Raw genomic sequence first — 823,455 nt, 5'->3', positions numbered from 1 at the left:
TCGCGCGATATGCGTAATATCGGCTTCCCGTTTTTTACTTGAGAAACTATATCTAGTTTCTCCTCAAATGTGTGTTTTGCCATAAATAGTGAACCCCAAAAGTTTTGTCCAACTTTTGGGGTTCACTACAGATCAGTCGTACAGGCTTTTTTGTGCTGTATACAAAATTAAAGGGTGATAGTAGGGGTAAAATTCCGCCAAAATCCAGGATGTACGAAAAACTTTTTGGCGGAATTTTACCCTATTTTTTTATTGAATTACAATTTGTTTTTTGCTAAAAACTTAGTCTATTGTCTTTAATCCCATAATTTGTTGCTCAGCTTTCTCAAGCCTAGATTTCGGGTAAAAACAAATTCCCCTCGGGGTATGGAAGATTCACCGAAGGGAAAAGTAAATCATCCTCGGGGGATGCAGGATTCTCCGAAGGGAAAAGCAAATCATCCTCGGGGTATGGAAGATTCCCCGAAGGGAAAAGCAAATCATCCTCGGGGGATGCAGGATTCTCCGAAGGGAAAAGTAAATCATCCTCGGGGTATGGAAGATTCTCCGAAGGGAAAAGTAAATCATCTACGGGGAATACAGGATTCTCCGAAGGGAAAAGTAAATCACCCACGGGGGACGGAAGATTCTCCGAGGGGAAAAGTAAATTCCCCTCGGGGTACGGAGGATTCCCCAAAGGGAAAAGTAAATTCCCCTCGGGGTACGGAAGATTCCCCTAGGGTAAAAACAAATTCCCCTCGGGGTATGGAAGATTCCCCGAAGGGAGAAGTAAATCATCTATAGGGTACGCAAGATTCCCCGAAGGAAAAAACAAATTCCCCTCGGGGTACGGAAGATTCCCTAAAGGGAAAGTATAGTTCTCTCCTGGGGCTTTGTATTTCGGCACACTGATTTGCTCAGAAAACCTGAATGTCGGTATTATTGTTATCGTTGGTGGGGCTTGATTGTTACCGCATTCCAGGCCAGCACCTGTACACCTGGAGAGTAGTGTATCAGCGCAATATTTTCATTATGGAGATGAATATCACCAACTGTATAGTTCAACTGGTATTCTTGCAACTGCACTGAAAACAAGGGCCATTCCGGATGATGGATGTCGAAACAATATATCCCAGCGGGTTTGTCCAGGTAAAGGCAATAGCGTTCGGTAAGCCAGGTATCAAGGCTGGATTTTAATGTAATCTCATCGTTTACCTCAAAGATCGTTTTCAACCTAAACTCCCTTTCTTGATTGAGATTGTGATACCCTTGCGCATCCCTCAGTATGGCGGACTTTTCGTAAGGTAGTCCCGACAATTTTTTTGCGACTAGGGCGGATAAGTATTTACTTGCTTCAATATTGATAAAATAGACTCCCTTTTTACCGTCCTGATCAATATAGGTACGTACATTGATCTCATAAAAGTTCGAGAGGGGTGGGAATGCAGGCAAATTTTTGGGGCGTATATTTTTCATCTTGAATGCTACCAAAGAGATATAACAGCTTCCTTGGTGCTGATCAATATGCAATCCGGCGGGAACCAATGGACGGAGCAAATCATAATCGACCTGAAAATGTAAAAAAAGGAGATCAAGCCATTCCTGATAGTACTGCCATGGGCTGGTTGGTAGCGGCCAGGGACGATGATTATCATCGCTTAAAATTGTTTTAATCTTTTGTGCCAAAATCGTCAATTTATGCCTCTAAGATCATTTTAATCTTGCTTTAACCAAATTTTAATTTAATATATGAAGAATTATGGAATTTTCTTTGGGCTTTTCCTATTTTGTGAAATAAAATTCAAGATTTGTGCTACTTTTTGTTGTTTGATCGGTAGTAACTTTGTGTTGTTTTCAAAGGGAAACTTGTTACTTTGTTAGTTTGCAGCTATGTGGAAGCACTTTATTTTTCTAATTACAGTTCTGTTTGTTTCATTTAAAAGTTTAAATGCAAACAGTATTGTACCGAAAAGTGATAGTTTTCACCGCAAGATATCTTTCCTAAAAACTGAACCAAATAAAGCGGACTTTTCGCTTTCTACCCCTCTAAAATTAGACAATCCAGATTTAGATCCTTTATATCCATCGGTGCAATCTATCGCCGAATTGGACGTCGAAAATAATCAGGATTGGTTAACAGACCGTTGGGTAGTTGTCGTCGATTTGCTCTGGCATGAATTACTGCCTTCGGCTTTGCAGAACGACTACCGTTATCTGCATATTTTGGATATTGAACCGATTCCCATCGCGCGGTTCCTGCTTTTTGAGCAAATAAAAATCCCCTTTTAGCGATTTAGAGCTTTCATTCTTGAAGAGAGCTGAAAGAAAATCGTAATTTCTATTCTAAATTTATTTTATTGATTTCTTAAAATATACCAATGCACGAGCTAAGTATAGTAAAGGATATCTTCGATACCCTGACCTCGCATTACGAGACCAGAGTGGATGATATCCAGAAAATTCAGGTGACAGCCGGACTATTGTCCAATGTGCAGCCTGTGCTGATCCAAAATGCTTTTGACGCATTTATCACCGAAAATACCCATTACCGCGATATGGAAATGGAGGTTGTGGTAAATGATATCATTGCCTATTGTGAGCACTGTCAGAAGAATTTTCCTGTTCATTTTCACCGATTTGTCTGCGATTGTGGGCAGCCTTCGAGTACAATTGTTCAAGGAAATGAACTCTATATTTCCAAAGTAATTTTTAAACACGATTAAAAAATCATTTATCATGTCAGACAATACTCAAAATCCTAAAAGTTTAGGTAACCGCGTCGGTTCCGTCCAATGTGAAAATACAACCCTACATTTATTAAAGGCAAATGATTTTGTCGCCAAAAGTATCCGCGACAGGCTGAAAGATGTATGTGTGATCAATGTATGCTCTTCTCCGGGTTCTGGTAAAACAACCTTGATGCAAGAGACTGGAAAGCGTCTCTCAAAAGATCTAAACATTGCTGTGTTGGTGGGAGATCCTGAAACGGAACGTGATGCGATCCGTATGCGCGATGTTGGAATCAATGCGTTGCAGATTGTTACCGGCGGTATGTGTCATATCGAAGCTCAAATGATTCTGCAGGCCCTGGATCACATTGATATCGAAGGTATTGACCTTTTGTTTATCGAGAATGTCGGAAACTTACTGTGTCCTTCCGCTTTTGATCTTGGTGAAGACTATCGGGTCACTTTATTGGCGACAACTGAGGGTGATGATAAACCCAAAAAATACCCACGTATGTTTTTGACCAGCGAATTGATGCTTGTTTCAAAAGCAGACTTGTTACCTTATGTGCCTTTCTCTGTAGATGCCGTGACAAAAGATGCGCGTGAAGTCAATCCAAACCTGGAAGTGATCACGATCAGTACCTTGAACGGAGATGGCCTAGATAGCTGGTGTGACTGGTTGAAAGAGAAAGTTCAATTAAAAAAAGGACAACAGCAAATAGCTGCGGCGAAATAGTAAATGCGCGAAGGTGATCAACGATCAGATGGAACGATGGTTGATCACAGCGCAAAGTTTGAATGATATACCCTAATATAACAATGAATAGATTGCCTGTAACGATAGATACCATTGTGCCCCGGTACCAAGCCATCACTGATCAGGTAGATCGGGTATACATCGAATGGTTCGAAATTAATAAACGCCGTTTGACCAGAAATACCTTGTCTGGAAATACGATCTTGATGCAGTTGGAGCAGGGGCAGGAGTGGCATCATGGAGATGCGCTGTACCACAATGGGGAACTGCAGGCAATCGTCACTGTTAAGCCGACCTTGGCGATCAGGTTTAATCCTTCGGATTTAGTTCAACTGGCAGATTTTGGTTATTTCGTCGGTAACCGGCATCTACCGATATTCCAGGTCGATCAGCTCCAGTCTCTCCATTTGCCGTATGATGGTCGACTCTATGAGCAAATTGCGGCGAAATATGGTGCATCTGTTCAATTGGAGGAAGCGATATTGCTGTCTGAAAATCGGATTCGCCAGCAGCTAAAGAATAGCAGAAAGCATGAAAATTAGAATATATATAGTGCTGTTGCCAATGATCTTGCTTGTATGCTTACAAGCCTGCCAAAACCAACAGTCCAATGCAAGTAAAGATGGGGTGAAGGCCATGGATAGCCGCGGCAAGGAAATCTCATTGGAGCGACCGGCCCAACGTGTTGTTGTCCTGTATCCCTCTCTTGTGGATGAGGTTTATATGCTACAGGCCAGTGACCGATTGGTCGGCATTCCTGAGCAAGTCTATCAAATGGAAGATACCTATGCTTTTTTATCGAAATTAGACCCACGTATCGTTCAGAAAAGTATCGCTACACCAACTTTTGGTGGTCAGGCCAACAATGTAGAAAGCATCGTAAGCCTGAACCCCGATCTTGTTCTGACATTCAATACCGATCAGGATAATATCACTCAGCTCGAAAATTTGGGTATTCCTGTCTTCACTTTTTCATCGAAAGATGAAACCAGTATCTTTAACGAATTGATCGGAATGGGAACGCTTTTGGACAAGAAAGCACGGGCTGAGGAAATTGTGAAATTTGTTGGAGATGAGGTCAAAAAGATGGCCGCTCCGCTCGATCAACCGCAAAAGAAGGTCTATTATGCCTGGTCCAAAGGACGTGTACTTTCGACCTCGGGAAGAGGTAGTCTCATCGATATGGCCATCCGCTTATCAGGGGCGGCTAATGCCTGTCCTTTGGAAATGGAAGCGCCAAACGTAGGTGCTGAAACGATCTACAAGTGGAATCCCGATCTCATGATTCTATGGAATTCCAAAAGTTCTGATGTTTACAACCTGAAAGAATTGGCCGCACTGCCTGCTGTAAAAAATAAACAGGTATTTGTGATGTCACCGTCCTTTCCTTTTGATCCACATACCGTGAAATTTATGCTCTTCGCCAAACAGGTGCGGCATTGGTGTTTCCCAAGTTATACCAAGGAGCAACTCGATCAGGATATGACAATGGCTTTTGAAAAATTATACGGTAAAGCGGGGCTTCTGCAATGATACTTCAATTAAAAAAGCTTTTATTGCTGGTGATATTGCCATTAGTGCTGCTCCTGCTTTCATTATTGATCGGCTCAAGTCAGCATATTGGTTTTATTGAACTCTGCCAACGTATCGGATTGGAATTAGGGCTTTATAAAGGAAATGATACGACGGTATTGATGGGGAGTATGGATACCATTTTGTGGCAAGTACGTTTACCGCGGATTTTATTGACCTTTATGGTCGGTGCCGCCCTTGCCTCATCTGGAGGGACCTTACAAGCGATTTTTCGGAATCCTATTGTTGATCCGTTTACTTTGGGGATATCTTCTGGTGCTGCTTTCGGTGCCGCCTTAGCCATGCTGTTTCCACTTTTGTCCGTCAATGTTTCGGCATTTCTTTTTGGTGTCTGTGCTGTGGCCTTGACTTACTTTGTATCCAATGCCGGTTTAAAAACATCCATTATTGGGATGGTTTTGGCAGGAATGGTTATTTCAGGGGTATTTACGGCGATGCTTACCCTGTTACAATATATCAGTGATCCTTATAAATTACAGGCTATTGTGCAGTGGACGATGGGAAATCTCCATACTGCCTCCTGGTCAAAAGTGCAAAACGCCTTTTTACCGATAGTGATCGGATTGATCATATTGATCTTATTGCGTTGGAAATTGAATTTGTTGGCATTGGGAGATCAGGAAGCGATTGCTGTGGGGGTGAATCCAAAACTCCTGAAATTGCTGATGATCGGGGTTGCGACCATGATCACCGCATCAGCTGTTGCTGCAGTAGGCGTGATTAGCTTATTTGGACTCATTGTCCCACATATCAGCCGTATGATTTTTGGCCCCAACAATAATATTGTCGTATGGGCGAATATCAGTATCGGTGGGACATTCCTGTTATTGATTGACGATTTTTCCCGTGCAGTCATGCCTTTCGAAATTCCGATAGGGGTATTTACAATGATTATTGGCGCTCCACTCTTTATCTACCTGATGCGCCGGAACGAAATTAACTGGAACTCATGAGCAAATCCATCCATATCAAAAACCTATCCTTTGCCTACGGTAAGGATACTATTTTGCGGGACGTCAATGTGTCCTTTCCGGAAGGAAAGCTTTCGGTTATTCTGGGCCGGAACGGTAGCGGTAAGTCGACCTTGTTCAATGTTATTGCCGGATTGGAGAAACATTATCAAGGATCGGTATTGATCGGTGAAACGGAACGTAGAAACTGGAGGGTCGGTAAATCAAATGCGCTTAAACTGGGTTTCTTAAATCAGTTTCATCAGACAACTTTCCCTTTTAAGGTGGTGGATGTTATTTTAACAGGACGTGCATCATTCTCCCGCTTTTCACCACGCCGTGAAGATTTTGAGGCTGTGGATACAATTCTTGAGAAATTTAATCTCGCACATTTAAAGCATAAATCATATACATCCCTGTCAGGAGGGGAGCGGCAGCTGGTCTTGCTTTGTCGGGTATTGGTGCAACAGCCTGATCTATTGCTTTTGGATGAACCGACAAACCATCTTGACCTGAACTATCAGATTGCCGTTTTGCAGACCGCTAAAGAATTGGTCAAGGAGGGAACAACAGTGCTCTGTGTGATGCACGACCCCAATATGGCCTATCTTTTTGGCGACCACTTTTATTTGATGCAGGACAATACACTGGTGGATCTACAAGGGATGAACAGAGAGCAGGTTCGGGAAGTATTGGAACAGACCTATGAGTTGCCATTGATCAGTTTGGAAAACCAAGGGAAATGGATGTTTGTACCCATGCTTCATGCACATGACTGGGCTCCGATAAAATCCCTTGAACTGGAAGACGTAAATAATAAGCTATAAAGGCTGTAAACAATGTGCGAACAAGGTAAAAGATCCTAGTGGCGGCATGGACGCTAAAAACGAAAATAGTATGAATAAAATAGGTATGCAAAGGACAGATTCAATCAGAAATATTGCGATAAGTACAGTCACTGTTCAGGATCTGGAAACGGTGTTACCTTATGTTATTGAATTTCGGAAACAGCTGTTTCCCATGCTTGATCCGCAAAAGATTCCTGGAGATTTGCTGGACTTTAAACAGCTGTATCTGGATGAACAAGCTGGAACATTTCTACAGGCAAGGGACAAGAGCGGAAAACTGGTCGGTGTGATCGGCATGCTCGCTTATGACTATCGATTTCCGCATCTCGGGTTAGACACCCGAAAGACTGTTGAGGTCGCGCGTCTTTTTGTCGATCCCGATTACCGTCGTTCTGGACTTGGAACAGCACTTTTCCGCCAATTGACAAAGGTGGCCAAAGAGAAAGCGGTCGAAAGACTTTACTTGCACACCCATCCTTTTCTGGAGGGAGCCCATGAATTCTGGTTAAAACAGGGATTCCATCTCAAAGAGTTTTGTGATGAATCGGGCTTTCCGACAATTCACATGGAACTACTGCTGGGGCAGCCCAGTAAACGGAAATGTTTAGTGGAACTGGAATTGTCAAAATAAGGCTATCCAGTTTTGTGAAGAGAATTCGCACAGAATGCAAGAAATAAAATAAATCAGCAATAGCTAACAAAATAATTCCAGATGAACTGTGCCTGTTTAGCATCTTATTTTAATAGGATCACCATAGGTGAGTTTTAAACAGGATATGTGTCATCTGACTAATGAACAATATACGGATGAAAAACACAATGAAAGCACTCGCTTTCGCATTATTGGCAAGTGCTGTCACCCCAGTGGCTGTTTACGCCCAACAGAGCTTTATGATTTTTGGGAAGATACAGGATGATAACGGAAATCCAATTCCAGGAGTGACTTTGACACTTGAAAACCAAGGACAAAAGATCAGTACTGCCACGAATGGCGAATTTGCTTTTACTACCGCGACAACCCTTCCGGTACAATTGCGCGCCGAAGCGATCGGCTATAAATCACAACTTATTCGTATTGATGAGACTACATGGAATCCGAAAAAAGGAATTCGACTCATGATGGAAGAGGGAGGGCGGACCTTGGATGAAGTATTGGTTACCGGCCGTCGTAATAATTCCTATTTGACCAACAACATGGAGTTGGGCGGTAAGTTCGCTGGAAAGCTGAAAGACCTACCACAATCTGTGGCTGTACTGAGTAAGGAATTTATTGAAGATAAGCAAGCATTTACAACAGGGGCACTGGTGCAGGACCTTGCAGGTGTCACTGAGGCTTCATCTTATGATGACGTGGTGATCCGTGGTTTTAAAAGCGGTTATGAAACTGGAGTCCGTTTAGTGAACGGTCTACGTTCGGGCTATGGTTACGGCAATAGTTATTATAATTCCCCACTAACAATCAATCTCGAAAACCTTGAGGTGCTGAAAGGCCCTGGAGCTTCTCTATTTGGCGACATTGTACCCGGTGGTACCATCAATATGACGACGAAAAAGCCTTTGGAAGATTTTAAAGGTCATGTCAGTTTTGCTGCCGGAAGCTTTGAAACGATGCGCACCACAGTGGATTTGGGCGGTCCATTGGATAATGCAAAACGAATTCTCTATCGCTTTAATGCTGGCTATGAAGATACCAAAACCTTTCGCGATGTGAACCGTCAAAAACGGATGATGCTGGCACCTTCATTTACATTTAAGCCCGCTGCAGGGACAACCGTAGACATCGATGTGGTATACAATCAGTTCAACGGTTATCTGGATCGGGGAATGGGGATAAAGGAGAATAACTTTTATGCCTTGCCACGTTCGTTTACTTTAAGTCAGCCTTCTGATTTCTATAATTCCAAGACTTTTTCATTGAGTGGACGATTGGCGCAAAGGCTGGCAGAAAATGTGAGCCTGAACCTGAGCTATATGAAATCCATCTATCAGGAAGATGTCAACGAGCACCGTACGCTAAATACTTTTGCGGATGCCCCACATAACACCATCATGAATATGCGTTTCTTTGACCGTCATGGCCGTGATTATACCGACAATGTCGTCGGATATATCAAATGGGATCTGCTCGGGGATAAAATTGACCACCATATCGTTGCGGGGATTGACTTCGCACAGTATCGTGGTGACAAAGAAAATCAGTTACGGGAAGCCAGACAGCAAACTGTGGATGGCAAAGTGGTGCCGTTGACTTTTGACCTGAACAACCCGACCTATACCACCCATGATCTGACCAACTACGTCTGGCGGACACAGGTCGCTTATCCTTTTTTGAGTCCCTATAAAACGACCGGTAAATACATACAGGATCAGATCAGCATTGCGGATCGTCTGAAATTAATTGTGGGGCTGAGGCATGAACATTATTCTTCGGAAACTATTGATGGACAGAATCGCTTTCATGCTACACAAAATGCCTTGTTGCCCCGTTTCGGTCTGACTTATGGAATCAACAAGCAGATTAATTACTTTGCAAGCTACTCGCAGGGTTTTGTACCGGTAGGCGCTAATTTTATCCAGAATTATAAAGACTATGGTGCAGATAAAGCTTTTGAAGCTGAACGCAGTTTTCAAATTGAAACAGGGCTGAAAACGGGCTTTTTTAAAGATCAGCTGCAAATGGATCTTTCCTTGTTTCAGATCGAGCGTAGAAATATGCTTATTGCAACAGGAACAATCAATGACTCGGGATTACCGGAGTATAGACAATCTGGAAAAGCATTGTCACGGGGAGTGGAGCTGGATGTTCGCGGGCAGCTGACCAAAGAATTCCAGGTGATGGCAAATTATACGTTTAACCATACCGAAGTGAAGGCCTCTTCTGTTGCCTCTGAAGTCGGGCAGGCGCTACCGGGAGCACCTAAAAATATGGCCAGCGCCTGGTTAAAATATGTATTCTCCAATACTTCCTTAAAAGGACTTGGCTTTGGTGCCGGTGTTTATTATGTTGATAGCAAACGTATGGACAATAGCATTGGGAAGGATAGCGAAGGAAATGCTCTTTGGGGACAATGGCCTTCCTATACGACAGTTAATGCGGCGGCTTATTATCATATCGGTGCCATGAAAATGGCGCTTAACCTAAACAATGTATTTGATAAATACTATTTTTTAGGGGGATTTGACTATACACGGGCCTTCGCAGGGGCACCAAGAAACATTATGGTTTCAATTGGTTATTCATTTTAATTAAAAAAAACAATCAAAGCAGGTTTTTCGACAAATTTAGACTATTTAATTCAAGATTTGTACTAGTGATTGGCCTGCTTTGGTTGTAAATTTGGGCAACAAATAATAGGATTGTGAATACAATGATTAGGCATAGTTTAGTTTTTTTAGTTTTTCTTTTGAGCGTCCTGCTCCTGAAAGGAATGACTATTTCTGAACAGCTTAAAATTCATAATTCCTCGGGTACCTCTCTCGGTGTGTCAAGCACCCATAAACAAATTGACAAAAGTGCCGATCAACCCGAACGGGAAAATATAGTTGCCGCTGTACACGATCATGACCTTTATGATGTCAGTGAACAGGTCGACTTAAAAGATGAATGGAGTAAGCTCCTTGGTCTGAGTGTATTGTATATTTGTCTTTTTATATTTTGCTATCCTGTATGTCTCAACATGCGGAATAACAGAACACCTTACATGGATCGATTGGTCCTACCACCAAAATACATTCTTTTCCAAAGTTTAAAGATCCCATTTCAGGGATAATCCTTTCCTTTTCTTACAACGCTGAGAACTGAAACGCTATGCCGTAAGCTTTTGCTATGGGCTTCGTTTATCAGGTTTTTTGAACGATTTTTTAAAGTCGTCGGGGCTTGTACTGACTTGTTTTCGACTGAAATAACAACAATTTAAATAATATTTTATATGCATTTATTACCTAGAGAGACAGAGAAGCTATTGCTTCATCTTGCCGGTGAACTAGCGAAAAAACGTAGAGCTAGAGGACTTAAACTAAATTATCCGGAGTCTATTGCATTGATCAGCAGTGAGCTTCTGGAAGCCGCACGTGATGGCCGTACTGTGGCTGATTTAATGCAGTATGGTGCGACATTATTGACACGTGAAGATGTCATGGAAGGTGTGCCCGAAATGATTCACGACGTGCAGATTGAAGCGACTTTTCCGGATGGTACCAAATTGGTTACCGTTCATAATCCGATTCGATAATTGTTAAAAATAGAATTTATGATTCCAGGAGAATTTTTTATAGCGGATGGCCATGTCATCTGTAATGAAGGTAGAGAAGTTACGACGATTACCGTAACAAACACAGGAGACAGACCAATTCAGGTAGGTTCGCATTTTCACTTCTTTGAAGTGAACAAGATGATGGAATTTGACCGTGCAAAAGCTTTTGGCAAGCGATTGAATATTATCGCAAGTACAGCGGTGCGTTTTGAACCGGGAGAATCCAAAGATGTAGAATTGGTTCCTTATGCAGGTGCCAGAAGAATCTACGGGCACAACGACTTGGTAAACGGTGATACCGAAACCGAAGTTGCGAAAGAAAATGCAATGAAAAAAGTGAAAGAACAAGGCTTTAAAAACAAAGTATCATGAGTTTAAAAGTTAGCAAAGTAAATTATAGCGCCATCTTTGGTCCGACAAGTGGCGATAAAATCCGTTTAGGCGATACCGATATCATTATCGAAGTTGAAAAGGACTACGCTTATTATGGAGATGAAGCAAAATTTGGTGGTGGTAAGACCGTACGTGACGGTATGTGTCAATCTTCCGTTCACACACGTGATGAAGGCACCTTGGATATGGTGATCACCGATGCTATCGTGATTGACCACTGGGGAATTGTGAAAGGTGATATCGGTATCAAGGATGGTAAGATTGTCGGTGTCGGCCGTGCTGGAAATCCGGATACAATGGATAACATTACGCCAAATATGATTATTGGCGCTTCTACCGAAGTGCATGGCGGATCTGGCTATATCTTAACACCGGGTGGTATAGATACCCATATTCACTATATCAGCCCTACACAGGTCGAAACAGCCTTATACAGTGGTATTACCACCATGATTGGGGGTGGTACCGGTCCAGCGGACGGAACAAACGCAACCACCGTAACTCCAGGAAAGTGGAATATCCGTCGCATGATGCAAGCGGTGGAAGATCTACCGATGAACTTTGGCTTCTTTGGAAAAGGAAATGTGGGAACTGAACAACCCATTGTTGAACAGATTGAAGCCGGAGCTTTGGGGGTTAAAATTCACGAAGACTGGGGAGCAACACCCGCAACAATTGATAGGGCATTGACGGTAGCTGATAAATACGATGTACAGGTTGCCATTCATACCGATACCTTAAATGAAGCGGGTTTCTTAGAAGATACGATTCAGGCGATCAACGGTCGTGTAATCCATACCTTCCATACGGAAGGTGCCGGTGGTGGTCATGCTCCGGATATTATCAAATCGGCCATGTATCCAAATGTATTGCCAGCTTCCACAAATCCGACACGTCCATTTACAAAAAATACGATTGATGAGCACTTGGATATGTTGATGGTCTGTCACCACCTGAGTAAAGAAATTCCTGAGGATGTGGCTTTCGCCGATTCACGTATCCGTCCGGAGACAATCGCAGCTGAGGATGTATTGCAAGATCGTGGCGTATTCAGTATCATGAGTTCAGATTCACAGGCAATGGGCCGTGTAGGTGAGGTGATCACACGTACCTGGCAGACAGCGGATAAAATGAGAAAACAAGTAGGTCCGCTACCTGAAGACGAAGGAAAAAACAACGATAACTTCCGTGCACGTCGTTATGTCGCAAAATATACAATCAACCCCGCGATTGCACATGGTATCTCAAAATACGTAGGTTCTATCGAACCGGGTAAAATCGCGGATATGGTTATCTGGCGCCCAGCCTTGTTTGGTGCTAAACCGGAAATGATTATCAAAGGTGGTATGATCATCGCGTCCAAAATGGGAGATGCCAACGCATCCATTCCTACACCACAACCAATTATCTTACGTACAATGTTCGGCGGATTGGGAAAAGCTGTTCATAGCACCTGTTTCAACTTTGTTTCCAAAATTTCATTCGAAAACGGCATTAAAGAGGAATACGGTTTAGCAAAAGGGGTACTTCCTGTAGAAAACTGTCGGAATATCTCCAAAAAAGATATGATCCACAACGACGCTACACCCGAAATTATCGTTAATCCGGAGAACTATGAAGTAAGTCTGGATGGAGAAATTTTGCGTTCTCAGCCGATTGATACCGTTTCTTTAGGACAGTTGTATTTCTTGTTTTAATCTGAATGGAGACTACCATGGCTTGATCTTGCATCAGGCCATTATAAATGAAAAACACATGAATAAAGCGGTCATGAGCCAAACGTAGCGCTGATGATCAATGGGCAAAGGAAGGCCCATGATCGTTTTATTACCCTTAAAACAACGATATAGTAATGAAAAATTTAAAAATATTTTTGGGATGTTGCCTGGCAATAGCATGCTTTTCGATACAATCGGCTTCTGCTCAAAAAGGTGGAATCATGCTGTATGGTTCGCTCAATTACCATGAAACCACCGCTGGCCACCAATTTAGTGCAGCACCACTGGGCGTAGGTTATTTTTTTAATGACAACATGAATGTGGGGATAAATTATGGGTTCAACAACGCCTATACGAAGGCGCTCGACTTTACAGATCATTCCCATGAAGTTGGTCCATTCTACAGCAACACCTGGCCTTTAGGTGAACATTTTATGTTGATCGGGCAGGTAGACGCGCATTACATCTGGGGTGACCAGCATGTTGTTAATGCATCCGGAGGCATGGTGGATGGAAGCTACAATGGTTTCCTGTTCAGAGTGTATCCATTGGTGGGTATTAACCTTGGAAAAGGCTGGGCTTTGAAAGCAAAAGTCGCGGAGCTTTCTTACAAGAAGAAGCATGGCAAGGATGCTGTTATTCCAGATGATCACGAAGTGATTACAGGGATCAATGGATCAACTGTGGGATTGGGATTGTCAAAAAATCTATTTTTTTAAAGCACGAAAATGATTATCACAGAAATCACAAGGAATATCAATCGCGAGCAGAACAATAAGCGTCATGATCTGCTGTCGATTGAATGGTATGAATCCACCAAACGTATTCAACGTCTTCGTACAACGGAGGGGATGGATATTGCTGTAAAATTATTGGGCAATACTTCCTGCTTGCAGGACGGCGATATCCTGTATGAAGATGAAGAAAAAATAGTTGTGGTTACGATCAGAGCCTGTGAAGTTATCAAAGTGATGGCAATTGATTTCCTTCAGATTGCTTTTGTCAGCAGTGAAATCGGAAACAAACATTTGCCTCTATTCGTAGAGGCAAATGAATTGCTGATGCCTTACGAACGCTCCATGTACGAGTGGTTGACCAAAAATGGATTTGACCCTGTGTGCTGTATGCAGCAGCTGCTGAATCCACTCCACGCAAACGTAGACCCAAAGCATCATCAAAAGTTGAAATTTTCGACAAAAAATATTCCGCTGTTCATTCAGGAGCAAGAGGATACTGGTATTGCGTCGACGGTCGCATCAACAATAATGAATAAATAATTTATGTCAATGAAAAATACTTTTCTGGGCAAGTTGCTCCATCTCGCAGATCCGACGCTACCGATCGGTGGATTTACCCATTCAAATGGGCTGGAAACCTATGTGCAGCAGGGTTTAGTCTGTGATAAAGCAACTACTGACAAATATGTGCGCCATAATTTATGGTACAATCTAAAGTATAACGATGCTGCCCTGATGAAATTGGCCTACGAGGCCACCACATCTAAGGATTTAAATGCACTGATCGCTTTGGATCAGGAGTGTACAGCATTGAAGAGTCCAAAAGAGATCCGGGAAGCAAGTAAAAAACTGGGCGTACGCATTTACAAAATATTTAGCCGTTATCAACAACAGGATTTTGTTGTTGCCTGGGGCAAATTAATTCAGAAAAAGGAAGTAGATAGCCACTATTGCTTGATGTATGGTATGCTGGCTTCGTTATTGGAAATTCCTTTGGAGGAAGCATTACATGGCTTTTATTACAATGCATCCATCACCATGGTGACAAATGCCGTGAAACTCGTGCCGCTCGGACAGCTCGATGGTCAGGATGTTCTTTTTGGCCTACACGATGATATACTTGGGCTTTGTCACGAGACTTTAGCAGTTGAACGAAATTTAGTGGGGCTGTGCAATATCGGATTTGATATCCGCTGCATGCAACACGAACGATTATATTCTAGAGTTTATATCTCTTAAAATCAAATAAAATGGAAAATAGAAAATATGTTAAGATCGGTGTCGGCGGTCCTGTGGGTTCCGGCAAAACAGCGTTATTGGAAAGATTGAGCAGACGTCTGGCAAATGAGTTAGATCTGGCGGTTATTACAAATGATATCTACACCAAAGAAGATGCGGAGTATATGGCAAAAAATAGCTTATTACCCCGCGAACGTATTATCGGTGTTGAAACAGGAGGTTGTCCACATACCGCGATACGTGAAGATGCGAGTATGAATCTGGAAGCTGTAGACGAACTGGCTAGCCGTTTTCCTGATCTCGAACTTATTTTGATCGAAAGTGGGGGCGACAACCTAACTTCAACCTATAGCCCAGATTTGGCAGATATCACCATTTTCGTCATTGATGTCGCTGAGGGTGAAAAAATGCCACGTAAAGGTGGTCCTGCGATTACACGTTCGGATCTGTTATTAATCAACAAGAAAGACTTGGCGCCTTATGTGGGTGCGAGCCTGGAGGTCATGGAACATGATGCCCGTATGATGCGCAAAGGTGCGCCATTTTTGTTCTCCAATTTGAAAACTGGCGACGGTCTGGAAGAGATTGTGGGCTGGATCAAGAAATATGCATTGCTTCAAGATATTGAAGAACCTAATTTACTTCGTTAATTATGATTTGTTCTTTAGCCGTCAAAATAGCACATCGTGAAGGGAAATCCTTTATGAAGGATGCTTATGTCACTCAACCTTTTCGCATTGTCCCTGTCGGTCAATATCAAAAAGACAATGCCGCTTATTTGATGATCATGAGTTCCTCACCGGGATTATTGGATGGTGATGATCATCAGATCAAAATTGATATTGCGCCGGGAGCAAAATTACAGTTGCAGACGCAGGCTTATCAGCGTCTGTTTCACATGAAGGGGCATTCTTCGCAGACAATGCAGGTGACTTTGGCCGAAGATTCTGTGTTTTCCTATGTGCCTCACCCCGTAGTACCTCAACATTCCTCTCATTTTTTGAGTCACAACATTGTCCATCTTGCTTCCAATTGCCATCTACTACTAAGTGAAATCGTGACCTGTGGAAGGAAAATGTCCGGGGAGGAATTTCAATACAATCATTTTCAGAACCTGACGGAATGTTATGTGAATGGTCGACTGGTTGTAAAAGATAATGTGCTGTTACAACCGGATCGTATGCCCATTCAGGGATTGGGCATTCTGGAAGGATATACACACCAAGGGACGCTGATCTATCTGAATAGTGCCGGGGTCAGTCCAGATGAATGGATCGAAGCATTCTATGCGAAATATGGGGAAACCAAGGATGTTGCCTTTGGTATCAGTGCTTTGCAACATGATGGTTTTATGGTGCGTGTGCTGGGCTATGGTGCCGAGCAACTTTACCTTCTTTTTAAAGAGATGCAAAGTGCTTTATGGGAAAAATTATTCCTGAATTAAATAACGGGGACTGAATACAATTTTTAAATAACAAATTATTCTAATGAAAAATAACATCCTGGCTTTTGTTAAAGCTGTTTTTAAGGGATTTGGACAGATTATGTTACAGGGTAACATCTGGACTGGAGTCCTGTTTATTGGGGCTATTATTTATGATTCTGCACTCATGGGATTTGCCGGGATACTGGCGAATCTTGTTGGGGTAATCACAGCGAAATTGATGAAGTTTGACGAAGACCATATCAATGATGGGCTCTTTGGATTTAATGCCACATTATATGGGATTGCACTGGTCTTTTATTTTCAGGCTAATATCTGGGTATGGGCCTCCTTGATCATCGGTTCTGCATTGACCACGATTTTAATGGGCTTTGCACTGAAGAAAAATATTCCTGTGTTTACGTTTCCTTTTATCATGATCACCTGGATTGCGCTATATGTATTGAGTATTCCAGAATTGGCTTTACGGACCGTTCCAGAGCACTTTGTGGATATTGAAGAAATGGACGATTTCCTTATTGAAGGACATGCCTTTGGTCAGGTTATTTTTCAGGGTAGCTTAATTGCGGGACTGATCTTTTTTATTGGCGTCTTTATCAGTAAGCCGATCGCGGCATTATATGCTTCCGCCGCTGTCATTATTAGCGTTTATATCTCGCATCATGGGCATGAATCAACCGATATGACCAACAACGGGATCTTTAGTTTCAACGCGGTTTTATGTGGAATTGCGTTAAGTGGCCAACGCGTCAGAGATGGTATCTATGTACTCATTGCGGTTATAATAGCGACCTATTTTGATCATTGCATGATCCACAATGGTTGGACGACGCTAACCTTTCCTTTTGTGGTCGCAATGTGGGCAATGGAGCCTGTCAAACGACTGGACAATTGGTTGGTGGCTAAATTTTCTGCGACAGCGGAGACTTCCTAATCTTTTTTTTATTAAAATTTTATCTGATGTTGAAATTTCGTTTCATAAATCTATTCCCAATAATACTCTTATTGGGAATTCATATAAACACCGTATATGGGCAGGTAAGTCCGCCTGGGCTTGGTAAAGCCAAAACGGCCTCCTGGTCGGTGTTGGGCCTGCGACGCAAGCTGGACAGTGCCGGAACAAAGGAAGCACTGACCTATATCGGCCTTGGAACCAAAAGTACACCCGAGGACGCCAATCCTTTTCATAAGCAGGCCATCTGGGTGTTGAATCATGAGGTCTATCACAAATTTGCGCCGAATCAGCAATATAGCTATGCGCTGAGCTACAGGCGTCAAAATGTATATGATGGAAAAGCGCCCTACCACAATGAAGGAGTGGAACAGGAATTCCGGTTGTATGGACGTTATGCGTATACTTTTAAACTGGCTGAGCGCTGGAAATGGAAAAATACACTACGGCAGGAGTTCCGGAAATTTTTTACAGCGGACTTTCACAAAGCAGAAGAGAATTTCCAGTTTAGAACCCGGCTGAAGTCGCAGTTGAATTTTAAAATATCCGATAAAAATAAACAGGAACTGGCTTTGAGTGCCGAAGGTCTTTTTGCGATCACTAAACTGAACGAACCGGATGCCTGGTCGAGCTTTGGGTACAAGGAAACACGTTTGGGCTTTTACTACATGACAGATATTCCAAAAACGCCTTTACGATTAGATGTTGGCTATATGAATGATCTGATCAAGGGCTATGATCAAGTGGATTTCGGAGTTCATTACCTGGCAGTTGACCTCATCTGGAACCTGCCTTACCATAAACATTAGTCTGCCATAAACTTATGTTTTCGATAATCACTGGGTGAATACCCGGTGATTTTTTTAAATAGCCTGGTGAAATAGGAGGGCGATTGGAACTTCAATTCGAAAGCTATTCCCGCAATATCTCTCGTGGCGTCCTGCAAGAGGATCTGGCTATGCAAGATGCTGATTTCTGTAATCCATTGCTTGGGTGGCTTATTGGTTGCCTCCTTCACACATTTGTTCAGGTAGTTTTCGGAGATATGCAATAGATTGGCGTAAAACAATACATTTTTATGGTCAATATGGAATTTTTGCACATATTCCCGAAAGCGAAATGCAATATCCAGCTGCCTGCTCATTGGTGCCTTGGTTTCAATATCCGATTTGATGACCTTCAATAAGATGCACTGCATCATCGAGATGCATACCTCCATCACGCGACCTTCAGTAAAAAGCTCTTCCTCCAAAAGAATCAACATTTGCTGAATCCAATTAGCGACATGCGGCTTTAATGTCGTGAAGGGATGGGAATTGAAAAATTTGATGTCATTGATCCCAAGTTCGATATCAGTGACAATTTCGTTTTCATAAACGACAAAAAAGCCTTCGACATCTTCCGATATTGCTAATGTTGCGGTGATATTCCCTTGCTTGATATTGATGACCTGATTTTCAGTCAGCGTATAGGAGGCTGATTCCAGGTGTTGTGTCAGGGAACCTTTCGTTACGAAAATTAGAAAATTGAAGGTAGTACGATAAGGAATGACGGGCATTAAGATGCTCCGGAGATAATTTTCAATTCGATAAACCTGAATTTTATTTTCGTTAAATAAATTATGCTCAGAAACATCAGGTAAGAATAACTTTTTATACTCGTAATTGTTGATGATCTTAATCGAATTTTTCATTCATAAATAATTATAAATTATCCGCCTACTCGCAATTGGATCAATGAGCTCTCTACACCTGTTATTTAATTACAACCTAAACAAGCTAATTCCCGCAGGATTGAATCGTAAAGGAATTAGTAACGGTAGATCACACAAATATAATCAATTCTTTCCTAAAGGAAACTTAAAATAATACCTTGCATGTAACGTTTTAAAGGATTTGTAGTATTTGGTGCAATTGAAAAATTAAGACGAAAACGCTGCCCAATTGTGGATTGGACAGCGCTAGTCAATCGCTATATGTTATACTTTTTGCCTTGACTGAATTTTTCCTGGTTAAAATCTGCAGATTTTCCCTTTGGAATAGATAGTGAAGTCCATTGCTCATCCTGGCACATTTTTCCGATGTAGACAATCTGGCCTACGTGATAGGGGTAGTGGGCAAGTTGGCGATGAATGGCTGCCAATACGGTATGTCCTTCTCCGCGGATATAGATTGTTTTGGTAAGGTCTTGCTCATTTAAAGATTCTAGTGCATGAAATAAACAATCCCAGCCTTCGTTCCACAGTGCGATCAGTTGTGCTCTACTCATTTCGGTATGTATGAATTCCATATCGCGGTCTCTTCCCTCTTTTTCGCCGTCCGAGTGCAGAAAGTCTGTCCAACGCGAAAGCATGTTCCCATGGAGGTGTTTCACAATAATGGCAATACTGTTGCTGGAAGGGTTGAATTGCCAGAATAATTGCTCATCCGTCAATTGAGCGAAGGTTTTGTCTCCCAGAGATTTGAACTCCCGAAATTGCTTGAGGCTACTTGCTAAAAAATTATCCATTGGATTCTGTGTTATGTGTGCTTGTGTTTCTTAACACAAGGTACGAAAATATCAGCTTATATCTGGTGAATTGGTTCCTCTCAATAGGCTGTTGGAGGGGCATTCTAGTCCAGTTTTTTATCGATGCGGGTAGGGCAGGCAGGAAAAAAAAGGTGGCACTGGGGAGGGTACCACCTTTAGCTAACTAAACATTAAACATAAATAAACAGTCTTTTTAAAAACCTAAACTAGCATTAGATAACGACCCGGCCGCTCGTCGATTTGTCAACTTGGACATTCCGTGGCTGATTTTTTAAGGAGATTTTCGCTGAGGTAGAAACTTTACCGCGCAGATTATCCTTAACACTTAAGGTAACACCCGCCGATGTGCTGGCATTGACCTCCGCGTTGGTTGTTGTAAAAGCGGCCATGTCAACTGAAGTAGAGGAGTTGGCATTTAAATTCAGGTTCCTCGAACTTCCTGCAATTTCTTGTTTTGAAGAACTTGTCGAATTCACCGTGAGATTCTTTGCACTTACGTCGGCCGTTAATCTGCTTGACGAAGTTGTCGAAAGTACGATATCGTCGGCAATTAATTTTTTTATTGTAATTCTGGCCGATGAAGAAACGTTGACGGAAATTTTGTTTGCCTTGATGGTTTCGTTGGTGAAAATCGAGCCACTGGATGAGGCCGAAAAACTTGTCGGAATTTTACTTGAATATACCGTTACACGGTTGTTCCTCGCATTTCTGATCTGTGAATTCCGTTTATATTGTACATGTAATACGCCATCTTTTACATTGGTTTCGATCAGCGAAAGATGCTCTGCATTGTCCGCTTCAACAACAACTTCATTGCGGTTGGAGTGAACATAGTCAACACGTAGCGAAGTGGCTGCCGAAATGCCGTCGGGAGCTGAAATCTTACGGGTTTCACGTTCTTGGGCCTGAGCTACATATAAAAATGAAATAAAGGCGATAGTTAAAATTCTTTTCATGGTTTTGTCTATTAGTAGTTTTTAATTTTATGCTATGATAATTTTTGTTTTTATTTCTGAAAACAGCCTCATTTCCTTGCTTACTTATATAATAGTGGTGCCAAAATTTAAAAACCATGTAAATCGTTTATAAATAGCTCTTTTTGCTTTTAGACGTTTTTTTCTATTGCCCATTTTTGAACAACTGCTGTTCGTTATCGAACAATTTAACCGTTGTTTTTGTGGTTACCACATGCTCTTGTCGTAAGCTGCCTGCCAGAAATGATATTCCAATCGGGAAGCTGTTATAAATACTTGTCGCATTTTCTCCCGATTTGTTGCAGTAGTTTGTTCAGAAATTTGATCGACATAATTTTTGGCTTTGTTCACACCCTCGGCGAAGTCCTCACCACTATAGGTATCGATCCATTTGGAATAGGGATTTTGGTCGCCACTGGTGATGGAAACGATGTGGTCGCCAACTTCTTTATAAATCCAAAAACAGGGTAAAGTTGCAGCCATAGCGACTTCAATAGGTTCAAAGGCAGCTACACTTTTTAAAAAATGCACGTAATGGTGACAAACGGGTTCTATCTTGTTGTCGTCTTCCGGATCCAGACCAAATTCTTTAAAATAGTTTTCATGGAGCGCTTTTTCGACGATAAGCGCATTGCGCCCGAATTCAAAATAATCCAGGGCTTGCTGATTATCTGCACTCTTTGCACCGATAAAAGCTAAAACACGTCCAAATTCCTCCAGATAGAAAGCATCCTGACGCATATAGAATTGAAATTTGTCCAGCGGTAGACTGCCATTGCTCAGTTCAGAAATAAAAGGCATGGCTAGGATATCAGCATAAATTGGTCTTATAGCATCCCAGGCTTTATCGCTCCATTTCATGAAAAATAAGTTTAATAGGGTTGTGGAAATGATTAAGTGGCCCATTTCCTTTGCCGATAACGAGATCTTTGCTTCCTTTGATTGCCTCATGGACATAATCTAAAGCGGTAGCGACGGCCTCAGCAAGGGGGAATTGCTGCGCTAACTGGCTCGCTATTGCTGAAGAAAGAGAGCAGCCGGATCCATGTGTATTTTTGCTGTCAATTTTTTGTGATTTAAATACCAATGCCGATGCGTTTTGCTGAAAGAGGAGAGAGGTAAGCTCGTTACTTTGAAGGTGTCCGCCTTTAATAAGGACTGACTGACAACCTTTTTCAAGAAGTTCAATGCCTGCTTTTTCCATTTCTTGGACCTCAGCTATGGTTCTTCCGACAAGTACACTGACTTCATCCAGGTTGGGCGTGATAACCGAGGCTTTTGGAAAAAGTAGATCAACACAAGCTTGAATTGTATCATCATGGATTAACTTGTGACCACTTGTCGACACCATCACGGGGTCAAAGACAATTGTTCCACAATATTCCTTCAAATAGCTGCTGATCAGTTCGACAAGTTCAACCGTGTGAACCATCCCGATTTTGATCGCATCGGGATAAATATCATCGAAGATCGCATCCAATTGCTCACGTACTGCTTGGGTCGGTATCTCGTAAATATTTCGTACCCCTTGCGTGTTCTGCACGGGTAATGCCGTTAAGACGTTCATGGCATAACATCCAAGGGCTGATATAGTTTTCGTATCGGCTTGGATACCGGCTCCGCCACTGCCATCAAACCCCGCTATACTCAGGATGGTGGGCACTGTATATTTTTTCGTTGTGTTCATGTTATTAATTCCTTTAATTGAGCGCTACGCTCTCTTGGATTTTTACTTTGGCAAATTGCTGATACGACCGCAATGGAATCTGCGCCAGCCAGCCAGGCACTTGCACTGGTATCCAGGCTCATGCCTCCGATGGCGATCAAGGGCTTTTCAGTTAGATTGCGTAACTCAGCCAGTCCACTGATTCCCCAGGTTGTAACGGTGTCTGTTTTTGTTTTTGTTGGAAAAATTGGGCTTATACCAAGGTGGTCTACAGCGGCCATCTGTTTGCTATTAAGTTGTGTCCGAACTTCCAGCGACCAGCCAATTTGAAGACGATTTCCGTATTTTTCCCTTATTGCTAGAGGCTGACGATCGTTTTGTCCGACATGCACCCCCCATGCCTCGATTTCAACTGCAATATCCACGGCATCATTGATGATTAAAGGGATTCCGTAACGATCGGTAAGCTGTTTTAGCTTCTTGGCTTTTTCCAGAAAGCCTGTCGGCGTTTCGTTCTTTTCGCGTAACTGAATAATATCCACACCGCCGATTATGGCTTCTTCGGCAACATGGAGCCAAGGGTTTGGGTAGCAGTCCCGTTCGGAGATCACCAGGTACAAGGGGTAAGGAAATAGGGGATTAATTGCCATAATGCTTCAAGTTGAGATGCATACGGATACGCTCTTCATTCAGTAGATAGAGCTCATCATAGAGATGCATCTGTAAGGAACCCGGACCAGCGGATCGCGTTGTTGCCAGTTCACCTGCTAAGCTCAAAAGGGAGACACCGGCGGTCGCGGCTTCAAAAGGATGGTCTGAGACGGCTAAAAATGCACCGATGAGTGCCGTCGCGCTACAACCGAGTCCGGTAACCTGGGTCATCAAGGGGTGCCCATTGTGTACCTCAGCGGTATGCTGTTCGGACAGGATATAGTCTACCTTTCCGGAAATGCAGATGATAGATCCCAATTGTTCTTGTAAAGCCTTACCAAAGCCGATAGCGGCCTTGCTGTCAGCAGTGCTGTCTACACCTTTGGTATTGACTTGATTGAAATTGTAGAGGCTCATGATTTCCGATGCATTTCCCCGTATCACAGTTGGCTTTAACTCCAGGAGATTTGCCAATAAGTCATTGCGAAAAGCTGATATTCCCGCACCCACAGGATCCAATACCCAGGGGCGGCCAATGTTATTGGCATGTTCTGCTGCCACAAGCATGGACTCGGCCGTAAGTTCACTCAATGTGCCAATGTTAAGGACCAACGACTGGGCAAGGTCAACAACCTCGCGTACTTCGGATGGACTGTGTACCATGACTGGGGAAGCCCCAAGAGCAAGGAGCGCATTGGCGGTGCTATTCATCACCACCAAATTTGTAATATTATGTACAAGTGGTTTTTGTCGTCTGACCTGTGTTAACAGATCGATAATTAAATCTTCCATTCCTTTTTGTTCGCTATGTTTGTACGTGGCTTTGACAGGAAGAAATGAGACAGATGGGCTGTCCGGTATATCGTAATATACCTAAGCGGTTGCTTTTCCCTACGCCGGTATAAACCGAATCAGGTTCGAAGGGACTATCTCAATTCTATACAGAATACCCCCAAAGCCATATCAAATTTAGACAAAAAAAAGGACTTTTTATACCCCCTGTTTTATTCGGTCCCGGAATAGTAAAATGACTGCGAGCGATTTGACCGACATTTTAAGTATTAGTAGGGAAATAGATTGAGCCGAAAACGAGTAGAGGATGATGTCAAAATGATCTTTCGTAGCTAGCTTAATTGCTAGAAACTTTTATCATCTTCAGTCGGCAATTCCGTGTAGTCGGGTGGGGTATAAGTGACGCGGGCAAAATTTTTCGTCAGGAGCTCCGTATCAACAACCTTTCCACCCTGAAATTTCAGGAATTTTTCCCGCCAGATTTCATTTTTTCGATAGAATTGATCACCTATTTTAAGGAATTGATGCTCTTTTTCAATCACGTGATAGGCAAAATCGAGCTCCTGATCGATCCGGAGCTCACCTTCAAGACATTTTTCGGTAAACCAAAGATTAATCTGAAACGTATAGGGTGTATTGTTGGTAAATTGATAGTCCCGATAATTGTAAAACACTGTTGCACCGCTTCCGAAAGGTAATACACGCCCATCATCGGGAAACGGATCAAAAGAATGGTGATAACGCTCCGTGACTGTCAGTGGGCTATGGATAACAAGCCAATGGATCAGGTTGGAGATCTGGCAGATTCCACCACCTATACCTGCCCGTGCCTCACCGAAAGACAATTCCATCCCTGGAAGATAGCCCTTTTTTCGTGTGGGTTGACCGACTAGTTTACAGAATGAAAAAGTTTCGCCGGGGTGGATCAGTACACCATTGATCTGCTTTGCTGCAATCTTTAGATTGGTCACTTTATTGATCTGCAGCTGCATATTGTTTTCCCCCAGCTTTTTTAATAAAACAGACTGGTGTTTTTTGATGCGATACTGCAGCGCTGTTGTAGATTTGGTTTTTGTGTACTTTTTATTATCCAATAACCAAATGGCTTTTCTTTGTGTCCTTCTCGCCCAAACAGCGAGAAAATACAGTAAAGGGTGACGTTGACTTATTAATTTCCGTTCTTTCACTAATGACGAATAATGTGTATTGCTTCCTCCTATTTCAGTTTGCGCGTTTAAATTATTGAAAATTGGAGGAACTTTCCTTTGTTTGTATTGTTTTAGAGATAATTTTATCCTGTTTGTCAAATACGGTGCTCTCGTATTGGTGGTCGCCCAGGTCTTTTGATACTATTTTCAATTCCAATGTACCATCACGATAAAACAGGTAGGTGCTTTCGTTGCCTTGCACAGCTATTTTGGATTCGGCAGTGAGCTTCCCTGTTGGGTCAAATGCCTGCCACGAAGAGAAATTGTCTGCTTTTGGGGTATCATAATAATACAGTGTACGTTTTTCGGTAGCGCCATTTAGCCCTGAAACTTCCTCAACAAGCTGCCCGTTTTCATTGTAACGGTGGTCGACCCAATGCATCCGTTGGTAAACGAAGTGGATGGACTCCTCCCTGATCACTTGATATTGATCATTTAAATGATGGATGGAGGCGGTTCGCCGTTCAGGATCGGTAATGAGAATAGCGCGCGGTAAGTATTGATAAATTGTACTAGAGCACCATTTGCTGTTTTGAAGCTGTTGTATCGAATCGATTAATCCCCATTTGCTGTAAAAATATTTGGTGTAAAAATTGATCCCATTAGACAAATTGTTTGCCGAGAGTTCTTTGCCTTGCTGATAAACGGTTGTTATAATGCCGCTGGGTTTTTCGAGGTTCTCCCCTGTAAAGGTCTGCGAAATATAAGTTCCGTCATATTTGCCTTTTTTCTGAGTGGAGTAGATCGGAAGATTGGACCGCGAAATGATGGCGGCAGCATATTGCCTGGAGGGTTTAAACGGAATAGCAGCGATGGAATCGAAGAATAGTTTCCCATCGTATTTATGCATTTTTTGGGGTGTATTTGTCTGCCTATTATTTGTCAATATAGGCTTTGCGGCCTGGAGATAGCTTTGACTGTCATAGATCACTTTCGGTCGGCTCTGACCATCAAACAGGATCATGGCATTTCGTTGTTTGAAGGTCGGTACATCAACTGTCCACTTACGCTTGTTGACAACAAAAGTAAATTTTTGGGCATCTGTTTTTGAGACCAGGAGTTTGGTGGTACTATAGGGTACCTGTCTAATAATTTCATTTGCCTTTTGATCATGTAGACGCATCGCGAAATCCGTTGATTTATCGGATTCATTGGTAACGAACAGGATCGCTTGGGTAGGCGCCCCGATTTCCATTGATTTTATCGTTTGAGATCGTGCCACAGTCGTACACAACAGAAATACTAATAACTGAAAAATAATCGGATGAGGCGCTATTGATCTGGAATGACAGTTCATTTGAATAGGGGAAGCTTCGGCTTTATATGTCTTAGTTTAGTACTTCTTTTAGGAATAGTAAAGTATGCTCCCAGGCACGTTTGGCCATAATAGGATTATATTCTGGTGATTCCGGATTGGTAAAGGTATGGCCAGAATTGGCATAGGTAATGATCTGCCAGTCCGCTTTTCCTTCATTAAGTTCCTTAACTAACCCGTCATAATCTTCTTTTGATACACTTTTGTCAGCGGCGGGATGTTCAACCAATACTTTCACATTGATCGCTGCATTAGTTCTGTCGGCTGATTTGGAGAGTCCACCATGAATACTGACCACCCCTGCCACAGGAAAACCAGCGCGTGCTGTTTCCAGTGCCCCGGTTCCGCCAAAGCAGTAACCAATTACTGCAATTTTTTCGGGATCAGCTCCAGCTTCCTTCAATTGTTTTAACGCAGCCGCAATGCGCTGCTGATAGGCCTTGTAGTCTGCTTTATAATGGCCGGCGATTTTCGAAGCCGCCGTATTGTCTGTGGGGATATTTCCTTCACCATAGATATCGGCAATGAAAGCGATATAACCTTCTTTTTCAAGTTGCAATGCAGCTTGTTTCGCCTCGTTATCTATGCCTTTCCATGCGGGTAAAATAAGGACAGCGGGTCCTTTTTTGTTAGCGTTGGACGTGATAAGTCCGTTCAGTTGCTGTGTTCCGTCTTTGTAGGATACTTGTTTTAACTCCTGTGCTTTCATACCCATGGTAACCATAGTTAATAGAAAAAATGTCAAAGCTGTTTTCATCTGTTCTTAATTTTATTAGCCGTCAGATGGGCTGTGTGATTAAAGATACCTTTATGTCCTGTGAAAGTCCTTATTGCGCTTGATAAGCAAAATTGTGTCAGATAAACAAACTTAGACTCCGGATGGTTTTATTGATTCAATAATTCCGATCACATCTAATTGTCCCAAACCTTTGTCATGTGCCTTTTGATAGGTTTCGAGCAAGGTGTCCAGTAGGGGATAGGCTGCTCCCGCTTGCTGTGCCAGGCGGATATCTTTTAACATCAGATCCAGTGCAAATGCTGCGGTATAATTTCCTTCCACGAGCAAAGGTGTTTTTACTTTTGTTGCTCCGCTACCACTGGCACTTTCGTTGATAATCGCTAACATTTCACTGCGTTCAATCCCTAATTGATCGGAGAATAAGATGGTTTCGGCCAGACCCTGATAAAGGATTGATAGGAAGTAATTAATGGCTAGTTTTGCGGCAATACCTTTGCCATTTTCACCAAGGTGTTTAATGGATTTTCCCATCTTTTCAAGGTACGGTCTGGCACGTTCAAGGTCGGTCTGTTCTCCACCGACCATAATGATCAATGTTCCTTCTGCAGCAGGTTTGGTGCTTCCAGCGACCGGAGCATCCAGAAATGCAGCGCCTTTTGCTTTTACCTTATTGGCAAGATTGATACTCACATCTTGAGCGATGGTACTCATATCCACAAATAATTTTCCGCTGATAGGCTGTTCGAGAATTTTACCATAAACTTCTTCGACAGCTTCGTCGTTTGTCAGCATGGTGAAAACAACATCACTGGCCTCTATCAGATCCGTGACTTCACTATAAACAGTTGATTGTGCTGCAAAGTCTGTCGTTCTGGCGATGTTTCTGTTGTAAACGGCAAGCGGAAAACCTGCTTTTTCAAGATTTTTTGCCATGGGATTTCCCATGTTTCCTAATCCTATAAATCCTATGTTTTCTATTTTCATTTTAAATTGTGTCATGTGAATCGAACATTCAGCTCAGAATAAAGGTACAAATGTTTTTGGATCCATGGGGTACAAAGCTAAGACAACAGCACAGGTATTGAAATCTGTCTCTGTAGACTTTATATCCGCTGGATAAGAATTTATTTTTGTTGCTAAATCAATACCCTGATCTCATTCCTCAGCAATACGATTTTGTCTTCATTCTCCAGTTTTTTTAAGATCCGGGAAACGACAACGCGGGAAGTATTCAGATCGGAAGCAATATCCTGATGAGTAAGGGTAAGGATTCGGTCGTTGGTAAGATTGACTTTAGCTTTCAGGTAATTGAGGATACGCTCTTCCATATTGGAGAATGCAAGATTATCTATTGCCTGAAGCATTTCATTCATTCGGCTGGAATAGCTTGATATAATGAAATTCCGCCAGGAGGGGTATTTTGCCATCCAGTTATTAACCAGTTCATTGGGGATCATGGCTACGGTTGTATCCTTTTCAGCCCGGGCACGGATTTCACTTTTTTTATTACCCAGACAGCAGGCAATAGACATGGTGCAGGTCTGTCCCTGTTCAAGATAGTAGAGTAGGAGTTCGCCTCCGTCTTCATCCTCGCGGACGATTTTGATCGCTCCTGCTAGCAATAGGGGCATTGCGCTGATGTATTGATCGGTATCGATGATGAGATCGCCTTCACGGAAAGTTTTGATGCGGGCGTTCTTTATAATTTCTTCAATCAATGCAGGTTCAAGAACACCTGCGTAAGCTTGTTCAATGGACAACATAGTTTTTTATTAATCCTTAAATATAGCCATTTTGATCTTATGGCGGCTGCTGTTCACCCTAAAAAGGCCAAGACCTTATGCGCTGCTGTAGTAATAAAGGATGTCTTAGGTAGATATCGAGATAAAAATGAAAATAAAAGAATGTATTGACTTATTCAGATAAGACAAAATTTTATTCTGACTACTTTTGATATATTTCCATTAAAAGAATGTTTTTATTGTATTTCTATTAACGAGCTTATTTTTGATTTGCTGTTTTGATCTCAAAACTAAGCTTAATCTATGGAAGATTAAAATTCGAAGTGGATATAAACGGACTGTTTGCAGTTGTGCTAGTGTTAAAATTAGTTAAAAAGACAATCAATTCCTAATTTTGCGGCACAAAAAACAAAACAATCACATCTAAGATGAAAAAGTCTTTACTTTTTTTTGCACTTGTTTTTGCTAGCTATGGCGCGGTTCATGCACAAACGGCAAATACTAGTTCGGTTTCAGGAGTTGTAAAAGAGGCTACTGGACAAACAGTTAAAGGAGCAACCATTAAAATCACCCACATCCCAAGTGGACAAGTTGTAAGCGGCTCAGCTGATGCTCAAGGAAAATTTCAAATTTCAAATCTTCAAGAGGGCGGTCCCTACAAAGTGGAAGTGACCTATATTGGTGAAAAGCCAGTTGTCATTGAAAACATCATGTTGAAATCGGGCGAATCGTTGAATATTAATCCGACTTTTTCGGAAGGTTCTTCAACGGATTTAGATGAGGTTGTTGTTGTTGGTCATGGTGTTATTGATATTGCTGTAGGTAGAAAAACCCCTATTGCGGTTTCGACAATTCACAGAACTGAAATTGAAGAAAAAGTAGGTGCGCAAGATATCACGTCAACTTTGGCGAATACACCATCTGTTTACATTACGGGACAGGCGAAAGGTTTTGGTGAGTCTTCAATGACTACACGTGGTTTTGATCAATCCAATACCGCATTTTTATTGAATGGTCAGCCTGTGAATGGAATGGATAATGGCCGTGTATATTGGTCTAACTGGTCTGGTCTTACCGATATTGCGTCTTTGGTACAGATCCAACGTGGTTTGGGGTCTTCCAAACTGGCGATTTCATCGGTAGGGGGAACGATCAACTTTGTGACCAAGTCCACGGATATGAAAGAAGGTGGTTTTGTGCGGACGACAGTCGGTAATGACATGTTGATGAAAGGAACTGTAGGCTATAGTACTGGAATGATGAAAAGCGGTTTTGCTGTTTCAGCAATGTTTACCCATTGGTCTGGTGATGGATATGTGAATGGCACGCAAGGGCAGGGACAAAATTATTTCTTGTCTGTGGGTTATAAAGCGAGCGAGAAGCATAACTTTAACTTAATGGTTACTGGTGCTCCACAATGGCATAACCAAGGTTTCACTTCGACATTGGATAACTACCTGAAAAATGGAAGAAGATACAATAGCAATGTCGAGACCGTTGATGGTACTGAAGTTAACTACCGTAAAAATTACTACCATAAACCGGTAGCCAATTTCAACTGGGACTGGACTATCGATGATAAATCTTCATTATCTACCGTTGTTTATGCTTCAGTAGCGAGTGGTGGTGGTCAAACCAAAAGAACAGACAAGTTCAATAAAGGTCCTTACTTAGCGGCTGATGTAAACAATCACCAATGGTATGGTATCGTTTCCAACTATAACCGTAAATTAAATGAGCATTTAAATTTCAATGTTGGATTTGACTTACGCGATTATAAAGGTGAGCACTATCGTCAGGTAACGGATATGTTGGGTAAGTCATCTATTGCAAACGTAGGTAATGTAAACTTGGGCAATAATGTCTTTATTACAGAGACTTATTCAACCAATCCATGGAAGGCATTTTCAAGCCAACCTAAAACGACAGAAAATAGATTAGCATGGGATTATGAGCAAATGATCCGTTACGGTGGTTTATTTGGTCAATTGGAATATGCTAAAAATGGTTTTACCGCATTTTTCCAAGGATCAGTTTCGCAACAGCAAAATAGCCGTAGAGAATATTACCTAGAGAAACCCGAGAACTCGAAATCGGAAAATGTCAATAATTTTGGATATAACACCAAAGGAGGTGTAAGCTATACGCTAGGCAAACATAGTCTTTTTGCTAATGCTGGTTACTATTCACGTCAGCCTTATCAGAACAACATCTTCATGAACTATAGAAATGACGTGAACCCTTATGCGGAGAACGAGAAGATCTTAGGTCTTGAATTAGGCTATAAATTTATGTCAAGATACATTGATGTGAATGTGAATGCTTATAAGACAACATGGGAAAATAGAGTGACTGGTAACACATTAAACGCCTCAAAAGCAGATGTTGCCAAGTATAATCCAACCAATGATCCAAACATCTTAGTAGAGGGAGATTATCTTTATTTCTCGAATTATGGTGTAAAACAAAACCACAAAGGGGTAGAGTTGGATTTTGCTGCCCGTCCGTTCAGCGGATTTACTGTTAAGGGTTTTGCCTCTATTGGTGACTGGAAATATGATGGAAAATCCGTTACGATTGTCCGTAATGAAAACAGAGTGGTGTTGGCAACACAAGAAACCGATCTAACGAACGGAGAAGTTGGGGATGCTGCACAAACAACCTATGGTTTAGGTGCCAAGTATTTTATCACGAAAGGATTATCTGTGGATGGAGACTGGAGATCTTATGATCGTTTGTATTCTTCAAGACAAGCTGGTCAGGGCAAAGTATTAGAATTGCCTTCGTATCAACTTGTTGATGCCGGTGTTTCTTATAAAATAGATATCAGTGAGAAGAATGCAATAAGTTTTAGATTTAACATCAATAACTTATTCAATAAATTCTATATTTCTGAGGCGACTACAAATATTTTTGAAAACACGAAGGCCGGCGAGAAGAATGAATATTGGAATGGAATCAATACCTCTAACACGGTATTGATCGGTCTAGGAAGAACCTGGAACGCTTCGGTGAAATTCACATTCTAATAAAATCTTATTCGAATTAAAAAGACTCACATTATTGTGGGTCTTTTTTTTGTTTTTTAATAAAAACTTAATACTTTTAGGTGATCTAACTGCTAACCTGATGTTGCATAAATTAATTTGTCTGGAAAATTTACAGATAGGCACCGTTCATTTTTCCGCTTTTGTGGTAAACCTGGATGGTGGAACTACTGGTTTTGCTTTATTTATTAACCAAGAAAATGACCCGATTTTTATTTTTCGAAAAGAGAAGAAAAATGAAGTGTCTTTTCATGTCAATGAAGACCAATTTTTTTGGATCGTAAGAAATAGCCAATTTACAGCTGGTGAGCGCCAAAGCTTTTTCGCAGAATTTGTTGAGTTTTTACGTTTAATGGAAGATAAGGTTTCCAATTATGTATTTAAACATGAAAAGCTTGTCAGATTTACGAATTCAAGGGATATCGTTCGGTACAAATATCTCTATTTGACCGGTGAACTGAATTAAATCCTTTCTATTTAAGCAGGAATGGGAGACGTTTAAATTTCTTTTGTATCGAAATTTAGCTTAGTTTTGGGTATGAAGCAAATGATGTCAAATCTATCTGTTACCCTTCGCGGCGATGCTGTTACTACAGCGGATTTTAAACTTCCCTCAGCTGTATTGCTCGCTAAATTTTCTTTTTTGCCAATTTCGTCTTTTTTTCCAACAGATATCATTTCCTTTTCCCCGGATGAGTTTGACCACATCCAACAAGAAGACATCCAGCTCCTCTTAAAGGGATTTTCAATGGGGATTATTGCTGATAACGACCCTGTAGAAGTACTCGAACAAGTCATTGCGCTGTCAAACAACGCGCTGGCATACAGTTACCTTGGACTCTATTATTTTAAAATAAAAGCCTACGATGAAGCAATTGCTGTCTACAGTAGGGCAATTGAACATTTTAAAGAGGAACCTTATTTTTATGCAAGCCGATGCCTTGTCTATCGCCTTATTGGGGAAGATGAGGGCGCATTTTATGATTACCAGATTGCCAAAAGATTGGATTTTAATTATCACAGTGTATTGGAATGGCAGGAAAATCAGGCCGAAGTAAGTTATTTTGAAGCAGAAAATCTAGTCATTCAGGAGCTGGAATCTACCCCCAAAGAACTCAGTCCGGACGAACTGAATTCATTAGGACTTGAATATGTCCACTGTTATGATTACCTGAAGGCGATCGAATTGTATACCTTGGCCATTAATAAAAATACAGTAGGAGACAGTAACCTTTTTGTTTTTAGAGGAAGTCTCTATCTTAAATTGACCTGCTTTGAATTGGCTTTAAATGATTTTAACCGGGCGATCGAGCTGGATGAAAATCAAACGGCTGCTTATGTATTCCGTGCAAAGGTATTTGAATCTTATGGTTATTCAGAAAAAGCACTTAGCGATTATGCGAAAGCGGAAGAAAATGACAGCAACTCATCTATAGTGTATGAAGAAAGGGCTTCTTTATTCGAACGTTTGGGCTGTCTACCCGAGGCATTGTCTGATTTCGACCGTTTGGTCGAACTGAATCCAGAGGACTTTTATGTGTATTCTTTACGGGCTGATCTCAAGGAAAAATTGGAGGATATGCATGGCGCATTGGTAGATTATTCAACAGCTATTGAATTGAATCCTTATTATTCGGACTTGTATTCTTATCGTGCTGCTATCAAAGAAAAGCTCGGTGATGCGGTGGGAGCGAAGCTTGATTTGGATAAGTTCAATGAATTGGAGGACGAGTAGAGAGAAGAAAGCCATCCAAAAGAAAAGCTTCCTCGGGAGAATTGAATAGTTGGACAGAGAATGTGGGGAGCATGAATAAACTAAAATAGAAACGGGGCTATCCAAAATTTTGGACAGCCCCGTTTTTATTTTAGATCAGTTCCCTCTGAAACTGCAATTGTTCAACATTAAACCAGTTCAGACCCTACTTAATGATACGTTTAATCTTATTGGAACGTTTGATAAGTTTATGCAACTTGTCATAATCTTCGCTGGCGATTGAATCATGTAAGGATTGCAATTGTTTGATATGCTCTTCGAGGACTTCCAGTACATTTTCGCGATTCTGTTTGAAAATAGGTGTCCACATATCGGGTGAACTTTTAGCCAGACGGACTGTGGATTCAAAACCTGATCCTGCCAGCTCAAATATACGTCCCTGGGATTTCTCCTTTTCCAATACTGTTAATGCTAGTGCGAATGAAGTAAGGTGGGAGATATGCGAAACATAAGCTGTATGCACATCGTGTTCGTCCGCATTCATGAAGCAGGTACGCATCTCCAGTTGATCTGTGATCGCATCAGTAACTTCGAACGCATCTTCATCCGTTCGAAAGGCTTCAACATACACCATCATCTTGCCCTTGAATAAACCCGCTACGGCAGCTTCAGGGCCAGAATATTCCGTACCGGCCATCGGGTGAGCTGCAATATAGCGTCCTCTATTGGGGTGATCTTTGATTTTGTTCAGTATGTTAGTCTTGGTAGATCCCATATCGATAACGACCTGGTCTGTCACCTGATCAAGGATCTGAGTAACGACCTGCAAAATCGCATCAACGGGAATAGTCAATATAAGTACCTTACAGTTCTTTATTGCTTCTTCCAAAGTCATTGCTTCGTCGATAAAACCTATCTGCTTGGCTTTATCAAGATTTTTTTCGCTTTTATCTACACCAATGATCTTACTGCAGAATTTTGTTTCTTTTAAGCGGATGGCAACTGAGCCGCCAATTAAGCCTACGCCTACGATGGCAATATTCATATGTGAATAATTATTTATTCGTGTTTGTCTTTCAAAGCTCAGATGAAATACCCAGATTATATTTATCTGTATGCTCTAATCGCTGATATTTCATCGGATTGAAATGTTAATTTTGAAAAATGTGTCTAGAAGTTATCCTTAATGCGTTGGATGGATTCTTCAAGTACTTCGACTGTGGCACAGAGACTGATGCGGATATACTGATTTCCTCCGTCTCCAAAAATGCCTCCCGGTGTGATAAATACCCGTGCTTTGTCCAGGACAGCATCACTAAGCGCATAACCATCCGCATAGGAATCTGGGATCTGAGCCCATACAAATAAACCAACCTGATCTTTTTGGTATGAACAGCCCAGTAAGTTCATGATTTCATATACCTTCTGACGTCTATCGGCATAAATTTTATTAAGCTCCTGATACCAGGAAGCCTCCAATTGTAAGGCCTTTGCTGCCGCCAATTGGACAGGCAAAAACATGCCGGAGTCCATATTGCTTTTAAAGCGTAACACCTGATTGATCCGCTCTTCGCTACCAACCAATGCTCCGACTCTCCACCCAGCCATATTGGATGATTTGCTCAATGAATTTAATTCTATGGCGACCTCTTTTGCACCTTCCACGCTCATGATACTACGTGGTTTATCCGTCAGGATAAAACTATAGGGATTGTCATGACAGATAAGAATATTGAATTCCTTTGCAAATTCAATCAGCTCTTTATAAAATGCATCCGATGCTGAGGCACCCGTGGGCATGTGCGGATAATTGATCCACATTAACTTAACGTTTGACAGATCTTGTTTCCGAAGTTCCTCAAAGTCAATCAGCCAATTTTTTTCCTGCGTAAGCTTATAGGTGATCGACTCCGCTCCACTCAATCTTACGGCAGCAGCATAGGCCGGATAGCCGGGATTGGGGATTAAAGCCTTGTCTCCTTCCTGTAGGTAAGTCATGCAAATATGAACGATACCTTCTTTTGATCCAATCAGCGGTAGGATTTCCGTATTGGGGTTAAAAGTGGCCTGATAATAGCGTTGATACCAATCTGCAACAGCTTGTCTTAAAGCTGGAGCTCCTTTGTAATTTTGATAGCCATGTACATTTGGAAGTTGGGCATTTGTATTCAATGTCGCTATTACCTCCGGATGAGGGGGTAAGTCAGGACTTCCAATTCCTAGGTTGATTACACGTGCACCCTGTTTGTTAAGCTCATCTATCTCTCTTAGTTTTTTTGAGAAGTAGTATTCTTCAGTTTGCTGCAATCTTTTGGCAACGTCTATTTGCATTTTATTTTTAATAATTTTGGTATTTGAATGAAGCTAAATTAGGGAATTATCTATAAAAAGCAGCTATTTTTGTCTTTTTTTCAAATGAATAGTAAGCTGGTCGTTATATACTGCCTCTTGGGAATTTTATTGAATAGAACAGTATGAGTGCTTTTCTTGATTAATTTGTTATTTTTGTTCGATTTCTTCGCTCAAAAGAATTTTAATGGAAGAGGAGAGGTCGACAAATTATTTTTGTGTCAAATTAGTTTGTCTTAGTTCAAAATAAATGAAAACATATTTTAGGCTCTTATCATTTGCTAAACCCATTGAGAAATTTGCGATTCCGTATGTGATCTGCACCTTGGTTACGGTTGTTTTTAGCACGTTAAATTTAGCATTACTCGCTCCATTACTCCATACACTTTTTAATACGGGTGAATCTGCCACTGAAGTTGTAAAGCCCGAGACTTATACGGATATATTAGCTTGGTTTAATTACTATGCGAATGTGGCAAATACCCAGTTCGGTGCTTATGGCGCTTTAAAGTACGTTTGTATTGTTATCGTAATTTCCGTATTTATCAGCAATCTTTTCCGGTATTTTTGTCAGCGGATTATGGAAAATTTTCGTATCCACACCTTGCTGAAACTCCGCAGGGCAGTATTTGACAATGTGATGGATCTGCATGTCGGTTATTTTACGGGACAGCGGAAAGGGGATATCGTTTCCAAAGTTGCTTCCGATGTACAGGTTGTACAGTATTCAGTTACGGGTACTTTACAGGTCGTATTCAAAGAGCCTTTGCAGCTGATTGCCTATATTGTGATGCTGTTTAATATCTCGGCGAAACTGACCTTCTTTTCGTTGTTAGTCATTCCAATTTCAGCATTTTTTATAGCGCGAATTGTAAAAAATTTAAAAAGCCAGGCACGCTCAGCACAGGAATCCTATGGAAATATGATTTCCTATCTCGACGAGGCATTATCTGGTATCAAAATCATTAAAGCCTTTAATGCAGTCTCTTTTATCAAAAATAGATTTCATAATGAGAATGAACGATATGCCAATATTGGTCGGGCAATGGCGAAAAGACAACAATTGAGTTCGCCTGTTTCGGAGCTGCTGGGAGTGATCATGGTTGCAATTATTTTGTTGTATGGTGGGCATTTGGTTCTATCTGGAGACAAAAGTTTGACAGCGCCTGCATTTATCGCTTATATCGCTATTTTCTCACAGGTGATGCGTCCCGCAAAAGCATTGACAGATGCATTTAGTGGTATTCACAATGGTCTTGCAGCAGGAGAGCGGGTATTGGAATTAGTTGATGAACGCAGTGAAGTAACCGACAAGCCGAACGCGAAAAAGGTCGAAAGCTTTGAACAGAATATTGTTTTTAAAGATGTAAATTTTGCCTATACGAAAGATAAGCAGATCCTTCAGGGAATAGACTTGAGTATCGAAAAAGGTAAAGTAATTGCTTTGGTGGGGCCATCAGGTGGAGGAAAATCCACATTAGTGGATCTCATCCCACGATTTATGGACGTCACTGACGGACAGATCCTGTTCGACGGTGTAGATCTTCGGGATCTGGATCAGGATTCTTTGCGTAGCATGATTGGGGTTGTTAATCAGGAGTCGATTTTATTTAACGATACGATTTTCAATAATATCGCATTCGCCAATCTCGCCGCCAGTCAGGAAGAAATCGAAGCAGCGGCAAAAATAGCCAACGCACATGAGTTTATCCTAAAGACAGATCAAGGGTACCAAACCAATATTGGTGACCGCGGCGGTAAATTGTCAGGTGGGCAGCGTCAGCGGATTTGTATTGCACGTGCTGTATTGAAAAATCCACCGATTATGCTGCTCGATGAGGCTACTTCGGCCTTGGATACCGAATCTGAAAAACTAGTACAAGATTCCCTTTATAAGTTGATGGATAATCGGACAACAGTCGTGATTGCCCATCGTTTAAGTACCATTCAGAATGCCGATAAGATTGTCGTCATCGAAGCAGGAAAAATTGTTGAAACAGGTAGCCATAGCGAACTGCTACAGCATAACGGCTTGTATAAGAAGTTGATTGAGATGCAGCAATTTACCGACTAAGCATATCGTCTTGGGGAGTTTTTTTTGTCTTTCCAAGACTAAACATGACGCAATCCTGAATGAGTGTTATCACATTTTATTATAACTTTTGTCGCCTTTTAGGTACATTTGTTTAAGATAGGAGATACATTAATGAACGCAGTAGATAAATTAAATTTCTTGATCAATGATAAACATTTAGACATTGAATTAAGAAATATAGCCGAGAAAGTTTTGCGAGAGGAGCGTATCACTTTTGATGAGGGAGTTCTTTTATACGAAAAAGGTGAATTAGGCTATCTTGGTGTTCTTGCCAATTACATCCGTGAGAAACGTCATGGAGACCATACCTTCTTTAATCGCAATTTTCACATTGAGCCTACGAATGTCTGTGTATATGACTGCAAATTCTGTTCCTATTCCAGACTGATCAAAGAGCGCGCTGAAGGCTGGGAAATGGAGGTCGATGGCATGATGGATATTGTGAAGAAATATGACAATGAAGCCGTTACCGAAGTGCATATTACCGGTGGGGTAGTGCCAAAGCAAAATCTCGAATTTTATGCCGATTTCTTTAGAAGATGTAAAGCACATCGGCCAGAATTACATATCAAGGGACTCACACCAGTAGAATATTATTACATCTTCAAGAAAGCAAAGTTGAGCCACTATGATGGACTGAAATACTTGCAGTCCTGTGGTCTGGACTCCATGCCCGGTGGTGGCGCAGAGATCTTTCATCCGGAAATCCGGGAGCAGATTGCGCATGACAAGTGTACGGCTGAGCAGTGGTTAGATATTCATGAGCAAGCTCACAGTCTGGGTATGCACACAAATGCGACCATGTTATATGGTCATATTGAGCAATTTTGGCATAGGGTAGACCATATGGAACGTTTGCGGCAGCTTCAGGATAAAACCGGTGGCTTCCAGACTTTTATTCCTTTGAAATTTAGGAACAAGGAAAATCAGATGTCACATATCCCTGAGGTCTCTGTTATCGAGGATTTAAGAAATTATGCGATTGCACGGATCTACATGGATAATTTTGATCATATCAAAGCCTACTGGGCCATGATATCAAGGGATACAGCGCAATTGTCTTTGGCTTTTGGTGTGGATGATATTGATGGTACCTTGGACGATACGACCAAAATATACAGTATGGCCGGTGCGGAAGAGCAAAAACCCGGAATGACGACACAAGAGGTTGTGGAATTGATTAAAAAGGTAGGCCGCCATCCCATTGAACGTGATACCTTGTATAATGTGGTGACCGACTACAATGATGTCGTCTTTGAAGAGGATACCAAAAAGAAAAGTTATTACGCATTGCCTGTTGTGAACCCATAAATTAGATCATACTCATTTTGAAAAAGACATTTTATTTTATACGACACGGACAGACTGATCTAAATCTAAAAGGCATCGTGCAGGGGAGAGGGGTTAATTCTCCATTAAATGAAACCGGAATGGCCCAGGCTCAGGCTTTCTTTGAACGGTACAATACAGTGCCTTTTGACAAAATATATACCTCGACCTTATTGCGGACACATCAGACAGTAAAAGGCTTTATCGACCTGAATTTACCCTGGGAACAGCTTGTCGGCTTGGATGAAATCAGCTGGGGAATCTACGAAGGGAAGGAGCAAACACCTGAGTTATTGTCTGGTTTTGAACAATTGGTCGCTGCATGGCGCAACGGAGAATTGGATGTCAGTATTGAAAATGGAGAGTCTCCTAACGCATTAATGGAACGCCAGCAGGTCGCATTGAATCATATGCTGGGCCAAGCAAATGAAAAAAATATTCTAGTATGCATGCATGGTCGTGCCTTACGTATCATGCTTTGCCTCATGACTGGTATTGATGCCCGCTATATGGATGATTTTCCACACACAAATACTGCTTTATATAAATTGCTGTATTATAATGGTCAATTTGAAATTATAGACCATTATAATACAGATCACCTAGAAGCATTGATGAATGAATAAAATTAGAGTTTCAGCCGTATCGTATTCAAACACTTATCCGTTTTTGAACGGAATACGCAAATCAAAGGTAATGGATCAGATCGATCTAAGTGTCGATTATCCAAGTGCCTGTGCACAAAAAGTAATAGATGACGAGGCAGATATGGGAATTATTCCGACTGCCGCATTGCTCAGTCTTCCTGAATATTATATCAATACCGATTTTTGTATCGGCACTGAAGGCGCCGTAGATTCGGTGTTTATTTTTTCCAATAAGCCCATTACAGAGATCGAGACCCTTAGACTCGATAAGCAATCGCGTACTTCTAATGGTCTGGCCCGAGTGCTGCTAAAGAATTATTGGAAAAGAGACGTTCGGTTGGTTACGGACGATAGCGTGGAACCAGATGCCTACGTCCTGATCGGTGACCGTACCTTTGGTAAAAAGAATACTGTGCCCTATGTCTATGACCTGGGTAAGGAATGGTTTGATTTTACAGGATTGCCTTTTGCGTTTGCCCTTTGGGTAAGTAACAAAAAGCTGCCTGAATCGTTTGTGAAGGATTTCAATGATGCACTTGCTTATGGTGTGGCCCATGCAACGGATGTCATTGCAGGACTGCCCGAATTTGAGGGGTTTGACTATACAAAATATTTAACCGCACATCTTGATTTTCATCTAACGGATCAAAAACGGGAAGCTGTACAACGTTATCTTGGCTATTTAAAAGATCTGGATTGATCAAATATAGCTTAGCACGTTAGCATACGAAAAGAGGTTTGTTGTAGATATGCCCCAAAAAGTTAGACGCTATTTGGGGCATTTTTATGTCCTCCCGACTTTTACTTTTCGGCCCTTGACTTTCTGTCCGTTAGCGGCATTGATGATCGCTAAAGCCAGTTTACGTTTGACAGCAACATAAGCAATTTTGTCCTTGACTTCGATAATTCCGATATCGTCTTTTTCGATACCATCCAGATTCAACAGAAAGCCGACGATGTCAATTTTGTTGACTTTGTCCTTCCTTCCGGCGCTGACATAGAGTGTAGCGAAAGGCGAGTTGTCGGGTAGGTCATAAAAGTCAGGGAACTCCTCCTCTTGGGTATCAGCAGAAATGTAGGGATAATTTTCTTCGGGTTTTAAGATGACATACACGTCACCTTTTGCCTGCATACGCGCTGTGCGTCCATTGCGGTGTGTAAAATCCTCTTCTTTATGGGGCAGCTGATAGTGGATGATTGCATCCACTTCAGGAATATCCAATCCCCGGGCAGCAAGGTCCGTCGTAATCAGGACATTGTTGGAATGGTTTCTGAATTTTAGCAGCGCCAATTCTCTGTCCTGTTGCTCCAGTCCACCATGAAAGATGTCATGGATGATATTACGATTGTCCAATAGCGCACTGATATGGTCGACAGCATCCCGGTGGTTGCAAAAAATAATCATTTTTTTTGTGCCGATCTTACAGATAAGTTTTAAAAGCGCTTCCAGTTTCTTTTGACTGCTGGCAACTACTTTTTTTATCGTGATCCGCGGGATATTGTTTGCATCTTTTAGGAAATCGACCCTAATAGGATCCATAATCTGCGTAAAAGCCGGAATGTTCTCCATTGTCGTTGCCGAGGTCAATATACGCGACTTAATTTTTGGCATGTGCCGAATGATAAAATCCATTTGCTGTTGAAAGCCAAGCTCCAGGGATTTGTCAAATTCATCCAGTATGAGGGTATGGATTTGGGTAGGATCGAAATTCCCCTCTTCAAGATGCTGTTTTATTCGGCCAGGGGTGCCGATAAGAATAGATGGCGCATCTTTGAAGGCATTTTTTTCGATACGGGTGCTATGTCCGCCATAGGCACAGGTCACTTTGTATCCCGTGGTCAGTTTGCGGATGACTTGTTCGATCTGTAAGGCGAGTTCACGGGTAGGGACTAAAACCAGCACCTGTACTTCACGCGCGATATCTTTTAGCTGTTGTAGTATTAATAATGAAAAGGCTAAGGTTTTTCCTGATCCAGTAGGGGAGAGCAAAATGAAATCTTTGTCTTTTTGGTAGGTGTCCAATACCTTTTGTTGCATTTCATTCAGGGATGAAATACCGAATTTATTTAAAATAGCTTCTAGCTGCATAGCACAAAAGTACTAATTAAAACGAAAAGGTAACCCACCTCTTTCAGATGGATTACCTTTGTCAGATTTTTTTATTGGACGTTATAGCAAATATGCTTTAACGCTCCAATATATTATACTTTAAGGGTATTGTTTTAAAGTATATCAATACCTTCTTCGCGTAGTGCTTGTTTTTTATCTTCTTCCCAGATGCTGACCTGTACTTCGCCAATGTGTTGCTTTTTAAGCATAAACATACAGACACGTGACTGGCCGATACCACCGCCAATAGATTCGGGTAATTCATCGTTAAGCAACATGCTGTGAAACGTTAGCTTAGACTTTTCGCTGCAATTTCTGATTTCCATCTGATGAGCCAATGCTTTTTTATCGACACGAATCCCCATGGATGAAAGCTCGAATGCTGAATTTAGAATGGGGTTCCAAACAAGGATATCGCCATTTAAACCATTATAGCCGGCCTCGTTAGTTGTGCTCCAATCGTCGTAATCTGCCGCCCGGCCATCATGTGCCACCCCATTGCTCAGGGCACCACCAATACCGTACAGAAATACAGCGCCGTATTCTTTTGTGATGGCATTTTCTCTTTCTTTGGCACTTAAATCGGGGTACTTTTGCAATAGTTCCTCCGAAGAGATAAATGTGATCGTCTCTGGGAGGATCGCTTTGATCTGTGGGTATTTACGCTCCACCTGTAATTCTGTAAATCGAAGTGATTCGTATATTTTGAGTACAGTATCTTTCAGCAGAGCCAAATTACGCTGCTCTTTTCCGATTACTTTTTCCCAGTCCCATTGATCTACATAAATGGAATGTATAGGGGTGTAATCCTCGTCTGGGCGAAGGGCTTTCATATCGGTGACAATACCTTCACCCGGTAACATCTCAAGCTCTTTTAAGCGTACTCTTTTCCATTTTGCCAATGAATGAACTACGACTGCCCGTTTTTCATTTAAAGATTTGATCGGAAAGGCAACAGGTCGCTCGATGCCATTCAGATCATCGTTTAATCCTGTGCCATCCAAGACCACCAGTGGCGAGGAAATTGGAATCAAATTTAACTTGTTTTTTAATTCTTGGACAAATGTATCTTTAACGAAGCTGATAGCAACTTCGGTATTTAAAAGTTTTCTTCCCTCCATATGAGTCAATTGAAAAGCCATGTACGGATCGTTGTACATCGCATCATTTTTCTTATTCAGTTATTTGATACAAAAATATGAAAATATCATTTGCTAATATGTTTTGTTGTTATTTTTGATATTTATCTATTAAAATGTTGAAAAAATATAAATTTTACAAGAAAAAGTGAATAGGTCAATAGGTAATTATAAAACTATTAATTTGTCGGTGCAACTAAACTCAGCCGACCTCATAAAACCTTCATGCTCCTATAAGCACCAGCAACCATGAAAGTCAGCTGAAGCTTCTTTCTGACCAATAGAAAACAGATATTTTCAGAACAAAAAAAGCCCTGAAATAATTTTCAGGGCTTTTTTTGTTCTATTGAATGGGGGGCGCTTATACCGAGAAACTCTCGCCGCAGGCACAGGTACGGCTTGCATTTGGATTATGAAATTCAAATCCTTTTCCGTTCAGCCCATCGGAATAATCAAGTTCGGTTCCTGCTAAATAGAGGAATGATTTGATATCCAAACAGATTTTCACCCCTTTATCTTCGAAAAACTGATCTCCCTTTTTTTCCTCATTATCGAAATTCAGTTTATAGCTTAAGCCTGAGCAACCACCACTTTCTACAGCAACACGCACAAAGTAATTGCTGTCATATTGCTCATCCTTCATGATTTCCTCGATACGAGTTTTTGCTTTATCAGTAACTGTAATCATAGTTGTATCTTTGTCTACAACAAAGATACATACAATCTCGCTATATTTCGTCTGCGCTTAAGTTTTTAGAATGTCATAAATTAACCGATCAAACCAGCCTTAAAAAGTTGCCATATCGGCGATTGATCCCTTATTTTTTGTACAGCCTCTTTGATCAGTTGCGCGCATTGTAGGATTTCTTCACGCGTAGTCAATATGCTTAGGCTAAATCTGATCGCAGCAAGTGCATCTTCTTTGGATATGCCCATAGCCAGCAGTACATGTGAAGGTTCCCTTGATCCGGTGACGCAGGCGGAGCCGGAGGATAAGGCTAAAGTAGGACATGCGGTCATGATCTCGCTTGCGAGTACATGCTTGAAACTGATGTAGCTTGTCGTCGGTAGGCGTAGGGTATTTTGCCCATGTATAATAATTTCAGGAATATCAGCCAGTTCAGCTTCCAGCAGATCCCGATACGCCCGAACGTTGCTATAGGCTTGTGGGGTTAGCATGGAGATTGCCTTTCCAAAGCCGACGATGGCCGGAACATTGTAGGTGCCGCCGCGAAAGCCATTTTCCTGGCCACCACCTAAAATTAGTGGAGTAAGCTGAATGGGCTTTGATTTGCGCCGGATATAAAGTGCACCAATTCCCTTTGGACCGTGAATTTTATGTGCACTCAGACATAAAAGATCGATAGGAAGCTGCTGGAGGTCGATCGCAACTTTTCCGATTGCTTGTGTGGCGTCGCAAAAAAATAGAATGTCTTCTTCTTGACAGATAGCTGCCACCTCTTCAATTTCGGTCAGTACGCCGGTCTCATTATTCGCTGCCATCAGGCAAATTAATATGGTTTTGGTTGTAATAGCATTTTTAAGATCATCCAAGGAGATATGCCCCTGGCTGTCAACAGGAAGATAAGTGATTTGTGCGCCCTGTTTGGTCAGCTGTTCACAGCAGCTTAATACTGCTTTATGTTCCGTAGCAGCGGTAATGATATGATTCCCTTGAGACCGGTATCTGTCAAACACACCCTGCAATATGGTATTAATGCTTTCTGTAGCTCCGGAATTGAAAAAAACTTCCTTAGGCGTACAATTTAAAACCTCGGCAACCTGTTTTCTGCTCAGTTGGACAGCTGCATTGGCGGCTCTACCCATCTGGTGGTAAACACTGGACGCATTAGCATAATTTTGGATGAAATAAGGGGTCATCTCCTGCCATACTTCATCCAAAATCCGTGTGGTTGCATTATTGTCCAAATATATGGTATCCTTCATCAGGATAAAGATAAGGATAATGGCGTTTATGCCGAAGCTTTCACATCAACTTCCTTCTTTTTGACATTGGGATCATAGCGTAGCCCCGGTGTGAGCCAGTACATCAAAATGATGCGGGAATATCGGTAGTTGAAGGGAGACATCAACACAACACTTAATATAGCGACAGTCGCATAAAGAATGAAGGATGAGTCATTGCCGGTAAGGATGTAAGTTGCCATACAGGCTGTGACCATCTCTGCAATGGCAAATGCATAGGTGACATACATGGCACCGTAGAAATACCCTGGTTCACGCTCGTAACGCAAGCCACAGTATTCACAATGACTGTTCATCTTTTGAACCTTTAGACCATAGGCGGGGCCTTGATAAACATGACCGACTCTACATCTCGGGCATTTTGCCTGCCATGCGGCTTTGAATTCGGATAATTCGTATTTAACTTCTTCCATAGTTATAGTTGTTTTCTGAACTCCTCGGGTGTGAGATCAGTGGATTTTTTAAAAAATTTGGTGAAATATGAGTTGTCCTTAAATTGCAATTCATTTGCAATTTCAGTGATATTTAAATTTCGATTGATTAATAGTCGCTTCGCTTCCAGGACAATCCGGTTGCGGATGATCTCACCCGCAGACTGACCGATATAGGATTTACAGATCGCGTTCAGATGATTTGGCGTGATAAATAGTTGATCCGCATATACACTTGGTAATTTGGTGGATTTAAACTGTTGTTCCACCAATTGCTGAAAACTATTGAATATTTTATGATTATAGGGGTTGCTACCGTCTTTTTGTTCTTTTTCAGAACAGATGGAGACATATAATAAAAATTGGAGCAGCAGTGTACGGATGTAATCTTCGGATAGGCCGCTGGACTTTGCCGATAAAATCTCGTCCAGAATATTCGTGGCCTGAGCGCGGCAAGGTTCTTCCAGTTCAAAAATCAAGTGCTCAATTTTGCCCTGAAGAAAACTGAAACGCTCCAGATAATCTGTACGTAATAAAAACGATTGAAAATAGTCCACCGAAAAATTAACCACATAGCCTTCCTCATCGCCAGCAAAATTCCAGGTATGCACCTGGCCCGGGGCCATGAAGTAGATCTGAAAGGGGGCAATTTTATAATGATTAAAATCGATGATGTGCGCACCCGAACCTTTTGTAAATAATACAAAATGAAAAAAATTGTGCTTATGAGGAAACACCATATCGGCATGTTTGATGACGTATTCACTTAAGTCATCAATGTGGATAGTTGTTTTATTGTTGAGGTCTATACTGCAACTATCTATAATAGGAATGGTGTTTTTTCTATTCATATTACAAAGTTAGTGTATATATTCTTTTTACAGTGGTGATAATTTTATGTTTTATGGTATTTTTCAACGATTTTAAAGTTTTGAATCCTGTACAGGGATGTTGGAACAATCCTTGTTTCAAAATGCATTGAAATATATTTAACAAACATGGAAAGTAATTTAAATAGTCTAGGGACTAGATTTGGACGATTGACCGATATCGTCATTGATTCAATACCGGGTATTATAGGTGGTATTATTTTATTGATTATTGGTAAATACGTCATCGATCTGGTCAACCGATTATTGCACAAGCGTTTTGAGAGAAGAAATGTCGATCCTTCAATCCGCGCATTTATCTCTAGTATCGTCAAGATTGTGATGTGGGTGATGTTGCTATTGACGGTTGCCAGTCAGGTTGGCATACAGACGACCTCTTTCATTGCGGCACTGTCTGCATTTGGTTTAGCTGTAGGTATGGCGCTACAGGGAAGTTTAAGTAACTTTGCCGGCGGTGTGCTCATACTGATGTTTAGGCCTTTTGAAGTGGGGGATTACATCTCGAGTGCGAATGGTACGGCTGGGACGGTAGAACGAATAGATATTTTATACTCTACATTAATCGGTGACGATGGTGTCCGGATTTTTAGTCCAAATGGTCCATTGGCCAATTCGGTAATCAAGAACTATACGAAAATCGTTCAGCGGATGTTTGAATATACGGTGAGTATATCTTATGACAAAAATATAAAAGACGCAAAGGATATTATCCTTAGAGTGCTTCGCTCAAATGAGACTATTTTGACTAGCCCCGAACCGACAGTATTTGTGAAGGAATTGGGAACGAGTTCAATAGTGTTGACCGTAAGAGCATGGACAAAGCGCGAACATTATTGGCCGGCACGCAATTCAATGCAGGAAAAAATTATGCTTGAACTCGAAAGAAATGATATGAGCGTGGCACCTAATCCGACACAGATTAGCATTATTTCCAATGCGAACGACCAGGGGAAACAAGTCAAAACAGATAGTTAATCATCTGCAAGGGCTCTGATCAGAATAAAGTACCGGTAGGCAATTATGGCCTGCTGGTACTTTTTTAGTTTAAGCGGATCCTGCTTCCCATATTTGGGAAGAATTGCTTTATTTAGCTTATTCAGGAACTGAAAGAAATGTCGTTTCATGTATAGACTTCTGGATTGATCGTTTGTGGCATCTTTTCACCTTTGATTGCTGCCAATAAATTGCTTGCTGCCATTAGCGCCATATTGTCTCTGGTTTCCACGGTTGCGGATCCAATATGCGGTAGAATGCAGACATTTTCAAGATTTAGCAGTGGGTTGTCCGCTGCCATTGGTTCAGGGTTTGTGACATCGAGCCCGGCTCCCCATAATTCCCCCAGGCGTAAAGCGCTGGCAAGATCGTCCTCTTGTACTAATCCGCCACGAGCTGTGTTGATCAGAATCGCCGAGTTTTTCATGCGCTTAAATGTATCCAGATTAAACCGATTGGCTGTCTCTGACGTGAGTGCCGCGTGAATGGAAAGTACATCACTTTGGGTTAGTAGGTCATCAAAGTTGACATATCTCGCTCCCAAGATCCGTTCGGCTTCCAGGTTCCGCCCACGGTTATAATAGATGATTTCCATGTTATATGCAGCTCTTGCTTTTCGGGCAAATTCGAAACCAATCCTTCCAAGGCCATAAATACCTAATGTTTTATTGTTGAGCTCGATACCCAGATGTGCTGTAGGGTCGAAACCCTTCCATCTACCCTGTAGAATCTGCTTGTGATTGAAGAAAGCTTTCCTGGAAACGGCCAGCATCAATAGGAAAGCAACATCAGCTGTTGCACCGGAAAGTACACCCGGTGTATTGCTCACAGGAATGCCATATTTTGTCGCAGCAGGGATGTCAACATTATCATAACCAACGCTCATCAGAGAGAGCGCTTTAAGATTGGGGCAGCTTTGGAAAAATTCTTCGTCAAACTTTTGCATGCCACCGTTCAGTATATAATCGGCCTGCTGCCCTGCTTGGATAAGATCGGTAGGAGATAGTGGGGTAGCAGAATCATGTATTGCTACCTCATGTCCGGCAGCCGTTAATAGATCAATGCCTTTTTGTGGGATTCGTTTCGTGATAAATATCTTCATGTAAATGTTATGTATCGTGGATCCTGTTGTAAAATAAAATGATGATTGCCCGGTTTATTTGGGCTATTCATCAAAGTTAATGCTTAACAACTTGTGTAACAATAAAAAAATAATCCTTTTTATGATAACAAAAAAAGCTATATCGTTGTTTCGATATAGCCCTGCTAATCATATTTTGCTTTTTTTTCTTAACCGGTAGTGTTTTGATTGATTCGTGTTTTTTTACAATATCAATACGCTTGCTAGCTTCGGTTTACTGGCCGGAAAAAGTCTTCGGTGAATTCTCATCGCTGTTGATTCTTGTGAAAGTATGAGCGGCTTAATTTGTGTGAAGCAGATTGTCTAAAATGCTTTTCCCGATGTCATCGACAGGGCGTGCGGTATTGGACAAGATGACGACAGCACTTTTTTTATCCGGAGACAAGGCGAGGTAGGAGCTGCTTCCTGCTGTTCCGCCATTGTGCCAATAGAAAGTAAGATCATCAAGCAAATTCATATGCCAAGCTAAACCCAAGTCCGTATCCGGAGGGAGAAAGAAGGTAAATGACCTGGTGTTGGCCATTGCATTTTCCAGTGGGCTTTGTGGCATCTTAAACTGTGCGTTTACAAATTTAAGCAGATCTTCCACGGTTGACTTTAGGCCACCAGCGGCGCTAAAAGCATCAAAAGACCAAGGGGTTACTTCTTGACCGTCTTTATTGTATACTTTAAAGGTATCTTTTCTTTTAGGGTCTAATACCTGAAAGGTATTATTCATATCGAGTGGCTTGCAGATAATTTCACGGACAATCTGTTCATACGGTTTTTTGTAGATGCTACAGATGATATCGCCCAAAAGTGCATAACCCAAATTACTGTACTCGTATTCCTCGCCTGCTGTTTTTTTGTTTTTGAAACTAGATAAATAGTTATAAAGTGCTTTTTTGTCGTATCCTTTGTAAGGATCATTTTCATTATATCCCTTTACTTTATCAAAATTGTCGGGAAGACGTGGGAGCCCGGAAGTATGGTTGGCTAACATCTGAAAAGTTATCTTCGCCAGATCCTCATTCTTTTTCAGTGAATCTGGGAGAAATAATGATACAGGTTGATCCAGGGTAATTGTTCCTTCTTCAACAAGATTCGATAATAGGATCGCCGTAAAGACTTTGCTAAGGGAGCCAATTTCGTAGGGTGAAGTCTTCGTCGGTAACGTTTGGTTACCTTTTGCGGTCTCACCGTAAAAATAGGTTTTCGACTGCCCATTTTTAATAACACCTACGGCAAGCGAGGCTGCATTTTGTTGTTTTAGGTAAGAGTTTGCAATAGAATCAATGAAAAAATCCTCTTTGTCGACGGCTTTTGAAGTGATCGTTGCCTCAAGCGGTTTCTCGTCGGTATTTTTATCTGCTGTGGTTTCGTTCAGCTGACTAAAATGCAGGCTGTTAAACTTGAGTGTCGAATCTGTTGCAAACAATACTTCATAAGTCTGATCGTCAAAATCCAGCCGATAGGTTGCTGTACCTTTTTCGAAATTGATGATATCTGAGTTTTTGATCCTGCCCAAAGGATAGATCTGTTGCAGCATCTGTGTAAACTTTGGAAGGCTATATTGTTGTTTATAAGAATCGCTCGCTAGATTATAGGCAGAATCTGTCATCTGGGAATTGATGAAAAACTCCAGTCTATTGTAAACGCCTTTGTTGACTTGTTCCGCCTGATTTGTCTGAGCAAAGGAGTAAGATGTGATGCCCAACAAGATTGCTGTATAAAAATGTTTCATAACCATTGTTAGGCACAAATCTACGGAATGTTTAAATTCCAATCAATTGTTTTAATCGGGCGTAGCCTGATTTACTGATATTGAGCTTCTCACCAGAGATCAAAGCTGCGATATAGGAATCCTTTTCGTAAGGCTCCAATTTAGCCAACTGATCGACCTTGATGATAAACGAACGATGGATACGTACAAACTGATTTGGATCAAGGGATTTTTCAAAAAATGCCATGGTCTTATTCTTGAGGTACATGCCATCTTTGGTATGAATCTTTACGTAGTCATCATAAGACTCCAGGTACTTGACCGTATCTATCGGAATTATTTTGATCTGGGTACCTGTTTTGACAACAATTCGGTCGATCTTGGTTTCGTCCTGCGCTGTGAGTACCTCATAGTTGGGTTGAACCTTCTTCTCGGGTGCAGAATAGCTGGATCTAAATTTCTCCAACGCTTTTTTGAAACGCATCGGGGAAACCGGTTTTAGTAGATAGTCCAGTGCATTTTTTTCAAAAGCTTTTAACGCATATTCGTCAAACGCCGTGGTGAAAATAATGGCGGGTGGATCGTCTACCAGTTCGAGCATTTCAAAACCAGTCAATTTGGGCATTTGGACATCCAAAAACACCAGGTCAGGTTCATGTGTCTGGATTGCTTTAACGCCTTCAAAACCGTCGCCACACTCAGCCATAATGGTCACATCGGCTTCATTTTTTAAATAGCCCGCAATAATGGAGCGTGCTAAGGGTTCATCATCAATGATAACGACTTTAATCATATTGAGGTATTTTTAGGGTGCTAGTAAATATATTATCCTGAATCTGTGTCTCCAGAAGATCATTTCGACCATAAAGGAGATATAATCTACGTTGAATACTGGAAAGCCCGAAGCCGGTACCTTTTTTGGGGCTTGATTGCTCCTCGATATCAAATGGATTGGTAATTTGGATCAGAAGCTGTCCCTCCTGTGAGGTGCATTTAATTTGTATTTCAACCTGATCGGTTATATTGTACAGTCCATGCTTAATGGCATTTTCTACCAATGGCTGGATGATCATTGCTGGCAATTTATTGCTGAATATTTCCTCAGAAGAGGAGATGGAAGTGTTCAGGCGATGACCAAAGCGTACTTTTTCAATATCAAGATAAAGTTGTAGATGGTCTAGTTCTTCTTCCAGTGTGATAATCTGATTGTTTTCCTTTCTCATCGTGCCCCTTAAAAAATCAGACAACTGAAATGTCATGTTGCGCGCTTCATCCGGATTGGCGCCAATAAGGGCGATGATCGAATTTAAGCTGTTGAATAGAAAGTGAGGCTGTAATTGCTGCCTTAAATTATAGAGCTCCGCCTCGCGAAGCAGATTTTCAGACTCCTGTTTCCGTTTGATGTTATTGATATTATCTTCCTGGATATTCCAGACGATATTGATAATAGCAACAGAAGTGAGGATAAGGAAGTTGACAATACCACGAAAAGGTAATGTTAAATCCAGTAGCGTGATAAAGTTGGGCTGAATAAAATAGTTCATTAGAAAACGGCTCAACCCAGTACTGATGGCGGCCATTATTAAGCCTATAATCAGGACCTTCCATATCTCGCGGGGTTGTGGTGTGTAGAAATTTAATGCGGAGGACATACCATAGCAGCAAAACATCATCACAGCACTATTGATCAACGAATCTTTAAATGCTAGTTGGGCATCAAATCCCGAGCGTAGCATCAGTAAATATTGTAATGCAAGATATCCGATAAATACGGATATACAAATAATGCCTATTAATCGACTTTTAACACTGAGAGACAGTTTGTTTTTCATCTATTAAGCATTTTTTATCGTTAAATTGCCCAATATACATGTTCCGGTGATATAGATCTTTTTATCGGTGTCAGGGTTGTAAATCGTCTGGAATCTTCGGTCATCGACAGATCCTAAGATCGAGGCTACATTACTGAATACCGTCCAATGCGGCGGTACAATAATGCGTGCGCTGCCAAACAACTGAAAGGTGTCAATGACAATCGGCTGTTGGATATCCGCTTTTGTGAGATCCAGTTCAATACTTCCGAAGACATTGGTCAAATTACCGCCTCTAAATTGTTTGGAATAGATGACTTTCTTTTGGCCCGCAAAAATCGAATTTAGATTAAGGCTGTCCTCAAAAGACTGATGAAATGAGCTATTCTCTTTGTTGCCAAAAGCCTGCGCGTTAGGCGAGGCTTGTTGGCTTGATCCGTATTGATCGTTAAAAGGTTTAGCTTCAACATCCGGGGCTGTAGTGTCTACGGGATTATCCGTTGCTATATTCACCCGTTTGTCCCAGTCGTAAGGATCCTGAGGCGGATTTGGATAAGTTGGTGGAACCATGGGTGGTTTCCGTTTACTCATGATGAAATAAATCCCAAGAGAAATGATGATAATTGGGACCGTTACCGAACCAAAGTCCGTACGCATCATGCGAGAGATCAGGCTGGCACCGCCAATAATCAAAAGGATTATCGCTGATTTCTTCTGAAATTGGGAGTTTATCCCGATGACCAGTCCGATAATGATTAAAATCATTTGCCATCCAAATAACCAGCCCGGAAACCAGTCTCCTAAATTTAAATTATGTAATAATAGGAATATACCTATAATAATCACAATCGCTCCAACGATATTGCGGCTGTTATTGCTGTTTGGTATGATGGGTTCTTTTTCCATAATGTTTTTACTATTTATGACTCAAAGATAGGCGCATAAATAAACTAGACATATTCGCTTTAGGTAATACAACTTATATTTTCGGTAAATGTACTGATTTCGTCGGTAAAAAATCTTGTTGTTTAATTTTTATCCATTGCCTATGGAATGGATATGCCATTTTTACGGTTTATTGTCTTTTTTTTTAATATTATTTGGTGGATTAAAATGAATTATTATATATTTATCAAAGATTAAGATTACTTTAAACTTAAATAACAACCAATGGGAGATTTTGAAAACAAAGAGCGTGAAGAGGTTTTTTCAAAAAAGGTGAGAGCAGGTAAGCGAACTTATTTTTTTGATGTAAAAGCAACTCGATCGAACGATTACTACATTACTATCACAGAAAGCAAGAAGCGCTTTGAGGATGGCCAGTTTATTAAGCATAAAATTTTCTTATACAAAGAAGATTTTGAAAAGTTTGCGGAAGGTTTGACAGATGTTGTCAATTACATTAAGTCTAATCAGGAAGTAATCGAAAAACGTTATGAGCCTAACTTTGACGATGCCTACGCTGAAGAAGCCGATGGTCGTTCAAAAGATGATTTTTCGTTCTAACGTACCTTAGGATGAAATCTCTATGAAAAAAGAAATAAAGCCACTCATGTGGCTTTTTTTATTTCCGAACTATTTTTAATCTATAGCGCTACCCTGAGTATATAGCGCTATCCTGGGAGTGCATCGTTAGGTACTGGCCAAAAATTCATTCAATACCCTGTTGAACTTTTCGGGTTCCTCAAGATTTGGCAAATGTCCCGACTCTTCAAACTCCATGAATCTAACATCGGGGATGTTTTCAATAAGAATATTTGTCTGCTCCTCGCTCATTAATTTATCGTGCTTCCCTTTCACCACCAGGGCCGGGATAATAATTGTTCTTAGGGAATGTGTCGTGTCGGTACGGGAAGCGAGCGCAAGTTGTGTCGCACAGATGCTGGAAAGCTCATTCCGGCGAATACAACTTTTGATTAGTTCAACAGCCTCCGGATTTTCCTGGATCGTTTTCTCGTAAAATACATTTTCCGTAAAACCGATCGCAAATGGTCTCCGCCCATATTTAAGTAATGCCTGTATGGAATCAAAGCGTTTTTGTTTGGCTTTGTTGTCATCCGCAAGGGAGTTGGTGTCACATAAAACCAAACCTGCTAACTGTTGGCCGATCAGCTCATAGGTGCGCAGGGCAATATAGCCCCCCATAGAGATGCCGCAGAGCACAACATGATTGAGATCCAATTTCCGGATAAATTCAACAAGATCTTTTGCAAACACATCTACGGAAAAGAAGCCATGCCCATTGGTACTCAGGCCATGTCCCCTCACATCGATGGCAATCCCAGTGTATTCTTCGTCAAGATCCAGCAATTGTTGCTTCCAGGTGTTTTTGTTGAAAGGGAACCCATGGATAAATAGGACGGTTTTAGGGGCAGGGTATGATTTGCTGGGGCGGATATAATACGAGATGCTGATGTCTCCAATACGGATTTTGCTGAGTTTTAATTCTCTTTTGCTCATGAATAATAACATTTGTCAGTGTCTGAAAAAAAAAGTTGATATTTTAAATATAATATTATCAACGAGATAAACGAAATGTTGTTTCATAAAGTTAAAAAAAGAGAAAAAATGTTTGTTAAATCCATAAATATGTCGATATTTGCATCACCAAAACGGAAAAGGATACGGATTTGTTTTGGAAGCCCAGCGCTCCTAGCTCAATTGGATAGAGCATCTGACTACGGATCAGAAGGTTAGGGGTTCGACTCCCTTGGCGCGCACCATATACAGTCTCTGTATACTTAAAAAGAGGCATTCCTAGCTCAATTGGATAGAGCGTCTGACTACGGATCAGAAGGTTAGGGGTTCGACTCCCTTGGAGTGCACAAAAAGCCAATCGTAAAGATTGGCTTTTTTTATAAAAAAAGGTGGAGTAAGGGGAGGATATTGAGGGCTGTGGAAACTTCTTTTTGAAAAAAAATTTGTAAAAAAATGAATTCTGACTATATTTGCGTCACCAAAACAAATGGGACAGAGTTCTAAATGTAATGGTTTAATGCGCTCCTAGCTCAATTGGATAGAGCATCTGACTACGGATCAGAAGGTTAGGGGTTCGACTCCCTTGGAGCGCACGACTGAAAAGCCTAGTCATCATCTGTGATTAGGCTTTTATTTTTTAACTCGTTTTAATTTCTTAAATAAAACTATGCTAAACCTTGTAATATTTGGCCCTCCGGGTGCAGGTAAGGGAACTCAATCTGCAAAGCTTATTGAAAAATATCAATTGATCCATATTTCAACTGGTGATATTTTTAGAGCACATATTAAAGGTCAAACGCCACTTGGTCAACAAGTAAGCCAGATTATTGCTGAGGGAAATTTAGTGCCAGATTCGATTACGATAGCAATGCTGGAAGAGGAAGTGAAAAAGAATCCTGATGCAAAAGGATTTATTTTTGACGGATTTCCACGTACTGTTGCTCAAGCTGAGGCATTGGATGCTTTTTTGGAAGGTATCAACACGTCAATCTCAGTTGTAATCGCACTGGATGTAAATGAAGACGAATTGAAAGCGCGCATCGCTAAACGTAGAGAGATCTCTGGCCGTTCAGACGATGATGCTGATAAATTGGTAAAACGCATTGATGAGTATTTTACAAAAACAATTCATGTGTTGCCTTATTATGAAGCACAAGGTAAATTATCCAAGGTGGATGGAATCGGTGATATCGATACAATTTTCAAAAACCTAACGGATATTATCGATAATTATTAATTGAAATACATACTTTTTTTAGACTGTAATATATTGTAATGGCGCAAGGATCGAATTTTGTTGATTATGTGAAAGTGTGTTGTCGTTCGGGACATGGCGGGGCAGGTTCGGCTCATTTGCATCGGGACAAGCACACAGCTAAAGGAGGACCCGATGGCGGGGACGGTGGCCGCGGTGGTCATATCATCCTAAAAGGAACAACGAATATTTGGACTTTACTCCATTTGAAGTACCGTAAACATATCATTGCTTCCAATGGTGAATCAGGTGGCAGTTCGCTACGGACTGGTGCAACTGGCCATGATGAAATATTGGAAGTGCCACTGGGTACTATTGCCAAAGATGCCGAAACTGGAGAGGTCTTGTTTGATATTACCGAGGATGGCGAAACCAAGATCTTGGTTCCCGGAGGGAAAGGCGGTCTTGGTAACTGGCATTTCAAATCGGCGACCCAACAGACTCCTCGATTTGCACAATCAGGAATGCCGGGTAAAGAGCAATGGATTATTCTCGAACTCAAGGTACTGGCGGATGTCGGTTTGGTAGGTTTCCCAAATGCAGGTAAATCAACTTTATTATCCGTAGTCTCAGCAGCAAAACCGGAGATTGCCAACTATCCATTTACCACGTTGGTGCCTAATCTCGGTATGGTAAGTTACCGCGATAATCGTTCCTTTGTAATGGCTGATATTCCGGGTATTATTGAAGGCGCCTCCGAAGGGAAGGGGCTTGGCTATCGCTTCTTACGACACATCGAAAGAAATTCTGTCCTGCTCTTTATGGTACCTGCCGATACAGACCGGACGATAGCGGAAGAGTATGGCATTTTGCTGAATGAATTAACAGCATATAATCCAGAGCTAGCAGATAAACCCAAGTTATTGGCGATTACAAAGTCTGATATGCTCGATGATGAATTAGAGAAGGAAATGGAACAGCAGCTTCCTGAGGGGCTTCCACATATTTTCATCTCATCCGTCACCGGTAAAAATATTCTGCCTTTGAAAGATATGATCTGGAAAGCAATAAACTCGTAAGAGTTGGAAAATATAAACAGGAAAGGCGCTTCATGTCATGAAGCGCCTTTCCTGTTTATATGAATGGTGGTTAATATCCCCTTTTTGATAATTGCTCAAATTGGCTGATAATAAAGAATTAAGGTAAGCATTAAAACTGATACATTCAAATACCAACTTCAACCTAAACACAATTTTCAATCAGTGATTATTCAGTTCTCATTCACTGTTTATTCAGTCTGCACTGAGTGATCACTGAACAATCACTGAGCAAGTAATGTGGAAAGGCTAAAGTTGGTCACTAATTGTTTCTGGCTTGTTGAAAAAAAAATAAAGGAAAAAGCTGCGCTTATGTAACAAAAAGAACGCAGTTATTGCAGTAATAGATCATTCTCCATTCGCAGTATGTAATAAGGCGTTGGATATAATTTGTTTTTTAAGTTTTTTTATTAATTTCAACCTATTATTTAAACCCTGGTGGATATTGGTTTTTAGTTCCATCGCCAAAAAAATCTAAATGAAATCAGAAGACGAAAAATATTGCGTGGAATGTGGTCAGCTAATTAACGTTAAAGCTGAGGTCTGCCCGCTCTGTGGTGTTAAACAACCTATATTCTATGCGAATCAACCTTTCCAACAGAACCGTAGTATTCAGGATGATCGTTGGTTGCCCGCTTTGTTATTTTGTTTGTTTCTGGGGCCTTTCGGAGGACATCGCTTCTATCTAGGGCAGATCGGAACAGCTATTCTGCAATTGATTACTTTGGGTGGATGTGGAATCTGGTCGCTTATCGATCTGATTATGATCATTGTTGGAAGGTATAAGGATAAAGATGGTCAATACATCAAAAGTCCCGTAAATAATAATTAATGGCTTATATGGTGCTGAAATATCTGCGATTACATTGGATTTATACCATTGTTATGGGATATTTTAGCGCTGCAATTGTATTGTATATGCTGTCGGATATTCATATCCTCATTCCTTGTCTTTGGAAGGCAGTGACCGGATATGATTGTCCCGGTTGCGGTCTGACAACTGCATTAATTGCGCTGCTGAAAATGGAATGGGCCTATGCCTGGTCTGCAAATCCAATGATTTTTGGAATCTTTCCTGTATTCATCTTTTTGATTTTAAGAGACTTTTGGCGGTTTAGACAAAGACAAATTGATTCCTTGCAAAATAATTGAAAAATGTTTTTCACTTTTAATTGATATGTCGTAACTTTGTCTCCCGTGAAAATTAAAGTAGAGTCTTTATTGGTAGGTGCCTTAGGAAACGGTTTGTCAATCGTCGTAATGCATTGTTAATTCATATTTTAGCCCATTTGAGGGCTTTTTTTATATCCAATAGGGAAGGCTTTAAGATTCAGAACAGAAGAGATACACATTTTATAATATTACATCGATAATGACCAACTACAGCAAATTGCCTGCAATTTTAGTTTTAGAAGATGGTACAGTTTATCACGGTAAAGCCGCTGGTAAAATTGGTACGACTACTGGTGAGATCTGTTTCAATACAGGAACAACCGGTTATCAAGAGATTTTTACAGATCCATCTTATTTTGGACAAATCATGGTAACAACCAATGCCCATATTGGTAACTATGGTATTGATGAGGACGATACCGAATCAAATCAAATTCAGATTGCGGGACTAGTTTGTAAAAACTACAACATCAACTATAGCCGTAAAATGGCTGATGAGTCTATTCAAAGCTACTTTGAGGAGGGAAATTTGGTGGGTATTTCCGATGTGGATACACGTTCATTGGTAAGACATATCCGTGATAAAGGAGCCATGAATGCAATCATTTCTTCGGAAACACTAGACGTTGAGGAATTAAAGAGCCAATTGGCAAAAGTTCCTTCGATGGATGGTCTTGAGCTGTCTTCTAAGGTAACGACTACTGAGCCTTATTTCTTCGGAAATGAAAATGCATCTTTACGTGTAGCTGTGCTGGATTTGGGGATCAAGAAAAATATCCTGCGCAATTTTGAGGCACGTGATGTTTATACAAAAGTTTTCCCGGCTAAGACAACATTTGAGGAAATGGAAAAATGGAATCCTGATGGTTACTTTATTTCAAATGGCCCCGGTGATCCTGCACCAATGGATTATGCTATCGAAACCGTAAAATCTATCCTGAATGCAAACAAGCCGATGTTTGGGATCTGTTTAGGTCATCAGATTTTAGCGCTGGCTAATGGTATCCGCACAAGCAAATTACATAATGGACACCGTGGTATCAATCACCCGGTCAAAAATATTATCGCTAACCGTTGTGAAATTACTTCACAAAACCATGGTTTTGGTGTTGTAGCTGAAGATATCCAAAATTCGGAAAATGTGGAGATAACGCACGTTAATTTGAACGACCAATCTATCGAAGGGATCCGTATCAAAGGGCAAAAAGCGTTCTCGGTTCAATATCACCCTGAATCATCCCCAGGTCCACACGATTCACGTTACCTGTTTGATGATTTCGTCGCAATGATCAAAAACTAAGCAAACATAGCATCGCATAAAAACCCTCCCTATCGTGGAGGGTTTTTTATGCGATTTGCAGAATCAATTATTCAGATTGGTCATATTTTATTCACAATAAATGACGGAATAAATACATTTTTTGTTATATTTGGTTGTGAAAAATGTCTGTAGATAGGAGTGTGTCTTATTTACACTAAGTAATGAAAATAAATTATAGTCTAATAAAGAGATGAGTTTAATTATCGATGTTCATGCGCGTCAAATTTTGGATTCGCGCGGTAACCCTACAATTGAAGTAGATGTTACTACACAAAATGGTTTTGTTGGTCGTGCAGCTGTTCCTTCAGGTGCTTCAACAGGTGTTCACGAAGCAGTAGAATTGCGCGATGGCGACAAGTCAAAATACTTGGGTAAAGGTGTTTTGAAAGCTGTTGAAAATGTAAATACCAAAATAGCGAAAGCTTTGGAAGGCGTAGATGTTTTCGAGCAAAATGCCATCGATAAAATCATGATTGATTTAGACGGTAGTGAAAACAAAGGTAATTTAGGTGCAAACGCTATCCTAGGTGTTTCTTTGGCGGTAGCAAAAGCAGCTGCACAAGAGTCACGTCAACCTTTATACCGTTATATTGGCGGTGTGAATGCTAATACCTTGCCTATTCCGATGATGAACATCATCAACGGTGGATCGCACTCCGATGCGCCTATCGCATTCCAGGAATTTATGATCATGCCAGTAGGCGCTCCTTCTTTTTCTGAAGCATTACGTTGGGGAACAGAAGTATTCCATACATTAAAGAAAATCTTACACGATAGAGGTCTTTCTACAGCAGTAGGTGATGAAGGTGGATTTGCACCAACATTTGAGGGAACAGAAGATGCGATCGAAACGGTATTGAAAGCAATTGAAATCGCAGGTTACAAACCGGGTCAAGACATCTGTTTAGCATTGGATTGTGCTTCTTCTGAATTCTACAAAGATGGCAAATATGATTATGCTAAATTTGAAGGTGATAAAGGTGCAGTACGCTCTAGCGAAGAACAAGCAAGCTATTTAGCAGAATTGACAGCGAAATATCCTATTATCTCTATTGAAGATGGTATGGCTGAAGATGACTGGGCTGGTTGGAAAACATTGACTGATAAAATTGGCGATCACGTTCAATTGGTAGGTGATGATCTTTTCGTAACAAATACAAAACGTCTTCAACAAGGTATCGATACCCATACTGCAAACTCTATTTTGGTCAAAGTAAACCAAATCGGTTCATTGACTGAAACAATCAATGCAGTGACTTTAGCGCAAAATTCTGGTTACACTTCAGTAATGTCTCACCGTTCAGGTGAAACAGAAGATGCGACGATCGCTGACTTGGCGGTTGCGTTGAACTGTGGTCAAATCAAAACAGGTTCAGCTTCCCGTTCTGACCGTATGGCTAAATACAATCAGTTGTTGCGTATCGAAGAAGAATTGGGCGGTAATGCTCGCTTCATCGGCAAAAACTTTAAATATGCAAAAAAATAGGTTTACCCTATCCTAAAAAGTAAGGCCTAATCCACGGATTAGGCCTTACTTTTTTTAGGAATAGTTTTATTCTGGAAAAGAGAATACCCCGTTAAAATAAGGTATTGCCTGTTGCTTTATTAGGATATTTAAGGTTCAAATCAAATGTTTCATTCATTTTCTTAATAAAGTGTGTTGCCAGCAGGGGGGATTCAATTTCGACATTCTGATGGATAAAGAAATACAGTTTCTGTAATCCATTATCCCGCCAGAGTTTTAGTACTTCTATCCAATTATCCAGACGCGCGTAATCCGATGCATGGTTGGCGCCGACATAACGGATAAAGGCGACAGGTGTAGTCATCCGCATGTGCAACATATCCCTTCTGCCCGCCGTATCCACCAATACATTGGTCACACCGGTCTCCTCCAACAAGGTATAGAGTTCATTCGTTACTTCAGCCTTTGAGAACCATTCTTTATTTCGAACTTCCAATGCTAAGGGAACATCTTGTGGCCAGTCGTGCAAAAATAATTTTAACCGCGCCATGTCTTTTGGGCTATAGTTGTCATGCATTTGCAGAAAGACCATCCCTAATTTTTCGTCAAATCGGACAACAGCATCTGTAAATAACTTGACTTTATCCGTTGCGTTAAGCAATCGACTAAAATGACTGATCGACTGGGGAACTTTGGGGAAGAATTTAAAATCTGCCGGAGTTTTCTTCTTCCAGGTTTCTACCTGCTCCAGGCTGGGTGAATTATAGAAGGTGGCATTGAGTTCGATGCTGTTAAATTGATTGGCATAGTAAACAAGTTCGTCCTTTGTGCCTCTTGGATAAAAACCCTTTAGATCCTGTTTGTTCCACTTTGCACAGCCGACATATACTTCAAATGGTTCTTTATTTTTGAAATGCTGTAAAAGGGCTAAAGTCTCTTTTGGAGTAGCTGGTAGGGTGAAATCTACCTCTTCGGGATGATCTACTTGGCCAAATTTCATATTAGTTTTTTCTTAGTTTATGATCAAATAATAAGTGTGCGAGCAAAGCTAAAAGGCTATATGTCGTGCCAACGGCAATAACCCCCGGCCATTGGAAATGCTGCCATGCTTGCGCAGCAAAAAAGGTGCCTGTTGAACCACCGATAAAATAACTGACCATATAAACGGTGTTCAGGCGATTATTAGCGCCAAGATTGAGCGCGTAGAAATCACTCTGATTTAAGATGTGCATGGACTGTAATCCCAGGTCAATGAGGATCACCCCAATGATCAGACCCCAATAATAGTTGCCGAATAACGCAAAAAGCAGCCAGCTAAAGAGCATCAATACTATCGCGTAGCGGATAATTTTTGCTGTACCCATGTATACGGTCATCCGGTTGACAAAAGCAGCTGCAAGGGCACCACAGGCCCCCACAAGGCCAAATGCACCAGCGGTAGCTGGCCCGTCAAAAAATGGTGGCCCCTGGATATGGAATACCAAGGTTGTAAAGAAGGCTGAAAAAGCCCCAAATCCCATCGCACCACGAAATGCAGCTAACTGCAGCACAGGTTGTTTCCTAGCGAAGTTCCATACCGAAAGCATCAATTCCTTATAGGTACCCTTAAAATTCGGGTTAACTTCGGGTAATTTGATGGCGATGGCCATAGCTGTGATGACCATGATCACTGTGGCGATCCAATACATTTCACGCCAGCCAAAGTAGGAACCGACAAATCCGCTGACCACGCGTGATAATAGGATACCGATCAATAATCCTGACATGACCATACCTATTGCAGCAGCCTGTTTCTCCTTCGGGGCAAGCTCAGCAGCCATGGGTACAAAAACTTGTGGTATCACGGATGTAAAGCCGATCAAAAAACTAAAGCTGAGGATAGCTGCAATAGACTGGGAAAGTGCCATTCCGGCCAATGAGAGAATAATGAATATAAAATCAATTAAAATCATTTTCTTTCTCTTAAACATATCGCCCAGGGGAACAATCAATAGAAGCCCACAGGCATAACCAATTTGTGTTAACATGGCTGAATTGCTTACTGTGGCTTCACTAAGATCTAGGTCTTTGGCAATTAGTCCCAGTAGTGGCTGATTATAATAGTTGTTGGCGACAACCAGGCCTGTAGCAATGGTCATCAACCATAAGGTTGCCTGGGATAATCCTGCTTTGGAATCAGTGGTATTCGTCATCGATTAATGTAGTTCGTCCCACAATTCCTGAAACTTCTGTTTTAATTCAGCGACTTCCTGTTCGAGTTGTCCGATACGTTCCAAAAGTGCCGGATCTGCTGCTCCGCTTGCTGTACTGCTGCTATTTTCAAAAGTTTCCATATTGACTTCACCCAACAGGTGGATATAACGTACCTCTTTGTGTCCGGCTTGTTTGGGAAGAGCTTTCAAATAGCCCTCTTGAGCAAGCTTCTCCAATTGTTCATTAATTTCACCTAAGGATTCAAACTCGTATAATCTTCCGGCATTTGAATTGATTTCACCGGCTGTCATTGGCCCACGGAGAAGTAATAGGCAAATAATAGTCAGTTCGGATGGCACGAGAGGAAACTGTATGGCAAAATTGTGCTTATATTTGGTGACCCGGGATCCACCACCGATAACGGTCGAAATCAACCCTCTCTTTTTCAGGATATCCAGTGTATTGACGATGTCTTCTTCGCTGTATTGAACGACAGGTTTGCGTGAAGTTTTTTGATTACATGCGGCTTGTAAGCTATTGATTGTCATTGGATAATATTCGGGGGTTACCTTTGATTTTTCAATCAGGGAGCCTAGGACACGCTGTTCCATTGCAGACAATTGAGGCAAATTAGTCGTTTCCATATTATTTTTAATGTATCTATTTATGATCGAATATAAGTTTAACGTCAAACGACGGCTGACATCAAACTGAAGATTTGTTCTTACCCAAAGATGCCCTTTTTCCTATACAACTCCAAAATATCCGATTGATATTGTTGGATAAAATGGGATTGCTTTAGTTTTTATTATCTTCGCATGAATAAAATTAGATTTAAAGTGCTTAAGATAGCTTTTCATCCCGAGTTTATCCATCCGGTCAAAGAAGGACATCGCTTTCCGATGTTAAAGTATGAGTTGATCCCGCTACAGTTGAAGCATGAGGGATTGGCCAATGAAGCTAATTTTTACAGGCCTGAGCTGGCGAGTTTTGAAACCTGTTGTCTGGTCCATGACCCGGCTTACGTGACGAAACTGTTTGATTTGACTTTGGATGCAAAAATGGTACGCAGGATCGGATTTCCCTTAAGCAAGAGCTTAGTAGACCGCGAACGCTATATTTTGGATGGAACGATTCAGGCTGCAGGTTATGCCTTAAAATATGGGGTAGCTTTTACGATTGCAGGTGGGACCCACCACGCTGGCCATGATTTCGGTGAAGGCTTTTGCCTGATGAACGATCAAGCGACAGCTGCAGGTTATCTATTACAACAGAAGCTTGCAAATCGAATACTCATCATTGATCTGGATGTACATCAGGGCAATGGGACAGCGCATATATTCGAAGGGCATCAGCAGGTGTTTACCTTTTCGATGCATGGAGAGAAGAACTATCCCTTTATCAAGCAGCGTTCTCACTTAGATATCGGACTCGCTGAAAATATAACAGATAAAGAATATTTGGCGATCCTGAATGAGAATCTGCGGGATTTATTTGAGCGTATCCGGCCTGATTTTGTTTTTTATCAGGCGGGTGTAGATATCTTGGAAACCGATAAACTAGGAAAATTGAATTTAAGTCCAACAACCTGCGCGCGAAGGGATGAACTTGTATTGGGACTATGTCATCAGCAGCATATTCCTGTTCAGGTAAGCATGGGGGGCGGCTATTCTCCGCAGATCAAAGATATTGTCAATGCACATTGCCAAACATTTAAAATAGCAATAGATTTATATAATTTATAAAATAAGAATATGTTTTTTCACCAAGACGCAACTTTTGAAGCATTATCTATACACCGAGTAGGAAACAAAGCACAGGATGAGTTTTATATCCTGTCTGACGTCCCTGTATCCCTTGAAGGCGATGAAGTATTGCCCGGACTTTTGATGCAGTACTTTATGAGCCCCTTTGCGAAAGTGAACGAAGTATATCGTCTATATCATCCCAATGAAGAACTGGATCTGAACGAGGTGTTCTATTTTGTTCGCCAGTACTTCAAGGAGCAGTTACCCTTTCACGATTTTTCGCAGCAGATTTCGAAACACCTGTATGAGGTGTCCAACCATCCCAAGATTAAAGCAGGGGAGGTGTATGTGGTGGCGCTGAAAAATGTGCAGATTGAAGGCGAGGAACACGATGCTATTGGTATATTTAAATCGGAAAACAAAGAGACTTACCTAAAGGTATATCCTGAACAAGGGGCTTTCACCTTGGAATATGAGCAGGAGGCAATCAACATCAACAAGTTGGACAAAGGATGTATTATCATCAATGTTGAGGAAGAGGAGGGCTATAAGGTGCTGGTACTGGATCAGACCAATAGACAGCAGGAAGCGGTGTATTGGAAAGACGAGTTTCTAAAACTGCGCGTGCGTAACGACAATTTCAATCAGACAGGCAACTACTTAAAAGTCTATAAGAATTTTGTTCAGGAGAAACTCGATGAAACATTTGAACTGGAGAAGGCCGATAAGATTGATTTGATGAATAAATCCATGAACTACTTTAAAGAAAAGGAAACTTTTGTTCAGGAGGAATTTGAAGAAGAAGTGTTGGGAAATCCCCAGGCGATAGCCATGTTCCAGGACTATAAAGCTGGCTTTGAAAATGAATTTGATTCACCCTTTCAGTCAAGTTTCGAAATAGCGGATAAAGCTGTCAAAAAGATGGAATCGTCCTACAAGTCTGTACTCAAATTGGACAAGAACTTTCATATCTATGTGCATGGAAAACGGGAATACCTTGAGAAGGGATTTGATGAAGATAAAGGGATGAACTATTATAAGGTCTATTTCGAAAACGAAAGCTAATAATTTATGACAAAGCGCGATAAAATAGCTGTTTTTATTTTTGGATCATTCATCGGGCTGCTATTCGTTTTATCGTTGATCGAAAGCAGTAGTTTATGGATCGAGGAATTTTATGCACGGGGATTTTATCGGTTTTATGGTCATATTCCAAAATTTATTTTTGGCTATATTCCCTTTAGCATAGGGGATATTTTTTACGCCTTCACGGTTATTTTTCTGCTCTATTGGCTGGTTAATCTTATACGCAAGCTATGGGGTAAAAAATGGTCGGATGCCTGCCGAACCTTTTTATTTATCGTAAACCTATTGCTTGGGCTATATATTTTTTTCTATATCTCCTGGGGATTAAATTATTATCGGAAGCCGATCAGTGTGAATGCAAAGCTGCAGGTTGATAGCATGAAGCTTGCTGACTATCTCATGGTACTCGATGAATACCTGGATAGTACAAATGCCTTGCGGGAACAGGTCAATCCTGCACAATGGGCAGATCGGAAAGATCATATACGGGCGGATCTGGCGAATTGGGTGAAAAATGATACTACATTTTCATCTTTTTTATCAGGTAGCCAGGTACAGGCCAAATCGCCTCTAAACAGTGTGGTTGCTTCGTATTTCGGTGTTTCAGGTTATTTCAATCCATTTACACACGAAGCGCAGGTAAATTATGCCATGCCAGCTTTATCTTTTCCGTTTACATATGTACATGAGCTCGCCCACCAACAAGGGGTAGGGTTTGAGGATGAAGCCAATTTTATCGCTTTTGTCCGATTGCAGCATCATCCGCAATCCTTTTATCGCTATTCCGCTTATTTGCAAACAACATTGTATATGCTTGGAGAATTGCGCGGCATGTATCCAGATCTTTCGAAGGAATATCAAACAAGATTAAGCAAGCTGGTACTGGCTGATATCGCTGATGAACGCTTATTTTGGAGCAATTATACCGGTTGGATCAACGATCTGATGGGATTGTTTTACAATCAATACCTAACACATAACAATCAGAAGGAGGGAATGGCAAGATACGACCGGATGACAAGATTGGTATTGGCCTATGAACTAAAAAGGAGAGGCTGTCATTACATTTGTAAAAAAAACAGACACTAAAAAAGCATCAATATGCATATTGATGCTTTTTTAGCTTATGTTGTCCCGTTCTCCCTATTGGGTAGAAATCAGCTCAAAGGAACCTTCCGTCCCTGCGCTACCGGAGTAAATCTGCCCTTGTGGCAAACCTCTAAGGCCTGTAGGAGCGGTTTTGATCCGATCATAGATATTTCTCAAATCTGTGTTTGCATTGACAGCTCTGCCACCCGCTACGACATCGGCATAGATATAATTTGGTGATTTCTTATCTGTTGCCTGTGGCTTTATACTTCCTGTTGCCAGGGTAACTTTCACTTTGCCACCATTTCCATTAGGGAATGTTTTGGTTCCATTAAATGCATCATCGCCTTTCGCAATAATATACAGTGAACCCAATTTTTGAAAATTGGCGTTAATATCAAAATTGGCGCCGTTATTCTTACCATCGGTCCCATAGAAAGTTGCCTTGTTTCCGATCTCCGCGTAACCAATGGTGATTTTGACATTTTTCTTTCCGTAAAAGGAAAGGGTGGAATTATCCTTCATGATCAATGTATCAATATGGATAACTGCGGTGGAGTCTTTGCTGTCAATATTTTTCTTGGCTTTTTTTCCAATTTCAAGCTTGGAGAAATGCTGTGTTTCTTGCGCTTTACCCACAAAGGTAAATGCGACACAAAAAAGAAAGCCTAAAATAAATTTCGATTTCATAAAGCTTTAATTATATGTAACTAATTAGTAGTTTGACAATTGAAAGCCCAAAGAGTTTAATTTTTACTAAGATATTTTACAATTAATTTAGCCGTTTTCTCCGAGGCACCCGGTGTGCCCAGTTTTTCGGCGAGGATATCGTAATTTTCTAACACGCTCGCCCGATGTGCCTTGTTGTTTATCAGTTCACCGACCTCAAACGAAATATCGTATGCTGTGCAATCTTCTTGAATTAACTCTCTTACAGATAGAAAGTTGTTTATCAGGTTTACCAATGAAATAAACTTCACTTTAACCACTAATTTGGCAATCCAAACCGATATTGCATTTGCCTTGTATACGACAACTTGCGGAACTTTTAATATACCTGTTTCCAGTGTCGCGGTACCACTGGTGACTACTGCGGCCTCCGCATTGTTTAGGATATCATATGTTTGATTGAAAATAACCGGAATATCGATCCCCCTCATGAACTGTTTGTAATAAGATTCGGCAAAATTAGGTGCACCGGCGATGACAAACTGATGCACGGGGAAGAAGTAGGGGAGTTCGGCCATAATGGGAAGAAGTTTGGAAATCTCCATTTCTCGGCTGCCCGGCAGTAAGGCGATGATTGGTTTGTCTGTAAAACCGTTTTCATCCCTGAATTTCGGATTAAAAGAATAGGCTGAAATAGCATCGAGCAGGGGATTGCCCACATAATCGACCGGCATCCGCCATTTTTTATAGAAATCAACCTCAAAAGGTAGAATGCAGAACATATGATCGACAATTTTTTTGATTTTTTTCACACGCCCCTGATTCCATGCCCATACTTTTGGTGAAATATAATAACATGTTTTGATACCGTGTTTTTTGGCAAATTCGGCAATTTTTAAATTGAAGCCTGGGAAGTCGATGAGTATAACAGCATCGGGTCTTTCTTTCAACAGATCATTTTTTACTGCTTTCAAATTTTTAGCTATTTTGCCCAGGTTTTTCAAAACTTCCACAAAACCCATAAAAGCCATCGCTGAAGTATGTATCAATGCATTTTCTCCAGCGGCTTCCTGCATTAAATCACCGCCAACTATTTTGAATGTAGCTGTGGGATCCTCTATTTTAAGTGCTTTGATGAGATTGGCTCCATGTAGGTCACCTGATGTTTCGCCAGCAATGATATAGTATTTCATATGTAAATGATTTATTCTTTTAATGGCCATATGAAACATCCATTCTATTTTTCACGCTATTTATGCTTTTCAAATACGGATATTTCATCGGAATATTAATGTTGTTTCGAATTGTTAAAGATAAGATTATTCTAAGGATATGATGAATTTGAGTACATTATTCCATATCTTTATTAAAGATGTTTAACTTTGGAAGAAATTATCAGGAGTATAAAAGCTAAATAGTATTTTTGTCCTATGCAACGATTATGGTCTTTAATAAGAAATAAGTATTTATTAGCCACTTTGGCTTTTTTGGTGTGGATGTTGTTTTTTGATCGAAATGATTTTGCGACACAATACAGTTATCAAAAGCAAAAAGCCAACTTGGAGACAGAGCGGTCCTTTTATCTAAAAGAAAATGCAGCGATTATAAAAACGATAAATGACATTCGATCCAATCCACAGGAGGTGCAACGTATTGCACGGGAGAAATATAAGATGAAAAAGGATAATGAGGATATCTATGTGGTCTCTAAAGTTGCGCCCAAAGAAACACCTTAGTTTTCAGCGAAAAAGGGCTATCCGTTAGAGCGGTATATTGTACAAAATAAAGAAAGACCATCATATGAATACGATGGTCTTTTTTAGTATATAGAAAAGGGGTATTTTAATTTGCAGCCTGCGCTACTAAACCAATGTATAGCGGTTTTTTCTCATCATTTGCCTTGCCGATCAATATCAATGAATAGTAATAATTTTCGACCAATTTGATATCCTTACGGGTTGCAATGGTTTTCCCAGCTTTATCTTTAGCAATAACTGTAAAGGTTCCACTTTTTTGTGCGATAAAACCTTGATGAGCCGTCGCTGAATTTTGTGTTTCTTTTGCACGGTTTGTCCATTCTGTCGGAGAAGCCTGGGTACCGATTTGTAGGGTTACTTGGTCAGTTCCCTCAGCAAAATTAAAGAAACGTACACCGGATTCCGTGTTTTTAATTTCTTTGTTGATTTTGTCGGTTGTAATCACCTGCACTGGCTTCGCTTTGTTACCATAAACAAATGAGGTATAAATTGTACTGTCTTTGATCGTCACTGTCGTATCAACTAGGGCACTGTTATACTCCGATGATATCTTTATATTTCTAGCCCCCGTAAATAGGCCTACTTGGCTATAGCTTTTAAAATCCAAGGGATAATATGGACTTTGTAATGGCCCCCCGTCGGCGTAATATACAACCGCATTGGCGTCAGTATACCCATTGACCATTGTAAATAACGCACCTGGAATTCGTTGGTTGTCGTTATCTTTTAAGCAACTGGATAGGAAGAATGTCGCTACTGCGATAGCAATAAAATTAAATAATCTATAGTTTTTCATAACCTTGTAATATTAAAATCTTTTTGTGTAAAACACATTGCGCTTGTGTTGTCTATTATACGGAGATGAGATACACTTTGCTACAGTTGGCTGTAAAAATAATAAAATTGTGGTTGTATTGTTATTAGCATTTCAAGTTTAAAGATTATTTTATTCATTGAGATAAGGAATTGAAATATATAAAGATTAATAACAAAAAAATGGCCAATAAACATATTTATTATGATTATTGGCCAAAGTTATCTTAATTGTAAATCTTTAATATTTGTATACCGGAACCATTACGATTTCAAAGTTATTATTGTAAACTTTATTAAAGTTAGATAATGAATATACATTTTTAGCCGTTGCTTTGATGTCATTCTGCTCGGCTGAATAAAAAGGTGGCGGGCCTGGATTTCTAGGATTAGTACCAGTTCTCGCTGTAGCAACGTGATTTACATATTTTGTAGCAGATTCTCTTCTAGCCTTGGTCTTAAGATCTACTATAAATGAATTTATCTGAGTATCTTCCAGTTTGTTACCGGAAGTTAGTACTGCGTCGCCAAAACTAACTAGAGCATCACCTATAAAATCGTTTTCTTGCGTTCTTTGAACGGTAGATGTTACTTCTTGTACTTTTTCAGCGGAGGCCCCAAATTTAAGGCCTATTTTTTTTAATATCCCTGTAGCAGGTTCTATTGAAAAATTAGTAGCAAATTTGGTAGAAACTTTTTCGCTGTCAATATAAGTAGTTGCTTTGTCATTTTCTCTTACTGAGATTTTCCAGGTGTAACCCATATGTTGCAGATTCCACTCCTTAATTGGAATGTTACAGTAATAATATTTTGGTAAAACTTCCTTAAAAGTATAAACAGTTGTATAATCACCGTATCTAGGATTTCCATAACCTTGTGTCGTATACTGAACATCAAAGAGTTCTATTGCCGGAATTGAGAGAACTTGTGAAATCGCTGATCCACCACCCTGTACATCACTGGTGACAACATCTATCTGTACGTCGAAGTTACCTTCTGTCCACATTTTGGCAGTGGAATAAACGCCTTCGTTAGCTCTGATGGTAAAATTTGTATTATAAGTCGGATCTCCTTCATCTTGTATTATGCTTAATGCGCTTGGGTTAATTTTTATTGCCATTATACTTTCAGTCATTGTTTGGTTTAAGCCGCCCTTCGCGTCTGGAGTATTTTCTAAATTATAATAGATATAATCTCTTTGCCAACCTCCATTTTGTGGCAAAAATTTGTTATAGGCATCTGTTAAAATTTGCGACGTTTCAAAATAATAAGGAGCATCGAATGAATTGGAAGCTATATTTGCTGAAGCTAACCTAGTTGCAGATGCATTTAACTTTGAAATCGATTCTGCTTTAGCTTCCGAATAGGGTTTAGTTGGATTATTTATGCCATCATAAGCTTCATGAACGAATTCGAGTTGAGTTGTATTTAAGGGGGACTTGCTTGATGCTTTTATCCCAGCGGCACGGATTCTTATTCTTTCGTTATTTTTCACCACTAGGGTGGGAAATCCAGGGACTTGTCCGTTCTTTAAGGTCATACTCTTTTCACCATTTAAATACATGTTCACATCTGTATTATTTACATAACCTATCATCGGTATTTGGTTTTCAGTGGACCAATTGTAGGGAGTAAAACTATCATTTGGTAATGTCGGGACAAGGACTGTAATTGTAGGTAGTTCTGTCTCAATTTTTGTAATAGCTCCTTCGAAAGTTTCATTTTCAATTAAAATATCCCTGAATGTTTTATTGTCAGCTATTTTTTCGTTTTTGCATAATTCATATATAACATCAAAGTCGTTATCTTTTTGTTTTAATGCTTCGGCCTTTATGAAATCTCTTAAAGGCTTATTTTTACTTACTGCCTTGGACAGAATTATTGAAAAGGTTTGTAGATTGGATTTCTCGGTCGAACTCTCAGTGTTGAGCATATTTTCGGATTGATTTTGTATGTCTTTTTTACAAGAAATGTTTAAAAGAAATACCGATAGAGGCAGAATTAAAAAGTTTTTGTTCATATATATTTATTTTTATATTTTTCTTTAATTTATTTATTGTAGCTAGAGTGTAGTTTTTTATTTATCTAAAGTTAAGTTTTGTGTTTCGTTATTAATACTACACAAAAGTGTAGATTTTTTAATAATATTATTTCTTTCAGTGATTTATTTTTTAATGGATTTATGAAAGATGAATGTAGATGCTGTGGATGGGAGGGAACAATCAAGTTCCGCACGGATGACATCCGTTATGGGATAGTATCAAAAGATGTTACACAATAGCGGATCAAGATAATTTATTTTTCTCCAAACTATAATTTTGCATCAAAGAACCCGAGAAATTGACTATTTTTTTTATGAAATACTTTAAAAATAAGGTAGTTAAATCCGAAAAAAAGTGAAGTGCATTATTTATACTTGGGCTGTAAGGCCGAGGTTAAATGAAGAATAGTATGTGTATACATTATCCATAAGATCTAGTACTTAGGTCAACAAGGAATAATAGCACGAAATTATTTATGCGGTATGAATATATCAGATTACCGCTTGTAACACGGTTTTAACAAACGAATCTCTGGGTGATAATCAATATTATGCTGTGTGCTGACGCGTTCAATTTGAAAGATGATCTTAATGGAAAATCTCTTTTTTCTGTATTCAGACGAAATAACATAAATATATAACTGAGTCAAAATTCGATAAACAATTAAAAACTAAAAGCACATTTTTAAAACATGACAATATAAAGTTGTTTCGCAATTTAACTTTAGATTTCTCACATTATTCTGAAATATGATCTCAGTTTGATGTCATCCTTCTTTTGACAATTTTAAAAGTCACTACTCTTGTAAGCTGCTCGTATAGATCAATGATAAAATTTCAGACCAAAGCAATGAATATATTAAAATATTTCGTGGTTGGATTGGGAATTTTGAAGAAGGCTTTAAAGGAATATGGGAGTCTTCCTAAAGTTTCCGATCCTGGGCAGATAAAGAGACAGTCCTATCCGAACAATTAACGGACGAAAATCAAAAAGGAAAGAATATGACAATTCGATTTGGAAAGGAAGATATTATGAAATGGAATGTATTATTATTTCGGTATTAGGCGGTAGGATATGTTCTACCTGGGTGAGCTTTTCTATTGGAGATATTGTACAGACAATATTAATGGCTGCACTAGGACTGTAGGCAGTTTTATGGTCAGTAGGTTATTAGGACGTGTCACGGGGAATAGGAAAAATGATCAGTATATAGATTAAGATAATGAGAGACTATAGGGACGAAGGGAACAGTTTGGCTAATCAAAAATTATTGATAATTTTGAGTTATGAACAGTAGAATCAAAAAGATTGCATCGGGTATGTTTGAGCGCTTTAGACATCGTAAAATTACGGAAGCGGAGCTGTCACAAGCAGAATCTAAGGCCAAAAATCTTGGTAGTTATGTTGACGATTTTAAATTACTGATCGCCATGTGCAAGGATGCAATTACGGGAAAGTTTAAAATGAATAGCTGGAATCTATCCATTATTATCGGGACGATTATTTATGTGGTTTCTCCTGTAGACGCTATTCCGGATTTTATTGCTGTAGGCGGTTGGTTAGATGACGTTGCTATTGTTGCCTATGCTATCCGGAAACTTTCGGAAGAAATCGAACGATACAAATCAGAGCGATTGGGCTGGCCGGTCAACAAATAAAAAAAGCTACTTTGTAAAAAGTAGCTTTTTTTATGAGGTGATTGAATTGTTCTTAATGTTTGAAATGTCTCACGCCAGTAGTTACCATTGCAATGCCCTTTTCATTAGCCATATCAATGGATAATTGATCTTTGATCGAACCACCCGGTTGCAATACGGCTGCAATACCTGCCCCAGAAGCGATTTCTACACAGTCAGGGAAAGGAAAGAAAGCATCTGATGCCATTGAACAACCTTTCAAGTCAAAACCAAATGAAACTGCTTTTTCAATGGCTTGCTTTAAGGCATCGACTCTTGATGTTTGGCCAACACCCGATGCTAACAAGGTACCATTTTTAGCAAAGACAATGGTATTGGATTTTGTATGTTTTACAATTTTATTCGCAAAATATAAATCTTCCAATTGTTCAGCTGTAGGTTTTACTGTTGTTACCGTTACCATTTGCTCAGGCCCCTCAATTGTATTGTCCTTATCTTGAAGAATGACACCATTCAATAAGGTTTTGAACTGTTGGCTAGGTAGTTTTACATCTTTGCGAACCAAGATAATTCTATTTTTCTTGGCCGTAAGAATAGCAATTGCCTCCTCCGAATAGGAAGGTGCGATGAGAACCTCGAAGAATAGATTATTGATTTCTGTTGCTGTTTCGCCATCCACTTCGCCATTGGTGATTAAAACACCGCCAAATGCTGAAACTGGATCGCAGGCCAAGGCATCTAACCAAGCTTGTTTAATTGTTGGTCTTGACGCCACTCCACATGCATTGGTGTGTTTTAGGATCGCAAACGTTGGTTGTTCAAATTCGTCGATTAAAGCCACAGCGGCATCTACATCAACAAGGTTGTTGTACGAAAGCTCTTTGCCATTTAATTTATCGAACATGTTATCCAGGTCGCCAAAGAAAACACCTTTTTGATGCGGGTTTTCACCGTATCTCAATACCTGAGCGTTTTGCTCGGATTGTTTAAAAACTTCAATTGGATTCTCTTGATTGAAATAATTGAAGATTGCTGTATCATAATGGGATGATGTATTGAAGGCACGTTTCGCAAATTCCTTACGTTGCTCCAAAGAAGTATGACCTTCTTGGTTGGCTAGGATCTCTTCAAGCGCTTTATAATCATTTTTGGAAGAAATGATCACAACATCATTAAAGTTTTTCGCTGCTGCACGAATCAATGAGATTCCACCGATATCGATTTTTTCGATGATATCTTGCTCGGAAGCTCCAGAAGCAACGGTTTCTTCAAATGGATACAAATCTACGATAACCAAATCGATCTCTGGTATTTCATACTGAGCAAGTTGCTGTTGGTCCGATTCAAGCGGACGGCGCGCTAAAATTCCACCAAACACCTTTGGGTGTAAGGTCTTTACACGGCCTCCTAAAATCGAAGGGTAGCTGGTCAGGTCTTCAACTGGAACGACATCTATACCTAAATCTTTGATAAATGTTTCTGTCCCACCAGTGGAATAGAATGTAACACCGTATTTGTTTAATAATTCAACTAAAGGAGCTAGGCCGTCTTTATAATAGACTGAAACCAAAGCATTTTTAATCTTTACAGGATGGTTCATTATGATGGATTTGTTTCGTGGCGCAAAGATATGAATTTAAAATCTTGATGTCAATAAATCAAGCACTTTTAAATAAAGACGGGCTTATTCATACCTAAGCCCGTCTTTATCTACGTTATACTAAATTAAGTTTTGTTTTTAGCTCTTCAGAAATCTGATTGGTAATATCCCAAATCGGTTCAGGCTCGTCTGTATTATTGAATATGACCTGATCACAAGAATCCTGAAACGGTAATAAATACTCGTTGTAGGAGGGGAGGACGTGATTCACCCATTTGTACATCACATCATCCTCAAAATAACCACGTTCAACCAAATCGCGATGCAGTCTTCTTCTGAGTGCGATATCCTGATCAGCGCTCAAGAATATCTTATGATTTATAAGCGCATTTATTTCTGTGTAATAGAAAATGAAAAGTCCTTCAATAATCAATATCGGAGCCGGTTTTATCTCTAACATTTTTGGTGTTAAGGAAGGATTATTAAATGTATATTCCTCTTTATAAATTGTCTCTCCATTAAAGAGTGCTTTGATGTCTTTATAGAAAGCTTCTCTGTCTATGGATGTGGGGATATCAAAATTATAGAGTCTATTTTCTTCCTGCGTTTTTGTATTGGCAGGAATGTAATAGTCGTCTTGGGAAATCAATGTCACTTCATCAGTTTTGAAGTGTTTCAAAAAGCTATTCAAAAAAAAAGTTTTTCCAGAACCACTGCTTCCGGCAATCCCTATGACATACGGTTTGTTATTCATTCTTGTTTTGCGCTGCAAGAGCTATTTTATTTTAATTAATTTTCTAAAGGTAATCCGTAGGCGATCTCTACCTGAAAGCGTTTATCTAATGCTCCAATACTTGCTGCTGCGGACTTTGATAACACAACAATGGCATTTTGGTTTTCGGCATTGTCATTAAATTTGCCGACTACTTTCGCGTAAGTAACACTTTTAGTCATTGGGTTGGTGATTTTTAGGATTGTCCCTACAGGCGCGCTTTTATGGAGGGCGAGATTACTTGTTCCCTGGGAGGACAAACCATCCATCCAGACACCGATGCCCCGCTCAGCTTTTTCCCGTATTCCATAGCGGTTTGTTGAAATCTGATTTTCTTCTTTATCGTCATCGTTTGTAGAATCGGAAGCAACGATTTCAACGCCTTTAGGTTCAACCAATTTTGGCCTTTCAGGCGGTAGCGGTTGATTTGGGATCATTAATTTCATACCACCACTAATGGTATTGTTTTTTAGGTTGTTGGCTTTTTTGATATCTTCGACAGTGATACCAAATCTTTTGGATATGGCATATAAGGTTTCTTTTTCGCCAACGATATAGGCTGTAAAACCTTGTTGTGGATCACGCGGATTCTGTTGTGCTGTGTTGTTAGGCGTTTTATTCGCAATAGGACTTGGTTTTCGACCAGTTGGGACTTTAACAATCTGTCCGATACTTAATGTACCGTTTCCATTTATCTGCGTCAGCTGCCCCACCGTGGTTTTGTATTTTTTGCTGAGTTGGTAATAATTATCTCCTTTTTCTATTTTGAAAAGGACAAATTCTTCACCATTGACTACTTCTGTCCCAACGGAGTCGGGGATCGCGGTGGTCGGTGTGAAAGTGAAATTTTTAGCTTCAACCTGTTGAAGAGATAGCATCGAAATTGATAAAATGGCTACCTTTTTATATGTATTTAATTCGAATAATAGTTTCATATATTTTGCAATTATACTAAATACGAAACAAACTCCCGTTTATTGTCTGTCAAAAGGAATATTTGTTTGTTAACAAGAAAATAGATGTTGAAAAACTTTAGCGGCAATTGAGTTACTGCAACAACAGCGTCAATTAACCTATCTTTTGTTGATCGAACTATCCGGATTTGATAGTGATTATCGTTGTTTTTTTCATAGAAAGCCCAAATAAAATAGTCCTCCAAAACATTTAGCCAAATTTCGTCATCTATTGTGAAATCTGTCAAAAAATGGGGTGTTTGACCATTGTAAATTACTGGGTAGACTATTTGGCTGTCAAAAGGTTTAAAAGATGCCTCCTTTTTATCTTTTATGGACATTGTCTTTAGATCTAAAAACAATTGCAATCCTTGCGCGATCATTTTGGGCCTAAGCAGGATAGCATCCCTGACCATCTCGAGAAAAATGTAGTTAAACCAGGTTTCCTGTCGTTGAGGTTGATAACAGTCTATAATTTGGATGCCAGCATCGATGGGTGAAGTATCCGAGATTTTTTTTAGGATCAGTTTCTGGCATTGAATTCCAGCCAATACCCACTCTTTGCTGATGGCTTTGAAGTCCCGAAGAATATTAGCCCCTTCAAAAGAAATCACATTAAAATAGGGGAGTGTGTCTGCTGGATTCCTCGTCTCTATCGCTATCAGTCTGTTCTCGGCATCGATCTCGATCCGCCAGATGGGATAAGTAAATAGAACATTGAACGCTTTTGAGACTTTCTGATTTGTCATGTGATTTTCAACCAAGAGGACAAATTTACTAAAAGCTTTTAAATTATAATTGGTGGGATTGTAATAAATGAAAAACGTCCAGACGGGCTGGACGTTTTATCGAGAAAAATCGCTTAAAATTTTGAACCGATTGTCAAAACGACATTTGTTCGTTGATTTTTTATATCTGCGGCAGGGCTGGCAGTGTTCCAAAAATCTTCATCGATAGTATAAGGGCTTTCTTTGTAATTGACAGCATTATAGGCTCCTGTCAAATCGATATACATCCCACGACCTAGTTTTGCACCTATACCCACAGAAGCGGTATAGTTTGTATAATCTGCATTTTTATAGGGGTTACCACTATAGTTGAAACCAGCTCTACCACTAAAGACGTTGTCAAACAAAACTTCTCCACCGATACGCGCATTAAATGCACCTTGGTACGCGTTTTTAATGTTTTGGTTCATGTCTTTTTCCAAGGTTTTATTAGCAGCCCCAGCATCTTTGAAACGCATCGCTCCATAATCCACCCATTCTACATCCGCGGTAATCAAGCCGCTGGAAAATACCTGACTGGCGCCTACGGAGAGTTTATATGGTGTATTCATATTATACTCTAAATAGCTATAACCTGCTTTATCGCTGGTGCGGTATTCTTTAAAAGACTTATCTTCATTTGGCTTAAAATAACGGAACTCCGAATTGCTGTAAGACTCATCTCTGACGCTCATAAATGTCGGTGATTTCGCTGTAAAACCCATACTGAAGGTAGGTGTAAACTTGTATATTACCCCTAATTTGAAATCTACACCTGTACCGTCGGTCACTTGTGCATAGTCATCGTACAGCTCATAGTCCTTATCCAACATTTCACGCTTGCTAGCATATTCCGCGCCTGGTTTTAAAAAGTCGGACTTTGGATTCGCTTTTGTCATTTGTGCGACATTCATTGTCTGGCCATACTCTGTAAACCAGCTTGAATTGTCATAACTAAAAGCTGTAAATCCCAACGCTGCCCCTAAGTACAATTTATTGCTGTAATTTGCTCCGAAAGACAGGACAGATTCGGATTTGCTGCCTTTTTCCAGAATAGAATTTACCTGCTTCAGCCCGTTTCTTCCATCAAAATTTGCCCCCGCAACGATCGGATTATATGGGTTTTGATAAGCTTTATCAAAATCAAATAGATATGAATTGTTGTAAATCTCTTGTCCCCAGCCATTCATTCCATTTGGGGAATTCAGTTGATCAGCATATGCGTGGGAAATGGAGTTATCTGTGTTTATTCCGCTATATTGCAATAGATTATTGTAAACATAATTACGGTTGTAAGCAATACCAACATTAAAGTTCAACCAACCTGTTTCGAGGTTTCCTCCATTCCGGTAAGTTGGCAAATGAAAAACAATTCCAGCGTTATCCAGGTTGAAATTATTTTTGCTGCTAATGGTATTCTGTCCAAAATAATCGGTTTTATTTTTATTATTAAGGTATCTACCTGTTACAGAGATGTCTGATTGATTAAAATATCCTAAACCAGCCGGGTTGCCTGTAATTGAACTAATATCACCACCCAGAGCGGTCGAAGCATTTCCCATGGCCTTGAAACGAGCGGTACCGCCATTGTCCCCTTGGGAAAATAGAAGCACATCTTTCGTGTATTGCGCCTGAGCGGTCCCTGCTGCACCGATTAAAAATGCAGTTCCAAAAAGTAATTTTTTGATTGTCATAAGCTAAAATATCGTCTATAATAAGCAGTAGCACACAGGGTGCTGCATGCTACTGTAAGCTATTTTTATTACTAGCGTGTACGTCCACCGCTGGATCTGGTGCTACCACCACCGCCACCGCCAGAGAATCCGCCACTGGATCTGGTGCTACCGCCACCGGAAAAACCACCGCTTGAGCGTGTAGATCCACCATCATAACTTCTTGTTGGAGGCGTATATGATGGTCTTGATGTCGAACCTGGATAGCTTGAACGGGTTTCCATGGAACGGCTCATTGGACGGGAAACATTACCAGAACTTGTACGGGTTCTGGAAGTCCCATTTGAGCTGCGCATATTTGGATAAGTTCCATTGGATCTATCAGAGCTGCGTGTTCTGCCACCATCTGTATATCCGCCTCTAGTTGAGATACCGTCCGTAGATCTGGTTCTGCCATTTGATCTGTCATAGGCAGAAGAACTACGTGATATAGAACCGTCAGATGATCTTGTCCGACCACCGGCACTTGATCGTGTACTAGCTACTGAAGTAATACGTCCTCTGGAATCGCGTGCTACCCCCGTGCGGTCATAATTTCCCGAACTTCTGGTGCGGGAAGAAGAGGTCCGTACATTGTAGTTGTCTCTATAACTTGATCGGGATGAAGCATAATAGGGTCTTGAACTGCCCCAGTAGCCACCGCCCCAATAGCCGTTGCCATACCATCCAGATCCCCAGTAACCGCCATACCAGCCGCCCCAAGGGTGGTAACCACCGTACCAAGGAGATCCCCAGCCCCAACCGGAACCCCAGCCCCAGCCAAAACCAAGAGACCATGAAGAACCCCAGCCCGAATTCCAACCCCAACCTAAGCCGAAGGAAGGACCATATCCGTACATTCCACCAAATCCATAGCCATACCATGGATCGAAGAAGGGATCAAAATAGGTCATCCCTGGGGTCGCATAATAAAACCTATTTATACGGTTTGCATATTCTAGATCTTCGTAGGAATCATTGTTATAATCCTGGTCTGAATATTCGTCATCATAGTAACCGCCCTGAGCTTGTCCTCCTTGTTGAACCTGATCTGCATCTGTGTAATAGTAATCCGGACTTTGATAGACTTTCTGTCTAGCCTGTCCATTATTGCCATAGACATCGTCGCTATAGATTTGCCTACTCGTACCGCAGGAACCTAACATAAATGCTCCTGTCATGGCAAGTGCTCCGATAAATAATCTATTTTTTTTCATAATATCCTAAATCGTTATTTTCGATTATACAGCCTTATTTACTATCTTAGACGCAAATTTCTCGAGGGGGTTTAATCGAAGTAATCAAAAATACAAATATTTTTTATTGAACGCTTTTTGTATTGGAAATACAGACGAGATTTAACGTAATAATGTTACAATAATTTATCAATTTCATATGAGTAAAGGAATAACAAGTCGTGCAGAAGATTATTCGCAATGGTACAATGAACTTGTGATCAAAGCTGATCTAGCTGAAAATTCAGCTGTACGGGGCTGTATGGTGATCAAACCATACGGATATGCTATCTGGGAAAGAATGCAAGCGATCTTAGACAAGAGATTTAAAGAAACAGGCCATAGCAATGCTTATTTTCCTTTATTCATCCCCAAGTCGTTTTTTTCTAAAGAAGCAGCCCATGTAGAGGGTTTTGCGACTGAATGTGCGGTAGTCACACATTATAGATTAAAAAACGATGGTACCGGTAAGATTGTGGTGGATGAAGATGCAAAATTGGAGGAAGAGTTAATCGTACGTCCGACATCTGAAACGATTATATGGAATACGTACCGTGGTTGGATCGAATCTTATCGTGACCTGCCAATTTTGGTTAACCAATGGGCAAATGTGGTCCGTTGGGAAATGCGTACGCGTCTTTTCTTGCGTACAGCGGAGTTTTTATGGCAGGAGGGCCACACGGCACATGCTACGAGGGAAGAAGCTATCGAAGAGACCGAACGTATGCTTGATGTCTATGCAGAATTTGCTGAAAATATTTTAGCTGTACCGGTTGTACGTGGCCGGAAAACGGAAAATGAACGCTTCGCCGGCGCCTTGGATACCTACTGTATCGAAGCGCTTATGCAGGATGGAAAGGCGTTGCAAGCTGGTACATCACATTTTCTTGGACAAAACTTTGCGAAGGCTTTTGATGTGAAATTTACTTCTAAAGAAGGAAAGCTGGAGCATGTTTGGGCAACATCATGGGGTGTTTCTACCCGTTTGATGGGCGCATTGATTATGGCGCACTCCGACGATCAAGGCTTGGTATTGCCGCCAAAATTGGCTCCAATTCAGGTTGTTATTGTTCCGATCTTTAAAACGGAGGAAGAAAAAGCGCAGATTGACACATTCGTGGACCAGTTAATGCGCGAGTTGAAGATCAAGGATATTTCGGTGAAATACGATGACCGTGATACACAACGTCCCGGCTTCAAATTCGCGGAATGGGAATTGAAGGGTGTTCCTGTACGTGTTGCTGTTGGTGCGCGAGATATGCAAAATGGAACTGTAGAACTGGCACGTCGTGATACCCAAACAAAAGAAACGGTAGCACAAGAAGGATTGGCTGGCAATATCGAACAGCTGTTGCAGGCAATACAGGAAAATATTTACCAAAAAGCATTGGATTTCAGAGCGTCCCATTTTACCGAGGTAAATTCTTATGATGAATTTAAAGAAGTGCTGGAGGGTAAAGGTGGATTTATCTCCTGCCATTGGGATGGGACCACAGAAACAGAAAAACGTGTGAAAGAGGAAACAAAGGCTACAATCCGTTGTATTCCTTTGGATGCCAAAGAGGAAGAGGGTATATGTATCTTCACTGGTAAACCTTCTCGTCGCCGCGTTTTATTTGCAAAAGCTTATTAATCTTTTGATCTTATGCGGATACTCATTTTAGGATGTGGATGGCTGGCAGAATCATTTGCCATGGATATGAAGCATCAGGGACATGAGGTCTGGGCAAGTACGACACAATATGAAAAATACCATCGGCTTAAAACTGATGGTATTTTTTCATTTATTGCCGACTTTGATCAAGGTCATACCTTGTCTAATGTACTTCTTCCAGACCGGTTCGACTTTGTGTTAAATAGTATTCCTGCCAGCCAAAAAAACAGTCTTTCTGGTTTAGAGGTACGTTTTTCCAATATTTCGAGATTTCTTGAAAATATCCAATGGACCAAACAGTTGTTTCTAAGTTCCGTTGGAATATACCCGGATAAAGATGTTGTCTATCATGAATTGGAGTCAGCCGGAATAGAATTTTCCGAAAAACTTTATTTGGCTGAGCAACAGATGCTAGCGTTGCCTAACACCTATGTCTATCGACTTGGGGGCTTATTTGGTAAAAACCGCATTTTTGCAAAGTATTTTGCCAATCGTATCTGCACAACGGGTGAACAGCTCGCTAATTTTGTCCATCTGGATGATGTTGTGCGGTTGATTAGTTTGGCTTCTGTCAAGGACCTAAGACATGCCGTCTATAATATTGTGGCCCCAATGCACCCAAAGAAAAAGGATGTGATCCTGGCCTCTGCGCGAAAGTATGGTTTAGATCTGCCATTGCGATTTGAACCAGGGGATCATTTTCAAAAAGTAGTGAGTGGAAGCCTGCTTCAAAAGGAGTTTGATTACCAGTATATTCGGCCCAATCCCTTGGAGTTTTGAATTTGTTGAAACCCAAAAACGTTATCTTTTTAGAATAAAGTATAATTCTCTTTGTACAGAGTATAAATAATTAAATAAATTCGTTATTTTAACGTCAGTTCTACTAGGGAAATTGGTATAGAATATCTGAAGCTACGATCCAGTAATGGTTTTCGTTGATATTTTATATTTTCTTAATGTATCTGTATAGATAAACAACTGGTAGATTTAATATTTTAGCGCATATAAAAGAACCATGACAAACGTAGAGCGACATCAATATATTTTAAAACAATTAAAAGAGGTAGGTATAGTCCAAGTGATTGACCTATGCGAGGAACTGGGTGTATCTTCTGTTACCATCCGCAAGGATCTCACGCTTTTAGAAGAGAGTGGTCTGCTATTTCGGACGCATGGCGGAGCGACACAGTACAATCCGTATACGACGGACCGGACGGTATTTGAAAAGGAGAAACTTCGCTCGGACGATAAAAGTAGAATCGGGAAGAAGGCTGCTGAGATGATTGAAGAAAATGATTCAATTATTATTGCTTCCGGGACCACCATGCAATCGTTGGCCAGGCAGATTGTACCTAAGGGAAATATTACTGTGGTCACTTCGGCGCTGAACGTTGCCATGGAGTTAATTAAATACCCATCAGTTGAAATTATGCAGATGGGAGGGACATTACGAAAAACTTCCACCTCAGTCACTGGAAAATATGCTGAAAATTTACTGCATGACTTTTATTGTAGTAAATTGTTTTTAGGGGTAGACGGAATAGATCTGGAGTATGGTGTGTCAACATCCAGTGCACAGGAAGCCCAATTGAATCGTATCATGATCGATACGGCCCAAAAGGTAGTTGTCTTAGCTGATTCGTCCAAATTTGGAAGACGTAGCTTTGGACGGATTTGTGGCTTTGAAAAAATTGATATATTGATTACAGATGATAAAGTGAATGCCGGATTTGTTGAATCGTTGGAGAAGTCCGGTGTGCATGTGGTCGTTGTCTAGGGGGCTGTCGGTACGCTTCAGATTATTGCGATAAGCTGACATCGGTATTGTCGAGCGTAAGCAGTAAAAGTGTGTTACAGAAAAGATCTAATTTAATAGTGTTTGTAATCAGTAGCTTATATAAACAGAAAGGTTTCTTAATCGATTAAGAAACCTTTCTGTTTATGGAGCAATTTATGCTTAGCTGAGTGCAGGCTCTTGCTGGCTCAGGCAATGAAAACTACCCAATCCCCAGATAATATCTACCGAATTGATTCCGATAACTTTCCGTGTCGGAAAGCATCCCTGAATAATATCCAATGCTCTCTGGTCATTGGCATCGTTGAAAATCGGAACAACGACGACATCATTTGCGATATAGAAGTTGGCATATGATGCCGGAAGTCTGGTGTCTTCATAGATTACCGGTGCGGGCATCGGGAGTTCGACGATATTAAGTGCTTCTCCGTTGAGTAATCTGAAGGAACGAAGTGTTTCTAGATTCTCCTGGAGGATGGCATAATTTTCATCTTCCGGATTTTCTTCAACAACAGTTAACACCGTGTTTTCATTCACAAAACGCGTGATGTCATCAATATGACCATCAGTGTCATCGCCAATAATTCCGTCGCCTAACCATAATACCTGATCTTGTCCATAGAATTCTTTGAGGTAAGTCTCAATCTGTTCTTTTGTATAATCAGGATTTCTGTTTTCATTGAGCAGACATGCTGTTGTTGTCATCACTGTTCCGGCTCCGTTGAATTCGACAGAACCGCCTTCCATAACGATATTGGGGGTAAATAAAGGCAGGTTGAACGCTTTCGCTATACGTGTGGGAACAACATCATCCAGGTCGAAAGGCGGATATTTCCCGCCCCATGCATTATATCCCCAATCAACAACTGCTTTTGCGTTTGTAGTTTGATTGATCAGGAAAGCGGGACCATGATCTCTGCACCAGGCGTCATTGGTTGGATTGAAATAAAATTCAATATTGCTAAAATCAGCAGTTACTTTTTTCAATGCTGTGATGGCGAATGCTTTCATGTCTTCGTCAGCTACATTGATTCGGACTTTCTGTCCAACAGCAACAGCTTTAATAAACTCACAATAGGGCTGGTATATGGTATCAATTTTTCCAGGCCAAGATTCCTCTTTATGCGGCCAGCTCAACCACAGCGCTTCTTGTTTTGCCCATTCAGCGGGAAACGAAAAACCTTGTTTTTTGGGTGAGTTGTCAAAATATGCCTGTGTGAAAGTGCTTTCTTGTTCCATGCTTTAAAATGTAAAAAGCCATTTTAATCTGTTTTTCTTTTTAAGAATTACAAATTAAAATGGCCAATATGATTTGATATTAGTCTTCGTCGATAAAACGTTTGGTGATTGGAGAATATGTCTCAATTCTACGATCTCTCAAGAAGGGCCAGTGTTTTCTGAAATAGTCGGACTCAGCTAGATCTAGTTCAACTACTTCAATTTCTTCTTTATCGTGGGAAGCGAGGTATAATAGCTTGCCTTGTCCATTGGTAACAAAGCTGCCACCCCAAAATTTCATGGCGCCATCCTGTTCAAATCCAACACGGTTAACTGCTACCACAGGCACACCATTTGCTACCGCGTGTGAGCGCTGAATGGTTTGCCATGCATTGTATTGATCTTTGTTGGTTTCTTCATCCTGATCCGTGGCCCAGCCGATCGCTGTAGGGTAGAATAGAATTTCTGCACCCATTAGGGCTGTGATTCTTGACGCTTCGGGGTACCATTGGTCCCAACAGATCAATATGCCGATTTTACCGAATTTTGTTTTAAATACTTTATAGCCTAGATCACCAGGCGTAAAATAGAATTTTTCGTAAAAAGCCGGATCATCGGGGATGTGCATTTTGCGGTATTTACCCAAATAAGAGCCATCAGCATCTAATACAGCGGTGGTATTATGATAAAGACCTTCAGCTCTTTTTTCAAATAATGAAGCGATAATAACGACTCCGGCTTCTTTCGCAACAGCAGACAGGGCGTCGGTAGATGGTCCCGGGATAGATTCAGCCAGCGCGAAATTGTCATAATCTTCTACATCGCAGAAATATAAAGAGGTAAAGAGTTCTTGCAGACACACAATTTGCGCACCTTTTGCAGCGGCTTCTTTTACTTTAGCGATTGCTTTTTCGAGATTCTCTTGTTTGTTTGCGGTACAGCTCATCTGTACAACTCCAACTTTTACTTTGCTCATTCCTTAATGCTTGTTTAATTCGAGCACAAAGATACTATTCTTAATTTAGATTTGATTGTCACCCGAAAAACAAAAAAGAGCTCTTAGAGCTCTTTTCTTAATCTTGCGACTGGTATGTTTAATGCTTCACGGTATTTGGCTACCGTTCGGCGGGCGATATTGTAGCCTTTTTCTTTCAGTATTTCCGTTAGCTTCTCGTCGGCAAGCGGCTTGCGCTTATTTTCTTTGGCGATGCATTCCTCCAGTATTTTCTTGACTTCCTTATTTGAGACCTCTTCCCCAGAGTCTGTTTGGATAGCTTCGGAGAAAAATGATTTTAACAAAAATGTTCCGAATTCGGTTTGCACATATTTTGAATTTGCCACGCGGGAGACGGTCGAGATATCCATATCGATCTTATCTGCGATGTCCTTTAAGATCATGGGTTTTAATTTACGGTCATCTCCGGTAAGAAAATAATCGTATTGATATTCCATGATGGCATTCATGGTTTTAAGTAAGGTTTGTTGGCGTTGCTTGATGGCATCAATGAACCATTTTGCCGAATCGAGCTTTTGCTTGACGAACTGTACTGCTTCTTTCATCTTCTTGTCCTTCTGATCGGACTTCTCGTAGTGCTCGAACATATGCTGATAATCCCTGCTGATGCGGAGTTCAGGTGCATTACGCCCGTTTAGCGTAAGATGGAGGGTGCCGTCGTTATTGCTAATGTGGAAATCGGGAATGATATGAAGTTGTTTACCCGCTACTGCTCCCGAATCGCCTGGTTTGGGATTAAGTTTTAGGATTTCATTTACGACGTTTTTCAAGTCTTCAGAGGATACTCCTAATGATTTCTCTAGTTTGTCATAGTGCTTTTTAGTGAACTCATCCAGATAATTGGCCACGACCTTGATTGCGAGCTTAATCGTTGGATTGTTCGCGTCTTTCTTTTGCAATTGTATCAAAAGACATTCCTGTAAATCTCTGGCGCCAATTCCCGCAGGCTCAAAATCTTGGATCACTTTTAGCATTTCTAATACTTCGTGCTCTTCGGTCATTACATTTTGACCGAAGGCTAGGTCATCTACCAGATTGATGATCGGACGACGTAAGTAGCCGTCGTCATCCAGGCTGCCGATAATCTGCTGACCAATTAAAAAGTGCTTATCATCTAAGGCGAGGAGGTCTAACTGTTGTTGTAACTGTTCATAGAATGAATGTTGGATGGCCACGGGCATTTCTTTCCGTTCATCATCATCATCACCATAGTCATATCCATTACCATAATCTTTGTAGTCGTCCTCTTGTATATAATCTTCCAAACTGAAGTCATCTGAGTCGAATCCTTCTTCGTTGTCGAAGTTGTCATCCGGATCTTTATCCGGATATTCTTCTATTGGATCCGTCATATTAGTCAAGCTACCATCTTCTAACGCAGGGTTTTCTTCTAATTCTTCTTTTATTCGGGCATCTAATGAAACTGTTGGTACCTGCAACAATTTAATAAATTGAATTTGTTGTGGAGACAGTTTTTGTAATAGCTTTTGTTGTAATGTCTGTTTTAACATGCTAATCGTTGACTAGTTTACATCTAAATTTAAACAAATATCATTATTATTTTAAAATAAAATAGATAATAAATCAAAAGTAGGTATAATATTTGCGGAACACCTCAACTAACCTGCTGATCTAAACAGCGTCTTCTTACATTTTCTTGTGTTGCTTTAATTTCATGGATCTGAAATAATGTGGCTATTATGAGACTTTTTTTGCCGATGGACATTATTGCAATGAGCGCTCGTCCTTTATTGTTAAAAAATGTAAATAGTTGATTACGGACATTTATTTAGTTGTATATTTAGCCCCTGAAACAGATATAGACGCATATTGAGCGGGAAATAAAACCTTTGTTGATTCAATATGTTGAATATAAGATAAATTTCCATTTATGTTTAGACGTATTAAGAATCGGATTCTTCGTTATCTCGTTATTGCAATATATTTCGTTATAGTTTTGGTCTGTGCTATACAACTTAATTTTTTGTGGCTTTTTGGCTACTCACCCACAAAAAAAGACATCATTATGCCCAGTGTCAACATTTCGACAGAATTGTATACTGCTGATAGTGTATTGATCGGTCGATATTTTGACGAGGATAGAAATCCAATCCCTTTTGACAGTATTCCTAAAACTGTTGTTAATGCGCTGATAGCAACTGAAGATGTGCGTTTTTATCAGCACAACGGGGTTGACTTTTTGGGCCTGGGCTCGGGTATTATTTCAACATTAAAAGGTGATAAACGTGGTGCGAGTACAATTACGCAACAGCTGGCCAAGAACCTTTATCGCACGCGCTATAATAAGGCCGGAGGTTTATTGACCCGTTTACCCGTAGCAGGTTTGGTGATTACCAAATTCAAAGAGTGGATGACCGCTTACAAGCTGGAGCAGCGGTATACAAAAAATCAGATTTTAGAAATGTATCTTAATACAGTTTCTTTCAGCAATAATGCCTATGGTATAGAAACGGCTGCAAAACGTTATTTTTCAAAGGGAGCAAATCAATTGAATCAAAACGAAGCCGCGGTATTGATCGGCATGTTAAAGGGAACAACCTTATATAATCCGATTAGAAATCCTGAAAATGCATTTGACCGTAAAAATACGGTGTTGGGCCAGATGCATAAGAGTGGTTTTCTAAAAAAGGATGAGTTTGATGCATTGGTCAAAGAGAAGATCGTTTTAAATACCAATAATCAAGATATAAATGCCGGAGGAGATTCATATCTGCGTACAGCTGTTGCTAAATGGCTGGAGAAGTGGTCAGAAGAGAATAATTACGATATCTATACGGATGGTTTAAAGATCTATACAACGATCAATTCCAAGTTGCAAAAGCATGCTGAAGAAGCAGTGGCTAAACAGATGGCCGAGTTACAACAGCGTTTGAATAATACTTGGGAGGGGCAGGAGCCCTGGCGGGATCTTTCAGGAAAAGTGATTCCAAACTTTTTGGAGAATTTAGCGAAGAAGACACCTTATTACGAGTTTCTGAGTAAAAAATATGCCACTAGTCCCGATAGTATCAATTTCTTCTTAAATAAGAAGAAAAAGATGGAAGTGTACAATTGGAAGGATGGGGGGAAGGTCGAAAAGGAAATGTCTACGATGGACTCCCTGAAATATTATGCCATGATGTTGAATGCGGGCATGATGTCTATGGATCCCTATTCCGGTGAAATTAAAGCTTGGGTAGGTGGGATAGACCATCAGTATTTCAAATATGATCACGTGATGCAGGCGAAACGGCAGGCGGGGTCTACATTTAAACCTTTTGTTTATCTGGCAGCTTTGGAGTCCGGAATGTCGCCTTGTGATAAGATCACAGATAAACCTGTTACCATAAAGATTGACAAAGGAGATTCCGTCGAAGTATGGGAACCAAAAAATGCAGATTGGAATTTTTCTTATCGGGAGATGTCTTTGCGCCATGCGATGGCTCGATCTATTAATTCAGTGACGGTTCAGTTGACAGATATGGTTACCCCAGCGAAAGTTGTAGATGCTGCGCAACGTTGTGGTATCACGAGTAAACTTAATCCGGTGGCATCCGTCGGTTTAGGGCCTAATGATGTGTCGGTATTTGAGATGGTCAACGGTTATTCGACGATGATGAACCATGGTGAGCGGGTAACACCGGTACTTGTTTCTAAAATTGAAGATCACGATGGAAATGTGATTGCCACTTTTCAGGCGGAGCGCAAACAGGTGGTCGATAAACAAGATGCTTGGTTGATGACTTATATGTTGCGTGGTGGGATGGAAGAGCCAAGAGGTACATCGCAGGGCTTGTGGGAATGGGATCTATTTGATAAAGAAAATGAAATTGGGGGTAAGACCGGTACTTCTTCGGAATATGTTGATGGTTGGTATATGGGAGTGACGAAGGATTTGGTTACTGGAATCTGGGTTGGATGTGATGAAAGAAGTATACACTTTAAGAATTCGCATACCGGTGAAGGTTCCCGGACGGCATTGCCTATATTTGGTGTGTTTTTAGAATCTGTTTATAAAGATAAGCAATTGGGCTATACGCAGGGTAAATTCCCTGAATCTACGGTTGAAATCACGAAATCCTATAAATGTGAGACGCCGCGTTATAGTGAGCCGGAGCCAGTACAAAGTGATTCGACACAAGTTGATGAGCAAACGGACGAGGGTTTTATTGGACCTGAAGAAGAGTCTACAGAGGGTGGAGTTACTGAGCGTAATAACAATGAAGGTGGTTCCGGTGAAAATACGGGTGTGCTGGAGAATACCACGTCAGCCTAAATTTAGTAAAAACGTTTATCCTCTTTCGAATCTAGCATAGTATAACAAATAGCGAGCTGCCTAATGAAAATTGGGCGGCTTTTTTATTTCTATTATGTATTACTAGGCCGCGAAATTGGTGTTTCTTTTTGCATAAGCTTGCTGTTGTTGTGGGTAAAGGTTATTCCAGTTTGGATTATTTTTGCGGATAACACGTTCTATTTGCATGTGTGTGAAGTTTTGTAATTCACTCATTCTCTTTTTTGCGTATGCTAATTGGGAAAACTCTTCGGAATAGATTATTCTATTCAAATGAGTGCCCTGTTGAAGAATAAAATTATTGGCTTGTTGAAGCTCCATTACTGTGCTAAATATATTGGATGTGAAATCGATCTCAAAGTACCTTCTGTTGTTGTCTGTTAAGATATATACGATAAAATTGCCCATAATACTAAATTATTTGGATGTTTAATTTTTATTTACTAATTTTATTGGCACAATAATACTAATAAAATTAGTTTTTGTAAAATATTTTTGAAAAAATAATATGGCAAATATTTCATCCAACTTGAAATTCCTTCGAAAAGGAAAGAAACTTACACAGCAGCAATTTGCTGATATCATGGAGATTAAAAGAGCTTCGGTCGGTGCATATGAAGAAGATCGGGCGGAGCCTAAATACGAATTGCTGAAAAAAATTGCCGAGTTTTATGGGTTAACCATGGATGAATTGGCGAATGATGTGATTGATGAGAAGTGGAAGCCGGTGCCTAAAAGTAATGCGTCAAATCTTAGGGTATTAAGTGTGACTGTCGATGGTAACGATCGTGAAAATATTGAGCTTGTGCCCGTTAAAGCGAGTGCTGGTTACTTAAACGGCTATGGTGATCCGGAATATGTCGCTGAGCTTCCGAAATTTTCGTTGCCCATGTTTGGACAGGGGACTTTTCGGGCTTTTGAGATTAAAGGAGATTCGATGTTGCCTCTGCCTTCGGGTTCGATTATTGTGGCGGAGTATGTAGAAAATTGGCATGATATAAAGCCTGGACTTACCTATGTTGTCGTATCTCGGGAGGAGGGTGTCGTCTATAAGCGTATCGCATTTAAATTTAAGGAGGATAAAGGCTTAAAGCTTGTATCTGATAACAAAACATATGAACCTTATTGGGTTGAGACTCCGGATATTCTTGAAGTCTGGAAGGCAAAGGCTTTTATTAGCACGCAGCTACCGGAGCCAACACCTGAGCCGACGATGGAAACATTGACCAGTATGATGGCACAAATGCAGAAAACAATTAATGCAGTTGTTGACAATTCGAAATAATAGAAAAAATACTTTCGCAGTTGTTTGGGGATTTGTTTTTTATTTTATAAAATACTATATTTGCATATCTGAAAGGAAGGGGGCTCGTATTGCCCCCTTTTTTTAATACAATTAATTTAGCATTCTAGGCAGTAGAACAATGCAAGATGTAGAAAAAAGAGTCATTGAACTCATAACGGAAAAAATAGCAGATCGCGAGGATTTGTTTATTGTTAGTGTAAAGATGCGTCCAAATAAGATTTTGGAAATTCTCTTGGATGGAGATAATGGCGTTAATATTGATGACTGTGCACAGGTGAGCCGCCATGTCGGTTTTCATTTGGAGGAGGAAAATGTCATTGATAACGCTTACCGTTTGGAGGTTTCCTCTCCGGGTATTGATTCAAATTTTGTCAATAATCGGCAATATCAAAAAAATATCGGCCGCACCGTACAGGTCAAGTTGGGTGATAACGCTAAAATTGAAGGGACCTTATTATCGGTTGACGAGACAAAGATTAAAATTCTTCAAAAAGTAAAGGAAAAAGGTAAAAAAGCGCAAGAGGTGGAAAAAGAACTTCCTTTTGATCAAATAAAAGCAACAAAAGTGGTAATTTCATTTTAAAAAATAATGAGTAACAGCAACATCAATCTGATAGACTCTTTTCAGGAGTTTAAGGAGTTTAAGAATATCGATAGACCTACGGTCATTACAGTATTGGAAGAGGTTTTTCGTAGTATGATCCGTCGTCGTTTTGGTACGGATGAAAATGTGGATGTTATCGTGAATCCAGATAACGGGGATTTGGAGATTTGGAGAACGCGCGTCGTTGTTGAAGATGAATTTTCTGAGGATGATGATCTTGAAATTGAGTTGGCAGAAGCAAGAAAACACGATGAGGATCTTGAAGTGGGCGATGATTTTATCGAACAGATCACATTGGAAAGCTTTGGACGCCGTGCTATTTTGGCGGCTCGTCAAACGCTTGTTTCTAAAGTGTTGGAACTTGAGAAAGATGAGGTTTTCAAGAAATATAAAGATAGAGAAGGAGAATTGGTCATCGGTGAGGTTTATCAGATCTGGAAGAAAGAGATCTTGGTGTTGGATGAAGATGGCAATGAATTGATTTTACCTAAGTCGGAACAAATCCCTGCTGATTATTTCAAAAAAGGTGACGGTATCCGTGCGGTAGTACATAAAGTGGATATGATGAACAATAATCCGAAAATCATTATCTCACGTACGGCGCCTGCGTTTTTGCAACGTTTGTTTGAACTTGAGGTACCGGAGATTTTTGATGGTCTGATTACAATCAAGAAAATTGTCCGTGAACCTGGAGAGCGTGCTAAAGTGGCGGTTGAATCTTATGACGACCGTATCGATCCGGTTGGTGCCTGTGTGGGTATGAAAGGATCTCGTATTCACGGTATTGTTCGCGAATTGCGTAATGAGAATATTGATGTGATCAATTTCACAACAAACCATTCCTTGTATATCGCCCGTGCTTTGAGTCCTGCTCGGATAAGCTCTATCAAAATCGATGAGGAAAATAAAACAGCTGCTGTATACTTAAAATCGGATCAGGTATCCTTGGCAATCGGACGTGGTGGACACAATATTAAATTGGCTGGTAAGCTGACTGGTTATGAGATTGATGTTTACCGTGAGAATGATGAATTTGATGAGGATGTGGATATCGAAGAATTCAGCGACGAAATTGAAAGCTGGGTTATCGATGAGTTGAAGCGTGTTGGTTTAGACTCTGCAAAATCCGTGTTATCACTTAGCGAAGAAGAACTGGTGAGACGTACCGATTTGGAGGAAGATACCATCCGTGAGATCGTACGTATATTGCAGGCTGAATTTGAATAAAATTCAGCTTGTTAAATTTTTTCCATCTAACATTCGGAATAAATTGGTTATGGATGGAAAAAAACATATTTTTGTAATTATATTAAAATAGTTTATATTATAGATGACTGAAGGAAAAGGAACAAACTTGCTTAAAGCAGCAAAAGAACTCAACATCGGGATACATACTGCCGTGGAATGTTTAGTGAAAAAAGGATATGATGTAGAAGCAAAGCCTAACACTAAATTGAGCGGAGAGATGTATGGTGTGCTGTTAAAAGAGTTTCAGGGAGACAAATCACTGAAAGATGAAGCTAAACAAATTGTTATTGGCAAAATTCGTCGTGAGGAGTCACCATCCACTTCTCCTAAAGAATCGTCTAGAAATGAGGATTTCGAAGAACATGAGGAACCAAAAGAGATCTTGGTTAAAAATACTGTAGAAATCCCGTCAGCCAAAGAATCTGCTCCTGCCAAACCTGAGGAAGCTGTTCATCAAGGAGGTATGAAAGTGGTTGGCAAAATAGATCTTGATGCCCTGAATAGAGGTGGTAACAAGGCTAAAAAAGAGGAGTCTTCAAAGGAAGAACCTAAATTGGCGCAAGACCTACCGGAGGAGACTAAACCCGTAGAGAAAGTAATCGAGCAGAAAGAAGCGGAAGTCAAAACACCGGTCATTGAAGCGAAAAAAGAAGAACCAAAGGTTATAGAGCAAAAGGCTGAAGTGGTGGCACCTCAGGTAGAAGCTCCAAAACCTGAAGTAGATAAAACTGAAGTAAAAGCAACTCCGGTTGTAGAGACAAAAACCGAACCTGTGAAGGTAGAAGAAAAGAAAAAAGACGAAACAGCAGCAAGAGCTGCTGTACCAGTAACTCCAACAGTGGAGCCTGTGAAAAAAGATGGCGATGATATTATTTCTGCCCGTGCAGAAAGATTGACTGGTCCTAAAGTAATTGGTAAGATTGAATTACCTTCAGCTAGACCTTCGCACAAACCTGTAGCATCATCTTCAAATGCTGGAAACAATAATGAGAAACGTAAGCGTAAACGCACGAATCCAAATGGTCCAGTAAATCCGAATGCGGGACAAGGTCAGGGACATAACAACCAAAACCGAGGTCCTCGTGATGGAAATAATAACCAAAACCGCGACCAACAAGGAAACAGAGGTGCTGGTCAAGGTAACAACAATAATCCGAACAACCGTCCGGGACAAAACAACCAGCATTCTGGCAGACCTGGGCAAGGTGGAAATAACCAGCATCAAGGTAGACCGGGACAAGGTGGAGCGAGACCACAACATGGTCGTTTTGACAATAGAGGAAAAGGAAGACCTGTTGAAAATAAAGAGGAGCCTTCTGAAAAGGAAATCCAAGACCAAATCAAGGCAACGCTTGCTCGTTTAAGTGGGGCAGGTAAATCTGGTAAATTTGCTCAACGTGCGAAATTAAGACGCCAAAAACGTGATGATGTCGCTCAACATGCGGAAGAAGCTGCAATGGAGCAAGAATTAATGGCAAAGGTATTGCGTGTTACAGAATTTGTTACGGCAAACGAGCTGGCAAATTTGATGGACGTTCAGGTCACACAGATTATCGCAACTTGTATGAGTTTAGGTATGTTTGTGTCTATCAACCAACGTCTGGATGCGGAAACTTTGGCTATTGTAGCAGATGAATTTGGTTATCAAGTTGAATTTATTAAACCTGAAGATGAGGAAACTGCGGAACTGGAAGAGCCAGATACTGAAGCAAATTTGGTGTCCAGAGCTCCAATCGTGACCGTCATGGGACACGTTGACCACGGTAAGACATCTTTGTTGGATTATATCCGTAAGGCAAACGTTACTTCTGGTGAAGCCGGTGGTATCACACAACATATTGGTGCATATGCCGTGAAATTAGATGATGATCGTAAAATTACATTTTTGGATACACCAGGTCACGAAGCCTTTACGGCGATGCGTGCACGTGGGGCCAAAGTAACAGATATCGTTATTATCGTTATTGCAGCGGATGATGCCGTCATGCCGCAAACAAAAGAGGCGATCAATCACGCGCAAGCAGCTGGAGTACCGATTGTATTTGCATTTACAAAAGTAGACAAACCAGGAGCGAATCCAGATCGTATCCGCGAGCAGCTTTCTGCAATGAATATCTTGGTTGAGGACTGGGGTGGTAAATTCCAGGCACAGGAAATTTCTGCAAAAACCGGTGAGAATGTTGATCTTCTTTTAGAAAAAGTTCTTTTGGAAGCTGAAATGTTGGATCTGAAAGCTGATCCGAAAAAGCGTGCTGTTGGTTCAGTGATCGAAGCAGCTTTGGACAAAGGCCGTGGTATCGTGACTACAGTATTGATCCAAGGTGGTACTCTTCGTGTCGGAGATCCAATTTTGGCAGGTTCACATTCCGGTAAGGTGAAAGCTTTAACCAATGAAAGAGGTGAACGTGTCAAAGAAGCTGGACCTTCTGTACCTGTACAGATATTAGGTATGGCTGGTGCACCGACAGCGGGAGATAAGCTTTATGTTCTTGAAAGTGAGTCTGAAGCGAGAACCGTTGCAAACAAACGTCTTCAGTTACAACGTGAGCAGGGCATGCGTGCAACGAAACATATTACCTTGGATGAGATCGGCCGTCGTTTGGCTATCGGTAACTTTAAGGAACTTAATATTATCGTGAAAGGTGATGTGGATGGTTCTATCGAAGCATTATCAGATTCATTATTGAAATTGTCAACAGATGAGATCCAGGTGAATATTATCCATAAATCAGTAGGTGCGATCTCTGAATCAGATGTATTATTGGCCTCTGCCTCTGACGCGATTATCATTGGTTTCCAAGTACGTCCAACACAAAACGCACGTAAATTGGCTGAGAACGAGCAAATCGACGTTCGTCTATACTCGATCATCTACGATGCTATCGAAGAGATTAAATCTGCGATGGAAGGTATGTTGGCTCCGAAATTTGAAGAGAAAATTGTTGCTGAAGTTGAAATCAGAGAAACATTTAAAATCTCCAAAGTGGGTACTATTGCGGGATGTATGGTTAGAGAAGGTAAGATCAATAGAAATAATGATATCCGCATCATCAGAGATGGTGTCGTTATCCATACAGGTCGACTGGCTTCCCTGAAACGTTTTAAAGACGACGTGAAAGAGGTTGCGCAAGGTTACGAGTGTGGTTTGAATATCGACCGATTCAACGACATTCAGGTTGGTGATATCGTAGAAGCTTACGAACAAGTAGAAGTTAAACGTAAATTGTAATATGACGATTTACGACATGATAAAAAAGCGTTGATGAAAATCAACGCTTTTTTTTGTTATAGTCTGTTTTCTGCTGGTCCGAAAGAACCTTCACTTGATTTTAATAGCCCTTGGTGCTTATAAGAGTATGAAAGTTTTGTTTCTAACGTTCATATAGTTCTATCGGAAGCTGATCAGGATCGGTAAAGAAAGTGAATCTTTTTTGTGTTAGCTCGTCGATCCTTATCCCTTCATGTGCGATACCTGCCTGTTCTAATTTATGTATTTCCGTATCTAGATTATCGACTTCAAAAGCTAAATGCCTCAGTCCGGCAGCTTCAGGAAAACTCGGTCTACTAGGTGGGGAGGGAAAGGAAAACAATTCAATGATGTAAGTTTCGTTGATTTTTAAATCCAATTTATATGAATCCCGTTCTGCCCGATAATGTTCCTGCCAGATTTCAAGCCCGAGGACTTCGGTGTAGAATTTTTTCGATCGTTGATAATCACTGCATATAATCGCAATATGGTGTATTTTGTTTAGGCTTAATTTCATTTTGCTCTTTCGTATTGTTTTGGCCAAGGGATGTCTACCGATAATTCTTTTGCAAAGTGTAATGGAAGATGGGGATCATCCAAAAAGCCCCGGGCAATCATAATTAAATCTGCCTGATTTCGATAATATCTGCGGCCTGAGTAGCTGTTTTAATAAGTCCAACAGTAGCGGTCTTGGTTCCGGTTTTTTCTTTGATCGCTACAGCAAAAGGAAGTTGATAGGCGGGGCCAACATCAATTTTTTGATGTGCAACCGCTCCACCACTTGATACGTCGATGATATCGATACCCTGTTCTACCAGAAGCTTTGTCAGAGCAATGGACTGATCCAGGTCCCAACCGTTCGGGGCCCAGTCTGTCGCTGAAATACGTACCCATAAGCTTTGTGTTGTTATTTCCTGTTTTACCCTTTCGATGATCTCCAGCAAGAAACGTATCCTGTTTTCAAATGTACCACCAAATTTGTCTGTTCTCAGGTTGCACAAAGGGGAGAGAAATTGGTGGATGAGGTAGCCGTGTGCTGCGTGGAGTTCGATGATTTCATAACCAGCTTGAATCGCTCTTTGGGTAGCTTGTCCAAACTGTTCGATGATTTCTTCGATCTCATTTGTTTTAAGCTCTCTGGGGACGTGATCTGCCGAATGGAATGCCAATGCAGATGGAGCAACGGTCTGCCATCCTAGGGCTTCTGAAGGGGCAAATTGGCCACGGCCAAGCCAGGGCTTGTTGCTACTGGCTTTGCGGCCCGCATGCGCGAGCTGAATGCCGGGGATAGCATCATTTGCTTTGATAAAAGTTGTTATTTCTTTGAGTTTGTCAATATGCTGGTCATCCCATATCCCAAGATCTCCATAGCTGATTCGGCCTTCGGGCGCTACGGCTGTTGCTTCCTGTATGACTGCTGCTGCGCCACCAATTGCAAATTGACCAAGGTGGACAAGATGCCAGTTGTTTGCAAATCCCTCTTCAGCAGAATATTGGCACATGGGGGAGACGACTAAGCGATTTTTCAGATGCAGGGAACCGATGTTTAGGGGTGAAAATAGTTGACTCATATTTTTTTGTTTATTGTAAACATGAATTGGTGAACTTCCTTCTGGGGACGGTAGTAATGATCAGAAATAATTTTATTGTGGGGTTTGGTATGTTTAAAGCCCCACAATAATAACCTTATGGATTTGTCGACCATAAAGAGGCTGATTTTAACATCGCTCTTTTAGGTAATTTTAAATTGGCAATAACCAATTCAGCGAAATCCTCCGGTTGTAATACTTTTTCTGGATCACCGTCAGTTAGACCAAGGTCTATGGACATATCGGATGCAATGGTACTTGGTGTCAGGGTACAAACCCGAATGTTATTTTTACGTACTTCACGCATCAATGAATCGGCAAATCCAATGACACCAAATTTTGACGCGCTATAGGCTGATGTGGTAGCGGCCCCATTTAATCCGGCAGTAGAAGATACCATGATAATATCGCCCTGATTTTTTTCAATTAGTTGAGGCAGCACTGCTTTTGTAACAAAATAGGTTCCCATTAGATTAACATTGATTATCGCAGTCCAGTCTTGCACGTCCATCTCCATGACAGAGGCGAAGGAAGATATGCCCGCATTGTTGACAAGAATATCAAAGTTGCCAAAGGTTTCATTGAGGTTTTTAATTCCCTGCTGTACCGCCTCGTTATCTGACACATCAAATACGGCATATGTAACTTCTGTACCTAAAGCGGTCAATTCGGCAGCAGTCTGTTTTAATGCTATTTCGTTTCTTCCTGTAATTGCAACATGCACGCCTTCTTTAGCCAATGCAACAGCGATGGCTTTCCCAAGCCCTTTTGCTCCACCGGTCACTAAGGCCCTTTTTCCTGTTATATTTTCCATCGTATAAAAATAAGAATGATCTCCTGGATTACTGTCAAATGAACCTCAAAAGAAGGCTTATTTGAGCTTTTTAATGATGTTTTCTATAATCGGATAGGTGTTGGCCCTTACTTCGTCAAATTGCTCTATAGAACGCCATTCTGCCTTTGTAATGTCTTCAGCGGTTTGTGGTATGAGTTTGGGAACTTTATTAACGCCCATTTCATACCAGTTGGTTGCCTTTAATACAAATTCTCCATTACGTAAATAATAGGTGTGGTAAGATGTTACGATCTTTTTTCCCAGATAGTTGATTTTAATGCCACATTCTTCTTCTACTTCACGTACGGCAGCCTCTTTCATTTTTTCATTGTCTTCTACTTTGCCTTTTGGGAGATCCCATTTACCCAAGCGGTAGATAAAAAGGTAATCTCCGTCACCGTTTTTAACCAATCCGCCAGCTGCCTTGATGATTTTCAACTTACTTTTTAAATTTTGAAATACGGTTTCGAAATCCTTATTGACGTAGAGATAGGTCTTTGGAACTTTATCAATTTCAGATTGTTTGAAAAGTTTTTGAAGTTCAATGTCTTGAATACTAATTGTTTGCGTGTTTTTTGTTTTCGAAGGAACGAAATCGGCTAAAATTAGCACGGTTTCGTTCATATAAATTTTATAAATTTGCGCCATGAATAATTTAAATGAGGTTGAACAAAAAGTTGCTGAATCCTTATTGCAAATTAAAGCAATAAAATTGCAACCTAAAAGTCCTTTTACATGGGCATCGGGTTGGAAGTCTCCAATTTACTGTGATAACCGTATCACTTTATCTCATCCAGCGATACGTACGTATATTCGTCAGAAGCTTTCTAAGCTTATTCAAGAAGAGTTTGGATCCGTGGATATGATTTCTGGAGTTGCTACGGCGGGTATTCCACAGGGCGTGTTGGTTGCGCAGGATTTGGGCTTACCATTTTCTTATGTTAGAAGCTCAGCTAAAGATCATGGTCGTCAGAATATGATTGAAGGTGAGGTCGTTAGTGGTCAACGTGTAGTTGTGGTTGAAGATTTAATTTCGACGGGCAAAAGCAGCCTGATCGCAGTCAAAGCATTGCGCGAAGCAGGTTGTAATGTTGTCGGATTGGTTTCCATATTTACCTACGGATTACAACAGGCAACTGATAATTTTGCTGATGCGAAATGTCCTTACTTCAGCTTGTGTAACTACGATGCATTGATTCAAGTTGCCGCTGAAAATAGTTACGTATTGGAAGAGGATGTTGAAATTTTGAAAAAATGGCGATTGAATCCTGCGGGATGGGGTGAGAATTTTCAATAAAGAAATAATAACCGTTATGACTACTATTCAGAACACGACAGAAATCAGCAGAAATGTCAGCGAGGTATTTGCTTTTCTAACTGATCTCAATAATCATGAGCAGTTAATGCCCGAGAATATCTATAATTGGTCTTCCACAGCAGACGAAGCACGGTTTACCATTCAAAATATGGCAAAATTGGCGCTGAAAGTTGATGAGCGTGTAGAAAATCAAGTGATTAAATTGATTCCATCTGAAAAAGCTCCTTTTGAGGTAACATTGCGATGGGAACTGCAGGCATTATCTGATACGGTAACAAAGGCTACATTTATTATCGATGCGGATCTGAATATGATGATGAAAATGATCGCTGCAGGACCGCTTCAGAAACTGATTGACTTTCAGGTGAACAAGCTGAAAACTGTACTGGGATAGCAAGTTGTATTGCGGAGCATAACATAAAAAAGCCCGATCGTTAGATCGGGCTTTTTTATGTTATGCGATTCGTTCATTTACTTTTTTCCAATTGACGACATTCCACCAGTTTTTGATGTAGTCTGCCCTCTTGTTTTGATAATGCAGGTAATAAGCGTGTTCCCAGACGTCAAGCCCCAAAACAGGGATGCCTTTTACTTCTGCAACATCCATTAATGGATTATCCTGATTTGGCGTAGAAGTTATTTTCAGGTTACCCGAATCGTCAAGAATCAGCCAGGCCCAGCCTGAACCGAAACGGCTCGTTGCAGCAGCAGCAAATTGCTCCTTAAATTTGTCCAATGAGCCAAAGGCCTTATTGATCATCGTTAACACTTTTTCTGAGGGTTGACTTGCTTTGTCGGACAGGCTTTCCCAAAAGAAATTGTGGTTCCATGCGCCACCGGCATTATTTCTGGCTTTTGGCGAATATTTGGATATATTAGCTAAAAGCTGCTCTTCTGAAGTTTCCTTGATAGCTTCGGCAACAATGGCTTCGTTGACAGCATTGATATAGGCCACATGGTGCTTTGTATAATGGATTTCCATCGTCAGGGCATCAATATTGGGCTCCAATGCTGCATAACTGAAAGGTAACTTTACTTGAGAAAATTTTAAGGTAGCGGCATTTAATTCAGTTGCTTTCGCGGAAGCAATATCTTGTAATATTGATCCAGATACAGCAATACCCAATGTGGCTTTTGCTGCATTTTGAAGGAAGTTTCTGCGTGTTTGCATATAATCTTATTATAATAAGTTTCGATATAAATATAACGTGAAATTCCACAAATATTGTACGAGAATTGTCTGTCAATTGTAATACAACAAAATTGTTATAAATTGTCCGTGTGAACGCTATTTCTATTCCGGTTTTTACATTTGTGTAAGCCAAAATTCGACAGTATATTTGAGCTATGTATGCATTACGAATAGCAAAGATAATTCCTCAACCCAATAATAATATCACTTTTCAGTTGGAACCTCTTGATGGTAAGTACCCTAGATATAAAGCTGGACAGTTTATTACACTTTCATTTATGTTCGGTGATCGGGAGGTTCGTCGTTCCTATTCTTTTAATAGCTCTCCGGATTATGATGAACCATTAAGTATCACTGTAAAACGTGTGGAAAATGGGGAAATCTCGCGATTGCTTCATCATACGATTGCCGAAGGGGATATCGTTCAGGCTATGGAACCGCAGGGATTATTTACCTATGAGCCTGAGAAATATAAGGTCAGAACTTTATTTCTATTTGCTGCGGGGATTGGTATAACGCCTTTGTATTCCATTCTTAAAACGGCGCTTCTTACGGAGAAGGAGTCCAAGGTTGTGTTGGTTTATAGTAATCGATCTGCGGATCAGACACCATTCCGTGAGGAGTTGGAGGGATGGGCCATGCAATTCCCGGACCGTTTAACGATTATCTGGATTTATTCCAACAGTAAGTATCTAATGAAAGCCAGGCTGAATCGGGATTATATTCTTTCCATTGTCAAGGATCATCTTGTCGGGAAAAAAGAGGATGCTTTATTTTACACATGTGGCCCAGTGATTTACATGGATTTATGTCGTTTTACACTTTTGGGGATGGGCTTTGATACCGACCAGATAAAAAGAGAAACATTTTTATTGCCCGAAAATGAAGAGGATGATGACGATGAATCCGAGAAAGCGATCGATACAACATCGTATCAAATCAGGTTACATTTTCAGGGCAAAAGCTATGATCTGGAGGTCCCGTATAATAAATCTATTCTGGATGTGGGGCTGGAACATAAAATCAAATTACCCTATTCCTGTAAATCCGGAATGTGTAGTACATGCATTGCGCAATGTTCTAAAGGAAAAGTAAGAATGGACTACAATGAAGTATTAACCGATCGTGAAATGGAGAATGGACGGATATTATTGTGTACCGGTCATCCGGTGGTCGAGGGAACCGAAATCGAAGTGCTTTAAAAAAAGCCTGGGTTTATCTTGTTTATTTGATGAATTGTAGGTATTTCAGAATAATATTTCAATAATATAATTGATTTTATTTGTTTGTTCTGTTTTGGCGCCAATAAAAATTGCATATCAAAGCAAATTTAACTAAGTTTGGGTATAACCGTTTTTATATCCAACTATTATGGGAAAATTACTCTGGAGCCCGACAGAAGAACAAAAATCTCGATCTGAGATCAATAAATTCAAACAGTATATCGAACAGCGATATCAATTATCCTTTGCGTCTTATCATGATCTATGGGCATGGTCAACTGCACATGTTGCTGATTTTTGGCAGGATATTGCAACTTACTTTAATTTAAAATTTCATTCAGATTTTACCAGTGTATTAGCTCTTCCGGCGAACAGGGATGACTTTTTTGGAGCAAAGTGGTTTAGTGGAGCAACGGTAAACTATGCGGAGCATGTATTTCGTTGCGAAACAGATGCCCGACCGGCTCTTATTTTTCAGTCGGAACAGCAGCCTTTGCGCGAGATCTCCTGGAAAGAGCTAAAGGTCATGGTGCTCAGATTACAAATTTACCTACAAAATCAAGGGGTTAGGAAAGGGGACCGGGTTGCTGGGGTGCTGATCAATGGAGTGGAAGCTATCGCGTTGTTTTTAGCTACGAATTCAATTGGGGCGGTTTGGTCATGCTGTTCTCCAGATTTTGGCGAAGCAAGTATTCAGGACCGTTTTGAGCAGATCGAGCCTAAGGTGCTTTTTGCAAATGCAGATTACTATTACAATGGGCGTCTTTTTGACAAGGAAGATAGCATACGTAAGCTTGCTGGACAATTGCCGTCTTTGACAGCCTATGTTTTTATCGATGATAAAACCTGGCAAATGATCATGGATTCGGACGTTTCACAACATGAGCTTAAGTTTACTGCAGTAGCTTTTGAAGATCCCATATGGATCTTATATTCTTCGGGGACGACGGGAAAACCTAAAGCAATAACACATGGGGCTGGGGGGATGTTGTTGGAACATATGAAAGCACTGGGGCTGCATCAGAATGTGCAGCAGGGGGAAAGGTTTATGTGGTATTCCACAACAGGCTGGATGATGTGGAATTACGCTCTTTCGGCATTATTAATGGGAAATACACTGTGCATTTATGACGGAGCAACGAACTATCCGGATAAATTGAGCCTATGGCGGTTTGCAAAAGAAACTGCTGTGGATCATTTTGGTGCAGGTGCTGCCTACTTAATCTCCTGTCAGGATCAAGATCTGAAAACATTGAATTATACCCCAAAAACAATTGGATCTACGGGGTCTCCGCTGCCGCCTGCTGTCTTTGAATGGATACAACAGCAATTTCCGCAAGCTCAGATTATTTCACTAAGTGGTGGTACAGATGTTTGTAGCGCATTTCTTTCGGGCTGTACATTGCTTGATGTGTATGCCGGCGAAATACAATGCCGTACATTGGGGGCTAAGATAGCTGCTTTTAATGCGGAGGGAATAGCTGTGTACGATGAGGTGGGCGAGCTGGTTATCTTGGAGCCGATGCCCTGTATGCCAATCTACTTTTGGAATGATTATTCCAATGAGAAATATTATGATAGTTACTTTGATAAGTATCCTGGTATTTGGAGCCATGGCGACTGGATTAAGATCACACCAAATGATGGTATCATCATGTATGGACGTTCTGATGCGACACTGAACCGTGGTGGAGTGCGTATCGGAACAGCTGAAATTTATAATGTGTTGAATGCAACGGATGAGGTTCAGGATAGCTTGGTCATCTGTGTTGATCATGAAAACGGTTCTTCTGATATGTTGCTTTTTGTACAGATCAAAAATGGTGTGCTGGATGATGAACTCAAGGATAAAATAAAGAGGTCTCTTCGAAGGGAATATAGTCCCCGGCATGTGCCGGATGAAATTTTTGAGGTTTCTGCTATTCCTTATACCTGGAGCGGGAAAAAGCTGGAACTACCTATTAAAAAGATCTTCTCAGGTATAGCTGTTGATAAAGCTGTTTCAAAAGATGTCATGCGAAATCCGGAGGCTGTAGATGGGTTTGAAGTTATCAGCAAAACCTGGCGTACGTTGTAAACAGCATCAGATTTGTTGAGCCCTTTAAAAAAGCCCGCCTGCATCATAGGTACAGGCGGGCTTTTTATTACTTGAGCTATTGTTGTCTGCTCATTTTTCCTATTATATGGCTACTTATACCTGAATTACCCCCACATTGTATCGCTCAACAATAGGTTTTTCGTTAGCGGCTTCTATTCCCATGCTGATAACTTTTCTGGTTTCCGCAGGGGCAATAATTCCATCGACCCAGAGTCGGGCAGCGGCATAATAAGGGCTTAATTGTTCATTATATCGGTCTTCAATAGATTTCAATAGTATATTCTTTTCTTCTTCATTGATTTCCTTCCCTTTGGCCTTCAATGCGGATTCCTGGATTTGGAATAGCGTTTTGCCGGCAGCGGCGCCGCTCATGACGGCCATTTGGGCGCTTGGCCAAGCATAGATCAACCGCGGATCATAAGCCTTGCCACACATCGCGTAATTTCCCGCTCCATAGCTGTTGCCTACAATGAATGTAAATTTGGGTACGACGGAATTTGCCATTGCATTGACCATTTTGGCACCATCTTTAATGATTCCACCTTGTTCCGATCGGCTGCCGACCATAAACCCAGTGACATCCTGAAAGAAGACGAGCGGAATGTTTTGTTGGTTGCAGTTCATAATAAAGCGAGCAGCTTTGTCCGCGGAGTCGCTGTAGATAACCCCACCCATTTGCATTTCCATTGCATTTCCGGGCTTCTTTGCTTTAATGATTTCCCGTTGGTTGGCGACGATGCCCACAGCCCAGCCATCTACACGTGCAAGTGCGCATACAATGGTTTTGCCATAATCGGGTTTATACTCCTCCAGTGTTTCTGCATCAACAATCGCTTCGAGGATATCTTGCATGCGGTAAGGTTTGGTTCGGTCCTCCGGAAGGATTTCTATAATTTTTTCGGGGTCTGTTTTTGGAGGCAGGCTTTCCTTTCGATTGAAATTAGCTTTTGCATGTCCGCCGATTTTATCAATTACGTTTTTAATGGCGGTAAGGCAACTTTGGTCGTCGGGGAATTTATTGTCCGTAACACCTGATATTTCGGAATGTGTGGCGGCGCCCCCGAGTGTTTCGGCATCTACAATTTCTCCAATAGCTGATTTAACCAAATATGGTCCTGCCAGGAATACAGATCCAGTGCCTTCGACAATGAAAGCATAGTCCGACATAATGGGTAAGTAGGCGCCGCCCGCAACACAGCTGCCCATGATTGCGGAAATCTGTGGAATGCCCATGGAGGACATGCGCGCATTATTACGGAATATTCGTCCAAAGTGTTCTTTGTCGGGGAAAATTTCGTCTTGCATTGGTAGGAAAACACCTGCAGAATCCACTAGATATATGATCGGAAGGTTGTTTTCCATGGCGATCTCCTGTGCACGCAGATTTTTCTTGGCCGAGATCGGGAACCAAGCTCCAGCTTTTACGGTGGCATCGTTCGAAACAATAACGCAAAGTTTAGATTTGACATAACCTAAAACAGCTGCGCAGCCTGCATTGGTACAGCCTCCATGTTCTGTATACATGCCCTCTCCTGCAAACATGCCTATTTCGAGGTACTCCCGATCTGGATCCAGTAAGTACGTTATTCTTTCCCATGCCGACAGTTTACCTTTCTCCTTTAGTTTTTTGATTTTATCGATGCCACCACCGAGTTTTAAATTTTCTCTTTTTTGGCGAAGTAATGCGAGCAGCTCCTTCATAGTTTATAATTCTGGTTTAAAAAGCGATGTAATTAAGAATTTCTTATTTTTAGATAAATTTAAAATAAAATTTTAAAATATTTGCAATTTTATTCCTAAATATTTTGATATATTTGAATTGTATTACCGATTGTAAATTTAATATTCATGCTTATGTTTATTGAAAATAAACAACAAATGGATATGATTAGACAGAGTGCACGAGATTTTGCACAGTATCATATCAAACCTTATGTGATGGAATGGGATGAAGCCCAAATATTTCCAATAGAAGTTTTTAAAAAATTAGGTGAACATGGTTTCATGGGCGTTATCGTTCCCGAGGAATACGGAGGTTCGGGCCTGGGTTATCAGGAGTATATCACCGTTCTGGATGAAATCTCCAAAGTTTGTGGATCGATCGGACTTTCGGTGGCGGCACATAACTCATTATGTACCAATCATATTTTGAGTTTTGCTAATGAAGAACAGAAGAAACGCTATCTTCCGAAACTGGCTACTGCGGAATGGATTGGTGCTTGGGGCCTCACGGAGACTGGCTCAGGCTCGGATGCCGGTGGTATGACCACCTTTGCTGAAAGGGATGGGGATTATTATGTACTGAATGGTTCGAAGAATTTTATTACACATGCCATTAGTTCGAGTGTCGCTGTTGTGATCGCTCGGACGGGGCAAAAGGGTGATAAAAAAGGAATGTCTGCTTTTATCGTTGAAAAAGGTACACCGGGATTTACTGCAGGAAAAAAAGAAAATAAACTGGGTATGCGTGCTTCGGAGACGGCATGTTTATTTTTTGATAACTGTAGGATTCATCGTGACCAGCTCATTGGGGAGGAAGGTCAAGGATTTGTACAGGCCCTAAAGCTTTTGGATGGCGGAAGAATCTCCATTGCGGCCCTTTCTTTGGGAATTGCGCGCGGCGCTTATGAATGTGCACTAAAATACGCGCATGAAAGAGAACAGTTTGGGAAGAAGATTTATGATTTTCAGGCGGTTTCATTTGCCTTGGCAGATATGGCTACCCAAGTGGAGGCGAGTGAGCTATTGACTCGTCAGGCGGGTTATCTCAAAGATCATGGTGAGCGCGTGTCCAAAATTGGCGCAATGGCCAAACTGTATGCTTCTGAAGCGGCTGTAAGTGTTTCAAATGAATCTGTGCAGATTTTTGGTGGATATGGCTTTACAAAAGACTATCCTGCGGAAAAGTTCTTTCGTGATGCCAAATTATGTACAATAGGTGAGGGAACCTCCAGTATACAGAAGATGGTGATTGCCCGCGAAATTGAAAAAGATATTTTATAGTATAATATGAGAGATCAGGTTGTATTGGTCGATTGTCCACGAGATGCCATTCAAGGGCTGCATAATTTTATTTCAACAGATAAGAAGGTTAAGCATATCAATACGTTGATAGCAAGTGGTTTATTTGATGTGATTGACTTTGGTTCTTTTGTTTCTCCAAAGGCGGTTCCGCAATTGGCAGACACAAAAGAAGTCCTGAATGGTATTTTGAAGAATGATCGGGTAAAGTTATTGGCAATTGTCGCCAATCTGAGGGGTGTTCAAGAAGCTGTTCAGTTGGAGAAAATAGATTTTATAGGTTATCCATTTTCTATATCAGAAACCTTTCAGTTGCGCAATACGAATAGGGGGCTGGAGGATTCTTATCAGCAATTGAAGGAAATGAAAGTCCTGGCTGATAGCTATGGTAAGACATTAGTGGTGTATCTTAGCATGGCTTTTGGTAATCCTTATGGTGATTTCTGGTCGGTAGATCTGGTCAAAGAATGGATCGATCGGCTTATGCAACTGGGGATAGTGGAGTTTTCTCTGGCCGATACGACTTCAGAGGCGAATGTCGGACAGATTGCTGAGCTCTTCGGCCTTGTCCGGACGCGTTATCCGCAGCTCGCTATCGGGGCGCATTTTCATGCCAGGCGAGAGGATAGCCTAGCAAAGGTTCAGGCCGCCTACGATGCCGGCTGCCGTAAGTTTGAGGGGGCATTATTGGGCTATGGTGGATGTCCATTTGCCAAAGATGATTTGGTTGGAAATATTCCATCGGAAATTTTGCTGGATTTTTTCGGTAGGGGGAGTTTGGCAGAAAAGATGGCTTTGGAGAATAGCTTTAGACAGATGATCTTGTAGATAGAATAAATGGAAAAATTGAATTTCATAAAGGTACAACGCGAACAGCATGTATTTATATTGACGCTGGCGCGATCGGAGAAAAGGAATGCTTTTAGTCCGACCATGGTGAGTGAGATTGCCTATGCTTTGGCAGTAGCTAATGCGGATCCGGAGATTCGTTTGATACAGGTTGAAGCTGAAGGACCCGTATTTTGTGCCGGAATGGATCTGAAAGCTTTTGAAGATCCTTCGGTTGACGAAATTAATCCTCGGATTCCCAAAGTCGAAAAATCGCTTGCCGAATTGTTTGCTGATTTAAATAAGCCGTCAATATGTGTTGTTCGAGGCGATGTGATTGCAGGTGGATTTCTAATTGCCTTATCCTGTACTTATTTGTTAGCTACGCCACAGGTGCGATTTTCATTGCCGGAAGTCAAGATCGGCCTTTTTCCTTTTCAAGTATTGGCCTTGCTTCTGGAGTATATGCCTGAACGGAAAGCAATGGATCTTTGTATTCAAGGTAGGTCTTTCTCTGCGGAAGAGGCGCTGGAAAAGGAGTTGCTTTATGCAATTTTGGAGCCAGAGGAGGTTGAATTGGATGCATTGAAAAGAACAATTGTAGCCAATGCGCCTCTGGCTATCTCAAGGGGCTTTGGCGCGCTTCGTAGATTAAAAGATGGTGCATTAACGAATAAATATCCATTTCTTTTGGATGAGCTTGCTAAACTTCGTCAGACAGCTGACTTCAAAGAAGGGATGGCGGCAATGCGTGATAAACGAAAGGGAGAGTGGAAGAATAGCTGATCAAAAAGAACGGAAACTTGGTCTACTGGTCAAAGGAGAAAATTCCCAGGGAATGGAACTTAAGACAATCAGTAAAGCGAGACCAAACCAAATGAGTAAAATTTTGAAACGTCGATCATATGTATCGGCGTTTTTGCTTTTTAGGCCACCGATAAGCAGAAAGATTGCGGCAAGAATCATCATGCTGCTATGCTCCATTCCGAAAAAACGGATCTGTCGTAAGTGTACAGCTATTTCGAAATGTGTCAGAAAATATTGTGTGATCGGACTTAATAAATAGAGTATGATACCCATTAATGCTTGCATATAAAAAGCAATAATGACTGCCTTTTTTAAGAAATTATCGATAGGGGTGAAGGGGAGTCTCTTCTTTTTTTGATAAGCAAAACGGAATAAACTAACTATAGGAATGATCAAAACAACCCATCGCCAGGTGGAATGTAATGCTAAAATAAAGGCGTAAATAGAAGTCATAGCGATACAAAGATGGACATAAAATACATTAAAAAATACTTCAGTCGGTTGATTATTGTGACGACAGCGAAGCAGATTCGGGTTAAAAATGATTGCTAAGTGCTATCATCGGATGAGAAGATGATAAAAATGATCTTTGAATTTGATGTGATTTTTTGGTTTATATAATATTATCATAAATCTGATTATTAATTTATTATGATTTTATTTTATTTGATATTAACTTAGAGTTAATTGGCTTCTTGGTGCTACAGATGCGGTTTTCGACCAGATTGTAGGTGGTGTCCAGCTCAAAAAGGAGTTGGTGAATACCGATTTTAATTGACTTTACTCTGCAGTCTTTTAATACGCGGTTTTTGATGCCTTTTAAACGATTTGAGGAGCTTTTGGCGTGCTGCAGTGTCTTTCTGTCATTCCGATAAAAAAGTGTCTGTAATGGGCTGATTTTAGATTTTGTAATGGAGCTGGTTTTAAATATGCACAAAAATAATGCATGATAACTTGTTTAATCCATTATGAATTTCATAATTTGTTTGTTTAATTGTCTTTTTATCAGTATAAATATGTTTGTTATATAAACTTATTGTTTGTTATTCTTTCTGGTTTTTAGCTTTACGATCAGCTACCGAGCTGGTGGTCAGATAGCCTTTAAAAGTGATAAAACAGTTTTATTTTTTTTACATATTTTTTGGAATCATCGAGGATTAGTATCTATATTAGTGTATTAATTAAATAATACAGTAGTATGATTACTATCCAAAATCTAAATTTCAGTTATAGTAAGTCCAGACCACTCTTTCTTCAAATGGATCTCAGCTTGAAGCAAGGGCATATCTATGGATTGCTTGGAAAGAATGGCGCGGGTAAGTCTACCTTGCTAAAAAATATTGCCGGCTTGGTATATCCAGTTTCTGGGCTGGTTGAAGTCTTGGGACACAATCCAGCACGACGGGAGCCTTCTTTGTTGCGGGAGATCAGTTTTATTCCGGAGGAATTTTATTTGCCTGCGGTAAAATCTGAACAATTTTTAAAAGCCAACGCGGGGTTTTATCCCAATTTTGACCGGGAATACTTCTCCCGCTTGATTAAAGAATTTGAAATCCCGGTAGAACAAAAATTGGCGGAGATGAGCTATGGGCAGAAAAAGAAATACATTATTTCGTTTGGTTTGGCTTCTAATACGAAAATCATCATTATGGATGAGCCCACGAATGGTTTAGACATCCCTTCGAAAGTGCAGTTTCGTAAAATTATGGCTTCGGCCATCACAGATGACCGTTGCGTAATCATCTCAACCCATCAGGTGCGTGATTTAGATAATCTGATTGATGCAGTTATTTTACTTGATGAACACAAGGTGGCGTTGAATGCTTCTGTTAACCTGATCACGGATAAGCTATGTTTCAAAAAGACGAAGGAGCTGTCTTTTGATGTGCTGTATGCAGAGGAGGCGCTTGGAGGCTTCAATGTGATTCTTCCAAATACACTAGCGGAAGATTCCAAACTGGATCTGGAGTTGTTGTTCAATGCTGTTTTGCAACAAAAAGAAAAAATTACAAATCTCATTAAAGTCGATGAATATGTCAAACCTGTTTAATACTACACGTTTTTTTGCGCTGATCCGTAGGCAATGGGTCGGTTTTGGACGAATATATCTGATGTCAATAGGTGTGATCGCCGGTGTAATCTTTTGTTTTTATGCTTTCAACGTGGGGACCAATTATGATCGTCTTCAAAATGATTCTGCACATGCTTATTCGATATTGAATTTTAGAGCGCCTTTATTCTGTGTATTGGGATTGTTCTTTGTGACGGTGATCTCGAGTAGTTATTTTGCTGATCTGGGACGCAAGACAAGGGCAATTTTTGAACTGATGATACCGGCGTCGCAGTTGGAAAAATTTATGGTCGGTATTTTTTATACGGCGATCGTTGGGATCAGCTCATTTCTGCTGATTTATTACCTGATCGATTTAGCCTTTGTGTCGTATTTAAGGAGTTTTGGTCCATCCATTAGAACGGAGGTCAATGAGCTTGGTGAGCAGATAACAGTAGAGTTCTGGCAATATTTTTATAGTGTGGATTATCCAAGCGGTGCATATTATGCCTGTTTTTTACCTTTCGTATTGAACGCCATATTTTTAATGGGAGGGATTATTTTTAAAGGTTATCAATATATCAAGACCGCAATCTCATTGTTGCTTTATTGTGTTGTCTGGATGTCTTTTTTTGTGTATCTCATGAAAACACAAACGGAAAATACAGTGGGCCGTATGGATGAGAACTATTGGTCAGATTCAAATCACATCTTTGCGCTAATTACAGTGACGGGGATAATGCTCACATTGATATTCTGGGGGATTGCCTTTTTAAGGTTAAAAGAGAAGGAGATTTAATATGGAATTTAATGCCAACAAAGCGATTTATCTACAGATTGCGGAATATGTATGTGATCATATTTTAATGGAAACCTGGAAAACGAACGACAAATTACCATCGGTACGGGAGCTGGCAGTTCAATTGGAGGTTAATCCGAATACAGTGATGCGGACCTATGATATGCTGCAACAGAAGGAGATTATCACAAATAAACGCGGAATTGGTTTTTTCTTGACCGCGGATTCTGTCCGGAACGTTAAATCTCACCGGAAGACGGTTTTTTTGGAAGAGGATCTTCCCTTGTTCTTTCGGAATATTTATTTATTGGAAATTGGTCTAACTGAATTGGAGCAACGTTACAGACAGTTTGTTGAACAGAATTTTAATCAAAATGAATCATGAAATTAAGTACTAAATTATTGATAGGGCTCGCTATATTCCTTTTTGTTGTTCCGACATTGGTAGCCTCTTATTTTGTTCGCATCAATAGGGTCGATGCAAACGTTTATCATGCAAATGTAGAAAAAGAGGTGTCAAATCCTAACGCGGCGGATGTTTATTTTCGGTCGTTTCCTGTTGGGAAATTTGATAAGCTGCAAATCCTTGGTTCAGATGCAAGGGGGATAAATTTACATGTGGTGAAAAGTGATAAGTTTATGGTGAAGGTAAATAAGAGTCAGGCGGATCTTGTAAAGACGAAGATAGAAGCAGATGGTGTGCTCGTGCTGGATTTTTTGGAGGGCGGTGATAAGTATTATAAGTCGGTCTATATTTTTACACCTGATCTGAAAATCCTAAAATTGAAGAAAGCGGATATAAACGAGTTTTCGGCAAAACTTGATGAGTTCACTATTGTTGGTGACAGTGTTGAGAATTTTACTTTAAGTGGAGAAACAGCCATCAATACGCTCAATTTGGTTTTGACGAATTCGCATATAGATGATTTTGGATACCGTGACGATAAAAACACGGCACCTGTCAGTCATTTACGTGTTGATATTACAAATACCAATCTAGGGCTACCGCGTGTGGATTACAAAACTGCTGATATTCTAGCTAAGAATTCGGAGGTCTATTTTAATAGAAAAGGGGATAAATCTAGAGTCGATGTTTTGGATATCAAAACGGAAGGAGTGTCTTCAGTCCGACTTGATAGTTTGCAATGGAATACATTGAATGGGCGTTTGTCAAATGATACAAAAATTGATTTACCAGTCCATGCGTTGCGTAATCTGATCAAATAGTCTTCTGTATTGATTTCGGTAGCCAAGATCTGGCGGACAAGTATTTGCTATGTAAAGAGCTCAAAATCCCAATAAATGGAATTTTGAGCTCTTTTGTTTATCATGATCTAAGGGGTAATCAACGCTGCGATCTGTTGATCACTTGTGACACCGGGTTCCAGCGCAATCAGTTTAAAATTACGGAAATGAATCTCAGATCCTTCGGATTCGAGACAGAGATAACCTTTTTTTACAGTTGAATTGCGTATCCCGTTGACAAATTTTCCGTTAACGGCCAATTTGATCGTGCCATCAATACATACGATTGTATATTTGTTCCATTCGCCTTTTCCCTTAGCCCTGTTTTCTATGGATTTGCTCCGTGTGCCGCGAGGGGTGTCTGGTATTGTCGTGACCCCACCTACTCCAAATAATTCGCCGTGTACGTAGGCAATTGGCGCTTGCTTACCATCAATATGATTCTGATTTACCCAGTCCAATTCAAGCATTTGCACTTCTACTCCTCCAGGTAGTCTTCCGGCTGGATCAGGTTTGGCGTCTGACCAAACGAAAATTCCTGAATTGCCGCCAGCGTATTGATGGTTCCATTCAACATGGATAATAAAGTTTTCGTACTGTTTTGCAGAGCGCACTACACCTATTGGTTTTCCCTTGCAAATAAGATTACCCTTCTCCATGCGCCATGTGTCAGGGTCTGTGTTGACATTGATCCAATGAATTTTTTCTGGTTTTTTCTTGTTTAATATCCAGTCATTCCATTGGACTTCGTGTCCAAAATTAAATAACGTATTTTCTTGGGCAAGAAGGTTACTATTGTTAAGCAGTAAAATGCCGAAAATGCAATAAATAAGTCTTTTCATAAGGTTTTAGAGCTTAGCTAAATTTTGTCTTTCCCGGTGTAGCAATAGGAGGTCCATCTATGTTGAGCTCCCAGTTGTAAGACGATAACTCAGGGCCAAGACTTTCTTTCGAATTTATTACTTGATCAAAGGTTAGGTTTTGACCTGTATAGCCCGCCATACGCGCCCAAATAGCGAGTAGTGTACTGTTGGTCATCCACTCGCCATCATTGATCGGTTTGTTGCTTCTGATTGCAGCAAACAGTTCATCATGTTGCGTTTGGTACATGTTGTTTTTTGCTCCGGTGTAATTCCAGTCCGTTTTCCCGGTTATTGTATGTTTACCTCCAATGATAACTTCAGCCACACCTTCTGTTCCTAGCATGCTCACAGAATTTCTAGGGGTGGCTCCTGCTTGTTGTCGACAGAAGTGTGTTCCTATTGCTCCATTTGCATACTTAAATTCTATGGCAAAATGGTCGTAGATATTTCCATATTTTGGATCTACACGGACTTGTCGGCCGCCGGTACCCATCGCTGAAATAGGCATGATGTCACCCATTGCCCAAGACATCATATCCAAACTGTGTACGGCCTGTTCTACTATAAAGTCACCTGAAAGCCAATTGTAATAAAACCAGTTTCTCATTTGTTGGGTCATTTTATTCCATTCTGGACGAGGTTCGATATAGGTCGCTTCGCCGCCATAGCGGAATGTACTGACTGATCTTACTTGGCCTATTGCACCCTTTAAAACTTTAGTAAATGTAGCTCGGTTTGGAAGATCATAACGGAAGCAGAAGCCGGAAACAAGCGATAAGTTTAATTCTTTTGCTTTTTTTACCGATTCCAATACACTGTGCAGTCCCGGTACATCAACAGCCATAGGTTTTTCACAAAAGATATGTTTTTTTGCGTTAACAGCAGCTTTTAAATGTAGAGGTCTAAACGCTGGTGGAGAGGTGAGCAGTACCACGTCTACATCACTATTAATGACTTTTTCAAAGGCATCAAAACCTAAGAACTTGTTTTTTTTGTCAACTTTTACCTGTTTAGGGCGAACTTCCATCAAAGCGGCATAAGATTCGTCCATACGGTCCTGGAAAACATCTGCCATAGCAGTAATCTGACAGTTTGGATCAGCCTGCAAGGCCTGGATGGCAGCACCTGTACCTCTGCCGCCGCAGCCTATAAGTCCGACCTTAATGATTTGATCCTTTGATTGGCCTGTAAAAGATAACAACGAGGAAGTTGGAAGGGAACTTCCCAGGGCAATAATGCCAGATTTTTTTAGGAATGATCTCCTTGAGTTTTGTGCTGAATGGTTATCGGAATCGAATGACATATTGAAATTTATGTTTATAAATGAATATAATGGTATTAAGTTGTTGACGGTCGTAATATCTTTTTTGTTTTGATCCAAAAAAGATTACCGATTATCCGGGAAATACAGAAGTTGATTTTCGATGCTCAATCTTACAGTCTAGAAAATAAGTTTCAAATTCGAAATAATTCTTTTTATTTCTCTTTTTTAACATTTCGAGCAGTAGCTCTACAGATTTATCTGCCATAAGACGTGTTGGTTGGGTGATCGTTGTCAACGATGGGTTTAAGCTATTTGCAAAGGGTGTGTTGCTGAAGCCGATTAAATTCATATTTTCTGGAATTTTTACCGCTAGCTTATTTAATATATGTAATACTTTTAGCGACAAGGTGTCCGTTGTCGATAGAAGTGCATCAGGAGGTTGCGAACTGCTTAATAACCCACTTATTTTTCTTTCGAGTTCTTCATCAATATCATCTTTTGGGCTTGAGTATGATATTTCTACAATATTTTGCTCGTTATAGGGAATAGAGCAGTTGAAAAGTGCGTCCCTGTACCCCTTAATTCTGCTGGCATTCCCCCCGATATCCTTACATAGCAGTAGAATAATGTTTTTGCGACCATTTTTTATCATTTCTTCTGTTGCCTGATAGATTACTTTATTGTTTTGGATACCAATTTTAAAGGTGTCAAGTTGATGATTTATCCTGTCAAAAATAATAATCGGACAGATCTGATCCATTATATACATCAAAAGGGACAAACTGGAATCATTTTTTACAGGTGAAATGATGATACCATCAATATTACTTTGCACACAGAGCTCTAATGCTTCTTTTTCTTTTTTTTCGTCGTTGAACGTCTGGAGTAGAATGAGCTGATAATTTGTTTTGGATAATGTAAGCGAGATTTCTTCGTAGAAATCAAAGAAAAATGAACTTGAAATAAAAGGGACGATAATAGCCAATGTATTTGAACGTCCCGTTTTCAGGCTTTTGGCCGAAAAGTTTGGTATGTAGTTGATCTTCTGCGTGTAGGCTAAAATCATTTTTTTTGTTTCCGCACTGATTTCATGACTATCATTAAGCGCTTTGGAAATAGTTCCCGGTGAAAGGTTTAATTGCTTTCCAATCTCTTTTAAGGTAACTCTTTTCATGTTCTCTTTCCTCTCCTTTATTTTATCATTATTCATGTGCTATCCGCTATCGAAATAGGGATGAAAATGTTTTATGAATGCTGCTTAGCAGGTTTAATTGTATTCAGATGATGAATTATTAAATTATAAAGATAAGATAAAAAAAAGTTTTTCAAATGGAGTTTACAAAAACGACAGTAATTCCATGTAAAGACCTGTTTACTGTTGTTTGGGATGAAGGTCTAGGCGAAAGGAGAAAGCAGTAAAAACGAATAATGGATCTAGAATCTTTCAGTTTTCATGAAAGATTCCGTCCCGTATATTATTTTGACCCGCCGAAAAGCTTACTGATTAGCCAGATGACAAGCGCAACGACAACAACAACAATGAGTATACCTGTCCAAACACCGGCTTTAAAAATACTCTCTATCACGGAGCAACTGGTCATTAATAAAAGAGTACTTGACATCAAGGAGAAAAGCGCTATTTTTTTCATAATATATCTATTAATTATTTGTTTCTATATAATAACGACAATTTAAAATGTAAATAGTTTTCAATATATTGATATCGCGCGAATAGTTCGCTCTTTCGGTTTATGTAGACTTTACATCATCAGTAGAGAGAGGTGGCTGCCCCGCAAAAATAAAGCGATGAGGGCTTGAGGCCGATCTTAAGAGCGGAACTTTTGATTTGGGACAGCTCCGAATTGTTTAGATTGCGTTCCAATTAAAATAAGAGAATCAGAGCATGTGGTAAAGTCAGATCGGAGCAGCTAATAGTTAGCTATAATAATTGAACTGATCGCTAGGTATAATCCGTTTTTTTGTCCATGAAATAGAGTGATTCGAAAAAAAGAGCAGGTGTATTTTGCCGATTAAATAAGGCCACATGCGATTATACGGAAAGACCACTGCTTTTCTAAGGGCATGGACTATTTTATGTTTTGCTGATATATTTATTTCGATATTCCTTCGGTGATATGCCCATTACCTTGGTGAATAAGCGGGAGAAATAATAAGGGTCTTCAATACCTAACTGATAGGCAATTTCTTTTATTCGCATGGAAGTGAACTGTAGGTATTGACAGGCTTTCTGAATCTTGAGATGATTGAAATACTCTATCGGTGAAAAGCCTGTTTTCTTTTTGAACAAAAAAGCATAGTGTGACATGGAAATATGCACATGAGCGGAGATATTCTGAAGAGTAAGTATGGATGACATGTTTTGCTGCATGTATAAGATGGACTGATGGATAACGTCAGTCTCATTATCTATTGAAGAAGCTTCATTAAAAATAGGGTCGAATAGAAAGGAAGACAGGAAATGCAATAACAGCATATTGACATAACTAAGATTGTCATGGCTGTAGCCTCGCTCTAGGTGTTTATATAGTTCGTTAAAAAGATCAACCCGGTGCTCATTATAGGGCAGGCGGCCAAAGTAAGTTCCAGTTCGCTGAAAATAAGTCTGTATAAAAGCATCGGCAGTTTGGCCTTTAAAGTGAATCCAGTAAATTGACCATGGATTATTTTCGTCCGCAGCATAACAGTTGGCCTCTCCAGCTGGAATGATAAAGAAATCACCAGGATTAATTAGAAATTTTTTATTTCCCACCTCGGCCCAGCCAAATCCTTCTATATTATAGATCAGAATATGTTGGTCTATTCCTTGCACACGCATCCTATAATGGAATTTGGCTTTCGGGTAATAGCCGATATCTGTCAGGTATGCTCCAGCGATGAGCGGGTTACGGCTACAGTACTTAGAAAGAATAGCTCGAGGAAGTACTATAGCCCGTTGGCCATCAAATCCATCTTTTTTCTTTTCCGTCATCGGGATTAGGTTATCGTAAAATAATCCATCTTTATAAAATATCCGTCCATGTTTTACGCAAACGTTTGTTTTTAGCTTTACATCGAACCTAAGTTCAACTTTAACCAAACTTTGTAAACGTATGAATTTTTTTCTATCAAAACGAACAGTTGGGATAAAGCCATTAAAAGTGCTATCAGGCTTGGTCTTATTATTCCCGCTGTCACCCATCGCCCTACATGCGGAAGTCAACCGGCCTGTCCGTTTCGCGGATAAATGGCGCGCAGACAGCCTCACTGTTCAAGGAAAGATCACAGACCATCTAGGTACGCCGTTATCGGGAGCCACCGTATTATTAAAAGGTACAAAGATAGGTTCAGTATCCAATGCACAAGGTCGGTATACTATTAAACTGCCAAGAACAGAAGGTATTCTGGTCTTCAAATTTATAGGCTATACCGAAAAAGAGGAAGCTGTGGGAGGGCGGTCCACGATCGATGTTACATTAGCGGCGGATGATTCAAAGCTCAAGGAGGTCATTGTTGTAGGCTATACGACCAAGGATAAGGCTTCCGTTACAGGTTCTATTTCCCAGATCGACAGCAAAGCGTTTGAGTCCCGGCCCTTGGTGAATGCCTCTAGTGCTCTACAAGGAGCCATTTCGGGTTTAACTGTGGTGCGGAGCAGCGGACAGCCAGGGCGTCAAGGTTACGATCTGCAGATTAGAGGTTTTTCTTCTGTGAACGGAAATAAGCCATTGGTACTGATCGATGGGGTAAATGGGGATATTTATAGTCTGAACCCAAATGATATCGCAAGTGTTACCGTCTTAAAAGATGCTGCGGCTTCTATCTACGGTGCGCGGGCAGCCGATGGAGTGGTGCTAATTACCACGAAAAAAGGCGCAAAAGGTATTCCGCAGGTGAGTTATTCCGGAAATTTTGGAATTAAAACACCGGACTTTCTCAAGAAAGTAACATCAACCCTACAGTTTGCCGAAATGACGGATGAATCCCTGAAGAATGTGGGACTAGACGGTCTGCCTGCCGGAGTAATGGATAAGATTAAACAAGGTGCCGCCCCTGATCCCAAAACAGGTTGGGTAACTTACCTACAGGACTATCCAGGATTTTATACAGATAACGACTGGAACAAAATAGTCTATGGAAATGCGATCCAGCAAAACCATAATCTGAGCGTGAACGGAGGCGGTGAAAACAGTTCTTATTTGTTTTCTGCTGGTTATACGAATGACAACGGAGTGTTCAATTACGGAAAAAACTATACCAACCGTTATAACCTTCGTATGAACTACGACTTTAAGCTGTTGGACAAAATCAATGTACAGACCAGAAACAGTTACAGTAATGATATTATCCATGAGCCTTCTTCGATTGCGGATGTAATGCATAATATACCACGGATTTTCAATTTTGTGCCCTTAAGAAATCCTCTTGGACAGTATTATACTTATCAGGGGTATGTAAATCCTGCACAGGAATTAGAAGAAGGCGGTAAGCGACAGACAAATTCTTCTGGGTTTGCTTTTAATGTGAAGGCTGATGTAGAGCTGTTAAAAGGATTGAGGCTGACGGGTCAGGTGGGAGTGACCAATAATAATTACTATGATAATGGCAATTATAGAACTTTTACTGAGTACAATTATGAAGGAGGTTTGCAGGGGTATAGGAACCCGCTAAATTCAGCCTATTACACCAGTAACAGAAATATTTATAGATCTTATACTGGTTTTCTGGAATATGCCAGGACTTTCGGCGAGCATAATTTCAATTTGATGGCTGGTACTTCTTTTGAAAAGTATACCGATCTAGGCCAGTCAGTGAGCGCATCCAACTTTCCAGGAAATGAAATCTTTACCCTCGGACTGGCCGATCAAACCAAAGCTGATTATACAAGCCTAAGTGGTTATGATACCGATTGGGCATTAGACTCTTATTTCAGTAGGTTGAGTTATACGTTCAAAAATAAATTGTTTCTGGATGCTACTCTCCGCATAGACGGAAGTTCTAAGTTCGCACCAGACCAGCGATGGAGCGCAGTATTTCCGGCCGTTTCGGCCGCTTATAGTCTAGGTCAGGAAAAATTCATTAAGTCATTAAGTTTTATAGATAACCTGAAATTCAGGGCATCTTGGGGTAAAGCAGGTAATCAGGAGATCGGTGCTTTTGGGAACTATGGTTATATTCCCCTTGTTACCATTAGCGGGGGCTATCCTCTTGGGCTTCCAAATGCCAAATTACCAGGGGCAGTTTCTGGAATTGCGTCAACGACCAGGACATGGGAAACGATTGAAACCACCAACTTCGGACTTGATTTTGGTTTTATGGATAACCGTTTGACTGGAAGTTTCGATGTTTACGATAAACAGAACAGGAATATGTTGGTGAATGTACAGGTGCCGGTTACCCTCGGTGGAACACCCCCTAGCCAAAATCTTGGGCACTTGGTTACGCGAGGTTTTGACCTTTCACTTGGCTGGAAGGACCAAGTCGGTAAATTTAGATATAGCGTGACCGGTATCCTCAATGATAGTAAGAATAAACTTGTGGAGCTAAAAGGGAATGACGTGTTAAAACAGGGGTTGAACTTTGCGCACCAGGGTTATTCTTTGAATAGTTATTTTGGATATGAAGCTGTGGGCATTATTCAGAATGCGGAACAATTGGCTGAATATAAGAAACTAGGAGGTATTCCCTCTAATATTGGACTGGGCGATATGATGTATAAAGACGTGGATGGAGATGGAAAGATCACTGCTTATGGTGATCCGGTCAAGGGTTCGAAAGGGGATATGGTAAATCTAGGTAGTATTTTGCCAAGATATACTTTCTCTCTAAATTTTAATCTGGCCTATTCCAATTTTGATCTATCGTTGATGCTGCAAGGTGTTGGGAAACAGGTGAATATAAGGGATGGTTCTTTTGCGGTTCCTATGAGTGCAATTTACTTTCAACCTTTGGAATATTTCTATAATAAATCATGGACCCCAGAGCATACAGATGCCAAGTATCCCCGTTTGATTCCGGGTTCAGTAGGTTTTGACAATTTGCTGAATTACAACTGGCAATACTCTTCCATGCGGGTAAATGCCCTCTCTTATCTTAGAGTCAAGGTGATTACACTAGGGTATAACGTTCCTGAAGTTTTCTGTAGACGTCTACGCCTGAATGGTATCCGTTTTTATGTTAGCGGCCAAGATCTGTTTACCTTCTCTAAAGGTACTTGGGGGCGTTCTTTTGATCCGGAAGAGGGCTATCAGAACTCAAACGAGGTAACTTATCCTTTTACAAGGGTGAGTTCTGTGGGCCTGAATATTAAATTTTAAGAATCTATTCAAAAAGATATTGTCATGAAACATTTTTCTATACTATTACTATGTGGCCTGCTCATGACCAGTTGTAAAAAGACACTGGACTTAAAGCCAAAGGACACGCTTTCCGATGTCACTTTCTATAAAACTGCCGCAGATTTTAAACTAGGAGCCAATGGCCTGTACAATTCGCTTGTTGGTTTTAATTTCAGCGATACAGAATCTGATATTGCTTTCAATGTGGCGAATGCCATCAGTGATGGTGATTATTTGCCTCCAGATGTATCTTCGACTTGGACGAATGCTTATTATTATATCCGCAACGCCAATAATATTATTGCCAAAGGTGAAGGATTGACTGATCCTGGCATTAAAAACTATGTTGCAGAAGCCAAGTTTTTTCGGGCTTACAATTATTGGCTCTTATTTCGTCTATATGGCGGTGTACCATTGATTACCAAAGTGCTTGATGTGAATGATCCCGATCTGTATACTGCAAGATCCGAACGAAAGGAAACGGTAGATTTTATATTGAAGGATCTTAGCGATGCAGTAGCAGACCTGCCTGTCAAGAGTGCACTTTCGGTATCGGATGTGGGACGAATTACTAAAGGTACCGCAGAATCCTTAAAAGCAAGGATTGCTTTATTTGAAGGTACATGGCAGAAATTCAGGAATGGTAATGGTCTTGATTATCTAAATATGGCTATTACTGCGGCGGAGCATGTCATCAATAGTGGTGAATATGCATTGTTTACTGGTAAAGGAGCCCAGAGTTACCGGTATCTTTTTATTGAGGAAGGGGACGATTCAAAGGAAAGCATATTGGATCGCCGATATGAAGTCAATATTTCTGGACAGCAATATCCTTATTCTGTGGTAGGTACAGTTTGCTACCTGGCGACTAAGAAGCTGGCGGATATGTATTTGTGTAAAGACGGACTGCCGATAACAAAATCCGGTCAGTTTAACGGCTACCAGACGGTCAGTTCCGAGTTTGATAACCGGGATCCAAGAATGACCATGACTTTACTGATTCCCGGTACTCCTATTATCGAAGTTTTCAACCCGGTCGTTCCTGTTGTAAACTGGCCTAATTCACCACAGCGTAATGCCAATACTGGTTACATCACCTACAAATACCTTTCAGAAAATGTATATGGGAATACTAACAATGGGGATAATTTCGGTTATGACTGTCATATTATCCGATATGCGGAAGTATTGCTGAGCTATGCAGAGGCGCTATATGAAAAGAATGGTAAGCTGTCTGATGCTGAACTTGACAAAACAGTAAACCTGTTGCGTGCCAGAGCGGGCATGCCAGCATTGAAAAATGAATTTTTAACTGCCAATGGGTTGGATATGAGAACAGAGATAAGAAGGGAGCGGAATGTGGAGTTCGCGCTAGAGGGCTTTCGCTATGATGATATCAGGCGTTGGAAAACAGCTGAAAGTGAAATGATTCAGGATATTAAAGGGATAAAGATCAAAGGCTCGGCATGGCAGAATATTGCGCCATATAATGGCGCAGGCTTTCAAGCCAGAACTGATGCGAATGGTTTTCTGATCGTTCAACCTGCTTCGGCAAGAAAATTTGATCCTGATAAACATTATTTACGGCCTTTGCCAACCAGGGAGGTTGCTTTATATAATGGGAAGCTTTTACAAAATCCGGGCTGGTAAAATTAGGTTTTGAGGTTGTAAACAAGAAAAGCTAATCGTTTGATTAGCTTTTCTTTTGTGATCCCGCTGGGATTCGAACCCAGGACCCATACATTAAAAGTGTATTGCTCTACCAGCTGAGCTACGGAATCCTTTCTGTTTTTGAAAGTGATGCAAAGGTAGAATTTCTTTCGATACACTCCAAATAATTGGCTTTTAAATTTGCTTAATTGATCTTAACTGTCTAATAAATAAAAAGATTAATTTTTTTAGGCTTTTTTCTTCGCATGGATTATCCGGTCAGCACCATGGATATCTTTAATCAGTTGTACTTGTTGGAAGCCTTTTTTCTCGATAAGATCCTTCGTTTCGAAACCTAAATATTGATTAATTTCGAAATAGAGATCGCCATCAGGGACTAAATGTTTTAATGCAAAAGATGAAATCACGTCATAAAAGATCAATGGTGCACTTTCTTCAATGAACAAAGCGAGTGCAGGTTCGTAATCTAATACATTTTGCTGCATCTGCTGTTTTTCTTTTGGGGTGATATAAGGGGGATTAGAAACAATAATATCGTATTGTTGGTCTGAAAATATGTAATCCCACTCTAAAATATCTGCATTTATGAAATGTACAGGTTGCCCTAGCCGCTGGGCGTTTTTTTGAGCCGTATGAATGGCTTCTTTGGAAATATCCACTGTGGTCACCTTTGCCTCATTCAAGTATTTTGATAGGATAATAGGAATGCAACCTGAACCTGTTCCGATATCAATAACCTTCAACCCAGATGAATCGGTATGTGTTTTTATAATTAAATCAACTAATTCCTCTGTTTCTTGTCTTGGTATCAAAACCGATTCATTGACTTCAAATAACTCACCATAAAAATCTGCTCTATTTAAGATATATTGTATGGGCCTGCTTTTTTTGAGATCCTGTAGAATATCCAGAAAGCGAACAGAATCCGTTTCTGAGACTGAATCGCCTTTATTCAGCTGGTAAGCTATTCTTTTTATACCCAATAGTTCTTCCACGACAAGTAGAAATATAGATTTTATTTCGTCATTGTCATATATGGACTTTAATTCACGCTGAAACGATAATTCGAAATCTTGAAGTATTCTCATGCGTCAAAGGTACGATTTTCATAGATTTGCATTATGAATATGCACAGGCAATATATGCAACGCTGTTTGGATCTCGCTCAGCTAGGAGCAGGATCTGTCAGTCCAAACCCCATGGTGGGTGCAGTTATCGTTCATGATGACCAAATTTTAGGCGAGGGATATACTTCTCCTTACGGCGGTCCGCATGCTGAAGTTAACGCCGTAAGTCAGGTGTTGGACAGGTATGGTGATAGGGCAAAGGAATTATTGGCTGCAAGTACATTTTATGTGAGCCTTGAGCCCTGTGCACATTATGGTAAAACTCCACCTTGTGCGAATATGATTGCTGATCTAAAACCAAAGAAAGTTTTTGTAGCTTGTTTGGATCCTTATGCGAAGGTCAATGGGAAAGGTATTGAAATATTAAAAGAGGCTGGTATTGAAGTTGAAATTGGGCTTTTGGAGAAAGAGGCGATCTGGCTCAACCGCCGTTTTTTTACACGAATTAGCCAACACCGCCCCTATGTTATTTTAAAATGGGCCCAATCTAAAGATGGCTTAATAGGCCAAGAGGATAAGCAGGTTTGGATTAGTAACGCCGCTAGTCAGCAACTGACTCATCGTTGGCGCGCAGAAGAGGATGCAATTTTAGTGGGGACAAATACTGCCCGGATTGACAATCCCAGTTTGACCGTTAGGCATTGGAAAGGTAAACATCCAATCCGTGTGTTGATAGATCGAGATCTGGTCATTTCACCGGAGGCTAAAATTTTTGATGAACAAGCCGATACCATTGTGTTTAATGGTACAAAAACAGATTGGCAAGGCCGTATTAAGCATATTGGGCTTGAAAACTATGGCCTATATTTACCACAGAGCATCCTTTATCAATTGTATCTGATGGATGTGCAGTCTATTATCATTGAGGGAGGAGCTAAAACTTTACAAACATTTATTGATGCCGGTCTCTGGGATGAAGCGCGGGTATTTCAATCTGAGTCAGAATTGCATACTGGTGTACCAGCTCCAAAATTGAATGCAAGAGTTCTTGAAAAAAAGATGATTTCCAATGATTTGCTTGTGGTTTATGTGAAATGATTCCGATAAATTGTATATTTAGGAAATTATAAACCTTTGATCTACAGGATCTAATTTTTTAGTATACAATCTATGGTGGTTACAGAAAACTTAATGCAGTTTATCTGGAAACTACGGCTATTCAATCCAATAGGATTGCGATCTAGTGATGGAGAGCCGTTGACCGTGATAAACCTTGGTCAGCATAACCTGAATGCAGGACCTGATTTTTTAATGTCTCATATCATACTGGGAGATAGGGTATGGTATGGAAATATTGAAATTCATATTCGTTCGTCGGACTGGGATCGGCATCATCATCAAGATGATACTGCTTATAATAATGTCATACTTCATGTTGTTTGGGTAAATGATAAAGTCATACAGCGCAGTGATGGAACTGTTATTCCAACCATGCTGCTTTCGGAATATGTAGATCCCCATTTACTTGATAAGTATTCGATGATGATGAATACCAACAGCTGGATTCCTTGTCAGCCGCAGCTTAGTTCCGTTGATTCGGTAAAGAAAACGATGTGGTTGGATGCCTTATCTTATGAGCGTTTGGAAATGAAAGTTCAGGCGATCTTTGGCTTGTTGGCTGACTATGGAAATGATTGGGAGAAGGTTTTCTGGATCTGGATGTGTAGGTGCATGGGCCTAAAGGTGAATACAGAGACATTTCATGAGCTAGGGGAGAAGCTTCCATTGCCCTTATTACATAAATATCGTTCGGATATATTGAAGATCGAGGCGATTTTTTTTGGAACGGCGGGGTTTTTACCCGGTGAAGGAGATGACGAATATGTGAATTTACGCTATAGAGAGTTTATTTATCAGCAGCGTGTTCATGAAATTGCCGTGGTAAATGGAGGATGGAAAAAGTTGAGAATGAGACCTTATAATTTTCCTGAGATTCGCATCGCGCAGTTGGTCGCATTGTTTAGTCAGAAATCATTGAGTCTTTCAACGATTTTATGTTTGGAGAATTTGGAGGATGCACGATTGTTGTTTGGTATAGGACCGTTAAATGAATACTGGAAGTATCGTTTTTCATTAGGAGGAAAGGCGTCCATTGAACATTCAGGGAAAATAGGAAAAGGTACCATTGATGTCCTCCTTATTAACGTAGTTGTGCTCTTTCTTTTTGCTTATGGGAAGTATTATGGGATAGAGAAATATATCGACAGAGCTATCTACTTTATGGAGAGTCTACCAGCCGAAAAAAATACAATCATAAAACGTTTTGAAGCATTTGAATGGGTTGCAGAAAATGCTTCTCAAAGCCAGGCTATATTGCAGTTGAAGAAATTATATTGCGACAAGAAGCAATGCCTTCATTGTAGGATTGGTGCCGAAATTTTGAGAAGTGGTTAGTTCGCCAGTATTTCTGCGATTTCTTTATACCCTTTTTCAGAAGCGAGATCCGCCGGAGCCAGTCCTGTCAGGTTGACAATTTTGGTATCCGCGCCAAATTCCAATAAGGCTACAATGAAATCAATATTTCCGTGCTGGGCGGCAAAATGTAAAGCCGTTTCACCTGTTGCCTGGATAGCATTGACATCAGCATCGGCTTCAATAAGCATTTTGCCGATTTCCTCGTTATTATTGGATGCGGCAATATGCAAGGGATAGGTGAGCTGTTCGTTTCTACTGGCTATATTCGGGTTTACTTTTTTGGACAGTAATAGACGGACGATATCAGCTTTGTTGAAATAAGTTGCCAGTAACAAAGGCGTAAAACCATGGGACGACCATTCGTTGACAACGGATGGAGCTTGATGGATAATAGCTTCTACATATGACGTTAACCCTGCAGCACAAGCCTCATGGATAGTCATTGTTTTGGTATGCTGTAGCAGGATTCGGACAATTTGTGGTTTGTTATAATAACATGCTAATAATAGGGGGGAAATATCATGACTGGTCGTCTCTTGTAATAATTCGGGGTTTCCAATCAATAATAGATCGATGTCATGACTTTTACCCTCTTCGATATATTGCTCTAAAACAGAAAGGCTCATTTTTCAAATATAATTGCGTAACTCTTCCACTAAAATAAGTTTTATTAATGAAAAATAATCGTTTGGATAAGGAATTTATTTACTGAATTTGGAGGTCAAAGAATGGCGGAAAAGTATCGAGGATATAAAATTGAATAATAATCAACATGCGAATCCTGCTGAAATAGGCATTTTTTTTAAAATTTATATACACAAATGTGTAGTAATTCATATATTATTTTTGAAAATTAAAAAGTAGATGTACTTTTGTTAAGCCCCTCCCAAGGGCATGTTTTTCATAGGTAGATGTAGGGTCGGGTGTTTCTCACTTCGACCCTTTTTTTATAGCTTTGTTTTATATTTAAAAGAAATGTCCAAAAGAAAGATTGTTGTTGCTATTACTGGAGCGAGTGGCTCTATATATGCGAAGTTGTTGCTGGAAAAACTGAATTCGCTAAGATCGCAGATCGCAGAGGTTGGTATTGTGATGTCAAATAATGCGAAGGATGTATGGCGAGCCGAATTGGGTGATGAGAGCTATCAGGATGTACCTTTTAAATTCTATGATAAAAATGATTTTTTTGCTCCCTTTGCATCAGGTTCAGCGCGTTTCGATACAATGATAGTTTGTCCCTGTTCTATGGGAACCTTATCAAGAATTGCCTATGGAACTTCGTCAGATCTGACTACCCGAGCAGCGGATGTCATGTTGAAGGAGAGGCGAAAGCTTATTTTGGTTACACGTGAGACGCCTTTAAGTATTATCCATATTCAGAATATGAAACTTGTCACTGAGGCGGGAGGGGTCATTTGTCCAGCTTCTCCGTCATTCTATAGCTTACCCAAAACATTGGAGGAGTTGGCTGAGACAGTGGTCGATCGAATTTTGAGTTTGGCCGGATTTGATTTTAAACATTATCAATGGGGAGAAAACTCCTAGTGAATGTTTGCTGAAATCTATTTTTAGTGTTCTATAATAAAATTGTATTTTGTAACTTTGTTTCTCGAAATGAAGCAATCAAAGGCATCACGCGAAAACTCTGTTTATAGCTATACAATCTATAGTGATAAATCTTTTTTTTGTTTGCCATTACAAAACACCCTATATGCTTCAACAGACAATTTGTATCCTATTAATTTCAATCACATTCATATATGAAAAGCTTATTGATTACTTCTGTTAAAGTAATTTTGCCTGGTAACGAACATCATCAGCAGACTGTTGACATATTCATCGAAAAAGGAAAGATTGCACAGATTGGAAATATCATCAAAGTAGCTGATAAAAACGTAGAGACCATCGATGGAACGGGTAAGCTGTTATCGCCCGGATTTTTCGATTTACATGCCAATTTTGGGGAGCCGGGTTTAGAGACAAAAGAAGATATCCAAACTGGGACAGCTGCCGCTGCTGCTGGTGGTTTTACTGCCGTTGCGGTGATGCCTAATACCGAACCGACAATTCAGAGCCGGTCTGAAGTTGCGCTTGTCGTCAATGCGGCAAAAGGAAATATTGTCGATGTACATCCTATTGGTGCAATTAGCAAGAAGCGGGAAGGTAAAGAAATGGCCGAGCTCTATGATATGAAACAGAATGGTGCCGTAGCTTTCAGTGATGGAAATAAAAGTGTGCAACAAGCGGGCTTAATGAGCCGAGCGTTGTTGTATGCCAAAGGATTTGAAGGACTGATCTTTTCACATGCCGAAGACGAGTCTATGGCAGGCGGAAATAAAATGAATGAGGGAACGATGAGCACCTATTTAGGAATGAAAGGAATTCCCAATCTCGCAGAATCATTAATGGTGTCCCGTGATCTATATCTTGCTGAATACACGGAAGCTCCAATACATTTTGCTTCAATCAGTACACCTGAAGCTGTTGATCTAATCAAGAAGGCAAAAGCAAAAGGGCTTCGGGTAACTTGTGATGTGGCGGCTCATCAGTTGGTTTTTACGGATGAAGATATCCTAGGTTTTGATAGTAACTATAAAGTTAGCCCGCCGTTAAGAACTAAATCTGATGCCAAAGCGCTTATAAAAGGCGTAAAGGATGGTGTAATAGATGCGGTAGTATCGCAACATACGCCACAGGAGATAGAATTTAAAAATGTTGAATTTCATATCGCAAAAAATGGTATTATAGGATTACAAACCGTATTACCTTTGTTGGTTCGTGCTGGATTAAACGAAGAGCAAATTGTAAACAGTCTTTCGGTTAGACCAAGACAAATTCTTGGTTTGCCGGTTCCGGAAATTAAAATAGGAGCAATGGCAAATCTTGTATTGTTCGATCTTGCGAAATCCTGGAATTTCGATGAAAAGACAAATAAATCAAAATCAAAAAACTCTCCACTATTCGGACAGACACTAAAGGGGGCTGTCGAATTGGTCATCAATAATAATCAAATCATTAAAAACGATTAAACCATGGAAGCAAACATAAAAGCTGCTGTTGAAGCAGGTATTTTAAATTATGGAAAAGTTGACGAGATTGATACAGCCCCAGAATTTCTGGTAAAAATCATTCAAGTATTCAATACTGAAGCCACTTATTTGGAGAAGTTGGATCTTTTGGATCAGTCTTTTGACGATTATCCTTTGTTTGACGAACTTCGCGAAGTTTATGTTGACTTACTGTTAATGAATTTCTTTTCTAATGACGTGCTCAAGCTTGAAGATGATTACCTGGATTCGGAAGAATGGGAAGCAATTGAAGATGAGACGATAGATCGTGGGACTGAATTGTTGAACATTTTCCTTTACTTAGGTGAATGTAAAGATGATGAGATAGAGCCGGAATTAGATGATTTCCTAAAGGAGTTTTTATTGGTTGATGAAGATGAATTTCAGGATGAGCATGAAATCTATGAAGATATTATCGCCAATCAGATTCTAGTGGATAGTCCATATGCTGAAATAGCCAAAGTAGCGAAAAGTGTTAATCCTAGAAGCGAAGTATATGAATTGTTTTATCCTGTAATGAGTTTCTTTAGTGAATTGAGACCTAGTGATAAACAATTTGAGGAGTATGCTGCGGCGTCAAACAATAAAGCGTTTGATTTGGCTCTCTATAAAGTTCTTAGTACTTATTACAATAAATAAATATGACAGATTCAATTAACCCCAGCAATGCCGGATTCGATGCGGTAATTGACAAGAAAAAGAGTATTATCTATGGCATCATTCTGGGCATAATTTCTTTTATTCTTGGATTAGTCGTTTTGTTCGTCGTTAAAGACCTGAATTCCTTCTGGGGAGTTATGTCTATGTCATTTATTGTCAATACGGGTATATTTGTTATTATATCTGCATTGTTTTCCTTTTCTCTTAGAAAAGCGAATGGAGGCTACTGGAGTTTTTCCATAGCGCTTAAATCCATTTTTATGATGTTGGCTATTTCGACGATTATTTCGACCATTGGAACACAGGTGTATGTTAATTTTGTGAATCCTGCTCTGCAAGAGAAAGTTGTGACCCATACTATTAATGTGACCATTGAATATATGGAAAAGAATAATGTACCTGACGAAGTCATTGATTCAAAAATTGCTGAATTAGAAAAACAGGTTGAGGCGATTGGAAAGATAACTTTGGGCCAGATTTTTAAAGGTCTTGCGATTACATTGTTGTTCCAATTTGTGTTTGCATTGTTATTATCTGCGCTTTCAAAAAGAGAAAAGCCTGTATTAGTGCAGCCTACTAAGTAGATTTTTATAAAATAAAGTATAGCGCATAAGGTATTGCTAAGAAAAGTAATACCTTTGTTTGTATTAAAATAGTACATTTTTAGCATGATTAACATTCACATGGATATTTCTGTTGTTGTTCCGTTATTTAACGAAGAAGAATCTTTACCCGAATTGACTGCCTGGATTGACCGGGTAATGACGGCCAATCATTTCTCTTATGAAATTATTCTGGTTGATGATGGGAGTAAAGACAACTCCTGGAAGATCATTGAAGAATTAAAATTGCAAAATGGCAATATTTCGGCCATCAAATTCAGACGTAACTATGGGAAATCCGCTGCATTAAATGTTGGATTTGCGGCAGCTCAGGGCGATGTGGTCATCACAATGGATGCAGATTTGCAGGATAGTCCAGACGAGATCCCGGAACTATATGACCGAATTATGAACAAAGGTGCCGACCTAGTCTCGGGTTGGAAACAAAAACGCTATGATCCATTAACAAAAACAATTCCGACCAAATTATTCAATGGTGTGACGCGGTCCATGTCAGGGATTCATAATTTACATGATTTTAACTGCGGTCTAAAAGCCTATAAAAAAGAAGTAGTAAAGAATATAGAGGTCTATGGCGAGATGCACCGCTATATTCCCGTGATTGCAAAATGGGCCGGATTTACAAATATTCAGGAACAAATTGTTCAACATTATCCGCGTAAATACGGAACAACGAAATTTGGACCGGGACGTTTTGTTAAAGGTTTTTTAGACTTGCTGTCTATATTTTTTGTTGGGAAATTCGCTAAGCGACCAATGCATTTCTTTGGTGTCATGGGCGTGATTAGCTTTTTGGCCGGTTTATTTATCTCCATCTATTTAATCTGTCACAAACTAATGAGTATTGCCAGTGGTACTCCATTTAGGGATATCACTGATCAACCATTATTTTTCTTTGCATTGACAGCGATCATTCTAGGGACCCAATTATTTTTGACAGGATTTTTAGCTGAACTGGTTTCAAGAAGTAGTTCGGAGCGAAATGATTATCAAATTGAAAAAGTCATTTAATTCACTATGCGCATTGTGATTCTGGGCTCTGCTTACCCTCTAAGGGGTGGGGGAATTGCTTCTTTCAACGAACGATTGGCAGCTCACTTCCAAGAATTGGGGCATGAGGTGGATATTTACTCGTTTACTTTGCAGTATCCCAACTTTCTCTTTCCGGGTAAATCCCAATACTCAGATGAGCCGGCTCCTACTGGGCTGAATATTAAGACTAAGGTCAATTCGATCAATCCGCTGAATTGGCTTAGGGTTGGAAGGGAACTTCGGAATGCGCGATACGATCTACTTATCGTTCGTTTTTGGATGCCCTTTTTTGGTCCTTGTTTAGGCACTATTCAACGACAGGTACGAAAAAATAAACATACTAAAATTGTCTGCATTGCGGATAATATCATTCCTCATGAACAAAGATTCGGAGACAAGTTGCTAATCCGGTATTTCTTAAAATCGGTTGATGCCTGCGTTACGATGAGTAAAAGTGTGCTAGCAGAATTAAAAATGCTGAGTCCGCAGATGCCTGCAGTCTATACTCCCCATCCCCTTTATGATAATTATGGGGCTCATTTGAGCAAACCTGAAGCACGTAAATTGCTCCATATTGATCAGAAAGACAAGGTAATTTTATTTTTTGGATTTATCAGACAATATAAAGGTTTGGATATGCTGTTGGAGGCCTTAGCAGATGCGAGGCTCCGGGATTTAAATATCAAACTATTGTTGGCGGGAGAGTTCTACGGCGACCCAGCACCCTATTTTGCGCTTATTAAAAAATATCATTTGGAGGAGTCGATCTATATGCATACCGATTTTATTCCGAATCAAGAGGTTGGTCGTTATTTTTCGGCAGCTGACTGCGTCGTATTGCCCTATCGCAGCGCGACACAAAGTGGTATTACTCAGGTGGCCTATCACTTTGATTTGCCCATGATTGTTAGTAATGTGGGAGGACTACCTGAACTGGTACAAGATGGTTATGTGGGCTATGTTGTAGGCCCCGATGTTGATAGTATCGCGACGGGAATTGCGTCTTTCTATCACCATGATAAAGAGAAACAATTCAGAACAAATATTATTGATGAGAAGAAAAAATATAGTTGGGATACCTTTTGTAATGAACTTCTTAAGCTTATTGATTGATTGATTGATTGATTGATTGATTGATTGATTTTGGTTAAGAGGGATCATGTATGAAAGTGATTTTATTTGTATATAAAAGCAAATTTATCTAAGTTTGGAATACCGAGGAAGAAATTAATAAGGAGGAGAGATTTTGTTGCCGTTTACACAGAGTAGTTTAGTAAAGATAGAGGAATTTTTTAAAGAACAAGGCTATAAAGTTAGGTATGAAAAGGGCTCATTTCGTACCGGGGCCTGTATGTTACAGGCAACAAAGGTTGTAGTTGTGAATAAGTTTTCGAATCTGGAGATAAAAATCCAGTCTTTATGGAATATTCTATTGGATGTCGAGATTGATGCAACAACTATTTCAGAAAAACTACTTCCGATTTATGAAGAGGTATTGAAATCAAAAACAGCAGTTTGAGAGTAACATTTTTAGGAACAGGAACATCACAGGGGGTGCCCGTTATTGCGTGCCAATGTCAAGTCTGTCTATCTCAGGACAAACGTGATAAACGGTTGCGTTCTTCCATTCTTGTTGAATATAATAATCACACGCTCGTCATTGATACAGGTCCTGATTTTCGCTATCAGATGCTGCGGGAGAAAGTAATGCACCTTGATGCTGTATTAATGACGCATTCTCATAAAGATCATATAGCCGGTTTGGATGATGTTAGAGCATTTAATTACCAACAGCATTCATCGATCTCGATTTATGGAACAAATGCGCTTCACGAAGCTTTAAAGCGCGAATTCTATTATGCATTTACAGAAATTAAATATCCAGGAGCTCCTCGATTAGATCTTGAGGAAATAAAAGCTGGCGAACCATTGCTCTTGTTTGGGAAGGAGATTATCCCCATTGAAGTGTTGCATTATAAAATGCCCGTGCTTGGATTTCGGATAGACGATTTTGCTTATATTACAGATGCTAAGTTTATTTCAGCAGAATCGAGGAAATTACTGGAAGGTGTTAAAGTTCTTGTGGTCAATGCCTTGCAAAAAGAATCCCATATTTCTCATTTGACATTGCAGGAAGCCATTGAATTTGCGCAAGATATTCAAGCGGAAAAGACCTATTTTACTCATATTGGACATCGGATGGGCTTACATGCTGAAGTCTCAGAAGAATTACCTCCAAACATATATTTAGCGTACGATAGACTGCAGATCAATCTTGACAATTCTATTTAATATAAAACTATAGTCCATTTCTCGTTGTTATACTTATACACAAATAGAACAACTTATTAAATTATAAAGAAATGGGAAATTTATTGTACATCATCGCCGTTATTTTAGTGATCATTTGGGCGATCAGCTTTTTTGGAGGTTATGCAGGAGGGAATATCATTCACATCCTATTGGTGATTGCAATTATCGTAGTGTTATTGCGCGTAATCCGTGGTAACGCCTAATCCATCCACTATTACATTAAATTCAGATAAAAATGGGCAATTTGTAGATCCTGCGGATAGGTGATTTTTATATTTTTGGAATCTCCTTCTACAATAGAAATGCGATTGCCTATTTTTTCGACGACCGATGCATCATCTGTAAATAGGGGATCTTCTTTTTGATTGTAAGCCCTTATTAATAATTCCGCCTGAAAGACCTGTGGAGTCTGGATTAACCAGATCTGGTTCCGGTCGGTTGCATGATTTGAAATCGTGTTGCCAATTCGTATGGATTCGACACTTTTTTGTGCCAATACTATTGCTTGATGTTGATAGGCTCCTCGGAATGCCCTGTTGATTAATGAAGCGGACACGATGGGACGGGCGCCATCATGGACAGCAATATAATCGTTGGTTTCTATTTTAAAATTTTCCTGGATATATTTAATGCCATTCTTTACACTCTGAAAACGAGTACTGCCTCCATACGTTAAATGTACCGCTGTATTATAGTTCAGTTTTGCGCATAATTCCATCCAGAATTTTTCCATTTCTTTGCTGATAACCAAGATGATTTCTGAAATATCTGATGACTTTTGAAAATGGTTGATAGTGTGCATAATTACCGGTAAGCCGTTTAAATCTAGAAATTGCTTTGGTAGATCGCTATTCATACGACTTCCCGTTCCGGCGGCAACGATAATGACAAAATTCATGTGCAGAGATTGAAGGTTATTATTTAAAAAAACGTGGATAGTTTGTTGCTACCCACGTTTCGAGATATCGTTTATCTAAAACTGACTAAATAATCAACATGGCATCGCCATAGCTATAGAATCTATATTTTTCTTTTACAGCAACTTCATAAGCATTCATCACATTTTCATATCCTGCAAATGCTGCAATCATGACCAATAAAGTAGATTCCGGTGTATGGAAATTGGTGACCATTGAATTTGCAATGCTGAAATCGTAAGGTGGATAGATAAATTTACTTGTCCAATCTGAAGCAGCTTTCAAATGATGATCTGCTGAGACAGAGGATTCGATGGCACGCATTGAAGTGGTTCCGACAGCACAAACGCGACGTTTATTATCAATGGCTTTGTTTACTATTTTTGCAGCTTCCTCGGTAATAATAAATTGCTCAGAATCCATCTTATGTTTTGTCAAATCTTCAACTTCCACCGTACGGAAAGTACCAAGACCGACGTGTAATGTCACTTCAGCAAAATCAACGCCTTTAAGCTCCAAACGTTTCATTAATTCGCGTGAGAAGTGAAGACCGGCTGTCGGTGCAGCTACAGCGCCTTCATTTTTTGCATAAATAGTTTGGTAACGGAATTTATCTTCTGGAGTTGCTTTACGTTTGATATATTTAGGAAGCGGTGTTTCTCCCAAAATCTCGATATTACGACGGAATTCTTCATCGGTACCATCGAACAGGAATCGGATTGTACGTCCTCGTGAAGTTGTATTGTCAACTACTTCCGCCACTAACAGGTCATCATCACCGAAGTATAATTTGTTACCGACACGGATTTTACGCGCTGGATCAACCAATACATCCCAAAGACGAAGTTCATTGTTCAATTCGCGTAACAAGAAAACTTCAATCGTAGCTCCAGTTTTTTCTTTATTACCATATAGGCGCGCTGGAAAAACTTTTGTATTGTTTAATATCATGACGTCTTTGTCGTCAAAATAATCCAATACATCTTTGAAAATTTTGTGTTCAATTTTACCAGTATCTTTATGTAGGACCATCAAACGCGATTCGTCACGATTTTCAGAAGGTTCAGAAGCAAGTAGTGATTCTGGTAAGTTGAATTTAAATTGAGATAACTTCATCTTTAATGATATATATTTTAATGTCTGCCTTTCAGTGCATTACAGTGCACCAAATACTAGGTTGCAAAAAGCATACAAAGTTATAACTTTTTTGGGTATCAAAAGGTCTTATTTCCAATTTATAGATATATTTTATTGATTTTGACATTAAATCAAAACTATATTGTATTTTAGAATACAATTATGTTATTCCTTAGATTGATATTGGAAAGTTGTCAGTTTGCGTTTTCTGCATTAAAGGACAATCGTACACGTACCCTGCTTTCCCTGCTGGGCGTGACTATCGGTATTTTTACCATCATAGGCGTATTTTCGGCGGTTGATACCTTACGAAATAATATTGAGGAGTCTGTAAAGAAGATCGGTAGCAAGACCCTTTATATTGAGAAATGGCCTTGGGACGGCGGTCCGAATTATCCCTGGTGGAAATATTTGAATAGACCTGAGCCCACTTATAATAATTATCAGGATTTAAGAAGTCGTATGACAACCGCAGAATATATGGCTTATATGATTAATATCGGTAACACAACGATCAAATATAAGAACAATTCCGCCCAAGGTTCGTCGGTAAATGCGGCTACCTATGAAAACCTTTATATTCAAAATTTAAATATTGTTAACGGTCGGTATTTTGCCGAGAGTGAATCCAGAGGGGGGGCTTTGGTCACCGTTTTGGGTGCTAATATTGCAGAGGGGCTTTTTCCAAATGAGGAACCTGTAGGAAAGTATATTAGTATGTTGGGTAGAAAAATTCAGGTCATCGGTGTTTTAAAAAAAGAAGGTAACGGTGTGCTAATTAATACCTCACCTGATGATACTGCTTTTATTCCATTTGAATTGGCTCGTAATCTTGTCAATTACGACAATTTTTCACCAAGTATTGCGATGGTCATCAAGTCCGGTTATACATTGGCGGAAGCTGAAAGTGAAGCAAAAACCTTGATGCGGTCAATCCGTCGTATTTCTCCGCAACGGGAGGAAAATTTTTCCATTAACCAAACAACAATGATTACAGGGGCATTGGATCAGCTTTTCGGTATTATCAATCTAGCGGGGCTCTCCATTGGTATTTTTTCTATTTTAGTTGGTGGTTTTGGTATTGCGAATATCATGTTTGTGAGTGTCAAAGAGCGTACACATATTATTGGAATCCAAAAAGCATTGGGAGCTAAAAACTTTTTTATTTTGTCGCAGTTTCTCATTGAGTCTATTGTCCTTTGCCTGCTCGGAGGCGGGATCGGTCTTTTTGTTGTCTATTTTCTGGCATTTATTGTTCAATTGGCTACGGGCGTAGCCATTGTTGTCAGTCTAAAGATGGTTATTCTTACAGTATCTCTTTCTACTTTCATTGGACTGATATCCGGAATCGTTCCTGCTTTAATGGCCTCTCGTTTAGATCCTGTCGAAGCAATTCGAAGTAAATAATCTCGTTATGGTAAAAAAGGCTCAAATATCGTTATTGAATGGATTTTGGCTTTTACTTTTTGCCTACAGCTGCATGTTGATGGCAGAAATCACCTGGCGTTACCATAGTTTTGCATTGGATGCAAATTTTCTAATGATTAAACAAACTGAAATAGCGGAGCTTTGGTGGTATAGATATGCTTTCTATGTACATGTCTGTACGGCAATACTCGCCTTACCCGCTGGTTTTACCCAATTTAATTCAGGTCTGCTAAAAAAATACCCGTTATGGCATCGGGCGATCGGTTACGTCTATGTTATTAGTATTTTGGGGTTTGCTGCACCTTCCGGAGTATTGATCGGGGCAGTCGCGAATGGAGGGGTATTTTCAGTCATTTCCTTTGAATTTCTTGCGCTAAGTTGGTTTTATTTTACCATACAGGCTGTTCGCCTGGCAGTTCAAAGGAAGTTTAAAGGGCATCAAGAATTTATGTTGCGCAGTTTTGCCCTGACCTGTTCAGCCCTTACATTGCGTTTCTGGAAAGTGATTTTGGTATATCTATTCCAGCCTAATCCGATGGATCTTTATCAGATTATTGCTTGGCTTGGCTGGGTACCGAATTTATTGCTCGTGGAATATATTATTTATCGAAAAAATCGCAATTTAAGAAATCATCATGAACTGTCTGGCTCAAAAATGGAATATATTCGTTAGCTTAACACGATAAATTATAGAGATATGAAAAGGAATATCTATTTACTATTGGTGCTTTCTGCCCTAATCGGCTGTAAAGAGCAAGCAAAGAAGACGGCTATTAAGCCCTCGGCACAAGATTCTACTGTTCTTGAACGCGAAGCACATCAGGAACTTTACGGTAATTGGGTAGGGGACTTTCTGATTGATGAAAATTCGCTTGAAGGGGGAGCGGAGTTGCCAACAACAGATTATAGTCCAAAAATAAATCTAACCATCAAAAAAATAACAGATAAAGGAAACGTCTTTGGGCAAAATGTAGTTAAAGGGAACTTGCGTTCTTTGACGGGAAAACTTGAAGGTAATGGAAATGCGATACAGCTTTTATTGGACGAGCCTGGGGATAAAAAATCGGATGGCCGTTTTGAAATAAAATTGAAGGATGATACACTAATCGGAAGTTGGGTAGCCTATGACCAGGGAGTAAAGATTAAGAAAAGGAGTTTCAAATTATTGAAAAAGCAATTTGCCTATAATCCAAATCTGATGTTAAATAATCAAGATGAAGAATATGGAACTCTGGTGGATTGGATCAACGCGAAAAAGCAGGAAGCGACCGACCAAGATGGTGATTCCACCTATACCTATGTAATGGAATATTACCGTTCCGCCTCTCCAGCTGTGTTCAGTATAAATGCTTCGAAACAAAAATTGGAGGAGAAAGACTTGAAAAATCTAAAAAAGTTAGATCTAGAGATTATTCGAAATACGATTTTTGCACGCCATGGCTATGCGTTTACGAAACCCTCTATTCGTCAGTTCTTCGATCCTGTAGATTGGTATGTTCCGGTATCCAAAGACGTTAGTGCGGACCTAAGTCCGTTGGAAAAAGATAATATTGCTCTTCTGACCAGATTTGAGAAATATGCGACAGATAATTACGATACATTTGGAAGGTAACCCACATTTGTTTTTTGATGCATGTTATCTCAAACCGTCACTGCAGATTGGCTATTGGACAGCCGGTGGTCGTGTATATAGCAGGTAAAATTAAACAAGAGCGGGGTGTCCAAAGAAAAATGGACCCCCCGCTCTTGTTATCTCTTATTTGATTCTGTCAGAGCTATATTTGTTGGTTTCGAATAGAAATCGCATTTTTATGAGCCTGTAGGCCCTCCAATTCAGCGAGTATTTCAACTGTAGATCCAATCTGTTGGAGTCCCGTTTCGTTGATATGCTGAAATGTTATTTTCTTTACAAATGAGTCGACGGAAACACCAGAATAGGAGCGAGCATATCCCGATGTCGGTAAGGTGTGGTTGGTTCCAGACGCATAGTCACCGGCGCTTTCCGGAGTAAGGTGGCCTAAGAAGACCGATCCTGCATTGCTGATAAAGCGTATCAGCGATTGCCACTGATCCGTCTCCAGGATCAGATGTTCGGGAGCATATTCGTTTGAAAACTGTAAGGCCTCCTGAAGGTTGCCTACGGTTACTGCATAGGAGTTTTCAATCGCTTTTGAAGCAAGTTCTTTGCGTGGTAAAACCGATAATTGTGCTTCTAGTTGCCTGTTAACAGCATCTACAATAGCTGTGGAAGTGGCAACCAATACCGCTTGACTGTCTACACCATGTTCTGCCTGCGCGAGAAGATCTGCGGCAATAAATGCTGGATTAGCTGTTTCGTCAGCAATAACAAGCACTTCAGAAGGACCTGCAGGCATGTCTATGCTCACGTTGGTTAATCCCTGTATAATTGATTTTGCCTTGGTGACAAATTGGTTGCCCGGGCCAAAGATTTTATCAACTTTAGGAATAGATTGTGTACCAAATGCCATCGCTGCCACCGCCTGAGCCCCACCTACAAGGTAGATCCGCTTAATATTGAGTAATTTCAAACAATAGGCGACAAATCCGTTGATCTTTCCATTGGATTGCGGCGGTGAACAAACCACGATTTCCTTACATCCTGCGATGCGAGCTGGGATACCCAGCATCAATAATGTGCTTGGTAGTACCGCAGAGCCGCCAGGGATATATAAGCCCACTTTTTCAACCGGACGTATTTCCCGCCAGCATTTTACTCCTGGCATTGTCTCGACCGTGCGTTCTCTTTTAAGCTGCGTGCTATGGAATCTGTGAATATTTTGGAAGGCGATTTCTAAAGCGCGCTGCTGGTCACGTTGGATTGTTGCGGCTAATTCATCAATGTCCGCTTCATCCAAAAAAAGTCTGTTCAGCTGTACTTTATCAAATTTTTCGGCATATTCACGCAGGACAATATCGCCTTGCGTCTGTACCTGCTGAATAATATCTTGGACCACTTCTTGAATTGAATTGTTCGGATCTGTATTCCGCGCAACCAATTGTTGCAGTTCCGCTTTTCCTAAAGATTGGTATTCATATTTTTTTAGCATGGTCGTATGAATAGGTCAAGTTTAAAGAATGATTTTTTCAATTGGCATTACAACAATGCCTTGTGCGCCTGCTGCTTTCAATTTGTTGATTTTATCCCAAAAGTCGTCTTCAGTAATAACGGTGTGTACCGCCACCCAGCCTTCTTCGGCCAACGGAACTACAGTGGGACTTTTTACGCCATGTAATAAAGAAGTGATGGCAGGAAGATTCTTTTTCTCCACATTCAATACCACATATTTGGTCTCCTTTGCCAAAAGAACCGATTCTATACGTTGAACCAACTCGGTGAGAATTTCATTTCCTTCAAGCCCTTTTCTACCGACGAGAATAGCCTCAGAATTTTTGACATCGGCAAAGGGTTTTAAACCATTGCTTTTCAAGGTCCCTCCGGTGGATACAATATCACATATGGCGTCGCTAAGACCCAGGCCAGGTGAAATTTCGACAGATCCAGATATCAATCGTATATCAGCATTGATTTTGTAATCGTCGAGGAAATTTTTAAGGATATTGGGGTAGGAGGTGGCAATCGCTTTGCCGTTAAGGTCTTTAATATCTTGAATGGAGCTATCTTTCGGTATCGCGAGTTTCAATGTGCATTTCCCGAAGCCTAGCCGTTTGATATATGCTACTTTCGATTCTGTTTCATCGATGATATTTTCGCCTACGATACCAAGATCAGCTATTCCCTGTTCGACATAGCCCGGGATATCATCATCTCTGAGAAACAATATTTCCAAAGGGAAGTTGCCTACCGTAGTAATTAAGGAACTTTTGTAGTTTTCGAAATCCAAACCACAGTTTTTTAGTAATTGAACAGATTTTTCGTTTAACCTACCCGATTTTTGGATAGCAATTTTAAGATTTTTCAACGCTTTATAAATGTTAGCAGTAAATTATTAATAATAAGAAATCAAACAAGAGGGAAGGTATTCTACGTAAGAACACATTAAATTAACATATCGCCACAATGGCGATGATGCAAATGAAAATGATGTACGTAGGTATAGACCATGTTTGTATTAATAACTGAGAGCAAATGTATAGTAAATTAATGGGAAATACAAAAATATCATTTTAAAAAGTTTAAAGAACCGATCTGTGATGATATAAATCATTAAAATTTCGTTCTGTTTTCTATAAAGTTTGAAACATTGACTGGCAACTCTTAGAAATTTACTTATTTTTAAGGAGCGAAGTTTTTAATTTGATTCGCTTATGAAATGAATCCGTTGGAGGAAGTGGTGGTATTACTTGCATTAGCTTTTGCGGATTAAAATAGAATTGGCTAAAAAAGCTGAATATCACATGATAAATAATCTATAGCAGATGAAAAGAGTAGTATTTATATTAATAAGTTGGGTGACATGCATTACTGGTACTGTAATCGCTCAGGAAAAGCCAGCATCCACTTTAGATATTCGTATTTTGGAATCAATAGCTGAAACAAGAACTGAACCTCAGACACAGACTTTTAAAGTGCTGTCTGACATCAACAATTATGTGCAAGTTGCCGTTCCTGTTGGTCTATTAGTTGTCGGTGCTATCAATAACGATAAGGCAATGCGTCAAAATGCACTTTACGTAGCAAGTAGTACGGCTGTGACGGCATTGGTTAATGTCGGAATAAAACATCTGGTCAAGCGGAGTAGGCCCTTTAAAAAATACCCTAATTTTATATCTGTTCGTACGGCTAGCGGTTATTCTTTTCCTTCAGGCCATACTTCATCGGCTTTTGCAACAGCGTCAAGCTTGTCCCGTGCTTACCCCAAATGGTATGTTGTTGCGCCGTCTTTACTTTGGGCGGGAAGTGTTGGTTATTCCAGGATGTATCTTGGGGTGCATTATCCAACGGATGTACTCGCTGGGGCGGTATTGGGGGCTGGGTCGGCCTTTGCATTGGATGGGTTAAAAAAATAATAGAAATTAAATGAATAATTGATGCAAGTAATAAAAATATTGGTTGTTGGTTGTGGTAATATGGGAGCTTCCCATGCAAAAGCTTATCATGACTTAGATGGATTTGAAATTGTTGGTTTGGTCGCTAGGGGAGATAGTAAGCGTAAGCTTAATACGGAGCTAGGCGCTGATTATACACTTTTTGAATCTTACGAAGAGGCATTGGAGCAAACAAAACCCGATGCGGTCTGTATTGCTACTTATCCTGATACACATAAAGATTACGCAATTAAAGCATTCGAATCGGGAGCTCATGTTTTTATCGAGAAACCTCTGGCCGAAGATGTCACATCAGCGAAAGAGGTAGTGAGCGCTGCCATAAAGTATAATAAAAAACTGGTTGTAGGATATATCCTCCGTTATCATCCTTCATGGATGAAATTTATTGAGCTTTCGAAGACTATGGGGAAACCCTTAGTTATGCGGATGAATCTCAATCAACAAAGCCATGGTTACATGTGGAATGTCCATCGCAATCTGATGTCTAGTCTAAGTCCAATAGTTGATTGTGGTGTACATTATATTGATGTGATGTGTCAGATGGTAGGTGTCAAGCCGGTGCGTGTTTCGGCGATAGGCGCCCGGCTTACAGACGATATTCCAGATTGGAACTATAATTATGGCCAGCTTCAATTGCATTTTGAGGATGGTTCTGTAGGTTGGTACGAAGCCGGTTGGGGGCCTATGGTGAGTCAAAATGCCTTTTTTGTAAAAGATGTTTTCGGTCCCAAGGGCTCGGTGTCCATTGTTGCTGACAAAGCAAGCAACGAGGGTAACTCGGATTCGGTGGCGGCGCATACACAAACAGAAAGTCTGCGGGTACACTATGCTGATTTAGATGCGAATAATGAATTTGTTAAAAAAGACGAATGGGTGAATTTGGCCGATGAACCCGATCATCAGGAGTTGTGTAACAGGGAACAACGTTTTTTTCAGCAGGCTATCCTAGAGGATATTGACCTGACATCTTCCATGGAAGATGCAGTCAACAGTTTACGCATAGCGCTTGCTTGTGATGAAGCCGTAAAAACAAAACAAACGATATTATTATAATTTTATTCTAAAAAAGATTTGTATTTTTCCACTTCGTTTTTCAAAAAAAATGAGTGCAAAAACGTAATTAAATAAAAAATATAGCAGAAGGATAGGCTTTTTGGTCTATCTTTTGTTATTTAGATACATATTTATCATTCTTATGAAGAATTTATTCAAAGTAGCGTTATTGTCTGGATTGTCCATTTCTGTGGCACATGGGCAGGATAAACAATGGCAGATGGAATTGGTGTTTAAAGGTGAAATTTCACCCGAAAAATTTGAAAATGAGATTCCTGAATTTGCAAAAGAGTTTTACGAGCCTTTTCTGAAAGGAAAAACGGCCTATAAGAATGTTGAAGTTTTAGCGGACGCCAATTACTCTTCGGCTGTTGTTAATCAGAAAGAACATGCTATTTTGAATAGAAAATTGGCTAAAACATACTCCTTTTCAACAGGAGATGATATTGTAACGGCGGAATCTTATCATCCTTCCTACAAAATTGTCAGCAATAAGCTAAAAGAATCCCAAGTACCTTATGTGTGGATGCAGGATATGGGAGAGATTGAAGATGTGGCTGGAGTGACCTGTAAAAAAGCAAAATTATTTATCAAAAATCAGACGGATTCTGCTGAAGCGACAGTTTGGTATTCAGAGGCAGTTCCCTCATACTACATGACTGCATTTTCATTTGTAAATGATCTCCCCGGGGCGGTGCTTAAATTGTCATTAGGTAAAAATGCAGACCTGGGGTTTGAGACAACAAAAGTGTCCAGCATTTCGGATGGGGAAGGTTTTCAATTACCTCAGGATGTTAAAATTGTGGATATATCAGGTACTGGCGAAGCAGATAAAGGTGAGGATGTCAGTTTATTCGAGGATACTTTTCCGTTGGATAAATCCCTCAAATGGGTAATGGTGAAAGATAGTGAGACGAATGATGAATATTATGGGATCAAAAGTTCGGCCGGCAAAGAGGTCTTGCCGTGTTCACTTTTCTCGTTGGCCTACTTTAATGATCGGATTGCGATCGTTTCAGACAAGGACAATTATTTTTGGTTATTGGATAAGAAAGGGAGTAAAGTGAATAAGGCAGGGTTTGACTGGCTTACTCCGGCAACTGAGCGATTGGCTATTTTCCAAAAAGATGGAAGTTTTGGATTGGTCACGGAGGAGGGTAAGGTGTTGCTTGATAAGAAGGAAAATATAAGTAAATTTTTAAACAATTATCTAATGTTTTCTGAAGATGGGAAAATAGGTTTGTTGGATGAGAACGGGAAAATTGTTATTAATCCTAACCTAATGTTTTTGGATGTGGATAGCGCCGGTAAAGTTTTGGTCCGAGACAAAGAGGGGGAGGAAACCAAAACGCTGGAACTTGATGCATTTATAAAAGAATATATAAAGTAATTTTGATTTATTGGCTAGACCAACGGAAGTCAGCGAAAAAAAAGCATTCATACCATCTCGTGTTGAATGCTTTTTTTATATGGGTTATTTTTATAATCCGGTTAAGGGATATTAAGAAATTTGTGTGTCTGCAGGGAAATGTCCCATTTTGGATTTTCCTTGACATAATCAATGATAGAAGGGGTCATTTCTTTGGATTTGGACCATTCTGGCTGCAGATATAACCTGCAATTTGGTCCAACTAACTGCGCATATTCTTCACCCCAGGCAAAATCGCTCTTGTTGAAAACAATCACTTTAAGTTCACCGGCGGCATCAAGAACATCTTTTCGTGGAGCTTTGAATTTTTTCGGAGACAGACAAATCCAGTCCCATTCTCCGCTTAAGGGGTAGGCACCTGATGTTTCAATAAAAGTTTTTATGCCAGCAGCATGGAGACCTTTTGTGAGGTAATCCAAATTATAGATAAGCGGTTCACCACCCGTGATAACAACTGTTTTAGCAGGATATCTTTTTGCATTTTCAATAATTGCATCCGCAGCGGTAAGTGGATGGATTGATGCATCCCAGCTTTCTTTTACATCGCACCAATGGCACCCCACATCGCAGCCACCTAATCTGATGAAATAAGCAGCAGTCCCGGTGTGGTAACCTTCTCCTTGGATGGTGTAGAATTCTTCCATCAAAGGTAATCGTGTTCCGTCTTCTGGTACTTGATTCGACATAGTTAAAATTTGAGTCTGCAAAGGTAGCAAATATTAATGATATGCTCAATTTATCCTGTCGATTTCGGTGGAATTGGTGTCATTTTTATAAGAATTAGAGAAATAAATGTCGATCTTTTTTGGGAATCTTGTCTAGGTTCTATTCGTAGAAAATCAAACTTGCCTATAAATGAAAATCAATCTTGTCTATAAAATAAAGAAGATTGTTTAAAAGGGATAAGAGATCGTAAAAAGTCTGTTTATTACCAGAAATTTTGCTAAATTTGTTTCACAATTTATTTATTGAAAACATAAGTGTAATAACATAATTGTACATGTTGTTTTGTGTTTTCTATTTTTTAACAATATAAAAATCATAGTTGTAAATGATTAAGATTACACTACCTGATGGTTCCGTAAGAGAATATCAAAAAGGAATCACTGCAGCCGAAATTGCCTTATCTATTTCTGAGGGGCTAGCGAGAAATGTTCTTGCGGCCGAGGTGAATGGTGAAGTATGGGATTCAGCCCGTGCTATTGAAGAAGACTCTAGTGTTAAATTGTTGACCTGGAACGATACAAAAGGAAAATCTACTTTTTGGCATTCTTCGGCCCACTTACTTGCGGAGGCTTTAGAAGCCCTATATCCGGGAATTAAATTTGGCATTGGACCTGCAATTGAAACAGGTTTTTACTACGATGTGGATTTTGGCGACCGTGAATTTTCTTCGGATGACTTTAAGGCAATTGAAGACAAGATGTTGGAACTTGCCAAACGTAAGGAAACTTTTGAACGTAAAGCTGTTTCAAAGTCTGACGCTTTAGCGTATTTCACTGAAAAAGGCGATGAGTATAAACTTGATCTGATCAAGGATCTAGAGGATGGAAAAATTACATTCTATACACAGGGGGATTTTACAGATTTGTGCCGTGGCCCTCATATTCCAAATACAGGCTTTATCAAAGCTATCAAACTGACTAACGTCGCTGGTGCATATTGGCGAGGTGATGAATCCCGTAAACAGTTGACCCGTATCTATGGGGTAACTTTTCCGAAAGCGTCTGAACTTGCTGAATATTTGAAGTTTATTGAAGAAGCGAAAAAACGTGACCACCGCAAATTAGGTAAAGAGCTGGAGCTTTTTGCATTTTCAGAAAAAGTTGGTGCTGGATTACCTTTATGGTTACCAAAAGGAGCTGCGTTACGTCAAAAGCTGATCGATTTCTTGCAAAAAGCGCAATTGAAATCTGGGTATGAGCCCGTAGTTACTCCGCATATTGGCCACAAACAATTGTATGTGACTTCTGGTCACTATGAAAAATATGGTGCGGATTCCTTTCAACCGATCAAAACGCCTATCGAAGGTGAAGAATTCTTGTTGAAACCGATGAACTGTCCACATCATTGTGAGATCTATAAGGTAAAGCCGCGTTCATATAAAGATCTACCTGTTCGTTTTGCTGAATTCGGTACTGTATATCGTTATGAGCAATCAGGTGAGTTGCATGGATTAACACGGGTACGTGGGTTTACGCAAGACGATGCACACTTGTTCTGTCGTCCGGATCAGGTGAAAGATGAGTTTAAGAAAGTAATAGATCTAGTCCTTTATGTATTTGGAGCATTAGGATTCAATGATTATACTGCGCAGGTATCTTTACGTGATCCTGAAAACCGCACTAAGTACATTGGTACCGATGAAAACTGGGCTTTAGCTGAGTCGGCAATTATTGAAGCTGCGGAAGAAAAAGGATTACCAACGGTGGTGGAATATGGTGAAGCGGCTTTCTATGGCCCTAAATTAGACTTCATGGTGAAGGATGCGCTGGGACGTAAATGGCAGCTAGGTACCATTCAGGTAGACTACAACCTACCTGAACGCTTTGAATTAGAATATACTGGCAGTGATAACATGAAGCATCGTCCAGTTATGATTCACCGTGCACCATTTGGATCTTTGGAACGTTTTGTTGCGGTATTGATCGAGCACTGTGCTGGACAATTTCCGTTATGGCTTGCGCCTGAGCAATTTATCGTCTTGCCAGTGTCAGAAAAATACGAAGAATACGCACAAAATGTTTTGAATTCGCTAAATAATTCCGATATTCGCGGACTGATAGACTTACGTGACGAGAAGGTGGGCAGAAAAATCAGAGACGCCGAAGTGAAAAAGCTTCCTTACATGTTGATTGTAGGGGAAAAAGAGGTGGAAAATGGCACAGTTTCTGTACGTAAACATGGCTCAGTAGAATTAGGATCTATGACTGCTGACGAATTTAGAGATATATTAATTAAGGAAATAACCGTTTAATTTTTAAACATTTGGCATTAAAAAGACCCGGTGGTCCAAGACCACCAATGAGAAAGAAAGAACCAGATCACCGCATTAATGAGTTAATCAAGGTACCTGAAGTACGTTTGGTAGGAGATAATGTGGAACAAGGAGTTTACCCTACACGCAAAGCGTTAGAGTTGGCTGATGAGTTGGAACTTGATTTAGTGGAGATTTCGCCAAATGCTGTACCGCCGGTTTGTAAGATTATCGACTACAGTAAGTTTGTTTACGAACAGAAGAAGAAACAAAAGGAAATCAAAGCTAATGCAAAACAGACTGTTATCAAAGAAATTCGTTTCGGACCTAACTCTGGTGAACATGATTTTGATTTCAAATTGAAACATGCGATTAAGTTTCTTGAAAGTGGTGAAAAAGTGCGTGCGTACGTACACTTCAAAGGTCGTGCTATCGTACACAAAGATCAAGGTGAGATCTTGTTGTTGCGCTTCGCTCAGGCACTGGAAGATTATGGTAAGGTAGAACTTTTACCAAAATTGGAAGGTAAACGTATGTTTTTGACAGTAGCTCCAAAGGCTCCTAAAAAATAATAAAAGAATTCTAACAGATTGATATAAAATTTATAAGTATTATGCCAAAAGTTAAAACCAATTCCAGCGCAAAGAAACGTTTCAAATTGACTGGAACAGGTAAAATTGCAAGAAAAAATGCTTTCAAAAGCCACATCTTGACAAAAAAGAGCACAAAACGTAAACGTAACTTAACACAAACAAGTTATGTATCTGATGGCGATATGGGCAACGTAAAACGTATGCTTGCTATCGGTAAATAAGTTTTATTCGATTTTATTTAATAATAATTTTTTAACCGGGTACAGGGTCGTAAGTTCATTGAAATACATGGCACCTTTTACCAAACTAATTTTAAAAATATGCCACGTTCGGTTAACGCAGTAGCTTCAAGAAGAAGACGCAAAAAAATCCTAGGCCTTGCAAAAGGTTACTTTGGATCACGTAGCAAAGTTTATACTATTGCTAAAAATACAGTAGAAAAAGGTTTACAATACGCTTACCGCGATCGTAAAACCAAAAAACGCGAGTTTAGAGCTTTATGGATTCAACGTATCAACGCTGGAGCTCGTCAACACGGAATTTCTTATTCCCAATTGATCGGTAAATTAAACGCTAAAAACATTGGTTTGAATCGTAAGGTTCTAGCTGATTTAGCTTTAAATAACCCAGAAGCTTTCAAAGCAGTTGTAGACGCAGTAAAATAGAGTTTTTTAATCCGCTGTCAATTTGTTAGAGATATTAAAGGAGCCCTTTGGGCTCCTTTTTTGTTAGCCTCTATTGACCTAGTAGACTAGTGTCGTTTTTTGGGGACCATACCTGCACGGGCATTTGGTTTTGCACTCCTTCTATTAGCTGGTATGGTTGTGGCTAAGGGGCCAGAGTACAACGCTCCCATAAAGGTTGTAGCTGATCAACAAGGGAAAGTTATATCAATTGAGGGGGTAGGAAACACCCGAACTATAGAAGCCAAAGGTGGGGAAACAATCCAAATTGAAGGTGTTAAAAACCACGTTCACTACAAGTCGACTAAAAACAAATCTGGCCAAGCAAAGGCCTCTACCGAGGGTGCTGACAATATGGTTATGAAGGTGAAATGATAAAAAATGACCAATAAAAAAGGGGTTGCATTGCAATACCACTAAAAAGTTAGACACTTTATGGAGGTATTGCAAGACAACCCTTTTATCTTTTAATCCTGAGCTATTAAAGTTTACTCTCTCTCTTTTTCTTTTTCTTCACTACTTTTGGCATTTGCGCCTGTTTCATTTCATATTGTCTTTCAATATATTGAATGATTTCGGATGCAATATCTTTTTTTGTAGCTTTTTCTATTCCCTCCAACCCAGGGGAAGAGTTGACTTCGAGCACCAATGGACCCCTATCCGAGGGGATCATATCCACACCACATACTGTAAGCCCCAATTGGGCTGCAGCAGCAATGGCAGTCTCTCTTTCCGCCTTACTCAAGCGGATGACCTGTGCTGTACCACCCCGGTGTATGTTCGAACGAAATTCACCTTCTTTAGCTGTACGTTTCATTGCCCCCACAACTTTTCCGTCAACGACAAAAGCTCTGATATCGGAGCCTTTTGACTCTTTGATGAATTCCTGTATCAATATATTGTTTCCGAGCCCGTAGAAAGCTTCTATAACAGATGATGCTGCTTTTTTAGTTTCAGCTAAAACAACACCGATCCCTTGGGTGCCTTCCAATAGTTTAATCACCAAGGGGGCGCCACCAACCATACTGATCAGGTCGTCAACATCAGATGCCGTGCGGGCAAACCCCGTAATGGGAAGGCCGATGCCAGCACCGGACAAAATCTGCAAGCATCTCAACTTATCTCTCGATCTGGTAATCGCTTGACTCGGGTTTGCAGAAATCACATCCATTACCTCAAATTGTCTGACAATAGCCGAACCATAAAAAGTGACCGAAGCGCCTATTCGGGGAATAATAGCGTCAATACCACTGAGATCCTGTCCTTTGTAATGAATACTGGGTTTACCTTGTTGAATGCCAACGTAACACTTGCTGTGGTCTATGACAACACATTCATGTCCTCTTTGTTGTGCGGCTTCTACGAGACGACGAGTTGAGTATAAACTCTTTACTGTCGATAATACGGCAATTTTCACGGTTTGTATATTGAATATATTTTTGTGCTAAGATAACAAAATAGCTTTGCTATTTGTTTTTATTTTGACAGGGACTTCAAGGAGAGATTGTCTTTGGAAACGTCGACCAAAAATCTGCGGTATAGAAAATTCTTTCCCAAAAGCATGGGGTAAGTCATTTTGGAGCGGTTTCTAAATGAAATCTTGATACTGAAAACCTGATCATAGAGCTTCGCCGTGGTCCGGATATAATAACGCTTTTCCTCCTGGCCAAAGGAACTTTTAACCAATTTGGTTTTATAAAGCCTTAATTTGAGAATTTTGGTTTCCGCTGTTTCGAAATTGGTAATCAATTCGCAAAAAATCCAATCCTGACCATCTTCATGAACGATTTTATAGGAATTACAATGCAAAACCGAAGAAGCCGCGCCAGTATCGACCTTTGCTTCTATGCCAAATATTCCTAATTCCGGAAGATCCAGGGTTTCTTTCCACCCCACGAAAAGTTTTTCTTTCATTTAAACCAAATGGAATAGATACACCAAGCTCTTCTTTAGTAGAGCTTGGTACATTCCTATTTTATTCGTATATAAATTCTCCAAAAGGAGACGTAATCGTTACTTTTTTAGAGGTAGCTTCTTCCACACGGCCGATAATTTGTGCCGGAACGCCGAAAGATTCTGAGATAGCAATGATGTCCGAAGCAATCGCTTCAGGTACATACAGTTCCATACGGTGCCCCATATTAAACACCTTGTACATCTCTTTCCAGTCTGTATTAGATTCTTTTTGTATCAATTCGAAGAGTGGCGGAATTGGGAAAAGATTGTCTTTAATGATATGCACATCGTCAACGAAATGCAGTACTTTAGTTTGCGCTCCACCTGAACAATGTACCATTCCATCGATTTGAGAACGGTATTTATCCAATATATTTTTAATGATTGGAGCATAGGTACGTGTAGCTGAAAGTACAAGTTTACCTGCAGTTACTTTTTCGCCCGTTTCCACGACGATGTCATTGGTTAAATCCTGACTTCCTGCGAAAACAAGTTCGTATGGAACCGCAGGGTCATATGCCTCCGGATATTTCTCGGCTACCTTTTTGTTAAATACATCATGACGCGCAGAGGTTAGGCCATTGGACCCCATACCACCGTTATAGGATTTCTCATAGGTCGCCTTTCCATTGGATGCCAAACCGACAATTACGTTTCCGCCTTTGATTCTGTGATTTGAAATGACATCCTCGCGCTTCATACGACAAGTCACTGTGCTGTCGACGATTATTGTACGTACGAGATCCCCAACATCAGCAGTTTCCCCGCCAGTTGAATAAATACCGATACCTAAATCACGAAGTTCAGCCAATATTTCTTCTGTACCATTGATGATTTCTGCAATAACTTCTCCTGGAATAAGATTTTTATTTCTTCCAATTGTCGAAGAAAGTAGAATATTATCGGTCGCTCCAACGCAGAGCAAATCGTCGATATTCATAATGATTGCATCTTGTGCAATACCTTTCCATACAGAAATATCTCCTGTTTCTTTCCAATAGACATAAGCTAAGGAAGACTTGGTGCCTGCGCCATCAGCATGCATGATATTGCACCAGTCTTGATCTCCACCCAAAATATCGGGAATGATTTTACAGAATGCTTTGGGAAAAAGACCCTTGTCGATATTTTTTATCGCATTGTGCACATCCTCTTTTCCAGCGGATACACCTCGTTGATTGTATTTTAAATCTGACATCTTAGCGCAAAAATAAACAATAGCGCTGAATTAACGAACCTTAATTATGTAATTTAATCACTTATAAGTATACGCCAATGCGCGATCAGTTTCTCAAGATTTGTTTTAGCGTTAGCTGGACTTGTGCTGGGGAGACATACATAGGTAACGTGATCTATTTTTTCGAAATGCTTTAAATACAAATTGTAGGCCTTTTGTCCGTTAAAAACGACCCTATTGATCGTTGGATTTGCATCAAGGAGGGCTATGATTGGATTCGGACTTTCGTCTTTGATCGCAAGGTCCATACTGCCGGGGCGGGATGCTTCGGCACATACATCCCATAAACCAATGCCATTTTCAAGTAACAGGTTTACTTTTTCGCTATAATCTGTTGCGTGAGGGCGGTTGTATAGCTGTCTCATCACTTTCCAAAAGCGATTTTGTGGATGTGCATAATATTCATTTTGCTCCAACGATCTGTCGCCTGGCAGGGATCCGAGGATAAGCGTTGTGGTATGGGCATTCACGAGTGGTAAAAAGGATTTTTTGAGCATACTCAAAAATAATAATAAAAATTTGAGCTTTGAAATATGAACTTTTTTTTACTATTTTTATGATATTAAAATGATATCAAATATATATTAATAAATTATGGAAAAATTGATTAAACCTATGTCAGGCTATTTAGCCTTATTAATTGCGGTAGCTTCTTTTATAGCTGCCATATTTTCATTTGCCAACGTCGACGAGAGTTCGCTTTATGTAGTACTTGGTGTGGTCTTGATGATCGGAACATTCTTTATCCTGAAAGGATTAATGATTATTAATCCAAATCATTCACGTGTTTTAAATTTCTTTGGCCGATACGTGGGCACTGTTAAAGAGAATGGTTTGTTTTTTGTCAACCCCTTGTACTCTACGATCAAGATCAGTTTACGTTCGGACAACCTGCAAGGGCAGACATTAAAGGTAAACGATAAGATGGGAAATCCAATTGAAATAGGCGCCGTTATCGTATGGCAAGTTGGGGATACGTATAAAGCAGCATATGATGTCAGTAACTATACTTCTTATGTGCGTACACAGAGCGAAGCAGCTGTACGGCATCTAGCTGGAAGTTTTCCTTACGATAACCTTGAAGATGAAGGTGCGGAGATCACTTTACGTGAAGGCGGCGATACGGTGAATCATATTCTTGAACAGGAGCTTTCCGATCGTCTTGCACCTGCAGGAGTGATTATTAAAGAGGCTAGAATCAGCCATTTAGCTTACGCTTCCGAAATTGCTGGTGCCATGCTACAAAGACAACAGGCTGCCGCAATTGTCGCTGCACGTTCAAAGATTGTAGATGGGGCTGTAGGTATGGTTGAGATGGCACTTAAAAAATTGTCTGAAAAAGATATTGTAGAATTAGACAATGAGAAAAAAGCGGCTATGGTGAGTAATCTGATGGTGGTACTTTGTGGCGAAAAGGCTGCAACTCCAATTGTAAATACTGGTACGCTGTACCAATAAATTGACTAAAATGGCAGATAAAAAGAACTTTATGTTGCGGCTTGACGATCAGATGTACAAGGCATTGGAAAAATGGGCCGCGGATGAGTTTAGGAGTGTCAATGGGCAGATCGAATATCTTTTACATAGAGCGCTGCAAGAAAATAAAAGATTGAGTGCAGAGAAAAAGTCTGCTGATAAAAAATAAAGAATCAGAAACTAAAGATGTACCTTTGGCATCGTCACAAACGAAGTAAAAGGTGCATTTTTTTATCATTTTAGTAAAAAAGATATGGAGATCAATCCAGTTTATAATTTATTGGTCGTAAGCACAAGTACCATTCATGGTAGTGGGTTTCTCGAATATATTAAAGAAGATTTTGTCAAATTTATCGCGTCAGATGAATTGCTGTTTATTCCATATGCACGGCCATCTGGAATATCTTTTGAAGAGTATACGGCCAAAGTACAGGAAGCTTTAAATGACCAAAATATCAAAGTTGCCGGATTGCATGAGTTTCAGAACAAGAAAAAGGCCATTCAGGAAGCAAAAGCAATTTTTGTGGGTGGCGGTAATACGTTCTTATTGTTAAAGACATTGTACGATTTGGATCTTGTACATCAATTACGTGTACAGATAGGCAAAGGAACACCCTATGTAGGCACCTCCGCCGGATCTAATCTTACAGGATTGACCATTGGCACGACAAATGACATGCCTATCGTTTATCCAGCAAGCTTTGATGCGTTGGCATTCCTCCCTTTTAATATTAACCCCCATTTTTTGGATCCCGACTTAAATTCGACCCATAAAGGAGAAACAAGGGAAACCCGTATACAGGAATTTCATCAATTTAATCCGCAGCCCGTACTTGGATTACGCGAAGGAAGTTGGTTGAGCGTAAATCAAGGAGAAATAAGATTAGAGGGATCGTTGACTGCCCGGTTATTCAGGGCGAATAGTGAAGCCGTTGAGCTTGCGCCCGGATTAATTAATTTTTAAGGTTTTGTGAATTCTACACTCTTTTTGTAACTTAATCATAAAGGAAACAGGGTTAGCAGTCTATCTAAATCACAATAACGGTCTTTCTCTTAAAAAATACTTTTGTAGATGATTGAATATCATACAAAATAAGCTACTTTTGCGCTAAATCCATTAAAATTTTCTTCCAATGGAACAAAATTCAGCATTACACCCAGCCGATATTGCGGAAGAAATATCGCGTCTAAATAAAGGGGAACAACATCAACATTTTATGGACTATCCGCTGGAGGATAGATTGGAGATCTTTTCATTTTTGGAAGTAGATGTCCAATACACATTGATCAAATCAATGACTGAGCAGGAATTGTCTGAGTTGCTGAATAATCTAAAGCCGGATACGCGTAACGAATTGCTGTCTGAACTGCCCGACGATCTGATCAAATATTTGATTAATCTCTTGAACGAGCGTGAAAAACAGATGGCGCTGGAGCTGATTGGATATAAAGAAGACAGCATCGCGCGGCTGATGACCCCCATGTATGTGCAGGTACGTCCCTATTATACAGTTGATGATGTTTTTCGACATATTAAAGTCTTTGGAAGAAAAGCGGAGACACTCAATTTTATCTATGTCGTTGATGAGAAAAATGTATTGATTGACGATTTAAAAATCGGTCAATTGCTTTTGTCCGATGGATCTACCAAGATTTCAGACTTGATCGATTATAATTTTGCGGCGATTAAGGCTTCAACACCCATGGAGGAAGCCTTCGAAATTTTTCAGAAATATGATCGAAGTGCATTGCCTATTGTTACTGAAGCCGGTGTATTGGTTGGGATTGTGACATTTGATGATGTGTTGGACCGTATCGAAGATCGCGATACGGAGGATATACAACGATTTGGGGGGATGGAAGAACTGGATTTGGCCTATACGAAGACTCCTTTACTTCAATTGATCCAAAAACGGGCGGGGTGGCTTATTATTTTGTTTTTCAGTGAGATGCTTACGGCTTCAGCTATGGGCTTTTTTGAAGGGGAACTGGAGAAAGCAGTAGTACTGGCATTATTTGTCCCCCTAATTATTTCCAGTGGTGGGAACTCAGGTTCCCAAGCTGCCTCACTCATCATTCGTGCTATGGCCCTGGGTGAATTGAAACTTAAGGACTGGTGGTATGTGATGAAAAGGGAAGTGTCTTCTGGACTGATTTTGGGCGGAATATTGGGCAGCATTGGCTTTTTAAGAATATTAGCCTGGCATTTCCTCGGTCTGTATGATTACGGCCCTTATTGGATAGCAATAGGCCTTACAGTAGCCGTTTCTTTATTGTTTATAGTTCTTTGGGGAACTTTGTCTGGCTCTTTTATTCCATTTATATTACGTCGGTTTGGTTTGGACCCGGCCACAGCATCGGCGCCTTTTGTGGCTACATTGGTAGACGTCTCAGGCTTGGTCATTTACTTTACCGTTGCAGCGTTCTTTTTGCAAGGTAAATTATTGTAAATCTTCCAGAAAAAATATAAGAAAGGGCATACAACCGTTTACTTTGGTTGTATGCTTTTTTATTTGAGCGGATTGTAGTTATATTGATCGAATTACAGGTTCAATTTTCGATATAATTTTTCCTTAATTCCTCCTTTTTGAGCAATATAGATCCCTTTCTTTCCAGAAAATAGGTAAGCTGCTATACAGGCAATTGCTATGAAAACAATAGGTTGAAAACCGAAAAGTTCACATCCCATAATAATACAGGCCAAAGGGGTATTTGTCGCTCCGGAAAATACGGCAACAAAGCCCATGGCTGCCAACAGTCCTAAGGGGAGTGGGATAATCGTGCTGAGAGCACTTCCAAACGTCGCCCCTATAAAAAATAATGGGGTCACCTCGCCACCTTTGAAACCAGCGGAAAGGGTAAATGTGGTTAGTACCAATTTGAGAAGAAAATCATAGTTATCCGAAGGAGTGTTAAAAGCCTCCTGAATCATTGGGATACCTAAACCGATATATTTCGTGCTTTTTAGTAATACTACAGTAATAACGATTATGATGCCACCGATCACGGGCCGGAGCAAAGGGGATTTGATCTTTTTAAATTGAACACTGAAGAAGTCCCCCGTGAAGGTAAATAACCACGCTACTGCACCGAATAAAATTCCGGCAATCAAGCTGAGACCGATATTGGTTAAAGATAATATAGGTATACTTTCATGTATAGGATAATGAGTGTGTGGAATATCCCATAACTGACAACTAAGGTTTGCTATATAGGCTGTGATAAGGCAGGGGAGGATGCCAAAATATCTTTTTTTACCAATGAGCAATACTTCTAGGCCAAAAATTGTTCCGGCAAGCGGAGTACCAAAGACAGCTGCAAAACCCGCTGTAATACCAATGGAAATTAGAATGCGGCGTTCGGTTTTATCGAAATTAAACCAACGGTTGAGCTGATCGGAGATCGCTCCGCCGATCTGGACTGCCGTGCCTTCGCGTCCGGCCGATCCGCCAAATAGATGGGTGATTAAGGTTCCAAATAGCACCAATGGCGCCATAACAAGGGGTATCCTCCGTTGTGGATGAAGGTATTCTTCGATCAGGAGATTGTTTCCCTTACTTGAAGGGTTGCCCCAGCGCTGGTAGCATAAGGCAATAATAAGACCAGCAAGCGGTAATCCGTAGATGATCCAGGAATGGGTTTCCCGATAGGAAGTTACCCAGTTTAGCGAAAAAAGAAAGAATGCACAGATTGAGCCAACAATGAAACCTATTGCGCAACAAGCGATAAACCACTTAAAAAAGAAATGGAAATTAATTTGAATTGGTTGATCTGATATTTTGAAAGCCATAAATCTACTTTATATAAAATTTGTTGTTTTTATACTTAAAGTAGACGTCATCAGCTTATTAGGGCAGTTCAAGGCAGACATCATTGCCATATATTCAGCTAAGTTATAAAAAGCGTATGATAATTGCAAGCCAGCCAAGAATCATCAGTAAACCTCCCAAAGGAGTAATAGGGCCAAGAAATTTTAGATTTTTTTTCCAATGTTCCGCAAAAGAAAGAAAATAAATGCTTCCAGAAAACAATAAGGTGCCCAAAGCAATTAGATAATAGGCTGCTCTTTCAGATTGATGGTCAAAGGGTAGATTTAGCCCAAGAACCAATAAGGTGATCGCCGCATACATTTGATAGCGAACACCAACTTCAAAAGAGTCCAGCTTCTCAGCCGATAATATTTTTTTAAATGCGTGCGCCCCAAATGCACCAAGTATAATGGCTAATGAACCAAAAACGGCTGCAGTAATGATTACAATATTATTCATAAATAGAACTTACTTAATAACTGATTTCGTCATATCAATGTGTAGAATTCCATAATCTGGATAGGGTTCAGAGTTTTGTTTAAATCCAAATTTCTCGTAGAAAGACTTTAAGTGAAATTGCGCGCCGATCTGAATATCCTGCGGACCAAAAGCTTCCAACGTTGCTGCGATAGATTTGTGCATCAGTAATTGACTAAGACCTGTTCCACGGGCTTCTCTCGCAACAATGACACGGCCGATGGAGGGTTGTGGGTAAGAAATTCCTGCTGGAACTAAACGGGTATAAGCGACAATATCCCCATCCTGTTCTGCCCAAAGATGTAAGCAGTTGTAATCTTTGTCATCCAGCTCAGGATAAAGACATTCTTGTTCCAATACAAAAACCTCCAGACGTAATTTTAAAATACGGTACAGTTCACGATTCGTAAGTTCTTCAAAATTCTTGAGTTTCCAATTATATTCCATGACGGCTGATAAAGAGAAAAAATGATTTATCAACCCTATATAAGAGCAATTAGGGTTGATAAATCAATGTTATGAAAAGGGAGAATTAAGCCAAAAGGCTTTTTACCACTTCAGAGATCGTTTTCCCGTCTGCCTGTCCGGCTAATTTTTGATTGGCAGCACCCATTACTTTTCCCATATCTTTAATGGAAGAAGCGCCGGTTTCAGCAATGATCGCTTTGATAATGGCTTCCACTTCCTCTTTACTCAATTGCTTTGGAAGGTAAGCTTCGATTACCTTTTCCTCTTCTACCTCAATTTGATAAAGATCTTCACGGTTTTGATTTTTATAGATTTCAGCAGATTCGCGACGTTGTTTTACCAGTTTTTGTAAAACTTTGATTTCAGCTTCTTGATTCAATTCTTCTGCATGGCCTTTCTCCGTTTTAGCAAGGAGAATAGCCGCTTTAATGGCACGTAATCCACGCAATGTTGCCGTATCTTTTGCAATCATTGCCGCTTTAATGTCTTGATTTATTTGCGTTTCTAATGACATGATATTTAAATTATTTTCGATTGACAATCGTGCCTGAAGCCTGTGCTGTTGGCATTATTAATAGATCGTTGATATTAACATGGGCTGGTCTGGTGATGACGAAAAGTATGGTTTCGGCAATGTCAGTTCCGGTCAGGGGCTGTACACCAGCATATACACTTTTAGCTCTTTCTTTATCTCCGTGGAAGCGAACTTCAGAGAATTCCGTTTCAACCATCCCCGGATCGATTGAAGTTACTTTTATACCTTTGGAAAGCAGGTCGATACGCATTGCTTTTGTAAGCGCATCTACCGCATGTTTGCTCGCGCAGTATACATTGCCATTTGGATAAACTTCTTTGCCTGCAATGGAGCCTAAATTGACAATATGTGCACCATTGGCAGTATCTAGTAACGGAATAACGGCTTTGCTGACATAAAGTAGCCCTTTTACATTGGTGTCGATCATTCTATCCCAGTCTCCAATATCACCATCCTGAATCGGATCCAAACCTTGACTAAGACCAGCGTTATTGATCAATACATGGATTGTTTTCCACTCTTCGGGTAAACCATTGATTTGGTTTTGAACCTGTTCTGAATCTCTTACATCCAATTCAAAGGTATGAATTTTGATGTGTGGATAGATTGAATTTAATTTGTCCTTCAATATATCCAGCCGATTTAGTCTACGCGCACAAAGCAAAAGATTGTAACCTTCCTTCGCCAACACTTCAGCACAGGCTTGACCAATACCTGAACTTGCTCCTGTGATGAAAACTGTCTTTGTCATATTTTTTAACGTGTTGAAATAGTAAATTTCATTGCTGACTGCGATTTCATCTGTTGATGGAACGCAGCCCAAAAGTCCTTGATAGACCTATTTGGTCGCAATATAAATCGTGCAGATACCAAATGTTTGTGGTCTCACAATCGTTTGGTCGAAGCCAGCTCTTTTATTTATTGCGACAAATTTCTGTCCATCGGGAAACTGAGCAACAGATTCCGGTAAATATTCGTAAGCACTGGCATCTTTTGAGAAGAATTTTCCAATGGTCGGAGTTACATATTTGAAATAAAAATTGTAGAGCTGCTTTATCGGAAATTTCTTGGGATTCGAAAATTCCAAAATAACAGCCTTACCGCCAGGTTTCAATACACGGTAAATGTCGGATAATCCTTTTTCCAGATTTTCAAAGTTACGAACACCAAATGCGACCGTAACAGCGTCAAAGGTATTGTCTTCAAATTGAAGCCTTTCCGAATCGCCTAATTGTACTTCAAATTGGTTTTCCAGTCCTTTGTTTGCGATTTTCTTTTTAGCCACATCAAGCATGCCTTGAGAGATATCGACTCCAATTATTTTTTTTGGGTTCAATATCTTGATAGATTCCAGTGCAAAATCACCTGTCCCGGTAGCCACATCTAACATGAGCTGAGGCTTAATGGACTTTAGGGCATTAATGGCTTTCTTTCGCCATATAATATCAATCCCCAGGGACATGAAGTGGTTTAAGAAATCATAGGAATGGGAAATATTGTTGAACATATCCGCTACCTGTTTTTTCTTGCCATCATTGGCATCTTTATAGGGCTTTAATGTTGAAGAATCGTGCGTCATTTTACAAATATACGATATAAGTATATTTTTAACGCTTAAAATAGGATTTGTTTTTTGATTTAAAGCTGAAGTCTATTTCTCTTCAACAAAGCCATGTTGGAGCTGTGTGATGTTAGAATTAAATGCAATCATTTTGAATTTCGATGATTTTGGTTATTCACAATGGCCTAAGTTATCCACACTTTTTAATGCATTGATTTTAAGTGCTTGTTTTTTATTTTCAACATGTTTTCCACAAAGTGTGTTGAAAAGTGTTACTGTAAAACTGTGTCCTTCAAAGCGTTTTGACAGTTGTTGCCTGAGGGACTAATTATGCTGTTTGTAATTCAACGTCTCTGTGAATTTTATTTTTTATACATTTGTTATCCCGTCTTAAATTTAAGAGCTGGGAAGCTATATTTCTGATATAATATCATGATGAACGAGAGCAATTTTGAAGCGAATAATACGGATAATAACAAAAGAGGTAGTTATGGTGAGCGCCGGACCAAATTAAACAACATGGTAAGCGGCTTGGGTAAGCTACCGCCCCAGGCAGTAGATCTTGAGGAGGCTGTTTTGGGGGCATTGATGCTTGAAAAAAATGCGCTAAGTGAGATTATTGATATTTTAAAGCCGGAGTCTTTTTATAAAGAATCACATCAGAAAATTTTCGAAGCTATATTCGGCTTATTTCAAAAAACCTCGCCGATCGATATTTTGACAGTTACCTCCGAGTTGCGTAAAATGGGTGCGCTCGAAATGGTAGGGGGGGCTTATTATATTACACAGCTTACAGATCGGGTTGTTTCTGCTGCCAATATCGAGTATCACGCGCGTATTATTTCGCAAAAATATATTCAAAGGGAGCTGATCAAAGTTTCTACTGAAATTATCAATAGCTCTTATGATGAGACATCGGATATTTTCGATCTATTGGACCATGCCGAAAAGAGTTTGTTTGATATCGCACAAAATAACTTGCGAAGAGATTCCCGTAAAATGGATGATATTATGCGTGAGGCCATCTCGAACCTGGAGATGTTGCGCGACCGTACAGATGGTCTTACCGGTGTGCCCTCAGGGTTAACCGCGCTAGACCGTATGACTTCTGGTTGGCAGCCCTCTGACTTAGTGATAATCGCCGCTCGTCCAGCGATGGGTAAAACGGCGTTTGTATTGTCTGTCGCGCGAAATGCAGCCGTAGAACACGGTAAAGCTGTTGCTGTGTTCTCGCTGGAAATGTCCTCTGTTCAGCTGGTTAATCGTCTGATTGCGGGTGAAACCGAAATTGAACAAGAAAAATTGAAAAAAGGAAATCTTGCCGATCACGAATGGCAGCAATTGCATTCACGTATCGGCCGATTGACAGATGCTCCGATTATTATCGATGATACACCGGCACTGAACGTCTTTGAATTTAGAGCAAAATGCCGTCGTCTGAAAGCCCAGTACGATATCCAAATGGTGATCGTCGATTATCTGCAGCTGATGCATGGTAAAGCGGAAGGTAAAGGCGGTGGTAATCGTGAGCAAGAGATCGGTAGTATTTCCCGCGCTTTGAAATCTGTTGCAAAAGAGTTAAATATTCCAGTTTTAGCCCTATCTCAATTGAGTCGTGCGGTGGAATCCAGACCTGGAAATAGTAAGCGACCGATGCTATCGGATTTGCGTGAATCTGGATCTATTGAGCAGGACGCCGATATGGTACTTTTCCTATATAGACCAGAGTACTATGGTTTGACCGAAGATGAAGAGGGACGCCCGACAGCCGGTGTTGGTGAAGTTATTATTGCCAAGCACCGTAATGGTGAAACAGGGATTGTGCCGCTTCGATTTGTTGGTAAATTCGTTAAATTCGTCGATCTTGAAGATGAGTTTTCCGGAATGGGAGGTGCAGATGGCTTTGGAGATGCTCCAACTACATTTTCTGCATCGGCATTGAATCCGTCGCCAAACTTTGGGGATGACTTCGGTGGAGCAGGCTTTAGTGGGGGCATTACGATGCCTTCCCGTATGAATGATATGCCTGACGACGCGCCTTTTTAATCTGTAATTTTACATCAATATTCATAATAAAAACGCCGAAATATACTATTTCGGCGTTTTTATTGATCAAAGGTTACTCTTTCTTTGTTGTAGTCTTTGATGGATAGTTGTATGCTTTCGCTTTAGGCAGCTAGAATTTGTAAGTCACCCCAGCTCCGACGATCTGTCTGATCTGTAAAGCGGAGTTTCTTTTCCCAATTTCTTTTCCTTCTTTAATAATCGGAATGGCTGTATTGTCATCATAGATCATCTGTACACCTGCATTTACAGTGATGAATTTATTGACCTTCATAAAGAGGTTTGCGGTGTAATCAATATCAACATTCTGTGGCTTATCCAAGTAATTTGAATAGAGTTTCAAGATATTTTCAAAGGAAACATTTTCCATAAGGTTTACTTTGTAATAAGCATCAAAAGAGGCGCCAAATTCTGTCCTTACCTTCTTGCCAGGATCAAGTCCATATCGCGTAGAAAGGAGTGTGTCATTAACGAAAACAAATCTTACCGCCGCCGGAGACAAATTAAATCGCAGATTGTCAGATTTCTTATAGGCAAAACCCGGCCCAAAGCTCAAATATGCTGGCGCTAGAAATCGTGAAATACGCTCTTTGGGAGTTTTGGTATAATCAAATCCATCGGCAAATTGCGTGTTAAAGTTCAAGAAAAAGGTATACATCCAATATGCTGAGGCTTTATGTCCAAGTAAGCTGTTCAATACCAATCTGTCATCGTTCTTGCGCCAGTCAGATTCCTTTTGGAAAGTTAAACCATAGGCTGCTAATACTTTGTTGTCCCAGGACCATTTGTCTTTCTTATAATTGAAATCATAATTTAAGGTTAGATTTCCTGAAAATGAATTGACACCCCCTGCAGCCCAATTGGAGAAAGAACTTTGGTTGATCAAAAAAGTGTTTTCACCTTTGATTGTCCATGTTTTGGCGGTATCTGTGGGGACTTCTTGGCTGAAACTTCGAAAGCTAATTAAACTTAAGGCAATAAGAAAGATCGATTTAATTTTTTTCATATTAAATTTGGTTTTTGTGCATATTTTGCGAAAATAAATGTTCTATTACTAAACGAATAATATTGTTTATTGTTTTGTGGCTTTTTGTTTACGTATATTTTAAATAAAATCGGAACTTTGAGAACTTGATAAATACTATGAAAATAACGTTACTTTGTATTGGAAAAACTGATGATAAATATTTGATCGAAGGGATCGATAAATACATCAAAAGACTCAAGTTCTATGTTAATTTTAATATTGTTGTGATACCTGATATTAAAAATAGCAAAAGTCTTTCTGAGGAGCAACAGAAAGATAAAGAGGCCGGGTTGATTTTAAAACAATTGCAGCCACAGGATATGGTAATTCTCTTGGATGAGTTCGGTAAAGAGTTTCGCTCCTTGGATTTTTCTGCTTATTTGGAGAAAATGATGATCAATAGTGTGCAACATATGGTGTTTATTATTGGAGGGCCTTACGGATTTGACCAAAAGATCTATGACCGTGCCAGTTCCAAAATGTCCTTGTCAAAGATGACATTTTCACATCAGATGATCCGTTTATTCTTTACTGAACAACTTTACCGGGCGTTTTCAATTATGAAGGGTGAACCTTATCATCATGAATAATATGGAAAAAAGTCCGTAACTTCATCATGAATAAAAACAGACTTATGAATTTGCCGAACAAACGTGATTATCACTATAAAAGTGACGAAGGAGAGAAAAATAGCCAATTGAACAAATACATCATGATAGCCTGTATCGTTATTGTGATTTTATTGGCAATTTATTTTGCATAATTTGATATCCTCTAATTACGGATTAAGTAAAAGAATAAATCTCTTACTTGGTATCCGTATGGAGGATATCAGCAGATGATTTTAGTAAATTTAATTGAAATTGTTGGAAGAGAACGCTTAATTTTTTGGAGAAGGTTGGGAGGTTTTGCGCGTTCTTTTGGGTTCGGTGTTGTTGATAAATCCCCAGTTGGTCATATAGAATGATAGGGGGGTAATTTCTAATAATTTTTTCATTTTTTCTTTTTTTACCATATAATAATTTATTGTTTCGACAACATATCTTCAATAATCAAGCCAAACTTTAGATCATGTCAAATTGCCTTTGATAAATTACTCTTTTGAGATTTAGCGCTGGAGAAATAAAATAGGAGCAGTGGGCCAGAACATCTTCATCGCCTCGTATTCAGCGAGCGGAATTAATTGCAGTATAAGGTTCCTAATCTGAATGCGAGCATGTGAAATTCAAATGTTTGAAATAAATAGCTTGGGTATATCAATACAGCTAAAGAAAAACGGGGCGTATCCTTTGGAACGCCTCAGTGCAGTATCATACTTATTTTTTATCTATTTTATAGAGTCTACCAAGATCGGTAATGGCATATAATGCGCCATCAGACCCCTGTGTAATATCCCTGAATCGCTGACCTTCATTGCCCAATAGTCTTTCTTCACCAACAACCTTGTTATCTTTCAAAATAATTCTGGCAATATGGGTGCTACTTAATCCGCATATAAAGAGGTTGTTTTTCCATTCAGGTATGTTTTGTCCAGTATAAAATGTGATCCCACTAGGAGAAAGTACCGGGTCCCAGTAATAGACTGGTTGCTCAAGTCCCTCTTTTTGCTGTATACCAGCACCGACTTTATCACCTTTGTATTCGATTCCGTAGGTTATGGTTGGCCAACCATAATTGTTACCAGCTTGAATCCGATTGAGTTCGTCTCCACCACGAGGGCCAAATTCAGTCTCCCATAAATCCCCGGTTTCAGGATGGAAAGCAAGCCCTTGCGGATTGCGATGTCCATAACTGTAAATCTCTGGTCGTGCATTGGCTTTTCCGACAAACGGATTACCAGATGCAGGCTGCCCCTCTTTTGTAATGCGCAAAATCTTCCCTAGCGCAGCATTTAAATCCTGAGCCAAAGGCCTTGTCTCTAAATCGGAACGCTCTCCCGTACTGAAGACAATATTTCCTTCTTTATCAAAAACAATACGTCCGCCATAATGCAGATTGCCTTTATGAGCCGGTGTAGCTTGATAAATGACCTTGGCGTCTTCGATTGATTTATCATCGGCTGAAAGTTTACCTTTTGCAACAGCCGTTAATGTCCCTGCGGGTGTATTGTCCGCAAACACCCAATATACCATACGATTTGAACCAAAATTCGGGTCGAGCCGTAGACCGAGCAATCCACCTTGGCCGCTGGCATTGACAGCGGGTATACCTTTTATCGGTTCGCTTAATTTACCATCGGCAGCCACCATACGCATGTCACCTTCTTTCTCCGTAATCAGTAATCTGCCATCCGGTAGCGCTACAATCCCCCAAGGAGATTTTAATCCTTCAGCGATAACCTTGCCCTCAAAGGCTGTCTTTGTTTTAGCGCCTGCAATTCGAGTCTGTCCGGCAAAAGCAGGTTTGTAATCCGAGTTCGCTTTTTGTGTCTCTACTGGAGGGTAGCTTGTGGTATCCGTAGAGTTAGCTGTGCTATCTGATCCGGCACTTGAGTTCGCATGATTGGAGTTGCAGGCAGTCAAGCCTATCGCTATTGTTAAGAGGCTTATTGTCAGTTTATTCTTCATTATTAATGACTTGTTTTTTTTGGTCTGATTATTAGCTTGAAGATATTAAAAATTAATTGAAATGAGGTTTGATATAATGTAATAAATTTATCGACATCCTGCCACAAACCCACAGTGGGGACGATGGGATACAATTCCATCTTTTTTTGGGGGGTATTTTTAAGGAGAACTAGAGCGTGTTCAGACAGTGATTTAATATCTGTTGTAATTCATTGTCCTTATTGACAAAATAATCGCTTACCTCTAATATTGCATCTGTGCTTAAATTATAGACACATACAGGAATATAATTTGGCTGAGCGGATGTTTCAAAGGTCTTAAAATAGTCCGCACTTTCCTGGAAAGTTGAAAACTCTTTTGACTCACAATGCCGTGTTTCTTGATTGTATGCTATCGTTACAAAATTCTTTTTCATTCTACACTCCTTTACCTGATAACGAAAGGTAAAGCATAAAAGTTTTAAGAATTCGCAGCTTTTTATTTTTAAACACTGATATGACTGGCATCTACATGTTTCCCAAAGAATATTTTTGCTTTGGTTTCAAAATCCCTGGGATCATCTGTGGTATAGAAGGCCAATTGGCCATTTTTTGAACAGCATGCTTCTATTTCTGCATGACGGCTAAGATAGTTTTGCAGACTCTGCGCAACAATAGGCCCTTGCGAGATAATATTGACATTTTTCGGGACATATTTTTCGATGACCGGTAATAGTAAAGGGTAATGTGTGCAGGCTAATACGATAGTATCAATCTGGTCAGATTTCTGTAGCAGCTCATGAAGGTCTTTTTGGACAAAATAATGTGCCCCCTCCGTATTGATCTCATTATTTTCGACGAGCGGAACCCAAAAAGGACAGTCGTGTTGAAAAACTTCAATTTCAGGATTAAATTTATGTATCTCAATCTTATACGATTCAGATTTTACGGTTCCGGTTGTTGCCAGAATACCTATTTTATTTGTTTTCGTGTAATTATGGATAATCTCAGTCGTAGGCCTGATGACTCCAAGTACTTTTTTCCCCGGCGGAAGATCGTTTTGCTGAATTGTTCTTAACGCCTTTGCAGAGGCGGTGTTACAGGCTAGGATAACGAGATTACAGCCTAGGTCAAATAGTTTAAATACGCACTGCTTGGTGTAATTATATACGGTTTCAAATGAGCGTGTACCATAGGGAACGCGTGCATTGTCCCCCAAATAAATATAATCATATTGGGGTAGGAGTTGCTGAATTTCTTTAAATACAGAAAGGCCACCATAGCCTGAATCAAAAATTCCAATGGGACCAGAAGTTAGAGTATTATCCATAACGCAATGCTATAAGTAACATCCACCTATAACATTGCGTTATCAGCTTCAGTTTTATTGAAGCAAAGATGGTTTCTCTTTGTATAATTTCCAAATTAATTCGCCAAATAATGTATTGGTCCAGGCAAACCAATGTCTTGTGAATTTTTTTGGATCGTTTTTATGGAACGATTCATGCATAAATCCCGTTCCACCGTGTGTACTCACCAACGTTTTGATGCAGTTGCGGATTTCTTCATCGTTTGTTGAGGTCTGTGCACGCATAATAATGGACATTGGCCAAATCATATCACGACCGATATGTGGGCCGCCGATCCCTTCAGCTGCGGTACCTTTAAAAAAGAATGGATTCTTATCCGACAATACAAAATTACGGGTACGTTGATATACCTCGTCATTGATGTCCACCGCTCCTAAGTAAGGCAGTGCTAATAAACTGGGTATATTAGCGTCATCCATCATCAGGTGACTTGAATAACCATCTACTTCAAAAGCATATATCCTGCCTAAAGTCGGATGATCGATGATGCCGTATTTATTTACAGCAGCTTCAACTTCATTTGCGAGGGATTCCATTTTCGCTGAAAGCGTTTGTTCGTTTTTGACCTTTTTAAGAATTTCAGCAGCTTGTCTCAAGCTGACAATCGCAAATAGGTTGGAGGGAATTAGGAACGAAAAGATCGTTGAGTCGTCCGAAGGTCTAAAGCTTGAGCAGATCAAGCCTACCGGATTTACAGGATAGCCATAACCGTCTACTTGTAGTGTGTCGGAGCCTCTAGATGTTGTCCGCTCAAATTTATAAGGACCTAAATTATCTTTACGTTGCTGTTCAACAAAAGTTTGGTAGATCTTGTGTTGTGCTTCTAACCACTCTTCATTGAAGGGGCTGCTATCATTTGTTTCCTTCCAGTAGTGATAAGCTAATCGGATTGGGTAACATAGTGAGTCGATTTCCCATTTTCGTTCATGAATTCCAGGTTTCATGCTGGTATGATCGCTGAACCATTCCCCTTTTTTTGTTGGATCATTATAAAATGCATTGGCATAAGGGTCAATGTTGATGCATTTACTTTGCTTCTGTATCAATCCTACAATGAGGTTCTGTAGTTTTTTATCTCTTTTCATGAAAGGAAGATAGGGCCATACCTGTGCACTACTATCACGTAACCACATGGCATCGATATCTCCCGTAATAACGTAGGTATAGTTTCTGCCATTTTCAACATAAGGAAACACGGTTGTATCCAACGTATTTGGAAAGCAATTGTTAAATAACCAGGCCAGTTCTCTGTTTTTGACATTTTTTTGAAACTCTATAATGGCATCTTCAATTACTTTACTTGAAAAAAGTCGTTTTTCTTTCGCTGTACGTACAGTAGGAAAAGAATGTTCCTGAGCAAATGAAAATTTGCTTGCAAATGCACCTGCTGTCAATAAGGTTGCGTTTTGGATAAATGTTCTGCGTTTCATGCTTATTAGGGATGATTTTTTGTTATACAAGGTTATTTACAAAGATGCAAGATATAAATATTTTTGAATATAACGAACAGCAAATACGTTTTAGCATCATAAAATTGACTACAGATGTTAATAAAGTCATTTTTATTCGGTTAATTTGCAGTTAGGAATGCATTTTGCTAGAAGAAATAATCTTTGAAATAATTTTATGGGGCTTAATATATCAAAAAAAAATAATTTACTTCGAATTGTGCTGGCAGGCATCGGGGTAGGTGTCTCGTTTGCAGGTTTTGGACAAATTAAAAGTCAGCCTTATTCGTATCACTTTTATCAGAAAATGAACGATGTCGTTTATTCTACTGAAACGAGAATGCATACATCAGCCAAACCCTTTGTCATTAAGGATTCTCTGTTATTGGCCAAATTTGACTCGATTCAATCCAATAAACCAGTTTCCTCATCAAATTGGTTTATGCGTAAGATCTTTAATGAGCATTTGGTTCAAGTGGAGAAAGATGATTATACATTCTATGCGGATTTTTTGCCGGATATGTATATAGGTAAAGACATGCAAGGAGATAAACGTCGTACATGGATGAATGGCAGAGGATTTCAGGTGGGATTGAATGTAGGCAATAAATTTACGTTTAATTCTTCGGCTTTTGAGAGCCAAGCTGTTTTTCCCAAGTATCTTGACGATTATATTGTCGCTAATAAAGTAATTCCTGGTCAGGGAAATACCAAATTTCAGTCTAAAAATAAAATGGACTGGATGTATGCGACTGCAAGTATGACTTATGATGCGCACAAGTATATTCAAGCCACCTTAGCTTACGATAAAAACTTTATTGGGGACGGGTACCGCTCGATGCTGCTTTCTGACTTTTCATCCAATTATGCCCATCTGAAGCTGACCGGTACAATCGGCAATGTGCAGTATACCTCCATCTGGGCCTATATGAATGATCCGACACATCCGAGACAAGATATGACCGGTATCTATCCGATGGAAGGACAAGTAAATAAACGTTTGGGTGACGGTAAGAAATGGGGGGCATTCCAATATTTGGATTGGAATGTGACCAATAAATTATCTGTGGGATTTTTCCAGTCTGTTGTTTGGGCAGCACAGGATGACGCTGGAAAGAGAGGTTTTGACTTTAGTTACATAAGCCCGATTATTTTCATACGTCCTGTTGAAAGTAACAGTCGATCTTCACCGGATAAAATGTTCCTAGGAGCCACTTCAAAATATAAATTACCTTATAACCTGACTGTATATGGTCAGTTTTTATTAGGCGAATTTACGGCCAAGGAATTTTTTGCGGGTAATGGTTACGCCCATAACAAATGGGGGGCACAGTTAGGGGTAAGAGGTTATGATATGTTTGGCGTTAAAAACCTCAACTTCCTTGCGGAGTATAATACGGCTAGACCCTATACCTATGCGCACTTTAAATCTTATTCCAATTACAGTAACAATGCCGAGCCATTGGCACACCCGAAAGGAGCTAACTTTAGAGAGTTGGTCGGTCTCGTAAACTATGCCTGGGACAGATGGGACTTTTCATTACAGGGAATGTATACACAGAATGGATTGGATCTACCTGACGGAACTAATATGGGCGGAAATATCTTTCAATCGTATAACACCATTCCAAATATGTATGGAAACCATATCGCGCAAGGGATAAAAAATAATATCTATTATGCGGATGCGAAAGCAGCGTATGTCCTTAATCCTAAATACAATCTTCGTTTAGAATTGGGTTATATGCAGCGCTATGCGAAAGCACAGTATGATACTCCGGTCGTGAATAAATCAGGTGTGGTTACATTTGGACTTCGTTCAAGCTTTAGAGCAATCTATAATGATTTATAGGAAGTTTTTATATATTTGAAGCACATTACTGAGCTTATCTGAACATCATGATTAATCAGGCCGTACAAAGGAATGTATAATCATGATGTTTCTTGTTTAATGAACCAATTTATATCATTTACAAACTAACGGCAGCAATAGCGTATTGTCTAATAGAAAAATATAGAAAAAATCACTAAATACCGATGAAAAAAATCCTTGTATTAAATGGCCCGAACTTAAATCTTTTAGGGGTTAGAGAAAAGTCAATCTATGGAAGTCAGGATTTTCTGAGTTATTTCGAGGAGCTGAAAAAAAGCTTTTCAGCAGTTCAGTTGGAATATTTTCAGAGTAACTCCGAAGGAATATTAATTGATAAAATTCATGCGGTCGGCTTTGAATACGATGGAATTGTAATGAATGCTGGTGCATATACGCACACTTCCGCTGCAATTGGAGATGCGATTGCAGCTGTTCAGACGCCAGTCATTGAAGTCCATATCAGCAATGTTCATCAACGCGAGGAATTTAGACATCATTCTTTTCTGGCTAAAAATTGTAAGGGTGTGATATGTGGTTTTGGATTAGATAGTTATAGACTTGGTATCGAAGCGCTTTTAGTTTAAAAATACAACAGGTATTTGGATATGCTGGGAATTCGTCAAGTGGAGCAGGGGCGATGAAAGTGGGGAATAAATAAGACAATGAAATAAGCGGATTATGCGAAAGCAATAAGGAAGCTAATAATAGGTTATATAAAGCAAAAGAGCGGGAATTCCCGCTCTTTTGCTTTATATATATTGTCCTCAGATTTTATGCAATAAGATCTCTTATTGCGATTTCATCTGCTTTGATCTGCGCTTTCATTTCTTCAAGTGACCCAAAACGTTCATCATGTCGGATAAAATGAAGGAATTTGACACGGAGTGTCTTCCCATAGATGTCCTGGTCAAAATCAAATAGACTGATTTCAATGGCACGGTTCATTCCGTCGACGGTAGGTCTCGTGCCGATATATCCCATCCCTTTGGCAATAGAAATAGGCTTTTCTTCCTTATATTCGCCTGTAGTGATATTCTGGATATGATCGTAGATATAAACTTCAACCGCATATATCCCATAAGCAGGAATTAACTTATGCGGTTCATGCACTTGTAGATTGGCGGTAGGAAAACCGATTGTCCGGCCAATTTGATCTCCCCTGATGACTGTGCCCGTTAACTCAAACGGATAACCCAAGTATAGATTAGCTGTTTTGATATCGCCTTTAATAAGCGCTTCACGCACACGGGTAGAGGAGACAGCGATATCATTGATATCCTGTTCAGGAATTTCTTCTACACTATAGTCAAATATGGAAGCAAACTGTTCCAGATCGCCCAATGTGCCTTTACGATCTTTTCCGAAATGGTGGTCATATCCGATAACGATTTTCTTTGTACCCAATTTACCTACGAGCACATTGCTGATATATTCTTCAGGAGTTTGATTGGAAAAATCTCGGGAAAAGGGGATAATGATAAGATGGTCAATACCGACCTTACCCAGTTGACTTACTTTTTCCTCAATATCATTTATTAAACGTAAGCTATCATCATCTGGATTAATAATTAATCGCGGATGCGGGAAAAAAGTAAGTAATATGGTTTCACCGTTAATTTTTTGAGCAGCCTCCTTTAAGTGGACTAATATTTTCTGATGACCGATATGGACACCATCAAAAGTACCAATGGTAACTACTGCATTTTCAACGGGGGAGAAATCTTCTAAACTTCTGTAGATTTTCATTTATAGGATTTTTTGCAAAAATAAGATAAAGAATCAATAAACTGTACCGATGGGCTTATTTAATGATTTCCTTATGACGTTTTATTTCGGCGATAAGCTGTTCAAGATTCCAGGCGTTTTCAACATGATAATCACCACTTTTGGTACGTCTCAACGAACTCAAGTGGGATCCGCTATGCAATACTTTTCCAAAGTCGTACGCCAATGATCGGATATAAGTGCCCTTTGAACAAGAAATGCGAAAATACACATTCGGAAGTTCTATCTTCTCGATTTCGAAGCTGTTGATCCGCACCTGACGGGATTTTATTTCGACTTCTTCCCCGCGGCGGGCCTTCTCGTAGACGCGCTCACCATTTATTTTTATGGCCGAGTGCGCTGGCGGAAATTGCTGAATATCGCCTTCGAAAGTCTTTGCAGCATCAAAGATCATTTGTTCGGTAATATGATCGATCGGAAATGTCTCGTCTATTTCGGTTTCCAGGTCATAGGAGGGGGTGGTTCCGCCCAATGTAATTGTTCCTGTATATTCCTTGTCTTCGGCCTGATAAGCGTCGATCTTCTTTGTCAACTTACCTGTGCAGACGATCAGTAATCCCGTTGCTAAGGGGTCCAACGTACCTGCATGGCCAACTTTTAATTTCAATGGTTTCAGTGAGTTTCTGACTTTACCAACAACGTCGAAACTTGTCCATGTCAAAGGTTTATCAATCAACAACATTTCACCATCAGCAAAATTAAACCTTGCTGAGCTTTCACCAACCTCGTTATTTTCCATGAAAAAATTTTAGATAATTTGTAAACTGTGACCAGAAAGAAGTAGTGCCAAAATAATAATTCCAACAACTATTCTATACCATCCGAAAGCCTTAAAGCCATATTTTGTTAAAAACCCAATAAAAGATTTAATGGCAATAATTGCAACAACAAAACCAATTAAGTTACCAACGATAAGAAGATTTAGTTCCTCGCCTGTAAAGGAATTTCCTTCTTTGAAGAATTTTAGAAGTTTAACAGCCGATGCGCCAAACATCATCGGTAAAGCGAGAAAAAATGAAAATTCTGCAGCTGCTTTACGGGTTAATTTTTCAGCCATACCACCGATAATGGTACTTGCAGATCTGGAAGTACCCGGGATTAATGCAAGGCACTGATATACACCGATCATAAAGGCTTGCTTGTAGGAAACGTTGTCCGAATCTTCAACAATAGGCTTATTAAACCATTTGTCCACAAAGAGTAAAACAACGCCACCAATGACCAGCATGATGGCAACCATTAGCGGGCTTTCCAGAAGTGAATCGATGTAATCGTTAAAAAGTAAACCCAGCACCGATGCCGGAATAGCCGCAATCACCAGCTTATAATAAAATGAAAGCGATTTAAAGAAACGCTTATAATATAAAACAAGAACAGATAATATTGTTCCCAGTTGAATGACAATCGTAAATAACTTAACAAAGGCTGAGGGTTGGATACCCATCAACGCCGTTGCTATAATCATATGACCTGTGGAGGAGACAGGCAAAAACTCCGTTAATCCTTCGATAATAGCAAGGATTATAGCTTCAATAATAGACATTTGTTTTTAATAAAGTTATTCTTCAGTTTTCGTTGTTTTGGGACGATATAAAATCGCTACAAAGCCTAAGGCAAAGCCTAGAACAACGACAATAGGTGCTAAGGTAATTTTGGTAAAGCTATAAATATCACTCTCTCCGGACATCAATGCGAAGCCGATAACCACAATAACCAAACTAGCTATGAAAAGCTGATAATTTATTTTGGAAAATACGAAGGAACCTTTATTTACAGATTCAGTTGTTTTCTTTATTTGAGCCATTTTTATCTATATAAATCGTTAGATTGAGCTTTTAAATATTTCGTTACAGCAAAGTAAGTGCTAAGGCCAGAGATTAAAATCCCGATGCAGATAACACCTAGGAAGATGACAGCAAACTCAAACCAGTTGCGTAAAAAGACCAATTCTGGTATCTGTTGTTGCGCTAATTTAAGGGTCAATATCAATAGTAGAATTGCAATCAGTGAACCTAATAAACCATGTATAATGCCGTAGGTGATAAAAGGTTTGCGAATAAAATTCTTGGTCGCGCCAATTAACTGCATGCTTTTAATTAAGAAACGCTGCGAATAAATGGCCAAACGTATTGTATTATTGATTAAGGCAACAGCAATGATCAATAAGATCACGGCAAATGCCAAAACGATCATCCCAATGATCCGCACGTTTTTATTGACCATATCAATCAGTGATTCCTGATAGACAACCTCTTTTATTTTGTTGTTTTTAGAGATTTTTTCGATGAATGTTTTGATGCTATCAGTATTGGCATAATTTTCCTTCATATAGACATCCAATGATGGTAATAAAGGATTGTGTCCAAGATACTGTACAAAATCTTCGCCTAGATCTTCTTTCAGGTTTTTCGCAGCAATTTCCTTGCTGATATACACCGAGCGAAGGACATAAGGGTCTTTTTCAAGATCTTTTTGCAAAGAAAGCACATCACCTTCACTGGTGCCATCATTTACAATGACATTCAGGACAATGTTTTCTTTAACGTACTTTGAAAGATTTTTAGCGTGCACCAATAGTAAGCCTAACATACCTGTTACCAATAGCACCAGCGCAATACTGATAACCGTGGATACATATACAGACTTTGTTTTTCTTTTTTGTGTGCTTAATTCGTATTCTGACATAATAAGCAAAAATTTATTTGCGAAAGTAACTAATTGAGCGGAAGATTTCGAATTTATCTTGTAATTACTTTGATAAAAATCAATTCGAATTTTGTTTTCTACCTATGTTTAAATAACTTTTCAATACTAGAATTTATTGTTCAAACTACAAAACTTTTATCACATTTCAGTATTAAAATCGTAATTTCGCAAGTCATAAAAATTCCTTACGAACAAAAATGGAGTATAATCACAAATCATTAGAGAAAAAGTGGCAAAAGTTTTGGGCGGATCATCAAACCTATAAAACATCAGATACGCACCAGAAGCCAAAATACTATGTGTTGGATATGTTTCCTTATCCATCTGGGGCGGGACTGCATGTTGGTCATCCACTGGGATACATTGCTTCGGATATCTTTTCACGATATAAACGACTAAAAGGCTTCAACGTTTTGCATCCAATGGGTTATGATTCCTTTGGACTTCCTGCGGAACAATACGCTATCCAAACGGGGCAACATCCTGCGGTTACAACCGAAGCAAATATCAGTCGCTACCGCGAACAGATGGACAACATTGGTTTCTCTTATGACTGGAGTAGAGAAGTCCGTACTTCTGAATCCGACTATTATAAATGGACGCAATGGATTTTTATGAAATTATTCGATTCCTGGTATAATAAAGAGACGGATAAAGCGGAGTCTATCGACACATTGATTGCGAAATTTTCTACAAGTGGTTCTACAGCAATTCAGGCTGTTTCTGACGAAGACGTGCTGGATTTTACTTCGGAAGAATGGAAAGCTTTTGATGAAGAAAAACAACAACGTGAGTTGTTAAAATATCGTATTGCGTATTTGCGCGAGAGCACGGTCAATTGGTGTGCCGCTTTGGGAACAGTATTGGCCAATGACGAAGTAATTAACGGCGTCTCGGAGCGTGGCGGCTATCCTGTGGAGCAAAAGAAGATGATGCAATGGTCCATGCGCATTACAGCTTATGCCGACCGGCTGTTGAAAGGTTTGGATACCATTGATTGGCCAGAGCCATTGGTTGAAATGCAACGTAACTGGATCGGTAAATCGGTTGGAGCTTCGGTTAAATTCCCTGTTCCGCAACTAGAAACCTCCATTGAGGTTTTTACAACACGTGTGGATACCATTTTTGGCGTTTCATTTATCGTTCTTGCACCTGAACATGAATTGGTGGCATCGTTGACTACCCCTGAGCAAAAAGCGGAAGTAGAGGCTTACATTGACAAGACGGCAAAAAAATCTGAACTAGATCGTATGGCCGATACCAAAACAGTATCGGGAGCCTTCACAGGGGCTTATGCTAAGCACCCTATTTCAGGCCGGGACGTACAGATATGGATTGCAGATTATGTTTTGGCGGGATATGGCACAGGAGCGGTTATGGCTGTACCTAGTGGCGATCAACGTGATTATGTTTTTGCTAAACATTTTAATTTAGAAATTATCCCGATTTCGGATACACAGCAGATTGAAGAAGAAGCTGATCCGAATAAAGATGGAAAATACATCAATTCTGATTTCATCAACGGTATGACCTATCAGGAGGCTGTGCCTGCGCTGATTGCCAAGCTGGAAGAATTGAAATTAGGTAAAGCAAAGATCAACTTCCGCATGCGCGATGCGATTTTTGGCCGTCAACGTTATTGGGGCGAACCTGTTCCAGTCTACTTTAAAAATGGTCTACCATACCTTATTAAGGAAGAAGAACTACCTCTATTATTACCTGAGGTTGATAAATACTTGCCGACAGAGTCTGGCGAGCCTCCTTTGGGACGTGCCAAAGACTGGAAATATGAGGATCAGTATGAATATGAGTTGAGTACAATGCCCGGTTGGGCAGGTTCTTCATGGTACTGGTTCAGATATATGGATCCAAAAAATGAGGGTAACTTTGCTTCAAAAGAAGCTGTTGACTACTGGAAAGCCGTTGATTTATACATTGGCGGTTCAGAACATGCTACAGGTCACTTGTTATATTCACGTTTTTGGAATAAGTTTTTAAAAGATCTCGGTTATCATAATGAGGAAGAGCCTTTCCGAAAATTGATCAACCAAGGTATGATTCAAGGGCGTTCGAATTTTGTCTACCGTGTACTTGATGAAGAAGGCAGAGGGACGAATCAATTTGTATCTTATGGATTGCGAAATGACTACAATACGATTCCGCTGCATGTGGACGTCAATATTGTATCGAATGACGTATTGGATCTGGAAAAATTCAAAAATTTCAGACCTGATTTTGCAAACGCGGAGTTTGTATTGGAAAATGGTAAATACATCTGTGGCAGTGAGGTGGAGAAAATGTCCAAATCAAAATTCAATGTCGTTAATCCGGATGATATTATTGAGACGTATGGCGCTGATACCTTACGTCTTTACGAAATGTTTTTGGGGCCGTTGGAGCAAGCCAAGCCTTGGAATACCAATGGTATAGAAGGGGTTTATAAGTTTCTAAAGAAAGTATGGCGCCTGTTTCACGATGCCGAAGGTAATTTTAATGTATCGGATGAAGAACCCTCAAAAGCGGAGTTCAAGGCTTTGCATAAGATTATCAAGAAAGTGGAGGATGATATTGAACGCTTTTCGTTTAATACTTCGGTTTCCGCTTTTATGATCTGTGTGAATGAATTGACCGATTTGAAATGCAATAAGCGCCAGATATTGGAGCAGCTTGTTATCGTTCTTCAATCGTATGCACCACATATTACAGAGGAGCTATGGAACTTATTAGGGCACGAGGCGGGTACGCTTTCCCAAGCAACTTATCCTACGTTCAAACCGGAATATCTGGTTGAGGCTGAATTTGCATATCCGGTTTCTTTCAATGGCAAAATGAAGTTTAATCTGTCACTAGCACTTGATTTGGATCAACAAACTGTTGAAGAGACGATCAGGGCACACGCAGATGTACAAAGACATCTTGACGGTAAGCCCATTAAGAAGATTATTTTTGTAAAAGGAAAAATAATCAATATTGTCGCTTAGTACATACAACTATTAAAGATAAAAGCCATTTTATCACCAGGATAAAATGGCTTTTTTATGCCAATACGTCCTGAAAAGCAATTGTTTTATCAAAAATTGATTTTGCGTAAGGACAGTTTGGGATAATCTTCGCTTCGTTTTTACGGGCATAATCCACCGCTTCAAGGACGAGTTTTTTGCCGACACTCATCCCTTTATATTCGTCGTAAACCTCCGTGTGGTCTATGGAGAATTCGTTTTCGTTCTGCCATGTATATTCGAGTATTCCGGCTTCGTTATTTTCCACTTCAGCAATGAAATTACCTCTGTCATCTCTTTCGATATTTTTTACTTCCATAGTGTTTTTTTCAAAATAACGTCCAAAAGATATTTTTGTTTTATGAAAACCTTCAATTTTTGTGGTGCTGCGGTATTATAGACGATAGGTCTGTCGCCCAGGGACCACGATTTCTTATAGTTTAGGCAGAGAGAGTTGCTGGGGCTAATGGGGATGTCATGGATTTCTTCTATTTTTTTCGTACCTTTGCAATTATCTCCTTAGAACACCTCGCATTTTTATCTTTTCAACAAAGCTCTAAAGGTCCGAAACCTCCTCGGGAACATTTTATTTTAATCCATATTGAATGAGCAAAAGCCAAATTACATTTAACAAAAAAGAACGAGAAAAAAAGAAATTACTCAAAAAACAACAAAAGATTGAGAAAAAAGAATTCAACAAAACCAACAACGACAAAGGAAAATCTTTGGAAGAATTGTTTGCTTATGTTGATGAGCATGGGAATATCTCAGATAGACCTGCAATCAAATTAAAAGAAGGGGAGAGCCCAAGTATGGCTTCCAATCATCAAGATGACTATTCCTTCGGAAAAGTTGTCCATTACAATACCGATTCCAATTATGGGTTCATCAGAGATAATGAGACGCAACAATCTATTTATTTCAATGATCGACTTGTTGGGCAAAAATTAAACCTGAATCAAAAAGTTAAGTTCAAGTTCAAGAGTGCAAAACAGGGTGCTCAGGTAACTGAAGTTTTGATTGAATATTAATAAACGAAAATTCCGCTTGTGTTAAAAGCGTTGAACGATAAAGCCCTCAAGCACTTCTAAGTAGCGAGAAACTAGATGGAAGCTAATCGAGGGCTTATTTTTTTGTTGTTAACTCACAGAGTGGCCTTTGGGGCAGTCTACTCCTTAAATTTTAATCCCTTTTCCATTAATGCCTGACTTAACAGGGGCAAGGAAGCTTTTCCAAGACCATGGAGCTTCAATAGGTCCTTTATCGAGTGCTGAGCCAGCTTTTCAAGTTGATCTATACCATGGTTTAACAGTGCATTTCTAGCGGGGCTACTCAAAAGAGCTAGAAAACCATCTTCAGGTTTCATTTCCTTTTCGCATATTGGACAGGTTGGGCAATCTGTACTCTTATAGAAGCTGTGCCCATTACTACATGTTCTTTTGGTTTTGATTCTTGTCATATGACCTATATCTGCTAATTAATTACAATATCAACACTATTTTTCAATTATAGTTTTTTTGCTATTGAAGGTCTGTTTACCGATAAGATATTCTGTAGTGGCTTTGAGCAGGATTTTTCTGAACATATATTCTATATTGTTCCAGAACGTATTTTTATCAGTTGTGCTTTAATTTTGGCTGCAAACAATATGATTGGTTCTATCTGAACTTTTTCTGATATAACGGGGCTGATGGAATAAGAAGTAAAATAATCCTCCCATAAAATAAGCGATGACATCATACGGATCTCCCGTATTATAGTCTGTGTAGTTAGGCATCACGTACTCAAACAATAGTGATACGATCGCCGATATAATCCAAATTTGGTATAAAGGATATCCATGCGGTTTTCCTTTATTGAATAGAAAGCTTCCTATGATAGATGCGACATGAGCAATAATAGGAACAAATGCAAAATCCGTAAGCCAATTGTTTAAAAATGGAATAGGGAAATGCTGTAACCGTGTAAATCGAATAAAGAACCAGCATAACCAATAGAAAATAAATAGACCGTCAAAAAGATTCTTTACTAGTGCGCAAACGAAATGGCGATCAACATGGCAATTGCGCCGCATACCATCAAAGTTAAAAACATAAAAAAAGCTGTCTGTTTACCGAATTTCTTCCAAGGGCCATCATTTGGATGGGCTGGAATAAGCGTTTGCTTTAGATCAAGGTATTGATTTTTTAGCCAGTTTCCTTTCTTTTCGCCATTCATATGATCTTCATTTCGTATTCATGACACAAAATTAGAACAATTGTTCTAATTTTGTGTCATGAATACGAAAGAAAAAATTATTGATACAGCATTAAGTTTATATAATCAAGAAGGGATACGTACGGTTACCACACGGCAGATTGCGCAGGAAATGGGTATTAGTGCGGGAAATCTACATTATCACTTCAAACATACAGAAGATATTATCTTTACTGTCTTTGAGCAGCTCAGGAACGACTATGACCAAATGATGGTTTTGTTTCAAAAGAAAGATGTGACATTTCAGGATTTATTGCTGGAATTTACCAAGGGATCTTATCAGTTAATCAATAAATATAAGTTTATTTTTGTCAATTTTGTCGAGATCTGTACTTGGATACCTGCTATTGGGGATGCCTACCGGACTCTTGTTGCGCAACGCGAGGAACAGTTTATTTCCCTCTTTGGATATTACTCCAAGCTGGGGATGTTTAGGCAGGATGTGCCAATAACGATTCTGAAGGGCTTTGTACGTCAGATTTTTATTATATCTGATTTCTGGTCATCAAGTTTTGCTGTATTGGGTGGCCGGTTTGAATCAGATGCATTCGAAGACTATAAACAAACGGTAGAAGTGGCTTTTTATCCATACCTGATTTAATTCCATATTGTGTCTATGAAAGCGTTAAACTAGGCCGTATCCCTGATCTTAGCCCTTTGTTAAGGTGAAAATGGCTATTTCGGGGCGTGCATTAAAGCGGATGGGGATACTATGACCAAGGCCCCTGTTGATATAGAGCGTTCGGTTTCCGGAAACTTTCTTAATGCCCTGATCATAGTTTTTATTCGAGACGGGGATAATAGGGGAGCCCCAGAATGGGAGCCGAACTTGTCCAGCATGTGTATGTCCGGATAAAATCCACCCCTCATAGCCGTTCCATACATCCAGATCCGCAACATCGGGGTTGTGACAGAGGACAAGACTTGCTTGCTTGGGGCTATAATTCTGCATCGTTTTGATGGGGTCAAAGTTTGTCCCCCAATAGTCGTCCATGCCATAGATATGGAGACCATTTATCTGCAGACTTTCGTTTCTTAAAACGGTAATACAATACTTTGTTAATAATGCAGTGATCGAGTCAGCTGCGGCACCATCCTTAAAAGCCCGTCCGTAGTCATGATTCCCCAGTATGGCCAATGTCTGTAACTTTCCTCTTGGAGCTAATCGCAAGACTGCATCAAGATCGTCCAGTGGCAAGGCATTATCTACTAACCGGACAAAATCGCCTGTGTAAACAATAATGTCCGCATGCATAACTCCTACTTTTGCGAAGTTGTTTATGATAAAGTCTTTATCAACATAGTCGCCGATATGGATATCCGAAATCTGAACCAGCGTTTTCCCTTCAAGTTTTTCGGGGAGGTTTTTTATCGGGAGTTTTAACTGGTCGAATCTGACCCAATGTGGTTCGATCTGCCAGGCATAATAACCAAGCAGTGCAGCGATCAAGGTCAGGGTAATAAAGGCTTTCTTAAAAAAACGTTTCTTTTTCATTGTGTTTTGGCTAGCCAGTCCGATTTTGTAATCTGCATATTTAGACCTTTCCAGATTCCATTTCCAATGGGAGTTTCGGTGGTGATACTTTCGTTGATTTCAAATCCCACGCCTTCATAGCATTTTATTGCACTGCTGTTCCATTCGAACACATTTAGGTCTGCTTTATCGTATATATCATCGATAAAAAGGAGTTTCAGCATCGCATTAATGGTTTTCTTACCATAGCCCTTATTTCTTTCCGTATTGTCAGCAATCAATATGCGGGATAATCGTGGTATACTTCTTTCAAAGTTCAATTCACAATGTCCGATAACGTTGTGCGTTTCTGTACTGACAATTTTATAGGGACGGCGTCTGGGATCGTCAATATACTTTTTTAATTGTTCATCAGTCACTGGAAATGAAAAATATGGACCTGCAAACTGCAGGAGTTCTTCTGGAGATCTGATCCAGGATTTGAAGCGGTCAAAGTCAGCTTCTTCAAATGGAAGCAATGTGATCATAGCCTTCTTGTTCTTGATATTAGATTGGAGGGTTAAATTAGATAATTGTTGGCCGCTTTCCTAAGAAATTCGTGTTTTTTACGAAATTTGTTCCGAATTCACCGATAGTAAGATTTTATGCCAACACTTATCTTAGATACCATTGTAAACGCGCCTATAGCGATTGTTTTTGACCTTGCCCGCAGTATAGATCTGCACATGTATTCGACTGGTAAGACAAACGAGAAAGCGATAGCAGGTGTGACCAGTGGGCTGATCGAAGCCGGACAGACCGTTCAGTGGCGGGCAAGACATCTGGGTGTATATCAAACCTTGACGGTGCGGATCACAAAAATGGAAAAACCCTATTTTTTTGAAGACAAAATGATACAGGGGGCATTTCGGTCGATGGATCATCAGCATCTTTTCGAAGAGCAGGCCGATGGTACGGTGCTGATGCGGGATGTATTTAATTTTAGGGCACCCCTAGGGCTTTTGGGGCGGTTTGCCGAATGGTCTTTCCTGGCAGGTTATATGAGACGGTTTCTCGAAGAACGCAATCATATCATCAAGCTGGTTGCCGAGTCAGGAGATTATAACCGCTATCTCGAAGGGTAGGGTGGAGGATTGCTTTTTACAGGCAGACTGTGTATAAGGGGCTTAATGGTTTTTCGAAATGATGCTGAGGTCCGGGTTTTGTTCTAAAAGCTGTTCCTGCAGGAAATCGAATGCACCTCTCTGGTTCATTGTCACCTGATGAATCTTGGAGAATTCATTGTAAAAGTAGATACGGAAACTATCTGGGCCCCGATGATTCCGTATAATCCTGGTCTCTATGCGGTGAATCTGACTGATCGGAATCTTTTTACTTCCCCAAAAAGGAAAGAATATAAGTTCATGCTCACGGAAAAGATAAGGGGCGATGCTTGCATAGATACGGACAAGTCTTCTGGTGTATCGCTGATAAATATCAAGATCGCGAGTATTGAGACCCCGTAGGATAATAATAAATTTCTGATTTTTGGCGTAAACGACCCAGTTGAGCGCGCCGAATAATACGCCGAAATAGACGAACAATGTACTCAATAGCGGGAGTGACCTGTAAAAAAATGTCAGTTTATCTGAGGTAACTGCCCACTTATCCAAGAAAACATAGAAGAAAAAGCCATAGCAAAGAAGAAACATTGCTATAAATAGTCCGATACCTGCATTGCGGATTTTCTTGATTTTTCGTATCTCGGTTTGTAAAAAAGAACTGTGATCAGATGAATAGCTTTCCATATAATAAATGAATAGTGTCTGGATGTAGCAAAGTAGATGAGAGATAATTGATCTCGATCTGCAGAAATAAGCTGTCTTCAGGCGAATAATTATGCATATAATGAATTACATTGTAAGGCAAAGATAAAAAGAAGCGAGACTTTTTGCTTGAATCTGTTTTTTAAAATTCTGTGTTGTCTGGTCTTTATGATTTGAATTGTGTTTTATGGATGTGATTTTTCTGTTTATTTAGATGCTGTTATTATGCTGAAGAATAATTTGTTTTGTCTTTTTTAATTATTTCCTGATTGTTTTTCTATGTGGTAAATCTGCTGGTATTACACATGAAGCGCTTGTAGCGCTTATAAAATATCGTTTGCGCTGGACAAGCTGTTTTGGCGTGGATCTATTTTTTATGGCTTTTAAGGACCTTTTGGTTTGAGCTATATTCTTGCGCCTTTGCTGTCTGCAAAGGGCTTGTGCCGTTTAATAATGTGCTTAGCGTAAGGGTGGAGGTAACGCAAGCTGGCGGGTAACGGTTGATGATCGTTTGCGCTGTGCAAGCTGATCGGTTTCTATCCGCTTTCTATGGCTTTTAAGACATTATTTTGTTTAAGCTATGTCTTGCTGCTCTTTTGTCCGTAAATGTTTTGTATCGCTTAAAAATGCGGTTAAATAAAGGGTAGCTGTGATGCAGGCTGGGGCGAGCTGCGGATGATCGTTTAGTCCCTTCGTTTGGAAGTTTTGGAAGTTGTTTCGTCTGAAGCAAGCAAGCAAGCAAGCAAGCAAGCAAGCAAGCAAGCAAGCAAGCAAGCAAGCAAGCAAGCAAGCAAGCAAGCAAGCAAGCAAGCAAGCAGGCAAAGCGCAGTAGAAATATACAGCAGTTGAAAGATGATATTTTTAGATTGACTCGATGTAGGGAAGGTTGTTGTATTGGAGAAAAAGGTGTGGATAAAATTTTATCCAAGCTCTTTTTTAGTTGAAAACCGTAGCTTTTGTCCTGTTTTTTACATTATTTTTTAATTTATGTAATACTTGTAAAGTATTCTATTTTAAATAATAATATAGCTCATATTGTTGATTTTAGTGCTAAAGGATGAAAACTTGTGTCAAAGGCGGTTTTGACCAATAATGCGCATGGTCTATGTGGTTTTAACCCATAAGAAATGCGCTTTTGAACCCTGTTATTTTAGCATTTTTTCGCAAATAGACCTACTCATCTACGGACTTATTCTTGATTAACGTATCGTTTACAGCTATTTAATGCAGACGGTATCGGAAGGTAGGTAATCGTGTAAGGGAATTCTTTATAGCTGTTCTTTTTAGGAAGAGACGGCATCATACCTGCTGTAATGGCTATAAGATCAAAAAGAGATAGATTGCTGGTTTATTGGTGTTTTTAATCTGTTTAAATTGCTTTATATCAATATAATTATGGGGTTTATTTGTTTGTTTTGTTTACAATAAGAAATCTCAATAAAGATAGGGCGTGAAAGACTACAGCAGCAACTGGAATCCAGGGAAGGCATCCATAATGGGGTGAAAAATATGCTATTTTGGACTTATGTCGTCCACTTTTGAACAGGGTTTTAGTTGTGCTGATCTGGCGTGATTTTGGATTTTGTCAGCAGGATTTTTCCTTTTATGAGGTCATCATTGAATTGTCCGACAGTCGTTTTTTGAAGCATCTCTGATAGGCTATTGCGAATACTTTTAAACTCATGATGTAGCGGACAGGGATACTGTTCTGAGCAGAACTCCAAGCCCATCCCACAGCCCACAAAAAGGTTCTCCCCATCTATTGCTTTAACCACATCTGATAAGGGTGTATGCATATCGGATGCATCCAGATAGAATCCACCACCGGGTCCTTTCATGGAACGAATAATACCTGCACGGCTTAAATTTTGCAAGATTTTGCCGAGGAAGGCTTCAGGCGAGTGGATATTTTCGGCAATTTCTTTTATGCCGACACGTTTGTTTTCTTGCGAACTCTGTGCGATGAAAAAAACTGCCCGGAGACCATATTCACATGTTTTGGAAAAAATACCCATAATCTTTTCTTGCTTTTCCACAAAGGTACAAAAACAAGAATAGTCATCCGCAAACCATGGAAAATTTACGGATGCCTATCCCAGTTGGCTAATTGAGCTGTAGGGAAGCTGGTCCAAACTCTTCAAAATGAATATGCTCGGTCTGGATGCCTCGGCCACTCAGATACTGAAAGTGTTTTTCTATAAAACCTGAAGGGCCGCATATGTAGTAATTGGCTTTTTGAGGCAGATAATCCGGATCGATTTTGGTCAGATCTACCCAGCCTGGGAGATCGTCGCTGTTGCCTTCCTGGACTTCATCGTAAAACGAGAAGCATCTGATATGATCATGTTGTGCCTCAAGTGCCCTGAGTCTATCTTTAAATGCGTGTAAATCGCTATTTCTACAGCCGTGAATCCATGTTACTGTATTTTGTCCTTTTGTCTTGATAAGTTGTTCCAGCATGGCCATCAACGGAGTCTGACCGACTCCGCCACTGATAAAGACATGCGGATGCTCATTCTCGATCAGGTTAAAGGAGCCAGTAGGCGCTGTCAATTCCAGCTGTTTTCCCTCCTGAAAGTATTGATGCAAGTAGTTGCTGACCATTCCTTCCGGTTTTCCCGTGATAGTTTCTTTTTTTACAGAAATACGAAGGTACTCACCATTACTGGCGTCGGATAGGCTGTATTGCCGCGGCTGGTAAAGGTGAAGCTCAGGTAGAAACACACGTACACTTACATATTGGCCGGCAGTATGTTTTGGAAGTTGACCACCATCAGTTGGTGCTAAGTAAATTGACTGGATTTCTTCGGTCTCCGAAACGATTTTAACGATGTTAAAAGGTTTCCAGCCTGTCCAGCCACCTTCGTTTTGGACCATTTGGTTGTACATTTCTTTTTCGATACCGATCATCAGGTCGGCCAATTGAAAGTAGGCAACTTTCCAAGCTTCGATGAGCTCGTCTGTAGCAGCGTCGCCCAATACTTCCTGGATAGAAGCTAATAGGTGCTTGCCAACAATCTGATAATGTTCAGGACGAATATGGAGACTAGTGTGTTTTTGTCCGATGTGTTTGACGGCGGATAGTAGTACACTGGGATTGTCAATATGCTCTGCATAAGCCAATACAGCGGTAGCCAATGCCGTTTGCTGTTTCGCGTTTTGCTGATTCCCCATATTAAATATATGCTTGAGCTCAGGGTTGTGCGTAAACATGCGTTTGTAGAAATGACTGGTTAGCGCAACACCGTGCTCCTTCAAAACGGGTATAGTGCCTTTGATTAGATCTTTCTGTGTTTCGGTAATCATAATAAAATATTTAAATACCTTTTTGTCTTTTATTTTATTAAAAAAAAGGAATGAATGTGATTTTACCTCTTTTAGAGGTTGTTACTACTCCTTGATAGGGTACATTTGCAAATGACTATCGTAAGCAAAAATAGTAAAATTAAATAAAAGACAAAAATATCTTTTATTTAATTTGCTGCAAGCTCATGTTGACCGTTACTTGGATTTTATTGTTTAAGAATTGCGGAAAGAATATTCAGGATGATGTCACTATTTCCAGGTTTTTAGGTTACGGGCATAAAAAGTCCATTCCGGGGTATTGATTACATCTTTGTCAATATCGTACCAAGGGCTTAACGCTGCATTGTTCCAATTGTTTAATAGCTGTATTTCCTGCGCAGGCATATAACTTTGGGCGAGTAGTACAATTGTTTTGCCTTCCTTATTTTTTGCAAGATCAACGACGATAACAGCGTGGCCAATAGGGGAGCCTTTCTGTACGAAAGTGTCTCCGATTTTGACAGTTGTGGACGATTTTACATTAGGAAGCTCATCGTGCAAAGAAGCGGTGTTGGCATAGGCAAAAATATACTCCATATACTTCCAATATTTTGGATACGAATAGTCTCCTTTGGCATAATCCGTATAGGTGCGTGGTTTGCCATCGGAGAGAAAATTGAATCTAATATCCTGAAATCTCTTTTGCTGGTAGAGGTAATCTGCCCGTAATCGCATGACCGCGTCGGCGCATTGGTGCAGGTCGCGGTTGCCGATATCGAGTTTTATAACGCTATTATAAATGTTGTTTCGGGGCTTAATTTTTCCGTTATAATAACGTACCTCATGATCAATGGGGTGTAAGGGAAGGTTTTCGAGAAAACTACCGAAATCTTTTGACGTGTAGCTGAGCCTTTCAAAACCTGCAGGCAATAAGATTCTCGATTTGACAGTCATTCCCTTTGGATCAATAAACTGTCTCCCGTCAGGATTGCCGGTCTCCACAGTTAGGTCTTTGGATTTCGGTTGGAATACAGCTGAATTAGACTGCCCGCAGCCGCTAAGAGCTTGTAAGGATAGGATGGATAATAGCAGGTATGTTGTTGTCATATCAGAATTTTTATGTCAGTGTTACCGGTCTTACTAAGATAATCAAAATTAGGAAGAGTGTCCAGGTCAAAAAACTGCGGAAACCTACATTAACCGTAAGCCAATAGCGGCGATATCTTGGTGGTGCACCTTTTTCTAAGTAATTTAGATCAGAGAATCTGTTTTCATCGTCAGACTGGACATGATTCGCTTAAAAAAGGAAAATAAGGATGAAAATACTTTCGGCATCCCAGATGAACTGGGTAGATAAACAAACGATGCATGATGAAGGGATCAGTAGCCTTGACTTGATGGAGCGGGCAGCGACCGCTGTTTTTGAAGCAATCAAGCGGCAGTATCCAAGATTGGAACAGCATTCCTTTTGTATTTTTTGTGGTAAAGGCAATAATGGTGGTGATGGATTGGTACTGGCCAGGCTCCTGGATCAACAGCAAGCTGAGGTCCGCGTCTATTTAATTGATGCGCCGGATTATTCAGCAGATAACTTAGCAAACCAAAACCGCTTGCCTGCTCATCTTATCCAAAAAATCAGTACCAAAACTCAGGTTCATATTCCTGGAGGGGCGATTGTGTTAGATTGTCTATTTGGCTATGGTTTGAAATACCCGCTGAATGAAGACTGGCGGAATCTCATTGCAGCCATCAATTATTGTGATGGACCATGCTATGCGATAGATATGCCTTCAGGTCTTCTAAGTGACGAAACTACACCCAATGACTCACCAGTGGTGGAGGCAGATCTGGTGTATACGTTTCAGTCCCCTAAATTGGCCCTGTTAATGCCTGAGAATAGATTTCGGGTCAAAGCATTTCATGTATTGGATATTGGGCTGAGCCCAACGGCTTTTGATCAGGTTGATACTGCTTTTAACTATGTCGATTCAGCTTTGCTCAGGTCGTTCTATCGGAAACGAAATAAATTTGATCACAAGGGGACCTTCGGACATAGTTTGATCGTCGGTGGGAGTAGGGGCAAGATGGGTGCTGTGCAATTGGCCTTAAAGGCTGCTTTGCGCTCGGGCTGTGGTTTAGCTTCTGCCTATATACCATCCTGTGGCTATACAAGTATACAGACTGCCATCCCAGAAGCGATGGTACTTACAGATCCCGACGACGATTTGATTACACAGTTTCCCGATGTGCATAGTTTTCAATCCATCGGTATCGGCATTGGTATGGGGACAGCCCAATCTACGATTGATGCTTTAAAGGTGTTTATCGCGCAGGGTCTTGATACCCCCTTGGTATTAGATGCTGACGCATTGAATATCTTGGCGCAACAACCCGAACTATGGCAGTTCGTTCCGAAACAAAGTATATTGACTCCACATCCTAAGGAATTAAGTCGATTACTGGGGACTTGGCAGGATGACTTCGAAAAGATGGATAAGGTGAAGGCTTTTGCAGCACAATACCAGTTGTACGTTTTGATCAAAGGGGCCAACAGTGCGCTGGTAACACCTGAGGGAGTAATTTATTTCAATAGCACCGGCAACGTCGGAATGGCTACGGGTGGCAGCGGAGATATCTTGACCGGGATATTGACGGCTTTGATTGGTCAGGGCTATTCTTCCCGGGAAGCATTGATTATGGGCGTATACCTTCACGGAAGGGCTGCTGATATTGCGGTACCTTCGATTGGCGTTTATTCCCTATTGCCTTCAGACATTATTAGTTACCTTCCAGCGGCATTTTTAGAACTTGAAATACAGTGATGACAGATTGGTATATCGAACAGGTATTTGCGGCTCGCACCTGGAAGCTCCGAAAGGAAGTATTCAGTGCCAAAGGGCAACTGTCGGAGGTTATGCTTGATGGGGATTTTGAAGCGGCTCATTTTGCGGCTTACAATGGCGATGAGGTTGTGGGGGTACTTACGTTGCAGCGCTCGGAAAAGAACTATGAAATTCTTTATTTTGCCGTTCATCCCGATTTTAGAAAACAGGGAGCAGGTAGTGCGCTACTTCGTTATGCGTTCCAATTTGTTAAAACAGTTGAAGGTCGTAGTCTCTTTGTTCGGGCGACTTCGGAGCATCATCATTTTTGGATACAAAATGGATTTGTCATGATGAAAGAATCGGGTAAACCTGATCGATTTATATGCAAATTATAGGAGGGCGATATATCCCGGTGATAAATGCACGAATAGGGAATTCCTATCACGATCGGGCTAGTTCTTGAAATTTCCCTCGTGTGGAATAATAGACTGAGTGGGCATTAAACTAGATTTTTTGAATAGCCTTTAGGTTTTTATTGTTTGCGGTGGCATGAGACAATAATGCGAGTCATGTCTGTTGCGCGTGGCGAAGTATCTAAAAACAACGATCTCAGGTACATGATGCCCTTGTTTTGATAGTAGACGACATCTTTTATGCTGCCTAAAGACTTGTATAATCAATATTGTCCGCTGCTGTAATTGGCCGGATGACGCGACAGGGATTGCCAGCGGCAATAACATCTGCTGGGATATCCTTTGTGACCACCGAACCTGATCCGATCACCGCATTTCTGCCAATACGGACGCCGGGGTTAACAACTACCTGACCGCCGATCCATACATTATCTTCAATGACAATGGGGGCCGAAAATTCCCAGCCCTGATTTCTTGTTTCAAAATAAATCGGATGACCAGCGGTGAAAAGGCTGACATTCGGACCAAACAATACGTTTTCACCGATTGTCACTGGAGCCCCATCCAAAATGGTGCAGTTGTAATTACTGTAAAAGTTTTCACCTATAGAAATATTGTAACCGTAATCGCAACGAAAGGGTGGCTCCAAAAAGAAACGGGTACCTGTCGTTTTAAACAGCTTTTGGATGATCTGCTTTCTGAATTTGATCTGTTTCGGTTCGGAGTCATTGAAACGTTTGAGTTCTTCCTTTGCATATTGTCTTTCCTTAAATAGCTGTCCATCCGTATCAATATAAGGGATTCCGGCAATCATTTTCTCCTTCGATGATTTCATTTTGTACCTGTTTTTTGTCTGTGGCAAATATACAGGAAGTTTCCAGATTAAATAAAATACAGGCATTGCAAACAATTTGCGCTTGAGATGCATTTAGATAATGGACACACACATGCTATTTCCGTCGGAAATGGCTTTATTCTAAATAATCATTTTAATGAAAATTGCGTATATAAGTACTTATTTGCCCAAAGAATGTGGTATTGCCACCTTCACTTCGGATCTGCTACATGCAGTAGCTTTGCACAATCAGGATCTGATCCAACATGTTATTGCTGTTGCGGATGAAGATTATGCTTATCCGGGGGAGGTGGTTTTTACGATCGATCGACAGCATCAGCTCTCTTATATTGAAGCCGCAGAGTATATCAACAATAATGGTTACGATTGTGTTATCCTCGAGCATGAATATGGTATTTTTGGAGGGAATAGCGGAATATATATTCTTTCGCTGATTAATACGCTTCACATTCCCTTGCTGGTCAATTTACATACCATCCTGGAAAAGCCAAGTGTAGATGAAAAGGCAATCCTAATTGAAATAGTCAAGCGGGCTTCCGTCGTGATCGTCATGAGTAACTATGCGATTACATTGTTGAAATCTGTTTATCGGGTCAATACCACAAAAGTTCGGCTAATCCATCATGGGGTACCCGAATTTCATCTTAGTCAGGAGGAAGCAAAAGAAAAAAAGGGATTGTCAGGAAAAAAGATTTTGCTGACCTTTGGATTTATAGGACGCAATAAAGGTATTGAAACAGTTATTGAGTCCCTTGCAACGGTCGTTAAAAATGAACCTGATCTTATCTATTTGATTGTAGGTAAGACACACCCCAATGTCCTTGCCCATTCTGGAGAGGAATACCGTGAATATCTCAAGAGTTTGATTGATGCATATCATTTAGAAGATCATGTCCAATTTGTTAATTCCTTTGTAAGCCAGTCTGATCTAGTGACTTATTTATCCGCCTGCGATGTATATGTTACCCCTTATGTGAATGAAGCCCAGATCACAAGCGGTACATTGTCTTACGCGATTGGTGCAGGGGCAGCAGTGGTTTCCACTCCATACTGGCATGCGAAAGAGTTGCTGGCCGATGGTCGTGGAGTGCTGGTCGATTTTAAAAATCCCGCAACAATGGCGACCAGCTTAACAGCATTATTTAGTAATCAGGAATATCGCACGACCTTACGGGACAATGCTCGGGCTTTTGGAAAAGAAATGACTTGGAAAAACATCGGCATTCGTTATACCCGGCTTTTGGATAAAATAGTTCCAGCACCTGACGGGCTTAAAGAAAATGGTACCTTTTCAAGGGATGAAATGCCCAAATTCAGCTGGAAACATATTGACCGCCTGACTAACCAGGTCGGCATACTGCAACATGCAACCTATTCATTGCCCAATTACAAGGAAGGCTATTGCCTGGATGACAATGCACGGGCCCTATTGCTGACTTTATTGGCTCAGACTGACTTTGCAGACAAACGACTTGACCGACGTATCTCCACTTATCTGAGCTATATCTATTATCATCAGCGCGAAGATGGGCTATTTCATAATTTCATGAGTTTTCAGCATAATTTCCTGGATGAAGTCGGATCGGAAGATTCCTTTGGCCGAACGATCTGGGCGTTGGGTGTGCTTCTTCGGAAAACGAAAATGACGAGTTACTACCAGTTGGGATATGAACTGTTTTTCAGGTCTGTACCAAATTTTAAGCAACTGCGGTCTAACCGGGCCATCGCCTATACCATACTTGGTATTGCAGAGTATCTGCATCATCAGTCGAACGACGAAGTCATGATCGAACTAATGCGGGAGTTAACTGGAAAGCTGATCAAAGAATATCAGGCGAGCTCAGACGATGGCTGGCAATGGTTTGAGCCGGTATTGGCTTATGACAATGCCATTTTACCCTATGCTTTATTGACTGCCTATCCGTTTCTTAACGATGAAGCCGTGAAACAGTTGGGGCTATTGACCCTGACATTTTTGGAAAGTATTACCATTCAAAATGGCGCCCTTTCCTTAGTTGGAAATCAGGAATGGGCAAAACAGGGAAAACATATCAGTAAATTCGGTCAGCAGCCACTGGATGTTACCGCAATGGTCTTTATGTACCGTGAAGCATTTCGGCTGACTAATAAAAAGGTATATTTTACCCGTATGGTAGCATCCTTTCGCTGGTTTTTAGGCGAGAATGACCTAAAACTAGGGCTTTACGATGAAGAAACCAAAGGATGCTGCGATGGGCTGGAGTCTTATGGAATCAACCGAAATCAGGGTGCGGAAAGCACGCTCTGCTTCTATCTCGCCTATATTGTCGTTTACCGTGCATTTATTGATAACGTTCTGGATTCAAAATAGCTAGTAACAGTTCCTCTAGATTGATCGTAGCATAGGTTGAAGCATAGTCAGACATCGCATATGGCAAAATAAGCTGTCCATTATGGACCAATGCGCCGCAGGAGTAAATAACATTGGGTACATAGCCTTCCCGTTCCTCATCGTTTGGCGTCATCAAAGGACTGTGTAGACGGCCTATTTCCACATGTGGGTTATTCAGGTCCAAAAGGGCTGCACCAAGGACATACTCCCGCATAGGTCCTACCGCATGGGTCAAAATTAGCCAGCCATATGCAGTTTCTATTGGCGAACCACAATTTCCTATCTGTACAAATTCATACGCATATTCAGGTTGTTGGATACGTATTGCGGTTTCTTGCCAGACATTGATGTTGTGTGAATAAGCGATATAGTTGTTTTCACCGTCTATCCGGCAGAGCATCGCATATCGTCCATTGATTTTTCGGGGAAAAAGTGCGGCGCCTTTATTCGCAATCTCTCCGTAGATTGGTTTCACTTTAAAGTGATAGAAATCTTTTGTGGTCAGAAGTTTTGGAAGTATGCTAAAACCATCGTAGGCCGTATAGGTCGCATAGTAGATGCTTTCTCCCTTTTCATCTTTGAACTGCACAAAGCGGGCATCTTCAATCCCCCTTTTTTCGGTATCAGCAATGGGAAAGATCACCCGTTCGGAAATAGAGGTGTCCAGTGAAAAAGTCATTTCATAATGCGATGAGGCCAACCATAATGCCTGTTGCAAAAAGGTGATATTTTCCAGATTTTCTTCGCTGTCCTGTCTGACCTCGTCAATATAGCGTTTGAGTTCTTCATAGGTAAAGGTAGGGGTTAATTTTTGCTCAAGTTTCGTTTTGACCTCTGTGGGCTCAGCATGGAGCTCATTCATCTTTTTTAAGAATGATTCCTTATGGTAACGGTGGTTTTTGACCTGAATAGGTTTGTCCAACAGGTTGCCGATATAATCTATATGAATATTATTGTCGAGGTCAAGGGTGCCGGCCCGAAATACGATGGAGGATACATGCCCTTCACCGGTGGCCCTGAAGCTGAGTATCACCCGTTTTTCCCCCTGAAAGAGTTCGGTCTGATCCGGATGCTCTACGATGGAGGGATTAAAAAGAGCTGCCGATTCAATGGAGTACTCCATCGTAAAATATGAACCAATCAGTAGCTTGTCCAGTTGGCTAAGTTTGTCTTTTGGAAAAGGAACTTTTTCCAATAAATGACTTACGCGTTCAAAATTGCGTTCGAAAATATTGACAATACTACGATGTCTTTTTGTGTAGCTCCGGAGGACCTGACCAAAAACCTCTTTACGCTCGGATTCGCTCAGCTCCAAGGTGCGTTTGATGATTTTGATCGTACGTTCATCACCCAGAAAAAAGAACCTTGCCAGTACTCTTTTCTTGTCCGGTTTGAAATAAATGTTTTTTCGCTCTACTTTTACGGGTTTGTACATGTCGGTGTTTTTGATGTTTACACTGCTGTAAGAACTATCAACAAATGGTTTTTGTTTTTATAAGCATCGGTTAAAGCGAGCATATATTATAAAAATGGAGTAACTTTGACGGATACAAATTTTTAGATATGGCTGAAAATAGTTTAGATAAATTAGAACCAAAAGCAATTTGGAAAAATTTTGCTGCATTGAATGCTGTTCCACGGGCTTCAAAAAAAGAAGAGCGTGTCATTGCATTTATGGTAGATTTCGGGAAATCCCTGGGCTTAGCAACCAGTGTAGATGAAATTGGTAATGTGTTGATCAAGAAACCGGCAAGTGCGGGAATGGAAGATCGTAAAACTGTTGTCCTGCAATCACATCTGGATATGGTGCACCAAAAGAATAACGACACCGTTTTTGATTTCGACAATGAGGGCATTAAAATGTATGTCGATGGTGACTGGGTAAAAGCCGAAGGAACTACTTTGGGTGCAGATAATGGGCTTGGTGTGGCTACGATCATGTCTATTTTAGAATCGACAACAATTGTTCATCCAGCTATTGAAGCTTTGTTTACCATCGATGAAGAGACTGGAATGACCGGGGCTTTGGGATTAAAAGGTGGTGTGTTGTCCGGCGAGATCCTATTGAACCTTGATACTGAAAATGACAATGAGATAGACATCGGTTGTGCGGGCGGTATTGATGTTACGGCAACAAAATCCTATGTTGCAGAAGCCTGTCCCTCAGATACCGTATCTTTTGAACTTACAGTAAAAGGTTTGCATGGCGGACATTCAGGTATGGATATCCATAAGGGTTTTGCAAATGCGAATAAGGTGATGAACCGTCTACTGTTTAAGGCAAATGAGCGCTATGGCCTGCGCATCGCTTCGCTACTGGGTGGAAGCCTTCGTAATGCGATTCCAAGGGAGAGTGTCGCCAAGGTTGTTGTCGGTAAAGATAAATCGCCAGCCTTCGTTGAGGCTTTGACGCAATTAGCGCAGGCGATCAAAACCGAGTTCGCTACGACGGAGCCGCTTATGGAAATCCTGGTGGAGCAAACGGATGCTGTATGGAATTCAGTTGTTCCTGTGTCAGTACAGGAAAATTTAATTAACAGCGTTTATGCGGCATTAAATGGTGTATACCGGGTGAGTGCTGATTTCGAGGACCTGGTTGAAACGTCCAATAATATTGCTAAAGTTGAAGTGGGAGCGGAGCAGATTGCAATCAAATGTTTAACACGGTCTTCGGTCGAGACCTCCAAATTTGACCTAGCCTATTCGCTACAGGCAGCCTTTGAATTGGGTGGTTTTGATGTCGTATTCTCCGGCAATTATCCAGGATGGGCACCTAATCCAAATTCTGAAATTTTGGAAGTACTTAAGTCAATTTATACAAAACAACACGGGGAGGCTCCAGAAGTTGTGGCCTGTCACGCTGGATTGGAATGTGGCATATTAGGTACTAATTACCCTGGCATGGATATGATTTCCTTTGGTCCAACGATATTGGGAGCACATTCACCGGCAGAACGCGCATCGATATCTTCTGTTCAGAAATATTGGCGTTTTGTGGTCGAAATTCTAAAAGAGATTCCACGTAAGTAAGCCGCTGCTCTACTTCGCAGCAAGAGCAGTGTATACTAACAATATACCAGCCCCCAAAGTTTAGCCAATTTTGGGGGTATTTTTATGCTGTTTATTTCCCATTCGCTTTTAGGTTGCTTATTTCATTATCCGAAAAAGGTTAATAACAACAGGATGTACGCATCTAAAAGAATCAAACAAACTTACCACATATATTATCGTCATATGTCGTTGGATTTTCAATTATTTTTCACTTTCCTTGCAGAAAACGAAAAATAATTGTATTTTCAGATGAAAAAATGATTTACTAGACCAAAATTTTATTAAACCTCTCTATTGAGGGGTGGACCTAATATTGATATAATGACCATAATCCTCATTGTAATCAGCATTTGTTTGCTCATCCTATGCATTACTTATTTTAAGATTAATGCATTTCTTTCTTTTTTATTGGTTTCTATTCTCAGCGGGTTATGTTTGGGTATTGCACCGGATCAGTTGGTCGGTACCGTTGAAAAAGGTATTGCTGGAGTTATGGGGAGTCTGACCCTGATTATTGTGCTGGGAGCCATGCTGGGGAAGATAGTCGCTGAAAGTGGTGCTGCTGAAATTATCGCTGCGCAGATGGTTCGCCTAATGGGAGAGAAATATTTGCAATGGGGCCTGATGCTGACAGGTTTTGTGGTGGGGATTCCGTTGTTCTACGGGATCGGTTTTGTCCTGTTGGTACCCCTGATTTTTTCGATCTCTTATAGATACAAACTGCCGGCGGTTTACATTGGGTTACCGATGCTGGCCGCATTATCCGTTACCCATGGGTTTATTCCGCCGCACCCTTCACCTGTTGCATTGGTCGCACTTTTTCATGCGGATATGGGGCTGACACTGATCTATGGCCTCTTGATTGCCATCCCTGCTATTATATTGGGTGGGCCCATCTTTGGCCGTCGCCTGCGGAATATGCTCCCAAGTCAGGAGTCTATTTTTCGGCAGGAAAAAACAGCTGACCAACAGGAATATAAACAGCCTACGGTTGGAACCAGTTTGGCCGTTGCACTGTTACCTGTCTTATTGATTATCTTATTTACCCTGATACCTTATCTGTACCATACTGATGATGCCACAGTACAGCGCTGGCTGAAATTTATCGGAAGCCCAACTGTTGTGATGGTCGTTGCGGTGGTCGTCGCTACCTACTTATTGGGATTGAAACTCGGGCGTTCCATGGTCAAAGTCATGTCGATCTATGAGTCGGCGGTCAGGGATATCGCGATGATTCTTCTGATTATAGCCGGATCTGGAGTTTTTAAACAGGTGATGGAAGATAGCGGCGTGAGTTTATTATTGGCCAATACCTTACAGCAACTTCCTATTTCACCCTTGCTGCTGGCATGGTTAATTACAGCGGTCATTAGGGGCTGTGTAGGCTCGGCAACGGTTGCCGCGCTTACAGCAGCGGGCGTATTGTTGCCGATCGTCACAGCGGGTAAGGTGGACCCGAATCTGATGGTATTAGCGATCGGGGCGGGCAGCCTTATGTTTTCTCACGTCAACGATGCTGGCTTTTGGCTTTTTAAGGAGTATTTCGGCCTGAGTGTCAAGGATACATTATTTTCCTGGTCGATCATGGAAGCCATCGTTTCCATTGTCGGACTGCTGGCTGTTTTGCTATTGAAATTAATTTTATATTAGCTATTATATTTTTAAACATTAAAATCATTCACGATGTACAACGCAGATGAACAATTTGAAAAATTAGGTTTGACTTTACCACCTGCCCCAGCTCCAAAAGGTGTTTATAAACCATATGTTATTGATGGTAAGTATCTTTATCTTTCTGGACATGGGCCGGTACAGGACGATGCTTCCCTGATTATCGGACGGATTGGTAGTGATATCAGCCCCGAACAAGGGAAACTTGCGGCTAGACAGGTCGGACTGACGATGCTATCGACGATTAAAACCAATCTGGGATCATTAAATAAAATTAAACGTGTCATTAAGGTATTGGGTATGGTCAATTGTACGTCTGACTTCTTATATCATCCGGGGGTGATCAATGGCTGCAGTGAGTTGTTTGCTGCGGTATGGGGCGAAGAAAATGGAATCGGTACGCGCAGTGCAGTTGGTTTCGGCTCTTTACCCGATAATATCCCTGTCGAAATCGAAGCGCTGTTTGAGCTATATTAATTTAATGCGCTGATCATGGAAACTTGGTATCGTGTACATAACGTTGATCAGGTAGATACACCGGCCTTGCTCGTGTACCCTGATCGTATTGTTCGGAATATAGACCGTGCGCTGAAGTTCGTGGACGGTCGGGTGGATCGTTTGCGCCCCCATATCAAAACGAATAAATGCAAAGAGGTCTGTCAGTTATTGCTGCAGCGCGGGATCGGCAAATTCAAATGTGCTACGATTGCCGAAGCAGAATTGTTGGGTATAGCAGGAGCAAAGGATGTGCTATTGGCTTATCAGCCTGTTGGGCCTAAGATTGATCGCTTGATGCGCCTGATCGAAGCATTTCCCGATACCCATTATGCCTGTCTGGTCGATAATACAGATGCTGCATTACAGCTATCAGCACGTGGGATGCAAAAAGGGCGACCTATCGCAGTTTATATCGATGTGAACGTTGGAATGGGGCGTACCGGAGCGTCGATTGAACAGATAGAGCGCCTGGTCTTAGACATTCAGCTATTGGATGGAATTCAACTGGTCGGTGTGCACGGCTACGATGGTCATATCCACGATAAAGATTACAACCTACGTGAGCAACAGAGTCAAAAGGCTTACAGTGTGCTCGAAACGGCTTATGCCATGGCGCAGGTTTCTACGACCACCCCATTAACCAAGGTGATCGGCGGATCGCCAAGTTTTCCGTTTCATGCCGAGCGTAGCGATGTAGAATGCAGTCCGGGGACGTTCGTGTTTTGGGATTTTGGTTACGCCGAAAATTATGCCGAACAGGACTTTTTAGTTGCCGCTGTGTTGCTGACACGTGTTGTTTCCATTGTAGATCACAAACATCTCTGCTTGGATCTTGGCTACAAGTCCGTTGCCAGCGAATCGCCGCAGCCCCGAGTCAAATTTTTTGATCAGCGGATCGGTGAGATCAAAATGCAGAGTGAAGAACATTTGGTCGTTGAAGTCAGGGACAGTACCGACTTTAAGATAGGCGATGCGTTGTACTGTGTGCCGCGGCATATCTGCCCTACAGTCGCCTGTTACGACGAATTGCAGGTCGTCAACAATGGCATCGCGGATCAGGTTTGGAAAGTACTTGCACGAGGTAAAAAGATAAATTATTGATATGTACGAATTTGAAATGCCTTTTGTGGTTGATGCTCACTTAGACTTGAGTATGAATGCCATGGAGTGGAATAGGGATCTCCGACTGCCCATTCAGGAATTGAACCGAAGGGAGCAGGGGATGGAAGATAAGCCCGACCGGGCAAAAGCTACGGTGACTTTTGAAGAGCTACGTAAAGGGAATATCGGTATCGTTGTCGCCACACAGATCGCACGGTTTGTCCGTCCGGACAGCGCTTTGCCGGGCTGGTACTCGGCAGAGCAGGCCTGGGCGCAGACACAGGGGCAATTGGCCTGGTATAAAGCCATGGAAGCTGACGGACACATGAAAATGATTAAAACAAAGAGCGATTTGGATCAACATCGTGCTTTGTGGTCTCCGGGGACGGATCATTCAACCAAGCCCATTGGTTATCTGTTGAGCTTGGAAGGCGCCGATTCTTTGGTGGATATCAGTCATGTGGAAGTTGCCTACAATTACGGTTTGCGGGCGATCGGCCCGGCACATTATGGACCGGGGAGATATGCCAATGGAACCGATTCCTCCGGTAAATTGAATGAACAGGGGATACAGTTATTGCAGGAAATGGAACGGCTGGGGATGATCCTGGATGCAACACATCTTAATGACGATGCTTTTTGGGATGCGATGGGACGATACAATGGCGCAATCTGGGCCAGCCACAACAATTGTCGGAAGTTTGTGGATCACAACCGACAGTTTAGTGATGATATGATCAAGACGCTGGTGGAGAAGGGGGCCGTTATCGGTGTTGCTTTAGATGCCTGGATGATGATACCCAACTGGGTACGTGGTCTGTCTGATCCTAAATCCAGCAATTGTTCGATGGAAATCATGGCCGATAATATCGACCATATCTGTCAACTGGCGGGCAATGTAAATCATGTTGGGGTAGGGAGTGACTTGGATGGAGCCTTTGGCCGGGAGCAGTGTCCTTACGATCTGGAGACCATCGCTGATATCCAAAAGGTTTTTGGAATATTGCAACGACGCGGGTATAGCAAGGCTGATCTTGAAAAGATCGCCAGTCAAAACTGGCTGAATTTTATGCGGGAGGCCTTGCCCGAATAGCTGGACGCCTTGTCTGGATAGTGGAATATCTTAATCAGAATAGTAAAAAAACTTACTAGGCTAATTGCAGTTCCGGATGCCGATCGGTCTATCGGGATGCCTGGTATCGTAGCGCGATCTTTGTCTTTGCTGATCAAGGTCATGATCGTTAACAAACATGATCATTGAAAACACAGATTTAAACCTTTCAGGGGTAGATCGTCCTTTGGGAATTCGCTTTAAGCTTAATCATTGCGGATAGATCAAATCAGATTAAAAGTAAGCAGATCGTTACAAGTAAGTCCGCTTTCCCGATAGCGATGTCGGTTAAATAAATGATATATTCGTAAACAGAAACAATTCTAAACCGCTATGACGTTTACTTTACGCTTCCAATTATCCTTGATGATGTTTTTGGAGTATTTTATCAAAGGAGCTTGGTTTGTCACTTTGGGTACCTATCTGATCAAATCCCTGAATGCATCGGGAATGGAGGTAGCCAATATATTTTCTACGCAGTCCCTGGGCGCGGTATTTGCGCCTTTTTTTGTCGGCTTTGTCGCGGATCGCTATTTTAATGCAGAACGTGTGCTTTCAGTTTTACATCTGCTCGGCGCCGCTTTACTTTATGGGATGTCTCAGGCTCCTGATGCCAGTCATTTTTACTCTTATGTCTTTGTGTATTTTATGGCCTATATGTCATCACTTTCCCTTTCCAATGGTATTGCTTTCCGCCATATCGGGGATGCCAAAAAGTATTTTCCGGGGGTAAGGGTATGGGGAACAATCGGTTGGATCTGTTCGGGGCTTGTGATCAGCTACCTATTCCGTTGGGATAGTCCTGAGGCCATCGGCCAAGGAGCCCTGCATAATACCTTTATTATGGGAGCGGTCTGTTCCGTTCTTTTGGCATTGTTCAGCTTATTTCTTCCCAAAACTCCACCGCAGATAGGTACTAAGGACGAGAAGTTTGATTTCGGGAAAGCCATCGGTTTAGATGCCTTGGGGCTATTAAGGCAAAAGAGTTTCTTAATCTTTTTTGTTACGGCCATCGTGATCTGTATTCCGATTTCATTCTATTATCAGAATGCCAATCCATTTTTGGTCAATGTCGGTATACCCAATCCGACCGCAAAAATGGCGTTGGGACAGTTTTCGGAAGCCATCTGTTTGCTGTTGATCCCATTTTTCTTTCGGCGTTTGGGTTATAAGAAAATGATTTTATTGGGTATTGCTGCATGGGCATTACGCTATCTGTTCTTTGCTTTTGGGGATGGACAGGAAAAAGCCTTTCTGCTGATCTTAGGTATTGTTCTGCATGGAATCTGTTATGATTTTATGTTTGTCGTGGGACAGATCTATACCGACCGGATTGCCGGAGAGAAATATAAAGCTTCGGCACAGGGACTGATCACGATCGCGATGTATGGTGTGGGTATGCTGATTGGATTTTGGGTGGCCGGTGCGGTTTCGGATTACCTCAAAGGAGCCTATGCGGATCAATTTTGGCAATACTTATGGTTTATACCTGCCGGGATTTCATTGTGCTGTCTACTGCTGTTTGCTGTTTTTTTCAAAGAAGAAAAAACGGTACCGGCAGCAGGCGATATAAAGTGACCTGGTCAAGGAACAAAATAGGCTGCTCAAACGCTAAAATGGCCTTTAAAAGTACTTCTCGTGCTTTTGGGGTTCATGCTAGTTTTTTGAACAGCCTTTTTCTAAAATAGGGCTAAATATAAGGCTTGATTAAATCATATTAAACCATTGCTGATATTTTTCGCCAATAAAAGGAAGTGCCTTTTTCTCACCCGAGAATGCCGCCACTAAACCTAATATAAGGGCGATAAGTAAGATTACACCGACAATATTCATAATTAATCCCCCGATACCCGGGATAAAGCTGAATAAGCCCAGTACTAATCCTGTCACGGTAATGCCAATACTCTGTCTGATATGGAACTGACCAAGCGTAGTCTTTTCTTTATTGTTCATAATGATGGCGGCGATCAGGCCGATGAGGGTTAAATAGGAAATAATAGCAACTGTTTTGCCTTCGTTTGATGATGTGCGCTGCACTGAGTTTCTCTCCATGATACTTATACGATAAAGTGTGATGTAAATGTATAAGGCAAATGTAAAAGAGAAAATCCCTGTTTTCTTTAGCTGAATTCAGGGATATTTTATTTTTTGCGGTATATATTATGTCGCTGGGTTCCTGAGATTAGCCCTCCACGCTTTCTAGCAGCTGCTTTTCGTGGAGTTCAAAGTATTCACCTCTTTTTTCCATTAATTCAAGGTGTGTACCCTGTTCGACAATCTGACCTTGATCCATGACAAGAATATGGTCTGCATTTTTGATGGTCGAAATCCGGTGGGCAATAAAAATACAGGTTTTGCCCTTCATGATGCGGCTCAATGAGCGTAAGATTGTTTCTTCGGTTTTGGTATCCACTGCGGACAAACAGTCGTCAAAGATCAGTATGTTTGGCTCTTTGACCAAGGCTCTTGCAATGGAAACACGTTGTTTTTGACCGCCCGAAAGAGTAATGCCACGCTCTCCGACAGCAGTTTCAAAACCATCTTCAAAAGCGATAATATTATCATATACAGCAGCGTCTTTAGCAGCTTGTTCGATCTGTTCCTGTGTAAAATGATCCAGTCCGAAGCCAATGTTATTGGCAATTGTGTCCGAAAATAAGAATACATCCTGTGGGACAAAACCAATTTGTTGACGCAGATTTTTGAAGTTGAGATCCTTTAATCCAATGCCATCGTAGCGGATATTACCCTGATCGATATCGTACATCCGTAGTAATAGGTTGGCCAAAGTAGATTTACCCGAACCAGTTTTTCCGATAATCGCCAGAGTTTTTCCGACCGGTACTTGGAATGAGACGTTTTTAATGGCCTGAATGCCTGTTTCGGGATAGGTAAACGAGATGTTTTCGACATTGATATCACCGGCGATTTCTTTCTCAATTTTACCATTGGCAATCGGGGATCGGGTTTCCAGAAATTCATTGATCCGTTTTTGTGATGCTGCCGCACGTTGTACGAGTGAAGTTACCCAGGCCAAAGACATTGCGGGAAAGGTCAATTGATTGACATAGATAATAAATTCGGCAATATTTCCGGCTGTGACTGTTCCTTTTGCGACTTCAATACCGCCGATATAAATGGTGATGACGGTGCTGAGACCGATCAGCAACAAGATCAGTGGAAAGAAAACGGCCTGTACCTTGACCAAGTCCAATGCCGTGTTGCGGTAGATTGTACTTTCCTGTTCAAAAGCCTTCATCTTATTTTCCTCCCGGGTATAGGTTTTGATGACACGGATACCGGCAAAGGTTTCCTGAACAAAGGAAGAGAGTTTCGCTAACTGTTTTTGTATTTTTAAGCTGCGTTTATTGATGATTTTATTGACAAAAAGGATGATGACAGATAATACCGGAATAGGAGCCAATGCATAGGTCGCCAATCTCCCATTGACACTGTACATGGCATAAATAACCATAATGGACAGGACCACCGTATTAATGGCATACATAATGGCCGGTCCCAGGTAGTTCCGCACCTGATTGACATCCTCTGTCGCGCGGCTCATCAGATCACCGGTATTATTTTTACGGAAAAATCCGAAATTCAGCTCCTGATAATGATTGTATATTTCATTTTTAAGATCATATTCGATATAACGGGAGGTCAGAATGATGGTCTGCCGCATAAAGAATAGGAAAATGCCCCTTAGCAGAGAAAGCAGCAGGACAACAAATCCAAAGAACAGCAGGCTTGTACCAAATACCTTATAGATAAGCTCCTGTCTATCAAACCCATCAAAAAGGCGGTAGAGATAGATGTTTTCCTGTACAAGGTCAAACGCTTCGCGGATTACCTTAGCGGGGAGTACCCCAAAGTAATTGGAAATGATGACAAAAATCACCCCTGGAACCAGTTTCCAGCGGTATTTATAAAAGTACTTATTTAAGTAGGCGAGATCCTTCATATTATGGATACAAAAATAGGACTAATTCATCAACTCTGCTTTATATTTCGATGAAATTACTGTCATTGGGAAATCAAATGTTAAGTCTTGGATAAAAAAAGATATTATGCACAACGAATAATTTTCCTACTTTTGCATCAAGTACCTTAAAAAATTAAAACAAATTAGAGTAGTACATTTTATGTCAACATCTCAAAATTCTATTTTTGAATTGATGAGCCAGTCTGGCCATCAAAACTTATTTTTCTGTAATGATGAATTAGTGGGCTTAAAAGCTATTGTTGCGATCCATGATACCACATTGGGGCCAGCAATAGGCGGGGTTCGTATGTTGCCATACGAAACTACAGAAGAAGCTATTGAGGATGCTTTACGTTTATCCAAGGCCATTACCTATAAATCTGCGATCACCGGATTGAATTTGGGTGGCGGAAGTGCTGTTATTATCGGTAATAGCCGTTTGGACAAATCTGAGGTTTTATTACGCCGTTTGGGCCAGTTTATCGAGGGATTGAATGGTAATTTCATCGCTTCCTTGGATGTAGGTACGACACAACGCGATTTAGAATATATTTATACGGAGACTGACCATGTTGCTGGTTTACCAAAAGCGATCCACGGCAGTGGGGTTGGCGATACATCTGTTTTTGCAGCCCAAGGTGTTTATTTCGGTATTAAAGCCTGTCTGAAAGAATTATACGGATCAGAGAGTGTAGCCGGAAAAAAAGTGATTGTACACGGTGTAGGTAGTGTTGGTGAGCGATTGATCGCTATGTTGCGTGAAGAAAATGCGCGTGTTTATGTAAGTGACATTACAGAAGAAAAAATGCTTAAGGTTGCTGCAAAATACAAAGCAGAACCTATTCCTTACAATGAAGTATTCGATCATGAATTTGACGTCTATTCACCTTGTGCATTGGGCGGTACGGTAAATCCCGAATCGGCGCAAAAAATGCAATGTAAAATTATTGCAGGTTCGGCAAATAACCAATTGAAAGATGAGGTAACGACAAGTGCTATTCTACATGAAAGAGGTATATTGTATGCACCGGACTATTTGATTAATGCAGGTGCGTTGATCAGCTGTTATTCAGAAATTCAGAATTATGGGGTGGATCACACGGAATTCGTGATCAAAAACATATATAATGCGACTAGAGACGTATTGAAAAAATCAAAAGAAGAGAATATCTCTACTTTTGAAGCGGCCAATCGCATTGCGGAGAAGCGTATCCAAGATATTAAAAAGATCAAAAGATAGTCTTCTTTCCAAAATCGTTCTTATTTATTAGTTTATAAAAAATCGTTCTTTAAAATTACTATGTTAAACAGGAGACACCTGAGGGTAAAAGTAGTGCAAACGCTTTATGCGTACAGTCTTTCAGAAGACAAAGACATCAAAACATTTGAAAAAGCACTATTAAAAAATGTGGATGAAGTCTACGAGATGTATATCTGGACACTGAATCTATTGGATGAAGTATCCGATTATGTATTGATAGACGCAGAAGGCAGAGCCAACAAATTTTTGCCAACTGAAAAAGACTTGTCTTTAACGACCAAGTTAAGTACAAATACTTTTATTGAGTCATTAAGACAAAATCCGCAATATGCTGAGGGCGTCAAAAAATATAAGATTTCATGGAGCTTTGATCCAGAGATCGTGCGCACGGTATTTTTGCAATTAAAGGATTCTGAAGCCTATTTGGAATATCTACAGCAAGAAGACCGCTCGATAGGTACTGAAAAAGATATCATCAAACATATCTTTAAAAAGATTATCCTCAAATCACCGGTTATCGAACAGGTTTTTGAGGAGAAATTTATCAACTGGCCTGTCGATAAAGAAGTGTTGCAAGCGTTGATCGCGAAAACTTTTAAGAACTTCAGTTCGGAAGATCCGCGTAAAAATAAACTTGCCGAAATCACGCAAAACTGGAATGATGACAGCGATTATGTCATTGCCTTGTTGGGTAAGACCATCCGTAATACGAATGAGTATCAGAAACTGATTTCTGAGAAAACAAAAAACTGGGAATCAGACCGTATTGCTTTGATGGATACTCTTTTGATGCGCATGGCAATATGCGAATTGGTGAATTTTCCATCTATTCCTGTGAAAGTGACAATAAATGAGTATATTGAAATTTCTAAGGTATTCAGTACATTGAAAAGTAATACATTTATTAATGGTATCTTAGATAAAATATTAAGCGACCTGAATCAACAGGGAAGAATCCAGAAGGCGGGTCGTGGTTTAAGGGATTAAAGATCAATCAACACATGAAGAACTTTAGTAAATATTCAGTTTTAGCTTTGGCATCGGTACTTTTCTTTTCTTGCGGAAATGCACAAAAAGAGAAAGTGGAGGCCGCTACGATAGGACCAGCGGCTGTAGCGACAGACAGTCTTTCTAGCGCTGCGGCGAAATTGGGTAAAGTAGAATTTGCGGAATCGGCTTTTGATTTTGGGCAAGTCAAAGAAGGCGCTGAAGTAAAACACACATTCGTATTGAAGAATACGGGGGATGCGCCGATTATTTTGTCCAAAGTGACCGCTTCCTGTGGTTGTACACAGCCTGAGTTTTCAAAAAGCCCTATCTTACCAGGAAAAACATCAGATATCCATGTAACTTTCAAGAGTGAGGGACAGGTTGGTAAGCAGCAAAAGATCATTACGGTCCAGTCAAATGCTTCCAACAGTATGACCACTGTTCAACTAAAGGGTGAAGTATTACCAAAATAACACATTATTAAACGATATAATAACAGATGAATACAGTATTATTACAAGCAGCAGGTGGCAGTAGCATGATGAGTTTTTTACCAATGGTTTTGATCATTGTGGTATTTTATTTCTTCATGATCAGACCACAGATGAAGAAGCAAAAAGATCATAAGAAATATATTGAAGAATTGGGCGTAAACGCTAAAGTTGTTACCACTGCAGGTATCCACGGACGCATCGTAGAGGTATCTGACACTACGTTCCTGGTAGATGTCGGTTCAGGTGTAAGAATCCGTTTTGACAAGTCTGCAATTGCTTTAGATGCTTCAAAAGCTGCGAACGCAACTGAAAAAAGCGCTTCATAAGCGTCTTTATTGAAAAAATAGCAAAGCCAGTCTCCAAAAGAGATTGGCTTTTTTGCTTATCTTCTCTCTTTCAACCAGTGTACGATTATGTCAGCTGTCCCAGCTGTTTTCATACGGTCAATTGTTGCTTCGCGTGTGCTATATTACTCCGCAGTAGGTGGAGTTTGAAAAATCGCCATATAGGGTATTCCATATACCGACATAAACGTGGTAATCGCAGTTTTTTCGACTTATTCCTTTAAACTGTAATGTACAGGCTCCTTGTTGCACTTCGGTGATTGATGTCATTAAATGAGATTCACCCTCTAAACCCACTAATGCCAGGTTGATTTTGTAGCTGTTATCCTCATATTGACCATTAGAAGTCCATTTGAGATCAATCGTATCACCGTGAAGACTAACTTCGCAATTGGTTAGTGGTGTCAACTGTCCAGCAAAGACGACCAGTTTCTCGGGGTTGACAAAAGGATTGTTCTCCGAATCTAATTCTATGGCTTCTTTAAAAATATGGCGCTGAGCCAATTGGAAAGCCCCTATTCGACTTCCTTTTTTGGCTAAAAACTGGTAACCAAAATCAAGTATCCTACTATTGTCACCGGCAAATTTTCCGGCAACTTTTTGCTTTTTTCTATTCAGGAGTTCTGACTCGCTTGGTGGAGAAGTGCGTTTTCTTTTTGGTCCGCGAACAATATTTTGACCATTTAATATATACGCACTAACAGAGCCAAATTTTCCGGTAATTGGACCATTAGGCCCGTTTTGTAAAATCGCCATAGTCTTTGTTTTTATTGTTTATAATTGCTGGTATCTAACTTATTACCAAGTTAATACCAGATTCGCAATTAAAAGCGAAGTAACACTATTTTTACAGTATATTAATAAGGTGTTAATAGGGATTTGCCCCTTTAATACCCCTGTTAACCCCCTGTTAACCCCTTGTATTTTCCCTGTTAATTGAGAAGTTGGTAATAAGCTATTATTAATTTGTACCTAACATGGTGAAGAGCATTCCCATTGATACTTTGCCTTAAAAACTGATTTTAGCTTCAGGAATCATCAACTGAGGTAAAATTAAAAGCGTTACTAGTGAAAATAATTTTTTGTAACTTAATGACTCCTATAATCAATTATGAAAATAAATATTGACATGCGGGACAAGGGACTGACTGTATTAAGTGTCCTTGCTATATTGATGGTATTGGCTATGTTTTTTGGAGAAATACTCGGTCGGTCGCTATATTATTGTACGCATTAAACAAGAAAAGGTGAGTAATGATAAAGCTGATCTTCCAATTCTTTAGTTTTGTTATCTTGTTCAATTTGTTTGTTTCAGCCTGTCTGGTATTTCAAATGCCTGGCTTTGTTGAGCGGCATGGGACAGTCTCACTTGTGCTCTTTTTTTGGTTTAAAGTAATTGGCCTGGTGCTGTCTATTCTCGCGGAATATGTTTTTAACCTTCGAAAAAAAAAGCTTTTTTTATGCAATATAGGATATTCTCCTACAAAAATACTTGGTAGCATTTACCTGATTGATCTCATATTTTATCTTTTCCTATGTGTGCTGATCGTAGTTTATATATAGATAGCCTTTCTTTCAGTCGAGGGGGGAGAGCAATACTTTCGGGGGTATATCTACAGGTGCCAAGCAATACTATCGTCGGTATATTGGGGCGAAATGGTAGCGGAAAATCAACTTTAATGAACTGTGTCTTTGGAAACAGCAGGCCCGATTTTGCTTTTATGAAATGTGACGGAAAGGTCTTTAAACATGGGTATCTTACGAAGGAAATTACCTACCTGCCACAACATGGATTTGTGCCCAAAAACTTGTCTGTTCGTAGATGCATTGAACTTTTTGGCCTTCAAGATTCACCTTTGACCGAAATTCCAATCATTCAGGAATATATTCATTTCAAGTTTGAGAATCTTTCCCTTGGATTCGCCAGACTATTTGAAAATCTTTTGATCTTATATTCAAAAGCGAGCTATTCACTTTTTGATGAGCCTTTTGTAGGGCTAAGTCCACTATATATCGAATTGTTTAAGGAGCATCTTCAACACATGAGAGAATTTAAGGGGATTTTGATTTCTGATCACTATTATCATGATGTCATGGAGCTTAGCGATGAAATGTATCTAATGAAAGAAGGTTCATTATTGAAGATTAATGGCAAAGATGAACTTGTATTGCATCAATATTTAAATATGTCTGATTAATTGCCATAGCTTCATCAGCTTTTTTGTCTGCCTAGTTATTTTTAACACAATCCTATTGTTTTATTGAGTAGTGGGCCTGTTGACATAAAGATGTCAGTCCACACGTATAATTTTAGGCAAAAGAAAATATCATGAACAATCTAAAACCGTTTGACGGACAACATTGTGAAACCACAGCCACAGGGACATTACTGCGGCAGCTTGGAATTGAACTTTCCGAACCCATGCTTTTTGGACTCGGAGAGGGGCTTAGTTTTATCTATTGGAAGATGAAAACAATGGATTTCCCCTTTCTGGGTGGACGCATTAAGACTGATCTACTAACAAAGAATCTCTGTAACCATCTCAACCTCGAGCTTACTGTAAGGGAAACCAGCTCGAAAGCAAAGGCCTGGAAACAGGTCAAACAGTTGTTGGATGCAGGGCAAATCGTTGGACTCAAACTCGACGCCTACTACCTTGAATATTTCACAAATCCATTCCATTTCGCTGGACACTATGTTGCGATCTATGGTTACGACGACCGAAATGCATTTTTGGTCGATACCCGGCAACAGGGTGGGAAAGTCAAAACCTCGCTCGAAAGTCTGGCTTTAGCAAGAGCGGAGAAGGGGCCAATGGCATCCAATAATTTATATTACACGATACAGCGAAGGAGTGTAGATTTTGACTTAAAAAAGTCTGTCATTACCGCTATTGTTAACAATGCAAACGAATACCTGAACCCGCCTATCACAAATATTTCTTACAAGGGAATTGTGAAGGCCAGTGAGGAGCTTATAAAATGGTTCAATAGGAGCAAGGATATAGCCGCCGAATTTAAAATGGCCGCTAATCTGATGGAAAAAGCCGGCACCGGAGGCGCACTGTTTCGAAATTTATATCGCGATTTTCTAAAGGAAAGTTATGACCTGCTCCAGATTGAGCAACTTCGTGAGGCCTATCAAGAATTTGTGGAAATAGCTTTGTTATGGAAATCAGTTTCAGACTTATTTTATCAAATCGGTGAGACAGCTCGGATTGAGTACATGCAACAGGCTTCGGAGATACTCAAAATCCTAGCTGATAAAGAGAAAAAGGCTATGGAGATATTAAGCACATTAAATGAATGACCAAATAATCATGTATCTTTGTAAAGAAATACTTTTTAACTAAGTTTATACTATGTATAGTAACAAAGAAAATGCCTCAAGGTCATTTAGCGAATCTGAGATTGCTTTGTTGAAGGAAGGCCTTAGCCGTACATATAAAGAACGATTTGAAATGGCTACACGTCTTTACAAAATTCAGCAAACGCTTAAAAAGGCTAAAATTCTACATAAACCCTTTCCTCAAAAATAGTTGTTTTCCTTGGATATGATTATTTTTTAATGCCTTGGATGGTTTCAACCTTATTTTGCAGAGAATAGTCGTAATAGTAATATCGTGCATTGACGAGATTATTTAGGATTAGATAGATAAGTCATTAGAATCGCTCTCTTGCGCTTTTATTTCGATACAATCACGCACACTTAATATCCCCGGTAAAAAGAGATTTTACGGAACATATGTTTTAACGAGAGCCTATATTTTGATCCTAGCCCAGAAAGACATCTTATTATTTTGAATTGCCAATGTATCTCAGGTTATCAAAAAAGCGTTCTATTAATCTTCTGTCTTTAGTTATTATTTCCGCAGTGCCTTTTGTATCGAATTTAAAATCCAAGGAGGTACCGTAGTTGGTCGTTAACCCTGATGGAAAATTTATCGTAATCAAATAAATATCTGTAGCTTTTTCTCCTGATTGAAATGAACTAGAGACAAGTCCGATATTATTGACAACTGCTTTTATGTATCCATATTCCATGTATGGATAGTCCGCTAACTTAACGATGGCTTCCTGACCTATTTTTACTTTGCCTGCACCGGAAATGGGTAACATAACTTGTCCTAAAAGACCATTCTTTTCAGGAACTATCGAAAAAAGGGGCTCTCCAGCTTGTACAAATTGATTTTCGTTCCAAAATTTCAAAAACTGAATTTTACCGCCCATTGGAGCTGTGATTAAATATTGCTTCTCCCAAAGTGCAATCTTATCATTTAAATTGTTGTACGCGGTATTAACTTCGAGTTCTAGCTGTATTTCCTTTTCTGTTTTAGCAATTCTGTTCTGTTGGATAGAATTTTCAGTATTGCTGATCTGCTCGCGGACAACCCCAGTATTCCTGATAGAGGATTTTTGTTGATCGGTTGAATTTAAATTAGATGCCAAAGATTTTTCATATTCGGCCTGACTTATTACTTTTTTTGATAGGAGAATGGAATCTCTTTCTAAAAATTTGCGATTCAACTTGAAATTTTCATTACTGATAAGCTCTTTTTCTTTAAGCGTATTTAGTGCCTGTTGTTGTTCATGAAGTATCTTGGATAAAGAGATCTCTTGCTTATCAAATAGACGATGATTCTGATAGTCTGCTAATTGTTTTAAACTTGATAAAAAAGAAGAATAGGGTAAAGTCAGGTCACCTAAATTTAAGTTTTTTGGTAGGGATTCATACAAATTTTTCGCACCTATATTTGAAAATGAGATCCCCTTTGTTTTGTCTTTAATTTCTTGAATCAATGTTGGATTGGCCGGATTATCTATCCACGCTACAAGCTGTCCGATTTCAACTTTCTGTTGTGACTTTAACTGATTGAATTTTAACTTACCATTTTGAGCTGCAACTAGTCGTAATGGTGCTTGTTGGGCAGAAATCGTAACCTCACCGGTTATGATGTCAGGATATTTGACAATATAGCCAAAAAATAGCAATAGGCTTACAATCCCACAAACAATATAGGTTACATACTTCGCAAAAGTAACAGGCATGCGTTCGATTATATCCCGAACCTCTTCTGTACGGTTCGGGATGTTTAAAATCTTTTCTTCCTTTTCTGATGGCAATTTTTTGTACATTATTAAAATTTGAAGTAGCCCAAAATACTAGCTCCCGGTAAAATTTCGCATTGTTTTCGGTAGTAAGATTTGAACACTTTTATCTTTATTCACTTTAACAAAAACTTTCAATTTGGTTTCAATCGGTCTGCTTGTATTAAATCTTATGGCAGCACACCATTTTACTTTTTTTGAATTATCAAAATATCTATTCTCTTTTAATAAAGCTGCTTTTATAATATTGCTTACGTCAGATTCGGTTCCACCAATTAGTTTTATGGATTTTAATTCCCCGTCTACTGAAATTATCAATTCAAAGACACAAACTGAATCAATTAGAGCATTCGCTCCAAGGGAACTCACTTGTGTAGCAATCTTTTGTTGGAGATTGTTTATATCGCCCAAATACTTTGCTGGAAAACACCATGGCGGAATCTTCCCATAAAAATCGATGTTATCTGAAAAATAATAGACCGCACTGTCTCTATATAAAGACACTTTATTAAGATATTTAATATTAGCGTTCAAATTTGCATTCAAATATTTTGCTTGAATCTTTTGAATGTCGGATAAATTCAGCCAAGGGTAATCCTGATGTAAGACAAACCGATCTCCTTCAAAATTTAGATCATAATACTTATGGTCTTCGTTGAACCCATTAAACTGTGTTATTTTTTTAAAAAATATTTTGATATAGGATGCTTTTTGATTTGCATATACTACATCAATATAATTTACATTATCATCTTTAATCGGCTCCTTTTCTAAAGATAATACCTTTATCTGCCCATTTTCTTGAGAGAATCCATATAATGAAAACAGAAACGTCAGAAGTAAAAGAAAAAATTTCATACCAAATGAATTTTGTTATTTATAATATACAACTGTACCTTGAGCATAGCTTGTTCCATCTGGTCCATCAGGTTGTAAAAACTGCGCTTCCGATGTCATTCCGCTTATTACTTCTCCGGCTCCTCCTTTAGCAGAATATGTTCCAGCATTTTTATTTATTATTTCTATTTATATTACTTCAACGTCACTAGTTCATTAAGTAAACCCTTTAATCTCCTGTCCAATTTCCTAATAGACGTGGTAGTTGAAGCTCTACTGTGCCATTTTTCTTTAATTGTGCAAAGATTTTAATGCGTGTTGTCATTCTTTGGCCATTATTCGCCGATACAGCCGCTCTCCACTTGCCGTTCTTGGAAGAAGCTAATTCTTCCTTAACAAAATCTGAAAATTTAGAGGGCTTTCCAAATAGTAATTTTTCTATAATTAAACTATCCTTAAGTGGGTTTTCTTTTCGAGTGATAAGAGCATGAAACACAATTATCGAATCTATCCCTCTATATTTTTTACTTAACTTAACTTTTTTAGCAATTTCCTTTTCTACACTTCTCAAATCCCCTATAAATTCTGCTGATCTACCCCAAATAGTGGGAATAACAGTGTTGAATTTGTTGAGTGGAATAGGGCGCAATGAATCTAGCATAAAAGTGAAAGTTGTACTGTCTAAATATTGGTTGATCGATCCTATGCGATAATATGAAATGGAATCCATGTGTACTTTAGACCTCGCATACTCAATTTCTTTTTTAGAAGGTACCCGGATATTTGGGTAATATTTGTTAAATACAATTCGATCAGCTTTGAAATTGAAATCGAAAAATTTAGATTTTTGTCTGAATGCGCCTTGATAAAATTCGGAGCGTAAGTATTCAAGTTCACTTTCTTTTGGTATGATAGACATTGTAAAAACGGTATCTTTTCTTATTCCAAACGATAACTCCTTTGCATATTTGTCCCCTAGGTCATTTTTTTGAACTATTTTTACTTTAACTATCCGTTTAAGACTATCTTTAAAAATCATTTCCTGTCCTTTAGTACCTAAACAAAAGAATACCAAAAGACATAATAAAAAAATGGTTGTATTTTTCATTTTTATAATTATCTCAATCTATAATAAACGATTCTTTCCATATCATCTGGACGATAAGTTAATTGACTACTTTCGTTGGTTACAGGATCTATGACTGGAGGATAGGGGGTAAAAAATTCATTTTCCGTCATACCTGTGCGGATATAATATTGTGATCCACCACCTTTGGCGTCATAAGTCCCATCAGGATTGACAATTCCTGCATGGGTTACATACTTCGCAAAAGTAACAGGCATGCGTTCGATTATATCCCGAACCTCCTCTGTACGGTTCGGGATGTTTAAAATCTTTTCTTCCTTTTCTGATGGCAATTTTTGTACATTAGTAAAATTTGAAGTAGCCCAAAATACTAGCTCCCGGTAAAATTTCGCATTGTTTTCGGTAGTAAGATTTGAACACTTTTATCTTTATTCACTTTGACAAAAACTTTCAATTTGGTTTCAATCGGTCTGCCTGAACTATATATTATCGCGGGGCTCCATTTTACCTTTTTTGAATTATCAAAATATCTATTCTCTTTTAAAAGAAAAATTGCTTTTACAATATTGCTTAAATCAGATTCCGTCCCGCCAATTAGATTTATTGATTTTAATTCCCCTGATCTTGAAATTATCAATTCAAAGACACAAACTGAATCAATTAGAGCATTCGCTCCAAGGGAACTCACTTGTGTAGCAATCTGTTGTTGGAGATTGTTTATATCGCCCAAATACTTTGCTGGAAAACCCCATGGCGGAATCTTCCCATAAAAATCGATGTTATCTGAAAAATAATAGACCGAACTGTCTCTATATAGAGACGCTTTATTAAGATATTTAATATTAGCGTTCAAATTTGCATTCAAATATTTTGCTTGAACCTCTTGAATATTGGGTAAATTCAGCCAAGGGTAATCCTGATGTAAGATGAACCGATCTCCCTCGAAATTTAAATCAAAATAGTTATGGTCTTCCTTCCATCCATTAAACTGTGTTGTTTTTATTGAAAATATTTTAATATAAGATGCTTTTTGGTTCGCATATATTACATTAATATAATTTACGTTATCATCTTTAATCGTCTCCTTTTCTAAAGATAATACCTTTATCTGCCCATTTTCTTGAGAGGATCCATTTAATGAAAACAGAACTGTCAGAAATAAAAGAAAAAATTTCATACCAAATTAATTTTGTTATTTATAATATATAACTGTACCTTGAGCATAGCTTGTTCCATCTGGTCCATCAGGTTGTAAAAACTGCGCTTCCGATGTCATTCCGCTTATTACTTCTCCGGCTCCTCCTTTAGCAGAATATGTTCCAGTAAGCTTATCCACTATTCCTGCATGGATCACTTCACCGTTATTAAAAACTGCGACAAATGAAGCTTCTGATTTGTTCGTTGTTCGTTCATACCCTAGGGTAGATTCCAGAAATGTGGTTGTTATTCTACCTTCATCACTTTGATTTTGCGGAGTTTGGGGATTATCAACAATCCAATAATCAGATGTACCTGTTAATGCAAAACCTATACAATTTGCACTTTCTGCTTCTGTTGGTGGCCTGAGCTGGCCTGTTATGGGGTCAACCACACTTGCCACTTTGTATACTTTTATGTTTTCATTATTTGTGGTTTTAAGTGTATATTCTTCCATATTCATTGCAATATTATAACCATTATAGACGAAAGGAGGTGCTTGAGTACGGGTGGCTACAATTTCTCCATTTACACGTTGCCAAGGGTCGTGGTCGGGCTGATACGGAGCACTTGCACAATAATAACTGCCATCTTCATTCTGGATCATTTCATATCCGAGACTTTCAAAATACTGGATATAAGATCTTTTGATGTCCTCTTCATGTGGTATTGCTGGAGGAATAGTAGTCGTTGAATACGGATTGTGACCTGTATTCTGATTATTAGCCCAAGAATATACATCCACAGGGGAAAGAAGGATATTGCCATTAGAATCAGTGTATTGACTTTGACCGTTAACAGTGAATGGAATACCCATATCCGACGCCCATTGGACTACCTGGTCAATTGTATCGACACTTCCACCACCCAATATACTGAGCATCTGATAATGTGGAATGATAGATAATTCTCGCTCTAATTCTGCGAAGACTAATTTTGTTTTTCTTTTCATTTGTTTTTTTTAAGTTTAATAATTTGTTGCTTATTATTGTATAATTGGTTTCTGAGTTGAAAAGCCATGCCGTAGCTTTTGTTACCCTATGTTAAAGATAAAAAAATGTTTTATATTTTAAATAACCTTAAATATAATGAAGTTAAAAAAGTTTCCACTCTATAGGCAATTGGATAAAATGGATTGCGGGCCAGCGAGTTTAAAAATGATTGCAAGATATTATGGGAAATATTATTCTTTACCTTATTTAAGAGATCTCTGCGGTAATACTAGGGAAGGAGTTTCGCTGGCAGGTATTGCCCATGGTGCCGAGGCTATTGGCTTACGAAGCTTAGCAACGGAATGCACAACTCAGGACTTAATTGATAAAGTGCCTCTTCCCATAATCATTTTCTGGGACAGATCACACTTTGTCGTGCTTCATGCGATCAATGAACGACGAAATAGGGAAACAACTTTCCAAATTGCCGACCCTGCAAAAGGACAGATGAACTATAGTTTACGTGAATTTGAAGATAAATGGATTAGGAGTGAAGAAAATAAATCTTCTGGGGTGGCATTAATCATGGAGCCCCAAGCAGACTTTAAACAACGTCAAGCTGGAGAAAAAGCGGAGCGGGGAAAACATCTTGAAAAGATATTAGGCTATTTTCTACCCTATAAGAGTAGCTTTCTTTATCTGGGCTTGGTGATGTTGCTCATTATAGCCATGCAGTCACTATTACCCTTTATTTCGAAAGCGGTGATTGATGTAGGTATTCAGACACAGGATATTAGTTTTATTAATATCGTGTTAATTGCCAATTTGGCTTTGATTGTCAGTATTACGTTGAGTTCAGCTGTTCGCGACTGGATATTACAGCACATGTCTTCCCGAATCAATATTGCCTTGATTTCTGATTACTTAATTAAACTCATGAAACTTCCGGTTTCTTTTTTTGAGAATAAAATGCTTGGCGATATTTTGCAAAGGGCAAATGACCATGAACGGATTCGAAATTTCATTATGAACAACTCGTTGAACCTTATTTTCTCGACGCTTACCTTTGTTGTCTTCGGTATTGTGTTATTGATTTATAATACTACGATTTTTTATATTTTTTTGCTTGGCAGTACATTGTATGTGTTATGGGTTATGAGTTTTTTGAGACTCCGAAAGAAACTAGATTGGGATTATTTTGAGTTGACAGCTAAAAATCAGAGCTATTGGGTCGAAACAATTGGCGGTATCCAAGATGTCAAGATTAACAACTATGAGCAAGCTAAACGCTGGAAATGGGAAGCTATTCAAGCCCGGTTGTTTAAGGTAAATTTACGCATGCTGGGAATAAATAATATTCAAAATCTAGGTGCGAGTTTTATAGACTCTGTTAAAAACCTTCTTATCACCTTTTTCTGTGCAAGAGCTGTAATCGCTGGCGATATTACATTTGGGGTAATGATTTCTACCCAGTTTATTATTGGCCTGCTAAATGGCCCTGTACAGCAATTGATTTCTTTTATGGTGTCTTTTCAATTTGCACAGATTTCATTTATGCGTCTTAGCGAAATTCAATCGCTAAAGGATGAGGATGAAGATACTGGCGGTAATGATATGAACTTAACCGGGAACAAAGATATTACGCTTAAAGATGTTTCATTTCAGTATAGCCAAGTGTCCCCAATGACCTTGAAAAATATACATTTAGTAATACCTCAGGGAAAAATTACCGCAATTGTCGGGGATAGTGGGAGCGGAAAATCAACGCTGTTGAAACTGCTACTGAGACTTTATAAGCCTAGCTATGGTGAAATATTGATCGGAGGACTCAATATAAATAATATAAGTCTGCGGCAATGGCGGGACAAATGTGGAGCAGTCATGCAGGATGGGAAAATATTCAACGATACGATATTAAATAATATAATCCTAGACGACGAAAAACCAGATAATGAACGTCTTCTGAATGCCGTCCGGGCTGCAAATATCGGACATGAAATCGAACAATTGCCGTTAGGATACCAAACTAAAATGGGTGAAAATGGGCGTGGTTTGAGCGGTGGACAAAAACAACGCGTGTTAATTGCTAGAGCCTTATATAGAAATCCCGATATTTTATTCTTTGATGAAGCAACGAATGCATTAGATTCATTAAATGAACAAAAAATTGTTGAAGCCTTAGACGATGTGTTTTACGGCAAAACAGTGATCGTGGTCGCTCATAGACTGAGTACAATCCGAAAAGCCGATCAGATTATTGTTATGAAAAACGGTGCTGTTATTGAGATCGGAACACATGACGGCTTATTGGAGCGACGAGGACGTTATTTTCAATTAGTGGAGAGTCAATCTGGAATAAAAATATCCTCCAATTAAAGAAAAGACTAAAAATAAGCCATGATGCCAAAAAAGGATAAGTTAGAGATGCAAGATCTGAATGGATTTTTGGAAAAATATGTAAGGTATTTGCAAAAAGATTCCGAAACGGAGATCAATCTATCCTTGACAGGGAATAGTGGAGCCTTTTTATTCTACTGCCATGCTATAGAAGTCGGAGTTGAGGGAGCCGATAGTCAGTATTGGAATAAACTTGTAGTCGATATTTTTCATTACATAACAAAAGGCAATATGAATGAAAAGACATCCTATTGGAATGGCATTTATGGCATGATTTTGATGTTTGAGGTACTCGATAAAAGTGAGTTAATAGATAGCAAAATTTGTTCTGCGTTTTTTGATTTTGATAAAATATTAATAGACAAATTGATTCAGGGACAAATTGTCGATGACGAAATTTTATATTTAGCAAACACGTTGTTGATTCGCTTGAGACATTATCAGAGGATACATGATTTATATGTTGGAGCGGAAATTGCGCTTGTTCACGTTGTTGAAATAATTCTTAGAGCGAATGTAAACCTTTTATTTCCAACATTGCTCCAGACAAATCAAATAGCTTTTCTTACGAGAATGGTTCAAAGAGGACTTTATGTCCAACCAATAATCAAATTTATGAGGCAACTCAGGCCTAAGCTTAGCTTATTTTTTGAATCTGAAACTCCAAGTGTTGAATCTATTAATGTCATGCTAGTTTATTCAGATTATTTGGATAGAATAGGAGACCGGAAAGCATTAAAAGCTATGAAGAGATCAATTTTGTCAATTGATTACCTAAATATTTCCTATAGTAGTAAACTAACTTTTGAAGAAAATTTGTCTTATTTTATATTTCTCAACAGACTGATTCGTTTTTACCATGTTAATCCTCTACTTACTTTAAGTACTTTTATCTCCAATCGGCTAATGGATGATAGACATCAAATGTTATCGGGTCAATCTCTGCCGCAGTTTCGTAATGGTATTCTCAATTCTAGTCTCGCGCTTACAACAATATCTTTTTATTATCCTAATTTGTCGGCTTGGGACATAGTCTTATTAATCTCATAAATTATGCTTTATCTTTCTGTTCAACCTGCGGAGCCTTATTTTTTATGGCAATTGGAAATTCAATTACAGAACTTTCGAGAAATTGGGCTCAATCCTATCGATATTCATATTGTTCTTGGGTATAGCTTGGGAAATGACAGACCGAATATCTTTGATCATTTGGAGCAAGAAAATTATGGGAATTTTTTCTATTATCCATATGATTTTTCTGAGAACTACTACCTATCTTCAATAAGACCTGTATTGTTACAAAGACATTTTGAGCAGTTCCCTGAATTATACGATAAAACAATTTTTTATCATGATAGTGATATTATCTTTAGAGAAAGAATTGATGAAATGAAGTTTCAAAAAGACAAAATTTGGTATTTGTCTGACACGAGATCTTACCTTTCGGCAGATTACTTATTGAAATTCGGGGATAAGTTTTTTGCCGACTTGTGCGCCCTGGTTGGTATTTCACCTATGCTTGTGCTTAATAATAATCAATATACAGGAGGTGCACAATATATCTTGAAGAATGTTGATGTATCTTTTTGGAATGATGTATATGTTGACGGTGAGAAGATTTTCAAGTTTATCAATAATTATAATAAATCAGGTCAGAAAAACACTAAGGTTCAAGCTTGGTGTGCAGATATGTGGGCTATCCTATGGAATGCATGGAAAAGAGGTATTCATACACGTTTAGATCAGGAGTTAGATTTCTGTTGGCCAAAGGAACATATTTCTAGATGGCATTCAACAAAAATATTGCATAATTCGGGTGTATCCTATAGAGATAGAAGGGGATACTTTTGCAAATCATTGTACATGGATAATTCGCCATATTATATTGATTTTTCAAAAATAGATCCAAAGAGCTGCTCGAGTATTATTGTGTCGAAAATAAAACAAGTACAGAGGTTTCAAAATACTATAGAATTAAAAGACTTAACAGTCATCTTCCATGAAAAAGATTTGGAATGGAGATACCTCGTCAATTATTTGCGTTATATATTTAAAAATTTTAAGGTTAAAGTCATTATTCTAAAATCGGCGCCTTCACTTTGCGACTATACCGATATGTTATTGGAATTTGTTGATTTACAAGTTGTCGAGGTAGGACATGTTTCTAAGGTGATTACCGAATATGTCTCAACGAAAATCCTTTTGTATATTGATGCAAGAATCTTTGTAATGACAAGTGGCATATTAAAAGCTTATAATTATGTGGTCGCCAACCAAAGATCATTTGTTAGGCCATATGATTGTGTTGATGATTTTGACAAAATTAAAAGAGAGGATTTTATTAATCTGTTAGAGATCAATATCGCTAGTTCTGATGGGGAGGGAGTAAAAAGGAAATATTCGGCGGAGTGTTTTATGATGACTAAAGCGTTATATCTTAACTGTGGGGGTGAAAATTTAGACTGGAATTATTATCTCAATAATGGGTTTAATTTGGAAAGGGAATCAAGAATTAGGTTACTTGGTCATGATATACATTTTGTCGATGAGACTTCTTATATTAAATCTTTAGAAAAAGATGATCCAAGGTATAGTGGAGAAATTGGTTCTAATCGGATAAAATATTACGAACGAATAAAAAATGGTTCAAAATCCAAATTGCTTAAAGATCTCCGGATTTTGAACTATTCAGAGAAGATAAAGAAAGCAAATACTTCTTATTCTTTTGGAAAAGATCAGATTTCGATCAATATTTTCAATATTGAAAGGAGAAGTTGTACTAATGGCGATGTCTTAAAGGAATTTGCAGATAAAGATGATTATAAATTAAACCTTTATACTGAATATCGGATAGATGGAAATAGACAGTTGTGGGAAATACTTGTTGTCGCAATAAAAAAACATGATTTTCTTAAGCAACCATTTTTTATTATGAGTGATGAGAACATGTGTTTTACTAAAAGTTATCGGAAAGCTCTCTTGTTTGAGGTTCTCAAAGAAATGTTGATTTTCGATCTGGATTATGTAAATACTGGATCAAGGGGAGGTTTTCGCGATGTTCGACGGCTCAGTGAGCATTTAATTTGGGTAGATAAATGTTTGTTGGTACAGATGGTCATATTATCTAAAGATTTCTGTAATAAGATATTGGATCATCCGTTCGTAGAGGATAAGTCTATTGATGAATAATTGAGTGAAATGACAGAACTTAAATGTGTTACATGGCCTTTTTTGTCAATGAGTCAAAATAATGAACATTCTAAAGAAGACCAAGATAACTACTATCCAGATGAGAAAACAATGGATTTTATAAATGCAGAAAACTATATCAGTTATGAAATTGGCAATCATTAACTAAAAAGACTTTTATTTAGATTTATTGATTTTAGTCCCAACCAAGTTTTTATCCCACTAAGAACTGATTTTTACGCAAATTGATTAAGTTTGTAACATGGCAAACGCAGTTCGATTAAATAAGACCCAGCGGCGCAAGATCAATATCTTTGTGCGTTGTGTTGCAATTTCGTTGCTGGCTTGGTTGTTGTTCTCAATTTCCAACCAATATACCGTGTCTGTCAAGGCTGCGATAGAATACGTCAATCTACCCGAAAAACGGGCTTTTCATCCACAACAATCGGATACGGTCAAAGTAAAGCTTGAGATGACGGGCTGGCAGTTCCTGTTTTCGAAAGCGGCATTGGAAACGCCCAAGGTACAGGTGGATCTCAGCTCGCTGAAAACAAAAGATTGGATCGTTTTTTCCAATCAGCTGGGTTTTATCAACCGCCAGTTTCCGCATGAGCAGCGTGTGGTGTCGGTGAGTCCCGATACCCTGTTCTTTGATTTTTCAAAACAAACACAACGCAAAGTCCCGGTAAAACCTTTGTCCAACATCTTGTTTAAGAGGGGCTATGGCGTTATCGCTGATACAAAAGTCACCCCTGCATACGTGACTATAACAGGACCATACGAAGATGTTTCTACGATAGAATATTGGGAAACAGATACCGTGCGCGGAAAAGAGGTGGAGACTGATGTGCGCACTGTGGCTAATCTCAGCCGCAATCAAAAGGGGAATATCAATGTCTACCCCACATCCGTGGAGGTGCTGATGCCGGTAGGAGAGTTGACCGAGAAAGTCATCGAATTGCCTGTAAAAGTTGAAAATGGGCAGCGTTATAGTTCTGTGAGACCCAATCCAAGTAAAGTGGTGATCACGGTGCTGATGTCGGTCAAGGATTATAATAATTATACATCCCGTGATTTTGAAGCGGTGGTGGACCTGGCCGACTGGGAAAAAAATGAGGTGCAATATTTACCGATCTTGTTGACCAAGGTGCCGGATTATTGTAAGATTATCAGCGTTGTGCCTCAGAATGTGGACTTCTTTGTGCGAAAATAGAAAACAAAAATGGGGCTGAAAATTGGAATAACAGGCGGAATAGGTTCCGGAAAAACATTTATCTGTAGGCTTTTTGAAGCCCTTGGTATACCAGTCTATAATGCAGACGAGGAAGCTAAAAAATTAATGAATACCGATGTACGGATCAAGGAAAAGCTTATTGCACAGTTTGGTGCAGCAACATACAAAGATGGTCTGCTGGACCGGGCATTCCTGGCCAATATGGTCTTTTCGGATAAGGATAAACTTGAACTCCTGAACAGTATTGTACATCCGATTGTGATCCAGGAAGCTAAAGATTGGGCTGAGCGCCAGACTACACGTTATTCGCTCAAAGAAGCTGCGCTGCTTTTTGAGAGTGGTTCTTACAAAGAGCTGGATTATACCATATTGGTTACTGCACCGATGGATATTCGCATCCAGCGTGTCATCGAGCGCGATGACGCAACGGAACAACAGGTACGGGAACGTATCAATAAACAATTGTCTGACGAAGAAAAACTGCAACTTGCGGACTTTGTCATCGTTAACGATGGGATCACTCCACTACTACCACAGGTGTGGAAATTGCATCAAAAATTTCTAAAATAAATATATGTCTATCATACTGTCTGACTTTCTGGTCAGAAAACCGGAAGGATATTATTGCCGTTATGGCAATTTTTTTATTGATGCGGGTAGCCCCGTAGCACATAATGTGGTATCTCATGCCCATGGTGACCATGCTAGTTCAGGACATGATTATGTCTATTGTACAAACGGAACAGCATTGTTTATGAGCTATCGCTATAAGCAAAACCGTAAGGATTCATACCAGATCAAATTGTTTAATAGCAGTTTTAAAATAGGTTCGGTCGAAATTACTTTTTTAGCAGCTGGGCATATATTAGGTTCGGCCCAGATTTTAATGGAATACCAGGGGGTACGCTATTTATATACAGGTGATTATAAATTTCAGGTTGACGAAACCTGTGAAGCCATCGAAGTTCGACAGGCTGATGTACTAATTACTGAAAGTACTTTTGCAAATCCTGAGATTATCCATCCAGATCCCATTCAGGAGATCAAGAAACTAGATGGACATGCGAGTAATATTCTACTGGGGACTTACGTGCTAGGTAAGGCGCAACGGATCACAGACCTGATCAACAGGTACTGTCCGGAAAGAAGGGTGCTGGTGCATAGTGGCATATTGCCCTACCATCGCTTATACGATCAACATGGACTTAAAAAAATGACTTACGAACCTTACAACCGTAGGGAAATGAAGCAGGGGGAACAGAATAAGGTTTATCTGGTACCACCCATGACTTTCAATAGTTATTTTAGGGCGACAAAAGTATTAAGGGCCTTCGCTTCTGGATGGAAACGGTTACAGGCTCAGAATGACATTGAATTGTATATCTCCGATCATGTGGACTGGAACGATATTCTACATTATATTAAGATAGTTGATCCGAAAGAGGTATGGACATTGCATGGTGATGGTACCATACTCAAAAGTTATTTTGGCGATAGGTTAATGGTACGAGATGTGCTTTCGGCATAAAGGAGGGCTGATCCCCTCCTTATTATTTCATATTGATTATCTTGTCGACAACATACACTGTATTGCCACGCCAAGGTAATACACCGTGGTACTCCTTATATTGAAGATCAAAATATTTACCGCTATTGAGCTCAAGCTGACGAAATATAGAATCGTCCTCAATGGAGAATTCGAATTGGTTGCTGGCAATTCCACCGGTTTTAACACTACCAAACCCTTCCTGAATCAGTTTTCCTTCATAGGTCTTAAATATATTGCCCTTTTTGACAGCATAGTTTAAGTAGCCGGATTTCACCCCTTCACCAAATACATAATAGTATTTCCAGTAAGCATAAGATCCAAAGCCTACTAACAAAAATAGGATCAGAAGAAATAAAAATTTCTTAAATCCAGATTTAGTCTTTTTTTGTTGCGGTAAATCTTCCATAATTTTTTGCTCGTTTTTGTTGTATTATTTACTTTTCATTTTATTCTAATATATTTTGGCGCAAAGCTGTCCAAGTTCATCATACACAAGAACTCGGCCAATTATAAAGGTTTGAAAAAGTATCAGCGTAAATGCGAGAATGGTCCACAAGGAGCGCATGATCTGTATCTAAGAGGCGAAAAAGCACCAGCAGGCATACCAGTTGGTGCTAATTAAAAAATTAATTGCCTGAGAACTGGTCTTATGGACTAATTATATTAGTATTTGTTGCTTTATATAGTGATTCTTGCTAATTTTTGTAAATTTGGGTAATGGATTCGCCCCAAACATATCGCAAAATTATCCATCTGGATATGGACGCTTTCTATGCGTCTGTGGAGCAGCGGGATTTTCCGGAGTATAGGGGTAAAGCTATCGCCGTGGGCGGTTCACCGGATGGACGGGGAGTAGTGGCCACGGCCAGCTATGAGGCCCGAAAATTTGGTGTAAAGTCAGCCATGAGTTCCCGAAAAGCGCTACAGCTCTGCCCGGACATCATATTTACCCGACCTCGGTTTGATGTATATAAGCAGGTTTCCTATCAGATCCGGGAAATCTTTCAGCGCTATACAGATTTAATTGAACCTTTGTCGCTGGATGAGGCTTTCTTGGACGTGACAATGGATAAACAGGGGATCGGTTCAGCCATTGACATCGCCCGAGCCATTAAGGCGGCAATCAAAGAAGAACTTAATCTGACGGTATCGGCAGGAATCTCCGTTAATAAATTTATTGCCAAGATCGCCTCGGATATGGATAAACCCAATGGCCTTACATTTATTGGTCCTTCAAAGATCCTGAAATTTATGGAGTCCTTGCCGGTGGAGAAATTCTTTGGTGTGGGAAAGGTGACGGCGAAAAAAATGCATGAGCTGGGTTTATTTACGGGGATGGATCTCAAAAAGCAACGGGAAGACGATCTGGTACGCTGGTTTGGCAAGACCGGACATTTTTTTTACCGCATTGTCCGCGGAATAGACGACCGGCCGGTTACACCCAATCGAAACAGCAAATCGGTTGGGATAGAGGATACTTTTGAGGCTGATATCGAAACTTTTGAAGAACTCAATGCTATACTGCAAAGATTGAGCATGCAGCTTTGGGGACGAATCGGCAAAAAGGAAATATCAGGTAGGACGCTGACCCTGAAACTAAAGTATGCTGATTTTGTTCAGCTGACGCGAAGTTTAACCCTGGATACCAGTTTCGACTCCGAGGAAAAAATCTATTCAACAGCCCATAGTTTACTGAGTAAGATCGCCTTGGCAAATAAGGTGCGGCTGCTAGGGGTTTCGATCTCTAATTTTATCGAGGAGACAGATTTTCCAAAAGAGGGTATCCAACTTGCGCTTTTTGAAAACTATCGGTAAGAGGGGATAGCCCCTGTATAGAGAACTGAATAAGCTTGTTACAGGTAAAATCATGGTTATTTACCACAATTCTTTATCTTAGCTGAAATAATTAATAAACATATCCGAGAATTAATGAATACAGTATCAAGAGTGCTCTTAGGTGCATCTATTGTGTTTTTTGTGCATGATCTGACTTTTGCACAGAAGAAATTGGATTTTGCGCAATCCTGGGGACAGAAGCCGTCTTTGACCGTGCGCACAAATCAATATCCGGGCTGGGCGGATGGAACGGCTTATCTGGAAAATGACGTCAATGACAGCAAGCTCTATCAGGTTAACGTCAAATCGGGGAAAAGAAGCATTTATACCATTCCTGCTAAGGAGGGGACGGTAGTCTATGTAGAGAAGAATGATATTTTTATCAAAAATGGCTCAGGTACGGCAAAAAAATTGACCAATTCACCTGATGTTGCTGAACAGAATCCGACTTTATCTCCGGATGGTCAATATGTTGCCTTCACACGTAAAAGCAATCTATATAGCGTAGAAGTGGCGACAGGGAAAGAGGCGCAGTATACTAATGATGGTACCGATGTGATCTACAACGGTTGGTCTTCATGGGTTTATTATGAGGAAATCTTGGGGCGTCCTACAAATTATAAAGCTTTTTGGTGGTCTCCGGATAGCAAAATGATTGCTTTTATGCGTTTTGATGATACCAAAGTGCCTATGTTCCCGATATACGCCTCCAAAGGACAACACGGTTATCTGGAGGAAACACGTTATCCGAAAGCGGGCGATCCGAATCCTGAAGTGAAAGTAGGGATTGTTCAACTAAATGGTGGACAGGTGACCTGGGCAGATTTCAATGAAAAAGACGATCAGTATTTCGGACAACCTTACTGGGCTTTCAATAGTAAAAATTTCATGGTACAATGGATGAACAGGGATCAGAACAACCTGAAATTCTACCAGGTGGATCCAAATACCGGTTCGAAAAAAGAGATCTATGATGAACGTCAGTCTTCCTGGATCAATCTGGATCATGATGAGCGCATTACTTACCTTGCTGACAATAAATATTATATTCTAAAGTCGGATAAAACGGGGTGGGCACATTATTACCTTTACAAGTTGGATGGAACATTAGTAAATCCGATTACATCCGGCGATTGGCAGGTGACCGAAATCAAACGGATAGACGAGAAAAATAAGGTGCTTTATTTTACCGCACGTAAGGAAAATTCGGCCCGTTTTGATCTTTACCGTGTAGATTACTCGGGTAAAAATCTGAAACGTCTAACCTTTGGCGATTATTCACATGACGTAAATGTATCGCCTGACGGTAAGTACTTTATCACTCGATATTCTAATGTGAGTACACCGGATCGTTTTGCATTGGTCGACAATCAAGGTAAGGTGGTACGCCAATTGGCGGATAGTAAAGCTGCGGACTTTAGTTCGTACACCTACGGTAAAACGGAGTATCTACATGTTAAATCGGATGATGGTCTATTTGATCTGCCACTGACGATCACTTATCCTACGGATTTTGACAAATCGAAAACTTATCCTGTGGTTTTCAGTATCTATGGTGGCCCAGATGCGGGTACTGTGAAGGATACCTGGAAAGGTACCGGCAATCAGTATTGGGCGAATGCAGGTGTTATCCAGATCTCGGCGGATCACAGGGCTTCTGGTCACTTTGGTAAGCAGGGCGTAGCTTATATGCACCGTAATCTGGGACATTGGGAGATTATCGATTATTCTACGATCGTAAAATGGTTGAAATCTCAGTCTTGGGTGGCTAAAAACAAGGTATTGATCACAGGTCATAGCTACGGTGGTTATATGACTTGTTTGGCGATGACTAAAGCTGCCGATGTATTTGACTTTGGTATTGCCGGTGCGCCGGTAACATCCTGGGAACTATACGATACCCATTATACCGAACGTTGGATGGATACGCCGCAAGATAATCCGGATGGTTATAAAGCTGGATCGGTATTAACTTATGTAAATAATTATAAAGGTGTACTACGTATTATGCACGGTGATATGGATGATAATGTTCATCTGCAGAATACCACGCAACTGGTTGATAAATTAACAGATAGAAGTGTACCTTTTGAACTGATGATCTATCCGGGCAGCCGTCATGGATTTGACCGTTCAAAAAGTAAATACGACTTTAATGAGCGTGCACGTTTTTACTATCAATATCTATTGGAGAAACCACTTCCAAAAGAGTTTAAGTAACCTATACAGTAATTCTGCTCAAATCCCTTATCTTTTGTTAAGATAGGGGATTTTTTTATGTTAAAAAACTCAAAAAATATCAATTTTATAGCAATGTAAATTGTTGGAAATTAAAAATAATGGCATCTTTGTAAAAGTTTATTCAAAGAAAAAATGATTCAATTCCTAAAGGAAAGTACTTTTGCCGTAAATGAAGTTTTTAATAGGTCGTTGGAGCTATTGAAAAAGCATTATTTTTCTGTTGCTGGCCTATGTTTTTTGCTATTTATCACCTCTGGTTTATCCAATTTTTTGGCAACAACAATCAGTGATTTCAATGTGGTACTGAGCGGTTTTATGGCCTTCTTTTTTATGGTCATGTATTTTGGACTGAACCTTACTTTGTTTAAATACATCCTCAATCTGATCGATGGCAACCAGGATAAGAAATTGATTCATTGTGTACCGAGCAGTAAGGAACTGGCTTATTTTTTCGGCGCAATGTTAAGTATTATGGTATTATCCATTGCGTTATTGATGATTTTGGGTGCTGTATCGCTTCCGTTTTTATATTTGTTTGAAAATGGCGAAAATCGGGCAGAAATCATGAGTAAGTTTACTGTCTTTGTCGTTTTTGTAGCTGCAATATTGACTTTTATTTTGATTATTCGTGTTGCATTTTACCCCTTCTTTATCATTGATAAACATGCAGGAACCTTTAAGTCACTACGCTTTAGCTTTGCATTGACCAAGGGCAACGTATTCAAATTATTATTAATCTTGGCGGTATTTGCTTTTTTTCAATTACTGCAGATGTATTTTAATTATTTAGAATATTACATAATTTTTATTATTTTGAACCTTGTGAGCTCGTTTCTGGTGGTACCTTTGGCCTGTATCGTTGTTTCGGTAGCTTACCGGGAAATGATGTCGGATTACCACGGTGGAGAGGATCCGAAGATTTTGAATAATATATTTTAATAAAGAGAGAAGGTTTTGAGTAAAAAAGGAATTGCCATTTTAGGGGCAACGGGCAGTGTTGGTACACAGGCCTTGGATGTTATTAGAGCCTTTCCGGATAAGTTTGAAGCTGTTGTTCTGACATGCGGTAGCAATGGTGACTTACTGATCAAACAAGCGTTAGAGTTTAAACCAAAATCGGTCGTTGTGACCGATCCGATCCAATATAAAATAGTTAAAGAAGCCTTGGCGCTTCAGCGCACGACGGTATTATATGGGGAAGAGGGCTTGATTGAAGCGGTGCAGTACGCTGAAATCGATATTGTCTTAAACGCAATTGTGGGCTCCGCAGGCTTAAAACCTACGGTCATGGCTATTCAATCCGGAAAAGATATTGCCCTGGCAAATAAGGAAACCCTGGTGGTTGCCGGTGAACTCATTATGGCCTTGGTCAGGGAATACGGTGTCAACATGTTGCCCGTAGACTCTGAACATTCGGCAATCTTTCAATGTCTGGTCGGAGAGGATCAGAATCCAATCGAGAAAATTTATGTGACGGCTTCTGGAGGGCCTTTTCGTGGAAGAAAAAGGGAGGAACTGCTGCAGGTAACGAAAGCGCAGGCGCTAAAACATCCCAATTGGTCTATGGGTGCCAAAATTACGATAGATTCCGCTTCTTTAATGAACAAAGGACTAGAGGTGATCGAAGCGAAATGGCTCTTTGATCTAGCGATCGATCAGGTGGATGTCATTGTACACCCGCAGTCGATCGTACATTCCCTGGTTCAATTTGAAGATGGATCTATGAAAGCACAAATGGGGCTGCCGGATATGAAGCTGCCTATTCAATATGCGTTGACCTATCCCGCCCGATTTGAAAATAATTTTGAACGGTTCAATTTTATGGATTATCCAACGCTCCATTTTGAAAAGGCAGATATGGAGACTTTTCGCAACCTAGCCTTGGCTTACGAAACGCTTCGGGCCGGTGGAAATAAATCCTGTATATTGAATGCTGCAAATGAAGTGGTGGTGGCTGCTTTTCTTGCGGATAAAGTTGGCTTCCTGGAGATGAGTGATCTCATTGAGCATACACTGGAAAAGGTGGAATTTATCGCCAGTCCGACACTGGAGGACTATCTGGAGACGGATCGGCTGGCAAGGTTAATAACAAAAGAAATAATCAAAGATTAAATATAGAAAGCATACATGGGTGTTTTAATTATGGTCGGACAAGTGATTTTAGGCTTGTCAATTTTAATTGTTCTACATGAGCTAGGACATTTTTTAGCAGCACGTGCATTTGGAATTAAAGTGGAGAAATTCTATTTGTTCTTTGATGCATGGGGAGTGAAATTATTTAAATTCAACTATAAAGGTTGTGAGTATGGTATCGGCTGGTTACCGCTGGGTGGCTATGTGAAAATTGCCGGTATGATCGATGAGTCAATGGACACCGAACAGCTGAAAGGAGAGCCACAACCTTGGGAGTTCCGCTCAAAACCAGCCTGGCAACGTCTGATCGTGATGCTAGGTGGTATTATCGTCAATATCATCGTGGGTATCCTTGTCTTTTGGATGCTGACCTTTAAAATGGGGAATACCGATGTCAAAATGGATCAACTGGTAAACGGTATCGTACCGGGCTCTATTGGTGAATCTATCGGTCTTAAAGCGGGTGATAAAGTGATCGCAATAGATGGGCACCGGGTTGAAAACTACTCGGAGTTGCTTGGTTCTAAAGTCCTGATGGGCGGTGTGGCCCTTACGGTAGAACGGGATGGCGCAACAAAAGAAATCAAAGTACCAGCGGATTTATTGAATACCTTGTCTGATAAAAAAGGAGAAAAATTCATTGAACCCCGCGTGAAAACAACAAGCGTGGCGCAAGTAGCTGCTGGATCCGTAGCCAGCAAAATGGGCTTCGCGAAAGGGGATAGTATCGTGGCAGTAAATGATATTCAGGTACCTTTCTTTGATCAATTCAGAACATTGATTAAAGCAAATGCCAATAAAGCTGTTGTCATCAAAGTAATCCGTGCAGGAACAGAGGTTGCCCTAAAGGGTAATGTACCTGCGGATGCTATGTTAGGGATTGGTATCAATCACGATTATTCCATTAAATCGTTTACAACGAATTATACACTTATGGAGGCTTTCCCAATAGGTGCCAAAAAAGCATTTACGGTAATCACGGATAATGCAAAAGGATTCGGTAAAATATTCAAAGGGGAGGTACGTGCTGATAAAGCCCTATCTGGTCCTATCGGTATTGCCACCTTATTCGGTACTGAAGTGGATTGGATTCGGTTCTGGTCTTTGGTTGGTATGCTTTCAATGGCTCTTGCATTTATGAATTTACTACCTATTCCGGCACTGGATGGCGGTCACGTTGTATTCTTACTGATCGAAATGATCCAAGGGAAGCCGCTGAGTGAAAAATTTCTCGAAAAAGCACAAATGGTCGGATTCTTTATCCTTTTGGGACTGATGGTGTTTATATTTGGTAACGATATTTTTAAGTTGTTCAAATAGCTTATCCAACAAAAAATAGGGGAGTTTTCTTTTGGAAAACTCCTTTTTTATTTCTTAAATTTGACCATGGACGGAAGAAATAGAGCGGATGTAAAGCCCGGAATGTTGGTAAATATCATTCTAAAAAAAGACCAGCGAACAGGGAATCTTACTGAAGGTATTGTAAAGGATTTACTGACATCCTCACCTTATCATTCAAGAGGAATAAAAGTAAGGCTGACTGATGGTCAAGTAGGACGAGTGGCTGAAATTATAGAAGATGACTTTTAATGACGCTTTAGCGTTAAATTAAATCTTTCCTTACTCCTAATTGTTCAGCTATTTTAGCTAATGAACTATAGCTCCCCAATGAAGTTATTGTTATTCAATTTGAATTGAATAAGATCGTTGTGTCGTGATGTGTATTTTGAAATAAGATTTGCATAGGAACATAATTATTGTTAACTTATTTCCATATTTTTTATTTTATTACATATTTATAGAATTTTATTGTAATAATTAGCTGAATGATCTCTTTTTCGAATGGATACCAAAAGTAAATGTAAGATTGTCTACGCAGATGATGCGATGATTCATCATGTGATGATGAAGGCTATGGCCCAATCCCATTCATTGGATTTGGTTTATTGTGCCTCTAATGGGCGAGATCTGATCAATTATTTAATTGAACATCCTAAAACGTTGCCTGAAGTGTGCATATTGGACTTGCACATGCCGATCCTGAACGGTATTGAGACTGCAAAGATTGTCAGGGACAAATTTCCTTCTATTCGTATATTTGGTCTGACCTCAAGTAGTGACGAAAGCGAACGGATCGAAATGTTGGCTGGAGGCGTAGAGCAGATTTTCTCCAAGGAAGATATGTCTGCTTTGTTACAGCAAATTTGCTAAGCTTAAAAACTTGATCCGCCCATAAATGCACGGAGATTAAAGTTGACTTGGAGATTCTCTATGATCGATAGATTGGACATAAGGAGCTCATATACCTTAATGAATATAAAAGCCACCAAAAACATTCACAAAAAAAGCCTAACAATTTGTTAGACTTTTTCATTATTTTCCAGTGCTTCCTTAAATTTTAAAAGCCTGACCCAAGCAGGGCATTTACTCAGATCTTTTTTCCATAAGCCAACATGGATAAAACTGGTGCTGATAAATCTTTCCACATCAAACACTTGCATATCTTGTTGTATTTCCAATGATTTGGGTAAGTCCCTGGACTGAAAATAGTGTTTTAATTCTTCTGGCGTCATACAACAAAAATAGTGTTTTTAATTCATTATCTCCAACCGCCCCCTAAAGAACGGTAGAGATCAACAAATCCATCCAGATGCTGTTGGCGCAGCTCGACCAGATCCAGATCACTATCCAGGGCGTTGCTTTGTGCCGTAATAACTTCCAGATAGGTCGCATAGCCACTTTTAAAGAGTAAGTTTGCATTCTTTACCGCCAGATGGGCGTTATCCACCCGTTTTCTGGCCAGCTCAAGCTGTTCCCGCTGTTTGTCTACCGTTACTACGGCATTGGAGACCTCGGCTACAGCTTCAACCACTTTCTGTTGAAGCTGGATTTCGGCTTTGTCCCGTTCAAGTTTGGCAACTTCATATTGTGTTTTCAATGTTTTGTTCTTGAAAATTGGTGTTGTCAGGTTGCCCGTGATGCCGCCTAATAATGCACCGGGGATGTTAAACCAATTACGGGGAAGCATGGAATTTACACCCAGTACACCACCGATATTGAGGGCGGGGTAGCGCATCGCCTGCTGTATATTGGCGCTGGCGTTGGCGGCCATCAACTGAAACTCGGCGGAGCGGATGTCCGGTCGATTGCGTATGATTTCAATAGGCGAACCGAGCGATATATCCTTACTCTCCGCAAAAAGATGTTCGTACGAAGTGCCTCGTTTAATACTGTCCGGAAGTCTTCCTGTTAGGGTTTGAAGTGCATTCTCTTGAATGACAATCTGTTTTTCCAATTCGGGTACGAGCGAGGCGGCTAATAGGCGCTGGGACTCTGTCTGCTGAATGGCTAGCGCTGTAATTTCACCTGCATTGTATTGCAGCTTAATCATTCTTAATGTGCTATCGTTCAATTGGACATTGCGTTTGGCGACTTCAATTTTCGCATCTAACATCAGCAGATTGAAATAGCCTTTGGCAACAGATGTGATAATATTGGTCTGGATCGCATTTTTGGCTTCCTGAGTATCTAAGTACTCCGCCAGAAGCTGTTCCTGTTTACTGCTAATTTTTTTCCAGATATCGATCTCCCAGCTGAAACTGATGTCAGAGCCAAATTGAGATTGATACACAAACATGTTTTCCGGTGCTTTTGATTCCTTGTGCTCATAGTACTTTGACAATGGACCGCTTCCAAACTCTTTCGATCGCCAGGTACGGTTTCCATTGGCTATGGTCGCACTGACGCTAGGCAGATAATTGGATTTATTTTGTGCCAGGACTCGGTTTGAGATCTGTAGGTTCAGCAGCGCCGTCTTCATTTCAAAATTATTGGCCAGTGCGGAATCAATCAGTACCTTTAGCGTGGGATCATGAAAGAACGATTTCCAGTGAATCAATCCCATACTGGAGGTGTCTCCAAAATAATCTAAGGAGTCACCCCGGAAAGTCGTGGGAAGTTTTAGTTTGGGCTGAACATAATCTTTGCCGATTTTACAGGCATTCATCAAAACCAGTAGCCCCATAGCCACACTTAGTGCTGAAATGTATTTTTTTATGTTCTTCATTCTTCTTCTTTAGCGATTTTATCCTGTAATTTTTCGTCCAGCCCTTTGAAGACAACAAAGAGTACCGGAATAATAAAGATACCAAAGGCAACGCCCAGCAGCATGCCGCCTGCAGCGCTGAAGCTGATGGAATGGTTGCCAATGGCTGAGGGACCAACTGTCCACATCAGTGGAACAAGGCCCGCAACAAAAGCGAGACTTGTCATCAGGATTGGTCTTAACCTGAGCTTTGAACCGCTGATGGCTGCTTCAACAATGGATTTTCCATTCTTGCGTTCCTGTACAGCGAACTCAACGATAAGGATCGCGTTTTTAGCAAGGAGACCGATCAGCATAATCAATCCCACCTGGACATAAATATTGTTCTGTAAACCAACAAGATTGATCACCGAAAAAACACCGATCAGACCCACAGGAATAGATAATAGAACAGCCCAGGGTAGGATGTAACTTTCGTATTGTGCAGCGAGTAAAAAGTATACAAACAGGATACTCAATACAAAGATCAGAATGGTCTGTGATCCGGACTGGCTCTCTTCATAACTCATGCCCGTCCATTCAAAGCCATAGTTTCCGGGGAGCTTTTCATCCGCTAGTTTTTGGATGGCCTGCATAGCATCATCGGTACTATAACCTTCTGCTGGTGTAATATTGACTGAAATGGCATTGTATAAGTTGTAACGGGTAATGGTTTCCGGTCCGACAGTTTTTTCCAGTGTCAAAATAGTATTGATGGGCACCATCTCACCTTTGTTGTTCCGCACAAAAATCGAATTGAAAGATTCAGGATCTTTACGAAAATCGAAATCGGATTGTACGTACACGCGGTATTGGCGGCCAAAACGATTAAAGTCGCTGGCTTGGACCCGCGCAAAATAGGAGCGTATTGTTGACATCAAGTCTTTGATCTCAACACCGAGTGATTTTGCCTTGACGGCATCAATGTTCACTTCGTATTGGGGAAAATTGGATTTAAAACTTGTATAGGCGCTGCGGATTTCCGGACGGGTATTCAGCTGGCTGATGAAAGTATCAGCAATGGTATTAAAGTCCCGCACGTCGCCACCCATGCGATCTTGGAGGACCATCTCAATACCGGCAAAATCACCAAATCCCTGTACCGTAGGTCTTGGAAATACCGTAAATGTGGCCTCATTTATCTGAGCGAGATCATTCCGGATCGTATCCATAAAAGCATTGATATTTTTGATGTGCTTACGCTTGGCATGGGGTTTAAGTGTGATATAGCCTGCTGCAAAGGCAGGGCTTGAACTCCCATCCAATGCATTGAAACCGGAAACCGTGGTCATGCCCTCGATATCTTTTCTTTTTTTTAATAGACTGTCGGTGCTACGGAGTACCTCTGTCGTGCGGCTTAATGAGGCCCCTGGAGGAAGTGCAATGTTATAGGTGATAAAACCGTCATCCTCTGTAGGGATAAAGCTCTTCGGTGTTTTGATCATTAAAATGACGCCGATAGCAGTAATCAGTACCAAGCTTATCCAGGCAATCTTTTTATGATTGATCAATAGTTGGACTACCCTGACATATCGCGCAGTGAGGCGGTCAAAGGAAGTATTGAAGGCTTTAAAGAAACGATCCTTAAATTGCAATATTCTCGATTTGTTTTCTTCTTCTTTTTGATGCTTGGGAGCTTTTAGCAATAACGCACATAACGCAGGACTCAATGTCAACGCGTTCAGTGCTGAAATTAATATTGCTGTTGCCAGGGTGTACGCAAATTGCCGGTAAAAGATCCCGGCTGGACCTTCCATAAAACCTACGGGTAAAAATACCGCGGCCATGACCATGGTAATGGAAAGTATGGCACCGGTAATTTCCGACATAGTGGACAATGTTGCTGCTTTCGGTTTTAACCCCGTACTGTGCATCTTCTCATGAATGGCCTCCACAACAACAATAGCGTCATCGACAACGATACCAATGGCCAATACCAGGGCAAACATAGTCAATACATTGAGCGAGAATCCAAAGAGCTGCAGAAAAAAGAAAGTTCCTATCAAAGAAACGGGGATAGCAATCGCTGGAATCAGCGTCGACCTAAAGTCCTGTAGGAAGATAAAAACAATGATAAAGACTAAAATAAACGCTTCGAAAAGAGTGTGTTCAACCTGATTAATAGATTCATCAATTTGATCACGAACAGAATAGGTAACTTCATAATGCAATCCTTTTGGGAATGTCTTGGCCTGTTCTTCGAGTACTTTTCGGACAGCGATATCAATATCGTGGGCATTGGAACCGCTGGTTTGAGTCAGATTAAGCGTCAGTCCGGGATGACCATTGACCTTATTGTCGCTACTGAGATTTGTAGCACCAAATTCTACACGGGCAACATCTTTGAGGTAGAGCACCGAACCATCATTGTTTGTCTTGATGACGATACTCTGAAATTCTTCGGGTGTAGTAAAACGTCCTTTGTGCCGAATAACTGTTTCAAATGCTTCGTCAGACGTTTCTCCAAATTTACCCGGTGCGATCTCAAAGTTTTGATCTTTGATGGCAGTCATGATATCCTGGGGAACCAGATTATAAAGGGCCAGCTTTTCAGGATTCAGCCAGAGCCGCATGGCATAATCCCTCGCTCCGAGCCGGGATACCTGAGCGACACCGTCTACGCGTAAGAGGGGACGCATCAGATTGATCTGGGCGTATGCCTGTAAAAAGGTTTCATCATAAGCCTTATCTTGATGATCTGAATATAGATTGATGGTCATAATCACCCCTGTTTGGCGAGGCATAACGGTAATCCCAGCTTCGTTTACCTCAGCAGGAATCGAACTGATCGCTTTGGAAATACGGGTCTGCACATTGACCGAAGCAATGTCCGGATTTGTTCCCGTTTTGAAATAGACAGATACTCTGCCCGAGCCGGAGTTGGAAGCAGATGATTTGATATAGGTCATATCTTCGACACCATTGATGGCTTCCTCAATAGGTAATAAAACGCTTTTTGCTACCGTCTCTGCATTTGCTCCAGGGTAACTCAGGGATACGAGAACACTTGGCGGTGCTATTTCCGGAAATCGGGATACAGGGAGCAGCTTTAATCCCACCAAGCCCAATATGACTAAAATAATAGAAATGACCGTGGCTAGAACGGGCCTATTTATAAAGGTTTTTAACATATAATAGAATTTTAGACATGGCTCCGACGGAGCTAAAAAAGCCCCAAAGCAATGTCAAAATGTGCGATAATTATTTCTGTGGAATAGGGGTTACAGCTGAACCGTCAGTTAGCTTGTCAAATCCGCTGGTAATGATACGATCATTTTCTTTGAGACCTGAGTTTACAATATAATTGCCTTTGCTTTTGCCTGAAAGCTGGATATTGCGGCGTTGTGCTTTATTGTTTTGATCCAATATATAGACAAAGGTTTTGTCCTGCAATTCATTGATGGCAATCTGTGGAATCTGTAGTACATCTTTTTTTACTTCAGCAATTTTCAGTGTACCGCTACTCCCAGAACGTAAGATATTGTCTTGGTTTTGGAACGTTGCTCGTAGTGAAATTGCCCCCGTGGTCCGGTTGATCTGCCCATTGACAGCGTCCACAATACCTTTCTTTGCATATTCTTCGCCATCAGCGAGAACCAGTGTGACCTGAGGAAATACCAGTTTTTGATTTTGGTTGTACTTTTTACCTTCAATACTGTCTTTTTTTGCTTGTGCTTTTGAGAAGTAGAGAAAATCAGATTCATTCATTGAGAAATAAACATAGACTTCCTGTATATCGGAAAGATAGGTGAGAGGCTCTTTGTCACCTTTGGAAACTAAATTTCCGATGCGTTTGGGAATACGCCCGATATAACCGCTTACCGGTGCTGTGATGATCGTAAAATCTTTACTGATCTGCGCAGAACGTACGGCGGCAATGGCCTGATCCAGAGTTGCCTTTGCTACCTGATAGTCGGATTTGGCTGAAGCCAGTTTTACATCGGAAATGACGTCATTTTGAACCAAAGGTTTCAAACGGTCTACTTCCAATTGTGCATTTTTAAGTTTTGCCCGCGCAACCTGTTCGGTGGCGACCATGTTGTTTAAATTTTCCTGATAGGTAGAAGGATCGACTTTGAATAACTTCTGTCCTTTTTGTACAAAGGAACCTTCATCAACATAGATTTCGTGCAGTAGACCCTCAACCTGGGGGCGTACTTCCACATTGACTTTCCCTTCGATGGTACCCAGGTAGTCCTTGATTGTAGTGGCATCGGATTTTACAACCGTGTAAACGGGCAGGGCTACTGGTTTTTCATTGGTATTATTTTCTTTGGAAGAACTTGAAGAACAACTTACCTGGGTGGCTAAGACTGAACAAATCAATAAGGATACGCTGAAAATAGATAATGTTTTTTTCTTCACAATGCTTGATTAAATTTTTGATGTATGTGCTTGTAATAATACTATTACAAGTTAAAACGCCAAATCGTTTAATTATTGTACAAATTAACATTTGTTAACGTTTCAATTTATAGTTAATAATGGTTCAGCTAATAATCAAGTATGCCGTGTATTGGTTTTAAGTGACTGGTTTTCAGTTTGTATAAAATCAATCGATACAATCAATGTCTGAGACGAAACATAAAGCTGAAAAGGGTGTTTTCGATGATTTGACTGGAGCAAAATAAGGGGGAAAGATTTAAAAATCATTGCTAATTGGGGTGAAAGAGGATAAGGGCATTTTATTAAATTCAATAAACAGGAGTAGGTAAAATTCAATGAGGGTGGAAGAAATAGGCTTGATAAATATAAATAGACATGCCCCAAAAGTGTTTAAGTCTTGGGGCATGTCTAATATCGCAGCCGTTACTGTAGCTTATTTTTAGCTTTGTAGGGCAATTCTTAAAATTTAAGATGCTTTACGGTCAGGCCATTATTAATAAGTTGTTTCAGTGCATCAATGCCAATACTGATATGCGCTTCTACATATTTCGCCGTAACGGTGACATCACTTACAGATGTTTTTACGCCTTCAGGGACCATAGGTTGGTCGGAAACCAACAGTAGGGCTCCCGTTGGAATCTTGTTGGCAAAACCGACACTGAATATGGTCGCTGTCTCCATATCAACACACATGGCCCGGATTGACTTCAGATACTTTTTGAATGCTTTATCATGTTCCCAAACCCTTCTATTGGTCGTGTAGACTGTCCCTGTCCAATAATCCCGTTGATGGTCGCGTATTGTTGTGGATATAGCCTTCTGCATCGCAAATGCCGGTAGCGAAGGTACTTCCGGTGGAAAGTAATCATTTGATGTTCCTTCGCCACGGATAGCTGCAATCGGGAGGATCAGTTCCCCAATAGGAATCTTTTTCTTAATCCCGCCAGTTTTGCCCAAAAAAAGGACTGCTTTTGGGCTGATTGCAGATAGGAGATCCATCACTGTCGCAGCCATTGGACTGCCCATACCAAAGTTGATAATGGTGATACCGCCGGCAGTCACAGATTGCATTGGTTTATCTTCGCCGTAGATAGGAGCATTGTCATGCATTTCTGAAAATAGGTGAATATATTTTGAGAAATTTGTCAATAAGATATATTCCCCAAACTCTTCCAATGGTCTTCCGGTATAACGTGGAAGCCAGTTGTTCACGATTTCTTCTTTGGTTTTTAAACCTGGTGTTATCGGGCTATTTACTGTATTTTTTGTACTTTTCTTTGTCATAGTCATTTAATTTTAATTTCACGAATCTCTTATCTGTCTGTCAACATTCCATTATGGCTATGTTATTATTGTAATATAAGATTTTTAATTCTTTTTTTATTATGCTTTAAGCGCTTTTATCCGTTAAATTCTTTCCAAAATGTGCTGTTGGATAGTAACCGTCAGGCGACCTAGCGGCAAGGCGGAACAGTCCGAACATAAGGGGTAAAAAAAAATCCCGTTCAGCGAACGGGATTTTTTTAAGCGACTTTGAGCTTTTTCAGATCGGATTTTTCGAATTTTTTCTTCGCATAGTCCAAGGTGATTTCCAAGCTTTTTTGTCCCGTTTGCTCTTTCGTAGACGGCATTTCAAACATGGCGTCCAGCATGATCGCCTCGCATATACTACGTAAGCCCCTTGCTCCAAGTTTAAATTCGTCAGCTTTATCTACAATAAATGTGTATACTTCGGGATCAAATTTCAATTCGACGCCCTCATACTCAAATAATTTTTTGTATTGTTTGACCAACGCATTTTTTGGTTCTGTCAAAATACTTAACAATGTTTCCTTATCCAGTGGATTTAAATAGGTCAGGACTGGAAGACGGCCAATTAACTCTGGAATCAATCCAAAGTTTTTAAGATCCTGAGGTGTGATATACTTGTATAGATTGTTCAAGTCGATTTCCTCTTCGTCTTCATTCATCTTATAACCTACGGTTTGTGTGCGCAGACGGTTTGCAATTTTCTTTTGGATTCCGTCGAATGCACCACCACAGATAAATAGAATGTTGCTGGTATTAACAGCGATCATTTTCTGATCCGGATGCTTACGGCCACCTTGAGGTGGCACGTTGACCACCGTACCTTCTAAAATCTTTAATAACGCCTGTTGAACACCTTCACCTGAGACATCTCGAGTGATAGAAGGATTGTCGCTTTTGCGCGCGATCTTATCAATTTCATCAATATAGATGATACCGCGTTCTGCTGAAGCAACATCATAATCTGCTGCTTGAAGCAGACGTGTTAAAATACTCTCCACGTCTTCTCCCACATATCCGGCCTCGGTCAGTACCGTAGCATCAACGATACAGAAAGGAACGTTCAATATTTTGGCAACAGTTTTTGCTAACAATGTTTTACCGGTACCCGTCTCACCAACGATAATCAAATTGGATTTTTCGATTTCAATTTCATCTTTATCCACTTTTTGATTCAAACGTTTATAGTGATTATAAACGGCTACTGAGATTACTTTCTTCGCATCATCCTGTCCAATTACATACTGATCCAAGTGTGTTTTGATCTCTTGGGGACGTATTAATTTTAATGCGGTCTGTAATGTCTTGCTTTTCCGTTGTTTTAATTCTTCTGCCAAGATTTCTCCTGCCTGTTGGATACATCTATCACAGATGTGCGCTCCATTTCCAGCAATGAGCATCTGAGCTTCATTTTTGCTTATTCCACAAAACGAACAATGAATGTCTCTATCGTTATTCTTCGCCATCGTTATTTAATAATCTCCTTCTTAGGAAGTAAAATCTCGTCAATCATACCAAATTCTTTGGCCTCATTGGCACGCATCCAGTAGTCACGGTCAGAAGATTTTTCTACCCACTCATAGGTTTGTCCGGAGTGTTCTGAAATAATGGTATATAATTCTTCTTTTAATTTCATCATTTCACGTAAGTTGATCTCCATATCTGCCGCAACCCCTTGAGCACCGCCAGATGGTTGGTGAATCATGACCCGTGAGTGACGCAAAGCTGCACGTTTGCCTTTCGCTCCAGCAACAAGTAGGACAGCGCCCATCGAAGCCGCAATTCCGGTACAGATTGTTGCTACGTCAGGGGTGATATACTGCATGGTATCGTAAATACCTAAGCCGGCATATACACTTCCGCCCGGTGAGTTGATGTAAATCTGGATGTCACGCTGAGCGTCAGTGGACTGTAAAAACAACAATTGTGCCTGAATAATATTCGCGACCTGATCATCGATACCACTTCCCAGAAATATAATACGATCCATCATCAAACGTGAAAATACATCCATCTGTGCAACGTTCAATTGACGCTCTTCGACGATGTATGGCGTAAGATTGGTCGGAATACTGGTCTCTGTACGGGCAATGAAACTGTCAACATGCTGACTTCCGATGCGGTGATGCTTTACGGCATATTTTCTGAATTCGTTTTTATCTATATTCATCTTTTTGTTTTTTTCTATTCTGTAGGACTAATATAAAACTATATTTTAAAAATCAGATAAAGAGAAAAGATGTTTTACATCTACTTTACATTTTTTCCATATCGTCGCTTTCAGAAAAAAGCGTTTTCTAATAGGGCTTATACGTTATCCATTTCACTTAGAAGTCCTTAGCCGATTTCGTTATAATTGGGAAGGTCTTCTATAAATTGATACGATTTGTTCTCAAAGTCGATTTTGCAATAATAATGATTTATGCCATTGCTCACGAGCAAGTATGGAATCCGATGCACCGTGTTATAATTGGCAATCTGTTCGAATACTTTTTGTGTGATCTTGATAGTAGGGGCTTTGAATTCGGCCAAAACAACTTTATTCCCCACACTATTATAAATCAGTAAATCACTCCGTCGCTGGAGACTGTTTAGTTTCATTCCACCCTCAATATTCATCAGCGACTTTGGATAATTCTTGACCAATGCCAAATAATTTATCCAATGTTGTCTGACCCATTCCTCCGGAGTCAATACCAGTTCTTTCTTTCGCAACTCATCAAAAATATAAACCGCATTATTCTTTTTGGATATCTTCGCTTTGAAGGGTGGCAAATTGAGTGGTGTCGGTGAAAACATACACAAATATACTAAAAATTTAGCAAAAAAAGGGAGATTCAGACGATTCTCCCCGTTGTTTTTTACTTTTTGAATGGCTTCTTTTAATCAGTCGGTTAGATCTTTTTATTGAAATAGGCCGGATAATAAGTCGGATTCTCCGCACTGGACTGCTAGGGATTTAACAGTAAAATCGTAATTTCGCCTATATGAATATAAACCCGATCTTATCCGATATTAAGAACAGATCTTTTAAGCCTGTGTATTTACTGCAGGGGGAGGAAAGCTATTTTATTGATACCATTGCGGAGGCTCTGGAATCCACAGTGCTTAATGATGCACAGAAAGGCTTTGATCAATCTATTTTTTATGGAAAGGATATCGATATCGCTAACATTGTCAATGCAGCCAAACGCTATCCAATGATGAGTGATTATCAGGTGATTATTGTCAAGGAAGCGCAGGAACTAAAGTGGAAATCGGACACGGAGGAGCTATTGACCAAATACCTTGAACATCTGACACCGACAAGCATTTTGGTTTTTTGCTATAAACACGGGAAATTCGATAAGCGGAAGAAGATTTATAAGGTATTTGAAAAAGCCGGACTGGTAATCGATGCGGCTAAATTATATGATGATAAAGTTGCCCCTTGGATAGGAGGGTATTTAAAAGATGCAGGCTGGCGTATCCATCCGCAGGCGGCAGCGCTGATCGCGGATTATCTTGGGAATGATCTGGCGAAAGTATCCAATGAGCTGGATAAATTGATGCTCAATGTGCCCAAAAGCCAGGAGATCAGTATGGATGATGTCGAACGTAACATCGGTATTTCAAAAGATTTCAATGTATTTGAGCTCAACACAGCTTTGGCCAAACGTAATGCTTTGAAAGCCTATCAGATCGTGGATTATTTTGTGGCGAATCCAAAGAATAATCCGCTGGTGATGGTCGTCGGACAGGTAGCAACCTATTTCACCAAAATACTAAAATACCATTACCTTATTGATAAATCCGTTGCTGCAAAAGAATTGGGAGTGCATCCGTTTTTCCTAAAAGAGTATGAACTGGCGGCCCGAAATTACAACCGTCGGAAAACCTTTGATGTTTTGAATGTCCTTAAGGAGACGGATCTAAAGTCAAAGGGAGTCAATGTACCAAGTAATTTCAATAGTGAAGAGATCCTTAAGGAGATGGTCTATAGGATTTTAAATTAAATGTTAGAAAGTCACTAAAGACTATGGTGTGTACAAAAAGTTCACTATTCTTTGTGGAATTTTTGCCTGCAAACCACGTTTATTCATTAGTGCGACATAGGTGCGGTAATCTTTTTCGGCTTTTTTGTAAGAAGATTGCCCTTTTTTGAAAAATACATCACCACGGTTTAAATAGGCAACCTCACGCTCGGGAAAACGCTCAATTATTTTATCTAAAAAAACTTGTGCTGCATCAAGCTGATTTGCCTGCTCCAGAAAATAACCGATCTCATTGGCCGCAAGGACATTTTTACCATAAATAGGGTTTGCATTGTCAGGCTGTCCTTCGTCCAGACCCGCTTCCATGAAATACTTAGCGTCGTCTTTGCTAAAAACTTTAGATAGCAAGAATAGGCTGTTGTCAGGTATTTCTTTTAATGAGCGAAGCAGTCTGCCGTAGTCCCCAGGCTTGTAGCTCAGACTGATCTCCTGACTGCTGATCACCGTGGAATCGTAGGGTAGTGACTCTGCATCGTAGTCGTCCAGGTACACCTCGGTGTTTTTAGAATAAGTTCTGTACTCGCTGTGATTTTCACCTTCATCACCTGAGCCAGACCGATGTATTTCTACCAATTGCCAGCGTTTTAAAGCCGGTCGATAGACAAAATAATAACCCTCACTTTGACCAAAATCGTTCGGTCCCCAGGAAATTGATATGTTCACCGTATCGCTACTGGCACTTACACTATAATCACGCATATTATTGCATGACGCACAATAGAAAGCGTTATCATTATGAAAAGACAGCTGATAGTCATTCCCTTTTCGCGCATAAAAGGCCAATCCGACTTTAGTGTAACCTGGGCCGTCAAAGCTCTTATAAAATTCATGCTTGAAATTAAGTGTATCCGCTTTTTCGTAAACAACAAACACTCCAGCAGGCGTTTTACTCGTGTTTATTTGGCGTAACTGTACTGTATCTGTATTAAAATGTTTTGTGAAATTGTCTGCTGAAAGAATATCTAGTATTTGTATGTGTCTGGGTTGAGCTGCCGAAAGCAACGAAAGGCCCATAAATAGGATAAAGAAATAAGTTTTCAATGGCAATACTTTTAAAGTTTAATATTGACTCAACTGTATACAATTGTTGTTCCAATCTTTTGATAAGCTGAATCGGCACATCGAATAAAAGCTATTATAATCTACATCAGTCAAAAAAGATTAAAAAATATTTTGTAGTTAAATAACTACATGTATATTTGTAGTCAAGTAGCTACATGAAAATCCAAAAGAATAGGCAAAAATAGAATAGCAATGAATCAAGGAGTCAAAACAGTGCTTTATCCCGTGAAGGACATGGCACAATCGAAAGCATTATTCACAAAATTATTGGCTATGGAGCCGTATGTGGATAGTCCGTATTATATCGGCTTTAAGGTCGATAATCAGGATATCGGTCTGGTGCCGAATAATCCGGAAGAGGGTTTAACTGCTTTTTTTCATGTGGATAATATTAATAGCAGTCTGGAGGTTCTTGTCGATGCGGGAGCCAAAATAATACGGGATATAATTGATGTCGGTGGCGGAAAATTGGTAGCGAGTGTGAAAGACAGCAACAACAATATTATTGGTCTTATTCAAATCTGAATAAGGCAATACACCACCAATCGTAAACGAAAAAAACATAATAATGAAAAAGAGGGATAAAATAATTTATTGGATTGCAACGGTATGGTTGTCCTTGGGGCTGGTATCTACGGCCATTATACAAATCTTTAGGGTAAAAACTGAGGGAGCAGGAGGAGTGCAAAATGTGGGCCATCTGGGCTATCCGGATTATATACTTACGCTGCTCGGTGTATGGAAAATTTTGGCAGTGGTAGCGCTGTTGTCACCAAAGAGACCGCTTTTGAAAGAATGGGCGTATGCTGGTATTTTCTTTACGGTAACGGGCGCGCTCTATTCACATGCTATGGTGGGAGATTCCGCTGGCTTGCTCGCCCCGGGGCTGCTTTATTTGGTTCTTATTGCAGTGTCTTGGTATTTTAGGCCTGCTGAGAAAAAGTTTTTATAGAATCATTGGTCTCCCTTATCAGTCGCCTATACTGTTCGCCCAAACATTATAGGTGGCTGTGGATCGAATATGTGCTTTTTATACTCATATTTTCTGTCGCTTCACCCAGGAGCGATATACAAACAAATCTTAAACTCGGCAAGATTCTCCAGCAACTTATGGCCAGAGCATGGCTTTCGACAATTCGGATACCCCACTTTCATTTTAGTAGATGTGAAACTATACGATTTGTACTCCATTTGAAATTACAATAAACGGATTTTATTTTTTGAAATATTAATTCACTGTAAAATAGTTTGTTAAATGTTGTTATTGATGGTTTTACCCAGATTTCGGTGTATTTTTTACATTAATTCAATAATTAAACACTTGTTTAAATTAAACGTTTGTTTAACTTTGCTCCGCATTTAACAAATGATGATCTCATTTTTGAGAAAGTAGGATGCAATTATCTATAAAAAGATTGGGTTATAAATGGAATTTAACGAGAAGCAAATAGATATCCTCCTTGCCGCTGAGCGACTTTTTGCAACAAAAGGGTTTGACGGGACTTCGGTGCGTGATATAGCGCAGGAGGCAAATGTCAATGTGGCCATGATCAACTATTATTTTGGATCGAAAGATAAGTTGCTGGACACCTTTTTTGAATGGCGTGTTCCAGATTTTATGATCAATGTGGATGAGCTTTCTTTGGTAGGAAGTGCACTTGATAAAGTCGATGTAATGGTTGATAGGTATGTCAAATCGATGAACTCACATCGCAAGCTCTATCGGGTTATTGCGATAGAAAGTACTTTAAAACAACGGATGTTAATATCTGAAGCCTTCAAAAAATTAAAAATACATAACCTGGAGGTCATCGCTTCTATCATCAACAGTGGTATTGCAGAAGGGGTCTTTAAGACAGGTAATGATCCTATATTAATTCATTCGATGATGATGGGAACTTTCATGAATTTTCAGATGAATCAGGTCTTTTTACAGGAGCAACTAGGTATAGCCGATGACGATGGCTATGGCCAATATATAGAAACAACGTTAACAGAATTTATACAGAAAACAATTAAAGCTTTATTGACATATGAAAAATAAGTTGGCCAATTTAAGTGCTTTATTGCTTTTGAGTCCTTTGGGTTTGTTGGCACAAGAAAACAAACACCTGAGCTTGGAAGAAATAATTCACATGGCTGCAAACCAAAGTGTGGAAGCGAAAACTGCCGATACCAAAGTATTGGGAAGACAGCTAGAGGTCGAAAGTGCGAAATCGAAACAGCTTCCGGATGCAAAATTGAGCGGGCAATATATGGCGATGACTACACCGAATGTGGATCTGAAGTTAGCACTTGGTGGAGGAGGTTCGGCTCCGGATATTGCAGCAAATCAACTGTGGTTGGGGCAGGCATCTGTCAGCATGCCTATTTATACTGGAGGTAAGATCAAAGGAGGAATAGCAATAGCAAAAGATGCGCTACAAGCCGAACAATGGAACGCTGTAGCAAGCAAAGAACAATTGGCCTCACGTGCGATAGCACTTTATCTGAATTTGTATAAAGCGCAGCAAACCAATTTGTTGATTACGGAAAACATCAAACAGTCTGAGCAACGTGTTTCGGACTTTAAAGCGATGTTAGAAAATGGGTTGATCGCAAGAAATGATCTGCTTAAAGCGGAATTACAACTGTCTAATTATCAAGTGTCGCTCCAGGAGGCACAGAAGAATATTAAGGTGCTGAATTATCAATTGGCCAATTTGCTAAAGATTGCGGAGGATACGCAATTGGATCAGATTAATCTGGCTGAGGTTACTGGAATTGACCTTGGATTGAAGGCTTCTTATGACACAGCAAAGACGGAGCGATCGGATCTAAAATCGCTGGCTTCCCAACGTAAAGTTGCCGAAGATCAATTGAAAGTCACCAGATCTTCGACATTGCCAACGATTGCGGCAACGGCAGGTTACAATGCTTTTGGATTGCAGAAGGTGGTGACGGTAACGAATGCAGCAATGGTGGGTATTGGGGTATCCTATGATATTGGTTCTTTGTATAAAAACAAGAGGGAGGTCAATGTCGTCAAAAACCGGATCAAGGAAATTGATGAGAATTTGGAACTGCTCAATGACCGGGTAAAAGTGCAGGTGCAACAGGCAAATGAAAACTATATGCTGGCCCAAAAACAGGATGTGGTGTACCATCAGGCGGTAGATCAAGCCGTTGAAAATTATCGTATTACAAAAGATAAATATGATAATGGTATTGCCGACACGGACGATTTATTGACAGCTGATGTACAACAGCTTCAGAGCAAAATCAATCTGGCAATAAGCAAAGCAAATACAATTGAAAAATACTATGACCTATTGTTAGCAAATGGGTCGTTAAAAATTAAATAGCAATTAATCTAGACATGGAAAATACAGTTGAAAACGCACCTGAAAAAAAAGGTACAAATAAAAAATTTACTATTATTCTAGCTGCTTTGGTCATCTTTGGCGGGGCTTACGGTGGTTATAAATACCTGCATGGTCAAGCGCATGAGACTACTGATGATGCGCAGGTGGAGAAGAATATGAGTCCGATTATTCCACGTGTAGGGGGATTTATTTCTAAAGTGTATGTTAAGGATAACGATTTGGTGAAAAAGGGTGATACCTTGTTCACGATCGAGAGCCAGGATTATCAGGTGCGTGTGGATGAGGCCGAAGCTGCATTGGCTGCTGCGGAAAGCAGCTTTGATGTCTCTAAAGCGGATGTATATGCTTCATCAGCAAACGTGGCAATCTCTGACGCGACGATACAGTCGAATTTAGGAAGTATTGATGCGGCGCGTATCCGTGCAAAACAGGCAAATAACGATTATATCCGATACCAAAACTTATATAACAATCAATCCATCACGAAGCAGCAATATGAGCAGGCTTTAACAGCGAAGTTAGAGGCGGATAAACAAGTGGAGATCTTGCAACAACAACGTAATGCCAGTGCTTCACAACGTAATGCTATTGTGAGTAAGACTACAGTGGCTTCTAAACAAACATCTGTTGCTGAGGCGAATATAAAAAGAGCGAAAGCGCAATTAGAGGCGGCAAAATTGAATCTATCTTATACCGCAGTATTAGCTTCGGTAGATGGTCAGGTATCGAATATCAAAGTACAGCCAGGGCAGATGATCAACCCAGGACAGTCTTTATTTTACATTGTTGATAATATAGAAACATGGGTAGTAGCGAACTTTAAGGAGACCCAATTGCAAAAAATGAAACCGGGACAAAAGGTGGGTATTAAAGTGGATGCATATCCAAATATCGAATTTGAAGGTGAAGTCAATTCATTTTCGCCGGCTACCGGTTCTCGTTTCTCTCTGTTGCCTCCGGATAATGCCACGGGCAACTTTGTGAAGACGGTACAACGTCTGCCGGTAAAAATCAAATTAACAAAAGATAATAAAGCTGAAAATGTGGCTCTGCTCAGACCGGGCATGAATGCTGACGTAGATGTGCATGTTCAATAACTATGGAAAATTTAAATCAACAGGATAGTCTGGTTGAATATGGTTTTCGACGCGTGGTCATCACGATTACAGCAGTGCTCTGTGCCCTGCTGGAAATCGTGGACACCACGATCGTGAATGTGGCCTTAAATGATATGAAAGGGTCGTTGGGGGCAACATTGACAGACGTGGCCTGGGTTATTACCGCTTATGCAATCGCTAACGTGATAGTGATTCCGATGACGAGTTGGTTGTCCCAACAGTTTGGTCGACGTAATTACTTTGCGGCATCAATTATCATATTTACCGTATCTTCATTTTTGTGTGGTAACGCGACCAATATCTGGGAGCTTGTCGCATTTCGCTTTCTCCAAGGAATGGGCGGTGGCGCCTTGTTGGTGACTGCTCAGACCATCATCACAGAAAGCTATCCCAAAGAAAAACGTAGTATGGCACAGGCGATCTACGGTATGGGGGTGATCATTGGCCCGACATTGGGGCCGCCCTTAGGGGGGTATATCATAGATAACTTCTCCTGGCCTTATATTTTTTATATCAATGTGCCCTTGGGAATTATTGCTACGTTGCTGACTTTGTCGTTTGTACGTAGTCCGAAATATAGCCAGAAACAATCAGCAAAAGAGGTGGATTGGTTCGGGATGATCTTTTTGATTATGTTTATCGGCTCACTTCAGTTTGTGCTGGAACATGGCCAACAGGATGACTGGTTTGATGATCCATTAATTTTAGGATTATCGATTTTGTCTGTATTTGGCTTATTGTTCTTCATCTGGCGAGAGATGGTTTATGAAAAACCTATCGTGAACCTGAGGGTATTGCGTGATAAAAATCTACAGGTTGGGGTTGTGATGAGTTTTATCCTTGGATTTGGTCTGTTTGGATCGACTTTTATTATTCCGATCTATACACAATCCATATTGGGATGGACAGCAACAGATGCTGGTCTCTTGTTGCTACCAAGCTCAATCATGACCGGGATCATGATGCCTTTTATTGGTAAAATGATCCAGAATGGTGTTCCGCAGAAATATATGGTTGCGGTGGGTTTGAGCATTTTCTTCGGCTTTTGTTTCTGGATGTACAGCCTGATGACAAATGATACGGGTTCGGAACACATGTTTTGGCCACTTATCCTCCGTGGGGTAGGCTTGGGGCTGCTATTTGTGCCAGTAATGACCTTATCGCTATCTACTCTTCACGGTAAGTCGATCGGCGAGGGGGCGGCATTTACAGGTATGATGCGCCAGTTGGGTGGTTCATTCGGTATCGCGTTGATCACAACATTTATTGCACGTGACTCTCAAAAGCATCGGGTTGACCTAGTTGCTAATCTGGATCCCAGCAAGTTCGAGGTACAACAACGTTTGCAACAGCTGCAAATGAGTTTTCAGTCAAAAGGATTTGCTCCAAATGAAGCATTGGCCAAAGCGCACCAGATACTGGATATGACGGTCATGAAACAGGCAACCGTATTGTCTTATATGGATGTATTTCTCTATTTGGGAATTGCATTTTTGATATGTGTGCCTTTTGTGCTAATGATCAAACAGGGTAAGACCAAGGTGGATATGTCAAGCGTGCACTAGCGGTCGCATGGACTGGAGCCTTTTAGCCCAGAAAATGATATAATAATTAATTAGCCCTCAAAAAAAGGATTTTACTTTTTGAGGGCTTTTATTTTTTAACGCATCAGCTTGCAAACTTGGCTTAATCCCTCTATAAACAGCCCTTAGCCAATTTCAATAGCCCTTATTCTTCGTGATAAATAGTCCTTACGCTCGGTGATAACATGAAGATTTTTATTTCCAGAAAGGCATAAAACTAAAACCTGATCCGGAATTGATTGTTAAATAATAAAAGATTTTTTTTTGAGTTTTACGTCTATAAGCTAGTCGTTACAAGGAAGTTATTTGTTTAAAATAAGCGCCGTATGTACACAGGAAGACTTAATTTTTTAGCTTTTATTATCCCTTTGTTTTTAGTACTGATGCTGTTGGAATATTGGTATAGTCTGAAGAAACAAAAGCGGTATTATACCTTCGATGAATCAATCTCTAATCTAAATGTCGGTATTGTCGAGCGTATGTGCGATATGTTTTCGGTTAGCCTGTTCTACTTTTTTTTCATTTGGGTCTACCAGAATTTTGCGATTTTTCATATCGAGGCGAACGTCTGGACATGGATCCTGCTTTTTCTTTTTACGGATTTTTTGTGGTACTGGTATCATCGATATAGTCATGAGATCAATTTGCTTTGGGCGGCACATGTAGTTCATCATCAAAGTGAAGATTATAACTTCACGGTTGCCACCAGGATTACTATATTCCAGGCGGTATTTCGTTCTTTGTTCTGGGCTTTTATTCCTCTTTTGGGCTTTCCGCCTTTCATGATGACCGTAATTTTATTGGTTCATGGCGTCTATCCCTTTTTCTCCCATACGCAAACGGTAGATAAGCTCGGGATTTTTGAAAAAATACTTGTCACTCCATCGCATCACCGCGTGCATCATAGTAGCAATGAGATTTATTTGGATAAGAACTATGGTGATATTTTAATTATCTGGGATAAAATGTTTGGGACTTTTATCGCCGAGAAGAAAGAAGACCCCTGTGTTTACGGACTGACCAAACCTATCCATCGGTACACCTTCCTTTGGCAGCATTTCCACTATCTATTTGAAATAGGGCTTTCTTTTAAGCGTGCAGTGGGATTTAAAAACAAAATGCGTGCGGTATTTGGAAGCCCTGACGATATACAACCTGAAATTAGGGCGGAATTGGAGCAAAAAATGTTTGCAGGGACTAGATCTCAGGTGCATGGTAAAAATCTGAGCCGATATATTTTTACCCAATCGATGTTAACGATGGGCCTTCTGTTTTTCTTTTTGCTGTATGGTAATTACCAAGATATAGAACAATTGCTTGTTGGTGGCCTCTTTATTTTGTGCAGTGTCATCTGTATCGGCGGATTATTGGAGCATGAAAAATGGGTCTTTTCACTCGAAATGCTGCGGTTATTTCTGTTGCTGTTATTTATAACGATTACATTTTTTTCGTTCCCGGCACTGCTTATACTCTTGGGCGTGGCCATACTTCAGGTTATCTTCTATAAATTGATGAGTGATCGCTACCTACGAATTCTTAATCTGTTGTATAATTGATCTTTTCACTGTTTGCTGTGGCTTTTTGGCACAATTTAACGAAGGTATGGCAGTAGCTTCTTGCCATGATATCCCAGCTGAAATCCGAATTCGTATTTTTCTGGAATTTCTGTCCAAGTTTTTCATAATGATCTGGATTGTCCAAAATGTTCTGGAGCTGTCCGATCCACGCATTGGCATCCTGACTGGGGAGCAAAAGACCGTTGTGATCATGCGTAATAGCACTTGTGATACCTTCCAATTCTGCGGCAACCACAACAGTGCCCCGGGATGAGGCTTCAAGACAAACCAGACCAAAACCTTCCATATCTCCCTGAACTTGAATATTAGGCATCAGGAAAGCATGTGCATTTGTAAGAAGGTGTCTTAACTGATCGAAGGGAACTTTTCCCAGATGCTGAATTTTTTCGGGATGCATTCTCAATAATTTACGCATTTCTTGTTGATCGGTTGGATAGCCCAAAAATAGTGTAGCGAGATGATGGAGTTTAGCAGGTAAAAGGTTGAGGATGCGTTCTTTCCAGGTTGGGCTTTGGTCGAATGGACCTACCATAAGGAGCCGGAAATTACCTTGAATGGCGGGAATGACCTGCTGCATCAACCAGGAGAATCCTTTGCGTTTAACAGGTCTCCCCAGCGTGATAAAATAGGGTGGTAATTTGTCATCTTTCAGCTTGGATATCGGGGTTACTGGGTCGACTCCATTTGGAATGACTGCTATCCTTGAAGGGTCGATACCACGTGACCGGGCGGCTTCTGCGGTGGCCTGACTGACCGCTATAACTTGATCAAATACGTTGAAACGTGGAATTATTTTATGCTGGAAATAGGGCAGCGGAAAAACAATATCAAGACCATGAAGGGTAACAACTTTCTTTAGATGGTCGTATCCCCTGTGAAAAGATGCTAACGCAGCGATTAACCCATCGTTAAAATGGATAAGCTTAATACGGGGATTCGCTTTGATTTTGGAGAGGATACGTTGATTTAGTCGAAAGAAGAACGTAAGAATGGATTCTTCGTTGTCATACAAGAGCGTGTGTACTTTTAGATAGAGTGCCGAATGGTTAATAAGCTCAAAGCTCTGCTTTTCCATTCCGCCAACTGCAGGTGGATATTTATGACTAACAAATAAGATTTCTATTTCAGACGGTAGCATGTACGGTTTTTTTTTTGATACATAGATAAAATATAGCGCCAATAGCTGTCCAGAATACCTGACGGCCGCGACGCAGGATAGAGACACTCAGCCAGATGCTTCCGCCCGAAAGTCCAATCATATTAAGCAGGAGTTTGTTGGAGAGTTCCTCAACGCCCAGTTGACCGGGAATAAATGCACCTGCACTTTTAAATAGGATGACGCTCATATCTAAAATTAATCCCTGAATAACCTTGACATCGACATCCAGAAATTTTAAGATCAGATAGAATTCCAAGCTACCTATAACCCAATGTATCGCAAACAACAGATAGGAGTACCAAAATACTTTATTTTGTTGTTGATAAAAGTCTTTCGTGTCCCAAACTAATTTCTGGAGCTTATTTTTTGCTTTCGATACAAAGGAAGTATCAGCAGGGGTATTTTTAGGTGGTGTTTTGGTGGAAACTAACCAGTAGAATATTAAAACAACGAATAGTAACAAGACTACACATACGACATAGATAGCGTATCCCGTATACTGCATCACTTCGTTTTTTAAGGGTGAAAGCATTAGCCAGATCATGGCCAGTAAGAAAATGCTTAACTGGGAAAGTATGGCCGTAATGCGTGAGATGGCGACAGAGCTGAGTCCCTGTTGTAAAGGGATGTCATAGCGGGTTATCAGCTCGGCTTTCAGTAAATCGCCGGCAATAATACTCGTGGGATTAAAGAGTCCAACTGTTTCGCCGATTTGACGCAGGGCAAAAAGTTCGAAAATACTGATCTTTTTTTTTGAAGGGCCTAGACAAATCCACCAGGCTAGCGTTCCAAAAAGATAGGCAACTAAAGTGGTTAATACGATAAAAATAAAGCGGTAACCAATCGTTGACAGCTCTTTTTTCAAAGCCGAAAGGTCATTGTGAGTTACAAAAATTACCAAGGATGTCAAGATCACAAGTAAAAAGACAGCTTTGATCAATCGACGGGATGTTGTTAATTTGCCCATGCCAAGTCTGCATCTTGCGTTTTATCGACAAGTAATTCAATGTCGTCAAAGTACCGCTGTGATAGTCGTGTCCAGTCCAATTGACTTACATAAGAAAGTCCGGCGGTAATCAGGTTCTTCTTTAGCGCCTTGTCGGATATTATTTTCTTGAGGTAATAAACATATCCAGCAGCATTTTCGGGTTGGCATTTAAATCCGGTTACACCATGTTGAATAAGCGATGCCGAGCCACCGCCATCAGCAATTACGCAAGGAAGACCTGATGCGAGTGCTTCGACGACAACGTTACCATAGGTTTCTGAAACAGAAGGGAAGACAAACACATCGGCTGAAGCGTACAGTACCGCAAGTTCCTGATGTGTCTTTTTTCCCAGAAAAATAGCATTGGGCATTTCTTGCATTGCTGTTACTTTGGCGGTTCCGTCTCCGACGACTATAAAATTATAGTCTAGCTGTTGTGCACGGATCTGCTGATAGATATCAATTAAGGTTTTAATATTTTTCTCCCAAACGATCCGACTGACGAATAATACTGTAGGATTATTATTTTTTGTCAATTGTTGGATATAGCTTGAGTTCTTTTTTTTAGGGGTAAATAGTTGGGTGTCAATCCCTCTTTGCCAGAGTTTTAAACCTCGCTGTTGGATCCCGATCTGTTGCAGCTCGGCTAAGATGGATTTGGTGGGGACATAAACAATGTCACATTTGTTATAAAAATTATTCATAGCCCGTTTGATCCATTGCTCAGTGGGTTTGACCAAAGGGAGGATATTTTTGAAATAATAGGCTATATAAGATATAAAATGGGTATGGTAGATTGTTAGTACAGGGATATTTCTACGTTTGGCATAGTTCAATGCAAAAAAGCCGAGCAGAGAGGGGGTTGCGATATGAACGATGTCGGGTGCAAATTCATCCAAAGCCAGTTCGAGCTTTTTTTTGATAAGCTGTGGAATGGCAAGACAATAGTCATCATTGACCGGTATTTTAAACGTAGGTACTTTATAGGAATGAAAGTCGCGAAATTGTGTGGGGCCACCACCATAAATAAAGAAGTATCTAAAATTCTGTTGATCAATACGGTTTATCAGCTGAAACATAGTGCGGGATGCACCGTCGAAATCCTCAACGAGTATTTCCGTAAAAAAAGCTACCTTTCTCATTGTATTCTTAATTAGGGGTTTCGTAAAAATATTCGAAAAGCATAACCCCAAAGCTATTTTGATATTAATCTTTTATCATTAAAGTGTTTATAAATTGTTTATTATTAATAATTTGTAAATATTTTTTATAAGTAAAATTAATTTAAGAATATAGTTAACCTAATCTTGAGGCTTTACTTTTGGAATGAACAAATTATTCAGTCCATGTTGTTAGATTTATTGTTCGAAAGGAGAACCAAGCTTAAAGGCCTTCGTAAAGCTCTTATTTTATCTATTTGTGCTTTTGCAGGGATCATGTTAGGATTCAAACTGAAGCCCAAACAAGTTCGACCGATGAACACGGTCTATGTCGATATGCCTGATGTCAGCGAAGGGCAACTTCGTTTATTGACTTATAATATTGCCGGTCTTCCGGAATTAATTTCAAGTGCTGTAACTGAAAGGGCTTCAAGTATTACATCCATTGGCGAATTGATGAATCCCTTTGATATTGTCAATGTACAGGAGGATTTCAATTACAATAAATTTTTGTACAGCAAGAATAGACATAATTATCGAACTGAAAATATAGGTGGTGTACCTTTTGGGGATGGATTGAGTACTTTGTCAAAATATCCGATCCAAGACTTTGAACGCGTTAGTTGGGAGGCATGTAATGGCGCTGACTGTCTGACTCCAAAAGGATTTTCTTATGCACGGATACAGCTGGCAAAAGCCGTTTTTATTGATGTTTATAATGTACATGCAACAGCCCAGGATGACCCTAATGCGGCAACAGCCCGACGCAAGAATTTGGACCAATTGAAGGACTATATTCAAAAGAACTCTTCGGGGCAACCTTTGTTAATCATGGGAGATTTTAATGCTCATTATGCGTATGCACTGGATAATATTGTTTCTTTTCAAGGGGAATTAAACTTGGTGGACGCATGGGTAAATTTGAAAAACAGTGGTAAAATACCGCAGAGCGAGCAAAATTTTGTTGCGCGGGCCGCATTGGAGTTAACGGATGATTGTGAAGGAATTGATAAAATATATTACCGGAACAATGATCATATCGTATTTGAAGCAAGGAACTATCAGGTTCAAAAGCAACTTTTTCAAAATAGGGAGGGGCAGGATTTGTCCGACCATTGTGCGGTATCGCTACAATTGGGATGGCGTCTGATAAAACCTTCAGTACAGTAGACTTTCTCAATTCTTTCATATCAATCGCGATTAGCACTGAGCCCCTTCAGTGCTTTTTTTTATGTTTTCGATCGCCCGCCTGTAGATGCCTATAAACAAAAAAGCCCCGTAAAATAAATTACGGAGCCTTTATAAAATTGGGATAAATTATCTTATTTATACATCTCTTCGCGTTGCGCTTTTACGACATCGCTATTGATGTATTCATCATATGTCATTAACTTGTCGATAATTCCTTTCGGCGTCAATTCAATGATTCTGTTTGCAACAGTTTCGGTCAACTCATGGTCACGTGAGGTGAATAACATCGATCCTTTAAAGTCCACCATGCCGTTGTTCAATGCTGTGATTGACTCTAAGTCCAAGTGGTTGGTCGGTTCGTCAAAAATCAAGAAGTTGGCTCCCTGTAACATCATTCTTGAAAACATGCAGCGCATTTTTTCTCCTCCGGAAAGGACCGAAACTTTCTTCATGACTTCTTCACCTGAGAACAACATTTTTCCCAAGAAACCACGTAGGAACTGTTCGTCTGCTTCAGGGTTAGTGGTGTAATCTCTTAACCAATCGACCAAATTTTCGTTTTTGCCTTCAAAAAAGGCGGCATTTTCAATCGGCATATCAGCGGGAGTGATTGTTACGCCCCATTTGAATTCGCCATCGAAATCAGTATCTCTACCGGTGATAATATCGTAAAAAGCTGTAGTAACTAAGGAGTTGGGGCCCAATACCGCAATTTTATCCCCTTTATTGATCATGAATGTGATATCCTTGAAGAATACTTCACCATTAACGGTTTTGCTCAAACCTTCTACCTGTAATGTTTGATCTCCTGGTTCGCGGTTCATGGTATTGAACATGATGGCCGGATATTTACGGTTGGACGGTTTGATCTCATCAATATTGATCTTATCCAAGGCTTTTTTACGGGATGTAGCTTGTTTTGATTTGGATGCATTGGCTGAGAAACGACGGATAAATTCCTGTAGTTCTTTAACCTTGTCTTCCATCTTTTTATTTTGGTCTGCACGCTGTTTTAATGCCAGTTGAGAAGACTCGTACCAGAATGAGTAGTTACCAGTATAAATCGTCATTTTACCAAAGTCTATATCTACGGTATGTGTACATACAGCATCGAGGAAGTGACGGTCGTGGGACACTACAAGTACAATTGCTTCATAAGAAGCTAAAAAGTCTTCTAACCAAGCAATGGTATTAATGTCCAAATCGTTGGTTGGCTCATCGAGAATCAAGATATCTGGATTACCGAATAATGCCTGTGCCAATAAAACACGTACTTTTTGATTACCATCAATTTCAGATACTAACTTGTAGTGAAGCTCTTCTTTAATGCCCAAGCTGCTCAATAGGGTAGCTGCATTGGATTCTGCATTCCAGCCGTCCATTTCTGCAAAAAGACTTTCGAGTTCACCGGCACGTTCACCATCTGCATCAGAGAAATCCTCTTTCATGTAAATGGCGTCTTTTTCTTTCATGATTTTGTAAAGCTCTTGGTTACCCATCATGACTGTTTCCAGTACCGTATATTCATCGAAAGCATAGTGATCCTGACTCAATACAGACATACGTTCGCCGGGTGTGAATGCCACCGAACCTGTAGAGGGATCAACTTCGCCAGAAATAATTTTTAGGAAAGTAGATTTACCAGCCCCATTGGCACCGATAATACCGTAACAGTTGCCAGGTGTAAATTTTAAATTGACATCTTCGAATAGTACACGTTTACCATAACGAAGGGAGAGATTTGACACGTTAATCATGCTGCAAAGATACGTTTTAATCTTGTATTTTTTAACTATTTCCAAACATCAGTTCCTTACTGAAAATGGTCAGGACGGTTGTCTACTTGAAGCTGTCTTCCAAGTGGAATCTGGACACTGCATCCTGATGGTTACGAGGTCCATTATCTTCCAAGCGATTATTCAATTACCAAAGCATAGGTGTATGTAGCGGAAGAATTGATGACGGAATTGAAAGGTGAAAAATTGGTTTATGATGCGACAGATGATATTGCTTGTCCAGCGAATGCAGGATCGCAACGTTTGGCACAAACCAATGAGCCGATTAAACAGGAAGAATGATGTGGTTAAAAAAGGGATAAATTTATTTCGATAAAAATTCAAAGAGAAACAATAAGGGAGATCAATTGATCTCCCTTATTCATTAAATTTCCTCTTTTGCCTCCTGTATAATATAAAAACGATGACAATAATTGCTACGATCCCTAAAATGATATAATGGGAGCCTGATTGTTGTTGATGTTGGGTTGTATCCTCTGTCGTCTGCGCATATGTAAAATTTGCTACGAAAAGAAGCACCATGAAAATCCACTTCTTGCACATAATAAACGGTTTATTAACTATAGTAGCAAGCTAACTATTTTTTGCAATAAAGACAAATTAATTTTATAAAAATGACAATATTTAAATGGGGTTTTATATGCTTTGTAGATAAGGTGCTGGTTTTAGGAGGGATATTTGTTTTGGGTAGCGTATTTTAAAGTTAAATCAGGGTATAATTGGCCAAATTGTTGTTTAAAAAATAGATTTGGGATTAATTGTGAATGAAGGATTTTTTAGTCTGACTGATAGAATAGATTGATGTAATCCCCGTTCTGCAGGCGGATTAATGGCCATAAAGTCGTATATTGTGAACCTTTTAAGCGTTTAAAACTATTATTGTCATGTCACAACTTATAAATTTAACTGTCTTCAGAGAATTTTTGAAATCTAGTTTTGCCGGTGGGATTATTCTGTTTTCCTGCGTCATCTTGGCACTTATCGTAGCGAATACATCGTTATATGGGGCCGTCATGGACTTTCTGCTTCGGGAGGTAGGGTTTGAAACAGATAATATTGAGCTGAAATATTCGTGGTTACTATGGATTAATGACGGATTGATGGCTATTTTCTTTCTATTGGTAGGATTGGAAATCAAAAGAGAAATCGTCGAGGGAGAACTATCTTCAGCAAGTAAAGCTATCCTTCCTATTTTGGCTGCGGTAGGCGGAGCTCTTCTGCCTGCAGTAATTTATTTTTTCATCAATAAGGATGTGGCGGATACAGCGCACGGATGGGGCATACCCATGGCAACGGATATTGCATTCGCGCTAGCCGTTATCACGCTGTTGGGAAATAAAGTTCCAGCAAGTCTCAAGATTTTCTTGGCAGCTTTGGCCATTGTGGACGATTTGCTTGCGATCCTAGTGATCGCTTTGTTCTATAGCAGTGGAATCCATACCAGCTACTTATTGATGGCGCTTGGGGTATTTGCTTTTCTGATCATTCTAAATAAACTGGGTGTAAAAGCCCTATGGGCATACCTTATTCCCGGAGTATTCATTTGGTATTTTATCCACCATTCAGGCATACATGCAACTATTGCAGGGGTTTTGGTTGCGATGACTCTTCCCACTACACCGGATGAAAAAGAGTCGCCATTGGAAAAGTTGGAGCATTTACTAACTAAACCGGTGAATTTTATTATTATCCCTTTGTTTGCGTTCGCAAACACGTTAATTCCAATTCATACGGAAATGGTCGGGGGTCTAACTTCGAAATTGGGACTAGGTATTATTATCGGATTGCTTGCAGGGAAATCGATCGGTATATTTTTGATCTGTTTTATTGCAAAGAAACTGAAAATAGCACAACTTCCTGAGGGCGCAAGCTGGATACAGATCTTCGGCGTTGGTTTGCTCGGCGGAATCGGTTTTACAATGTCTATCTTCATCGCTATTTTATCCTTTGATGACGCTTTTTTGGTTGAGGAAGCTAAATTTGCAGTGCTCATCGCTTCTCTTTGTGCAGGTATATTAGGGTACACATTGTTGAGATTGGCTGATAATTCCAAAAGCAGCTCAGACAATTTAGGTTAAAGATAGTGAAGATTTAATGCGGATGCACTAGGGTCACATTTTTTATGCAACCCTAAGGTCATAAATCTGGCATCATATATAGATTAGTTTTAGTAACTTAGCGCATATTTATAAAATAATAAAATTTGAGATTTACTGAATTTGGTTTTGTTCCGGAATTGGAAGAGGGCTTAGAAAGCATGATGTTTGAAGAGGCTACGCCTATTCAGGAGCAGACAATTCCCATCATTAAAGAGGGAAACGATATGATTGCCTGTGCACAGACAGGTACCGGTAAAACAGCTGCTTATATGCTGCCGATTTTGGATGCCGTCGCCCGAGATGCAAGGGAATCTATTCGTGCGATTATCTTGGTTCCGACCAGAGAATTAGCCTTGCAAATCGATCAACAGATCATGGGCATGTCTTATTATACCGGAGCGACTTCCATCTCCATATATGGAGGTGGAGATGGTATGGGTTACGAACAACAGAAACGGGCTATCCGTGAGGGGGTCAATATTATTGTTGCCACCCCAGGTAGACTGATCAGTCACCTTACATCGATGAAAGTCGATCTAACTCATCTCACGCATTTCGTACTTGATGAAGCGGATAGTATGTTGGATATGGGTTTTCAGGATGATATATTGCGTATTGTCAGCTACCTGCCCAAAAAGAAACAAATGTTACTTTTTTCGGCGACGATGCCCCTCAAGATCAGGAATTTTGCCAAAAAGATTCTTCATAAGCCGGTGGAGGTCAATATCGCTATTTCAAAACCTTCAGAAGGTATAGACCAACGAACATATCTGGTATTTGATAAGCAGAAAATGGATCTTTTGAAGATTATCTTACAGGATGTTAATTATGTTTCTGTGATCATTTTTGCCTCTCAAAAAACGACTGTAAAATTACTGGCACAGGAACTTCAAAAGCAGGGTATAGACGCAGAGGGATTTCATTCAGATCTTGAGCAGGCTAAACGTGAGGATATCATGAGTAGATTTAGATCACGTCAGGTAAGGGTACTGGTAGGAACAGATGTGATCTCGCGAGGTATTGATATCGTAGGTATCAGTTTGGTGGTAAATTATGATGTACCACCGGATCCCGAAGATTATGTGCACCGTATCGGACGTACAGCACGGGCAGCGACAACGGGCACAGCGATTACTTTTGTCAATGATAAAGATCAGCAACGTTTTGCTCAGATCGAAAGCCTGATCGGTTATCCCGTAGAACAGATTGCATTACCGGAAGGCTTTGAAGCTGGTCCTGAATATAACCCCACGAGGAAAAGCCAAAATCCACAAAAAAGAAAACGTTTCAATCGTAATAAAAATAAAAACTACCAAAAACAGAAAAGAGCTTAATAACAAATTAAGCTCTTTTCTGTTTTTATTTTGTTGGGAATATTTAAGCTGTTGTCCACACCGCAAGCTCATAGCCATCGGGGTCTTTGAATTGAAATCTTTTACCTCCAGGAAAACTAAAAATATCTTTAACGATGGTGCCACCTGCCCCGATGACTTTATCACGTGTGGATAGCAAATCATTCGAATAGAGAACAACCAAAATACTGCCATTTATTGGTGTACCGATCGTAAATCCTCCATCCACATGGTTGCCCTCAAAGGCTGTATATTCATGACCATAATCTGTAAATTTCCAGCCGAAACTGGATGAATAGAACTTTTTAGCTCGCTCAAGATCGCTGGTTATAAATTCAAGATATTGAATTTGTTCGTGGACGAGTTTATTGTCTAAAGAGGAATTGCTCATAATATTTTTTAATTGATGTTATCTTTCGTTGGAGGAATCGACTAGAATTCCTAATATTAATTGGATGTCTGATGTAGTGTAAATATAGGATTTTCTATCAACAAATTTGGGCATCTCTGTAGTCTGATATTGAATGATCGGATATCAATCCAATCATTCTTTTCTTATTTTTATTGTATTAATCGATTTTTCTTTTTTTCTACTGATGAGAGCCTGTATAAGTACAGAAAGCAGTACTAGGAAAAGCCCAATGTAAAATGAAAGATTAAGCTCTTTGGATTCATTGAAGAATAAAAATGCAATCAGGATGGCATATACAGGTTCGAGATTGAGACTTAAATTGAGCGTAAAGGCAGAAATTTTCTTTAAGATTTCTGTAAAGGCAAGGTACACAGCAACAGTGCAACACAGCGACAAAATGAGGAGGTAAATGAGATCCATTGTATTTGGGATAAAAGATGATATCGGATAAGAGTAAAGATAACAGGGGAGAATCAATCCAAGACCAACAGTTCCACCAATCATTTGGTAATAGTTAATGACTATACTACTATATTGCTTGACCATGCGTTCGTTATAAATTGCGTAAAGTGAAGCAAAAGCCGGCGAAATGATCCCGAAAATAATGCCCAATTGATGTGCTGTATCAAAATGAAATATCAAGGCGATGCCACAAAGCGTTAGCCCACTCAGAAAAAACTCTGAAGGTTTAAATTTCGTTTTGTTAATGATGGGAGCAAAGATTGCGGTAAAGAAACTTGCCATACAGTAACAAACTACTCCGATTGAAATATTGGAATATTTAATACTGGCATAAAAAAGTAACCAGGAGGCGGTAATCAATAGGCCATTTTTTGCGATCACTAATTTTTCAGGCAAGCTGACTTCACCAGCTGATTTTGACCATTTTGAAATTAAAAAAAGGAAAATGGCCGAAAAAAATACACGATACCAGGTTAGCATACCTTCATTTAGGCTGATGACTTTGCCCAATACACCGGATATACCCAAACATACTACAGCGAGATGTAGCATGAAATATGAATGTTTCATAAAATGTTGTCTTCCAGATCTATCTTTGAAAAGACAGATACTATTGTTATAAAATTTGATTGAGAATATAAAACATGGGGAATCAGCCGATTATTCGGTGTCATGCTTTATTAATATTTATTAATATTAAGCGATTGGAGGAGGAAGACAGCTTGTTCTGTTCATTACATTCTATTTCTATACCCGAAGATAATAAAATCCAGTGGTTTAATTCAAATAATTGTAGCATCAGTAAGTTATTAAAGGGAAATTGTATTTTATATGATGATTAAAGACCATTAAAAAAGGGACTAAACTTTCGTTAGCCCCTTAGTTGAACAATTGTGATTCTGAATATACGTAAAAACTGAGCGAACCAAGATCAGTATACGCGATGATTTATTATTCGCTGTCGTTTCCTCCGCCTAACGCACGGTATAAATCCACTACAGCATTTAGTTTTTCCCGTTTTATACTGATCTGTTCGAGGTCATTTTGTAGCGCGTTGTTTTGCGCAGTAATAACTTCCAGATAATTTGCCATGCCGCTTTTGTACAATAGGGCAGCATCGGAAGTTGCTTTGGCCAATGAATGGGATTTCGCTTCAATCAGTTGAAGTCTTTGGTCGCTATGCTTTATTTTCGCTAAAGCATCTGATACTTCCGAAACTGCGAGCATAACAGACTGTTTAAACTGTACCGCTAATTTATCCCGTTCGATTATCGAAATTTCATAATTTGTTTTCAATGCACCCTTCTGAAAGATCGGTTGGGCGATGTTTCCTGCTATTGTTTTCACAATGGACCCGGGGAGATCAAACCAGCGATTGAACTGAAAAGAGTTTGTTCCAATTGAAGGGGTCAAACTGATCGAAGGATACATCGCTGCTTTGGCCAATCCGATTCTGCTGTTTGCTGCAACGACGGCATACTCGGCTGCTTTGACATCGGGTCTCCGGCTAAGCAATTCTGCCGGAACGCCGGTCGCGAATGTTTCACCGACTAGCGTTGCATCAAGACCTTCGGAACGCTGAATTTTATCGGGAAAACCACCACAGAGTATACTGATTGCATTTTCTTCAATAGCGATATTTTGGTTTGCGAGTGGTATCAGCAATTCCGCCGTTTTCTTTTGTGCTTCGGCCTGTTCTACAGCTAAAGAACTCACCAGTGAGGAATTGTATTGCAAACGGATCATATTCAATGTGCTATCACTAAGTAGTACATTTTTTTGCGCAATTTTTAACTGTTCGTCCAGTGAAATCAGATTGTAGTACGATTGGATCACCTGAACAATAATGCGCGTCTTTAATGCTGATAAATTTTCCTTCTGTCCAAAGAAATTTGCTAAAGCTTCCTCTTTCTGCATCTTAGCCTTTCCCCAGATGTCTACCTCCCAGGAAAGTCTGAGCGTAGCGTTGTAGTCATCCATATAGGGTGTCCCAATAAATTGGTCACTCAGCGATCCATTAAGGGAATTGGTAGATAACCAAGTTCTATTCGCGCCCAAGTTTAAATCAAGTGTCGGTAAAAGCCCTTTTTTTGATTGTTTATAAGCGAGCTCGAGCTGCTGCATACTCAAGAGTGCTACGCTAACATCTGTATTTTTGACTAGTGCTTTTTCGATAAGTGCCGTCAAATTAGGATCTTTCACAAACTTTCGCCAGGATAATGGCAATGTATCCGAAGTCAGGACAATTTCGTTATTTCTGAAATTCTCAGGCAGGTCCATATCCTGACGCGTATATTTTTTGCCCACACTACATGAAGCAAGAAGTAAAGGGATACCTACTAAAATAATTTTATAGTGATGAAATTTTTTCATTTTAATCGTTTGTCTTTTCCACGAGTTTTTTACCAGAGACCTTCTCCTGTAAATATTGAAACACCAGATATAATAACGGTATAACGATCACACCGAGGATCACACCGCTTAACATACCCATTGCAGCTCCCGTACTGATGGAGTGGTTGCCCGTCGCCGTCCCCCCGCTAGCAAACATCAAAGGAACCATACCTGCGATAAAGGCTAATGAGGTCATTAGAATTGGACGAAGGCGTGCTTTGGCACCTTCCAAGGCAGAATCAATGAGTGAGGAACCCGCTCGTCTACGCTGCAATGCAAACTCAACGATCAGGATCGCATTCTTCGCCAACAGACCAATCAACATGATCAATCCGACTTGGACGTATATATTATTGTCCAGACCGATAGCACGCGTTCCCAAGAATGATCCTATGATCCCTGTTGGGATAGATAACAGCACCGCCAGTGGCAACAGGTAGCTTTCATACTGTGCAGAAAGTAAGAAGTAGACGAACAATAAGCTCAATGTCAAAATGATCATCGTCTGATTGCCAGAAGATTTTTCTTCCAGACTAAGTCCTGTCCATTCGTAACTATAGTCTCCTGGTAATTTGTTCAGCACATTTTTCTCCAGTGTTTCCATAATAGCACCATTACTGATACCTGGATTACTGACGACGTTAATGGTAAGCGAATTGTACAAGTTGTAACGAGTTACGGATTCTGGCCCATAGACTTTGCGAAGTGTTACCAAGGTATTTACCGGTAGCATTTCCCCTTTGTTGTTCTTGACAAATATTTCATTGAATGCGTCCTTATCCGTTCTAAAAATTCCGTCTGCTTTTACAGCAATACGGTAGAACTTACCAAAGCGATTGAAATTCAATGATTGGTCACCGGCAAAATAAGTCTGGACGGAAGAAAGCATTTCACTGACATCTACGCCGAGTTGAGCAGCTTTATCTTCGTCAACTTCCAATTCCATTTGTGGATAATCCGCTCTGAACATGGTGTAGGCAAATTGTACGCCTGGTTGTTGCATAATCTTCGCGATAACAGAATCGGACATTGCTTTAAGTTCTACTGGAGACTTTCCGGCTCTATCTTGTAGCACAAGTTCGGCCCCGTTCATCATACCATAGCCATCAACAGGAGGGGAGCGGAAAGCCATTGCATTACCTTCTTTAACAGTAGTTAGTTTTTGAGAAATCACCTGATGAATCTGATCAATATCATTCATTTCGCCACGTTTCTTCTTATCCTTTAGACGGATGAACCCTGTCGCGTAAGCCGCACTGGAGTTGTTGCCAATCATATTGAAACCCGTGATACTCGTGTGGCTTTCAATAGAAGGTAAGTCGGCCAATAGTTTCTCTATTTTTTCTACCGCTTTCGTTGTTCGATCGAGACCGGTACCCGGGGGCATCTCCAAACTGTATACGACGAAGTTATCGTCTTCCATTGGGACAAAGCTTTTTGAGGTGCTGCTCATGAGATATCCCGCAGCGCCTATTGTAGCAATAATTAATAAAGCGGCTAACCATTTTTTCTTAACGAGAAATTTCAGTGAGCCGACGTATCGATGTGTCATGTTTTCAAAACCTGCATTAAAGGCTTTGAAAAACCGTTGTGAGAATCCTGTTTTTTGGTTTTGCCCATCATGATTTTCGGCATGTGTGTTTTTCAGTAACAAGGCACAAAGAGCTGGTGTCAACGTCAATGCATTGATCGCTGAGATCACAATGGCGATAACTAAGGTATAGGCAAACTGTTTGTAGAACATTCCCGATGAACCGGTCATAAAACCTATAGGAATAAATACAGCACACATGACCAAGGTAATTGAGATAACGGCACCGGTTATTTCGCTCATGGCACCGTGCGTTGCCTCATTTCCGCTCATGGTCGATTTTTCCATTTTGCCATGGACAGCTTCTACGACGACTATGGCGTCATCAACGACAATACCGATAGCCAATACCAAAGCGAAAAGGGTTAATATATTGATTGTAAAACCAAACACCAATAGGAAAAAGAATGTCCCTACGATGGCCACAGGTACTGCGATTGCCGGAATAATGGTCGACCGGATGTCTTGTAAGAATAAGAAAACCACTAAAAACACCAGGATAAACGCTTCAATTAATGTCGAACGCACCTGCGCAGTACTTTCATCCAGACGTTCCTTGGTACTGATCAGTTTAAAAATCTTGATTCCAGGAGGAAATGAGCGTTGCGCTATTTCGATCTGTTTATCGATGCCTATTTCAATTTCGTTGGCATTGGAACCAGAAGTCTGGAAGATACCAATTGTAACCGTGTTCAATCCATTATTTTGCGAATTACCACTATAGCTGATCGAACCGAATTCGATTCGGGCAACATCTTTTAGCCGGACGATCTGAACATCATTGTTTTTGACAATAATATTTTCGTACTGTTCAGGAAGATTCTTTTTTCCTTTATATCGAATAACATATTCCAGGGGCGCTTTTGATTCTTCCCCTAATTTTCCGGGTGCAGACTCCAGACTTTGCTTGGAAATAGCAGCAATGACTTCTTGTGGTACCAGACCATAACTAGCCATTTTCTGAGGATTCAACCAAACGCGCATAGAGTAATCTTTCGAACCAAATACCATAGCTTGACCTACCCCCGGAACACGCTTGATCTGTGGAATCAGGTTGATATTCACATAGTTCTGTAGGAATAGTTCGTCATATTTTTTGTTGTCTACCGTATAGATATTGAAAATCATGATCATACTATTCTGTTGTTTGGAGGTCGTCAATCCCATCCGCACAACTTCCTGTGGCAGGATCGGTGTTGCCTGTTGCACCCTATTCTGTACGTTTACGGCTGCTTGGTCTGGATTTACGCCAGCCTTGAAGACAATACGTACGGAGAATGTACCATCGTTACTTGCTGTTGAGGTAATGTATTCCATATCCTCAACACCATTGATCTGTTCTTCAAGTGGTGTTACAACAGACCGCAGTACGGTCTCACTATTACCACCGGGGTAGCTCCCTGTAACCTGAACTGTGGGGGGAGCGATATCGGGAAACCGTGTCTGCGGTAGCCTTAACAGGCCAATTACCCCGAGTATGACAAATATGATAGATATAACAGTTGCCAAAACTGGCCTGTCAATAAATTTCTTCAGCATTTTATTTTAATTTTAGATAAATCTACTACAGGTTCATTATTTCTTAGTCGGTTGAACCTGCATTCCGTCATTAAGCATATCAATTCTATTCATTACGATTTTTTCACCAGCTGTCAGACCCGATTTCAGCAGGTATTCATTGGCCGTATTTCCGGCAATCTCGATCTGTTTCATGGCAATTTTGTTTTTGTCGCCAATAACATAGACAAAATAACGATCCTGGATGTCTTTGACAGCTGCCATCGGAACTAACAATACGTTATCATGAGTCTTTTTTAGGACAACTTTTGCTGAGCCTCCAGAACGAAGTATCTTATCTGGATTGGCAAAGATTGCCTTTAGTGTTATACTACCGGTCGTTTTGTCGATATTACCGCTAGCCATTTCTACTTTTCCAGAATGATTATAAACCGTACCATCAGCCAGGATTAAGGTTGCCTGTTGATTGCTTGACTTTGTATTATGATCTTTCATAAATGATATAAAATCAGCCTCGCTTAAGGAGAAATAAACATTTACGGAATTGATTTCAGACAATGTTGTTAAGGGCATAGCGTCGGCAGGGGTTATCAAATTTCCGATACGATTGGGAATCCGTCCAATGTAACCGCTAACAGGTGCATTGATCAATGTAAATCGAGCATTGATCTGTGAGGAACCCAAGGCTGCTTGCGCTTGAGCGACCTGCGCTTTTGCAGCAGCGTAGTTGGCTTCTGCGGTTTTAAGCTGAAGTTCGGTATACACTTTACCTTCTACGAGCGGTTTGATTTTTTCAATTTCCAGTTTTGCATTTTGTTCCGCGGATAGTGCCGCTTGATAGGCCGCTCTGCTGTTATTTACTTGTTCATTGTATACATCCGCTTTTATTTTGAAAAGGGCTTGGCCTTTTGTGACATAATCTCCCTCTTTCACATAGATCTGCTCCAGATATCCTGTCACCTGAGCCTTTACATCAACATTGACGGTTCCCTCCAAGGTGCCTGGGTATTTTTTTTCTGTCTCCGCATGTGCGGGGGATAATTCGATAAAGTCAACAGTAACTGCCTGCTCTTGCGGTTGTTCTTGGCTGCCTCCACAGGACGATAAAAGTGTAGCTGCTGTAATAAATGTAAGGATAGGTTTTAAATTCATCGTTCTTAGTGCCATTTTATCATTTTATTTAAAGCAAAAGAAAGAATTCTTTTAAGAGATATAATAGGGAAATCTACCGAGACGTAACAATTGCTTACTGAAACGTAGCTATAATGCACTGAATTTTTATATTATTTAATCAAAACAGAACTTTTTTGTCGTTTTTATTAGAGTGAGACTACTTCACACCTTGTTACGATTAGTTAATTTATCCAAAAATTTGGAATTATAGATCGTTGTTACTAATAATCCAGCCAGTTTTTTAAGAGCTGTGCTTTTTCCCGGCTGACGAGGATTTCGACATCTTCACTTTGTTTGATTTCCACTTTAAGTTTGCCATTAAAATGGTTGTGAAGTCTCTTTATTGCGTCTATATGGATAATAAATTGTCGGTTAGCACGGAAAAAAACTTTCGGATTTAGTTGCTGTTCCAGCTCTTCTAAGGTTTGAGGAACAATTTCGACGGTACCACATTTCAATTTGGCATGTGTTAACTTAAACTCGGAGTAAAAATATTGAATATCTTCCACTTGTATTGTTTTATAGCCGTCTTTGAAGGGGAGGAGAAAGCGGGTTCTGAAATCTTTGGGATAGATAAAATCCAATAGGCCCTGAATCGGATCCGAACTAATCTGTTGAAGCTTGAGATTGTCTAATTTGATCAGCGCACTTTCTAATTCTTTTTTTTCTACCGGTTTCAGTAGGTAGTCTATGCTATTGAACTTGAAAGCTCTGACGGCATATTCGTCAAAGGCTGTGGTAAAGATAATAGGGCAGTCAATTTGTATGCTTTCCAGAATCTCGAAGCTTAAACCATCAGAAAGACGGATATCCATCATGACCAAGTCTGGTGATTCGTTACTTTGAAACCAGCTGATACTGTCCGTAATATTATCCAAGACATCCAGTATCTGTATAGATGGTTTTATTTCCTTCAACAGACGTTTTAGACGATCCGCATTCAATTTTTCATCTTCAATAATCAATACGTTGGCTATACTCATGAGTTTTGTTCTATAAGTGGTAGATTAACTTTGAATGTCTTCCCATTGTTCATGATTTCAGGTTGCAAGTTGGACAACAGATCATATCTCTTAATGATGTTCGAAATACCTATCCCAGATGATTCAGAGACATTCTCGATGGGGATCAAAATATTTTCGACAACTAACTGGTTATGGGCATTGGTATACACCTTAATTTTTAATGAACGTTTTTTATTGGTTTGGTTGTGTTTTAGTGCGTTTTCGACTAAAAGCTGTAAGGTGAGTGGCGGTAGTTGATAATTGGATTTCGCAGGATCTACATTTATTTCAAAATGAACACCTTCTCCAAATCTGTTTTTAATTAAGAAAATATAGGAATCTAAAAAATTGAGTTCCTCCTCGAGAGAAATAACATCTTTTTTAGAATTCACTAAAAGGTAACGATATATTTTGGAGAAATTTTCAGCATATTCATATCCTAGTTGTTGATCTTCTAAAATGATTTCAGATAATACGCTCAAATTGTTGAAGACAAAATGTGGATCAATCTGTAATTTCAGTGATTGAAGTTCTGTCTCGAGAATGACTTGCCCTAGTTTGGCTGCACGTATGGATTCATTTTTCCAATTGTTGATCAGGTGGATACCAATGTTGATTCCCATAATCAATAATGCGACCATAACACTGATGGAAATATTCTGTATAGTACCTCTTTTTTCTTCCAGAGATGTTGCAAGTGTGAGATTTTGCAGCTCAAAATAATGGGAAATGATGTAAACAAGTAATAAGTTGATAAGGAGAACCACAATCAGATTAATGACGGTTTCAATAAGAAGCCTTTCCGCTGGGTTATCTTTCCATGTTAAGACACGATCCAATTTCTTGTGGACAATGATACTGAACTCTGAAATAAAGAAGCTATAAATAATGGTAAATGTCCATTCTCCCAATATTTCGAACATGTTCCGTTGAAAATAGCCATTCCAGCAACTTGAGAATGGATCTATAATATAGGCAACAAGATAAATGAGAAAAAAAGAAAGTAAGGTAAATAATAACCTTTTCTTGTTTGTACTGATTAGATTTTTCTCATTTTTATAGATGGTCTTATCCTGCATTCGTTTTACTTGTATATAGCTATTAAATCACTACAAATTTCACAATTCATTTAAGGATTGAATTACAAATTTATTCTGAAACGTACAAAGAGCAAGCTGAAATATCAATTTGTACAACCCAATCGTATATTTTATAAATCACCCGATTCCCGATCATGCCATATTAATATACCAAATTCGAATTGCTTTTACAATCAAATAACAATATTTAACCTGATAATTTATTAAATTGTTCGGTGTAAAAAATAATGCATGTTATGATTGAGTTATTTCATTTAAATTGTGTTCGGATTGTTTCGCCGGTGAACGACAATGTGTGTGGGCATTGTTTGTTAATTAAGGAAGGAGACAGATTGGTTCTAGTTGATACAGGTATCGGCTTGTTGGATACCCGTTATCCGATGGAACGGATAGGTAAAGAACTTGTTGAAATGGTTGGTTATCGTTTTAACGAGGATTTGACGGCCATCCGTCAGATTGAAAAATTAGGATTCGATCCATCTTGTGTCACCGATTGTGTTATATCCCATTTAGATAACGATCATATTGGAGGCTTGGCTGATTTTCCAAATGCCACTGTTCACGTTGGAAAAGAGGAGTATGAAAGCTATCTGGCCGGCAACCCACGTTATTTGGAAATGCCGTTGTCGCATCAGCCGATAATCAAAACTTATACAAAAAATGACTTTCAGTGGCATGGTCTTGAGGCTAGAAAACTAGCTATTGATGTTCAGGTACCGCTGTATCTCGTACCCCTCTTTGGTCATACTTTAGGACACTGTGGAGTTGCTATAGGATCTGAAGTCAAATTGCTCTATGTCGCAGATGCGTATTACATGAAAGTAGAACTTACTGACCAAACGCATCCTGTGAATATTTTGGCCGAAAGTAGAGCCGAAGATAATCATAAGCGATTAGAATCGCTGGACAAAATCCGTCGCTTTATAGCCCTAAATCCTGACGTTAAGGTATTCGGTTATCATGATATTACTGAATTCGACGATTTCACCGACTGATATAGTAATAAGTAGGAAGGTGGAGAGCTGTCCGGTTGTAAAAAAGGATTGACAATGTTTCTTTTGTCAATCCTTATGGTTTAAGTGGAGTTACGTCTCCATGTAATCAAAAAAGCTGATTATTTTGGTTCTTTGTGTGTTGTCGGTGTATGGACAATATCGAAATAAACGGCTTTATTGTCGTTGTTCGGATAGATCCGGTATGTAAATTCCTGTTTTGTCAATACTGTAATATCAACTACACGTGTGAAAAGTGTTTCTCCCGCAGCATTTTTAGCAACGATAGTCCGGGTTTTCCCATCTGCTGAAACAGACCAGTCTCCCTGCATTTTAGGAGAGTCATCCAGATTGAACATAGTAAAGGTACCATTGGATTTGAAGTAGGCAAAACCTACAAAATTTGAGACATTGGCATCTGTCAATACCACATTTTCACCTTTGTTATTTTTGGCGTTTGTTGTCTCCCAAGCGGTACTAGCTAATACCTCGCTTGGTGTAAGCTGAGGCTCCGGTGTAACTTCATCATCCTTACTGCAGCTGGCTATCAGCAAAGTACAAATGGCAATATAACATACCAATGCAATCTTTTTTAAATCTTTCATAATCATTAAATTTATTGTTTCACAAAAGTAATTGCATTATAACTGTTGCGTTTGTTCCTTTTATTCCAAGGTTTGAAGGATTTATAACAATGACTATAATGACATGCTAGATTTTCTAAAAAGGGAGGCTATTTTATTGTTTTGATACTTAAGAAGGATGCTTAATTAAGAATAGGAGTAGGAGTAAGAGTAAGAATAACCAAATGGGAGGGGAGCGTTATTCCTTCAAAGCTGTTGTTATAAAATAAGACAGGAGACCCTCGCGGTCCCCTGTCTCCCAGATATGTGATATAAAATTAGAAAAATTGCAAATCTTTAAATTAGTTATTGCTCCATCCACCACCCAAGGAGCGATATAGATCTACCACAGCCGAAAGTTCGGCTTTCTTCACCTGAGCTAGTTCAAGTTCACTCTGTAATATATTGCTCTGCGCGGTGATTACCTCCAGATAAGTGGCCATACCCGTTTCAAAAAGAAGATTAGCGTGTTTAGTGGCCTCTTTTAAACGAGTCGTTCTATCCAAAGTAATCTGTTGTTTTTCTTTCAATTTTTGGATTGAAATCAGGGCATCGGAAACTTCTCCGGCCGCTGAAATGACCTTTTGCTTGAAAATCATAACATTCTTCTCTTGTTCTATACGGGCAAGCTCATATTGCGTCTTCAGCTCTCTACGCTGAAAAATAGGTTGTGTAATACTTCCTGTGATTGCACCAAATAAAGATGCAGGCAGATTAAACCAATTACTTGCTTTAAATGCATTGACACCTGCCTCGGCACTAATGACCAGCGAAGGGTACATTCTTGCTTTAGCCGATTTTTGATAGGCCTGAGAAGCAGTGACAGCAAGCTCTGCCTGTTTCACATCCGGACGATGGCTTAATAAATCTGCCGGTACTCCTGTGGCCAGATCTTCAGGAAAACGAACGTTGACCAATTGTTCCTGTGTTTTGATTTCCGCGGGGAGTTTACCACTGAGGATTTGAATCGCATTCTCCTGAAGATGGATCTGTTGTTCAAAATCAGGGATAAGAGCTGCAGCGGATAGACGTTGGGCATCGACTTGTTCCAAAGCAAGCAAGGTAATATCACCAACTTCATATTGTTGCTTAACAATACGGAGCGTGGTATCGCTCAACTGTAAATTTTGCTGTGCGATATCCCGTAACTGATAGAGCATCAAAAGTTGATAATAACCTTGCGCCACTTGGGCAATCAATTGGGTTTGTATCACTTTTTTTGCTTCTTCCGTTTGCAGATAAGAAGCTAACGCTGCCGCATTTTGATTCTTGATTTTCCCCCATAGATCGGCCTCCCAGGATAAACCAATGGATGCTGTGTAGTCTTCTACATGATGCTGTTTTAAAAATTGATTCAAGCTCAATCCGTTCATGCTATTATTGGAAGGGTTGGTACTATTTCCTCTGACCTGCAACTGCGCCGAAGGAAGATAGTTCGCTTTTGCCTGTTTCAGGCTCAGCTGAGACGACTCTATATTTTTCAGTGCCAATTGCATATCCAGATTATGCTGGATTGCACTGTCGATCAAGCTTTGTAAAACAGGATCTTTAAAGAAATCACGCCATGGAATAGAACCGATATTGTTTTCTTGTGTTGCTTTTCCCTGATCACGGTATTGCTCAGGCAGATTGGGGGCAAGATGTTTATTGCTAACCAATTTATCTGTTTTACAAGACCAAGCGACAAAAGATAAGATGAAAACCGTTAGTAGCTTTACTTTTCTATTCATATATTTCGATGTTGTCATTGTTTACTAGTTATTTGTATGCACAGGAATTTCCAAAGAAATATGCTCATTCTCCAGCTGTTTTTCTTTTGGCGTACCGCTCACTTTCTCTTGTATAAATTGGAATACGATAAAGAGGATAGGAATAATAAAAAGCCCTAATACAACCCCACTAAGCATTCCCCCGGCCGCTGCAATACTGATCGAGTGATTACCTTGTGCCGAAGGACCTACGGCAGTCATCATGGGAATCATACCGACAATGAACGCCAAGGATGTCATGATAATAGGTCTCAGACGTAAGCGCGCAGCTTTAAGCGCAGCGCTTGGTATCGAAATTCCCTGTGTTCGACCTTGAATGGCAAATTCGACAATTAAAATAGCGTTCTTCGCTAGTAATCCGATCAACATGACCAACGCTACCTGAACGTAAATATTATTGGCAGTATCGGTGAGGCTAATTGCTGCAAAGACACCAAATATACCTGTTGGAATAGAAAGTATAACGGCTAATGGGATAATGTAACTCTCATATTGTGCCGCAAGAAGGAAGTACACGAAGATCAAACAGAGTATAAAAATAAGCGTAGACTGACCTCCGGAAACAATTTCTTCTTTCGTCATACCCGAAAATTCGTAGGTGAATCCAGTTGGCAAATGCTGTTTGGCCACTTCTTCTACGGCACGGATAGCATCACCTGAACTATAGCCAGGTTTTGGAATTGCATTTATCCCGATCGAATTGAATAGATTGTAACGTGAAGCCGTTTCGGGACCGTATACACGTTCCAATTTGACCAGCGTATTGATAGGAACCATGTCGCCCAATCTGTTTTTAACAAAGATTCCATCCATAGAAGTTGGTTCGCTACGATCTTTTGCATCCGCTTGGACCATCACACGATAATACTTTCCGAATCGGTTAAAATCTGACGCTTGCGCGCTACCAAAGTAGGCTTGCATAGTCTGTAAGATACTCTTGGTACTAACACCAAGTTGTTCGGCTTTAATATCATCAACCTGTAGTTCGTACTGCGGATAATCGGCTTTAAAGGTTGTAAAGGCCATCATGATTTCGGGACGTTTCATGAGCTCTCCGATAAAACCTTGACCTACTGTACTGAATTTGCCAAGTTGTCCACCTGTTCTATCCTGAAGAACCATATCCAGACCATCGACATTACTAAATCCGGGAACCGTAGGGAAGGTAAATACAAAGAAATTCGCACCTTTGATATTTGCCAAACGTTGGTTGACATCAGCCATAATGGCGTTAATGTCCTTGATATTACCACGTTCTTCATGTGGTTTCAGCAGAATAAAAGCAACGCCCGCAGAAGGACTGGTGGATTGCGTTAAAATATTAAAACCGGCCAAAACGTTTAATGTCTTGGTGAAATCAGCATGTTGAAGCTGTTTTTCAGCTTCTGCCAAAGCACCTGAGGTGCGATCCAACGAGGCTCCAGCAGGCATCGATAGTGAGATAGCGATAAAACCTTGGTCTTCGGAAGGGATAAATCCGGTAGGTGTACGACGGATCATAAAAACTGTCAGCAATAAGGTGATACCCAGTCCCGCAAAAGCTACCCATTTGTAACGGATCAGAAAACGTAAGCTGCCTAAATAGTTTTTGGTCAGGCGGTCAAAACCAACGTTGAATCCTGTGAAGAAACGTTCTTTGAAATTAAGTTTCTTCGTCTCGTCGTGGTTATGATGCGTAGGCTTTAAAAATAATGCACAGAGGGCTGGACTTAAAGTCAATGCATTGATCGCTGAAATTACAATGGCTATAGCTAGTGTAAAGGCAAATTGTCGATAGAAAACTCCCGTCGAACCTTCCATAAAACCAATTGGGAGGAATACCGCGGACATAACCAGGGTAATGGAGATAATGGCTCCGGTGATCTCACTCATGGCAGAGGTCGTCGCCAATTTGGGTGGGAGATTATTATGTTCCATTTTGGCATGTATGGCCTCGACCACGACAATCGCATCATCTACGACGATACCGATTGCCAGTACAAGTGCAAATAATGTCAATAGATTGATGGAGAATCCAAATAGTTGCATAAAGAAAAATGTCCCGACAATCGCCACAGGTACCGCAATGGCCGGTATCAGTGTGGATCTAAAATCCTGAAGAAATAGAAAAACAACTAAAAAGACCAGAATAAAAGCTTCGATCAAGGTATGTTTAACCTGATCAATAGACTGGTCAAGCGCGTCTTTGGTATTGTATAAAACAAGATATTTTACACCTTTTGGAAAGCTCAAGGAAGCTTTTTCCATAAATTCCTGAATAGCAATCTGGATTTCGTTGGCGTTGGACCCCGCTAGTTGCATGACCCCTATGTTGAGTCCGGCTTTACCATTAATGCGGGTGTGGCTCGCGTAGGTATAGGATCCCAGTTCAACACGAGCTACATCTTTAAGCTTCAAGACGGAACCATCTGTATTTGAGCGTATAATGATATTTTCGTAATCGCTTGCTTGGTTAAGCTTACCTTTATATTTGATGACAAATTCAAAAGCTTCACGGCTGCTTTCCCCAAATTTTCCTGGAGCAGCTTCGACGTTTTTATCTTGAATTGCCCCCATAACCTCTTCCGGAGTTAATTTGTAGGCGGCCATTTGATTTGGATTAAGCCATACACGCATGGAATAATCTTTACTACCACCGAAAGCCAATGCTTGTCCTACTCCAGGGATACGTTTAAGCTCGGGAATGATATTAATCTGCGCGTAGTTGGTGATAAAAGTTTGATCATATTTACCTTCGTCCTCGGTATATAGATCCAATACCATGATCAAGCTATTTTGTTGTTTGGCCGTTGTAATTCCCGCCTGAACTACTTCGGCAGGGAGTTGGCTAGTAGCCTGTGCCACGCGGTTCTGCACATTGACAGCAGCCTGGTCAGGATCGGTGCCAAGTTTAAAATAGACCGTGATCATTAATGAACCATCATTACTGGCGGTAGAGCTCATATAGCTCATGTTTTCGACACCATTGATGGATTCTTCTAAGGAAGGAGCCACGGCCCGAAGTACTGTTTCGGCATTTGCACCGGGATATAATGCTGTTACCTGTACTGCTGGAGGGGCAATATCCGGAAACTGCTGTAAGGGCAGCTTCAGTATACCAATCACTCCCAGTATTACAAGTAATATGGAAATGACGGTGGCAAGTACAGGCCTCTCTATAAATTTCTTAAGCATAAGTTTGTTGTTTATAATATTAATTGATGCTGTCTTTTGATAAAGGTTGTGGCGTGATTTTTTGTCCATCTTGAAGTAAATCTATACCCTTGTAAACAATGCGGTCTCCGGCATTGATTCCCTTACTTACAAGATAGTTTGCGCCGCTTTTTCCAATGACGGTGATGGGTTGCTGTACAACTTTATTTTCTTTTCCGACAGTATACACGAAGATTTTGTCTTGCATTTCAAGTGTAGCAAGTTGTGGTACCAATAAAGCCTGGTCATATTTCTTTGGGAGTCTGACACGGCCGGTATTTCCATTGCGCAAAACGCCTTCAGGATTACTGAATGTTGCGCGTAAGGTAATCGCACCCGTGTTTTTATCAAACTGACCATCGACCATATCTATTTTTCCTTTTTGATCATAGATCGTCTGATCGGAAAGAACTAAACTGATCGGAGGGAGGTTGTTCAATTTTTGTTGAAGATTATTACCTTCCGTATTATTTTTAAAAGCAATAAAATCATTTTCTCCCAATGAGAAATAAACATGGAGATCTCTGACATTTGACAATGCTGTCAATGGTTGTGGATCTGTTGGTCCTACTAAACTACCTTGTTTTCTTTGTAGTCTTCCGATATATCCATCAGCTGAGGCGCGGATTAGCGTGTATCCTACGTTGATTTTAGCGGTCTCCACCGCGGATACTGCCAATTGAACATTCGCTTTTGCAGCATTACGTGCACTGATTGCTGTCTTTAACTGAAAGTCAGTCAATACTTTGGTATTTACTAACTTCGTTTTCTTTTCCACCTCCAGTTCAGCATTTTCCAATGCTGCTTTCGCTGCCAATAGATTGGCTTTGGCCTGATTCAACTGCTCTTGGTAAGGCCGGTCATTAATTTTAAAAAGCGCCTGTCCTTTACTGACTTTGGCACCCTCATCGACAAATATCTGCTCCAAAATCCCCTCAACCTGGGGTCTGATCTCAATATTAGCCGAGGCTTCTATTGTTGCTGGATATTCCTGATAGACTGTCTCGTTACCATTTTCGATGGCAACAACAGGAAGGTTAACAGGAGGAGGGTCAATAGGTTTGCTGGTTCCTGTTGAACAGCTGTATAAAAAGATTGCACTAAGCACATATGCGGTCTTTACGATATTAATTCGTTTAACACTGTTAAGTGCCGGAATGTAAATCTTCTTAAGACTTTGTGATACATTTGTTTTCATGTGATATTAAAAATTGAAGTTTTGGTGTATTTAACGGTGTTAGATTTTTTAACGTTGTATTTTTTGCTGTAAAAAAATTTAGTCAGTAAGCGAGCGGGTGATGCCGTAGATTGCGTCTTTTAGCACCTCTTGGTTGGTATTTTCACCATTACCCTGGTTAACCAAGTTGATTGATATCAGCCCATGTATAATTGACCAGTATGTAAAATACTTTCTACAGATCAAATCTTCCGGTGGATTTTTATCCTTCATGATCTCACGAATCACATCACTAATCAATTTGCCATGGGATTCTGCACACTTATACGTTTTTTCAAATCCACAGCAGGCAGTTCCAACGCCAAACATGAGCTGGTATAATTCGCGCTCCTCGAATGCAAAATCCCAATAACTTAGCCACATTGCTTCCAATTGTTTCTCCAGGTCGGACTGAGTTGATTTGGCTTGTCTGACTTTTTTGGCAAGTAAGAGATAACCCTGGTTGGCGAGTTCGTTTAAAATTGCATCTTTATTTGCGAAGTACTCATAAATCATCGGCGCGGTATATTCGATAATATCCGCAATCTTACGCATACTCAATGCTTGCCATCCTTCTTCTTTCACGATTTGGAGAGCTGCATCGAGAATATTTGTTCTATTCTCGTCCTTGAGGCGTTGTATACGTTCTTTACTACCCATGCTTTAATGCATAAATGATTTAACAGTGTTAAGCAAAATTGAAACTTTTTATTTTATTTAATGACATAGAAAAGTCATTAAATAAAAATACACTTCAATATTGCTTAAATGACTCCTTTATCGAGATTATTTGGAAGTATTAGGAGCTGTTTTATTCGGATCCGCTCTTTGTCAGACAATGGAATTGCCTGTTCGAGTATGGGCAGAATCTCTGCACTTTTCTCTGTTTGGAGTAGGAGATCCAAGAAACCTAAATAGGTACGGATCAGGTCGGTTTTGACTCCAAAGAAGATGCGCGGATCTATGATATAGATTTCCTGAACCAATGCAAGCAGTATTTCTTTTCTTTTCCTGTCTTTTTCTGTTTGGTCATAATGGGGTAGAAATCCTTTCTTTTCCAATTCGCTGAGTTTGACAGCAACAGCGTTTTCACGAACGTATTTTTTCTGTTTACGATCGAGAAAATCGCGCAATTCGGCAAGCAGATTACGGTAGACAACTTGTTTTTCTTTGCCAGTGAAGAGATTTACGTCAGTAGATACGCTGATATCTTCCTGTTCAAACGTGTCAAAGAAGTTGGATGTTACATAGACAGAGTGATGGAAATCTATTGCATTATTGTTAAAGCTACTGAGAACTTTTGCCACTTCTCTTTTTTCGCTATTGCGCAAATAATAGTAATAGCGGTCTCCGATCTGCTGGTTCCAACGAATGTAATTGACCTGAAAAGTATAGGAGGAATCACCTTCAGGACTATATAAAGTCCAAGATAGCAGATCCGTTTCTTGAATCAGATGATCATATTTTAACTGTGTTCCATTAATTCGTATTGTATAGCCTAGGTCGCGGTTAAGGTAAAGAAACCAGCCAAATTCCTGCGCCATGAAATCTATAAATTCTTGGGATTCCAAATGGGATGAATTTAGCCCGAATACGCCCTCCAATCTCACTTGGGTGCCTGTGTGCAGATTTTCTACCAGAATACTTTCGCTAACGTCATATTGTTCTTTGCTGTCCCTATCGATCAGGATACGGTATGTTTTTAAAACTCCTTCTTCTCTTACAATCGTATTCCAGATCGCTCTTGTCGCAAACAATGAAAAAGAAAATCTGCCTTTTCCTTTCTTCCCTCTTGTATAGGAACTTCGTTTGATGCTAGTTTTCTTTACCGAATCGAGGAAATTACCAAATGAATAGGGGAGTGTATCGAAAACGATCCCCTCTCCATTATCGCTGATGATGATACTGTTTATATAACCGAGCTCGTTACTATCAATTGCAATGTCGACTTCGGTAGCTTTTGCGTCAAAGCCGTTCCATATATATTCAGCAATGACCAGTTTTGGATCTTTAGGTAAACCGGCGGATTCTATACTCAAGTTGGTTATCTGCGTGTTTTTTTTCATGGTGATAGCAATTCTTGTAATTAAAATTTAAAGCGTTAAAAATAACAGGATTCACATAATAGATTGTTTACTTCGTGTTAACTCTTTTACTCTTAATCTTATTTATAGAACAAGTTAAGGCGTAAGAGATTCCAAAATAGATAATAAGGTTCAGAAGAAGATATATGCCGTTGAAATATGTTCTGTCCGTTGGTTCTGGGGAATGCCTTCCGCCCAGGTACCGATAAAAGGGAAAACCAATCGTATCATTACCATCCGAGGGACTGTCAAATTTCGAAAATAGGATGGTTATGATTACTGTTAAAATAAAAAAAATGAGCCAAGTCGCTTTTGGAATCTTTGGAAGCATACGTAAACCCTCGTTAATATCAATAAAATTACAATATCTTATGGATATTTCTTGGATATATTTGTCAATAGGTTTAAGCCTACTTTTTCAGAATTTTGATGGGATTTTTTTCCTTGCATATGGAAACTATTATTATTCTGAAAGCGTTAGTTTTGATTGAGAAAAATGATAAAGATGTTATAGTGAAAAATATTGAAATTAAGTTATGCTTGTAAAAACATTGAAGAGTCTATTTTATCGAGATCTAAATAGATTGAAAACAGAAATTGCGTCCTATAGTAAAGAAGAGAATATCTGGATTGTTGATCGGAGTATCGCAAATTCAGCTGGAAATTTATGCTTGCATTTGATAGGGAATTTACAGACGTATATTGGAGCGGAGATCGGAAAAACAGGTTATATCAGAAATAGGGAGGCAGAGTTTGCATTACGGGATATTCCAAGAACGGTGCTTTTAGATGGTATAGATGATACGATCAGGGTCGTTGATCAGGCTTTGGATAAGCTGGAAGAAGATGATCTCGCGGCAGAATATCCTATTTTGGTATTTGACGAGATGACAACAACGGAGTATTTATTGGTGCATTTAACGACACATTTAACCTATCATCTAGGGCAGATCAATTATCATCGTCGTCTGCTGGATATACATTAGTTTTGTGCTTGATTATCTTATTATAAGGGCTTTCTGTTATGCAGTAAATTCGAAACGCAAATTATAGCACAATGGGAATAAGAAGCGCTAAAGTAACTGACTATAAAGAGGCGACCTATTTGATCGTACGGTTGAAGCATATCAATGATGCCGAAAAGTTGAAAGAAATGCTGACGATTCTAGAAGCGACCAAGGATATCGTTGTTGGTAGGTAAGTTGGAGAATAGGGCGGTAGCGTAAAAAAAATGAAAGGTTGTATTCGTTTGCGCGTAAGTGCCACGAACAGAAAGCAACAAATTTTATGGAAATATGGGATTTCAGCTAAAAAAAGGAACAGAAAGTTTTTGATTCCATGCTTTAAAATATGAACTTTAGCCTGAATAGACAGTTAGTACTTTGATTATTTAGGACAGGCAACTATTGATCTATTGCTTAATGCGGAAAGATACCTGCATATGTTATTTTGAGTGTTGATTCCACCGAAGACCGACTTAGATAAAATGAGAAGAATATTTACTTTAATTGCCTGCTGTTGTGCGTTAAATTCGCAGGGCCAACAAATTGACAGTATTACATCTGTAATTGCACCTGAATATGACCGAGTGGGCTTGATTCATCGTTTCTGGTTGGGCGATAGTTACCGTAAATTATATAATACGCCTGTAAAAATGCGTGTTATGGATCTTCAAACTGAAAAAGGGGGACTTCATATTATTAAACTGGGCGGGGGGATGCAGACCCAATCACTTCGGATGGCCGATCCTTCTGGTAGAGAATGGGTGCTCAGGTCTATACAGAAATATCCGGAACGCAGTCTTCCGGAAAGTCTTCGAAAAACATTTGCAAAAGATATCGTTCAGGATCAAATATCGATACAACATCCATTTGGTGCTCTGACTGTTCCGCCATTTAATAAGGCCTTAGGTATTCCACATGCATCTCCAGAACTCGTTTTTGTTGGTGATGATCCTGGATTTGGCGAGTATCGCGAGGTCTTTAAAAATAGACCTTATATGTTTGAGGCACGTACACCTTTTGAAGACCAAAAGACAGATAATAGTGCAAAAGTCATCCGAAAGGTACTGGAAGATAATGATACCCAGATTGAGCAAAAACTAACTTTAAGGTCACGATTACTCGATTTTACATTAGGGGATTGGGACCGTCATGAAGATAATTGGCGATGGGATCCCGAAAAAGAGAAGGGCAAAAAGATTTATACCCCTGTACCACGTGATCGGGATAAGGTTTATTATAAAACTTCGGGCCTGTTTCCGACTTTACTTTCCTATCAATGGTTAAAGGCCCACTTACAACCATTTAACCCACATATACGTAATGTGGCTCATTGGAATTTTAACGCACGTCATTTTGATCATTTTTTTCTTACCCATCTTACAGAAGACGAATGGATCGATGAAATAAAATTTGTTCAGAAAACACTTACTGATTCGCTGATTCATCAGGCTATGCTCACTATGCCTGATAGTATCGTAAAATTAAGTGCGAATGAACTGGAAACAAATATTCGATCCAGAAGGGACGATCTCATGGAGAGTGGGTTAACCTATTACCGTTTTCTTGCCCGTGTTGTTGATTTGCCCTTATCTGCCAAATCTGAATTCGTTGATATCGATTACAATAAAGACGGTTCTGTATCGGTCAATATACACAATAAGAAAAAGGATGGTACTGAGGGTCGAAAGCTTATAAAACGTACTTTTTTACCCAGTCAAACCGAGGAAATCAGAATCTATGGGATTTCAGGCTCGGATGAATATAAAATCCATGGATCGGGCCGATCTCCTATCAAACTTCGTTTAATAGGTGGAAAAGGTGAAGATCTATATCGTACTTCTGATAAATTTGTCAATGGCCGTAAGGTTTATATTTATGATTCTAAAAATCAACAGCCTTCCAACATTCAGGTTGATAAAAATGTGCGACTAAAATTGAGCGCAGATACCGCTATTCACCAATTTGACTACGATAATTTTGTATACGATCGTAAAGGAGTTGTGGTCAATCTGGATTATGGTGTTGACCGCGGTCTGATTTTTGGGTTAGGATACCTGATAGAAAATCAAGGATTTAGGAAGAAACCTTATGCTTATCGGCACCAGTTTATGGCCAATTATTTAACAGGACGCGAATCATTTATGTTTGATTACAAAGGTCACTTTAAGAAACTGATTGCAGATCAGGATCTTTCTATTCACCTTTCATCACTTGGCCCTAGGAATCTGAGCAATTTTTTTGGTTATGGAAACAACAGCTTGTTTGAAAAATCGGATTCAAAGAGTATTTCTTACTATCGAAATAGATTTGATATCGTAAGTGGCGATATTTTTCTGGAAAAGTATCTAGATCCTAAACTGAAATTATTTTATGGTTCATCTTCTGAGTATTACAACAGTAAAGAGGCCAATAATATTGGAAAATACTTTGAGGAGTTTAATACTAAGTTTCCTTCTGAACCTATTTATGGGAGCAATTTTTTTACAGGAATTACTGGGGGAATAGATTATGATACACGTGATAACGCTGCAAATCCAAAATCAGGTATACATATCTATACCAGAGTAGGGTGGAATGCTGAGATTGGCGGCGAGAAACGGAAATATACAAAGCTGCATCACGCGATGAGTTTTTATAAAACAGTTGCCAATGACTACATCACATTTGCGAATAGGACGGGGATAGATGCTGTTTGGGGAGATCCCTATTTTTATCAGCATGCACAGATCGGGGGTGAGATGAGTCTGCGTGGATATAATTCAAGACGCTTTACAGGGAAGACAGCTGTATATAATAATTTTGACATGCGATTGAAACTGTTCAGTTATTCATCTTATCTTGTTCCGGGAACGGTAGGAGCGATTGGTTTTTACGATGTTGGTCGGGTTTGGATGACAGCGGAAAGTTCAGATACATGGCATATGGGCTATGGCGGAGGAATTTATTTTATGCCGGGAGAGCTTCTAACGATTCAAGGAGTGCTGGGTTTTAGCAAAGAGGCGACTTTGCCTTATATTCGGATCGGTCTTTCTTTTTAAGCGTAAATGTTTGCCTAACGGGAGAGCTGCGAAAAGTCCGGTCAGGTTGTATATAAATTAAAAATGGTCCGGGGATGTCCATGAACTTGCGAATATTTAACTATGGGATCGGATTTAAAAAAGACACTAAATAAAAATCTTGCTGGTAAAGGACTGCGAAATACAAGTGTAGACCTATCTGTCTTGAAATACTATAAGCAATATGCCAAAACATATGCCGACATCCATAACGGCGTTGTGGTATTGAGTGATCTGACAGCCAATTGGAGTTTTACCTTTATGGGCGAGATTGCTGAACGTTTACATTTGAGTTCAGCTAAAAGAAAATTGGAGATCAATAGTATATGGGAGGATTTTCTCCTAGAGCGCGTACACCCTGAAGATCTAGCTGTAAAACATGCACTTGAACTGCAGTTTCTTGAACTGGTCAAGAAAACCGAACCGAAAGAGCGTTTTCGATATCAGGCAAATAGTGTACTCCGCGTAGAAGGAAAAGATGGGCAAATTATGTTGATGTCACATCAAATTATCTATTTGGCTACTCCCGGTCAAGAATTTCCGCAACTGGCATTATGCTGCTATACGTTAATGCCTGATCGAGAAGATCGTCAAAGTAAGAAAAACTATATTTTTAATCAGTTCAGCGGCGAAGTTTTTCCGCTTGATAAACAGGAGATGAAGGATGTCATGAGTGTGCGGGAGAAGGAGGTTTTGCGCTGTATTAGAGCAGGTATGAGCAGTAAAGAAATTGCCGAGAAGCTAGCTTTGAGCGTTAATACCGTCAATCGGCACCGACAGAATATTCTGCAAAAACTACGAGTGCGCAACTCGCATGAAGCGATCAGTATATACAATAAAATGTATGACCAAGATGATACTTCGCTATAGTAAAGAATCTGTCAAAAGACTAGCTTTTGACAGACCTGAAATTAAGTTGCTTAATTGGAATTATTTTCTTTTAGCCATTTGGTTCGACGCTGGTCTGGAAGATGTTTGATCCCAAAGTGTTCAAACTTAGCCTGGAAGCCATCACCATCCGGGGATGCACCCATCAAACCGACCATGATAGGATGATTATCTTGTAACCAGGCATTTCTCATCATCACATATTCCTTGTCATCAAAAGAATAAAAGAATTCTACAGCATCTAATCTTCGAATTGCTTTTATCCATATAAAAGGGATTTCTTTATCTATTGGTACGATGCTCCAGTCGCTGGTTCGATGCGTGACGACAGTACTCAGGTTGTACTTGCCATCGACAAATTCTATTCCCGCTTTTATATAATTTTCATGATCTATACGCAGCATGATGCCTGCTTGATCAAATCGATTTTTATACTTGGCCGAAATTTTGACCTTCACTTCAAATTCACCCCCTCTCTCCGTGTAGAAAAAAGGTGCGTCATCTACGGTAAATCCATAATGTGATATTCGCCAGTAATCGCTCTTGGGTGTGACAAACATGGAAAGGGAGTTGTTACTGACTGTCCATTCCGTAGGTTCGTTAAACCAGGTCATTTTGTCCAATTGTTGTGCAGAGACCTGTGTAGCGAAGAGAGGAAGCAATGAAGCCGCAAAAAGTGTCTTTATTTTTTTCATCTGTATAAATTTGTTTATTCATATTGTCATTCATTTTTCTTTAAGGCATTCATGCTGCCTTCGGCGGTTTCAATTGTGATGAAGCTATCAGATTTATTCATCGAGTGTATGTTTTAAGCAGCATTCATGAGCTCGCTTTGCTCGGTTATTCATTCCAGCAAGTGAATTAAATAAATCATGATGGTTTCATTATAATCTTTTTAGCAAGAGGTGTATTCTTTTTTCTAAAGGCAAAGATATCGTTGGCATGCTGTCTTTTTCAATACTGATAAATAACCATTATGTGAACAGCGATCTTTAAATGTAATTTATTTGCAATTTAATTGCATTTAATAATGTTGCTACATAGTTGCAATAATAAAATATCTTACCTTCGTTCTATCATTATTGAAATTAAAGAGTTTATCGGAGGCAGAATTCAATAAAAAAATAGACCGTATACTTAAAGTAAAAGCCTACAGATATGGAGTTTTGGGAACGTAATTTTATAGAAAAAGGGGAGATGTGGGGCGGTAGTCCTGCTCATTCAGCACATCTGGCGAAAGATTTCTTTATAGCAGAAAATATAAAGGAAATCCTTATTCCGGGCTTTGGCTATGGGCGAAATGGTCATGTATTTCTTGATCATGGAATAGCTGTTACCGGAATTGAGTTGTCCAATACAGCAATTGAAATCGCCCGAAAATATGTTGGAAGTCAGACGATCATACATCATGGTTCGGTCGTAGATATGCCATTTGATACCAAAAAATATGGTGGTATATTCTGTTACGGACTTATACATCTTCTGGGAACTGAGGAGCGGGCGAAATTTATACATGACTGTTACGAGCAGTTATCCGACGATGGTTACATGATCTTTACGACCGTGTCAAAACAGGCGAATATTTATGGGCAGGGGGCTGCCATAGGCACCGATCGTTTTGAAATGTTTGGAGGTGTTAGCATGTTCTTTTATGACTTGGAGTCTATTCGGTCAGAGTTCGAAAAATATGGGTTGATTGAAATTAAGGAAGTTGAAGAGAATTATCCTTTTTATTTGATCATTTGTAAAAAATAGAATAAACAAGAAAATCATAGATGAAACTATTGTGATTTATTTAATTCACCTGTTGGAATGAATACGTTCGGGAGACGAAAACCTCTTACTTACAGGTCCATAAATCTGCCAGTATCATCAGCATTTAAAATCAAATTTATAAAGATGAAAGACGATAAAAATTTTGATGTCATCATTATTGGAGGAAGTTATGCGGGACTTTCGGCAGCAATGGCACTGGGGCGATCACTACGTCAGGTGCTTATTATTGATAGTGGTCTACCATGTAATAGACAGACACCGCATTCGCATAATTTCATAACTCATGATGGCGAAAAACCATCGGTTATTGCTAAAAAAGCGAAAGAGCAGGTATTAAATTATCCAACAGTAAGATTCCAGAAAGGACTTGCTGTAAGTGGAAAGAAAACAAGCAATGGCTTTGAAATCAATACTGAAAATGGTGAACTATTTAGTGCAAAAAAGTTGATTTTTGCGACTGGGGTAGAAGATATCATGCCAGGTATCCAAGGTTTTTCGGCCTGTTGGGGGATTTCGGTTATCCATTGTCCATACTGCCATGGATATGAATTCAGGGGCAAGAAAACAGCAATTATGGCTAACGGTGAACGGGCTTTACATTTGGCATCTTTAGTCAACAATCTCTCCACCGATCTGACAATACTGACTTCTGGAGAAGCAAATTTCAGTGCGGAGCAGACTGCAAAATTGAAGAAGCACGGTGTAACTGTCATAGATGAACCGGTTAGTAAAATCCAGCACAAGAATGGCTGGGTGGAAAAAGTGATTTTCAAGGACAACAAAGCAATAGCATTTAATGCCGTATATGCAGCAATCCCTTTTAGGCAGCATTCAAGTATTCCTGTTGAGTTGGGCTGTGACCTGACTGAACAAGGGCACATTGTCGTTGACAATTTTCAGAAGACAACTATTAAAGGGATTTTTGCATGCGGCGATAATGCGAGCATGATGCGGTCTGTTGCTAATGCTGTAGCAGCGGGAAATTTAGCTGGAGCAATGGTTAATAAAGAATTGGTTGAAGAAAACTTCTGATGTAGATTTGAAATATTGCCGCACAACAAATTTAATCTCAACTTCATTCGGAAGCGATCGGGATAGACGCTTCCGAATGAAGACTCTTATGAACAGAGGGCCTACTTTTTTTTAGATAAGTACAGCTATTACCTGGATTCTATTTAACCTGTTGAACGGTTCCGGTTCTACTTGCCGTTTCCCTGCCCCATAATGCAATAGATTCCAATAGAGGAATAAGTGTCCTGCCAAAATCCGTAAGTTCATAATCGACCTTTAATGGCGCTTTGTCTGTGTGTACTGTCCTCGTAACTAAACCGTCAGCTTCCAGCTCCTTCAGCTGTAGGCTCAATGTACGTTCGGTAATCATTGGACATTCTTTTCTAAGCTCATTATAACGTTTTTTTTCAATTAAATGAATGAGTATGACTGCTTTCCATTTTCCGCCTATGTATTTCATTGTCAGGCTGGTACTGCATGGGTATTGTTTGTTGTCTATCAAATACATCTGTTACTATCAACTTTGACCGTTATTGCAAATATATAACACTATATTTAAGTTTGCAACTATAAAAAATATAGTTAATTTAAAATTGCATGTTATGGCATTTATAGAAACAGCAAAACAACGTTATACAACAAAAAAGTATAATTCAACAGAAAGAATTTCAGCGGACAAGATTGCTGAGCTAAAGGAAATACTTCGCTTGAGTCCATCATCTATCAATAGCCAGCCCTGGAAGTTTTTCTTCATTTCAGATGGAGAGACAAAAACAAAATTAGCTGAAGCATCCTATTGGAATGCAGAGAAAATTAATGAGGCAAGTCATCTGGTCGTCTTTAGTGCTCTTAACGATGTGCAGCGATTCGAGGAGCAGATCAACAGCACGCTTCCCGAGGGATCGATAAATTATTACCATCGTTTTTTAAAATCACAGGGAGAACAACATGTGCAATCCTGGATGAAACAGCAGGTGTATCTTTCTTTGGGATTTTTTCTTGCGGCCTGTGCGTCAAATAATATCGATGCAACACCAATGGAGGGAATTGAGAATGATCGTTATGATCAAATTTTGGGACTTGAGCAATACCATACCTTATTTGCCGTCGCCATTGGCTATCGCAATGCGGAGGATTCAAATCAACCAAGTATAACAGCTAAGTCACGTTTGAATATGGCGGATATTATTCAGTCCATATAGTTCTTTCAATAATAGGGGCGGCCAAAAAAATCGATCGTCCCTATTGTTTTTTAATTTTGTTCGTAACCTCGACTGCCTTCTTTTAGCAATTCAATTTTAGGGGAATAGCACTTTGATACATCCTGTTATCAGATATGGTTAAGGTAGACTAATCTTTTTTCCTTGCTCAGGAAAAATATAATTTACTTTTAAAGGATTGTTCTCTAGGAGCTCCTTTTTTATGATTTCTGGATTATCTCTTGTTGGTTTTCGGTGAGTGACCACAATGTTTAATGCTTTTAAATCATTTTGTCCGATCTTATCTTTTAGTTTGTTTAACTCCTCTAATAACAGATTAGGGGTAAGATGACCGAACAGCAGGTTCTCGGCTTGACTATTGGGAAAAGACACCTCAATTAATATCGTGTTTAATTGACCTTTTCTGACCAATGGAGCAATATTGTTCCAAAGATTGTCAATTCGGTCAGCCTTTTCAACCCGGTCAGCACCTGTATCTCCGAGATAAAGCAGATAATGATCATGGTGGCGCAGCAGCACCGCACTGCTTTTATATGGATTTACATGGCTTAATTCGTATGCCGTCAGGAAGAAAGGGGTATTTTGTGCGGCAACTTCTATACCTTCTTGCAATTCACTGTAATGATATTTTCCAAGAATGGGTTTTTGACCCTGATCAGCAAAATTAATCCAGGTATCGTTTATAAAATAATGGTTTTGCAAAATTTGAAGTACAGGAGCAAGAGCAAAAATATTCTTTTTGCTATCCGCCGGAGAATTGATAATCAGACCGGATAGATGGTCTAAATGACCATGAGAAATAAAATACCCTTTTATTTGATTGTGTAATATTGTTTCTTCTGTTCCATGAAGACTTTTCTGCTGAATGGCTTTTCGTATCCCGGTATTTATTGTACCGGCATCAAGACAGAGAAATGCAGTGTCATTTGGAGTTCCGACCAGATAGGCCGATAGATTATCCTCTTGTTCACCACCATATATACCTAAAGGGATTAAGTCAAAATGTTGCGCTTGGGAGGAAATACATGCGATGAGCGCGACAAAAGAAAAGAATATTTTTTTCATACCATATTAAACTAAAAACCCATCCTTAAATGAGGATGGGTCAAATTTACATTATTTTTTACTTATTGATTGAAGCGATAACGGATCCCAACTTGAATTCTTCAACGCGATGTTTCGATGTATAGATTTTTGTACTGCTTTTTTCCAAACGGATTAATTTTAATTGATAGGATTGCCGTTTAAACAAAGATACAGTACACCAGACTTTTTTATCATATCTTTCACCGTTTTTTTGAGAGTTTTGTATCTTCAGATCCATTAGTCTATAGTAAGTCATGAATCCATTAATCCAGCAACTCAGAAGATACGGGCATCTCAATGAAGCAGCCGAAAAAGAGATCGAACAAAGGATCAACTATTTTTCGAAGCGTAAGGGAGAACATTTTTTAAAAGAGGGCCAGCATGTATCCAGTTATTTTGTACTAAGTAAAGGTCTCATTCGTGCTTATTTCTTTAAAAACGGGCGGGAACTCAACAGCTGGTTTGGTGAAGAAAATCAAATTTTTGGATCGATATTACCTGTATATACAGAAAAACCTTCCTTTGAGAACATTCAGTTTCTTGAAGATTCGGAGGTCTATGCAATTGCTGTGGATGATCTGAATGAACTCTATCGTAAATATCCCGAGTTAAACCTTATCGGAAGAAAAATTGCAGAGGAGGTATGTATCGTCCTCGAGGAACGTATTATCTCATTGCATACCGAATCTGCTATAGAACGTTACCAGTCACTTATCAAGTTGCAACCAAATTTGCTAAATCGGGTCAACCTCGGTCACATTGCATCCTATCTGGGCATTACACAGGAGACTTTGAGCCGGATCAGACGATAAGGAACGATTTTGATATAGATCAAAAAATGCAGCCGATCAAGTCACTACTTTTGTGAAGGATCATTTAAATAATTGAAAATGAATTGGATTGCATTAATTATTGCCGGTATTTTTGAAATTGGTTGGCCCTTAGGATTAAAGATGGCCCAACAGCCAGATAGCAATAAATTTGGTTGGATTATATTGGCTGTCGTCTCGATGACTATCAGTGGAGGACTATTGTTTTACGCGCAAAAAGCTATCCCAATCGGTACAGCCTATGCGGTTTGGACTGGTTTAGGTGCTGTCGGTACATTGCTGGTCGGGATATTGTTCTTCGGCGATTCAGCAAACGTCTTTAGACTTTTGTCGGCAACGTTAATCGTGGCGGGTATTGTAGGCTTAAAAATATTTTAATAACAATCAGGGATTTTGATATCGCTTTGCATATAAATGGGAGTGATATCAGAATCCTTTCGCTTTATTGGAAAAATTAACTTGTGATATTTGCTATATGCTGCTTGATTTGGAAAAAAATATATTTTCTCAACTAAAAAATCAATAATTTAGTTTAAAACTTGCTATAAAAGAGGATGTTGGGACGATTTTTGTTACGTACATAAATTATGAGGCAAGAATTGGCAGATAAGATAGCATTGTATAGTAAACGGTACGGTTTGTTTATGCATCCCGAATATGTGAGCTTTGCCCGTGATACAACAAGATTGTTGATTCGTAACGAATGCCTGCGAATAGGGAACATAAAAATATATCAGGATTATGTAGCCTCCCATTATCCCGAAGATCTCCCTTGGGAAATGAAACAATATCAAGAAGCGGCCAAGGCTTTGATAAAAATGGATAGAGTAGCCGCTATGGCTTGGGTCACAGCAAATCAAATCAATCTTTTCGAATCTGATATTTTTATTGATGATGAAGACGCGATTTTACGTCCGATCCAGTTTAAGAACGATGAGGTGTTGCGTTACAATTTTAATACATTGGAAGAACTGATTTATAACCATCAATTACCCGATGATTTATTCCGAAAAAACAGGGCGTACTTTTGGATCGATGCCCGTATCGATTTGCGATAATAGTTCCAAAGGGCAATTGAGCGGTCTATAATTGTACTTTCCAAAAGCATTTATAAGACAAATACCTCATTATTATTTCCAAGATATACGGTTGGAAATTTCTTGTTAAAGTCAATCCTCACATCTCCTTTGCCCAATGTACCGTCACCATTAGAGTCCCATTCCAGAGCGACGTAATATTTTATGGGATCAGTTTCGTTAACTGCCGGTTTGATTAATTTGTAATGATTTTTTGGAAGATCCAATTTAATCTCAAATGGTAATTCACTTTGTTTAAAGCTTTTTTCAGCTATTATCGTTGCTGGTACATCAGCGATGTTTGCAGTCACAGCATAGAGGGTAATTTTACCAGAAGGATTTTTGATGGTAACGGGATTTGAATTCTGAAGTTTTACCGATACATTCTCTTGAGTTGAATCTATTTTTTCTGCATGTTGGATAGTTGAACAACTGCTGCTGATAAGCGCAACAGATAGTAATGATATGATAGATTTGATCATAATAATTTTCATCTAAATGTTTGAAAAACTATACTAATTTATAGTATGAAATATTATAATTTGAAAGATACACCAACATTGGCGATACCCAGATATCCGAAACCAAATTCACCATATACGCCAATTTTATTACCATAACGAATACCGAATGGTGAAGCTTGTTAGGAGATTGCGCCAAAGTTGTCGGAATTCTCTTTTAACAGTTAGTTCGAACCATCAAGTACTTTTCTGACATGCTCAACCCATTCGTGGGCAGGTACACTTTGGTCTATATAATAATCAGGTTGTATCCCTTTATTATCAATGGCCATTTCAGGGATCCGGTAACTTTTGCTAAGTGAATAGCCCAACCTATATTCTTTGCAAGGGGATTCAACAAAATACATATTTGAGATGTCAAGAACACCAGCAGTTGTTGTGCCGAAAAGCTTAACTTTTTTACTTTGCTTAGCCTCAAGTAAAAATTGCTCTGCCGTGCTTCCATTTCCACCATTGATGATAATCGCAACTTGTTTAGGATAGGGAAGTGCCGTATGGCTAGAATCAATGCTGATTATTTTTCTGTTTGGTCTTACATTGACAAATTCTCCCAAATGATTGCTCAAGCTATCATAAGCAGCTTTATAGAAAGGAACGTCTTTTGGATCAATCCCATATTCCTCATACTTTTCGCAGAAGTCCAACATTCGCTTATTATTTAATTTTGTGGAATAAAATGTGACACCAACGGTACGAATAGGGTTTGTATATAAGAAGGGAATAATTTCAGCATAACTGCCATCACTACCGCCACCGTTATTTCGGATATCAATAATTAAGTTTTCTGTTTTTTTCAACTGTGGTTTATTCGCGGCGATAAGGCTATCAATTGTTTGTTTTTGCCTACCGTTAAAACTGGGGATACGTAACAGAATTGTTTTTGCATTGATCTTTTGCAGATAGGGTTTAGCTGTTGAATATGATTTTGCAAAATCCGCTTCTAAAGGCGAGTTTTCTACTATCGGATATTTTCTAGTATATAGGTAATTACCCAATTGAAAGATATTTTCCCCAATGGCTAATGTGGAGGATATTTTTTCCTGGGATTTATCTCTAAGATAATAAGTACCTTCTGATAGTTCATTATTTAGGGTGAATTTGACGTCACCAACTACCCAATTATCCGCTGTCGATCCGACGATAATGCCTTTATATCCCTCAGGATACTTTTTGATCGCTACTTGGTAGGGTGGAGAGTCCCATATTCCCTCTAAATCTTGTCTTTTTTTCTCAGAGAGATAAAGCTTAAATTCTTCTTCGGAGAAAGGGATGGAAGGGTGAGCTATATTGACGCTATGATCGTCTTTGGAGACAAGTACATCAACATCTTTTCCATCGATTCGATTGATAGACAAATGCCCTTTGCGGATAAACTGTAACCATTCTGATAGGAGTTTTGTACAGTCTAAATTTGATTTAACAGCTGCTAATTTCTGCTCTATCTTCACGTTGTGCGCTTGGTAAGCGTCCAATCCTTTCTGATCTAAAGCATATTGAAAACCAGCATCATTTTCTTCAATAATTTTTTTGACCCATTTAAGGTTTTCAGCACAATTACAGTTTTGCGCCTGTAGATTACCACTGAAAATGAAAATAGAAGCAAATGACAGAATAAGCTTAAACATAATATTTAGGATTTTTAATTAACCGAAGGATGACAATTATTTGGCCAAGTTCATAGTTGCTTTGTTATAAGTTAGATATGATTTTTATAAACTTTTGAAGTGTCCGATGATGGGCATAATTGTTCGTTTACGAACAGTACATGTTGCGAAATTTGTCGGGTATTCGGCACAAAGGGACTCAAATTTAAAATTGAGAGTGATTGCAAATCGTGTTAAAATTGGTTGAACTTTATTTGTGATTTAACCTATCCAGATCAGAAGCATAATCAGGTAGTTGGGGGGAATAGATAAAATCAGGCGTAAAAAAGTCCTTCGTTTTTGTGTGAACGAAGGACTTCTGAGGCTATATATAGGTGTGATTATAATTGCTTTATCTTTAGATTTCTAAAAGATACACCTCTTGACCAATCTTGAAGGGCGAGCTTACCGCTAACATGTTGACCGAATTCCGGAAAATCTTTGAAAGTACTATGTTTTACCAGATCCTTCCATTTTTGCGAATTGAAATCCATTTCGGCGGTGACCGTACCATTCAGATAGAAGGTTATTTTACCGTCTTTTTGCACAATGCTTGATTGGTTCCAATCATCTTTAGCTTTGGTGCTGACAAAATTTTGTTGGGGTAAAAACATGTAGAGACAACCAGCACGTTTTAATGGTTTGTCAAAGTCAGGGTGCGAATCTGCGAGCAATTGATATTCAGGGCCTGAGTGATAAGTCGCGTTGATATCCGGCTGTTCCTGTACATTGACGAAAACGCCACTGTTGCCTTCCTTTTCCAGTTTCCATTCAAATTTGAACTCATAATTTTTATAGTCGCTGTTGGACACTAGATCATATTTTTGACTTTCGTTATTTGGATCGCAATAGATTGTACCATTCCGCACCAACCAGGCCGTCGGTGCTTTTTTCTCATTGTTGTAGGTATGCCAATTGTTCAGGGTAGTGCCGTCAAATAGGAGCTGCCAGCCTTCTTTTTGTTCTTCCTCAGTCAATGTATTTGGAGCACTAGCCTCCTTATTACACGAATAAAATAGACAGCTGATACAGGCAGCCACTGCAATTTTTTTGAATAGGTTTAAGTTTATCATTGTTTAAAGTTTGTTGTACTTGAATGTTTTTAGGAACCTGATACACTAAAATAAATTTTAATGTTTGCTTTCCATTATAAATACAGGCTCTTATGCAAATTTGTTACAGAGGAAGCCGATGTAGCGAACTACTTTTCAGCGGAAATAATCAACATCATCGGTCTTCTCAATTCATCACCCATTGCTGGAAAATTTTCGAGCATTTCTGTACTGGGTTCAGGCTCAACACAAGCGTTTATTTTAAATCCACTTTGTAGAATGCTACTGAGGTAAGAAGTAATTGTTCTATGGTACTTTAGAACCGTATTTCCCAAAAATGTTGTCTCTCTAGCCCCCATGAGAAAATAGTTGTCTACAGGCCAATAGAGTTTGTCTCCATCTTTGTTGTAGATCCAATCTTGGTTGCCTTGCGCGGTAAAAACAGGATGCTCTATCGAGAATAAAAATTTCCCTACAGGTTGGAGCCAATTGTAAATATTCCGACAGAGTGCATCAAAGTCTTGTATGTAATGAAATGCCAAAGAACTGATCACTAGATTAAATTGTCCGGATCTGAAAGTAAGCTCTTCAATTGCATTTCGTTGATATTCGATTCCTTCCAGTTTATTGATCTCGTTGGCCTTCTCCAACATTTTTTCGGATAGATCTACGCCAATAACAGATTTTGCGCCATTTTCAATCACATATCGACAATGCCAACCATACCCACAGCCTAAATCGAGCACAGCATTGTCCCTCAGGTTTGGTAAGAGCTTTTGAAATTCATGCCATTCGCCAGCTCCCAATAAGCCTTTCTGTGACCGATACATTTTGCTATATTCTTCGAAAAATTTTGGATCGTCGTATTTATTTTCTTGCATCTAATTGTTACGGGTTAAATTCACTCCCTATTCTTGAATACCTAATTTACAGATTATTCATGTTTTTTGTTTTTATTTTTCGATAGTTTATCTGAGGGTTCAATTCTCATTTTGATAAAATTACCCTTTCATTCTGATAGGATCTAGCTATTTTGATTTTAATCTTTTCTTTTTAAATCTATTGTCTTTTAGTGTTTTACGTTGTTCGTAAAAACTGTGGACTAGTGTTTGGCATATAGGGACAACGTATATAAAAATGAAGATGATTAGAAAAATAAAAGAATCGGCACAGAGCCCGCCCACATTGAAGCTGATAAACCGCCCGCGGATGATATGACATCTCCAAGAATGAAAATAATAGTTCACGAATCTCTAATAATCCACAGCAAAGTGAAAATACGAGTACTGATAATAACTCGAATACTTTGCTTTTAGTTATGCTTTAAAATGTGATGGATTCCTTTGAGAAAAATTAAGAAAATACAAAGTAGAACAACACTTAAGTTAACGTTAGCCATGAAAGATTTAAAAGAAAATCAGGAGCAGCAGTCGCCCCGAAAATTGTCTATGGATCGCATAGCGAAGGTTGTGATGACCATCTTGATCCTTACCATGATCTATCAGCTGTATCTCGGTTAAATTTTGAAAATGCAATCGCGATATCAGCTTTTGGTGAAAGGATATAGTCGGAGTAGCCACTATGTCGAGTATACAACGGGCTGCAGTCCTTAGCCGAAATAAAACGAATCTAGGTGATAGCAAAATGACAATGATGGGAAAATAAATGCCAAAGCGTAGCTATACGAATAGAATAAATGACAGTCAAAAATTAAATAAATGAAGAAATTAACCCTGTTGGCCTCCCTCGTACTTGGGGCAACAACATCACTATTTGCACAGGAAGACACAACGAAAAATAATCCGCTTTCATTCAACGGATATGTGGAAGCTTATTATATGCGGGATTTCAATAACCCTCTTGGAAATACGCGTCCGGGTTTTGTTTACAGCCATAACCGTAACAATGAAGTGAATATTAATCTGGCCATGCTAAAAGCTACCTATAATACGGAGAAGACGCGGGCCAATGTAACCTTGGCAACAGGTACCTACATGAATGCCAACTATGCGGCGGAGCCTGGAGTATTGAAGAATATCTATGAAGCCAATGCTGGTATACGCATCTCAAAGAAGCATAATTTATGGATTGATGCCGGTATTTTCTCTTCCCATTTGGGTTTTGAAAGTGCCATTGGAAAGGACAATTGGACAGTGACAAGGAGCCTTTTTGCCGATAATTCGCCCTATTTTGAAACCGGCGCAAAAATATCTTACACCTCTGCATCTGGAAAATTATTTCTTAGCGGACTTGTATTAAACGGTTGGCAACGTATACAGCGTGTCGATGGCAATAGTTTGCCTGCCTTCGGACATCAGCTTGTATATAAGCCGACCGGTAATTTAACGATCAATAGTGGATCTTTTATCGGCAGTGATAAAGCGGATAGTGTCAGACAGATGCGTTATTTTCATAACTTATATGCTATTTATCAGCTAAATAAACAGGTCGGATTCACGGTAGGTTTTGACATCGGTGCAGAGCAAAAGGAAAAAGGGAGCAGCAAATACAATGTCTGGTATACCCCGGTATTAATTGCACGTTATACAGGATCCGATAAATTCAGCCTTACTGCTCGGGGAGAATACTATCAGGATAAAAAGGGAGTCATTATCTCTACCGACGCAAAAAATGGGTTCCAAACATTTGGGTACTCGCTCAATGCTGATTATGCAATTCTCCCCAATGTACTCTGGCGGACAGAAATACGTAATCTGACCAACAAAGAAGCAATCTTCCTAAATCGGAGTAATAGTTTGGTGAAAAATAGCACAACGGCTGTTATGGCACTAACTGTTAGTTTCTAAATAAAGATGAACCTTGCTGTTGGATCAATAGACAACAGCAAGGTTCCTGAAATAATACCTAGAAAAATACATCACCCCATTTTAGGGTATGGTTATGTCTCAGTGGTAGAAGCGGATAGAGGTTTAAGTCTCAATAAAACAAATACGGAGTCGGAGAGATCATTTAGTGTAAAATGCATGCTATACCCCGTATCGGTTAAAGTTGATCCATTAATTGTTGACCAATGCCATTGCACCATCGCTATAACGAGCGCCCACATTTGGGTATTTCCGAAGTATTTCTTCAATGGCGTTTAGATCCGAATCCGACAATTGGACTTCGATAGCACCTGCGTTTTCTTCTAGATACTTTCTTTTTTTCGTACCTGGAATTGGAATGATGTCATTCCCCTGAGCAAGCACCCAAGCCAGCGCCAATTGTATTGGCGAACAATGTTTATCTTGAGCTAAGAGCGCAAATTCAGCAATCAAACGAGCGTTATTTTCCGCATGTTCTCCTTGATTGCGGGGAAGTGTTCTTCTAAAATCGTCTGCTGCCAGACTATCTAAATTTAAGGTATTGGAAAATAAACCTCTGGCAAGTGGTGAATAGGGGATTAAACTGATACCCAAATCACGTACAGTCTGTAGTATTTCTTTTTCTACATCACGTGTTAGCAGAGAATACTCACTTTGCAGTGCCGCAATGGGATGAACCGCATTGGCTTTGATGATCGAAGCCGGCGATGCCTCACTCAGTCCGAGATATCTTACTTTTCCTTCTTTGACCAGTTCCGCCATAGCGCCTACAGTATCTTCGATCGGGATATTCGGATCCACCCGATGTGCATAATACAGATCTATGGTATCGATGCGAAGTCTTCTGAGACTATTTTCTACAGCAATTTTTATCCAGGCAGGTGATCCGTCAAAATAAGTGTTTGCGGTGCCGCTTGGTCCCGCCTGTCCATCCTTGAAACGAAAGCCAAATTTGGTTGCAATAAATACCTTATCCCGATTGGGAACCAGAACTTTTGAGATCAATTCTTCGTTGGCGCCATTGCCGTACATGTCCGCTGTATCCCAGAAGTTTACGCCAAGGTCCAATGCCCTTTCAAGTGTAGCAATACTCTCTTTTTCGTCTGTAGGTCCATAGGCAAAACTCATTCCCATGCAACCTAATCCAATAGCAGATAACTGTTCGTTTGTTGTTCCGAGATTTCTATATTTCATAACTGTTATATTTTGTTCAATACAAAAGTAGCGAAGGTATACGGTGTCTTACTTAAGACAATCAAACAGATAATTATATTTTTCAAACAGTCGTCATCCGTAATTGGTTTGGTGACATTCCAGTATGTTTTTTGAAAAAGTTTGTGAAATAAGAAGGGTATTCAAAGCCTAATTTATAAGCGATATCGGCGATATTCCAATTGGTATGTAGTAGCAATGCCCGCGCTTCCTGCGCAATGCGGCTGGCGATATGTGCACTTGTGGTTTTACCTGTTGTTTCTTTTACAGAGCGGTTCAGGTGATTGATATGCACCGAAAGGGCATGGGCATAATCCCCTGGGCTTTTCAGTTGCAGACCAGTATCCAATGTGTTTACTGGGAATTGACGTTCCAGGAGTTCCAAAAATAGACTCGATACACGGGTAGATGCGTTGGTATATGCACCAAACTCCTGAGCAGGGCTTGACTTCATTGTCTCATGGATCAATAGATGCAGGTAGCTGCGCAAGACATCGTCTTTATGTGCATAATCTGAATTCATCTCAGACAACATTTTTTTGAAAATTGTTGAGATTTCATCCAGCTGTTCTGTATTTGGAAAATAAATTGGGTTGCTTCCAATTTTAAAAAGGGGAGAATCCTTTAAACTTTCTATGCGTTCACTATGTTGAATAAATTCTTCCGTAAAGACACAATACCAACCAGATTGTGCCGTAGACTCCGGTTCCCAGGCGTAGGGCACGACCGGATTGGCAAATAACATCGCAGGTCGATCGATCTGTATCCATTTATCTGCATAATATAATTTGCCCCGACCTATAATCAATGAAGTTTTATAAAAATCACGACGGTTATAAGGGGAGACCACCGTACAGGATTCTCGACTAAACACATTGAAATGCCCAATACCCGTATTATTAAGCGGTAAGTCTAGGTTCGCAAAGCCTGGTTGTCTTTTGTAGAAATCTGTTACACTTTCAGCTGAGTTCATACTACTAAATTATAAAATTCGTTTTACAAACCACGGTCATTTACAGTTCAATTTTCCCCAGAAGAATTGCTGATAACTTCCATGTTGCTCAGATAAATAGGAGACTAGTCCGCCCATATAAACAATTCGCAGCATATAGAAGGGGTAAAATTCTGCCAAAATCTAAAAAGCACAAAAAACTTTTTGGCAGAATTTTACCCCTATGATTTATTGAATTACAAGTTGTTTTTTTGTAAAAAGTGGATTTATTGCTTTTAATCGCATGATTTGTAGCATTGGTTTCTCGAAGGTGAATTTAGGGGAAAATCAAAATCCCCTAAGGGAAAAGTAAATTCCCCCAGGAGAATGCTGCGTCCCCTTGGGAGAAAACCAAAATCCCCTAAGGGAAAAGTAAATTCCCCTGAGAGGATCCTGCATTCCCTTGGGAGAAAACCAAAATCCTTTAAGAGAAAAGTAAATTCCCCTCGGAGAATGCTGCGTCCCATTCGGGGGAAACCAAAATCCCTTAAGGGAAAAGTAAATTCCCCTGAGAGGATGTAGCGTCCCCTTGGGAGAAAACCAAAATCCCTTGAGGGAAAAGTAAATTTCCCTGGGAAAATGCTGTGTCTCCTTGGGAGAAAACCAAAATCCCTTAAGGGAAAAGTAAATTCCCCTGAGAGGATGTAGCGTCCCCTTGGGAGAAAACCAAAATCCCCTAAGGAAAAAGTAAACTCCCCAGGGAGAATGCCACATCCTCTTAGGAGAAAACCAAGATCCCCTAAGAGAAAAGTAAATTCCCTTGGGAGGATCCTGCGCCCCCTCGGAGAAAACGAAATCTGCCTGTATTTCCTTTGGAATTTTTATTAGATTCGAAAAATAATCTCAAATAATAAGGCCCAACAAAAAGCTACTATGATTAAAATATACCATAATAAACAATGCAGCAAGAGTTGCGCAGCGTTGGATTTTTTGCAAGAGCATACTGTAGATCTGCAGGTGCAAGAGTATCTTGAAGAAGTCCCCAGTAAAGCTGAGCTCATTGAAATATTGTCGCAACTCGGACTTAAACCACTAGCGCTTATTCGAAAGAATGAAGCTCTATTCCTTGAAAAATTTCAACATCTTCAATTGACGGATGAGGAGTGGGTTGAGGTGATGCTGCAAAACCCCATATTGATAGAACGGCCTATCATTATTAAAGATGGTAAAGCGGTTATCGGCCGCCCCTTGGAAAGAGTAATCGAGCTCTTTACACCACGATCATCCTAATGGCGCGATAATTGCGCTATTTTTTCCATGAAACAGCTACTAAATATACTCGCATCGGTGCTGGATATTTTCAAATTATTTACATAGTTAAAGTATCCTTAGCCATCTTGTCTAAAAGCGCTGAAATATGCTCTTTGAGGTCTTTAGAGGCATTCATTTCTATTTCTTAATAAAATATGTTGGTGCTATTATTGGTGATTGGCAGCTGGTAAAACCGGACTGGTCTGATCAATAAGGGAGCCGCTTGAAAGGATATTTTTTATTTGTACGATATGCCTGATATTGTGGTTAACCAGAAAACGGAAGGTATCTCCGAGACGGATTTTTATCCATTTATTGATGGAAATATTTGTTCGGATTTTGTTGAGATCTTTTGATTTTGCCTGCTCAAGTAATTGAAGGAACTTCTCCTGTTGTTCCAAAAAGACAGCAAGCACATTTTTGTCCAATTTCTTATGTATAGGATCCATCTCCTGGAATGTCTTCATTTTGTTGGGCCGATCTTTTGGAAGTATACTTTTTGCGAAATAGTTTCCTAAAAGGCCACTGTTGAAATAGCCTACTGCATTCGATTGACTAGCCGCCATTCTTCTCGAAATTTCAGGCAGATAGAAGTTTCCATAAAGATTGAGATGTGCGATACACTCTAAGGTATTCCATGAGCCTTTATGGGGCCGTTTATTGAGATCATCTAACGACAGTGTTTTCAACGATTCAACAAAAGTCATATGTTCCTTTGTCTGTGTACTGAGCTGATCAAGTAATGCTAAAGATTTATATTTCATTTTCGTTTTTTTTTGATAAAATACACGAAAAAAAAGGGCAAAAAAATTGATTGAACTCAAGATTTACTGATCCGTGAAAAAGTTTCAGGTGTCATCCTCAAATAGTTGGCAATATGTTTATTGGGAATAATTTGGAATAAGAGAGGGTTTCTCTTAAAAACACGCTCATATCGGATTTTAGGGGAGTCCTGCAATAGATCCTGTTCTCTGTCAAGCTGTTGCTTCACCAATCCCTCTAATATGTTGATGTAAAGCGAAGTGTTCTCAGGACTTTCGTAGACGAAATGCATAAAATCTTCTTTTTCCGCGACCAATACTTCAGTTTTCTTGATGGCTTGAATAACAAAATCTGAATGGCAACCATCAAAGAAGGAGTCCATGGCTACGATAAGATCTCCAGTATAACCTAGCCGGATAATCTGTTCGGCATCTTGTTGGAAGATGGAAATTTTAAGGCTGCCTTTTTTTATGAAGTATATTTTTGAGTCTATAGTTCCGCTGCTTTTAATCAGTTCATTCCGCTTGAATGTAAGCGTTTTCTTAAAAACGGCAGGTGTAATTAGATCTTTGAATACAGTCATGTCTGATATTGCTTTAATGAATGAAGCTTTCATAATGATGAAAATTACTCCTGTTATCTGCCTTCAAATATGGAGTCTTCGGCGACAAATATGGTCGGGCTCCAGACTAATATGCATTTCTGAATAAAAAGTAAATATTTATTTTCAGATTTACAGCAGTAAATTGAAATCTCAAGTCCATAAAGGTGGTCATGAGTCGTTAAACTCACTGCATGAAGCCTTTTTGTGGTTGCGATAAAATGTAAATAAGAATCATTAGCTAAAAATAATATTTTAAAATTATGTTTAAATTTTTCAAAGAATTATTGAGTGCAGCAAAGGAGGGCGTAAGGGAAGCGAAAGAGGAACTCGCTGAGGAAGCGGAATTGGATAAAGCAAAAGAACAGCAAATTAACAGTAAGGATACGCTGAACAATATTCCTTATGAAGAGCAATTCGGTACAGCGTTGGGCGCGGCATTCCGTGTTATCGTCTTTGGCGATTGGTTTACCGTATTCGGCAGTGCTGGTGACGATGGAACTTATCCGGCTCATCTATATCAGTTCGGAACTTATCCCAAACAGGCGGAGTACCGCGATGAACTGGTGAAGCTATTGAAAAGAGACTTCGCTATTGCAGATACCGAAAGCTGCCTGCAAATATTAGCAGCATATTTTAACTTGCTCGGAATTAGGACAGGGGAAACCGCTCTGGAAGGTCGGGAAGATCAAATCGACAGTGGAAGCTGGGATATCAGCAAACCCGGTGTGGATGCGCTTGCTATTACTGTCAGTAGTCATATCACGACTGCAGCAGCGGATGTCGGGTATCTACCGAAATCAGCCGCTTTGGATATCTTGAAAAAGCTTTCTTCCTACGCAAGATTGCACTTTAAAGATTGGCATACTTTCTCCGAAAAATTTTTGGAGGGAGAACATCATGTTGGGCTAAACAATAAAATCGGGAAATCTTATTTAAAAAGATATGTTGGCTATTTAAGGGAAAAGATAGGCAGTCCTTGGAATAATATTGATTGGAATACCCAACCAGTCCAAGACCGTGTGCTGTCAGCTATTGCCTGGACATTTCAGGCCAAGTCGTATCATAGCTCCCAGGAGTTTGATGCCGATGTTGCGGAGTATCAGCGTGATATTTTAGGCGATCGGGCGAAATGGGATGCCAATGAAATTGTGGTCGATGCGCCCGAAATAGAGCTTTGTTATATGTGTTGGATCAAGGGGATGGAAGATTTGAATCCCAATGAGGTACTAATGGATGATAAAGAAGAGGCTTTTGATGAGGATAATGGAGAGGATGGGTATTTTCAAGTAGATATATGCGCCCGAATCCAAGCTTCCAATGGGAAGAATTTTACCGCACTGGACCTATTGTATCAGATGGAGAAACAATTGATAGGCAAGGAACTGGGGGATCATATATTCTTTGAGGGGCTTGATCGTGTCGAGAATCATTCCGGCGATACACCCTTGTATTTTATCAGTTTTGGAAGTTAGTCTTTTTTATCGCAAGAAACGGAAATACGTATCATACTGTTGTTTATTATAAAAATAGCGGCATATTATGCCGCTTATCAATCACTCAATGACAAGCATTGAGTGATTTTTTATGTTCCCATCTCGATATCATCCCAATCTGAATCTTTGTTGATAAGCCATTCCAATGCTTTTCGGCGCTCATAGACGAGTCCTTCATTGATCAATGCTTGTTTTCCCTTTAGCCTCTCATCAACACAGTACCAATGTAAGCGGTAATAAAAATCAAGCATGGCGTAAATTTCATTTCCACTTTTTAACGACGACAGACGATCAATTTTTTCATTATTTTCATTGCGTTCGAGGTTTGGTAACAAGGAGGCCATATGGTCGCCACACCATGCGGTTTCATCAAGATTATCGACTAGTTCAGTTGCCCACATCAATGCCCAGAGACCCTCAAGGTACCATCTTAATGAATTAAGTTCACGGTCTGAAAGTGCGTCGTTATCTTTTTGTAGAATTTCCTGTTCCCATTTCGATAAATGTTTGCTCAGGCCATGATAGTCGATCCAGTTCCTGATAATTTCTACCGGAGCTTCAAAGGATATATTGATCAACGCATTCATGACAGACATTCTCCCTCTTACTGTATCAACGCTTCTGGTATTCGGATCCTCTAAAACTGGTAACCAAGCTGTAAAGCGGTAGTTTTTGGCCTCAATTTGTTTGATATTTGCCTCTTTTATGGCATTCTTTTCTTCTATAGTCATACTTTTTAACAATGATTTTCATTTAAATAGCCGGATTTCTCCGCTGAAAATTTATACATAGCTGCTTTAATCTTCATCTTCGTCTTCATCTTCGTCTTCAAATGAAATGTAAGACCAATCAACATCAAGTACTTCGAGTATATTGTCAAAGAGTTGCGGATCCATTGTTCCGACAAATGCCCCTTGACATACGCCGTTGCCATCAAAAGAAAGGCTAATAACATCCGTATAATCGCGGGTAAATATTTTTTGGTTATCAACACTCAATTCCGGAATTAATTCCCAACCAGATTCCACAGCAGTCACCATAGTGGATGGAATCGTGTGAAGACAATTGGCATAATACCGTAAACCTCCAAAAGTACCATTATAGATTGCCATCATCAGCAAAAAGTCTGAAACATGTGCTTTTTCTAGCTCCCAGTCTGAATCGTATGCGGTATCGTAATTTGCATACACTGGCGGATTATCCAAAGATAGATCTGTCGTTTTGATTCCCCAGGTGACTACAGCCTGATTCTCTTCATAGATGGGTAGATAACCATCCAATAGCGCTACATCATCTTCGAGGCTAAGTAATCGATTATAGCAATAATTGATGTTACTATTTGCGCCCAAAGTCTGATAATATGTCCGTAAAGTTTTAGGAAAAACGATATTTATTTTTTCTTCAAGTTTCTGGATCTCTAGTTCGCTATATCCGTCAATATTATCCTGTTCTAAAGCAAATAACTTCCTTATCTTATTTAAATAATCCATCGATCTTGATTTTACAGTACCTAAAATAGTTAATTCGGTAGTAAAATAAAACCTTCGGCCCATCTTATTTCGCTGTCGTCCATAAAAATCTGCATATTGGATTATATTTGATAATTTTGTGCTGCTAATTAATTACTGCATTACATATTTAGGCGTTTTTTTGATGTCTGGAGTGAAAGACAAGTTTCGTTTAATAAAGAGAAGAATGTATTTATACCTTATATTTTTAATAGGCTTTGCGCTATTCATTGTACTATTTAGCCTAATTTTCAGGCAGTATACTGCTGGATTTAAACGTAAAAATAGTCAAATCGGTTATGAAGCTTCAGCTGATTTGGTTGGAGAAGAGATCAGAAAGATTTCATCCCGTCCTTTCCTGTTTGGCTTGGAAGATAATCTTGTCAGTGATGAAGATTTCTATTTTGATGATATAAACTTTTATGCTATTGATAATAAACAGCAGAGAAAGGCGGTTTTCCCGCTAACGGATATCATCGAGCTGAGCAAGACTTCGATAACAATCACAAATCATAGGGTCTGGCAAGTCATTATCAATGGAGCTGTCAATCAAAAAATAGTATTTAAGTTTACGCACAACTATACCCTATGTAATAAAGATTTTGTTAAATTTTATAAGAAAATAGCGCAAATAAACCCAGCCGCAATAAAATCGAAATGGAGTCTTTGGACAATGTAGAGAAGGAGAATGCTGATATATAGATCAATTGGCTAGCTTGGTCTATATATCAGCGTAACTGCAATAATATGATGTTTTGTGCGGAGCAGATCTATGTGATTAAAATAATCCGCTCATCCATTGATTTCCAATAGCCCTGTTGTAATAGTTTATCAATTGAAGTATTGATCATGCTATCAATTTGAGCTCCAGTCTTCGAAAAGGAAAAGACCCTAGCTGTGGCGCGTACAAGATCCTCTCTTAATAGACTGAGACTGTTGTCCATGACCTCGATAAGTGCAACCTCTATTTCCTCAGGTGCAATATCTTCGATCGCTCGTTTTTCTAGGCTATTATCACGGTAATAGGTCAACGCTGTGGCTGATTGTTCCTGATCCCAATAAAAAATTTGATGGGAAAGATCCTCCTTTACTCCGGGCAATTTTCTCGTCACTTCAGTTAGATACTGTACAAGTTTTGATGTGGCTCTTGTGGTGTTCCATAAACGTAGCACCTTGCGAAAGAGATGGTTTTGACTGATTGGAGATTCCGTGCGGATGATCTTTAGGATCTGATCGCTCAATACCGTTCGATAGGCCACATCATAAATTAATTCTGGACTTGCTGTTGTCATTGGATTGACTTTGGCGCTTACATAAGGTTTCATTTTAGATGAAACAATGGCATCATCGGATAGCACTGAAAGGCTGGTTTTCGATTGTGCTTGAGAAGCATCGATGATGATAGGCTCTTTTGCCGTTGTATCGTTTACGATGCGTTGAATTTCCGCTTGGATCTCATTCAGTATTTTATCTCTGTTTTTTATCCAGTCTAAGGTCCAGATGCGGTAAATATTCCAGCCCAGTGATTGCAGCACATTCGGAATCAGCAGTTCCCTGTCATTGGTTGTCTGTGTATTGAAATAGTTTTTCCCGTCAACCAATATCCCCAAAATATACTGATGAGCATGCAGCGGATCCACAATACCAATATCAACACGATAGCCCGAGGTACCGATATTTGTTTTCACTTTTATACCCTGTTGGTCTAAATATTTCGCAATCGATTGGATGAGCGTATATTTTTCCTGATCATGGGCTACTGCTTCAGCTGTCTGCAATACGCCTCTTTCAGCGAAGTTTAAAAAGGCTTTTAGTCCCTCCACACCAGCTGAACTGGTACGGTTTAAATCAATCTGATCTCCCTTTAGCGAAGAGAAAACACGCATTTCGTATCGGGCCCGGGTCACAGCGACATTGAGTCTGCGCCAGCCGCCATCACGATTCAAAGGACCGAAATTCATCGATACCTTGCCATCTTCGTCTGGGCCATAGCCGATGGAAAATAGAATAAAATCACGTTCGTCGCCTTGGACATTTTCTAAATTTTTAATAAAAATAGGCTCATCACCCTGTAGCGCCGTTTCTTCTAAGTCGGGATGCGCTGAGAATAATGACTGCAACAAATCTTCAATTAAATTCTGCTGCGTTTGACTAAAAGTGACCACACCCAATGAACGATGAGGACGATGTTCCAAATGCTGTTTTATATATTGGATCACTGCCTCAGCTTCCTTCAGATTTGTTCGGGTTTTCCCCTTGTCGTAATGACCATCGATAAATTGAAAACTTACTTTCTTATCCTGATCGTCATGGGAAGGAAATGTCAATAATTTGTTCTCATAAAAATTGGAGTTACTGAAAGAAATAAGACTTTCATGTTTACTGCGATAATGACGCAATAGGTATTTCGATGGAATGGACAAGGCGAGGGAATCATCCAGGATGCTTTCCAGGTCTTCTAATTCCATATGATCTTCATCAATTTTGTTGCTGGCAAAGAAGCTCGTTGGTGGCATTTGCTTTGGATCCCCCACAATAATGGCCTGTTTAGCCCGGGCAAGGGCGCTGATTGCTTCTGATGTCGGTAGCTGCGATGCTTCATCGAAAATAACCAGATCGAAGTGATCGGTATTTACATCAAAATATTGGGCGACCGAGATCGGACTCATCAGCATGCAGGGCTTGAGTCGCGGAAGTAAGGTCGAAATCTGATCAAATAAACGACGGATACTGACTCCACGTCCTCGATTTCGGATCGCACGTTGTAAGATTCCAATTTCCGAACTATGAACTGCTTCCTGGGAAAGGTTGGGGATTTTGTTGCTGAGCTCCAAAACCAATTGCTCCCGTACCAATCGGGTAAACTCTTGATGAAGTGTCTTGTATTGTAAAATCTGTGCCTCATATACAGCTGCATCAAAACCATTTAAAATGCTGGACTGATCCAAAGAATTTACAAAGTAATTGAGATGCAATACACTTTCCATATCCATGCTCAGTGCATCTTTATTGATTTTGTTCGATTCAAGTAGATCAATCAACCAGGATAGTCCCAGTTTTATACCCTGATCCTTATAATAATTGTATCGGATCCAGTCTTCAAGTTGATCTAAATCTTGTTTTATTTGATTTAAAACATCGACTTCTGGAATATGAACTAAAAATGCCGAAATGGCCTGATGCTTATCTAAGTAATGTTGGAGCGTTAAAATAAGGGTTGGTATTCTCAACTTTAGATCTATATGTGCGAGTATATAGTTTAACCAAGATTGAAAGTTTTCAAATTTGAGCTGTTGCGCCAGTTCATTGAATGCCCGCAGTTCTTGCTGATGCTGTTGCAGTGTAACTAAATTATAGGTATTGCCTATGAGATAATAACTCGTCGCTTCGTTTATCGGATAGAATTGCGGTTCCGCCAAATTCTTTGCCACCAGATCGAAGGAATTTTTCTGATAAAAGAACTGATCAACCTGCTGTTCGGAAGTAATTTTGTTTGTGGCAAAACCATTTAAGAATTTTTTTACTTTACGTTGTTTCAACCATTTGGGTAGAAACCAGGAATGTTTTGACTGATTCCATGTGGATTCAATCAGATTCCAGTCTGTCGTAAATATTCCGTTGCCAAAATCTGTAACAAGCGCATTTTCTAATGTCTGTTTTTGGCTCTGCAGTTCAACCCAATGATCAAGTAAATTTTTTTGGCGAACATCAAAGTAAACATTTACGATGGTCTGATGCGCCGAAAACTGAGTGATCTTTTCGAGAAGTGAACATAGCGAGGTCTTGTTTTCGATCCAATTCTTCGGGAGATTCAATTGCAGATCTGAGAGAGCTTTTGTTGCCTCAGCGTCTGCCTGTATATAATCTTCGATAGATTTCTCGATATTATTTTTGTGAGCAAAGTTCTGATCTTTCAAGTGGATCAAGTGCAATGGGTGCTTGTCAATCGCTGGTAATTTATGCGTTAACTCTCCGAAGGGGATTGCCCAGTCCTGCCAATTATTCCAGGTCTTTTTGTCAATATGTTCCAGTTGAAGGGATAGCAACCAGTCCGTGTTGATTTCGACATGATGACTGTCTAAATAGGAAACGGAATCATACAGGCTCCAACCCACTGCAAAGGGCTGATGTAAGGAGTCAACATATTGACTTAATGCTGCTTTGCGCTGATCAATACGTTGTGCTTCTTCCTGAAAATCGATATGACTTTGATACTTGGGTGTTTCCAGGCTCTTTTCCAATTGCCGTAGGACATCTGATTTTTTAGATTTATTTGAATGTAACTCTAAACAGAAGGAACCTAAACCAATTTTTACCAAACGGCGATGTACCACATCCAAAGCAGCCTTTTTAGCAGCGACAAAAAGCACTTTTTTGTCATTCGCTAGTGCATTTGCGATAATATTGGTGATGGTCTGGGATTTACCGGTCCCGGGAGGGCCATGTAATACAAAGCTCTTATTCGCATTGGAGTGACGTACAGCTTCAAGCTGGGAATTGTCTGTTGGAATGGGCAATGTTAACAAGGAAGAGGGGAGCTGCTCCAGATTTTCCGAATCAGCGGTGATATCCAATAGATCCGAAAGCCGCCCGTCAATCAAGCTCTTTACAATGGTGCTTTTTTTAATTTCTTCTGCATATTTGGTTAGGTCCTGCCATAGAATAAGCTTGTTAAAAGAGAAGTTACCAAGGACAACCTGTTCCTGAATATCCCATCCTTCCAGATTTAAAATAGATTTTCTTAAAATGGCGAATACTTTTTGTACGTCAACCCCTGACTCATCCATTGGTAGCACTTCCAAGGCATTGAGGTTAAGCTTAAATTCCTGTTTGAGATACTCCAACAATGTAATATTAATCATGGCCTCCTCTTCACGGCTTCGGAGCGTAAACTTGGTGTTGACAGATCTGCGTGATAATTCAACAGGAATCAATAGGATGGGGGCAAGTCTAGGCTGTTGATTGGTTTTGGGTTCAAACCACTTCAATAAACCGACCCCCAGATACAAGGTGCTCTTTCCATTTTCCTCTTCGGCCAGTTTCGCATTGCGGTACAGGTGTGTTAAGATATTATCCAGATCATCCTGATGATAAAGTGTCAGCAGGCGATTATATCTGAATTCATCGTCAGCAAGCTTGAATAATGGCTCGGAAGAATGCAAGGGTTCTAAATAAAGATTGTAACGTCGTAAAACCTCTTGACTGTAGTTGGGATGTATGGTAAGTGATTTTCCGTTTGATAGATGATCTTCCAAGAGATCAGTTTTCAGATCCACTATTTGCAACATACTTTTAGTGAACCGGAGGTTCAATAGGTTATTTCTGAGTGAAAGGTCGAGCAGCTTTCGTTCCCAGATTTTTTGTTTTGTTAGATCTTTGACTTCACTGAGAACGAGATCCAGTTTGTTGTCATCGATATTAAAATAATCGATAGCCTGTTTTTTGGTTGATCCAGTGGTATTCTTTAAAGCTGCGTTGTTCAGTTCGTCCTTTCCAGTAAAAGGTAAGGGAAGGATCCCATGCGAACGGGCATGTTTGATATCAAGGGATAAAATAAAGTTGTTGGCATGTAATAGCTGCGTTTCGGCGATGTTCATTGCTTCCCGCATGGTATAGGCATTTCCTCGGCATAAATGCGTAGACTCGATCAAAGCGATATCATCAATTCCATGCGCGATCCGTTTTGAAATAGCCGCCTGATCATAATTGACAACAGCTTCTAGTCGCTGGTCGCTGAGCCAAACGCCTATAAATGCATGCCCTCGGGTGACAATAAGAATTGGATTCAGATCGATAGCTTCCAGACAGGCCGCAAATAGTAGCGAGATATCGATACAGTTTCCAAACTTCGTTTCCCAGATCTGATCGACCAGACGAATACGCTGACCTTCAGTTTCAAAACTTGCAGGCATGGCGCTGTATGTAATATTGATATTTAGAATAGCCTGATATAGGGCCATTACTTCCTGCAGTACACGATCCTTGCTAACGGATTGATAGCCCAAAAACGCCGGCGTTAACCTGTTTTTCTCAAGAATTTTGACGGCCTCTGCTTTAATCGTATAGATGATATCGTGATTGGGCAAAACGTAAGAAGCCAATAACTCGGGGTACTTACTTAAGCCGCCAAAATAATCCATCGGTAACACGTTTACTGTGAATTTTTGCTGATATAAGATTTCATTTTTAGCATAAATCGTACAGGTAAGCGTATCCAAATCTTTCTCTACCAGATTCCGGATAAATGGAATGTTGTAATCGAAAGCTAAATTTTCCACTGTCACTGGTGTTCCTTCCAAAAACCTGTCTATATGGAATGTGTAAGGGCTAAACAATCCGATTTCAGAAGTAATCTCAATTTTGACCTGTTCAATATCCTGGGTGATCGCGGTGATTTTTATTTTTTCCACCAGCGGCAGATTATGGAAACAGAAGCTGTAATTAAAGTGAGAAGCTTTCTCTATTGCAACCTGAAAACAAGCATTAGTTTCGATCATTTTAAAAAAAAAATATATTAGTTTAAAGATATAGAAAATTTATATACTCCCAATTGCTTTATACGCGATTTCTAGATGTCGTTTTGCGTGTAATTTTTGGCAAAATATATAAAGGAAGCATTATTAAATCTGTGCCAGATTTAATAAGTGATTTAAAATGAAAAAATTATATGCTTCCCTTATCGGAGTAATGTTAGTTGTGTTGACCAATGTTATTATGGCGCAGGCAATCTTCGAAATAGAATAGTTAGATAGCAGTTCCTTATAGATATCGGTGAAAACCTATGACGGTATCTTTTTGACCAATAAACCGAGTTGAGCGAACTTATGGATATGTTAGCAAAAAAAAGGATCAATAAAAAATAAACAAATAAAAAAATGCCGATGTGATTAACATTGGCATTACCTTATACGTCCTATAAAGTTTCAGGGATGTTATTTTTTAACTTCACCTTTGTATTTTACGTCACCATTTACATATAGATCTGATTTATCAGCATCATATTTAAAGGTATCCTTTTGGTATGTATTGTTTTCAGTTTTATCCAAAATAATCGTTGTTTTATTGTCGTCTGGTAAAAATAACTCCATTTTAGATTTATCGTCATTAGCAACAACAAATGCACTGATGATAGCATCCCCTTCTTTAACATCAACAGGATTCAGACGTGTTCCTACATTAAAGACCTGAATACATCCCTGTTTAACTTCACTCCAGGTTTGGCCTGCACCGACAAGACATCCATGTTCATCCTTATCGCCGCCGATAGATGGTGTTTCTTCTTTGGCCAGACTGTCTGTATGCTCAGCAGACTTTGGTTGCTGGGCATTATTACATCCTGCAAATAGGGTAACACATAGTGCTAAAAATGCTAATTTTTTCATTTTAATCGGTTTTTATATGTTTGGTTCTGCAGTGCAATAAATATACCATACTTGCCAAATTGATCCTTTATTCGAAAAAAATAATTGCTCCGTAAATATTGCCATAGGGCAAGCTAATTTAATAGCATGTTTATTAATATTGTGTTGCAGCTAATACTACAAGTTCATTCACCGCTTTTTATGCTTCCAAAGGCAGTTGTTGAAATATTTATCCAATAAACGATGGAAATTAATTAACGGATCGCAATTAATCTAGAAAATAACATATGGAAGATGTAAATTCAGGGGAAAAAAAACTGGTTTCAGTTGTTTTGGTGGAGAAACCGCTCGAAGATGTCTGGGAGCACTGGATCAGATCAGCGTCTATAAAACAATGGAATATTCCATTCGATGATTGGCATTGTCCGGAGGTGGAGAACGATTTTAGGGAAGGTGGGCAATTTAATTTTCGAATGGAGCGGCGAATTGATCATGAAGGTTTTGATTATGTTGGGATATATGAATGTATTATCCCTTTCGAATATATTGAAAGTATCAGTGGCGGGAGAAGCTGTATTGTTGAATTTCAGGCTATCGATCATAATACGATTATAAGGGAGACGTTTGAACCAGACACGGTGACACCGCTGGATCTTCAGCAGAATTTCACCGACGCCGTTCTGCTCAGCTTTAAAAAATTTGTAGAAAGCAGATAAAGCTAGATCTTAGATAGAATAAACTAATTAAATTGAATAATGAGCATGTTGAACAATCACTCAGGCTATGCCGCAGCTAACGGGATAAAACTATATTATGAAATATATGGGGCTGGAAAGCCTCTTGTGCTTATCCACGGTGGTGGCTCCTCAGGTTTTTTTGATTTTGAAGAGAGCGTGATACGATTGAAAGATCGCTATCAATTGATCTTGCTGGATATGCAAAATCATGGTCGATCGGAGCATAGGGAAGTTCCGGAGACATTTGAACAGGATGCAAGGGACATTATTGCGGTTTTGGATTACCTAAAGATCATTAAAACCTCATTTTTAGGTTTCAGTAATGGTGCAACGACCATTTTGACACTTGCTTCTCTTTTCCCGGATAGGGTAGACAAATTAATTGCTGCTTCGGGTAACACGAAAAGAGAGGGCTTGTTAGATGGCTTTTTTGATAGCATGTCAGCTTCTACGATTGAGGTGATGCCGCCTTATTTGAAGGAAAATTTTTTGAAATTGAATCCGGATCCCCAAAAGTTTAAAAATATGTATGAAAAGGATAGCCAACGGATGATAAATTTTCAGGATTTTGAACCGGGCACCTTGGAAAATATATCCTGTCCAGTATTTCTGATCGGCGGAGATCAAGATGTAGTCAAAGGACAGCATTTAGCGGAAATGCAAAAGCAGATTCCGAATGCCCGCCTCATGATCCTTCCGGCCAATCACGGTAACTATATCATGAAAGATTTTAATGGGGAGGTTGATAACAGCCTAATTGATTTTACCATTGCTCAGATTCAAAAATTTCTTGAGAGCGAATAGCATCTCCCTATTCAGTCCATGTGTGTTGAGCTGAAGCGATTTTAGTGCAGCAGATGAGGTATTTAACGGCGCATACTACGTTCCAAACTACGTATGCGTTGTTGATTTTTACCATCAACACGTGAAGCAACGGCCCATATTGCCGCGGGCAACCAACCTAAAATAGTAAGTTGGAGGATTAAACAAATAATTCCACTGAATATTTTACCTCGTAAAAAGAAAGATAACCAAGGTAGTAATACTGCAATCAATATCATATCAAACGATTTATAAAAGAACTGTGTAAAAAACCGAAACAGGCTCCGTTCATTTCGCTGTAACAGATAGCTTAAATGTACACAACAAAAATCGACAATAATATGTAAGAAAGCAAATCGCTGAAGATGTTAAGAAATCTTAAAATTTTATGTTTCCATTCCTCTTTTAAAAATTCAGGGCAGGAGTGGCACCAATGTTGATGTTCCCCTGTCGAATATTTTTAGATGCAGTTTACAATAAGATAATGACGGAACACATGAAAGAGAGCATAAACATTATTGAGATTTTGGACAATAAATATAAGGCGTATTTGGAAGAAGACGGAAAATGGCTCAATGAAGGATTTAGAAACATTTTTATAGAAGGAGAGGCCAGTAGAGAGAATTTAAAAACACCGGTTTACCTGATGTTGCCCGAAGAAATTAGGGAAGATGTAGATCAGCTATTATCGGACAATTTCAGTTAAAAAGGGGACTAATTTACAGCAGGTTTTTTCATGTCATCAATTTTCCCTTTTTCCTCTTGGTGTTTGACCACATTCGCTATACCAAATCTTTTGATAGTCTGATAGATCTGCTGTTTCTCTTTTCTACTCAACACGTCTAACATCGTGAGTATCTCTTTTCCCTGTGTAGTTTCCAGTTCGAGTCTTGTCCCTGTCCATATAGTTGCAGTTATCCGGATATTGACAATTTGTACGAATGGAACAAATACCAATAAATCTAGGTCAGCAATGGCTTTTTTGAATGTATTTCTAGCGGGCATTCTTGTGAAATAAAATCCCCTTGAATCTGTTTTCGCCCGAACGGCTTTTTTGTTGTTCTTCAGCATCCAACACCCGATCAGGATGCATATCAGCTTTAATGGTAGCCATGGTATGGATCCCAAAAAAGAAGTAATGTCTATCCATAATGTTCCTGTTCCAATGAGCACTAAAATAACAGCGATCATGATTCTTTTCCAGTTTGGATGATAATAAATCTTTTCAGACTGCACCTCATTAACCATAAGCTCCCTATAAGTGAAGATCTATTTTTTACTTCAGGTAATCAACCTATTCATTGATCAATAGTAATGTAAAACGATAGATTATTTCGTAAATATAATCGTGTGCAACAGTAGATACGTTTTAAATTTACAATCCGCCAGAAAAGATTTTATATTCGATCATATGCCGAATTGTCTCATTGATGATCCGTATGTTTATAGACTAAAATACCGATTTCCTCGGCCTTCATTTTACCGAAAAATCGTGGACGAAATCTGGATTTGAATAGTGACCATAGGATTCAATCTGCTCCATCCATAGGGAAAAGAACAGGATTGACACCGATAGACTATAGAAACAGATACAAAGGCCAATTTGATGAAGTCCAAGGCCTGGACTATCCGACATCTCAGATCTGGATGATAATGTGAATTGTTTTTAGGGATATTTTTGCCTGCATAAATCAAAATATTTACTAAAATGAATTATCAAATTAAAAGAGCCAATCTTGAAGACTTGAACGAGACCGCAGAATTGTTTAACCTTTATCGAATTTTTTACCGTCAGGAATCTGATCTGGAAAAAGGGAAGATGTTTTTAAAGGAGCGCTTTTTGAAGGACGAATCGATTGTTTTTCTAGTTCTCACTGACGGTAAAGCCGTGGGCTTTGTACAATTGTATAAATTATTTCATTACACTAAATTAGAAATGCAATGGTTGTTGAGCGATCTGTTTGTTCATCAGGACTATCGCGGTAGGGGACTCTCCGTAGCACTGATCGATCAGAGCAAAGAATGGTGTATCGAAACCGGTGCCTGCGGGTTAATGCTCGAAACAGAAAAAACAAATGACATTGGCAATACGCTATACCCACGTTGTGGTTTTGAATACGATGGACTTCACAACTATTATCATTGGTGGAGTAAAAGGTAAACTGTATTTTGTCTAGTCCATATCATTAGATTATTTTATGGACTAGACATTTTCAAAATTTTATGATTAAGAAAGTATCTGTTGACGATGATGATTGAGGTGGGCTACATAATCTTCCATCAAAAAAGCAAGTGTTAGATCATTACATTTTCGCATTGTGAGGCTTTTAGTAATCAAAGTCTTGAATAGAAATAAAAGTTGCTTGTTGAGTGCTAACCATAGATCAAGCAGCTGTTTGGTTTCTGACTGCTGATAATTTGCATTTTCACAAAAGTCATCCTGTGTGTAAAAGATCTGCGGATTTTCCTCAGATTGTGCTCTAATAAACCGGAGATAGTTTGTCATTGCGCTATCGATCAGGTGCCCTAAAATTTCTTTCTTGCTCCATCTTTCTGGAACTGGCTTCGCACTAAATGCTATGGTATCAATGGCCGAAAGTTCACTCGGGAAAGCAGCTATGAGCACTTCAAAATCTTGTATAAAATTGTCCATTTTTATTGAATGTTAACATGGTAATAGCTGATTGTTAAGCTTCATTGACTGTTTTGTCAAATTTCAAATAAAAAATATTTTGTTTGAAATTTGACAAAACAATTTTACCGCAAGTCATATTTAAAGATATAACTGTTATTACAAATTAATAAAATAAAAATTTATGAACAGAAATCAATTGGTTTTTAAATCCATCTTTTGTTTTGGATTAGTTGCATCCCTATGGATGACGGGGTGTCAAAAGCAGGTATTATCGACGAATGAAGATGATGCGGTGAATCGTTTGAATCAGTTAAATGCGCAGGCTGCCGCAGTAACGACAAATGCCGTTGTGGAATGGAACCAGGAACGGCAAAAAATTGACGGTTTTGGTGCCTTCGGAGGGCGTATCGTTCCTTTCTTTGAATCTCCGAAGAGAGATAGTATTCTGGACTATCTTTGGGGTAATTCGGGTTTGAAGTTGAATATATTGCGCGGCAAGGTATTACATACCTATCCTTTCAATCAACAGAATAGGGTGGTGACCATCAAGCCTGCAGGGGTTGATATCGATGTCGCAGTGAGTAGTCCGGCTTATCAGGCACTTTCGGCGGATGCGCGCGAGCATCTTGGACAGCTGTGGATTCTAAAAAAGGCGAAGGAAAGATTTCAGGTCCCGGTTATTATCGCCAGTACCTGGACACCACCGCTTTATATGAAGACGAATCCCAATAGTATCAGTGGTAAATGGTTCAATGGACTTAATCTGAATACTTCATCGACGCTATTTGCCCATTATTTGGCCGGTTTCGCTAAAGCCTATCAAAATGAAGGGGTCACAATTAACGCCATATCGCCGACGAATGAACCTGAAAATGTGTTTTCGGATTGGGATGCCTCGTATTGGGCTTCAAATAAACTAGGTGAGTTTGTGACAAACAACCTGAGGCCAGCTTTAAATGATGAAGGTTTGCAAAGCACTAAAATTATCGCTTCTGAAAATGCTGCCTGGGGTACAGCCAATACCTTCCTGTCTGGAATGGACAGAAGTAATGTCGATATTTTGGCAGGACATGGTTACGTTGAAATTACAGAGTTGATCGGTGGAAAAAGAGGGTTTAACCAAAATCCATCAAAGTGGACTTTCGCTACAGGTGGCAAACCAATGTGGGTAACCGAAGCATCGGATGATGGCGGAAACTACGATGCCGGAATAGAAGGTGGTTTGAAGCTAGCTGTTAATATGCACAAATTGCTTGCAGATTGTGATGCCAGTGCCTATATTTTTTGGCTTGGCATGCTCGCATTCCAAAACAATGAGGCTTTAATCTGTACACGAAGTGATGGTTCATTAGAGTTTACCAAGGCTTATGATGTGCTGGGACACTATTCCAGATTTGTCAAAGCCAATTACAAACGTATTAATGTGGCAGTACAAAATGCCAATGGATTACTGATATCTGCGTATAAAGATCCGCAAACAGGTAAATTTGCCATGGTCGTCACAAATACGGGTAGCAGTAGTGTCCCGTTGGACATCAATCTGTCAGGTTTTGTCGGGGGACAATTATCCAATTATCAGACTACAGCGACCAGTACAGGTCATTGGGCACTTGCCGGCACGGTTGCGCCAACTGCAGGTGGTGTATATAGCTTAACTATCCCGGCAAAGAGTGTGTCGACACTCGAAGGAACCAAGCAATAAGGACATAAACGGAAAAGTAAGAACCCGAAGAGAAGCAAGCCCCTGAGCAGCGCATGTGTGAAAGAGGGGATACGAATAAAATAAAAGAAAATGGGCTGTCCGAAATCTTTTTGGACAGCCCATTTCAGTTTTCGAATCAATGCACTGCGGTTAATCCCATTTATTAGTTGTCGAAATGGCATACTTACCTGCCCCCATAAATAGAAAACTTAGTCCAATCAGCATGTAGATAACCAGGAGCTCCACTGCCCAGCCCCCAAATTCATTCAATTTAAAGATATTACCACTTTGGGCGAGACAAATTGCCGTAAGGCAGTTAATGGCGAATACTACACCCGCCAAACGTGTGCGTAGACCAAGGATAATCAAAATGGGGGCAATGATTTCGCCGACAAATACGCCATTGGCAAAAAAGGAGGGAAGTCCGATGCTGACGATGATGTCCTTAATGAACCCGATGCCATGAATCAACTTATTGATCCCGTACACCAACATGGGACCGCCAATAGCTACTCTACTGATTAAAATGCCTAAATCAAGATTTTTTTTCATTATATTATTTTTAAAAGTTGTGTTTTACAAAAGCGCCAATATTTTCCAGTGTTTTTTTACTGTTATTAAATTGGTCAAAATTGGATGCCAGTCCATACATAAGCTTGTCCTGTTTTAAGCCCAGCCGTATAAATTGAAGCCCACGCTGGTACATTTTAGTATTTACATTGCCGATAGCAAGTACACTGAAATAGGCCTGTTTCTGCGCGGTTAAATAGGGAGTATACTCAAATGATAAGGACTGTTCGAGCGTAAATCCTTTTTGATAGGTAGTGCCTATAGCGTAAGAAAAAGACTGGGTAGGTTTGCTCACGCGATATTGTACAAACGCGCTAAAGAAAGCTCCGGGATTTTTCATTCCAAAAGCTGCATTCAATGTGAATCGTTTACTAACTGTATAGGAAGCCGTATTTCTGATAAAAAAGATGTTTTCTTTATCGGTTGTATATTCTGTATCAAAAAGCGAAAGGTTGTTGATTTTTATTTTGTCACTGATCTTGTAGCTGACCTGATGCATATAGAAGTATGAACGATGTCCCAGGACGACCTCAGGTGTATAGGATAGTTGCTGAGCATGTGTCGCCACAGCAACCAAGGTAGAAAGTGCAAGTGTAATAGCTATTGTCTTCATGTTCTCTCGTTTGAATTACGAGCAAAACTAGACATGGCGGAGGGGATAAAAATTAAGAAATCTTAAGAAAGACGTGATAGGTGTTTTTTTCTCAAATAACTTAGGTATTCGACCGTAATCCCAAGATAAGAGGCAATCATATATTGCGGAAACCGTTGTTCAATTGGAGGATAGTCCGAGATAAATTTGCGGTATTTGGTATACGCATCAGAGCGTACATTTTCGAAAGTACGTTCCTGTAAATTTACATAGGCATGCTGAATTTTCAATCGCCAAAACTCGGAGAGGGCAGGGACTTCCTTATACAATATTTCCAGATTGCGTTTGCTGATCTGTATGAGTGTGGTATCCTCATTTGCACGGATATATAGGCGAGATGGTAATTCACTCAGGTAGCTATATAGATCATTGATCCACCACTGTTCTATCCCGAGTTGCGTTATATGTTCTTTGCCATTCTCCTCCATATAATAGGCATATAGACTTCCTTTTACAATGAATCGCATATGTTTGGAAATCTGCCCCTCCTGAAGAACAAACTCTTTCCGTTTTACAACTTTTATTTCCAATTTTGGGAGAATGGACAGTATATCCGCTTCAGTGAGTGGCACAATCTCTTTGAAATGGTCGATCAATAGCGAACTGATAGCGTCTAAATTCATATCTCTTGATTAAAAACACCGACAGACTTTATTGCAAAAATATCGCATTTGTGGGTGTCTAAATAAGACGCAAATTTAAGCAAATTTAGTGTTGATCACGACTGTTTTAGGACTTTGAGCGCCATAATTTATCCAGCGCATATCTGCCACCACCTTGTAGGATGAGTGCGAGACAGATCCCCAGGACCAACAAATGGTATTCAAAACCCTCAGCACCAGCCGGCATTTTTCCAAACCAGTTCATAAAAAAACCATGTGCGGCGTGATCGACTACAATCATACCAATAAATAGAAAAAAAATAGCAATACTGGTGAGTCTGGTCAAAAAGCCCAATAGGATAAAAAATGTTCCCAGGCATTCAACTGCAATTGCGCTAATGGCTAAGAACATCGGTAGATTGACATGACTGGTCATGTAGTCAATCTCGCCCTGCAACCCGGGACCGTCAAACCAGCCAAATAGTTTTTGGGCTGCATGTGGAAATAGTACGAGCCCCAATGTTAACCGTAAAATAAAGGCTGTCCAGCTATTATCTGTTGACAGCATCCATTGTTTAATCTTTTTGTTCATCTTACTTTGGTTTATGATGAACAAATTTAATTCGAAATTAATGTTTTAACCTGTGCTATTTGATAAATAAAATCGGTGCGATTTATCACAGATTTAAATATTTTTATACTGTTGTCCCTTGAGTCTACTCAGCGATTCCCTTGTAATACCAAGAAAAGAGGCGATATGTTGTTGGGAGATGCGTTGTTCAAACCAGTGATAACATTTCATAAACTCAAGATACCTTTCCTCAGCTGTTTTCTGCTGAAATAGTATTCTTTTCTGAAGGGAAACAAATGCTTTTAGAAATATTTTTCGAAAATAGCTTTCTAAAGCTGGGATTTCAATAAACAGCTCTTCCAACTGGCTTTTTTCTATTAAGAATACTTCCGTATCTTCCAGTGCATCGATATTGTAAACCGAAGGCTGAGCTTGCAAGGTGCTATACCAATCTGAAATCCACCAGTTTTCAAAAGCAAATTGCACGGTATTCTCCCGACCGTTGGGACTAACCTCATATTGCCTCAGGGCGCCTTTGATCACAAAACATTCGCGTGTACAGATGTTGCCTTCTTGTAGTAAATATTGTCTGCGGCGTATTTTTTTGTAGGTCAATGCTGCGCAAAAGCGTTCTTTCTCTTCCTCCGATAAGATGCTGTGTTGACTGATATGATTGAGTATACTGTCGTAAACGATTGACATAAAAGGGGTATGGTTCGTATTTTCTCAAATATAATGAATAGCTACTGCATCCTAAATAGACTAAGATCTATTTTTTACATTCTACAAAGTGCAGCCCTTCCCTGGAATAATAAATGACGTTTTTAAAATGAGTGTGTGCGGATTGTAAATATTCGTGTTAATATCGCTTCATACGCTGTATATTTGGATATCTTTTACCGTTGGTTTAAGATAGAAATGAAAAGATAATTTTGAGCAATTTTCCATGAAGCTATTTAGGTCAACAAATACAAGTATTCTTTCTTTACTGTTTTTATCCACACTGTTATATTCCTGTCAATCTCAGGATCCAGCGGTTGTATTCTTGGACAAATTAGATCCCAGCTTTGATGTTTCAACCTTCTATGCGCCGAAAATAAAAAAAACGGAATCCATGTTAGCTGCTGATGTAAAAAAGATGGATAAGGAAGCGTTAAAAGAGGCTTTCGAGACAGCCATGTTTAAGAAAGATACAATGGCGATTTTTAATAGTGAAGGAAGTTTGCCTACACCCTTTTATCTGGAGTCTACTTCGGGTTGGGGAACCAAAAAGCTAAAACCGGAGAAATATTATGGCTACCGGTATACCACCGTGTCCTACAACGAAGAGAAAGATACTTTGGCCATGTTGAATGGCGTCGCTTTTCCCGCGTTAGCGATGGCGGAAAATAAGGATGGTAAATTTGCTTATTTATATGCGACTAAAACATCAAAAAACAAAACTGATTACCAGAGTCTTCAGGATTTTCTACAAAAAACATATACAGCCCTCAACATATCAGAGGAATCTGGTTCAGGGATAAAAGGCTGGGAAAGTCCGGATTTTTATTATTTCTTAACGAAGAAAGATCGGACGGAGGAGGAAATTTTCTCCTTTGGTGAATCCGAAGATGACAAGCCCACCACGACAGCTATTTCAGAAATACTTTTGGAAATCTTTAGTAAGGAATATATCCAGGACATGCGGAAGGAGCAGGTCTATCTGAGAGACTACATTCCCCTTGTCAAATAAGAAAAGATTAGTTTGAATGGCGGACATAGAACAGTTTTTGAAATTTGTTTATATTTACGTCTTTGTTTTTAGGAAATCAATCAAACTAATCTTACTCTTTTTATGCCCGATACAACAGTTTCTACCTCCGCTTATGCTGATACCAAGCCGCATTATAACGTGCTTGATGGTTTACGCGGTGTTGCAGCTATCACGGTAGTCTGTTTTCACATTTTCGAAGCCTTTGCAACCAGCCATCTGGATCAACGTATTAACCACGGTTACCTAGCCGTCGATTTTTTCTTTATGCTTTCTGGATTTGTCGTCGGTTATGCGTATGATGATCGTTGGGGAACGATGACGACAATGGATTTTATCAAACGCCGGATTATACGGCTACATCCCATGGTTGTTATGGGGGCGATTATTGGTGCTGCTATGTTTTATTTTCAGGGCTGTTCGATCTGGGATGTATCCAAGGTGACTGTTTCGGCTTTATTACTAGCGACGGTATTAAATGCACTGTTGATCCCCGCTCTCCCCGGACATGAAGTAAGGGGATTGGGTGAGATGTTTCCGCTGAATGGTCCGAGTTGGTCCTTGTTTTTTGAATACATCGGTAATATCCTTTATGTTTTGATCATCCGTAAATTTTCAACAAAAGCACTTGGTGGACTTGTTGTCGCTGCAGGCTGTGGATTAGCCATATTTGCGATATGGGGCCCTTTAGGCGATATCTGTGCAGGGTTTTCACTGACCGGAACAGAATTTACAGCGGGATCCCTACGTCTTTTATTCTCCTTTACAGCCGGACTATTTTTATCGCGCGTATTTAAGCCTTTTCGGATTAAAGGTGCATTTTGGATCTGTAGTATTATCCTTGTTTCACTTTTGGCGATTCCGCGTATCGGGGGAGCTGAGCATCTCTGGATGAATGGACTCTATGATACGCTGTGCTGCGTGCTGGTCTTTCCACTGTTAGTTGTTTTGGGGGCTTCCGGAAAAGGGGGCAGTTTTACAAACAAGCTGTCTAAATTCTTGGGAGATATCTCTTACCCTTTGTATATGGTGCACTATCCTTTTATCTATTTGTATTACGCTTGGGTAAAAAATGAAAACCTCAGCTTTGAGCAATCATTGCCTGGTGCCGCAGCGGTCGTCATTGGTAGTATTGTGCTCGCTTATGCTTGTTTAAAATTATACGATATCCCTGTGCGAAAATATCTGACCAAGCGATTTTTAAAATCAAAGGGAAATCATTCGAATTAAGCGCAGATTAGGCCAGTAGACAAGTCGTGTCAACTGGTCTATTTTCTTTTTAAACGATTATTTTTGAAATGCTCCAATCGCAATGCGATTCGCTTCTGATCTTGTCTTTCCGCTTAGATCCAATACGCCATTGATTGCTTGACTAATAAAATTTCCTTTGTCAAGGGCAGGAGATGAATCCCTTAATCCAAAATCTGCTTGTGTCGTTGATATAAAGCCTGGATCCTGTCCAAAGATCGCATGTGTATCGCCAATAAGGGTTGATTTCCAGGTTTGTTGATCCCGGATGACTTTCCCATTCCATATCCACTGATCTTCTCCAGTACTAAAGTATAAATTGTAGTCAATCGCATTGGATGCGCCCGTATTGGTATATTTATGAATAAACACGCTATTGGGCCTGGCAGCAATAATATTATTTTGGATGATGTTGTCTATACAGTTCTCAACAAGTCGTATTTCACCTTCAATTTCATCAAAATATCCTTTGTCGATATTGTTGTGAAATAGGGTATTATTAACAACATAGCAGTTCAGCGTACCACCACCGGTATAGTTTAGATAGCCACCCAGGCTTATCCCCGCGAGGGAGTTGTTATAGACCTCGTTATTTCTGACAATACAGTCACGTGTAGGAAAATTGTCGGTTTCACTGACCAGGCCGATTCCGCGTCCACAGCGATAGACACTGTTTCTTTCAACTATGATATCCCGGGCACCATCGATGTAAATTCCAATGGCCCCGTTATGCTGGGCAAATGCAGGGATAGGACCAGTTCTACCATCAATATCATAAACTTCGTTTTGGCTGATCAGTCCGTTACGTACATAATTCAGGTTTGCTGTAGCATTGGCGGCATATCCTCCGGCTGCAACAATGCCAATATTTTCGCCATTGTATACCTTGTTCCGTCTGATAATAAAGCCATCAACATATCCATTGATGGTGAGGTTTTCGGAGTAACCGGTATTGCAGTCATGGATCGTATTATCCTCCACAATAATATCCTGTAAGGCCTCGGTGGTATTGCCGATGAGTAGAATACCATGCCCACTTCGGCCATCCTGTGGGCTGGCATTGTTCTCGATATGATGAACCCTATTATTTCTTACGGTTATGTTTTTAGAACCTTGATCAATAATAATCCCATTTACATCATTGCCTTTGTCCTGTGTTTTAAAATTTCGGATTTCAAAACCGTCAAACTGAATAAATCGGGTATTTCTGATCGTTACCAATGCTTCTGTGCCCGAAATGGATAATCCTTCGCCATCGATGGCCACAGCTTCATTGGGATAGGGCTTTATCGTAATGAGCTTCGCTGAACTTCCCGATTTTGAAATCAATAGTTTCTCATGGTAGGCACCTTCACGCACAAAAATGGTGTCACCCGCTGATATTGCATCTAAAGCGCGTGAGATAGTACGAAAAGGTTTGCTCTCGGTACCCTTGTTCTGGTCATTACCTGTGAGCGAAACGTACCTGCTTTTTTGAATGGCTGAGTCGGTCTGAATAGGTTCGGGATGATCAGCATGACTGCATGCCGCGCACAATAGCACCCCCTGCAATAGTGCGTAGCTCAACGAAAATAGATGCTTAAAAATCATATTAAATCATTTGAAATTTGAAGAAGCTGTCGAAGGCGTAAAAGCGAAGCTTCTGAGGATGCATGAATTGAAAAGATGTTGTTGGGGACACAAACAAAAATCAAGAAAAGAGGGTGTCCGATCGTACTATTTCGGACACCCGCTAGGTTATTCTGATATAATCTTCCGGACACTATTATTTTTCTTGTCGATCACATAGACTGTACCATTTTTATCTACAGCCACGCCTTCAGGCACATTAAATGAAGCGGCTTCGCCGACAGCATTTGTAAAACCTGCGATGTTAGATCCTGCAAATGTGCTTACCTGGAATGTTTTGCCATCCACGAAACGAACGCTCTGATCGGGGGAACCGCTATCGCCGCCGGCAGTACCATTTCCGGCAACATACACATTGTTTTGGCCGTCAGCCGCAATACCCCAAGGGAGTGCAAATTCAGCCGCCGTACTAACACCATTTTTATAACCATATTTACCGGAACCGACAATAATGGTCGGCTTCCAGGTTTTGGGGTCATATTTTCTGATTTGGTTGTCGCCATGTAGACAGATGTATAAGCTGCCATCCGGACCGCAGGCCATACCTGCTGGAAAATTCAATCCATCAATGACGGTCGTTACTGCTGTACCATCTGTATTTAACTGATAAATAGGAGCAGGGGAGGTCACAGAATTATAATATAGCTTTTTTGACACTCGGTCATAAGCAATAAACCAAGGCTCTCTTGCTGCCCAAGCCACAAGTTTTGCCGTCCCATCGGGTGTGATCTTGCGGATATCCCAGTTTCCCGGATCAACAGCGTATAAGTTGCCCTGTTCATCGATGGTCAATCCATAAGGGAGGCTGAAACGTGCTTCACCGCCTTTTCCGTCCGCGAACCCAGCATTATTTGGGGATCCGGCTAAAGTACTGACGTTTCCGGCAGGATCGATTTTACGGATACAGTGGTTACCGGGGTCAGTGACATAGACATTTAACGCGTCATCTACAGCAATACCGCCATTGCGGTACCAGGATTCGCCTCCAAAATTAAACTTCGCATCTGCACCTTTTCCGTTGGCAAACCCCGCGGCCCCGTTGCCCGCCAAGGTACTGACCGTTCTTTTGTAGATATAGCTGTAGCTATCTTTGGATGTCCCTGTTTTGCCAGCGATAGACACTTCAATAGGGCCGCTACCAGCCCGTTTGGGTATGATAGCCATGATCTGTGTCCCGTTTGCGCCAATGACTTTTAACGGTATACCATTGAGTTTAACGGAAATCGCAGCGGTATCTGTTGTAAAGTTCTCCCCATTGATTAGGACTTCTGTTCCATAGACTCCCTGCTTTGGAAGGAAATCCGTGACAACAATGGCCGCATTGGGATCATGAGCTATGCCCATATGATCTTTCTTACATGAAAACATTCCCGCCAATAGCAGAAAGGAGAGCAGGGGGAAGAATAAAATCCTTTTATATATTAATTTCATCTGTCAATAATTTTTTTCCATCCGCCAGATGGACTTACCCTGTTTGAAATTTTCATTTTCAGCTGTAACATAAATGAAATTTCAACTAAGGGTGGTTTATAAATAGTAAAAATCAAACCCTAATTACCAGCCTGGGTTTTGAACAAGGGCTGTATTCTTGTCCAGATCATCTTGGAAAATCGGAAATAGATACATTTTGTCATCCCAGAATCTGTTTTGCAATAAATTTCTTTTATAGAAATCCTGATAGAAAAATCCTTGATTGTTATCGTTTGAAGTTATATTCATCCGGTATATCGCTCGGGAGGCTGGGTTTCCCATCATCAGTCGACGAATGAGGGTGAAATAGCGGTCACCTTCAAAAGCGAGTTCAATTTGTCGCTCGCGAAGAATCCATTTACGCTGTTCATCTTTATTACCCACCACCTGCGGATATACCGTTTCCAGTTTAGGTAAACCAGCCCGTTGACGAATGAGGTTCAGATAGATCAGAATATCAGGATGGCCCGGATTAACTTCATTGAGCGATTCGGCATAATTTAAATAGATTTCAGCCAGACGGATATGAATATACGGACGGTATACAGCGCGATCTTGGCGAATATTACTGGCCGGGCTGACATTTTTTTGTGCAAGATATCCTGTTTTATCGGCGCTATTTGAATTTTGGACCAGCCCAGCTTTTCCTGAATAATAAAACTCGGCTCTTCCGCGTCCATCCTTGTTGCCATCTGATGAAAAGAAGTTGCGGTCATCGGCTGTCGGTGCAGGTAAGATAGGTTTACCATTATAGAGGATATTGACGTAAAACCGCGCTTCCCGGTTTACATACATATTTGAATTGCCAGCGATGTAACCTCTATTGACACCATCGCGGCTCTTGCCCCAGTCGGCTGGATCATCCGTTGCGACGAAACCATCCTCCCGATAACCAGAGCTGGGATCGTCAATAGTCTTACCATTACGCATCAGGTGGGCATCTACCACATTTTGTGTGGCATTCATCATCGCAATCCCACCGGGTTCAGGTGCACTTCGTTTCTCATGTCCCCAATGCCAGGTGTCCGCTTTGTGCGTGGAAAAAATAATCTCACTATTCCAGTTTGTTAAAAAGAGGTTACGGAATGACAGGTAAGGATCGAATTTTGAATCTCCTTCATCCAGATTGGTAAAGAGCTTATAGGCATTTAAGTCAATAACAGCTTTTGCAGCATCAGCAGCCAATTGCCATTTATTGGCATCGTTCTGCAACGGGGCCAGTGCCTTTCCATCCTTATTTTTGAAATTTGCAAAACGCGGATTTCCATTCCATAAGGGACTTGCTGCCCAGAGCGCCACCTGTGATTTTATGGCCAAACAGGTTCCTTTGCTTGGTCGACCATAATTGGAGGAAGCAGACCATACCACAGGAAGATCTGCTGCGGCAAGATCCATCATGCTATTGATGTAATCGACGCATTCCTGAAAAGAATTACGGGGATACTTATTGAAATCTTCGTTCAAACCCAGTGTCCCTTTCAACAGTACCGCTGGGCCATACTGTCGTAGTAATTTCCAATAGAACCAGCCCCGCAGAAATCGTGCTTCGGCTTTGTATTGTACTTTTAGTTCTGTGCTCAATGCGCCTTCAGGAACTTTGTCGATGTTTTCCTCAAAAACAAATGACTGCCGAATAGCGGCGTAGGCGTTATTCCAATAATGCTGCCAATAGCTGCTTTGTGGATTCCAGTTCCCGACAGCCATTTGCCGGACGTTCACAACGGGTATATTACAGGAGGTTTCATCGCTGGCTCCCAGGGTCGTGAAATCGTCTACCGGTGTTTCGATATAACTATAGATCTGGTTTAAGTAAGATTCTGCATTGGCCCGGGTCTCCCAGACCATGTCTGAGGTGAGGAGGTTATCCGGTTTCTTGTCCAAATAATTGCAGCTTTGCATATTTTGGCATAAGGCCAGTGCCAGTAGGCCCGATACGATATATTTTGGTTTTATCTGTTTCATGGTTGTGGTATAGATTTAGATTAAAACTGAGCCCGAACGCCAAAGGTGATCATGCGATTTAACGGATATTTAGCACCGTTGCTCCCCAGTTCGGGATCCCAGATTTTGAATTTGCTAAACGTCAAGAGGTTTTGGCCCGATGAATACACATAAAGCGAAGTGAAACCAAGTTTGTCCAATCCTTTCGCTTTGATATTATAACCAACAGAGGCCTGTTTCATACGTATATAAGCTCCATCTTTTAACCAGTGTGTACTGTTGATATAATTGTTGTCGCTGCCGCTGGCCATAGTTAGGCGTGGATAGTAAGCATCCTGGCGTGGATTGTCTACGGTCCAACGGTCTTCAACAATGGACATTGTATTGTTTGGATAGATTCCTAATCCCGAAAAAGGGAGTACGCCGACCCCATTGACGCCCATACCTTTCCCCGGAATTTCACTGCCATTGGCCATGATACCCACATCAGCGACCCCTTGAAAAAATAGGGAAAGGTCAAAGTTTTTATACGAAGCTGAAAAACCGGCACCGTATAGCCAGGAAGGAAACCAGGATTTCCCAAGGTAGGTTCGGTCATATGCATCAATGATATTATCGTCTTCAGCATTTAAGTTTTTGTAACGGATATCTCCCGGAGATACGGGGTTAAATTTTTGCTGAGGAGCAGACTCGACCTCTTCTTTGCTCGTAAAGTAGCCCAGGGCAATATGCCCCTGATATTCGCCATAGCGTGTTCCGGTCATTGATTGATAGCCATAACGTCTGACAGGCTCATCGGCAAAGACAATTTTATTACGGCTATAGGTGACGTTACCAAAAAGGCGGAGCCCGACATCCCCAAAGTTATCGTTGTATTCGATACTGGCATCCATACCTTTATTGTCCATCTCACCTTTATTTGCATAAACAAGAAGATTACTGTAACCGGCAATAGAAGAAAGGGATTTTCGTTCAATCAAAATATTCTTACGGCGTTCGGCAAAACCGTCAAAGATCAGGTTGAGCTTGTCCCATAATCCAATTTCAAGACCGATCCCGGTTTTGTAGGATTTTTCCCAGGTCAGATTCTCGACACCCAATATTCTCTCCGTTTTTCCACTGGCCCAAGTCCCATTAAGACCAAAACCCGTAGAGCCGCCATCACCGATCTGCGTTAAGTATGGAAAGCGATTTTGAGCATTACCGATGTTATCGTTACCGACAATACCATAGGATCCCCTGATTTTTAATAAGCTGAGTGTCTTTTTCAACGGCTCAAAAAAATCTTCATTGGAAATCACCCAACCAACAGAAGCCGAAGGAAATAGACCAAATTTCTGCCCCTTCTCGAAATTTTCAGATCCTGTATAACCCGCGTTAACTTCGACAAGATATTTATCGCGGAATCCGTAGTTGATCCTTCCGGCCAGACTTTGGTTTCGGTAGGGGATAGAGCCAATAACACTGCCTGAAAGACTGACCAGACGGTTACGCATATTATAGAGAAACATCCCGCCGATTTTGTGGTCATTGAAAGTACGCTCGTAGTTTAAATTACCTTCCAAGTACATGACGCGTTGACCAAAAGATTCTTGACTATAGTCCAAAAATTGTTGACCAACTCTGCTTTGATTAAAAATGAGTTCCCCCTCGGGTGTTCTTCCTGTCGCCTGCCATAAATCATTTCTCCCTGAGCGTCGGTTGTTGAATTCACCATAACTGTCAAAAGAGAACCGGGCATAGGCGGATAATCCTTCCGTAATCGCATCTAATTTTTGATTAATGGTCAATACCGATTGCACAATGGGTTTGAATTCGCTGGAGTAACCATTGTTTTGAACTTCATTTAATGGATTGGCGCCGCCACCGCTAAGTGGTCCGGCCCATTTACCGTCCGGATATTGAATTGGGTAGGCGACGGGTGTAGTCGCATACGCCAGATACCACAGATCTCCGGCAGCAATACCGGGGTAGCGGGAGTTGACCAGCATACCCGTTAAGTTGAGCTGAACGGAGGTGGTTTTTGATAAATTGACATCCACATTACTCCGGAAATCATAACGCTTGAAATCGAGATTCGGATTGTAATTGTTTAAATTACAGACTTTATAAGGACCGGTTTGATTATAATACGATCCTGAAATATAGTATTTCACCGATTCGCCACCACCGGTAATGTTGATGTTGGCATTGGTGAGCATGGAATTCTTCTTATATACTTCATCAATCCAGTTCACATTGGGATACATATAGCGATCCAGTCCACTGGCTGTTTTTTGGATCAATTCGTCTGTATAGACGGGATTAAGTCCCATATTTCTTCGCGCTTCATTCTGCAGTTCCATATATTTTATTCCATCCAGCATTTGTGGGGTTTTCGTAAAACTGGAAAAGCCCGTTTCTGCCTTAAAGGAAATCTTTGGTTTGCCAGCGACACCTCTTTTGGTCGTAATAATCAAAACACCATTGGCACCTTTGGCACCATACATTGCCGTGGATGAAGCATCTTTCAATAGGGAAATACTGGAAATATCTTCGGGATCAATATTATTGAAAGAACCACCAAAACCACCATTGACATCATCACGCTGTACACCATCGATGATAATTAGCGGAGAGGAATTACCCGTATACGTTCCGATTCCCCGGATTGTAAAAGTTGAATTGTCATAACCGGGTTCGCCACTTGATTGCACGGAGATAATACCAGCAACTTTACCGGCCAAAGCATTCGATAAATTGGGAACCGGTGTGCGCATATCGGCCATATTTACTGAACTCACCGCACCTGTAACGTTAATTTTCTTTTGTGTACCATAACCGACGACAACAACATCATCGAGGTTGTTATTCGCAAGTGCAAGGGTCACATTTAAATACCCCTTGTTGTCTGCTTGTCGTTCAATGCTCTCATAACCTACGTAGGTAAATGTCAAGATCACTTGTCCAGAGCCTGAGGGAGGAGCAATGGTAAAATTACCCTGGCCATCGGATGTGGTCGTGATCTGGGTATTTTTTATTCGTATCGTTACACCGGCAAGTGGTTTTCCCTGTTGATCTTTAATCGAACCATTAATGGCCTTTTGATTTACGGTCATTTCACTGGTTCGGGCTGCAGCTTTGGTCTCTTTTGGCCGTATGATTAAGGTCTTTTTGATGACCTCGAATTCAAGCGCCTGATTTCGGAAGAGGGTCGTTAAAGCTTCATTCAACGTGGCATTCTCGAGGTTAAGCGTGACAGGGCTAGCTTTCTTGATCAGCTTTGAATCGTAAAGCAGGTCAAGCTGAGCCTGTTTGCTGATTTCCGCGAGAATAAGGTCGACCTTACTATTTTTAAAATGTAGGTTCATTTTTTGGCTATAAACCGGAGTTTTAGCCTGAACAGCGCCAAAAAATGCGAGCAGTAGATAGAACTTCATAATCAATAGGGTCTTAATTAAGAACATATGCTGTTCTTTTCCCGGTATTATTTTCATAATTTTGTTTAGAATTAAAAGGTTAATTAATTTTTGACAGAAAATTTTTAAACTCTATTCGTAGCCAGGATGTGACAGCATCCTGGCTTAAGTTTTCGATTTATCTTTTGCTGACGTAGATCCTCCTTTCCACAATTTTAAATTTGATTGATTTTGTTAGTTCGAGAAGCGATAAGATTTCTTCAATACGTTCTCTCCGGGAAACTTTCATTTTGAGGTTTACATCATCCCAATCTTTTCCCTCGAAGATCACTTCGGCGTCATACCATTGCGCCACATCCGCCATAATGGTTTTGATATTTTCATCTTTGTAGATAAAATAATTGTTCTTCCAGGCGATTTCGGATTCTGGATCAAATTGATCGATCTGAACATCTGTAGCAGATATCTTTGCCCGCTCACCAGGTTTGAGCATCGTCTGGCCTGCTTTTGATGTTAAACTTACTGATCCCTGAAGCAGGGCGACTTTTGCAATATTATGCTTGTCCCGATCGGATACATTAAACTTCGTGCCCAGCACCCGTATTCCAAATCCATTGCCCTCCACAATAAATGGTTTGTGTTTCGATTCGGCAACTTCGAAATAAGCTTCTCCATTGACTTGAACGAGACGACGGTCCGCAGCAAAATGCTCCGGGAAAATCAGGCTACTCTCGGCATTGAGCCATACTTTGGTACCATCTTCTAAATTGATCTGATATTTACCGCCTTTCGGGGTTGCTAAGGTGACGAGTTGAGGTTGCATGTTTTTTTCCGTGGTCTTCGCCTGATAACTGATACTACCTTCCTGGTCAATTTTAAACAATAGCTTTCCAAAAGGAACAGTGTCTCCAACCTGCTGTTGCTGCAGATCCAAGCTGCTGCCGTCTGAATTTTTCAAAGAGGCTTTTTCTGCACCCGGATTTAGGTAGGCCCGCTGATTTGTAACTCGTAAGTCGGCATTCCGACCTTTAAAGAAATAATATCCGGCGATGCTGGAAACAGCCAATAAAAATGAGGCGGCATAGGGGAGGTAGCGACGGAAAGTGCTTATTTTTTTTGAATTGCCTGCTTCTGCCTGAATAAGTTGTTCTACGTTGTACTTAATCTGTGTTTCTATATTTTCTGCAGGGCCGAATTTATCTTCGTCCCAAGTCGCATCATGATATGCATCTAAGAGCCTGTCGTCGACTTCACGCAATTCATCTTCGGAGGATTGCTTACGCAAAATTTTCTTGATTAAGTCTATAATTTCAGGTTTTTTCATGAAATCTATAATTGATTCGTTCTTATAGAGTTCATTTTTTCAATTAACCCCCAAAAGGAATTACACTTTTTTTAAAAAAGAAAATATAAAAGAATCTTTTATTAGACTGTTTTTGTTGTAAGGTGTTGTATTTCAGTTTCTTGTTAGAAAAAGAAAATCTGAAAAAAGATGTGCATATTCTGCATACCTTGTTTTAATCGTTTCAACGCAATAGAAATTTGGTTTTCTACTGTTTTTACGGAAATATTCAGCTTCTCCGCAATCTCCTTATGGCTGAGCTGCTCCATTCTGCTGAGGTAAAAGATCTCCTTACATTTGTCGGGAAGCTGGTTGATCATCTGATCCAGGTAATCCAGCAGTTCGCTGTACTCCAATTTTAGTAATGGATTGAAGGAATCAACATAGTTCTCATCTAAATCTTTCAATTCGACATAATCCATTTTCTTTTTGACATTTCGGAATACTTCGTAACGAATGCAGCCAAATAGATAGGTTTTGATGGAATATTTAAGATTGATTTTCTCCCTGTTGCGCCATATATTGATAAATACGTTTTGGACAAGTTCCTGACATACTTCAGGATCCTGCATCGTGACAGATGCTGTTTTGAAAAGGGGTTGCCAGAAGCGATGCATTAGGTGGCGCAGCGCCCGCTCTTCACCTTGACAAACTGATTCAAAAATTTGCTGATCCGAACAGGCGGAGAAATTCATAGTTTAATTCTGTTTATAATAGGTATCCCACAAAAACCTACTCAAAGTAAGTATAAAATAACAATAAAACAAAATCTAATCCCCTAGTGCGATAGTCTGCAAGTGGCAACGAAGTTGTCAGCTGACATAAACTGAGGACGCAGGAAAAAACGGAGAACAGGTTTCTTGATCATGTTTGACGGTTGAGGCTCGGCCGATCGAGGGGACTGCTGCTGACCAAGTTATTACCAACTTCGCCCTGTAAGCAGTGTGAATGCACAGTGAGTCCACGTTGAATCCACCTTTTAAACCGCTTTCACTGTGCCTACATGTTTTTTAGAAATCGGGAGGGGGGCGAACTTGGGACGAACTTGTCCATAAGCTATTTACAACAAAGTCCCTTGAAAATTGCAAACTACTGTATAACTCCCTATTAGCGAGTTGGTAAATAGTCTTTTAAAAAATATCTTTAATCTGTTTTGATCTAGAATTAGGTTTCAAATTTTTTTTGCTTTAATATAATAACGGAGCTCCTTTATCGAAATTTTAACAGCCTAATTCCCGTTTGCAAAACGCTGTTAGATTTAGCTCAACAAATGCGTCTATTTTTTCATTTAAAACTTAATATAGTCATAATGCTAAGTTGATATTAGATGGCTAAGTTGTTGTGCCTTAGTGGTCAAAAGAGTGCTTAGCCTGAATATCATGAAACGAGCCTATTACATACTGAATTTGATTATTTTCATTTTTGTCGCTCAATTTTTGGGTTGCAAGAAAGATCCGCCAAGCTATCCTGTGGGTTCCAATGCTTATGTCAACAGCTGGATATTGGACAGCCTGCGCCGCTATTATCTGTGGAATGAATCTCTCCCCCTAAAAGTCAATCTGGACCAGGAACCACAACTGTTTTTCAGGACTTTGTTGCATGCGGATGACCGCTTTTCTTATATCGTGAATCCTGTTGATCCCAGCAGCTTTCCAAAATCTAACCGGAGCCAATTTGGATTTGATTATAGCACGGTGAGCAGTGCGGATGGTAAGCTCGTCTTTGCCGTCATCAAATACGTCTACAACGATTCACCGGCTTCCCGAAATGGATTGAAGCGGGGGGATTACATCAGTAAGATCAATGGGCAGCAATTGACTACTGCAAATGCTGTTGACCTTCAAAAACAATTTTTGACAGCTGAAAAGGGGCGACTAACTTTAGCCGCTTTGGAGAATAATTATCTGAAGGATATTCGAACTGTGGATTTAAACAGGGGGATGTTGCTGGAACAACCCATAGTACGGGAGATTTTTCGTTTGGAGGCCAAGACGATCGGTTACCTCTATATCAACGATTTTAACCGCGGTATAGCACAGTCTGCTATGTCGGATTTTACCGTTTTTAAAAATGAAAACATCGATGCTCTTGTGCTGGATCTCCGCTATAATCCCGGTGGTCAGGTTGCTGAGGCGGCAGGTATTGCCGGTTTGATTAGCGGAATACCCTATGATACTCCTTTTATCACCTATACAGGTAATAAAAATGGTGGAAGGAAGACAGAAAGTGTCGGTCATAGTGCTTCCAGTGATGGTACATTACAATACAACCAGATCTTAGAAGCCGGTCTGAAATTAAAAGAGCTTTACATTTTAACGAGTGCAACGACGGCATCAGCTGCTGAGATATTGATCAATAACCTCAAGCCTTATGTGCATGTCATCACGATAGGAGAGAAGACCAGAGGAAAAGATGAGGCTTCATTTGTAATTAAGGATATGCAGCCCACAAAAACGATCTCTTGGGAAATGCATCCGATTATTTACAAGCTGTCCAATGCGCTGGGAGCTGGAGATTATGCCGATGGAATAGTGCCACAATATCCTATCAGCGAACTTGAAACCCTGCCGTTAAAAGCGCTACCTTCCCTTGATGATCCCTTGATCCAGCACGCTATCGCCCGTATTGGAGGAAGCAAGAGCCTGGACAAACGAGGAGTAAACAAACAGCCTTCGGTAATTTCACTGCGGATACTGACAGATAGTAAGCGAGAGCAAACCGATCAAGAGATCTTACAAATAAGCAATTAACAGCTTATGTATTAACAACTATATAATACATACTTAAACTATTGTTAACTGTGGGTTAATAGGTGCTGTTTAGCTTTGGATCATTACCATCAATATACTTGTTATGAAAAGGAAAGCAATTGAAACAAACGAACAGTTATTGAACAAATTACGTCAGGGAGATACGGCCGCATTTCAGGAACTGTATTTTCGTATGCGTAGTAAGGTAATTGGCTTTTCTTATAAGTTTTTACGTTCTCAAGAGGAGGCGAAAGAACTGACACAGGAGGTATTTGTCAAGCTTTGGGAAAATCGTGAAAAAATAGATGCCTGTAAAAATATTGAGAGCCTTTTATTTGTCATGGTACGGCACCGTATGCTCGATACCTGGAAAAGAAAGTTGCGCTACGATAATTTTCTTGAAACGCAAAGCAGAGTCGAGCAGCATCAGGATTCCACCGCACAATATATCGACTATCAGGAATGCTATGCGGTATTAACACGTTCGATTGAGTCCCTCCCCCAACAGGCACAGAAGGTGTATCGACTGAGCCGGGAAGAAGGATTGAGTCATCAGGAAATCGCGGATCAATTACAGATTTCGACCAATACGGTGAGCAATCACATCAAAAAATCCATGCGCCAGATTCGTGCCTACTATCATCATAGCTATCCCGAAGCGTTTGGCTGTATCATGTGCTTGGTTTTGGCCTTGACCTAAGTGCCAATTTTTCTTAGAATCAATTATTTATTTTTTTTTTCTTTCGAGTAGCCGTTCTTTCCTTGCCAGTCTTTCTATAGATAAATAAGCAAAAAGAAGTGCAAGACAAAGAATATATCAAAAGCATCATGGAACGTTTCCGACAAGGCCTGGCAAGCCCAACGGAGAAAAAGATCCTGTTGCACTATTTGGAGACAGATCAGGAAGAAGAGCATATGGAGCTCTTTGCAGAGATGATGGCTGATCTGTGGAAAGACGAACCTGTCTATCGGGAGGAGACGGCCGAGACGAGGGCCGAGTTTGCTGAGATCTTGCAAGAATTCCCAAAAGATAAGAAAGGAAAGTCAGCTAAGATAGTACCGTATTGGTATTACGCGGCGGCGGTAGTATTAGTTTTTTCAGTTGTATCGAGCTGGTTTTATTTTCAGAAACCTGAAAAAGCTATGCAAACCACAAGCATAACATGGTCGAGTAAAACGACTTCTGATGGACAAAAAGTCAAGATTAGATTAAGTGACAGTAGTATTATTTATCTGGCTGGGGGAAGTACTTTACGCTGGCCCAACCAATTTTTGAAAGGACAGAAAAGAGAAGTTATATTGACCGGAGAAGCTTTTTTTGAGGTTAAAAGAGATACTAGCAGTCCATTTATTGTACATACCGGACAAGTGAGCACACAGGTGTTGGGTACCTCCTTTAATATTTATGCTTATCCAAAAGATAAAAATCAGATGATCTCAGTGCGCAGTGGAAAGGTGCGTGTGAGCAGTAATGGGGGAAACCAATTAAAAAAACTGGCAGATCTGACCGCAGGAATGCATCTGATCTATGAGCAGCAGACGAGGGATTTCGTTGTCGAAAAAGGTCAGGATCCCGTATCATTTAATAGTTGGATAGAAAACCGTCTGAGCTTTCGAAATGCCAACCTTGGAGAAATAACAAAGAAATTAAGCCGGTATTACAACATTCATTTTGATATCAAGGGCTCGTGCAAATTTGATAATTATCGTATTAACGCCAGTTTTGACAACCAGCCCATCGGGAAGATTATGGAGCAGTTAGCAATGATGAGCGGAGGTAAGCTTAGCTATCGGATCAATGACCAAAATTCAATCACCTTATGGAGGAAGGAATGCCCATGATATAATCGCAACATAAAGAGCGAATAACGCTATTACAACGAACGAGAAACAAAAAAGAAAATAGAACCGCTCTGGACCAACAGAACGGTTCGAGAAACAAATTTCTAATTAATTGAATTAAAAAAATTGTTGAATTCCATGAATATAAGCATATATTCTCAAAACAAAAGAAAATTTTCAAAATCTTGGAGGCAGGTCTTCTTATGGACAGTCTTCGGTATATTACAGTTTTTTATTCCTGTGGTTTGCAATAGTGCTTATGCACAGGGACTTCAGAAAAAAGTGAGTTTAACGCTTAACTCAGTACCTATTACCAATGCCTTACGAGATTTGCAGACGGCATCTGGCCTGCAGATCAATTACGATGGCAGTATATTTTCCGGGCAGACCAAAGTGAGTTTACATGCAAAAAATTACACGGTGGAAACTGCATTAAAACAGCTTTTGGCAAGTAGTAACGTTGGTTTTAAAACAGCAGGCAACAATACAGTTGTCCTCTTTAAACTACCCCCGCCGGTAAGTCCCGGACGAATGATAGGAACTATTGTTGACGGGAGCGGCGACCCATTGGTCGGAGCCACGGTTATCGTACAGGGACTGGGTAAGTCTGCCATGACCGATAGCAAGGGGAATTTTAATATTGAATTAAAAGCGGGGACATATACCATTGATATCACTTATATTTCTTACGAAAGTCAACGGGTTACAGATATAAAAATCGTTGACGGGAAGAGCACCAACTTAAATATTGCGATGAAAGCTAGCGCGAATACACTAAGCCAGGTGATTGTGACATCTTCCTATAAAAAAGCCAGCATCTCAGGGCTATTGGCACGACAAAAGAATGCTTCAGAAATCAGCAATGGTATTTCTGCAGAACAGATTGCATTGACGCCAGATCGGAATGTTGGTGAGAGTTTGAAACGCATTTCTGGTGTGTCTACAATAAACGACAAATTTGTTATTGTTAGAGGAATAGGGGAACGGTATAATTCCGCGACATTGGACGGTACCACACTGCCAAGTACTGAGGCGCAGAGTCGAAGCTTTTCTTTTGATATCATTCCCACGGCTATTATAGACAATGTTGTGGTCGCGAAATCTATCACACCGGATATGAATGTGAGTTTTGGTGGTGGACTTATTCAGATTAATACCAAGGATATCCCAAATGAAAACTTTATGACTATTGGGGCAGGAACTTCAATAAATGGGCAATCTATAGGAAAAGACTTCCTGAGTCCGAAACGAGGAAAATATGATTACCTCGGTTTTGATGATGGAAGAAGATCCTTTCCAAAAGATTTGTATATAGCGACATCGAGATCTCCGATTGACGATGTTGTTGCGCAAAGTAAGCGTTTCACAACGGATAATTTTACACTATATAAATATAAAACTATACCATCCCAAAATTATCAATTTACAATTGGCCGTCTCTATAATTTGAAAGGAGGAAGTGTCCGTAAATTTGGTTTTGTAGGAACGCTTAATTATCGCAATCGACAAGACATCACGCATATTGAGGATACGAAAAGAGGGTCGTGGTATGACGAGTTTCCTGATAAAAATACCGGTAAGATTTATGAGTTTAATACAACATGGGGCGGTTTGTTAAATATGGGTTTGCAGATTGACCAGCATCGTTTTTCATTTCGAAATACCGTAACTCGTGTATTCAATAATAGCATAACGCGAGTAATGGGGATTGATGTTGATGGTGATCCAGATGGAAAACCGGATCGTATCAGAGAGACTACTATTCCGACTTTTACCACACTCTTGCAAAATAAGCTAACTGGTCAGCACCAGATTCAAGATCTAAAACTAGAATGGGAAGTCGCGCGATCTGGTATCAATCGCGATGATAAGGATATGGGTATTTTAACTCAGAATCTGTCTGCCGAAAAAATTAACGGCGAACGTATTTTTCTCTATGATTATTCACAATTGGTGGAAGGCAGAAGCCAACCAGCATCTCGACATAATTACTCCAATAGAGAGACACATTACTCTTGGGGAGCGTCAGTGATGCACCCATTCGATTTTGGAAATGTGAAGACTACGGCAAAGATCGGTTATTTTGGTTTACAACGTCGTGCAGCATTCCATTATCAAATTGCAGCGATGGTTGTAGATAACAAAACGTTCGATCAGAAATTAAGATACATTTCTATCGGAGACCGTTTTAAACCTGAAAATATAGGTGAACATGGATTTATGTATGAAATGGATGGATGGGATCTGGATTATTACAAGGGTAAGAGCCGAAATCACGCTGGATACCTAATGTTTGATCATAAGTATTCTGATCAACTCCGTCTGGTTTGGGGTGTGCGGGCGGATGCGTATAAATATACGGAGATCAATAACCCCAAAAGTGATGGATCCATTATTGATTTTAAACTACCTGAAGAACCAGCGGTTCGTTGGCTACCTTCTGCCAATTTAACCTACTCACCAATCAATACGTTAAATATCAGGGCGGCATATGGTAAAACCGTTATCCGTCCTGAAATGCTCGAAAACAGTCAGTTCTTACGCTATAACCCGACTTTTGAAGGCGTATTTGGTAGTACTGGGATTAGTAGCACAGGTATTACAAGTTGGGACTTGAAAGGGGAGTGGTTTCCAGACTTAGGTGAAATCCTTTCACTGGGAGCATATTATAAACATTTTGACAAACCAGCTGAAATTTACGCACAAGCTACAGGAACTTATGATTGGCAGTATACCTTGGCCAACTCAGCCCAGGCAAAAGTATATGGATTGGAACTTGAAGCACGGAAGAATTTGGGTTTTATCTATGATCACTTATTGTTGAAAAACATCGTTGTGTATGGAAACCTGACGATGCAAAAGGGTGATGTAGTCGCTTTTGTGGATGTGCAAGATCCCGAAACAAAGGAATATAAACGTGTTGAATCCAAGCAGTCAAGGTCTATGTATGGTCAAAGCCCTTATTTGATTAATATGGGTATGCAATATATCGGTGAACGGCTCGGACTAAATATCGTTTTTAATCGTTCAGGCAGAAAGACGTCTTTCATCGCGGTAACGGCAGATGAGACCGAATATGAAAAGCCACGAAACCTTTTGGATGCTCAGGTCAGCTATAAATTTATAAATAAACGTTTGGAAGTGAAGGTGAATGCAGGAAATATTCTAGATGCCGTATCTGTGTTCTATAATAATTACAATAGTTATGAAACAAATCCGGATGCAGCGCCAGGAGATATTTCTGATAATAGAAGGTTAAAACCGGGATTTAGCAATGATTTTGATGAAGGAGATCGGGTGATGTTAAGACAACGCTTCGGAAGAACCTTTGGAACAACAATAACGTATAAATTCTAACAATGATAAATAAAAAAAGAAAGGAGGATAAAGTGGAAGACTTTAATAAAAAAGCGAAAGGCTTTGCTGAAACGGACCTCTCGCTTGAATGCATATACAAGTCATGTGCTTCCTAAAAAGAAAACCAACAAATCTTGCAGAATGCCTAGGGCACTAAACAAGTCGACTTGCCATTTATCTGGCCGCAAATTAATAATTTTTTAACACAAATCAATAGAAAAATGAAAACTCTAAATAAAACTTTAGCTATTCTAGCAATCGCTTCTACTTCATTAACAGCATGTAATAAAGATAACGCTTTACAAAATGATTCTTTCGATAATCGCAGTACTTCAGCAGCAGATTACAGCCAATCTTCACTACCAGTTGTAACTATTTCAGCGGATATCACGAGCAATGTTACTTGGTCTGCAAGTAATGTATATGAAATTAAAGGAGTGGTTACCGTGACCAATGGTGCTACACTAACCATCCCTGCTGGAACATATATTAAAGCTGCTGTTAATACACCAGGTGCACAAAATGGTGTATTGGTCATTGCTAAAGGAGCGAAGATAAATGCGCAGGGTACAGATACCAACCCAATCGTATTTACAAGCCGTAACTTATTGGATGGCGATAATGCGACTGTTGGTAAACCTGGCGATTTTGGAGGTCTAATTGTATTAGGTAATGCACAGATCAATGAGGCAGCTGGAACAAAGTTGATTGAGGGATTAGCTGATAACGCAAAATTCTATTATGGTAGCAGTAGTACAGCTAACAATGCGGAAAGCAGTGGAACCATCAAAAATGTACGTATAGAGTACGCTGGATATAAATTGGCTGACAATATTGAAGTGAATGGATTAACCCTTGGTGGTGTAGGATCTGGTACTGTCTTGAACAAAATTGAGGTAGCATGGGGACTAGACGATGGATTTGAATTCTTCGGTGGTCGTGTAAATGGATCGGATTTAGTTGCTTTCTCAAATGATGATGATCAGTTTGACTTTGATTTGGGTTATCAAGGAACTATTTCAAATTCAATCGCATTCGCGAACAAAGTTTCTACACATAGTGCAAGTGGTGGAAATAGCGATTCAAATGGCGCTGAAATTGATAATCACCCTACCGCGTTCACTGCATTACCTAAAACCAAACCTACGTTTAACAACGTTCGTATTGTAGGAACCAAAAATGAAACAGGTATAACAGCCCCTGGATTTAAATCTGGTGTGTTGGTACGTCGTGGTGCCGAGTTAGCTTTGGTAAACTCCAAAATTACAGGATATAAAACAGGTTTGCATATTAATAGTGATGCCACTCCTTCATTGACTTCTGTTCAAGGATCATCCTTATTTGGATTTACATTGGCTGCTACTGCTGGTTACACAGACCTTGGTACAAATACTGTTGCTCCTGTTGGTGCTACTGCTCCGACATTTAGCATTTCATCACAACCTTTCTACAATGAGCCAAGCTTTGCTTCAGGTCTTCCATTGCCTGCATACTTTTGGGTAAAGTTTAATTATTAAACATTGTTAAAAAAAATTGTTTTATAAAAAGACCTAGATTGGCTAATTAGCCAATCTAGGTTCTCATATGAAAAATATGAAAAAACCCATATTTAAATTATTGCATTTATTCGTATTCATGATGGTTCTTTTACAAGCTTGTAAAAAGGGCGAACTCTTTGAATCAAATACTCCCAAAATTGCGGAAATTTCTTTTGCTGGTTCAACTTCTGTACCTCTGGAGTTTTTTTATGATAATGCTGTCATTGCCAGTACAGGAGAGCAGAACAATAGCTTGCCAGTTTCAATAAAATTGAATATTTCGAAAGGAGATCGAAAGGTTTATATTAGGGAAAAAGGAAAATCTGAAATATTGAAAACCTATAGTATTGATGGAACAAATTTTAGTAATGTATTGAGAATTTATTATGATAAAGGCGAGATATATGATGTTGGTATACAGTATAATCTGAGAATCTATACGAAAGATAAATTGGATCTGTACTTAGATGATGTATTAAAGTATCAGAGTCCATTTGAAGAACCAATACAGGATCAAATAACAATACCGATCAACAAAGATCAAAAAAGGGTACTCACTGTAAAGAAAAAAGGAGGAAAGGAAGTTCTGCTAACAAAAACCATAACAGAAGCCGACAGTAATAGGTTCTTGAAATTCTATCTTGAAGGAAACGAATTATTAGAAAATCTGACTATTCCAGCTTTGAAAAACCCAAAAGGGATGTCCGTGACCTTTAAGCTGCTGACAAATGTAAATACTATCGAAACTAAGTTTATTGGTGGCGATGTGGATTTGCTCGCTTATATTCGAAATTTGAACACGACTGATGTCAAAAAAACAAGCCCTGAATTGCGATTTACAATTCCTGCTAAACCATCGTTTGTAACTATGGAGCTGCCCCCGATTTCAGATTCAGAATATTACACATTTGATTTTGTAAAAAAAGGAACGAACGAACCTAGTTTTACAAGTAACAACTTAGGTAAAAAAGTGAAATTAGGGATTGGAAATTATGGGATGTTCTTTTTCCAAAATCCAGATCCTGCTTTTTTTCTTCCAGGTGAAAGAATAATATGTACCATAATGCCTGCTGAGGAGACTGGAGGAGCTAATTATGATGAGATTTTCGTTACTCCTACAATCAACGAGTATCTTACAAATTGGATTAACTTTCAATGATTGTAGAACTAAAGTACTTTGATAGATAAAGTCGAGAAGTCCTCTGTGCAGGATTCTTGGCTTTTTTCGTTTATTGAGTATCAAGTTAAGTAGTACCAAGGTCTGAGATAATGATGGTCGTTGATCAAAGATCTTTTGTTGAATAAGAAAATACTATTTTTAAATAAGGATACGGTATCCTGAAACGGATCAAACTTTGATTAAGTTTCAGAATTAAAAAAGATAGTTAATTATTGGTATTTAAATAAAAACGATGAAGAAGAATTTTGCAAAAGCAGAAATGTTTATCCGGAAAGATATCGCTGAAGTGTTTCAGGCGATGGTAGACCCTGCGATTACTACTAAAATCTGGTTCACCAAGAGTTCGGGAAAACTAGAAAAGGGAAAGACTATTGAATGGGAATGGGAGATGTATAACCATAAGGTCAATGTTGAGGTGCTGGAGATTGTCGAAAACCAAACACTAATTTTCAATTGGCGTAATCATGACAGCCCATCCCTTGTGGAATGGAAATTCAAAAAAATTACAGGAGGAACTTTTGTCTCGGTTACAAATACATTCGAACATGCGACAACAGAGGCCCTCATTGCTGAGGTACGCGATAGTACCGAAGGATTTACACTCGTTTTGGCCAATCTGAAAGCATATCTGGAATTTAATATCTTGCTTAATCTGGTAGGAGATAGGTTCCCGGAAATGTAGGTTGCGTGAAAATTGAGTTTATAACGGAAAGTTGAGTTTATAACGAGGATTGTTTTCGAAGATATGACTTTCGGATACGGTATCCGATAAAGATCAGTAGTCCGATGATCAAGATTACAATTAACATCCCTACCAGCTTAAATTCGTTGTATGTACTGTAGTTGTCATTTTGGTATTTGTTTGCTTTCAGATATATCTTGCCATTGCGGTTATCCAGAATAAAATTAAATTGATTCAATATTTTATTGCCCAATAAGCTTTGCTTGGCATTCGGATAATCGGGATTATTGGCATTGGTTATAATATTTTTAAAGACCTGGTTCCCGATTTTGAGTTCCGGAATGACAATGATCTTTTTTTTGCCAAAAGAAAATAGCGAATGATACTTGTTCCAAAGATCATAACGATTCGTAAAATCGTCTCCAATAAGCATACTGTCATCCCGACCGGTATCGAATAGAAAATGGAAGGGATAATCCTGTTCCCCGACATTGACAGTGACTTCAAATCGGGGGCGATGTTGGAAATAGTCAACATCGTGAACCTGATAACCCTGGAGATCTTTATTTATCTGATCGCTCAGGATCATAATCTTTTTCTCGTAATCAACTTCGATAATCTTGTCCTGGAACAGTGAATTTCCGATGATCATATCCTCGCCATCCGCTAGGTTTCGAATTTGTACCAAGGGAACTTTATCCCAGCGTAATCCGCCAATTTCCAAACTATTGATACTGGCACTGGGTTCATTGTTTGTACCGTCCGAATTTTGGACACTGATGTGACCATCAAATTTGACAGCCGCTTTTGCAGGAGATTGCTCGCTGAGACAGGTGATACCCGCACCTAGATCAAACATGATCGTTAAGTTTTTATGGCCATTGAGGCTTCCCTTAAAATAAAGACGACTATTTTTCATAAAAAAGGGAATGGTATCCGACGAGTGTATCGCTGGCTTAGGTTGTACAGTCGGATTTAATAGTTGCTCATAATTGGCCGATATGCGTGTCAGCATACGATCCCGTCCATTCAGTAGTATGATAAAATCATAGGTTTTACCATAAGTAGTCGTAAAAGATATGGAATCCTTATCCGTTATAAATGTGATCTTACGCTCTGCTCTTGGCACCTGCGTATAGTAAATATCAGGTGCCGTTGTTGGGGTTAATTTCCATACATCCTTAGCTAGCAGCTTTCCATCACGGATACTAACCATGGGCTTGCTGGCCTGAATCACAGGTATATTTTGTTGACCTTGAGTTCGGAAGGTCATAGATAGGGCAAAACTCAAGCTAAGGGTGAGAAGTCCTGCTGTTATTTTCACTTGTTTTATGCTTTAGTTACGCGGTTCGCTCCCCTTTGTAATAAAATCTGTAAGCGATTTATAGTCGTCTTTCATGCGGGCATATGCTGTCCGGTCAAACTGATTGCGATTTGCGATGACTTTTAGGTTGGTCTCATCCATATAGAGTTTGTAACGGGGGCCGTTGAACGAGGATAGTATCGCTGTGTCACCCGACAAAACCAAAGTTTTACCAGCTTTTTGACTCCAATTTTTAACGTATTGGCCAATTGAGGCCGTTTTTGCCTTTGGAAAGTTTGCCGTTAAGGTACAGAGTGGGCCGATTTCATTGTATACAACGGTGGTTCTGGACAGATTGGGAACGTACTGGTCGAACAACTGTTTGCCGGATGCAAATAGGCCAATACATAGCATAGCTATTGCGATAAGGGTGTAATTTGTTTTCATGATTGATTTTTATTTTTACGAATGAAATAATAGGTGAGTAAACCGAATGCTAAGCTCATACTCAAGATAATGGCTGAGTGAAAGCCAAGAGGTTGTGTAAAATAACATAAGGCGAGTCCGACGGAGCCTGCAAATAATACACAGCACCAGCTTAAGGCTTGTTCTACAAGATTGTTTTCTTTTGGAAGGATCTCAGTAACGATCTCCAAAGGTGCATTCCTTTCAATCAATGTTTTGCGCAAACGATCGTTTAAGAATAGCTTGATAAGCTTGAGCAAAAAAGAGGAAGCGATCCAAATGGACAGCAAAACAGCAATCGCGTTGAGCGAGAAAAAAATTACTTCTTTATCTGCCATCACTGAAGTAGCTTGTTGCGCAGCCATCGTAGGCATCGTGTTGACCGTAAGCAGTATCAATGTTAAGTTCAAAATGCGTTTCATATCATTAATTTTATAGTACATCAGACCTACCAATCCAATTTAGGTTGCAAAGAATCTGTTTTTTTTATGATGGTGTTCATTTTTTGTCGATACCGGATGAGGGAGAGTATGGTCTGTATGCTGATTAAAGAAAGCGGTAGGAGGGCAAAGAAATAACGTAAAATATCGGGAAGCTGAATAAATAACGCAATAAATTGTTTCCCAAAGATAACAGCAGCAACTACAACCAATAGACCACCTAAACTTGCCGAAAGGAGGGCTGCCCAATGAATTGGAGCCTTTTTGGGCATTAGCATATCGACAATATAATCGGTTAGATCGGGATCAAAGCTTGCTATGGGTAATTCATGGATAGTCGAGTTGATCAACTGATAGTTTTCAAATTTGATTCTGCAGGCCATACAGGTAGAAATATGATCCATTTCCAATCTTGTTGTAGCGTCGGTGGAATCAGCAAGAGCTTGCAATTGTACTTCTGTTAAATGTATACTGTTCATAGTTCCTCTCTTTTTTGTGATTTGAGTAGAATGTCTTTTAATTGCTTACGTGCGCGAAACAAATAAGATTTTATGGTACCCTCCGGTAATTGTGTGATTTCTGAAATCTCCTGTAGACTTAGTTCCTGTTGATAATGTAAACCGATCAGTGTTTGATATAATGCGGAGAGCTGTGCTACAGCTAGTGCTATTGTCTGGCTGAGTTCACGGGCAAAAAGTCTATTTTCCGTTTCATTGGTAGCAGTATGTACCATTTTATAATCGGTATAGGACGAATCTGCATTTTCAAAAAAATCTTCCATGAGGATAGGACGTTTTTTCTGCAGATAATGCAAACAGGTATTATATGTAATCTGTCCGATCCAGGTCGACAATTTGCTCTGAAAACGAAATTGTCTCAGATTATTGTGAACTTTAATATAGACATCCTGTATAATGTCCCGATGGTCTGCGGCAACCGGGATCATTTTGTAAACCAAATGGGCGACGAGCTTCTCATGATCAACGATAAGCTTGCGGAATGCATGCGGATCCCGTTTGAGGATCTGAGAGACGAGTGTCCGGTCTGCTTGACGTTGTATAGCTGTTTCTGTGTTCACGGATAAATAAGACCCATAAGTGAAATTTAGGTTGCAATAATTTAAAAATAAGTAATTAAATTAGTTATTTGGTTGATTTTTAGTTTGTTCGTTATGGCTTTATTGGATTTGGCATTCCCCGTGTCATGGCAGTTTATATCGCAGCCATGACACAGGGAATTGCAACTAAGGAATAATCTGTTTGCTCCGCATCTCATCGAATAACCGAAAAAACATCTGCTCGGTATCAATGTACTCATGGAATCCGAATCTCCGTGCTTTGCTGCCATCTGCAAAAAAGTCATAATCCCAGGAGAAGACAAAGTCGCCGAATGCCCAGGCCGAGACTTCCTGATAATTGTAATTTAATCCATGTTGTTTTTGGATGTCTTCCCATATATTTTCCTTATCGGACATCATCGTTTGTAGGTTTAGCGGGAGCGGCATATCGACTGCCATATCAAAATATTGAGCTATCTTTGGCCAGAGGTCTTTCCAGCGGAACAAATCACCGTTATTAATATTAAAAGCCTGGTTGGCCGCTTGAGGTTCTGTTGCTGCCCATACAGTTGCCTTAGCTAATAAAGTAGCGTCCGTCATCTCGAGTAAGCTGTCGTATGCACCAATTTTGCCCGGAAAACGAAGTGGAATATTTAATTTTTTGGAAATAGTGGCATATACAGCTATCAGCAGAGCAAGATTCATTGGGTTACCCGGTGCCGTTCCACCTACAACCGATGGTCGGATAGCGGACCAGGTCCATCGTTTGCCAATTTGTTGCTGTTGCAGGTATTGTAGTTGGCTGCTATTAAATTCAGGTGGCATGATACCGGCGTCAGATTCTTTGGCCGGTGTTTTAAATGGACCAAGGTGCGCACCATAGACTTTATAGCCTTGCATAAGGCTAACATGTTGCAGGGATTTGGCGACGGGTTCAATAGCCGTTATTACATTGACCAACATCCTCAAATTAGGCTCGACCAATGCTGCCCAGCTATCTTTGTCCTGATAAGCTGCATAAAAGATATGCGTTACCGTAGTTAATGGACTTAGTTTGTTGACCGTGTCTGTTAAATCCAGTAAATCTACAGCGAGATAACGAACTGGACCATGATCGGTTACACCACGGCGGGAGAGACCGATGATATCCCAGTTGCCAAGGTTGCTAAGATGTTCAATAAGATTTGTGCTAATCACACCATTCGCACCCACAATCAATGCCGTATTTTTTATAGTTTCCATATGAATTGCTTTTTAAACAAAATTAGTGTTGCTTTGAATCGAAGAGCGGTAAAAATCGGCTATAATTTTGTAAATTTCTGGAATGGAACGCTATCGACAATTTGAACCTATCCTGATCTCGGAATTTAAATCCAGCGCTTGGACACATCCGGAGCACAATCACAATCACTACGAACTTATCTTTATTGTGAGCGGGGAAGGAACTCATGTGATCAATGGCTATGCCATACCTTATCAAAATGATGCTGTTTTTTTTATCGGACCAGAAGAATATCATTATTTTAATATCAAACAAGAGACGCATTTTATTTATTTAAAATTTACCGATGCTTACATCTATCGAACTACAGCCGAATCGGGTAATTTAACCCGTCAATTGGAGTATTTAATTAAAAGCAGGGAAACTCATCAGCATGGATTCCCACTTCTTGCAGCTGATCTAAAAACTGTTCGCCTGTTGTTTAATGTGATTGCGTCTCTAAAACACGATATCTTTGCTAATCAGGATTTAATATGGCATCAGCTGCTCAGCGTTTCAATGCTGCTGGCAAGAAATATGCCTGAATTACAAACGGATGGTGCTGGAACTCGCGATCTACAGGCCATGTTTTGTTATATTCACAAAAATATCTATACACCCAATCTGTTGCGGTCTCAGATAATGGCCCCGCATTTCAATATCGCTGCTGATTACTTAGGTACCTATTTCAAACGTCATGCTGGTATAACCATAAGGGCATATATACACCAATATCGGAATACACTTATTCGGCAACGTATTGCTGCCGGACGAATGATTTTAAAGGAAATTGCTGATGAATTTGGATTGACAGATGTCAGTCATCTGACCAAGATCTTGGGGAAAGAGGTTTAAAGAAAAACAAAAAAGCCAGCAAAAACATTTAAGTTTTTTGCTGGCTTTGTTATGATACAGTCTTAGATAGGATTACGTATAGACTGTGCGATGGTTGTTATCGCAGACAAGTCATAAATTTGCTGTCGAGCTGCATTTATCATGTATACCCAGTTAATTAATTACAAGGTATTTTCTTCTTGCCAGCACCAACACCTTTAATCACGGTTCTACCATCAACAAGTTGGGTCACTTTCACAGAATTGCTTTGTGTACCATTCCATGGGAAAGTATTGAATGCATTACCATTCGTTAATACAAGTGGATACAACTCACCGCCAGAAGTCTTGCTACCAAACATGGTCACCTGGCCAGTTCTGCTGATTACAAGTTTAATCAAGGGCTTTGTTGCTGTGCCTCTTAAGTCATAGATGTTACCGACTCTTTTATTTGTTTCAACGTCGGTTCCCTCATATTTGCTTCCATCAGCAAACTGAATATTTTGTCTTGAAGAGGCACCCGCATTTTGGAACTGAATTTCCTGCGTTGCCAATTTGATACCGTTTACTTCCATATTGAAAGCATTGTCCAATTCAGTAATATCAAATACAAAACCATAGTCTGCCACAGGAGCAGTGAAGGTGTTGGAGATCATACTTCCATTTGCATAGAATGTACCATCTTTCATAATTCCTTTTCTGCGACCAGAACTGGTTTCAGGATAGCTCCAGTTTAAGCCATCACTTGTTACGTTCTGTGTGCAGGTTTTGAAATTAAGTTTGAGGTCATATTTTAGTCCCGGATTGATCTTCACATTAGGAATAGTAACATTTGATTTTGTTTCACCGTCAATGGTCATCGTTCCTAAGTTAAGTGTTCCGCTGCTAGTTCCAGGATGGATCAATAGGGAAGGAGCACTAACCACTGTGCGTAAACCGATACCTAAATTTGGAAATTGAGCCGCTACACCAGTTTCGTTTAGACCATTGTAAGTAAGAGCCTCATTTGCTAATTGGAAGTTCGCAGTTGAATGGCTTGGTTTGAACACTGCATTTTCAAGTCTGGTAATTGCACCCGTCATGTTCGGATCCATTGTCAAAGTCGTGACGATCTGACTGAAGCGGTGTTTTAATACAACATTCAGGTTGTTTACACCTGTATTCAACGTTAGGTTACCCGTGAAGAACATTAAATCTCCGCTAATGTTGTCTAAACTTGCCGAAGAAAGTTTGTTTTGGTTATTAATAGCGGGTACTGTGCTTGTACTGTTGATGGAATAAGCAATGAAGGTATAAGTTTTTCCTGCGTCAAGAGCGATACCTGCTGCAGTTGATTCACCGCCGTAGCTGTAGATCTTTTCAGTAACGTAGTTACCTTGGCTGTCATAAACAACAACTTTATACTTGACATCTTTATCCAGTGGTTTTTCAGCTACTTGTGCAGCTGCAACTTTGGGGCTCGATGAGGCAACTAACCCTCTTTTAACGGCAGCCGCTGAGTTGTTTGTCAGCACAACATCAATGGAGCATCCGTTGCCAAAAGGGATGGTCATTTCCTGAACATCTGATGTATTGTTCGAAGCTAAAGACGCTTTTGTAGACCCCTGTTTTTGACCAATAGCATTACCCTCATCCTCCATATAAGCTTCAACACCCTGTAGGTTGATCTTTACGACTGTTTCTCCTGTTAAATCTGTGGTTTCACCACTCTTCTTACACGAGTAAAGGCTAGAACCTGTTAGTATAATGGACGTTAGTATTAGTATATTTTTTAGATTACGATAAGATTTTAAATTCATGTAATTCGCTTTTTATGTAATGGATTTCTTTATTTTAATGTAATTTTATGCTATTATGGGCTTTTAACAGTATCCCGAAGAATATGTTGATAATAGCTGTGTGTTGTTTTGATGTGTCAGTAATAGATAATGATCGTGGCAAATATTTTTTTTCTTGCGCAAAATTAAATGGAACTTTTTGTTTAAGAAGTATTGTTGGGTGGATGAAGTTTTTCTTGTAGAGAAACATCTACAGTGAGGCAGCCAGTGTGATTATTCGCTATATTGATGGACTAGTTTGCTGTCAAAAAGCTTTGTAGCCTATAAAATCTTATAATTTGCACTTGCTGTACAAAAAAATGGATGCTTATTGAAAATCGAAAAAAACTTTAATTTGGCCTCCAAAGTTTTATTGTTTTACCGGCTTCAACTTATTGGCAACTACGGCGTAAATCCGATCTATCGGAGCACCCGCGTCCATTTTTAAAAACTTGATAGATAAGGTCAGTATAAAACAAATAATGTATTGGATTTTAAACAATTATTTAAATGCTATTACCTTTTGAACCCTATAATCCAAAATGGAAAAAACAATTTGAGTCCATTAAACTAGAGCTTCAATTCCTGTTGAAATCCCTCAACCCTCAAATTGATCATATCGGCAGTACTGCGGTGGAAGGTCTTTCCGCGAAGCCAATAATTGATATACAGATTGGGCTTGGGAACGAAACTGATCTGGACCGGTTACCCGCTCTATTGAAACTACCAAATATTGTTTACTATGAAAAATATAATCAGGACTGGCCAGAACGCCGATTTTTTATATTATTGAAAGAACCTTTGTATAAAATCAACGTTCCAGATATTGTAAAAATAGGGGATGATATACCTGCCATCTTACATGATCATGACCTTCGTATCGCACATTTGCATGCATTTGTAAAAGGTTCGTCAGATTGGACAAGACACCTCGCATTACGCGACTATCTAATCGCACATCCGGCGATACGGGAAAGCTATCAGGAACTTAAGGAAAAATTAACCCAACTCGACTGGAGGGATGGAAATGATTATAATAAGGGAAAAGATCTATTTTTAAAAGCGCAGGAAAAAATCGCTTTGGCATGGCACAAGGGGAGGATGCAATGAGAAGAAGAGCGCATGAAAGTGGCAACCTTATCACATACCTAGCATCTGATCGGAGGAAGATATGACAAACAAATTAAAAGAAATAGCAAGCGGGCTTGCTGGTACGAAAAAATTAAATGACTTTGTTGAATATGCTGGTGTGGCAGCTGCTATAGAAACGGTGGCAGGCAATATTTATACTGGAATCAGCATTGATACGGCTTGCTCTATGGGTTTTTGTGCCGAGCATAGCGCGGTTGCTGAAATGCTGAAACATCATGAATTTCACATCAGGGCATTTGTTGCGGTGGATGCTGCGGGAAATGCAGTGCCTCCCTGTGGACGTTGTAGAGAATTGATATGTCAGCTTGCCAAGACTAATCTGGATGCAATCGTGGAAGTGAAAAATGGGGTATTCAAATCCTTAAAAGAATTATTGCCTTTTGACTGGAAAGAAGATCTCGACAGGAATTGGTGATTTTCAGGAGGATACCAATCAGTATATATTAACTAATGAGTAGAATAAAATGGGAAAAATAGGATCAGATTATAAAACGATAAATTTAGCGGACTGGAAGCGAAAGGAGCACTTTTCGATCTATCGTAGCCAGATGAAATGTGGCTTTAGCCTAACGACAAAAATTAATATCACTAACCTACTTCCTTTTATAAAGGAAAATGGCTATAAATTTTATCCTGTCATGATTTACCTAATTACAAAAGCCGTAAATAATCATGATGCTTTTAAGATGGCAATGAAGGAAGGGAGGCTCATTGTCTGGGACTATGTAAATCCGATATATACTGTGCTGCATCCGGAAACGGAAACTTTTTCAGCGCTATCGACTGTATACGATGAGGATTTTGCAGCGTTTATGGCCAATTACAATCGCGTAGCCGAACGCCATGGCGACGATTTACGTTTTTTCCCGGAGACACCGCCGGAGAATCATTTTAATATTTCGGCAATTCCCTGGATTAATTTTGATAGTTTTAATCTCCATATTGCCGACTTCACAGATTATTTTGCACCTTCTTTTACAATTGGAAAGTATCAGCAACAAGCTGATGAAATCTTAATGCCCATCGCAATTCAGGTGCATCATGCGGTCTGTGATGGAATACATGTTGCTAAATTAATTGCGACACTGGAAGCCTATTGTAAGGAGATCGGGACGCTCATTAAATTTCAGGGATAAATCGGGGAAATCGCCTTGTTCAGAATAGTCCATTCCTCCGGCTTTTGCCTGTACTTCGGACTGTTTTGTTTTTTGGCAATAAACAAATGCTATGTCAATGAAAATACGACAATTAACACAATCGGATATTCCTGAGCTGCTGCAAACTATTAATGGAGCTTTTAAGGATTATATTGTTCCATTTCAGCTCGATATAGAACAATTGCGACAGAAAATCAGAACGGAAGATATTCAGTTAGCTTGGTCTGTTGCCGTGTTTACGGAGAACAAACTTGTCGCATTTATGATGCATGGTCTGCGGGAGATAGATTATCAGCTTGTGGTCTATAATGGTGGAACGGGTGTACTGCCTGAATTCCGGGGACATGGGTTAGTCGGAAAAATGTATCATTATCTAATTCCTTTTTTTAATGAGAACAAGGTCAGACGGATTGTTTTGGAAGCAATAGAAAGCAATGAAGCGGCCATCCGGGCCTATATGAAAAATGGTTTTTCGATCAACAGACAATTGCTATGTTTCAATGGTACGATTCAGCCAGTTACGGTGAGCAATGTAGCGAGAATCCAGCCGCTGTCTAATTTCTCCTGGCAGGAATTTCAATCGTTTTGGGATATTTTACCCAGTTGGCAAAGCGCAGCACAGAGTATGGATCGTTTGCAACCCCGTGCATTAGGAGCCTATATCGACGACAAACTTGTGGGTTACATTCTTTTTACCTCTGAAAACAATCGGCTATATCAAATCGCTGTAGCACCCGAATATCGGCGGAAAGGAATTGGAACGCAGCTTTTTCAGACGCTTAAAGAAGAAATGCCTGCGGAAAAAATAAGTTTCAACAACGTTGATGCGAAAGCGGAAGATGTGAAATTATTTTTGGAAAAACAGGGACTGGTCAATGGCATCAATCAAGTTGAAATGATAAAGCTGCTATAAACCAGGTGCTCGCATGTCAAATGTGGTTTTTCTTGGCATTTGACCAAACAATAACATCTAGTTGTGAGTATATAAGAGACAATCGGTATGATATTATACAAAAAGTTAGCGAACGAACTGGTCCAATTAGCAGATGATGATCTCCTATTACGGAACGAACTGGCCGAGAAGGGGGAACTTCAAAAGGGCTATCATCCCGCAATGGCGGTCGTTCACCGTGATAACGCGAAGCGATTACGGGAGATAATTGCCGAGATAGGTTACCCCGGTATTTCAAAAGTAGGAGCAAAGGCCAGTGAGGCGGCATGGTTAATTGTACAGCATGCCATCTCAGAACCCGATTTTATGCAACACTGCTATCAATTGATGATCAATGAAAAAGAAGACATCAACCCTGCTCATATAGCCTATTTATACGATAGAATACATTATTTTAAGGGCAAAGCACAGCGTTTTGGAACACAACTGACCGCTGATGGTAGAATCTATCCGGTCGAAGACAAAGCGAACCTCAATAAACAACGTTTGCGGATGAATCTACCTGAGCTTTCCCAGATGAAACTTGATACAGTGTATGATTTAGACCAGCTGGCGACTTTGGATCAGCAGGATATGGATTATACAATCTGGCGAAAGGAAGTAGGCTGGCTATAGTTCTTTTTAAGCAAGGCAAATATTTCACCATCCACGAAACGCCCCTTCTCAAAAAAATAGTCATGGAGAATTCCTTCGGAAACAAGATTCATTTTTTCCAGCAACCTACGGGAAGCTAAGTTGTCCGGGTCAATAAAAGCCTCTATTCGATTGAGTTTATAGCTTTCGAAACCAAAAGAAATAATAGTGGAAATCGCTTCTGTCATCATGCCCTGTTGCCAGAAGTCAGGATGAAGTTCATAGCCGATCTCTGCACGAAAATGCTCGGTGGAAAAATTATGAAAACCACAAGAACCAATGAGCTGATCTGGGTTGTCCTTTAAGCAGATTGCCCAACGGATGGCTTTTTTTTCCAGAAAGTTTTTCTGCCAGGTTTTTACAAGCTCATAAGCCTCGTCCAGATGCTGGAATGTTGGTAAATCGAAATATAATGTTACCTCATCTTTTGAAAAATAAGAAAATAGCGCGGGAGCATCTGCATCTTGGATTTGACGTAAATAAAGACGTTCTGTTGTTAAAATTGGGAAAGTATCGGATATCATAACAGTAAAAATAATAAAATAGCTTCAAAAGCAGCGTGATGATTTCAAAAGTGGCATTGAAACTTCAATATATCGTTTGCTGATAATGAGTTTAAACAGATTATTTTTCAAATATTACTGTTCTAAACTAAACTTTTTTGATTATCAGGGGTTATTTTTAACGAAACAATTCATCATAGATCATTATTTTAATATGAGTACATTTTCAATAAAAGCGTTCGGAACTGAGGCACCGACGGCAGACTTAAAACAACTGGAGGTCGAACGTCGTGCGGTAACGGCAAGAGATGTAGAAATTGATATTCTATATTGTGGTGTTTGTCACTCTGACTTACATACGGCTCGCAATGAATGGGGTGGAACAGTTTACCCCAATGTTCCCGGTCATGAGATCGTGGGACGGATTACAAAGGTAGGCTCCGATGTAACGAAATTTAAAGTCGGCGATCTTGCTGGTGTTGGCTGCATGGTTGACAGTTGTCGGGAATGCGAGAGCTGTAAAGAAGGATTGGAGCAATATTGCGAGAATGGAAACATCCAAACGTACAATGGCCATGATAAGCATTTGGACAAACAGACCTTTGGGGGATATTCGGAGCGTGTCGTGGTAGATCAGGATTTTGTGTTACATATTCCCGAAAACCTAGATTTAGCTGCAACTGCACCGCTACTTTGTGCAGGTATCACAACATATTCACCGTTACGGCATTGGAAGGTTGGTCCTGGGCAAAAAGTAGGCATCGTGGGCATTGGTGGTTTGGGACATATGGGGGTAAAAATCGCCAAGGCAATGGGCGCATATGTCGTCGTGATAACAACTTCTGAAAGTAAAGTAGCGGATGCCAAACGCCTGGGGGCAGATGAAGTCATTTTGTCTACCGATCAGGAGCAGATGAAAAAAAATGCTGGTACTTTGCATTTTATTTTAGATTGTGTCTCCGCGCAACACGATATCAATGCCTACTTAAGCTTATTGAAACGCGATGGTTCACTGACACTTGTCGGTGCTCCTGAACACCCATTGCCAGTTGCTCCATTTAGCTTAATCCCTACACGTAAAAGTTTCTCCGGATCGATGATCGGCGGAATTGCCGAAACGCAGGAAATGCTGGATTTCTGCGGAAAGCATAACATCACTTCAGATATAGAATTAATACGTATGCAAGATATCAATCAGGCTTACGACAGATTGTTAAAAAGCGATGTGAAATATCGTTTTGTTATCGATATGGATAGTTTAAAAAACAACTAAACCAGCGTTTTTTCCTGGGGTTTATTTTATTAGTGTTATCAAATTAAACAGTTGGAGCTCGACGGTAATTGATCGAGTTACCTCTATTTTTATGGAGAAAAGCAAAGTTGTGGTGTTCTGGTTCCGTCGGGACCTTCGGTTGGAAGACAATGCCGGATTATCCCGTGCATTAGCAACAGGGATTCCCGTATGGCCAGTATTTATATTCGATGAGGATATTTTAGGGCGATTGGAAGATAAGTTGGACCGACGTGTAGATTATATCCATCAGGCCCTTGATGGAATAAATAAAAAACTAAAGAAATATGGGGCTACTTTAACGACCTTTCATGGTAGTCCTTTGACAATTTTCAAAACATTGCATCAGCAATACGATATTCAGGAAATCTATTGTAATCGAGATTACGAACCTAAGGCGATTCAACGGGATCGTGTGATATTTGATTTTTTTAAAACAGTAGGGATTCCATTTAAAGCAGTAAAAGATCAGGTTATTTTTGATAAGCATGAGCTGTTGAAAAATGATCGTACACCCTATACCGTTTTTACACCTTATGCAAAAAGATGGCGGGAGAAATTAACGTTAGGAGATTATCAATCCACTGATCAAATAGATGGGCATTTTTTTCAGCAGACCTACGTGCCGATAATTCCTTTGGAAAAAATAGGGTTTAAAAAGACGGATTTGACTTTTGAAACACCACAACTGAATGCAGTGATTATTGATAGCTACGATAAATATCGTGATTATCCCGCCTTAGAGGGGACGACCAACTTGGGGATTGCGCTTCGTTTTGGGACAATTAGTATTCGTCGCTGTGTTGCTTTTGCAATACAGCATAATGAGGTCTGGCTGTCTGAATTGATCTGGCGGGAGTTTTTTATGCAGATCTTATTTCATTTTCCGAATGTGGTCATTGAATCCTTCAAAAAGAAGTATGACGATATCCAGTGGCGTAATAATGAAACTGAGTTTGAACGCTGGTGTCAAGGAAAAACAGGCTATCCCTTGGTTGATGCGGGCATGCGGCAATTGAACAGCACCGGTTATATGCATAATCGCGTACGTATGGTTGCAGCTAGTTTTCTATGCAAACATTTATTGATTGATTGGCGTTGGGGAGAGGCTTATTTTGCACAAAAGCTCAACGATTATGAATTATCTTCGAACAACGGGAATTGGCAATGGGCAGCAGGAAGTGGCTGTGATGCCGCTCCTTATTTTAGGGTGTTTAACCCAATCATTCAGGCCGAAAAATTTGATAAAAAACTAGAATATAGTAGACAATGGATTCCTGAACTTGGGACAGCAGATTATCCCGAACCAATAATAGCACATCCGACAGCCAGAGAACGTGCGCTAAAAACTTATGCAGCAGCATTGAAGTAAACGACGACTTAGTATAGGCCAATCCCACCATACCTTATCGGCCTAGGTGGGATTGGTCTATCTAATAGTAGATTTTTTATTGGTCCAAAAAATCAGCAACAAAGGCGTCGAATGCTTGTGGGTTTTCAGCTTGTACCCAGTGTCCCGCATTTGGTATTGTTTCAAAGCTAACATCTGGAAATTGCTCCTTGATTTTGATTTTATCTTCAGGAAGAATGTAGCGCGATTTTTCGCCTGCTAGAAAAAGGGTAGGGCCGGTATAAATTCCAGCTTTTACGCCTATTGTAATGAAATCTGCATATTTCCGCTGCAGCACATCCAGGTTGAAACGCCAGCCCAGTTTGCGGTCTTCTTTTATATAGACGTTTTTTAACAAAAATTGAATTACTCCTGGATCATTAAGGAAGCTTTCGAGTTTTGTCTGTACATCTTTTCGGTTGTCCATACTATTGATATCAACCGCACAAAGTGCATTAAAGATATCTTCATGATGTGGCGGATAAGCCTTGGGAGCGATATCCGCAATAATCAATTTTTCAACCTGTTCTGGATGCTCAATGGCAAATTGCATGGCAACTTTACCGCCGAGGGAATGGCCCAATAATAAGACTTTTTCTGCTCCGATCGAAGCGATATAGAGGCGCAGATCTTCGACCATCTCCTCCACGGACATGTCTTCACTGTGAAAACTTCGGCCATGATTGCGCAGGTCAAGTAAATGCAGCTGTCTTTTTTCTCCAAAGCTACGTCCAAAAGATCCCCAGTTGTCTGCCATACCAAAAAGGCCATGCAGAACAAGAAGCGGTGTCCCACCGTTTTCCGCGCCGTATATTTTGCTGTGTAGTAATTCTTTCACGATAGTTTTCTCCTTTAAACAAATTGAAATGGCCTTATAAGGGCCTTTTCGATGGCTAAGATAGCTAAAACATCCCTTCTTATCAAAATGGTAGTGTCGATGAGCTATTTGGTAGTGCCTTCCCTGGTTGACAAGCTAATTTTGTAGTAACGAAAACATAATAATAGAAAAACAGATGAATACTACAGCGTTAATTGTCATAGACATTCAAAACGAATATTTTGAAAATGGCGGAATGGAACTCGTAAACCCTATTGTCGCAAGTCTAAATGCAGGAAAAATAATCGGCCATTTTAGAGAAATGAAAGCACCAATTATTCACATTCAGCATATTTCTCCGGAGCCTGCAAAAATGCCATTTTTTGTGGCGGGCACCAGTGCAGCTGATATCCATCCAAACGTTAAACCGCTAGTGGGAGAGAAAGTGATTCAAAAACACTTTCCAAATGGTTTTAGGGAAACCGAACTTTTTGATTATCTGAAAGCCAATCAAATTACTGAACTCGTTGTTGTTGGCATGATGACGCACATGTGCATTGATGCCACGACGCGGGCTGCGGTTGATTTTGGCTTCCCATGCACAGTGATAGGGGATGCCTGTGCGACACGTGACCTGGAAATTAACGGTGTTACGGTAAAAGCTGACGATGTACATCATGCCTTTCTTGCAGCATTGGACTTCTTCTATGCGCGGATTCAGACGACAGAAACCTATCTGGCGCAAAACTAAAAAAGCTGACAGTATATAGCAGCGTTGTTATATACTGTCAGCTTTTTCGTACTATGGGTATCTGGTTCGTGACACCCGTAATAGACCTATTACCGTAATTCCTGGATAAATGCACTGATGGTCTTACCTGTCTGCGCCTTAAAGAAGCGCATCAGGTGGTTAGGCTCGGAAAAATTCAGTTCAAAAGCAATTTCACTGATAGATTTGTCTGAATGTATCAATAACTCCTGCACTTCAAATAATAATCGCTGTTTGAGCAATTGTGTTGCTGTGGTATTGAATTGTGCTTTAACGGCATGATTTAAGGTGATACGACTAATGCCCATCAATGCCGTGTATTCGTTGATCCGTTGTTTCTGTTGAATATGTTGTTCGAGTAACATCCTGAACTGATAAGCAAAATTATTCTCAGGTTTTTGCAGAGAAAGTCCATTCAACCGGGCATATTTTCGATTCAAGGTCTGTAGCAAATAATAGAGCAAAGAACGGATAATATGTGCACTGTCTGGCTGTGTGTAAACAAGCTCCGATTTTATTTCTGCAAGCAGTGTGTAAAATTTAGATAGATGTACATCATCAGCAACTATTTTTACCGTATGGTGCAACTGGTAGAAATACAGCAGTCGGTACGTAAAAAGCTTATCTGCAAAAAACTCATTGAGAAAATCTTCCTGAAAAATCAGTGTGGTGAACTCCAGATGCGTAGGATCCAGTTCCCAGGTATGCTTCTGAAAGGCGGAAATAAATATAATGCTGTTGTCCGTTAATTTGATGATTTCTTGCCCCAGTCGTAAACGTCCCTTAGCTTTTTTGAAAAATAAAATTTCAAAAAAGTCTTTATGATAGGTCTCGCGATGGGTATAGTCCGTTTCCTGTTGATTTAGTACGTTTAATAGAAATTCAACGCCACATTCACCTTTATGGAATTTTATCGTTCTCAATAGCAGTATACTTTATAAGTCAAAAGTACTAATCTTAGCGCTAAAACGGTACTATATGTTCAATCTTGCATCAACATAATTGGCCAATAAGCCTCCTTATGTCTATTTAATAGTTTGGATAAAAATATTTTTTTAAAATAATTAAGAGATTTATGAAAAATGTGATTTTCGTCACTTTTTTATTGAAAGAATTGATTTACCTTTATGTCATAATCAAATAGGCAAAACCTAATGGTGATATTTTTCCCATGTGAATACTGACTTAAAAGTGCTTTACATTTCTTATCCTAAAAAAGAACTATTTGATTGTTATAGGAAAGATTAGATAGCCATAAATATATTATTTGGGGGTTTTCTCGTCAAGAGAGGCCCCTTATATTTTTTATAGCGTCTACAAGTGAAAATATGCCAATACTGATGAAGATAAGTCTTTAGATTTTGTGAAGAGGTCAGTTTAAAAGGAGATTTCTATAAAAGTAATTTATCCCGAAGATTATCGCCTTGGATGATAAAGGAAAATAGATCTTCGGGGATAATTTTTCTAACAGAAAATACCATTTTCTGCTGTTAAAATAATTGGGGTACCATCGGTAATCATAATGGTATGCTCATGTTGCGCCATGTATCCACCTTTGTCACCGACCATCGTCCAACCGTCATTTAATTCCGCTGCATAGGTCGAAGTTGTCGAGATAAAGGTTTCTATAGCAACAATTGAATTTTTTCTAAATCGCCTTTGATCGGATTTGTTTCTATAATTGAGCAGCTCATCTGGCTCTTCGTGTAGACTGCGTCCGATACCATGGCCACCGAGATTCTTGATCACTTTATAGCCTCTCTTTTTAGCCTCTGTTTCCATTAGTTGGCCAATGTCAGCAATTTTAACACCACCACGTATATTTTTTATAGCCTTTTGAAGTATTTCCTTCGAAGCGTCAACCAATTTTTGGTGATGGTGAATATCCTGACCGATCACAAAAGAAGCCCCATTATCAGCCCAAAAGCCATCCAGTTCGGCCGATACATCGATATTGATAAGTTCTCCTTCTTGTAAGAAGCGATCTGTGGATGGAACACCATGACAAAACTCGTTGTCTACACTGATACAGGTCCAACCCGGAAAATTATAGGTCAGCGCTGGTGCAGATTTTGCACCAAATTGTTCTAGTATCTTCGCTCCATATTCATCCAATTCTTTGGTTGACATGCCCACTTTCGTATAGTCGCACATCGCTTTAAGCGTCTGGGCAACCGCCGCACTCGCTTTTTGCATTCCAGTCAATTCGTTCTCGTTGGTAATAGACATTCCGCTTCTCGTATTTGCTTGTTTAATCAGTGATATACAAAGGTCTTAAAAAAAATAGACAATGCGACATCGAAAAAGACTAACGTCGCCCCGGTCTTTCAAAACATACAGCTTTCTTATATTTTTTTCTGTGTTTGAACATTTATGTAGTTATAATGTAATATAAAATAAAAATTGGAACATTCGTTCATCTACTGTTTCTAGATTTAGTTTTTTTTATGAAATTTAGAATAGAAAACCTCTTAATTATAGGGGATGAAAAACAAATTAGACAAGTAAATAAACAGAAGAAAATGGCATTATTAGAAACACTGGAATGGCGTTATGCGACCAAAAAATACGATTCAACAAAAAAAGTTGATCAAACAGACGTGGATAAAATTATCGAAGCAGCTCGCATGGCACCGAGTTCTTCAGGTTTACAACCATTTCGTGTTATATTGATTACCGATCAGCAATTGAAAGAGCAGATTGTGCCAGTTGCCTGGGGGCAGCAAATTGTTGCAGAAAGCTCACATCTTTTGATTTTTGCGGCATGGGATAAATACACAGACGAGCGGATTGATTCAACTTTTGATCATATGAACAATCACCGGGGATTACCATTGGATACAACCGATGAATACAAAAACAGGTTGAAAGAGATGTTTGCTGCGCTTACTGAAGAACAGCAAGCAGCACATGCTGCTAAACAAGCCTATATTTCTTTTGGAATGGCCATTGCTCAAGCAGCAGAACTGAAAGTAGATGCTACACCAATGGAGGGATTTTCTAACGATGAGCTGGATAAATTATTGGGATTGGATAAAAGAGGCTTAAAAAGTGTTGTTTTGTTACCATTAGGCTATCGCTTAGGTGAGGAGGACTGGTTGTTGAAGCTGAAGAAATTTAGGGTGCCGAAAGACGAGTTTTTGATTCAACTACCGTAAAATAGGGGGTGATATTAGGATAACTATTGTTCTGTTAATAACAGGATTATAAAATTAATAGTGGCCAAAGAGATCTTTTCGGATATACTTTGGCCATTGTTATTATGGATCGGTCCTAAAATGAGTTATCGATTGCGATTAGTACCGCAGGTGTCTGTTATCGATCTTTGAACTGATGGGATATACATCTTTATGGATATCTATACCCACCTGAGACAAGGGTATTCCGGCCATGGTGGTTTCAGCTCCCTGGATATGGATATTTTTTTTATGATCTATGCTGACAGTCGCCCAGATAGGGTCTTGATAGACCAATGTCCGTCTTAGAATGTTATGCTTTTTGTAGAACTCTCCATCAAATGCTTTGCTTTCAAATGTATCACCTGCCCAGTAATAGGAGGCGCTATTGATTTGTACATAGTGAATGCCATTGATCTCATTATGATAGTTGAGATGGTGGTGGCCAGTCAGGACAAGTAAAATCTTATTGAATCCGGCCTCGATATTCAACTGCTCTAACAGATACCTGACTGCCATACCATTTTCTAATCCGCCATTGTCATTGTCCAAGCCTTGATGGCAAAAAATGATCACTTTGTCTTTGGTGCCGCGGATATCTTTTTTTAACCATTCCAGTTGCTGCTGACTGATACTGCGGGGGTAACCTGCAATTTTCTTGCTTTGGCTTTTTTCATTACCATCCAGGATAACAAAATGAAATCCCTGTTTGTCAAAAGAATAGTATGGAGCCGGGCTATTCCAGAAATCGTTTACCTGTTTTTTCGTGAATCCACCATCGGTATCATGATTGCCGATGACAAAGTGCCTTTCCCCTGTAAAACCGCTCCAGATATCCATTAATTCTTTATTTTCGGCTTTTGGGACGCAAAAATCTCCCAAGGAAATAATAAAGTCGGGATTTTCACGCTTCATCGCGTCAATAAAGAGTTGGGCCCGTCGTGCACCGTCGTGCATCAGATCATAATGGAGATCCGCGATAACGCCAAATTTAACGTTGTTAGTTTTGAGTACAGTGCTTTTTGTCGAGGTTGTAGGTGCACTTTTAAGGCTCTTGTTGACAAAGAGACCGCCTATGCCTAGACCGCCTAACTGGATGAATTTTTTTCGGTTGATCATAACGAATTGATAATACGGATTTTGTTAAACGCTACTTAGCTGAACTGTCTGACCCTTTTTCAGTCTGATATATTGAAGCTGTTTATCTTTTGGAAGCCGCTTTTTAGTTGAAATATCCTGAAGATCTGTATTTTCAAAAATACGGAAGATACCATCTTGACTAGCGGTTACTTTCAACAGCGTGATTTTGTTGTTGTTCTTTTCAGCGCTCACAATAAATCCACCCATTGTTCTCAGGTTTTTAAAGGATACATTTTTCCAATCCGTAGGGGTGGCCGGAAAAACTTCGATATAATCATTTTTGCTCTGAATTAACAATTCATGAATACCCTGTGCAAAGGCAAAATTTCCCTCTAACGTGAAAGGCCGATAAGTAAAATCAGAATATTGACCACCATTTTGGTCCCCATTGAGGTGGAATGAATTGATGGAACAAAAGTTATGCGCAAACTTCTGTAGGTTTACGACAGCCTGTTGACTTTGTTTCGCCCGCGCATGGAGACAGGCCATCCAGGAGAACGAATATCCGACCCAGGCCCGTGTACCCAATTGTTCTAAATGTGATAACGATTTTTCAATCAACGATTTATCTTGAGTGTTATTGATGTCAAGTATGCCTAAGGGATAAATAGCCATGTAGGGTGACATATGCCGGTGTGAATGTTTCATGCTCAAACCTTCTGCAACGCGGAGACCAGTTTCATCGATGGCAAAATTGGGTAATTCTGCGCCATACCCTGTCCATTCTTTTGCTGCTTCGGCTTTGCCGTTAGCTGTACTGACCTCGGCTGCTATAGCGAATAAATAATGTGCCAGGCTGAGATCAAAATTGGTCCAACTATTAAACCACGCGGCCGTGCTGTTATCATTATATTCTGGACTGCTGCTCAGGGGTAGATAGCGTTTCCCATCTTTGAGATAAGTAATATTTTTTAGGTAGGTCGCTGCTGCTATAATATAAGGGTACGCCTGTTCTTTTAAGAAAGTAGGATCCATACTGTACTTCCATTGCCAATAAAAATGTTGGGCTGTCCAGGCACTGACCGTAGGCGAGAGGGAGTATTGAATCCAACCGCCCATAGGATAGCCGTTCAAGGTCAGCACACCCGGGATATTCAATCCGTCGACACCAAAATATTGTTGGGTGTAAGCAAGGTTTTTCGGTCTGATTTTCCATAACCAATCCGTATAACTTTGTGCTTCATTCATTCGGTTGGCTGTATAAGCTGGCCAATAGCTCAGTTGGGTATTCAGATCATTATGAAAGTCGCCTTTCCAAGGTGGTAGTCCACCATTATCTGCTGTCCAGACCGCCTGCAAGGTTATTGCCGGCGCTCCTTGACGTGCTGTGGCCCCTAATTTATAAAGCTCCAGATAGTATTGTTTTTCGAGATCTTTTTCAGGAATGGAAATGTTGGATTTAGACCAATAGCTTGTCCACCATGCGAGATGGCTTCGCTTTGCTTTTTCAAATTGTTCGAGTGATAGCGGTTGTTTCTTGACCTTTTCATCATTACTGATTGTCCAATAGCCGATCAATTTGGTCGATGAGACTTTTTCCCAACATAACATGACTTCAAAAAAGTGATGATCATACGTTTCCTGATGTAATAGCTGCGCATTCCCCATTTTAACAATATTCCCCTGTTTGTAGCCCAATCGGGCTAAACTTTGACCATCGACAACACTTTTTTGCTCATCCGTATTGGTCTTGGTTTCATATTGATGTGGAATAAGCTCAGGGCCAAGGTCGCCAATGTCCTTCGCTGTAATTTCAAAATAACCCATTGGACTGGTTGCATGGATAAAAGAGGTCAGTGTTTTTCCATCATCGAATTTCAGTGTATGTACAGCAGTTTGTATATCCAGTACATTGGATACAACTTTTCCGAACTTAGCTAAGTTAAAGGTCATCGCCGCCGCAGGTAATTTGGTGGGATAGGGGGAACGGTCATAGGGTGAATCGCCCCACTGTTGGGCCGCTTGATAGCTGTTGCTTTTCAATTGCTGCTGTACCCATTTAAAATCATGTTTTTCGATCTCAAAAGCTTTTCGTTCATCCCAAAGATCAGCACGGTCCAAGGATAGCCGGATCGTATTTTCCTTTTTCCAGATCAATGCACCCAATTGACCGTTACCCAAAGGGATGGCCTCATCCCATCGTGTTGCGAGATCCGTAAGATTGAGATTATAAACAGCAGATGGCTGGGCACTAACTAGATGCGCAGCGAAAAATAAGAATATAAGAAAGCCGTATTTCATAATTTATGTGGATGGTTTTACAAATTTAGTAGTCATATCGATTAAATGCTGACACTATTTAGGCTTTTTTATAGCTTATTTTACCCTTGTTGTATCTTATTTTTCGCCTCTTGTATGCTATTTTTCCTTTCATATCTCCAAGAGCAAATCTGATGCTTCCACGCCCTGACCAATTAATAATAGCCCACCTTATCAGCTATCGCTGGAAAGATAGGGTAAATAGGTCGTATGATAGAAACAACAGCAACTTAGCACCAGAATAAAAGTATAAAAAGCAATGCTGACTACGATATCGTAACCAAATTGTTATAGGCAGTAAATGTAGACGTATGGCGCGAATAGGGGTAAAAACGAAGATTGATCCGTGTAAGGGTAATATCGATTATATTTCTGTTAATCTAGTTTTAGTATATCCCATTGTTCTTCTTTAAATTTATAAATCAATATCCAAACTGATGTTGACTAACTTGTAACTATCCAAATTAACTGATACTTGAATAGCTACATAAGAATTATAAATAAACCTAATAACTAATTAATATAGAATAGACCTTATTGCTATGAATAGAAAAATAATGGTGTTAGCATCATTGGCCTTAGTTGTAGCCTGCATTGCAATATTTACATTTCGCAAAGAAGAAACAATAGATTTTAGTGTAGATGTCAAACCGATATTGAATAAACATTGTATTACCTGTCATGGCGGCGTGAAGAAAAATGGCGGGCTTAGTTTTCTGTTCGAAAATGAAGCTTTTGCTAAAGCTGAGTCTGGCAAATCGGCGATTATCCGGGGGGATGCGGAACATAGTGAGTTTATCAAGAGATTGCTATCGGATGATCCCGAATTACGTATGCCTTACAACGCACCCAAACTGAGTGATGATGAGATCGATATTCTAAAAAGGTGGATTGATCAAGGTGCAAAGTGGGGCGAACATTGGGCCTATACTTTACCCAAAGAAGTTGAGGTACCCAAGACCTTTTCTTTTGCAGGATTATTTGGAATAAAACCCAAAGGGGTGAATAATGACATTGATTATTTTGTTCAGGATAAATTAAAGTCCAAAGATCTGACTTTTGCTGATGAAGCCGATCGGGCCACCCTATTAAGAAGACTTTATTTGGATCTCATCGGTATACCGCCCACCTTGGCCGAAACCCGTGCTTTTATCGAAGATGAGCGTGACGACGCGTATTCCCGTAGAGTTGATAGCTTATTAGCCTCCTCCAAATATGGTGAAAAATGGGCTAGTTGGTGGTTGGATATGGCGCGCTATGCAGATACCAAAGGTTATGAAAAAGATGGATCCCGTAGCATTTGGCCTTATCGGGACTGGGTGATTAAAGCACTAAATAAAGATATGCCTTACGACGAGTTTACGGTTGAACAGCTGGCCGGAGACCTCTTGCCTCAGCCAACAAAAGATCAGCTTATTGCGACAGCTTTTCACCGTAACACGATGAATAATGATGAAGGGGGAACTGATAGTGAAGAGTTTCGTATGGCGGCTGTCCTGGACCGTTTAAATACCAGTTATCAGGTATGGTTGAGTACAACATTTGAGTGTGTACAATGCCATAGCCACACCTATGACCCGTTTAAATTTGAAGAATACTATAAATCGCTGGCATTTTTCAATAATACAAGAGATGAAGATACCCAGGGGGATCATCCGAAGTTACGTTTTTATGCTGCGCAGGACGAAAAACGCATCGATAGCATTAAGCATTGGCTGGCAGCAAATGGAAATACAAACTTGGTGAAATCAGCAGACCTGTTTCTGCATACGCTAGAACCCAAGATTCATGCGCATTATAGCGATCAGATTGTGGATGGTGCATTGTATGATACAAAATGGCTTGGTGTACGCAACAGTGGATCGGCACGTCTGAAAGCAATTACGCTGGACGGCAAAAGACAGCTCTTTATGAACTTCTGGACTGATGCCGTCGGCGGGAAAATGGAGGTGCATCTTAATAGCCCCAACGGACCCCTGTTAAGCAATGTAGAGTTGCCGAAAACTTCAGGAAGACAGGTTATTCAGGCAGCGATTGTACCGACAACAGGCGTACATGATCTCTACCTGGTCTTTAAAAATGCAGCAGTTGCAGTTGGTCAGCCAATATGTATGATTGAATGGTTTGCTTTTCGCGAAGATTTTCCTCTTGGGAAACCGATGGAAAATCAGCATCTGCAACGTACCTTTTTGCAGCTCGTCAATCTACAGCCCGAAGGTGTGCCTGTTATGATCGAAAACCCGAAAGATATGCAGCGGAAAACCAATGTATTTATCCGTGGAAATCGTTTGTCTCTCGGCGCGGAAGTACAGCCCATGGTTCCGGAGTCACTAAATGATTTCCCTAAGGGAGCCCCTCGAAATCGTATGGGCTTTGCACAATGGATTGTGAGTAAAGAAAATCCATTGACTGCCCGTACTTTGGTTAACCGCGTCTGGGCGCAGCTCTTTGGTCGGGGACTGGTTGAACCTCTAGGTGATATGGGCACTCAGAGCACACCGCCAATCCATCGTGAATTATTGGATTATCTGGCCCTGGATCTTATGAACGGAAAAAAATGGGGCATGAAGAAGTTGATTCGTGAAATCGTCCTCTCAGGTACATATAGGCAATCTTCGACACTAAATAGTGATAATGTAAAAAAAGATCCACAGAATTATTATCTGGCAAGAGGACCCCGATTCCGACTTTCCGCAGAGCAGATCCGCGATCAGGCTTTGGCTGTCAGTGGCTTGTTAAGCAATAAAATGTATGGCCCTAGTGTCATGCCTTATCAACCGGATGGGGTTTGGATGACTGTATATAGCGGTGAGTCCTGGGTGAAAAGTGAAGGCGAAGATCAGTTCAGACGCGGTGTGTATACTTTCCTAAAACGTACCAGTCCTTACCCTTCCTTTGTCTCCTTTGATGCATCGAGTAGGGAGGTCTGTCTGGTTGATCGTATACGGACAAATACACCATTACAGGCTTTGACGACGCTCAATGATCCTGTATATCTTGAAGCTGCAAAACATTTGGGCGAGATCATGGAGCGGGAAGGCAAAGGAAATACAAAAAATAGTATCGGTGCAGGCTACCGAAGGGCGATGCTCCGGGAGGCTGATCCAAAGAAGATTGCCGATCTCGAACTGCTCTACCAAAAAGCGCTTGCTGAATTTAACAAAACACCAGCCTCAGCAGCGAAATACCTGGGCGGTGATTTGGCAAAAGAGAATAGCAAAAACCTGTCATCCAAAGCCGCTTACATGTTGGTGGCAAATGCCTTATTGAATTTAGATGAATTTTTGACAAAATCATAAGGAATAGACGCAAAGGTAATTGATGTGAGTGAGTGAGTGAGTGAGTGAGTGAGTGAGTGAGTGAGTGAGTGAGTGAGTGAGTGAGTGAGTGAGTGAGTGAGTGAGTGCGATGGACGGAAGCTTAAAATAATAGATAAACAAAGATAATAGCAGGTTCTTGATAGAATGATACTGTTACAAAAGATTTACTTGAATGAAAGATCTGAATAAACTAATTGAAGAGGCACAGCAATCTGAATTGAAGGCTGTGACAAGAAGACATTTCCTGAAAGATTGCGTCGCTGGTATCGGTAGCATTGCACTTGGAGGCCTATTGGCAAGTTGCGGTGGATGGGATTCATCGAATTCTAAAGGGAGTCTGGATCTCAATGCCCTAAATCCATTGATCCCTAAATCGCCACATTTCCCAGGTAAAGCCAAAAGTGTCATCTATCTACATATGGCAGGAGCCCCTTCACAGCTTGAACTCTTTGATTATAAGCCTGCATTGCAGAAACTGCATAATCAACCCTGTCCACAATCACTTTTGGCAGGTAAGAAGTTCGCCTTTATTCGAGGGGTGCCTAAAATGCTGGGGCCACAGGCTACCTTCAAGCAATATGGTCAAAGTGGCGCTTGGGTATCTGATCATTTACCACATTTCAGTAAGGTAGTTGATGATGTTAGTTTTTTGAAAGCTGTTCATACCGATCAGTTTAATCATGGACCGGCACAGCTGTTTATGCATACCGGGAGTGCCCGTCTGGGACGTCCGAGTATCGGTTCATGGGTGACCTATGGTCTAGGCTCTGAAAATAGCAATTTACCGGGTTTTGTGGTGTTAACTTCTGGTGGTAAAACACCGGATGCAGGAAAAAGTGTCTGGGGAAGTGGATTTCTACCATCAGTTTATCAGGGGGTCCAATGTCGTTCGAAAGGAGATCCCGTCCTGTATATTGCTGACCCTGAAGGGATGGATCGGGATATGAAGCGAAATCTTATTGATGCGATCAATAAGGTGAATAAAACAGAGTATGACACATTTAAAGATCCAGAGACACTGTCCCGGATTGCGCAATATGAAATGGCTTATAAAATGCAGGTTGCTGTACCGGAGGTGATGAATATCAATAATGAACCGGCCTATATCCATGAATTATATGGTACCGAGCCCGGAAAGGAATCTTTTGCAAATAATTGCCTATTGGCACGCAAGCTCGTTGAGCAGGGGGTACGCTTTGTACAATTATTTGATTGGGGCTGGGATAGCCATGGTACCAATGCATCTGACTCGATAGATCTTGGGTTTCGAAATAAATGTCGGGAGATTGATCGCCCGATGACAGCACTGATTTTGGATCTAAAACAGCGTGGTCTACTCGAAGATACACTGGTGGTCTGGGGTGGTGAGTTTGGGCGGACGCCAATGCAGGAAAATCGGGATAATAGTGATATGCCGTTCCTGGGACGCGATCATCATACGGATGCCTATACCATTTGGATGGCGGGCGGAGGGATACGCAATGGCATCAGTTATGGACAAACGGACGATATCGGTTTTACGGGTGTAGAAGGAAGGGCTTCCGTACACGATGTCCATGCAACCATGCTCCATCTCCTTGGCTTTGACCACGAAAAATTTACTTATGAATTTCAGGGCCGACCATTCCGTTTGACGGATGTGGAAGGTGAACTTATACAAGCGATTATTTAACTAATGAAACGATTCCTATTACTAATACTTCTGTTAGCCAATTTTTTTGCAGTTTTGGCGCAAAAGAAAGAGAACCTACATATCAAATATTATTGTACCAATTGGGGAAATGCCGATTCCTGGGAGCAGTTTTGTGCGCGTGTTAAGAAAGCAGGTTATCAGGGTGTCGAAGCCTGGCTACCTGGAGATCAGAAAGAACGGAAGGAAATGACGGATGCCCTACAAAAATACGGTCTGAGCCTAGGCTTGCTTTCCGGTGGTTCTGGAGCTTCCTTCGAACAATACCGTGAAAGCTTTAAACGTAATCTGGAAGAAGCTGCAAGTATGAAACCTGATTATATCAACTGCCATACAGGTAAGGAATATTATTCCTTTGAACAAAATAAGCAATTGATCGACATTGGCCAGGTTGTCATGGAAAAACAGCATGTTCCGGTATACCATGAAACGCATCGCGGTAGATTTAGCTTTGCAGCGCATCTGACCAAAGATTACTTAGCAAAGATTCCTTCCTTAAGGCTTGCTCTGGATATTTCACATTGGTGCAACGTACATGAGTCTCTACTCGGTGACCAGCAAGAAGCGGTAGCTTTGGCGCTTGCCCGGACGGAACATATCCATGCCCGGATCGGGCACCCTGAAGGACCACAGGTCAATGATCCTGCGGCACCGGAATGGAAAAATACCGTCGGTCAACATTTGGCCTGGTGGGATGAGATCGTTAAGCAGCATAAACAAAATGGAGCTAAAGTGTTGACCATCACCACAGAGTTTGGTCCGGCGGGCTATCTGCCAACACTACCTTTTACGCAGCAACCCGTAGCTGACCAATGGTCGGTAAATGTATATATGTTGAACTTACTCAAAGACAGGTATAAAGAATGATGGTTTTCCTTGAAGAATTGATGGCCTTTTTGGGACGCTTTCATCCCATCTTAGTGCATTTACCCATCGGAATTTTATTGATCGCATTTGTGATGGCATTTTTGGAGCTATTCAAGAAGGAAAATCCATACCGGCCTGCGATTAGGTTATCCTTGTTATTAGGTAGTATAGCAGCTGTATTTGCGGCGCTCTCAGGATTTCTGCTTTCGCGCAATGGTGGTTACGAAATAGAGGTGCTCAATTACCACCAATGGTTGGGCATTGTGGTGGCAGGATGCAGTATACTGCTCTATATGCTCTATCGTGAAAAAAGTGAAACGTTGCAATGGACAATAAAGATCGTTGGGTTTCGCTTTTGGTTATTTTTGATCCTGGTCGTATTGCTGGGAATCACAGGACACTACGGTGGTACCTTGACACATGGCAAGGGTTACTTTATTGAGGCGATGCCGCAAGCAATGAAAAAGACTTTTGGCGTGAAGGAGAGCAGCGAAGAGGTATTAATCGTTGAGAATGTACAGGAGGCTGCTGTATATGATGGTATTATTCAGCCTATCCTCAAACAGCGTTGTCAAAGCTGTCATGGTGATCGTAAACAGGAGGGAGGATTGGCCTTACATACAAAGGAAAGCCTGCTAAAAGGAGGCGAGAACGGTAAAGTACTGGTCGATAGCAAGTCCAAAGAAAGTGAGCTGTATGCACGATTGATCTTACCGGAAGGGCACAAAAAAAGAATGCCACCAAAAGGACGTACACCAATCAGTCCTGACCAGATCAAATTGATCGCCTGGTGGATTGATCAAGGAGCGAATTTCGATAAAAAAGTGAATCAACTCACACAGACCAAAGAAATAGCAGTAATATTGAAAAAGCTAGAAACAGGGGAGCAGGAAGCTTCCCAGGTATTGTATGCAGATTTTCCCAAAGCACCCGATTTACCAAAGGATAAAGTCGATGCCTGGCAGGCAAAAGGTATTAAAATCATTCCTGTGGCTAAAGAAAATAATCTCGTGCTGGTCAATGCCATCAACTACCCACAGTTTAATGATAAGGATCTGCAAGATCTGTTGGCCATTAAAGAGAATATCGTTCAGCTGAAACTCGGACATACAGCCATTACAGACCAGGCTTTTTCTACCATAAAATCCATGCCTGTCATCTCGCGTTTGCATCTCGAGAACACAAAGGTCTCTGACGGTGGTTTGTCACAATTGAAAGGACTGCAAAAGTTGATTTATCTCAATCTGGTGGGAACAAAAGTAACTGCAAAGGGTTTGTCGAATTTGAAGGATGTTCCTAATCTGAAAAATGTATATATCTACCAAACGGGAAGCCAGGACAGTACGGTCTTAAAGGCATTACATGGTAAGGTTCGTATTGACACGGGTAATTACCGATTGCCATTTATCGCTACGGATACAGTCAGGTTCTAGCGATGATAAAATACAGATCAAGTCGTATGATCCATTGACGATAATACGGCTGTATAGATACTTAGTCTATACTGAAACAATACTTAGTCAATACTTAAAGGGTATTGGAGACCTGACTTGTGGTTATTAGAAAGAAGCGATTGGAGGAGGATAGCGTTTATAGCATATTTGGAAAGAGGGTGTAGGGAATGCGAACAAAATTGAATAAAAATAGGGTATCCGATCTCTTCGGATACCCTATTTTATTTGTCGTGTATAAATACTGCGGGTTATTTCTCAGTATTTTCCAATAGGCTGATCGCATCGTAAAGTACACCAGCCTCGCCTCTGAAAGTTCCCGAACCTTCGGGTTTATTGTCTTTGGTATACCATTCGTAGAAGCCTTTATTTTTAATAACACGCGCCAACATGGGCTTGATCTGCGCGTAGGCTTCCTGTTGGAAACCATGTTTAACCAATTGTTGGATCATTCTTCCTCCAAACCAGGTCCAGTCTCCACCATTTTGGTAACCATAGGGATACATGCCTTTGTTCTTGAAGAAGCCGGCCGGATAGGTCGGGTATATAGTTAGACCAATGGTGGCAGCACCGGCATCCTTTACATTTTTGATCATCTTGTCCAAAGACGTTTTGATCTGCTCTTTGCTGAGCAGGTTCGCCTCAATGGCAATCGCAGTTCCGCCGTGGTAGTAGATTTGGTTTTCATCAAAATCTTTCGGAAACGGCGAACCTTTGATATAGATATGTGGAATGAATTTTTGATTTTTATCATCCCAGAGATGTTTCATCGTATTGCTTGCGATCATCTCCCGAACCTTGCCCCATTTTTCCTTTTTCTCAGGGAAAAGGTCAATGTAATTGTCCAGTGCGATTAAAAACATGGCATTATCGTAAATGTCCAGTGCAATATGGGAACTTTCATCTAAATGCACACCCCAGTCATGCTCGGGTTGTACATCACCCCAATCGACCGTTGTGGCACCCCACAGTAGACCGTAGGTGCTATTATAGCGCTTATCCATGAGAAATTGCAATGCTTGCTCCATGCGATCTTTTACACTTGTTGCCCCTATTTTTTGTTCCAGAAAAACGGTATCCTTGGTTGCGACGACGTATTTATGTACTGCTTGGATCAGGGATGTTTCCTGATCGGTTTCAACCGTATTTTTATGCCCGGCATATTCTGGTGCCAGGGTATTCGTGATTGTATAATAATCGGAAACGCCATTCTTCAGGCTGGATTTTTTGACAAAACCATCAGCGATATTGCCATCGGTACCCTGCAATTTAAAAAATATGCCCAATTGATCTTTGATCTGATCATGGGGATGTACTTTGGAGGCCAAGGTGATAAAGGTATTATAATCCCTGATCCACACTTCACTATAGCCGTCTCCGGCATTGAATCCAGCTTTGATCACATTGGTCGCCATATCTTTAACGACCTGAAAGCTACTATCCTGGGGAGCGCTTTGCTGTGTGTTGCTGCTGGTAGATTTTTTTCCTCCGCTATTGCAGGATAAGATTAACAATGATGTAGATAGCGCGAAATATAAATTTCTCATGATGCTGTTTTTTATCGTTAGTATACTTAAATTAACATTTAGCGTCTTTGACAAAAGACTGTATGACCTTCGCTTGACTAGCGCCCAGATTACGGAGTGAATAAGATTTCGCAGCCGCGGGAACAGCAAATGTCTCTGCATAATGGAAGATTTTTTTCATTCCATTGGCAGTCGTCAGTTCTACGGCTTCCCCCTCAACGAGCATCATAATATGGCATTGACTCTTTGTTTCAATGCGCACTTCTTCTTCAAATTCGTATCTGAAGACATCATAGAAATGATCTTCATGTGTCGGTAAATGTACCTTTATCGACTGCGTATCCAGTACTTCGATCTGGGGTTGTGACAAGAGCGTATTTTTAACAACATCACCTTTCCGGTTAAAGTTGAGATTGGAGAAAGCTCTATCGATATTCAATGGGCGCGGCTTCCCATCTAAATCTGGACGTACCCAGTCGTACATCTTAAAGGTATAGTTGTATGGGGTGGCACTGATTTCCAGCACAAGGTTATTGGTACCGGAAGAGTGCACAGTACCATGCGGAATCAGATACAGTTGGTGTTTTTGAGATTCAAACTTTTGGACGTACCTGTCAATTGCAATGGGCTCACCCGTATGGAAACTATCTTCAAGTACAGTCCGGAACTGGTCGGCATCAATATCCTCCTGGAATCCCAAATAGACCTGAGCGTCTCCTTTTCTGTCAACGATGTAATAGGATTCATCCTGTGTGAAATTTTCTCCAAACTCCGTTTTGGCATAACTTGGGCTAGGGTGGCACTGAATCGAAAGATTGCCGCCATCAAAGGTGTCAAGAAAGTTGAACCGGATTGGGAATTCAACGTCAAAACGTCGCTCTGCAGTGCCCAATATATTTGGACTTTCCTGAAACATCAGTTGGTCAAATGAAATTTCGAGCACCTGTCCATTGCTTTCAAGTAATATACCATTTTCGGGGACGATCATCTCAAAAGACCAAGCATAGTTTTTTGCCTGTTGATCGATGCCCGTTAAATGTTCCTTCATCCATTGTCCACCCCAGACTCCAGGTTCAAATGTTGGTCTTACCCGAAAATAGTTTTCGGACATGGCATGTAAGGTTTCTTTTAAGTCGCTTCCTATAATCCAGGGTAGATTTTCCTGAGATTGCTGATCGGCTAGGATCTCCACCCGGGGTAATATCGTCCGCTTGTGTCGGTTAAGAAGTTCCCAGTCGACAAAATAGTAACGTTTGTAAAGTTCTTTCTGATCCGTGTGCTTCGCACAAGCCAAATTCCAGGCCTGCCCGGCACGCATCCGTTGGATAAGCACATTTTTTGGCAGATCGATGTACATTACTTTACTGGTGCTATCCAAAAGTGCTGCTCCCGGACCGTAAAAGATGACATATTCATTGGCAGCTGTATTGTTTAGCATTTCCTCAAAAGCGGCCAGCTTTACGGCATCAAAATATGCGGCCAGTTGGAGGGGCGCTTTTTTTCCAAATAATGGATCATTGCCACCCAGATAGGGGGCGACCTTCTCCTGAATGCTCGATTCAGGTAAGAATGCGGTTTCCATTGAAACAAACCTTACCGTTAATCCGCGTTTAACAAATTCCTGCTGAATCTGTGCCACAGGTACTTCCCAATTTACGCCAACAAATCCATCTATGTAGTGTATATCATGTTCGACAAGGTGATCGACCAACTCATAATATGAGTTTGACAATTTGCCCTGAACTGGAAATGTAGGTAAGATGTCGTATTGAAAAGATGTCGTTTGAGTATTGGAATACATAAGATGTTATTTATTGCGTATTTAAAAATTGACTTGATTGATATAATGTTTTTAAAATGATATTATGCGTTTTGATTGCTGGGATTTTTCTTAGATTTTTCAATCCAATATTTTTCTATATCTTCCAAAGGTTTACCTTTTGTTTCGGGCAGATAGCCCAATACAACGATAAAAGCTATTGCACAGAAGAAAGCGAATAACCAAAAGGTATAATGGGCACCCCAGGATGCAAGCAAAATCGGCGTCAGCTGTCCAACGATAGCATCGGAAATCCACATAACCATAATGCTTATCCCCATTGCGCGCGCTCGTATGGCATTGGGAAATATTTCGGCTGCTACTACAAATTTCAATGGACCGATAGAAAAAGCAAAGAAAAACAAGAATAAGAGGATGGAAACAATCAATGCAACATTGTTTGTCTGTTCCAGGCTGAAAAGATAGCCTGTCGCAATCAAACTGATGGTCGCACCCAATGTACCTAAAATATATAAAGGTCTTCTTCCCCAATTATCTACCTTCCAGATAGCAAAGCAGGTAAATAAGACATTCGCAGCGCCGAAAAACAATTGCGCGTGATAGGAATTAGCTAAGGAAATACCCGATTCAAGGAGGATACTGGGACCGTAATACACAATCGCATTGATCCCGCTTAGCTGGGAAAACAAGGGTAGAAATAAGCCCAGGAGAAAAGCTCTACGGTAAATAGGAGAAAATAACTCGCGGATATTTCCTTTGGCCGGACTAGGCGAATCATGTAGATCTGTCAGACCAAGTTTGGCGCTAATGACCGCGACCTCTTCGTTGCGTCCATTTTTTGCAAGCCAACGGGGACTTTCGGGAATAAAATAAACGCCGAAACAGAGTAGGATAGCAGGGACCGCGCCAACTAGAAACATCCCGCGCCAAAGTTCTGTCTGCGGCAAGGATTGCAATTGTAGAATAAAATAATTACTAATATAAGCGATCAGGATACCAAAGGTGATCGCCAGTTGATAACAGGTAACCGATCTGCCTCTGAATTTGCTGGGTGATATTTCGGCAAGATAAAGTGGCACAACGATAGAAGCAATGCCCACGCCTAGTCCTCCGATCCCCCTGCTCAGAATTAGCAAAATATAGTTGGGACTCAATCCGCAACCGATCGCAGATAATAAGAAAAGTAAGGACGCGACAATGAAGGCCTGTTTACGACCGTATTTGTCTGTAAAAGATCCTGTAAAAAATACACCTATAATGCAACCGATCAGTGCTGAACTAACAAAAACACCTTCCTGTGCTGGTGACAGTCCGAAAAACTGCTTCACCAGCGGCAAAGCCCCGGCTATAACGGCCATATCAAACCCGAAAAGTAGCCCCCCCAGTGAAACGATGCATAAAATAATGATAAAATTCTTAGACATATCTGGTTTATAAGTTTTATATGTATATACATACAAACATATGTCTATTTTTTTAATTATGCAAAAAATCTTATTTTAGCCTAAGCAATATTATGTAATGAATTTAAAAATAGATCACAAAAGTCCAGTTCCACTGCATATACAGGCAGAAAATCTATTGCGGGAGTTGATAAAACAACCGGAATATATCGAAGGAAAGCTATTGCCTAATGAGATCGAACTGGCTAAGCGATTGGCTATTTCCCGCTCCACTTTGCGCCTGGCGATTAATAAGCTGGTATATGAAGAGCTATTGACCAGAAAGAAAGGTATCGGCACGAAGGTTGCCAGTTCCAAATTCAGTTCCAAATCCAAAAATTGGCTGAGCTTTTCGCAGGAGATGAAAAATCGCGGGATTGAGGTAAAGAATTTCGAGCTACACGTGAGCTGGGTGGTACCCGATAAGGCCATTACACAATTTTTTGCTGTTGATGAGGATCAAAAGCTGTTGAAATTGGAGCGACTACGCGGCAAGAAGGATGATCCATTCGTCTATTTTATCTCTTATTTCCATCCACGTATCGGTTTGACGGGAGACGAAGATTTTAAACGTCCCTTGTATGAAATATTGGAAGCCGACTATCATGTGGTAGCGGATCTATCACAAGAGGAAATCGATGCCGTTGCAGCAAATAAATTTATCGCAGATAAGCTCGAAATTAATATCGGTGATCCTATTTTGTCACGCAAGCGATTTGTTTTCGATCAGTCTGGAAAGCCAATTGAATATAATCTAGGTTTCTATCGTGCAGAAAGTTTTACCTACACGGTTGAGAGCCGAAGAGATTATTAAAACGTGAAATGATCCAGTAGCGGCTAGTTAGTGGATCATTTCATTGATTGCATTATTGCTGATGAGTAGCCGTTTCCGATGCCCATTGGTTGATCATTGCAATAGCTTTGCTCAATACACCCGCCGATCCCTTGAATTTTCCGGATCCACTTGGGACGTCGTTTTTCCCGTACCATTCATAAAAACCTTTATTCTTGACCACACGATCGATCATTGGCTGTAGTTCATCGTAGGCTTCCTGATAGAAACCATGTTGGATCAGCTGCTGAATCATTCTGCCACCAAACCAGGTCCAGTCACCACCATTCTGATAGTGATAAGGCTCGGCCATCCAACCTTTAAAAAATCCTTCGGGGTAGGTCGGGTAAAGGGTGAGACCAATACTTGGCATACCTGAGAGGCGTACATTTTCGAGCATCTGCTTATTGACAGTTGCTATTTCGCTCCGTTTGAGCAAGCCGGCTTCAATTGCAACTGCCGTTCCGCCATGGTAATGAATCTTGTTTTCATCGAAACCTTTAGGAAGGGGAGATGACTTTGGATAGATATGGGGAATAAATTTTTGCCTTTTCTGATCCCAGAGATAGCGTCGGCTGTTTGTTTCAAGCTCTTTTTTAAAGGCCTTCCAGTCAGCGGTCTTCGCCGCATTGGGTTGTATTTCGATCAACAGCTGTAGGGCAATGATGAGCATGGCATTGTCGTATACATCAATGGCCTCATTTGAAAGCTGGTTCCAATCGCAACCAAAATCGTCATGCGGCTGTACATCCCCCCAATCTGCAGTCATTGCCCCCCAGAGCAGCTTATACTTTGTATTGTACCGCTCTCGTTTGAGGTAGTCCAGCATAAGCTGCACCCTTTCTTTGACGGAAAGTCCACCGATGGATTCGTCAAGAATACTGTAATCCTTGGTTTTCTGTATGTATTTGCCCAGTAACTGAATCAAAGAGCTCTCCTGGTCAGTCTCGACCGTATTTTTAAACCCGACATGATCGGGTGCATTTTTTGAATAATAGGGAGTATCGTCATGCCAGGTAAAATCTTTCTTGAGCACATAGCCGTCTACCATCTCGCCGTTAGGCTGTTGCATTTGGAAAAACAGGAGAATCGCACCGCGGACATCGGCAGCAGATCTTTCTTCCAATGCAGTTTCAATAAAAGTATTGAGATCCCGCGCCCAGATCTGCGAATAACCACTCCCGGCATTAAAACCTTCTTTGATGACCTGTCGGGCCAAACTGTCTACATAGGTTAACTTTTGATCAGCTAAAATGGTTTGTGCCAGCTTAAGTGCTGTCCCTTTTGATGCTGCTTTTTGCTGAGCGGACAGGCTGCTTCCGAATAAAATAAATGTAAGACTTAAAAATGTCAGTTTTCTTTTCATGAGAACTAGTGTTAGTGGTTGAATTATTGAAGCATTTCAGTAGCCTTTACGTATGATTTGTTAAATTAAGAGTGATGATCGCTGATTTTAAATTGGCCTTGATGAATGAAAGCTTCTTGGTTATTCTTTTTTATGTATGTACAAACAAAAATATAAAAATAACCATCTTTTTAAGCTTTTTATAGGATTTAATTGAGATGGTATTTAAATTTTTACATTCTGATGCTGTTTTTAGCCCTGTCTGTTACCCACTTTTTTTAATAAATTATATCAGCATGTTTATACATAGTTTATTTTTCGTAAGTTTGTTTTTGAACCTAATTGACAACAATGGCAAAGCGACTCATATTTTATTTTTTTTGCATACTCTCCAGTGTAAACTGTGTGCAGGGACAAAGGAAGATTGATTTAACCACACTGGTAAAACCGAATATTGGATCTGTTCATAGCCGGTATTTTTTTTACACACCGGCAGCGGTTCCCTTTGGAATGGCCAAATTGGCACCAAGTACTAATGGAAGTTATGGCAATAAGTCTGGCTGGGAGGCGGTGGGCTATGATGATAGACACAGCTCGATCGAAGGCTTTGCGAATTTTCACGAATTTCAGGTCGGCGGGATTACATTTGCGCCTTCGGTAGGAACGCTCAAAACGGTTCCGGGTAAATTGGATCAGCCACAAAGTGGTTACCGGTCGTCATTTGATAAGAAAGACGAATTTGCCACTTCAGGTTATTACAGGGTGAAATTGAAGGACTATGCGGTCCTGGCGGAACTGACTGCAACCAAAAGAGTAGGCTTCCATCGTTATACCTTCCCAAAAACAGATGCCGCTAATATTATATTTGATATTGGACAAGTCATGGGAGAAAGTGGTCCAGTGGTGGATGCCGAGGTCAATTATGATAAGCAGTCTGTATGGGGATATGTAGTCACTAACCCAGTTTATGTGCAGAAATATCAACCAGGAGCCACTGTAAAGATGTATTTCTTTGCACAGCTCAGCAAGTTGCCAAAGTCCTACGGTACATTTAAAGATTCGGTGATTTTTAAAGAAAAGAAAACAATACAAGGAAAGGGGGCTGGAATATTTCTTCGGTTCGCTACACAGGCTGATGAATCCATTACAATCAAGACAGGCTTGTCCTATACTTCTGTAGAAAATGCACAACTTAATTTGCAGCAGGAGGCCAAGGATCTGACCTTTGATCAGGCGAAGGCGGAGGCACTCAAGACCTGGAACAACGAGCTGGGGAGGATATTGGTGGAAGGCGGCAAAGAAGCGGACCGCGTAAAATTTTATACAGGACTATACCACGCTCTGCTCGGACGGGGACTTGCCAGCGACATTAATGGAGCCTATCCCAAAAATGATGGTTCAGTTGGCCAGATTGCTTTAAATACACAAGGAAAACCTATGCATCAGCACTATAATACAGATGCGATCTGGGGGGCATTTTGGAACCTGACACAACTCTGGTCGATTGCCTATCCTGATTATTACAACGATTGGGTACAGAGCCAACTCTTGGTATACCGTGATGCAGGTTGGCTTGGAGACGGAATTGCCAATAGTAAATATGTCTCCGGTGTGGGTACTAATTTCACAGGACTGGCGATTGCTGCGGCCTATAATGTCGGTATCCGGAATTACGACACGAATTTTGCCTATGAAGCTGTGCGAAAAAATGAACTTGAATCGCGTGGACGAATTCCGGGGGCAGGCAAGCTCGATGTAGGGGTATTTGTCGATAAGGGGTATTCGCCTTATATCGAGGATAATACCGGTAGTCCCGAATTATTGACCACCGGATCGCCATTTGGTGCCTCCCATACGTTGGAATATGCATTTTCGGCCGCAGCTGCAGCGCAATATGCAAAATCACTCGGCCGTGATGCAGACTACAGAAAACTGTATGAACTTTCAACTGCCTGGAAAGGATTATACGATCCATCGACTAAATTCATGCGACCAAAAGACAGTTTGGGGAAATTTATTCCAAATTTTAATCCTTATCAACCTTGGCGTGGTTTTCAGGAAGGAAATGCCTGGCAGTACACGTTTTATGTGCCACACGTTCCGCAGGAATTGGTCAAGCTCGTTGGAAAGGATCTATTCAATCAACGCTTGGACAGTATATTTACAGTGTCACAAAAGAATGTGTTTGGCGGAGGAACCCATATCGATGCCTTCGCAGGGATTGAAAGCTTATATAACCATGGCAATCAGCCCAACTTACATATCTCCTGGTTATTTTACTTTTCAGGAAGACCCGACCTCAGTCAAAAATGGGTACGGGCTATTTCAAATGAATTTTACGGTAATGATCCTGTACACGGTTATGGCTATGGGCAGGATGAAGACCAGGGCCAACTGGGGGCTTGGTACGTTCTGTCAGGTATCGGTTTATTCGATGTGAGCGCCTTAACAGCTGAAAATCCCGCCTTTCAGATAGGTGCTCCTCTATTTGATAAAATTACGATACAGCTACCCAAAACTTTACGAAAAAACAAATTTACCATTCAGGTTAAAAAGACGAATCCGGATAGTTTTTATGTTGGTCAGGTTCGATTGAATAACAAGCCTTGGACGGGTTGGCAGCTTCCTTTCGAACATTTGGTGAAAGGTGGGGTAATGACAGTGCATTTGAAAAGCAGTGCCAGTACAAATTAAGGTTTGTTCATGGCGGTACTTGCTAATTAATAACAGTAGTTGGCCACAAAGTAAGAGCTAACCTGTCCAAGACCAGATAATTTAAAAAATTGACTTCAAGGAATATATAAAATAAAACCTTCAGGCTTTCACAAATACCAATAGCTCTGAAAAGCGACTGAAGGTTCCTTCTGGTCAATAAATCGAACACAGCGCCTATTGATCCCTTATTGAAAAATACGAATCAATAAAAAATAAGCATTTAAAAAAAATAGGGGTGTCCAAATTTTTTGAAACACCCCTTAATGGTAGGTTGGTTTGTTGATTGCCTACGCGATTTCAGCGATGAAATTGCCCTCTTGGTCCAAATCCGCCTTGTGGGCTGCAATTTGTTGAAGATTGATATAGCCAATAACATATTTGAAATCTGCTGCGTAATATCTTTCGGTGATCTCACTAAAATTTAGTTTTTCGATCAGTTGATCGTCCGTGTATCTTAAATAAACCTTGAGCAGATAATCTTGACTATAATTTAAGGTACTCGACTCTAAATGCTTTTTATATTCATAACGATAGCCATAGCGTAATGCCGCAATATCTGACAATACGGCTGAGCCGGTAGGGTGACCGCCCGCGCCTTTGCCATAGAAGAATTGCTCATCCGCAAAAGCAGCTTTGACCAATACGCCGTTATTTTCATTTTCTACATTGTACAACATGCTTTCTTTACCTACTAAACGAGGAAGCACATAAAGTACAACCTTATTGCCATCGATCTCTTTGGCGGTAGGGATCAACTTGATTTTTAAGTTCTTTTCCTTTGCGAAGCGAATATCCTGTTGACCTAATTTGTCAATACCGATATTAAACACGTCATCTGGTTTAACATAAATACCGTATGCATGTGAAGCGACAATACAGACTTTAAATTTAGGATCATATCCGCCCACGTCAAGCGTAGGATCTGTTTCTGCAAAGCCGAGTTCCTGGGCTTTTTTTAGTGCATCTGCGTATTGTTGGTTTTCATTAAAGACTTTCGAAAGAATGTAATTGGAAGATCCGTTGAATATACCACTGACCGAATGCAAAAGCTCATTGTCATAATATTCCTCCAAGTTACGGATAATAGGAATACTTCCACAGACGGCCCCCTCATAAAGGAGGCTAGTGCCATATTCATGTTGAATATCAACCAGCTCCTCAAGATGACTGGCAATCATTTTTTTATTGGCAGATACCACATTCTTGCCAGATTTCAACGCGCGTACAGTTAGTTTATAAGCTGCTTCGGCATCATCGATCAGTTCGACAACAGTATTGATTTCGGGATCGCCCAAGATCGCTTCGGCATCCGTCGAAAATAGGTCAGCTGGCAGTGTACGTTTTTTGTCCGCATTTTTAATGACAAACTTCTTGATTTCCAGATTCAGATTTTTGGTTTTGATAATGTCGTAGAGACCTTGGCCTACTACTCCAAAGCCAAACATCCCTATCGTTAATTTATTACTCATATCTCTTCTTGTGTGCTCTTATATTATTGTTTACTTCTCTTATACTAATTCGTTGATATACGCCTTCTTATTCGCTAAAAAATTATGGATAATAGCCGTCAGTTTTTTTGTTTCTATCAGAAAGCCGTCATGGCCATAGCTTGACTCGATCTCCTGATAGCTGGCATTTGGAATATGCGCTGCGATAAATTTCTGCTCATCTGGTGGAAATAACACATCTGTATTTACACCTAAAACTAATGTAGGGCACTGAATCCCAGCGAGTGCTGATTCCAGCGATTTTCTTCCCCGGGCCAAATTGTGGCTATCCATCGCCTTTGTCAGGTAGAAGTAGCTATAAGCGTTATAGCGTTTTACAAGCTTTTCACCCTGATAATTTTGATAGGAAGCCGCTTTGTATCCATTCACTTTGCTGTCGTCCTCATCTCGTTGTGTATGGTCGTACGTAATATAATTTCGATAGGATAACAGGGCGATCGAGCGGGCTACTTTAAGACCTTTTTTACCCCCATCGGGATGGTTGGCATAGAAGGTCCGGTCTGCCGTAATTGCTAAGCGCTGACTTTCATTAAAGGCAATGCCCCAAGCAGAATGTACCGCATTGGTGCCGACGACAATGAGTTGATTGATGGCGATCGTATTGGACGCTGCCCATTCCAGCGCCTGCTGACCACCCAGGGAACCCCCGATTAGAATTTCAATTTCGTTGATATCCAGATGAGCCGCGAGCAACTGATGTGCATTGACCAGATCTTTGACCGTAAATTCCGGAAAAGATAGGTAATAGGGCTGACCAGTGGCCGGATTGATGGATAGGGGATTGCTACTGCCATAGGCTGATCCAATGACATTGGCACATACGATGTAGTAATCATTCGGATTAAATAGATCGTTTGTGCCAAACAAACCGGGCCACCAGTCCAGCACATTCGCATTTGCCGTTAGGGCATGACAGACCCAGATTACATTACTGCGATCAGCATTAATCTCACCAAATACTTGGTAGCTGATCTGTAAATCGACAAGTTCCTTCCCGTTTTCAAATATAAAGGGGCTGGGATGTTGATAAATATGCCTGCTCATTACACTTAAATTTATGAATCTACCTGATTATTTGATCTTATCGAATGCTTGTTGTAGATCCGCTTTGATATCATCAATATGTTCAATCCCTACAGAAAGGCGCAATAATCCCGGGAATACACCCGCATTTGCCTGATCTGCATCACTTAACTGTTGGTGAGTCGTTGCAGCAGGGTGGATAATCAATGATTTGGTATCACCAACGTTGGCCAGATGGCTAATAAGTTCCAGACTGTCGATAAAAGCATTTGCCTTTTGAGCGGCATCACCTTTTAATTGGAAGGAAAGGACAGCGCCATAACCGTTTTTGAGATATTTTTGCGCATTGGCAAAGCTTGGTGAACTTTTTAATCCTGGATAATTTACTTTCTCTACCTGCGGATGAGCTTCTAGCCATTTGGCGACCTCTAGGGTATTGTCTACATGGCGTTGTACACGTAACGACAGGGTTTCAAGCCCTTGCAGTAATAAGAATGAATTGAATGGCGAAAGCGCCGGACCAAAATCCCGTAGACCTTCAACACGGGCGCGGATAGCAAACTGAATATTACCAAAAGGCCCCTTTTCCCCAAATACTTCTGAGAAGACCAAGCCGTGGTAGCCTTCGGACGGTTCCGAGAATTGTGGATATTTTCCATTGCCCCAATTGTAATTTCCACCATCCACAATGACACCGCCAATACTTGTGCCATGACCGCCGATCCATTTTGTTGCGGATTCAACGACAACATGTGCACCATATTCCAAGGGTTTGAATAGATAGCCTCCAGCTCCGAAAGTATTGTCGACAATTAAGGGTAAATCATATTTTTTGGCTACAGCCGCAATTTTTTCAAAGTCAGGTATATTGAAACTCGGATTTCCGATAGTTTCTACATAAATCGCTTTGGTCTTATCGTCAATAAGTGCTTCAATTTTATCGGCTTCAGCATCCGTCGCAAAACGGGCTTCAATGCCAAGACGTTTGAATGCAACCTTAAACTGATTGAATGTACCACCGTATAAATTAGAGCCCGCTACGAAATTATCTCCGTTTTCAAGAATATTATTTAATGCGATAAATTGTGCCGCCTGACCCGAAGCAACAGCTAATGCTGCAACCCCGCCTTCCAATGCTGCGATACGTTGCTCAAAAACATCTGTTGTGGGATTCATGATCCGTGTATAGATATTACCAAATTGTTTCAGTGCAAATAGGTTGGCTCCATGTTCGGCATTCTCAAATACAAATGAAGATGTTTGGTATATAGGTACTGCTCTGGATCCCGTGGTAGGATCTGCCACTTGGCCGGCATGAACTTGTAGCGTTTCGAATTTTAGATTTTTGTTGGAAGACATAATATATCAGATTTTAAGGGTTCAAAAAAAATGTTGACAAAGAGATAAAAGAAAGCATACACACCTGTTTAAAAGGTCTGTTAATATCGTAATCCGGGAAAGGGGAAAATGATGCTTAACAAGTTGGAAGGTGCGTATGCTCGCGCATTCGCATAGACATGGCATTGCTATGTATCGCCTCTTTACCTGTTAGCTGGTTTGTCTGAAACAAACCTAAATTGTTGATGGTTTTCTGTAATGTAATAATCATTGTCTTATTTCATTTATATGCTCCAAAACGATATTGCTTTGGACAGGATTTGGCACCTTTTCAACCAAATTGAAGGTTGCCAGTGGGTCATTGAGCCAGTCTCTCGCCACTTCTTTATAAATCAAGACCTGCTGATTAAGGAAGGTGTTGATTAGAAATCTTCATCTGAAGACATTGCAAATATAAACTTCTTTTCTATTAATGCAAAAGAAAAACAATTTTTTAAATCAAACTATTGTGTAAATACATATTCCCAACAGCCTAGGGAAATATAGGCTGGGTTGAAAATCTTGTGGTTATCTGTCTCTCAGATCCGGAGTAGCGGCTTATTTTTTGCTGCGTGCGATATGCTCCGCAATTTGATCCAGATCTGTTAATAAAGGTTTTAACTCGTCTATTCTGACATAGATGTCGTTGTGCAGGACTTGCGGATTCTTTTTACTGATGGAGATGGAAAGTCCGACCAAGTGTGAATTGATCCGATAGGAGAGTGCCTGAAAATGGTGTATGTGTGACCAGTCGATCCATTTATGTTCAGGCTCTTTCTTCATCTGGTTGATGGCATCTGAAAATAAGGCCATTGCTGTTTGGGCCTTTTTACGCGCTAACCGGATGTCAAAGGAGCTCTGTAGATTGTCGGAGAGACGTTGGTTGATTATCTGGAAGTAATGCTGGTTATAGCTTGCAACCTCCTTTGCCAGGTAGACCAGACCTGAACTTTGACGCACCGGGATAAGGAAGTATCCTGCAATCGCTAGAAAAGCACCTACCAAAGTAAAAACCATACGGCTGCCCAAAATAAGATTGATATTACCTTCAAATAAGTTCAGGGCAATGACAACGGCCAACGTAATAAAAACAACACTGACCATATAATTGGAACGGTTGAATAAAAAGAATCCGAAAAGCCCGATTGCCGATAAGCTCAGTAGTAAGGGGATGCTTTCCAAAAATGTCAGACATAAAATACCGATCAAGATACCCGAAAATGTCCCTACAATTCGTTCGATATTTCGGGTTTTGGTCATTGAGAACGCCGGTCTGGCGACAATTGCAATAGTGAGCAAAATCCAATAGGTATATTTGAAATCCAGGAACAGGATACCGATCAACGCACCCACACCAAAAAGTAAAGCCATACGGAGCGCAAAGCGAAACAGTGGATTTTTAAGATGAAGTTTATTTTTGATCTCCCCCAGACTGCCCAATGGTCGGTTGATAAATTGTTGGTATTCTTCGGTACCAATCTTATCCTGAATTTCCTGATTTTGATAAAAAGCAATTTGGATTCGTTGAAGCACCTCAAGAATGGATTCCATGTTGGCAATAATAGAAAGTAGTATGGGGCCTGCTTGACCGGTTTGCTGTAGCTGGATATTTTTCAGCTCAGTCAGGCATTCATTCAGTTTAATTGTATTGTAATACAATTGTTGTGCATAACGAAACCGTTTATGTGGCTGTGAAAAGCTATCAATTTCTAGGGCCAACAACTTTATTGCGCGGCGGATTACAGGGAGGCTGCCCGTGTCGGCAAGATTTTTACGAATGGCGTCATAATCATGGTCAAGGGCGGTAATAAGCTCGTGTAGATCAATTAGGCCATAAACCTGGCTCAGCCAATAATTACTCTTAGGCCATTGATGGCCGATAATTCTTTTTTCCCGGAATAGCAGTGAACGGATCTGTTCTTGCTGTTCGCTGATCTGACCATGGATTTTTCCTACGCGACTGTAGGTAATATCCAGCGGGATGCTCGGGTCATAGGATTGGGCACGGATCAGTAAGAATTGAGATAAACCCTGAAAGCCATTTGCCATGGCATGCTTCAAGGAACGGTAGGGTTTTATATAAGCCTGTAATAGGCTGAACAAATAGTAAATCGTTGCTCCAGTTGTGATTTGCAGTCCGACTGCCAAGGGTTGTTTTGGTGCCAGGCCGATGATAAAACTCATTAAGATCAAGGTCATGTTGCCGATCGCAGCATACCGCGGGCCGAACAGGCCATACAAGGTAAAGCTGAATCCGGCTAAACCAAGGAGAATAACCAAGGGCCAGTGAAAAGGGAATAAATAAGCGGTAAGAAATGAGGCAACAAAGAATGTCGGAATGCAGAGCAATGCAGAGGATAATTTATCCTTACGGTTACCTGGAGGATCAGTCAAGGTCGTCAATAAAGAGCCTACTCCAATTCCTATGGCGGTGCTTGCCGGAACCCCTAATAAATAGATGGCTAAACTTGGTAAAATACTGATGGATACATTGCGCAAGGCATCACCACTGTGTTCACCTTGGATAAATCGCATGACTTGGTTATAAATACAGTAGAATCTTTTCTTTAATGATACGATGCCCATCAATCAGTTTACTAATTTTCGCTGCAAAAATACGAATATTATGCTTAATATTTTATAGATACATTTTATTTATTTTGAATATGATTGTTTTTATGAATTTTTATTTTGAAACAAGTCATGTTTGAAGCATTGTTTTAAGCGCATGCTTAATTAGCGGCGCCATGGGCTGAGCTTGGAGATGGCGCAGTTTTTTTTGAAAAATTGCAGTAAGCTATCTTATTGTATGGATAAAATTTGGTTTACCGAAGTAATTTGCTGTTCTACCGATTGTTTTTGGTTATCTATCTATTAACACTGGTCAAGGTGTAATGAAAACCCGAGGTTTGTTGTCATCGTTTAGAAAATGCGTGTTGACTCCCTAATTGATGATATAAAGATTTACATGATGAAACCACAGAAAAATAAATTGTTGCTATTGTCCCTAATGATCATGCTCGTTGCTCCTTGGGCAGCAGTTTCTGCACAATCGGTAGGTGGGAAGCTCCATACCGTTGTTGTTGGTCAGGATGACCTCCCCCTTGGCGCCGCCAGTATTTCACTATTGCGTAGTCCTGGCGATATTCCGTTGAAAGGGACGTTGTCGAAAGAAAACGGCGGTATTGAATTTGTGGAAGTTCCTCATGGTATATATGTGATGCAAGTTTCAGCAGTAGGTTACACAACCTACCGCTCTACTGAAATCGCATTAAAGGCGGGGGCGATCATGTCGTTGGATACCATTCGCCTGCAAGCGGAAACACGAGTTTTGGGTGAGGCTCAGGTCGTTGGCAAGAAACCCCTAATTGAAAGTCAAATTGACAAGATTGTCCTCAATGTAGAGAATAGTGTACTGGCAACCGGAAACAACGCGTTGGAACTTCTACAAAAGGTGCCCGGTGTGACTTTGGACAATAAAAAAATCAACCTGCGCGGTAAAAGTAATGTGATTATTATGATCGATGGAAAGCCTACTTATCTCTCTGCAGATGAAGTTTCCAGACTGTTGGAAAATACGGCTTCAAATGCGATCGCCTCGATTGAAGTCCTTACCAATCCGCCTTCAAAATATGACGCTGCTGGAAATGCTGGTATTATCAATATCAAAACAAAAAAAAACACGCAATTTGGTAGCAACCTCAGTTTAAACTTCAACCTGGGACAGGGAAAATACACGAAAGGTGATGGCGGTTTTTTACTCAACCATCGCAATAATTGGATAAATCTGTTTGCTTCCTATAATTACCAGAATAGTTTGGGCTTTAATGATTTAACGATCGATCGTTCTGTCAGGGATTCAGTAGGAATAACCTATTTCAATTCGGATTCTTATTCGAAATTTCGTTATCGCGGACATAATTTTAAATTCGCTGCGGATTTTAACCTTGGCAAACAAGATGTGCTTGGCTTTGTCGTCAATGGTAACGTGAGCAATGGTAATTCTACACGGCAGGGAGATAATCTAATTGCTTCGGAAAAAGGTAAATTGGACTCTGTGGTACAGGGAAGCAACTTTTCGGAATTTACCTATCACTATCTGGCTTACAACCTCAATTACAAAAAGACATTCGATACATTGGGAACTGAACTGACAGCGAATGCAGATTATTCCTATTCTAAAAATAACGATAATAGCACCGTGAAAAACCGTTTCTTAGATTCAAATTGGACGGAATTTAAAATGCCGAAGGTTTTTCGAAATGACATGTTGTCCAATTCCAAAATCTTAGTTTTCAAAACAGATTTTGTCCACCCCTTTGACAAAACAACAAAACTCGAAGCAGGGTTGAAATACAGTCGCGTTAAAACAGATAATAACTTGATCTATGAGGATCAAAACTTGGCGGGAGAGTTTGTGCTAAACACAAAACAAAGCAATCAGTTCCTGTACAACGAAAACATTGCAGCAGCATATTTTACCTTGAATAAATCCTTTGGAAAGTTTTCTGTACAAGCCGGACTCCGTGTTGAAAATACCAGTTCATTGGGCAATTCAGTAACCTTAGGACAGCAGACAAAACGCAATTATACGGATTTCTTTCCAACGGTATTTATACAACAACAGATCAATGATAATCATAAACTTGGTCTAAGCTATAGCCGAAGGATAGACCGCCCGGATTATGGTGCGTTGAATCCTTTTATCTACTACCTGGATCAATATACCTATCAATACGGTAATCCTTATTTAAATCCACAATATACCAACTCCTATGAGCTGAATTATACCTTTAAGGAACGTTATTTGTTGAGCCTTGGCTATAAGAGAACCAATGATGCAATCACGCAGGTCATAGAGAGCAATTCGGAAACCAAGGCCATCGCACAGACGGATCGGAACCTGACCTATTTCGATTATTATCATATGAACATCAATGTACCGGTTAAAGTGCTTAAAGGATGGACTACTTCCAACAACTTGACCGCGTTTTATAGCAAATATAATTTTGACGAGCGCTCAGGCGCTCAGCGTCAGCTGGAAAAGTTATCTTTTCAGGTGAGCTCCAATCATGATATCCGTATCGGTGAGACAACCAATGTGGAACTGACAGCCAATTATTTCTCTCCGGCTGTCTATGGTGTCTTTAGTTTTCAATCTTATTATGGGATCGATCTCGGAGCAGGGAAAAATTTTCTTGATAAAAAGCTGAATGTGAAGCTGGCCCTGAATGATATCTTGAATACCAGAGGACAACGGAGATTATCAAGTTCGCAGGAGAATGGCTATTATCGCATTCGCAACGGATATGATAGTAGAGTTATCCGGCTTTCGCTTTCTTACCGTTTTGGAAACGTCAATATTAAATCGGTTGATAAGAGAGCGGGGAATAACGATGAGGATAATCGCTTAAAGAAATAACTGTTTCATAAAAGGGGGAGGCGTTTAAATCAACTGCCCTTGTATAAAAAGAAGAAGAGCATTCCTGCAGGAATGCTCTTCTTCTTTTTATACATAAGCGAAATTAGCTTAAGAATAAGATCTCTCTCAATTTTGGAAGAGGCCATTTTTTATCGTCAACGATTTTTTCCAATTTGTTGACATGGTAACGGATCACATCAAAATATGGTTTTACTAGTTCATCATAAGCGATTGAACGTTCACGTACATCCTCGATTTGGTTTGCTTTTTTACGTTCTTGGCGCATGGCTTCAGCTTGTTCCAAGATTGTGTTTACATGTGTGGAGATACGTTCTACGAAATTCAATTGTGAGCTAAATGCTGCTTGAGCCAGACCTAAGTCTTTCAGGCCTTTCACATTTTCGATCAATTCGTTTTGGTAGGTGAAACATGCAGGAGCAATCTGATTATTAACCATCTCTTCGATCACACGAGCCTCGATTTGAAGTTTTTTGTAGAAGTTCTCCAACAAGATTTCATGACGAGCTTCGGATTCGCGTTTTGTATAGATACCTAAGGATTCAAATAAAGCCAAAGACTCTTCTTTTACATAGACATCTAGAGCCTTAGGAGTTGATTTAATGTTGGAAAGACCGCGTGCTTCCGCTTCTTTTTCCCACTCTTCGCTGTATCCATTTCCTTCAAAACGGATTGCTTTTGAATCTTTGATATATTTACGGACAACATTTAAGATCGCAAGATCTTTTTTCGTACCCTTTTTGATTTGCTTGTCTACCTCTGCTTTGAATTCGATCAATTGTGCGGCAACGATGGCATTTAATATCGTCATTGGTAGGGCAGAGTTTGCTGAGGAACCCACGGCGCGGAACTCAAACTTATTACCCGTGAATGCGAAAGGTGAAGTACGGTTACGGTCCGTGTTATCCAATTTCAATTCTGGAACTTTAGGGATACCGTGCCACAAGTTTGCTTCAGCTTTAACTTTCTTGGCTACACGAGCTGATTCTACTTCTTCCAATAATTCGTCTAATTGAGAACCTAAGAAGATCGAGATAATTGCCGGTGGCGCTTCGTTAGCACCTAAACGGTGGTCGTTACTTGCGCTTGCAATAGATGCACGCATTAAATCAGCATTTTCAAAAACCGCTTTGATGGTATTGACAAAGAATGTCAAGAACATCAGGTTATTTTTAGGCGTTTTGCCTGGAGACAATAGGTTGACACCAGTATTGGTAATCAAAGACCAGTTGTTGTGTTTTCCAGAACCGTTTACACCAGAATATGGTTTTTCATGTAATAATACTTTGAAGTTGTGTCTCAAAGCAACTTGCTCCATGACGTTCATCAACAATTGATTGTGGTCAATTGCCAAGTTGATCTCTTCGTACATTGGTGCACACTCAAACTGCGATGGTGCCACCTCATTGTGACGCGTTTTTAATGGAATACCTAATTTCAACGCTTCATTTTCCAGATCAACCATGTATGCTAATACACGCTCTGGAATCGCACCGAAATAATGGTCTTCCAATTGTTGGCCTTTGGCTGACATGTGACCGAATAAAGTACGTCCAGTCAATTGAAGGTCAGGGCGGGCATTGTATAAAGAAAGGTCAACTAGAAAATACTCTTGCTCGATACCAAGAGAAGCGTTTACTTTCGTGATAGATTTGTCAAAATATTGTGCCACTTCGGTTGCAGCTTTATCAACGGCATTGATTGCTTTTAATAGAGGTGCTTTATAATCTAATGATTCACCCGTATAGGAAACAAATACTGTAGGGATACAGAGTGTTTTGCCGGCACCGGTTTCGTAGATAAATGCTGGTGACGAAGGATCCCAGGCAGTATAGCCACGCGCTTCGAAAGTGTTACGGATACCGCCATTTGGGAAGGATGAAGCATCTGGTTCTTGTTGAACCAAAGCGTCAGCAGTGAATTTTTCGATTGCTTCACCATTTTCATCCGGCTCGAAAAATGCATCGTGTTTTTCAGCTGTCGAACCAGTCAAAGGTTGAAACCAATGTGTATAGTGGGAAACGCCATGATTAAGTGCCCAAGTTTTCATTGCCTGAGAAATGTGCTCAGCTAGATCTCTTGAAATAATCTGTCCCTCTTCAATGGATGCAACTAACTCCTTGTATGAGTTTTTAGGAAGGTAGTCTTTCATTTTGTTTACGGAAAAAACGTTCTTTCCGTAGATGTCAGTTGCTTTTTTAGTTTCAACTTTTTCAAATTGTGCAATCTGGCGTGAGCCCGCTGCCTCTACTGCTTTGAATCTTAGGTTCGACATTTGTATTTTATAATTAAATTACAGTTTTGTTGATTTTGTTTTTCAAAAATATTGTGTTTTTACGGAAAACTGAAATTTTTTTTGATTTTTTTTGAAAAATATGTATTTGACAATGGTTTTTGGTTAAAAAAAATGGGTCGATTTTTATAAATCGACCCATTTTGAGTATTTTTAGTTGTAATCCAATCCCCAGTCTATTCCTTTTAAGGTGGCTGGCACTCCTTTCTTCAGCCAATTTGCTGCAGGAGCTCCTTTTAGATAGTGATCGAAGAACTGCTGTTCGCGTATCTGTATATCTTTTCTGTTTTGTCGTTGAATCAAATTATGTTCATCGCCATTATAGTTCAACATCCAGACCGGTTTGTTTAACCGGCGTAAAGCAGTAAACATTTCGATACCTTGGTACCATGGCACAGCACCATCATTATCATTGGCCATAATAACAACAGGTGTATTTACCTTGTTCATATGAAACAGGGGTGAATTCTCGATATAGAGTTCGGGCGCCTCCCATAGGGTTTTTCCGATACGGCTTTGCGTATGCTCGTACTGGAATTGACGTGACATACCCGACTGCCAACGTATTCCTCCATAAGCGGAAGTCATATTGACTACTGGTGCTCCGGTCCATGCTGCAGCATACATATTGGTGCGTGTGATCAGGTGAGCTACTTGATAGCCGCCCCAGCTTTGTCCCTGGATACCCATTTTGGTGCTGTCTACCCAGGAATTTTGTGCTAAATAACGCATGCCCGAATTGATATATTCCTCTGCAGATTTTCCAGGATGCCCAGTTTCGTAACTTATATTTGGCGCAAAGACCAAATACTCGTTGCTCACGAAATAAGGGATATTGAGCCGCGAAGGAGTAGGAGCAGGCGGCTGATAGGTATATAGGCCATCCGACAGCTTTTCATAGAAATAAGCAATGATCGGGTATTTTTTTGCAGGGTCAAAATTTTCGGGTTTATAAAGAATGCCTTCCGCCTGATGGCCTGCAGGTGTGGTCCAATGCACAAGCTCGGCAGTACCCCAGTTATAGTTTGCTTGTTGTTTGTTAATATCGGACAGTTGCAGTTCATCTTTGAACTTTATACTATTGATATAAACGTTGGGCGAATTGCTATAGTCTTCCTTACTATAAAGGATCGTTTGTTGATCCGCAGAAGCATTTATATTTCTAAATGTTTTTGGTTCAACAAAAAGGCTTTTAGGATCATTGTGCTGCCCTTTGAATTGGTAAAAACCAGACTCTTTGGTTTTATTGTCAAATGAGGTCAAGAAGCCTCCTTTTTTGTAGTCCAGCGTCAATGGCTGATCACGGTCTTCATCACGTCTTAAAGGGAGATAACGGAATGTCGTTTGGGAAGCAGCGCCGTAACCGTTGGTGAGAATGGATTTATTGGATCCATCCAGATTAAAATACCAGATATCATAACGAGAGTTGAGATATACACCTTTGTAATCAGGACTCCAGGCCGCCATTCCGTAGGCTTGAGCGGAAGTAGGCATATCATTTTCCTCATCGGCGAAGGATGCAGGAATACCTTCATTTAAGACCACTTTTCTTTTGGAACTGACCTGGTAGGAATTCCATGTCCCTTTTTCTTCGTCGAAATAAACGACATATTTTGCATCCGGACTAAGCGCTACATTTCCCGAGAAGTTGGAAAGAACTAATTCCCGTTGACCAGTTCTTGTCGAGACCAGGTAGATATCTTCCTTTGTGCCACCTTTCCATTGGCTTTCAATCCTTTTGCCAAAATCTGTACGGGCCAATATATATTCTGCATTTCCATCAGGTGTCAGGGCTGTAGAATTAAAAGTTTCATCTGTCAACGGAATAACGTTACGATTATTTTTGGGATAGGTAACTGCCAGGAAATTTTTGGAAAGGTCTTTGTTCAGGTTGACCAATTGCATAGGCTGCAAGTAGTCGTCCTGCCAGCCCCAGACATCCACTTTGGCATGTTCAAAATCAACTAATGTCGTGTCTTTGACACGGGGGATAGGTGCGATACCAAAGAAAAGCTTTTCACCATTTTTGCTGAACCGGATATTTCCATCTCCGCTGACAGCCCAGTTTTTGGGAATGCCCATGCTATTTTTCGTCGCTAGGTACTGCGCAGTATCGATGCCATTGGTATAATAATAGAGGTTATAGTTTTTAACCAGTGCCTTTTCCTTGGATAGATCACCTAAGTAAGCTAGTTGATTGCCCGTTTCATCAAAACTGAAATTTTTATATTCGCCTTTGCCTGTTGATATTTTTTTTAGGTTTTTGGTGGCTATATCATATAAATAGACTCCAGATTCCTTAGAAAGGCTGTCTTTTGCGTCGGTTTTCTTTGAAAAGACCAGTTTTGTTCCATTTTTGTTCCATTCATATTGATCTACTAAGGAAAATTGGACCGAATCTCCAGAATTGAGGTTATATAACGCGAGTGTAGCAATAGCTTTCTTCTTTTTGTCGCCGCTATTTCTCTTATTTTGTGTAGAGTCTGCTGGATTTTTGGATGGCTCTGTTTTTTCGTCTGATTGTTTATCAAAGAGGAAGGAAACAAAATTGTTGTTTTGTTCTGAAACTTTATAGGATTTCACCTGTCCAAATTTGACAAGCGAAGAGCTGGTTAAATTATAGATTGCAAGAGAATCTTTCGGCAAATCCTCTGTTTTTTTCTTTTTAATTCTTGCCTCACGTGTTACGGCAAATGGCGCTTTGATTAAGCTGATCAAATGATTTTCTGTATCGGTCAGTTTTCCATTATAGCCCCGCGGGATCTGGATCAATTCTTTGTTTTCTTTCGTTTTCAGGAACAGTTGACTATCGCCTTCTTGTGGAGCCACCTGAAAGAGTACAAATTTACCGGATTTACTGATATAGGGAGATGATATGCTTTGCCAGCTATCATATACCGTATGGTCCACTGGTTTCTTTTGTGCGTGTACCGCTAAGCTCGCAAGAAAACAGAATGGAATACAGATATTTTTCTTATTCATGTTTAAATTCTTTTTGCTGCAATTTATCCATAAAAAATAAAAAAACGTTGATTTTTTGGTATATTCATTGTTACGTAAATATAAAAAACTGATTATGAAATCATCATCTATTATCGTTTCTGTTATCGTGGGCGTCGTGGTGTTGCTTACTGCATGGATCTTGGGCAGTGCATATCGATATAAATTTAAATCTACGCAGACAATTACCGTCAATGGCAATGCAAAGAAAGATTTTGAATCTGATTTAGTCAAATGGAACGCAACATTTAGTAGGAAGAACTTTGAATTAAGCGCAGCTTCGGCACAATTGGCAACAGACCGTGATCTGGTACGGGACTTTTTAGTTCAGCAGGGCGTTAAAGTCGCTGAAATTCGTTTCGAGGCCGTGAATATTGCCAAAGACTTTGAATACCATACTGATGGAAAAGGAAACGGTTATAATACATTTTCAGGCTACACCCTGTCCCAAACAGTAAGTGTGGAATCCAAGGATCTCAACAAAGTGGACAATGCTTCCAGAGAAATATCAACGTTGATTTCGAAGGGAATAGAATTGAGCTCAAGTACGCCAAATTATTATTACTCAAAACTGGAAGACCTTAAATTAGAATTGATTTCCCAGGCTTCTAAAAATGCACACCAACGTGCAGATAATATTGCCAAGGAATCGAATGCTGGATTAGGTGATTTGGTAAAAGCTGATTTGGGTATTTTTCAGATAACGGGGCAAAACGATAATGAAGAATACTCGTCGGGGGGAGCATTTAATACAACTTCACGTAAGAAAACAGCGAATATAACAGTCAAAGCGAGCTTTTTGAGTAATTAATGGAAAATTATTCGGCTGTCTTTCAGTGTGCTATTGATTTTGAGTAGAAATTTATTCGAAAAGTTTTCTCTTTTTCAATAAAAAGCCTACTTTTGCATCATCCCAAACGGATATGCCCGGATGGCGGAATTGGTAGACGCGCTGGTCTCAAACACCAGTGGGAAACCGTGCCGGTTCGACTCCGGCTCCGGGTACAAAATCCCTCTTTACGCAAGTAGAGAGGGATTTTTTTTATGAGGGTATTTTTGCCTATTGCATTGGGTTTGGTTCGCTAGATGGTGTGTATGTTTACGGTGGAATAACAATCACAAACTTTAAAGCCAAATAGAGCCTCCTTTCTCTGCTTATTCTTTGCTTGTTTATTGCCGTTTCTTTGCCTTTTGTAGGCCCTTTCTTTGAGACTACCTTGGTATTCCTTTGGTATTTCCTTGCTTATTCTTTGGTGTTTTATTGCTGTTTCTTTGGTATAATAGCAATAAAATACCAATAAAGAGGCATAGAAAATAGCAAGGCAAGTGGTATGTTGCCCAAAGTAAGCAGGGAAGCAGGTCCGAATAGAGGGGAGTTAAATGGAGAGAAAGATGTATACGGTTTTTTTTTGCATAAACCTTTTTTATTATGAAAATTCTTGTTTAAATTGGAAATACCAAATATAAACTTGGATGAAAGCAGTATTTTTATCTTTCGCTTTATTCTGTTGCTTTTTTGCATGGGGACAAGACCGTTTTGTTCTGAAAGAAAAAAAGAAAGCTAAGTTCCCATTTCTGTTTGTGCATAACTTGGTAATCATCCCCGTGAAGGTCAATGGTTTTGCCATGAATTTCCTGTTGGACACAGGAGTCAAAGAGACCATGATATTTGGAGAGACGCTGAAATCTATTGATAGTGCCGTTTTCGTGAATAAATTTCAAGGCCTGGGTAAGGACGAAGGCTTGGACGGTTATTTGTCCGTGAACAACAGTGTTAGCGTAGCCGATGTTTATGAAGATAATGACCAGCCTATCTATATCCTTAAGAATGCTCATATTGATATTTCTACCCGAATAGGCGTTGAAGTAAACGGCATTATGGGTAGTCGTTTTTTTAGTGATCATGTTGTTGAAATGGATTTTTTGAAACATAGAATCACTGTATATCAGAAGGGCGAGGATCCCAAGGGGCTCGCTAAAATGCATCGTATCCCGCTTGATATTTTGAACAGTAGGCCTTATATTCCTGTTGCTTTTAATCAGGATTCTGCAGACATTGAAGGGCGTGTACTGATCGATATGGGCAATAGTGATGCCTTGATGTTAATCCCTTCCAAATTAAATAATTTTACGATCAAACCACCTTTTATCGATGATTATATTGGACAGGGATTCAATGGCGAGATCTATGGAAAAAGAAACCGCATCAAATCCCTGGAATTGGGACCATTTAAAATGAATTATCCGTTAGTGGCCTATCCTGAATTGAGCTCGACGCAACATGCAACATTTGTCAATGAGCGCATCGGTTCTGTTGGAAACGAACTCCTGCGTAGATTTAAAGTAATTTTCGACTATCCCAATAATGCGGTTTATCTTCTTAAAAATAGAAACTTTGATAAATTTTATTACCTAAACATGAGTGGCCTTGAAATTATCCATGACGGTATAAAATATGAGAAAGAGGAGGTTCCTGTTTACTTAAAGAAAGATGGTGGAACCGAGATCCGGATGGATAACAGGGTGCAGTATCGATTTGTCCTTAAAAACATGTATAAAATCGCAACTGTCCGGACAGCTTCACCAGCGGCAATTGCTGGATTACAACCTGATGATAAGCTGTTGAAAATCAATGGGCGATCGGCTTCTTCCTATTCCCTCGAAACGATTCATACCCTTTTCAAATCAGAGGAAGGTAAAGAAATGAAATTTAAGATTGAAAGAGCAGGAAAAGTGCTTGAATATACATTCTTGTTGAAAGATCCATTGCCTTTTAATACAAAATAAAATTTTGAAAAGTAAGTTGATCTTGCTTATCTTTGCCCTCGATATTAATTTGCAAACAATTTAAAGACGAAGAACTATGTTGGTCTCCAGGATTAAAACAAAAAGCGCTTTTGCAGCAAATGGATTTGCTGAAAGCATTCTTCGTGCTTTTCTTCACCTATAACGTATTCTTTACGAAATGAAAAAAGCCCGAAGATCATTCGGGTTTTTTATTGCCTTTTATTTTCTGTTTTGCCAGCTTATGCACGTCATGTTTTGGCGATCCATGATATTGTCACTGCCTTTAGGTAGATCAATTCGGTAGGACTGGAAGTGTTTTGTTCATTCGAGAGACTTGTTAAATTGAGAGACTTGTTCAATCTGCAAACGCCTAACCGTCGCCGTTGGTAAACAGCTATTTTAGAAAAGAGATTCCCGAATGTTTTTAGATCGCCTATTCCTAAAACGGATAAGGCAATATGTTACATTATTTTTAAGAATATGGGAAGTAAATTATCGGGGAAAGACCTTGTTAAAATTGGTTTTCCTCAGCATAATATTATAAATGTAGCCTTAGGGCTAATCACACGCCACCGAAGAGGAGAAAAGAAAGTAAATATCCTTTTGGAAGCGAAGAAGGTGCTGGAAGCACCTGAAAAATTCAGAGAAGATGCAGTTTGGGCCAAGCTTGCTGAAGGCCTTATTCAACCGGCTGAAGTGCGCAAGCAACAGCTAAATAAGCAAATGGCTCCTTTTACCATCTTTGGTGAAAATGAAATTGATGAGCAGGCCAAAAGGCAGCTGTATGAGGCTTTGAAGCTGCCCATCGCCTGCAAGGGGGCATTGATGCCAGACGCACACATGGGCTATGGTTTACCTATTGGCGGCGTACTGGCAACGGATAATGCTGTAATACCTTATGGGGTAGGTATGGATATAGGCTGCCGGATGAGTTTATCGATCTTCGATCTACCGGCAAGTTATTTCAAAGGACGGGAATTCCAGCTGCGGAATATACTGAAGGAAAATACCAAATTTGGCATGTACGATACACATCAGGAGAAACAGGATCATGCTATTTTTAGCCGTCCAGAGTTTAAAGCTATCCCTTTGTTGAAATCACTGTTAGACAAAGCTTATAAACAATTTGGGACTTCGGGCGGTGGAAATCACTTTGTCGAATTCGGTGTGGTTGAGTTGCATCGCGTTCGCGCGGAGTGGGGCATTAGTCCCGGAGCTTATCTAGCGGTTTTGTCACACAGTGGGTCCCGTGGTTTGGGCGCTAATATTGCTAAACAGTACACAGCTTTAGCTGCAAAGCAATGCCCTTTGCCACGCCAGGTACAACATTTGGCATGGCTGGATCTAGACACTGAGGCAGGACAGGAGTATTGGCTGGCAATGAATCTAGCTGGTGATTATGCGCAGGCTTGCCATGCGGATATCCATAGACGTTTGGCAAAGGCATTGGGTGAACGCCCTGTGTTGACCATTGAGAACCATCATAATTTTGCCTGGCGGGAAATGGTCGATGGCAAGGAATGTATCGTGCACCGTAAAGGGGCAACACCTGCAGGACAAGGGGTATTGGGAATTATTCCGGGCTCTATGACGGCACCGGGTTTTATTGTTGAGGGGCGCGGAAATCCATTGAGTGTACAATCGGCTTCACATGGCGCTGGACGTATAATGTCCCGTGCAGCCTGTAAAAGTAGCCTCACTAAAAGTGCCATGCTCAAGGAACTGGAGCAGCATGGTGTGGAGCTAATTGGCGGGGCGCTGGATGAAGCACCACATGCCTACAAAGATATCCATCGTGTGATGGGCTTGCAAAATGAGCTGGTTAATGTATTTGGGACATTCAGTCCGAAGATTGTTCGTATGGATAAATAAGACGGGATGGAAAAGTATATTTTAATTACTTCGGGACGGGGTCCTAAGGAGTGTAATTTAACTGTTCAACTGGTGTTCGAAAGGCTATTGAAAGAGTCGGATCAATATGCTATATCGATCGAGACGATGAGGGAGGAGAAAATAGACGGACTTCCATGCTCATTTGTCCTAAAATTGACGGGCGCAGAAGTCGAGCTATTCAGGGACCGTTGGATAGGTACAATCTGCTGGATTTGTCAAAGCCCTTTTCGACCAAATCATCGACGTAAAAATTGGTTTGTAGAGGTGAAGGATTGGCATCCGGTAAAAGGCGCCGCAAAAATGAGTCTAAAAGATGTGCAATTCAAAGCAATGCGGAGCAGCGGTGCTGGTGGACAGCATGTAAATAAAGTGAGCTCGGCTGTTCGCGCAACCCATCTTCCTACAGGATTGATGGTGCAGGTAATGGATACTCGTTCTCAATTGCAAAATAGAGAAATTGCTGTTTCGCGTTTGGAAGAACAGTTGATAGCGCTCGAACGATTGCAAAAGGCTACAGCGGAAAATCAGCGATGGAAAGACCAGATTGCAATTAAAAGAGGTAATTCGAAGCGTATTTTCCTTGGATCCAAATTTAAGGAACAGTGATCAATTGAGAATAGGCTAGCCATTGTGGCTAGCTGATCTTTTATATCTGGAAACGCTTGTTTAAGCCCTGGTCAGCTGTGATCAGGGCTTAATTTTTTACCTGACGTAGTGATTTCATTCTATTATAAGAGTTATAAGAGTACGATAAAGGGGGGATTTGATGCCTGTTGGATAGCCTATTTTTCAATTAGCCAAGTCTAGTAGCTATAATTTAACATTTGATGTTAAGATGTGGGCAATACTGGTTAATATACTCTTGTGTTGTGCTTTAATATTTATATAAATTGGCTCAGTAAAAACATTTTAAAACTAACTCTTAGAAACTAACTTATGAACAAAAGAAGTATTGCGATACTGGCATCCAATATACTAGTATGTTCTGCGCTCTACGCTCAAACAGCACTCAAAGGAAAGGTAGTGGATCAGGATGGGAAAGCCATTCCGGGCGTTTCCGTATCTATTAAGGGCGGCCCAGGCACACAGACAGGTGCTGATGGCAGTTTTTCGTTGATCCACACCAATGGAACTATCTTAAATGTCAGTGCGATAGGCTATCAGTCAAAGCAAGTACAGATTAATAATCAAACCGTCATCAACGTCACGCTGCAATCCCTTACGGAAAATTTGGATGAGGTCGTGGTAACTGCCCTTGGAATTACACGGGAAAAAAAATCCCTGGGATATGCCACCCAGAACGTAAGCGCAAAGGAATTGACCGACGCCGGACAACATAGTCTTACCGGTGCATTGGCGGGCAAAGTGGCCGGTGTTCAAGTAAATCAATTTGGAGGTGCTATTGGGTCTTCAGCGCGGATTTCTATCCGTGGAAATACCTCATTACAAAAGGATCAACAACCGTTGGTCGTTGTAGATGGTATTCCAATTACAAATGACGCGCAACGCACGGGTGATAATACATACACCGGTGTGGATTACGGATCTGGATTGAATGATATTAATCCGGATGATATAGAGAGTATCAACGTCTTAAAAGGAGGCGCGGCAGCAATCTATGGTATGCGTGCCGGTGCCGGTGTTATTATGATCACTACAAAATCTGGAAAGCGTGGTGAAAATGGTGTGCAAATTTCCTATGACGGAAATTTTTCTATTGATCGGGCTGCCAATTTACCCAAATACCAAAATTTATATGGTCAAGGATCTCGGGGAGATGAATACAGTTTTAAAACTAACGGCGACGGATTATCGTATCAAGATTACGTTTTGAAAAATTCGTTCAGCTATTTGGATGGAACCGGAAATGACGGAGTTAACGACGGAATTGATGAGTCTTGGGGGCCTCGGATGGATATGGGATTATTAATCCCACAATTCAATAGTCCTGTTGTGAATGGGGTACGACAAGCTACGCCTTGGAATTCCAATAAAAATAATGTGAAAGAATTCTTCCAAACGGGTTTTTCTCAAAATCATAATATTTCGTTGCTGTCGAAAACAGATCGTTCTTCGACTCGTGCTTCCATTTCTTTTAGAGATCAGCGAGGAACAGTTCCCAATACAGACCAGAAAAAATATACTGCACAACTAAATAACGATTACAAAATCAGCGATAAAGTTTCATACGACATCATGACTAACTTTACACGTACTGAAAGTAATAATTTGGTAATGCAGGGCTATGACAGTGCAAATCCAATGAATGGCTTGATCTGGTTTGGCCGACAAGTAGACATGCAGGACCTGAAAAAAAATTGGGATCAGCGCGATGCACAGGGAAATTACACCTATTACAATTGGAATTCATCCTATCATATGAATCCGTTTTATACAATGCACGAATCCCAGAATGCGCTTAAAATGAACCGTATTTTTGGAAAGACATCCTTGTTTTATCAGCCCTTTGATTTCCTAAAATTTGAAGGTAGGGTTGGACTGGATTATTACAATACACATATTTTTGAATCGACATACTTCAATTTTGATAATAGGGATGGTAAGTTCAATGAAACAAAAAATAGTAATTCGGATTTCAATGCAGATTTTATCGCAAACTTCAACAAACAATTTGGAGATCTTAGTTTAACGGGAATTTTAGGTGCAAATTACCGGGATTATCAGTTTGAAACAAATACCCTCGGAGCAAAAGCACTTAATGTATTGGGTGTTTATACAATCACCAACAAAATTGGTGATGCTTATACCTTTATGGATCATGCCAAAGGCCGGTCCAATTCTTTGTACGGGCAGGCCAATTTAGGTTGGAAAGATCAATTGTACTTAGATTTGACCGCACGTAACGATTGGTCCTCAACCTTAAAAAAATCATTTTTTTATCCTGCAGCAAGTTTGAGCTGGATACCAACGTCTAGTTTTGAAGGGTTAAAAAGCGATTACCTCAATTTTTGGAAGTTACGATTTAACTTGGTGAAAGTGGGGAATGCGACCCGTCCGTATCAAAATGGGAATTACTATTATGCACAGACAGATGCTTTTAATAATCTGGCTCAGATGTACAAAAGTATGACCTATGCTATTGAGGGCTTGGAGCCCGAGGCGATTACATCCTACGAAATCGGAACTGAGCTTGGTATGTTTAAGGACCGATTGCACCTGGATCTTACTTACTATCAAAAAATCAATAAAAAACAATTACTTTCTGTCCCCACATCAAATGTTGTTGGCTTTAGTAACATCTTCTTAAATGCTGGCGAAATCAGAAGTAAGGGAATTGAAATTCAGTTAAGAGGTGATATCCTCAAACGGGAAGAGGGATTAAATTGGACCACAACCGTCAATTTCTCCAAGGATAAAAATAAAGTCGTCGAACTGTATCCTGAATTGGGTTTGAACGATCTTAGATTAGGCTGGACATGGGGTATATCCAATATGGCATCGGTTGGGCGACCATGGGGCACATTGGTCGGACCGGGTTATGATCGTGTGGAAGATGGTCCAATGAAAGGAGCAATAAAAGTAGGGTCTAATGGATTGGTATCAAAGCCGCTGGACGCTCAGGCTATTGGTAATGTAGTGCCTGATTTCCTAGCATCGATGCGCAATGATTTTACCATTAAGGATTTTAGATTTGGATTTATGCTTGATTTCAGAAAAGGTGGGGACATCTGGTCGCAAACTATGTCTCATGGTTATACAACCGGTATTGCTGAAATCACAGCTAAAGATGGTATACGCGAGCGGGCGATCATTGCGGGTAAAGATGTAATGAAAAATGAACGATTCGCGATGAAAGTTGGCGATAATTGGGTTGAAAATACCATCGAGACAAGCGCGCAGGATTGGTATGAAAATGGTGGTATTGCGGAAATGTATGTTTTTGATGGTTCGTTTCTGAAATTGAGAGAGGCCTATATTACTTATAATTTGCCAAAACATCTTTACAGTAGAATCAAGGGAATTAAACGTGCACATGTTTCTCTTACCGGAACCAATTTGGCGCTGCTTTGGGTACATAAAACCAATACCATGCGTTTGGACCCAGAAGGTGGCGGGGTCTCAAGTGATTCACGTGGTGTAGGTTTTGAACAAGCCTCTGTCCCGAATTCAAGAAGTATAGGTCTTAAGCTTGGTTTTACATTTTAATCCTTTTACAGAATTTAAAACGTACTAAAACAATTTATGGTTATGAACACTTTTATAAAAAAACTAAAATATACGCCCCTTTTAGCAATGCTTTTGGTTTCAGGATGTACCAAAAATTTTGAAAAAATTAATACCGATCCAGATGCTTTGACAGATGTTCCACCTCGGAATATGTTGGTAAATGTGCTGCGAAATGCTGCCGATCAATTTGGAGGTGACATAGACGGTTATGGCACCTTCGCGGGATATATTGTCAAAATTCAATATCCGGACAATCTATCAGGATTGATACCAACCAATAACTCCTATGGCAATCGTTGGGCAGCATGTTATTATAATATCACACAGATGAATGATTTGCTGAAGAAAACGGATGATAAAGCCGCTGGTTTTAAAAATACTCGAATTGTAGCCCGTATATGGAATAATTATATGTGGTCCTACCTTTTGGATGGTTGGGGCGATATCCCATATTCAGAGGCTTTTAAAGGGCGTCCTGAAGACGGTTCTATTTTGAAAGCAAAATATGACAAACAGGAGGATATTTTTCCGGCGGTATTGGCAGATCTTAAAACATTGGCAGATGAACTTGCTGCTGGTATTGGTACCGATGAAATTGGAGAGTATGATATTATATACGGAACAAAAGAAACAGGGCCTGATGCTTTAAAGGCTCAGATGTTGAAATGGCAAAAGTTTTGTAATTCACTTCGTTTGCGGATGGCGACGCGTATCTCTTCCGTAGCCCCCGCTTTAGCGAAATCTACTATTGAGGAAATTGCTGGAAATAGCGCTAAATATCCATTAATTGAAACAAATGCGGAAAATTGTGAAGTAGCTTTCCCTGGAACCTTACCTTATATGGAACCTTGGTACGAATCCGGTATCAATGGCAATCGTCTCAATAACTGGGGGATGTTTGATATTTTTATTGATCATTTAAATAACACAAAAGATCCAAGAATTGCATCAGTTGCACGGAAAAATAATGAAGGTAAGTATGTGGGGTTTGTAAATGGTTCTTTGACGAATCCGTCTCCACTGAGTTCGATTTCTTGGATTGGTGAACACTATATTAACGATCCTGCTGGAGCAGTTCCTTTTTATAGGGCTTGTGAAACCTATTATATGCTGGCAGAAGCTGCTTTATCGGGGTATAATGTTGGAATATCGGCGAAAGAGGCCTATGAAAAAGCAGTTACCCTATCGATGGAAGATAATAATATAGCCGGGGCGGCTATTGCCACATACCTCGCAGGATCAGGTAAATTTGATGGAACCAAAAATCGCATTTATTGGGATATGTGGGTAGCCTTATTTAAAGAAAATTACGAAGCTTGGAGTTTGTATAGAAGAACGGGTATTCCTAGCACAAATTATCCTTCGAAAATTCAGAATTTTGAAACCCCTCATACTGACCAACCATGGCGATTACCGTATCCAAATAATGAGTATTTATATAATACTGAGAATGTTAAAGCCGCCGAAGCAGGCACTGTCGATTACAACTGGGGTAAAAGATTGTGGTGGGCAAAAAATAATGGAAAAAATTAATAGGCCTATAGTTAATATAAAAATCAACCTAATTTAATTTTAATAGAACAGCAAAGCTCTGATCATTCCTGATTAGGGCTTTGCTCGTTTTTACAATTAAACATATCAAGCCATCCATTGAAAAGAATTTTTGGGCGATCACCCTATATTTGAATAGGTATCAGTCAGCTTTGCGTACTAAAATAACAATTAAAAGATTTTATTCAATATCGAGAGGAAAATCCTCTTTCCATATTTTCTTCTGCTAAACGCTTGAAATGTAGAAAATAATTTGTTGAAATACCATGATAATTAGTATCTTTAGGATGAACGATCCAATATGCAATTGTTCAAACTAAAATAAACTTAAATGCTGTTCATACTATCGTTGGAGGGTTTTTGCCGACAGATTATGGACGGTGGAATTTCAAATTTCGATGATATGATAGATTCTCCAGGCTTCCTTTTTCGGGAGGCAATCAAGCATGAAAAACCCCTACAGGTAGTCGGAACCATCAATGCAAATCATGCACTTTTGGCTGAACAAGCTGGTTTTAAAGCCATATATCTCTCCGGAGGCGGTGTTGCCGCCGGCTCACTCGGTATACCTGATTTGGGTATCACAACGCTTCAGGATGTATTAATCGACGTGGAGCGCATAACCAATGTATGCAAGCTCCCTTTAATGGTCGATATTGACACCGGTTTTGGACCTTCCGCCTTTAATGTTGCGCGTACGATCAAGAGCCTGATCAAAGCGGGAGCTGCGGCCGTACATATGGAAGATCAGGTTGGGGCCAAACGTTGTGGTCACCGGCCGGGGAAGGAACTGGTTTCGAAAGATGAGATGGTCGATCGCCTCAAAGCGGCGGTGGATGCCCGGACAGATCCGCATTTCGTTATTGGCGCGCGCACGGATGCGCTGGCTTCAGAGGGATTGGAACGTGCTTTGGAACGTGCTGTAGCCTATAAAGAAGCAGGAGCTGACTTTATTTTTGCAGAAGCCGTACACAATCTGGATCAATATATGCAATTCAGTAGAGCTACTGGACTGCCGATACTTGCTAATATTACAGAGTTTGGGCAAACACCCTTGTTTAATCTTGATGAACTTCGCCACGCGGATGTGTCCATTGTGCTTTACCCTTTATCTGCATTTCGTGCAGCCAATAAGGCCGCAACCGATGTGTACCAACATATCCGGAAGGACGGCGGTCAGGCTGCAGTAATCGATCGCATGCAAACACGTGATGAGCTATATCGGAGCATAGATTATTATGCGTACGAAGATCGCCTGGATAAATTGTTCAATACTAAATCATAAGAATTTCAAACCGCGTGACCGAGTGTATTTTTACTATCGAGGATACGCTCTTCATACATAATATATTCCGATGAAAGAGACAAACGACACTGGTTTTAAACCCAAAAAAAGCGTAGCACTTTCTGGTGTTCCTGCCGGAAATACAGCCTTGAGTACTGTTGGAAAAAGTGGTAATGATCTCCATTATAGGGGCTATGATATTTTAGATCTGGCACATCAGGCCTCCTTTGAGGAAGTTGCCTATCTACTGATCTATGGAAGCCTGCCTACCCAGGCGCAACTCAGCACTTATCAAAGCCAGTTGCTCAGCCAGCGCGGCTTGCCCATCACGGTACAACAGGTGCTGAAACAGCTTCCTTCTACTGCCCATGCAATGGATGTCCTACGTACTTACGTCTCCTTTTTTGGAAGTGTGAATCCAGAAAAGGAAAATCATGGACTGGCAGGAGCCAGGGACATCGCCAATCGTCTGATGGCTTCTATGGCCTCAGCCTTACTCTATTGGTATCATTTTAGCCAAAACGGGCGCGAAATTCAGGTCGAGACCGACGACTCTACCCTGGGCGGGCATTTTCTACACCTGTTACACGGCAAGGTGCCATCCGACTCCTGGGTACGGGCGATGCAGATTTCACTTAACTTATATGCTGAGCACGAGTTTAATGCATCTACTTTTACGGCCCGGGTAATTGCGGGGACGGGATCTGATATGTACTCTTGTATTGCCGGTGCAATCGGAGCGCTGCGTGGTCCCAAACATGGTGGTGCCAATGAGGTTGCTTTTGAAATCCAGAGCCGCTATGCCAATGCCGATGAAGCCGAAGCCGATATTCGTAAAAGGCTGGAAAATAAAGAAGTTATCATAGGCTTCGGACATCCTGTCTATACGATATCGGATCCCAGGAATCAGGTCATCAAACAGGTCGCTAAAGAGCTATCCGAAGAAGCGGGGGATATGACACTTTACCTGATTGCCGAACGCTTGGAAAAGGTAATGTGGGAAGAGAAACGGATGTTTCCAAATTTAGATTGGTATTCCGCGGTTTCTTATCACCTGATGGGAATTCCAACGGAAATGTTTACGCCACTGTTTGTGCTTTCACGTATCACGGGCTGGTCTGCTCATGTATTCGAACAACGCCAGGATGGAAAAATCATTCGGCCGAGTGCAAATTATATCGGACCCGAAGATAGGCCTTTCGTGCCCATCTCCGCGAGATAGTGTGATAAAGTGTATAGCATAAAAAAATAAAACGGAAAGAAGTCGTTTGCATCTCGCATTGAAGAAACAGCGCTGTGTTTTTTTGATCATTGATGCAGGTGCGTCCAGAAAAAATAAATTGAAAAGAACAACAGCCTTATAAGAAATAAAATAATGAGTTCAACGATATCAAATGAAAGACCACAGCCAGATCAGGTTCTGGTGGCTATTGTGGATTACGTGTTAAATTACAAAATCGAAAGTAAAGTTGCATGGAATACAGCTTTTTACTGTTTTCTGGATACCATCGGCTGTGGTTTGGAAGCGCTGACCTATCCGGCCTGTACCAAATTACTGGGGCCTGTTGTGCCCGGTACGATTGTTCCCAATGGTGCAAAAGTACCCGGAACGAATTATCAACTGGATCCGATACAAGCGGCATTCAATATTGGTACAGTCATTCGCTGGTTGGATTTTAACGATACCTGGCTGGCTGCGGAGTGGGGACATCCATCGGACAATCTTGGAGGTATTCTGGCTACTGCAGACTGGCTGAGCAGAACACAGATTGCGAAAGGGGAGAAATCCCTAAAGGCAAAACAGGTGCTTGAAGCGATGATTATGGCACATGAGGTTCAAGGCGTATTAGCACTTGAAAATTCCTTTAATAAAGTGGGATTGGATCACGTAATTTTGGTAAAGGTTGCTTCGACAGCCGTTGTTGGTAAGCTTTTGGGCCTCAGTCGGGACGAATTGCTCAATGCGGTTTCATTGGCTTTTGTCGACGGACAGGCTTTGCGTACGTATCGTCATGCGCCTAATACAGGTAGTCGTAAATCCTGGGCCGCTGGAGATGCAACTTCGCGTGCGGTACGCCTTGCTTTAATTGCAAAAACGGGTGAAATGGGGTATCCATCGGTGTTAACAGCACCGGTATGGGGTTTCTATGACGTTTCATTTAAAGGCAACCCATTTAAATTTCAGCGCGATTATGGCTCTTATGTGATGGAGAATATCCTATTCAAGATTTCTTTCCCTGCTGAATTTCACGCACAGACCGCTGCCGAAGCGGCAATGCAATTGCACCAGCAGTTAAAGGATTTTGGGAAAAGCAGTGATGATATTGAACGTGTTACCATTCGTACACATGAGGCCGCAATCCGAATCATCGACAAGAAGGGGCCGTTGCATAATCCGGCCGATCGGGATCACTGTATCCAATATATGGTTGCTGTACCCTTAATCTTTGGACGTCTGACAGCGGAGGATTATGAAAACCATATTGCACTGGACCCACGTATTGATGCACTGCGGGACAAAATTTTCTGTGTTGAAGATCCTCAGTTTACAATTGATTATCATGATCCACAAAAACGGGCGATCTCAAATGCCCTGACGGTGGTATTAAAGGATGGAACAGTATTGCCGGAGCTGGTGGTGGAATATCCGATTGGACATCCGAGACGCCGGCAGGAGGGGATTCCTAAATTGATCGAAAAGTATAAAACGAATCTTGCCCGTGTATTTTCTGAAAAACAGCAAAAACAATTGCTTGAGGTGACTTTGGATTACGATACCTTCATTGACCTGGATGTATCCGAACTAATGGATCTCCTTGCCCGCTAAATAAAAATGTCATTGATCGATAGCAGGCAAACTATCGATCAATGACTTTCTCAGAGATCTTATTTAATTGAACGATTTTTAGCTAAATACAAATGACTTGTTTGATCTAGATGTTTCATGCTAAAATGCTTCCGCTTCATTTAAGAGTTGTTTCCTGGTTATTCGAGAGCGCTGTCCGATACACAATGTTTCCTCGTGAACTTATAACTGTTTCAATCTAGGATTTCTTTCCTGGCCAATTTGAATCAAAACCTGTATAAAATTTAAAATTCCTGTCAGCACGTTCGATTAACGAACGGGGGACTTCCCATTGTTCACCCAGGTGTAGAAATGACTGGCATTCCTGTACAAAAACAGGAAGGCTTGTAAGGTCGATATGGCCAAATACACCACCGGTATGTGCTGCATAGCCTACACCGAGGATAGAGCCGATATCACCATCAATGGGTTGTTCCAATACACCTTCTTCGAGACAACGGTAGCTATCAAGGGCCATGACATGAAGAAGTCTTTTTTGTATTATTCCAGAGGAAGGGGATTCTCCTGATGTAGGTAGTGCGGGGTTCTGCCAGACTGTTTTCGTTCTGGAAGCTGCATCATAATCATAGAATCCATGGCCGGATTTTCTACCTTTTCTGCCATTTTTAATCATTTTGCTTAAATGGGCATACGCACGTCGCTGACTATTATGCAATGCTGGAAACTGATCATAGACATGCAGCATCAGTTCCAATGAAATTTCATCGAGTACTGCTAATGGACCGACAGCAAATCCGGCCTGTATGGCTTCGTCTTCAATCTGACTTGCCGGAATGCCTTCCAGCAACATGGTGATGGCCTCCAGTAGGTAATTGAAGAAAATACGGGATGTAAAGAATCCGGGGCCATCATGTACAACAATGGGAATCTTACCGAGGCGCAAAGCGATTGCAATCGCTTTTTGTAATGTTATTTGATCGGTCTGAGTACCGCAGATAATTTCGACCAATGGCATACGATCTACAGGGGAGAAGAAATGCATACCGATAAAATGCTCTGGCCGATCCGTTGCCGCAGCCAAAGTTGTAATGGGCAACGACGTTGTATTGGATGCGAAAAAACCATTTTCGGCAAGATAGGGAAGGCTTTGTCGGGTTACTTCGGCTTTTAACTCCAGGTCTTCAAATACCGCTTCAATAATAAGATCAGCATCGACAAGATCAGCAACCTGGTCACTGGGTTGAATATTGGCTAAAAGCGTCTGTTGTTGTAAGCTATTTATCTGGCCCTGTGCAAGTAATTTATCACAAAGTTTGGCAGAATAAGCTTTTCCCTGCTCCGCCTGAGTTCTGTTCACATCTTTTAAAACAACGGAAATGCCTGCTCTGGCGGCTTCATAGGCGATGCCGGATCCCATCATACCTGCACCCAGGATGCCTATTTTTTTGATTGCATAGGTGCCGAGTGATTTGATACGGTCACGATGTTGTGCCTGTAGTATGCCTTCATACAGTGTCCTGACCATGTGCAGCGGTTCAGGGGCATTTAATACCTTATGATATAGCTTTGCCTCGGCCTCCACAGCTTCTGTTAAAGACAGCGATTGGCTTGTTTTTAATAACTGTACAACCGCATTGGTGCCGGGTAACAATCCTCTTGTTTTCTTTAAAACAATAGTGCAAGCTTCTTCAAATTCGGCGGAGACTGCTGTTGGGCTGGAGGTGGAAATGCTGGTTTTTGAATTTTCAAGAATCCAGTTCTTTGCCAGCACTAGGCTCTGCTCGCTATCTGTTGTTACCTCATTCACCAAACCCAGTTCAAGAGCCTCTTTGTTTGAGATCAGTTTTGCTTGGGTCAACAGGTTCAACGCTGCAGTAGAACCTACAAGTTGAGCTAAGGTAATGGTCGTCGCAAAGCCGGTAAATAGGCCGAATTTACTCTCTGGAAAGCCCAGTTTTATCGGTGGACCTGCAATACGGTAGTCTGACCATAGCATCGTTGCTAAACCGATGCCCGTGCAGTTGCTATCCAAGATCGATACAATAGGTTTGCCCAAGGTCTTCCATTGCAATGCCTTCCAAGTGGTTTTCTGTATGATCTCGGGATCGAGTTGACCATTGGAAACCTGATCAAATAATCGGATGTAATCAGTCTGCTTGTTGTTTAGCGGACAGGTATAGATCAATCCGCGGACTTCTTTTTCATTTAGTACATGAGCCACCAAGTCGACAAACTCCTGTATACGGTCAAGGATTGTTGACTCCTCGGTCGCTGCATCTGCCAATGGTTTTATGGTGACAATATGTTGATTGTCCTGTTCGATATGAAAAAATGGGTGTACCTGATAAGTCATTATGCTGAACTGCTTTTTGTGTTGAAAATGTTTAAGTTAAGCTGGGTTTGTTTGATTGATAGTTAACCTTGTCGATCGTCATCTTTGCAATGATTTCCAGCATAATCTCGGATGTTCCGCCAATGATTGTTCCGACCCGTACATCCCGATATAGACGGGCGATTTTGTAATCTTCGGTGAATCCGTAGCCCCCAAATAACTGAAGACATTGGCTCACGACCTGTACGGCAAGCTCGCTGGCTTGCAGTTTGGCTATGGAGCAATCCTGAACGGCATATTCACCTTGATTTTGGAGATCGCAGCACTGGTAGACAAAAGCCCTGGTAGTTGCGATATCGGCAGCCATCTGGGCAATGCGGTGACGAATCGTCTGAAACTCCTGGATTTTTTTGCCGAATGCCTGCCGCTGCCCAATATATTCCAGGGTGTACTGTAATGCGGAATCCGCTGTAGCCAGACTATGTATGGCGGCGGTCAAACGTTCCAATTGCAATCCGGCCATTAAATAAAGAAAACCATCACCTTCCTTTCCAATCAGATTGGAAACAGGTACTTTGACCTGATCGAAACCCAACTCGGCAGTATCCGAGGCATGCCAGCCTAATTTGTTGATTTTATTTGCCGAAACACCTTCAGCATGTCTTTCTATCAGTAAGAGGCTGATGCCTTTTGTTCCTTTTTCTGGATCGGTTTTAACAGCCGTAATAAAAAAATCGCCGTAGTAGCCATTGGTGATAAATGTTTTGGAGCCATTGACAATGTAGTGGTCGCCCGATCGGACGGCAGTTGTTTTGATCTGTTTGACATCAGACCCCGCCCCAGGTTCGGTGATAGCAACAGCACTCACCATATCACCGGCGATCACTGGTCTAAGGTAATGTTGCTTGAGTTCCTCAGATGCATATTTCAATAGATAAGGAGCTGACATGTATTGGGTGACCAGAGCAGATATCGTGAATCCTCCCGAAAAACAATAGGATAGTTCCTCGCACAAAATCATCGAATAGTAAAAATCCAGGTCCAGACCACCATATTCTTCCGGGTAGTTGAGTCCCATAAAACCCATGTCACCCATTTTCTTCCAAATGCTTCGATCTATTTCACCCTGCTGTTCCCATTGATCTACATGCGGGATGATTTCTTTGTGAATAAATGCCCGAATGGTTTCGCGAAAAATCTGATGTTCGGCTGTGAGTTTGCTTGCCTGCATAATTGTTTATTTTACTTTTGGTTATTGGTTTCAGTTACATGACTGCGGACTGAAAACGATTTGTCTTTTGCTTTATCTTGGTATAACATCGCCCTCGTTAAAAAGAGCGGAATGTCTAACCGAATTTAGCGAAAAGCGTTGGCTTTTCTGCAAATATTTATTGTTTATTTTTTGTCAAATAGGTTATGTAGGGAACTTTTTGCCTTGTTTTTTTTCTATTTATTTTGTTTTGGCCTAAAAAATAAAATAAGAGGGTTCGCTTGTTTGTGTTATATTTTTTATCTTTAGGAAAGGAATGATACCAGTTTTGGCTGATGAATCCTCAGGTGAATCGGGTAGCAAGTCTATTGAATTCAAGAAAAAACAATTATAAACAGAATAACATGTCAAAAAGTGTATTTATCGTTGCGGCAAAGCGTACGCCAATAGGAAGTTTTGGAGGTGGATTATCATCGGTTGCGGCGACAGCGCTGGGCGCTCATGCTGTCCGTGCTGTATTGGATGAGACTGGGATTGCTGCAGATCAAGTCGATGAAATTCTGATCGGTAGCGTTCTGCAGGCCGATTTGGGGCAAGCTCCCGCCCGCCAGGTTGCAAGGCTTGCCGGCTTACCTGATCAGGTAACAGCGACTACAGTAAATAAAGTCTGTGCCAGTGGAATGAAAGCCATCGCTTTTGCCGCACAATCTATTTTGTTGGGGGATGCCGATGTGGTCATTGCCGGAGGTATGGAAAACATGAGTAAAGTCCCGTATTATGCGAATACAATGCGCTGGGGTGCCAAGTTCGGTGGCCAGAGTTTCGTCGATGGTTTGCAACGGGACGGTTTAAGTGATGTCTATTCAAATGAACCAATGGGCAGTTTTGCTGAATTATGTGCTGAGAAATATGGTATCGGCCGGGCCGAACAGGATGAGTATGCGATTAATTCCTATAAGCGGAGCCTGGAGGCTTGGCAGAAGAATAAATTCATCAAGGAGGTCAGTCCTGTCGCTATCCAAGGGCGCAAGGGTGAGCAGATAATCTCCAGGGATGAGGAGTTTTCACAGGTCAATTTTGATAAGATCCCCGAATTAAAACCTGCTTTTAAGAAAGATGGAACGGTAACTGCCGCAAATGCATCCACATTAAGCGATGGGGCGGCTGCGGTATTATTAATGAGTGCTGAGAAGGTGAAGGGACTGGGATTGCAACCATTGGCTGAAATCATAGCCTATGCTGATGCAGAACAAGCGCCAGAATGGTTTACGACAAGTCCCGCTATAGTAACGGAAAAGGTTTTGAAAAAGGCTGGACTAACGAAAGATGATATTGACTATTTTGAATTTAATGAAGCTTTCTCTGTTGTTGCACTTGCAAACGCTAAAATTCTGGATATTCCAATGCGTAAGGTGAATATCTATGGGGGGGCAGTTTCCCTGGGTCATCCATTGGGTTGTTCCGGAGCGAGAATAGTCGTCACCTTGACGAGCATTTTACAACAGGAAGGCGGGACAATCGGACTTGCTGCAATTTGCAACGGTGGGGGTGGTGCTTCGGGAATGATTATAAAAAAACTATAATGCTTTGTCCAGATAAGTATTTATTTTAAAGTAAGTACTTATCTGGACAAAGTCTATTCTTTGGTTGGTGACAATGTGCCAGAACATTGATTGAGGTTATTCCTCATAAAGGCGACTTGCCTCAACGCCATGAAGTGCAAGTTCAGATTCGATCTCTGTCGGATTGAGTCGAATGCCTTCAATGGTTAACAGGTTGTAAATAGAATCCAGATCTATTTTCCATTCATGGATACCATTTAATTTTTCAACAGCTTGTTTGATCTTGTCTACAAGACTGGGATGTTGTGCATTAGTTTCGAAAATGAGCTTTTCCATCGTGTTTCATATTAGGCCCGATTAGAACAAATCAGGCAGGTTTAACCAAAATAGCGTAGACAATCATTTGATCGGCTAATTACAATACTCTCAATATAAGAAGAATACTCTGAAATTAATAGTTTAAAGTGACTAAATTGTAATGAAACTGTTAATTTTTGTAATCAATACCTGCAAATTTTATAGTTAATAAATAGCATTTTTTGTCTTGTGTTTTGAGCGGTGTTGTCGGCTGAAAGGCGGGTTTACCCAAGTTTTGTATAAGGGAATCTTCTTAACGGATTTAAGCAGGACTTACGTGAAAGAAGCCTGCAGCTAATAGAAGGAAGATCACTTAGATCCTGTTTCATTTTTCGTTGCTAATAAAATTTTAATTAAGTTTGAGCGGAATCATGACTACTGAACTTTCCAATATAATTATTCTATTTCTGCTTGTAGCAGTCGTTGTCCTGTTGATTTTGTATGTATTATTAATACGGAAATACAAAAAGCTCAGGGTGGAAGAGCGGCGGCATCAGGAACTTTTTAAACGAATGGATAATGAGCAGATGGATCATGTGCATCGCAATCGATTAAACCCACATTTGCTGAAAAATTCGCTCAATGGTATCCTTTCTCACGCCTATCAAACTTACTATACGATGGATAAGCTGGCTATGGTATTGGATTACGTATTATATGAAAGTGAAGAGGAGCTGGTATCTCCAAAAGCGGAGATCGAGTTTGCCCGTAATTTAATTGAAGTCAATAAGGTTAAGTTGAGTCCCTTGTTTGATATGCGGGTTAAATTTGATATTGATGAATTGAACGAATCATTATTGGAACGTCCTTCACTGGTACCATTGATGACTGTAGGCCTCATCGAAAATGCATTTAAACATGCTGATTTTCACCATCCCGACTCCTTTATTTCGATTGTACTTAGCTTTCGCAATGGTCTGCTGGAATTGACTGTCAGCAATAAAATATCGAAGCGCTCACCCTTGTATAAAACCAAAGGTGGAATAGGCAGTAAGACGTTGGAGGAACGGTTGATGCTGTATTATCCAGATCGCCATGAATTAAAACGTTTTGTAGAAAATGATGTCTATAACGCTTACCTTCAGATCCGACTGTATGAAAATTGAGAAAACGCTGCGATGCATTTTATTGGATGATGAACTGCCTGGGTTGCGGTTTCTAAAGATGCTCTGTGAGCAGATTCCCGGTCTGGAGGTAGTCAAAGCATTTAATGATCCTGCGGTGTTACTCGACGAATACAAAAGCTTAGATTTTGACTTTTGTATACTGGATATTGAAATGCCCCAGTTTAATGGTTTTGACATAGCAGAACGGCTAAAAAATTACCCCATTGTTTTCGCTACCGCCTATAAGCAGTATGCCAGCGACGCTTTTGATATCAATGCCGTAGATTATATACGGAAGCCAATATCGCTGTCGCGCCTGCAGCAAGCCGTTCTGAAAGTTGAGCAGGTAATCACTAGCCGGCCGGCGGAGCCTTCCCCTTTCGCACAATTCAATACCAATAAGGGCAAAGCAATACTTTACTTCAGTCAGATTGACTATGTTCAGATTGCTGAAGTAGATAGTCGCGATAAGATGGTGTTCCTCAACGATGGGTCCACTATTTTATTAAAAAATATCAGTTTCGACAAGCTCCTCGCGCTACTGCCGCAACAAAATTTCATTCGTATCAATAAAAAGGAAATCATCGCACTGAGAATTGTGAAGTTCTTTTCGGGCGATGTGATTACCAGCAGTCTGATCGATGGACAGGATACACCTCTTGTTTTTAGCCTGGGAGAATCTTATAAAAAAACATTCCTTGAAAGATTCAATTGATTACAAAATTCAAGGAGTTCATTACATATTTTTCCGTTCTTGTAGCCCGACACGTCTTAAAACAGACCCAGAATTCTATTTTTGTGATGGTTATACTCCAAATCCAACTGGAACGTTGATTTTGGAGTAAGCTCATACATGCAATTATCACCGTTAACTTTTTAAAGCGAAAAAGGATGAAGAAATACAGGAATACGATTTTTTATGTGACTTTAATCGGTACACTGCTGCTGGTGATGTACTGGGTTATTCATTTAGGTACGCAAATGCAAAGCGAGGGGCTGCTTACCAGTGAAAAGATAAGCCGGGGTGCCTGGCAGGATTTTAGATTGACTTTATTACATAGTATTCAGCACCCCTTGGCTATTCTGTTGGCACAGATTGTAACGATTATTATTGCTGCCCGGGTAATGGGTTGGATCTGTATAAAGATTAAACAGCCTGTTGTGATAGGCGAAATGCTAGCTGGTATAATATTGGGACCATCTTTATTGGGGCTTTATTTTCCTGAATTCTCCCATACGCTATTTCCTGTTGAATCTCTGAGCAACCTACAGTTTCTAAGCCAGATCGGCTTAATCCTGTTTATGTTTATTATCGGAATGGAACTGGACCTGAATGTGCTGCGCAACAAAGCCCACGATGCTGTGGTGATTTCGCATGCAAGTATCGTTATACCATTTACACTTGGCATTTCTTTAGCCTACTTTTTATACTTATATCATCCACCGGCGAATGTGGAATTTTTGTCCTATAGCTTGTTTATCGGGATTTCGATGAGCATCACTGCTTTTCCGGTCTTGGCTAGGATCGTACAGGAACGTGGATTGCAGAAAAGTAAACTGGGTGCAATGGTGATTACCTGTGCCGCTGCTGATGATATTACAGCCTGGTGTATTTTGGCCGTGGTGATCGCGATCGTGAAGGCGGGAGATTTTGCAAGCGCCTTGTATACCGTTGCCCTCGCGCTGGCCTATGTGCTGCTGATGATCAAAATCGTACGTCCCTTTCTGATGCGTGTGGGGGAAGTAAAAGGGACACGTGAAGGACTCAACAAACCTGTTGTTGCCATCTTTTTTATTGTGCTTTTATTGTCTGCTTATGCAACAGAGGTAATAGGCATACATGCTTTGTTCGGTGCCTTTATGGCGGGAGCGATCATGCCTGAAAACAGTCGTTTTCGAACAGCTTTTATTGAAAAAATCGAAGATGTCTCCACATTATTGTTATTACCATTATTTTTTGTTTACACTGGATTGCGTACACAGATCGGTCTATTGAATGATCCGCAACTCTGGATGACCACCCTGTTGATTATTTTGGTCGCAGTAATTGGTAAATTCGCCGGTAGTGCCTTAGCTGCCCGTTTTGTAGGACAAAGCTGGAAAGATAGTTTGAGTATAGGTGCCTTGATGAATACAAGAGGACTCATGGAACTGATTGTGTTGAACATCGGTTACGATCTCGGAGTACTGAGTGCCGAATTATTTTCTATGATGGTTGTCATGGCATTGGTCACTACGTTTATGACGGGTCCATTGTTGGACTTGATCAATTATCTATACCGCCCCCGGAAACGTTCCCTACAGGAGGAAATTCAAAATAAATCGAAATTTAAGATACTGCTATCGTTTGCCAAGAGCAATACCGGGATTTCACTGCTTCATCTTGCAGATGCGCTAACGTTAAAATCAAAAAATACTGCAGAAATTACGGCGTTGCATATCGAGCCTTCCAACGAGCTCCATCATTACGAAGTAGAAACGCAGGAGCAGGATAGCTTTCGGGAAATAAAGCAGGTTGCGGAGGAATTAGCGCAACCTATCCGGACGATATTTAAAATTTCCAGTGATATCGACAGTGAAATTGTGCAGACTTCAAATGAACATAGTCAAGATCTATTGTTGTTGGGTGTCAGCGAATCCATCTACGAAGGTAGTCTTTTGGGAAGATTTTTGGATTTTACTTCACGTATTATCAATCCGGAGAAATTGTTCCATACCGTGACAAACGCCGAATCACCTTTTGCGACCTTTGATAGAAATCAACAGATCAACGCTAAAGTTAACGCGATGGTAGGAATTTTGATTGACAAGAATTTTGTTAAGGCCCGCCGTGTTATTGTTCCTATACTACTTAAAAATGATGAATTCCTTAGCGTACTTATACAACGGTTAATTCATCATTCGGATGCACAGGTGATGGTATGGGATTTTGACCAGATTTTGCGGACGCAGGAGGGTTTCCGGGAAAAGCTGAGACAGCTAGAACAACTTGTGCCCAATCATTTGACGATATTGGAGGAGAAGAGTCTCGATGTTGATCTCTGGGCGCAGCAAGATCTGATGCTCATCAGTTTGCCTTCCTGGCATAAGATTGTCAATAAAAAACCCGACTGGCTGCACCGCACACCATCCACGCTGCTGCTTGCAGACCGTAAAAAATAGTCGTTATACAGCGCGCGCCGAAACTATCAGTTTCGGCGCGCGCTGTATTGGAATTAGATCCGCGTTTATTTTCCGATCTTATTCACTTTAATCTTTAATCCGATCAATTTTTCAATATCACTTAAATAAGGTCTTTCTTCCACGTCACAAAAGGAAATGGCGTTACCTTCCAGACCCGCTCTGCCTGTCCTTCCGATGCGATGCACGTAGGTTTCCGGTACATTTGGCAGATCGTAATTAATGACCATCGGCAACTGTTCAATGTCTATTCCCCGTGCAGCAATGTCCGTAGCGATCAGGATTTTTAGATGGTTTTCCTTGAATTCGCCCAATGCCTTTTGTCGGGCATTTTGCGACTTGTTTCCATGGATTGCAGCAGCACGAAGACCATTTTTAGCCAATAATTTGACAATTTTATCCGCCCCATGTTTAGTCCGTGAAAATACAATCGTACGGTCTTGCTTAAATTGCTTAAGAAGGCTTGTAAGTAGTTTTATTTTTTCTTTTTTCTCGATAAAGTAAACCGATTGATTTACTTTTTCAGCAGTTGAACTCACAGGAGTTACGTCTACTTCGACAGGTTTGTGAAGTATCCCATGTGCAAATTTCCGAATATTTGGTGGCATCGTCGCTGAAAAAAACAGGGTCTGCCTTTTCGCAGGTACTTTAGCCAGGATTTTTTTGATATCGTGGATAAAGCCCATGTCGAGCATATTGTCAGCTTCATCAAGGATGAGGACCTCTATTTTATCCAGATAGACCAGTTTCTGATTCATCAGATCCAATAGACGACCCGGTGTGGCCACTAAAATATCGACACCCTTTTTGATTTCTTTGACCTGTCTGTCTTGATTGACCCCGCCAAAAATGGTGCTGTAATTTAATTTTAGATGCTTGCGATATAAATTGATGTTTTCACCGATCTGAATGGCCAATTCGCGGGTCGGTGTGAGGATTAAGGCGCGGATAGGCATTATCTTACCATGCGCATGTACATTTTTCTCGGATAAACGCTGTAATAAGGGTAGGGCAAATGCCGCTGTCTTACCGGTACCGGTCTGTGCACATCCAATCAGATCCTGACCGCTTAATATGACGGGGATCGCTTTTTGTTGTATTGCAGTGGGGGTTGTATATCCTGTTTCCGCGATTGCCTTGAGGAGAGGAGGTATTAAATTAAGTTGTTTGAATTCCATTAAATATGATAGGAAAATAAGCTTAAACGAAGGCCCTGCATATTTTGTATAGTTTTAACCGATTAATTAAAGGTATCTTAATTACACCTGGAACGAATAAGTCTATTGAAATAACAAGGGAAGAATACGAAAAAGAAATGGGATAAATCATGATGAATTACCCCATTAACAAGAAAGTGTATTTTTTGGATTACGCCAATTTTACATTTGTAGCGTTGATTCCTTTTGGAGTTCTTTCTACATCATAAGTTACAACGTCGCCTTCAGATACTTGGTTCTTAAGAGCAGAAACGTGTACGAAAACATCTGCACTACCATCCTCTGGTGTAATAAAACCAAAACCTTTAGTTTCATTGAAAAATTTAATTTTACCTGTATTCATTATTTTTAATTAAGTTCCGCAAGGTAGGGATAATAAATGACTAATCTTTTATTTTTCGTTGAAATAACAAAGTTTTTTTTCTTTCTTAACATTTATATATCAATAATCAACCTTCAGGACCTTTCAGCTGCACTTTTCTATTGTATTGAAAGTCAGTTGCTGAAGTGTCTTTCGTAAATTCTGTAACATGGGGTAGGCTATATCATCCGGGAATCATAAAACACGAATCAATAGCAACAGACTTTCTCCGGTTATCTCAACCCTTAGTAAACTTCTCCCTAGGGCTCCTCACTGGAATGCGCTGAATGTCGATATATATTTTACAATAATTTTGGTAAGGGCTTAAAGTGAATTTTGTATTTTCATCGCGAACTTAAACCGTGAATATATAAACCAGCATCTGATGAATAGAAAAGACTTTATCCGAACTTCCAGTATTTTGGCTGCGGCATCCGTCATCGGTAGAAGCCATGCATCCAGTCTATTTGAACAACCCATTCGAGTGGGAGTGATTGGGGTCAATGGGATGGGCTGGTCTGATCTGAATGCTTTGTTAAAGCAACAAGGTGTTACATGTACGGCCCTGTGCGATGTGGATGAGCATATTTTGGGCAAAAGGGCAAAAGAACTTCAGGACCGGAATATAAAGGTTTCAACCTATCTGGATTATAAAAAAATGTTGAAAAGCCCGGATGTGGATGCAGTCATTATTGCGACACCTGATCATTGGCATTGCTTACAGATGATTGACGCTGTGAAGGCAGGGAAGCATGTTTACGTCGAAAAGCCCATCGGTAATTCTATTCAGGAATGCCAGTTGATGCTAGCGGCGGCAAACAAAAGTAATGCTGTTGTCCAGGTGGGGCAATGGCAGCGCAGTCAACAGCATTTTAAAGATGCCATTGACTTTGTCCATTCAGGTAAGCTCGGGAAAATACGCTTGGTCAAGGCCTGGTCTTATCTGGGCTGGAAAAACAGTATTCCCATTCATCCCGACGAACCGGTTCCTACAGGTGTACACTATTTGGATTGGCTGGGACCCGCCTCAAAAAGACCGTTTAATGTCAATCGCTTTCATTTTAATTTCAGGTGGTTCTGGGATTATGCGGGTGGCTTGATGACAGACTGGGGCGTACATATGCTGGATTATGCCTTACTGGGTATGAATGTCTCCGACCCAAAATCTGTTATGGCTTCCGGCGGAAAATTTGCCTTCCCGGATGATGCCGGGGAAACACCGGATACCATGACTGCAGTCTACGAGTTTGACAACTTTAATATCCAATGGGAGCATGCCAAGGGAATAGATTTAGGCCCCTATAACCGTAACCATGGCGTCGCCTTTATTGGTAATAACGGGACCTTGGTATTAAACCGTGCTGGCTGGGAAGTGATACCCGAGAAGGGCAGGATGGAGGCAATTGCATTACAGCCTTCCATTGACAACGGTCTGGAGAAGCATATGGCTAATTTTGTGGATGCCATTCGCCAGAAAAATCCGAAACTGCTGCATGCTCCACTTGAAGTCGGTGCACACATCGCTATTTTTTCGCAATTGGGAAATATTGCCTATAGAACCGGACAGAAGCTGTACTGGGATAAGGATAAACAGCGTTTTAAAGACGAGGCAGCAAATAAATATCTGGCTTCGGTATATCATAACGGGTATAAGTACCCCAAGGTTTGATAGCTGGTGATAAGACTTGCCATCGGGAAGTAAGCAATCGAAAACCGATAACTTTTAATAAATATGCTGACTTTGAGCTGCTAAAATGAATACAGTTCAAAGCCAGCATATGCATCGCTTTTTCAACAAAGGGCTGATTGAAGGCCTTACTATTGGTTGCGCAGCTTTCGTGGGCGCCTAACGAAAGACAAACTCGTTGGCAATCGTAATCTCTTCCTGATTAATGGAATGACCGAAATTTGGATAAACGGCTAGTTTAACATCCGCATTTTGTGCTTCCAAAATTTTCACTGTCGCATTAACGCGTTCCAACGGAACATGAGGATCAGGATCACTCGTGCCGATAAATATAGGTGTTTGCGCAAAGTCCCCCATATACTTATCCGGATCGATTGTTTCGCCGATTAGTCCACCAATAATGGCGACCGCCCCCCCATACCGCCGGGCATTGCGTGCCAGGAATTCAAGCGTTAGACATGCGCCTTGGGAGAATCCGAAGAAATAGATGTTTTCAGTTTTGATCCCCTTATCCAAAGCAAGTTGTACCGTATTTTCAATGATTTGAATTGCCGAACTTAACCAGGGTTCATTGCTTTGCTCAGGAGCCATAAAGGAATATGGATACCAAGTGTAATTGTCTGCCTGTGGTGCGAGTAGTGCGTAATCCCCCACATTCAGGTAAGCAGACATGCTCAGAATGTCCGTTGCATTTCCGCCACGGCCATGAATCATGATCAATGTTTTTTCTGTATTTTCTAAACTGTGTCCAGCTGTTTTAATATTATTTGAGTGACTCATTATAGTTTTTCCTATACTGTTTTCTTAAACCATACATCGTCATATATGTCGGGATGACGATGGAATTGTGCATTTACATAAGGGCATAGCGGGACAATTTTCATGGTGTTTTCCCGCGCATAGGACACCAGTTTTTCCAAAAGTATTTTGGCAAATCCCCTGCCTTCGTAGGCCTCATCGACTTCGGTATGGTAGACGACCAATCTTCCATCGATAATAGCGATGCTCATTAAACCAGCTTTTTTCTCATCAGAGAATAATTGAAGTTCACCACGCTGATTTTTATCCAGTACAATTTCTGTTCTTTCCATTTTTTGCTTTACTTAATCGTTTTTATGTCGATCCTAATTTATTTTTGGTAATGTAGCTTCGATCTGCGACCGATGACCTTCGTATTGTTTTGGCAATTTAAGAGCTGTTCCAAGATGCTCTAAGGGCTCATCCACTGTAAATCCGGGATTGTCTGTTGCGATCTCAAATAAAACACCACCAGGTTCCCGAAAGTAAAGGGAGAAAAAGTAATCCCGGTTGATTTTTGGTGTAATATCCAAACCTGCAGAAAGCACCTTTTCGCGATATTCCATTAAAATGTTGTCATCTTTTACCCGAAAGGCCACATGATGATTCGTACCGGCAGCATTACGACCGTAAGGTAGGTTGCGATCTGCCAGAATATCAACAATATTGGCCGTATCTATGCTGTCGGTCGTCAACCGGTAGCGTCCACTATCCTGACCTTGCACCGTGTATCCTAATATATCCGTTAAGACCCTTAGTGTCGGATCAGCCTCTTTTAAGGATAGGGTAATATTATGAAATCCCCTTAAAGCATTTTCATTCGTGATATCTGCGGTTGTCCACACCTTTCTGTGATCTTTTGTTAACGGTTCAATAAATTGGATCTGTAGACCGTCAGGATCTGTAAATGAAATTAACTTTTCGCCAAAAATTTCATTTTCCTGGAATGCAACATTATGCGCTTTCAATCTGTCTTTCCAGAAAGCGAGGCTTCCTTCGGGAACAGCATAGCCGATATGGGTTGCCATACCCGCACCCTGTGTACCTTTGCCAATACCTTCCCAAGGGAAAAAGGTCAGGATGGTGCCCGGATCCCCCTGTTCATTCCCGAAATAAAAATGATAGGTGCCAGGGTCGTCAAAATTGACAGTTTTCTTTACCAAACGGAGTCCAAGTACGCCAGTGTAAAAATCAAGGTTTCGTTTTGCGTTATCAGCTATCGCTGTAATATGGTGCAGTCCTAATATTTTATTGTCCATGGTTGTTGTTTTTTATTTTCTTAACTGATGTAAAATTACGGCAGCCAAGAAAAAAAATCATTGAACTAGATTAATAAAAACAAGAAATGAACTTTTTGTTTTAGCTTGTCGATAACTTTTTAAAAGGAGTAGGGCTTTAAACAAGACTTTCGTGCTTTTACGAGGCAGCAATGGCCCCAAAAATCAACTGTGGATTATTTCTGATCCATAGAAAACAGATACTTTCAGAAAAAAAAAACACCAGAAGTTGGGGACTTCTGGTGTTTTAATCTAACCAATTATTAACCTAAATTTATGAAATGTATATTTCTGAATATTATACTATGGGGTAATTTTCAATTATCATGCCATCTTTTTCAGCCTATTCTTCACTAAAGGAAACAACTGGTGGAAAACAAAACGATAAACCAAATGTTTGTTTATTGGGTATTATCAATACCAAACTGAGACATATAATCGGTTTTTTATCCATCATAATACGTTCAGATAATGAAAATACGAACAAATTTTATGCTGTTGACAGCAATCGTAGCGCTCTTATTTACCGGGTGTGGGCAAAAAAGCACGCCTAATAAACCCGCAGAAAAGGATCAGACACAGCTAGATATCAATAAAGAAAATAAGCGGATCGTATTAGACTTCTATCAGCAGATGTTCGGCGACAAGGATCTATCGGCCGTAGACAAATATATTGCGCCGGAATATATTCAGCATAACCCTCATGTAGCTGATGGTGCAGCCGCATTTAAAGCCGCCGCTGCAAAGTGGTTTGAAGGGCAGCCTAAAACCAAGGTAGACGTGCAACGTATTGCCTCAGATGGTGATCTCGTATTTATTCATATTAAGAATAAAAATGCGGATGGTAGTCTCAAGTCTACAATAGATATCTTTCGCTTAGAAAATGGAAAGATTGTGGAACACTGGGACGCACAGCAAGATGTGCCCAGGGAGTCCGCTAACAGCCATCCGATGTTTTAATCAGTTATTCGATATTAATGCTGGTTCCTTTTTAAAAAGGTCTTATATTTAATACGCTATCCATAAATTGGGTAGTTTTGTATTGACTATAGAAAATAATTAATTTAAATGAAGCGAATTTTAGGTGCAGGCCTGTTTTATATCCTCATATCCGCGTGCAGTGTACATCATAATCCAAAAGAACACCCCCAGGTGTATTTGCAAAATCCCGGACGGGAAACAAAAAAATGGAAACTTGTGTGGGAAGACAACTTTAATTCACCAAATTTGGATACGAGCAAATGGAGCCGGATTCCGGCAGGTGGGTCGGACTGGAACCGTCATATGAGCCAAGATGATGCCTGTTTTGGATGGGAAAAAGGGGAATTGATTCTCAAAGGGATCCGAAACACGGATCAGCAGAAAGATACAAGACTATTTCTAACAGGTGGGATATGGAGTAAGGGAAAGTTTGCCTTTCAGTATGGACGTATCGAAATAAGAGCCAAACTGGGTAGTGCACAAGGTGCATGGCCAGCGATGTGGATGCTGGCCGAGTTGGATAGATATGGTCAATACCCTCGAAATGGGGAAATTGATATCATGGAACACCTCAATTTTGATGATATAATTTATCAGACGACGCATTCGCATTATACGTTGAATCTCGGACAAAAAGATAATCCCAAACATTCGGGAACAGCAAAAGTCAATGCTGGAGCATATAATGTCTATGGTATAAGCTGGTATCCAGATCGAATTGTATTTCAATTGAATGGTGTGGATACATTTACTTATCCGCGTATAAACGGTGTTGATGCTTCGCAATGGCCTTATGATCAGCCTTTTTACCTATTGATAGACCAGCAGCTTGGTGGTAGTTGGGTGGGAAAAGTAGATCCCGAACAGTTGCCAGTCGAAATGCGGGTAGACTGGGTCAAGATTTATCAATAAAAACTTAACATACCGACCGCGAAAATAATGTTTATTTTTGACCCAATTATGGAAGATAATACACTATTCAAAATAAGTTATAAGATTAAAGAGATCCGCAAGGAGAAAGGAATCACGATACAGGAGGTTGCGGATAAAGCTGGTGTAAGCAAGGGCCTCATATCGCAGATCGAAAATAATCGAACGATTCCATCCCTGTTGGTGTTGATCAATATTATCAATGCGCTGGATGTCGACCTGAATGAATTCTTTAAAGATTTTAATTCCGACCTCGACGCAGGGCCAATAGTTGTTCGAAAAAAAGACAGCTATACAGCCTTCGAAAAGGAACATGCGATAGGATTTCATTATAAACGAATCTTCACCTCCGCCATGGATAGCTCTACCATGGATATCGTTCTTTTGGAACTGCAGCCCGATGCACAGCGTCCGATGGTAGAAACCGAGGCCTATGAATATAAATACATCATCAGCGGAGAGGTGGAGTATGTATTCCAGGACCAAACAATTAGGTTGGAAGAAGGTGACTCCATTTTCTTTAATGGACGATTATCGCATACACCGCGCAATGTAGGAAAGGAAAAAGCATTCATGCTTATTGTGTATTTCTTCGAAAATAAACGCTAGCCCTACGTATTAGTAGCATAAAAAAGCATCACTGAACTCAGCAGTGATGCTTTTTTTATTTACCTACCTACAATATCACTTCGGTTATTTATATTTGTTTATAAATACTTAACAAAAGTTTAGTGTTGTGTTAATTTCCAGAATTTACTTTTGATTGCGGACAATGAAGTCCGCGAACAATTCTAAATCATGGATTTTAACCAGCGAGTAAAAAGACGTATAGCGGGATTAGACGAGCGTTCGGTGGCCATATTATTGGCTATTACAGCATTTTTATGTTATACAAGTATGTATTCATTTCGGAAATCATTCACAGCTTCGGCTTTCGCCAGTGAATCTATTTTTGGTTTAGATTATAAAGTGTGCATGGTCATTATCCAGATGTTGGGATATTTGTTCTCGAAGTTCTACGGAATTAAATTTATCTCCGAAAGCAAGCAACGGCATAGAGGACGTTATTTAATTGCCCTGATCTGTATTTCATGGGCAGGATTATTGGCTTTTGCGCTTTTACCAAAACCGTGGAATGTCATTTTTCTTTTTATCAATGGTTTTCCATTGGGAATGGTTTGGGGCTTGGTGTTCAGTTACCTCGAAGGTCGTCGGTATACGGAAATTATGGGAGCCGTCATGTCGGTGAGTCTGATTTTTGCGTCTGGTTTTATCAAGACTGTGGGGCGTTGGTTAATGGATACCTTTCAGGTTAATGAATTTTGGATGCCTTTTTTAACAGGGATGCTCTTTTTCTTACCCTTTGTGCTGTGTGTATGGATTTTGGAAAATGCGCCTGGGCCGACCGCAGAAGATAAGCGTTTACGGACCGAACGCGTCGCAATGGATGCAACGATGCGCAAACAATTTTTTAGCGTATTCATGCCGGGTATTATCCTAACCATTATTATCTATACCATGTTGACCATTTTACGCGATGTGCGGGACAATTTCGAGATTGAAATCTGGCAGATGCTGCACCTCCAAGGGGCCGGTATTTTTGCGAAAGTCGATGGAACGATTGCATTAATTGTCTTAATTTTAATAGGCTGCCTGATTATGGTAAAAAACAACCTGAAGGCATTTAAGCTGATTCATTACATGATTATTCTGGGATTTCTTATTGCGGGGATTTCTACCTATTTATTTACCAGGCACTGGATCGGGGGACTCAGTTGGATGTTATTGGTGGGTTTGGGACTGTACATGGCCTATATTCCTTACAATGCCATATTTTTTGAACGGATGATTGCGACTTATCGTATGAAAAGTAATATCGGTTTTGTGATGTATATGGCTGATTCGGTGGGGTATTTAGGAAGCTTTCTCATATTAATGAATAAAGAATTTTTGCCAAATTCAGTCACCTGGGGAGCTTATTTTATTCAACTGGTTTATCTTGCTTCAATTATAGGCGCTATTTTGGCGATCTTCTCGCTCGTTTATTTTGTTCGCAAGAAAGAGCAGATGAAAACAAAAAAAGATGATAAATTGGTACAGCCCTGGCAAGCATCCAATGGTGAAGTACAAATAAGTTAATGCTAATATTTTTAAAGAATGAAAACAAATACATACGATTTAATTGTTGTTGGAGGTGGTATCTTGGGGACTTTTCATGCTTATCACGCGCTGAAAAAAGGCTTACGTGTGCTACAGCTGGAAAAAGATAATTTTCCTGTAGGTTCTACTGTACGCAACTTTGGCCAGGTGGTGCCCTCAGGAATGGCAGGGGAGTGGTTTGATTATGGTGTAAGGGGATTGGAAATATACCAATCCATCCAACAGGAAATGGATATTTCCATTCGGAATAATGGCAGTATTTATATCGCGTCCGATGCCGATGAAGTGCAGGTCATCCACGAACTATCCGCACATTATCAAACCAAAGGATATGAGCATGCCCTTTGGTCTAAAGAGCAAATCCTGGCAAAATATCCCAGTATGAATGCGGATTACGTGAAAGAAGCCATTGTTTTTGAACAGGAACTAAGTGCTGAGCCCGAAACGATGATTCGCCAGCTGCATATTTTTATGCAGGCAAAATTTGATAGGTATACGCTGAAATATGACACAACTGTTATCGCGTGCGAAGATGCCAATGAAATGGCATGCTTGACAACAAGTAGCCTAGAAACCTTTACAGGGGCTAAAGTAATTATCTGCAACGGTTATGAATTTAAGATCCTGTATCGTTCTCTATTTGATGATAGCGGTTTAGAAATCAGTAAATTGCAAATGATGCGTACCAAACCTTTGCCTCAGATCCAACTACCCGGAAATATCCTGACTGGATTAACGATTCGCCGTTATGAAAGCTTCGAAGAATATTGTCCGTCATTTGGCGCTATTCCTGTACCTGAACATTATCACGAACTGCGCAAATATGGCATCCATATTTTATTTAAACAGGCTACCGATGGTAGTATTATTGTTGGCGACTCACATGAATATGCAGCCGGTAATCGATTGGACGAACTGGGTTTTGAAGTGGATACCTATATCAACGAACTGATGATTGCTGAGGCGAACCGTATTATTCCGATGCAGAAAGACTGGATTGCTTCGTCTTGGTCGGGCTTTTACTCACAGCATAAAGACCATATTCTTGAAGTTGACATTAGTCCACGTATCCATGTACGTACCGGTATCGGCGGTAAAGGAATGACAGCCAGTGCCGGGTATGCCGAACAAAGTATTGAAAAACTTTTTTAATTACGTTCCCCTCCATTAAAAAAGGTTCTACTTAGCGAAAGTAGGACCTTTTTCTTTCTAAGCCTGGTGTCTGCTAAACTATTTCGCAGGAAAAAAGCAATCTATAGGCGAATAGAATAAGTTTGTAGTTTTAAAAAATTAATTATTAAGAATTTTTGCTAGCGGTTTGCAATTGTTTATTAAAAACTTTCTGCTCACTGGTACCAACTATTTGCTGGTAATATTGTTCTTTATAAAAGAGCAATCCAATGATATTTCCTTATTGCTTAGGTATTAAACAATGTTTTTTATTAACTTCACAGGCATATTAAAACCAGAAATTACAAACAGCAACTTATGGCAAATCAGAATTTCCCTGAAAATGAATGGCGAAGGATAGAGAAATTAAAGTCTTATGAGTTAATGGGACTAGGGAAAGATCCCGAGTTGGATGTATTTGCGCAGGCAGCCTGTTTGATTACCGACTGTCCCGCATCATTGATAGCGATGATGGAAGAGCAAACACAGCGTATACAAAGTTGTGTGGGTATGGAGCTGGATACTGTCGAAAGAGAAAATACCGTTTGCCAATATACGATTTTGAGTAAGGAATTGCTCGTTATCGAGGATACCTTTGAAGATCCGCGCTCTTCCGCCAATCCCTTGATCCGGGAAGGTAATATCCGTTTTTATGCTGGGGTACCGTTGATGGATGAGGATGGAGATGTGTTGGGAACCATTTGTGTGATCGATTTTCAACCAAAATCACTTTCGGATCGGCAGCGACATTTATTGGAAGAGCTTGGAAAAGGAGTGACCAAGATCCTACTTGGAAAGAAAAGAAAGCGGCAGGCTGGATATTTCTCCGAAATCTTTCAGTTGACAAACAATGTTATTTGTGTGTTGGATGAAAATTGCCGGGTTAAAGATGTCAATCCTGCCTTTACCGGTGTACTGGGGATATCAAGGCCAGATAGCATTGGAAAATCCCTTTTTACATTATTGCAAGATGATACGAAGACACTAGCTGCTGATTTAAAGCAGATCGAAGCTGCTGATTTCGGCATTCAATCGACATCATCAACTTCCATCGCAGATGGCAGTGAAGTCATTATTGAATGGCATTTTAAACATGACCCCATCAACCATGAAATTCTGGCCTTTGGCCGTAATGTCACCAAAGAGCGTCAGGAAAAACTGAAACTGGAAAATTCAGAGCGACGCTTCCGTAGTTTCTTTGAAAATGCCATTGGCCTGATGAGTATGCATGATATGGAAGGCAATATTCTTGCTGTCAATGAAAAGGGAAGGGTCATGCTGAAATATGAACAGCAAGAGGTAAAGTCGCTCAATCTGAAAAAATTGGTTCCGCCACATCATGTGGCATTGGTTGAAGAATACTTAAAACGTATTGCTAAAAATAAAGAAGACTCCGCAATGATGGTCCTGCGGACAAAAGAGGGGGAAGATATTTATTGGCTTTATCACAATATGGTCGAACTGGACGAAGACGGTAAGCCCTATGTCGTCAGTACTGCATTGAATATGACCGATCGCATGCGTTTGGAAAATGACCTGCTGCATACCAAACAAATTTTGGAGCAGACCAATGCTGTTGCTCAGGTCGGTGGCTGGGAGGTAAACCTGGCTGAAAATAGGGTATATTGGTCAGAGTCCACAAAGTTGATCCACGGCGTTGATCCTGATTTTACTCCGGATTTTGAACATGCCATCGGTTTTTATGAACCCGAAAGCCAAATCGCCCTACGGCAGATATTTGAAGAATCGGTCCGCAACCGAAAACCTTATGATACGGAATTGCGTCTGTTGAAACAGAGCGGAGAAGCGATTTGGGTCAGGGTAAAAGGAATTCCTGAATATGAGAATGATGTCTGTAAACGGGTATTTGGTATTATCCAGGATATTGATAAGAGTAAGTCGCTATACCTGGAACTGGAACGCAAAGAGTCCATGCTGCGCGCGTTTGTGAATTATGTGCCTGCATCCGTGGCGATGTTCGATCGTGATTTTAATTATGTATCATTGAGCAACCAATGGATTGAAGACTTTCATCAAGATGAAACTCAATTGCTTAATAAAAACCTGTTTGAACTTTTTCCAAATATTCCGGAACAGCGAAAGAAAATCTATCAGGATGCATTGCGGGGGATTCCTTATAAGAATATAGACGAAGTTATTCAGGCGGGTGGAATAGCCGAACCACAGCATTTCAACTGGGAAGTAAGACCTTGGCATTTGACCGATGGAAGCATTGGTGGGATTATTATTTTCACACAGAATATTACGGAGTCTGTCCAAAAAAATGAGGAACTAAAACACGCGAAAAAAATGGCGGATCTGGCAAGTAAAGCCAAATCAGAGTTCTTGGCCAATATGAGTCACGAAATCCGGACTCCATTAAATGGCGTAATCGGATTCTCGGATCTCTTATTGAAAACACCGCTCAATGATATCCAAATGCAATACTTGGGCTACATTAATGAATCTGGCAACAGTCTGTTAAATATTATCAACGATATTCTGGACTTTTCGAAGATCGAGTCCGGAAAACTGGAACTGTTTGTCGATAAACATAATGTATACGATATCGCCAATCAGGTGATCAATGTTGTCTTATACCAAGCTCAAAGAAAGGAAGTCGAATTGCTTTTGAATATCGAGCAAGGATTGCCCGCCTTTATATGGGTTGACGATGCACGTATTAAACAAGTGCTTATAAATTTATTGGGCAATGCGGTTAAGTTTACTGAAAAAGGGGAAATTGAATTCAAAATAAGTCAGCTGCATCATACTGATGATAAGCTACGCCTGCGTTTTGAAGTACGTGATACAGGGATCGGAATTCCTGAGGAAAAACAGCAGCGTATTTTTGATGCCTTTACACAGGAAGACAGTTCTGTCAGCAAACGTTATGGCGGGACTGGGTTAGGACTTACGATCTCCAATAATTTATTGAAATATATGGGCAGTAAGTTAAACCTGACCAGTCAGCTGGGCACTGGGTCTACCTTTTATTTTGATATTGATGTTGCCTGCGAGGCGGTGGAGCAGGAAGATGCTCAATTACCGTTAAATCGGGTGCTCGTCGTAGACGATAATGCAAACAACCGCACCATCCTGCAGCATATGCTGAGTTATAAACAAGTCGAATCTGTTTTGGCGGAAAATGGTATGGAAGCTTTGCAATTGCTGATGAAGGGTGAGCGTTTCGATGTCATCTTAATGGATTATCATATGCCTATTTTATCGGGACTCGAAACCATTGAAAAGATCAAGGAACTCTTTCGACAACAGGAAGAAGGTATTCCCTTGATTGTATTGCATACATCTTCCGAAGAGCACGAAGTAATTTCAACATTTAGACAGGAAGAAGGCTCATTTTGTCTATTGAAACCTATTAAATCGGAGGAGTTGTACCAGACCCTGCGTAGGGCTATCCAACAAAATAAAGAAGATACGGAACAGGCAAAGGTAAATCTATCTTTATCTGCTGATGTCTATCGAAAGGAAATGCAGGTTTTGCTAGCGGATGACAATGCGGTCAATATGGCATTGAATGTAAGGATGATGGCCAGTATTATGCCCGATGCAATTTTGACAGAAGTGTCCAATGGTGCGGAAGCAATTCAGGCATCTAAAGCAAACCATTTTGACCTCATTCTCCTGGATGTACAAATGCCCGAAGTAGACGGTATCGAAGCAACGAAGCAGATCCGTCAAATGAAAGAATATCAAAATACACCCATTATCGGTATCACAGCCGGCAATATTTCTGGAGAGAAAGAACGCTGTCTGAATGCGGGAATGTCTGATTTTCTAGCTAAACCTATTCGCCAACAGGATTTATTTAATGCGTTGGAAAAAGCTATGTTATCTGTTTCGACCTCTTCTGGTATATCAGAAGAGGTAACAGCTCAGCTTGAAACACATTTGGATGTACAGCGCCTGCATGAGCAGGCAGGCGATGACCCTGCATTTTTATCTTTTTTCCTTGATCTGGTCATCAAAGAAATTACAGCATCGGGTGTTCAGATCGCAGAAGCAATACAGGAAAATGACCTGAAGCGTATGAAGGAGCTATTACACAAATTGAGAGGAACTTCTTCAACCGCCGGATTGATTAAACTTGCCCAATTAACGGAAGAACTGGAAACTAGCATTTCATCCGACACCGATCTCTCGAAAGCCTTTGCTGTAATTGAAGTAGAAATGGAGCTGGGGTTGGACTTGATAACGAAAATTTTAAATAAATAGGAATATGTTGATTTTAATTGCCGAAGACGACGAGTTAATTTTACGTACCGTAGAACACAAATTAGTAAAGGAAGGACATGAAGTTGTTTTAACTAGAAATGGTCAGGAAGCAATCGAGAAGATTGAGGCATCAGATTTCGATCTGGTGGTAACCGATATTATGATGCCATTTGCGTCGGGGATCGAAATTCTTTCCGCGATAAAACGCATCGGAAAAAAGATTCCCGTCATTGTGTTGTCAAGTATGGGGCAGGAAGAAGTGGTCGTAGATGCCTTTGATCTTGGCGCATCGGATTTTATGGTTAAACCTTTCAGTCCAAACGAACTGATCCTGAGAATAAAACGCTTAACAACTAAATAAACGTATTGTATGCCCAGCCATATCTTCCTACATGAGCTTATTCTAGCGATTATTGTCGTCCTGATTCTGGTACTGTTGCTGATTATTGCCGTGCTGGGATTTAGCTTTTATAGTTATAGGATCTTGCATAACCGACAATCCTGGAGACAGATTATTGAATATAAAATTATGGAGACGATTGTGGGCAGTGATACAAATCGTGAACGGGATCAGGAATTTAGCAAGCATTTAAAAGAACCATCCTTTCGGGCGCTTTTTTTAGAGGTACTGGTAGACTCCGACCGGAAGTTTTCGGGCGCAGCCAAAGAAGCCATCAATGGCCTGTTTTATGACTTTAAACTGGAAGATCAAGCCTGGCGAAAGCTACGGCAAAGCAAAGCCTATCTTGTGGCCGGCGGTATACAGGAATTGGCTGCTATGAATGTTGAAGCGGCAATTCCGGAAATAAAAGCGAAGCTGAATGATGAGCGGATGGCAGTTTATCAGGAAGCACAGTACGCTATGGTAAGTTTTCAGGGCTATGAAGGTCTTGGATTCCTTGAACATGTTGATAAACCCCTATCAGATTGGCAGCAACTACGTCTTCTATACTCTATTCAGTATTTACCTGACTTTTCCGATGCACAGGTTTACAGCTGGTTAAAGCGTACAAATGATTCCGTCGTTATATTTACTTTACGCCTGATCCGCAAATTTAGATTACTGTCATTTTATGCGGAAGTATATGAGTTGCTTGCTCATCCGGCCATTCCTGTTCGTGTGCAGGCAATACGCAGCATGCAGGCAATAGAAAATAGCGCGACGATCGGACAGTTTATTGCCTGCTTCGACCAACAGCCGATTGATGTGCAGCTCGAAATTCTAAAATCCATGAAGATCGCCAGGAGCAGGGAAAGTGAGAACTTTCTAAAGGAACAATTGTGGAATAATGCCGCAGTATCGATTAAAATTGCTGCGGCCGAAGTGCTGGTGATTTTAGGAAAAACCGACTATTTGCGCGAAATTTCGCAGGAGACAGCGACCGGAGACGAGCTTATACAGATTATTAAACACGCTTTGCAAGAGAAAAAATGTTAGAGTTTTCCCATATTGTCTATGAAATTGTAGTTTGGCTATTTTTGTTATACTCTGCTGCCGTATGTATTATTTATACTTGGATAGGGCTGTATGCTTATGGGGCGGTATTTCGCTATAAACATAAAAACGCGTTTACCGATTATAGCATCGTTGCTACAAATCCCAATGCACCGACCTTCAGTCTGATTGCACCTGCCTATAATGAGGGCATGACCATCATTGAAAATGTACGCTCCTTATTATCCCTCTATTACCATAATTTGGAAATTATCATTGTGAATGATGGAAGTAAGGATGATTCCATGCAAAAGCTGATCGCAGCTTACGAACTTGAACCCACGTCTTTTTTTGTCCAGGGAAATATTGAAACCAAAGAAATCCGGGGTATCTATAAGAGTAAAAATCCTGCCTTTAAAAAACTTATTGTTGTCGACAAAGAGAATGGGGGTAAGGCAGATGCACTGAATGTCGGAGTCAATATTTCTGCCGGTGATTATATTGTCTGTATTGATGTCGATTGCATTCTTGAACAGGATGCAATTTTAAAATTAGCGAAACCTTTTCTGGAACAAACAGACAAACGTGTTATTGCCTGTGGCGGGGTAATACGTCTGGCCAATAATTGCAATGTGGTTAATGGATCTGTAACGGATGTCAATCTTCCAAAGTCCTGGTTGGGTCGCACACAAGCTTTGGAATATATCCGTGCCTTTATTCTGGGACGGATGGCCTGGTCCCGCGCTTCTGGACTGATTCTGATTTCTGGTGCCTTCGGGGCTTTCGATCGTCAGATCGTTTTGGCCTGTGGTGGCTATGACAGAAATACTGTAGGTGAAGATATGGAGCTCGTAGTCCGTATGCGACGCTATATGGAAGAGCAGAAACAAGCCTATGAAGTCGTTAATATTCCCGATCCCTTGTGCTGGACAGAAGTGCCAGAATCGAAAGAGATCTTGCGCAAACAACGCAACCGCTGGATGAGAGGGACTATGGAGACGCTATGGAAGCACCGCAAGCTGATGTTTAATCCCAAATATGGCCGTTTTGGGATGATCAGTATGCCATATTGGTTTTTATTCGAGTTTTTAGGCCCTATCGTCGAATTTACAGGCTACATTATTTTTGTGATCTTTTTTATTTTAGGCATTATTAACTGGCCCTTCTTCTTTGCTTTATTTTCACTGGTCATCGCTTCCGGAATTCTCTATTCCATCTATGCCATCTTGGTTGACCTTGTCAGTCATCAGGTCTATACAAAAAAAAGGGATCTTTCGACCTTAATTACAACAGCGGTTCTTGAGCCTTTATATTTTCATCCCATTGTTGTCAAAGCCGGTGTGCAGGGAGTCGTGGATTATTTTCGCAAGCAGCATGGCTGGGGCGAAATGACAAGACAGGGGTTTCAGCAAAAAGAGGCGAATGAGTCTGTTTGGAAATACCTGGCTAAGCGATTAAATGCAGCTTTGCAGGGAATTGGTCCTGTTATATTGGTTTTCTTTGTGCTGTATATTTTATCTATTGGGGCGGAATGGTGGTGGTATGGTCGACGCTTTGCCCAGCTTACGGAGGCGGATGCAGGTAAATATTTGCTTGTGGACAACCTGATTTTTGCCTTTCAGGTGTTAGGCTGCTTGGGATTAGGTTATTTATTGCTTCAGTTTATCAGCAGTTTTTGGTCCAAGTTTCTGCTGGTCTTATCGTTTTCAGCAATCATAGTCATTCAATTTATCCTGTTTTTGTATTTTGCTGAATCGAGAAACCTGCTGGGTGCAGACTTATTTTATTACAATTCCGAAGAGCTGAAGCAGATTTTGGAAGCCAGTGGCATGTTGAATTTTACAAATATCGCTTTACTTTTAGTATTGATTGCGATTGCCTGGGTTCCCCTCTGGATTGCCAATAAGCAGACTTTTAAAAAGGCTTATGTGGGTATTTCATGTTTGTCTTTGGGTTTTATATCCTATTTTATTTCTTCAGGTTCGATTTTGGGAAGCGCTTTGACAAAAGATGAATTCGTAGCCAATGCAAGCCGAAGTAAATGGCGGTATTTTTTTGAATCTAATTTGTCAGATTATGTGGCGGAACATCCCGGCATGCTGGCGGCATTTTATCAGGATGAAGTGGATACCAAAGAACTGAATAGTAAATTCCCTTTTCTGAAAACTGAGGACACTAAGGATTTCCTGGGAGCCTATTTAAAGAAGACAACGAGGCCGCCCAATTTAGTCATTCTTGTGATTGAGGGCTTAGGCCATGCCTATAGTTCGGAAAATGGGTATATCGGCAACTTTACACCATTTATAGGTTCATTAAAAAAGCAATCGCTGTATTGGGATAATAACATGAGCTCTTCGGGACGGACATTCTCCGTATTACCTACATTAACGGGATCATTGCCTTTCGCCATGCATGGTTTCCTTGAGCAGGATACTTTGCCGGATCACTTTAATCTGTTCAACATTCTAAAGCATAATGGGTTCAATACAGGGTTCTTCTATGGCGGCAACTCCAATTTCGATTTCATGAAAAAATTCATGGACTATAACAAGATTGATAGGTTTATTGACCAGGACGCTTTTGCTCCACCCTATAAGAAGTTACCGGAAAAAGGAGGCGAAAGCTGGGGCTATGAAGATCAGGCTGTATTTAGCAAATTGCTTGAAGTACAGAAAGTGCAAGCGGATCCCTATTTCCATGTGCTGCTGACACTATCTACACATAATCCCTTCCTGATTAATAATGTGGCCCATTATGAGCAGTTATTTGATCAGCGGATTGCATCTATGGAGTTGTCCTCAACGCAAAAAAAGTGGGCCCTGGAAAATCGGACCCAGCTTGTTTCGGTCTTAAATTTGGACGATGCTATGGAACAGTTTTTTAAGGAGTATAGCAAGAGACCCGATTTTGCAAATACCATTTTTGTCATCACGGGAGACCATGCCATGCCGGAGATCCCGCTACAGAGCAAGATCGACCGTTATCATGTACCACTTTTGATTTATTCACCACTATTAAAAGAAGCAAAAACCTTCCGCAACTTTGTAAGCCACTTTGATGTAGCCCCTTCGTTGCTGGCCTATTATAGAGAAAATTTTGCGCTGAAAACTCCAGCTCAGGTGACCTGGATCGGCCAGGGGCTTGATAAAGGTGTGTCGGCAAAAGGCGAGGGGATTGCCATGATGCAGAGCAAAAATCAGCTGGCTGATTTTGTACGGGGCAATTATCACCTGTCTGAGGGACAATTATACCAACTGGATGGAAGCCTCAATGAGGATATTGCTTCGGATGCTGCAAAAGAAGAAATGTCCAAGCGCTTTGAATTGTTTAAGCGCAAGAACAAACTGTTTTATACTCAAAAGCAATTGCTGCCGGACAGCGTTTACAGCAATTATTTCGGTCGCCTGAAGAAAGACTAAAATTTGCGGATATAACCAAGGATGATGTCCAATTGATTGCCTTTTTCTTTTGGTCGGAATTCTTGGTTATAATAGGTGCCGGAGATCGAAAATAGGTTGCTTTGTTTGACCGAAAAATTATATTCTGCTCCCACTTTAAATGTCTTTAATTTGTACGGGGCGTTATCCAATAAATTATTCCGGTTTTCTTCGGGACTCAAACCTGTACCGGCGCTAAATCCAAAGTAATCGTTTGCACCTTTGGTATAGTAACGTACTGTTCCGGTATAGGACTGGGAAATATTCTTCTCGCCGGGTGTAAGGTATGTTCGCAGGTTGAACCAGAAGTTTTCGTAATATTTTCCGACGGAAGCTGTATACATCCAGATATTGTCACTGAAATGGAGCTGACGGTAACCGATTTCCCCTTCAAAACTGTTTGGTAAGTTGGCGTATAAGGAGACACCCGTACGGTATTTGGCAAATATGCCCACATTATTGGAGTAGGCTGCTCCGACATAAAGATAAAATAGCTTGGATAGGCGTGGGTAAGCTTCCATTTCAAATTGTACACCATTCTCCGCAAACTTATTGGCATAATTTGTCCGAAAGATCACCGAGCCGATTGGCGTAGCCCGTTTATAGCTCAAGCCAACGATATGCCAGTTGTTGTCAAACTGTTTGTCAAAATAGACGAAATTATAGGTTAGGCCAATGGCGTTTTTAGCGGTATATTCTTCAATGTTTTTGGCCAGAGACCGCGCTTCCGCATTTTTGGGGTCGATTTTAAGGAGTTGGTGGACGGCATTTTCGGCAACCTCGTAGTGATTGGCGCTATAGTTAATCTTGGCTTTTAACAAGAGCAGGTCCTGAGATTGCGGGTGAAAACCCAATCCTTTGTCGGTCAGTTGGGTCGCTTTTTCAGTCTGATCATTCCAGTACTCCAGCGCAGCATAAGCGAGAAAAAAGTCTTCATCCTTTGTATTTTTTTTATCCAGCTCCTGAAAAAGTGTTCGGGCCGAATCAACCTTGTCCGACCAGGTATAAAGACGTCCAAGAAAGATGCTGATGTCCGTGTATTCTGGTGCCTGTTGAAGGGCCTGTTTTGATAATTGAATGGCCTGTGGATAATCTTTTGAATCAAAAGCTACCTTTCGTGCTTTGGCAAAGAGCTCATCAGCAGTGATCTTCGTCTCTTGGGCAATTGAAAATAAAGGTAATAAAGCGAGAGATAGTAATGGATAGGTTACTTTTTTCATTCCAGATTGTATCGTTAAGATTTTAGCTTGCTAATATATAAACTAAAATTAGAAAATATTGTTTGCCAATAAGCGTTTTTCCATGAATTTTCCCGTTAAATAAGTAGCTCCCCCAGAGAAGAGAGCTACTTGGGCTCTGTTTTAAAAAGATAGTTTCGTAAAGCGCCAGTGCAGTGTATCCACGAGGGTCAATTGATTACAGTCTACAGGCAGTCCGGCAGCCAGCTTAAGTACCTGCATGGCCATCATACTACCTATTATCCCTGGTAATGGACCCAATACACCATTTTTATCACAGTTGGGAACCAGCTCAGGAGGAGGAGCTGTCGGAAATAAGTCCAGCAAGTTCTTGCTGCCACAATAATTAAACACCGCCAATTGGCCTTCGAATCCATATATACTGCCATAGACCAGGGGCTTATTGAGTTTGAGACAGGTCTCATTGAGCAGGTAACGCGTCTTAAAGTTGTCACAGCAATCTACAATGATATCATAAGGCTGAAGAATTTCTTCGGCATTATGCGCCTCGATTTTAACAGGTATAGGCCGGAAATCAATTGTACTGTTGTGCTGCTGTATAAAGTCGGCGGCGCTGCTGACCTTGCCGTTATACAGCTGTCTTTCGCTGTGGATGACCTGCCTATTGAGATTATGCAGCTCAACCCGGTCGAAGTCGACCACAGCAAGTTTGCCAATGCCCGCAGCAGCGAGATATTGTAATACAGGACTTCCCAGTCCGCCCGCCCCAACGACGAGTACTTTGGAATCCATGATTTTGCGTTGTCCCGAAACACCGATCTCCTCAATAAAGATTTGTCGGCTATAGCGTTCGAATATAAGGTCTTCTTTCATCCATTTAACGGATTAGTCCTGAATAGCTGCTTTCCCAATCTTTCATTACGGGGGAATAGCCCATTTTCCGGATTTGTTTTTTTATGGTCTCCATATCCCGTTCGTCGCTGACTTCAAACTGCTCCAGTGCCTGGGGATCGACGACATAGCCGCCAGGATTCGTTTTTGAGGCCGCGCTCATTGTCGTTACACCGATAGGGATAATATGGTCCCTAAAACGTTCGTTTTCCCGGGTAGAAATGGAGATTTCCAGGTTTTCATTCCACAAGCGGTAAGCACAGATCAATTGCAGCAGATGCTTGTCCGATAGATCGAAATTGGGAGCTACCGAACCTTCGGCTGGCCGTAGCCGCGGAAAGGAGATTGAATACCGCGTTTGCCAATACTGCTTTTGCAAATAGGCAATATGGGCTGCGGTAAAGAAGCTGTCCACACGCCAATCTTCTAGTCCGAGTAGCACGCCTAATCCGATTTTATGGATACCCGCCTGCCCGATGCGGTCGGGTGTGTCCAGCCGGTAATCAAAATTGGATTTCTTGCCTTTGGGATGATATTTTTTGTAGACCTCCCGATGATAAGTCTCCTGGTACACTAAAATAGCATATACCCCCGCAGCCTGTAGCAACTGATACTCCGCCAGTTCAAGCGGTTGTACCTCGATGGATATCTGGGCGAAATGAGGTTTGAGCAGTGTAATGGCCTGCAGAAAATAGTTAATTTCCACGGTCTTGTTTGCTTCACCGCTGACCAATAATACATGATTGACACCCATGGATTTGAGCGCCATGGCTTCGAGCAATAGTTCTGTGTTGTTCAGGGTTTTGCGTCGAATTTTATTGTCCATGCTGAACCCGCAGTAGGTACAGATATTCTGACATTCGTTGCTGAGGTAAAGTGGCGCATAGAGCTGTATGGTCTTACCAAAGCGGCGTTGTGTGATCTGCTGGGCTTTGACAGCCATCTGTTCCAGATAAGGTGCTGCTGCCGGCGATATCAGCGCGATGAAATCATTCAAGGTCAGATTATCCCTGTTTAATGCATGGCGTACCTCCAGATCGGAGCAGTTATAGATTCTCTTCTGAACGTCCTCCCAGCTGTATTGATCGAGTATCTCTTTAAAATTGTTCATAACGCAGCATCAATCAAATAAAAATGAAGTTAGCGGGCTTGAACTGACCGCGCCGGTGGAAAGCGCGCCTAAACCTGCTTCATAAGCTTGACGTCCAGCGATGACAGCTTGCTTAAAAGCCTCGGCCATGTGTACTGGATTTCCGGAAACGGCAATTGCAGTGTTGACCAATACGGCATCCGCCCCAATTTCCATGGCTTTTGCTGCATCCGAAGGGGCGCCGATTCCAGCGTCAACGACGACGGGGACATTGCTCTCCTCGATAATAATTTCCAGAAAGTCCAGGGTACGAAGTCCTTTGTTGCTTCCGATCGGAGCTCCCAGGGGCATGACAACAGCGGTACCTGCATTCTCCAGACGTTTACAGAGCACCGGATCCGCATGGATATAAGGCATGACCACAAAGCCTAGCTTTGCCAGTGTTTCTGTTGCCCGTAGGGTCTCAATAGGATCCGGTAGCAGGTACCGTGGATCCGGATGGATTTCCAGCTTTACCCAGTTTGTCTCTAGGGCTTCCCGGGCAAGCTGAGCCGCTAAGACAGCTTCTTCGGCTGTTCTCGCTCCAGAAGTATTCGGAAGCAGGTCTATTTTTGTAAGGTCGAGCGCGGCGGTTAACTCGTCATCGGCTCCAAGCTGGTCGATGCGTTTCAGTGCGACGGTAACCAGCTGTGAACCCGAAGCAGCAACGGCTGCGCTCATCTCGGTCAGATTGCCAAATTTGCCCGTTCCCATAAATAACCTGGATTCGAAGCTGCGATTGGCTATGTGTAATGTGCTCATGCGAAGAGATTTTTAATGGATGAAATAAGGTGCGGTGTTTGCGTGATCAATCCCGATACCGCGACACCGTAAACTCCTGTCTGTATTAAATGTTGAATATCTTCGGCACTGCTGATCCCACCAATAGCAAAAATTGGAACAGCAGGGAGTTCCAGCCGGTGGATTTCCTGGAAGATATGTTGATATCCAGCCAAGCCCAATAGTGGGCTGAGCTTTTGTTTTGTATGCGTGTGTTTAAATGGCCCCAGGCCGATATAGTCACAATTTTCTGCGATCCGCTGTTGCACATCTTGCAGGCTATTTGCGGTGCCACCGATAATTTTTTCGGGGCCTAGCAACTGCCGAGCTTCCGCGATACCGCAATCCGTTAAGCCAAGATGTACACCATCCACATCCAGTTGCTTGGCCAGGTGTACATCATCATTGATGATACATTTGGCTCCAAACTGCTGGCAAACCTGTTGTATTTGCTTCGCAAGTATGGCGAATTCTGCTTCTCCCGCCTGTTTCCATCGGATCTGTATCCATGTGGCTCCGGCGTCCAGGGCTTTTAGGATATTGTTCTTTTGTTCAGCCTGCGTCAGCCCCTGTGAGATATATTGGAGTTTTTCGAGCATAAGTTTTTGCATGTTATAAAATGTTGAATAGGGTTGTTGGTTTGCCAGATGGCTCCCAGCAAGGCGATCCCATCTACACCTGCATGGATGGGAATCCGGCAATTTGAGGCTTGTATTCCGCCAAGACCGACCAGGCCGACATCAAAATTGGTCCGGAAGGGAAGTTGGCTCAGTACAGTATTTTCCTGGCCATAACCGACCTTGGAAATGCTTGGAAACAAAGGGCTTAAAAAGGCATAATCCCAGCTTTTGTCCAATGCGTTGAACTGATCGATATGGTGGACTGATGTCGAACAGATACCTCCGAAGTTTTGCGGATCGAATAGGCCGCTTTGGCGATCATGTGCGTTGAGATGAATCCGATTAATTTGAAGTGCATCCGACAGCTGCGGATGGGAGTGAAGAACCAGTCTATCGTGGTATATCGCATCGATAGATGCGATATAACGATACATTTGCTCATCCGTAAAATGATATTTGCGCAGATGCAAAAGACCGAGTCCATGCACAAAAAGATCATGGATGGTCTGTATTTCTGAGGCAAATTCTTCCGCTGCTGTCAATGCAATGATCATAAGTAGATTTCCTTTCCCTGTGCGATGAATTCCTGCGATTTTTCCAGCATACCCTGTGCGGCAGTATCCCGGATTTCCTGTGTAATTTTCATGGAGCAGAATTTGGGACCGCACATCGAGCAGAAATGAGCTACTTTGGCGGCATCCGCAGGTAATGTTTCGTCGTGGTACTCACGGGCAGTATCCGGATCAAGGGATAAGTTGAACTGATCTTCCCAACGGAATTCGAATCTAGCCTTGCTCAGCGCATTGTCACGGTATTGTGCCCCCGGATGACCTTTGGCCAGATCAGCTGCGTGTGCCGCCAGTTTGTAGGTAATCACGCCATCTTTCACATCTTTTTTATTGGGCAGGCCAAGATGTTCTTTGGGTGTGACATAACAGAGCATGGCACAGCCATACCAACCGATCATTGCCGCGCCGATCGCCGAGGTGATATGGTCATATCCTGGCGCGATATCGGTGGTCAGTGGCCCTAACGTATAAAATGGAGCTTCGTCACAACATTCCAGCTGTTTTTCCATATTTTCTTTGATCAATTGCATCGGCACGTGGCCCGGTCCCTCGATCATCACTTGTACATCGTGTTTCCAGGCAATTTTTGTCAATTCCCCCAAGGTTTCCAGTTCGGCAAATTGGGCTGCATCATTGGCATCTGCGATAGCACCGGGGCGCAGACCGTCACCCAGTGAAAAAGCAACATCATACTGCTTCATGATCTGACAGATTTCGTCAAAATGGGTATAGAGAAAGTTTTCCTGATGATGGAATAGACACCATTTAGCCATAATGGAGCCACCCCTTGACACAATGCCGGTCACGCGTTTTGCGGTTAGGTGAATATAGCGCAAGAGAACACCGGCATGGATCGTGAAATAGGAAACTCCCTGTTCCGCCTGCTCAATCAGTGTATCCCGAAATATTTCCCAGGTGAGATCTTCGGCAACACCTTTCACCTTTTCAAGCGCCTGATAAATCGGAACAGTACCGATCGGCACGGGTGAGTTGCGAATAATCCATTCGCGGGTTTCGTGGATATTTTTGCCTGTAGACAGATCCATGATGGTATCGGCGCCCCAGCGGCAGGCCCATACTGCTTTTTCGACTTCTTCTTCGATACTGGAGCTGACGGCGCTATTGCCGATGTTGGCATTGATTTTTACCAGAAAATTACGGCCGATAATCATCGGTTCGCTCTCGGGATGATTGATATTATTGGGTATAATAGCTCTACCGGCAGCAATTTCCTCCCGGACAAATTCCGGTGTAATATATTTTCCAGCTGTCCGGGCGCCGAAGTTCTCCCCGGGATGCTGATGATCCATTCCGGGTGTACTGTCGGCTAGTTGGGCTATACGTTGATTTTCACGAATGGCGACATATTCCATCTCCGGCGTAATGATACCTTTTCTGGCATAATGCAATTGCGTTACATTTTTTCCCGGTGCCGCAACTTTCGGCTTATGGCTGTAGGCAAAACGAAGCTCATCTAAGCTTGTATCTGCTAGGCGTTCTTGTCCGTACCGCGAACTGATACCGTCCAGCTGCTGCACATCACCACGGTCTAGGATCCATTGTTCCCGTAGCCGGGGAAGCCCCTTACGAATATCAATTTCCTGGGTTCCATCTGTATAGGGACCTGAGGTATCATAAATGGTGATTGGCGGGTTGACTTCGATCTGTCCATTGCTTAATTTGGTAGGGCTCAACGAAATCTGGCGCATGGCGACCTGAATGGGATAGAGCGTTCCAGGAACAAAAACTTTGGTTGAGTTTGGAAAAGCGGTCTGTGTGATTTTTTCTGATGTCATGTTAAGGAGAAATTAGGTATATTGAATAAGTTCCAAAGATGGTTAACCACCTTGCGTAGCGGTAATAAGTAGAATCTGGTCACTGGCACGTAGGGATGTGTTTGGCCAATCGTCTTTGGGAATAACCTGGTTATTGACGGCTACAGCGACACCTTGTGTTTTACCGGAAAGTTCAACCTGTAAAAGATCGGCTAGCGAATTTGGCGCGGGGTCGAAAAATCGGATTTGATGATTGATTGTAAGTTCCATTCCTTTTATTTTTTTGGTAAAACTTTAGGAATGGCTACAATAAGATACGGTAATGTATCCTGTAGACAGCTTACTTTTCCCTACGCCAGTATGATCTGGATCAGGTTATAAGGGTAAAATCTCAGCCCGCATATGCAGACACCCCTAAAGTCGCAACTAATATAGGACTATTTTGATGAAAAATCCAAAACATCCCTGTTAATTTTAAATACTGTTGCAATAAGACAAGGCTGTTTATTATGTTGAAAATATTTGATATATTCGTTTTTAAATCAACTAAAACAATTTAACGTCCTTTTGTAAACCTGCTGAATTCATCCCTGATTTCTTAGGAAACGCATTCTATTTTCATCGTGGGAAACACAAGAGGTCAACATGTATCTACGAAATATGAGGAAGACTTTACTGATGATCATGCTGAGCATGGGGACGTTATTGCATGCACAGCAGCAAAAAGAATGTGTACCTATTGCACTCCGATGCGAACATTTGGAGAACCCCTTGGGTGTAGACAAATTAAATCCCCGTTTAAGCTGGCAGCTGGATGATAAGCGACAGGGCGCAAAGCAATCTGCTTATCAAATCTTGGTAGACAGGGATTCAACAGCCCTAGTGAAAAATAAATCCCGTATTTGGAATAGTGGAAAGCAGTCTAATTCCGACATCTTGGTTCAGTATGATGGATCGACTTTGGAACCGCAGACAAAATATTTTTGGAGAGTTCTTGTCTGGGACAAAAATGGAAGGCCAAGTACATCCTCCATCGCCTCCTTTGAAACAGGAATGATGGGAATGCAGTGGAAAGGAAAATGGATCAGTGATAAGCAGGACATTCACGAACAGGCGGCCCCTTATTTCAGAAAGGCTTTTAAAGCAGCCAAAGCAATCAAGTCGGCCCGGGCCTATATTGCGGCAGCAGGACTTTATGAGCTGTCCATAAATGGCAAGCGAATCGGCGATCACCGCCTTGATCCCATGTATACTCGGTTTGATAAACGCACATTGTATCTGGTGGAAGATGTGACCGGACAGCTTCAGCAGGGCGACAATGTCCTCGCTATTGTTTTGGGAAACGGCTGGTATAACCATCAAGCCCTGGCGGTATGGAATTTTGACAAGGCACCCTGGCGGGATCGTCCGACATTTTGTTTGGATTTGCGTATTGTCTATGAGGACGGTACTGAAGAAACAGTAAGTTCAGACCAAACCTGGAAGACTGCGGCAGGACCGATCCGCTACAATAATATTTATACCGGTGAACATTATGATGCCCGTCTGGAAATGCCAGGATGGGATACAGCAGCCTTTGATGATTCAGAATGGCATGCAGTGCAGTATCGGAAACCACCTTCCGCAAATATCGTCTCCCAGCAGATGGTACCGATACGGCTGGTCAGATCGTATAAACCGAAATTAATAAAAAAAATCGATGACAGGACCTATGTCTTTGATATGGGGCAAAATATGGCTGGTGTAACGAAGATCAAGATCGCTGGGAAAGCCGGGACGGTGGTCAAAATCAAGCATGGCGAACGCGTGCAGGCAAATGGCCGCTTGGATCAGTCCAATATTGATGTATATTACCGTGGAAGCAAAGATCTGGAACCCTTTCAGACCGATATCCTGACACTGAGTGGCAGGAAAATGGATGAATTTATGGCGAAATTTGGCTATAAGGGCTTCCGTTATGTTGAGCTGAGCAGCAGTGAACCAATTGCAGTGGATGAATCGGCTGTTACGGCTTATTTTATGCATAGTGATGTACGGCCCATTGGCCAGCTGAAAACCTCTTCTTCGTTGATCAATGGGTTGTGGGAAGCGACTAACAACGCCTACCTGTCCAACTTGATGGGTTATCCCACGGACTGCCCACAACGGGAGAAAAATGGTTGGACGGGGGATGGGCACCTCGCAATTGAAACCGCCTATTATAATTTTGACGGGATTACCGTTTATGAGAAATGGATGGCGGATCATCGGGATGAGCAGCAGGAAAACGGCGTGTTGCCCGATATCATTCCGACCGGCGGCTGGGGATATGGTACGGCAAATGGCTTGGATTGGACAAGTACCATCGCCATTATTCCCTGGCAGACCTATTTGTTTTACGGTGATGCAAAGTTACTGGCAGAATGTTATGACAATATCAAGCGTTATGTGGATTACGTGGACGGAATTAGTCCGAATGGACTGACCACCTTTGGTCGTGGAGATTGGGTACCCGTCAAATCGCAATCTAATCTTGAGCTAACTTCGTCGGTGTACTTTTATGTGGATGCGACGATCTTAGCCGCGGCCGCAAAAATGTTTGGAAAGACCGGTGATCAGCAGAAATATGAACGATTGAGCCAGAAGATCAAAGACGCGATCAATACGAAATTTTTGGATACCACAACAGGGATCTACAGTACAGGGACACAGACCGAGTTAAGTGTACCCTTATATTGGGGCCTGGTACCCGAGGCGATGAAAGCCAAAGTTGCAGCCAACTTAAATAAGCGGGTAGAAGAGACCAATTTTCATTTGGATGTTGGTGTACTTGGGGCTAAAGCACTGCTGAATGCATTGAAGGATAATGGTTACGGCGAGACGGCGTATAAAGTCGCCGTACAGGATACTTATCCCTCCTGGGGCTGGTGGATTGTCAATGGTGCAACCACCTTGCTTGAAAATTGGGACCTACAGGCGACGCGGGATATTTCGGATAACCATATGATGTTTGGCGAGATCGGCGGCTGGTTTTTTAAATCCATTGGCGGTATCCTGCCAGATCCAACACAGGCTGGCTTTAAACATGTCTTGTTAAAACCTATTTTCCCGAAGGAGCTCAAGGAATCCTCGATTTCTTATCAATCGCCTTATGGTAAAATTGTGTCCAGTTGGCGAGTAAATGGAAACAAAATCGAATACACTGTCGAGATACCGGCGAATGCGACGGCAACCTTTTATCCGCCAGCGAATATCCGCAGTAGCGGTGCAGTCCAGTTGGAAGCAGGGAAATATCAAATGGATTTGGAATTAAAATAATAGGCCTGGTTTACATCCTATTTTTTTCTACTGGATATGGTTGTCATTGGCGGGGCTTTTCTTGCTATTGTCTTCGGACCTTATTCGGATCGTTTGCGGTACTGACCAATATTGCTGCAGATCGGTGGCCGGTTTTACCCAAACAATTTCTGCATCGAATCTGCCTCAGGTCTGCTCTGGCTCAGCCACCTGTCTGGCTGTTAGCGAATATGATCCGAATTTGATCCGAAGAAGGTTGGTATTAACCCGTGGACACTCCATATACAGACAGGTTGTCCAAAAAACTAGGATAGCCCATTTTTATGCGATTTTAGATATACACCCTACATTTCAATATATCCCCACAGCATTCATGATATTCAATTCTCAAAAAGTCAGACCTTGCTGTTTGGGCTCCTATTTTCTTGTACGGAATTTAGTTAAATCTAAGATAAACAGCCGCTCTTTTTTAGCAGAAGGAAAGCCAATTAAGGGCGATATCCCACTTGTGAGTCAGTTAAACAGAATTTTACCTATTAAAGGAGGTGGTTATTTACAGTAGTTAATTTTAGTTCTTTTTAACTTATTGTGTTTATTATACACGATAACGTTTTCGTTTGTTGCGCAATCGATTGCTCGGATTTATTGAAATATTTACTTCTATATTGGTCATAGCGATTATAATCCTACTACTAATTTTTACCAAAGTTTTAAACTATTTATAAACTTAATTTTGAAAACCAATGAAGAAAAACATCTTTTATGTAATTGCAATCTGCTTTGTCGGCTTATTTACCTCCTGTAAAAAGGATGGTGGTTGGATGCATCCGGTGCCTAATGATCCCGAACCGGTCAAATTGGCCATTGCAGATAGTGTACAAACGTTCAAAGTAATGCCTTCGGCTTCGACAGAGACCGATCGATTGCAATTCAGGGCAAATCACAACGATATGCAGGCAACGGGATTTTATGCTGCTCCCAATAGTACAATAACGGTAACTGTTAACGTCAAAGCTGGTTCAACAGGAGCCCGACTTGCGATCGGTACTCCTTTTAGGGATAATATCAGGCCTGTGAGACAATACTTTGATCTACAGTCGGGAACGCAATCGTTTACAGTAGATCAATACGGAGGGTTGGTTTATTTGATCTATACAGCGAATAATTATACAACAATAGGAGAAATTGAACTTACTTTCGGCAATGGATTTATTCCTGTTCCGTATTTTCAAAAAGGTAAAACAACCCATGATCAATGGGTGCTGACATTGGATTCACTTAAGAACATTGCGCCGGATGTGGTCTTTTCTTCCGACCGTACCATTATGGTCGCTAATATGGATGAGGCTCTTCTTTATAAGGGCGAGGATCAACAATTGATCGTTAATCGATTGGATTCGATCATCGGTTTTTCAAATCGTATTAGTGGCTTGAGCGGTACAAGCGGTGTACATGCCATCCCTTACAATAAACATTTGATCACGGTTAGGGATTCTGCTTCTGGCGGATATATGGCGGCAGGTATTTCTATTTTTTATACGGAATCATTGTCTTATCGCATGCTGCAGCCTAAATATCTTTCCAACACCAATGGATGGGGGATCTGGCACGAAGTAGGACATACCTATCAGCAGAAAGCTTGGACTTGGAACAATCTGACGGAAACGACGGTCAATGTTTATTCGTTAGCATGTGAGCGAGGTTTTGGTCTGCCTGTTAGTCGTGTTACTGCAAACAATGCATGGCCCAAACTGGATACTTATCTTCAAAAGCCTATTACCGAACGAGATTTCAATTTGGGTGATAATGACTTGAAGATGATTATGTTCCATCAATTGTGGTTGGCTTTTGGTGATGATCTCTATATTAATTTGAGCAAGGCTACGCGTGAGAATCGCCCTGTTTTATCAACAGATGCGGATAAAATGCACTATTTTATGCTTTCAGCTTGTCAAATTTCACAGAAAGACCTTTCAGACTTTTTTAGAAAATGGGGCTTCAAAGTTAATGAATCTGTTTATACGGAGATTGCCAACCTTAATTTTCCAGCGCCGAATCAAGATATTACGGCATTGAGGGATTAAAATTTCATTTTTAATAGTTAGTTAGGGTACATGATCATTCGTGTGCCCTTTTTTATTCAGGGAAGCTGAACAGTATAAAAACAAGAAAAGCCCATCGTTAGATGAGCTTTCTTGTACCTAGGGCGGGAATCGAACCCGCACTCCCTTAACGGGAACAGGATTTTAAGTCCTGCGTGTCTACCAGTTCCACCACCTAGGCAGGTGAGCGAAAAACGAGATTCGAACTCGCGACCCCAACCTTGGCAAGGTTGTGCTCTACCAACTGAGCTATTTTCGCATGGAATTTATTTTTTCAAGTATTTCAGAACTTCGCGTTCTGTTTCTTTTGGTGGTGCCAGCTGGATTCGAACCAGCGACACAAGGATTTTCAGTCCTTTGCTCTACCAACTGAGCTATGGCACCTTTTCAATACTAGGCGTTTGCCTTATTGATGCTGCAAATATAGAGGGATTATTTGAAATACAAAAGGCAAAAGCGCTTTTTTTTGCGTTTAAACGCCAACCCATTGATTCCTAAGTGGAAAAAATAAAGGGCTATTCACATCGAATAGCCCTTTGATATGGTCTAGGTGGATCTGATTAAGATAATTTACCTACTTCTAATACTAGATCAACGATTTTGTTTGAATAACCCCACTCGTTGTCGTACCAAGATACCACTTTAACGAAGTTATCATTCAAAGAAATACCAGCTTTAGCATCGAAGATTGATGTACGTGCATCACCCAAGAAGTCAGTTGAAACAACCTCATCCTCAGTGTAACCCAAAATACCTTTCAATTCACCTTCAGAAGCTTCTTTCATCGCAGTTTTGATCTCTTCGTATGAAGCACCTTTGTTCAAACGTACGGTCAAGTCAACAACTGAAACGTCAGCAGTAGGAACACGTAATGACATACCTGTCAATTTACCTTTCAATTCAGGAAGTACCAAACCTACAGCTTTAGCAGCACCTGTAGATGAAGGGATGATGTTTTGGTAAGCACCACGGCCACCTCTCCAGTCTTTCACTGAAGGACCATCCACAGTCTTTTGCGTAGCTGTTACCGCGTGTACGGTAGTCATCAAACCTTCAACGATACCAAATTTGTCATTCAATACTTTAGCGATAGGCGCTAAACAGTTTGTTGTACATGATGCATTTGAAACGATATGTTGATCAGCTTTTAATTCTTTGTGGTTTACACCCATTACGAAAGTAGGGGTATCATCTTTTGCCGGAGCAGACATCACAACTTTTTTCGCACCTGCGTCAATGTGTTTTTGAGCCAACTCCTGAGTAAGGAAGAAACCTGTAGATTCGATGATTACTTCAGCACCTACTTCATTCCATTTCAAGTTTGCTGGATCTTTTTCAGCAGTTACACGGATTGTTTTGCCATTCACGACCAAGTTACCATCTTTCACCTCTACAGTACCATCAAATTTACCGTGAGTTGAATCGTATTTCAACATATAAGCCATATAATCAGGCTCAACTAAGTCATTGATACCAACAATTTCAATTTCTGGACGATTGATAGCAGCTCTGAATGCTAAACGACCAATACGGCCAAATCCGTTAATTCCAATTTTCATATTCTTAATTTTTATTGATATAATATTTAATTAAATTATGTATCGGCTCCTTAACTACGGTGCCAATACTGATATTAAATTCTTCTGTAGCAACTTCCCGGAGGATGTTTTCATAATTGAAAGCTACCGAACCTGTAAAATTCACATCACTATCCGGATACTCTTTCATTAATGGCTTAATGTACGTCTTAATGAAGATGCGCAGTCCGTTTTTGATCAGCTGATTGATAAATAGGTGATCCTTATTTTCAAGTACAAAGTCGGTAAATGAATTTAAAAAGTTGGTTGGCTGCGGCGCAATATAGACCTTCTCCAAAATACTTTTCTTGTCCAGGGTAAATTCTTTTTCCAATTTATCTTTCAGATCGACCGGAAGCGTGTCGGTCATATAATGTTTCAGCAATTGCTGACTGTTCCAGTTTGTCGCCCCTTCATCTGCGAGAATGTAACCCAGACCATAGTTGTTCTCAATGATTTTCTTACCGGTATAATAGGCCGCGTTCGATCCACTTCCGATAATGCCGACAATGCCTTTTTCATCACCAAAGGTTGAAATGGCTGAAGCAATGACATCATGGTCTACCTTGACACGGGCATTGACAAAAAAGCGCTCGAACACATTTTTGATCTTGTCCTTACGTTCTTTTGATGAGGAGCCGGCACCAAAAAAATAAATACGTTTTATTTTTTCAGCGTTATTGATCAAATTGGTGTTTCTATTTAAATGCTGTAGTATGGACCGTTCATCCTGTAGATAGGGGTTGATACCATTCATGCGAAATCCGGTTGTTATTCGGCCTTTGTCGGCCAACCGCCAGTCTGAGAATCGGGATCCACTGTATACTACTGCTATCATCGTCTGCTTAATTTTATATTACAAAATCTCAGCCATTTCCAATAGATCAGGGCTAAGCTTAATTTCCTTATTGCTGATAGCTTCCTCGATCGGAGTAGTTTTAATTTCGTTACCACGGAGACCTACGGTGATCCGTGTATTGCCTGCTAAAATTTCATTAACGGCGGCAAAACCCAATCGACTAGCTAATACACGGTCGAAGCTTGTTGGAGATCCGCCGCGTTGCAAATGCCCTAATATACTAACTTTCGTGTCGTAATGATCAAATTTTTCCTTTACTTTTTTTGCGACATAATAGGCACCACCGTTTTGATCGCCTTCGGCAACGATCACAATTGAAGAAGATTTCTTTTTGATGGCTCCATCTTCCAGGTGACTAATTAAGTCATCAATAGCAGTCTCCTTTTCTGGAAGTAGGATCGCTTCTGCACCACCTGCAATTCCAGCATTTAATGCAATACAGCCTGAATCTCTACCCATGACCTCCACAAAGAAGAGGCGCTCATGCGACGCTGCGGTGTCTCTGATTTTGTCAATGGCTTCAATAACGGTGTTGTTTGCGGTATCGTAACCAATGGTATAATCTGAGCCATATAGGTCATTGTCAATCGTTCCTGGGATACCTACGATGGGAATTTCAAATTCTTTGGAAAAGAAATTCGCACCGGTGAAAGTACCGTCACCACCAATAACCACCAAAGCATCTATTTCGGCAGCCTTTAAATTATCATATGCAATTTTTCGCCCCTCGGTTGTTTTAAACTCAAGACAACGTGCTGTTTTTAATATTGTACCACCACGCTGTATGATATTGCTCACCGAACGGGTATCCATTTCTTTGAAATTTCCGTCAATCAAACCTTGGTAGCCCTGATAGATCCCAGTGACCTGAAGGCCCTTGTGTAATGCTGTACGGACAACTGCACGAATACAGGCATTCATGCCCGGTGCATCGCCGCCAGATGTTAATACGCCTATTTTTTTAATTTCTTTTATCACACTCTATATTTTAGGTTTTACGAATATAAGATTTTTATAGTGTATATTCTACACTTTGAATAAATTTTTCATTATTTTTTTGCGCATCACGTTTAGGAAGCGTATAATTGTTACAGGTAACCCGATGATTAGTAGCCAATAAATTTAGCTCAGTATATCGCATATAAATAAATTTAGAAGTTTTGTATAGTAATTTTACCGTAGACTGTGTCATATTAGGCTTTCATGAAGGAGAATTAAAGGTTCTTTTGGCTGAAAGAAATGAATATCCTTTTAAGGATTGGTGGGCATTGCCAGGCTTTTTCGTGGACAATGACGAAGAGATGGAAGATGCCGTGAAGAGAATTCTGTATGAAAATACAGGTTTGAAGGATGTATTTATGGACCAATTACATTCTTTTGCGGGCTTAAAACGGCACCCAAAAGGACGTATTCTGACCGTGGCTTACTATGCCCTGGTCCAGCTGGATAACACAAAACTGAAAACGAAGCCTGTTACAAACTATATGAAGCAGGCAAAATGGTTTCCTGTCAGAAATGTCCCTGAATTGGCGTTTGACCATAAGCAGATTTTGGATCTTTGCCTGGAAAGGTTGCAGCGTCGTCTAGCCTATAAACCCATCGCTTTCGAACTGTTGCCGGAAAAATTTACCCTGACACAATTGCAGTTGGTGTACGAAGGAATATTGAATAAAACATTGGATAAACGCAATTTTAGAAAGAAAATGCAGAATTACGGCTTCCTCAAGGAGCTGGATGAGGTGCAGACCGGTGTCGCTTACCGGGCAGCAAGGCTCTATAAGCTGGACAAAAGAAAATTCCTCAAACATTTTCAGAATACTGTAGCGTTTTAATAAATTCTGAGTTATTAAGAAAAGGCAAACTTCCAAAGTTTGCCTTTTTTGTTGTCAACTAAATATCAAATTAATAGCGATTTCAAAATATATTTTGTACAGGAAGTTACTTTTTATATTTTTGAACAATTTCTGATAAAAGTCAGAAAGTAGAAAGGAGTTTTTTGAAGAATGGAAGATAGAAAAGACCAGATCATTGATGCTGCCATAAGACGTTTTATGCATTATGGTTTTAGTAAGACAACAATGAATGAGATTGCGGAGGATATAAAAATTACCAAAGCGAATTTATATTACTATTACTCAGAGAAGAATGTGCTCATACGGGATGTGATCATACGATTGACTGATGAGTACCGGGAAGAGGAAGAGAAGTTGGTTGCCGCGCACAAGGGGACAACCTACGAGGTGATCATGAAGATATTGGAATTACGTGATGCCTTCGTACGTAAGTATTATATGTTGCATATGAATGAAAACCTCGAATGGATTAAAGGGCTTTCGATGCAGGACTTTTTTCAGTGCCTGCACAATCGTGATGTAAATGCGCTTTATGAAATACTGAAGGTGGGGGCTGAAAATGGCGAGCTCAATGGCGAGCATCTTTATGAGACCGCTGAAATCTATGTCGAACTGATGAAGAGCCTATCCCTGATGTGCAATATTTCTGATATTATTTCGGGAATACCTAACCAGGATCGTTTTGATGAAGTGCTACAGAAACAAAAACTAGCTACGAAGCTGTTTTTTAATGGTATAAATAAAAGATAGATATAAAATTAGGACAAATAAATTAGGAATGAAAACAATCAGAATACTAGCCAGCCTTTTATTAGGTACGATGGTTTTCCAAAGTCATGCACAGCAGCAATTAAGCCTAAGTGATGCGATCAAATTTGCTTTGCAGAACAAAAAGGAAGCAAAGAAGGCCAAGTTGGATCTCGAAAATTCACAATATCAGATTGATGAGGTAAGAGGTAGTGCATTGCCACAGATTACCGCCAACGGTTCCTTGAAATACAATGTATTGATCCCGGAAATGGTGTTGGAGGCAGGTGGACAAACCCAAAAAATCAAAATGGGACAACCCTGGAATTCAAATGCCGTGGTTTCTTTAAATCAACAGCTATTTAACCAATCGATCTTTACAGGTTTAAAGGCTGCTAAAACAACCAAAGAATTTTATCAGATAAATGCACAGTTAACAGATGAGCAACTTATTGAAAAAGTAGCCAATGCCTATTACGATATCTATCAGGAACATCTTAAACTGCAAACAATAGAAAATAACCTGCAGAGTACCACTAAAACCAAAGAGGTGACAGAGGGACTTGTCAAAGCCGGACTGGCAAAAAAAATCGACCTTGATCGCCTTGTGGTCAACGTGAATAACCTGGAAGCACAGAAGCAGCAGACAAGCAGTGCTGTGCAGATCAAGGAGAATGCGCTGAAATTTGCGATCGGTAAATCAATCGAGGAGGATATTGAATTGTCAAACGAGACTTTTGAGATCAATCCGGTGTTAGCAATGGAATCGGACAATATTGAGAATCGTACCGAGGTGCAGCTGATGAAGAAACAGATCGAACTGTATGAATTGAACAAGAAATCTAAAGTGGCGGATCTTTATCCCAAACTATCCTTGGGTGCTGACTTTGGTTTCAATGGTTTTGGTAAAGGGTTTCCGATCGGTGGTGATTTTAGCTGGCCAAAGACCTCGAGTATCGGACTTAACCTTTCGGTGCCGATATTTACAGGCGGAACGACCAAAGCAAGAATCAATCAGGCCGATATCCAGATCAGACAGGCCCAGGTGGACTTGGAAGATACAAAGCTTGGCCTTAGCCTGGCAAAGGAAAATGCCAAATCTCAGATTAAGATCAGCTTACTGACTATCGACAACAATCGCCGAAATGTGAAATTGGCCAAAGGAGTCCTGGATGACACAAAAAACAACTTTAACAATGGCTTGGCAACTTTAACCGAGTTACTGGATGCGGAAAGAGCATTAGCTGATGCCGAAAATAACCTGAATACAAGCTTATTGAACTATAAGGTAGCCGAAGTACAGATCATCAAATCGAATGGCGAGCTAAAATCACTAATTAAAGAATAATTGACTAATACAATATGAAACGCGGAATTATTACCCTACTTATTATTGCTGCTGGTCTGGCAGGAATATTTTTTGTGTTAAATAAAAATAAAAAGAAAAACGAAGCGGAAACTGCTGAGGTTGCTAAAACAAATGCAGCGATTGCAGTCCGTATTGATACGGCGAAAGTAAGTTCAATGGACTTACGTTACACCGCTAACGGAACTTTTGCTCCAAAGCAAGAGGTCACTGTATCTGCGGAGACTGCGGGTAGAGTGGTGAAGGTATTGGTTGACGAAGGCTCGCATGTAAGTGCCGGACAAACCTTGGCTATTATTGAAGGTGACAAACTGAATGTGAATGTAGCCAATGCGCAAGCCGCATTTACAAATGCACAGGCCGACTTACATCGTTTTGAAAGTGCTTTTTCTACAGGTGGTGTTACCAAACAACAGCTGGACCAGGTGAAATTGCAATTTGAAAACGCCAAAAATAATTTGAGAGCATCAAAATTGAATGCTGGTGATGTCACCATTAAGACATCTGTCTCGGGTGTGGTCAATGCACGTAAAATTGAACCCGGAACGTATTTAAATGTTGGCGCTCCGGCTTTTGATATCGTAAACGTCGGCACCTTAAAATTACGGGTCAATGTGGATGAGAAAAATGTGGCAACCTTACGGGTAGGTCAGTCTGTTGATGTATCCGCAAGTGTCTATGCAGACCAAAGATACACCGGTAAGGTGACCTTTATCGCACCTAAATCAGACGGAAGCTTGAATTTCCCGGTAGAAATCGAAGTCAATAATTCATCCAACCAATTGCGTGCCGGTATGTATGGTACAGCAATATTTGGCGAAGGTGTTGCCGGTAATACACTGATCGTGCCTCGCAATGCATTTGTCGGTAGTGTGAGTGACAATAAAATATTCGTTCTTAAAAATGGTAAAGCAATCGAAACCAATGTGAAATCCGGAAGAAATTTTGGCGATTACATCGAAATCTTGGGTGGTCTGCAAAATGGCGACCAAGTGATTGTTTCGGGTCAAATCAATCTGTTTGATCAGAGCCCTGTTGAAATTATTAAATAATGTTTACTGGAAACCAGTAGCAAATGAAGTTGTGGTTTCATTACCATTAAAAACAAATAATTCTAATGAAAATTACCGAAATATCGATAAAACGTCCCAGTATAATTATCGTATTATTTATAATACTGACATTAGGTGGGTTGTTTTCCTATACTCAGTTGGGGTACGAGTTAGTCCCTAAATTTGAGATTAACGTAATCACGGTGCAGACAGTCTATCCGGGCGCATCGCCTGCTGAGGTGGAAAGCTCTGTTACCAAAAAAATTGAGGATGCAATTTCCTCGCTAGAGAGTATTAAGAAAGTAGAATCGACTTCCCTCGAAGGGGTATCCATTGTCATGATTACCTTAAATAACGGGGCCGATGTCAACTTCCTGCTGACCGATGCGCAACGGAAGATCAATGCGGTTGTCAATGATTTGCCCGATGATGTGAAAACACCGTCCTTATCCAAATTTTCGTTGGATGATGTGGCCATTATGAGTTTAGCCGTAACATCGAATTTATCTGAGAAAGAACTGTATGACCTCTTGGACAATAAAATTCAACCTGTCTTTGCCCGGATCAATGGTGTGGCCAAAGTAGATATGGTCGGTGGTGAGGAGCGTGAAATTCAGATTTCTGTAGACCCGAAGAAAATTGAGGGCTATGGCTTAACAATCGCTCAGGTACAACAGACTGTTGCCTCTTCAAATCTTGATTTTCCTACAGGTAACGTCAGTACCCGTGACAACAGAACAACAATCCGTTTGGCGGGTAAAGTAACCTCGATTGAAGAATTACGTAATCTGCCAATTACAACGCCATCAGGGGTACAAATTTATTTACGTGACATCGCTGATGTGCAGGATGGTATCAAGGAAATTGAGAAGGTCGCTCGTCTTGACCGTCAAAACACGATCTTATTGCAGGTCTTTAAGCAGTCCGATGCCAATGCGGTAGCCGTATCAGAAGGTGTAAAAAAGACGATAGAGCAAGTTGAGAAAGATTATGCAGGTAACAAAATCAAGATTCTTGTTGCAAATGACTCTTCTGACTTTACATTAAATGCCGCAAATAACGTTATCCATGACTTGATGATTGCGATTGCGTTGGTAGGTTTTATCATGCTATTCTTCTTGCAGAGTTTGCGTAATGCCGCGATTACGATGGTAGCCATTCCATTATCCCTGATTGCGACATTTATTGGATTGCTGTTAATGGGTTATACCTTAAACCTGATGTCTTTATTGGGACTGTCCCTGGTCGTAGGTATCCTGGTGGATGATGCGATCGTTGTTATTGAGAATATCCACCGCCACATGGAGATGGGAAAAAATAAGGTGCGTGCAGCATTCGATGGAGCCTCGGAGATCGGTTTTACCGTAACAGCGATTACCTTGGTTATCGTGGTGGTGTTTTTACCGATTGCGATGTCTACGGGTTTGGTGGCAAATATCCTGGCACAATTCTGTGTGACGGTAATTATCTCCACCTTGTTGTCCCTATTGGTATCCTTTACGGTTGTTCCATGGTTATATTCCCGTTTCGGAAAACTGGAGCATCTGAGCAAAACTTCCTTCTTTGGACGTATTATCCACGGTTTTGAAAGTGGACTGACAGCTTTTACCCATTGGGTATCTGGCTTGTTGGTCTGGGCATTAAAAAGCCGGATGAATAAATTGGCAACACTGGGACTTGCTGTAGGTTTATTGGTTGCTTCTTTTATGCTTGTGGTCAAAGGCTATATCGGTTCGGATTTCTTCCCAGGGATAGACCGTAAGGAGTTTTTCATCCAGCTGGAATTGGACAAAGATGCTTCTCTGGAAAAGACGAACTTGCTGACCCAAAAAGCTGAAGCTTATATCAAATCTAAACCCGATGTCAAAGAAATCATTACTACTGTAGGACAGTCTTCAGATGGTATGGCTTCGACAACAGGTTCACGCTATAAATCCGAGATTCACGTCATCCTGGATAAGGAAAATTTCGAAGGCAATTCACAGGTGTATTCTGCGACTTTGAAACGTGAACTCGAAAACAAGCTGATCGGAGCGAAGATTAAAACCGTGAATGTAGGGATCATGGGTGCTGAGCAGGCACCGTTGAAATTGACCATCATCGGTTCTTCGGTTGAAGATGCGCAGGAATTTGCGGAGAAAGCAGCGGCGCAATTGCGTAAGATCCCAGGAGCAGCGGGAGTGAAGTTAACCTCCGAAGCAGGTAACCCTGAGATCAATGTGAAAATTGACCGCGATAAAATGACGTCTTTGGGATTGAACGTATCCACGGTCGGTATGACGATGCAGACTGCATTTTCGGGAAATACAGACAATAAGTATAGAGCGGGTGATAATGAATACGATATCAATATCCGCTATACGGAAAGCGGTCGCGCCAGCATCGACAATGTTCGCGATCTGAAATTTATCAATAACAAAGGGGCTTCAATTTCTTTGGAACAGTTTGCAACAGTTTCTTATGGTTCGGGTCCGACTTTATTGGAACGTCGCGATAAATCACCGGCTGTATCTATCCAAGGTCAGGCCATCGGTAGGCCAATGGGTACCGTAGCACAGGAATGGCAGGCTCAATTTGAGAAGCTACCACGCAAACCGGGAATCGTCTTTATCTGGGGTGGTAATATGGAAAACCAGACCGAGGGTTTCGGTACATTGGGAATCGCTTTATTGGCTTCCATTATCTTGGTATACTTGGTTATGGTGGCGCTATATGACAGCTTTATTACACCTTTTGTGGTATTGTTCTCTATTCCATTGTCCTTTATCGGTGCCTTGTTGTTCCTTGCACTGGGTAATCAAACGCTGAATATCTTTACGATTTTGGGTATTATCATGTTGATTGGTCTGGTGGCCAAAAATGCGATCATGCTGGTCGATTTTGCGAACCACCGGAAAGAAGCGGGGGATAACACGCACGACGCATTGGTGGCGGCTAACCATGCCCGTCTTCGTCCGATCCTGATGACGACAATTGCCATGGTATTCGGTATGATTCCGATTGCCATTGCCACAGGTGATGGAGCCGATATGAACAGAGGTCTGGCAATCGTTATCATCGGTGGTCTCTTGTCATCCTTATTCCTGACCCTGGTTGTCGTTCCGGTCGTGTATTCGATTTTCGACCGTTTCGGAAGGAAGAAGAAGACTGACTATGAAGCATTGATGGTCGAAGACTATGATCATGTGGATGTCGCAGAGCATTAAATCTAAATAATTTTACAAAAGAAAGGAGGCTAAATCATTGGCCTCCTTTTTTTTGTGTTAATTTTAGGTTAATCAATCGATTGCGTAAATATTTTTTATTACATTGCGGCCGCATTAACAAAATATATAAATACTTAAAATTGAGACAAGCATGTGTGGAATTGTAGGATACACAGGTTACCGTCAGGCGTATGGTATCGTCATTGATGGATTGAAAAAATTAGAATACCGTGGATATGACAGTGCTGGAGTGGCACTGCATAAAGGTGAACAGGTCGATGTTTACAAAAAGACCGGAAAAGTAGCGAATCTGGAAGAATTCGTTTACGGTCAGGATCTCCAATCAACAACAGGAATAGGTCATACACGATGGGCTACCCATGGTGAACCTTCTGACCGCAATGCCCATCCGCATTATTCCAACAGTGGACGCATTGCAATGATTCATAATGGTATCATTGAAAACTATGCATCCCTAAAATCAGAATTGATCAGCAAAGGTTATCATTTTAAAAGTGATACAGATACCGAAGTACTTGTCAACTTTATCGAAGAAATTCAATTGCAAAATGAATGCTCCCTGGAAGAGGCGATCCGTATTGCCTTAAAAAGGGTGGTAGGTGCCTATGTGATCCTGGTATTGGAAGCTGGTCATGCAGATCGGATTATTGCGGCTAGAAAGGGAAGCCCCCTTGTTATCGGAATAGGTAAAAATGAACATTTCTTGGGCTCGGATGCTTCGCCGATGTTAGCCTACACCAAAGAAGTTGTGTACATTAATGATTACGAACTGGCAATTATCACACCGGAGGAACTTATTCTCAAAAACTTGGGTAATGAACGGATTACACCCTATATCCAAAAATTAGATCTGGAATTGTCTGCTATTGAAAAAGGTGGTTATGATCACTTTATGTTAAAGGAGATCTTTGAACAACCTCATACCATTTACGATTCAATGCGGGGTCGTCTGGATCTGCAGGCCAAGCAGATTATTCTGAGCGGCATTGAGAAATACGCAGAAGAAATCAGTAGCACCAATCGCATTGTTATTGTTGCCTGTGGTACAAGCTGGCATGCGGGTTTGATTGCCGAATATATCATTGAAGAATTATGCCGCATTAACGTTGAAGTGGAATATGCATCGGAATTCCGTTACCGCAATCCGGTTATCCATCCTGGGGACGTCATTTTGGCCATTTCGCAAAGTGGTGAGACCGCGGATACCTTGGTAGCGCTGGAAAATGCGAAAAAGCAGGGCGCAATTATTCTTGGCGTTGTCAATGTTGTGGGATCCTCAATTGCCCGCCTTTCGGATGCAGGAGCTTATACGCATGCCGGTCCCGAAATCGGGGTAGCGAGTACCAAGGCATTTACAGCACAACTCACTGTTTTAAACCTGATCGCGCTAAAAATCGCAGCATTAAAAGGAACAATTTCCCACGAACGTTTTCTGGAATTATCGGCAGAATTGCATGCAGTACCAGAGAAGGTGGAATGGATACTGGATACACAGATCGAAAAGATTCAGCAAATTGCAAAAAAATATAAAGATGCCCGGGATTTCTTATTCCTAGGTAGAGGCTATAACTTCCCTGTAGCGCTAGAGGGCGCATTAAAGCTTAAAGAAATTTCATATATCCATGCTGAGGGCTATCCGGCAGCGGAAATGAAACATGGACCTATTGCTTTGGTTGATGAAAACCTACCAGTTGTTTTCGTGGCTACGAAAGATGCTTATCATGAAAAAATTGTTTCCAATATCCAGGAAATAAAAGCCAGGAAAGGAAAAATTATCTCTGTTGTGACCAGAGGTGACGCTGTATCCGAAGGCTTATCGGATGATTATATGGAAATCCCGGAAGCGGATGAGATTATTGCACCATTGATCTCCGTGGTTCCACTGCAGTTGTTGTCTTATTATATCGGTGTGGAGTTGGGCTTAGACGTTGACAAACCTCGTAACCTCGCCAAGTCTGTTACCGTAGAATAAGGAGGCGCATGAGTGTATTAAAGAAAATACCTTTGGAGCATTTGGGATATGATTTTATCCCAAATGAGTTTCTCCAGGAAGGGCAGGATGAGTATACCCTGCGTTTTCAGCAAAATCCACGTAATGACTACCGTGACCTTACAGCAGATGAGATTCAGCAGCTCATCGCCAACGGAAATTGGTCGAGCGACTGGTCCAGAGTAAAAGTTTCTGCAATCTTTGATCCCAAGCAGATTCAACACTGTAAATTCTATGGCCTGGTTCGGATCGGAAATCTCAGTCCCAGCTATTTGGAGTACCGGAATTTAAAACTTCCGATCGGCCTGTATCATTCGACCATTATCAGTTCGGATTTTGGCGATGATGTCGCTGTACATCATATCGGTTATTTATCCTATTTTATTGTGGGCAACGAAGTGCTGCTGAGTCAGATCAAGGAGATGGAGACCGGAAGCACGGCCAAATTTGGAAATGGAATCCTGCGCGATGGCGAGGAATCGGGTAAACGCATCCAACTGGAGCTCTGTAATGAAAATGGTGCACGTTCGGTCTATCCTTTCGATGGGATGCAGGCTGCCGACGTCTACCTGTGGACACGAAATCGCCATGATCGGGAACTGCAACATCGTTTTGAAGAACTTACAGACCAGAAGTTTGGTACGCAACGTGGCTATTATAGCCAGATCGGTGATCGCTGTGTCATCAAAAATACCTTTACGATCAAGAATGTGAAGATCGGTACAGATGCCTATATCAAAGGAGTGAATAAGCTGAAGAATGTGACGGTGAATTCATCACAGGAATCCTATACGCAGATCGGTGAAGGCTGTGAATTGGTCAATGGTATCATTGGTTACGGTTGCCGTATATTCTATGGTGTAAAAGCGGTACGTTTTATTTTGGCTTCTTACTCGCAACTGAAATATGGCGCCCGGCTGATCAATTCCTATCTCGGCGATAATTCGACAATATCCTGTTGCGAAGTGCTTAACTCGCTGATCTTTCCGGCACACGAACAACACCATAATAATTCTTTCCTCTGTGCCGCATTGGTCATGGGACAAAGTAATATGGCCGCTGGGGCTACTGTAGGATCAAACCACAATTCCAGGGCAGCGGATGGCGAGATTATCGCTGGGCGTGGCTTCTGGCCGGGACTATGTGTAAGTCTGAAACATAACTCGAGATTTGCCTCCTATTGTCTAATTGTCAAGGGGGACTTTCTACATGAGCTGGATATCCAATTGCCTTTTACATTGGTCAGCAATGACGTGCAGCATGATCGGCTCGTACTTATCCCAGGCTATTGGTTTATGTATAATATGTACGCCCTGGTGCGCAATGCCAATAAGTACGAGGCCCGGGACAATAGGCATTTTAAAAACCAATATTTTGAGTACGATATGTTGGCTCCGGATACCGTCAATGAGATGTTCGCCGGAATGGAAACACTTGCTTTTGCCGTATCGGAAAGCCTCCAGCCCGAAGAAAACAAAACACGGGCGGAGCGTATTGTAGCAGGACGTGCTTTACTTGCCAACAATATTGATCTAAAAGATAAGACTATTGTTTTATCCGGAGCTGAGAATTCGCGCAGACCTACGGTGATTCAGAAAGTAGGCGAAGCCTATCATCTCTATCGTTCATTTATCAAGTATTATGGTGTTTTGCACCTGATGGAAGCGCTTGAGGAAGGTCAATCGCTGGATGAAATCTTTGCGAGCCTCGCCACTGCGCAGCGGACCAACTGGGAAAATATCGGTGGACAGCTTATCGAAAGCACTGCTTTGCAGGTTTTCCTGGATGATATTAAATCAAAAGAGATTGATTCCTGGGACGATATTCATGAATTTTATCACGAGCGCAGCAAAGGCTACCCATTGGATAAGCGAAAACATGCCTTGCTGTCGCTGATTGAAATTCTGCATTTGGAAGGGATGGAAATATCCAAAGATAAAATTGTATCTTTGTTGGATCAGGCTTTGGGGCACCGAATCTGGATAGGCGAGCAGATCTATAAATCCCGTGCGAAAGATTATAAAAATCCGTTCAAGAATATGGTATATGCCAATGAGGAAGAACGTGATATCGTCGTCGGGAAATTAGCCGAAAACGCCTTTATCAATCAACAACAAAACGAATTAGAGTTATTTAAAATAAGGGTTGCTAATTTGAAAGGGCAATTTTAAAAGAAAGGCTTCCGCTCGGAAGCCTTTTCTTTTTTTCTTGTGGGGATAGGATAATGATCTGATATACCCGGCGCAGGTTGGCGACAAGGACAAGGGTTATCCGGCATCTTGAATCTTATCCAAGGGTTTCCGTTTATTCTCCTTGATATGCTTGAAATGACTTGGTGTCAGTCCGGTTACTTTTTTAAATTGGTTGCTCAAATAAGCGACACTGGAGTAATTCAGCTGATAAGCTATCTCACTTAAAGTCAGTTCGTCGTACACCAATAATTCCTTGACATATTCGATCTTTTGACTGATGAAATATTTCTCAATGGTCATGCCTTCCACATCCGAAAATAGATTCGAAATATAGTTGTAATCGTGATAAATCTCATTGCTGATGATCTCTGATAAATTGAGATTGGTGTTATTATGTTGATTACGGATGAGATCCAGTACCAGATGTTTGACCTGTTCAATCAGCACTGTTCGCTTGTCGTCGATCAATTCAAAGCCAAGGGCAGAGAAGTTCGCGGCCAATTGTGCAGATTGTTCTTTATTCAACGTTTCTTCAATTTCGACCTGTCCTAAAGAAATATGTTTAACATGGAGATTAAGCTTGGCCAATTCGTTTTCGACAACCATGATGCACCTATTGCATACCATATTCTTTATTGCGAGTTTCATTCGGTTTTTTTTAATACAAGTTACAAATCTAAACCCAAAAATCGCAAATTAATCAGACATTCTGTTGTAAGATTTGGGGCATATGTTGTAGAGTTTTGGGAAAGTTAAACAGAAGACTAGGATTACAGCAGTTCAGCATCTGCGTGTGAGCCTGCCGGAATACTATGGATGAATTTCAATGGCTGTACCTATAGGAACAGCCTGATAGAGTTCGTCAATTTCCGTATCGGTCAAGGCCATGCAACCGAGAGTCCAGTCTACATAGCGTTGTAGTTTACCGATAAACCCCATTCCATTGAGCAGACCATGGATTTTAATATCACCACCAGCAGCTTTACCCAGGGTTTTGGCATGAGCAATATCCTTTTCATTGGGATAGGAGACCCCTAAATTTTTATGATAGTCACTATGTGGATTCTTATCGTTGATCACATACAATCCTTCCGGGGTCTTTAGATCGCCTTCGATTTCTTTTGCACCTATGGGCTGTCCACCGAGTGAAATACGGTAAGATTTGAGCAATCTGCCATCTGCATAAGCCAATAGGCTACGCTTGGATTTGTAAACCACAAGTTTGTCGACCACCGTATTTTGGGGTAGGCGCGATTCGGGATAAAGGTTATAGGCCGTTAGCACTATCATGGACAGGAGCAGTACGGCGATTCCAATTTTTAACCAACTGCGGTGAGGTTTACTTTGCTTCATGGCTTCTGTTGTTTGCGAATTGTCGTTAGGTGTTGGGCATGCCCGATGCAATTCAGCTTGTCTTACAAAATCCCGATAGGGGAATTTGTAAGACAAGCTGTGATGGGAGCAGTTAAAATTCACGATCTACATCCTTGTCACCACGTCCAGATAGGTTGACGATGGCGAGTTTGTTTTTGTCTTTCAGTAATTTGACCGCCAGAGCAACTGCATGCGAGGATTCGATTGCCGGGATAATTCCTTCTAATCTGGAAAGCAGTTTATAGGCAGCAATTGCTTCATCATCTGTTACCGGATAGTAATTAGCCCTATTGCTGTCCTTTAAAGCAGCATGCTGGGGTGATATGCCGGGATAATCCAGCCCTGCGGACACTGAGGTGGAAGGAATTGGATTACCTTCGTCATCGACTAAACAATAGGAATAGGTGCCTTGGAATACAGTGGGCTTGCCAAATGATAAGGTTGCGGCTGTTTTAGGATAGGTTCCCGAACCACCACCTTCGCCACCATTGATTTCCACTTCTTGGTCCTCCAGAAAACCCGAAAATAAACCGATGGCATTCGAACCGCCGCCTACACAGGCAAAAATGCTGTCCGGAAGACGTCCTTCCTGTTCAAGGATCTGTTGCCGGGCTTCTTTCCCGATAACGCTCTGAAAATATCCGACCATTTTAGGGTAGGGATGGGGCCCGACATGTGAGCCCAACAGGTAATAGGAAGAAGGATTTTCGACATAGTACATCAAAGCTGCATCAACAGCGTCTTTGAGTGTACGGCTTCCGAGGTTTGTGGTGACAACCTGAGCACCCAATAATTCCATCCGTTTGACATTCAGCGCCTGACGGGCGGCATCAATCTCGCCCATAAATACTTTGCATGGGATATTTAACAATGCCGCAGCTGTAGCCGTAGCGACACCATGTTGTCCTGCACCGGTTTCAGCAATGATCTCCGTAGCGCCCATTTGTTTGGCTAATAAGATCTGACCGATACAATTGTTTATCTTATGTGAACCCGTGTGGTTGAGGTCCTCCCGTTTTAAGTAGATCCTCGAACCAACATAGTCACTCAGGTTTTTGGCAAAATACAAAGGCGATGGCCGTCCGACATAATGTTTGAGGATGGCGATAAATTCTTTTTGGAATTCTTCTTTCTGTACATGGCTGTCGAAAAATTCAGCTAACTTGTTTAACTGGCTCTCCAAAACAGGTGGGATAAAGGACCCACCGTACTCACCATATTTACCATTGTATTGAAGCATGTTTTCGTTCGCTTCAACAGATGCGCACTTTTCTAGACTCATTTTAGGCTTAAGTTTTCTTGTTGTAAAAATATTTGATCATAAAAGAAGCCTAAATATAGCAATCTTTGGAATCTTTGGTGGCAAAGACAAGATAATTTAGTTTTAAAAATTAGATATGGAGTCCGTGTTATGGGCGGTATTCGACAGCTGTGCGCTCCCTGTTCGAAGCTGATTCGGGCCTTATTCGACTCTACAAGCAGGTGTATCCACTATGCTACGATAATGGATCCGTGTTGACCCCGTGTTAGACTCGGACTCACCACGGACTCAGCATGGATTCATGGTGGATTCATGCCGTCTCGGCTAGGTATCTGTATCGGGGCAGATAGCTAGCACGGGCGAACAGAAACCAAAACCCGGATAGCGCTTGCAGGACTTTGGACAGGATATAAAAAAAGGCATCTTTCTCAGAAAAGATGCCTTGTTAAATCTATATTTTGTAAACGATTGCTGATCGCAGGCTGTTTTACGCTTTTGGCTTTCGGAAAATAAAATAAAGACCGACCAGAATAAAGGGTATACTCAATAGTTGTCCCATATTGAGGATCATGTTTTGTTCAAAATCTTCCTGGTCAAGTTTAAAATGTTCCAATACCATCCGTGCCCCAAATAATAAGACCATGAAAACGCCAAATAACCAACCCTTTTGGCGATTAGGATTTGACTTGAATAAGGAGCCGATAATAATAAAGATGATGATGTAGGCAATGGCTTCATAAAGTTGGCCCGGGTGGCGGGGAATGTTGTCATGACGTTCAAAAATAATTGCCCAGGGTAAATCTGTTGGCGTACCGACCATCTCTGAATTGAAAAAATTTCCGATACGGATCAGGGCACCGGCAATGGGAACAACCACTACCAATCGATCTGCTAACCATAAAAAGTCTGTTTTTGTTTTGCGACAGAAGAGGTAAAGCGCAGTGAGGATACCGATAGCCCCACCATGGGAAGCTAATCCGGCGAAACCCGTGACTTGGAACCCGTTTTGATCCCATTTGAAAGGAAGGAAAATTTCCAGAATATGGTCTTTGTAATAATCAAAGTCGTAGAATAGGCAATGACCAAGTCGTGCACCGATCAGTGTGCCGAGGAAGATATAAATGGAAAGTTGGTCCAATTGTTCCTGCGTGCGGCCTTCTTTTTTGAAAATGCGCAGCATAATAACATAGGAAACAAAAAAAGCGAGAAGCCAACACAGGGCATAGTAACGCAGGGCAAATGCACCAAGGTTGAACATCACGGGATCTATATTCCAATGTATAGCACTTAATATTGAATTCATATATTTTATGTCAGTTTAAATTACTAGGGTAAAGATAAGGTTTAATCTTATTTTTCAATAAAATCAAAGTGAAATGTAAAAGGAATATTCTAAAAAACATTTTTACTTTTGCATTTCATTGAAATTTTCATATTTTGACGAAAGTAAATAGAAAAGGAAAAGATGGCAGAAAAGAATAAGAAAAAAGAACAGAAAACGACTGCGGTCGTGACAAAAGATTCGCTTTCATTTTTTGAAAAATATATAAATAATGCATCGCCCACAGGTTTTGAATGGGAGGGCCAACGTTTATGGCTGGATTATCTGAAGCCTTATGTGGATGAAACTTTCGTAGATAATTACGGTACAGCCGTTGGTGTTATCAATCCAAAAGCGGCCTATAAGGTCGTGATTGAAGCGCATGCGGATGAAATTTCCTGGTTTGTCAATTACATTACGAAGGACGGACTGATCTACGTGGTGCGTAACGGTGGTTCAGATCATCAGATTGCACCGTCCAAGCGTGTGAACATTCATACCGAAAAAGGTATTGTGAAGGCGGTATTTGGCTGGCCTGCGATTCATACACGCTCGGGTGAGAAAGAGGAAAATCCGTCCTTGAAAAATATCTTTTTGGACTGTGGCTGCAGCTCCAAAGAGGAGGTGGAAGCTTTGGGTGTACACGTCGGCTGTGTGATTACCTATGAAGATACATTTTCGATCCTGAACGACCGTTATTATATCGGACGTGCCTTGGACAACCGGGCCGGCGGCTTTATGATTGCCGAGGTCGCGCGCTTGCTAAAAGAGAATAAAAAGAAATTGCCATTTGGATTATATATCGTAAATTCGGTGCAGGAAGAGATTGGTTTGCGTGGTGCTGAAATGATTGCAGACCGTATAAAGCCGAATGTTGCCATCGTTACAGATGTGACGCATGACACCCAGACGCCAATGATCAACAAGATCACGCAAGGGGATTTATTCTCGGGTAAAGGACCGGTATTATCTTATGCCCCAGCGGTTCAGGTCAACTTGAATAAACTGTTGGTTAAGGTTGCTGAGGACAACAATATTCCATTTCAACGTCAGGCCTGCTCACGTTATACAGGGACTGATACCGACGCTTTTGCGTACAGCAATGGTGGGGTACCTTCAGCATTGATTTCTTTGCCGTTGCGTTATATGCATACAACGGTTGAGATGGTGCACAAAGAGGATGTTGACAATGTGATCCGTTTGATCTATCAGACATTGCTGCATATCGAGGATGGCCAGGACTTTAGAACATTTACAAAATAAAATTTAGGATTATATTAACTTACATTTAGAATTATTATGGAAAATAACCAAAATCAAAACGAATTGAGCATCGAGTTGACAGAAGAAGTAGCAGAAGGAATCTACTCAAATCTTGCGATTATCACTCACTCTAATACAGAATTTGTGGTTGACTTTATCCGTGTGATGCCAGGAGTGCCAAAAGCAAAAGTGAAATCAAGAATCGTTTTGACTCCAGAGCACGCAAAACGCCTGTTAGGTGCATTGGTTGATAACGTGAATCGTTTCGAAGCATTAAACGGTCCGATTAAAATGGATACGGGTGTTGCTGAACAACCGCAACAAGGTGGTGATCCAACAGTGGCATTTCCTTTCGGAACTCCTCAAGGTCAAGCATAGTCAATAGCATAATCTATCGATAATAAAGGCGCCAATTGTTTTATTGGCGCCTTTTTGTTTCTGAAAGTGTCTGATTTCTATTGGTCAGAAAGAGCCCTCAATCGATTTTCCTAGCTGTTGGTGCTTATAAGAGCATGAAGGTTTTGTCTCCATTTGTGGCTAAGGGGCCACTAGGATATTTGCGCTTGGGCCCGACTTTTGCTATTTTTAGGAAAACTTATATCAAAAGGAGATTTATATGGATATTCAAGTGCGCAACTTGACAAAGAAGGATTATGTTGATTTGAAAAAATCAATGGAACAAGCGTATGATGGTGTGGGGGATACCTGGTCGAAGGAAAATATTCAGGACCTGATCGATATATTTCCCGAAGGACAATTGTGCGTGGAGATCGATGGACATGTGGTTGCCTGTGCGCTGTCCATTATCCTCAATTCCAAAAAAAATAATATCTACGATAGCTATTACGATATTATTGACGACGGGAAGTTCAGCAAACACAGTGATGACGGTGACACCTTGTATGGCATCGAAGTGTTCGTCCATCCCGAGCATCGGGCTTTGCGCTTGGGAAGACGTCTATACGATGCACGAAAAGAGCTCTGTGAACAGATGAACTTAAAATGCATCGTTGCTGGCGGCCGGATTCCCAATTACCATAATTACGCGGACAAAATGAGTCCAAGGGTTTACATTGAGAAAGTAAAACGCAAGGAGATTTATGATCCGACCCTGACCTTTCAGCTCTCCAATGATTTTCATGTCAAAAAGATCTTAAAACATTATCTGCCGGAGGATGCTGAGTCGATGGAGTTTGCCACATTGCTCGAATGGAATAACATTTATTACGAATCGGAGACCCGCTCGATTTCGACGACCAAGCAGACCATTCGTTTGGGGTTGGTGCAGTGGCAGATGCGCTTATTCGACAATATTGAAGCTTTCTATGATCAGGTCGAATTTTTTGTGGATACCGTGAGTGATTATGGGACAGACTTTATCATGTTTCCGGAGTTTTTCAATACCCCATTAATGAGTCCTTATAATGACCTTCCTGAGCGATTGGCGATGGAAAGGCTGGCGCAGCATACCTCGGATATTATTGACCGCATTCAGCAATTTGCGGTGTCCTATAACGTCAATATCATTGCCGGTTCCATGCCGCTGATGGAAAACAAAAAACTTTATAATGTTTCTTACCTCTGTCATCGCAATGGTAAACTGGATGAATTCAAAAAGATTCACATCACACCGAATGAATTTAAATATTACGGTATGGTAGGGGGAAGTGAGGTGAAGGTATTCGATACGGACTGCGGGAAAGTCGGTCTGCTGATCTGCTATGATGTAGAGTTTCCTGAACTGAGCCGTATTCTGGCTGATCAGGGGATGCAGATCCTATTCGTGCCTTTTATGACTGATACACAGAATGGCTATATCCGTGTCAGGACCTGCGCGCAGGCCCGTGCGATCGAAAACGAATGTTATGTGGCTATAGCTGGCTCGGTGGGGAATCTGCCCCGTGTTAACAATATGGATATTCAATACTCGCAATCCGCGGTCTTTACGCCATCGGATTTTGCGTTTCCGAATAATGCCATCAAGGCCGAGGCCACACCCAATGCAGAGATGGTGCTGATTGCCGATGTGGACCTTTATGCCCTGCGCGATCTGCATGAATATGGTACGGTAAAAGTCAAAAAAGACCGACGTAAAGACTTATATGAGGTAAAACTTTTGAAATAATTGCGCTGTATTTTTGAAGCGCTTCAAAATATGCTTAGCTTTAGTTATATTCTTTAATCTAATAAAGTATGATACACAAAGTCAAATGGGGGACGCTCTCGATCGTCTTAATGATGCTGTCATGTCAGTCCAATAAAAGTAAGGAGAGTCCACAGGAAGTCAGAACCAATTTTTTTGATGTTTCTGGCATGGATACCACGGTCAATCCTGGCGACAATTTCTTCCAATATGCGAATGGTGCATGGATGAAAAATACGCAGATCCCTGCCTCTGAAACCGGTTGGGGTTCATTCTATATTCTAGCAGATGAAAACCTGCAGAAATTAAAAACGGTATTGGAAAATGCGGCCCAATCCAACAGTAAGAAGGGATCGGACCAGCAGAAAGCAGGTGATTTTTACGCGAGCGGTATGGATACCGTTACCATCGACAAACTTGGAGCCAAGCCGATAGAAAGGACTATTCAAAAAATCAATGCATTAAAAAATGTCGATGAATTGATCGCCTACGCGGCTGATGGATTCAAAGAAGGGGATGGTGACCTTTTTAGTTTTTATGTAGCTGCCGATGATCGGATCAGCAATAAAAATGCGCTTCAGTTTTTTCAGGGTGGCCTGAACCTACCTGAGGCTAGCTATTACCTGGATCAGGACGATAAGGCCAAAAAGATTAGGGAAGCTTACGTAGCTTATTTGGTTAAATTGTTCGGGTTGATCGGTGAGGGGGCAACTGCACAGAAATCTGCGGAGGAGGTACTCAAACTGGAAACGGAAATCGCGAAATCTCATTTGACGCCTGTGGAGCTGCGGGACCCGATCAAAAACTACAATAAATTTGCCGTTCAGGATTTTCAGAAACAAACGCCTAATTTGAACTGGAAAGATATTCTTGGGCGATTGGAGGTGAAGACTGATACGATTTTGGTACAGCAACCTAAGTTCTACCTCGCCTTAAACAATTTATTGAAATCGCAGCCTGTAGATGTTTGGAAAACAAAGTTAAAAGCAGATTTGGCGAATGCTTCGGCAACGGCGTTAAGCAAGGAATTTCGAGATGCTAAGTTTGAATTATTCGGTAAGACACTGAATGGGCAGAAGCAACAAAAAGAGCGTTGGAAATTAATGGTGAGCTCAGCAGATGAAAACCTGGGTGAGATTGTGGGGAAACTTTATGTGGAAGACTACTTTAAACCCGAAGCAAAGCAACGCATGATGGAACTCGTCGATAATCTACAAAAGGTGTACAAGTCAAGAATTGAAAAATTGGATTGGATGACACCGGAGACCAAGAAAAAGGCGATCGAGAAATTAGAAGCTTTTGTCAAGAAAATTGGTTATCCCGAAAAATGGAAAGATTATAGCGATGTAGAAATCGCAAAAGATACGTATTACGCCAATCTGCAATCTTCGGCTAAGCATGCCTATAAGGAGATGGTCGCTAAGATAAGCAAGCCTGTCGACAAGAAGGAATGGTTGATGACAACACCAACTGTAAACGCTTATTATAATCCTCCATACAATGAGATTGTATTTCCGGCGGGCATCCTGCAATTCCCATTTTTCGATGCCAATGCCGACGATGCAATCAATTATGGCGCGATCGGTGCTGTCATAGGTCATGAGATGACTCATGGTTTTGATGACCAAGGTAGGCAGTATGACAAAGATGGTAACTTAAACGACTGGTGGACAGCCGTGGATGCCAAGCAGTTTACCGAACGGGCCAACCAGGTCGCAAAATTGTATGGCAGCTTCACCTTATTGGATAATCAACATGTCAATGGAGAGCTGACCTTAGGCGAGAACCTGGCCGATATTGGCGGTTTGAACATCGCTTACGATGCGTTTAAATTGACCAAACAAGGACAGGGGAGCGAAAAGATTGACGGTTTCACGCCTGATCAACGTTTCTTTTTAAGTTTTGCGCAGGTCTGGCGGGTGAAGAGCAGCGACGAACGTATGCGTTTACGTTTGAAGGTTGACCCCCATAGTCCGGAGCAGTTCCGTGTAAATGGTCCTGTCTATAATATGGAGGCATTTTATAAGGCATTTAATGTACAGCCTACGGCTAAAATGTATGTCGCACCGGAAAAGAGAATTTTAGTTTGGTAAGGGCTTAATGCTTGCTATTCTGTTATTTCGAATGCGCGATGGTGCAGCGGCTGAAATTAGTTGAAGGGAAAAAGATAGATTTATCTTTGAATTATGAGAAAAACTAATTACTTTTGCCCTTCATTTAATAACACATTTAATTAATTAACAATGTACGCAATAGTAAATATAGCAGGACAGCAATTTAAGGTTGCAAAAGACCAGTTCCTTTTTGTACACCGTTTACAAGGAGATGAAGGCGCTAGTATTGAATTTGACAATGTATTGTTAGCAGAAGACGGTGGTAAATTTACCATTGGTACACCTAGCGTTGCTGGTGCAAAAGTTTCGGCTAAAATTTTGTCTCATTTAAAAGGCGATAAAGTTATCGTTTTCAAGAAAAAACGTCGTAAAGGCTACAAAAAGAAAAACGGTCACCGTCAACAATTTTCTAAAATCCAGATCACTGGTATTACGTTATAATTGAATTTTTAATCAGACATTAGTCTTAAATTAAGATAAAGAAATGGCACACAAAAAAGGTGCGGGTAGTTCTAAGAACGGCCGTGAGTCACATAGCAAGCGTTTAGGTATCAAAATCTTCGGTGGTCAACAAGCAATCGCTGGTAACATCATCGTACGCCAACGCGGTACACAGCACAATCCTGACACAAATGTTGGTATTGGTAAAGACCACACATTGTTCGCTCTAGTAGACGGTAAAGTAGTTTTCCGTAAAAAAGCGAACAATAAATCTTATGTATCTGTAGTTCCTACAGAACAAGCATAAGGTTTGCAACAATATTTGAAGAAGGCATCAAGCAATTGATGCCTTTTTTTATACCTATCGCTTTTTGTTATCGAATTTTATTTTCAACAAGTTTAATGCTGTTGCTAAGATTGGAAACATTGCATCTGGCTGGAGCAGAGTGATTTGCTGATGCCCAAGGCTGACTGAAATCTTAAATGTGAAAAAAAACAGGGATGTATTGCTAGGATACATTGTTATTTTCTGTTAAATGTAAAAGCTTTGGTACAATTTTTATAAGGGATATGTGTTTTTAAGATAAATACCGATTTATGAAATACAACAAGTTTGGATATGGTCTGTGTGCTGGATTGTTTGCCTGTTCTTTATATTCCTGTAGTTCGATCTATATGCCCAATGTACCTTCTGCGCCGATGTTTACGGAAGCCGGCGAGGTATATGTTTCCGGAAACATTAATACAAAAGCAAATGTGTCCGCAAATTTAGGGGTAGCAGTGAGCGATCATGTCGCCGTTATTGCTAATGGATCCTATGTGGATAATAGATCCAATACCAAAGATTATGCGCAGAAAATGGGCGAAGCGGGGATAGGATACTTTACACGCTTTGGTAAGAAAAATAATCGCGTATTTGAAGTTTATGGGGGCTATGGATTGGGAACGACGACGGTAATTGATAAAAGATCATCGACGATGGGGCAGTCGATCGTGGAGACGCAGGATATGGATTTTGACAAGGTTTTCGTGCAGGTGAACTTTTCATCGGAAAAGAAGGATGCCCTAAAATTGTTCGGCAACCGACATGATATCGATTATGGTACCATTATCAGGCTGAGCAATATGCGCATGAAAAACTTCGCGATTGACGGTCTTCCGGCGGAGAAAGAAGATAATATGCTGATCGAGCCCGTGTTTTATACCCGAATGGGGCTCGGAAAGGGGTGGAAATTGCAGTATACCAATGGCATGGTTTTCGGCTTTAAAAGCAATACCTATTTAAAAGCCGGTTACCCATTGTTTACACTGGGAGTTTTATATAAATTTGGAGGAAAATAGCGGTTATGAGCAAGAAAATTTTATTTGGATGTTTGGTGTTTTTGGGGTTATTCATTTCCGGATGTGGGGTGAACAGACAAAAAGCACAGATCGAGAACCTGGCGAAATGCAAGTTTGATGTGGAATCCGTGGACAGTATTCGCCTGGCAGGAACATCGTTGCAGCGTCTGGTCAAAAATAACCAGATTGATCTGGGAGCAGCGCCAAGCCTGGCTCTGGCTTATTTAAGAAAAGATATTCCATTGGATGCTGTAATCCGTCTTAAAATAGATAATCCGACGCTAAAGAAAGCATCGATCAATAAGTTTCAATACATCATCCTGTATGGTGGCCAGCAGCTTGTTGAGGGTATTGTCAATCAATCCCTGCAAATTGAACCTGGGGCTTCAACTGTGGCCAATGTGCGTATTGCGACCAATATTTATGATCTTTTGGTGAATTCGGACCTGCAGGATTTTTTAATGTCCAGTGATGAGAATAAAAAGGGAATTTTTACGTTAAAAATTAAACCTTCTATCAATATTGCGGGCCAATCGGTATTTTATCCAGGATATATTACCATAGACAAAGCGGTAAGCCGGAAAATCCTGTTATAAGGAGTACGGATCAGCAAAAAAGATAAAGAGGTTTTCCATAGCGATGGGAAACCTTTTTTATTGGGGGATTTTTTTGATTAGCTGTGCTCGGCGTAAAGAGTGGCAGGTCAATTTGCTAAACCGTTATTATAAATCGATTCTACTGTTAAGAATTAAACTGTAATAAAAAAGTTATAATGTCAAAGTGTAAAGTATACACCTTATTTTATATTTTAGTCTTTAAATAGAAACCTAAATATGTTAAAAAGATTCTTAATTCCTGTTTTGTTGTTTGCTGGGGTACATGCTATTGCTCAAAAGAAGTTTGACCCTTATGAGCAGACCATTGAAGGGACCAATCTTTCGTTTAAAATGGTAGCTATCCCTGGTGGAAGCTTTAAAATGGGATCTGTGACTGGCGGAAAGGAAGATGAAAAGCCAGCACATGAGGTGAAGCTCGATCCGTTCTGGATGGGACAGTACGAAGTGACCTGGGACTTGTTTGAGCCTTTTCTGTATAAAGATTATGAAATCGCGAAAAGCAAGGATGGTAAGGTTGCCCCGGAAATCGACGCGGTAACCAGACCCACCAAGCCCTATCTGGACATGACATTTGGATTTGGTAAAGAGGGGCATCCCGCACTTGCCATGACCCACTATAATGCAATTCAATTTTGTAAGTGGTTATATGTGCGTACCGGTGTGTTCTACCGTCTACCAACTGAGGCGGAATGGGAATATGCGGCCCGTGCTGGCGCTAAGACAGCTTACTTCTTTGGCGATCAAGCAGGACAGCTGGGTGAATATGCTTGGTTTAAAGATAATTCGGATCAGAAAACGCATGCTGTAGGAGAGAAGAAACCGAACCCTTGGGGTCTTTATGATATTTATGGCAATGTGGCAGAATGGACCTATGACCAATACAAAGCCGATAGCTATAACGAAGGTAAAGATAAAGTTTTGACCAATCCGGTGGTTGTTCCGACGACCTTGTACCCACATGTTGTCCGCGGTGGAGCCTTTGACCATGCCGCAGATGACCTCCGTTCAGCCGCCCGTGGTGCCTCAGACCCCGTATGGAAGCAATTGGATCCGCAGGTTCCAAAAAGTAATTGGTGGTTTCCAGAAGCCCCATTTGTTGGGATGCGTTTGGTCAGACCGCTGAATCCTCCTAGCCATGAAGAAATTATGGCCTATTATGATAAAAAACCAATTAAAGATTTTTAAGAAATAAAATAATCAATATAAAACTATTATGGAAAATCTAGAAAGAAGAGATTTTATTAAAACTTCTGCTGTGGTCGCAGGTGGAGCCTTATTAAGCTCATTGCCTTTATCCGGAGCTTATGCTGCTGGTTCCGATGTCATCAAAGTTGCTTTGGTAGGCTGTGGGGGTAGAGGCACCGGAGCTACATTTGATGCCCTGAGTTCGGGTGCAAATATCAAGGTAGTCGCTTTGGCCGATGCATTTAAAGATAATTTAGATAGTACATATAATACCCTTAAGGAAAAATGGCAAGATAAAATCGATGTCAGCGATAACCATAAATTTGTTGGATTTGATGCCTATAAAGAGGCGATCAAATTGGCTGATGTTGTTATTTTGGCAACGCCTCCAGGATTTAGACCAACCCATTTTGAAGAAGCAATCCGTCAGGGAAAACATGTCTTTATGGAGAAACCCGTTGCTGTTGATATTCCCGGTGTACAACAGGTTATACGCGCTGCGGCAGAAGCTAAACGCAAGAAATTGAATGTTGTCGTGGGGTTGCAACGTCGCTATCAGACCAACTATCGCGAAGCGATCAAACGTATTCACGATGGCGCAATTGGTGATGTGACTTCAGGACAGGTGTATTGGAATTCAGGTGGTGTATGGGTACGCCCACGTAAACCTGAGCAAACAGAAATGGAATATCAGATGCGTAACTGGTATTATTTCAACTGGTTATGTGGTGACCATATCGTAGAACAGCACGTACACAATATCGATATTGCCAACTGGGTGAAAGGTTCGTATCCGGTCTCGATCCAGGGGACTGGAAGCCGGGCGCATCGTACCGGTAAGGAATATGGTGAAATCTATGATAATTTTGCACTTGAAATGACCTATGCGGACAACAGCGTCGTATATAGTCAATGCCGTCATTTTGAAGGTATACAAAATCGTGTTGATGAGCAGTTTCAGGCGACAAAGGGCCGAGTGTACCTTTCAGCTGGTGGCCAGGCTGTATTATATGATTGGAAAGGTAAAGAGATCTATCGTCATGATGCGAAGGGTAATCCTAACCCGTATCAACAGGAGCATAAAGAATTTTTCGATGCGCTTTCCAAAGGTGAGTATAAGTTTGACAATGCCGAATACGGCGCTTACAGTACGTTGACGGGTATTATCGGACGTATTGCTTGTTACACCGGTAAGGTCATTAAATGGGATGAGGCATTAAAATCAACCATCAAATTGGGACCAGATGTGTTGGCTTGGGATGCTAAGCCGAAATTATTGCCTGATGCAGAAGGTTTTTATGCGGTAGCAAATCCGGGTCAAAATACAAGCCTTTATATTTAATAGCTGTGCAGTGATGGGGCTTAAAAGAGTGTTCTGCTGTCTATTCTTTTTTATTATTGGGCTGCTTGGTTTACAGGCGCAACCGGGTTTAAAAGAGTTAAGCAAGATTCGTCTGGAGGGCCCAGCACAAGGCACGCAGTTTCACATTACTTATTTCGCGGCAGATAGTCTTGTCAAGCGGTCGGAGATTGATAGCATCTTAAAGGTCATTGATCTATCGATGTCGGTTTATCGCAAGGGTTCAAAAATTTCCCTGTTCAATCAGGACAGTGTGATGCGGATCGATATGGATGAGCATATGGCTCATGTGATTGCAGCTTCATTCCGATACAATAAACTATCCAAAGGCCAATTCGATATTACCATTGCCCCACTGGTCAACCTTTGGGGCTTTGGTGTTAAAAAAAGCCAGATTGTGCCGGACTCGGCAACAGTCTATCAGGCAAAGCAATTGGTCGGCATGCAGCATCTCAAGGTCAATCGCAGGCAACTGTTAAAGGAAAAGCCGGGTGTTAAGATTGATGTCAACGGTATTGCGCAAGGGTATACTGTCGATGTACTGGCCGATTACCTCGAACACAAGGGAATTTCCAATTATATGGTAGAAGTGGGGGGTGAGATCAGAGCTTCGGGAACTCCGCCGGGACAAAAGGGTTTTTCCATCGGTATTGTCCAGCCAGATCAAAGCGGTCAGGAGGAGATCATGACAGCGGTTGTCCAACTCCATAGCGGTGCATTAACCACTGCTGGCAGTTTTGAAAAATTTATTAAATACAAGGACAAAAAGCTGGGGCACCACATCAATCCCGTGACCGGATTTCCTTATACAACTAGTGTATTAAGTGTTAGCGTATACACGCGGACCGCCATGGATGCAGATGCTTTGGACAACTATTTTATGGGGATGGAGCCCACAGAAATCCTTGCGAAGGCCAAAAAATTAAAGGGCGTGGAAGTTTTTGTTATTTATAAAAATAAAAACCAGACCATTCAGACGATTTATTCAGATGGATTTGGTAAATTATTTAAAAATTAATCAACTATAAACAAAATGAAAAGATCTGATTTTATTAAAAGTGGCCTTTTGGTCGCCGGAGCCGGATTATCCGGGCATACGTTTGCTTCAACAAATCAAAATGCAACCCATATGAAGGATAAAGGAAAGACATTCAATCTAAATTATGCACCACATCAGGGGATGTTCAAGAATCATGCAGGGGACAACTTCCTGGATGAAATCCGTTATATGTATGATTTAGGTTTTCGGGGAATTGAAGATAATGGTTACTTGGGTCGTACATTGGATGAGCAAAAGAAAGTAGGGGAGCTATTGGCCAAATTGGGCATGACCATGGGGGTATTTGTAGTCGATGGTGGACAAAACTGGATGCCTTCCCTGGCAACAGGTAAAAAGGAATTCTTGGATAAATTTGTCGAGACCTGTCATAAGTCCGTGGAAGCGGCCAAACGATGCAATGCAAAATGGCTTACGGTGGTTCCCGGATTCTATGAGCGGAGATTGCCCTGGGGAAATCAATTCAGCAATATCCTTGAGGCAATGCGTAGAGGAGCGGAGATCTTCGAACCACATGGTTTGGTCATGGTGCTGGAGACATTAAGTGATACGCCTGAATTATTTTTGCAGCAAACGCATGAAACCTATGCCATGTGTAAGGCTGTCAATAGTCCTTCCTGTAAGATCCTGTACGATATCTACCATATGCAACGCACCGAGGGCGATTTGATTGCCAATATGAACCGTTGCTGGGATGAAATCGCTTACATTCAAATTGGGGATAATCCGGGACGTAAAGAACCGACTACCGGCGAAATCAATTATAAAAACGTATTCAAACATATTCATAGTAAGGGATATAAGGGAATAATGGGAATGGAACACGGTAATTCTAAGCCCGGAAAAGAGGGCGAAGACAGATTGGTGGCTGCTTACCGGGAGGTCGATAGCTTTTTGTAATATTTTAATAGTGTACTATTGACAATTAGATTTAATTTCTTAAATTGAGCTGGTAAAACCAATTAGTAGTATTGTAAAACACCATTTATTTATGATTTCATCAACAATAAAATTTAAACTATCCTTCATGATGTTCCTTGAATTTTTTATTTGGGGGGGATGGTTTGTCACATTAGGCACTTTTTTGAGCAAGAATCTGCAAGCAACGGATTTTGAGATGGCTAATGTATTTTCGACGCAGTCATTGGGCGCGATCATCGCACCTTTTATCGTAGGAATGATTGCCGATCGTTATTTTAATGCCGAACGTATTTTGGGTGTTTTGCATTTGGTCGGTGCCGTATTAATGTACCAGATGTATGGTGCGGCCAATATGTCTACTTTTTATCCTTATGTATTGGCTTATATGATACTGTATATGCCAACCTTGGCTTTGGCAAGCTCGGTTTCATTTCGTCAATTAACAAATCCAGAAAAACAATTCTCAGCGATACGGATCTGGGGAACAATTGGTTGGATTGTCGCTGGTTTGGCGATTAGTTATATCTTCAAATGGGATGCCGCGGCATCTGATGGTGCCCTGAAGAATACATTCCTGATGTCAGGTGTAGCTTCTTTGGTATTGGGTATATTCTCCTTCGCGTTGCCAAAAACACCGCCGGTTAAATTGGATGAAGGTGAAAAACCTTCCTTTGCATCAATTATTGGTCTGGATGCGATCAAATTGTTGAAAGACAAAAACTTCTTGATCTTTTTCATTTCCTCGGTATTGATCTGTATTCCTTTGGCGTTTTATTATTCCAATGCGAACCTGTTCCTTACGGAAATCGGTTTAGAAAATCCAACCGGTAAAATGACAATTGGACAAGCCTCAGAGGTTTTGTTCTTATTAGCACTGCCAATTTTCTTTACAAAATTTGGCTTTAAGAAAACAATCTTGGTGGGTATGCTGGCTTGGGTAATCCGTTACCTGTTGTTTGCCTATGGTAATGCCGGTGAGCTTTCCTTCATGCTGTTGATCGGTATCGCTTTACACGGGATCTGTTATGACTTTTTCTTTGTTTCGGGACAGATCTATACAGACAGTAAGGCGGGTATTAAATACAAATCTGCCGCACAAGGCTTGATTACATTGGCAACATACGGTGTCGGTCAATTGATCGGCTTCTGGGTAGCAAGTTACGTAGGTGACAAATATAAAGATTTAAAGGCAACAGATTTAGCCGGATTTTGGAATCATACCTGGGTCGTTCCAGCAATTATTGCCGCAGTGGTATTTTTTATCTTTTTAGCTCTTTTTAAAGACGAGAAAGTGGATAATACTGGTGCAGCACACTAAACAGAAAAAAATAACTATTTAAAAACAAATAATTAGAAGAGAGATGGCAACAAATACTTATGACGCGATTGTAATCGGTTCTGGGATAAGTGGTGGATGGGCTGCGAAAGAATTGACAGAAAAAGGACTGAAAACAATTATGCTAGAGCGTGGTCGTAATATCGAACACATTAAGGATTATACTGCGCCAAACAAAATGCCATGGGAATGGCCTCATGCTGGTGGTCGTACCCAACAGATGATTGAGGACTATCCCGTATTGCGCAGAGATTATCCATTGAATGAAAAGAATCTTGATTTTTGGGTGAATGAGAAGGATAGTCCTTATACAGAGGTAAAACGTTTTGACTGGTACCGTGGATATCATGTGGGCGGTAGATCATTAATGTGGGGCAGACAATCTTATCGCCTAGGTGACCTGGATTTCGAGGCTAACTTGAAAGACGGTCATGGAGTAGATTGGCCGATCCGTTATAAAGATATCGCACCATGGTATAGCTATGCGGAAAAGTTTGCTGGTATCTCTGGAAATAGAGACGGTGTTCCTTCGCTTCCGGACGGTGATTATATGCCACCAATGCCAATGAATATTGTGGAGAAGGATCTTGCTGAACGATTGAAAAAACAATATGGTGGCCAGCGTCATTTCATTATGGGCCGGACAGCAAATATCACGGTGCCACATGAGGGCCGTGTCAACTGTCAATACCAAAATCAATGTTGGTTGGGTTGTAACTTTGGAGCTTATTTCAGTACGCAATCCGCGACGTTACCAGCAGCAAAGAAAACAAATAATTTAACACTGCGTCCGTTTTCCATCGTCACAAAGATTATCTACGATAAAAACACAAAAAAGGCGAAAGGTGTTGAAATTGTCGATGCTGAAACAAATAAAACATACGAATTCTTTGCGAAGGTGATTTTTGTGTGTGCATCGGCCCTAAACTCAACGTGGGTATTGATGAACTCTGCTACGGATGTATGGGAAGGTGGTCTGGGAAGTAGCAGCGGTGAACTTGGACACAATTTAATGGATCACCATTTCCGTTGTGGTGCCGGTGGTAAGGTGGATGGCTACCTGGATAGCTATGTCTTTGGCCGTCGTCCAACGGGGCTGTATGTACCACGTTTTGTAAACGTTGATGGGGATACAAAAAAACGTGACTATGTTCGTGGATTTGGTTATCAAGGAGCTGCAGGTAGAGGCCGTTGGTCGGGTGCTGTTGCGGAGATGGAAGTCGGTGGCGCATGGAAAGATGCCATCTGTGAAGCTGGCGACTGGACTGTGGGCTTTACAGCCTTCGGAGAGACTTTGCCGTACCATGAAAATAAAATTACGCTTGATAAGAGCAAAAAAGATAAATGGGGACTGCCTGTATTATCATTTGATGCGGAAATCAAGGATAATGAATTGAAGATGCGTGCTGACATGCAAAATGAAATGAAGGAAATGCTGGATAGCATTGGTGTTAAAGACACTTATACCTATGATAATGTATATGGTCTTGGTCAGGGTATCCATGAGATGGGAACAGCGCGTATGGGGCGTGATCCAAAGACTTCAGTATTGAATGGCAATAATCAGGTTTGGGATGCACTGAATGTATTTGTGACAGACGGTGCCTGTATGACTTCTGCTGGTTGTGTTAACCCTTCACTTACTTATATGGCACTTACTGCACGTGCGGTCGATTTTGCGGTTAGTGAATTGAAAAAAGGTAATATCTAATAGCTAAAGATTGATAATAATGGAAAATAACTCAAATAAGTCGAGTAGAAGAGATTTTATAAAGACTGCGGCAACCGCTGCAGCAGCCTTTATGATCGTTCCTCGTCATGTATTAGGGGGAAATGGTTTCATCGCTCCTAGTGATAAGTTACAAATAGCTGGTATTGGTGTAGGTGGTAAAGGATTCAGCGACATTAACTCCTTTCATGATTCAGGTAAAGCGGATTTAGCGTTTTTATGTGATGTGGATGATCGTCGTGCAGCAGGTGCATTGAAACGTTACCCAAAAGCGAAATATTATAAAGATTACCGTGAGATGTTGGACAAAGAGCATAAACGCATTGAAGCTGTTTCTGTTTCTACTCCGGATCATCAACATGCGATTCAGGCCTTGGCAGCGATGCAATTGGGTAAGCACGTCTATGTGCAGAAACCTTTGACTCATGATGTCTGGGAAGCGAGAGCGCTGACGCATGCGGCCAAGAAATATAAAGTAGTTACCCAAATGGGAAATCAGGGTGCATCTAATGATGGACCACGTTTTGTCCGTGAATGGTACGAAGCCGGTTTAATCGGTGATGTACATACGGTATACTGTTGGACTGACCGTCCGGTATGGCCTTCAGGTATTGCATGGCCGACTGGCAAAGCCGAAATTCCGAAAGAATTGGATTGGGACCTTTGGTTAGGTACCGCGCCATACAAAGAGTATGTGGATAAATTGGTGCCTTTCAACTGGCGCGGCTGGTGGGATTATGGTACCGGTGCACTGGGTGATATGGGCTGTCACTTGTTGGAAGTTCCTTTCAGCACCTTAGGCCTGACCTATGTACAGGATGTGCAGGCAACAGTAGGTTCTGTTTATGTGGATGAATTCAAACGTGGTTATTTCCCAGAAAGCTGTCCGCCGTCAAGTCACGCGACATTGACTTTCCCTAAAACTCCACGTACAAATGGCCCGGTAACATTACATTGGATGGACGGTGGTATTCAACCAGCACGTCCAGATGAATTGGGTCCAAATGAAATCTTTGGTGATGGTGGTAACGGTATTTTACTCGTAGGTACCAAAGGTAAGATCCTTGCGGACACTTACGGTCAGAATGCACGTCTGTTGCCAACATCAAGAAAAGATCAGGTAGCGCAGAAATATGCACGCGTACCGGGACAAGAAGCTGGTCACTATGCGCAGTGGGTAGAGGCTTGTCAAGCGGGTTACGGCAAGAAAGAGGTGAGCTCACCGTTTGAGATTGCAGGTCCTTTGACAGAAGCTTTATTGATGGCCAACCTGGCAATCAGAGGTGCTGATTTACGTATTGACGGAAAATATCCGGGACGTAACCTCAAATTGTTATGGGATAATGACAATATGCGTGTGACGAATTTTGATCATGTGAATCAATATGTCAAACGTAATTACAGACAGGGTTGGGAAATGAAATATAATTTCTAAAATTAAGATATTTAGTAGTATGAATAGAAGAGAAGCATTACAACGGGTTGCCTTGATTTTAGGAGGTACCGTTATCGGCGCCAATTTATTTCTGGAAGGCTGTACACGCTCGGCCACAAAGGATGTAGCGGCTTTATTTGAGGCAAAAACAACCGATTTGTTGGGCGATTTAGCGGAAGCTATTTTACCTAAAACTGCAACTCCGGGTGCGAAAGAAGCTGGTGTAGGAAGCTTTATTCCAGTAATGGTCCGTGACTGTTACACGGAGAAGCAACAGAAAGCATTTTTAACAGGTTTTGCAAGCTTGGATACCAAAGCGAAAGAAGTAAAAGGAAAACCTTTCCTTGAACTTTCTGCTGAAGATCGTACAGCGGTAGCAGCAGCTTTGGATAAAGAAGCAAACGAATTTAATAAAAAGCAGGAAGAGGAGCAAAAAGATATCCGCGAGAAAAATAAAGAAAAACAAAATCAATTGTACAATTACGTAGAAACTGATCCACCGCACTGGTTCACGATGTTTAAACAATTGACGTTGACAGGTTTCTTTAACTCCGAATTGGGTTGTACAAAAGCTTTGCGTTTTGTCAAAATCCCTGGAAAATATGACGGAAACTTCCCTTACAAAAAAGGAGATAAAGCATTCGCATAGTAACTATGTTCTGCGCAAAATAAAAAAGGAGGCTTAAGCCTCCTTTTTTGTCTTATTTCGATTTTTATTTTGTTTCCACCTCCAGGGCAAAGTGAATCCGTTGCTGTTTTGTCACAGTCATAAAATAGCCCTTGTCCGTTGAATCGCCGTTAAGGTCTACCGTATCATTGTGGCGTAGTTCCCGGAGATAGTTCATCTCCAAGGATTTGATCTGATTGGTCAGTACAAGTTCGATGGGAAGCCTATCCATACACCAATCCACGTATTTGACGTTATTGGCATGATTGACAATATCAAGGTCGGACAACTTGACAATATATTGATCTATATTTTTGACAGGCTGGGAGATATTCAATTTTGAGAACGGTCGCTGTGTTGCGGGACGGTCAGGATAAGTTGTAAAATCCTCTGTGGAAATAGCCAGATCTTCCGAACTTCTTTTTACCGTATTGATGACGGCCCAATAGCTCGTGGCAGTGACATAGACTTGTCCATTGACCGAAATTTCAAAATTACGCGTAGAACGGGCCCCTTCAAGTTCCTGTACCCAGGTTTTTACCTGAACAATATCCATCCATTTGGGCAGCCTATTGATTTCAATACGCATTCTACTGAGTACCCAGGTCTGATTATGTTTGGCCATTTCCTTAAAACCGAAACCAACTTGAGTGGCATGTTCCCCAGCGGTAAGCTGAAGAATATTTGACAAATCGGAGAAACGGATACGGCCATTAGAGTAACATTGCGTGAAATAAATTTCCCAGTTTTTCTCAAAGACTGATTTTTCCATCTGTGTTTAGTTTTATGCAAAATTAGGCAATATGACTGATTTGTGCCTCAAATTCAAAATGAAATGACATAATTTTAAGATATTCCGATCATATGAACTGTTGCACAGTTTTTGAACCTAACCAGACAAAAAAGGCGAAAACTGCCAATCGTTTTTTTATTGTAAAATAAATGATAGTTTTCAGTTATTTAATTGATTATTATCATCGGATTAGGTAGATTTAAATAAGCCAATGGCATTATTTAATAAAATAAGATTGGTTATATCACGTTATATTTAGTGTAGCGCGAAACATTAATTTACACATTAAATGCTAATATTATGGTTGGAGAACTAATAGCTAAAGAGGAAATTCCTCAATTTAAATTTATCCCTGCGAGTGAAGATAAGTCAGCAAGTTTTATGGATAAATTAAAAGGGGCCCTTCGCTTGGGAAATGAATTTAAATCCAAGACTGAAATAGCCTTTCAAACAGATTCCGGACCAAAGCGTATCGAAACCACGGTGTGGTCATTAACCGATAGATATATCCAGATCAAGAGTGGTGTACTGATTCCACTAAGGTCTATTATTGCAATTGATTATTAATGAGCATGGCTCCTAATAAAAAAGCTCCCTTAATATAAAGGGAGCTTTTTTGTGAATTATCTATTTCTATTGCTCAGAAAGAGCCTTCAGTTGAATTCCATGACTATTGGCGCTTATAAGAACGTAAAGTTTTTTTATGAGCATTGCATAAGGTCATTATATTATTTTCATACACTTTGTCGATGTTTTTCTTGCCCGGTTTCAACGCGCGAATAGCATCGTGTCCGCTGCCCACTCAGGGTAAAATAGACGCTGCGAACTAATAAGTTTCACCTGTTAACTCTTTCAGGCGTATCTCTGAAACTTTCGCATCGTATTGTGCGGTATAACTCCGTGTCATGGCATTGATATAATTTAGCTGCGCCGTTCTGACTTCGAGGGTCGTAATCGTCCCGATCCGAAATTTATCCATGGTGATAGTTAGATTTTCTTTTGCGAGTTCTTCATTCTTTTTTTCTACCTGCGCCAGTTCGATGTTGGTGATATAGGTTTGAAAAAGTGTACGGACTTGCGCCTGTATATTTTGTTTTTGTTGTTGGATCTGTAGTTCGGTATTCTGTACCTGGAATTTGGCGATCCGTTCATTTCTGTTTTGAAGAAATCCATTGAAGATATTCACCGAGGCGGTCACACCATAGTTGAGTCCTTTATTTTTGTTTTCGGTCGAGAAGCCCAATGAAGAGTGAGATTCATTCCAGTTGTAGCCGGTATTGAGGCCTATTTTGGGATAACGCTCGGCTTTTATCGATTTGAGGTTCAGTTCGGCAACTCTTTTATTGATAAGGGCCAATTGAATCTGCGGGTTCTGTTGGTCGGCAATCTGGATCAGATCTCCCAGTTTAAGGTCAGTATCCAGTTTCATTTCGTCCTCAACCTGGAAATCTATGCCCAGATCGCGGGTCATGAGCTGGTTTAGGTATGTTTTTGTATTTTGAAAGCTCTCGCGTTGGCGTAACAGGTTGGTTTGGTCGGTGTTTAGATCCACTTTCGCATTCAGTAAATCCAGTTTGGATCCCTTTCCGATTTCCAGCCTATTTTCAGCCAGCGTAACGCGATATTGCGATAGGGTAATGGTGGTGTCTAAAGCATTCAATAAACGCTTTTGTTGCACTAAGCTGTAATAGGTTGCTATAACTTCACTCAATTGACTGATGACCTCGAATTTGATTTCGGCTTCACCCTGGCGCTGGATTTCTTTGAATCTATCGCGGCGTGCAAACATGCCGAATCCATCGAAGACGGTCCAGTTGAGGTTGACCCCATAGGACATGTTATCGTTTTTGGCATTTGAAATCTGCTGCACTTGACCGTCGGCCCGTACCTGCCGGGAGTTTTGGATGGAATTGCTCCGACTGAAACTACCTGTAACGGCGGGAAGCATTCCGGCGCTGCCCGCACTTGTATTTTCGCTATCTATTTTGTGGTCATTTTTTGCCAAAAGAATATTGAAATTGTTGCTTAAAGTGGTTGCCAACGCTTCTTCCAGCGTCAACATCTGTTGTGCAGGAGCCTGAAATAGGATGACGCTAAGCAGCAGTGTTAGGATTACATTTCTCTTCATGTCTGATCTATTCGTAGCTTTTAATGTTGTCAAATTCAGGTCTGTGTTTCTTTGGTCTGGACCACATGTAATAAATTGCTGGGATAATAAATAAGGTCAGGATCAGTGAGAATATAGTACCACCGACGATGACAACCCCCATACCGATACGGCTTGTGGAAGCCGCGCCCAATGACATCGCAATAGGCAATGCGCCCAGGGCAATGGCCAGACTGGTCATTAAAATGGGGCGCAGACGCGATTCGGCAGCATGCATGATCGCTTCAAATTTTTCCATCCCTTCCTCCCGCATCTGGTTGGCAAATTCAACGATTAGGATACCATTTTTCGTCACCAGACCGATCAGCATAATGGTTCCGATCTGGCTGAATATATTCCAGGTCTGATCAAATAGCCATAAACTGATCAGTGCACCGGCAACTGCCATCGGTACCGTCAGGATGATAATAAATGGATCCAGGAAGCTCTCAAACTGAGCCGCTAGTATGAGATAAATCAGTAATAAAGCGAGACCAAAAGCAAAGAGGGTATTGGAACTACTTTCGATGAAATCGCGGGATTCACCACTGAGGTCAGTGGTAAAGCTTTGGTCCAATACTTTTTCCTTGATACGGTCCATTGCGGCTATACCATCGCTCATACTCATGCCCGGAGCCAGGCCTGCGGAGACTGTCGCCGACATATACCGATTATTGTGGTAGAGTTGTGGTGGGCTACTTTCTTCGCTGACATTGACGAGGTTATCCAGCTGTATGAGCTGTCCGATATTGTTGCGCACATAAATGGAGGTCAGATCTGTCGGTGTTGCCCGTCGATCGTTTTCGACCTGTCCGATCACCTGATATTGTTTGCCATCACGCATGAAATAAGCAAAGCGCTGACCACTTAACAACAGCTGGAGGGATTGGGATACGTCGAGCACAGATACACCCATGCTTAAGGCTTTTAAGCGGTCTATCTCGACATGAAGTTCGGGTTTGTTAAACTTCAGATTGATATCTGTTGTTGAAAATGTAGGATCACTATTTACTTCGTTCATAAATTCAGGAATCTTCTCCTGAAGCTTTTCAAAATTTTGAGCCTGGATAATGTACTGTATCGGTAGGCCGCCGCGACGATTCATGGAAATGGTCGGCGTCTGTGATACATTGACACGTACACCATCGTATTTTTTTGTCCATTTGGTCAGCTCCTTCGCCACATCATCTTGTGACCTTGTACGCTCTTCGGGATCGACAAGTGTCATCCGGATACGTCCGGAGTTGACCGAACTAGGTCCGAAACCAGGGGAGGTAATATTTAAACTGATTTTGTTTTCGGGAATCGAATCGTAAACCAGTTTGTCCAGTTCCTGCATATAACGGTCCATGTATTCATAGGTAGCACCCTCGGGACCGGTGACATTGACCATGATGGCGCTGCGGTCATCATAGGGAGCAGTTTCTTTCTTGATCGAAGAGAAGATTACTGCGATGATGGCAAAACAGATCAATAAGATCGGAAAGCTTATCCATTTTAATTTCATGAATTTATCCAGCGCATTGGCGTAGCCTTTGTTCATTTTCACAAACATTGGTTCTGTCCATTCATAAAAGCGGGTCTTTTTGTGACCACCGCCTTTAATCAGGTAAGCATTCAGCATCGGGGTCAACGTCAGTGAAACAAAGGCTGACACCAGTACGGCTGACGCGATGACCACCCCGAATTCCCGAAACAACCGTCCGACGAAACCTTCAAGAAATATGACGGGTAAGAAAACCGCGGCGAGGGTAACGGAAATGGAGATAACTGCAAAGAAGATCTCTTTGGAGCCTTTCAGTGCAGCTTCAATAGGGGACATGCCTTCCTCAACTTTTTTGAAGATATTTTCGGTAACGACAATTCCATCATCGACCACAAGCCCTGTCGCCAATACAATCGCAAGTAGGGTCAGTACATTGATCGAAAAACCAAAAATGTACATAATAAAAAAAGTTGCGATAAGTGAAACGGGGATATCCAATAATGGCCGTAGGGCAATTCCCCAGTCTCTAAAGAAGAAGTAAATGATAAGCGTCACCAGAATAATGGATATCAGTAAGGTCTCAGCAACCTCAACAACCGATTTCTTAATGAACTTGGTGTTGTCAGATGCGATATTGATGCTGATATCCTGAGGGATATCCTCTTTCATCTGATCAAGCATTTTGTAAAAATTGTTCGCGATATCCAGGTAGTTTGTCCCCGGTTGCGGAATAATGGCGACACCGACCAGTTGTTTGCCATTACTGACCATCTTGGTCTCCAGATTTTCGGCATCAATTTCTGCACGGCCAATGTCTATAAATTTAACCAAGCGCGTGCTATCGGCTTTTAGGACAATATTGTTAAACTCTTCGGGCGTGGAAAGGTTTCCTACGGTTTTTACGGTTAATTCAGTGGTATTGCCAACAATTTTACCGGAAGGTAATTCAACATTTTGGTTACTTAATGCTGTACGGATATCGGAAGCGGTGATGCCGTAGGCCGCCATGCGGTCCGGGTTGAGCCATAGGCGCATGGCGTAACGTTTTTGACCATATATTTGCGTACTGCTGACCCCCGGGATGGTCTGCAGTCTTTCGGAAATAACATTCTCAGCATAGTCACTCAGGGAAAGCTTATCCCTGGTTTCGCTCTGTAGGGTCAGGGTAATGATCGGATCAGAATCCGCATCCGCTTTTGAGACTACCGGTGGGGCGTCAATATCCTGGGGCAGGCTTCTGACTGCCTGGGATACTTTGTCCCGAACGTCATTGGCAGCTTCCTCCAGATTTTTCTTTAAATCGAATTCAATGGTGATATTGCTGGATCCCTGATTGCTGGAGGATGAGATATTACGGATACCATCAATGGAGTTGATCGCTTTCTCCAACGGTTCGGTGATCTGCGATTCAATAATATCAGGGTTGGCACCAGCGTAGTTGGTACGTACCGATACGATGGCCGGGTCAATGGAGGGGTATTCGCGAACACCCAGAAAGCTAAAGCCAATGTAGCCAAATAGAATAATCGTTATATTGACGACAATGGTGAGCACAGGGCGCTTAATAAAAATAGCAGATAAATTCATTTACAGTTAGTTAGCTAATGATACTTTAACCTTTACTCCATCTTTTAAGGCAAGAACACCTGTTGTCAATACGGTATCTCCGGCACTTATGCCAGATAGGATAACAATCTCCTTATCGGTACGGGCGCCGGTTTCAACTTTAGTTTCTTTTGCGAGTCCATTCTTTAGTATAAAGACTTTTTTTCCATCCTGGACCGGAACGATTGCTTCCGTGGGAATAGCAATGGCATTATTTTCGACTTCTATCGGCAGGATGACATTGACAAAGGAACCTACACGAAGCTGCCCCTGTTCGTTTGCTGCGCGTGCACGGACAGTCAGGGTGCGGGTATTCAGGGAGACCTCAGGCTCTATGGCATAAATATTAGCTTTGATAACTGCCGGGTCATTGGCAACACTGAACTCAATGGGCGTGTTAAGTTTGACTACACTGCTGTATTTTTCCGGAATAGCAAAGGTAATCTTAACGAAATTGTCCTTAACCAAATTTGCGATCAGCGTATTGGATGAGACGATAGCACCAACTGAAATATTTCTTAGGCCAATCATGCCACTAAACGGTGCACGTACGGTTGTTTTGGAGATCTGGGCCTGAATCAGCTGGATCTGCGCCTGTGCAGTCTTTAATGCCGCACTGGCGATATCAAATTCCTCTTGACTGATTGCTCCTTTCTGGAGCAATAATTTTGCGCGACGTTCGTTTTCTGCATTCAGCTGATTCGTTGTCTGCGCCTGTTTGAGTTGCGCTTGCAATTCAATATCATCAATCTTGATCAAAGGTTGCCCCTGTTGGATACGTTGTCCTTCAGTAAAGTAGATTTTTGTAATTCGACCACTGACTTCGCTTCTGATCTCCACCTTTTCTTCGGCATCGATACTGCCGGACAAATTAATGGACCGATCGGCTACAGATGATCTTGCTATAATTGCCTGCGCAGCAACAGGAACATCTTTTTTGACAGCAGATTTATCGGCTTCATTTTTGTCTTTTTTGGGATTTATGAGAAAATATCCACCTCCAATAACAGCACAGGCTAAAAGAATGTAGAGGGTCGTTTTTTTATTCATGCGGTATAGTCCTTATCTGGTTTTTTGATCTGGAGGATAAAGATAGCTTTATTCTCATGATGATACCGGTTGTCAAAAGGATTTTACAATACAGAACAGCAATAGCTGGCAACGAATCTACCGCATGTAAGTTAATGGGACTACATGCTATAAAAAAAGCTAGAAACCTATTCTAGCTTTATACGTATTATTTTTTCGCTTTAGTTGCTTTTGGTTCAACTGCTTTTGGAGCTGCATCATCCACTTTTGGTTTGATGGATGCTTTCGATAAATGCGGCCTTCTTTTTCCAAAAGAACCATTTGATATTTTTCCTCTTCTGGTTTTGATATCACCTTTTCCCATAGTATAAAATATTTTGGTTTTAACAATGTATTCTTAAGTAACCTAAATATACTATTTTCTTTTGTAACTGCAATACATTAAGTACTAAATGATTGGAAAAATTCTTTTCTGGGTTTCAATTTTGAAGTTTTGTACGAGTGTCTCAAAAAAAAGATTATTGGCAGGTTTATTTTCAGCCAGTAAATAGGGGATTTCCAAAAGCTGATCTTTTAGTTTTATTCGATAGTAACCATAGAGCAGGCCTCTTGTTGTCTGAATAGATTCGATCTTTTGTACAGCCAGCACATCCTGGAATATATTGAAAGCATAGTTTTCTGCTCGCAGTTGTTCCACAAAAACCTCGTTGGTTTTGGCATTAAACCAAATCTGTTGGCTCTTTATTTTGCTGAAGTGATTGTTAAACAGGAAGAAGTAACCAATTAAAAAAAAGGCTATTGGGAGGAGAAACAATACGATTTTAATTTTTACAAAAAGCAATATGGTAATGAGAATAAGTACCAAGCCAATAACGACATTGGAGATTGTTTTTTTTAAGGTAGATCGAATGAGAGCGGCCGGTGCTTCTATCAATTGAAAGCCCGATTTTAAGCTTTTGGCATCCGTGTCTGATGATTCGAAAAAATTGAACTTTTTTCGAATCATCAGGTAAGCGATAAGGATAATTATCCCTATGATCAATAATTTCATAGCGCTTATTAATATTGTTCTTCCGAATTTGGATATTGCACTGCCTTGACTTCAGCAACGTAATTGCTTACTGCGGTAGTGATCTGCTCATGTAGGTTGGCAAAGTGCCGCATAAATTTGGGCTTAAAGTCTGCATTCATGCCCAGCATATCATTGATTACAAGCACCTGTCCATCACAATCAGCACCAGCGCCGATCCCTATGGTCGGAATGGCCAATTTTTCAGTCACGGCTTTTGCCAAAGCCGCAGGAATTTTTTCCAGTACAATGGCAAAACAACCAGCCTCCTGAAGAGCCAATGCATCTTCCATAAGTTTGGCCGCTTCTTGTTCCTCTTTGGCACGGACACCAAAATTTCCGAATTTATTGATGGATTGTGGGGTCAGGCCCAAATGTCCACAAACGGGAATTCCGCCAGAAATAATTTTTTTGATGTTGTCGATGATTTCTAAGCCACCTTCCAATTTCAACGCATGGGCGCCGGATTCTTTCATCATACGTACGGCAGCATTGTAGGCTTCGTTGGCAGAACCTTGGTAGCTACCAAAAGGAAGGTCTGCCAGGACCATAGCCCTTTCGGTGCCTCTGGCAACAGCCGCCGCATGGTAGATCATATTGTCGAGGGTAATCGGCAGGGTAGTTTCATAGCCGGCAAATACATTCGCAGCGGAATCTCCGATCAGAATAACATCCACACCGGCGTTGTCCACCATTTTGGCCATGGAGTAATCATAGCTCGTCAGCATAGAAATCTTCTCTTTACGGTCTTTCATGGCTTGTAGCATCGCTGTGCTTACTCGTTTTATTTCTTTGTTTACAGACATCTTGACTTATATTATATGCCCAAAAGTAAGGTTTTTATCATACATTGGCCAATATTCTGCCTTGTGTTTTGTATTTTTGTAAAATGATACAGAATGAAACCCGTCTATTTAAATTCCCCAAATTTTCAGAATTAATCATCCATGAAGATGAAAATTTGATTGTTATAAATAAACCACCTTTTGTTGCTTCTTTGGATGAAAGGGAGGGGGGAGAGATCAACATTCTCCGTTTGGCAAAGAAATATCATGCTGACGCTCAGGTCTGCCATCGTCTGGATAAAGAGACCTCCGGTATTTTGTTGATTGCGAAAAATCCGGAGACCTATCGTTCGATTTCGATCGCATTCGAAAAACGTAGAGTCAATAAGATCTATCACGCAATCATTGGCGGTACACATACTTTTCAGGATCTTGTCGTTGATTTGCCGATCTTGAATCAGGGGAATAAAAACGTTTCTATTGACCGTGCCAATGGTAAGCCTGCCGAAACCATCTTTAATTCGCTTAAATACTATAAGAATTACACCTTAGTGGAGTGTAAACCGATCACTGGACGGATGCACCAGATCCGTATCCACCTGGCCACACAGCATGCGGCCATTGTAGGGGATAGCATGTACCGTGGGAAACCTGTTTATCTGTCACAAATAAAGAAAAGGGGCTATACCTTATCCAAGGATGAGGAGGAGCAACCGATCATGAAACGTTTTGCCCTACATGCAAAACATGTGGAGTTTGAACTAAATGGTGAGCAAATGGTGTTTGAGGCACCTTATCCAAAAGACTTTGCGACTTTGCTGAAGCTGCTGGATAAATTTGATGCTTAATCAACTGCATTTCTTTTTATGAATCCAAAAACAAAAAAGATCATCGGCAATGTTGTCTTTGTGCTGCTCATCGGTTTATTGATATGGCCGACAAGCAGAAGTTATTTTCAGCAGCAACTGATGAAAATCGGTTTGTTTAAACCGAAATTGGAAGCACCACAACCGGTCGCTGACCCGCTCCCTGCGGATGAAAAGGATGTCGGTGCGGCTGTTTCTTTTGTAAATCATTCGGGAGAAACAATAGGGATAGCGGATCTAAAAGGTAAGGTGGTTTTTATCAACTTTTGGGCAACCTGGTGCGGGCCATGCCGGGCCGAGATGCCCTCCATCAATGTGCTTTACGATAAATTTAAGGATAATCCGCATGTTGTATTTCTGATTGTGGAGATCGAGGGCGATAAGGAGAAGGCTGCAGCTTTTGTCAAAAATGAAAAGCTGACGCTACCGATTAGTTATCCAAACAGTGATATTCCAAAAGAATGGCTTTCGGAGTCTATCCCAAGTACCGTTATTTTGGACAAGGAGGGCAAGCTTGCGACACGGCACGAAGGCATGGCAGATTATTCCAGCCCGGAAGTGACAACCTTTATTCAAGATTTAATCAATAAATAATTACGATCTATACATTAGCATGACCAGAGCAGAACTTATTCATCAAATTAAAGAGAAACGTTCGTTTTTATGTGTCGGATTGGACACAGACCTTACTAAGATTCCAGAGCATCTGTTGGATGATGAGGATCCGATCTATAGTTTCAATAAAGCAATTATTGATGCTACAGCTGATTTATGCGTCGCTTATAAACCAAATATTGCCTTCTATGAATGTTATGGTCTAAAAGGATGGCAGTCGCTTCAAAAAACCTGGGCAGCATTGCCAAAAGATTGTTTCAGTATAGCGGATGCCAAACGTGGTGATATCGGAAATACCTCAGGCCGGTATGCGATGGCATTTTTTGATGAGTCAAATTCAGGTTTGGGTTTCGACAGTATTACCATCGCGCCCTACATGGGGAAAGACTCTGTTACACCCTTTTTGGAGTTCAAGGATAAATGGGCCATCGTATTGGCACTGACATCCAATGAAGGGAGTTTAGATTTTCAGAATTTTGAAAACCGAGATGGTCTTCAATTATTTGAACAGGTTATAGACAAAGTAAACACCTGGGGCAATACCGAAAATCTAATGTATGTGGTCGGCGCGACGAGAGGGGAAGGTTTTATTAAAATCCGTGAACATGCACCCGAACATTTTCTATTGGTGCCGGGGGTCGGTGCACAGGGTGGCTCATTGGAAGATGTCTGCAAATATGGCATGAATAAAGACTGTGGACTCCTGGTCAATAGCACAAGAGGGATTATTTATGCTTCAAAAGGACCTGACTTTGCGGAGCGCGCGCGTGAGGAGGCCCTAAAACTACAAAAAGAAATGGAAGCTGAACTGTTAAAAGCAGGCATTATTTCCTGATTTGACATTTAATAATTCATTCGTAATACTTACCTTTGCAGCATGCCAGAAAAAATTATCATTCTAGACTTCGGGTCTCAGTACACGCAATTAATTGCAAGACGTGTCAGAGAACTAAATGTGTATTGTGAGATACACCCGTTTAATAAATTGCCAGATTTTGATGAATCTGTGAAAGGTGTTATATTCTCAGGAAGTCCGTTTTCCGTTCGACAAGAGGATGCACCTCAAATTGATTTTGTCGCTATCCAGGAGCGTTTCCCACTTTTAGGAGTGTGTTACGGTGCCCAATATATTGCGCAGCAATCGGGCGGAAATGTATTGCCATCTGAAATCCGTGAGTATGGTCGTGCAAATCTGCAATTTGTCAATAGTGAAAATGATTTATTGGCAGGTGTACCGGTACAATCTCAGGTATGGATGTCTCATGGTGACACCATCAAAGAGGTGCCCGACAATTTTGAGATCATTGCCAGCACAGATAAAGTACGTGTAGCGGCATATCAGGTCAAAGGTACACGTACCTATGGTATACAGTTCCATCCCGAAGTAACCCATAGTACCGATGGGGCTATTTTGTTGAAAAACTTCGTCGTGGGTATCTGCGGATGTGCGCAGGATTGGACCCCAGATGCATTTGTAGAGACTACAGTCGCGTCACTGAAAGAACAGTTGGGGGATGACCACGTGATTATGGCGTTATCTGGAGGTGTGGATTCTACTGTTGCTGCAGTTTTATTGCACCATGCTATCGGACAGAACTTACACTGTATTTTTGTAGATCATGGCTTGCTCCGTAAAGATGAATACGAGCAGGTATTGGATTCTTACAAAAATATGGGTTTAAATATTAAAGGAATTAATGCAAAGGACCTTTTCTACGGTCGTTTGGCAGGAGTTTCAGAGCCTGAGGAGAAGCGCAAGATCATCGGTAATTCCTTTATCGATGTATTTGATGAGGCGGCAAAGGAAATCCAAAAAGAATTGCCAGAAGGTATCGAAGCGAAATGGTTGGGTCAGGGTACAATCTACCCGGATATCATCGAATCGGTTTCGGTCAAAGGCCCTTCAGCGACAATAAAATCACACCATAATGTCGGCGGTCTGCCTGATTTTATGAAACTGAAAGTTGTTGAACCATTGAAGACTTTATTTAAAGATGAAGTCAGAAGAGTTGGGAAAGCATTAGAGGTAGATCAGGCGATATTAGGAAGACATCCATTTCCAGGACCGGGTTTGGCCATTCGTATTTTGGGTGATATTACAGCCGAAAAAGTAAGAATCGTTCAGGAAGCGGATGCAATCTTTATCAATAACCTGAAAGAATCCGGATGGTATGATAAAGTATGGCAAGCTGGTACGATCTTTTTACCTGTGCGTTCGGTAGGGGTAATGGGCGACGAGCGTACTTACGAGCATGTTGTGAGCTTAAGAGCTGTAGGATCTCTTGATGGCATGACTGCAGATTGGATTCATCTACCATATGACCTGTTGGCAAAAATTTCAAATGAAATTATCAACCATGTGAAAGGAATAAACAGAGTTGTATATGATATCAGTTCAAAACCACCCGCTACGATTGAGTGGGAATAAAATATGGGTTGCAGCGCTTGTGGCATTATGCCTGGCAAGCTGTACAACCAAAAAAAGCACGGTATTGCGTTCGCCCTCTTCTAGCGGGGGCGAACAGCAAACTGCTGTCACCAAACCAAACAAGGAGAAAGATAAGCCTGTTGTCAAAGTAGGCGATGTGCAGACTATAAATGGCCATTTGGTTAAGAACAATAAAATTGCCCTGCTCTTGCCTTTTGAATTAAATGGTATTGCCAAAACGGTGACTGCTGAGGATGTCGGGCGTTCTGCTCTGGCATTGGATTTTTACCAAGGTTTTCAGATAGGTCTGGACAAGATCGCCAAAGATGGAATGCTGTTTGATTTGCAGGTCATCGACTCACGCGATAATGTAGCCTATAACGCGTCTTTGGGAACAGCTGCGGCAGTTAAAGATGCAGCACTTGTTGTCGGTCCTGTTTACCCGCGGGAAATCAGAAGTTTTGCGCAGACCTTTGCGAACAAGAACGTTCTTCAAGTGTCTCCCTTGGCAGCGACGATGGCCTCGGAATTCAGTGTGCCCAACCTAGTGTCTATGACACCATCGATACGGACGCATTCCGAAACAATGGCCAAATATGTCGCCGATCAATATTATAATGGTGATCAGATTTTGATCTATGATGCCGGAGACGATGAAAGCAAACAGTTTTTGGTCAATTTTGCCAGTGGAATCACAAAAGCGAATGCCCAGGCAAAGGTAAAAACGGTTGTGAGTATCAATGAACTTAAGAATAGTCTCGTATTGACAGGAACAAACCATATCGTATCCGGAACTGCAAATAAGAACCTGATAAAGGGTTTGTTGGATGCGATGGATGAGCGTTTTTTAAATCCCGGTAACCAATTTAAGTTATATGGTCATCCGAATCTTTCAAAACTTTCTTTTGAAAACTTTGAAAATATGGATTTTTATAGCTTAACGGTTACTTCGTCAAGCTTGGCCGATGATTCCGATAGCGATACAAGAAAGTTTATATCACATTACAAATCGCTGTATAAAGTAGATCCTTCTGAGTTCTCCTATAAGGGCTATGATGCCGCTGTTTATTTTGGCCGTCTACTGCATAAGTATGGTGTGGATTACGTAAGCCATATAACCCAGGAAAAATTCTCGGGACTCAATAGCGATTATAAGTTTGAGTTCTATCCGAAGTGGGGCTATGCAAATCGAGCGCTGGGGATTATTGTTTATCACAACAAGAAATTTGAAAGAAAATAATCTTTGAATGGCTGAATTGAGTGAAAAGCGTGTTTACCAACAAATACGTAATTTTGAGCGGGCGATGGATGGATTTGAAGGGGATCAACCATTTTCACGCTATTTAACGACTTTTTTTAAGGAGAATAAACAGATGGGGTCTTCGGACCGTCGGTCTACTTCCCGTTTGTGCTACAATTATTTCCGTTTGGGCCAAGCTGCGTCACAGTTGTCGCAGCAACGCAGATTGGTGCTTGCTGAGTTTTTATGTGAAAAAGAGAGCCCTTTGGTTGAACTGCTGGAACCGGAGTATAGTAGTAGAATGGGTTTATCTTTGGACGAAAAGATTGCTTTTCTGGAAGCTGAGGGCTTGCTGAAAGTAGAAGACTTATTTCCTTTTACAGCCTATTTTTCTGCGCAGCTAGATACCAAGCTGTTTCTGAAGAGTCAATTGGTTCAGCCACATTTGTATATTCGGGTAAAACGCGGTAAAAATAAGGTGGTACGCGCCATTTTGGATGAAAACCAGATTCCCTATAGTGAATTGGGCGATCAGACAATCTCTTTGCCCAATGGGACTTCATTACAGCGGCTTTCAGCATTGGACGGGCTCATTGAGGTGCAGGATTTATCCTCGCAGCGGACGCTTGAGTTTATGAAGCCTGAGGAAAAAGAGTCGTGGTGGGACGCCTGTGCAGCATCTGGTGGTAAATCTCTTTTATTAATGGATGCATGCCCTTCTGTTGATTTATTGGTGTCTGATCTGCGGATGAGTATCCTCCGTAACCTGGATGAGCGATTTGATCATGCCGGTATCAAACATTACCGCAAGAAAATATTGGATCTGACAAAGGATCCTTATCCAATCCTAGGAAATGAGAAATTTGACGGCGTATTGCTGGATGCACCTTGTACGGGTTCAGGTACCTGGGGGCGTACACCAGAGATGATCCGGGAATTTAAAACGGCCAAGATTGCGGAATTTAGTGCTTTGCAGAAAACAATTGCGGGACATGTTGCGGGATATGTGAAAGTAGGGAAACCACTGATTTATATTACCTGCTCGGTGTTTAAAGCCGAAAATGAGGATGTGGTTGATTATATTTTAAGTAATTTGGGCTTTGAACTGGAGAGTATGCGTCTTTTGGACGGTTATACAGAGCGGGCAGATAGTATGTTCGTTGCCCGCCTGATCAAAAAATAAGTCGAGTGATCCAATAAGTATACAGGAGCCTATTCTTTTTTAAGAATAGGCTCTTTTTTGTCTACAGATAACTCCAGGCGATAGGCTCCTTTAGATTTAATCACATTTACTTGGAATGACTAGTACAGGGCAGGTCGCTTTGCGAATAACGGATTCAGATACGGAACCTGAAATAAAATGATCAAATCCACTCCGGCCGTTGGATCCCATGATAATCAGATCGGCTGACCATTCATGAGAAGCCGCAAGAATTTCTTCTTTAACGGATCCGATTCGATTGAAAAGATAGACTTCTTCCGAGCCGACAAATTCCCGGCTTAATTTTTCCAGGTATTTTTGTGCGTTTTCCTGTTCCATTTCAGATACTTCGGGTACGATAATAGGCTGCTGGCCCAATAGGGGATCCGCCCCGAAATTTGTCGGTGAGGTAGGCGGGATCACAGTGACCAGGGCAACGGAAGCACGGAATACCTGCGCCAATTCTCGGGCATATAGAATAGCTTTCTCAGAACATGGAGCATCATCGACAGCAACGAGTATTCTTTTGAATTTTAAATTTGTATTCTCCATATCTACTATAATTAATTTATCTTCGTTTTATAATATATAATCACAGATCTGACAGTTTTGTTTTATTTGGCCAATGAAATATGGTATTTGTACACTTGCGCTGGTTCCTTTGCGTTCGGAGCAGGCACATCGGAGTGAGATGGTTTCCCAGGTGTTATTTGGTGAATTATTTGAAATTCTGGACGCTCAGCCTGACTGGACAGCGATCAGGATGTTGGAGACGGACTATTTGGGATGGATTCAGAATGGTCAGTTTATGGCCGTAGACGCGGCGGATATAGCGCAGTATTTTGCGGGGAAACCCGATATCGTCGGAAGGGAGGGTGGATTGCTTTTTAACGGGGAAAGTCGGCTGCATCTCTGTCACGGCACAAAACTTTATTTAAATGAAGCCAATAGGGTTACTTTAGGTGAGCTGGCGCTGACTTATCAAGGGAGTGTCAATGCCTTTTCCAGGGCTGATTTTGAGACGGAGGTGGCTCAGCTTGCAATGAGCTATAAGGATACGCCTTATTTATGGGGCGGGCGTTCACAATGGGGAATTGACTGTTCAGGTTTTTCTCAGTTAATCTATAGTTGCTTTGGGATCAACCTGCCAAGAGATGCCTATCAGCAGGCGGAAATCGGCGATAACGTTGATTTTGTTTCGGAGATTAGGACAGGCGATTTAGCTTATTTTGACAATGCTGAAGGACGGATTACACATGTAGGCATTATGCTGGATCGGGATACCATTATCCATGCATCCGCTAAAGTACGTATTGATCGAATGGACAACGAAGGTATCTTTAACCGGGAATTGAATAAATATTCGCATAAACTGCGTATTGTAAAGCGATATAATTAAGCAGCTCGTATACAAAGAAAAGGCGATAAGTATCTTATCGCCTTTTCTTTGTATTGGATATTCTAGTGTTATAAACTAGAATTTGAATGTTAAACCAAATTTAGCAGTATCAAAGAAGTTGTTGAAGCTATTGATGTTTGCGTTAAATTCGTTAGATGATTTTGCTCCGTCAACGTCAAGTTTTGAAGTTTTGAATGACAATAAATCAGTCAAACCAAAGTTGATAGCGATTTTAGGTGTTACAAAGTAATTGATACCTAAACCAGCGTTAGCACCAAAAGCTTTTGTTTTAGCGATATCAGTTGTTTTAACGCCGTCATTGATTTTTCCATCCTCTTGCGCATAGCCAGCACCTAATTGAGCGTAAGTTTTGAAACGTGATCCTAATTCAAGGAAGTAATAACGTCCGTATGCACCTACACCAAAGCTATTGCCTTTTACATAAGACTCATTTGCTTGATCAACGTTCTTTGTTGTTTTATCATTTCCAATGTTGAAATCTAAACCTACGGCAATTTTATCCGTAACAAAGTAACCAACAGAAGGGTTGAAGTTAAATGAGTTTGTTTTTACATGTTCCGTTTTATCATTTGAAGTATTTGCTGAAAGATTACCTTCAACAATGAAGTCAGTTTTTTTGAAACCAAATTCTTGCGCTTGTGAAGCGACTGTCAAACCAGCTACGGCAGCTAATGTAAGTAAAACTTTTTTCATGTGTTTTTATTTTAATAGTTTGTTTCAATAAGCCAGTAATTACTTTCTGACTTTTTTAATTCGTTAGTCAAATGTCGTAAAATTAGTTGATTTTATTGTCACTGTATTGTCTGGATATTTTGCTGAACTCGTAAATTAAAGTGGTTCAATTAATTAAATTTTGTTATTTTTTAATAAACAGCGGTTTGTTTTTTGAATTTCTATATTGAATTGACTTTTTGTTTTTATTTGTCAGTTTTCCGTAAGAAAGCAAAAAAAAGCGCCATTGATCAATTTGATCAATGGCGCTTTTGCTATCGGTTGATTCGAATTTATTCGAAGTATTCTTTGATACGTTCAAAGAATGATTTTTCACTTTTACCGGGTTGTGGTTTAAAGTTTGGTGATTCTTTCAGTTTATTCAACAATTCTTTTTCTTCGTTGGATACAACTTTTGGCGTCCATATATTCACATACACAAGTTGATCACCTTTATGGTAAGAATTGACTTCAGGAATACCTTTTCCTTTCAGACGTAATATTTTACCGCCCTGAGTTCCGGGTTCGATTTTTATTTTAGCTTTTCCATCAATTGTCGGAACTTCGACACTGGTACCTAACGTGGCATCGACAAAATTAATGTATAGATCATAGATCACATTCAGGCCATCGCGTTTTAGGCTTTCGTGCGGTACTTCTTCGATTAATATAATAAGATCTCCGGGAACACCGCCGCGAGGTGCGGCATTTCCTTTTCCGCTCATGGAGAGCTGCATGCCTTCGCTTACGCCCGCTGGGATATTGATTGCGATAGTTTCTTCGCCACGTTCTAATCCTTCACCTCTACAGGTCGTACATTTTGCTGTGATTTCAACACCTTCACCATTACAGGTAGGGCAGGTGCTGGTGGTTTGCATTTGTCCAAGAATCGTATTCGTTACTCTACGTACGGATCCAGAGCCACCACAGGTTTTACAGGTATGGAAAGAGGATTTATCTTTTGCACCTGAGCCATCGCAGCTGTGGCAGGAAACCTGTTTGTTAACTTTTACTTTCTTCTCAACACCTTTGGCAATTTCTTCAAGAGTCAATTTAACTTTAATACGCAAGTTGCTTCCACGTGCGACACGGCGCCCACCGCGCTGACCGCCACCACCACCGAAGAAACTCTCGAAAGGGTGTCCGCCACCAAAAATATCACCAAATTGGCTAAATATGTCTTCCATATTCATGCCGCCGCCACCACCGTAGCCTCCGCTTGCGGAATTGCCGGCATGGCCAAACTGGTCATAACGTTGACGTTTCTGTGGATTGCTCAAGATATCGTATGCCTCAGCGGCCTCCTTAAATTTTTCCTCAGCTTCATGATCACCGGGGTTTTTGTCCGGGTGATACTTAATCGCTAATTTGCGATAGGCTGATTTAATCTCCTTCTCGTCCGCTGAACGCGCGACACCAAGTATATCGTAATAATCTCTTTTTGACATCGTCTTAATATTATTGACCTATAACTACTTTTGCGTGACGGATCACTTTGTCACCCAGGTAGTATCCTTTTTCAATGACATCCACTACTTTATTTTTTAAATCTGCTGTAGGAGCTGGAATAGATGTAATCGCTTCCTGTAATTCAGGATCAAATGCCTGACCCACAGTTTCCATTTCTTTTAATCCGAGTTGAGATAATGTCTGTCTTAATTTGTTGTTGACAATCTCCATTCCTGTTTTAACGGATTCTACGTCTGTAGCAGTTTCCATTGCATTTAATGCCCGGTCAAAATCGTCTAAGGTAGGTAATAATTTACTGATCACATCTTTCCCTGCGGATTGAATCAATTCAACACGTTCTTTACTTGTACGTTTTCTATAATTGTCAAATTCAGCAGAAAGACGAATATATTTATCCTTAGCCTCTGCCAATTCTGCTGCCAACTTTTCTTCGGCAGATAATTCTACCGGATTATCGGAAGGCTGCTCTTGTTGATCAGAAGAATTCGTTTCTACTTGATCTTGACTCTCATCGTAATAATTATCTTGCTCATTCATATCTTCAATGCTAAAATAGATTCAAAAATTTTCTATATCTTCTTTTCTCAAAGTTTTTGCCAAACAATAAAATTCCGACAGCTTGTCAGATTTTAATAAAATAACCTAACAATTTGTCGGAATTTGCAAAAATGTCTTTTTAGTTGTCAGTTTTTCACTTAGATGCTGACATTGTCCTGTAGGATGCCATCTCCAGTTTTAATAATTCGGGAAGGCATATTACGGATAATGGTATAATCGTGGGTGGCCATTAAAATTGCTGTTCCGGAATTGGCGATGTCACGGAGTAAAAGGACAATTTCCTCTGAAGTAGCTGGGTCCAGGTTTCCGGTAGGCTCATCCGCAAGGATAATCTCTGGGTTATTCAGTAGCGCACGGGCAATAACGATCCGCTGTTGCTCACCACCGGAAAGTTCATGGGGCATTTTCTTTAGTTTTGAACGAAGTCCAACTTTCTCCAATACGTCCAAGATGCGTCCATCGATCATTTTTTTATCTTTCCAACCTGTGGCTTTCAGCGCAAACTCCAGATTTTTTTCTATCGTCCGGTCTGAGAGTAAATGAAAGTCCTGAAAGACAATACCCAATTTCCGGCGTAAATAGGGCACATCATTTTCATGAAGTTTTTTGAGATCAAATCCGGCGATCATTCCCTCTCCGTTGCCGATATATAAATCGCCATAGATGATTTTTAATAAACTACTTTTTCCACTGCCAGACTGTCCGATAAGGTAGAGAAATTCTCCCTTACCGATGCTTAAATTGACATTGGATAAAACTAAATGTTTCTGTTGAAAGATATCAACGTTCTTTAATGTAATTACTTTATTTTCAATCATGGGCGTTAAAACTCTAATTTTTTAATTTGACCAAAAGGCATTTCTCTCACCAATTGCATGATATATTCCGCCTTTTCTCCCAATCCGATCTTGTCTAGGGATTTGTCAGGTCGATCCACTCTAAAATATGCCAACAAGGTGAAGGCATCATCTCGCAGCTGCACATAGTCGGGAATTTTGGCGACACCTTTTACTTTAATGATATACATGATTTCAAAGTTAGTATTTTTAATGCAATTTCTTTACTACGAATTTAACGGAAGCTTACGGGTTTGCAAATAAAAAATCCAGCGTATTTATACCATCTGCATAATCGTCCAAGGCCGGGCATTGACTTTCACCAAAATGAAAAACCGGGGACTGTATGTTGAGTGGGACTTCCGAGACGACACACTGGATCTGTTCAGCTTGCTGCTTTAGTTCCTGTTCGACATCTTCAAGGGAGCCGTATTCCTCATAATAAACCACGGATAGCGGGGAGGCCAGACGCGGATCCTGTTTGAGCAGCAGAAATCCATTGTCAAAATGCTTATCGCCGTTGATCAGATAGATGGATTTATTGTAGTCGTAATTATTATTGTATTTAAAGTGTTCGGATACGTCTTTATAAGCCGCTATTCCTTCAAAAAAATGCGCTACTGCATACTCTTTTGGAATGAAAAGCTTGGAAACCGAGCGGCAGCCAAGGCCGAAATAGTCGAAGATATCGTGACCCAGGGCTTCCAGTTGGGCAGGGGATTCCTGTCCTGTAATGACTGCTACACTATTTCTATTGCGGCGGATAATATGTGGTTTGGATCCAAAATAATAGTCGAAATAACGGGCCGTATTGTTTGAACCCGTTGCAATCACGAGGTCGAAGTCTTTGAGTTTATCGACGATTTCAAACGCTGCCGCAAAGTCAGGTTCTAGTTGTTTTAGACGATTGAGCACATAAGTCGTTAAACCGGCATCATCTGAGGATAGTTTAATTTTCGCTTTGAATCCACTGATTAGGACACAAAGGATGTCATGAAATCCGACAAGAGGTATATTTCCGGCAAGGATTAATCCTACTGTTTTAGTTGATTCGATATCCGGGTAGTTGTGTAGCCAATGATTCAGTTTTTCCGCCGTTAAGTTGGATGAAATTGCATGTAAGGCTCTTTCAACATTTTGGCGGGTATACCAGGGGTTTTTATGCTGTGCCAGTTGAATGATCTGAGTAAGATCTTCAGGTTGCACCTTCAACAGTTCACCCAGTTTTACAAACGCATTTATTCGTTGTTGCTTTGTCAAAATATTAAATTTTTAAAAGATGAATACACAAATTTGTGTTATATTTGTGCTGTTAACATTAATCAACGTGAATCAACTAGCCTTATTGTACAATCAGACTTTGTTTTCATATTGATAATGCAAAAATAGTTTATTTATCATAATTGTGAGGTTATAAATGGCGATTAAAATTACAGACGAATGCATTAACTGTGGTGCTTGCGAACCGGAATGCCCAAATAATGCAATATACGATGCTGGTGTAACTTGGAAATTCTCAGATGGTACTGCTTTGGATGGTGTTATAGATTTTGGTGACGGCGTTACGCTTGACGCAAATGAAGCACAGGAAGCAATTTCAAATGAAGTTTATTATATTGTTTCGGATAAATGTACAGAATGTGTGGGTTTTCATGATGAACCACAATGTGCTGCTGTTTGTCCGGTAGATTGTTGTGTGGATGACGAAGATGTACGGGAATCCAATGATGAGCTATTAGCGAAAAAAGCTTGGTTACACGCGGAATAATTTTTTCATTCCGTTAAAATATAGAGCAGGGTAAGAAATTATCCTGCTTTTTTTTTGCACGGGAGCTTTTGTTAAAATCGGTATTTTGTTGCGAAAGTTGGGCTATTTAAATAATAATATTTGCAAAAGCATAGTATTTTTTTATTTTTGTTCTTTTGACCATTAAAATCTTTTAAATGTTAAAAACCAAAATTGGGTTAATCACCCTCATCACAGTTACATTAGCTTGTATCATTGCTGTATTGTACGAATTTAAAGTTGTGGGCTTTTCGCATGAATTTCTAATGGCTGTCCGTTGGATAGTTGCCACGGTTTTGGTTGTGAATGCGCTTTTTAAGAAAAATTTGACTACCTGGATCCTGACCTGTATGATCCTGGGTATTTTTGTGGGATTGGATTTTCCCAATCTGGCAATTTCTTTGCAACCATTGAGCAAGGGCTTCATCAAACTGGTAAAAACAATTGTTGGGCCTATTCTTTTTGCTACACTAGTTTATGGTATTGCGGGCCACTCTGATTTGAAACAGGTGGGGCGTATGGCTTGGAAGTCCATGTTGTATTTCTTCTGTGCGACGACCTGCGCGATTTTTATCGGTTTGGGTGCGATCAACCTCACCCGTGCAGGTGTAGGAGTGGATGTTGCGCATATGCCGCATGAAGAGCTTCCGGCTCCTAAAGAGAGTGTGGATCAGCATGTACTGAAGTCCCTGCCGGATAATGTACATCCAGTTTATAAGTTTACGGCATTTATCCGCGATCTTTTTCCGGAGAATATCGTAAAGTCTGTCGCCGACAATCAGGTGTTACAAATTGTTGTGTTTTCGGTATTATTCGGAATTGGCCTTGCGATGGTTGATGAGAAGAAACGGAAGCCTTTGGTGGATTTTACGGAAAGTATGTCGGAGACGATGTTTAAGTTTACGAACATCATTATGTATTTTGCTCCGGTTGGGGTGGGTGCAGCGATGGCCTACACGGTTGGACATCTCGGTGTTGATATTCTGAAAAACTTATTTATGCTATTGGCGACATTGTATTTTGCTTTGTTTTGCTTTTTGACGCTGGTCTTACTTCCTGTTGCACTTTATTTAAGGATTCCGGTCAAACGTTTTATCAACGCAATCAAAGAGCCGGTATCTATTGCTTTTGCGACAACAAGCTCGGATGCTGCTCTGCCAAAAGCCATGAGTGCAATGGAACGGTTTGGCGTACCGCGTAAGATCGTCTCATTTGTGATCCCAACGGGTTATAGCTTTAATCTGGATGGAACCTCCCTTTATTTATCGTTGGCCTCAATTTTCGTCGCACAGGCAGCAGGTATTCATTTGTCATTTGGACAACAGTTGATGATTGCTTTTACCCTGATGATTACCTCTAAGGGCGTTGCTGCTGTGCCCCGTGCTTCATTAATTATCCTAATAGCAACTGCGGATCAGTTTGGTCTACCGACCTTTGTGATTGCCGCCATTCTGGGGATAGACGAATTGATGGATATGGCGCGTACTTCTGTCAATGTTGTAGGTAATTGTCTCGCAACGGTTGTTGTCGCGAAGTGGGAGGGGGAATTTGATGAAGAAGCACCTTACCGGGAAGATACCGAAGAATTGGTTTAATTGATATACCAATCAACTTATAAAAAAGCGGCTCCAATGCGTTATGTGTTGGAGCCGCTTTTTTTTGACAATGTCTGTTTTCTAGTGGTCAGCAAGAGCCTTCAGTTGGTTTTCATCGTGTTGGTACTTATAAGTACATGAAGGTTTTGCTGATTGATCGAAGCTGACTACCGCCCATCTGCATAATACCAAAGGTTGCCCTGTTGTTTAAAAGTAGATTTTTCGTGATGAATCTGCACTTCCATTGCTGCGTCCAAATAATGGGCTTCAAATTCCACTGTTGAAAAAGTTGTTTTCAGGATATTTAACTGCATCCACTTATTTTCCACAGCCCATTGCTGAATCGTGTGCTTATTTTGAAATCTGCGTGTTGTCGGGTGAAATGTGTTGTATAAAAAGTCAATGTTTCCTACCGCAAATGCGCTATAACGTGCCCGCATAAGCATTTCAGCTGTTGCGGCCTTCGCATGGCTATCGTGGATCTGTAAACAGCATTCGCCAAAAGTTGAACCGGAGCCGCAGGGACATGAATCAGTTGCTATTATCATGTTGTTGGAGCTTACCAGCCTTTTATGGCGCCGTTTTTAAAGACCTTCTTCGCTGTTGCTTCGACTTCAGGAGATTGATAGGACTGTATAAAATGCTGTACTTTTTCGTCATTTTTATTATCTGCCCGGGCAACAATTAAGTTGACATAAGGTGATTCTTTATCTTCTGTAAATAAACCCTGTTTTTCAGGGTCCAATCCGGCCTGTGAAGCAAAGCTATTATTGATAATGGCAATGGCTACCTGAGGGTCATCAAGCACGCGAGGGAGCTGCGGGGCTTCCATTTCGATAATTTTAATCTGTTTCGGATTGCTTACAATGTCTGTGACTTTGGGCTGTATACCAACATTTTCCTTTAAACCGATGATTCCCTCACGCTGAAGAAGTAGAAGTGACCGGCCACCGTTTGTTGGGTCATTTGGAATGGCAATGCTGGCTCCGGGTTGAAGCTCTGTAATGGTTTTGATCTTTTTGGAATACGCAACAATCGGAAATACAAATGTATTTCCCACAATAGTTAAGTTGGTAAAACCGCGCTGTTTGGATTGCTCTTGAAGATAGGGTTGATGCTGGAAGACATTGACATCGATATCACCTTGGTTCAGGGCTTCATTGGGGACGACGTAATCATTGAAAGCAACGAGTTCCACGTCCAGATTGAACTTTTCTTTTGCAACTTTCTTAGCCGTCTCCGCAAGTTCCTTTTCAGGCCCTGTCACCACACCGACTTTAAGGGTATTTTCCTTCTTTTCCCTGTTATTACAAGCTACAATAGTCGTTAAACTAAAGGCTAAGATTGCAAATGCGTAGTTCAGTTTTTTCATCTGTCTAAATTATTTGTTCATCAATTATTTTTAGATTAAGGTATTCACGCTGCCTTTGGCGGTTTCATATGATACAATTCATGCTAGCGATGGTTCACTTTTTTTGATATGTAATCGCCTGTATATTGCAACAGGAATACAATTAAAATTAATAAAATTAGGACTGCGTTCATGATAAAAGTGTCATAACCGACATAGCCGTATTGGTAACCAATCTGTCCCAGACCGCCCGCTCCCACAGCGCCACCCATAGCCGAATAGCCTACAAGAGTAATTAACGTTATTGTCGCATTGTTGACCAGCGAAGGTAAGGCTTCAGGAAGCAATACTTTAAAGATTACCTGCCGGGTGCTTGCGCCCATTGCCCTCGCGGCTTCAATTAATCCATGGGGAATTTCCAATAAGCTGTTTTCCACCAAACGTGCGATAAATGGAGCTGCGCCAATGCTCAAAGGAACCAATGCTGCGGACATGCCTATAGATGTTCCTACGAGCTGACGTGTAAATGGAATCATCCATACAATAAGAATAATGAATGGAATAGATCGGAACACGTTTACTAGCAACGAAACAATCTGGTGCATCGTTTTGTTTTCCAACAGCTGATGTTTCCTGGTCAGGAATAGGTAGATGCCCAGTGGCAGTCCAATGACAAAGCCAAAGAAGCCTGATAGGAAAGTCATCATTAACGTTTCAAGCGTTCCTGATAATAGTAAATTCAGTACTTGATCAGACATAACCTAATATTTTAGTTTGCGGATGCTGTTCTTTTAAATAGGAGAGGCCAGCTATTATATGTTCGCTGTCACCTGATAATTCGGCCAGTATAACGCCAAACTTCATTTCTCCAACGTAATCGATCTGTGCGGTTATAATATTTGTTTTGACCTGATAGTGTTGTTCCAGTTGTTGTATAAATGGAATAGAATCTCCATTTGAAGCCATATAAATCTCGACAAGTGGATTACCCTTATCTTTTAATCTTTCCTGAAAACTTAGGGGGATATCAATCTGCAAAGAAGATTGGATAAAGTTTTTGGTGGTCTCTTGCTGTGGGTTGGCGAAAATGGTTTCAACAGATCCGCTCTCAATCAAAAGCCCCTGATCCAATACGGCTACTTGATCGCATATCCTTTTGATCACATCCATTTCATGGGTAATCAATAGGATGGTGAGTCCCAGTTGCTTGTTTATTTTTTTTAATAAACTGAGTATAGATTTCGTCGTAGCTGGGTCCAGTGCACTGGTAGCCTCGTCACAAAGTAGGATATGGGGATCATTTGCCAGTGCACGAGCGATTGCCACCCGTTGTTTTTGTCCGCCGGATAAATTCGCTGGATAGTTCTCTGCCTTATCTTCCAGTCCCACTAGGCTGAGTAATGCTGAAACTTTTTCGCGGATAAATGCCTTTGATCTGCCTTCCAGTTGCAATGGAAAAGCTATATTTTCAAACACCGTTAGGGACGACAACAGATTAAAATGTTGGAAAATCATGCCGATATTTCTTCGTTTCATCATTAAATCCTTGGATGACATGGACATCAGGTCCTCATTTTCAATAATGACTTGACCGGTGTCAGGTCTTTCCAGTAGATTGACGCAACGAATCAGCGTACTTTTTCCGGCTCCTGAAGCCCCTATAACACCAAATATTTCGCCTTTGGCGATAGATAGGGAGAGACTCTTCAATGCGTCTATCCGTTTGGATTTAACCTCGAATGATTTAGATATGTTGTTTAGTTGAATCATTGACCCTATAGGGATTTATGCATTTATGTTAACAAAGTGGATGTCGATATAAATGTACACAAATGCGGTTGATATATTACAATGAAATGACGAAAAAATAGCAGTTGAACCGATCTTTCCGGACACAATAAATAAAGACAGGAAAGATCGGTCCGATAGGATATTAAGACAAGGGGTGAGCAGATATCACTTGTTTCCCAGATCCAAGACCTTCTATACCGTATTCAATAATATCGCCATCGCGAAGGAAGCGCTGTGGAGATTTTCCCATCCCAGAACCTGCCGGTGAACCTGTTGAGATGATATCACCCGGAAGTAAGGACATGAACTGGCTTAGATACGATATTAGCTTAGGCACACGATAGATGAAATCGCTGGTGTTACCGTCCTGCATAAGTTCGCCATTTAATTTAAGCCAAATTCGCATATTATCGACATCTTGAATCTCATCTTTTGTGGCAATGAACGGGCCAATTGGAGCGAAAGTGTCGCAGCCTTTACCTTTATCCCAGGTACCACCTCTTTCAATCTGAAACTCGCGTTCGGTGACGTCATTATGCAGCACATAGCCAAAAACATAATCCAATGCTTCCTCTTCACTAACATAGGATGCTTTTTTACCGATAACGATAGCAAGCTCGGTTTCCCAATCGGATTTCACTGAATTTTTAGGTAACGTAATACCATCGAAAGGTCCATTAAAAGCGGAAACAGATTTCATGAACACAATGGGTTCTGCCGCTTGTTGCAACTTGGTCTCCTTAACGTGATCATCGAAGTTGAGTCCTACACAGAGAATTTTGGAAGGAGCTTCTAGAGGAGTGCCGATGCGCTCGTCCGCGTCGATCTCTTTTAAGTTGTGGTAATTTTGTTCAACATATGCTTGAAGTTCTTCCAAATTTGCCGTATTTGCAAAAAAATCACGGTTATATTGAAAATTTCCTTCCGAAACATCATATTTCTTTTCATTTAAAATGACTCCCGCCTTTTCGGAGCCCTTTGCGCCATATCTAAAAATCTTCATAAGCCGCAAATATACGGATTTTGTCCCGAAAAGGCCTGGAATTAACGCGAATTAACAATTAACCGATGTGTAAATTATCTATACAATTATTGTCCAGAGTGGGGTATTTAAAAGGAAATTTTTCTTGCAGTATCTTTTTGTTACTGATCCAGGTTCCGTTGAGCACCATTTCCTGTCCTTTTTTTCCAAAGAGCAGTTTGATCAGGAATGCAGGTACCGGAAAAGGAATGTAACCGATGCCGTACTTGCGTTTGGCAATCCGCTTGGTGAACTGGCCAAGTGGCATCGGATCGGAGGAGCACGCATTATAAACGCCTGCCAGGGCATTGTTTTGTATAGCAAATAGGAGCATGCGGGCGAGGTCCTCCATGTGGATCCAGCTTAGCATCTGTTTACCCGAGCCCAAAATAGGGCTTAGCCGAAAGCGAAGCAGCTGATTGATTTCTTTTAATAAGCCCTGATCTTTGCTGATCACCACGCCGAATCGGAAGACAACAAGCCTTTTCCCGAGCGTTTCAATTGGTTTTACACTGTCTTCCCAAAGATTGCAAACCCAGGATAAAAAATCGCCACCTTGAGGATCTCCCTCTTCGAAGGGTTTTTTCTGATAGCTGTCGTCGGCACCATACCAGCCGGTTGCTGATGCTGATATAACAGTTTTAACCTGGTTTGGAACCTGTTTTAATGTCTGGTAAAGCAGCAGTCCGCTTTCTACACGGCTTGATATAATTTCTTGTTGATAGGCCTTGGTCCATCGTGATCCATTGAGATTGGCGCCAGCTAAATTGATGATATAATCCGCTTCCTGGATCGATCTTGTATCGATGACCTGTTTTTTGGGATCCCAATGAACATAACGCACATTTGGTTGGGCTGGGAAAGCCTTTGGGTCCCTAGTGAAGATGATCACTTCATAGAAGTTGGCGACCAATAACTTGGTCAAATGAAGGCCAATAGCACCCGTTCCACCTGTAATAATTACTTTTTCCATGGATTAATCTCATCTTATTTGATCACCATATCGTTACTATCACCTTTTGGATAATCAGCGCGATACTCCTCCTAATATACTATTTTGAATCAATAAAAAAAGATGTATTTTAACGTTTATCCCTTTAAAACTTCAGTTTTTATTTCTGTTATTTACAGTCCCTTTCCAGGGCGGCAGGCTCAAATGTGGGAAATGTGGCGGCGCGAAATCGACCGAAGGTCCTTTCTGACAATTATTCAGGGATTGGGGAATAAAGTGAAATCGTCCTGAAAAGATAGCGCTAAATAAAAGCGGATCGTCAAAAAATAGGTTCGTCTGCAGCGCAGACGAACCTATTGTAGTACGTTTGGTATCGTTTATTGTATGGTTTGAATTGTACTTCCACATGTTAACATTTGAGCACCATAATATGGATTTTTGACCTCCTTAATGAGACTTAACCAAGTAGCTCCTTTGCCACCGTTAAACATGGGACATTTTTGTTGATAAACGGGAAGAGCTGGTTTGGAGCTTTTTGCCAGTTTATAAACCTCCTCGGAAAGCGATACAAATACCAAACGTTGTTTTGCAAGATCCTTTGCGTCCTGAAGCGCCTTGCTGTGTTGTGCCAGCGAATTTGCCTGTGTTTTCCATACCTGTTGCTCAGTCGTTGTCAGAGATGTCGATTTTAACGTAGATAGCAGGTTTGACAGTTTCGCGGCGCCAGCAGTGACAGCCTGATGATCAGCGGCGATAAGAGCGTCTTTCAATATGAAATACTGATCATAAATGGGCTGAAAGTTGCCCGCCTTAGCAACAGATGAATTCTCAATGCTTTCTTCTTTATTTTCAGGGTTTGCTGGTGGAGCGCTCAATGTCCGGTCGTATTGACAACATCCATGTAGCTCGGCGTAAGTCGTTGCGGGAGCTAGGTATTTTTCATTGTCATAACCTGCCAGTGCAATGTTTTTCAGGACTGCATCCAAAGAGGTTTTTTCGGCATTAAAAGACACCTTTGCTGTTTGGTTATCCTCGTTCCAATCTACTTTGGAATCCGCTGAATTTCCGGCTTTTTCTATTGTTTTTTTACACATACCACAGTTGCCACTGACTTTGACAGTTTGTGTTGTCATGGCGGTATTTTGTCCGTAGCCGTATAGGCTGCTGGATAAAAGGCAAATTGCTATAATATTTTTGAGTAGTTTCATTTGTTTTATTTTTTTGAAATACATTTATGGATTCCTGCGGAATGCGATCGGTCTACTTGATCGGCATGGACAGGTTCTTAATTCTTTTTTATCGATGGGGAACTCATTTTTAATGAAGCTCCATTTTCTATTTAAGCTATTTTAGGGGGCACCCAAGGGTAGAAATAGCCCTCTGAAAGATAGACGGGCAACAAACCACGATATAATTTTTTTAAGATTGAAAAGGAAATTTTTGGTAGCTGAACGGGAAGGGTGGAGACCGCCAGTATACTTGTCGCTGCGGCGCAATGACAACTACAATCCCGGCATTGCTTGCGGTGTTGACATAACGGTTTTTTCTTCGCTTTATGGCAACAATCCTGTTTTTTGTTCGCATGTTCCGGACTGTCTATCGAGCAGGTATTTGCTTTGCTTTGATGGCAGGGAAATACCATGGCCGGATTGGCCCATAAGCCAATAAAAAGAATTAGTCCGATGAGATATTTTAGTGCTACCACAATTCAAATATAGCTTTTTTTGGATAAGTATTAAATCTGCCATTGGGATGGCTGTCTCTTATTCAGGTGTTGACTTTGAAGTGATCGTGGCAGCAGTATGGAAAACACGTCTTATGGGCGAAGAACCTGGGTATGCATGAGCAGGGTATATTACATAGAAGCGTAGTAAACAGTCTGATATGTTTACTACGCTTCTTATATTCTTTAAGTTGGCGCGTCGCTAGAACTTAAAGTTTGATAAGAAACCCGGTTTCTTCCAGGTTCTTTTATATTCGTCTGCCAGTGCGCTATGGTCTGAATAAGCCAGTACTTCATTGAGTAAACTGTGTGCTTTTTTTAGGTTTCCCGTTTTGTAATTAACAAGTGCTTCAGCCAACTTTATAGATTCACAATCGTCATCATAGCCCCATTCATGTTGCGCATAGATGCTGTTAAAGACCATTACATTGCGGTTGACTTCGGCCAGGTTTTCCTGTTCAGCAAGCAACATGGTTCCGAATTTTATCCAAAGTACATAATCTTCGGGATCCATGACGGTGGCGACCCAAGCATCATGACGTTGAAATACTTCTGCACCCGATCTAAATTCGGAGAGGAAATAGTGCCCTTTGATAATCATATATAAAGTCTTTGCTTTATCAAAGTCATTGATAATAAATTCTTTTTTGTTTTTGAGGTAGGCCTTTGCAGCTGTAATGATAGCGCTATAGTCAGAAATCTCATTGTAAAGCTGCATGAGGATATATTGTGGCTGTGCTTCATGCGGATATTTTTGGGCCATATCGTTATAATACTGAATACGGTAATCGCGTTCATAGGGCTCAAGAATAGCATAAATTATATTTTCTACACCGTTTTTAGCCGCTTCAAAATCCCGATAATGATAGTCGTTCAAGGTAGGATGATTGATGTAGAACTGATAGATGTGCTCCAGAAGATATTGTGCTTCGCCCTGTATATCGGAGGAAAGTCCCAGATGATAATTTGCTTCAAGCTGATACACAAACATCTGATAGCAACTTGGGAATACCAGATCTGATTCATCCTCAGCAGATTGTTCTTCTATTATTTCATCACGTATTTCATTGAGGTCGCTCAAAGTGACTTGGTAGGTGTCGAAATATACTATGAGGGCGTCTTTTAAACGTTCATAATCCTCCAATTTCGACAATGCGTCTGTTCGCGTCTGATGTAGTTCTTCAAAGTCTGAGTAGTTTAGCCCTTCAGTTGCGATTTGATAACTCTCTTCGAGGAGATCCACATTCTTTAATGCAATTGCCAGGTTATTGCAATTCATTGCACGATTGTGGCTGCCACCGAAATAATCACTTTCATATTTCCCCTGTTCGAAATAAGCAGCGAAGGCATCATAAGCCTGGCGGTAAACGGCAAGGTAAAGCTGCCGCATGGCCAGCGTTTCTTCGGATGATAGGGTTTCCAGACTATCGACAAAGTCAGCTAAATTGACCCCTTCGTTATAGAGATCGCGTGGCAAGTCATCAAAAGTTGGAACATGCTTATGTACTTCGCCTGTTGTTAAGTAGGTACATTCAACGAGACGACGCCAAGAAGTTGCATTCCACTGTCTTTCGCCCAATTGTCGGAGGTAAGGTAAGGCTGCTTCATATTGTCCTTCATCATACAGGTATGCGGCCGCAAAATGATAACCGGCATATAAGTCAGGGTATTGATCAATGAGTTTTAACGCATGTAAATAGTAATAGTCTAAGGGGATGCCGATTTCTTCGGAATAATTACGTTCGATGATAAGCTGGTAATAGAATACCTCTGGGTTTTCATAACCGTCAGCGATAAGATCTTCAAAGCGGCTGTGCCATTTGACCAGTTCCCTGTGGATATGTGCAGCTGAATTTTCTCCTCTGATAAGCTTTAACAATACCTTTAGGGCCAGATCGATATTCTTGTTTTCATAGGAGATCTCCGCAAGGTCCACATACTGCATCTCGCTGCCACTGATGAAGCGATCAAATTGCTCGCTGATTAAAGTCGTTAGGTCAGCTCCCGAAATCTGTTTGGTCCGGTCTAGGAGATATATTTTTTTTATCCAGAATATGGAGAAATTCTGATCGGCAGCTTCGCGGTTGTCCTTGAATGCTTCACGAAAGTAAGCAATGCCTTCATCCAATAAAGGCAGTAGGGCAGTGTCATCCTGGAGACTTTCATAAATATCTGCTAGAAATCCGTAACCATAGGGAGCCATTTTCGGTATAGCGATCAACTTTTTTGCATAGCCGATAAACTCCTCTTTGTTGTCTGCATTGATGTGTTTCCTTGGACGATTGATCTGTTCCAATCTGGTCTGATTATCGAGGACATAATTTAACATGTGATAGAGCGTTGTTTCATTTTCCGGATCTATCAGAAGTGCTTTTTGAAAATAAGGGATCATCTTCTCCTGTATGATATCAAAAATAGCTTCGTGTCCTTCGTAAAATACCTGGTCGTGATAGGCAACTGCGAGATGTGTCCAAAGGGGGACATCCTGGTCATCTTGTTTTAATTGATTTTCACCTTCAATGATAAATAGATCAAGCTGTCCACTGTAGAATAAATCGTATATATTTTTATCTTCCATTCTTTAATTCTTTAATTCTTTGTGTGTTGTTCCAATCGGTTGAATTTATTAAAAATTATTTGGGTAACGTGAGTTTGACAAATTTATCACCATCCCATTGAAAATGCTCTTCTCTTTTGGAAATGCGGTATTTGGGGTTGTCGATATTGTCGTTTTCGGTTTCCCCTTCTTCGATATACTTATAGATCAATTGGTTGTTTTTTTTGTGTTCTGTAGGGAACAGGAGTTTCTCGTCGTAATAGAAGACTCCTGCATCGGAGACAGAATACCTGCTGGGTAGGTTGATTAGTTTCTGGCCGGTCCAGGCAACATAATGATATTCGCTGGGAACTCCGCAGGCGCCAGAAATAAATTCCATGCGTAAGATCTGTTTTACACGAGTTAATCCCATGCTCGGCAAAAGTTTGCTCTGCGCACTTAGCTGTCCGCTAAATGCAAATGTGTAGGATTGGCTGGCGATCAAGGAGTCCTGTGGATTCAGTACTTTTACTTTGGTTAAAAAGTAATCCTCTTGTTCCTCATTTGGCGGTTTGATAAAACGTTCAAAACCATAGAGGTATTGGAAACCTTCCCGATCAACCTGTTTGCCAAGAGCCAATAAGCCAAGCCAGATAAAACCTTTTTTAGGTTGACCATCCTTCATGTAGCTAATCTGGTACCATGGGGCGTAGAAGTTCTTGATGGTACTGCCTTTGAGTGGGGCGCTTGTCATCGTAACCGTCGTCCCGAGACCTAAAGAGTCTATTGGTTTAGCTTGCAGGCCGGGGGCGGAGCGGATATAGGCTTTTTCAACAAAAATAGCAGCTGTTTGCCCTTTCTGTATATTCCAGAGATTAAAGTCATCATCAAAGGAAATGTTATCCTGCGCTTTCAGAAGCAAGGGAAATAAGCTTAAATATGCCAGTGTGAAATTTATTGTTTTCATCTTTATCCTGTTCACTGTTGCAAAAATAGAAGAATTTTTGTGTAGGATTATCACTGGTTTCAGGTATTTTCTTGCCAGGGATTTAATCCCTAGTAAACCTAATAGGATAGTAGGTCAGCGGGAATAGATTTTATGATTTCAAAACAATTTTGTCTTAAATGTGGTATCTTAAGACGTGAAAACTTATAGGGCTAATAAAGGCGATTGTAGGCGAATAATAGGAATTTATGAAAGAAAAAATAGATCAAAAACAGCAAGTAAGTGCGCTATTTGATCGCTACAGGAATCAATTGGATAGTCCCGAATATGTAGAAATTGAACTTTTGGTTTTAATTGTTGCGATAATTCGACCAAAAAGAGTGCAGTTGTTCTATCAGGTAGATATCCAGTTTTTTCTTGATTTTTTACAGGAGTCAGCGGATTGCAGAAATCAATTTATTCGCTACCTTAAACGGATTCTCAGACAAAGAGATTTTGACCAACTGGTGTCTGACACGGGCATTATCAGTTATGCAGATTTTATCTATGAGCTCAGGAAGCGGATAACAGAACGCTATTTGCCTTATCAACCGGCAAAATCAACTTTACAATATTTGCTGAACCAGGTATTTTATTCCCCCAAAGATGCGGATTGGATAGCCACTATTTCAATGGAGCAATTATATGAACTATTTCAACTATGTGCGTTTAATTCCATCTATGATGATGAAACGGGTTTTGAAATGATTGAGATCCTGTATGGGATCGAGCTGTTAGTGCAACGTATTACCGGCCGGGCAATGGAAACTGATGTCAATAAAATGGTGCCGGAGTTCCAGAATTTCGATAGTCCCTTTATCGCAATTATGCGGGAGTTTACGGAGTTAAATGACCGTATTTTGCAATCGGAAACGAAATACATCAGTTCAGAAGATCTTTCGTATAAACAGTTGCTCGTGCTTCATCGACAATGTGAGGCTTATATCGAAACCGCATTTGGCAATTCGCACCGTTTTGGTATTTCCATTAAGGTGAATCAGTCCTTATTGCGCATCCGTCAGCAGCTGGAGCGTATCAAAGAGATGCTCTCTTTTTTGGTGATTGATATGGAATCCCAAAAAGTAGAGCAGACGATTCATCTGGCGAAAACGCTTATCGGTTATAATTCGAGAAAAAGCAATATCCGTAAATTAATAGGGCAGAGTACCCAATTACTGGCTTACGAAATTACGCATCATACTGCACAGACAGGGGAGCATTATATTACGTCAACCAATCAGGAATATTGGAAGATGTTTCGCTCGGCCTGTGGAGGGGGAGTAATTGTTGGAGCGATGTGTATTGTGAAATTATTATTGGGAAAAGTAGGGACGAGTGAATTCGGACATGCATTTTTATATAGCCTGAATTACGCGATTGGCTTTACGGTTATTTATCTTTTTGGAGCTACCTTAGCGACCAAGCAGCCGGCGATGACCGCCTCATCGCTGGTGAGCGCTATCGAGCAAGGGACGGCAGATCAAGGTGCTGACAGGCACCGATATTGGGTGTTTGCGCAATTTTTTGCACGTTTATTTCGCTCGCAGTTTATCGCTTTTGTGGGGAATGTGATTATGGCTTTTCCTGTCAGCCTATTGTTGGTCTGGGGGATACAGCAACTCACAGGTGTGAATATTGCAAGTGCCAAATGGTTGCATTTGGTCGATGATTTAAATCCCACCAAGACTCCGGTCATCTTGCACGCTTCCATTGCCGGAGTATTTTTATTTCTGTCGGGGATTATTGCCGGCAGTATTTCAAATCGCGATAAACATAATTCGGTTTACTACAGGATTCAGGAGCACCCCTTGTTGAAGAAACTGTTCGGAAAAACAAAGACTGATAAAATCGCTGCCTTTTATGAAAAGAAATGGGCCGGCATCGTATCAAATCTTTGGTTTGGTGTTTTTATGGGGTCAACAGCTTCCATAGGCATGTTTCTCGGCTTAAATTTGGATATTCGGCATATCACTTTTGCAAGTGGTAATTTGGCTCTCGGTCTTTTTGGACATCAGATGGAGTTATCCACGGATATCTGGGTATGGGGAATTTTGGGGATAGGAATTATCGGACTTTTTAATTTTTTGGTGAGCTTTGGGCTGTCGTTGGTTCTGGCATTCCGTTCGAGAAACCTGTCTTCAAAAGAGCTGACGAAAATGGCGAAAGCGGTATGGATTTGTTTTAAGATGAATCCCAAGTCGTTCTTTTTTCCACCTAAAAATTGAGAATTAATTTACGCTTTCAGCAAATGCAAAATGCGGATATATACGTAATTAAATTAATATGCTTCAACTATTAGTAGAACTATTTTTTATGCCAAATTAGCACACAACAATGGCTTTACCTATTTTTTGGTAGATAGAACCGAATTTTGTAGATTATGGTATGAATAATATTATTTTGGTTCTCGGTGCGCCAAACGATGCGCAGGGCAACTTAACCACGATGGCTCAAGACAGGTTGAATTGCGCCTTCAATTTACATTTGGCCAATCCTGGTTTTAAAATACTGTGTACTGGTGGCTTCGGAGCGCATTTCAATATAACAGAAAAGCCACATTACTTTTACGCGTATCAATTCTTGATGGAGCGGGGAGTACCCGAGCAGGCGCTCGAAGAGGGGATACTTTCGACTAATACCATAACAGATTTTCAATTGGTAAAGGAACTTGTATGGCAAAAGAAGCCCGATTTGTTAATCGTAATTACATCAGATTTTCATATGGAAAGAGCTCAGATTCTCTACAGTCGATATCTTAATTATCCAAAGGTGATGTTTGTCCCGGCCATCTCATCGTTAGCTAAAGAAGACATCACGCGGCTCATTGAACACGAATCGCGAGCCAAGGAAATATTAAGGAAAGACATTCATATGCCGTGATTTTTAATGCGGAACCTGAACATGATTATAAACTACAAAGACTACTCCGCGATCGCTGGAGAGAAAAATAAGCTGTATATTTATCTGCTCCGATAAGAATCACTGCAGGTGGCTAACAAAGAAATAGAAAATGATAGAAGAAATAGCTTACCGACCAAAATATCCGCTCAGCAAATTTGTGGATTATATCTGGATGGGAAAGTCGCCTGATCTTACCATGGATTTTGTTCATCATGCGGCTCTCTTTACCGAACTTATTTTCAGTTATGGCGATGAGTATGATATAAAGGGTATCAATACAGAGAAGATAGAAGGTCGTACAGGACTTCAGCTGCTATCTGGTTTAAAAAATGAACCTTTTGTGACCAATGTAAATGGAGCTTACGCCTGCATAGGGTTAATTTTAAAGCCTTTTTGCTACGGAATACTGCTTCAAAAGTTAGGAAGCTCATCTTTAGAAGAAGTAGCTGCGGTTTTATTTGACTCTCTTTTTGTTACCGAAAATCCTGATTTTGTTCGAGCCGAAAACTGCTTGTTAAAGATATTTGAAACTGTATTTATCGACCCTCATCTAATGAGGTTCGAAGCTTATCTGTCTGCTGAAATGGCAGGAAGGGGGATGCTAAATGATTTCAGTAAACTACTGCCGATTTCACAGAAAAGTTTCAATCAAAAGTTCAAGAAATATTATGTTTTGACTCCCAATGAATATCTGAATCTCTACAAAGTGAATAAAGCAGTTATGCTGCTTCAGGGTAATTCTTCGGAACGATTGACCGACATTGGGCTGAACGCCGGATTCTATGACCAGTCTCATTTTATTCGCGTGTTTAAAAAATTCAGTGGATATACGCCAAAAGAATTTTCAAAATTTGGAATAAGGTAAATTCTGTACAATTTTAAATGTGTCTAAGGATTTAGTTTTGTAGCATAACTTTAAATACATTAAAATGATTCAGAAAAACAAAGTTTTCATTGCCACAAGTCTGGATGGATATATTGCCGATAGGAACGGAGAAATCGATTGGTTGCTTTCCATACCGAACCCAGGAAAGGATGATATGGGCTATAAGGAATTTATTGCGCAGGTTGATGCGCTGGTCATGGGCCGCAATACTTTTGAAGTAGTTTGTGGTTTTGATGAATGGTATTATGATAAGCATGTATTTGTATTAAGCGACAGTATGACGGAGATCCCTGCAAAATTCAGGGATAAAGCTTCTCTTGTCAAGGGCAACCTAAACGATGTGCTGGCTGAAATTCATGGAAAAGGATACCATAAATTGTATATTGATGGGGGAAAAACCATTCAGGGCTTTTTAAAGGAAGACCGGATTGATGAGATCATCATTACCGTGATTCCTTATCTACTGGGGAAAGGAGTTCCCCTGTTCGGAGATCTTTCCGAAATGCTAAAGTTTGAAGCTGTAGATACAAAGATCTTTCTAAATTCAGTCGTTCAAAATCATTTTGTAAGAAAAAGATAAAACAAAAACTAGCCAAGATGATTTCAATAAGATCGATGTCAAGTTTCTCTCGTTGAATATATTACTGATATTATTACTTTACATTTATAGCACTTATAATTAGTAAACTCCGTTCCAATTGGAAACGGAGTTTACTATCTTGTATACTGAATATCACCCAATTTTTTGGAGACGCTTGTTTTATATATTTTTTGGTTAGTCTAGGTTATGTTATCAATCGAGATGTTATCGTCAACAATGTAGAGATATAGAGTGATATTGCCCGTACATAAGTTTTTAAAACTCGGTTTTACTGAATATAAATTCTTCACTAATCGTTGCTGGCTTAAGATTAATCGTTGGCTTGACGTAAAATAATCTATGCTAAAATACTTATATTCGCTATTGAAATCAGATACTAATTATGATAAGAAGATTCAGTATAATTATGGCTGTTAGCTTGTTTTCGGCTAGCTTTAGTTTTGCTCAAGATCTAGGCGGTCTATTCAATAAAGTCAAGCAAGGAGCAAAAAGCCTATCAAAATCCCTTTCATGGGAGCCCGGTAAAGCGGTTTCAACCGCGCTAAAAGACACCTTGAATGGCTTCTATTGGATGAACGATGTGTTGGAAGCACGCACAGCTGATACCATCACTACATTTTCATTAACACCGGGTTATTATAGAACAACATTGCGGTCCTATTGTCTTCATGCAGGTACTTATGGTCCATCGAAGGGTGCCGGTTATCAATTGGCCAATTTTGAAGGTGCTCAAAAAAAACTGATTGTTTCCATTTTAGAAAAATCCGTTGAGCATTCTGAAATAACACAGTCAGACGTCCAGACTTTAATCTGGGGAATAGAGGCAGGGACCAAATTCTCTTCTTACCCAACAGACTTTCAGCTCAGGGTAAAGCCTCTTCTTTCCATAAAGGATATAGCTTTGTTGGAAATCAATGTGAAGGATATGGTGGAAAGCAATCTCCCTCCCGAAGTCAAGAGCTTGATAAATACGTATGCATCGTTGCGGCAGGAAATGCAGTCCACCCAGATGAGTTTCGATAAATTGGAAGATATCGCTGTAAAAACTGGCGCATCACCGCTAGGTGTTGGGAGTATTTCCATAGATGAAGGGAAGTGGTCATATCTAAATTCAGGATATTTTATAAGAGTTGATCCACAAAGCTATTCAACATCGGCGGTAAGTTTATACAGACCAGTGCATGCCGAAGTTTCCTATGATGCCCAAAATAGAATTTCAAGCTATGCCAACGATGGCTATCAAGTCAAAGTCAATTATAAGGATACTGGTAAACCCATTCAATTAGGTGATTATACTGGAAAGGTACAGCAGATTGAAAGTTATACCGTGGCGGGGCCTGGAAAGGAAGCGACGACTTATCCCTGGGATGGAAAGTATGTCGATCTGGGAATGGACTTTGTCCATGATATATTGAAAGAAGCGAAGGAGTTTAACCTGGATCAGATGATAAAAGATAAAAGTAATCTTTCCTTGGATGAACTGCAGAATGCCTATAAAGATGTCGAAAAATGGAAAAGCCGATACGATGATCTAAAAAAAATCAACGAAGACTTTAATTTGGATAAAAATCCACCCTCGGATTTGGATAAATATATCAATGAAGCAGCCATAAATGAACGGATTAACAAAGGATTAGAAGTGGCGTTGAATCCAATTGACAAGAAAGGTCAAAGTGAATGGTTGAAGAATCATTTCAAGATGGTTGGGGATTTTTTCTTTTACTCCATCTGTAAATTGAGGGGTGATGATTGTAAACCGAATAACGATCCCAAAAAGCCTAAATTACCAGATTATATCGCTCAACCGGGAAATACCAGTTCGCAGCGTCTCGGGCTGAGTGAGTATAAAAAGTAGTGGTCAGGCTGGCGGGTCGTAAACTTGGTACTGCTTTTGCCCCATAAACAAAAAAGCTCAACTTGCGTTGAGCTTTTTTGCAGTCTTGGCGGAAGAGGCGGGATTCGAATTTCACGTTTCTTCATAATAATGCCTTTATTTTGTTTAAACCCATTTTTCAGCACCAAGTTTGCGAGTTTTGGGCCCAAATTTGGTGCTGTTTTCAGTGCGTTTTTTTATTTATTGAAATTCTAATTTAAACATTTATTTACAAGTTTCCTAATTCAAGATATTGAAAAGATAAAACTTAAAATAGTTTAAACAAGCTACATTTGCTATACTCAATTTCCAAACTGAATTCGGGCTTTCTTTTTTATCTGAAATAGAAACTTATCCAGTTGACTACTGTAATCATCTCATAATTACATTTCCAAATTGAATATGATGATCGAAAAGTTGTTATGTATAGAGCAAGTTTAAGAATTTGAGTATCCATGTAGACTAGAGAGTGAGCCTGGAATATACCTTCCATTGAGTTTTGCGATTAAGTCAAACGCAAATTTAGCAAAACAATGCTCTGCCCAGGAAATCTTGGTATACGAAAAGAGCTTTCCATTCTCAGATTCATTTTCTACAGGTTTTGATAATCCGAAATTATAGAAATCATAATCATTTGTGCTAACGGGGAGATGCTGTCCGGAAAAAATAAGGTCGATCATCCCAGTAGAATTACCTGTTTCTTTACTTTTTAGTATTACAGCACCAGTAAAATTAGATTTTATTATACTCTCCTTATTCATTAATACGTCCAGCATACTTAAATCATTGCCATTCGATTCTATAAATATCATATAACTAAAAAAGTTTATTGGTAAATAAAAATCGTTAGAGTAATATTGTGCCAGCATAACCAAATGATCTAACTTCTCCAATTGCTTTAAAGCGTCCTTAACTGTGTTCTTTGTGAGCTGGTTTTTAACTTCGATGACACACTTTACATATTCAGCTGGTATTGCGCGATGTTTTCCTACTTCGGCTCAACTAGTATCAAAATATTTGTATTTGGTATATTATAAAAGTTCTTATTCATCGTTATTTAAGATTTATAATTTTATAAAAAGTTGTTTTACTACCTATTTTGAAAGCCTTCATAATTTCCTCAACAGAGAGATCCATACTTTCGTATGAAGCTTTCACTAATGGGGCAATCTTTTTATATTTTTCGGTCATACCTTTTGGTCGACCTCCATTTTTTCCTCTTTCTCTGGCAGATTTTAAACCTGCATTCGTCCGTTCAATAAGTACATTTCGTTCATGCTCGGCAAGCACGTAAAAAATTTGAAAGATTAATTTACCAGATGCTGAACTCGTATCAATGTTTTCAGAAATAGATTTGAAATGTATTCCTTTTTCATTTAATTCGGTAACAAACTTAATCAAACCTACTGTAGTCTTTCCGACCCGATCTAACCTCCAAACCGTCAAAGTATCACCTTGCCGGGTAAAGTCCAATAATTTATTTAGCTGAGGTTTTTCAGATTTTACACCGCTTACTTTGTCTACAAAAATCTTTTCAATCCCGATTTTATTAAAAGCATCAATTTGCAAATCTAAATTTTGGTCAAACTTGCTGACTCTTGCATATCCAATGATCATAATTACACTTTACTCATGTAAAACAAATATAATGTAATTTGATTTAATGTACAACGAAAATGTACAGAATTTTAATATAGAAATATTTAAATCAGCAATCGCAGATCCAGTACAAAAAAACGACCGATATTATGAACTGAAAAAAGAAACGTTTGCCTTTTATACCCTTGTATAAAATTATTTTCTTTTTCTCGGGACAATTCAAATAAGCAGAAAATGAAAGCCAAAAAATTAACATTGACAGGACATGATTTCTCTAATTACAAAAAAATAATAAACTCAGAAGATTTTTCCGGCTATGTTTTTATTTGGTCAACTACGGGAATTTTTAAAGGAGCTTTTTATTCAAAGAATGGCCGGTATGCGAAAGTATATGACAAAACCATGAACCTAAAAAACAGAAACAAATGAAAATTTATTATAAATTGATTTTACTGATATCCTTTATTGGACTGAGCAGGAATGTATTTAACCAGCCTGCATGCGGGATTGATGATCCCTATTTTATTTGTGTTGAAGGTATGACCGCATGTTCCGAATGTAATCTTAGCCCCAGTCCTGGCTTCCCCGGAAGCGGGACAACCATTTGGATTCCAGAAGTTACAGTTAATCCAAATACAGGGCAGTCGTTTAACCTAATAGACTACTGGCCCAATTTTGTTCCTCCTGTTGTTGGTAGTCCCACAACCACAAGCCCTTCACCATTGCAGTTAATTGTACAGCAGACTAAAAATACCGAATGCGACGGTGTAAGGCGGGCAAATGAACTTGCCAATAATGCCGCTATTCGGGCAGCGATAGCTCAAATCAAAGATAGGAGTGTGGAATGGGGCGTTGCTGGAACACTTTCCGATCCAGACGTACCAAATTCAATCAATATGGGCACACCGTATACCGACAATAAAACTAATAGTATTAGTTTCAAACCAACATGGAGTGCTCAGGAAGGCTATACCCTAGTTTTTATACATAACCATCCAAGTGGAAGTGCTCCAAGTCCTTCGGACTTGTTCAACGCTGCGATTAATATTAAAAATGTGGTTGACAATGGACTAATGACAGAAAGCCAACTTACGAATTATCTCACGAATTTTGCATCTATTATAGTTAGTGGAGATTATGTATATACAGTCACAATTAAAAATGCTTTGTTGTTCTCACTTATGGCAGGGGAATTTGACAAAGCACAAGCTGAAGCAACTAGACAGTATAAGAACGCCTTGACAACATATTTTGTCGATAATGGGATAGGTGAACCTGCCACTACAAGTGAAAAACAATTAGGAGGAGAGTCAATTCTTATAAAAATGTATGATAAAATGTTTAATTTAAGTAAGCAAAAAATTACTGATGCTAATAATAATAAAATCGTCAAAAAAGATGCTCAAGGAAATATAATAAAAACAGATCCATGTACCCCTTAATTAAAATTACAATGAAAATTATCGTTTCAATGATATTGTTCCTGCTCGTTACCACAGGAGCATTTGCTCAACAAGATATTATATCAAAGGTGTCAAATAAATATATTTATAATAATGGTATTACCGATGTCAATAAAGTAAACGCAATATTAGACAGTATCGACAAAAATTTTTTTGATCCAAAATATAGTCCTTTAATGGACAAAACACTTGACAAACTTTCCAATAATATGTCCTATCATAATATTGTATATAGCGTTACCGTACCTCTCGAAGGAGAATCACTCAGGTCGTCTTGGGGTAGCAGTGTACGCTATTTTGGATTATTAAAAATATCGTGGGCTATCCAACCAACCCCAGCAAAAAGTATAGAAGAGTTAACCAACTGGTATATTAAAACGATTTATGAGTTTGATAAGCAAGAAAATATAGTGCAGGAATATGTTAAAAACAGTAACTTAGATGGTAGTTTTATCTATAATAAAGAGGATAATTTAATCAGTTTTACCATACTATCTAAAACAAAAAATGAAATGCTCAGAGGCAATATAATCATAAACTTGCCCGAAAATGAACGTTCAAAATTCGCTCGAGACTTTATTGAGAGCACAATATTTGAGCCAACAGACACCAGCTTGATTAGTCCCGACACTGGCTCTCCGAGGACGAGAGATGGAAGCGGAAGAACAAGAGGCTGATCCAACTGTAAAAAGCCATAGATAACGATGCTACTAGAACTATGATAAGCTTAGATATAATCTAGGCTTATTTTTTTAGTACAGTACATAAACTTTTTTTGACCGTAAAATAACTGTACAAAAAAACGAGCGTTATTCTGAACTGTAGAAAAGAATTGGACTGGGTCAGACAAATGATCCATGAATTGAGGAAACAAGATAGAGGACTGGAGGGAATATAAAAGTTTTCCGAAAAGAATGGATACAAAAAAAAGGTGGTGGGAGAAAGAGGAAAAACGAATTTTAAGAAAAGCCTTTAAAGGCTTTTCTTAAAATTCGTTTACAGTAATAATTAATTTATCAAATCTAAAAGTTCTTATAATATCAAAATACATGAAAGTGTCAGGGCTGATATTTTGATAATAATCACTTAAATAAGATTGTATATTAATCTGATCTCCAAAACTTAAAGTTTCGGAAAACAATTCAAGCGATTTGGTATCACCAGATTCGTAAAGCAGAATAAGGTCTTTAGCTTTAGCAGTCAAACCCTTTTCTAAAAAGGATTGATCAATTGTCAATTCAGAATGTTTCATAATCAATGTATTAAGATAAATAATTTATTTTATATGCATTCCTGACGAGGCAAAAGGTTGCCATAGACAAAAGAAAACAGTTAAAAAAATGAGCGAAGCGTGGAGGTTCCCGATAGAAGAGGGGTACCCTTTTATACCCTTGTGTAAAAATACTTCATTTTTTCTCGGGACATTTTCCAGTCTTGTCCGTCCTGTAATTTCTGCTGGTACTATTAGGTTGCCATAAGCAGGAACAGCGGGAAATTGATTCTTCCCAAGACCCCAAAAGAGCCTTTAACCTGAAAACCCTTAAGGAGTTTTCAAGGAAGCGTTCCGAATTTGTGAAGCAAAAAGTTTCGCTTAAATCTTCAACAACAATCCCGACAGGAGGATCATCTGATGTGGGATGATGCAGTTAAAGAAGTGAATACCAAAAGCGGGAAATATTCCTATCTGGTACCACTGAGGGGAAAGGTCAATTTTGCTCCGCTGGCGGATTCGATAAGCCAAAAGGGCTATGCCATGATGGGTTTCTCGACAGATGCGTCGGGTACCGCCGTCTATGCTCGGTTAAGGGAGTATAGACCTGACCAGATATGGATCAAGAAAGTGCTCAGGAAGACTATACCCTAGTTTTTATACATAACCATCCAAGTGGAAATGCTCCAAGTCCTTCGGACTTGTTCAACGCTGCGATTAATATTAAAAATGTGGTTGACAATGGACTAATGACAGAAAGCCAACTTACGAATTATCTCACGAATTTTGCATCTATTATAGTTAGTGGAGATTATGTATATACAGTCACAATTAAAAACGCTTTGTTGTTCTCCATTATGGCAGGGGAGTTTAATAAAGTACAAGCTAGAGCAAATAAACAGTATATAGATGCATTAACATCATACTTTATCAACAATGGAATAGGTGAACCTGCCTCTACAAGTGAAAAACAATTAGGAGGAGAATCAATTCTTATAAAAATGTATAATAAAATGTTTAATTTAAGTAAGCAAAAAATAACTGATATTAATAATAATAAAATCGTCAAAAAAGATGATCAAGGAAATATAATAAAAACAGATCCATGTACCCCTTAATTAAAATTACAATGAAGATTCTTGTTTCAATGATCTTGTTTCTACTCGTTACGACAGGAGCATTTGCTCAACAAGATATTATTTCAAAGGTGTCAAATAAATATATTGATAATTATGGAATTACCAATGTCAATAGAGTAAACGCAACATCAGACAGTCTCGATAATAAATTTTATGATCCAACTCACAATGCATTAATAGACAAAACGCTTGACAAGCTTTCCAATAATATGGCCTATCATAATATTATGTATAGCGTTAGCGTACCTCTCGAAGGAGAGTCACGTAGATCGTCATGGGGAACCAGTGTACGTTATGTTGGATTATTAAAAATATCATGGGCTATTAACCCAACGCCAGCAAAAAGTATAGAAGAATTAACCAACTGGTATATTAGCACAATATATGTAGTTGAACCGAAAGAGAATATAGTGCAGGAATATGTTAAAAACAGTAACATAGACGGAAGATTTTTCTATAGTAAGGGTAATAATTTAATCAATTTTACAGTACTATCTAAAACAAAAAATGAAATGCTCAGAGGCACCATAACTATAAACTTACCTGAAAATGAACGTTCAAAATTCGCTCGAGACTTTATAGAGAGCACAATATTTGAGCCAACAGACACTAGTTTGTTTACTCCAGGTACAGGCTCTCCGAGGACGAGAGATGGAAGCGGAAGAACAAGAGGTTAATCCAATTGCAAAAAGACATAAATAAATTTGTATTTTAGATATGCCAAATCCAATTGGCATACTTTTCATAAAATAGGTTAATATATGGCTAAAGCCTAGAGGCCTTCTTTTAAATAAGCATGATATTAAAGTCGACGAAATAGTTATTTTATTAATATTCAGCGTTATTTTGAATGAAAAAAGTAGAGTGACTATCCTTTTGTAGTCTGGTGGTGTTGAATAGCTAAACCAATGTAAATTTAGTGTTAATATCTCTAGGTAGAAAGAAACCTTTGATGCAATTTGGATTTCTTATACAGATCTGGATATGGTCTTTCTCTCTAAATCCTGCATTGGGATATAGTTCTTCTCCTTCCCAAAATACGCCTCTGACACTGTCAAATGGTGTAAGATTTCCATCAATTCGGGCTTTGTGCAAGGTCTCTATAACAGCGCAGTCCAGATCTCTAAGCATTAATTCTTGTAAATTTCCAAGTGGCTTATTTTTGGGTATTGGTTTATTTTGCGATTTTAGCGTAGCTTCCAAAATCTCATATCCAAATTTCAATAAGCTTAGTTTTTCATAGTCCAAAAGATCTAAGCAATTACCTAGATGGATTACTGAACCAATAACAAAGGGATTTTTTATTGGTTTTTTTGATTTTCCAGGATTTTCTTTAAGATGTTGGGCGTATTCAAGGGCTCTTGATTGACTATTTTCCCAGAAATACATGCCATTTCCCAACCAGTCATAATTATTGACACTACCTTTGAGAGGTTGCTTAAGTGTCAATACATTCATTGCGACCTCGCGATCGCAGCCGTGAAAGCCATAAACTATTCCTGAACCTCTGGAATACATAGGTTTTCATAACGTTTTGTTCGCCGACCTTTTTTTGTGATTACCCCTAAATCAACTAGGAATCGTTTGGAAGTTTCACTGTTTTTGGTAACTTTCGCTTTGTATTTTTGTAATACAGCAATGAAATCCTCTGTCCCCCGCTCTTTCAAATTTGTTTTCTTTGCCTTCATGATTTAATACTTTTTTATTAAGATACAAATATACAGACTATTTTCCAAATTTATCTTACAGACTTTCGATGTTTCTATTGTGATTAGTTAGAATAAATCCAGTCTATTGTTGATTTTTTGTTGTTTCAACTGAGATTCCCTACCTATAACATCGATTAGATTCCCAACTTTCATTGCTAAATTCTCTGCTCGCAAATTGCGTTGTCCTCCTTATTCGATGCGCTAAAAAAAATAATTTTAAAAATCGTGGGACAAAACCGAACCTTAATCGTCCCTATAGAAGAGTATTGTTTAGGGCGAAGGTACAGGCAAATGATGATGAATATAAGTTTTTACTTATTAATGATTGGTAGATGTACAGGATAAACATCATTGCTGATGTTGTTTATATGACACGGTAAATTTTTTTGATTAAAGGCGATCCAAACAATAGTAATATCCTGTTGCTCGATCTTGCAGAATCTTTTGTGGTTGACCAATGTAGCCGGTTTGGATTTTATACAAGGCTACATGCCATGTGATAAATAGAAATGCCGTACAAATTAGCCCATATTTGACCTGATTATGAAACCTATATCCCAAGAAACCTTTTACCAGGAGGTACAGAAGTACTGGAAGACAGTCGTCCATCGAGCAAAAGCCATGGATCTCCTGTTGCTTCACGAGCTGCTTGAAAGTTATCGGCAGTTTTTCAATACCTTTCAAGCTGGAGACTACTATTTCTTACTGTTTGATATTTATCAGGGGAAGATTGCTGAAGCTAGTCCGGAGCTATTTTCGGTGCTGGGCTACGAACCGAAAGCAATGGATATGCCGCTCTTCATGGAAAATATTCATCCACAGGATAGAGCTTATTTTTTAAACTTTGAACGCTTAGTCACTTCTTTTTTCAATACTGTACCTTTGGACAAAATAGCTGATTATAAAGTGCAGTATGATTTAAGGGTCAGCAAGCAGGACGGTACCTATGTCCGGCTATTAATTCAGTATTTTCTTGTCAATTACGAAGATCGCAATCTTTATCACAGCTTGCACGTGCATACAGACATTACGCATTTACAAAAGCAGGGCCAGCCAAGCTGCTCGATCATAGGCCTGCATGGAGCACCATCATATTACAATATTCAAGATCAGGATAGGGTAACTTCCGGCAACGAACTTTTTACCGTACGTGAAAGGGAAGTGTTAAAGGGGATTGTTGAAGGAATGAGTAGCGGCGAGATCGCAGACCGGTTATGCCTGAGTATCCACACCATCAATTCGCACCGTAAAAATATCCTGGCAAAGGCAAGGGTCAGAACACCCTTACAACTGATCAAAAAATTGATTGACAAAGGCTGGATTTGAGTTGGACACTTTCACTAGTACTAGCTATTTTTTTGTGTTTTCGAATTAACTAAATTTATATAGTCCATCAAAATAACATGTATTATGATGGAAAGCCATATATAAATTTTTATATACACCAAAAGTAGCTGTTATGAAAACAATTTCAATGATTCCCGCCTTTGGAGATAAGGGACAGCACGTAGAAGCTGTCCAGATCAGATTGACCGAACTTGGCTATAGTCTCGGCAATATTGATGGAGCCTATGGCAATCAAACCAAAAATGCGATTGGTGGATATCAAGATACCAATAATCTGGATGTTAATGGACGACTTGATGCTGCTATGCTAAAAAAGCTTGGTCTTGTGGTTGAAACAGCGCTGAGCGAGGATCCGCTCCTTGCGATCCCCAGTATCGTTGACAAAGCCGGGATCTCAAAAATGAGATGGGAAAATGGGAATCGGGGGCAGGCGCCCTATGGTTATTACTATGGCATGAGCCTCACCTTTGCCAGTCTTTATGAAGGCTTGAAAAAAGGGGATAACATTGCTAAGGAATTAGCGAAGCCTTTGGGGAAAGATCGCGATAAAGACAGTTTATTACGTTTTAAAGAATTGCTGTCTGCGGAAACAGCGAATGCACTGGATACTGATGTCGATCGTTTGCGGGGACTGTTTGTACTGCTCTTTGGTCTCGGTTTGATGGAAAGCAATGGCAGGCATTGCTGTGGCTGGGATCAGGGTAAACTTAAGGGCTGGGGAGACCCAGCAAAAATAAAAAAGCCGACAGCCGAAAATTCAGAAGCCGGACTATTTCAGACCAGTTATGATATCCGTACCGCTCCACCACTGGCCAGCCAAAAGATATTGCTTGAAATATACCAAAAGTATCAACTCACACAGGATGACCGTGCGACCTTATTTGCAAAAGGCGCACATTGCAGTTTGCAGGACGCCGAAAATTATGGGGATGGAGAGGGGAAGGAATTTCAGCGCTTATCCAAGCTGTACCCAAGCTTTACCGTTGAGTTTACCGGAGTTTGCATTCGGAGTGTCGCCCGTCATTGGAATCCGATCATTCATGTTGGCGATACAAAGGAAGGACTGCAGATCAAAAAAGAATGTGACATGCTGTTAAAACAGATTCAGGGTTATATGGATCAGCATATTGCTGCAGAACCCAGCAAAATGTGGTCGGTGGATCCTTCAGGTTCAACAGAAAAAAAAGAACGCAAACAGGTGGCTTTGGATCTTGCGGATACCGTGGGACAAGGGGAGCAGTTGAAAAAGCTATTCGAATTTAATCCCAAAAGCAAGGCTAATTATTGGGCCATTGTGGATTACAACAAACCGAGGACGAAAAAACGGCTGTTTATTTTCGACCTGAATAAAGGAGAAGTACAAAGCTACCTCGTGTCACATGCCCGGAATTCGGGGGATCTCTATGCGACGGAATTTTCGAATGTGATCGGATCCAACAAATCATGCTTGGGAATTTTTAAAACAGATACCACCTATATAAGTGACAAAAACGGACGGTCACTGTATTTAGACGGCCTCGAGAAGTCCAATAGCAATACCCGGGAGCGGTATATTGTCGTGCATCCCGGAGAATATGTGACGGAGGAGAATGCTGGACGGTCAAAGGGCTGTTTTGTCGTCAGTCCGAAGTATAGCAAAGAAGTGATAGACAAGCTCCAGGGTGGTTCTTACCTATTGGCTTGGCGAGAATAAAAAAAACTTCCACTATTGCGGTGGAAGTTTTTCAAAAACAGATCGTATATAGGGATAATCCTTGTTATTTTGTCGCTTTCTCCTTATTGACTTTACCGAAATTATAGGTGAGTCCAAAAAAATGGCCAAAGGAGAATTTCTCCGTTGTGGATACCGTGCCGGCTGTTCCCAGGTCGTAGGTTGTCGCTCCATCCGCCTTGTAGGCGCTGGAGATACCCGAAGTTCTGCCCATGCTTAAACCGCCCTGCAAAATGATTCGTTCTTCCTTACCCAAAATTAGACCGACTCCAGTCAGCAGCTGGAATTTTTGATTTGTGGTAAATAAGGCGCCGAAGCTCAAGGTGGGGCGAACCCAGTCTGCACTGCGTAGTGAGAGGTTGAGGGTAGAGCCAAAGCCAGAATCATATTTGCCTCTTTTCTTCTCAAGGATCGTCTGGTTGGCTCCCGTTCCCTTGATTTCGTATTCCTTATCCATCAATGTCGAGAGGAATATTCCGCCGCTAACATCAATTTTAACCCCACCTTTTACCCAGATATTATAGGTATAACGATCGGGAGTGGGATTCACTCCTTTTCGGGCATAGCGTTCCACCGTGATTTCGACCGCGTCAATATTTTTCCCATTGATATCGACAGGCAGCATATAGTTTTGAAGTTTCAACTGCAGCATCTCGGTTATTTTTTCCTTGATCTTATCCGAGACCGGTTGGATATTTTTTAGGGTTTCATCATAATTTTTCTTTGTTTCTTCAAACTGTGCGGCTTCATTTCCTATCTCCTGGTTAGTTCGGATCATGGATGAAAAAGAGGCCGCAAATGTGGCCCGCTTGGCCGAAAAATCAGAGGCTGTCAGAAAATCTTCTGCGGAGACCTTGCCGAGGTATGTTTCCAGATCAATATTCAGGTCGTTGAATTTTTCTTTCAATAATGAAATCGCTGTATTAATCGTTTCAATATCTCCTTCAGGATTTCGGGCAGTACCAGCTCTTGCTGTATTCAGAAAATTGTTGAATTTTACGGTGTCAACGTAGTTTTTGGAATAAATCGATTTGGATACATAATTTGCTTCCAGATCGCGCAGCGCTGCTTTTTTAATGCTGATATCGTCATTTAATTCCTGAATCCGTTTATCCCAGCTAGTTGCCCTTGTTAGGTCTTTGGATTGATTTGATTTCGCTACCTTGAGATCATCTTCCAATTTTTTGAGTTCCTCCTGAGCCTTCGCTATTCCTTGTGTCGTAGGATCGTCCTGTTCCTGTTTTGCGCCGGGTGTACCGTTACCAATAATGAGTTTCCCTAGGCTGTCTATGGGACTCACGCCAGCATTGCCGAATAAATTGATCACATTGTGGTTGATAACATAAGTGTATTTATAGGGATTTCCGTTAATCAGTTGGAAAGCAAGTGGCTCGCGGGTTCTTATTTGCAACCGTGGAGATTCACATTCGGTATCAACCAAAGCATTTCTGGTGGGGGCTGCTAGATCCAGAGTAAATACCCTTGTTTTAATATGGTTTTTATCATCTGGTTGTTTTTTACATTTTACGGAGTCACTGGGATGTGGTGGTGTTTCGCCGCGTTTTTGGCCAAAAACTGGAATTATGGTGCCAAGAGCCATTGCGGTTAATAGTAGTTTTCTTTTCATATAGGTTTATTTATCTGTATAATATCATTTTTCAATAAATGGTTTTAAGTAAGATGGGGAGGGGCTAAACTAATAGGGTACATCAGGGCTAAGAAGGATCAGCAAATATAAGTGAAGATATTTTAAAATAAGGACAATGTCAATCACTAGGAATAGTGAATTTAATTTTTTTCGGGACAAATTAGCTACTCGAACGTCTTGTAAATATAATCAATTATATCTATACAATTTTATGCAGATAGCTTGGTCATTCTAGTCATGACGAATGATCAGAAAACAACCGACGAACGAAAGAGAAAACTTTTTTAATAATAACTATTCACTTAAATTAAGAAAACATGAAAATCAAAACAGCTTTAATAGCGACTTGTATTTCATCTACAATGTCCCTGTTATTCGTGGCCTGCCGGCAAGATGAATTAATGGATGCCAAAACGAATCTGCTCAGTAATGGCAAAGCATCTCTCTCTGAGGGTCTTCCCACACTAACCGCTTCTGCTGATGCCTATGTTCGCGATGGAAATTATGCAAATAATAATTATGGAGCAGAAACCTCCTTGGCGGTTAAATCCGATCAGGCTTCGTTTAAGCGCAAATCCTATATTAAGTTTGATTTGACCAGTGTCCAAAATTTAGGGATCAGTTCAGCAAGACTTTCTTTAAATGTTAGGCAGCTCAACACCTCATTGTACAGGACGGTAAATGTTTATGCGGTAAAGACGAATACCTGGGATGAGAAGACTATTAATTGGAACAATGCACCTATGGATACCGTCCATGTAGGTAAGTTGCGTATTACTGGGACAGGACATTATTCTCTTGATGTGACCAAAGCGATCAAAAACCAGGTGGGAGCAGTCAATCAGCAGGTGACTTTTCTATTACTTAACACCGGACCAGCTAATTCGACCGGAGATGTCTCTTTTTCATCTCGGGAGCTAGCTGATCGGGCCCCCCAGTTGGTGTTCAATTCCTCGGAAAAGGATTCTACGGATGTTGATAAACTACTTGCTAAATACAATTTGGTGTGGAACGATGAATTTGAAGGTGCCACAATGGATCAAAGCAAATGGAGCTATCGTGCAGAAGGAACAGTTAGAAAATTTGCGACTGTCAACAATGCAAAAACAATTTCGCTGGACGGCAATGGCAATATGGTGGTCAAAGCAATTCGGGAGGGAGATAAGTATTACGTTGGTCAAATCAGTACAGATGGTCATTTTAATCCGACCTATGGTTATTTTGAGTGTCGTGCAAAAATGAACACAAAGAAAGGACCCCATGTTGCTTTCTGGTTACAGTCACCTTCTATTGGAAGCACTCCTTATGATAATCCCGCAGTCAACGGTGCTGAGGTGGATATTTTTGAATACCTTCGTAATACGTCGGGACTAGTTCATCAAACCATTCACTATAATGGTTATACTGATCCCTATCACAAATCGAGTCAAGTTAGCATTCCTTATCCGGAGGTAGATAATGGATACCACACTTTTGGACTTCTCTGGACCGACACTTCATATACGTTTTTTATTGATGGCTATAAAACAAGAGAAACAAATTTCGGTCTTTCAAAACGTTCAGAATATATGATTCTCAGTACCGAACTGACAGGTTGGGGCGGGCCGCCACCCTTTAATTTACCTGACAGTGTATTATTCGATTACGTAAGGGTATATCAACCTAAATAATAGTTTTTAAGTAGGCTTCGAAAGGAGAAAAAGGATCTTTCGCCTGCTTTTTAAGCGATACACTTTTATGCGAATAAGGCCAGATAAAATTTTCTCGTCATGTTACAGTTTAACATACGGCTATATCATGACGAGAAAAAAATAAACCTTTCTCTTTGAGTTCTATCATATTAATGTATTTAAGCTGTTTACTGAGACAACCTTCTCGATTCATTACGAACTATGGGTATTTATCTCATTTATTACAACGATATCTATTTATCTCTTAGCAGATCTTCTCCAAATATTTAGCCTGGTTTTCGTCGCCAGTCCCGTGGAGTTTTGCCAGAATATTTTTTAAATTCACGGCTGAAATATTTTAAATCACTATAACCTACTTTGTAAGCTATTTCGCTGATATTAAGCGTTTCATCGTTCAGGTATTCCATGGCTTTTTTCATTCGGATAGCTTTCAAAAAATCGTTTACTGTCAATCCGGTCAACATATGCAATTTTTTGTAAAGAATAGGTCTGCTCATATTTAAATGTTTTGAAATCATATCCACGTTAAAGCCGGGGTCATCGAGCTGCCTTTGGATAATGTCGATGACTTTGTCAAGAAAAGGATCTGTAATGGGAGCCGTTGCACTATTAAATTGGTCATGCTTTTTAGTTTGTTGCAATGGTTGGATCAATTGTTTATTGCGTTGCTGCTGTATTTTTTCACGTAAACTAAGTAGGTTACTGATTTGTAAGGCAAGCGCTTGTATACTAAATGGTTTGCCGATGTAAATATCGGCACCATGCTGCAATCCTTGTACAAGCTGTTGGGACGAGATCATTGCTGTGATGAGAATAATTGGAATGTGATTTGTACGTTCATCCGCCTTCAGGCGATAGCATAGGTCGTACCCATTTATCCCCGGCATCATTACATCACTTACGATAACGTCCGGAATAAGTTCGATCGCAGTATCCCATCCATCAAGGCCATTTGTGCAGGTAGCGATCTTGTATTTTTTTTCAAGCATCTCCTTATTTAGCTGGAGAATTTCAGCATTGTCTTCGATCAGTAGGATGGTATGGCGTTTCTCAGTAATCTGAGCGATCATACTTTCTGGTAATGGAAGCTCTGGGCTTACAATGAAGTTGTCAAACAATGGCCTATTTACGTGTACTTCTTTGTTTTCTGGATCCTTATTTGGCTGGCGGCTAGTGCTTTCAGGTATAGCATTCTTGCGTAGTATAATTGTAAAAACCGTGATATTACCGTTTTGGCTTAGCGAGCTAGTCACAGAGATCGTTCCATGGTGCAATTCAATGATACTTTTTGCCAGCGCAAGGCCAATTCCATATCCCTTATGATCGGTTGATTGGTCGTCTTCCTGAAAATAGTTGGTAAATATTTTAGACAGGTTTTCCGGGGTGATACCTTTTCCATTGTCCCGTATAGTAATTACCAGACTGTTATTTTTATCTTCGATTTGAGTGACGACAAATCCGCCACTGGGGGTAAACTTGTAGGCGTTGAAATAAAGATTATAGAATACTTTTTCTAGCTGGACCCGATCAAAATAGAGGTATATGGCGCCTGTATGGCAAAGAAATTCAGACCGGATACCAGATGCGATAGCCCAGTCTTCAAATGTTAAATAGATCTCCCGAAGAAAAGATACAACATCTACCTTCTCAGGATGTAAGATCAGATTTCCAGATTCAGCTCTCCGAAAGTCCATCAGTTCGGTCAGCAGGTGAAGCAAGCTTTCGGAGTTCTTTCTGATTATCCGAAGTTGTCTTATACTCTCTTTATCCGCCAGGTCGAGCAGGAGCATTTTTTCAACAGGAGCCATTATAAGCGCTAGCCGTGAGCGCATTTCATGGGAAATATTCGTGAAAAAATCCAATTTTAGGCGAGTCAGTTCCTGATCACGTTTGACCATCGACCGGAGCACAAAAAAGCGGATGAACAAAAATACTATAATGGCAAGTAACAGTAAATAAAATAAATAAGCCCATATTGTTTTCCAAAAAGGAGGCCGTACAACAATTTGAAGTTGCGTGGATTGACCCCATACACCATCATTATTGGAACCTTTGGCTAGGAATGTATATTTACCCGCAGGCAAATTCATATAAGTGGCTGTTGGCTGGTCGGCATAATTCCAGCTATCGTCGAATCCTTCCATTTTGTAGGCGTATCTGTTTTTGGACGGCTGCACATAATTTAGCGTAGCGAACTCCAATGTAAATACATTTTGTTTATGTGTAAAACTGATCTCGGTTGCGCCGCTGATCTCTCTATTTAGTAAATCGTCGGGTTTTCCGATATGAACTTGATGATCGAATAGTTTTAAACCCGTCATAAACGTTGGCGGAGCAAAAGTATTTTCGCTGATCTGATCTGGGTAGAAATAGGTGAGCCCGTTATAACCGCCAAAAAACATTTCTCCTGAACTGCTTTTGTAGCAGGAGTTTATATTAAAAATATTGCTGGATAGACCATCGTCTTTATTGTAGTTTTTGAATAAATTACGTCGCATATCCAGTTTACTGAGACCATTTCCAGTCGAAATCCAGAGATTTTGCCCATCATCTTCCAGTATTGCCACGATATTATTGCTGGGCAGCCCCTCTGCTTTTGTATGCCGCCTAAATTTTATTTTTGGGACAGCTTCATCATATCGGAATAAGCCTGATGCCGCCGATCCGACCCATATTTCCCCATTTTTGTCTTCATAGATACAGTTGATATTATCGAGCGGAAACTGTTCTGAAAATGGGAATTGTGTTATTTTACCATTCTTCATTCGAAATAGGTGGCTACTGGTGCCAACCCAAATATCACCAGTTCTAGCTTGAAGGATCGTTTTTACCATTCGGGCACCAATGGCTTTGCTCAACTTGTTTTGGGGGAGGGGCAACAATGAACGCCCAGACCGCTTAAAAGCGAGTAATCCTGTCTGTGTTCCTATCCAGAATAGACCAGTTGTGCTTTCACATATAGCCAGAGCTTCGGCATTTCTAGTCTGCGTATCATTTTGAGTATAAAAGAAGCGTGTAAAATTATCGTTAGTGGCGTCATATAAGTTCAGCCCACCACCATGGGTTCCGATCCAAAAATTACCATCCCGATCTCGGTAAATAAGCTTTACAAGATCCGATCCGAGGGAATTGGGGTCAAGCGGATTATAGGTGAACTGACGTATGATCTGTCGTGTTCGTCTATCTATGATGTTGATCCCGCCGCCCTCTGTACCTACCAATAGACGATCGGTCGACTTGTCTTCAGCAATAGCGCTGATCACATTGTTGTTAATTCCTATTCCATCCGCATTCGTTCCGTAGTTTTGGAAAGGCGTGTTGTCTATCGCGATACTGTTGACCCCACCCCAATAGGTGCCAATCCATGCGGAGGCCTGTTGGTCAAAGAAAATGCTGTATACTGAATTATGACTCAGGGTTTGTTGGTTATTCGGAACCGAACGATAGTTTTTAAAATCACCACTTTGTGATTTATATACACTGATACCACCCTGAGTGGCAATCCACAATTTTCCGGTGGCATCCAACTTCAGGTCCCGGATATTATTATTTACGAGACCATTGGCGCCGGATGACTGTATATGCTTGAACGACTGTTTTTTGGTGTCAAAACGATTGACTCCGCCTTGTTGTGTGCCTATCCACAATGTATTGGAATGGTCTCCGGTGATGACAGTAACGTAATTATCACTTAGGCTCGATTTATCACTGGGCTTATGCCGGTAGGATTTAAACTTTATTTTTTCCTTGTTCCGAGTCATCTCCGTTAATCCTGCCGAAGATCCGATCCAATAGCTGCCCCGCTGGTCCTGATAGATTGTTCGGGCGTTGTTGTTTGTGGCTAATCCACCTACGGAATCGGGGATTGCGATCAGCCGAAATTGGGTCGAAGGGCCTTTATTTTTTAAATATAATCCGATGGATGACCATATCCAGATATTTTTCTGCCTATCTTCGTAAATGCAGCTGATGTTAACCGGCTGATCGGCTTTCGTGGCGCTAAGCAGTACCTCGTCCAGCTCATCGGTTTCACTGTTATAGCTGTTTAGTCCATTACGGGTACCTATCCAGAGCCTGTCTTGAGAGTCGTATAACAGCTGTGTAATATAATTTCCTTGTGTACTGGCTGTGATTGGTAGCTTGCGCGTATACGTCTTAAAACGATGTGTGTCAAACCGTGTGAGCCCGTTCTGCGTTCCGAACCACATAAAACCGTTCGCGTCTTGGGTTATGGAGAGTACGGCTCCAGGTGCTAGCCCGTCCTCTGATGTAAGCCGGCTAAACAGTAACTCCTGCGCCTCCAATGACATTACACAGCAAAATAAAACCACCAAAATATTAGTCTTGAGCATGTTTATAATGGTTCGTTAAAAAATTTAGGCGCAGGATAATAAAAATATCATTAACAACATAAATATAAGCATATCTTTTACAATTTTACCCCATTTTTTTTCTGATTTTACCCTATATGGATCGGTATTGTACGATAGCTTTGGCCTATGAACCAATTATAAAACAATGCGATGTTTAAACAGTTAGCTTTCATGTGCTTACTATTGATTGCCTTTGGCGTAAAAGCACAAAACAGACAGATAAAAGGAATTGTAAAAGATGACAAAGGATTGCCTATTGAAAATATCAATGTACAAATCCAGGGAAAGAAAGGCGGAATTCATACGAATGCGTCGGGTAATTTTTCAATAGAAGCAACTGCTACGGATGTGCTCGCATTTTCCGCGGTAGGTTACCAGACCAGGACAGTTCCTGTCAATAGTATCCAGGTTCCATTTGTGGTAGTAATGCCGTCACAATCCATTGCGATTGAAGATGTGGTCGTGATTGGTTATGGCACACAAAGAAGAAAAGATCTTACAGCATCTATTTCCTCTGTTACCGCCAAGGATTTTCGGGAGCAGCCTGTGGTCAATATTTCACAGGCCATGCAGGGACGTGTTCCGGGCGTTCAGGTGACTTCCAATGCGGGGGCTCCCGGAGGAGCTATCGCTGTCCGGATCCGGGGCAATAATTCTATCCGGGGTGACAATAACCCTTTATATATAATAGATGGTTTTGTGGGGGCCGATCCCAATAGCATTAATCCCAATGATATTGAGACGATCGATGTGCTTAAGGACGCTTCGGCGACAGCGATCTATGGAAGCCGTGGGGCCAATGGTGTCGTGGCTATTACCACAAAAAAAGGAAAGGCAGGTAAGACAACTATTGATCTGCTTAGCCAGTTCACTTCCGCACGCAGGCTTAAAAAGTTAGACTTGCTGAATGCGGCAGATTTTGCAACTATTGTCAATGAAAAAAATAAGGCACTGGAAGCCAACCCGATTTTTACGCAGGCGCAGATTGAGCAGTATAGAGCCAAAGGCGGTACGGACTGGCAGGACGAGATTTTTCGCACAGCACCTACACAGGAGTATCAGCTTAATATCTCCGGCGGTAATGATAAAACCACTTACTATACCAGCGGCAATTACTTAAACCAGCAAGGTATTATTCACAATTCCTGGCTAAAGCGTTATGCCCTGAGAGCAAGTATTGATGCCAAGTTATACCCAGGTCTTTCTTTTTATGTCAATGCATACGCAAATAGAAATGAAAGCAATAATACCAGTATCACAGGGCGGGACTCGCCTATCGCCCAAGCTATCGCTTGGTCACCAACGGAGACTGTGAGGGATGCCAGTGGCGGTTTTACGATGAATGATCCCTATAGCTCGATCACTTTTAATCCCGTAGCTATCGCCAAGGATCAGAACAACCGCAACAATAATTCGGTATTCTCTACCCTTGCGGGATTGCGTTATCAGATTATACCAGGCTTGAGTTTGGATGTGTCTGGAGCGATCAACTATAATAATAATAATCAGCTTGGGTATAGAGGCATCTATATTGCGTCGGATCGCAAAGCTAGTGCCTCGCGTAGCAATATCGAGAGTATTGGATTGCAGAATACCAACAATTTGACCTACTCACGCCTGTTCAATCAGGAACATCAGGTTACGGTTACTGCCGTGTTAGAATATCAATCATTCAAGTCTACTGGTTTTAATGCAAATGCAGGCGGTCTATTTTTTCCCGCCTTGGGGTATTATAATTTAGCCCAGGCACAGTCTAATGCACTGGGTACATCTTATTCAGACTACCAGTTATTATCCTATCTGGGACGTGCGAGTTATGACTACAAGGGCCGCTATTATATTACGGCTAGTGTGCGCCGTGATGGATCGTCCAAGTTTCATCCCGGAAACCAATACAGCACCTTCCCGTCGGCAAGTGTGGCCTGGAAAATTTCCGAGATGGATTTTATGAAGGAGAATAAGCTTTTTGACAACTTCAAACTGAGGGCGGGATACGGTGTTACTGGTAATCAGGCTATAGGGCCATACAGCACCATTCCTTTATATCAGAATGTGACCACCTTTTTTGCGGGAAATGCCTCAAGTACAGGCATTATCCCCGGTGAACCAAAAGATCCAGATCTAGGGTGGGAGCGGACTACACAATGGGATATAGGGCTAGATGCTGATATGTTTGATCACCGTCTGTCTTTTTCTGCAGATTATTATTCTAAAAATACTGATCGTTTGCTGTTGCCTGTTCCCGTCCCGATGTATATGGGCGGCGGGGCTATTCTGAAGAATGTAGGCGAGGTGAACAATCGAGGAGTAGACCTTTCCTTATCCGGTAACATTCTCCAAAATGGAAAAGTCACCTGGAACAGCGCTTTTAATGTTTCGTTCTTGCGCAATAAAGTCGTAGCCCTGAGTTCGGCGGCAAGTATCGCTGCGGGAGGCAATGTCGGGGCTGGACTTTCTTCGCAGCCGGAATTTAAAATTATCCCAGGCCAGCCAATGGGCTCTTACTGGGGGCTTACCTACCTTGGTACTTGGAAGCCTGCCGAAATAGCGACAGCCACAACCTATGGAAATGTCCCCGGCGATGCGCGCTACGCTGATCTGGATGACAACAAAGTGATAGACGGAAATGATTTTCACCAGATCGGTAATGGCTTGCCCAGATACGCCTGGGGCTGGAATAATACTGTCAACTGGAAAGGCTTTACCTTTAATGTCTTTGTACAGGCTTTAGGTGGCTTTGACAAACTGAATTATACCTATGCTGCTGGTATAACGGGCAATGCTGACTTCCGGCAGGCGACTTTTGCCGAAATAAAAAATAGGTATATACCTGGGGTCAATGAGACATCGGATATCCCCGCTTTTAGCAAAACTTCCAAGCTATATACAGTATCAACACGGTTTCTCGAAGATGGCTCCTTTGTGCGCTTCAAAAATATCAGCCTCAGTTATGAGTTGCCCAGATCACTGATAGGATGGGCGAAGATTGCACTTTTTGTACGCGGGACCAACCTGTTTACGATTACCAGATACAAAGGCTTTGATCCCGAGTCGAATAATACTTCCGGAGCTGCTGGCACGGATACCAACCAGAGCATAGATTATGGTTCGTATCCCAATGCGAAATCGATTACGGGAGGAATGAAAATCAATTTTTAACAAGATAATAAATAGAGCGATGAAAAAATTAGTTCTGGCATTATGTATATTTCCGCTAGTTATCAGCTGTAATAAGCAGCTGGATGAACATCCCAATAGCCTGCTCCCTGCCGGAGATGGGTTAAAAACAATAGAAGGATTACAAACCGCGGTTGTAGGAGCTTATCAGCCGCTAAAAAATGGCTATACCTCAGGCTTTTCCACTGCTGCACTTAATGCTGTACTGATGGGAGCAGATGATATCACGACCCACGTAGGGAGTAACAAGCAGGAGCTGCGCGAGATGGATCAATTCGCAGTGAACGCCACCAACAGCCGGATCGCTGTCATTTGGCTGGGATGTTACAAAAGTATCCAGAGTGCCAATGGTATAATTGAAAATTATAAGAGCACGAGCGGAGATGCCACCCTGATCGACCAATTGGCTGGTGAGGCCTACTTCTTACGCGCCTTTTCCTATTTTTGGTTGGTACGGCTTTGGGGAAATATTCCGCTGGTCACCTCGGCGAATTATGAGCAGTCCCTTTTGACCATACCCAGAAGCAGCGTCCGTCAAGTCTACGATCTGATCGAAGCAGACCTTAAAAAAGCAGAGACAATGATGAATGTCAAGCGAATGCCCGGCCGCGCTAATGCAGGTACAGCGAAGGCATTGTTGGCAGAAGTTTATCTTACTCAGGGAGGGTTTCCGGTCAATGATGCCACAAAATATGCCCTGGCAGCGGAGAAAGCAAAAGAGGTCATGGACAAAAAGGCCAGTTACGGATTTGATCTGGTGCCCAATCTTTCAGATCTCTGGACCGGCACGACAAGTAGCAATAATACAGTAGAGGATGTATTTGCCCTGCAATTTTGTGTAAGTTGCGGTAACAGCAGTGCACTTTACGGAAAGTCCGCTATGCCCGATCCCGAAGAAAGCGGCTGGAGTGATTATTTTGCAGAAATAGGCTTCTTTAATAGTTTTCCGGCAGGAATACGAAAAGACATTACATTTCATACCTTATTCAAAACAGGCAAAGGCGATTTACCTTGGGAGCAAAGTATCACCAAGCACCCCTATTATAATAAGTTTCGGGTCAATATGCCAACTTTGGGTTTTGCCACCAGTAGTACTGACCTTGCAGTGAAGTTATTTCGCTATGCACAGGTTATGCTTACTTATGCCGAGGCTCAAGCACGTACTGGTAAGGTAACTGCTGAAGCATACGAGGCCGTCAACAAGATCCGGCGCCGCGCAGGGCTGGATGATCTAGCTACGGGGCTTTCTGCTAAAGATTTTGCTGCCGCAGTGGTCAATGAACGCGCTTGGGAGTTTGCCGGTGAATACACCCGTTGGTTTGACCTCCAACGGTTGGAAATCGTAGCATCGGCAAATACGAATAAAGCCACTGATGATCTAAAGCCGCTTAACAGCATTACCAAGGAACGGTATTGGCTTCCGGTTCCATACAACGATACACAGGTAAATCAAAATTTATAAATCATAAAAAAATAATGAATTATGAGAAAGTTAATTGTATTGATCACTGTCGGTCTTGGTGTTTTGACTGCATGCCAAAAGGCTGACCAACTGGATTCATTGACGAATCTAAAAGCTAAAGCCATTGCCAATGTGGCTGGGGGAACGACTTATTATATAGACCCCTTGGGTAACGACGAAAGCAGCGGGACCAGTACAACTGCTGCCTGGAAAAGTTTGGCAAAAGTAAATGCATCATTGTTCGGTCCTGGCGACCGAATTCTTTTCAAAAGCGGTGCCGTATGGAATGATACGTTACATCTCAAGAGTTCTGGAAGCTCCGATGCCCCGATTGTGATCGATACGTATGGCGGAGACACCAAAGCCGTAATCAATGGTGGCGGTCAAAGAAATGGTTCGAACGCGCTATATTTGAATCAGGTATCTAATTTCGAAGTCAACAATCTGGAACTGACCAATAGGGTTCCGACCGGAAAACTATATACCGCTACGGGGATTAGGATCAACGGCGGAAGCAATTCCAGCGGTGTCAAAATCAAAAACTGCTACATACACGACGTTAATTCCGTGACCGATGTCCAGATGGACCGGGCGACTTTTGACGCTAATTTCAATAAGGCTAACGGTGGTATTATCATTAGTGGGACGGTGAGCAATCTCCTGGTACAGAATTGCCATATTGCTAATTCTTCTGTAACAGGCATGCGGACGACGGGTACTGCAACGAATGTTATCTTTGATAATAATCTGCTCGAAAATATCTATGGGGATGGTATTATCATGGCTGGGGCTACAGGAGGGTGCAAAATTACCCATAATACAGTGCATAGAGCCTGTATGAATACCAGTAACTACAATTTTGCAGGCATTTGGACCGTGAAAAGTAAAAATACCCTAGTGGCGCATAATGAAGTTTATGGTTTGACAGGAGGTGGCATTAACGATGGCATGGCTTTCGATGCTGATGGCTGGGACGGGCCTTCAACTACGGATGGCGATATTTTTGAATATAATTATTCCCATGGCAATAATGGTGGTTTTATGCTATTTATGGCTGCCTCAAGAAACATTACCGTACGCTATAATGTCAGCGTGGATGATATCGGAACAAGCGGAAAGAAAAAACTTTTTCTATTCAACGGCAGTACCAACCGTAATCATCAGATATACAACAATGTATTCCATATCAAAAATCCAGGTGGCGCTATTTTTCATGGCACACCCTATGGTACTTTTTCCAACAATATCTTTTATTTTGCTGCAGGGACAAGCAATACTTTGCTGGCCAAGAATGACAATGGTCAAGCCATTGCTTTGACCTCACAGAGTAGCTATAATAACAATAATTTCTTTCCGGGTACCACTTTTACGGGGGCCAATATAGGTACTGCAACGGCAAAGGATAATTTTTATACTGATCCGGCTTTTATTAATCCAATTGGAGGACAGGGGTTCGATGCTGCCAAAGGATACGATCTAGGGGCTAATTCTCCTGCACGCAATGCCGGTATTTTAATTGCAAATAATGGCAGTAAGGACTTTTTGGGCAATGCACTACCTGGCGGTAATCCAGATGTAGGTGCTTTCCAACATTCGGTAATCGCACAGGCGGGAAGCAGTTTGGCAGATGCCTTCGTCCGTGATGGCAGCTACGCCAACACCAATTATGGTACATCAGCTGATCTGCTGGTCAAGTCAGACGCATTGTCCTATGCGCGTAAATCCTACGTAAAATTTGATATTGCCTCGGTCAATAAATCAAAGGTAAGCTCGGCCAGGTTGAAATTATATGTTGCTGAAACGAACACAGCCCTTCAACGAATCATTAATATTTATACCACCACTAACACATCTTGGCTGGAAAATACCATAAATTGGAATAATGCGCCAATGGATACCGTCTATGCGGGACAGATAGTCGTTACAGGTGTAGGCCTGCAGACCATTGATGTGACAAAAGCAGTTAACAGACAATTGATGGGTACCGACCGTAAGCTGTCCTTTCTATTGCTCAACACAGGGACTTTCTCTTCCACAGGAAATGTGTCGTTTAGCAGTAAAGAAGTGGCCGCCAACAAACCCCTGCTTGAACTTCAATACTAGCATTGTTCTGTCCGCGTCAAATTACTGATGCGGACAGTATCAAAAAATAGCAATTCATTCGATCCTAAACATATGAAAAATGTAATATTAACATTCCTGCTTCTGAACCTATTTGCTTTTATTGGCAGTGCCAAAGACAATGGACCGAGGATAAAGCTAAATCTAAATGAAGGCTGGAACTTTCACTTTGCTTATGATGTTAGACAGCATACGGCCAAAGAACAGGTTACTTTGCCGCATACCTGGAATGCAAAAGATGTATTTCAGGGAAATCTAAACTACTATCGGGGTACCGGGATTTATCAGCGCGTGCTCCACTATCATCCGGATTGGAAAGATAAACGTGTATTTCTTTATTTTGAAGGTGCCAATTCGGTAGCCGATGTTCTGGTTAACAACCGTTTTGTGACACAACATCGAGGCGGCTATACCGCTTTCTGCGCAGAGATTACCCAGCAGCTTCAGAAAGATGCTGATAATAATATTACAGTAGAAGTGAGCAATGCCGCTCGCGCGGATGTGCTTCCCTTGGCGGGAGATTTCAATATCTACGGAGGACTTCACCGCTCGGTCTGGCTAGTTGTGACGGCGCATAATTGTATTAGTCCCTTAGATTATGCATCACCGGGAATATATATTCGTACTGAAAAAATAACGGCTAAAGAGGCATCCATAAGCGTAAAGACAAGATTGTCTTTGGGCGATGCAGCACAGCGTTTGGAACTGCGCACCCTGGTAAAAAATACCGCTGGAGATGTGCTGTTGAAAAAAAGCAGTATTCTCCAGCGTGGAGATTCGAGTGCGCAGCAACAATTTGTCATTGAAAATCCACGACTTTGGCAGGGCAAATCTGATCCGTATTGCTATCAGTTACAAGTGCAGCTGTTTCAAGGTGATAAATTGGTCGATGCAGTGTCTCAATCCTTTGGACTACGTTCATTACGGGTAGATCCTGATGCAGGCTTTCTATTGAATGGAAAACCATATGATCTATATGGTTTCGGCCGGCACGAGGATATCGAAGGGCGGGGCTCTGCCCTCCAATCTAGTGATCAGGAAAAAGATATGGCACTTATAGAAGAATCAGGCGCTACTGCAATGCGATTGACACATTACCCGCAGTCAAATTATTTTTACCAACTGGCCGATAAAAAAGGTATCGTGTTATGGACAGAAATTCCATTGGTCGGCCCAGGAGGATATACCGGTACGGGGTATATCGATTTGCCGGCATTAAAAGCCCATAGCCGGCAATTATTGACCGAATTGATACGGCAGCAATATAATCATCCTTCGATTGCTTTTTGGGGCTTATTTAATGAATTAAAATTAGACTATGATGATCCTGTCCCTTTTCTGCAGGAACTACAGGTAATTGCAAAAAAAGAAGATCCCGCACGAATCGTGACCTGCGCTTCATTTATGGATACGGATCATTTCAATACGGTGAGCGATGTGATCGCCTGGAATAAGTATTACGGCTGGTATGGAGGCAAGTTTGAAGATATAGGCGACTGGGCAGATGATATGCATCGCAAATTTAAGCATAAGCCGATTGCCGTTAGCGAATATGGTGCTGGAGCGAATATTAACCATCATCAAGAACAGCCCTTGCCACCCGAACCGGGGGGAGATTTTCATCCTGAGGAATGGCAGACAGCCTATCATGAAGCAAATTGGGCAGCATTGGCCAAACGACCCTTTATCTGGGGTAAATTTATCTGGGTATTGGCCGATTTTGGCTCTTCGATCCGTACAGAAGGCGATTTTACAGGCTTGAATGATAAAGGACTGGTGACCTATGACCGTGCAACAAAAAAGGATGCCTTTTATTTTTACAAAGCCAACTGGAACAAGGAGCCCATGCTCTATCTCACCGAAAAAAGAAACAATACGCGCAAGGCCAGTACAATCAGCATCAAAGCTTATACAACATTACCGGCGGCCAGGCTTTCTATCAATGGAAAATTCGTTGGAAGGGGTCAGGCAGATAGCCTACATCGTGTCATATGGCCCCATGTGCCCCTACTTCCTGGCGAGAACAGTGTTCTTGTACAATCTGATGATGGGAAATTGACCGACCAATGTGTCATTCGGCTGGCAGAATGAGTATTGCCCCTCGCTTTTTCCTGTCTTTTTATCGTGCCTGTGGATTCAGCAATAAACGGAATATCCAAATCTATACTGCCTATTTTTTTATACCGTTTTGTGCGATAGCTTGTTCGCGTGGTGAATCTTTTGGAGAGCGTCTGCACATAATGCTTAAGATAGGAGGCAACCCAGCTCAGGTTGTCTCCTATAATGGTCACATACGTTAAGTACGCCAGTTTCTCGGTATATCGATTACCCAATGGATGGAATAAGTCGTATCGTTTGATCTATAGTAAATGTTGCCTTCCCCAAAAGGGCGTAAGGTGAATCTTCACTGGGAACATACACCAGAGTCGCTTTAATCTTTAAGGTATTTGTGGACGGGTCAAAGGAATATTCACACTGCTTGCTTTTCAGATCAAAATAAGAAGAAGGTGATGCCGTTACGTCCACACTTTCAATGCTTTCAATTTTATTTTTTGAGCCAGTTGGTTTTAGTACAAAACGAAAGCCTTGCCCCAGCAAAGGCGCTAATGAGGCCAACTCTGCGTCTGACATGTCCAAGGTGGAGAGTGTTGTATTCGGATATAGCAGTTTAAACTGCTTCATTGACTTAAATTCTACACTACTACTGTTGTGCGTCGTTTCAAGGGAAATATTCCCAGTTGTGATACTGATCCAGTTTTCTTTCAAAATCTCCTGCAAAAGATCATTATCGTCTTTTAAGGGATAAAGCTTGATAATGGACTCTCCCAATCGCCCGAGCAGTCCGATGCTATCCCTGCTGTAATGGCGTATTCTATACTCGTAATACCTCAAGTTGCTGAGGAGATCGCCCTGACCAATGTTGGAGAATATAAACTCGGGCTCCATAGCCATTTTCAGTCGGTAATATGCGGTATCTGACCAGGATTCAAAAGCTTTTCGTGCAGTTATCGTGCCGCTCTGATCAAGACGTACAGCAAAAGGAAGTTTGATGGGATTATTGCTCTTATAATGTGCAGAATCGGCATATACAACTGCTCTCCAACCAACCGGTGAGGAAAGAAATATCGTATTGAGGCTATCCATCAATATTTTTGTTCTGCTGTCGGAGGTTTCTGAAAATATCGGATTTTCATAATTCTTAGAGCAGGACAAGGTGATGATACTGCTCCAAAAGAAAACGAAATATAATGCTAATTGTTTCATGTTAAGGTATATTAATGTCTCGTTTTATTGTAAACTTGTTTCGTACTGCAGGCGTAACTGTTCAAGATCGATATGGTATTCTTGCGATAGAAACTGCGCAAGGGCATCAGCCTTTCGTTGAATTTTCTTTCCGCCTTTGGGATTCTGGAGCAGTTGTTCGAACCTATCGTGATTTGTCACAAAGTTGGAGAATACCTCAGCCATATCTTCGGTTACACTACGGGAGGCATAGGCGCTGACAAATCCATCATCGTTGGCGGTTACCCGCCACTCCCAGTCCGCTTCCCGATAATCCGCCAGCGAGATCTCGGTGAAGTAAGGTGGGATTCCTTTGCGGATATTCAACGTATGCATTATCTCATGGTATATCGTCCCAAAACTTACACTATTGGTATTCATGCCAAACAGAAAAATTGTGCCGTACCCATCTGCAACACCCGCAACACTGCCCGCAGAACCAACAAGCACGAGATTCTTTGGTGAATACTGTTGGATAAAAGATTTGCTTCCGCTTACCTCATTAAATACCTCAATAAAGCTTTTGTTAAATGAAATTAGAAAAGGTTTGACTAGTTCAAGTCTTACAGCCTGATAATTGGTTTCCAGAAAAAAGGGATATCTCGGTGCATCGTATTTGTAATCGATGGAGATATTATAGGGTTTGGTAAACTCTTGCAGTATCCAGTCATTCAGGCTATCAGAGGGTATCAACTCCCTGACAATGCCATTGAGGTTAGGATCCAGTACTACTGGATTTTCTTTTTTGCATGCAACAAGGGCAATGGATAGTAATATGATCATTAGCCTGATCGGGAATGTTTGACCGAGGTCTGTCTTTTTTTTATGTTGAATTTTAGTATTCATCGCTTTTCTATTTAATAATGGATGGACAGTCTGAATTTATCGGGGATTTTGTTGCAGACCATCTTGAATAATGGCATAAAAAGGGAGCAGAAGCTGACGCTGTAATGATCCCGGTGCCAGCGTGAAGGTTTTATTATACTCGTCTTTATGTGTGACCGGGAGATCCAAACGTATAATATCATACCAACGCATACCCGTCTGCATAAATTCCAGCCGTTTATACCAGAGCATTTCGTTCATAAGTGCCGTCTTTGTATCATTGTTCGGGTAATAGGCCGTGAGCTTAGCTAAAGTGAGCCGGTGTCTGGCTGCATTGTAATTGCTGGCCCTTTTGCTGATCCAAAAATTAAGTAGCTTTAGGGCCTGGTCATATTGATTTTGCATAATATAGGACTCTGCCTGATTGAAGAGAACGTCTTCGGTGCTCAGGATGCAGCGATTGCTGTAATAATACGCATAACCATTGCCTATAAGTACCTCTTTTAAGGGATACTTTTCTTCTCTATAATTCTTTTTGGCCAATTCAGATTTTAATATAAAAGCCCATTTGGATACGCCTGAGGCTGTTGGACGAAGGTATAATGCCCTATAGATTGAATCGTTGAGTCCATATCTTACATTGCTGAGGTCATTATTTATCAAGTCCGCCGGTGAAGTAAGCAAGATATTGGCTTTTTCTGAAGCACCGCCATAGAGTATCGCCCAGTTTTCACTCATAGCATAACTTGTATTGTAAGGTCGTATATAATCATTTATGGTATTCCCCGGAAAAAGCAGGGAGCTATATCGCTGGACGGAAGCATAATCTTTCTTTGCCAGATAAAAGCTTGTTGCAAAAGCAAATGCAGCTCTTTTGGTAAAGCGATAGGCTGGATTTTGATATTTTGTATCGTCCACCAAACGCATACCCTCCAGCAGGTCCTTTTCGATCAGCTGGTAGACTTCCCGCACTGTATTTCGGTGGAATTTTGTCTGAATATCGTTTACTGGTTCCTGTACATAAGGGATGCCCATATCCGAGTCAGCGGTGCCTTCATTATAAGGTTTCGCATATAGACCGACCAACATAAAGTGATCATAGGCGCGGATTAACAGGGCTTCGCCTCGGTTATAAGCAAAACGAGTACTGTCGATTTTGCATGCATCCAATGCCTGGTTTGCAACTGCAATCGATTCATAATACCCCTTCCATATATTATCACGGGATCCATAGTCGTTGGAGAAATCCGTGAACCGGAATATGCTCACCTGGGCGGTGTCTCTGTTTATGAGTGGGGTTCTAAAACCCGTATTATCCGATAAAAGTTCCAAAAATACAATGTTCTGAAAATTGGGATAAGCCGACACCAGCATTTGAGCGACTTGTTCAGGTGTTTTTAATTCAACCCGATTGTCAGGAAGTTTATCCAGGTATTTATTGCAACTAACAAGGGAGCATACAAGTAGTGGCAACCAAAGGCTTAGTCCCGCGTATGGCTTGCTAAGCCGAAAGGATTGTATCGTAAATCTAATTTTGTTGATCGTCGTCATCATTTCTAAATTAAAAGTCAGCTTTAAGGGTAAATACAATTTGTTGCTGTAGTGGTTGGGAGACACCTCCGGAACCATAGAACTCGGGATCCTGGCCTCTCAATTTTTTATCTGAATAGAGCAATAGCGCGTTTTGCATACTGATGGCAGCCTGCAATCCGTTTACTCCCAGTGCTTTCGAAGCCTGGTTAGGTAGCTGATATCCGAGACGGATGGATTTCAACCGGACAAAACTACCGTCGGCAACGCGCTCTGTCGATGCGTTGTAGTCCCGGTAACCGGAACCAATACGGGGATTGTTTTCTAAGGTGACAGCATCTATGATGCCCGGCACCACCCCCGGAATTTTTTCATCCCCGGGTAGCTGATAGCGGTTTAACAATTCTCTGGATAAAGAGCTGATATCCCCATAATTCGGTTGAAAAATTTTCGCCATCCGGATTTTATTGCCGGCCTGAAAGGTCGTGAAGATATTCAACGAAAGGTTTTTGTATCGGAAACTATTTTCCAGCCCACCAGTATAAGGGGGGATCGTGGTTCCATTGTATACGAGGTTTGCTGAATTGGTTGACGTATAGGCAACTCCATTTATCGATGGGCCTCCGTCCAGTCCCCGAATGACTGGTCGTCCACTATTGGGCTCCAAGTTGAGATACTGGTACGAATAAAGACTGTTTAACGGTTTTCCGAGCACAGTAGCACCAGCGGCCTGTATCATCACATTGTTATCCGAAATCGCTTTGTAATCGGTGACCTTCCCAAGGTAGTAGGAAAATGTTCCAGTGCTGGACCATTTGAAATTTTCGTTTCTGATGATATCTCCTTTTAAGGTAAATTCGATACCATTTCCTTTCATGGTCGCCACATTTCCTGTCCTGCTGGAACTTCCAGAGGTGCCGCCGGAGATGAGAGGACCGAGAAGATCAAAGTTGTTTTTTTTAAACCAGTCCAGAACCAACTGGAGCCGGTTGTCAAGAACAGATAGGTCAAATCCAATATTGAATGAATGCATTTTTTCCCAGGTCAGCCTATAGTTTGCGAGCTCGGAAATATAAAGGTTAGATTCCCGTTCTGACAAAAATGGCCTATTGTTCCATACGTTTGGATAAACCAGCAGCGAGGCACTGGACGGACCCAGGGTTGCTGTCAACCCATAGCTGCTGCGTAATTTCAATTGGTTGATACCGCTTATATTTTTCATAAACGGTTCGTCCGTCACATTCCAACTTGCGGCAACTGTCCAGGTCGGCAGCCAGCGTGCTGCCCGGTAACTTCCCAGACGATTTGTCCCCTCGTAGCGCAGCGATGCATTCAGGACATACTTATTTTTAAACGTATAGCTTGGAGCGATATAAAAGGCCGAAAATCGCTGACTGGTATTTCCCAAAGAATACAGTGATCCACCTTCCTGAATGGTCTTGGTATAGATCTCAGGATCAATAAAAGGGACGCCGCCCAAATAGTATTGATAGCCGAAATTGTTGGAAACAAAGGTCTGTTGGTCGGTGGAGGTCATTTGCTGTCCCCCGAAGACCATCAGGTCATGGTCATTCCATTGATCAGCATAGGTAAATTCATTGCGGATATCATAAGACTTAAGCGATATTTCCTCCCGATTGTATATACCGCCGTAAGGCATAACAACACGTTTTACGTCCAGGGGATCAAAAGGATCTTTATACAGCAGACTATTTGCATCCCTAACGACAACATTGTCGTTCGCCCGATAGGCCTTGGCCCGGTTTGAATTTTCTGTGGCTTCCAGTTCCTGTGTGGTGCGGGAATAGCGTACACTCCCCTGAAAGAGATACTTTAATTTGCTGGATACCTTATATTCTAAATTTCCCGTAGTACGAACATCCAATAGGCTGATATTCGTTCTATTTTCATTTAATTCATTGACAATATTAAACGGGGCAAGATTCTGGCGATAGTACTCGAAGTTGCCATTATCATCGTAAGCTCGGGCAATCCGGCTGGTTGTCATGGCATAATTGAAGGGGTTGATATCATAGTTACGGACATAGCCGCCACTATATGCCGGGTCAAAGATCCTGGAAATACTACCGGGAGCCCGTTGGAAACGGGTACTTCCATTGACCGTAAAATTGGTTGTGATGCGGTCGCTCAATTTCGCCGTATTTCTTGCATTGACTGTATAGCGGTTTACCTTGTCGCCAAGGGTCCAGCCATTGTCGTTGTAAAAATTACCCGACACATAGGTTTGCGAACGTTCCGTACCACCGCTGATGCTGATCGAATGGTCTTGGAGCAATGGCGTTTTAAAAAGGACATCGAACCAATCTGTATTGTTCAGTGCATATTTTTTTAAATAAGCATCAATGGCTTCGGGCGTATTTTCCACCGCAAATTGACCGGTTCCATCACCATCCAATAGTTCCGCCAAATTTCCCAGCGGTCCTGTGGTGTTGCGATATCCCATGGAATAGATGTTTAGATGTCCTTTGCGAAACAGTTCCGCATAGACACTCATCTGTTCAGCGGAATTCATAATGTCGTAATTTTTATAGGAAGGTTTGAGATAAGTGGAAATATTGGTGTTGTAGGTAAATCGCATCTTGCCTGTCGTACCCTTTTTTGTGGTGATGACCACCACACCATTTGCTGCCCGCGCGCCATAGAGGGCAGTAGCGGCAGCATCTTTTAGGATGGTTAAAGATTCTACATCACTCATATTGATGCCCGCGACAGCAGATGAAAGTAAGGTTATCGGGTCTCCACTGGTCAACTGATCATTACTGACGTTAGCGATATCGTCCAGGACCAGTCCGTCAACAACCCACAGCGGTTTATTGCTGCCCAATATGGAAGTGACGCCTCGGATCTGGATGCGTGGAGCAGAACCGAAAGTACCCGATACATTGTTGACCATTACGCCCGCAGCTCGACCTTCCAGCGAGCGGCTGAGATCGACTACACCGTCGAGTTTGATGTCGTCCATTTTTAATACAACTGTCGCGCCCGGAAATTTTCGTTTATCTATTTTTTGAAAACCGGTATTTACTGTGACATCCACTTCCTGCATGGCCTGGGTTGTTGTGTGGAGGACAATTTTTCCCATATCAGCGACTGCTGTCCGCTGTTTCGGTTCATAGCCGACCGAACTGATTACCAGTGTGGCACCGACAGAAACCTTTTCCAGCCTGAAAAAGCCATCTTTTGCAGATGCGGTCTGAAGGCTTGTACCTTTGACCTTAATGCTGACTCCGGATAGTGGTTGCGATAGGCTATCGATAACCTGTCCTGTGACCGTGATCTTCTGTTGCGGAACTGTTGTGGCCGAGGCTACTGCGGCTAGGGGCATAGTTATTTTTTTGCTGTGTAAAGTCATGTGCTGTCCTGATGTTTTTGCGCTCAGTTGTGTCAGGAACGCAATCATAAAAAGAATACATAATTTTACGGTTCGCCAAATAGGTTGGAGAATAGGGAGGCTTAGCTTTTGCAGCTTAAATGAAAAATCATACATTTGATAATTGATAGGTTTGAGGCAGTACAGTTAGTTTGCCGCTTAAGGTACCGCCGATTAAAAAAAATGATAAGACCTGTCCAATGGTAAAGCGCTCCTCTGAGGAGGGCTTTTACTTTTTATTCAATTTTTTCTGTCATCGCTATTGGTTGGTTATTAATTGGTATTTTTCTAAAACTAATTGGTCATTTTATTCCCGTATAGGTGTCTGATATCGGTGAAACCTCCAGATTACATACAAGGAATGAGCATAAAAACCAAGTCTTTTCCCGTTCGTTTATCCGTACAAAAGAATTTAGGTTCATGCTTAGCTATCAGGAAATTTCTTTCTCATACGATACAGTATGTAAATCAGTATAATTCTTGGCATGGTGTTCATAATCAATAATATATCTGTCCTTCTATAACGCTTCCTTTTTACGTGGGCTGCCGCCAGGTGAAATCCTAACTGACATAAGAATCAAAAATTTTGCTTTCATAATCTATTTGGTCATTGGTTTTTTTGATCGTTAAAAACGAATAATGTAAACAAGACGGTTAAGTCGGGCAATTGTCCCTAGGAAATTGAAAATATTTTTACAAATGCGGTGAAATAGGGGACTATAATAAGAATGAACATGTCGGTCATAATGCTGACATTGGTACGGTCATCTTTGATCTGACCTGTACAGCAATTGTCAAAATTTCTGAAAGTCAATACGGAATATCTCGGGAGTCTTAATAAATTACTTTTGGGGATCACAGAAAAGCAGGAGCTAAAATATGGTTGAGAAAGGTCCTTGAACATTATAAGCCATAAAACTTTTACTAAACAAAATTTATACAGGCTCTAAAAAAAAATAAAAATAATTAGGGACAATTTAAAGTCTTGATCGTCTATCCAATGTAACGGTCAGTTATTGGCTGTTGGTATTCACCATCTTAGGGTAGTGAAGTATATAAAAATTTAGCAATTAATTTATTAATGAGATGAAAAGAAAAAAAAGAAATGAAGTTACCGTTTATCGGCAATATCTGCCGCCATTGGTAGAAATTGAGATCATCGAATTGGAAGCAGGTATTGCCACCAGTTCGGCCATCATCAGTAATCCTGGTACTGATCCAGCCACGACACAAATCAAGGAAGAATGGAAAGATACTGGTAATTTTGATAACACTATGAATTGGTAGTAACCTAATTTTGAATTGGATAATGAAAAAATATATACTATTATTAATCGGTTCCACAGCTTTAGCCCTGGGACTATTTTCATGTAATAAAGATTATAAGGACGGTGGTCGGGCAACTATCGCGGTTAATATTGCTGAAACCACATTTGCGGGCCAAAAAAAATTGGCAGGCAAACAGGCGGCTATTCAGCCCATGAACGCCAATCAAGAACAGCATGTTCAAAGACAGAATGTTGTACTGAATGATAATTTAATGATCATAGCAGAACTGTCTCCGAATAATGAACGTCAGCAGCAAAGGCTACAGGCATCTTCTAACTCCTCCAAGCGAGCGGCGGTTCAACAGGATCTACAGGGGGATGTTCGTTACAAATTGTTGGTTTATGCTAACAATGGCACTTATGTCACTGAGCGGGATTATATCCGTAATCGAGAAAATCTGACTCCAGAGCTTGTGTTGGATGGTGGCCAAAGCTATACATTTGTTGCGTATTCAGTCAATAGTACGACCGATCTACCAGCAGTGAATTTCGGCGATCCGGCAAATAAGACATTGTCGAACTCTAGTCTTCAAAATGTAAGTGGTAATGCTGACCTGATGTATTTCAAACGGCAAATGACCCTTAACAGTGGACAGAATGATCTGAACATTGTACTGACACATCAATTCAGCAGGATTACGAGCACAATAGATGCCACAGCGACAGGATTTCCCATCAGCGCCTTGACGGCATCTTTCAGTACACATTCTCCATTCGCAAATTTACAGCTGGAAGATGGACTCCTTACCCGTTTAGGAACAGCGGTAAACAATCCAGTAACGTCATTCACCGGACTTAATTCTATGGTCGTTAAAGGCGCTCCTGTTCTTTTGAATACCAATACTACCACTGGATCGTTTATACTTGGCTCCATCAAGATCGGTTCTTTGACTCAGACAAATAAAATACCGTTTAATGCTTTGGTTATTGAACCTGGGGTGGATTATACACTCACATTGACTATTGCAGTGGCGGACGGCTATTCAACCCATATGGGAATACCGGTGGTCAGCATCAATGGAAAGGTTTGGATGCGTCATAATCTAGGAGCTGATTATAGCCTTGATCCTGATCAGAATCCTTCAGTACAGGGATTAATTGGAAACTATTACCAATGGGGGCGACCTGCAATTGTCGCCGATGGGTTTACAAATCCGAATATCATTTCCGGCTGGACGTCAAATGAAGTGACAGATGCTACACTATGGAACAGTGGTACAGAGGCGACTCCGATCAAAACGGTAAATGATCCTTGTCCGGATGGCTTCCGTGTGCCGACAAGAACAGAATACTTTAGATTGGTAGCAGATGCCACAACATCCAATATCGGAAATTGGACAGGTGGAGATACAAACTATTCCGCGGCAAAAGTATTGACCAGCAAACGTAAAGCGGATGTGGTGATGACCCTTCCATCTGGTGGATACCGTAATTTCGATCAGGGGCAACTGCTTGGCCGAGCGCAGGATTCTTATTATTGGTTTACCACGACAACAGCTGGGGGTAATTTTAATATTAAATCTACAGGTGTAACGATAGGTGGTGTAGCCGGTGGAATGACAACCTTTGGTAGAAATATTCGCTGTATCAAAGAATAAAAAGTATTCGCAAGAAAGCGTGTTTAATTTACGGACCAACTATCAGATGCGATAGTTGGTCTTTTTTATAATCACGACAGCAATAAAAGTCAAGCAGATACTGCTTTAACGATGAGCATCTCTGATACCGGTATCAATCCGACAATAGCCAAAATCCTAAAAAACTGAAAGCGCTGTCAATAGTTCATAACTGCAATGAATAGTCCATAACAGTAATTAACAATTCAGCCTTCAGTTAACATTATTTAACGAAGAGAACATAAAGCAATCAGTTTATCTATGTTAAATGAAAACAACAAAGTTATCACTGATCCTTGTACATAATCAGTTTTGTAGGAATAATTATTTACTACTTTTAAAACGAATAAGCCGTAGTAAGTAAAATCTCACTACGGCTTTATAGCTAGACTAAAAGTAAAAAATTATTAACGATTGGTAATAATGATAGAGCTCGTCTTGTCATTGAATCCGGCTGTTCCAAGATTTGGCTGGTTCGTGATAAACACTTTTTGTGTACCTTCAACATTTACAGAGTCTCTGAAGTTTCCATCAAATAATAAGACTTTGAGGTTGTCAGGAACTTTGAATGAGGATATGTCATTATCCTTTATACCTAGCGATATCAGTTTGGCATTATCGTATCCTCCTAATTTTAATGACCCAACAGTTGTCCCATAATTATAATCTTTATAAAAATGTACTATATTGCCAAATGACGGCGTATTAGCAATATTCGGTGAGTTCAAAAGCGAAATATAGCGAACGACGTTATTAAAACGATCTGAAGGGGTGCCCTCGAGTAGTTCGAAATAAGGAAAAAGCTCAGAAAAAGATTGAACAATTTCATCAAGCGCGTAAAGTGAACTTTTGGGATCATATGTACCTACTCTCGGCCCGGTCCGTTCACTTTCAAATATGGATTTTTTGAATTCCATATGGTAAAGACCAGATAGGTAGGGTTCCCAGTAACGAATCGCATCTACAAGTTTTTTTCCATTTGTATTGACTATTTCCTTGCTCAGATCTCGGGCCTGAACACCTTCCATGGTATATATCGCATGTAATATTTTTGCAGTATATACTAGCCCATATGAATGATAGGCAAAAGCATCCCTGTCTTTCGTATCCGCTGTTCTTCCATCTGCCAGAAGATAATTATTCAAAAATATTTTATATTCACTTTTCGCCCGTGAAATTAGCGTGTTGTCGTTTAAAATATAACCGGAATACAATAAAAAGCACAGACGTTGTCCTTCCCAGTTATTATGCTTATTAACTTCGTTGCCATCCTGATCGATAAATTTAAATGATCCAACGGTGGCCCGGCGTCTAATCCATCCATCGACTGTATCTCTGTCTGTCTTGGTCATAAAAGAACGGATCATCGAATAGGACTCATACATTGACATCAGGTTTGTTTCAGCAGGCCTATGCCAAGACTGGACATTTACTTTGGCCCAAGCTTTCAATATTGCAGATGCTTTTGCAACATAGGGCTGGCGGATCAAGGAATCTTTGGTGAGCATGAGCTTAATGCCGATCGCACGGAGATATTCGGAGCTTTCTTTGGCTGCAGTAACCGCCGCAGGAACATCGTATACACTCCGGTGCCCAACAGGCGTGTAGGAAAGTGCTTTGGTTGCAGCTGGCTCAATAAAGGCAGAAACTTTTGTTTTTGTAGCCGGATTGATCAGATCCGCTTGAATTTGTTGCAAGCCAGGTTCATCAAACAGTAGGTTTCGGGCAAATACCGTCCCTTGTGTTTGTGCCATTTTAGCATTTAAATTCAATCCATCTGAATTTAAGTCTTTTTTTTGACAGCCCGTCATTGCCATCAAACACCCAGCCGCAAGAGTATAGATGCAGGAGATTTTATTTATCATAATATTAATAAATTAGTTCTATTGCAATAATAGACGACCAAGCGCTTAAATTGTCCCTGAAAAAGTGAAAATTTGTTTCGATCAACTAACAGAAATCTTTAAATCTGCACCTGGAAACGAAAATTCAAGGGGATGGCTGGCTCGGTAGGTATTCAATGAAATATCAGAGGAGAGGGGAGAGCAGCCGACAAATCTTCTCTATTAATTTTTTGTAAAATGGTCTATTAAGCCAGATATAATAATCCATTTTTTTGGCGTCCAAAATATCTCTTTCAAAAGCAGAGGCAAGGTCATTTGCAATTTGCGGATCGTAGACCAACGCATTTACTTCAAAATTCAATTCAAAACTTCGATGATCCATATTTGCTGTACCGATAATGGCTAAACTTCGGTCTACGACCAATGTTTTCGCGTGTACGAAGCCTTTTTGGTACTTATAAATTTCAACACCGGCCTTAAGAAGCTCTTCATAATAGGAATGTGCAGCAGCATTCACAAAAAAAGAATCAGAAACACCGGGCACTAATAGCTTTATCTTTACTCCACTATAAGCTGCAATCGTCAATCCCTCCAAAATACTTTCTCCCGGAATGAAATAGGGTGAAGTAATGATCAATTCATTTTTTGTAAGTGCAATGGCCTGAAGAATGGTATACTGTATTGTCGGATTTTCAGAATCAGGTCCACTGGATGCCATCTGTACAATTTTATTTCCATATTCTCTCCTAAATAACAGTCTTGGAAAAAATAGATCCGTAGGCTGTAAGTTAGCTTTTGCGCAAAAATTCCAATCGGCAAGAAACAAGTATTGTAAATAATAGACCCCAGGTCCTTCTATCATAAGATGGGTATCCCGCCAATATAGCTTATTGTGTATTTTCTCACTATTTATATACTTATCGCTGACATTAATACCACCGACAAAACCAATGATGCCGTCAATCACTATAATTTTCCGATGATTGCGGTAATTCAGACGATTTGCAAAAGCCAGTATTTTTATCCGATAAAACGGAAATGCTTTTACCCCACCTTGAATTAATTTTTTTACTAATTTTTTGTGTATAGCTAAGCTTCCGAAATCATCATAAATAAAACGTACTTCCACCCCCTGGAGCACTTTCTCAATCAATATATCTGCGATTTCATTGCCAATTAGATCATCCTCATAAATATAATATTCAATATGAATATGGGTTTGTGCCTTTCGAAGTCTTTCGAGTACCAAGGGAAACTTCTCTTCACCATTGAAAAGGAGCTGCACATTATTATTGCCTGTCAGAGCACTATTACCCTCATTTAAGAGGTAACTATACATACGTTCTTTATCTGCAAGCTCTATTCCTCCCTGTTCATATATTGCCGCAGAATACTTTTTGATATGCTCCCTTACCTGCGTCTCCAACCTATCATCCTGAAGTATCTTTTTGGAATAAAGCTTTTTTTTCCGGTAATTGATCCCGAATGAGAAATAAACAAGTATACCAATAATCGGCACAAAAACAATGAGCATTAAGTAGGCTAATGTTTTAGTTGAACTTCGGGTGTCCAATATAACTTTTAAACTGGTTAGAACGGTTATGATTATATAAATGATTTCGTAAATTAAAAGTCCATTTGCTTTCATACTATAAAATTTAAAGCGGTAATTTTTATTTAATGTAGACGGATAACGCGCCAAATTGTCCCAGATGGTTGCTGTTTTTCTATCGACATGCTGTTTTGATTGAAAATATCCCGTCAGGAACAACTAAAAGTAACAAATTCGTCCAAGCCGAAAGTCAAGGAGCTGACGACCCTTAATCATTATTGATCTGTATATAATAAGTAAAAGAACAGGTATATCTAAAAATCAGCTATGCCCATTTGACTTATTACTGCTGTCAATTTTCTTACGTATAAGATTTTCGTTAAAAAAATTTGGGACAAAAGCTGTGGCTAACCGTCTACCTTAAATAAACAATTTAAATTTATAATTATGAAAAAAAGGAATTATGTTTTAAAATCCTTCGCGTGGATTGGATTTCTGACCGTATTGTTCAGTTCTTGCTCAAGTGACAAATTGGAAGAAAGTATGAAACGAGCCAACAATGTGAACCAACCGGCCTTTGTCACTAACCCTAAAAACCTGAATATTATCTACTTTATTCCAAAAGATCAAATTCCTGACGCTAATTACAAAAAAAGATTAAGTGATTTATTTATATACTTTCAGAAATATATAAAAAGTGAAATGGAACGCTATGGATTTGAAAATACAAATTTAGGCCTTCCCGTGGATTCAGCTTCAGGACTTGTAAAGTTTATTGAAATAAGAGGAAAAGAAGATATTTCAGCCTATCCTTATTCTGGAGGGGACAAAAAAATCAAAAATGAGATTTTTGAATACAAAATACTAAATCCAAATGAGTTCAGTAGCAATTACCATACGTTTGTCATTACTTTAGACAACAGAGAAAAAAAAGACGTTCCTTATTATGGGCCAGCGGGATTTGCATTTGGAATTGATTTTAATAATCTAAAAGTCGAAAATATCGGAAACCGGAATCTTGTGGGATCCTACGTCGGAGGTAATTTACATGAAATGATACACGGACTGACCCTTCTTGGGGAAAATACTATCATTCATGAAAGTGGAAGGATATCGGAACAAAATACGCTCGGAAATACATTAATGGGCACTGGAAACGGGACTCTGGGTTACTCCCCGACATATATATCTTACCCATTCGCGGCAATATTGAACAGGGTGGATGTATTTCAGAAATATGCTGGTAATATCAAATTTTACGAAAAGCCCAATGCGAATATCACAACTACAAGAGTAGATTTTAATCGTGAGACACAGGCTATTGAATTGGAAGGTATCATCGATAATACAACCGAGATCAGTAACGTTTTTGCCTTCTGTCGGGAATTACCCCACGGTGGTGGATCTTATGATGTGGGATTTAAAGGAGATTTAGCACCCAATGGATTTCGTGTATCTATTCCAATCACCGATTTACAGACCCAGCGAGTCAACCGAACGGGCTACACGTTGGTCCTAAAAGCTCTTTTTAAAAATGGAGCTCACATAGATCAAAAAGTCATGGAATTTAAAGCAGAAAATAATAATGTCACTTTTGATAATGATGTGTATGTATATCAAAATTGCACATTCGGTGGTTATAAAGTTGCCTTAAAAACAGGTAATTATACCAAACAAGATTTAATAAATTTAGGAATTAAAGATAATGATATATCAGCAATATTCATCCCAGAACTACTCGGGATAAAAGTAACGTTATATGATGATGATAATTTTTCTGGAGAAAGTTTTTCTACTACAAAATCAATTGACTGTAAATTCAACGATAGAACAACGTCGATCAAAATCGAGAAACTGACTAAATAATGGATAATAAGGGAATCTAATCCTAGAGTTGGGCTATTTTAATGATTTCTTCCATGCTCTGAATTCGATTTCAATTGGGAAAGACTTAAGTAAACAACTAGAGATGCACACGAAACCAGATCTGATCCCACAGAAAAATCAATGGATCTACCTAATAATGTAGTAGGAAGAGCGTTTTTACAGAATTCAATAGTTGGGAATCTCCAGCAGAATTTATTTCTAGGTCATTGACAGAGGGAACTTTGAGATATTTGACTCCTTTAGCTATGGATAATACGGTGATACCGAATGTGACTAAACTTGTACCAACGAATCAGTAAATTGAACTTTAGAAAGTGGAATATTATTATAAAATTGAGGATCTAATTATATGTATTGTAGAAATTTAACGTTAATGTTAATGTTTTTTTTTATATTTTCTCTAGTCTTTATTTCTTGCAACACTAAAAATAAGGGTGAGTGGAAGGTTGCGGATATTAGTCGGGATACAATATTTAGTGCAGAAACCGGTGTTCGTGATGCGACTACTATGATCTTAAAAATTCAAGGTAATTCTGATGATTCTATAAAGGTACATGGTTTTAGTATTCCGGGAGGAAATATCAATAAGGAGCTAAGAGTTGATTGGTATAATTCAAAAATTTCAGTCAAGTATGAGAGTTATCGTGCAAAAAAAGGTAATATTAAAATCCAATACGATGTACCTAAAGTTTTCTAGACTGGAATTTAATAATGTTTAGCTATCATCAAGGCCGAGAATATAAATACTCGGCCTTTATAAATTGACCGATTCTATTTGATTTCACTAATTAGAGAAGAAAAAATTTTTACACCCTGGCTAAAGCAGCGAAAGACAATCCGGGTAATTTCAAGAAACAGATATAGCAATTATCAAAAGGCGTCCACACTTGGAGCACTCTCAGCAATTCAGGTCACTGATAGGTGGCATTTGTTGAAAAACCTTGGCGAGAGGCTATTAAAAAAGTCCTCTACAGAGAGAACGCCGTTGTAAGTACCCCATTTTTCCGACAGCTGGGATTGGACTTTTCTAATTTACGTTACTAATTGATTTATTTGTTGTTTGTGTCTAATATTTTTTGATAATTCCGTTGGTGTAAGATTCCCAAGACCTTCATGGGGTCTGTTGTTATTGTATTCATCCATCCATGCCTGGGTATGTTCTCTTACTTCTGACAAGTTGAAAAATAAATAAGCATCCAAAATTTCTTTGCGATAACTTCGGTTGAACCGTTCGATATAACCGTTCTGCATAGGCTTACCGGGCTGGATAAATTGAATAGCGATGCCTTGGTCTTTACACCAGAGCTCGAAATGATGACTGGTGAATTCAGGACCATTATCTACGCGTAGACAGAGCGGTTTGCCCCGCCAGTCTATGATTTGTTCAAGTGTCCGAGTTACCCGCAAAGAAGAAATTGAAGTAGCTATTTCGATACATAATATCTCACGGGAACAGTCATCTATCACATTAAAGGTTCTAAACCTGTTTCCGCTGGCCAAGCTATCGCTCATAAAGTCCATGCTCCATTTTTGATTAATGATGATCTGTTGTTCCAAAGGTTGTTTCTCCCGAGTAGGTAACCGACGTTTGCCACGTCGCTTCTTGTTCATGTTAAGCAGCTTATATACTCTGTATACTTTTTTATGGTTCCATGGCTTACCTTCTCTACGCAGGTAGGCATATAGTTTTCGAAATCCATATACAGGATGTTTGGAAGACAGCTGATCTAATGCTGCTAAAACAGCACTATCGTCTTTCTTACTAACATAGTAATATTGTGAACGGCACATACCTGTCAATTTACAGGCTCCGGTTACACTCAAACCGTGATCTAGGACAATCTCCTGAGTTAACTGTTTTTGTTGCCGGAGCCCCAACCTTTTTTTGTGATGACTTCTTTTAGGATATCATGGTTCATACTCAGTTCGGCAAACATCTTTTTTAAGCGTGCATTTTCTTCCTCAAGTTCCTTCAGGCGCTTGACATCTGATGCTTCCATACCACCGTAACGACTTTTCCAGTTATAAAAGGTGGCTTTGCTAATCTCAAGCTCTCGGCAGATGTCATCGGTCTTTCGACCTTCTTCTCCCTCTTTGAGTGCTCGGACAATCTGGGTTTCTGTAAAACGTGTCTTTTTCATCTTATTACTTAAAGCTAAACATTTATGTCCAGTTTTAAGCTGTTGGATTTTTTGGGACACTTACAGATAGCTTATCAACTTTGTATGAATAAAATTTGCACGACAAATAGTTTGAGTTTTTTTTAATAAAAAGCCGGGGTTTAAAAAAACTTAAAAGTACTTTAAAGAGCGTTTAAATTATCTAACTTTTTGCGCTTCTCTTAAAGCCATTAATGGGAGAGAAAAGGTAAGTTTTAAAGCATCTTCTGCAAGAAGGTAGTGTACATCACCTTTATGGAAAGTCGCATTTAAATAATCTAAACGTTGCACGTGCATACCTGTTCCGAAAGGACTCATATTTTTAAAAATCACGATTTTGCTATTCTTCTTCGCTATATGGTATAAGAAAAAGCTGACCGCAATTTATTCTCGAAATTTGTTTACCGCGGTATTTTGAACAAGAAAGAAGAGTTTGTAATATTTGAATTTATCAAAAAAATATTTTCATTTTTTCGGGACAATCTTAAAGTTCAACCGTCTTAGTTTTTCATCGATCGGATTCATTTGACAGAGATATTGTAGAAAGATATTCCTTTGCTTGTATTAAGGAATTAAAATTAATTATAAAAATTGAGGTGTAATGAGACAATTAAAAACATACAACTTTCTTTGCCTTTCTTTTCTTCTTTTAGCAGGAACTAATGTTTTTGCACAGAAAAAATGGAACATCAGTACGTCCATTTTTGCACAGGACAAAATGAGTAAGAAAATGAAAGAAGCCGTAGAAGTGCGCATATCTTCTGATAAATGGAACGCAGAAGTACAGCGAATCACATATGAAAAAGAAGAATGGAAAAACTCATGGATGGGAGCGAAAATATCTGACTTGTACAAAAAATGGGGCGCCCCTACGCGCAGCGCTAAAGATGAAAACGGAGAGCAGGTATTAGAGTACGAAACCGTTTCTTATAGCAGAGGAGGATGTTATACGCCTGGTTATAGTATTACAACTTATTACGGTTTTGGAAATGTACTTGATTCGAAAACGGTTCAAGGCAAAGATACGCGCTATACAAACCAAACTATTCACACTACAAGGGTGTATACAAACAAAGCAGGTATAATCACTGAACTTAAAGAAGAATCAACTTATAATCGCTTATAGTAGTATCCATAATTTAAGTAAATATGAACAGTTTTATAAAATCTATAACCGTAGTTGCTTTATTGTTGATAGTAACTTTTTCGTTTGGTCAAGGAGAATATTTCGAAGTGGTCTGCAAAAAAGTAAATGGAACGCAAAATGAATATACCGGCCGGTTAGAACCTTTGAACAATCAATCAAGTATAGTATTGGAATACAAAGGAAAAACAAAAAAACAGTTGATGCAAGCTGTTATCAAATACATTCAGGAACGTAAAGGTTTTTGGATAGATAAGATGCAAGAAGAAGACGGGAGTTATGGAGCATTTATTACGTTTGGCGATTTTGCAAGTATTGGAGATATATTGAAATGCAAGGCCAATTTGGTATCAAGTACGAGGATGAATATTCGCTTTCAGAATGACGGAAAATTGCTGCTTAGTGAAGGCAGTTGGATTTACGCCTCGTTATTTAGCAATGTGCAATACAGGATAAGCCGCGGCGGTCTTGTATTTTCAGAGGGTGATACACCTTTTAACGATTATAAATTTATACAGCCTCAATCCAAAAACGAACAGTTGGCCTACCCCGAAAGCATTTTTGATGCCGATGGCAAATTGGTAAATCCCACCAACAAAAAAATCATCGAAGATTTTTACGATGCTTATGTTATCGATCTGAAAAATTATTTGGATAAGAATTTGAAATAAAAACCAAGGAGATTGGACAACGTGTTTAGAATTTTTTCTTGACTGTAAAGTAAGAACCGTATTAGACCAGGCGAAACTTAAAAAGATGCTTGACACAGCTGAATATAAAGCACGGTGTTTTTGGAATGAAAAAACAGTCCATTTCTTCCCAAAACTTATCAACCGGAGATAACTGAGGATCACCAAGTTTATATTTCAGAATACTTACTGGATTTTATAAAAGCAGTTGCAAAGTTCATCAATGCATGATCCACTTTATCGGTGCGATAGTCAACTAACGAAAGGAGGCGAGCAGGCACTTTACATAAAGCATATGGATCTTATATTCGTTGAGATAAAGGTGTTTCCAAAAGAATATGTAATAGCAAATATGCTTGGATTGGGCAAAGAAGGTCAGGGTATTGGTAATAAAGATGATACGCAGATCAAGGAGATTGATGCATTATATGGGGCTCTTAAGGAGAGGTTTCAGTATCCTCGCCTTTGTTTTCTCATTAAAATAAGATATATAAAATAACCATGAGGTTTCCAACTTTATTTCAGTCATTTTTTATTTTGGCAGTTCTATTTGTCGTACAGATGCTATTCAATAGTATCATTAATCTCCCCAATTATAAGAGTCTGGAAGATTTGTTAACATATGCAATTCCTGCTGTTGTATTTCTATGTGGACTAAAATGGCTGGAAAAAAAAGAATATATTTTTATTGATCCAATTACAGCAAAGAAAGTAAATATGATAAATTTAGCAGTAAGTATACTAATTACGCTGCTTATTTTTCTCAATCAGGGATTGGATCTATTTTCCTTTTTTAGTCAAGGAAATATGGGTAAAACGGCGGAGAGCATTTTAAAGATTCCAGCAGATAAATTTGTATTTCTAAAAATGGTTGTAGCTGCTCCCATATTTGAAGAAATCTTATTTAGGGGTTTAATTTTCAAAGGAATACAAAGTAATTATTCAACTAAAGTAGGTCTTTTTGTTTCGTCCCTACTATTTGGAATTTTTCATTTAGATATTGTGGGTTCAACCCTATTGGCCTTTTTCTGGTGTTGGCTTTATTACAAAACCGATAATATTTTGTTCTGTATTGTTTGTCATGCAATTTGTAACCTAGTTGGTTTTTTGTTGCGCCTTTATATAAAGGCAGGTAACGATATATCTTTTTTAGAAGATTATAGCAACCATAAGATTGTCATATCAATTATCATGTCATCTGCGTCTGTTTTTATGTTGGTTATTTTAGTGAAAAGGCTGAGTATTCATAAAAACTCTATTAAATCAATAACGTATAATAGATAATCCGTCATTTTATTAAATTCCCTAATCGGTTCTATAAAATTAAAAAGCTTATTCGCGAATTTATTGTCACTAGCGACCTGAATCAGACCAGTTTAATCTAGGTTTATTTTTTTTACGGTATATCAGCTTGTCTTTTGCCGTTAACTTGTCTTTTGCCGTTAAATAACAGTTCATAAAAACGCTAGTTTTTATGAACTAATTAAAGAAGTGTTGGTCTTTTATATCCTTGTGTAAAAATATTTCATCTTTTCTCGGGACATTTTCCTGTCTTGTCCGTCCTGTAAATAATCAATATTTATTCTTAATTATGAGAAAATTCATGTTTATTTTTTTTCTGCTGGCACTATTGAGTTGCCGTAAGCAGGAACAGCGGGAAATTGATCCTTCCCAAGAACCCAAAAGAGCCTTTAACCTAAAAACCCTGAAAGAATTTTCACGGAAGCGTTCCGAATTTGTGAAGCAAAAAGCTTCCCTTAAATCTTCAACAACATTCCCGACAGGAGGATCATCCGCAAACGATTACCTGATGTGGGATGATGCTGTTAAAGAAGTGAATACCACTAACGGAAAATATTCCTATTTGGTACCGCTCAGGGGAAAGGTCAATTTTGCACCGCTAGCGGATTCGATAAGCCAAAAGGGTTATGCCATGATGGACTTCTCGACAGATGCATCGGGTACCGCCGTCTATGCACGGTTAAGGGAGTATAGACCTGACCAGATATGGATCAAGAAACTGGAAATCTTTAAGGGAAAAGGGATCAATGGTGGCGAATATGCTGATTACAAACAATTGATCATGGGCGAAGCCTATAATGGCTATATAGCTATCTATAGTTTAAAAAACGAGCTACAGAGCCTGATCAGGGTAAAAGAAGGTAAAGTCATAGGAGTTAATTATAAAAAACGCTGAACATGAAAAAAAGACAGCACTATAAAACACTGTTCCGCTATTTCATAGTTGCAGGCGCAGTTTTCATGATGGCCTTATTGACCAATTCATATACCCAAGTCCTTACCACCACTGAGGAGGATATCAATATTAACCCCGTTACCTATGATGTGGGAAGGATCGTTTGTATTAAAACACCTGAAGAACTTGCGTTATTGGAAAACTACATAGGAGATATACAGCCACCAATAGAATACAGTGACAGTGGGCTTCAAAATCCATTTACATTCAATGGTGACAACCTCATGGAAGAAGTCATTGTGACCAGATATACAGAACCGACGAAGATATATACAGAACAGATAATTTATGTAGAATGTGCGCCAGCGCCCATAGTGGGTTCCGAAACTAACGCACCAACATATTTCCCTACGATCGGTAGCGGAATGCCATGGCTGGAAGCTGCTCTCTTGGCAGAAAGTGACCGTTGTAAAAAATTAAGAGAAATGGCTTCTAAGATAGACGCAATACGGAACGATCCCAAGGTAAAGGCAGCGATGGAGAAACTGATGAAAGATTTTAAGGATTCACCTAATGAGCATGGATTCACTGTCAAACTAACAGCCAATGGGCTGGAAGTTTCGGAAATTATTAAGGGATCAGAGAACTCCTTGGAAGTTCCCTATGATGAAAATACCATTTTGGTCGTTCATACCCACCCCAAGGGATCATCTGTAGTACATTCATCGACAGATATTTACTCCCTTGCAAATCATCGGAAAAATCCCAGTTTTCTCGGTTCGGTTACAGTTCAGGGTGACCAAATACACCTGCTGTCCATAACGAATCTGGAGCGGTACGAATACTTCATCCAGTCCAAAGATAAAGATTATGACAGAAGTACATTAAGTGGTTGGAAAGAACAATCTCGACTCGACAATGATTTTCTAAGTTTCTCAGGTCAATATGCCCAGATGTACCGTGGAGTGGATGCAACCTATCCTACCCAGCTTTATCTGATGGATAAATACAAGATGGGCGTATCTTTGTTTCGTATGAACAGTGATGGATCTTCTTCACCAATCAAGGTTACTGCAACACGGAAAATGACACTCGGTAGCAGTACAACAATGAATATGGGCGGACAGACCATCAATTCTGATTACGAGAGTATAGATATTTATGAAGATTGTAAATAACAAAAAGGTATATTTAAATTAAGAGAATTATGAGAACATTATTTTTGGCATTGATATTTTTTTCATCGCTCAGTTTTGCAAAAGCTCAGCAGATGACCACATACGCAGATACAAGTAAATATCTGATCAATGAGATCGAGGGAAAGAAGAGCAGATATGTGGGACAGCCTTTTTCGGTACTGTTAAACGAGTTAAAATTAACTCCAGTCCGTATACTTCAAGGAGATTGGTATGGCCTTGATGCAGACTTACCAAAATTTGGGAAAAGACTTTATATTTATTTTAATTACGATAGAGTTTTTCATAAAACACATTTTATTCTTGTTAAATTTAAAACCCAGCCGAGTCTCGAAGTAATTTATCCTTTGTTTTTTCAAGATCCAAAAACTGCTACAAAACTAATATTGGAAGCTTACAAAAACACGATTGTCACTTACGTTGGTGCTAAGTTATACGAACAGGATGACTCATCGATTATGAATGAAAAAAATTTGGATGACGATTAATTTGAGTTTTATTTTAATAAAAAACCAGCGTTATTTTGGACAGATAGAAAATTAAATTCCTATTGATTTTTAAGTAAGGTGTCTATTCCCGGACATCTTACTTCTATTGTTTTAAAATTGGTCTTTATCGGTTTACAATAAGCTCAAATAATATGAGAACATTATTTTTGGCATTAATATTTTTTTCATGGCTATGTTTTGCAAAAGCTCAGCAGATGAACACGTATGCAGATACAAGTAAATATCTGATCAATGAGATCGGGGGAAAGAAGAGCAAGTATATAGGAAAACCTTTCTCGGTACTCCTTAACGATCTGAAATTAACGCCTGTTGATATTATTCAACGTGGCTGGTATGGACTTGATGCCGACAAACCACATTTTGGTGAGGGTTTATCTATTTATTTTAATAGAGAAAAAAAATTTAGTAAAAAACATTTTATTACTGTAAAATTTAAAAACCAACCGAGTTTTGACATACTTTATCCTTTGTTCTTTCCATTGGCAAATATGAACGTCAATAAAATAAATGAAGCTTACAAAAACGTGGTTGTCACGGACGTTGGTGTAAAGTTATACGAACAGGATAGCTTATCAACTTTGTATGAAGAAGATGAGGACGATTAGTTTGAGTTTTATTAAAAAAAAATAGAGTGATAGCGGATATAAAGACCGGATGGGTTGAAGATTTCCCAGATTATCTCAGTTGCTAAGAATTCGGTGGGTTACAGTTATAAGAATCGTACTATTTTGGTCATCCTAATGAGTATTATGAGAACATTATTTTTGACATTGATATTTTTTTCATCGCTATGTTTTGTAAAAGCCCAGCAGATGACCACTTATGCAGATACAAGTAAATATCTGATCAATGAGATCGAGGGAAAGAAGAGCAAGTATATAGGAAAACCTTTCTCGGTACTCCTTAACGATCTGAAATTAACGCCTGTTGATATTATTCAATCTGGCTGGTATGGACTTGATGCCGACAAACCACATTTTGGTGAGGGTTTATCTATTTATTTTAATAGAGAAAAAAAATTCAGTAAAACTCATTTTATTACTGTAAATTTTAGAAACCAACCGAGTTTTGACATACTTTATCCTTTGTTCTTTCCATTGGCAGATATGAACATCAATAAAATAAATGAAGCTTACAAAAACGTGGTTGTCACGGACGTTGGTGTAAAGTCATACGATCAGGATAGCTTTTCAACTTTGTATGAAGAAGATGAGGACGATTAGTTTGAGTTTTATTTTAATAAAAAACCAGCGTTATTTTGGACAGATAGAAAATTAAATTCCTATTGATTTTTAAGTAAGGTGTCTATTCCCGGACATCTTACTTCTATTGTTTTAAAATTGGTCTTTATCGGTTTACAATAAGCTCAAATAATATGAGAACATTATTTTTGGCATTAATATTTTTTTCATGGCTATGTTTTGCAAAAGCTCAGCAGATGAACACGTATGCAGATACAAGTAAATATCTGATCAATGAGATCGGGGGAAAGAAGAGCAAGTATATAGGAAAACCTTTCTCGGTACTCCTTAACGATCTGAAATTAACGCCTGTTGATATTATTCAACGTGGCTGGTATGGACTTGATGCCGACAAACCACATTTTGGTGAGGGTTTATCTATTTATTTTAATAGAGAAAAAAAATTTAGTAAAAAACATTTTATTACTGTAAAATTTAAAAACCAACCGAGTTTTGACATACTTTATCCTTTGTTCTTTCCATTGGCAGATATGAACGTCAATAAAATAATTGAAGCTTACAAAAACGTGGTTGTCACGGACGTTGGTGTAAAGTTATACGAACAGGATAACATACCGGATTAGCGATATTAGAATTAATTTCTTATTGATTTTGAAGGTGGGTTTACCAAAGGGCGCCTCACTTTAATAGCTGAATTACAAAAAGGCTATGGTTAAACGGTTCTCTTATATTTTAACGTTCTGATAGGAAAGAACTAAAATAGCCGCTGGATAAACAGGATAATCATCATCAAAAAAATAAACACTTTAAAGATGAAAATATTTTTTGCAATACTTTTGGTTGGACTAACAACAATAGTGTTCGGACAGGCTCCGAAAGAACAAGGTTTTGATAGTGTTGATTTCAACAAAAAAATGGAAATCGCGGAATGGCTATACAAATATGACATGATTGCCTGGCAAACTTCGGACAGTGTCCTTAGGCAGGATAAAAGGGATCTTGAGCGGCTGGGGGGCGAATGGTTTTGCTTGGAAAAAGAAGACATTTGGCATGCAGTTTATGGAAAGTACCAAGATAACGTCTTTGATCAGGTATTTCATTTTAAAGTCGATCGTACTGGGAAGGTCAGTAAAACAACAGAAATAGTGGATACGACCTTAACGCACCGATATTCAAGGGCGTTACAGCAGGCTTTGGCACAAATGAAAGGACATAACAACGGACTAAATTTGAAGTTTAATCAATATATCCGAGAAAATGCGGATCAAACAATTTCCGTCTGGATTTTGCCCGCTTTTCAACCCAACCATACGGCTATCTTTGGTGGAGAATTTAGCTATACTTTTGACCCAAGTGGAACGAAAATATTGAAAGATGATAGCTATTTTAAGGGACAGTTTAAAGGATTCAAAGTCGACAGGCCAAGAGAGATAGGATTAGACTATCCCGAATTGGAAAAACCTACATTAGGGGCAATATTTTTTGCCTGGTACTACAAATCGTACTTTACAAAAATTGTTATTGAAAATGCAGAGAATAGTAGCATTTTACAGAAAACTAACAGCGGCTGGGAGTGGACTCACGGTCCTGAAGGTGCCGAAAGCGAATAATGATTGTATTCAATGTTTTCTGGAGATAGTTACCATCGTTTTTACTGATAACAGATATAGCTTTGCCCTTTCATTTCCTCGAAATGGAAAACCTTGAATACAAGCCTGGATATTAGTTCCATCACCCGATTGGCGGGCTCGGTTTTCATGCTTAGAGACAATGATGTGAACCTGGAATCCCATTGAAATCCCATTTGCTGGAGCTGGTAAAGCTGATGATCCCAGATCACATGCTTCTTTTGGAGCGTTTTTATTTTGTGGATCCGCAGGATCAGCCTCCTGCGACAGGTCATGACAATTCCAAGTTCCTGTTTTTTGTTGAGGATAAGCGTGACTTGCCGCACTTCCCCGCGGATTAACTTTTCCAACAGATCGCTCAGTATCGCGGAAAAGGGCTGTTCTGCTGGCGGAGTCGTATTCAGTTCTTCCAGCTTATTTTTACCTTCATTGATCCAACGAAGGTAAAGTTGTTTCAATTTTTCTGGTCCCCGTAAGGCGAGAAGTTTTTTATAATAAGAGACCTGCCTGCTGAGCATTTGTTTTTCAACATACCTGGGATCCAAAACCGTTTCCAGAATCTGCAGTTCGCGGTTGATCTGTCCAAGCCGTTGCGCGTGATGATGGGCTATGAGATAATCCCATTCGTTGATGCTTTCGGAAATAAACTTTCTCAACACGCGAGCTTCCTTTCGATGCTGTTTTATTAATATTTTTAAGCAGCTTGAATCATGCATAATAGACCATTTTACCAAATTTACAGATTATAATCATTGGTTATAAAGCAAATCTGAATGGCGTGGATGCATTTTGCTTGTATTCGTTGATTTTACAGCCTCCGCAACGGAAATTACATTAAAATCCTCTTTTAATATATTTCTTTTCCAATTCATTTTTTTTCACCAAAATCTTCTACAATTGCTATTTCGCGCTGTGCAATCCTGTCTGCCACTCCGTTTTCTGTATGGATCAAAAAAAATAAAAATATTTCGGGACAATTTAAAGTGTCAATCGTCTCTATTCAATAACCAATTTATTTATATATGGATTACTTACACATTTAACTCTAAACAATCATGAAGAGAGTCTCACTGAAAATACATTTGTTGGTTATAGCGGCGTTATGTTGTTCAATTGGAACACTGAGCGCTCAAAAAAACTATGCCCGAGCGAAGATAAAACCTGAGAAGCTTGTTGAAATCAACTATGGACCAATCGTTGACCCGCATCGCAACGATGATGCCATGAAGGCATTTCGCGGCTATGGTCTTGGACAATTTATCCACTGGGGGATCTATGCTATCCCGGGCAATGAATGGGAAGGACATCTATATAGAGGGGCTTCTGAATGGATCAGAAGTTGGGGCGGGAGCTCTGCTCCAAAAAATTGGGCGTATATTTATGATAATCTCTATAAACAGTTTGATCCAAAGGATTTCGATGCAAGAAAATGGGCCAAACAGGCGAAAGAAATGGGCGTAAAATATCTGATTTTTACAACAAAGCATCATGATGGATTTGCCCTGTGGCCAAGCAAATTTTCATCCTACAATATTTCAGGTACTCCTTATAAAAAAGATATTGTCAAAGAAGTAGTAGATGCTTATACTGCCGAAGGTATAGATGTGTTTTTATATTTCTCGGTCATGGAATGGAGCAATCCCAACTATATGGGCAAAAAACCTGTAACGGAGGAAGAAAAAGCGAAATTCAATAAGTTTCTGGAATATACCAAAAATCAGATCTTTGAACTCCTCGGAAATTATTCACAGGTCAAGGGACTTTGGTTTGACGGTACCTGGGATGCGTCATGGGTTTCGTCTTATAAGTATACTTATCAGCTGGAAAAGGATATCCGTGCCAAATATCCCCGTATCATCATTGGCTCCAGATTCAGAAATGACGAATATGGCAAACGTCATTTTGACAGCAATGAAAAACTTATGGGCGACTATGAACAGGTCTGGGAAAGAAAATTGCCGAAGGAGGTCGATTGGCTTGATGGAAATGCCTGGGAAGCCGTGATGACAATAACCCCCGGAGACTGGGGATACACCAAGAACTGGGAGAACAAGTATATTAAAACGACAAACGATATTATCGGATTGATGATGAAATCGGTATCGATGAATGGAAATTTTGTATTGAATTTCGGCCCGGATGGGACTGGAAAAATGCATCCTGGTGAAGACAAAATTGCAAGGGAACTTGGCGAGTGGATGGCTGTAAACAGAGAGGCTGTTTATGGTGCGCAGAACGCTAAAGGTTTTCCGGATACTCCGTATGGCTATTTTACACGAAAAGACAACAATCTCTACTTGACTATATTCAACCGACCGATAGATAATATCGTTCGCATTACGGTACCTTCGGAGACAAAAGAAATCCCCAAAACAGCGACGCTGATGCTCAATGGAAAAATGCTTATGCTCAAGCATGCGGACATTGGGTTTGATGTAGACACAAATAGTTACTATGATATTATACTGCCCGACGATTTGCAATCAAACAGGCCGTTTGTCGTTAAAATAAATTTGATGGGCGCTGCAGATAATAAGAAAAAGGGAGTCGATGCGCATATGTAATAAATACACCGGCTCAACATGCCGGAAGAGGGAAAGAAATACTTAAATCCCCCATTTAACTCTTTACACAATGAAAAATTTAAGAAAAATCAGATTTCTAATTTCATGTCGATCATTCATGGTATTGTCGTCAATACTCATGTGGTCTGTACAGCATGCTGGGGCGAATATGATATCCAATAGTTCGCGCCGTGTCAAAGTCTTTTATAAGGATACGATTACGGGTAAAGTAGCGGACTTGAAAGGAAAACCACTACAAGGTGTGACCGTCCGGATAAAAGGGACACAAACTACTGTTACCACTAATGATGCTGGGGAATTTTCCATCCCGGCGGATAACACCAATGTGGTATTGGTTTTTTCACATGTTGGGTTCGATAGCCTTGAATTGCCTGCAAGTAAGGCTAAGTTTGTACAGCTGACAGCTAACGATAATGCGCTAGATGAGGTGGTGGTCGTGGGCTTTGGTACCCAAAAGAAAGTAAATTTGACTGGTGCGATTTCGCATGTTGGTAAAGATGTCTTTGAGAATAGGCCCGTTGCCAACATCGGTCAGGCGCTACAGGGTTTGGTTCCGAATTTAAATATAACTTTTAATAATGGAGCACCCAACACAACGCCCGGCTTTAACCTGCGTGGAGGTACTTCTTTTAAAAAGGAAAACGAAAACAGCCAATTTGAAGCGGTAAATGGAAATCCCCTGATCATTATTGACGGCGTAGAGGGATCGTCGAGCCAGCTGAATCAGCTGAACCCGAATGATATCCTGGACATGTCTTTTGTAAAGGATGCCTCCGCTGCCGCGATCTATGGTACCAAAGGCGCCTTTGGGGTGATCTTGGTCCGAACCAGGCGGGGTGAATTTAACCAAAAAGGAAAGATAGCCTATTCTTACGATCTTTCCCTGGATAAACCAGCCGCCATACCGGATATCCTTGATGCGGCAATGATACAGCGTGCTTCTATGGACAAGACATTATGGACAGGTGGCAGTGTGGGAACCAGCGACGAAAGAAAGCTGGATATGATCAATAAATATATCCAAAATCCGATCCCGGAGAATGCCTGGTATGAGGAGGCCAATAGATTAATCTGGGTAGCCAATACAAATCCCTTCAAGGAAATGGTCCGAGACTGGACACCCATGCAAAAACATACCCTGAATGCAAGTGGTGGAGCGGAAGCGATTAACTATTATGTCTCGCTGGGCTATCAGGATCAACAAGGTATGTATAAGATCAATACGGATAAATTCAAACGGTACAATACCTTGGTGAATCTGAATGCTAAAGTAAAGGACCGCTTCAATATTTTTGTGAAAATAGGGTTTGACCAAACTGACTATGAGCGGCCGTATCTGGTTGGCGGAAAGGGAAATATCTGGCAGGCGATGACCGGCGACCCAGGTCGAAACATCAATATGCCCATAAAGACAGGGCCTAATGATCCATTGCCAAACACCTATACGGATAATATATTGGCCTGGACATCGTATGGCGCCCGAAATCGGTCGCGTGAACGGAAGATTTCATTGGTTGCCTCACCTGAATTTATCATTCTGCCCAATAAGCTTAAACTCAAGGCTGATATCGCCTACCTACCCCAAAATAATAGATTGAATCGCTATAGTCCCAAAATGCAGCAGATTGTTGATAGCTGGAATTATACCGTACAGCAACAGGAAGCCGCGGAAAATAGGGCTTACCTGGAGCATTCCTATATAGATAATTATGTCATGAACCTCTATGCGGATTATCAACAGACATGGGGCAAAGACCATCAATTTTCTACTGTCTTGGGCTATAACCAGGAAAAAACAGACTATGGACTGACGGGTAATGAGCTCAGAAAACTGCTGTCTCCCAATGTGCCGAACCCCGATGCGTCGGAAGATGCCAGCCTTCATCTGGTTGAAACCGCGGCGAATACGATCACCGGGCGTGCTGCTTTCGGCCGGGTGAATTATATCTATAAAGGAAAATACCTTTTTGAGTCTAATTATCGATACGATGGGAGCTCCAAATTTACCCCCAAAGATAGGTTTGTCAGTTTTCCTTCCTTCTCCATTGGCTGGCGGATTTCGGACGAGCGGTTTATGGCTGCTACGTCTTCCTGGCTGAATAACCTGAAAATCAGGGCGAGCTGGGGAAAGCTGGGTAATCAGCCATCTAACCCTTACCCGTATCAACCGGTATTGTTAACCGGCCAATCCACGTATCTGATCGATGGCAATCGGGTTACTTATTTGAGTCCGCCAAAGCTGGTATCACCTTATTTAACCTTTGAAAAGGCCGAGACCAAAAATATCGGTCTGGATGCAACCTTTCTGTCCAACCGCCTAGATCTAACCTTTGAGCTGTATCGCCGTACTACAAAAGACATCTTGACCGACGGAAATGCTAATTATACTTCTTTTTTGGGGACAGATCCGCCATATGTCAACTCAGGAATATTTCGAACGGATGGGTTTGAGCTGGCACTTCAATGGAAAGACAAACTTGAAAATGGACTGCATTACCGCGTTGGATTTAATTTGTCAGATTACTCGGCAAAAGTAAATCGTTTTGCCGGAAATGATTTAAAGACATTGAAGAAAGGAAACGATGAGCTATTGTACAATGGTAAAGAAATAGGGGAGATCTGGGGTTATGAGACAGGTGGTATCCTCCAGGAAACAGATTTTGCGGGAAGAAATCCGAATGGAAGCTGGATTTTTAATGGACCGTACCAATCAAAAATTAATGCAAATCTATATCCGGGGTATATTTGGTATCAGGATCTGAACGGTGATGGGAAAGTGGACAATGGTAATGGCTTAGCTGATGACAGCGGTGATATGCGGGTGATCGGTAATTCTACGCCGCGTTATAAATTTGGTCTTACTGGAAATGTCCAATATAAAGGTTTTGACCTGGATTTTTTATTTCAAGGTGTACTCAAACGTGATGTGTGGACTTCATCTTCATCGTATTGGGGGGGAGGCGCAGGTTCGAGATGGATGCTGGAACGCTCCTGGACCCCTACAAATACGGACGCTAAATTCCCGATGTATACTGCACCGATCCAGACGCAAAGTGGCTATCTGATCAACGGAGCCTACATTCGGCTAAAACAACTGGTACTCGGATATACACTGCCGAAAGAGATGATTAAAAAAATTGGATTGGAAAGAGCAAGGTTTACACTTTCAGGATTTAATATTTTTGAAATCACCCAGATACCGGGGGTATTTGATCCGGATCAAATCTCGTCGCAGTATCCGCAGAAAAGAACAGTCGCGATAGGGACACAAATCGTCTTTTAAGTATGGCGGTGGACAGATCGTGGAGATTTTAGTAAATAGTATATTAATATAAAAGAAACAATAGCATGAAACCAAGAAGAAATATAGTGGTGTTAATACTTGCTGCGTTGGCACTCGTATCATGCAATGATAAATTTTTACAGGAAGATCCTATTCAGGACATTTCTGAAGGTGTAGCACTTAGTTCGGAAATGGAGCTATCGATCTATTTGAATGGTTTATATAGCCGGTATGTAGAGGGGCACCAAGATGGTTGGTCAGATAAAACATCTGCACCTTTTTCGGTGACTGGGAGCCATTTGGTATACGGTGATTTTATGAGTGATAACTTGGTAACAAAGGGAAATGTGACTGACAGATTGGACGGCTCCTACCTGACACCTGTCTCTGGAGGAGGTAACGGATGGGAATGGGAAAATCTGCGGAACGTCAACTATTTTTTGCGGAACTACAAGAAGGCCTTGCCGGCAGTGGGTAACGATCCGGCGAAGCTGGATAAATACCTGGGGGAGGCACTTTTTTTCAAGGCCTGGGAGTACTACAAGAAAGTGATGATCTTTGGTGATGTCCCTTGGTTTACACTTGACTTTAATATCGACAGTGATCGGCTGCAGGCCTCCAGGGACAGCCGGACTGTGGTGATGGATTCGGTCATGTGGTGTATCGACCAAGCCTTTGAAAAACTGCCTGCTATGACGAGCAAATCTGCAGCAAATGGTCGAATTAACAAAGATATGGCCGCTTTCCTAAAAGCACGTATCGCGCTGTTTGAAGGTAGTTTCAGAACTTACCATACGGAGCTGGGGCTCCAGTCAACTGCTGGGCGCTGGCTGGAGGCCGCCGTGGAGGCAAGTAATTACCTGATGGCTGGAAACCGATATGCACTCTATAAAAAAGGGCCTGATTCGTACTGGAAATTATTCACCTTTAAAAATAATCCCGCATCGGACGGCAATACTGAGGCAATACTGGCCCGTACATACGACGGGGTACGCTTGGGCCATGCGACGCAACGCTACTTTGACCAGAATACCACAGGTGGTGCGACAAGAGGGCTCGTGGATGAGTATCTGTGCATCGACGGTAACCCAATCTATATCGGTGGAACGGAAGGTGCGTATTTTCCCAACCCTAATTTTAAAGGCTATGATGGCATGTGGAGTGAAATGGAAAATAGGGATCCTAGACTGATGCAGACAATAGGCTACCCAGGACAATATCGTTCGATATTTAATAGGACAACAGGAAAATGGGGGCAGGAAGAAAACGGGATTACTTACCCAAGACTGTCATACAATAATGGAAGCTCCATGGTAACCGGCTATTCGATTGTGAAGCACTGGATGGGCGACCGCACAGAGAACGAACTCGTAACCCTGGGGCAGCAGACCGCAATAGAATTTCGTTATGCAGAGCTGCTGTTGATCAATGCGGAGGCGAAGGCCATACTTGGAAAAATTACGCAACAGGATCTGGACAATACAATTAATAAACTGCGCGAGCGAGCCGGATTTGACTTTGCAAAGTATCCGGGCAGCCGTCTGGTGATGGGCAGTGAGCCAAAAGATCCGCGCCTGGACAAAATTTATAGCGATAAACTGGATTATCCGGTGTCGCCTTTGCTCCGTGAGATCCGTCGCGAAAGGAGGGTAGAGATGTGTGTGGAAGGACTCCGCTATGAAGACCTAATGCGCTGGAAAGCCGGAAAACTGCTGACCATACCGCTAAGAGGAATGAAGTTTACAGAAGCAAAAAAAGCACTTTATGATGGCTCCCATACTTCCAAACCCCTAATTGCAGTAAAAGAGGAAGTGGGCAAAGACATTTTTCTGGATACAGAGGGTTTTATTATTGCATACCCTAAAAGCCCGAGGATCACTGACGGAACGCTCCCCTGGGAAGATAAACGATACTACTGGCCACTGCCGCTGGATGACCTCAACTTGAATAAAAATCTTGTCCAAAATACTGGTTGGCAAGGGGCAAAATAATAGGTGATTTGATTCTTAAATAAAACGAAAATGAAAGAAATATTGAGCTATAACAAATTATTTTTTGCAATTGGGGCTCTTGTTATTGTTGCTTCATGCAAAAAGGATGAAATATCGGGAACTGGTCTATCATTGAAAGAAGCAAAGTATGCCAACAACCGAATGGAGATCAGCTTAAAGGACAATGAGACCTTAAAATTGACAGCGATCTTGACACCAGGCAACCAGACAACAACAGCAGTAACCTATAGCAATAAACATCCAGAGATCATGTCAGTGAGCAGCGATGGCCTGATTACAGCAAAGAGCGTCGGTCTGGATACATTAACGGTCTCCGCCCAATCTGGTCCACAATTGCAGGTATCGTATGTTGTCAATATACTAAAGCATTGATCAATAACACTAATTCGAAAGGCTATATTGCCCGGATAGCTGTTAAATATTTTATTTTTTTTGGAAGTTTTCTGTTTTCAACCATCCTAAAAAGTCAAAGCTCTCAAAGCTTTGACTTTTTTTCTTACAACTGATTGATTAATGCTTGAGGCTGTTTCAAATTTATTGAGACAGCTTTTTTTCATTACATACGTTACACGATCTATTGGTGAGTATTTACAAAAACCAAATGTGCATATTTTTAAAAACAAACGCTATAAAAAATAAAGTCTGTTTAACTTAATAGAAGGACTTTAGATTACTAAACTTATCAGCGTGGAACAGGATCATCAAACTGATATGCTCGCTTTCACAAAGACCAGCCTTACAATTTAGCCTAGTTGAGTTTTAGATTTCGGAAATATCCATGGTCCAAAAAGCTTTTCAGGAGCATTACTCCAACGTTGGATTAAATTCTCCACCCCAGTCTTTATTTTGCTTGATATTCGGATTTTTGTCTATCACAGATTGAGCAATCGGAAAGAAATAATAGGTGTCCGGCACCAGATTGATTTTATTTCCGGTACTTGGCACCTGCAATACATTGTACTTAAACTGATTTTCTTTCAGCTGGTAATTTTTCGCCAAGTCTGCCGCTACTTTTAGATCCATATCGCTTCCGTTGGCATTGATCGCAATCGCTTCCACGCCCTGTTTGGTTTTATTATTCAGTACAGCAAGCTTACGTAAGCGACGTAAGTCCCAAAAGCGGTGCCCTTCAAAACAGAACTCAATATTTCTTTCCGCCAATAAAGCTTCCCGCATATCTGCTTTATTACCGGCTGCGATACCATAGCTATTATCTACCCCCGGTTCGATGCCTGCGCGCATCCGGATCTGTTTTAGAAGGGACATTGCCGTGGTCAGATCCCCAGTCTCATTTGCTGTTTCAGCATAATTCAATAGCACCTCCGCATAACGCATCAGTACAAAATCCACATCATATTGGGTCTCCACCTGCGTTTGTCGTAAAGAGAGTTTTGAATTCTTCAAAATAAAAAAGCCCGTGTACCGATCTCTATTCGAGGAGGTTGTTCCTGCTTTTGGGTTTTCTCCAAAATTGTCCAGCGCATCCGCGATGCCCAGTGAGGTATATTGCCTTTTCCCTGTTTTACCCGAAACCTCGTAGACCTTACCGTTCCAAACAATGGATTTATCAAAACGGGGATCACGGTTCTCCCAATAACTTTGCAGGAACTGTTCATCTGTTTTATGGTATTTACCCGTGGGATCATTATATAGTTTACCATCTTTCATCGGAAATTCTTTCACAAAATCCCAGGTAGGTACAGCACTGGCAGTCCCGCGGCTTTCGGAGCCCGGCCGTACCCCATTATCCCAGTTAGCAATCTTATTGGGATAGGAGTTTATGACTGCAAAAACCACCTCAGGCCCTTTCTCTACCAAGGCGATATTGTAGTAATCAGCAGTCAGGTTATATCCCTGAGCTTTTAGCTGTTCATAAGCTTTTTTATTCACCGCATTTGCTTCTGCCCAATAGGTATTCCCATAAGGATTGGAAGGATTAAATTGTGGCGACGCTTTATACAACAATACTTTAGCTTTAAAGGCCAGAGCAAAATTACCGTCAATACGTCCATAATCCGCCGCACCTTTCGCTATCGTCATCGGCAAATAACTCAGCGCCTCATCCAGATCTTTTACGATTAAATCAAAGCATTCTTTGGTACTGTTGCGCGGAACTTTCAATTCATCATCTTCCAGATCCTGTGGTTTTGTAATGTAAGGTACCCCACCGTGATGCTTGACCATATTGAAATACATATAGGCACGCATAAAAAGTGCCTGACCTAAGATGGATTTCTTCGTGGCATCATTTAATCCTGTACTTTCGGACACCTTCTGAATAGCGGTATTGATCTTGCGCATGGTTGTATAGTCCCAAGCCTTATAAGCCGTATTATTGACCGTCACCGCATTCAAAGGAAAATTAATTCCAGCAAGCTGTTGCGAATTATTGTCTGCGCCACTGCTCCAGTTTCCAAATAAGGTATATAAATTAGCCAGATAAGCATTGACAAGATTGGGGTCATTCCACACCTTGTCTTCATTTACCGAATTGAGATCCTCAATATCCAATACATTCTTGCAGGAAGCCGTTGTCAGCAACAAGGCAACCAGCGGATAAAATATCTTTTTCATCATTAAAAATCAATTAAAATTTAACATCAAGACCCAATGTGAACGTTTTCATCACTGGATAGGAATCGTACATTTTTTGCTCCGGATCGTGGAATTCCTTCATCGGTGAAAAAACAAATAGATTCGTACCGTTTAAGAATACGTTGACGCTCTTCATTTTGATCTTTTCCATCATGGCCTGTGGTAGTGTATACGAAATATTCAAATCCCGTAATCGCATATAAGCTCCATTTCGGATCCAGAATGTTGAGGAGGTGGCACCCGATTCCTGCCAGTTATAGCCTACAGGTCTTGGGTATTTAGCATCCGTATTATCTGGGGTCCAGACATCCGAAGTCCAGATCGGGTAATAAGGTCTAAAGGTATCACCATGCTGGCGCATTCCTGCCCCTTCCTGATTGCTGATCACCCTATCATAAGCCAATACGCCCTGAAATAAAGCAGAGACATAGAAACCTTTCCAGCTGGCGTTAAATCCAAATCCATAGTTAATGCGAGGCGTATTATTCTCCGAAAGCAACTGCATATCATTGTCATCGATAATGCCATCAGGTTGGTCAGAATAATTTTGTCCACGGATATCTTTATACAGGATCATCCCCGGATAAGGATCGCGGCCATAAGTCTTAAATCCTTTTGCTTTCAATGCGTCTGCTTCGGCTTGTGTACGAACCAATCCCGAAGCTTCTAAACCAACAATCCGGTTTTCAGGGCGTCCTACTTTGGATCGAAAATTTTCTCTTCCTCCTGCTGCATAGGAAGGCTCCTCGTCAAAAATATCCCAGCGGTCTTTTGCATAACCCATATTCGCATTCAAACCGTAAGAAACTTCACCAACCCTGTCATTCCAGTTGAGTGAGAGCTCTCCCCCTCTAAAGCTTCGCGCCGCATAATTTTCTGGTGCCAATCCCCTGCCATAGTTATCAGGAACCTTAATCCCCCTCGTTCCGAGAATATCGCTTTCCTTTCGGATAAAGCCATCCAAACTACCCGTCAGTTTATTGTGAACAAACCCAAAGTCTATCCCTACGTTATAACTCTTTGATTTCGTCCAGGTAAGGTTTGTGGTCGGGTTATCAAGGTAGGTTACCCCAGTGTAATAGCTATCGCCAAAAATATATCCCGGCACCGGTGTTCTGCTTCCTGTTCGCGAAGTGATGATCGAGCTATATTTCTCCATATACGAATAGGGTAATATCGAATAGCCTTCCACATCCACAAAGTTGCCCGAACTTCCATACGATGCCCGTAGTTTTAGATCACTGACCGTATTTTTGATGGAGGAAAAGAAGTTCTCGTCCGACATGCGCCAACCCAGGGACATCGAAGGGAAAAATCCCCAGCGCTTGTCATTTGGGAATAAAGGCGAGCCATCGTAACGGAATGAAAACTCAGCAATATACTTATCCGCATAGTTATAGTTCGCCCGACCGATTACTCCGCGTCTTGCGTCCATTAATTCAAAAGCATCTGTTGATCGCATGCTCCTATCTGTCGGATAGATATACATCTGATCCAATGGGATAATAGGATTTTCTGCACGTGATGTAATGTTGGTGTTGCCCGATTTAAATTGCTCATAAACAACCAGACCATCCACTGTATGTTTGCCAAACTTACGGTTGTAGTTTAGAAACCAATCCACCTGGTATTGCCATTTTCGCTGTGGATTGTAATCCATAAAAGGTTGTGCCTGACTAAAGGTAAATACGTTTATCCGATCTTCAGAAGGTGGGGCTGGTATAAAACGGTTTCCATTAGGATTCAGCGAAGTAAATGTATAGTTCTTTTGGAAACTCATATAGCGTTTGCGCATATAGTCTTCTGCTACATAACTACCCACCAATTTTGTAGAAAGTCCCTCTAACAGTTTATCTAATTTTAAATTAAGCGTCATGATCGGATTTACCTGACGTACTTTACGATCGATATACCGGTCACCGATGACCTGATCGATCACATTCCAGGCCTGCCAGCTTCCCATCGGTGTTTGAACAGGATAAGCTGTTGGAGTATTGCTTGGCGTCCCATCCGCGGTCAGGTAAAACGGATACATCTTGGGCCAGTTGAAAGTAACCCTATAAAAATCCGAAACATCAAAATCATCGTCACTGGCGGATGTACTGAATGGCCAGAAGAACCTATTGGAATTCGTTTGATTGGCCGAGATATTAAAATCTAGGCTAAATGCATCACTGATCTTCGCGGAAATATTGCTACGGAGGTTAAATTTTTCGTGATCCAGCGATTTATAAGATCCATTTTCTTTCCGGTAGCTCAATAAGGCATAGTAGGTAATCTTGTCGCCACCACCGTTGACAGCAATAGACTGCCTATGGCTGAAAGGATTTCGCCAAATGACATCATTGGTGTTATAATTTTTGTCTTTAAAATAGTCAAATTCGCGTTGTCCATTTGGAGCCACCCACGGTTCGCTTTTCTTTCCCTGTTCCCAACGGAATTGGGAAACTCGATTCTGATAAATTAGTTCATCCGTAGCGGTAGTCAGATTGGCCAATAAAGTCTGTGTTGGTGCACTGAAAGAGTAATTACTCTGCACATTGAATACCGGAGCCTGGGCAGTCCCTTTTTTTGTCGTCACCAGTACAACGCCATTACCTGCCCGCGTACCATATACGGCAGCCGTTCCGGCATCTTTCAAGAAACTCATCTGATCGACTTCATTTGCTTCCAATGCATCAAAAGCTGCTTTATCACGCACCACACCATCAATCACATAAAGCGGTTCTACAGCAGCTCCACGGATACGAAGGGAAGAGGAAGCTCCCGCCATCCCTGAGGTATTGGTCACATTTACCCCTGCTGCCCTTCCCGCCAAAGTATTGGACAAATTGGATGGCGAGATATTTTTCAGTTGTTCAGAGTTTACCGCTGCGACAGCCCCGGTTAGATTTCCCTTTTTCTGTTTGCCATAGCCCACGATAACGACCTCTTCTAACGACTCCGTATTGCTCATCATCGTCACAGCAATCGTTCCGCCACTTACCGCGACCTCTTGCCGCGCATAACCCTGATAATTGACAACCAGAAAATCGCCCTGTTTGGCGCGAATGGAAAAGCTACCATTGGCATCTGTCGCTGCCTGAATCGTACTACCTTTTACGGTAATCGTAGCGCCAGCGAGCGGCTCGCCTTTTTCATTCTTTACACTACCCGAAATCTGCTGCTGTTCGACATGAAAATAGCTCAATTTCGATTTCAAATTGCTCGCAAATAAATTAGGCGACGAGCATAAAAGACTAAGACCTAAAAGACTTAATGGTCTCGCTTTCCAGTAAAAAAGATAATTCTTTTTCATAATTAAAATGGAGGTGTTTAGATAATAGTTTACAAACAATTATGATAGACAGGAGCTTTAATTAATATCCCAGAAAAGCTTTACATTCGGATTATCCTGCGCTTTTACGGCTGCATAATTTTCTGCATTATAGGTTGCTTCCGACTGGGGGAGGGTCAGCTTAAATGGTACCGTCTTTTGTTTGTCCGAACTGAATGTGGGGATGGTAAATTTGGGATAATCCAGCCGCCGTTGTTCTGCCCAGTTCTGTGGCGCCTGATAGAAGTTGAAATGCAGCCAGCGCTGGGTTGCAATCAGCTGAATCTTGTTGGAGGCACCATCCCAGTCTACTGCTGCAATAAAAGCGCTTATTTCAGCAAGGCTTGGTGTTGCTGCTTTTGCAATGGTATTATCGTCACTTTTATCACTGATACTGCTATAAAAAGCAACAGACTCTTTCAGCGCGGTTTCAAAAGCAGATTTCGCCTTGCTGGGATTGCCTTGCTTGTTGAAATACTCTGCCAGTAGAAAATTGACTTCCGAGGCCGAAACAAGCAATCCGGGAAGGAACTTATTGCGCGATATTGTATGCCGATGTACAAAACTGGGTGTTGAACCTTGTATCACTGCAGTCTGCTGAACCGCAGTGAGCGACTGATCCAGTCCGATATAGGCTTTATTTGCCTTTTCTCCCGTTTCAAAGAGCAGCTGACGCCGTGGGTCCTTGGTCCGGTTCATCTCGTCGATCATCGGCTTGCTGGCAAAATTGGCATACCAGGTACCGCCTGCTTCCAAGGCTCCCTGAAGATCCTCGGATTTAATGTCGGAGCTGACATTGAATACATCCAGCTGGGCATTGTCGCTATTGGTCAGAATAAGCGGGTATTTGGTGGAGTTATTCAGCATTTCGGCAAGCTCCGAGGTGGCACGGGTAGAAAATTGTGGATGATCAGACACGCGCATTAACATCCGCAAGCGCAATGAATTGCAGTATTTTTGCCACAATGCCAGATCGCCATTGTTGATCAGGTCCTGTGTTTTAAAGATGCCAGCAAAATTGGCCGGTACCGTCAGTCCATCCATGGCCTCACTGATCGTTTTTAGATCATCCAGCATGCTGCTGTAAATGTCCGTCGCTTTGTCATATTTGGCATAGGAAGCAGCATAATTGCCGGAATTGGCCATCAGGCTGCCAGCTGCCGTCCAGGGAATATCGCCCACTAGGTCTACCATCTGCTGGGTCTGATCATAAAAAAGAATCCTGGCGGCATAATCCATCGTTTTTTTCAGCTGCTTATCTTCCTCGCTCATAGCGTTGTAGCGGCGGATGAATTCTTTGTATTGCACCAGGCCTCCATAATATTTGTTCCAGCGTTCTTCAACAGCCGCCGACCCTGGGGTCAGCTGATCCTGCTGGTTGACCGAACCGAGATTCTGGATGTATAAATTGATGGTTGTCCGGTTGGTCACAAAAAATGCGCCGTAGGAGGGTGTAATTAATGAGCGAAATTCATATATCATCCCCGTGAACTGTTTTTCCGTCGTTGTTTCGGACACTTTTCCGGGATTTCTGTAATTGTCTGCAAAGGATTCTTTTTTACAGGATATGATCGTAGGCAGTGAAGCGGTCAAAAGGCTTCCGATTAAAATAAATCTTTTCATGTTTGTTGTATTAAAAGCTGGCACGCAGCATAAGACCATAGGTTCTGGTTGCAGGGGATGTTCCTGCATTGGAAACATTGTTGATCCAGTTGTCTCCGGCTGTCATCTGCTCTGGATCCAGGTCCTTGACCGACCGGTAGACAAAAAACAGGTTGCGGCCGAAAGCGGACAACTGCAGGTTTTTGGCTTTTAACCTGGCGGCCACAGCAGCAGGCAGACGGTACCCAAAGGAAATCTCACGCATTTTTACATAGTTGTTTTTTTGCACATACAGCTCATATCGGGACTGCGAGTATTGTGGCCCACCCCAGTTATAGGTTTTGTCATAATAGGTCGCCTGTGAGATAATATTGCTGTTTTTGCTGCCATCTGCAAGCACGCCGTCCATCAGCATGCCGTCGTGGTAGACGGTCTCACCATTGGGGCCTGTCGTCCCGGTGGTGGCGATACCGATTGTGTTTCCAGCACCGTCTTTGGTCTGGTAATAGCTAAGTCCGCCATGGGCGGCATCCATATGGTTTAGGCTTTCTTCGAGCAGCCCCCTGCTGATCATCCAGTTGATTCCCGTGGGCATGACACTGCCACCGAGCCTGAAATCAACCAGTACATCCAGGCTAAAATTTCTGTAGGTGAAATTATTGACGAAACCGCCCACAGCTTTGGGCATGGCATTGCCGGCTTTGATCCAGGAATTGCCGTCCAGCTGATAGAGGCCGTTGGCACCGACCCGTTTGTAGCCCTGTTCGTCCCTAAGGACGGGGCGTACCATAATATCACCTATGGGCTGACCAACGCGGGCCAGAACCTGTGCCGCACCACCGTCATAGTCCCGCAAGGTCAGACTTTCGGCATTGCCGGGCAATTCCTGAATGATATTTTTATTCATCGAAAAATTCAGGGTCGAAGACCATTTAAAATGTTCCCCCTGAATGGGTAGACCATTGATGGCAAATTCCCAGCCCGAGTTGTGCAGCTTACCTAGATTGGTGAGAACATTTCCGGACCCGGAGCTGATCGGAAGGGTGTACCGCATAATCTGGTTTTTGATCACACTGTTGTAATAGGTGATATCCACACCCAAGCGACCTTTGAATAGCCGGGTTTCGAGACCAAATTCGACCTCATTTTTGGTTTCGGGCTGGATACCCTCATAGCCAAAATCTGTTGTTGGCACAGTGGTATAAACGACCGAAGGGCCTCCTGCGGATTGTACACCCAGGGTTTTCTGATTGTAGAATAAGGCACTTTGATAAATATCAGGATAACGTCCGACAATACCCCAGGAGGCGCGAAGTTTGGCATAGTTGAAAATCTCCGGTAATTTAAAGGCATCCGAAAGGATCAGACTCGAGTTGGCCGAAGGGTAGTAGAGGACATTCTGATCGGGATGCATGGTGGAGATCACTTCACGGCGCAGTGTACCCTCGACATTCCAGAATTCTTTGAGATTAAAATTCAGGGTACCAAAGAAGGCGTCGCGGAGGGAATAATTTCGGTAGTTGTAACGATCACTTCGAATCGGCAGGTTATAGGAGGCATTGACATCATACCAGTTGCGCTCCGCCAGTCCGCCATCGGTCTGGTTCTGCACATAGACGTCCTGCGAACGTGTGGCCGTATAGCCGCCCACGATACCAATTTTGACGTTGGGATTCAGCTGCTTGTTGTAGGTCGCCAACAGATCCGTATAATAGATGTTCGCGTTTTGATTGCCCAGGGAGAAAAAACCGGAATAACCAAAAACCACCGGTTTTTCATTCGGTTGCCGGTCTTCTGTCCGCAGTGCGGTAATATCTGCGGATACGCGGGCACGCAGGGAAAGCTCGTTGTTGACGAGCCAGGTTGCGGTATAGGATCCGATTAATCGATTGGCGTATTCATCGTATTGTTTTGCCCGGGCATTCCAGAAATATTCCAATACATCGCCACGGTAGCCATTGTAACGGATATTTTCTTTCGGTGTCAGACTTTGTGCACCGGCACCCTCCAGCACATATTTGTACCCCAGACTGGTCTGGTACTTATCAAAATACCATTCCGGATTGTCAAAGGTGGAAATCATTCCCGCAAAATTGTTGACCAGCCGGTCGGTCAGTAAGGGCCTATTGTGGGTATGCTGATTGACGAAATTGATCACAACATCATTTTTGAATTTTTTCCAGAGGTTAAAGTTGGCATTCAGGTTGGCGATATTTTTCTTGTTGTAGGAATCCAGTCCCGTCATCTGATTGTCCTGTCGGGTCAGCGAAAAACGGATGGTGGAATTTTCGGTACTATTTCCGATCGCGAGATTGAAAATACTGTTATTGGGATTGTTGAAAAACTTCTGATAGGCATTCTGTGCAGAATACGGGCGTACCTGGCCATTCCATGCGATGATGTCTTTTCCATCGAAAAGGGGACCAAAATTGAGCTGGGTATTCATCATACCCCTACTGACACCATTGACGGGCGTTTCATTGTAAAAAAACAGGTCATCTGCCTGCTTGTCGTCCTGATAAGCCTTCGAATAGCCTAATCCCCTGACCTGTTGAAAACGGGGCAGGTAGGCGATGCGGTCATGGGTATAGGTGGCATTGAAATCGAGGGTAAAACCGGCGCCTGCCTTGCCCGATTTGGTGGTTACCAGTACCACGCCGTTCATCGCCTCGGAACCATATAAAGCCGCCGCAGATGCACCTTTCAGGACACTGATGCTCGCAATGTCCTCGGGGTTCAGGTCCTCCAGCCCATTGCCCCGCGCTCGTGAATCCTGCCAGTAACCGGCATTGTTAAATGTGGTGGTACGCAGGGGGACACCATCGATAATAATCAGGGGCTGGGAGGTTCCCGTAATGGAGTTGATACCACGGATGTTGATATTGATTCCCGACGTTGCTCCTCCGGGTGCCGCCGAGATCCGCACCCCCGGTGCCTTGCCATACAGTGCGCCAGCGAAATTGGGTGAACCGGTTTTGGTCAGGTCCTTAGCATCTACGGTGTTCATGGCATAGCCTAATTCTTTGGGCGAGTGTTTGATGCCCATGGCAGTGACAACCACTTCACCGAGAGTAGCGGCATCTTCCGTCAGGATAACATTCATTTTTCCGCTTGGATCGACCGGAAGTTCCAGAGGCTTATGGCCGATGATGGATAACCGCAATATGTCGCCCTTAGCGGCTTGAATCGTAAAAGATCCATCGGGACCCGATTTGGTACCCCTGTTGCTGCCTTTGACCGTAATACTGACGCCCGCAAGCGGGCCTTTGGCATCCGAAACGATGCCTCCGATTTGCTGCGCATAGAGGCTTGTCACACTGAAAAGTGTGCATATCGCCATTCCAGCTGCTTTCTTGTAAAATAGACTCATAAATTAAGTATTTGTGTTACATGTTTGTTGAAGTATACCCGGTATCAATTTTTCAATGACCAGTGCGGTCGTGCCAAGCTGCTGCGCTTTTTTATGTAGACCCGAAATTTCAACCTGGGTCTTCTGAGCCAGCTTGGGAATACAATGTTCGTTGATGGCGGCCTGGATATGGGGGAGTAAGAGGTAACCGACTTCGGCTCCCCGGCCGCTGATTACAATTTTTTGTGGATTGAGAATATGGATCAAAATGGCGATACCTTTGCCAAGCAGATAGGCGATCTTGCCGATATGATGAATGGCCAATCGGTCTCCGAGCTGTGCCGCGACAACCAGCGCATCCCCTTTATTTCTGTATTCATTCCGAAGTTTGGTATACATGGACGAGGCTCCATTGGCAATGGCTTCTTCCATATTCCGTATGGCAGCAGACAAGGAGGCTTCCATTTCCAGGCAGCCCATTTTTCCACAGGAACAAAATACCGAACCCTCAGTGAGGGGGATATGGCTGAATTCACCAGCAAATCCGGAAACACCCGTAAATAGTTCATCCTGTACTAAAATCCCGAGGCCGACGCCCCAATTTACATTGATCACCAGCGCACTGCCAAAGCCGCCAGCGCTGCCGATTTTTAATTCAGCACGGGTTACACAGCGCGAGTCGTTGTCGATCACCGTGGGTACATTAAATTTGGATTGGATATTGTCTTTCAGGTTGTATAACGCTGTGTTGCTGGAATAAGACTCATTCAGCCCTGACGCGGTGTTGACAAAGCCCGGCATGCTGATACCGATCCCAAGTAGATCGTGTGGGTTGATCTGATGAACGGTGATAAAATTCTCCAGGGCCAGCATGATTTCTTCTGCTGCCGACCTATCCTGCAGATCAATCGCGATATGATCTTCGCAAAGAACCGTCTCAGCACTGAGATTGGACAGGGCAATGCCCATGTAAAACTGGTCAATGGTCAGGCTCACCACCTGCTGTTTTAAGGCGGGATTCAATCGATATTGCATCGCTTTTCTTCCACCCGTGGAAGCTGCATATCCCTGTTCGATAATGATGTTGTTATCCCTCAATTTCTTGATCTGCTTGCTAACAGATGGAATACTCCAGGACAATTTATTGGCAATACACAATATGGATAACATCGGTTCGTAATAGAGCATGGTTAAAATCGCTGCCGTCATCTCGTCTTTGGTTTTTGAATGTTGGAAACCCGTTGTTCTATTTTTGGCTACAGCTGTTAGGTGTGGCATAAAACTTCTTTTACCTAGAAGACGGTTGAACCGGACAATTGTCCCGAACTTTTTTGTTGCGTAGAGATAAATGCCCCGTGATTCCTCTGACCGGGGCGGTAACGGAAGCTGCTGGTTTATTCCCGGTTTTTTAATTGATAATGCCGCTTGATTATCGGGATGTATTGGATCTGTTGTTGCATCCGCTTGTCAGACAGTTGGGAATTGGACGGATTGGCAGCTTTTGCTGATGATCCTGCAATTGCTTTGCCTTGAATAGCATTTAGGGCCGCTCGGATATAACTGTCCTGATTGCTTCCCGCAGGGGAATCTCTGTCGGGGTTTATGCCGATATCCGGTGGTATGCCTTCGAAATAATCGGACCAGCCATCGGCATTACGCAGCAGAAAGCTGGCTAGGTAAACTTGATAGGTATCGATAGTGATGGCAAAGAAGCCCAGGGGTTTGCCATAAGTGGTCTGACCGATGAGCCGAATGGGCAGATAAGGTTTGAAACAGCTGATCAAGAGCTCGCTTGCCGAAGCTGTTTGTCCATTGACCAAAAAGAACAATTTCTTAATTGTTTTTAATGGACCAATCTTATTAAATCTGGTCGTATTGCCGGCTTCGGAGAAATCTATATCTGCCAATGTCGCCTGTCGGCCCTGATAGGTTTTCGTTTTACCATCGCTGTCAAAATAAGGCTGATGGCGCAAGATCGTTGCTTTCCCGGCCTGCAATAGGGGGTTATAGCGTTCTGAATACATCACCTTTCCGCTCAGCTCCGCAGGTGCAATGAGGTTTGCCAGATAGGCTACTGTTTCGACATAACCACCATGATTATTCCGTAGATCGATAATCAGGTTTTCTACCGTCCGGTTAGCAAAATTAGCAAAAAGCTTATCCAGGTCTTCCTGCATATCCTGTAGGAGCCCAAAGGAAGTAATGGCAAGATAGGCGGTTTTATTTTTATCCATTTCCAGCTGTTGCGTGGGGGCTTTGGTGGGAATTGCCGAACCGAGCGCTGCAGTATGCTGCGTGAAGGTATTTGCGGCTTCGAGAAAGGAATAACGGGGTGCTTCGCCATAGATGGGGCGCTCATAGGCGAGCCCCGCCGGATTTAATTTATACTGAGTGATATCAAAAAGTTCTTTTTGATAGGCCGCAATTTCGGAAGGAATGGAAGCATAGCGCTGTCGTGGATTGAAACTGGCGTAGTCGGGCAAAGCCTCCTGCCAGTAATAGATCTGCTTGGCATACAGGTAGAGCGAATCCAGCGTGAGTTCCCGTCGTGTACCGGTACGCGGTGATACATCGGGCTCATCTGCGTCTTCTTTCTTGCAGGCAATGACCGAAATGGCGATAAGCAAAATAAGCATTAATCCCTGTTTTTTTTTGAACGGTTCAAATACCATAGCGATCTATTTTTAATGTGCTGATATAAGGCCAAGACGGACAAAGCGTCTTATTGTCCCGAAAAAAATAAAAAAAACCGGGACAATTTTGATGTTTGGCCGTCTTGTTATGCATATGCGTTAAAATCAATTGTGAATACATATGAAAATAATAATGAATGGATTTTATGCTTTGTCATTAGTTGTGACGCTGTTCATAGTAAGCTATAGTTGCCGGAAAGAGCCGGCTGATATGGCTGCGGGACCGGAGGCTGAAATTAATCCGGGGGTCATTGCACTGGTCAAACAGGCAAAAGCCTGGCATGGAGACAATCTTCATTAACAACAAGGTGGATGTCAATAAAACCAAAAGAAATATGTCTTCTTGATGTTTCTATTGATGGCAACAGTGACATGTGGTATTTGTCAGGATAAGGCGAAAGATACGGTCCTGATTACCGGTTTTGTGAAAGCGGTTTTCGGCTCAAAAACCAAATCCGCAGTGCTGGCAAAAAAATATATCATCTTACCGCCAGTGCTAAATTCACGCTATTCAGATGCCGAGCGTTTAAAGATATTTGATCGGCATGTGCAGAAAATCCGAAAAGAGAAAATGACGACGGTGGATACAGCAGATATGCAGGTCGTTGCCTACCGAGAGTATTGCGGTGAAAAAGTGAACTTTCCGGCGAGTGCCCAACATGAGATTTATATCCTGATCAGTAAGCAAAAGCCGCGATGCTATTTCCTTGTGATGGCGGGCAAGATACGGGCCTTCGATTACATTGAAAAAGGCGGGGGAGGGTTGTTTATAACGTATTGATATTTTACGCCCAAAGCGGAGCCGATACAGTACTGCATTTTTCAAAAATTCCTTACCGGAATATTTATATGCTCAAAGATGACGAAGCCCGGAAAGAACTGGCCCCCCTTTTACGATCAGAAAGGATTCTATGATTTGGCATTAGGTGGTAATCTGGTGCCAATCGTATTTTTTTTCGGGACAATCCGACAACTCAACCGTCATGTCTTCATAAATACTATAAACTAAAACCATTTATGCACATCATATCTACCTTTCCGGCTAATGCTTGTTTGTTGACATTAACTCCGGTAATTATTCTCTCAACTACGCTCACATTGGAGCAATGGAGATTAAACAGATCAAATAATTCAGCTTTTAACACACATTTAAACCCTCTAAAATCATGCAATTAAAGGCTTCAACTGCCCAAGACAATTTACATTTATGCAGTAGTTCCAAACGGAGACCAATGAAAAAACTGCCATTGGTATTGCTTGCTCTAGCCGGCCTGCAAACACAAGGCCATGTCGCAATTGGTATGGAAAAAAATACCCATATAGCAAAGCCTCCTTCAAGTCAGGCCGAAAGCATTTCAGGAACCATCCGGGATACCAAAGGCGATCCCATTGTGGGAGCTACAATTATAGTCAAAGGATCCGCTGTACAGACGGCCAGTGATGCAAATGGCCAATTTACGATCAAAGCAAAACCGGGGGATACTTTAATCATTAGTTATGTCAGCTATCTGCGAAAGGAAATCACGATCGCTGCAGGACAGGACCGCATCGCAGTAACGATGCAGGAAAATGCACAGTCACTTGATCAGGTGGTTGTCACAGCCTTGGGCCTCAAACGGGCAGAACGTGCTCTCAACTACAATGTCCAGATCGTCAAAAATGAGGAATTGGTACGTGTCAAGGATGCTAACTTTGTCAACAGCCTAGCGGGCAAGATTGCTGGTGTCACGATCAATTCGAGTTCCACAGGAATCGGTGGCGCAGCGAGGGTTATTATGCGGGGCGCCAAATCAATCAAGGGTGACAATAATGCGCTCTATGTGATCGACGGTGTTATTGCAATGAACTCTACGAGCGGTTCCAATGAACCCGCAGGGAAAATAGGAGATATTTATTCAGCTAACACCGGCTCAGAGATTATGTCCACCATCAATCCGGAGGATATTGAGAGCATTTCGGCACTGACCGGTGCAGCAGCTTCTGCCCTCTATGGCAGTTTAGGACAGAATGGTGTGATCTTAATTACCACCAAATCGGGGAACAAGAATAATAAAACAACACTGAGTGCCTACAATAACAGTATGTTTTTTAATCCACTTGTGATGCCTGAATTTCAAAATACCTATGGAACAACGGATGATGGAAGTTTCTTTAGTTGGGGCAACAAATTGGCTACGTCATCAACCTATAAACCACGTGATTTTTTTCAAACAGGAAACAATACCACTTTTGGGCTGAATTTCTCTACCGGAACGGAAAAGAATCAAACCTATATCTCGGCCGCACAGGTTAGTGGTAATGGTATCATCCCCAATAACAAGTTAAAACGTTATAATGTATCTTTTCGCAATACAGCGAAATTTCTGAACGATAAAATGACATCGGATGTCAATATCCGCTATAGTTCGCAACACGAACAGAATATGATCGCCCAGGGGCTCTACCATAATCCTTTGGTGCCAATTTACCTCTTTCCTCCCGGAAGCAATATAGAGGCCTTTAAAGTATACGAGCGTTATGACCTATCACGCAATTATCCAACGCAGTACTGGCCCAATATCGGGGATCAATTCCGTACCGAAAATCCATGGTGGATAATCAATCGTGAGTCGTATGAAAATTTCAACAAAAGGTTACTGATGTCATTCACCCTTAACTATGATGTAACAGACTGGCTCAAAATAACCGGACGTGCAAATATGGATCGGGTAGATGGAAAAAATAGTTTTAAACGTTACGCCAGTACTGACAACCTTTTCGCAGGATATGGTGGCAGTTTTGGAATCACCAACAATACAGCACAGAAACTCTATGCGGATTTGATGGCCAATATCAAGAAAAACTTTGGCGATTTTACACTGACGGCGAATCTCGGTGGGCAGCGTACAGAAGACCGAATGGAATCTTTGAGTGCTGGTGGTGACATAGACAGAGGATCACCACCTAATATTTTTACAACAGACAATGTCGCCGGAAACGGTGGTGTGGGCGCGGGAGCCGGAATCGCCAGGCAACCTGACCGTAACAGTTTCCAGTCCCTCTATGGCCTAACCAGTCTATCCTATAAAAACATGCTCTTTCTCGATGCTTCCTATCGGACGGACTGGTATTCCCAACTCTATTTTAATCCACAATCTAAGCTCTACCTGACCTATCCGGCATTTGGTACTTCGGCGATTGTTACCGATCTGTTTAATGTCAAATCGCCAATTTTATCTTATGCGAAAGTTCGGGCCAACTACGCTGAAGTAGGCAAACCACCCGAGCGATATGATGGCGGGCCGCAGGTGTTCTTACTTAATGTGGGCAATATTGATCAGAACTCGCCGCTGCATTATCCTCTGCAACCAGAACGAACAAAATCCTGGGAACTGGGAACAAATCTTAAATTCTGGAACAATAAGATTAATTTGGATATCACGCTTTACACAACAAAAACCCTTAATCAAATCTTTACCGTCCGCCAGTCTGCCTCCAGTGGTGGTAACAGTTCATTCCTGATCAATGCAGGCCGAGTAGACAATAAGGGGATCGAAGCTAATCTGGGTCATGATGGCACAATAGGTCCGGTCCGCTGGATCAGCAATATTGTCTATACACTCAACCGAACTAGAGTCAACGAACTCTTTAACACCAAGGACGCCAATGGAAATGCAGTATCCGTGCCTTATCTCGATGTGGCCGGTGGTGGCAGCTATCTACAGCGTCTGAGTGTAGGCAGCACATTAAGTCCGATCTATACTACTTCCCACCTCATGTTGGATCAAAATGGTTATGTGAACTTGCCCTTGGCAGTTGATGGCTCAAAACAACTTTTTGTTGGAAACTCCGATCCGAAGTATACCGTTGGCTGGAACAATAGTTTCAACTACAAAAGCTTTAGTCTCAATTTTCAATTATTTGCCCGTGTGGGAGGTGTAGGTATCTCTGCCACCCAAGCCATGATGGATGCCTATGGGGTATCAAAGACAAGCGCAGACGCCCGTGATATTGGGGAAGTAACCGTCAATGGACAACCCTATACGGATGTGCAGAAATCCTATAGTCTAATGGGGAGTGGACTGGAAGGGGTACTGAGCAATTATGTTTATAGTGCGACGAATGTTCGCCTACGCGAGCTATCCTTTGGATACAGCTTCCCTGGAAAAATGTTTGGAAATACCATCAAAAACCTCAAGTTGGCTGTAACAGGCAATAACCTTTGGATGATCTACAACAAAGCCCCTTTTGATCCCGAAAGCACAGCCTCATCGGGGACTTATTATCAGGGATTCGATTATTTCCGTCAACCCAGTTTACGCGGCTTCGGCTTTAGTATCAATGCTCAATTTTAAAAATCGACAAAAACTCTAGAATATGAATCAAAAAAAATACATCGATCGGCGCTGGTTTGTTCTACTGCTCCTGCCCCTATGCCTTTTTTCCTGTACAAAAAATTTTAAGGATTACAATACCAATCCCAATGCCCTGCCGATTGAATTTATCAACAGGGACAATGTTTATCTGGGCGGATTCTTTAAAAAAATGCAGGAAAGCGTTCTGGCTGTGGGTGGAACGGGAACAAATGCTGCCAATGCTTATCAGCGGATAAACAATCTCTGTGGTGATATTTATGGTGGCTATCATGGCATGACCCACAACTGGAATGCCGCAGGTGATCAAACCACTTATAACTTTACTGCTGTATCCTGGAATGGTGTTGCGTTCAATTCTTTTTATACGGATATTGTCCGCAACAGCGATACCATCAATAAGTATGCGGTTAATAATCCCGATGTAAAGGCATTGGCCAAGATTATCAAAGTGGAGGCCGCCCACCGGATTGTGGACATGTACGGTCCTATTCCATATTTTAAGACAGGCACTACCCTCGGGACCTTCGGTTCACCCTACGATCCCATGGATGTCATCTATTATTCCTTTTTTAAAGATCTGGACACGGCAGTGACCACATTGAAACAGTATGCCGCATTGGGCGCAAAACCCATGGCCAACTTTGATGCTGTTTATGGTGGTGATTACAGGCTCTGGATCAAATTTGCTAACTCTCTCAAACTCAGATTAGCCATGCGGATAGCCTATGTCGATCCGGATAAAGCAAAACAATACGCGGAAGAAGCTGTCAATAACGAATTTGGCATTATCACCGAAAACAGTGCCAATGCAGTAATCGGCGGAAGCGGGAACATTAAATACAGAAATCCGCTTGACATCCTGAGCAACGCCTACGACGAAACCCGCATGAGTGCCAATATGGAATCTTTTCTCAAAGGTTACAAGGATCCGCGCTTAGCACTTTGGTTTGAAGCAGCAACAATTGCCGGCGATACTGTGAGTACCTACCGGGGAATACGAAATGGCAATATCATCGCAGATGGATCGAAATACATTCCGTTTTCCAAACTAAAAACTGATTTTCAATTAACCTGGCTTTCGGCTTCAGAAGTCTATTTTTTGCGAGCTGAGGGTGCACTGCGCGGTTGGAACATGGGGGGGGCTGCACAACAACTCTATGAATCTGGTGTAACCAAATCTTTTGAACAATGGGGAGCGAGTGGAGCTACCGCCTATCTCGCCAATTCGTCCAACACACCGACGGAATACAGTGATCCCATTAACAGTGACAATAATGTTGCCGCTACCAGTGGCCTGCTTAGCACAATGACAATCAAATGGAATGATGCTGACAATTTTGAGAAAAAGCTGGAACGTATCCTTACACAAAAATGGATCGCGGTCTATCCAAATGGACAGGAAGCCTGGAGTGAATACAGACGTACCGGCTATCCTAAATTATTTGGCATAAAACGGAACCAAGGAAATGATGGTCGATTATCCGAAGCCTACCCGATCAAACGGCTCCCCTATCCAGCTAGTGAATATATCCAAAACGCGGTCAATGTGACCAAAGGGGTACAACTCCTCGGCGGGACTGACCTCGGCGGTACCAAGTTATGGTGGGATAAAAAATAATAGAAATACATAAGCTTAAAGAAATGATGAAACAATATAATAATCGAAGGGTCCTTTTAATTATCGCCTTGGCACTATCTGTAATGGGCTGCAACAGAGACACCGACTTCATTAATCAAGTATATATCACTCAGGCTGTTTCCTCTCAGATTGTGCCCGTGCATGTAGAGGAAGGAAAGGGCTCCATCAACATTAGCGCTTCAGCCGCGCTTGCAGTGGGTGCTAATGAACAGGTGAATATCGAAGCACTGGATGCGTCCTACCTCGAACGGTATAATTCCACTAATCATACCAGTTATAGTCTGCTGTCAGATTCGGCTTTTAAATTTTCAGCTGGAAATATGAATATCAGCTCAGGTACAGCCCTATCCAACACTATCGAAGTTAAAATTGACATCAACAAATGGAAATCACACCGTCCGGGCAGATTATATGCCATTCCGGTTCGCATCAAGCAGGTCGGTAATGGTATAAAACCTATTCCCGGTCAGGATTTTGCATTATTGACACTGGAATCCATCATTAAACAACAATCGGCACAATTTACACTATCCAATAAAAACTATGTAGAGGGATTTGAGGTCGATCCAAAAACATTTACGAATCCAGAGACAAACGCTTTTTACGAAAACTTTACGGTTGAAGGCCGCTTCATGTGCGCCGGTGTGTTTGATGGCAATGAAGCTGGCTATATGTGGCAGAACGTCTTATTTGCCTATCAGGGAGCCTACTTCCACTTTAACTCCTCCGGCAGTCTGCAACCTACCAGTGGTCCAGTCGATGCACTGATACCCCTATTGAGCATTAATAGATGGTACCATTTTGCATTGGTACACAAATCGGGCACACTAACCTACTATATCGACGGCAAGCCGTTGTTAACCAGTGCTTATACAGCAGCAGTCGGCGGAGCCGATTTTGGACATACTTCTGGCACAGCCAAGTTAACACTGGCTGAATATCGGATCTGGCGAACCGCACGTAGTACCTCGCAAATCCGGAGCTTTATGTGTGCCGCAGACCCAACCGATCCTGACCTGATAGCCTACTGGCCTTTGAATACAACAGACCCTAAACTTATCGTGAAGGATATCAGTGGGCATGGTAATGATCTAAAAATAATAAGTCCATTTAATATTTTACCAGTAGAAGGAAAATGCCCGGGGGAATAAGGGGCGGGGGACATTAACGTAATCCAAAATTTTAAAATGATAAGATCATGATACATAAAATCATATATACAATAAGTGCACTATTTATTTTACTAGCTCTCACAAGCTGTTCCAAACAGACCGAACCATTAACATTCAAAGAACTACAACCCTTTGTTGGCAGTGAGGCCTACTACGAAGCGCTCCGCACCTATAAAAAAAGTGACCATGCAATCTGTTTTGGCTATTGGGGCCGCAGTGGTGCCAATACACTAGGCCCGGATATGGCCTATCGTTTTGAAGGCCTACCCGACAGCATGGATCTGGTGAGCCTATGGGGTGGGATACCCAAAGGATCCGCCTGGGAAGAAATGCAGATGGTTCGGAAAAAAAAGGGAACAAAATTCGTGTGGTGTATGTTTGGCTCTGGTACAGAAAAACTTTTGCGCAAAAATTTCCCCGAATTAGCCAAAAAAGACCTCATGTTGGCCATTGATAGCCTCGTTATTTCTATGAAAGACACCATAGAAAAATATCAAATTGATGGTTTTGATCTCGATTATGAGCCTGGTTATGGTGATAACAGTATTTTCGGGGATGAAGGGCAATCAGGAGAAACCACGGATGATGCTCATACCCAGCGCTTATTTGCAGGATTATCCAAATATCTTGGTCCAAAGTCCAATACAGATAAGATCTTAATGATTGATGGCCAGACTGATCTCGGCATAGCACCCTATATTAATTATTTTGCGCAACAATCTTATAAACAAAACACGAATGCAGCATTACAGTATCGCTTCGACACATTTGCCGTAGGTACGATGCCCTCCAAAAAATTTATCGTTTTAGAAAATATGCAGGAACTCGGACGAACTGGACGGAGTTTTATGCGTGATAGCCAAGACGTCGGGAGTGTACTCGGCATGGCATACTGGAATCCAAAAGAAGGAAGAAAAGGGGGCTTCGGCGCTTACATTATTGAAACGGATGCACCACCAGATGGCACAGGACAGACTTTTCCAACCTTGCGGAAAGGCATCCAGATCCAGAACCCTGCACCTAAAAATTGATATTCTCAACTGATGTAAATTATGAAACTACATTTTAAAGCATTATATATGCCGATACTTTTATATAGTACTGGCCTATTTTTCCTAACAGCCTGCAAGAAAGAAAAAACAAATGAACTAGAGGAACTGACCGTATATAACTCACCGGGATCCGTAGCCTATAATATACAGTTAGGGCGGTCCATTACGGTATTCCGCAATACAATACTTTCGGAACCTAAAGCGGTGGCATTTCCGGTCATGTTGACAAGGAGCTATAGCCGGGATATCCAGGTTACAGCTTCCATTGATACGACATGGATAAAAGAATATGACAAAATGCTCAATTTGTCCATGCCCTCACCAGCATTGCCCGCTGAAGCCTTCAAACTGATCAATGATAAAGTTACCATAAAAGCGGGAGAAACAAGTTCAACAGACTCGTTGACCGTCAAATTTGTTAAATCCATAGGTTTAAAACCCGGTGATAACACCTATGTTGTACCTGTTGTATTACAGACGGCCGACAATAATATTCCTGTAAGTGCCAGAAGACAAGTTATGTATGTCACTGTGCCAATTATATCAGTTGCCACGAGCATTTCGATAAATAATAGCAATATAACAGACATTACCCTCGAAAATATTAATGGCGTAACGACAGGAACTGACCTGATCCAAATACAGAGTACATTAAATACCAAAATTAAGACTCCTACAACAGTAACCGTAAAGGATGACAACGCCCTGATTGAAGCCTACAATAAAAAAAACGGAACTAGCTATCAGGCCTTTCCATTGGGATCCTATCAATTCGTCAATGCCACGGCTACCATACAAGCCGGACAAAATTCTGCTGATATCAGTTTAAGATTAACGAACCTCAAAGCTTTTGATCCAGCAAAAGAGTATTTGCTTCCGATCTCAGCTGTAGAGGACAACAATATGCAGAACCCGTTTGTTGATCCAAGCCGTCAAACTGTTTATATCCATGTCAAAATTAAGATCAACCAAATCGACCCGGCCAACAGCGGCCTTATGGGAAATATTGTAGACCGTGCAGGCTGGAAAGTCACTGTAAGTGGACAATATAATGACATGGGAGCTAACAATGTTATCGATGGAAATAATTATACAGCTTGGGACTCAAATGGTAAATTGCCCGCTTGGCTAATACTTGATATGGGAGAGTCAACAACACTAAAAGGGTTTTCTATCATTCCCAATTATGTATACAAGAGTGATGACTTTACGAATATAGAAGTACTTAGCAGTGATAATGGGCTTACATGGAAAATCATCGGTTGGTATGTGGGTACCAAAACCTCAGCAACGTCCTCAGCCGAACAACCCGATATCAAAACAATCAAGTTCACTGAAACGCAGACTGCCCGTTACTTTAAGTTCAACATTACGAAATCGTCCGATGGTAGTTACACCGGAATGAGCGAATTGAATGCGATAGAATAGTATCCTTTTGCCTAACAACTAAGAGACTGTCAGAAACGCAGTCTCTTAGTTTACACAGCTAGAATTATATCGAAGAAGTGAAGCCTCAAGTTGACAGCCGCCTCATAAATCCATTAATTTTATCAGATTATTACATAAAAAAGGAGAGTAGTAATCTACTTGCTCCCCGTCTTACACAAGATTAATTATGGAAATGAGGCCTGGCTCAAACGGCGGCGGTCCTATTCCCTGCTGACGTTAAATAGTACCGGTGGTTGGGACACCTTGGCGCCGGTATACAGCGGAGCCGATACGGTACTGCATTTTTCAAAAATCCCTTACCGGAATATTTACCTGCTCAAAGATAACGACGCTCGGAAAGAACTTGAGCGCCCCTTTACGATCAGAAAAGATACTATGATCTGGTATTAAATTATTTTTCACTTTTTTCGGGACAAAGAGGTTCCTTGACCGTCTTGTCAAATAACCCAGCGGTGGGACTCATATGTTTAGTTTAGTGATACCATCTGGCTCCTGTGCCAGGTGGTTTTTTATTTTTTTATTTTTTTCGGGACAAATCGAAGAGTTGACCGTCTTTAGATTAAAATAACTTTTCATAATAAATGTTTTTCATAGGTTAGTGTGAGGCCGCTGCGAATTCCCCGTTCGCGCGGCTTTCTTATTTTATTTTTTTAGGGACAAATGGCGGACTCGGCCGTCTTGTATCATATTGCCATCACAAGCGTAAAGCTGCGATCGCTGAAAAACAACAAATTAGCATAAATCACAAACCCAATTACTTAACATGTATGACTAGATTTTTATTTCAGAAAGGGTTGGTTTTCGGTAAGGAAGACGCTCATCAGCGTCAGTTGCTGATTCCCCTGAAGCTGATGGTTTCCTTGTCTGCAGCCTTGTGGCTGACTGTACCAACAGCGCAGGCGAGCCCAGGAACAGCCACGGCACATGAGTCAAAACTGCGTATCGCCCTGGTTAGATCAGCCACAGATTCCATTGGAATGATTCCTGAACTTCAGAAGCCCATCAGCGGATACATCAGGGATGCCAATGGCAAAGGGCTTGCCGGTGCTACCGTTAGCGTAAAAGGCAAGAAGCAGGTGGTACAGACCGATGAAAAAGGCCGATTTACGATCGATGCCGCCAGTGATGCCCGCTTGACAATCCGTAGTGTGGGCTATGTCGATCAGGAAGTTGCTGTGGACGGAAAAAACGAACTGGCCATTGTACTTCAAACGAAGGAGAATCAGCTGGAGGTCGTGGATGTGGTCTCTACAGGATACCAGAATGTGGATCGGAAGTTGTTTACAGGAGCAACATCCAAGATCAATGCAAAGGATGCCGAGCGCGCTGGGGTACCCGATCTTTCCCGTATGCTCGAAGGACAGGCTGCGGGGGTTTCGGTACAGAATGTTTCGGGTACTTTTGGTGCCGCACCAAAGATTCGGGTCCGGGGAGCGACCTCACTAACGGGAGATAATAAACCGCTTTGGGTCATCGATGGTGTGATCCTGGATGAAGCGGTCAATATTTCCAATGAAGCATTATCAACAGGCGATGCCAACACATTGCTCGGTTCGTCTGTTGCGGGGTTGAATCCCGATGATATTGAATCCATTACGGTATTAAAGGATGCCGCAGCGACGGCATTATATGGCGCTGCAGCGATGAATGGCGTAGTGGTGGTGAATACCAAAAAAGGACGGAATACCGACGGTGTCGTCAATTTCAACTATACCGGAAATTTCACATCTTATATCAAACCCAATTACAATCAATTTGATATCATGAACTCCGCCGAGCAGATGCAGTTGATCATTGATATGGAAAATAAGGGTTATCTCAATCACTCACAGGTATCCCGCGAAGCTACGGGCGGTGTCTTCAGTAAGATGTACAACCTGATGTACGAATATAATCCGAAAACGGACAGCTATGCGCTACGCAATGATGCCCCTTCACGCTATCAGTTTCTGGAACGTTATGCCAATGCCAATACCAATTGGTTCGACCTGCTGTTTCGGCAGTCCATTGCCCAAGATCATTCCCTGAGCATGGCAACGGGAACAGCCAAATCACAGACCTATGCTTCGACTAGTTTTATGAATGATCCGGGGTATACACTTGGGAATAAAGCAAAGCGTTTTACGGCCAATATCAGAAATAATTATAAAGTGAATGAGCGTTTGAGCACTGAGTTTATCTTTCAGAGTAATATCCGTGACCAGCGCACCCCGGGTACGTTAAATCGCATGTCGGATGCAGTCAGCGGAAGCTACTCCCGTGATTTTGATATTAATCCCTATTCGTACGCACTCAATACGAGCCGCCTGATTACGGCTTTTGACGAAAAGGGAAATCGGGAATTTTTTACGCGCGAACATGCACCCTTCAATATCCTGAATGAACTCGATAACAATTATATCCGGCTCAAGATTATGGATATTAAGGTACAGGCCGGAATTAGCTATAAAATACTGCCTTCACTGACCTATTCGGCTAACGGGATGTACCGCTACTATAATTCGGAGCGGCAGCATTTTATAACAGAGAACGCCAATCTGGCCAAATCCTATCGTTCTAATGCGGATCAGGTAATCAATGAAAACAATCGCTTTTTGTATAAAGATCCTGATTTCCCGAATCACGACAAATATGTGATCCTGCCCACCGGCGGTTTTTTTAACCTGGCCAACAACAACATGGTCAGTTATTACATGCGTCACAACCTGGAGTATAATCAAAAGTGGAATGACCATAGCTTAAATCTCTTTGCCACTTATGAACTGCAGTATGCAGACAAGCAGAATCATGATTTTACGGGGCCTGGCATCGAGTATAATACCGGGAATCTTGTGATGCCTACCTATCGATTTTATAAGAAGGCCATAGAGGGTGGCGATCCGCTGTTTGATATGACATATCTGTATGATCGAAAATTGGCTTATGCGTTTCGCGGTGCCTACAATTATAAAAACAGGTACTCCTTTAATTTTACCACTAGGTATGATGGTTCCAACCGGATGGGACATTCCAATGTCGCGCGTTGGCTGCCCACTTGGAATGTTTCCGGTGCCTGGGATATCAGCCAGGAAAACTTTTTCAATAAAGACAATAAATTGCTGTCTTCGGCCCGGCTGCGGGCGACCTACGGCTTGACCGCCAATATGGGGAATGCATCAAATTCCTCTGCGCTGTTCTACAATGCCGTGACCTACCGCCCAGTGGAATCTGAAAAAGAATCAAAGATCAATCTGAGCGGTGTCGAAAATTCTGAATTGACCTGGGAGAAGATGTATGAACTGAACATAGGGGCAGATTTAAGTTTTCTGAAAAACCGGATCGACCTGAATGTGGATTATTACCGACGCAAAAACTTTGATCTCATCGGTGTGGTGCGTACCTCGGGAATTGGTGGTGAATTTGAAAAAATGGCCAATTATGCCGATATGAAAGGGCATGGATTGGATATACAGCTGGGCGGGTATCCCTTTAAAGATTCCGAGGGAGTCACCTGGCGGACGCAATTTACCTTGGGTTTCAACAAGACCAAGATTACAAAAATGGACGTCACCCGTAATATCTGGAACCTGATCGCCGCCGAAGGCGGGGCCCGGCTCGGTGGCCCGCATCGGGGATTATACTCCCTGGATTTCGATCAGCTCAATAACAAATACGGATTCCCGACCTTCATCGGTACGGACGGCACACGAGGCGAGACCTATTTTTGGCTGCAGGATGATAAGACCGAATTTCTGAAATATGAGGGGCCGGTAGATCCTACGGTGGCTGGCGGCTATTATAACCGGATAGACTACAAAAATTTTAGTCTTTCCTTCCTCTTGAAGTTTGCGCTGGGCAACAAAGTGCGGCTCCAGCCAACCTATTCCGCCTCCTACCTGGATATGTATAATGTATCTAAGGACATGATCAATCGTTATCTTTACCATGGGGATGAATTTCTGACCGTGATTCCATCCGCTTTGGATCCCATGACGGCACAAAAAGAAGTGATCGATTCAAAAGGCGAGACCCGTGCGGCATCTTATGCCTATAATGCGTACAACTATTCGACAGAACGTGTTGCCAAGGGCGACTATTTACGGCTCTCGCAGATCTCGCTGGGGTATAGTTTGCCAAAAGAATGGGTGTCGAAGATTAAATTCAGGACGGCACAATTTAATCTGGTGGCCAACAATCTCTGGTTAATCTATGCGGACAAGAAATTAAATGGTGTTGACCCCGAGTTTTACAGCAATGGCGGAGTTGCCTTGCCTGTACCGAAACAGGTAACCCTGTCCGTCAAGTTGGGATTCTAAAACAATTAAAATTATGAAATTTAAAAAACTGAATTATATACTGCTGGCGAGCACCTGTTTACTCAGTGGTTGTAGCAAATATCTTGATAAAGAACCCGATCTACGCGCATCGATCAATGATGTCGATAAGGTCAAACGTTTGGTTACATCCGCCTATCCAGCCAACAACTATCTGGAGATGGCCGAAATGTATTCCGATAATGTGGAGGATAAGGGCGTGGGCGAGCTGCTGGAACCGGTACCCTCCCTGTATAAATGGGAAGATATTATTGAAAAAAAAGATGATACACCGACCGCTTATTGGAATGCCTGTTATAGCGCTATTGCCGCTGCCAACCATGCGCTGGATGCCATTGAAAAACACGATTTTGATGAGACAGTATTAGTCTATAAAGGCGAAGCGCTTGTCGCACGGGCCTATGCGCATTTTATGCTCGTCAGTTTTTTTGCCAAGGTCTATGATACGCAGCAGGGAGCCGCCAATGATTCACCGGGGGTCCCTTATGTGACTGCGGTCGAAACCAAGGTGATCGTCCCTTATGAAAGGGGAACGGTACAGGCCGTATACGAGCAGATCCAACAGGATCTGGAAGAAGGGCTTGCCCTACTGGAGGCCAATAAGGGAGACTGGAAAGCACCAAAATATCATTTTACCCCAGCTGCAGCCCATGCCTTTGCCGCCCGTTTCTATTTGTTCAAAGGCGACTGGAAACAGGTCGTCGATCATGCAAATAAGGTCTTTCCTGAGGGAAATTTCGCAGGAAAATTAATGCCTTTTAATTCCAAGTTTAAGGACACGGAGAAAAAAATTGTGCTTGAAAACTTTGCCCGGGCCGAGCAGCCCTATAACCTGCTCGTGGGTGAGACAAGCAGTGCTTATGCCCGTTTATACAAAAGCAGGTACGGGATGGGGACAGATGTCCATAGGGACATCTACAATGCGACGACAGCTGCCGGCGCACGCTTTTATAATTTTAATTTAACTTATGGGCCACCACATTATACGACCTATTTATGGAACGAGTTTTTCTACCTGACCAATGCTGCCGCCAATACAGGCTATGCCATGCTGATGGTGCCGATGTTGACCACAGATGAAGTCCTGTTGAACCGGGCAGAGGCTTATGCGGAACTAGGAAATACCACAGCCAGTATCGCCGATTTAGATTTGTTTGCAAGTAACCGTATAGAAGGATACGATTCCGATCGGCATGCCGTGACGGTGAACAAATCAAAAAAATTCTTTCAGGTGACCGATGAGAAAGAAGCGCTGATCCAGACCATACTCCAGTTTAAACAGATTGGATTTATGTCCATGGGCCTGCGTTGGTTTGATATTATCCGGAGAAAAATTACCGTGAAACACAATCTCATAGCCAATAATGACGAGGAGACAATTGTAGAGCTCAAACCCGAAGATCCGCGTCGGGTATTCCAGATCCCACAGGAAACAAAACTGTCAGGCGTTGAACCTAATCCAAGATAAATTATGAAAACTATATTTAAATTATTGATCGGTATCGGCCTTATCAGTACACAATTTTCCTGTAGTAAAGAGGATAAATTAAATGCAAAAATTGAAAATTACGATACCTTTCGGCCCGGGGAAATCGATGCCTGGATTAAAAAAAATCTGACCGATCCCTATAATATCGAAGTCGTCTATCGCTATCAGCGCAATATGCACGATATCAACAAAAATATAAGCCCTCCCGACGAGTCGAAGGTGATCCCGCAGATGCAAATTATCAAGACCGCATTTTTGGATCTGTATGAAAAGGTTGGCGGCAAGGAGTTTATCAAAGTCTATACACCTAAACAATTTGCCCTCTTTGGCTCCGGTGACTACGATCCTGATGGCTCCGTCAAAGGCGGGACAGCCGATGGGGGGCGACGGATTACACTCTATGGATTAAATGGATTGAATCTTGAAAATCCGAATTCAATATTGGGCAATCTCCATATCGTGCATCACGAGTTTACCCATATCCTCAATCAAATCCGGATGATACCACCCGAATTTGAAAAGGTCTGTATAGGGGATTACCGCAGCGATTGGAATCATCCCGACAATAACCCGGAGGTTGCTGGAAAGTTGGGCTTTATATCACCTTATGCCCGAAAATCAGTAGGCGAAGATTTTGCGGAGACCCTATCTAACCTGATTGTCGCAGGACAAACAGTTTATGATGACCAGGCGATTTCCTATGGTGAGGAGGCAAAAGAAAAATTCAAGAAAAAAGAAACGATCGTACGGGAGTATATGCTGAAAAATTTTATGATTGACCTGACCGATTTGCAGGTGGAGTTTCAGCGCATCATGGAAACAGAATACGATAGCAAAAGTTTTTCATTTTTGAACGCAGTACGTGATAGCACGGTATCGGATACCTTGGACCTCAATCTGAGGGCTGCCTGGACAGAAAAATATAAAGTGTCGGCGATACAGACCGACCTCTTTAGAACGGCCTTGGCAAATAATTATTTCGTATCTAAAAACGAAGTCAAGCTCAAAATAAACTATCGGGATAAAAAGATGACATTGATCGTCCCTTTTGGATCCGTTTTAGTCATTACAGGTACGACTGTCGAGTTCGTTACGACAAATATATTATATGATTTTGACCTGATCAAACAGTCGGTCGGTACCTATAAGTTTAGATTGTCCGATCCACAGGGTACTGAAGATGACTACAGTAATGGACTTGAACCAAGGATAAAAAAAGACTATCAGCCCTTAATTGACTACCTGGAGGCAGGTACTTTCCGATTTGATTGGGGGGTATTGGGCAAAAAGACCGCGGACGAGGATGCACAGTTTGTCACCATTCAGGATATCTCGGATCCTGCATCAGGGATTACAGGACAGGTGAAATTTAAGAAATAATTGTATGAAAATAATAGGCTATTTTATGTTTGTGGCCCTACTGATACTGGGCTGCAGCAAAGCAAAAGAAGAAGATCGCTTGCTGGGTGATCCCGATGAGCGCATCGCCGATACGCTCGCTTATGTCAAAAATGCATTGGTCGCTGCACCGTATGGCTGGAAAGCCGTACTTTCGACCGACCTTTCGGGTGGTTATGGATTTTACATGCAGTTTGCGGCAAACGATAGGGTCAGCATGCTTGCGGATCTTGATAACGAAACGATGAATGAGCTGAAAGAATCGACCTATCGTGTGCGCCAGATTATGGCTGCAACATTGTCTTTTGACACCTTTACCTATTTAACCATGTTGGAGGATCCGGATCCCGGCGTCTTTGGTGGTGAAAGAGGAAAGGGCTATGGAAGCGATATTGAATTTAACTACGAGAAAACTAGTGGTGATACCTTATTCTTTGAGGGCCGGAAGTTCAAAAAATCCTTGTACCTGATTAAAGCGAGTGCCGCAGAACAAAAGGCATACTTGGAAAATAAACTGCAAACGAGCGTCGCTGCGGTCAAGGCGTATTTCAATACAGACTATAATGCGGTTACCATCGGTAAAATAAAGGCTGAATTGGTCGTTGATACGGCCGAAAAGATGCTCAACCTAATTGGTTATTTCGATGGAAAAACCGAGCGTATCAAGATCCCCTTTGGATATACGGTGAACAATGAGATCAACATGATTCAAAGTGATGCGCTTTTCGGTAACCATTTTACAGCCTTGCGCTATGACAAAGGGAGCTATAAGCTGCAGGCTTCCGATGGTCAGCAGTATGCCATCTCCAAAACAGCGGACTTGGTATTTACTCCTTTGGAAAGTTTCGGTGTAGGTTTAACGGCAATGGCACAGGCGGGGCCCTATGCCAATAAAAGTGAGCTCCCAATGGAGAGTTGGTCGGCCAGTTATGCCACCGATTGGGAGGAGTATGTGACTTCGGTGGCAGAATCGGACTTTGGCCTGACACTTGGCGATGTGGATTTCAGTGTAAACATGGCCAGGAAAGTGATCAATGCGTCAGGTTATTTTTATCAGGGGCCACAATATTACTCATTTAGCTATAACATGTCCTATACGATCGACTACAATACCAAGCGCCTTCGTTTTACGGGCATCAAAGCCACCGATGGTAACGGAAAGATCATGGTGCCCTTCATGGAAAGCTCGATTTTTAAAAATATGAAAGATAAAGACTTCGAGCTGGAGTATGTCGAGGACCCTGTATTCGGACGGGCCGTGAAATTTACACGTGCGGATGATCCGGATTATTATTTTACCTGGACCTTTTAAGATGGGTATCTAATTGTAAAACCGCCGTATTACGTAAATGAAATACGGCGGTTTTATTGGACATTATTTTTTGTGCTGTATTTTAATCTGTCGAACAAATTGCGCATCGTTCTGCTCTGAATCCGCATAGTATTTGCGTAGGGCATCGAGTTTCTGGTGCATCTGTTTACGTACCTGGCCATAAGCCGGATCCCGATAGACATTCTTCATTTCCTGCGGATCCTTTTCAAGATCATATAATTCCCATTCATCTACATCATAGTAGAAGTGTATCAGTTTATAACGTTCGGTCCGGATGCCATAATGACGTTTTACCATATGAATCGAAGGGTATTCATAGTAGGTATAATAGACGGCATCGCGCCACGTCTGTTCTTTCCCATTGATCAAGCCCCGAAATGACTGGCCTTGCATCGCTTGTGGCGCTTTGACTCCCGCATAATCCAGTAGGGTGGGGGCGAAATCGAGATTTTGTACGAGCGCTGTTGAAGTTTGTCCGGCCTTTATTTCCTGTGGATACCGAATCAAAAGGGGTGTCCGCAGAGATTCTTCATACATAAAACGTTTGTCAAACCAACCGTGTTCACCAAGGTAGAAGCCCTGATCTGAGGTATAGATCACAATGGTATTTTGATCTAGTCCATTGGCCTTTAGAAAATCCAGCAATCGGCCGACACCTTCGTCCACTGCGGCAACGGTGCCGAGGTAATCCTGCATATAACGTTGGTAGCGCCAGCGCATCAGATCTGTCTGGGACATTGTTGGGTACTTACGTTTAAAATCTGCCATCATCGGATCGTAGACTTTATCCCAGGCGGCACGTTCTTCTTTGCTCATCCGGCCCAGATTTTTTTCGTAGGCGGCCTTATCCCAGCGCATGTATTCTTTGATCCCCAGTTCGTCCATTACCGCCGGCGGAACTTTGTTGTCACCGGCCCAGTTCATGTGTTTTAGGATATTCATCTCCGCCGTTTTAGCAGCTGTACCCCGCCCTTCATAGTTGTCAAATAAGTTTTGAGGTTCACTGTAGGTTTTGGACGTATATTCCTTCAGATGTCGAAGGGCGGGCAACCACTCCCGATGGGGAGCTTTCTGGTGGTAGAGCACACAAAAGGGCTTACTGGTATCCCTTTGAGCGATCCAGTCTAGGGTCATGTCCGTTGTTAAGTCCGTCACATAACCTGGGATCTGCCTTTTTACACCATTAATCATAAAATTAGGATTGTAGTACTCTCCCTGATCCAATAAAACGGCCGAATAATCGAAGCCCTGGGGCAAACCGTTGAGGTGTATTTTTCCAATTAAAGCCGTCTGATAACCGTTTTTCTGGAGAATCTTGGCGAAGTTGTCCTGATTCCAGTCGAACTTGGCATTATTATCTATTTTCCCATTGATGTAGCTGTGCTTGCCTGTCAGCAATACCGCACGGCTTGGCGCGCACAAAGAATTGGTCACCGATGCCCGTGTGAACAGGACCCCTTCTTTTGCAAGCCGGTCAATATTGGGCGTTTGATTGAGTCCAAAGCCGTAGGCACTGACCGCCTGATAGCCATGATCATCGCTCATAATATAAACAATGTTTGGTCGCTTTTGTGTGCCCCTTGCCTGTGCTGCAGCCAACAGAGGCCAACAGCACAATAAGGCCAGTACGCTGATATCGAGTAGTTTCATGATTAAGTTGATTGCTTGTTTTTATCTAAAAATAACCAATTTTCCATCTTCCATCGCAACAACAGGGGATCGGGTGGTTATGGTTTTACTTTTTGACCGACCAAAACAAGGTAAGTCTGCAGGTAATTGCCATTGGAAACCGGTACCCGCTTATTGATGATCAGTGGATCGAGCGTCCCCAAGACCTTCGCGACATCCAATTTAATGCGGTGGGTTCCTTTGGAAAGTTTCCCAAGGGCAATCTTATGCACGATAATCTCTCCGCCCTGGCACCAGTTGCGTGTCGGGTATGTCCAACCGCCACCACCATAGGGATTTATGTCATCGTAATAAGATCTTGGTGTACAGGATTGCTCTGTACTAAATTTTTCGACCGTCTTGTCGTCCAAAATAACTTCAAACTCCCTGAACATTCCCTCTTCCATATTGCCTGATCCATGGCCCGAGCTGGAGATCCGAAGATAGGCATCCTGCATATCCGTATCCGTGGTAAATGTTTTTTCGACATATTCTACAGCACGGATCCCTTCAGAAAGCAGGGGCAGGACAACGGTATTATCCTGTTCCTCTTTGAGGACTGCTTTGGTTTTGGTGTCGATGAAAACTTCGGCATGGAAACCTGCGTAGCTGCAGTATTCTTTTTGCCAGCCATCGTCCAGGTAACCGCCATTGCTTTTGTTGGTTGGATTTGCGCCGATTTCATAGCCAATATAGACATCATAAGCAGGGTCACGTAGATCAGGTGCGAATTCACTGACATCCCGTTTATATGTAATCTTATTTGGGGTGCTGTCGTGTGCAAAATAAGGGGTCGTATAATGGATGAAAGACGTTTTGGTGTAATCATTGGGATTGATGTCCGCCAATCCAGTCTTTCCTTTGGGGACTTTGATGTACCAGCTGTAGGCATTCCGGTCCCATTGATCATAGGCCGCATGGAGTTCGATCCGGAAATCGATAGAATTGCCGATCTGTGCTTTCTCTTCAGGGCTCAGCAACTTGATGTAGGCCCCCGGGCCGTAGCGGCGCGTATTTTTTGTATTGACGGGGCAGCCCGTCCATAATGTGTTGCCATAGCCTCCATAAAAATTTTCTTTTTCGGAGAGACGCAGTTGATTGGGTAAAACCGTCCTTTCGGTAGGCAGCGGTGTTACGGTTAGCTGATCTTGCTTACAGCTTTGAAAAAAAAGACAGGCACAGGCAAGTAGCATGTAGCCATGCACAAATTGGTTTTTATATATCATCATATTAAAAATTGATTATTATTATGATATAGACGGTTGAACAATAAAATTGTCCCGATTTTAAAAAAAAATAATGCCAGCTTCGGTTTTAAATAAATTGTGTTTTTTTTCGGGACAATTACGGTTTTTATCCGTCTTACTGATGTAACGGTTTACAACTTCATAATTTCTTAGTTTAGTTTAGCCGCATCGGGTTCCCCGCTCGTGCGGCTTTTTTTATGTTGTAAGTCCTGTTTTTCTTTTTTTTAGGGACAAAAGTAAGGCTTGGCCGTCTTGTGTATGAAGCTGACCGGAATGGACTGGGGCAATAAGAAGAAATAGCCGATGAAACGAATAGATTTTATACTGATTTTATGCCTTGTTTTGGCAACGTTGGGAGCCTGCAACAAAGATAACGGGGCGGGTATTAGCGTTATCCCGACCGAGGATAGCGATATTTGGGTGAGTACGGAGCGTATGGATGCTGCTGGGAACCATTATTATGTTGCCTATACAGCATTTCACACCCTGGAATTGCGCATACGGGATCGACAGGGAGAGGAAATCATCAGCCATACCTGTGGGGTTGAACCCAGCGAGATACCGGCCTATGCCTCCAATGTCTTTCTAAACCTTGTGGTTCCCAATCGCTTTATTGGGGCGGATGATGCGACCCTATCCATCGCATTGTATAGCGATGAGGCGGAGCTTCGGCCCCAGTATGTGCAGTTGCTGTTGAATATCAATGTACAGACAAAGAAAATCTATAGCAAGAAATATACCATCACATCGCCGGCAGATTTTGCGTACAAGGCATCTGAGGGAGCGCTGGTGCAGTGGTATCAAAATACGCTGCTTGTCAAGGAAGGGCGGGATGTGGAATTGAATGCCCATGGTGGGATGCTGGGCGAGAATGGACCGGGTTCGGTATTGGTCTGCTACGAGCGGGATTTTACCGAGCGGTATCGCCTGCCGATCGATGCGGGTCAAAGCTATTTGCCGATTGCGCGCGACAACTATATTCCCCTGAATGATTTTGAAGCCATTTATTTTCGCGGGGATGGCCTGATTTCGCGCGAAAGGATGGTGCTGAGCGCGAGCGAAGAAGCCCGGGGCAAGCGGCCGGTTGTTTGGCAGATCGATCTTAGGCGTCACAGCAAAATGCCTGTTGACTATACCGTTAAACTGAATCATTACGACTTAAGGAATGGCATCGTGGAGACCCAGTATGCTATTTTCGATAAAACAGGGCGGTTTGTTAAAATGCTGCAGAAAAACTGGAATGTGGAAAATGGATACCCACAGCCTTGATCCGCTGATTGCAAGGAGTCGATTTTGTTCTCCAGCTGATTTAATCATTCAGCTGAAAATTAATGTCTCCCGGTTTTGGGAAAAATAGTTTAGGATTTCTCGGGACAATTTTGGTCTTCAGCCGTCTTAGAATAGACAACTTGGCAAAGAGCCGATGATTTATTAACCTTAATATTTACCTATTTTTCAGATGAAGCATTTTTATTCAGCCTGTAGCATCGTAGCCGCTGTATCGCTTTTGTCGGTATCACGCTTATATGCACAGCAGACAGTCACTGGGAGAGTGACCAATGCAACAGGAAGCATCAGTGGTGTCACTGTCACTGTCAAGGGCAGTACCCGAGTAACCCAGACCGACCGCGATGGAAATTATTCGATCGCGGCGCAGCGGGGCGAGACTTTGCGGTTTTCAATCGTAGGTTACCGTTCACAGGAGGTGCTGCTCCAGAATGGGCAGCCCGTCAATGTCGTAATCAAACCCGAGGACGGTTCATTGGAGGAAGTCGTGGTGACTGGTTTTGCGGCCCGCAAACGCAGTCAGATCGGCTCGGCTGTTACCGTAATTTCCGGTGAGGATATACGCCGGACCGGGGCTGTGAATCCCATTGCCGCATTGCAGGGCCTGGTTCCCGGACTACAGGTACAACCCGGCACTGGTGGGCCTCAGTCCACACCGATCTTTAGGATCCGGGGAGCGCCTCATTAGATCCCTACAAAAATCAGCCTCTTGTCGTGATCGACAATATCATTATGGACTCGGATATGATATTGCCCAACCGTGGTGATAGTCAGGATTTTGGAAATCTGCTCAAAACCTCAATCCCGATGATATCGAGAACATTTCAGTCCTGCGGGGTGGGGCGGTAACGGCGCTCTACGGCAGTCGCGCCCAGAATGGGGTCATCCTAATTACAACAAAAAGTGGTTTCGGGCAGCGCGGATTAGGTGTTTCCATCACGCAGAATACGCAATGGGACCAGGCGTATAAAACCCTGGACTTCCAGAATGAGTTTGGCCCCGGCACCACGAGTTCTGAACGCGATTTTATCAAGACCGTGGACGGCAGCTTGCAGATGGCGGCAACTCCCTATAATTTTGGTCCCAAATTCAATGGACAGCCGATCAAGGATAATTCCGGCCGTGATGTGTTGTATGCTGCCATCCCGCACAATGTGCTGGATGCCTATCGCACGGCGGTCAGCAGCAACACCGCGCTGATCATCTCGGGCGGCAGTGCTCAGGGAACCTTTCGGTTGAGCTATGCCCGGAATAGTTCGCAGGGAATTACGCCAAACAACGACTTTAAAGGCAACAGTTTCAACCTGCGCGGGACGCAGCGGCTGTTGGGAAAGATTATCGTTGACGCAAATGTGAGCTATACCAAAAGTCTGAGCCGAAATGCCGCTTATGTCGGTAATGAAAATACAAATCTCCAGAATAGGGGCGATGGAGCTGGGATTTTGGTCAATTTTGCCGCTGGTATCCCGCGTTCGTACGATACCAAATACTGGATGAAAAATTACATCTCACCGGAGGGTGGCTGGAATAGGGAAGACAAAAACAATTTCACCAATACGCTATACAACCTGTATGAGAATAACCGGACTGCAGATGATGATAATTTTCGGGGGTCTATCGATGTGCAAGTTCCTGTCACTAAAGTGTTTAAGTTTCAGGGCTTTGCCAATATGAACTACCTGGGCAGTAGCTATGAGGACCGCACCCGGGGGCGTGATAAAGGCTTCAATAATCCGGAGTACCTCACGACGATCGGTAGCCGTTTTACTACGCTATACCGTGGAGCATTGTATTACAGCGAAAGTTTCCATGATTTTAACCTGATGCTGACAGGTGGGGGTGAATATTTCCGCTTTAGCGCCCGCGGGAACGGTGCACGGACAGACGGTAGCATCTACCCTGAGATTTATCGCCTGAGCAATTCTCGCGATAAAGTTGTTGCTTGGGAGGATAAGCCCTATGCCAGGGATCTCGGTTCTCTTTTCTATCAGAGGGCTCGATCGATTACCGGAATGCGCTTACCCTGAATATTTATGGGCGCAATGACTGGAATTCCTCGCTGGTGTATAATGATGGACATGGCAGCAACTCTTATTTTTATCCGGGGGTAGATGCGATCTGGCATATTGACCAGACCTTTAAGGATAAACTGTCGGGGTTGGTTGATTATGGCGCTTTGCGGCTTTCGTATGTGAAAACAGGTAATGGTACCGGAGCCTACACCGCCAATACAGGTGCTTATGCCTCTAATGAAATCTATGATGATTATCTCGGGCGTCCGGTGCTCAATTACAGTTATCAGAGCAATACGCTGCCCAATCAGGGACTGAAACCCGAGCAGACCACAAAGATCGAAACAGGCCTGGAGTTTCGTCTATTTAAAAACAGGCTGGGGGCAGATGTCTCGATCTATTCCCAAGATTCCAAAGACCAGATCATCGAATTTGGGACGCCTAACACCTCCGGTGTATCGGCGGCGCTTTTAAATGGCGGGGCAGTTCGCAACCGCGGCATTGAATTGGTTGTCTATGGCGTACCGTTCAAAAACGGTACCTTCTCCTGGGACACGCGGTTCAACTACACGCGCAACCGGAATACCATCTTATCGCTTCCTTTTGGGCTGGAATATGTAGCCGTCGGTAGTGGTGACGGTTATCAGGCCGTGGCTAAACTAGGGGGGGACTATGGGACGATTATCGCACCTTACGGGCATGCCCGGTATCAGGCTGTCGATGCAAATGGGCAACCTACGACAAGTGAATTGAATGGCAAGATCCTGCTCGCAGCTCCCGATGGCACAACGACCATTTATGAACGTGCAGTCAATTACAAAGAAGGACTGGATAAAGCTCCGGTGGTGGGATCCATTCTACCCAAGTTTCTGGGCAACTGGCGCAATACCTTTAACTACAAATCTTTACAGCTGATCATCGGCCTCGATGCGAAGTTTGGCGGCATGGTCTATTCAGCGACCAAGGATTATGGTTCGTGGATGGGGCTCTTAAAAAGTACATTGCATGGTCGTACGGCCGAATATGGTGGCGTAGCCTTTACCACACGCAACGGTACCAAACGCAATGACGGTGTTATTTTCGACGGTGTGTACAAGCAGGGCACTGTATCTGCTGGCGGGCAGGATCTGTCGGGAATGACCCACCAGCAAGTGGTGGATGCAGGATATATCCTGCCCGTAACGACTTCGTCCTATTATGGCAATGCGTACTCACCTGCCTACGGTATACGGGAGCGCTCGATGTATGAATCCTCGTGGATCGCCCTGCAGCAGGTTAGCCTGAGTTATGATCTGCCCCAGGCAATCGCCAATAAAATCAAGATGAACGGATTGCGTATCGCAGTCTATGGCAATGACCTGCTGTTTTTGTACAATAATGCGCCCGATCACTTCAATCCCTATGGAATGAGCGATAGCGGTTCGGGAGCAGTTAATACGGGGGCGGCAATGCCTTATGTGCGCCGCTTTGGTTTCAGCATCAATGCGAGTTTTTAGATCGGATACCAGTAAATAAATAGCGTAAAAAATGAAAAATAAAATAACGATATACGGTTCAATTTTGCTGCTGGCCATAACAGCGTCCTGCAGCAAAGATAAATTTAAGGAATTAAATACCGATCCTGAGGCCATCTTAAATCCATTGCCGGAGCATGAACTGGCAAGCGGCCTGCTTGCTATTCACAATCGGCGCAGTGAGCGCTCGAATGACCTCTACCTGGGGATCTATTACTGGTCACAGACATTTTCGCTGGGGTCGGGCAACACCGCCGAGTCATATCAGGCTACGAGTGGCATTGGGGAGCGCTGGAATATGTTTTACGATGGGGTAGGCAATAGATTGGTGGACGTGAAAGAATTGATCAAAAAGCTGCCGGAAGACAAGCAGGCTGCCTATGTGCAGCTGAATGCCCTAATTGATATTCCGCTGGCCTATTTTGCCTGGTACACCGCCGATGTGTATGGCAGCATTGCTTATACCGAAGCCTTCCGGGCGCGTTATACCTTTCCACCGGCCTTGACTCCACGGTATGAAACACAGGAGGCACTCTATGAACTGCTTGATCAGCAGCTTAAAACAGCGGTCAACACGCTGAAGACCCCACCATCGGTCAAGCAAGTCAACCTTGAAGGTTTTGATATTTATTACGATGGAGACGCACAGCGCTGGATCAAGGCGGCCAACAGCCTACGGTTGAAGATGGCGATGCGCCTGATGAAGCGCAATCCCGAAAAATTGCGGGCCGTGGCGACGGAGGTGCTGGGCGATGAGGTCGGTGTGATTGAAAATGATCGGGAGTCATGGAAATTTATAGGCCGCCTGGGCTTTACCAATGCTGAAGACAACCCTGCAGGGCGCCGTCCGGTTTCTGGCGCAAAAAATTTGGTGGATTTTATGTGGAATACGGGCGATCCACGGCTGAGGATATATTTTGAACCCTCACATTTTACAAAAGAACGCTTTGAACAGGCACAGGTGCAAGGGAAAATTCCGAAAAGCTTTGTCTGGGACGGTCAGCTGTACCGGGGACAGTACATTAGTCCCGATGAAGCATTGAATACAGCGGAGGATGAAAAAAAAGCAGCTTATTTTACGGCCATCAAATATAAAGATGGAGATGTGGAAGTGACCGGTAACCTTCCTTCATCCATTCGGGGAAGTTTTTTCAACTGTGCGCCCAACCAGGGATTAATGACCTTTCCGGTGATCAGTTGTTCAGATATGCTGTTTATGCGGGCTGAGCTGGCCCAGCGCAATATCTATGGCAATTCCGCAGCGGCCGAAGAGCTTTACTACCGCGGAATAGATTCTGCATTGGCAGAAACTGACCGTGCCGCTGGACGGGCGAAAATTAATGATTATCAACCTTTAACTGCGGAGGAGGTCATTGCTTACAAAGCCAAATCGGGCATTCGTTATCGTGAGGAAAACGCTTTGGAGCAAATTTGTGTGCAGCAGTACATCAATTATTTCAAAAACAACAATGAAGCCTGGGCACTGATCAAGCGGACGGGGTATCCCGCTGTTGATGGAAAGATCCTAAAGACCGAAAGATTTATGAATGGCGGAAGTGAAATGGCCATGCCGCGCCGTTTTCCCATTAAACTGCCCCTGGTGACCGACCTCAATGCCAAAAATATCAATGCCGCCATTGCGGACATGGAAAAAATTGCCGGCTTTGGAACGGTGAATGATATTACTGGGCGTGTATGGTTGGATAGGCTCTAGCGAAAATAAACTTAGTGATCGTGGTATAGTCCGCAAAGCTATGCAACGTAAAAGACAAGGGACCGGACGACCCTGGGGCAATGTTCCCAGAACGGCCGGTCCCTGTTTTCATGGACTTATCCAATTTTTATACAGCTATTGAATAAGCTGTAAAACGCAGCTTATTGACTTTACGTATCAGACATCTGATGCCAAAAGTCAATGGTCCTACCTCAAGGTGTGATAAGCTGAATGGCGGCTTCAAGCTGTCCATCTGTATCTGTCGCGGTCTGCTTGTGAGGAACAACAACCGTAGGAGGAAAGCCGATGCTTTCATAAATCTGCTGATCCGCGTATTTAAAAAGGGCAGATGCCATATTGACCCGGACAAAATCAGGAACAGCAAACGAGCCGCCATTGAGTTCCACGGCCTCTGCTAACATGCCATTCGCACCATAGGTACGTTCACCGACGAGGGTTGTATTGGGCAAACGATTAAGGGCCATAGCCGTCAATTCGGCCATACTGATCGAATACATATTGAGGAGCACCACAATCTTTTTAGCATAAGCCCGACTATTGGGTATGGGCCTGATAATGGCCGGCATCCAAGGGCTATAATCCAATGGATTGTTACCTAGCTTATACCGGGAATATCCATAGGTTAAGGGTTTGTCTATCAGGCGTCCGATTAAAAAATTGAGATCACGCAGGTCACCCCCTGTATTGTCCCTGAGGTCCAGGATCAGACCTTTTAAATGCGGGTCCGCTAGCGAGGTAAAGACATAGTCGAGCAGTGTTTTCATGCGCCCCTGATCATGTTGATAAGCCCGCTGTATAGCGAAAGCATTCATCCGGAAATAGAGAATTTGTTGTTTGATGGTACCCGCTTTGTAGGCTAGCTGATGGGTCAGGTCGGTATGGTAATAAGCATCATAAAAAGGTTGGTCCAGGTACTTTCGGGCGATGCGGTCAAAATAATCTGCTGCAAAGGGCCTATGGTAATCTGTTCGGAGTTTGAGCCGTTCGTCGGCTGGAGATTGCTGCCTTGGCCATAGTTGTGGATCGTCAAATTCCAGCATAAAATGCGCATCTTTCAGTCCTGCGGTCATTTGTTGCAGGTAACCTACTGCCATTAAACGGTCTTTGGGATCTTTGATATCCAGTCTGGAAAATGCCGGACCGTAACTTTGTCGCAATTTACTCCAATCGGTGCTATCGATGTCCCACATGACATAGTTGCGGTTCATGCCATCCCAGAATTTTTCAAAAATAAGCCCAAAATCAAGATCTTTTTCCATGCTGTTGTTATCGGTCAAGGTCGTTTCTTTATGGCAAGAAGACAGCAGGCTGAGGACAAAAAGCAGCGAGATGCACAGGATCTCTGGGCGGCTGCGGAATGGTGTAGTTACGATCATTTTATTTTCTTGTAGGGTGGATGTTTAATACGAGTCCGGCCGAGATTGCCGATGTTTCGTTAAATCGCTGTTCAAGGCCAGCAGCATAGTGGCGCACTTGTCCTGTAAGGGCGTAATAGTAGCGTGGAGCAACAAAGACCGCCAGCGATGGCGCAAATTGGTAATGCAGGTCCAGTCCGAGGAGAAGTCCCCATTCGTGGCGTCGATCACGTTTGCTGGACAGTTGATAATTTTCTTCGTAACGAAAGGCTTGCATGTCCTCGAATACCTGTTCGAAGCCATCAGGCTGCGCGCTGAGATCGGAAATATTGGGGATTTTCCCTTTATTTTTGCTCCGGAGCCAGAAAGCTGTGTAACCACCGGCCGTCAGGCCCAGCACAAACCTTCGGTAAGAAACTGAAGTATTGAAGACCAGGGGCAGCTGCAGATAAGTATTTTCTGTTGCCTGAAATACACCACTGTAATAGCCCCGACGTTTCAGTTGATAATTTTTTGTGATCCAGGCGGGTTCAACACCTAGCGAAAGATAGCGATTTAGGGAATAACGGAGCATTAACCCTGCCATATAGCCATTTTTTTCCTCATAATAGGTGAAATCACGGACTGTTTTGTTTTTTAAAGCAAGATAATTTTGATCAATGCCTACCTGTAATCCTACCTGAAGCTGAGCAATTGTAGATTGTGGAAAGCCGAGGACAATGGCATATCCAGTGAGGATGCGAATGAAAGCCGCGGTGATGGTCCAACTGTTGTTCTTCATTTTTTATCTATTTAATCTTTGGGGTCCCGGCGCTAGACCGGAACCCCAAAGAAATAACCACCAAACCTGATGTGGGAAGCGAAATACTGTTATTTTTTAATGCTTTGGTTTGATTGACAATCTGCTCCAATGTTTTTCCAGCGGCCTTTATATTGCCATATTCACCCAACGAGGTTTTGATCAATTCTTTTTGCTCTCTATTTCCATAGAGGTCAAAAAAGGCAATATGGTCATAAAGGCTGAATTTTGTCCGTGTTGAGGATGCATAAGTTAACATAAGTGAATTTGGATCAGCATGTTGGGCGGTACCAAATTCGGCGATCCCGGGAGTGCCATAGGCATGATATGCACTACGATCTGGATCTAATAAATCTTCGTCATTCAATTGACTGCTAAAGAACTCCAGGGCCTTTACCTGGTTTTCTTGAGATAGTGACTCAAAATATCCAGGACCGTTCAATGAATTTATGAACTGATAGGCTATATCATAGCTGCTGTATTCATAATTTTCTTTTGTAAGCGCTTTATTTTGGTTTAGAAGAAAGCTGTAAACTCGATTCTTGTAATCCGTATGTCTTAACCCGATTGCGTGGCCCAATTCATGCAGTATGACCCCCGTTATTTCGGCTTGTGGATCGCTTGCTAAGCTCGAAGATATTTTAATATTTCTACCGGGATTACCTTCGGTGCTTACAAATGTTGAGCTACCGAGATCCGTATCGTTGGTATTCTCTACTTTAATCACCACATCTGCTCGCGAAGAATCCGGTTCAGCAACAAAATTTAGGGCAATTTTTAGGTCATTCATCTGTATTAAACTTGCCGCGAAAGCTTGTTTAAATATCGTTTCTGTCGACACGAGGGCCACTTTAATTGTTCGGGCCTGGGTGGCTGAGTCCAATTTGATCGTATTCTCGAAATATTGGCCTCGTTTGTTTGAAAGCGAGGCAATTCCCCCATCGAGATGATGTCGGGTCAGTAGAATATCCCCTTCGACGAGATAACCGCCAGGGACAACTTTTACGCCGATGGGATCAAAACCCAATTTAATAATTTTGAGCATGTCGCTTAGAAAGGCTTGTTCAGCTGTTTTTTCTGATTTCTGTTCGCTTGCGTCTGTTCCCAATTCATTTTTTTTACAGCTTGTGACTGAGATGATCAAGCCCAGGGCAAGGAAGCCTAGAAGATTGCAGAATTTTCTTTTTGATGTCTTTTCCATTTTTTAGGTTTTAATTCGTTTTTAGATTTCCCACATCTATTGTCTGGTGGATTTTAGGTTAACAAGGTACTGCCCCACGTTGCCATTTTCGGCTGTTTAAGCCGCTTGGCTGCGTGTTTATCTGTATAGACGGCTGAGGCGCAAAATTGTCCCTTAAAAAATACAGTTTTATGATTGTCGTCATTCAGTCAGCTGGATGATCAATGAACTATGGAGCCGCGCCAGCCTGAGCCTGGAAAAAATGTTCAGATTTATCGGGACAATTTAGGTTTTCGACCGTCTTAAGTTGCAAAAGCGTATAGGGACTGTACGCGATAAAGGTTTAACAAAAAAAATACAGATGATTGAAAAACAAAAGAAATTTTATGTAGCGCCGTTGCTTGAAGTAGACTGGCTGGAAATGGAAGAGGGAATTGCGGTGGCTTCGGCAACAATTAATGTTAATGCAGGCAGCGAACCACAGGCAAGTACGCCGACGATGACGGATTGGTCAATCAAGGATGTGGGTGGCAGTACAGTGGTGGATTTTTAAGCGAAAAAAGAAATGAAGAAACGTATGATTTTTAATAGTAGACCATCGCTGCTGCTGGCGATGGCCATTGGATTGTTTACGGTAAGCCTGCAGGGCTGCCGTTCGAAGGATGATGTGCAGGGTATAGCCGGCGGCACAACCCTTGTTGTGCGGGTCAATGGGGTCAATGACCATACAGCCGGGGTTAAGGGCGTCCGGGCTTCGCTAAAAAGAGGCAGTTCGGGCAGTGGAACTCATGTCCTTGCTGAGCGCAAGATCTATGAGGGCGAAGGTTTTGATGTTGTTGCGAGCATCGAGGCAGCGGTTCCGGTGCATAGGAGAGGGGATAGCGTGGCGGCAGTTGCCAAAGGAGGCACGAAAGCTGCTGTTCCCCCTGAAGTGCTGCAGAGCCAGCCAATGGCCAGTGGTGTGCAGTACCGTCTGCTGATCTACAACGCGAGCGATGTCAACCATACGGCTCCGGTGGTCAATCAGGTGGCTTCTTCGGGGACCAACCTGGGGCTGATGCTGGATGCGGGCAAGACCTACCAGTGGTATGCGGTCACGGTCAATAGCACGACCGAGGTTCCGACTATTACTTCGGGAGTGGTATCCGGGGCAGACAGCAAAGGAAAAGACCTGATGTTGGCACAGGGTACGGTGACCACCGTGGTAGGAGAAAACAGCCTGGGGATCAACTTTGACCGGATGACGGCGCAGTTCCAGCTGACGGTAGACAACAGGGGGATGTCGGGAGAAATCCAGAATCCTGCAGCGATTGTTTCCCTGCTATCTGCTGGCGATGCTCCAGTGCTGAAATATGGTGACTTTGATATTTTCACCTCGAGCTATTCCAATGTGAACAGTTACAGCCTGGCGGATGTCCCTGCTCCGACTAAAGGAAGGCTGATGCTGAATTATACGCTGTATACGGCAGACACGAGTACGGTCGTTCCGGCCGGGGGGCTGCGGCTGAAGACCGCTGGCCTGCAGATCAAAAAGCTCGATTATTTTTATCGCCCCTATGATGCAACGGTTACCTTTCCGGCAAAAGACCTGGTATTCAATAATGTCGCCTTTACGCCGCAGCGCGGTGGGGTTTACAAGATTAGCTATGAACTGGCTGAGAGCGGTGTGAAGGTAAACGGCAAAATATGGGCCCGGACAAATGCGGTGTATTTAAATGATCCAACCTTGAAAGACTCCCTAATGGGCTTTGCCCCACTGGTGGATAAAGGCCCTTTTATAAACGGAAGAGGATATTATACCCCAGTTTATCATTTGGGACCTCTTAATCTTGGTGCCCCTTTGCATAATCCAGCTGCGGGGGAAGATCCCTGTGCACTGGTTTACCCACAGGGCATCTGGCGGCTGCCTACCCAGGCCGAGTTTGAAGCCTTGCTACCCTTGAGCTCCACAAAGACGACTGAGTTCATGACGGCAACAAACGAGACGGGTATATTCGGTATCGAATATGCACTGGATGCGGGTGAGACTGCGCTGAGCTATTATCCACAGCGCTCCCAGCAGCTGTTCTTTCCACTATGGGGAAAATGGACCAGACCGGGGGGAACTCAAAAGAGAATAGTAAACGGTGGATGCCATGTTTCTGTTACTTCAAACAATGTTACGGATATCTCGGGTTATTACTGGTTCAGAAATCCGGATGGCAGTACCGGGCAGTTCCATATCAAGACCAGTTATGTCAATAGGGCCATAGGAGCCTGGACGGTGAATACCCGTCCTGATTCCGGTGATCCGAATACAAACTATACAGTGCGTTGTGTGCGCGCCCTGTAAGTGAAGGAGAGAAAAAGAGTCCTTTCAGAGGATCTGCCTGTGGCTTTGTGGGCCGCCTTTCCGCGCAGGAAAAGTAGCTGGTCAGATGGGTCAGAAAACTAACAGGTCAGGCGGATAGGGCCATTAAAATTGTCCCGGGAAATGTATTCAGATTTCTCGGGACAATTTGTGTTTTCGACCGTCTTAAGATCCAAAAGCGCATAGGAACTATATTGTAAAGGAACTATAGACAATAAAGGTTTAACAAAAAAACAGATGACTGAAAAGCAGAAGAATTTTTATATAGCACCGTGGGTTGAAGTGGACTGGCTGGAAATGGAGGATGAGATTGCCAAGTGGATGCAGCTGAAAGAACAAGACGGATGGAGAGGCATGCCCCCACAATAGCATATTTGATCAGTATTAAATTTTTTCAATATGGAAACAGCTGGAAACAACAAATTCAATTATTCAATCCTTGTGCTGGCGGCTAATAAGCAGCCCATTGCAAGCAAGGCACGGATCCTACAGGTCAACCCAAATTCGGGTCTTGTAGGCGTATTTCTTGATCTCGATGGACAGGCTCCTGACGGCATCAGCGTGGACAATGTGCACGGACAGATTTACTGGACCAATATGGGCCAGCTCACGGGCGGTGAAAGCTCTTTAGGCAATGACGGCTCCCTGCTGGCGGTTAAGCTGGATGGCAGTGATCAGCAGCTGGTGGTGCCTGTGGGTGCCACGCACACCCCCAAGCAATGTACGGTCAATCTGGCAACTAAGGCCTTGTACTGGGGCGACCGGGAGGGGATGCGCGTGATGTGCTGTAATTTGGATGGCAGTGCAGTTACCGTGCTGGTGCAAACCGGGCAGGGAGATCAGGACCGTCAGGATGCTACCCGGCATTGTGTCGGTGTGGCAGTCGATGCGGCGCGGGGTCATATCTATTGGAGCCAGAAAGGGCCTGCAAATGGAGGCTTAGGCCGGATCTTTCGGGCCGGACTGCAAATCCCCACAGGTGAAACCGCCGAAAACAGGTCCGACATCGAATTGCTTTACGAGCATCTTCCCGAACCGCTCGATATGGAGATTGATCCACAGCAGAATTATCTTTATTGGACGGATCGTGGCGACGGCTCCCGGGGCAACTCCTTGAATCGGGCTCCGCTAGCAACAATTGGACAGGATGCGCCCGAAATTGTCGGCAAAGGACATCAGGAGACGATCGGTTTGGCGATAGCGCCTGATGGTCAGTCGGTTTTTACGAGCGATCTGGGCGGAACCATCCGAAATTTTGACCTCAAAACAGGTGTGGTACGTATTATCTTTCAGCAGCCGGAACTGATGCTGACGGGATTGACGGTGTTTGAAGGAAAATCCTAAGACAGGGCTGTTTTCGTTCTGGCGGACCGCTGGTTAAATAGGCTTTTGTTAACTTGTTCAATATATGAAACTGTTAGGGATCCTATCCCTAGCGGTTTTTTTTATTTTTCTCGGGACAAATTGGACCCGTCTACCGTCATAAATACAATAAACGGTCCATGTCAGATGCCATGGAATTTACCAAACAAATCAAAATTATGAAAAAAACAGATTGTCGCAGTCTTTTGCTGTCCATCATCATCTTGTTACTGCTATTTACCAGTCACAACGTTTCTGCTCAGAAGCAGGGGGAAATTAATTATACCAACGAAAAAGCATTTACGGCCCGGGTCGACAGTGCAGCGGCGGCACTTGTTGCAGCCAAAGAGCATATTTCAGTTGGCAGCTTGATGAAACAAGCGCAAATCATTAAAAACAATGTGCTATGTAGCTACAGCATTGGGAAAAGTGTATAGTCTAAAGGAAATCCTCGCTTACTCCAAAGAGAGTGATCTTGCCATTTTTAGGGTCGATAATCGCGGTGAAAAATTGGCCCACCTGTCTTTAGGGGATGCTGCACAGGTGGGCGCAAGAGTCTGTGCGATCACCCACCCGAATATGTTCTGTTATTATTACAGTGAAGGTGTTGTTGCCCGTAATGTCAGCGAAGGTAGCGATCAATCCCGACGGATGGAAATAACGGCCGATTACGCCAGAGGCTCCAGTGGTGGACCTATCTTTAATAGTTTTGGGCAGGTGACTAGTGAATCTGATTGAAAAATATCGTCTAGGGGTAGCGGTGCAATAATCATGCTGTACCGCTACGTTGACCTTATTTTGCTTTATCATTGCTATTGGAGGGGTGTTTGGCAGCTACGGCTGTTTTCTTATAGGCGCTGATATAAGTGTAATAATCGGATTGAACACGTTTGGCATACTGTTTTGCATAGGTGATTAACGGTTTTTGCCAATTCCGGTCACTGGCAAAAGCTGTCAGTTGATCATTAATTGCTGAACCCTGTATACCACTGCTCCTTAATTGTGCTGAAGCCGTCAGCAGTGCCATATCGCGCAGTACCTGCTTTAGGTCCGTCATGCCGTTTGTCAGCAATCCATATTTAATTTTGTTTGCATACGGCTGAAGTTCCTGAAAAATAAAATTATTGTTTTTAAACAGCGTTTCGCCAATAATGACCGGCGAGACCTGCTGCATGCGGTAGCGGATGCTATTGACCCGCTGGGCTTCGGAGGTCCAGGCTGGTTGTTTTGTTTTATTGTAAGGGACAAGTGATGAGGGGCGGGTCTGTTTTAGTTCGGTCAATAAGAAGGTATTCGCTTTGACCCGATGGCGTAGCAGGAAAACATAACGTTTTAAACCCATACTGCCTATGCCGGCTACCCGAAAAACCACATCCTGGACGCGGTAGTTGCTGATCCAGGAACCTGTGGCCCTTAATTGTTGATTGACATGCTTTTTTAGTTCTTTGCGGAGCTGCCCTTCCAACTTGAAATGGGACCTGTTGTCAATTTTTAATGCTGCACCTGTTTTTTCGGTAGTCGCCTTTTTCCGGATCAGGTCGGCCTCGGTTTTATCTTTTGCTTTATTGAGGAAGATGTGGGTGACCCCCTGTGCCGTGCGGGGGTCAATATAATGTGCTTTTCCAGTCTTTAAGTTGTCGGCATAGTTTTCTACGTAGAAGAATGCCAGCTGATCGATTTCTTTTGTTTTGAAGCCCAGTAGATTCAGTGCAACATAAAGGCTTGTGAGCATCCGCGTCAATTCCCAGTGTAGGGGCGCGAGCATACCTTCATCAAAATCATTGAGGTCAAAATAGACCTCACGGTCATCACCTTTATAGCTGCCAAAATTCTCCAGGTGAAGATCACCGCAGATCCAGGCTAATGGCGATGGGGGGAGATCTGCCGCTGCGGCCAGATCCGCATAAAAAAGATGACAGGTGCCCCGAAAAAAGGCAAAGGGATCCTGCGCCATTGCCTGATATTTTAACTGCAACATATCGGGGAGCAATCGGGCGTTGAATTGTTTGATTCGTTGGATTACACTGATCATAAGTCTTCTATTAAATTATCCTGTATTTGATTTAACTGGTCGGGCGGATAAGGCATAATTCTTTTTATTTTTTGATTATTACTAAGCCGGTCTAGTATTATGCTGTTTTTTGCTATCCACCTCAGGGATAGACGGGCAATGCAACATATTGTCCCGAACTATTTTTGTTTTTTGTGCACTTGCAACGAACAGTGTCAGTTTGGGCTAGATCGAGGATGTTGATAGGCTCCGGCTATTTTTAGCAACTGTAAAAAAAATATTTTTTCTCGGGACAATTGCGTTGTTCGTCCGTCTTATAGGCAACTGTGTCGTGAAATGAGAACCCAGGGCATGGTTACATTTTTATTCATCTTATATATTAATGGACATGGCTGCGAAAGACGCGAGGTCCGGGCAGCCATTTTTTACCGAATCAAAATAGAAATCTAATAATGGAAAGGAAGTTAATCAGACGTTATTCAAAAGAGATCAAGGAGAAAGTGGTCTTCGCGATTGTCAGCGGTGAATTGTGGCTGGAGGAGGCCATGCTTTTATACCATATTCAAGACCGGCGCACCGTCATTGACTGGTTACGCAAATATCAGCGGGAGCAGAAAAAAGCACGGCTTTCCCTGCCAATGGAAAATATCCACGATCAAGGTGGCGGCGAACGTTATCGGCTTTAGCAAGGGCTTGTATACGAACCAGCTTTTCGTTTTATCGTTTACCGCATGGAAAATTTATTCATGCGGTTTTTTTGTTTCCTATAGCGAATGTTAAAATTGATAAAAAAAAACGCAAAACTGTCACCCCAAATCAGCAATTGTATAACCTAATTACCAAATAAAGGTTTTTGGAGCGGTTGGATAAACCCCGCTACTGAATCGAAATAAAAAAAATATACATGCAAACAAAAAAATTAATGTTGATGGGGCTTATTGTACTATGCAGCAGTTGCCACTTGTTAAAAAGGTCCCCGAAAGAAAAGACCATAGCATCCACAGCCACTGCAGCTGTCAAACCTGCGAAAGATGCTGATAAGGAGCTAAAAACGTATAAAGAGGTTATTACAGAAAAAGCTAAGACCAAGGTTGGGTTTTTCAAAGTGCATCAGTTGGATAACCGCTATTTTCTGGAAATTCCCGATTCGTTACTGCAGAGGGAAATTCTTCTGGTGAACCGCATTCAGAAAGCTCCGGCGGCTAGTGGAATGTATGGCGGTGATGAGATTGACAATGCGGTAATAGCCATTGAACGTGGGAAGAACCATAAACTATTTATCAAAAAACTTTCCTATAAAGTTCGCTCTAGCGATAGTACGGAGAACGGCATGCGAAAATCGGTCTTAAATTCGGATATTCAGCCCTTGGTCGCTGCATTTGATATTAAAACCTATGCCCGGGATACCATTTCAAATAACACGGTAAAGAGCGATACGACCAAAAAGGAGCAAAAGGGAAAAATACTGAGCAGTGTGATTGATGTGACCGATTATCTCAATGGGGATGAGAATATCTTCGGTTTTGATAAAGCGTCCAAAAAATCTTTTAAACTATCTAGTATCCTTGCTGGACAGTCCTATATAGGTGCCATTAGGGTTTTTCCAAAAAACGTAGAATTTCAGACGATAAAAACATATAGTAAAGACGACGAAGTAATGACATTCGCGATTAATAGTTCCTGGGTATTGCTACCAAGCCAGCCCATGCGGCCCCGTCGGTCTGATGCGCGGGTGGGCTATTTTACGGAGGGATATATCGATTTTGATGGCAATCCACAGGGCGTTAAACGTCAGGCACTGGTGACACGCTGGCGGCTCGAGCCTAAGCCAGAGGATAGAGAACGCTATCTTCGGGGCGAACTTGTTGAACCACAAAAACAGATAGTATATTATATTGATCCGGCTACCCCCAAAAAATGGGTGCCTTATTTGATCCAGGGCATCAACGATTGGCAGGTGGCCTTTGAACAGGCCGGTTTTAAAAATGCCATTGTGGGAAAAGTGGCGCCGACGGATTCGACCTGGAGCCTGGACGATGCCCGCAATAGCGCCATTGTCTATAAGGCTTCACCTGTAGCCAATGCAAGCGGGCCTCATGTAGCTGATCCGCGGACGGGTGAAATTCTGGAATCGCATATCAATTGGTACCATAATGTAATGGAGTTGCTACAGCAATGGTATTTTATCCAAGCCGGGGCTGTTGACCCCCGCGCACGCCGCATGCAGTACGATGATGAACTGATGGGGCAGCTGATCCGTTTTGTCTCGTCCCATGAAGTCGGTCATACCTTGGGTTTGCGTCATAATTTCGGCTCCTCCGCTACCGTCCCTGTTGAAAAATTACGCGATAAACAATGGGTGGAAGCCAATGGACATACCCCGTCCATTATGGACTATGCCCGTTTTAATTATGTGGCGCAACCCGAAGATCATATTGGACCGGCCGGTATATATCCGCGTATTGGTGAATACGACAAATGGGCAATTGAATGGGGATACCGCTGGTGGCCTGAATTTAAGACAACTGCGGAGGAGGATGCCTATTCGAATCGGCTGATTATGCAGCGGCTCAAACAAAACAAGCACTTGGTTTTTGGAACAGAATCGGACGATTTTGACCCTCGAAATCAGAGTGAAGCCCTAGGCGACAATGCGATGCTGGCCTCGCATTATGGCATATTAAACCTCAAACGGATTCTACCCAATCTGCTGGATTGGACACGGGTTCCCACGGAAGGTTATGAGCATGCGACTGAGATGCATCAAGCTCTTGTTGGGCAATATCACCGTTATATTGGGCACGTTACCAAGAATGTGGGGGGTACATACACCACACCCAAAGCGGTGGAAGAATCAGGACCTGTCTATGAAATGGTGCCAAAAGCGATTCAACAAGAGGCAGTTCGCTTTTTAAATAAAGAACTTTTTACTACCCCGAATTGGCTTATTGATGATAAATTGACCGCATATACAGGACTAGATGGGAAAAACTCACTCTCTCAAATCCAGGAAATAACAGTAAAGAGGTTGCTCAACTGGATAATAATCACTAGACTGATAGAGGCTGAAGCAAAATATGGGGTAAACACGTATACCTGTAAGGACCTTTTTGCTGACCTGACAACAGGGATATGGGGGGAATTGTCAACGGGGAAGGCTATTGATATCTCCCGAAGAAGGCTGCAACAGCTGTATGTTACCCAGATGATTAATTTGTTTGAGGGTAAGATTGTTCCGCTATCAAATAATATTTTTGAGTTTATGATGAAGATGGCGAAAGGTCTAGATGCGCCGACCGAAGATCCACAGGCATTGGCTTACCTCCAGCTACAGGATCTCTCCAAAAATATCCAGCGGGCCATTCCGAAAGCTCAGGGAACCAGCAAAGCGCACTTGCAATTTATGTTGTTGAAAATTCGAAATGGATTAGAAAAAAATGCAAAGGGGGCGACGGGTAAATAATGCCCAAAATTGACTTTTAGGGTATGTTATTTTTTAGGCATGGGGGCCGCAGGAACGTTCGTTTCAGCGGCCTTTTTTTGGGTGGACAAATTTGCAAATCAGTTAATTTTATTTTTTTTTCATTTTTCTTGGGACAATTTGACCGTTCAACCGTATTTGTTTGTAAACCGGCCGGAAGGGCAAGGATCTTGGAGCTGGTAGTTCCGTTAAAAGGAGCTGCCAACCGTTCCGGCCGGTTGGTGGAGCGTGCGTATTTCGTGTGTAATAATTATAAAATATGAATAGAATAATAATCTGCTATCTGTTTAGTTTATTGTTGCTAAACTCCTGTATGGTGTCAAAAAAAGTGTTGTACGTGCATGATATGGCTCCTGATTCAACCCATCATATGCGGGAAATACCCGCCCTGCGGCTGCAGCACAACGACCGGATCAGCATTGTCGTGAGTTCGAAGAATCCAGAGCTTGTGATACCCTTCAACAATGGGACAGGAGCTTATACGGTAGGTGAGAAAGGTGAAGTGACGGCGACAGGGAATGCAGCAGCAGGACCAACTTACCTGGTCGATCAGCAGGGAAATATCACCTTCCCGATTCTGGGCGACCTGAAGGTGGCGGGACTCAGCCTGGAGGAAATGCGGGACCTGATTCAGCAGCAATTGATCAGCAGGAAGATCGTCAATGATCCCATTGTAAAAGCCGAGATCTTAAATGTAAAAGTGAGTGTCATGGGGGCTGTACGCAGTGAAATCGTCATGAATGTGCCCGATGGGCGGATGACCATTCTGGAAGCCATCTCGAAAGCAGGTGGCTTGTCGCCCAATGCTGCCGCCGACCGGATTACCGTGATCCGCGAAGAAAATGGACAACGTATCCGCATGATCAACGATATCCAGTCGCAGCGTATTTTTGACTCCCCCGCCTACTACCTGCAGCAGAATGACATTGTCTATGTGGAGCCGCGCGCGGCCGACAATACACCCAAAGAGGAAAGAAGCTGGCGCATACTGGGGACAGTCATGGGAAGCCTGACCTTTATTATTTCGATTATCAGTCTCGTTAAATAGTGCTTTGATCATGAATAATATATTAGAAAGAACGGGCGCGGGGGCTGAAAGGAAAAATAATAGTGTGAATGTCCTGGACATCTTTAAATACCTGCTGTTTCATTGGAAATGGTTTGTGCTGTCGGTCTTGTGTTTTGGACTATATTTTTATTACGGCTATAGTAAGTCGCCCTTTATTTACAGGAGTACGGAAATGGTCATGATCAAGACGCCATTGAACACGCCTGCTACGGCACGTATTACCAATACGAATAACGCGGTGGGGTCGGTCAGTGTGACTTCGGAGATTCTGCAGTTAAAATCCAAGGAACTGATGCGGGAAACCATTGGCCGGATTGGTGCCGAAACTAGTTATTCCATCCGCAAGGGGCTGCGTGACATCGAATTGTACCGAACGAGTCCTGTGAAGGTGGACCTGGCTGGGGCGGGGCCTACAAGCCAGTATAACTTGCTGATAATTCCCCTAGACGCGCAAACGGTGCTGCTGAGTGGCCGGATTGCGGGGAAGGAGCAGCAGGAAATTCGAGTGCCTTTAAATAAAACAGTCAATACGACCCTAGGGCGGTTGACCGTCAGGCCCACCAAATTTTATAAGGCGGGGGTATTTGGTGAGGAAATACAGGTCCGCAAGTATGACCGCGAGGACATAGTAGGCTATTTTTTGGGAAATCTCAAAATTACGCAGTTGGAGGAAGATGCCTCCTTGTTGCAGATTGTCATTGAGGATCAAAATCCACAGCGTGCGGCAGCGCTGATTGCAGAAATGATTACGGTTTACAATGAGATATCGTTAAAGGATAAAAATCAGATCGGCGTCAATACGGCCAACTTTATCAAAGAGCGACTGGCAATCATCCAACAGGAGCTGGGCTCAGTGGAGTCGAATATTGAACAGCTGCGCCAGTCTAATCAGGGCGTCAATATCGAAACTGCCGGCGAAATGTACCTGAACGACAGCCGGCAGTTTCAATCGGCCCGGACGAAGATCGAGACTGAGCGCAAGCTGACACAGCTGATGCAACGCCAACTACATGATGCCAATAAGCGGAATGAATTGATACCCAATAATACAGGGCTCGTGGATGGGGGCGTTGAAGCGCAGATCACGGAATATAACCGTGCGTTATTGCGTAAAAATCGCCTGGTCGAGGGAAGCAGTACCGCCAACCCTGTGGTGCAGGATCTGGACAAAGCGCTGGCGGCCATGCACGAAAATATCAGTAGCGCTGTAGATAATGCGGTGGCGGGATTGGATCTGAAGATTCGCAACGCACAGCAGGAGGAAAGCATGGCTAAAGGTAAGGCGCTGCAGGTGCCAAAGAAACAGCGGATTATGCTTTCCGTTGAACGGCAACAGAAGGTCAAGGAGGAGCTGTACCTCTATTTATTGAACAAGCGTGAAGAAAATGCGCTGAACCTGGCAATGACCGAAGATAATATTCGGATTATAGACCGGGCTTCGGTGGCTACCAGCCCCATATTTCCGAGCAAGTTCAGAAAAGTTGCTACCGGTATCGGAATCGGTCTGATCCTGCCGACAGTAATTCTGTTGTTCCTACTGGTCTTTAATACCGGTGTTCGCAGCCGTCAGGATGTGGAAACGGTGCTGTCGGTCCCTTTTCTGGGAGAGATACCGCTCTCAAAGCGCAAATCTGAGCAGCATGCCGTATTCCGCGTTGAAAAAACAGGCCGTGACCCGCTCACGGAGGCTTTCCGGATCTTGCGGACCAATATCAACTTTATGAGTCGTGAGGGCCGGGCGCCGCAGGTCATTACCTTTACCTCCTTTGGTGTGGAGGTAGGGAAGACCTTTTCCTCGATCAATCTGTCCGCGACTCTTTCTTTTATGGAAAAACGGACGGTGGTCGTCGATCTGGACTTGCGCAAAGGAACGCTTAGTTCACGTCTGGGGCTACTGGATAAAATAGGCTGCAGTCATTTTCTGGCCGATGCTACCGTTACCCTGGACACAGTAATCTATCCGGTAAAGGGGCTGGAATTTTTAGACTGCGTGCCAATCGGTTTAATTGCGCCCAATCCTGTCGAACTGCTGTTGAGCGCGCGCCTGGATGAGCTGATTGCCGAACTCCGGAAACGATACGATTATATCGTTGTGGACGGTGTGCCACTTGGCATTGTAGCGGATGCCAGTATTGTGGACCGCATATCGGATCTGACCTTATTTATGATACGGGCAGGAAAAATGGACCGCAGGCAGCTTCCGGAGATTGAAAAAATTTACCGCGATCGTAAGCTGAGCAACCTTGCCGTGGCCTTGAATGGAATTAAATTGCATGGACCGGGTTATGGTTACGGCTATGGCTACGGTTATGGTTACGGCTATGGGAATACGGAACAGCAAGTCTGGTATAAACGCTGGTGGCGGAAGATAAAATCGTAAAACAGTTAAAATATATTTTTTATTTATTTACTCAATATTCGTTATTTATGAAATTGTTATTTGTGTTTATTCCCCTTTTGATAGGGACAGGTACGGTGTTTGGCCAGGTTAAATCCAGTCAGTATGGGGGGGCAGGCACCGCGGGGCGCAGTGCTGCATCAGGACTGAACTGGTTTGCTGGTGCCGGAATCGGTGCCCAGGTCTACTTTGGTGATCACGACAAGCAGCTTTCACTGGGCAAACGCCTGGCCCCGAGCTTTGATATTTCGGGTGGAAAATGGCTGAACAGCAGTTTTGGGGTCCGAGCCGGACTCAGTGGTTTCAAGATGAAGGGACTGACCCAAAACCGTAGCCATTCTACCGGTGAAGTTTTTGATGCATCCCGTAGCCTCGAGAAGCAAAGTTTTAATTTTCTGTATGCCCATGCGGACCTGTTGTTTAACTGGACAAATGATATCTACGGTGGCTACGATGCTGACCGGGTATACCATATTATTCCTTATGCAGGAATCGGTTGGGCGACGGGCCTGGACAAGCCCAGTGCCAACAACCTGAGCCCCAATATCGGTGTGCTGCAAAGCTGGAAGCTTTCGGCTAACCTGGATTTCACCTTGGATGTGCGAGGGAATCTGCTCGGCGATGGCTTCGACGGTGAAAAAGGCGGCCGTAATTTTGAGGGAGTCTTGGCGACCCAGGTGGGTTTAAATTATAATTTTAGGTAACCCATTAGGCGGAGCTACTGCTGGGCAATCTGCTGGATGGACATGGAAGAGCATGTTGAACCAAACGCAATGAAGCAACATATCGTGACAGCTGCCTTAACCCTGATTTTGCTGCTGCAGGTAAAAGCGCAGCAGCAATTTTATCTACGGGGTGAAATTGCACATCCCGTTGCGGCTTTTCTATACTTTACGGATATGTATACCGGGAAAAGGAAGTATGTGGATAGCGTGCCGGTGATAGACCATCGATTTTGCCTGAAAAGGACCCTGCGGCAGCCGGTAATACTGTTTTTTTATGTGGATAGGAAGCTGACACAGCGCATTGATCCCAGAACGATCAAGCTGTTTCGCATTCCACTGTTGGATCCCATCAGAGACCGCAGAAACTATAGTTTGTAAAATAAAAAAAAGTCGGGACAAATTGGTCCTTCGATCGTCTTGTAAGATATGCAATAATTCCCTATGGTATAATTAGATTTGGTTAGTTTAAGGCCGCCCGGAGCTCCCCGCTTCGGCGGTCTTTCTGTTTTGTAGATATCCATGTAAAAAAAAATATTTTTTTAGGGACAAATGCTGGATTTGTCCGTCTTATAGGATGACATTAAAACCCGAAAAGGACATTCGGGGAAATTGGATACATAACTTCTCTCTGGCCGCTGGAACAACAATCCAGTGGCCATATTTATTTTAATTTTTATTGGGACAAATAAGCCGCTTGTCCGTCTAGTAATCTGTAGCCTGTCATTAACCCACCTAAGGTGTGACTGGCTGCAAGGAAAAGCCGAACACCTTGATCCAAAGTAGGCATCCACTCAAACTTAATTTAAATTATGAATTCATCAGTCAAAAGCCTCAAAGAAGCCATCAAAAACTGGTACGTACCCTTATTGCTCGGTCTTATTTTTATTGCATTCGGCGCGTACACCTTGACCGTGCCGCTGGCAACCTACCTTTCCCTGAGTATTATTTTTAGTTGTTCCTTTATTATCTCCGGCATTTTTGATAGTTGGTTTGCGTTGGAAAACCGCAAATCGTTTTCGGCCTGGGGGTGGTTTCTGGTTTCAGGGCTCTTATCACTGTCGCTGGGTATTTACCTGGCGGTGTATCCGGAAGTATCAGCGGCCGTATTGCCATCTTACGTAGGATTTACCTTGTTATTCCGGTCTTTTCAGTTGCTGGGATTCTCATTTGAGATGAAAGCCATGGAGAATATCAATTGGGGCAGTCTAGCCCTAACAAGCGTATTGGGAATTTTATTCTCTTTTCTTCTACTGGCAAACCCTGTGGCGACCGGCTTCTCTTTGGTGACATTGACCGGATTGGCCTTTATTTTTGTTGGTATAGCGGGAATAGTATTGGCTTTTCAGCTGAAAAAGGTTAAAGTTGCCGGACAGAAACTAAAAGACTCATTTTCGGCTTCATAATTTTATTTTTTATGTCAGGTTTGTCTACACAGTTTAGGCAAAGAAAAAACACAACATTTTTTAGCTGGCTTGCTTAGGCAAGCCAGCTTTTTGTTTACTTCCAAAATAGGCTTTTGTCCGGTAAATGATAACCCATTTACTGCCCAGACCATTACTATTTTGCTGATCGTGAAAAATCTATAAACAGAGTTCAATATCCACGGCTTTATCAATGGTATAGCGTTCCTGCTGGTCAAACTGTTGGCTCCTGAAGTCAAAGCGATAATAAGATCCTTTCCGTTTACTGCTGGCCTGTGGCTGATAAGAGGCGATGCCAACATAGTTTATTCTGCCACCGGGATCCCTGTAAACATTCCAGCTGACGATGTCACCCGACTGGTCCGGGGGGAGGGTAAGATAGGCTTCAAGGGCATTTGAAAAAATAGGGACGCGATAAATCGTACGACCCTGTGCAAAATACCAATAGCCATCGATAAACCTGAAATTAACGGCACCGACCATTTGTGGAATAGCGCCCAGATAATTGGCGATGGCATTTTCATATAGACCATAGGTAAGATTAATTGTCATGGAATAAAATTGACCATCGACATAGGTCAGGTATTGCCAGCTTATTAAATTGCTATTGAAAGGTGAAGCAATATCAGCCAGGGCTATTAGCCGATGCCCTTTGGTCCAGTAGGCAATATTTGCCAGTTTTTCATCAAAATTAGCATTGTAAATACCATTGCGGTCCTTGGAGCTGAAAATTCGGATCCGTTCACTTTTTTGGTCAAAGCCTGTTAGCAAGACCCCTTTTTCCTTTGGCGAAAAATAAACGTTCTGATTTCCAAAATCGTAGTCCAGGGGATCTGCACGGTAGACATCATCACCAATACGGCCATTTAAGATATTGTGGCATTTGCCGTTGATCAGGACAATGCCCTCGAACAGGGTATTGCTGACGGCAAAAGAGTCCCGAAACGAATAGGTGGGCCGCAATATTTCGCCCGAAATTAGTGCGGTATGGGCTGCAAAGGCCTTGGTTGGGACAAAGGTTTCAAAGTCGACACTGATCATGGGATATTCGCCTTCCTGGCAACTAACTGTAAGCTGCTTATAGGGATTGCGAGTACCGGGGGCGGTCAGATAGGTGACATCCATCCCAATAGGCCTCTTACCCAGCTGAAGCTGGCCCAGTGCTGTGATGCGCCGAAAGCCTGAGGTGGAGTCTGCATTCCGCATGAACAGGCTACTTTGATGCTGTTCATCTTCGGTCAGGATATAGGTTCCCCTCCCGACGCCGGCAGATATGACCAGACTGAAGGCATTGCTGTAGGAAAGGCCGGTCTGCCGGTCGATAATAATCAGCTTACCGTTCTTTTTTCCTATACCGATTGTCGAGGCGCTTACGGTCAGTTGTTTTGTCCGGCTGAGGGTATCGCGGTCAATCAGCCAGAGGTAATCCAATTTGGGGGCTGTACTTTGGGTGGGGGAAGTCGTGGCCTGGACCTGCAATTCAAATGTCTGCTCGGCAGATACGGTGTACGTAGCTCCGTCAATGACTTTGCCCTGTTGGTCGGTAATGGTCAGCCGAGCAAGATTCTGATAATTGTAATTACCTTTATCTTTACTGCAACTGATGTAGCTAATTGTAAGTATAATAAGTAGATATTTGATTAAATGAATAAACATGGCGTTCGAATTAGGGAAGGTAAATCCGAGGCTGACTGAGGTCATTGTCGGGATAAACCGCATGCGTTTCAAAATATTTTTTGAGCTGGTCAATAAAATTAAATGTCAGCGGATACAGCGTAGGAAAAGGTGCCTTTGGCATATTATACCAGCTGAAATAGGGTTTTCCCGTTTCCACGTTGGCATCTGTAGGATCTGCTCCGGGGTAATAGACCCTCATCCATTGCCGGTAAACTTCCTTTCGGAAAGGACCAAAAAATCCGGTCCATTGCCGCCACCAAGGGGGCTCGGGCAATTGATCATAGACCAAAAGCTTAAATTGTGAACGCAAGGGGCTACCCGGCTTTAAAATCGAATTATCCTGTATGGCTACAGTTAGTGAAAACTGTTTGTTTTTCAATATATTATCTCGCTTTATATGAATATAAAGTGTATCCTGAAATCTGCGTGCATGCAGAACGGCGGGCTCCATCCTGAAAAGGCTATCGGGCAGTGCGTCAGGGCCTGATCCGACGAGCAGCTCCAATGGCCGGTCGATATCGGCCTGCTGCCCAATGAGCCGGATCGGAACCGCCACTATCTTGGATCGTAGCGTATCTGCTTCGAAAGCAAAGGAAAAGCTGAGCCGATCCAGTTCGTTTGTCATATTGCCCAGGTTGATCTGTGGTGCGTCAAATTCAATAAAAGCATTGGCGGGATCAAAGGTAATAAGACCATTTCTTTTGGAGCAGGCTGGAAGCAACAGGCAACAGGCAATAAAAAAAAGGATTCTGTTCATGCTTATCGGGCTTAACTTGGATTATAAAAGATGGATTCTTCCAGTGGTTTTGGAAAAACAAAGACCTGCTCACTGGGCATCACAGATTCGGAGATACGATAGATGGGATGATTCAAATGTTTGTAATAACTGAAGAGATAGCCTTCGCCAATATATTCCCGCCGCACCTCATCGAGCAGCATTTCCGAAACTTGCGCACGGTTCAGTGCGTCGTTGTAGGATATGGCCGGAAGCTGGCGGTTGGCACGGACCACATTGAGGTAATGGAGCGCTTGCTCCAAGTTGCTGTCCAGCTGGGATTCGGCGGCAATAAAGTATAATTCGGGCAGGTTGATCAGCTGCACCTCATGGCTGTTGTCGCCGACGGGCGTTATATTGAACTTGAGGATATTCACATCCATCCGCCACAGCTGAAATCTCAGATCGTCGGTACTACCCGTTCCGCTCGTGTAGAGCTTGTCCAGAAATTGCTTGTATTCGGGTACCAGTATCTGATCTAGCGTATAGGGTTGGCTGAGATAACCCCGGGTAAGGGTTTGTATTTGATTGATATACAGGCCCAGGATATTTTCGGGGCTGAAACGCAAGTCGATCAATTCGCCATTTTGCAGCCAGTCCTCAGGGCGGACAAAGCGAACGGCCTGACTGACCTCCAGCTGCGCGATCGCGTCTTTGGCCCGTTGTCCGGCTTCAGTAAAATTACGTTCCCACAGTGATTTGCGGGCCAGTAGAGCCAGCACAGCGTAATAGTTGAGATGGATACCGCGCCGGTCAATAAGGGTATTGTATTCCGCACCGAGGGTGTTTCCGTTTCCTGTGCGGCCAAGGCTAATGATGGGATCCTGCTGTAAGCATACTTTGGCTGCCTGAAGGTCTGCTTCGATGCGGGCGAGACAGGCACGTGAGGTCAGCGCAGGCCGAAGCTTGCGGTCGTCATTATCGTAATAGGGAATAGCGGGCGTATCCAGCCCATGCTGGCTAATGACGGGGCCAAAAAGTTTGAGCAGTTCCAAGTGCAGGTAAGCACGCAATCCTAAGGTTTCGCCTTTAATGAGATCGTAATAAGGATCATTTTTGATGGCCTCGATATGGGCCAGTATAATATTGCATTGCCGGATTGTTTTGTATAGGCCGGACCAGATGGCCGCAATCCGCTGCTGTACATTGTTGTCCTGATAGTTAAAATTATAGTCCTGATAGTATAGGTGCTGCACGTTCATCTGCCAATAACCCGTAAGGACATCCATAAACCCAAATTCCATCTCGCGCCCATAGAGGCTGGCATTGCCCAGTTGGCTATAAATTCCGGAAAGGGCTTTGGAAAAGCCGGATCGCTCGGAGAGTGCCTGACTGACAAAAAGATCACTGTCGGATTGGGCACCGAGCCATTTTTTGCAGGAACTGTTGCCCAGCAAGAATAGCATTAAAAACAGGCGTATGACTGAGATTTTTTTCATGGTTTATTTCCTAAAACTGTGCTGTTAATCCCATATTAAATGTACGGGCAAAGGGATAGTCGAGCCCTCGCTCCATCCGTACGGTACTTATTCTAAACAAATCATTTGTCGAAAGGTTCAGTCGCAGGCGCTGTAGCTTCCATTTTTCGATCCATTGTTTGGGCAGATCGTAATTAAGCATACAAGTGGAGAGCGCAAGACTATGTTCAGTCTGTACAAAACGGCTGGACAACAATGTTTTTTGCTGGTTTTTGATGTCCTTTAGGCGGGCCAGGTCACCCGGCTTCTGCCAGCGGTTTTGCAGCGCCTCCAGATCGGTATTCATACCTGGATCGTTATTTTCTATCCGGTCGATCAGCGTCCGATTGTAGATATCGTTACCCAGGCGGTAACTAAAATAAGCCTGGATGCTTAGACTTTTATAATTGAATACCGTATGCAGGTTACCGAACAGCTGAGGCTCCAGGTTGCCAATCACAGTCAGGTCCCTGCTGTTCCATTGATCGGTGATGGCGCCATTGCGATCCAGGAAAATTTCCTTTCCGGATGCGGGATCTATGCCCAGCGAACGTACGCCTTTTAAGTTTTTGATGGATTTGCCCTGTTCATAGAAAACCGTCTGCTGATAAGTGCCATCCTGGTCCAGTACCATGTTGGTGGCATTGAGCTGCCGCAGGGCATCCGCGATGTCAATGAGCTTGCTCCGATTGCGGTTGGCAGTGAGCGTAATATACGCGTTCATGTTTTTGCTGGGATTTTCAAATAACTTGAGCGAAATGGCTGATTCAAAACCGATATTGCGGACCTTGCCCATATTTTCGAAATAAGCATTGTTGGGCAGGCCGAGGGATGGGGCGACGGAAATCAGGGAGATCATTTTGTCCGTGACCTTGCGGTAAAAGGCAAAAGAAAAATTGCCGCGTCCCTGCCAGAATTTTCCGGCTATCCCCGCACTCCAGGAACGGATCTGCGGCCATTGGAGGTCAGGGTTTCCCTCGTTGTGATAATTCAGTCCAATTTCCTTGAAATAACTATTCTGCGGCGATTGCACATAAGAGGACAGTGTCATATTAGCCAGAAAGGCGTCCGTTCCATTGGTCCCTGTATTGGCAAAGAAACGCAGCTCCTGAAAAAAATCGGAGCGGAAAAAATCTTCCTGATGGATATTATACCCGATCCCGGCACTCCAGAACGTACCGTAACGGGTATTGGCGCCAAATTTTGAGGAGCCATCCAGGCGATAGGAAAGGTCAAGTATATATTTCTTGCGGTAATGATAACTGCCCGTGAATAACAAGCCCGCCAGACGGTTGACAATATTACTGTAGGAATTGCTATGCATGGACGAATCCTGAATGGCCTTCACCCTGGCATCGGGTGCGAATCCCACCCATTGATGCAGGTGCTGTTTGAAATCAGCTGATTTGAGTTCGCCGATCATATTGCCACTGAAGGCATGGTGCTCTCCCAGCTGCCGGGCATAGTTGAGGTTGACTATGGTAGAATAATTAAAGTCACGACCAGCGACTTCCACGTATTCTCCACGACTGTTTGCGGTTAGTTTGCGGAAACGGCTGAGCAGGGGCGAGCTTAGGTTGTAGGCTGAGGTTCGGCTTTTCTCCAGCACGAGGGTGGAGCGCAGGGTATAGAAGCGGCCGAATTGCCATTCCAGAAAAAGATTGTTGGTCAAGGTCTTGCTGTATTCGTCATCACGGTAGGGCAGGCTAGCTTCGTATAAGGGATTGAATTTGACATTGTCGCGGGTTTCATCCGGATACTCCGCAATCAGTGCCCCGGTAGCGTCACGCAGGGGCTGATAGGGATTCATTTTGGGATAGGTTGAAAATAAACCATAAGGCGAGTAGGACGCCTTAGTGGACAGGTAACTGGTCTTATTGCGGAGCAAGAATGTACCTGGCAGGCGGTAGATCAGATCCAGGGAGACCCCGCCGCGTTTACGTCCGGATGCTTTCATGACACCTTTAGTCTCATTTAAATAGCCTTCCAAGCTGTAACGGAATCGACTTTTGCTGCCTTCCAGGCGTAAGCTATGGTTGCCTGAAAGCGGTGTCTGGACTGGTTGGGCTAGCCAATAAGTATCCACTCCGCGCAATACGGCGGCCTGCCGGCTGGTATAGCTCTGATCGAGCCGGCTTTGCTCTTCATTTTCTTTGTCCGGAGGCAGGGGCCCCGGGGGGACCGTATACAATCCAGCAAGTTTTTCATAAGCCAATTTTGCCTTTGCATCCATTAAATGATAGTCGGCAAGGTCAACGGCGGTCAAACTGCTGCGCAGATCATAGGTGAGACTGGGGCGCCCCAATTTGGGTAGCCGCGTTTCAACCACAATCACGCCATTGCCGCCGCGAGAACCGTACAGAACCGTGGAGCTGACATCCTTTAGCAGTGAGATGCTCTGGATCCGGTTGACATCCATATCGTAAAGCCGCTCCAGGGAGACTTCAAATCCATCCAGGATCACCAGCGGCGAATTGACGGCATATTCCCCCACATTGTTGGTTCCGCGGATGGTAATTTCCGGAATAACATTGGGATTGGAGCCCGAGAAAATATTGGGATCCAGGTGAACAGCCGGATCTAGGCTCTGCAGGACCGAAAAGATATTGCTATTGTTAAACTGTTCCAGCTCTTTTCGGCCAATGGTTCTAGAGGCGCCCGTCATGGATTGCAGGCTGCGTTCGGTGAAACCTGTATTGACTTTAACCTCGCTGATCAGTTGATGCTGTGTCCGAAGCGTAATGCGGAATTGTTGCTGGGATCCAGGGGAAATTATCTGCGCTTCATAGCCGAGCATGCTGACCCGAAAATTGTCCTGAGCAGGCAGGTGTAGGGTAAAGGCACCATGGCTATTTGTTGTGGTGCCGATGTAGGGGGAGGCGATCGTCCGTACTGAAGCTCCTTGAAGAGGCCTGCCTGCACTGTCGGTCACCAGGCCGGATATACTGTAGCCGGCGGTTGCTGTTGGGCCCGGCACCTTCGAATTGCTGGGGCTGTTTTTTTTTTGTTGAAAGAGAATGGTGTTGTTGTAGAAAGAAAAAACTAGCATATCCTGCTTATTGTTCAGTTCAAGCAATACGTGCGCAATATCTACCTGGTTCACAGAAATGGACAGCGGCGGTGCCTGTTGGAGCAGCTGCATATCGCCGATAAAATCGATCTTGACCTGTTTCCTGATCTGCTGCAGGATACGCTGGATGGGTGCGTTTTGCATCCGTAAGCTAATGGTCTGTGCTATACTGGGCAAACTGAACAGGACCAGGAAAAAAATGGTCAGGAGCAGTCGATGACTGCGGTGCCTTTTTTTTCCTATGGACCTGCCGAATGCGATATTCATGGATATTGCACCTTATTTTTTACTGCTGCTAATCAATACTGTATTGTTCTTTAATTCATAATGAATTGGGTATACCTTGGCAATGAGGGTAAGAATTTCGACCAATGTTTTCTTGCGGTCCACCTCGCCAGATAATTGCCGTGTGGTCAGATCGGGTGAAACATGCACCTGAACACCATACCAATCTGTCAATTTTGGCGCTAATTCGCCCAATGTCAGGTTTTGCAGATTGAAGTAACCCTCTTTCCAATCGATGTAGGCTGTAATATTGTCCACTGTACTGAGTGTATGGCCATCATACACCTGATTGGGCTGCATCTGTAGCTGTGCCACGGGCTCTATTTTACTTTCGAGGGCCGATCCAGCGTTGGCCAAGGCCACTTTACCTTCAAGCAGGGCGATCTTGCTGTCTGTCTTGAAGCTAGCGTTGAATTTGGTTCCCAGCACCTGTATGGTCTGTTGGTCACCACGGACAAAAAACGGAACTTTCGCTGTCCCCTGCATCAGGCTGGCGATCTCAAAATAAGCTTCGCCCTGTAGCGCAACCTCGCGGCGGACGCTGAACTGAACAGGGTATTTGATTTCGGAATAAGCATTGAGCCATACTTTGGAGCCGTCTGCCAGGCGGAGGTTCACATTGCCACCCGATTTGGTCAGCAGTCGATGGTATACGGGAGTTGCGGTTGCTATCCCCGCGATATAGCGCAGTTCACCATGCTGGTCCCGGGTCAACTGGTACGCTTTGGCGCGTAATGTATCACCCGGCTGCAATTGATCCAGGTTATATTCCGACTGATCTTCCAGTACCAAAAATGCATGTGCCCCTGTAGGTGCCTTGATGGCATTGATGTCGGTAAATTGCTCTAGTTCCGCATCTCCCAGGTTGGACTGCCGAAAAATACTGATCCCCAGTACAAGGGTGACAATCGCCGCTGCAGCAATGCCCGTCCAAATAAAAAATGGTGGCTTATTTTGCCGGGGCATAATCCTTTTATCCAGTGCGTTTACCCTTCGGTCGAGTTCGGCTTCGGAAAATGTGTTATTATCATACTCATTGAACCAGGCCTCCACGAATGCTTGCTCTTCAGGTGAACATTGTCCATCTGAATACCGCTGTAATATGTCTTTTTCTATCTTCATGAGTCTTCAAGTTACATCTTGCTGGACTTCTTTGCCAGCATATTAGGTATAAGACGGTCGACAGCCGCAATTGTCCCAAAAGAAATAAAAAAAACGAACATCAACAGCAATACTTTTGGAAACTTCGACCGCAAATATTTGATGATGGAAGACTGTTGGTTCCGGATCGTCTTTTCGGAGAGGTTGAGTTCGTCGGCGATTTCTTGATTACTAAAACCCTCCATCCGCATGCGGACAATGGTCTGCGCCCGAGGGCTGTATTTATCCAGGGTTTTTTCAATATCTTTCCAGAACAGATCTTCCCGCAATTTGAAATCCGTCGGACTGATGGCCGCACGTTCAGCGAAGGTTTCCAAATGGGTCAAATATTTCTGCGATTGCATGGACCGGGCGATATGATCAATGATTTTATTGCGTAAGGCCTTAAACAGATAGCCAACAAAATGCCCTTGGAGTTCAATGGTTTCCCTATTGCTCCATAATTTGGCGAAGAGGTCATGAACAATATCCTCGGCTTCATCGGCGCTCACCTTTTTCAATGCAAAGGCCAATAGCGGACGTTTATAACGTTCGTAAAGCTCTGTATAGGCTGCTCTGTTCCCTTCTTTAACAAAAGTATAGAGCTGTTCATCGGCTAATATATGCAATGAATCTGACATGAGGTTAGCAAAAAAATAAGTTTTTCAAATCTACGTGTAAAATAATAAAATTCCTAACAGGAACAAAGGATCGTAGCGGAAAATCGACACAAAATCTTCTTTAAAGTAATATTTTATTTTTTTTCTTCACTTTTCTCGGGACAATTCAGCCTATTGTCCGTCTTGCTCTTCAGGTGTATAAAGCAAAATTTAAAAACCAATCTTAAAACATGAGAAAAATGAAACAGAACAAAGTTACAATCCGGATCAAGGATCCTTATTTATCCCCACAGTTGCAAGTGGTGGAAATCGAAATGGAGCAGGGTATTGCGGCCGGTTCGGGGACAGTCAATACTGGTACGGTAAGCTCCTCATGGGAGAACGGTACCGACACATCAGGTGAAATGGATTGGTAATCAGTCTTCTGGTGTTCACATCCAACAGCAACAGGAAGGAAGCTGTTGCCATCATAAGTAATAAATTAATCAACACATGAAAAGAAAAATGTTCACGTATAAAATGAGCCATACTGTCAAAGTCAGCGCAGTCCTTTTTTCCATCCTCTTTGCTGCCGGATCCTGCCGGACGAATGATGAAGAACGCATCGGGCTAGGGGGGGCGGCAACAGTCAAGGTCAATCTGCTGGGGGAAAGCTTTGGTGCCCCCAAAAACAGCGGCAAAAAACAGGGTGCAGTCGCGATGGGTGAGCGTGTGGGAATGCAACAGGAACTGACCCAGTATGATGAGGCCCGCTTTAATGCGGACTATACGCTGGTCGCCGAACTTAGCCCTGTTTCAGTAGAGCCAGCCCTCGCGAAAGCCAGCAAGCGGGCCAGCACTGAAACACAGGACCTCAATCCGGGAATCCGTTATAAGCTTGTGATCTACAAAGCATCGGGCGAATATGTTACCGAAAGAGATTACGTACGTGGCAGCGAGGCGAGTGCGGCCGAGCTGAAACTCGATGGGGGACAAAATTATACTTTTGTAGCCTACTCGATCGGCAGCCCAACGGATCTTCCTGCAATTACCTTTGCTGATGCACAGGCGAAAACCCTGGCAACCTCCAGCCTGAGCGCTTTGCAGGGAACGGCGGATTTCAGTTATTTCAGGAAGGACAATATGCTCGTGGAAGGCAATACGGTCAATCTGCTTGATATTGTACTGGATCATAAATTCAGTTCCATTACGACAACAATTGATGCGACAGCGACCGGCTACAACATTACTGCTGCGGACGCGAATCTAGCGCCTCATTTTCCGACGGCAACCGTGCAATTGGCAGATGGTATACCGCTTAGCTCGGGGCAGCCCGGTGCCGCGGCGATCAGCTTTCCGACGCTGAACCAAGCCATGGTCACTTCAACGCCGACACTAGTGAATGCCAGTACCAATACCGGTACCCTGAACCTGTCCAATTTTGTGATTGGCCCGTTAACGCAAAGTAATCAGGTTGCCTTTAGCAATCTCAATTTTACGCCGGGTGCCAAATACAAGCTCAGCCTGCGCCTAAATCCAAAAGATGCCTATCTGGATCATAACGGACAGAAAGCCGTACGCATTAATGGCCTGGTCTGGATGCGGTATAACCTGGGGGCACCGGCTATCCAGACTAATGCAGATCCAGATGTTATAACCAATAATTCGTTCGGGGATTATTATCAATTTGGCGGTAAAGATCCTGTGGCGAGTGTGTTATCGACAAGCGTTAATGCAAACTGGAATGCTTCGACCGTACGGCCAGACAATGCCTGGAACAGCGGTACGGAAATGGCACCTGTAAAAACAGCCAATGATCCCTGCCCGAGCGGCTTCCGGATCCCGACACGTCGTGAGGCTCAGCTTTTGGTGGATGGTACTGTCGCGAGCAATTTGCCTTGGTTCCCTTTCCCAGCCAATTACACGGACAGTAAGACCTTGACCAGCAAACGGAACAAAAGCGTCAAAATGACGTTGCCAGCCACAGGTGATATCACACCAAAATTAATAAGTGCAGGTGTTTATAATTTTCCTCCAGCGAGTGTTATTTTTGGCAATAGGGGGCGGTATGGCTTCTATCATACCAGCTATACCGAGCAGAACAATACCTATCATATTCGTGCCTCGACCAGTGATATCCTTGTAAGAACGGAGGGTAACAACGACCTGATCAATAAATTTAAAGCCTATCCCATCCGTTGTGTTGCCGAGTAATGCAACGAAAAATGCACTTGAAGTAAACAAAAATGCTTTAAACACCCAATAAAAATAAAAAGCGTCCTGCATTCTTTTGATTGCGGGACGTTTTGTTTTGCCGGACTTAGGTTCGGAACTTATTCGTGTTTCCAATTATTGTTCTTTCGATTGGTATCCGGCAGGAGATTATCGGGATCTACCCGAACTTCAGTCACGGGTTTTTCATTGAGGATCGTAATATAATGCAATTCCCCTCTCATCCAGGCCTCCACCGGAACTTTGACCCGCTGTGAAGTACCATCATTGAGCTTGATCAGTACCTCCACGGGCATTGGCATTTCACCTAGGCATTCCAGCTGAATGCTATTGTACATAGTACCCAAACTCGAAGATTTTAAGAAACTGACTTTTTTAACAGCAATGTCGATTTTCCAGCTATGGATAAAATAGCCACGCCAAAACCAGGCGAGATCTTCTCCGGCCACATTTTCAATTGTCCTAAAGAAATCCCAGGGGGTGGGGTGTTTGTAGCTCCAGCGGCGGATATATTCACGGAATGCGGCATCGAAGCGTTCATGCCCCAGTACATTGTTCCGTAATTGATGCAAGGCAAAAGCAGGTTTGTCATAGACCGCATTTACATCTCTACCAAGTACATCGTGCTGATTGAAAATAGGATCTTGATTCCATTCAGCTAACAGTCCATCTATCGCAAAGGTATCAACACTCACTGGGCCCGGTTTTGGTGTGTCCACTAAGGTCAGCTCCTTGTTGTTAAAAGCAATTGCTGCGGAGTCATTCATAAAGGTATTTAAACCCTCATCCATCCAACCATGTAGGCGTTCATTACTACCAACAATCATTGGAAACCAGGTATGCGCAAATTCGTGATTGATAGTGCTCCAAACTCCAGGACCTGTAGGGCCAACACCCAGGCATATGACAAAGCCAGGATATTCCATCCCGCCGGTAAAGCCTGCGACAGCAGTTGCAACGGGATAGGGGTAGGGGCTCCAGATGCGGGAATAAAATTCAACGGAAGCCTTGGTAAATTGTGCAGCGTGTTTCCAGACTTCGTGAACGGATTTGGCACCTTTCGCATAGGCGCTTAACGCTAGGCAGGACTTACCGTCAGGTAGATTGATTTTTGCACCGTCAAGTGTAAAGGCAGCTGATGCCGCCCAAGCAGCGTCGCGCGCATTTTTAATTTGGAACTTCCAAACTTTATTTATCTTGGAGTTGTTTGGATAGGGACTGCGAATCAATACGGTCTGTTCACTTTCTTTGGCCAGCTTATACAGCTGGAGTTCTTTTTCGGAAAAGCATTGGCTGGGATTAATTAATTCTCCGGAGCCAACGACAAGCATATTAGCAGGAGCGGTAACGCTATAGTTAATATCGCCGTATTCAAGATAGAATTCACCGGGGCCAAGAAAAGGGGGGGTATTCCAGCCTTGGATGTCGTCATATACGCACATGCGCGGAAACCAATGGGTAGTCTGATAAAGCTCCCCCCCGGGTGTTTTGGCGTGTGTGACCCGGGTGGAAACACCACCATTGCCAGGTACCTTGAATGCATAGTTGATGATCAGCTTTAATTTTCCCCCGCTGCTCGCAAGCGGGGTCTGGAGCCAAACCTGTAGCCGGGTATCCGATAATACTTGACGTGGTATATACTTCCTGCCCTGGATTTCAATGTAAATAGACTTGATTTCGTATCCATTTGTAAATTTGGGATTCACGAAAGCAGTATCTACATGACTTAAGGTATTGTCATAACTTGTAGCCCTGGAATCTTCCTTGTTAATATTTTGATCCATCTGCAGCCAGAGAAAGCGCAGACTGTCAGGACTATTATTGGTATAATATAATTCAGAAGTAGCCGAAATCATGTGATTAGCAGTATCTATCTGACAGGAGATGTTATAATCTGCTCGATTTTGCCAATATTCGGTACCAGGTTCTCCCGAAGCACTTCGGTAAGCTGATCCCGGATAGGGATAGAATCCCAATTTAAAGGCCTCTGTGTGCTTATAGGCAGAAACCTGTCCGATTAGGTTGTGCGATAAAAACAAATTGACTAGCAAGAGCACAACTGGTATTGACATTTTATGCCCTAAGGATTTCATTAGTATTTTCACTGTCTTAGTTTTTTCTGGCCATTTCAATCATTAATTTCATATTTGTCACCAATAGGTCGCCCGTACCTGCTTTTACCCTGTTATCGAAACAGATCTGTCCTTTTTTATCGATAACAAATTTTGCCGGGATACTTTCAATTTTGAAATCTACTGCAGCTTTCGATTTATTGTCAATTTTGGCGTCGCGCATATCCATTAAAACAGGAAATGTATATTTTTTATCCGCAATAAAATTTTGTACTTCACTATAAATTTGGGTAGGACTCTGATCTTTACTTGGATAGGTATGAATAAATAGAAACACAACATCTGGATCATTGGCATAAGCATTTGCCGTTTTTTGCATGGCGGGGAGTGAGAAAATACAAGGGCTGCACCAGGTTGCCCAAAAATCGAGCACAACAACTTTACCTCTTAAACTATGCAAAGTGACGGTTTTACCTGAAAGATCTTTTAACGTAAAATCCGGAGCAACAACTTTTGTCATTTGATTTTGCAGTTGTGTCTTTAGGTCCATCTCGATCGAGTCCATCAGTCGCAGGTAATGACTGTCATTACCATATTTTTCGCTAAAGAATGCTTTCGCTAGGGTCTTGAGTTCATCGGAGCCATGACCTGTTATTAAAATGGCGCGTATTGCCTTTTCGGCTTCTTCTTTCCGGCTTGTATTCGCCAAGGCTGTAGCATATAATATCGGAACCTGATAAGGATGGAGGCTAAATACCGATTTGTCCTCTTCCTGGGGGGCCAGATAAGGTAGGGCATTTTCATAATCTTTCTTTCGGATCAATATTTCCCCGTATTTTGCGGAGGTCCGTCGATCCGTAAATGTACTACTAAGTTTAGACAGGTAGGGGAATAATAGTGCTTTGGCAATATCATATTGCTGTTGGGTAAGTAGTTGATCGACAAGTTCATTGGCTGTTCCTTTCTGTTCGTCCACTTCTTCTATTTTTAGCAACCAATTGCGGGCCTCCGCCAAATTGTTGTTGTTTACATAGGAGATTGCGATTTCGGATTTGCCCCGATTGAGCTGAAACTGGTAATACTCTTTTATTATTTTTTCTTGAGGAGCAATTTCTTGGATTGTTTTTTCCATTTCCTGATAATATATCAATTTCTTTTCAGGGGTGATTGTATGATGGAGACTGTCCCGTAGGGTCGCTACTTTTGCACGCTCTAAACTATCTGTTTGGGAAAATAGATAGGAACAGTGTGTTAGAATGAGGATAATTAAAATTAATTGTCTTTTCATATTGATGGATTTAAAATGTTTATACTAATTATCATTTTGTTTTTCTATTAAAATGTTGTCGCATTGCCAATGGATTGTAAATCAATCTGATATTTTGATTTGTAATATTCGGTCAATAGCTTATACTTTTTACCGATCAGGCCGGAGCTATCTATTGTCGGATCCAATACACCTTTATCCAATTGGTCCTTTGGTGTTGAGGTAATTAAAAGGATATATTGGAAAGCATCTTCAACTATACTACCTGGAGATTTAGTGACATACCCCAGGGCCTGATAATTCTTTGCATCAGGTTTAATTTCATAATTGCTGATTTTCCCGAATTCTTCGGGAAAAATTAGTTTATTCCAATTTTTCATATATTGGAAAAAGGTTTTGTGAATTGCATTGACAAATGCTTTTTTTTCTACTGTGCTCATCCGATCGAGTTGCGGCGAAGCATTTCCAATCGTTATCTGGTTATATATGGTACACGCTGAGCAAATGCTATCCTTTTTTGGTGTGTACTTTGCTTCGGCGGTAAGCAGTAGTTTAAACGGTAAATTTTCTTTGAGAAACGAGTCGGGGTAGTACTTAAACCAATGCTGTTGTAGAAAAGTAAGCAATTTGCCCACGTAGGCCTCATCTGCAGGACCGAGCAGGTATGCGTTTTTTACTCCATTCTTTAGCGGCGAAGCATCGAAATCTCTCATGTTAAACCGATACAATATATAGGTATGGTATTTCTTCTGAAATGCTAAAATGATGGAATCATAATCGTGGCTACCTTGCGGTAAAGTATAGAGGATATTCGGCCCCCCAGCCACTAGGGGGGCTTCTTTTTTGGTACATGCAGCCATAGCGAGCATTAATGTGACCACACCAAAAAATAGTTTTGTTTTTTTCATTAGTTCAGTGGATTTTGAGTTAATTTGGGATTTAAAAGCATAGCTTCACGAGGTATCTGTAAGGTGTAACGGGGGTCATTGTGCTTCAGGATGAACGTTTCCGGTAGTCCGGGAGCCACCTGAATGCTATGCTGCAGCTCAGGCATTCCCCAGCGACGGAGATCGAACCAACGATGATTTTCGAAACAAAGTTCCCGGCGGCGTTCGGCCTTATAGAAATCATAGAGTTCCTGCGGATCCTGGCTGGACAGGGGGCTGAAGGTCAAGAGACGGTTACTCCTTAGTGTATTGATGTCAGACAATGCTTTTTCGAGGGCAGCCTTATCGCCACCCAGCGCTTTTTGGATATAAGCTTCGGCACGATTGAGGTAAATCTCAGCAGTGCGCAATGCATATCCATTTGTATCGCCATATTTGGCTCTAAAAGGATGCACACCAATAGCAGTAAAACCAAATTTCAATCGTAAGTCATTGCTGTCGAGTAGTTTGGTTAAACTTTCATCTACGTCGAAAGCAAGAGGTTCATAATTGATGCTGTTCATAAATTTAAGCTGAGCATTGCTACTACCAATTGACCAGACCACTTCGGGTGAACTGAGAGGATCTGCTACCGCGAATTCATTGCCGCTGAGTTTGCTGTACTGCTGCAAAATGGACTTGGACTGCAGCACGGCATCTGCATATTGGATAGTTTTATCCCATTGTTGCTGGTAGAGGTACACCCGACATAGAATAAAGCGTACGGCGATATTGTTAAGCCTATAAATTTGATTTTTTACGCCATACTGGTCCAGTAGGGATATGGCCTTGATCAGGTCCATTTCAATCTGCTCGTAAACGGCTTGAAGGCTGGCCCGGGGTTGGGGGGTGTCAGAAACCTCCGCATTTAACATCAAGGGTACGCCGAGTTCGGTTGCCGGATCCTTCGCAGCTGCATAGGGACGTGCAAAAAAATTAACTAACATAAAGTAATAATAGGCCCGAAGTCCCAATGCCTGGCCGCGAATATTCTCTCTTTCTTCCGTCGGACCACTGACCTTGTCGATATTGTCCAGAACCAAATTACAACCTTTGATCCGTTGATATGCAATAGACCAGAGGTCAAAGATCGGATTTTTTGGTATTGTTTGATCCAACAAATCGGGTTGCCAGGTAAATAGAGCATAATATTTGTTGAGGATGTTGATATGCTGCTCTTTATTGTCAAAAGTGGAGGTAATATCATCGGTCAGGATATCAATCGGTGGATCCCACCCTTCACGATAGCCAACACCCATCAACAGCTGATTCAGATCAGTTGTGGTCGTCGGACGAATAAGATCCTGGCTACTTTCTTTTAAAAAATTTTTCTGACAGGATAAGCATCCCGTAAGCAGGCCTAAGAGTAAGGCTTTATGAATGTATTTTTTCATTTTTTTTTAAAAACCAATATTTAAACTAAAGGAATAAGTCTTGTTTATGGGCAGGTTATTGCCATCAACTTCCGGATCCTGCCCCTGGAGCCCTTTGTTGGCAATATAAAATAGATTTGTGGCAGAAGCCATAATACGGCAGGACTTGATCCCCCAATGCTGCGTTATTTTTTTTGGCAGGGTATAGGCAAGATCGAGATTTTTAAGTCGAATAAAGTTATTTGAGATGACCCTTGCCGTGGAGTAATCATACATGCCCCGAGCTGCATAACCTGGACTTCCCTGATTATTGAAGTTTGGCAAACCAATGATATAGTCTTCACGGACCTCCTCAGCATTTGGTAATGAGGGAATATTGGTCATGATTTCGTCTCCTGGTTTCTGCCAGCGATTAATCAGGTCCAACGGTAAATTTTTGCCAGCATCAGGTGCTGAGTTCACGGCGATATTGAGATCAAATAAGGGTGGTAGACGTTTGATACTGCCTGTACTTAAATAGAAAAATGCACCAAGGCTAAAGTTCCCATAGCGAATCTGATTGCTAATTCCGGCGGTAAACTTTGGGTCAAGCTGTCCGGAATAGACTAATGCTTTGGTGATATCGCTCAATACGGCCGGATTCTTAACAGGATCCATGGCCGGAAACAGCGGAATACCATTTTTGGGGTTCAGGCCGGCAAAGGCAAAGGAAAAAATCCCCGAAACGGGAAAGCCTTCTTTGTAGCCGCCCCCAGAGATGGCACTTTGCCATTGATTGGCTATGGCACTGCTGGAACGGTTGATGGAAGACCAGGCGCGTGCCGTGTTAAAACCCAAATCCCAGCCAAGATTGGATTTCCGGATCAAGCCCAAGTTTAGCGCAAGTTCCCAACCGTCATTACGGATATCTCCTCCATTGATCGGCATTCTTCGAAGTCCATATTCCAGGGGTATATCTTTTTCAATAATAATATCCAGACCTTTCTTGTGGTAATATTCGAAGGTTCCTGACAGGCGGTTCTTGAAAAAGGCAAAATCAAGCCCCATATTAACCGTTTTATTGCGTTCCCAGCGTAAGTCTGGATATGCCAGACTGCGCACCGTTAACATGGACTCGCCGGTATCGGAATCTGTTCTGACAATCTGTAAGATGAGATCGGGACCAAAATTTTCGGCAACATTGCCCTGGAAACCATAAGAGAGGCGAGTAGAGAACTGATCAAGCCAAGTGAGCTGGTCAAAAACTTTCTCTTCGGCAATATTCCATTTGAATCCAGCCGACCAGATCGGTAGGAAACGGTGATTTGTATATTGACCAAAGCGATTGGAGGCGTCAAGACGGATATTGGTATTAAAGATGTATTTTTGCTGAAAATTGTAGGTTGCCGTTCCAAAATAGGATACAAAATTAGACAGGCGGTCCGTTATCGACGGAACAATTCCGTCATAGATGGTGTTAGGACTTCGAGTGCCGAAAGAATTGTGCGTCGTAGTTGGTGGCATAGTGAAAGTCTTTCCCCGTGCGGGAAGATAACCGTAATTGGTCTGAGAAATTCCCTCATAAGCGGTGCTCCGAATCTCCTGACCCAGCATCACATTCAAATCATCTTTGTTTTCCCGGAAGCGATGGTTGAATAACAGGCTATTTCTCCAGGTTAGGTTATGATTGTTCATGCGCATGCCATTAAGTTCGCCACCATGCGGTAAAGTAGCTGCTTTATATTCAGCGGTACCCGGCATAACGGTGCCATATTCATAATATCTGCGTGTTGTTATCGAATTGCTGCGTTCTGTCGCGTAGCTTTCTCCAGTTGTCTGGTTTAGTCCGTAAGAGAAAATGGACTGGAAATTAAAAAATTTTAAAAATTTGTAATCTACATTAGCTACCAGGGCTACGGTATTGTTTTTGTTATTGTTTCCGGTCTGGTCACGCTCATTTAAGATGTTATAGTTGTAACCGTTGACGGTATAAAAATAATAGTCCCCCTGTTCGGTAAAAGCCGGAATACTTCGGCTGGTATTAAACGCATAATTGAAAGGATCTATTTGGTAAAAGGCTTTTGTGTTATCTGAGCCGGCATTTACCTTAAATCCTAAATTGACATTTTTTTTCCATTGGCTGCTGATATTTAAGGCTGCTGAATAGCGTTTTTGTTCATTTCCTATGGTATTTCCCTTGTCATAGAGATAACCCACGGAGCTATAATAGCGTACTTTCTCTGTTCCGCCAGACAGGGAAAGGTTGTGTGTCTGGCTTAATGGCGTCTGAAAAAGCAGGTCAAACCAATCGGTATTGACTGTCTCCAAATGCGCTACTTTTGTCACAAATTCGTCTTGGGTAATTTTTTTATTGAATAGATCCTGCAGCAAACCCTCATAGGATACGCGGTCGGGAAACCGGCTAAATTTGAGATTATCCTGATAAATCTGCCGGGATACATCGATGCGCTGTTTGGAATTCATTAATCGAAATTGCCCGTAATTTGGACGTTGGGATAATGTCCAATTGGTATTGTAGTTAACGATGGCATCACCTATCTTTCCCTTTTTTGTGTTGATGACGATGACACCGTTTGCGGCTTTCACCCCATAAATTGCTGTGGAGGCGGCGTCCTTCAAGACAGTGATGTTATCGATGTCATCTACATTAAGAAAGGAGACAGCACTGCCGATCATATTTTTGATGGCATCCATTGAACTACCAGGGGTAATTGAGTTGAGCTGTTTATAATCGAAGGGAATGCGGTCTTCCTGAATAATCCCATCGACAACCCAGACCGGTTCCTGATTACCCAGCAGTGTGGATGTGCCCCGAACCCGCAATCGCGGCTTTGCCCCGACTAAACCGGAGGTATTGACTAGCATCACGCCTGGCAAGCGACCCTGCAATAGTTTATCGACCTGATTGATACCCGCAATTTTGATATCATCCATTTTTACGGATGAGGATGCGCCGACCATATCCCGTTGTGAGATATTTTGGTAGCCTGTTACCACCACTTCGTTGATCTGGTTATCTTCTGGAATTAATACAAAGTTTTTCTCTAGGACATGGGGATTGTCAGTTTTATTCACGGGCCAGATCTGGTATCGTTTTCCGATAAAACTCACTTTGATGACTGCATCTTTTTTTGGTACTTTTATTTGATATTCTCCGGTATTGGAGGTATAAATTGCACGTCTAGTTGAGAGTTCTATTACATTTACACCACCGAGTGGAGTTCCTTGTTGGTCAAAGACCTTTCCTTTGATCAATAATTCTTCCTGTTGTGAGGGAGAGCTATTGTTTTTACGTAAAGAGATCGTGACAAGGTTATCGTTGATCCGATAAGCCAGTTCGGTATCTTTCAGAATCTGATCGAGCACCACCGTTAAGGGTTTCCCTTGTAGATTTAGGTCTATCGGTGGGTAGCTGTTCAGGTCATCCTCGTTGTAAAGAAATTGCATGTTGACCTGTTTTTTTACATGCTGCAAGGCGAAACTGCGATTTGCTTTTTTTAGCTTGATACTGACGGATTGCTGCGCCCAGCCCAAGGTGCTTATTGTTAGGCCCCCGAGCAATAAGAGGTAATAAAGCGTTCTGTTTTTTTTGAATTTCATAATATTGGATTAATTTATTTCGGTTCGTTTTCGGATATAAATAGTTCCATCTTTTTGCTCAAGGCGGATATTGCCCACCTGCTCAATAAATGGCAGAAGTTTGTCAACCCTTTCATAATGTTGTAATTTTCCTCCAAAATGGATTTGTTTGAGTTTTTCGGACTCAAAATGGATATCGAGGTTGTACCATCGGCCGACTTGCTCCATCACTTGTTGCAGGGGCTCACCATCGAAAATAAAAAGGCCGGACCGCCATGCTAAAGCCTGATCGAGGTCTGCTGTTAATTTATGGAGCTGGGCGTTTTGCGGTTGAAAGTTGCCCTGTTGTCCTGGCGTCAAATGGATTGTTTGCCCTGTTTTTGAAACCTGCAAAGCAACATGACCTTCCACTAAAGTGGTCTTATAGGTTTTGTCGTAACGATTCACATTAAACGAGGTACCTAAGACCCGTACATCCATATCGTCTACATGGACGACAAAAGGTTGTTTATCGTTTGTTTTTTTTACTTCAAAGTAGGCCTCGCCCTGTTCGAGGAATACCTCCCGCATGGTAGCCTGTTCGAAGCTGGCCGGAAATCGTAGGCGGCTTTCCGCATTGAGAGTGACATGGGTACCATCAACCAGCGTAAGGCTGTACTCGCCGCCACGTGGCACACGGAGTTCATTATATTGGGTGGGGAGCTGTTTAATTTGGTTGGCCGAATTCTGGTCTAAAGCATTGGAATAGCTTTTGTTAGCCTGTATAATTTCAGCGAAGGAGCTGTTCTTAGTCAGGTTAATCTCCTGGCCGTTGGCCAACCGCAAGGTTGCCTTGTTACGGTCCAGTGGAGCTGCAACCTGTTGTTCTGGCGGCCTGTTAGGGGCTGCTGGCGGGTCGATGGCCTTATACAGGAGCCCGCTTAGACCCAAGGGCAATAGCCAGATCGCCGCACGGCTGATCCACGACCATTTTTGTCGGGTAGGGGCAATATGCTGTTCGAGCTGATCCCAGGAGCGGTCGGTATCCAACTGCTGCAACCGCTGAATTGCTTCGGGCAAATGACCTTGTTCGCCGAGTCGATATAATAATTCTCGTTCTTCGATCGGCAATTGATCAAAAGGAGCTTGCGTCAGCAGATCCTGCCAGGCGCTGCCTTGTGCCAATGCTTCCAATAGTCGCTTCCAGTCGTTCGGTTTAATTTTCATATTTTTATTGTTACGATCAGTTGATAATTCGTTTAAGGCTTTTTAGCATTGTTTAAATGCTGGCGCTCATACACTTTTCTTTTACAGCCCTATTGAACGACTTTATACTTGCCCGTTTCTTTCGTAGTTTTATATCTATTGTTCGATACCTGCGATAAACAATTTATTCGTATAGTATACGTCGGTTACTTTTGGGGTGACAGTCCGGGATCAAAAAAAATTAGCTAATGTATAAACTGCTTTACTGTATCGGAAAGGCGGCTGGTCGGGGTTGTACTTAATGATGATTCTTCCTGAACAAGCTGTAGGTTCGCTTCATCTGTGTTTTTACGGTGTTAAGCGAGATATGATATTTTGCAGCGATTTGTTTATAGGATAAGCCAGACACATAGTCCAGAAAAATTTTCTTGCGATCCTGGGGCAGACGGGTCAGGAGCTGCTGCGCTTTTTCGTCGCTTTGCTCAATCCGTTGCCATTCTTCTGTTGTTGGCGATTCTTCATGCAGGCTATTGAGTATTTCTAGCCGATGTTTATGGAACTGCCTGCGCTGGATATCTTTTAATAGGATCAGGCAACGGTAGCGGATGGCGGCAGTGGCATAAGTTCGAAAATTGTGGTGAATTTCAAGTTCGTCCCGACGCCGCCATATATCAATAAAAAAATCCTGGACAATATCTTCGGCAGCTTCTCCATCCTGTACTAACTGAAAAGCGAGCAACCACAGGTATTCATGATTGGCTCTAAAATGGCGTTCGAACGTCTCTTTATCTAATACGATACTCATTTTAGGTAAATATTTTCGCTACGAAGCAGGGCTCGGTGGCGTTGAGAAGGATCAGCTGCTGATATCTCGGGTTATTCTTATCTGTTTTTAGAGGAGACGGTTGACGATGTAATTTGTCCCGAGATATTTTAAAAAAAAGACCAGCCTTACTAAATAATTGGCAAGACGAACGATAGGTACTAGCTTTTTCTAAATTTTTTGGGACATATAATCCTCTGGGCCGTCTTCTTCATTGGATTTTGCCTATCGATATGATTTCGCGATAGATGCAAAGCCGAATGATCATTGATTTAATCAACTTCTGAACATGAGGAAAAGACTTCTTTCTATTGGTATCTTATGCTGTATTACTGAGATTGTAATGGCGCAATTTTCTCGGCCTGTTAGTATAGGGCTAGGTGTGGGGGGAACTTCCGCATCGACAGATCTGGCGAATACACAGTTTAAGTTTGCCTATTATGCCGAAGTGGATGGATTGCTTACGCCATTTATTTCAGTCGGTATTCGCGGTGAAAAAGGATCCTTGAGCGGCACGGATTTCGCCAATAGCTTTTCGAATAGCTATTATACCGGAAACTTAAATGTCAAGTTGCGCCTGGGGCAATTTTTTGCACATTCGCGGGACTATAATTGGTATAGCCTGTGGACCAGCAGTGCCTATCGTCTGCTGTCCAATACCTATATCGGTGTGGGGGGCGGACTCCTGAAAAATAAGTTAGCGCCTCATTTTGCACTTAACTATATTGAAAGCATCCAGCAGAAAGGGGGCGAGATGCCCCAGAATTATGACGGAATCTACCTTGTCGTTCCGATCAATATCGGATTTGATGTCCCGATCGGAACAACGCTGTATGGTCCGCGATGGGCATTGAATGTTAATTATCAGCATACCCTGACTATGGATGATAATCTGGACGGAATTGTACAGGGCGAGAAGGACCATTATGGTTTTGTATCGGTCGGCGTTAAATATGGGCTATTCAATAGGCAATAAAAATTAATTCGAATAAAAAGTGAATATACTTTCCCTACCCTGCTAATTTTCATTCAGTTGATCATTGTTATGAAGATCGCCCTGTGTGGTCAGAAAAATAATGCTGCCAAAAATCGGTACAAAAAAGATCATCAGTAGTGTTGCTAATACATAGGAACGATAAAGATCGCGTTTTTTGATCAACAAATACAGGGCATAAGTCGTTAGCGTACAATATAACAGCACAAAAAGTTGCCCCGCTGAAATGCTGGTTAAATATTCTGCTATGAAAGTGGACATACAGCGTGTTTTTAAGTTTATAAAGTGTAAGACGGCCGACTCTGTAATTTGTCCCGAAGAAAAAACATCAAATCAGAAAAAATAGGCTATTCAATGATCTTTTTGGCCTAAATCGAACCCGTCAATCAGTTATTTTTAATTTCCCAGGGACAATTTTGGGCTTCGACCGTCTCCCTTGCAAAAGCCAATTTTAAACGATGATGGAAAATTTAGAAAACAACAATTCGACTAATCAGGAGCCACTCAACAATGGCCCGTTAAATCTTTCAGACGTTCAGGCGGACGAAGAAGACCTCACCGTAATTCAGGAATCGGGGATTGATGTCCTCAAATTTAAAGACCGTAAAAGTGATCCGGAAGGGGTATCCGGAATGGGCTATAAGGTGCTGCGAAAAAGCAGGATTATCGAAGGGATTGGATGCGCGACCATGGTAGAAATCAGTAGTCTTCCCAAAAATACGGGCGAAGTGACGATAAGACTAAATGGGATAACTAACAACCTCTATGTGTCGGCAGGCAGCTATCATCGCAATAGGTTGGTCGTCAAACAAGGCTGTAAGACAGCCGGAACGATTACCGTCGGCATGGGTGGTTATGACCAAAATTTCAATGTCAATCCAGTGGATCATGGAACTCCCGAAAAGTTGGCTTCTTTTTTGGCCGACAAGTACTTTAAATATTATACGCAGGTGCTGAATGGAAAGGAAATCACTTTTACTAGTGATGAGATGAAATTTATGTGGGACGGTTACTTTGTTGCGGGTAATACAGGTGTTTTGATCGAGTATGTGCGTTTGAGTCAGGGGGAAGCGCCGGATACATTGGAAGGTATTGTCAAAAAGCTGTATGCCCTAGATTTTGAAGGCTATGATAAAAATATATCGGGAAATATCGTCACCTGGAAAAAATTCACTACGGTAGCACCAGCTGCTACAGTCATTTCCGTAGCATCGACGGAATTGGGGATCAGTTTTTTTGATCAGAATATCCCCAAATCAATCTGCCCACTATTGCAGGAACACTTTGCTGACACAGATACGATCTATGAAATACGGTATAATTTCCATCTCAATGGCGGGAAGTTATCCCTACCAAAAAATGCACAACTGCGGTTTAATGGTGGGTCTATTGATGGTGGTATGCTGGTGGGAAATGGTACTCAGATTGAAGGTCATCTTCAAAAGATTTTTGGTCCCGATCTGGCTTTGGAAGGAAACTGGCAGGTACCCGTGATCTATCCGGAATGGTTTGGGGCTGAGTCGTTAAAGATGCGTACGGAAGGGGATATTGATGCAGTAAGCCCAGCATCACTCAATCCTTCAGCTGAAGTGCTGGGACTTAAGGATTCCGCTGATGCGATTAATAAGGCAATTCGTTTTTCAGTTTTCAGTGGTGGGCTGGTGAAATTGCTTGGTCATGCGTATAAAATAAATAAAACATTGGAGGTTTTGGAACGGACCACGGTACTGACCGATATAAAAACTATTCTATTTATTCAATTATTAGGGACGGGGGATCAGATAACAACGCATAACCCTACGGACAGTAGTTTTTCAAATGAAAATTTGAAATCGCCGATAAAGAGCTTGTTGCCTAATCAGTTTTTGCGGACTGACTGTATGAAAATAGGAATTAACATCTCTTCTGTCGGAGCAAAACTAATCGGAGGGGGAACGATATCGTTGGTATTATCGAATTATACCGTCGGCATATATATGAAGGGAACCGGCTATCGTATGTTAGATATGTCTACCGGTAGTCAGGTAGACGTAAAAACAGTTGGTGGTGGGAGCACTTGGACTAAAGACGTTGTTGATCTTTTCGGAAACGGAGCTCCGAAGGACCAGGCCAGCAGTATCGACAATGTATTTTACGCAGATTATCTAAATAATAATATGTATAGAAGTACATCTGGAAAATGGGAGTTGGCAGGTAAACTTACGATAATGTTTAATATTAGTATTCGATTTGAAGTATTTGAGGGCTGGAATTCAGGAAGGATAATAGATCCCGATATTCATGTCAGCGACATGTATGGTTGGCGTGGTATTGAAATCATTACCAGAACAGGAGGGTGGTTTAACGAAGCGACATATAAGGGAACCATTTCAAATAAAGATGGCAGCTATATATCTATTTTTACCGATTATGATGTCATCAATCATGATTTTAGTAATGTTATCATTCAGACAGATGCTCGTATGGGGGGCGACGCAAGAATCTTTCAGGCGATTCGGGCGGGAAGTGTCAAACTTGGAACCGTGTGGGATTTATCTTGGGTTGCGTCTCCACGTGTGACATGTGCTTTTTATTTGGGCCAATTTACTAAATTCTGTTACTTGAGTACAATAGATTCTTATAAATTTTTGATCGACCAAGGACAAAATAATAGTTATGGTATATTACCCAATAAAAATAATATCGATATCGTAGCGTATAGTCAATATGTAAACATTCTACAATACGCAACTCCGTTTCTTGTAACCTATAGTGGAAAGCATGAACTTTTCTATGTCGAGTTTGATCGGATAATGTCATTGGACCAGATGAAGGGGATTGTAAAGTCCTTACCAGAAAATACATTTAGGGACTCTGCTCCTAAGCAACTTTTTGATGAACAGCCAAATACGAAACATCGCATCATTGATACGGCGAATAATAAATTCGGTTGTGCGATAGACCTGTCTTTGCGCGCTACTGAATACGGACTTTTCTTCTATTTTAAAAAGAATGCCTTTGTTTTAATTGAGTATATTTTTAATGAGGGAATGGCATTTCCGGTGGGTGACTATGGCGTAGTCTTATATGCCATAGATACCATGAGAGATGACTATTCCGGTGAAACCTTGTTTCGTTATTCTCTGAGACAGCATGAAAATAATAATGGCATCAACAGGTTGTATATCCCCGTTGGAGGGGGGACACAATCACGAATCAAATTATTTATGATGTGCCTGAAAGAAGTGGATAATTTAAAAGTCGATATTGTTAATATTAAATTATTGACTGATAATCCAATGGCGATCGATAATTATTATAACAATAAATGTGGTATTTCTACCCAGCGACCGGATGCAAGTCCAAAAGGCCATATTTTTGAAGATATTACGCTTGGGAAAACCTTGATCAATAGAGGTAATTCATTAGTGCAACGTTGGATGGAGTTGCCGGTAGAAGAGAGCGGAGATTGGCCAATCGCAATGGGAACCTCTATTGTGGCAGCGACGGCCTACTATTCTAAAATCGGTAAACAGGTCTATCTCGCTGGACAACTAAGTTTTGCGGCTAACTATAGCTCAAATACCAATGTGCCCATTACACTGCCCTTTGCGCCGAATTACGGTGGGATATATACAATTGGCGACCTGATATTTACTCTTTCAAATAATAGCACAACAGCGCTGGTGAAGTCCCTAGCCTCTGGAATCAACAAAACTTTTCAGCTGAATTTTATGACAGCATAGGAATAAGGCTGAGCGAATATTAAATTAATATCAGTGAACGATCAATTCAATCCTTAGAATGGTCGTTTAATCGGATCCATTTCTGTACAGAAGTGGATCTTTGTTGTTTTTATCCACTACTAACAGGTCAATATATTTTTTTTATTTTTTTCGGGACAATTTATTTTCCTGGCCGTCTTTCCTCTAAACAAAGCTCAAAAAATAATCATACTAACGATACTTTGTTGAAAAACATAAAGCAAATTTTTGATGATACAGATGATGGTTGGTTTAAAATTTAATGGTTAAGATGAATTTACTGTATATTCTTATACCTGCCCTAGTGGCTATGCTATTGAGTAGGATATTGATTCCCTTAATAATTCTGGTAACATACAAGAAGCGGCTCTTTGATCCGATTGACCTGCGCAAGCAACATCACAAAATCGTACCGCGCCTGGGTGGAGTCGCTTTTGCTCCGATTCAGTGCTGTGTCCTTGTGGTCACATTAGTAGCGATAATTAAGATCCTACAGATTGATCTAAATATGCAGTCCTGGGCAATTTTGCCCTATATCATGATGTTGCTGTGTGGATTGGTGATTCTTTTTATCGTAGGGATAGGTGATGATCTGATCGGGATAGATTATAAATGGAAATTTATGGTGCAATTGGTTGTTGCTAGTTTCTTGCCCTTGTCGGGTTTGTGGGTCAATAATTTTTATGGAGTTGCATTTATTGAGGAAGTTTCGCCTTGGATCGGAATCCCTTTTACCATGTTTGTCGTTGTCTTAGTGATTAATGCCGTTAATCTGATAGATGGCTTAGATGGTCTTTGTTCGGGGGTAGTTGCTGTGGGCTGTGCGGTACTAGGCTGTAGTTTTATCTTTTACGGTGCTTGGCTACATGCATTATTCGCATTTATCACAGTCGGTGTATTGATTCCATTTTTCTTTATCAATGTATTTGGCATGACCAACCGCCGACGGCAGATCTTTATGGGGGATACCGGTAGTATGACCCTGGGGTATTCAATTGCTTTTTTGGCCATTAGTTTTGCGATGGACAATACCTATATCAAACCCGCTTCGGAAGGGGCGATCGTGCTGGCCTTCTCTACACTGATTGTTCCGGTGTTTGATGTGGCACGCGTTATTTATATCCGCTGGAAAAGGAGAAAGCCTCTTTTCAAGCCTGATCGAAATCATTTACACCATTTTCTGCTGGAGAAAGGATTGCGCCATCGCTCAGCCATGATCGCAATACTGTCACTGACCTTATTTTTCTGCGTATTTAATATGCTCGCGATAAAACTGATCAATCTCAATATTATCATTATCGCCGATATTTTGCTGTGGTGCCTCTTTATAAAAAGTTTTATAGTCAAGCAAAAAAGGACTTTAGCTGAACCTAAGATCGTAAAAAGTGAATTGCCAGCAAATGGGAAAATACTAAAAAAGATCTATTGATTAGCGTGTCTTTAAGCATGCTATTCATGGAGATTCAAAAAGGCAATAAAGAATTTTAAGACTTAATCATGATAACAAAGGCGTTTTTAGTACTTGTCCATCAGTATCCCGATCAACTCTGTCGCCTCATTGAGAAATTGGATGGCCCTGATACGGTTTTTTACATACACGTTGATTTAAAGTCCAACATGGATGATTTCAAAACGATCGTCAAAGAAAACGTTGTTTTTATTGAACATCGGGTAGACTGTATTTGGGCAGACTTTTCTCAAATTCGGGCAACCTTACATTTAATAACTGAGGTTTTCCATGCAAACTACTCCCCAGCACTGCGGGTAACCTTAATGAGCGGTCAAGATTATCCGATCAAATCCACAGGTTTTATCTCGGATTTTCTCGCCAGGTATCCACATGTAAATTTTTTGAACATGGAAAATATCAGCGACTCCGGAATACGTCATTTAAAAAATATACGTGCTTTTAAGATAAATCATAGCAGCCGACGGGCAGATTTTACACTGGTCTCCAGGTACCATTGGAAAAGTGCTATAAAAGGGATTGTATTAGGGAAAATCCATTTTAGTGCAGTCAAACTGCTCTTTAAAAAAAAGGAGATTCCATTGAATATGACTCCATACCGGGGATCTCAATGGTTTTCTTTTCATATAGATACATTGAAAAAGATCATCAACTTTTACCATAAAAATAAAAAAACTATGGATTCTTTCTTTTCAGATGTATTGTGTCCCGATGAGTTCTTCTTTCACACCATAGTCATGCATTTGAAAGCTGAAGATCCGGACATCCATATTATGCCTTCTTTGACCTACGATAACTGGACCAGAAAAGGCGCAGACTTACCCATAACCTTTCAACTATCGGATTTGGAGGAATTGCTGTCCCAACCTGACAATAAGTTATTTGCGAGAAAGTTCAATACGAAAATTGATGCAGCGATATGCGATGAATTAGATCGTCAGTTCATCCAGTGGACCGAGACTGAACAGCATAAAATAAATGGCGGATAAATATAAACCTGTAACAAAAATGGAACAACTATCTACAACTGAATAACAATCAAATCATGAAAATCACAATAATAGGCGGTTCAGGTTTTGTGGGGACACATCTGATTGAACATTTTCAAAAACTTAATCTATATGAGTTGCTCAATATTGACAAAAATCCGAGCGAACACTTTCCATCGATCACTAAAATTGGAAACGTCATGGAGCTGGAACTGCTTTCGCAACAATTGAAGGGTACTGATGTTGTGGTGCTATTGGCGGCCGAACATCGAGACGACGTATCACCCGTATCACTTTACTATGATATCAATGTTAAAGGAATGGAAAATACCTTGGCGGCAATGGAATTGAATGGAATAAAACGGCTGCTATTTGTCAGTTCTGTTGCGATCTATGGTCTGGATAAGGATAATCCGAACGAAAATTCGGCGGTCGACCCTTTCAATCATTATGGTATCAGCAAATGGAAAGCGGAATTGCTGCTGCAGGACTGGTATACTAAACATGCGGACTGGAATATAAATATTGTACGGCCATCGGTCATCTTTGGTGAAGGCAATCGGGGAAATGTCTATAACCTATTCCATCAGATCGCCAGTGGTAAATTTATGATGATAGGCAAGGGAACGAACAAGAAATCCATGGCCTATATCGGAAATGTGGTTGCTTTTTTGGCTTTTTTGATAAGGGAACAATCGGAAGGTTATCAGGTCTATAACTATGTTGATAAACCTGATTTTAATACAAATGATCTGGTCGCATTGACAGGAAAGACATTGAATAAACATATCCCGACTGTTCATATTCCCTACTGGCTAGGTATGCTGGGTGGCTATGGATTTGATGTGCTGGCTTTTTTGAGTCGAAAGAAGCTGAGTATAAGTTCGGTGCGCGTTAAGAAATTTTGTGCGGTAACCATATACGACTCATCGAAGATGATGCAATCATCCTTTGTCCCGCCATTTTCGCTGGAAGAAGGGCTGCGTCGAATGCTTGAAAAGGAGTTTTTAAATCATGGCTAATGGATAAACGAAGATTTCTGATCAATTTAAGCTCAAACTTTTTAAGCGCTATTTCGGGACTCGGAATTTCCTTTTTTCTGACACCTTATATCGTTGGGACATTGGGTAAAGAAGCCTATGGTTTTTTTCCATTGGCCAACAATTTTGTTGTGTATGCAGGTATATTGACAACGGCTCTAAATTCGATGTCAGGACGCTATATCACCATTAGCCTGGAAAAGCAAGAACTTAAAGATGTCAATGTTTATTTTAACTCGGTACTCTACGGGAATCTGATCTTCGTCTTGTTTTTTCTGATCGTAAGCCTATTATTTTGTGTATTTATTGACCGGATCCTTCATATTCCAATCCCCTTATTAGCGGATGTAAGGTTATTATTTGCTTTTATTTTTACCAGTTTGGTTATCAGCCTGGCTTCTGCGGTATTCTCGGTTGCGGCTTTTGCACTCAATCGTTTCGATAGATTGGCTTTCAATAATATTGTTGTCAATTTGGCGAGATTGATACTGACCGTTACGTTATTCTATTTTTTTAAACCTCACATCTATTTCCTTGGCTTAATAACCCTTGTGACTTCCATTTATTTTTTTTGTGCAAGTTATAGGGATACCAAGAGACTTTTGCCCTGGCTGGAGATTAACCGCACTCTTTTTTCTTGGAAGGCATTGGCCCTGTTAATGAGCGCTGGGATGTGGAATTCAGTTATGGCACTATCTGGGGTTATCAATTCACAACTCGACCTGCTGATCGCCAATAAGTTTTTTAATGCAGAGGGAATGGGGATATTGTCTTTAACCAAGATCATTCCCAATTCGGCGCAGTTGCTGTTGAGCATTGTCGTCCCCATATTCCTCCCGGAGATGCTCAAGGCTTATGCTAATCAGGAAATGGATAAGTTGCGTGACAACCTGGATTTTTCTTTTCAGGTGATTTTCTTTGTTGTGCTGATTCCGCTGTCCATATTCTTCGCTTATGGGGAGGATTTTTTTAAGTTATGGTTACCGGCCGAAGATAGTCATACCTTATATATCATTTCGGTACTCACATTGATTCCCATTGTTGTGCATGCGAGTATAGAGTCTATCTATCATGTATTCATTATTACCAACAAATTAAAGATGGCTTCGTTTTGGGGCATTTTTATTTCGATCAGTAACCTGATATTGGTGTTGGTACTTTGCCGGTATAGCAGTTTAGGAATTTATGCGATTCCGCTTGCAGGATTAGTGACGGGGCTATTCAGTCATCTGACTTTTACACCCTTATATGCTTCTTATTGCCTGAAGGAGAAATTCGGCTATTTCATGTTAAAGATAGTCAAAGGTATGTTGGTATTTATCGTTGTTCTTGCAGTGGCTCTTGTCTGGAAAAAGTCAACCTTGATAGCGGTTAATTCCTGGTTTACATTTTTCCTGAATTGTCTCATCGTGGGAATAATGAGTTTCATGACAGCATTCATCCTAAAATTCGATAAAAAAACAGTTTTATATCTCGTTAAAAAATGGAGGCGGGAATAACGTTTATGATACCAAAAATTATTCATTACTGTTGGTTTGGACGAGGTCCACTTCCAGCATTGGCAGAAAAATGTATCCGCTCATGGAAGACATATCTTCCTGAATACCAAATTGTGTGCTGGAATGAGGATAATTTTGATCTCAGTCAATATCCTTATGCGAAGGCAGCATATCAGGAAAGAAAATTTGCATTTGTCACGGATGTATGCCGTTTGCATGCATTGCGCGAAATGGGCGGAATATATATGGACACTGATGTGGAAATATTGAAGCCGCTAGATGGCTTTTTACTTCAACATCGGGCATTTTCCGGTTTTGAAGATAATTTTTTTGTGCCCACAGGCTTAATGGCCAGTGAAAAAGAGGGCCGTTGGGTGTCTGATCTATTGGCTTTGTATGAAAATAGAAGTTTTTACCAATCGGATGGAAGCCTCGACCTAACCACGAATACGCAAACGATAACCGAGTTTATGCGTGACTATAAAGGATTGATGTTGGATAACACGCTGCAAGAGCTCGTAGACTATTGTACCTTATATCCCAGTGATTTTTTCTGCCCCAAAAGCTGGCAGACCCTGGCCGTAAATATCACAAATAATACCTACTGTATCCACCATTTTGCTGGTTCATGGCAAGCAAAGCCGGTATTGAATTGGCGATATAAAACCATTCGGTTCTTTCTAGGAAAGAGGAGGACGAAGGTCCTGTTTGCATACTATCAACATTTGAAACCATGAGAAAAAAAAAGTGTTTATTTTTATTTGGCACACGTCCGGAAGCCATTAAAATGGCTCCGTTGGTCAAGAAGTTCGGTAGGTATAAAAGTCATTTCGAGACGAAAGTTGCTGTGACTGCACAACACCGTGAAATGCTGGATCAAGTGCTTGATTTTTTTGAGATACAGGTGGACTATGATTTGGATCTGATGCGCCCAGGACAGAATCTGTATACACTAACTGCAGCAATTATTGAAAATTTAAAGTATCCATTAGAGGATTTCCAACCTGATTTTGTTTTTGTACATGGCGATACCACAACGGCCATGGCCGGAGCACTTGCTGCTTTTTACAGTGGAGCAAAGGTCTGTCATATCGAAGCCGGACTACGAACCCGCAATAAGTTAAGTCCTTTTCCCGAAGAACTTAACCGGCAATTGGTCGGACGGATAGCGGATTTTCATTTTGCACCCACAGCACGGGCCAAGCATAATTTATTGCAGGAAAATGTTGCTCCCGATCAAATTTTGGTTACGGGAAATACAGTGGTTGATGCATTGCTGGAAAGTATCAGCTTGCTTGAAGATCTATCCACAAAAGAAATAGCCTATTTAAAAAATAAGATACCCGAGCATAAGCGGGTAATCCTGGTCACGGGCCATCGACGGGAAAATCATGGTGTGGGTATAATCAATATTTGTGAATCTCTCACGATGATTGCACGGGACAGGCCTGATCTACTCATTGTTTTTCCCGTACATCTGAATCCCAAAATCCGGGATAAGGTGTTTGCTACCTTAGACAATATAGCGAATGTTCTGTTGATCGAGCCACTGCCATATCCGGCTTTCGTTTGGCTAATGAACCGGTCTTATTTGATCTTAACGGACTCGGGCGGTGTGCAGGAAGAAGCTCCTAGTCTGGGCAAACCCGTACTGGTGATGCGGGATACCACTGAACGGCCAGAAGCTGTCGCAGCAGGTACGGTTGTCCTGGTAGGAACTGATAAAGAAAAAATCATACGTGCCTGTAACGCCTTATTGGACAATGATTGTCAGTACGCACGTATGTCTACTGCACATAATCCCTACGGCGATGGCAAGGCCGCAGATCGGATCTTAACTTTTATGGAAAACAAGTGATTATGTCTGCTTTGGTTTCAATTATCGTCCCGGTCTATAATGTAGCTCCCTACATTGAAAAATGTGCACATTCGCTATTTGCCCAGACCTACCCCAATATACAGTATATTTTTGTTGACGACAGCAGTACGGACAATAGCATGGGACTGTTGTTTGGCGTTTTACAGTGCTATCCGCACCGCATAGAGGCGGTTTCAACGGTCAAGCATGCTGAAAACAGAGGACTTCCTACGGCACGAAACTCGGGGCTGAATATTGCCAAGGGAGATTATATACTGCATTGCGACAGTGATGACTGGATTGCACCCGATATGATAGAAAAATTGATGGAAATAGCGGTTAAAACACAGGCTGCTATTGTCTTTTGCGATATCTATAATGTATATGGTGATCATTATATACGCTTTTCTCAGACCAAAAAGGCTACATACAGCGAATATTTGAAAGAATTTTTTGAAGGTAAATCGCAAGGAAGTGTTTGCAATAAGTTGATAAAAAGTGATTTGTTTAGTGCGTATAACATCCGGTTTCCGGATGGATTGCCCATGCTGGAGGACTTACGTACGGTAGTTCAATTGTATTATTATGCGGACCGTATTGAATACCTTTCCTTACCACTTTATTATTATGTCAAAACACGGACAGATTCGATTAGCGGCTCGGGCTATCAAAAAAGTAAGACAGTAAGTGAGGATCGTGTGTTGAATGTACAATTTATCCAGCAATTTTTGTCGGAAAAGAATATTGCTGGGCTTGACAGGGAACTGGCTGTTCTTAAATTGGAGGCTAAGCGTAATCTGTTGATCAATGCGGATCAAATTGCCGTGCTACAGCAATGGCGTGAGATTTTTCCTGAAGCGAATGATTGTATCGGTATAGCCCCCTTACCCTGGCATTATAAATTCATCGCAAGCTGCGTATTACGTGATTATTGGTTGGTACCCAGATGCTGGATCTGGCTGAAGAAGGTAAAGGCGTCTATTGCTGGTGAAAAATGAAAATCAACTTTAAATTTTTAGGGACAATCTATTGTGTTGACCGTCTTCCTTATATCTGGTATGACACTAGGGTGCTATATCTGGAAAATAAAATAGGATGAAACGAGTAAATCAGGGTGTTTTTCCCATGACTACACTAAATAAATGGAAGAATTGATGACGAAGGTGCCTGTCGTATTCTGCTTTGACGACAATCTGTTGATGCCAGCTGGGGTGTGTATCAGCTCCTTGCTACAGCATGCAAGGGCACAGACTTTTTACGATATATTTATTTTACATGCAACAGACTGTAGGTATCCTCAATCCGGATTCTTAGAGCAATTACATCTGCGATATACAAACTTTAGGATAACCTATAAAGATGTAGGCACTATTTTTTGTGACGCGTTTGAAATACGAAATATCACCATCGCCGCCTATTATCGCTTGCTCATTCCGAAGTTGATCAAGGAATATGATGTCGTCATGTACCATGATATTGATATTATCTTTCGGGATGATCTATCCGATATATTCTTTTCAACGGATATGAGCAGTTGCTATGTGGCTGGGGTGAACTTTGCTGGCGCAATGGGAAAGGAAGGAAAGCAGTACATCAATAACCTCGGTTTAGATTGGAAAAATTATATTCTATCCGGAGATCTGATTTTGAATTTAGCGCTGCTACGCGAAGATCATATTGTACCGCTCTTTGAAAGGGAAGTCAATCAGTCTCAATATATCTATCAGGATATGGATATCATCAATATCGTCTGTAAGGGGAAGATTAAACGATTACCACCGGTATTTTGTGGTTCTTTGGAGATTTTTGAACTGGCCTCGAAAAAGATAGAACAGCCACTCTATACGCAACAGGAACTTCAAGATGTGCTTTTACATGGAATTGTTCATTACAATGGTGTCAAACCCTGGGAAACAGTTTGCCCGAATATGGACATATGGTGGGAGTGCTACCGTAAATCAATTTATTACAACCCCCAATTTCATTTCGACTTTTTCTGTAACAAATTAGATGATTATGATCGACTTAGCCTTTGGCGCCGGGTAAAAATTCTAAGCCGATATTTTACAAAGGGCAAAATAAAATAATACAGACATGCAAGTAGCGGTATTGATAACGGTTTTTAATCGGATAGAAAAAACAATTTTATGTTTAACAAGTCTGTTTGGGGCGCCGATAGCGGAACTAGATATGACATTCACCTTATTTATTACCGATGATGGGAGTACAGATGGTACGGCAACACGAATCAAGGCTGAATTTCCACAGGCAAATATTGAAATTTTGTCCGGAAATGGGCAGTTATTTTGGAATGGCGGAATGAACAATTCCTGGCGGGCAGCAATTGCAAAGGGAGGGTATGATTTATACCTATGGCTAAACAACGATACTGTCGTCTTCCCAAACTTATGGCGGGAAATCAAAGCTGCTGATGAATACGCAAAAAGTCAATTTGGTAAAGGCGGAATCTATGTCGGATCAACGCTGGATACGGATGGAAATGGACTCAGTTATGGCGGATTTAACTATTTAAACAAGTGGACACTGAAAGATGAGTTTATCTATCCCGATGGCACTTTCCAAAACTGCGAAGCCGCCCATGGCAATGTAACTTGTGTATCCCATGACGTTGTCATGGCCGAGGGCGTTTTCTGTGACAGTTATATCCATAGTGGTGGTGACCATGATTACTCTTATAGAGCCCATAAACATGGTTTTCCGGTCTTTGTACTGCGCGAATTTGTCGGACAATGTGAAAATGATCATTATGTGGGTGAAGAAATCACTATTGGAAAGCTCGCGCTACGAGATCGGTTGAAGTATTTGCACTCGCCCTTGGGTTTCAATTTACATAATACACTTTTGTTTCAGCGCCGTTGTTTTCCCCATCGCTATCTGCCGGTATTGTTTGCGGGGTATGCCCGTATTTTATTCCCGAAACTCTATTATAAAATCTACAATTTAATCAGGCGATAGGGGAAAAGGAAGTGAAATATAGGTGAACCTGGTCGGGGGACAATTTTTAGAAATTCATCAAAGAAATAATATGAAAACAGCATTGATAACAGGAATAACGGGACAGGATGGTTCCTATCTCGCAGAGTTGCTGCTTGAAAAAGGATATATGGTGCATGGTATCAAACGTCGTTCTTCTTCCTTCAATACACAGCGGATTGATCACCTTTACGCTGATCCTCATGAAGGTCACAGTAACTTTAGATTACATTATGGGGATCTCTCAGATTCCACAAATATGATCCGCATTATTCAGGAAACCTGTCCGGATGAAATCTATAATCTGGGGGCCATGTCGCATGTAAAAGTTTCCTTTGATTCACCAGAATATGTCGCCAACGTGGATGGCATTGGTACTTTGCGGATATTGGAAGCTATACGGATTTTGTGTCTAAAACATAAAACACGTATTTACCAGGCGTCGACCTCTGAACTTTATGGTTTAGTACAGGAGGTTCCCCAAAAGGAAACAACGCCATTTTACCCGCGTTCGCCTTATGGGGTAGCTAAAATATACGGCTACTGGATTACTAAAAATTACCGTGAAGCCTATGGACTATACGCTTGTAATGGGATTTTATTTAATCATGAATCACCACGTCGTGGAGAAACATTCGTGACGCGGAAGATTACGATGGCAGTAGCGGCAATCAGCCTAGGTAAACAGAACTGTCTTTACCTGGGCAACCTGAATGCGCAAAGGGATTGGGGGCATGCCAAGGACTATGTAGAAGCTATGTGGCTGATGTTGCAGCAGGATCAGCCCGATGACTATGTCATCGCGACAGGAACCACGACTTCAGTGCGGGAATTTGTACGCTTGGCTTTTGCCGAAGTGGGGGTGGAGCTGGATTTTGAAGGGGAAGATGCCCATGAAATAGGTCGCGTGAAAGCGGTGAATAATGTAGATAACATGTTAAGCCCTGGAGATGTTGTTGTCCGGGTGGACCCACAATATTACCGTCCAACGGAGGTTGATCTGCTTGTGGGCGACCCAACGAAGGCGAAAAAGGAGCTTGGCTGGCAACCAACATACGATCTGGCCATGCTGGTCAGCGAAATGGTACAGCATGATCTGCAAGCTAGGTTGGATAATCCGGTTAACCGTCTAAGCTAATTCTCGCCAATGTATTGTTGTATTAAACCCCGGGTTTCAGTGATTGTGCCTATCTATAAGGTGGAGCCCTTTATCGCACGTAATGCCCAGCAGCTATTTCAGCAGGAACTAGACCAGCTGGAGTATATTTTCGTGGATGATTGTAGCCCTGACAACAGTATTGAAGTGTTAGAACAGGTTTTAAGCGAATATCCGGATAAGCGCGGCTGGACCAAGATTATTAGACATCCTGTAAATAAAGGGCTGCCTTCTGCGAGAAATACAGGTCTGGATGCCGCCACTGGAGAGTTTATATTTCATTGTGACAGCGATGACTGGCTGGATAGTGATGCGCTGAAAAAGTTGTACAACAAGGCCAAACAGGACAATGCTGATGCGGTATGGTGTGACTGGTACCTGTCGTTCAGTGAGAATGAGCGGTATATGCGTCAGGCTCCCCCACAAGAGGGACCGATAAGCGGAAGGCAATGTGTCGAACTGATGCTGCGTGGTCATATACGCTATAATGTTTGGAACAAACTTGTCCGCCGAAGCCTGTACGAACAGTCCTTGATAAGGTTCCCTAATGGCTATGCCATGGGCGAAGATATGACCATGATCTCTGTGCTGGCCTCCGCGGCTAAAGTCAGTTATCTGCCCGAGGCTCTTTATCACTATGTGCAGCTCAATATGGGGGCATTTACTAAAAACACAAGCGAGCTGCATTTAAGGCAAATCCGTTATAATGTCGAACAGACCCAGCTCGCTTTATTGAGAAAATATGGTGCGTCAATTATGGATGATATTCAATTCTTTAAACTGAATGTCAAGTTGCCTTTCCTGATTTCACAGGATACCCAATCCTACCAGCGTTGGCTGGATTGGTATACGGAAGCCAATGACTATATCCCGTTGAACCCTATGTTTGGTAAAAGGATCCGTTTTATTCAATACGCGGCGATAAAAAAGCAGTTCTGGATACTCAAACTACATTATTATCTATTGATCCGATTGCTATATGGTGTTATTTATAAATAATTGTGGATGAAGCTGCTATTGATCATATTGACGGTCATTGTGACGAGTTTTTTTTATTTCCCCTTTGAATTTACGTTTCTGCGCGGGATTAATACCAAACTTATGCTAGCCGGACTGGGCATTCCAATGATGATTTTTCATATCATAAAAATGGATCGTACCATACTGTCCAAAGAAATACTTATTGCCTCTGTCATTGCGCTTGTATTTTCAATGATCGGATTTTATTCTGTTGATACGAATAATTCATCAGATTATGCCTATGCTACTTATATTATGTCCATGTGGGTCTGGCTGTCAGCAGCTTATTCAGTATGTACCTTAATGGCCAGGATACATGGAAAGCTGTCGGTGCCCTTGATCATCAATTATCTGGTCGCCGTCTGTCTGCTGCAATGTGTTTTGGCATTGGTGATAGATTTTGTGCCGGCGGTGAAATTCTTCGTGGACCGTTATTTTACAAATGGTATTACCGATTTTTTGAATAAGGTGGAACGTCTGTATGGTATTGGTGCTACATTGGACGTGGCCGGAGTGAGATTTTCGGCTGTATTGTTAATGATTGCCGTGCTGCTCTCACAGGATGAAACCATACGGCATAAACCCAAGACTGTTGCCTTATATATTCTTTGCTTTCTGCTGATTTCGGCGATAGGCAATATGATTTCAAGAACCACATTGCTCGGTATGATTGGCGGTATGATGTATCTATTTTTGACAACAGATTTCTTTAGTCCGACCATTAAATATGCTAATCTAAAGCTCTGGGGGACGATCTGTCTTACGTTAGTCGCGGTATTTTTTATTGGGGTCTATTTTTATCAGACGAATGTACAGCTCCGGGAGCTCCTGCGTTTTGGATTTGAGGGATTTTTCAATTGGGTGGAAAAAGGAGAGTGGCGAACGGATTCCACGGATCGCTTGAATGGTACCATGTGGGTCTGGCCTGAGCCCAATGATACCAAAACCTGGCTGATCGGAAAAGCAACCTTCTCGGACTGGTTTGCAGTAGGAACAGATATCGGTTACTGCCGTTTTGTTTTTTACAGTGGTCTATTGGGGCTGTTCACGTTTACCGTATTTTTTGCTTATCTATCCGTTGCGCTAGCTTACAGGTTCGCCCGGTTTAAACATTTGTTTGTTTTATTCTTTCTCCTGCTGCTGGTCAACTGGCTTAAGGTATCGACCGATATATTTATCGCTTACGCTCCTTTTCTGGCGATGGGCAGCCCTTATCTATATGAACAGTATTATTCTGAAAGTGAACTTCTAGCTTAAAACTCTTTGAAAATGAAAACCAGAAAGAAATCGATGAAAATAATTTATTGTCTTTCCAGCCTATATAAAGCTGGTGGAATGGAACGTGTGGTCACCAATAAGGCGAACTACCTAGTCAACCATGGATTTGAGGTGGGCATTATTACAACTGATCAAAAGCAACGGGAAAACTATTTTGACCTGGACGCGGCCATTACCTGTATTGATTTAGGGATCAACTATGAGGACAATAATGGAAAAGGACTTTTTCAAAAAATAGGGAGCTATCCGAAAAAGCAACGATTGCACCGTAGGCTGCTGGAAGAACAGCTGAAACAACTCCGTGCGGATATAGTGATTTCGCTATTTGACCATGATGCCAGTTTTCTTTGGAAACTGAACGACGGAAGCCATAAGTTTCTGGAAATCCATTTCTCGCGTTTTAAACGCCTGCAATATGGCAAAAAGGGGGTGGTAGGAATGGTCAATCGTTACCGTAGTCGTCTTGATCTAGCTTATGCAAGTAAATATAAACGTTTTATCGTGCTGACCGAGGAAGACCGGGGCTATTGGGGAAATCTCAAAAATATAGCTGTGATACCCAATGCGAATAGTTTTGAACCAGAGAAGGTCTCTAATGTCGATCAAAAGATGGTTATTGCAGTGGGGCGGCTGGAACATCAGAAACGCTTTGAGGATCTCATTCGTGCCTGGACACAGGTTATGCCCGATTTTCCCGATTGGAAACTCCGCATTTTCGGAAGTGGCGAACAGCGGGATGAGTTGCAGGAGATGGTAACAGATCTAAATCTAACGGATTATATCAGCTTATGCCAGCCCGTACGGGATGTCGAGTCTGCCTACCTGACGAGTGCGATCGCTGTGCTGACCTCCCGTTATGAGGGCATGCCTATGGTGCTGCTGGAAGCACAGGCTTGCGGGCTCCCGCTGGTATCTTATGCTTGCAAATGTGGACCGAAGGATATTATAACTGATGGCCAAAATGGTTTTCTGATCGCTGAGGGTGATCATATAACCCTTGCACAAAAACTAAAGGTATTAATGGGAGATGATGCGTTAAGGCGGCGTATGGGTAAGGCGGCAAAAGCCATGTCACAACGTTATAGCGAAGATACCGTGATGCGGCAATGGATCAATCTTTTAAATGGTGTCAGAAATTAATATGAAAACAATTGTCATTTCGGCCGTAAATCTAAATAAAGGGGGTACATTGACCATCTTGCGGAACTGCCTGGCTTATCTTTCTGTCTTGGCCCAACAGCATGGGTATCGTGTTGTAGCGATCGTTTATAAACGGGAGCTGGCTGATTTTCCAAATATTGAGTATTTCGAAACGCAATGGGCCAAAAAAAGATGGATCAATCGGCTATGGTTTGAATATGTGTCGCTAAAAAAGATTTCCCGAACGATAGAGAATATAGATTTATGGTTATCGCTGCATGATACTACACCGAATGTTGTCGCAAAACGACAGGCCGTGTATTGCCATAATCCATTTCCTTTTTACAAATGGAGTTGGCAAGAATGCTGTCGCGCCCCGAGAATTGTTTTATTTGCACTTTTTAGCAAGTGGATCTATCGGATCGGCATTTATAAAAACAGCTATGTCATTGTACAGCAGCAATGGCTAAAGGATGAGTTTAAACGGATGTTTGGCCTGGCTAAGTCCAAAATTATCTTAGCCCTACCGAACAAGCTTGATCCCGTAACTTGTAATACCGTTATCCCAACAGCGGTGGATCGTCCATATACTTTTATCTATGCCGCTGCTCCGGACAGTCACAAAAATTTTGAGGTGATCTGCCGTGCCGCGGCACTATTGGAAAAAAAATACGGAAAACCCAATTTTAGGGTGTATCTCACCGTGCTGGGAAATGAAAATGCCTATGCCAGTTGGCTATTTAAACAATGGGGATCATTGCAGAGCCTTGCCTTTATCGGATTTCAGTCAAGGCAATTGCTCTATGCCTATTATGCACAGAGTGACTGTCTGATTTTTCCCTCTAAAGTAGAAACTTGGGGACTGCCGATTACTGAATTTGCTTCCTTTGACAAACCGATGTTGCTGGCTAATTCGCTGTATGCTTATGAAACTGCTGCCGGCGCGGACAAAACCGCTTTCTTCGATCCAGCTAAGCCCGAACAATTGGCCTTGCAGATGGAGCAATTAATTGCGGGTGATGATGGTTTTCTATTAACTATACCTGCCCGGGAGTTTGAGGAGCCAATGACGCATGATTGGAAGGAATTATTTGAGAAATTATTGAACGATGCTAAAAATTAAAAAGAATGGAGACAAATCAGATGAAAATATTGCAAGTTGGCAAGTTTTACCCGATCCGGGGCGGTGTGGAAAAAGTGATGTACGATCTCATGTTGGGATTATCTGAAAAAGGGATTCATTGCGATATGCTCTGTGCCTCGACGGAGGGTTATCCAGCAGGAACGATCGAAGTCAACCCCTATGCAACGATTATGGTGGTGCCGACGGCAGTTAAAATTGCTGCGACGATGTTGGCACCGCAGATGATTGTCAAATTGCGCCAAATCGCTTCTCAATATGATGTTATCCATGTGCATCATCCCGATCCAATGGCAGCCTTAGCGTTGTTTTTTTCGGGATATCCGGGCAAGGTGATTGTGCATTGGCATTCGGATATTCTAAAACAGAAAATACTGTTGAAATTTTACAAACCGATGCAGCAATGGCTTATCCAACGTGCGGATATGATTGTGGGAACGAGCCCAGTATATGTCCGGGAATCAGACTCTCTAAAAGAAGTTCAGAATAAAGTACTGTACGTGCCTATTGGTGTGCAGCCGATTGCCAGTGATGTTGCCCACACCGCAAAGATAAAAGCAAGATATGCTGGAAAGCGGCTTATTTTTTCTTTAGGCCGATTGGTGGAATACAAGGGGTACGAATATCTGATCCGTGCTGCTCAGGATCTCGATGATAGCTACCATATTGTTATTGGTGGAAAGGGGCCGCTTTTGGAGTCTTTAGAAAATTTAATAAGATCGCTGGGACTGGAAAGTCGCGTGAGCTTACTGGGCTATATGGAAGATGGGGAGATCGCGGCTTATTATGGGGCTGCTGATATTTTTTGCCTAAGTTCCATTTGGAAGACCGAAGCCTTTGCTATTGTGCAGATTGAGGCAATGTCCTGCGGTACACCGATTGTATCTACCGCAATACCTGGATCCGGTGTAAGCTGGGTGAACCAGCATAATATATCGGGTATTGTGGTACCGGTAAAAGATGAAACAGCACTGGCAAAGGCTTTTAAAGCGATCTGCGAAGACCCCAGCTTGCATGATGTATTGCGCAGAGGGAGTCTCAGCCGCTACAGTGTCCTGTTTACGCGGGACAAAATGGTAGAGAAATCTTTAATGATTTATCAAATGGTGCTGGATATGCAGGCACATACAAAATCACAGATATCTATCGGATGAAGGTGGCTTGGGAGATAGGGAAGTGCTATATTTTCCGAATGAAATAAATGACGAGGTGAATAAACATAAATAGACAGAAACATGAAATTAAGAACTGATTTATCATTGCGCAGATTTGGAAATGGGTATATTATTGTCGATCCAGGACAGGGCCAGCAAGATATTTCCAAAATATATACGTTTAATGAGACGGCAGTACAGGTCTGGATCGAGCTCCAGGGGAAGGAATTTAATGTGGACTCCGTGCTGGCTGTTTTACTGGATAATTATGAGGTGGAGGAGGATGTTGCCGAGGAAGATGCTGTACGGTTAGTGAAACAGTTTGAGAAACAAGGATTATTGTTTTGAGAAATGGAGACAGGCAAAGAAATAGCTGTATTTTTGATGCTCCTTCGGGCTGGCTTATGGCGGAAACCGATAGAAAACCTGGACTATTTTCCCTTGAATCAGACAACCTGGGAGCGGCTTTATCAGTATGGAGTCCAGCAGACTGTCGAAGGGATCTTGTTTGAAGGAGTGCAGCAGTTGGATCCGAGCCTACAGCCATCGAAATCCCTGCTATTAAAATGGTTGGTCCGGACTGAAAAAATCAGGCAAAGGAATCGTTGGATGAATACCCGACTGGTTGAGCAAGCTCAATTTTATCGAAATTGCGGCCTTGATCCAACGTTATTGAAAGGGCAGGGACTGGCCCAATCTTATGTTGACCCTACCTTGCGTATGTCGGGTGATATTGATTGGTATTTTGATCAGCCGCAAGCTTTTGCCCGCGCGAATGCGGAAGTCCGGCAGTTTGGCCTACCACTTATCGAAGCGGGAAAAATCAGTTCAAACTATCATTGGCAGGGTTGTCATGTGGATCAGCATGCCCAGCTATTTGACCTGCATAACCCATTTGTCAAAAGCTATCTAAAGGAACTGGAAGAGCACTTTGACGACGGCAGCACCTTGTTGATCGGGAAAACGGAGATCAATGTTCTTTCGCCTCTTTTACAGACTATTCAGGTCAATGCACATATTTTAAAACACTTACTTTCGTTTGGTATTGGCTTGCGCCAGATCTGCGATGCGGCCTGCTTGTATGCTTATTACAGCACAGCGTTGGATGGTCAGCTCCTGAAGGAAGTTTACCAACGTCTGGGCATCATCCGCTGGGTCGCTGTCTTACATCAGCTGCTGGTCGACTTTATCGGTTTACCGGAGCAATCGCTACCTTTCCATCTGGAGAAAGAGCAGGACGCCACCTGGATGATGCAGGATATTTGGACTGGAGGCAATTTTGGCTTTTATGATACCGCTTATGTAAAGAGCAAAGAAGGTCAATTTGTAGGCCGACGATTAAAAATAATCCGCTTATGGAAGAGCTTCTGGCGTTATCTGCCTTATGCACCACTGGAAGCAATAAGTTTTCCGATTGTCCATTACCGTTCGGGGAGGTAGAGAAACTGTTCTCCTGTCACTTTCTTTATAACTAGCTATTATCTTTCTCTTATTTCGAGCGGTTTATCCGAAATGGGCCAGCCGCAATGACAGGCATAAGTTCAAAATTAATTCGGGACAATCAAGGGCTTTGTTCGTCATATAGGATGATAATGGTGGTCAACCATTGATCGACTATATAATAGGTCCTCAAACAGAAGTAAATATGGAAAATAAGAAAAGCTACTTGCTGGGACTGTTCGTTAGCATATGTAATATCATATCGCCGGGGCTGAGCTCTGCCCAGACTTCGGGGGCAGCTGCGAACCCGAAGCGTCCCAATATTATTTATATTTATGCTGATGATCTTGGCTATGGTGATCTAGGATGTTATGGGCAACAGAAAATAGAAACACCTCATATCGATGAGCTTGCAGCCCAAGGTATGCGTTTTACGCAACATTATGCGTTTGCTGTATGCGCCCCGTCGAGATATCTGCTCATGACCGGTACGGGCTCCGGACGTGCCTATATACGGGGCAACCATGAATGGGAAGAGCGGGGACCGGTATGGGATTTCAAAGCCATGGAAGAAAATCCGCATTTGGAGGGACAGTGGCCAATTCCAGATTCTACCATAACCATTGCTAAAATCTTGCGACAGGCTGGGTATGCTACTGGTATGGTAGGAAAGTGGGGATTAGGGGCTCCCTATACTTCTGGAACACCAAACAAGCAGGGTTTTGATTATTTTTTTGGCTATCTCTGTCAACGGCAAGATCATACTTATTATAACGGTCATTTGTGGGAAAATGATCTGCGCGTTCCGGTAGACAATAAGATTATCGATCCCAATGTCAGGTTACCTAAAGAACTGGACTCGCTGGATGTCAGGAGTTATGCTACTTATCAGCAAAAGGTGTATGGTCCAGACTTATTGCTGCAATCGGCGCTGAAATTTATCGAAAGAAATAAAAATAATTCTTTTTTTCTTTATTATCCTAGCCCATTGCCGCACGTGTCGTTACAAGCTCCGCAAAAATGGGTGGATTATTATCATAAAAAATTTGGTGATGAAAAGCCTTTTTTAGGAGGATCGTACTTTCCTTGTCGTTATCCTAGGGCGACCTATGCAGCAATGATCTCGACACTTGATGAGCAAATAGGGCAACTGGTCGCTGCATTAAAAAAGCACGGACTCTATGAGCATACGATCATTATGTTTTCAAGTGATAATGGACCTGCGAGCAATGCAGGTGTTGACCCTGTTTTTTTCAACAGTGGCGGTCCGTTCAATGAAAGCTATGGCTGGGGCAAAGGTTTCCTGCGTGAAGGTGGAATACGGGTCCCTTTTATCGTACAATGGCCGGGAGTTATCACTGCAGGGACAGTCTCAGATCACGTTTCCGCAACTATTGATATGATGCCAACGTTCTGTGAACTGATTCAGCAGACCGTCCCCGCTAAAGTCGATGGCCTCAGTGTATTACCAATATTGAGGGGAAAAGAGTCCGTCCAACAACAGCACGAATATCTATATTTCGAATATCCCGAATACGGTGGCCAACAGGCTCTCCGAATGGGACAGTGGAAGGCTGTGCGTTCTAATCTGATGAAAGGAATAATTAAAACGGAGCTTTTTGATCTCAATAAAGATCCCAAGGAACAGCATGATCTCGCTAAATGGCATCCCGGGATTGTTAAAAAAATGGAAATTATTATGGAAAAGGAACATCATACTCCCGAACTCGAAAAATTTCTTATTCCCGTATTGGAAGCGCAAAAATCAGCAGTATTTAATGAAACTGATAGATGATGGATAAACGACAATTCCCATCGTCAAAACAATGTCGTAGGAAGGCAGCAGCGCATTGTAATTGGACGAGCCCGGTAAATCCAGAAAGATAAAAAAATTAGGGACAATTTATCTCCTCAACCGTCCTATGTAGCATAGTGTAATAAAATTAATTTCAATCTGAATCATGCATCATGAAATATCTATCTATAATCGTATGCCTGATCAAATGTAAAACCTTAATTCTTAACTTATGAAAACTTCTATTTTCAATTGCTGGAAAACAGCATCAGTTATGCTGATGATGACGGCATTAGTATCCGGTTGCCGGAAGGATCTCTTGACATCCGATCCTATGCTGGGTGGATTGGATAAACAGGCGACCATCAATAACGATGGTGGATCGTTCCGTATTTTGCCGAATGCCGATGCCTATGTACAAGACGGTGCCTATGCCAATAGCAACTATGGTAGTGCCTCGTATATGGTGGCCAAGGATGATGGCGCCGGTTATCGACGGGAGATTTTTCTCCATTTTGACTTATCCGGTGTACCGCCTACAGCTGTCATGATAAAGCAGGCAAAAATTGAGCTTACCGGTGGGGTGGCTCAGCTTGCGGATACAGCCAATGCCCAATGGTCCTACTATGTGATCAAAAATAAAACCATGGATGAAAAAACAATCAACTGGAATAATGCGCCACATGAGGGAACACTGTTGGGTGAAGTTGATGGCAGGTTCAAGACAAAGGGCAGTAAGGTTTTCTTTACGATTCCTTCAGCGATTATCCAAGAATCGCTCAAGTCAGATAAAAAACTGTTTGTCAGAATAATAGCTAAGAGAAAAACAACATCTTCTCCGGCTTTCTATTCCGACTTTGAATCTAAGGAGAGCACTGAACCGCTATATCGTCCAAAATTAACCATCGACTATAGCACTACAGCTTCTAATTATTATTCGAACCTGGTGATGGATAAACTGACTTTTGATTCGATCCAGGCAGAAATTCAAAGCTCCGAACAGGTGCGATCTTTTCTTCAGGCTCAAATCACTGACAAAGCAGATCTGGCACTTGGAATGGCACCGGCGCCAGTTGCAAAGATCGATGGAATCCTGGAAAAATCTGTCAATGAGGAATCAAACCGTGTCTATCGTCTGGGGCTGCAATATTTTTTGTTTCGGGAGCATCCCAACGCGCAGAAATACCTGGATAAGGCAAAGGAAAACCTGCTCGCCTGGGCTAAAATAAATACCGCTTCGACCGAAACACCACAGGAGAGTGCCTTCTTGGCCTTTATCAAGGGGTATTCCCTGATTAGGGAACAGCTAGATCTGCAGAGTCGGGTCGCTATCGACAATTGGTTTAAAACGAGGTACGATTTTTATAAGAAACAGGAAGCCCGAACCAATAACTGGGAAACAATCCGGGTTTTATTGATGTTGGATATCGCTTATGTGCTGCAAGATAATTTCCGGGTTAACGAAACGACTACAGCATTTTATAAGCACTTGAACATTACCTATCGTGCCGATGGGGCCAGTGTCGATTTTCTTGGTCGTGATGCCTTTGCCTACCACGTTTATGATATGCAGTTTATGGGTCAGATCGGACGTACTCTCTACATCCACAAAGGCCGGAGTATAGTCGACAGTCTTGTTTATCATCGTTCCAGCAGTTGGGTTGATCAGCGCGCTACTATAACACAAAATCCGGTATTGGGCGGTTCTATGGCGGACGGGTTTGCATTTTTAAGGCCTTATCTGGTTGATACGGAAAACTACAAGCATTTTGAATTTGTGAACACTGAGTGGGCTAAGGATAAAACCAGAACAGATTATAATACGCTATTTAGGCCTTCAACAGCAACCTATAGCCTGGTGGAAATGGCCTCAATAATGAGAAACGATATTATTGAAGCGCTCCAAATAAGCAGTCCGGGTTATTCCCGCTTTAGCGATTTATCTTATTACCTGAACTCCTTTGGCGTAACAGCTAAAAACCCTTATCCAACGCCTGCCATCGTGTACGCTGACACACCCTACAAAGGAGCTTATCAACAGCTTAGCGATGGGCGATATACGCTGCAAGATCTCAAATCAAGGGGGGTAAACGATAACCAGCTGAGTAGTATTATTGTGCCTAAAGGCTTGCAGGTGACACTTTATGATGGGGAAAATTTCAATGGGGATTCCATTGTACTGACTGGTCATAGCATTGACCTGATCGCATTGAACTTTAACGATAAGGCATCCTCGATGGTCATTGAAAAATTATAAAACTGCCTATTTCCAATGCACAAGCGTAATCCCATATTGTTGCCGATACTGAATAAATAGCTCACATTGAATAAGAACACTCAACAAAATCCCCGCTGAAATAAAATATGTGTTGTTTGTAATAGGATGTTTGAAAGCTTAGTCATGTCTCCTACTTTTGCCACTGGCAAAAGTAGGAGACTTTTTTATTGTTGCGAGCTAGCTCACATAAGAGATTAAGCTTAAACAAAAGCTAGGCCTGTTGTGTATATCAGCTACATAACTGACCGTATAGATTATAATGAATAGCTTTGTACCCATGTACAATTATGGAGAAGGTCTATCTGGTATTCTGTATGGTGTAAATCAATACTGTCTCAAAAAAATAGCGGGAACATGTCCCGCTACTGGTTGCATTAAAAATATAAAATTGAGTGAAAAATAACATTTACCTTAGTTGTCACGTACGCAACGGATGTTAAACCGTGAGCTGGCTTCAAAGTTTGCAGGAGTTGACCCGGAAACGAAACTTGCTGAAGTTAATGCATTGAAAAATGTCGAACTGAATTGTAATTTTCGATAGGTGTAACTGTCTGATGTCCAATAATACCCAACTCCACCGACATTTCCGAATCCTGCAAATATGGTTGAGGGTTGCTCCTGACTTGAATATTGTCCGGAAAAAGTATTATATTCCAATTTACCATTGAAAGGCAGTATTAATGTAGTCGGTTTGGAGAGAAGGAATTCACTTGCGATGCTGGCTGTTTTTCCGAAGCGCCATTGCCATGCTATATAAGCCCGTGAGACAAAGAGGCTCGCTGCCGCTCCAAAGATTCCAGGACTAGGTGTTTGTTCGACATATTGCTCGCTAAATTCATTGCGTATTGCTTCAAATTCAGCAGAGGAGGGCATCCGCCAGGTGTTTAGCGGCTGCACCCGGACACAGGGATCTATTATATTTTGAAAACCATCAGGGGTAGATGATTTCCATCCCCAGAATTCATTTGGATCTACGTCAACATAAGCATTATTCGTCCGGAAATAATATTGATAAAGTCCTCCAGACTGATTGTACATTAGGTTTGCCGAAGCCCAGACAATATTTCCATTGATAATCGTACCACTTTGTGTCAGTTCCACTGTAATATTGTATTGATTGCCTGCTTCGGTCGTAAAGGAATTGGCAAAGGGGTAGGTACGACTATCATAAATTTTTGGAAGTGGTTCATCATATAATTTAATATTTAAGGGGCTGAATGTAACCGAAAACTCATTGCTATTGAATGATCTGCCCTGGCTGGAGTAGAAGATCGCATTTTTAACAACGGCGTCGCCGTTTTTGGGAGAGCTCATTGTGGTGGTCATATTGCTTGTCAACGACGATGCTGGAATTGCTGTCTGGTTTGAATACGTCCCGCTAAGGATATTGAGATCACCCGTGAAAATTACATTGTCCCCACTTGGAAATTTGATCTGAGTCTCAGGATTAATTGCACCGAAAACGCCACGTGCATCCAAATTAATCGAGTAGGCAATATTTAAATGCCGAAATGTGATTGGAATCTGGTTGTCCATACCGAATTGTGGGGTAATTGAGCCCTTGGCATAAAGGACATCTTTATTGGCTAATGCCGCTTTATCGATTACACCATTGGTTACTGTGGGAGCGCTTCCTTCATTGGTGGATACAGCATACCAGTTGTATTTTACACCAGCATCCACTGTGATTTTGGGTGTTTCGCCACTTTGTACCTCAATTTCCTTTTTTAGGATGGTATTCTGTTCGTTATAGAGAAGAATACGATATTTGGTGGTAGTTGGCATTTTAGCGGCTACTTTTAGTCCATTCTGGCTATTATTTTTACTGCTGGTATATTGTTCCGCTGATTTTCCTGTAATTGGACCTTGACTTATTGCTAAGAACGCGTCAAAACCACCGTCCTTAAATTGCAGCAGCTTGGACCTAGGTGCCTCGGATGTTCTTGCAGCTGAGGTGGTAGCTACTTTTTCGATCCTGGGATCAGTGATATCATTGACCGTAAATGTTAATACGGTTTCGCCAGCTGCGGTAGGGGCAGTGGTAATAGTTTCTTCATTCTTACTGCAGGATACAGCGAACAAGGAAATCAAGCCGACGATAATTATTTTACCTGAAAGGGTAAAGATGTTCTTGAAAATGACTTTTATGGTTTGCATGACTGAATTATGATCGTTGTTATAGTTCGAAGGATTGTTTAAAATCTCCTCCTGTTTTCCATTCGGTGACCTCAGGTTGATTGGAACTGTCTGTTGGACTAACGGGACGTGTTGTGGCAGATTCTGCGGCGAAGCTCTGTTCTAGTTCCAGCATCATCAAAAAGACATATGGCGGAACGTATTTTGTTCTGTTTTTTTTCTTCATTATTATTATTATTATTATTATTACGCTTTTTAATAGTTAGCTCAATTGACTTTTTGAGCGATTAACACTTTTATGACGGTCGAACCTTAAAATTGTCCCGAGAAAAATTAAAAAAATGATTTGTGAACAGCGTGGCGATAAAAAAGCTGGCAAAGCGGCTTGTTTACGCGGAATGTTACAAAGATTTGATGAATGTCGCATTGAGGTCCTATAAATCCTTCTTTGTTTTGCTGCCGGACTGAAAAGTGTCTTTCCATTTTTTGATAATCGCTGCCATTTGTGCAAATTCCTTTTCGCCACCGCCTGATGTGCGGTAGACAATCTTGCCATTAGGATCGACGAGAATTTTTGTGGGAAACCCAGTCACATTCAATCGGGCGACAAAATCCAGCTCCGCAGATCCGTTCAAAATCTGTGGAAAGTCAAGCGCATGGTATTCGACGGCATTGCGCCAGGCGGCCTCTTTGTCCAACGCAATACCGAGCACATGTAAATCATCGGGGTAGGTATCCCGCAGGCGGCGGACTGCGGGAAAATCTGCAATGCAAGGGCTACACCAAGAACCCCAGAAGTCAACAAGATAAAATTTTCCCGCCCATTGCGCTGTTGAAAATGCGACCCCATCAAAGGTGTGTGGGCTAGCGAGTATGAGCATGGGATGACCCGCTTGATAACGGTTACCATCTACACGACTGACAACCGTTGTATAATAGGGGCTGTCTTTATACTGTTTATCGACCTCTGGCAACAACATACGGACAAAATCGACCGTAATCATATTGCGTAGCAACATGTCATTCATATAATATAGCCCAGCGATGGAAGAAGGATTTTTTTTCAGAAAAGCTTCCATCACCTGTTTTGCCTCCGCATCGATCTGCTCCTGTTCGGCCTGGAGCTTTTTTATCTCCAAGGAATCCATTTTGTCCGAATCCTGGTTCAGACGAAGTTTTATATTAGCCGAGGCATTCAACAAGGGGTGGTAAATCTTGGTCAGTGAAGCGAGGACTTCATTTTCCCGATCACCGTTGGGATAGACCTCGGCAAAGTCAGAAAGATGACCGTTCAGCTGGATCGTGCTACCTGGGGTAGCAATCAGCCAAATGGATTGACTTTTGACAGGGATATATCCGCCACCGGATCTTTTAAACAGTTTTTTCGCAGGCAAAGTGAGGCGAATTACCAATGCCGAAGAGGTGGTGTCTTGATAGTAAATCTGCCCATTGCGTATTTTCCCCTGCGCTGCACGTGTCTGGGGACCGTTCCAGATTGTCATATTAAATGTACTGTCCTGAACATGGGGTATTGCGGAAATAATGGTGTACTGTTTTGTTTGAGCCATTGACCAATAGGTCAAGCAGGCTAGTAGTAAGGTAAGAAGTATTTTTTTCATATTCTTTTGTTTTGGCCTAGAAACTGTATTCGCCTTTCTATTGCGTTTATTTTACTTCATTTCTTTTTGCAAAGACGAATGGCAATTGAAATTGTCCCGAAAAATATCGCGAAATCAGCGGGACAATTTTGGTCTTCAACCGTCTATACATCTAATTGATAAATTTAAAGTTTGAATTACGAAGGAAATCTCTTTATATTATTTGGTGAGAAATAACAATGACAAATGAAATTTAAACCTTTAACAGGCATAAGGGGGATAGCCGCGCTTTGGGTAGTAGCCTATCATTTTCTAACTCCTTATACAAAACTAATCAGCGAACAAAAAGGAGGTAGCTTTATTTTCTTAAATAACTTCTTTCAAAAAGGCTATTTGTCAGTGGATTTGTTCTTCTTTCTAAGTGCAATTGTCCTAACGATGGTGTATCAGGATAAATTTAATAATACCATAACATCTGATCATTATAAAACATATCTGATGAAAAGATTGATTAGAATTTATCCGCTCTACTTTGTTGTTGTGGGCATATCTTTTCTACTTCAAAAGGAAGTAGATATGGCAGATATCTTTACTCAGTTATCGTTGACACAAATTTACTTCAATACTTATTTAAAGGGGATTATTTATCCAGCATGGTCATTATGTACTGAGTTTGCTATTTATTTAATTTTTCCATTTTTATTGAAATTTCTTTTACGGATGGAAAATTTAGGGAAAATAGGGCTATTGATTCTAGCTTTAGCAACCATTTATTCCATTCAATTTTTGCAATCTTACTATTTCGATTTGGACAGCAGGACCATAAAGGTCGCAAGTGTCCATGGAGGATTAAATATTAGTTTTGGCAGTCTAACGCTAGTCCGAACACTTTGTTCTTATCTAATAGGTATACTTTTGTGTAACTATCTATTTAAGTTTCCGAAGACAATGCTTTACATTTGCCTTTTAATTCTTCCCGTTTTAATAATGAACAATTTAAATGATTGGTTCATTTATTTATGCTTAATTTTTATTCCGTCGGCTTGTGTTAATATTAAATTTTTAAGTTGTTTTTTTTCTTGGAGGCCTATTCATTATTTGGGCGAGATATCTTACAGCGTATATCTTACTCATGCACTTGTATTTTTTATTCTAGAAAATAATTTTAACAACTTACCCTATCTGCGGGTACTCGCTTTTATTATAACCCCTATTATTTCTATTGTAACGTATGAAATCATTGAAAAACCTGCCAAGTCATTTTTATTGAAACAAATGGATGCTTTAGCTATGATGAAAAAAGTCTAGGTTTTTAATTGGTTGTTTCCAAAATTCGAAGTCAATTTTAATTTTACATCGCATCGTTCATTGAATTTGATGGCTAGCCATCAATGGATGTTAGCCTGGAAGCTGTGTTCGCCTTTTGTTGTGTTTATTTTACTTCGTGTCTTTTTGCAAAGACGAATGGCAATTGGAATTGTCCCGAAAAATGTCGCGAAATCAGCGGGACAATTTTGGACTTCAGCCGTCTATATATCTAATTGATAAATTTAAATTATGAGAAAAACCTCTTTTTTTGTTATTATAGGTTTGCTTGCATTTACAGCCTGTAAGAAAAGTCCGTCGACCGAGAATGACCTCAGGCTTCAGGACGAGCGTGCCGTTGGAACTGGTGGTACCATTACTGTATTTGACAATATTCTTTTTTATACGGGATATGATGCGACCAGCACGGCTCCTGTGCCAACAGGCGTGCAACGGATTAACAATAGTCTATATGTCAGGAAATTTTCTGATGCGGAACTTGCAGGCATTGGAAAAGACTTGAAAATGGATGTCGTGATTAAAGCAGATTGCGACAATTATGACCGAATTGGCCGTGTTTATTTTTCTTTGATCAAAAAGGGAGAGAATTATAATGAGCAGCGTGCTAAAAATATCGAAATTGGTCGATTTATAACACCTTTTATGGACAAAAATAAAGCGGTGAAGGAAGTTCCATATCACTTCAGCCTTACTAATCTGTCGGACCTTTTGCAGGATAAAACTATCCGTGCCAATTATGATGTATGGGTGGGATTTTCAGTTTTTGGTGTAAGTTATTCAGCTCAAAAAGAAGTTGTTGGATGTAGTAATTCCAATGCGACGTTTTTTGGAACCTTAAAATTTAGTTCATCTCCATCGACAACTGTGCGGAAAGATTCTGTCAACATCGTCAGTCTTTCGTATATGAAGATGGCTGGAGATGGCGAAGATAATGAACTGAACAAAAGCAATAAGACCGCCACTGGGGCTGAACGCACAATCCCTCTAACACTAAGCAAAGCCTTGAAGGGCGTAAAATTGTATTTGATCACCTCAAGTCATGGGGCTAATCCGGAGGGTGAAGAATATGTTAGAAGAGTGCATAATGTCTACTTTGACAATCAATTAAAGTCGAGCTTTACTCCTGGGGGAAAATCCTGTGAACCGTTTCGGCAATATAACACTCAATTCAATCGTATTTATTTTGATTCGGCGCTACCTGACAGCTATTGGAGTCGATTAAATTGGTGTGCCGGTGACGTGATTCCAATCCGTGAAATAAGTTTAGGGGATTTGGCTGCTGGACATCATACATTTAAAATCGAAGTGAAAGATGCGCAGTTTGTAGAAGGTAAAGGTAATATTATTGCCTCGGCCTATCTTCAGGGGACCGAGTAGGAATGATTTCGTCATCTGAAATCTGGAGATATTAAATATGTTCTAACATGAAGAATACCAAAATAAAAAATTTAATATATCTTTTCTTGATCCCCTGCGTCTTTCATATTGGTTTGGTAAGGGCGCAGGGTAAAGATGGCCTTCCTAATATTATTATTATTTTCACCGATGACATGGGATACGGCGACCTCGGTATTTTTGGGAATCCTACGATCTACACGCCTAATCTGGATAGAATGGCTTATGAGGGACAGAAATGGACAAATTTTTATGTAGCGGCTCCCGTCTGTACGCCAAGTAGAGCAGGTTTGATGACAGGACGATTACCGGTTAGATCAGGGATGGCAAGTAATAAGAAGAGGGTACTTTTTCCAAATTCCCGTGGCGGACTACCTCCAAGTGAGATCAGCATCGCAAAATTTCTAAAAGGGGCGGGTTATGCGACAGGGATGATTGGTAAATGGCATCTGGGACATTTAAAAGAATATATGCCCAATGCACATGGATTCGATTATTATTATGGCATTCCCTATAGTAATGATATGGATCCAGTCGGGGGGATTTCTTACGTTGATGCCTTGCGAAATCCTAAAATTGATTATTTCAATGTACCCTTAGTTCGAAATGGGATCGAGGTAGAGCGCCCTGCGGATCAAAATAATCTGACAAAAAAATACACCGAAGAAGCTGTTGGTTTTATTGATAAGAACAAAAATAAGCCATTCTTTCTTTACTTAGCGCATGCTATGCCACATGTCCCCCTATTTGCTTCGACGGAATTCAAGGGTAAAAGCCGATCAGGAATCTATGGTGATGTAATAGAGGAACTCGACTGGAGTGTAGGCAAAGTTCTTGAAGCGCTGAAACGTAATGGAATCGATGAAAAGACGCTTGTTGTTTTTACTTCGGATAATGGGCCATGGCTTATTTTTGATGAATACGGTGGAAGTCCGGGGGCGCTTAAAGGCGGTAAAGGAGGGACATATGAAGGGGGAATGCGGGTACCTGCTATTTTCCGGTGGCCGGGCAAACTAAAACAAGGTGTTGTTATGGAAATGGGAAGTACGTTGGATCTTTTTCCAACGATCGCCGGACTTATACATCGAGATATGCCCAATGACAGGGTCTATGATGGTTATGATTTAAAAGAAGTGATGTTCAATCAATCAAAAAGTCCGCGGTCAGAAATCCTATACTACCGTGACACAGAGGTGTACGCGATACGCAAAGGCGGTTTAAAAGTACATTTCGTTACGCAGGACGAATACGGCAATGAAGATATGACTATTCATCATCCAGCACTTGTATATAATTTGGATGTCGATCCGGGTGAAAAAAAGAATGTTTCAAAAAAGCATCCGGATTTTATAATTGAAATGAAAAAGCGATTGGAGGAGCATAAAGCGACCGTATCTCCTGTCGTTAATCAACTGGAGTTATAGTGCTTAAATATTAGGCGGCGAAAATCTGTCTTATTGAGAAAAGATCATCTTCTTTTGCTATACCAGCCCGATTATTGAAACTCAGATACTTTAACTGATTGTTACTGATAAGGTATACGGTTTTGTAAAGTATAGTCATTATTTGATTTTATCTAAGGGTATATCAACCTAAATAACAGATAAAATTTTCTCATTCTTGTATAGCCTTTTAAAGTTATACAAGGATGAGAAAAAATGAAATAGACTCTTTGTTTAATCGCGGGAAGCCGTCAGCTCTTGATAATTAAAAATATGTTGTATATTGTATTCATCTCCATGGAGAATTGCCAATACATCATTTACGGCAAGTAAACACATCTGACGGTAAGTTGTCTTGGTCAGACTCCCGGCATGTGGTGTGACCAGGACTTTTGGGTTCGCCAGTAATGCCTTACCTAGGGTAGGTGGGAGTTCGGGCAGTACATCTGCAGCAAATCCCCCCAATCGCTGGCCTTCCAATGCCTCGAGTAGAGCCCTGTGATCAACCAAGCCTCCTCTCGCTGTATTAATGAGGTATGTCCCAGGTTTCATCAGGGCGAATTGAGCTGTACCAATCAAGGCTGTACTGCCAGCGGGAAATGGTACGTGCAGACTGATCAGATCACATTGTTTCAAGAGCTTCTCCAACGGTAAATAAGAGTAGGGTACTTCCTGTTCATTTCGGCTCCAATACAGTACGCGCATAGAAAAAGCCTCCGCTAGAATGGCTACACGTTTGCCAATATTGCCCATCCCGATGATACCCAGCGTTTTGCCAGCCAGTTCATCCCCTGCATAGCTATTCCGCCAATTCCAGTTACCCTCTTTCACTTGTCTTACAGCTTGGTATAGATCACGGATGGACATAAGCATCAGTGCTAATGTATGTTCGGCTACCGTAGAGGCATTGGCACCAGGCGTGTTGACTACCTTGATGCCTCGGCTTGTGGCAGCCGCCACATCGATATTATCCAAACCCACACCACAGCGTGCAATTACCTCAAGATTGGGGCAGGCATGTATTAAACTTTGATCCACCCGTTCTTTACCACGGGTGATGATGGCGCGGACATGCTGATATTTCGTGATTTCCTCGATGTGTTCACTAGGATATCTGGTCAGTATATCGACTTGATCTGTTAATAGGGCCAAGGCCTCATCGGCAATGGTTTCGAGCAATAATACGGTCTTCTTCATTTTTTTATTTATGTCGGTGTACCGCTATTTATGGTAAAGTGTTGCATCAGCAGATTGATAACCCCTGGGATCATTCCGGTTGGAAACATATAATCCGGCTTCGTATAGCTCGTCCTTCATGATCTGCGGATCTATGTCAGCATCAGGACTGGACGATATTTCCAGGAGATTTCCACTCGGATCCCGTACAAACATTTGCATCGCGCCATCAGGAAGCTGCCTTACTTTACCCCATGGTTGAATGTCAATGGCATTGAGCGCTTTCATTCGGGAGAATATTGCATTAAAGTCATCTGTGACAAAACAGGTATGCCCACGAAAAGAAGGAACATCCTCCCATTCGGAGATATGAAGCTGTTGTTCTCCATTGATGCGGAAAAACATAACGGGGTAGTCGAACTGGAATGCCGACAGTGGTTCTAGTCCCAATTCTTTCTGATAAAATTGGGTTGCTCGTTCGAGGTTATCCACGATCAGGGTGACGTGATTGATACGCAGTAAATGTGCCATATTTAGTTGATTTTTTGTTTAAATTCTTGAATAAAATCCCAGTTTGGGGTAAGACCCAAGCCGGGTGCTGTAGGTGCCTCGAGGTAACCATCCTTGACAATGATTTGTTCTTTGACCAGATCATACATCATGGGATTACCGCCCAAGGAAAATTCAATAACGGTAGCTGCAGCAGCGGCGAAGGCGACGTTGACTCCAGCCATAAAGGAAAATGCCGAACCCCAGCAGTGCGGAGCCAGTTCAATCTGCTGTATATTCGCTAGATGCCCGACGCGCACGGCCTCGGAGATGCCACCAATAATCGCCGAGTCAGGTTGCACCACATCCAGTGCCCGCACCGCCATTAGGTCACGGATGTCAAAGGCGGTAAATTCACTTTCACCGGCGGCAATGGGAATTGTTGTCATCGCTCGAACTTCGGCGGTCCCGACTTTATTATCCGGGTTGATGGGTTCCTCGAACCAGTAGAGATGACTGTCCTCCACTGCGCTACAGAAATATTTGGCTTCGGGCACACTGAAGGTGCCGTGTGCATCGGCCATGAGCTTGATATCCGGTCCCAATGCTTCTCTTGCCGCCTGTACACGGGCAATGCTCTGCCTGACGGTCTGATCCATAACACCTACCCGCATTTTTACAGCTTTAAAACCTTTGTCAACATAGCCTTGCAGCTGTTCGCCGATGCCTTCTACATTTGCCCATCCGCCACTGGCATAGGCTTCCATCCGGTCACGGCATGCACCACCCAATAGCTCGACAACGGGGACTTGCAGCGCTTTGCCCTTCAGGTCCCACAGGGCTGTATCTATACCACTGAGGGCAGATATCGTCAGCCCCCTTCGGCCCAGTATCGGAAATTTACGACCTCTGGACAAGGCATAATGGTCACGTGTACCGTTATACAATTCTTCCCAGATCCGCGTAATTTGTCGGGCGTCTTTTCCGATCAGTAAAGGTTTCAGATCATTTTCGATGCAACTTACGATTGCTGCACAGCCTCCGGATGAACCTACAGCTGCCTTCGCTTCACCATAACCCTGTAAACCGCTGTCCGTGCTGATGACCACTAGTGTCATATCAAAATGTGTCAGTAAGCCATAGTCTGAGCAATGTTGTTTGTTTTCAGCAATTGGACATTGTAGCCAGTATGCTTCTATATTTGTTATCTTCATTTTTATAGGTTCTCTTGTTTTTAGCTGGTTTTTAATAGGATTACACAATTTAATTTTACGTTACAATAAAACAGAAAGTGTTTCGAAAGATTTACGGGTAAGCATGTCATAGAACGCTTCGGTCACTTGGGTACTGCCATGATCTTCCAAAAACTTACGCTGTTCGGCCGATAGATCCTGTGGATTTTCATCCAATGAATTGGGATATGGATTAGCTGGGGTACGGTCCAAGGGTGCGCAGAATTCTACCGAAAGTACATCGTCATACCCTATTTCTCGCAACGTTTCCACGATCTTGAGCCAGTCGAGCTGTCCCATTCCCGGGGCCATCCGGTTATTGTCAGCCACATGAAAACCTGTCAATCTGCCTTTTGTCCGGCGGATGGCCGCATAACTGTCCGTTTCTTCCATATTCATATGAAAGGTATCCAGGCATACACCACAGTTGGGTCCCACCGCTTCGGCGAGTGCAAGGGCTTGATCAGCACGATTGATAAAATAGGTTTCAAAACGGTTGATCGGTTCGATACCCAGGCGGATGTTTGACTCCTCGGCGAATGCATAGATTTCCTGAAGCGATTCTACGGCCCATTTCCATTCTTCTTCGGGCCGTGCTTCCGGCAGGATTTTGCCCACTGTCCCCGGGACTACGGAGACCATGCTGCCTCCCAGTTCCATAACCATCCGTACCACATCCTTGACATACTGTACCGATCGGGCTCGTTGCCCATGGTCTTTTGCCAATAAATTGCGTTCGCCAAGCATCAGTGTCACCGAACCCCAGCATGTAATATGGTATTGATGGAGCAACTGCCGAACGATCTTTGTATCATATTGTTCGGGACTGCCAGCAATTTCCAATTTCGTATAGCCGAGTTTTGCTATTCTTCGGATGGTGGTCTCCAGCGGCTCGGAGCGCATCCAGTTGTGTATTGATAATTCCATTTTTTGTTGATTTCTTATTTATTGTTGACGATAAGGTACGTTCATAGCGATTTTTCCGGCCCATTTTTGGGGAATCTCCTTGTTCAGTGTCCAGTGGACGGCATTGATCACCAGTCTTTGCAGCCCTTCTTCCTTAAAGTCATCGGGATGCCCCATGGTGGTGAAGAAGCTTTTACCACCCCAATGTGTTCGCCATGTCCAGGCCACTGGATTTTCAATTGCCGTTTTATTGGGATTTATAGCTTTCCCCATCATTAGCGAGGTAGCACCCTTTGGTGGATAGTCTGGCAATACGTGATATAGCCAGGAGCGGACGTGGAAAGATGAGGGGACGCCGGTCAGGATCGGATTTGCTTTTTGTGCGGGTATGACAGTGATATCGGTACTGGATTCATGTCCGTAGTGGGTATGACCGGATTTTCCCCAACCTGGGGGCGTTCCAAAGGCAAATTCACCAAAAGCATTCCAGTTTTCTGAGGCGTGTCCTACAGGAAAGTTGAAGGCATGTGTTGTGGTCCGGAATCCCATGACCGGTTTGCCGGATTTCAGGTACTCGTCGATAGGCTTTAGCTGATCGGCCGGTAGTCGCCGCCAGCGTAAAAAGAAGATGGCCAGATCGGCTTGTTTAAGGACATCCAATCCAGGTATGTTTTCTTCAGACATAGGATCGGGTGTGGATTTCAGAACAACAGTTCGCATATTGTAGTTTTTCTCCAGTTCCGCAGCGATAATCGGCATCGTAGCCTCACTGCCGTATTCATGGTCACCCGTGACAAAAACCACCAATGGTTTTTTTTCATCAGATTGCTGTGCCTGTTTGGAGGCTATGCCGCAGGAGAATAGGATTGTGGTTAGTAGGATCGCTAAGGAGCTTTTAAGATGTATGGTTCGCATGGTCTATAGGGTTAGTTATCGGGTTATTTCTTTAATGGATGTTCTTTTAATAATTCTTGCGCCGTGTAGAAACTTTCTTTGCCATTGATGGCTTTCCGCACCGTCTGCACTTTTTCTGTTGTAATAGCAGACGATTTATTGCCAAAGGAATTGCGTACATAAGTCAGTACCGCTGCGATCTCATCGTCCTTCAACATGCGTCCAAAAGCCATCATGGGTACCTGGCCCGGATATTTTTTTCCATTTACTTCCAGCGGCCCCTGAAGACCTTTAAGCACTAGCTTGATCAAACGCTCTTCGTCACCTGCAATCCATGGATTCGGCGTTAGGGGTGGGAAACCCGATATTTCAAGTCCTTTTCCATTTTCTTGATGACAGGTCACGCACATACCCTCGCGCATATAAATGGCTTTCCCTGTCAGATAAGTCTCTTTGTTGATATTCTTCGGTATGTTAGCTTCGTTTCTGCTGACACTGGGTACCGGCTCACCTTTCAGTAGCGCCAAAGTCCAATTATACGCTGGTTTCATCCAGTCATCCAGGGGCATTTTGGCAGATGCATTGATAATCGGCAATCCCGATTCTTTCGGGAGCCAGGAGGCTGCTACGATCGCCTCCAGCCGTACTCTTGGATGGCTATCGGAGGCCATCTCCTGAAGCAATTTGGCCTGATTGGCAATATGATCGCCTTCATTGCGGAGGATACGTACAGCCGCTGCCCGGGCATGGTAATCTTTGGCTTTCAATACCTGCTGTAGCAGCTGCTGATCCACCTTTCCCGTGCCTGCCGTCACCCAAAGTGCTTCCAGCAGCTGATGCTCGTAGTTGGGATCCTGTTTATTGAGTCTGGTGATCCAGGTCTTCACATGGTCCAATACGGCCTCCGTTTTTCTATCCCGAAGTTCACGACGCGTGCGATAGCGGGTTCTATATTCCGGAAGCTTGAGATTTTCCAAGAGCGCGTCTATCGGCTCACCGGCGATTTTGGCCGGCTGCAGCAACGGTCGACTCGGGTAGGTCACCCGGTAGATACGTCCATGGGTATGATCACGCATGGGATCCCGTTGATTGTGCTGCATGTGTCCAATAAGCACATTATGCCAGTCAATAAGGTATAAGGAACCATCTGGAGCAAATTCAAGGTCCACTGGTCTGAAATTCATATCCGAAGACTGCAGCAGATCTTGTCGATGATGACTTTTGTAGCCTGAACCATCATCTTCTAGCACGTGCTCTTTCGTACCCAAAAAACCAATTGTATTGTTAATTAAGATATCTCCCTGCACCTCGTCCGGAAAGTGGCGGCTGGATATGATTTCTAGGCCCGAGGTAGGCCTTACTTTGTGTTTATCTTCAATTAGGTTTTTGGGTCTTTGTATAAATTTGGCATACTCGGGTTTTACCGATCCGGGTAACATCCAGCTCACGGTCGGTGATGAGGTCTCAGCATAGAAATCCTCGCCCCATTCGTCAAATGTGATCCCCCAAGGATTGGGTACATTAAGCTGGGCGATAAAATCCAGTTTACGTCTTTTGGGATTATAGCGGTAAAACCCACCGCCAGTGGCGCGGACGGTGCCGTAGGCTGTCTCGATATCCGATAATAGAAAAATTCCCTGGCCCATATAGATACCTCCGCTGGGATCGTAGGTATAGGCATGATGTGCATGATGCGTATCGTGGTCATCGAAGCCACTCAATAATATTTCACGCTTATCCGCCTTATCATCACCATTGGTATCTGTAAGCAGAATTAGATTTGTGCCCTGCGATACATATACGCCTTCAGCGGACAGCTCAAAGCCTAAAGGCAACTGTAAACCATCAGCAAAAATTGTCTGTTTATCGGCTTTCCCATCATTGTTGGTGTCTTCTAGGATGATTAGCTTGTCGTTGGGTTTGGGATCACCCGGTTTCCACTGTGGGTAAGTAGGCATTACAGCTACCCAAAGGCGCCCTCTGCTGTCAAAGGTGAGCTGCACCGGTTTTTCCAGGTCGGGAAACTCCTGTTCCGAGGCAAAGAGTTCGATTTTGTAACCAGGGGCCATCTTGAATTTGTGGATTGCTTCCTCACCATAGAGGTATCTCGGAGATCCGTTTTTACCATTATTGGTATAGTTTGTTTTGATCTCGGGCAATTTGGTGGTATTTTGATCGGCGGCTTTCAGATCCATCTTTTTACCCTTTGCTGCTAGCCAGATAGCCGTATCGCGGATAGCTGTTAACTCGCGTACTTTGATAATCTCTTTGGGAAAATTGTCTGGTCCATAGGGTTCATAGCGTTCTCCAAATACATGGACACCGTTAGGCATCTTATAATCATTGTGCCACATCCAGTTTTTTTCCTGTACAGCGGCATGGACTAGTTCCCAGTGTGCTTCGGCTACCGCCGGTGATTGACCAAATAGCCCTGTAGCCAAGGTGGGTGCCAGTTTGGCATAACCGTTTTCATTGAGCTGCAAACCATCAATGGTCAGTGGTGTCGTGGCTTCTTTGAACCATTCTTTTGTTTTGGAAAATAGATCAATAAAAATAATGTTATTATCCTTGGCGACTTCTTCCATCGCATCGGCATATAGCTCCAGATTTTCGTTCTCAGTTTTTCCATTCGGCAGGTCGCGAACCTGTGAAAGATCTTCAAAAGCTGTTGGGGAGATCAATGCCAGCTGTGGAGCAGTTGTACCATTGTATTTTTGACTCAAGGTATGTTTGACAAATGCATCCAGCTCAGCCTTGTAGTTTTTCAGACCCGCTGCTCCCCTGTAAGATTCGTTCAGGCCGAAGAAAGCGATAATTATATCTGCCTTGTGACGGCTAATCCATTGATCCGGTGTTTCGAAGAAACCTTTCGTATGGGAATCGTTTGCAAGTTCGGTACCTGCATAGAATTTTTCAGCAGCAGGAAAAGCCCAAGGGGAGGGCATACCCGAATGGGGTCTAAAGCCGGGGGTGTTGCCAGCATCACAGAGATTGCGGATATAAAGGTTACTGTCCGGATACCGGACTTGCAGCTCAGTTTCAAAGAGCCCATAATTCGCCATTCGGGAACCCAGATTATTTCCAATTAAGATAATATGAGCCCCTTTTCGGAGTTGCAACTTGTCCGATTCAAAGAAAGAACAGCTGCTAATGCCGATTGATATTAAACCGATTAATAATAAGAATAGCCGTCTAAGCGGTATACGATCCATAAATCGGCTTTTGCACTTAAGGATCCGATATTCAGAATCGGATGATTGGTTCATCATAATTTTATTTTTTTGTTTACAGTTGATTTGCAAATACGCTATTATCAGAGACGGTTGAACGATCCAATTGTCCCTTAAATTTTTGGTTTTCGATAATAAATCAGGTTTACTGTCAGCACAATGACGGCCAACAATAATCCAAAAAACTCCCTGGTTTCCTCGATCCAGGGTTTGTCTGCTTTCATCGTAGCGGCAATGTTTTCAGCCTGATGCTGATCGATCCAGTCGAGCAGCCCGTTTTTGTGGACCAGTTTGAACATCGCGTAGCTGGTATACAACAGGATGGTAGCCATTGTGACCGCCTTAGGGAACTGTTTTCCAGCAGCGGCAGCAAGACATAAGAGCGCCGCCCATAGATACAGCAGCATCCACAGGATGGGATCTGGATCGTTGTACTGCAATAGGGCACAGAGTATAAAAACTATACCCCATATTCGGTTAAAAATTTTCATTTTCTGTTTGTGTTTTAAAATCTTGCGGTCATTGTTATACCATACGTTCTGGGATCTCCAGGGCGCAGGGCACCAAAATCATAGGCGTAAGCGATGTACTTTTTACCACCCAAATTTCTGCCCCAGATGCTGAGGCCGAGCTGAGGATTACCGAGCTGCAGTTGTGCATTAAATAGCTGATAGCCTGATTGGCTGATGGTGTTAGCCAGGTCAAAGAATTGTTTGCCTAATGCCAGCCACTCCGCACGGGCGGTCAACTTTATATCTTTCTGAGCGATTAGGGTATAACCATATTGCGCGGTGAACATATTGGTAATTTGTGGGGTATAGATTTGCCGGTTGCCGTGCAGGTCTGCTTCTGTACCTGATAGCGCCAGTTTGAGCGTTTGATAGGTCGCATCGGTATAACCTAGATTGTTCGTAAAGATTAAATCCTTGATGGGGTTAAACGCCAATTCCATTTCCAGCCCTTTGCTGTGTAAACTGCCCGTATTTTTGGTGACAGTCATGGCCTCGGGTAGGATCAAGGTCGGTACCTGAAGGTCTTTTACTGTGCTGTAGAAGAGCGCGAGGTTTAAACGTAACCGATTGTCTAACCATTGGTTTTTGATTCCGATTTCATAATTGTTACTATACTCGGGTTTGTATTTACGCAAAGCAGGTTGCGATGGATCTGAAGATAAGGCCGTAAATCCTCCCGAGCGATAGCCACGGCTATAGCTTCCATAGAGCATCTGGGCATCTGAAAGCTCATATTTGATACTCATCTTTGGTGAAAAAGCCTGAAAATTTGTTGAAGCGCTCGTATCTGCTTGGGTCTCGAATGCGGGCTGACTGTCACTGTCGGTTTGATACTGGCCCAGCACACGCTGCTGTTTGTGTTCATAATCATAGCGTAGACCTGCGGTCAGCGTTAATCCATCAGCGAGTCGATAATCCAGTTGCCCGAAAAGGGCTGCACCGCGTACCTTGCCATTCGCAGATGTGATGATGGAGAAATTCTTGTCCGGTGATCCAACCAGATCAGCCTGTTCGCCGAAATGGGTGGCTTGTTTATTGGGGATATTCTGATTGAAGAAATAACTGCCTGCAGTCCAGTTCAGCGTGGTTGCGCTCTGGGCCGGTGAACTGATTCTAAATTCCTGTGTCCACACCTTGATGTTGTTCCAGTTTGGACCGTAGTTATTTCGGATTGTAATTCCGTCGATCGGTGAAAAGTCGCCATCGATGGGCCGGTCGTAATAACGATAATTGGACTGCAAGGCTGTTTGCGAACTAAAATTGAAATGTTTACCGGCGTAATTTATCGCGAGCGATGCATTGACGGTATTGTCAAGCATTTTGGTTGTGGCGTTTTGATTGAGGTGATAAGGCTCGCGATTGAATTCTTCGATAGAACCTAGTAGGCTAAAAGGGCCATAATTGCGCCCATGTCGATGTTTGACATTCGCGGTGACAGTCCAATGTGGCGACAGGATATATTTTAGGTAATAGTTGCCAGTGAAGCCGTTTTGCCGATCGTGAGCAGCTCCGGTGAAATCGTTGATAAAGTAACCGCGTTGGCGATCATACATGCCCGCGACCCCTAAGAACAGCTTGTCTTTCACCAGAGGTTGGCGCCAAGCCAGCGTATAGCGTTGCTGACCGTAATTGCCTACATTCAAACTTAGGGCACCATGTGCTTGATTACTAGGTTGCTTGGTGATAATATTGATGGTTCCGCCCATTGCATTGCGTCCGTATAGCGAACTTTGAGGACCGCGAAGCACTTCAATGCGTTCAACATCAATTAATTGAGGGATATAGGTGTCCAGACTGAACTGATTGATCCCGTCGATATAAGTAGCTACGGCAGGGTCATAGGAGGTTGAGGTAATCCCACGTATGCTGGTGATATTACGGCCATCGCCGGGGTTTGCGCTATAGAGGTTGGGTACGATACCTGTCAGATCCTGGATATTCCACAAACGATATTCCTGTATTTCCTTGTTGGAAAATGCCGAAATACTTAACGGTAGTTTTTGCAACTGTTCATCCCGCTTCTGCGCAGAAACGACAACATCACCCAGCCGGGTATTGGCAAAGGGAAGCATGACCTGCATGGATCCGCTTTGTGGGATATTGACTTCCCGGGTCTGAGAAGCATAACCGACGGCGGATACCAGAATCGTGTAACGAGCGGCAGGTAACCGGTCCATCTGAAAATTCCCATCCTGATCACTTAGGGTCATACGTGTACTATTGAGTAGAAAAATTGTGGCATGCGTAATAGGAGCGGATGCATTGTCCGTAATACGGCCGTTAATGCGGCCGTCCTGCTGGGCTGCCAATAAAAAATGTTGCAGGGAAAAAATAAACAGAAAAAAAATGTTTAGGTGTTGTCTCTTAATAATCATCAAATTAAGTTTAAAGGGTTCCATCAAAAATGTCCATGCGACGCGCGGCATACGCGGGTTGCATTTCTGATCAGTAGACGACTGACCTGCTGCATTGTCCCTAAAAAAAATGTAACGTATCGGTTACTGTTAACTGTCGATGTTAATTTTCCGTAAAAAAGGCGGGCATTCTTTTTTTTATTTTGTCGGGACAATTGATCCGCTTGTCCGTCTTGTATTAAAATCACTGCGGTGATCTTAACATAATAAACCAATAATAATAAACTTTAAAAACATGATGATGTATTTTAAAAAAATAGGCTATACCTTGCGACGTCGGACACCGGTGGCGGGTATGCTATTTCTATTGGCGCTCAGCGGACAGGTATTGGCGCAGGATCAGACGGTATCGGGAACTGTTAAAGATGAAAAAGGTATGCCGCTAAGCGGTATATCTGTTTTAGTCAAGAATAGCGGCAGTCGCCAGGGAACAACAACGGACAAAAACGGTGTCTTCAATATCAAGGTATCAGCAAAAGACACCTTAACGGTAAGGTCACTCGGGTATCTCGCTTCCGAAATTGCCGTAGCCGGAAAAACAAATTTCAGCATTATACTGCAGGCAAAAGATAATGTGCTCGACGATGTGGTGGTGGTTGGCTACGGAAGCCGTCGAAAATCTGATCTGACGGGCGCAGTAGGAAGTGTAAAGGGAGATGTATTGCAGGAGCGACCCGCCTCCTCACTCAATCAGGCTTTATCCGGGCGGATGAGTGGAGTCAATGTCTCCTCAAATTCAGGTAGGCCCGGAGGACGGGCAAATATCCGTATCCGTGGTATCAGTTCCATCAGTGCAACCAATAATCCCTTGTATGTGGTCGATGGCGTGATTCTCAATACAGCGGATATGGCCAATGGCAGCTCGCCGATAGATTATATTAATCCGAATGATATTGAATCAGTCGATGTGCTGAAAGATGCTTCTTCTACAGCTATATACGGTGCGCGCGGTGCCAATGGTGTTATTATTGTTACCACTAAACGTGGCGCTTCAGGTGAGGGAAAAATTACCTACGATCCTTATTTTAGTATCAGTGTGGCACCGAGAAAGCTCCCAGTGCTTAATGCAGCTGAATTTCTTCGTCTCGAAGAGGAAATATATAATAATGCCGCAAAATACGATTCCGTGGGCTGGGCCAACGGCGGCAAATATACTGACCCACGGACCAAAAGGACCGATCCACGTTTATTTGATAAAAGTGGGAATCCCCTTTATGATACGGATTGGCAGGACGAAATGTTTCGAAAAGCTGCTGCCCAAAATCATCAGTTGTCATTTACCAATGGAAATGAGAAAGGCAACTACGGTATCTTTATGAATTATCGTAATGAAAATGGTATTATTTATGGTTCTTCACAGCGACGATATGCGGGGCGTTTTGTGATGGATTCTAAAATTAAAGATTGGCTGAAGGTTGGGGGGACACTAAGCTATACTGATCAGCAGGAAAAGCAAGTCGATCAGTTGAACGGTGGTGGTATTGTTACTATGCGCCAGGTACTGGAAGGTCTTCCAATTATTCCGATCCGTTATCCCGATGGCAGTTGGGCGGCCAATAAAGATTATCCTGGTATGGAAGGAGGAGATAATCCAATTCGGATAGCTGACCAACGTTTATACTATTTAAATACGCAGACCATACTTAGTAATGTATACGCAAATATACGTCTTGCTGAGGGACTCGAATTACGGTCGACGGTGGGCACAAATATTATCAATCAACGGACCAACTATTTTGCTGCAAAAGATATGAAATATATCTCTGATAAGGGTAATGCTTCCGTAATCAATGATCGTTATAATTCCTGGCAGTTTGAAAATTACTTGACCTATAATAAGACTTTTGCGAAGAAACATGCGCTCAATGCCATGCTCGGCCTTTCCTGGCAGCATGTGGATTTTTTTGGAAGTACAGCCACTTCCGAAGGTTATGTGGATGACTTTTTTAAGTTCAATAACTTGGGAGCTGCAACGACAGCTTTGCAGCCTGCCTCATTGGCCAGTGCTTATGGTCTTAATTCTTATTTTAGCCGGATCAATTATACACTCAAAGATCGTTATTTGGTAACCTTTACTGGTCGGGTCGATGGCTCATCCAAATTTGGTGAAAATAACCGTTATGCATTTTTTCCATCCGCAGCCTTGGCCTGGAAAGCTAAGGAAGAAGATTTCTTGAAAGATAATAACACGATATCCAATTTGAAGTTGCGGACCAGTTTTGGTTATACAGGGAATTCAGAAATTCCAGCGTATAGAGAGGAACCCGGAATGAATAATTATGGTGTTATTGTTGGTGGTGGACGTGTCAACGGTGTTGGAATAGGAAACATTGCCAATCCAAATCTGAAATGGGAAAAAGTACAACAGATCGATTTCGGCATGGAACTGGGGTTATTTCAAAACCGTGTCAGCCTCGAATTGGATCTTTACAGAAGAAGAGTGAATGATATGTTGCTCAATGCGACAATACCTTATACAACTGGTTATCCTACTGTATTTACCAATATCGGCAGCATGGAAAATAAAGGAATTGAGGTCAGCCTGAATACGACAAATATTAAAAAAGAAAATTTTTCCTGGACCACAAATTTTAATATTTCGGTCAACAAGAATAAAGTGCTAGCGCTGACCGGTGGTGGAGATTTATATGCGGGTTCAACCGTTATTCGTGTTGGAGAACCTATTGGCGCTTTTTATGGTAGAATATCCCAGGGCACCTGGAGTACCGCTGAGGCTGTTCAGGCAAAAGAATACGGGCGCTTGCCTGGGGACATAAAATTCCAGGATCTCAATGGTGATAAAAAAATCAACGATAACGACCGGGCCATTATCGGTTATGGTATACCCAAAGGTTATGGCAGTTTTATCAATACGTTCCGCTATAAAACATGGTCACTATCGGTCGACTTGCAATATATGTATGGCAACGATGTGCTAGATCGGAGTATCCACTCTTTAGAGGATCGTCAAGGGATGGCCAATAGCTACAGGACAGTGCTCAACGCCTGGACGGAATCCAACCAACATACCGATATTGCCCAAGTACGGCCGAATAATGCGTATTACGATACTTTTAACGATAGTCATAAGGTTACAGACGCCTCTTTTATCCGTGGACGCAATCTCTTGCTTTCCTACACCTTGCCTAAGTCTTTTCTTCCTGCATTGAAATTAGAAAATGTACGGTTTTATGGATCGGTACAAAACTTTTTTGTCGCTACCAAATACAAAGGTTTCGATCCCGAAGTTTCCAATTCAAGTTCACCGCTCGAGCAAGGATACGCCCTGTATGATTATCCAAGACCACGGACCTTTATGGTCGGACTGAATGTTACATTCTAATGCTTATTTCTGACGATTACAATACAAAGACAATGAACACATACACAAAAAGATATAGTTATATGATTCCGGCGGTATTCGCTGGGGTGCTGCTGCTTTCGGGCTGCAATAAGTTTTTGGATGAAAGCAATCCTTCAAATTACACCATTGATAGGTATTTTACAAGAGCAGAACATGCACAGGCTTCCATTGATGCAATTTATGGACCTTTACGGGATATTCCCGGTGGCGGATTTGGTGGAGCTGCCTGGACCATGACGGAGTTTGCGACGGGCCTCGCGAGCACTGATCTGGGGCAGGCTGTCAATAGCTATTACGTAAAAGATTTAAAAAATACAGCAGAAAATGGTTATGGTACCAGCTATTGGAGAGCTTATTACGCAGGTATCGCCAATGCCAACCTGTCTCTGGAAAAAATTCCCGGGATTACGATGGACGAAACTCTCAAAAAGCGGCTAATGGGCGAAGCCTATTTCCTAAGAGCCTGGTATTATTTCACCTTAGTGCGCCTATTTGGTCATATTCCATTATTGACTAAGCCTATCCTGAGTACGGAAGACCCTGAGTTCAAGCCCAAGCAGGCAAACCCCGAGGATGTATATAAGCAGGTTGTTGAAGACCTAAAGACCGCTGAAGCAGCTGGATTGCCTTGGACCAGTAAGGAAGGCCGTGTCAGCTTAGGGGCGGTCAAATCCCTGTTGGCTAATGTTTATCTGACGATGGCCGGTTATCCGTTACAGAAAGGAAAAGAATATTATAGCTTAGCTGCCGGAAAGGCAGAGGAAGTCATCAATTCAGGACAATTCAAACTGTTTGCCAGCTATAATGATCTTCATGATCCGGCAAAAAAGAATATAGACGAAAATATTTTTATGATCCAGTACAAGACCGGTGTTATTCCGGGTAACTGGCAGGATCTGATTATTCCTTATAATAAGGGGATTTCCGCTTACTCTGCCGAGACTGGGGGGATCTATGCTACGCCAGATTTTGTCAAATCATTTGAACCTGGCGATTATCGGACAGCGGAGAAGCAGTTTTTCTTTACGGAATATACCGATGAAAAAGACCGTAAAAAAAACGTGGCATTAGGGGGGTACTTTATCTATAAATTGCTGGATTCAGTAGCCCAGGTGAGTTCAGCGAATAGTGATCTTAACTACGGAATTATTCGTTACGCGGATGTCCTCCTGACGTATGCCGAAGCCTCGAATGAAGGGGCAGGTCCCAGTACCAAAGCTTACGAAGCCGTCAACGCGATCCGGACAAGAGCAAAATTAGCCCCGCTGGCCGGTTTGTCGCAAGACGCCTTTCGGGAGGCTATCTGGCGGGAGCGCTGGTTTGAGCTCTGTTATGAAAATAAAACCTGGTTTGATATGGTGCGGACCCGCAAAGTATTCAATGTAGGCACCCGTAAATTTGACGATTTTGTGGGCCATAAATTTTCCTATGGACCAGTGTTGACCGAACGGGAACTGCTGTTCCCGATTCCATCGACCGATGTATTGAATAATACCAATTTGCAACAGAATAAGGGCTATTAGATTGTCCAGGAATAAAATAATGGTAGGCTTTAATCAACAACGCTAAAGTCGGGTAACAGCTTATATTGCTTATTTTCTTAGGGGCCAGAGTCTTACACTGTGCCCCAAATGAAATAACAGATTGCGGCGCCTTCAGAGTTTGAGATCCCCATTATTAAATGATTGAGAAATGAAATTTTATCCTAGATTACTATTCATACTAGGTTTACTATTTTTTAAAATAGTAAACGGACAGGACCATATTTTTTATGTTTCTCCCAATGGTAACGACGCATACGAAGGCTCTTTTGAAAAGCCGCTCCAATCCTTCAATAAGGTTGTAGATGTCATTTCTGCCCTAGGGAAAGATAAAAATATAAAGGTTTTATTCAGAGGGGGAACATATTATCTTGCACATACCATCAATTTATCGTCTACTGTCAGCAGAACTGGAACAGCGACACTTTCTTTTGAAGCCTACCAAAATGAAAAAGTGGTGATCTCCGGTGCAACAAAACTGACGGATTTAGACTGGAAACCCTGGAAAAACGGCATTTATAAGACTAATGTCTCCGAAACAAGCTTCATGGATCAACTTTTTGTAGATAACGCGCTTCAAATAAAAGCCCGGTTCCCTAATTACGATGAGGAGCGGCCGATTAGGGGGGGGCGGGGCTATCAGGTTGCCCGCGATGGCCCGGATAAACGTTATGATGGCTGGCTGGGATTTGATGCGGATCAATTTTCGACAAAGAACTGGAGTCAGCCTACAACAGGCCTGTTGCATGTGTTTCAGAGCCATAATTGGGGCAATATGCAATACCGTATTAAGGCTATTGATCGTGCTCAAAACCGGATTTTATTGGGTGAAGGAGGTTGGCAATTGCAGCGGAAATACGGTATAGCAAAAGGCTCCCCATTCTTTGTAGAGAATATCCTTGAAGAACTGGATGCAGCTAAAGAATGGTTTTTTGATGCTGCTGGCAAGGTTTTATATTATTACCCGGAATCACCCGACACACTGAGCGGTGCATCCATTGAGGTGGCAGGATTAGAAACATTGATCAAGGTGGGCAATGCCGGAGAATCTGCAGTACGGGGAATCGTTCTTCGTGGCTTAAGGTTCGTTCAGACAAAGAGCGTTTTTATGGAGCCTTATGAACCGCTTGGAATGGGCGATTGGTCCATCCATCGGAGCGGTGCCATCACGTTTGAAAATACCGTCAGATGCGTAGTTGAAGATTGTGATTTTGAGGATATAGGAGGCAACGGGGTTTTCTTTACCAAATATAACTTGAAAGATACCGTTCGCAACAGTCGTTTTTCGCAAATAGGTGAAAGTGCAGTTTGTTTTGTGGGCGACAGTAATGCTGTGAAAGATTATATTACCTGGAATGATATCGAGTTATCGGGACGGTCCTCTGAAGAAAGTAAGCGAAAAATCGATCATTCTGCTGGCCCGAAGACTGTTGATTACCCCCAGTTTTGTGTGGTAGAAAATTGTTTGGCGTCCGATATAGGTTTATATGGTAAGCAGGTAGCAGGCGTATTGATCGCTATGAGCAAAGCGATAAAAGTTGCCCATTGTACAATTTACGATGTGCCACGGGCGGCGATCTGCATTAATGATGGTGCCTGGGGCGGCCATGTGATTGAGCATTGCGATATTTGGAATACCGTGAGGGAGACTGGTGAGCATGGTCCGTTTAACTCCTGGGGCAGAAACCGTTTTTGGCCATATGACGGTAAAGGGCTTACAAAAAAACAAGTATTTCTGGATGCTGAGGATGCTGTCGTATTAAGAAATAACCGTATTGCCAATTCCAGAAAATCCATTAGTGCCGGAAATTGGGCTATAGATTTAGACGATGGTTCTACTAACTATGAAATATACAATAACCTTTGTCTTGGTTCAACATTGAAATTGAGGGACGGTTATTTTAGAAAAGTTTATAATAATATTTTTGTCAGTGCGGTGCCGATGGGCTGGCATGTCTGGCCCCAAAATTCTGACGATGAATATAAACATAATATCATGGCAATCGCTGGGACGGTTCCAGGTGAGCAGCAAGCGACTGATTTTTTTCTGAAGCCCATAAGTATGCCCAAAAATATAAAATGGGGCAATGAGGTTGACAGTAACCTATATTATAACGCAAACTTTATTAATCCGTATTTTAGTCCTGATGTGAAGATCAATACATGGATCGAATCCGGCTACGATGCACATTCAGTTTTTACGGATCCTTTGTTCCGTGATCCTGTAAACGGTGATTATTCCGTAAAACGAGGATCTCCAGCCGAGCACATTGGATTTGAAAATTTTCCCATGGATGATTTTGGACATACCATGAGCAGGATCGTTCCTTTCGAGGGCAGTTTTAGTAAAATGCTAAAAGTTACTTTACTGCCGGACAGAAGAGGTGGACAGATGTATTATACCTTAGATGGGTCTCAGCCAACATTAAGTTCATTGCGATCTACAGATGGTAAATTGACGATTCGTGAAAGTACCGTTGTCCGGATGCAAACATTTAAAAATGGAAGTCCCATTGGGTTTGAATGCCGTGCGGCTTTTAATAAAACTGCTACAGTGACCCATCCATCCTGGTTTGATGCCATTGTACGCAATAAACCGGTCATGCATGTTAAAGGGAAAAAAAATGAACAAAAAATGTTATGGCAGGGAGCTTTACTGACTGAAATCAATGATGGGGATATGGTTGATGCTACAGGGGGATTCACGGAAGGAGTATTTGTGAAAGATGTTCCCAAAGATGCGAGAGCCGCTTCTTTCGGATTAAAATCTTCCGATATTATCATCGCAATCGCTCAATTTAAAACAACAAAACTGGCCGATTTTGAAAACAAACAAAAGGCTTTAAAAGGTAAAATAAAATTAACGGTTTTAAGAGGTTATCAAAAAGTAGAATTATATGTTGATTTATAATTTTTTAAAAATATAGACATGAAAAATTTTAAAATTTTATCCTGCGTTGGTCTATGCCTAATTGCCTTATGTATGCGGGTACAGGGACAAGCTAGACCGAACATATTGATTCTCCTCACGGATGATCAGCGATATAATACGATCCGGGCCTTGGGCAACAATGAAGTTTTTACGCCCAATATGGACCAGTTGGTTCATCAAGGGACTGCTTTTGTTCAGGCCCATATCATGGGGGGAATGAGCGGGGCAATATGCTGTCCAAGCCGTGCAATGCTGATGAGCAGTCGCAGTCTTTTCCGCCTTCGCTCAGATGGAAAATATATTCCAGAGACAGATAAAACATTTCCGGAACTATTTCGGGAAAATGGTTACCAGACTTTTGCAACTGGTAAATGGCATCAGGATAAGCAATCTTTCAACCGCTCATTTGCTAAAGGTGACAATATTTTTTTTGGTGGAATGGTCGCCAAAAAGCATGATCAGTATAATCCTACCTTGCACCACTATGATAGTACAGGAGTATATAATCAACCGTTCGAGGGAGAGGGTTTTACTTCTTATAATTTTGCAAACGCTGCGATTGACTTTTTAAAGGGGAGCCAGTTGTCTGAAAAGCCCTTTTTAATGTATGTCGCTTTTACTTCACCCCACGATCCGCGGACACCGCCAGAGGAATATGGGCACCGTTATGACATGAAAGACGTCTCTCTGCCGGTTTCATTTGCTGCCAAACATCCCTTCGACAATGGGGAATTGTATATCAGAGATGAGATGCTTCTGCCTTTCCCGAGAACGGAAGTGGCTGTTAAGAGCGAGCTGGCGAAGTATTATGGCATGGTCAGTGAGGTAGACTATCAAATTGGACGCATTATAACAGAACTGAAGCGCACAGGACGATACGACAATACGATTATCATATTGGCATCTGATAATGGTTTAGCAGTTGGCGATCACGGTTTATTGGGAAAGCAAAATCCCTATGAAAGTGCGATACGAGTTCCTTTGGTATTCGCCGGACCCGGTATTCCTCAGGATAGAAAAAGTGATGGCATCGTTTACTTAAACGATATATATCCTACCTTATGCACGATGGCACAACTATCTATACCAAGTACTGTTGAGGGAACGTCCATCCATGAGGCATTTAATAAGCTCAAGCGCTTCGAAGGAAGAGACCAGGCTTTTTTTGCCTATTCCAATATTCAACGGGCGATTGTTCGGAATGGCTATAAAATGATCTTGTATAATGTTAAAGGGAAAGAAACTGTTCAGCTATTTAACTTGAAAGATGATCCCAATGAGTTACATGATCTCGCACAAACAGGATGTTGTTCAGCAATTATCAAAAAATTAAGGTTGGATTTAAAGGAAGAGATGGGAAGCTTGGGAGACTTTGGCCATATTGACCAAGCGGGCTGGGGATATCCGGAGAAGATGGAAAAGAAAGATTGGGAAAAACTTAACCCTTAACAATCAAAAGAGCTAAAAACAAATTGATCAAACAAACATCTTATTTTTGAGTCACAGGGACTGTCCAGAAGAGTTGGATAGTCCTATTTTTTGCTATAGAAATGGTGCAGTATCTACTTATATATTTCTGTGAGCTTTTGACGACTCGCTGTCTGCGAACTACATTTTATTTTTTAGGGACAAAACAAGTTTTCGCCCGTCTTCACTATGATAGGCACTTGCATCCGGATATATTGGAAGTGCAGGAAAAATATAAACTGAAATATATGAAAAAATTATTGCTATTTGTGTTCATGATTCCTTGTCTGGCCATGACACAAGAAAAAGGAGTGATCTTTGAACATGGTACCAGTTGGGAAAAAGTGAAGGCCAAAGCAAAGACATTAAATAAATACATCTTTGTCGACTGCTTTACGACCTGGTGTGCCCCCTGTAAATTTATGACTGAGAAGATTTTTCCACAGGAGCAAGTTGGCGCGTTCTTCAACGCTAATTTTGTAAATTTGAAGCTGCAAATGGATCAAACGGCATCCGATAACGAGGAGGTGAAATCCTGGTATGCGGAGGCTAAACGTTTTGAGTCCGAATATAGTGTGGCGGCATATCCTACATTTTTGATTTTTAATCCCCAGGGTGAACTTGTTCATCGGATAATTGGTGGCGAGGAAGATAGTAACCGTTTTATCGAGCAGACGAAAATGGGGCTTGATCCTGCGACCCAACAAGCTCATTTGATCAATAAGTTCGAGGCCAATCCCAAAGATACAACCTTGGCAAAACAAGTTATGCGCATGGGAATTGACAACTATGACCAAAATCTGGCACGGAAAGGGATTCAAGCCTATATCGATGTTGCGGGGGTGGCACCACTTTTTACAAAACAGAATATTGACTTGCTACTGAAAACGACTAATGCTAGTCAATCGCCCAATTTTAAACTGATCTATGACAATAGGGAGCAGATCGACCAGCTGACCAAGCCCGGCACTGCGGATGGCATCCTTGGCCATATTTTGCTCCGGGAATACGTTTTACCAAAGATGGATAAGCCAGGTGACAATGTTGATTTTATGGCTTTGGAGCAAGCTGCGAAAAAAGATTATCCTGCTGTCAATATGACTGAAGCCATGCTATTCACAAAGGTTAAATATTATGTAGAGCGAGAGAACTGGACCGCTTATACCGCTGTCGTCAATAAAGCCATATCGGCGAATATTGCGGAAGTACTACAGCCAAAAATGTTGGATTTCCTTGCCATGTATATTTATGCGGGATGCGATGACCCTGTTTGCATTAAATGAGGCGTTGGCTTGGAGTAAAAAATCGTTGGAAGAAGGCGAGAATCCGATCTATTTAAATACCTATGCGAATTTGCTTTATAGATCCGGAGATAAAGACGGGGGGATCCAATGGAAGGAGCGGGCTATCGCCAAGGCAGACCCAGAGGATAAAGAGAAACTTACAGAGACCTTGGAGAAAATGAAAAAAGGAGAGAAAATAGGAAAAATAGTGCTTAAGCCCTAACTTTAATTTTGTTGTGGCTGATTTTTCGACCTCTTAATACATTTACGGATTGGCATATGGAAAAGATAGGGGATGTATTAGCCTAAAATATTTTTTTATTTTTTTCGGGACAATTAGGCTACTTGTCCGTCTTTGATAATAAGCATTCAGATGTAATGGACCTGGATGTTGCATAATATTATTAGGATAATTAGCTGTGAGGGACGTAAGTTCCTCCAGTTTTTTTGGTTAATCCATGAATTCAAAAATAAACCTTATGCATATTAGATATCATATACTGCTTTTTAGCTCGCTGATTTGGTTCAGTTGTACAAAGGATCCGATCGTCAAGAAAACAGAGCCGCCAGTTCCGGCTCCCGCTGATACAAGTAAAAAAGAACCTGATACACCAAAAGATAAGTATGAACTGCATAAAATACAGTTTCAGGTAAACGAACTTTTTGCTGACGATGCTATAGATGAGCAGGTCTTTCTGGGGAGTATTTGGGATCTCAAGGATACAGTTGGAGGCCCACAATTGGAAAGTATGGCTTCACAGGCAAAAAAGGTGAATTTTCATATCTTATCGTATAATGATCTTTCCGTAGATATGGGTTTTTTTGAACCCAGTTACAGCAATATTTTGGCTTATGCCAACAAGTTCAATAAATCGAAACAGGCGAGCAGTATCAATTATGCAATGAGTACATTTGAGGACTATGCTGAAGTCCAAGGGTACCTCGGTAATTCAGGCGATGTAAAAGCAATGCTATCGCTGGTGAAGCATGCGGACTCGACAACTATTCAGAAACCGAATAGCATGTTGCTTGTTAATAACGTCAATAAATTAAATCTTTTCATAGACCATACAGAATATCTTGATGCATATCCCGAAACAGAAGTTGCCAATTTAATAAATGCAGGTTATTCACCTTATGTATTGGCTTCAGTTACCTACGGCAGCCGGATGATCCTTATGGGGGAGAGTGATTCAACAGGAATAAGTTTAAGAAACACGATCAATAAAGTACTGGATAATAATCTTTTGGATGATCAGGATATCAAAGTACTCGACTGTAGCAAGCTACTGATTTACTGTCGGGGCGGAGGGAAGGAAAGTTTTATCCAGTATCCAGCGGGGGCTAAAGCGATAGAAACAGGGCTTAAGGACTTGCGGCGGTATATGGATCAGACGGAGAATATTTTCGATTATCCGCTCACTTACTCCTTTATGAGTTTAGTGGACTATAGCACGTTGAGTTATTACAATCAATATAGCGTGAGGAAAAAAAAGCAAGAATAGAGCGTCATTTGTTTTTATCAGACCATAGTATTCATTAGAGGAATAAAGGAATGAATATGATATGATCTCAGTAGAAAATGTATTAATATGATTTTAGCTTTATGAATTAGCATCTTTTCTGTGGTATCTGTATCTAGAATACATCTTGGCTATAAAATACATTTGCAAGACGCTTATATAATCTATAATTATGCCGAAATTTGCTGAGCGCATCTGCGCGGATAATATATTCTATCCCTAAAATTGAATTTCTGGAGGCTGTATAGAACTTGGCTAGCCCATTGGAATCATAGTGTAGTGTTAATCTGTAATCACCAACCAGTATACCCTTGGCGTCTACAGTATATGTAGAAGCATGAAGTATTTTATTATTTTTATTGCTTACAAGCAAATAAAATTCTATAGGTTCAGCGTTGAGTCCGTTTTTCAAATTTTCCAGTATGCCATTGAATTCGTCTTCAGAAAAATAGGCGTCGGAGACACTGCTTCCAGTTTCCGGGAAATAAGTGCCTCTTGGTGGAATGTCGGTAAGCGTATGACCTTTGATTCCTGTTCTGGGAGGATAACTCTCGACTGTTGGGAGACCCTTAAATTTGCCTGTTACGACATTCCGTATGTAGGTATTTGTTGCATCAAAATACCCAATGTCAAGCGTTTTACCATTGATTGAAAAAGTCGTCACAGCAGTGGAATCTTTTTGTATATATCCATACTGTCGGACAAGTCCAGTGTAAATGTTTTTATAATAGGTTACCTGAAGTTCCCGTACCGTTTGATCATCTTTCCATAGGAGCGTCGTGAATAACGTGGAATCCCCTTTTTTCTCAATCACAGTACCTTCCCAATCAGCTTTGTTTCTTAGAGCAAAAGCTGATGGATTCTCGTTGTGTATTACCTGCCTGTTGTACCATTTGGACAGCTGCTCGACCTCCTTGCTCACTGGTGAAGGCTGCTCAATTTTTTTTTCTCTGAGGCAGGCGTAGATCATTCCAACTAGCATTACCAGCAATAAACTTTTGAACGCAATTTTCATACATCACTCGGATAATTTATAGTGTAAGACGGGGAAATCAAGATTGTATATCCTTAACGGTAATACTATTGTTTTGCCAGTTCAATCATTGTTTCCATTTCCATTAGGCTTTCTTCCGCATTAAAGTTGCCACCTGTATATTTAAAGCGAATTAATCCAGCCTTGTCAATAACAATTTTTGTCGGAATATCCTGTACATTATATAACTCAGCTGTTGATGTTGCTTCACCTTCCCTTTTGTCAAAAAGCACTTCAAAATTGTATTTTTTATCCAGCATAAATTGAATCACTTGTTCCTTATGATTTTCCTCTTGCTCAAAACAATTTATAAATAAGAATTGCACCTCATTATCGTCTTTATATTGATCGACTGTGGCCTGCATACCCGGAAATGAGCCTACACATGGTACACACCAAGTCGCCCAGAAGTCTAGGACTACTACTTTACCGGCTAGATCTGCAAGTGATACGATATTGCCTTTTCGATCCTGTAAAGAGAAAGCAGGTGCTGTTTTATTTATCATTTCAGCACGATATTTTTTCTCGAGTTCAGCTTTTTTTTGAGCCAGTTGAGGGTTTATATATTTATCGATATAGGTTTGAAAAGTAGCTTTATCATTCAACCGCATATAGATGGGCTCGAGTACGTTCAAGATATTCCTGTTTGCACCATTTTCCATGATGTAGTTGTGTAATTTGTCGAAAGCTTCCTGATTTTTTTCTTTTTGCATCCATGCCCGTGCCAATGCAATCGTATTAGTTTCGTCAGGATAAATCGAATCGAAATCTTGAAGGGGTTGCAGTGCAGCATCGATTTGACCATTCGCTAACAATGCTTGGCCGAGTAAACTTGCGGTTTCAGGAAAATATCCTAAGAAATAAGAATCCTCTTTTGTTGTGTTCTTCTTATTGTATAAGGACTTTAGATTTAGATAAAGCTCCTGTAACAATAGGATGGCAATTTCAGGTTTATTTTGAACCATAAATTCCTTCGCAGAAGCTAGTCGTATATTATAGGAGTCTTTTTTCTTAACGTTTTGATTGGTTAAATAGCTGTTTACTTTTTCCATATTTCCTTCTTTGGCATACTGCAATGCGATAGCCATCGGAGCTTTACGATGATAACCCCGATATTTTTCTGGAAAGCTATCTTCCGGAAATCTGGTTAACCAGTGTTGATAAGCATCTTCTAAAGTTTCGGCGGATGCTTGCGGATCATCAAATATTTTTAGATACTCCATTGTTAGTGCTGTAACCCCATTGGGGAATTGCTTCAGTATAAAACTATTCAATTCCTGCGCTTTATCTGGCTGTCCGAGAATTCCATAGCCCCATGCGGCATAAGTGAGCTCGATCTCATCTTTGCTTTGGCTCAATGTGGATACCTCCTGTTCCAACTTCTTCTTGTCAGCAGGATTGCGGCTCTTAGCCCAGGCATTCAGACTATCATTTGATGTTTCTTTTATAATGCGCCGTTGCGAGAAAATCTGAGCCATAGTTTGTTGGTGGATTACTCCTACTATAAAAAAAGTTAGTATGAGCGTTTTTGTTATGTTAAAATGAAATAATGTCATTTGTTTGAAATCGCTTACCTGTATATATTTTATATGACGATCTAATACACAAATTGTCCCGAAGAAATATGATCTATTTAAGCGAACTGTTGACCCGAGGTCTGTTGATCTTATTATATCCTGATTACTTCAAAGTAGCCCTTGTTGCGTAGCGTTACTTATCAATTCAGCAATATTTTTTGCCTGAAATTTTTGTAGTAGGTTTTTCCTGTGATTTTCTACTGTGAATCGACTTAGAAAAAGAATTTCTGCTATTTTTAAAGAGGTGAAACCCTGTGCAACTAATTTTAAAATTTCATTCTCTCTTGGTGTTAGTTTGACAAAAGTCCATTGTGTTCTTACTTGTGGTTTAGACATTACTTCTGCAATTCCACTGCTGAAAACAATTTTACCTTTTAAAGCTTCTCTCACACAGTTCGTAATTTCCTCAATTGATGCATCTTTAAGGATGTAGCCATTTGCTCCATTTTTTAACATTTTAGTAACAGCACTTCGCGCTTGATGATTGCTTAAGCCGATTACGATAGTATAGGGCGCTATTTTTTTTATTTCCTTACATAAAGCCATTCCATTGATATCTGGTAAAATAATATCGATTAAAGCCACATCTACAGATTTCCCTCTTAAAAACGACAGCAAATCATTTCCTCGAGTAAAGTTTGCTATAACTTCAAATTCAGTATTTTTGGTAAATATTTTAACTAATCCTTCTAAAACAATAGGATGGTCATCGACAATGATTAATGTTGGTTTATGATCTAACATGTAATTCTATATTTATTAAGGTACCAGGTTGATTTATTTTTGATCTAACTTCTATTTTTCCATTTAAATATGCTATACGACTCCTAATGTTGTTTAAGCCAATTCCTTGTTTTTCGTGTAAAAAATTGATGTCAAATCCTTTTCCATCATCCTCCAGATTAATAGAAAAGATTGGTTTGTTATAAGTACATTGCAAGAGCACATTTTTAGCATTGGCATGTTTTACAACGTTGGTAAGCAGCTCTTGTACAATGCGATAAATCGTGATTTGTATTTGTTGAGGAGTAGTATTTTCTAAACCCGTGAATTGATAATGTACTTCAAAATCATCAGATGCTAGTGATTCGCACAAATCACTCAAAGCTGCTTCTAAACCGAGAGTCATTAACATTTCTGGCATCATATCGTGTGCAATCCGTCTAAGTTCGTTTATCGAATACCCTAGCTGATCTATAATCTCATTGAGTTCTAGCGTTGGATTTTCTTTAGCAAATTGCCTCAAATTTAATTTCACCACAGTAAGCATATTTCCCAAACCATCGTGTAAATCTCTGGCTATCCGATTGCGTTCCTTTTCCTGGCCCTCCAACATAAACTGGACGAATTGAATTTGTGCTTTCTGTGAGATGTTCTTTTTTTGGTTACGATAATAATAGATGCCAAAAATAAGTAGAGATAGCGTTAGAAAACTTATTGAACCCAGTAGCCAGTTAAGCAAGTAACTATTTTTGGTTGCTAAACGGGATTTTTCATTAGCGATCTTTAATTCGTTAATTTGCCTGTTATTTTCAGCACTTCTGAATTTTATTTCCACCTTATTTACTTCCTCTTTTAATCTAATATTGTTTGCACTATCTCTTAAAAGAGTATATTTTTCAAGCCATTTATAAGCTTCAGGTAAGTTTTTAAGTTTGCTATAGGTTTCATAAGCTTGCTTATAATGAAGTGTTTTAGCTTCTATATACGTGTTACTATCGCCCTTTATGATTTCCATAATAATATCTCGTGCGGCATCATGATTTTCTTGTTCGTTAAGAATGTTGTATTTCTGATTTAAGAGATTATTTTTTGCCAGGCCCAGGTTTAATTTTTTCGCCATTTCTAAGCCTTTATTTAACACAATAAGAGACTTATCGAATTGTTTTAGCTTTAACCAATAATAACTTTCGAATCCACAGTAATAAACAAAGGACGATGTATTGGTACGGGCTTTTAAAAGCGATCTGGCTTTATTGAGCAATATTTTGGTTTCCTCAAATCTATTTAGCACCATACTATTTCTTGCGCTATTATTATAAGCATTTGCTAAAACCATCGTGTCTATCTTTATGTTTTCCAATACGTCTATGCTTTTCTCAAAATAAACCGAAGCTTTTTCATTTTGGCTTAAGCCACTTAACAAATTGGCGACATTCGCATAAGCTGTCCCCACCATTGGCAGATTTCCAGACAATGTTGCTAATGGAACTACTTTATTTAATAAAATATCTATAGCTTGGTTATGTTTATTTTCTGTAGACAATAAAATAGAATAATTGTTCCACAACTTGGCCCGCGCTATGTAATAATCTTTAGTTTTACCATACGCAAATACACTATCTGCCTTTAAGAGGTATTTTTTTGCATTTATCTTATTGTTTATGTACATCGAATTCATGCCCATAGAATATAGGTAAGTGGCATACAAATAATGGGAGCTTTTACTCATTTTTTTTCCCTGTATTAGAAAGTACCTAGCCTTTACAGTATCTTTTTCTTTACCCCAGTATCTTGATAAAGCAAAGTAGGCTATTATCTTAACGCTATCGGACTGTTTATTTCGTTTGTCAATTATAGCATTTAGACTGTCAACAAATTTTCGGCTATTTGGAGGTATTAATTGTGCCTTATTTAGAATGGGTAATAACAATAAAGCAATTAGACAGATTCTCTTCATAACATTTGAAACTATTGTATAGAATTAATCATAGTTGGAGCTTTGTAATTAATATTTTTAATACAATCTTTTTCTACTTTATTCTCAAATATAAGTTAAAATAAAAAGAGAAAACAGCTGTTTTCAGCTAGATATAAAAATAGCTATTTACAGCTATAAAATAGCTTATTCTTATGTCTAATTTTGATATATAGCCATAGAAAGGGGCTTATATTGGACGCGGTAAAGTAACCGGGTACTCTCAAACTTAAGTATCAGTTAATTAAATACTAAAATCGATGAAAAAAACAGTAATCATTTGTTTCGCCTCTTTATTATTTGGCATCACTACAGTAAGTGCACAAGGTATTTTAGATAAAATAGACAAGGCGGCAGATAGAGTAGACAGAGCATCAAATACAGCAGATAATGCGGCAGCCAAAGGTGACAAAGCAGGAAAGTTAGTGGGTAAACTAGGTAAGCTCTTTAAAAAGAAATCGGCTTCAGAGAGCGATACAGAAAACAATAAGATATCAGGCAATAAAACCACGGTAAGCGTCAGCGGCAGCAGTGTTACCTTTGCGCAGCTTAAAAAAATACAGGGATCTCTAGAGGCTTCCTCGAAAGTAAAGAAAGCTACTGCGAAATTAAATGCGAAGGCCTCTTCCATTATTGTAATACATCAGGGTAGTACGGAGGACCTGTTGAAAGAATTTCTGAAAAACTCTAAAGATTTTACAGAAGATAACGTTACAGAAATTGAAGATGGGAAGATTAGTTTAGAAATTAAGAATAAGAAAAATTAGGAATCTTTCTTTGTTTTTCTTTCATGAAACTGTTCTTGTAAGAATGGGTGTGGTATTCGAATCTAAGTTTTAAAATTTAAAACCAATAAAAATGAAAACATTCAAATCTCTTATTTTTCTTATGTTATTAAGTTTTGTAACTACTCTTTTAGGATGTGACAAAATGGAGGATCCGAACACCGATACCATTCATGATGAAAGCTTTCTAACCTGCAAAATAAATGGAGAGCTGCGCAAGTTTAATTATGCAGTCAATGCGAACGATAAACCCGCGACCGAAGTTGAACATTTCGTGGTTATTGGTGGGTGGGAAAAGGAGGATATGAATATAGGATTTGGTATTAGTCTTTTAATACCGGAAAAAGAAGGTGTAAAAGAAACCACCTATTCCGTAGCAGGTACTAACACGTTAGAACTTGACGCAGATTATTATATCCAGAATTGGAATGGAGGCAAACATACAGGTACTACGGTTTATTCGGGCGGCAGAAGCGATGGAACCAATTTCACTTTAACTATTACCAGTCTAACAAAATGGGGAGTGAAAGGCACATTTTCCGGACGTCTACAAAACGGCTCTGCTTATGTTGTTGTTACAGACGGTAAATTTTCGGCACCTTATAACTAGAAAATATCTTGGGAAATTTCATCTTGGATTTATTCAGTTTTTTAAACATCTTAATTTAAAATGAAATAGCAAACAAAAAAGCTATCCTGAATTTTGATCGGACGACCCACAGCGAACCAACGATGGAGCTTGAAATCAATCCTTTAAAAGCAAGAAAATATTATTTTAATGTGAGTTCGGTTTAAGCAGTAAGGGATAATTGCTTTTCTTGCTGTTCAAACTGAATATTTAATGATGTTTTTTTAGGAAAAAACGTATATGCGGCCAACGCTCCTGGGAGTGTAACACCAACTGTGTCATTGGATTAAAAACTTAAAAACCTCTTTCGAGTTTGAGTCTATCCCCAAATCTAATATATAGTTGGGATATAGTCAAGCCCCAGTTATGTATTGGCATCGTCCATTTTTTAGAAATATCCCTAATAATCAGATACATCAGCTTCAATAAAGCCTGTTCAGAGCTAAACGCTCCCTTGGACTTAGTAATCTTTCGTATCTGACGGTGTATTCCCTCAATCGGATTTGTGGTGTATACAATCTTGCGAACCTGTTCTTCGTACTCAAAGAAAGTGGAAAGATTAGTCCAGTTATCGATCCAGGATTTGGCGGCAAGAGGGTATTTCTTGCCCCATTTTTCTTCGAAAGATAGGAGGTTTTCATACCCCATTTCTTCGTTTACGGCTTTATAGACCGGCTTTAGATCATCCATTACAAGCTTTTTATCTTTCTCGGTTACGTACCGCATGCTTGTTCTGATCTGGTGGACAATGCACAGTTGGATCTTTGTTTTCGGAAAAATAGCTTCTATGGCTTCTGGGAATCCTTTTAGACCATCAATACAGGCAATAAGGATGTCTTCCACGCCACGCTGCTTAAGGTCAGTAAGAACCGAAAGCCAGAACTTCGCCCCTTCATTTTCTGAACTATAAAGTCCGATCAGCTCTTTTTTACCATCCATACCCACTCCCAGTATGTTATAAATAGCTCTTGATTCTACGGTACCGTTTTGACGGACTTTATAATGCATACAGTCCAGGAAGACAAAAGGATACACCGCTTCCAATGGCCTGCTCCGCCATTCATTCACAGCAGGAAGCACACTTTCGGTAATCCGGGATATCTCCGTGGCAGAGATCTCCATGGCGTACATTTCACGGATAAACTCACTTATTGCCCGTGTGCTCATTCCTTTAGCATACATGCTCAGTACATGGCCTTCAAGCTGTTCGGTAATGATTAACTGTCTTTTTGGTACCACTTTCGGTTCGAACGTTCCTGACCTATCCCGTCCTGTTTCAAGCTCAAAAGTTCCGGTATGGAGACCCCGGACTGTCTTTTTTGTTTTGCCGTTGCGCCGGTTGCTATTGCCCGAAGCTTTTTCTTCGTTCAGGTGGTTCTCCAGTTCGCCATCCATCATCGATTCCAATAGATGCTTCATCAACGGCGCCAGAACGCCATCATTGGGAGACAAACTTTTACCTTCGTAAAGACCTTGCATGGCTTCTGCCTTGAAGCGTTCAAAGTCAAATGGGTCTTTTTCTTTCATGACCATGTCGTTTGAATAATTGAATATAAATAATCTTATCGAATTATTCCGTTGACACAGTTCAGGTTACAGTCTCACGCTCCTAAAATATTCAATAAAAAGTTGTTTATTGATCGATGTCTAGTATGCTGTATCTTGCATATATTTTTTAGTTCGTCGTTCACAAATTCTATTATCGCTCTTTTTCAGAGCATAATTTTATCAGTCTGACTTAGGATCATGCCTTTCATATTTTTCTGGGGCTTTGTTTTCATCTGTATTCCATTTCCCCGAAGGATGTCTGCGATGGCCTTTGAGATATAGCCTTTATCTCCATAAAGTTTTCCAAAAATATCCTTTGTCATATCCATCATAAGTCGCAGGTTCCAGTCATCAACATTCCCTTTGGTGAGATAAAATGAAACAACGCATTATAACAAATAGTATGAACAGAACCGGCAGGCGTAGATCATTCCAACAGCCATTACCAGCAATAAACTTTTGAACGTAATTTTTATACATCACTCGGATAATTTATAACGATTAAGGTAGGAAGATCAGTATTTTGAAGTCTATCAATTGACGTTTCTTTTATGATACGCTGTTGGGAGAAAAACTAAACCATACCCCAGGGACGGCTTCCAACTGTCCTGACCGAAATATCGTTGAAGATGGCTATCCCGGCTCTTCATAGTAGTGGTCAGATCGAGTTTACTAAAGGGTTTTTTAAACCTTAATCTGTCGTTAGAATCTTCGTTCGCCATTATTAAATAATAATTCTTAGGGACATTTCGACAACTCAACCGTCTTATACATTAATCTTTATAAAACCTTTATGTGAACTGTAGGCCAGGTCTAATCGAGTAGGATTGATGCTGGTTATTTTAACCAATTATTAAATTAAAAAAACAAATGAAGAAAAGAAATCAACGAAGCTACGCCAGTTGGCCTTATGTAAGGCTTTACCTCTGTCTATGTTTAATGTTACTCTCGGTAACAACTTTTGCGCAGACCAGAGAGGTCTATGGAACAGTCCAGGATAGTGCGGGGAATATTCTTCCAGGAGTTACTGTCTCCACCAAAAATGAAAGTTCGAAGACGACCACGACCGATGTAAATGGTAAATACATTATTACGATGTCGGATAGTAAATCTATCTTGGTTTTTTCAATGGTCGGTTATAGTAAACAAGAGATCGATACCAAGGGCAGCACCATGCTGAATGTCGTGATGAAGCAGTCTCCCGACGCAAAACTTGATGAGGTCGTTGTCACAGGGTTCGGTAGTACACGGAAGCGTACTGATATGATTGGTGCTATCACGACTGTTCGCCCCAGCGAATTAAAAGTACCGTCGAGTAATTTAACGCAGGCATTACAGGGACGGATTGCTGGTGTTATTGGCTTCCAGCGAAGTGGTGAACCGGGGTTGGATGATGCCGACTTTTATATCCGTGGTATCGCCACTTTTGGAACACAGAATAAACCATTGATACTGATTGATAATATAGAAAGTAGTGTCGATGACCTCGCGATTCTTCAGACTGATGATCTGGAGAGTTTTTCAGTAATGAAGGATGCCACTGCGACAGCGATATACGGTTCCCGTGGGGCCAATGGTGTTATCCTTGTTGCTACAAAAAAGGGGTATGAGGGACCGGCGACGGTGTCACTCCGACTTGAAAATACAATATCTCAACCAACAAAGCAGATCAGATTGGCAGACCCAATCACTTATATGAAACTTCATAATGAAGCTATTTTGACCCGTTCTCCTTTACAGGAATTGGTCTATTCGTACGATAAAATTGATAATACCGGTAAACCTGGGGCGAACCCCTTTGTTTATCCCATGACCAATTGGAGAGAAGAGTTACTGAAACGTTCAACGATGAACCAACGTGTCAATGCCAACCTGAGTGGTGGTGGACAATTAGCCCGTTATTATGTTTCGGGAGCATTTACACAGGATAATGGATTATTGAAAACTGATGAACGCAACACATTTAGCAGTAATGCACGAAATCGAATGGTGAGTTTGCTGTCCAATATCACTTTAAATTTTAAGCGGTCTACGTTATTGATTCGGTTGAATGGTCAGTTTGAGCAGTATTCCGGTCCCATCCCGGGAGGAGCAGGCATGTATAGAAATATTATGCGCAGTAACCAGACATTATTCCCCGCATTTTTTGAACCGGATGAAAAGACCGCCCATCTCAATCATATTCTGTTTGGCAATACAAGATTGTCCATAAAAGATGAGCTTCCATCCAGCTATAATCCTTATGCTGATCTAATGCGTGGGTATCAGCAAAAAAATAGATCAAATATGGGAGCAATGCTCGAATTTAATCATGATTTTTCCAATATTATTGACGGTTTGAAATTTAGGGTTATGGGAAATACTTCACGACAATCTTCTTTTTCAATTGATAGGGCCTATAATCCATTCTATTACGATTTAGGTTCCTATAATGCGCAAACTGGAAAGTACTCGATCAATGCGATCAATCCGAAAACAGGTACAGAATTTTTAAATTTCAATGAAAGTGTACCAGAGGTTTTTTCGATTATGTATTTGGAATCTACGTTAACCTACGCTAAAACCATTGCCGAAAAACATAATTTATCAGGCCTGTTGGTCTATAATATGCGTGATAAATTGCAGACAGGAATTCGTCTGAATGGTGGTCCAGCTACCATCCAGACATCCCTGCCTTTCCGTAATATGGGCATATCTGGAAAAATGAGTTACACCTATGACAGCCGTTATTTTGCAGAGTTTAATTTCGGTTATAATGGATCAGAACGTTTTGCCAAAGCCAAACGGTATGGATTTTTCCCTTCTGTCGGTGCAGCCTGGACAATTTCCAATGAAAAGTTTTTTGCGCCCTTAAAAAAGAGCATTACTAACTTCAGGTTGCGTGGTACTTATGGTATTATCGGTTATGACGCTATTGGTGATGCATTTGACCGTTTCTTCTATTTATCGGAAATTGATATGCGCAGTAATAGTAAGAGCTATCGATTTGGCTCAAATTTAGATGAGCCATCCATTTTGGGTATCGACGTATTGCGCTATGCGAATGAAAATATTACCTGGGAGAAATCTTATCAAAAAAATATCGCATTGGAACTCGGTCTGTTTAACAACTATATCTTCAATGTAGACCTGTATCATAACCGAAGAACAAATATGCTACAGACCCGCACAGATATACCATCTACCATGGGTTTGGCGGCTACTCCGCGTGATAATATTGGCGAAGGTGTGAGTAAAGGAATCGATATCAATGCCACGATGAACAATAAATTTATCGGTGAAAACTTTACGCTTTCAGCTTTCGGCAATTTTACATTAGCGAAAAGTAAGTATACCAAATTTGAGGAACCTGATTATGACGAATCCTACCGGTCAAAAATTGGTCATTCGTTTAAGCAGGAGTTTGGCTATATCGCTGAACGTTTGTTTGTCGATGAGGCTGATGTAGCTAGTTCACCACGTCAGACTTTTGGTGCTTATGGTGCGGGTGATATTAAATTTCGTGATGTGAATGGAGATGGTATCATCACTGGAAGGGATCAGGTTCCTTTAGGATTTCCTACTACGCCAGAGATTTTATATGGTGCAGGGTTTACATTGGGGTACAAAGGCGCACATCTGTCGCTATTTTTTCAGGGCTCAGCACGTCAAAGCTTCTGGATAAATGCAGGCGCAGGTTTAGTTCCAGATAACTTTGGAACTGCACCTTTTATAGGTGACAAACAACTACTGCAAGCATACGTAGACGATCATTGGTCTGAAAGCAACCGTAATATATATGCCTTATGGCCGAGACTCACAGCTGATGCTAGTTTTGGACTTGGAAATAATTCCGTCAACAATACGTGGTTTATGCGTGATGGTTCCTTTATCAGACTAAAACAGGCGGAGATTGACTATAATTTTACGCAAAATGGCAGTAAGGGACTTCTCAAGCGCGCTCATATCAAACAGCTGCGCATATATGCTAATGGCAGTAACCTACTGGTGTGGTCTCCTTTTAAATTATGGGATCCGGAAATGGCTGGAAGTGGCTTGAATTACCCTTTGCAAAGGGTATTTAATATGGGCATCCTAGCTTCTTTTTAAGCTGGAAACTTGATAAGTTTTAAATCCACTAAAATGATTTTTTTACAGTTGAAAATTAAAAATATGATGAATTATTTGATCGTTAAATGTCGGTGCTTGCTTGTTTTGCTCAGTTTGAGCTGCTGCTGGTCCTGTCAGAAATTTATTGATGTCGTACCAGATAATATCGCTGGCATAGACAATGCATTTTCGGTACGGAGCGAGGCACAGCGCTATCTGGCCACCTGCTATAGTTATATTCCCAATATCAGTGATCCAAACGTTAATCCAGCCTATTTTGCCGGAAATGAATTTTGGCATTATCAGCCCGTAAATTTTTATAGGAATAATGTTCTTGAGGTGGCCCAAGGCCAGCTATCTGTAACAAATCCTCAGTTCAATATCTGGGATAATGGGATGTTCCAAGCCATTAGAGACTGTAATATTTTTTTGGAGAATATTGGTCGAGTACCCGATATCGAAGAATATGAGCGAAATTATTGGATTGGGGAGGTGAATGTATTAAAGGCGTACTATCATTATCTGTTAATGCGGCAGTACGGTCCGATTCCTAATATTAAGATAAATCTGCCGGTTATAGCACCGACAGCGGAGACTCGCGTATTCCGCAATACTTTTGACGAAAACTTGGATTATATCGTAGGCATTATTGATAGCAATATGAATTTATTGCAGGAACGCTATATTAGCCGTCCGACGGAAGCAGGCCGGATTACGAAGACAGTCGCAGCGGCGATCAAAGCGGAGATTCTTTTAACGGCCGCGAGTCCACTATTCAACGGTAATATGGATTACGCGAGTCTAGTGGATGCAAAGGGTACTAAATTAATGAATACCGAGTTTAGTATCGCTAAATGGGAAAAAGCAGCTGAAGCCTATAAAGATGCCATCGCGTATGCTGAAACCATTGGCGAGAATAAGATGTATACCTATAGTTTGGAAGCCGTGCAACGTGTTATCCCTGATTCTTTAAAATTTGAACTGAATATCCGTAATGCGTACACCAGTAATTTAAATCCTGAAATTGTTTGGGCCAAAACCAATTCATTTGTTTATCAATCAGCCGGACAGACAAAGGTGGACAAAGGTCGGGCTTCCGTATTTGTGGCCCAGAGTCTTGCACCGACATTAGAAGCTGCTGAATTATTTTATTCCAATCATGGGGTGCCCATTACCGAAGATAAGACGTTTGATTATGCAAATCGGTATGAATTAAAAAAAGCAGTATTCAAAGACCGTTATTATATCCGTGAAGGTGAGGAGGCGGCAAAAGTCCATTTTGACCGTGAACCACGTTATTATGGCTCCATCGGCTTTGATAGAGGGGTATGGTATGGAAATGGACGCTATTCGGAATCGAATGCTGCAAATTATTTTTATGTGCAGAGCAGAGCCTATGAAGTAGGCGGACGTACACGGATTGATGCTTTTTCGATTACGGGTATGTTTGCCAAGAAAATCGTTAGTCCGGAGTCTGTCATTGAGCAGAATAGTTATTCACAAAAACGCTATTTAGCACCTATTTATCGGATGTCCGCTTTATATCTGGCCTATGCTGAGGCGCTTAATGAAGTCAATGGACCAACTGCTGAGGTATATGCTTTATTGGATAAAATTAGGAGCAAATATGGATTACCGGGTGTGAAAGAAGCTTGGGCCAATTATTCAAAAAATCCAAATAAACCAGATACAAAAGAAGGGCTACGTGCAATTATCCAGCAGGAACGGATGATTGAGCTGATGTTTGAAGGACAGAATTTCTGGGATATCAGGCGCTGGAATATTGCCAATACCATGTATACGAAAGCCACGAGAGGATTTAACATTGTTAAGATCAGTGCCAAAGATTACAATGTGCCACAGATCTTAAATAACAGAATTTACTCCTTCCGGGAAAATTTTTGGCCGATTAAAGAGGAGTCGATTATCAGAAATCGCAATCTGGTTCAAAACCCTGGCTGGTAATAAATGAAAATATATTCAAAAAAAAATATAAATATGAAAAGGATTGTACAATTCATTCTACCCACATTAGCCATACTCTTTATATGGTCGTGTAAGGAATCCAGCTGGGCTGATCCTAGCGTAAACGATAACAGTACGCCGATGCCAGTCGAGAAGGCGGTAGTCGTTGAAAATTTTTCGGGTGGAGCATCCATTAAATTTGCATTGCCAAAGTCTTCCAATGCGTTGTACGTACAGGCTGAATACGATGTTGGAAATGGGAAAATTTTCAAGCAGAAAACTTCGATATACAATGACACAATACATGTTGACGGATTTGTCAAAGCAGGAGGTTTTGATGTACAGCTGTATGCCGTTAGTCGAGCGGAACAAAAGTCCACACCAATAACGATTAAGGTAAACCCCACAGACCCGCCATTTTCGTATGCAGCTAAAACGGCACAGATCCGTTCGGATTTTGGGGGAATATTGGTGCAGCTTGATAATCCGGTAAAAGCGGCTCTCGCAGCTGTTATCCTTAAGAAAAATACGGATGGTAAATGGTCCGCTGTTAAAACAGACTATTCTGCGGAAAAGCAAATCGTATTCAATGTGCGTGGTATGAAAGCCGAAGAGACCACTTTTGGATTGACGATACGTGATAAATATCAAAATTTTAGTGATACAGTGGAATGGACAGGGATTCCTGAATTAGAAGAAGAAATAGATAAGAAGAAAATTGTCAAACTTTCGGGCTTGCCTACAGATCAAGGGGAGGACTACGGTTGGGCAATGGAGCGATTGTGGGATGGCAATCTCGCGACGGGATTTCATACGAAAGAGTACCCACCTGCTGGTATGCCGCAATGGTTTACTTTTGATCTTGGACAGGAGGTTTCATTGAGTCGCTTTGTCATTAATCAACGTTTGGATATCTACATGTACTCCCATGGTAATCCGAGGGAGTTTGAATTATATGGTTCTATCGAGCAGCCTCTGGCAGCAGATGATAAAGTTGATGTCTGGGATCCAAAATGGCAGTCATTAGGACATTATGAAGTGATTAAACCGTCGGGACAATTACCGGGCATAAATTCTGCGGTAGATATAGATCTTGCGAAAAAAGGGCATGAATTCAATTTTCCACCAGGCACACCTAAAGTAAGATATATCCGTTTTAAAGTGGTTTCAGCTTGGGCAGCAGGTTTTTTTCATTTAATGGAATTAACCTTATATGGACAAAATGAGAAGAAATAAAAATTACAATGGCGTATATTAAAATAATTTGTAATGAGATACATGAAAAATAACAATGGTTTGCTCGCGATATTAGCTGCAATCTTGCTGTTTGGAACTTCCTGTGGCAAAATGGAAGACAGTTACCGTGAATTTATAGAAGGCGGTGAACGGATATATGCAGGAAGGGTTACGACGGTTCAGACGATAGCAGGAAATGAGAAAATAAAAATTATATGGAAAATTCCATCTGATCCAAATATCAACGAATTTCGTATTTTCTGGAATAACAACAAGGATTCATTATCCCTGAATTTTGATCGGACGACCCACAGCGAACCAACGATGGAGCTCGAAATCAATCCTTTAAAAGCAGGAACTTATTATTTTAATATTTGTTCCTATGACCTCAATGGAAGGTCCTCGGTGAAAACGGAATTCACAGGTATTTCCTATCCAATAGGATATGAAATAGAAAATTAAGCAAGAAACGTTTTAGAAGAGGTTGTTGCCAAGTGGGTTTTGCCTACTTGGCAACAGCCTTTCTTTTTAATTTTCAATACAAACCCTCTGATATACTTCGCCAAGAAGCGAGCGGCAGCCTTTTATCTAATCTAGAGGTAAACAAATAAAAAATAAAAAATTTCGGGACAATCCGGGATCTCAATCGTCTTGAGAATAATACAAATCAATAAAGTATAAACAAACGATAAAAAAAGAGGACAATATTACCTCTTTTACTCTTATCGAAACTATTCTCTTTTGACCGATTTATGAAAAAATTAACCTTTAATTTTAATCGTCGCACAGATCAGCTTTCATCAAAAAAAATGGTGAATCTTAAGCTATTGTCTGGCCGCTATTTTACAATAGCATACTGTTTTTTAGGGATAACCGTACCCACGATCGTAAAGGCTTATTCAAATAATAACGTTGCTACCCCATCAAACACGAAACTTTCGTATCGAAAGTCTGCATCAAAGCCCATTTTTACAAAAGTACTTTTCCAACAAACGAACATTTCGGGCGTTGTAATGGACAAGGAAGGACGACCATTGCAAGGCGTAAGCATACGTGAAATTGGTACGAACAATGGCACGGTCACCGATTCTAAGGGAAAATTTGCCCTTAAACTTAAAAACTTATCTGCTAAAATTAGCTTTAATCTCATCGGGTACGTTCCCCAGGAATTAACTTCAAACAAAGAAATGCGAGTAAGTATGCAACAAACAGCAAATTCACTCGATGAAGTCATTGTCACTGGATTCCAAAAGATTAATAAAGAAAAATTTACTGGATCTGTAAGTACCATTGATAAAAAAACAATCGATCGTTCGGGCTATGTTGATGTTTCAAAAATGCTTCAGGGTGCTGCAGCCGGGGTATCGGTACAAAGTGTCTCTGGAACCATGGGAACCTCAGCTAAAATCCGCATCAGAGGTAACGCATCCATCTCCGCTAATCAAGAGCCCCTTTTTGTGATCAATGGTATTCCTATATCTTCACCAGCGAATCTGTCTGTCAGTCAACTCTACTCGGGCGATGTCGCCGCAGTATTGGGTTCGGCAATCGCCGGATTAAACGCACAAGATATTGAAGATATTGTTATTCTGAAAGATGGTGCCGCAACTTCTCTCTACGGGACTCGCGCAGCAAATGGAGTCATTTCGATTACCACAAAGTCTGGGAAAGCAAATGAAAACAACATCAACTACTCGTCTGCGCTAACCTATGGTCTCAAGCCAAATATCAATCAATTTAATTTGATGAATTCAGGGCAGGAAATGAACATGTATAGACGCCTATGGAACGCAGGATATTATTCGAACGAAGTGTGGCCGTTAGAGACTGGCGCTTACACAGAGCCTTATCGCAAATATGGTTTACGGGAGATCGACTTAAACGAGGCTTATGCCGAATTAGAAAAGGCTACTACCGTCAATACCGATTGGTTTGATGTGTTATTCCAAAACAATCTCATGCAAGAACATAACCTTTCCTTCTCGGGAGGTGGAGAAAAAAACACCTATTATGTTTCTGGCAATTATACGAAAGACAATGGACAAGCTAAAGGTTATGGTTTTGACAGATATACCTTAGATTTCCGTGATGTCTTAAAAATAGGTACATGGCTATCATTAGATTTTAATGCTAACTATGCGTTTAGACAACAGCTCACTCCTGGTACACTTAACTCCGGGATTTCATATGGGGCGGTCACGAGGTCATTCGAAATCAATCCCGCATTGTATGCCATCAATACGAGTCGTACGTTATATCCCTATAATGATGATGGCTCGCCAAAACATTATATAAGGAATCTCGCCCCTTTTAATATTCTTGAAGAATTGAACGAAAATTTCGCAACTGTTGAGGCGCAAGATTTTAGGTTCATGGTGAAGCCAACGATTAAAATAACAAATAATCTCACCTATGAATTTACGGGCGCATTACGTCGGACTGTAAACAATTATAATCATACGGTTACAGAAAAATCGAATTATGCCAACGCACACCGTGTAGATTACAATGATGCATTACGGGGAAAAAATGATTTACTGTGGCAGGATCCAAATGATCCAAATGCTATAAAATCATCCATTTTATCTGACGGGGGTATCTTAATAACGAATAACGATCGCGGAAAATTCTATAATATTCGTAGCCAATTTACATTTGATAAGGAATGGGGCAATCACCATCTAAATTCAGTTATTGGAAGTGATATCCGAAACGATTATTTCGATTATACAAAAAATACAAATTATGGCTATTTGTATTATTCAGGTAAAACGACCAACCCCTCAACATTGGCTTATTTGAGAGCTATCCTAACGGATTCAAAACTTTTTAATACCTCATTTCGGCAAGAAAATGTAGTCGGTTTTTATACTTCGCATCAATACTCCTATAAAAACCGCTATAATATCGAAGGGGGGGCACGATTTGACGGTAGTAACATGTTTGGTAAGAATGTACGTTCCAAGTATTTACCAAACTATTCAATTGGCGTCTCGTGGAATGTCGATAAAGAACCTTTCTTTCAAGCACTCAATAAAAATCAGCTGTTTGATTTTTTAAAGATAAGAAGCAGTTACGCCCTTCGTGGCAACACTTTTCAAATCTCGCCACAACTTAACGCGCTTCCAGTCAATCTCAATAAAATAGACCGTGTCAATAGTACATCAGGCATCCGAGTTAATTCACCCGAACTTTATGCATTGAATTGGGAAAGAGATTATGTCGCAAATGTGGGGTTAGATATCGGTATGTTCAAAAAACTCAATTTAACGCTAGAATACTATTACAGAAAAAACAAGGATCTAATTGCTCCATTCAACACCGCACAAGAGGAAGGTTTCGAGACAAAATTGATCAATTGGGCTTCCATGACCAACAAGGGGATCGATATCAATTTGTCCTATCAGGATATTCTCAACTCACCTGATTTTAAGTGGGGTGTAAATCTGATCTATGGTTATGTTAAAAATACGGTCGTCGAGGGGATACAACAATCGTTGAACCTAACAGAAATAACACGTCCCAATGGATACGGAATGGAGGGAAAACCATTGGAAGGATTATATGCATATCGATTCGCAAAACTCAATTCCCTAGGGCGGCCGATGTTTTATCGGGGTGACAATGTTGTCGATGGGATAATTTCAAGTGATCGTGATGTTTCCCTCATCCAATATATGGGTCCACGTAGTCCTACATCCACTGGTTCTTTCGCAACGAACCTTGCATACAAAGGCTTCGATCTACGCTTCTTTCTTACCTTTGCCGCGGGGCACAAAGTATTCAAAAATGGGATAGCCAAACGTTTTTATGATGATGCCAGTTCTAAAAGTGCCGATCTAAATTATATGTGGTTGACCCCCGGGAATGAGGAATTGACCAATATCCCCGGATTAATTAGTACGGTACATCAATCTTATTTGGGAACAATGGCCAATATCGATGAATTGGCTTACAACAGAAGTACAGAACGTGTCGTGGACGCCAGCCATATTCGTTTGAGTGAAGTTATGTTATCTTACGATATCATGCCAGCATTGCATTCCATTAAAAAAATTAAATCCGCAAGGATTGCATTATCTGCAAATAACTTAACCTTTTGGGGCAGTCCTCGATTACGTGGCGTAGACCCCGATGTATTCATCACGGGTGTCAATCTTCCGAACCCAAGGAGCTTTTCGCTGCGTCTTTCAATTGGATTATAAAAAAAATTAATATGAAAAAAATAACACTACATAGTATCGTCATATTGGTCCTAATGATGTGCAATAGTTGTCAAAAATATCTTGACAAACCTTTTGACAACAGGCTAGAAATAAAAAGCGTCCCGGATTTCAAAGCCCTGACACGCCAAGCATATCCCACGAAGTATGATATTTTCACAGAGGTTCTTACAGATACGTATTATATTTATCCAGCTTTAATGCAGGCCGCCTGGAAACCGCTATACACACCCATATATCTTTATCAAGACGACTATGAGTATGCCATTAAGTACGCTGCTTCTCCAGCAACTGCGTATACGCATTTTTATAACAAAATTTATGATGCAAATTATGTCATTGAAAATATTGTTAACGCTTCTGATGGGAAAGAATCTGAGCGTGATGTTATTCTCGCCGAAGCCTTGTTGATTCGAGCCTATTGTTATTTTGTGCTTACCAATCTATTTGGTAAACACTATAATGTTAACAGTTATGAAACAGATCTAGCGGTACCACTAGTTACGGACATCAATAAAGAAAACAGACCTACCTATAAAAGGGGCACGGTAAAAGAGGCCTATCAGCTTATTGAAGCTGATCTTTATAAGGCCATTTCCATCTACGAGAAATATCCAGCACTGACACCAGTCAATCCCTATCAATTTACCGCAGCCGCAGCATATGCATTTGCCTGCCGATTATCCCTTTACAAAGGTGATTACGCCAACACGATTGCTTATGCGAATAAAACATTCGAATCCAACGGAATGGTATTACGCGATATGGAAAAAGATCGCGATCAACTGTATAAAAGTGGTTGGGATTTTTTTTCCAGTCAACTCAATGACCCTTCGACACATCCCAATATTATTATGGCATCACAAAGCGCATATCTCCATTATGCGATAGGAAATAGCTGGGGTGGTTTTTATGTAGACCGGGATTTTAGAAAGCTTATCACAGATGATGATTATCGGGGTTTATACAAGAATAATGCAGGAACCGTTATCGACGATTGTATATTTATGGTAAAAAATGTGACGGACTGGAGCGACACACGGTATATCCTTTTTGGTGTTGAAGAAGTACTATTAAGTAGGGCCGAGGCTTATCTAAAGATCAATACCGTCAACAAAAATGCTGCCTTAAAGGATCTTGAAGTACTTAGAAAAAGTAGAATAGAAAACAACTATCAACCCTTGCCCATGAATTCAACCAACGAGCAAGTATTGGAAGAGATTTTATCGCAACGGAAAATTGAATTGTTGGCAGAGGGGCTTCGTTGGTATGACATTAAAAGATTAGGTATTCGGGTAGAACATAAAATGGATGCCAAATCCGAAACTGTAGATGCCACTTTGGCGCCAAATGATCCGCGAACAGCCCTGCAAATACCCGTCAATGCACGAATAGGTAATCCCGAACTTGAAAATCAATTAAATCCACGATAAGATGAAAACACTTTATTATCTTTTAATTTTACTTGGAATTTCGGTTTTTCACAGCTGCAAGACTGAGGAGAACAATCCGACTATAGATCAGAAAATTGATTATTTTGATATCACAGACAAACCCAAAGAAAAATGGAATGAGCTGGATAGCTTATGTGATTCTATTTACAATGCTTTTGGCGTTAAAGTTATCTATGAATACACACCTAGGCTAATACGCACCGGCTATGCCTATTATTACCCCCCTTCTTATGAAAAAGCATTAGCCTATACGAGATTGATGTTGGCAAAATTTTGGCTGCCAACGGTAAAAAAAGCGTTCCCCGATTACTTTGCACGGGAAATCCCACGTGAATTTATTCTGATGGGCGGATACTATCATTCTACACAGTCAGATCTAAATGCCGCTAGTGGAGCCGGATTCAATGGGCAATTCTATCGTCTCGGAATGGGGGGAATCAATATGTTTGACAAAAGTGACAAGGATGAGCTATATGATCATCTAGTTACTTTATGGCATGAACATGCACATAATCAAGACGTAAAATATGGTCGGTCAAAATATTTCGATAATATATCCGTAGGAACTTATTATAAGGAAGCATGGAGTACAAAAAGTAATTCAACAGCGAATAAAGATGGTTTTTTTAGTGCGTATGGCGGTTTTGCCCCTGAAGAAGATTTTGCGACAGGCGTTGAATATATCACCCGTAAGTCCAAACAGGAAGTGCTCTCATTGATAGAAACCAATGAGAAGCTTAAAACCAAATACGCGTTCATTTATAGGTTTTATAACGACAAAGGCATGGATCTCCATCGTTTACATGAACTGTGTGACTCTGTAGTATTTAAAACCACCTATTAATCAATCAGATAAAATGTTATAGCAATGAAAAAATGGATTTATACACTCGCACTAGCAATTTTATGCTGTATATCCTGCGAAAAAGATAATATTTTAGTCGATCAACAGACCTTATCAGCTTCCGTAGCGGAAAAAGAAAATAATTTGATAAAAGCGTTAGGATCCGCTCCGAATGGTTGGGTGATGATGGTCAAATCAAATGGTAGAACTGTACCTCTGGTCTTAAAATTTGATACAGCAAAAAATATTGTCCGAATAAAAACAACTTATAGAACCCAATCGGACGATCGTTCCACATATTTAGTTAATAGAGGGACAGGCGGAGTAATCCTGAATTTCTCAAGTGGCTCGGTTATTTCATCATTAATGCGCCAAGGACCAAATTATTCCGATTTGACGGATTATCAATTTAATGTATTAAATAGTACGACAGATTCCGTCAGTCTGCAGTGTATCCGCTCAGGTAGTGCCTACGGACAAGAAGGCGGTGCTGTTTATAAGTTATTCAAAACACCTGCTTCGTGGACATGGGCCGATGACGATTTAAAATTCGATCTTCGTTTAAAAGTAAATGAAGATAAGACCAAAAACAAAATTGGCCAATTAAAACTCAAATATCTGGATACAGGAAAAGAGCTTAATTTGTGGTTGTACCACATCATAGACTCCTTTCCCGGCTTTCTTTTTAGTGATCCTTTTTATAGTGACGCTTCCTCCCGGATTTTTGATCCATACTTCAGATATTCAATTCTGTTTGCAGAACTGAATTCAACAGGTGAATTAGTTCCCATAAGGACATATACTGCTATTCAAGGACATAATAGTATTAATTTCAAGGAAAATTACAATGTTGAATTCTATGAAAAATTTAAATTCGACTATCTCGTCTATAAAAGTATAAAGCAAGAAAAGGATAAATTATCCATACAAGTGGCTGCCTATGATGAAACAGGGAAGGAAAATATTACGGGTGAATATACGATTGAGTTAAAATAAGGGATACGTAGTGTAATAGCAGCACACTGTATTTAGATTCTCAATTATGGCGGTCCTATCAACAAGTCTGGTATGGCACGGAATAGTTTTTTATCAAGTACAGCAAAATCCCGGTTTCAATAATATTAGTATAATTTTCGATTAGTTGACCAGATGAATAAACCAAGTAATATAATTAGCAAATTAGGTATACTGCGATTTGTATGGGTAACATTTTGTTTTTTTAACTTACAGCTAAGTGCTCAGGATCTTCTTGGATATAAGGAGATTCTTGGTGGCTCTTCGGGAAGGGTGAGTTTTATAAAAAATCATCACCCCAATGATCGAATATCTTTTCTGAAGATAAACACAAGGGATATTGTACTTTTAAAAGATCTTTCTGATAGCCTATCGCAGGTTCGTTATTTGGGACTAGAGTTTGATACTCAGCCTCAATTAGATAGCCTTTGTCGGTCGTTATCTTTATTTCCCAATTTGGAGGCTGTTGTTTTTAACGAGCTAAAATTATTTAGAATTGATACCTTGGAACCTGTTGGGACATTACATCTCGACGAGAGCTTTTATCAACAAAATCAATTAAAGGCAATCGCATTCGAAGGCAACTCTAAAATCAACTTGGCCGGAGAAATTGGTAGGCTAAATAAGCTGCCCATGTTACATTATTTTATTTTTAGTGCTTTTCCCGCTCAGCATATTCCGAAAGGCTTAAAAGAGAATCAGCAATTGAAAGGCATTTCATTGGCTTATAAACCTCTGTTGGATCAATTTGAATTCCCGTCTCAATTACGGGAATTCGATATTAGCTCCTCGTCGCCAAATGATCGCATTGATCATGTATTGGATATACTGCCCAATAGGAAACGAATTGAAATCCTAAGTTTAAACTACTTCAAGATTAAAGACAGTACGGTATATACAGACAGAGGATTCACGTCGTTAAAAAAGTTGGACTTAAATTACAACGATACGGATGATCTGGGGCGGTTTATGCATATTTTCAGCGGCAGTAGTAAGCTAGAGAAATTATCGTTTATATATGGCCCTCTTAAGCAGATTTCATCCGGCTTGTTCCAATTTAAAGAATTGAGGGAGTTGCGGATTAAAACTACAAAACCAGGATTTTACCTCCCTGAGCAGTTATCTGGCTTGAAAAAGCTACGCGTGCTTGACCTTGCTGAAAATGCGATAGACAGCTTGCCCGATGCGTTATTCCAATTAACTGAATTGACAGATTTAAATCTATCTTATAATCAACTTACGAGCCTTTCTACTAAAATAGGAAGACTTAAGAACCTCAATGTATTACAGCTCCAAAGCAATAGGCTAAAGCGTGTTCCAGTTCCGATAGGCCGTCTCCAACAATTACGGGAATTAAATTTGCAGGCTAATCCAATTGTCGCGCTTCCATCATTTATCGGATTGAAAAAGCTCCACATATTAAATTTATCGTTCTGCAATTTAGGCCTCTTACCCGAAGATATTGGTGCATTATCCAGTTTAAAGGATCTTGATGTCAGCGATAATTTTCTGGTCATGTTGCCAGAAAGTATTACCCAGCTATCCAAGCTTGAAAAGTTACGTGTTTCTACCAATCTCTTACAGAAACTGCCAGAGCATATGCAGACCTTAACAAATCTTCGTGAGCTCTATGTCGATGTCAATCATCTCAAACAGCTTCCGGTCGCTATAGGTAACCTAGATCAGCTTAGGATTTTACATCTAAGTCATAATGATCTCACTGTATTGCCCGAATCGTTAGGCCAGCTCGCTAATTTACAGGAGTTTTATGCGGTCAATGACCGGCCCTCACATTACAGTGTGTATGACTCATATCGCAAGATCTATCGTAAAGACAACCCAAAGACTAATCGTCAATTAGCGAGTACTGCCCTTCGGAGTTTTCCAAAGGACCTGAAAAATTGGAACAACATGAAGACCATACGAATATCTAATAACGATTTTTCATCTTTTGATATCATCAAGGCATTATTTACCATTCCATCTCGAGGATATACTGTCAATCTGTCAAATTGTCATATTTCTAGTCTGCCATCTGCTGGATGGGCGGGCTTTTTAGGTAAAGAGCTGTCTTTGGGGGCAAATAATATTAAAGAGGTACCCATGGATATGGTCAATGCTCCTTTGTTGGCGGAGCTGAGCTTCCGACAGAATAAACTTCCGGAATCACCCAAAAATCAGAATACACATGCAGAAAAACGAAGCGGGGTATTGCTGTACTTTCAGCAGATCGGATTGATGGCTATGGATGATCTGCCCAATGATAATAATATGGTCAATGCGCTTGTGGATAGGAGTGGCCAATGTTTTACCTATGACAAGGATTATAAGACAACAGTCGAATTGGCGGATAAGGCTATTCAGCTTAATCCTGATCTGGCGCGAAAAACACTTAGCTTTAGAAATGTTGGTGAATCCCGGTTTAAGCTGGGGGATTATAATGGAGCGATATCAGACCTGACGAGGGCTATCCAACGCGATACAGCAGGTCCGATCCGTATTATGAATTTTGTCGTTCCCGCATTTGACTATAGAGCCAGAAGTTATCTCGCCATTAAGGATACGCTTGCAGCACTACAGGACTATCTAACGTTATCCACGCGGTTTAGAACTGAAAGCTGGACCGATGTTGGTGCTTTGTATCAGAAGATTAACCAAAAGGAGAAGGCTGTGGAAGCATTTCAAAAAACAATAGATTACTACCTGGAGCGGATCGCTGATGGACGGGAATCTGAAGAAGAAAGACAATTGTACAAACTCTGTGTGCTAGAAATATACATAATATCTGATCAACCGGAAAAAGCAAAGAAATATGCGACAACTATTAGTTCCGATATAAAAGCCAAAGATCTGGCGCCTATTTATCTTTATTTGAATACTGTCATTAATATTGTTGAGAATGACAAATCTCGTGTTGATCCTGGAATGTTTAAGGATAAGGTAGGTAGAAATTGGGGGTATGATTTGTTGTATTCTTGGATTGATGGAGCTGGGATTAACAGTGCACAAAAAAAACTGATACGTGATTTGACACGTGCTATGGAAAAGCTGCGATAACTTTCGCTTCGATTTATGGTGTGGCGTGTTTTGATTCTACATGGATGGATCCAGTCATTGGAAAAAGCGAAAATTAGAAAATATGATAGAGTTAACTATTCTTTTTATGGTAGGTAAAGTTCCCGATTTCTCCCATACTGACCTCTCCCCAAAAAACTGGAGCATTTAAAAGTAGAGAATTCGGGTATGAATTACTAATTTTAAAGGGAGGAAAAGCGATGCAAAATTCAAAGCTTTCAGGAGCATCTTCCGTGGTGTAAGGAACACAGCTTTCTTCTTGTACAGAGTGATTAAAATCTACGCTTAAAAATGGTTACCCCCCAAACTTTCGGTTTGATCCCTTACTCCTGGATTTTACATGTTCTACCCTTGCTGAGATTTACTTTGAGTATTTTGCAAAAAAATAGACGAGTCTACTATGGTTTTATTAATACGCTTTTCTAAGGTTTAAAGAGCTTTAATGTATTTGAAGTTTTGTGATATTGTAGCAGTCCTAAATTTCGAGATTAAGAATTAAATAAATCTTCAATCCAAATGACTGTTCCACAGCGAAAAAAATGTATGTTTTATTCATTCGGACAGTTCCGCTTCCGATAAGCTATTCGCAATCTTATTTCGAAGTCCAAGTTTTTGTAGTAAATAAAGAATTCATAATAAGCCGTTTTGATAATTGCTTTTTCATCATTCAACTAGCCTGTGCTGCAATTTCAATATGTAAAGTGGTGCCTGCGTGAACATAAACATTATTTATTTCTTGGGAAGATGGGATTTTAATGCTAGAAAAATTTATTGATGACGCGGTCACTGTAATGAAAGAATGTACCACAGTTTATGAGTTTGAAAAATTGTATTCAACGAGGTTTGGAAAAGGTTTTCAACCTGTTCTATTTGAAAAATATCTTGGATTGATTAGCTAATCAATGATTATTTCCATGTTATTTAAAGAGCTTTAAGGGCTCGTTTTTATTTGTCATTTAATAGCTATTAAAATCATATTTAAAGCCTATTTAATTGTCGTTGAATAAAATGAAAAATTCTTTAAACTGTTTCATAAGGTGTGTAAGTTATAGATGGGTATACAATTGTAAATGTGACACTTAAAGAAGTTATAGAGTTCTACACAAATGTGTAGTTTTTTAGAACCCGCAAAAGAAGTAAAGAAAATATTTTTAGCTTAACAGTAGTCAATTTTTAAATGAAAAGTAATATGGAAGTAATGAAAAGCTGTTTTTTTACAAGGAACATTACATGTATTCTTATTCTGTTCTTAATTGCAACAAGTTGTCAGAAAGACCGATCCCAGCTACTGGAAAATCTTAAGAAAACCTCCCTAGAGGATGTCAAGGAATTATATTACAAACAAAAAGTATTCAGTAAAATCAATCCGAAAGATAACCTGCCAGTACAATGGGAGCCTTTATGGGATGAAGCAACCCTCAAGAAAACAAACGATTCCGTTGAATATTTATTCATTCCATTACATCCCTCCATAAAAAGTGATAAAAACCAGAAAAGTGAGGAAAGAGGTGCTAAGACCTATCTACTTGTAAAAAATGGTGCTGAATTTTATACAGGAATCTATTATGGAAAAAGCAAAGAAGAAATTGTGGATATTTGGACGTTCACGGGAAAGATGTTATTCACAAATCTGAAAGATGGGTCGTCAAATCTGATTAATTATAAAAATGGATCCCCGTATTTTGATGGATCTGTTAGTGTAAAAAAGAAAGGGACATCATCAACCAAAATGGGCTGGGAACAGAATTGCAGAACTGAGATTAAAGACTGTTCATTTCAACTATCAGACTATGGCTGTACCGGACAAATCCTTGTGGTTCGCAGCATGGATTGTACATACCCGACATATTGTGGCCCTCTTTGGGAAATGATCGATTCCAATGAAGTAACTACATGTTATAACGTCTGGGTTGACGATGCCCCTGATGGAGGCGGTAGCGGATCAGGTGAGAGCGATATTGCGGACTTCAATGCCAAGATCGATGATACGAAACTTCCAGACTGTATGAAAGGAGTATTGGATACACTTAAAATGCTTGATGGAAACTCTGTCGCTGATATGATCAAAAAATTTGCAGGGGAAGTCCCAGGATATAAGCTTAAATTCGTTACTGAAAATTTTAGCGATCCAATGCAAGTTGCTGGTACAAATCGAGATAATAATACAGGCGAAATAATTATAGCTTTCAATACCAATCCATTGGTTATAGCGAATGTTTCAGATCTAGCAATCGGCACAACCATGCTGCATGAGTCTATTCATGCTTACCTTACCGCTTTTTTTTACGATGATCCAACGGCAGCAACAATGACATATCCCCAATTATTTGAAAAATACACAAAGAAAAAAGCATTTTCAAATGGAGTTCAACATGAGACAATTGCTAAAGATTTTATTAAAGATCTAGCTGGCTCCATTAAAAATTATGGAGAGCTAAAGGGGTATAATTTAGACAAGCAAATATATGACGATATAGCTTGGAAGGGACTGTTAGACACAGATGCGTTTAAAAGCCTTTCAAATACAGATAAATATAGAATTACAGATAGAATAATGGCAGAACAATATGATACTAGAAAAGATAAAGGTGTTACACAAAAAGGAGTTCGCTTGGGGTGCTAAACTTCTTTTATTTTTAACGTTGATAAGTTGCTCAACGCAAAAGAATCTTGATGACTTTGCTGAAATAGATCGATACAATTGCAGTAGTTTTAATCAGCGGGGCAAAGGATATACAGAAAGTGAGGTTGCTCCATTGATACATGGAAAAGTAAGATTATGCTATAATAATGAAACAGTGCCTCACGCAAAAGTCTTTTTTATAAAAAATAATAAGGATACCATAGCTTCCCTTATTACAGACAAAAAAGGTGAGTTTTTTCAAAAGATTTCATCAGATGGTTTTTTTGGTAAAGTTATTATAGAGAGATTTGGATCAAATTTGACAATTGATGAAGTGAGAATAGATGCAAATTTTAAGGATTATTATCTTGACATAAAATTACCAAGGCAACCTGCTTATATAAATGAAACAGGTCCAAAAGAGGATCAGAAAAAATTGAGAAAGGAAGTTGAAAGAGCAAGTCAAAAACACAATTAAATAGCCAGAATTAATCCTCCATTCTCGAAACCCTCCAAGTTTCAAGTGAGGGGGATGTTTTGAGGTGAGATTTAGAGTTGTTTAGAAGTACTAGTTACATGAAAAAGGGGCAAATGTCCCTTTTTTTATTGTTGTTTAATGGCTATTAAAATCATGTTTGAAGCTAATTTAATTTGCGTTGAACAGAAAGAATAATTCCGAAAAAAAACTTCCTTTTCTAGTTTTATAAAACTTTATTTTTTAATTGCCGTTCATAATTTGGTATTGAATAATTAGTTATTTATTGGCGTTGTAACATCTGCGCAGCTCTTTGAAAATAAGTTATAACAATTATTAAAATAAAAATAACAGAGCTTAAGAATATGGCTTGAACATTCGCTTTTAAGATGCGCAGGAAGTTAGATCCTGATTTTAGAACTGTAAAAAATAGATTTTTTTATCCATGCAACCTATTTTAACCAATCCAGAAAATCCTCAATTAAGAAATCTTTATTTTGAGGAGGAACTCTTCTTGCAATAAAATATCCAGCTATTACAGCAGCCGGTATGCGCTCTAAAATTTTCCTTTTAGCAGCACAGAAGTGAGCGCCTGTGGTCAGTACATCATCTACCAAAATAATCCTCGGCCGGCATCCGGCAATGAGCGTGTCATCAATCCTGTAGTTGCCTGCGATCTCATCAATAGTGGGGCGGGTAGGAGATTCATGTGAGCTGATCATATCGGCTGTGCAAGATAGTAATTCTCGTATGTCGCAGTTCGGGAAATAAGGTGTAATACCTTCCAGAATCTGTAGCATTCTAGGGTCGTAGGCGGGATTCTCTTTTATTTTTGAGGGTGGGATGGGTACAAGAGTAATATCAGCAATATCTCCCGTTTGGGTGAAAAGATTTCTTAAAGTTTCGCTACAAGTGTTAATTCCTCTCAATTTATATCTCCATTCTGGTAAATGTTGCCGATTCATTGGCTTTTTTATATTGTGAATCAGCGAATAAATTGGGTTTTGTTTGTTCTCGGGATTATCGCCAGATGGATACTCTGCAAAATAGTAACAATCGCTATCGATGCCAATAAATGAATGATCGCCTCGGGTCAATTCATCTATTTTGCGAAAAAACATCATTTACTGAGATTTGATAAGACATCTTCAAAATTACGGACTCGTATTGCACCCTTTTTTTCATAATAAGAAGGCCATGTAATATTTTTATTTTCGAAGCAACTATTTAGGATAAACAACTTTCGCCCCTGTTGAAGCGCCGCTCTTGCTTGTACTAGGGTGCCTGAAGTTTCTCCTGCTTCAATAATTATTGTTGCTTCTGTAATAGCGGACATGGTCTTGTTTCGTTCAGGGAAAAATAACCTATTGGACCTGTAATCCTGTTTTTTATATTTAATAAATGGGACTTGTGTAATCAATAAATGATTGTGGGCAATAAATTGCTGAAGTTTGAAATTTTCTTTAGGATATACGGTATTAAGCGGAGTTCCAATAACAGCAATGGTATTTCCATTATTTTTGATGGCCGTAGTATGTGCGATCGTATCGATTCCCGCAGCTAGCCCTGAAGCAATGGTAAAACCATTTTCAACGAGTAATTTGGTCATCCGTTCTGCTCGGGCAATTCCTTCAGGGCTAGGATTACGTGTTCCTACAATCGCAACAGACCTGCCATAAATCAGATCGAGATTTCCTGTGTAATATAGTAACTCGACAGGTTCACGCGCATCCCTTAACTTCTCTGGATAATTAACACTGCCATTGATCAACAGGTTTGGGCGGAATTTATTTTCCTCCCTGAGGTTATGGATGATGGATATAATCTCATTGAGATTATGTTCAAATTTATTTTTATTTACAAAATCCGTTGGTTTACTTCCAGGATTACTCCTGAAAATCTCTGCAATGGATTTAAAAGATGCCTTTTGATTTTCCCAGAGGGTTTCATAGGCAGCAATTTCTTCGATTGGGCTGATAATAGGACTACTTGAAAGCATATAATATTTTGTGATTGATCTTATTCTTAAATATACAAAATTATAACAATATATCATTATAACAATATATCATTATAACAATATAGCATTATATCATTATAACAATATAGCATTATAGAATTCTATAATTTTATATCAGCTATAAAAAAATGATATATGCGCCATAGCCCTCGAGTGGTTACCATTTAATAGAAAGGTGACTATCTAAAAGCTTTTAATATCTGTGCAATTTCAAAATCGGGTTTAAATGGTGGTAGCTCTGTAGCCAATAACTGTTGATTCAACCAGGTTATCTGATCTGCATTTTCAAACAATGTTGTCTCCCATTGCTTTCGGTACATCTTTGTGATGAGAGATAACCTTCTCATTTTTGTTTCGACGTCAAGTTTTTTCTTACTTTTTTTATTGGAGGGCAGCATCGTTTTTAAACGGTCTATTTCTGCTTGTTGCATGCTAATGAACCTAGCCATTTCTATCAGCATATTATTATCCATAATATTTATAGGGTTTTGTGTGCAAGCGAATTATATTTTATTTTTCATTAAACGTAGGCTCCTTATCTTTAGCTTGTTCTAAATTATACATTTTTGGATTAATAAATAATATTCTGTGTATGCCATGTTTATCTATTTTTAACATTTAATTTTGAGCCATTTTATTAAATTTACAGTGCAAATATGGAAGAGACAATTGATACATTAGCACAAAATAATATACCTCGGCAATCCATCAGAATTACTTTTAAGGGGCAGGATTTCCAAATAAGGATTTTGGATAGGGAGTTATATAAAGGAATGACGGAAATATCTATTCTCCTTGATGGAATGGTGCAAAAACTCATTAAAATTAAGGAAAGATGGCATTTTGAAAATTCGGAGAATGACAGTGATTTTGCTAACGATATTGGAAGGTCAATTTCCTTACGATACCGTCTGTAATTCGTATTTATCAAGATTATCGGCAAATATCATCGGGAATTTAAAAAGAAAAATAACTTATCGTTGAATGGCTGAGTTGTCAGACAAAAAACAGATATTATGTCTTTCATTTAATTATAAAAAACGATCTTTTAAAAACACTAATCGGTGTTAATAACCAAACTTTTTATCTTGATCTGCCCCTGTTGTTTTTATCATCCTCTATATATGGGATAGTGCCATAGCGAATATTTCGAACTGTTGGTGTCACATATTGACCTTCCCTAAAACCTGCTGCCTTTATAATGCTTTCCGGAATATTGGTGTTGAGAAGTTTCTGTCCCTGTTTTAATGAAGGGAGGACTTTTTCGGTAAGATCTCTCAGTACAATTTCAGGCCCATTTGGGTGGGCAAGAAGTTTAATCATTGGCATTATATATACAAAACCGCTATAGGATTTATCTGGAATGCCATATACAATTCCCTTTAGCATAACTTTGTTCATCTTTGCATTGAATTTTGCTATTTCCTTTTTTTCAATGTGTTTATTGAGCAGATCATCAATATATTGTTCGAGATCCATATCGTGTGAAAGGCCGCCCAATGAATTATTCTTGGTATGATCCGAAGGTGGTAATCCTTCGCAATATTTTTCTGCTTCCCGTATAAGAACTTTTCCCTCCTGATCTTTAGGAAGGTAATATGTAGCTCCACCACGGCCATTATTTTTTGCGTAGCCGGCATGTTTTCCGTTTATGTGCAGATTGGCAGTGAAGGCATGGGTCTCTTCACTAAGCTGAGGACTATGCTGAATTGTTTTTAGTTCTATTTTCATGTTAATCGATTCAAATAAAATTTTTATCGTGAGCGGCCAATAAAATCCTGCCTTTCTATTGAAGTAATCTCAATCTGTGCGGTATGAAATACAACGAATTCGGGCTGGTCATTTCCCAAACTTGATATGATGGCATCGTACCCGGCTTGTTCCAGTAGGAGATGGAAATCTTCGGTATCCAGACTTTCATACATTTCTTCAACTTCTCCAAGTCCTATTTCCTTATTGAGTTTCCCGAGTGCTTTTTTCGCTTCGAGCTGTTTTCCTGATAGGATTTCCCAGATCAGAGAAGCCTGATTTTCTAACGAGAATATCTGATGGAGCCGAAAGTCAATGGGCTTTTTAATATCGAGGTATGCGGTGATGAGTATATCGCCAAAAAGCAATGCATTTTCTTTTTTGTCAGCGAAGAAAAAACCATGTTTAGTATTGTCCCATCCCGTATTGCTGCCCTTAAATATATCTTCGAATTTTTCAAAGGATGCCTCTGTGCCATGATAGTAGAGCCTGGACTTATCAAACAGGGATGATTGGGTTGGTTTCATAGTAGTGGAATTTAAATTGCAGTTCGGATCATGAGCTGTCCTTAATCTGTTTCTGGGACCTCGGGCAAACTATCTTTTCTGTAGGGATGGGATTGTTTCTTCCTTTAAAAAGCTTAAATCTAATTTCTGCTGTTCCAATTGCTGCTTGCAGTTTATCAGAGAGAAATATAGACCATCACTTTTTGATAGTGGAAATGATCTGCCATTATTTAACTCTTCTATCCTAAACCTGCCTTTTTTTAACAGCCCCGTTACTTTATATACATTATCATTGTGGGGTATCTGATCTCCAATAAAGAGCCCTGATTTTTTTGCTGGCGGACTGCTTTCCCCGAGGTTATTTTCAGGAGTACTTGACAGTTTTATTTCAAGCTTTCTATTAAAAGTCAACAAGTATTTTAATATTTTTTCAGCGTCAGCCGCCGCTGCATGAATTTCAAATGGGTGATCGGTGAGGAGTTGTATCCAGCTTTTCACATAGGCGGCATGTTGGCCCGGATCATGGCCGATTTTCAATTCCTGACCGATCAGCATGGATGCGATTTCGGCCCGCAGTTCCTCCCGTGCATACGCTTCAGTGCCGAATCTGTTAAATAAAGATCGGTCGAGCCTGGTATTGTGTCCTGTCCAGTGTGCCAGCTCATGCAACAGCGTTCCATAGTAAAGATCGGGAGCTGAAAACTGTTCCTTAAGTGGCATGGTGATCGTGTCAGTCGCTAGATTATAGAATGCGCGATCTCCCATTCTATGGAAAATCTTTGCTTCTGTTGCTGCGACGAGTTCTTCAGCTCCAGTGACGGGATCCCAGTCTGAATCAAGTTTTTCCTTTTTTGCAAGCGGTGGAATCCCGTCTATCTGCTCGGCATTAAAAACCCAGGCCGCTGTGACGATTGCATTTTCAAGCGGAACGGCTATTTTTAACGGTTTACCTTTGGCATCCAGTATTTTCTTCCCATTGTCATCCAGCTGGTTAACGAGGTTATGCGTTTTTACATATTGGACCAGTTGGGCTTTTTCGCCCTTTCGGACCAGCCATTCTTTTGAGGCGGCCTGTTTGAACGTCATCCATCTGGGGTCTTCTCTTTCGGCAGCGAGTAGTGAGAAGGTATTTATGCCTTTATAACGCTTTCCGGTAATTGCATTATAGGGAAATTCAAAACCCGGGGTACCGCTGTTCCATGGCTTTTGCCAGGGAGCGGTGCCTTTTTTGAGTCTTTCGATCAGATCAGCGGCAACCTGTTCGTGGAGAGATTTTATTTTACTGTTAGCCATTATTTTCCTCCTCCTGTTCAAATGGGCTGTCATCATCAAAAGACCGCTCATCGGAATAATCGATACCATAAATGATAGATTCCTCCAGCGAAAGCTCTATTTCTTTTCCCTGGTTATATAGTTCCCTAAGTTTATACCAGAGTGTGTCAAAAGTATTTTCCATATAGTTTCTATGCTGATTGGTTTGTATCGGGAAAGGTTATCTGGGCTGCCTATTGTCCGCCAATGGGATTATTTGCGAAGAAAATTGCCGCTCCGCCAATGCAGGACTCACAACAGAGCTTGTGGCGGGGTATAAGGGAGATTATGTGTGAGGCGAGTTTTTGTTTCCCGCCATAGTAAATGATGGGGGGCGTAGTCGGATATTGTTCATACCATCAAAAAAATCAAAGAATATCATCTATTGTAAAATCGATTTCGGTACCGTCCACAAGAAGAGTTATCCGGCATTTGAGTTCAGGTCTCGCTATGCTGGATACTTTGAAACGCTTTCCATCGAGATGATAATAGGGGGAAGATGGTTTTAGATTAAGAGTTGCATAGCCGGAAGTACGGATTCTGTCTATCCGTTGAAATAATTTTTTCATGGTCAGTGTAATTCGAAGATTTCTTTATCCTAGCGGATTCGTGTGGCTGAAAGACATGGTGGTCAGATACTGGGATTTTGGGCCTTTGCTGGTTCCCAGCTTCTGACCTCCATGTGCGGATGTCCAAAGGTGCATGGCGGATGGATGCCGCAGGAAGGCAGCCGGCATTTGCGTGCTGCTCCGCGGCAGAAGCCGTCCATTCTCCTTGCGGACAATGGGCCTATTTAAATATGATTTCTATCGCCCCCTTTTGCGGTCCTTTTCCTGTATGTCTTCCGCAATCCAAGGAAGTGCAACTTCTTTGCTTTGCTCTGAATCAGCCGATATTGCTCGTTCCTGCTGACTTTTTTTTGCGTTGGCCTGGTCGGGGAAAATGGTTCCCTGATGTAGCTCCTTCATATTTTTATCATATACATCCAGCGTTTTTATCTGGGGATTGGCAGCAATAGATACGGGTACATTCTTATTTCCTATCTTCATTTCTGTATGATAGTAATTGCCGCTACGTAAGGTCGCTAAAACTTCCTGCAATCTATCTGGCGATTCTATATCCTTGATCGGGTACGCAGCCAGCGATTTCACCAGATCGTAACCATATTCTGGGCGGAACGTACGTAAGGGATGATTGCCATATGCGTCGGTAATATCGAGATTGAGCTTTAGCCAAACAGATGTTTTCTGTGCTTGTTCATTGCCCTGTGATACCTGTTCATTATTACTTTTTAAGTATACTTCTTTTTCGAGCGACAGCCCCGATAATAACTTGTAAGCCTGTAACGCAGTGATACGATGATCCCTGGCAAGATCAAAGCTCTGCTGCCTTACAATGGGATCATTCTTTTTGGTCAGCGTTACCAGATAGTTATTGAGAAAATAAGTGTCACTTTCTTTGGAGCGATTGAAGTTGATTTTGAACTGGAGTGTTTCTGTCCGTTCAGCATTTAGATTTTTACTTTCTGTCGGTCTCATTTTTGTTTCGATGCCGAGGCTAAATGAGGGGATTTCTCTTCGAATGGCATTTTCTAGCACGTCGTTGAGCTTTTTTCCAAATCCGAGATATTCTAAGTTTTTCTTCAGGTATTCGAGATTGTTTTCGTTCATATTTACTTGTTCTTAAAGGTTTAAAAAAATGAGTTTCTAAAATTTGAAAAGAAGCTTATTAATATGACTGGCATTATAGCGAGCCCATAGTATGGGATGACATGGCTAAAAACGATACATACTGCTTAGGTTTGATTGTGCGGTAAGTAGATCGAATGCCGGTTAATGTTTTAAAGCGGTGGAGAGAAAACTCTCCTGCCGGTATTTTGAAATCTATTCCTTTAAATCGGAATGTGACATCATTTTGGATCAGCCTAAACTGGATATTTTTTGATCGTTGCCAGAGGACGATTTTACAGTCGAGTACGTTGCCAACAATATCATTGTCAAAAACTCCGACCAGCCTTGCATTAGGAAACCTTATGATAAGTTCCTGTAATTGGCTTGAGGAAGGGGAGAGCCCCAATGCTGTAAAGACATTTTGGCCCGGTTTGTCTTTCCAGTGAGGATACAGCTGACAAAAGTTAAGCAGATCGTTTGTTGTATGAAATAGGAGATGTTGTCTTGCCATGCAGGGTTCTATAACCCCAATAGTATCTGTTAACATATTTTTCAATGTAATCTACCTAGGTTGATCCGAGCATTATTAAAGCAATGTTGATTTACCTTTTTGGAGCCTTCCAGTTCTCAGTGTTTAGTTTGCGGATCTTCACATGGTCATCTTCCCCATCTCGATGGGGCTCTGTCTTCATATCTTTTTTGTTTTGCGATTCCATATCATTAAGCGCCTGTCTATATCCCGCAGTGTAAGGATCCTCCTGTTCTTTCCGGCTATTCATAAGGTTGTCTACGACTTTTAACAATAGATAGGGAGTGCCACCGTCCAACAAAAGTGAATATATCAGTGCAGTTCTGTTTGCCGTAACCCCCGTTCGGCTAGCTGCCCGGCGCTGTAGGAGCGTCCCATCTGAAAGGGTTACAACATCGCCATGCCGATATTGATGTTTCTGTATTTCGGATAATGCTTCATGATTGATTTTTTCAGGTACCTCAACCTTATCGGGGTCGGATGAAATGAATTCCTTTGTTTCCGGATCGTATTCAATGATCCACGATTTTTTACCTTGAGGGGTTTGATAGGTCTTCATGACATTGACCAGTTGTCCGAGTTCAAGCTGCTCAGCCTCAATATCCAGTAATAACGCATGTCTTTTAGCGTCCCTATATATGGGATGTATCTGAATGGACATATGTCCATTTTCATCACGCTGAAGGGATAATTTTGCCTGCATTTCCTGAATATGAATACCGTCACCATTAAGGTTACGGAGCGTGATCAGGTCCGTCCTATGACCGGAGATCAGGGCCTGAATGTCTTCTTTGGAGAGATCCGGTTTACCAGCTGTTATAAGTCCTAGTTTTCTTAATTGCTCTATAGGGATATCGGATTCTAAAAATTTATTGTCCATAAATATTTAATTGTTTTTGTTTCATTGATTGAGAGAGTCCACGTAAAAATTTCCATGGATTTATGTATATATTTTTTCTGCGGATACTAAAGTGTAAATGTTCGCCAGTTGTACGTCCTGTAGTACCTGTAATACCTATCGGAAATCCTGCTGGAAGTTGTTGGCCATTGTTCACTATTATCCTTGAGAGGTGGCCATAGATACTGTGCACAAAACCATGGTCGATACGTATGAACTTTCCCAGATTTGTGTGATATCCTATGGATTCGACTATCCCTGGCAAGATAGAATATACCACCTGTGCGGATGCAGCTAGGTCGACTCCACTGTGGAAGCTTAGTTTTCCAGTCAGTGGATGAATCCGCCATCCAAAATCTGAGGTAATCTTAAGGCTGTTAAGCGGGATAGCCGCAGTGGTCTCCCATACTTCGGCGGAACGTTCACTCAACGGCTGTTCTTTGGGAAGTTCGACACTGTCGGTTTTTGGTGTTAGCGTTTCAGGTAAATAAAGAGAGATCTGTTTAGGAAAGGTTTGTTGCGCGACAGCCAATTTGATCATAAACATCAGAGCCAAAATAGCATAAGCATATGTCTTCGTATCTTTATCGTCCATATCCAAACTTTTTCTGCAATTGTTTGGGTGAACGACTCAAAAGTTCCCTTACTGTTTCAGCAGCCACTTGCAGCGCTTTTTTCCCATGAAGAAGGGTTTCCAAACAATGGTACTGCATATTATGAACGCCGTGCTCTGCCGAGAACAGTATGGGAGTGATGATTTTTTTGTCGCTGGATTTAAGTTTGCTCTCTAACAGCGCCCGCCTGATTTCTTCCGGAGGTTTAAGCGTCAAAAGAGTCGTTGCCGAGTGATCTTCTCTCCAGCGTCCGAGAAATTCAACTTGAATACGATCGTTGTGTGGATCTGCAGCGGTGATGATCCCGATTTTTGCTAAGCCATGAGTACAAAAGTCAGCAATAGAGGGATCTACCATGACAACTTTTCCTATTAAATGATCCATTTTTTTGCCAATGTTTAGTTAAACAATTAGGTTTCAATATCCTTGCGGGCTGTAAACTTACCCTGAAATGTCGGCCGTGGTGGCGTAGAAGGCCTAAACCCTAGCACAAGCTGATTAACTTCTTCTGTGATGCGGTAAAAGTTCTCCAAAAGAATTTCATCTTTGCGTCCGCCAAAATCATAAAATGTTGGAAGCTGAGGATATGAATCTTCCTCTTGTCGTATTGCTTTCAGGTCAAGATTTATCCGGCAGTTGACTGCTGTGGTTTCAAATTGTCCTGTAAATTTATCGACGGCGTCGGAAGCAAGAATTCCGACCATTTCGCCCGCTCGTAACGAAGCGATCTTTCCCGCAGGTATAAGTGGTTCAAGCTTTTCGTTTATGGAAAGGGATGTTTTTGTGCGGTCAATAGATAGGCTTTCACCCATCTGCTTTACTTTGCCAAAAAGACGTTCCATCCATTCGAGCCCATCTTTGTCACGAATGGAGCCGCTGAGGATATTTCCGACAATGGAGGTAATTGTGTCGGCAGTTTCCTTTCCATATTGTTGCCTGAACATTGTTAAACCCTGAACACCGAGAATCGCCGAAACCCGATTACTTCTCGCTTGCGAAATGATGTCCTGGACTTTATATAGGTATAAGGTTGGAGCCTCATCAACCACCAGTCCTACAGGAATATTACCTCTTGTATTGATCAGTTTGGTAATTCGGTTGATGACGACAGAATAAGATGCAGAGTTTGTGCTCTGCGTATTGGGGTTACTTGCCAAGATCAGTATGGAAGGTGCTTTGGGATTGCTGATCTTGAGATCGAAATCGTCGCCTGAGAATACCCAAAAGGTTTCTTTGGTTGCCAAACGACTGATAAAGATCTTTAAGGTGCCCACTTGTCCTTCGAGTTGATCAAATGCCCGCGATTTGAATGCCGTCATAAACGGTGAAAGAAGTGATTGAAGTTCCCTGTTGCTGAATAATACCGTGAATATCTCTTCATAAGAACGGTTTAGAAAGGCAAGAACATGTGGAAAGCTCGAATATCTACCATCCTCGAATTTGCTAAAAAAATAGATGCAGGCAGCGAGAAAGTTTACGGCGGATTGGGTGAAGAACTGGTCACTACCTGAGGCTTTATCTCCCTTCTTCATTGCTTCGACCAGTGCTTCGGCAGTTTCCCCGGCTTCGGCCAGTGTCTGCAAATAATCGCTCCGCCATGGGTTGATGCGCCTGCTCTTTTCGGGTTCGGTCAGATTGATGACATGGAATTCAAAATCTTTCAGTTTTCCCTGCTGTTTGCCGAGCAGATAATGGTAATAGGTTACCTGACCAAGATCCGGAAATTTAAAGTCAAAAACGCATAGTGTCCATTCTAATGCTACCAGCTGCCGAATGATGGGCATAAAGATGGAGAAGCTTTTTCCTGATCCCGGAGTTCCGATGACGAGGCACCCTCGAAATAAATTCTCGATGACGATGAACCCCTTGCGTACTTTTTTCTTAAAATAAAAGAGCATCGGGATGTTGACCGCATAAGGTGTTATTTTGGGCTTGGTGGGCTGCATGAACGATTCTTCTTCCACGTTCCATCTATCTTTACCGAGCTTGGAGCTAATAATTTTAGAGATGTTGTCCAGTGCGATATGCAATAGCAATGTGCCGAGGATACTGAAGATAATGTATCCTAGGTCGTACCAGCTCGTATAGGGCAGAAACCACTGTCCCTGTTTTCCATAAAACCACAGGCTTATCGGAAGAAGTAGTATCCCCCCAACCAAGGGATAAAGAATTACATTCCTTGGGTTGAGGTCTTTTTTTTTTCGGCTAAGCGTACCAACGGAGACCAGACAGATCAGAATGAAGGTAAAGAGTTTGCTATTGATCGGATAGTGATATATGAATATTCTTGCCATCCGTTCAAGAAAATATGAAAAACCATAACGTTCACTGAGCGGATGACCTATGATCTTTTCGGCATAAATAAACATCAGGATATCAATTCCCAGGGAAAGGTAGATGACGAACTGCAGAAAGCGGTGCATGGCCTGCTGTTCTCTGGATTCTTCCATAAGTTAGTTTATTGAAAAGTTGTAGGAAGTTTTTTATTGAAAATTTGGCCCTGAATACCGGCTTCGTCATAGGACTTTGGATTGCTCCTAAATTCCACTTGGTACAGGTTAAAAAACTGAAAAAGTCAGAAGAGGTCGGCTTCCAGAATATCCTTATACTTAATTTTAAGGATGATTGTTCGACCTGAGATCTGCTTTTCCGAAAGTTCGACACTAAGTATTTTGCTGGCGGGAAAAGTAACTTTCTTGAGCACATAGATATTTCGGTAGGTACGTTTAAAGGTGCTGTGTGCATATAGTTGCCAAAAGGGGGGTATCTCAATGGACTGAATATTGGTTGCCTTGGTCACTTTCCTGTCTTCAATTTTGAATCGCAATTCATCAATTTCAAAAGGAAGATTAGTGTCGTTGTGATAGGTTATATCTAGCAATACGAGGTTAGCTACTGTAAATACGTTATTTAATTCAACCCTGATACCATAATTTTCTGTTTTTCGAATTGGGGAGGTACTCCGCTTTGCAAGCAGGCTGACAGCGTGGCTGCGAAGCTGGGGAGTGGTTATTTCTATTGGAAGCTCCAATGGGCGGGTATGTTCCGGCAAGATGTTAAAGCTGGCCGGTAGCCTGTTATCGGTCAATCCATCTTTGCGGTGAAGATGATACTGCGCTATATAACTTTCACCAATAACTGTAATGATACCCAGGTTGGACTCCTCTTGATTATTTAAGGTGGTTGAATCTGGCGCCCATTTTAAGCGCAAGACATTATCTTCGGGAAGGTCACCTTTGACTGAATGGGTTGAGATGTCCACGTAGCGGATGGGTTCAGGGGAAATAATATGGAGTGAGCTATTGCTATCCATGGTAATTTCCGGCAGTTGACCGCGGTAGATGCTCGCATCTTGTTGCGCAAGTAGCTGGAGTCCGCTGAACAATAGAGATAATATTAAAAGAAAGGTTTTCATATTAGATCGAGATTAATAGTTTTGTTGGTTAATTTTCAGTTGCTGTGGATCGATGAGGTAGACCAAGGTGTTATATTTGATCTTTGCTTTGTTTTGCCGGATCATTTTATTTACTGCTGTACTTGTCGACTGGAACATTTTCTGTAGCATGCTCATGACCATCTGACTATTATTTTCTGCCATCTGCTGTAGGCTGATTCCCTGGCTGGCATTTCCGGAGAGCTCTTTTGTAAATTCACGAAATGCCGATGCCGGTACATATAATCCGGGGAGTCCATCCTGATCGTATATCTCCAGCTTAACGGGAAGGATACGCTGCCCATTCATGATGGAAGTGATTGATAAGTTCACCCGCTGATCTGTAAATCCCGAGATCAGGGCATAGATGTAGGTTCCTTTTTTTATCAGGAATTTGCCGGCCATCATGTCTTCGAGCAACCTTATTCTTAGCCGTGATCCGGCGTAACCCTTAATGTCCTGATCAACAATCGCTGTGATAAATGTTTCCTCTGCTTGAGGCTTTATGGTGTTGAAGACGGCAGGGGAAAGTGAAGCTTTAGTGACGGATAATATGGTCTGCCGCTCTCGATCTTTTTCCAGCGCTCGTGATTTCTCTAACTGTAGCTGCTGTTGTTTATATTCCGGATCATTTGCCTTTCCCATGCTATCGACGAGTTCCATCTGTTTCCGAAACAGCTCCATTGGATCTGGTTGAGGCTTCTGTGATCCGGTGACGATTTGATGGTATGGCTGTCTGACGGATGCAAGAGCATCGGCCAAAGCTTTGTCCTGCTCATCCTGAACGGGAGCAATTGGTTTGGATGTTACCTGGGGTAATGTTCTACCGGAGTTACTACCATATCGGGATTTAATAGCTTTTTCAATGGAATCCAGCATCCTTTTTTCCTTTTCGTTATAGAGCGTTCCCAATTTCTCGGTGGTAGTTTCCTCTCCTTGGATGTGACCTATAGCCGTATATCCGTCCGACTGTTTAAATTGGTTTCGGTAGGCTTCGAGTTTATCTGAGAGGTTACTTTTCAGTACCTGGTCGGAAACATTGGCGAGATTGGTCTGTAGAGAATCCGCTCCTGCCTGCGTAGGCTTCTCTTTCCCGAAACTACTCTTGTAGGCGTAGAAAAAAATGCATAAAAAAGGCAACAGGATAAGCGGTATGATATACCGGGGCTTTCTGAAATCTATTTTCATTTGTAGTCAATGATTAGTTTATAACTGGTGTTAGGTTATCATGGGCATCCCAACCTGATTTTTTGATCGATCTCCTATCTGAATGGCGAGGGCATGAGAAGGGGCAACGATTTGTTCTCACCGGCCGCTTTGGGGCTTGTAGATCGAGCGTTGAAGCTGATGGAAGCGTTTTAGGGCATCTGTAAGCTGGATGCTATCCCTATCGTCCAGTCGCTCTTTATTTATAATAGCTGCTATGGTATCCTGAATCGCTACGACCTGCTGTAGTGCGCTATATGAGTCAAGTGCATCCGTGATTCCAGCCATTGAACCCACTGCAGGAAGCTTGGGATATTTTGATAGCGTCGAACCCGAATCGGTGCGCATAAGGGTAAAGGCAAGTATACCGGAGACAATTATGCAGAGCAACATCCCGCTCAGAAAAACAATCGGGTAACGTTTTAAAAAATGCCTTAAAATAATACCTGCTTTTGTTCGGAGCTTTAGTACGGTAGCCCTAGTGTCATGGGGCACTGTAGGGTCAGAAGGTGTTTTTTTGGACATTTTGCAGGTCTTTATTTTCTAGGGTTTTCCATCTTGTTATCAACACAGCATGGGGATTATTATCCGAACGAATTTCAAGATCACTGAGATGACCTTCGGTGATCAATGAACGTGTAATGGTAGAACTACGACGGTCGATTTTTTGGGTGCCATAGTACCTAAAGTAATGCTTTGGCATATCAAGATAGATGCTATCGGTGCGGATGGTAAGTACAGCACTGGAGGAGAGAATGGAACTAAAGAAACCTTTTTCCTTCAGGTTATTATACTGTAGCGCACCACTTTCGTCTATAAGGTACATGGCCTGCTTCATCTGATATTCTATAAACCTGTCGTCGGGTGTCATGGAGAAGAAGAGGCTATGAAATCTTCCGATATGTGATCGGTATTCCGCCTCACGGTTCATTTGTACGTCAGTCTGCCTTGCCGACATCGGAATATTGGCAGCATCCATAATGTATATACTTCTGCGGGCATTAACTACCTGACGGTAGGCAAAGAAGGAAACAGTTAGTACCATCAATACTGCGGCTATAAGACAGCCTGCGGAGAGGAAGGTGGCCAGACGAACCTTTGATTCAATATTTTTGATAATCATTTGTTTTACTAATTAAAGTTTGGTCAATAGTTTTCTGGCGACCCTAGCCATTGAGGAGGCTCCCCGGCCCATGGTAGATGCTGCTGATGATATTCCGCTGGTTGAAATAATCCATGTTGAGATGCTCGGTACGGTAAGCATGGTCAGGGCACCAATGACAAATGCACCGATGACCATTCCAAATGAAAGCACACCAAACAATGCGTAGGAGGTAAGTTTTCCAAGGTCGGGCCCTGATGCCCCTAGCAATGTCTGATAACGGCTGATCTCTGCTTCCATGGCGTAATGCTGAAAGAGAGAAGAAATGTACATGACCAGATAAGCAATTCCCGAATAGAGGTTTACAGCTACAAAACGTGCAATCCAGGTTGAAAATGAATCCCTGAAGGCGGGTAGTATACTCGCTGCTACGGCAAATGGCCCCAGTATGATGAGGATAGTGGAAAATAAAATCTGAACGATAAAGATGACATATACACAGATGCGCAGAAACCATATTGCCAGTGTTTCTAATATGGATGTGACCAATAAAAGGATGTTGGCCTGTAAGCGGTTTCGCATTTCCACAATTGGATTCCATACTTCGGCAAATCCTTCCTTGACCGTGGATTTTACGGAATCCCATGCTTTTCCGTACCAGGTGTCGGCTTCCGTTTTCGCTGTTTCTGTTACTGCCTGAATAGTTAGAAGCTGATCGGAAACATCGACCATCAATTTTGCCCGTTGGAGCCTGAGGTCATTTACCTCTATTTGGCTACCGTCAAACATGGCCTCGGTCCGGTTTTCGACAATTTCGGCTGGAAAAGCGATGACACGGGTGAATGTAGGCCACCAGAGGATGACCATGACCAGACCGAATGGCCGGAGCAGGGGCATAATTTCGAGCTGCTTATCGCCGGCCATCATCTCATAAATTTTGATGCTGAAGAAGATGAGCATAAATATTGCGCAGAGCGCCTGGGCATCGGCGATGAAAGCATCATAATGTGTCCATATGGTATGTTTCATCTGCTTAAGAAAGTGCATCATGCCTTCCTCATAGACACCGTTTCCCTGTAAGAAATTGAAGGTATCTTTAAAGCTGTCGGGAACAGAGACAGGCTGCCCCTGAACCAAAAAGCCCCCGGTGAACAATGTAATAAGATTCATGTCTTTGATTTTTAGAGTTTTGATTTTCGGAGCACATCGTCGGCGATCTGGACATCCGTTCTTCCCGGACTATCGAGACTAGTATTGTCATGCTGCCTTTGGCCTGATACCGTTTTTGCCAGTGAAAGGAAACGTTTTGCCTGCTGTTTTTTTGTCTCCCAGATGGAACGGAGTTTTCTGTATTCATCAAGCATTCGGTGATAGGCCATAATACGTGATCCGCGGTCGAGGTTTGTTGATCTGGCAGCTTGAAGGCGTTCCAATAGTGCGGTGCTTTCATCAAGGAACCATTGTAGTACGCCTGTCCGGGAAAGATAGTCTTTAACGCCTGCTTCGGTTCCTTCGAGTGCCGAAGTAGAATTTACCTGATATAAGGATTGAAATTCAGCGCTATAATAAAGTTGCCATAAGGGATCGGTATCTGATATTGCGCCAACATAATTAAGCATTTCTATTAGTGCGGTATTACGGAGCGTATCAGCGTGTTTTGTGTACGCTTCTTCTGTGCTCTTCATGGCAGCGACCAGCAAGATCCGTTGCGTCTGTTCACCATTGCCGCTGAGCGGTCGGCGGTCCTTTTTGGGGTAGTTTGGATGCCAGGCCCAGGTTAACCAGTAATTGGGATTTAGTCCCAGAAATCCCTTCGTTGGTGTAAACTTCTTTTTGTCCCACTGTTTAAAAACCATACGCTCCTGCTGGTTGACAATGTGCTGGTCGGTTATTCTTCGGACACTTTGTGCCCGTCCTTGAATTACTATCAGCAGGGCAATGCAAAGGAGTAAAAGATTTTTCATTGGATTATTCTTTAATGATCTTGATCTTATAGATAATGTCGTCCACGAGGCGGACGTCCCGATTGATGAAGTTCTGATAAGGATTTAATGACTTGAGCACCCCGACCATTTTTGCCCTGTCCATGGACCGGTGCATGCTATATGTAAGTGCACGCATCACCTTGAGTTCAAGTACGATTTTACGGAGTAGGGCATCACGCTTTTCGTAATCCATCAGAACGTTTTGTCCTTCCTTGAGAATAAAATCTGATACTTCAGCGATGAGATCTACACCACGGTTTTTCATGAGCCCTGCGACTTCTTCAGCGAACAGCAACAAATGAGGAGACTCCTTTGCGACCTGGAGCATCTGTTCACATTCAAGAATGATTTCAGTGCTGATCTGAGCAATCTGCCGCAGGGCGAGACCAGATCGTAAAGCTGCGTTGACCTCTGAAAGAGATCTGTGAATGATATCCTGAACGAGAACGACGGAACTTACATTAATATTGATGTCGTCCAACCTTTGCCTGATCGTGCTTAGATAGTTATTATGGGCGGCTTCTGAGGAATAACGTACTGCGCCATTTTCATTGACGATAGCCAGATGTTTGCTATCACTGATAATGGCGTAGCCTTGGCAGCTGGCACTTTTGACGTTCAGAAATATGGTTAAGAATAAAAAGACTACTATACCTGTTCTCATTTTTTGATCTGTTTGAGTTTTGCTAGAATGTCGTTCACCAGCTGCCGGTCACGATTTATAAAACTGGCAAAAGGATTCATCGAGGAGAGCATCTTTTTCCTGCTGGAATAAAACATATTTACCGCTAGACCTCGGCAGACTCCGGCAATGAGCCCGAGCTCTGTTATGACGTGCCCGAACAACAGTTTACGATCGCTTGCTTTCATCTGGTTGAGATCACCGAGGCTTATTGCAAGTGCGTAGAGGTACCTGCTGAGCATATAAGTTTTTTCGGCTATATCTATTTCTGTCTGATATGCCATGGCGATAAGAATGGGATCCGCAGATGCAAGCCCGATAATTTTGTCCTGATTTTCGATGATCTCTGCAATTAACGGAGCGGCCTGCAGGGCGATCTGGGAAGCATCTATCGCAAGACCCAGCGCGTGAAAGCGGTTTTGCAGTTTTCGGTATTTTTGTTTGAGCTCATCCATTTTGGAATAGTTTACCTCCTCATTGGCCGAGGTAATGGCCTGTCGGTTACGTGAGGTTGTTTGCCGTTCATTTTCATCCTTACTGTGCTGTACCAGTTGATGCAGTAGTTCTACATTGAGCTGTGCATGGCCATAGGATGAAATCAACAAGGTGAGTACTATACAGAGTAATAAATCTTTCATGGCTTTAGGTATTTTGCATTACGGATAATGTCATCCGCGATCCGTTTGTCTATGTTTATAAAACCCGCATAAGGATTAAGCGAGTTTAAGATCCCCCGCTGTTTTGTCCAGTACATGGTCCGGTACATGCCGTAGGCAACACCCCGGAGAATGGTGAGCTCAGTTACGATTCTGTTGAGCAGTTTTGCACGTTCGCCGGAATCCATCAGGTTATCTTTTCCGCCCTTGGTGACAAAGGAAGCCACTTCGGTGGCCAATGCTGTGGCACGTGTTTTAAACTCACGGGCTCCCTGTTCAGCAAATAATAATAGTAGGGGATTTGATCCGGCAATATGCATTGCTCTGTTCACATCATGAACGATATCCGAGCTGATCTCTGTAATATTTTTAATGGCAAGCAGATTACGTACGACTGCTGATACTTCACTCAGGCCTTTATATATTTTGTCCTGAAGGTCATTGACAATAACCAATTGTCCGGTGACGGCTAGTTGTCCACGCTGGATGAGGGTAAGGTTATCGTTTGTCCTGTCTAGTTGTCCATTCATTATGGAGGCGTGTGCTGCCGTCGCTGCCGCCACTGCGGGATCAACATAGATCTGTGCGCGGGATCCTGTGGCAATTAGGATCAGGATGAAAATAAAATATAAATTTTTCATGCTTGAGAGGAATTGTTTAGAATCATAAAACGCTACTGAATAGGAAGAAGGGGAGCCCCGCTCTGGTTAATTTTGGCTACGAACGCAGAAAGGGCCAGACCAGTGGTTTGCATATCTGAAACAAATGACTCTAGCGCTGCCTGATAGCTCCCATACCGCTTTACATAGATCTGTACCGCATTTTTCTCAGGCTTTTCCGTCGTATAGCATAGATATTGGTAAATGGAGACCTCCACACCGTAGACCTCGCCAGTTGTTCCACGACGGATATAAACTTCTTTGAATCGCCCACGGCCTTCTTTATTGTCGAGCTGGTTTATCGTAAAGATTTTGCGTCTTTCGCTGTCGGTTATAGAAAGGAGCTTTGCTATTTCATCGTAATTTTCCCTGAATTTGCCTTGGTCAAGCAGGCAGATGGTATCTGAGTTGGCGAGTATACTGTCTTTAACGATGGAGTTACCCAGGATATCGCCAAGCTCCTGGGTGACTACGGTGAGTTCTCCCCAAAATTTACGAACCGTTTTATAGAGGTAAAGAATGTAACCTGCCATTATGGGACTCGCGATCGCCTTCCAGGCTTCCTCAATGATGAGGGCCTTACGCCTTTCAGTACGGTGTCGCATCTTTTGGAGGAAGACCGACATAATCGATAGGGTGACAATGGGGAAAATTGTTTTGTTCTCCTTAATATTGTCTATTTCAAAGACAATAAAGGGTGCTGTAAAGAGCGATTGATCGGTGGCTTCATTCAATAATGTGCCAAACTCCTGGCCTGAATAGAATTTACGGAGTACATACCGGTATTCATCCAGATCAAAACTAATGGACTCCTGTTCGGTGATCTCTTTGATGCGCTCGACCGAGTAAATATAGAATGAATCGAAATCCAACTTTTCGGGTCTTCTCGGGTGCTGAGGACCGGGGTCTAGCCAAAAATGCTCGTAATAGTAAGAAGATAGTACATTGGAAATAACGCTGTCTTCAATCTGTGTCAGTTCTCCTTCTGCTCCCTTCCATAATAAAGCGACGAGCGTTTTGAGGAAATCTTTTTGTTCAAGGTTGAATTCCTTTTGAGACATTGCAAAAGGGTTCATTGAAAGTGGTTTTTCCTCGGTATAGGTGATATACTTACCTTTGTAATAGCTGCATAATCCTTGGTAACTGTCGCCGGTGTCGACAATCACGACGTCCATATTGTAAAGGCAATATTGCTCAACCAGCGCATTCATAAAAAAAGATTTACCCGATCCGCTCGGCCCTAAGGCAAATTTTGACCGGTTATTTAGGCGCCCGGTCAGTAGGTTTGCCAGGTCAATTCCTATGGGCAATCCTTGGCGGTCAGTAAACCGTACAAGAAAATCGGATTCTTCGTCTCTTTGTAGGGATTCTTTAAAAAATAAGCAGAGAGCAGCGTCAGAGGTGGTAAGAAACCAATCATATTTCTTAAGTTCGATACCATTTCCGGGCAGTACGGTACGAAAGAGCTCCAGTTGGTTGTAGGCATTTCTTGAAGGGATTATACCCTGCTGGAACAGGGAGGCTTCAATAAAGTTAGCCGCCCTTGCGATTTTATCGTTATCTGCACAGAGCAGAATGTTGTAATGTGCGTTGACCAATAACTGATTTTCCCGTGCTACGTCGATCAGGAGTTTGTCGATATCTTCTACGCAGATCAAGTTTGCAGGATCCGGTATACCTGAATGCCGTTTTCGTTTGAGCTCGAGTTTATTCAAAGTAATTTGTTGCGTCGGTATCTCTATCAGCTGGTTGTAAATGATGCAGCGATAATCAGGAACATAATGTAAAAAAAAGAGGTTATCAACGGGGAATTCCCGAAGGCTTCCGCCTCCCTGTTTATGCGTATAAGGTCCGATGGCTTCTGGAAGGTCAATAGAATCTGTGTTAATGAGGCTAATGCTCCGTAGGGTGCGGTCTCCGATACCAAGTTCCCGGTCAACTGAACGAATATTTTCCAGGACAATATTTTCAGAGGAAAAATCGCCAGCCAGTACTCGTGATATATAAGAGTTGATCTCTGTTTCATTTAACCGCCTTGGATGTACTTCCGCCCCAAGTAATAGATCGTAAACCTTATCCATTTGAAGGGCAAAATCCGCTAGCGTTTTAGGATCATAGACGTAAAATGTCCCTTTTTTAACTTGCCTTGTAATGGTCAGATAGGTGGTGATTTCGGTGTACTCTCGCCCGTGGAAATGATCGTCATATTTCTGTTGTAGAAATTCCCGGTTTATATCTCCCTGAAAGATCTTTCGGGAAAATATGTCCTGTTTCTGGATGATATATCCTTCACCGAGGATCTTTATCAAATTCAGGAGCAGGGAATGATAAGCTACATAAGGGGCAGGGTTGGCACCGTATTGTGTCGCTGGGTTTTTCAGACAAAATATGGCTGAAAAATCTCCCCTTTCACTAAAGAGCAAATGCTGACCATTATAGTTATCAATGCCTGCGTAGGGTAGCTTAAAAATGGATTTAGGGGATCGGGTCAACATAGTTTTTCTTTAGACGTGTGGAATGGATAGAAATACCTTTATAGCGTGTTTTATCGTGTAGGCCAGCTTTTTGTCTATAAAAAGTGAATGTAAGTCCTGCGGCTATGATAAGTATGGTAATGGTTCCACCTAGGTACATATTTGTCAGCGCTCCGATCAGGCCACCGCCAACAAGTCCCAGAATAAGGAATCCAATACCCCAACCGATGAACTTACCCTTAAAACCACGATATACAAGGGGCCGCTGGAGCCCCTTGTAAATGGAATACTTTGTGATCATCAGACACCAAAAAAGGCTTTGATAACTACGGATACGAGAACTAGGAACAGACAGGAACCCATCCATCCCATCAATTCTTTGTTGATGTCATTATCGCCTGAATTCCACTTGATGTAAACCCTTACACCGCCCACAATTCCTACCACGGCCCCAATGGCCAGTGTTAAAGTTGACACGGGATCAACATAGGTCGTCAGCGAGGAGGTTGCTGCGTCAATACCTAGGGTGCCACCTGCAGTTTGTGCAGAAAGCGTGTTTGCTGCGCTTAGGAAAAGCGCTGCGCAAACGAACAGTTTTTTTGTTTTTACTGTCATCTGAAATTATTAAAGGATAAAAAAAGGATTAATTGATCCCGTAGAGGGCTTTAAGGGCGGCACCGATAATGGTAAGAAACAGGCAGGAAAAGAACCAGCCCATTACTTGCGCATCAATGTGGTGGCTTTTGCCGGATTGCCAATTGACATAGATGCGCAATCCACCGCCTATTCCGGATATGGCACCGATGACTAGAATCAGATCGGAAAGGCTAAAATACCAGCGGTGCATTTCACCGGTTACCTGATAAAATTCATGAATACCGGGTTGTGGAGTGGCAGTTTTAGGTGAGATAAAAAAAAGGACGGCAATTGCCGTCCATAACATGTTTCTTTGCCACATGTTGCTAATAGGGTATAGTGCTCGTGTACTCGATGAGATTATTTTTGGCTAGGTTAAAGAGATCCTTAAGGCCAACGGCTCCCGTTGAAATGAAGGTATTGGAAGAAGGCCTTGCTTGTTTTGGAATCTGTATGGTTTCGATCGTTTCCTTTTCTACGATTTCAATCGATACGGCGGGTCCGGTATATTCAATAAGTTGGGGCTGGATATGCTCTTCGAATATCAAGGTCTCATCTGTGGTCAGCGGTGAAGATCGTTTCTGCGAAATAAACAGATCGTAGATGAGATTAAGACCATAATAGGTTAAATAGGAGAGCGTAAGAATGAGAAGAAAATTTGTCCAATTCATGATTCTGTGTTTTTAAGGGTTTCGTTTATGTAATCGGAAAGCCAGGGATGCTGGGAGAGGTATTGGTGGAGTGCGTAAACGATAAATCGGTTCATATCCACTCCTTGGGTGAGTTTGATCCCTTTTAGGAGGTTAAGTGTTCTTTTGTCTACCCTGATGAGGCTTTTTTCCGTAAGTTCAACCTGAAAATTCCGTATGTCGTTAAAAAAGACTATTGCTTTTTCTTTGTCGGGCGATGGGCATTTTTCTTGTTGTACGGGAGAGGCTCTTTTAGTTTTAGGGAGGTTTTTAGGATTCGTTTCTTTTGAGCGGAGCTGGTCACGGAGCTTGTCGGCAAGAGATTTTATTTCTTTCATTCGGGTATTTCCTTCTTGATATAGTTGTCATAGATCAAATTCAATATGGGTAAAATGGCAGGTAGTACAATTGTAGGGGTATGAAGCGTGTTTACACGTTGGAAGTCTATGCGGTCAGCGATTGTAGGAGTTATCGTTCCAAATTTTGACATAACCCTTTCCACTTCCATTTGAGTATCATAACGTACATTGGATTTGATCCGGTTTGGTATAAATATAAGCGGTGCCCGACTGTGGATTTTCTGTACTACCATAGCAAAAAGTAGGGTTGAGTCGACGGAAAACTCATCGTAATTAAATGGGCAGAGGATAATATCCCCAGAAAGAATTACTGGAATCAGACCATCATCGTCCATTTTTCCTGGTAGGTCTATCAAAACTATTTCTTTTGGACTTTTGGTAAGGACTTTGAGTAATATCGGAAATTGGGCGAGGTCAACGGCGACGATTTCGTAGGGTGGCTCATTTTCCAAGATCTTGGCTTTTTCATATTTTGATGATACGGACTGTTGGTAATCCATATCTAGGACAGTAACTTTTTCTTCATGTACAGAAGTGAGGTAGTTGGCAAGCAGCAGGGTAAGTGTACTTTTGCCAGCTCCGCCTTTTTGGTTTCCTATAAGAATGACCATAATTCAGAAATTTATGATGGTTAATGTTATCTGGTATTCGCTCGAGACTTACGCTTACGCCTACGATTTTTACCTAGAATTGCTTCGTCATCAATATCATCGGATATATTAATATCTAGAATAGGTAGGATGATTTCTAATTCAGATGGTACGTATCTATCCAATGGGAGTTCGATAGGCTTAATACCGTTAAATTCGTTAAGCAAGTTTTTGGCTTGAGTTTCCACAATAGCTTCTTTTTCAAGTCCAGTTTGGTTATCTCCAAGTTCAGTTTGGCTCACCACATGTAACAGCTCCTTTTCCTGCTCATCGATCGGATTGGCCAAAACGTCAATAATGTCTTTAAGGACCATAATTTCACCGCCTTTATAGACTGTCCGTTTTGCGTGATCAATGAGCGTATAACCGTAGGGAAGCTTTTCGTTCTTTCCATGGAAGATGATCTCCAGACCAAACTTTTTATGAAGAAATTCGGCAAAGTCTGAGTTGTAGCCCTGGTTAGTGCCAGTTATCTTGGTATCGTAAATGGATCTGTATTTTTCAAAGATTGCCTGGATCTGTGCTACTCTTGCAGCGTCTTTCTTTCTCTCATCAATTCTGAAATCAATTTTGGCTAGTTCAATTGAACCGAATTCAATACCATTTTTACTTATAGCATAGGCTTCGTCGGTGAGATTAAGGGAATAACCTTTTGTCTCAAGTAGCATCATAAACTGAGCTCGGGTCGAAAAATTGTAGGACAGGGCTTTTTGCAGTTGATCTTCGACTGTCTGTTTTTTATCCTTTCCCATAATCTGATCTATAACACGGTATGCACGCAGTTTCTCAAATCTGTCGGATATCTTTTTCCCATCCTTTCCAACACGTGTGGATACAAGATGTATGTGATTGTTGTCTGTATCCTTGTGGAAGATCAGTAGATAAGGTTGGTCTCCATAGCCCATTCCATCCATCCATTTCTGCGCAATATCTGAAAGTTCTTCTTTGCTGTTCTGTCGTCCTTTGGTGGATATGGCTACATGTAATTGGGGATATTTGATACGTGTGCTGGATGAAGAAACAGCTTCCAGGTAATTGATATAATCTTGAGGCCGTAGGTTCTCAATTCCCTGAAGGACACCAAAATTTTTGACCAAAAGTAGTTCGCCTTTGTTTTTGTCGACTTTGCCCGTATTATAATTTACCGCTTTGAAAGTCGACGATTTTTTGAGGATCTTGACAATCATGGTGAAAGGCTGTTGGATAATAAAAAACTAGAGCGAGTTATTTTTCATTTCCCTTTCAACGGTATCGATAACCTTAAAAAGTTCTAGTGCAATCTGTGGGACGATAGCATTACCCAATGCTTTTATACTTTCGGTCCGCCATTTTGGAAAGGTGATACCGTCCATTTTTCTGGGAATCCCATCATCTGGCCCACAAACAGGGGATTGAGTTGACCAGTTAATCCAATCAGGAATCTCACAGCTCCAGGTAGATTGTCTATTTTCCTGCCCGGTGTTGGGCCTTTCCAATCTCTCGCTACCGGCGTGGGCAACAAACCAGACTCTGTCCCGACGATGCGGTGCCCCCATGGCGCAAGCTGGAATACACAAAATGACTGGTGTGCCATCGTTGAGTTTGGGAAGTATATATCCTGCTGCATTGATTTCTGAAATGATAGTTGCAATGACTCTTCGCTGGAGGCTGACAATTGTTTTTGTTGTTTTATATTCTTTATCCGCACAAAAAAGCTCAATCTCTTTGATTTCCATTTCAGAAATACGCTCCGGTTCGAGAATCGTGAAGAGTCCAGTAACATTTTCAAGCACAATCCACTGGGGTCGTGCTTCCTCAATAATTCTGCGAGTCTGCGGCCAGAGGTAACGGTCATCCGATTTGCCCTTTCGTCTTCCGACCTGACTAAAGGGCTGACAGGGAAAGCCTCCGCTGATGATGTCCACAAGTCCTCTATACTGAGTTGCATCGAGGTGACAGATGTTTTCATGATGGTGAATATTTGGCCAATAATGTTTTAAAATTTTCTGACAAAAAGGATCGATTTCACAGGAAAATATATTCTGCCAGTTCATCCATGTGGAAGCAAGATCAAATCCACCGATACCACTAAAGAGACTACCGTGTCTAAGCATTTTGTTTTTGCGCATAGGTGAAAGCTTGGGCCTTTGACAATTTTTGGTTTCGTTTTTTACGCTGTTTCATAGATGTTGAATAAATGGATTAATAGACTGTACTAATTCTCTTTAAGAGGTTCTCATTGCCCGAAGAATATGGCGAAGTTGTTTTTCGAGTTCCTGTTGTGTATGGATGTAATCAGTAAATAAATTATTAAAATCTGACACAACTTGTTCCCTTAACTTCCCTTGTTTATTGAGGGTGTTGGCATGTCGAGCCAGTTGATTGATATTATTGCCAGCTCTTCCCAGCTCAGAACCAATAGCATCAAGTGCATGGAGCAATTCATTTACATTGATAATTTGCGGTGCACCTTTGCCAAGAACATGCCTACGAATAAGTTCCATACGGTTTAAACCGCTAACTTTCTGGAGTTCAACCAATGCCTTGAATTCTTCGTCGGTGAGTTTGGCTTTGATAAGATGTATCCGCTTGCCGGTCAGCATCGGTGGTCTACCTGGCTTTTTTTGAGCTTTTTTCATGTCCTGTGAAGGGGCTTTTCCCAGCCCTTAAAAAGAAAAACCGAGTTGCGAAGGTTTTTCTCCCTGTGCCCCGCAGCTCCCCAACAGGGGCGCCGCAGGGTAAAGGCAAGGTAGTTTTCGGGGTACCCGAAAACACAACTTGCAGGTTGCAAAACACGAGGAGGTTTGCAACCTGGGCGGATCTCCGGCAGCAGGGCTAAGGGGATCCGCAGGGTAGTGTAGGGGAGGATAGCCTGGCATTTGTCTTCGTTATGACGTAATTGTATTTAATTGGCTATTTAGCTATTTTGCTTAATAACCTATTTGCACTATTGGCTATTAGCATAATGGATCGGTAGCACAGTTGCCTATTAGGTTAACAGCTTATTGGCCTATGTGCAAAACTGCATTCTTACCTTTCGGCCCCATTGTTCATTAGTATAATGGATCCGTAGTACAGTAGCCTATTAGGTTAACAGCTTATTGGCCTATTGGCAAAACTGCATTCTTGCCGTTTAGCCTAATTGCTCATTGAGTAAATAGCCAATTAGCTTAGTTTGGGCAACGTTACTTATCGCATATAGGTGGCCAATATTTTCTCATAAATATATTCTTCTTCCCATGGGAGCGGAATGGGACGTCTTGCAAGTAGCATTTCGTTATAGTCTTTGAAATTGCTATAAGTTTCCGAGCAATCTTTTGCTTGTGGAAGTACTTTCTTTAATTGCTTGAAAGCTGTTTCACCTGCATTGTCTCGGTCAAAATAAACGTCAATATTTGGAAAACCACATGCTTTTTTTATAGCAATATCAAGCAGATTGACAGAATTGAGCACAAGAATGGAATCGGTAGCATCGGGATTATCCTTTTTCCAGCTCAAATAGTCCAGAAATCCTTCGAACATAGATAATCTGTCTAGGTCGCCACTAAAAACGGAAACTCCCTTTCGGCCAAGACAGGATTTAAAATCGAAAACTCCTATTTTATTTCTAAGTTCCCATCCATCGTTTTCATTCTTCCAGCCAGCTGAGAAATAGAATCTTCCTTTTTTAGGGCCAGTTTCGATACTATAATAGACTTCTTTAACCTTTCCCTGTGCTTGCTCCCAAATGCCACGCTTTTTAAGATATTTTTCAATAGCTGGATTGTTTCCTAATTCTTTAATGTCCTGAATTTTGTAATTGGCTAGACGGGTCGCCTTTTGACGAGGCCGTTTTTTCCTCTCTGAATCTACGAAAGCAATTTTGGTTGGAACGTTCATGATTTCGTTTATTTTATTAAGAGCTTCCCTAAAAGTTATTGGATGCCAATATGCTAATGCAAAATCAATAACATTACCACCCTTAATACCAGAGAGATTGGCCCCACCGTGATCAAACCAGACATCTAATTGATCATTTACGCACAGTGATGGTGTATTTTCCTTACGGAGCATACTTTTATAAAATAGTTCTTTACCCGATTTTTGAGATGGCTGATGACCTAGTCGGGAGAGAAAGTCAACCAAAGACACCTCGTTTTTGATCTGTTCTGCGTTTCTCTTTGTTTCCATAAGCTAATTGCTTGATTATTAAATATTAGTTTTCAGAAATAAAAAAAGGGGCGGAAGCCCCTTTACTATATGATGATAAATGTAAACTGTCAGAGAATATATTGGTTTATCGTATCGCTGCGTTCAAGGACGTTCAATATATTTATTAGATCGGGAATACACACGTCGGTAAATATATACCTGCCGAAACCGGCTGCCTATGGTTCATCAAAAATATTTGGATAGATTTCGACTGCACATAATTTTCGGTCGTTAAAACCGAAAATGCTTTTTCCCTCAATGTCAAAGAACGAGTCCTTATAGGGCAAAATTGGCAAGGCTGGGCATGGGGATCTCACAAGTTGAGTAGCTTGGTATAGATTTTTTTAATATTGTTTACTGGCAAAAAAGAAAAGGAAATGAAGTGTTGATTAGTGAGGTGGGGTAAATTCAAGAGGGTAAAAAAGGTTTTTTACAACAGTTGGGTTGTTGCTCGTAGATTTGCGACAACTTTCTATGTTATTTTGCTCAATAGCGTTTACCAAGGTGGAAAAATTGGTAATCAAGTATTAATATGAAATTTTTTAGAAAATTTTTGCGATTTATGACTTTTCTGTGGGTTATGGGAAAGAAAGCATTTCCTGTTTTAATGATTAGTATTCCGTAGGGGAATCGAACCCTACTTACATAATTCTATTTATCAGCAATTTACAAACCTTCCATTTCCCTACTCAACGAATAACTCACTAGTTTGACATACGTTTTAGCTGCAAGTGCTATAAAGTAAATCTAACAAAAATTCTGGAATAATAAAAAGTAATTAATTCAGGGAAACAACTTAAGATATTAGCGACTGAACACCCCAGACCTCTAAATCATTGGCTATTTTTCTGGGTTACTAATGTAAAGAGATATCAATAAGTAATTACTACCAAAATTTAATAAAACATAACTGCAAAAAAAATGAAATATTTTGGGACAAATCGTTCTCTCAACCGTCTTGTACTCATATATAATATTAAGAACAGTTCAAGTTTACAAATGATGATGCCATTTTTATTTATAATAGATAGTAAATGGCCTTAATAAAACCGTAATTTGACTTTTATTTTTACTTTCATAGAAAGAAATTACCGATAAAATACACGGATTTCATGAATAATATCAAGAAAGAAAAAGTAATGATAGCCGATAATTATAAATAGAAACTTATCCTCCGCTTGAAATGACTATTATTTTGATTTTGTTGTCAATTGGATCATAAAATCATAACAGATGCAAGCCTATGGAAATTAATAAATCCTTATATAAAGATTGATACTTGCAAACCAAAAGATATCACTGTTTCAGTTATAATAATTCCTTATAAACGATAAACCTCATGAATATGATGACTACCATATCTCCCGTTAATAAAACAGCCTTATTCAATGGCAGTTGCTTTGCGCTTATCACTACAGCTTTTACTTTTGCCATCCGGGCGGGTATTTTACAGCAACTTGGTCGGCAATTCGATCTGAGTGCCGGACAGTTAGGGTTTATCAATTCGATGTGGTTCTTAGGGTTTCCGATATCGATGATTTTGGGCGGATTGGTTTACCATAGGTTCGGACCTAAACGTATTATGCAAGTGGCATTTGTCGCCCATGCACTAGGTGTCCTGTTGACCATTTATGCCGGGGGCTATACTCTGTTGCTCGTTTCCACCTTATTCATTGGCTTTGGTAATGGGTGTACCGAAGCGGCATGTAATCCGTTGATCGCAGATAGTTATTCAGGAGTAAAAATGAATAAGATGCTAAACAGGTTCCATATGTGGTTCCCTGGTGGTATAGTGATCGGCAGTCTTCTGTCTAAATTGATGACAGATGCTGCTATCAATTGGCAGATACAGGTAGGCATAATTATGATCCCTACATTGATCTATGCTATATTATTCTGGGGAAAGACATTTCCAGAGCCTCAGACATCTGGTGCAGGATCTTTATCAGGAAATTTAAAGGCGATGCTATCTCCGACTTACATTTTTCTTTTTATCTGCATGGCGCTTACTGCAATAACCGAATTCGGCCCCCAACAGTGGGTAGGTTTGATCATGGGCAGTAGCGGCGCAAGTCCGATGCTGATATTGGCCCTGGTGACTGGTTTGATGGCTATAGGCCGCTACTTTGCAGGGCCAGTGGTAAAAGCATTGGGACAGACAGGTGTATTATTGATTTCAGCCATTTTTGCCACCATCGGTGTGTACCTGTTCAGTACGGTTACAGGTCCTTTGGTCTATCTTGCAGCCGTCTGTTTTGCGATTGGAGTTTGTTATTTTTGGCCCACCATGGTTGGTTCGGTGGCACAAAGAACACCCCTTACCGGAGCATTTGGGATGTCTATTATCGGCGGTGTAGGTATGTTTTCAAGCTCTATATTCCAACCGATTATTGGCCGGTGGATCGACAATGCCAGAATTGAAATGATGCTGAAGGGGTTAAGTGGTCCAGCATTAGAGCTTGCTTCGGGTCAGCTCACTTTGGCCAAGATGACGATATTCCCAGCGACATTGGTCGTCTTGTTCTTAATCTTTTTCTTCTGGCAGCGCAAAATACTTTCAGTATCCAAATAATTGGGTAACAGTGCAAATCATCGTCCGATCGTATCCGAATAGAAACAACCGGTGCCTATGCCAAGACATCTGTTGACACACAGTGACCAAAAAGAAGGTTTGCTGAAATAAATTTTGTACATGTATCTCCAGTAGTATAGACACGATAGGAGAATTTTTTGTTGTCAGCCCATGACTTAAGGTGCTTTGCAGTTGATGTATATATTTTTATATAACGTGGGTAATCACTCAGTCATAGACATACCTGAGTGGTTACGATCCCTGTAATCCCTAATAACTAATAGAAAATGAAAAATATTATAACTGTAATAACTTTTATATTATTTACAATGAGCTTGTCTGCTCAGCAAAATATAATTTCCAAAGTATCCTCCATATACTTTAAGACTAATGGTATCACTGACTTAACTGTACTAAATATGCTTAACAATAGTCTTGTTTATGGCTTCTTTGGTAAACAATACACCGAATTGATGGATATATCCATAGAAAAAATTTCAAGCTATAACTCCTATCATAAAGTAGAGTATATCAAGGAGATTCCCCCTCCAGGATACACACCTACCACAGGTACGGTTCCAACAAGTAATAGGAATCTTAGTCCAACTAGAACCAGGTCGGGAACTGTGCGTTGGTTTGAAACAAGCTATGGATTACTAAATATTTCGTGGTCGAGTTTATCTGCTCGCAAAACCATAGAGAGTGTGACTCAGAATTAGATCAATGATGTGTATAACGTTTTTAACAAAGAAGATCTTACAGTTGGGTATGTCAATAATGATAGGGTTAATGGCAGTTATATCATAAGCAAGCGTGGAAATAGTGTTGGATTCATCATTCTTTTTATAAGCAAGCTCGAGATGCTGATGGGAGACATAATCATAAATGTGCCTGAATCTGACCGGATCACTTATGCAAAAGAATTTATAGAGAGCTTCACTTTCGAACCTACACCTCCCGACTCCCAGAGTCCTTCAGATGGTTCCACCAGGACTTATGGAGGTAGAACCAGGGGATCGAAATAACCCATTAGCTTTAGTAATTGTCTCTTAACCTTAATTGGGTAAGGGACATATTTAAATAGGTCTTAATTTGAAATACTTTTAAACAAATATATTCATCATCAATATTATCAGCATTAAAAAATTTAGCAAGAATAATCGTAAATAACGCTACAAAGCAAGCAGAAGTTGGGCAGAACCCTATTTTTCTTTCCCCATTCGCCAGAAATGGGGTTGTGGGTATCCTCTAGGTATCCTCCATAGCTTCTAAGATATCATAAATCCAAACTTATCTATTTGATTTCTTTGCGAATTTAAAGGAGTCTTCGATGTGTGAATGTATTGTACTGCGCATTTCATCCAAATATTTTGTATAACTTATAGTTTTCCTGCGACGTATATCAACGAACATTCGATAAGCCTGGCTGAGGTCTATGTTGAGACTTTCTTCCAGCCATTGTATGATCTCAGAAATTTCTGCTTTGCCATGGTTGATCCGTCCAGTATAGTAAATACCATAAGCTATTTCTATCAGTTCAACTTTATCTCCGGACCAGGATCTTTTCCCTTTATCGAAAAGGCCATTTGCCAAACCATTATACGATTCCTGAATTAATAGTTTGACTTTGCGTATTAAAAAATCACGTAACATTTCATTTGCCCGGAATCTGCCGAATAGCTGATCCAGTTCAGTAGAGAATTCAGGATCAACCGCATTTAGTTCTACACTGGGAGGAAATAGAGATCTATGCCGTTTAAGGAAAAAGATCTGATCCTTGCAGCTTTCATTTTTTAGATAATATTGATAGTGAAAAGCGTGAATTTTAAAAAAGCGATCTATGATAGCGATTTCATTGATGTAATAGTTTTTTATCACTTCGTCGGTTCCGATTGGAACAGATGAAATAATATTATGCAGTTCTAAATAGTAAACCTGCCAAGCATAAAACCTAGGTTTTGTATATTTAAAAAATCTGATCTCCTGATCATCGTCTATAAAAGGCTGCATTCGATTCTGTTCTTTCAAAGAAATCAGAGTTTGTTTAATTATAGTGAGCGATGCATTCAAATTTTTGATTGGATCGCTCATTGTCCCATTGATTTCCGTCAATTGTTCAAGCATAATCGAATATTGATTTTCAAATTTTCCTGCTGGCATGATATAGAATAATTAGTACTTGCCTGTTTTCATTCGCAGATCAAAAGTATGCTTGAAGCAAATTTTAACATAGCGTAGGCATTACGTATTTGTGTCCGTAATACCTACGTATTTCTAAGAAAATTCGGTTCGAAAGTCCCTAGGTCATTGTATTTAACTTCTCGAATAATGAGTCTCTCGAGGAAACACCTGTCTTTAAAAATATGCGTTCGATATGCTTGTCAACAGTCCGGATTGAAATAAAGAGCTTGTCGGCAATCTGTTGACGTTTGAAATGATGGCATAGCAATATGACTACCTCAGTCTCCCTTTCAGATAAACTATAATTTTGGCAATTGACAATAATCAGATTTAAAGATGGTACGTGTGAAACAGAGTTTTGGAGAGTTTCGTTTTCAAGCCGTTTATTTTTCAGCCAATTATGAAGAAGGAGTATGTTTAGTGCTGTAGGGCCTAGGTTAATCAGGATGGTTTCTAGTTCCTTTCCTCCATTTAAATGTATTATGGGATATATAAATAGCCAACTTAAAATTGTGGCGAAGGCAAATAAATCCATAGATATTTTTCCACTATCTTCCTGTTTTTCGGAAATATCGCTGATGTTTTTACCAGCGATTGCTACTAGGGTCATATTATTCAAGCAAGGCACAAATAAAGAAAAGCGGTGAGCAATTTCCAAATCATTACAAGTAGAATAAATAATCGAAAATAGTATAGGGTAAGGTGCTATGAATAGAAAGCTGTTACTCCACACTTTTTTAGCCTTCCTATTAATTTTGGTTATGTTCGATTTTTTGAAATACAGATAGGGTAGGTAAGAGATTGTTATAAAACCTATTGTATTTCGAAGAAAGTACTGAAAAGCCAATGGGATTTTAAGATTGGGGTTCGGTATAAGACCATTCGTTATATTGAGTAAAACGAGCATTATAAGGAAAATAAAATATCCTTTTCGGTCTTTTGCGCTCGGGCGTTCTAAACAATAAAGGCCTACAGCGCCAATTAGAATAAATTCAATAATAATAACTCCCAATATAATGGGATTCATTTTAGTACAACCTATTTGCATATCAAATGAATTGTGGCCGAGATATGTTAGGTACGGATTGTACTTATGATTTTATCAAATCAAGTGTAAAACATACATTATTACATTTTGTTTGTTTTCCAGTCGTATTTAATCCTAATTTCGATATAGGGTAGCGATTAGATGATAACGTATTTGAATCAAACAGCTGAAATGAATAGGCGGTTACTATTTTTTATTTAAATTTCTTTTCAGATCTTCTAATTCACGTTTTAATTGATCATTTTCTTTTTCTTGCTCAATGCTTCTTTGAAGTAGTTCATTGTTTCTTTTTGTAGCTTCATACGCCTGATCCTTCCAATATTCAATCTTATCTAATAACTGTATTTTTGAAAGTTCATCTAGACTCGGCTCTAGTGTGCCAAACTGTTGTAAATATTCTCCGAACTCTGGTATTTCAGTCTTAAAATAATAGCTCATAGCATCCGCATATCGCTTAAGAATCGTAAAGGAAAGATCTTCTTTTTTTATGTGTTTGTAAAACATCGATTGTCCATATCCTGCACGTTTGGCTATTTCAACAATAGATAATTTATGGTTGTCGGCAATTTTGAATAATTCAGCTCCAATATGAACTTTATGCATAGTCAGTAATAGGGGTTTCTTAACTCATAAAGTTAATTAATGGTAGTGCGGAATTTAAATACGTAATATGCTTGAATAATACGTAATTATTACGTATATTTGAATAATATAGTGGAATTTGGTGTTTTTTATTACCGACTTTTATTTAAATAATGTAGAATAAATGAATTTAAAATAGTGTAGAATAAAAATAATTGTAATTTTGCAATACTTCTGTTAACAAAAAATGAGGTATTTGCTTACGAGTCTTGGCACGCGAACCTGACAATTCTAGAGCCCAAGAGTAAGTGAATAACCCCAATACCTAATATCAATAGGGTTGGGGTCACTTATGTCTTTGTGCTCACATCGCTTTTGCGATATTGGCTTTGTCAGGGCCTGCGTGACAATTGACAGGTGACTCCAACCTTATTAAGTACACCGTCATTTCCAAGCTCGTTAATAAACCAACGAGTTATGAAAAAAAAAGCAATCCTTAAAAATCTTATTTCTGCTCCTGAGTAGCTCAGACGGCTTGCCAACATTTTGGCTCCTTTTGCCATGAACTGCGTATCGCCAATTATTGTTCCTTGTAACTTCTATTTCACGCAGTTTGGCTCCCTGTAATTAATTTATTGTTGTTGTAACCTATGTTTACAGCAGTCCTGAAAGTCTGATTTTAGTCAGAGAGGGGACCTCATACTGTATTCAAACGGGTTAGAAGTTAAAGTGATGAACAGTTTCTACAAAAAGTTGCTCGCATTGGATTTAGTATTTTATAAGACCCACGAGCAGGGGTATGATCCAATGGTGGACATCGAGGAATTTTGGGAAAAATATGATTTGAAAAGTTTTCAGGATCATATTTTCTATCTCTTTCTCAGCCAGGATGGGATTCCCGATAATAAAAAACCAATTTATTCCGCAGATCAATTACAGGAATTTCTGATGGATCTGCTCCATCTGATCAGAGGTTACTTTGAAGCGCGTAATCGAGGAACGGACCTAAGTAAAATAAACCTTAAATCCGTTTCAAAATCTAACATGAATGACCGAGAACAAAAACTGAATAAAGAAATTTTTGAGTTTTTCGAACGAGTGTCATCTAACCTTAAAAACAAATTATGAATATTCTAAAATTATTGACTTTGGTCAAAATTATCATAGCCCCATTGTTTCTTATGTTTAGTTTATCAGCTTTGGCACAGCCTACTTCCGAGCGGGCTGTGGCTAAGGTTGAAATTAAACCTTTGGAAGTTGGTGATACAATACCAAAAGTGTTATGGGAAATGTCCATGCCTGCCGTGAACCATCCAAGTGGTAAGTCCTCCATAAAGCTTTCAGATTATAGAGACCATAAACTTATTATTTTGGATTTCTGGGCTACTTATTGTAGCTCATGTATAGCTAATATGCCCCGTACGCATAAATTTCAAAGTGAAATTGAAGGGGTTATATTTTTGCCTGTCACTTTTGAATCTTTGGATAAAGTGTCTCCTTTTATTAAGAAAAATTATATCACAGATTCGCTTAATCTTTATTCAGTTGTTGGAGACACTGTACTTCGTAAATATTTTCCCTATAAATCCATACCCCATTTTGTATGGATAACAGCAGATGGAAAGGTTCGCTCAATTACACAAGCCCAGCAGGTAACGGAAAAAAATATCCGTGAAATGTTAGCATCTCCGGGTAAAACAAAACTAGCTCTAGCACAAAAAATAGATAAGGGTGGTGCGCTATTAATATCAGATGAAATATTGGATAAGGGCCTTCAGCAATATTCAATATTCATAAAGGGAGCGAGACCTGAACTGGTGACTGCATTTTTCGAGCGGTCAAAAGACAGTGTTATCTATGGTAGATGTCATACCAATGAACCGTTAAAATTAATGTATGGATCAATCGTAAATGGACTACTCAGACACAAGGGGATCATGTTTAATATGACCACGGATATCATCTTGGATGTGAAAGAACCGGCAAAATTAGATTTTAAGTTGACGGGAATTGACTCAAGGGATTTTAATAGGCAGGAACTGAAGTTCAAGTGGGATGAAGAAAACCTCTATAGTTATGATGTTATCCTACCGGTTGATAAACCCGTTCAGCTTTATGAGAATATTTTGTCGCTAATCAACAATTCCACGCCGTATGAGGGAACAATCGAAAAACTAAAAATCAACGGCAAGGAAAAATACATGTTAGTTATTAGGGATGATGAACAATAGCCTTGAGATTATGAAAAGTAACTATAAAATATACCTATATTTTTCCGTTTCAATGTTTATTTCGTTGCTAGCAGGCTCCGTAAATGGACAAAGTATTATTCCTTGTCAAATTGTGGACCAAAAAAACGGTAAACGCTTGGAATCCATTAACGTGCTTGCCGACAATGGAAAGGCTAAAGAATGGTTGAAATCAGATAAGAATGGGAAATTCTTTTTAAATTTTACAAAAACCTCAGAAAGGATCCATGTAAAGATTTCAGCAATAGGCTATTCAAATTTAGATACAGTTTTTAATTTCTTAGCAGCATCTAAGAAAGAAGTTGTTATACGGTTACATGAAATCAATACCCAATTGGATGTCGTTGATATAAACGTTTCTACTGGATATCAGACGCTTCCTAAGGAGCGGATCACAGGATCTTTTGCCTGGATTGATAAGAATAAACTTGATGAGCAGGTATCGCCGGATATTCTTGGCAAGTTGGATGGTACGATCAGTGGACTTGTGTTCGATAGAAGTACAAATTCGGAGCCTCGACTAAGTATCCGAGGACTGAGCACTTTACAGCCATCCATGAATGCTCCTTTGGTTATACTGGACAATTTTCCATATGACGGCGATGTCAGCAATATAAATCCAAATGATATTGATAACATAACGATCCTCAAAGATGCTTCGGCAGCGTCAATCTGGGGTGCAAAAGCTGCAAATGGTGTTATCGTGATCACCACAAAAAAAGGAAAATTGAATCAGCCTTTAAGGATGGACTTTGTGGCAAATACAACCGTTTTAGCTAAGCCTAATTTATTTAGCAAGAGACGAATGAGCTCTGCCGATTTTATTGATGTTGAGAAAATGTTGTTTTCAAAGAGATATTATGACAATGATATTGATTTGGACAGTAAACTCGTTCTTTCACCAGTAGTGGAGCTGTTGATTAAAAGAAGGTCAGCATCCCCCTCCGAGATAGAGGCTATCGATAGCCAGATTGAACGGTTAAAAATGCATGATGTTAGAGAGGATTTCGACCGCTATGTTTATAAAAGAGGCGTTAATCAGCAATATGCGCTAACAATGAATGGTGGTTCAGCTAAGATGGGCTGGAGTGCTTTTTTGGGGAGTGATATCAATATGGATAATCTCGGAAATAAATACAGGCGTGTAAATGCGCGGTTGCAGAACATGATTGCGCTAGCTGATAACCTTAAATTAAATTCCTCATTGGCTTTTACAAAAAGTGCACGGCAGTCGGGTAGGCAGGGTACCGGTGAGATAACATCGAAGGGAGGTTTTTTGTATCCGTACGCATTATTAGCAGACGAGGAAGGCAATGCTCTTCCAATTCCTAAAGACTGGCGGTTCAGCTATATTGATACATTAGGAGACGGTAAACTTCTAGACTGGAAATATTACCCTTTGGATGATTATAAAAGTAATAACCGAAAAGAAAATATTTCTGATATAATCGCCAACATAGGATTAAATTATGGCTTCTTGAAATGGTTTCACGTTGATCTGATGTATCAGTATGAGCGTCAGACTAATTCAGCGGATCATCTGAGGGGGAATCAGAGTTATTTTGTCCGGGATCTTGTGAATGGATTTTCACAATTCGACAGCGATGGTAATCTGGTACGGAAGGTGCCGCCTGGAGAAATAATGGATTATCAGGATGGAACTATAGTTTCCAATAATTTGAGGGGGCAGCTCAGTTTTGACAAAAGATCTGAAAATCATTTATTCAGTGCAATTTTGGGTACTGAAATCAGGGAGTCTGTGTCCTTGGGGCATACAAGTAGGAGCTACGGATTTGACTCAGGCACAATGACATCCGGTACCGCAGATTATACGATGTCTTTCCCTCACCTGATAACCGGATACCCATTGTTTATTGAAAATGGGATCTATGCGAGTGAAAAGGCCGCTCGGTTTGTATCTGCTTATGCTAATGCGGCGTATACCTACAAAAATACATATACGTTTTCAGCCAGTGCCCGAAGAGACGCTTCAAATCTGTTTGGATTTAAAACAAATGATCGCTGGAATCCGTTATGGTCATCTGGTCTGAGTTGGCAAGTTTCCGAAGAGCCATTTTATTTAAATAATGGAATCGGAAAAGCAATACCTTATTTAAAAGTCAGGGCTACATACGGTCATAGTGGGAATATACACCCCTCAATGGCTGCTTTGACAACAATTCGATATAGGGGAAATTCTCCCTATACACAGATGCCTTATGCAAGTTTTGATAAATATGCCAATCCCGATTTAAAATGGGAGACAACAGCAATGCTGAATTTGGGATTAGATTTTGGGCTGAAGAACAACCGTCTGAATGGTTCGGTTGAATATTACCGCAAAAATTCCTCGGATCTGTTTGCCAGTGTACCGATTGATTATACCGGAGGCATCGGAAGTACGGTTGTAAAAAATGCGGCAAAGATGAAAGGATGGGGATGGGATATCGTTTTAAATAGTGTTAATCTTGATGGGGAAGTTAAATGGAAAACAGAATTTAACTTAAGTACAAATCGGGATCAGATTGTTAAATATTATCTGCCTACTGATCGGGGGAGTAATTTTATGCTGGTGATCCCAACGGTGACCGGGGTTGAGGGCAAACCTGTTTATTCTGTATTGTCCTATAAATGGGCGGGGTTAGATCCTCAGAGTGGTTCGGCCAGAGGCTTTGTTAACGGAGAAGTCAGTTCAGCGTTTACGGAAATCACAGGACCAAATACAACTGTGAATGATCTTATTTACCATGGTTCTGCAAGTCCAACTGTTTTTGGATCCGTTGGTAACACTTTTTTGTGGAAAGGTTTTTCTGCAACAATAAGGATCCAATACAAATTCAATTATTTCTTTAGAAAACCTACGATATCCTATAGTTCATTATTTGCTAATTGGGAAGGAAATGCTGATTATTCGAAACGCTGGACGCGGCCTGGCGATGAGACCCGAACAGATGTTCCAGCGCAAATCTACCCTGCTTCTGTTCAGGCGGAAGCTTTCTATCAGTTCGCGGAGCCTTTCGTGCTTAAAGCTGACCATGTGAGGCTTCAGTATATAAACTTTGCTTACCAATTTAACAAAGGAGCTATGAGACTCCCCTTTGAAAAATTAAAGGTATTTCTGTCTGCAAGCAACTTGGGCTTACTATGGCGCGCAAACAAAGAGGGACTGGACCCGGATTACGCATATAATGATTTAATGATGGCACCACCCACTACCTGGAGTGGGGGAGTGCAACTTACATTTTAATCCATTGATTATGAAACCAATTAAAAAACTCAGTAAAAGCTTAGCATATCTATTTTTTTTAGGTCTCGTGATGTGCCTTGCTGCATGTAATAAATTTTTGTCTGAAAAACCCGATAAAAGTTTAGCCGTTCCTTCGACACTCAAAGATTTTCAGGCACTTTTGGACAATAAAGGTGCATTAGCGTCCGAACCTAACACGGGAGAGATAAGTTCTGATGATTATTACCTTACGCAAGCGGATTGGACATCCTTATCCTCAGAAGCTAATAGGCGGGCGCATGTTTGGGAAAAAGACTATCTGTTCCAAACCAGATCCACCGAGTGGCAGACTTTTTCTACTGCTGTTTATTATAGTAACACTGTGCTGGAGGGATTGGAAAAACTTGATCTTGCGGTCAAGAATTCCATGGAATATAACAACATTAAAGGGCAGGCTCTTTTTTTCAGGGCCAAAAATGTTTTTGCCGCTGGTGTAATCTGGTGCCAGAGCTATGATGCCGAGGTCGCTGCCAAGGAACTAGGGCTGCCCTTAAAGCAGAATACGAATTTTAACGAGCCTTCTGTAAGATCGACTCAAGAACAAACATATAATCAAATTATTTCAGATCTGATGCAGGCGGTGCCTTTGCTACCGGTAGTTCCGGTCAGTCCTGTTCGTCCTTCTAAACCGGCAGCTTACGCTTGCCTCTCTAGAGTGTATCTTGCGATGGGAAACTATTTGCAGGCGGGCGTTTATGCGGATTCATGTCTGCAATTGTTTGATACGTTGATTGATTATAATGCTTTAAGTGGCGGCACCGCTACCTATCCCTTTGTAAGTTTAAACAAGGAGGTAATCTCAGATGCTGGTATGCCTGTCGGGCAGATATTGAATTTGAGCAGGGCAAAAGTTGTCGAAGAACTATATAATCAATATGATGACAATGATCTTCGTAAAACATTATTTTTCGTCAGGAATGCTGATGGATCGCATGGATTCAAAGGGCGGTATACGGGTAGCGCAAGCTTATTTTCGGGGCTGGCCACAGACGAAATGTTTCTAACAAAAGCCGAATGTCTAACTCGGGGTGGTGAGTGGACTGAGGGAATACAGGTATTAAACAGGTTATTGGTTACCCGATGGAAAACCGGAAAATTTTCACCGGTTACTGCAAATAGTGAAAAAGAAGCATTGGAAATTATCCTGAAAGAACGTCGAAAGCAGTTGCTTTTTAGAGGTTTAAGATGGATTGATCTAAAGAGGTTAAATAGAGAAGGAAGAAATATTACATTAAAGCGGGTATTAAGTGGGAAAGAATTTATGCTATATCCAAACGATCTGCGCTATGCGCTACCCATCCCTGAAGATATTATTGAATTATCCGGTATGCAGCAGAATCCAAGGTAGCAAATATATTTAAGGCATCGGAACATTACCGATGCCTTAAAATTTCGGTTAATTGTCTAATGAAATAGAACCGCCTGCTTACATTTCTGGTTTACGGGAATCAGCATTATCAGCGACTGCATCTGGATCGCTTGGATATTTCGTGTTTAAATAACTCACCAATTGTGAAGGATTGGCAATTGTAGCGTCAGTTACAGTAAACGAGCAAGGAAGAATCTCAGCGTCATTTGAACAATTTGGATCAGACGAAGGACCGCTTTGCCAGAAGCTTGCATTATAAATTTGACTTTGGCTGGTTCCTGTAAAATGCCAGGTACTTGCCTTTATAGCTACTGGAGCTTTGTCAGTTGAATCCTTTTCCATAGCTTTCACCATGAAGAATACTCCGGACAATAAAACTAAGGCAGTTACGCCAGCGATCATTTTTGATTTTAACGTTTTCATAACGAATTACTTTAGATTTAAAAATTATTATTTTCTGTATGCCGGTTTTACCTCGCAGGCATACAATCGAGGTTTTCTATTTCACGGCCTATCGGCTTCCTAGAAATCAATAGGCCCATTAACGCGTGAACAAAGCAAATTTGCGGGCATACCGCATTTTGCGATAAATGTATTTTCGAATGCGGGCAACAGCATAAAATAGATTTGATGGTGCAAAGAGAAACACGATCAAGTGCCGCATCCTACGAAAACTGGTTCGCATTCCTCCCGTAAGTCGGAAGGATGTAGTCCTGTTGGATCTTGCTATGCGTTTCATTTTCGTTACCATTGTATACATTCATTTCTTTTTACTTAGAGAGGACTTTTAGCCCTTCTCTGTCACATCATGTACTTTTTCGTCGTACCTACGCCCATGTCCCGACATCCGATCTCGACCTGGTTAAGCATACCAACGGATATAGATAGCATTAAGCTTTGCTTTCCTGTCGAAACTTTACCATCGAGAAATGGCCCGTACCTTGGTATGCAGACTAAATCTTAACTATGTTTGAAGTCTCTCTTTGTATATTGTCAAAGTTCGCAGCATTTAATGCGGGGCAGGTAGGACAAAATGCACTAAATGACGGAGAATTTTATTGGTAATCAATTGTTAAAGGGGAATTTTGTCCCACTTTGGGAGAAATAATAGAAAAGCATTTCAAATTTGGACTATTTAAAGCTAGACGGAGAAACTCCGAAATATCTTTTGAATTGCTTTCTAAAACTGTGGAAATCCGAATAGCCGACAAGTGGAAAAACTTCGGTGATTGCGATTTTGTTAGTACCGATCAAAGCTTTTGCTTGTTCCATTCGCACCTGAACTATATAATTATATGGAGTTTTATCAAACTCTTGTTTAAATGTCCTGATCAATGTTTTTACGGTAATAAAAAAATGATCAGCCAAGGTTTTGTTATTCAGTTGAAGATCTCCATAATTCTTATTGATATATTCTTGAACATTAAAAACTAGACTACTGTATTTCTTATCCAACATTAACTGATAGCGGTTAATAATCGCTTTTATATTTTTTAGAAGACCAATTTCAAGCTGGGTATAGTCTGTTGTTTCTTTCAAGCTAAACAATTGAGAAAGGAGATCATGCATTTTTACATCTATGGCAAAAGGAGAGAGATGACCATAGAGTTTATGGTCATTATTCATACTGTTCAAAAATTGCCCTATGCTTGGATAATTAAGATCTTGCCGTTCTAGCCAGGCAGTTCTTGGTATGATGTAGAAAAATTGATGAGTACCTTTGGGGAGATGATAACAGAATTTTCCTTTTCGATTATAGGTTGCATAGCAGGTATTTTCCTCCGCTGTTATAATAGGAAAGCCATCTTCTGTAAAAAAAGACATTTTTCCCTGCAACATCATGAATAGAAAAAGTCTTTTTTTCTGATTGATAAAGCCGGCTTCTAAATCTGTATGTAGTTCGATCGTAGTTAACTCCAGTAGAAAGAGGAAATAGCTAAAGTATTGGTTGTACATGGTGCCCTCACGAAAGACAATCTTCTCAGCTTTTGCATAGGGGAGTTTTATTGTACAAGAGTTTGGCAATTGTCCTGTTATATCCGTAATGACGTTGGGGCTGTTAAATACATGTTGAACCGATCGCAGCATAGTCTGAAAAGATAAGATTTATGATTTCCATCCCAACGATGTGTTAATGATAGTCTAACCACAGATCACTTATCGATCTGTGGTTAGAAAGGATTATTTACAGCATAAATTCACCTGTCATTGTTCCATTTGATGCCGTGAATGATATTGAATAATTTCCAGCTGGTAAATTGGAAACTGGGATTAGCGTCTCGCCAATAAAATTAGAAATAGTGGAAGTATATAGAATTATGCCTAAATCGTTTGCGATGGTGATCTGCACGGACCCCATATCAAAATGAAATTGGGCTTTAATATAGGAATCTTCCATATAGGCAGAAATTGCTTTCACCTCCCTGCGTATTTCACCGGGTTCTATTCTTCCCCTCAGATCTATCTCATCGGATTGAAGATTTAAAACCTTTGTTGAATTGGAAAAAAGCTGGTGATTTTCACTAGCAGAAGTTAATAACGATCCTGCACAAAGTGTGATTAAAAGGGCGAATTTTGTCATCTTAAAAGGATTTTGGTTAAACTTTAAGTGGCAAATTTATTCGCACGATTTTCTTGGCAATTATGAATATAGGTTTATTCTGATTGCATATTGATTATTCTAAGGCTTGTTTTTTAATTAGTTGTTTATCAAGCATTAATGACTTTGTCTGTATAGGTTTTTGATGATGCATGCTAGGTGTGAAAATGGCTCTAAATACAATTTTCACACTTTCTATTGCCGCACTTATAAGGGGTTAGGCTCGCATTCTATCTATAAATTCGGCAATATCACCCCAGTTATCAATGCCGAGTTTTTTTCGTAGTGTAGTTCGTCGGGTCTGTATGGTATGGGGACTCTGTTTTAATATAAGTGCAATTTCTTTGACACTAAAATCAGCATAAGTGAGGATGGCGATACGGAATTCGGTTTCCGATATTTGAGGATAATTTTTTCTGATTTTCTCTGAGTAAGTTGGCCTGGACTGTTTGAATGCTTGGTGGAGTACTTCCCATTGTTCGTCGAGCGAACTTTGACCATAAACAATGGTATTAAACTGATTTAACATTAAGCCGCTTTCTGTTGAACTTCGGCCTTTTTTTGCTATCTCATCATTCAATTTTAAAATTTTTTTTGTTACATCAAACCTCCATAGAAGCTCCCTTCTGAGATCTACTTGGTGTTGCTGAACTCGTGATTCAAGATCATTATTCATTTCATTCAATGTTTGCATTTTACCCTGTATAGCAAGTTGGTTATTTTTCTGTTTTTGCCAGTAGAAAAAGAATGAAGTAATTCCCGCAATAACGATCCCCATTAATATGATGAGCCAGCGCTGTCTTACGGAAATAGATTTATAGTATCGTTTTTGTGCCTGTTCATAGTTGTATTGTTTTTCTATTTTGTATACCGACTGTTGTTCTCTTTCCTTCATGATGAGGGTAAGGGTCTGCATACGATCAGATTGATAGTCGAATGCTGCATAAATATTATGATTGGCTTTTTCGAAATTGATTAAAAAGCTCAGTATACTTGCGTGCAAATAATTATCCTTTACAGTGATTAATTCATTTTTTAGTCTCTTTGCATAATATTCGACCGAATCCTTTAAAGACATTTTATCATACAATATGGCGAAGTTTAAATAATACCTGGGGAGTTTTGTACTGTCATTGTTTAATGAAAATGAAAAATGTAGGTATTTTTTTGCCTGTTTGAAATTTTTAGTTTGTTCGTAGGTAACGGCAAGGCTTTCTGAAAGTTGTCGTAGCAGGGCTTTGTTACTGATGTCTGTCGCTATTTTGATTCCCTTATTGAAATAATGAAATGCACTGTCGGAATTGCCTTTGAACAAATACATCCGACCTATTGAACTATAGGAAATAGCGTTTTTAGCTGGTTTTTCTTTATAGTAATTAGCGGCCTTCTGGTATTTAACAATTGCCTTATCGTATTGGCCTTGCTCTGAAAGTAAATCACCCATGTTAAACGTAATGAGTCCCAAGGTTTCAGCGTCTGACGTTTTTTTTGCGTATGATTCTGCGTTTTTATAGTATCCCATTGCTAAATCATATTTCTTTTGACTTCTTAAAACAGTACCTCCATAAAAGTTGGCTAAAGTTGCATGTTTAGTCGTTTTATTCCGAAAATATTCGATTGCTTTAAAAATGAGGGTATCATCCTCAATAGAAAGATAATTTTTATGGTATATCTGGGTATGTGTTACTAGGTAACGCATGTATTGATCATTGTTTAAACTGTTTTCCGGATCAGAGATTGAGTCGATGAATTGCAAAGCCTCTGCAGGTTTTTCATCGGCCAATCGGCTTGCCTTATCCAACAGCAATGAAGCCGGATTTTGTTTACAACCAAAGAATAACATATGCACTAAAATGAAAAGGGCAACAGGATACAGTATTCGCATAGTAGATTTATTTTTTCAATTCAATAACTGAACGAAGGCTCTTAACGGATCAGTTTTTGGGTTTATATTATATAATTAATATACAATTTTAATTATTGTGTTTTATAGAAAGTTTTCAGATTTTAAATGTAGTTTGTTAAAGAAAAATTTTTACTAGTAATATTCTTGTAAAAAGCTAAGAAATAGCAAATTTCCGATGGGTTTTGTAAAGTATAGAGGCAGTGACAATCGGTCTAAGTAATATTTGTGATGAGGAAAATAATTGGGATAGTAAGCTGAAATCCAATAGCTATTTTTCCATCAAAGGATATTTATTATGGGTTGCGGGAAAGCAGTAGATTAAAATTCTGCTGCTTTTTTCTTTTTTTTTAAGATGTTTCATCGTGTTGTAAGACCTCCATCTATGAATAATTCCTCTCCTGTTACAATTGCGATTTTGCCATGCAAATTAATTCCTTCTATCACCTCTGTTGAAGTTGACGCTGCCATGAAGCCAGAGTCAATCGGTTTCTGTAATGCTCCTCGATAATTGTTTACTTTCATTTTTTATTTGTTTTTTGTTAAGACAAATTTAGGAGACATTCAGTGATTAGAATTTGTTTAAACGTCCGAATTAGCTTTGTTTAAAAGGTCAGGAGGAATCAGTTAGTTTACATTTATTATATTTTAATTTTATTAAATAAAATAGCTGCTAAAGCGAGTGAGGCAACAACAACTTCAGGCTGAAGCCTAATTGGAGTAAAAATCTAAACTGATGTCTCCAATAGATTCTTCAAATCCTGCTCAAAATAATATTGAAAAAAGTATGCTGGCCAGTACCTTAGCATACTTTTTTCAATATTATTTTCTTTCATGGAATCTTAGTTCTAATAACCTTTTACTTTAATCACTGGGGCAGATGATTCCGATTCCAACGACGAATTTATAAATTGACCAAAACAATTTGAGGCTAAAAGTCAATTGTTTTTTTCTTCATAATTGTATTGTCTATAATCAGATCCCTTTTGTAGGCTTCGAAGGCTGACCTGTCTCTGTGACCTGTTAGCGTCATTATCTGGTTGTCATCAAATCCTGCCGTAATCAATGAAACCACACGCGTATGTTTCCATGAGTATAAGGTATAATTATGGTCTAATTCAAGGTGTTCTTTAATCTTTTGGTACCTTCTTCTAAAATAATCTTCATATACCTGCTCAGGTGAAATTGTCTGGCCTTTCCCAAAGATAAAGTGATTCAGGTTGGCTTTATCAATTTCCATTTCCAGGATAAGTTCGTGAAGTTCGTCACAGATAGGGACAAGCCGGTCACCTGTTTTTCCATTTGGCCCCGGAACCTTGATCTGACGTGATAACAGGTCAATGTCCTGTACCTTTAGATGACGGATTTCCTTTGGCCGCATGCAGGAATAAAAAATCCATTTCGAATAATTATAAATCTCGGGATCTTTTTGAAGCTCAGATTTTACTTTTTCGGCTACAATTGGCGAATAATATTTATTTTTTTCTGCCCTGTCTTTCTTGATGATCAGGTCGGACAGGTCGATTTCGTATCTTATGGACCTATTTTGTTTCTTTTCAAGCTTGGAGACTCTTGTGAAGAACTGGCTCATGAATTTCGCGTGATTGTTATACGTCCTGGGAGTCCATTCTTCTTCGAAAAAATAATAGTCCAGAAAATCCTGGATATGTCCATCGGTAAGTGCCGAGCAGGGGATATGGGGATCATCCATGGATTCCACATATTTTTTCAGGTTGTTCAGGAATGATACATATGTCCGGGTGGTGTTTTCGCTCAGTCCGCATTTTCGGCCGTATTCCAGGAATTTCTCTGCGGCTTCGGGGATAGACCAGGGTTTTTGCTTTTTGCGTTCGTTCTCGAGGCTTAAAATGCTTTCCTGCTCACTGATCTGTCGGCAAAGGATCTCCTGGGGCAGGAAAGGGTTGAATCCGAAAGCCAGAGCATAATCTATGTCGTCCCTGAGCTGCTGCGCGGCCAGTTCCTTTTCCTCAGGGTCATGGATGTAGTTGATACCGTCCCTGACATAAAATTTTCTGAATTTTCCCGCCTGGCCGGGGATCTGGTATTCATAGACCACTCTCCAGTCCCCGTTTGCTGCCCTGACGATCCGCGCGTTCTTGAACTGTCTTGTCCTCATGAACCGCTTTCTACCGGATTTTAAACTAGGTGCTGTTTTTGGTGCTGTTTTCCCACCAGAAACAAAAAAAGCGCTTTCTGAATCCTCTGAAAGCGCTTTTGTCTGCGGAAGAGGCGGGATTCGAACCCGCGGTACCGTTTCCAGTACGACAGTTTAGCAAACTGTTCCTTTCGGCCACTCAGGCACCCTTCCGTGTTTTGACATTGCAAACATAAGGCAATTATTTGAATCTGCAAAGCCTAAATATCAAAAAAAATGCAAAAAAAACGTAACGTTACAATAAGCATTTGAATTTCAATTTGTTGTTTGGCAATTAAAATTACATTGTTTTTTTACTCAAATCATAATCCACCCGAACATGGTAGATACTTTTGAGCATAGCCTTGAAAATAACGGCGGATTCGGTGATATCTTTTAATGTGATATTACTATTATTGAACTGTCCGCGCATCAATTTGTGTTCAATTATTTTATCTACCAGGTTATTGATGGATTCTTCTGAGGGTTCTTTTAAAGCTCTGGACGCCGCTTCTACAGAATCGGCCATCATTAGGACAGCTGTTTCCTTAGAGAAAGGAATCGGTCCGGGGTAAGTGAATAAAGATTCATCCACGAGTTTGTCCGGGTTGTTTTTAACAAATAAATTGTAAAAGTAGTCCACCCTTGTGGTACCATGGTGTGTTCGGATAAAGTCAAGGATAACCTCCGGAAGCTGATGTTTCTTAGCGACATCTACACCTTTAATAACGTGTGAGATAATAATCTGCGCACTTTGCTCCGGAGAAAGTTCATCATGCGGGTTTTTTTCGGTTTTTTGGTTTTCAATAAAAAATTGTGGATTTGTCAATTTACCGATATCGTGGTATAATGCTCCTGCACGGACCAATAGGGGATTACCGCCAATTTTATAAATTGCTGCCTCAGCCAGATTGGCGACCTGTAAGGAGTGCTGAAATGTGCCAGGTGCTTTAAAAGAAAGTTCCCGCAGTAATTTGGAGTTACTATTGGTGAGTTCCATCAGGGTTAGATCAGATACTATTCCAAAAAGTTTTTCGAAAGCGTAGATCATCGGATAGGCCAGCAAAGTAATCAGCACACTAACTAGAAAGGGTAGTAGGTCTGACCAATAAATGGTGTCAATGGAGCCATTTCTTGTGATGACCAAGCCGATGTAGGCAATCCAATATGTTGCCAGAATAATCGCCGAAGAGACAAACAGTTGTTCACGTTTTACCAGTGTTTTGATGCTATAGATCGCAACAATGCCTGCCATAAATTGCAAAAAGACAAACTCAAAACTGTTTGGTACAAATAGTCCCGCTAGGAGAACCATTAACAGGTGGATATTTAGGGCGACCCGCGTATCAAATAAGATGCGAATGATAATAGGAACCGCACAAAAAGGAATATAGTATAGATTTGGAATTTTGATCTTGATGGCCCAGGATAGTACAGCAAGCATCCCTATGATCACAATCATGATGATCATTAATAGTCGATTGTTAAAATAGATATCCTTACGAAACAGAAAGAGAAATACCATAAGGATGGAAAGGGCGAGTGAAATAATCAGAAACTGTCCAAGCGTGACATAGTTTTGATTTCCGCTGATTTTACCCTCGTCCTCATATACTTTGCGTAGCGACTCAAGTTTTTGATAGGTCTCATTGGATATAATCTTTTCTTTTTCAGCAATCAGTTCACCTTTTTGGACAACACCTCGGGTAGCAGATATATTGGCGATGGCATTTTGTTCCAGCGCTTCGGTCTGCTGGTCATTATAAATGTAATTAATGGTGATATAGTTTTTTAATGTTTCCTGTAGCCAGCTCTTCTGTTTGATTTTGGTCAATTTGGGCATTAAATTATCCATGTATTCGTAAGAGCTTTCGATCGTATAACAGTCAGCCGTGTTTTTCTGTGTGGCGACTTTATCTTGGATTAACGTAAAATTGTAATGCTTTGAAGCTGGTGATTTCTCGTTGTTGCGGTTTTGAAACCGATTATTCAATGAGAGGATCCCTTTTCCATAGAGGTGGTTTAATATGGCATTTCCGGCACTACGATAATCGTTTATATTTTCATGTGTTGTATCCAGCTTGCTGCTTTGCCATTTTTCGGACAAGTCGGTGTTGAACTGATCAATCTGCTCCTTACTTGTTGTCGTATTGGCGTTATAAATAGGCTGGATGGTATTCAAAATTCCCTTTTTATCTGCATTGAGCTCTTCCTGCGTCTTCAGGATCGCAAAATTGTAGGGCGAAATAAGATTTTCATGGTTCCAGACCTTACCCTTTTGAAATTCATAGCGGAATCGCGGTTGTTTGGGAAGAAAGATACAGATCAGCACGATAGTGATCAATATAAGTCCAATTTTTCGGATGAGATTTTCCGTCGTGTTTAATTCTCTTTTATATTTTATTTTTAATCTTCCCACTGCGAACGATGTTTTATTATATAAAGTTAATATACAAATGTAGTTATAATTTATTTTTTGTGGGTTCTGCTAGCTGCTATTTGAATCATGTTAAATGCGGAGAATGTTGTGCTGAACGGAAAATACTTGTTATCTTTGCAAAAAAAACACAACATGTCAACAAAATCACATCTCATTGCACCATCCGTTCTTGCTGCAGACTTCGCGAAATTATACGATGATATCATCATGGTAAACAATAGTGAGGCTGATTGGTTTCATATCGATATTATGGACGGCGTTTTTGTGCCGAATATTTCATTTGGGTTTCCGGTTATGCAGGCTATTGCGAAACATGCTACAAAACCATTGGATGTACACTTGATGATTGTTGATCCTGACCGCTATTTGCAGGTGTGTAAAGATTCGGGAGCGGAAATAATTACCGTACACTATGAGGCTTGCACACACTTGCACCGTACATTGGCGGCGATAAAAGAATTGGGCTGTAAAGCGGGGGTGGCGTTGAACCCACATACACCAGTTGCTCTTTTGAAAGATGTTTTGGCTGATCTGGACCTTGTGTGTCTGATGTCTGTCAATCCAGGATTCGGTGGGCAAAAGTTTATCCCGAATACCTATGCAAAAGTACAGGAACTCCGTGCAATGGCTCAGGGTGTCAATGATGGCTTGTTGATCGAAATCGACGGTGGAGTTACCACAGCAAATGCTGCACACCTCTTGAAAGCAGGTGCTGATGTGCTGGTTGCAGGTTCTTTTGTGTTCAATGCTGCAGATCCGTTGGAGACTGTAAAAACATTAAAAGATATAGATATTGCTATAGCAAAAATATAGAGATATGCAGAGGTGATTTAGTAAAATAAATCACCTCTTTTTTTATGGCAGATAACGGGAAGAAAAACAAATTCAGGAAAAAACGAGCGGATGGCTTAAGTGCTGTTTAGAACAATTCCAAATTGATTTAAATAAATGGAATGCATGCGTTTAAAGTTGGATTTTCACTATTTTTGTATTTAGTCATAATAGTTGATTTACGGTAAAAAAATCGACTTGAATACACGAACTGAACGGGCTAATTTATAATGTATTGTAGCGGGTCTATAGGAGTTATTTTATTAGCTTAATTATATTACAGACACGGTAGTGGAAGAAGGTAAAAAATATATCTTCTGAACTATCCTTAAAATAGAAAGATTGATATCTATGAGTATTTACAACGATTACGTACAAGAGGTTGTAGAGCGAGAAGGCCAGGGATTACATCCTAAGCCTATTGACGGAGCAGAATTACTAAGTGAAGTAATCGCTCAGATTAAAGATTTAAACAATGAAAATAGAGCGGAATCTTTAAGATTGTTTATTTATAATACTTTGCCCGGAACAACACCCGCGGCTGGTGTTAAGGCGCAGTTCTTAAAGGAAATTATTTTGGGTGAATCAGTTGTTGCTGAGATTACTCCTGCTTTTGCTTTTGAGCTATTGTCTCATATGAAGGGTGGACCTTCGATCAAGGTGCTATTGGACTTAGCGCTAGGTACTGACCTTGCAATCGCCAATCAAGCTGCAGAGGTACTTAAAACTCAGGTTTTCTTATATGATGCAGATACAGCTCGTTTGAAGGAAGCCTTTGAGCAAGGAAACGCTGTTGCAAAAGATATTTTGGAAAGCTATGCGAAAGCTGAATTCTTTACGAAACTTCCTGAAGTAGCGGAAGAAATTCAGGTGGTTACTTTTATCGCCGGTGTAGGTGACATCTCTACGGATTTATTATCTCCGGGTAATCAGGCGCATTCACGTTCTGACCGTGAATTGCATGGTAAATGTATGATCACGCCAGAAGCACAGCAACAAATCAAAGAATTACAGGCACAACACCCTGGTAAAAGCGTGATGTTGATCGCTGAGCGAGGTACAATGGGAGTGGGGTCTTCACGGATGTCAGGGGTGAACAATGTGGCTTTATGGACAGGTAAACAGGCAAGTCCTTATGTTCCTTTTGTAAACATTGCTCCGATTGTAGGTGGTACGAACGGTATCTCACCAATTTTCTTGACGACAGTAGATGTTACCGGTGGTATCGGTATCGATCTTAAAAACTGGGTGAAGAAGGTAGATGAAAATGGAAACGTTGTTCGCAATGAAAAAGACGAGCCTGTTTTGGAGGAAGTTTATTCTGTCGCTACAGGTACTGTTTTGACCATCAATACAAAAACAAAGAAATTATATAATGGAGCGCAGGAGCTAATTGATATTTCAAAGGCTTTGACTCCACAGAAAATGGAATTTATCAAAGCAGGTGGTTCTTATGCTATCGTATTTGGTAAAAAAATCCAAACTTTCGCAGCACAAACATTAGGTATCCAGGCACCGACTGTATTTGCGCCTTCGAAAGAAATCACGATTGAAGGTCAGGGTTTAACTGCTGTAGAAAAAATCTTCAACAAAAATGCAGTAGGTGTAACACCTGGCAAAGTATTGCATGCCGGTTCTGACGTTCGTGTCAAAGTAAATATTGTCGGTTCTCAAGATACGACAGGTTTAATGACTGCACAGGAGTTGGAAGCTATGGCTGCGACAGTAATCTCACCGACAGTTGATGGTGCCTACCAATCAGGTTGTCATACAGCATCTGTTTGGGATAAGAAAGCACAAGCGAACATTCCGAAATTGATGAAATTTATGAACGATTTTGGTTTGATTACTGCTCGCGATCCAAAAGGCGTTTATCACTCCATGACCGATGTTATCCATAAAGTATTAAACGATATTACGATTGACGAATGGGCAATCATTATTGGTGGTGACTCGCATACACGTATGTCTAAAGGTGTGGCTTTTGGCGCTGACTCGGGTACTGTTGCATTGGCATTGGCTACAGGTGAGGCTTCGATGCCAATTCCTGAATCTGTAAAAGTTACTTTTAAAGGCAGCATGAAGGAACACATGGATTTCCGTGATGTTGTACATGCTACCCAAGCGCAGATGTTGCAGCAATTCGCTGGAGAAAACGTTTTCCAAGGTAGAATCATTGAGGTTCATATTGGTACATTGCTTGCCGATCAGGCTTTTACTTTTACGGACTGGACTGCAGAGATGAAAGCAAAAGCGTCAATCTGTATTTCTCAAGACGAGACCTTAATCGAATCGTTAGAAATCGCTAAAAACCGTATCCAAATCATGATTGATAAGGGGATGGAAAATAAAAACAAGGTTTTACAAGGTTTGATCGATAAAGCGAACAAGCGTATTGAAGAAATCAGATCTGGCACTAAACCTGCATTGACGCCAGATAACAATGCGAAATACTATGCTGAGGTTGTCGTTGACTTGGATCTGATCGAAGAACCAATGATTGCGGATCCAGATGTAAATAACGCCGACGTTTCTAAACGTTATACACACGACACCATCCGTGATCTTTCTTATTACGGTGGAAACAAAAAGGTAGATTTAGGTTTCGTGGGTTCATGTATGGTGCATAAGGACGATTTAAAAATCGTTTCAAAAATGTTGCGGAATATCGAGCAGCAAAAAGGTGTTGTTACTTTTGAGGCGCCATTGGTTGTTGCAGCTCCAACGTATAATATTATTGATGAGTTGAAAGCTGAGGGCGACTGGGAATTCTTGCAAAAATATTCGGGATTTGAATTCAGTGATGCATTGCCAAAAAGCACTGCACGTACAGAATATGAAAATATCATGTACCTAGAACGTCCTGGTTGTAACCTGTGTATGGGTAACCAAGAGAAAGCTGCGAAGGGTGATACAGTAATGGCTACTTCTACACGTTTGTTCCAGGGCCGTGTCGTAGAGGATAGAGATGGTAAAAAGGGTGAATCTTTATTGGCATCTACACCTGTTGTCGTACTTTCCGCTATTTTAGGTCGTATCCCTAATATAGAAGAATATAAAGCTGCTGTCGAGGGCATTAACTTAACTAAATTTGCGCCTATTCCGACAAAATAAAAGCTACCAGGGTTTCAGTAACTTAATTAAATAACATAAATAAGAGAGATATGGCTTTTGATGTAGATATGATTAAAAAGGTGTATAGCCGTTATGACGAACGCATTGCAGCGGCCCGTCAGGTGGTGAATAAACCTTTGACTTTATCTGAGAAAATTTTATATGCCCACCTTTGGGATGGCAATGCGACAGAAGAGTACAAACGTGGCGTTTCTTACGTTGACTTTGCTCCTGACCGTGTAGCGATGCAAGATGCAACTGCGCAAATGGCTTTATTGCAATTTATGCAGGCAGGACGTCCAAAGGTAGCGGTTCCTTCTACTGTTCACTGTGATCACCTGATCCAGGCGAAAGAAGGAGCAGATAAAGATTTAGCCCGCGCTAAAAACGAAAGTTCGGAAGTATTTAACTTCTTGAGCTCTGTTTCAAATAAATATGGTATCGGTTTCTGGAAACCAGGTGCAGGTATTATCCACCAGGTTGTATTGGAGAACTATGCTTTCCCCGGCGGTATGATGATCGGTACTGATTCACATACGGTGAATGCTGGTGGTTTGGGTATGGTTGCTATCGGTGTAGGTGGTGCGGATGCCTGTGATGTGATGGCTGGTTTACCTTGGGAATTAAAATTCCCGAAATTAATCGGTGTTAAATTGACTGGTAAATTGAGCGGTTGGGCCGCAGCAAAAGATGTTATCTTAAAAGTTGCAGGAATCTTGACGGTAAAGGGTGGAACCGGCGCAATCGTTGAATATTTTGGCGAAGGTGCGGAGTCTCTATCTTGTACAGGAAAAGGAACAATCTGTAATATGGGGGCTGAAATAGGCGCGACTACCTCAACATTTGGTTATGACGCGTCGATGGAGCGTTACCTTCGTGCGACAGGTCGTGCTGAGGTTGCGGATGCCGCAAATGCCATTAAACAGCACTTGACAGCTGATGCTGAAGTCTATGCTAATCCGGAGCAATATTTCGATCAATTGATCGAAATTAATCTTTCGGAATTGGAGCCTTCGCTGAACGGGCCATTTACG

Annotated in this window: 700 protein-coding genes, 9 tRNA genes, 3 pseudogenes and 4 riboswitches (1 of these 716 running past the window's edge); of the genes and pseudogenes, 373 read left to right on the top strand and 339 right to left on the bottom strand. The window is 41.1% G+C overall.

Annotated features, from left to right (window positions below; all coding sequences use genetic code 11):
* The first annotated feature begins 366 nt into the window (after positions 1-366).
* Positions 367-783: a hypothetical protein gene (locus tag BWD42_RS10260; protein ID WP_077435631.1), complete on the top strand. Its 417-nt coding sequence runs from the start codon at positions 367-369 to the stop codon at positions 781-783.
* A 141-nt stretch (positions 784-924) separates the two neighbouring features.
* Here BWD42_RS10260 and BWD42_RS10255 read toward each other — a convergent pair whose 3' ends face one another.
* Entirely contained in the window at positions 925-1,665 is a 741-nt protein-coding gene (locus BWD42_RS10255) for a YqjF family protein (RefSeq protein WP_217700036.1), read from the bottom strand.
* Between the two features lie 204 nt (positions 1,666-1,869).
* On the opposite strand from BWD42_RS10255, the gene BWD42_RS10250 reads away from it, so the two are divergent.
* The 20 genes and pseudogenes from BWD42_RS10250 (at position 1,870) to BWD42_RS10155 (ending at position 18,401) form a co-directional block, all read left to right on the top strand.
* Positions 1,870-2,268, top strand: a complete 399-nt coding sequence (locus tag BWD42_RS10250; RefSeq protein ID WP_077435630.1) for a hypothetical protein — start codon at positions 1,870-1,872, stop codon at positions 2,266-2,268.
* A gap of 89 nt (positions 2,269-2,357) precedes the next feature.
* A complete protein-coding gene (locus tag BWD42_RS10245) occupies positions 2,358-2,702 on the top strand; it encodes a hydrogenase maturation nickel metallochaperone HypA (RefSeq protein ID WP_077435628.1) in 345 nt (114 codons plus the stop codon).
* Between the two features lie 13 nt (positions 2,703-2,715).
* Positions 2,716-3,444, top strand: coding sequence for a hydrogenase nickel incorporation protein HypB (hypB, locus tag BWD42_RS10240; RefSeq protein WP_077435626.1), 729 nt, complete (start codon positions 2,716-2,718; stop codon positions 3,442-3,444).
* 83 nt (positions 3,445-3,527) lie between these two features.
* Complete coding sequence (locus BWD42_RS10235; protein WP_175992010.1) at positions 3,528-4,007, top strand: urease accessory protein UreE; 480 nt, start codon at positions 3,528-3,530, stop codon at positions 4,005-4,007.
* On the top strand, positions 3,997-4,998 hold the full coding sequence (locus BWD42_RS10230) for an ABC transporter substrate-binding protein (RefSeq protein WP_077435622.1): 1,002 nt from the start codon (positions 3,997-3,999) through the stop codon (positions 4,996-4,998). Before BWD42_RS10235 ends, BWD42_RS10230 begins: the two co-directional genes overlap by 11 nt.
* A complete protein-coding gene (locus BWD42_RS10225) occupies positions 4,995-6,011 on the top strand; it encodes a FecCD family ABC transporter permease (RefSeq protein WP_077435620.1) in 1,017 nt (338 codons plus the stop codon). The genes BWD42_RS10230 and BWD42_RS10225 overlap by 4 nt, the downstream gene beginning before the upstream one ends.
* Positions 6,008-6,835 carry an ABC transporter ATP-binding protein gene (locus BWD42_RS10220; protein ID WP_077435618.1) on the top strand — a complete coding sequence of 276 codons (828 nt, stop codon included), beginning with the start codon at positions 6,008-6,010 and terminating at the stop codon, positions 6,833-6,835. Before BWD42_RS10225 ends, BWD42_RS10220 begins: the two co-directional genes overlap by 4 nt.
* A gap of 70 nt (positions 6,836-6,905) precedes the next feature.
* Positions 6,906-7,487, top strand: a complete 582-nt coding sequence (locus tag BWD42_RS10215) for a GNAT family N-acetyltransferase (RefSeq protein ID WP_254846208.1) — start codon at positions 6,906-6,908, stop codon at positions 7,485-7,487.
* A 176-nt stretch (positions 7,488-7,663) separates the two neighbouring features.
* Positions 7,664-10,102: a TonB-dependent receptor gene (locus BWD42_RS10210; protein ID WP_077435948.1), complete on the top strand. Its 2,439-nt coding sequence runs from the start codon at positions 7,664-7,666 to the stop codon at positions 10,100-10,102.
* A 113-nt stretch (positions 10,103-10,215) separates the two neighbouring features.
* Positions 10,216-10,626 carry a hypothetical protein gene (locus tag BWD42_RS10205; protein ID WP_139351081.1) on the top strand — a complete coding sequence of 137 codons (411 nt, stop codon included), beginning with the start codon at positions 10,216-10,218 and terminating at the stop codon, positions 10,624-10,626.
* A gap of 159 nt (positions 10,627-10,785) precedes the next feature.
* Positions 10,786-11,088: an urease subunit gamma gene (ureA, locus tag BWD42_RS24965; protein WP_077435612.1), complete on the top strand. Its 303-nt coding sequence runs from the start codon at positions 10,786-10,788 to the stop codon at positions 11,086-11,088.
* Between the two features lie 18 nt (positions 11,089-11,106).
* Positions 11,107-11,412: pseudogene (ureB, locus tag BWD42_RS24960) on the top strand (urease subunit beta); the annotation flags it as partial.
* A 65-nt stretch (positions 11,413-11,477) separates the two neighbouring features.
* A complete protein-coding gene (gene ureC, locus BWD42_RS10190; RefSeq protein ID WP_077435608.1) occupies positions 11,478-13,199 on the top strand; it encodes an urease subunit alpha in 1,722 nt (573 codons plus the stop codon).
* A 155-nt stretch (positions 13,200-13,354) separates the two neighbouring features.
* Positions 13,355-13,939, top strand: a complete 585-nt coding sequence (locus tag BWD42_RS10185) for a hypothetical protein (RefSeq protein WP_077435606.1) — start codon at positions 13,355-13,357, stop codon at positions 13,937-13,939.
* 9 nt (positions 13,940-13,948) lie between these two features.
* Positions 13,949-14,497, top strand: coding sequence for an urease accessory protein UreE (locus BWD42_RS10180; RefSeq protein ID WP_077435604.1), 549 nt, complete (start codon positions 13,949-13,951; stop codon positions 14,495-14,497).
* A 9-nt stretch (positions 14,498-14,506) separates the two neighbouring features.
* A complete protein-coding gene (locus BWD42_RS10175; protein WP_077435602.1) occupies positions 14,507-15,196 on the top strand; it encodes an urease accessory protein UreF in 690 nt (229 codons plus the stop codon).
* An 11-nt stretch (positions 15,197-15,207) separates the two neighbouring features.
* Positions 15,208-15,846 carry an urease accessory protein UreG gene (gene ureG / locus BWD42_RS10170; protein WP_077435600.1) on the top strand — a complete coding sequence of 213 codons (639 nt, stop codon included), beginning with the start codon at positions 15,208-15,210 and terminating at the stop codon, positions 15,844-15,846.
* Positions 15,847-15,848: 2 nt separating this feature from the next.
* On the top strand, positions 15,849-16,640 hold the full coding sequence (locus tag BWD42_RS10165; protein ID WP_077435598.1) for an urease accessory protein UreD: 792 nt from the start codon (positions 15,849-15,851) through the stop codon (positions 16,638-16,640).
* 43 nt (positions 16,641-16,683) lie between these two features.
* Positions 16,684-17,574 (top strand): urea transporter, encoded by an 891-nt coding sequence (locus BWD42_RS10160; RefSeq protein ID WP_077435596.1) that lies wholly within the window; start codon positions 16,684-16,686, stop codon positions 17,572-17,574.
* Between the two features lie 26 nt (positions 17,575-17,600).
* Positions 17,601-18,401 (top strand): DUF2490 domain-containing protein, encoded by an 801-nt coding sequence (locus tag BWD42_RS10155; RefSeq protein WP_077435594.1) that lies wholly within the window; start codon positions 17,601-17,603, stop codon positions 18,399-18,401.
* Here the strand turns inward: BWD42_RS10155 and BWD42_RS10150 are convergent.
* The 12 genes from BWD42_RS10150 to BWD42_RS10095 all read right to left on the bottom strand — a co-directional run bounded on the left by BWD42_RS10150 (position 18,398) and on the right by BWD42_RS10095 (position 29,229).
* Positions 18,398-19,285 carry a helix-turn-helix domain-containing protein gene (locus BWD42_RS10150; RefSeq protein WP_077435592.1) on the bottom strand — a complete coding sequence of 296 codons (888 nt, stop codon included), beginning with the start codon at positions 19,283-19,285 and terminating at the stop codon, positions 18,398-18,400. The genes BWD42_RS10155 and BWD42_RS10150 overlap by 4 nt on opposite strands.
* 278 nt (positions 19,286-19,563) lie before the next feature.
* Positions 19,564-20,100, bottom strand: a complete 537-nt coding sequence (locus BWD42_RS10145) for a DUF1572 family protein (RefSeq protein WP_077435590.1) — start codon at positions 20,098-20,100, stop codon at positions 19,564-19,566.
* Between the two features lie 233 nt (positions 20,101-20,333).
* Entirely contained in the window at positions 20,334-21,077 is a 744-nt protein-coding gene (locus tag BWD42_RS10140) for a GIN domain-containing protein (protein ID WP_077435588.1), read from the bottom strand.
* A gap of 225 nt (positions 21,078-21,302) precedes the next feature.
* A complete protein-coding gene (tenA, locus tag BWD42_RS10135) occupies positions 21,303-21,956 on the bottom strand; it encodes a thiaminase II (protein ID WP_077435586.1) in 654 nt (217 codons plus the stop codon).
* Complete coding sequence (gene thiD / locus BWD42_RS10130; RefSeq protein WP_077435584.1) at positions 21,940-22,782, bottom strand: bifunctional hydroxymethylpyrimidine kinase/phosphomethylpyrimidine kinase; 843 nt, start codon at positions 22,780-22,782, stop codon at positions 21,940-21,942. Before thiD ends, tenA begins: the two co-directional genes overlap by 17 nt.
* A complete protein-coding gene (gene thiE / locus BWD42_RS10125; protein WP_077435582.1) occupies positions 22,779-23,411 on the bottom strand; it encodes a thiamine phosphate synthase in 633 nt (210 codons plus the stop codon). The genes thiD and thiE (BWD42_RS10125) overlap by 4 nt, the downstream gene beginning before the upstream one ends.
* The gene (gene thiM, locus BWD42_RS10120) at positions 23,401-24,204 is read right to left on the bottom strand and encodes a hydroxyethylthiazole kinase (RefSeq protein ID WP_077435580.1); all 804 of its coding nucleotides are present in this window, start codon (positions 24,202-24,204) and stop codon (positions 23,401-23,403) included. Before thiM ends, thiE (BWD42_RS10125) begins: the two co-directional genes overlap by 11 nt.
* A 79-nt stretch (positions 24,205-24,283) precedes the next feature.
* Positions 24,284-24,376, bottom strand: a riboswitch (TPP riboswitch).
* Between the two features lie 172 nt (positions 24,377-24,548).
* Positions 24,549-25,298, bottom strand: a complete 750-nt coding sequence (locus BWD42_RS10115) for a VanW family protein (protein WP_254846207.1) — start codon at positions 25,296-25,298, stop codon at positions 24,549-24,551.
* Positions 25,299-25,443: 145 nt separating this feature from the next.
* On the bottom strand, positions 25,444-26,607 hold the full coding sequence (locus tag BWD42_RS10110) for a hypothetical protein (protein WP_077435576.1): 1,164 nt from the start codon (positions 26,605-26,607) through the stop codon (positions 25,444-25,446).
* Positions 26,608-26,740: 133 nt separating this feature from the next.
* A complete protein-coding gene (locus BWD42_RS10105; protein WP_077435574.1) occupies positions 26,741-27,484 on the bottom strand; it encodes a dienelactone hydrolase family protein in 744 nt (247 codons plus the stop codon).
* Between the two features lie 111 nt (positions 27,485-27,595).
* The gene (locus BWD42_RS10100) at positions 27,596-28,450 is read right to left on the bottom strand and encodes an NAD(P)-dependent oxidoreductase (RefSeq protein ID WP_077435946.1); all 855 of its coding nucleotides are present in this window, start codon (positions 28,448-28,450) and stop codon (positions 27,596-27,598) included.
* A 152-nt stretch (positions 28,451-28,602) separates the two neighbouring features.
* Positions 28,603-29,229, bottom strand: a complete 627-nt coding sequence (locus BWD42_RS10095) for a Crp/Fnr family transcriptional regulator (protein WP_077435572.1) — start codon at positions 29,227-29,229, stop codon at positions 28,603-28,605.
* A 407-nt stretch (positions 29,230-29,636) separates the two neighbouring features.
* Between BWD42_RS10095 and BWD42_RS10090 the strand changes: the two genes are divergently transcribed.
* From BWD42_RS10090 to BWD42_RS10080, 3 genes are all read left to right on the top strand, one after another.
* Positions 29,637-32,237 carry a TonB-dependent receptor gene (locus BWD42_RS10090; protein WP_077435570.1) on the top strand — a complete coding sequence of 867 codons (2,601 nt, stop codon included), beginning with the start codon at positions 29,637-29,639 and terminating at the stop codon, positions 32,235-32,237.
* Positions 32,238-32,337: 100 nt separating this feature from the next.
* On the top strand, positions 32,338-32,721 hold the full coding sequence (locus BWD42_RS10085) for a hypothetical protein (RefSeq protein WP_077435568.1): 384 nt from the start codon (positions 32,338-32,340) through the stop codon (positions 32,719-32,721).
* A gap of 72 nt (positions 32,722-32,793) precedes the next feature.
* Positions 32,794-33,990: a tetratricopeptide repeat protein gene (locus tag BWD42_RS10080; protein ID WP_077435566.1), complete on the top strand. Its 1,197-nt coding sequence runs from the start codon at positions 32,794-32,796 to the stop codon at positions 33,988-33,990.
* 184 nt (positions 33,991-34,174) lie between these two features.
* Here BWD42_RS10080 and BWD42_RS10075 read toward each other — a convergent pair whose 3' ends face one another.
* Positions 34,175-35,056 carry a prephenate dehydrogenase gene (locus BWD42_RS10075; protein ID WP_262507822.1) on the bottom strand — a complete coding sequence of 294 codons (882 nt, stop codon included), beginning with the start codon at positions 35,054-35,056 and terminating at the stop codon, positions 34,175-34,177.
* Between the two features lie 83 nt (positions 35,057-35,139).
* A complete protein-coding gene (locus tag BWD42_RS10070; protein ID WP_077435562.1) occupies positions 35,140-36,300 on the bottom strand; it encodes a pyridoxal phosphate-dependent aminotransferase in 1,161 nt (386 codons plus the stop codon).
* A 268-nt stretch (positions 36,301-36,568) separates the two neighbouring features.
* Between BWD42_RS10070 and BWD42_RS10065 the strand changes: the two genes are divergently transcribed.
* The 4 genes from BWD42_RS10065 (at position 36,569) to BWD42_RS10050 (ending at position 41,089) form a co-directional block, all read left to right on the top strand.
* Complete coding sequence (locus tag BWD42_RS10065; RefSeq protein ID WP_077435560.1) at positions 36,569-38,392, top strand: ABC transporter ATP-binding protein; 1,824 nt, start codon at positions 36,569-36,571, stop codon at positions 38,390-38,392.
* Positions 38,393-38,524: 132 nt separating this feature from the next.
* The gene (mqnE, locus tag BWD42_RS10060; RefSeq protein ID WP_077435558.1) at positions 38,525-39,724 is read left to right on the top strand and encodes an aminofutalosine synthase MqnE; all 1,200 of its coding nucleotides are present in this window, start codon (positions 38,525-38,527) and stop codon (positions 39,722-39,724) included.
* Between the two features lie 17 nt (positions 39,725-39,741).
* The gene (locus BWD42_RS10055) at positions 39,742-40,368 is read left to right on the top strand and encodes a histidine phosphatase family protein (protein WP_077435556.1); all 627 of its coding nucleotides are present in this window, start codon (positions 39,742-39,744) and stop codon (positions 40,366-40,368) included.
* Positions 40,361-41,089 (top strand): menaquinone biosynthetic enzyme MqnA/MqnD family protein, encoded by a 729-nt coding sequence (locus BWD42_RS10050; protein WP_077435554.1) that lies wholly within the window; start codon positions 40,361-40,363, stop codon positions 41,087-41,089. Before BWD42_RS10055 ends, BWD42_RS10050 begins: the two co-directional genes overlap by 8 nt.
* An 84-nt stretch (positions 41,090-41,173) precedes the next feature.
* Here BWD42_RS10050 and BWD42_RS10045 read toward each other — a convergent pair whose 3' ends face one another.
* From BWD42_RS10045 to BWD42_RS10020, 6 genes are all read right to left on the bottom strand, one after another.
* Positions 41,174-42,478, bottom strand: a complete 1,305-nt coding sequence (locus BWD42_RS10045) for a DEAD/DEAH box helicase (protein WP_077435552.1) — start codon at positions 42,476-42,478, stop codon at positions 41,174-41,176.
* 134 nt (positions 42,479-42,612) lie between these two features.
* Positions 42,613-43,659 carry an aspartate--ammonia ligase gene (gene asnA, locus BWD42_RS10040; protein WP_254846206.1) on the bottom strand — a complete coding sequence of 349 codons (1,047 nt, stop codon included), beginning with the start codon at positions 43,657-43,659 and terminating at the stop codon, positions 42,613-42,615.
* A gap of 340 nt (positions 43,660-43,999) precedes the next feature.
* Positions 44,000-44,326 carry a HesB/IscA family protein gene (locus BWD42_RS10035; protein ID WP_077435550.1) on the bottom strand — a complete coding sequence of 109 codons (327 nt, stop codon included), beginning with the start codon at positions 44,324-44,326 and terminating at the stop codon, positions 44,000-44,002.
* Positions 44,327-44,406: 80 nt separating this feature from the next.
* Positions 44,407-45,585, bottom strand: coding sequence for a cysteine desulfurase family protein (locus BWD42_RS10030; RefSeq protein ID WP_077435548.1), 1,179 nt, complete (start codon positions 45,583-45,585; stop codon positions 44,407-44,409).
* A gap of 26 nt (positions 45,586-45,611) precedes the next feature.
* Positions 45,612-46,037 carry a DUF983 domain-containing protein gene (locus tag BWD42_RS10025; RefSeq protein WP_077435546.1) on the bottom strand — a complete coding sequence of 142 codons (426 nt, stop codon included), beginning with the start codon at positions 46,035-46,037 and terminating at the stop codon, positions 45,612-45,614.
* A gap of 2 nt (positions 46,038-46,039) precedes the next feature.
* A complete protein-coding gene (locus tag BWD42_RS10020) occupies positions 46,040-46,906 on the bottom strand; it encodes a helix-turn-helix domain-containing protein (RefSeq protein WP_077435544.1) in 867 nt (288 codons plus the stop codon).
* Between the two features lie 147 nt (positions 46,907-47,053).
* On the opposite strand from BWD42_RS10020, the gene BWD42_RS10015 reads away from it, so the two are divergent.
* A complete protein-coding gene (locus tag BWD42_RS10015) occupies positions 47,054-47,920 on the top strand; it encodes a mechanosensitive ion channel family protein (RefSeq protein ID WP_077435542.1) in 867 nt (288 codons plus the stop codon).
* On the opposite strand, the gene BWD42_RS24710 is transcribed toward BWD42_RS10015, so the two are convergent.
* The 6 genes from BWD42_RS24710 to BWD42_RS09990 form a co-directional block, all read right to left on the bottom strand.
* Positions 47,917-48,069, bottom strand: coding sequence for a hypothetical protein (locus BWD42_RS24710; protein ID WP_175992009.1), 153 nt, complete (start codon positions 48,067-48,069; stop codon positions 47,917-47,919). The genes BWD42_RS10015 and BWD42_RS24710 overlap by 4 nt on opposite strands.
* Positions 48,066-49,040 (bottom strand): 2-hydroxyacid dehydrogenase, encoded by a 975-nt coding sequence (locus BWD42_RS10010; protein WP_077435540.1) that lies wholly within the window; start codon positions 49,038-49,040, stop codon positions 48,066-48,068. The genes BWD42_RS24710 and BWD42_RS10010 overlap by 4 nt, the downstream gene beginning before the upstream one ends.
* 319 nt (positions 49,041-49,359) lie before the next feature.
* Positions 49,360-50,802: a serine hydrolase domain-containing protein gene (locus BWD42_RS10005; RefSeq protein ID WP_175992008.1), complete on the bottom strand. Its 1,443-nt coding sequence runs from the start codon at positions 50,800-50,802 to the stop codon at positions 49,360-49,362.
* Positions 50,803-50,833: 31 nt separating this feature from the next.
* Positions 50,834-51,574, bottom strand: a complete 741-nt coding sequence (locus tag BWD42_RS10000) for a LytR/AlgR family response regulator transcription factor (RefSeq protein WP_077435536.1) — start codon at positions 51,572-51,574, stop codon at positions 50,834-50,836.
* The gene (locus BWD42_RS09995) at positions 51,567-52,613 is read right to left on the bottom strand and encodes a sensor histidine kinase (RefSeq protein ID WP_077435534.1); all 1,047 of its coding nucleotides are present in this window, start codon (positions 52,611-52,613) and stop codon (positions 51,567-51,569) included. The genes BWD42_RS10000 and BWD42_RS09995 overlap by 8 nt, the downstream gene beginning before the upstream one ends.
* Before the next feature lie 3 nt (positions 52,614-52,616).
* A complete protein-coding gene (locus BWD42_RS09990; RefSeq protein WP_077435532.1) occupies positions 52,617-53,498 on the bottom strand; it encodes a LiaF transmembrane domain-containing protein in 882 nt (293 codons plus the stop codon).
* A 264-nt stretch (positions 53,499-53,762) separates the two neighbouring features.
* Here BWD42_RS09990 and BWD42_RS09985 point away from each other — a divergent pair, with 264 nt between their 5' ends.
* Entirely contained in the window at positions 53,763-54,098 is a 336-nt protein-coding gene (locus BWD42_RS09985; protein ID WP_077435530.1) for a DUF3276 family protein, read from the top strand.
* A gap of 126 nt (positions 54,099-54,224) precedes the next feature.
* Here the strand turns inward: BWD42_RS09985 and BWD42_RS09980 are convergent, their stop codons facing one another.
* Positions 54,225-55,052 (bottom strand): alpha/beta fold hydrolase, encoded by an 828-nt coding sequence (locus BWD42_RS09980; RefSeq protein ID WP_077435528.1) that lies wholly within the window; start codon positions 55,050-55,052, stop codon positions 54,225-54,227.
* Between the two features lie 186 nt (positions 55,053-55,238).
* Here BWD42_RS09980 and BWD42_RS09975 point away from each other — a divergent pair.
* The 9 genes from BWD42_RS09975 to eno all read left to right on the top strand — a co-directional run bounded on the left by BWD42_RS09975 (position 55,239) and on the right by eno (position 61,342).
* Positions 55,239-55,315: transfer RNA gene (locus BWD42_RS09975), tRNA-Arg, on the top strand.
* Between the two features lie 28 nt (positions 55,316-55,343).
* Positions 55,344-55,417, top strand: a tRNA-Arg gene (locus BWD42_RS09970).
* A gap of 172 nt (positions 55,418-55,589) precedes the next feature.
* Positions 55,590-55,663: transfer RNA gene (locus tag BWD42_RS09965), tRNA-Arg, on the top strand.
* A gap of 74 nt (positions 55,664-55,737) precedes the next feature.
* Positions 55,738-56,307, top strand: coding sequence for an adenylate kinase (locus tag BWD42_RS09960; RefSeq protein ID WP_077435526.1), 570 nt, complete (start codon positions 55,738-55,740; stop codon positions 56,305-56,307).
* A gap of 38 nt (positions 56,308-56,345) precedes the next feature.
* Positions 56,346-57,344 carry a GTPase ObgE gene (gene obgE / locus BWD42_RS09955; protein ID WP_077435524.1) on the top strand — a complete coding sequence of 333 codons (999 nt, stop codon included), beginning with the start codon at positions 56,346-56,348 and terminating at the stop codon, positions 57,342-57,344.
* 496 nt (positions 57,345-57,840) lie between these two features.
* The gene (locus tag BWD42_RS09950) at positions 57,841-58,194 is read left to right on the top strand and encodes a TM2 domain-containing protein (RefSeq protein WP_077435522.1); all 354 of its coding nucleotides are present in this window, start codon (positions 57,841-57,843) and stop codon (positions 58,192-58,194) included.
* Positions 58,194-58,514, top strand: coding sequence for a DUF2752 domain-containing protein (locus tag BWD42_RS25195; protein WP_077435520.1), 321 nt, complete (start codon positions 58,194-58,196; stop codon positions 58,512-58,514). Before BWD42_RS09950 ends, BWD42_RS25195 begins: the two co-directional genes overlap by 1 nt.
* 220 nt (positions 58,515-58,734) lie before the next feature.
* Positions 58,735-59,835, top strand: coding sequence for a glutamine-hydrolyzing carbamoyl-phosphate synthase small subunit (carA, locus tag BWD42_RS09940; RefSeq protein WP_077435518.1), 1,101 nt, complete (start codon positions 58,735-58,737; stop codon positions 59,833-59,835).
* 211 nt (positions 59,836-60,046) lie between these two features.
* Positions 60,047-61,342: a phosphopyruvate hydratase gene (gene eno / locus BWD42_RS09935; protein ID WP_077435516.1), complete on the top strand. Its 1,296-nt coding sequence runs from the start codon at positions 60,047-60,049 to the stop codon at positions 61,340-61,342.
* 91 nt (positions 61,343-61,433) lie between these two features.
* On the opposite strand, the gene BWD42_RS09930 is transcribed toward eno, so the two are convergent.
* The 3 genes from BWD42_RS09930 to BWD42_RS09920 are packed head-to-tail and all read right to left on the bottom strand — an operon-like array spanning position 61,434 to position 64,158.
* Positions 61,434-62,321, bottom strand: a complete 888-nt coding sequence (locus tag BWD42_RS09930; protein ID WP_077435514.1) for a DUF72 domain-containing protein — start codon at positions 62,319-62,321, stop codon at positions 61,434-61,436.
* A 1-nt stretch (position 62,322) separates the two neighbouring features.
* Positions 62,323-63,513 (bottom strand): MFS transporter, encoded by a 1,191-nt coding sequence (locus BWD42_RS09925; RefSeq protein WP_077435512.1) that lies wholly within the window; start codon positions 63,511-63,513, stop codon positions 62,323-62,325.
* 3 nt (positions 63,514-63,516) lie between these two features.
* Positions 63,517-64,158, bottom strand: a complete 642-nt coding sequence (locus BWD42_RS09920) for a YceH family protein (RefSeq protein ID WP_077435510.1) — start codon at positions 64,156-64,158, stop codon at positions 63,517-63,519.
* 174 nt (positions 64,159-64,332) lie between these two features.
* On the opposite strand from BWD42_RS09920, the gene BWD42_RS09915 reads away from it, so the two are divergent.
* Genes BWD42_RS09915 through BWD42_RS09905 form a run of 3 tightly spaced genes read left to right on the top strand, consistent with a single transcriptional unit; the run spans position 64,333 to position 67,437 of the window.
* Positions 64,333-65,259, top strand: coding sequence for a histone deacetylase (locus tag BWD42_RS09915; protein ID WP_077435508.1), 927 nt, complete (start codon positions 64,333-64,335; stop codon positions 65,257-65,259).
* A gap of 9 nt (positions 65,260-65,268) precedes the next feature.
* On the top strand, positions 65,269-66,327 hold the full coding sequence (locus tag BWD42_RS09910) for a nucleoid-associated protein (RefSeq protein ID WP_077435506.1): 1,059 nt from the start codon (positions 65,269-65,271) through the stop codon (positions 66,325-66,327).
* A gap of 6 nt (positions 66,328-66,333) precedes the next feature.
* Positions 66,334-67,437 (top strand): DUF3810 domain-containing protein, encoded by a 1,104-nt coding sequence (locus tag BWD42_RS09905; RefSeq protein WP_077435504.1) that lies wholly within the window; start codon positions 66,334-66,336, stop codon positions 67,435-67,437.
* Positions 67,438-67,491: 54 nt separating this feature from the next.
* Here the strand turns inward: BWD42_RS09905 and BWD42_RS09900 are convergent, their stop codons facing one another.
* Together BWD42_RS09900 and lpxB are read right to left on the bottom strand one after the other, a co-directional pair.
* Positions 67,492-68,127, bottom strand: coding sequence for a hypothetical protein (locus BWD42_RS09900; protein WP_077435502.1), 636 nt, complete (start codon positions 68,125-68,127; stop codon positions 67,492-67,494).
* Between the two features lie 56 nt (positions 68,128-68,183).
* Positions 68,184-69,299: a lipid-A-disaccharide synthase gene (gene lpxB / locus BWD42_RS09895; RefSeq protein ID WP_077435942.1), complete on the bottom strand. Its 1,116-nt coding sequence runs from the start codon at positions 69,297-69,299 to the stop codon at positions 68,184-68,186.
* 237 nt (positions 69,300-69,536) lie between these two features.
* On the opposite strand from lpxB, the gene BWD42_RS09890 reads away from it, so the two are divergent.
* Positions 69,537-69,842, top strand: coding sequence for an FtsB family cell division protein (locus BWD42_RS09890; RefSeq protein WP_077435500.1), 306 nt, complete (start codon positions 69,537-69,539; stop codon positions 69,840-69,842).
* A 106-nt stretch (positions 69,843-69,948) separates the two neighbouring features.
* Here the strand turns inward: BWD42_RS09890 and BWD42_RS09885 are convergent, their stop codons facing one another.
* Both BWD42_RS09885 and BWD42_RS09880 read right to left on the bottom strand, forming a co-directional pair.
* Entirely contained in the window at positions 69,949-70,659 is a 711-nt protein-coding gene (locus BWD42_RS09885; protein ID WP_077435498.1) for a DUF4397 domain-containing protein, read from the bottom strand.
* 258 nt (positions 70,660-70,917) lie between these two features.
* The gene (locus BWD42_RS09880; RefSeq protein WP_077435496.1) at positions 70,918-72,696 is read right to left on the bottom strand and encodes a hypothetical protein; all 1,779 of its coding nucleotides are present in this window, start codon (positions 72,694-72,696) and stop codon (positions 70,918-70,920) included.
* An 871-nt stretch (positions 72,697-73,567) separates the two neighbouring features.
* Between BWD42_RS09880 and BWD42_RS25085 the strand changes: the two genes are divergently transcribed.
* Entirely contained in the window at positions 73,568-73,693 is a 126-nt protein-coding gene (locus tag BWD42_RS25085) for a hypothetical protein (protein ID WP_262507816.1), read from the top strand.
* 311 nt (positions 73,694-74,004) lie between these two features.
* A complete protein-coding gene (locus BWD42_RS09875; RefSeq protein WP_077435494.1) occupies positions 74,005-74,376 on the top strand; it encodes a YkvA family protein in 372 nt (123 codons plus the stop codon).
* A 52-nt stretch (positions 74,377-74,428) separates the two neighbouring features.
* Here BWD42_RS09875 and purH read toward each other — a convergent pair whose 3' ends face one another.
* The 6 genes from purH to BWD42_RS09845 all read right to left on the bottom strand — a co-directional run bounded on the left by purH (position 74,429) and on the right by BWD42_RS09845 (position 81,376).
* Positions 74,429-75,955 carry a bifunctional phosphoribosylaminoimidazolecarboxamide formyltransferase/IMP cyclohydrolase gene (purH, locus tag BWD42_RS09870; RefSeq protein WP_077435492.1) on the bottom strand — a complete coding sequence of 509 codons (1,527 nt, stop codon included), beginning with the start codon at positions 75,953-75,955 and terminating at the stop codon, positions 74,429-74,431.
* A 115-nt stretch (positions 75,956-76,070) separates the two neighbouring features.
* A complete protein-coding gene (locus BWD42_RS09865) occupies positions 76,071-76,709 on the bottom strand; it encodes a uridine kinase (protein WP_077435490.1) in 639 nt (212 codons plus the stop codon).
* Between the two features lie 35 nt (positions 76,710-76,744).
* Positions 76,745-77,662: a LysM peptidoglycan-binding domain-containing protein gene (locus BWD42_RS09860; RefSeq protein WP_077435488.1), complete on the bottom strand. Its 918-nt coding sequence runs from the start codon at positions 77,660-77,662 to the stop codon at positions 76,745-76,747.
* An 11-nt stretch (positions 77,663-77,673) separates the two neighbouring features.
* Positions 77,674-78,429 carry a hypothetical protein gene (locus BWD42_RS09855; protein WP_077435486.1) on the bottom strand — a complete coding sequence of 252 codons (756 nt, stop codon included), beginning with the start codon at positions 78,427-78,429 and terminating at the stop codon, positions 77,674-77,676.
* Positions 78,430-78,542: 113 nt separating this feature from the next.
* On the bottom strand, positions 78,543-80,141 hold the full coding sequence (locus BWD42_RS09850) for an OmpP1/FadL family transporter (protein WP_077435484.1): 1,599 nt from the start codon (positions 80,139-80,141) through the stop codon (positions 78,543-78,545).
* Between the two features lie 71 nt (positions 80,142-80,212).
* A complete protein-coding gene (locus BWD42_RS09845) occupies positions 80,213-81,376 on the bottom strand; it encodes a hypothetical protein (RefSeq protein WP_077435482.1) in 1,164 nt (387 codons plus the stop codon).
* 178 nt (positions 81,377-81,554) lie between these two features.
* Between BWD42_RS09845 and proS the strand changes: the two genes are divergently transcribed.
* From proS to agaR, 3 genes are all read left to right on the top strand, one after another.
* Complete coding sequence (gene proS, locus BWD42_RS09840) at positions 81,555-83,027, top strand: proline--tRNA ligase (protein ID WP_077435480.1); 1,473 nt, start codon at positions 81,555-81,557, stop codon at positions 83,025-83,027.
* A gap of 12 nt (positions 83,028-83,039) precedes the next feature.
* The gene (locus BWD42_RS09835) at positions 83,040-83,828 is read left to right on the top strand and encodes a hypothetical protein (RefSeq protein WP_077435478.1); all 789 of its coding nucleotides are present in this window, start codon (positions 83,040-83,042) and stop codon (positions 83,826-83,828) included.
* A 235-nt stretch (positions 83,829-84,063) separates the two neighbouring features.
* Positions 84,064-84,825 carry a transcriptional repressor AgaR gene (gene agaR, locus BWD42_RS09830; RefSeq protein WP_077435476.1) on the top strand — a complete coding sequence of 254 codons (762 nt, stop codon included), beginning with the start codon at positions 84,064-84,066 and terminating at the stop codon, positions 84,823-84,825.
* A gap of 180 nt (positions 84,826-85,005) precedes the next feature.
* Here the strand turns inward: agaR and BWD42_RS09825 are convergent, their stop codons facing one another.
* The 3 genes from BWD42_RS09825 to rpoN all read right to left on the bottom strand — a co-directional run bounded on the left by BWD42_RS09825 (position 85,006) and on the right by rpoN (position 88,587).
* Positions 85,006-86,082 (bottom strand): agmatine/peptidylarginine deiminase, encoded by a 1,077-nt coding sequence (locus BWD42_RS09825; RefSeq protein ID WP_077435474.1) that lies wholly within the window; start codon positions 86,080-86,082, stop codon positions 85,006-85,008.
* Between the two features lie 79 nt (positions 86,083-86,161).
* The gene (locus BWD42_RS09820) at positions 86,162-87,037 is read right to left on the bottom strand and encodes a carbon-nitrogen hydrolase (RefSeq protein ID WP_077435472.1); all 876 of its coding nucleotides are present in this window, start codon (positions 87,035-87,037) and stop codon (positions 86,162-86,164) included.
* A gap of 83 nt (positions 87,038-87,120) precedes the next feature.
* Positions 87,121-88,587: an RNA polymerase factor sigma-54 gene (gene rpoN, locus BWD42_RS09815; RefSeq protein ID WP_077435470.1), complete on the bottom strand. Its 1,467-nt coding sequence runs from the start codon at positions 88,585-88,587 to the stop codon at positions 87,121-87,123.
* 515 nt (positions 88,588-89,102) lie between these two features.
* Between rpoN and BWD42_RS09810 the strand changes: the two genes are divergently transcribed.
* Positions 89,103-91,352, top strand: a complete 2,250-nt coding sequence (locus BWD42_RS09810; protein WP_317041799.1) for a penicillin-binding protein 1A — start codon at positions 89,103-89,105, stop codon at positions 91,350-91,352.
* Between the two features lie 102 nt (positions 91,353-91,454).
* On the opposite strand, the gene BWD42_RS09805 is transcribed toward BWD42_RS09810, so the two are convergent.
* Positions 91,455-91,778, bottom strand: coding sequence for a hypothetical protein (locus tag BWD42_RS09805; RefSeq protein WP_077435466.1), 324 nt, complete (start codon positions 91,776-91,778; stop codon positions 91,455-91,457).
* Between the two features lie 100 nt (positions 91,779-91,878).
* On the opposite strand from BWD42_RS09805, the gene BWD42_RS09800 reads away from it, so the two are divergent.
* The 4 genes from BWD42_RS09800 (at position 91,879) to infB (ending at position 97,757) form a co-directional block, all read left to right on the top strand.
* Positions 91,879-92,655, top strand: coding sequence for an XRE family transcriptional regulator (locus tag BWD42_RS09800; protein WP_077435464.1), 777 nt, complete (start codon positions 91,879-91,881; stop codon positions 92,653-92,655).
* Between the two features lie 139 nt (positions 92,656-92,794).
* Complete coding sequence (gene rimP / locus BWD42_RS09795; RefSeq protein ID WP_077435462.1) at positions 92,795-93,259, top strand: ribosome assembly cofactor RimP; 465 nt, start codon at positions 92,795-92,797, stop codon at positions 93,257-93,259.
* Positions 93,260-93,265: 6 nt separating this feature from the next.
* On the top strand, positions 93,266-94,507 hold the full coding sequence (gene nusA / locus BWD42_RS09790) for a transcription termination factor NusA (RefSeq protein WP_046675481.1): 1,242 nt from the start codon (positions 93,266-93,268) through the stop codon (positions 94,505-94,507).
* Between the two features lie 103 nt (positions 94,508-94,610).
* Positions 94,611-97,757: a translation initiation factor IF-2 gene (gene infB / locus BWD42_RS09785; protein WP_077435460.1), complete on the top strand. Its 3,147-nt coding sequence runs from the start codon at positions 94,611-94,613 to the stop codon at positions 97,755-97,757.
* Positions 97,758-97,899: 142 nt separating this feature from the next.
* Here infB and BWD42_RS09780 read toward each other — a convergent pair whose 3' ends face one another.
* The 4 genes from BWD42_RS09780 to BWD42_RS09765 all read right to left on the bottom strand — a co-directional run bounded on the left by BWD42_RS09780 (position 97,900) and on the right by BWD42_RS09765 (position 100,823).
* Complete coding sequence (locus BWD42_RS09780; RefSeq protein ID WP_077435458.1) at positions 97,900-98,292, bottom strand: VOC family protein; 393 nt, start codon at positions 98,290-98,292, stop codon at positions 97,900-97,902.
* A 103-nt stretch (positions 98,293-98,395) separates the two neighbouring features.
* Positions 98,396-99,346: an NADH:flavin oxidoreductase/NADH oxidase gene (locus BWD42_RS09775; RefSeq protein ID WP_254846205.1), complete on the bottom strand. Its 951-nt coding sequence runs from the start codon at positions 99,344-99,346 to the stop codon at positions 98,396-98,398.
* Positions 99,347-99,461: 115 nt separating this feature from the next.
* Complete coding sequence (locus BWD42_RS09770; protein WP_077435456.1) at positions 99,462-100,178, bottom strand: 3-ketoacyl-ACP reductase; 717 nt, start codon at positions 100,176-100,178, stop codon at positions 99,462-99,464.
* 57 nt (positions 100,179-100,235) lie between these two features.
* Complete coding sequence (locus BWD42_RS09765) at positions 100,236-100,823, bottom strand: NUDIX domain-containing protein (RefSeq protein WP_254846204.1); 588 nt, start codon at positions 100,821-100,823, stop codon at positions 100,236-100,238.
* A 22-nt stretch (positions 100,824-100,845) separates the two neighbouring features.
* Between BWD42_RS09765 and pyrE the strand changes: the two genes are divergently transcribed.
* Both pyrE and BWD42_RS09755 read left to right on the top strand, forming a co-directional pair.
* A complete protein-coding gene (gene pyrE / locus BWD42_RS09760) occupies positions 100,846-101,496 on the top strand; it encodes an orotate phosphoribosyltransferase (protein ID WP_077435452.1) in 651 nt (216 codons plus the stop codon).
* Positions 101,497-101,512: 16 nt separating this feature from the next.
* Positions 101,513-101,911, top strand: coding sequence for an SRPBCC family protein (locus tag BWD42_RS09755; RefSeq protein ID WP_077435450.1), 399 nt, complete (start codon positions 101,513-101,515; stop codon positions 101,909-101,911).
* A gap of 60 nt (positions 101,912-101,971) precedes the next feature.
* On the opposite strand, the gene BWD42_RS09750 is transcribed toward BWD42_RS09755, so the two are convergent.
* Positions 101,972-102,688: a superoxide dismutase gene (locus tag BWD42_RS09750; protein ID WP_077435448.1), complete on the bottom strand. Its 717-nt coding sequence runs from the start codon at positions 102,686-102,688 to the stop codon at positions 101,972-101,974.
* A 176-nt stretch (positions 102,689-102,864) separates the two neighbouring features.
* Between BWD42_RS09750 and BWD42_RS09745 the strand changes: the two genes are divergently transcribed.
* Both BWD42_RS09745 and BWD42_RS09740 read left to right on the top strand, forming a co-directional pair.
* On the top strand, positions 102,865-103,911 hold the full coding sequence (locus BWD42_RS09745) for a ferredoxin--NADP reductase (RefSeq protein WP_077435446.1): 1,047 nt from the start codon (positions 102,865-102,867) through the stop codon (positions 103,909-103,911).
* A gap of 169 nt (positions 103,912-104,080) precedes the next feature.
* On the top strand, positions 104,081-106,009 hold the full coding sequence (locus tag BWD42_RS09740; protein WP_077435444.1) for an acetoacetate--CoA ligase: 1,929 nt from the start codon (positions 104,081-104,083) through the stop codon (positions 106,007-106,009).
* 114 nt (positions 106,010-106,123) lie between these two features.
* Here the strand turns inward: BWD42_RS09740 and BWD42_RS09735 are convergent, their stop codons facing one another.
* Positions 106,124-107,731 carry an acyl-CoA carboxylase subunit beta gene (locus BWD42_RS09735; RefSeq protein ID WP_077435442.1) on the bottom strand — a complete coding sequence of 536 codons (1,608 nt, stop codon included), beginning with the start codon at positions 107,729-107,731 and terminating at the stop codon, positions 106,124-106,126.
* Between the two features lie 153 nt (positions 107,732-107,884).
* On the opposite strand from BWD42_RS09735, the gene BWD42_RS09730 reads away from it, so the two are divergent.
* Genes BWD42_RS09730 through BWD42_RS09720 form a run of 3 tightly spaced genes read left to right on the top strand, consistent with a single transcriptional unit; the run spans position 107,885 to position 110,665 of the window.
* The gene (locus tag BWD42_RS09730) at positions 107,885-109,033 is read left to right on the top strand and encodes an acyl-CoA dehydrogenase family protein (protein WP_077435440.1); all 1,149 of its coding nucleotides are present in this window, start codon (positions 107,885-107,887) and stop codon (positions 109,031-109,033) included.
* Positions 109,034-109,039: 6 nt separating this feature from the next.
* A complete protein-coding gene (locus tag BWD42_RS09725; protein ID WP_077435438.1) occupies positions 109,040-109,879 on the top strand; it encodes a hydroxymethylglutaryl-CoA lyase in 840 nt (279 codons plus the stop codon).
* A 9-nt stretch (positions 109,880-109,888) separates the two neighbouring features.
* Entirely contained in the window at positions 109,889-110,665 is a 777-nt protein-coding gene (locus tag BWD42_RS09720) for an enoyl-CoA hydratase/isomerase family protein (RefSeq protein WP_077435436.1), read from the top strand.
* Here the strand turns inward: BWD42_RS09720 and BWD42_RS09715 are convergent, their stop codons facing one another.
* A complete protein-coding gene (locus BWD42_RS09715; protein ID WP_077435434.1) occupies positions 110,666-111,139 on the bottom strand; it encodes a hypothetical protein in 474 nt (157 codons plus the stop codon).
* Positions 111,140-111,884: 745 nt separating this feature from the next.
* On the opposite strand from BWD42_RS09715, the gene BWD42_RS09710 reads away from it, so the two are divergent.
* The 4 genes from BWD42_RS09710 to BWD42_RS09695 are packed head-to-tail and all read left to right on the top strand — an operon-like array spanning position 111,885 to position 114,762.
* Positions 111,885-112,736 carry an ATP-binding cassette domain-containing protein gene (locus BWD42_RS09710; protein WP_077435432.1) on the top strand — a complete coding sequence of 284 codons (852 nt, stop codon included), beginning with the start codon at positions 111,885-111,887 and terminating at the stop codon, positions 112,734-112,736.
* Positions 112,720-113,535 carry a hypothetical protein gene (locus tag BWD42_RS09705; protein ID WP_139351080.1) on the top strand — a complete coding sequence of 272 codons (816 nt, stop codon included), beginning with the start codon at positions 112,720-112,722 and terminating at the stop codon, positions 113,533-113,535. Before BWD42_RS09710 ends, BWD42_RS09705 begins: the two co-directional genes overlap by 17 nt.
* Position 113,536: 1 nt before the next feature.
* The gene (locus tag BWD42_RS09700) at positions 113,537-113,920 is read left to right on the top strand and encodes a GntR family transcriptional regulator (RefSeq protein ID WP_077435428.1); all 384 of its coding nucleotides are present in this window, start codon (positions 113,537-113,539) and stop codon (positions 113,918-113,920) included.
* Positions 113,917-114,762: a hypothetical protein gene (locus BWD42_RS09695; protein ID WP_077435426.1), complete on the top strand. Its 846-nt coding sequence runs from the start codon at positions 113,917-113,919 to the stop codon at positions 114,760-114,762. The genes BWD42_RS09700 and BWD42_RS09695 overlap by 4 nt, the downstream gene beginning before the upstream one ends.
* A gap of 107 nt (positions 114,763-114,869) precedes the next feature.
* On the opposite strand, the gene BWD42_RS09690 is transcribed toward BWD42_RS09695, so the two are convergent.
* The 5 genes from BWD42_RS09690 to BWD42_RS09675 form a co-directional block, all read right to left on the bottom strand.
* Entirely contained in the window at positions 114,870-115,622 is a 753-nt protein-coding gene (locus BWD42_RS09690) for a DUF1080 domain-containing protein (RefSeq protein ID WP_077435424.1), read from the bottom strand.
* Between the two features lie 13 nt (positions 115,623-115,635).
* On the bottom strand, positions 115,636-116,946 hold the full coding sequence (locus tag BWD42_RS09685; RefSeq protein ID WP_077435423.1) for a Gfo/Idh/MocA family protein: 1,311 nt from the start codon (positions 116,944-116,946) through the stop codon (positions 115,636-115,638).
* A 91-nt stretch (positions 116,947-117,037) separates the two neighbouring features.
* Positions 117,038-118,081, bottom strand: a complete 1,044-nt coding sequence (locus BWD42_RS09680) for a LacI family DNA-binding transcriptional regulator (protein WP_175992007.1) — start codon at positions 118,079-118,081, stop codon at positions 117,038-117,040.
* Between the two features lie 301 nt (positions 118,082-118,382).
* Positions 118,383-118,556, bottom strand: a complete 174-nt coding sequence (locus tag BWD42_RS24705; RefSeq protein WP_175992006.1) for a hypothetical protein — start codon at positions 118,554-118,556, stop codon at positions 118,383-118,385.
* Between the two features lie 443 nt (positions 118,557-118,999).
* Entirely contained in the window at positions 119,000-119,896 is an 897-nt protein-coding gene (locus BWD42_RS09675; protein WP_077435420.1) for an AraC family transcriptional regulator, read from the bottom strand.
* Between the two features lie 121 nt (positions 119,897-120,017).
* Here BWD42_RS09675 and BWD42_RS09670 point away from each other — a divergent pair, with 121 nt between their 5' ends.
* Both BWD42_RS09670 and BWD42_RS09665 read left to right on the top strand, forming a co-directional pair.
* Positions 120,018-123,221 (top strand): SusC/RagA family TonB-linked outer membrane protein, encoded by a 3,204-nt coding sequence (locus BWD42_RS09670; RefSeq protein ID WP_077435418.1) that lies wholly within the window; start codon positions 120,018-120,020, stop codon positions 123,219-123,221.
* Positions 123,222-123,245: 24 nt separating this feature from the next.
* On the top strand, positions 123,246-124,892 hold the full coding sequence (locus BWD42_RS09665; RefSeq protein WP_077435416.1) for a RagB/SusD family nutrient uptake outer membrane protein: 1,647 nt from the start codon (positions 123,246-123,248) through the stop codon (positions 124,890-124,892).
* Positions 124,893-124,950: 58 nt separating this feature from the next.
* Here the strand turns inward: BWD42_RS09665 and BWD42_RS09660 are convergent.
* Positions 124,951-125,023 (bottom strand) — tRNA-Lys (locus tag BWD42_RS09660).
* Between the two features lie 117 nt (positions 125,024-125,140).
* Entirely contained in the window at positions 125,141-126,001 is an 861-nt protein-coding gene (gene prmC / locus BWD42_RS09655; protein WP_077435414.1) for a peptide chain release factor N(5)-glutamine methyltransferase, read from the bottom strand.
* Between the two features lie 33 nt (positions 126,002-126,034).
* On the opposite strand from prmC, the gene ribD reads away from it, so the two are divergent.
* Positions 126,035-127,078, top strand: a complete 1,044-nt coding sequence (ribD, locus tag BWD42_RS09650) for a bifunctional diaminohydroxyphosphoribosylaminopyrimidine deaminase/5-amino-6-(5-phosphoribosylamino)uracil reductase RibD (RefSeq protein WP_077435412.1) — start codon at positions 126,035-126,037, stop codon at positions 127,076-127,078.
* Between the two features lie 72 nt (positions 127,079-127,150).
* The gene (locus BWD42_RS09645) at positions 127,151-128,434 is read left to right on the top strand and encodes a DUF2851 family protein (RefSeq protein WP_077435410.1); all 1,284 of its coding nucleotides are present in this window, start codon (positions 127,151-127,153) and stop codon (positions 128,432-128,434) included.
* Here BWD42_RS09645 and BWD42_RS09640 read toward each other — a convergent pair.
* A complete protein-coding gene (locus BWD42_RS09640; RefSeq protein ID WP_077435408.1) occupies positions 128,431-129,081 on the bottom strand; it encodes an ankyrin repeat domain-containing protein in 651 nt (216 codons plus the stop codon). The genes BWD42_RS09645 and BWD42_RS09640 overlap by 4 nt on opposite strands.
* Before the next feature lie 349 nt (positions 129,082-129,430).
* On the opposite strand from BWD42_RS09640, the gene BWD42_RS09635 reads away from it, so the two are divergent.
* The 9 genes from BWD42_RS09635 (at position 129,431) to BWD42_RS24485 (ending at position 136,354) form a co-directional block, all read left to right on the top strand.
* Positions 129,431-130,000 (top strand): UbiX family flavin prenyltransferase, encoded by a 570-nt coding sequence (locus tag BWD42_RS09635; protein WP_077435406.1) that lies wholly within the window; start codon positions 129,431-129,433, stop codon positions 129,998-130,000.
* Positions 130,001-130,215: 215 nt separating this feature from the next.
* Positions 130,216-131,484 carry a dihydroorotase gene (locus tag BWD42_RS09630; protein ID WP_077435404.1) on the top strand — a complete coding sequence of 423 codons (1,269 nt, stop codon included), beginning with the start codon at positions 130,216-130,218 and terminating at the stop codon, positions 131,482-131,484.
* A 3-nt stretch (positions 131,485-131,487) separates the two neighbouring features.
* Entirely contained in the window at positions 131,488-132,162 is a 675-nt protein-coding gene (locus BWD42_RS09625; RefSeq protein ID WP_077435402.1) for a hypothetical protein, read from the top strand.
* 2 nt (positions 132,163-132,164) lie between these two features.
* On the top strand, positions 132,165-132,767 hold the full coding sequence (locus BWD42_RS09620; RefSeq protein WP_077435400.1) for a DUF4199 domain-containing protein: 603 nt from the start codon (positions 132,165-132,167) through the stop codon (positions 132,765-132,767).
* 99 nt (positions 132,768-132,866) lie between these two features.
* On the top strand, positions 132,867-133,817 hold the full coding sequence (locus BWD42_RS09615) for a glycosyltransferase family 2 protein (protein WP_077435940.1): 951 nt from the start codon (positions 132,867-132,869) through the stop codon (positions 133,815-133,817).
* 6 nt (positions 133,818-133,823) lie between these two features.
* Positions 133,824-134,951, top strand: a complete 1,128-nt coding sequence (locus tag BWD42_RS09610) for a glycosyltransferase family 4 protein (RefSeq protein WP_077435398.1) — start codon at positions 133,824-133,826, stop codon at positions 134,949-134,951.
* 238 nt (positions 134,952-135,189) lie between these two features.
* Positions 135,190-135,357, top strand: a complete 168-nt coding sequence (locus BWD42_RS24955; protein ID WP_254846203.1) for a hypothetical protein — start codon at positions 135,190-135,192, stop codon at positions 135,355-135,357.
* Positions 135,354-136,130: an MBL fold metallo-hydrolase gene (locus BWD42_RS09600; RefSeq protein WP_077435394.1), complete on the top strand. Its 777-nt coding sequence runs from the start codon at positions 135,354-135,356 to the stop codon at positions 136,128-136,130. The genes BWD42_RS24955 and BWD42_RS09600 overlap by 4 nt, the downstream gene beginning before the upstream one ends.
* A 71-nt stretch (positions 136,131-136,201) precedes the next feature.
* On the top strand, positions 136,202-136,354 hold the full coding sequence (locus tag BWD42_RS24485; protein ID WP_138097065.1) for a lmo0937 family membrane protein: 153 nt from the start codon (positions 136,202-136,204) through the stop codon (positions 136,352-136,354).
* 11 nt (positions 136,355-136,365) lie between these two features.
* On the opposite strand, the gene BWD42_RS09595 is transcribed toward BWD42_RS24485, so the two are convergent.
* Together BWD42_RS09595 and queA are read right to left on the bottom strand one after the other, a co-directional pair.
* Positions 136,366-137,049, bottom strand: coding sequence for a 2-C-methyl-D-erythritol 4-phosphate cytidylyltransferase (locus BWD42_RS09595; RefSeq protein ID WP_077435392.1), 684 nt, complete (start codon positions 137,047-137,049; stop codon positions 136,366-136,368).
* An 85-nt stretch (positions 137,050-137,134) separates the two neighbouring features.
* On the bottom strand, positions 137,135-138,184 hold the full coding sequence (queA, locus tag BWD42_RS09590) for a tRNA preQ1(34) S-adenosylmethionine ribosyltransferase-isomerase QueA (RefSeq protein WP_077435390.1): 1,050 nt from the start codon (positions 138,182-138,184) through the stop codon (positions 137,135-137,137).
* A 183-nt stretch (positions 138,185-138,367) separates the two neighbouring features.
* Here queA and BWD42_RS09585 point away from each other — a divergent pair, with 183 nt between their 5' ends.
* From BWD42_RS09585 to BWD42_RS09575, 3 genes are read left to right on the top strand one after another with little or no spacing between them, the layout of a single operon-like run.
* The gene (locus tag BWD42_RS09585; RefSeq protein WP_175992005.1) at positions 138,368-139,612 is read left to right on the top strand and encodes an ABC transporter permease; all 1,245 of its coding nucleotides are present in this window, start codon (positions 138,368-138,370) and stop codon (positions 139,610-139,612) included.
* 7 nt (positions 139,613-139,619) lie between these two features.
* Complete coding sequence (locus tag BWD42_RS09580) at positions 139,620-140,306, top strand: DUF2306 domain-containing protein (protein ID WP_077435386.1); 687 nt, start codon at positions 139,620-139,622, stop codon at positions 140,304-140,306.
* Positions 140,307-140,330: 24 nt separating this feature from the next.
* Positions 140,331-141,245, top strand: coding sequence for a YARHG domain-containing protein (locus BWD42_RS09575; RefSeq protein WP_077435384.1), 915 nt, complete (start codon positions 140,331-140,333; stop codon positions 141,243-141,245).
* Between the two features lie 163 nt (positions 141,246-141,408).
* Here the strand turns inward: BWD42_RS09575 and hisD are convergent, their stop codons facing one another.
* Both hisD and hisG read right to left on the bottom strand, forming a co-directional pair.
* Positions 141,409-142,701: a histidinol dehydrogenase gene (gene hisD / locus BWD42_RS09570; RefSeq protein WP_077435382.1), complete on the bottom strand. Its 1,293-nt coding sequence runs from the start codon at positions 142,699-142,701 to the stop codon at positions 141,409-141,411.
* A gap of 21 nt (positions 142,702-142,722) precedes the next feature.
* On the bottom strand, positions 142,723-143,574 hold the full coding sequence (gene hisG, locus BWD42_RS09565) for an ATP phosphoribosyltransferase (protein ID WP_077435380.1): 852 nt from the start codon (positions 143,572-143,574) through the stop codon (positions 142,723-142,725).
* 457 nt (positions 143,575-144,031) lie between these two features.
* Here hisG and BWD42_RS09560 point away from each other — a divergent pair, with 457 nt between their 5' ends.
* From BWD42_RS09560 to BWD42_RS09550, 3 genes are all read left to right on the top strand, one after another.
* Entirely contained in the window at positions 144,032-144,622 is a 591-nt protein-coding gene (locus BWD42_RS09560; protein WP_077435378.1) for a phosphatase PAP2 family protein, read from the top strand.
* Positions 144,623-144,643: 21 nt separating this feature from the next.
* Positions 144,644-145,714 carry a Gfo/Idh/MocA family protein gene (locus BWD42_RS09555; RefSeq protein ID WP_077435376.1) on the top strand — a complete coding sequence of 357 codons (1,071 nt, stop codon included), beginning with the start codon at positions 144,644-144,646 and terminating at the stop codon, positions 145,712-145,714.
* Between the two features lie 142 nt (positions 145,715-145,856).
* Positions 145,857-147,104, top strand: coding sequence for a hypothetical protein (locus BWD42_RS09550; RefSeq protein ID WP_077435374.1), 1,248 nt, complete (start codon positions 145,857-145,859; stop codon positions 147,102-147,104).
* A 101-nt stretch (positions 147,105-147,205) separates the two neighbouring features.
* On the opposite strand, the gene BWD42_RS09545 is transcribed toward BWD42_RS09550, so the two are convergent.
* Positions 147,206-147,829, bottom strand: coding sequence for a 7-carboxy-7-deazaguanine synthase QueE (locus tag BWD42_RS09545; RefSeq protein ID WP_077435372.1), 624 nt, complete (start codon positions 147,827-147,829; stop codon positions 147,206-147,208).
* A gap of 365 nt (positions 147,830-148,194) precedes the next feature.
* Between BWD42_RS09545 and thrS the strand changes: the two genes are divergently transcribed.
* From thrS to BWD42_RS09520, 5 genes are all read left to right on the top strand, one after another.
* On the top strand, positions 148,195-150,120 hold the full coding sequence (gene thrS / locus BWD42_RS09540) for a threonine--tRNA ligase (protein ID WP_077435370.1): 1,926 nt from the start codon (positions 148,195-148,197) through the stop codon (positions 150,118-150,120).
* A gap of 11 nt (positions 150,121-150,131) precedes the next feature.
* Positions 150,132-150,692, top strand: coding sequence for a translation initiation factor IF-3 (gene infC / locus BWD42_RS09535; protein WP_077435368.1), 561 nt, complete (start codon positions 150,132-150,134; stop codon positions 150,690-150,692).
* 41 nt (positions 150,693-150,733) lie between these two features.
* Entirely contained in the window at positions 150,734-150,934 is a 201-nt protein-coding gene (gene rpmI, locus BWD42_RS09530) for a 50S ribosomal protein L35 (RefSeq protein WP_002993964.1), read from the top strand.
* 99 nt (positions 150,935-151,033) lie between these two features.
* On the top strand, positions 151,034-151,378 hold the full coding sequence (rplT, locus tag BWD42_RS09525) for a 50S ribosomal protein L20 (protein ID WP_046674462.1): 345 nt from the start codon (positions 151,034-151,036) through the stop codon (positions 151,376-151,378).
* Positions 151,379-151,477: 99 nt separating this feature from the next.
* Positions 151,478-151,771, top strand: a complete 294-nt coding sequence (locus tag BWD42_RS09520) for a hypothetical protein (protein WP_077435366.1) — start codon at positions 151,478-151,480, stop codon at positions 151,769-151,771.
* Positions 151,772-151,877: 106 nt separating this feature from the next.
* On the opposite strand, the gene rimK is transcribed toward BWD42_RS09520, so the two are convergent.
* The 4 genes from rimK to BWD42_RS09500 form a co-directional block, all read right to left on the bottom strand.
* Complete coding sequence (gene rimK, locus BWD42_RS09515) at positions 151,878-152,813, bottom strand: 30S ribosomal protein S6--L-glutamate ligase (RefSeq protein WP_077435364.1); 936 nt, start codon at positions 152,811-152,813, stop codon at positions 151,878-151,880.
* A gap of 59 nt (positions 152,814-152,872) precedes the next feature.
* The gene (locus BWD42_RS09510) at positions 152,873-153,310 is read right to left on the bottom strand and encodes an ATP-dependent zinc protease (RefSeq protein ID WP_077435362.1); all 438 of its coding nucleotides are present in this window, start codon (positions 153,308-153,310) and stop codon (positions 152,873-152,875) included.
* A 61-nt stretch (positions 153,311-153,371) separates the two neighbouring features.
* Positions 153,372-154,550, bottom strand: a complete 1,179-nt coding sequence (locus tag BWD42_RS09505; RefSeq protein ID WP_077435360.1) for an AIR synthase related protein — start codon at positions 154,548-154,550, stop codon at positions 153,372-153,374.
* A gap of 53 nt (positions 154,551-154,603) precedes the next feature.
* Positions 154,604-155,086 (bottom strand): DNA-deoxyinosine glycosylase, encoded by a 483-nt coding sequence (locus BWD42_RS09500; protein ID WP_077435358.1) that lies wholly within the window; start codon positions 155,084-155,086, stop codon positions 154,604-154,606.
* 97 nt (positions 155,087-155,183) lie between these two features.
* Here BWD42_RS09500 and BWD42_RS09495 point away from each other — a divergent pair, with 97 nt between their 5' ends.
* From BWD42_RS09495 to mgtE, 4 genes are all read left to right on the top strand, one after another.
* A complete protein-coding gene (locus tag BWD42_RS09495; RefSeq protein ID WP_077435356.1) occupies positions 155,184-156,047 on the top strand; it encodes an SPFH domain-containing protein in 864 nt (287 codons plus the stop codon).
* A 10-nt stretch (positions 156,048-156,057) separates the two neighbouring features.
* Positions 156,058-156,234, top strand: coding sequence for a ribbon-helix-helix domain-containing protein (locus BWD42_RS09490; RefSeq protein ID WP_077435354.1), 177 nt, complete (start codon positions 156,058-156,060; stop codon positions 156,232-156,234).
* Positions 156,235-156,318: 84 nt separating this feature from the next.
* Positions 156,319-157,029 (top strand): dipeptidase PepE, encoded by a 711-nt coding sequence (gene pepE / locus BWD42_RS09485; RefSeq protein ID WP_077435352.1) that lies wholly within the window; start codon positions 156,319-156,321, stop codon positions 157,027-157,029.
* A gap of 169 nt (positions 157,030-157,198) precedes the next feature.
* Positions 157,199-158,515: a magnesium transporter gene (mgtE, locus tag BWD42_RS09480; RefSeq protein ID WP_077435350.1), complete on the top strand. Its 1,317-nt coding sequence runs from the start codon at positions 157,199-157,201 to the stop codon at positions 158,513-158,515.
* A gap of 92 nt (positions 158,516-158,607) precedes the next feature.
* On the opposite strand, the gene BWD42_RS09475 is transcribed toward mgtE, so the two are convergent.
* The 6 genes from BWD42_RS09475 to ubiE all read right to left on the bottom strand — a co-directional run bounded on the left by BWD42_RS09475 (position 158,608) and on the right by ubiE (position 162,933).
* The gene (locus BWD42_RS09475) at positions 158,608-159,855 is read right to left on the bottom strand and encodes a voltage-gated chloride channel family protein (RefSeq protein ID WP_077435348.1); all 1,248 of its coding nucleotides are present in this window, start codon (positions 159,853-159,855) and stop codon (positions 158,608-158,610) included.
* 34 nt (positions 159,856-159,889) lie between these two features.
* Positions 159,890-159,952: riboswitch (Fluoride riboswitch) on the bottom strand.
* A 6-nt stretch (positions 159,953-159,958) separates the two neighbouring features.
* Positions 159,959-160,333, bottom strand: coding sequence for a DUF423 domain-containing protein (locus BWD42_RS09470; protein ID WP_077435346.1), 375 nt, complete (start codon positions 160,331-160,333; stop codon positions 159,959-159,961).
* A 9-nt stretch (positions 160,334-160,342) separates the two neighbouring features.
* Positions 160,343-160,798 carry a GNAT family N-acetyltransferase gene (locus tag BWD42_RS09465; protein ID WP_077435344.1) on the bottom strand — a complete coding sequence of 152 codons (456 nt, stop codon included), beginning with the start codon at positions 160,796-160,798 and terminating at the stop codon, positions 160,343-160,345.
* A gap of 85 nt (positions 160,799-160,883) precedes the next feature.
* On the bottom strand, positions 160,884-161,333 hold the full coding sequence (locus BWD42_RS09460; RefSeq protein ID WP_077435342.1) for a GatB/YqeY domain-containing protein: 450 nt from the start codon (positions 161,331-161,333) through the stop codon (positions 160,884-160,886).
* 10 nt (positions 161,334-161,343) lie between these two features.
* Positions 161,344-162,105, bottom strand: a complete 762-nt coding sequence (locus BWD42_RS09455) for an SDR family oxidoreductase (RefSeq protein WP_077435340.1) — start codon at positions 162,103-162,105, stop codon at positions 161,344-161,346.
* A gap of 87 nt (positions 162,106-162,192) precedes the next feature.
* A complete protein-coding gene (ubiE, locus tag BWD42_RS09450) occupies positions 162,193-162,933 on the bottom strand; it encodes a bifunctional demethylmenaquinone methyltransferase/2-methoxy-6-polyprenyl-1,4-benzoquinol methylase UbiE (protein WP_077435338.1) in 741 nt (246 codons plus the stop codon).
* 414 nt (positions 162,934-163,347) lie between these two features.
* Here ubiE and dnaB point away from each other — a divergent pair, with 414 nt between their 5' ends.
* Positions 163,348-164,961 carry a replicative DNA helicase gene (gene dnaB / locus BWD42_RS09445; RefSeq protein ID WP_077435336.1) on the top strand — a complete coding sequence of 538 codons (1,614 nt, stop codon included), beginning with the start codon at positions 163,348-163,350 and terminating at the stop codon, positions 164,959-164,961.
* A 130-nt stretch (positions 164,962-165,091) separates the two neighbouring features.
* On the opposite strand, the gene BWD42_RS09440 is transcribed toward dnaB, so the two are convergent.
* On the bottom strand, positions 165,092-165,985 hold the full coding sequence (locus BWD42_RS09440) for a DUF3078 domain-containing protein (RefSeq protein ID WP_077435334.1): 894 nt from the start codon (positions 165,983-165,985) through the stop codon (positions 165,092-165,094).
* A 137-nt stretch (positions 165,986-166,122) separates the two neighbouring features.
* Here BWD42_RS09440 and rlmH point away from each other — a divergent pair, with 137 nt between their 5' ends.
* A complete protein-coding gene (rlmH, locus tag BWD42_RS09435; protein ID WP_077435332.1) occupies positions 166,123-166,596 on the top strand; it encodes a 23S rRNA (pseudouridine(1915)-N(3))-methyltransferase RlmH in 474 nt (157 codons plus the stop codon).
* A gap of 44 nt (positions 166,597-166,640) precedes the next feature.
* Positions 166,641-166,769: a hypothetical protein gene (locus BWD42_RS25080; protein WP_262507815.1), complete on the top strand. Its 129-nt coding sequence runs from the start codon at positions 166,641-166,643 to the stop codon at positions 166,767-166,769.
* Between the two features lie 553 nt (positions 166,770-167,322).
* Here the strand turns inward: BWD42_RS25080 and BWD42_RS09430 are convergent.
* From BWD42_RS09430 to BWD42_RS09415, 4 genes are all read right to left on the bottom strand, one after another.
* The gene (locus BWD42_RS09430; RefSeq protein WP_077435330.1) at positions 167,323-168,573 is read right to left on the bottom strand and encodes a PQQ-dependent sugar dehydrogenase; all 1,251 of its coding nucleotides are present in this window, start codon (positions 168,571-168,573) and stop codon (positions 167,323-167,325) included.
* A gap of 169 nt (positions 168,574-168,742) precedes the next feature.
* A complete protein-coding gene (locus BWD42_RS09425) occupies positions 168,743-168,988 on the bottom strand; it encodes a hypothetical protein (RefSeq protein ID WP_077435328.1) in 246 nt (81 codons plus the stop codon).
* A gap of 68 nt (positions 168,989-169,056) precedes the next feature.
* Complete coding sequence (murI, locus tag BWD42_RS09420) at positions 169,057-169,881, bottom strand: glutamate racemase (protein ID WP_077435326.1); 825 nt, start codon at positions 169,879-169,881, stop codon at positions 169,057-169,059.
* Between the two features lie 54 nt (positions 169,882-169,935).
* Positions 169,936-171,351 carry a glycoside hydrolase family 125 protein gene (locus BWD42_RS09415; RefSeq protein ID WP_077435324.1) on the bottom strand — a complete coding sequence of 472 codons (1,416 nt, stop codon included), beginning with the start codon at positions 171,349-171,351 and terminating at the stop codon, positions 169,936-169,938.
* Between the two features lie 196 nt (positions 171,352-171,547).
* On the opposite strand from BWD42_RS09415, the gene BWD42_RS09410 reads away from it, so the two are divergent.
* Positions 171,548-173,221, top strand: a complete 1,674-nt coding sequence (locus BWD42_RS09410; RefSeq protein ID WP_077435322.1) for a gliding motility protein RemB — start codon at positions 171,548-171,550, stop codon at positions 173,219-173,221.
* Between the two features lie 185 nt (positions 173,222-173,406).
* The gene (gene aroQ, locus BWD42_RS09405; RefSeq protein WP_077435320.1) at positions 173,407-173,826 is read left to right on the top strand and encodes a type II 3-dehydroquinate dehydratase; all 420 of its coding nucleotides are present in this window, start codon (positions 173,407-173,409) and stop codon (positions 173,824-173,826) included.
* A gap of 187 nt (positions 173,827-174,013) precedes the next feature.
* Here aroQ and BWD42_RS09400 read toward each other — a convergent pair whose 3' ends face one another.
* The 5 genes from BWD42_RS09400 to BWD42_RS09380 are packed head-to-tail and all read right to left on the bottom strand — an operon-like array spanning position 174,014 to position 177,712.
* Complete coding sequence (locus BWD42_RS09400; RefSeq protein ID WP_077435318.1) at positions 174,014-174,988, bottom strand: bifunctional riboflavin kinase/FAD synthetase; 975 nt, start codon at positions 174,986-174,988, stop codon at positions 174,014-174,016.
* Positions 174,989-175,043: 55 nt separating this feature from the next.
* Entirely contained in the window at positions 175,044-175,766 is a 723-nt protein-coding gene (gene truB / locus BWD42_RS09395) for a tRNA pseudouridine(55) synthase TruB (protein ID WP_077435316.1), read from the bottom strand.
* A 9-nt stretch (positions 175,767-175,775) separates the two neighbouring features.
* Complete coding sequence (locus BWD42_RS09390) at positions 175,776-176,570, bottom strand: undecaprenyl-diphosphate phosphatase (protein ID WP_077435314.1); 795 nt, start codon at positions 176,568-176,570, stop codon at positions 175,776-175,778.
* 15 nt (positions 176,571-176,585) lie between these two features.
* The gene (locus BWD42_RS09385) at positions 176,586-176,831 is read right to left on the bottom strand and encodes a DUF3098 domain-containing protein (RefSeq protein ID WP_077435312.1); all 246 of its coding nucleotides are present in this window, start codon (positions 176,829-176,831) and stop codon (positions 176,586-176,588) included.
* A gap of 2 nt (positions 176,832-176,833) precedes the next feature.
* Positions 176,834-177,712 (bottom strand): cell division protein FtsX, encoded by an 879-nt coding sequence (locus BWD42_RS09380; RefSeq protein ID WP_077435310.1) that lies wholly within the window; start codon positions 177,710-177,712, stop codon positions 176,834-176,836.
* A 218-nt stretch (positions 177,713-177,930) separates the two neighbouring features.
* Here BWD42_RS09380 and leuS point away from each other — a divergent pair, with 218 nt between their 5' ends.
* Complete coding sequence (gene leuS / locus BWD42_RS09375; protein WP_077435308.1) at positions 177,931-180,714, top strand: leucine--tRNA ligase; 2,784 nt, start codon at positions 177,931-177,933, stop codon at positions 180,712-180,714.
* Positions 180,715-180,769: 55 nt separating this feature from the next.
* Here the strand turns inward: leuS and BWD42_RS09370 are convergent, their stop codons facing one another.
* The gene (locus BWD42_RS09370) at positions 180,770-181,051 is read right to left on the bottom strand and encodes a GNAT family N-acetyltransferase (protein WP_077435306.1); all 282 of its coding nucleotides are present in this window, start codon (positions 181,049-181,051) and stop codon (positions 180,770-180,772) included.
* A 286-nt stretch (positions 181,052-181,337) separates the two neighbouring features.
* On the opposite strand from BWD42_RS09370, the gene BWD42_RS09365 reads away from it, so the two are divergent.
* Positions 181,338-181,763, top strand: a complete 426-nt coding sequence (locus BWD42_RS09365) for a cold-shock protein (protein WP_077435304.1) — start codon at positions 181,338-181,340, stop codon at positions 181,761-181,763.
* A gap of 137 nt (positions 181,764-181,900) precedes the next feature.
* Here the strand turns inward: BWD42_RS09365 and BWD42_RS09360 are convergent, their stop codons facing one another.
* On the bottom strand, positions 181,901-182,191 hold the full coding sequence (locus BWD42_RS09360; RefSeq protein WP_077435302.1) for an RNA polymerase alpha subunit C-terminal domain-containing protein: 291 nt from the start codon (positions 182,189-182,191) through the stop codon (positions 181,901-181,903).
* A 569-nt stretch (positions 182,192-182,760) separates the two neighbouring features.
* Complete coding sequence (locus tag BWD42_RS09355) at positions 182,761-182,949, bottom strand: hypothetical protein (protein WP_077435300.1); 189 nt, start codon at positions 182,947-182,949, stop codon at positions 182,761-182,763.
* Positions 182,950-183,007: 58 nt separating this feature from the next.
* On the opposite strand from BWD42_RS09355, the gene BWD42_RS09350 reads away from it, so the two are divergent.
* Positions 183,008-183,589: a TetR/AcrR family transcriptional regulator gene (locus BWD42_RS09350; protein ID WP_077435298.1), complete on the top strand. Its 582-nt coding sequence runs from the start codon at positions 183,008-183,010 to the stop codon at positions 183,587-183,589.
* 48 nt (positions 183,590-183,637) lie between these two features.
* Here BWD42_RS09350 and BWD42_RS09345 read toward each other — a convergent pair whose 3' ends face one another.
* Together BWD42_RS09345 and BWD42_RS09340 are read right to left on the bottom strand one after the other, a co-directional pair.
* Entirely contained in the window at positions 183,638-184,483 is an 846-nt protein-coding gene (locus BWD42_RS09345; RefSeq protein WP_077435296.1) for a metallophosphoesterase, read from the bottom strand.
* Positions 184,480-184,989 (bottom strand): GNAT family N-acetyltransferase, encoded by a 510-nt coding sequence (locus tag BWD42_RS09340; protein ID WP_077435294.1) that lies wholly within the window; start codon positions 184,987-184,989, stop codon positions 184,480-184,482. Before BWD42_RS09340 ends, BWD42_RS09345 begins: the two co-directional genes overlap by 4 nt.
* Before the next feature lie 117 nt (positions 184,990-185,106).
* On the opposite strand from BWD42_RS09340, the gene BWD42_RS09335 reads away from it, so the two are divergent.
* Complete coding sequence (locus BWD42_RS09335; RefSeq protein WP_077435292.1) at positions 185,107-185,586, top strand: SRPBCC family protein; 480 nt, start codon at positions 185,107-185,109, stop codon at positions 185,584-185,586.
* A gap of 42 nt (positions 185,587-185,628) precedes the next feature.
* On the opposite strand, the gene BWD42_RS09330 is transcribed toward BWD42_RS09335, so the two are convergent.
* The 4 genes from BWD42_RS09330 to BWD42_RS09310 all read right to left on the bottom strand — a co-directional run bounded on the left by BWD42_RS09330 (position 185,629) and on the right by BWD42_RS09310 (position 190,659).
* The gene (locus tag BWD42_RS09330) at positions 185,629-186,249 is read right to left on the bottom strand and encodes a hypothetical protein (RefSeq protein ID WP_077435290.1); all 621 of its coding nucleotides are present in this window, start codon (positions 186,247-186,249) and stop codon (positions 185,629-185,631) included.
* Between the two features lie 1,568 nt (positions 186,250-187,817).
* Complete coding sequence (locus tag BWD42_RS09320) at positions 187,818-188,303, bottom strand: Rrf2 family transcriptional regulator (RefSeq protein ID WP_317041797.1); 486 nt, start codon at positions 188,301-188,303, stop codon at positions 187,818-187,820.
* A 67-nt stretch (positions 188,304-188,370) separates the two neighbouring features.
* Positions 188,371-189,573, bottom strand: coding sequence for an NO-inducible flavohemoprotein (hmpA, locus tag BWD42_RS09315; RefSeq protein ID WP_254846202.1), 1,203 nt, complete (start codon positions 189,571-189,573; stop codon positions 188,371-188,373).
* A gap of 249 nt (positions 189,574-189,822) precedes the next feature.
* A complete protein-coding gene (locus BWD42_RS09310; RefSeq protein ID WP_077435284.1) occupies positions 189,823-190,659 on the bottom strand; it encodes a DUF4846 domain-containing protein in 837 nt (278 codons plus the stop codon).
* 209 nt (positions 190,660-190,868) lie between these two features.
* Between BWD42_RS09310 and BWD42_RS09305 the strand changes: the two genes are divergently transcribed.
* Entirely contained in the window at positions 190,869-192,374 is a 1,506-nt protein-coding gene (locus BWD42_RS09305; protein WP_077435282.1) for a bifunctional ADP-dependent NAD(P)H-hydrate dehydratase/NAD(P)H-hydrate epimerase, read from the top strand.
* Entirely contained in the window at positions 192,374-192,772 is a 399-nt protein-coding gene (locus tag BWD42_RS09300; RefSeq protein ID WP_077435280.1) for a GNAT family N-acetyltransferase, read from the top strand. The genes BWD42_RS09305 and BWD42_RS09300 overlap by 1 nt, the downstream gene beginning before the upstream one ends.
* 265 nt (positions 192,773-193,037) lie before the next feature.
* Here the strand turns inward: BWD42_RS09300 and BWD42_RS09295 are convergent, their stop codons facing one another.
* Positions 193,038-193,625 carry a sugar O-acetyltransferase gene (locus BWD42_RS09295; RefSeq protein WP_077435936.1) on the bottom strand — a complete coding sequence of 196 codons (588 nt, stop codon included), beginning with the start codon at positions 193,623-193,625 and terminating at the stop codon, positions 193,038-193,040.
* 157 nt (positions 193,626-193,782) lie between these two features.
* Between BWD42_RS09295 and BWD42_RS09290 the strand changes: the two genes are divergently transcribed.
* Positions 193,783-195,996, top strand: a complete 2,214-nt coding sequence (locus BWD42_RS09290; protein WP_077435278.1) for a glycosyltransferase family 4 protein — start codon at positions 193,783-193,785, stop codon at positions 195,994-195,996.
* Here BWD42_RS09290 and BWD42_RS09285 read toward each other — a convergent pair.
* On the bottom strand, positions 195,968-197,452 hold the full coding sequence (locus BWD42_RS09285; RefSeq protein ID WP_077435276.1) for a glycoside hydrolase family 130 protein: 1,485 nt from the start codon (positions 197,450-197,452) through the stop codon (positions 195,968-195,970). The two genes, BWD42_RS09290 and BWD42_RS09285, sit on opposite strands and share 29 nt — an antisense overlap.
* A 128-nt stretch (positions 197,453-197,580) precedes the next feature.
* On the opposite strand from BWD42_RS09285, the gene BWD42_RS09280 reads away from it, so the two are divergent.
* The 6 genes from BWD42_RS09280 (at position 197,581) to BWD42_RS09255 (ending at position 205,027) form a co-directional block, all read left to right on the top strand.
* Positions 197,581-199,047 carry an aminoacyl-histidine dipeptidase gene (locus BWD42_RS09280; RefSeq protein WP_077435274.1) on the top strand — a complete coding sequence of 489 codons (1,467 nt, stop codon included), beginning with the start codon at positions 197,581-197,583 and terminating at the stop codon, positions 199,045-199,047.
* 342 nt (positions 199,048-199,389) lie between these two features.
* Positions 199,390-200,718: a gluconate:H+ symporter gene (locus BWD42_RS09275; RefSeq protein ID WP_077435272.1), complete on the top strand. Its 1,329-nt coding sequence runs from the start codon at positions 199,390-199,392 to the stop codon at positions 200,716-200,718.
* 33 nt (positions 200,719-200,751) lie between these two features.
* Positions 200,752-201,216, top strand: coding sequence for a RidA family protein (locus tag BWD42_RS09270; RefSeq protein WP_077435270.1), 465 nt, complete (start codon positions 200,752-200,754; stop codon positions 201,214-201,216).
* A 15-nt stretch (positions 201,217-201,231) separates the two neighbouring features.
* Positions 201,232-202,338 (top strand): D-TA family PLP-dependent enzyme, encoded by a 1,107-nt coding sequence (locus BWD42_RS09265; protein ID WP_077435268.1) that lies wholly within the window; start codon positions 201,232-201,234, stop codon positions 202,336-202,338.
* 1 nt (position 202,339) lies between these two features.
* The gene (locus BWD42_RS09260) at positions 202,340-203,431 is read left to right on the top strand and encodes a dipeptidase (RefSeq protein ID WP_254846201.1); all 1,092 of its coding nucleotides are present in this window, start codon (positions 202,340-202,342) and stop codon (positions 203,429-203,431) included.
* A 351-nt stretch (positions 203,432-203,782) separates the two neighbouring features.
* Positions 203,783-205,027, top strand: coding sequence for an MFS transporter (locus BWD42_RS09255; protein WP_077435266.1), 1,245 nt, complete (start codon positions 203,783-203,785; stop codon positions 205,025-205,027).
* Positions 205,028-205,156: 129 nt separating this feature from the next.
* Here the strand turns inward: BWD42_RS09255 and BWD42_RS09250 are convergent, their stop codons facing one another.
* Together BWD42_RS09250 and BWD42_RS09245 are read right to left on the bottom strand one after the other, a co-directional pair.
* Positions 205,157-205,501, bottom strand: a complete 345-nt coding sequence (locus tag BWD42_RS09250; RefSeq protein ID WP_077435264.1) for a DUF4870 domain-containing protein — start codon at positions 205,499-205,501, stop codon at positions 205,157-205,159.
* A 130-nt stretch (positions 205,502-205,631) separates the two neighbouring features.
* A complete protein-coding gene (locus BWD42_RS09245; protein WP_077435262.1) occupies positions 205,632-207,413 on the bottom strand; it encodes an ABC transporter ATP-binding protein in 1,782 nt (593 codons plus the stop codon).
* 181 nt (positions 207,414-207,594) lie between these two features.
* On the opposite strand from BWD42_RS09245, the gene BWD42_RS09240 reads away from it, so the two are divergent.
* The 4 genes from BWD42_RS09240 to yajC are packed head-to-tail and all read left to right on the top strand — an operon-like array spanning position 207,595 to position 210,505.
* Positions 207,595-208,674 carry a Glu/Leu/Phe/Val family dehydrogenase gene (locus tag BWD42_RS09240; RefSeq protein ID WP_077435260.1) on the top strand — a complete coding sequence of 360 codons (1,080 nt, stop codon included), beginning with the start codon at positions 207,595-207,597 and terminating at the stop codon, positions 208,672-208,674.
* Between the two features lie 60 nt (positions 208,675-208,734).
* Positions 208,735-209,682: a transcription antitermination factor NusB gene (gene nusB, locus BWD42_RS09235; RefSeq protein WP_077435258.1), complete on the top strand. Its 948-nt coding sequence runs from the start codon at positions 208,735-208,737 to the stop codon at positions 209,680-209,682.
* A gap of 14 nt (positions 209,683-209,696) precedes the next feature.
* Positions 209,697-210,158: a DUF1573 domain-containing protein gene (locus BWD42_RS09230; protein WP_077435256.1), complete on the top strand. Its 462-nt coding sequence runs from the start codon at positions 209,697-209,699 to the stop codon at positions 210,156-210,158.
* A 26-nt stretch (positions 210,159-210,184) separates the two neighbouring features.
* Positions 210,185-210,505, top strand: a complete 321-nt coding sequence (gene yajC, locus BWD42_RS09225) for a preprotein translocase subunit YajC (RefSeq protein WP_077435254.1) — start codon at positions 210,185-210,187, stop codon at positions 210,503-210,505.
* Between the two features lie 138 nt (positions 210,506-210,643).
* Here the strand turns inward: yajC and BWD42_RS09220 are convergent, their stop codons facing one another.
* The gene (locus tag BWD42_RS09220) at positions 210,644-211,279 is read right to left on the bottom strand and encodes a hypothetical protein (protein ID WP_077435252.1); all 636 of its coding nucleotides are present in this window, start codon (positions 211,277-211,279) and stop codon (positions 210,644-210,646) included.
* A 779-nt stretch (positions 211,280-212,058) separates the two neighbouring features.
* Here BWD42_RS09220 and BWD42_RS09210 point away from each other — a divergent pair.
* Together BWD42_RS09210 and BWD42_RS09205 are read left to right on the top strand one after the other, a co-directional pair.
* A complete protein-coding gene (locus tag BWD42_RS09210) occupies positions 212,059-212,721 on the top strand; it encodes an ATP-binding cassette domain-containing protein (protein ID WP_077435248.1) in 663 nt (220 codons plus the stop codon).
* Between the two features lie 131 nt (positions 212,722-212,852).
* Positions 212,853-213,833, top strand: a complete 981-nt coding sequence (locus BWD42_RS09205) for a BtrH N-terminal domain-containing protein (RefSeq protein ID WP_077435246.1) — start codon at positions 212,853-212,855, stop codon at positions 213,831-213,833.
* A 485-nt stretch (positions 213,834-214,318) separates the two neighbouring features.
* Here the strand turns inward: BWD42_RS09205 and BWD42_RS09200 are convergent, their stop codons facing one another.
* The 6 genes from BWD42_RS09200 to BWD42_RS09175 all read right to left on the bottom strand — a co-directional run bounded on the left by BWD42_RS09200 (position 214,319) and on the right by BWD42_RS09175 (position 219,705).
* Complete coding sequence (locus BWD42_RS09200; RefSeq protein ID WP_077435244.1) at positions 214,319-215,659, bottom strand: HlyD family efflux transporter periplasmic adaptor subunit; 1,341 nt, start codon at positions 215,657-215,659, stop codon at positions 214,319-214,321.
* A gap of 27 nt (positions 215,660-215,686) precedes the next feature.
* Entirely contained in the window at positions 215,687-216,490 is an 804-nt protein-coding gene (locus BWD42_RS09195) for a hypothetical protein (protein WP_077435242.1), read from the bottom strand.
* 208 nt (positions 216,491-216,698) lie between these two features.
* A complete protein-coding gene (locus BWD42_RS09190) occupies positions 216,699-217,577 on the bottom strand; it encodes a hypothetical protein (RefSeq protein WP_077435240.1) in 879 nt (292 codons plus the stop codon).
* An 8-nt stretch (positions 217,578-217,585) separates the two neighbouring features.
* Positions 217,586-217,888 (bottom strand): hypothetical protein, encoded by a 303-nt coding sequence (locus BWD42_RS09185; RefSeq protein ID WP_077435238.1) that lies wholly within the window; start codon positions 217,886-217,888, stop codon positions 217,586-217,588.
* 38 nt (positions 217,889-217,926) lie between these two features.
* On the bottom strand, positions 217,927-218,733 hold the full coding sequence (locus tag BWD42_RS09180; protein ID WP_077435236.1) for a hypothetical protein: 807 nt from the start codon (positions 218,731-218,733) through the stop codon (positions 217,927-217,929).
* 15 nt (positions 218,734-218,748) lie between these two features.
* Positions 218,749-219,705 carry a hypothetical protein gene (locus tag BWD42_RS09175; RefSeq protein ID WP_077435234.1) on the bottom strand — a complete coding sequence of 319 codons (957 nt, stop codon included), beginning with the start codon at positions 219,703-219,705 and terminating at the stop codon, positions 218,749-218,751.
* Positions 219,706-219,841: 136 nt separating this feature from the next.
* Between BWD42_RS09175 and BWD42_RS09170 the strand changes: the two genes are divergently transcribed.
* The 7 genes from BWD42_RS09170 (at position 219,842) to BWD42_RS09145 (ending at position 228,033) form a co-directional block, all read left to right on the top strand.
* Positions 219,842-222,061, top strand: a complete 2,220-nt coding sequence (locus BWD42_RS09170) for a peptidase domain-containing ABC transporter (RefSeq protein ID WP_077435232.1) — start codon at positions 219,842-219,844, stop codon at positions 222,059-222,061.
* A gap of 21 nt (positions 222,062-222,082) precedes the next feature.
* The gene (locus BWD42_RS09165) at positions 222,083-223,132 is read left to right on the top strand and encodes a hypothetical protein (RefSeq protein ID WP_077435230.1); all 1,050 of its coding nucleotides are present in this window, start codon (positions 222,083-222,085) and stop codon (positions 223,130-223,132) included.
* A 3-nt stretch (positions 223,133-223,135) separates the two neighbouring features.
* On the top strand, positions 223,136-225,271 hold the full coding sequence (locus tag BWD42_RS09160) for a hypothetical protein (protein WP_077435228.1): 2,136 nt from the start codon (positions 223,136-223,138) through the stop codon (positions 225,269-225,271).
* Between the two features lie 9 nt (positions 225,272-225,280).
* Entirely contained in the window at positions 225,281-225,436 is a 156-nt protein-coding gene (locus BWD42_RS24700; RefSeq protein ID WP_175992004.1) for a hypothetical protein, read from the top strand.
* A 97-nt stretch (positions 225,437-225,533) separates the two neighbouring features.
* Positions 225,534-226,484, top strand: a complete 951-nt coding sequence (locus BWD42_RS09155; protein WP_077435226.1) for a hypothetical protein — start codon at positions 225,534-225,536, stop codon at positions 226,482-226,484.
* Positions 226,485-226,493: 9 nt separating this feature from the next.
* Positions 226,494-227,075: a dephospho-CoA kinase gene (gene coaE / locus BWD42_RS09150; protein WP_077435224.1), complete on the top strand. Its 582-nt coding sequence runs from the start codon at positions 226,494-226,496 to the stop codon at positions 227,073-227,075.
* 4 nt (positions 227,076-227,079) lie between these two features.
* Positions 227,080-228,033: an exonuclease gene (locus BWD42_RS09145; protein WP_077435222.1), complete on the top strand. Its 954-nt coding sequence runs from the start codon at positions 227,080-227,082 to the stop codon at positions 228,031-228,033.
* A gap of 22 nt (positions 228,034-228,055) precedes the next feature.
* Here the strand turns inward: BWD42_RS09145 and BWD42_RS09140 are convergent, their stop codons facing one another.
* On the bottom strand, positions 228,056-228,460 hold the full coding sequence (locus tag BWD42_RS09140; RefSeq protein WP_077435220.1) for a hypothetical protein: 405 nt from the start codon (positions 228,458-228,460) through the stop codon (positions 228,056-228,058).
* A 353-nt stretch (positions 228,461-228,813) separates the two neighbouring features.
* Here BWD42_RS09140 and dinB point away from each other — a divergent pair, with 353 nt between their 5' ends.
* The 7 genes from dinB to BWD42_RS09100 all read left to right on the top strand — a co-directional run bounded on the left by dinB (position 228,814) and on the right by BWD42_RS09100 (position 236,475).
* Positions 228,814-229,869 carry a DNA polymerase IV gene (gene dinB, locus BWD42_RS09130; protein WP_254846200.1) on the top strand — a complete coding sequence of 352 codons (1,056 nt, stop codon included), beginning with the start codon at positions 228,814-228,816 and terminating at the stop codon, positions 229,867-229,869.
* Between the two features lie 114 nt (positions 229,870-229,983).
* A complete protein-coding gene (locus tag BWD42_RS09125) occupies positions 229,984-232,110 on the top strand; it encodes a S9 family peptidase (RefSeq protein ID WP_077435214.1) in 2,127 nt (708 codons plus the stop codon).
* A 153-nt stretch (positions 232,111-232,263) separates the two neighbouring features.
* Positions 232,264-233,070 (top strand): beta-carotene 15,15'-monooxygenase, encoded by an 807-nt coding sequence (locus tag BWD42_RS09120; RefSeq protein WP_077435212.1) that lies wholly within the window; start codon positions 232,264-232,266, stop codon positions 233,068-233,070.
* Positions 233,071-233,085: 15 nt separating this feature from the next.
* Complete coding sequence (locus BWD42_RS09115) at positions 233,086-234,243, top strand: 1-deoxy-D-xylulose-5-phosphate reductoisomerase (protein WP_077435210.1); 1,158 nt, start codon at positions 233,086-233,088, stop codon at positions 234,241-234,243.
* Positions 234,244-234,258: 15 nt separating this feature from the next.
* The gene (gene rseP, locus BWD42_RS09110; RefSeq protein ID WP_077435208.1) at positions 234,259-235,584 is read left to right on the top strand and encodes an RIP metalloprotease RseP; all 1,326 of its coding nucleotides are present in this window, start codon (positions 234,259-234,261) and stop codon (positions 235,582-235,584) included.
* Positions 235,585-235,650: 66 nt separating this feature from the next.
* Positions 235,651-235,854 carry a YwbE family protein gene (locus BWD42_RS09105; RefSeq protein ID WP_077435206.1) on the top strand — a complete coding sequence of 68 codons (204 nt, stop codon included), beginning with the start codon at positions 235,651-235,653 and terminating at the stop codon, positions 235,852-235,854.
* Positions 235,855-236,106: 252 nt separating this feature from the next.
* Complete coding sequence (locus BWD42_RS09100; protein WP_077435204.1) at positions 236,107-236,475, top strand: response regulator; 369 nt, start codon at positions 236,107-236,109, stop codon at positions 236,473-236,475.
* Between the two features lie 149 nt (positions 236,476-236,624).
* Here the strand turns inward: BWD42_RS09100 and BWD42_RS09095 are convergent, their stop codons facing one another.
* The 8 genes from BWD42_RS09095 to BWD42_RS09060 all read right to left on the bottom strand — a co-directional run bounded on the left by BWD42_RS09095 (position 236,625) and on the right by BWD42_RS09060 (position 246,841).
* The gene (locus BWD42_RS09095; protein WP_077435202.1) at positions 236,625-236,837 is read right to left on the bottom strand and encodes a DUF6965 family protein; all 213 of its coding nucleotides are present in this window, start codon (positions 236,835-236,837) and stop codon (positions 236,625-236,627) included.
* A 26-nt stretch (positions 236,838-236,863) separates the two neighbouring features.
* Positions 236,864-238,330: an efflux transporter outer membrane subunit gene (locus BWD42_RS09090; protein WP_077435200.1), complete on the bottom strand. Its 1,467-nt coding sequence runs from the start codon at positions 238,328-238,330 to the stop codon at positions 236,864-236,866.
* Positions 238,327-241,479 carry an efflux RND transporter permease subunit gene (locus BWD42_RS09085; protein ID WP_077435198.1) on the bottom strand — a complete coding sequence of 1,051 codons (3,153 nt, stop codon included), beginning with the start codon at positions 241,477-241,479 and terminating at the stop codon, positions 238,327-238,329. The genes BWD42_RS09090 and BWD42_RS09085 overlap by 4 nt, the downstream gene beginning before the upstream one ends.
* A 70-nt stretch (positions 241,480-241,549) precedes the next feature.
* Complete coding sequence (locus tag BWD42_RS09080) at positions 241,550-242,713, bottom strand: efflux RND transporter periplasmic adaptor subunit (RefSeq protein WP_254846199.1); 1,164 nt, start codon at positions 242,711-242,713, stop codon at positions 241,550-241,552.
* Between the two features lie 480 nt (positions 242,714-243,193).
* Entirely contained in the window at positions 243,194-244,018 is an 825-nt protein-coding gene (locus tag BWD42_RS09075) for an AMP nucleosidase (RefSeq protein WP_077435194.1), read from the bottom strand.
* A 239-nt stretch (positions 244,019-244,257) separates the two neighbouring features.
* On the bottom strand, positions 244,258-245,508 hold the full coding sequence (gene clpX / locus BWD42_RS09070) for an ATP-dependent Clp protease ATP-binding subunit ClpX (RefSeq protein WP_077435192.1): 1,251 nt from the start codon (positions 245,506-245,508) through the stop codon (positions 244,258-244,260).
* A 2-nt stretch (positions 245,509-245,510) separates the two neighbouring features.
* Entirely contained in the window at positions 245,511-246,212 is a 702-nt protein-coding gene (clpP, locus tag BWD42_RS09065) for an ATP-dependent Clp endopeptidase proteolytic subunit ClpP (RefSeq protein ID WP_077435190.1), read from the bottom strand.
* A gap of 167 nt (positions 246,213-246,379) precedes the next feature.
* Positions 246,380-246,841, bottom strand: a complete 462-nt coding sequence (locus BWD42_RS09060; RefSeq protein WP_077435188.1) for a type I restriction enzyme HsdR N-terminal domain-containing protein — start codon at positions 246,839-246,841, stop codon at positions 246,380-246,382.
* Positions 246,842-247,029: 188 nt separating this feature from the next.
* On the opposite strand from BWD42_RS09060, the gene holA reads away from it, so the two are divergent.
* Positions 247,030-248,037: a DNA polymerase III subunit delta gene (gene holA / locus BWD42_RS09055; RefSeq protein ID WP_077435186.1), complete on the top strand. Its 1,008-nt coding sequence runs from the start codon at positions 247,030-247,032 to the stop codon at positions 248,035-248,037.
* A 21-nt stretch (positions 248,038-248,058) separates the two neighbouring features.
* Here the strand turns inward: holA and BWD42_RS09050 are convergent, their stop codons facing one another.
* Positions 248,059-249,117 carry a tetratricopeptide repeat protein gene (locus BWD42_RS09050; protein ID WP_139351079.1) on the bottom strand — a complete coding sequence of 353 codons (1,059 nt, stop codon included), beginning with the start codon at positions 249,115-249,117 and terminating at the stop codon, positions 248,059-248,061.
* Positions 249,118-249,330: 213 nt separating this feature from the next.
* Between BWD42_RS09050 and BWD42_RS09045 the strand changes: the two genes are divergently transcribed.
* The 7 genes from BWD42_RS09045 to BWD42_RS09015 all read left to right on the top strand — a co-directional run bounded on the left by BWD42_RS09045 (position 249,331) and on the right by BWD42_RS09015 (position 256,760).
* Positions 249,331-249,663, top strand: a complete 333-nt coding sequence (locus BWD42_RS09045; protein ID WP_077435182.1) for a VOC family protein — start codon at positions 249,331-249,333, stop codon at positions 249,661-249,663.
* 43 nt (positions 249,664-249,706) lie between these two features.
* A complete protein-coding gene (locus BWD42_RS09040; protein ID WP_077435180.1) occupies positions 249,707-250,090 on the top strand; it encodes a DoxX family protein in 384 nt (127 codons plus the stop codon).
* Positions 250,091-250,564: 474 nt separating this feature from the next.
* Complete coding sequence (locus tag BWD42_RS09035; protein ID WP_077435178.1) at positions 250,565-251,182, top strand: TetR/AcrR family transcriptional regulator; 618 nt, start codon at positions 250,565-250,567, stop codon at positions 251,180-251,182.
* Positions 251,172-252,482: a TolC family protein gene (locus BWD42_RS09030; protein WP_077435176.1), complete on the top strand. Its 1,311-nt coding sequence runs from the start codon at positions 251,172-251,174 to the stop codon at positions 252,480-252,482. Before BWD42_RS09035 ends, BWD42_RS09030 begins: the two co-directional genes overlap by 11 nt.
* 14 nt (positions 252,483-252,496) lie before the next feature.
* Positions 252,497-253,600, top strand: coding sequence for an HlyD family secretion protein (locus BWD42_RS09025; protein WP_077435174.1), 1,104 nt, complete (start codon positions 252,497-252,499; stop codon positions 253,598-253,600).
* A 2-nt stretch (positions 253,601-253,602) separates the two neighbouring features.
* Entirely contained in the window at positions 253,603-255,186 is a 1,584-nt protein-coding gene (locus tag BWD42_RS09020; RefSeq protein WP_077435172.1) for an MDR family MFS transporter, read from the top strand.
* 344 nt (positions 255,187-255,530) lie between these two features.
* The gene (locus tag BWD42_RS09015) at positions 255,531-256,760 is read left to right on the top strand and encodes a sterol desaturase family protein (protein ID WP_077435170.1); all 1,230 of its coding nucleotides are present in this window, start codon (positions 255,531-255,533) and stop codon (positions 256,758-256,760) included.
* On the opposite strand, the gene BWD42_RS09010 is transcribed toward BWD42_RS09015, so the two are convergent.
* Genes BWD42_RS09010 through BWD42_RS09000 form a run of 3 tightly spaced genes read right to left on the bottom strand, consistent with a single transcriptional unit; the run spans position 256,741 to position 260,070 of the window.
* Positions 256,741-257,919, bottom strand: coding sequence for a glycosyltransferase family 4 protein (locus tag BWD42_RS09010; RefSeq protein WP_254846198.1), 1,179 nt, complete (start codon positions 257,917-257,919; stop codon positions 256,741-256,743). The genes BWD42_RS09015 and BWD42_RS09010 overlap by 20 nt on opposite strands.
* Entirely contained in the window at positions 257,906-258,907 is a 1,002-nt protein-coding gene (locus BWD42_RS09005) for a lysylphosphatidylglycerol synthase transmembrane domain-containing protein (RefSeq protein WP_077435168.1), read from the bottom strand. Before BWD42_RS09005 ends, BWD42_RS09010 begins: the two co-directional genes overlap by 14 nt.
* The gene (locus BWD42_RS09000) at positions 258,895-260,070 is read right to left on the bottom strand and encodes a glycosyltransferase family 4 protein (RefSeq protein WP_077435166.1); all 1,176 of its coding nucleotides are present in this window, start codon (positions 260,068-260,070) and stop codon (positions 258,895-258,897) included. The genes BWD42_RS09005 and BWD42_RS09000 overlap by 13 nt, the downstream gene beginning before the upstream one ends.
* A gap of 204 nt (positions 260,071-260,274) precedes the next feature.
* Here BWD42_RS09000 and BWD42_RS08995 point away from each other — a divergent pair, with 204 nt between their 5' ends.
* A complete protein-coding gene (locus BWD42_RS08995; protein WP_077435164.1) occupies positions 260,275-261,258 on the top strand; it encodes an endonuclease/exonuclease/phosphatase family protein in 984 nt (327 codons plus the stop codon).
* 152 nt (positions 261,259-261,410) lie between these two features.
* Here the strand turns inward: BWD42_RS08995 and BWD42_RS08990 are convergent, their stop codons facing one another.
* On the bottom strand, positions 261,411-263,036 hold the full coding sequence (locus BWD42_RS08990; RefSeq protein ID WP_077435162.1) for an ABC-F family ATP-binding cassette domain-containing protein: 1,626 nt from the start codon (positions 263,034-263,036) through the stop codon (positions 261,411-261,413).
* A 180-nt stretch (positions 263,037-263,216) separates the two neighbouring features.
* On the opposite strand from BWD42_RS08990, the gene BWD42_RS24695 reads away from it, so the two are divergent.
* The 3 genes from BWD42_RS24695 (at position 263,217) to BWD42_RS08970 (ending at position 266,508) form a co-directional block, all read left to right on the top strand.
* A complete protein-coding gene (locus tag BWD42_RS24695) occupies positions 263,217-263,357 on the top strand; it encodes a hypothetical protein (RefSeq protein ID WP_175992003.1) in 141 nt (46 codons plus the stop codon).
* Positions 263,358-263,959: 602 nt separating this feature from the next.
* The gene (gene nhaA / locus BWD42_RS08975; RefSeq protein WP_077435156.1) at positions 263,960-265,153 is read left to right on the top strand and encodes a Na+/H+ antiporter NhaA; all 1,194 of its coding nucleotides are present in this window, start codon (positions 263,960-263,962) and stop codon (positions 265,151-265,153) included.
* A gap of 125 nt (positions 265,154-265,278) precedes the next feature.
* Complete coding sequence (locus tag BWD42_RS08970; protein WP_077435154.1) at positions 265,279-266,508, top strand: DEAD/DEAH box helicase; 1,230 nt, start codon at positions 265,279-265,281, stop codon at positions 266,506-266,508.
* Between the two features lie 43 nt (positions 266,509-266,551).
* Here BWD42_RS08970 and BWD42_RS08965 read toward each other — a convergent pair whose 3' ends face one another.
* From BWD42_RS08965 to BWD42_RS08935, 7 genes are all read right to left on the bottom strand, one after another.
* Positions 266,552-266,917, bottom strand: a complete 366-nt coding sequence (locus BWD42_RS08965) for a VOC family protein (RefSeq protein WP_077435152.1) — start codon at positions 266,915-266,917, stop codon at positions 266,552-266,554.
* A gap of 153 nt (positions 266,918-267,070) precedes the next feature.
* The gene (locus tag BWD42_RS08960) at positions 267,071-267,970 is read right to left on the bottom strand and encodes a DMT family transporter (RefSeq protein ID WP_077435150.1); all 900 of its coding nucleotides are present in this window, start codon (positions 267,968-267,970) and stop codon (positions 267,071-267,073) included.
* Positions 267,971-268,351: 381 nt separating this feature from the next.
* The gene (locus BWD42_RS08955; RefSeq protein WP_077435148.1) at positions 268,352-269,773 is read right to left on the bottom strand and encodes an efflux transporter outer membrane subunit; all 1,422 of its coding nucleotides are present in this window, start codon (positions 269,771-269,773) and stop codon (positions 268,352-268,354) included.
* Position 269,774: 1 nt separating this feature from the next.
* Positions 269,775-272,924, bottom strand: a complete 3,150-nt coding sequence (locus BWD42_RS08950; RefSeq protein ID WP_077435146.1) for an efflux RND transporter permease subunit — start codon at positions 272,922-272,924, stop codon at positions 269,775-269,777.
* Between the two features lie 36 nt (positions 272,925-272,960).
* A complete protein-coding gene (locus BWD42_RS08945) occupies positions 272,961-274,070 on the bottom strand; it encodes an efflux RND transporter periplasmic adaptor subunit (protein ID WP_139351078.1) in 1,110 nt (369 codons plus the stop codon).
* A 227-nt stretch (positions 274,071-274,297) separates the two neighbouring features.
* Positions 274,298-275,059: a LytR/AlgR family response regulator transcription factor gene (locus tag BWD42_RS08940; RefSeq protein ID WP_077435142.1), complete on the bottom strand. Its 762-nt coding sequence runs from the start codon at positions 275,057-275,059 to the stop codon at positions 274,298-274,300.
* Positions 275,056-276,159, bottom strand: coding sequence for a sensor histidine kinase (locus BWD42_RS08935; RefSeq protein WP_077435140.1), 1,104 nt, complete (start codon positions 276,157-276,159; stop codon positions 275,056-275,058). Before BWD42_RS08935 ends, BWD42_RS08940 begins: the two co-directional genes overlap by 4 nt.
* A 257-nt stretch (positions 276,160-276,416) precedes the next feature.
* Between BWD42_RS08935 and BWD42_RS08930 the strand changes: the two genes are divergently transcribed.
* Entirely contained in the window at positions 276,417-277,175 is a 759-nt protein-coding gene (locus tag BWD42_RS08930; RefSeq protein ID WP_077435930.1) for an MBL fold metallo-hydrolase, read from the top strand.
* 119 nt (positions 277,176-277,294) lie between these two features.
* Here the strand turns inward: BWD42_RS08930 and BWD42_RS08925 are convergent, their stop codons facing one another.
* The 6 genes from BWD42_RS08925 to BWD42_RS08900 all read right to left on the bottom strand — a co-directional run bounded on the left by BWD42_RS08925 (position 277,295) and on the right by BWD42_RS08900 (position 286,038).
* Complete coding sequence (locus tag BWD42_RS08925; RefSeq protein ID WP_077435138.1) at positions 277,295-277,777, bottom strand: DUF4822 domain-containing protein; 483 nt, start codon at positions 277,775-277,777, stop codon at positions 277,295-277,297.
* A gap of 320 nt (positions 277,778-278,097) precedes the next feature.
* Positions 278,098-279,525, bottom strand: coding sequence for an efflux transporter outer membrane subunit (locus tag BWD42_RS08920; protein ID WP_077435929.1), 1,428 nt, complete (start codon positions 279,523-279,525; stop codon positions 278,098-278,100).
* Positions 279,526-279,549: 24 nt separating this feature from the next.
* Positions 279,550-282,738 (bottom strand): efflux RND transporter permease subunit, encoded by a 3,189-nt coding sequence (locus BWD42_RS08915; protein ID WP_077435927.1) that lies wholly within the window; start codon positions 282,736-282,738, stop codon positions 279,550-279,552.
* A 19-nt stretch (positions 282,739-282,757) separates the two neighbouring features.
* Positions 282,758-283,954 (bottom strand): efflux RND transporter periplasmic adaptor subunit, encoded by a 1,197-nt coding sequence (locus BWD42_RS08910; RefSeq protein WP_077435136.1) that lies wholly within the window; start codon positions 283,952-283,954, stop codon positions 282,758-282,760.
* Between the two features lie 78 nt (positions 283,955-284,032).
* A complete protein-coding gene (locus BWD42_RS08905) occupies positions 284,033-284,632 on the bottom strand; it encodes a TetR/AcrR family transcriptional regulator (RefSeq protein ID WP_077435134.1) in 600 nt (199 codons plus the stop codon).
* A 104-nt stretch (positions 284,633-284,736) separates the two neighbouring features.
* Positions 284,737-286,038: an ATP-binding protein gene (locus tag BWD42_RS08900; RefSeq protein ID WP_077435132.1), complete on the bottom strand. Its 1,302-nt coding sequence runs from the start codon at positions 286,036-286,038 to the stop codon at positions 284,737-284,739.
* A 554-nt stretch (positions 286,039-286,592) separates the two neighbouring features.
* Between BWD42_RS08900 and BWD42_RS08890 the strand changes: the two genes are divergently transcribed.
* From BWD42_RS08890 to BWD42_RS08880, 4 genes are all read left to right on the top strand, one after another.
* On the top strand, positions 286,593-287,042 hold the full coding sequence (locus BWD42_RS08890) for a DUF1572 family protein (RefSeq protein WP_077435127.1): 450 nt from the start codon (positions 286,593-286,595) through the stop codon (positions 287,040-287,042).
* A gap of 71 nt (positions 287,043-287,113) precedes the next feature.
* Complete coding sequence (locus BWD42_RS24690; RefSeq protein ID WP_175992002.1) at positions 287,114-287,257, top strand: hypothetical protein; 144 nt, start codon at positions 287,114-287,116, stop codon at positions 287,255-287,257.
* A gap of 285 nt (positions 287,258-287,542) precedes the next feature.
* Positions 287,543-290,098, top strand: a complete 2,556-nt coding sequence (locus BWD42_RS08885) for a BamA/TamA family outer membrane protein (protein ID WP_077435125.1) — start codon at positions 287,543-287,545, stop codon at positions 290,096-290,098.
* A gap of 102 nt (positions 290,099-290,200) precedes the next feature.
* On the top strand, positions 290,201-290,986 hold the full coding sequence (locus BWD42_RS08880; RefSeq protein ID WP_077435123.1) for a response regulator transcription factor: 786 nt from the start codon (positions 290,201-290,203) through the stop codon (positions 290,984-290,986).
* 50 nt (positions 290,987-291,036) lie between these two features.
* Here BWD42_RS08880 and BWD42_RS08875 read toward each other — a convergent pair whose 3' ends face one another.
* Positions 291,037-291,699 carry a DUF1349 domain-containing protein gene (locus BWD42_RS08875; RefSeq protein WP_077435121.1) on the bottom strand — a complete coding sequence of 221 codons (663 nt, stop codon included), beginning with the start codon at positions 291,697-291,699 and terminating at the stop codon, positions 291,037-291,039.
* 463 nt (positions 291,700-292,162) lie between these two features.
* On the opposite strand from BWD42_RS08875, the gene BWD42_RS08870 reads away from it, so the two are divergent.
* Positions 292,163-292,759: a class I SAM-dependent methyltransferase gene (locus BWD42_RS08870; protein WP_077435119.1), complete on the top strand. Its 597-nt coding sequence runs from the start codon at positions 292,163-292,165 to the stop codon at positions 292,757-292,759.
* A 144-nt stretch (positions 292,760-292,903) separates the two neighbouring features.
* Positions 292,904-293,812 (top strand): NAD(P)/FAD-dependent oxidoreductase, encoded by a 909-nt coding sequence (locus tag BWD42_RS08865; protein WP_077435117.1) that lies wholly within the window; start codon positions 292,904-292,906, stop codon positions 293,810-293,812.
* A gap of 139 nt (positions 293,813-293,951) precedes the next feature.
* Here BWD42_RS08865 and BWD42_RS08860 read toward each other — a convergent pair whose 3' ends face one another.
* On the bottom strand, positions 293,952-294,251 hold the full coding sequence (locus BWD42_RS08860) for a winged helix-turn-helix transcriptional regulator (protein WP_217700033.1): 300 nt from the start codon (positions 294,249-294,251) through the stop codon (positions 293,952-293,954).
* A 142-nt stretch (positions 294,252-294,393) separates the two neighbouring features.
* Here BWD42_RS08860 and BWD42_RS08855 point away from each other — a divergent pair, with 142 nt between their 5' ends.
* Positions 294,394-294,993 (top strand): nitroreductase family protein, encoded by a 600-nt coding sequence (locus BWD42_RS08855; protein ID WP_077435113.1) that lies wholly within the window; start codon positions 294,394-294,396, stop codon positions 294,991-294,993.
* A 138-nt stretch (positions 294,994-295,131) separates the two neighbouring features.
* Here the strand turns inward: BWD42_RS08855 and BWD42_RS08850 are convergent, their stop codons facing one another.
* Positions 295,132-296,076, bottom strand: coding sequence for an MBL fold metallo-hydrolase (locus BWD42_RS08850; protein ID WP_077435111.1), 945 nt, complete (start codon positions 296,074-296,076; stop codon positions 295,132-295,134).
* A 275-nt stretch (positions 296,077-296,351) separates the two neighbouring features.
* On the opposite strand from BWD42_RS08850, the gene BWD42_RS08840 reads away from it, so the two are divergent.
* The 3 genes from BWD42_RS08840 (at position 296,352) to BWD42_RS08830 (ending at position 297,985) form a co-directional block, all read left to right on the top strand.
* Positions 296,352-296,909 (top strand): Crp/Fnr family transcriptional regulator, encoded by a 558-nt coding sequence (locus BWD42_RS08840; protein ID WP_077435107.1) that lies wholly within the window; start codon positions 296,352-296,354, stop codon positions 296,907-296,909.
* A gap of 78 nt (positions 296,910-296,987) precedes the next feature.
* Positions 296,988-297,305, top strand: a complete 318-nt coding sequence (locus BWD42_RS08835; RefSeq protein WP_077435105.1) for a DMT family transporter — start codon at positions 296,988-296,990, stop codon at positions 297,303-297,305.
* 209 nt (positions 297,306-297,514) lie between these two features.
* Positions 297,515-297,985: a hypothetical protein gene (locus tag BWD42_RS08830; protein ID WP_077435103.1), complete on the top strand. Its 471-nt coding sequence runs from the start codon at positions 297,515-297,517 to the stop codon at positions 297,983-297,985.
* A 50-nt stretch (positions 297,986-298,035) separates the two neighbouring features.
* On the opposite strand, the gene BWD42_RS08825 is transcribed toward BWD42_RS08830, so the two are convergent.
* The 4 genes from BWD42_RS08825 to BWD42_RS08810 form a co-directional block, all read right to left on the bottom strand.
* Positions 298,036-298,485, bottom strand: a complete 450-nt coding sequence (locus tag BWD42_RS08825; protein ID WP_139351077.1) for a hypothetical protein — start codon at positions 298,483-298,485, stop codon at positions 298,036-298,038.
* A gap of 203 nt (positions 298,486-298,688) precedes the next feature.
* Positions 298,689-300,149, bottom strand: a complete 1,461-nt coding sequence (locus tag BWD42_RS08820) for a S41 family peptidase (protein ID WP_139351076.1) — start codon at positions 300,147-300,149, stop codon at positions 298,689-298,691.
* Between the two features lie 359 nt (positions 300,150-300,508).
* Positions 300,509-301,240 carry a DUF1080 domain-containing protein gene (locus tag BWD42_RS08815; protein ID WP_077435097.1) on the bottom strand — a complete coding sequence of 244 codons (732 nt, stop codon included), beginning with the start codon at positions 301,238-301,240 and terminating at the stop codon, positions 300,509-300,511.
* A 128-nt stretch (positions 301,241-301,368) separates the two neighbouring features.
* The gene (locus BWD42_RS08810) at positions 301,369-302,100 is read right to left on the bottom strand and encodes a class I SAM-dependent DNA methyltransferase (protein WP_077435095.1); all 732 of its coding nucleotides are present in this window, start codon (positions 302,098-302,100) and stop codon (positions 301,369-301,371) included.
* A gap of 516 nt (positions 302,101-302,616) precedes the next feature.
* On the opposite strand from BWD42_RS08810, the gene BWD42_RS25075 reads away from it, so the two are divergent.
* Positions 302,617-302,739: a hypothetical protein gene (locus BWD42_RS25075; RefSeq protein ID WP_262507813.1), complete on the top strand. Its 123-nt coding sequence runs from the start codon at positions 302,617-302,619 to the stop codon at positions 302,737-302,739.
* A 198-nt stretch (positions 302,740-302,937) separates the two neighbouring features.
* Positions 302,938-304,026 carry a porin gene (locus tag BWD42_RS08805; protein ID WP_077435093.1) on the top strand — a complete coding sequence of 363 codons (1,089 nt, stop codon included), beginning with the start codon at positions 302,938-302,940 and terminating at the stop codon, positions 304,024-304,026.
* Between the two features lie 210 nt (positions 304,027-304,236).
* Here BWD42_RS08805 and BWD42_RS08800 read toward each other — a convergent pair whose 3' ends face one another.
* On the bottom strand, positions 304,237-305,238 hold the full coding sequence (locus BWD42_RS08800) for an aldo/keto reductase (protein ID WP_077435091.1): 1,002 nt from the start codon (positions 305,236-305,238) through the stop codon (positions 304,237-304,239).
* 82 nt (positions 305,239-305,320) lie between these two features.
* Positions 305,321-306,229 carry a helix-turn-helix domain-containing protein gene (locus BWD42_RS08795; RefSeq protein WP_077435089.1) on the bottom strand — a complete coding sequence of 303 codons (909 nt, stop codon included), beginning with the start codon at positions 306,227-306,229 and terminating at the stop codon, positions 305,321-305,323.
* A gap of 891 nt (positions 306,230-307,120) precedes the next feature.
* On the opposite strand from BWD42_RS08795, the gene arsC reads away from it, so the two are divergent.
* Positions 307,121-307,477, top strand: coding sequence for an arsenate reductase (glutaredoxin) (arsC, locus tag BWD42_RS08785; RefSeq protein ID WP_077435085.1), 357 nt, complete (start codon positions 307,121-307,123; stop codon positions 307,475-307,477).
* A gap of 188 nt (positions 307,478-307,665) precedes the next feature.
* On the opposite strand, the gene BWD42_RS08780 is transcribed toward arsC, so the two are convergent.
* Together BWD42_RS08780 and BWD42_RS08775 are read right to left on the bottom strand one after the other, a co-directional pair.
* Entirely contained in the window at positions 307,666-308,262 is a 597-nt protein-coding gene (locus BWD42_RS08780) for a DinB family protein (RefSeq protein ID WP_077435925.1), read from the bottom strand.
* A gap of 56 nt (positions 308,263-308,318) precedes the next feature.
* Positions 308,319-308,876: a Crp/Fnr family transcriptional regulator gene (locus BWD42_RS08775; protein ID WP_139351075.1), complete on the bottom strand. Its 558-nt coding sequence runs from the start codon at positions 308,874-308,876 to the stop codon at positions 308,319-308,321.
* Between the two features lie 248 nt (positions 308,877-309,124).
* Between BWD42_RS08775 and BWD42_RS08770 the strand changes: the two genes are divergently transcribed.
* A complete protein-coding gene (locus BWD42_RS08770; RefSeq protein WP_077435083.1) occupies positions 309,125-310,336 on the top strand; it encodes a DUF1266 domain-containing protein in 1,212 nt (403 codons plus the stop codon).
* A gap of 110 nt (positions 310,337-310,446) precedes the next feature.
* Here BWD42_RS08770 and BWD42_RS08765 read toward each other — a convergent pair whose 3' ends face one another.
* Positions 310,447-311,088 (bottom strand): DUF4272 domain-containing protein, encoded by a 642-nt coding sequence (locus BWD42_RS08765; RefSeq protein WP_077435081.1) that lies wholly within the window; start codon positions 311,086-311,088, stop codon positions 310,447-310,449.
* Between the two features lie 66 nt (positions 311,089-311,154).
* Positions 311,155-311,847, bottom strand: coding sequence for an SMI1/KNR4 family protein (locus tag BWD42_RS08760; RefSeq protein ID WP_139351074.1), 693 nt, complete (start codon positions 311,845-311,847; stop codon positions 311,155-311,157).
* Positions 311,848-312,052: 205 nt separating this feature from the next.
* On the opposite strand from BWD42_RS08760, the gene BWD42_RS08755 reads away from it, so the two are divergent.
* Positions 312,053-312,544 (top strand): hypothetical protein, encoded by a 492-nt coding sequence (locus BWD42_RS08755; RefSeq protein WP_077435077.1) that lies wholly within the window; start codon positions 312,053-312,055, stop codon positions 312,542-312,544.
* A 91-nt stretch (positions 312,545-312,635) separates the two neighbouring features.
* On the opposite strand, the gene BWD42_RS08750 is transcribed toward BWD42_RS08755, so the two are convergent.
* Together BWD42_RS08750 and BWD42_RS08745 are read right to left on the bottom strand one after the other, a co-directional pair.
* The gene (locus BWD42_RS08750; protein WP_077435075.1) at positions 312,636-318,362 is read right to left on the bottom strand and encodes a DUF3320 domain-containing protein; all 5,727 of its coding nucleotides are present in this window, start codon (positions 318,360-318,362) and stop codon (positions 312,636-312,638) included.
* A gap of 435 nt (positions 318,363-318,797) precedes the next feature.
* Positions 318,798-319,247, bottom strand: a complete 450-nt coding sequence (locus tag BWD42_RS08745; RefSeq protein ID WP_077435073.1) for a hypothetical protein — start codon at positions 319,245-319,247, stop codon at positions 318,798-318,800.
* A 266-nt stretch (positions 319,248-319,513) separates the two neighbouring features.
* Between BWD42_RS08745 and BWD42_RS08740 the strand changes: the two genes are divergently transcribed.
* Positions 319,514-319,942, top strand: a complete 429-nt coding sequence (locus BWD42_RS08740; protein ID WP_077435071.1) for an SRPBCC domain-containing protein — start codon at positions 319,514-319,516, stop codon at positions 319,940-319,942.
* A 45-nt stretch (positions 319,943-319,987) separates the two neighbouring features.
* Positions 319,988-320,767: an alpha/beta fold hydrolase gene (locus BWD42_RS08735; RefSeq protein WP_077435069.1), complete on the top strand. Its 780-nt coding sequence runs from the start codon at positions 319,988-319,990 to the stop codon at positions 320,765-320,767.
* Between the two features lie 62 nt (positions 320,768-320,829).
* On the opposite strand, the gene BWD42_RS08730 is transcribed toward BWD42_RS08735, so the two are convergent.
* Complete coding sequence (locus BWD42_RS08730; protein WP_077435067.1) at positions 320,830-321,024, bottom strand: YqaE/Pmp3 family membrane protein; 195 nt, start codon at positions 321,022-321,024, stop codon at positions 320,830-320,832.
* A gap of 257 nt (positions 321,025-321,281) precedes the next feature.
* Here BWD42_RS08730 and BWD42_RS08725 point away from each other — a divergent pair, with 257 nt between their 5' ends.
* On the top strand, positions 321,282-321,491 hold the full coding sequence (locus BWD42_RS08725; protein ID WP_077435065.1) for a hypothetical protein: 210 nt from the start codon (positions 321,282-321,284) through the stop codon (positions 321,489-321,491).
* A gap of 8 nt (positions 321,492-321,499) precedes the next feature.
* Here BWD42_RS08725 and BWD42_RS08720 read toward each other — a convergent pair whose 3' ends face one another.
* Positions 321,500-322,033 carry a hypothetical protein gene (locus BWD42_RS08720; RefSeq protein ID WP_139351073.1) on the bottom strand — a complete coding sequence of 178 codons (534 nt, stop codon included), beginning with the start codon at positions 322,031-322,033 and terminating at the stop codon, positions 321,500-321,502.
* A 460-nt stretch (positions 322,034-322,493) separates the two neighbouring features.
* Here BWD42_RS08720 and BWD42_RS08715 point away from each other — a divergent pair, with 460 nt between their 5' ends.
* Complete coding sequence (locus tag BWD42_RS08715) at positions 322,494-322,946, top strand: GNAT family N-acetyltransferase (RefSeq protein WP_077435061.1); 453 nt, start codon at positions 322,494-322,496, stop codon at positions 322,944-322,946.
* Between the two features lie 66 nt (positions 322,947-323,012).
* Here BWD42_RS08715 and BWD42_RS08710 read toward each other — a convergent pair whose 3' ends face one another.
* Entirely contained in the window at positions 323,013-323,438 is a 426-nt protein-coding gene (locus BWD42_RS08710) for a DinB family protein (protein ID WP_077435059.1), read from the bottom strand.
* A 163-nt stretch (positions 323,439-323,601) separates the two neighbouring features.
* Between BWD42_RS08710 and BWD42_RS08705 the strand changes: the two genes are divergently transcribed.
* Positions 323,602-325,122, top strand: coding sequence for a glycoside hydrolase (locus tag BWD42_RS08705; RefSeq protein WP_077435057.1), 1,521 nt, complete (start codon positions 323,602-323,604; stop codon positions 325,120-325,122).
* 150 nt (positions 325,123-325,272) lie between these two features.
* Here the strand turns inward: BWD42_RS08705 and BWD42_RS08700 are convergent, their stop codons facing one another.
* From BWD42_RS08700 to BWD42_RS08680, 5 genes are all read right to left on the bottom strand, one after another.
* Complete coding sequence (locus BWD42_RS08700; protein WP_077435055.1) at positions 325,273-325,674, bottom strand: DoxX family protein; 402 nt, start codon at positions 325,672-325,674, stop codon at positions 325,273-325,275.
* Positions 325,675-325,684: 10 nt separating this feature from the next.
* Positions 325,685-326,305, bottom strand: coding sequence for a hypothetical protein (locus BWD42_RS08695; RefSeq protein ID WP_077435053.1), 621 nt, complete (start codon positions 326,303-326,305; stop codon positions 325,685-325,687).
* 62 nt (positions 326,306-326,367) lie between these two features.
* Positions 326,368-326,967 (bottom strand): Crp/Fnr family transcriptional regulator, encoded by a 600-nt coding sequence (locus BWD42_RS08690; RefSeq protein ID WP_077435051.1) that lies wholly within the window; start codon positions 326,965-326,967, stop codon positions 326,368-326,370.
* Positions 326,968-327,073: 106 nt separating this feature from the next.
* Positions 327,074-327,538: a DoxX family protein gene (locus tag BWD42_RS08685; RefSeq protein ID WP_077435049.1), complete on the bottom strand. Its 465-nt coding sequence runs from the start codon at positions 327,536-327,538 to the stop codon at positions 327,074-327,076.
* A 93-nt stretch (positions 327,539-327,631) separates the two neighbouring features.
* Positions 327,632-328,219, bottom strand: a complete 588-nt coding sequence (locus tag BWD42_RS08680) for a Crp/Fnr family transcriptional regulator (protein WP_077435047.1) — start codon at positions 328,217-328,219, stop codon at positions 327,632-327,634.
* A 244-nt stretch (positions 328,220-328,463) separates the two neighbouring features.
* Between BWD42_RS08680 and BWD42_RS08675 the strand changes: the two genes are divergently transcribed.
* Positions 328,464-329,249 (top strand): hypothetical protein, encoded by a 786-nt coding sequence (locus BWD42_RS08675; protein WP_077435045.1) that lies wholly within the window; start codon positions 328,464-328,466, stop codon positions 329,247-329,249.
* Positions 329,250-329,351: 102 nt separating this feature from the next.
* The gene (locus tag BWD42_RS08670; RefSeq protein ID WP_077435043.1) at positions 329,352-330,497 is read left to right on the top strand and encodes an acyltransferase family protein; all 1,146 of its coding nucleotides are present in this window, start codon (positions 329,352-329,354) and stop codon (positions 330,495-330,497) included.
* A gap of 57 nt (positions 330,498-330,554) precedes the next feature.
* On the opposite strand, the gene BWD42_RS08665 is transcribed toward BWD42_RS08670, so the two are convergent.
* From BWD42_RS08665 to BWD42_RS08640, 6 genes are all read right to left on the bottom strand, one after another.
* Positions 330,555-332,105, bottom strand: coding sequence for a DUF1565 domain-containing protein (locus BWD42_RS08665; RefSeq protein WP_077435041.1), 1,551 nt, complete (start codon positions 332,103-332,105; stop codon positions 330,555-330,557).
* A 147-nt stretch (positions 332,106-332,252) separates the two neighbouring features.
* Positions 332,253-333,575 carry an IPT/TIG domain-containing protein gene (locus tag BWD42_RS08660; RefSeq protein ID WP_077435039.1) on the bottom strand — a complete coding sequence of 441 codons (1,323 nt, stop codon included), beginning with the start codon at positions 333,573-333,575 and terminating at the stop codon, positions 332,253-332,255.
* Between the two features lie 123 nt (positions 333,576-333,698).
* Positions 333,699-335,576, bottom strand: coding sequence for a RagB/SusD family nutrient uptake outer membrane protein (locus BWD42_RS08655; protein WP_077435037.1), 1,878 nt, complete (start codon positions 335,574-335,576; stop codon positions 333,699-333,701).
* 20 nt (positions 335,577-335,596) lie between these two features.
* Positions 335,597-339,031 carry a TonB-dependent receptor gene (locus BWD42_RS08650; RefSeq protein ID WP_139351072.1) on the bottom strand — a complete coding sequence of 1,145 codons (3,435 nt, stop codon included), beginning with the start codon at positions 339,029-339,031 and terminating at the stop codon, positions 335,597-335,599.
* 100 nt (positions 339,032-339,131) lie between these two features.
* Complete coding sequence (locus tag BWD42_RS08645; protein ID WP_077435035.1) at positions 339,132-340,277, bottom strand: FecR family protein; 1,146 nt, start codon at positions 340,275-340,277, stop codon at positions 339,132-339,134.
* Between the two features lie 143 nt (positions 340,278-340,420).
* Positions 340,421-340,990, bottom strand: coding sequence for an RNA polymerase sigma factor (locus tag BWD42_RS08640; protein ID WP_077435033.1), 570 nt, complete (start codon positions 340,988-340,990; stop codon positions 340,421-340,423).
* Between the two features lie 684 nt (positions 340,991-341,674).
* Here BWD42_RS08640 and BWD42_RS08635 point away from each other — a divergent pair.
* The 7 genes from BWD42_RS08635 (at position 341,675) to BWD42_RS08605 (ending at position 351,644) form a co-directional block, all read left to right on the top strand.
* Positions 341,675-343,045 (top strand): S41 family peptidase, encoded by a 1,371-nt coding sequence (locus BWD42_RS08635; protein ID WP_077435031.1) that lies wholly within the window; start codon positions 341,675-341,677, stop codon positions 343,043-343,045.
* A gap of 103 nt (positions 343,046-343,148) precedes the next feature.
* The gene (locus BWD42_RS08630; RefSeq protein ID WP_077435029.1) at positions 343,149-343,745 is read left to right on the top strand and encodes an RNA polymerase sigma-70 factor; all 597 of its coding nucleotides are present in this window, start codon (positions 343,149-343,151) and stop codon (positions 343,743-343,745) included.
* A gap of 128 nt (positions 343,746-343,873) precedes the next feature.
* A complete protein-coding gene (locus BWD42_RS08625) occupies positions 343,874-344,887 on the top strand; it encodes a FecR family protein (RefSeq protein WP_139351071.1) in 1,014 nt (337 codons plus the stop codon).
* A gap of 138 nt (positions 344,888-345,025) precedes the next feature.
* Entirely contained in the window at positions 345,026-348,244 is a 3,219-nt protein-coding gene (locus BWD42_RS08620) for a TonB-dependent receptor (RefSeq protein WP_077435025.1), read from the top strand.
* Between the two features lie 221 nt (positions 348,245-348,465).
* On the top strand, positions 348,466-349,761 hold the full coding sequence (locus BWD42_RS08615; protein ID WP_077435023.1) for a hypothetical protein: 1,296 nt from the start codon (positions 348,466-348,468) through the stop codon (positions 349,759-349,761).
* A gap of 76 nt (positions 349,762-349,837) precedes the next feature.
* A complete protein-coding gene (locus tag BWD42_RS08610; protein ID WP_139351070.1) occupies positions 349,838-350,941 on the top strand; it encodes a hypothetical protein in 1,104 nt (367 codons plus the stop codon).
* A 253-nt stretch (positions 350,942-351,194) separates the two neighbouring features.
* Positions 351,195-351,644, top strand: coding sequence for an SRPBCC family protein (locus BWD42_RS08605; RefSeq protein WP_077435019.1), 450 nt, complete (start codon positions 351,195-351,197; stop codon positions 351,642-351,644).
* 37 nt (positions 351,645-351,681) lie between these two features.
* On the opposite strand, the gene BWD42_RS08600 is transcribed toward BWD42_RS08605, so the two are convergent.
* The 6 genes from BWD42_RS08600 to BWD42_RS08575 form a co-directional block, all read right to left on the bottom strand.
* Positions 351,682-352,968 (bottom strand): retropepsin-like aspartic protease, encoded by a 1,287-nt coding sequence (locus tag BWD42_RS08600; protein WP_139351069.1) that lies wholly within the window; start codon positions 352,966-352,968, stop codon positions 351,682-351,684.
* A gap of 12 nt (positions 352,969-352,980) precedes the next feature.
* Positions 352,981-353,394, bottom strand: a complete 414-nt coding sequence (locus BWD42_RS08595; protein WP_077435015.1) for a hypothetical protein — start codon at positions 353,392-353,394, stop codon at positions 352,981-352,983.
* Positions 353,391-353,834 (bottom strand): hypothetical protein, encoded by a 444-nt coding sequence (locus tag BWD42_RS08590; RefSeq protein WP_139351068.1) that lies wholly within the window; start codon positions 353,832-353,834, stop codon positions 353,391-353,393. The genes BWD42_RS08595 and BWD42_RS08590 overlap by 4 nt, the downstream gene beginning before the upstream one ends.
* Before the next feature lie 26 nt (positions 353,835-353,860).
* Complete coding sequence (locus tag BWD42_RS08585) at positions 353,861-354,331, bottom strand: hypothetical protein (protein ID WP_077435011.1); 471 nt, start codon at positions 354,329-354,331, stop codon at positions 353,861-353,863.
* On the bottom strand, positions 354,328-354,930 hold the full coding sequence (locus BWD42_RS08580) for an RNA polymerase sigma factor (protein WP_077435009.1): 603 nt from the start codon (positions 354,928-354,930) through the stop codon (positions 354,328-354,330). Before BWD42_RS08580 ends, BWD42_RS08585 begins: the two co-directional genes overlap by 4 nt.
* A gap of 165 nt (positions 354,931-355,095) precedes the next feature.
* Positions 355,096-356,151 (bottom strand): SDR family oxidoreductase, encoded by a 1,056-nt coding sequence (locus BWD42_RS08575; protein WP_077435007.1) that lies wholly within the window; start codon positions 356,149-356,151, stop codon positions 355,096-355,098.
* A gap of 82 nt (positions 356,152-356,233) precedes the next feature.
* Between BWD42_RS08575 and BWD42_RS08570 the strand changes: the two genes are divergently transcribed.
* Entirely contained in the window at positions 356,234-357,025 is a 792-nt protein-coding gene (locus BWD42_RS08570; protein WP_077435005.1) for a cupin domain-containing protein, read from the top strand.
* A 157-nt stretch (positions 357,026-357,182) separates the two neighbouring features.
* On the opposite strand, the gene BWD42_RS08565 is transcribed toward BWD42_RS08570, so the two are convergent.
* Positions 357,183-358,802, bottom strand: coding sequence for a fimbrillin family protein (locus BWD42_RS08565; RefSeq protein ID WP_077435003.1), 1,620 nt, complete (start codon positions 358,800-358,802; stop codon positions 357,183-357,185).
* Positions 358,803-359,330: 528 nt separating this feature from the next.
* On the opposite strand from BWD42_RS08565, the gene BWD42_RS08560 reads away from it, so the two are divergent.
* The 5 genes from BWD42_RS08560 to BWD42_RS08540 all read left to right on the top strand — a co-directional run bounded on the left by BWD42_RS08560 (position 359,331) and on the right by BWD42_RS08540 (position 362,696).
* Entirely contained in the window at positions 359,331-359,930 is a 600-nt protein-coding gene (locus tag BWD42_RS08560) for a GrpB family protein (protein WP_077435001.1), read from the top strand.
* 61 nt (positions 359,931-359,991) lie between these two features.
* Positions 359,992-360,387 (top strand): cytidine deaminase family protein, encoded by a 396-nt coding sequence (locus tag BWD42_RS08555; RefSeq protein WP_077434999.1) that lies wholly within the window; start codon positions 359,992-359,994, stop codon positions 360,385-360,387.
* 49 nt (positions 360,388-360,436) lie between these two features.
* The gene (catA, locus tag BWD42_RS08550) at positions 360,437-361,108 is read left to right on the top strand and encodes a type A chloramphenicol O-acetyltransferase (protein ID WP_077434997.1); all 672 of its coding nucleotides are present in this window, start codon (positions 360,437-360,439) and stop codon (positions 361,106-361,108) included.
* Between the two features lie 97 nt (positions 361,109-361,205).
* Positions 361,206-362,042, top strand: coding sequence for a GNAT family N-acetyltransferase (locus BWD42_RS08545; protein WP_175992001.1), 837 nt, complete (start codon positions 361,206-361,208; stop codon positions 362,040-362,042).
* A gap of 87 nt (positions 362,043-362,129) precedes the next feature.
* Positions 362,130-362,696: a DUF6624 domain-containing protein gene (locus tag BWD42_RS08540; RefSeq protein WP_077434993.1), complete on the top strand. Its 567-nt coding sequence runs from the start codon at positions 362,130-362,132 to the stop codon at positions 362,694-362,696.
* On the opposite strand, the gene BWD42_RS08535 is transcribed toward BWD42_RS08540, so the two are convergent.
* Positions 362,660-363,238 carry a GNAT family N-acetyltransferase gene (locus BWD42_RS08535; RefSeq protein WP_077434991.1) on the bottom strand — a complete coding sequence of 193 codons (579 nt, stop codon included), beginning with the start codon at positions 363,236-363,238 and terminating at the stop codon, positions 362,660-362,662. The genes BWD42_RS08540 and BWD42_RS08535 overlap by 37 nt on opposite strands.
* Positions 363,239-363,431: 193 nt before the next feature.
* On the opposite strand from BWD42_RS08535, the gene BWD42_RS08530 reads away from it, so the two are divergent.
* Both BWD42_RS08530 and BWD42_RS08525 read left to right on the top strand, forming a co-directional pair.
* Positions 363,432-364,490, top strand: a complete 1,059-nt coding sequence (locus BWD42_RS08530) for an NAD(P)-dependent alcohol dehydrogenase (protein WP_077435919.1) — start codon at positions 363,432-363,434, stop codon at positions 364,488-364,490.
* A gap of 91 nt (positions 364,491-364,581) precedes the next feature.
* Complete coding sequence (locus BWD42_RS08525; RefSeq protein WP_077434989.1) at positions 364,582-365,880, top strand: cryptochrome/photolyase family protein; 1,299 nt, start codon at positions 364,582-364,584, stop codon at positions 365,878-365,880.
* A gap of 76 nt (positions 365,881-365,956) precedes the next feature.
* Here the strand turns inward: BWD42_RS08525 and BWD42_RS08520 are convergent, their stop codons facing one another.
* Positions 365,957-366,736 carry an alpha/beta fold hydrolase gene (locus tag BWD42_RS08520; protein ID WP_217700032.1) on the bottom strand — a complete coding sequence of 260 codons (780 nt, stop codon included), beginning with the start codon at positions 366,734-366,736 and terminating at the stop codon, positions 365,957-365,959.
* Between the two features lie 175 nt (positions 366,737-366,911).
* On the opposite strand from BWD42_RS08520, the gene BWD42_RS08515 reads away from it, so the two are divergent.
* Positions 366,912-367,466, top strand: a complete 555-nt coding sequence (locus tag BWD42_RS08515; RefSeq protein ID WP_077434985.1) for a cysteine hydrolase family protein — start codon at positions 366,912-366,914, stop codon at positions 367,464-367,466.
* A gap of 89 nt (positions 367,467-367,555) precedes the next feature.
* Here BWD42_RS08515 and BWD42_RS08510 read toward each other — a convergent pair whose 3' ends face one another.
* Positions 367,556-368,407 (bottom strand): helix-turn-helix domain-containing protein, encoded by an 852-nt coding sequence (locus BWD42_RS08510; protein ID WP_077434983.1) that lies wholly within the window; start codon positions 368,405-368,407, stop codon positions 367,556-367,558.
* Between the two features lie 541 nt (positions 368,408-368,948).
* A complete protein-coding gene (map, locus tag BWD42_RS08505) occupies positions 368,949-369,713 on the bottom strand; it encodes a type I methionyl aminopeptidase (protein WP_077434981.1) in 765 nt (254 codons plus the stop codon).
* A 293-nt stretch (positions 369,714-370,006) separates the two neighbouring features.
* Between map and BWD42_RS08500 the strand changes: the two genes are divergently transcribed.
* Positions 370,007-370,642: a nitroreductase family protein gene (locus tag BWD42_RS08500; protein WP_077435917.1), complete on the top strand. Its 636-nt coding sequence runs from the start codon at positions 370,007-370,009 to the stop codon at positions 370,640-370,642.
* A 138-nt stretch (positions 370,643-370,780) separates the two neighbouring features.
* Here BWD42_RS08500 and BWD42_RS08495 read toward each other — a convergent pair whose 3' ends face one another.
* Both BWD42_RS08495 and BWD42_RS08490 read right to left on the bottom strand, forming a co-directional pair.
* Positions 370,781-371,779, bottom strand: a complete 999-nt coding sequence (locus BWD42_RS08495; protein WP_077434979.1) for a metallophosphoesterase family protein — start codon at positions 371,777-371,779, stop codon at positions 370,781-370,783.
* Between the two features lie 24 nt (positions 371,780-371,803).
* Positions 371,804-374,041: a glycosyl hydrolase family 95 catalytic domain-containing protein gene (locus BWD42_RS08490; RefSeq protein WP_139351067.1), complete on the bottom strand. Its 2,238-nt coding sequence runs from the start codon at positions 374,039-374,041 to the stop codon at positions 371,804-371,806.
* A 560-nt stretch (positions 374,042-374,601) separates the two neighbouring features.
* On the opposite strand from BWD42_RS08490, the gene BWD42_RS08485 reads away from it, so the two are divergent.
* The 4 genes from BWD42_RS08485 (at position 374,602) to BWD42_RS08470 (ending at position 381,369) form a co-directional block, all read left to right on the top strand.
* Entirely contained in the window at positions 374,602-377,358 is a 2,757-nt protein-coding gene (locus tag BWD42_RS08485) for a DUF1553 domain-containing protein (protein ID WP_077434977.1), read from the top strand.
* 193 nt (positions 377,359-377,551) lie between these two features.
* Positions 377,552-379,051 carry a DUF1501 domain-containing protein gene (locus BWD42_RS08480; protein ID WP_077434975.1) on the top strand — a complete coding sequence of 500 codons (1,500 nt, stop codon included), beginning with the start codon at positions 377,552-377,554 and terminating at the stop codon, positions 379,049-379,051.
* A gap of 3 nt (positions 379,052-379,054) precedes the next feature.
* Positions 379,055-379,936, top strand: coding sequence for a sugar phosphate isomerase/epimerase family protein (locus tag BWD42_RS08475; protein WP_077434973.1), 882 nt, complete (start codon positions 379,055-379,057; stop codon positions 379,934-379,936).
* Positions 379,933-381,369: a c-type cytochrome domain-containing protein gene (locus BWD42_RS08470; RefSeq protein WP_254846197.1), complete on the top strand. Its 1,437-nt coding sequence runs from the start codon at positions 379,933-379,935 to the stop codon at positions 381,367-381,369. The genes BWD42_RS08475 and BWD42_RS08470 overlap by 4 nt, the downstream gene beginning before the upstream one ends.
* A 269-nt stretch (positions 381,370-381,638) precedes the next feature.
* On the opposite strand, the gene BWD42_RS08465 is transcribed toward BWD42_RS08470, so the two are convergent.
* The 3 genes from BWD42_RS08465 to BWD42_RS08455 all read right to left on the bottom strand — a co-directional run bounded on the left by BWD42_RS08465 (position 381,639) and on the right by BWD42_RS08455 (position 386,117).
* A complete protein-coding gene (locus BWD42_RS08465; protein WP_077434971.1) occupies positions 381,639-382,934 on the bottom strand; it encodes an amylo-alpha-1,6-glucosidase in 1,296 nt (431 codons plus the stop codon).
* A gap of 31 nt (positions 382,935-382,965) precedes the next feature.
* The gene (locus tag BWD42_RS08460; RefSeq protein WP_077434969.1) at positions 382,966-384,714 is read right to left on the bottom strand and encodes a class I mannose-6-phosphate isomerase; all 1,749 of its coding nucleotides are present in this window, start codon (positions 384,712-384,714) and stop codon (positions 382,966-382,968) included.
* Positions 384,715-384,776: 62 nt separating this feature from the next.
* Positions 384,777-386,117 (bottom strand): sugar porter family MFS transporter, encoded by a 1,341-nt coding sequence (locus tag BWD42_RS08455; RefSeq protein ID WP_077434967.1) that lies wholly within the window; start codon positions 386,115-386,117, stop codon positions 384,777-384,779.
* Positions 386,118-386,214: 97 nt separating this feature from the next.
* On the opposite strand from BWD42_RS08455, the gene BWD42_RS08450 reads away from it, so the two are divergent.
* On the top strand, positions 386,215-386,949 hold the full coding sequence (locus tag BWD42_RS08450; protein ID WP_077434965.1) for a GntR family transcriptional regulator: 735 nt from the start codon (positions 386,215-386,217) through the stop codon (positions 386,947-386,949).
* 52 nt (positions 386,950-387,001) lie between these two features.
* Here the strand turns inward: BWD42_RS08450 and BWD42_RS08445 are convergent, their stop codons facing one another.
* Positions 387,002-388,333 carry a hypothetical protein gene (locus BWD42_RS08445; protein ID WP_077434963.1) on the bottom strand — a complete coding sequence of 444 codons (1,332 nt, stop codon included), beginning with the start codon at positions 388,331-388,333 and terminating at the stop codon, positions 387,002-387,004.
* 330 nt (positions 388,334-388,663) lie between these two features.
* Between BWD42_RS08445 and BWD42_RS08440 the strand changes: the two genes are divergently transcribed.
* Complete coding sequence (locus tag BWD42_RS08440; protein ID WP_077434961.1) at positions 388,664-391,006, top strand: GH92 family glycosyl hydrolase; 2,343 nt, start codon at positions 388,664-388,666, stop codon at positions 391,004-391,006.
* Positions 391,007-391,314: 308 nt separating this feature from the next.
* Here the strand turns inward: BWD42_RS08440 and BWD42_RS08435 are convergent, their stop codons facing one another.
* The 5 genes from BWD42_RS08435 to BWD42_RS08420 all read right to left on the bottom strand — a co-directional run bounded on the left by BWD42_RS08435 (position 391,315) and on the right by BWD42_RS08420 (position 397,470).
* Positions 391,315-392,496 carry a homoserine dehydrogenase gene (locus tag BWD42_RS08435; RefSeq protein ID WP_077434959.1) on the bottom strand — a complete coding sequence of 394 codons (1,182 nt, stop codon included), beginning with the start codon at positions 392,494-392,496 and terminating at the stop codon, positions 391,315-391,317.
* Between the two features lie 39 nt (positions 392,497-392,535).
* Positions 392,536-393,579 carry a homoserine O-acetyltransferase family protein gene (metX, locus tag BWD42_RS08430; RefSeq protein ID WP_077434957.1) on the bottom strand — a complete coding sequence of 348 codons (1,044 nt, stop codon included), beginning with the start codon at positions 393,577-393,579 and terminating at the stop codon, positions 392,536-392,538.
* Positions 393,580-393,606: 27 nt separating this feature from the next.
* Entirely contained in the window at positions 393,607-394,917 is a 1,311-nt protein-coding gene (locus tag BWD42_RS08425) for an O-acetylhomoserine aminocarboxypropyltransferase/cysteine synthase family protein (protein ID WP_077434955.1), read from the bottom strand.
* A 115-nt stretch (positions 394,918-395,032) separates the two neighbouring features.
* Positions 395,033-395,167, bottom strand: coding sequence for a hypothetical protein (locus tag BWD42_RS25070; protein WP_262507812.1), 135 nt, complete (start codon positions 395,165-395,167; stop codon positions 395,033-395,035).
* 10 nt (positions 395,168-395,177) lie between these two features.
* Positions 395,178-395,290, bottom strand: a riboswitch (SAM riboswitch).
* 203 nt (positions 395,291-395,493) lie between these two features.
* Positions 395,494-397,470, bottom strand: coding sequence for an FUSC family protein (locus tag BWD42_RS08420; RefSeq protein ID WP_175992000.1), 1,977 nt, complete (start codon positions 397,468-397,470; stop codon positions 395,494-395,496).
* 433 nt (positions 397,471-397,903) lie between these two features.
* On the opposite strand from BWD42_RS08420, the gene BWD42_RS08415 reads away from it, so the two are divergent.
* The gene (locus BWD42_RS08415) at positions 397,904-400,357 is read left to right on the top strand and encodes a TonB-dependent receptor (RefSeq protein ID WP_175991999.1); all 2,454 of its coding nucleotides are present in this window, start codon (positions 397,904-397,906) and stop codon (positions 400,355-400,357) included.
* A 103-nt stretch (positions 400,358-400,460) separates the two neighbouring features.
* On the opposite strand, the gene BWD42_RS08410 is transcribed toward BWD42_RS08415, so the two are convergent.
* Together BWD42_RS08410 and BWD42_RS08405 are read right to left on the bottom strand one after the other, a co-directional pair.
* The gene (locus BWD42_RS08410) at positions 400,461-402,650 is read right to left on the bottom strand and encodes a glutamine synthetase III (protein WP_077434949.1); all 2,190 of its coding nucleotides are present in this window, start codon (positions 402,648-402,650) and stop codon (positions 400,461-400,463) included.
* Between the two features lie 171 nt (positions 402,651-402,821).
* Positions 402,822-405,650, bottom strand: coding sequence for a prolyl oligopeptidase family serine peptidase (locus tag BWD42_RS08405; protein WP_139351065.1), 2,829 nt, complete (start codon positions 405,648-405,650; stop codon positions 402,822-402,824).
* A 94-nt stretch (positions 405,651-405,744) separates the two neighbouring features.
* On the opposite strand from BWD42_RS08405, the gene BWD42_RS08400 reads away from it, so the two are divergent.
* From BWD42_RS08400 to BWD42_RS08355, 10 genes are all read left to right on the top strand, one after another.
* A complete protein-coding gene (locus tag BWD42_RS08400) occupies positions 405,745-406,479 on the top strand; it encodes an SIMPL domain-containing protein (RefSeq protein ID WP_077434947.1) in 735 nt (244 codons plus the stop codon).
* Positions 406,480-406,593: 114 nt separating this feature from the next.
* A tRNA-Leu gene (locus BWD42_RS08395) sits at positions 406,594-406,673 on the top strand.
* Positions 406,674-407,141: 468 nt separating this feature from the next.
* A complete protein-coding gene (locus tag BWD42_RS08390; RefSeq protein WP_077434945.1) occupies positions 407,142-408,455 on the top strand; it encodes a PDZ domain-containing protein in 1,314 nt (437 codons plus the stop codon).
* Positions 408,456-408,935: 480 nt separating this feature from the next.
* Positions 408,936-410,327 (top strand): RtcB family protein, encoded by a 1,392-nt coding sequence (locus tag BWD42_RS08385; RefSeq protein WP_077434943.1) that lies wholly within the window; start codon positions 408,936-408,938, stop codon positions 410,325-410,327.
* A 6-nt stretch (positions 410,328-410,333) separates the two neighbouring features.
* Positions 410,334-410,954: a peptide chain release factor H gene (gene prfH, locus BWD42_RS08380; RefSeq protein ID WP_077434941.1), complete on the top strand. Its 621-nt coding sequence runs from the start codon at positions 410,334-410,336 to the stop codon at positions 410,952-410,954.
* Between the two features lie 330 nt (positions 410,955-411,284).
* A complete protein-coding gene (locus BWD42_RS08375) occupies positions 411,285-414,515 on the top strand; it encodes a SusC/RagA family TonB-linked outer membrane protein (protein ID WP_077434939.1) in 3,231 nt (1,076 codons plus the stop codon).
* A 42-nt stretch (positions 414,516-414,557) separates the two neighbouring features.
* Positions 414,558-416,069 (top strand): SusD/RagB family nutrient-binding outer membrane lipoprotein, encoded by a 1,512-nt coding sequence (locus BWD42_RS08370; protein WP_139351064.1) that lies wholly within the window; start codon positions 414,558-414,560, stop codon positions 416,067-416,069.
* Between the two features lie 349 nt (positions 416,070-416,418).
* Positions 416,419-417,372 carry a methylisocitrate lyase gene (gene prpB, locus BWD42_RS08365; protein WP_254846196.1) on the top strand — a complete coding sequence of 318 codons (954 nt, stop codon included), beginning with the start codon at positions 416,419-416,421 and terminating at the stop codon, positions 417,370-417,372.
* A 70-nt stretch (positions 417,373-417,442) separates the two neighbouring features.
* Positions 417,443-418,594, top strand: a complete 1,152-nt coding sequence (prpC, locus tag BWD42_RS08360; protein WP_077434937.1) for a 2-methylcitrate synthase — start codon at positions 417,443-417,445, stop codon at positions 418,592-418,594.
* Between the two features lie 153 nt (positions 418,595-418,747).
* Positions 418,748-420,199, top strand: a complete 1,452-nt coding sequence (locus BWD42_RS08355) for a bifunctional 2-methylcitrate dehydratase/aconitate hydratase (protein ID WP_077434935.1) — start codon at positions 418,748-418,750, stop codon at positions 420,197-420,199.
* Positions 420,200-420,416: 217 nt separating this feature from the next.
* On the opposite strand, the gene BWD42_RS08350 is transcribed toward BWD42_RS08355, so the two are convergent.
* On the bottom strand, positions 420,417-422,531 hold the full coding sequence (locus tag BWD42_RS08350) for a 3-hydroxyacyl-CoA dehydrogenase NAD-binding domain-containing protein (protein WP_077434933.1): 2,115 nt from the start codon (positions 422,529-422,531) through the stop codon (positions 420,417-420,419).
* A gap of 31 nt (positions 422,532-422,562) precedes the next feature.
* Complete coding sequence (locus BWD42_RS08345) at positions 422,563-423,741, bottom strand: acyl-CoA dehydrogenase family protein (protein ID WP_077434931.1); 1,179 nt, start codon at positions 423,739-423,741, stop codon at positions 422,563-422,565.
* 383 nt (positions 423,742-424,124) lie between these two features.
* Here BWD42_RS08345 and BWD42_RS08340 point away from each other — a divergent pair, with 383 nt between their 5' ends.
* Positions 424,125-425,303: a thiolase family protein gene (locus BWD42_RS08340; RefSeq protein ID WP_077435907.1), complete on the top strand. Its 1,179-nt coding sequence runs from the start codon at positions 424,125-424,127 to the stop codon at positions 425,301-425,303.
* 96 nt (positions 425,304-425,399) lie between these two features.
* Here the strand turns inward: BWD42_RS08340 and BWD42_RS08335 are convergent, their stop codons facing one another.
* On the bottom strand, positions 425,400-425,618 hold the full coding sequence (locus tag BWD42_RS08335; protein ID WP_046672939.1) for a hypothetical protein: 219 nt from the start codon (positions 425,616-425,618) through the stop codon (positions 425,400-425,402).
* Positions 425,619-426,010: 392 nt separating this feature from the next.
* Between BWD42_RS08335 and BWD42_RS08330 the strand changes: the two genes are divergently transcribed.
* The 3 genes from BWD42_RS08330 to BWD42_RS08320 all read left to right on the top strand — a co-directional run bounded on the left by BWD42_RS08330 (position 426,011) and on the right by BWD42_RS08320 (position 429,907).
* Positions 426,011-426,745: a histidine kinase gene (locus tag BWD42_RS08330; protein WP_077434929.1), complete on the top strand. Its 735-nt coding sequence runs from the start codon at positions 426,011-426,013 to the stop codon at positions 426,743-426,745.
* The gene (locus tag BWD42_RS08325) at positions 426,735-427,460 is read left to right on the top strand and encodes a LytR/AlgR family response regulator transcription factor (RefSeq protein ID WP_077434927.1); all 726 of its coding nucleotides are present in this window, start codon (positions 426,735-426,737) and stop codon (positions 427,458-427,460) included. The genes BWD42_RS08330 and BWD42_RS08325 overlap by 11 nt, the downstream gene beginning before the upstream one ends.
* Positions 427,461-427,636: 176 nt before the next feature.
* Positions 427,637-429,907: a cation:proton antiporter gene (locus BWD42_RS08320; RefSeq protein ID WP_077434925.1), complete on the top strand. Its 2,271-nt coding sequence runs from the start codon at positions 427,637-427,639 to the stop codon at positions 429,905-429,907.
* Positions 429,908-429,972: 65 nt separating this feature from the next.
* On the opposite strand, the gene BWD42_RS08315 is transcribed toward BWD42_RS08320, so the two are convergent.
* Entirely contained in the window at positions 429,973-431,103 is a 1,131-nt protein-coding gene (locus tag BWD42_RS08315; RefSeq protein ID WP_077434923.1) for a DEAD/DEAH box helicase, read from the bottom strand.
* A 190-nt stretch (positions 431,104-431,293) separates the two neighbouring features.
* Positions 431,294-431,485, bottom strand: coding sequence for a cold-shock protein (locus tag BWD42_RS08310; protein ID WP_077434921.1), 192 nt, complete (start codon positions 431,483-431,485; stop codon positions 431,294-431,296).
* A gap of 403 nt (positions 431,486-431,888) precedes the next feature.
* Between BWD42_RS08310 and BWD42_RS08305 the strand changes: the two genes are divergently transcribed.
* Positions 431,889-433,172 carry a Gfo/Idh/MocA family protein gene (locus BWD42_RS08305; protein ID WP_077434919.1) on the top strand — a complete coding sequence of 428 codons (1,284 nt, stop codon included), beginning with the start codon at positions 431,889-431,891 and terminating at the stop codon, positions 433,170-433,172.
* Between the two features lie 177 nt (positions 433,173-433,349).
* On the opposite strand, the gene BWD42_RS08300 is transcribed toward BWD42_RS08305, so the two are convergent.
* Genes BWD42_RS08300 through BWD42_RS08290 form a run of 3 tightly spaced genes read right to left on the bottom strand, consistent with a single transcriptional unit; the run spans position 433,350 to position 435,247 of the window.
* On the bottom strand, positions 433,350-433,970 hold the full coding sequence (locus BWD42_RS08300; protein ID WP_077434917.1) for an alpha/beta hydrolase: 621 nt from the start codon (positions 433,968-433,970) through the stop codon (positions 433,350-433,352).
* An 11-nt stretch (positions 433,971-433,981) separates the two neighbouring features.
* Positions 433,982-434,281 carry a GNAT family N-acetyltransferase gene (locus tag BWD42_RS08295; protein WP_077434915.1) on the bottom strand — a complete coding sequence of 100 codons (300 nt, stop codon included), beginning with the start codon at positions 434,279-434,281 and terminating at the stop codon, positions 433,982-433,984.
* A gap of 33 nt (positions 434,282-434,314) precedes the next feature.
* Positions 434,315-435,247 carry a ring-cleaving dioxygenase gene (locus BWD42_RS08290; protein WP_077434913.1) on the bottom strand — a complete coding sequence of 311 codons (933 nt, stop codon included), beginning with the start codon at positions 435,245-435,247 and terminating at the stop codon, positions 434,315-434,317.
* Between the two features lie 489 nt (positions 435,248-435,736).
* Between BWD42_RS08290 and BWD42_RS08285 the strand changes: the two genes are divergently transcribed.
* The 9 genes from BWD42_RS08285 to BWD42_RS08245 all read left to right on the top strand — a co-directional run bounded on the left by BWD42_RS08285 (position 435,737) and on the right by BWD42_RS08245 (position 449,596).
* Positions 435,737-436,225 carry an ester cyclase gene (locus BWD42_RS08285; protein WP_077434911.1) on the top strand — a complete coding sequence of 163 codons (489 nt, stop codon included), beginning with the start codon at positions 435,737-435,739 and terminating at the stop codon, positions 436,223-436,225.
* A gap of 108 nt (positions 436,226-436,333) precedes the next feature.
* The gene (locus tag BWD42_RS08280) at positions 436,334-437,158 is read left to right on the top strand and encodes a glycoside hydrolase family 16 protein (protein WP_077434909.1); all 825 of its coding nucleotides are present in this window, start codon (positions 436,334-436,336) and stop codon (positions 437,156-437,158) included.
* Positions 437,159-437,206: 48 nt separating this feature from the next.
* Positions 437,207-437,785: a helix-turn-helix domain-containing protein gene (locus BWD42_RS08275; protein ID WP_077435905.1), complete on the top strand. Its 579-nt coding sequence runs from the start codon at positions 437,207-437,209 to the stop codon at positions 437,783-437,785.
* 189 nt (positions 437,786-437,974) lie between these two features.
* Positions 437,975-439,315 (top strand): DUF5690 family protein, encoded by a 1,341-nt coding sequence (locus BWD42_RS08270; RefSeq protein ID WP_077434907.1) that lies wholly within the window; start codon positions 437,975-437,977, stop codon positions 439,313-439,315.
* Between the two features lie 18 nt (positions 439,316-439,333).
* A complete protein-coding gene (locus tag BWD42_RS08265; RefSeq protein WP_077434905.1) occupies positions 439,334-440,488 on the top strand; it encodes a TIGR03364 family FAD-dependent oxidoreductase in 1,155 nt (384 codons plus the stop codon).
* A 336-nt stretch (positions 440,489-440,824) separates the two neighbouring features.
* The gene (locus BWD42_RS08260; protein WP_077434903.1) at positions 440,825-444,742 is read left to right on the top strand and encodes a response regulator; all 3,918 of its coding nucleotides are present in this window, start codon (positions 440,825-440,827) and stop codon (positions 444,740-444,742) included.
* A 4-nt stretch (positions 444,743-444,746) separates the two neighbouring features.
* Entirely contained in the window at positions 444,747-445,103 is a 357-nt protein-coding gene (locus tag BWD42_RS08255; RefSeq protein WP_077434901.1) for a response regulator transcription factor, read from the top strand.
* A 9-nt stretch (positions 445,104-445,112) separates the two neighbouring features.
* Positions 445,113-446,180: a hypothetical protein gene (locus BWD42_RS08250; RefSeq protein WP_077434899.1), complete on the top strand. Its 1,068-nt coding sequence runs from the start codon at positions 445,113-445,115 to the stop codon at positions 446,178-446,180.
* Positions 446,174-449,596, top strand: coding sequence for a sulfatase-like hydrolase/transferase (locus BWD42_RS08245; protein ID WP_077434897.1), 3,423 nt, complete (start codon positions 446,174-446,176; stop codon positions 449,594-449,596). The genes BWD42_RS08250 and BWD42_RS08245 overlap by 7 nt, the downstream gene beginning before the upstream one ends.
* On the opposite strand, the gene BWD42_RS08240 is transcribed toward BWD42_RS08245, so the two are convergent.
* The 8 genes from BWD42_RS08240 to thiS form a co-directional block, all read right to left on the bottom strand.
* Entirely contained in the window at positions 449,593-450,834 is a 1,242-nt protein-coding gene (locus BWD42_RS08240) for a YaiO family outer membrane beta-barrel protein (RefSeq protein WP_077434895.1), read from the bottom strand. The two genes, BWD42_RS08245 and BWD42_RS08240, sit on opposite strands and share 4 nt — an antisense overlap.
* Positions 450,835-450,975: 141 nt before the next feature.
* Positions 450,976-451,686 (bottom strand): HesA/MoeB/ThiF family protein, encoded by a 711-nt coding sequence (locus BWD42_RS08235; RefSeq protein WP_077434893.1) that lies wholly within the window; start codon positions 451,684-451,686, stop codon positions 450,976-450,978.
* A gap of 4 nt (positions 451,687-451,690) precedes the next feature.
* A complete protein-coding gene (gene thiH / locus BWD42_RS08230; RefSeq protein WP_077434891.1) occupies positions 451,691-452,815 on the bottom strand; it encodes a 2-iminoacetate synthase ThiH in 1,125 nt (374 codons plus the stop codon).
* 9 nt (positions 452,816-452,824) lie between these two features.
* A complete protein-coding gene (locus tag BWD42_RS08225; RefSeq protein WP_077434889.1) occupies positions 452,825-453,595 on the bottom strand; it encodes a thiazole synthase in 771 nt (256 codons plus the stop codon).
* On the bottom strand, positions 453,592-454,224 hold the full coding sequence (gene thiE, locus BWD42_RS08220) for a thiamine phosphate synthase (RefSeq protein ID WP_254846195.1): 633 nt from the start codon (positions 454,222-454,224) through the stop codon (positions 453,592-453,594). The genes BWD42_RS08225 and thiE (BWD42_RS08220) overlap by 4 nt, the downstream gene beginning before the upstream one ends.
* Positions 454,176-454,787, bottom strand: a complete 612-nt coding sequence (locus BWD42_RS08215) for a thiamine phosphate synthase (protein ID WP_077434885.1) — start codon at positions 454,785-454,787, stop codon at positions 454,176-454,178. The genes thiE (BWD42_RS08220) and BWD42_RS08215 overlap by 49 nt, the downstream gene beginning before the upstream one ends.
* Positions 454,784-456,598 (bottom strand): phosphomethylpyrimidine synthase ThiC, encoded by a 1,815-nt coding sequence (gene thiC / locus BWD42_RS08210; RefSeq protein ID WP_077434883.1) that lies wholly within the window; start codon positions 456,596-456,598, stop codon positions 454,784-454,786. The genes BWD42_RS08215 and thiC overlap by 4 nt, the downstream gene beginning before the upstream one ends.
* 42 nt (positions 456,599-456,640) lie before the next feature.
* Positions 456,641-456,847: a sulfur carrier protein ThiS gene (thiS, locus tag BWD42_RS08205; RefSeq protein WP_077434881.1), complete on the bottom strand. Its 207-nt coding sequence runs from the start codon at positions 456,845-456,847 to the stop codon at positions 456,641-456,643.
* Between the two features lie 60 nt (positions 456,848-456,907).
* Positions 456,908-457,003: riboswitch (TPP riboswitch) on the bottom strand.
* A gap of 234 nt (positions 457,004-457,237) precedes the next feature.
* On the opposite strand from thiS, the gene BWD42_RS08200 reads away from it, so the two are divergent.
* Together BWD42_RS08200 and BWD42_RS08195 are read left to right on the top strand one after the other, a co-directional pair.
* Positions 457,238-459,874, top strand: coding sequence for an alpha-L-rhamnosidase (locus BWD42_RS08200; protein ID WP_077435903.1), 2,637 nt, complete (start codon positions 457,238-457,240; stop codon positions 459,872-459,874).
* A 722-nt stretch (positions 459,875-460,596) separates the two neighbouring features.
* The gene (locus BWD42_RS08195) at positions 460,597-461,937 is read left to right on the top strand and encodes a M60 family metallopeptidase (RefSeq protein WP_077434879.1); all 1,341 of its coding nucleotides are present in this window, start codon (positions 460,597-460,599) and stop codon (positions 461,935-461,937) included.
* 114 nt (positions 461,938-462,051) lie between these two features.
* On the opposite strand, the gene BWD42_RS08190 is transcribed toward BWD42_RS08195, so the two are convergent.
* The 6 genes from BWD42_RS08190 to pfkA form a co-directional block, all read right to left on the bottom strand.
* Positions 462,052-462,136, bottom strand: a tRNA-Leu gene (locus tag BWD42_RS08190).
* A 5-nt stretch (positions 462,137-462,141) separates the two neighbouring features.
* Positions 462,142-462,214 (bottom strand) — tRNA-Gly (locus BWD42_RS08185).
* Between the two features lie 49 nt (positions 462,215-462,263).
* A tRNA-Phe gene (locus BWD42_RS08180) sits at positions 462,264-462,339 on the bottom strand.
* Positions 462,340-462,515: 176 nt separating this feature from the next.
* Positions 462,516-463,514 (bottom strand): type I glyceraldehyde-3-phosphate dehydrogenase, encoded by a 999-nt coding sequence (gene gap / locus BWD42_RS08175; RefSeq protein WP_077434877.1) that lies wholly within the window; start codon positions 463,512-463,514, stop codon positions 462,516-462,518.
* 4 nt (positions 463,515-463,518) lie between these two features.
* Positions 463,519-464,370, bottom strand: coding sequence for a hypothetical protein (locus BWD42_RS08170; RefSeq protein ID WP_077434875.1), 852 nt, complete (start codon positions 464,368-464,370; stop codon positions 463,519-463,521).
* An 18-nt stretch (positions 464,371-464,388) separates the two neighbouring features.
* Positions 464,389-465,366, bottom strand: coding sequence for a 6-phosphofructokinase (gene pfkA, locus BWD42_RS08165; protein ID WP_077435901.1), 978 nt, complete (start codon positions 465,364-465,366; stop codon positions 464,389-464,391).
* A 185-nt stretch (positions 465,367-465,551) separates the two neighbouring features.
* On the opposite strand from pfkA, the gene BWD42_RS08160 reads away from it, so the two are divergent.
* The 7 genes from BWD42_RS08160 to BWD42_RS08130 all read left to right on the top strand — a co-directional run bounded on the left by BWD42_RS08160 (position 465,552) and on the right by BWD42_RS08130 (position 476,797).
* Positions 465,552-466,223 carry an NUDIX hydrolase gene (locus BWD42_RS08160; protein WP_077434873.1) on the top strand — a complete coding sequence of 224 codons (672 nt, stop codon included), beginning with the start codon at positions 465,552-465,554 and terminating at the stop codon, positions 466,221-466,223.
* A gap of 171 nt (positions 466,224-466,394) precedes the next feature.
* The gene (locus tag BWD42_RS08155) at positions 466,395-466,994 is read left to right on the top strand and encodes a TetR/AcrR family transcriptional regulator (protein ID WP_077434871.1); all 600 of its coding nucleotides are present in this window, start codon (positions 466,395-466,397) and stop codon (positions 466,992-466,994) included.
* Positions 466,995-467,022: 28 nt separating this feature from the next.
* Positions 467,023-468,339 carry a TolC family protein gene (locus BWD42_RS08150; RefSeq protein ID WP_077434869.1) on the top strand — a complete coding sequence of 439 codons (1,317 nt, stop codon included), beginning with the start codon at positions 467,023-467,025 and terminating at the stop codon, positions 468,337-468,339.
* A 14-nt stretch (positions 468,340-468,353) separates the two neighbouring features.
* Positions 468,354-469,409 (top strand): efflux RND transporter periplasmic adaptor subunit, encoded by a 1,056-nt coding sequence (locus BWD42_RS08145; RefSeq protein ID WP_077434867.1) that lies wholly within the window; start codon positions 468,354-468,356, stop codon positions 469,407-469,409.
* A gap of 65 nt (positions 469,410-469,474) precedes the next feature.
* The gene (locus BWD42_RS08140; RefSeq protein ID WP_077434865.1) at positions 469,475-472,615 is read left to right on the top strand and encodes an efflux RND transporter permease subunit; all 3,141 of its coding nucleotides are present in this window, start codon (positions 469,475-469,477) and stop codon (positions 472,613-472,615) included.
* A gap of 151 nt (positions 472,616-472,766) precedes the next feature.
* Complete coding sequence (glmS, locus tag BWD42_RS08135; RefSeq protein WP_077434863.1) at positions 472,767-474,608, top strand: glutamine--fructose-6-phosphate transaminase (isomerizing); 1,842 nt, start codon at positions 472,767-472,769, stop codon at positions 474,606-474,608.
* An 8-nt stretch (positions 474,609-474,616) separates the two neighbouring features.
* On the top strand, positions 474,617-476,797 hold the full coding sequence (locus BWD42_RS08130; RefSeq protein WP_077434861.1) for a DUF4954 family protein: 2,181 nt from the start codon (positions 474,617-474,619) through the stop codon (positions 476,795-476,797).
* A 96-nt stretch (positions 476,798-476,893) separates the two neighbouring features.
* Here the strand turns inward: BWD42_RS08130 and BWD42_RS08125 are convergent, their stop codons facing one another.
* From BWD42_RS08125 to lgt, 4 genes are all read right to left on the bottom strand, one after another.
* Positions 476,894-477,466, bottom strand: a complete 573-nt coding sequence (locus tag BWD42_RS08125; RefSeq protein ID WP_077434859.1) for a helix-turn-helix domain-containing protein — start codon at positions 477,464-477,466, stop codon at positions 476,894-476,896.
* Between the two features lie 162 nt (positions 477,467-477,628).
* The gene (locus BWD42_RS08120; protein ID WP_077435899.1) at positions 477,629-478,171 is read right to left on the bottom strand and encodes a murein L,D-transpeptidase family protein; all 543 of its coding nucleotides are present in this window, start codon (positions 478,169-478,171) and stop codon (positions 477,629-477,631) included.
* A gap of 112 nt (positions 478,172-478,283) precedes the next feature.
* Complete coding sequence (trpB, locus tag BWD42_RS08115; protein ID WP_217700031.1) at positions 478,284-479,474, bottom strand: tryptophan synthase subunit beta; 1,191 nt, start codon at positions 479,472-479,474, stop codon at positions 478,284-478,286.
* Between the two features lie 466 nt (positions 479,475-479,940).
* On the bottom strand, positions 479,941-480,756 hold the full coding sequence (gene lgt, locus BWD42_RS08110) for a prolipoprotein diacylglyceryl transferase (RefSeq protein WP_077434857.1): 816 nt from the start codon (positions 480,754-480,756) through the stop codon (positions 479,941-479,943).
* Positions 480,757-480,918: 162 nt separating this feature from the next.
* On the opposite strand from lgt, the gene BWD42_RS08105 reads away from it, so the two are divergent.
* The 16 genes from BWD42_RS08105 to BWD42_RS08030 all read left to right on the top strand — a co-directional run bounded on the left by BWD42_RS08105 (position 480,919) and on the right by BWD42_RS08030 (position 498,365).
* Complete coding sequence (locus tag BWD42_RS08105) at positions 480,919-482,037, top strand: M42 family metallopeptidase (RefSeq protein ID WP_077434855.1); 1,119 nt, start codon at positions 480,919-480,921, stop codon at positions 482,035-482,037.
* Between the two features lie 36 nt (positions 482,038-482,073).
* Positions 482,074-482,415 (top strand): DUF3467 domain-containing protein, encoded by a 342-nt coding sequence (locus BWD42_RS08100; RefSeq protein WP_077434854.1) that lies wholly within the window; start codon positions 482,074-482,076, stop codon positions 482,413-482,415.
* A 238-nt stretch (positions 482,416-482,653) separates the two neighbouring features.
* Positions 482,654-484,162, top strand: a complete 1,509-nt coding sequence (locus BWD42_RS08095; RefSeq protein WP_077434852.1) for a carbon-nitrogen hydrolase family protein — start codon at positions 482,654-482,656, stop codon at positions 484,160-484,162.
* A gap of 68 nt (positions 484,163-484,230) precedes the next feature.
* A complete protein-coding gene (locus BWD42_RS08090; protein ID WP_077434850.1) occupies positions 484,231-486,273 on the top strand; it encodes a M13 family metallopeptidase in 2,043 nt (680 codons plus the stop codon).
* A gap of 150 nt (positions 486,274-486,423) precedes the next feature.
* Complete coding sequence (gene rplU / locus BWD42_RS08085; protein WP_028068281.1) at positions 486,424-486,735, top strand: 50S ribosomal protein L21; 312 nt, start codon at positions 486,424-486,426, stop codon at positions 486,733-486,735.
* A gap of 43 nt (positions 486,736-486,778) precedes the next feature.
* Positions 486,779-487,042 carry a 50S ribosomal protein L27 gene (gene rpmA / locus BWD42_RS08080; protein WP_046672918.1) on the top strand — a complete coding sequence of 88 codons (264 nt, stop codon included), beginning with the start codon at positions 486,779-486,781 and terminating at the stop codon, positions 487,040-487,042.
* 290 nt (positions 487,043-487,332) lie between these two features.
* The gene (locus tag BWD42_RS08075) at positions 487,333-488,076 is read left to right on the top strand and encodes a hypothetical protein (RefSeq protein WP_077434848.1); all 744 of its coding nucleotides are present in this window, start codon (positions 487,333-487,335) and stop codon (positions 488,074-488,076) included.
* 5 nt (positions 488,077-488,081) lie between these two features.
* A complete protein-coding gene (locus BWD42_RS08070) occupies positions 488,082-488,672 on the top strand; it encodes a hypothetical protein (RefSeq protein ID WP_077434846.1) in 591 nt (196 codons plus the stop codon).
* Positions 488,673-488,909: 237 nt separating this feature from the next.
* Complete coding sequence (locus BWD42_RS08065) at positions 488,910-489,878, top strand: formylglycine-generating enzyme family protein (RefSeq protein ID WP_077434844.1); 969 nt, start codon at positions 488,910-488,912, stop codon at positions 489,876-489,878.
* Positions 489,879-489,906: 28 nt separating this feature from the next.
* Entirely contained in the window at positions 489,907-491,220 is a 1,314-nt protein-coding gene (locus BWD42_RS08060) for a Gfo/Idh/MocA family oxidoreductase (protein WP_077434842.1), read from the top strand.
* A gap of 13 nt (positions 491,221-491,233) precedes the next feature.
* Positions 491,234-492,256 (top strand): FAD:protein FMN transferase, encoded by a 1,023-nt coding sequence (locus tag BWD42_RS08055; RefSeq protein ID WP_077434840.1) that lies wholly within the window; start codon positions 491,234-491,236, stop codon positions 492,254-492,256.
* Between the two features lie 15 nt (positions 492,257-492,271).
* Entirely contained in the window at positions 492,272-493,195 is a 924-nt protein-coding gene (locus BWD42_RS08050; RefSeq protein WP_077434838.1) for a hydroxypyruvate isomerase family protein, read from the top strand.
* 94 nt (positions 493,196-493,289) lie between these two features.
* Positions 493,290-494,534, top strand: a complete 1,245-nt coding sequence (locus BWD42_RS08045; RefSeq protein ID WP_077435895.1) for an MFS transporter — start codon at positions 493,290-493,292, stop codon at positions 494,532-494,534.
* Between the two features lie 43 nt (positions 494,535-494,577).
* Positions 494,578-496,263: a GMC oxidoreductase gene (locus BWD42_RS08040; protein ID WP_077434836.1), complete on the top strand. Its 1,686-nt coding sequence runs from the start codon at positions 494,578-494,580 to the stop codon at positions 496,261-496,263.
* Positions 496,264-496,282: 19 nt separating this feature from the next.
* Complete coding sequence (locus tag BWD42_RS08035) at positions 496,283-497,716, top strand: Gfo/Idh/MocA family protein (RefSeq protein WP_077434834.1); 1,434 nt, start codon at positions 496,283-496,285, stop codon at positions 497,714-497,716.
* Between the two features lie 19 nt (positions 497,717-497,735).
* Complete coding sequence (locus BWD42_RS08030; RefSeq protein WP_077434832.1) at positions 497,736-498,365, top strand: gluconate 2-dehydrogenase subunit 3 family protein; 630 nt, start codon at positions 497,736-497,738, stop codon at positions 498,363-498,365.
* 64 nt (positions 498,366-498,429) lie between these two features.
* Here the strand turns inward: BWD42_RS08030 and BWD42_RS08025 are convergent, their stop codons facing one another.
* On the bottom strand, positions 498,430-499,155 hold the full coding sequence (locus BWD42_RS08025) for an acyl-[acyl-carrier-protein] thioesterase (protein ID WP_077434830.1): 726 nt from the start codon (positions 499,153-499,155) through the stop codon (positions 498,430-498,432).
* A 321-nt stretch (positions 499,156-499,476) separates the two neighbouring features.
* Here BWD42_RS08025 and BWD42_RS08020 point away from each other — a divergent pair, with 321 nt between their 5' ends.
* Positions 499,477-499,743 carry a hypothetical protein gene (locus BWD42_RS08020; protein WP_175991998.1) on the top strand — a complete coding sequence of 89 codons (267 nt, stop codon included), beginning with the start codon at positions 499,477-499,479 and terminating at the stop codon, positions 499,741-499,743.
* 259 nt (positions 499,744-500,002) lie between these two features.
* On the opposite strand, the gene BWD42_RS08015 is transcribed toward BWD42_RS08020, so the two are convergent.
* From BWD42_RS08015 to panB, 6 genes are all read right to left on the bottom strand, one after another.
* Positions 500,003-501,304 (bottom strand): TolC family protein, encoded by a 1,302-nt coding sequence (locus BWD42_RS08015; protein WP_077434826.1) that lies wholly within the window; start codon positions 501,302-501,304, stop codon positions 500,003-500,005.
* 7 nt (positions 501,305-501,311) lie between these two features.
* Entirely contained in the window at positions 501,312-504,395 is a 3,084-nt protein-coding gene (locus BWD42_RS08010; RefSeq protein ID WP_077434824.1) for an efflux RND transporter permease subunit, read from the bottom strand.
* Positions 504,396-504,401: 6 nt separating this feature from the next.
* Positions 504,402-505,463, bottom strand: a complete 1,062-nt coding sequence (locus tag BWD42_RS08005) for an efflux RND transporter periplasmic adaptor subunit (protein ID WP_077434822.1) — start codon at positions 505,461-505,463, stop codon at positions 504,402-504,404.
* Positions 505,464-505,650: 187 nt separating this feature from the next.
* Positions 505,651-505,806 (bottom strand): 30S ribosomal protein THX, encoded by a 156-nt coding sequence (locus BWD42_RS08000; RefSeq protein ID WP_077434820.1) that lies wholly within the window; start codon positions 505,804-505,806, stop codon positions 505,651-505,653.
* Positions 505,807-505,890: 84 nt separating this feature from the next.
* Positions 505,891-506,493 (bottom strand): hypothetical protein, encoded by a 603-nt coding sequence (locus BWD42_RS07995; RefSeq protein WP_077434818.1) that lies wholly within the window; start codon positions 506,491-506,493, stop codon positions 505,891-505,893.
* An 8-nt stretch (positions 506,494-506,501) separates the two neighbouring features.
* On the bottom strand, positions 506,502-507,317 hold the full coding sequence (gene panB / locus BWD42_RS07990) for a 3-methyl-2-oxobutanoate hydroxymethyltransferase (RefSeq protein ID WP_077434816.1): 816 nt from the start codon (positions 507,315-507,317) through the stop codon (positions 506,502-506,504).
* 83 nt (positions 507,318-507,400) lie between these two features.
* On the opposite strand from panB, the gene BWD42_RS07985 reads away from it, so the two are divergent.
* From BWD42_RS07985 to BWD42_RS07960, 6 genes are read left to right on the top strand one after another with little or no spacing between them, the layout of a single operon-like run.
* Positions 507,401-508,144 carry an RluA family pseudouridine synthase gene (locus tag BWD42_RS07985; protein ID WP_077434814.1) on the top strand — a complete coding sequence of 248 codons (744 nt, stop codon included), beginning with the start codon at positions 507,401-507,403 and terminating at the stop codon, positions 508,142-508,144.
* Between the two features lie 18 nt (positions 508,145-508,162).
* Complete coding sequence (locus BWD42_RS07980; RefSeq protein ID WP_077434812.1) at positions 508,163-508,756, top strand: TlpA family protein disulfide reductase; 594 nt, start codon at positions 508,163-508,165, stop codon at positions 508,754-508,756.
* Positions 508,757-508,775: 19 nt separating this feature from the next.
* Positions 508,776-509,612 (top strand): orotidine-5'-phosphate decarboxylase, encoded by an 837-nt coding sequence (gene pyrF / locus BWD42_RS07975; protein WP_077434810.1) that lies wholly within the window; start codon positions 508,776-508,778, stop codon positions 509,610-509,612.
* A gap of 42 nt (positions 509,613-509,654) precedes the next feature.
* Positions 509,655-511,205 (top strand): glutamine-hydrolyzing GMP synthase, encoded by a 1,551-nt coding sequence (gene guaA, locus BWD42_RS07970; protein WP_077434808.1) that lies wholly within the window; start codon positions 509,655-509,657, stop codon positions 511,203-511,205.
* Positions 511,162-512,445, top strand: a complete 1,284-nt coding sequence (locus BWD42_RS07965) for a hypothetical protein (protein ID WP_139351062.1) — start codon at positions 511,162-511,164, stop codon at positions 512,443-512,445. The genes guaA and BWD42_RS07965 overlap by 44 nt, the downstream gene beginning before the upstream one ends.
* Positions 512,446-512,452: 7 nt before the next feature.
* On the top strand, positions 512,453-513,628 hold the full coding sequence (locus BWD42_RS07960; RefSeq protein WP_077434804.1) for an RsmB/NOP family class I SAM-dependent RNA methyltransferase: 1,176 nt from the start codon (positions 512,453-512,455) through the stop codon (positions 513,626-513,628).
* Between the two features lie 96 nt (positions 513,629-513,724).
* Here the strand turns inward: BWD42_RS07960 and BWD42_RS07955 are convergent, their stop codons facing one another.
* Entirely contained in the window at positions 513,725-514,198 is a 474-nt protein-coding gene (locus BWD42_RS07955) for a universal stress protein (RefSeq protein ID WP_077434802.1), read from the bottom strand.
* 73 nt (positions 514,199-514,271) lie between these two features.
* Between BWD42_RS07955 and BWD42_RS07950 the strand changes: the two genes are divergently transcribed.
* Positions 514,272-515,045 (top strand): C40 family peptidase, encoded by a 774-nt coding sequence (locus tag BWD42_RS07950; RefSeq protein ID WP_077434800.1) that lies wholly within the window; start codon positions 514,272-514,274, stop codon positions 515,043-515,045.
* A 75-nt stretch (positions 515,046-515,120) separates the two neighbouring features.
* On the opposite strand, the gene BWD42_RS07945 is transcribed toward BWD42_RS07950, so the two are convergent.
* The 6 genes from BWD42_RS07945 to BWD42_RS07920 all read right to left on the bottom strand — a co-directional run bounded on the left by BWD42_RS07945 (position 515,121) and on the right by BWD42_RS07920 (position 519,901).
* Positions 515,121-515,759: an outer membrane beta-barrel protein gene (locus BWD42_RS07945; protein WP_077434798.1), complete on the bottom strand. Its 639-nt coding sequence runs from the start codon at positions 515,757-515,759 to the stop codon at positions 515,121-515,123.
* 311 nt (positions 515,760-516,070) lie between these two features.
* Positions 516,071-517,225, bottom strand: a complete 1,155-nt coding sequence (gene dnaJ, locus BWD42_RS07940; RefSeq protein WP_077434796.1) for a molecular chaperone DnaJ — start codon at positions 517,223-517,225, stop codon at positions 516,071-516,073.
* Positions 517,226-517,235: 10 nt separating this feature from the next.
* On the bottom strand, positions 517,236-517,784 hold the full coding sequence (locus BWD42_RS07935; protein WP_077434794.1) for a nucleotide exchange factor GrpE: 549 nt from the start codon (positions 517,782-517,784) through the stop codon (positions 517,236-517,238).
* 158 nt (positions 517,785-517,942) lie between these two features.
* On the bottom strand, positions 517,943-518,623 hold the full coding sequence (locus BWD42_RS07930) for a cell division ATP-binding protein FtsE (RefSeq protein WP_077434792.1): 681 nt from the start codon (positions 518,621-518,623) through the stop codon (positions 517,943-517,945).
* A 5-nt stretch (positions 518,624-518,628) separates the two neighbouring features.
* Positions 518,629-518,832 (bottom strand): hypothetical protein, encoded by a 204-nt coding sequence (locus tag BWD42_RS07925; RefSeq protein ID WP_046672891.1) that lies wholly within the window; start codon positions 518,830-518,832, stop codon positions 518,629-518,631.
* 55 nt (positions 518,833-518,887) lie between these two features.
* Entirely contained in the window at positions 518,888-519,901 is a 1,014-nt protein-coding gene (locus tag BWD42_RS07920) for an acyl-CoA reductase (protein ID WP_077434790.1), read from the bottom strand.
* Between the two features lie 157 nt (positions 519,902-520,058).
* Between BWD42_RS07920 and BWD42_RS07915 the strand changes: the two genes are divergently transcribed.
* Both BWD42_RS07915 and BWD42_RS07910 read left to right on the top strand, forming a co-directional pair.
* Complete coding sequence (locus BWD42_RS07915; protein WP_077434788.1) at positions 520,059-520,409, top strand: 4Fe-4S dicluster domain-containing protein; 351 nt, start codon at positions 520,059-520,061, stop codon at positions 520,407-520,409.
* A gap of 176 nt (positions 520,410-520,585) precedes the next feature.
* A complete protein-coding gene (locus tag BWD42_RS07910; RefSeq protein ID WP_077434786.1) occupies positions 520,586-522,022 on the top strand; it encodes a dicarboxylate/amino acid:cation symporter in 1,437 nt (478 codons plus the stop codon).
* Positions 522,023-522,189: 167 nt separating this feature from the next.
* On the opposite strand, the gene BWD42_RS07905 is transcribed toward BWD42_RS07910, so the two are convergent.
* The 10 genes from BWD42_RS07905 to BWD42_RS07865 all read right to left on the bottom strand — a co-directional run bounded on the left by BWD42_RS07905 (position 522,190) and on the right by BWD42_RS07865 (position 532,363).
* A complete protein-coding gene (locus BWD42_RS07905; protein ID WP_077434784.1) occupies positions 522,190-522,570 on the bottom strand; it encodes a YchJ family protein in 381 nt (126 codons plus the stop codon).
* An 11-nt stretch (positions 522,571-522,581) separates the two neighbouring features.
* Positions 522,582-523,394: a methionine ABC transporter substrate-binding lipoprotein MetQ gene (gene metQ, locus BWD42_RS07900; RefSeq protein WP_077434782.1), complete on the bottom strand. Its 813-nt coding sequence runs from the start codon at positions 523,392-523,394 to the stop codon at positions 522,582-522,584.
* A gap of 83 nt (positions 523,395-523,477) precedes the next feature.
* Entirely contained in the window at positions 523,478-524,131 is a 654-nt protein-coding gene (gene metI / locus BWD42_RS07895) for a methionine ABC transporter permease MetI (protein ID WP_077434780.1), read from the bottom strand.
* The gene (locus BWD42_RS07890) at positions 524,124-525,143 is read right to left on the bottom strand and encodes a methionine ABC transporter ATP-binding protein (RefSeq protein ID WP_077434778.1); all 1,020 of its coding nucleotides are present in this window, start codon (positions 525,141-525,143) and stop codon (positions 524,124-524,126) included. The genes metI and BWD42_RS07890 overlap by 8 nt, the downstream gene beginning before the upstream one ends.
* Positions 525,144-525,306: 163 nt before the next feature.
* On the bottom strand, positions 525,307-526,167 hold the full coding sequence (locus BWD42_RS07885) for a fumarylacetoacetate hydrolase family protein (RefSeq protein ID WP_077434776.1): 861 nt from the start codon (positions 526,165-526,167) through the stop codon (positions 525,307-525,309).
* 58 nt (positions 526,168-526,225) lie between these two features.
* Entirely contained in the window at positions 526,226-527,158 is a 933-nt protein-coding gene (locus BWD42_RS07880; RefSeq protein ID WP_077434774.1) for a TIGR01777 family oxidoreductase, read from the bottom strand.
* A 356-nt stretch (positions 527,159-527,514) separates the two neighbouring features.
* Positions 527,515-528,345, bottom strand: a complete 831-nt coding sequence (locus BWD42_RS07875) for a DUF3347 domain-containing protein (protein ID WP_175991997.1) — start codon at positions 528,343-528,345, stop codon at positions 527,515-527,517.
* A 131-nt stretch (positions 528,346-528,476) separates the two neighbouring features.
* Positions 528,477-528,842 carry a hypothetical protein gene (locus BWD42_RS24480; protein WP_139351061.1) on the bottom strand — a complete coding sequence of 122 codons (366 nt, stop codon included), beginning with the start codon at positions 528,840-528,842 and terminating at the stop codon, positions 528,477-528,479.
* A 220-nt stretch (positions 528,843-529,062) separates the two neighbouring features.
* Positions 529,063-531,438: a hypothetical protein gene (locus tag BWD42_RS07870; RefSeq protein WP_077434770.1), complete on the bottom strand. Its 2,376-nt coding sequence runs from the start codon at positions 531,436-531,438 to the stop codon at positions 529,063-529,065.
* A 55-nt stretch (positions 531,439-531,493) separates the two neighbouring features.
* Positions 531,494-532,363, bottom strand: coding sequence for an SH3 domain-containing protein (locus tag BWD42_RS07865; protein ID WP_077434768.1), 870 nt, complete (start codon positions 532,361-532,363; stop codon positions 531,494-531,496).
* Positions 532,364-532,590: 227 nt separating this feature from the next.
* On the opposite strand from BWD42_RS07865, the gene BWD42_RS07860 reads away from it, so the two are divergent.
* From BWD42_RS07860 to BWD42_RS07840, 5 genes are all read left to right on the top strand, one after another.
* Positions 532,591-534,606: a recombinase gene (locus BWD42_RS07860; RefSeq protein WP_077434766.1), complete on the top strand. Its 2,016-nt coding sequence runs from the start codon at positions 532,591-532,593 to the stop codon at positions 534,604-534,606.
* 160 nt (positions 534,607-534,766) lie between these two features.
* Complete coding sequence (locus tag BWD42_RS07855; protein ID WP_077434764.1) at positions 534,767-535,261, top strand: YdcF family protein; 495 nt, start codon at positions 534,767-534,769, stop codon at positions 535,259-535,261.
* Between the two features lie 130 nt (positions 535,262-535,391).
* Entirely contained in the window at positions 535,392-536,147 is a 756-nt protein-coding gene (locus tag BWD42_RS07850) for a helix-turn-helix domain-containing protein (RefSeq protein ID WP_077434762.1), read from the top strand.
* Between the two features lie 64 nt (positions 536,148-536,211).
* On the top strand, positions 536,212-536,748 hold the full coding sequence (locus BWD42_RS07845) for a dihydrofolate reductase family protein (RefSeq protein ID WP_077434760.1): 537 nt from the start codon (positions 536,212-536,214) through the stop codon (positions 536,746-536,748).
* 403 nt (positions 536,749-537,151) lie between these two features.
* Complete coding sequence (locus BWD42_RS07840; RefSeq protein ID WP_139351060.1) at positions 537,152-538,624, top strand: hypothetical protein; 1,473 nt, start codon at positions 537,152-537,154, stop codon at positions 538,622-538,624.
* Positions 538,625-539,079: 455 nt separating this feature from the next.
* Here BWD42_RS07840 and BWD42_RS07835 read toward each other — a convergent pair whose 3' ends face one another.
* Positions 539,080-539,616, bottom strand: coding sequence for a hypothetical protein (locus BWD42_RS07835; RefSeq protein ID WP_317041802.1), 537 nt, complete (start codon positions 539,614-539,616; stop codon positions 539,080-539,082).
* Between the two features lie 79 nt (positions 539,617-539,695).
* Positions 539,696-540,259: a recombinase family protein gene (locus BWD42_RS07830; RefSeq protein WP_077434754.1), complete on the bottom strand. Its 564-nt coding sequence runs from the start codon at positions 540,257-540,259 to the stop codon at positions 539,696-539,698.
* 216 nt (positions 540,260-540,475) lie between these two features.
* Here BWD42_RS07830 and BWD42_RS07825 point away from each other — a divergent pair, with 216 nt between their 5' ends.
* Genes BWD42_RS07825 through BWD42_RS07815 form a run of 3 tightly spaced genes read left to right on the top strand, consistent with a single transcriptional unit; the run spans position 540,476 to position 542,381 of the window.
* Complete coding sequence (locus BWD42_RS07825) at positions 540,476-540,670, top strand: hypothetical protein (RefSeq protein ID WP_077434752.1); 195 nt, start codon at positions 540,476-540,478, stop codon at positions 540,668-540,670.
* Positions 540,667-541,683 carry a hypothetical protein gene (locus BWD42_RS07820; protein ID WP_077434750.1) on the top strand — a complete coding sequence of 339 codons (1,017 nt, stop codon included), beginning with the start codon at positions 540,667-540,669 and terminating at the stop codon, positions 541,681-541,683. The genes BWD42_RS07825 and BWD42_RS07820 overlap by 4 nt, the downstream gene beginning before the upstream one ends.
* Positions 541,684-541,694: 11 nt before the next feature.
* Positions 541,695-542,381 (top strand): hypothetical protein, encoded by a 687-nt coding sequence (locus tag BWD42_RS07815; protein ID WP_077434748.1) that lies wholly within the window; start codon positions 541,695-541,697, stop codon positions 542,379-542,381.
* A gap of 308 nt (positions 542,382-542,689) precedes the next feature.
* Here BWD42_RS07815 and BWD42_RS07810 read toward each other — a convergent pair whose 3' ends face one another.
* Positions 542,690-542,956: a hypothetical protein gene (locus tag BWD42_RS07810; protein ID WP_077434746.1), complete on the bottom strand. Its 267-nt coding sequence runs from the start codon at positions 542,954-542,956 to the stop codon at positions 542,690-542,692.
* Positions 542,957-543,334: 378 nt separating this feature from the next.
* Here BWD42_RS07810 and BWD42_RS24475 point away from each other — a divergent pair, with 378 nt between their 5' ends.
* The 3 genes from BWD42_RS24475 to BWD42_RS07800 are packed head-to-tail and all read left to right on the top strand — an operon-like array spanning position 543,335 to position 544,730.
* A complete protein-coding gene (locus BWD42_RS24475; RefSeq protein ID WP_139351058.1) occupies positions 543,335-543,568 on the top strand; it encodes a hypothetical protein in 234 nt (77 codons plus the stop codon).
* Positions 543,532-544,032 (top strand): hypothetical protein, encoded by a 501-nt coding sequence (locus BWD42_RS07805; protein WP_077434744.1) that lies wholly within the window; start codon positions 543,532-543,534, stop codon positions 544,030-544,032. The genes BWD42_RS24475 and BWD42_RS07805 overlap by 37 nt, the downstream gene beginning before the upstream one ends.
* Positions 544,033-544,043: 11 nt before the next feature.
* Complete coding sequence (locus tag BWD42_RS07800) at positions 544,044-544,730, top strand: hypothetical protein (protein WP_077434742.1); 687 nt, start codon at positions 544,044-544,046, stop codon at positions 544,728-544,730.
* Positions 544,731-544,953: 223 nt separating this feature from the next.
* Here the strand turns inward: BWD42_RS07800 and BWD42_RS07795 are convergent, their stop codons facing one another.
* Both BWD42_RS07795 and BWD42_RS07790 read right to left on the bottom strand, forming a co-directional pair.
* Complete coding sequence (locus BWD42_RS07795; RefSeq protein WP_217700029.1) at positions 544,954-545,511, bottom strand: hypothetical protein; 558 nt, start codon at positions 545,509-545,511, stop codon at positions 544,954-544,956.
* 35 nt (positions 545,512-545,546) lie between these two features.
* On the bottom strand, positions 545,547-545,741 hold the full coding sequence (locus BWD42_RS07790; RefSeq protein WP_077434738.1) for a hypothetical protein: 195 nt from the start codon (positions 545,739-545,741) through the stop codon (positions 545,547-545,549).
* Positions 545,742-546,305: 564 nt separating this feature from the next.
* Between BWD42_RS07790 and BWD42_RS07785 the strand changes: the two genes are divergently transcribed.
* Positions 546,306-547,088 (top strand): LuxR family transcriptional regulator, encoded by a 783-nt coding sequence (locus tag BWD42_RS07785; RefSeq protein ID WP_217700028.1) that lies wholly within the window; start codon positions 546,306-546,308, stop codon positions 547,086-547,088.
* Positions 547,089-547,221: 133 nt separating this feature from the next.
* Positions 547,222-548,802 (top strand): murein L,D-transpeptidase catalytic domain-containing protein, encoded by a 1,581-nt coding sequence (locus tag BWD42_RS07780; RefSeq protein ID WP_077434736.1) that lies wholly within the window; start codon positions 547,222-547,224, stop codon positions 548,800-548,802.
* A gap of 64 nt (positions 548,803-548,866) precedes the next feature.
* On the opposite strand, the gene BWD42_RS07775 is transcribed toward BWD42_RS07780, so the two are convergent.
* Positions 548,867-550,447 (bottom strand): hypothetical protein, encoded by a 1,581-nt coding sequence (locus tag BWD42_RS07775; protein ID WP_077434734.1) that lies wholly within the window; start codon positions 550,445-550,447, stop codon positions 548,867-548,869.
* A gap of 338 nt (positions 550,448-550,785) precedes the next feature.
* On the opposite strand from BWD42_RS07775, the gene BWD42_RS07770 reads away from it, so the two are divergent.
* Positions 550,786-552,138 (top strand): DNRLRE domain-containing protein, encoded by a 1,353-nt coding sequence (locus BWD42_RS07770; protein WP_077434732.1) that lies wholly within the window; start codon positions 550,786-550,788, stop codon positions 552,136-552,138.
* 287 nt (positions 552,139-552,425) lie between these two features.
* Here the strand turns inward: BWD42_RS07770 and BWD42_RS07765 are convergent, their stop codons facing one another.
* Positions 552,426-556,511, bottom strand: a complete 4,086-nt coding sequence (locus BWD42_RS07765; protein ID WP_077434730.1) for a two-component regulator propeller domain-containing protein — start codon at positions 556,509-556,511, stop codon at positions 552,426-552,428.
* 192 nt (positions 556,512-556,703) lie between these two features.
* Between BWD42_RS07765 and BWD42_RS07760 the strand changes: the two genes are divergently transcribed.
* The 4 genes from BWD42_RS07760 (at position 556,704) to BWD42_RS07745 (ending at position 565,383) form a co-directional block, all read left to right on the top strand.
* Complete coding sequence (locus tag BWD42_RS07760; protein WP_175991996.1) at positions 556,704-559,691, top strand: SusC/RagA family TonB-linked outer membrane protein; 2,988 nt, start codon at positions 556,704-556,706, stop codon at positions 559,689-559,691.
* A gap of 19 nt (positions 559,692-559,710) precedes the next feature.
* Positions 559,711-561,171 (top strand): RagB/SusD family nutrient uptake outer membrane protein, encoded by a 1,461-nt coding sequence (locus BWD42_RS07755; protein WP_077434726.1) that lies wholly within the window; start codon positions 559,711-559,713, stop codon positions 561,169-561,171.
* 21 nt (positions 561,172-561,192) lie between these two features.
* A complete protein-coding gene (locus BWD42_RS07750; RefSeq protein ID WP_077434724.1) occupies positions 561,193-563,274 on the top strand; it encodes a DNRLRE domain-containing protein in 2,082 nt (693 codons plus the stop codon).
* Between the two features lie 72 nt (positions 563,275-563,346).
* Positions 563,347-565,383 (top strand): glycoside hydrolase family 2 protein, encoded by a 2,037-nt coding sequence (locus tag BWD42_RS07745; RefSeq protein WP_175991995.1) that lies wholly within the window; start codon positions 563,347-563,349, stop codon positions 565,381-565,383.
* Between the two features lie 234 nt (positions 565,384-565,617).
* Here BWD42_RS07745 and BWD42_RS07740 read toward each other — a convergent pair whose 3' ends face one another.
* From BWD42_RS07740 to BWD42_RS07725, 4 genes are read right to left on the bottom strand one after another with little or no spacing between them, the layout of a single operon-like run.
* Complete coding sequence (locus BWD42_RS07740; protein ID WP_077434720.1) at positions 565,618-566,556, bottom strand: DUF4302 domain-containing protein; 939 nt, start codon at positions 566,554-566,556, stop codon at positions 565,618-565,620.
* Positions 566,557-566,580: 24 nt separating this feature from the next.
* On the bottom strand, positions 566,581-567,420 hold the full coding sequence (locus BWD42_RS07735) for a substrate import-associated zinc metallohydrolase lipoprotein (RefSeq protein ID WP_077434718.1): 840 nt from the start codon (positions 567,418-567,420) through the stop codon (positions 566,581-566,583).
* A 36-nt stretch (positions 567,421-567,456) separates the two neighbouring features.
* Positions 567,457-568,953 (bottom strand): RagB/SusD family nutrient uptake outer membrane protein, encoded by a 1,497-nt coding sequence (locus tag BWD42_RS07730; RefSeq protein ID WP_175991994.1) that lies wholly within the window; start codon positions 568,951-568,953, stop codon positions 567,457-567,459.
* A gap of 7 nt (positions 568,954-568,960) precedes the next feature.
* Positions 568,961-572,350 (bottom strand): SusC/RagA family TonB-linked outer membrane protein, encoded by a 3,390-nt coding sequence (locus BWD42_RS07725; protein ID WP_175991993.1) that lies wholly within the window; start codon positions 572,348-572,350, stop codon positions 568,961-568,963.
* A gap of 1,056 nt (positions 572,351-573,406) precedes the next feature.
* On the opposite strand from BWD42_RS07725, the gene BWD42_RS07720 reads away from it, so the two are divergent.
* Positions 573,407-573,607, top strand: a complete 201-nt coding sequence (locus BWD42_RS07720; RefSeq protein ID WP_077434712.1) for a hypothetical protein — start codon at positions 573,407-573,409, stop codon at positions 573,605-573,607.
* Positions 573,608-573,629: 22 nt separating this feature from the next.
* Positions 573,630-575,246 (top strand): FISUMP domain-containing protein, encoded by a 1,617-nt coding sequence (locus BWD42_RS07715; RefSeq protein WP_077434710.1) that lies wholly within the window; start codon positions 573,630-573,632, stop codon positions 575,244-575,246.
* A gap of 425 nt (positions 575,247-575,671) precedes the next feature.
* On the opposite strand, the gene BWD42_RS07710 is transcribed toward BWD42_RS07715, so the two are convergent.
* Together BWD42_RS07710 and cls are read right to left on the bottom strand one after the other, a co-directional pair.
* Complete coding sequence (locus tag BWD42_RS07710; RefSeq protein WP_077434708.1) at positions 575,672-577,129, bottom strand: alginate lyase family protein; 1,458 nt, start codon at positions 577,127-577,129, stop codon at positions 575,672-575,674.
* Between the two features lie 163 nt (positions 577,130-577,292).
* Positions 577,293-578,756, bottom strand: a complete 1,464-nt coding sequence (gene cls / locus BWD42_RS07705; protein ID WP_077435891.1) for a cardiolipin synthase — start codon at positions 578,754-578,756, stop codon at positions 577,293-577,295.
* A gap of 351 nt (positions 578,757-579,107) precedes the next feature.
* Between cls and BWD42_RS07700 the strand changes: the two genes are divergently transcribed.
* Positions 579,108-580,526 (top strand): hypothetical protein, encoded by a 1,419-nt coding sequence (locus BWD42_RS07700; protein ID WP_077434706.1) that lies wholly within the window; start codon positions 579,108-579,110, stop codon positions 580,524-580,526.
* Between the two features lie 400 nt (positions 580,527-580,926).
* The gene (locus tag BWD42_RS07695) at positions 580,927-581,244 is read left to right on the top strand and encodes a hypothetical protein (protein WP_139351057.1); all 318 of its coding nucleotides are present in this window, start codon (positions 580,927-580,929) and stop codon (positions 581,242-581,244) included.
* Positions 581,245-581,579: 335 nt separating this feature from the next.
* Here the strand turns inward: BWD42_RS07695 and BWD42_RS07690 are convergent.
* Positions 581,580-582,688, bottom strand: a protein-coding gene (locus BWD42_RS07690) for an IS3 family transposase (RefSeq protein WP_217700027.1) whose coding sequence is annotated in 2 segments (ribosomal slippage) — positions 581,580-582,427 and positions 582,427-582,688 — 1,110 coding nt in all. Because the reading frame shifts where the segments join, the coding sequence is not laid out codon by codon here.
* Positions 582,689-582,865: 177 nt separating this feature from the next.
* Positions 582,866-583,024, bottom strand: a complete 159-nt coding sequence (locus BWD42_RS24685; RefSeq protein WP_175991992.1) for a hypothetical protein — start codon at positions 583,022-583,024, stop codon at positions 582,866-582,868.
* 283 nt (positions 583,025-583,307) lie between these two features.
* On the opposite strand from BWD42_RS24685, the gene BWD42_RS07685 reads away from it, so the two are divergent.
* The 11 genes from BWD42_RS07685 (at position 583,308) to BWD42_RS07635 (ending at position 591,253) form a co-directional block, all read left to right on the top strand.
* Positions 583,308-583,832, top strand: coding sequence for a hypothetical protein (locus BWD42_RS07685; RefSeq protein ID WP_077434702.1), 525 nt, complete (start codon positions 583,308-583,310; stop codon positions 583,830-583,832).
* A 23-nt stretch (positions 583,833-583,855) separates the two neighbouring features.
* A complete protein-coding gene (locus BWD42_RS07680) occupies positions 583,856-584,521 on the top strand; it encodes a hypothetical protein (RefSeq protein WP_077434700.1) in 666 nt (221 codons plus the stop codon).
* Between the two features lie 313 nt (positions 584,522-584,834).
* Positions 584,835-585,038 carry a hypothetical protein gene (locus tag BWD42_RS07675; RefSeq protein ID WP_139351055.1) on the top strand — a complete coding sequence of 68 codons (204 nt, stop codon included), beginning with the start codon at positions 584,835-584,837 and terminating at the stop codon, positions 585,036-585,038.
* 2 nt (positions 585,039-585,040) lie between these two features.
* Positions 585,041-585,823, top strand: coding sequence for a CPBP family intramembrane glutamic endopeptidase (locus BWD42_RS07670; protein ID WP_077434696.1), 783 nt, complete (start codon positions 585,041-585,043; stop codon positions 585,821-585,823).
* A gap of 307 nt (positions 585,824-586,130) precedes the next feature.
* On the top strand, positions 586,131-586,736 hold the full coding sequence (locus tag BWD42_RS07665; RefSeq protein ID WP_139351054.1) for a hypothetical protein: 606 nt from the start codon (positions 586,131-586,133) through the stop codon (positions 586,734-586,736).
* Between the two features lie 2 nt (positions 586,737-586,738).
* Complete coding sequence (locus tag BWD42_RS07660) at positions 586,739-587,914, top strand: hypothetical protein (protein ID WP_077434692.1); 1,176 nt, start codon at positions 586,739-586,741, stop codon at positions 587,912-587,914.
* 29 nt (positions 587,915-587,943) lie between these two features.
* Entirely contained in the window at positions 587,944-588,420 is a 477-nt protein-coding gene (locus BWD42_RS07655; RefSeq protein WP_077434690.1) for a hypothetical protein, read from the top strand.
* A gap of 152 nt (positions 588,421-588,572) precedes the next feature.
* Positions 588,573-589,046, top strand: a complete 474-nt coding sequence (locus tag BWD42_RS07650) for a hypothetical protein (RefSeq protein ID WP_077434688.1) — start codon at positions 588,573-588,575, stop codon at positions 589,044-589,046.
* Between the two features lie 144 nt (positions 589,047-589,190).
* Positions 589,191-589,664 (top strand): hypothetical protein, encoded by a 474-nt coding sequence (locus tag BWD42_RS07645; protein WP_077434686.1) that lies wholly within the window; start codon positions 589,191-589,193, stop codon positions 589,662-589,664.
* Positions 589,665-589,816: 152 nt separating this feature from the next.
* A complete protein-coding gene (locus BWD42_RS07640) occupies positions 589,817-590,266 on the top strand; it encodes a hypothetical protein (RefSeq protein WP_077434684.1) in 450 nt (149 codons plus the stop codon).
* A 189-nt stretch (positions 590,267-590,455) separates the two neighbouring features.
* Entirely contained in the window at positions 590,456-591,253 is a 798-nt protein-coding gene (locus tag BWD42_RS07635; protein ID WP_077434682.1) for a hypothetical protein, read from the top strand.
* Positions 591,254-591,294: 41 nt separating this feature from the next.
* On the opposite strand, the gene BWD42_RS07630 is transcribed toward BWD42_RS07635, so the two are convergent.
* Positions 591,295-591,987, bottom strand: a complete 693-nt coding sequence (locus tag BWD42_RS07630; protein ID WP_077434680.1) for a hypothetical protein — start codon at positions 591,985-591,987, stop codon at positions 591,295-591,297.
* Positions 591,988-592,326: 339 nt separating this feature from the next.
* Between BWD42_RS07630 and BWD42_RS07625 the strand changes: the two genes are divergently transcribed.
* The 4 genes from BWD42_RS07625 (at position 592,327) to BWD42_RS07610 (ending at position 599,523) form a co-directional block, all read left to right on the top strand.
* A complete protein-coding gene (locus tag BWD42_RS07625; RefSeq protein ID WP_077434678.1) occupies positions 592,327-593,835 on the top strand; it encodes an alpha-L-fucosidase in 1,509 nt (502 codons plus the stop codon).
* Between the two features lie 70 nt (positions 593,836-593,905).
* Positions 593,906-597,139 (top strand): SusC/RagA family TonB-linked outer membrane protein, encoded by a 3,234-nt coding sequence (locus BWD42_RS07620; RefSeq protein ID WP_077434676.1) that lies wholly within the window; start codon positions 593,906-593,908, stop codon positions 597,137-597,139.
* Between the two features lie 65 nt (positions 597,140-597,204).
* A complete protein-coding gene (locus BWD42_RS07615) occupies positions 597,205-599,130 on the top strand; it encodes a RagB/SusD family nutrient uptake outer membrane protein (protein ID WP_077434674.1) in 1,926 nt (641 codons plus the stop codon).
* Positions 599,131-599,160: 30 nt separating this feature from the next.
* Positions 599,161-599,523, top strand: coding sequence for an Ig-like domain-containing protein (locus tag BWD42_RS07610; protein WP_077434672.1), 363 nt, complete (start codon positions 599,161-599,163; stop codon positions 599,521-599,523).
* A 432-nt stretch (positions 599,524-599,955) separates the two neighbouring features.
* Here the strand turns inward: BWD42_RS07610 and BWD42_RS07605 are convergent, their stop codons facing one another.
* From BWD42_RS07605 to BWD42_RS07580, 6 genes are all read right to left on the bottom strand, one after another.
* On the bottom strand, positions 599,956-601,728 hold the full coding sequence (locus BWD42_RS07605; RefSeq protein ID WP_254846194.1) for a RagB/SusD family nutrient uptake outer membrane protein: 1,773 nt from the start codon (positions 601,726-601,728) through the stop codon (positions 599,956-599,958).
* 10 nt (positions 601,729-601,738) lie between these two features.
* Positions 601,739-605,044 carry a SusC/RagA family TonB-linked outer membrane protein gene (locus tag BWD42_RS07600; RefSeq protein WP_077434668.1) on the bottom strand — a complete coding sequence of 1,102 codons (3,306 nt, stop codon included), beginning with the start codon at positions 605,042-605,044 and terminating at the stop codon, positions 601,739-601,741.
* Positions 605,045-605,101: 57 nt separating this feature from the next.
* Positions 605,102-606,685, bottom strand: a complete 1,584-nt coding sequence (locus tag BWD42_RS07595; RefSeq protein ID WP_077434666.1) for a SusD/RagB family nutrient-binding outer membrane lipoprotein — start codon at positions 606,683-606,685, stop codon at positions 605,102-605,104.
* A gap of 10 nt (positions 606,686-606,695) precedes the next feature.
* Positions 606,696-610,034, bottom strand: a complete 3,339-nt coding sequence (locus BWD42_RS07590) for a SusC/RagA family TonB-linked outer membrane protein (RefSeq protein WP_077434664.1) — start codon at positions 610,032-610,034, stop codon at positions 606,696-606,698.
* A 3-nt stretch (positions 610,035-610,037) separates the two neighbouring features.
* Positions 610,038-611,291: an ROK family protein gene (locus BWD42_RS07585; protein ID WP_077434662.1), complete on the bottom strand. Its 1,254-nt coding sequence runs from the start codon at positions 611,289-611,291 to the stop codon at positions 610,038-610,040.
* Between the two features lie 116 nt (positions 611,292-611,407).
* The gene (locus BWD42_RS07580; protein WP_077434660.1) at positions 611,408-612,685 is read right to left on the bottom strand and encodes a S41 family peptidase; all 1,278 of its coding nucleotides are present in this window, start codon (positions 612,683-612,685) and stop codon (positions 611,408-611,410) included.
* Positions 612,686-612,827: 142 nt separating this feature from the next.
* On the opposite strand from BWD42_RS07580, the gene BWD42_RS24470 reads away from it, so the two are divergent.
* From BWD42_RS24470 to BWD42_RS07525, 12 genes are all read left to right on the top strand, one after another.
* Positions 612,828-613,007 carry a hypothetical protein gene (locus BWD42_RS24470; RefSeq protein ID WP_139351053.1) on the top strand — a complete coding sequence of 60 codons (180 nt, stop codon included), beginning with the start codon at positions 612,828-612,830 and terminating at the stop codon, positions 613,005-613,007.
* Positions 613,008-613,064: 57 nt separating this feature from the next.
* Complete coding sequence (locus BWD42_RS07575; RefSeq protein WP_139351052.1) at positions 613,065-613,487, top strand: hypothetical protein; 423 nt, start codon at positions 613,065-613,067, stop codon at positions 613,485-613,487.
* Positions 613,488-613,938: 451 nt separating this feature from the next.
* The gene (locus BWD42_RS07570; protein ID WP_175991991.1) at positions 613,939-617,040 is read left to right on the top strand and encodes a SusC/RagA family TonB-linked outer membrane protein; all 3,102 of its coding nucleotides are present in this window, start codon (positions 613,939-613,941) and stop codon (positions 617,038-617,040) included.
* Positions 617,041-617,062: 22 nt separating this feature from the next.
* Positions 617,063-618,679: a SusD/RagB family nutrient-binding outer membrane lipoprotein gene (locus BWD42_RS07565; protein WP_077434654.1), complete on the top strand. Its 1,617-nt coding sequence runs from the start codon at positions 617,063-617,065 to the stop codon at positions 618,677-618,679.
* Positions 618,680-618,702: 23 nt separating this feature from the next.
* A complete protein-coding gene (locus BWD42_RS07560) occupies positions 618,703-619,851 on the top strand; it encodes a BT_3987 domain-containing protein (protein WP_077434652.1) in 1,149 nt (382 codons plus the stop codon).
* 47 nt (positions 619,852-619,898) lie between these two features.
* Positions 619,899-620,903 (top strand): glycoside hydrolase family 18, encoded by a 1,005-nt coding sequence (locus BWD42_RS07555; protein ID WP_077434650.1) that lies wholly within the window; start codon positions 619,899-619,901, stop codon positions 620,901-620,903.
* A gap of 21 nt (positions 620,904-620,924) precedes the next feature.
* A complete protein-coding gene (locus tag BWD42_RS07550; RefSeq protein ID WP_077434648.1) occupies positions 620,925-622,352 on the top strand; it encodes a BT_3987 domain-containing protein in 1,428 nt (475 codons plus the stop codon).
* Between the two features lie 159 nt (positions 622,353-622,511).
* Positions 622,512-622,763, top strand: a complete 252-nt coding sequence (locus tag BWD42_RS07545; RefSeq protein WP_077434646.1) for a hypothetical protein — start codon at positions 622,512-622,514, stop codon at positions 622,761-622,763.
* A 377-nt stretch (positions 622,764-623,140) separates the two neighbouring features.
* Entirely contained in the window at positions 623,141-626,668 is a 3,528-nt protein-coding gene (locus BWD42_RS07540) for a SusC/RagA family TonB-linked outer membrane protein (protein WP_077434644.1), read from the top strand.
* Between the two features lie 13 nt (positions 626,669-626,681).
* A complete protein-coding gene (locus tag BWD42_RS07535; protein WP_139351051.1) occupies positions 626,682-628,154 on the top strand; it encodes a RagB/SusD family nutrient uptake outer membrane protein in 1,473 nt (490 codons plus the stop codon).
* A gap of 3 nt (positions 628,155-628,157) precedes the next feature.
* Complete coding sequence (locus BWD42_RS07530) at positions 628,158-629,555, top strand: substrate import-associated zinc metallohydrolase lipoprotein (protein ID WP_077434640.1); 1,398 nt, start codon at positions 628,158-628,160, stop codon at positions 629,553-629,555.
* 4 nt (positions 629,556-629,559) lie between these two features.
* Positions 629,560-630,885: a DUF4302 domain-containing protein gene (locus BWD42_RS07525; RefSeq protein WP_077434638.1), complete on the top strand. Its 1,326-nt coding sequence runs from the start codon at positions 629,560-629,562 to the stop codon at positions 630,883-630,885.
* 63 nt (positions 630,886-630,948) lie between these two features.
* On the opposite strand, the gene BWD42_RS07520 is transcribed toward BWD42_RS07525, so the two are convergent.
* Entirely contained in the window at positions 630,949-632,556 is a 1,608-nt protein-coding gene (locus tag BWD42_RS07520) for a sulfatase (protein ID WP_077434636.1), read from the bottom strand.
* 77 nt (positions 632,557-632,633) lie between these two features.
* Complete coding sequence (locus BWD42_RS07515; protein ID WP_077434634.1) at positions 632,634-633,803, bottom strand: peptide-N-glycosidase F-related protein; 1,170 nt, start codon at positions 633,801-633,803, stop codon at positions 632,634-632,636.
* A 321-nt stretch (positions 633,804-634,124) separates the two neighbouring features.
* On the opposite strand from BWD42_RS07515, the gene BWD42_RS07510 reads away from it, so the two are divergent.
* From BWD42_RS07510 to BWD42_RS07500, 6 genes and pseudogenes are all read left to right on the top strand, one after another.
* Positions 634,125-635,090, top strand: coding sequence for a hypothetical protein (locus BWD42_RS07510; RefSeq protein ID WP_139351050.1), 966 nt, complete (start codon positions 634,125-634,127; stop codon positions 635,088-635,090).
* 190 nt (positions 635,091-635,280) lie between these two features.
* A complete protein-coding gene (locus BWD42_RS24950) occupies positions 635,281-635,796 on the top strand; it encodes a carboxypeptidase-like regulatory domain-containing protein (RefSeq protein ID WP_254846193.1) in 516 nt (171 codons plus the stop codon).
* A 124-nt stretch (positions 635,797-635,920) separates the two neighbouring features.
* A pseudogene (locus tag BWD42_RS25190) lies at positions 635,921-635,968 on the top strand (hypothetical protein); the annotation flags it as partial.
* A gap of 177 nt (positions 635,969-636,145) precedes the next feature.
* On the top strand, positions 636,146-637,135 hold the full coding sequence (locus BWD42_RS24945) for a hypothetical protein (RefSeq protein ID WP_254846192.1): 990 nt from the start codon (positions 636,146-636,148) through the stop codon (positions 637,133-637,135).
* A 35-nt stretch (positions 637,136-637,170) separates the two neighbouring features.
* The gene (locus BWD42_RS24940; RefSeq protein ID WP_410528279.1) at positions 637,171-638,616 is read left to right on the top strand and encodes a hypothetical protein; all 1,446 of its coding nucleotides are present in this window, start codon (positions 637,171-637,173) and stop codon (positions 638,614-638,616) included.
* A 31-nt stretch (positions 638,617-638,647) separates the two neighbouring features.
* Positions 638,648-640,348 carry a SusD/RagB family nutrient-binding outer membrane lipoprotein gene (locus BWD42_RS07500; RefSeq protein WP_077434630.1) on the top strand — a complete coding sequence of 567 codons (1,701 nt, stop codon included), beginning with the start codon at positions 638,648-638,650 and terminating at the stop codon, positions 640,346-640,348.
* Between the two features lie 212 nt (positions 640,349-640,560).
* Here the strand turns inward: BWD42_RS07500 and BWD42_RS07495 are convergent, their stop codons facing one another.
* From BWD42_RS07495 to BWD42_RS07485, 3 genes are read right to left on the bottom strand one after another with little or no spacing between them, the layout of a single operon-like run.
* Complete coding sequence (locus BWD42_RS07495; RefSeq protein WP_077434628.1) at positions 640,561-641,745, bottom strand: S41 family peptidase; 1,185 nt, start codon at positions 641,743-641,745, stop codon at positions 640,561-640,563.
* A 1-nt stretch (position 641,746) separates the two neighbouring features.
* Entirely contained in the window at positions 641,747-642,505 is a 759-nt protein-coding gene (locus BWD42_RS07490; RefSeq protein WP_077434626.1) for a porin family protein, read from the bottom strand.
* A 7-nt stretch (positions 642,506-642,512) separates the two neighbouring features.
* On the bottom strand, positions 642,513-643,724 hold the full coding sequence (locus BWD42_RS07485) for a M57 family metalloprotease (protein ID WP_077434624.1): 1,212 nt from the start codon (positions 643,722-643,724) through the stop codon (positions 642,513-642,515).
* A 286-nt stretch (positions 643,725-644,010) separates the two neighbouring features.
* On the opposite strand from BWD42_RS07485, the gene BWD42_RS07480 reads away from it, so the two are divergent.
* The 6 genes from BWD42_RS07480 to BWD42_RS07460 all read left to right on the top strand — a co-directional run bounded on the left by BWD42_RS07480 (position 644,011) and on the right by BWD42_RS07460 (position 648,153).
* Positions 644,011-644,256: a hypothetical protein gene (locus tag BWD42_RS07480; RefSeq protein WP_077434622.1), complete on the top strand. Its 246-nt coding sequence runs from the start codon at positions 644,011-644,013 to the stop codon at positions 644,254-644,256.
* A gap of 12 nt (positions 644,257-644,268) precedes the next feature.
* Positions 644,269-646,035: a hypothetical protein gene (locus tag BWD42_RS07475; protein ID WP_077434620.1), complete on the top strand. Its 1,767-nt coding sequence runs from the start codon at positions 644,269-644,271 to the stop codon at positions 646,033-646,035.
* A 255-nt stretch (positions 646,036-646,290) separates the two neighbouring features.
* Positions 646,291-646,422: a hypothetical protein gene (locus tag BWD42_RS25065; protein ID WP_262507811.1), complete on the top strand. Its 132-nt coding sequence runs from the start codon at positions 646,291-646,293 to the stop codon at positions 646,420-646,422.
* 324 nt (positions 646,423-646,746) lie between these two features.
* Positions 646,747-647,397 carry a YncE family protein gene (locus BWD42_RS07470; RefSeq protein ID WP_139351049.1) on the top strand — a complete coding sequence of 217 codons (651 nt, stop codon included), beginning with the start codon at positions 646,747-646,749 and terminating at the stop codon, positions 647,395-647,397.
* A gap of 197 nt (positions 647,398-647,594) precedes the next feature.
* On the top strand, positions 647,595-647,852 hold the full coding sequence (locus BWD42_RS07465; protein WP_139351048.1) for a hypothetical protein: 258 nt from the start codon (positions 647,595-647,597) through the stop codon (positions 647,850-647,852).
* Complete coding sequence (locus BWD42_RS07460; RefSeq protein ID WP_077434616.1) at positions 647,815-648,153, top strand: serine protease; 339 nt, start codon at positions 647,815-647,817, stop codon at positions 648,151-648,153. The genes BWD42_RS07465 and BWD42_RS07460 overlap by 38 nt, the downstream gene beginning before the upstream one ends.
* 55 nt (positions 648,154-648,208) lie before the next feature.
* Here BWD42_RS07460 and BWD42_RS07455 read toward each other — a convergent pair whose 3' ends face one another.
* Positions 648,209-649,447 (bottom strand): DUF2252 domain-containing protein, encoded by a 1,239-nt coding sequence (locus BWD42_RS07455; RefSeq protein WP_077434614.1) that lies wholly within the window; start codon positions 649,445-649,447, stop codon positions 648,209-648,211.
* Between the two features lie 431 nt (positions 649,448-649,878).
* On the opposite strand from BWD42_RS07455, the gene BWD42_RS07450 reads away from it, so the two are divergent.
* The 7 genes from BWD42_RS07450 (at position 649,879) to BWD42_RS07420 (ending at position 658,502) form a co-directional block, all read left to right on the top strand.
* Entirely contained in the window at positions 649,879-650,112 is a 234-nt protein-coding gene (locus BWD42_RS07450; RefSeq protein WP_077434612.1) for a hypothetical protein, read from the top strand.
* A gap of 218 nt (positions 650,113-650,330) precedes the next feature.
* Positions 650,331-652,889, top strand: coding sequence for a zinc-dependent metalloprotease (locus tag BWD42_RS07445; protein WP_077434610.1), 2,559 nt, complete (start codon positions 650,331-650,333; stop codon positions 652,887-652,889).
* 277 nt (positions 652,890-653,166) lie between these two features.
* On the top strand, positions 653,167-653,955 hold the full coding sequence (locus BWD42_RS07440; RefSeq protein WP_217700026.1) for a polysaccharide biosynthesis/export family protein: 789 nt from the start codon (positions 653,167-653,169) through the stop codon (positions 653,953-653,955).
* Between the two features lie 10 nt (positions 653,956-653,965).
* Positions 653,966-656,356 carry a GumC family protein gene (locus tag BWD42_RS07435; RefSeq protein ID WP_077434608.1) on the top strand — a complete coding sequence of 797 codons (2,391 nt, stop codon included), beginning with the start codon at positions 653,966-653,968 and terminating at the stop codon, positions 656,354-656,356.
* A 47-nt stretch (positions 656,357-656,403) separates the two neighbouring features.
* Positions 656,404-657,078, top strand: a complete 675-nt coding sequence (locus BWD42_RS07430) for a hypothetical protein (protein WP_077434606.1) — start codon at positions 656,404-656,406, stop codon at positions 657,076-657,078.
* A gap of 69 nt (positions 657,079-657,147) precedes the next feature.
* Entirely contained in the window at positions 657,148-657,477 is a 330-nt protein-coding gene (locus BWD42_RS07425; protein WP_139351047.1) for a hypothetical protein, read from the top strand.
* 431 nt (positions 657,478-657,908) lie between these two features.
* Positions 657,909-658,502 (top strand): HdeD family acid-resistance protein, encoded by a 594-nt coding sequence (locus tag BWD42_RS07420; RefSeq protein WP_077434602.1) that lies wholly within the window; start codon positions 657,909-657,911, stop codon positions 658,500-658,502.
* Positions 658,503-658,679: 177 nt separating this feature from the next.
* Here the strand turns inward: BWD42_RS07420 and BWD42_RS07415 are convergent, their stop codons facing one another.
* From BWD42_RS07415 to BWD42_RS07390, 6 genes are read right to left on the bottom strand one after another with little or no spacing between them, the layout of a single operon-like run.
* Positions 658,680-660,176, bottom strand: coding sequence for a PKD-like family lipoprotein (locus tag BWD42_RS07415; protein ID WP_175991990.1), 1,497 nt, complete (start codon positions 660,174-660,176; stop codon positions 658,680-658,682).
* A gap of 10 nt (positions 660,177-660,186) precedes the next feature.
* Complete coding sequence (locus BWD42_RS07410; RefSeq protein ID WP_077434598.1) at positions 660,187-660,954, bottom strand: DUF4843 domain-containing protein; 768 nt, start codon at positions 660,952-660,954, stop codon at positions 660,187-660,189.
* Positions 660,955-660,965: 11 nt separating this feature from the next.
* On the bottom strand, positions 660,966-662,411 hold the full coding sequence (locus tag BWD42_RS07405; RefSeq protein ID WP_077434596.1) for a RagB/SusD family nutrient uptake outer membrane protein: 1,446 nt from the start codon (positions 662,409-662,411) through the stop codon (positions 660,966-660,968).
* A 10-nt stretch (positions 662,412-662,421) separates the two neighbouring features.
* Entirely contained in the window at positions 662,422-665,766 is a 3,345-nt protein-coding gene (locus tag BWD42_RS07400) for a SusC/RagA family TonB-linked outer membrane protein (RefSeq protein ID WP_077434594.1), read from the bottom strand.
* Positions 665,767-665,778: 12 nt separating this feature from the next.
* Complete coding sequence (locus BWD42_RS07395; RefSeq protein ID WP_077434592.1) at positions 665,779-666,906, bottom strand: FecR family protein; 1,128 nt, start codon at positions 666,904-666,906, stop codon at positions 665,779-665,781.
* 11 nt (positions 666,907-666,917) lie between these two features.
* Positions 666,918-667,565, bottom strand: coding sequence for an RNA polymerase sigma factor (locus tag BWD42_RS07390; protein WP_077434590.1), 648 nt, complete (start codon positions 667,563-667,565; stop codon positions 666,918-666,920).
* Between the two features lie 218 nt (positions 667,566-667,783).
* On the opposite strand from BWD42_RS07390, the gene BWD42_RS24680 reads away from it, so the two are divergent.
* Together BWD42_RS24680 and BWD42_RS07380 are read left to right on the top strand one after the other, a co-directional pair.
* Positions 667,784-667,960 (top strand): hypothetical protein, encoded by a 177-nt coding sequence (locus tag BWD42_RS24680; protein ID WP_175991989.1) that lies wholly within the window; start codon positions 667,784-667,786, stop codon positions 667,958-667,960.
* 76 nt (positions 667,961-668,036) lie between these two features.
* Complete coding sequence (locus tag BWD42_RS07380) at positions 668,037-669,737, top strand: FISUMP domain-containing protein (RefSeq protein WP_077434586.1); 1,701 nt, start codon at positions 668,037-668,039, stop codon at positions 669,735-669,737.
* Between the two features lie 119 nt (positions 669,738-669,856).
* Here the strand turns inward: BWD42_RS07380 and BWD42_RS07375 are convergent, their stop codons facing one another.
* The 7 genes from BWD42_RS07375 to BWD42_RS07345 all read right to left on the bottom strand — a co-directional run bounded on the left by BWD42_RS07375 (position 669,857) and on the right by BWD42_RS07345 (position 680,962).
* Positions 669,857-671,860, bottom strand: coding sequence for a M1 family metallopeptidase (locus BWD42_RS07375; protein WP_217700024.1), 2,004 nt, complete (start codon positions 671,858-671,860; stop codon positions 669,857-669,859).
* A 4-nt stretch (positions 671,861-671,864) separates the two neighbouring features.
* Positions 671,865-673,115, bottom strand: a complete 1,251-nt coding sequence (locus BWD42_RS07370; protein WP_077434582.1) for a TlpA disulfide reductase family protein — start codon at positions 673,113-673,115, stop codon at positions 671,865-671,867.
* A gap of 47 nt (positions 673,116-673,162) precedes the next feature.
* Positions 673,163-674,002, bottom strand: a complete 840-nt coding sequence (locus BWD42_RS07365; RefSeq protein ID WP_077434580.1) for a putative zinc-binding metallopeptidase — start codon at positions 674,000-674,002, stop codon at positions 673,163-673,165.
* Positions 674,002-675,414 carry a RagB/SusD family nutrient uptake outer membrane protein gene (locus tag BWD42_RS07360; RefSeq protein WP_077434578.1) on the bottom strand — a complete coding sequence of 471 codons (1,413 nt, stop codon included), beginning with the start codon at positions 675,412-675,414 and terminating at the stop codon, positions 674,002-674,004. Before BWD42_RS07360 ends, BWD42_RS07365 begins: the two co-directional genes overlap by 1 nt.
* 6 nt (positions 675,415-675,420) lie before the next feature.
* Positions 675,421-678,993 (bottom strand): SusC/RagA family TonB-linked outer membrane protein, encoded by a 3,573-nt coding sequence (locus BWD42_RS07355; RefSeq protein ID WP_077434576.1) that lies wholly within the window; start codon positions 678,991-678,993, stop codon positions 675,421-675,423.
* Between the two features lie 9 nt (positions 678,994-679,002).
* The gene (locus tag BWD42_RS07350) at positions 679,003-680,178 is read right to left on the bottom strand and encodes a FecR family protein (protein ID WP_077434574.1); all 1,176 of its coding nucleotides are present in this window, start codon (positions 680,176-680,178) and stop codon (positions 679,003-679,005) included.
* 277 nt (positions 680,179-680,455) lie between these two features.
* Positions 680,456-680,962, bottom strand: a complete 507-nt coding sequence (locus BWD42_RS07345; RefSeq protein WP_077434572.1) for a sigma-70 family RNA polymerase sigma factor — start codon at positions 680,960-680,962, stop codon at positions 680,456-680,458.
* A 307-nt stretch (positions 680,963-681,269) separates the two neighbouring features.
* Between BWD42_RS07345 and BWD42_RS07340 the strand changes: the two genes are divergently transcribed.
* Positions 681,270-681,956 (top strand): hypothetical protein, encoded by a 687-nt coding sequence (locus BWD42_RS07340; RefSeq protein WP_139351046.1) that lies wholly within the window; start codon positions 681,270-681,272, stop codon positions 681,954-681,956.
* Positions 681,957-681,998: 42 nt separating this feature from the next.
* On the opposite strand, the gene BWD42_RS07335 is transcribed toward BWD42_RS07340, so the two are convergent.
* The gene (locus BWD42_RS07335) at positions 681,999-682,235 is read right to left on the bottom strand and encodes a hypothetical protein (RefSeq protein WP_077434568.1); all 237 of its coding nucleotides are present in this window, start codon (positions 682,233-682,235) and stop codon (positions 681,999-682,001) included.
* Between the two features lie 197 nt (positions 682,236-682,432).
* Here BWD42_RS07335 and BWD42_RS07330 point away from each other — a divergent pair, with 197 nt between their 5' ends.
* From BWD42_RS07330 to BWD42_RS07230, 20 genes are all read left to right on the top strand, one after another.
* Positions 682,433-685,699 (top strand): hypothetical protein, encoded by a 3,267-nt coding sequence (locus BWD42_RS07330; RefSeq protein ID WP_077434566.1) that lies wholly within the window; start codon positions 682,433-682,435, stop codon positions 685,697-685,699.
* Positions 685,700-685,988: 289 nt separating this feature from the next.
* Positions 685,989-687,146, top strand: a complete 1,158-nt coding sequence (locus tag BWD42_RS07320; protein WP_077435885.1) for an MraY family glycosyltransferase — start codon at positions 685,989-685,991, stop codon at positions 687,144-687,146.
* A 68-nt stretch (positions 687,147-687,214) separates the two neighbouring features.
* On the top strand, positions 687,215-688,174 hold the full coding sequence (locus BWD42_RS07315; RefSeq protein WP_077434562.1) for a beta-1,6-N-acetylglucosaminyltransferase: 960 nt from the start codon (positions 687,215-687,217) through the stop codon (positions 688,172-688,174).
* Between the two features lie 56 nt (positions 688,175-688,230).
* Positions 688,231-689,196 carry an NAD-dependent epimerase/dehydratase family protein gene (locus BWD42_RS07310; RefSeq protein ID WP_077434560.1) on the top strand — a complete coding sequence of 322 codons (966 nt, stop codon included), beginning with the start codon at positions 688,231-688,233 and terminating at the stop codon, positions 689,194-689,196.
* Complete coding sequence (locus tag BWD42_RS07305; protein WP_077434559.1) at positions 689,196-690,713, top strand: lipopolysaccharide biosynthesis protein; 1,518 nt, start codon at positions 689,196-689,198, stop codon at positions 690,711-690,713. Before BWD42_RS07310 ends, BWD42_RS07305 begins: the two co-directional genes overlap by 1 nt.
* 5 nt (positions 690,714-690,718) lie before the next feature.
* Positions 690,719-691,450, top strand: a complete 732-nt coding sequence (locus tag BWD42_RS07300; RefSeq protein ID WP_077435883.1) for a glycosyltransferase family 32 protein — start codon at positions 690,719-690,721, stop codon at positions 691,448-691,450.
* Positions 691,447-692,571, top strand: coding sequence for a non-hydrolyzing UDP-N-acetylglucosamine 2-epimerase (gene wecB, locus BWD42_RS07295; RefSeq protein WP_077434558.1), 1,125 nt, complete (start codon positions 691,447-691,449; stop codon positions 692,569-692,571). The genes BWD42_RS07300 and wecB overlap by 4 nt, the downstream gene beginning before the upstream one ends.
* 2 nt (positions 692,572-692,573) lie before the next feature.
* Positions 692,574-693,569 (top strand): glycosyltransferase family 2 protein, encoded by a 996-nt coding sequence (locus BWD42_RS07290; RefSeq protein WP_077434556.1) that lies wholly within the window; start codon positions 692,574-692,576, stop codon positions 693,567-693,569.
* 144 nt (positions 693,570-693,713) lie between these two features.
* A complete protein-coding gene (locus BWD42_RS07285) occupies positions 693,714-694,658 on the top strand; it encodes a glycosyltransferase family 8 protein (RefSeq protein ID WP_077434554.1) in 945 nt (314 codons plus the stop codon).
* Between the two features lie 7 nt (positions 694,659-694,665).
* The gene (locus BWD42_RS07280; RefSeq protein ID WP_077434552.1) at positions 694,666-695,547 is read left to right on the top strand and encodes a glycosyltransferase family 2 protein; all 882 of its coding nucleotides are present in this window, start codon (positions 694,666-694,668) and stop codon (positions 695,545-695,547) included.
* Positions 695,548-695,617: 70 nt separating this feature from the next.
* A complete protein-coding gene (gene gmd, locus BWD42_RS07275; RefSeq protein WP_077434550.1) occupies positions 695,618-696,703 on the top strand; it encodes a GDP-mannose 4,6-dehydratase in 1,086 nt (361 codons plus the stop codon).
* A 39-nt stretch (positions 696,704-696,742) separates the two neighbouring features.
* The gene (locus BWD42_RS07270; protein ID WP_175991988.1) at positions 696,743-697,720 is read left to right on the top strand and encodes a glycosyltransferase family 2 protein; all 978 of its coding nucleotides are present in this window, start codon (positions 696,743-696,745) and stop codon (positions 697,718-697,720) included.
* A 6-nt stretch (positions 697,721-697,726) separates the two neighbouring features.
* Positions 697,727-698,998: a hypothetical protein gene (locus BWD42_RS07265; RefSeq protein WP_077434546.1), complete on the top strand. Its 1,272-nt coding sequence runs from the start codon at positions 697,727-697,729 to the stop codon at positions 698,996-698,998.
* Between the two features lie 12 nt (positions 698,999-699,010).
* On the top strand, positions 699,011-700,159 hold the full coding sequence (locus BWD42_RS07260) for a glycosyltransferase family 4 protein (RefSeq protein ID WP_254846191.1): 1,149 nt from the start codon (positions 699,011-699,013) through the stop codon (positions 700,157-700,159).
* Position 700,160: 1 nt separating this feature from the next.
* Positions 700,161-701,282: a glycosyltransferase family 4 protein gene (locus BWD42_RS07255; RefSeq protein WP_077434544.1), complete on the top strand. Its 1,122-nt coding sequence runs from the start codon at positions 700,161-700,163 to the stop codon at positions 701,280-701,282.
* A gap of 5 nt (positions 701,283-701,287) precedes the next feature.
* Positions 701,288-702,454, top strand: a complete 1,167-nt coding sequence (locus tag BWD42_RS07250) for a glycosyltransferase (protein WP_217700022.1) — start codon at positions 701,288-701,290, stop codon at positions 702,452-702,454.
* Positions 702,455-702,535: 81 nt separating this feature from the next.
* Positions 702,536-702,802, top strand: coding sequence for a PqqD family peptide modification chaperone (locus BWD42_RS07245; RefSeq protein WP_077434542.1), 267 nt, complete (start codon positions 702,536-702,538; stop codon positions 702,800-702,802).
* A gap of 3 nt (positions 702,803-702,805) precedes the next feature.
* Positions 702,806-703,894, top strand: coding sequence for a nucleotidyltransferase family protein (locus tag BWD42_RS07240; protein ID WP_077434540.1), 1,089 nt, complete (start codon positions 702,806-702,808; stop codon positions 703,892-703,894).
* 205 nt (positions 703,895-704,099) lie between these two features.
* Positions 704,100-705,689, top strand: a complete 1,590-nt coding sequence (locus BWD42_RS07235) for an arylsulfatase (protein ID WP_077434538.1) — start codon at positions 704,100-704,102, stop codon at positions 705,687-705,689.
* 232 nt (positions 705,690-705,921) lie between these two features.
* Positions 705,922-707,946: a DNRLRE domain-containing protein gene (locus tag BWD42_RS07230; protein WP_077434536.1), complete on the top strand. Its 2,025-nt coding sequence runs from the start codon at positions 705,922-705,924 to the stop codon at positions 707,944-707,946.
* 432 nt (positions 707,947-708,378) lie between these two features.
* Here the strand turns inward: BWD42_RS07230 and BWD42_RS07225 are convergent, their stop codons facing one another.
* From BWD42_RS07225 to BWD42_RS07215, 3 genes are all read right to left on the bottom strand, one after another.
* Positions 708,379-710,124 carry a fimbrillin family protein gene (locus tag BWD42_RS07225; protein ID WP_077434534.1) on the bottom strand — a complete coding sequence of 582 codons (1,746 nt, stop codon included), beginning with the start codon at positions 710,122-710,124 and terminating at the stop codon, positions 708,379-708,381.
* Positions 710,125-710,143: 19 nt separating this feature from the next.
* Complete coding sequence (locus BWD42_RS07220) at positions 710,144-710,329, bottom strand: hypothetical protein (protein WP_077434532.1); 186 nt, start codon at positions 710,327-710,329, stop codon at positions 710,144-710,146.
* A gap of 208 nt (positions 710,330-710,537) precedes the next feature.
* Positions 710,538-711,722, bottom strand: a complete 1,185-nt coding sequence (locus BWD42_RS07215) for a TlpA family protein disulfide reductase (protein WP_077434530.1) — start codon at positions 711,720-711,722, stop codon at positions 710,538-710,540.
* 225 nt (positions 711,723-711,947) lie between these two features.
* Between BWD42_RS07215 and BWD42_RS07210 the strand changes: the two genes are divergently transcribed.
* From BWD42_RS07210 to BWD42_RS07200, 3 genes are all read left to right on the top strand, one after another.
* Positions 711,948-713,009: an acyltransferase family protein gene (locus tag BWD42_RS07210; protein ID WP_077434528.1), complete on the top strand. Its 1,062-nt coding sequence runs from the start codon at positions 711,948-711,950 to the stop codon at positions 713,007-713,009.
* 249 nt (positions 713,010-713,258) lie between these two features.
* Positions 713,259-714,404, top strand: a complete 1,146-nt coding sequence (locus BWD42_RS07205; RefSeq protein WP_077434526.1) for a peptide-N-glycosidase F-related protein — start codon at positions 713,259-713,261, stop codon at positions 714,402-714,404.
* Between the two features lie 47 nt (positions 714,405-714,451).
* Positions 714,452-715,846, top strand: a complete 1,395-nt coding sequence (locus BWD42_RS07200) for a sulfatase (RefSeq protein WP_077434524.1) — start codon at positions 714,452-714,454, stop codon at positions 715,844-715,846.
* Between the two features lie 252 nt (positions 715,847-716,098).
* Here BWD42_RS07200 and BWD42_RS07195 read toward each other — a convergent pair whose 3' ends face one another.
* The 8 genes from BWD42_RS07195 to BWD42_RS07160 all read right to left on the bottom strand — a co-directional run bounded on the left by BWD42_RS07195 (position 716,099) and on the right by BWD42_RS07160 (position 726,678).
* Positions 716,099-717,061 (bottom strand): 2-hydroxyacid dehydrogenase, encoded by a 963-nt coding sequence (locus BWD42_RS07195; RefSeq protein WP_077434522.1) that lies wholly within the window; start codon positions 717,059-717,061, stop codon positions 716,099-716,101.
* Positions 717,062-717,085: 24 nt separating this feature from the next.
* Entirely contained in the window at positions 717,086-717,571 is a 486-nt protein-coding gene (locus tag BWD42_RS07190) for a VOC family protein (RefSeq protein WP_077434520.1), read from the bottom strand.
* Positions 717,572-717,573: 2 nt separating this feature from the next.
* On the bottom strand, positions 717,574-718,743 hold the full coding sequence (locus tag BWD42_RS07185; RefSeq protein ID WP_077434518.1) for a mandelate racemase/muconate lactonizing enzyme family protein: 1,170 nt from the start codon (positions 718,741-718,743) through the stop codon (positions 717,574-717,576).
* 60 nt (positions 718,744-718,803) lie between these two features.
* A complete protein-coding gene (locus BWD42_RS07180) occupies positions 718,804-719,688 on the bottom strand; it encodes a sugar phosphate isomerase/epimerase family protein (RefSeq protein ID WP_077434516.1) in 885 nt (294 codons plus the stop codon).
* Between the two features lie 18 nt (positions 719,689-719,706).
* The gene (locus BWD42_RS07175) at positions 719,707-720,582 is read right to left on the bottom strand and encodes a ThuA domain-containing protein (RefSeq protein WP_077434514.1); all 876 of its coding nucleotides are present in this window, start codon (positions 720,580-720,582) and stop codon (positions 719,707-719,709) included.
* A gap of 23 nt (positions 720,583-720,605) precedes the next feature.
* On the bottom strand, positions 720,606-723,830 hold the full coding sequence (locus BWD42_RS07170; protein WP_217700020.1) for a PVC-type heme-binding CxxCH protein: 3,225 nt from the start codon (positions 723,828-723,830) through the stop codon (positions 720,606-720,608).
* Positions 723,831-723,904: 74 nt separating this feature from the next.
* The gene (locus tag BWD42_RS07165) at positions 723,905-724,282 is read right to left on the bottom strand and encodes a transmembrane 220 family protein (RefSeq protein ID WP_077434512.1); all 378 of its coding nucleotides are present in this window, start codon (positions 724,280-724,282) and stop codon (positions 723,905-723,907) included.
* Between the two features lie 14 nt (positions 724,283-724,296).
* A complete protein-coding gene (locus tag BWD42_RS07160; RefSeq protein ID WP_175991987.1) occupies positions 724,297-726,678 on the bottom strand; it encodes a TonB-dependent receptor in 2,382 nt (793 codons plus the stop codon).
* Between the two features lie 274 nt (positions 726,679-726,952).
* On the opposite strand from BWD42_RS07160, the gene BWD42_RS07155 reads away from it, so the two are divergent.
* The 7 genes from BWD42_RS07155 (at position 726,953) to BWD42_RS07125 (ending at position 738,809) form a co-directional block, all read left to right on the top strand.
* A complete protein-coding gene (locus BWD42_RS07155; protein WP_077434508.1) occupies positions 726,953-730,060 on the top strand; it encodes a SusC/RagA family TonB-linked outer membrane protein in 3,108 nt (1,035 codons plus the stop codon).
* Positions 730,061-730,092: 32 nt separating this feature from the next.
* Positions 730,093-731,604, top strand: a complete 1,512-nt coding sequence (locus BWD42_RS07150) for a RagB/SusD family nutrient uptake outer membrane protein (protein WP_077435875.1) — start codon at positions 730,093-730,095, stop codon at positions 731,602-731,604.
* A gap of 169 nt (positions 731,605-731,773) precedes the next feature.
* Positions 731,774-734,533: a right-handed parallel beta-helix repeat-containing protein gene (locus BWD42_RS07145; RefSeq protein ID WP_077434506.1), complete on the top strand. Its 2,760-nt coding sequence runs from the start codon at positions 731,774-731,776 to the stop codon at positions 734,531-734,533.
* An 18-nt stretch (positions 734,534-734,551) separates the two neighbouring features.
* On the top strand, positions 734,552-736,003 hold the full coding sequence (locus BWD42_RS07140; RefSeq protein ID WP_077434504.1) for a sulfatase-like hydrolase/transferase: 1,452 nt from the start codon (positions 734,552-734,554) through the stop codon (positions 736,001-736,003).
* A 266-nt stretch (positions 736,004-736,269) separates the two neighbouring features.
* Entirely contained in the window at positions 736,270-737,304 is a 1,035-nt protein-coding gene (locus BWD42_RS07135; protein ID WP_175991986.1) for a thioredoxin family protein, read from the top strand.
* Positions 737,282-737,527, top strand: a complete 246-nt coding sequence (locus BWD42_RS07130; protein WP_077434500.1) for a hypothetical protein — start codon at positions 737,282-737,284, stop codon at positions 737,525-737,527. The genes BWD42_RS07135 and BWD42_RS07130 overlap by 23 nt, the downstream gene beginning before the upstream one ends.
* A 256-nt stretch (positions 737,528-737,783) precedes the next feature.
* Positions 737,784-738,809: a hypothetical protein gene (locus BWD42_RS07125; RefSeq protein ID WP_139351044.1), complete on the top strand. Its 1,026-nt coding sequence runs from the start codon at positions 737,784-737,786 to the stop codon at positions 738,807-738,809.
* A 133-nt stretch (positions 738,810-738,942) separates the two neighbouring features.
* On the opposite strand, the gene BWD42_RS07120 is transcribed toward BWD42_RS07125, so the two are convergent.
* From BWD42_RS07120 to BWD42_RS07105, 4 genes are all read right to left on the bottom strand, one after another.
* Positions 738,943-739,842, bottom strand: a complete 900-nt coding sequence (locus tag BWD42_RS07120; RefSeq protein WP_077434496.1) for a hypothetical protein — start codon at positions 739,840-739,842, stop codon at positions 738,943-738,945.
* A 65-nt stretch (positions 739,843-739,907) separates the two neighbouring features.
* The gene (locus BWD42_RS07115) at positions 739,908-741,338 is read right to left on the bottom strand and encodes a TlpA family protein disulfide reductase (protein WP_175991985.1); all 1,431 of its coding nucleotides are present in this window, start codon (positions 741,336-741,338) and stop codon (positions 739,908-739,910) included.
* Between the two features lie 207 nt (positions 741,339-741,545).
* The gene (locus BWD42_RS07110; protein ID WP_077434492.1) at positions 741,546-742,181 is read right to left on the bottom strand and encodes a response regulator transcription factor; all 636 of its coding nucleotides are present in this window, start codon (positions 742,179-742,181) and stop codon (positions 741,546-741,548) included.
* A complete protein-coding gene (locus BWD42_RS07105) occupies positions 742,168-744,117 on the bottom strand; it encodes a histidine kinase (RefSeq protein ID WP_077434490.1) in 1,950 nt (649 codons plus the stop codon). Before BWD42_RS07105 ends, BWD42_RS07110 begins: the two co-directional genes overlap by 14 nt.
* A gap of 278 nt (positions 744,118-744,395) precedes the next feature.
* Here BWD42_RS07105 and BWD42_RS07100 point away from each other — a divergent pair, with 278 nt between their 5' ends.
* Positions 744,396-744,902 (top strand): hypothetical protein, encoded by a 507-nt coding sequence (locus tag BWD42_RS07100; RefSeq protein WP_077434488.1) that lies wholly within the window; start codon positions 744,396-744,398, stop codon positions 744,900-744,902.
* Between the two features lie 163 nt (positions 744,903-745,065).
* Positions 745,066-745,530: a hypothetical protein gene (locus BWD42_RS07095; RefSeq protein WP_254846190.1), complete on the top strand. Its 465-nt coding sequence runs from the start codon at positions 745,066-745,068 to the stop codon at positions 745,528-745,530.
* Between the two features lie 312 nt (positions 745,531-745,842).
* Here BWD42_RS07095 and BWD42_RS07090 read toward each other — a convergent pair whose 3' ends face one another.
* Both BWD42_RS07090 and BWD42_RS07085 read right to left on the bottom strand, forming a co-directional pair.
* The gene (locus tag BWD42_RS07090; protein WP_077435873.1) at positions 745,843-747,075 is read right to left on the bottom strand and encodes an IS256 family transposase; all 1,233 of its coding nucleotides are present in this window, start codon (positions 747,073-747,075) and stop codon (positions 745,843-745,845) included.
* Between the two features lie 74 nt (positions 747,076-747,149).
* Positions 747,150-747,470 (bottom strand): annotated as a pseudogene (locus tag BWD42_RS07085) (transposase); the annotation flags it as partial.
* 496 nt (positions 747,471-747,966) lie between these two features.
* On the opposite strand from BWD42_RS07085, the gene BWD42_RS07080 reads away from it, so the two are divergent.
* The 11 genes from BWD42_RS07080 to BWD42_RS07030 all read left to right on the top strand — a co-directional run bounded on the left by BWD42_RS07080 (position 747,967) and on the right by BWD42_RS07030 (position 768,097).
* On the top strand, positions 747,967-751,185 hold the full coding sequence (locus tag BWD42_RS07080; RefSeq protein ID WP_217700018.1) for a SusC/RagA family TonB-linked outer membrane protein: 3,219 nt from the start codon (positions 747,967-747,969) through the stop codon (positions 751,183-751,185).
* A 63-nt stretch (positions 751,186-751,248) separates the two neighbouring features.
* The gene (locus BWD42_RS07075) at positions 751,249-753,150 is read left to right on the top strand and encodes a RagB/SusD family nutrient uptake outer membrane protein (RefSeq protein ID WP_175991984.1); all 1,902 of its coding nucleotides are present in this window, start codon (positions 751,249-751,251) and stop codon (positions 753,148-753,150) included.
* A 33-nt stretch (positions 753,151-753,183) separates the two neighbouring features.
* Positions 753,184-754,386 carry a DUF5000 domain-containing lipoprotein gene (locus BWD42_RS07070; RefSeq protein WP_175991983.1) on the top strand — a complete coding sequence of 401 codons (1,203 nt, stop codon included), beginning with the start codon at positions 753,184-753,186 and terminating at the stop codon, positions 754,384-754,386.
* 33 nt (positions 754,387-754,419) lie between these two features.
* Positions 754,420-754,848: a DUF4998 domain-containing protein gene (locus BWD42_RS07065; RefSeq protein ID WP_077434478.1), complete on the top strand. Its 429-nt coding sequence runs from the start codon at positions 754,420-754,422 to the stop codon at positions 754,846-754,848.
* A 347-nt stretch (positions 754,849-755,195) separates the two neighbouring features.
* A complete protein-coding gene (locus BWD42_RS07060) occupies positions 755,196-758,591 on the top strand; it encodes a SusC/RagA family TonB-linked outer membrane protein (RefSeq protein ID WP_175991982.1) in 3,396 nt (1,131 codons plus the stop codon).
* Positions 758,592-758,602: 11 nt separating this feature from the next.
* Positions 758,603-760,042, top strand: coding sequence for a RagB/SusD family nutrient uptake outer membrane protein (locus tag BWD42_RS07055; protein WP_077434474.1), 1,440 nt, complete (start codon positions 758,603-758,605; stop codon positions 760,040-760,042).
* A 1-nt stretch (position 760,043) separates the two neighbouring features.
* Positions 760,044-760,907: a substrate import-associated zinc metallohydrolase lipoprotein gene (locus BWD42_RS07050; RefSeq protein ID WP_077434472.1), complete on the top strand. Its 864-nt coding sequence runs from the start codon at positions 760,044-760,046 to the stop codon at positions 760,905-760,907.
* Positions 760,908-760,931: 24 nt separating this feature from the next.
* Positions 760,932-761,903 (top strand): DUF4302 domain-containing protein, encoded by a 972-nt coding sequence (locus BWD42_RS07045; protein WP_077434470.1) that lies wholly within the window; start codon positions 760,932-760,934, stop codon positions 761,901-761,903.
* A 153-nt stretch (positions 761,904-762,056) separates the two neighbouring features.
* The gene (locus BWD42_RS07040) at positions 762,057-764,978 is read left to right on the top strand and encodes a leucine-rich repeat domain-containing protein (protein ID WP_077434468.1); all 2,922 of its coding nucleotides are present in this window, start codon (positions 762,057-762,059) and stop codon (positions 764,976-764,978) included.
* 1,207 nt (positions 764,979-766,185) lie between these two features.
* The gene (locus BWD42_RS07035; protein ID WP_139351042.1) at positions 766,186-767,619 is read left to right on the top strand and encodes a hypothetical protein; all 1,434 of its coding nucleotides are present in this window, start codon (positions 766,186-766,188) and stop codon (positions 767,617-767,619) included.
* A complete protein-coding gene (locus BWD42_RS07030; RefSeq protein WP_077434464.1) occupies positions 767,564-768,097 on the top strand; it encodes a hypothetical protein in 534 nt (177 codons plus the stop codon). The genes BWD42_RS07035 and BWD42_RS07030 overlap by 56 nt, the downstream gene beginning before the upstream one ends.
* A gap of 449 nt (positions 768,098-768,546) precedes the next feature.
* Here BWD42_RS07030 and BWD42_RS07025 read toward each other — a convergent pair whose 3' ends face one another.
* From BWD42_RS07025 to BWD42_RS07015, 3 genes are all read right to left on the bottom strand, one after another.
* The gene (locus tag BWD42_RS07025; RefSeq protein ID WP_077434462.1) at positions 768,547-769,218 is read right to left on the bottom strand and encodes a hypothetical protein; all 672 of its coding nucleotides are present in this window, start codon (positions 769,216-769,218) and stop codon (positions 768,547-768,549) included.
* On the bottom strand, positions 769,215-770,093 hold the full coding sequence (locus BWD42_RS07020; protein ID WP_139351041.1) for a DNA-processing protein DprA: 879 nt from the start codon (positions 770,091-770,093) through the stop codon (positions 769,215-769,217). Before BWD42_RS07020 ends, BWD42_RS07025 begins: the two co-directional genes overlap by 4 nt.
* A 200-nt stretch (positions 770,094-770,293) precedes the next feature.
* Positions 770,294-770,587: a hypothetical protein gene (locus BWD42_RS07015; RefSeq protein WP_077434460.1), complete on the bottom strand. Its 294-nt coding sequence runs from the start codon at positions 770,585-770,587 to the stop codon at positions 770,294-770,296.
* A 183-nt stretch (positions 770,588-770,770) separates the two neighbouring features.
* Between BWD42_RS07015 and BWD42_RS07010 the strand changes: the two genes are divergently transcribed.
* Positions 770,771-771,031, top strand: coding sequence for a hypothetical protein (locus BWD42_RS07010; RefSeq protein WP_077434458.1), 261 nt, complete (start codon positions 770,771-770,773; stop codon positions 771,029-771,031).
* A 166-nt stretch (positions 771,032-771,197) separates the two neighbouring features.
* Here BWD42_RS07010 and BWD42_RS07005 read toward each other — a convergent pair whose 3' ends face one another.
* The 6 genes from BWD42_RS07005 to BWD42_RS24460 form a co-directional block, all read right to left on the bottom strand.
* Positions 771,198-771,845 (bottom strand): hypothetical protein, encoded by a 648-nt coding sequence (locus BWD42_RS07005; RefSeq protein ID WP_077434456.1) that lies wholly within the window; start codon positions 771,843-771,845, stop codon positions 771,198-771,200.
* Positions 771,846-771,868: 23 nt separating this feature from the next.
* A complete protein-coding gene (locus BWD42_RS07000) occupies positions 771,869-772,390 on the bottom strand; it encodes a hypothetical protein (RefSeq protein WP_077434454.1) in 522 nt (173 codons plus the stop codon).
* 69 nt (positions 772,391-772,459) lie between these two features.
* Positions 772,460-773,662 (bottom strand): ArdC family protein, encoded by a 1,203-nt coding sequence (locus tag BWD42_RS06995; RefSeq protein ID WP_077434452.1) that lies wholly within the window; start codon positions 773,660-773,662, stop codon positions 772,460-772,462.
* A complete protein-coding gene (locus BWD42_RS24675; RefSeq protein WP_175991981.1) occupies positions 773,655-773,825 on the bottom strand; it encodes a hypothetical protein in 171 nt (56 codons plus the stop codon). The genes BWD42_RS06995 and BWD42_RS24675 overlap by 8 nt, the downstream gene beginning before the upstream one ends.
* 49 nt (positions 773,826-773,874) lie before the next feature.
* Positions 773,875-774,006 carry a DNA adenine methylase gene (locus BWD42_RS25185; RefSeq protein WP_410528283.1) on the bottom strand — a complete coding sequence of 44 codons (132 nt, stop codon included), beginning with the start codon at positions 774,004-774,006 and terminating at the stop codon, positions 773,875-773,877.
* 42 nt (positions 774,007-774,048) lie between these two features.
* On the bottom strand, positions 774,049-774,249 hold the full coding sequence (locus tag BWD42_RS24460; RefSeq protein ID WP_139351040.1) for a hypothetical protein: 201 nt from the start codon (positions 774,247-774,249) through the stop codon (positions 774,049-774,051).
* Positions 774,250-774,291: 42 nt separating this feature from the next.
* Here BWD42_RS24460 and BWD42_RS06990 point away from each other — a divergent pair, with 42 nt between their 5' ends.
* Complete coding sequence (locus tag BWD42_RS06990; protein WP_077434450.1) at positions 774,292-774,477, top strand: hypothetical protein; 186 nt, start codon at positions 774,292-774,294, stop codon at positions 774,475-774,477.
* 9 nt (positions 774,478-774,486) lie between these two features.
* Here the strand turns inward: BWD42_RS06990 and BWD42_RS06985 are convergent, their stop codons facing one another.
* From BWD42_RS06985 to BWD42_RS06860, 26 genes are all read right to left on the bottom strand, one after another.
* Complete coding sequence (locus BWD42_RS06985) at positions 774,487-775,350, bottom strand: hypothetical protein (RefSeq protein WP_077434448.1); 864 nt, start codon at positions 775,348-775,350, stop codon at positions 774,487-774,489.
* A 73-nt stretch (positions 775,351-775,423) separates the two neighbouring features.
* Positions 775,424-775,861, bottom strand: a complete 438-nt coding sequence (locus tag BWD42_RS06980; protein WP_139351039.1) for a hypothetical protein — start codon at positions 775,859-775,861, stop codon at positions 775,424-775,426.
* Positions 775,862-775,952: 91 nt separating this feature from the next.
* Complete coding sequence (locus tag BWD42_RS06975) at positions 775,953-776,759, bottom strand: DUF4099 domain-containing protein (protein ID WP_077434444.1); 807 nt, start codon at positions 776,757-776,759, stop codon at positions 775,953-775,955.
* A complete protein-coding gene (locus BWD42_RS06970; RefSeq protein WP_077434442.1) occupies positions 776,749-777,372 on the bottom strand; it encodes a M23 family metallopeptidase in 624 nt (207 codons plus the stop codon). The genes BWD42_RS06975 and BWD42_RS06970 overlap by 11 nt, the downstream gene beginning before the upstream one ends.
* Positions 777,362-777,775 (bottom strand): hypothetical protein, encoded by a 414-nt coding sequence (locus tag BWD42_RS06965; protein WP_077434440.1) that lies wholly within the window; start codon positions 777,773-777,775, stop codon positions 777,362-777,364. The genes BWD42_RS06970 and BWD42_RS06965 overlap by 11 nt, the downstream gene beginning before the upstream one ends.
* A 26-nt stretch (positions 777,776-777,801) precedes the next feature.
* Positions 777,802-779,841: a TraM recognition domain-containing protein gene (locus BWD42_RS06960; protein ID WP_077434438.1), complete on the bottom strand. Its 2,040-nt coding sequence runs from the start codon at positions 779,839-779,841 to the stop codon at positions 777,802-777,804.
* Between the two features lie 125 nt (positions 779,842-779,966).
* Complete coding sequence (gene traN / locus BWD42_RS06955; protein WP_077434436.1) at positions 779,967-780,806, bottom strand: conjugative transposon protein TraN; 840 nt, start codon at positions 780,804-780,806, stop codon at positions 779,967-779,969.
* A 12-nt stretch (positions 780,807-780,818) separates the two neighbouring features.
* Entirely contained in the window at positions 780,819-782,012 is a 1,194-nt protein-coding gene (locus BWD42_RS06950) for a conjugative transposon protein TraM (protein WP_077434434.1), read from the bottom strand.
* A 117-nt stretch (positions 782,013-782,129) separates the two neighbouring features.
* On the bottom strand, positions 782,130-782,555 hold the full coding sequence (locus BWD42_RS06945) for a hypothetical protein (RefSeq protein ID WP_139351038.1): 426 nt from the start codon (positions 782,553-782,555) through the stop codon (positions 782,130-782,132).
* Positions 782,533-783,153: a conjugative transposon protein TraK gene (gene traK / locus BWD42_RS06940; protein ID WP_077434430.1), complete on the bottom strand. Its 621-nt coding sequence runs from the start codon at positions 783,151-783,153 to the stop codon at positions 782,533-782,535. The genes BWD42_RS06945 and traK overlap by 23 nt, the downstream gene beginning before the upstream one ends.
* A gap of 12 nt (positions 783,154-783,165) precedes the next feature.
* A complete protein-coding gene (locus BWD42_RS06935; protein WP_077434428.1) occupies positions 783,166-784,302 on the bottom strand; it encodes a plasmid transfer protein in 1,137 nt (378 codons plus the stop codon).
* Between the two features lie 11 nt (positions 784,303-784,313).
* Positions 784,314-785,096 carry a hypothetical protein gene (locus BWD42_RS06930; RefSeq protein WP_077434426.1) on the bottom strand — a complete coding sequence of 261 codons (783 nt, stop codon included), beginning with the start codon at positions 785,094-785,096 and terminating at the stop codon, positions 784,314-784,316.
* Positions 785,097-785,100: 4 nt separating this feature from the next.
* Positions 785,101-785,781 (bottom strand): hypothetical protein, encoded by a 681-nt coding sequence (locus tag BWD42_RS06925; RefSeq protein WP_077434424.1) that lies wholly within the window; start codon positions 785,779-785,781, stop codon positions 785,101-785,103.
* A complete protein-coding gene (locus BWD42_RS06920) occupies positions 785,778-786,437 on the bottom strand; it encodes a hypothetical protein (protein ID WP_077434422.1) in 660 nt (219 codons plus the stop codon). The genes BWD42_RS06925 and BWD42_RS06920 overlap by 4 nt, the downstream gene beginning before the upstream one ends.
* On the bottom strand, positions 786,434-787,096 hold the full coding sequence (locus tag BWD42_RS06915; protein ID WP_077434420.1) for a hypothetical protein: 663 nt from the start codon (positions 787,094-787,096) through the stop codon (positions 786,434-786,436). Before BWD42_RS06915 ends, BWD42_RS06920 begins: the two co-directional genes overlap by 4 nt.
* A gap of 32 nt (positions 787,097-787,128) precedes the next feature.
* On the bottom strand, positions 787,129-789,609 hold the full coding sequence (locus tag BWD42_RS06910) for a TraG family conjugative transposon ATPase (protein ID WP_077434418.1): 2,481 nt from the start codon (positions 789,607-789,609) through the stop codon (positions 787,129-787,131).
* Positions 789,590-789,889, bottom strand: coding sequence for a DUF4133 domain-containing protein (locus BWD42_RS06905; protein ID WP_077434416.1), 300 nt, complete (start codon positions 789,887-789,889; stop codon positions 789,590-789,592). Before BWD42_RS06905 ends, BWD42_RS06910 begins: the two co-directional genes overlap by 20 nt.
* The gene (locus BWD42_RS06900) at positions 789,889-790,203 is read right to left on the bottom strand and encodes a DUF4134 domain-containing protein (protein ID WP_077434414.1); all 315 of its coding nucleotides are present in this window, start codon (positions 790,201-790,203) and stop codon (positions 789,889-789,891) included. Before BWD42_RS06900 ends, BWD42_RS06905 begins: the two co-directional genes overlap by 1 nt.
* A gap of 28 nt (positions 790,204-790,231) precedes the next feature.
* Positions 790,232-790,546: a DUF4134 family protein gene (locus BWD42_RS06895; RefSeq protein WP_077434412.1), complete on the bottom strand. Its 315-nt coding sequence runs from the start codon at positions 790,544-790,546 to the stop codon at positions 790,232-790,234.
* A gap of 4 nt (positions 790,547-790,550) precedes the next feature.
* Positions 790,551-790,895 carry a hypothetical protein gene (locus tag BWD42_RS06890; RefSeq protein WP_077434410.1) on the bottom strand — a complete coding sequence of 115 codons (345 nt, stop codon included), beginning with the start codon at positions 790,893-790,895 and terminating at the stop codon, positions 790,551-790,553.
* Positions 790,892-791,251 carry a hypothetical protein gene (locus BWD42_RS06885; protein WP_077434408.1) on the bottom strand — a complete coding sequence of 120 codons (360 nt, stop codon included), beginning with the start codon at positions 791,249-791,251 and terminating at the stop codon, positions 790,892-790,894. The genes BWD42_RS06890 and BWD42_RS06885 overlap by 4 nt, the downstream gene beginning before the upstream one ends.
* Complete coding sequence (locus BWD42_RS06880; protein ID WP_077434406.1) at positions 791,248-791,883, bottom strand: ParA family protein; 636 nt, start codon at positions 791,881-791,883, stop codon at positions 791,248-791,250. The genes BWD42_RS06885 and BWD42_RS06880 overlap by 4 nt, the downstream gene beginning before the upstream one ends.
* A 26-nt stretch (positions 791,884-791,909) precedes the next feature.
* Positions 791,910-793,109, bottom strand: a complete 1,200-nt coding sequence (locus BWD42_RS06875) for a relaxase/mobilization nuclease domain-containing protein (protein ID WP_077434404.1) — start codon at positions 793,107-793,109, stop codon at positions 791,910-791,912.
* A 27-nt stretch (positions 793,110-793,136) separates the two neighbouring features.
* Positions 793,137-794,030, bottom strand: coding sequence for a DNA cytosine methyltransferase (locus BWD42_RS06870; protein WP_077434402.1), 894 nt, complete (start codon positions 794,028-794,030; stop codon positions 793,137-793,139).
* Positions 794,031-794,126: 96 nt separating this feature from the next.
* Complete coding sequence (locus tag BWD42_RS06865) at positions 794,127-794,540, bottom strand: plasmid mobilization protein (protein WP_077434400.1); 414 nt, start codon at positions 794,538-794,540, stop codon at positions 794,127-794,129.
* A gap of 550 nt (positions 794,541-795,090) precedes the next feature.
* A complete protein-coding gene (locus BWD42_RS06860) occupies positions 795,091-796,071 on the bottom strand; it encodes a toprim domain-containing protein (protein ID WP_077434398.1) in 981 nt (326 codons plus the stop codon).
* A 1,366-nt stretch (positions 796,072-797,437) separates the two neighbouring features.
* Between BWD42_RS06860 and BWD42_RS06855 the strand changes: the two genes are divergently transcribed.
* Both BWD42_RS06855 and BWD42_RS24855 read left to right on the top strand, forming a co-directional pair.
* Positions 797,438-798,664: an MFS transporter gene (locus BWD42_RS06855; protein ID WP_077435869.1), complete on the top strand. Its 1,227-nt coding sequence runs from the start codon at positions 797,438-797,440 to the stop codon at positions 798,662-798,664.
* Between the two features lie 866 nt (positions 798,665-799,530).
* A complete protein-coding gene (locus BWD42_RS24855) occupies positions 799,531-799,689 on the top strand; it encodes a hypothetical protein (protein WP_217700016.1) in 159 nt (52 codons plus the stop codon).
* A gap of 265 nt (positions 799,690-799,954) precedes the next feature.
* Here BWD42_RS24855 and BWD42_RS06840 read toward each other — a convergent pair whose 3' ends face one another.
* From BWD42_RS06840 to BWD42_RS06830, 3 genes are all read right to left on the bottom strand, one after another.
* Positions 799,955-800,824, bottom strand: coding sequence for an RteC domain-containing protein (locus BWD42_RS06840; protein ID WP_077434392.1), 870 nt, complete (start codon positions 800,822-800,824; stop codon positions 799,955-799,957).
* A gap of 139 nt (positions 800,825-800,963) precedes the next feature.
* The gene (locus tag BWD42_RS24670; RefSeq protein WP_175991980.1) at positions 800,964-801,455 is read right to left on the bottom strand and encodes a helix-turn-helix transcriptional regulator; all 492 of its coding nucleotides are present in this window, start codon (positions 801,453-801,455) and stop codon (positions 800,964-800,966) included.
* A 624-nt stretch (positions 801,456-802,079) separates the two neighbouring features.
* The gene (locus BWD42_RS06830) at positions 802,080-802,496 is read right to left on the bottom strand and encodes a hypothetical protein (protein WP_077434388.1); all 417 of its coding nucleotides are present in this window, start codon (positions 802,494-802,496) and stop codon (positions 802,080-802,082) included.
* Positions 802,497-803,207: 711 nt separating this feature from the next.
* Between BWD42_RS06830 and BWD42_RS06825 the strand changes: the two genes are divergently transcribed.
* The 4 genes from BWD42_RS06825 to BWD42_RS06810 are packed head-to-tail and all read left to right on the top strand — an operon-like array spanning position 803,208 to position 809,358.
* Positions 803,208-803,603, top strand: coding sequence for a hypothetical protein (locus BWD42_RS06825; RefSeq protein ID WP_077434386.1), 396 nt, complete (start codon positions 803,208-803,210; stop codon positions 803,601-803,603).
* Entirely contained in the window at positions 803,600-804,706 is a 1,107-nt protein-coding gene (locus BWD42_RS06820) for a TlpA family protein disulfide reductase (RefSeq protein ID WP_077434384.1), read from the top strand. The genes BWD42_RS06825 and BWD42_RS06820 overlap by 4 nt, the downstream gene beginning before the upstream one ends.
* Positions 804,707-804,716: 10 nt before the next feature.
* The gene (locus BWD42_RS06815; RefSeq protein ID WP_175991979.1) at positions 804,717-807,971 is read left to right on the top strand and encodes a SusC/RagA family TonB-linked outer membrane protein; all 3,255 of its coding nucleotides are present in this window, start codon (positions 804,717-804,719) and stop codon (positions 807,969-807,971) included.
* A gap of 10 nt (positions 807,972-807,981) precedes the next feature.
* The gene (locus BWD42_RS06810) at positions 807,982-809,358 is read left to right on the top strand and encodes a RagB/SusD family nutrient uptake outer membrane protein (RefSeq protein WP_077434380.1); all 1,377 of its coding nucleotides are present in this window, start codon (positions 807,982-807,984) and stop codon (positions 809,356-809,358) included.
* 78 nt (positions 809,359-809,436) lie between these two features.
* Here the strand turns inward: BWD42_RS06810 and BWD42_RS06805 are convergent, their stop codons facing one another.
* The 7 genes from BWD42_RS06805 to BWD42_RS06775 form a co-directional block, all read right to left on the bottom strand.
* Positions 809,437-809,802, bottom strand: a complete 366-nt coding sequence (locus BWD42_RS06805; protein ID WP_139351037.1) for a hypothetical protein — start codon at positions 809,800-809,802, stop codon at positions 809,437-809,439.
* A 708-nt stretch (positions 809,803-810,510) separates the two neighbouring features.
* On the bottom strand, positions 810,511-811,467 hold the full coding sequence (locus BWD42_RS06800; RefSeq protein WP_077434376.1) for a helix-turn-helix domain-containing protein: 957 nt from the start codon (positions 811,465-811,467) through the stop codon (positions 810,511-810,513).
* 97 nt (positions 811,468-811,564) lie between these two features.
* Positions 811,565-811,960, bottom strand: a complete 396-nt coding sequence (locus BWD42_RS06795) for a DUF3244 domain-containing protein (RefSeq protein WP_077434374.1) — start codon at positions 811,958-811,960, stop codon at positions 811,565-811,567.
* 235 nt (positions 811,961-812,195) lie between these two features.
* Positions 812,196-813,863: a tetratricopeptide repeat protein gene (locus tag BWD42_RS06790; protein WP_077434372.1), complete on the bottom strand. Its 1,668-nt coding sequence runs from the start codon at positions 813,861-813,863 to the stop codon at positions 812,196-812,198.
* 949 nt (positions 813,864-814,812) lie between these two features.
* The gene (locus BWD42_RS06785; protein ID WP_077434370.1) at positions 814,813-816,018 is read right to left on the bottom strand and encodes a tyrosine-type recombinase/integrase; all 1,206 of its coding nucleotides are present in this window, start codon (positions 816,016-816,018) and stop codon (positions 814,813-814,815) included.
* A gap of 105 nt (positions 816,019-816,123) precedes the next feature.
* Positions 816,124-816,210: transfer RNA gene (locus BWD42_RS06780), tRNA-Ser, on the bottom strand.
* Between the two features lie 127 nt (positions 816,211-816,337).
* On the bottom strand, positions 816,338-818,455 hold the full coding sequence (locus tag BWD42_RS06775) for an HD family phosphohydrolase (RefSeq protein WP_077434368.1): 2,118 nt from the start codon (positions 818,453-818,455) through the stop codon (positions 816,338-816,340).
* 153 nt (positions 818,456-818,608) lie between these two features.
* Here BWD42_RS06775 and rpe point away from each other — a divergent pair, with 153 nt between their 5' ends.
* The 3 genes from rpe to BWD42_RS06760 form a co-directional block, all read left to right on the top strand.
* A complete protein-coding gene (gene rpe, locus BWD42_RS06770; RefSeq protein WP_077435867.1) occupies positions 818,609-819,289 on the top strand; it encodes a ribulose-phosphate 3-epimerase in 681 nt (226 codons plus the stop codon).
* A gap of 369 nt (positions 819,290-819,658) precedes the next feature.
* Positions 819,659-822,421, top strand: coding sequence for a bifunctional aconitate hydratase 2/2-methylisocitrate dehydratase (locus BWD42_RS06765; RefSeq protein WP_077434366.1), 2,763 nt, complete (start codon positions 819,659-819,661; stop codon positions 822,419-822,421).
* Between the two features lie 50 nt (positions 822,422-822,471).
* On the top strand, positions 822,472-823,455 hold the beginning of the coding sequence (locus BWD42_RS06760; RefSeq protein ID WP_077434364.1) for an aconitate hydratase. Its footprint extends 1,284 nt past the window's final position; only the first 984 of its 2,268 coding nucleotides appear in the window; it begins with the start codon at positions 822,472-822,474; its stop codon lies beyond the right edge, outside the window.

It is taken from the genome of Sphingobacterium sp. CZ-UAM (genome assembly GCF_002000245.1).
GTDB lineage: Bacteria > Bacteroidota > Bacteroidia > Sphingobacteriales > Sphingobacteriaceae > Sphingobacterium.
This window is presented reverse-complemented; position numbering and strand designations above follow the sequence as displayed.

Excerpts from the sequence above, each read along its gene's own strand:
- BWD42_RS08595 (WP_077435015.1), bottom strand. The coding sequence starts at position 353,394 with ATGAAAACAAATTACACCCTTATCGCAATAGCTATGCTATGTATTGGC.
- BWD42_RS09125 (WP_077435214.1), top strand. The coding sequence starts at position 229,984 with ATGAATACAGTATCAAGAGTGCTCTTAGGTGCATCTATTGTGTTTTTT.
- BWD42_RS07380 (WP_077434586.1), top strand. The coding sequence starts at position 668,037 with ATGAAAAGAAAAATGTTCACGTATAAAATGAGCCATACTGTCAAAGTC.
- BWD42_RS06995 (WP_077434452.1), bottom strand. The coding sequence starts at position 773,662 with ATGGCTAACAGTAAAATAAAATCTCTCCACGAACAGGTTGCCGCTGAT.
- BWD42_RS09385 (WP_077435312.1), bottom strand. The coding sequence starts at position 176,831 with ATGGCTCAAATAAAGAAAACAACTGAATCTGTAAATAAAGGTTCCTTC.
- BWD42_RS06855 (WP_077435869.1), top strand. The coding sequence starts at position 797,438 with ATGATGACTACCATATCTCCCGTTAATAAAACAGCCTTATTCAATGGC.
- BWD42_RS07475 (WP_077434620.1), top strand. The coding sequence starts at position 644,269 with ATGAAGAAACGTATGATTTTTAATAGTAGACCATCGCTGCTGCTGGCG.
- BWD42_RS10210 (WP_077435948.1), top strand. The coding sequence starts at position 7,664 with ATGAAAAACACAATGAAAGCACTCGCTTTCGCATTATTGGCAAGTGCT.
- BWD42_RS06970 (WP_077434442.1), bottom strand. The coding sequence starts at position 777,372 with ATGGACGATAAAGATACGAAGACATATGCTTATGCTATTTTGGCTCTG.
- trpB (WP_217700031.1), bottom strand. The coding sequence starts at position 479,474 with ATGAGTCTAGAAAAGTGCGCATCTGTTGAAGCGAACGAAAACATGCTT.
- BWD42_RS09700 (WP_077435428.1), top strand. The coding sequence starts at position 113,537 with ATGGAATTTAATGCCAACAAAGCGATTTATCTACAGATTGCGGAATAT.
- BWD42_RS08305 (WP_077434919.1), top strand. The coding sequence starts at position 431,889 with ATGAATAGAAAAGACTTTATCCGAACTTCCAGTATTTTGGCTGCGGCA.
- BWD42_RS07445 (WP_077434610.1), top strand. The coding sequence starts at position 650,331 with ATGCAAACAAAAAAATTAATGTTGATGGGGCTTATTGTACTATGCAGC.
- BWD42_RS08300 (WP_077434917.1), bottom strand. The coding sequence starts at position 433,970 with ATGAGTCACTCAAATAATATTAAAACAGCTGGACACAGTTTAGAAAAT.
- BWD42_RS08570 (WP_077435005.1), top strand. The coding sequence starts at position 356,234 with ATGGAACGCTATCGACAATTTGAACCTATCCTGATCTCGGAATTTAAA.
- BWD42_RS09160 (WP_077435228.1), top strand. The coding sequence starts at position 223,136 with ATGCTTTATCTTTCTGTTCAACCTGCGGAGCCTTATTTTTTATGGCAA.
- BWD42_RS10165 (WP_077435598.1), top strand. The coding sequence starts at position 15,849 with ATGATTTGTTCTTTAGCCGTCAAAATAGCACATCGTGAAGGGAAATCC.
- BWD42_RS08285 (WP_077434911.1), top strand. The coding sequence starts at position 435,737 with ATGAAAATACGAACAAATTTTATGCTGTTGACAGCAATCGTAGCGCTC.
- BWD42_RS07680 (WP_077434700.1), top strand. The coding sequence starts at position 583,856 with ATGAACAGTTTTATAAAATCTATAACCGTAGTTGCTTTATTGTTGATA.
- BWD42_RS08955 (WP_077435148.1), bottom strand. The coding sequence starts at position 269,773 with ATGAAAAAATTTCATCACTATAAAATTATTTTAGTAGGTATCCCTTTA.
- BWD42_RS09705 (WP_139351080.1), top strand. The coding sequence starts at position 112,720 with ATGTCAAACCTGTTTAATACTACACGTTTTTTTGCGCTGATCCGTAGG.
- BWD42_RS08780 (WP_077435925.1), bottom strand. The coding sequence starts at position 308,262 with ATGAAATATAAATCTTTAGCATTACTTGATCAGCTCAGTACACAGACA.
- BWD42_RS09200 (WP_077435244.1), bottom strand. The coding sequence starts at position 215,659 with ATGTACAAAAAATTGCCATCAGAAAAGGAAGAAAAGATTTTAAACATC.
- yajC (WP_077435254.1), top strand. The coding sequence starts at position 210,185 with ATGAATACAGTATTATTACAAGCAGCAGGTGGCAGTAGCATGATGAGT.
- BWD42_RS08270 (WP_077434907.1), top strand. The coding sequence starts at position 437,975 with ATGGATTTTAACCAGCGAGTAAAAAGACGTATAGCGGGATTAGACGAG.
- BWD42_RS08500 (WP_077435917.1), top strand. The coding sequence starts at position 370,007 with ATGGCATTATTAGAAACACTGGAATGGCGTTATGCGACCAAAAAATAC.
- BWD42_RS10155 (WP_077435594.1), top strand. The coding sequence starts at position 17,601 with ATGTTGAAATTTCGTTTCATAAATCTATTCCCAATAATACTCTTATTG.
- BWD42_RS09165 (WP_077435230.1), top strand. The coding sequence starts at position 222,083 with ATGATGCCAAAAAAGGATAAGTTAGAGATGCAAGATCTGAATGGATTT.
- BWD42_RS09880 (WP_077435496.1), bottom strand. The coding sequence starts at position 72,696 with ATGAACAAAAACTTTTTAATTCTGCCTCTATCGGTATTTCTTTTAAAC.
- BWD42_RS09740 (WP_077435444.1), top strand. The coding sequence starts at position 104,081 with ATGGGAAAATTACTCTGGAGCCCGACAGAAGAACAAAAATCTCGATCT.
- rpmA (WP_046672918.1), top strand. The coding sequence starts at position 486,779 with ATGGCACACAAAAAAGGTGCGGGTAGTTCTAAGAACGGCCGTGAGTCA.
- BWD42_RS07560 (WP_077434652.1), top strand. The coding sequence starts at position 618,703 with ATGATGAAACAATATAATAATCGAAGGGTCCTTTTAATTATCGCCTTG.
- BWD42_RS07040 (WP_077434468.1), top strand. The coding sequence starts at position 762,057 with ATGAATAAACCAAGTAATATAATTAGCAAATTAGGTATACTGCGATTT.
- BWD42_RS08745 (WP_077435073.1), bottom strand. The coding sequence starts at position 319,247 with ATGAAAAAATTAGCATTTTTAGCACTATGTGTTACCCTATTTGCAGGA.
- wecB (WP_077434558.1), top strand. The coding sequence starts at position 691,447 with ATGAGAAAAAAAAAGTGTTTATTTTTATTTGGCACACGTCCGGAAGCC.
- lgt (WP_077434857.1), bottom strand. The coding sequence starts at position 480,756 with ATGAATTCAATATTAAGTGCTATACATTGGAATATAGATCCCGTGATG.
- BWD42_RS08350 (WP_077434933.1), bottom strand. The coding sequence starts at position 422,531 with ATGACTTATCAGGTACACCCATTTTTTCATATCGAACAGGACAATCAA.
- BWD42_RS07840 (WP_139351060.1), top strand. The coding sequence starts at position 537,152 with ATGATAAGAAGATTCAGTATAATTATGGCTGTTAGCTTGTTTTCGGCT.
- BWD42_RS08525 (WP_077434989.1), top strand. The coding sequence starts at position 364,582 with ATGGAGAAAAGCAAAGTTGTGGTGTTCTGGTTCCGTCGGGACCTTCGG.
- BWD42_RS08910 (WP_077435136.1), bottom strand. The coding sequence starts at position 283,954 with ATGAAAACAAATGTATCACAAAGTCTTAAGAAGATTTACATTCCGGCA.
- BWD42_RS08475 (WP_077434973.1), top strand. The coding sequence starts at position 379,055 with ATGAAACGATTCCTATTACTAATACTTCTGTTAGCCAATTTTTTTGCA.
- BWD42_RS07220 (WP_077434532.1), bottom strand. The coding sequence starts at position 710,329 with ATGAAGAAAAAAAACAGAACAAAATACGTTCCGCCATATGTCTTTTTG.
- BWD42_RS07285 (WP_077434554.1), top strand. The coding sequence starts at position 693,714 with ATGGAAGAATTGATGACGAAGGTGCCTGTCGTATTCTGCTTTGACGAC.
- BWD42_RS09720 (WP_077435436.1), top strand. The coding sequence starts at position 109,889 with ATGGAAAAATTGAATTTCATAAAGGTACAACGCGAACAGCATGTATTT.
- BWD42_RS09005 (WP_077435168.1), bottom strand. The coding sequence starts at position 258,907 with ATGGGCAAATTAACAACATCCCGTCGATTGATCAAAGCTGTCTTTTTA.
- metQ (WP_077434782.1), bottom strand. The coding sequence starts at position 523,394 with ATGAAAAAACTGAACTACGCATTTGCAATCTTAGCCTTTAGTTTAACG.
- BWD42_RS09170 (WP_077435232.1), top strand. The coding sequence starts at position 219,842 with ATGAAGTTAAAAAAGTTTCCACTCTATAGGCAATTGGATAAAATGGAT.
- BWD42_RS07710 (WP_077434708.1), bottom strand. The coding sequence starts at position 577,129 with ATGATAAATAAAATCTCCTGCATCTATACTCTTGCGGCTGGGTGTTTG.
- BWD42_RS06950 (WP_077434434.1), bottom strand. The coding sequence starts at position 782,012 with ATGAAAATAGATTTCAGAAAGCCCCGGTATATCATACCGCTTATCCTG.
- BWD42_RS06795 (WP_077434374.1), bottom strand. The coding sequence starts at position 811,960 with ATGACAAAATTCGCCCTTTTAATCACACTTTGTGCAGGATCGTTATTA.
- BWD42_RS09060 (WP_077435188.1), bottom strand. The coding sequence starts at position 246,841 with ATGTTTTCACCGACACCACTCAATTTGCCACCCTTCAAAGCGAAGATA.
- BWD42_RS07880 (WP_077434774.1), bottom strand. The coding sequence starts at position 527,158 with ATGGAAAAAGTAATTATTACAGGTGGAACGGGTGCTATTGGCCTTCAT.
- BWD42_RS07735 (WP_077434718.1), bottom strand. The coding sequence starts at position 567,420 with ATGAATACTAAAATTCAACATAAAAAAAAGACAGACCTCGGTCAAACA.
- BWD42_RS10020 (WP_077435544.1), bottom strand. The coding sequence starts at position 46,906 with ATGAATAGAAAAAACACCATTCCTATTATAGATAGTTGCAGTATAGAC.
- BWD42_RS10175 (WP_077435602.1), top strand. The coding sequence starts at position 14,507 with ATGAAAAATACTTTTCTGGGCAAGTTGCTCCATCTCGCAGATCCGACG.
- BWD42_RS09645 (WP_077435410.1), top strand. The coding sequence starts at position 127,151 with ATGGTGGTTACAGAAAACTTAATGCAGTTTATCTGGAAACTACGGCTA.
- BWD42_RS09095 (WP_077435202.1), bottom strand. The coding sequence starts at position 236,837 with ATGACGCCAGAAGAATTAAAACACTATTTTCAGTCCAGGGACTTACCC.
- BWD42_RS08825 (WP_139351077.1), bottom strand. The coding sequence starts at position 298,485 with ATGATCAAATCTATCATATCATTACTATCTGTTGCGCTTATCAGCAGC.
- BWD42_RS08800 (WP_077435091.1), bottom strand. The coding sequence starts at position 305,238 with ATGAAATATAGAAATCTCGGAACAACAAACGAACAGTTATCTGCTATT.
- BWD42_RS08535 (WP_077434991.1), bottom strand. The coding sequence starts at position 363,238 with ATGATATCCGATACTTTCCCAATTTTAACAACAGAACGTCTTTATTTA.
- rpmI (WP_002993964.1), top strand. The coding sequence starts at position 150,734 with ATGCCAAAAGTTAAAACCAATTCCAGCGCAAAGAAACGTTTCAAATTG.
- BWD42_RS08560 (WP_077435001.1), top strand. The coding sequence starts at position 359,331 with ATGCTATTACCTTTTGAACCCTATAATCCAAAATGGAAAAAACAATTT.
- BWD42_RS09595 (WP_077435392.1), bottom strand. The coding sequence starts at position 137,049 with ATGAATTTTGTCATTATCGTTGCCGCCGGAACGGGAAGTCGTATGAAT.
- BWD42_RS10160 (WP_077435596.1), top strand. The coding sequence starts at position 16,684 with ATGAAAAATAACATCCTGGCTTTTGTTAAAGCTGTTTTTAAGGGATTT.
- BWD42_RS09120 (WP_077435212.1), top strand. The coding sequence starts at position 232,264 with ATGATTCAATTCCTAAAGGAAAGTACTTTTGCCGTAAATGAAGTTTTT.
- BWD42_RS08555 (WP_077434999.1), top strand. The coding sequence starts at position 359,992 with ATGACAAACAAATTAAAAGAAATAGCAAGCGGGCTTGCTGGTACGAAA.
- BWD42_RS08470 (WP_254846197.1), top strand. The coding sequence starts at position 379,933 with ATGATGGTTTTCCTTGAAGAATTGATGGCCTTTTTGGGACGCTTTCAT.
- BWD42_RS07100 (WP_077434488.1), top strand. The coding sequence starts at position 744,396 with ATGAAAAAAACAGTAATCATTTGTTTCGCCTCTTTATTATTTGGCATC.
- BWD42_RS24855 (WP_217700016.1), top strand. The coding sequence starts at position 799,531 with ATGGGAGACATAATCATAAATGTGCCTGAATCTGACCGGATCACTTAT.
- BWD42_RS10080 (WP_077435566.1), top strand. The coding sequence starts at position 32,794 with ATGAAGCAAATGATGTCAAATCTATCTGTTACCCTTCGCGGCGATGCT.
- BWD42_RS09355 (WP_077435300.1), bottom strand. The coding sequence starts at position 182,949 with ATGAATGGCGAAAAGAAAGGAAACTGGCTAAAAAATCAATACCTTGAT.
- BWD42_RS09765 (WP_254846204.1), bottom strand. The coding sequence starts at position 100,823 with ATGAACGAAACCGTGCTAATTTTAGCCGATTTCGTTCCTTCGAAAACA.
- BWD42_RS07750 (WP_077434724.1), top strand. The coding sequence starts at position 561,193 with ATGAGAAAGTTAATTGTATTGATCACTGTCGGTCTTGGTGTTTTGACT.
- BWD42_RS07665 (WP_139351054.1), top strand. The coding sequence starts at position 586,131 with ATGAGAAAATTCATGTTTATTTTTTTTCTGCTGGCACTATTGAGTTGC.
- BWD42_RS10235 (WP_175992010.1), top strand. The coding sequence starts at position 3,528 with ATGAATAGATTGCCTGTAACGATAGATACCATTGTGCCCCGGTACCAA.
- BWD42_RS07035 (WP_139351042.1), top strand. The coding sequence starts at position 766,186 with ATGGAAGTAATGAAAAGCTGTTTTTTTACAAGGAACATTACATGTATT.
- BWD42_RS09045 (WP_077435182.1), top strand. The coding sequence starts at position 249,331 with ATGAATCAAGGAGTCAAAACAGTGCTTTATCCCGTGAAGGACATGGCA.
- gap (WP_077434877.1), bottom strand. The coding sequence starts at position 463,514 with ATGAAAATTGGAATTAACGGATTTGGCCGTATTGGTCGTTTAGCATTC.
- BWD42_RS10015 (WP_077435542.1), top strand. The coding sequence starts at position 47,054 with ATGGAAAGTAATTTAAATAGTCTAGGGACTAGATTTGGACGATTGACC.
- BWD42_RS08820 (WP_139351076.1), bottom strand. The coding sequence starts at position 300,149 with ATGTTTAAGCTTATTCTGTCATTTGCTTCTATTTTCATTTTCAGTGGT.
- BWD42_RS08750 (WP_077435075.1), bottom strand. The coding sequence starts at position 318,362 with ATGATCGAAACTAATGCTTGTTTTCAGGTTGCAATAGAGAAAGCTTCT.
- dnaB (WP_077435336.1), top strand. The coding sequence starts at position 163,348 with ATGATGAACGAGAGCAATTTTGAAGCGAATAATACGGATAATAACAAA.
- BWD42_RS08935 (WP_077435140.1), bottom strand. The coding sequence starts at position 276,159 with ATGCAGGATAAGACCATCTATAAAAATGAGAAAAATCTAATCAGTACA.
- BWD42_RS07795 (WP_217700029.1), bottom strand. The coding sequence starts at position 545,511 with ATGAATGTATTGACACTTAAGCAACCTCTCAAAGGTAGTGTCAATAAT.
- BWD42_RS09560 (WP_077435378.1), top strand. The coding sequence starts at position 144,032 with ATGAAAAGAGTAGTATTTATATTAATAAGTTGGGTGACATGCATTACT.
- BWD42_RS09885 (WP_077435498.1), bottom strand. The coding sequence starts at position 70,659 with ATGAAAAACTATAGATTATTTAATTTTATTGCTATCGCAGTAGCGACA.
- BWD42_RS08255 (WP_077434901.1), top strand. The coding sequence starts at position 444,747 with ATGTTGATTTTAATTGCCGAAGACGACGAGTTAATTTTACGTACCGTA.
- BWD42_RS06980 (WP_139351039.1), bottom strand. The coding sequence starts at position 775,861 with ATGGCAAGACAACATCTCCTATTTCATACAACAAACGATCTGCTTAAC.
- lpxB (WP_077435942.1), bottom strand. The coding sequence starts at position 69,299 with ATGAAATACTATATCATTGCTGGCGAAACATCAGGTGACCTACATGGA.
- BWD42_RS09545 (WP_077435372.1), bottom strand. The coding sequence starts at position 147,829 with ATGTCGAATCAAGTACCAGAAGACGGAACACGATTACCTTTGATGGAA.
- BWD42_RS08640 (WP_077435033.1), bottom strand. The coding sequence starts at position 340,990 with ATGAATTTCTCCGCCTGTTCGGATCAGCAAATTTTTGAATCAGTTTGT.
- BWD42_RS24475 (WP_139351058.1), top strand. The coding sequence starts at position 543,335 with ATGTGGGATGATGCAGTTAAAGAAGTGAATACCAAAAGCGGGAAATAT.
- ureG (WP_077435600.1), top strand. The coding sequence starts at position 15,208 with ATGGAAAATAGAAAATATGTTAAGATCGGTGTCGGCGGTCCTGTGGGT.
- hypB (WP_077435626.1), top strand. The coding sequence starts at position 2,716 with ATGTCAGACAATACTCAAAATCCTAAAAGTTTAGGTAACCGCGTCGGT.
- gmd (WP_077434550.1), top strand. The coding sequence starts at position 695,618 with ATGAAAACAGCATTGATAACAGGAATAACGGGACAGGATGGTTCCTAT.
- BWD42_RS24705 (WP_175992006.1), bottom strand. The coding sequence starts at position 118,556 with ATGAAAAAAATAGCGCTTTTCTCCTTGATGTCAAGTACTCTTTTATTA.
- BWD42_RS10100 (WP_077435946.1), bottom strand. The coding sequence starts at position 28,450 with ATGAAAATAGAAAACATAGGATTTATAGGATTAGGAAACATGGGAAAT.
- BWD42_RS06945 (WP_139351038.1), bottom strand. The coding sequence starts at position 782,555 with ATGTCCAAAAAAACACCTTCTGACCCTACAGTGCCCCATGACACTAGG.
- BWD42_RS08120 (WP_077435899.1), bottom strand. The coding sequence starts at position 478,171 with ATGAAGCAAAGTAAACCTCACCGCAGTTGGTTAAAAATTGGAATCGCC.
- BWD42_RS09495 (WP_077435356.1), top strand. The coding sequence starts at position 155,184 with ATGGAAAAATTGATTAAACCTATGTCAGGCTATTTAGCCTTATTAATT.
- BWD42_RS09350 (WP_077435298.1), top strand. The coding sequence starts at position 183,008 with ATGAATACGAAAGAAAAAATTATTGATACAGCATTAAGTTTATATAAT.
- BWD42_RS08440 (WP_077434961.1), top strand. The coding sequence starts at position 388,664 with ATGGCAAAGCGACTCATATTTTATTTTTTTTGCATACTCTCCAGTGTA.
- BWD42_RS08695 (WP_077435053.1), bottom strand. The coding sequence starts at position 326,305 with ATGAAGACAATAGCTATTACACTTGCACTTTCTACCTTGGTTGCTGTG.
- BWD42_RS08370 (WP_139351064.1), top strand. The coding sequence starts at position 414,558 with ATGAACACTTTTATAAAAAAACTAAAATATACGCCCCTTTTAGCAATG.
- BWD42_RS08615 (WP_077435023.1), top strand. The coding sequence starts at position 348,466 with ATGAAAACTCTAAATAAAACTTTAGCTATTCTAGCAATCGCTTCTACT.
- BWD42_RS09960 (WP_077435526.1), top strand. The coding sequence starts at position 55,738 with ATGCTAAACCTTGTAATATTTGGCCCTCCGGGTGCAGGTAAGGGAACT.
- BWD42_RS08035 (WP_077434834.1), top strand. The coding sequence starts at position 496,283 with ATGGAAAATAACTCAAATAAGTCGAGTAGAAGAGATTTTATAAAGACT.
- BWD42_RS09755 (WP_077435450.1), top strand. The coding sequence starts at position 101,513 with ATGACTACTATTCAGAACACGACAGAAATCAGCAGAAATGTCAGCGAG.
- BWD42_RS07865 (WP_077434768.1), bottom strand. The coding sequence starts at position 532,363 with ATGAAAACAATAAATTTCACACTGGCATATTTAAGCTTATTTCCCTTG.
- tenA (WP_077435586.1), bottom strand. The coding sequence starts at position 21,956 with ATGAAATGGAGCGATAAAGCCTGGGATGCTATAAGACCAATTTATGCT.
- BWD42_RS08815 (WP_077435097.1), bottom strand. The coding sequence starts at position 301,240 with ATGATAAACTTAAACCTATTCAAAAAAATTGCAGTGGCTGCCTGTATC.
- BWD42_RS06880 (WP_077434406.1), bottom strand. The coding sequence starts at position 791,883 with ATGGTCATTCTTATAGGAAACCAAAAAGGCGGAGCTGGCAAAAGTACA.
- BWD42_RS09985 (WP_077435530.1), top strand. The coding sequence starts at position 53,763 with ATGGGAGATTTTGAAAACAAAGAGCGTGAAGAGGTTTTTTCAAAAAAG.
- BWD42_RS24485 (WP_138097065.1), top strand. The coding sequence starts at position 136,202 with ATGGGAAATTTATTGTACATCATCGCCGTTATTTTAGTGATCATTTGG.
- BWD42_RS08170 (WP_077434875.1), bottom strand. The coding sequence starts at position 464,370 with ATGATAGCAGTAGTATACAGTGGATCCCGATTCTCAGACTGGCGGTTG.
- BWD42_RS06825 (WP_077434386.1), top strand. The coding sequence starts at position 803,208 with ATGAACAGTTTCTACAAAAAGTTGCTCGCATTGGATTTAGTATTTTAT.
- BWD42_RS09260 (WP_254846201.1), top strand. The coding sequence starts at position 202,340 with ATGTACGAATTTGAAATGCCTTTTGTGGTTGATGCTCACTTAGACTTG.
- BWD42_RS08425 (WP_077434955.1), bottom strand. The coding sequence starts at position 394,917 with ATGTCTTCCAACAAAAATCTAAAATTCGAAACGCTACAAGTTCATGCC.
- BWD42_RS08195 (WP_077434879.1), top strand. The coding sequence starts at position 460,597 with ATGAAGAAAAACATCTTTTATGTAATTGCAATCTGCTTTGTCGGCTTA.
- BWD42_RS24700 (WP_175992004.1), top strand. The coding sequence starts at position 225,281 with ATGACAGAACTTAAATGTGTTACATGGCCTTTTTTGTCAATGAGTCAA.
- BWD42_RS08830 (WP_077435103.1), top strand. The coding sequence starts at position 297,515 with ATGAGGCAAGAATTGGCAGATAAGATAGCATTGTATAGTAAACGGTAC.
- BWD42_RS08465 (WP_077434971.1), bottom strand. The coding sequence starts at position 382,934 with ATGAGAAATTTATATTTCGCGCTATCTACATCATTGTTAATCTTATCC.
- BWD42_RS25085 (WP_262507816.1), top strand. The coding sequence starts at position 73,568 with ATGAATATATTAAAATATTTCGTGGTTGGATTGGGAATTTTGAAGAAG.
- BWD42_RS08495 (WP_077434979.1), bottom strand. The coding sequence starts at position 371,779 with ATGATCAACCGAAAAAAATTCATCCAGTTAGGCGGTCTAGGCATAGGC.
- BWD42_RS09685 (WP_077435423.1), bottom strand. The coding sequence starts at position 116,946 with ATGTCATTCGATTCCGATAACCATTCAGCACAAAACTCAAGGAGATCA.
- BWD42_RS07335 (WP_077434568.1), bottom strand. The coding sequence starts at position 682,235 with ATGTCCACTTTCATAGCAGAATATTTAACCAGCATTTCAGCGGGGCAA.
- BWD42_RS07200 (WP_077434524.1), top strand. The coding sequence starts at position 714,452 with ATGAAGAATACCAAAATAAAAAATTTAATATATCTTTTCTTGATCCCC.
- BWD42_RS07045 (WP_077434470.1), top strand. The coding sequence starts at position 760,932 with ATGAAAAAATGGATTTATACACTCGCACTAGCAATTTTATGCTGTATA.
- thiE (WP_254846195.1), bottom strand. The coding sequence starts at position 454,224 with ATGCAAAAACTTATGCTCGAAAAACTCCAATATATCTCACAGGGGCTG.
- BWD42_RS07765 (WP_077434730.1), bottom strand. The coding sequence starts at position 556,511 with ATGCTCAAGACTAATATTTTGGTGGTTTTATTTTGCTGTGTAATGTCA.
- BWD42_RS08405 (WP_139351065.1), bottom strand. The coding sequence starts at position 405,650 with ATGAATAAGAAAAATATCTGTATTCCATTCTGTTTTCTTGCGAGCTTA.
- traN (WP_077434436.1), bottom strand. The coding sequence starts at position 780,806 with ATGAAAACCTTTCTTTTAATATTATCTCTATTGTTCAGCGGACTCCAG.
- BWD42_RS10000 (WP_077435536.1), bottom strand. The coding sequence starts at position 51,574 with ATGATTAAAGTCGTTATCATTGATGATGAACCCTTAGCACGCTCCATT.
- BWD42_RS09000 (WP_077435166.1), bottom strand. The coding sequence starts at position 260,070 with ATGAGAAAGGTAGCTTTTTTTACGGAAATACTCGTTGAGGATTTCGAC.
- BWD42_RS08755 (WP_077435077.1), top strand. The coding sequence starts at position 312,053 with ATGTATTTATACCTTATATTTTTAATAGGCTTTGCGCTATTCATTGTA.
- metI (WP_077434780.1), bottom strand. The coding sequence starts at position 524,131 with ATGTCTGATCAAGTACTGAATTTACTATTATCAGGAACGCTTGAAACG.
- BWD42_RS08355 (WP_077434935.1), top strand. The coding sequence starts at position 418,748 with ATGAGTTCAACGATATCAAATGAAAGACCACAGCCAGATCAGGTTCTG.
- BWD42_RS07490 (WP_077434626.1), bottom strand. The coding sequence starts at position 642,505 with ATGAAGAACAACAGTTGGACCATCACCGCGGCTTTCATTCGCATCCTC.
- BWD42_RS07135 (WP_175991986.1), top strand. The coding sequence starts at position 736,270 with ATGAAAAAATTATTGCTATTTGTGTTCATGATTCCTTGTCTGGCCATG.
- BWD42_RS08685 (WP_077435049.1), bottom strand. The coding sequence starts at position 327,538 with ATGAACAAAAAGATTAAACAATGGATGCTGTCAACAGATAATAGCTGG.
- rplT (WP_046674462.1), top strand. The coding sequence starts at position 151,034 with ATGCCACGTTCGGTTAACGCAGTAGCTTCAAGAAGAAGACGCAAAAAA.
- BWD42_RS07280 (WP_077434552.1), top strand. The coding sequence starts at position 694,666 with ATGCAAGTAGCGGTATTGATAACGGTTTTTAATCGGATAGAAAAAACA.
- BWD42_RS07120 (WP_077434496.1), bottom strand. The coding sequence starts at position 739,842 with ATGAAAATTGCGTTCAAAAGTTTATTGCTGGTAATGCTAGTTGGAATG.
- rpoN (WP_077435470.1), bottom strand. The coding sequence starts at position 88,587 with ATGTTAAAACAGACATTACAACAAAAGCTATTACAAAAACTGTCTCCA.
- BWD42_RS07790 (WP_077434738.1), bottom strand. The coding sequence starts at position 545,741 with ATGAAGGCAAAGAAAACAAATTTGAAAGAGCGGGGGACAGAGGATTTC.
- BWD42_RS08490 (WP_139351067.1), bottom strand. The coding sequence starts at position 374,041 with ATGAAATACGGCTTTCTTATATTCTTATTTTTCGCTGCGCATCTAGTT.
- BWD42_RS09155 (WP_077435226.1), top strand. The coding sequence starts at position 225,534 with ATGGCAAACGCAGTTCGATTAAATAAGACCCAGCGGCGCAAGATCAAT.
- BWD42_RS08880 (WP_077435123.1), top strand. The coding sequence starts at position 290,201 with ATGGGATCGGATTTAAAAAAGACACTAAATAAAAATCTTGCTGGTAAA.
- BWD42_RS08835 (WP_077435105.1), top strand. The coding sequence starts at position 296,988 with ATGAATTGGATTGCATTAATTATTGCCGGTATTTTTGAAATTGGTTGG.
- BWD42_RS09075 (WP_077435194.1), bottom strand. The coding sequence starts at position 244,018 with ATGACAAAGAAAAGTACAAAAAATACAGTAAATAGCCCGATAACACCA.
- BWD42_RS10220 (WP_077435618.1), top strand. The coding sequence starts at position 6,008 with ATGAGCAAATCCATCCATATCAAAAACCTATCCTTTGCCTACGGTAAG.
- BWD42_RS06860 (WP_077434398.1), bottom strand. The coding sequence starts at position 796,071 with ATGGAAACAAAGAGAAACGCAGAACAGATCAAAAACGAGGTGTCTTTG.
- BWD42_RS07650 (WP_077434688.1), top strand. The coding sequence starts at position 588,573 with ATGAGAACATTATTTTTGGCATTAATATTTTTTTCATGGCTATGTTTT.
- BWD42_RS07915 (WP_077434788.1), top strand. The coding sequence starts at position 520,059 with ATGGCGATTAAAATTACAGACGAATGCATTAACTGTGGTGCTTGCGAA.
- BWD42_RS08030 (WP_077434832.1), top strand. The coding sequence starts at position 497,736 with ATGAATAGAAGAGAAGCATTACAACGGGTTGCCTTGATTTTAGGAGGT.
- BWD42_RS08715 (WP_077435061.1), top strand. The coding sequence starts at position 322,494 with ATGAATTATCAAATTAAAAGAGCCAATCTTGAAGACTTGAACGAGACC.
- BWD42_RS09990 (WP_077435532.1), bottom strand. The coding sequence starts at position 53,498 with ATGGAAAAAGAACCCATCATACCAAACAGCAATAACAGCCGCAATATC.
- BWD42_RS07180 (WP_077434516.1), bottom strand. The coding sequence starts at position 719,688 with ATGGAATTATCAATACACAACTGGATGCGCTCCGAGCCGCTGGAGACC.
- BWD42_RS08575 (WP_077435007.1), bottom strand. The coding sequence starts at position 356,151 with ATGGAAACTATAAAAAATACGGCATTGATTGTGGGTGCGAATGGTGTG.
- BWD42_RS08995 (WP_077435164.1), top strand. The coding sequence starts at position 260,275 with ATGTTGTTAGATTTATTGTTCGAAAGGAGAACCAAGCTTAAAGGCCTT.
- BWD42_RS09640 (WP_077435408.1), bottom strand. The coding sequence starts at position 129,081 with ATGAGCCTTTCTGTTTTAGAGCAATATATCGAAGAGGGTAAAAGTCAT.
- BWD42_RS07080 (WP_217700018.1), top strand. The coding sequence starts at position 747,967 with ATGAAGAAAAGAAATCAACGAAGCTACGCCAGTTGGCCTTATGTAAGG.
- BWD42_RS08435 (WP_077434959.1), bottom strand. The coding sequence starts at position 392,496 with ATGAGTAATAAATTAACGATAGGGATGTTTGGCTTTGGAGTAGTAGGC.
- BWD42_RS09865 (WP_077435490.1), bottom strand. The coding sequence starts at position 76,709 with ATGAATAACAAACCGTATGTCATAGGGATTGCCGGAAGCAGTGGTTCT.
- BWD42_RS10110 (WP_077435576.1), bottom strand. The coding sequence starts at position 26,607 with ATGGAAATCGGGGCGCCTACCCAAGCGATCCTGTTCGTTACCAATGAA.
- BWD42_RS07305 (WP_077434559.1), top strand. The coding sequence starts at position 689,196 with ATGGATAAACGAAGATTTCTGATCAATTTAAGCTCAAACTTTTTAAGC.
- BWD42_RS07245 (WP_077434542.1), top strand. The coding sequence starts at position 702,536 with ATGAAATTAAGAACTGATTTATCATTGCGCAGATTTGGAAATGGGTAT.
- BWD42_RS08250 (WP_077434899.1), top strand. The coding sequence starts at position 445,113 with ATGCCCAGCCATATCTTCCTACATGAGCTTATTCTAGCGATTATTGTC.
- BWD42_RS07530 (WP_077434640.1), top strand. The coding sequence starts at position 628,158 with ATGAAAACTATATTTAAATTATTGATCGGTATCGGCCTTATCAGTACA.
- BWD42_RS24460 (WP_139351040.1), bottom strand. The coding sequence starts at position 774,249 with ATGAAAAAATTATTTCAACGGATAGACAGAATCCGTACTTCCGGCTAT.
- BWD42_RS08130 (WP_077434861.1), top strand. The coding sequence starts at position 474,617 with ATGAGTGTATTAAAGAAAATACCTTTGGAGCATTTGGGATATGATTTT.
- BWD42_RS07315 (WP_077434562.1), top strand. The coding sequence starts at position 687,215 with ATGATAACAAAGGCGTTTTTAGTACTTGTCCATCAGTATCCCGATCAA.
- BWD42_RS07145 (WP_077434506.1), top strand. The coding sequence starts at position 731,774 with ATGAAATTTTATCCTAGATTACTATTCATACTAGGTTTACTATTTTTT.
- BWD42_RS07190 (WP_077434520.1), bottom strand. The coding sequence starts at position 717,571 with ATGGCACATTTACTGCGTATCAATCACGTCACCCTGATCGTGGATAAC.
- BWD42_RS07575 (WP_139351052.1), top strand. The coding sequence starts at position 613,065 with ATGGCAACAGTGACATGTGGTATTTGTCAGGATAAGGCGAAAGATACG.
- BWD42_RS09105 (WP_077435206.1), top strand. The coding sequence starts at position 235,651 with ATGGACGGAAGAAATAGAGCGGATGTAAAGCCCGGAATGTTGGTAAAT.
- BWD42_RS07355 (WP_077434576.1), bottom strand. The coding sequence starts at position 678,993 with ATGAAATTCAAAAAAAACAGAACGCTTTATTACCTCTTATTGCTCGGG.
- BWD42_RS09910 (WP_077435506.1), top strand. The coding sequence starts at position 65,269 with ATGTTTTTTCACCAAGACGCAACTTTTGAAGCATTATCTATACACCGA.
- BWD42_RS09460 (WP_077435342.1), bottom strand. The coding sequence starts at position 161,333 with ATGTCATTAGAAACGCAAATAAATCAAGACATTAAAGCGGCAATGATT.
- mgtE (WP_077435350.1), top strand. The coding sequence starts at position 157,199 with ATGGAACAAAATTCAGCATTACACCCAGCCGATATTGCGGAAGAAATA.
- BWD42_RS08885 (WP_077435125.1), top strand. The coding sequence starts at position 287,543 with ATGAGAAGAATATTTACTTTAATTGCCTGCTGTTGTGCGTTAAATTCG.
- BWD42_RS07095 (WP_254846190.1), top strand. The coding sequence starts at position 745,066 with ATGGAGGATCCGAACACCGATACCATTCATGATGAAAGCTTTCTAACC.
- BWD42_RS07760 (WP_175991996.1), top strand. The coding sequence starts at position 556,704 with ATGTGCTTACTATTGATTGCCTTTGGCGTAAAAGCACAAAACAGACAG.
- BWD42_RS07595 (WP_077434666.1), bottom strand. The coding sequence starts at position 606,685 with ATGAAAAGATTTATTTTAATCGGAAGCCTTTTGACCGCTTCACTGCCT.
- BWD42_RS09180 (WP_077435236.1), bottom strand. The coding sequence starts at position 218,733 with ATGAAATTTTTTCTTTTATTTCTGACAGTTCTGTTTTCATTAAATGGA.
- BWD42_RS08680 (WP_077435047.1), bottom strand. The coding sequence starts at position 328,219 with ATGTCAATCGTTTACGACAGTATACTCAATCATATCAGTCAACACAGC.
- BWD42_RS07495 (WP_077434628.1), bottom strand. The coding sequence starts at position 641,745 with ATGATCGTAACTACACCATTCCGCAGCCGCCCAGAGATCCTGTGCATC.
- BWD42_RS07440 (WP_217700026.1), top strand. The coding sequence starts at position 653,167 with ATGAATAGAATAATAATCTGCTATCTGTTTAGTTTATTGTTGCTAAAC.
- BWD42_RS09675 (WP_077435420.1), bottom strand. The coding sequence starts at position 119,896 with ATGACGGAAAAGAAAAAAGATGGATTTGATGGCCAACGGGCTATAGTA.
- BWD42_RS07015 (WP_077434460.1), bottom strand. The coding sequence starts at position 770,587 with ATGGATAATAATATGCTGATAGAAATGGCTAGGTTCATTAGCATGCAA.
- BWD42_RS07655 (WP_077434690.1), top strand. The coding sequence starts at position 587,944 with ATGAGAACATTATTTTTGGCATTGATATTTTTTTCATCGCTCAGTTTT.
- BWD42_RS10090 (WP_077435570.1), top strand. The coding sequence starts at position 29,637 with ATGAAAAAGTCTTTACTTTTTTTTGCACTTGTTTTTGCTAGCTATGGC.
- BWD42_RS07670 (WP_077434696.1), top strand. The coding sequence starts at position 585,041 with ATGAGGTTTCCAACTTTATTTCAGTCATTTTTTATTTTGGCAGTTCTA.
- BWD42_RS09365 (WP_077435304.1), top strand. The coding sequence starts at position 181,338 with ATGAGCAAAAGCCAAATTACATTTAACAAAAAAGAACGAGAAAAAAAG.
- ureC (WP_077435608.1), top strand. The coding sequence starts at position 11,478 with ATGAGTTTAAAAGTTAGCAAAGTAAATTATAGCGCCATCTTTGGTCCG.
- BWD42_RS07260 (WP_254846191.1), top strand. The coding sequence starts at position 699,011 with ATGAAAACCAGAAAGAAATCGATGAAAATAATTTATTGTCTTTCCAGC.
- coaE (WP_077435224.1), top strand. The coding sequence starts at position 226,494 with ATGGGGCTGAAAATTGGAATAACAGGCGGAATAGGTTCCGGAAAAACA.
- BWD42_RS08140 (WP_077434865.1), top strand. The coding sequence starts at position 469,475 with ATGAAAATTACCGAAATATCGATAAAACGTCCCAGTATAATTATCGTA.
- BWD42_RS07300 (WP_077435883.1), top strand. The coding sequence starts at position 690,719 with ATGATACCAAAAATTATTCATTACTGTTGGTTTGGACGAGGTCCACTT.
- ureA (WP_077435612.1), top strand. The coding sequence starts at position 10,786 with ATGCATTTATTACCTAGAGAGACAGAGAAGCTATTGCTTCATCTTGCC.
- BWD42_RS07675 (WP_139351055.1), top strand. The coding sequence starts at position 584,835 with ATGGATCTTATATTCGTTGAGATAAAGGTGTTTCCAAAAGAATATGTA.
- BWD42_RS08710 (WP_077435059.1), bottom strand. The coding sequence starts at position 323,438 with ATGGACAATTTTATACAAGATTTTGAAGTGCTCATAGCTGCTTTCCCG.
- BWD42_RS08335 (WP_046672939.1), bottom strand. The coding sequence starts at position 425,618 with ATGGAAAAGCTCATTTTCGAAACTAATGCACAACATCCCAGTCTTGTA.
- BWD42_RS07155 (WP_077434508.1), top strand. The coding sequence starts at position 726,953 with ATGATGATGTATTTTAAAAAAATAGGCTATACCTTGCGACGTCGGACA.
- BWD42_RS07390 (WP_077434590.1), bottom strand. The coding sequence starts at position 667,565 with ATGTCAGATTCATTGCATATATTAGCCGATGAACAGCTCTATACTTTT.
- BWD42_RS07320 (WP_077435885.1), top strand. The coding sequence starts at position 685,989 with ATGAATTTACTGTATATTCTTATACCTGCCCTAGTGGCTATGCTATTG.
- BWD42_RS07370 (WP_077434582.1), bottom strand. The coding sequence starts at position 673,115 with ATGAAAAGACAATTAATTTTAATTATCCTCATTCTAACACACTGTTCC.
- BWD42_RS08730 (WP_077435067.1), bottom strand. The coding sequence starts at position 321,024 with ATGATATTGATTGCAGTATTACTACCTTGGTTATCTTTCTTTTTACGA.
- BWD42_RS07010 (WP_077434458.1), top strand. The coding sequence starts at position 770,771 with ATGGAAGAGACAATTGATACATTAGCACAAAATAATATACCTCGGCAA.
- BWD42_RS07515 (WP_077434634.1), bottom strand. The coding sequence starts at position 633,803 with ATGATGATATATAAAAACCAATTTGTGCATGGCTACATGCTACTTGCC.
- BWD42_RS10245 (WP_077435628.1), top strand. The coding sequence starts at position 2,358 with ATGCACGAGCTAAGTATAGTAAAGGATATCTTCGATACCCTGACCTCG.
- BWD42_RS08720 (WP_139351073.1), bottom strand. The coding sequence starts at position 322,033 with ATGGTTAATGAGGTGCAGTCTGAAAAGATTTATTATCATCCAAACTGG.
- BWD42_RS06925 (WP_077434424.1), bottom strand. The coding sequence starts at position 785,781 with ATGAGAACAGGTATAGTAGTCTTTTTATTCTTAACCATATTTCTGAAC.
- rpe (WP_077435867.1), top strand. The coding sequence starts at position 818,609 with ATGTCAACAAAATCACATCTCATTGCACCATCCGTTCTTGCTGCAGAC.
- infB (WP_077435460.1), top strand. The coding sequence starts at position 94,611 with ATGACTGAAGGAAAAGGAACAAACTTGCTTAAAGCAGCAAAAGAACTC.
- BWD42_RS08940 (WP_077435142.1), bottom strand. The coding sequence starts at position 275,059 with ATGAGTATAGCCAACGTATTGATTATTGAAGATGAAAAATTGAATGCG.
- BWD42_RS10085 (WP_077435568.1), top strand. The coding sequence starts at position 32,338 with ATGTTGCATAAATTAATTTGTCTGGAAAATTTACAGATAGGCACCGTT.
- BWD42_RS08485 (WP_077434977.1), top strand. The coding sequence starts at position 374,602 with ATGAATAGAAAAATAATGGTGTTAGCATCATTGGCCTTAGTTGTAGCC.
- BWD42_RS08765 (WP_077435081.1), bottom strand. The coding sequence starts at position 311,088 with ATGACTATAGAAGAAAAGAATGCCATAAAAGAGGCAAATATCAAACAA.
- BWD42_RS07770 (WP_077434732.1), top strand. The coding sequence starts at position 550,786 with ATGAAAATCAAAACAGCTTTAATAGCGACTTGTATTTCATCTACAATG.
- aroQ (WP_077435320.1), top strand. The coding sequence starts at position 173,407 with ATGAAAAAAATCCTTGTATTAAATGGCCCGAACTTAAATCTTTTAGGG.
- BWD42_RS07950 (WP_077434800.1), top strand. The coding sequence starts at position 514,272 with ATGAAATATGGTATTTGTACACTTGCGCTGGTTCCTTTGCGTTCGGAG.
- map (WP_077434981.1), bottom strand. The coding sequence starts at position 369,713 with ATGTCTATTACCAACGAGAACGAATTGACTGGAATGCAAAAAGCGAGT.
- BWD42_RS24470 (WP_139351053.1), top strand. The coding sequence starts at position 612,828 with ATGAAAATAATAATGAATGGATTTTATGCTTTGTCATTAGTTGTGACG.
- BWD42_RS09475 (WP_077435348.1), bottom strand. The coding sequence starts at position 159,855 with ATGGCTTTCAAAATATCAGATCAACCAATTCAAATTAATTTCCATTTC.
- BWD42_RS09810 (WP_317041799.1), top strand. The coding sequence starts at position 89,103 with ATGCCCAGTGTCAACATTTCGACAGAATTGTATACTGCTGATAGTGTA.
- BWD42_RS06870 (WP_077434402.1), bottom strand. The coding sequence starts at position 794,030 with ATGCGCAAAAACAAAATGCTTAGACACGGTAGTCTCTTTAGTGGTATC.
- BWD42_RS08865 (WP_077435117.1), top strand. The coding sequence starts at position 292,904 with ATGAAAGACGATAAAAATTTTGATGTCATCATTATTGGAGGAAGTTAT.
- BWD42_RS09745 (WP_077435446.1), top strand. The coding sequence starts at position 102,865 with ATGTATGCATTACGAATAGCAAAGATAATTCCTCAACCCAATAATAAT.
- BWD42_RS08020 (WP_175991998.1), top strand. The coding sequence starts at position 499,477 with ATGGTTGGAGAACTAATAGCTAAAGAGGAAATTCCTCAATTTAAATTT.
- BWD42_RS25065 (WP_262507811.1), top strand. The coding sequence starts at position 646,291 with ATGACTGAAAAGCAGAAGAATTTTTATATAGCACCGTGGGTTGAAGTG.
- BWD42_RS08515 (WP_077434985.1), top strand. The coding sequence starts at position 366,912 with ATGAATACTACAGCGTTAATTGTCATAGACATTCAAAACGAATATTTT.
- BWD42_RS07930 (WP_077434792.1), bottom strand. The coding sequence starts at position 518,623 with ATGATTGAAAATAAAGTAATTACATTAAAGAACGTTGATATCTTTCAA.
- rimP (WP_077435462.1), top strand. The coding sequence starts at position 92,795 with ATGCAAGATGTAGAAAAAAGAGTCATTGAACTCATAACGGAAAAAATA.
- BWD42_RS10260 (WP_077435631.1), top strand. The coding sequence starts at position 367 with ATGGAAGATTCACCGAAGGGAAAAGTAAATCATCCTCGGGGGATGCAG.
- BWD42_RS06805 (WP_139351037.1), bottom strand. The coding sequence starts at position 809,802 with ATGAAAACGTTAAAATCAAAAATGATCGCTGGCGTAACTGCCTTAGTT.
- mqnE (WP_077435558.1), top strand. The coding sequence starts at position 38,525 with ATGAACGCAGTAGATAAATTAAATTTCTTGATCAATGATAAACATTTA.
- BWD42_RS25080 (WP_262507815.1), top strand. The coding sequence starts at position 166,641 with ATGAATTTGCCGAACAAACGTGATTATCACTATAAAAGTGACGAAGGA.
- BWD42_RS07290 (WP_077434556.1), top strand. The coding sequence starts at position 692,574 with ATGTCTGCTTTGGTTTCAATTATCGTCCCGGTCTATAATGTAGCTCCC.
- BWD42_RS08900 (WP_077435132.1), bottom strand. The coding sequence starts at position 286,038 with ATGAAAAAAAACACGCAGATAACCAACTTGAGTATAGAATCCGCCGGT.
- BWD42_RS09190 (WP_077435240.1), bottom strand. The coding sequence starts at position 217,577 with ATGAAAAATACAACCATTTTTTTATTATGTCTTTTGGTATTCTTTTGT.
- BWD42_RS06900 (WP_077434414.1), bottom strand. The coding sequence starts at position 790,203 with ATGACAGTAAAAACAAAAAAACTGTTCGTTTGCGCAGCGCTTTTCCTA.
- BWD42_RS09835 (WP_077435478.1), top strand. The coding sequence starts at position 83,040 with ATGCGGATACTCATTTTAGGATGTGGATGGCTGGCAGAATCATTTGCC.
- BWD42_RS06905 (WP_077434416.1), bottom strand. The coding sequence starts at position 789,889 with ATGATCACAAAGTATTCCATTTACAAGGGGCTCCAGCGGCCCCTTGTA.
- BWD42_RS09635 (WP_077435406.1), top strand. The coding sequence starts at position 129,431 with ATGTCCAAAAGAAAGATTGTTGTTGCTATTACTGGAGCGAGTGGCTCT.
- BWD42_RS07185 (WP_077434518.1), bottom strand. The coding sequence starts at position 718,743 with ATGAAGATAACAAATATAGAAGCATACTGGCTACAATGTCCAATTGCT.
- BWD42_RS07715 (WP_077434710.1), top strand. The coding sequence starts at position 573,630 with ATGAAAAAATATATACTATTATTAATCGGTTCCACAGCTTTAGCCCTG.
- BWD42_RS08655 (WP_077435037.1), bottom strand. The coding sequence starts at position 335,576 with ATGAAACAGATAAAACCAAAATATATCGTATCGGGCCTACTGGCACTG.
- BWD42_RS07000 (WP_077434454.1), bottom strand. The coding sequence starts at position 772,390 with ATGAAACCAACCCAATCATCCCTGTTTGATAAGTCCAGGCTCTACTAT.
- BWD42_RS07365 (WP_077434580.1), bottom strand. The coding sequence starts at position 674,002 with ATGAAAAAAACAAAACTATTTTTTGGTGTGGTCACATTAATGCTCGCT.
- BWD42_RS07410 (WP_077434598.1), bottom strand. The coding sequence starts at position 660,954 with ATGAACAGAATCCTTTTTTTTATTGCCTGTTGCCTGTTGCTTCCAGCC.
- BWD42_RS07570 (WP_175991991.1), top strand. The coding sequence starts at position 613,939 with ATGAAAAAACTGCCATTGGTATTGCTTGCTCTAGCCGGCCTGCAAACA.
- BWD42_RS10005 (WP_175992008.1), bottom strand. The coding sequence starts at position 50,802 with ATGAAACATTTTTATACAGCAATCTTGTTGGGCATCACATCTTACTCC.
- BWD42_RS07205 (WP_077434526.1), top strand. The coding sequence starts at position 713,259 with ATGAGAAAAACCTCTTTTTTTGTTATTATAGGTTTGCTTGCATTTACA.
- BWD42_RS09890 (WP_077435500.1), top strand. The coding sequence starts at position 69,537 with ATGCAACGATTATGGTCTTTAATAAGAAATAAGTATTTATTAGCCACT.
- BWD42_RS08965 (WP_077435152.1), bottom strand. The coding sequence starts at position 266,917 with ATGAGCAATTCCTCTTTAGACAATAAACTCGTCCACGAACAAATTCAA.
- BWD42_RS08340 (WP_077435907.1), top strand. The coding sequence starts at position 424,125 with ATGTCAAAAAGTGTATTTATCGTTGCGGCAAAGCGTACGCCAATAGGA.
- BWD42_RS08145 (WP_077434867.1), top strand. The coding sequence starts at position 468,354 with ATGAAACGCGGAATTATTACCCTACTTATTATTGCTGCTGGTCTGGCA.
- BWD42_RS24690 (WP_175992002.1), top strand. The coding sequence starts at position 287,114 with ATGGGAATAAGAAGCGCTAAAGTAACTGACTATAAAGAGGCGACCTAT.
- BWD42_RS07640 (WP_077434684.1), top strand. The coding sequence starts at position 589,817 with ATGAGAACATTATTTTTGGCATTAATATTTTTTTCATGGCTATGTTTT.
- BWD42_RS07780 (WP_077434736.1), top strand. The coding sequence starts at position 547,222 with ATGAAAACAATTTCAATGATTCCCGCCTTTGGAGATAAGGGACAGCAC.
- BWD42_RS07350 (WP_077434574.1), bottom strand. The coding sequence starts at position 680,178 with ATGAAAATTAAACCGAACGACTGGAAGCGACTATTGGAAGCATTGGCA.
- BWD42_RS07395 (WP_077434592.1), bottom strand. The coding sequence starts at position 666,906 with ATGAAGATAGAAAAAGACATATTACAGCGGTATTCAGATGGACAATGT.
- hmpA (WP_254846202.1), bottom strand. The coding sequence starts at position 189,573 with ATGATTACCGAAACACAGAAAGATCTAATCAAAGGCACTATACCCGTT.
- BWD42_RS09090 (WP_077435200.1), bottom strand. The coding sequence starts at position 238,330 with ATGAAGAACATAAAAAAATACATTTCAGCACTAAGTGTGGCTATGGGG.
- thiH (WP_077434891.1), bottom strand. The coding sequence starts at position 452,815 with ATGAACAATTTTAAAGAGATACTCGATCAATACAGCTGGGAGGACGTT.
- BWD42_RS07740 (WP_077434720.1), bottom strand. The coding sequence starts at position 566,556 with ATGAAACAATTAGCATTATATTTCGTTTTCTTTTGGAGCAGTATCATC.
- BWD42_RS09270 (WP_077435270.1), top strand. The coding sequence starts at position 200,752 with ATGTACAACGCAGATGAACAATTTGAAAAATTAGGTTTGACTTTACCA.
- BWD42_RS07720 (WP_077434712.1), top strand. The coding sequence starts at position 573,407 with ATGAAAAGAAAAAAAAGAAATGAAGTTACCGTTTATCGGCAATATCTG.
- BWD42_RS09310 (WP_077435284.1), bottom strand. The coding sequence starts at position 190,659 with ATGACAACAACATACCTGCTATTATCCATCCTATCCTTACAAGCTCTT.
- purH (WP_077435492.1), bottom strand. The coding sequence starts at position 75,955 with ATGAACCATCCTGTAAAGATTAAAAATGCTTTGGTTTCAGTCTATTAT.
- BWD42_RS09250 (WP_077435264.1), bottom strand. The coding sequence starts at position 205,501 with ATGGAGAGAAACTCAGTGCAGCGCACATCATCAAACGAAGGCAAAACA.
- BWD42_RS07775 (WP_077434734.1), bottom strand. The coding sequence starts at position 550,447 with ATGAAAAGAAAACTACTATTAACCGCAATGGCTCTTGGCACCATAATT.
- BWD42_RS08310 (WP_077434921.1), bottom strand. The coding sequence starts at position 431,485 with ATGAATACAGGTAAAATTAAATTTTTCAATGAAACTAAAGGTTTTGGT.
- BWD42_RS07255 (WP_077434544.1), top strand. The coding sequence starts at position 700,161 with ATGAAAACAATTGTCATTTCGGCCGTAAATCTAAATAAAGGGGGTACA.
- BWD42_RS09210 (WP_077435248.1), top strand. The coding sequence starts at position 212,059 with ATGTGTGCTGATCGTAGTTTATATATAGATAGCCTTTCTTTCAGTCGA.
- BWD42_RS08565 (WP_077435003.1), bottom strand. The coding sequence starts at position 358,802 with ATGAATTTAAAATCTTATCGTAATCTAAAAAATATACTAATACTAACG.
- BWD42_RS10050 (WP_077435554.1), top strand. The coding sequence starts at position 40,361 with ATGAATAAAATTAGAGTTTCAGCCGTATCGTATTCAAACACTTATCCG.
- BWD42_RS07455 (WP_077434614.1), bottom strand. The coding sequence starts at position 649,447 with ATGATCAGTGTAATCCAACGAATCAAACAATTCAACGCCCGATTGCTC.
- BWD42_RS08410 (WP_077434949.1), bottom strand. The coding sequence starts at position 402,650 with ATGTCGAACCTAAGATTCAAAGCAGTAGAGGCAGCGGGCTCACGCCAG.
- BWD42_RS08280 (WP_077434909.1), top strand. The coding sequence starts at position 436,334 with ATGAAGCGAATTTTAGGTGCAGGCCTGTTTTATATCCTCATATCCGCG.
- BWD42_RS07225 (WP_077434534.1), bottom strand. The coding sequence starts at position 710,124 with ATGCAAACCATAAAAGTCATTTTCAAGAACATCTTTACCCTTTCAGGT.
- BWD42_RS07090 (WP_077435873.1), bottom strand. The coding sequence starts at position 747,075 with ATGAAAGAAAAAGACCCATTTGACTTTGAACGCTTCAAGGCAGAAGCC.
- BWD42_RS10035 (WP_077435550.1), bottom strand. The coding sequence starts at position 44,326 with ATGATTACAGTTACTGATAAAGCAAAAACTCGTATCGAGGAAATCATG.
- BWD42_RS09550 (WP_077435374.1), top strand. The coding sequence starts at position 145,857 with ATGAAGAATTTATTCAAAGTAGCGTTATTGTCTGGATTGTCCATTTCT.
- BWD42_RS07400 (WP_077434594.1), bottom strand. The coding sequence starts at position 665,766 with ATGAATATCGCATTCGGCAGGTCCATAGGAAAAAAAAGGCACCGCAGT.
- BWD42_RS07105 (WP_077434490.1), bottom strand. The coding sequence starts at position 744,117 with ATGAAGAGAATCTGTCTAATTGCTTTATTGTTATTACCCATTCTAAAT.
- BWD42_RS07590 (WP_077434664.1), bottom strand. The coding sequence starts at position 610,034 with ATGAGTCTATTTTACAAGAAAGCAGCTGGAATGGCGATATGCACACTT.
- asnA (WP_254846206.1), bottom strand. The coding sequence starts at position 43,659 with ATGTACAACGATCCGTACATGGCTTTTCAATTGACTCATATGGAGGGA.
- BWD42_RS07250 (WP_217700022.1), top strand. The coding sequence starts at position 701,288 with ATGGAGACAAATCAGATGAAAATATTGCAAGTTGGCAAGTTTTACCCG.
- BWD42_RS09695 (WP_077435426.1), top strand. The coding sequence starts at position 113,917 with ATGAAATTAAGTACTAAATTATTGATAGGGCTCGCTATATTCCTTTTT.
- BWD42_RS09230 (WP_077435256.1), top strand. The coding sequence starts at position 209,697 with ATGAAGAACTTTAGTAAATATTCAGTTTTAGCTTTGGCATCGGTACTT.
- BWD42_RS08605 (WP_077435019.1), top strand. The coding sequence starts at position 351,195 with ATGAAGAAGAATTTTGCAAAAGCAGAAATGTTTATCCGGAAAGATATC.
- BWD42_RS09400 (WP_077435318.1), bottom strand. The coding sequence starts at position 174,988 with ATGAAAATCTACAGAAGTTTAGAAGATTTCTCCCCCGTTGAAAATGCA.
- BWD42_RS08905 (WP_077435134.1), bottom strand. The coding sequence starts at position 284,632 with ATGGGTAGTAAAGAACGTATACAACGCCTCAAGGACGAGAATAGAACA.
- truB (WP_077435316.1), bottom strand. The coding sequence starts at position 175,766 with ATGGAAAATAACGAGGTTGGTGAAAGCTCAGCAAGGTTTAATTTTGCT.
- BWD42_RS10045 (WP_077435552.1), bottom strand. The coding sequence starts at position 42,478 with ATGCAGCTAGAAGCTATTTTAAATAAATTCGGTATTTCATCCCTGAAT.
- BWD42_RS09410 (WP_077435322.1), top strand. The coding sequence starts at position 171,548 with ATGGGGCTTAATATATCAAAAAAAAATAATTTACTTCGAATTGTGCTG.
- BWD42_RS07945 (WP_077434798.1), bottom strand. The coding sequence starts at position 515,759 with ATGAAAAAAGTTTTACTTACATTAGCTGCCGTAGCTGGTTTGACAGTC.
- BWD42_RS07240 (WP_077434540.1), top strand. The coding sequence starts at position 702,806 with ATGGAGACAGGCAAAGAAATAGCTGTATTTTTGATGCTCCTTCGGGCT.
- BWD42_RS10140 (WP_077435588.1), bottom strand. The coding sequence starts at position 21,077 with ATGAAAAGAATTTTAACTATCGCCTTTATTTCATTTTTATATGTAGCT.
- BWD42_RS07520 (WP_077434636.1), bottom strand. The coding sequence starts at position 632,556 with ATGAAACTACTCGATATCAGCGTACTGGCCTTATTGTGCTGTTGGCCT.
- BWD42_RS10180 (WP_077435604.1), top strand. The coding sequence starts at position 13,949 with ATGATTATCACAGAAATCACAAGGAATATCAATCGCGAGCAGAACAAT.
- BWD42_RS07430 (WP_077434606.1), top strand. The coding sequence starts at position 656,404 with ATGAAATTGTTATTTGTGTTTATTCCCCTTTTGATAGGGACAGGTACG.
- BWD42_RS06820 (WP_077434384.1), top strand. The coding sequence starts at position 803,600 with ATGAATATTCTAAAATTATTGACTTTGGTCAAAATTATCATAGCCCCA.
- guaA (WP_077434808.1), top strand. The coding sequence starts at position 509,655 with ATGCCAGAAAAAATTATCATTCTAGACTTCGGGTCTCAGTACACGCAA.
- nusA (WP_046675481.1), top strand. The coding sequence starts at position 93,266 with ATGAGTAACAGCAACATCAATCTGATAGACTCTTTTCAGGAGTTTAAG.
- BWD42_RS08455 (WP_077434967.1), bottom strand. The coding sequence starts at position 386,117 with ATGTCTAAGAATTTTATCATTATTTTATGCATCGTTTCACTGGGGGGG.
- BWD42_RS10010 (WP_077435540.1), bottom strand. The coding sequence starts at position 49,040 with ATGAAGATATTTATCACGAAACGAATCCCACAAAAAGGCATTGATCTA.
- BWD42_RS10145 (WP_077435590.1), bottom strand. The coding sequence starts at position 20,100 with ATGGATAATTTTTTAGCAAGTAGCCTCAAGCAATTTCGGGAGTTCAAA.
- BWD42_RS06790 (WP_077434372.1), bottom strand. The coding sequence starts at position 813,863 with ATGCGAATACTGTATCCTGTTGCCCTTTTCATTTTAGTGCATATGTTA.
- BWD42_RS08585 (WP_077435011.1), bottom strand. The coding sequence starts at position 354,331 with ATGAACAGTATACATTTAACAGAAGTACAATTGCAAGCTCTTGCTGAT.
- BWD42_RS08050 (WP_077434838.1), top strand. The coding sequence starts at position 492,272 with ATGAAAAGATCTGATTTTATTAAAAGTGGCCTTTTGGTCGCCGGAGCC.
- BWD42_RS08665 (WP_077435041.1), bottom strand. The coding sequence starts at position 332,105 with ATGATTTTTAAGCATCTATTTTCGTTGAGCTACGCACTATTGCAGGGG.
- BWD42_RS08670 (WP_077435043.1), top strand. The coding sequence starts at position 329,352 with ATGCCCGATACAACAGTTTCTACCTCCGCTTATGCTGATACCAAGCCG.
- BWD42_RS09680 (WP_175992007.1), bottom strand. The coding sequence starts at position 118,081 with ATGAAAAGAGTTACCTTAAAAGAGATTGGAAAGCAATTAAACCTTTCA.
- BWD42_RS06765 (WP_077434366.1), top strand. The coding sequence starts at position 819,659 with ATGAGTATTTACAACGATTACGTACAAGAGGTTGTAGAGCGAGAAGGC.
- BWD42_RS24680 (WP_175991989.1), top strand. The coding sequence starts at position 667,784 with ATGAAACAGAACAAAGTTACAATCCGGATCAAGGATCCTTATTTATCC.
- BWD42_RS07030 (WP_077434464.1), top strand. The coding sequence starts at position 767,564 with ATGATACTAGAAAAGATAAAGGTGTTACACAAAAAGGAGTTCGCTTGG.
- BWD42_RS09085 (WP_077435198.1), bottom strand. The coding sequence starts at position 241,479 with ATGTTAAAAACCTTTATAAATAGGCCCGTTCTAGCCACGGTCATTTCT.
- BWD42_RS09345 (WP_077435296.1), bottom strand. The coding sequence starts at position 184,483 with ATGAAAAAGAAACGTTTTTTTAAGAAAGCCTTTATTACCCTGACCTTG.
- BWD42_RS08275 (WP_077435905.1), top strand. The coding sequence starts at position 437,207 with ATGGAAGATAATACACTATTCAAAATAAGTTATAAGATTAAAGAGATC.
- BWD42_RS08860 (WP_217700033.1), bottom strand. The coding sequence starts at position 294,251 with ATGAAATACATAGGCGGAAAATGGAAAGCAGTCATACTCATTCATTTA.
- BWD42_RS07625 (WP_077434678.1), top strand. The coding sequence starts at position 592,327 with ATGAAGAGAGTCTCACTGAAAATACATTTGTTGGTTATAGCGGCGTTA.
- BWD42_RS09100 (WP_077435204.1), top strand. The coding sequence starts at position 236,107 with ATGGATACCAAAAGTAAATGTAAGATTGTCTACGCAGATGATGCGATG.
- BWD42_RS07995 (WP_077434818.1), bottom strand. The coding sequence starts at position 506,493 with ATGAAATTATTGATCATAGGGATAATTATCCTTATCGCTTACCTGATG.
- BWD42_RS08420 (WP_175992000.1), bottom strand. The coding sequence starts at position 397,470 with ATGCGATTTATCCAAGGTGAACACAGTGGTGATGCCTTGCGCAATGTA.
- BWD42_RS09620 (WP_077435400.1), top strand. The coding sequence starts at position 132,165 with ATGACAGATTCAATTAACCCCAGCAATGCCGGATTCGATGCGGTAATT.
- BWD42_RS08235 (WP_077434893.1), bottom strand. The coding sequence starts at position 451,686 with ATGAAAGAAGACCTTATATTCGAACGCTATAGCCGACAAATCTTTATT.
- BWD42_RS07500 (WP_077434630.1), top strand. The coding sequence starts at position 638,648 with ATGAAAAATAAAATAACGATATACGGTTCAATTTTGCTGCTGGCCATA.
- proS (WP_077435480.1), top strand. The coding sequence starts at position 81,555 with ATGAGTAAAGGAATAACAAGTCGTGCAGAAGATTATTCGCAATGGTAC.
- BWD42_RS07850 (WP_077434762.1), top strand. The coding sequence starts at position 535,392 with ATGATAGAAGAAATAGCTTACCGACCAAAATATCCGCTCAGCAAATTT.
- BWD42_RS10070 (WP_077435562.1), bottom strand. The coding sequence starts at position 36,300 with ATGCAAATAGACGTTGCCAAAAGATTGCAGCAAACTGAAGAATACTAC.
- BWD42_RS08005 (WP_077434822.1), bottom strand. The coding sequence starts at position 505,463 with ATGAATAAAAAAACGACCCTCTACATTCTTTTAGCCTGTGCTGTTATT.
- ribD (WP_077435412.1), top strand. The coding sequence starts at position 126,035 with ATGAATATGCACAGGCAATATATGCAACGCTGTTTGGATCTCGCTCAG.
- BWD42_RS09145 (WP_077435222.1), top strand. The coding sequence starts at position 227,080 with ATGTCTATCATACTGTCTGACTTTCTGGTCAGAAAACCGGAAGGATAT.
- BWD42_RS09370 (WP_077435306.1), bottom strand. The coding sequence starts at position 181,051 with ATGGAAGTAAAAAATATCGAAAGAGATGACAGAGGTAATTTCATTGCT.
- BWD42_RS07890 (WP_077434778.1), bottom strand. The coding sequence starts at position 525,143 with ATGATTCAACTAAACAACATATCTAAATCATTCGAGGTTAAATCCAAA.
- BWD42_RS10025 (WP_077435546.1), bottom strand. The coding sequence starts at position 46,037 with ATGGAAGAAGTTAAATACGAATTATCCGAATTCAAAGCCGCATGGCAG.
- BWD42_RS07960 (WP_077434804.1), top strand. The coding sequence starts at position 512,453 with ATGGCTGAATTGAGTGAAAAGCGTGTTTACCAACAAATACGTAATTTT.
- BWD42_RS09715 (WP_077435434.1), bottom strand. The coding sequence starts at position 111,139 with ATGACTTCTATTTACGCCTTTATTTTAGCATTACATTCCACCTGGCGA.
- BWD42_RS08330 (WP_077434929.1), top strand. The coding sequence starts at position 426,011 with ATGACTACTGAACTTTCCAATATAATTATTCTATTTCTGCTTGTAGCA.
- BWD42_RS06815 (WP_175991979.1), top strand. The coding sequence starts at position 804,717 with ATGAAAAGTAACTATAAAATATACCTATATTTTTCCGTTTCAATGTTT.
- BWD42_RS09730 (WP_077435440.1), top strand. The coding sequence starts at position 107,885 with ATGTTTATTGAAAATAAACAACAAATGGATATGATTAGACAGAGTGCA.
- BWD42_RS08225 (WP_077434889.1), bottom strand. The coding sequence starts at position 453,595 with ATGAGCACATTACACATAGCCAATCGCAGCTTCGAATCCAGGTTATTT.
- BWD42_RS09805 (WP_077435466.1), bottom strand. The coding sequence starts at position 91,778 with ATGGGCAATTTTATCGTATATATCTTAACAGACAACAACAGAAGGTAC.
- BWD42_RS07165 (WP_077434512.1), bottom strand. The coding sequence starts at position 724,282 with ATGAAAATTTTTAACCGAATATGGGGTATAGTTTTTATACTCTGTGCC.
- BWD42_RS10250 (WP_077435630.1), top strand. The coding sequence starts at position 1,870 with ATGTGGAAGCACTTTATTTTTCTAATTACAGTTCTGTTTGTTTCATTT.
- BWD42_RS09025 (WP_077435174.1), top strand. The coding sequence starts at position 252,497 with ATGGAAAATACAGTTGAAAACGCACCTGAAAAAAAAGGTACAAATAAA.
- BWD42_RS07605 (WP_254846194.1), bottom strand. The coding sequence starts at position 601,728 with ATGATGAAAAAGATATTTTATCCGCTGGTTGCCTTGTTGCTGACAACG.
- BWD42_RS08990 (WP_077435162.1), bottom strand. The coding sequence starts at position 263,036 with ATGATTAACGTGTCAAATCTCTCCCTTCGTTATGGTAAACGTGTACTA.
- thiS (WP_077434881.1), bottom strand. The coding sequence starts at position 456,847 with ATGGAACTTACAATCAATCATCAAATCCGATTTTTCGACCCCGCGCCA.
- BWD42_RS09800 (WP_077435464.1), top strand. The coding sequence starts at position 91,879 with ATGGCAAATATTTCATCCAACTTGAAATTCCTTCGAAAAGGAAAGAAA.
- BWD42_RS09305 (WP_077435282.1), top strand. The coding sequence starts at position 190,869 with ATGAAAATACTTTCGGCATCCCAGATGAACTGGGTAGATAAACAAACG.
- BWD42_RS08875 (WP_077435121.1), bottom strand. The coding sequence starts at position 291,699 with ATGAAAAAAATAAAGACACTTTTTGCGGCTTCATTGCTTCCTCTCTTC.
- BWD42_RS09770 (WP_077435456.1), bottom strand. The coding sequence starts at position 100,178 with ATGGAAAATATAACAGGAAAAAGGGCCTTAGTGACCGGTGGAGCAAAA.
- BWD42_RS10065 (WP_077435560.1), top strand. The coding sequence starts at position 36,569 with ATGAAAACATATTTTAGGCTCTTATCATTTGCTAAACCCATTGAGAAA.
- BWD42_RS09455 (WP_077435340.1), bottom strand. The coding sequence starts at position 162,105 with ATGACAAAGACAGTTTTCATCACAGGAGCAAGTTCAGGTATTGGTCAA.
- BWD42_RS08850 (WP_077435111.1), bottom strand. The coding sequence starts at position 296,076 with ATGAAAAAAATATTCTTTTCTTTTGTCGCGCTCATCGCATGTATTTCC.
- BWD42_RS06885 (WP_077434408.1), bottom strand. The coding sequence starts at position 791,251 with ATGAAAGAAATAAAATCTCTTGCCGACAAGCTCCGTGACCAGCTCCGC.
- BWD42_RS07955 (WP_077434802.1), bottom strand. The coding sequence starts at position 514,198 with ATGGAGAATACAAATTTAAAATTCAAAAGAATACTCGTTGCTGTCGAT.
- thiC (WP_077434883.1), bottom strand. The coding sequence starts at position 456,598 with ATGACATCAGAAAAAATCACACAGACCGCTTTTCCAAACTCAACCAAA.
- clpP (WP_077435190.1), bottom strand. The coding sequence starts at position 246,212 with ATGAATATAGATAAAAACGAATTCAGAAAATATGCCGTAAAGCATCAC.
- BWD42_RS07005 (WP_077434456.1), bottom strand. The coding sequence starts at position 771,845 with ATGAAAATAGAACTAAAAACAATTCAGCATAGTCCTCAGCTTAGTGAA.
- BWD42_RS07925 (WP_046672891.1), bottom strand. The coding sequence starts at position 518,832 with ATGTATATCATTAAAGTAAAAGGTGTCGCCAAAATTCCCGACTATGTG.
- thiM (WP_077435580.1), bottom strand. The coding sequence starts at position 24,204 with ATGGAAGATTTAATTATCGATCTGTTAACACAGGTCAGACGACAAAAA.
- BWD42_RS08265 (WP_077434905.1), top strand. The coding sequence starts at position 439,334 with ATGAAAACAAATACATACGATTTAATTGTTGTTGGAGGTGGTATCTTG.
- BWD42_RS07345 (WP_077434572.1), bottom strand. The coding sequence starts at position 680,962 with ATGAGTATCGTATTAGATAAAGAGACGTTCGAACGCCATTTTAGAGCC.
- BWD42_RS08215 (WP_077434885.1), bottom strand. The coding sequence starts at position 454,787 with ATGATCATTGCATTGACAGCAGCGGAAGAATTTGCCTCAGAAATACAG.
- BWD42_RS08025 (WP_077434830.1), bottom strand. The coding sequence starts at position 499,155 with ATGGAAAAATCAGTCTTTGAGAAAAACTGGGAAATTTATTTCACGCAA.
- prpB (WP_254846196.1), top strand. The coding sequence starts at position 416,419 with ATGCTGTTCATACTATCGTTGGAGGGTTTTTGCCGACAGATTATGGAC.
- BWD42_RS08010 (WP_077434824.1), bottom strand. The coding sequence starts at position 504,395 with ATGAATTTATCTGCTATTTTTATTAAGCGCCCTGTGCTCACCATTGTC.
- BWD42_RS06985 (WP_077434448.1), bottom strand. The coding sequence starts at position 775,350 with ATGAACGAAAACAATCTCGAATACCTGAAGAAAAACTTAGAATATCTC.
- BWD42_RS07660 (WP_077434692.1), top strand. The coding sequence starts at position 586,739 with ATGAAAAAAAGACAGCACTATAAAACACTGTTCCGCTATTTCATAGTT.
- BWD42_RS07150 (WP_077435875.1), top strand. The coding sequence starts at position 730,093 with ATGAACACATACACAAAAAGATATAGTTATATGATTCCGGCGGTATTC.
- BWD42_RS08705 (WP_077435057.1), top strand. The coding sequence starts at position 323,602 with ATGAACAGAAATCAATTGGTTTTTAAATCCATCTTTTGTTTTGGATTA.
- BWD42_RS08385 (WP_077434943.1), top strand. The coding sequence starts at position 408,936 with ATGGGAAGTAAATTATCGGGGAAAGACCTTGTTAAAATTGGTTTTCCT.
- metX (WP_077434957.1), bottom strand. The coding sequence starts at position 393,579 with ATGAGCAGGCATATTTATCAACATCCCAGCCCCTTTATATTTGAAAAC.
- BWD42_RS06935 (WP_077434428.1), bottom strand. The coding sequence starts at position 784,302 with ATGAATCTTATTACATTGTTCACCGGGGGCTTTTTGGTTCAGGGGCAG.
- BWD42_RS08480 (WP_077434975.1), top strand. The coding sequence starts at position 377,552 with ATGAAAGATCTGAATAAACTAATTGAAGAGGCACAGCAATCTGAATTG.
- BWD42_RS07310 (WP_077434560.1), top strand. The coding sequence starts at position 688,231 with ATGAAAATCACAATAATAGGCGGTTCAGGTTTTGTGGGGACACATCTG.
- eno (WP_077435516.1), top strand. The coding sequence starts at position 60,047 with ATGAGTTTAATTATCGATGTTCATGCGCGTCAAATTTTGGATTCGCGC.
- BWD42_RS07585 (WP_077434662.1), bottom strand. The coding sequence starts at position 611,291 with ATGCCACACCTAACAGCTGTAGCCAAAAATAGAACAACGGGTTTCCAA.
- BWD42_RS07340 (WP_139351046.1), top strand. The coding sequence starts at position 681,270 with ATGAGGAAAAGACTTCTTTCTATTGGTATCTTATGCTGTATTACTGAG.
- pepE (WP_077435352.1), top strand. The coding sequence starts at position 156,319 with ATGGAGATCAATCCAGTTTATAATTTATTGGTCGTAAGCACAAGTACC.
- BWD42_RS08690 (WP_077435051.1), bottom strand. The coding sequence starts at position 326,967 with ATGAATTTAGACGCTATCAGTTCGCTATTGATCGACCATTTCAAAGAG.
- BWD42_RS07195 (WP_077434522.1), bottom strand. The coding sequence starts at position 717,061 with ATGAAGAAGACCGTATTATTGCTCGAAACCATTGCCGATGAGGCCTTG.
- BWD42_RS08150 (WP_077434869.1), top strand. The coding sequence starts at position 467,023 with ATGAAAACAATCAGAATACTAGCCAGCCTTTTATTAGGTACGATGGTT.
- BWD42_RS08125 (WP_077434859.1), bottom strand. The coding sequence starts at position 477,466 with ATGAAACTCGCAATAAAGAATATGGTATGCAATAGGTGCATCATGGTT.
- BWD42_RS08040 (WP_077434836.1), top strand. The coding sequence starts at position 494,578 with ATGGCAACAAATACTTATGACGCGATTGTAATCGGTTCTGGGATAAGT.
- BWD42_RS09255 (WP_077435266.1), top strand. The coding sequence starts at position 203,783 with ATGACGTTTACTTTACGCTTCCAATTATCCTTGATGATGTTTTTGGAG.
- BWD42_RS08590 (WP_139351068.1), bottom strand. The coding sequence starts at position 353,834 with ATGAAACGCATTTTGAACTTAACATTGATACTGCTTACGGTCAACACG.
- BWD42_RS09980 (WP_077435528.1), bottom strand. The coding sequence starts at position 55,052 with ATGAGCAAAAGAGAATTAAAACTCAGCAAAATCCGTATTGGAGACATC.
- arsC (WP_077435085.1), top strand. The coding sequence starts at position 307,121 with ATGATTAAAATATACCATAATAAACAATGCAGCAAGAGTTGCGCAGCG.
- BWD42_RS10150 (WP_077435592.1), bottom strand. The coding sequence starts at position 19,285 with ATGAAAAATTCGATTAAGATCATCAACAATTACGAGTATAAAAAGTTA.
- BWD42_RS09735 (WP_077435442.1), bottom strand. The coding sequence starts at position 107,731 with ATGAAGGAGCTGCTCGCATTACTTCGCCAAAAAAGAGAAAATTTAAAA.
- BWD42_RS06830 (WP_077434388.1), bottom strand. The coding sequence starts at position 802,496 with ATGCATAAAGTTCATATTGGAGCTGAATTATTCAAAATTGCCGACAAC.
- BWD42_RS08400 (WP_077434947.1), top strand. The coding sequence starts at position 405,745 with ATGAAATCATCATCTATTATCGTTTCTGTTATCGTGGGCGTCGTGGTG.
- BWD42_RS09825 (WP_077435474.1), bottom strand. The coding sequence starts at position 86,082 with ATGGAACAAGAAAGCACTTTCACACAGGCATATTTTGACAACTCACCC.
- BWD42_RS06965 (WP_077434440.1), bottom strand. The coding sequence starts at position 777,775 with ATGGATCATTTAATAGGAAAAGTTGTCATGGTAGATCCCTCTATTGCT.
- BWD42_RS08315 (WP_077434923.1), bottom strand. The coding sequence starts at position 431,103 with ATGGAATTCAAACAACTTAATTTAATACCTCCTCTCCTCAAGGCAATC.
- BWD42_RS08445 (WP_077434963.1), bottom strand. The coding sequence starts at position 388,333 with ATGAAAAGAAAACTGACATTTTTAAGTCTTACATTTATTTTATTCGGA.
- BWD42_RS09750 (WP_077435448.1), bottom strand. The coding sequence starts at position 102,688 with ATGCAAACACGCAGAAACTTCCTTCAAAATGCAGCAAAAGCCACATTG.
- BWD42_RS08320 (WP_077434925.1), top strand. The coding sequence starts at position 427,637 with ATGAAGAAATACAGGAATACGATTTTTTATGTGACTTTAATCGGTACA.
- BWD42_RS08390 (WP_077434945.1), top strand. The coding sequence starts at position 407,142 with ATGAAAGCAGTATTTTTATCTTTCGCTTTATTCTGTTGCTTTTTTGCA.
- BWD42_RS09630 (WP_077435404.1), top strand. The coding sequence starts at position 130,216 with ATGAAAAGCTTATTGATTACTTCTGTTAAAGTAATTTTGCCTGGTAAC.
- BWD42_RS08450 (WP_077434965.1), top strand. The coding sequence starts at position 386,215 with ATGAATTTAAAAATAGATCACAAAAGTCCAGTTCCACTGCATATACAG.
- BWD42_RS08345 (WP_077434931.1), bottom strand. The coding sequence starts at position 423,741 with ATGCAGGCAAGCAAACTCACAGCCGAACATCAGATTTTTCGCGAAACC.
- BWD42_RS07870 (WP_077434770.1), bottom strand. The coding sequence starts at position 531,438 with ATGGAAGATAAAAATATATACGATTTATTCTACAGTGGACAGCTTGAT.
- BWD42_RS08095 (WP_077434852.1), top strand. The coding sequence starts at position 482,654 with ATGGATATTCAAGTGCGCAACTTGACAAAGAAGGATTATGTTGATTTG.
- nusB (WP_077435258.1), top strand. The coding sequence starts at position 208,735 with ATGTTAAACAGGAGACACCTGAGGGTAAAAGTAGTGCAAACGCTTTAT.
- BWD42_RS08945 (WP_139351078.1), bottom strand. The coding sequence starts at position 274,070 with ATGGCACTAAGAACGATGAATTTAAAACCTATCCTTACATTTATTACA.
- BWD42_RS07815 (WP_077434748.1), top strand. The coding sequence starts at position 541,695 with ATGAAAATTATCGTTTCAATGATATTGTTCCTGCTCGTTACCACAGGA.
- BWD42_RS07860 (WP_077434766.1), top strand. The coding sequence starts at position 532,591 with ATGAAAGAAAAAATAGATCAAAAACAGCAAGTAAGTGCGCTATTTGAT.
- BWD42_RS08460 (WP_077434969.1), bottom strand. The coding sequence starts at position 384,714 with ATGTATTCCAATACTCAAACGACATCTTTTCAATACGACATCTTACCT.
- BWD42_RS07510 (WP_139351050.1), top strand. The coding sequence starts at position 634,125 with ATGAAACGAATAGATTTTATACTGATTTTATGCCTTGTTTTGGCAACG.
- BWD42_RS09610 (WP_077435398.1), top strand. The coding sequence starts at position 133,824 with ATGCGCATTGTGATTCTGGGCTCTGCTTACCCTCTAAGGGGTGGGGGA.
- clpX (WP_077435192.1), bottom strand. The coding sequence starts at position 245,508 with ATGGCGAAGAATAACGATAGAGACATTCATTGTTCGTTTTGTGGAATA.
- BWD42_RS06920 (WP_077434422.1), bottom strand. The coding sequence starts at position 786,437 with ATGAAAGATTTATTACTCTGTATAGTACTCACCTTGTTGATTTCATCC.
- BWD42_RS09575 (WP_077435384.1), top strand. The coding sequence starts at position 140,331 with ATGAAAAGGAATATCTATTTACTATTGGTGCTTTCTGCCCTAATCGGC.
- BWD42_RS08245 (WP_077434897.1), top strand. The coding sequence starts at position 446,174 with ATGTTAGAGTTTTCCCATATTGTCTATGAAATTGTAGTTTGGCTATTT.
- murI (WP_077435326.1), bottom strand. The coding sequence starts at position 169,881 with ATGGATAATACTCTAACTTCTGGTCCCATTGGAATTTTTGATTCAGGC.
- panB (WP_077434816.1), bottom strand. The coding sequence starts at position 507,317 with ATGTCTGTAAACAAAGAAATAAAACGAGTAAGCACAGCGATGCTACAA.
- BWD42_RS06895 (WP_077434412.1), bottom strand. The coding sequence starts at position 790,546 with ATGTGGCAAAGAAACATGTTATGGACGGCAATTGCCGTCCTTTTTTTT.
- BWD42_RS08920 (WP_077435929.1), bottom strand. The coding sequence starts at position 279,525 with ATGAATAGAAAAGTAAAGCTACTAACGGTTTTCATCTTATCTTTTGTC.
- BWD42_RS07620 (WP_077434676.1), top strand. The coding sequence starts at position 593,906 with ATGAAAAATTTAAGAAAAATCAGATTTCTAATTTCATGTCGATCATTC.
- BWD42_RS09430 (WP_077435330.1), bottom strand. The coding sequence starts at position 168,573 with ATGAAGAATAAACTGACAATAAGCCTCTTAACAATAGCGATAGGCTTG.
- BWD42_RS09845 (WP_077435482.1), bottom strand. The coding sequence starts at position 81,376 with ATGAAAAAAAATAGATTATTTATCGGAGCACTTGCCATGACAGGAGCA.
- rseP (WP_077435208.1), top strand. The coding sequence starts at position 234,259 with ATGGGTGTTTTAATTATGGTCGGACAAGTGATTTTAGGCTTGTCAATT.
- dnaJ (WP_077434796.1), bottom strand. The coding sequence starts at position 517,225 with ATGTCAAAAAGAGATTATTACGATATACTTGGTGTCGCGCGTTCAGCG.
- BWD42_RS09725 (WP_077435438.1), top strand. The coding sequence starts at position 109,040 with ATGAGAGATCAGGTTGTATTGGTCGATTGTCCACGAGATGCCATTCAA.
- BWD42_RS09850 (WP_077435484.1), bottom strand. The coding sequence starts at position 80,141 with ATGACAATCAAAAAATTACTTTTTGGAACTGCATTTTTAATCGGTGCA.
- BWD42_RS09855 (WP_077435486.1), bottom strand. The coding sequence starts at position 78,429 with ATGACAAATCAGAAAGTCTCAAAAGCGTTCAATGTTCTATTTACTTAT.
- BWD42_RS07160 (WP_175991987.1), bottom strand. The coding sequence starts at position 726,678 with ATGATTATTAAGAGACAACACCTAAACATTTTTTTTCTGTTTATTTTT.
- BWD42_RS08620 (WP_077435025.1), top strand. The coding sequence starts at position 345,026 with ATGAATATAAGCATATATTCTCAAAACAAAAGAAAATTTTCAAAATCT.
- BWD42_RS08545 (WP_175992001.1), top strand. The coding sequence starts at position 361,206 with ATGAAAATACGACAATTAACACAATCGGATATTCCTGAGCTGCTGCAA.
- BWD42_RS08795 (WP_077435089.1), bottom strand. The coding sequence starts at position 306,229 with ATGAACTCAGCTGAAAGTGTAACAGATTTCTACAAAAGACAACCAGGC.
- BWD42_RS08375 (WP_077434939.1), top strand. The coding sequence starts at position 411,285 with ATGAACAAAAGAAGTATTGCGATACTGGCATCCAATATACTAGTATGT.
- BWD42_RS07845 (WP_077434760.1), top strand. The coding sequence starts at position 536,212 with ATGATTCAGAAAAACAAAGTTTTCATTGCCACAAGTCTGGATGGATAT.
- BWD42_RS09290 (WP_077435278.1), top strand. The coding sequence starts at position 193,783 with ATGAAAATTGCGTATATAAGTACTTATTTGCCCAAAGAATGTGGTATT.
- BWD42_RS07630 (WP_077434680.1), bottom strand. The coding sequence starts at position 591,987 with ATGCATGATTCAAGCTGCTTAAAAATATTAATAAAACAGCATCGAAAG.
- BWD42_RS08775 (WP_139351075.1), bottom strand. The coding sequence starts at position 308,876 with ATGAAAGCTTCATTCATTAAAGCAATATCAGACATGACTGTATTCAAA.
- thrS (WP_077435370.1), top strand. The coding sequence starts at position 148,195 with ATGATTAAGATTACACTACCTGATGGTTCCGTAAGAGAATATCAAAAA.
- BWD42_RS07485 (WP_077434624.1), bottom strand. The coding sequence starts at position 643,724 with ATGGAAAAGACATCAAAAAGAAAATTCTGCAATCTTCTAGGCTTCCTT.
- BWD42_RS07800 (WP_077434742.1), top strand. The coding sequence starts at position 544,044 with ATGAAGATTCTTGTTTCAATGATCTTGTTTCTACTCGTTACGACAGGA.
- BWD42_RS07825 (WP_077434752.1), top strand. The coding sequence starts at position 540,476 with ATGAAAGCCAAAAAATTAACATTGACAGGACATGATTTCTCTAATTAC.
- BWD42_RS09950 (WP_077435522.1), top strand. The coding sequence starts at position 57,841 with ATGAAATCAGAAGACGAAAAATATTGCGTGGAATGTGGTCAGCTAATT.
- BWD42_RS09015 (WP_077435170.1), top strand. The coding sequence starts at position 255,531 with ATGTACACAGGAAGACTTAATTTTTTAGCTTTTATTATCCCTTTGTTT.
- BWD42_RS24670 (WP_175991980.1), bottom strand. The coding sequence starts at position 801,455 with ATGACCCTAGTAGCAATCGCTGGTAAAAACATCAGCGATATTTCCGAA.
- BWD42_RS09245 (WP_077435262.1), bottom strand. The coding sequence starts at position 207,413 with ATGAAGGATCTCGCCTACTTAAATAAGTACTTTTATAAATACCGCTGG.
- BWD42_RS06875 (WP_077434404.1), bottom strand. The coding sequence starts at position 793,109 with ATGATTGTCAAGATCCTCAAAAAATCGTCGACTTTCAAAGCGGTAAAT.
- BWD42_RS08075 (WP_077434848.1), top strand. The coding sequence starts at position 487,333 with ATGAAATACAACAAGTTTGGATATGGTCTGTGTGCTGGATTGTTTGCC.
- carA (WP_077435518.1), top strand. The coding sequence starts at position 58,735 with ATGACCAACTACAGCAAATTGCCTGCAATTTTAGTTTTAGAAGATGGT.
- BWD42_RS06840 (WP_077434392.1), bottom strand. The coding sequence starts at position 800,824 with ATGCCAGCAGGAAAATTTGAAAATCAATATTCGATTATGCTTGAACAA.
- BWD42_RS09905 (WP_077435504.1), top strand. The coding sequence starts at position 66,334 with ATGACAAAGCGCGATAAAATAGCTGTTTTTATTTTTGGATCATTCATC.
- BWD42_RS08055 (WP_077434840.1), top strand. The coding sequence starts at position 491,234 with ATGGGGCTTAAAAGAGTGTTCTGCTGTCTATTCTTTTTTATTATTGGG.
- BWD42_RS09030 (WP_077435176.1), top strand. The coding sequence starts at position 251,172 with ATGAAAAATAAGTTGGCCAATTTAAGTGCTTTATTGCTTTTGAGTCCT.
- BWD42_RS08540 (WP_077434993.1), top strand. The coding sequence starts at position 362,130 with ATGATATTATACAAAAAGTTAGCGAACGAACTGGTCCAATTAGCAGAT.
- BWD42_RS08105 (WP_077434855.1), top strand. The coding sequence starts at position 480,919 with ATGGCAGAAAAGAATAAGAAAAAAGAACAGAAAACGACTGCGGTCGTG.
- BWD42_RS09175 (WP_077435234.1), bottom strand. The coding sequence starts at position 219,705 with ATGAAAAGAAAAACAAAATTAGTCTTCGCAGAATTAGAGCGAGAATTA.
- BWD42_RS09500 (WP_077435358.1), bottom strand. The coding sequence starts at position 155,086 with ATGCTCAAAAAATCCTTTTTACCACTCGTGAATGCCCATACCACAACG.
- BWD42_RS09425 (WP_077435328.1), bottom strand. The coding sequence starts at position 168,988 with ATGAAAAAGAATTTTGTAACGATAGCATACAATCAAGAAACACGGCAT.
- BWD42_RS09470 (WP_077435346.1), bottom strand. The coding sequence starts at position 160,333 with ATGAATAATATTGTAATCATTACTGCAGCCGTTTTTGGTTCATTAGCC.
- BWD42_RS08415 (WP_175991999.1), top strand. The coding sequence starts at position 397,904 with ATGATGAAACCACAGAAAAATAAATTGTTGCTATTGTCCCTAATGATC.
- BWD42_RS07360 (WP_077434578.1), bottom strand. The coding sequence starts at position 675,414 with ATGAAAAAATACATTCATAAAGCCTTACTCTTAGGCCTGCTTACGGGA.
- BWD42_RS09285 (WP_077435276.1), bottom strand. The coding sequence starts at position 197,452 with ATGTACAAACCCGTAAAAGTAGAGCGAAAAAACATTTATTTCAAACCG.
- BWD42_RS08930 (WP_077435930.1), top strand. The coding sequence starts at position 276,417 with ATGATTGAGTTATTTCATTTAAATTGTGTTCGGATTGTTTCGCCGGTG.
- BWD42_RS08855 (WP_077435113.1), top strand. The coding sequence starts at position 294,394 with ATGGCATTTATAGAAACAGCAAAACAACGTTATACAACAAAAAAGTAT.
- BWD42_RS25075 (WP_262507813.1), top strand. The coding sequence starts at position 302,617 with ATGAAAGATTTAAAAGAAAATCAGGAGCAGCAGTCGCCCCGAAAATTG.
- BWD42_RS06785 (WP_077434370.1), bottom strand. The coding sequence starts at position 816,018 with ATGAGGACAAGACAGTTCAAGAACGCGCGGATCGTCAGGGCAGCAAAC.
- BWD42_RS08635 (WP_077435031.1), top strand. The coding sequence starts at position 341,675 with ATGAAACGAGCCTATTACATACTGAATTTGATTATTTTCATTTTTGTC.
- BWD42_RS10225 (WP_077435620.1), top strand. The coding sequence starts at position 4,995 with ATGATACTTCAATTAAAAAAGCTTTTATTGCTGGTGATATTGCCATTA.
- BWD42_RS08290 (WP_077434913.1), bottom strand. The coding sequence starts at position 435,247 with ATGGACAATAAAATATTAGGACTGCACCATATTACAGCGATAGCTGAT.
- BWD42_RS07980 (WP_077434812.1), top strand. The coding sequence starts at position 508,163 with ATGAATCCAAAAACAAAAAAGATCATCGGCAATGTTGTCTTTGTGCTG.
- BWD42_RS09390 (WP_077435314.1), bottom strand. The coding sequence starts at position 176,570 with ATGTCTATTATTGAAGCTATAATCCTTGCTATTATCGAAGGATTAACG.
- BWD42_RS07215 (WP_077434530.1), bottom strand. The coding sequence starts at position 711,722 with ATGAAAAAAATACTTCTTACCTTACTACTAGCCTGCTTGACCTATTGG.
- thiE (WP_077435582.1), bottom strand. The coding sequence starts at position 23,411 with ATGGCAATTAATCCCCTATTTCCTTACCCCTTGTACCTGGTGATCTCC.
- obgE (WP_077435524.1), top strand. The coding sequence starts at position 56,346 with ATGGCGCAAGGATCGAATTTTGTTGATTATGTGAAAGTGTGTTGTCGT.
- BWD42_RS07830 (WP_077434754.1), bottom strand. The coding sequence starts at position 540,259 with ATGATCATTGGATATGCAAGAGTCAGCAAGTTTGACCAAAATTTAGAT.
- BWD42_RS09490 (WP_077435354.1), top strand. The coding sequence starts at position 156,058 with ATGGCAGATAAAAAGAACTTTATGTTGCGGCTTGACGATCAGATGTAC.
- BWD42_RS09925 (WP_077435512.1), bottom strand. The coding sequence starts at position 63,513 with ATGACGAATACCACTGATTCCAAAGCAGGATTATCCCAGGCAACCTTA.
- BWD42_RS07985 (WP_077434814.1), top strand. The coding sequence starts at position 507,401 with ATGATACAGAATGAAACCCGTCTATTTAAATTCCCCAAATTTTCAGAA.
- BWD42_RS07525 (WP_077434638.1), top strand. The coding sequence starts at position 629,560 with ATGAAAATAATAGGCTATTTTATGTTTGTGGCCCTACTGATACTGGGC.
- BWD42_RS09510 (WP_077435362.1), bottom strand. The coding sequence starts at position 153,310 with ATGAAAGAAAAACTTTTCGTGGGGTGGAAAGAAACCCTGGATCTTCCG.
- BWD42_RS07725 (WP_175991993.1), bottom strand. The coding sequence starts at position 572,350 with ATGATTGCGTTCCTGACACAACTGAGCGCAAAAACATCAGGACAGCAC.
- BWD42_RS07070 (WP_175991983.1), top strand. The coding sequence starts at position 753,184 with ATGAAAAGGATTGTACAATTCATTCTACCCACATTAGCCATACTCTTT.
- BWD42_RS07425 (WP_139351047.1), top strand. The coding sequence starts at position 657,148 with ATGAAGCAACATATCGTGACAGCTGCCTTAACCCTGATTTTGCTGCTG.
- BWD42_RS08155 (WP_077434871.1), top strand. The coding sequence starts at position 466,395 with ATGGAAGATAGAAAAGACCAGATCATTGATGCTGCCATAAGACGTTTT.
- BWD42_RS10185 (WP_077435606.1), top strand. The coding sequence starts at position 13,355 with ATGAAAAATTTAAAAATATTTTTGGGATGTTGCCTGGCAATAGCATGC.
- BWD42_RS09280 (WP_077435274.1), top strand. The coding sequence starts at position 197,581 with ATGGCTGAAAATAGTTTAGATAAATTAGAACCAAAAGCAATTTGGAAA.
- BWD42_RS08240 (WP_077434895.1), bottom strand. The coding sequence starts at position 450,834 with ATGAAAAAAGTAACCTATCCATTACTATCTCTCGCTTTATTACCTTTA.
- BWD42_RS08100 (WP_077434854.1), top strand. The coding sequence starts at position 482,074 with ATGGAAAATAACCAAAATCAAAACGAATTGAGCATCGAGTTGACAGAA.
- BWD42_RS10215 (WP_254846208.1), top strand. The coding sequence starts at position 6,906 with ATGAATAAAATAGGTATGCAAAGGACAGATTCAATCAGAAATATTGCG.
- BWD42_RS06890 (WP_077434410.1), bottom strand. The coding sequence starts at position 790,895 with ATGAATTGGACAAATTTTCTTCTCATTCTTACGCTCTCCTATTTAACC.
- BWD42_RS07405 (WP_077434596.1), bottom strand. The coding sequence starts at position 662,411 with ATGAAAAAAATCTCAGTCATACGCCTGTTTTTAATGCTATTCTTGCTG.
- BWD42_RS09710 (WP_077435432.1), top strand. The coding sequence starts at position 111,885 with ATGATTACTATCCAAAATCTAAATTTCAGTTATAGTAAGTCCAGACCA.
- BWD42_RS06915 (WP_077434420.1), bottom strand. The coding sequence starts at position 787,096 with ATGAAAAATTTATATTTTATTTTCATCCTGATCCTAATTGCCACAGGA.
- BWD42_RS08915 (WP_077435927.1), bottom strand. The coding sequence starts at position 282,738 with ATGCTTAAGAAATTTATAGAGAGGCCTGTACTTGCCACCGTCATTTCC.
- BWD42_RS07130 (WP_077434500.1), top strand. The coding sequence starts at position 737,282 with ATGACCCTGTTTGCATTAAATGAGGCGTTGGCTTGGAGTAAAAAATCG.
- BWD42_RS07555 (WP_077434650.1), top strand. The coding sequence starts at position 619,899 with ATGATACATAAAATCATATATACAATAAGTGCACTATTTATTTTACTA.
- BWD42_RS08625 (WP_139351071.1), top strand. The coding sequence starts at position 343,874 with ATGGAACGTTTCCGACAAGGCCTGGCAAGCCCAACGGAGAAAAAGATC.
- BWD42_RS07170 (WP_217700020.1), bottom strand. The coding sequence starts at position 723,830 with ATGATGAACCAATCATCCGATTCTGAATATCGGATCCTTAAGTGCAAA.
- BWD42_RS09240 (WP_077435260.1), top strand. The coding sequence starts at position 207,595 with ATGTCAACATCTCAAAATTCTATTTTTGAATTGATGAGCCAGTCTGGC.
- BWD42_RS08530 (WP_077435919.1), top strand. The coding sequence starts at position 363,432 with ATGAGTACATTTTCAATAAAAGCGTTCGGAACTGAGGCACCGACGGCA.
- prmC (WP_077435414.1), bottom strand. The coding sequence starts at position 126,001 with ATGAGAATACTTCAAGATTTCGAATTATCGTTTCAGCGTGAATTAAAG.
- BWD42_RS07110 (WP_077434492.1), bottom strand. The coding sequence starts at position 742,181 with ATGTTAGATCATAAACCAACATTAATCATTGTCGATGACCATCCTATT.
- BWD42_RS09555 (WP_077435376.1), top strand. The coding sequence starts at position 144,644 with ATGCAAGTAATAAAAATATTGGTTGTTGGTTGTGGTAATATGGGAGCT.
- BWD42_RS09995 (WP_077435534.1), bottom strand. The coding sequence starts at position 52,613 with ATGAAAAACAAACTGTCTCTCAGTGTTAAAAGTCGATTAATAGGCATT.
- BWD42_RS08260 (WP_077434903.1), top strand. The coding sequence starts at position 440,825 with ATGGCAAATCAGAATTTCCCTGAAAATGAATGGCGAAGGATAGAGAAA.
- agaR (WP_077435476.1), top strand. The coding sequence starts at position 84,064 with ATGACAAACGTAGAGCGACATCAATATATTTTAAAACAATTAAAAGAG.
- BWD42_RS10095 (WP_077435572.1), bottom strand. The coding sequence starts at position 29,229 with ATGTTGTCCATTGAACAAGCTTACGCAGGTGTTCTTGAACCTGCATTG.
- BWD42_RS09670 (WP_077435418.1), top strand. The coding sequence starts at position 120,018 with ATGAATTTTTTTCTATCAAAACGAACAGTTGGGATAAAGCCATTAAAA.
- prfH (WP_077434941.1), top strand. The coding sequence starts at position 410,334 with ATGGAAAAGTATATTTTAATTACTTCGGGACGGGGTCCTAAGGAGTGT.
- BWD42_RS08295 (WP_077434915.1), bottom strand. The coding sequence starts at position 434,281 with ATGGAAAGAACAGAAATTGTACTGGATAAAAATCAGCGTGGTGAACTT.
- BWD42_RS07905 (WP_077434784.1), bottom strand. The coding sequence starts at position 522,570 with ATGATAATAGCAACTGATTCATGTCCCTGCGGCTCCGGTTCAACTTTT.
- BWD42_RS09780 (WP_077435458.1), bottom strand. The coding sequence starts at position 98,292 with ATGAAATTAAGCCTAAACAAAATACACCATATTGCGATTATATGCAGT.
- BWD42_RS09020 (WP_077435172.1), top strand. The coding sequence starts at position 253,603 with ATGGAAAATTTAAATCAACAGGATAGTCTGGTTGAATATGGTTTTCGA.
- hisD (WP_077435382.1), bottom strand. The coding sequence starts at position 142,701 with ATGCTAAAAAAATATGAATACCAATCTTTAGGAAAAGCGGAACTGCAA.
- BWD42_RS08660 (WP_077435039.1), bottom strand. The coding sequence starts at position 333,575 with ATGAAATTAATATATAAAAGGATTTTATTCTTCCCCCTGCTCTCCTTT.
- BWD42_RS08200 (WP_077435903.1), top strand. The coding sequence starts at position 457,238 with ATGAGGAAGACTTTACTGATGATCATGCTGAGCATGGGGACGTTATTG.
- BWD42_RS07065 (WP_077434478.1), top strand. The coding sequence starts at position 754,420 with ATGAGATACATGAAAAATAACAATGGTTTGCTCGCGATATTAGCTGCA.
- BWD42_RS08890 (WP_077435127.1), top strand. The coding sequence starts at position 286,593 with ATGCTTGTAAAAACATTGAAGAGTCTATTTTATCGAGATCTAAATAGA.
- BWD42_RS09665 (WP_077435416.1), top strand. The coding sequence starts at position 123,246 with ATGAAACATTTTTCTATACTATTACTATGTGGCCTGCTCATGACCAGT.
- BWD42_RS24950 (WP_254846193.1), top strand. The coding sequence starts at position 635,281 with ATGAAGCATTTTTATTCAGCCTGTAGCATCGTAGCCGCTGTATCGCTT.
- BWD42_RS07020 (WP_139351041.1), bottom strand. The coding sequence starts at position 770,093 with ATGCTTTCAAGTAGTCCTATTATCAGCCCAATCGAAGAAATTGCTGCC.
- BWD42_RS10105 (WP_077435574.1), bottom strand. The coding sequence starts at position 27,484 with ATGAAAACAGCTTTGACATTTTTTCTATTAACTATGGTTACCATGGGT.
- BWD42_RS07125 (WP_139351044.1), top strand. The coding sequence starts at position 737,784 with ATGCATATTAGATATCATATACTGCTTTTTAGCTCGCTGATTTGGTTC.
- BWD42_RS07050 (WP_077434472.1), top strand. The coding sequence starts at position 760,044 with ATGAAAACACTTTATTATCTTTTAATTTTACTTGGAATTTCGGTTTTT.
- BWD42_RS07885 (WP_077434776.1), bottom strand. The coding sequence starts at position 526,167 with ATGAAGATTTTTAGATATGGCGCAAAGGGCTCCGAAAAGGCGGGAGTC.
- BWD42_RS09915 (WP_077435508.1), top strand. The coding sequence starts at position 64,333 with ATGAATAAAATTAGATTTAAAGTGCTTAAGATAGCTTTTCATCCCGAG.
- BWD42_RS09220 (WP_077435252.1), bottom strand. The coding sequence starts at position 211,279 with ATGGCGATTTTACAAAACGGGCCTAATGGTCCAATTACCGGAAAATTT.
- BWD42_RS10230 (WP_077435622.1), top strand. The coding sequence starts at position 3,997 with ATGAAAATTAGAATATATATAGTGCTGTTGCCAATGATCTTGCTTGTA.
- BWD42_RS08870 (WP_077435119.1), top strand. The coding sequence starts at position 292,163 with ATGGAGTTTTGGGAACGTAATTTTATAGAAAAAGGGGAGATGTGGGGC.
- catA (WP_077434997.1), top strand. The coding sequence starts at position 360,437 with ATGGGAAAAATAGGATCAGATTATAAAACGATAAATTTAGCGGACTGG.
- BWD42_RS08725 (WP_077435065.1), top strand. The coding sequence starts at position 321,282 with ATGAAAGAGAGCATAAACATTATTGAGATTTTGGACAATAAATATAAG.
- ubiE (WP_077435338.1), bottom strand. The coding sequence starts at position 162,933 with ATGACGCACGATTCTTCAACATTAAAGCCCTATAAAGATGCCAATGAT.
- BWD42_RS07615 (WP_077434674.1), top strand. The coding sequence starts at position 597,205 with ATGAAACCAAGAAGAAATATAGTGGTGTTAATACTTGCTGCGTTGGCA.
- BWD42_RS07820 (WP_077434750.1), top strand. The coding sequence starts at position 540,667 with ATGAAAATTTATTATAAATTGATTTTACTGATATCCTTTATTGGACTG.
- BWD42_RS07265 (WP_077434546.1), top strand. The coding sequence starts at position 697,727 with ATGAAGCTGCTATTGATCATATTGACGGTCATTGTGACGAGTTTTTTT.
- BWD42_RS07600 (WP_077434668.1), bottom strand. The coding sequence starts at position 605,044 with ATGAAAAAGAATTATCTTTTTTACTGGAAAGCGAGACCATTAAGTCTT.
- BWD42_RS24675 (WP_175991981.1), bottom strand. The coding sequence starts at position 773,825 with ATGGAAAATACTTTTGACACACTCTGGTATAAACTTAGGGAACTATAT.
- BWD42_RS08015 (WP_077434826.1), bottom strand. The coding sequence starts at position 501,304 with ATGAAGAGAAATGTAATCCTAACACTGCTGCTTAGCGTCATCCTATTT.
- BWD42_RS06975 (WP_077434444.1), bottom strand. The coding sequence starts at position 776,759 with ATGGACAATAAATTTTTAGAATCCGATATCCCTATAGAGCAATTAAGA.
- BWD42_RS07330 (WP_077434566.1), top strand. The coding sequence starts at position 682,433 with ATGATGGAAAATTTAGAAAACAACAATTCGACTAATCAGGAGCCACTC.
- BWD42_RS08630 (WP_077435029.1), top strand. The coding sequence starts at position 343,149 with ATGAAAAGGAAAGCAATTGAAACAAACGAACAGTTATTGAACAAATTA.
- traK (WP_077434430.1), bottom strand. The coding sequence starts at position 783,153 with ATGATTATCAAAAATATTGAATCAAAGGTTCGTCTGGCCACCTTCCTC.
- BWD42_RS07025 (WP_077434462.1), bottom strand. The coding sequence starts at position 769,218 with ATGATGTTTTTTCGCAAAATAGATGAATTGACCCGAGGCGATCATTCA.
- BWD42_RS07695 (WP_139351057.1), top strand. The coding sequence starts at position 580,927 with ATGTTTTTTTTTATATTTTCTCTAGTCTTTATTTCTTGCAACACTAAA.
- leuS (WP_077435308.1), top strand. The coding sequence starts at position 177,931 with ATGGAGTATAATCACAAATCATTAGAGAAAAAGTGGCAAAAGTTTTGG.
- BWD42_RS24685 (WP_175991992.1), bottom strand. The coding sequence starts at position 583,024 with ATGAGTCCTTTCGGAACAGGTATGCACGTGCAACGTTTAGATTATTTA.
- BWD42_RS06865 (WP_077434400.1), bottom strand. The coding sequence starts at position 794,540 with ATGAAAAAAGCTCAAAAAAAGCCAGGTAGACCACCGATGCTGACCGGC.
- rplU (WP_028068281.1), top strand. The coding sequence starts at position 486,424 with ATGTACGCAATAGTAAATATAGCAGGACAGCAATTTAAGGTTGCAAAA.
- BWD42_RS07855 (WP_077434764.1), top strand. The coding sequence starts at position 534,767 with ATGAATAATATTATTTTGGTTCTCGGTGCGCCAAACGATGCGCAGGGC.
- BWD42_RS08735 (WP_077435069.1), top strand. The coding sequence starts at position 319,988 with ATGTTGAACAATCACTCAGGCTATGCCGCAGCTAACGGGATAAAACTA.
- BWD42_RS09440 (WP_077435334.1), bottom strand. The coding sequence starts at position 165,985 with ATGAAAAAAATTAAATCGATCTTTCTTATTGCCTTAAGTTTAATTAGC.
- BWD42_RS09010 (WP_254846198.1), bottom strand. The coding sequence starts at position 257,919 with ATGCTACCGTCTGAAATAGAAATCTTATTTGTTAGTCATAAATATCCA.
- BWD42_RS09275 (WP_077435272.1), top strand. The coding sequence starts at position 199,390 with ATGACCATAATCCTCATTGTAATCAGCATTTGTTTGCTCATCCTATGC.
- BWD42_RS07415 (WP_175991990.1), bottom strand. The coding sequence starts at position 660,176 with ATGTTTATTCATTTAATCAAATATCTACTTATTATACTTACAATTAGC.
- BWD42_RS09300 (WP_077435280.1), top strand. The coding sequence starts at position 192,374 with ATGACAGATTGGTATATCGAACAGGTATTTGCGGCTCGCACCTGGAAG.
- BWD42_RS09580 (WP_077435386.1), top strand. The coding sequence starts at position 139,620 with ATGGTAAAAAAGGCTCAAATATCGTTATTGAATGGATTTTGGCTTTTA.
- BWD42_RS07565 (WP_077434654.1), top strand. The coding sequence starts at position 617,063 with ATGAATCAAAAAAAATACATCGATCGGCGCTGGTTTGTTCTACTGCTC.
- BWD42_RS09505 (WP_077435360.1), bottom strand. The coding sequence starts at position 154,550 with ATGTCAGATTTAAAATACAATCAACGAGGTGTATCCGCTGGAAAAGAG.
- BWD42_RS08065 (WP_077434844.1), top strand. The coding sequence starts at position 488,910 with ATGTTAAAAAGATTCTTAATTCCTGTTTTGTTGTTTGCTGGGGTACAT.
- BWD42_RS07745 (WP_175991995.1), top strand. The coding sequence starts at position 563,347 with ATGAAAAATGTAATATTAACATTCCTGCTTCTGAACCTATTTGCTTTT.
- BWD42_RS09295 (WP_077435936.1), bottom strand. The coding sequence starts at position 193,625 with ATGAAATCATCGAAGGAGAAAATGATTGCCGGAATCCCTTATATTGAT.
- BWD42_RS09625 (WP_077435402.1), top strand. The coding sequence starts at position 131,488 with ATGGAAGCAAACATAAAAGCTGCTGTTGAAGCAGGTATTTTAAATTAT.
- BWD42_RS08090 (WP_077434850.1), top strand. The coding sequence starts at position 484,231 with ATGATACACAAAGTCAAATGGGGGACGCTCTCGATCGTCTTAATGATG.
- BWD42_RS07460 (WP_077434616.1), top strand. The coding sequence starts at position 647,815 with ATGTGCTATGTAGCTACAGCATTGGGAAAAGTGTATAGTCTAAAGGAA.
- BWD42_RS07645 (WP_077434686.1), top strand. The coding sequence starts at position 589,191 with ATGAGAACATTATTTTTGACATTGATATTTTTTTCATCGCTATGTTTT.
- BWD42_RS09265 (WP_077435268.1), top strand. The coding sequence starts at position 201,232 with ATGGAAACTTGGTATCGTGTACATAACGTTGATCAGGTAGATACACCG.
- BWD42_RS07610 (WP_077434672.1), top strand. The coding sequence starts at position 599,161 with ATGAAAGAAATATTGAGCTATAACAAATTATTTTTTGCAATTGGGGCT.
- BWD42_RS07805 (WP_077434744.1), top strand. The coding sequence starts at position 543,532 with ATGGATCAAGAAAGTGCTCAGGAAGACTATACCCTAGTTTTTATACAT.
- BWD42_RS07550 (WP_077434648.1), top strand. The coding sequence starts at position 620,925 with ATGAAACTACATTTTAAAGCATTATATATGCCGATACTTTTATATAGT.
- BWD42_RS07685 (WP_077434702.1), top strand. The coding sequence starts at position 583,308 with ATGAGACAATTAAAAACATACAACTTTCTTTGCCTTTCTTTTCTTCTT.
- BWD42_RS08650 (WP_139351072.1), bottom strand. The coding sequence starts at position 339,031 with ATGAAAATAATACCGGGAAAAGAACAGCATATGTTCTTAATTAAGACC.
- BWD42_RS08700 (WP_077435055.1), bottom strand. The coding sequence starts at position 325,674 with ATGAAAAAAAATCTTGATTTAGGCATTTTAATCAGTAGAGTAGCTATT.
- BWD42_RS09585 (WP_175992005.1), top strand. The coding sequence starts at position 138,368 with ATGTTATTCCTTAGATTGATATTGGAAAGTTGTCAGTTTGCGTTTTCT.
- BWD42_RS08925 (WP_077435138.1), bottom strand. The coding sequence starts at position 277,777 with ATGAAAGATTTAAAAAAGATTGCATTGGTATGTTATATTGCCATTTGT.
- BWD42_RS08770 (WP_077435083.1), top strand. The coding sequence starts at position 309,125 with ATGTTTAAATTTTTCAAAGAATTATTGAGTGCAGCAAAGGAGGGCGTA.
- BWD42_RS08840 (WP_077435107.1), top strand. The coding sequence starts at position 296,352 with ATGAATCCATTAATCCAGCAACTCAGAAGATACGGGCATCTCAATGAA.
- BWD42_RS09415 (WP_077435324.1), bottom strand. The coding sequence starts at position 171,351 with ATGAAACGCAGAACATTTATCCAAAACGCAACCTTATTGACAGCAGGT.
- BWD42_RS09875 (WP_077435494.1), top strand. The coding sequence starts at position 74,005 with ATGAACAGTAGAATCAAAAAGATTGCATCGGGTATGTTTGAGCGCTTT.
- BWD42_RS08810 (WP_077435095.1), bottom strand. The coding sequence starts at position 302,100 with ATGCAAGAAAATAAATACGACGATCCAAAATTTTTCGAAGAATATAGC.
- BWD42_RS07535 (WP_139351051.1), top strand. The coding sequence starts at position 626,682 with ATGAAATTTAAAAAACTGAATTATATACTGCTGGCGAGCACCTGTTTA.
- BWD42_RS07055 (WP_077434474.1), top strand. The coding sequence starts at position 758,603 with ATGAAAAAAATAACACTACATAGTATCGTCATATTGGTCCTAATGATG.
- thiD (WP_077435584.1), bottom strand. The coding sequence starts at position 22,782 with ATGAACACAACGAAAAAATATACAGTGCCCACCATCCTGAGTATAGCG.
- BWD42_RS09690 (WP_077435424.1), bottom strand. The coding sequence starts at position 115,622 with ATGAAAAGACTTATTTATTGCATTTTCGGCATTTTACTGCTTAACAAT.
- BWD42_RS09900 (WP_077435502.1), bottom strand. The coding sequence starts at position 68,127 with ATGAAATCGAAATTTATTTTAGGCTTTCTTTTTTGTGTCGCATTTACC.
- BWD42_RS09340 (WP_077435294.1), bottom strand. The coding sequence starts at position 184,989 with ATGATCACATTGCTTCCATTTGAAGAAGCTGACTTTGACCGCTTCAAA.
- BWD42_RS08325 (WP_077434927.1), top strand. The coding sequence starts at position 426,735 with ATGAAAATTGAGAAAACGCTGCGATGCATTTTATTGGATGATGAACTG.
- BWD42_RS07755 (WP_077434726.1), top strand. The coding sequence starts at position 559,711 with ATGAAAAAATTAGTTCTGGCATTATGTATATTTCCGCTAGTTATCAGC.
- BWD42_RS07140 (WP_077434504.1), top strand. The coding sequence starts at position 734,552 with ATGAAAAATTTTAAAATTTTATCCTGCGTTGGTCTATGCCTAATTGCC.
- BWD42_RS09615 (WP_077435940.1), top strand. The coding sequence starts at position 132,867 with ATGGATATTTCTGTTGTTGTTCCGTTATTTAACGAAGAAGAATCTTTA.
- glmS (WP_077434863.1), top strand. The coding sequence starts at position 472,767 with ATGTGTGGAATTGTAGGATACACAGGTTACCGTCAGGCGTATGGTATC.
- BWD42_RS10030 (WP_077435548.1), bottom strand. The coding sequence starts at position 45,585 with ATGAAGGATACCATATATTTGGACAATAATGCAACCACACGGATTTTG.
- BWD42_RS09330 (WP_077435290.1), bottom strand. The coding sequence starts at position 186,249 with ATGGAAAGCTATTCATCTGATCACAGTTCTTTTTTACAAACCGAGATA.
- BWD42_RS08060 (WP_077434842.1), top strand. The coding sequence starts at position 489,907 with ATGGAAAATCTAGAAAGAAGAGATTTTATTAAAACTTCTGCTGTGGTC.
- BWD42_RS08740 (WP_077435071.1), top strand. The coding sequence starts at position 319,514 with ATGGAAGATGTAAATTCAGGGGAAAAAAAACTGGTTTCAGTTGTTTTG.
- BWD42_RS08610 (WP_139351070.1), top strand. The coding sequence starts at position 349,838 with ATGAAAAAACCCATATTTAAATTATTGCATTTATTCGTATTCATGATG.
- BWD42_RS07175 (WP_077434514.1), bottom strand. The coding sequence starts at position 720,582 with ATGCGAACCATACATCTTAAAAGCTCCTTAGCGATCCTACTAACCACA.
- BWD42_RS07580 (WP_077434660.1), bottom strand. The coding sequence starts at position 612,685 with ATGGTATTTGAACCGTTCAAAAAAAAACAGGGATTAATGCTTATTTTG.
- BWD42_RS06800 (WP_077434376.1), bottom strand. The coding sequence starts at position 811,467 with ATGCTGCGATCGGTTCAACATGTATTTAACAGCCCCAACGTCATTACG.
- BWD42_RS07965 (WP_139351062.1), top strand. The coding sequence starts at position 511,162 with ATGATATCAGTTCAAAACCACCCGCTACGATTGAGTGGGAATAAAATA.
- BWD42_RS06930 (WP_077434426.1), bottom strand. The coding sequence starts at position 785,096 with ATGAAAAATCTTTTACTCCTTTGCATTGCCCTGCTGATAGTAATTCAA.
- BWD42_RS06960 (WP_077434438.1), bottom strand. The coding sequence starts at position 779,841 with ATGGAAGAATCCAGAGAACAGCAGGCCATGCACCGCTTTCTGCAGTTC.
- BWD42_RS07435 (WP_077434608.1), top strand. The coding sequence starts at position 653,966 with ATGAATAATATATTAGAAAGAACGGGCGCGGGGGCTGAAAGGAAAAAT.
- holA (WP_077435186.1), top strand. The coding sequence starts at position 247,030 with ATGAATATAAACCCGATCTTATCCGATATTAAGAACAGATCTTTTAAG.
- BWD42_RS07785 (WP_217700028.1), top strand. The coding sequence starts at position 546,306 with ATGAAACCTATATCCCAAGAAACCTTTTACCAGGAGGTACAGAAGTAC.
- BWD42_RS09205 (WP_077435246.1), top strand. The coding sequence starts at position 212,853 with ATGAACAATCTAAAACCGTTTGACGGACAACATTGTGAAACCACAGCC.
- BWD42_RS08950 (WP_077435146.1), bottom strand. The coding sequence starts at position 272,924 with ATGCTGAAGAAATTTATTGACAGGCCAGTTTTGGCAACTGTTATATCT.
- BWD42_RS07540 (WP_077434644.1), top strand. The coding sequence starts at position 623,141 with ATGACTAGATTTTTATTTCAGAAAGGGTTGGTTTTCGGTAAGGAAGAC.
- BWD42_RS09140 (WP_077435220.1), bottom strand. The coding sequence starts at position 228,460 with ATGGAAGATTTACCGCAACAAAAAAAGACTAAATCTGGATTTAAGAAA.
- BWD42_RS07465 (WP_139351048.1), top strand. The coding sequence starts at position 647,595 with ATGAAAAAAACAGATTGTCGCAGTCTTTTGCTGTCCATCATCATCTTG.
- BWD42_RS09380 (WP_077435310.1), bottom strand. The coding sequence starts at position 177,712 with ATGTCAGAATACGAATTAAGCACACAAAAAAGAAAAACAAAGTCTGTA.
- BWD42_RS24955 (WP_254846203.1), top strand. The coding sequence starts at position 135,190 with ATGTTACAGGCAACAAAGGTTGTAGTTGTGAATAAGTTTTCGAATCTG.
- BWD42_RS08760 (WP_139351074.1), bottom strand. The coding sequence starts at position 311,847 with ATGGATTATTTAAATAAGATAAGGAAGTTATTTGCTTTAGAACAGGAT.
- BWD42_RS24710 (WP_175992009.1), bottom strand. The coding sequence starts at position 48,069 with ATGAAACGACATTTCTTTCAGTTCCTGAATAAGCTAAATAAAGCAATT.
- BWD42_RS06810 (WP_077434380.1), top strand. The coding sequence starts at position 807,982 with ATGAAACCAATTAAAAAACTCAGTAAAAGCTTAGCATATCTATTTTTT.
- BWD42_RS09360 (WP_077435302.1), bottom strand. The coding sequence starts at position 182,191 with ATGACAAGAATCAAAACCAAAAGAACATGTAGTAATGGGCACAGCTTC.
- BWD42_RS09040 (WP_077435180.1), top strand. The coding sequence starts at position 249,707 with ATGAAAAAGAGGGATAAAATAATTTATTGGATTGCAACGGTATGGTTG.
- cls (WP_077435891.1), bottom strand. The coding sequence starts at position 578,756 with ATGAAAGCAAATGGACTTTTAATTTACGAAATCATTTATATAATCATA.
- BWD42_RS07230 (WP_077434536.1), top strand. The coding sequence starts at position 705,922 with ATGAAAACTTCTATTTTCAATTGCTGGAAAACAGCATCAGTTATGCTG.
- BWD42_RS08070 (WP_077434846.1), top strand. The coding sequence starts at position 488,082 with ATGAGCAAGAAAATTTTATTTGGATGTTTGGTGTTTTTGGGGTTATTC.
- BWD42_RS07210 (WP_077434528.1), top strand. The coding sequence starts at position 711,948 with ATGAAATTTAAACCTTTAACAGGCATAAGGGGGATAGCCGCGCTTTGG.
- BWD42_RS07700 (WP_077434706.1), top strand. The coding sequence starts at position 579,108 with ATGAAAAAAAGGAATTATGTTTTAAAATCCTTCGCGTGGATTGGATTT.
- BWD42_RS09775 (WP_254846205.1), bottom strand. The coding sequence starts at position 99,346 with ATGAGTCAACTATTTTCACCCCTAAACATCGGTTCCCTGCATCTGAAA.
- BWD42_RS09465 (WP_077435344.1), bottom strand. The coding sequence starts at position 160,798 with ATGGAATATAATTGGAAACTCAAGAATTTTGAAGAACTTACGAATCGT.
- dinB (WP_254846200.1), top strand. The coding sequence starts at position 228,814 with ATGGACGCTTTCTATGCGTCTGTGGAGCAGCGGGATTTTCCGGAGTAT.
- BWD42_RS08960 (WP_077435150.1), bottom strand. The coding sequence starts at position 267,970 with ATGAAACATTCATATTTCATGCTACATCTCGCTGTAGTATGTTTGGGT.
- BWD42_RS09335 (WP_077435292.1), top strand. The coding sequence starts at position 185,107 with ATGCCAACACTTATCTTAGATACCATTGTAAACGCGCCTATAGCGATT.
- BWD42_RS07635 (WP_077434682.1), top strand. The coding sequence starts at position 590,456 with ATGAAAATATTTTTTGCAATACTTTTGGTTGGACTAACAACAATAGTG.
- pyrF (WP_077434810.1), top strand. The coding sequence starts at position 508,776 with ATGACCAGAGCAGAACTTATTCATCAAATTAAAGAGAAACGTTCGTTT.
- rlmH (WP_077435332.1), top strand. The coding sequence starts at position 166,123 with ATGAAAATAACGTTACTTTGTATTGGAAAAACTGATGATAAATATTTG.
- nhaA (WP_077435156.1), top strand. The coding sequence starts at position 263,960 with ATGTCACAACTTATAAATTTAACTGTCTTCAGAGAATTTTTGAAATCT.
- BWD42_RS08805 (WP_077435093.1), top strand. The coding sequence starts at position 302,938 with ATGAAGAAATTAACCCTGTTGGCCTCCCTCGTACTTGGGGCAACAACA.
- BWD42_RS07875 (WP_175991997.1), bottom strand. The coding sequence starts at position 528,345 with ATGAAACTACTCAAAAATATTATAGCAATTTGCCTTTTATCCAGCAGC.
- BWD42_RS07115 (WP_175991985.1), bottom strand. The coding sequence starts at position 741,338 with ATGGCTCAGATTTTCTCGCAACGGCGCATTATAAAAGAAACATCAAAT.
- BWD42_RS08675 (WP_077435045.1), top strand. The coding sequence starts at position 328,464 with ATGAAGCTATTTAGGTCAACAAATACAAGTATTCTTTCTTTACTGTTT.
- BWD42_RS07060 (WP_175991982.1), top strand. The coding sequence starts at position 755,196 with ATGGTGAATCTTAAGCTATTGTCTGGCCGCTATTTTACAATAGCATAC.
- BWD42_RS07910 (WP_077434786.1), top strand. The coding sequence starts at position 520,586 with ATGTTAAAAACCAAAATTGGGTTAATCACCCTCATCACAGTTACATTA.
- BWD42_RS08645 (WP_077435035.1), bottom strand. The coding sequence starts at position 340,277 with ATGAAAAAACCTGAAATTATAGACTTAATCAAGAAAATTTTGCGTAAG.
- BWD42_RS09920 (WP_077435510.1), bottom strand. The coding sequence starts at position 64,158 with ATGGAAACGACTAATTTGCCTCAATTGTCTGCAATGGAACAGCGTGTC.
- BWD42_RS08000 (WP_077434820.1), bottom strand. The coding sequence starts at position 505,806 with ATGGGAAAAGGTGATATCAAAACCAGAAGAGGAAAAATATCAAATGGT.
- pyrE (WP_077435452.1), top strand. The coding sequence starts at position 100,846 with ATGAATAATTTAAATGAGGTTGAACAAAAAGTTGCTGAATCCTTATTG.
- BWD42_RS09930 (WP_077435514.1), bottom strand. The coding sequence starts at position 62,321 with ATGAAATTTGGCCAAGTAGATCATCCCGAAGAGGTAGATTTCACCCTA.
- BWD42_RS07810 (WP_077434746.1), bottom strand. The coding sequence starts at position 542,956 with ATGAAACATTCTGAATTGACAATTGATCAATCCTTTTTAGAAAAGGGT.
- prpC (WP_077434937.1), top strand. The coding sequence starts at position 417,443 with ATGAAAGAGACAAACGACACTGGTTTTAAACCCAAAAAAAGCGTAGCA.
- BWD42_RS25070 (WP_262507812.1), bottom strand. The coding sequence starts at position 395,167 with ATGATTATTACATTACAGAAAACCATCAACAATTTAGGTTTGTTTCAG.
- BWD42_RS07420 (WP_077434602.1), top strand. The coding sequence starts at position 657,909 with ATGAATTCATCAGTCAAAAGCCTCAAAGAAGCCATCAAAAACTGGTAC.
- BWD42_RS06910 (WP_077434418.1), bottom strand. The coding sequence starts at position 789,609 with ATGTTGACCCGATCCCCTAAATCCATTTTTAAGCTACCCTACGCAGGC.
- BWD42_RS07935 (WP_077434794.1), bottom strand. The coding sequence starts at position 517,784 with ATGAATGAGCAAGATAATTATTACGATGAGAGTCAAGATCAAGTAGAA.
- BWD42_RS09860 (WP_077435488.1), bottom strand. The coding sequence starts at position 77,662 with ATGAAACTATTATTCGAATTAAATACATATAAAAAGGTAGCCATTTTA.
- queA (WP_077435390.1), bottom strand. The coding sequence starts at position 138,184 with ATGAAGTTATCTCAATTTAAATTCAACTTACCAGAATCACTACTTGCT.
- BWD42_RS07075 (WP_175991984.1), top strand. The coding sequence starts at position 751,249 with ATGATGAATTATTTGATCGTTAAATGTCGGTGCTTGCTTGTTTTGCTC.
- BWD42_RS09035 (WP_077435178.1), top strand. The coding sequence starts at position 250,565 with ATGGAATTTAACGAGAAGCAAATAGATATCCTCCTTGCCGCTGAGCGA.
- BWD42_RS07235 (WP_077434538.1), top strand. The coding sequence starts at position 704,100 with ATGGAAAATAAGAAAAGCTACTTGCTGGGACTGTTCGTTAGCATATGT.
- BWD42_RS09820 (WP_077435472.1), bottom strand. The coding sequence starts at position 87,037 with ATGAGCAAAGTAAAAGTTGGAGTTGTACAGATGAGCTGTACCGCAAAC.
- BWD42_RS07450 (WP_077434612.1), top strand. The coding sequence starts at position 649,879 with ATGGAAAGGAAGTTAATCAGACGTTATTCAAAAGAGATCAAGGAGAAA.
- BWD42_RS07730 (WP_175991994.1), bottom strand. The coding sequence starts at position 568,953 with ATGATGACGACGATCAACAAAATTAGATTTACGATACAATCCTTTCGG.
- BWD42_RS25195 (WP_077435520.1), top strand. The coding sequence starts at position 58,194 with ATGGCTTATATGGTGCTGAAATATCTGCGATTACATTGGATTTATACC.
- BWD42_RS09195 (WP_077435242.1), bottom strand. The coding sequence starts at position 216,490 with ATGAAATTTTTTCTTTTACTTCTGACGTTTCTGTTTTCATTATATGGA.